This window comes from Dolichospermum sp. DET69 (genome assembly GCA_017355425.1).
Lineage (GTDB): Bacteria > Cyanobacteriota > Cyanobacteriia > Cyanobacteriales > Nostocaceae > Dolichospermum.
On the sequence record CP070233.1, the window covers coordinates 1,582,844 to 2,505,589 of the forward strand.

Here is a 922,746-nt window from a genome sequence, read left to right on the forward strand (position 1 = left end):
AAAATTCTCAACTGACAACTGACAACTGACAACTGACAACCGACAACTAAGATGATTTTGCCCTTGGAGGTGAGATAAGTATGGGAAGAACGTTAGAAAACAAAAAAGAAATAGTTGCTGACCTTAAGGTTTCTTTGAGTGAATCAACTTTAGCTCTGGTAATTGATTATCAGGGGCTAACAGTTGCTGAAATCACAGATTTGCGTCGGCAACTCCGTCCTAGTGGTGCTATCTGTAAGGTGACAAAAAACACCTTTATGGGCATTGCGATTAAGGATCAGGAACAATGGCAGCCAATGTCAGAATTACTTAACGGTTCTTCGGCATTTCTGCTAGTTAAAGAAGATTTATCTGCGATTAAAGCTTACCAAGCATTCCAAAAAGCCACCAAGAAATCAGAAATTCGCGGTGGTGTTATGGAAGGTCGTGTCCTGAGTGAAGCTGATGTCAAGGCTCTAGGAGACTTGCCATCTAAGGAACAACTCATGGCTCAAATTGCTGGTGCTATCAACGCTCTGGCTACCAAGCTGGCTGTTGGTATCAACGAAGTTCCCACTTCCTTGGCTCGCGCTTTGCAAGCTGTCGCTGAAAAAGAAAATAGCGATAGTTCTGAAAGTGCTGCTGAGTCAGCGGTAGTCAGTGAAGAGTAATCACTGACAAGTAACAACTAACCCTCACGGGTTTTTTTAACCCAAACAAATCAAAAATTCTTTAGGAGTTATATCCATGTCTGCTGCAACCGAAACAATTTTAGAACAATTAAAATCTCTGAGTTTATTAGAAGCTTCTGAATTAGTTAAGCAAATCGAAGAAGCTTTTGGTGTTAGTGCTGCTCCTGCTGCTGGTGGCATGATGATGATGGCTGCTCCTGGTGCTGTTGCTGAAGCTGTAGAAGAAAAGGTCGAATTTGATGCAATTTTGGACTCTGTACCCGCAGACAAGAAGATTGCTGTCCTCAAAATCGTCCGTGAAATCACAGGTTTAGGTCTGAAAGAAGCTAAAGATTTAGTAGAAGCTGCTCCTAAAGCTATTAAGGAAGCTGTAACTAAGGATGCTGCTGAAGATATCAAGAAGCGTGTTGAAGAAGCTGGTGGTAAGGTAACAGTTAAGTAATTGGTAATTGGTAACTGGTAATTGGTAATTGGTAATTGGTAATTGGTAATTATTACCCTTTACCTTTTACCTTTTGCCTTTTGCCTTTTGCCTTTTGCCTTTTGCCTTTTTTTATCGCTTCAAGACTGGTAATAAATATTGTGTCAGTGTAAAAGCATCAACTCCTAATTCTGTTCTCGCTTGTGCTGCTAAAATTCCTGCTTGGGAATGCCACCAAGCCGCAGTTGCGACTATATCTTCTATAAAAATTTCTTTATTCATAATTTGCGCTAATAGTCCACCCAATAACCCAGTTAATACATCACCGCTGCCTCCACGGGCTAGGGCTGGGGTACTTTCGGGATTTATCCAAACACTACTACCTTGAGGATTAGATATAGCTGTTCTTGCCCCTTTTAATAGGACTACAGCCCCACTTTCTTGGGCTGCTGTTTGTACGGCTTTGATTCTATCTGTGTAGGCAATATTCGGAAATAGCCGCTGAAATTCTCCTGTATGGGGTGTGAGGACGGTGGCTGATTTTCGTGGTTTTAATGTGGGGATAGTGCCTATTTGTGCCAAGATATTTAAAGCGTCAGCATCAAGAACTAGAGGACATTCACATTTAATTATTTGGGGAAGCAGAGAAATACTATCTTTAGTTAAACCCGGTCCGCAGGCAATTGTGGTAAATGAATTTATATCTATATTTTCTGGTAATTGTAAATTAGCAATTGCTCCTGTTTCGGTTTCGGGACAACCAATAATTAACGCTTCTGGTAAATGGGAAACTAACAACATTCTCAGAGATTCGGGGACAGCGATTGATAACATTCCTATACCAGAAGCTCGCGCACCTAAACCTGTTAAAATTGCTCCACCGGCATAACGTTGAGAACCACAAATTAATAATAAATGTCCTTGTTTGTATTTATGGGTAATGAGAGGACGAGGTAAAGGTAAGGTTGATAATGCTGTTGTTTTAGTAATGCGTTTGATTTGGGGAATATTACCGATAACAGCATGAATATCTGCTAAGGGAATATCAAAGTCAATTAATTCGGCTTTACCAATATAAGGTAATGCTTGTTCTTGTAATAAACCTTGTTTCCATAAACCCAAGCAAAATGTATAATTTGCCTGAATAGCTGTTCCTAAAACTTCTCCTGTATCTGTATGCAAACCTGAAGGTATATCAATACTAATAATGGGCTGATTTCTAGCATTAAAATGATTAATTGCCGCAGCTACAGAATCAGTAATTTCTCTTTCTAAACCAAATCCAAATAAACCATCAATTAGAAAATCACTATTTGGTAATTGGGAAATTTCTTGATAACAGGGAATCCCTAAACTTACTGCATATTGAAAATGTTGGGAAGTTAATTCTTTCAATTTAGAAAAAGGTTGATAAATCCAAACTTCATAACCATGAAAATGCAATTCACGGGCTATTACTAAGGCATCTCCTCCATTATGACCAGGACCGACTAATATTCCTACACATTGTTCTGGGGTAATAAGAGCTTGTAAGCGTTGGGAAATTAATCCTCCTACTTTTTCCATTAAAGCAGCTACAGGCATTCCTGCATTAAATATTCGGGTTTCTATTTCCCGCATTTGGGCTGCGGTAACAATAAATTGTTCTTTAGTCATTGCTTTAGTTGTCATAAAAAGTCTGAACTATGATTTGCGTGATTCATTTGATGAAGATGATTAATTAATCTGAACTATGATTTGCGTGATTCATTTGATGAAGATGATTAATTAATCTGAACTATGATTTGCGTGATTCATTTGATGAAGATGATTAATTAATCTGAACTATGATTTGCGTGATTCATTTGATGAAGATGATTAATTAATCTGAACTATGATTTGCGTGATTCATTTGATGAGGATGATTAATTAATCTGAACTATGATTTGTGTGATTCATTTGATGAAGATGATTAATTAATCTGAACTATGATTTGTGTGATTCATTTGATGAAGATGATTAATTAATCTGAACTATGATTTGTGTGATTCATTTGATGAAGATGATTAATTAATCTGAACTATGATTTGTGTGATTCATTTGATGAAGATGATTAATTAATCTGAACTATGATTTATCTGATTCATTTGATGAGGATGATTAATTAATCTGAACTATGATTTGCGTGATTCATTTGATGAAGATGATTAATTAATCTGAACTATGATTTATCTGATTAATTTGATGAAGATGATTAATTAATCTGAACTATGATTTATCTGATTAATTTGATGAAGATGATTAATTAATTTGTTAAAGCAATTAATCATCTTCATCACAAAAATCATAGTTTAGAATTATTTTCCATAATAAACTCTGGCATTACCGTAACCTAGATTTTTCAAATAGCTATTCGATTGTTCTGCTTCTAAGCGATCGCTAAATGGTCCTACAGCTATGTGCGCTCCTAGTGGTTGAGTTCTCCTAAATACATTAATATTGATGCTAATTTTCTGGCGAATTTCTGTACCGAAGGAACGTAAATTATTAGCATTACTAGGAATAACTACATAGTAGGAATTTCTTTTTTCCTCTTGATAGTTATTTGGATAGTTTTGCGTATTGTATCCAGAATAATTAGGTATTAATTCTATGTTTTCAGAATTAACAATGCGAGCGCCAATAATACTATTAAATTCCAATTCTTTTACCCGTTGTTGAGCATTAGATTGTCCATTGAAAACGCCAGATTGGATCACTTTACGTCCATTATAATTGCGGATATAGGCATTAGGTTCAACTTGCCGAACTCGCTGCAAAAGTTGTAAATTACTGCTATCAACATAAACAAAATATCGATCAAAATTTTGGTTGTATTGACTATTATTGGGTATTTGAGCCTGAACTGGACTATATTCACATACAAACATCCAACTTCCACTTATCAGCAAGGAAAGTATGGATAAAGAGGTAAAATGGCTGACTTTTAAAGTAGGCATATTTGTTACCAGTTTTTGTAAAATTTTTTGGTTTAATTCCAATGGGATAGAATAATTGAAAAGAGCATTGAATTCAGGAAATTACTCATAAATCTCCTGATTTTTAATAGCCACTTGTCCCGTCAGGCATTACTGTGTTATCTAAATTTGCACCCGTGAGATTTGTCGTACTAATTTCTGCTCTGAGCAGATTTGCATTGGTTAAATTAGCATTGGTAAGGTCTGTCATAGCAAGAATTGCATCTATTAATTGTGCTTCAGTGAGATCAACTTCACGCAGATTAGCTCGAGTCAAATTAGCTCTACTCAGTCTAGCAAAACTGAGGTTGGCTCGATTCATATTGGCTTTAATCAGTGTAGCCTGTGCCATAAGCGCACCATGCAAGTTAGCGCCTATCAATTCAGCTTCATTCAAATTTGAATTTGCCAGTCTAGCATTGATTAAGTTAGCACCATTCAAATTAGCACCCTCCAGATTAGTCTCAATTAAAGTAGCATTTTGTAAAATTGCCCCACTGAGATTAGCACCACTCAGATCCACACTATGTAGCATAGCTTCACTTAAATTAGCACCACTTAGATTTGCATTAGCTAAGTTTGCACCCGTTAAATTAGCACCTCGCAAATCAGCCTTATGCAGGTTAGCACTCTTGAGAGTGGAAGAATAGACTCTTTTTTCTTCTCGCAAGTTAGCACCACGGAGGCAAGCACCTGTTAGGTTAGCACTACTCAAATCACTACCACGGAGATCAGCACCCATTAAGTTCGCATCCTGCAAATGTGCCAAAGTTAAATTAGCATTACGCAAATCAGCACTTTGTAAAGTTGCACCATGCAAATCAGCATCATGCAAGTTGGCATTTTGCAACTTTGCTTGAGTTAGGTTTGCACCACGGAGATTTGCACGAGTTAGATTTGCATTATTAAGAATCGCCTGATTTAGATAGGTAAAAGTTAAGATAGCATTAGACAAATTTGCCTGATCCAAACCTATACCAATTAAATCTGCATCAAATAAATTTACCCCATTTAACCTTGCGTTGATAAATGTTGTTTCTCCATTTGCATATCGTTTCAGAAGTTCTTTAGCATCCATATTTTTCTCTCAATTATTGTTACAAATTTATCTGAAATTAAAACTAGTCAAAGACCGCCTTCATTATTTGTTATTACCTATATCTTAAGTAGGTGGTACTGTAATTTGACAGGTATTATTGTCATCATCATCATCTGCATCATCAGTTTCAGTTTGTGCAGATTGATAGTTAAACTTATTTGGTTGCCTAGTTTCTTTAGATAAAGAACTGTTAGGTGGTTTATATGAATTGACGTTAGTTGATATCTCACTATATAAAACTCGCATAACTCGGATGATGACACCTGCTGATTGAATATTTTTATCTGGGTTACCTAAAGAAATTACAGCATTATTGATTTTAGATTCAAGCTCTCTGATAGTTGAACAAGAATTAAATAATAGCTGTAATAAACTATCAAGTTCTTCTGTCTTAAGTTTCAACCAGTCTTCTTCACTGAACGTAAATTTCCTATAAAGTGCAGAAAATAAAATTATTTTAACTCTCACTGGATTAGCAAATCTCATCAGATTTTGCCGTAAATCAAATTGATTATATTGAGATTTTTTTAAACTGGTTGAAGTTTTTGTTGGGATATTTGATGATCTTTGTTCAGGACTATAAAATATAGGGATATTTTCATGAGGTGGATTTAATATTATTCCTGTTTGTTCTTCTTGATGAGGTGGATTTAATATTATTCCTGTTTGTTCTTCTTGATGAGATGTATTTAATATTATTCCTGTTTGTTCTTCTTGATGAGATGTATTTAATATTATTCCTGTTTGTTCTTCTTGGTGAGGTGGATTTAATATTATTCCTGTCTTTTCTTCAGAGGTTAGATATAATTTTTGTATTTCTTTGACAATGATCCTGGCAATTATGGAGTATTGTTTTGGTTTACTAAGATGTTTAACAGCCATAGATAAACTTGAGGTTAAGTCATCTATTGTGGGATTTAAACTAGATAATTCTTGAATTAATTCTTGTAATTTAAATCTATCTAGCGTATCTTGATCATTTTCCCACTCATTTTTACAAGCAAAGAATATTAATTTTTTAATCCGTTGTGCGTTTTCGTGCTGTTCTAAATATTTCGCTATTTCATCAAAACTAGATAGAGTCATTATCAGTATATCTCCGGTATAAGTATCTAATAGTAGAAGTAGTAATAAATTATAGCTAGACTAGCACACTGTTGGGTAGTAAAAGTTGTATATAAGTTTATAAAAAGATGTAAAGCAAGAGTAAATGGGTAAAACTGAACACGAAAATCCTCTAAAATTTCACTATTTATAATATAGCAATTCAATAGAATTAAATCTTGTACTCTCGCTTCCAGTTTCCATTTATAAAATAGTATTTATGCTTAGACGCATTATCAAGATTAAACATTACGTTCAAGGATGTAATTACTACACTATGACGATTAATTAAGCCCTACCACTACCAATAAAATACAAAAGTGCCATTCGTACTGCTACACCGCTAGTTACCTGAGATTGAATTAAGCTGAATTCAGGATCATCCATTAAATCAGAACTAATTTCTACACCCCGATTCACTGGACCTGGATGCAATACTTTAACATTAGGGTTACAGAATTTTAACTTGGCGCGAGTAATGCCAAATAGTTGATGATATTCTCTTAAACTAGGTAATAAATGGGCAGTCATGCGTTCTTTTTGCAAGCGCAATGTCATAACAAAATCAGCATTTTCTAAAGCTGGTTCTAGTTGCCAATGAGTAAATAATCGTTGAGATATCAAGTTTTTTGGATCTGTACATCCTAAATATTCAGCGAAGAACTTAGGTAATAAAGTCGGTGGTGCTGCTAGATGAACTTCTGCACCACTAGCGATTAAACTCCAAATATTAGAACGGGCAACACGAGAATGTAAAATATCGCCAACAATGGCAATTTTTTTACCTTGTAATAATTCAATTCTTGGTTGTGATGGGTCAATTAAACTACAAATTGTAAATAAATCTAGTAATCCTTGAGATGGATGTTCATGTTGTCCATCACCAGCATTGAGGACGCTAACTTTTACACCTAAACGATCCATTTCTTGCGCGATCGCTTGCGGAACTCCTGCATCCCTATGGCGGACTACCATAATATCAGTTCCCATTGCCAAATAAGTTTTTGCTGTGTCAAGAATTGTTTCTCCCTTTGTCATGGAAGATGTAGCCGCAGCAAAATTGAGAGTATCTGCACTTAACCTTTTTGCAGCTATTTCAAAACTACTGCGAGTCCGTGTTGAAGGTTCAAAAAATAAATTTGCTACTACCTGTCCCTGTAATGTGGGGACTTTCTTTGTCCGTCGTGATAGTACCTCTTGAAAGGAGGCAGCAGTTTGTAAAACGGCGTTATATTCATTGCTGGTAAAATCTGATAATGAAAGAATATGATGACGATTCCAAGTAGTTGTAGGCATAAGGAGCTATTTGATTTACAGTATTACCCGGTAAGCGTAAAGCTCAGTCACAAAGCGTGCTGAGATATAAGCGACACGGGCGAAAATATTTAGCCTAACTCATTAACTGGCAACAGTAGATGTGATAGGATGTAGATGATTATAGAATTTAAGTATAACTAAACGACGTAAAAACTTAACTTATTTGGTTGAGTGCGTAGTCATACCTAACGGTATTGCAGTTTAGGAAAGCTAAATTTGGTCAAAAATGAAATGCAAAAATCGAAAATCGAGTCCGGTAGGGATACGGTCATTAACGCTTTAGGAGAATCGACCTCTGTTTTTGTTGGAGTAATCCAGCAATTGTAAGTTGGCTCGTTGATTAAAGAATCTCAGTCACAAAGCGTGCTGAGAGTGTCAATAGCCAAAAAATTCACAAAGTTTAACTCTCAATATCTCAAGGTTGTAAATGAAACACCTTCAAAGCAAAAGAAATCATACTGAGGAATGTTAAAAAACCAATTGTATCTAGCATTGTTGTCACTAGTGGACCACTCATTAAAGCCGGATCTAGTTTGAGATGCTTTAAACCCATTGGTAACAAAGTTCCTAAAGTAACAGCCACCATTGTATTAGTAGCCATAACTGCCCCTGCTATTAAAGCCACCCATCTTTCTTGGGGTTTAGCCCAAATCAGGGAAAGGGCAACCATTGTCATCCCTAAAGCTACGGCTGTTCCTAAACCTGCTAAAAGTTCTTTGCGGAGAATTTTGCCAGTGTCTTCAGGTGTGACTTCCCCTACACCTAAACCGCGAATAGTTACGGTTAAAGCTTGGATACCTACAGTGCCACCTGTGTTAGAAAATATGGGCATAATCACGGCGAGAACTGGTACAGCAGCGATGACTTGTTGAAAGGGAGCGATCGCACAGGCAGCACCAATATACAATCCCATAATCCCCAGTAACCAAGGCAAGCGTTTGCGAATGGTCATTAGTGGGGAAGATAAAGCTTCTTCGTCACCACTGACCCCTGCCAATTTTTGGATATCTTCTGTAGCTTCTTCTTCTAAAATATCTACTACATCATCAATCGTAATAATACCAACTAATCTATCTTCTCTATCAACTACAGGCATAGCGATTAAATCGTAACGCTGCATAATCCGGGCGACTTCTTCCTGTGGGGTTTCTGTCTTGACTTTGACGACGTGGGGACTGGCAATATCCTTAATTAAAACATCGGGAAAGGTAAATAATAGCTGACGCAAAGAAACAACACTGACTAATTTACGATTATCGTCAGTAACATAGGCGTAGTAAATTGTTTCCTTATCTTCATCTTGCAAGCGGATTTTACTGAGGGCTTCACCAACAGTTAATCCGCGTCGTAAGCGGACATATTCAGTCGTCATTACCCGTCCCGCAGTCCCTTCGGGATAGCCGAGAATCGTTGCTGTGGCTTGTCTTTGTTCAGGACTGAGTTGTTGTAATAGGCGTTTGACTACTCCCGCTGGTAGTTCGTCAAATAATTCTGCCCGTTCGTCGGGACTCATTTCTTCTACGAGATCAACTACCTGGGCATCATGGAGGGAATTTATGAGGTCTTCCTGTACTTCTGTGGGTAAATATTCAAATACATCTATGGCCTGATCTTTATTGAGTAATCGGAAAGCGATCGCTCTTTGTTTTTCAGGCAATTGTGTAATATATTCCCCTACATCTACGGGCTGTAGACAGTTCAAATCACATTTAAGCTGATTCAAGTCAGCAATATCTAAGGAATTGCGAATTTCCTGTGTAAGCATAATAGAAATCTCCTAAAGTCTCCCCCGCGCTGAGAGACTGCCTCACCAGCTTAGAGGAGGGTAATACTGCCATCTGTTGGACTTTTGCCCATAACCTCTCGTAAAATTAAATGTCAACATCAACAGCACTGCTAACTGATTAGTTTAGCCCGGAATTGAGTTTTTCGATAGATGCTATTTCATATTTTTAGGCTAAGTAGGGGCAATCCCCCCGTGGTTGCCCCGTGAATATCCCCCCGTGGTTGCCCCGTGAATATCCCCCCGTGGTTGCCCCGTGAATATCCCCCCGTGGTTGCCCCGTGAATATCCCCCCGTGGTTGCCCCGTGAATATCCCCCCGTGGTTGCCCCGTGAATATCCCCCCGTGGTTGCCCCGTGAATATCCCCCCGTGGTTGCCCCGTGAATATCCCCCCGTGGTTGCCCCGTGAATATCCCCCCGTGGTTGCCCCGTGAATATCCCCCCGTGGTTGCCCCGTGAATATCCCCCCGTGGTTGCCCCGTGAATATCCCCCCGTGGTTGCCCCGTGAATATCCCCCCGTGGTTGCCCCGTGAATATCCCCCCGTGGTTGCCCCGTGAATATCCCCCCGTGGTTGCCCCGTGAATATCCCCCCGTGGTTGCCCCGTGAATATCCCCCCGTGGTTGCCCCGTGAATATCCCCCCGTGGTTGCCCCGTGAATATCCCCCCGTGGTTGCCCCGTTAATCATGAGGGCAACCACGTAGGGGCAATCCCCCCGTGGTTGCCCCGTTAATCATGAGGGCAACCACGTAGGGGCAATCCCCCTGTGGTTGCCCCGTTAATCATGAGGGCAACCACGTAGGGGCAATCCCCCTGTGGTTGCCCCGTTAATCATGAGGGCAACCACGTAGGGGCAATCCCCCTGTGGTTGCCTCGTTAATTATGAGGGCAACAACGTAGGGGCAATCCCCCTGTGGTTGCCCCGTTAATTATGAGGGCAACCACGGGGGGTTTGCCCCTACCTCTGTCTAATCTTCATTACAAAAGTATTTACTTCTGGAATATTCATCCTAGAAGTAATTATGGCAAATACCCCAATTCCCACTACAGCAGATATAGATAATTCTATTAATAAACTAATTAAACCCTGTTTACCTAACACTTGCTGGGCAGCCATTAAAGTTGCAAAACTAGCTCCTCCAGCGAGGATACTACCAACTGTTAAACCCAAAATTGGCACACACCATTCTTGCCAAGGTAAGCCATTTAATTTACGGTTGAGCAAGAATAACAACATTAACATTGAACTACAATTAACTCCAACTGTAGCTAAAACTAAACCCGGTGCTCCAAAAGGTTCAACAAATATTAAGTCTAATACAGCATTGAGAACAATATTAAATATACTAATTTTAAAAGGTGTTTGCCCATCACCTAAAGCATAAAATACTCTGACCAAAACATCACGCCCTAGATAGACAAACATTCCAATTCCGTAGGCAACTAATAGAGAAGATACTAACTGAGTAGCTTCTTGTTTAAATGCTCCCCGTTGATAAACTACCTGGACAATTGGCACAGCTAAGGACACCATTAATGCCCCTAAAGGTAACATGGTAACGGCAGTTAGTAAAAGTCCTTGCCGAATACGTAATTTTAATTCTCCCCAATCGTCTGGGTGGGAAAGTTTGGCAAATGTTGGTAATAAAGGCAATAAAATAATATTAGAAATAATTCCTAAAGGAGTTTGAACTAAAAGATTGGCATAGTTAAAACCTGCGGCTGCACCGACAATAGGACTGGCAAAATAAAGATCCGTAGCAACATTAATTGGCATCATTCCTGATGATATTGTTGCTGGAGTCATGATTTTAATTACTTCTTGCACACCAGGAGATTTAAAATCAAATCTGAGGCGTAATTTCCCTAATCCTAACCGCCATTGGACAATTAACTGGACTAACCATTGCAAAATTCCTCCTGCTAAAGTTCCCCAAGCCAATACCATACCACCGATTAAAGCATATTCTGAATTAATAATTTCTTTGCCATATTGCCCAGCTAAAATAGCAATACCAATAATAACAGTAATACTAGATAATAAAGGACTAATTGATAGTAACCAATATTGATTAGCTGCATTTAAAGTCCCAAACCCAATACCAATTAAGCCGGCAAATAAAGCCAACGGTGCCATGATTTGGATTTGACGGATAGCGATCGCTCTTGTAGTTGCTTCTAAGCCATGACCAACTAGATCAATAATGGACTCAGCGCAAAAAATCTGCACAAATGTCACTACTAGCAACAACCCACCCACAAGAGTTGTTACAGTTTCTACTATCGGTGCTGCTTCCTCTTTTTTGTGTTTGGCTAAAACACTGACAACAGCACTATGTAAAGGTCCATTGACACCACCAAGTAAAATTAACAGAAAACCGGGAATAATATAGGCATAACTATAAGCTGTAGCCGCTGCACCCACACCAAAAGCTGCCGCGATGATTTGCTGTCTAATTAAACCAAATACTTTACTAATTAATGTTGCTGCGGCAACTATACCAGCAATGCCGGCGAAAGAACGCGCAGGTTTTTGTCCTTGTTTTTGTTCAGTCACGAATATTATTGGTCAATTGTTAGTGGTCAGTTGTCAATTTCCTACCGACAACCCAAACTTTCTCTTGTAAAAATACCAGTTACTGGATTAATACCATTAGCTCTTTCACAGAGTAGGGATACTTGATAACGGTCAATTAGTGCGTCGGTAAAATCAGCACCAGTGATATCCGCATCATAAAAACGGCTGCGGGTTAAAGTTGCTTCTGTGAAAATAGCGTTCTTTAGATTAGCACTATCTAAGGTAACACGGTCAACTAAAGCGCCTGTTAAATTTGCGCTTTCTAAATTTGCTTTTAATAAAACGCCTTTGGTAAAAATTGCATTGGTTAAATTCGCACCTTGAAAATTTGTTCCCCGCATTTCGGCAGCGACAAAAGTTCCCCCGACTAAATTAGTATGGGAAAGGTCACGATTTTCTAGACTAGCATTATTATAATTAATCGTATTAATTTGAGCTAAGGCTGGTTGGGAATTCATAATTACGGACAATCCCACCAAAATAAAAATTAAACTTAAAAACCTTAACAAAATCCTGTTCATAAATTTGTTATTTGTTAGTAGTATTTCTAGGATGCGTTAGGTGAAACCGTAACGCACCATTGACTAAATTTCTGTCAACCGTCAACCGTCAACCGTCAACCGTCAACTGTTAACTGACTATTTCCAATCTTTACCAATGCGAATTGTCAGGTCAGATTCCAAATCGCCATTTCCAGAAACTTCGATTTGTCCTAAACCTAAAACTTGTCGCAAGTCAATTCCTGGTTCTCGACTGCCTTTTTGGACAATAATCTGAGTTTGACGTTGAGTATCTGGCCAATCTGGGATTGCATAAACATTAGTAAAACCTTTCTGTTTGAGATAGGAAATCACTTTTTCTGTTAGCTGAGGTTGATTAGTCGTATTTTGAATGGCAATTCTGCGGATAGAAACTGGTCTGTTATCTGATTTAATCCCAGTTACGTTTACACCAACATAATCATTTAATAAGCTTTGTTGACCAGTCATATTCAACCAATAGCTATTGCGATCTTGACTGAATTTACTAAAAGTACCAGGTAACATGGCCATTTGGAAATTATCCCGTTCTACATTGACGGAAAAATTCGCCAATGCCATCATTTCTTCCATTTTTAGGTTGGTATCAAAATACTTTCTCATGCTGCGAGTTAATTGGGGCAACCTGGGTAAAACGATGGGACTGTTGAGGCGTTGCATTAACGCAGTTATTAGTGCTTGTTGTCGCTGCACTCTGGGTAAATCCCCCATGCCTTCTTCCCGAAAACGGGCAAATTGTTCGGCTTGTTCACCATTGAGACTTTGCCAACCACTGGTTAAATTCATGGCAAAGCCACCAGCCTGATCTTGATAATTCATGGTTTGGGGAACAAACACATCCACACCACCCAACTGTTCCACTAATTCCCGAAAGCCGCTGGTAGAAATGCGGATATACCGATCTATGGGAGCATTGTTTAAACTACGACTAACTACTCTTGCGGCTAAAACTGGACCACCTTTGGCGTTAGCTTCAGATACCTTAGTTAATCCTTGTTCAGGAATGGCAATCATTGTCCCTCTGGGAATTGACAGGAGACGAATAGATTTATCACTAGGATTTAGTCTAACCAACATCATGGTATCACTGCTACCAGCAAAACTTTCTGGTGAACCGTTTACAGTCCCTGGAACCGGTTCAATACCCATAATTAAAATGTTCATGGGTTTTGATAGTTTGTACTGAGAAAGCTTAGTCCATAAATCCCCAGGTACTTTTATTTGGTCTTGTTTATTAGAACCGAATTCATCATCTTTCGCTTGGTCTAGATTACTCCATAGCGGAGTCCATAGTGCCAAACTTGATGCTAGTAATCCAGATAAAATTATCCCTAAAACAATGGTTAGTAACCACAATAACCAGCGTGGGACTGTTAAGCCTAAGCGGTCATAGATTTCATTGGGAATAGCACCCACGGATTCAATGACGTTATGAGAAGAGTTGACTGGTTGTTTTGGTTTCACCGGTGAAGTTGGATCTGGTACTTGTTGAGGTGCTACCTGATTTTCCAATTTTTGAACTGGTGGCTGTTTAACCTCCTGTTCTAAGGTTGGCACTTGTTGAGGTGCTACCTGATTTTCTGACCATTGAATTTGCTTAATCATAATTTTCTCCCCACTCAACCACTCCTTAAAGGTATGTTAATACAAGCTAAAAATATTGCGAGTTAAAACTCAAAATACTCTGTTCTCTCTTACCTCTTTAACGGTAGAGACAATTTAAAATTGAATGAATGTACACTTATTATTGTTCTGAATTACCTGTATATGCCAACAATATGAATAATTTATTTTTTCCTGTGATTCTGGCTGGGGGTAAAGGTGAGCGTTTTTGGCCTCTGAGCCGACTAGACAGACCTAAACAATTTTTAAGCCTTGATGGTAGCTCTAGAAGCTTACTACAAGCAACTGCTGATCGGTTATTAACTCTGGCTGGCGGTTGGGAAAATTTGTGGGTTATTACTTCTAGTCCCATTGCTCAAGGGGTGCGAGAACAACTTCCAGATTTGCCAGAGTCAAATTTACTGGTTGAGTCACAGGGTAGAGACACTGCTGCGGCTGTTGCTTGGACAAGTTTAGAAATTAAAAAGCGTTACGGGGAAGATGCTATTATCGGCTTTTTTCCTGCTGACCACTGGATTGCTGACAAGGAGCTATTTGCAGAAACTTTAGCTGCTGCTAGGGATTTGGCAACTAACAAACCAGCAATTGTGACTTTGGGTATTAAACCTAATTTCCCATCAACTGGTTATGGTTATATTGAACAAGGTGAAAAGATAGGTAGCTTTAATAATTGCTGCGCCTATCATGTTAACCGTTTTACTGAAAAGCCTGACCGGGAAACGGCGGAAACTTTTTTATCAACGGGACGGTTTAGCTGGAATAGTGGGATGTTCGTTTTTCGAGCTGGTGTTGTTCTGGAGGAATTACGTACCCATGCACCAGAAATTATTGAACCTTTGGAACAACAAGGACCTGATATTTATCCCCAGTTGCCTAAGAAAAGTATAGATTACGCGCTGATGGAAAAAACCAGTCTAGCTTATGTTTTGCCGGTAGCATTTGGTTGGGATGATCTGGGTGATTGGAATGCTATTGAACGGTTACTGAAGCAGTCCGATAAGCCTAACGTAGAACTTGCTACCCATGTGGGGTTAGATACCCAAGGCGCAATTGTTTATGCCTCCAATCCTGATGATGTAATTGTCACTATTGGTTTAGAAGATGTGGTAATTGTCCGCGATCGCAATGTTACCCTAGTAGTTAAAAAAGACCGGACTCAAGAAATCAAGCAGATCCTCAAAATTCTGCAAAATGATGATCGATTTACGGACTTATTGTAAAAGTTAAAACCCTTGGTAGATGGCTCAAAGTCTTGTTCTTGATTATAACTAGACTGTTGATGGTATTTTGTGACAGTATATGTCAATTAACAGATTTGAGCCTCTTTTTTTGGCGATCGCAATCAAACTTTATTATTGCTGATCAAAAACATCATATTTCAGGAATTAGGAGTCAGGAGTCACCGAGTCACCGAGTTAGGAGTCACCGAGTTAGGAGTCACCGAGTCAGGAGAAAGAAGTCAGGAGTCACCGAGTCACCGAGTCAGGAGTTAGGAGTCACCGAGTCAGGAGTCACCGAGTCACCGAGTCAGGAGAAAGAAGAAAAGAAGACAGAAGGAAGAAGAAAAGAAGACAGAAGGAAGAAGAAAGGAGGAAAATTACCAATTACCAATTACCAATTACCAATTACCAATTACCAATTACCAAAAATGTTCTTAACCCAAACCGTTCCTCGTCAACGAGAAATTATTGAAGTAGTTCTTCGCAATGGCTGGGACTACATGAGAACACTGTTAACTGGTGGTAAGGCTGATAAACCTCAGCTACCTCCCCCGGCTGTGTTGAAAAATATTTTGGTGGATTTAGGCCCTGTTTATGTCAAACTTGGTCAGCTACTTTCTACCCGTCCTGATTTACTTGGTGCTGCTTATATCGAGGAATTGTCAACTCTCCAAGATGAAGTTCCTCCAGTTTCTTGGTTAGAGGTAGAAATACTGATTCGTAAACAGCTAAAAACTTCACTGGAAGAAACTTTCACTACTATTAATCATATTCCTGTAGCAGCGGGATCAATTGCCCAAACCCATCGCGCTACTTTACCAGATGGTAGAGAAGTAGCTATCAAGGTGCAACGTCCGGGAATTGATGAGACTATTGCCCAAGATATCACTTTGATTCAAGGGATTGCAGATTTGGTGGCTTTGACAGATTTTGGACAAACTGCTGATATTAAATCTATTGCAGAGGAATTTACCAAAGCTTTAGAAGCTGAATTAGATTTTACCCGCGAAGCAGGTTTTACAGATCAATTACGCCGTAATTTATCCCAAAGTCGTTGGTATGATCCCCAGCAAATAGTAGTTGCGGAAATTTACTGGCATTTAACGACAAAAAAAGTGTTAGTCATGGAATGGTTAGACGGTGTACCTTTACTTGCAGCAGATTTAAGTCGTGATAGCAATCAGCGAAAAGAAATTACGACTTTACTATTTCGCGCCTTTTTTCAGCAAATATATATTGATGGTTTCTTTCATGCTGATCCCCATCCTGGTAACTTATTCTATTTGATAGATGGTCGCATTGCGATTTTAGACTGTGGAATGATGGGTAGACTTGATCCCCGTACCCAACAAATATTAACAGAAATGTTATTGGCAATTGTTGATTTAGATGCTCAAAGATGCGCTCAATTAACTATTCAACTTTCAGATTCGGTACAACCAATTATTTTAGCTAGGTTGGAAAGTGATTATGATCGGATGTTGAGAAAGTATCATAATGTTAATTTAACGGAAATGAATTTTAGTCAGGTAATTTATGAAATTTTGCAAATTGCCAGAAATAATCAAATCAGATTGCCTAGTAATATGGGTTTATATGCAAAAACCTTAGCAAATTTGGAGGGAGTAACCCGAAGTTTTAATCCACAGGTGAATTTATTTGATGAAATTAAACCATTAATTACAGATTTATTTCGTCGTCAGTTATTGGGAGATAGTCCGGTAACATCGCTCTTACGCACGGCCTTAGATCTTAAAAGTCTATCTTTGCAATCTCCCCGACAAATTGAACTATTATTAGACCGGGTAACTTCAGAAACGTTACAATGGAATCTATCATTAAATGGATTAGATGGTATGCGTCGCACCTTAGATGATGCTGCTAATCGTCTTTCATTTAGCATCTTAGTTGGTTCTTTGATTATGGGAGCTGCTATTATTTCTAGTCAGGCGCAAACATCTCAGCTATCATTTATCAGTAATATCCTATTTGCTGCTGCTAGTTTATTAGGATTGTGGTTAGTTATCAATATTCTGCGCTCAGGGCGTTTAAGGTAAGGACATTATTACATGAACCCAGGGAAGTGTTAATTTTTGTAACTTATTTTCCCAAAGGGCTGATAGAAGTTAAATAATAAGTAATTTTATTGGTAGTCTTTATTACCTTAAATATTCTTAATCAACAAAATAGAGTGTAAATGAAGGAAAATATTACTTTACCGGGTGATCAACTGCCAGCCAATTCTCCATTTTATATTGAACGCCCACCAATTGAAAGCGATGCTTACACGGAATTACTCAAACCAGGGAGTTTAATTCGTATTCAAGCACCTCGGCACATGGGCAAAAGTTCTTTGATGTTGCAGCTAATTCATCAAGCTCAGACACAGAAATATTCAGTGGTTACTATAGACTTCAAACTAGTAGATAGCCAAACTTTTTTTAGTCTGAATAATTTTCTGCGCTGGTTTTGTGTGAATGTGACTCGGAAGTTGTCACTTGCATCACGTCTAGATGATTATTGGGATGAGGAAATTGGGAGTAAAATTAGTGCTTCAATTTATTTTGAGGGTTATTTATTAGAGCAGATTAAGAATCCATTAGTTTTAATTTTGCATGATGTAGATTGTATTTTTCAATATCAACAAGTTGCCCAAGATTTTTTACTTATGCTCCGCAGTTGGCATGAACAAGCTAAACAAACTCCAATTTGGCAAAAAGTCCGTTTGGTATTATTGCACTCCACCGAAGTTTATATTCCTTTAAATATTAATCAATCTCCGTTTAATGTTGGTTTGTCATTGAAATTACCAGAATTTACAGTCGAGCAAGTGACAGAATTGGCTAGACGATACGAACTTGATTGGTGTGATCATCAATCTGTGAAAAACTTAATGTATCAGGTGGGAGGACAGCCCTATTTAATTCATCAGGCTTTCTATTATCTCCACCAACAGAGAATTTCTTTACCAGAACTGCTAGATAATTGTGAGCTTAATAATGGTATTTATAGCGGACATTTAAGAAATTTACTCAATATATTACAAAAAGATGCAGAATTATCTCAGGCATATAATCAAGTTATAAATTCCACAGATAGTAATATATGTTTGTCGCCGAATTTGGTTTATAAATTAAATAGTTTAGGGTTAATTAAATTAAATGGCCATAGTTATCAACCTTTTTGTGAAATGTATCGCGTATTTTTTCAACAAAATTTACCTATAGAAAATAATGATCTGAGTCCGAATAGATTAAAAAAAGAAAATAAACAATTGCAACTTGAGTCAGTTAATATTGATCAACTGACTCAAGTTGCTAATCGTAAATATTTTGATGATAGATTTGAATTAAAATGGCAAAGAATGACACGCATCCAAAAACCTCTATCTTTAATATTATTAGATATAGATAAACTTGAGCTTTACAATAATGTTTATGGGCATCAGGTCGGTGATGATTGCTTGTATCAAGTTGCTCAAGCAATTAATTCAGTAATCAAATGTCCAGATCATTTAGTTGCTCGTTATACTGGTAAAAAATTTGCTTTGATTCTGCCACAAATTGAGGCAGAAACAGCTATATTAATTGCTGAAGAAATTAGAGAACTAGTAAAATCATTGAAAATTAAAATTTCTGAGTTAAGCAAAAAAACTCAAACAACAAACATGACTAGCTTAACCATAAGCTTAGGAATTGCCTGTGCCATTCCTACAATAGATTTTTCTTTAACAGAATTTTTTGAAGCTGCTGAGAAAGCACTGTATCAAGCCAATCAATTAGGATGCGATTGCACTATTCTAAGTTCTAAATTTAACTTTGGCTATTGTGAATCATAAATGATAGTTGAAAAATTTTAAGTAGTCTAGGGTGGACTGAAATAAACATCAAAATAATATTTTTGACTCTGGGCAGGCTAGAAGCCCACCCCACAATAAGTATAATATTCTTGTGGGGTGGGCATCCTGCCTGCCCATGTTATACTTAATTGTGCTGTAGGGTGGGCATTGCCCACCCTAAGTATGTTTCAAAAATCAAACTAGATTATTATACTATGAATACCCATACATATCAAGTCGGTGGAAGCCTCATAAATAATGCCCCTAGTTACGTAGAAAGACAAGCAGACATAGAAATATACAACGCTTTAAAACAAGGTGAATTTTGTTATGTTCTCAACTGTCGGCAAATGGGTAAATCATCCTTGTTAGTGAGAACTAAACATCATTTAGAACAAGGAGGATGGAAATGCACATCTATTGATATGACGAATATTGGCAGTGAGAATATTACCCCAAGTCAATGGTATAAGGGAATCATTACCGATTTATGGAGAGGATTTGAACTTTTAGGCAAATTTAATTTAAAATCATGGTGGCAAACGGGAGATGATATTTCTTTACTACAAAACTTAAGTCGGTTTATTGCTGAATTATTAACTCAATTCCCAAAAGAAAAATTAATTATTTTTATAGATGAAATTGATAGCATACTTAGTTTAAGTTTTCCCGTGGATGATTTTTTTGCATTAATTAGATACTGCTATAATCAAAGAGCAATAGACCCAGAATATCAGCGGTTGACATTTGCAATTTTTGGAGTCACTACTCCATCAGATTTAATTCAAGACATGAAAAGAACACCTTTTAATATTGGTCAGGCAATTGAGTTAAAAGGATTTCAAATACAAGAAGTGGATTCTTTAATTAGAGGATTAGAGTTAGTGATACCTAATCCACACCCAGTCATGAAACAAATTTTAGATTGGACAGGAGGGCAGCCTTTTTTAACACAAAAGTTATGTAATCTCATCACTAATTTTAAAATAAGTGGTGATCACCTGGATTTTGCTCAAGGTTATGAAGAGTTTTGGCTAGATAATATTGTTAATGAATATATTATTGAAAATTGGGAATCTCAAGACGAACCAGAACATTTAAGAACTATCCGAGATCGGCTACTTTATAATAAACAGCTTGCAGGTAGATTATTGGGAATTTACCAGCAAATTTTGCAAGGTGTAAAAGTAACAAGTGATGATAGTAGAGAACAAATAGAATTATTGCTCTCAGGCTTAGTAGTTAAACAAGGGGGATTATTAATTGTTAAAAATCGCATTTATACCCAAGTATTTAACTTAGATTGGGTAGAAAAACAATTAGCTAATTTACGTCCCTACTCTCAAACTTTTGATGCGTGGTTAATGTCTCAACAAACTGATGAATCTCGCTTATTAAGAGGACAAGCATTAGCAGATGCTCAAGCTTGGGCTTGGGATAAAAGTTTAACAAATTTAGATAATCAATTTTTAGCTAAAAGTGCAAACTTAGAACGACAAGAACAACAGCTTATTTTAGGAGCAGAAAAAGCTAAAAATATTGAAATTCAATTTCTGGAACAACAAAAAAATGCTCGCTTACAAAAACTCGTTTTGGGAGTAATTAGTACAGCTTTTTTAACTGCTGTTAGCTTAGGAGGGATAACTTTCTGGTTATATCGTCAATCTCTCCAAAATGAAACCCTAGCAAAAATGAGTGAAATTGCCGCCCTAGTATCTTCATCAGAGGCTCAATTAAATTCCCATCAAGAATTAGAAGCTCTCCAGGGTGCGATTAAAGCTAAAATTAAATTAAACCGTCTGAAAATTAACAATCCTGAACTGGAACAATTAACAAATAATGTTCTGCGTCAAACGAGTTATGGAGCGCAAGAATGGAATCAGCTCTCAGATGACAATCTTAGTTGGATTTGGGATCTAGCCTGGAGCCCTAATGGACAGATGGTAGCACTTGCTAGTAATAATGAAATTTGGTTATGGCAAAAAAATGGCAAATTAATTCGCAAATTTAAAGCTCACAATTCCACTACTTGGGCAATTGCTTTTAGTCCTAATGGTAAAATAATTGCCTCCGGTAGTGCTGATAAAACTATCAAACTCTGGTCATTACATGGTCAGGAGTTAGCAACTATCACCGTTAGTGAAGAAGTTAAAAGTATAGCTTTTAGTCCTGATGGGCAACGACTGGCAATTGGTGTGAATGACGGTACTTTAGGAGTATGGCAGTTAGCAGACAAAAAACTCACGACTATTAAAGCGCATTCAGGGACTATTTCTAAAGTTTTGTTTACCCCCGATGGTCAAAAATTAGTGACGGGTAGTGTTGATGGCCAAACAACCCTTTGGAGTCTCAATGGTAAAAAATTAGTTAATTTCAATCGTGGTGAAGATGGTGTGCGGGGTTTGGCAATTTCTGCTGATGGAAAATTGCTGGCTACAAGTGGTAATAATAAAAAGATTGAATTTTGGAGCATCAATGGTGAAAAACTCAAAAGCATTCAAACGGGATATTCAATTATAGCTCTGGCATTTAGTCCTGATAATAAAATGCTGGCTGCTGCTAGTTGGGATAAAGAGGTGAAACTTTATAGTCTTGATGGTAAAGATTTGGCTACTTTGGCAGGACATAAAGAAGCTGTTTGGACGATCGCTTGGAGTCCTGATAGTAAAATTCTAGCTACGGCCAGTATGGATAATAGTGTGAAACTTTGGAAATTGGAAAATCCCTTAGTCACAATTTTAAGAGATCATCAATCCGACGTGGACAGAGTTGCTATTAGTCCCAATGGTAAAATTATTGCTACCACGGCTTGGGATTACGTCGTCAATCTTTGGAAATCTGATGGTACATTATTCAGAAGTCTTAAAGGACATAAAAATGGCGTAACCTCTGTTGTTTTTAGTCCTAATAGCCAGTATTTAGCAACTGGGAGTCAGGATAAAACTATCAAAATCTGGAAAATTGATGGCACTCTTATAGGCCAGCTATTAGGTCACACTGGAGCAATTCTAGATATAGTACTGAGTCCAGATGGTAAAACTCTCGCTTCAGTTGGTTATGATCGAACTCTGCGGTTATGGCAACGAGATGAAAAAAAACCGTTCAGTTTCCGATGGCAAAAAACGACTAAAGCACACAGTGAGCCAATTAATAGTATAGATTTTAGTTCTGATGGTCAACTATTGGTAACTAGTAGTTATGATAAAGCCATCCATCTGTGGAGTCGAGAGGGTAAACTTTTGAAGACTCTAAAAGGTCATAAGCTAGGGGTTTTGGATGCCGTCTTTAGTCCAGATGGACAGTTGATAGCATCCATTTCCGATGATCGCACCATCAAGTTATGGCAACGTGATGGCAAATTTTTAAAGACATTAGTAGATCCAAAAATTACCTTCCAAACCATAGCATTTAGTCCAGATGGGATACACAAATAACGTAGTTAACCAAGGTCAAACAACGTCAATTGCTTATAGTTCGCTCTCTGATTGACCTTGTTCGCAAGTTTGCTTTTAGGTTCTAGAGTCTGGGGCTTATCCTTGCCCGGTTTCGCTTCAGTCTCCACTATTAGGGATTCCCGAAACTTCTGAGTTCGTTCTAGTAATATTACTTTTACGTTTGAATGTTTCATGTAACGAGTGATTTCAACGTCACCCATTCTTACTAGAACGTTATCAGCAGCGTTAGTATCTGAGTGCATCACGACCCCATCATGTCCGGTAAACTTGTCACCATTTCTAGTCCCCGTTAAGGTACTAAATCTGGAGTCAAGTTGTGACGTATACGCACAATTAACACTAACAACCGTGCAACCTACACGGGTTGAAACTTGTTTGAGGGCATCCGCAACTATCCCCTTGCACCATGAAGAAACATTTCTCTTCATGCGCTTTCTCATGGGCTTTTTGCCTTTTATTTGCTCCGTCAAATCTTCAAAAGCTACCTTGATCGCATCTGTCATCAAGTCATGCGTAGCTGTAAAAACTATTGTTTGAATCCTACCTTTAAAGGATGTTTCCCGATTGTCCCACTTGATTCTACCAAGATTATTCCGTTTAATTCTATCAGCCTTAGCACCATTTCCTTTAGCTGTAGACTTGTTAAAAACTGACTTGATTTTATTACGTTTAACTTGTTTCGCTGTTCTGTAATCGGTTTCTTGAGTTTGGATTTTACCAAAGTCATTACCTAAAAATCTAGCGCCATCGTTAGAAGATGTGGCATAAACTTCGGTGTAACCTCTATCACATCCAATTATTTTACCCTCGGTCTTTTTTTCAGCTTTTTGGATGTCAGTTGTGTAATGTATTTGCCATCTACTATTACGCTTAATTAGCCTTATCTGACACTTGATTTCTGTTGGTAAAGTCGTTGGTAGTTTGAGAGTTTTACATGGAGTTAAACCTCCAAAACGCAACCACACCACACCTTTATCATCTGTTTTAGTATCATAAGCCTTTACAATAATTTGGTTACAAACTTTCGTGTGTCCTCGATACCAAAACTTTCTAACTAAGGTGCAAAGTTTGGGATGTTCCAACCATTCCCGACTTTCTAAGGTAAGTTGTAAAACTCCTTTTTTAGCCTGAAAAGACTGGAACGATTGCCCCAAAGATTTTATCACCTTCTCAACACAAGCAGCCTGAACTAAATGAATATCATCAATTACGTCATAGAGAGTCGCTTCCCATAACTTAGCAGGTAATTGATATTTGTCTTTTAAGGTGCGTAGCTGTTTGTCAATCTCAAATTTAGAAACACCCCAGGCTTTCAACGACCCGAACTCGTTCCACAGGTCAGAGCGTAGTTTACCCAAGCTCAAAGCGATCAAATCAAGCTCGTTAGATTTCCAGTTATTTAGTTTTTCAGTTCCTAAAATAGCGATTCTCGTAACGGTTAACTGATTCTTTACCTTGAGTTTCATGAGTTTGGCTTACTACGTCTTTTACTACTATACACCCATTGACTCGTATTGACTACTATTTGTTTCATGAATATTTTGCTCTTCGGCTATTTTTTTCTTGTAAGCCCGAAGGAAGTAAAGTTTGGAGGAAAAGCAGTGCATGATAGCCATAAAGTCCTGCATTAACTCTTCGTGTGGTGATAACTTGGCATTGTTTACCACAACAATTTTGCAGCTGTGAAGGTTGCAAAACCACTCAACGAACTCAAATCCAAATCTGCATAATCTGTCTTTATGCCCTACGACAATTTCAGAGATTTGATTCTGGGCAACTTGAGTCATTAATTTAAGAAAGTTTTTCCGCTTCCAATTCATGCCACTAGCCACATCCTTGACGACTCGACATCCTGGGTAGGTTTTACCTAAAAATTCTATTTGTGTGTCAAGGTCTAACAACTGGGTTTTTGTGCTGACACGGGCGTAAAGAACCCGCTCTTTATCCGTTGAGACTGTTTTTATAAACGCTGATTCTGGATATCTTCGATGTCCACCAGGGGAACGGATACATTCTATTTTCCCTAAGTCAGCCCATTCTGCCGTCGTCTTAGGGTGATAGCCGAACTGTTTATAAACTTGTTCTGGGGTTAGGTATTTCATCTTTCGGTTAAATACGATTAACCCCAGTATACTACGTTATTTTGAGATTAGAGAGTGTGGCAAAATAATTGCTGCTGGTAGTGGAGATGGAGAGAATGCAATTCACCTCTTGAATATTGAGGGAAAACCAATAATTACACTATTTCGACATTCTGCGCCTTTGTCTTCCTTAGTCTTTAGTGCTGATAGTAAAACTTTATTTTCCGGTAGCCGCGATCGCACTATCATTATCTGGAACTTACCAAAAAGCTTGAAGCTAAATGAATTAGATTATGCTTGTAAGTGGTTAAAAGATTACTTACAGAATAATCTGGAATTAAACAAAAAAGATTCTCCTCAAGACAAGCTTTCTACTCGTAATTTGTGCAATTATTAGTAGAGGAGGGAAATTTATCAAAAAGAGTTCAGAGGGAACAGGGAACGGGCAACTTTCTAACAGGAAAAACTCATGTTTAAAAACATGAGATTGAAATAATGACACTGTTTTTTTCGGGCTACGCATCTTGTAAAAACATATTTTTTTTGACTGAGCTTTAAACTGGTGCAACTAAAGTTTCTTATCTGTTCCCTGTTCCCTGTTCCCAGTTAAGAGTTCCCTGTTCCCTGTTCCCTGTTCCCTGTTCCCTTCTTTTGTAAAATAAATATTTATGTCAATTATCATAGCAGAAAACCTCAGTAAATCCTATCCAGTAGCGATTAAAGATCCAGGGCTACGGGGAACAATTAACCATTTTTTCCACCGGACTTATCGTAATATTAACGCTGTTCAAGATGTCACTTTTAGCATTGAACCTGGGGAAATCGTCGGTTTTTTAGGTCCCAATGGCGCAGGTAAAACTACCACCTTAAAAATGCTCACAGGGCTAATTCATCCTTCTAGTGGTACAGTCAAAGTCAGTGGATTTGTTCCCTTTAATCGTCAACAAGCATTTTTGCAAAAAATCACTTTAGTGATGGGACAAAAACAGCAATTAATTTGGGATTTACCAGCCTTAGATTCTTTGAGAATTAACGCTGCTGTTTATAATATTTCTGATAAAGAATTTCAACGTCGAGTTGGGGAATTAACAGAAATGCTGGCTTTAGAAGGTAAACTGACTCAACCAGTGCGAAAATTATCATTAGGTGAACGGATGAAAGCTGAACTGTTAGCAGCACTTTTACACCGTCCCCAAGTTTTATTTCTCGATGAACCAACTTTAGGATTAGATGTTAATGCTCAAGTGGGAGTGCGGGAATTTTTAAAGGAATATAATCAGCTATATCAAGCAACCATATTATTAACGAGTCATTACATGGCTGATATTACAGCTTTGTGTCAACGGGTGTTATTAATTCATCAAGGAAAACTCATGTATGATGGTAGATTAGCTGGATTATTGGAAAGTTTTGCTCCTTATCGAGAAATTTATGTGGAGTTAGTTCAAGCATTACCATTAGAACAACTTACGTCCTATGGTGATGTGCAAATGCTAGAAGGAAGAAGGGTCAGATTTATTGTGCAACAAGAAGCGATGACTCGCACTGTTTCCCAGATTTTAGCCGATTTGGAAGTGGTAGATTTAACAGTCACAGAACCACCTATAGAAGAGATAATTGGCAGAATTTTTCATACAGGATTTAACAATTAATGAACATGAAAAAACCTCTCAGAAAATTCTTGACTTTACTATCAGTAAACTATGCTTATATGTTGGAATATAGGTCAGAATTAATATTATGGATTTTAGCGGGTTCTCTACCAATTATTATGATGGGTATTTGGGTACAAGCTGCTGAAAGTGGTAAATTTGCTTTTAAATCTATAGATTTTGCTCGGTATTTTTTAGCGGTTTTTCTGGTTAGACAACTCACTGTTGTTTGGGTAATTTATGAATTTGAAAAACAAGTATTAGAAGGTAAACTTTCCCTAAAATTATTACAGCCTTTAGATCCAGTTTGGCATCATGTAGCTAATCATGTTGGTGAAAGGGTAGCTCGAATACCTTTCGTATTCCTTTTATTAATATTCTTTTTTGTTTTATATCCCCAGGCTTTTTGGCTGCCAAGTATAGCTAATTTATTCCTATTTATATTAGCAACAATTATGGCTTTTGCTTTAAGATTTATAATTCAATATACCTTTGCAATGTTTGCATTTTGGACAGAAAGAGCCGCTGCTTTAGAAAATTTATGGTTGTTGTTTTTTATATTTTTATCAGGTTTAATCGCACCTTTAGATATTTTTCCCGAAAATGTCAGAAACATCGTGATGTTAACACCTTTTCCTTATATCATTAACTTTCCAGCCAGTATTTTAGTTGGCTTACCTGTGGATTTAACCAGAGGATTTTTGTCAACTTTAGGTTGGTTTTTCATGTTTTTAGGTATTAATCGCTTTTTATGGCGTAAGGGTTTGAAACAATATTCAGGAATGGGAGCTTAAATAGCAATACCTTAGCCGTTTTTTTGTAGGTTGGGTTAAGCGACAGCGCAACCCAACGCATTTGTTAGGTTTCTTGCTATTGCTTCGCAACGCTAACGCTAACAACCCAACCTACGAATCAAGGAATTTTTTGATTTGACTAAGGTATTGTTAATCCGAGATTATTTCCCCCTTGATTAGGGGGATAATCCTAAAAAACAGAAGTTTAATTTCTCGGCATAAACTTCTGCAATTCATCAAAAGTATTAACAGTTAAAATGCTCCTTTGAAGATTTTTTAACTGTTCTAAATCAGCAACTTGTGATATTTTTGGCATGAGTTGTAAACCTTCTTGACCAAATTTCATCTCTAAAATTAGTTCAATAGATGACAGTATAGCTCGTTGTTCACCCCGTTGTTCACCCCGTTGTTCACCTTCTGCAAAAATTTGTTGATACCAAGGAGACTCTTGTAAAATTGCCATATCCCACCTCATAATTTGTTGAACTAAGGCGCTATCTAATACGAACGTAGCAAAAAAAGCCATAACTGTTTCTAACTGGCTTAATTTTTCATAAGACCTTCCGGTAAGTGGGAAACTCAGTCACAAAGCGTGCTGAGAGGGAAGCGACACGGGCGGTTTTAACCGCAGTGATAATTAGACCTGTCGATCTTTGTATCAACTTAACTTTTTTAACAGTGCATTGTCCTAGTCTTTTCCAATTAGCGTCACTGACAGAGACTTGTTTTTCAGTATCTCCACTAACCCAGCCAAAGAATGTTTTACTGCCCTGACTGGCTTTTACAAAGTCACCTTTTCTAAAACCATGACGGGTTGTAGATCCGCCATATTTCCGACGATTACCACCCTGGCTAAATGTCATCAAATGGAGTTGTCTACGGCTGATTGGTGGACGGCGCACAATAGTGAATTGTGATTCAGTGATATCTACAGATCCTACCCAAGATGCACCATGATTTTTAGCTCCTGCCCAAGTCTTGTATTTAACAAATTCAGAGCTTGCTAATGTCACCGCGTCAACAGCGTGGGTTTCTGGTATTTGTAAAGACTTATCGGATTTTTCTTTATGTAATCCCAGGTGTTTACGAAGGTTTGATGTTTCCCAGCCTTTCTTTAAAACTACATCAGCAAGTTCTGATAGTCGGCTAATCTGGTATCTTTGACCAACCATTACAGGACTAAAGCCTTTGTTACCTCGTGCTTCAACTTCCTCAATGACAAGTGTTTTTATTGGGTAAAGTTGGAGGAGTAAACTAATTACTCGATATTCCAAATCTTTGTTTGCCCTAATACTTGGAGGCAATTTTGAGCCGCGACGATTATCAAATCTGGCTTGGCGATGATTACGGACATTGAAGGGTATCTTCCTATTAATTCGCCTTCCTCTCCTATTGCGTCGCATCATTGACCGAGTTTCCATCCGGTCTTTGACTGTTTTAAATGGAAGGACTAAATGTAGCATTTGTAAGGTAAACTTTTTTGATTGAACCGCTATGCCTGAAAAGAGTTTGCCAGGGTCTAAACCAATAACTATTTCTTGTGTTTCGACATTGCTTGGTTCGGATAACAACTGGACATAGAAAATGCCAAGTTTGTCGAATTTGCCGATGCCTTGGTAGAGTCGAAGGCGGGTATTATCCCGCGCTCCTCTCTGTTAAATCTGGGCGTGCGACTTTCACCGCACCCAGCTTCCGACGTTCTTAGCTTACGCTTTTGCTCATGTGAATATAATCGTGGCAGCTTTCATGAATTGCTAGAAGGTTTTTTGGTTTCCAGTTTTGGTGGTTTCCATCTATATGATGTAAATGCACCTTCTCATCACTGAGCATTTTTAGACCACAATGACCACATTTATGGTTTTGCCGTTTGAGGGCTTTAGAGGTGTCGTTGTTATAGAGCTTGCTGTTACGCTCGCTCCAATAACTTAAATCTCCGTCATAAGGTGATTTCTCACCTTTGACATTGATGTGTTTGTTTTCGGAGCAGGGAACTGAGGGGAACGCCTTGTCTAGTAATTTCTTGCTAGTGTAGCGGTTTTGCTTAGTTTCCTTATTGAATACCCTGAAAGCTCTTGTTTCGATGTGGAATAACGAGTTTCTTGACCCGTCCATCTTGCAGAAGCGGTGGTAATTCCTCCAACCTCTAACTACAGGGGCTAATTTCTCAGCCTTTGTGGTAGCACCATAATTCGAGTTGTTGACGATGTGCTTTACTTTCTTGCGAAAAGCTTTAAAGTTGTCCACTGATGGAACGCATCTAAACTTCCCGTTTTTCTGGACTTTGAAGTGCCAGCCGAGGAAATCAAACCCATTTGTCGCGGCGGTTAGCTTTGTCTTTTTCTCACTGACTTTCATTCCCCGCTCTGCTAGAAACTGACTGATTTTGTCAAGTATTTCAGTCGCATCGTCTTGGGGTCGAAGTATTATTACCATGTCATCCGCGTAACGGATTGTTGGTTCAACAATACTTTCCTTTGGGGTTCTGTCTGTGATTCTGCGATTAGATTTCTCGTGATATCTATGAATACTTTCAATCCCGTTTAGGGCGATGTTAGCTAAAAGTGGGCTTACCACACCACCTTGAGGTGTTCCTTGTTCGGGAAATTCTGGATTAACTCCGGCTTTGAGACATCGGAAAATACCTTGTCTTATGCTATGAGGAGCGATGAGTTCATCCATGATGGCGGTGTGGTTTATCCTGTCAAAGCATTTTTCGATATCGAGTTCTATAACTCTTTTATCTGTTCCGTTGGCTTTGGAGTTTAAGTTGTTGAACAGTTGTCTTTGTGCGTCATGCGCTGAACGTCCCGTCCTAAACCCGTAGCTCCTAGCGTGGAAGGTTGCCTCGTGTGCTGGTTCTAATGCGTATTTGACAAGGCATTGGTAAGCTCTGTCTGCAATAGTGGGGATTTTCAGCATCCTCATCGTACCGTCCTTTTTGGGGATGGGTATCTCTCTTAGTTCCTGGTGTTTCCAGTTGCTAACGGATGCTTTTAGCAGTTCATTAAGCTCGAAGCGTTCCTTAAAGGTAAGGGACTTTTTGCCATCAATTCCTGCGGTCTTTTTCCCAGCATTTAGCTGTGATACTTGACGGATAGCCAGTAATCTCGCTGCGGTTGATTTCAGAATCAGCTTTTGTAGTGACGTAGCTTTGCGCTTGTCGCCAACTTGAACCGCTTTATACACTCGTTTTTGTAGGCGGAATAAGTTACGGCGGAATTTCTTCCAGGGCAACGTCTTCCAAGATTCACTAGAGTTATTTCTGTGTCCAATCATGCTCTGTTCCAATTTGTGTATTCTGAACACCTCAGACCAATTACGGTCTGTCCTACCCGAATTGAGGGGATTCCGCTGCTCGTCCAGCCTACTTATGGGGTTCGACCGCCCCTAGACCTTCAATCCGTTTTTATTCGTTCCCTCGGTTGATTGATAGTTCCGTTAGGTGTAGCCAATTCAACCACTGGAATCCCTAGACTCTTGCCGCTATTACGATAAGATGCGGCGGGAATTGACTCCAGTGGAGTCAGGTATTGATGTTGTGTCCTGCTCTTAAATAGGTTGCTTTTCTAGGCTCGATTTCACCGTAGGAACTCCCCGTTAGCACCAGTGTCAACCCACAACGGATGTCTGATTGCGCCCTGTTCCTAGCTTCGACCTCCCGAAACCGAGTCGGGTCATCGTAGGCAGATAAGGAGTCATACCTGAGTCTGGTAGATGGGACTTTCACCCATATCAGACCGAGAGTTCAACCTTCTTCTATTGCTAGATTGGGTTGGTTAGCTTATGTACGGGCTGGATACCGTGATTCAACTAACAACGAATCGCACTGCCGTCTTTAATCCACCGTCTTGCCCGACTTGGTTTAGTTGGCATTAATGGTGTGTTGTCTACTGAAATTACGGGTACTCGCATTAAGAGATAATCCTTGGAGCAAAGTTTAAAGTCCCCTCGCCTAACGTAACTAAGATGTCTTGGCTTTACCCAACGCTATTACAAGATAGCTTGAAGATAATCCAGACTGGGGAAGTATCTGGAAGTTCGTACCAAATTACGTCTCAATAGGCTAGTCAATCACGTAAGCCTTGATTTCTTACAAGCTCAGTGGCTTAAGCCCTGAGTTATTGACTGAGAACAAGAAATTCGCCGTACTGAGGACTGGTAGCTTTGATTAATACATCACTTTCTCTGCTTATCCACTGAAATTCGGAATTGAGAATTTCTCCGGCGGTAATGTCGGGGATTTGTGTTACCCATTTTACCCAATTTTCAGGAGCGAGACTAATTAGTTTTTTGGTGCTGATATCGGCTTTTTTGACCATAAATAACCACTATAAATTACTGGGGATTGTTTTAAATTTATCTGTTGAACCTAGAGAATAGTCTTCTAATTTAAAATCAGCAAAAGGTTTTTTCTCTAATCTATCTCTCAAAGCTTCATCTAATATTACACCTTCAGCTTGTTTTTTAACACCAATGATAATAATACTGCGTTGATAAGCTGTTGAATCTTGACTAGCTTGACAATCTTTTCTCTGAAATTGTCCTAGATTTAATAACCTATAACCTTTAACGCTGGTTGTACCACTAAATATCTTTTTTCCTAATAATTGAATTTGTTGAGAACGTTCTAAGGCGCGACTTTGTTCGGCAGTAACATTACCTTCACAAGATGCTGTTCCCACGGAAATAATTTCGCTGGGATTTTCCATAATTTTCTGAATACCTTCTTGTTCTAAATTAGATTTTAAGGAATCTAGGGTAATAGTTTGATCATTATATTTAATTTGGTAGGTGCTGCCTAATTGCCATTTGTATTCGACTGATAAAACCGCAATGTTAAATTCTGCAACTCTCCCTTGACTATCTTTCCCTTCTTCATAGGGAAAATAATCAACTTTGCCTTGTTTAACTGGTGCTTGTCCATAGTCAGGAGGTAAGGCGGCAAATTTGTTACTCCTAAAGGCTAATGCTATCCACCAAAGTAGTAATAGGGAAACTATTAAAGCGGACAACCAAGCTAATAACGGTAATTTTTCAGGTTGTTTTTGGGGGGGAATAAGCGGATGATTATTAGTTGTTTGATTAACTATTTCTGTTTTTATGTTCCCGCCAATATTCACAGTTACTGATGTATTTCCTGTAAGTTGAAATTCAATTTCTGCTAATCTTCTGGAAATTTCTTCAGCATTGCTAGGACGTTGATTTACTTCTGCTGACATTAACCAATCAATGAAATCCAATAATAATGAAGAAACATGATTCCCATGCTGTCGCCATTGTAAAATATCTAAATGAGGATTATATAATTGTCCGGGGGGAAATCCCGTTAATAAAAATACAAATGTCCGTCCTAAAGCAAAGAAATCTGATTGGGGTATGGCTTGTCCTCGCATTTGTTCTAAAGGACTATAACCTGATGATGAAATTGCTGTCATTCCTCCACCATTTGCTAGATAGGTTCGGGTAATTTCTCTGGCTGTACCAAAGTCAATTAATACTAATTGTCCATCAGGACGAATCATGATATTTGATGGTTTAATATCTCTATGTAAATATTGTTTGTGATGAACTAAATCTAAAATTTCTAATAATTGTTTTAACCAGTTTATGGCTTGAGCTTCAGAAATGGGACGGTTTTGTTGTTGCTTTAACCACTGTTCTAAATTGGGTCCTTCAATCTTTTCCATTACCATACAATGCAAGATGACATTATTTCTGGTTTGATAGGGAAAGTAACCCTCGTCCATGGGAATACCAGGATGATTTAATTGTTCTAAAACATTTACTTCTTGTTGAAATAGTGAGACGGCTTTAGGATCATTAGCTAATTCTTCTTTGAGAACTTTAAGAATTTTTGGACTGTCTTGTTCGTAGGCTTCATAAACTTTGCTAAAGCCAGTTTTATCACTCAATAAACGTAATACCCGATAACGTCCTATCAATTCCAATTGAGAACCACAACTTTGACAAAAGCGGTTTTCGTCATTATCTGGGTGGTTGGCTTGAGGACAAACTGGATTAATACAAAGGCTCATAAACAATTAAAAATTAAGAATTAAGAATTGAAAAAAAGAGAATGCCTGTGGTGAAATAATTATCTCATGTTTGTGTGGATAAAAAAGCGGCAACTGTTTGATTAAATTCTGTGGGGTTGGTTAAAAAGGGCCAATGATTTCCGGGAACTTGACACAAATTTAAGTTTTTTAAGTTGGTTTTGTAGGGTTGAATTTGCCAATTTTGGCGGTTCACACCTTTTTCTGGTTGTATAAAGAGGGCAGGTATATCAACTGAATGAATAAAACCTGGTACTTCCATTACTGCGTCAAAAATACCATCACGGGCAGCAATGGTAAATTTGCTACCCCAAGTACCGTCGGGTTTTTGTGCAATTGCGGCTTGAAAAACTTGCTGTTGCAAAGGACTCCAATTTTGATATTGGCTGAGTTGTTTAATTTTTTGTTCAGCTTCTTCGTAACTAGCAAAAGGTCCCATACTTTTGAGGAAAGGTAAGACGCGATACAACAAAGGGAATGCGATTTTCAGGAAACTGGGCATTTTCCAGATGAAAATGGGATCTACTAATGTGATACTTTTTAATCTGGCTGGGTTCTCTCTAGCCCAAATAGCCGCTAATTTCCCTGTCCAGGAGTGGCTGACGATATGAGCCGCAGACCATCCTAATTTATCCATTAATGCTTCCAAATCAGAAATTGCACTGGCAAAGGTATAATCTTTTTCTGGCTTACTACTTTCACCATGACCACGCATATCTGGTGCAACTATATGGTAATCTGCTGCTAAATAATCTCCCAAACTAGACCAAACCAAAGCATGATCAGCCATACCATGTAATAACAGTAATGGTTCTTGACCTTGATTCCATTCTAAGTAAGAGAGTTGAATATCTGATGTTAATAGAGTTTGACGTACAGGCATCATTTACTAAATTTTCTCCAGGATAGGTGATTGAGAATTCTATCAGAAACAATCAATTTTTAATTTTGAATTGTTTAAGAGACTTGCAAATAAAAAAATATCCCAGAATTTCTTGTGGTGCAGTCCGCACAGCCTGCTAATAATACCAGGACGGGCAGGATGCCCATCCCACAATATTGGATAATTTATTTTTTGGAGTTCTCTAAGATTGTACTAACTAACATGAATTAATGGAACTAATCAATGTCAAAATCAAGAGTAGGACTACAAGGATATTAAAATTACTATGTCAGAAACAAAGCAATCCATAGCTCAACATTATCACGACCGGACTAAGTATCACGCAGAAACCCTGGCTTCTAAAAGTCATAATTTAGACTGGAACAAACAACCAGTACCGTTCAAAGAGTATAAAATTGGCTCTGATATTGACCTCAAACCCTATCTCAAAGAAACAGCAGAAACTGTTGCCAATAACCAAGATGCCAAATGGTGGTGGAGACTTTCTCAGCTATTATTTCACAGTTATGGACTAACGGCAAAAATGCCTTCTATGGGTAGTGCTGTATACCTACGATCTGCTCCAAGTGCCGGGGGGTTATATCCGGCTGAAGTATATTTAGTTTCTCGTGGTACGCCATTATTACCACCGGGACTCTATAACTATCAATGTCGAACTCATTCTTTAATGCACTTTTGGGAAAGTGATGTTTGGCAAACTTTACAAGCTGCTTGTTTTTGGCATCCTTCCCTAGAAAGTACCCAATTAGCTATTATTACCACTGCGGTTTTTTATCGTTCTGTTTGGCGTTATGAAAATAGGGCTTATCGGCGAATTTTTCTCGATACTGGGCATCTTTTAAGTAATATTGAATTAGCTGCTAATATTGCTGATTATCGCGCTCATTTAATTGGCGGTTTTGTAGATGAAGCTGTTAATGATTTACTTTATATTGATCATGAACAAGAAGGAACAACGGCTGTTTTAGCTTTGGCAGATTTGTTGGATGTAAACCAAAATTTACCACTAGGAAGCACTGCTTTACCTTCTACGACTGAAACCAATTATCCATCTATTCCTGATGGTGAATTGCTGAAATATTTTCATCTAAATACCCAAATTCCAGCTAGTAGCAGTGGTAAGTTAAATTTACCATCTGTGCAACCAGAAAAGTCTTTAGAAGATAAATATAATTTTCCTTTTTGTGAGAAAGTTCCAACTCGGACTACACCAATTTTTTGGGGGGAAAATTTAGTAGATTTATCAAATACTATCTATAAACGCCGTTCTACTCGTGCTTATAGTGGTGATAATTTAAGTTTTAATGAACTTAAAGCTTTGCTTGATTTTACTTATCAACCGCAAAATTATCTTGACCAAAATTTAGATCCTCATCCTGATTATTTTGACTTGAATTTAATAGAAACATTTATTGCTGTTTCTGGAGTGCAAGGATTAGATGCAGGATGTTATTATTACGCCCCTAAAGCCCAAGAATTACGGCAAATTCGCTTTAAAAATTTCCGTCGAGAGTTACATTTTCTGTGTTTAGGACAGGAATTAGGGAGAGATGCAGGTGCAGTAGTATTTCATACCGCTGATTTAAAAAATGCGATCGCTCAATATGGAGATCGTGTTTACCGTTATTTACATCTAGATGCGGGAATTTTAGGACAAAGACTAAATTTAGCAGCCATTCGGCTGAATTTAGGTGTTAGTGGTATCGCTGGCTTTTTTGATGATCAAGTAAATGAAGTATTGGGTATTCCTAGTGATGAAGCAGTTATTTACATTACGACATTAGGAAAATCCAGGTAAAAGCGGAATAAATAAGATCCCCCACTTCTTAAAGAAGTCGGGGATCTGCGGAGGGGATCTGCGTGTTCAATTAGGCTTCTGGTTCAATACCCAGGGATCTTAATTGGGCAATTAAACGATCATTTTTCTGACGTTCTCGTTCAGCATTCTGACGTTCTAATTCTGCCCTTTGCATTTCTAATTCTGCCCTTTGATATTCTTGTTCTGCCCTTTCTTCACCACTTAATAACAAATTACCTGCCAAATCCCACAAACGCAGCCAAGGTAATTCCATATTTTGATACTCACCTTGCCAAATTCCTAACTCAATTCCTAAAGCTAGAATAGGGTAATGTCCGCGTTCATTTGCTGGTAATAATTGATATTTTCCTTCAATCAAATGATAAATTTCTATACTGGCTTTATTAACTTCATAAATACCATAAAAAGCCGGACGAATCACCTGTTCATATACCCAAAACTTACCCGTCCAAGGAGTTTTATCACGTTCTTCTGCACCACTACCAGAAACAAATTCTAAAACAATTAATGGAGCAATAAATTCTTGCCAAAGCACATAAGAACGGCGAATTTCTCCATTCAAGCTTGGTGGTACGTTGGGAACATAAAACCAATCAGGAGCTTCTGCGCCACGTTCTGGAGGGTCAGTCATCCGCCAGTATATACCACTATCTTGACCTATGCAATATTGCCCGTCTGGATGGCGTTTTTGCAATACTGGTTTAATAGATTCTGTTATTAAGATACTTTGAGGATGTTCTTGAAAATTTTTCACAAATGTACCATCAGACTCTGGAAGTTGAGTATGGTCTGGAAAGGGAGTTAGCGTGGTGGGGTCAGTGGTAAATATCATAAGACCTCGCGGTATGCGGGAAACTCAGTCCCTTTAGGGCTGACAGGGTTGCGACACGGGCGGTAATAAAGGCTTTGAATCTTAAATTTTAGTCAGGTTTTTTGATTGGAAACCTGAAAAACCAACTCCCATTTCTGGGGTGATGTTAGCTTCGACTGCGTTATAAGAGCTTGTTATACTTGCAACACTGTTTCAGTGACCTTAAAACTGTTTAATTGCAAATGACAGAGCAGGGAACTAGCTTCGCATTCCGGGGTGTCGTGACTCAAATAACGGCTACCTATTTCTAGGTGGTCTGGTCAGTACAGCTTGTTTGATTTCTCTTGCAAGCTCAGTCCCTTTAGGGCTGGGTTACTGACATACCCTCGCTCTTATGTTTGGGGTCAAGAAGATTATACACCAATTTTCAATTATTATTTAAACCTCTGATTCTAAATCTAAACTGTAGATTTTTTCCCTGATAAATTATGTTATACCTATTGTGCCTACTTATTTAAACTAAGAATGATGCTCTTACCTAATAATGAACGTCAACGTAGGAAATTACTTAACCAATATCAAATTTTAAACACGCCACAGGAAACTGTATTTGATGAAATTGCTCAATTAGCCGCAGATATTTTTAATACACCAATTGCTTTAATTACTTTAGTTGATGAAAAAAGAGAATGGTTTAAGTCAAAAATTGGGGTGAATATATCAGAAGTTCCTCGTAATTTAGCTTTTGGTAGTTCTATTATTTTAGAAAGAGAAATCCTGATCATTCCCGATATTTTACAAGATGAAAGATTTGTTAATCATCCTCTTCTTATTTTCCATCCCCATTGCCGATTTTATGCAGGAGTTCCTCTGATTAATGCTCATGGTTTTGCTCTAGGATGTTTGTGTATTATGGATACAATGCCGCGAACTTTGAATATCACGCAAGCAAAAGCTTTAAAAGGTTTGGGCAAACAAGTAATCAGACTCTTGGATTTACACCAGCATAAATTTCTAGAAAATAGCCAATGGAATTATCATCTTCTCTTTACTTAGTTGTGATCATATAGCCAAATTAGCTACTTTTAAGATTCAAGATCAAGGAATTGGGATTCCTGAAAATGATCAAAACAAGATTTTTAATTCCTTCTATCGGGCTTCTAATGTTGAATTAATTCAAGGTAATGGTCTGGATTTAGTAATTGTGAAAAGATGCGTTGATGCCCATGGAGTACAAATTAATATGGTAAGTAAAATCAATGTTGGTACTACATTTACAATTACTTTACCATTACACAGCAGGATGTAGGGGTAGCGCCCCCGTGCCTACCCCGTATTGAGGGCAACCACAGGGGGTTTGCCCCTACGGATTACACCATTAACCACGGGTTTAAGCCCCCGTGCCTACCCCGTATTGAGGGCAACCACAGGGGGTTTGCCCCTACGGATTACACCATTAACCACGGGTTTAAGCCCCCGTGCCTACCCCGTATTGAGGGCAACCACAGGGGGTTTGCCCCTACGGATTTTCAATTATCTTGACGGATTACACCATTAACCACGGGTTTAAGTTCTCCATTGGAAAATGGATCTGTACCACCTGTCCAGTTAAAATCACTAATACGAATACTAAAGCCGCCTAATTGTAGCACAGGATTATAACGCAAGGTAATACCATAGGTACGACGGCTGTATTCCATAATATAATCCGTACTTGTGCTTTTACCTGTATCTAAATTTACGGACGTTTGCAAACCTAACCGCAATGGGCCATAAAGTTGCTGAGAAAGACCTGCATTCAGAACTTTGTTATCAACTGAACGATCAAAGAGAAAGGGTGATAAACCGCTATTAGTTCCTTGAGAATAGGTGAGATTAAAGGCGGTATAATCTAAGTAAGGGCGAGAAAAATTGCCAATCTGTCCGATTAAGCCGATAGTACCAGCCAACGTGCTTTGGTTGTCGCTGCTACTATAATAGCTAGTAGTTCCCGTGATACCTGCGATCGCTTGCAAATATGGTACAACAGGATTAGAGGTATATTTTAATCCTTCAGTGGCTGTAGCTGGCAATGGTTTTCCTTGCCACAAATTAATACCACTACTCAAGGCCACACTCCCTTGTAAACGACTCAGAGAAATGCGATCATTTTTTCGTCCTGGTGAGAGTAAATCCTGACGGTCTGTGTTTGCATCTATATATTGAGCGCCGCCTTGATAACTAAGATTAATACCGCTCTTACCTAAAGGAATAATTGGAGAAGTGATGATGCCACCGATACTACTCTGTACTGTTTGATACCCAAGGCTACCATTATACAAGCGATCGCGGTAACTAGATTCTAAACTCAATGTATAAGGATTTACATTACCCAATATTTGGCGTAACCGCAAACTTCCGCGCAAACTATCTTCCACCTGATTAAAATCAAAGCTAGTTAACTCTCCCGCACCTTCCAAAACAGTTTTCGCACCCAAAACAGCATTTAGCTTAGTCTTCGCACCAAATAAACTAGCTACATTTCCGCCATTCTTCAACGCCCTTTGCACATAAAACTGGGGTGTAATCGTCCAGCGTTTCTGATTAGTATTAATCGGTTCAAAACTGCGTTCTACATAAACACCACCCAGTTTACCATTATCAAAACCAGGAGAGACAATAGTAGGATTTACTTGGCGTGGCCGACGATCTATTGTCCGACTATTAACAGGAATTCGGACAACAACTTTTTGATCGAAAACCAGTTTTTGCTGCTGGGTAGTAATCCGGTCTATCAACGGTGCTTCTCGTGTCACAGTCACTTTATCCGCCCTGACTTCTAATTCAGGAGGTGAAAAAGGATCATTCGTAATTCTCACATCTTGCGCTTGAAAACCGCGCGGATAAAATTCAATCCGTTGGGCTTCAAAACGTAACCGTTTAAGCATTCCTCCAGATTTAGGTGTAGCCACATTTCGCGCATCTGATTGACCACTAACACTAAATTGGATTCCCCCTGGACTGTTCACACCTGTCACAGGTTGATTAGCGCGAATTCGATTACTTAAAGGCTGGCTAGGTACACCCCCCGCTGTAATATCTGTAGGGAGCGGTGGCGAAAAAGCAAAATCTGTTCCGGCACTGGGGATATAAAGTTCACCTTTACCGTTTTCTAAATCCCCATTATCTTGAATAAAATTATAGGTAAAACGTTGTCCTTGGAGTACCTGATTACCTCTAGTTAAAGCCACATTACCTGCCCCCACCGCAATCAAATTATCCAAATTGATTTGCAGGGTATCGGCATCAATCACCGCTCCATCAAATCTAACTACGACATTACCATCAGCAGTGACAATTCGCCTTTGCTCATCATACTCCTGGCGATCGGCAATTACCTCCACAACTCTGCCTTTTCCCACGGGAATTTTCTCTGCTTCTGGAAGTTGGGGTGATGGCGGAAATTCTATAGTAGTAGGTGTTGAATCTTGATTTTCGGGATTCCGCAGTTTGAATTCAATAATATTTTGTACTGGTGCTACATCAGGTTTTTTTTCCCCAATAGACAGATGAAATTTCCCCCCTGATTCCTGTAAATGCACATTACTAGGCTGCGCTGGGGGAGTTGATGTTTCTGCTAAAAATGGCGATTGATCAGGAAATAATTGATTTTTATGACTAACTTCATCATTGATTGGGCTGATACTTGATTGATATTTATTATCTTGATTCTTACCGACAATTATCAATTTTCGTCCATCAGTTTTAACCTTGACAGCAGCAGCAGCAGCGAGATTGAGATGATCAACAGGTTTTAAATCTTTAAGACTTGGAGGTAGCTGAGGCGGTAATACTGGATGAAACATATTTTCAAGCTGACCAAAAAGCAAAAAATAGCCGGAAGGTTAAATCATATATTAGCCTGTTTCTACCTTCCAGCCACTAAGAGTGATTTGTAGAAATTTATTCTAAATCCCGACGACCAGGGTTACGGGCTGGGTCATTGGACAACAACCCGAAGATGAAAATGCTGACAAACAAGCCTACAACAATATAAACAGCGATTTTTAAACTCAACATAGAACTAACTCCCAAAAATTTGTCAAATAGTCAATACAGGATGTACTTTCTGCGATGCAGAACAGATATCTAGTTTATTTTACCTGGATCTTGTCCGTTTGGCGAGAGAACATGGTGTTGTCCATAATATCGTGGGCATTGCTTACAAGATTACTCGGTAAGCGTAAAGCTCAGTCACAAAGCGTGCTGAGATATAAGCGACACGGGAGAAAATATTTAGCCTAACTCGTTGAATAGTAACAGTAGGTGTGATATAGTTTTAAAAATTCCAGAATTTAAGTATAACTAAACAACGTAAAAACTTAACTAATTTGGTTGAGTGCGTAGTCATACCTAACAGTATTGCAGTTTAGGAAAGCTAAATTTGGTGAAAAATGAAATACAAAAATCGAGTACGGTAGGGCATACCGGAATTAACGCTTTAGGAGAATCGACCTCTGTTTTTGTTGGAGTAATCCAGCAATTGTAAGTTGGCTCATTGATTAAAGAATCTCAGTGTCTTTAGACCTGAGAGTGTCAACCTACGGATATTTCACATAGAGGACTCCACAAAAAAGATGAATTGCTTGCAGCAGCACTAGTTCCCTCCGGGACGCTCTCGCGTTCGCTATCCAATCTTGTGGGATGGGCATCCTGCCCGTCCTGATATTATTAGCAGGGCCAGATGCCTACACCACAAGAAATTTTGGGATATTTTTTTATTTGGAAGTCTCATAAGCTAATCAGCATTTAAGTTGCATAAGCTGGGCGATCATGTTGCCCACCCCACAAGAGTTATGTTTAATTCGATTATGCAAATTAGATGTTTTTTAGCTTATCAAATATTAGTGCTAGATCATTGGTAACAAGTTACGTTTGCAACTCGGCATTTGATCACTTTTGCCGGGACACCTACCGCAATAGAGTAGGGGGGAATATTTTTACTGACCACTGCACCTGCACCAATAATGCTACCTTCACCAATGGTAACTCCATCTAATACAGTAACTCCATGCCCTAACCAGCAATTATTTTCAATAATAATTCCCTCACGGGTAATACCTTGCTCTCTTATAGGTAATAACAAATCTGGAAACAGATGATTGTTAGCATAGATTCCAGAATGAGATGCTATCATGCAGTTTTCACCAATGCGAATATCTCCAGGACCAGCAATACACACACCAGGAGCTATGTAAGTATTTTCACCAATATATATAGAAGTATTTTCCATACATCCGATATCTACATTTCGCTCAATTGTGACTTGATTACTAATATACATTCTATTGTTTTGATGTCCTTTGGCATCTAAGCGGACACCTTTAAAGATATTAACTCCGTTGCCAATTTCGATAAATGAACTTCCAGTTATATCCACTCCATGTTGAATGAAAACTTCATTACCCATGCGGCTAAAAATATTTTTGTATCCCAATCTTCTTAGCTGTGGTCCCATAGAAATTGTTGGTAAATCTCCTAATAGAGTAGTTATTAATAGTTCTTGGAATCTTTGGATCTTTGCAGAATATTGTTGGTTAGTCATGGTACATCTCTCGTAAATAAATTATTTTTGGTCAAGCTGGAGATAAGGAAGATCAACAATGATTTTCCTCGATACTAGAAGTGAGTAAATTTATCCCTAAAAATCCAAAAATATCTACAAAATTCCCGATTATGGCAAATATCTAAATATGCCTACAGTTGTAAATTGTTTACTCAATTCCTGAAAAACATAGTTGTTAACAGTTTTAAAATGATGCCCAGCTAAATTATTTCACCTAATACCATTCCTGGATGAAGATACGCTTTATTCTTAAATACAGCACTTCCCGGTGTTATGAGGTATAAGAACCCCACCCCCAACCCCCTCGCCGCAAGCGATGAGAGGGCTAAGATGTACCTCATAAAAACAAAAACCGCTGTAAGAGGGGAACTAGAGTCAAAGTCCCCTTTTCTAAGGGGGATTTAGGGGGATCTCAAGATTTTGGATACATCACCAAGGGCTTTATGGCTAACGCCACGCAAGCTATCAAACATCCTCTAATATCAGTGCATAGCAGTAGTTAATCTTTAACGAGGAGATTGATTTGGTAAACATATCAACTTTTACTGGATCGGGAAAGTTGAGACAGTTGGTAATGTAACTAGGAATAAAGAAATGTTCATGCAGATAAATTACCAGCAGATTTTCGCCATATTTTGATCACAAATGGCGTTAAATAGTTGTGTTTCAACAACAATAAATCTCCGTAGGTATTTGTAGTGCTAGAATCACCTTTCTCGCGTTACAATTTAATCGTTATTCAATTGGGATAATTATTTTTAAACAAAAGCTACTAAGGTGGAGTATCTCCCACGTCTGCCATAATGTTAAAGTTCACCATTGGTGCAAACAAAAAAGCACTACCGCGACTACTATGGCGGCTTTCTTGTAAATAACTTGTAGAGTATATTGCTCTAATCATGTTGCACACAAATGATTTATAGGCTCACTAAATTACATTTTCAATTACAGAATTGTTGGTTAAGAACAATTGCTATTAAGCATAACATATTTTTGATGGAGTGAACAAGTTTTATCAAAAAAAATTGGCGTAAACAAATACATAATTGGGTGATTTTATGTAACCTCAATTACTTGTTATCGGTATAAATCTTTTATTGACTTTTGACTCTAAAATCATTAGACATCTCCAGAAATTAAATATGCATATCCTAGAACCCTTGTAGAGACATTCCATGGGTAGGGATTCTCGGCTCTATATTCTTTTGTGGAGATGTCCATTTATCAATCTCCCAATTTAATTTTTCCCTGCCGTTTTCCTGAAGTGTCGGGTATGGAAAACAGAGAATGATAGTTTTGGGCGACTAGAAGTCGCTACTACACAAGCAAAGTCCACCTGGGTGGACTAATGAAAAATCAAGGTTTTCTAACCCACGAAGGTGGGTTTTGTCTGTATAGCTGCGACTTCTAGTCGCCAGGCGAAGTAATAAATTAGATTTTTGGCTAAATTCAATCACTTGTGTATACACCGTAGGCTCATTATTGAATATAATTTTAAGCTAGTTCTTCCTTATCAATTTTATCATAACAAATCTAAAATCAATTGTCAACCCCCCGCATACCTATTTTCGCCGGGACAAATCAAAAAGTTATCAATTCTTCATAAAGTCATGAAAACTTCATAAATAGAGAATAAAGAGTTGGCAAGATTAGGTAAAACAGTCAACAATAACTGTAGTTAGGGCAGTTACCGGGTAGCAGAATAATTTATTCTTTATTAAATTTCCATCTTCCTTTTCCCCGTTCCCTGCTATGACTAAATTTAAAGTTTTGGTAAATTATTTTAGTATACTATGCAGCCAATTCGCACCTTTAACGTATCTCCTTCGCTACCGTCCAGACTAGAACCTTTACGGAAACTGGCGTATAATCTCCATTTTGATTGGAATGTGGAGAGTAAAGACCTATTTCGGCGTTTAGATCCCGATTTATGGGAATCAACCCATCATAATCCAGTGTTAATGCTGGGAACTATCAGCCAAAGCCGACTCTTAGAAGTTGTGGAAGATGAAGGTTTTTTAGCACAACTAGATCGAGCAGCGCGGCAATTAGAAGATTATTTGCAAGAGCGCACTTGGTATAAGAAACAAAGAAATCAGCAACCAAAAGAATGTTACGCTTATTTTTCCGCTGAATTTGGGTTAGTAGATTGCCTACCTGTCTATTCCGGTGGTTTGGGTGTCCTCGCAGGAGATCACCTCAAATCCGCTAGTGATCTGGGATTACCTCTGGTAGGGGTAGGATTGCTGTATCAACAAGGGTACTTCGCTCAGTATCTTAATGCTGATGGTTGGCAGCAGGAACGCTACCTGATTAATGATTTCTATAATATGCCCTTGCATTTGGAACGCAATCCTGATGGTACAGAACTACAGATTGCGGTAGATTATCCCGGACGCAAGGTATATGCAAGAGTTTGGCGTGTTCAGGTGGGAACAGTACCCCTGTATATGCTTGATACTAATATCGAGCCTAACAAGGCTTATGACCATGATATCACCGATCAATTGTATGGTGGTGATATAGATATGCGTATCCACCAGGAAATCATGCTGGGGATAGGTGGGGTGCAAATGCTCAAAGCCTTGGGTTATGAGGTGACAGCTTACCACATGAATGAAGGTCATGCGGCTTTCTCGGCTTTAGAACGCATTCGCACTCTCATTCAGGAAAAAGGACTAAGTTACAGACAAGCTAAACAGGTAGTAGGTTCTAGTAATATCTTCACTACTCATACTCCAGTTCCGGCGGGGATTGACTTATTTTCCCCTGACAAGATTTTGCATTATCTGGGTTACTATGCAGATATCTTTGGTTTGCCTAAAGAGCAGTTTTTAGGGTTGGGACGAGAAAATACTGGTGATTTGTCTGCGCCTTTTAGTATGGCAATATTAGCCCTAAAGATGGCGACATTCTCCAATGGTGTGGCACAGTTGCATGGTGTAGTTTCCCGGGAAATGTTCCAAGGTTTGTGGCAAAAAGTTCCTGTGGCAGAAGTGCCAATTGCGGCGATTACTAATGGTGTTCATGCTCGTAGTTGTGTGAGTAAATCTACGCAAGAGTTATACGATCGCTATCTTGGTCCAAACTGGTCATCAGCACCACCAGAAAACCAATTATGGGAACGCATGGATGCAATTCCTGATGAGGAGTTATGGCGCAATCATGAACGTTGTCGGTTGGATATGGTGTTATATGTGCGAGAACATTTAGTTAAACATTTGCGCGATCGCGGTGCTTCTGCTTCCGATATTGCCCAAGCGCAGGAAGTGCTTGATCCTAACGTTCTCACTATTGGTTTTGCTCGTCGGTTTGCTACCTACAAACGCGCTACTTTATGGATGCGTGATTTGGACAGAATCAAACGGATTTTACTCAGTAATAAGCACCGCAAAGTTCAGTTTGTGATTGCTGGTAAGGCACACCCCAAAGATATCCCTGGGAAAGAATTAATTCGGGATATTAACCACTTTATCCGCGAACAACATTTAGAAAAACAGGTGGTGTTTGTCCCTAACTACGATATTCACATTGCCCGTTTAATGGTAGCAGGTTGTGATATTTGGTTAAATACTCCCCGTCGTCCTCGTGAAGCTTCGGGGACAAGTGGGATGAAAGCGGCTATGAATGGTTTACCAAACCTCAGTGTCCTTGATGGTTGGTGGGATGAGGCTGATTATGTCCGCACTGGTTGGGCTATCGGACATGGTGAGAATTACGAAGATCCTAACTATCAAGATGAGATAGAAGCTAACGCCCTTTATGAATTGTTAGAGAAGGAAGTTGTCCCCCTGTTCTATGATCACCGTGATGAGGATGGTTTACCTCGTCCTTGGGTAGCAAAAATGAAAGATGCAATTCGGTTGAATTGTCCTTTCTTTAATACAGCCCGCATGGTGCGAGAATATGCAGTGAGAGCTTATTTCCCGGCAAGCGATCGCTATCATACCCTGACTGTTGATAATTATGCCCCAGCCAAGGAATTAGCCGCTTGGAGAGCAAAATTAGGTGAACACTGGTTTAACATCAGAATCAAAGATATTGACGTATCCGCAGCATCAGATATTGAAGTTAATCAAACTGTAGCGGTGAAAGCTAAGGTTGATTTAGCAACTTTAAGTAATGATGATGTACAGGTAGAACTATATCAAGGTTCTATTGATGCCAATGGTGATATTGTCAACGCTGTACCTGTGGTAATGGATTATCAAGGGCAAGAGGCAGAAGGTGCAAGTATTTATACTGCAAATATCACTTACACTACTTCTGGTTTGCAAGGTTTATCTTTGCGTGTCTTACCCCGAAATCAATACCTTTCTAGTCCTTATGAACCCAGATTAATCGCTTGGGCTGAGTAGACATCTCCGAATAATGAATAATAATGTAGAGAGGTTCCATGGAACCTCTCTACATCAGTTATATATTTTTGGCATTAATGAAACAGGAGTTAGTGGCAGAATATGATTGAGGGAAGATTTGGTCTTTTTGAGAACTTTGTATTCTAGTTTTAAACAGCTTTGAGTAACCGATTCAAAATCACCTTACCTTTAGGATTAGCTACTTGAACACGAATAAATTTAGGATCACTTGGTTTCCAAATAACCTGATATTTCATACCATTATTATTCCAAGTGTATACTTGACGCTGTTTATTACCGGAAGCAACCGCACCAGATAAATTAATATTAGAATTACTTTTACGGTTCTCTCCATAATAGGAATAAGAATTATTGCTAAAAGCTAAAGTCACTGTCCAATCTTTATCACTAAATTCACCCGCTGGATAATTAAACTTTTGTACAGCCATAGCTGAATGAGGAATAGCAATATCAATAATTGCAGGTGTAGAAATTCCTAAAATTGCCGATAAAATGATCTCTTTGTATTTCATAATTCTCTTCTTTGCGAACCTAATATTATTTGGTCGTGTGTTTAGTAATCAGCAAAATCATTTTGATTATGCAGTAGTTTTTTCTTTGGAAGAAATTCTGGAATTAAATAACTTGGGAAAGAACAAGCCAGAATTTTGTTTGTATTCCTCAAACTCAGGATATCGAGATAAAGATTTATCTTTTTTCAGCATATTGGGAACAAATATCATGGCTATAAATAACCCCTGAATCACGAAAGGTAGCCAATGTTGCGTTAACATAGAAAAACCCAGATAAATCAACACTTCTCCTAAGTAATTAGGATTACGACATTTAGCAAAGAAACCTTCTGTAATTAATCCAGTTTTATACTTGAGTGTATAATACTTTTGGGCATCACTAGTAAAATGTAAAAACACACCGACAATATTCACAACAATAGCAGCAGCTACTAAGGGTAAAGGGGGAACAGTCCCACTACTAATAAGAATAAATAGTGCTACCCAGTACAAGCCTAGGAGAACAAAAGTAATAATTCCTTGGGAAGTGGGAATTTCTTGCTCCCATTGCTTATCTGGAAATATGCTATCTTTTATTAGCCAAAGAAAACCATAAGTACCATGAAGACACAGGTAAACCCAAGCTCCAATGGTGAAATTATGGTATAAAAACATTAATCCCAACACGATAGCGAATGTTAGGGCTTTGTGAAAATTAATGGAATATTTTATTTTCATATACTGGTTCTTCTTGAAAGGGTTGAAAGTTAGGGAAAGAAATAGAGAGATAGTCCACTTTTATCTACCTCTCTGATATTATTATTTTTTCGCAATTATCCACACTGCGTGAACAATACCAGGGATATAACCAAAGAAGGTCAAAATTAGATTAATCCAAAAGTCTTTACCAATACCAACTTGCAGAAATACTCCTAAAGGTGGAAGAAAAATTGCGGCTATAATTCTGACTATATCCATGTCCATGTTGTTGTCCTCCTATTAATATTCAACCTTTCTAGAATTAACATCACATAATCGGGTGACGATTCCTGAAAATATTCGAGAAATTGCACAATTCAACCACCGCTGATTTTGGCTTTGTAACCCGATTTTACCAAAATCTCTAAAATCTTCTGTTTGTGGTCTCCCTGAACTTCAATTTCGTTCTCTTTGACAGTCCCTCCTGTACCGCATTGGGCTTTTAACTGTTTCAATAAAGTCTCTAGGGTTTCTAGTTTAGTTTGAAACCCAGTAATAACCGTGACAGTTTTCCCTTTGCGTCCAGCGCGAGTAGCTTGAATTCGCACATTTTGCTGATTGGGGGGTAAGTCTTGGATTCCGCGTTCTACAGCGCGTTCCATTGCGGGTGAACTACCGTTACCAAATTCTTGGTAGACAAAGCCTTTGTCAGATTTGGGATTAGCCATAATATTTAATGCAGGAAAAATAGACTTTCATAATTTTAGTTTAGCTATTGTCTATTTTAGCCTAAGCGGTGGCAATCGGATATATAATTGCTCCATGATAGAGTATAATCGTTTGTTTAAATAAATAAGCTGCTATACGGTCTATAATCACAAGGTTAAAAAAATATGAATAAAAACAATAGCATAAAAATAGAATCAATAAATGATGAATCTCCTTATTTACAGGCTGTAATAGATTTATGGAGTCCTAACCGTTCAAGGCTTGGATTATTTCCTAAAGATGCTTTTATAGAACGTGCTATCAAGCGTCAAATACTTGTAGCTATTGAAGCAGAATCCAAATGTATTGGTTATTTACTATATCGTAATTCCTATGATCGAATTACAATTGTTCATCTTTGTATAGATCCCTCATATAAAAAACAAGGTATTAGCGATTTATTGGTTGATGAACTCAAAAAAATTACTAAAGAAAGATATAGCGGTATTGGGTTAAGCTGTCGTCATGATTATGGACTGCAATCTATGTGGTCAAGGCTAAATTTTGTTGCTCAATATGAAAAACCAGGTAATAGTAAAGCTCGAAAAGAACTTGTATATTGGTGGTTCGATCATGGACATACTAATCTGTTATCCTCAATTTTTACCCAAAAACTAGAATCAAAACTTTGTGCCGTAATTGATAGACATATTTTTTTACTTTTGTGTCAAAATGAAAATAAAGAAAATGAAGCAGCAAAATTACTTTTAAGCGATTGGCTTAAGTCAGAATTAGAATTATGTATAACTGGTCAAATCAATAATTATATTATTTCAATTAGTGATAGCAAAGAAAGAAATAATCTATTAAAACTATCTCAAAACTTTACGTCTTTACCACCATGCAACAATCATAGCTTAGAAATGATAAAAGAAAAATTAAAGGAGTTTTTTATAAATAAAAAAGTATTTATAGATGATATTGATGTACCTCATTTAGCCAGAGCCATAGCATCAGATTCTCATGTTTTTATAACCAATGAACAGGATTTATTAGAAATTGCAGATGAAATATATCAAAATTTCAGACTTTCTATATTAACTCCTAATGAACTCATACGACAACTAGATGAACTGCGTAATAAACCTGATTATCAGCCTGTACGCTTGTCAGGAACTTCGTTAGAAAAAATACCAATTAAAAAAGGACAGGAAGAATTATTAACTAAACATTTTGTGTGTGATAGTCAGCAAGAAAATATATCTACATTTCGACAAAACTTAAGAAGATTTATTTCGCAAACAGATAAATTTGAGTGTTATATAGTTGCAGAGCAAGAAGAATTACCTATTGCTTTATTTGTTTATAGTAAAAATAACAATAATGAATTAGAAATCCCACTTTTAAGAGTAAGTAACAACCCTCTATCAGCTACATTAGCAAGACATATAATTTTTAAATCAATATTACTTTCTGCTAATGAAAATCGACAATTTACTAGAATTACTGATCCATATTTAGAAGAAGCAGTAATTAAAGCTATTCAGGAAGATAACTTTATTCGAGTTAATAATGGATGGTTAAAGATAAATTTAGCAGTTGCGGAAACTGCATCAGAGTTATCGGTACGCTTTAATGATATAGGTTCTTGTTTAAGTCAAGAATATAACTTTTGTATGAAAATTGCTGAAAGTCTTAATTCAGAATCCTTAATTAAGGATATTAAAGCATCAGCAGATTTTGAAAAATTCCTTTTTCCAGCAAAAATTCTTGATTCTGAAATAAATAATTTTATTATTCCTATTCAACCTAGATGGGCGCAGGATTTATTTGATGAATATTTAGCTCAACAAATATTACTATTAGGACAAAAAAAAGAACTTGCATTTAACCGTGAAGCTGTATACTATAAATCTGCCACAAATTCAGGAGGATTAAATGCTCCTGGTAGAATTCTCTGGTATGTAAGTGAAGATAAGTACAATTCATACTGTGGAATAAGTTCTATTAGAGCTTGCTCATTTATTGATGAAGTCATCATTGGTAAGCCTAAAGAGCTTTATCAACGTTTTCAAAGATTAGGAGTGTATAAGTTAGATGATATTATGAAGATACCTCAAGATAAAAATGGTGATATAATAGCAATTCGTTTTAGCAATACAGAGTTATTTAAATATCCTGTTCCATTAAAAAAAGTTCAAGCGGTATTAAATAAAAAATCAACTTTTCAGTCGGCTTGTAAAATCCAAAATTCTCATTTCCCAACGTTATATAATTTAGGTGTTTTAAATATAAAGTGAAAAATAAGATGATTATGTTTGAGAATATATTAATGTTATCAATTAAACCTAAATATGCAGCAATGATTTTGTCTGGAGAGAAAAAAGTAGAACTACGTCGTGTTCGTACTCGCTTAAAACATGGTGATTTGGTTTTAGTATATGTTTCATCTCCTATCAAGGCTTTAGTTGCTACATTTCAGGTAGATAACATTGTTCAAAGTGAAATTAAAGCAATACCAAAAGACCTAAATGATTTTTGGACTAGTATTGAAAATATAGCTGGAATTAGTTGTAATGAATATAAAACATATTACAATAATGCTTCAACAATTGTTGCTATTTTTATTAAAAATCTAAAAGAGCTACATAATCCGATAGAACTGGAAACTCTGAGAGCCAAAATTCCCAGATTTCAACCGCCACAAAGTTATCGTTATTTAAAACATAGTGAAATTCAATTATTTGAGTCTTTAATTCAAGATATCTCTGTAATCTCTTCTACCAAGAAATAATATTTGACAATTATTTATGCTAAATCATAAATCTGAATTTACACAATTATTTTATGAATTTATAAATTCCTATCCCTATACAGCAGATGGGATAAGCCATATCAATTCATATACTCAGCAACGTCAAGAAGCTTATCGTAATTTTGAGACAATTACAGCAGCAGCAGATAAAAGTGAAAATATAACAGAATTAGTATTATTACAACTTTTACCTCATAGTAATACAAGCAATAATCGTCAAAAAGGTGCTTGGATTCATATTGCTCCAGCTATTACCAAAGATATCAAAGAATGGTTTGAGGGAGCAAACTGGACTAAAAGTGAAGACTGGGATAAAATTGCTCTTGCTATTTTAAATTTTGTGCGTTGCTGTAATGCTATTCCAAATGAATTATTAAGTCACTGTATGCAGTTTTCACAATTGCTTTATTCTAAAGGTTTTCAAATGGGAATGCTAACTCCTATCCTGAACGCACTACAACCGAATAAATTTTTATTGATAAATAACAAATCACGAAGAGTTATTAATTATTTTGCTAATACAAACTATGGTAACAAACTTACAGATTATCCAGAAATTAATGATATAGGATGTAATCTGATTCAAGAATTAGCTCAAGATATGCACCAGGTTGGTATACCAGCTTTACGAGATGATGATTTATTCGATATGTTCTGTCATTGGCTAATAGCTATCAAAAAATATGACTTTCTAGATCAAAATCAACAAAGTATTACTAAAGTGGACACAAATATTAAATTTAATCCTAAATATAGTTTATCTGATATCAGTCAAGAAATCTGTTTTGCAGAGACAACAATAGAACGTTGGATACGCGCAATTAATCGCAAAAAACAAGCTATATTCTACGGTTCACCCGGAACAGGTAAAACCTTCATAGCTGAAAAACTCGCAAAACACCTAATCAGTGAAGGTGACGGTTTCTCAGAATTAGTCCAATTTCATCCAGCATACACTTATGAAGATTTTATTCAAGGTATTCGTCCTCAAAGTGAAGATGGTAAATTAACATATCCAGTTGTTCCAGGAAGGTTTTTAGAATTTTGCAAAAAAGCAGAAGTTCTTCAAGATACTTGTGTTCTCATTATTGATGAAATCAACCGCGCTAATTTAGCTCAGGTTTTTGGTGAATTAATGTATTTACTAGAATACCGTAATCAAGAAATTCCCCTCGCTGGTGGTAATAGATTTCGTATTCCCGAAAATGTCCGTATTATTGGAACAATGAACACAGCAGATAGGTCTATTGCACAAATAGATCATGCTTTACGTCGTCGTTTTGCATTTATTGAACTCCGTCCTAATTATGATGTGTTAATAAAATATCACCTAAATACAAATTTAGCAGTTATGGATTTAATTAATATTTTAAAACAATTAAATCAAGCCATTAATGATAAAAACTATGAAATTGGTATTTCTTTCTTTTTGACTCCTAATCTACGAGAAGATATTGAAGATATTTGGAAAATGGAAATTGAACCATATTTAGAAGAATACTTTTTTAACAACCTAGAAAAAGTAGATGAGTTTCGTTGGGACAAAATCGAGAAACAGATAATATGAACTCAGTAAATTTAAAAATCATTGAATTAACCGAATATCAACCTCAATTTTTTCCTCATGATGAAATTTCCAAAGAAGTTGAAATTATATTATGTGAAAAATACAAAACCCAGGTAGATTTAGATTCTCCTAGTTACAAAACTGGTAATCAATGGAAACTAACTGCTAAAGGATATATCGGGTATATTCCTTTAAATTCTGATTTAGCTTTGAAAATAAATCCGAAAGTCCCAATTAAAAATTTATTTGGAATGTTGGAATATGCGTATAATTTAAAAAGTTTTAGATTTCTTGAAGGCTTAATGAATTGTGAATCTATAGAAGATTTTTACAATCACCTCGCTTATGTTTTAGCAGATAAAATAATAGAACGCTGTCGTAAAGGATTATATCGGACTTATGTACCCAAAACTGAGCAGTTGGCTTATGTGCGCGGAAGGTTAAATATTCAACAGATAATTAAAAAACCTTGGAATGTAAAATTACAATGTGAATATGAAGAACACACGGCTGATATTATAGATAACCAAATTTTATTTTGGACGCTTTTTCATATTGGACATAGTGGTTTTTGTACAGAAAAAGTATCATTGATAGTGAGAAAAGCTTATCATGCAATTCAAGGAATGGTATCATTACAACCTTGTAGTTCAGAAGATTGTATTGATAGAATTTATCACCGTTTAAATGAAGATTATCATCTTCTACATCAATTTTGCCGATTCTTTTTAGATAACACTAGCCCAAATCATGAAAAGGGTAAAAATACAACTTTACCATTTTTAGTAAATATGGCACGTCTTTATGAAATATTTGTTGCAGAATGGCTAAAGGAAAATTTACCCCAAAATTTCACCTTAAAAACTCAAGAGAGAATCAATATAGGAGAAAAAATATATTTTAAAACTGACGTAATTTTATATGACAAAACAGATTCAAAACCTAAATATATTCTTGATACTAAATATAAAAACCCCAAACATTCTTCTTCTGAAGATATAGCCCAAGTAGTAACTTATGCAGTTTCTAAAAGTTGTCCAGAAACAGTATTAGTCTATCCAACAGAATTAAATCATTCCCTTGATAAATATATTGGAAAAATCAGAGTTCGCAACCTCACCTTTTCTCTTGATGATAAAATTGAAGATGCAGGAAATAAATTTTTAACAAAACTATTTTCTTAACTTCTCTCTGTGTCCTCTGTGGTTCGTTTTCTAAAAGTAGATTAAATTACTCAATTATCGTGAAAACAGATACAATTTTCTATAGCTTATTTCAGACATTTCCTAGCATTTTCTTTGAATTAATTAACCATTCTCCCACAGAAGCAGTTACCTATGAATTCACATCTCGTGAAGTCAAACAACTGGCTTTTCGCTTAGACGGTTTATTTTTACCAACCACCAAAGATCCCAAAAAACCATTTTACATAGTTGAGGTTCAGTTTCAACCCGATGATGATTTATATTATCGTCTATTTGCGGAAATTTGCCTTTACCTGCGACAATACAAACCGCCTCACCCTTGGCAAGCTGTAATCATCTATCCTAGTCGTAATAAGGATCTTAATTTTCTCTCGTTCCCATGCTCTGCGTGGGAATGCAGTTAAGAGGCTCTGCCTCTACTATACCTGGAGGTAGAACCTCTAAGATGACATTCCCAGTCTGGAGACTGGGAACGAGGGACAGGCTAGAACGAGGGACAGGCTAGAAGCCCGTCCCACAATATTGTTCTAGAATTAAAATTAACTTTGTTCTTTTATTTTACCCAATCCGTGACAACTACTCCCCTTTCCCTTAATTTCTCACAAACTGCGCCCGTACCCGATACTCTAGGACGTTTTGGCCGCTTTGGTGGTAAGTACGTTCCTGAAACGTTGATGCCTGCTTTAGCTGAATTAGAAACAGCATATCAGCAATACCGCAATGAACCTGGTTTTCAAGCCGAATTGCAAGGTTTATTAAAAGATTACGTAGGACGCGCTACGCCTTTATACTTTGCTGAAAGATTGACTGCCCATTATGCCCGTCCAGATGGTACAGGAGCGCAAATTTACTTAAAGCGCGAAGATTTAAATCATACTGGCGCACATAAAATAAATAATGCTCTCGGTCAAGTATTATTAGCCAAACGCATGGGTAAACGGCGGATTATTGCCGAAACTGGTGCGGGACAACATGGCGTGGCGACGGCAACAGTTTGCGCTCGGTTTGGTTTGGAATGTATTATTTACATGGGTGTTCACGACATGGAACGCCAATCTTTAAACGTCTTCAGAATGCGGCTAATGGGGGCAGAAGTTCGCCCAGTGTCTGCTGGTACGGGAACTCTCAAAGATGCCACTTCTGAAGCCATCCGGGACTGGGTAACGAACGTAGAAACTACCCATTACATCCTCGGTTCTGTGGCTGGTCCCCATCCTTACCCAATGATGGTTCGGGATTTTCACGCTATAATTGGAGAAGAGACCCGCGCTCAAGCTATGGAAAAATGGGGCGGTTTACCAGATATTCTCATAGCTTGTGTGGGTGGTGGTTCTAATGCTATGGGACTATTTCACGAATTTGTCAAAGAACCATCTGTGCGGTTAATTGGGGTGGAAGCTGCTGGAGAAGGTGTAAATACTGGCAAACACGCGGCCACTCTCACAAAAGGACAGGTTGGTGTATTACATGGTTCCATGAGTTATCTTTTGCAAGATGAGGACGGACAAGTTATTGAACCCCATTCCATTAGTGCTGGGTTGGATTATCCTGGTGTGGGTCCTGAACACAGCTACATGAAAGATATTGGCCGGGCTGAATATTACAGTGTTACAGATGCTGAAGCTTTGGAGGCCTTCCAAAGACTTTCCCAGTTAGAGGGAATTATACCAGCTTTGGAAACTTCTCATGCGATCGCCTATTTAGAAACTCTCTGTCCTCAACTTTCCGGTAGTCCCAAAATTATCCTTAATTGTTCTGGACGAGGTGATAAAGATGTCCAAACAGCCGCTAAATTCTTAATTCACTAAATAAAAGTGGGGTGTGTTGCAAAATACACCCTACGAAACTTGTGGGTAATTTCATCCACATTCCCAAGCAATCAGTTTTGAGAAAAAGGTAAATCATGCTTAAAAATTTGATTTCCGCCACTGGTGCAGGTTTGTTGGTTTTATTGGGCGGTACAATGGCTAATTCAGTCCCTAATTCGGGAACTGTATCAACTCCTAGCTACCAGGTAACACAAAATACTGTTGATACTGCTACGTTAGAAGCATCAGTTTTTCAGCAAATAAATCAATACAGGGCTTCTCAAAACTTACCTGGACTGAAGCGCAATAGTAGTATTGACAATCAAGCTAGAACTCACAGTCAAAACATGGCTAGTGGTCAAGTTGCTTTTGGCCATGACGGATTCTCAGCCCGAGTTAAGGCCACCGGTATTGCTTACAGTGGAGCGGCGGAAAATGTGGCTTACAATCAGGGTTCTAAAGACCCAGCTACTACTGCTGTTCAAGGCTGGTTGAAGAGTTCAGGACATTTAACCAATATCAAAGGTAATTATAACCTGACTGGAATTGGTGTGGCGAGTAATAGCAAAGGACAAATTTATTTTACACAAATTTTCCTGCGTTCAAGATAACTTTTTGTAAATAATAGTTGATGAATAATTTTAGTATCCATGACATCTATCATTGGATACTATTTATTACTATTCATTTTGATTAATAATGTAATGTAAATAACATTTAATAGTTTTTTAGTTATAAAACCCTAGATAACTGCTTTGAATTGTGAAAATTTGATGATCCTTTAGTTTATATTTGGCAAATAGTATCCTGGTAAGTATTCTGATAATCAGAAGATAGGGTATATATCCAATAAATCCATACATAACTTAACTTAAACCTCTATGTTACGACAAACTGCTTTTGGCATCGCTTTAAGTACGCTTGTCCTCGCTAGTGGCTATATGACTGCTGCGAACCCAGATAATAGTTCTGCTAAACAAACTGGCCGATATCAGCGTTCATCACTGGTGACAAGTCAAGCTAAAATATCTAATCTTGGTTTTCAAAATACTAATTTAGAAAAATCAGTTTTTAATCAAATTAATCAATATCGGGCAAAAAAAGGGCTAAAACAATTAAATTTAAGCGAAAAAATCAGTCACCAAGCCAGAACTCACAGCCAAGATATGGCTACTGGTAAAGTTCCTTTTAGTCATCAAGGATTTGAACAAAGAGTGATGGCAATTCCTCTTAAGTACAGTAGTGCGGCAGAAAACGTAGCTTTCAATACAGGATACAGTAATCCTGCTAATGAAGCGGTTTCTGGCTGGTTAAAAAGTCCTGGTCATCTCAAAAATCTTCAGGGTAAGTATAATTTAACTGGGGTTGGTGTGGCTACCAATGACAAGGGAGAAGTCTATTTAACGCAAATATTTTTGAACGCTAGTACCGCAGTCCGAAATTAACACCTCAAAATTATGCCCTTTTTGTGGTAAACGGGCATAAGTAAATTTTTTATTTTTTAATTATTTTTTAATTTTGCATTTTTAATTGGAGTGTTAGCAACGGTCGTCTTGTCTGGCAAAATAAAGAAAAGATCATTTATATTTAACAAGTTCATGACATTACAAGATTTTCAGGTTTGCGAACAGGATTTAAGTGATGTTATCCTTTCTGAGTATTTAAAATCTCCTGCTATTGCTGTTGATACGGAAACAATGGGACTTTTACCTCAGCGAGATCGTTTGTGTCTAATTCAACTCTGTAACCCGCAAGGACAAGTTACGGCTATTCGCATTTCTAGGGGACAAACGGTAGCGCCAAATTTGCAAGTTCTCATGGAAGCAGCCAATATTACCAAGGTTTTTCACTTTGCTAGATTTGATGTTGCTACTTTAAAACACAATTTAGATATTGTTGTCCAGCCAATTTTTTGTACTAAAATCGCTAGTAAGTTAGCCCGTACTTATACAAATCGTCACGGTCTAAAAGATGTGGTTTTAGAATTAGAAAAGGTGGAGTTAGATAAAAGTTCTCAATGTTCTGATTGGGGTAATGCGAGTAGTTTATCTGATGCACAATTAAATTATGCGGCTAATGATGTCCGTTATTTGTTAAGTGTACAAGAAAAACTCACAACTATGTTACAACGGGAAGAACGTTGGCAAGTTGCTCAAGAATGTTTTCAAGCTTTACCGACAATAGTTACTTTAGATTTATTACAATTTAAAGATTTATTTGAACATTAAAATACAGTAGGAGTCAGTAGGGGCGAATGGCCATTCGCCCGTACAGGAGTCACTTTAAATTAAGATTCTGTACCTGATTGATCTGTAATCTGCTGTATCCAAATTAATAATTGACAATTTTTTGTAAATCCATCTATGCTAAAATCGGTTGATAACTGATTAGTAATTAATAGCAAATGAATGATTTTTGGAATACTATTTTAGACTTTGCAGAAACTACTACTATCAGAGTAGGGAAACAATTAATGCAGGATTTTGGCAAAGTCCAAGCTTCACAAAAAGCTGATGGTAGCTTGGTAACAAAATCAGATAAATGGGCAGATCAAGAAATTCGAGATGCCATTGTTTCCACTTTCTCAGGTTACGGCATTTTGAGCGAAGAAAGTGAGCAAACTTTTCCGAATACAGAATGGTGTTGGGTGATTGATCCTTTGGATGGTACAACCAACTTTACCAGAGGAATTCCAATTTGGTCTATCTCTCTGGGCTTACTTTATCGAGGAACGCCTATTTTTGGCTATGTTTACGCTCCACCATTGAATCAGGCATTTCACGGATTTTGGGCGGGTTCATCAGGCTTAACAACGCCAACAGGAGCATTTTTAAATAATCACCCTATTCATACAAGTAAAGATACTCCGAGCAAAAACCACTTTTTTAATCTTTGTTCTCGCAGTACGGATATTATTCAACCGGGTTTTCCTTGTAAAATTCGGATGTTAGGAGTTGCTAGTTATAATTTTCTCGCAGTCGCAAATGGTGCGGTTTTGGGAGGAATTGAAGCTACTCCCAAGGTATGGGATATTGCAGGTGCTTGGGTAATTGTCCAAGCTGCTGGAGGAACATGGGTATCGCTGGATTCTGAATCTTTTCCATTATCGCCGGGAATGGATTATAGCGATCGCTCTTTTCCCACAATGGTTGTTAGTAATTCAGATTTAGTTCCGATCTTTACACCATTTCTAAAAACTGTAAAGTTTTAACAAGAATAATTGTAGCTTGCTTGCCCGAAGGGTACGCAGATAAAGGCAGATGAAGACAGATGGAATTCTGCACAAATTCACATAAAATTGGTCTGACAACTGAGAATTAACAAAATTATGCAAGGACTTTGGCTAGAAAATAACAAATTACAATTACGGACTGATATTCCTATTCCTGAAGCACCGCAGGGAGAGGCTTTAGTGCGGGTTTTACGAGCGGGAATTTGCAATACTGATTTGGAATTAATTAAAGGTTATTATCCCTATACTGGCATTATTGGCCATGAATTTGTTGGTGTTGTGGAACAAGGTCCAAAAGAGTTAATTAATCACCGAGTTGTTGGTGAAATTAATGCTGCTTGTGGTTATTGTCGTTTTTGTCGGCGAGGACAACCAACTCATTGCGAAAATCGCACTGTTTTAGGTATTGTTAACCGTAATGGTGCATTTGCAGAATATTTATCTTTACCTATTGAAAATTTGCATCTTGTCCCGGAAAATGTATCTACAGAAGCTGCAACTTTTACTGAACCTATCGCAGCAGCTTTAGAAATTCAAGAACAGGTAAAAATATGTGAAAATGACCGAGTGTTAGTAGTTGGAGATGGTAAATTAGGACAGTTAATAGCACAAACTTTAGCTTTAACTGGTTGTGAATTATTAATAGTTGGAAGACATAAAGATAAGTTAGTGAATTTAGCAGCGAGGGGAATTAAAACTGGTTTAGCTGATAGTGTCACTGATAGATATTTTGATATCTCTGTTGATTGTACAGGAAATCCTGAAGGTTTTACTACTGCACGTCGGGCTTTACGTCCTCGTGGGACATTAATTTTAAAAAGCACTTATGCGGGAAATCTCAGTTTAGATGCTTCTTCTTTAGTGGTAGATGAAATTACTTTAATTGGTTCTCGTTGTGGTCCCTTCGTTCCAGCGTTGGAGTTATTAGCAACGGGTAAGGTAGATGTCCAATCTTTAATTCATGGTAATTATTCTCTTTCTCAAGGTTTGGAGGCTTTTGAGAAAGCGCAAACTAAGGGAGTTTTGAAGGTGTTGTTGGAGATGAATTAGAAGATTAAATGTCAGAATCAGGATATCCAGGATTTAAGGATTTTCAGGATGTTGGTTTAAGTTTTTTTAGTTGAAATTAATAATCAATACCAGTCAGCGATATCTAGTCCCGAACCCGCACGAATTTCTTCTAAACTAGAAAAGTCTTCTTTCCAAGTTCCAGCAAGTGAATAAACGAGTTCTGTCCAAGACAATTGGTTTGTATAATCATTCACAACTTGGTTAGTATTTAAGTGTTTACTATGGATAAATTCAGCAAAGGTTAGAATTTCCTCAGCTTGATCTTGGGGAAGAGTTTTGACAAGTGCGTAAATCTGTTCAGCAATAGTCATAATAGAGTTAGTTAGGGGAAAGTTGATATGAAAATTAATATAATATAACAGCAAAGTCAGCTAAATTTTCACCAGCTAAGATTTTAGCTGCACGAAGACTATCTTGAGATTTTTTCACTAAAAACTCTTGTTCTTTGTTCATAAAAATAAATACCTTCTTTTTTGATATTTTGTATTAGCATTGTTTGTTCTTTCTCGAAACGACTAAGGGAGTAGAATAAGTTACAAATTACTACACTATATTTTAAACAAAGGGGACTAAGAAAAAAGCCAATTTTTTCAATTTCTTTAGTTGCTTGAACTAAATCTTTGAGAATAATTAATACATCAAAATCTGAATCAGGAGTAGCATCACCACGAGATTGAGAACCAAAAAGAATCACTGCAATTAGCTGATCTCCATAGGTTTCGATCAAGCGATCGCATAATTCCTGCAGAATTTCTTCTAGTTGTGGATGTTTCATAATTTGGTTTTTATTTATTTATTTTCTTCTTGTCTAATATACAAGGGGGCGTTAAAATGGAGTTTGTAACGCACCGAATTTTTAAGAATGGTGCGTTACGCTGTCGCTAACACACCCTACGTTTTATGCTCTAAGGTTTTAACGCCTTTTCTGCTTGGAAATGTAGCAATAAACCATATTCCAAACCTTCAACTACAGCTTGATAAGAAGCTTCCAAAATGTTGGAAGAAACTCCTATTGTTGTCCAGCGTTGTTGTCCATTACCAGATTCTACTAAAGCGCGGGTTTTCGCAGATGTTCCCGTATTTCCGTTGAGAATTCTGACTTTATAATCAGTCAATTCAAAATCAGCAATTTGCGGATAAAAGTTGACCAAAGCCTTACGCAAAGCTGCATCCAAAGCCGCTACTGGTCCATTACCTTCTGCTGCTTCGAGAATATTTTTCCCATTAACAGCTACCTTCACCGTTGCTAAAGAATTGGTAGTTTCTTTCATCTGGACCAAATCACAATGGACTTGAAAACCTTTAACTTCAAAAAATAATTCTCGAAGTGATAAAGCCTCATACATCAACAGGATGAAACTAGCTTCTGCGGCTTCAAATTGATAGCCTTGACTCTCCAATTCCTTCATGCGTTGAAGAATTTGTCTGGCTTGAGGATGATCTTTATCTAATTCAATTCCCCAAGTTCTAGCTTTAGCTAAAACATTACTTAAACCAGACTGTTCAGAAATGATAATGCGACGGTGATTTCCTACCAATTCCGGTTGAATATGTTCATAGGTTAAAGGATTACGTTCCACCGCAGAGACATGAATTCCCCCTTTATGAGCAAAAGCCGAAAGTCCGACAAAGGGTGCGTGTTCATCTGGTGCAAGATTGACAACTTCACTCACAAACCGACTAGCTTCTGTAAGTTGACTTAGCTGGTGTTCACCGATACAACTATAACCCAGCTTTAGCTGTAAATTGGGAATCACAGAACACAGATTGGCATTACCGCAACGTTCCCCATAACCATTAATTGTTCCTTGTACCATCTTAGCTCCAGCCATAACTGCTGCTAAGGCATTAGCAACCGCCATTTCCGAATCATTATGAGTATGTATACCTATTTGGGGAATTGTCCTTTCTTCTTGACTAATAACTAATGACAAATGACTAATAACTAATTCCACAATTTGCGAAACTTCATGAGGTAAAGTCCCACCATTGGTATCACATAAAACTAACCATTCTGCGCCGGCTGTGACTGCTGCGTTAAGCGTTTGTAAGGCATAATCGGGATTTTGCTTATAACCATCAAACCAATGTTCAGCATCGTAAATTACCCGTCGTCCCTGAGAACGTAGATACTCGATGGTGTCACCAATCATGGCTAAATTTTCCTCCAGACTGGTCTTGAGTCCGGCTGTAACGTGCAAATCCCAGGATTTACCGAAAATTGTCACCCAGCGTGTACCTGCCGCCAAAATCGCTGACAACATGGGTTCATCTGCGGCGTTGGTATGAGGACGACGGGTAGAACAAAAGGGGACAACTTCTGCTTGTTTGAGGGGATTTGCTTGAAGTTGCCAGAAAAATTGCACATCCTTGGGATTTGCTCCTGGCCAACCACCTTCAATAAAAGGAATACCTAATTCATCCAGTTTGTGAGCAATACGTAACTTATCTTCTATAGAAACCGACAGTCCTTCCCGTTGAGTCCCGTCCCGGAGCGTAGTGTCATAGAGCCAAATTTGATTGGAGGGAGTTATGGTCATAGAAATTTGGTGAACCTTTGCATGAACTGCTCTGACTTGCTTTGCTGAATTGCTGAGTTTCCCCAAACAACAACCAACAAATCGTTGCTTTTAACGCTTCTTTTGAACAACTTACCTTTCGCATCGGGGCAATTGATAGCGGTTCCTCATCGACGTTTAACGACGCTGGTTCCCAACGCCACAAGCAAATTAATTCTGCTCAGAATCTTGGGATGGGCTACAGCTAGGTATAGCGCAACATCCTGCTCACGAAGTCTGTTCCCCGAATACTGGGCGTTAGTATGTGTATTGTTTTGGGTTAGACAATTGCCGACTGGTTACCCAGTTACTTAAGAGTGTACGGGTTGTCGCCTCACGCCCTAAGTGGCTCTATTACTGTTTTTTAGCTCACTAAAACAATTGTACATCAAACATGAAGATTGGTTATTTCCACTTCGTTCCAGCAACCCGCTCCGATCCCTACCTTACGGATACATTGAAGTTAGGGACTGCCGCAATCCGCTCAATATGCCAATCCAAAAATGCTAATAATGGCTAATATTTTTCCTGTTTTCCTGTGAAAGTGTTAGCACTACCAATCCATAGACTAACACGGTCTACCTGACCGCCAGAAGTAGTGTAGAAGCTGCAAAAACTTCTATAGGGGGAGGGCTACTAACGACCGTTGTTAATAATTCAATTCTAGGCTGTTTTAATGCAAAAGACAACCAAAGGAAATGCTACCCAAAATGCTGTTAAATATGAGTAGAGCTATTGGCACTTATGGTACTTGTGCGGTTAAGGTAGAAGGTGAAATGACCGCAGCAAATAAAGCATCAGCAACAGCAGCGTTCCCTTTCTCCTGATTCTCCTATAAGTGGCCTATGTTTAGCTGATTAAACTCAGGTTTTAGGTGATGTTAAAGTAACCAAATTTAATGGGTTTTGGGGTTAAGGTTCTTAATTAGTTTGGACACTGTGAAGGTTTACAAGGAGAGAAACAAGATGGGTAGATGGACACCCTTAATTTTAATGGCTGGCGGCGTAGCAATTTTGCTAGGTACGTTACTAGGAATTAACTTTCCTATGGGCGGACAACAAACTGCTAATGTCCCCCAAGGACGCAGAGCATCTAGCGTTCTTCCAGCTAATATTAATGTTAATAGTGCTGCAAATGGTAATGATTCGGAAAATACCACTAGTAATGAATCAGAAACTGTAACCGGAAATAATTCTGCTAATAATCCTGCTACTGAAAACCGCCGTACTAGTGTAGCTCAAAGTAATGCTTCTACAGAGACTACAAACAATTCTTCTAATACTACACAAGAAACCAGTGGTGGTAGTAGTAGTGGTAGTAGTAGTGGTAGTGGTAGTAATGACAGTTCCAGTTCTACTAATGAAACGTCTAGTTCTAATAATGAAACTTCTACTACAGACAGTAACTCAAATTCTAGTAGTAATAACAGCCAAGAGAAAAGACCGATTCGGGCTTTGTGGTAATGGGTAATTAATTTTATCCCAATTCCTCATTCCCAATCACCAATTAACAGCCCTGATAGGTTATTAGTTATTTACTGATGACTAATGACTGGGCGCAGGCCCTGCGCCCCTACTGAACTAATGACTAATGATGTTTTAATTATTGGTGGTGGTATTATCGGGTTGGCTTGCGGTGTTGAATTGAGATTACGGGGTGCAACTGTAACTGTGCTTTGCCGTGATTTTACTGCCGCAGCCAGCCATGCCGCCGCGGGAATGTTAGCTCCTGATGCGGAAAATATTACTAATGAGGCGATGTTGTCTTTATGTCGGCGATCGCGTAATCTATATTTAGACTGGACACAAAAATTAGAGGAATTAACTGGTTTAAATACGGGTTATTGGCCTTGTGGTATCCTGTCTCCAGTTTATCAACAACCTGAAAACCAGGGACACAGAAACGCTAACTGGTTAGACAAAAAGACTATTAATCAATATCAACCAGGTTTAGGAATAGATGTCATCGGTGGTTGGTGGTATCCTGAAGATGGGCAAGTTGATAACCGGGCTGTAATTAAAGTTCTGCGGGCTGCGGCGGAGTCTTTGGGTATTGTTTTTAAAGATGGAATTACCGTAGAAGCGATTTCTCAACAACAGGGAAAAGTTATCGGTGTCCAAACTAATACTGGTTTATTTCGCGCTGACCATTATCTGGTAACTGCTGGTGCTTGGGTCAATCAATTATTGCCTTTACCAGTAAGTCCCCGCAAAGGGCAAATGTTGAGTTTGCGAGTCCCAGATTCTATTACTGAATTACCTTTAACCAGAGTCCTATTTGGTGAAAATATTTACATTGTTCCCCGTCGTAATCGTTCTATCGTCATTGGTGCAACTAGTGAAGATGTAGGATTTACTGGCGATAATACTCCAGGGGGAATTCAAAGTTTATTACAATCAGCCATTCGACTATATCCGCAATTAGAGAATTATCCTCTCCAACAACTTTGGTGGGGATTTCGTCCAGCTACTTCCGATGAATTACCTATTTTGGGTCATAGTCATTGTGATAATTTAACTTTCGCTACTGGTCATTATCGCAATGGGATTTTACTTGCACCAATTACAGCTACATTAATTGCTGATTTGATTTGCGAACAAAAGGCAGATCCTCTTTTAGTTAATTTTCATTATTCCCGCTTTTCTGCTGTGTCATCTACTACTACACCGATGTTAATTCACTCTACTCCTGCTGAACGCCGTAACCCAGAAATATCCGATTTAACTGTTCCAGATTCACCATTAATTATTGCGGGGAAAAGCTTTAAATCTCGGTTAATGACGGGAACTGGTAAATATCGCCATATCCAGGAAATGCAGCAAAGTGTCGCTGCTAGTGGTTGTCAAATTGTGACTGTGGCTGTACGACGAGTACAAACTAATGCCCCAGGACATGAAGGTTTAGCAGAAGCCTTAGATTGGACTAAAATCTGGATGTTGCCTAATACTGCTGGCTGTCAAACCGCAGAAGAAGCCATTCGAGTAGCGCGGTTAGGACGGGAAATGGCGAAGTTATTAGGACAGGAAGATAATAATTTTGTCAAGTTAGAAGTGATACCCGATGCTAAGTATTTATTACCTGATCCCATTGGCACTTTACAAGCAGCAGAACAGTTAGTTAAAGAAGGTTTTGCTGTATTACCTTATATTAATGCTGATCCGATGTTAGCAAAGCGGTTGGAAGAGGTGGGTTGTGCCACAGTTATGCCTTTAGCAGCGCCGATTGGTTCTGGACAAGGGCTGAAAACTACTGCCAATATTCAGATTATTATTGAAAATGCCAAGATTCCAGTAGTGGTAGATGCTGGTATTGGTGCGCCTTCACAAGCGGCTGAGGCAATGGAATTGGGGGCAGATGCGTTATTAATTAATAGTGCGATCGCATTGGCTCAGAATGCCCCAGCAATGGCTTATGCGATGAATTTGGCTACTATTGCCGGTCGGATGGCTTATTTGTCGGGAAGAATGCCAATGAAGGACTATGCTAGTGCTAGTTCACCTTTAACGGGAACGATTACTGGGTAGTTTTAACTAATATTGTGGTCTGGGCAATAGTGACGATATGGTTTCAGACTACAGTAACTTGAGGTAATACCGCCTCTTCTATAAATTTGCTATTATTAAAAATAACTATATTGTGATTAATTATGGCATTAGCAATTATCACTGAAACTGCACCACTGGAAACTACAAAGGATGGAGTAGTTGTTATTCATAAAACTCGTGTAACCCTAGATACTATAGTTGCTATTTTCAATCAAGGAGCAACAGCAGAAGAAATTATTTACCGTTATCCATCTCTTAAACTTGCTGATGTCTATGCTACTATTGCCTTTTATCTCAATCATCAACAAGAGGTTGAAGTTTACCTACAACAGAGACAGCAACAAGCGCAGGAAATTCGCAGCATAAATGAGGAAAGGTTTGATTCACAAGGATTGCGGAATAGATTACGCGCTCGCAAGGCAGAAAGGGCAGTATGTTAAAACTGCTTGCTGACGAGAATTTTGATAATACTATTGTTAGAGGTTTGTGGCGACGTGACCCTAATATTGATATTGTTAGAGTCCAAGATGTTGGTCTTTTAGGTGCAGATGACCCAATTATACTAGCATGGGCAGCCGAAGAAAACCGAGTTTTACTTACTCATGATGTCGCTACAATTACGAGCTATGCCTATGAACGGATCACAAAAGGTCAAGCAATGCCAGGAGTTATTGAAGTTGGTACTGATGCTCGAATTGGACAGGTAATAGAAGATATTCTGCTTTTGATAGAATGCTGTTTACAGGAAGAATTAGCAGGACAAATTCATTATCTTCCATTTTAAAGGTAAGAAATAATGGTGTATTCTATGTAATTTTTATAAAGCGATCGCTCATAATAGATACTTGAGGTAATACCTAAACTTGTATAAATTTGCTATTATTAAAAATAACTAATATTGTGATTAATTATGGATCAAGCTTCTATGAAAGATGTTCCCCAAAATATGAGACGAGAGGGGATGTTTCTTTTTCGTAGCGCACTTATGAAACCCACATTCCGCACCCTTGACTGTCACAAACGGTGATTACGGAGGTAAATTGATGAAGAAGGAGTAAAAGAATACATTGATATATAAAAAAACAAATTTTAGATAGGAAAATTGATTCAGATGTATTCTCAATAAGAAGCAATAAAGAATAAGGGTGGTTTCTGGCAAAAAATATAATATAATTTTATTGTTAGTCTATCAAGACTTAATCATAACTTATATCCTTCTAGAAATAAACTTAAAAATAGCATTAAAACTTAAACTCATTAATAAAATTAATGAGTCAAATTGTATAATTAAACTATTAATAATGTTGATAAATCAACTTATATATCTGTAGTAATTACGGCAAGCTTCTGGGAGAAATAGAAGAATGTACTTCATTTCAGATGTTAAGTTATAAAAGTCTGTTTTTTGTTGAAAAGTAACAAGATGAACTGATTGAAAACATTGAAATATCCACCGCATTGTTGGATTGTTGATGGCTTTGCCCAATTGATTTTTTACAGTATAGTTTAAGGATTTTAAAGCAGCCCTAATTTCTCTTTGTGCTAGAGTATAAACTAGCAGACATAACCCCATTATCATTGCTAATGCCTCTATTCTTTCTGGGCTTTTCAGGAAAATACTATCTGCTAAAAATAAAGGATTTTTGAGAAAACTAAATCCTCGTTCACAGGATTGCTGTGCTTTATATTCAGACAGCATTTTCTCTTTACTCAGTTCTTTTTCTGATAAAACATTTGTGGCAATTATAAACCTTCCTGCACTTAATACTTCTTGGTCAATAGCATCTTTATTTTCAGCAACTGTTGCTAAGATTTGATAGCATTTTGATTGATTTTCTTCTTTGATGTTAGGACTTTTTTCGATAACTTCGATATTTTCTACTTGATGATATTTAAATTCTTTACTTATTTTGATTAATTCTTTTCTAGCATCAGCAGCACAAGCAAATTTTTCTTGCAATAGGTTTTTTAACTTAGTTTGAGTATTAGTCAAAGCTTTTTCTATTTTCTTTGATAATTTCTTTAAGTCAGATTTTTTTCTATCTTGACTTTGCACAACTAACCATCTTTGTTCTATATCTCCATAAGTTATTTTCTTTTCGGCATAAGAATATCCTACTTTTTCACTTTTAACAAATTCCGATTCTGCTAAACTCATCACTAAGTTTTTTGCTGATTTTATCGTTAAGGGTACTCTGGTTAACCATTTGAGACTCGACATTAACTTGATATTTGATTCTGTATATAATGCGCTATCTGCTACTATCAAACTATCAACTTGTATTCTTTTCTGATATTCAACTGCGATTTCTCCAAATTTTTTAGAATCAACTTCATTCCCTGATACTGCTTTTATATATATTGGTATATCTCCATCTCCTGAACATACTAATTGTGTAATAAATTGTTTTAAATCTGGACGATGATCTCTTGAATAACCATAGGTCAGCTTTATCGCTTGAGGTGATTGACTCTCTTCATTTTCTTTTTCCAATGAACCTGATTCTTTTTGATTTTTAAATATTACTGATGGTAAACTATTTTCATATTCTCCATCTACATGAAATGATGTCGAATCCAAGTGTGATGATGAAAGTGATATCTGATATATTTTTACCGCATTTAAACTGACTGCTAAAAATGTTGTATCTAGTCCTTTTATAAATAATTTATCTAATACTCTTCCCAGCTTATCATCGTTGAAATATTCTGGTTTTGCTCCTGCACCAATTAAGTGTTCACAAGCGATTAATTCAAAGAATTTTGGGAACATATATAAAGGCTGTGACATCATGCTTAATCCATTTAAAATCATCGCCTTTACTACCTGACCCGCACTGACTTTTTCTTCTGGTTCTGACCCTAGTAAATTATTAATTATTTCTACTATCCCAATTGAATCTACTATTCCTGCTACTATTCCTAAATGGTCAATCTTCTTCAATTCAAGGTCTTTTATATTCAACATGACAACAGAAACTCCACAAAAGTATCTGTTTTGTATTTTCTCATTTTTCTGTTGAGTCAACACATTTTTTTAGTTTTTTCATTGTCATTGAGGATAAACCTTTCAATGATTTTAAACTAAGTTTTCTATCAAAATAACCTAAGAACCAATAATTTCGTACTTAGTCGTGAATATTTAACTGTATCTCTAACTTAATAGTAATAATTCCTATTTAGCTTTAACAAATCCTCTCAACATTTAGTTCTTATGTACTAAATACATCCGTTTGCTTGGGGTGTGACAGTTGTGGGTGCGGAATGTGGGATGAAAGCTTCTCGCGGTGAAACACCTGAGTTGTGTGTTGTACACACTGCTCATGCAGCCGAGATTCTTTTAAAAGCTCGAATAGCTCAAGAACACCCACTGTTAATCTTTTCTAAATTGCCTAAATCAGATTCAAGTAAAGATCCTCTTACGCTAATGAATCTACTAGAAAGTGGTCGTACTTTAACTTATGAAGAGTTACCTGATCAACTGTGGGCAACTACTGGAATTAAGATTGAACGGCTTAATCAGTATCGTGAATTCGGTAGACTAAGAAATCAAATTATTCATCTTTCAATGATAAATCAACCATCTCCAACCTCTATAGGTAATAGGAAGAATCAATTTCTGAGTCATCATCTGTAGTGCGTTCTACACGAATTGATTCTGTAATGGCTGTAAAATCTAGATCATCCTGAAAGATACCGGCAAATTTCATAAAAATACCCGGTAAGTGGGAAACTCAGACACTTCAGTGCTGAGAGGGAAACGACTCGTGCGGTTTTAACCGCCTTGAATATTTTTTCATTACCGCCTTGGAGTTGGTAAATTCAGTGTACTTTTGTAATGTACTTTCAACGGGACAATTACCGATTCAAAATTCCCAACTCTGTACGCATAATGTGTTGCACGCGATGTGCCTCCCTTTCGGGGTGATGTTAGCTTCGTCAATGTTTTAAGAGCTTTTTAAACTTGCAACACTGTTTCAGTGACTTTAAAACTGTTTAATTGCAAATGACAGAGCAGGGAACTAGCTACGCATTCCGGGGTGTCGTGACTCAAAAAACGTAGTCAGTGAAGACTTAGACTGGTCAGTACAGCTGGCAATTTCTTACAAGCTCAGTCCCTTTAGGGCTGAGTTACTGACCCAAGCTGGTTCTGATATTTGAAGTGGTACTTGCCATGAAATCGCTTCTATCTTTTTTAATCTTTCTAAAAATGTGGCTTGAATTTGAGCAATAGCAGATTCTCTTGTTTCTGCTTGTACTCGACAGTCGGGAAATTCTTTAATAGATGCCGCAATTTGTCCAGATGTGAGTGGTTCTATCAGAAGTGTGACTTTAAGGTTACTAAATACGTCAGATTGTGGTTGCTCTAGGTTGATCATGTTAATTTTTGAATGATTCAACTTATCAATTTTTTCCCTTATTATAGCATTGATGATGCGATTCCTACGGAGCGCTTCGCTATCGCTTAATTTGAAATTCAGAAAAATTAAGAGTGATCGCTTCCTTGCCAGGTAAAATAATTGTAATCAAAAAAAAGAGGTCATCATTGACCCCTTACAAATCTACTAAGAATAAACTCTGATTTATAGAAATTAAGCTAAACCAGTATTTGTACCTTGCTTACCGGTGGCTAGTTCTACCTTAAGAATCTTGCCACCCATTTTCATGATGCGTTGTTGTTCGCGGAACCAGTTTTCATAAGGAACTAACTTAGTAAAGTAAGTATTTTGTAATTCGCGTTGGGTGCGAGTCCGAGTTAGACTAGGAACACAAGCAGTTACTTTAAATAAACGAGCCATTTTGTTTCAAATCTCCTGATATTGTTTGGGAAACTTTTTTATCTCAAATATATTGAGTCAAAATCTTTAATTATTTTTTCCAAGACTGGAAACCAATCATCAACACCAGACTGATAACACTTACAATTAATTAGCAAGAGAACCTTCTAGTAATCATGATTGATCTCCAGACCAAAATACAAGCCGCACCTATATAACTAAGTGCAAAGCTAACTCCTAGCTCAAGCCAGAGGAGATATAGTCGAAGTAAACGCCCATTTCTTTACCAGCGTCAGGACCAACCAAACTAGCGGTTACTTCCTTCATAGCTTGGATAGCTTGAACGGTAGCGCCTACGGGTACTCCCAAGGAATTGTAGGTTTCTTTCAAACCATTCAATACACGCTCATCCAAAATGGAAGCGTCGCCAGCGAGCATAGCGTAGGTAGAATAACGCAAGTAGTAATCCAAGTCACGGATACAAGCTGCGTAACGACGGGTAGTGTACATATTACCACCGGGACGGGTGATATCAGAGTACAACAAAGATTTAGCTACAGCTTCTTTAACGATAGCAGCAGCATTAGCACTGATGGTTGTAGCTGCACGAACGCGCAGTTCACCAGTAGCGAAGTAGCTTTTTAGCTTGTCTAGAGCAGCGATATCAAGGTATTTACCTTGTACGTCTGAAGAATTGATAACTGAGGTAATTGCGTCTTGCATTGTTGTTTTTTCCTTATTTCCAACCTTATTGCCATAGTTTAAGTTTGAGCCGAGAAACAGCTAAAACCTAACCCATTGCTCCAACAACGTAGTCGAAGTAAGAACCAGCTTCACCAGCGTCTTCAGCAGACAACAAGGTAGCAGCAACGTTCTTCATAGCGGCAACGCCACCAGCAACTGCATCAATGGGAGTACCCAAAGATTTGTACATTTCTCTAACACCAACGATACCGATTTCTTCAATAGCGGTAACATCGCCAGAAACGATTCCGTAGGTAACTAGACGAAGGTAGTAGTCTAAGTCACGCAAGCAAGTAGCTGTCATTTCTTGTCCGTAAGCGTTACCACCGGGGGAAACAACATCAGGACGTTTTTGGAACAGTTGGTCGCCAGCTTGCTTAACAATGCGTTCGCGGTTTTCGGTCAATACTTGAGCGATGCGAAGACGTTGTGCGCCACCAGCAACAAAACCTTTGATTCTGTCTAATTCGCCGGGGCTGAGGTAGCGAGCTTCTGCATCAGCATTCACGATAGCTTTCGTGACGATACTCATTAATGGATTCCTCCAAAACTAATGTAACCAGAATTTGATTAAACTGGTACGATTTTATGTGGTTGATAGTGGGCTTACATCTTGGTTGACATTTCTAGCCAGATTGACTGGATTTGGTGTAAACCAGGTGGAAAACTCAATTACCTTCCGCAAAACATTGTCCAGTATTATGTTGAGCATTTATTACTGCTCTTAATATTTTGTAACACTTATTTTCAGATTCACTCATTCAACAGGTAACAGTGAACAGGGAACAGGAAACAGTGAAAAGCTTGCAAACACTCTTTTCTGTTAACTGTCAACTGTCAACTGTTACCTGTCAACTGTCAACTGTCAACTGTCACCTGTCAACTGTCAACTGTCAACTGTCACCTGTCAACTGTCAACTGTCACCTGTCAACTGTCACCTGTCACCTGTCAACTGTCAACTGTCAACTGTCAACTGTCAACTGTCAACTGTCACCTGTCAACTGTCAACTGTCACCTATCTATTGGGAAGACCACCTGTTAACACAGAGGGAGAGAGGCTAGACCAAGATTGTTTCACTAAGTCAGCTTCAGCCTGGACACTACCCAAGTAGTTACCTGCTGGTAAAGATGGATAGCGTTTGTAAGGAACAACATCTTCACCAAAGTAACGAGCATACTCAGGACTGTTGACAATTGTTTCTACAGCCGCTCTTAAACCGCTATCAGCCAATAACTTGTTATATTGACGGATTTCGCCTTGGGTAGCGGGTGCGCGTCCCAAAAGGTGACGGAAGAGGAATTCTATTACCTTGGTGTTGGGATAAGGAGTATAGAACCGTTTGCGGTAGATATCAGAACTGGCTAGTTCCATGACAAACTCACGCACGGTAATTTCACCATTACGCAATTTGCTATCTAAGTTAGAACGACGGAAATAATCAGGAACTTGACCGCTAAATACGTCCATAACTTGGATATAGATAGCATTAATTACCTGATTGGTTTCTGGGGAATTTGTCCCAGTGGTAGCGCGGAAAATCCGAGCTGGTTTGCGGCGACTTGTACCGACACCAACTTCTACGGACTGACCACGACCATCATTGAAAGAACGACCCAACTCAATAAACAAGGGTTTAGTCTTGTCCATTTTCTTGGCTTGGGCTGCCAAATCGGCGATCGCCTTAGCTAGAATTGGCGTATTCTCAGTTTTAATCCGCGGCTTAACAGTGGCAAAGCTAGGAACAACCAAATCATCATTTTGCTTGGTTAGCTGGTTGTAAAGCTTCTCGGTATTGGGGAAGTTAGCAGCAGGTAACGTGGGGAAACGACGATAAGGAACAGTATCTTCACCAAACACCTGACGATATTCTGCACTATCTACCATTTCGCTAATAAAGGCCCGAATCCCTTGAGTAGCGAGAATTTGGTTGTATTTACGAATTTCCGCTTGGTCAATAGGGGCGCGACCTAAGAAATGCTTAGTCCCCAACTCAATGACTTTGGTATTGGGGTAAGGTGTGTAAAATTCCTTCTGGTAAAGGCTAGAGTAACCCAAACCTTGAATAAATTCCTTAACAGTAATTTCACCGTTCACTAACTTACTTTCTAGAACTGTAAACTCGTTCTTAGAAATGTAAGGAGCAATATCCCGCTCGAAAATCTGCCGATAAGCACCGCTAATCACAGTGTTAGCAGCAACCTTGTCATTCTTAACTGCTGTCAGCTTGAAGACCTTGGTTTGCTCACGTTGCTTAGTAACACCTTGGTTAATGCGGAAATCAATATCTGGTTCAGTCCGCATTTGGGTGACTGCACCCAATTCCACAAAGCGAGGTGTTTCTTGTTTCTCAACATTCGCCAAATCTTCGCGGATAGTCCCCACGCGCAATTGACGCAAAGATACACCCGCAGGAGTTAGATAGCGTTCGTAAGGAACTGTATCTTCATTAAATGCTTGGCTGTATTCTTCACTGTCAATAATGGCATCAACTATCGCATAAAAGCCCTTCTTAGCAGCGATGTCAAAATACTTGTTGTTCTCTTGACGACCGTAGGTAGGACGACCTAACAAGCGACGGTGAATATATTCAATCGCTTTACAGACATACAAAGAAGTCCAATACATCTTGCGGAATAAATCCGACTTCGCCAAAATCCGCACAAACTCGCGGACAGTGATATCGCCGTTTTCCAGCTTGATTTCTGCAACTTTTAGACGTTGACCTTCGTAAACATCACGACCGAAAACTTGCAGGTAAATAGCCTTAATTACCGCTTGGGTGGAGCTTTCCGAGAACTTGACACTTACACCCTTGGCAGCTTTTTTGCCAATAGTTCCAGGTAACTGGTCTAACTTGAACACCTTAGCACCCAAAGTTCCAGGAGCTAAATCCCGCGCTCTAGGATTGCTGAGTTGGTTATTAATACCAGGGCCTTGGTGAATCAAGATCCGGCGGGTATCCTTACCAAATGGTGCAGGACTGGCGCTGGGGTTGCGGGTTTCTTTCGGGAAAATCGCTCCAAATTGGATTTCCAAGGGGTCATTACCAGAACCGTAGGGATGTTGGTCAGGTAATGGCTGTTCGTAAGCAGCAAAGGTGGTAATGAACTGAGGAACTTTCCGGAAAGGCGCACTGTATTTAAACAGGTCTTGTTGTTGTCCCCAGTTGCGACATTCTTGGGCTTCTTGTCCTAAACCCCGAATGTAAGGAACTGTTTCTTCGCCAAAGTAATCGCTGTATTCGGTAGAATCTACCAAAGCATCAACTAAACCAGCCAAACCTTTGAGAGAAACAATGGAGAAGTATTTTTGCACTTCTTCCCGGCTACTTGGCCCCCGTCCTAAAATGTGACGGAAAGCCAATTCAATTACCCGACTGTTAATAAAAGGTTGGTAAAACTGTTTTTGGTAAAGGGAAGATTTAGCAAGACGACGAATAAACTCCCTCATGGAGATTTCGCAATTTTTGACTTTAGATTCCAAGTCAGAAATAGACAGGCTATAAGCACGGGTAATGTCGCGCTCAAATACTTGTCTGTAAGCCGCTTTGATTGCTTCTGTTTTTTCGCTAGAAGACAAACCTGGCTTCATAGCGTACTTGGGACGACGTTCTGCGGCAATAGCATAAATTTGCGGCAGTTGTAACCCTTGTTGGTCACCAGAAGGACGTTGACGAACTTTAGTTGAAGGTGTGGGTGCTTTAAATTCTGTTAGCAACACATCCATATACTGAGTCACAATTTCTGTGGCTGCGGCATCTTTACGGAAATAAGACAGGGAGGCTGCTTTGATTTCCTGTAAAGCGACAATGGTTGCTTCACCAGAACAGGCATTTTCAATAATTTCCCGTAAACCTCTGGTATTCACAGAGATGATGTTGGGGTCGCCAGCGACAATGGCATAGGTAGCATAGCGCAAGAACCAGGATAAATCTCGTAAGCTCTTGGCCATGTTGCTAGGCCCATAACGAGCGACGTTAATGGGTCTAAAGCCGGGAGGTGTAGGGCCACCAGCAGAAGTATTGAAAATAGAACGCAGGTTTTCAAAGAAACCACCACGACTTTCAACGTAGGTAACTGTTCCTAATGCCATACCCTCTTTGACACTCACACCAGCGCCAGCCATTGCTAGTTCGCGCTCTTGGGGCTTTTCTAGGAAAGCCATTGGTGAACCACCAATGAAAATCCGATTAGCTGCACGAGAGACGATGATCTCCGAATTTTCTGTCAGAATCTTGGCAATTTCTAACCGTTTTGCCCCAGAGGCAAAATAACTGTCAAGTTCACTGAGTTCACCTCTTCCTAAAAAGCGGTCTTGTTGTTCCGCTTGGGAAATTGTAGCTACAGGTAAGGTTTGATATAGTTGCGGACGCGCAACTGAGCTTCCACCGCTTGCCTTAATACTCATGGGATTTTTAAGACTCCTAATTGTTTCTGTCTTAAGCCTGGGTTATTTTAAGGCTTGACATTTTTGCGTATTTATGTATGTTAAGCCTAGAAAACCCAGTAAATTAACTCTGTCAATTTTTAGATTAGAACGTTTTGCGTTTACGCTGTTGGTTTATTAAGAAGTATGACGAATCTGTAATCTAAATTTGATATTCGAGAAGATATACTTCCATTTTCTTGGCTGAATATAGATTTTATCCCACATTTTGCACCCATTTGATTCTTAAACTTATTTATAAAGAGGGAGTTAAAGATAGGAACAGACAGCAAGAAAAAGGATAAAGGCTATATTAGGTCGGTAAACCGCTACCTTCTTTTTCTGGGTTATTGATATCAGGATTGCAATTACGTAAACAAGAAATGAGAGTAATAAATACTACTCATTATCCTAAATACTTTGTCTATGTTAGCAATACCTGCACTATTTTTTGTAGATTGGACTGTTTTAAAAGTCCCTCATGGTGTATCAAATATTTTTTACCCCTCCCTAACCCTCCTACGGTGTACACACAAGTCTTCTAGAGTTGCCCCACAACGTTTAGATCCCCCCAACCCCCCTTAAAAAGGGGGGCTAAATTCTTCAAAGTCCCCCTTTTTAAGGGGGATTTAGGGGGATCGGATCACGTTTAGCATCCTGTCTAGAGATGTGTGTACACCGTAGCTTAAAAAGGGGGGCTAAATTCTTCAAAGTCCCCCTTTTTAAGGGGGATTTAGGGGGATCGGATCACGTTTAGCATCCTGTCTAGAGATGTGTGTACACCGTAGCCCTAACCCTCCCCTTAGAAAGATGAGGGGACTTGATTTTCTGTTATCCCCCCAATACATCGGCTACGGTGTACACACAAGTCCTACCTGTCTTCGTTTCGGCTGATTTCGCCCTCTAAATCCCTCAATTTTGGGGGTTAGGAGGTGATTCAATCACTTGTGTGTACACGGTAGCATTTCCAAGGGGGGTAAGCAATAATATCTAATATCACTTTATGGCTACGCCACGCTTCGCTATCAAAGAACCTCTAAGAGGTTGTTTTAAAAGTATTATTCTGTAATTTTTATCACAGTTATACCCCACCCTAACCCTCCCCGATGTGTTGGGGAGGGGACTAGATTTTCTTGTTTCCCCCCAATACATCGGGGGGATTAAGGGGGGTAATAAATATTTGATACATCATCAGGGACTTTTAAAACATCCTCTAACACATCCTACTGAAGTTTAAACTTGGCAAAATTAAACCTTTACAGATTCTTGGGACTCGTGATTGATTGTTTGTGAATAGTCTTCTTTTTGAAAGTAGTAATAGCTATGGGGTTCATTTTTAATGATCACACCATTAACTACCTGTCCTAAAACATTTTGACCGGATTTGGCTAATAGTTCTTTCGCAAAAGTAGCATTCACAGAATCAACTACACCAGGACGAACTACTAATAAAACACCGTCAGCCATTTGTCCCAAGGTAACGGCATCAGCAGCGACAGTTAAGGCTGGTGTATCAACAATTACAAAATCATATTTATCAGAGAAATTCGCCATTAAGGCGGCCATTCTTTGTGAGTCAAGAAGAGCCGCGGGACTAGGAGGAACTATGCCAGAAGTCAAAACATCTAAATTAGGCATGACTTTTTTGATAGTAGTAGTAATTTCTTCCTGTTTAAAAATTAAATTACTTAAACCTTGATTATTCATTAAGTCCCAAATTTTATGCTGAACGGGACGGTGTAAATCTCCATCTATTAATAAAACTTGTCGATCCATTTGTGCTATTGCTGTGGCTAAATTAGCCGCTACTGTTGATTTACCTTCTTGGGGTACAGAACTCGTGACAATAATAACTTTTAGTTCTTTATCAGCACTAATAAAATTAAGATTTGCCCTCAACATTCGGTAAGCTTCACTAATAAAAGAACGAGGAAAATCTCGAATTATAATTCTTTGATTATAGGATTCAATTTCTTCATTTTTACGACTAGATGGCTTGAAATTACTAATAGTAGGAATAACTCCTAATAATGCCAATCCAAGTAATTCTTTGGCTTCATCAACAGTCTTGATAGATTTATCTTTGATTTCTAAAATATATATAGTCATCAAGGCTGCTAATATACTCAGTAAGCCTGAACTTAGATAGGAAATCATTGCAGAAGAAGTAGGTTCATCAGGGATTTCTGCTTCAGATATTTTAGTAGCATTACCTAAATTTTGATTTTCCGCAATGCGACTTTCTTGTAACTTCTGAAGTAAGAGAGAATAGGTAGATTGTGCTGCTTGTAATTTACGGTCTAGCTGACGTTGTTGTTCTTCTAGTCTAGGTAAATTATTCAATCGTTGTTTATAAGCAAATTGTAACTTCAATAAAGAATTAGCTTGACTTGCTAAACCTAGACGGTTAGATTCTAATTCTACTAGTCTACTAGAGAGTTGTTGTTGCAAAGCACTCAATTGTAAGTTGCTTTTTGCCTGAAGTTTATTTTGGCCTAAAGCTTGAAATATTCTATTGTCAATAACTTTATTTAAAGAAGTAATTTTATCTTTCAAGTCTATGATTTGTGGGTGATTATTTTGTAAAACAGTTTGTCTGTTTGCCAATTGTGATTGTAGCTGTTGGATTTCTTTCAGAATATCTTGCACTCCTGAAATCTGGCTAATAGAAGTCATTGCTAATGCTTGTTTTGGATTCATTCCCAATTGCTGACTAATTACCTGATATTGTGATTCAAAATTAGCTAGTTGAGATTGAGTATCGTTAATTCTTAACTGTAAATCACCAATAACTTGTACTGCTTTATTGGCTTCTTCTTGTAAAGAAACAACTTTATTTTTCTCTTTAAACTCTGCTAATTCAGATTCAGTTTTACGAACTACTAATTCAGCTTTTGGTAGTTGTTTTTCTATAAATTGACGGGCTGCGGCTGCTTCGGCTCTGCGTGAAGATACATTTTGCTCTAAATAAATTTTGATTAGCTCATTTACTACTTGGGCAGCGGTTGAGGGGCTAGTATGAGTGTAGGCAATTTGCAGAACATCAGCACCTTTAATATCTTTGACAGTAAGGTTCTTGAGAAATATCTTTGTTTTTAACTTAACACCTTTACTATCTTTGAGATTTAGTCGGCTTATAGTTGTTGCTATAATCGGAAGAGAACGAATTACTTCTACTTCTGTGTTGATGGGATTACTCTGCTGCATGAGAGGATCTAGTTTGCCTATTTCTGTGCCTAATCCTGTAATTGAAGAAGTGGCATTATTTCTTTGAAAACGCAACTTACCTTCTGCTAAATAAATAGGTTTTTTTAAAGATATAGCTAACTGTGCTATGACAAAAACAGAAATAGTAATAAATAAAGTAGCACGCCAACGACGTTTAAGGATTGTCCAATATTTTTCTAGGGATATAGAAGATTCTTGAAGTTCCATAATAAATTAATTTTTGATGTTTTTAAATTGCAGAGTAAATTGCTTGAATTTTGTCAATAACTCTCCATAAATCTTCATCTGTTAAATTAGAGCCAGAAGGCAAACAAAGACCATGTATGAATAAATCTTCTGCTACTTTACTACCAATATATTCACACTCAGAAAATACAGGTTGAAGATGCAATGGTTTCCACACAGGACGAGCTTCAATTTGTTGTTGGGCAAGTTGAAGACGGATGTATTCTCGGTCTGCACCAAAAGCTTCTGGATTGATTGTTAAAGTCGTTAACCAGCGAGTAGAATCTCCAAAATTAGCTTCGGGCATAAATTCTATTCCTGGGACATTTCCTAAAGCCGCTTGGTAAATTTCAAAGTTGTGTCGTCTAGCTGCTACTCTTTCAGACAAAACTTTTAACTGACCACGACCAATACCTGCTAGAACGTTACTGAGACGATAGTTATAACCTATTTCTGAATGTTGATAATGGGGGGCAGGATCACGGGCTTGAGTTGCTAAAAATTTGGCTTTGGCAATTAATTGATCATCGTCAGAAACTAACATTCCTCCACCAGATGTGGTGATGATTTTATTGCCATTGAATGAGAAAATACCAATTTTTCCCAAAGTGCCAGGGGAAAGCCCTTTGTATGTAGAGCCTAATGCTTCGGCTGCATCTTCAATTAGAGGAATATTGTATTGATTGCAAGCTTTGAGAATTGGCTCTATATCTGCACTTTGACCATATAAATGTACAACTACAACTGCTTTGGGTAATTTACCAAAATAGGCGCGTTTTTGTAAAGCTTCCTGCAACAAGTCTGGGTTCATATTCCAGGAAATGCGATCGCTATCAATAAATACGGGTTTTGCCCCTAAATAAGTAATAGGATTAGCAGTAGCTGCAAAGGTTAAAGTAGAGCAAAAAACCTCATCTCCTTTGGTAACTCCAACTAATTGCAAAGCCAAGTGTAAAGCCGCAGTTCCCGAACTCACAGCAGCCGCATAACTAGCACCAGTAATTTGACAAAATTCTTGTTCAAAAGCATCAACATGGGGACCAATAGGAGCAATCCAATTAGTTGCAAATGCTTCTTTGACAAATTCTAATTCTTGATTTCCGATGTGGGGAGTGGAAAGGAGAATTGGTTTCATAATTAATAATTTTCACTTAATTAAAAGTAGCTTCTTTAATTAATCGAGCAGGCGTACCTGCTACTGTAGTTCTGGGCATAACATCCTTCATTGCTATCGCTCCTGCACTTACAGTAGCCCAAGCTCCAATTTGAACTCCTGGAAAGATCATGCTTCCCAGAGCTAAAAAAGCTCCCTCCTCCGCTGTCGCACCTCCTGCAAGGTGGGAGAGAGCTAGATGCACATAATCTCCTACACAACAATCATGATCAACACTGGATTTAGTATTAATAATTACGTGGGAGCCAATTGTTGAATAGGGCTGAACTATTGCACCCGCGCAAACTACCGTACCAGCGCCTAATGAAACTTCAGGATGAACCCAAGCATAGGGATGAACTACAGTTATCCAATTAAGATCAAATTCTTCTACTAAACGCTTCCGCACCTCATTTCTACCTATACCAATGATGGCATGAGAAAAGTTGTGATCTTTAAGCTCACTGACTGGACCAACCACCGAAATACCAAAAATATGCGTTCCCCTCTTTTCCAGATCATCATCGTAAAAACCGACTACTTGATGACCTGCTGCCATGAGCGTACTTGCTACTACTTTGGCATGACCTCCTGCACCAATTACGACTACTTTTTGTGTATTCATAACATCCTTAAATTATAGGGAAGTGACAATTAAATCTTCTACTTCAATAATGATGCTACTCAGAGACAAGCCTACTCCAAACCCTGTCAGACATAGCCGACCACTAATTTTATTAATTCCTTGGTTTAAGGCATAACGACTAATAGCAATTGGTATGGAGGCACCGCTTGTATTACCTATTCCTTCCACCAAGATTGGTACTTTTTCTGCACTCAGCTTTAATTTTTTCCGAATATAATCAACCATAAATTTATTCGCTTGGTGAAATACAAATAAATCAATATCTTCACTGCTGAAATTACAACTTTTTAGCGCAAAATTTACAAGTTCTGGAACTTCTTTAATTGAAAATGAAAAAACAGCCGCACCATCCATAGCTAAATCATTATCACTTCTGTAGATGCCATTTTCTTTTAACATTACAATACTTGTTTCCTGGTTACTTGGCTTTCTCATTCCACCAGCAGGAACAATTAATTTATCATAATCATTAGCAATGGTTCGCCAGCAAGCTGTTAATCCTTTTCCTTTTTGATCAAATTCTAAAATACAGGCAGCCGCTCCATCACCAAATAACAACCGCTCAGTTTTATCTTGATAATTTACTAGTTTTGTGAGTGTATCTCCAATAACCAACAATCCACATTTAATATCACCATTGTTAATTAATTTGCCTAGAACAATGAGACCATGTGTAAATCCTGCACAGCCAGCATTTATATCTAGTGTCAACACCCTAGTTTCTAATCCTAATTTATGGGATAATAGGAATGAATTTCCGGGAATTAAATGATCTGGAGTTTGGGTAATACATACCAAGCAGTCTATGTTTTCTTTGCTAATATTTGTGGTTTGAAAAAGGTTTTCTACAGCTTGGTACATCAGATCAAAAGCTGTTATTTCCTCTGGGGCAACTCTTCTACTATAAATGCCAATTGTTTGACTAATCCGTGCTATTTCTTCATAACCTAATACATCAGATAATTCATGATTAAATTCAGTTTTTTGAGGTAAAGCAATTGCTATGGCTCGCATACTGATGTTGGGAATGCTGGTTTTACTCATAGCTTTTATTTAAATTGAGAACGAATTTTTTTATATCGGTGATTGTGATGTTCACTAGAATTCAAGTAAACCTTGACTGGAATTTTGTAACTTTGTAATTTTTCTTGACAATAGGATTGAATGAGTTTTCTCATTTTCCGTTCATCAATTGATAAATCGGAAGGTTTAACTACAGCAACCACTATATTTCCTGTAATTGCATTTGCTTCTCCAAAGACAGTTACTTCATTAATTTCTGGTATTTGGATTAAAATATTTTCTATTTCTTGAGGAAAGACTTTCAATCCACCGACGATAATTATTTCTGATTGACGACCCAGTATTTTAAAGTAATCACCTTTTGTTTCTACGACATCACCTGTATTTAACCAACCTTGATCATCAAAGGGGTAGGGAGCATTCAAATAACTAACCATAGCTGAATTAGTTTTAATCCAGAGGATATTATCTATGATTTTAACTTGATAATTTTCCCCACCTAATTTAAACCATTTACTTACAGAACTTTCGCTTTGAGTAGGTAATATTCCTAGCTCTGATAGTCCATAAGTCTGCTTTAACTTCACACCAGGAAAAACATTAGCTAGGGACATTAATGTATTTTCTGGCATAACTTCAGTGCCATAGCTGATGATTTTCAAAGAATTTAAATTATAATCTTTATAAGCTTCTGACATTAAAAGTAAGTTCAAAAAAGTTGGTGATACTGGTAATAACTCTATCTGATAGTTTTCAATTAATTGGCAAATAATCTCTGTGCTTCTATTCTCTGTGAGAACAGTTGTTCCCCCATTAGATAATTGATATAATAAAGTGTTTATGCCTCCGATATGATCTAGGGATAAAAAGGCTAAGGTATTGAAAACTTTTCTGCCTTTAGTGTATTTAGATAGTAATTTATTACAATCATGTAGCATCCCCTTGGGTGTTCCTGTAGAACCAGAAGAAAACAAGATAATTCCCGCAGATTGCTGTTTGATAAATTCAACTAAAGTGCTGTTATTTACACTAGTTTTGAGGTCATCAATCAGTAATTTTTCTTGTTTATCAATGGCTAGGATGTAGCGAGCATTTGCTATTTCCAAATATTTGTTTTTCTCTTCTTTATTATTGACTCCTAAAGGAACTAGGATATTTTGTAGATTCATAACTGCAAAGAATAAAGCTATAATTTCCGGGGAATAATCTCCCTTAAAACTAACAATAGATTTTTCTATTCCTGCTTCTGACAAAATATAAGACCAATATTTTATTTTCTCTACAAGCCAGTTGTAACTATATTTTTGATTATTTGAGATTAAGGCAATTTTATCACCATAATCTGCAAAATCAGCTAAAAATCTGTCAAGATTATTCATGAAACACCTCCTAGATAAATAACCTGTCCTGTAATATATTGACTGGCTTCACTCGCAAAGAAATCAACAACATTTTCCACATCTCGAAATTCACCTAAACGATTTAAAGGCATTTTATTAACCAGAGATTGAATCTTTTCTTCAGGTACTTTAGCAATCAAATCAGTCATGATTGGTGAAGGTCCAATCACATTAACTGTAATGCCAAATCTAGCCACTTCTCTCGCAAAAATCTTAGAAAATTCTTCAATAGCTGCCTTACTAGATGCGTAGATTGCCTCCCCTTCAATGTGCATAGGAACAGCGACAGAACTAAAATTAATAATTCTGCCATAGTTGGCTTTCATCATGAGTTTGGTACTTTCCCGTGACATATTGAAAACGCCAAGTATATTGATATCAAGTATTTTTTTAGCAGTAGTATCTGGCATCAAAAGACAAGGATTCATCGCAGCTATCCCTGCATTATTAATCAGTATATCTAAATGCCTAAATTTTTTTCTGATTTCTTGTAAAACCTGAGTGACATCATTAATATTAGTGACATCACCTCGATAATGATAGTATTGATCGTGCTGCAAAGATGATTCAGAACGGGCAAAACCACAAACAATAGCTTTTTGGTCTAAAAAATGTTTTGCTAAATGAAATCCAATACCTTTAGTTGTTCCCGTAATTAAAACAATGCGGTCTTGATAAAGACTATTAGCAACATTTTTCATAGAAGATAACCTACTATATAATCTGCCAATGTACTAATAGTTTTAAAAGGACTACTACTCTGAGACATAGTATGTTCGTTGGCAAGAATTATATCAAGATTAAATCTGTCGGTAATTTCCTCTTCGACGATAACAATAAGATTGACAACTTGCATAGAATCAAAAGGTGAATTTCCTCCTAGAATTCTAGTTTCGTCATCTATATTTTCAGGTAAATTAAGATTCGATTTTTCAGCAACTTCTTTCAATGATTTTTTGATTATTTTAACAACTTCTTCCTTGTTTCTATGTAATACATCATTTCCCTTGATCATTGTCTGAGAACTAATTATTTGATTGTCACTTGTAGCTATCAAATTAATCAGGTCTTTAATTGTTTTACTTTCGACTATAGCATTGACAGGAATATCTCGATTTGCATAACTATCAATCATTGATATTACCGATAGCCTAGAAACTGAATCCCAGGCATCTCCTAATGCTTCTAGTGGCGTTTCTTCCGTAAGATTAGCACTATTAATTTCCATCGCTTCACCTAATACTTCTAATATTTCTTGGCGGCTTAACATATTTTATTCCTGAAATATTTCCATTTATTTACTACTGTTAAAAATATAATCAATACCTGAAAATAATTTGGTCAACTTGGCACTATCTTTATTAAGACTGGAGTTTAGACTAAGCCATGAAAAAAGACCCAGGAGGGCTGAATTAATCAGAGATATAGTGAAATTATGAATAATCTTGAGTATTAAACAGCAACTGATGGTTTCTTAAGTAGTTTAGTAGTCTGTCAAGAACTAATTGACGGATTCAGGACTTACCCAATTGGCTTGCTTTGTAGGGTGCGTCAGACTCGATAATTCATCAACAATCGACAGAAATTTGACATCTGACGCACCTGACGACTAAACCCATCAAAAAATATATTTTCGCAGTTTTTGACCCTTTTTTATTTCTTTGGGAAAAATCCAGGATAGCTATGCTGCACTTCCTGAACAACTTGACCATGAAATTGATTCGTAAAAGATTGTCCTGATAGGGATAGCGTGGCGTTAGCCATAATTTGCTTGGTAATATCGGTGATAGTTGGATATAGGAACAAACTAATTAAAGGTAAATCCACATTAAATACGGAGCGAATTTCCTCAATTAATCTCACGGCAACTAGAGAATTACCACCCAAATGAAAGAAATTATCTTCAATTCCTACCGTCGAAACCTGAAGCACCTTTTCCCAGAGTTCAATTAAAGTTTCCTCAACATTATTTTCAGGTATTCTTGAACTAACATTATCCCCAGATTGAGAAACTAATATAGTTCGACTTCGCTCACTATCAATAGGAGCAGGTAAAGCCTTGCGGTCAACTTTCTTATTGGGGGTCAGGGGAAATGCTGCCAACCAAACAAAATTAGAGGGAATCATGTACTCAGGTAATAGAGAGAGTAAGTATTCTCGCATAGTTGCATTGGTCGGCTGATGTCCTGGTTGTGGGAGTAGATATGCCACCAGCCGCTGATCTCCAGGGACATCCTCACGGACAATAATCACCGCTTCTTGAACTGCTGGATGTCTGCTTAAAATTGTCTCAATTTCTCCCAGTTCAATCCGGTATCCCCGCACTTTGACCTGGAAGTCTATCCGTCCCAAGAATTCCACATTACCATCTAGTCGGTAGCGAACCAAGTCACCAGTCCGGTATAACCGGGCTGTGGTATCGGTACTAAAGGGATTGGGGACAAACCTCTCTTGAGTTAACTCCGGCCGATTTAGATATCCCCTGGTCACGCCTTGACCACCGATGAATAGCTCACCTGGTACGCCAATTGGTACAGGGTGCTGATTCTTGTCCAAAATGTAAACTTGTGTGTTAGCAATGGGACGGCCAAGGGGAACTATGCCATCTACTTGATCCAGAGTATGAGTTGCCGACCAGATAGTTGTTTCTGTAGGCCCATACATATTATGAATTTTTCCAGAAATAATCTGTTTAAGTTGATTTGCTAGGGCTTCGGTAAAGGCTTCACCACCAACCATCATCGTCCGCAGTTGCCCCATAGCCTCGCGGGTAGCGGTTTCTGCAATCAGTAAATTTGCCATAGAGGGAGTACATTGCAGATGTGTCACCTGATGACGCTGTATGAGGGCAGCTACAGATTCAGTCGGTGGTTGATAATTAGCCCGTACTTTCAACTGATTCAGTAGAGGTAGTTGAGATAGTACAGTATCCGTATCTAAACCGTAGTCAATCAGACAGGCTATTTCATCTACACCAATAGCTTTAATTCGATCAACCATCTGCAAACAAGTGTCCACAGTTCCAAATAGACTACTGGTTTCAAAGTACCGTTCAAAGGAGAAATCTAGTACCTCAGCCATGTCTGGGTCAGAGAGATGGGATATTGCAAACTGTCCGTTGTTGTCGGTGGTTTTCTGCTTGAAAGTTGGGAAAGACCAGGCTGCCAGCTTGATTAAATCTAGGGAACTAGCTAAATATTGCCGCATGGGCTGACGGACAAGTTCTTTGACAGTATCATCACTTTCCCCGACAAAAGTGTGGATCATCAGGGTGACAATTCCCTGCCCAGGATGTCCATTATCTGCCCATGCTTGCCGATAAATGGCAATTTTAGCGGCTAATTCTGTCAAACTTTGCCCCAGTAAGTGCGTCAAAAGATGAGAACCACTCGCTCCTGCCATTTGGAAGGTTTCCGGGTTGCCGGCGGCTGTAATCCAGACTGGGAGTGTGGATTGTATGGGGCGAGGTAGGGTTTGTATTTCCACCATTTCGCCTTTACCGTTGGGATATGCTAGGGTTTCTCCTTTCCAGAGCGCCCGTACCTCCTCAATTTGCCCAAACATAATTTCCTTGCGGTTCTCAAAGGCTTGGGGACACAATACAAAGTCATTGGGTTGCCAACCAGCCGCAAAGGATATGCCCACCCGACCCTGAGAAAGGTTATCTACTAAAGCCCAATCTTCTGCCATTCGCACAGAGTTATGTAAGGGAGAAACACAGCTACCTGCGCGAATTTGGATATTTTTGGTAATGACTGCGATCGCCGCACTACTCACCACAGGATTAGGGAACAAGCCACCAAAGGCGTGAAAATGACGTTCGGGAGTCCAAACCGCCTTAAAGCCATTCTCATCAGCAAATTTAGCCCCTTCCAGCAACAATCGGTACTTGGCAGCAGCATCTTGTCCTTGCTCATGACTAGAGAAGTAGAAAAGACTAAAATCTGTATGTTTCGTGAGATTTTGCAGTTTTAGCTCCCCAGCAAGAGACTTTTGCCGTTCTGCTTTGGGGTTATAGATGACAACTTTAAAGCCCCGTGCCAATGTCCAGAACAGTTCTAAGACGGAAATATCAAAAGATAAACTGGTGACTGCTAACCATACTCCTGGTGGTTCATGGTCAATAACGGCATCCATACCAGTGAAGAAATTAACCACATTACCATGCTCCACCATTACCCCCTTGGGTTTCCCAGTCGAACCGGAGGTGTAGATGATGTAACTCAGATTTTCCGGTGTTACCCCAGTAGAGGGATTAGTAATTGGTTGTTGAGCAATTTCGCCCGACATGATATCAATGGGGATAATGCGGACATGATCATCAACAATGAGATTGGAAATTAGTTTCTCTTGAGTTAAGATCACCTTCGTTTGAGAATCTTCCACCATGAAAGCTAGACGCTCTTGGGGGAAGTCGGGGTCAAGGGGAAGATATGCCCCACCGGCTTTATGAATTGCCAGTAACCCCACCATCATTGCTAATGATCTTTCTAAATGAAGACCAACTAGAACATCAGGAGCAACTCCCTGTAGTTGTAGATAATGCGCTAGTTGATTCGCTTGGGCGTTTAATTCCCGGTAAGTTAATTGTCGTTCTTGAAAGGCCACAGCTATAGCATCAGGATTCTGTGTTACCTGCTGCTCAAATAATTCGTGGATACATTTATCTGTAGGAAAGGGTTGTGCTGTCTGATTCCAATCTCCTAAAATTTGCTGCTGTTCTGTAACGGAGAGTAGTGGTAGTTGATGTAGCGATTGTTGAGGATTTTCTATACACGCATTTATAAAACTCTGAAGTTGCTGGACAATCGCTTGAGAGTCAGTGTCATTGAGTAACCCAGTATGTACTAATTCTGGTAAGCTCCCGTCTTCATAAGCCACAAAGGCCATAGATGCTTGCAGATGAGTCCAATTTAGGTGTTCAGGACTACTTGCCAGCACGATAGCCACAGGCAGAAAATTACTCTGGTCTTGTAGTTCTGGATAACGTCTTAAGAGAGTATGTCTAAAGCTACCCAGACGAGAGGTCTGATCTAGGGTAGTTTCAAATCGGTTTTTAAACTCATTAAAAGACTCCTCTGGCTGGGTTTGAACACGGATAGGAACTCGTTGGGCAAATATTTCGGGAGCAATGCCGCGCTGTGAATCGGTTTGTAGTCCCAGGTCAAATTCTGTCTCTGTTGCCAGTCGCGCACAGTAAGCTGCAAACATGGCCAGCAGTGATTTGGCTTCTACCTGCTTGGTTAACAACACAATAGAATAGCAGTGCAATGATATATCTCGTGGTTGCTCAATAGTTGCGACTGGCAAATAGGGATGTCGAAAGAGTGCAAGCTGCATCAATCGTTCTGACCACTTTTGCTCATAACGACAAATAGCAACATTCCGTTGACTAATGGCATCTCTAATTTCAGGATCAATTACAGGTAAGACATCACCGACGCGCACACCATAATCTGCTCTCAACTGTTCTTCGGAAATATCCTTTCCGTTCAATGTCGTTAAACGACTCAACTGCACAGCCCCATCTATGGTGGCAATGCACATCCCTGGTGGTTCTAGTTTTAGCACTTGTCCGGGAACACCCTGGGAAGTAGTGATTGAATGGGCAGATCCAACAACAGCCACCCCCCCTGGCAACCAGATTTTGGGTAACCCTAGTTCGTTGCGAACTGGCCCAAAATCTAAGGCTTTGACGAGATTGCAGATATCTTTACTACTAACATCATAACAGATCAAAGAGGCGGCATCTGGGCGATCGCTAAGACCAAAATAACTGCGTTGTGATAGGTCTTGAGTCCAAGGCTGGACAAGATCTATTGCTAGTTCTTGTACCAATTCGGCAAAGGAATTAACTGCGGCATCGAAACAACTAACATTCAGGGTAAATACTGTATCATCTGGGAGAATTGACACAGTTTTTTGTTTGAAAATGCGCCCAGTATCAAGTTCACTAGATATTTCGTGCCAAGTCACAGCGTGTTGGGTTTCTCCATTCAGTATAGCCCAAGAGGTTGCATACAAACCAGCATATTTTGGTAATGGTGAGTCATGGTAATTAATGCTGGCTTTTCTCGCCCTTTGAATCACATTTTTAGGAATAATCCATTGGGTATTATTGATACTGAAAAGATAATCGTAATCAACGTCCAGGAGTGTTTTTTGAAAAATGGATCGAGAAGCGGCGTGAGTGATGTCATGTTCCTCACACCACTTTTCTAAGGAATTATCGGTTGAATATACTCCCAGGACTTGGCAGTTTTTCTGTAACAAGATTTCCAAGCAACTCAAAGCCAAAATACCATTGCCGACAACAAAACAGGAAAAACTGGACATATTTTGCTACTAACCTATTGTAAAAAAATAGTATTTAAAAGTCACAAAAACATTTTGAAAACAAGGTATCCACAACTTGCAAATTTGAGGATGGTTTAAACATGGATTAGATTACTTGGCACTTCAAACTTTGCAGTTTCTCCTGGGGAATAAACAGCCCTGTCTTCCGTATCACTAAGAATGATTGAACCTGCACCAATAATGTTTTCTTTGCCGATATTGATGTAATTTCGGATAGTAGCATTCAAACCAATAAAAGTGTATTCTCCTATAGATGCTCCACCACCAAGCACGACATCAGCACTCAGAAAACAGTGATCGTTAATAACAGAATGGTGTCCAATTTGGTTTCCATTGGCAATGATACAGTTGTTACCAATGACTGTAAAAGGTTGAATTACGTTATTTTCCAGAATTAGGCAATTTTCACCTACTGGTGTGCCGTAATAGATTGTCCGAGAACTAATGTAGGAAATAAAGCTATACCCCCGCTGTTTGGCGTTGTGGTATTTTTCCGTACGCAATCTGTTGACCTTCTTGTAACTAATGGGAATTAACAGCTTGTATTCCTGAGGTGAATAATATTTTTCAAGTGTTTGATAGGGGACAACTGGTAAATTACAAAAACTTTCTGCATTGATGTGGTCTTCATCAACAGTAAACCCAACTATCTCATGTTCAGAATCATGTTGCAGATAAAAATTAACAGCTTCTGCCCAACCAGTATTTCCGAAAATCACAACCTTAGCCATAAGTTATTCTACTACTTGATTAATTTGGTAAAGTTTCATCTTGCATTATCTAATTTTCTTTCACTTGACCTTTGAATTCTGCCGATGATGTATAACCTTCTTGGTTAATTCCTTCTTGTTTCCATACTTTAAAAACTGTGAGGAAAATAATTTTCAAGTCCAGCCATAAACTCCAATTATCAATATAGAAGACATCTAGATGAAATTTTTCCTCCCAATTAATAGCATTGCGACCGCAAACTTGAGCTAAACCTGTAATCCCTGGTTTTACTTGATGACGACGTGCTTGTTCTGGGGTATAACGGTCAAGATACCTAACTAATAATGGACGTGGACCGATAAAACTCATATCTCCTTTAAGAATATTCCAAAGTTGGGGAAGTTCGTCAAGACTGGTTTTACGCAAAAATTCACCTAAAGCTGTGAGCCGTTTTTCATCGCTGAGGAGATTACCTTTTTCATCGCGCTCATTGGTCATGGTACGGAATTTGTAGAAGTTGAAAATATCAGCATCTCTACCAGGACGGGGTTGGGTAAATAAAACTGGACTACCCATATTTATGTAAATGGCGATCGCTACTATAATCAATAGAGGAGAAAGAAGAATTAAGGTGATCGCTGCGATGATTCTATCTAATATTGATTTAATAAATCTGTGATACTTGTTCATTAATTTACCTTTATTTCAAAATAAAAAAAGCCAGAAATACGAAATATTAAGCACAGGGATATATTTAGTTTTTATTATGTATACCTACTGATTTTGACGGTGGCTAAATTCATGAAAATCTTTTTTTGATAGCCATGCCGTGAATAATTTACAGAATAAACTCAATTTATAAGAATCAATCGCCAGCATGGCACTACTTTTATTAATATTTGATTAACCATAAAAAAAATATTACCCCATTATTTTTATTGAATGAGGTAATAATATTAATGATGAAAATATCAAAAAATAGCTGTAAATTTTTGATGAAGAACAAGGATGTTTTTTATCTTTGTGTTAGAGGATGTTTGAAAAGTTTTTAATGTATAAATAAACCCCTCTCCAAACCTCTCCCCGATGCGGGGAGAGGCTTTGAAACCCCCATTCCCAGCCTTCGGCACGCTGCGCTAACGTAGGGAAGGGGGGAAGGGGGGTTAGGTTTCTGGAGATTATCGGTTTCATCTAATACTTTTCAAACACCCTCTTAGTTATGTTGATGACTTTTTGCTATGGTCATGAAAATCAGTTTAAAACTAGATTTTTTGTAGATATAACACCGGCATATAAAGCTTCATGTCGCTTAATAATATGGCGGAGGTCATAATCTACTATCCGGTTACGCCCTTGCTGAACCATGATGCGAGCTTCTTGAGGATGATCCAATATCCGTGCCATTGCCTTTGTTAGTTCTTCTATATCACCCACTTGAACAAGAAGACCACAACCGTCCGCTAGTAAATCTCTAGTTCCCCTAATTGCTGTACTAATCACAGGAGTCTCTATTGACAACGACTCCATTACACATCGGGGTAGTCCTTCCTGTTCGGAAGCCAATATAGTAGCTACCGATATAGACATTAAAGTTGTAATATCCTGGCGCACACCCAAAAAATTAACTTGATGTTGTACCCCCAATTGCATAGCTAACTGTTGCATTTGCTGCATTAGTGGACCATCTCCAGCAAAAGCTAGGCGGGTATTAGGTCGAGCTAGATCAGCAAATGCCTTTAAAACATCTTGAGGACGTTTGCGAGGAATAAACTCAGCCACTGACAAAAATAGTGGAGTCTCTGCACTTAGTTCCAACTCTTGACGAACCCGTTCAAGTTCAGAGATAGGAGTCGCATCAGAACTGTAGTAGTTGATATCTACACCAATTCCTGGCATATAATAAATTTTATCTGGAGGATTAATTTGATATCGCTTTGCTGCTTGCTCATCATCACGATTAATCACAACTAAATAATCATGCCAATGCCCTGCCAATTTCTCTAATCCTAAGAATACAGCATTCTTTAATGGTTTACCACCAGGATGGAAGTGAAAGCCGTGGGCGGTGTATATGACCTTTGTATGGAGTTGCTTTTTTAAGTCCTTCAGAGCATATCTGGTCACGAAACCAGCCACTGGCGTATGAACATGAACTATATCATATTTCTCTTGCCGCACTATCTCTTGGATAATTTGCGGTGTACCCAGAAAATTGCGTGGGTCTAGGGGGTTGCGTGACCATTGTATATCCCAAACATGATCAAATGTCTGCACGCAATCTGCACAAGCTGAAATTCCACAAGCCATACCATCTACACACCAACCTTGATCACGGAAGTGGCGGGCAAAAGGCAGGATAAACCCGCGTAGAGTAGCAGGGATTGTCGCTACCATTAAAATCTTTTTCATTCTATTTTTCAAAGAGTTAGTTGATCTTTACTAATAGACATCTCCAGAAAAGAATGTAGAGCCGAGAATCCCTACTCAGGTCACGTCTCTACGAGGGTTCTAGGAAATGCACATTTAATTTTTACCAGATGTCTAATGTTTCTGAGTCAAGAGCCATGCTTCTGTCTGCCCCCGCACATAACGGTAGAACGCAATTCTTTGATCACGCAGCATTTCATCTTTGTACTCTTTAGCTTTCTCTAGATTACGGGCTGACATTTGAGCCATGCGTTCTGGATTAGTCACAACCTCCCGAATTTTTGCTGCTAGAGCTGCTACATCACCAGGTGGCACCATATCCTCCGGTGGTATTAATTCTGGGATACCACCTACCGTAGAACCAATACAGGGTAATGCTCGTGCCATTGCTTCTACCATTGCTCTAGGTAGACCTTCTTGATAAGAAGGTAAAATAAATAAATCCGCTTGATCTAACTCAGTGATTACAGCTTTTCCTGCCCCCAACTGACCACGGAAACAGACTCGCTCTTTTAAACCCAAGACTGCTGCTTGTGTCTCCAGTTCAGTTCTGTGTTTACCATCGCCAATTATGGTCAATTTCAGGTTTATTCCTTCTTGTACACAGATAGCCATAGCACTGAGCAGTATGTTAGGAGCTTTATAGAGTTGAGCTAAAGTACCCACAAAGATCAGATTTAATGGACTCATCTTGTGAAATTGACGGGGAGTTAAGACCAAAAACTTTTCTGAAATGTCTACGTCTGATATTCCTACTGAATAGTTGGGACAAGGGTATCTAGTTTGTAACGCCTGTTTGGTGACATAAGCTGCTGCACAAGCTCTAGCACATTGTCGCCGCAATGTCTGAGGATACCACCACCGGAAAAACGGGCGCAAAGGATGTCGAATAGAACCTGGAGCAAAGACATCATAAGGATCAGCAACCACTTCTACAGCATAGGGATGATGGGCGGCACGTAGTTTTGGTTCGATACACGAGGCAATTGTCGAACTTACTCTTAAAATCACAGCATCTTCTGTCCTTACAGCCTGTTGAGCAGCACGTTTCACCTGGAGTGATTGCTGCAAATACTGCACTGGTCCAATGTAGTAAGGAATGGCAGCAAAGGAAACATGATCGCCATTAGCCTCTTTCCAATCAGACGGTACTGTTGGTAAATCCCGAACACGGGCAACTACCTGCACATGATCAAAAACCTCCAGATATCGCTGCCAAAATGAATATGGGAACTGTGTTTGTGTCCATACTATTCCATCCGGTGTGCGATCAAAACGGTATTCAAGTGCAACGACAATGTTCATAAGATTTTATAAAATGAGGAATTTTTTCCGTACTTGCATTAGAGGATCTTGATATTTAGTCCGGTAGAATCATATTTTTTTACTTTGCATAAATTCCCTACAAAATATGATCAGCTAAAATAATTGATTTATTTATCAATTTCTTTTGAGAACTGAACCAAACAACTAAAACAGGCAAGCCACTATTTTTGATTAAGAAAAATATGTCATTATCAAGGTCACTTGTAAGGATCACAAAACAAAAATTGACAAGCATAGGTAATAAAATCAAGCGACTATCTGAAAATTTCCAGTTAAGAAGGCAACGATGAACCCAGCCAACCAAAATCCCTAGTGGGATAAATGCCAGGGGGACAACAAAAAAACCAAAGTTGAGCATTGCTTCACCTGTAATTCCGTAGACTTTGGAAGTCTCCCATACACCCAATTTGTAAGATCCTTTACCAAATAATAGTTCTGTTCCTTGTATAACCTTATGTTTGAAAGGCTTATGAGGCATGATGAATTTAGGTATTAAAATAGTTGCTGCTGCTAGATAGGTTTCTCCCCAAACATATTCATAATCACTATTAGGAAGCATCAATCTGTAGAGCATATAAGCTTGAATATCACTGCGTCCGATATCTCCCAGAAGCAAGCCTTGTAAGGTTCGCCCCGATTTCTCTTCCAATTCGGTAGCATCCTCACGACTTTTTAGTGCCGTATTGATTCCATCCACACCTCCTGCTTTGAAAAAACCATACAAGTACATAAAAAAGATCAGAAAAACTAGTCCTATAGCTACTTCTTTTTTAGTAATTCGGCGGATCATGAAATGAATCATCCCTGCTGCCCAGAATAAAGCCCAGATTGTATTAGAACGACTACCTCGAAGACCACCAAAAAACATTTGCAATACTAGAAATAGCAGCAATACTAAAATTAATACTGGCCAAGATTGTAGGCGTTTATTTTTTTGGGCATAAACGCTAAATGCCATCATTGCTAGGATAGGGAAGCTTTCTGAAAATAAGAACACAATCCCCATCCCTTCTAAATTTGAACCACCCTCTTGACTTGCAGAAGCAATATAGCCCATGAGTCCACCAAACTGCTGATAGACTCCAATTTGAAGTACCGCAGAAAAGATCATGGTAAAGGTGACAAGATAATAAAAACGCTGGAGATTGATTTGCCAATAGGTGTAAGTTGATGGATTTTTTGGTTTTTTGGTAATTAGGTTTCTGGAAAAGCGATATACTACAAGACCTAATAAGTTGAGGATTGCCATGCCACCTAGCCAAGGTCTCCAGTCTGGTGGGTAGTCAAACCAAGGTTCTAACCAACTGTCCCAGCTAACATGAAGTATGGGGGCTAAAAAAAAGAAGTGGAAACCTAATACACCGATAATCCCAACTGGGTCAAAAATATTTAGGCGATTGCGAAACCAGTTAACAGTATCAATACCAATCAAAATTCCACTTAATGTGACAGGTATTAAAAACCAATGCTCGAACTGTTTTGAGGTGTTAAGACACCACAACAGTATTATGCAGCAAATAAAAACAGAAATAAAGATACTGTCTACATAAGTCTTGGGGAAAACTGTTTTGTGATTCATTATGGAATCGCTTTGGTAAACTGGGTTTGATAAATCTTTTCCAACTGTTGTACTGAAGTTTCAATGTTGAAAGGACTAGTTTTTACAAGTTCCAGAGCGTCTGGTTGAATATGATCAGAGAGTTTAGATCGCTGAGACAGGATCTCCTGACCCCACTCGGAAACAGGCTGCTGGAGAGATAGTCGCTTGACTAAGTGCTTTACTACGTCTGCTGCTTCTGGAATCACATCCGATAAAATACAGGGTAATCCTGCTGCTTGGGCTTCAATTAAAACTAAGCCTAATCCTTCACCGAGGGAGGGAAATAAAAATACATCCATAGCACCGCGCATAAGTCTGGCGACATCAGGACGGCTACCTGCCAAGATGACCCGATCCGCAATACCAATATCCCTAGCTTGCTGGGTGATTTCGGATCTTAAACTACCTTCACCAACCAGTAAAAGGTATGCTTGCGGTACTTTGCTGGTAACACTAGCGAAAATTTTCAGAAGAAATTGATGATTTTTTTCTTTTTCCAAGCGACCAACATGACCAATAACAAAAGCATCTGGTGGAATATTCAATTCATTGCGAATCTCAAAACTATCTATAGGTTGTTGAAAAGAAGTCAAATTTATACCGGAGTAAAGTATTCGCCACTGAGGATAATTTTTCCAATTTTGACCAAATAAATCTGCATTAGCAACTTCGCTGCATCCTAGACCAATAGTAGAATGACGCTTAATCAAATATTTCGTCAACCCTAGATACAATTGGCGATATATTCCTTGGTGAGTTTCTAGTGCCGAGCTACAATGGCTATGGATAATACGGGTGGGTACTCCAGCTTGTTGGGCTAAATGCAAGACATAACCACTGAAGTAATGAACGTGACTATGGACGATATCATAAATTCCATGTTTGTCTAGGATCTGCCGGAAGTTGGCAGCATATAGCCAAGGTTTTGAGGGATTTAAGCAAGGAATAATCTTGCTACCAAGGGCGCGAATTTCATCATCGTAAGCACAAGGTTTATCGGTATGAACCAAAAAATCCATTTGAAAGTGATCGCGGTCAATATAACGGAGAATATTCATCAGCCAGGTTTCGATGCCGCCCCGATTCATCCCGCCGACAACATGAAGGATACGCTTTTTCATGATTTGTATTTACTCTTTTAATCATTGATAACGCAATATACAGCGGTTCTTGATTGAATGAGGTACATGAACCCCACCCCCAACCCCCTCCCCGCTTTTCGAGAGGGGGCTATGATGTACCTCATCACAGCAGGAAGTGCTGTAATTAAAATTAATTGGCAAAAATATTCACCATTGCTAGGAAGTTTGACCCAATCAGGTAATCATTTTTATTAGGCATATTTTTTAAACTTAACATCACGGTTGAAATTCCTTTCTCTTTAGTTATTTTTACAGGTTTAATGTAAATGGACACCTCTTTTTTTCCAGATGGAATCGTCACCGCATCAGAAATATATTGATAATCAACTCCATTTTTAGCTGTGCCTCTGATTGTGTATTTAACCTGTAAGTTCTGACTGATATCACCTGTACGATTGATACGGAAATGCCCTAAAGGTTCAGATTTAGAGGTATAGGAATTGGCTGCTATTATTTCCACAATTGTAGGATTACTATGGGTAAATCGTAAATCAACATATTTGTTTTTGATCTCAAAGTTTGCATCTGTGGGATTAGTAATCAGTTTTTCATTAACATACATATTATCAAAGTTGACATTGCTAATATTTATTTCTCGATTATGTCCTTGAAAACTTGAAGGTTCGCTGCCAAGATCAGCAACTTTTAAATTATAAAAATAAATATTTTTAATATACCCTAAAGTATTTAGAGTGGATGTAGGCTCCCAATTAGCTTTGATGATATGCCACTGAAATAGGGAAGATGAAGCGTCTCCTTTTTTTTTGTTAACTATTTCTTCTACTCTAATATTCTTAAAATAAATATTTTCAAAGTTTGCGCCTGTAACTGGCCAGAAGCCTGATAATTCACTTGTAAAAACTACATCTATATTTTCATAGGTAATATTGCGAATAAAATCTTGTTGTACTGTCGTGCCGATTTTAAATATCCCACCAGAATAGTAATTGTAAAAAACTGAATTTTTGACGTTAATATTCTCGTTATTCTTGATGCTTTTCAACTTGTCACCACCATGGGAAGTAGCATCATCCGTGCCTCTATAGAATACGTTATCAATGGTGATATTTCTTGATGACCAAAAATCAAAGCCATCTGTGTTTGCAAAATTAGAGTCCGGCGCAGCTAAGACTTTAACATTGTAGAATGTAGAGGTATCTGTGTAACCAATCCAAATATTCGCTACAGCCGGATCTATGACTAGAATATCCTCAACACGAATATTCTTAGTATTAATCAACTTAATTAAACTGTACCATCCTCCTCTTGGTCGCCAATAAGATCCATTACCATAAAGTACGCCACGGCCCATAATTTTAACGTTGCTGACATTCTCTAACTGCAAGACTCCCTGACCATAGGAGGGGTTAATCTCTTGCGTTGCCAATAAAACTGAGCCACCCGCTAAGTACATAGTCATGTTGCTTTTGAGATTAAGTTGCTTAGTTTTATAAACTCCTGGAGGAATATAAAGCACTCCTTTGCGAACAGAAACCTCGTTAATTGCTTGTTGAATTTTATCAGTGACATCATTTATACCTGTGTTATCTACGCCATATTTCATGAGGTTAATGACGTGAGGATTACTCTGGTCAGGTTTCTGGTCTTCTAATGGGTCTGCGAAAATATACAATTCCTCACTCACTCCATTTACTTTATGAAGAATAAGCTTTCTCGGAGTTTTCACAGAGAAAGAAATTGTATTGCTGTTATGACGTGATGGAATATTGGCACTTTTAGGGCTAAGGGTATAGCTTTTGATTGGCTCTTTATAGCTGATATCAATTTCTGCTGTGCCAGCAAAGGCAAAGTGAACATAACTAATAGAGTTGTATTTATTCACGAATATGGGCTGACCGTTGACTGTAACTTTATAGGTGCTGCTTTTTTTAGCAATGTTAGGTGTAGAGTACGGTTGCAGAACACTCCTTTGACTAATCGCAGGAGTTGTATTACCTGCTACGAATGTTAATGTCACACCTAAAAAGGTTAACAAGCAAATAATGTGCTGAGGTTTAGCTAAACTATGCTGCTGATTTGGAATTTTCATATTTTTGGAGTTTATAAAGAATGTAAATGATTACTCCCACACTAATAATGAGTTGGGTAATAGACCCCAACAAAAGGGCTACTGCTCCTCCTAATAAGCCCAACTTTGGCAATAACCAGAAACAAGCTATTCCAGAGATACTTGCCACAGTCATAAACAAAGGTATTTGCATCCGAAAATATCGCGCTGCGGTCATTGCATAGCCCAGAAATGATGACATATAGTTAATTCCCGCAACAACCATCAAACAAATAAATAAGGTTGTTTGTTCTCCATATTCAGGGCGATATAACAGCGTCAAAATTGGCCGTCCACCTATAACAGCTACTAAGACACCTATTCCCCCTAAAACAGTCGCAATTCCTAGCAGCTTCAATAACAGGTTACGGAAAGCCTTGTGATTGCCTTCTGCATAATATTTGGCGAGTCGAGGAATGGCTGACTCCCCCAGGGCGTTGATTACCATACCACCTGCCACCATTAAGTAAGCTAAAGCGGCAAAGATACCCAACTCCCGCACACCTAAATATCGTTCAATAAAATAACGGGGAATATTGGCATTAAATGAAATTAGCATCATTACAAATCCCAAAGGTAAAGAAAGCCATGTTAGCTTGATGAGACTTTTCTTATGCCAACGAGGTTGTAATTTTGATCTCTGTTTTATAATTAATAACCCACTACGAATGTCATAACTAAATAACACTACAACCCAGGTAAAAATCAACCCTAATACACCCCAAGAAACCCTTCCAGATAGATATACTCCGATGCCTAGCAGCAGTAATGATAGTGGTCCTTTAATCATCAATGAGATCGCAATTCTATCCATCCGTTCATGCTGCTGAATTAACCCACAAAATATATCACTAATTGCCTCAAATGTCTTGGCTACTCCTATTAAGAAAATAACTAAAGATATTTCTCCTCCATATCCACTAAAAAAGCTAATGATTGTAATAGTTAAAAGGGCTAAACCTGTTGATATTAGCCTTAGTGCTAAATAATCACTAAACAAAAACTGTTGTTTAACATCTGTTGCTTGGACGATTCGTAATTGGAGATTTGTAAACATCATTATGGGTGCTGTCACCGCTAGACCCAAGGTAAATTGTCCTACCATTTCTGGACTACCAAGTTTGGCTAAAACTACTAACATTCCCCACTGGCAACCTGAATAAATCACATTACCAATGAATGTCCAAGAGAAGTTACGACGGAGGGTGATGGGCTTATTTTGTTGCATCTGCTTTAGCCATTACCCTAGTTTGTTTTTGGTGTCCTTTGCCAAACACAAAAATTATTTGATACCCATCTACACAGGCTATCCATTTACCATCATCAAGTTGATGAGGATCGATAGTGTGCATTCCGATTTTATTCCACCCATAACCACTGGCTTTAATAATGGGATTGTTGAGAATTGCTTTTTCTTCATAATTAGTAGTTGTTAAATTGATAATTTCATAAGCACGAACTTGATTGCCATAAAAACCCTCAACATCTTGGGTATATCGGAATATCTTGCCATCGCAGATTGTGACTCGACCTCCTGATCTAGATATATGTAAATTTCCTTCTATGAGAGGACTTTGAGGATGCTGAATCCAATCTCCCATTAATTCATCAGCATAGTAAAGATGCAGAGTATTCCCTTGAAATGATGTCGTAAATATCCACCATTTATCATCGAAATTGAAAATGGAAGAATCCACATAATCACTGCCATCTAATAAGGTTTTAACTAATGTCCATTGAGTTGGAAAATCAACAGCTTTATATAACCGTATCGAATCCGCTTCATAACTTTCTGGAATCATATAGTATTCATTTTCAAATTTGAATACATAAGGATAAGATAAGTGAAAATTCTCACTCATCACTATTTGTTGATAACTCCACTTAAATCCATCATTACTAGTTGCCAGTCCTATTTCTCCTCGATTATTTAAACTATTCAGAACCTCAAAAAACATATACCAAGTCCCATTTTCATAAACCATAAATGGATCAGCTACAAACTTGGCTGGGACATCTGTAACATCTTTAGCGGTCAAAATTGGATTTTTGATATTTTCTGGAGAACTTAGCTGAAAAGGTGATTCACCTGTATAAATTCCGATAGACCAATCACACTTCCTGCTCACAAAAGTTCTTGCTATTTCTTTGAGAGAAGATAAATAGTTAGATTTGGGAAAATCTTCTGTCTGATCTCTACTGTTTAATTTCATATTTTTTACTTAGAATCATCATAAACGCCGAGAATTTTAATTGATAAGTTTAAAGCATTGCATATTAAAATCACCCTATTCAATGATCAACTATCTAGTAATTGGCAATAATAAATCTTCACCAATTAAATGGGAATGCTATTGATATTTATCAACCAAACATAAACATTAATCTATGGGTTATTGTTTTTTATCTTGAACTTATAGAGTTTTTATCAAATTTCTACTGCTTAAGTCATGCCAGTTTGACAGAAATTTCCTATTTTTTAATTTTGAATTCCGTCTTGTATTACTAGACTTTTGTTTGTAATGTCTTCAGTAATTCAGTATTTACCTCCAATTCACAAGTAAGAGAAATCTTACCTGTACGAGCGGTTTCTCTAAGTTCAAATTTTTGTAGCACTTTAAAAATCGCTACACGATCACCCAAAACTTCTAAGAGTGTGTTTGATAGCTTGCGTGGCGTAGCCATAAAGTTATGATTGATGTATCAAATATCTTTTACCCCACCCTAACCCTCTGACAAGTGTAGGTTTTTTACATTGTCTTGAGGACAAGACAAGGCAGACAAGGTGACAAGGTGACAAGGGAGGAAAACCGGACAAATGAATGGATGATTAGTAACAAAACAACCCATGAATTGAGTATTTTGTGGATAAAATCCTCCTTGTCTACTATCCTTCCTTGTCTTCCCGGTCTGGCCTTTACAGAGAATATTAAAAACCTACACCTGTCAGGGGATTAAGGGGGGTAAAAATCACAACGTATTACTTTAGATTTTTAAACTTGGTAATATGACCGATACCATTTAACGAATCTCTCAATACCCACCTCAATTGAAGTATTCGGTTTAAAACCAACATCTGCTACTAAAGCATCAATATCGGCATAAGTTGCAGTTACATCACCGGCTTGCATTGGGAGCAAATTTTTCTCTGCTTTTATCCCCAAGTAATTTTCCAGAATTTCGATAAATTGCATTAATTCAACAGGTCGATTATTACCTATATTGTAATTTTTGTATGGTGCATAACTTGTAGCAGGATCAGGTATATTTCCTGACCAGTTAGGGTTAGCTTGGGCAACTTGATCAACAACGCGAATTACACCTTCAATAATGTCATCAATATAAGTAAAATCACGCCTCATTTTACCGTAATTGAAAACATCAATGGGTTGTCCTGCCAAAATTGCTTTGGTAAACAGAAATAAGGCCATATCTGGACGACCCCAAGGACCGTACACAGTAAAGAAGCGCAATCCTGAAGTTGGCAAGCCGTACAAACTACTGTAGGTATGTGCCATTAATTCGTTGGCTTTTTTGGTGGCAGCATACAAACTAATGGGATGATCAACATTATCGTGAACGGAGAAGGGAATTTTTGTATTTGCACCATAAACTGAACTCGAAGAAGCAAATACTAAATGTTGTACGTTTGTATAACGACAACCTTCTAAAATATTGACAAATCCCACTAAATTACTATCTACATAAGCATGAGGATTTTTTAACGAGTAGCGAACTCCTGCTTGTGCAGCTAAATTGACGACTTTATCAAAATTAGATTGAGCGAATAATTTGGAGATATCTTCTCGGTCCGCTAAATCCAATAAATGGAAGTTAAAACCTGGTTTTCTTAAAAGTTGCTCTAGTCTGTCCTTTTTTAAGGTAACATCGTAGTAATCGTTGAGGTTGTCTAAACCAATAACTTCATCACCCCTTTCTAGTAAGCGTTGACTGAGGTGAAAACCAATAAAACCAGCCGCACCAGTAACTAAAATTTTCGCCATATTTTCACCTCTTACTAACTCCAATAATTCATCCGAATTTCAACCATTCTTAATAACTTGACTCTGAATTTATCATCCTTATTTGATTATTATTCATGATAAGCTAATATTCCTGTAATCATACTCCTTGAGGCTTGAATTTTATTAAGGATTTATCTATTAAATCATCCGTGATATAATCGGTGATTAAATCCTCTTTTCTCAAGTTATCTTCTAAATACTTAGGTTTGTAACCTGCTACCATTTGTGCCAGCAATAACATAATAGAATCAACATCATTTTTGCTTGCCGCTCCTAATAAAGTTTCTACAGCAATATCCAAATAACTAGGGATAATCTGACTGGCATTTTTCACAACTAACAGTTTTTCATGCTCCGTCTTTTCATATTCTTCTCCTTCAATAAACAACTCCTCAAATAACTTTTCTCCCGGTCTTAATCCAGTAAATACTATGTCCATATCTTTGTTAAATTCATATCCTGAAAGATGAATTAGTTCTTTTGCTAAATCCACAATTTTCACAGGTTCACCCATATTTAGCATTAAGACTTCACCACTACGACCCAAAACAGATGCTTGTAAAACTAATTGAACTGCTTCCGGTATAGTCATGAAATAACGGCAAATATCGGGATGAGTTACTGTAATTGGTCCACCTGCTAGGATTTGTTTTTGGAAAGTAGGAACTACGCTACCTCGACTCCCTAAAACATTACCAAAACGTACAGCTACATAGGATTTACCGCTTTGTCTTGCAGCTTGTAAAACTAGCATTTCCGCTACTCTCTTACTAGCACCCATCACATTAGTAGGATTCACCGCTTTATCTGTAGAAATCATCACAAAATGTTCAACATTATATTGCAGTGCTACTTGTAACAAATTTCTCGTTCCCATGACATTATTCGTAATTGCTTCTGCGGGATTTAATTCCATCAGAGGAACGTGTTTATGAGCAGCAGCATGAAAAATTACATCTGGTTTAAATCTCTCAAAAGCGTGTTCCAATCTCGACCGCATCCGAATATCAGCAATGAATGTATAAATCTGCGGGATATTGATGGCTGATTTACCATTATCTTTCATGAATTGGATAAGTTGTTCTAATTCTTGTTGGATATTAAAAACAGAATTTTCTCCATGGCCAATCAGAATTATTTTAGCTGGATGACAACGGAAAATTTGCCGACATAGTTCACTACCAATTGATCCACCTGAACCTGTAATTAAGACAGTTTTATTTTTAATAAATCTAGATACTCTGGCAATGTCTATATGAATGGGTTCACGTCTGAGTAGGTCTTCGATTTTGATATCTCTAACACTATTTACCCGAACACGACCATTGATAATTTCAGATATTCCCGGTAAGGTGGTCGGTTGTATTCCATTTGCTTGACAAATATCTACAATTTCCCGAATGATTTTTCCAGCAACTGTAGGCATAGCAATGATAACTTTCTGGATTTCTAGTGTATTAATCACCTCAGCTATTTTATAGCGATCGCCTAATATAGGAATCCCCCTTAAATGTATGTGCTGTTTTTTGATATCGTCATCAATAAATCCTACAGGATAAACCCCAAATTGTGGATTTCTTTGCATATCCTCCACAAGAGAAACTCCCGCATTACCCGCACCAATAATCAGCACTCTTTCCCTATTTTTAGATATTTTCTGTCTATGATTTACCCTTTCTACAACCCGCACACTAAACCGGAGGACAATCACAAAAATACAAGACAGTAACCCCTCTAAAATTGGTAGTAATCGAGGAAGATTATCTAATGGCAAATGAAATATTCTATCCAATATATTAAATAGCGTTGTTTGGATGACTACCACACCCATCATTAACGTAACTATATAGATTACTTCCTCAATGCTTGCATATCTCCAATAGCGGCCATAAAAACCAAACCCCCAAAAGACAATTTGTTTGACTACTAAAAACAAACCTGTCGCCATTCCTAATTGTAAAATATATTCTTGCAAATTGAGATTACCATCTAAACGCAAGAACAATGCTAACAATGGCGTAATTGCAAAAATAGCGATATCAAAAATAAACCAATGTCTATTTCTGATTGTGTTTAATTGATTTGATAACTTTTTAAGTATTTTCTGAATAGTGAAATGAGAAACGAGAAATAGGATATTCACATCAATATCTCCAGAGAAGTATATAGAACATTTTCTCTAGTAAACACCTGGAATTTTCATTGATAAGTTCAAAAATGGTATATTCAAATCACCCTATGTAATAATTAATTATGTGGTGATTTGCCCGAATAAATGTTCACCAATCAAATCAAAATGTTATATTGTTGATCTTTATCAATCAAACATAAACATTAATGTATGAGTTATTATTTTTTATCTTGAACTTATAGAGTTTTTATCAGATTTTCACTGGTTAAGTCACGCCAGTTTGACAGAAATTCCCTATTAACTTAAAATAATAGCAGCAGACACAGTAGCTACACTATATCTGCTGCTTAATGAGATCGAAAAATCCGATTATCAACTACTTGTAATCAAGCTAATACATAACGGTGTCAGTCAATCAACAATTAAAAATCTATAAAAAGCCTGTTTAGGTTGCTTTTTTAATTTTTAATTTTTAATTCTGTCTTTGGGTACTAGACTTTTGTTTGTAATGTCTTGAGTAATTCAGTATTCACGCCCGATTCACGAGTGAGAGAAATTTTACCTGTACGAGCGATTTCTCTAAGTCCAAATTTTTGTAGCACTTGCACAATCGCCACCATTTTACCAGGATCACCCACAATTTCCAAAGTCAAAGAATCTTCAGCCACATCAACAATTCGCGCTCGAAAAATCTGAGACAATTCGATAATCTCTGAACGATTATTACTAGTAGCATTTACCTTCAGAAGCATCAATTCTCTTTCTACACAAGGAGTTTCTGTAATATCCTGCACTTTGAGAACATTAACTAACTTATATAGTTGTTTAGTCAGTTGCTCAATAATACGATCATCACCCGGTACAACCATTGTAATCCGAGATACTCCTTCTTGCTCCGCAGGACCTACAGCAAGACTTTCTATATTAAAACCTCGACGAGCAAATAAACTAGCAATGCGGGATAGAACCCCCGCTTCATCTTCAACGATAACTGACAACGTATGTTTCATCTGCGACTCAAGAAGCATGGTATAAATGCAGACCGGCACTCATGACTGCGAAGCGAATTTCTACCACGCTGAATTGTCGGTCTGAATTTCCATTTTATACTTAATAGTTAAAATCATTACGTTAATGTGAAAAAATTATAGGAAAAGTCAGGAAGAAGAAGCAGTAAAATCTCTTTGATACTTAATTTTTAATTTAAATTTTGTACTCCCATATTATTGGCAATATGCTCTATCTATTATTGGGTAGATGTGGGCTTTGAATTAAGGGCTTATATTTTGCTTATAGCGTTTCTTTTGTTGAGTGAGATACAAGAACCCCACCCCCAACCCCCTCCCCGCAAGGGATGCTACGGTGTACACACAAGTCTTCTAGAGTTGCCCCACAACGTTTAGATCCCCCCAACCCCCCTTAAAAAGGGGGGCTAAATTCTTCAAAGTCCCCCTTTTTAAGGGGGATTTAGGGGGATCAGATAACGTTTAGCATCCTGTCTAGAGATGTGTGTACACCGTAGGCAAGGGATGAGGGGACTATGATCTACCTCATTCAAGTGCATACCTGCATACCGCTATAGAAATAAATAACGATAGGAAAAAAGTATTTATGGGTTGGTTACAAAGACTTTTTGGCTTAGAAAAATCGGAAAGCGCCCAAGTTAATCCAAGCTCTAGCGATGATGCTAATACACAAACACTAGATCCAGAACGCATAGGATTAAATGGAGAATATGACCAAAGTGGTTTAGCAAAGCGCGTGGCATTAGCATTTGATCAAGATCCTGACCTTGATGATGTTGATACTCTCTGGGTTGCTCAAACAGGTGGCACTGTGGTGCTAAAAGGTCAAGTTCCCAGTCAAGATACTCTCGACCAAATGGTTGCTGTAGCTCACACGGTCAATGGCACCACAGATGTTGATACTACACAAGTTAGTATTGATTAAATTGGATATAGATTAACTAAATTCTCTTGTGGAATGGGCATCTTGCCTGCTAATAATACAAGGACGGGCAGGATGCCCATTCCACAAGATCGAATCATTTTTTTGTGAAGTTCTTTAAGAGGATGTTTGAAAAGTTTTGGGCGAATATAATTCGCTACTACACAAGCAAAGTCCAGATGGTGCGTGGACTAACGAAAAATTAAGGTTATTTAACCCACGAAGGTGGGTTTTGTCTGTGTAGCTGTGACTTCTAGTCGCTTCTAGTCGCCAGGTGGGTATAAATTAGACTTTTCAAACACCCTCTAAGCCGATTGAATGAACTACCCAATTATCAATTCCCATTTCCTATCCAATCTAAAATTGCTTGGTTAACTTGCTCTGGTGCTTCATCCTGGGGACAATGACCAACATCCTCCAAATATAGCAATTGTAATTTTTCGTTGTAGCCAACAAATTGATTTGCTAATTGTGGAGGCACAAATCGGTCTTTTTTTCCCCAAATTAACAACATGGGAATTGTTAAGTTTGGTAAAATTTTCTTGACACTAGGACTAAAATTAACCCCTGTTGTTGCTTTAAATAAGGCTCTAAAAGCACGCGCAGATCCCCTATCCTGGGGAGGTCCAGCTAAAATATCTATAAGTTCATCAGTAATGGCTTTGGGATTTGCATAAGCTAAACTAGCCCAAGGGCGCAGGACACTAGGACGACGGACAAAATAAAATAGTGGTTTTAATATTAATCTGGAAGTAAATATGCTTTTAATCCCGCTGACAAAAGGCTGTAAAGCAGTGGGAATCATTTCTTGCTCCAAATTAGGATCGGGTAAACTTATCATGACTATGCCCTTCACCATATCTGGATGGTTAGCGGCTGCGACTAGAGAAATCAGTGAACCGATGGAATTACCAACTAAAACAACTGGTTGACGGATAAAGGTTTTCCAAAAGTCGTAAACTTGCTCTACCCATAGTTCCACATTGTAATTAGTTGCAGCTTTTTCTGAAGCCCCAAACCCAATCATGTCTAAGGCGTAAACAGTGTGCGATTCACCCAAAACCTCCAAATTGTGTCGCCAATGACCAATGGAAGCACCAAACCCATGCAGTAAAATTAAGGGCGTTGTTTTTGCATAATTATGGGGAGGACGAATATAAGTATAACGGGTTTGCCAACCACGCCACACCCAGTCCCTTTGATTACCAACTCTTTGCTGCCAATGTCTTGCTGTGGTCACAGTTATCTCTTATTAATTAGTGGGAAACTATTAACCTTGTTCGTTCTTTCTTAATATGTTACATTATATTTGATTGACTTCCATGTATACCTAATTTTGTTATACTAGAGGAGTCTTCTAGATAGCATATATCTATGTATCCGATGAAGAAAGTTGTAACAATAGTTATTAGTGTAAAATATCATGTAATTTAAGTTAAATAATGCAGTGGAATCAACTCAGAGTCAAGCTATATAGTCATAAGACTTAATTACACTTCTCTTATGAACTTGCTACACTAGAGAGGGATAATTATTTTTCAATTCTGAGTTACCGTTGTATTTTGCCTTTGTTGGCATATCAAACTAAACTAACTAAATCAAGACCAGTCCAAATTCTTAACTAAAGAGCTGCCACTAATCATAATGCCTGTGATTGAGAAAAAAAGAACTCGCGATCTGCCCCAAATTAACGAACGGATTCGCTTCCCGAAAATTCGGGTGATTGACACTGATGGCGCACAACTGGGAATCATAACTCCGCAGGAAGCGATACAATTAGCAGAGGAAAAGGAATTAGACCTAGTGCTAATTAGTGACAAAGCTGATCCGCCAGTATGTCGAATAATGGACTATGGGAAATATAAGTTTGAGCAAGAGAAGAAGGCGCGGGAAGCGCGGAAGAAGCAGCACACGGCTGATGTGAAAGAAGTGAAAATGCGTTACAAAATAGAAGAACATGACTATAATGTACGCGTCAAACAAGCCGAACGCTTCCTCAAAGATGGCGATAAAGTTAAGGCTACTGTAATGTTCCGAGGTCGGGAAATTCAACACAGTGACCTGGCAGAAACGTTGCTTAAACGGATGGCTACGGATTTAGAGCCTTTTGGTGAACTCCAACAAGCACCAAAGAAAGAAGGGCGAAATATGATGATGCTAATTTCACCTAAAAAATAATCTTGTCAACAACATGGTAACGAATGCTGCATAAATTTAGTTAATAATAGAATCTAAAATTGACACTAGGGAAATTTTTCCCATTCCCTCAGCATTCGTCCCTATCTAGATTCTTGCCAATTTATTCTAAAATGATAGTCCTGACGGCTGAGTGAGAAAGATAATACTCAGTTGCTCAGGACTTTTGCTATGAAAAATGTTATGACATAGGAGTCACCGAGTCAGTAGGGGCGTATTGCTATACGCCCCTACTGAACCACGAAGGAGCGTTCGCGGAGCGTCTCGTAGAGATAGTACACGAAGGAAGAAGGAAGAAGGAATGAAAAATTAGTAGCTGGTCTCTAGGCTGATGTATTTTTTTTAAACTGTATTACTTACCTTTGTTACTGTGGTTAAGTAATAAAATCTATTACATACTAAGATAGGAATATTTAACGGAAAGTGTAAAATTCTCTTTTTTCTACATAATCCTGGCAAATGTATAGTTATTTTTACTTAGTTATCCCAGACAATAAAACTGTATGGAATCGAAAAATCATGGGTTTACTAGCAATCGAGGCTTTGTGGCACGACTGCTGAAGTGGGTAAATCTCCGTCCAGAAGAAGTTGAACGCACTTGGATGATGTTTGCTTTCTACACAACGGTAGCTGTGGGATTACGATGGGCAGAAGATAGCACTGTCGCCTTATTTTTAGATCAATATGGTGCAGGTCAACTACCTTGGGTTTATATTGCTAGTGCTGTGCTTGGTGCGGGACTGGTTGGTTTATTTTCTTGGTTGCAAAGGATTTTTCCTCTCCGTTGGGTGATTGTAGCGATTGTACCTTGTATGATCGTGCCTTTATTTTTACTAGTATTGTTGCATTGGGGAATTAGTGTTCCGTCTTTTGCAATGGTCATTATTTTTCTCCTCAGACTGTGGGTAGATGCTTGTTATGTAGTCAATGACCTAAATACTTCCATTGTTGCAAATCAACTCTTCAATATTCGGGAAATTAAACGGACTTACCCACTGGTTAGTAGTGGTTTATTAGTAGCAGATGTCATCAGTGGGTTTAGTTTGCCTTGGTTGGTAAAAGTCATGGCACTAAATCAGGTGATTATTCTCGCTTGTTTGGTGGTTCTCTGTGGTTCGGGAATTTTATTTCTTTTAACTTATAAATATCGTGGTGCTTTTCCCGCTACTCCCCAACGAGATATTCCTGAAGAACAAGGTACTCGCCATCGTCGCTTGCAAACTCCTCTAAAGCGTTATGTCTGGTATTTGTTTATCTTTGTCGCCCTGTTGCAAGTCATGGGCTTATTAATAGATTTTCAATATCTCAGAGAACTGAATGCTAATTTTGGTAATCAGGATTTGGCTAGTTTTTTGGGTCTGTTTGGAGGGATTGTGGGATTGTGTGAATTATTCACGCAATGGTTTGTTTCTAGTCGTCTGATTGAAAAGATTGGGGTATTTTCGACGGCGGCGCTGTTACCAATTACTGTAGGATTTTTATTACCATCAGCGATCGCTCTGTTGAGTTTCTTTCCTTCTATTCAAGCACAAACAGTTTTCTGGGGCTTAGTCAGTCTAAAATTCTGTGATGAACTTCTCCGCTATACCTTTGTTGTCAGTAGCGGACCAGTTTTATATCAACCTATTCCCGAAGAAATTCGCAGTTGGATTCAAACATTATCCGGTGGTACAGCCGAAGCTATTTCCAGTGGTTTAACGGGATTAGCAATTTTTACCACTTTGTTTTTTGTCGAACAATATGTGCCTGAATCCTTACAAAAATGGGTATTTGTGGGAGAAACGATGATTATCGCTGCCAGTTGTTTAAAAGTAGTCTGGGAATTGCGATCGCGCTACGTTGATTTATTGGTGTTAAGCGCTGAAAGAGGAGAAGTCAGTGCGGCCACTGTCGGGTTACGAGTATTCCAACAGGGAGTAGTCAAAGCCTTAGTAGAAACAGGTAATACAGCTGATAAAGCTGCTTGTGTCGAACTTTTAGCCCAAATTGATCTCCAGGGAGCAGCCGAGGTTTTAGCGCCATTACTTGCACAACTTCCACCAGCTTTACAATCTAAAAGCCTGGAAGTAATGTTATTAGCAGGTGCAAACCCAGCATACTTGAATGCAGTTAGTCCTCTCTTAGAACAGTCTCCAGCTACATTTGATCCAGAGGTGTTTGCTCTGGCTTTACGTTACGTTTACTTGGCTGATGTGAATCCTGATTTAAGCCTCTTAGAAAAGTACCTACATCCCCAATACCATTCACTAATTCGGGCTACCTCTGCCGCTTTACTCCTGCGTCAGGGAACACCTCACCAAAGAGTAGTAGCTACAAATACTATGCAGCAGATGCTAACTCATTCTCAGGAAAAAGAACGGATTAATGCTGTCAGAGCTTTCAGAGAATCTGTAGATATCCAAGAATTACAATTACATATTCCCAGCTTATTAACAGATAAATCTTTGCGGGTGCGTTGCGCTGTTTTGGAAATGATTGCTGCAACGAGGTTAGAACAATACTATTCAATACTATTGACCGCCCTATCTTATAAGTCTACCCGCACTACTGCTATTCATTCTTTAGTACAATTAGAGAACAACGGACTCCCTTTGTTATTACAACTAGCGACAAATATTTACAGACCGGAAGTAGTCCGAATGCACGCTTGGCGAACTATTGCTCTCATCGGTACTATAGAAGCACAGGAAAGTTTATGGATAAATTTAGAAACATCCTGGGGTAGTACCAGGGAATATATTCTGCGGAGCTTAATTAAAATTAACCAACAGTCAGAAAATCAAACTGTTGTGCTTATGTTAGATGAAAGCAGAATAGAAGCTTTAATTAAGGAAGAATTACGATTTTTAGGAGAAATTTATGCTGCTTATATAGACTTGCAATTAATTAATTCTCTAGACAATCATCACACTAATGAGAGATTAATTGCTATTGGTGAATTATTACAAACCGCACTATTAGAAGTAGAAATTGACGTTAAAGATCGATTGCTATTGCTACTAAAATTACTTTATTCTCCAGCTAAAATCCAAGCCGCAGCTTTGAATCTTCAATCTGAATCGGTGGTAAGTTTAGCCAGAGGTTTAGAAATATTAGACCATACTGTGAAATTATCATGTAAATTACTGTTACTGCATATTTTAGATCGCCGTCCACCACGGGAAAAACTCCAGCGTTTGATAGAATATGGAATTGTGGAACGGGAGAAAATGCCGGAGAATAAGGAAAAAGAATTAACTATCATTGCTAATCGTTTGCGTCATTTGATTAACATGAGTAATTTTCTCTCTGATTGGTGTTTGGCTTGCTGTTTTCATTTTGCCCAAGCAGCCCATATCCGCGTTAGTTCTGATCAAATTTTGGTAACTTTGCGTCATCCGACAGGCTTTGTCCGGGAAGCGGCTATATCCTATTTGAGTGTGGTTTCTGGGAGAATTGTGCAAGAAATTCTTCCTTACTTAAAAACAGATCCACATCCTCTGGTAGCGGCTCAAGTTCAGGAATTGATGAAACAAAACCGTAAGGTAAAAACAGAGAAATAAATTAAGAAGCATTTATCCACCAATTTCGCAAAGGATCATTTTTTGGTGGTACATAGTGTCCTTTAATCCGAATTGCATTGAGGACATTACTTAATACTAAAGAATCAATGCTTTGCTTCTCTGACCAATGTTTAATTATTTCTGGGGTTGATAAAATTTGAATATAGGGAGCTTCTTTGTGAATAAATGAAATTGCTTTTCTATCATCAGTTGCTATTGCCCATTTTCTCTGAACGGCTATTGCACAAGTAGCAGATTCACCATCATCAAGAATAGCAGCATAGTTGATAAAAGATTCCTCCTCTTCCTCTGATTCAAAATCTACAACTTTTAGTAAACCTTGTGCAATGGCTTCTTGAAACTCTAACACAGCATCATTTTCTTCTTCCTGAAGTAGTTGGAGTGTGTTTAATTCGCGTTCTTGTACAACTGTTGTAACAACAATTTCAGCAGGAAGAGATTTCAAAATTGTCAGAAATTGACCTGCCGCACAAAGGTTAAGTACACAACAAGCATCAAGTAAAATATGAGAGTGAGTAATTTGCATCTTTTCCTCACTTCCCAGCAGTTTGAATTTGACGCAAATCAAAATTCGTATCTTCTTCCATCATTCCGCTTGAATGTTCCCGTAATGCCTCTGCAATCCGACGAGCTTCTAAACGATTAACAGAGAGAAAATCAGCAAAACGCCCTTCCGTAATCAAACCTTGATCTAATGCTTCAATTGCAAGATGCTGATAGTGCAGTGGCATCATATCAATCCTTTGCGGGATTTGTTCTAAGCCAAGTTCTTCCTGTACCTTTCTAACTTTTAAACCTCTATCTCGTAATTTATCCCCAGTTCCAGTCGGTAGAAGTTCCATTTCTTCTAACCGATAAACTAAAGTTTCTACAGAAACACCATAATAATGGGCTAGTGTAAATAAGTTGGTCGGGGTGAATTTGCCATGGGTACGGTACATATCATTAAACCGTTTCAGCAATCCACTAGTAGGCATAAGGAAATATTTGGAGAAAGTTTCCGCTAGTTGCTCATTTTCGGGAAATCGTTGATATTGTCCATCAAAATGAAATTCAGGTTTTTGCCTATGTGCTAAAAAATGCAAGTATCCGTGCGCCATTGACCAGCGTCTTCGCTCCTCTGGATGATTGGCATTGATAGCCATACAACAACCAACTTGCTCGTTATAGCTATACACTTCTGAGTATTTTTGTGGCATCTGTAAATAGAAGATCCGTAAACCTACATCTTGTTCTAAGATGTCCCGCAGTTGGGAAATAGGAGCATCCCCTAAACCCAGTCTGTGACGTTCTGCTACTGCTATACTCTCCGCAGCCGATTTAATTGGCATATCTGTTACCTGATACTCAAGAGGATAGTTTCGCGGTAATGGTGCGTCCATAATCTTCTCAAGTTCTAGGTAATTTTGACATAATTCCTCTAAATGCAGAATAAATGGTTCAATTTGTGCCTGTTGCTCCTGACTGCGTTGATAAACTGCTCGAAACTGCACTTCAAAAGGTTGGACTACTGGACGAGATCGCACAAAATCACTCACAGAACGTCCGTAAGCACGAGCAAGTTTAATCAGTTCATTGGCTTTGAGACGGCGTTCTCCTTTCTCAATCGCAATCATAGTGGTGCGTGCAGCATCAATAATTTTAGCTGCATCAGCTTGAGTCATGCCGCACTTTTTACGGGATTGTTGTAGGAGTTCACCTAATGCCCGTAGATCAATGTTATCGAGGATGTTGGTAGTCATGATGTTTTTCCTCAACCTTGTTGAGAAGTGAGCTTAGAATATTTATTTAACAATGTCAAGTGATAAGATACTATTTTTGTATTTAATGTCAGTTTTGTATAATTGGTATAGCTAGGCAAAAGGCGATTCCTAGGTCGCGCTAGTTCCCTCCGGGACGCTTTGCGTAGCTTGCTTCCCGTAGGGTACGCTATCGCCAATAACCAATTATTTGCTAATATTTTCTTTGAAGATAATATTAAAATTACGATCATTCTGCGCCACTATGTTAACATCTGCAACTGATACTAAAGACGTAAATGCTCTTCAATCGGTACAGGAAGGGGTAGTTGTCAGCGATCGCTCACATTGGGGAGTCATCCGTATTTCTAATGATGACCGTCTTCGCTTTTTACATAATCAAAGCACCAATGATTTTGAATCGCTGAAACCCGGTCAGGGCTGTGATACTGTCATGGTGACATCTACAGCCCGCACCATAGATTTAGTAACTGGGTATATATTAGATGATGCTGTTTCATTGTTAGTTTCCCCTAACCGGCGTGAATTTCTCATGCAATGGTTAGATCGTTATATCTTTTTTGCAGACAAAGTTAAATTAACTGATGTCACCGAGGAAACGGCAACCTTGAGCCTGATTGGACCCCAAAGTCATGCTATTGTGGAAAAATTGGGGGCTGGCGCTTTAATTGGTCAACCCTACGGTAATCATGTTTTAGTTGATGGGGTGATAGTTGCAGTGGGTAGCGGTGTGGCTGCACCCGGATATACCCTGATTGTACCAATTGCAGCCAAACAACAATTGTGGGAGAAAATACTGGGATTTGGGGCTGTGGAATTGAGCGATCGCGCCTGGGAAATGTTACGAATATTACAAGGTCGTCCTGCCCCAGACTTGGAACTTACTGATGATTACAATCCCTTAGAAGTGGGTTTATGGCAAACAGTTTCCTTTAACAAAGGTTGTTATATCGGTCAAGAAACCATTGCCAGACTCAATACATATAAAGGTGTAAAACAATACCTGTGGGGGATTCGTCTCAATGATGCTACTGAACCGGGAACAGTAATTACCATTGGAGAAGAAAAAGTAGGTAAACTCACCAGCTATACAGAAACCCCTGATGGTCATTTTGGACTAGGTTACATCAGGAGTAAAGCCGGTGGAGTCGGTTTAAAAGTGCAAGTTGGGGAAACAGAAGGAGAAATAGTGGCTATTCCCTTTGTCTCTCACGAATATCCACTTTAACAAGTCAAAATTAAAGACATGAGGATAACTGCTGAGGAATTGTATAAAGATATGCTACTGGGGAAAGGGATTTCAGTGGGGTTGACTTGGAAGGAGTTAACTTGGTTAGAGCTAATTTGAATTGCTCTTACTCCCAGTTCACCGAACAGGAAATAGGAAAAACTGTTCCCTGTTCCCTTCTTCGATGACAAGTTGTTGGGTTTCACTGCGTTCTACCCAACCTACAGTTTGTATAGTGGGTTGGTAATTTGTAAGTTATTGGTGGGATGATGAAATTGTAATTGTCAGAATCAGGATGTCCAGGATTTAAGGATTTACAGGATTGTTGTTGATGAATTGTTTGTGAATAGTGAAAAATAACAAATGATAAATTACAATAAAAGTAAATTCCCAATCATCCAAGAATCACTATTATTCATAAACAATAAAAAATCACATCCTGTAAATCCTCTAAGAGGTTGTTTTAAAAGTGTTTCGCTGTGACTTTAGGCACTTTTAGATACCCCCTAACCCCCCTTAAAAAGGCTACGGTGTACACACAAGTCTTCTAGAGTTGCCCCACAACGTTTAGATCCCCCCAACCCCCCTTAAAAAGGGGGGCTAAATTCTTCAAAGTCCCCCTTTTTAAGGGGGATTTAGGGGGATCGGATCACGTTTAGCATCCTGTCTAGAGATGTGTGTACACCGTAGCTTAAAAAGAGGGGAACGGTTATCAAAGTCTCCCTTTTTAAGGGAAATTTAGAGGGATCTAAAACTTTTGATACCTATAAGAGGACTTTTAAAACATCCTCTAATCCTGGATATCCTGATTCTGACAGATTAAACATTCTCAAAAATCCCCATTACCAAAAAATCACCACATCCTGTAAATCCTCTAATCCTGGATATCCTGATTCTGACAGATTAAGGAATTTTTATTTATCGTATACTCTTTTTATAAAAATTTAGAAACCAGAATAAATAACCAAGGTATTATTAAATCAGGAATTAGCCAAGCAAAATTTCTCAAACCAGGTATTACCCTTAGTAAAATCAACCGCAAAGAACGCAAAGATACGGGACGATTGCCATTTTCATCGACAATTTTATATCTCTTGGCAACTTCAGCCACAATTTGAATTTTGCCTGTATATTTGATAATATTATCATCAGATGCTAAACTAGCGATCGCTCTCCCAGTAAACAATGGTGTTTCCCAATTATAACCATCACCAAATGATGAAGAATTACCATTTTCTGAAGTCTGTTCTTTCGCAAAGCTGGTAATCTGTTCTGTCCCCACAATCCCCGGATAAATAGCCAAAGAAGTTACATTATGTGATTTTAATTCTTTAGCCATATCTGCGGCTAATCGATCACAAGCACTTTTTCCCACACCATAAGGAACATTAAAAATATAAGACATTCCTCCCCAAGAAGAAATAGTGAAAATAATCCCCTCGTTCCGTTTTGTCATCAGCCTTGCAGCATAAATACTCGCTACATAATGACTTCGTAAACCTACATTATTAGCGGCATCCCACAAACTCGGTTCTAACTCCCAAAATGTTCTACCAAATGCTTCTCTGATGGCTTGTACACCTGCATAAACATTGTTAACTAAAATATCTAATTGACCATTTTGTTCTCTTTCAATTTGTGCAAAAAGTTGCTGAATTTGCTCATCATCACTATGATCAACTTGCACAGAAATACAAATACCACCAGCTTCTCCAACTGCGGTTTCAGTTTCTTGTAAACTACCACCAAGACTATCATGATTAGATTCAAGAGTGCGTCCTGTAATATACACCGTAGCACCTGCTTCACCTAATCCAATTGCAATTCCTTTACCAATACCTCTGGTAGCACCTGTGACTAATGCGATTTTACCTGCAAGATGGTTACTCATTTTTTATTGCCAAATTTGTATTCTTAGTATATATAATTGGATTGCGACTTTGCACCTTTGCGCCTTTGCGTGAAACAAATTCACACTTTTATTCAGCAACGCCAAAAAATTTCTAACTTTTAAAGATATCCCGAAAAGACAAGATATTGTTACAATATTTAACAACGTTGATCTAACTGGTGGCTTCTTCATAATGGTTAAGACACTTCCCCCTAGTTCTCGAACAAGTCAGGAGGACAGTCGCGGAGGCGAATTGTCCGTAATTGAAGTGGTAACGGAACAAAGTACACAGACGGTAGTAATCAAATCGGCAGAAGCTTCACGAAAGCCAAGACACAAGGCGCGGGTGAGGGCGGGATCTGAACCGGAATCGGTGCTGTATGATCCTGTGGAAATACAAGAGCAGTATAGTGGGCGATTTCTGCAAGTTTTACGGCGGATTCTCACAGTCCTCAAACCAATTCTGGCCTTTGTTTTTGGGTTGTGGTGGGATAAGCAATGGGGAATTTTAGTTAAAAATGAACTTCGTCGCGCTGTTCAACTTCGAGAATTATTAACAAAATTGGGGCCAGCCTACATTAAAATTGGCCAAGCTTTATCTACTAGACCAGATTTAGTCCCACCAATTTATTTAGAAGAATTAACTAGACTCCAAGATCAATTACCAGCTTTTCCTAATGAAATAGCTTACCAATTTATTGAGGAAGAATTGGGAGCGCCACCGTCAGAAATTTATGCGGAATTTTCTGGACAACCCATTGCTGCGGCTTCCTTGGGACAGGTATATAAAGGAAGATTGAAAACTGGGGAAGAAGTAGCGATTAAGGTACAACGTCCAGATTTACGAGAACGAATTACGATAGATTTGTATATTTTACGGAATCTGGCTGGTTGGATACAGCGGAAAATGCAGCGGGTACGCAGTGATTTAGTGGGGATTTTGGATGAGTTAGGCGATCGCATTTTTGAAGAAATGGATTATATTCATGAAGGTGAAAATGCCGAACGTTTCTTTGAATTATATGGTCACATGAAGGATATTTATGTACCAAAAATTTATTGGGAATACACCAACCGTCGTGTTTTAACGATGGAGTGGATTAACGGTATCAAATTAACTCAACCAGAAAAAATTGCGGCTTTAGGAATCAATGCGCGGTATTTAATTGAAGTTGGCGTTCAATGTTCTTTGCGTCAATTATTAGAACATGGATTTTTCCACGCTGACCCCCACCCAGGTAACTTATTAGCTACTATGGATGGTAAATTAGCTTATCTTGATTTTGGCATGATGAGCGAAGTTAAACCTGCTCAACGTTATGGTTTAATTGAGGCAATTGTTCACGTTATTAACCGAGAATTTGATAGTTTAGCAAAAGACTATGTAAAGTTAGAATTTCTGACTCCAGATATAGACCTTACCCCCATTGTTCCTGCTTTTGCAAAGGTATTTGCTAATGCTGAAGGTGCAAGTGTAGCGGATTTAAATATTAAAAGCATCACCGATGATTTATCAGCTTTAATGTATGAATATCCGTTCCGTGTCCCCCCTTATTACGCTTTAATTATTCGTTCTCTTGTGACTTTGGAAGGGATTGCAATTTATATAGATCCCGATTTCAAAGTTCTCAGTGAAGCTTATCCTTATGTGGCTAAAAGGCTATTAACAGACCCCTCAAATGAATTAAGAACATCATTACAGGAGTTACTGTTTAAAGATGGTAAATTCCGTTGGAATCGATTGGAGAACCTGTTAAAAAATGCCCGTAGTAATCAAGAATATGATCTGAATTTAGTCGTTAATCAAGGAGTAGAATTTCTCTCTTCTGAACGAGGTTCATTTATTCGTGAGAGATTAGTTGATGAATTTTTTAATAGTGTAGATGCTGTTAGTAAAAATGCTTTGCACAGTTTCACTTATGTACTTCGAGAAAGGGTGGGATTAACCGCAGTCAATCAAATTCCCTCAGCAACTGTTGAACAACAACAAACCTTAGAATATATTAAACGCATTGCGGGTATTCTCAGAGAAACTAAAGGCTTTGATGTGACAAAATTTGCTCCTCAATTAGCCCAACTCATTGTTAATCCAGAAGTCCAACTTTTAGGTCAACAAATTGCTACTCGCGTTACTCAAAAAGCTGTAACTCGGATAATTCGGGAGTTATTAGCATCTGAATAATGTCTGAACTGTGATTTTTTTGATTTAGATGATTTAGATGATTATTTAATCACAAAAATCAAATTAGTGTCTGAACTGTGATTTTTTTGATTTAGATGATTTAGATGATTATTTAATCACAAAAATCAAATTAGTGTCTGAACTGTGATTTTTTTGATTTAGATGATTTAGATGATTATTTAATCACAAAAATCAAATTAGTGTCTGAACTGTGATTTTTTTGATTTAGATGATTTAGATGATTATTTAATCACAAAAATCAAATTAGTGTCTGAACTGTGATTTTTTTGATTTAGATGATTTAGATGATTATTTAATCACAAAAATCAAATTAGTGTCTGAACTGTGATTTTTTTGATTTAGATGATTTAGATGATTATTTAATCACAAAAATCAAATTAGTGTCTGAACTGTGATTTTTTTGATTTAGATGATTTAGATGATTATTTAATCACAAAAATCAAATTAGTGTCTGAACTGTGATTTTTTTGATTTAGATGATTTAGATGATTTAGATAATTATTTAATCACAAAAATCAAATTAGTGTCTGAACTGTGATTTTTTTGATTTAGATGATTTAGATGATTATTTAATCACAAAAATTAAATTAGTGTCTGAACTGTGATTTTTTTGATTTAGATGATTTAGATGATTATTTAATCACAAAAATTAAATTAGTGTCTGAACTGTGATTTTTTTGATTTAGATGATTTAGATGATTATTTAATCACAAAAATTAAATTAGTGTCTGAACTGTGATTTTTTTGATTTAGATGATTTAGATGATTATTTAATCACAAAAATCAAATTAGTGTCTGAACTGTGATTTTTTTGATTTAGATGATTTAGATGATTATTTAATCACAAAAATTAAATTAGTGTCTGAACTGTGATTTTTTTGATTTAGATGATTTAGATGATTATTTAATCACAAAAATTAAATTAGTGTCTGAACTGTGATTTTTTTGATTTAGATGATTTAGATGATTATTTAATCACAAAAATTAAATTAGTGTCTGAACTGTGATTTTTTTGATTTAGATGATTTAGATGATTATTTAATCACAAAAATTAAATTAGTGTCTGAACTGTGATTTTTTTGATTTAGATGATTTAGATGATTATTTAATCACAAAAATCAAATTAGTGTCTGAACTGTGATTTTTTTGATTTAGATGATTTAGATGATTATTTAATCACAAAAATTAAATTAGTGTCTGAACTGTGATTTTTTTGATTTAGATGATTTAGATGATTATTTAATCACAAAAATTAAATTAGTGTCTGAACTGTGATTTTTTTGATTTAGATGATTTAGATGATTATTTAATCACAAAAATTAAATTAGTGTCTGAACTGTGATTTTTTTGATTTAGATGATTTAGATGATTATTTAATCACAAAAATTAAATTAGTGTCTGAACTGTGATTTTTTTGATTTAGATGATTTAGATGATTATTTAATCACAAAAATCAAATTAGTGTCTGAACTGTGATTTTTTTGATTTAGATGATTTAGATGATTATTTAATCACAAAAATTAAATTAGTGTCTGAACTGTGATTTTTTTGATTTAGATGATTTAGATGATTATTTAATCACAAAAATCAAATTAGTGTCTGAACTGTGATTTTTTTGATTTAGATGATTTAGATGATTATTTAATCACAAAAATCAAATTAGTGTCTGAACTGTGATTTTTTTGATTTAGATGATTTAGATGATTATTTAATCACAAAAATCAAATTAGTGTCTGAACTGTGATTTTTTTGATTTAGATGATTTAGATGATTATTTAATCACAAAAATTAAATTAATGTCTGAACTGTGATTTTTTTGATTTAGATGATTTAGATGATTATTTAATCACAAAAATTAAATTAATGTCTGAACTGTGATTTTTTTGATTTAGATGATTTAGATGATTATTTAATCACAAAAATTAAATTAATGTCTGAACTGTGATTTTTTTGATTTAGATGATTTAGATGATTATTTAATCACAAAAATTAAATTAATGTCTGAACTGTGATTTTTTTGATTTAGATGATTTAGATGATTATTTAATCACAAAAATTAAATTAATGTCTGAACTGTGATTTTTTTGATTTAGATGATTATTTAATCACAAAAATTAAATTAATGTCTGAACTGTGATTTTTTTGATTTAGATGATTTAGATGATTATTTAATCACAAAAATTAAATTAGTGTCTGAACTGTGATTTTTTTGATTTAGATGATTTAGATGATTTAGATGATTATTTAATCACAAAAATTAAATTAGTGTCTGAACTGTGATTTTTTTGATTTAGATGATTTAGATGATTATTTAATCACAAAAATTAAATTAGTGTCTGAACTGTGATTTTTTTGATTTAGATGATTTAGATGATTATTTAATCACAAAAATCAAATTAGTGTCTGAACTGTGATTTTTTTGATTTAGATGATTTAGATGATTATTTAATCACAAAAATCAAATTAGTGTCTGAACTGTGATTTTTTTGATTTAGATGATTTAGATGATTTAGATAATTATTTAATCACAAAAATCAAATTAGTGTCTGAACTGTGATTTTTTTGATTTAGATGATTTAGATAATTATTTAATCACAAAAATCAAATTAGTGTCTGAACTGTGATTTTTTTGATTTAGATGATTTAGATGATTATTTAATCACAAAAATTAAATTAGTGTCTGAACTGTGATTTTTTTGATTTAGATGATTTAGATGATTATTTAATCACAAAAATTAAATTAGTGTCTGAACTGTGATTTTTTTGATTTAGATGATTTAGATGATTATTTAATCACAAAAATTAAATTAGTGTCTGAACTGTGATTTTTTTGATTTAGATGATTTAGATGATTATTTAATCACAAAAATTAAATTAGTGTCTGAACTGTGATTTTTTGATTTAGATGATTTAGATGATTATTTAATCACAAAAATTAAATTAGTGTCTGAACTGTGATTTTTTTGATTTAGATGATTTAGATGATTATTTAATCACAAAAATTAAATTAGTGTCTGAACTGTGATTTTTTTGATTTAGATGATTTAGATGATTATTTAATCACAAAAATTAAATTAGTGTCTGAACTGTGATTTTTTTGATTTAGATGATTTAGATGATTATTTAATCACAAAAATTAAATTAGTGTCTGAACTGTGATTTTTTTGATTTAGATGATTTAGATGATTATTTAATCACAAAAATTAAATTAATGTCTGAACTGTGATTTTTTTGATTTAGATGATTTAGATGATTATTTAATCACAAAAATCAAATTAGTGTCTGAACTGTGATTTTTTTGATTTAGATGATTTAGATGATTATTTAATCACAAAAATTAAATTAGTGTCTGAACTGTGATTTTTTTGATTTAGATGATTTAGATGATTATTTAATCACAAAAATTAAATTAGTGTCTGAACTGTGATTTTTTTGATTTAGATGATTTAGATGATTATTTAATCACAAAAATCAAATTAGTGTCTGAACTGTGATTTTTTTGATTTAGATGATTTAGATGATTATTTAATCACAAAAATTAAATTAATGTCTGAACTGTGATTTTTTTGATTTAGATGATTTAGATGATTATTTAATCACAAAAATCAAATTAGTGTCTGAACTGTGATTTTTTTGATTTAGATGATTTAGATGATTATTTAATCACAAAAATCAAATTAATCAGGCAAATCATAGTTCAGACCTTGATTTAGATGATTATTTAATCACAAAAATCAAATTAATCAGGCAAATCATAGTTCAGACGTTATCTAGTTCACGGCTGGATATTGCTTCAACACCTCCTGTAAATATTGTCCAGTATAAGAACGGGGATTTTTTGCCACATCTTCCGGCGTTCCCGCAGCAATAAGTTCTCCACCTTTATCTCCTCCTTCTGGGCCTAAATCTATTACCCAATCAGAACAACGAATCACATCTAAATTATGTTCAATGACTAAAATTGAATTGCCTTTATCTACCAATCTTTGTAAAACATCTAACAATTTGTGGACATCATAAAAAGATAAACCTGTAGTCGGTTCATCTATTAAATACAAAGTCTTTCCTGTTGCGCGTCGAGATAATTCTGTGGCTAATTTCACCCGTTGGGCTTCTCCACCGGATAAAGTTGTGGCTGGTTGTCCTAACTGCACATAACCTAAACCAACATCTACTAAAGTTTGTAATCTAGTTACGGCTTTAGGAATGTTTTGACAGAAAGCTAATGCTTCCTCAACCGTCATATTCAAAACATCAGAAATTGATTTATCCTTATATTTAACTTGGAGAGTTTCGCGGTTATATCTCGCACCTTTGCAAATTTCACATTGGACATAAACGTCAGGAAGAAAATTCATTTCAATAACATTTACACCCTGTCCACTACAAGCTTCACAACGTCCACCTTTAACATTGAAAGAAAATTGTCCAGGTTTATAACCTCTGGTTTTTGCTTCTACAGTTTGGGAAAAGATATCACGAATTATATCGAAAACTCCGGTGTAAGTTGCGGGATTAGAACGGGGAGTTCTCCCAATAGGTGATTGGTCAATGACAATGGCTTTGTCAACGCAATTTAAACCTTTAATTTCATCTATATCTTTGGGTGCAGGAGCTTTTTTGAGTAAATGATGTTGTAAGGCTGGATAAAGTAATTCGTTAATTAAGGTAGATTTTCCTGAACCAGAAACACCTGTAACAGATACAAGTTTTCCCAAGGGAATTTCTACATCTATATTTTGTAAGTTGTTGCGACGGGCATTTCTAATAGTTAAAGCTCGGCCATTTCCTTCTCTTCTTTTAGCTGGGGTACTTATAACTCTTCTTCCTGATAAATAAGCACCAGTTAAAGACTCTTCGGCATTTAATAAATTCTCTAAACTTCCTTGAGAAATAATATGTCCCCCGTGAATTCCAGCCCCAGGACCAATATCAACTATATAGTTAGCTGCGCGAATAGTTTCTTCGTCATGTTCGACGACTATTAAGGTATTTCCTAAATCCCGTAATTTTGTTAATGTTTTCAGTAATTTTCCATTATCCCGTTGATGTAAACCGATACTTGGTTCGTCTAAAACGTAAAGAACTCCTGTTAGTCCGGAACCGATTTGTGTCGCTAACCGAATCCGTTGGGCTTCTCCACCTGATAATGTCATGGCAGGACGATCTAAGGTGAGATAATCTAAACCAACATCTAATAAAAATTGTAATCTAGATCTAACTTCTCGCAGCACTAAATCAGCAATTTGGGTTTGGCGATCGCTCAATTTTACTTTATCTACTCTTTCCCGACATTCCCGAATGGAAACGCTGGTAAAATCTAAAATTCCATATTGTCCTAACTTCACTGCTAAGGCTTCTGCTTTTAATCTTTTCCCTCCGCAAACTTCGCAAGATTGGTCAATCAAATATTCTTCTAATTTCTGTTTAACTAACTCTGTTCCCCCTTCATACTGTCTTTGTAAAATGGGAATTACACCTTTGAAACTCTGCCTTTTCTCTTCTGTAGTTTTCTTATTTTCTTCTCCATACAAGACAACTTTTTGTTGTTCTGGTGTCAACTTACCCCATTGAGTTTGTAACTCAAAGCCATAATTCAAGCCCACAGCATACAGCAACTCTAAATAATAGGAGTTTTCCTTTTCTGACCAAGGGGCAATTGCCGCATACATTGGCGAATCTGCGTTAGGTACGACCAACTCCGGGGAAAATCTTCTTAAAGTTCCAATCCCATGACAGTGGGGACAAGCGCCATAAGGGGAATTAAAAGAAAACAACCGTGGGGATAATTCCTCCATTACTGCCCCATGTTCGGGACAAGCAAAGTTTTCAGAAAATACCATTTCTGTGGGTAATTCTTGTTCTGAAATACCTTGATTTTCTGCCTCAGTTGTTATATACTTACTATCAGACCGCTCCTGCGCTATCTTGTCAAATGTATCTTTTAATACCTCAATCATGGCAATACCGTGAGATTGCTTAAGACAAGTTGCTAGAGAATCTACTAAACGCTCTTGCATCTCATCTTTCTTAACTAATCTGTCAATAACCAGTTCTATAGTATGTGTATTATTTTTATCTAACTCGATGGAATCTGATAGCTCTCGCACCTCTCCATTTACCCGCAAACGGACAAATCCTTGAGCAGCTAAACTAGAAATTAATTTACGGTGAGTTCCCTTCTTACCACGCACCACAGGGGCTAAAATTTGGAAGCGAGTCCGGTCGGGAAGTTCCATGATGCGATCGCACATCTGGTCAATAGTCTGGGGGGCAATAGAGCGATCGCAAAGGGGACAATGGGGTTCACCAGCGCGACCATATAACAACCGCAGATAATCATAAATTTCCGTCACCGTTCCCACTGTTGAACGGGGATTGTGGGAAGTTGATTTTTGGTCAATGGAAATTGCTGGACTCAAACCTTCGATTGCTTCCACATCAGGTTTATCCAACTGTCCCAAAAATTGCCGAGCATAAGCGCTGAGGGATTCCACATAACGGCGTTGACCTTCAGCGAAGATGGTATCAAAGGCCAAAGACGATTTACCCGAACCAGAAACGCCAGTAAAGACAATCAAGCGATCGCGGGGTAATTCCAAATCAATATTTTTCAGATTATGCTGCCTAGCGCCCCGAATGCGAATAGTATTCTGGCTGTTGTGGGAGTAGGGAAGAGGATCATTTAAAGATGTTGCTAGGTTTTCTGACATATTGACAGGCTAAGGGAAGATTACACAATGAAACAATCCTTAATAATACTATCTTTGCTCAGGTTATAGTAGAGTATCAATCATCTTAATTTCCTACCCAGGACATCGGCTTGTATTTCCTTGATGTGGTAGATCATTAGAGAAAATCTGGCTGAGGATAGAGTTATGGTTTCACAAATCGCCGTGCCAGCATTTTTCAATATTTCCATAGACATCTGGTAGAAATGAAATGTGCGGTTTCTATAACCCTTGTTGAGACGTTCCATGAGTAGGGATTCTCGGCTCTACATTCTTTACCACCAGATGTCTAATAATGAAATCTAGCTTGTAGGAAATCAATCCTCTCATCACTAACTAGATAAACAATTCTATGCTCCTGAGTAAGTCGTCGTGACCACGCATCTGAGTCTAAATATTTTAGAGGTTCTGGTTTACCAATACCAGTAAACGGATCTCGCATAATCGCTTCAACTAAATTAAAAGCACGCAGCGCGGATTTACGGTTTGTCTCTACCCAATAAGCGAGGTCTTCCCGAAATTCTGGGTGAAATACAGCATCCCGAATTTTAATTTCCTGGGGTTTAGATTCATCCTTCTTCTTTTTCATCAATTCCCAAGTCTTGACGTAGTTCGTTCATACTTTGCGGTTTTAAAGTTCTGGCTTTTGCTCTTTCTAAAGCAGTGAAAAGACGCGCTGCATTTTTAGGTGACCGTAGTAAATGAGTTGTTTCTAATAAACTTTCTAATTCGTCAGCAGCAATGAGAGCAACATTTTCACCGCCAGGTTGGGTAATAATCATTACTTCTCTGTCTGCAATTACTTGAGCGCAGATGTCAGCTAGGTTATTACCAGCATCAGTTAAGTTTGTTTGGTTCGACATGGTGGGATTTTTCCTCATGCTGTATGCTTTAGAAGCGATTTAGTCAAGTTGGACGATAACTACGATCATTTTCTATAACCAACTTTTCGGAGATGTCTTTTGATAATTACTTCTTTTCTACCACAACTTTCCCTACTGATTTCTTAATTGTTAATTCCCTTCTGCGCTACTAACCAATCAATAATTTCATTATTCACAATATCTGGAACTTCATCATGGGGACAATGGCCAGCACCAGGAATAGGCACAATTTTGATATTTTGACCATTTTCTCGCGCTGCTTCATAAATATTTGCTCCCGTAATTGGTGTCCAAGGATCTTCCGCACCCCAAATTACTAATAAAGGAAATTCCAACTTAGGTAATAATTCCTCTGGACTAGGACCTGGAGGTGCAGTGAGAATAGAAGCAAAAACTTCTTGCGCTCCGGGGTCACATGATGGGTTATAAAGTAAATCAACCAGTTCATCTGTCACGGCATTGCGATCGCTATATACTTGATATAGAGTCCGGCGAATTTGCGATTTTTGACGAATGCGATTAAATACAAATTTACCTGTAACTGGGTTAGCTACCAACTTGTTAAAAGTTCCCATGACAACTCGTAAAATTGGGTTTAATTCATGGGGACGGTGACTTAAACCACCCGCAGAGTTAATTAATACTCCTCCAGCCGCAATTTCTGGATATTCTGTTAACACAATTAAACTTAAAAGTGCGCCAATAGAATTACCAATAAATATTGCCGGTGTTTGAATATGGGCATTGTAAAAATCTTTTAATAATTCTGCCCACAGTTCCAAGCTATAATCTATAACTGCTTTATCAGAACCCCCAAACCCCAACAAATCTACAGCAAACACCTGATAACCAGCTTCAGCTAAAACCGGGATATTTTTCCGCCAATGACCAATGGCAGCACCAAAGCCGTGAATTAATACCAATGGTTGGCCTGTACCCATAACTGTATATTGAATTTTGTAATCTCGCCAAATCCAAATATGTTTTTCCAGCGTTTGTATATCTTGGGTTGTGGTTGTCATTGATGAAGATTCCTGAATTATTGTGAATTATATAATATTGTCCAGTGTAAAGAATTATGATCATCTTTGCAATAAACAATTGATTCCATCCGTCAAGCACTTGACAAGATACTATTAATGGCTATCTACCCCCATAATGGCACTTAGTAACTTTTGTACATTAACTAATTATAAACTCAGTAAGTTGTTCTTGGATATCATGGCTTGTCACCAGACACCGCTATTTTCCGATCAAATTCTACCAAAGAAAGTGAATCATCCTGTGATAACAACAACATAAACCGCTTCCCTTTACCCGAAATAAACAACTCCGGTTCTTGTTCCTTCAGTGTTTTGTGAGTTTCACAGGCAATATCAAAACTTATCCCCGTAGACAACACAGGAATCACAGCTTTACCTTCATCCGGGGAAGCGATAGCGAAGCACTCCGTAGGAATCGCTATTTTGGTAACTTGCTTGCTAACCCCTGATAAATAATATCTAACCACACAGGAATCACAGCCTTACCTTCATCTAGGGATGCGATCGCTCTTTTCCTGTCAAATTCTACCAAAGAAAGCGAATCATCCTGTGATAACAACAACATAAACCGCCTCCCCTGACCCGAAATAAACAACTCCGCTTCTTGTTCCTTCAGTTGTTTCAGCGTTTCACAGGCAATATCAAAACTTATCCCCGTAGACAGCCAATATACCAAAGCAGCCAGTTCCACCAGATTAGACCTGGAGTAATAAATACTGCGTCCCGTACCCGTATCACCAATCACAGGCACAACAATCCCTTTCTCTCGCCAATACTGGATCTGGCGGAGAGTACAACCTGTAATTTGAGCCGCTTCCTTACTTGTGAAAAATTTTTCTTGCATAAAAAACATTTTACAGAAAGCTGCTACAATACAAATATGTTAGTATTAGACAAATATGTTTATTAAGTATGAGCCAAATCACTATTCAGTGTCGTTTAGTAGCCAGTGAAACTACCCGTCAACAGCTATGGCAGTTGATGGCAGAGAAAAACACGCCACTGATTAACGAACTACTGAGTCAAATTGGTAAACACCCCACAGGTATAGTCAAAGAACTGTGTGAACCCTTGAAAACTGATCCGCGCTTCATGGGGCAACCTGCAAGGTTTTACACCAGTGCCACAGCATCAGTAAACTATATTTATAAATCCTGGTTTGCCCTAATGAAGCGGTTTCAGTCCCAAAAGGACAATCTCATATTCTTGTTGGTGTCAGTTTGGGTTTAGAACACCCTGCCACAATTGTAGTTGTAGATGGTACAACGGGCAGAGTTTTGACATATCGCAATATCAAACAACTACTTGGTGAAAATTACAAACTACTCAACAGACAGCGACAACAAAAACTGTACATTAACAATCGGGATGACTGGATTCGAACCAGCGGCCCCTGCGTCCCGAACGCAGTGCGCTACCAAGCTGCGCTACATCCCGCCACGAAAATGGCAATATGTACCTACAATACCATAATCACTAGAAAATAACAAATTTTTCATCTGCCAGAGAGGTCTTTGCTTGCTACCATTAAACTTGTATAACTAAAATGGTAAAAGTAGACTGTGACTGTAAAACCAGACTGGTTGCGGGTAAAAGCGCCTCAATGGGAGCGTGTTGGTAACGTTAAAGAAATTTTGCGGGATTTAGCCCTGAATACCGTTTGCGAAGAGGCTTCCTGTCCCAATATTGGGGAATGCTTCAACGCGGGTACTGCCACATTTTTGATTATGGGGCCAGCTTGCACCAGGGCTTGTCCTTACTGTGATATTGACTTTGAAAAGAAACCCCAAGCATTAGATCCCACCGAACCCACACGACTAGCAGAAGCAGTGCGACGAATGCAGCTTAATCACGTCGTGATCACTTCCGTTAACCGAGATGATTTACCTGATGGTGGTGCATCTCAGTTTGTCCATTGTATTAATGCTATTCATGAAGTTTCACCTCAGACTACCATTGAAGTATTAATCCCCGACTTATGCGGTAATTGGCAAGCTTTAGAAATAATTCTCCAAGCTAAACCAGAAGTAATTAACCACAACACAGAAACCATTGCCCGCTTGTATCGCCGTGTACGCCCCCAGGGGAATTATGAGCGAACAATGGAATTATTACAACGCTCGCGCCAAATTTCCCCCAGCACTTACACCAAATCCGGTATCATGGTAGGCTTAGGTGAAACAGATGCAGAAATTCGCCAAGTCATGGAAGACCTGCGAGGAGTAGATTGTGATATTTTGACAATTGGGCAATACCTCCAACCCAGTCAAAAACACTTACAAGTATCAGACTTTATCACACCAGCCCAATTTGCAGCTTGGCAAACTTTTGGGGAAGAACTAGGATTTTTACAAGTTGTTTCTTCACCCTTAACAAGAAGCTCATATCATGCAGAACAAGTCAGAGAATTAATGAAACGTTACCCCAGATAGTTAGTGGTCAGTGGTCAGTTGTCAGTTGTCAGTTGTCAGTGGTTAGTTGTTCCTCCGTTTCCTGTTACCAATGACTAATTCTCAAATTCAAAACTCAAAATCAGTTGTCATTCTTGGTGCAGGTGCTTGGGGTACAGCCCTGGCCAAATTAGCAGCAATTAATGGTCATCAGGTGCATTTATGGTCACGTCAGGGATCACAATCTTTAGAAAAAGGATTGGAAAATGCCCAAATAGTCTTGTCGGCTATTTCTATGAAAGGGGTAAGAGATGTAGCCTCTATGGTAAAATCTTTGCCCCTATCTCCACAAACAATCTTTGTTACCGCAACTAAGGGACTAGAACCACACACTACATACACACCTTCGCAAATTTGGCAAGCTGCTTTTCCTAATTCTCCCATTGTTGTGTTATCTGGTCCGAATTTATCCCAGGAAATTGCCCAGGAATTACCAGCAGCAACAGTAGTAGCGAGTAAAAACACCAATGCGGCCCAAACTGTCCAACTGGTATTTTCCTCTAGTCGCTTTCGTGTCTATACTAACCCTGACCCTGTGGGCGTAGAATTAGGGGGAACACTTAAAAATGTGATAGCGATCGCGGCGGGTGTATGTGATGGACTACACTTGGGAACAAATGCTAAAGCCGCCTTAGTCACCCGTGGGTTAACTGAAATGGTGCGAATAGGAAATACTTTAGGCGCGAAAACGGAAACATTTTATGGTTTATCCGGTCTAGGGGATTTATTGGCAACCTGTAACAGCCCCTTAAGTCGCAATTATCAAGTTGGTTATCAGTTAGCCAATGGAAAAACGCTGCCAGGAGTTCTAGCAAATCTTCCAGGCACAGCCGAAGGTGTGAACACTTGTCGGGTATTAATGGAAATTGCCCAACAACGGAGTATTGCTATTCCCATTACCGAGCAACTATATCAACTACTTGAGGGAGATATTACACCTAGACAAGCGTTAGATAAACTGATGTTACGAGATATTAAATCTGAATTTGATAATTTTCCGACAGAACAAATATGGTAAGTAGGGGAGAAATGCTGACAGGGTAAGGTGTCCAATTAAAAATAAATGACTACCGCAAAATCCCTAGAAAAAATTTGTCAAATTGTCAGGAAATCACTTTTTGAGTGATGTAAATATGACTATGTAGTTTATAAACATCATCATAACTAGAAGTTTGTTTATAACCAGTTAAAAAAATAACCGTCAATATCCCTAACAATGGTATTGTTGACCAGGTAAATCCTAATTGAAAATCTGACTAAAGATTTGCATAGCTATCTGTCTAATCACATAGCTACTAGCAACAAACAACTCATTTAAAATGTATTCTTTTAAAACTAGTACACTGTGGCGAAAATAACTATCCAGTTAAAAAAGTCCAAAAGCTGATAAATTAAGTTTTCTTATCTCAATACCTTCGCCAAATCAAAAAAATCCTTGATTCATAGGTTGGGTTTGCCTTCGCTCAACCCAACCGACAAATAATGGCTAAGGTATTGTTTATCTCTGATCTTGTTTAGACTAGGACAAAGTTTTGCAAAGAATTGTACACCAAAACCTAAACAGTGATATTTCATGACGAATTACGGGAACAATAGCAACAGTTAATTAGCTGACCGTAATTTTAGCTGACCGTAATCTATTGTTACCTGGAGCAATTTGAGACATCATGCCAGCAACATCTTTTTATAAAAATGCTGCCCACGACGGGCAAAATCCTCGGACACCTTTGGATATTGAAATCAATAATGATGAACATGATCTATCCGCAGATGATTTGCCGGATTTAGACATGGCTGCTGTTGAATCTGATTTAGCTTTAGCCGCGCAAACTACCCGACGGAGTACAGACTTAGTGCGTCTCTATCTGCAAGAAATTGGCAGAGTCCGTTTATTAGGACGAGATGAAGAAGTTGCCGAAGCACAGAAAGTACAGCGCTACTTAAAACTGCGATTATTACTTAGTGCTGCTGCCACTGAGGAAGATGATGTAATTGTCCCCTATTCACGGTTAATGGAGGTACAGGAGCGTTTAAAGGCTGAACTAGGACACCGCCCTTCTTTAGAACGGTGGGCGACCACTGCGGGGATAAATTTACCTGATCTTAAACCAACTTTAGCCAATGGGAAAAGACGCTGGGCAGAAATTGCTAATTTAACAGTAGAAGAGCTAGAGCAAGTTCAAACTCAAGGACTGCAAGCCAAATCGCACATGATTAAAGCGAATTTGCGTTTGGTGGTATCTGTCGCTAAGAAATACCAAAATCGTGGCTTGGAATTGCTAGATTTAGTCCAAGAAGGGACTTTAGGTTTAGAACGAGCAGTTGAGAAGTTTGACCCCACAAAAGGTTATCGTTTTAGTACCTATGCTTACTGGTGGATTCGTCAAGGTATTACGCGGGCGATCGCTACTTCTAGCCGGACTATTCGTCTTCCTGTCCATATTACCGAAAAGCTCAACAAAATTAAAAAGGCGCAACGGAAAATTGCCCAAGAAAAAGGTCGCACTCCGACTTTAGAAGACCTAGCCATTGAGTTAGATATGACAGCTATCCAAGTACGGGAAGTGTTGTTAAGAGTTCCTCGGTCTGTGTCCTTGGAAACCAAGGTTGGAAAAGATAAAGATACTGAATTAGGAGAATTGCTAGAGACTGATACTATTACGCCTGAGGAGATGTTAATGCGGGAATCTTTACATAAAGATTTGCATAGTCTCTTAGATGATTTAACCAGCCGGGAACGTGATGTTATTTTAATGCGCTTTGGCTTATCCGATGGTCATGCTTACTCCTTAGCAGAAATTGGCCGCGCCCTAGACCTATCACGGGAAAGAGTTAGACAAATTGAATCAAAGGCTTTGCAAAAACTCCGCCAACCCAAACGCCGTAACCTTATCCGCGACTATCTAGAGTCTTTAACTTAGAAGGTAATAGGTAATGGGTAATGGGTAATAGGTAATAGGTAATAGGTAATAGGTAATAGGTAATAGGTAATAGGTAATAGGTAATAGGTAATAGGTAATAGGTAATAGGTAATAGGTAATAGGTAATAAACCGACAACTGACAACTGACAACTGACAACTGACAACTGACAACCGACAACCGACAACTGACAACTGACAACTGACAACTGACAACTGACAATCAGCAAATATTCTCAATAAGCAGTGATTGTTGCAAATCAAGCCCAATGTTTGTTATATTCTCAATTAATCAGCTTTGTTGAGAAAATTTAGTATGACTGTCTACACAACTGGTTCACTTAAGGCGGAATTAAACGACCGTGGCTGGCGTTTAACTCCACAGCGCGAAACAATTCTTCATATTTTTCAAGAACTCCCCCAGGGTGAGCATTTAAGCGCAGAGGATTTGTATCATCGCTTAGAAACTGATAGTGAAGGGATTAGTTTGTCAACTATCTATCGCACTTTGAAGTTAATGGCGAGAATGGGTATTTTGCGGGAGTTAGAATTGGGTGAAGGGCATAAACATTATGAAATTAATCAGCCTTATCCCCATCACCACCATCACCTAATTTGTGTCCGCTGTAACTCGACTATTGAGTTTAAAAATGACTCAATTTTAAAGATTGGCGGAAAAACAGCGCAAAAAGAAGGGTTTCATTTATTAGATTGTCAAATGACAATTCATGCTGTGTGTCCCCAGTGTCAAAGGGCGTTGATGCCACTTTAGCAATTGATGATGGATAATTAGCAATTACCAGCCTCAATTTAGATAACTAAGAACTTTGGATTACAGGGATAGACATCTGCAATTTTGGAGGATGAACCAAGTGGTGGGGGAATCTGAGTACATTGAGAAAGCGGGAATTAAAAACTTCCGCTTTTAACATCCTTAAGACTGATACCATAAAATTCTTGAGCGCGACTAATTGCTTTTTTGGTATCAGATGCCATCATGCCGTTGATTTGACCTTTATAGAAACCTTTTTCTTGTAGTCGTCTTTGGATTTCTAAAGTAGTAAAATCACTTTTGGCAGAATTTTTAACTAAACTATATAACTTAGCGCGGGTAGTTTGTCCAGCCATGCCGTTAGTTTCTAGTTGATGCTGTTTTTGAAAGCGATTTACGGCATCAACTGTGTTAGAACCGTAGTAACCATTGGGTTGATTTTGCAAAAATCCGGCTTTAATTAAGTGTTCTTGCAGGACTCTAACTGCTTCACCGCGATCGCCTAAACTAAGTATATCTCGATTATCTGATTTTTGAGAAGTAGTAGTTATTTCATTTTCATCATTCACTGCTGGTAATTTAGCTAATGTGGATTTACCAACAACACCATCAACGGTGAGGTTATAAGCTTTTTGAAATCGTTTTACAGCTTCTTGAGTAATTGGCCCAAAAATCCCTGTGGAATTGCCATAATAAAAACCAGCGATTTTCAAACGTTCTTGTAAAACTTTGACATCTGCACCTTCATCACCTTTAACAAAGAGATTGGGGTTTTTACGCTTGTTGCTAACGGAAATAATATTATTTGGGGTCCTGGGGGTTATCGGGGCTGTACTAATAATTTGGTCATTGGTTATTTCCATCTGAGATGTCGAATTTTGTTCTACATTGTTGACAGAATCACCGTTATTTTTGGCTGTAATCTGAGATGTCAAATTTTGTTCTAGATTGTTGACAGAATCACCGTTATTTTCAGTTGTAATCTGAGATATCCAATTTTGTTCAAGATTTTTGACAGCAGCACTTTGATTAACTTTTTCTAGGGCAAAAACACTACTAACATTATTCAAAATAGATATAGTCAGAGCAAGGGGAATCATATATTTCCACGCATTGCTAGAAAAGAGTTGCCAATTTGGTGCGGCTGCTTTTTTCAATAAAGAACTGAGGGATATTAACTCAGTAGTTTCTTCGTCTTCGTTGGCGAAAGCTAAATGTAAATACGCAAGGTTTTCCATATCCGTTTCCTAAATTAAGTAGTTAGACAAAATTAAATTCACTCGTGGAGAGAGGTAACAGGGAAAACTTTCTTCTTTCTTGTTTATTCTCCTGACTCCACAAGAGGGGCAACCACGGGGGGATTGCCCCTACCTGACAGGTGTAGGTTTTTAATATTCTCTGTAAAGGCAAGACCAGGAAGACAAGGAGGGATAGTAGACAAGGAAGATTTTATCCATAAAATACCCAATTTATGGTTTGTTTTATGACCAATCATCCATTTCTTGTCCGGTTTTCCTCCCTTGTCACCTTGTCTGCCTTGTCTTCCAAGTCCTGTCCTCACCCAATTGTAAAAAACCTACACCTGTCAGGGGATTGCCCCTACTCCTATATAATTATGTTTCTTCGATAGTTGCTTCTGCTTGATGGACTAAATTGCGGAGATTTTCTAGGGTTTGTATATTTGCATCTTGCCATAATCCGCGCTGGTTTGCTTCTAGTAGTCTTTCGGCAATATCGCGCAATGCCCAGGGATTTTTGTTTTGGATAAATTCACAAACGGTGGTATTTTCTAAGTATGCCTCGACGACTCCTTGATACATATAATCTTCGACACATTGGGCGGTAGCATCGTAAGCGAAGAGAAAATCTACCGTTGCAGCCATTTCAAATGCACCTTTATAACCATGACGCATAACTCCAGCTATCCATTTAGGATTAACTACGCGGGAACGATAAACTCTGGCAATTTCTGAACTAAGTTGACGGACTTTAGGGGCTTGTGTATTGGAATTATCACCAAAGTAGATTTCAGGATTTTTACCTTGAAGAGAACGCACGGCTGCGGTTAAACCACCCTGAAATTGATAATAATCATCGGAGTCGAGTAAATCATGTTCTCGGTTATCTTGATTATGCAGCACGATTTGCATTTGCTTCAAGCGTTGCTCAAGAGCTTCAATATTACTGTTCCCAGTTAAGAGTTCCCTGTTCCCTGTTTCCCCAGAATAAGCGTAAGCACTCCAGTTGATGTAAGCTTGGGCTAAATCCTGGTCATCTTCCCAGTTTTGGGAAGCAATTAAGCCTTGGAGTCCTGCACCATAAGCCCCTGGTTTAGAGCCAAAAACGCGATATTGCGATCGCTCGGCTGCTGCTTCTAAGGATAAACCCTCTTGAGTCCATTGTGCAGTTTCTTGGCGAACTGTATCTGCAAGGGGATTTTGATCTGCTGGTTCATCTAAGGAGGAGACTGCTTTCACGGCTTGATCAAATAAACTGATTAAATTAGGGAAAGCATCTCGGAAAAAACCGGAAATTCTCAAAGTGACATCTACACGGGGACGACCGATAATGGATAAGGGTAAAATTTCAAAATCTACGACTCGTCGCGCTGCACCATCCCACACAGGTTGAACACCGAGTAAGGCTAATGCTTCAGCTATATCATCACCACCAGTCCGCATGGTAGCTGTCCCCCACACGGATAAACCGAGGGTCTTGGGATATTCTCCGTGTTCTTGGGTGTAGGTTTCAATTAGGGTTTCGGCGGCTTTTCTGCCGATATCCCAGGCGGTTTCTGTGGGAATGGCACGAATATCAACGGCGTAAAAGTTTTTACCTGTGGGTAGGACTTCGGGGCGTCCGCGGGTGGGTGCGCCAGAAGCACCACTGGGAACGTATTTGCCATCAAGTCCCCGTAATAGGTTGGTGGTTTCTTCACTGGTTTTTTGCAGGGCTGGGAGGAGTTTTTCTTGTATCCAGTTAAGGGTTTGGGTAATTGGTAATTGGTAATTTTCTCTTGACTCCTGACTCCTGACTCCTGACTCCTCAATAATTTTTTCTACTAAGTGGGCGGCTTCTGTTTCTAGGAGTTCGACAACATCACCGATAATGCGACAAGAGTTAAGTCTCACGCAAAGGCGCTCAGGCGCAGAGAGGGGGGTGGAAAGGTCATCTGTGAGGGGATCTATGTCTAAGTTCCATTGTTGGGCTATGGCGCGAGTGATGCCGGAGGAATAGCGGTTGGGGATGCGAGCGATCGCAATTATTAAGTCTCGTAGTTGCGTTCCTTGGGGACATTGACCAAATATGTGTAAGCCGTCGCGGATTTGGGCTTCTTTGAGTTCGCACAAGTAACCGTCTAGGGAATTTAAGATTAAGGTTTCAAAGTTTTCAATGTCTTTTTTATCTGTAATTCCTAAATCTTTATAGAGGTTTTCTTTGATGACGAGTTCTTGAATGCGATCGCGTATTGTTGGTAATCTGGAAGGGTCTAAACTTTCGGCTTCGTAATATTCATCAATGAGGTTTTCTACTTGTTGCAATCCTCCATATAATTGAGCGCGGGTCATTGGTGGTGTTAAATGATCAATAATTACAGCTTGGGCGCGTCTTTTTGCCTGTGAACCTTCACCGGGATCATTAACAATAAATGGATATAAATGGGGCATTGGTCCAAAGGCAATTTCTGGATAACAAGTATTAGATAAAGCGACACTTTTTCCCGGTAGCCATTCTAAATTACCATGTTTGCCCACATGAACTATGGCATCAGTAGCAAAAGATTCGCGCACCCAATGATAAAAGGCTAAATAATTATGTGTGGGTTCTAAATCTGGCGCATGATAATTTAAACTAGGGTCAAGATCGTAACCTCTTGATGGTTGAATTCCTACAAAAATGTTACCAAATTGAATTCCGGCAATTGGCAAATTTTGAATTGAATTTGGTTCACCCCAACGGGCAATAATTTCTTTTTGTATTATTTCGGGTAAGGTAGAAAAATATTTTTGATATGCTTCTATTGATAAACTTTGCTGGATTGGTTTCCAGTCTCTGCCTTCTGGATCATTGGTAATGCTAGATGTGAGAATTTGAATTAATTCGTCTCCAGTTTCGGGAATATTTTCTAGTTGATAACCTGCTAATTTTAAAGCTTTGAGAATTTCTACACAACTGGCTGGAGTGTCCAGTCCTACGCCGTTGGCAAGGCGGCCGTTGGTATTGGGGTAATTTGCTAAAATTAGAGCTATGCGGCGTTCTTGGGGCGGTTTTACCCGCAATCGTACCCAGTTTGCAGCCAGGTGGGTAACGAATTCAATGCGATCGCTCACTGGTTCATAAACTACCACATCGGTTTCTAGTTTATTATTACGAGTTTGCAAAGTTTTGAAGGACACAGCCCGGCTAATAATTCGCCCGTCTACTTCTGGTAATGCCACGTTTATCGCCATGTCACGGGGTGTTAAACCTTCTAATTGTGATTCCCATTGTTCAACAGAACTGGCACAAAGAATTACTTGCAAAACAGGAACATTTAACTTTTCCCAAATTTCAGTTTGTGGTGTTTCTGTTTCTAAACTTGCTAGGGAAAAACTGGTGGTATTCATCAATAAACTAAGATGATGATCATCTTTAGCTGCAAACAATTCATACAGTTTTTCAGTAACCCCAGGTTCCCGTAATGAAGAAACAAAAACAGGCACAGGTTGTAAATTTTTCTCTATTAAAGCTGTACATAAAGCATCAATAACTTTAGTATTTCCTGATAAATAATGAGCGCGATAAAATAAAATTCCAATTTTGGGCTGAGGAGAAACAGGTGAGAAATAACTCCTTCTTTCTGACTCCTGACTCCTGACTGGGCGCAGGACCTGCGCCCCTACCTCCTCCTTCCATTCATACAATCCTACACGGGGAACTGATTGTGGTGGTGGGGGATTGAACGCTGTTAATAGGGATGTATCAGTAATAAATTGCAACGCGTTGAGGAAATTTTCTACGCCACCTTGTTGAAAGTATTGCCAAATTTTTTTAACAATTTCTGGAGAAAGTGTAGATTTAGAGATTAAATCAAGATCAAGTCCATCATCTCCTGGCATAACAATCAAGGTTGTGCCATTACGTTGTCCAATTTCTTGGACAACTTCTAAGCCATAAGCCCAGTAGGAACTTCCTCCTATGAGACGAAGCACAATTACTTGAGCAGATTCTAAAACTTTTTCAGCATAATCATCTATACTTATTTGTTGCTGTAGTTGTAGCAGATTAGCTACTCTTAATTCAGGGAATTGGTTAGGTAATTTGGGAACTACAGCCGCTAGGGTTTGAATATCAGTATCTGCTGCTGTAATCAATATGAAAGGGGCAGGAGTTTGCTCAAGAAAAAATAAACCTTCTGACTGATTCAATCCGCCTGGTGTGGCACTGATTCGGTGCATAATTAGTAATTAATAATGGAAATTTTCAGTTTAAAACTTTGGCTTTTTTACGTTAGCATTAAATGAGGCAATAAATAAATTTATTGTCAGGTCACAGATGCTATAATTTCATTATTCTGTGAAGAATTAAGAATTAAACCGCCGTTTTAATGGAGGATTTTATGCAAGTTAAAATTGAGTTACCTGATGAGTTGGGAAAACAACTTTTGGAAATGCCTGATATGCAGCTATTAGTACAGAAAGCTGTGGAAAAAATATTATTAGAAGAACAAAGCAGACGAGCCACCCATGATTTATTAGTTGAACAGAGAGAATTGTTACACCAAACTAGCAATGATGAAATTTTGCCAATTACGCGATCTCTAGTTGGTATATTGAAAGGTTCTCATGTTGATGTAGCAGACTATAAAAAACATTTAGAGGAGAAGTATCTTTGAAAATTGTATTTGATACAAATATTGTTCTTGATATTTTGCTAGAGCGTGAGCCTTTCGTTAGTTTCTCTATTAATTTATTTAATGCTGTTGAGAAGCAAATTATTCAGGGTTATCTTTGTGCGACAACAATAACTACGATTGATTATTTATTAACTAAATCAATAGGAAAGCAGTCAGCCAAGGTTTCTATTAATAAATTGCTTAATTTATTTGCGATTGCAGAGGTTAATGATGTGATATTGAAAGCGGCGATAAATTCAGATTTTTCTGATTTTGAGGATGTTGTTTTATATCATTCAGGCATTTATGCGGGTGTTGATGGTTTTGTAACTCGAAATAGCAAGGATTTTAAAACTGCTAGTTTGCCTATTTATAGTCCAACTGAATTATTAAGAATTATTCAAGAAATAAAGGATAACTGACAGTATTTCATTACAACTTTTAGAGGATATCAAACATGACTAATTTACCAAAAGGATTAATTGTTTCCTGTCAAGCGCCTGTAAATTCTCCATTACATGATCCTTATATAATTGCTGCAATGGCACAAGCCGCAGTTAATAATGGGGCTGTAGCTGTGAGAATTGATACGCCCATTCATATCCAAGCTGTGCGGAAAAAAGTCCAAGTTCCGATTATTGGACTGTGGAAACAAATAATAACTGGTTCTGATGTTTACATTACACCACAGTTTCATCATGCTGTGGCTGTGGCTGAGGCAGGTGCAGATATTATTGCTATAGATGCTACTATTAGAAATCGTCCCTGTAATGAACAGTTAGCAGATATTATTACCCTAATTCATCAACAATTAAACAAGCCAGTTATGGCAGATGTAGATACTTATGAAGCTGCACAATTGGCGGTTAGTTTAGGTGTAGATATTGTAGGAACTACTTTATTTGGTTACACTGGGTCAACTCAAAAATTTTCTCCTCCGGGTTGGGAATTACTCACCCAAATCATCGAAAATCTTGATACTTTTGTGATTTGTGAAGGGGGTATTTCTTCCCCAGAAATGGCTAAAAAAGCCTTAGATTTAGGTGCTGATGCTGTTGTTGTTGGTGGAGCAATTACGGGAATTGATTTGTTAGTTAAAGCTTATGATTCGGCATTAAGTAAGCATAATTAATATAATATGGGCAGGCTAGAAGCCCACCCCACAATAAACAAAATTACTTTGGTGGATTACAAATTACCAATAATTGCTGTATTTATAGTCCAAGCATCTACCAGCAAGAGTAATAGAGTACAACAAAATAAAATCACATACATCCAAGGTTGTGCCAAAGGAAAGACATCTGTTGTATCAATTCCTGTTTTTGCTTGTACGTAATTTACAAACCTATTAAAACCAGCCATACGCATGGGGAGTAAATAGGCATTTCCGTCGTGACTGACGAAATAATACACTATCCCCCCTTGACCAGTCGTGCGGGGTTTTAAACTTTTGACATCTGACCAAGATAAAGACCAACCTTTGCGGAAAAAGCGGGGAACCCAAACTGAGTAAGTAATCTGAATTCCTTGGTTATCTACAATTACTCTTTCAGTCAACACCGCGTATAATCCCACAAAACCAATACTAATTCCTATCCATAATAATGCGGGTGGTGTGGGTGCTTTGGTAAATTCTGCCAAAAATGGTAAGGGGACTGTCAAAGCTACATATAGAGTTAACAGAGTAATTCTAATCAAGGGAGACAGTCGAAAGACAGAAGTTGAGATATCGGTGGAGTTTGCTGTCACGGCTCAATTTTTAGGTTTTTTCTTTCTTATTCTAAACGAAAATATTAAATGTAAATGAACCACGAAGGAACGAAGAACACGAAGGAAGATGGAAGAAGGAAGAAGATAGGTAATTTTATACTAGAAAGGGAGTATATCAGAAAGTTAGACTGATTTCATCTTTATTTCATCTAGGGTTGGCATCTTGAGAGATGAACAGTATTTAGCTAATAATAATAATGATGCTTACTTACTCTCCAGAACCAAAATTTAAAACTAGTTTACCATCATCACTTTTATTGGAAACGGTGACAGAAGCATTAGGGAATGTTCCCATTGTCCGATTAAATCGAATTCATCCAATTTGTCAACATCATCATTTATATTTAAAACTAGAATCTTGTAATCCTGGTGGTAGCATTAAAGAAAAAAATGCCGCTTATCTGGTAAATGAAGCCGAAAAACAAGGTTTATTGTTGCCCGGTGGTACGATTGTGGAATCTAGTTCTGGTAACTTTGGGATTGGGTTAGCAATTGTGGGTGCAACAAAGGGTTACAGAGTAATGATTGTCATTGATGCGAAAACTCCTGTAACCATGGGAAGAATGTTGACTGCTTATGGTGCAGAACTGGTAGAAGTTCCTTTGAGCGCGGCTGATGCTCAAGGTTCGATGCAGGTAGCAAGGATGGTAAAAGCTCAGGAATTAGCCGCAAATATCCCTGGTGGTTGGTATCCCTGTCAACATAAAAATCCTAGCAATACTGATGCTCACGCTTTGTGGACTGCGCGGGAGATTGAAACGGCTTTTGGTGGTGCGCCGGACGCTATTGCCATTGGAGTCAGTACGGCTGGACAATTAGGGGGTATTAGTCGCTACTTTAAAAAATATTATCCCCAAACTAGAATTATTGGTGTAGATGTGGCTGGATCGGCTATTTTTGGTACACCCAGACACCCCTATAAGATGACTGGACTGGGTTTATCCTTCGTTCCCCCCAATTTTGACCCACACATGGTAGATGCAGCTTACAGCATTAATGATAGTTTGGCGTTTTCCGTGTGTCACGCTTTGGCTAAACAGGAAGGAATGCTTTTAGGTGCTTCCACTGGTGCAATTGTCGCCGCCGCTTTAGCAGATGCCCAAAGATTTACTAAACCTCAAACTATGTTACTACTTAATCCTGACAGGGGAGATAGATATTTAGAAACAGTTTACAACACCGATTGGTTAACTGCACAAAATATTGACATCCTCCAAAATTCACATCTCACAGAAGCAATTGCTAACCTGCTACCTGTACCATTGAATATTGTCGGTAGGAGTCAAGAGTGAAATTACCAGAAAACCAATCTCAAGCAGTTAATTTAGGGACATTATGGCGGGAATTTCTGCCTTTATCCCTTAGTGATGTGACTATGGCTTGTGGTGATCCAATGCTGACCACTACATTAGCTTATCTTCCATCTGCTCAAATTAATATAGCAGCGGTAGGTATTGCTAAATCTTTAGCAATATTTTTTGAAAGTCCGATTATTATGATTTTGCACGCTGCTAATGCTTTAGCTGCTTCCGGCGATTCCCGGAAAGCATTATGGCGGTTTACATTATTAGTAGGTGGAGGACTGACTTTTTTACTCAGTTTATTGGGACTACCGATTATATTTAACTTTGTCGGTGTAAGTCTGTTGGGGATTCCACCCGCAATGTTAACTACAGTCAGTCAAGTATTATTACTTATGGGCGGTTGGCCATTTGCGATCGCTTGGCGGCGTTATTTTCAAGGATTATTAATTTATCATGGTCAGTCCCATGCTTTAGCTAAAGCTAGTATTTGCAGACTATTCACATTAGCAGTAGTTCTCACAGCCGGATTTTTATTACACATATCTGGTGGTATAGTTGCTGGATTTGGTCTGATGAGTGGTGTGATTGTTGAAGCAATAGTTGTCACAATTTTTGCCCGTCGTTCAGGTGCAACTTTACCACCGGAAATAGTCACACAACCTAATTTACCCAGCAATTTAGCACAGGTATGGAAATTCTATTTACCCTTAGCTAATTCTATGATGGTGGTATGGGGTGGTAGAACCATATTAATTAGTATTCTTGCCCGCGCTCAAGATGCTACAATTGCCATTGCTGCTTGGTCTGCGGCGTGGGGTTTGGTGCTAGTAATAGCCAATTCTACCCGCATGGTACAGCAAATGGTGATTAAATATCGTCATCAAGTCAGCGATAAGCAACTATTAATCTTTGCTGTAAGTGTAGGTGCAGCTTGTTCTACCTTACTATTATTGATGAGTGTAACACCCATAGGCGATCGCATCGTGCAAAGTTTTATCGGTAATGATCTTACCTTAGCCAACAGCATTAAACCAGTGCTTTTAATCTGTACAATTGTGCCGTTATTGGTATCTTTACAAAATGCAACTCAGGGTTTTTTAGTCAGCGAAAATCGTACAGGTCACGTCAATCTATCTACCTGGTTAGGAACTGGAACTTTATTAATAATTGCCAGTTTAGCTATTAATAAAGGCATGAATGGGGCAACTGCTGCCGCTATGGCTATGATTACATCTATGTTAGTGGAAATTATCTGTTTACTGGGGAAACGAGCGGCAAAATCAGCGTAAATATACTTCCATGATCAATCTGACTTTGTACTTCTAATTTGCCTTTGTGAGTTTGGGTAATAGCTAAAGCGATCGCTAAACCTAACCCCGAACCGCCACTATTTCGAGAACGATCTGTATTGACTCGATAAAAACGATCAAAAATGTGGGGAATATCATCAGCAGGAATACCAAAACCTGTATCTTTAATAGTTATTATACCCTGATGATCATTGGTTACGAGATTAATTTTAACTTCCCCATTAACGGGCGTATATTTAATACCATTGCTGACTAAATTTAATAATAACCGATAAATTTGATTTTCATTTCCTTGAATATAAAAACAAGCTTGATCAGGAATATGACTAGATAATAAAACTTGTGCAGTCATAGCCATTGGGATTAATTCTTCTTCTACATCTACAACTAAATCATTTAAACAAATTTCTTGCCATTTTTCTTGTTGTAATCCACTTTCTAACCTAGATAGTAATAATAAATCCTGGGTTAATGTGACTAATCTTCTGATTTGTCTTTCTAGTGCTTGTTTAGTTTCTTGTTGAATAGAATTTGTTTCAACAATTGTTTGTAAAGACGTAATAGGAGTTCTTAATTCATGTGCCGCATCAGCCGTAAATTTTTGTAATTGTGCATAAGATTTTTCAATTGGCCGCATAGCTAAACCTGCTAACCACCAACCCGCACTACCAATAATGATCATAGAACAGGGAACACCCAATCCTAATAACCAATGTAAACTATTCATATAATCATTTAATTGTTGTATAGATCGCCCTACTTGCAAATAGCCCCACAATTGACCATTTTTGATTTTCAAGGGCATTAAGTGTAAATGATATAGTTCACCATTGCGATTTTTGATATCATAAGAATAATGAAGGTTAATATTATCAGGAAATTCATCTGGATGATTACCAATTGCGGCAATTACTTCTCCTGATGGTGTTAAAAATCTCAGATAATATCCTTCTGCTAATAAACCCAGTAAATCTGACTCTGATTTGATTGGTAAACAACTTTGTTTTTTAAAACAAATTCCTGGTAAAGATTTTTGAGTGTTAATAGATAACTCTCCAGGAATTTTTAACTCTGATTTTAGTTGATCCTCAAATACCTTACCAAAAATTTCTAATTCTCGATCAATTGTGCGAGTAAAAGCTTTTACCATAACAAGATGAGCAATACAACCACATATTAATAAAGTTAAACCCATGACACCACCATAGGTAATTGCTAACCTTAAACGAGAATTATTGAAGAGTGAATTATTAGGTATCTTACCTATCTTCCTCTTTCTTTCCTTCGTGTCCTGTCCTGCGGAACGCTTCGCTAACGCGTCTTCGTGGTTCATTTAATTAGTAATTATGTAGAGTTAGAGTGCGTGAATAACAGCATTATTCACAAAAACGATAACCCAAACCGCGAATAGTTTCAATAGTTTTAGGATAACCACATTCTGATAATTTGCGTCTTAATAATCTCACTTGTGCAGCAACAACATTACTCACAGTATCACTTTCAAAATCCCACAGTCTGGCGCGAATTTGCTCATGGGTTAATATTTGTTGAGGATATTGCATAAAATATTCTAAAAGTTGAAATTCTTTAGCTGTGAGGATAATTGGTGGAGAATTTTCTAACTCTAAATTCACAACTGAAAAATTTCCATAATCTAACATTAAACCACCAACTTCTAATTGTGGTGGTTGAAAATTTGGTACTCTCCTTTGTAAGGCTCTTACCCTTGCTAATAATTCTTCCATACCAAAGGGTTTAACTAAATAATCATCTGCTCCCGCATCTAAACCAGTAACACGATCATTCATACTATCTCTAGCTGTTAATAGCATAACTGGTAATGAGTTTTTCCGCGCTCTTAATCTTTTACATAATTCCAATCCTGACAACGTTGGTAACATCCAATCTAAAATGGCAATTTCATATCTTGATGGTACTGTATTCAAATAATCCCAAGCCGTTTCTCCATCTTCAACTAAATCTACTATATAATCACGTTTAGTCAGAGCATTATGAATACTAATTCCTAAATCATGTTCATCTTCAACTAATAATAAACGCATTTTTTTTAATATGGAAATTAAATACAGCGGTTCTTTATTGAGTGAGGTACAAGAACCCCACCCCCAACCCCCTCCCCGCAAGCGAGGAGGGGGCTATGATATACCTCACAACAGCAGGAAGTGCTGTATTTGTAGTGGGCAATGCCCACCAAAAATCTAAAGTGGTTTCGAGTTATACCAAGTCTGATACCATTGTTCCATCTGCTTTATTTCCGCAGTTTGATTTTTAATAATAGACTTAGCTAAATTACGGATTTCTGGTTTGGTGGTTTTTTTAGCAATCATCTCTGACATCTTTACAGCACTTTGATGATGAGGAATCATCTGCCGGATAAATTCTTTGTCAAAATCTGGTGCATTTTTTAATGTTTCTAAATCCATATTCATGCACTTCATATTCCCATTCATGGGCATTTTCATCATGTCTGGATTCATTTTTTGACACATATTTTCCTGTCCTGACATCATGCCTTCATGAGTCATAGCTGTGGTAGGTACATCTTTTCTGTACCATTTTTTGTACCAAGTTTGCATTTGCTCTATTTCGCGTTTTTGGTCTTTTTTAATCGCAATTGCTAGATTCTTAATTTCTGGACGTTTAGCTTGATTTAATGCTAGATCAGCCATTTCTATAGCACTTTGATGATGGGGAACCATCATTTCTATAAAATGTTGATCTGTATGTCTCATCATCCCTTTTTGGGGAGGATTTGTTTTTGGAGATGGATGATGAGAATTGTGTTCAGAATTGGGAGTTTGTGCTTGTGTACTATTAATGATTAATAAGCCACTAACAGCACTACTACCAAGTAACCCAATTAACCCATAGATCAAATTTTTACTTTTCATGATTTCACCTTTTTGAGAGTATGAATATCTAATAAAAAACTTTATTAAACCTAACTATTGCAGTTACTTATTTAACTATAATTCTAGTTTTTCATGGAAATATGAAATCAAGATGAAATGGGCTGTGACCTTAATATTTCTTAATATTAGGTTTGAATTGTTAAAATATGGTTTTTTACTCCATTAATAGTAACCGCGAAGGTTCTAACTGCACATACCAAGGAAAAGGTTGATCTTGAATATTTACCCATTTTTCTTTATAAATTTCCCCTTGTAAGTGATAATCATGGGGATGATTGCCAGCAGAATGTAGTTTGAGAAATACCGTCATGCGGTGCGGTGTTTCACTGGTACGCACTAAATAACAGGGAAAGGTATTTACTTGATCAGGATCTTTGGTGAAAATTAAATGATGAGCGCGAATACCAACATGAGATAATTCTGAAGGAATTTTTTCTCTCACTTGCAGAGTACAACCCCAATCAATTGCTTCTATCTGCTGGGGAGATAAGGTATTAGCACGAGAAAAGTTTTTACAACCAGTAAGTTGAGCGACATTCATACTTGCAGGATGTTGAAAAATCTCATATTTAGAACCATGATGAGCTTCTTTTCCCTGTTCTAATACTAACAGATTGGGACATAGCCGATAGGCTTCTTCCATATTATGAGTCACAAACAAAGTTACACCGGAATAATCACAGAGAATTTCTGTAACTTGTTGTTCTAATTGACTGCGGAGATGTGTATCCAGTGCGGAAAATGGTTCATCTAAAAGTAATGCTTCTGGTTTGCTGGCCAAAGCCCTAGCTAATGCTACCCGTTGCTGTTGTCCCCCAGAAAGTTGATGCGGATAGCGATCGCCAAATCCTTGTAAGTGCATAGCTACTAATTGCTTTTCTACTTCCTCTTTAACATTTACAGATTTGGGTATACCAAAAGCGATATTTTCCGCTACAGTAATATGTGGAAATAAAGCATAGTTTTGGAATAAAAAACCAATTCGGCGTTGATGAATAGGCAGATTAATTTTCTTTTCTGAGTCAAACAACACCCGATTATTTAAAACTATTCGTCCTTTATTTGGTGTTTCTATTCCCGAAATACAACGCAAGATCATACTTTTTCCTGCCCCAGAACCTCCCAATAATCCCAATGGTTGATCATCAGTATTAAAGCCCACTTGTAAATGAAAATTAGCTAATCTTTTTTCAATATTTAAAAATAAGCCAGATGGACAGGAATCTATTAATAAACAAGAAGATTTATTTGCTAAATCTATTTGTCTGATTTTGGTCTTTGTTGATTTTGGTTTATATTTAACTTCTTGCCAAAAATTAGCTAGAATAATTCCTGAAAGGGAAATAATCATAATAGTAATTGACCAAAACCAAGCTTCATTAATTGCTCCAGCTTCCACAGCAAAATATATGGCCATGGGAATTGTTTGTGTTTGTCCAGGAATATTACCTGCTAACATTAAAGTTGCCCCAAATTCACCTAACGCCCGCGCAAATGCTAAGGTGGTGGCAGCTACAATTCCCGGAAATGCTAGGGGTAAACTAATCCGCCAAAAAATTGTCAATTCTTTAGCACCCAAAGTTCTCGCTACTCGCAGGAGATTGGCATCAATTTGACTAAAAGCTCCCAATGCAGTTTTGTACATTAATGGGAATGAAACTACTGTAGCAGCGATCGCCGCACCATACCAAGTAAAAACAATTGTCGTATCAAATCGTTCTAGCAGTTTACCAACTGGACCATTTTTGCCAAAAAATAGCAGTAATAAAAATCCCACCACAGTAGGTGGTAGAATCAACGGTGCAACGAATATTCCCTCAATTAAAGATTTACCTTTACCACGATATCCCAACATCCAATAAGCGGCAGATATACCCAAAAAGAAAGTGATAAACGTTGCCAATAAAGCTGTTTTCAACGATATCCAAAGAGGTGATAAATCAATTGCCATAGTTTTTTAGATAAATGGTATAAATCTGAATTTTCTATTTAACAATAACTAATTTATTCCTGCATTTGTAAATTATGCAGGAATATTAAAGCTGGAAAAAAGAATTTAATTCCACATATAGCTAAGGCAGAATAAACCCATATTTCTTGAATACAGCTTTAGCTTGATTACTAGATAAAAATTGAGAGAATTCTTTAGCAGCATTAATATTTTTGCTGCGTTTAACAACTGCTAAGGGATAAATAATAGGAGAGTGGTATTTTTCATCGGCTGTAACTACGACTTTTATCTGATTAGAGATTTTGGCATCAGTTATATAAACTAAACCTGCATCAGCATTCCCACTTTCTACAGATGCTAAAACTTGACGCACGTTATTAGCAAAAACCAGTTTTGATTTAACTTCTGTCCAAATTTTCAGCTTTTCTAATACTTGTTGCGCGTATTGTCCTGCGGGTACACTTCTCGGTTCACCAATAGCGATTTTTTTTACTTTTGCATCTTTGAGGCTATAGAAACTAGTGATACCCCCAACATTTTTAGGTACTACTAAAACTAGCCTGTTTTTAGCAATGATATTCCGAGTTCCTGCAACTAAAAGTCCTTTTTGTTCTAAAGCATCTACTTGTTTTTTAGCCGCAGAGATAAAAATATCCGCCGGCGCACCTTGTTCGATTTGTTGCTGTAATGCACCAGAAGATCCAAAGTTATAACTAATATTGACGTTGGATTTACTTTGTTGGTAGAGGGGTTTAATTTCTTCTAGTGCCTCTTTTAAACTAGCAGCGGCGGATACAAGTAAGCTGGTATTGGATTGTGCTACAACAGGGGAAGAAGTCAGGATTGGTAAGCCAATTGCTAGTAATAAAGTTGCTAATGCCGTAGTTATTAAAACTAGTAATTTTCTTCTTTTGATTGGCAAACTGGATTGAGAGAAATTTTTATTCATGGAATTGACACCAAGATTACTATAATCTTTACCAATAAAATTGGTAAATTATATTCAAAAATGAACCTATTTAAATGATTTACCTTAGATATGCTATTTAAATTGTATTTAAAGTTACTTTTAGCAAAAATATAGCTACCAACTTAATTGGTAGCTATTCTGCTCTAAAATTTTATAGGACTTCTACCTTTTTTCCTTACCCCCCAAAGAATAGGGAAAAGGAGAAATAATTTAAGTATGAAATATGACTGTAATCAAGGGTAGAAACGCCAATAGAAAAATATGCCAAGATTCCAATTGTGCTTCTGATATTGGTTCAGAGGGTGTTAATAAAGCTTCTATTCTTTGTTCCAAGCGATCGCCTGTACCCAAAGCAGCACAGCAAATATCTGATGTCATGGAGTTGTTACTAACTACCAAAAGCAAAGATTCTGCTAATACTAAAGGATCTACTTGAGATGCAGCGTAACTATCAGCCCGTAATTCTCGCAAAACTAACAATTCTTGCCATAAAGGTTCTGTATTTGGCAACCAAGCGGTGCAAGAACGCATCCAACCCAGCCAAAAAAACCAGAATGTATCCCTATAATGATAATGCCCTTGTTCGTGTGCTAAAACACTTTCTAGATGGACTGGAGAAAGGATTTGTAATAGTCCTTGACTAACGACTAACTCAGGTTGCCAAAAACCCATTTGTCCGGCAAATAAAGCCTCTGTTTGTAGAAGTCGGGCTTGTTTACCAGCTAGATTTATTTGGGGATATTCACGGGCAGATTTGATTGATTTCCAGCCCTGAAAAGCGAGTTTAATCCCTAAGATATTAAAAAATCCTAAGAAAATTAATGCTAGGAGATAGCTGGAAGAATCGGTATACATTCCGCCCATTTTTCCCTGTGTACCCATGCATACTACAGAGGTGACTGTCATGAATATGAGTAAGGGGGGAAAGAGGAATAAAAATAGTGTTTTTTGCCATCGTAAATGCCAATTTCCTTGGGGGATACTGCCAGAGAATCGTAACCAGCAAGCGATGGTTACAGCGGTAAAAATCATGAGTAGATGCATAATTCTATTTTTCTCCTCTAGCTTCCCGTGCGGCTTGAATGCGTTTAGCGATCGCACTTATTTGATCACTAGCCGCTTGATCTAAACTATCAGCAAATGCCGCAATTACATCAGGATTTCCTACTGCTAAAAAACGTTGTAGTTGATCATGTGCTTTAATCACATCTGCTTGTTGTTTAGTGAGCAAAGGCCGCCAATAAAAGGCTTTTCCCTGTTTATCACAAGCTAACCAACCTTTTTCCGTGAGCCGACGGAGAACGGTGGTAACGGAAGTATAAGCTAATTCGCGGTTAGGATCAGCAAGAATGCGATCATGGACATCTTTGACTGTTGCTGAACTCAGTTCCCAGACAATGCTGAGGATTTCGGCTTCTAGGGGACCGACGGACATTTGTTTGGGACGATAATCTGGTAAGGGAGCCATGTTGATGATTTAGGGGTGGTTATACTTTTATATTTTCGCATTTTTCTCACGCAAAGGCGCGAAGAGATTATAAAGTTGAAGAGGAGATGCTTTAAAAATAAGAATGTATTCTAGTGACAATCTTATTATCAGACATTAACGACCGAGAACAATGGCTAAAAGCCCATTCAAAATCATAGCTCATGCACACAGACACTATATTTTATCAAATCTTCCTCACCTTCCACACTCTGTTATTTGAACTTCTCGGACAACCAACAGAAAATGCTCAAGGTTATAATTTTACCTCCGTTGAAGTCAAAGAAAAAGCTTTTCGATTTGATGGTATTTTTATGCCTGATAGTTTGCAAAAGCCTATCTATTTTGTAGAAGTTCAATTTCAAAACAAACCAGAATTTTACTGGGAATTAATTACAGAAATAAACATTTATCTCAATCAATATAAACCCTCGCAAGATTGGCAAGCCATAGCTTTATTTGCTAAACGTAGTTTAGATGTAGAAGTATTAACTCCTTATCAACAAGAATTAGTTAATAGTGGTCGTATCAAACGCATTTATTTAGATGAAATCCCACCAGGTTCAATAGGTATGGGATTAATTGAATTAATTCTGAGTAAAGAAACTCAAGCTCCAGAATTAGTTCAAAACCTGATGCAAAGAACAAAAACAGAGATTACCAATTCTACAGAAAAACAAGGTATTATAGAGTTATTGGAAAGCGTTTTGGTATCGAAGTTTTCAAAATTAACCCGTCAGGAGATTGAAGCGATGTTTTTAGTAAGTGATATCAAACAAACTAGGGTATATCAAGAAGCAAAGCAGGAAGGTAAACAGGAAGGTAGACAAGAAGGTAGACAAGATGAAGCAATTAACTTACTGGTGCGAATATTATCCAAGCGATTTGGGAAATTGACCCATAGCTACATCGAAAATATCAACAAACTCACCATAGCGCAACTAGAAGACCTGGGAGAAGCATTATTAGATTTTGTGGATATTAACGACCTGGAACAATGGCTAAAAGCCCACACAGAATTATAGCTCATGCACACAGACACTATATTTTATCAAATCTTCCTCACCTTCCACACTCTGTTATTTGAACTTCTCGGACAACCAACAGAAAATGCTCAAGGTTATAATTTTACCTCCGTTGAAGTCAAAGAAAAAGCTTTTCGATTTGATGGTATTTTTATGCCTGATAGTTTGCAAAAGCCTATCTATTTTGTAGAAGTTCAATTTCAAAACAAACCAGAATTTTACTGGGAATTAATTACAGAAATAAACATTTATCTCAATCAATATAAACCTCAACAAGATTGGCAAGCCATAGCTTTATTTGCTAAAGGTAGTTTAGATGTAGAAGTATTAACTCCTTATCAACAGGAATTAGTTAATAGTGGTCGTATCAAACGCATTTATTTAGATGAAATCCCACCAGGTTCAATAGGTATGGGATTAATTGAATTAATTCTGAGTAAAGAAACTCAAGCTCCAGAATTAGTTCAAAACCTGATGCAAAGAACAAAAACAGAGATTACCAATTCTGCAGAAAAACAAGGTATTATAGAGTTATTGGAAAGCGTTTTGGTGTCGAAGTTTTCAAAATTAACTCGTCAGGAGATTGAAGCGATGTTTTTAGTAAGTGATATCAAACAAACTAGGGTATATCAAGAAGCAAAGCAGGAAGGTAAACAGGAAGGTAGACAAGAAGGTAGACAAGAAGGTAGACAAGAAGGTAGACAAGATGAAGCAATTAACTTACTGGTGCGAATATTATCCAAGCGATTTGGGAAATTGACCAATAGCTACATCGAAAATATCAACAAACTCACCATAGCGCAACTAGAAGACCTGGGAGAAGTATTATTAGATTTTGTGGATATTAACGACCTGGAACAATGGCTAAAAGCCCACACAGAATTATAGCTCATGCACACAGACACTATATTTTATCAAATCTTCCTCACCTTCCACACTCTGTTATTTGAACTTCTCGGACAACCAACAGAAAATGCTCAAGGTTATAATTTTACCTCCGTTGAAGTCAAAGAAAAAGCTTTTCGATTTGATGGTATTTTTATGCCTGATAGTTTGCAAAAGCCTATCTATTTTGTAGAAGTTCAATTTCAAAACAAACCAGAATTTTACTGGGAATTAATTACAGAAATAAACATTTATCTCAATCAATATAAACCTCAACAAGATTGGCAAGCCATAGCTTTATTTGCTAAAGGTAGTTTAGATGTAGAAGTATTAACTCCTTATCAACAAGAATTAGTTAATAGTGGTCGTATCAAACGCATTTATTTAGATGAAATCCCACCAGGTTCAATAGGTATGGGATTAATTGAATTAATTCTGAGTAAGGAAACAAAAGCTCCAGAATTAGTTCAAAACCTGATGCAAAGAACAAAAACAGAGATTGGTAACGACAGTGAAAGACAAGGTATTATAGATTTACTGGAAAGTGTTTTGGTGTCGAAGTTTTCAAAATTAACTCGTCAGGAGATTGAAGCGATGTTTTTAGTAAGTGATATCAAACAAACTAGGGTATATCAAGAAGCAAAGCAGGAAGGTAAACAGGAAGGTAGACAAGAAGGTAGACAAGAAGGTAGACAAGATGAAGCAATTAACTTACTGGTGCGAATATTATCCAAGCGATTTGGGAAATTGACCAATAGCTACATCGAAAATATCAACAAACTCACCATAGCGCAACTAGAAGACCTGGGAGAAGCATTATTAGATTTTGTGGATATTAACGACCTGGAACAATGGCTAAAAGCCCACACAGAATTATAGCTCATGCACACAGACACTATATTTTATCAAATCTTCCTCACCTTCCACACTCTGTTATTTGAACTTCTCGGACAACCAACAGAAAATGCTCAAGGTTATAATTTTACCTCCGTTGAAGTCAAAGAAAAAGCTTTTCGATTTGATGGTATTTTCATGCCTGATAGTTTGCAAAAGCCTATCTATTTTGTAGAAGTTCAATTTCAAAACAAACCAGAATTTTACTGGGAATTAATTACAGAAATAAACATTTATCTCAATCAATATAAACCTCAACAAGATTGGCAAGCCATAGCTTTATTTGCTAAAGGTAGTTTAGATGTAGAAGTATTAACTCCTTATCAACAGGAATTAGTTAATAGTGGTCGTATCAAACGCATTTATTTAGATGAAATCCCACCAGGTTCAATAGGTATGGGATTAATTGAATTAATTCTGAGTAAGGAAACAAAAGCTCCAGAATTAGTTCAAAACCTGATGCAAAGAACAAAAACAGAGATTACCAATTCTGCAGAAAAACAAGGTATTATAGAGTTATTGGAAAGCGTTTTGGTATCGAAGTTTTCAAAATTAACCCGTCAGGAGATTGAAGCGATGTTTTTAGTAAGTGATATCAAACAAACTAGGGTATATCAAGAAGCAAAGCAGGAAGGTAAACAGGAAGGTAGACAAGAAGGTAGACAAGAAGGTAGACAAGAAGGTAGACAAGAAGGTAGACAAGATGAAGCAATTAACTTACTGGTGCGAATATTATCCAAGCGATTTGGGAAATTGACCAATAGCTACATCGGAAATATCAACAAACTCACCATAGCGCAACTAGAAGACCTGGGAGAAGCATTATTAGATTTTGTGGATATTAACGACCTGGAACAATGGCTAAAAGCCCACACAGAATTATAGCTCATGCACACAGACACTATATTTTATCAAATCTTCCTCACCTTCCACACTCTGTTATTTGAACTTCTCGGACAACCAACAGAAAATGCTCAAGGTTATAATTTTACCTCCGTTGAAGTCAAAGAAAAAGCTTTTCGATTTGATGGTATTTTTATGCCTGATAGTTTGCAAAAGCCTATCTATTTTGTAGAAGTTCAATTTCAAAACAAACCAGAATTTTACTGGGAATTAATTACAGAAATAAACATTTATCTCAATCAATATAAACCTCAACAAGATTGGCAAGCCATAGCTTTATTTGCTAAAGGTAGTTTAGATGTAGAAGTATTAACTCCTTATCAACAAGAATTAGTTAATAGTGGTCGTATCAAACGCATTTATTTAGATGAAATCCCACCAGGTTCAATAGGTATGGGATTAATTGAATTAATTCTGAGTAAGGAAACTCAAGCCCCAGAATTAGTTCAAAACCTGATGCAAAGAACAAAAACAGAGATTGGTAACGACAGTGAAAGACAAGGTATTATAGATTTACTGGAAAGTGTTTTGGTGTCGAAGTTTTCAAAATTAACTCGTCAGGAGATTGAAGCGATGTTTTTAGTAAGTGATATCAAACAAACTAGGGTATATCAAGAAGCAAAGCAAGAAGAAGCAACAAACTTACTGGTACGGATGTTATCTAAGCGGTTTGGGAAATTGACCAATAGCTACATCGAAAATATTAACAGTCTGACCATAGCGCAACTAGAAGACCTAGGAGAAGCATTATTAGATTTTGTAGATATTACCGACCTAGACGAATGGCTAAAATCTCACAACTAAGCTACTGTTTTTAAATTTTAATTTCACCCTTGCGGTACTGGCTTATAATTGCCAAGGGGCTTATGCTCCTGTACTCGTAAGTCCAAGGGGGATAGATGACAATTAAACGGTTGCTGTTAATTGGGCTAACTTTGTTAGCAATAATGTTGTCAGGGTTATCTTTATTAAATAGCTGGCAAAAACCTCAATTCCAGAGTCGTCTAGAATTGTACCAGACTAATATTGTCTTACAAGCCCAAGCATGGCAACCAGAAGATAGCAGCGACAAGAGTATTCAAACAATTCAAGAATCTATTCTCGGTGCAAATCCCATAGAAAGCGCAATAAAGCAATATCAAACAGCGAGTAAATCTGTTCAAACAAGTTTAGAGACAACTAATACAAAATTAGTAAAACTGCAATCTTCAGCAGATCTTCCTATTTCCGCAGAGGAGAAAAGTTTACAAAAATCTCAACAGCAACAAGAAAAATTATTAGCGGAAGTAGATTTGCGGTTAGGAATTTTGCAAGCACAGCAACAGGAAACGGACAACGCAATTAAAACTTGGAGTCAGTTACAGCAATATTCAGATATCAACTCCAAATATCCAGAAACTGCTCAAGTTTTAAGTGGAATGTGGAGTAAACCTCCGCGTCTCTTCCCCAAAGCTGAACAACTTATTCAACAAAACTTAGATACTTGGTTTCGTTCTACAGCTTTAGAGCAATTATATCAAGTTCAACAACGTCAAGAAGCCCTATCAGCTTTGAAAATTGCCCAACAAGAAGCGGCAACCCAAGCATTGTTAAAATTAGCGATAATTGCCACTATACCTACCTTAACAGCTTTTATTGGGCTAATACTGTTGATTTTCTTATTCGGTCAACGCTTACTCAAAGGTCGAGAATCCTTTCTAGCGATAAATAGCGATTTAGTTTGGTCAACTCCTTGGAATTGGGAAATAATTATTCAAGTTTTCATCCTCGGCTTTTTCTTAATGGGGCAATTATTTATACCAGAATTATTATCTATTTTGCCTATTCCCCGTGGTACAGGTAATGCCAAAATTGAGGCTTTTACGGTTTTAGTCAGTTATCTATTAGTGTCTTTAGGTTGTTTCTCTGTTCTATATTTTTCCATTAGACGTTTTTTCCCCCTTCCCGAAAACTGGTTTCGCTTCAATTTCTTCAGTAATTGGTTTTTGTGGGGATTTGGTGGCTATTGTACAGCTTTACCAATTGTGGTGATAGTATCACTGATTAATCAAAAATTATGGCAAGGACAAGGTGGCAGTAATCCACTTTTGCAAATGGCACTGGAAAGCCGGGATAATACGGCATTGGGTATATTTTTCTTTACCGCAGCCATAGCCGCACCGTTGTTTGAAGAAGTCCTATTTCGGGGCTTTTTATTACCATCTTTGACTCGTTATACCTCTGTTTGGGGGGCAATTTTCGTCAGTAGCTTGTTATTTGCGGCTGCTCACCTGAGTTTATCAGAAATACTCCCGCTTACAGCATTGGGAATAGTCTTAGGAATAGTTTACACGCGATCGCGCAATTTACTTTCTTCTATGCTTCTCCACAGTCTTTGGAATAGTGGCACATTAATTAGTTTATTTCTTTTAGGTAGTCAGTAGGGGCGTATTTCTTTTAGGTAATCAGTAGGGGCGTATTTCTTTTAGGTAGTCAGTAGGGGCGTATTTCTTTTAGGTAATCAGTAGGGGCGTATTTCTTTTAGGTAATCAGTAGGGGCGTATTTCTTTTAGGTAATCAGTAGGGGCGTATTTCTTTTAGGTAATCAGTAGGGGCGTATTGCAATACGCCCCTACAGTTGTTAGGGAATAGGTGAAAATAATTAATTAGGTTATTATTAACTGTTTTTATCCTAACAGCTAACTCCTCAACTACTCCTAAAACAAAATTCTCCGGATTTCACAACAATATATATGTAGAAAAATCTATAATGTCGTATCTTTGCTGATTTTGAGGTTAATTGTCACCTAAAAATTAGACAGGATACTGCATCATATTTTTCTGCCAAATTTCTTATTTCTTATCAGTATTTAAACCATACAGGAATTGTAACTCGAAAGTCATTATCAACTCCCTAGATTTTATTCTTTATAGATAAAGGAGGATAACTAAATATGAGTAATCTTAACCCATCTCACACTACTAAACAACTGTTAGCTGGTTATGCTGGAATTATTTTTGGTGGATTTGGGCTGCATAAATTCATTCTTGGTTACACATCAGAAGGTTTTATTATGTTAGCAATTTCCGTAATTGGTGGCTCTTTTACTTACGGACTTACATTAATAGTTATGCAACTCGTTGGTTTAGTTGAAGCCATGATTTACTTTAATAAATCCCATGAAGAATTTGTTAATACCTATTTTGTGAATAAACAAGGCTGGTTTTAGAAAGTTTGTTATGTAAAATTGATATGCAAATTCTTAAATACAAACAGATCAATTTGCTCATTTTGCTAATTATGAGTATTGCGTATTTTAGTATAGTATCAGATTGGGAAATCAATTATTTTTGCAAAAGCTTGATTTTGATGTTGCCATTACAATTAACTACTATAATTTACACTATCAAAATCAGGGATAAGTCGTCTGAACTATGATTTTTTTTGATTTAGATGATTTTTATGATTTGAAGAAGAGAATCTCACTAGTTTCGGTAACTGCTATAATTTACACTATTAAAATCGTCTGAACTATGATTTTTTTGATTTAGATGATTTTTATGATTTGAAGAAGAGAATCTCACTAGTTTCGGTAACTGCTATAATTTACACTATCAGAATCATCTGAACTATGATTTTTTTGATTTAGATGATTTTTATGATTTGAAGAAGAGAATCTTACTTATTACTTGTCACTTCAATTTTTGCGCTTTAGGTGATTGAAATCAGAAAATTTCACCTGTTACCTCAAGAAACTTAATATTCTTTCACTTGGTCAAAGTGGTAGATTTCGCTTAACCTCAAAGTAGAGACGCTAGTTGTTAAGCGTCGAAACTAACAAGAGCGAACCTAAAAACTGGCCATGCAACTGATCCCAAAAAATGAAATAGTTATAGAATCTGCCCCTTCCACAAAAATACTAAACTCAGAGAAAATTATTTTAGATGTTGGGGGGATGAAGTGTGCTGGATGTGTAAGTGCAGTTGAAAAACAGCTTATTCAGCATCCAGGAGTTAAAAGCGTTTGTGTTAACCTGGCAACAGAAGTTGCAGTCATAGAGGCGGAAGTTGGTACTGTAGATGCAGAGGCACTAGCTCAGGGATTGACAGCTACAGGATTTCCTAGTCAATTGCGGACAGCTAAAAGGGCTGGTGATAAATCTGCAATCTCTAACTCAGAAGTTAGACAACGCCAAGAAATGCAGGGGACAATTAGACAGTTAGTAATTGCGAGTTTACTCCTGGTACTGTCGGGAATTGGTCATTTTGGGAATATTGGTAGTGCAATTTTTCCCTTCTTAAATGACATCTGGTTTCATTGTGGACTGGCTACTATTGCCATGATTATTCCTGGTAGACCAATTTTAGTCGAAGGCTGGCTAGGTTGGCGACGGGGTGCGCCCAATATGAATACCCTTATCGGTTTGGGAACGCTGACAGCTTATACGGCGAGTTTGGTGGCGTTATTGTTCCCCCAAATGGGTTGGGAATGCTTTTTTGATGAACCGGTGATGATGTTGGGTTTTATTCTGTTGGGGAGAACTTTAGAAAAACAGGCTAGAGGACGTGCAGCTAAGGCATTTCGGCAATTGTTAGCCCTATCACCCCAAACAGCCCGGTTAATTATTAACCCAGAACCAGAAAAATTAATTGCTGGGGCAAATATTATAGAAATTCCGGCGGAACAAGTGCGTGTGGGTGAATGGTTGCAAGTGCTACCAGGAGATAAAATTCCTGTTGATGGTGAGGTGCGGTTTGGACAAACTACGATAGATGAGGCGATGCTGACTGGGGAAGCACTACCTGTGATGAAGCAATTAGGAGATTCTGTGACTGGGGGAACCTTAAATCAGTCAGGAGCGATCGCTATTCAAGCTACCCGCACAGGTGATGATACAACTCTAGCCCAAATTGTGGCTTTGGTAGAAGCTGCCCAAACTCGCAAAGCCCCAGTGCAGAAATTAGCAGATACGGTAGCTGGATATTTTACCTACGGTGTCTTAACAGCGGCTGGTTTAACATTTGCATTTTGGTATTTATTGGGAACTCACCTCTGGCCAGATGTGATTATGTCTGGTAGTATGGAAATGTCTCACAGTATGGGACATAATCCCCAACATTTATTTCCTCACACCCATTATTCCTCATTGTTAATTAGTTTAAAATTAGCGATCGCTGTGATGGTAGTTGCTTGTCCTTGTGCTTTAGGACTAGCTACCCCGACAGCTATTTTAGTGGGAACGGGTATGGGTGCAGAACGGGGATTATTAATCAAAGGTGGCGACGTTTTAGAAAAAGTCCACAAACTAGATACAGTGGTTTTTGATAAAACCGGAACTCTCACCACAGGTAAGCCCACAGTCACTGATTGTCTAGTCCTTACCGAATCAATTTTACCATCATCATTAATCCAACTAGCAGCAGCCGTAGAAAGCGGTACTTATCATCCCCTCGCTATAGCTATTCAGGAAGAAGCTAAACGTCAAGAGTTAATCATCCCTAGTGCGGTAGACTTCCACACAGAACCAGGAATGGGCGTATCTGCTGTAGTTGGGGGGAAAAATGTCCTTTTAGGTAACTGGGAATGGTGCCATTACCACCAAGTCAATATTAATGAAACAGCAGAACAACAAGGACACCAACTAGCTACAGCAGGAAAAACCGTGATTGCTGTGGCTGTAGATGGAACTTTAGCAGGATTAATTGCTGTTAGTGATACCCTCAGACCAGATGCTAAAACCGCAGTAGACAAATTGCGACAAATGGGTTTGCGAGTTATGCTCCTCAGTGGTGATAGATTAGAAGCAGCTAATGCGATCGCTAAACAACTAGGAATCACCAATGCTGATATCATGGCAGGTATTCCCCCAGCCCAGAAAGCCGCTACCATTCAATCGCTTCAATCTGGGAAAATCAAATCTTATGTAGCTATGGTAGGAGATGGCATTAATGATGCCCCAGCTTTATCCCAGGCAGATGTAGGTATAGCTTTACATTCTGGTACAGATGTGGCAATGGAAACAGCCGAAATTATCTTAATGCGAAATTCCCTTACTGATGTTGTAAAATCCATTCAGCTAAGTAGATCCACTTTTAATACCATCCGTCAGAATTTATTTTGGGCTTTTGCTTATAATACTATAGGTATTCCCCTCGCAGCTGGTGTATTATTACCTAGTTGGGGTTTTGTTCTCGGTCCTGCCAGTGCAGCGGCATTAATGGCCTTTAGCTCTGTCAGTGTTGTAACTAACTCAATTTTATTAAGGAGGTTTGCTCCCTAGTTTAATAGTCAATGATTTTTCTTTCTGTAATCTCTAAAATAATGCAAAAAAAAGATCCTCCATTAATATTTATGCTTGATCAAAGTTTAGGTAACTATTGTACCTATCATGGAAATGGCAACAGTAACTAATGAAAAACATCTACTGATTATTGAAGATAATCAAGGACGGAAAGAATTTCTTTTAGAAAACCTTGTTTATTCTATCGGTAGAGATCATGATTGTCATATTCGTTTATTTTCCCAGTTTGTTTCCCGTCATCATGCCACATTAGTAAGATTACCCCGCTCAAATAATAGTCAACAATATTATTATCGAATTGTGGATGGTAATACTAAAGGAAAACCCAGTTCTAATGGTTTGATGATTAATGGACAAAAAATTCCAGCGCATAATCTCCGCAATGAAGATGAAGTTATTTTTGCACCCCAAGTCCGCGCAATTTATTATCTATTGCAAAATACTGAGATTTTTTCCTCAACTGATGCCATTGAATATGACATTACATTAATCAACCCAGGGATGAATGAAGATTTGGAAAAATAACAGAATATTTATTTAATAAAGTAAGCAACGTGGATTCATTAACTAACAATTCTTTGTAAGTTGGGTGAAGCAACAGCGTAACCCAACATTAGATTTATTCCTCAGTTAAGTAATAAACAACAAGCAATAGCAATGAAAATAGCAATTAGTGGTGCAACAGGATTTGTGGGCAGTCGGTTAGTAGAAAGACTACACACAGAAGGTCATAGAATATTAGTATTAACTCGGAATACTACCTTTGCTCAAAAGGTTTTTCCCTTTCAAGCATTTCCTAATTTAGAAATTATTTCCTATACCCCTGGTGTATCCGGCAGTTGGCAAGATAGCATAGCTGGTTGTGATGGAGTAGTTAATTTGGCAGGAGAACCCATTGCTGAGGGACGTTGGACACCAGAACGCAAGCAAGAAATCCTCAATACTCGCAAACTGGGTACACAAAAAATAGTTGCAGCTATAGCTAAAGCTAATCCCCAACCCAGCGTTTTAGTCAATACTTCGGCTATTGGTTACTACGGAACTAGTGAAACTGCGAGTTTTGATGAAGATAGTGCTTCTGGTAATGACTTTTTGGCTCAAGTCTGTCAAGAATGGGAAGCAGAAGCCAGCAAGGTCAAAGATGCCAATGTCCGGTTAGTAATTCTACGTTTTGGCATTGTTTTGGGTAATGGTGGTGCTTTGGGGAAAATGATTACCCCCTTTAAACTATTTGCCGGTGGACCTATTGGTAGTGGTCAACAATGGTTTTCGTGGATTCACTTAGATGATATCGTTAGTTTAATCATCCAAGCTTTAACCAAACCAACAATGGAGGGAGTATATAATGCTACTGCTCCTCAACCAGTCCGCATGAATGATTTAAGTACAACTATGGGTAACGTGATGAATCGTCCCTCTTGGTTGCCTGTTCCTGGATTTGCAATAGAGGCTATATTGGGAGACGGGGCAAAGGTAGTTTTGGAAGGACAACAGGTTTTACCCAAACGCACTTTAGAGTCAGGTTTTGAGTTTCAATATCCAAATTTGCCATCAGCATTAAAGCAGATTCTCCTTTGACACTCTCACTGGCTTTAGCCACTGAGATTCTTGGTTCAACGAGTCCACTTAACTTAGAACCCTTGCGGTATCTAAGCCAGAGGTGGTTCTCTCCCCAAGCGTTAACTTTCCCTCTGCCCGAAGGTAGTTGCATTACTGCAAATTTTGATTGAGTTTAAATTCTGTGTCGTCTAGCTCCCATGAAGATTTTACCTATTCGGAGGGCAGTCACTAGAACTATGGAATAGAACCCCATATCTTCAGTTGTCAAGGTACAGATTGCCGTTAGGCAGTTAGGTTTTTATACAGGTTGATTACCATTCCTGTTGTGAACAGTATAACACCATTGAGAGCGAAGATGACAAAACTTCGCGCACCTTAACCAATTTTCATAAAAAGAAAGACTCTATGCGCTTTATTACCGCACGAGTCGCTTATATCTCAGGTCTAAAGACACTGAGCTTTACGCTTACCGGATGCTCTTGTAATTTATAGTTAATAGATAGTTACAAAAATTCACAAATGCTATACAAACGTTTTGGCCGCACAGAATTACAAATGCCTGTTTTCTCCTGTGGAGGAATGCGATATCAATATAAATGGCAAGATGTTATCCCAGAGGAAATTCCTAGAGATAATCAAGAAAATTTAGAAGCTGTAATTCGCCGTTCTGTAGAATTGGGAATTAATCATATTGAAACTGCACGCGGTTATGGAACATCAGAAATGCAGTTAGGAAAAATTCTGCCTCAGTTTCCTCGTGAAAAATTAATAGTCCAAACTAAAGTTTCTCCTGTCGCAGACCCTCAAAAATTTCGCCAAACCTTTGAAAAATCTTTAGCTTATCTTCAGTTAGATTATGTTGATTTGTTTGGTTTGCATGGAATTAATAATGCAGAAACTTGGGATTATAGTATTCGTGAAGGGGGTTGTTTAGAAGTAGCAAAACAGTTGCAATCTGAGGGTAAAATCAGATTCATTGGCTTTTCTACTCACGCTCCCACAAATATAATTTTGCAAGCAATTAATAGTAATCAATTTGATTATGTTAATTTGCATTGGTACTATATTAATCAATGGAATTGGGCTGCTATTGAAGCTGCAAATAAATTAGATATGGGTGTATTTATTATTAGCCCATCTAATAAAGGCGGTTTATTATATGAACCTTCCCAAAAGTTAGTTGATTTGTGTACGCCTTTGAGTCCAATGGTGTTTAATGATTTATTTTGTTTGAGTTATCCTCAAGTGCATACATTGAGTATAGGAGCAGCTAAACCAACTGATTTTGATGAGCATATCAAAACTTTAGAATTGTTAAATAATGCAGCAGAAATCCTACCACCAATTATTTCCAGATTAGAGTCAGAAGCAGTCAATATTTTAGGAGAAGACTGGGTAAAAACCTGGGAGACTAATTTACCAACTTGGGAAAAAACGCCAGGGGAAATAAATATGCGGGTGATTTTGTGGTTATTAAATTTAGCTTTAGCTTATGACATGATAGACTATGGCAAAATGCGTTATAATCTCTTAGGACAGGCTAATCATTGGTTTCCTGGTAATAGGGCTGATAAGTTAAATGAATTAGATTTACGAGAATGTCTTGCTAATAGTCCCCAAGCTGAAAAAATTCCGCAGATGTTAGCGAAAGCCCAAGAAATATTAGGAAGTGCAGAGATAAAGCGTTTATCTCAGAGTTGAAACGCGAAACATAATTCATCCCGTAATTATCCAACATCGAAAAATTATCAAGTTTTAAAAGGGTGCAATTACTGATTTTGCCATTTTGGTTAAGGAATTGTAATTACCTGCTTTCAATCCAATCATATATTGCACACCATTTTGTCTCCAGGTTAATGTAGCATCTGAGCAATTAGCACCACAACGAAAATCTACAAAATAGCCAGTAATACCCTTAGTTAACAATACTGATTTACCAGTCAGACGGGGCATTTTGGGTGTGATGGCTTCTCCTGTAATTATACCCAGACGGCAAGCTGTTCCACCAGTACAATCGGGACTAAAACCCAGTAATATTTCGTATTTATTCTTTGTAGCAGTTTCCATAATGGCGTAAAGTGGATTTTCCCCATCTGATTCAGAAACATACTGAGGTAATAAAATCTTGATCTGGGTTTTTTGCTTTAATTCGGAGAGAATTGGGTTGAAAACTGGGTTTACTTGGGTATTTTTACTCTGTAATTCCTGTTTTACCATTATTTGCGGCTGATTTTTAGCAGATGCTATAATTTCATCTTGAAAACTCCCCATATAAGTTAAAAAAACTAAGCTACATAGAGGATAGATATTTTTTAAAGTCTTCATTATTAACAACCTATTTCACTAAATATACTATTTTAATATTGTAGGGTGCATTAGAACGAAGTTCGTAATGCACCAAATTCTTGATAATGATGCGTTACGCTGTCGCTAACACACCAAATTCTTGATAATGATGCGTTACGCTGTTGCTAACACACCAAATTCTTGATAATGGTGCGTTACGCTGTCGCTAACACACCCTACTTGTAATTAAAAATTTAAAATATCTAAAGATGCTTCTATTTCTAATTCTATAATTCTAGCTTGTGTATCTTTATATTCTGCTAATTTTCCTGCTTGCCAATATAAATCTGCTGCTTTCTGAAAATCCTCAACTGCTCCCTGTTTATCTGCAATCTCTAACCGAGCATTTCCTCGGTTATAATAAGCGTTAACGTAGTGAGAATTTATTTTAACTACCTGAGTATAATCGGTAATTGCTGCTGCATATTTTCCTGAATCAAAATGAGCATTACCCCGACAATAATAAGCATCAATATCATCAGGATTAATTTGAATTACTTGGGTATAATCGGTAATTGCTCCTTCATTATCTCCTGATTCAGCCCAATCATTTCCACGATTTTTATACCCAATAGCATCATCAGAATCAATATTAATTACTGGTTTTAATTGCTGTTGATCATTTAATAAATAACGAGATATTTGCCTATCTTTTTGCGTAGTAGCATAATCAGGATTCAGCTTAATTGCTTGATTATAATCTTCAATTGCTCCTTGGGTATCACCAATATGCGAACGAACATCAGCACGATTTTTATAATTAATCGCAAAATGTGGATTAATTCTAATAGCTTGGGTGTAAGCTTCTATAGCTATTTGATAATTACCTAGTTGATAATGTACCAAACCTATTTGATTGTAAGCTTGAGGATGATTAATATTAAGATTTATTGCCTGACTATAATTAATAATTGCGGTGTGATACTCACCTAATTGATAATTAACTAAACCTAGTTTATAATAAATATCAGCATCACTATTATTAAATTGTAAAGCTTGATTATAACTATTAATTGCTGCTGTATACTCCCTTTTTTGTAAATATTCATCACCGAGAGTTAAATAAAAAGTAGTTAAATCAACAGATGCAGATTGGGGTTTAATTAGTTGACTCTGAGCTAAATTAGATTTATGAGCATTTGAGGAAACTTGAAATTGTTCTAAATAGGAAAATAAACCACCAGCATACAATAATTGATTAATCCCAAAGGAAATTTTCCCCGTTTTCAATTTAATCATTTGTGTGGGAAGAAATCCAGCTAAAAAAAGGTGATATGCAGATTGGGCTTCATTGACTTCTTCCTGAATCAAAATACAGACAATTACCGCATTTTTTTCCACTTCTTCCGCACTAACTGACCATCTAACTCTATCAATACTACCGTGACGAGATTTGACTTCAACGCCAATTAAAGAATTAGCAGTGAGAGTGAAATCACTTTTACCATCACCACCAAAGCGTTTTTCATAATCTACTTCAGTAATAAAATCAGCTAACCGTTCTTTAACAACTTCCTCGCCTAATTTACCTTTGAGGTTATTAATAAAAACATCACGAACTGGGGAAGTGCGTTTATATTTTTCCGCCATTAACCAGCAAAATTCTCGTAATGACTTTAATCTATCACCAGAAATAATAGTTAATTCACTATGTTGACCTTCTATTTCACAATGAAGTAGACAACTTGATGTTAACCTTCTAAGAAAGTCAGACTGTAGCGATCGCAGGAGGGTAATCCAATCCATGTTTGACACTCTCAGGGCTAAAGCCGCTGAGATTCTTTGATCAAAGACATGACTTGCTCAGACAGGATTACTCCAACCTGAGTAGAGGACTCATCTCCTAAAGCGTTACTCATGTCTAGCATGAAGGTTTCGGTATGCCCTACCGTACCCAATCCCCGACGAAGGATATTTCTAGCTGCATTTTCATCTCTATCCATGACACAACCACACCGACAAACGTGGGTGCGAGTAGATAGAGTTTTCTTCACAATTTCACCGCAACTAGAGCATTCTTGGCTCGTGTATTGCGGATTAACCGCAACTGTGAGCTTCTTGAAAACCTGACCAAAGTATTCCAGCCAGACACGAAACTGATACCAAGATGCGTCGTTAATAGACTTAGCTAAACAATGATTTTTCACCAAATTTTTAATTCTCAAATCTTCATAAGCTATCAAGTCGTTAGACTGAACTACGCACCGTGCTAACTTCACAGCATGGTCTTTACGTTGCCTACTTATTTTGAGATGGCGTTTTCCTAAAGTCTGTCTAGCTTTGCCCCTATTTTTTGAACCTTTTACCTTTCTGGAAACACGACGTTGCGAACGTTTAAGAACCTTTTCTCCAATCCGGAGAAATTTGGGATTCTCAATCATTACGCCCTCAGAATCAGTGTAGTATTCTTTCAAACCTACATCCAACCCAATTGTATTTCCTGATAGTGCTATATCTTCTTGACGGTTGACATTAATACAAAATTGAACACAAATACCGTCCGCACGTTTTACCAATCTTACCCGTTTAATTTGGTTAATTTGGTAAAAATGCAGATCACGAGTTCCTTTAAGTTTTAATCGCCCAATCCCTTTTTTATCGGTGAAGGTGATAAACTTACGGTCATTGGTTAGTTTCCAGCCAGAAGTTTTGTATTCGACAGAACGACAATCTTTCTGGAATTGAGGAAAGCCCTTTTTACCGAAAACCCCTTTTTTGCAATTATCACAAAACCGAGAGATAGAAAACCATGCTCGTTCTGCACTGGCTTGTCTTGCCATTGAATTGAGTTCATTCGCAAAGGAGAATTTAGCAGCAAGTACGGCACAATATTTGTTTAAATCATTTTTGCCTGTGTTTTTCACATCTATCCATAGCCGAATACAGCTATTGCGAATAAACTGTGCAGTCCGAATTGCATCACCTACTGCTTTTATTTGCGCTGACTTCCCGTAAGCTTTAAACTCAAAAACAAGCATCTTTTTCCCTCCCATTTTGATGCTACTCTGTCTAAAATAAAATAGCAAGCCCAGTAGAAAGATGACTGCGACTAAAGTCGCAGGAGTCGCTTATATCTCAGCCCTAAAGGGACTGAGTTTTACGCTTACCCAGTTATTTTATAATATTTCTGCGGTCTTTTAATTAACTTACAGCAGGCAACAGGGAGCAGGCTTGAAAGTTTCTTGGTATATGACTTTTTCTCGCTTTTCCCCTGTTATATCTCCTGACAGTTAATTACTCAGGATTTTTTTCTTCTTCCTTGATTTGGCGTAACTTTTGGATGAGTTTTTGATTAGATTCAGTAGATACAGCGGGAGAATCACTACTTGGTGTCGCCGACTTAACAGGATCAGGAGTATTTACTGCTGGAGTTCCAGAGGAATTTTGAGTATTCTGGGGTTCAGGTAATTTTTTAAGATTCAGAGTTGCAGAAGGTTGTACTTTCAGTTCAGGTAATTTTTTAGAATCTGATGTTCCTGAAGGTTGTATTTTCAATTCAGGTAATTTTTTAAGATTCAGAGTTGCAGAAGGTTTGATTTGAGATTCAGGTAATTTTTCAGTATTTGGTGTGACTGAAGGTTTGATTTGAGATTCAGGTAATTTTTCAGTATTTGGTGTGACTGAAGGTTTGATTTGAGATTCAGGTAATTTTTCAGTATTTGGTGTTGCTGAAGGTTTTATTTGAGATTCAGGTAATTTTTGAGTATTTGGTGTTGCTGAAGGTTTTATTTGAGATTCAAATACTTTTTCAGTATTTGTTGTAACTGAAGGTTGAATCTTAGAACTTACTCCCGAAGCATTAGGATTATTTTGGAACTTTAGTTGAAAAGGATAAGAGCTAATTACTTGCTTATCAGCTTGAGGTGGATTAGCACTGAAAAATTCTCGAACTTTAGATTGTAACTTCGGCGATTCTGTTCCTTCTTGAAACTTAATATCTAAAACCTTACCATCTGAATCTACAACTAATCTACCTACAACTGTGCCTTCCATCTCTAGTGTATCTGTAGAGATGGTTTCACGAATTACCCCTTTCTCTTTGATATTGGGATATTCTTGACGAATGTTTTGTCTAAGAGTGTTGTATGAGTTCAATTTAGCGAATTGTTCAGTTCTCTGACCTTTTGAGTCAGACTCATTTCTGAGAATTTCTGGTGATTTCCCCTTAGAATTATCTACTAAAGCTATTTTTTCCCCATCTTGGACAATTTTAACGGCATTATTTTCTGATTCCACTGTTTGTGGTGGTGAAATTCCTACTGTTGTTGAACTTCCAATATCAATAGGTTCAGCGGATGGATTATTCAGTGGTTCTCCAGGTATGTCATTATTTTGTCGAAGTTCTGGTAACCTATTAATACCTAGAGATCCAGTTTCTCGCATTCCCTGATCTAGATTATTGACCAAAGGTGAAATAGAGGAAACAGAGGGAGTATATGTGCTTCTTGGCAATCTAGACATTGCTCTCTGTAAGTCATTGCGAGTCAATCTTTCAATAGATTGCCTAGTAGGCAGGTAAGAGAGGTTATAATTAGTTAGCGAGCTAGGAATAGCTGGTAATACAGGCTGATTAGATAATTCTGTTTGTAAAGGGGGATAGTTAGTTAATGGGCTACCCAAATTAGTGCCTGGTAGTTGTTGTTGTATCGGTAGTTTAGGCTGCTGTAAGGCTACTGGGGATGTACTAGGAGGTTGTGGTAATCGGCTTTGATCAGCGGTACTCAATTCCATCAGTCCTACTGCTTTAGGTGAGTCAGCTTTTGAAGATGCACTAGTGTTAACTGGCATTAATGGCACAATTAAAGCAATAGCACCGTGAATACCAAGAGAGGCTATGGCGGCTATTCCCGTTGGTTGGCTTAATATTTCTGGTATATTTTTGAAGATGGATACGTAAGACATACTGTTATGGTTGATTTTGATCGGTTAAAGTTGAATAGAAATTTTATCAACAAAGAATTCAGGGGTTATCTTAAGAATGAAGTTAATATCCCACTGTATTATATACTTAGAGAAGGGAGTATAATGATACTCAAGCTAAAATGGATTAACTTCTGAAATTTGTGTCTTGGTGAATTATTTTTATTTTTTAGACTATTTTGCCATTGCCGAGACGCATCTTGTTCCCATACATAATAACTTCTCAAGAGGATAAGTTCAACAGGGGAATTAATGATATCTTCAGTTTTTATTTGTCTGTTGTCTCAATATAAAGAGGGAACGGGCAACAGGGAACAACAAAAAAGGAAGATTTAGATCCCACATGAAACACTCCACTTATTGAAGTCGGGTCTCTTACTCCCCGTTCACCGAACAGGACATAGGAAAAACTATTCCCTGTTCCCTTCTTCTATGACGCATAACTTCAGCAACAGACCAATCCTGAGCAATACCAAATCACTGCTGCAAGCAGTTTGCACATTGACGACAATGAGGTGCATTGCCATAAAAAATTTCCGAAATTGAACCAAAAATACTTAATTACAGCAAGTTGCAGGTAAACAAAGGTGGTTTTACCAGTTTTGACAAAAAATTGATATGCTCTTATCTTGGAAAACAGATGATTGTGATCAATCATTGTTTTCAGCCTCCTCTTTTTTAAATCAAACAATTTGATACTTGGATATCTAAATACTTAGGAGTATGAAAATGGGACTGAGCGATGAACTGTTGAATTCTCACAATCAGGCATTGATTGTCCAAGACTGCTGCAACATGATAGACTCACAACTAGCATCTAAGTCGGGTATGAGCGGAATAGCACTAAAAGCTGCTTTTGGCGCTCTCAAGGGAATTAAACCAGGGTATGTCCCCGATGTTGTCGAGTCCCTCTTACCGACCTGTTTTAAGGCACTTGATCCCATCTGGAGTGAAGGAGTGCAACAAGGAGAGCCAGTGAAACATCTGACAGTAAATAGCTCTCGAACTGCGGACGCGCTGCTAGGCGTTACTGATGAAAGAGTCAAGCACACGAAGCGGCAAATTGTGCGAGGAACCTATGATAAGTTACGTAATTCCGCCAAAAGACACGTAGAAGAGGCAATACCAGACTTGGCGACAATAATTGGTAAGTATGCTAAAAACTAGCCTGTAACCTGGCAGAATCGCTCCCATGCTTTGTGTGGGAGTGACTAATCAGATAATAATAAAATACTCAAATACCAAGAAAACAAATATTTAGGTCAGTTTAAATGCTGAGAGCATAAATAAACGGAGTAATCTGTAGTTTATGTGAACCAAACCACTCAAAACATGAGTAAACGTTATCTAGGTCAGTCAATTTTGGATTTACGATTTTGGATTTTGGATTTACTCCACCCTAAAATGGTGAAATTTAAATGTCTAATTTTGTTCTAGTTCTTGATACCAACAAAAAACCACTTACTCGAAATTAAGAAATATAAATGAAGTTGAAGGAGAATTAGGTTAATGACGCTTACCTATGGAACAGAGGGATACCTCCGTATTGGTCAACAGGCTCCCGATTTTACAGCAACATCCGTAGTAGATCAGGAGTTTAAGTCAATTAAGTTATCTGATTATCGTGGTAGATATGTTGTTCTCTTGTTCTATCCCTTAGATTTTACCTTTGTTTGTCCAACTGAAGTGACAGCATTTAGCGATCGCTACGCGGAATTCAGCAAACTAAGTACAGAAATTTTGGGTATTTCTGTTGATAGTGAATTTTCTCACCTCGCTTGGATTCAAACAGATCGTAAATCTGGTGGAGTTGGTGATATAAATTATCCCTTAGTTTCCGACATCAGAAAAGAAATTAGTGCCGCTTACAGCGTTCTTGATCCTAACGCCGGCATTGCTTTACGGGGTTTATTTATTATTGACAAAGATGGCATCCTCCAACACGCTACCATTAATAATCTAGCCTTTGGTCGCAATGTAGATGAAGCCCTACGAACATTACAAGCAATTCAGTACGTTCAGTCCCACTCCGAGGAAGTTTGTCCTGTTAATTGGCAACCTGGTGACAAAACAATGAATCCTGATCCCGTGAAGTCTAAAATTTACTTTGCTGATATTTAGAGAATTGGGAATTTGGTAATTAAACTTTTAACTTTGAATTTTTTATGCTGACTTCAACTGATTTTACTGGCTTGTTTAACGAGCGATTTTTCCATAATTTTTTACCTATACCCCCGTTAGATAATTTCCGATTGGGTGTAGGCACACCAGATTTTAAATTATCAGATATTACTAACAATACTGTTGTTAAATTATCTGATTTCCGAGGTAAACAACCTGTACTAATTGCCTTTACGAGAATTTTCACCGAAAAGCAATATTGTCCATTTTGTTATCCCCATATTAAAGCTTTAAATGAGAACTATGAACAGTTTAAAAATAGAGGAATTGAAGTTTTATTAATTACTAGTACCGATAAAAAGCAAAGTCAAATAATTGTGCAAGACTTGGGTTTAAAAATGCCATTATTGAGTGATTCTAGTTGTCATACATTTCGGACTTATAAAACTGGACAAGCATTAGGAGCGCCTTTATCCGCACAATTTGTATTAGATAAAGATGGAAAACTGCTCTATAGACATTTATTTTCTTTCTTAGATCATAATGCCAGCATAGAGACACTTCTAGCCAAATATACAGAAATATGCTGACAAACATCATTGGTGCAGCCTAATCCATAACCACCTAGTATGGTTTTGGTAAGCTGCATTTTAACTAATACAAATTAAACCATCAACATGATGACTCTTTAAATATTGAAGTGTTTATTTAGGCAAGAAATTGAAACCATAACCTATGCTCAAAGCAAATATTGTCCCACACATTTTCTATTATTGTATGGGAAATGTAACTTTAAAGCCAACCTTTACATAAGTAAATATTTTTTATAAATAATTAAGGGTGTTTTAATAAATACAACGCTCTTTGATACTATGGTAAAATTCTAGATTATGTACGGTGAGGTATTTTGCAGAGTTTTCCCCACATTATGGCTAACGATCCTCAAAAGAATACACAATCACAATTCTGGATAGTTCTCTAGGGAAATACTCTTAACAATCTTCACAACTTAACTTGTGCTAAATGACTGCGGGGGTTGTAAGTACGAATGGCTCTAATTTTTTCATAGCATTCCCGTTCTTGAGGAGTGAGGTCTTTTGGAGGGGCGATCGCCACTTTCACCAATTGATCACCCCGTCCACCTTTAGCTAAAGGCCAACCTTTACCACGTAACCGCAGGGATTGACCAGAACGCACTCCCGCAGGTAGCTTAACATTAACATTACCATCAGGTGTAGGTACATCTATCGTCGCGCCTAATGTAGCTTCGTCAGGGGTAATTAATACTTCGCAAACAAGATTATCCCCTTCTATTTGGAAAAAAGTATGGGGTTGTAATTCTACCTTTAAGTATAAATCTCCCCGTTGTTGATTCATGGGGTTAATTTGGCCTTTACCCTTCACCCGTAAACGAGTACCAGTTTTCGCACTACCAGGAATACGCACATCAATAGTTTCGTTTCCTAAACTAAACCGTTTTTGAACACCAGAAAATGCTTCTGCAAAAGTTAAAGTAATCACAGCTTCTGTATCTTGTGTGCTACCAGCAGAGCCATCTTGAAAACCAAAATCGCCACCTGGTCTACCAGTGGAAGTCCGATAAGAGTAACTTTGTCGGCCGCTGCGAGGTCCTGCACCACCAAATAATTCAGTTAAAAAGTCATTAAAACTGCCGTATTGACCAAAATCAACCCCGCCCATATCCACACCAGAACCACCACCGGGGATACCAATACCCGCTTGTTTCCAATATTGACCAAATTGGTCGTATTTTTTGCGTTTATCTGGGTCAGATAAGACCTCGTAGGCTTCATTAACTTCTTTAAACTTAGCTTCAGCCTGTTTGTTATTGGGGTTAACATCAGGATGATATTTACGGGCTAGTTTCCGAAAAGCTTGTTTAATTTCTTCTGAAGTGGCAGTTTTACTAATTCTTAACATTGCATAATAGTCTTTAAAATCGGTTGCAGCCATCTACTAGCCTCCTGTAGAAATTTAGGTGATGTTTTTTCTAAGATTTATTGGTAATTAACCCTGGTGGGTGACTTCGTTTTATTTGATGCCTGTGCCCTTTTTTTTGGTCTCATGGCAGGCAAAAAGATTCTGATATTAAAGTAACAAACAGTCCCCAAAATCAAGTGTGGTTCTTGCTGAAGGTACCAGCGTAATTCCCGTACTCTTGCCATTATTAAAAGGAAATAAGCTCGTCTATTCCTTCTTCTAAGCTGGGGGGAGCATCCCGGATTTGGCGGTGCATTCGGAGAATTATATCTTCGGGAACTTGACGAATCCGTTTTTGATTTCGTGTCAAACATAGCCAAACTGGAGTTTTCACCCAAACGCCCATAATATAACTAAAGCCACAATTACGGGCGAGGGTAATCACTTCTCGGCGATTTTTCCTTTGGGCGTGGGTAGCATCGAGAATTACCCCTTGATCTGCGGTTATGGCTTGCTGTAATTGTTGTTCCAGTTCGCGCCAAATTAGCAGCCAAGGCCCTTGAATTGCTTCTGAACCAAAAAGTTGCCCCCGGATAACATCTGTGGAAATTAGCCGCATCTGGGGGCATTCTGTCAGTAGTTGTTTTGCTAAAGTTGATTTACCACTACCAGGAAGACCAATTAGCAAAATTAATTTAGTCATTGGTTAGTAGTCATTGGTTAGTAGTTACAGCACTTCCCGATGTTATGAGGTACATGAACCCCACCCCCAACCCCCTCCCCGCTTGCGGGGAGGGGGCTAAGATGTACCTCATAAGAGCGCAAACCGCTGTATTAGTCATTAGCTATTAGTCGTTAGTCGCTAATTAACAAAGGAACAGTGACCAATGACCAATGACTAAATAATTGTTCCATCAGGAATTGCAGCATTTTTGAGGACGACAACAATGCCACTACGGATGTAGAAGCCTTGCTTTTCCCGTTCTGCTTCTTGGATGTTGTCCTTATTGATGATTTTTACATTGTTACCAATGCGGGCATTTTTATCAATGATGGCACGGCGGATAATGGTGTCTGTGCCAATACCGACGGGGATATCATTTGGTTCTAAGCTGCATTGTCTTTCAGCGGATGGTTGGTAATAGTCAGCACCCATGATCAGGGTTTCTTCAATTATAGATCTTGATTCTATCCGCGATCGCACTCCCAAAACTGAATGTTGAATCCGGCAATCTTTCAAGATACAACCGTCGCCAATCATAGATTCTGTGATTTGGCAATTCAACAGTTTAGAGGGGGGTAAGTAACGAGCGCGAGTATAAATTGGCGCTGCTTCATCATAGAAGCTAAAGGGAGGGAGCGGTTGCTTTGTTAGGGCTAAATTGGCTTCATAAAAAGATTCAATTGTCCCAATATCTTCCCAGTAGTCATCAAACAAGAAGGCTTGAACGTTGTGGTCTTTAGCAGCTTCGGGAATAATCTCTTTGCCAAAATCAGTTTGTGCTAAAGATTGTTTCAGTAACTTGATTAAAACATCTTTTTTAAAGACATAAATCCCCATTGAGGCGATAAATGGCTGTAGTTCGGCTTGTTCTTTTGTCAATCCCAATATGGTGGTATCAACTCGCATTTGCGCTAAAGCTTCACCTTTGGGTTTTTCGCTAAAGTCAATGACTCTACCGGATTCATTGATTTTCATCAAGCCATAATCTGAGGCGCGACGATCATCTATGGGAATTACGGAAAGTGTAATATCCGCATTTGTGTCTCTGTGACGCTGGATAAACTGACGGTAATCCATGCGGTAGAGGTGATCACCAGAAAGAATCAGAAATTCCTCTACATCCCAATCTTGTAACATCCAGATGTACTGACGCACAGCATCAGCCGTACCTTGGAACCAGTTGGGGTTTTCTGGGGTTTGTTGTGCTGCTAACACTTCTACAAACCCATCGCTAAACCCACTAAAGTTGTAAGCACGAGCAATGTGACGATTCAGAGAGGCTGAGTTAAATTGAGTAAGGACGTAGATTTTGAATATTTCGGAATTGATGCAGTTGCTAACAGGAATATCTATTAAGCGATACTTCCCAGCCACTGGTACTGCTGGTTTAGCGCGGAGTTTAGTTAACGGATAAAGCCGAGTACCCGCACCCCCACCCAGAATAATTGCTAAAACTTTTTTCACAAATTTTCTCCCAACTACCTTTCAACTCTCATCTACAGTTTAGGACTGTATGTAGCAACTGATAAAGACCAGAGCAAAGAATCTTAGGGATGAATTTTTTCTCAATGGGGTTTGTGATCAATAGTGCTGTTGACACTCCTCGTTCTAAAGGCACGAGGATTCTTGGTTCAACGAGACCACTTAAACTAGATACCTTGCAGTGTCTAGCTCAGAGGTGGGACTCTCCCCAAGCGACTTTGGGTATGCCCTACCCTAGTTAGATTTCTCCAAGTTCTTTTTTTGATTTGAAACATAATGTTTCAAAAAACTGTATGTCTAGCTCCTCTAAATCTTTTACCTACTGCGAGGTGGAGTCTAGAAAAATGCAGCAGAACCCCATAGATTCAATTTTCAAGGTTCAGCGTTGTACCTTTCGGCAACTGGGTTTTTTAAGTGGTTGATTACCCTTTCCACTCACTAAATTCTACCATAAAAGCCGTGCTAGAAGCACGGGGCTTTAAACCCAGTTTTTTGGTAAATAAGGGGAAATATTAAAACATTTGTATTTATTAAGGGAACACCAAAAAATAAATTACCCAATTTTGTGGGATGGGCATCCTGCCCGTCCTTGATGATTAGGGGACTTTTCGGCCCGCACTACAAGAAATTTTTGGGTATTTTTTTAATTGGAAGTCCCTAAGTGAAAAGTTACATACCTGCAATAACGTATCTTTTATTTTAGTGTACATACTTCTCCCGCAGCATCTCTCATGCCAACTAAGTAAGTAGGCATAATTAAATATAGTATGGGCAGGCTAGAAGCCCACCCCACAATAAGTATAATACTCTTATGGAGTGGGCTTGGTGGACCGCCAAGAGTCAACAATATTATTTTGATATTATTTCAACCCATCTACTTGTATTTTTATGTCCATGCTCGGAGATTTTTATGGACTACGGCTAAATACCACATATAATCATCAATTTTGTCCTCGTTAGCAGCTTTAACTATATATTCCTGCGCTAACTCCAAATTATTCTCAGCTTCATAATATAAGCCTAAATAAAGGTGACTGTAAAATTTACCTTTTAATCCTGTCAATTTTCCTATATTTAAAACATCCTCTTGACTACAATTACCTGCAAATAAATCATATATAGTTGCCATGATTTTTCGAGGATCATTTTTCACAGTTAATAAAGAATTACGTGCTTCTGTAACACCTGATAATCTGGCTATACAAAGATATCGCCACACTGTTTCTTCTACATCTTGAGCATTAACAATTAAATCGGTTTCAAACTGTTTTGCACCTTCAGCAAACCGTTCTGCATAATAATAGGATAATCCTCTTTGCCAAAGATAAGGAGTAATTTGCATATCTAACTTTTCAGCATGATCGAAATCTTGAATTGATTCTTCAATTTTTCCTAATTTAAAATAAACCATCCCTCGCTGAACATAAGCATTAACATGATTTGGCTGAATATTAATGGTATTGTTCCACTGTTGGAGTTGATTTTCCAGAGAATTGGTAAAAAACATTTTGGTAACAGCTTAGAAAGTTGACGGAATCTATTTTTGTCTCACGCAAAGGCGGAAAAAGCAAGCTTTTTTTAAGGTTTAATTTAAGATTTTATTTTCTATTGTTCATTCTAAATTACCCTAATCTAGCTCTCTCCGTCCTTCTAATGCTCTGGCTAAGGTGAGTTCATCAGCGTATTCTAAATCACCACCTACGGGTAAACCAAAGGCAATGCGGGTTACTTTTGTAAATGGTTTGAGTAATTGACCTATATATAATGTTGTGGTTTCTCCTTCGATACTGGGACTAATGGCTAAAATAACTTCTTGGGGCTTTTGTTCGCTTACCCGTTTCACTAAAGCTTGAATAGTTAGCTGTTCAGGTCCGATACCATCCATTGGGGAAATTACGCCGCATAAAACATGATATTTACCTTTATATTCACGGGTTTTTTCTAAAGCAATCACATCACGGGAATCTGCAACTACACAAATGGTTGTATTATCTCGCTGAGGGTGACGACAAATTTCACATACTGGATCTGAGGAAAGGTGAAAGCAAACTTTACACAAACCTACCTGTTTTTTTGCGTCAACAAGTGCTTGGGCTAAGGCTTCTACTTCTGCTTCTGGTCTTTTTAAGATGTGCAAAGCTAATCGTTGGGCGCTTTTGGGACCAACTCCAGGGAGCCTTTGCAACTGCTCAATTAATCGAGCTAAGGGGCGTGCGTAAACCGTAATTCTACCTCCGGGCTTTTTTCTATTTTACAATTATCTCATGAGAGAATGAAATCTTTAAACGTGCTGAAATTTCTGTTATGTTTACAAGCATAACCAATTTGCCATAGCACTAATATTTAATATATACGTAGGGTGGGCAATGCCCACCGTAGAGAGTTTTGGTTAGGGGATTTTGGTTAGGGGGTTTTGGTGGATAATGCCCACCCCACATATCATTTATGACTGTTATATATATTATATTTAAGTAGATGGTCGTAATTTATGCGTAGAGATTCAATTTTTTATAGCCTATTTCAACAATATCCATCTTTACTATTTGAACTCTTGACAGATCCGCCTATCAATGCTCAATCTTACCGCTTTGATTCTATAGCTGTCAAAGAACCCACATTTGCAATTGATGGTGTATTTTTACCACCAGAAAGTGATGGACGAGGAATAGTATATTTCTGTGAGGTACAATTTCAAATAGATGAAGAACTTTATGAAAGAACAAATGCTGAAACTTCACTATATTTTTATCGTAACTGCAAAAGATTTAGTGATTGGCAAGTAGTAATCATTTATCCATCTCGAAATACTGAACAAAGCAATATTTATCCCCATCGTGGATTTCTTAACAGTCCCCAAGTCCATCGAGTATACTTAGATGAATTGGGCAATATTGAGGAGTTACCATTAGGGCTAGGAGTAATGTTACTAACTACTCTGGAGGAAAACAAAGCCCCAGCAGCAGCTAGATATTTATTAAACAGAAACAATGAAGAAATTGTACCACCATCAAGTCAAGCTATCATAGAGATGATCACGACAATCATGGTGTACAAGTTTGAAAAACTAAGTCGTCGGGAGGTAGAATCAATGTTAGGAATTACACTGAAGGAAACTAGAGTTTATCAAGAAATTAAAGAAGAAGGAAGGGAGGAAGGACTAGAACAAGGAAGAGAGGAAGGAATAGAAGAAGGTATAGAACAAGGGATAGAACAAGCTACCATTAGTTTAATTATTCGACTATTAACAAAGCGGTTTGGGAGAATTTCTCAAAAAATGAGAAAATCTATTTCTGCTTTACCATTATCTGTTTTAGAAGAATTGAGTGAAGCACTTTTAGATTTTAATAGTTTGGCTGATTTTCAAACTTGGTTGTTAATAAATACGCCGTTAAAAACTGACTAACTATGAATTCTTGGTTCTGGGTGTAAGGTTGATAATAATTGACTTTCCACCTCAGCTAATTCATCTAATCTATTCATGACTATTTTTCTGTCAAAATAGGTATCTGCTAATACCCAGTAAATGCCAAAATGTCGGGCTTCCGATGCCATTAAACTGCGATAAAATCCGGCTAATTCTGGTTCTGGACAGTTAGCAGCTAATAACCCTAAACGTTCATGGCTGCGGGCTTCTATTAAGCCTGTAACTAGCAGAGAATCTAAAAAACGGTGGGGTTCTTGGTTACAGACTTGGGCTTTTAAACCAGCGCCGTAGGGTGGTGGAGCTAATGGTTTGAGGGGAATATTCCGTTTTTCTAACCACTGGTTAACTTGTTCTAAGTGTTCTAATTCTTCTCTAGCGATCGCTGTTAACTCCCTAACCATTTTAGTATTAGAAGGATAGCGAAACATCATATTTAACGCTACTCCAGCGGCTTTTTTTTCACAGTGAGAGTGATCTAATAATATAATATCCAGGTTAGCGATCGCTTGCTCTACCCAAGCATCACTGGTGGGTTGTTTGATGGCGTTGATAGTGGGTAAAGGTGAACTCAGCACAGGAAAAATAACTCCAAATGGATAATTAATTAATTTTAATCTAGGAAAAAAGAGACGTTTGCCGAAATATTTCTATAATACAGTAAATTATCCTATTTATGAACAGACACAAAGGGTAATTTTAATAAACTGATAACATTAAAATCTCTGGTTTCTTCTGGTACACCAAATTGGATTGTTTCTGGTTGTGGTGGATAATAACGAGATTGAAATATTATATCCCATATAGTTAACAAACTGCTATAATTACTATTGAGATATTTGATTAATTGGCAATGATGAGCGCGATGATAATTAGGTGTGACAATGAAGTAACTCAAGAATTTATCTATTTTGAAAGGTAGAGCAAAATTACTGTGATGAAAAACTAATGATACAGCAAATAAAGATTCATATAATATCCAAGCATTTGGTGTAATTCCCAATAGATAAATTAAGCCAATTTTAGGAATATTGGAAGCAATTACTTCTACTGTATGAAAGCGGTAAGCTGTGGATATATTCATCCATCTGTCTGTATGATGAACTTTATGAAATCGCCAAGCAAAACCCCAATTGTGGATTAATCTATGCCACGTATACATATACAAATCAAGCAATAAAAAAGAGAGGATAAAGTGCAGCCAAGGTAAGTTCAGATTATAAAAAAATCCCTGGGATAAAGTTGGTTTCCACAATAAATTTAATATTAAAATAACAGTGACATTAATGACTAGAGAATTAATTAAACCCAAAATTAAATTGTGAATAAATCTTTTAATGGGATTTTGACGATATTGAAAAAAGGGAACTAAGGTTTCCAGTATTCCAAATGTAACGATACTGCTGACAATAGCTAGAGATTTATATTCCATTTTGGTCTATATCCTTATAATTCTGGCATAGAGGGGTCAATCTTGTTTCTCCATTCATGAATTCCACCTTTAACATTTTCTCCTGTAATTCCTGCACTCTTTAATAATTCTAACGCTTTATTCGACCTAACACCAACAGAACAATAGGTAATTAATTTATGTCCTGGTGTCAATGATTTAATATTTATAATCCCAATTCCCGCTTCAACATCTGTTAATGGTACAAGTATTGCTCCGGGAATGTGGGTATATTCATATTCTGCTGGAGTCCGAACATCAATTAATAGTAATTGGGGATTTTTACTAAGAATTAATTTTTGCAATTCTTGAACAGTAATTTGCGGGATACTAGCAGCGCGAATTTTATCACCTAAAATGGGTAAACCAGAAAGGTGATTTAATGGGATACCAGATTCCATTAATGGTTTGAGTATATCTGAATTATATATCATGGCGGATAACAAACTACCAAATATAATAATCAACCATATTAATACTTGTAATGCAATTTTTAATTTCAGATTGCTGATGTTAATCTTTAGCATAATTTCTTTAGTTAATTATTTAATGAATTCTTTGTTTAGTAGTTCCTTAGTCCCTTGACCACATACAGGAACACCATTTTTTAAGATCGGATTTGCTGGACTGGTAGTAGTAAGTTCTTGACTTTGACAAATAATTGATAAAGTTTCGGGTTGATCTTTTTTTGTTATAGGTACAGCAAAAACAGCCCCTACAAAAGTTTTAATAGGTCTGGGATTAAACCAACTACTATCTACATATTTTTGTCTAGCCACACCATAATTAAATGCAGCTTTTTGAGTTATAATAATAGAATAATTGAAGTATTTAGTTTGTTCTTTAATACCTAAATCTAATCTTGATAAAGAGTTAGAAAAATTGCGATTTTCTAAAAAGTAGGCTTGTTGACTTTCGTTCATAGCACCAACATAATATTTCGATTCTGATGATACAGCCATACTACCACAACTCAGAAACGAGGGTAACGCTATTGCAGATAAAATACCAATAATTATGACAATTGATAGTATTTCAATAATGGTAAATCCGCGCTCATTTTTTCTACTCAATAAATATTGAAAAAATTTGATATTCATGATTAAATACAATTACTTAAATGGTGATTTCGGATTTTTTGTAAAAAATAAGATTCCCGAATTCTTCAAGAAGTTAAGGATCTGAAATAACTTAGGAAAACTTTGTTAAAAAACTTAATAATTGTTTAGTTCTTGGTGTGAGTAAAGTTTTGCGGTAAGCGTCTGCGGCTTTTTTAATTGCTTCTGCTTGGGTTGGGTAAGGATGAATTACACTACTAAGTTTACTTAAACCAATATTATTGACAATAGCTGTGGTAATTTCGGAAATCATCTCCCCTGCATGATTAGCAACAATTGTTGCACCTAGGATTTGATCTGATCCTTTTTTGTGATGAATCTTCAAAAAACCAGATTCTTCATGATCGGCGATCGCTCGATCTACACTAATAAAAGGAATCTTAATAGTTTCTATGTCTATACCCAATTTTTTCGCCTCATTTGCATACATTCCCACATGAGCAATTTCCGGGCTGGTATATGTCACCCAAGGCATTACCAAACTACTGAGTTTAGATCGTCCCCAACCAAAAGGCGAAAATAGAGTATTTTTAATCACAATCCGCGCCGCAGCATCTGCCGCATGAGTGAATTTCCAATTCATGCAGATATCACCAGCGGCGTATATTTTGGGATTTGTGGTTTGCAAATAATCATTCACTTTTACACCCAAGCTCTGATCGTATTCTACACCCACTGCGGCTAAATTCAAATTTTCCACATTGGGCGCACGTCCCACACCAACTAATATTTCATCAACTGTCACCGAATCTCGTTCACTATGCACAGAAAAATATAATCGTTTTCCTTCCGTCACAGTCACCACTTCTTCTAACTGACAATTTAATACTAAACGAATACCTTCATCAATTAAAATTTTTTGCAAAATTTCTGCTGCTTCTGGATCTTCCTGATTTAAAATATGTGAATCTCTATGAAATAATGTCACTTCACAACCCAAACGTTGGAATGTTTGTGCTAATTCACAACCGACAGGACCACCACCAATTATTGCTAATTTTTCTGGTTTTTGAGTTAGGGAAAAAACAGTTTCATTAGTTAAATATCCGGTTTCTTCAATTCCGCGAATTTTCGGTTTAACAGCCCGCGCACCAGTCGCAATTACAGCTTTTTTAAACTTTAGGTTTGTATTAGCAACTTCTATAGTATTATTACTTGTAAATTTTCCATCACCTAAAAAAACATCAATTCCTAAATTTTTAAATCTTTCCACAGAATCATGATGACTAATACTCGCCCGAATCCGCCGCATTCTTTGCATAACTGTGGCAAAATCCACATCAAATTGCTGGGAAATATTAATACCTAAATCCTTGGCTTTTTTGATTTCTTCTACTACACGAGAAGAACGAATTAAACATTTAGAAGGGATACAACCAAAGTTTAAACAATCTCCTCCCATGAGATTTTTTTCAATTAATGCTACTTTCAAACCTAAGTCTAAACCCGCAGCCCCCGCAGCTACAACTAATCCCGCAGTTCCCCCACCAATTACTACTAAATCATAACAATCAGCAGGTTGGGGATTTACCCAATTATCTGGATGCACATTTTTGAGTAGTTTTTGATTATACTCATCCATTGGCCGGATTGTAACTCTGTTAAATTCTGATGTTGACATTAGTATTACCTCTGGATTATCAAAGTATATTTGTGATTATGTAATCTTTACTTGTAAATATATTATTACTCCCTTCCTACTAGAAGAATATGGATTAAATGAACCACGAAGGGACGAAGGACACGAAGGAAGAAGGAAGAAGGAAGAAGGAAGTAGATAGGTAATCTTATACTGGGAAGAGAGGATCAAAAATTTGTCAGTTTTACATTTAACAAATTTACTCTTATTATATTACCTACCTGGCAACTACACAGATAAAACCCCCTTAAAATCCAGATTTTTTAAACTTCTTCTTCTAAAGCTTTCTTGGCTATTTTAGTGACATAAACTGTGACAGCAATTGTCGCTATCAATCCAATAATTTGAATTACCCAGTGTAGGATCATATTACTAGGTTGATTTTTACTACCAATTAAGGCTATGTCTCCTGCTAAAGATCCAAGATAAACATACATAATTGTTCCAGGAATCATCCCCACTGAACCCAGAAAATAGTCTGAAAAAGAAACACTAGTAATCCCTAAAGCATAGTTTAATAAGTTAAAGGGAAAGAGGGGAGAAAGTCGCATTAATAAGACAATTTTTAACCCCTTTTTACTTACGGCTTGATCAATAGTTGCAAATTTTTTGTAACTCGATATTTTTTCTTTTACCCAACCTTTAGCTAAATAACGTCCTACTAAAAATGCTGCTGTAGCGCCTAATGTAGCCCCAACAAAGACATATAAAGAACCCCAGGTTATACTAAAGATTACCCCAGCCCCCAAGGTGAGGATTGATGCTGGTAAAAAAGCTAAAGTAGCTATAATATAGATACCAATAAATACTATTCCTCCTACAGCACCTAGGCTATTAATCCACTGTAAAGTATTTTGTAAAAATTCTTGAAGATTGAGAGAAGATATGTGAATAAATTCTTGTGCTACAGCAACATCTATTTCTGATAAAAATACAACCATCATAAAAATTATCTACAATTTTGGGGAGGAATACCAATTACGAATTTGCTGGGGGGAAACACCGAGTAAATAAGCAATGACAATAATTTGATTCAAAATGGTGGTTTGGATAATTCCTTTTTTTAACCATCTGCGAGGTGAAGTAATTACAGGTGTTGATAATAGATAAATTTTTCCCATAGTTTTTAATTTTCTGATCAGTTCAAAGTCTTCCATAATTGGTATTTGGGGAAAATTACCAACTTGCTGAAATACATCTTTAGTTAGGAAAATACCTTGATCACCATAGGGCATTTGCCATAGATGCGATCGCCATTTTACACCAAATTCGACTAAACGCAACCCCAAATTCGGGGCATTTATCCGCAAAGCAAATGCACCAGCCACAATTCCTGGTTTTGCTAAGGTTGTCCGCATCATTTGCTCAAAATTTATCGGTAAACGAGTATCTGCATGGAGAAACAGCAGAATTTCCCCACTAGCAGCCATAGCACCCGCATTCATTTGATTAGCACGTCCAGGAGGAGAAATAAGCACTTTAACATTTAAGGATTTAGCTATGAATAATGTTTCATCTTTTGAACCACCATCAACTACAATTATTTCTACATTATTACTAAATTGACTGCTAATAATTGTTTCTTTAATATTACCCGCTTCATTGAGTGTGGGGATAATAATAGAAATTAAACCGTTGTTAATATTGTGATTTGTAATTTCTGCCATCATAGTGATTAAGGATGTTTTTCGATATTATCTAAAACACCACTACGAATCATCATTTGTGGCCAAATGAATATAAAAAATCCCATCCAAATTGATAAGGGAATAGCAACTAAAATTGTCAACCAAATAATTTTAAATACTAACCAACTCCCAGTAATTAATGTGACAGCGGTGAGGATAATTGACCAAGGCTGACACCACCAAGGTTTGAATTTCCAAGGACTAATTATTTGTTGTTCAGACATCTTTGTGTTTAAAAAATTATGTTTATGAATGCAGGAGTAGAAAGAAAGTAAAAAATGGAAAGCAAGAAGTTGAAAAAATAATTTATGGCTGGTTTACCTACCGTCAGGATTCCACTTATTTAGAGGTATGTATTGATTTTGAATTAAATCCAAAGCTTCAATTACACCACTAGGACTCAATACACGAAACCAGTAAATTGGACTGGTACTTTTATCGGAGTGAGTCTCAAACACTCTAATCACATAATAAGCTGTATCCGCAGTAGGAGAACTCTCAACCATTGAGGAAACCCGGATACTTCCTCTGGATAGTCTTTTAATCTCCCGCGCTTTTCGTTGCACTTGTGGTAGATTTTGGACTAAATCTAGAGCTTTTTTTGCATCTAATTCAGAACCTTGTAGAAAGTTGGTGTTATTTGCCTGAGCTAGAAATTGAGTAGAAGCAAATGTCTTGTGACTCGGATTTGTAAAACCTTGATCAATAGTAGAATGTGCTAATAACACTACAACTAATGAAGCTAGTAAAGGGTAATAGGTGATTTTTTTTGTGGAGTTACTCCTAAGTATTTCCATTTATTTTTTTCAGCTTTTATCGTGTACATAAGTATTATATCAGTAGTGATCCCCATCTATATCAATTTTTTTTAAAATACAACTAGTAGAGCGCAGCGGAACAATTAAATATAATATAGGCAGGCAGGATGCCCACATGAGGACAAGACTTGGGAAGGCAGACAAGGAAGGGAGGAAAACTGGTCAAGAAAGGGATGATTGGTCATAAAACAACCCATAAATTGAGTATTTTGTAGATAAAATCCTCCTTGTCTACTATCTCTCCTTGTCTTCCTAATCTTGCTTTTATGGGGTGGGCTTGGTGGATACCCAGGAGTCAACAATATTATTTTAATATTTATTTCAGACCATCTACTTACTTAATCAAATTTCTAAATTTTGCATTTCTGACGGGAGCAGTAAGCTCTATTTTGAATTTGTTAGTTTTGAATCAAATTTTACATAATAATTATTCTGAGACGATTAACTTTAAATTAACTGAGATATTGCATCATTAAGAACTTTTTTTACCTCTTTTTCCTATTCATTTTTAATAATAAGTTATTAGTAACTTTGACTACTTTTCGTATTTTTTAAAGAGTTCCAAATAAACGGCAAAACCTATCATAATTTTGTTACATATTTGTTAAGAAAGGTTACACGACTCTTAACAAAAGGAAATATTTTTTATGGTTGTTCCCAGTGAGAAAAATGCACCACATGAGGTTGTCATCATTGGTGGTGGCTTTGGTGGACTGTATGCAGCTAAGGCTCTTGGTAAAACAAATGTAAATGTTACTCTCATTGATAAACGTAATTTTCACCTATTTCAGCCACTTTTATATCAAGTTGCCACAGGTACGTTATCACCTTCTGATATTTCCGCACCATTGCGATCTGTATTCAGCAAAAGCAAAAATACAAAAGTGTTGTTGGGAGAAGTAAAGAATATTGATCCCAAGGCACAACAAGTTATTTTGGGTGATGAAATAATACCTTATGATACCTTAATTGTGGCCACAGGTGCGAAGCATTCCTATTTTGGTAAGGATAACTGGAAAGAATTTGCTCCTGGTTTAAAAACTGTGGAAGATGCTCTAGAAATGCGTCGGCGGATATTTTCGGCATTTGAATCCGCAGAAAAGGAAACTGATCCTGAAAAACGCCGGGCTTTCTTAACTTTTGTGATTGTGGGGGGAGGTCCGACTGGTGTAGAATTATCAGGAGCGATCGCTGAATTAGCATACCAAACTCTCAAAGAAGATTTCCGCAACATCGACACTTCAGAAGCGAAAATTATCCTATTGCAAGGGGGCGATCACATTCTCCCACACATTGCCCCAGAATTATCGAAAGTAGCAATAGAATCTTTACAAAAATTGGGTGTGGTTATTCACACTCAAACCAGAGTCACAAATATTGAAAATGACATCGTTACTTTCAAGCAAAACAATGAATTGACAGAAATTCCCTCAAAAACTATCTTGTGGGCAGCAGGTGTGCAAGGTTCGGCTTTGGGGAAAATTCTCGCAGAACGGACAGACGTAGAATGTGATTTCTCTGCCAGAGTAATTGTAGAACCTGACTTGAGTATCAAGGGTTATAAAAACATTTTCGTAATTGGAGATCTAGCCAATTTCTCCCATCAAAATGACAAACCCTTACCTGGTGTTGCACCTGTCGCCAAACAACAAGGAGAGTATGTAGGTAAACTCATTAAACGACGGCTTAAAGGTCATACTTTGCCAGACTTTCGTTATACCGACGTGGGTAGTTTGGCGATGATTGGGCAAAATTTAGCTGTTGTAGATTTAGGTTTTATTAAACTTACAGGTTTCCTAGCTTGGATATTTTGGTTAATAATTCATATCTACTTCTTAATTGAGTTTGACACTAAATTATTAGTAGTAATTCAATGGGCGTGGAATTATACTACTCGTAATCGTCGTTCTCGATTGATTACAGGTAAAGCTGTTAGACCAAAAAGTGTTAACAATAGCAGTCATTCCCCAACTACAGAAAAGAAGCAGCCAGCCAAACTCTAAGATTTGTGGTTTGTAGTAGCACGGCATCAAATTCCATCTGCAAATCCGCCATTCCTTCAACACTGAATTCAATTAGTGTGAGGTGGCGGTTTTAATTGTGAAAATTGCCATATTTGTGATATAATAAATCCAGTTTTATCAATTTACCAAAACTTTTGATAATGACACAAATTACATATAAAGTTGAAGCCTTTTGGGATGCAGAAGCAGAAGTTTGGGTGGCAACAAGCGAAGATATCCCAGGTTTGGTAACAGAAACTTCTACAATTGATATTTTAACAGAAAAGTTACGAGTAATGATTCCAGAATTGTTAGTCTTGAATCAAATTGTCCCTCATAATTATGCGGGTACAATTAATTTTGAGTTAATTAGTCATCGTCAAGAATTGATTCAGGTAGCGTAATAGATGAGTACATCATTTACACCTGAATTGAAAAAGCTGCTTTTAGAAGCAAATTGCTATTTTGAAAAGCAAGGTAAAGGAGATCATGAAATTTGGTATAGTCCAATTACAGAACGTCGGTTTGTCGTTGATAGTTGTATCAAGTCCCGGCATACTGCTAATATAGTTTTGAAACAAGCTGGATTACCTAAATATTTTTAACTTAGATAAATCAAGTTTTTTGTAGGTTGGGTAGAACGAAGTGAAACCCAACACCACCCACCAGGATATTATAACTAATAATGTTGGGTTGCGCTTCGCTTTATAATTAATGTTGGGTTTCCTTGCGTCAACCCAACCTACGGGGTAAGTCCACTTAATGCTTCTTTTATTCCCTGATGAATACCTTCAATTACAATTTCTGTGGGTGTTTCTTCAAAAGCTGAATTTTTCTCTAATGGGAAAATAGATTTTTTAAGAAGTTGGAGTGCATAAGTTTCTACAGAAAGACCTTGTTGTTGTGCTTGCTGTGTTAAATACTGTTCTAATTCTGGTGGTAAGCTGAGGGTTAGTTTCATAAGTCTATTGTGAGTAAATCTATCTATTTTTAGCTTGGTAAAAATAAACTAACTCGTAAGTTTCAAAGCAGCAGCTAAAATATCATCATCAGATTCCATCTCATCTAAATTATCCACCTTCATCTTTTCCATAATTTGACGATGAGTGATTTCATATTGAGCATTTACTAAAGTACGTGCTATTTGATAGGTGATTTTTTGCCAATCTTCAGGTGAAGCTATTACCTCTATATGTTGCAATGCTGCATAAGCCTCTGCTGGTAGCTTTGGGAAAAATTTCAAAGCTAAATTAATATTTTGTGCTTGTGTTTGTTCGGCTATTTTAGACAAATCTATCATCACCCCATCGGTATAAGTCAATCTAGTTTCTTCAGACATATAAATTCCTTGTGAACTTTGTGGTACAATAAAAACTGTGGTTTCTCTCAAATTAGAAATGGCTAAGATTAAATACACCTAACTATATATTCATTAATAAATTATTTTATCAAGTTAAATCTTATTTTAAAATGCTTCAACCACAAAATTTAATACGGTTATGTCTTGATCTTAACATCTGGTGTGCATCTTTGCTGTCGGATAGGAAAGGAAAGCAAAATTCATCCAGTCAAAGTTTAGTTACAATCATCAGGCAAGGCTATTGTGAAATAGGGTTAGTACAGTTAATTATATCTTGGGGTATGATTAACCGTTTACGCTCAGTTCTTGAGGAACAGTTAAGTATTCCTACACCATTAGTTGATTCTTATCTATCTGCAATTATTAATTATACCCAACTCGACCTTATTTAAAATATATTTCCAGTCAATAAAAAATAAAGTTTTCTTATGAAAGGTAAAATGTTTGTGATAAAATAAATCTAGTTTTATCAATTTATCAAAATTTTTGATAATATCGACAAAAATCTATGACTAATCTCTTACAACAAGCTTATGCTGTCGTCTCACGGCTACCTGAAGATGAACAGAATGAAATTGCTCAACTGATTTTCCAGCAATTAGCACAGCGTCAACAACTACTGCATCCAAAAAATGTAGATTTTATGCAATTTGCTGGTATTGCGAATGCTGAAGAAACTATACTTTTACAAAACCTCGAACATGAGATTGAAGAACAAAGATTACTAGACTTGCAAAGGCAAATTGAACTGTGAAAAAAGCTTTACTAGATACTAATATCCTCTCATATTTTCTTCGAGGTGAAACACAAGTTGTCAAAAGATTCCGTGAATATCAACAATTTCACACCTATTTAACTTTTTCTGTTCTTACTTACTACGAAATCAAAAGTGGATTGCTGTACAAAGATGCTAAAAATCTTTTGCAGCAATTTGAAATTCTTGCCAATAGCAGCGAGATTGTACCGCTTGATATAGATACAGCTAATGTTGCCAGTATTATTTATCAAGATTTACGTCAAAGAGGTTTATTAATTACTCCTATTGACTTACTGATTGGAGCATCAGCAATTAATAATAAAAGCGTTTTAATCACTGCTAATATTAAACACTTTCAAAATATCCCTAATTTGGAATATGACAATTGGATAGCACCACCCACCAGGATATTATAATTAATGTTGGGTTTCCTTACGTCAACCCAACCTACATTTGCTACATTTACCAGAATATGATAGGATAATTTGCGTTCTTTGAATATGCAGTTTATGTTAGATAATATAGTTGAAATTAGATTAGGAATTAAACCCAACTTAAATGAAAGTAGAAATACTATCAATGGAAGTAGGAGGAATATTATTTGTACATTTAAAGGAGCAGGGGGCAGTATTTCCACACTGGAGAATCGAGTAGGAGATACTACTTATAGTGGGATTATTCCTTTTCAGAAAATTATTGATCATGAATATCTCGATAAATCAATAACTCATAATTTATTAGCTTTACAAAATGGTAATATCTTAGATTTAAGTCAGCCGCAAGTTTATAATCATCAAACATATTTACCTAATAAAATTAGATATAAAATTGATGATGATTATTCGCAATGGGATGATTTAGTATCAAAACTAGAAAGCATAGATGAACAATTAACGCTGAGTTTATATTTTGATATATCCAGAATTAATACCAGTAATTACCAAGTTATTCAAATCAAAGAAGAATCTTATTTAAACATAGTTATTAATCCCCTTTTATTTGCAATTAAAAAAGAAGTTTATTGGCTTCCAGAAGCAGGACAACCTTTACCATTTTCCAGATATGAAGATATAGAAGGTAATTTTGGTTTTTATGGAAATGATCAACTTTATCCTATACCCATAAGAATATTAGATGTTGTTTGTAAAGACTATAGTGCTAATACTTTATATTCTACAGATACACCTGAATATGAAATTGGTGATGCTTCAGTTAAAAGAGTTATGTTAGCTTTAGAAAAGTTAGAAAATATCACAGCTTATCCCACAGGTGAAAATAGTATTGCTGATATTAAATTAAAATGGGATTTAATTGTGAAAGTCCATGACAAAAATTATCCATTACAAATTAAATCTAGTAAATCTCAAGCTCAAGAAGATTGGCAAATATACAAGGAATTATGGTCAGATAGACAAATTCCATTTCTTCCCGCTATTGTCTGGACAAATTTCGCTTCATCAATAGATGCAATAGCAAAACAATTTGCTCAATTATTTGATGTGGAGTTTAAAAAAGAATTACCGATAGTTAATAATAACATCAATAGTCAAATAGTTAAAAATAAAGATCAGATACCTGAACATATTGATCAAGTTGGGACTGGAAAAAAAGCACATAAATATTTATTGAAAGCATTGTTTGAAACTGCTGAAAAAGGAACTTGGAATAAAGCAGTTGAAGATTTATTACAGGAAATTGTTGATAGAGGAAAAAACCCAGCTTATCAGTTAATTAATCATTGTCGCACGATTGCGAAAGCTCGAACTATGCAAGCTGAAACATTGAAAAATCAGGAACAGAATCAATAAGATTAAAAATTGTGGTTAACTTCTATGTTAGATGGTAAATATATTTATCTATTTAACTGTTTATCATATTTATGATACCAATACTCAATAATTAATAAAGATGCTCTGATAAGTTTATTCCAATGTTCATTATCAATGACATTTATTATTTCTAACTGAGTGGCAGGTCTAAAATGAACTATAGAATTACGAATCTTATAAATTACCTGACCAAGTTCATTTGGTAGCGCATCAGATCGCTTAGAATCTATAAAATTTTTAACTTCTTTTAAGCTATTAATAGCATCTTCAGGTGGACCATATATCAATTTATTAATAGCTATATCTTCTTTTGGTTTCCAGTCAATAGAATCTTCAAGTTTGGCTGAAAAGTTGAGTAATGATAATGAATTTTCTATTCCTAAATCTTCATAAAATTTTTGTAAAAAATATACTGAAAATAATCTTTCTATACATCTATAAATATCAAGAAAAGAATACCTCCAATGAACAGATACTAAACTAAAAGATAAATTATCAAAAGGTATATGTTTTGAACCTTCAAGAAACAATCTTTGAAAAATCAGAAGAGTTTCTTCGTCAAATTCTAGAGGCATTATTTGAGGATTATGAGTAATATAAAAACCAGATAATTTGAGAATATTAACAGTGGTTTTATTCTTTGTTTCACCCTCAATAAACAGACAGTCATGTTGAACTTTATAAACAAAAATAGGTTCAAAAAACTCTTTTACTTGACTAAATTCATATTCAATTTTTTCTTCTTCAGTTTCATAAAAAATTTCATTTTCAATGAAACTCACATCAGTAGTTTGTTTAACGGGAATTTTGAGTTCAAATATTAAGGCTGTAAATATTCCTCCATTTAATTCTTCTTCCTGTATTATTTCTCGTTCTGTTAATAACTGAGTTGTCGAACCAATGGTAACAAAGTATTTTTGTTTTTCAAATTCAAAATATGCCGTTCTGAATGTCGGCAAAATTCTTTGTGTATCTTGAATTTTTAATTTCTGCAACCATTCTTTTTCACGTTCATTTGTTTTAATATATCGTATAGCATCAGCAAATATAGGACGCTCAATATTTTTATCTTCAACAAATTTAGCTAATACTTCAAATATATATTTATTAGCCTCTTTCATACTTCTGGACATAATAATATTAGTAACTCCAGCATGGATTCATATTTTCAACTTCAAAATTTTCATCAATTAGCACTTTAAAAGCTCCTCGAAAGAATTCTCTTTCATTAGATTTTGCTATTTTCTTGCTAACAACTTCATTCAAAGTATCAAAACACAAAAATTCTTCCATTTCGTTATGATTGAAACTTCCTAATTTTTCTAATAGCTTATCAGCATTTGTTTTTATATCCTGCCATTTTTGATTTTGCTTTTCTGGTGTATATTCATTTCCTGGTCTGCCTAATGTTGCCGAAGCTATAGCAGTTACAAAACCAACGCAGGCTGGTTGATTACTAAATAAATCTTTACCTTGTTTAAAATTAAAATATTCTTCTGTATTTTCACTTTGATAGGATGCAATAGCATGGTCGAAAGCATTATCAAATTTAGATAAATAAGACATGACTTCATAAAAAATATTTGTAAAGTCCGCATTTGAGGTTGATTCTATAAAATCTAGTCTTGTAAATTCGTCCGCTAGTCTTTCTGGAAGATTAATTTTTTCGGTTCTAGCCCCGAATACCAGAAATAATTCAATTACATTATTGGCGTGAAATTGTCCAGGTTTAGTACGTCTTCCTTCATCATTAATTGTGATTATTTCTATATCTGGATATTTTTGCTGTATTTCTTTAATTATGACTTGAAATACGGTTTCGATTTGTCTTCTTAAATTCCAAGGAACTTGACCTGTATTTAGTACCAACATTCGATAAGTTAAACTATTAATTTGTGAAGCAATCCAAAATTCTATCCGAATTTTACGAGTTGCAATTTCATAATTATCTTTTAATGCTTTATTAAATGCGTCATTTAAAGCTGTGGTTCTTTGCATACCATCTATAATAGATATATTATCTGATGGTATTTGGTAAACAAACTGCAAAAACTCGTCTTTATATTCTATTGTTTCTATTGTTGTTAATTCTTTTGTAGAAACAATAGCCCCAATTACAATTGGAGGTAATACTGCTCCCAATGCTATATCTTTCTCCATCCTCTTACGAATACGAATTGCGGTTCTTGTTTTTAATGTATCTCTTTGTCCTTCTAAGCCTCCTTTTCTATTATGAAAGGCTTTTTGTACCATATTCAGGTAATCTTCTACAGTGAATTGAACAATTACAGAGTAACAATTCACTCTTGTATCTTTAATAATATCTAGATTTTTTGTCATAAGAATACCCGGTAAGTGGAAAACTCAGCGGCTTGGCTCCCTGAGAGGGAAACGACACGAGCGGTTTTAACCGCTTTGAATCTTTTTTCATTACCGCCTTGGAGTTAAGAAATTCGGGGTACTTTTGTGCTGTACTTTCAACGGGACAATTACCGATTCAAAATTCCCAACTCTGTACGCATAATGTGTTGCTCACAAAGAGCCTCCCTTTCGGGGTGATGTTAGCTGAATGCCTCCGGCACGCTGGCGCGAACGTCAATGTTTTAAGAGCTTTTTAGACTTGCAACACTGTTTCAGTGACTTTAAAACTGTTTAATTGCAAATGACAGAGCAGGGAACTAGCTACGCATCCCATGGTGTCGTGACTCAAAAAACGTAGTCAGTGAAGACTTAGACTGGTCAGTACAGCTTGTAATTTCTTACAAGCTCAGTCCCTTTAGGGCTGAGTTACTGACACCATCTTCTATAATTGAGGGCTATATGGCAATATCGTTTTTGGGAACATTTAATTAGAGATGAAATTGATTTTCAAAATCACGTTGAATATATTCATTATAATCCAGTAAAACATGGTTTGGTAACAGCACCAAAGGATTGGGAATATTCCAGTTTTCATCGCGCTGTGCGTCAAGGTATCTATGACATGATGTGGGGTGCGGTTGAGGAAATTATTTTTGATGATGATATTGGCAACGAGTAGGTTGGGTTGAATGAAATGAAACCCAACATTATAATACCGATTGGTGGTGTTGGGTTTCGTTCTTCAACCAAATCTACAACTAGAAATTATGTACAATCATCATCTAAAGTCACCAAAGCAGATATTGGTATATCGAACCATAAATCCAACGATGTTAATAGTTCCGTATTTTCATCTTGGATTAATGTGTTTGCAAAAGTAACAAGTAATTTTGCTCTTTCATTTATGAAAGCATTGAAATTATCCTCAAAGGTATTTGAAGGGCATAAAGCACTGTCTAAAATATATTCTAATGACTTTTCTTTTGGCATCAACTTGACATATTGTGACGGTTTTTTAGCTGATATTTTTTTATTTTCAGAACTATTCAAAAAACAAAAATTAGCTAGGCAATTAATAAGACTATCCTCGAATTTTAGTTTTAGATATGCCTTTGGATAAATATGATGAAATTCTGTTCTGTTATATTTTTGTAAGACTTTATCTAGGTCAATATTTTGTCCTGATAAAAAAGATTTCGGATTATTATTAGCAAGTAATAAAACAAAGGTTTTAGTGTTAATGTTATCAGAACGAAATCGGTTATTTATAAAGAAATCTTTATCTATCTGACACTCAATTTCTCCAAAACTGTTATCTTCGCCATTTTTTAGTTTGATGATTTCTTCAATATCATGTATAATAACCTTTTTAGCTTGAATACTATATCTATTAGTAAAACAAGACCTCCAAAACCATTTCTTTATTTGATTATATACTTTACCATCATACGAAATTTCTTTTCCATCATGTTCAGCAAAATAAGCCGACAAAGGAATTATAAGTCCAGGATATGGAAGGTTTTTTAAAGACGCAATTTTTAACTGTCTTTTCATAAAATCAATTGCACCAAAAATTCCATTTCTAACTGTTGGAAAAGCTGCTCTTATTTCTTGTCCACTTAACTCTAATAAACTTTCTGGAGTAGTTTCTTTTTTAAGAATAGCTGCTGTACATTTTAATATTAAATCACAATCTTCCCCTACTTCAGAAAAACCAAACTCTTCTAATTCTTCTTTCAAAGTTCTGAAATTTTCTAATAAGTCAAAATCTTCATTCCATGTCCAGGCAGAAAGTAGTTGAAGTGTATCAAGTTTTGTCCCAAAACGATTAACACGCTCAAAAACAATAGCAACAATAGGTCTATCTTCTGTTTTTAATATCTGTGCGAGAATGGAGACTTGTTTAAATATGTCACAAAGTTTATCTAATCTTATAATTTGTTCTTGAGTAAATTGTTCTGTAGCACTTCTGTATTTTACAGTGTCAAACAATACATTTAGAGGAAAGTGTTTTCCTGCTATCACTTCCTTATCACGTAATGCGTAAAATTGACTTTCTTGAACATCTTCTCTTGCATCTAAATCAAAATATATTCCAGTCCAGTCATTTTCTTGTGTTGAATTTAACTTTGTCTGAAATACTGAAAAAATAGATGTAAGTCTTTGCTGACCATCTAAAACATAATCTATAGGGTAATCTTCCTTCGGGTTTGGAAGATCAAAAGCTCCAAGTTTTCTTTCAGTTGCAAGTTTAGAGTTTGTTCTCCAGAATAATAAAGAACCAAATGGGTATTTTTTATAAATACTGTCCATTAAATATGCTACCTGATCCATATCCCATACAAAACCACGCTGGAAAGCTGGGATTCTAATGCTACCATTACTTACTAATTCCAAAAGTTCACTGATAAAATAAGGTTCATATTTCATCATAAGGTTATGTTAGGGGTTAAGACTTATTGTTTACAGATAAAAATGTATCATATATTGATTAAAAAATTCCCGTATCTTATATACATAGATCGTTAAACCCAAGATTAACCCCAAAATACCAATAAGCGTTGTTGGGTTTCGTTCTTCAACCCAACCTACGATTTATAATTGATCGGATAACCTGCAAACCTACATTTAGGCATGAGATTGTGACCGAAACTGGAAAATACAAAGATACCGTCAACTTACCCAAGACTAACTTCGATATGCGGGCAAACGCAATCAAGCGCGAACCCGAAATCCAAAAATTCTGGGAAGAAAACAACATTTATTCTCAACTGGCTGAAAACAACCCCGGCGAATTATTTATACTGCACGATGGACCCCCCTATGCTAACGGTCAATTGCATATTGGTCATGCCTTAAATAAGATTCTCAAAGATATTATTAACCGCTACCAATTGCTAAAAGGTCGTAAAGTTCATTACGTTCCAGGGTGGGATTGTCACGGATTACCCATTGAGTTGAAAGTTCTGCAAAACATGAAACAAGCAGAACGGCAAAATCTCACACCTTTGCAATTGCGTCAAAAAGCGAAAGAGTTCGCGTTGAAAACCGTAGACGAACAACGAGAAAGCTTTAAACGCTATGGGATTTGGGGTGATTGGGAAAATCCTTATTTAACCTTAAAACCAGAATACGAAGCCGCGCAAATTGGCGTATTTGGGGAAATGTTCCTCAAAGGTTATATTTATCGCGGTTTGAAGCCTGTGCATTGGAGTCCTAGTTCTAAAACCGCTTTAGCAGAAGCTGAGTTAGAATATCCTGAAGGTCACGTTTCTCGTAGTATTTACGCCACTTTTCCGGTTATTAAGCTTGCCGAAGGGTTGAAATCTGTTTTAGAGCCATTTATGCCTGATTTGGGCGTAGCTGTGTGGACTACTACTCCCTGGACTATTCCCGGTAATTTGGCTGTGGCTGTGAATGGTGCGTTGGAGTATGCGGTTGTGGAAGTAAGACCCCACCCCCTAACCCCCTCCCCGCAAGCGAGGAGGGGGGATAAGAAAGAGGAAGTTGCTTCAACCTCAGAAGCAGGAAATGAAGAATTTACCTCCCCCTCTCTGCTCGCGGAGAGGGGGACTGAGGGGGTGAGGTTTCGATATCTCATCGTTGCGGCTGAGTTGGTGGAAGGTTTAGCTGCTAAGTTGAATATGCAGTTAACGGTAAAGGCTAAATTTTCTGGTCAGGATTTGGAACATACTACTTACCGTCATCCTCTTTTTGACCGTGAAAGTCCGGTGGTGATTGGTGGTGATTATATCACTACTGAGTCGGGGACTGGTTTGGTGCATACTGCTCCTGGTCATGGTCAAGAAGACTATATTGTTGGTCAGCGTTACGGTTTACCGATTCTTGCCCCTGTTGATGATAGTGGGAATTTTACGGATGAGGCTGGTAAATTTTCTGGCTTGAATGTTTTGGGTGATGGGAATCAAGCGATTATTGATGCTTTGCATGAAGCTGGTTCTCTGTTGAAGGAGGAGGCTTATCCTCACAAGTATCCTTATGATTGGAGAACGAAGAAACCGACGATTTTCCGCGCTACTGAACAATGGTTTGCTTCTGTGGCTGGTTTTCGGGAGGAGGCTTTAAAGGCTATTTCATCTGTGCGTTGGATTCCGGCACAAGGTGAAAACCGCATCACGCCTATGGTAACAGAAAGATCCGATTGGTGTATCTCTCGTCAGCGTTCTTGGGGTGTGCCTATTCCTGTGTTTTATGATGAAGCCACTGGGGAAGTTTTGCTGAATGCGGACATTATTAACCACGTTCAAGCTATCATTGCCGAAAAGGGTTCTGATGCTTGGTGGGAGTTGTCGGTTGCGGAGTTGTTACCGGAAGCTTACCGCAATAATGGCAAAACTTACCGCCGCAGTACAGATACAATGGATGTGTGGTTTGATTCTGGTTCTTCTTGGGCAGCGGTAGCCAAGCAAAGACCGGAGTTATGCTATCCTGCTGATATGTATTTGGAAGGTTCTGATCAACATCGCGGCTGGTTTCAATCTTCTTTGTTGACAAGTGTGGCGGTTAATGGTATTGCCCCTTATAAAACTGTACTAACTCATGGTTTCGTCTTGGATGAAAATGGCCGCAAAATGAGTAAGTCGGTGGGAAATGTGGTAGATCCTCAATTGATGATTCAAGGTGGGACTAACCAAAAACAACAACCTGCTTATGGTGCTGATGTTTTGCGGTTGTGGGTTTCTTCGGTTGATTATTCTGGTGATGTCCGGTTGGGTGGTAACATCATCAAGCAATTAGCTGATGTAAGAAATAAGATTCGCAACACAGCACGGTTTTTATTGGGTAGTTTGCATGATTTTGATCCTCAGAAGGATGCTGTAGCTTTTGATGATTTGCCAGATTTGGATAAGTATATGCTGCACCGCATTCGTGAGGTGTTTAATGAGGTGACGGAAGCTTTTGATAGTTTCCAGTTTTTCCGCTTTTTCCAAACTGTGCAGAATTTCTGTGTGGTGGATTTGTCGAATTTCTATTTAGACGTAGCCAAAGATAGATTGTATATCAGTTCTGCTGATAGTTTCCGTCGTCGGAGTTGTCAAACTGTTTTGCAAATTGCTTTGGAGAATTTAGCCAGAGCGATCGCCCCAGTTTTGTGTCATACTGCGGAAGATATCTGGCAATTTATCCCCTACGAAACTGCTCATAAATCAGTTTTTCAAGCTGGTTGGGTGCAACTTGAGGATAAATGGGAAAATCCCGAATTAGCGGAATTTTGGAAAACACTGCGACGGATTCGCGGTGATGTTAATAAGGTTTTAGAACAAGCGCGGACAGAAAAACTGATTGGTTCTTCCTTAGAAGCTATCGCTTTAATTTATCTCAGTGATGAAAAATTACGCGCTGCTATCGAATCGTTAAATGTTAACGGGAATGGGATTAATGAATTACGCTATTTATTCCTAACTTCTGAAGTGGAATTATTAGATAATCCGGACGCATTAAAAGGATTAAAAACTTTGCGGGTTCAAGGTGAAGATAATTGGGATATTGGGGTAATAAATGCAGCCGAGCAAACCCATAACGGTATATCTTACACCAAATGCGATCGCTGTTGGAATTATTCTACCCATGTTGGTGAATCAGCAGAACATCCATTGTTGTGTGAACGTTGTATTCCTGCTTTAGCTGGGGAATTCTAATGGCAAATCACAGCGGTTTCCTCTGTTATGAGGCATAATCCAATTTTCTGGCTATCTGACTGATCAGCTTTGCCTTTAAAAAAGTGGGCCTCATAACACCGGGAAGTGCTGTATAATTCGTGGAGACGTTATATAAAACGTCTCTATTCCACTTTATCTCTAGTTGAACTTGTAGAGGATTAGGCCTTGGTAAGTTAGAAAGACGGAGATGATGTTTTGGTGAGGCGATTTTTTTAGCCTGGGTTGCTAAAATAGGTTCTGGTACAGCAAGACGATGTTGCGTTAATACTGGCATTTCTTGCCAACAACTCCGGCAAAACCAGTAATTCTCAGCACCACGGATATGGTGTAAAAGGGAGTCGGAACAGCAAGGACAAAGAGGCATAATAGTTTCAATCCTGTTACTAAAAGTGGTTGGCTCATTACCATAGTTATGTAATGAATTGAGGGTAATTGAAATCTGTTATGTATATTTTTTAAGTTTAACTCCCAAATATAAAGAAGTTGTGAAGACACTTACAGGAAAATATATTACGTAATATTTCGCTATCTTACCTCTACATTTTTTTTGCACAATTTTCAACAATTCAAAATTCAAAAATTCAAGACGGTATCAGAGTTAAAAAAATATTGTTCCTGATTTCTCGATATATATCTTCACAAAGTCTGCTTTTTTCCAAAAAATAGGTTAAAAAAGAGAAATCCAGAAAAAGGTTCTGAATTAAATAACAGTAGATATTTAAGGAATTTCAGAATATGCTAGAAATTAAACACAACCAAGAAAATAGCCAAACTACCGAAGAAGCTTTAGTATTACCCTTTAACTCCGTTGGAATTGCAGATATTCCCTTAGTAGGTGGTAAAAACGCCTCTTTAGGGGAAATGATTCAAGAACTTAGTTCCCAAGGGGTGAAAGTTCCCACGGGATTTGCGACTACTGCTTATGCTTATAGATACTTTATTACTGCGGCTGGTTTAGAAGCAAAACTGAGAAAGATTTTTGCAGAGTTAGATGTTGAAGATTTGGATAATCTGCGGGAATGTGGCAAAAAAGCCAGATCATTGATGTTAGAAACTCCATTTCCGCTAGAATTACAACAAGCGATCGCTAAATCATATCAAAGTTTATGTCAAGAATACGGTATTAATACTGATGTAGCTGTTCGTTCCAGTGCCACAGCCGAAGATTTACCAGATGCTAGTTTTGCGGGACAACAAGAAACCTACCTGAATGTCCATGGCCTCAAAAGTGTATTAGAATCTTGCCATAAATGCTTTGCTTCTATCTTCACAGACAGGGCTATTTCCTACCGACAAATGAGAGGTTTTGATCATTTTGAAGTCGCATTATCAGTCGGTGTCCAAAAAATGGTACGGTCTGATTTAGCATCTTCTGGAGTCATGTTTTCCATTGACACAGAAACAGGCTTTAAAAATGCAGCTTTAATTACCGCTGCTTATGGTTTAGGAGAAAACATTGTTCAAGGTGCAGTTAACCCAGATGAATATTTAGTATTTAAACCCACCTTAAAACAAGGATATAAACCCATTCTCCAAAAACGTTTGGGAACAAAAGAAATTAAAATGGTTTATGATTTAGGTGGATCAAAATTAACCAAAAATATCTCTGTTCCTCAACTTGAACGCCATCAATTTGCCCTGAATGATCAAGAAATATTACAACTAGCCCAATGGACTTGTATCATTGAAGATCATTATTCCCAAGTCCGGGGAATGGATACACCAATGGATATTGAATGGGCAAAAGATGGGATAACTGGTGAATTATTTATTGTCCAAGCTAGACCAGAAACTGTTCAATCTCAAAAATCAAAAACTGTTCTTAGAACTTATCAACTCAAAGAAAAAAGTAAAGTTTTATTAACAGGTCGTAGCGTTGGCGAAATGATAGGTCAAGGTAAAGCTAGAGTTATTCTAGATGTACCAGAAATTAATCTTTTTCAAGCCGGGGAAGTGCTAGTTACTAACCGCACAGACCCCGACTGGGAACCGATTATGAAAAAAGCTAGTGCGATTGTCACTAACTCTGGGGGACGGACTTGTTTTGATGGAGAGACAAAAATTCTCACCAATCAAGGTTTTATGACCATTCAGCAGATTTATGAACAAGGATATCAAGGATTATCAACTTTAGCCCTGAACACCAAAACCCATCAAATGGAATGGAAACCCATTACAGATGCCATGAAACGGACATCTAAAACAATTGGTGTGAGTGTATCTCAAACTGGGAAAGTCACAGATAATATTCTGCGATTAACTCCTGATCATAAAATGGTTAACCTTCGGAATGGTGAATATACCAAAACTGAGATTCAAGAAATGTTAGATACTCAGGAAATGGTGCTTGTATCTCAGAATATTCCCACATTAGGTGACAACAAAAATCAAGAAGCTGATTTAGCTTATCTAATTGGGGGAATCATCACAGACGGTTCAATTTACACTAGTCGAACTCGTGGGGAAGTCCAGTTTATCCAAAAATGTTTACCAGAAAAACAAGCATTCATAACTACTATGAATGACAAAATGAATGCTGTTTATGGTAAATCTTTTACTGCTTGTGAGAAACCAGTATCTTCAGGTTATATCCGAGGAAAACAGGTAAAAGGACAAGCTACAGCTTATCGTGTTTATTCTAAAGCCATAGCTTACGACTTAAAAGAAAAAGAACAACAGATTACCCAAATTCTCCTGGAAAACACTTCAGAAGTTTCCTATCACTTTTTAGGGGGTGTAATTGATGGTGATGGTTGCTATGCTAGTAATCGCATTAATATCTATATCTCTGAAGAGAACTTACTACAAGCTGTGATTATTGCTTGTTTAAAAATCAATACAGTTCCTCAAGTTACCAGAAATCGTCATATCTACAATGTTCAAATTGTCGAAAAATTAGAGCAAATTTTACAATATACCCAACGAGTTAAGGGAGAAGTTACTCCAAGAACTATTCAAACTCGGTTTTTCGCTGCTAATCAACTATTTAGTGACAATGTAATCGGTCAAATTAAACTTAGAAAAGATAAAAACTTACTTATTTCCGATAAACAACTGCTGGAAACAGATCAATTTGAGGAACTTCTAAAAGGTGATCTGCGGATGCAACGAGTTTTTAAAGTTGCAGATGCAGTAGAATCTGAAGTTTATAACATTACTGTTGCAGATCATCATAATTATCTAGTGTTTACGAGTAAATATACTCCTGTAGTTGTTTGTAACTGTCACGCGGCAATTATCGCTAGAGAAATGGGGATTCCGGCAATAGTTGGTTGTGGAAATGCAACTACAGTTTTAGAAACTGGACAAGAAATTACAGTTAGTTGTGCGGAAGGAGAAACAGGTCAAGTTTACTCAGGTTTACTAAACTTTGAAATTCAAGAATTACCATTAGATAACTTGCCTCGTACCCGCACTAAAATCATGATGAATGTGGGTAATCCTGAAGAAGCTTTAGGTTTAACAGCTATTCCTAATGATGGTGTTGGTTTAGCAAGAATGGAATTTATCATTGCTAATCATATTAAGGCACATCCTTTAGCATTATTACATTTTGACATCTTAGAAGACGAACTCGCTAAATATAAAATTAGCGAATTAACTGCCCAATATGAAGATAAAGCCGAATTCTTCATCTCTAAATTAGCCCAAGGTATTGGCACAATTGCCGCAGCTTTTTATCCTAAACCTGTAATTGTCCGCTTGTCGGATTTCAAAAGTAATGAATATGCAAACCTCTTAGGAGGTAGACAATTTGAACCCAAAGAAGAGAATCCCATGATAGGTTGGCGTGGTGCTTCTCGTTATTATGATCCTCGTTATCGGGAAGGTTTTGCGTTAGAATGTCAGGCAATGAAACGGGTACGGGAGGAAATGGGTTTAACTAATATGATTCTCATGGTTCCCTTCTGTCGTACTCCCGAAGAAGGCAAACGGGTATTAGCAGAAATGGCAAAAAATGGCTTAGTTAAGGGTGAAAATGGCTTAGAAGTTTATGTAATGTGTGAGTTACCCAGTAACGTCTTACTAGCTGATGAATTTAGCCAAATCTTTGATGGTTTTTCCATTGGTTCTAATGATTTAACCCAATTAACGTTAGGATTAGATCGAGATTCTGAATTAGTTGCCCATTTATTTGATGAACGCAATGAAGCTGTAAAACGAACAATTGCCAAAGCCATAACTACTGTCAAACAACATGGTCGTAAAATTGGTATTTGTGGACAAGCACCCAGCGATTATCCAGAATTTGCCCGTTTCCTCGTTGAACAAGGCATAGATTCTATTAGTCTCAACCCTGACTCTGTCATCAAGACAATGTTAGAAATTGCCAAAGCAGAAACAGGGGAATAAGTAATAGGTAAATCGAAAATCTGCGCCTTCTGTGTTTGAAGTGGGTTGAAAATAATTTAACGAACCACAGAGGCACAGAGGACACAGAGGAAAGAGGTTAGGAGAGAATTTTTCAATCTTTTTACTTTCTTTGAAAGGGTTAGTTAACAGTAGGTAAAAAGTGAATTTAAATGTCCGTTATAGTCCAATACAATTCAGTCAAGAATTTTTCTTCTCTCTGTGACCTCTGTGCCTCTGTGGTTCGTTAAAAAAAGATTTTTAAATTAGTGGAGTTGAATTTATAAATATGCAGTCTACTAATCTAGAGTTAGACCTATCTGATCCTTGTATTTTACTTACCACATTACAAGAACTTCGTCAATCTGTTGATAAGGAAGGAAGGGAAATATTTGAACGATGGAAAAAACAAATTCACCGACAATCTTTTATTAATAGCAGTCTCAATCTTGCCTATTATCTCGCACTGAGAAGACATGATTTAAGAGAACTCCAAGCTGCTTTAATGCCTTGGGGTTTATCGTCGTTAGGGAGAATAGAGGCTAAAGTTTTACCTACTTTAGATGCAGTGATTGCGACTTTAACAGCAGTTTGTCGCCCAGAACAATATTCTACCATTGTCCATCCACCAATAGAAGCATTTTTTGCAGGCGATCGCATCCTGAAACAAAATACCGAAGATTTATTTGGCAACACTCTTGACCAACGGCGAGTGAGAATTATGGTAACATTACCAAATGAAGCCGCTACTAATTACGAATTTCTACGAGACATAATTCAGCAAGGGACAAATTGTGTCAGAATTAATTGCGCCCATGATACCTCTGTTGAATGGTTAGCAATGATTAATCATGTTAAACAAGCAGAATTAGAATTAGGAGTTTCCTGCAAAATTCTCATGGATTTAAGTGGTCCGAAAACCCGCATTAAATTTGTCCTTACTCCCAGTTCCAAACAACGAATATTTAAAGGTGAATCTCTCCTACTCACCCATGATTTACCCACGAATATTGATTCTGAATATTTCCAAGCCAGTTGCACAATTCCAGAAGTATTAACAGAACTCAAAATTGGCACAATAGTTTGGATTGATGATGGTAAAATTGGCGCTTGTGTTGAGTCAATTACATCGGAGGGAGTGTGGTTAAAAATCACCCATGCCCGGATTAAAGGTGAAAAACTCTTACCAGAAAAAGGCATCAATTTTCCTGACACTGCTTTACATCTGAGTTCCCTAACTACAAAAGATCAACAAGATTTAGACTTTATTATCAATCATGCAGAAAAAGTTGATATTATTGGTTATTCTTATGTACAAACTGCCCAAGATATTCAGCTTTTACAGCAAGAATTAACCACAAAATTACCAGAAAATTCTCCCCCACTTGCCATAGTTGCGAAAATAGAAACACCCCTAGCTGTTAGCAATCTGCCAGAATTAATTATTCAAGCCGCAGGTAAACAACCCTTTGGGATTATGATTGCCAGAGGAGACTTGGCACTGGAAATTGGTTATCAACGTCTGGCAGAAATTCAAGAGGAAATATTATGGTTATGTGAAGCTGCCCATATACCTGTAATTTGGGCAACTCAAGTATTAGAAAATCTAGTTAAACATGGAATGCCGTCACGGGCAGAAATCACCGATGCGGCTATGTCAGAACGAGCAGAATGTGTCATGCTCAACAAGGGTGATTATGTTATCGAAGCTATCGGTATTTTAGATGATGTCCTCACCAGAATGCAAGCCCATCAAGTCAAAAAAACTCCTCAGCTACGGGCTTTACATTCTTGGTAACTGTTTTTTACGAATTTCTCGATAATTGCGAGGAAGGGTGTACAATAAAAAATGCTGTCTTTCATTAGATTAGGGAATTCATGGGATCATCCTAAAACGTAGTAATACGGATTAGATGTGAACCAGACCACCCTGAGCGACTTGCCCACAAGCTATGTCGAAGGGTAGTCAAAGGGTAAACGTTATTTAAGTCATGACACCTTGGGATTCGCTAGTTCCATGCTCTGTCGGTACTGATTAAACATTCCGAAAGGAACGTGTCTTTACCTTAACAAACTTAGATAACTAGGTTGAAGCAAACTTTACTTAGAAATAAGGATTGGTCAAACCGACCACAAACGTCAATAGTAGGAAATATTTTCCTGCTATTGACTACGAAACACTACATTATTCTGGGATTAGGACGTATGGCGAAGAAGAGTATGATTGAGCGCGAGAAGAAACGCGCCAGAATGGTAGCTAAGTATGCTGACAAGCGCGAAGCACTACTAGAAGAGTTCAAAGCAGCAGAAACTCCGTTGCTGAAGCTAGAAGTTCACCGTAAAATTCAACAATTACCCCGCAACAGTGCGCCTACTCGTAAGCACAACCGTTGCTGGTTAACTGGTCGTCCTAGAGGCTTTTACCGTGATTTCGGACTATCTCGCAACGTACTCCGGGAATGGGCCCATGAGGGTCTTTTACCTGGTGTTGTTAAGTCTAGCTGGTAGTTAGTTGTCAATGGTCAGTTGTCAGTTGTCAGTTGTTTTTATTTGCTACTGACTAATAACTAATGACTAATGACCACTGGGCGCAGGCCCTGCGCCCCTACTGACCACAACAATGATCAATTCCCAGGCTATCTAAGAGTAGATCGCTAACGGCGTTGGCGATCGCAAACTCTCCAAAAAAGCTTTTAGAAAAATCAAATGATTGCATCTCTGTGATAATGGCAATTACCAAAGAACCTAAATCATTTTCTCCCTCCATGCGTTGTCTGACAAAAATCTGTGATGCCCGCTTGGCAATATTTTGATTAACTGCTTCGGGAATAAACTCTCCATCAAGCCACTTTAACAAGTTTTGTTGTAACCATTCTCCTTCTTGCAGGGGATTTTCGGAAGGAGGTAGGGTAATGGGTGGAATTGTTTGAGTCATGTTTGTATATTTTAAATAGGGTTTGCTGTTCGCGTAGCGTGCCGTTAGGCATATAAGTCTTTCCGTGAGGGATAGGAGTCACCGAGTCAGGAGAAAGAAAGAAGAAGGAAGAAGAAGGAAGAAGAAGGAAGAGAAGGGTTCACTTATGAGTTCTTAAATTTACCCGGTTATTTTTAGTAAAAATGCAAGGGTTTTCAACATCTATTATCAATAATCTATGGAATATGATGTCGCGGCTATTATTCGGGGTTATACCCAAGGTTATTTTCTCATGGCTGATGACAGTAATAACCTGGGATGGTATGGAAGTAACGAACGGACTCTAATCCCCTTGGATGAACGTTTTCGCTATCCTCAGTCATTACAGCGCGTTCTCAACCAGGAACGGTTCACAGTAGCCGTTAATCGGGACTTTTTGGGTGTGGTTGCTGGCTGTGCTAACCGCGAAACAACTTGGATTTCTCCAGAATTAGAAAAGATTTATTGGTTACTTTACCAAAATGGTTACGCTTATAGTTTTGAAACTTGGCAAGATGACAAACTCGCAGGGGGAATTTTAGGAATTGTCATTGGTGGTGCTTTTATTGGTGAGTCTATGTTTTTTAATATTTCTGAAGGTTCTAAAGTAGCAATGGTGAAATTAGTGGAAAGATTGCGGCAACGGAAATTTCTACTATTTGACGCGCAAATGATGAATCCTCATTTAGCCAGATTTGGGGCGTATCACGTTGATGGGGAAGAATATGAAGTTTTATTAAAAAAAGCATTATTAACTCCTTGTCCGTTGATTTAAGTAGGTAGGCACAATTAAATATAGTATGGGCGCTCATGTTGCCCACCCCACAATAAATATAAGGGACTTCCAAGAAATAAATTATCCCAATAAACGAACCACAGAGGCACAGAGAACACAGAGAGAGAATTTTTGCGTCAGTTTTGGGACATTTTTTTATTTGGAAGTCCCTAATATTCTTGTGGGGTGGGCTTCTAGCCCGCCCTAATCAACAATATTATTTTGATATTTATTTCAGCCCATCTACTTAATTGATAATTGTCAATTGATCATTTAACAACTCTACGCACAGCGAATAAACTACCCATTAATCCCACTGTTGAACCGAAACCTAAGAGAATTAGGGGTAGAAATAAGGTTTGGGAAGTGGTGAGTTGTAAACCATGACGGAGAAATTGAATAAAATCGGGTTGATTAACCAGTAAGCGGTTGAGAAATTGTTGAGTCAGAGAAATGAAACTCCAAGCGATCGCACCTCCGACTAAACCAAAGGAAATTCCTTGTAATATAAATGGTAGATAAATCCAGGTGGCAGTTGCTCCTACTAATTGCATAATTTCAATTTCTTGCCGACGGGACATCACAATTAAGCGGATAGTAGTAGTAGTGACAGCGATCGCCGTTAAAGTTAAAATAATTGTAATTGTTAAAGTAATCCAGTTTAAACCTCGATGCAACTGTGCCACCCGTTTTACAGCCTCATCAACATATTGCACCACCTCCACTCCCGGTAATTTTGCCAACTGTGTCGCTAGATTTTGGACAACTTGGGGACTGAGGGCTTTTACCTTCACTTCATCAACCAGAGGATTACCTCCTAACTGTTGGGTAGCACCATCAATATCAGTTAAACCAAATTCTTTAACTAACTTTGTCCAAGCTTTTTCCTTAGTAATTACCTCCACCGTAGCAACGTTGGGCATTTTTGTCATGACTGGTTCGAGATCAAAAGCTTGAATACCTGGTTCTAAATAAACTGACAATTCCAACTGACTACCAAATTGATTCAACAGAGTTTCTACTTGCCAAGATACTTGCAGACTTAACCCAAATAGAAACAGTAGCACTGTCACCGTACTAATAGCAGCCCAATTCATCCATCCTCCTCGTTTTAACCCCAAGAAGGTTTCTTTTAAGAGGTAATCTAGTTTCGTGAAATATTTAAACATTGAAAATAATAGGTAATAGGTAATAGGTAATAGGTAATAGGTAAAAATTCTTGTCCCACAACTGACCACTGACCACTGACCACTGACCACTAACAACTGACCACTAACAACTGACCACTGACCACTGACCACTGACCACTGACCACTGACAACGAACAATTAACGATAGAATTAAATTAGATTATTCATCATTAAGCCATCAAAAACCATGCCCTCTGATATTGCTGTCGAGAAGAAAAAGTTAAAAAATCCACCTTTGCAAATGCACTACTTGGGCGATCGCGTTTTGCGTCAAGCTGCAAAGCGTGTGACTAAAATAGATGACGAACTCCGCCAAATAGTGCGCGAAATGCTACAAACTATGTATAGCTCAGATGGCATTGGTTTGGCTGCACCTCAAGTTGGTATTAATAAACAACTTATTGTTATTGATTGCAAACCAGATGAGCCAGATCATCCGCCATTAGTTTTGATTAACCCCACCATTAAACAAGTTAGCACTAAGCTCTGTGTGGCTCAGGAAGGCTGTTTGAGTATTCCCAACGTATTTCTAGATGTCAAACGACCAGAAGTGGTAACAATCGCCTACAAAGATGAGTATGGTCGTCCCCAAACATTAAAAGCCGATGATATCCTAGCTCGCTGTATTCTCCACGAACTAGATCACCTTAATGGTGTGGTATTTGTAGATCGTGTGGAAAATTCCTTGAATTTAGCTCAGGAGCTATCTAAAAATGGCTTTTCATATCAAGCAGTAAAACCAGTAGCGTAGGGTGGTCTAGTAGTGTATTTAACTCCAAAAACCGGTTTGTTTTTAGGTGGTGCTTGTGTAGCAGCGATTGCGGCTGTTGGTTCGATTTTTGAACTCAGTTATGGACAACCAGATTTTGGTGTCCCTACCACTGCCATTATCCTAGTTTTAAGCATTCCTCTCACCGGATTCTTTTTTATTGCCGCAGTTAAGGATGCACGGGCTAATATGAAATAAGCATCAGGTATATGAATAAAGGTAAGAGGATGAACGAGGAATAAACACTCACCCTTTTACCTTTTATTTTTTACTAAGTAATTGATAATGAGTGATGGTACTAGTAATGAGTAATAGCTATCAAGAATGGGAACGAGAAACACGCAAAAAAGTAGCTGTAGGACTTGCCCAAATTGAAAAAAGTGAGGTGGTTGATAGTGCTGTTGTTATGGCTAGATTACAGGAAAAAATTAGAGTAGCGCGTGAAAATCAAAGATAATTGAATATTCATGAAATTATGCCAGCAACTTCTACCCAAATACTCCGACTTTCCCAAGGACATCTAAACTTACTCACAACTTGTCCTCGTAAATTCCAGCATAGCTATTTAGAACAACTAAATACTCCCCTAGATCCCAAACACGAAGAATATCAGATTTTAGGTAGTCGGTTTCACTTGCTCATGCAGCAGAGAGAAATGGGTTTACCTATTGATAATTTACTCCAAGCAGATCCTAAATTGCAAAATTGGATGACTGATTTTAGTAAAATTGCCCCCGAAATATTTACACCTAATATTGATAATCAAACTTTTCGAGAAAGTGAACATTATCGAACCTTGCAAATTGGAGATTATTTACTCACAGTCATCTATGATTTATTAATAGCTGATCAAAATCAAGCTCAAATTCTCGACTGGAAAACCTATCCCCAACCGCCAAAACGAGAAACATTAGCTCAAAATTGGCAAACAAGACTTTATCTGTATGTCATGGCAGAAACTAGCAAATATTTATTAGAAAATATTTCCATGACTTACTGGTTTGTACAATCAAAAGAGCAAACTAAAAATATTAAATTTATCTATAATGAACAACAACATCAAAAAACAGCAGAGGAATTAAATCAACTATTAAATAATCTGACAAAATGGGTAAAAGATTATCAATATAATATATCATTACCGCAAATTACCAAATCCCAGAAAATCTGTGAATCTTGTCAATATGCTGTTCGCTGTCAACGGCAAAAAATCAAGGAAGTAACAGCAGATATTAACCAGAGTTTTCCTAGGTTAGAAAATATTGCAGAAGTATCACTTTGAACTTTAAAAATATGAAAAACTTTGATGACAATGATATTATTTATCAGTGATTTATATCCTTATCTATATCGCACTTGGGACGAATGGGAAGTAATTGGACTTTATGTTAGTAGATACAGACCCTACAAACACACGAGCAGTGAAATTTTTTAATCGCAAAGGTTTTGGAAATATGCGTCAACATATCTTCTTATCAATGAATTTAAGTAAACATCCACATTATGGTAGACTCATAGATTATGAGCATCAAAAAGCTGAAAGGGCAGGTTATAAACGCACGCGTCCTACCATGCGTACCCGAAAAACAGAAGCAATTCCTAATGATGTAGTTATCAATCCTCTAATCAATGAATCAGGAACAGATTTAATCATTAATGATGATGAATAAATTATTTGTCTCACCCCAAGGCGCAAAAGCGCAAAGAAAGAAGAAAAGAAAGGGGAATGTGGTTTAAAATGGAATGGATTTTAACAACAACAGAAAAACCTCCAGATTGGTTTATTGAATTAGTCAAAAAGTACGCACCAACAACAGGTGGTAATTTTGCGGCTCAATTATTTTGGCAACGGGGAATACAAAATGAGGAAAAATTAGCAGCTTTTATTAATTATCAAGTTTATCAACCTGCTGATGCTTTTGAATTTGGACAGGAAATGAATTTGGCTGTACAACGATTAATAACTGCGGGTAAAACGGGAGAAAAAATCACTATTTGGGGAGATTTTGATGCAGATGGCATTACTTCAACTGCGGTATTATGGGATGGTTTGGGAGAATTTTTTCAGCAACATCGCCAATTAAGTTATTATATTCCGAATCGCTTAACAGAATCTCATGGTTTAAATAAATCAGGAATTGATAATTTAGCGGCACAAGGTTGTAAATTAATTGTTACTTGTGACACTGGGAGTACAAATATTACAGAAATCATTTATGCCCAAAATTTAGGCATAGATGTGATTGTTACTGACCATCATACATTACCATCAGAACGCCCTCCAGTAGTCGCAATTATTAATCCCCGTTATTTAGCAAAAGAACATCCTTTATATCATCTTTCTGGTGTTGCAGTTGCTTATAAATTTGTGGAAGCATTATATCTAAGTTTGCCAGATATTCCCGAACATCCTTTAACTGATTTATTAGATTTAGTGGCTGTGGGATTAATTGCTGATTTAGTGCAATTAAGTGGTGATTGTCGCTATTTGGCACAATTGGGAATTCAACAATTACACACAGATTTTAAAAAACTACCAACAGCCAGAAGAAGGCCAGGAATAGGTAAGTTATTAGAATTATGCCAGAGAAGTGGCGATCGCCCCACAGATATTTCCTTTGGTTTGGGACCGCGTATCAACGCCGTTAGTCGGATTCATGGTGACGCTAGTTTTTGCGTAGAATTATTAACGAGTAGAGATATACAACGTTGTCAACAACTTGCAGAAGAAACAGAATTAGCTAATTCCCGTCGCAAGTCTTTACAAAAAGATGTCCAAGCCCAAGTTACCAAAAAACTCAATCAATTAGATTTATCAACTACTAGCGTTATCGTCTTAGCAGACCCTCAATGGGCAGTTGGTGTTTTGGGTCTGGTTGCTGGACAAATTGCCCAAGAAACAGGACGACCGACAATTTTATTAAGTACAGAAGGAATGGAAAATGGGACAGCTTCTAGCCCATCTCTAGCGCGAGGTTCAGCCCGTTCTATAAATTCTGTTGATTTATATCAATTAGTCACAGAACAAGCCCATTTATTACATCGTTTTGGTGGACATCCTTTTGCAGCGGGTTTGAGTTTGTTAGTAGAAAATATCCCCCTATTTACAGCCGCAATTAATCAAAAATTACGTCAATCTTTAGGAGGAATAAATCTGACTCCCACGGTACAAGCTGATTTGGTGGTAACGGTTGTAGATTTGGGTAAAGACTTATTTTTAGAATTAAAACTTTTAGAACCCTGTGGTATGGGAAATCCTATTCCCAAATTATTAATTAAAAATTGTTGGTTTGAAAATGCTTGGCATCGTAATGAACAGGATTTAAAGGGCCAGAAAATCCAATATATTAAAACTGATTTTAATATTCTAGATGATTCTACTAATAATCCTTTTCCAGGGATTTGGTGGGGACATTACAAAGAAGAATTACCTATTGGTAGATGTGATTGTATTGCCGAAATTGATTTCAACAGCTTTAAAAAACGCTATGAAATTAGATTGGTTGCCGTGCGTTCTAATACTGAAGCGGAACTAGAAACGCACAGTTCTGCGATGATTTTAGATTGGAGAAATCAGCAAGACTTAGAAGAAATAACATCTGAAAAATCATTATTAATCATGAAAAATTGTCCGACTAGTTGGGATAATTTACGTTTATGGTGGAAACAATCGCTAAATCAACAAAAACAATTAGTAGTTGCTTGGAGAAAACCCCAAAATCTTACTACTAGCGATATTTGGCTAACTTTAGTAGGACTTGCTAAATACCTCAGTCGGACAAATCAACCTGTTACCCGTGTGCAACTTTTAGAGAAATTGGGTATTAGTGAAAAATGCCTATATTTAGGATTTCAAGCATTAAAATATTTAGGGTTTATTGTCCAACGTCAAGATAATTATTTCCAAATTATCTGGGATTCTACATATCATCAAAAACCTGTTGATTACGTTATTAGCCAATTTTTAGCCGCAGTTAGAGAAGAACAATTTCAACGAGATTATTTTTTCCATGTTCCTTTATCTATTATTGTTGCTAGTATTTGTAGGTTGGGTTGACAGCAGGAAACCCAACATTGAAAACCGCTGGTTATATTGGGTTTTCTAAAGCCGGAGAGGATGTTTCAAAAGTCTCTCATAGTGGATTAAAAATTCTTAGATGTACCTCAACCAATCTTCATGAAAAGAAAGATTCTATGCGCTTTATTACCGCACGAGTCGCTTATATCTCAGGTCTAAAGACACTGAGCTTCACGCTTGCCGGATGCTCTTATAAGTGCTGCTATAAGCAGTTCAATATCGCTCAAGCGTCCCAGCAGAAAAATAGATAAAATAGATGTACGCCAAGTTCCCATACCCTAGGCAATTGTTAGATGAGGAGATTTGGCGACAGTTGTTCCCATGTTGGCTTTTCGGTTGGTGACACATAATTTAGTTAGTATGGCTCGTTATGCAGATGAGGTAACAAAAAATGATTGCTGTAAAAGATAAGTTTCCTAAGTTAACACCCGAAGAATATTTTATCTGGGAAGAAAAACAACTGCTTCGCCATGAGTATCTTAATGGTGAAGTTTACGCCATGAGTGGGGGGACTCAAAATCATGGACGAATTGCTAGTAATATTATTTTCATTTTTAAAGGTCATTTACGGGGCGGTGGTTGTCAGGTTGGTAATTCCGATTGTCGTGTAAATATTTTTGAAACGAAAAATTATATTTATCCTGATGTGAGCGTTACTTGCGATGATTGCGATCTAACTGCCATCCAAGCCATTCAATATCCCTGTCTAATTGTTGAGGTCTTATCTCCAAGTACAGCCAGTTATGACCGAGGGGATAAATTTAGATTGTATCGTCGCAATCCTAATTTGCAAGATTATGTTTTGGTTGATGCTGAGAAAATAGCGATTGATTTATACCGCAAGAATGATCGTGGTAATTGGGAGATTTTTAATTATCAGTCGGGGGATAATATCGAGCTACAAAGTATTGATTTAAGTTTTCCCATTGAGTCTGTGTATGAGGATATTGTTTTTGAGGAATCAGTATAAATCACTAGTACCGCAAGGCGAAAGTCAAAAGTCAAAAGTCAAAAGTCAAAAATAATATGGCGTAAGCTTTTTGGCGATTGAGAATGGTTGTTTTATTTACGCCGTGCTGTACTAGTATTTTTAATCAGTATAATAGTAATTATTGTCCTGGTTAGCGATAGCGAAACGCTCCCTAGGAGTTGCCATAGGAATCCCATCTTTCCCCTATCATACCCAAAATCAGCAACGCCGAATTTTTAAAGTTCCCCAGAATTGGGGGATTTAGGGGGCGAAATAGTCCGAAATGAAGACAGGTAGGACTTGTGTGTAAACCGTAGCCTTCATAAGGGGGGAATAAATTCATCAAAGTCCCCCTTTTAAGGGAGATTTAGGGGGACCTACAGGTATATCACACAAAAAAAGTTTATGGCTACGCCACCCAAGCTATCAAACAACCTTTGAACCCAACCTACGTTTTAACTCTCCTGTTGTTCTTGGAAAAACTTCTTATCAATAGTTTTAGTCTGTTCTTTATTGGCAGAATTAGCTGTTATTTGATAATCAACTAAGTTATTTACAAAGGGAACAGTTAACTTAAATGTACCATCAGGATTGACCTTGACTTTTTGACCATCAATGGTGACATTTGCACCTTCTTCAGTTGCACCATGAAGAACTAATTCTGCATCAACGACAAACCAGAAATCTGTACTGGGACGACTGAAAATGCGAACTGTCCCAGAACGCGCTAAACACAACCACTGATTATCATTATTCACATAACCAATTTCTGTCATGTAATCACGTTCCCCTCTGGGAATAGGTACATAACGATCATAGATTGCGGTTTCACATTCGTATTGTTGTACAAACTGAGGACGCTGATAGCTCAGATCAAGGTTGGTAACATCATAAACCCGGATGGCTAAAATGGTGAATCCTTGATTCTGTAATGTTTGTTGATGATTGTCGGCAATATACCAAGATAGGTAAGCCCATTTGGGAGTGCGGGGTGTGAAGGTAATTTTGGTATTTCCAGTCACATTAACGGGATTAATATTAATATTAGTCCAAGCTTCTATCTCTGCATCTAACTCGATTGCTATGGCTTCATTTGTAACTGGGGAATACAATGGAGTAGGATATATCCCTTCTTCTATTTCCAGTGTTTTGAGAGCAATTTGACTAGTAATGGCGTTTAAAGCCTCTCCTAACTCGGATGGCAAGTCAGATGCTAAATTTTGATTTTGTAGTGGTTGGTTGACTGGTTCAGGAGTTGTATTTAAGAGTTGTGATAGGCTACCATCTGGCTGAACTGGTGTGGAGGTGACACCAAGTAATTCTGATGGGGATGTAATTTTTTTATTAGATTGAGTTACAGGTGTTTCTGGTTCTTCTAATGGGGAATTACTAAATTCATCTATGGGGATATCTGCATCAATTTGGTTGTGGTTAATATTCGGGATTTGTGGAAAGTAACTATTAACGACAATTACGGGGTCTTCTGTATCCCAGGCTACTTCATTATAGTTTATATTAAGATCAATTTCAGGAATTTCCTTTGTTTGATCATTAGGGTAAGTTGTCTGCGGTATATCTATGACGGCTATATTGCTGATTGCTGTTATTTCCAGAGAGTCATCTTCTTTATAGTAATTTGTCTCATTGAGTGCATTCCCATTCCCATTACTGTTGCCGTTGTTATTGATAATTGATGCAAATGCTTCTGAATCTGACAAAGTAAACATTGTCTCTGGAACAGAATCACTTTCTTGATTTGAGGATGGCTGCGCTGATTCAAGCGATCTCTTTTTTCTTCTCAACCACAACGGTAAAAAACTACTTAATCCTGCAATTAGTAGTAATAAAGGTAGTAGTAAGAAAAACCTCATGTTTTTGGTAATCATTGAGGGATTATCAAAGGGATTTATTAACTGTTTTTCCTCTCCAGTTTCTATAGGTTGGGGTGTAACTAATGTTTCAGGAATGGTTAATAAAGATGGACTTTGAGAAACTGTAGGAGTGACTGTAGGAGTCGTAGTCATGGGCAAGGAAATAGTTTGCAATGATCTGGCTGCAATAGCAAGTGCTTCTGCTTCTTTGGCATCTTTTATAGACTCTTTTCCTGGTTTGGCTAAAATAAAGCCGAGAAAATCTCTAACTTTAGGACTGGGATTTTCTTTGTAAACGTAAACAAAAGACTGGGAAAAGGGATATTGAGAATTATTTGGTAAGTAATCTTGTACTTTCAATACCCGCACATCTGGTAATTTAGAAATTTGATTTGCTAACACATAGCTGATGCCATCATTACTTAATTCTTTGATAATGTTAAATGTGTTATCTTCCACCATTTGCACAGCATTAGCACCTGTTAGTAATGGACCAGACTTAAATACTGGATATTCACTAAAGGAAGTGCGAGTATCACTATTGAAGGGACGATCTATAAATCTAATTTTACCTTTAGCTTTTCCCAATTCTGACCAATCTGTAATTTCTCCTCGGAAAACCTTGGCAAATTGCTCCGCAGTCAAGCCGTCATTGAAGGGATTATTCATACTAACAATGATGGCAATTTTCTCTCGACGCACTAGCACTTGTTTCAAACCTTGTGCTTTTTCCGCTGAAGTTAGTTTGCGGCCAAGAGATGCTACATCAACTTTACCATCTAAAACCGCTTTTACGGCATCTTCATTGCCATTGATAGCAATTTCTACCTTAGTTCCCGCAAACTGGGTTTCAAAGTTTTCTTTGAGGCTTTGGTTGACAATTACGGAGTTAGGAGAACCATCAACTTTAACTACAGTCCCATTTTCTACTTTTTCCGGTAGGGGAAAATCTGGAGTCTTACTCTTGGATTCTGCCTGGATGGGTAAAGAAACCAATAAATTTGCTACCATTGGACTGGTAGTTATGGCCATTAATAGGGCTAGTTTGATAATTACACTATCTTTTTGTTGTTGTTGCCACATATATCCCTGATTTAGCTAATATAAATGAACCACTTGCCAATAATCAAAATATTGTTTTGATTGAGAAGATGGGTTAATTATACAGCGTGAGTTATTTTTATCTGTAATAACACAAGTGATTAAATTAAAAAAGCAGTCGGGAGGAGGAGGGAGGATTTACCAATGCTCATTAGGATCAAATTTAGGTGAAAGCTTTATAAAATATGGGTTTCACTCTTTCCCGTTTTTCTCGTTTCTCGTTCCTATTCTCGTTTTTCTCGTTCCTATCCTCGTTTTTCTCGTTCCTATCCTCGTTCCCATACTCTGTATGGGAATGAATTCTGGAAGGCTCTGCCTTTTTTTTGACAGCAGAGGCAGAGCCTCTGTGATAGCTTCCCAGTCAGAGACTGGGAACGAGAAACGTAGTGTCAATTGAGTTGGGGTTTAAATCCCGGATTCCAAATGTCTTGAATTTTGAATCGTTATTGATGTCTTTACAAAACTACATCTAAACAATATGAATACTCAATGTTCAAAATATTGACAAAATTAAAATTTTATAGTTAGAGTTTTCTGTATACAATCTAATCAAACGATGGAAAGTTAAAAGATATCTATCTTATAGATTATGGATGTATAATAATAATTTACTTAGTGTTTTTATAAAAATAAATTTCCTGATTCGCTCAAATCCTTGCTATCCATATCTATCAATTTCATTAACTACTAATCAATAGAGCTTTATGGGTACGAAATTAGTTACAGCAGTATCTACTTATCAGAGGAAGCAATTGAACCCATTAACTAACGAATTTAACCAAAAATTAATTAATTTACCTAAATTACATCAAATTATTAATTATTCTCCCTTAACTATTAGTCCTAATAGTTATGTGGCTGATGCTATTAACTTGATGAATCAACAATTAAATCATCCTGTTGCAGTTAATAATTTCGTTCGACAAGCCAACGACTATGTTTTAGTAGTAGAGGGAAAGCAATTACAAGGAATTTTTACAATTCAGGATGTATTGAGAGTAATTGCCCTAAATACTAATCTATCAGCCGTGAAAATGGCTGAAGTGATGAATCAGCCTCTAATTACGCTCAAGAAATCAGATTCTGCACATATTTTGACAGTATTGTCCCTTTTTCAACAGCATTGTATTCAGCATTTACCAATAGTAGATGATAAAAATAACTTCATCGGTATTGTCAATAAAACAACCTTATGGCAAAGCTTAAATATCGAAAAAATGGTGGGTATAGTTGGAGCATTGCAGGAAAATCTTGAAGATTTGCACACAGAACACATACCAATTAATGAACAACTAGAAGTAACCCGTTGGCAAACTCATAATTATTTACAACTATGGGCAGAAAAACAAGTTGCTGATAATGTAGAAATAAACCAGCAACTTCATGAAAGTTTAGAAGAACTGCACATTGCGGAAGAAGAACTGCGTCAACAAAATGAACAACTGATCTATTCCCGTCAAATTACTGAAGCAGAGAGACAGCGGTATCAAACGTTATTTGAATTTGCCCCTAATGGTTATTTAGTCACTGATAGTTTAGGGATAATTCAACAGGCTAATTATAGAGCAGCATCCTTGCTGTCTGTCCGTCAAGATTATCTTATTGGCAAACCATTAGTGGTTTTTATAGCGGAAAAATACCGTTCTAGTTTTATACCTGGGTTAAAAAAATTGCAGGATTCACAGGAGTGGGAAGTGGATTTTCAGCCTCGTAAAGGTGCAGTCTTTCCTGCAAGTGTGAGAGTAAATTCTCTGTCCGATAGTGAAGGCAAAAAGACTGGTTTTCTGTGGTCAATATCTGATATTAGCGATAGCAAAAAATTACAAGCAACATTACAGAAAGATAGCAATATTTTGGAATTTCTTGTAAAAGAACGCACAAGAGAATTAGTAACTACTAATCAGCAATTGCAACAGGAAATCATTGAACGGGAACTTATTCAAGAGTCCTTGAAAGAAAGTGAAACCCGACTCACTTTAGCACTAGAAGCAGGTAAGATTGGGATCTGGGATTGGCATATCCAAACTAATCAAACTCTCTGGTCTTCTGCTATGGATTTAATGTATGGTTTACCCCTGAATACCTTGTGTCCTGATACTGAAGACTTTCTTAATTTAATTTATCCTGAAGACCGTCAGTATTATCAAAACTGTTTAATTCAATCTCTTAAGGAAAGAGTTAATTTTATCTGTGAGTATCGGATAATAAGCCATAATAGTAGCATACATTGGTTGAGTTCCAAAGGGAAAGTTTATTGTAATGAACATGATCAGCCAATCCGGTTAATTGGCACAACTATAGACATCTCTCTAAACAAGCAAACTGAACAGCAAATATCTGAACAAGCTGCACTTTTAGAAATTGCCACTGATGGGATTTTTGTCCGCGATTTTCAGGCACAAATCCTTTTTTGGAATCAGGGTGCAGAAAAGATATATGGTTGGCAACGTCAGGAAGTAGAAGGGAAGAATCCCAAGGATATTTTTTATGATTCAACTTCCCATGAACAAGAGATAATTCCTCTGAGAACTGTAGTGAAATCGGGAAGTTGGCAGGGTGAGTTACACAAACGCACACAATCAAACCAACTCATTACTGTTCAAAGTCGCTGGACATTGATGTTAGATACTGATGGACAACCTAAATCTATTCTCACAGTAGACACTGATATTACAGAAAAGAAACAACTAGAAGAGCAATTTTTCCGCGCTCAAAAAATGGAAAGTATTGGTACGTTAGCTGGTGGTATTGCTCACAATATCAATAATAACTTAACACCGATTTTAGGATATGCTCAATTACTTAAAAATAAATTTCCGTTAGATAAAGATAGTTGTCTGCAAATGCTGACCATCATTGAAGACAATGCAAAGAAAGGGGCATCTTTAGTTAAACAACTGTTATCCTTTGCTAATAAGGGAGTGGAAATCAAATATACGATTATACAAATTAATGATTTGATTAGGAATACCATACAGATTACTAAAGAAACATTTTCATTGCCCGAACCTATCGAATTTTTTACTGATCTTCCACCAAACTTATGGGCAATAAGTGGAGATAGAAATCAACTGGAACAAGTATTAATAAACTTAGTAGTTAATGCTAGTCATTCTATGCCTGATGGTGGATATCTCTCTATTTCTGCGGAAAATTTGTATATTAATCAAGAGATGATCCAGATCAATCATGATGCTACCGTTGGCAATTATATTGTGATTACAGTTGAAGACACAGGGACGGGAATGTCACCGGAAATAGTAGAGAGAATATTTGATCCATTTTTTACTACTAAGGATATTGGTAAAGGTACAGGATTAGGACTATCCACAGTATTAGGAACTATTAAAAGTCACAAGGGGTTTATTGACGTTAATAGTGAAGTTGGGAAGGGCAGTAAATTTAAAATATTTTTACCATCCGTAAACCAAGAAATTATCCCTGTAGAACCCGATTGTGGGAAATTGTGTCCAGGACAGGGAGAGCTAATTTTAGTAGTAGATGATGAACCCCAAGTTTTAGAAGTTACGAAAACCATTTTAGAAAACTACAATTATCAAACTATTACCGCTAAAAATGGCATGGAAGCGATCGCTATTTATGCAAGGCATCAAAACCAGATTAGAGCAGTATTGATGGATATGATGATGCCAGAAATGGATGGAAATTCCGCCATCTGCAACTTAAAGAAAATCAACCCTGAAGTGCCAATAATTGCTTGTAGTGGACGTAGTATGCAAAATATGCTGAAACTAAATCATGAAAATAAAGTTCTAGCGATTTTATCAAAACCTTACACTAATCAAGAATTACTGTTAACATTAAATTTGGTACTAAAGTGATCAGGTAGTCAGTAACCCAGCCCTAAAGGGACTGAGCTTGCAAGAGAAATGACAACTGACAACTGACAACTGACTAATAACTAATATTTTGAACAGATTTTTTAGGCTTACAGCACTTATGCTCATAGAATTGACCGATTCATGAGACTTTTACACTTTGCTGGCAAATCTATGACACCTCAAGAATTTTTAGAAAAGTTGGCAACAGCTACAACAGATCCCGAAAAACTGGTAGTTTTTGCAGAATACTTGGATACAACTGCCTTGGATCATGCCACAACCCCAAGATGGAGAAGTCTTTCTTATAGTAACGAAATTGAGATGGCGCTTAAAAATGTGGCTTTTCATTTAGAAGCACTTGCCGAAGCCGAATAATAATATGTAAGAGAACTCCAAAAAATAAATTATCCAAGATTGTGGGATGGGCATCTGGTCCCTCCTAGTATTATTAGCAGGCAAGATGCCTGCACCACAAGAAATTCTGGGATATTTTTTTATTTGCAAGTCTCTAAGATGTAGGGTATGTTAGCGTTAGCGTAACGCACCAAATTATTGACAATGGTGCGTTACGAACTTCGTTCTAACACACCCTACAATACTTATCTTCTTCACCAATATATATTCCTAATGACCGAGCCGTTTGGACTAAATCACCGCTAGGATCAACAAGTGAAGGATTCTTATCCATAACATCTTGAATGGGGAAAGTGGCAACTCGTCCATTTTGCCAAGCTAACATTTGATCATATTTATTTTGGGCAATTAAATCAACTGCTACTTTACCAAACATGGTAGCCGTGAGACGGTCTAAAGCTGAGGGGATACCACCGCGCTGAATATGTCCTAATACAGAAACTCTGGTATCAATTAGCTGATGACTACAATTAGCAATTTGTTCGGCAATATATTGACCTTGACCACATTTAGCGGTTGTGCAATTAGAATCATCGGCATTTTCTGAACAAGCAGATATCCCTTCAGCAACAACTATAATGGCGAATTTTTTTTGCCAGCGATCGCGTAGTTCGGTAAGATGTTCACATATTCCTTTAATAGTATAAGGAATTTCAGGAATTAGAATCACATCAGCACCCCCAGCAATCCCAGAGTGTAAAGCCAAATGTCCCGCTGTGCGTCCCATGACTTCGATAATCATTACTCGGTCATGACTAGCAGCAGTAAATATGAGCCGATTAATAGCATCAACAATTGTATTAATTGCGGTATCAAAGCCGATTGAGCGTTCTGTAAAAGCGACATCATGATCAATAGTTTTGGGAATAGCAACTAAATTCCAATTACCTAAAACTGCTAATTGATGAATAATATTTAAACTACCATCTCCACCGATAGCAATTAAAGCATCTAAACCGATAGCTTCATAACCAGCTAATATTTCATCAGTATGGTCTAAGGTATTCCCTTTATTAATAGTACCTAAAATCGTTCCCCCCATATTTAGCAGAGGGTCAATCCCGCGCAAATCCCAACCGTGTACACTTAAAGGTACAGTTTTCCGCTCTAGTAAACCTTGGGTAGAGTAAGGAATACCCACTACCTCCCAATCATAAGTCCGTGTTGCATGACTCACAGCAGCGCGAATCACACAATTTAGACCAGGACAGTCTCCACCACTTGTCAGAATACCGATACGTTTTTTCATAAGTTATTAGTAGGGGCGTATTGCAATACGCCCGTACAGGAATTATTGAACCACGAAGGAGCGAAGGACACGAAGGAAGAAGGAAGAAGGAAGAAGGAAGATTTTTTTCAGTCCCTATTTATTTTTGAATTATTAATTAAGATGCTGTATAAACTTTACCCAAATCTGGATTATAGGTTTGTAATGCCTTCATATATTGAGCGCGTTCAAAAGCACTAGGGTTTGGACATTTTAACTGGCTCATGCTACCTTGCATTTGCTTGACAGATTCATATTCATGGGTTTTCATCCATTCCTGCAAGTCTTTTTCTAAGGACTTAATATGACCAATTCCCTCTCGTAATAATACAGAACAAAGCATAGTGACATTTGCTCCCACCATCAGCATTTTAATTACATCATGGGCATTGTAAATACCGCTAGTTGCGGCTAAACTACCTTGAATATGACCATAGAGAATGGCTATCCAACGCAAGGGTAAACGCATAGCTTGAGCGGTACTTAAAAGTACATGAGGTTCTACTTCTAAATTTTCTAAATTAATATCTGGTTGATAAAACCGATTAAATAATACTAAACCATCAGCCCCAGCATGATCTAAACGTTTAGCCATATTTGCCGTATTAGTCAAATAGGGACTGAGTTTTACGGCTACAGGAATAGTGACGGCGGCTTTAACAGATGTAAGAATATCAATATAATTCTGCTCGATATCCTGACTACTTAAATCTGGATCTGTGGAAACATAGTAAATATTTAATTCCAGCGCTGATGCTCCAGCTTCTTGAATTAGTTTACCATATTTAGTCCAACCACCGACTGAAGAACCATTCAGACTGGCAATAATGGGAATATCAACTTTTTCCTGGGCTTTGCGAATATGGTCTAAATATTCTTCTGGTCCTACCCGGAAATTAGTAATATCTGGAAAATAGGTTAACGCTTCCGCAAAACTTTCTGTACCATAGCTTAAATGATGATGAAGTTCGTATTTTTCTAAAGTTAATTGTTCTTCAAATAGCGAGTGCATAACAACAGCACTAGCACCCGCGTCTTCCATTAATTTAATATTATCAATGTCTTCCGAAAGTGGAGAAGCTGAAGGAACTAAAGGAGATTTTAATTCTAAGCCTAGATACGTTGTAGTTAAATTCATAAATTTAGTTATTAGTCATTAGTCATTAGTTATTAGTTATTAGGTGTAAATTTGGCACAGGCCATTTATGTTTCTTGTAATTTTCTGTCCGCTAAATATTGATACATTTGCCAACGCGTATTAACATCTGCTTGGGCTTCTTTTAGGAGTTCTTTTGCTGTTTCTGGGTTAATTTTGGTTAACATTTTGAAACGGTTTTCCATGTACATGGAATTTTCTATGGGTATGCGAGGGGTACGAGAATCTAGTTGTAGGGGGTTTTTTCCCTGTTTGATACGGTCGGGGTGATAACGATATAATAGCCAGCGTCCAGAGTCTACAGCGGCTTTTTGGTTTTGCATGGCTGTACTCATATTGATACCGTGAGCAATACAATGACTGTAGGCAATAATTAATGATGGACCATCGTAAGCTTCGGCTTCTAAAAAAGTTTTTAGGGTTTGTTCATCTCTTGCACCCATTGCTACACTAGCAACATAAACGTTACCGTAAGTCATAGCGATTAAACCTAAATCTTTCTTAGTTGTAGGTTTACCACCTGCGGCAAATTTTGCCACTGCACCTTTAGGGGTAGATTTGGACATTTGACCACCAGTATTAGAATAAACCTCTGTATCTAGTACCAGAATATTAACGTTGCGACCACTAGCGATTACATGATCTAATCCACCATAACCAATATCATAAGCCCAACCGTCACCACCAATTATCCACACACTTTTTTTCACTAAATAATCAGCCAGAGATTGAAGATTTTTGAACGCAGATAGACGCTGATTAACGCTGATATTATCCTCTTCTATCTGCGTTAATCTGTGTTCATCTGCGGTAATAATTTCCTCTAATTTTTGTTTGAGAATTACAACTCGTTCTCTTTGTTCATAAATATCAGATTCGTCTTTTTGTTCAGCGTTAAAAATTGCCGTAACTAAATTATCTCCTATTTGGGGTGCAAGTTGTTGGAGGAAATAAGCGGCAAATTCTGCTTGTTTATCTATGGAAACGCGGAAACCTAACCCAAATTCGGCGTTATCTTCAAATAAACTATTAGACCATGCTGGACCTCTACCTGCGGCGTTTTTTGTCCAAGGTGTGGTGGGTAAGTTACCACCGTAGATAGATGAACAGCCGGTGGCGTTGGCGACTATCATGCGATCGCCAAATAATTGTGTTACTAACTTAATATAGGGTGTTTCTCCACATCCCGCACAAGCACCAGAAAACTCAAATAATGGTTCTTGCATTTGTTGTTGATTAATATGATTCAATTGCAAATTCCGTCTATCTGGATTTGGTAAATTTAAGAAAAAATCCCAATTTTCTCGTTCTTGTTCCCGCAATGGTTTTTGTAGTTCCATATTAATGGCTTTTTTGCGCGGTTCGGCTTTATTTTTTGCGGGACAAACATCAACGCAAATACCACAACCTGTACAATCTTCTGCTGCTACTTGAATGGTAAATTTCAAATCATGCCAATCATGTTCTCTAGGATTTGCACTTTTGAAAGTTGCTGGGGCATTTTCTAATTGTTCTGGTGCATATACTTTACTACGAATCACACTATGAGGACACACCATGACGCATTTACCACATTGAATACAAACGTCGGGGTCCCAAACAGGTATTTCTTCAGCAATATTGCGTTTTTCCCATTTAGATGTACCTGTAGGATATGTACCATCTACAGGTAATGCACTCACAGGTAAATCATCCCCTTCCCGCGCGATCATTTTCCCTAAAACATCGCGCACAAATGCGGGTGCATAATCAGGAATAGGTGATAGTTGAGTATTATTCTGTTCTCTTTTCTCTGTTACCCGTTCTCTAATTTCATACAAATTATCCAAAGTTTTATCAACTGCTTGAATATTCATTTGTACGATTTCTTCGCCTTTTTTGCCGTAGGTTTTGCGAATAGATTTTTTAATTTCGTCTATGGCTTCTTCTCTTGGTAAAACACCGGAAACAGCAAAGAAACAAACCTGCATGACTGTGTTAATTTGTCCACCCATACCCGCTTCACGGGCGACTTTGTAGGCATTGATAACATAGAATTTGAGATTTTTGTTAATTATCTCTGTTTGCATTGCTAGAGGTAATTTATCCCAAATTTCATCTTTATGATAATGTGAATTTAGTAAAAAAGTGCCACCAGAAATAATATCTTTTAATATCGGGAATTTTTCTACAAAGTCCCATTGATGACAAGCGATAAAGTTAGCTTTAGTGATTAAATAGGTCGAACGGATTGGTTGAGAACCAAAGCGCAAATGAGAAATTGTTACAGAACCAGATTTTTTAGAATCATACACAAAATAACCTTGGGCATAATTATCTGTTTCTTCCCCAATAATTTTAATAGAATTTTTATTTGCTCCCACTGTACCATCTGCACCTAAACCATAGAAAATTGCCCGCACTGTATGATCTGCTTCAATATTAAATTCGGGATTATATTCTAAACTGCTGTGAGTGACATCATCGTTAATGCCGATGGTAAAATGATTTTTTGGTATTGACAAATCTAAATTATTAAATACTGCTTTTACCATTGCTGGGGTAAATTCTTTAGATGATAAACCGTATCTTCCCCCTACAACTTTAATATTGTAAAGTTGGTTTTCTGCCAAAGCTGTAACCACATCCATATATAATGGTTCACCAATTGCTCCTGGTTCTTTTGTTCTATCTAAAACGGCAATTTTGCGGGTAGTTTGGGGCAGAGAATCAATAAATCTTTGAGTAGCAAAGGGACGATATAATCTAACTTTAACAACTCCGACTTTTTCCCCTTGTTGATTGAGATAATTTACGGTTTCATGGACTGTTTCACAACCAGAACCCATGAGAATAATAATTTTTTCTGCTTCTGGATCTCCATAATAATCAAATATGTGATATTCTCTTCCTGTCATTCTGGCAAATTCATCCATTACCTGTTGAGTAATATCTGGACAGTCTAAATAAAAAGAATTGACTGTTTCCCTAGCTTGAAAATAAACATCAGGGTTTTGTGCCGTACCTCGTAATACCGGATGATCAGGTGTTAAAGCCCGTGAACGATGGGCAATTACTAACTCTATGGGAATAAATTTTTGTAAGTCTTCAGTTGTTAATATTGCGATTTTATCTATCTGATGGGAGGTGCGAAAACCATCAAAAAAGTGTAGATAAGGTATGCGAGATGCTAAAGTTGCTTTTGTGGAAATCAGCGCAAAATCATGGGCTTCTTGCACAGAAGCAGCGCACAACATCGCAAAGCCTGTACTTCTTGCGGCCATGACATCACTATGATCTCCGAAAATAGAGAGGGCTTGGGCAGCAAGCGATCGCGCCGCAATATGAAATACTGTAGGTGTAAGTTCACCCGCAATTTTGTACATATTTGGCAACATCAACATCAATCCCTGAGATGCTGTAAATGTGGTTGTCAATGAACCCGTTTGCAAAGCCCCATGTACAGCACCCGCAACCCCCCCTTCACTCTGCAACTGCACCACTGAAGGCACAGTTCCCCAGATGTTCGGTTTTCCCTCACTCATCCAAGTATCAGACCATTCCGCCATCGGTGAAGATGGTGTAATCGGGTAAATAGCAATCACCTCGTTTAGTTGGTAGACAACTTTCGCAACCGCTTCATTACCATCTATTGTTGCAAAGGTTATTGTGTTCATCTTATTTTACCTTTGAGAACTACTCAATTTTGGATAATTGGTATTTTTCTAGTCCAGTCCGGCGTAAGTTAATGAACCATTCCGAATCTGTGAAAAGCTGATGCTGTATTGATTCTAAATTCTAAATTCCGAGAAAGCGGTACTAGTAGTCTGTCAAGAACTAATTGACGGGTTCATTCGTTGCCATTTTGATTCTTCCTTCTTCCTTCTTCCTTCGTGTCCTTCGTTCCTTCGTGGTTCGTTTCTTATCCGTCAAAATTTATTTGACAGACTACTAGATTCTATCTTGAACTGAAAACGAAAGTTTGAGGATGTTGTAAGGAAAAACCAACAGAAATTTTTAAACCATAATTCAATAATTATAGAATAATTCAGATCAAATCCCCCATACTAAATTTAGTATGAGGGCTAGATCAGAAAAAATCCTCAATTATTCTGGTTTTAGGGAATAATTTTTTCCTGAATTACCCTACCTTTTGGTTTAGTAATTGAGATGAATCTCTGTAATTAGGACGATTGACAGAGGTAGGAATATCTGATTTTAGTTTTTGTTGATTAGATGTTATAGGTGTGGCAACTTGGCGGTTTTCTTTAATTAATCGGCTGTAAGTCCGTTGGGGAATATAGTGAATTGGATTGTAATCAATACAACGCAAAATCAGTACACAAGCCCAAGAATACCGTCCATCAGCAATAGCTTCAATGATAGGATTGAACTGTTCGGGAGTGATAGCACTATGAAAATCGTTCTGAGAAGAAGAAGCTTGATAGTTCATGACTAACCCTGATCTAATCTTAGAGAATTGAAAGTTAATAAGTTGTAATAATCCAGAATGGAGAATCTTATTAGTCCAGATTAATTAGACTTTAATAGTCAAATTCAGGAATTTTAATCCTGATTTGACAAGCCTTTTAACTCCTAATTTCTCATCTCCTAAATCCTGAATTATAGAAAGAAATCAATGGGACATCCAAATTAACAGCGTTATCTGCATAAGATATGCAAAGGATTTAATTCTCTTGGTAAATAACTTCGACATCTATCGAGTATAGCGATAACTTTTCGATTAAATATCAATATTATTTGTGGTTATGAGAGAATTTTATTAATTTTCTGTGAGGCTTATTGAGCAGTTGTATCCATGCAATTAGAAGTATATCTGTTAAGCAATCAGTAGCCTTGTGATTTTTTTTATAGCATTGGCAATTGGTCATCTAAATAGATTAGGTTCGGGGATTTTTGATTGTATAAATTGGAAAATTACTAAACACATTACCCTGGTGTCAGTAAAAAAATACAAGCAAATTCCTAGCATTTTATGCCTAAGTTGATTGTTTGGTAAAAAATAGGAAATATAGATATTCGTATTATGACACTATGCAAATGGTCATATAACCTTGAAATATTTCCTGTTTACAGTTTTGTAAATACTCCTTGTGACACTATTATATGCAGAATACTATGTTTCTCCTAACTAGTAAGCCAAATTGGCAAATTGTTTCTCTAAATACTATAAAAAATGTTAGTTCTAAATTGCGTATTAAATGCCTATTTAAATACTGTCACAAGGGGTATTTACAAATCTGTCAATGACATAAAAACATAAATAATTGGCAAATTGTTTCTCTAAATACTATAAAAAATGTTAGTTCTAAATTGCGTATTAAATGCCTATTTAAATACTGTCACAAGGGGTATTTACAAATCTGTCAATGACATAAAAACATAAATTTATTTTCATTTATTTTTAATTTTCTAGGTAAATTAGTTACAACTCATCACGAAAAACTCAACTAACTAAAGTGGTTAAGGGTATGAGTATTAAGGTTTTGACGAACTGAGCAATATTTATATATGTAATATTTGATTCTTACTCTCAGAGGATGTTTTAAAAGTCTCTCATGGTGTATCAAATATTTTCAGATCCCCCTAAATCCCCCTTAAAAAGGGGGACTTTGACTCTAGTTCCCCCCTTTTTAAGGGGGGTTAGGGGGGTTAGGGGGGATCAGTAAGTACCTAAAATCACCACTCAAAACTTTTCAAACAACCTCTCATGGACTATTGAAAAAGTGGCACAACTAGTATTTACAAAAGAGTAATCAATAGCAATGCCCACCGGATAAAGTTTTTAGTGAACAATTCCCATACTTCTCTATCTATAAGAGGATACAAGGGTTCATCCTTTAGCTAGAAGTAAATGATAGAGTTACTTATTTACTATTAAGTTTGGAACGAGATATCAATAATTCTGACTTTAGCTAGAGTTTGGTAGTATATAATGTATAAATTAGTGCAAACTATTTTTAACAGTGATGAAAAAAATGCTTTAGGTGAGTTTATTTTAGGATTAGGTAATGATCATAAACGTTACTTTTTAAGAAACGAGATTTTACAAGCCTTTGCAGATTATTGTCACCAATTCCAAAAACCTGCTTATTTTTATCACTCTTCCTCTTTAGGGACATTCATTCAGTACACCCATGAAATAATTCTGTATGATGAAAATGCTTGCTTTGTGGTGAGACCAAAAATTGCCAGTCAAGAAGCATGGTTATTAACTGCCGACTTGACTAAGTTTGAGTTAATGACACCGAAAGCATTATTAGAGGTGAGAGATAGCTTGGTAAACCGTTATCAACCGCACATTTTAGAAATTGATCTCCATCCCTTTTACCCAGCAGCACCGAGAATTAGTGATTCTAGAAATATTGGCCAAGGTTTAACAGTTCTCAATCATTATTTTTGTAATCAATCATTAACAGATCCTAAATATTGGATTGACGCATTATTTCAATCATTACAAAGATTAGAACATAATGGCATTAAGCTACTAATTAGTAATCATATTCATTCAGGATTACAACTAACTAAACAAATCAAAATTGCTTTAGAATTTGTTAATCATTTATCCCCTGATACACCTTATGAAAAATTTGGTTTTCATCTTCAAGAACTCGGTTTAGAACCAGGTTGGGGTAATAATGCAGTCAGAGTTAGAGAAACTTTAGAACTTCTGGAAAGACTCATGGATAATCCAGAACCTGCAATTTTGGAAACCTTTGTTTCTCGCATTTGTGCAATTTTTCGGGTCGTGCTGATTTCCATACATGGTTGGGTGGCACAAGAAGATGTTTTAGGAAGAGATGAAACACTCGGACAAGTTATTTATGTTTTAGAACAAGCACGTAGTTTAGAAAATAAAATGCGTGCAGAAATCAAACTTGCAGGTTTAGATATATTGGGAATCAAACCCCATATCATTATTTTAACTCGACTGATTCCCAATTGTGAAGGTACATTTTGTAACTTACCATTAGAAAAAGTTGATGGTACAGAAAATGCTTGGATTTTGCGCGTTCCTTTTGCAGAATCTCAACCGGAAATTACTGATAATTGGATTTCTAAATTTGATATTTGGCCTTACTTAGAAAAATTTGCTCTTGATGCTGAAAAAGAACTTTTAAACCAATTTCAAGGAAAACCAAATCTACTTATTGGTAACTACAGTGACGGGAATTTAGTCGCTTTTATCCTCTCCCGGAGAATGAAAGTTACCCAATGTAATATTGCTCATTCCCTAGAAAAACCTAAATTTCTATTTAGTAACTTATATTGGCAAGATCTAGAAGCACAATATCATTTTTCTGCCCAATTTACGGCTGATTTAATCAGTATGAATGCGGCAGACTTTATCATCACATCATCCTATCAAGAAATCGTGGGAACACCAGACAATATAGGACAATATGAATCTTATAAATGTTTTACCATGCCCCAGTTATATCATGTAATTGATGGCATTGATTTATTTAGTCCTAAATTCAATATGGTTCCCCCAGGAGTTAGTGAAAATATATTTTTTCCCTACAACCAAACCACAAATAGAGAATCCCAGCATCGTCAACATATCCAAAACTTAATTTTCCACGAAGAACATCCACAAATACTGGGAAAATTAGATTATCCGCATAAAAAACCGATTTTCTCTGTGAGTCCAATTACCTCAATTAAAAATCTCACAGGTTTAGTTGAGTGTTTTGGAAAAAGCCAAGAATTACAAGATCATTGTAACCTAGTTTTATTAACTAGTAGACTTCAACCAGAGGCAGGGACAAACTTAGAAGAAACCAGAGAAATAGAAAAAATTCATGCTATTATTCATGAATATAATCTCCAAAACAAAATGCGCTGGTTGGGGATACGTCTGCCTATCCGCGATATCGCTGAAACCTATCGTGTAATTGCCGATTTCCAAGGAATTTATATTCATTTTGCCCTTTATGAATCCTTTAGTAGAAGTGTTTTAGAAGCAATGATTTCGGGATTACCAACTTTCACAACTCAATTTGGTGGTTCATTAGAAATTATTGAAAATCACGATAAGGGATTTGATCTTAACCCTACAGACTTAGCAGGAACAGCCAAGACAATTCTTAACTTCTTAGGAAAATGTGATAATTCTCCGGAATATTGGCTAGAAAATTCTCAATGGATGATTGAACGTATTCGCCATAAGTATAACTGGAATTCCCACACAAATCAACTCCTGTTATTAGCCAAAATGTTTAGTTTTTGGAACTTCGTCTATCCTGAAGATAACGAAGCCAGAGATCGTTACATGGAAGTTTTATTTCATCAACTTTATAAACCTATTGCTGACAAGATTTTGTCAGAACATATTCATCGGTAAATTAAATGTTTAAGATAAAAACAAAAATAACCAATCCACAATCATGGATAAAAAAGACTGTTTTCGCAACTTTAGCTATACAGACTGGATATTAACTGAAACCCAATTTAATCCAGAATATTTGCATAGCCGAGAAACTATTTTTACCATTGGTAATGGCTATTTAGGGACAAGAGGAACTTTTGAAGAAGGTTATCCTCGGGCATTATCAGCTACATTTATTCACGGTGTTTATGATGATGTTCCTGTCGTTTATACCGAACTTGTTAACTGTCCAGATTGGCTACCATTAGTAGTGATAATTGAGGGAGAACGCTTTCGCCTTGATCAAGGTAAAATATTAAAATATAACCGTCAACTAGACTTATATCATGGCATTCTCAGCCGTTATTTACGTTGGTGTAGTCCCAATGGTAAAGTTATAGATATCCATTTTGAACGCTTTGCTAGTTTAGCCGATCAACATCTAGTAGGGCAACGTTGCCAATTAACACCAGTAAATTTTGATGGTTTAATTGAAATTCAAGCCAGTATTAACAGCTACTCAGAAAATCAAGGTTTTAACCATTGGGAAGGATTAGATCAAGGTAAAATTACACAAGGATTCTGGTTACATAGTCGCACTCGCAACAGCCGCATAGAGGTGGGTATGGCGGCTAAAATAACCATCTTGGGAACTGACGCGGACTTACAAATCAATACTACACCTGGTTATCCTAGTTTGAATGCCACCGTTATCGGTCAAATTCAACAGACGATCACCATTGTAAAAATTGTGAGTATTTTTACATCTAATGAAATTGAAAACCCAGTTGTAGCCGCTCAAGAAAAACTCGTAAATATCCCCGATTATCTCACATTAATTAATGCTAATAATCAGGCTTGGGAAGAAGTTTGGCAACAAAGCGATATTATCATTGAAGGAGATATCACAGCGGCTTTTGCAGTCCGTTACAATCTGTTTCAGTTACTAATTGCTGCACCTAGAAATAATGATCAAGTCAGTATCCCTGCGAAAACCCTATCTGGCTTTGGTTATCACGGACATATTTTTTGGGATACGGAAATTTTTATTCTGCCATTTTTTACATTTACTCAACCAAATTTAGCCCGTAACTTGCTCAGTTACCGTTATCACACTTTACCAGGAGCGCGACGCAAAGCCGCACATTATGGGTATCAGGGGGCAATGTTTGCTTGGGAGAGTGCGGTAACTGGAGATGAAGTGACACCGCGCTGGTCACTACGCGGTGATTTTTATGCCGAAGATATCCGCATTTGGTGTCGTGATCGAGAAATTCATATTAGTGCAGATATTGCCTACGCTATATGGTATTATTGGCAAGTTACAGGGGATAATGAATGGATGGGAGATTATGGTGCGGAAATTATTTTAGATACCGCAATTTTCTGGAGTAGTCGAGTTGAATTTAATCCCCAATTAGAATGTTATGAAATTCGGGGAATCATTGGAGCGGATGAATATCACGAATTAGTCCATAACAATTGCTTTACTAACCGGATGGTACAATGGCATTTAGAAAAAGCTTTAATAGTCTATGATTGGCTACATTCCACTTTCCCAGAAGTAGCCATAAAACTGGAACAGAAAATCCAAATTACCTCCGAAGTCCTCTCTCATTGGCGAGAAATTATCGCTAAAATGCTGATTCTTCACAACCCAGAAACTCGACTAATTGAGCAATGTGAGGGATTTTTCCAACTAGATGATCTTGATTTATCTAAATACGAACCGCGAGAAAAATCAATTCAAATTATTTTGGGGATGGAAAAAACCAACACAGCACAAGTAATTAAACAACCAGATGTATTAATGCTTCTGTATTTGATGCGGGAATCTGCCGATTTTCCCTATAATCAGCAAACATTACAGGTAAATTGGGACTATTATGCACCCCGGACAGATATTAGTTATGGTTCTTCCTTGGGTCCAGCTATTCACGCCATTTTAGCCGCAGATTTGGGCAAATCAGAGGAGGCTTACGAATGCTTTATGCAAGCAGCAATGGTAGATTTGGAAGATAAACGCGGAAATACCCAAGATGGTATACATGGTGCTAGTGCTGGGGGCATTTGGCAAGCTGTAATATTCGGTTTCGGTGGCATCCAATTTCGGGAAAACGCCCTTGTCGCTAATCCCCACTTACCCCCAACTTGGTCAAGGCTGAAATTTAAATTACAATGGCACGGTAAATGGCATGAATTCGATTTGCGTCAGGAGTTGAAAAAGGCTAGAAAAACCAATATCCGAGGCGTGATTTTTGATTTAGATGGCGTGTTGACTGATACCGCAGAATATCATTATCAAGCTTGGCAAAAGTTAGCAAATGAGGAAGGTTTACCCTTTAACCGAGAAACTAATGAAGCCTTGCGGGGTGTATCTCGTCACGCTTCCCTGATGTTGATTCTGGGGAATAGAGAATATTCAGAAACGCAAATTCAGGAAATGATGTCCCGGAAAAATGATTATTATGTAGAACTGATTCACAATATTACACCCACAGATTTATTACCAGGGGCAGAGGCTTTGTTGGATGAATTGCGTCAATCTGGGATTAAAATAGCCATTGGTTCTGCTAGTAAAAATGCCCGCATGGTGATTGAAAAATTGGGGATTGGGAGTAAGATAGATGCGATCGCTGATGGTGATACTGTACAACAAGCGAAACCAGCACCGGATTTATTTCTTAATGCTGCAAATCAGCTAGAAATTCCCGCAGATGAATGTGTCGTATTTGAAGATGCAGCCGTAGGGATTACAGCCGCTAAAGCAGCAAATATGTGGGCGATAGGCTTGGGACCAGAAGACAGAGTGGGGGCTGCTGATGTGGTTTTGCCGAATTTAGCAGGTGTAAAATGGGAGGAATTGTCAGTAATAATTCTGAATAATAAGTAATAAATACCGCCAAAATAGTCGGTTTTAACCGACTTGAGCTATTAGACGGGGAATTTATTCCTTGGCTCAAGTCTACCACTATAGATGGATGGTTAACTTTCATACCCGCCCGGAACTGAAGTTCCGGTCTCATAGCTAAAGTGCGTTAAAACGCACTGTAATGAAATCGAAATCAAAAATTATCCTATTTCTCGAATAAATACCGCCAAAATAGTCGGTTTCAACCGACTTGAGCTATTAGACAGGGAATTTATTCCCTGGCTTGAAGGTACTTGACACTGTTGAGCAGTGCTAAACCTCTACAAATTCTTATTCAAACAGGGTTAATACGTGTATAATGATAAAAGATTTTTTTTCTAAACAAAACCGTAATTTTTACCCAATAAATATTTTTGTGACATATATTTAGAATCACATAAGTGACATAAGCTAAAATGAAACTTAAATAATTCATAAGTATAAGCTGTTACACAGCTAAATCTAATATTTTCTAGCTTTTTAAATTAATTTACCAAAAGTGCGCGAACCTCATTATCTGTAGTCTGACTAAAATCCTCATACCAAAAACCAATTGCAGACATGACTTCTGGACACCGCAAACAAACTACATCATCAACTTCCAAGCGCAATTCTTCACAAGTAGTTAGTGGTGCAACTGGAACAGCAACTACAATTTTCTCCGGCTGCTGTTGGTGGATAACAGTCAAAGCAGCCCGCATACTTGCACCAGTAGCAATACCGTCATCTATTAAAATAACTATTTTATTTTTAACATTAATTGCTGGTTTATCACCTCGATAAATCTGATGCCGTCGTCTTAATTCTCGCAATTCTTGGTTAACAACTGCGGTAATTTTTTCTTGATCTATTCCCAAAGAATCAATGACATCTTGGTTAAAAATGGTAATATTTTCCCCAGCGAACTGACCAGTCAGCCCTTGCGCTATCGCTCCCATAGCCAGTTCTTTGTGTCCAGGTACACCCAGCTTTCTGACTATACACACATCTAGTGCAACATTCAAAAATTTAGCCACTTCAAAGGCTACAGGTACACCACCACGAGGCAAAGCCAGTACCAAGACATTTCCCAGGTTACTATATGCTTGTAAATGTTGAGCTAACATTTGCCCAGCTTGAATGCGGTTAGAGAATTTTTTGCTCATGACACTGCTACTATTTTCTTTAAAGCAATTTCAACTTGTTTATACTCATTAACCAATTGTGACACCAATTCTAAAACCCCTTCTAAATTGCCACTCTTCCCCTTTAATTCTAACTCTAAGCAAAGCTGATGGAGATTCATTGCTCCCAAAGAAGCACTGCTAGACTTTAAGTTATGGGCTGCCTTGTTGAGGGTATTAGCGTCTTCATTAGTGATAGATGTTTGAATAGCAGCGACAATTTTAGGAGATTCAAGCAGATAACAGTTAATTATTTCCGCTAAAACTTCCTGACCACCCTCCAGCATATCCAATAAGGATTCTAAAACCTGAGTATCTATTGATGACATTTGTAAAATTTTAAAACTAGTAACTTCAGTATTTTGCCATATTTTGATTTGAGAGCGCTGTAATTTTCGGTAAATTACTGATGAGTAACATAACGATCTCGTCCTGTTAGTTTAGCTCGATAAAGGGCTTCATCAGCTTTAGCAATTAGCCATGTTAAAGAACTGCTGCTTTGAGGAATAATAGTCGCAATACCCAAACTCAGGGTCAGGTATGAACTAATTTTAGAACTTTCGTGAATCAGATTCTTAGTGCGGATAGATGAGAGAATTGTTTCTGCAACATAAACTGCACCAGCAGTATCTGTATTTGGTAAAACTAAAGCAAATTCTTCACCACCATAACGGGCTGCTAAATCTCCAGGACGTTGGGCCGCTTGTTGGAGAATTTTAGCAACCTCCTTCAAACAGTCATCTCCCGATTGATGTCCATAAGTATCATTATAATTTTTGAAAAAATCCATATCACAAAGAATTAAAGATAAGGGTGCTTGTTCTCTTTGTAAACGCTGCCATTCTCGCTCTAAAACTTCGTCAAAGGAGCGACGGTTAGGAATTTGAGTTAGACTATCTATACTTGCCAGTTGTTGTAATTTCTGGTTAGCTGCTTCTAATTGTTGATATAGTTCTGCTTGCTTAATAGCCATGACTAATGGATTTGTTAGTTGTGTCAATAAATTAATATCCGACTTAGCCCATTTGCGTGGGTTAGAACATTCATAAACTACTAATAATCCCCAAATACTGTTTTCCTGTTCAATAGGTACAACTAAATTTGCTTTAGCTTGTAATTCAGTCAGTAAATCCATGTAACATGAAGAAATCCCAGCAGAATCAATATCTTCGATTATATAAACATTCTTTTGCCGATATTTGTCACCACATTGTTCAAATTTATCAAAAAAGTAAGTATCTTTAAATATTCTCCCTAACATAGAATCCCATTCAGGGGATACAGACTCAACTATTATATATCCACTGCCATCTGGTTGAAACCGATAGACAATAACACGATCAGTTTTTAATAATTTACGGACTTCTATAACGGTTGTACTCAGAATCATTTCTAAGTTTAAAGATGTGCGAATTTTATGGGTAATTTTAGCGATTAACTGCTCTTGTTTAATTTTATCCTGTAATTCTTTCATAGTCCAGTGCATTTGTAGCAAGCGCCGCACTCGTTGTTTTAAAACTCCCCAATGAATAGGTTTAGTAATATAGTCAACAGCACCAACAGCAAATGCTTCATCTACGGAATCTTGATCATCTAGTCCTGTAATCATCAAGATAGAGATGTTAGGATCAAGTGCGTGTAACTGAGCGCAGCAAGTAAAACCATCCATTACTGGCATCATGGCATCCAGCAGCACAATATCTGGGCGTGGATTCAGGCAAATATCGACAGCAATTTTACCATTACTTGCTACGATCACTTCATATCCCTCTTTTTCCATAGCATAGCGTAGTTGCATCTGTATAACTAAGTCATCATCTACAACTAATACTAATGTATGATTTGTGTGAATAGAGGGAGTCACTACTTATTATTTACTTACTGAACTTGAACTGAGATTACACACGATCTAGACACTCATTATACTTGTGACGGTTGATTTTGAACTAACTTAATTATTTTTTACATTCAATGCATATTCTTTAAACCGTTCCAAATCCGCTTGAATTGTAGACTCTACTACCTTTCCTAAAAATAAATTATCCATGAGTTTACCAATCAAGCCAGGAATAGCATAGGAAACTGTCATTTTCACAATACTATTATTCGGGCGATCATAAAAACGAATGGCACCTTGATTTGGTAACCCATCAACCGATTCCCATTGAATAATTTGATTGGGAATTATTTTAGTAATTCGGGATTTCCACGTAAAGTCCAAGCCTCCTGTACTCAGTTTCCACAGGGAAATTTCCGGGTTATCTTCAGAAATTTTGACTGAATCAATCCATTTCATCCATTTAGGCATTTGCTCTAAATCAGACCACAATCCCCATACTAATTCTATAGGAACTTCCACTTCTACCTGTACGCTATGTTCTAACCAGTCAGTCATAGGATTTTAGTTATTAGTTATTAGTTATTAGTCATTAGTCATTAGTCATTAGTCATTAGTCATTAGTCGTTAGTCATTAGTCGTTAGTCGTTTTTTACCCATTACCTATTACCTATTCCCTGTCAACTGTCAACTGTCAACTGTCAACTGTCAACTGTCAACTGTCAACTGTCAACTGTCAACTGTCATCTGTCATCTGTCATCTGTCAACTGTCATCTGTCATCTGTCAACTGTCAACTGTCAACTGTCAACTGTCAACTGTCAACTGTCAACTGTCATCTGTCAACTGTCACCTAATTTCTCTAGAATTACTTTAGCTGCACGTTTTCCAGATTCCGTTGCTCCTTCCATGCTGTCAATATAATCTTGTTGAGTGTAACTTCCAGCTAGGAAAAAGTTAGGGATAGGTGTTTTTTGATTGGGACGGTACGCATCCATTCCTGGTGCTTCTCTGTATAAAGACTGAGCCAATTTGACGACACTGTACCAAGTCATGTTTAAATCTCTTGAGGAAGGAAATAGTTCATATACTTGCTTAAGCACGTGATGGGCGATCGCTTCATTATTTTGTTTAATAAAAGGATCTCCCGGTGTCAATACCAGTTGCAATAATGAACCCTCCCCAGGGCGATAATAATCTGCGGGGCTAGTTAAAGCCAAATCAGCAAAACAGGAAAAATCAGCATCAGCGGTATATAACAAATTATCTATCCCGGCCGCCTGTAGGGGTGGGGTTTCCCCGCCCTTACCTCGTTTGGCCTCATCTTGTAATTCTGTCACCCAACCATCAAAACGTAGCTGCACTGTAGCGACTGGGACAGCATCCAATTTATAAATGTTATCAAATTCTGGCCATTTCCGCCAAGCTTGGGGTAACACTCGTTGAATTCCGGGAACATCACAAGCACAAAGATAAGCGTCAGCAGTGATAATTTCTTCTGTATCACCTTGGGCAACTAATATACCAGTAACGTGAGTTTCTGCTTCAGATTCAGTAAACTGAATTTCTCGGACTTGACGACGGGTATATATTTTTACACCTCTTTCTTCTAGATATTTAACAATAGGTTTGTGTAAATATTCATGGGGTGAACCTTCCAACATTCGCAGAATTGAAGCTTCTGTTCTGACTGCAAAAAACTGGAAAATTGTCAACATACACCGGGCAGAAATATTGTCGCAATCTATAAATCCCAATGCGTAAGCAATCGGATTCCATAGCCGCTTAATGCTACCTTTACTGCCTCCGTGACTGTAGAACCAGTCAGAAAAACTGATTTTATCTAATTTGCGAATAGTTTTCATTGCTCCGTCAAAGTCTACTAAACCCTGAACTATCGGGCTAGTACCCAGAGCGATCGCATTTTGGAATTTATCCCGTAATGAAAGTTGGGAAGTAGTGAAAAACGCCTTTAATCCATTAAAAGGCGCACCAGTAAAAAAGCGAAAATCTAACGCCCCAGTTTGTCCACCTTTATTAATAAAAGTATGGCTATGTTCCTTCAGGCGTAAATTATCCCCAGCCCCCACCTTCTGCATTAATGCAAATAGATTATAATAGCAGCCGAAAAAGACGTGCAGCCCCATTTCAATATGGTTGCCGTCACTATCTACCCAACTGCTGACTTTACCACCCACAAACGGACGAGACTCGAAAATTTCTACCTCACAGCCCGCATCTACTAAATCTACAGCAGTTGCTAACCCAGCTAACCCCGCACCCACAATTGCAACGCGCATTCCCTCGTTCCTTGTTCAGTTTCTTTACAAATTGTAACTGAATTGGTGCAGAAAGTTGACGGTTGACGGTTGACGGTTGTTAGTTGTCAGTTGTCAGTTGTCAGTTGTTAGTTGTCAGTTGTCAGTTGTCAGTTGCAAAAGAATATTTCTCTCCCCTGCTCCCTGCCCCCTGCCCCCTGCCCCCTGCCCCCTGCCCCCTTGCCCCCTGCCCCCTGCTCCCTGCCCCCTGCTTCCCTGCTTCCCTGCCCTCTATCACCCTCCGGCCACTTCTTCCCCCTGGGGTAAACTTCTGATTAGCTCTCGAATTACATCTGTTGCTGGTCTACCTGTCTGTTGACAATATTTTTCTAGTTTCTCTGCTTCTTGTGTGGCTAGATTAACTGTGATACGTTTAACGGCCCATTTTTTATTTGTCATTATCATGCACTTTGCTGTATATTAACCTGAGTTAGGGAGTTTGGTGACTCAAAACAAAAATGAGACTTTGAAAGTTAGTTGGAATTAACAAGGTAACAAAAACACTAATCTTATTTAAAATCTTCAGTTTGTCAACTACTTACCCAAATAAATTTTGCGATAACCTGGCTTGAATACTAGGAATTCCTTGTGATTGGAACCTGAGTGTGATTGATTTGACCATCAATGTGTCAATAGGGGACGGGGAATAGGGAAGAAAATAAGATCAGAACACTTTTACAAAAATCAAATTGGATTTTTATAGATATCCTCTAATTTAATTTATAAATCTTAGGTATATCTATTTCTTTAGTCAACTGTTTCCAAGTTTAATTCTTCCGAGGAAAGTACATGAGCTTCTAATAGAGCCATCATATCTCGTAATTGGGGATTACCACGAGAAGCCCCGGTCAATCCTTTGGCAATAATTAAACCGCAATAGCCTTTAGTATTTTGACAACGCTGATGCCATTTTTTTTTGGCTTCTATATGAACTGGGTCATTATCTAAAAATTGCCCAAACAAAAATAATTCATGATTATGTGTTTGTAATAAACCTAAGTCATAGAGATCATCATCTACCGGATCAGTTACGGTGTGAAAACAGATGGCGTTTAATCCTCCAGCTTCTTCAATATTCTCAATAATCCCCTTAGCTTTAGGACGAGAGGTTTGAATGACAATCACAGGTAAACCATCCCCCGCTGGTTTAAATTCCCCCGCTGCTTGGTAGTTAGGCCCTTGACGCAGGTAATTCAATGTTTCCCACGGCAACACACCTAAACTCATGAAAGCATCTTCTGGAATTAAATCGTCTCTTAAGGCTTCAAATATAGAATCATCTTCATCATCTTCATCATCATCTTCCAAATCAAAACCAGCCATTTCTTCTAATTCTGCTGTCAACTCTGGCATGGTAGAAACAGTGACAGTTAAGGATTTGCGATTTTTGTCGGCTTCTGGTAAGGAAATTCGATAACGTTGACTGAGGGTGAGAAAATCTTCTTCGGATAATTGACGATGGTGGTCACGAAGAAACCGCAATAAACTTTCTACAGCGACAAAAGTTAGTAGTGCTTCTTCTTCATACAAAACCGAACGCAACCCTTCTAGGGGGTGAATATTACCGAAGGTAGGTTGAATTTCTGAAAGTGGCATTTCTGCCAAATTACCCAGATCGTCATCATCTTCGTCATCGTTAACCGCATCAAAGGTGAGAAATAAACAATCCTGTTTGAGAAAGGCTTCTTCTAAATCCTGATTTATTTCATCTTCATCAGCGAGAACAGCAGCCCGAAAACGTTTCAGGGAATCTTCAGAACGATAAAACAAAATTCCATACTCAATTCCTAGCATTCCCATGACTGAGGCATAGAGTTTCTCTACATCCCATTGATTGATCTCTATTGATAAAATTTGCTGTTCTTCCAAATATTTCCAAGGAGTAGATTGCCAGACTTCAAAGGCTTTATCATAGAGAAGTTTGGCGTATTTGGGTGGCAAATCGGGAATTTGGCTATCAATGACTTCTGTAAAAGAGCGAAAAAGTTCATCAATTATGGGTAATTCCGGTACGTAGTCAATAGCAATATCTAAATCTTGCAATACTCCGCGCAAGTAAAATTGTATTTCCCGATCACGGACGACAATTCTTTGTGGTCTACCGGGTTTAGCCGGACTTTGGGGATGTTCTATTGCCTGCATCAGGGTACGGACAATGGCTTCAGGCCCTAGGCTGGAATCTACCATATCCATGCCTCTAACAATCCCTTCCGAGGCATCTACCCAAAGAATACAATCTCCTTTGGCCTCTGGGTCTGCAAATGGGTTGCGTGGTGCTGACAATGGACGGCGATCGCCCTCCCATACAGAAGGAATCTGGGTTAATTTCTGCAATCGGCGACTGGTAGAGCGATTAAAACTTGTCATAGAGTAAATGAATCAAAACAAAGCGATTGAGAATGAGACTTTTGGGAATGGTTAATCTTTAAACATACCTAATCCCTTGATTCTAGAATAAAAATCTTGGCTTGCTGATCAAGTGGCAAGTGATGGACTCAACAGGGATAATTAAACATTATTTTCCTATGTTCCCACATTCCCACCTTCTTATTCTTTTTTCCTGTCCTAATGTCGCTAAAATAAATATAAAAACATTCATACTCCCTTCCCACTAGAAGAATATAGACTAAGTCAGTAACCCAGCCCTAAAGGGACTGAGCTTGCAAGAGAAATCAAACAAGCCATACTGACCAGACCACTCGGTAAAACGAGTAGCCGTTATTTGAGTCACGACACCTTGGAATGCGTAGCTAGTTCCCCGCTCTGTCGCTTGTGATTAAACAGTTCCAAGGTCACTGGAACAGTGTCGCAAGCTCAAACAAGCTCTTATAACAGGTCTAAGCTAACATCACCCCGCAAGGGAGGCACATCTCGTGCAAAACATTATGCGTACAGGGTTGTGAAATTTGAAATAGTAACTGTCCTATTGAAAGTGCATTACAAAAGCACACCGAATTAAACAACTCCAAGGCGGTAATCGGATCAGAATATTGACAGCGATTAAAATCGCTCGTGCCGCTTCCCTCTGGCCCCTAAAGGGACTGAGTTTCCCGCATCCCGTATATTCCTATGAACCACGAAGGTGCGAAGGACGCGAAGGAAGAAGGAAGAGAAGGAAGGAAGAAGATATGTAATCTTATACTGGGAAGGGAGTACCAGTCCAGAGGTACGAGAATGACCTACGGGGTATTGATAAAACTAGTTTAGGAGTTAAGAATTTATGACACAAGCAACTCAAACTCAACAACGCGGAATTCTATTATCCGTATCTGCATTGCGGCAGGTTAAGTCTCTTCAAGATAAGCAAGGGCAAGATTTATGCTTACGGGTGGGAGTCAGACAAGGTGGTTGTTCGGGAATGTCTTACATGATGGATTTTGAGGATGTCAGCAAGATTACCCCTGATGATGAGGTTTTTGATTATGATGGCTTCAAAATTATCAGCGATCGCAAAAGTCTACTTTACCTTTACGGCTTAATGCTTGATTATAGTGATGCCATGATTGGTGGTGGTTTCCAATTTACTAACCCCAACGCTGCCCAAACCTGCGGTTGCGGTAAATCTTTCGGGGTTTGACACTCCTTGTCCTAAAGGCGCGTTAGCGTTAGCGTCTCGAAGAGAGGATTCTTGGTTCAACGAGACCACTTAAACTAGATACCTTGCAGTTTCTAGCTCAGAGGTGGGACTCTCCCCAAGCGACTTTGGGTATGCCCTACTAAGAGTTGGATTTCTCCAAGTTCTTTTTTGGATTTGAAACATATCGTTTCAAAAAACTGTTTATCTAACTCCTCTAAATCTTTTACCTACTGCGAGGTGGAGTCTAGAAAAATACAGTAGAACCGCATAGATTTAATTTTCAAGGTATGGCTAACGCCACGCTACCGCTATCAGCGTTGTCCCTTTCGGCAACTGGGTTTTTTAAGTGGTTGATTACCCTTCCCACTTACTAAATTCTACCATAAAAGCAAAAGCCGTGCTTCTAGCACGGCGCTTTAGACCCAGGTTTTTGGTAATATGATCCAATTGTCAGTTATTGGTTGCTAATTACAACTGAATAATTGACAATTGATAATTGACCACTGACCACTGACTCATAACAAATGACTAATACTGTTGATTCCCTGTTTGATACAGGTCTAGAACGCTATAAAGCTGGAGAATCTGTACAATCTCTGATTCCTGTATTTAAAGAGGTATGCGATCGCTCTCCTAAAGCCAGTTCGGCCTGGGTTTGTCTAGCTTGGCTATATCTTCTTGATAACCAAGGGAAATTAGCTTTTAGTGCCGCTAATAAAGCCGTGAAACTCAATCCCCAAGACCCACAAGGCAGAATTAATCTAGCTTTAGCTATGTTAGAAACCGGTCAAAAAGGTTTGCGAGAACACATTGACATTGCAAAACAATTGATATTTGTCAATGAAGAATGGCAAGAAGAAGTTAAAAATAGCATTGAAGATGGTTTTACCAGAAAACCCGATTGGAAAAACTTAGCCAAAGTCAAAAAATGGTTATTTGAAGAATAAGGTAATAGGTAATAGGCAAGATTTATTACTAATGACCAATGACTAATGACTAATAACTAATAACTAATGAAAGACAAATTATTAAACTGGCTCAACTTCGTATTAGTCGCTGATGTTTTTCTAGTAATTTTAGGTTTTGGGTGGCTTGTTGTAGCTGTGATTGGTGATGCTTCGGGAATCAATTTAGGTTTAGATTTGTGGCACAAACTCTGGATACCAGTATTTAATCCTGCTATTGGTATATTGATGGGTGGTGCGTTATTCAGCGGTATTATTAGCTGGGTATCTAAGAAGCTGACCAAAAATGAGTTGTCGTAAATTTTACTCATTTTTAAATCACTGAATTAATCGGCTGAAAGTAGGGGCAAAGCAAGAGCTTCATAAGTGTCAACTTAACGTAAAACCTACATCCCGTCGGGGAATGATAGGGTAGTGTGGCGTAAGCCATATTCCCAGTCTAATAGGCAAAGTCATCTAAAGATGACTAAATACTCGAAAATCTTTAGTCTACTTCAGTAGACTTGAGCTATTAGACAGGGAATTGATTCCCTGTCGGGTGTAGAAGCTAACAGATAAGCCATTTTTAACTTAAGTTGACACCAATGAAGCTCTTGCTAAACCCCTACAAGTAATCCACAAAAAATGGAAAGCCCTGAGATAACAATTAATTTGATTGATAATCTTGACAACCAATTGCTGCTTCTGTATTCGCAACATAAGGATTTACCGTACATTTAAGACGGTGATTATTAGTAAAAAATTGGCAATTATGACAGGGAATTTTGTGCATTTTTTGAGCAGTTTTAACAGTGTCCTTGGTCGCTGTCCATAAATTCAAAAACACAATCATAATTGTAGTCCAAGCAATAACAAAGCAAATTGGAATTAATAATGGTTGTATACTCTGAATTAGAAAAGATATAAAATTTAACATGGTATTACTCATAAGACCTCGCGGTATGCGGGAAACTCAGTCCCTTTAGGGCTGAGAGGGAAGCGACACGGGCGGTTTTAACCGCATTGAATCTTTTTTCATTACCGCCTTGGAGTTGGGAAATTCGGGGTACTGTTGTGATGTACTTTCAACGGGACAATTACCGATTCAAATTTCTCAACTCTGTACGCATAATGTGTTGCACGCGATGTGCCTCCCTTTCGGGGTGATGTTAGCTTCGACCTGTTATAAGAGCTTGTTAGGCTTGCAACACTGTTCCAGTGACCTTACAACTGTTTAATCACAAGCGACAGAGCAGGGAACTAGCTACGCATTCCGGGGTGTCGTGACTCAAATAACGGCTACCCTGAGACTATGCTCAGGGTGGTCTGGTCAGTACAGCTTGTTTGATTTCTCTTGCAAGCTCAGTCCCTTTAGGGCTGGGTTACTGACACAAGTAAGGAGTTAGAAATTAATATAACTTCTAACTCCTTATTGATCGCTTCTGGCTAAAGATATATTAAATTAAACTCCAGCATGACCTAAAGCAATACCTGTTACCAACATTCCCAAAACCAAAAACGGTTGGGCGCTGGCTTGATATTTGACATCATTAGCTATGGGGTCACGGAGAAAATACATATCTTGGAAAGTGATTTGGGGAATGATTAATAATACGAGAATTGCTGCATATAAATTCTCATTAATACTCACCAAATAAGCTGCGACCAAACCTTGAAATAAGTCAATCATGACCACACAAATCAAAGCCGCATTTTGCACACCAAACATAACTGGTAATGATTGTAATCCTAATTGGCGATCGCCTTCCACACTCTTAAAATCATTGACAATGGCAATCCCTAAACCTGCCAAACTGTAAAATAAGGTCAGAACTACAATTTTCCAACTTAGTTCCCCAAATAAAGCATGGCCAGCCCACCAAGGTAAAGCAATGTAACTTGCACCCAAAGCATAATTTCCTAACCAACCATTTTGTTTTAATTTCAATGGTGGTGCAGAATAAATATAAGCAATGAAAGTCCCAAAAACCGACAACATAAAAACAGTAGGAAATGGATGACCTGCCCATACATCTAAAGTGTATGACACACCATATCCTAATAATAGCAAAACAATGATTTGACTAATTACTTGCTTTTGGGAAATTCTCCCAGAAGGAATAGGACGATAAGGTTCATTAATAGCGTCAATGTCCCGGTCATAATAATCATTGATGGTTTGGGTATAACCTGTCAACAAAGGACCAGAAAGAAACATACAAAGGGCGGACTTCAAGACATTTTCTAGAGTCCATGTGTAGTTACCAGCAGAAGCCGCACCGCAGACTACACCCCAAATTAGGGGAATCCAGGTAATCGGTTTCATCAATTGCAAGCGAATTTTCCAAATGGAAGTTTCCCCAGCACTTGCACCTTTCATTCCCAGCAATTGCCGAGTTTTTGCGTTGCGGTCTTCTGTGATTGTAACTTCTTGACTTGTAGATTCTATAGCCTCATTTGGCTGAGAATCTGGATTAATGGGAGTTGATTCAGACATAAGGTGTAATGGTAATTGGTAATAGGTAATGGGTAATTGGTGATTGGTAATAATTTATGTCCCAGTCCCCAATTCCCAGTTTCCATAACCTAAAAAGAAATTATCAAATAACTATTTTGAAACTTTGCGCCAGTTACAGGTTTACCACTTAAAGCAGGCGGCAGGAAGATATTCCGCCTGTGATCTCCGGCTTCTATTGTGACTTCTGGCCCGTACTGGGTGAGTTTGACTTGCTTTTTGTCAAAACCAGGCAAAAATAGGCGTACTTGGCGATTATGTACGTCAATTTCAATGGGTTGATTAGCTTGTAATGCTTGTTCAAGAAAGTTGGGTAAAGCATCTATCAGAGGTTGCCATTCACCATGGGAGACATCAGGAACTATGCTCACAGGTAGAGGTGCAAATTCCTCAGATAAATTAGTATTTTCTCCACCAGTAACTAAGATTGCCCCACCCACAGTTAAACCAATTTGTTGGGCGCTTCCCCAAAGATAGCGGGAATTTGCCACATCAATGGGTTCTGATGTTGTCACTAAAAAAGCGGCAACACGTTGGGGATTAGCTAAAGCAGCTTTACCTTCTTCGAGAAAATTATTAACTTGGTTAGTGGGTTGGGAGAAATTATCAGAACTCCAATTAACATTAAAAAGACTGCTAATTAAAGGTTGAATAAGGGGAGATTCTGTAATTGTTTTCCCTAAATCAGAGTTAACAAATAATTGCCGGAATCGTCGCATATACCAACTGAGAGATTCTGGCATTCCCAACATCCGCAAGGTGGAAGCGTCCCCCATACCATCGTAGATAATCGCGTCATATTTGCCGCTGGCATCATATTCACGAATAGCATTGAGAGCAAGGGCGTTGTCCATGCCTGGTAATGCTACCAGTTCTTGCCCGTAAACCTCTTTAAAAATTGGTGTGCGGAGGTATTGAGACTCCAATTTTTTCACTTCGTCCCAGTTACGTTCTAGCAGTACAGATGCTTGAAACTGTACTGCTTGCAGATTGGGAGAGATTTCCTGGGGGTCAGCAGTCAGAGCCGTATTGAGTAGAATTGACAATGTTGGATCTGCTAGTCCGGCTAGAAGCACCCGTTTGCCTTGTGTTGCCAAGCTAATGGCTGCCGCGATCGCTATCTTACTGCGAGCGATGCCGTTTTTGCCTAAAAATGTCAGTATCAAGGCCATTACTCAATTTCCAATTATCGCCGATCTTTTCAATAACAACTTAACACTGAACCAATCCTCTTCGCCTCTGCTCTAAGTTGTCTTGACTATGCTGGTTTGATTTCATCTTCAAAAAACCAGGTGGAGGAGTTGTCATCAAATTTGACCACCACACCAATTCCCGCCCCGTCAGTGACTTTGTAGCCAGAGATAGTGCCAATTTTTCCGAGTTTTTGAGCGATAGTAGAGGATACGCGATCGCGCAAACGAATCACCTTAACTTTCTGTCCGATTTCCATGATCTAGTTACAATCCAATAATCCAAATCTCAGTGTAGCGGAATCTGGTACTCTGTTTTCATCAGTCATGGCTTAAAATTAAATCAGTAAGCAATTAGGTATAGTCTTATGTTTGTGACAGCCCAACAGCTAGAACAACAAATGCCCGATGCGACTCGTTTGTTAAGTGATGAGCCGGAAATGGAAAGTTCTTTACATTATATGCAGTTACTAATACTAGTAACTAGCTTAGAATGGTTATGGCGTGATCAAAATGATTTTTTTATTGGTGCAAATCTGACTATTTATTTTAGTCGTCAGCAGTTAAAAAATCGAGAATTTCGTGGGCCAGATTTATTCTTAGTTAAGGATACAGAAAAACGTCCCCGCACGTCTTGGGTTGTCTGGGAAGAAGATGGACGTTATCCAGATTTAATTATTGAATTACTGTCCAATAGTACAGCAAAAGTTGACCAAAACCTGAAAAAAAGTTTGTATGAAAATCGCTTTCATACTCCTGAATATTTTTGGTTTAGTCCCGAAAGTTTAGAATTTGCTGGTTTTAAATTGGTAGGAAATCAATATCAGGAAATTGTAGCCAATCAAGAGGGATATCTTTGGAGTGAAGTCCTAGATTTATATTTAGGTGTGGTAAATAGTAAACTTCGCTATTTTACATCTGAAGGTGAATTAGTACCAACACCAGAAGAAGCGGCTATAAAGATCCAAAAAGAAGCTATGGAAGCACAACTACAGTTAATAGCAGCCCAAAATCAAGCTATTGAAGTAGAACAACAGTTAACAGTAGAAAGAGAAAAATCGCAACTTTTGGCAGCACATTTACGATTCCTCCGGAGCGCTGCGCTATCGCTCGGCGTAGATCCTGATATACTCAACACGGTTTAATTATTTGATTCTATAGGTAGGGGTAAAGCATGAGATCATAGGTGTCAACTTAAGAGGATGTTTGAAAAGTTTTAGGCGAATATAAAGATGCCTCCGGCTCCCGTTAGGGATACGCTACTACACAAGCGAAGTCCACCTATTCCTTCGGAACGCTAACGCGAACGTGGACTAATGAAAAATCAAGGTTTCTGAACCCACGAAGGTGGGTTTTGTCTGTGTAGCCGCGACTTCCAGTCGCCAGGCGGGTAACAAATTAGACTTTTCAAACACCCTCTAACGTAAAACCTATGGACCCCATGGGAATGATAGCGTAGCGTGGCGTAAGCCATATTCCCAGTCTAATAACAAAAGTTGTCTTTTGATGACTAAATATCCCAAAAATCTTTAGTCTACTTCAGTAGACTTTGGTTATTAGCCCGGAAATTCATTTCTGGGCGGGTGTAGAAGCTAACAAATAAGGGATTTATGGCTTAAGTTGACACCAATGAGCATGAGCTAAACCCCTACACATCTAGGTTTTTCGTGATTCTCTAAAAGTCCATGTTTTAACCGTGTTTAGTATAGTTTAAGGTAAGCAAATATGTATCAACATAATCCACCTTTGTCGCCAAAAGAAACCATGCCGACGATGTATGATTTACCCAGTGAGTTAATAGGAGAATCAGGTTTGCCGGATGAATTTCATTGTATACAAGCGGATTTGCTCAGTGAAACTTGTCAACCTGTCAATTATTCATCTGAGGAAATGTTACTGGACAGCGACTTAAATCTTTATTATGACCCCCGACATCCTGGTTGGTACAAGCGTCCTGATTGGTATATGGTGTTAGGAGTTCCTAATGCTAACCACCAAGAAGATTTACGTTTAAGTTATGTTGTGTGGCAAGAAGGAATTAATCCTTTTTTAGTAGTTGAATTACTGTCACCAGGAACAGAACAAGAAGACTTAGGACAAACTCTGCGGGAAGTCAATAAACTACCAACCAAGTGGGAAGTATATGAACACATTTTGCGTGTTCCTTACTATATTATCTATGACCGTTATCAAAATAATTTCCGTGTCTTTAAAATTAATGGCACTCGTTATGAAGCTATCTCTTTGCCAGATAACCGTTTCTGGTTAGAAGAAATAGAAATGGGTTTAGGTTTGTGGCAGGGAAGTTATCAAAATACAGAGGGTTTATGGTTACGTTGGTATAATGCTGATGGTTGGTTGCCAACATTAGCAGAAAAGGCAGAAAGTGAACGTCAACGGGCAGATAATGAACATCAACGGGCAGATAAATTAGCGGAATATTTGCGTTCTCTTGGTGTAGATCCTGATACTGTAATCAATTAGGAAAAAGCTATGACTACAACCATAAACTTAACCGATACCAGTATCAAATATCCTAGTGCAGATGGAGAGACTATGGCAGAAACCTACATACATCTTTATGCCATTTTAACTACTTTAGAAGTTCTTAAACAATACCTTACAGGTACACAAGCAACGGTATTAGCAAACCAATTTCTTTATTATGCCCAAGGTTTTCCGAAATTAAGAGTCGCACCAGATGTAATGGTGATTTTTGATGTGTCTCCTGGTGGTAGAGATAATTATAAAGTGTGGGAAGAAGGACAAGTTCCCCAAGTTATTTTTGAAGTGACAAGTCCAGCTACTAAAAATCAAGATCAGAAAGAGAAAAAGCTTTTATATGAACAATTAGGAATTTTAGAATATTGGTTATTTGATCCCAAAGGAGAATGGATCAAGAATAAGTTATTGGGGTATAGATTAGAAGCGGAAATTTATCAACCAATTACCGATAGTTTCTCTCAACCTTTAGGATTGCGTTTAGAAGTGGAAGGGGAACTTTTGAGATTTTACCGATTAGATACAGGTAATAAATTACTCATACCTACAGAACTAGCCGAAAAGGCTGAAAATGAAGGACAAAGGGCTGAACAAGAGTATCAACGGGCTGAAGCTGAACGAGTAAGGGCTGATGAAGCAGAAATGAAAGCAGCTATACTAACTCAAAGGTTAAGGGCGTTAGGTATTGAGCCTGATAATTTGTAAATAAATCTTTTAGTAGAAATTTCCCTAATCTGAAAATTAATCGCAGACAATAGGACTCAAATAGTATAGAATGCCGAAATGACTTTTTTCTGGTGTGTAATGGTGCTTAAGAATGACGCTTTCCCTCAAAGATAATTTAAATTGGTTACAAGTGCAGCGTTATTGCGAACTCTTGCACGTCTTGGTAGGAAGGACTCTAAAAGTCCGCTACCGGGGTTCTTTTTTGGGGGTTTATTGGTCACTATTGAACCCTGTAATTATGACAGGGCTGTATACTGCTATTTTTGGTGCTACCTTTGCATCTTACTATGGCAATTCCATCATTAACTATATGCTGGCAGCACTGACGGGATTACTAGTAATCAATTTTTTCTCAGCTTGCACATCCCAAGCTTTAACCAGCGTAGTTGGTAATGGGGCATTATTAAATAAAATTCAGTTGCCGGTCAGTGTTTTCCCGGTATCAATGATTGCGGCGAATGTCTTTCAGTTTTCAGTAGGATCATTGCCGTTATTAGCGATTATGACTTTGATTAATTCCAAAAGTCTAGTCAATGTCCTAGCTTTGGTATTTCCATTTCTCGCACTGATTTTAGTTTCTACAGGAGTTGGATTTCTAGTCAGTGCTTTGTACGTATTTTTTCGGGATTTTCCTTACTTCTATGAGTTAGTGGTATTTGTAATTTGGTTAAGTAGTCCTATATTTTATCCAGCAGCTATTGTTCCCAAGCAGGTAAAACAGTTTTTAGGTTTAAATCCCTTATCCCCAATTATTGAAAGTCTGCGTCAGATTACATTATCAGGTTCTCCACCGGATTTAGGTTTAATTTGGGGGGCTTTACTGAGTGGTATCATTATTTTAGCCTTGGGATGGACTTGTTTTCATCTGTGGCGGCATCAATTTATGGATTTGCTCTAAAGCTATCATTTGATAATTGCACAGAGTAGATTCTGATAGTTTATAATTAACAAAAGATAGTAAATTATCCCAATAAAATCTATGGCTTTAACCGCACAAGAAATAGAAGCATTAATGCCAGATTGCACGGAATTACTCAGCGACGAACCAGAGATGGAAAGTTCCTTACATTATACACAACTATTAATTTTAGTAACTTGTTTGGAATGGTTATGGCGTGATCGAGAAGATTTCTTTATTGGTGCAAATCTTAGCGTTTACTATAGCCGACAACAGTTAAAAAATCGAGACTTTAGAGGACCAGACTTTTTTCTAGTCAAAGACACGGAAAAACATCCCCGTCTGTCTTGGGTAATATGGGAAGAGGATGGTAAATATCCCAATGTGATCATTGAATTACTTTCTGATTCTACAGCGAAAGTAGATAAGGGATTGAAAAAACAGTTGTATCAAAATCAATTCCGCACTCCTGAGTATTTTTGGTTTTCCCCAAATACCCTAGAATTGGTGGGATGGCGATTAACAGACAGTGAATATAAAACTATTCCAGCATCGGAAAATGGCTGGTATTGGAGTCAGGAGTTAGGGTTATATCTAGGAGTGTTTGAAAATAGGTTAAGATATTTTAGCGTTGAGGGTAGATTAATACCTACACCAGAAGAAGCTAATTTGGAAGAGATTAGAAAAGCTGAATCAGAAAGCCAAAGGGCTGAATACGAACGTCAGCGTGCTGATGAAGCAGAAACTAAAGCAGCTATTTTAGCTCAGAAATTGAGAGAATTAGGTGTTGAACCTGATACTTTGTAAATTGAAGTGCTTTACTTAGTGGCATCATTATTTTAGCCTGGGGATGAACTTGTTTTCATATATGGCGGCATCATTTTATGGATTTGCTTTAAATGGAAGTAATACGTTTGGATAGTGTTTCGCTGTGGAGAAGGACTCAAGAGGAATTTTCCTATGATTTAAAAAAAACGCTTCTATCTGTGGTAGAGGGTAAATATCGTCAACCTGCCAAAAAATTAGTTTTAGATAATATTGACTTGGTGGTTGAAAAAGGCGAAAAAATAGGTATAATTGGGGCGAACGGTTCTGGTAAATCCACTCTGTTAAAGATAATTTCTGGGATTCTTCAGCCGACAACAGGTACTGTCAGGGTTCGGGGTCAAGTTGCCCCTTTAATTGAACTAGGAGCAGGTTTTGATCCAGAAATTTCTGTGATGGACAATATTCTCCTTTATGGTGTATTGTTAGGTTTTTCTAGGGCTGAAATGAAAGCGAAAGCGCATTCCATTTTGGAGTTTGCAGAGTTGGAAGATTATGCTTTAGTTCCAGTTAAAGGTTTATCTTCGGGTATGGTGGCTCGTTTGGGGTTCGCTATTGCGACTGATGTACAGCCGGATATTTTGATTTTAGATGAGGTCTTGTCTGTGGGAGATGAGAGTTTTAAGAATAAGTGTAAGCAAAGAATGGATCAGTTTTGGGATGATAATTCTACTGTTCTGGTTGTGTCCCATGATTTAGAGTTTGTGAAGCAGTCTTGTCAACGGGGAATATTTTTAAAGAAAGGTAGAATTATATTTATTGAAGATGCAGATGAAACTGTAAAATACTATGTTAAACAGATTTAGTTAGGTATTTTAATTTATTTTGAATATTTTGAACAATGATTGAAAAAAATAATTCTGAAATTAATGTCGATGAGTTAATGGAGAAGATCCGTCAAGAGATACTTAATCGTCAAGGTCACTCTCAGCCAGTGGGGACAAATAATGCAGATACAGCAAATTTCACGTCAAACATTAGCTTAAGCATTGGACATATTGAATCTTTACTTAAAAATGCAGAGTCTAGAGCTTATATTCGGACTAAATGGCCTGAAAAACTTAATCGCTTTCCGTTTAATTTCATATCAAAATTACAAAAATTTATCCTCAAAGCCATCAACTTTCTCTTTAAAGACCAACGAGAAGTTAATTTTAATTTAATTCTTTCTTTAAAAGAATCCCTAACGATTAATCACCAACTGATAGCAGAAATCAAAACTTTAAAGACACAAATAGATGATTGCTTAATTACTGTGGATGCTCGCTTTCAAGCAGCAAATGAGCATTTGAATATTGTAGATAATAGCATTCAAGAACTTGATAAGCAAATAGTTGCTGTAGATACTCAATTTCAAGGGATGAATGAGCGTCATTTTAGAAATGATAGTTACCTCAAAAATGATTTAATGCAGCAGAAGCGATTGATATCCTTATTTCTAGAAGAAGCGCGGCAGCGATTACCAGAACCTTTTAATCAAGAACAACTACAAACCTTTGCCAGTGAAGAAGAACACCTACTAAATTCATTCTACGTTGCTTTTGAAGATCATTTCCGAGGTACTCGTGAGGATATTTCAGATAGATTAAAAGTATATTTGCCCTTGATTGAAAAAGCAAATGTTGGTACACCAGACGCGCCTATTTTAGATGTAGGCTGTGGACGGGGTGAGTGGTTAGAATTGCTAAAGGAATCTGGATATATATCTAGGGGTTTAGACATCAACAGAGTTATGGTAGAGCAATGCCAGGCTAGAGGTTTGGAGGCAATAGAAGCAGATGTCATTAACTATTTGCAATCTTTACCAGAAAATAGTTTGGGCGCTATAACCGGATTTCATATTATTGAGCATCTGCCATTTAAAACATTAATGAGGTTATTTTCGGAAACAGTCAGGGTACTGAAACCCCAGGGATTAGTTATTTTTGAAACTCCAAATCCAGATAATGTGTTAGTCGGAAGCAATACCTTTTATTTAGATCCAACTCATATTCATCCATTACCTAGCCCCACAGTCAAGTTTATGGCTGAAATGTTTGGTTTATACAATACTCAAATAATCACACTGCATCCCTATCCAGAAAATGCAAAAATTGATGGTCAAGGTGTAGCTGAACGCTTTAATGACTATTTCTATGGTCCACAAGATTATGCTGTGGTGGGGTATAAACATGAGTAGCTACAAGATTGCAGTTGTAGTACCACGTATGATTACTGGGGAGATTGGAGGAGCGGAAAGATTTTTTACAGGTCTGATAAATTCTCTCAATACTGCAACCACATCCGCAACTCTTGTTGAAGTCTTGATTGATGAATCAAGTTTTGAGACTACACAAGAGTCATATTTACGTTGCTATGATTTAAATCTTTCTGATTATGATGCAGTAATTTCTACGAAAGCTCCTACTTTTTTAGTTCGTCATCCCAATCATATATGTTATCTGGTTCATACTATCCGAGTATTTTATGATATGTTTGAACAGGAATTTGGTCGTGGTAATCAAGTTCTCAAAACTCAAAGAGATACTATTCAAAAACTAGATACAGGAGCATTAAGTTCACCAAGAACTAAAAAAGTTTTTACAATTGGCAACGAAGTAAGTCAAAGACTACTGAAATATAACGGCATCAAAAGTGAAGTGTTGCATCCAGCGCTAGTATTGGATAATTTCCATGAAGGCAACTATGAATATATATTTATGCCGGGGAGGTTACATCGTTGGAAGCGAGTGGATTTAGTAATTAAAGCAATGCATCATCTTCAGCATCCTATTCGTCTGAAGATTGTCGGTACAGGTGAACAGGAGCAAGAATTACGCGAACTTAGTGGTAAAGACGAGCGGATAGAATTTTTGGGTCGAGTTTCAGATGAGGAACTTTTGGATTTATATGCAAATGCTTTAGTTATTCCATTTGTACCAATACGAGAAGATTATGGCTACGTTACCTTAGAGGCTTTTGCTCATACAAAACCAGTAATTAGTTGTCAAGATTCTGGAGAATGCTTGCAGTTTGTTAAAAATGGGATTAATGGTTTTGTTGTTGCTCCTCAACCAAAAGAAATTGCTAAAGCCATAGAATATTTTATTAATCACCCCGAACAAGCAAAAGTCATGGGGAAAAGGGGAAAGCTTGACATAAGCCACATTAATTGGTCAAATATCTCTCAGAGATTATTAGGTGTTTTGCGAGAGTGAAGTTAATAAACATGACTGACAAACAAATCTTTCAAGTTACTGTCTTAGATATGCAGCCCATTGATCCTCCCATTGGGGGGGGGAGACTGAGGTTGCTAGGCTTATATCATGGCATGGGTGAGAATCTGCCCACTACATATATAGGATCATATGATTGGCCGGGAGAAAATTATCGGCATCATCGGTTGAGTAAAACTTTAGAAGAAATTGATATTCCTCTGAGTGAACAACACTTTTCTGAGTGTGCTGAATGGCAGTCACGGGTAGGTGGTAAAACTATTATAGATTCTTGCTTTAATTTGCTAGGGCATCATTCAAGTAAATTTTTGGAGACAGCTAGAAAACAAATAGCTTTATCAGATATTGTCATTTTTTCTCATCCTTGGGTATACCCACTAGTCAAAGATATACTGCGTTCTCGTCCCCAACTTGTTGTTTATGATTCTCAGAACGTCGAAGGTTTATTAAGAACTAGTTTATTAGATGATGGTGATTTTGGCACGGAAATTGCTAAAAACGTAGTGAGTATAGAATACGAACTTTGCAACAATTGTGATTTAATTCTTGCTTGTTCCCATGAAGATAGAGAACTATTTCATAAACTATATAATATTCCTTTCAGGAAAATATCCATTGTTCCCAATGGTGTATTTACCGATAAAATTCAAAATTCAAGTGACAGCAAGCGGAGAATAGCCAGAAAAAAATTAAATATAAATATAGGGAATACTCCACTTGTGATTTTTATGGGTAGTTCTTATGTACCCAACACTGAAGCAGCAAGATTTATTATTGATAAATTAGCGCGAGAAATGCCTGATGTTAAGTTTGCAATTTGTGGTGGTGTAGGCGATAAATTTAGTCAAGATGAACTGAGTGAAAAAAATATTGATAATGTTATTTTGACCGGTTTTTTGAAAGAAAGTGAAAAACTTAACTATTTAGCTGCATCTGATCTAGCTATCAACCCAATGTTTTCCGGGTCAGGGACAAATATCAAGATGTTTGATTTTATGGCCGCTGGTTTACCGGTAATCTCAACACCAATTGGAGCCAGAGGTATCTTTCAAGGATCAGCAACAGCCATCCATATCTGCACAGCAGAAGATTTTACCAGTAGTATCCAACGAGTTATTAATGATCAAGACTATAGCAAGGTTCTTGGTGAATCAGCTAGAAGTTTAGTAGAAACAAAGTATGCTTGGCAAAAAATATCCAGCAATTTAGGGCTTTTGCTGCATAGAAATAGACTCAAACTAGGCGATAATATCCCATTTTTTAGTGTGATTATTCCTACCTATGAAAGACATGACAAATTAGAAACATTGCTGGATTGTTTACAAAATCAAATTTCCCAAGACTTTGAAATTATTATAGTTGATCAAAGTAAAACATTATGGAAACAAAGAGAAAAGTATTCTAATTTAGACATTATCTATATTCATAGTGATATTAAAGGAGCAGTCATAGCTAGAAATACAGCATCTTATTACGCTAGAGGAAAAGTTTTAGCCTTTACAGATGATGATTGTCAACCAAAGCCTGATTGGTTAAATAATAGCAGACAATACTTTGAAAATAAGGATATAGTTGGCGTAGAAGGACTAGTTATTTCCGACAACCTGAAAGATGATAATTACCGTTCTGTAACCAACTTAGGGTTTGAAGGAATCGGTTTTATGACAGCGAATTTGCTGGTTAGACGAGAAGTCTTTATGGCTGTTGATGGATTTGATGAATCTTTTGACAATCCACATTTTCGTGAAGATACTGATTTAGGTTGGAGAATTTGTCAATATGGACAAGTCCCTTTTGCTGAAGATGTTTGTGTTTTTCACCCTCCCCATCTTCGCACTGATAAAGGTGAAAGTTTGGCAGAAAGAAACCAGTTTTTTGAAAAAGATGTTTTGTTGATGCAAAAACATCCAGAACGTTACCGAGAACTATTTTTTATGGAGTCTCACTACAAAAATACTCCGGGATTTCGGGAAAACTTTCTCAGAGGAATCAAGAAGTATAATGTAGAAGTTGACAAGTTTTATTTAGATATTTTAGAAGTTGATGATTTAATGATGAAATTTGAAAACCAGTTTAGCGAGACTATACGTGACTTATTTCCTGGTAATAGAAAAAATTTGAATTCATTAAAAATGAAAAAAATTGAGGAAGAGAAGGAAGAAATTTTTCAAGATCAGGATATTGCTTTGGTAGAACAAATTCTTTTACATTCTCAAATTAGTTCCTTATTATCAACAAATATCCCACAAACCATTCAGGCACATTTTAAATCTGCCGAAAATTTATTGAATCAAGTCAAAGATATAGTTGGTAGCCAGAGTCATGGGGACTATTTTAAAGCGTCAGTTCCTAGATACTTGCATTACTTGGCGGCTGCAATGACACTAAAAGACAAGTCAAGAATTTTAGATGTTGGTTCTGCTCCTGGACATATTGGTATTGGCTTGCACTTACTCGGTATGAAGGTTGTTGGTGTCAATTTAAATGAAGCCTGGCGTGACACATATCCTTCCCTTGATTGGGTAGAAAAGTTAGGTGTCATAGAACATAATTTTGAGCAAGAAATTCTTCCTTATGATGATAATGTTTTCGATGCAGTATACTTCACCGAAGTTTTAGAACATATAGCAATAAAAAATCCGTTAGAAATATTATCGGATTTAAGAAGAGTATTAAAGACAGATGGTCTATTGATTTTATCAACACCAAATATATGCAATATTTCTAATATATATGCACTGCTGAATGAATGTAATATTTTTTGGCAGCCTGAAATATTTTATGGTAGTTTAGATAGGCATAATCGTGAATATACCCCGAAAGAAGTTTACAATCTTGTAGAGAAATCTGGTTTTAAAGATATCCAAATCTACGGGATTAACAGTTATTGTAACTGGCGTTCTGGTACAGATGATTATCCTTATAAAATAATTAATGCACTTGGGGATAATCATCCGTTATTAAGAAATACAATTATTGTTTTAGCCAAAAAATGAAAAAAATGGATATATAGCATATTGCGGCTAAATTAAGTACACCCCAAGCGACCCACCACCCTCTCATCTCCTTGCTAAGGGCTGGGGTATTTAGATGGGGTATTTAGAGTCCATCACGACCTGAAATTTGCTATAATAAGCCACTTAACGGGTGACAAGGCGGTTACATTTACCTATTAACTCCCATGCTCAAAATTATTATTGATGCCACACCTATTTAAAAAAATGACAAAAATTAATCGGAAAGGTTACCAAAAAATTATTCATGTATTCTCTGTATTTTTTCTGTTTTCTATTATTTATGCGATTTTCTTTTCTCCAGTCATATTTTCAGAAAGATTATTAGCACCGGGAGATGGGATTATTCAGAGCATACCAGCTTTCTATTCTCCTCGGACACTCTGGACAGATTTAATACTGTCAGGATTCCCTACGGCAGCAGACCCCAATGTTCAAACTTGGTATCCTCTATGTATATTGTTTTCCTTGATTCCTCACTCTTGGAACGCCTATGTTATATCAGCCTATGTACTAGCAAGCTGTTTTACCTACGGTTATGTCTATACAATAACTAATTCGAGGTTAGCCAGTATTGTTAGTGGAATCATCTACGGTATGAGTGGCTTCATGATGGCTCATTTAGGTCACACTGCGATGATTCATACTGCTCTATGGATACCATTGCTGATTTGGTCGTTGGAAAAGCTACGTTATAAATTCACAAATAAGTGGTTTGTAGTTGCCTGCTCTGCAAGCACTTGTTGCATTTTGGCAGGACATCCACAAATTACTGTCTATGGTATGGGAATTGCTTTGGTTTATGCCTTACTAGTGGGAGCAAATGCGCCAATTGGGAGGTGGATATATTACAAAGTATACATAGCTACTGTAGTTTTAGGAATAGCCATATCTTCTATTCAAATTATTCCTACTATCGAATTAATGAATCTTGGTCAGCGTTCACAGTTAAGTTTTCAAGATTTTAATTACTGTTCTCTACCTTTAGCTGAAAGTATTAGACTATTATTTCCTTGGTTTTTGGGAGGCGGACCATTTCAGAATATTCCATATTCAGGAGTTTGTGAATGGGGTCTAACAGAAGTAACCGGCTATGTTGGTATATTGCCACTCATACTAGCAACTATTGGTTTTTTAGCATACAGGTATAATTTTACGGCTAAATTTTGGTTAATTGCGGTATTTATCACATTTTTATTAACCCTTGGAGATGCTACTTTCCTAGCTAGGTTAATGTACAATGTGCCTGCTTACAATAAGTTTCGTGTTCCAGCACGCCATTTCATTGAGATGACGCTGGGTGTAAGTGTACTGGCTGGTTATGGTATTGCGGCTATAGAAAAGAAAGTTTTCCCCCGTCATTTTATATTTAAAATTCTCACAATTAGTGCCAGCATTATAATAGCTTGCTTATTAGGGATTTATTTTTTCTACGTGAACATTCAAGATAAGGTAGCTACCCCACAAACCACTATAAACTTATTTCCCTGGTCTAACCCACAGGTTGGTATGCCAATACTCATTTTTTTATCAGTAGGATGTATTTTAGTTTATTGGAGTAAGGTAGCACAGTCTAAAGTAAGACAAATTTTACTAATCCTAATACTGCTGATTGATTTGGCACATTTTGGCTGGTTTTATGATTGGCAGACCGGTTCTCCTCGCCAGGATTTATTGACACCAACGGCTTCCTCTCAAAAGTACCAGAAAATTCTCAGTAATAGTAAACAAAGAATATTACCTGTTCGTGGTGGATTGGGTACTCGGGATGAGATTCCAGTGAATATATCTAGGCTATGGGGAGTCCCTAGTGCGAGTGGTTATGGACCACTGATCTTATCCAGAGTAAGTAAAATATTATCAATGGGTACACCAGGAGATGTTTCACCAACCTGGCCTGTTCCAGATGACCGTAGTCTGGATATTATGTCCGTGCGTTATATTTTTACCCCTCAAAGTTTCACCTTGATAAATCAACCGACTAAAAGTTCATACCCAAGTACAGAAAATTATCATTATTTAAGTAATAATCAGCGATGGAATCATATTGAGAATATCAATCAAGCTACAGTGTATGAAAATCTTCGTGCAATGCCACGAGCATGGCTAGTTCCAGAAGTTATAACTTTGAAACCCGAAGAAGTTCTTCACGCTATCAAATCATCAAATTTACCTAATGGTAAAAATTACGACCCTTCAAAGCAAGCCCTAATTGAAGAAAGTGTAGATTTTAAAGTCGAAAATTTTGACTCAGGATCTACTATTAAGATTGTCAAGTTGGATAATACTAATATTCAAATTAAAACAACTTCTCTCTCTAGCACATTTTTAATATTAAGTGATGTCAATTATCCAGGATGGCAAGCCAAAATTGATGGTAAACTAACACATATTTTTCAAACTAATTATGTCTTACGAGGTCTTTTGCTATCTGAAGGTAATCACACGATTGATTTTGAATTTAGATCTCAGAGTTTTTATATTGGTGCAGGAATTAGTACAGCTTCCTTAGTTTTACTTGTATACTTGTGTCTAAACATATATACAAAAAAAAGATTGTAAGTTAAAATTAAGTAGGTGGACATGAAATAACCAAAATGTGTAATGATATCTAAATTCACCTCGATGCGTTATTGTGGTTGAGTCTTAGCCATTCAACAAAACAAAATATATTTTGATTTTCCTCCGCCCACTTACTTGGTTCTATTAATACATAAATCTTAATTATCAACATTTTTCCCTTTATCGTAGTGAAAGTTACCGTAATGATTAAAGCAAAGTCTAAAACTTCTAATTTATTATGCTCTATTGTTATTCCCATATATGCAGAATCATCTCACTTTGCTCAATCATTCAAAACGATTAATCAAGTAGTAGAGTCTATACAAATTCCCTATGAGTTCGTGATCGTAGATGACGGTTCGCCAGATCATACTTGGGATGTTGTTCAAACATTAGCTAAACATTACCCTTCTGTAATTAAAGCAGTACGTTTAAGCCGGAACTTTGGTAAAGAATACGCTCTCTGTGCTGGCTTAGAAATAGCTAGAGGTGATATCTTGGTTGTCATGGATGGAGACTTACAACATCCTCCTGAATTGATTTCAACCATGGTTAATATTTGGTGGGACTCAGATGTAGATATAGTAGAAGCCATCAAAATGTCTCGTGGTCAAGAATCCTTTATTGGAAAAATAGGTGCTAAGTTATTTTATGAAATTTCCAACTATTTATCAGGCTACAACCTAAAAGGGCAATCAGACTATAAGCTCCTTGACCGTAAAGTAGTTAATGCTTGGCTTCAGATGGGAGAACGAAATCTTTTCTTTCGTGGTATGACTGCTTGGTTAGGGTTCAAGCGTGTGACAATTCCCTTTGAAGTTCCACCTCGCATTGGTGGCAAATCTGGTTGGTCTACTTTTAAATTAGTGAAGCTCGCTATTACCGGAATAACAGCATTCTCATCTTGGCCGCTGCATTTGATCAGTATTTCTGGATGTATGTTTCTAATTTTTGCCCTCATATTAGGGATACAAGCTTTGTTATTAAAATTTACAGGTGGAGCAGTTGATGGATTCACTACTGTGATAATTCTAATTTTAATTACTGGCAGTTTATTGATGATTAGCTTGGGTATAATTGGCTTGTATATAGCTAAAATATATGAAGAAGTTAAAGGTAGACCCCGATATATTATCTCAGACAGAATAGATGTGGAACACATATATGATAAATAAAAAATTTGTTCGTTATGGGATTGTCGGTGCTATTGGCACTATTACCCACTTATTAATTTTATTGTTATTGGTAGAAATTTTATCTTTTAATCCTATCATAAGTTCATCACTTGCATTTATAGTTGTAGTTTTTATTTCTTACTATCTTAACTATAATTGGACTTTTAAATCTACGACTAAACATTTTACTGTTCTAATTCGTTACATTATAGTTTGTCTATCTGGCTTTACTTTAAATATTATCATTATGTTCATAGTAGTTGATGTATTGAATTTATATTATATGCTCGGTCAAATAATATCAATTATCGTTATACCAATAAGTAATTTTATCCTTAATAATCGGTGGGCATTCAAAGTATGATAAATCTGACATTCCGAAAAATATTTAGTCAGTTTGAGGATATTTTATATATTAATTTCCATGCTCAAAATTATTATTGATGCCACACCTATTGACCCTAAACCTAGTGGGATTGGGTTTTATGTTGCTAATTTAATATCTGCCCTAAACCAACTACAAAGAGATGAAAATTTTCAGTTAGGAATAGTTTATCAACCGGGTTTAACAAAATGGTTACGGGGTGATTTAAGTTTTCCAGATTCCCTGAAAAATTACACTCACCGTCAGGTATTACCCTTACCTGTCAGAATAACAGATTTATTATTAGCTTCAAGCTTTAAACCTGGGTTATCTTACTTTGAAAAATACTTTGATGCCCCAGATATATTGCATGGAACTAACTACTCAGTTTATCCCTGTAAAAACAGTTTAAAAGTAATCAATATCTATGATTTAACATTTATTAAATATCCTCAATATATAGACTCAGTTGTCAAAACATATACGGAAAAAGTTAGACGCTGCTTGCAGTGGACAGATTTAGTATTAACAATTTCAGAAAGCTCGAAACAAGATATTATTGAATATTTACAAGTAGCTCCAGAAAAAATCTACGTTACACCCCTAGCTAGTCGTTACCACCCAGATTACTTATCTGAAGAACAAACTGATAAGTTAGCAAAGCAGGTTAAATATGATTTTTCTATCCCCTATATACTTTTTGTTAGCACTATAGAACCAAGAAAAAATATTAATACAATAATTACCGCATTTAATTTATTGAAACAAAAATATAAAATCAAACAGCAATTAATATTAATTGGTAGAAAAGGATGGAATTATGAATCAATATTCACTGCTATTGAAGCATCTCCTTGGAAACAGGAAATTCATCATCTAGACTACTTATCTGATGAATTAGTAGCCTTATTTTACTCAAAAGCTGATGTTTTTGTTTATCCTTCTCACTACGAAGGATTTGGTTTACCTGTCCTAGAAGCAATGACCCTAGGCGCACCCGTTATTACTGCTAAAACTTCATCACTTCCAGAAGTTACAGGAAATGCAGCAATACTCATCGAACCCCAAGACTCCGTACAACTAGCTGAAAGTATTCTCGAAATAATTAGTAATTCTCAGTTACGCCAAGAGTTAATTAACAAAGGAAAAGAACGAGCAAAATTATTTTCTTGGGAAAGAACAGCAAAAGCGACATTGACGGCTTATCGAAGCAGTGGAGCGTTCTCATAATAGGACTTACAATCTAGCATCTCGATTATCAATTAACTTATGAGATGGGAATGCTATGTCTGCCGCATTTTAGGCGGTTGTTTTCTTCCTTTTTGCGTCTATGAAGGCTCCTGGATAGCTTGGACAGATGACTCTAACAGATTAATTAGGGCTTGCTGAACAATACCTTCGCCAAAGTCCTAAAACGCTATTGATACCGTAACGATTTTATGGGTTTTGGGACTTATATTTGGCAAATCAGCGAAGATGTTGATATTGTTAAACATTTATAATTAAAGCATAGTGTCGTATTTGACAAAATTGCGACATTCCGTTAGACTCACAGAAAATAGCTTTTTATTGGTCTAATCAATCAGAAGCAGCACATGACAAAAAGATTTTTTAGGTACTTGAAATCTACCAGGAGTGAAGTTAAACAATGTCAGTAGCGAGTATTAATTCCATCCAGAGCCTTTTTGCTACCCTCTTTAATCAGCCAGCAGATACTAAAAGTTTAGCTGATTTAAACGCCCAATTGGACAACGGTGTAGCTGTCACAAAAGTCGCCACAGACCTTGTTAATTCAGCAGCAGCGCAAACACTGATTGGCGGTCTAAGCAATGGTGATTTAATTGACTATATCTACAGTAATGCCTTTGGTCGAGTACCAGACAGTGCCGGTAAGACCTACTGGACTGGGAAGTTAGGTACAACTCCAAACTCAGCCGCCAAAGCCCAAGTGATTGTCGATATAATCGCATCTGCTGGTTCTGCTGATAAGCAGGTTTTAAATAGTAAGGTTGATATCGCTAAAAATACCACCCATCAGTTAGCTGTTCAAGAGCTTTATGTTAGCTTACTGGGACGAGCCGCAGAAGTAAGTGGTCGGAACTATTGGGTTTCCCAATTAAATAACGGTGTCTCCGTTGCCGATATTGCCAAAGCTGTTGTTAGTTCACAAGAAGCGCAGCAGAAATATGCGGGTTTAGTCAATAGTCAATTTATTGATTTACTCTACAGTAATGCCTTCGGTCGGCAAACAGACCAAGAAGGTAAGGATTACTGGGTTGGGAGACTGAATAGTTCACCAAGAGCCGCAGTAGCTGTGGAAATACTGTCTGCTGCTGGTAGTGCTGATAGACAGCTTTTGAACAACAAGGTAAACGTTGCTCAGGGTATTACTAACAATTTCCAAACACAGTTTGCTCTGACCAAGGAAACTGACAATCTTATCGGTACAAGTGGCCAAGACTTGTTCATAGGCGATAATGGCAGTGACTTCTTCGAAACTGTCCAAGCTGGTGACACCATAAATGCTGGTGCTGGTGTTGATACCTTTAAATTCTATTACGCCAAGGGTATACTACCCACTCTCCTCAACGTTGAAAACGTAGAGTTAATCAATGCTAAAAGCGATATTGACTTCAGCCCTGTTGCTGGCTCAGGTCTGAAGCAAGTAACCCTCAAATTTAACCCAACATTTGATACAACTGTTGCCGGACTACGGGATATCAATTTTGGTATTGACAACGTTACCAATCGTAGTATCACTGGGGACTTTGGTAATGGAACAGATGCGAGTGTTGCCCTGAATGATTCTCAACTGAATAACTTCACAATTTTGGGTCCTAAAGTAACCACGCTCAATCTTGACCTGGAAAGTGAGTTTGCAGATGGGGTTAACAGGATTACGTTGCTAAATATTCCAACTTTGTCCGCTAATGTCAATGCAAGAACGCTGAATATTACTGGAAAGGCTGGATTATCTGGAAACGATGATAATTCTACAAGCATAGATTTAAAATTAAATCCTTTAAACCCTGATGCAGTAACAACTGTTAATGCCTCAACAAACACTGGTGGTGTGAAATTGTCCTTTATCAGTGATGGTAAGGTTAATTTCACTGGCGGTACTGGTGATGATACGGTTGGATTTTCGTTCAATAGCTTTGATGATAAAAACATAGTTGACGGTGGTGCTGGCAAGGATACATTACGACTGACAGATTTTGATATTGATGCCAGTGCAGATGATAAGGTTAAGGCTATCAACGCTGCTAAGAACTTTGAACTATTAGGCTTAGGCTTTAACGCAAACAACGTCACACTAGATGCTGGGAAAATTACTGCTTTTAAAGAGTATGATTTCAATGCTTCTACTGTCAATCTCAGCGGTGCAGCTACAGGTAATAAATTTACCTTAAACAATACTGGAGTCAACACCTTAAAGCTGACAGGAAAAGGTCAAACTGCTGACCTGACTTTAAAAGGAAAAGTTCAAACCCTAGAACTAAATTCTAGTAAAGGTGCTGACACTGGAACTGAGAAAAATGAGATCACCAAGCTAACCACTGATTTTTCTGGAGTAGCTGGTCAAAAGAGTCCTGCATTAATAGTTAATGTCACAGGTGACAAAGACCTAAAGATTGCCGCTCCTACACTTCCTGGCAACGCTGTCACAGGTCTGACTCTAGACGCGTCCGCATTTACAGCCAAATTAGAAGCTACTGGTACTGCACTCAATGACAAATTAACAGGCGGTATTAGTGATAACACCCTTAACGGTGGCGCAGGTGACGATACTATTATCCTGGCATTTGCTAAATTCAATGATAAGGACATAATTGATGGTGGTACAGGCACAGATACATTGCGTCTGACCAGTGCTGCTGAAATTAATGCAACTACAGTTGATGCGCTTAAAGCTATCAACGGCATTAAAGGCATTGACCTATTAGGCTTTGATACTCCAATGGAAGTTACTGTGGATGCTAGTAAAATTACTACTGTCAAAGAGTATGCTTTCAATGCAGATAAGGTCATTCTTAGCGGTGCAGCTACAGGTAATAAATTTACCTTGAATAACAACGCTAATTTGAACCTGACCGGAAAAGGTCAAACTGTTGATCTGGCATTAAAAGGAAAAGCCCTAGTTCAAACTCTGAAATTAGACTCTAGCAAGGGTAGTGACACTGGAACCGAGAAAAATGAGATCACCAACTTAACCACTGATTATATTGGATTAATTGGTACTGCTGCATTAACAATCAATGTCACTGGCGACAAAGACCTGAAAATTGCTACTCCTACACTTCCTGTAAACGCTGTCACAGGTCTGACTCTAGACGCGTCCGCATTTACAGCCAATTTAGAGGCTACTGGTACTGCACTCAATGACACATTAATAGGTGGTATTGGTGATAACACCCTTAACGGTGGTGATGGTGATGATACTATTGTCCTTGCATTTGCTACCTTCAATAACAATGACAAGAACAAGGACATAGTTGATGGTGGTACAGGCACAGATACATTGCGTCTGACCAGTGCTGCTGACATTGATGCAACTAAAGATGATAAGCTTAAAGCTATCAACGCCATTAAAGGCATTGACCTATTAGACTTTACAGCTCCAAACTGGAATGTTATCGTGGATGCTAGTAAAATTACTACTGTCAAAGAGTATGCTTTCAATGCACAACAAGTCACTGTCAGCGGTGCAGCTACAGGTAATAAATTTACCTTGAGCCAAAACAATAGCACTTTCACTCTTAAGGGAGCGAAGCAAAGTGCTGACTTGACCTTGAAAGGCGTTACAAATTTGACTTTAAACTCTGACAAAGGGACTAGTGATCCTGTTGGGGTAAATAAGGTAACTCAACTAGCGGCTGGTAGTAATTTAAACTTAACAATCACAGGTAACAGAGATATCGAAATCGCCGCTCCAACGCTCCCAAATAACTCTGTCTTTAACATTGATGCAAATGGCTTAACAGGTGCTTTAACTGCTACTGGTACTGCGCTGGATAACACCTTAACAGGTGGCACTGGTAATGACAGCCTAGATGGTGGTGCTGGTAATGACATCCTAGATGGTGGTGCTGGTGGTGACACCTTAACAGGTGGTGCTGGTAATGACATCTTTGTTTATACAGATCCCAATCAATCTAATAGATTGACATTGACAGGAAACGTAACTTTTGATACGATTACTGACTTCACGCAAGGACAAGATAAAATCCAACTCACAGGTCTGTACACTGCTGCACAATACACTGCTCAGAAAGATGTACAAGCAGCTGTAAATAATTCAGGACAACTCACCTTAAATGCGGTTCTCTTGGATGCTGCTACAGTCGTAATAGGACAAGACAAGTTTGGTGCATTTGTTCTAGGCGGTAATACTTATATCTTTGGTACTGGTGCAACCGCTAACACTAATGACGATTTATTAGTTAAGCTCACTGGTAGCTTTAATTTGGTTGCTACTAATGCTACTACTCCTACTAATGTAGACTTCATCTTCTAGTTGCAAGCTGTGGGGTGGTCGGATACAATGACCACTATCATGGAAAACATATCTTTTTCATAATTTTCTGTAGGGGCATAATAATTTTATGCCCTTTTTTATTTTGCTGTAGAGACGCAGAGGCTCAGAAAAATGAACATCGTTAATAATTCATTGTCTAATCAATTAATCATCAATTTATCTGTTATATTCTCTAAACCAACTGGTATAAGCAACTATGCCAAAAATCTTTTCCCTTATTTAAAATCTCTTAATCCTACACTATTAACAGCAAAAGAATATCCTGATTTTAACTGCTACCCAGTTCCAAATAATCTGACTCCTGCGGACGGGACAAAAGGACATTTACGCCGCTTAGTTTGGACACAATTCCAAATACCAAAAATCTATCAAAACCTCAAATCTCAACTTTTATTTTCCCCTATTCCCGAAGCACCTTTATATACCAACTGTCGTTTTATTGTCACAGCCTTTGATATGATACCCTTGCGGTTTCCTAACCGCTTCTCACCATTAACCACATACCATAAATACTATACTCCTGAAGTTTTTAAACAAGCAGAACATATTATTTGTATATCAGAATCAACAGCCAATGATATTATCCAATTTTACCAGATTCCTAGTCATAAAATAACGCCAATTCTCTTAGCAGGAGATAGCTCACATTTCCAATTCCTCAACCTCCCCACCCGCAATTACTTCCTATATGTTGGTCGTCAAGACCCTTACAAAAACCTGCAAAGACTAATTACCGCTTTTTCCGCACTACCTCACAGAAATGATTATGAACTATGGTTAGCGGGACCCTACGATAAACGTTACTCCCCATTATTAGAAATCCAAACTCAAGAATTAGGAATAAGTCATCTAGTTAAATTCCTTAACTATGTCTCTTATGACGAATTACCAATGATTATTAATCAAGCGATCGCGCTAGTTTTTCCTAGTTTGTGGGAAGGATTTGGTTTACCAGTTTTAGAAGCAATGGCTTGTGGTACTCCCGTTATTACTTCCAATATTTCCTCCCTTCCAGAAGTTGCAGGAGATGCTGCTATTTTAATTAATCCCTATAATCCAGGGGAAATCACCGCAGCGATGACAACAATTATTAATGATTCAGAAACCAGAAAACAACTTTCAGAAAAAGGTCTAAAAAGAGCAAATCAATTTAGTTGGGAAAAAACCGGACTGGCTACAGTTGAAGTTTTAAAACAATATCTTTGAGTATATCTGAATTTAGGTAACAACATTTTGTGCTATTGTCTAAGTAGTTTTTATAGGAAATTTCATATATAATGACAGATAGTGATGATACTTTAGAAGTGTCCTTAGAGGTTGTTTGAAAAGTATTAGATGAAACCGATAATCTCCAAAAACCTAACCCCCCTGCCCCCTTCCCTACGTTAGCGCAGCGTGCCGAAGGCTGGGAAGGGGGGTTTCAAAGCCTCTCCCCGCTTCGGGGAGAGGTTTGGAGAGGGGTTAATTTATACCTGGAAAACTTTTCAAACATCCTCTTACGTCCTCTTGTTTGGATGGGAGACTCGTGCAAAAACATCCGTGAATTTCCTGAAGAAGTCAAAAAAGCAGTAGGTTACGCATTACAATTGGTGCAAGCTGGAGAAACACCTTTGACAGCAAAGCCGTTTAAACAACGCTATAAAGATGCACAAGCGAGAGAACAATAACCATGACACAAGAACCCATTTTTGAAGAAAGCAGTGGTAACGTATTTGCTGATCTTGGTTTAGAAGATGCAGAAGAACTATTTACACGGGGTAAAATCGGGATTCAGGTACTCCGACTTCTGAAAAAACGTAACCTGAAACAACGTGAAATTGGTCAAATTCTTGGCATTCCCCAACCAGAAGTATGCCATCTTATGAAAGGAGAGTTTCAACGGTTCAGCGAGGGAAAACTCCTCATTTTTCTCAAGCGACTTGATATAGAACTCATCCTACATCTTCGTCATAAACATGGAGAAAATCAATCTCATGAGACAGTAATATCGCTATAGAATCAAAAGTTAAAAGTTATTATTTTTAGATAACTCATCAAAAAAACATAGCAATGACTCAAAAAACCCTGGTAAAGTAACAGGCTGTTTTGATTTGAATTTTTAAAATATCGTATGATAAAATTAAAGAACTATTTAATGATTAGTAAAACAAAGGAGAATACCATGAACACCTCCATAGAACTTCCTAGCGGTAAAATCCTCAACATCACCCGATTTATTGCCCTAATTCCCAACAACAATAACATTGATAGTGATTATCAACTAATTTTAGAAGGATATCCTCATCCTATCAACTTAGAATCATCAGATGCTCAAAATCTGAAAATATTTTTGCAATCAAAACTAGATCAAAATACCCCAGTTAACACCCATAAATCAACATGGAATCAACAAGAACAACTTCAAAAAAATCAAAAGGCAATGGCAATTTTAGCAGAACGTATTGCAGAACATAAAAATATGTCCGATGAAGAATCATTACAGCAACAAGAGTTTTTTGAAGAATTTAAAAAAACAGTTGATTCACAAAGACCACTAGGACAAAAATTATATTCAGAATTATGATAGTATTTATTGATTCAGGTGTGCTAGGACTGCTCACAAATCCCTATAAAATTAATGCAGCTAAAGATTGTGAAGAATGGCTTTATGCTTTACTTGCTCGTGGAGTGTATATTTGTTCTTCTCAATTATGTGATTACGAAATTAGAAGAAGTTTAATCTTAATCTCTCAAAATAAACCTAAATCATGTAGTATTCAGAATTTAGATGAACTTCAAGAAATTATTTCTTTTCTACCAATAACTTCGGAATTATTAAAAGAAGCATCTACACTTTGGGCTTCTGCTCGTAGTCAAGGAATACCAACAGCAGATAATAAAAGTTTGGATATTGATATTATTATCTGTAGTCATTGGCAAAAACTTAAAGAAGAGTTTCCTGGTCGCTATATTGTGATAGCAACTACAAATGTCAAACATTTAAGTCGCTTTGCTGAGGCAAAAAACTGGATGGATATTCAATTTTAAAACCATTAGTAATCTTGTAAAGACGTTCCGGGGAACGCCTCTACTTTGTCCTCAGATGTCTATTGATAAAATCCTAAACATCCTGCTCACTCAATTCACGAGTGATATAGTCAAAAGGCTCATCCACAAAAGCAGTATTAGCCACACCAGCGGCCGCTACCTGTTCCTTAACAATACCCTTCATAATTTGGATACCTTGCACAGTCGAACCAATGGGTACACCCAAAGAATTGTAAGTTTCCCGTAGTCCTTGTAATACACGCTCATCAAGAACATTCATATTACCAGCCACTAGCGCGTAGGTAGCATAGCGAAGATAATAATCCATATCGCGCAAACAAGCGGCAAACCGACGGGTTGTATAAGCATTACCACCCGGACGAATCAATTCTGGTAGTTCTTCAAATAACTTTGCCCCAGCTTGTCTCACAATTGCGGCTGCATTGGAATTAATTGCGGCTGCGGCTTGGACTCTAGCTGTTCCACTATCAAAGTATGATTTGAGACTATCAATGGCATTCCGATCAAAATAACGTCCGGTTACGTCATAATTCTTAATTAAAGTTGTAACAGCATCACGCATTCTTTTTTCTCCCAATCATTGGCTATCTATGATTTGATATTAATTTGGCTGCAATTATGCACCAATACAATTCCGTGCCAATTCACATAAAAGAGAACCGGCACAAAAACTATCCATCTGCTATCTAAGGATTTTATGCCAAAGTTGACCCATGATTATGAATTTTCTGGTTTTGTACAGATTAAGAAAGAAAGGTTAACATAAACCATAATCCAGACAATCTGTAACAAACATGACAAAATCATGTCAAGTTAACTATTTACAATATTCCAGTTAGTGTATGACAACTTGGGTTAGCGTAACAAGGTGAGGATGCTTGGGCAGACTCTGGGTTTATATTAGGTAATTAGCTACATCAGGAGTAAAGTAAAAATGACAACCCCAAAAGAAATCTTGAAGAAGATTCAAGACGAAAAAATTCAGATGATTGATCTGAAATTCATTGATACACTGGGAACTTGGCAACATTTGACCATGTACCAAGACCAGATTGATGAAACTTCATTCTCTGACGGTGTACCTTTCGACGGTTCTAGTATTCGGGGTTGGAAAGGTATCGAAGAATCTGACATGACAATGGTACTTGATCCTAACACCGCTTGGATCGACCCATTCATGAAAGAGCCAACTCTAAGTATCATTTGTAGTATTAAAGAACCTCGCACAGGCCAATGGTACAACCGTTGCCCCCGCGTTATTGCCCAAAAAGCAGTAGATTATCTAGCTTCCACCGGACTTGGTGACACAGCTTTCTTTGGTCCTGAAGCTGAATTCTTCATCTTTGATGATGTCCGCTACGACCAAACTGCCAACTCAGGTTACTACTACGTAGATTCCGTAGAAGGTCGTTGGAATACTGGTAGAGAAGAAAAACCTAACTTGGGTTACAAAACCCGCGTTAAAGAAGGTTACTTCCCAGTTCCCCCAACAGACAGCTTTCAAGATATGCGGACAGAAATGCTGCTAACCATGAAAGATTGTGGTGTACCTATCGAAAAACAACACCATGAAGTTGCCACAGGTGGTCAGTGCGAACTTGGTTTCAAATTTGGTAAGTTAATTGAAGCTGCTGACTGGTTGATGACTTACAAATATGTGATCAAAAACGTTGCTAGAAAATACGGCAAAACCGTCACCTTCATGCCAAAACCAATTTTTGGTGATAACGGTTCTGGTATGCACTGTCACCAATCTATTTGGAAAAATGGTCAGCCTTTGTTTGCAGGTGACAAGTACGCTGGCATGAGTGAAATGGGTCTTTACTACATTGGTGGTATTCTCAAACACGCTCCAGCATTGTTGGCAATTACCAACCCCACTACAAACTCTTACAAACGCCTCGTACCTGGTTATGAAGCACCTGTAAACTTGGCTTATTCCCAAGGTAATCGTTCTGCTTCTGTGCGGATTCCTCTTTCTGGAGATAACCCCAAAGCCAAGCGTTTAGAATTCCGTTGTCCAGATGCTACTTCTAATCCTTACTTAGCCTTTGCAGCAATGCTTTGTGCTGGTATTGATGGTATCAAAAACAAAATCCATCCAGGTGAACCCTTGGATAAGAATATCTATGAACTTTCCCCAGAGGAATTGTCAAAGATTCCTTCTACTCCAGGTTCTTTAGAACTAGCTTTGGAAGCTTTGGACAATGATCACGCTTTCTTGACTGAAAGTGGCGTTTTCTCTGAAGACTTTATCCAAAACTGGATTGATTACAAGGTTGCTAACGAAGTTAAGCAAATGCAATTGCGTCCACATCCTTATGAATTCTTCTTATATTACGATTGCTAATTGCAACTAGTAGTAAAAGTAGTGAATTTTTTAGCCACCTGTTTAGGTGGCTTTTTTTATCAATTCAACTCATAGACGCTTGGCTACGTCCATAAAGAGTTTGAGTCGCGGGGTCCATTTTTCCTTGAATGGGATTCCAGTAGTGAGATATTTCTTCATGCAAACCCAGTTCTTGTGCAGACCGCATCGACATGGATTGTTGACGGTTTTTAGCTTGCTGATGTTGACGCACCATGAGTTGACGAGCTTTTTCTTGAATAGTCATAATATTCGCCTCTTTTTTAGTTTATTTATTTACTGATAGATAGTTGATTCTCTTCTCAACTCCTAGACTAACAGAAAATTCTGTAGCGTAAACTACAAAATGAAAAAATTGACATAAAACTTTATAAAGAGGAGTCACCGAGTCAGGAGTCACCGAGTCAGGAGTTAGGAGTTAGGAGGAAAGAATAATTGTCTGAATCAGGATTAACAGGATTTAAGGATTAACAGGATTAATCCCTAAATACCAAGTTGATTTACGGGTAGATTAAAATTTTGTAGGTTTGGGCTGTGGGGGCGATAGCGAAGCGCTCCGTAGGAATCGCTTGGTCTACAGCTTGTGGTAAATCTTGTAGTTGTCTGAATCAGGATTTACAGGATTAATCCCTAAATGCCAAGTTGTTTTATGGATAAATTAAAATTTTGTAGGTTTGGGCTGTGGGGGCGATCGCTTGGTCTACGGCTTGTGGTAAATTTTCTAGAGGATAGCGATCGCTAATCAAGGCTTTAACATCAATGCGGCGATTAAATACTATGTCCGCAGATAGACTTTGCAGACGGTAGGATGAGCTATAACTACCCATTAAGTCTATTTCCCGACGGTAGAGAGTATTGGGGTTAATGGGAATAGTCAACTCGTCTGGGAACTCTGCAAAGAAGAGAATTTTTCCACCTTTGCGAGTGCAGTCTAAAGCTTGAAAAAATGCCTTATCACTGGGAACAGCTAACAAAGTCACATCTACACCCATTCCCCCAGTTAAAGCTTGAATTTTGGCAACTAAATCAGGATCACGAGCGTCAAAAGCTGCTTCTGCTCCTACTTCCAGGGCTTTTTCAATTCTAGATGGTAAAAGGTCAGTAGCGATCGCTTTTGCACCGAAATACTTCACCAACATCATAAACATTAACCCAATGGGACCTGCACCTGTAACTAATGCAGTTTGTCCTGGTGCGATTTGAGCTTTTTTCACTGCTTTTAAACAGCAATTAGTAGGTTCAACAAAACTCGCTTCTTCAAAACTGATATCATCAGGGATGGGAATTAAGCCACCATTCTCTACAATGTGGCCTGGAACTTTCACATATTCCGCAAAACCGCCACCACTGGCGTTAAAACCTGCGGTAGTGGAGATATTTTTATAAACATCGCACATGGAAAAATTATCATTCAAGCAGTAAGCGCAACGCATACATGGTATATGGTGCATCACCGCTACCCGTTGTCCTACTGTCCAGCCTTGCACCTGTGAACCAACAGCGGCAATAGTTCCAGCGGTTTCATGTCCAAATATGCGTGGCGGTTCATACAAAGGATAACGAATCTTTTTAATATCTGACTGACATAACCCCACAACCCGCACCTGTACCAGCACTTCATCTGCCTCTAGGGTGGGAATTGGGATTTCCTCGTAGGATAATTGATTTACGCCTCTAAATACTTGTGCTTTCACGTTGGTTTTCCACTATTCAACGTTACTAGATTTAACATTTTGTGGTCAACTTTAGGTTATGGAAGTATGGATTTTTTCAACAAATCCTGGTATTTGGTTATTTAATTTATCTAGTAATTGAATCAAAGTTAAAGGAGTTCTTTTATATTTTTAAGATTGTGTGAGTAAAATTTGAACCATTGTTTGAGGGTATTCTTCAAATAGTTCACCGAGAAAATCATCTGGTGACTGTGCTTTTATATTCCAAGGCTTTAAATCTTGTTTCTGAAAATCTTTAATATTTTGGGTAACGATAATTTCTGCTTTAGCAACCACAGCAGCAGCGAGAACATGACGATCTTTAGGGTGATTTTGCATAAAAGACTCCAGTTCTTTCGGTGCTTCAACCATAGCCTCTGGAAAAGCCATTTTGATAACTTCCTCTAACTTTCTAGCTCCCTCAGTAGAAATATATCCTTTATTGATCAGGTTTCCCATTGCTTCATCTAGGATTTTTTGTGACCAATAGGGTATATACAAATCAGCCTCAGCGGTAGAAAGTAAGGTATCTCGTAAATACATTGGAAACAAAACACAGGCATCTAAGATAACATTAGGCATCGCAATTTAAGTGTTTTACTCATTCCTCATAATCATACAGTCCCGCTTCTTCAGTTACTTCAATAAGTTCCTGTAGGCATTTTTTCCGGTTTATATCACGTTGTTCTTTATATTTCATCAAATCATCAAAGCGCACACGCCGATGTGTTCCCACTTTAATACAAGGAATTTCACCTTGATCTAATAACTTAATCAGGTAAGGACGTGAAACTTTGAGAATGTCTGCGGCTTTTTGTGTTGTTAGTTCTTTATCCTGAATAACTACAGATATTACCTTACCTAATGCTAGTGCATGAACAGTCTGATATAATACCTGATAAACCGATTCGGGAATGGGAATTTCTTGACCGTCTACTCCTACTAATTTTGGTTGAGAGCCTTCAAGCTGGAGTATGCTTTCAAGATGCTTGATAGATGATTTTTCCGGTTCTTGAGCCATAACTGACTCTAAAGGAGGGTTTTGCTCAATGATAGTCTTCATAAAACTTCGCGGGATGTGGGAAACTCAGTCACAAAGCGTGCTGAGAGGGAAACGGCACGAGCGGTAATAAAGGCAGTCAGTCTTTGCTTAACCATTACCGCCTTGGAGTTGTTCGATTCGGTGTGCTTTTGTATTGCACTTTCAATGGGACAATTACCATTTCAAATTTCACAACCCTGTACGCATAATGTTTTGCTCAATAGAGCCTCCCATTTCTGGGGTGATGTTAGCAACGACTGCGTTATAAGAGCTTGTTAGGCTGAAAGCACTGTTCCAGTGACTTTAGAACTGTTTAACTTACAGCGACAGAGCGGGGAACTAGCTTCGCATTCCGAGGTGTCGTGACTCAAATAACGGCTACCCTTCGACTACGCTTGTGGGTGGTCTGGTCAGTACAGCTTGTTTGATTTCTCTTACAAGCTCAATCCCTTTAGGGTTGAGTTACTGACAATGAATGTGTTTTTGATATCCATATCATATATTTTATATCCTCTAAACGCAATATCCGCAACAGAAATCAAATAAAATATACTTTATGAAACGTTGTGACAAAGCAATAGATATTGGGCAAGTTTATTTTTTGGACATTTTTATTGAGAAGCTAGATAAAATCTTGTAAATTCTCACCACAACTTGACATATCTGTAAACAAAAATACAGTTTAACAAATGATTTGTATGGGAGAATATAGGCAAATAAATAATTATTTTCACCTAAAATATAACTGCCATTTTCCACTAAAATATACATCACCATAATAATGGCAAAATGCCGTTATTTTCTATTTAAAATGAGATATCATCAAAATAATTGGCAATAATACATCTTCCATATTTGTGAATTTCCAGGTTAAATATAATTACTAATTGCCGTAGTCAAATCTAGGTTTATCTATATATTTTATCATGCAGATGCACCATATAAATTATGATCTGCTGTCTAAATCCCGATTGTTCAAATCCACAAAATCCCAATAATCATAAAGTTTGTCAAACTTGTCAAACTCCTTTAGTGACACTTTTAAGAAATCGGTTTCGTGTGATCCGTGTTCTTTCTGATGAAGGAGGATTTGGCAGAACTTATATATCAGAAGATATTGATAAATTAAATGAATTATGTGTAATTAAACAACTAGCACCAAAATTCCAAGGTACTTGGTCACAAAAAAAAGCAATTCAGCTATTCTCAGAAGAAGCAAAGCGACTCCAGGAATTAGGAGAACATCCTCAAATTCCCACATTAATAGCTTATTTTCAACAAGAAAATTGTTTATATTTAGTACAACAATTTATTGATGGTCAAAATTTATTCAATGAATTACAGTCTCGGAAAATTTATAAAGATTGGGATATTCAAGCTATTTTATTAGATTTATTACCAATTATAAAATTTGTGCATCAACATGGGGTAATTCATCGTGATATTAAGCCAGAAAATATTATTCGTCGTAAATCTGATGGGAGATTAATAATTATTGATTTTGGTTCTTCCAAACAGTTGACTGCACAAGTACAGCGAAAAAATGGTACTTCTATCGGTTCACATGGTTATTCTCCCATTGAACAAATTAGAGATGGAAAAGCATATCCCTCCAGTGATTTATTTAGTTTAGGTGCTACTTGTTTTCATTTATTAACAGGAATTTCTCCTTTTCAATTATGGATGGAATATGGCTATAGTTGGATAGAAAATTGGCAGCATTATTTACGCTTTCCGCTGAGTTTAGAATTAACAGAAATCATAGATAAGCTACTACAAAAAGAACTACAGAAACGCTATCAATCTGCTGATGAAGTAATTAGAGATTTGATGAAAAAACATACTCATATTCTGCCAGCAGCAGGTCATAAAATTATAAAATCACCTGTCAATAATTCTCAAATACATTCATCAAAATATATTTGGGTAAGAAATTTAACTTTTCTATTGGGAATAATTGTCTTTGTCGCATTAGCGGAATCTGGTTATCGAGAATTTCGCAAGTTAAAACCTGATTTCTCTTTTAGTTGGAGTCAACCTCGCAATAGTACACCAATATCTGCAATATCAGAAAAAAATTTGTCTTTAGTCAATACTTTTTCTGGACATAAAAGTAAAATTTTATCTGTGGTCATGAGTCCAAATAGTAAATTAATTATCAGTGGTGGTGATTGTCCAGAAAGTAAGAATATTCAATGTCATAATATTAAATTATGGGATGTAATTACAGGTAAAGAAATTACCAGTCTTCAGGGACATTCCCAAAATGTAAATACAGTAGCTATCACTGCTGATGGGAAAATTTTAGTTAGTGGTAGTGATGATAAAACTATTAAAGTTTGGAATTTACAAACAAATCAATTAATTCACACTTTAAATAGTCATACTGATGCGGTTCATAGTTTAGCTATTAGTGCTGATGGTAAAACCTTAGTTAGTGGTAGTGATGATCAAACTATCAAAGTTTGGAATTTAATCACAGGTAAGCTAATTCGCACTTTAATAGGTCATAAATATTGGGTGCGTTCTGTAGATATTAGTTCTGATGGTGTTACTTTAGCAAGTGGTAGTTTTGATAAAACGATTAAATTATGGAATATTAATCAAGCAGAACCAATTCAAAATTTAGCTACCAGTTCACAAACAGTTATAGCTGTGGCTTTTAGTCCTGATGGTAAAATTTTAGCAAGTTCCAGCCGCGACCGCACTATTAAATTATGGAATCTACAAACTCGAAGAGAAATTCGGACTCTCATGGTAGAAGATAATAGCGTTAATACCATTGCGTTTAGTACAGATGGTAAAATTTTAGCTAGTGCTGGACGAAATATTTCTGGAGAACAAAACTATCACACCATTAAACTCTGGAATGTGGCTACAGGAGAGGAAATGCTGACATTGACGGGACATACTAATGCTGTTACCTCCCTTGCTTTTAGTGCTGACGGGAAGTTTCTAGTTAGTGGTGGTGAAGATAATTTAATTAAAATTTGGCAGGTTTCAGTCAAGAATGATAAAAATTCTCCCCGTCGAGGTTTGGTACTTGATAAAACTAAATTTCGGTAGTTTATGAGATTACGGATTATATACTGCAAACGGTTCATAGTTTAACCAAATATGAAACCCCTCTTGTAAACCTCTCCCCGCAACGGGGCTACGGTGTACACACATCTCTAGACAGGATGCTAAACGTTATCCGATCCCCCTAAATCCCCCTTAAAAAGGGGGACTTTGAAGAATTTAGCCCCCCTTTTTAAGGGGGGTTGGGGGGATCTAAACGTTGTGGGGCAACTCTAGAAGACTTGTGTGTACACTGTAGCCGCAACGGGGAGAGGCTTTGAACTTGGTTCTTTGTATGATAAAAAAGTCCAGCTTCTAGCCGTTTTGAGTATAACTTTATAATGTCCCCGATTCTAGTTGATCTAAATATATGAAATCAGGAGACTTTACGCCAGCTTCTTGTCTAATTCTCACAAGTTTGGGAGATTCAAAAAAACGTTTTGCATCTTCTATGGATGTCCAGGATGAAAAATGCACTATTTGATTGGGATTATTTTCGTATTTTAAAACCTGATATGCTATTTCTCCAGCTTGCTTGCGGATATCGGTAGCATTATCAAAAACCTTCTTCCATGCTTCATAATCTTCAACTTCATGGATAATCAATACATATTTCATGATTTTGTTTAGTTGGTATGGAAATTAATTTTTAGTCTAATAGCAAAAGTTGGACGAAGCCGACTGGGGGATTTTTATTTTTATTCAAGAAACTTTTGAAGATCATCTCTATTAGACCACTTCAGTACATTAGATACACGATTTAACAAAGTGATATTATTTTCATTCCACAAATCTGTACTATCATCAATTAATGAAATAAAGTTATAGTTACTTTCCTTTAAATCACTAATCTCAGACCAAGTGGTAAAAACTTTATCTACTCTCATTCTCGCCGTTCGACGAAGAGGTGTACTAAGTGTATTAATTAAAATATTTCCACTAGGACGATAGACACAAAAATCTACAGTCCTAGCAGTTCCAGACATTCCTGTAAATTTTTTGTTTCTTTCAACATTTAATTTCTTCTTATTTAAAAACTCTATTACTTCTTCAGTGATAGGCTCAAAAGTTGGTACTTTGAGTTTCGTATTAGTATCAGCAACTCTAATTATTGCTTGAGATAAACGAAAAACTGCATCAGCTAAATTATCATCTTTTTTTAAACGAGTAATTAGCATCCCATTAAATTGTTCAATTCCATGAGTAATAACTATATCTTTAATAATTATTTCTTGGTTTTTTGATAAGCTATAAGCAGCAGTTTGTAAATAAAGCCAACCAAAGGTTTCACCTAAGTCAGTTAATACATAGGATTCTTCTTTCTCTTTTAAAAATAAATCTATTACACTACCATCAGGAAGAATAAAAGGAGTAGATATTTGCACAAATTCATTTACAGGTGAGCAAGCAAATAGCCCTCCAATAGTTTGATTAATTTTTTCACAAATATTGAGTGTCATAAATCTAATGCTAATACTTGTGGTCTGTGCATGATCCCATTATGTGTTATTTTGGATTCCAAACAAAACTGCTCCCAGACTCCTATTGGATCATTGGCTAAAGCAGTAATATCATCTGATACGATTTTAACGCGAAATTCAAAAGCAGGAGGGTTTCTTTTATTTTTATCCCATATAATGTCACCCTCAACAAATTTATTAGGATCTAATATAAGGTTTTCAAATTTTTCTTGACTTAACATTAATTAACAAATTCGGTTTTTGCATAATAAATAAAAATCTCATACATAGAAGCAATAATCATCAATTTTTTATATTTTTCACTAAAGACAGGATGAATCTATCCACCCATTAACATTTATTCAAATATGAAATCCTCTGATAACTCTTCATCAAGATCAACTTCCATTCCTTCAGTAAGCACAGAAACACGACGATACATATATTCTGTAATTGGTTCAGTAGTGCTAGGATTTTTCTTGATATCTCTAGCAAGAAAATCTAAGAACGCCTTTACAAAAGAATGCTTTTCCATAGTTAGGGGAAATATTTTTTTCATTTCTAATTGTCCATTTTATGGAAATAATCCCAAACGAATCCATAATTGTCTCGCTATCACTTGAGATTGACTATTTAGCTCTAAACACTTTACAGTTACTCTTCCAATAGGCGTTATACCTATAATTAAACCAGGTTCAGAATTAACTTGAAAATGCTTTTCCCATTGGTCTTCTCTAGGATTAAAAAGACGAACTTCTGTATTAGATTCGAGATCTATTTCACTAATACGAGATCCTTTTCGCAGATTACAAGAACGACAAGCAAGGGCTAAATTACTTTCAACATTAGCACCTCCACGAGAAGTAGGAATAATATGTTCAACTTCAAAGGGAAAATTAAATACTAATTCCGGTGCATGACAATATTCACAGCGATGAAAAGCGCGATCTGCTACCAGATGATAAAATGGATTCATTGACTCAATTGTTGTGCTAAAGATGCAGTTCTGGCTGTAGCAGCATTGAGTTCAGCATTAACAAGATTATCTAATTCAATTTGTATTTCTGGGGGAAGTGTTTGTCCTTGATCTCGTGCTATTCTCCACATACTCATTAAGTCAGATAAACGTTGTTTTTGCTCGTTAGTAAAAAATTGATCGGCATGAAAGTTATCAATAATTAATAATGCCCGAAATTCAAATTCACCCAACTGTGTTGTCAAAGCATCTAAAGCTTGACCGGCAGTTTTGCCAATAGACTGTTTATCTCCAGCAATGGCGCGATAAGACTTTTCTCCATTGGCATTTGATGTAGGTACAATAGCAACTGTAGTCATAAGAATACCCGGTAAGTGGGAAACTCAGCGGCTTTAGCCGGTGAGAGGGAAACGACACGGGCGGTAATAAAGGCTTTGAATCTTTTTTCATTACCGCCTTGGAGTTAAGAAATTTGGGGTACTTTTGTGATGTACTTTCAACGGGACAATTACCGATTCAAATTTCTCAACTCTGTACGCATAATGTGTTGCACGCGATGTGCCTCCCTTTCGGGGTGATGTTAGCAACGACTGCGTTATTCTTACTCACGATTTCATTCTAGCATACCACAGGGATTAAAATCCCTCGTGTCGCTTCCCTCTCAGGGAGCCAAGCCACTGAGTTTCCCACTTACCGTGAGATCTTATGATAATACATAAGTTGGGTTGCATTTCATTTAACCCAACCTACAAACTTACAGTATTACCCGGTAAGCGTAAAGCTCAGTCACAAAGCGTGCTGAGATATAAGCGACACGGGCGAAAATATTTAGCCTAACTCATTGACTTGATAACAGTAGATGTGATACAATGTAAACAATTCTAGAATTTAAGTATAACTAAACGACGTAAAAACTTAACTTATTTGGTTGAGTGCGTAGTCATACCTAACGGTATTGCTGTTTAGGAAAGCTAAATTTGGTGAAAAATGAAATGCAAAAAACGAGTACGGTAGGGATACGGTCATTAACGCTTTAGGAGAATCGACCTCTGTTTTTGTTGGAGTAATCCAGCAATTGTAAGTTGGCTCATTGATTAAAGAATCGAGCGCGTCTTTAGACGGTGAGAGTGTCAAAATAATATATAAGGCTTTGTGTTTGAATTCTGCCCTACGGTATAGTTGTTTTGGCAACTTTTTCGGTAGACTTAGACCATGAAAAAGCTGATTAATCGTCCAGAAAACTTTGTCCGTGAAAGTCTCGAAGGCATGATGTTAGCTCATAGGGATTTAATTAGAATTAACTATGAGCCTAGTTTTGTCTATAGAGCCGATGTACCCCCACAGGGAAAGGTAGCCATGATCTCCGGTGGTGGTAGTGGTCATGAACCCATGCACAGCGGCTTTGTCGGTCAAGGAATGCTAGATGCTGCTTGTCCTGGAGGAATTTTCACCTCACCCACTCCTGACCAAATGTTAGCAGCCGCAAAACAGGTAAATCGTGGTGCTGGTATTCTTTATCTGGTGAAAAATTACAGCGGCGATGTGATGAACTTTGAAATAGCTATAGAATTAGCTCATAGTCAAGGTATCCGCGCTGTCAATATTTTAATTGATGATGATATCGCTATCAAAGATCGTCTTTATACCCAAGGACGACGGGGTGTAGGTACAACAGTGTTAGCAGAAAAAATCTCTGGCGCAGCCGCAGAACAAGGATATAATTTACACCAATTAGCAGATTTGTGTAGAAAGGTGAATCTCAGTGGTAGAAGTATGGGTGTAGCTTTGAGTTCTTGTACAGTCCCGGAAAGAGGAATACCTACTTTTACATTGGGTGACGATGAAATAGAATTAGGAATTGGTATTCATGGAGAGCAGGGAAAAGAAAAAGTACCCATGAAATCGGGTGATGAAATTACAGATATTTTAGCAAATTCTATTATTAATGATCCAAATTATTGTCGGATAGTCAGGGAGTGGGATGACAAGATGGGCAAATGGGTAGATTTAGAACTGTTCAATAAACCATTTGAAAAAGGCGATCGCCTTTTAGCTTATGTTAACAGTATGGGTGGGACTTCCATTGCGGAACTCTATCTCGTCTATCGCAAACTCGCAGAAATTTGTGAATTGGAAGGACTGGAAATCGTGCGGAATCTAATTGGACCCTACATGACATCATTAGATATGCAAGGTTGCTCTATCACACTGCTGAAATTAGATGATGAGATGATCCGTCTTTGGGATGCACCAGTCAAAACGCCAAGTTTACGCTGGGGAATTTAAAATGGTTAATCAGGTGCAAATTATTGAATGGTTACAAGTGTTTGCTGATGTGATTGAGCGTGATAAAGATACCTTGACAGAGTTAGATGCAGCCATAGGTGATGCTGATCACGGTATTAATATGGATCGTGGCTTTAAAAAAATTACCAATATTTTACCGAGTTTTGCGGATCAAGATATTAGCAGCATTTTCAAGACTGTGAGCATCACTTTGATTTCCAGTATTGGTGGTGCAAGTGGTGCTTTGTATGGAACTTGGTTTTTAAGAGCTAGTGTTGCAACCGATGGTAAAGAAGAATTAACAGAAGAGGATATGTTGAAATTACTAAAATCTGGTTTAGAAGGTGTAACTGAGCGTGGTAAAGCACAGTTAGGAGACAAAACAATGGTAGATGTACTATCTCCTGCCGTTATCGCTTTTGAACAAGCAATCAGGAATAGCTCAAGCACTGCATCGGCTTTGCGAATAGCTATCATAGCGGCAGAACAGGGATTAAAAGAGACTATACCCATGTTAGCAAAAAAGGGGAGAGCGAGTTATTTAGGCGATCGCAGTATTGGACATCAAGATCCGGGAGGTACTTGTGCTTACTGGATGTTGCGGAGTTTATTACAGGTGGTAGAAGGTTCTGGAGGTTAACCGTCTGGGAATTAATGCCCATGTTTTTATTACTCCAGTATTAATATTTGTTATTCTAATGTATAACTTAACCATATAATTGTCAAATTTTTTACTTCCTGTGCAATGGTCGGTAGGTTGGGTTGACGCTCATGTTACCCAACATCAACCAACAATACAGCGGTTTCCACTCTTATGAGGTACATCTTAGAGACTTCCAATTTAAAAAATATCCCAAAATTTATTGTAGTGCGGGCCGAAAAGTCCCCTAATAATACAAGGAGGGACCAGATACCATTGGATAGCGAAGCGCTGCTGCAAGCAGTTCATTTTTTTTGTGGAGTTCTCTTATTATATAATAATATAAACTGAAATTAGAGAGAGTCAAATTATGAATCAATCTGATTCTAATAATAGCAAGCAAAATAAAAATGCCAAAGGGATTACAAAAATTTCTGTCAGTGGTTATAAGTCACTTTATGATGAATGCAGTATTGAAGTACGCCCCTTAACAATTCTTGCAGGTGCTAATAGTTCAGGAAAGTCAAGCATTATGCAACCTTTATTGTTGATGAAACAAACTCTAGAAGCAACTTATGATCCTGGTGCATTATTACTTAATGGACCCAATGTTAAGTTTACTTCAGCAACACAATTATTTTCTAAAATATCTGGAATCAAACCGAATAATAAGTTTACCGTTGGTATTGGTATAGAGAATGATCAAATTATTAGTAATGTATTTACAACACATAAAAAAGAAGCCATAGAAATTGTTGAAATGATATATAAAGGAAATGAACAAGAGTTTTCCCTTTTACCAGATATGTTGCCAGGAGATGTAATGAATATTTTACCAAAGCCATATATAGAAATATATAATGCAATTCAAGATACAGAAACTTTAAAAAATAAAATGACATGGATTGTTAACAGAAATAGGTGTTTTTTAGAGTTTTCATTATCTACAAAAGAAAAATATAATATTATTTCTCAAAATCCATTATTTAACTTCTTGTATTCCAGTCCTTCGGAAGTTTTTAGTAATTATATCCGTCAAATAATCCATGTCCCTGGATTAAGGGGAAATCCCGAACGAAATTATAAAATTACAGCTATAGGTGATGAATTTCCAGGTACATTTGAAAATTACGTTGCTAGTGTAATCAATTATTGGCAAAAGGGTAAAAATAATAAAACTATCAAAGAATTATGTGCTGCATTAGAAATACTAGGGTTAACTTGTAAAGTACAAGCAAGACAAGTTAATGATACACAAGTTGAGCTTAGAGTTGGTCGTTTACCACGCAACTCTGATGCTAAAGATGATCTGGTGAATATTGCCGATGTTGGATTTGGTGTTTCCCAAACATTACCTGTTTTAGTTGCTTTATTAGTAGCAGAACCAGGACAATTAGTATATATTGAACAACCAGAAATTCACCTGCACCCCCGCGCTCAAATTGCTATGGCAGAAATATTATCTAATGCAGCAAAAAGGGGTGTTAAAGTAGTTGTAGAAACTCATAGCGATAAATTAATTCTAGCAATTCAATCTTTAGTTGCCGAAGGTAATTTATCACCAGATATAGTAAAACTGCACTGGTTTACACGCCAAGAAAATGGTATAACAAATGTCAATAGTGCTGATTTAGATGAAACTGGCGCTTTTGGAGATTGGCCAGAAGATTTTGGTGATTTATCTCTACAATTAGAAAACCGTTATTTAAGTGCTGCGGAAGCTCGTTTAATGCAGGGTGTACATGGTGGCTAAAAATTCTCATGTTATATCATTGGATGATAATACTGCTAGAAAATTTTTTAGTGAAGCATCTGTAAAAATTGATGAACTCAAAGATATTGTATGGGTAAATCCAGACAAAGTAGATGAAGAACAACCTATTGAATGGTTAAGAAATGGAGCAAAAGTAGAAAGCGATCGCCTACTAATGAATTATTCTGACAAAAAAATATAAAATATGTAGGTTGGGTTGACGCTCATGTTACCCAACATCAACCAAAAATAATACATAAGTTGGGTTGTATTTCATTTAACCCAACCTACAAAATTGTTTATTCTTCAATTAATTTGTATAGCGTCTTAAAGAAAAAAGGAATATGATTTTCAACAATACAATCTTGTTTTGAATAAAATTTACCAATTTCTAAAGATAACTGTTCTCTAAATTTGGATTCTGAATGAGTCCAATTATCATCAGGCAAAATTTGCTTCCAATATTCTTTAGATTTGACAAGCATTAATACCGCATTTATTAACTTATTTTTATAATGTAAATTTTGATTATTTTGATACTCTTCTTGCCAAGAATATTGAAATTTATCTATTTCCATACCATCAAAACTAGAAAGGTGACTGATTCTCTTAATTACCCTTGACCAATGAATTTGTAAATCTGCATCATTAGTCATATCATTAACCATATCTAAATAAATATTTTCTAAATTAACAGTATTTTCTTTATATAAAGGAGAAATAATATATTGATTATCAAAAACTTCTTGAATATCAGGTTTTAAAAAATAAGCTTCTTTATGAATTAAACCAGTAATCCATATACGATGATGGTTTAGATCAGTTTCATTAATCTTTGTTTCATCATAAATATTATAGAAAATATCATCAGTATTTTGAAATTTGTAATCTTCTTTTATTTCAGCAAGTTGAATATCTAAATCTACAATAGCAAAAAGTTTATCAGGAGTTAAAAATGATTGACTATAATCAGCATTATGTAAATCTAAAAGCCCAAAAAATGTATTTAAAACATCATTTCTATCTCCACAATTAAAAAAAACTGGTCTATATTGCTTCCACCATGTTGGGACACAAGCATTATAAAAATTAGCATCTGGCATTTGTTCCATTTGCTTATATAATTGCGGTGAGCGTCTACCTTCTACTTTTGGGGGAATAAGACCTTCACAGAGAATGACAATTTTATTTTTAATTCTGCTATCTTGAATAATCTTTAAACAATGTTCTTTTAGTTCCTGCTCATTAAAACTCATATTCTTGATTAGGTTGATTATTGAATTGTTCTTCCTTGTAATTTTGGATCTAATTCCTTAACATGAGCAGGTGTAACTGCATTACATAATTCATAAGAATGTGTTGCAAGAATATATTGATTAGTCGCACCCCATTCTTCTAAATCTCTAACTATTTGATATTGCCAATCTGGGTGAAATGATATTTCTAATTCATCCATTAATACAATAGCATCTTCTATCTTATTATGTTTTAACCACATATATATACATAATCTTTTTAATTCTCCATGACTTAAATCTTCTGGATAAAGTTCTGTTTCATCACCATCAATTTTAAAATTAATTCCAGATAAATCAGGTTGTACATTAATTTTCTTGTTACTTAAAAGATTATTGAGTTCATCTAATAATTTTACATAATTATTACCATAATTTCCCCCTTTTTCGACAGCTTGTTTAAAATCATCATCTCGTGCTTTTTTGAATGCTTCAATCAGAATGTCTATTGATAAGAAATCATAGGTAAAAAATCCAGGTAATTTAGAATTAGCTGTTTTAATTTGTTGATAATAGTTAGTTTGATTGTTTTCCTGTTTTTTAAATAAGGATTTTCTGTTGTCTGGTTGTAAAAATAGGAATATTTGTGAAACGTGAGCAGTTAAAAATATTTTGTTTGATAATTCAATGAGCAATTTAAATATTTCATCTCCATCGAATTGACAAATAAATCTCCCTATAAAGTTTTGAGCAGTCTGAAAACTATAAATAAAGTATAAATTAATATATTTTTCTGATTTTTCCTCATAAAAACTAACTGATTTAATTTCATCATCGTCATAATCTTGTTCCAGTAATTTTAAAATATAAGATTCACTACAAATAAAAAAATCAAGTTTTACAGTTTTACTACCATCCCAAATATCAATAATAGCTAATGTCCTTTTCCCCGACTCATCATTAACCTCAAACCCATGTAGTAGATTTTGAATAAACTCGAATCTATCAGGATTACCAGAACAGTGTAATAAAACAAAAATCAACTGTAACAATGTACTTTTACCCCCTCCATTTTGACTACCAAGGGGAAAAATACGCGGAGTAAATTCTTTCTCAAAAGTAATATCTACATTTTTTAAAGCTCGAAAATCAGGTACTTGGATTCTTTGTATGTGCATAAATCAATATAGTGTTTTAACTTTACAAGTAGACCATGTCCATTATACTCCCTTTCCAGTGCAATATTACTTATTTTCTTCCTCTAACATACCTATAAGATACAAGGTTGGGTTGACGGAAGGAAACCAAACATCAACTAACAATAATAAATGTGTTGGTTTGCATTTCATTTAACCTAACCTACAAATTACTAATTGCTACATACAAGATAGTTGAAAATATTGTATCATACATGTATCGTTTATATAGTTTATTTAGTCATGAACGTCTTCGATATCTACTCAAAACGGCAAAAAAAACTTATGGGAGATGTCCCTGATGTGTATCAGTATGATAATATTCCTCGGACTCTCCGTGTACAGATTGTTCATATTATAAAGGATCTTATTGGTCTTTATGAGACAAATAAAAGTGAACAAGTTTTTCTGGATATTCACAATATAATATGTCGTGAACATGGCATATTAAGTTTGGGTTCAGATATCTCATTCATGTTCAATGTGCGAAATAATATGCTATATACTAAAAGAGTATTGAATTTTATAATAGAAGCGGAAGAAATAGAACAGGTTCTTGATAGCGTTGAATTAACCTTTAAATTTTTTGAAAAATTATATAACAAAGGTGATACAATAAAAAATATATCAAATACAATTGATCAATTAATCAAGGAATTGAACTTTAGATTTAGGGAACATGGAATAGGCTATCAGTATGAGTCAGGTGAAATTATAAGAGTTGATTCTCAGATTATCCATACTGAAGCAGTCAAGCCAGTTTTACAATTATTAAGTGATACTCGATTTCAGGGAGCAAATGAGGAATTTTTGAAAGCTCATGAACATTATAGACATGGGAATTACAAAGAATGTCTCAACGAATGTCTCAAAGCTTTTGAAAGCACTATGAAAATCATTTGTAATAAGCAAGGCTGGAATTTTGAACCTAAAGATACAGCCCAAAAACTTATTAATATTTGCTTCAATAATCATCTAATTCCTAATTATTTAGAAACCCAATTTTCAACACTCAGGCAAAATCTTGAAAGTGGAATTCCTACAATGAGAAATAAGCTTGGAGGACATGGACAGGGTTCTCAACCTGTTAATGTTCCACAATATTTTGCAGCTTACCAACTTCATATAACAGCAAGTACAATTTTGTTTTTGATACAAGCTGAAAAATCCCTTCCTTAAATACTAAAAACACATATTTTGTAGGTTGGGTTGACGCAAGGAAACCCAACATCAACCAACAATAATACATAAGTTGGGTTGCATTTCATTTAACCCAACCTACAACTCAATTTCAGATAACATTAAGATGATATACCCAATGTATTAGTAAGTTAAATTTAACTCTAGTTGCTTCTCTGGAATATCTTGTAATATTTGAGAATTTAACTTGTTAACATCTTCAGTTTTTTTTGTAGCATCACGAATAATTTTTTTTATAGTCTCAACTGGTAATTTACTTGCATTTTTACTATTATAAAATACATGAGACTCTAAATTTGAATTATTCTTCATTAATTGAATTTCTTGCCATATTGATGATGAAATAGCCTTACCAAATACAGCTATTTGTCCAGTAAGTTCGTCAGTTATGAAATCACACCATTTAAGTTTGTGTAATTCATTAAAATCTAAACCTACTGAATTTTTAAGTTCGCATATTAGATAATTACGCCGTTTTGTATCTAATTTATAACCACCGTTAGATTTAATAATGATAGGTTTATTAGTGGCATTTTTATCTTCTGTTTGGGTGAGTGCAATATCACCTATTTTTGTTACTTCTACTGAAGTATTAACAGGAAATATTAGATGACTCACATTTGATATTTCATGGTCTTGATTGGAGATAGAATCTTCTTGAACTGCAACTGAATATAAAAACTTAAATATGTCTCTGTAGGTTTGCTTACCAACTCCTTCAATTTTACCTAAATCTCTAAATCTTTTGATTGGTAAAGATTCTAATATTTTTCTTGATATATCATTTTTTATACCTAATTTATCAGCCCAGAAAGTATTTTGTTTATTGTTCAATAATTCAGTCATCACACCTTCAATTCCAGTTGCTTCTGATTCACGGTCAAGACATATATATATATCTATATTAAGGTTTTGAAGATAATTCTCCATTATGGTTTGAACATCTCTCCAATTCAATCCTCCTTTATCGCAGCCCAGTTTTGGAAAAGCAATTGATTGAATACATCCTCGTTCATAATTTTTGGCAAAATAATCTAAACCTTGTTCTATCCATTCAATTTTTGAAGGATATTTCCAATGATTTTTTGTGGGAAAATTCATTATCCAAGGATTACCATAGGACCGATATAAATATGGTTTACCAATTTTGACAGACTTGCTTTTGCATCTTTCTGCATAATCTTGAAACATTTCTGGAAAACGCAATTGACATTCTAGTGCTAATCCTGCTCCCATAACACCTACGCAATTGACTGTATTTACTATAGTTTGTGCGCTAACATTAAACACGGTGGTATCAGTGTATTTTAACATACATATCCTCAGAAAAAATATAGATTTCGATTTATCTCCACTACAATATTAACATCTATTGAAAGTGAGTCAATAATAGCTCTAACTTGTTCGACTTGATTTGGTAAACAACAAAATATCTTCAAAATCTTGTTAATATAAACTTTAGGATATACCAGAATTTCAGCACATTTTATTCTTTTACCATCAGGAATATCATTCCAATATCCTGCATTAATTATATCCCAAGGTAGATTATCTAGTAAAGATACACCTCGATAGAATTTAGTGTCAAGAGAAGCAGCATTACCATTGGAAAATATTGTTGTTGACTGAAAAAGTAAACAAGGATCTACACCAAGAAAAACTATTTGGTTTTGTATTTCTCTTTTCACATAAAGCATGGGATTTCTTGGAGAAAAATAAAAAGGTACATAATTATGTAATTCTATATCATTAATTATACGATTACTTCTGAGATACTGTACAGTTGGATCAGATATATCTGTTACCAGACCTAACTTATGAGCCTCATTATGTGATAATAGTCCATGTTGTAATATGGAAGGTAGATTGCTAATAGCGGTCATGTGATAAAGGTACTTGATATTATATTTTTCAAGATATTGATATGGGAAATTGCTATTCATGTTTTTCTATCTATAGTTTAAGTTGTAGGTTGGGTGGAGGTGCGAAACTCAACACCACCCATCAGTATGTTACCATAAATGTTGGGTTGCATTTTATTTAACCCAACCTACAAAAACTATCCTAAAACGAAATTCACCAACTTACCAGGAACAACAATTACCTTCTTGATTTCCTTCCCTTCAATATAACGCTGTGCAACCTCAGACTCCCGCGCATATTTTTCCAACTCCCCTTTATCAGCTTGAGAAGGAACTTGAATAGAACCGCGAGTTTTACCCATAATTTGAATTACCAAAGTAATTTCATCAGCTATCAAAGCCGCAGGATCAAAACTTGGCCAAGTTTGGGTATGCACAGAGTTTTTATTCCCCAATAACTGCCATAATTCATCACCAATATGCGGGGCAAAAGGCGCTAACATAATCACCAAAGTTTGAATACCTTCCGCGTAAATTGGTGAATTATGACAATCAGCATCAGTCAACGCATTACTTAACTTCATCAATTCCGAAATTGCAGTATTAAATTGATATTCATCTTCTACATCTTCCGTAATTGCTTGAATAGCAATATGAATGAAGCGACGTAAATCTTTTTCGGCTTTTGTCAGTTGTCCGTTGTCAGTTGTCAGTTGTTTTGGACTTGCAGCATAATCTGTTACCAACCGCCAAACCCGATTTAAAAAGCGGAATTGTCCCTCAACATCAGCCTCATCCCATTCTAAATCTTTTTCAGGAGGCGCTTTAAATAAAATGAACATTCGCGCCGTATCAATGCCATATTTATTAATCACATCTTCCGGTGCAACACCATTGCCTTTTGATTTAGACATGGTAGCATACAGACGTTGTAAAGGTTCTCCAGTTTGTGGATCTACAGGATTATTAGCATCAACCAAATTAGAAGGAATCCATTTATCCTTACCACCTTTATTCGGGTTCATGTAAGTTAAACCCTGTACCATTCCCTGAGTTAATAGGCGTTGAAATGGTTCATCAAAGTTGAATAAACCTCTATCTCTTAATACCTTAGTGAAGAACCGCGAATACAATAAATGTAAAATTGCGTGTTCAATTCCGCCCACATATTGATCAACCGGCATCCAATCATTTACTTTACCAGAATCAAAAATCTTTTCCTCATTCTTTGCGTCAGGATAACGCAAGAAATACCAAGAAGAATCAATAAAAGTATCCATTGTATCGGTTTCCCTTTTTGCAGGAGTACCGCAAGTTGGACAAGGGACATTTACCCAACTTTCTAACTGTGCTAAAGGTGAACCACCCCGACCACTTAATTCAATATCTTCGGGTAATTGGACAGGTAAATCTTTATCTGGTACTGGCACAATTCCACATTCAGGACAGTGAATAACAGGGATAGGTGCGCCCCAATAACGTTGTCGAGAAATTAACCAATCTCGGAGGCGATATTGTATTCTTAATTTACCAAAGTTTTGTTTTTCGGCAAATTCGATAATGGCTTTTTTGGCATCTATTGAATTTATGCCATTAAAGTCACCGGAATTAACTAAAATTCCCGCTTCTGTATAGGCTGATTTTAAAGTTTCTTCTGCACCAACTTCGGGAACAATTACCACTTTGATAGCTAAATTTTGTTCTTTGGCAAATTTGAAATCTCGGACATCATGGGCTGGTACACCCATTACCGCACCTGTACCATATTCATAGAGAACATAATCTGCAATCCATACGGGTACTTCTTCCCCAGTAAAGGGGTTAATAACCTTCCCACCTGTAGGAATACCCCGTTTTGGTTTATCTTCTGCTGTTCTTTCTAACTCGCTTTGGTTGCTGACTTCCTTGATAAAGGCTTCTACCGCCGCTTTTTGTTCTGATGTGGTAATAACCTGAGTTAAGGGGTGTTCTGGAGCTAATACAACGTAACTCACGCCATAAATAGTGTCGGGACGAGTGGTATAAACGCCGATTTTTTCATCTAATCCGACAATAGGAAATTCTAAATATGCACCAGTGGATTTTCCTATCCAGTTGGCTTGCATTAATTTGACTCGCTCAGGCCAACCTGTGAGTTTATCCAAATCATTTAATAATTCTTCGGCGTAGTCGGTAATCTTAAAAAACCATTGACGTAGTAATTTACGTTCAACTATTGCACCACTGCGCCAGGAACGTCCTTCATTATCAACTTGTTCGTTTGCTAATACAGTTTGGTCTATGGGGTCCCAATTAACTGCGGCTTCTCTTTGATATGCTAAACCAGCTTCGAGAAATTGCAGAAAAATCCACTGTGTCCATTTATAATAATCGGGGGAACAGGTAGCAAGTTCAGTTTCCCAATCTAAGGATAAACCCAGACGCTGTAATTGTTGCCGCATTTGGGCAATATTTTGATAAGTCCATTTGGCAGGGGGTACACCTCTATCAATGGCGGCGTTTTCTGCGGGTAGTCCGAAAGCATCCCAACCCATTGGATGTAATACCCGATACCCTTGCATTCGTTTGAGGCGGGCAATCACATCTGTAATTGTGTAGTTACGGACGTGACCCATGTGCAAGCTACCGGATGGGTAAGGAAACATGGAAAGCGCGTAGAATTTTGGCTTGTTTTGATCTTGAGGCGTTTTATCTAAGCCAAGCTCTGCCCATATTTGTTGCCATTTTTCCTCAATTGCGGCTGGTTGGTATAACGTTTTTTGGGGGGACTCCACAACTAAAACTCCTAATGCTGTTACCTAATTTCGCTATTGTGGCATAATCTTGACTGCTCCTGAAGCTATTGAGTTTTTTAGGGAGCGAAGCATATATCCTTATGGCATTTTGTAATTTTATTTGCCGATTTTCTGGTATATATCGTTATTATCATTAACCAGAACAAATTATGACTCATTTTGGTATTCTTTGCCCAGCCGCAATCGGTCATCTCAACCCAATGTTTGTTTTGGGAAGAGAATTAAAACGGCGCGGTCATCGTGTTACATTATTTCACATACCCGATGTTCAATCTAAGGTTAATAATGCTGGATTAGATTTTTGGAAAATAGGAGAAGTTGAATTTCCTGCTGGAACATTAGAACCAATGTATAAACAGTTAGGAGAGTTAAGCGGAATCCCAGCATTAAATTTCACAATAAGCTGGCTAGAAAAGGAAACAAAGATGCTTTTTAGTGAAGCACCTACAGCAATATCAAAAGCTGGAATAGAGATGTTATTAGTAGATCAAGTAACAACTGGAGGGGGAACTATTGCCGACTTCCTCAAAATACCTTTTGTGACCGTATGTAATGCTCTTCTAATTAATAGAGAACCCGGAGTTCCACCTTACTTTACAAATTGGGATTATAACACGGAATGGTGGTCTCCTTGGCGAAACCGTGCAGGTAATTTTTTACTCAATCGCTTATCACAAAAAATCTGGAACTTAGTAATATCTCAACGTCGTAAATGGAATTTGCCAGCTTATACACATCGTGATGAGGCTGCTGGAAAACTAGCTCAGATATGCCAGCTACCTGCTGAATTTGACTTTCCGCGAGTAGGTTTACCTAAGACATTTCATTATACTGGTCCATTGCAAGACCCATCAGGATTAGAACCTCTTTCATTATCACCAATACCTTTCCCTTTTGAAAAATTGAATGGTAAACCATTGATTTACGCTGCATTGGGTACTTTACAAAACCGCAAACAGGAAATTTTTCAAATTATTGCCGAAGCATCTATAGGATTGGATGTACAACTTGTGATTTCTTTAGGTCAACCAGAAATAAAAGAATCAAATTTTAACCTACCAGGTTCACCTTTAGTCGTACCTTATGCTCCTCAACAGAAGTTGATTTCGGAATCTGTACTCACTATTACTCATGGTGGTATGAATGCAGTTTTAGGAGCTTTGAGTAGTGGAGTTCCCCTGGTAGCGATTCCGATTACTAATGAACAGCCAGGAATTGCTTCTCGGATAGCTTATACAGGTGCTGGCGAATTTTTACCCTTGTCTGGCTTAAATGTTACGAGTTTACAACAAACAATTAAACAGGTGTTAACAGAATCCTCTTACAAACAAAATGCACTGAGGCTAAAAGAGGCAATTTCTAAGGCTGGGGGTGTGAATTACGCCGCTGATATTATTGAAAAAGTAATATATGCTGGTGAGCCGATTCTATCTAATCTAATCTAATCAAAGATTTAAGATGTAATATGCGATCGCTCTTACATTACCATACTCTGATTGATATCTACGGTAAGCTACGCTAACGCATATTCAACAAACTTATCTAACGCTAGTTTCAAAAACCCGCTGATTTTGCTCTCTTCTCCCCTTTACAACCATCTTCACACCGCCACCAGTACCCAATAAAGCCCCCTTCCGTGCTGGTTTTACAGGTTCAGTATCAGCCAATTCCATCTCCCATTGAGACAAGACAGTTGCTAAAACCAACTTCATCTCAAACAGCGCCAAAGCCATACCAATACAGCGACGATTTCCACCACCAAAAGGTAAAAACTCAGAAGTGCTAAATTGACGTTCTAAAAAACGCTCAGGTTTAAACTGTTTAGAATCAGGATATAAATCTTCTCGATGATGGGTTAAATAAATACAAGGAACTACCAAATTTCCAGGTTCTAAATTATAACCCATGACTTCCAATGGTGATTTTACCAATCTATTTAAAGCTAACATAGCCACTGGATACATCCGCAATGTTTCTGAACAAACAACATTTAAATAAGGTAATTTGAAAATTTCATTAGCATCAGGTTGTTGACCCAAATTATCCAATTCTTGCAATAGTTTTTCTCGTACCTGTGGTAAATGGTGAATCCAGTAAAGCGCCCAAGTTAAAGAAGTTGCAGTAGTTTCATGACCAGCTACCAATAGAGTCATTAACTCATCTCGTAATTCAACATCAGTCATGGGTTGACCTTCTTCATCCTTAGTAGCCATCATCAAAGACAAAATATCAGTCCGAGATGGATCTGGATTTTCCTGACGTTCCTTAATTTCTGTATAGATTAGTTTATTAATTTGATCTGTTAAGCGGAGGAATTTTCCCCAAGGACTCCACGCACCTAAATCTTTTTGTAATAATGGAAAAACTAATAACAGTCCTCTCACAAAAGGTTGTTTAGGATTAAGTATTTTTAGTAGCAGTTTCTTCAGTTCTTGATAACGTGAACCTTCTCGTAAACCAAATACAGCTTTTAAAATCACCTCAAAAGAAATTTCTTGCATGGAAGATAGGATATTAAATGGTTCTCCAATCTGCCATTTGTTAGTAACTTCTTGTGTAATTTCCCGGATTAAATCACCATAAGACAGCATTCTCTCCCCATGCAAGGGTGGCATTAACAACTTGCGTTGGCGTTGGTGTGGCTTCCCTTCTAGTGCTAATAGAGATTTTTTTCCTAACAACCCTGCTTGAATACCTGCTGGCGCACCAGAATCTAATTGTTTGGTGTCAGTGGTGAAAATTTGTTGAATTGCTTGGGGATTGCTAATGAATACTTGTGGTTTAAATACGGGACCAATTCTTAAAGTGAAAATATCACCGTATTTTTCAGTACATTCTTCCATATATCCTAAAGGATCTTTTAACCATTGGTATGTCTGTATCCAAGGATGAGTTTTTGGTCCATCAGGTAGTTTTAAATTAGACATTTTGATAAGTTTGCTATTAGTTTAGGTAATTGAGAAAAATCTGCTTAGATGAGATTACGCTTCTAATTTGGCAATCGTCTTAATTGTTAATTCCTGCACATTATTAAACACTATATTTGCCCCAGCTTGGATCAGCTTTTGGGTATAAGCTTCCCGGACTTCTGCTATTTCCTGAACGTGGGGAGGCAATACCCCAACACCTAACCAAGTCCGAGAATTATCTACAGCTTTGGCTTTTTCCACAGTGTGCATATCTGCTACAGTATCACCCACATAGACAACTGTTTGTTTTTGATTACTACCATTTTCTAAAATGTTAATAGTAGCAAAAAGTCCTGTAGGATCAGGTTTACCAGGTGCGTCTTCCATAGCAATTAAGATAGGAGAATCTAAACCTAAACGTTTTTCTAAAACGTAGTTAGCACTCAAGCGAGTAGCACCACTGAAAAAACCCCAAGCAATACCAGATTTTGTTAATTCTTGAAAATAACTAGGCTGTGCTAATAAAGGTTCATCACAAATATAGCCATTCCAATTTTCGGTATCTGTACCCCGATAACGGCTTTGAAAATAAGTAACAATATTTTCATAATCTAATTGTAGTTGTTCCCGCTGCTGTCCTTGACTAACAAAATGGCGGTAAATTAATTCTTGGGAAGCTTCCCAATCGTTATTCCAAATTCCTTCAGATTTGAGATTATCAATGTCTGTTGGTGTGGGACGATAGGCTTGAGTGGTAAAATATTCCACAGTATCGGATAAAGCGCGACGATATGAGCCACTAACGTCACGGATAACCCCGTCTATATCAAATACAACTATCGGTTTTGTGCTTTCGGTCATGGAAGGAATTGGAAAAGGAGAATGGACAAAATTTTATAGTAATCCTAAACAGAATTATAGCGGTATGCACTGGAATGAGATCCAAACTTATTCATTTTCATCTGCGTTTATCTGCGTTTATCTGCGTTCAATGATTCTTGAGAATAATGGTAACTATCGTTGTCCTGATTAACATCCTTATTTCCATCACCCTCCTTTACTTAGCTAAACAATTACGAAAAGCAAAAAATGCTCTAGCATTGATAACAGATATATTTAATCAATATGAACGTGCTAGTTATGCAGCCCTACATATTGCACCAGCTAATATTTATCTAGCTCAAAAAGAGATTCAGAATCTCCGTCTAGAGAAGCAAATACTTAAACAGCAAACTCAACAATTACGGCAAATTCTCAGTCTCATTGTCCTAGTTAAGCAAATTTATCAAGGATCATTGTCGTTTCCATATCTAAAATTGAAAAATCCGAGTAAACTGGGGTAGAATCTTTAGAGTCATCAATTATGCTTAAGCGTTCTAAATTCGAGACTACGCAGTCTCAAATCATGCACCGTTCAGAAGAACTAATTAGTGCTGCGTCAAATCGCTATCGCATTACGGTGCAGGTTGCAAATCGTGCCAAACGGCGACGTTATGAAGATTTTGAAAATAACGAAGATTCCATCATGAAGCCTGTACTCAGAGCAATTATTGAAATGTCTGACGAATTAAATCAGCCAGAAATTATCGGCGAATTATAATTTAAAGGTATTTGGCGACTAGAAGTCACAGCTACACAGACAAAACCCACCTACGTGGGTTAAATGAGAGAGTCCACGAAGGTGGACTTTGCTTGTGTAGTAGCGACTTCTAGTCGCCCTTTTTCCGTATTTTGGATCGGGTAAATTTGGAAAGGGAATATGGCGGATAAAAACTTAGAAAATTTAATCGTCAAAATTGTGAAAAAGGTGATCAAAAAAGAGATCAGAAATCTCAATCAGGATAATTTGCCAATTGTCTTTACAGAATCTAATCCTGCATTAGACCATTGGCAAAATCCAGACACCCCAGAAGAAGTTATTGATGATTTACAGATTATCCCTTACAGTAAATTACCTGATAAAGAAGATATAGAACTTGAGCGAAAATTACGAGAACTCAAGTTTAAACAAGAATTGAGAAAAGACTGGATTTCTTTTTTAGTTAAAGATGTAATTGTCTATTCTGCGACTATGATTTTTATTTTAACTCTTGTTGGATTTTATCTTTTTCGGATCTAATGATCATTAATCGTAAACAACTGAATTATTATTGATTACTGGTACTACCACACTAGCGAGATGTTGATCCATCCAATTACTTAAATCAGTGATTACCTGAAGATAATTAATATCATAGTGTAAATCATGATAGCCGCCAGGGTATTCAATTCTTAACTTATCTGGATAGATAACATTTTGATAAAAAATTTCACTTCCTGCTGGTAAAGCGATTCTATCAGCACTACCATGTAAAATTAATAAAGGTACTTGCCATTTTTCAGCATGAGTATGAATCCAATCCACTGTAGCAAAGAACTCTGTAGATAATCTAGCAGTAGCGAGAGTATGGCGTAATTTATCTTGAGTATAGGAATCTAAAATTTTCTGATCTCGTGAACCCGCGCTGAAATCCAAGCCAATATTCAAGGAAAAACGCGGCCACACTTGGGAGAGTAACTTACCTAAAACTACGCGACTCAGGGGTACTCCCACCTTACCAATGCTAGGTGCAAAAGCAATCACACCTGACAACGCAGATTTATCTTGCACATAACGGAGAGTATAATCTAATGCAATTACTCCCCCCAAACTATGCCCAAATAGAAAAATTGGACATCCTGGTTGTTGTTGTCGAATCAAATTGAGGAAAGTTTGTAAGTCATCACGAAATTCAGCCCAGGTATTAATGTAACCTCTTTGACCTTCTGAACGTCCGTGACCGCGTAAATCAAAGCCATAGATAGCATATTCTTTCGGTAACAAATTCTCAACTATAGTCTTGTAAAGTCCGCTGTGTCCTCCAAGTCCATGGACAATGGCTAAGATGCCTTTGACTTCACCTCCAGGATGCCAGCTTTGGTAATACAAATCAAGCCCACCAACACCTAGAAATTTTCCCTCTTTACGAGATGCAATCGCGTCGCTGTGATAAATCATAAAGTTATTTTTTATTTCTTTGATCAGTAATTTACCAGCTTATTAACGTATATTATAAAGAAAATTGCTTCTAACTGTAGGAAGAAATACAGATAATTTCTCTAAAAATTATTACACATAGATATTCTATAGATCCCCGACTTCTCAAAGAAGTCGGGGATCTGGGGATCTGGATAAAGTAGTGACTTACATAACAATATTTTATATTGGCATAGATTACTATTAAACATTTAGTAATTAGTCATTGTTCATACTAATTATTAATGCAGCTTTACAAAATTACCAGGTTAAGCCTTTTCCCTTGAGAAGTTAGTTTTATCAGGCCTAGATGAAATTGGGATCACTCAATAAAAAAATAACTAACAAAACTAAAAAATTATGAAATTTTCCCTAGCCGCAAATGCTGTACAAGCGCGTCAGACAAAAGAGAGATTTGCTAAACCAGAAGAACAATTATCCTATGAATTAGGCAAAGCAGTACAGGAATTACCACCGCTTTATACAAGATTGTTAGCGGGAACAATTAGTATTGTGATATTTGGAACAATTTCCTGGGCGCAGTTTTCAGAAATTGATGAAGTCGCTACAGCCACAGGAGAATTAATTGCTTCTTCCCAAGTCAGACCAGTGACAGCTTTGGGTAATGGTTCTATTTTAGCAGTGAAAGTAAAAGAAGGCGATCGCGTCACCAAAGATCAAATTATCATTCAACGTGATCCCAATTTCCAACAAACTGATGTTAACCGTTTAGCTAAATCTAGTAAATTAATTGAAGATGACTTACAACGATTACAAGCTGAACGTTCTGGGGGAAAAACTGCGGGAACAGTTTTGCAAGATGAGCTTTTAAACTCTCGGTTATTAGACTATAAAGCCAAACAAGCAGCAGCAGCAGCAGAAGTTAAACGTCAACAGTCAATTCTTACTCAAGCCAAAGTCCGTTTGAGTCGCTTACAAGAAAATTTAGCCAATGCTAAAATTGGTTTTACTAATGTCGAAAAAAACTTAGAGAATGCAAAAAGTCTGCGTTCTATGTTAGATAATAATTTATCTATTGCCAAACAAAGAGAAGAAAATCTTCGTACCTTGCTTGAACCAGGAGCTTTAACTAGAGTTGATTATCTAGATGCTAAAGAAAGATTAAATCGAGTGAATACAGATATTATCAGAAGTTCAGATGAAGTCACCAAAAACCAAAATAATTTAACAGAAGCAAAAGATAAAGTAGCTTCTTTAGCAAAAGATGTTGCTGCTCAATTTCAAGAAATCAATCAAGCAGAACAAGCCTATCAAACCGTTCGGAATCAAAATATCCGTTTAACCTCAGAACGTCAAAGTGAAATTCTCACGCAAATCAACAAACGTAAAGAAGAATTAACTACAGTTGCTGGTCAATTAGAACAAGCTAGAAAACAGAAAGATGGGGAAACTATCAAAGCCCCTGTAGCTGGAACAATTTACAAAATTAAAGCTACCAAAGGGCCAGTGCAATCGGGAGAAGAACTACTATCAATTTTACCAGAAGGGGAAGAAATGCTACTAGAAGTAAAAGTTCTTAACCGTGATATTGGCTTTATTAATCAGGGAATGAAAGCAAAAGTTAAAATCGCCACCTTTCCGTTTCAAGAATTTGGTGTAGTTGAAGGTGAAGTATTACAAATCAGTCCCAATGCCACAATTGATAAAGAATTAGGCTTGGTTTTTCCCACCAGAATTAAGTTAAGTAAACATTCTTTGAATGTGCGCGGACAAGATGTAGAATTCAATCCAGGTATGGCTGCTAATGCCGAAATTGTCACTCGCAAAAAATCGGTTCTGACATTCATTATTGAACCTATTACTCGACGTTTCAGCGAGGCATTTTCTGTGAGATAATTGTTAGTGGTCAGTTGTCAGTGGTCAGTAGATGTTTAAAACCCTTGCAGTTTAACTAAAAATAACCGCGCAAATTCGAGGACTAATTGCCCAACCCTTCTCTTCTTCTTCCTTCTTCCTTCGTGTCCTATTCCTTCGGAACGCTCCGCGAACGCTCCTATATCCCTCCGGGACGCTCCGCGAACGTGGTTTATTAACTGTACGGGCGTATTGCAATACGCCCCTACTGACTCCTAACCCTAACGAAAAGACTTTTTCCGCAAACCCTATTTAGCTGATTATTCCATCGTTTCATTGACAGGGAATCTATCAATTAATTGCATAGCCCGTTGGGCATTGCGCCGCAACATATCTGGTAAATTAGGAACATGAGGAATCTGGGATAATAAATCCAGAGTTCGCCGTAAAATCCGCACCACGTCCCCTTCGTCTAAAGTGGTTTTTTCACATAATACTTTCCACTCTACTCCTAACGCCCACTGTTCCACCAAGGAAATCAAACTGATAAAACGAGTTTCTAAACCTACGGGTAAGGCTACACCATGACGATACTGCACCTTTAACACAGAACGGCGAATCGGTTGCAATGTTAACCAAGCTGCGTCCGCTTCTGGAGACAGATTAAAGTCAATTTTCGTATCTGGACGGGGTGCTTCAGTCACCAAAGCAGCTACTATTGCTGCTAAGTTATGGGGATCAATATTATCTAACTCACCACTGGACAGGACTAAACCTAACCACAATTCATTTTCACCCCGAATGGCTGCGGCTATTTCTCCTAATTTCGTGGGGACTAAATTATCCAAACATTCAAAGGACTGTAAAATCTCAATTAAGCAGAGAAACTCTTCCCAATATCTTTGAGATTGTAGTGATACTTGTGCTTGCAAGTGTTCAATTTCGGCTTCTAATTCGACACAACGCGCCCGATTTTTAAATATTTTGGCAATATTCCCCGATTTATAGATGGGATGGTTTTCTAACTGTTCTTGAACAGCAGTTAAGCGACTAAGTTGTTCTCGTACCTCCGTAGGTAGATGATTAAATTCTTCAGGATTGGGTATACTTTGAGCGATCGCTATTGTAGTTTCTTCACCACGAATAGTTTGTCCTCGTTTTAAACCTAATTCTGAAGGTGGTATCAGATCCTCTGGTACTTCTACCCGTGGCATTTCTGCATACATATCTAAGATATCTGCTGAAGTTGCCACATACCAACGGTTATTTTGCCCTAAGCAAACAAAGTAAGATGTTTCACCCACACTCACGGCTTTGTCAACCAACACTACTGTTATCGGCAGGGGTGACATGGCGTTTCTGTCGTTGAGACTCAACATAGTTCCCGATATGGCAAAATCTAGCATCATTGCCAATTGTGCCTGTCTATCTTCCTGTGCTTGCTCTTGCAGGGTTTTGAAAATTTGGCGTTCTACTTTGAGTCGTTGACGCAATTTTTCATATTGCATCACTTCATTTTCATCAATAGCTGCCAATTGTGACTGAATTTGCGATAATTCGCCTTGAACTTGCGCCAGTTCTTCAAAATCTGGTTGCAGATGCAAGTTGGACATATATTGTCCAAAACTTCGTTCTATCAGTTCTCTGGCTTTTTCTATGGTGTGGGTTTGCAGCAGGTTCAATACCATGCCGTAACTGGGTGTAAACTGACTAACTAGGGGATCAGCTTTGGATGTAGCTAAATAGGATGCTTCTTTTGCTCCTTCAAAGGGGGTTTGCAATGTCACTACATAACCTTGTAGATCCATGCCTCGACGGCCAGCACGACCTGCCATTTGCAGAAATTCAGAAGCGTTCAGCAACCTATGTCCGTTATCAGTTCGTTTAGACAAAGTAGAGATTACTGTTGTCCGGGCAGGCATATTAATTCCCGCTGCTAAGGTTTCGGTAGCGAATACAACTTTAATTAATCCCTGTTGAAAAAGTTCTTCAACTAATCCTTTCCACGCTGGTAAAATTCCGGCATGGTGAGCAGCTATGCCTCGATACAATGGGGCAACTTGTCCAGCCCTACCAGCATCGGGATTCCGGCGTAAAAAGTCATCAATTTGTTGGCGCAGGATTTGAGATTCATCATTATTAACTAACCATAAATCACCAACTTCTTCTACAGCTTTATCACAGCCCCGACGACTGAAGATAAAGTAAATTGCCGGGAGCATATCCCGTTCTTGAAGTTGGCTAAGGGTATAAATAATACCAGGCGGTTCTGGTCTACCAGCTTTGCCTTTTTCCCAATATCCTTTTTTAGCTTTTTTGACTAAGCGGGGGTTAATTTTGGTATTAGTTTCATTTAATAACGGAAATAACCCTTTGGGATTACAAAAGTTAAATTCTAAGGGAACGGGGCGGAAATCGGAGTAAATTAGGTCTGTTGGTCCATGAACGTGATTTAACCAACTGGTGAGTTGATCACTGTTGGCAACGGTAGCGGAAAGGGCTACAAGTTGGACGGAACGGGGACAATAGATAATTGACTCTTCCCAAACTGTCCCCCGTTGGCGATCGTTCATGTAGTGGCACTCATCTAGCACCACAGCCTCAACGTCGGTTAAGGAAATTCCCACTTGGCCTATGGGTGTGCCATAGAGCATATTGCGGAAAATTTCTGTGGTCATGACCAAAATTGGGGCATCCCTGTGTATGGAAGCGTCTCCAGTGAGGAGTCCAACTTGATCAAAGCCAAATTTTTCGCGGAAGTCTCGGAGTTTTTGATTAGATAACGCCTTTAAGGGAGTGGTGTAAAATACCCGTTTCCCGCGAGATAAGGCGCGATAGATAGCATATTCCCCAATTAGGGTTTTTCCTGAACCTGTGGGCGCACAGACGACCACTGAGCGGTCAGCATTGAGGGAGGCGATCGCTTCTTTCTGGAATTGATCTAATTCAAAGGGGAATATTGACTCTGGGTCAATATCATTAACAGAGGCTGGATAATTCACTCAATCATAATTTACTAAGCAGACCATCTACTATCATAACGTGATTAGTGGTTTGCTAGGTTGACATCAAAAGCTAAGTTGTAGGGGTATTATTTAACCTGTGTTAATCATTTGATTATTTCGGCAATTTTGCGAAGGACTTGACACGCACTCTCTAATTCGCTTTGGGTAGAGAGAGGAGCAAATACTCGTGACAGGGCATAGTGTTTATTTTCTATCTTAACGAACACAATATCATCACCGTTGGTTAACATTCCCAAAGTAGGTAAATCATTATTTGGTTTGATATTATTTGGTATCCATCTACTTAATTATTACTTTGCGCCTTTGCGTATTGGCGAAGCGGGGCGTAGCCCGATAAAAAATATTAATAGGGAGTAATACCCCCTATTTACCAGCAATATCCTTCAAAAAATTGATTCTAACCTATCAATTTCTGCCAACTCATTGCCCCAATAATAGCATCAGCAGTTAAACCATTTTGCTGTTGAAATTTCTTGATTGCTGCTTCCGTTTGAGAACCATAAATCCCATCAGGAGTAGCATCTACACGATATTGTAAATATCTGATAATCACACCACTAGCATGAGTTCCTTGAACAACTCGTTTAGCTAATATTTGATTGAGGGCATCCCAGGTAGTATTACCTGCTATTCCTGTTGGTAAAACTCCCACAATTCTCTGAAAATTTTCCGTTGCAGAAGATGTAGCTGGTCCCATGCCATTATCTTCTACTAGGGGTTGATTATTTTTATCAGTAATTTTCAACCGATTTAAAGCCTGTTGTAGTCTCAAAATACTCTTATCTTTATTCTGTTCTTCATCTATAACAGTATTGACAAGACCATTAGGAACAGGAATAGGAATAGGTACATTAGGAGCCGGATTTGTAGGAGTGCTTGCTACTTTACCTGTTAAGCCGGCAACTATAGCATTAGCCATTGCTTCACCATCATATATTTGCATATCTTTAGCAGAATCAATGAAGCAACCTTCTATGAGAATTCCCGGCATATTTGTTCTTTTGAGAACATACAGATGTGAGCCACTTTTGACACCACGATTAAAAAAGCCTAATTTGACAATTTCATCTAATACAGATTTAGCAGTTTTTTTACCAGCGTCGCTAATGGCAAATACTTCTGTTCCATTAGCTTGTCCATTAAAAGCATTAAAATGAATAGATACAAAAAAATCTACTCGGTTACTATTGGCTTTCTCACAACGACTACCTAAAGATTGATTTACTGTATTTGCGCTATTTGGTTTACAGGTAATTACTGTATGTCCTAAACTTTCTAATTTAGCTATAACCTTATTACCGACTTCCATTGTTAACTTATTTTCGGATTTGATTCCTTCTGCACCACCATCAGGAGGACAGTTATGACCAATATCAATGCCGTATTTCATTTGTATCTCCTTAATTGACTTTCCTAGTATGCCAATAATCTGCTACTTGTTAATATAGTTCCGAAAACTATAGACATTATTTTAATCTCTAGGTAGATATTCGCCCATTAATCCCCAAAAATGTTTAAGATCAAGGTAAAGAAATATTTCGTTATATAAGCGCATGAAACGCATTGTCTTGATTGCTGGGTTTGAATCGTTTAACGCGGACTTATACCGAAAAGCGGCTGATTTGGCTAATTCCCGCTGTCCAGAGTTGGATATTCGAGTATTTAGCGATCGCAATATTACCACCAATAGCACCGAAATAGAAGCTGCACTCAAAGACGCAGACGTATTTTTTGGTAGCTTACTATTTGATTATGACCAAGTTGTGTGGTTGCGGGAGCGTGTCGCTAACATCCCCATTCGTCTTGTCTTCGAGTCAGCACTGGAATTGATGAGTTTAACCAAAATAGGAGCATTCGCTATCGGTGACAAACCCGCAGGAATGCCCAAACCCATTAAATTCATCCTTGACAAATTCAGCAACGGTAAAGAAGAAGACAAACTCGCCGGTTATATCAGCTTCCTGAAAATCGGTCCCAAATTATTAAAATTCATCCCAGTCCAAAAAGTCCAAGACTTACGCAACTGGTTAATTATCTATGGTTACTGGAACGCCGGCGGTTCAGAAAACGTCGCTTCCCTATTTTGGACAATTGCGGAAAAATACTTAGATTTAAAAGTTGGAGATATACCACCACCCATCGAAACCCCGGACATGGGGCTATTACATCCCGACTATCAAGGATTTTTTACATCACCCAAAGCATACTTAGAATGGTATCAAAGAAGGGAACAGGGAACAGGGAACAGGGAACAGAACGTAGGGGCGCAGGGCCTGCGCCCGGAAGGCCTACGCCCGAAAACCCTGCACCCGGAAACCCTGCACCCGGAAACCCTGCACCCGGAAACCCTGCACCCGGAAACCCTGCGCCCGAAAACCCTGCCCCCGGAAACCCTACGCCCAGTTATAGGTATTCTAATTTACCGCAAGCACGTTATTACCAAATTGCCCTATATTCCCCAACTGATCCGCCATTTTGAAAAAGCGGGGTTAATTCCCTTACCCATCTTTATTAACGGAGTAGAAGGTCATGTAGCCGTGCGTGATTGGATGACAAGCGACCACGAAACCCAACAACGTCAACAGGGAAATATTGAAACCCCTTCCCTTTCCTCAGAAGCAGTAAAAATTGATGCCATAGTTTCTACTATCGGTTTTCCCCTTGTAGGTGGTCCGGCTGGTTCAATGGCAGCAGGAAGACAAGTAGAAGTAGCTAAACGCATTCTCACCGCCAAAAATGTCCCTTATATTGTCGCTGCACCCTTATTGATTCAAGATATTCACTCTTGGACACGCCAAGGCGTAGGCGGTTTACAAAGTGTTGTTTTATATGCTTTACCAGAATTAGATGGGGCAATTGATACAATTCCTCTCGGTGGATTAGTGGGGGAACAAATTTATTTAGTTCCTGAACGAATGCAGCGATTAACTAATAGAGTCAAAAGTTGGGTTTCCCTCCGTAAAAAACCCATTTCTCAACGGAAAATTGCCATTATTTTATATGGTTTCCCCCCCGGTTATGGTGCAGTTGGAACTGCTGCATTATTAAACGTTCCTCGCAGTTTAATAAAATTACTAAATGCCCTCAAAGCACAAGGTTATACAGTTGGTGATATTCCTGAAGATGGAGAAGATTTAATTCGGCAAATTAAAGCAGCAGATGAAAACCCCAATCTACCCACAAACAGGGAGGGAGTCATATCCCCCCTCGTTGACGGGGGGGTTAGGGGGGGTTCTACCGTTAATGCCAGAACATTAGAAAAATGGTTAGGATACCTCAATACATCTCGCATTGAAAAACAATGGAAATATCTCACAGGTAGCGGTATTAAAACCTATGGAGACGAGTTTAATATTGGTGGTGTGCAATTAGGAAATGTCTGGATAGGTGTCCAACCACCCTTGGGAATTCAAGGAGATCCTATGCGGTTAATGTTTGAAAGAGATTTAACCCCACATCCCCAATATGCAGCCTACTATAAATGGTTACAAAATGATTTTCAAGCTGATGCAATTGTTCATTTTGGAATGCACGGAACAGTTGAATGGTTGCCAGGTTCACCATTAGGAAATACTGGTTATTCTTGGTCGGATATTCTCTTAGGAAATATGCCCAATCTCTACATCTATGCCGCAAATAATCCTTCAGAATCCATTTTAGCCAAACGTCGCGGTTATGGGGTATTAATTTCTCATAATGTCCCTCCCTATGGACGCGCTGGTTTATATAAGGAGTTGGTGAATTTACGCGATTTAATTGCAGAATATCGGGAAGATCCAGAAAAGAATTATCTGTTAAAGGAAGGGATTTGCAAGAAAATTGTTGATACTGGTTTGGAGGTTGATTGTCCTTTTGATGATGCGAAAAGGTTGGGTATTCCCTTTACACCAGAAAATGTGAAGATGTTCAGCAATCATGCTTTTGATCATTATTTGGTGAAGTTGTATGAGTATTTGCAAGTTCTCGAAAATCGTCTTTTTTCTTCTGGGTTGCACGTTTTAGGTGAAGCACCAAATCAGGAGGAGTTATCGGGTTATTTGGATGCTTATTTTGGGGGAGAGAATGAACCACAAAGGAGCGAAGGACACGAAGGAAGAAAGGAAGAAGAAAGAGTAATTACGGATTTATTGAATCAATCTACTGATGAGTTAACTAATCTTTTGCGGGGTTTAAATGGTGAGTTTATTCCTCCTGCACCTGGTGGGGATTTGTTAAGGGATGGTGCTGGTGTTTTACCTACGGGTAGGAATATTCATGCTTTAGATCCTTATAGAATGCCTTCTCCTGCTGCTTTTGAAAGGGGTAAGGAAATTGCTAAGAAAATTATTGATCAGTCTTTAAATGAGAATAAGAAATATCCGGAAACTGTGGCGGTTTTATTATGGGGTTTGGATGCTATTAAAACTAAGGGTGAATCTCTTGGGATTCTCTTAGAATTGATTGGTGCTGAACCTGTGAAGGAAGGAACGGGACGCATTGTTAGATATGAGTTAAAACCTTTATCTGAAGTTGGACATCCACGCATTGATGTGTTAGCAAATCTATCGGGTATTTTCCGAGATAGTTTTGTGAATATCATTGAATTGTTGGATGATTTATTTCAACGCGCTGCGGAAATTGATGAACCAGAAGAAATGAATTTTATTAGAAAACACGCGTTAGCTTTAAAAGCCCAAGGTGTGGAAAATTCTTCAGCGAGATTGTTTTCTAATCCTGCTGGTGATTTTGGTTCTTTGGTTAATGATAGAGTTGTAGATGGTAATTGGGAATCTGGGGAAGAGTTGGGGAATACTTGGGAAAGTCGCAATGTCTTTAGTTATGGTAGAAATGATAAAGGACAAGCTAGACCGGAAGTATTGCAGACTTTATTAAAAACTAGCGATCGCATTGTTCAAGAAATAGATTCGGTAGAATATGGTTTAACTGATATTCAGGAATATTATGCCAATACTGGCGGTTTGAAAAAGGCCGCAGAAAAGCAAAGCGGTAAAAAGGTGACAGCGAGTTTTGTGGAAAGTTTTTCTAAGGACACCACACCCCGCAATTTAGATGATTTATTGCGAATGGAATACAGAACCAAGTTGTTAAATCCTAAATGGGCTGACGCAATGGCTAATCAAGGTTCTGGTGGTGCTTTTGAAATTTCTCAACGCATGACGGCGTTAATAGGTTGGGGTGGTACTGCTGATTTTAAAGATGATTGGGTATATGATCAAGCAGCGGAAACCTATGCTTTAGATGCAGAAATGGCAGAAAAATTACGCAAAGCCAATCCTGAAGCTTTTAAAAATATTGTCGGCAGAATGTTGGAAGCATCGGGACGCGGTTTATGGCAAGCTGATGGAGATAAATTAGAAAAATTGCGTCAGTTATATGAATTGAGTGATGAACAATTGGAAGGAGTAACCAATTAAAAATTAAAAAATGTAGGTTGGGTTAAACAACGTGCAACCCAACATATTTGTATTCACATTGAATTGACTTTGAGTACAATGTTTAGTTTTGTAAAAGCGAAAACCACTTATAATCTAGCAGATAAGCTAAAATATAAGAAGATGTATAAACACTTCACTAATTTACTGCCCGTAAATGTATAATAACCTGTCAGTAACCCAGCCCTAAAGGGACTGAGCTTGCAAGAGTAATCAAACAAGCTGTACTGACCAGACCACCCTAAACGTAAGTCGAAGGGTAGCCGTTATTTGAGTCACGACACCCCGGAATGCGAAGCTAGTTCCCTGCTCTGTCATTTGCAATTAAACAGTTTTAAGGTCACTGAAACAGTGTTGCAAGTATAAAAAGCTCTTATAACTGGTCGAAGCTAACATCACCCCGAAAGGGAGGCACATCGCGTGCAACACATTATGCGTACAGAGTTGAGAAATTTGAATCGGTAATTGTCCCGTTGAAAGTACATCACAAAAGTACCCCAAATTTCTTAACTCCAAGGCGGTAATGAAAAAAGATTCAAAGCCTTTATTACCGCCCGTGCCGTTTCCCTCTCAGGGCTAAAGCCGCTGAGTTTCCCACTTACCGGGTATTCCTATGAACTACGACATACAAGAAACCGAAGGTCCAAGGCTAGAAGTAGAATATTACGGTGCTGACTTTCCTGTTGATACGTTAGTGAGAAGGATGGAAGAAGAAGAATTTATTATTCCAGGCTTTCAGCGACAATATGTTTGGAAAGAAGAAGAAGCATCACGCTTTATTGAAACCTTATTACTTGGTCTTCCTAGTCCTTCACTCTTTCTTGCTAAAGATAAGTTTTCCAAAAAATATCTTGTTATAGATGGACAACAACGCCTGAAAACTTTACAGTATTTCTTTCAAGGATCTTTTCCAAATGGAAAAAAATTTAATCTAAAAGGAGTAGTTCAACATTTAAATAATTTAACTTATTCCACGTTACCTGCCTCCGAACGCCGTGAACTTGATAATGCAATTATCCACTGTATAATCATATCTGAAAATTATGATCCGCGGGGAATGTTTTATCTATTTGAACGACTTAACACTACTGGAACTCCCTTAAAACCACAGGAAATTCGCAATGCTATATATCATGGTTCTTTTAGCGAATTGCTGCAAGATTTATCAAAAAATGAAATCTGGAGAGAACTTTATGGTAAGAATGATATTCGGGCTGACGAACAAGAGCATATTTTAAGATTTTTGGCTCTACATTTCGATTTGGAAAATTATTCAGGCAATATGACTAATTTTCTTAATCAATTTATGTTAAAAAATAAAGATTTAGAGATGATTTCTGAAAATGAGATAAAAAATTTATTTTCCAACACCATACATTTTCTTAAAACTTGTATAGGCTCTAAAGTTTTTCATGAAAACAAATCATTTAACATTCTTTTTGATAGCGTCATGCTTATAACTTCTCAAGAGCTAGAAGAAGGTTTGGAATGTTCAAAATTTAAAATATTTTACGAATTGCTAATTAATGATAAGCATTTCTGGTCATTTGCTAAACCCTCTAGCACAAGTAGAAAAAATCTAATAACCAGGCTAGAGTATGTTAGAGAGCTTTATAGAAATACGCACTTATGAATCCATCTATATTAGCTCATCGTCAGAGAATAGATAATCTATTTAAAAAAGGTACTTCTTTCACAGAACCTGAAATTCAAAGTGAATGGTCAAAATATCTATGTATCTTAGTATCAGGATTCATTGAGGAATCTTTGAGGATTTTATTAGAAAAATATTGTGAAAACAAAGCTTCACCAAACATTCAACAATTTGTCACAAAACAGATAGGAAGTATAACAAACTGTAAAACAGAGAAAATTAGACAAATATTGAGCGAATTTAGCTCCAATTGGGAAAGCGAGTTTACTAACAAAATTAAAGAGGAGAGCAAAATAGATGGTGAAATAAAAAACGGTATAGATAATGTGATTATTAATCGTCACAAAATAGCTCATGGTAAAAGTATAGGGATGAGCTACCACAATATATCGAACTACTATAAGAATGTCAAAAAGGCTGTAGAAATTTTGGAAGAAATAATCCAATAACTATCGTATTAAAGCTAATGCTGATCATACTTTCAATCGTTCTCAATCACTTACTCAAAACTTTCATATTTAGGTAAGGTTATAAAAAACCTATCTACAACCTTGAAATTTTCCTACAAATCATGGATAATACAATATAACAACCAAATAAACCTTAGCGCTCACAAGGGTTGAGTGCTAATTTCTAACTTAATCTTGAAACTGATGTAGTAGGCAAAAATTCTCCTTTTTCTAAATGTAGTTAGCGGACTTTTCCGTAATAGGTTCTTGCCAAAAATTCCAGTTTCTCGGCAATTGATGAATTCATTAGGAGGACTAGAATGATTAAATACAGCTTCAATCTGGTAGGTGTATCTCCTGTTTTGCATTTTTTCAATCACCAACAACAGAGTTTAGTCCAACCACAGTACCAAGGCATAGAATATCTAGGAACTCATACTTGTACCTTAGATGCGTTTTTAGCATCTATAGAACCAGTTCCTGCAAAATGGGGTTGGAACTTAGATCATGTAGTAGATACAGTGATTGAATTCTGGATGAATAACGCTGAGAGTGTTAACTATTGGAAATCTCGGTTAAACGATGCCGGACATGATAGTTTACTCGTAGCTAGAGTTGCAGACATGAACTCTTTGTCAGGGGAACTTGAATTACTACTCACCAAAAACTTGTAGTCCTTAAATATAGCATTTTCTAAAAACATTACCTATATTATAGCCCCCTCCTCGCTTGCGGGGAGGGGGTTGGGGGTGGGGTGATTATATCTCACTAAGTAATACCTCAACTATCATTCTCTATAACTTGAAGAATTTTCAAATACAACTCTTCCACTCGCTTTGCTGCTAATTTACCACTAGCAGCATAGTGATTCAACCCAGGAGAACCATTAACTTCAATCAGCGTATAATCTACCATCGGCATAGTGATATCATCAGTGAGTATATCCACCCCAGCTAATCTGAGTCCAATATCTTTAGTAATATTAATTGCTAATTTCTGAAAATCAGGATGAATACTTTCAGAAAAATCTACTGCTTCCCCTCCACTGGACAAATTAGCACTATCCAAAAGATAGATAATATTATTATTAGGAATCACACTATCCCAATCAAGATTTTGTGTTTGTAATTTTTGATAAATGCGGAAATCATCAAATTTAATTACATTTTTTCTACCCATACCCACAAAGAATTCCTCTTTTTTTTGTAGCAATTCTAAAACATTAGATATACCATCACCAACAACAAATAGAGGAATTCTTTGATAAGCAGTAATCACCTCATCACCCAATACAACAATTCTATAATCATGACCACTATAAAACTTTTCGACAATCAATCCTGATTTAATTTGGAAGATTTTATGAGCCACATCATAATATTCTGCCTGATTATATACCTTAGTCACCAATGTGCCTTGACTAAGATTTAAGGGTTTAACAATCACAGGAAATCCCATTGATTGTGCATACTTAAATCCATCATCAATATTTCGAGGATGAGCTATTTTCGCACATAACTGATCAGTGAAAAATGTCTTTCCCTCTGTCACTCGATATCCAAACTGCTTCAAGAAAAAATTACTATAGGCTTTATCTTTAGCTAATTCGGCTGAAGCAAATCCGTTAATATTCAATTTGGCATGACTAAAAACTGACTTTTTCCCATTTTTAAAAGTAATATGCCCCACAAATTCATATTCTGGTTCAACTAAAACTACAGCCCCAATTTGCAATGCTACTTTTTTGATGATTGATGTGATTGACATTTTTTATTTTCTAAGATTCTCTCAAAATTACACGAAAAAGTATGGCAATATTCGGAAATATTTCCCAATCCTAAACCTCAAACCATTAAAATTAGATATAGATTGTACAATCAATTTTTTCTTTTTATAGCAATCCCCAATAATTCTTGAAATAGTAAGTATTGTAGGGTGGGCATTGCCCACCAGATGTTAGTTGTGGTAGGCAATGGCTTATAGTCTCCACAAAAAAAAAGATCCAATCTTGTGGGATGGGCATCCTGCCCGTCCTGATATTATTAGCAGGCAAGATGCCTGCTCCACAAGAAAAGACAAGACTTTTACTTGTATTTTTAAGCATTGCTTTACTCAGTAAATACTCGTTTAAATCACATAAAACTAAACATTCTTAAAAGATAAGTTGTTGCACCAAGTATTGACAATTTTAAAAATATGTAATAACAAGGTGGCATCATCAATAAAAGACGCTAGTACATCTTCGGTTAAGAGACATACTAACGACCTTCACTCAAGTTCATACGCATAAAATAATCATGCCACAAAATACGGATTACAAAAATATCACTTCAGAAAATCAAGCGATACCTACGGTAACAGAAGATAACCCCTACAAAAAAAGGCTGAATGGTTGGGCTGTAGCCCGTGTAGTTACTGAACAGGAAAAAGTAATTGTTTCCCGGTTTCGCAGTCGTGCTGATGCCGAAGGCTATATTCAGCACATCCGTCAGATGATTCCCCATACTGTTTTTGAGCTTTTCTTTGATTGCCAACGGGAAGAAATTATCATGTAAATTTACAAAAGGCAAAAGGCAAAAGGCAAAATTCAAGATAAATATTCTCCTCACTCTTGCAATCCCTTGTCCCAATTGCTAATTTACAAGGCAGCCAGTAGCCCATTATGCTTAAGTAAAGCCTTGGTACTGGGTTCTCGTCCCCGGAAGGTTTTAAAGACATCCATTGGATGCTGACTGCCACCTAGTGCTAATACCGTATCTCGGTAACGTCTGCCAATAGCGTGAATTGCCACTTCATCTTCTAAGCCCGCTTCTTCAAAAGCAGCAAAAACATCAGCACTGAGAACTTCAGCCCACTTATAGCCATAGTATCCAGCGGCATAACCCCCTTCAAAAATATGACCAAAAGCACACAAAAACGCATCCTCAGCTAATGGTGATAACACAGTGGTTAATTTAGAAATCCGGTGTCGCACATCTGTCACAGTTTCCTGACTATTAGGGCAATAGCGATAGTGTAATTCCAAATCAACACTACTAAAATCTAGTTGCCGTAACATAGTTGAACCGCTCATATAATTACGTGCTGCCAACAATTTTTGGTAATAATGCTCCGGTAATGCTTCCCCTGTTTCATAATGTTTGGCCATACCAAACAAGGTCTGGCGGTCGTAGCACCAATTTTCCATAAACTGACTAGGTAATTCCACTGCATCCCATTCAACATTATTAGTACCTGCTGCCCCTAAATAATCCACCTTAGTCAGCATATGATGTAAGCCATGTCCAAATTCATGGAACAATGTCTCAACCTCATCAAAAGCCATCAAACTAGGATGTCCGTCTACAGGGGGAGTTTGGTTACAAATCAAATAAGCTATAGGTAGGCGGACAGTTGTTAAACCATTTTCTGTGACTCTGCGACGGTGAATGCAAGCATCCATCCAAGCACCACCGCGTTTTTCTGCGGGACGACTGTAAGCATCTAAGTAAAAGTAGGCAATGGGTTCACCATATTTATCAGCAATTTGGAAATAACGCACATCCTCATGCCAAATTGGGGCTTGGCCATCAGCAGATGTTACTTTCACACCAAAAAGCCTTTTCACTAGCCCAAATAGCCCATCTAGGACTTGAGGGAGGGGGAAATAGGGAAGTAGTTCCTCAGCGGTAAAGGCAAATTTTTCTTCCCGTTGACGTTCAGCCCAAAAGTTAATATCCCAATGTTGCAAATTTTCGGCTTCTGCGGCTCCCTTGGCTTTAGCAAAAGCTTTGAGTTGTTCTAAATCTTTGACAGCAGCATCATAACTAGCTTGACGGAGTTCTTCTAACAACTTTTCTACAGAGGGAACATCCTTGGCCATCTTACTAGCTAAACTCAGTTCAGCAAAAGTTTCAAAACCAATTAATTGAGCTAGTTCTTTTCTTAACTCTAAAATTCGTGTAATCAAAGGATTATTGTCTAATTCCCCAGAAGATGCCCTGGTAATGTAAGCTTTATAGAGTTTTTCACGCAAATCCCTTCGGGTACTGTGCTGCATGAACGGAAAATAGCTAGGAAAATCTAAAGTAATATGCCAAGGTCCATGTTCTGGTGTGGCATTTTCTTCTCCAGCAGCACGAGCAACTTGGGCAGCAAGGCTCAATAAGCTACTTGGTAAGCCATCAACTTCATCCTGGATGGTGAGGATTAAAATAAAGCCTTTAGTCGCATCTAGAACGTGATTAGCAAACCTAGTTGCTAGTTCGGCTAATTCCATCTGGATAGCATTAAAACGCTCTCTATCGTTTCCTTCTAACCCCACACCAGACAATTCTGCATCCCGAATTGCAGCTTTGATGATTCGCTGTTGGGCTGAATCTAAAGTTTCCCAGTTAGGACTATTACGAATTGTTTTAAAAGCATTATAAATGGGTTTGCTTTGACCCAGGATATTCATAAACTGAACTACTTGCGGCTGTACCTTTTCATAAGTAACCCGTAGTTCTGGACTATTTTTAACACCCATTAAATGATTCAATATCCCCCAACTCCAACTGAGTCTCTCTGTCAATTTTTCCAGAGGTTCTACTAAGCCACTCCAAGTAGGCTGTATATTTGCTTCTAAAGCAGCTAATTGCTTCTCCAGTTCGGCTAACAGATAATTAAAAGCTGGTTCGACCTGCTCCGGTTTAATATCCGCAAATTCGGGTAAACCAGAGCTTTGAAGTAGAGGATTCTGATAAATAGTAGCAGTTGCACGCATGATAGTGAGTTAATAGCCGATAAATTAATTGGGAACAACGATTGATTTTTCTTTATATAAACCCGTCTAAGATGAAAACCATAGTTATTTAAAGTAGTGGGAGCATCTTGCTCCCTGTTGTTAGGTAGCGAGCAAGATGCTCGCATTACTTCAGGTTTCAAAATGGATGAGGTTTAGCTAATAACTTAGCGTTGCGGCAAAATTTCCCATTGCTAGAATGGCAATCTTGCTAAACAGAATACAGAAGTTAGGAGATTAGAATCAATTAAGTACATTTTTATACAATAAATGATTAAATCTATCTCTATTCCTATACCAGTCATACAAAAAGTTGATTCTGATAGCGTAGCGTAGTGTGGCGTAAACCATACTCCTGCAACTTTTAACTACTGAATTCTTTTTTGATAGCCCAGGCATATCATCCAGAAGCTAAAAGCAGGATTGTAGCAATTATTTTCCAAATAATTACTTTTATTTTGTCGAATTTTATGGTGATAATTTACCATAATCAATTTTCAATACTTAATTAAAGTTATGAAATTCTTATTTTCTGTGTTGCTGACACCTGTGGTAATTTTGTTGAGTTCTACTCATGTATTAGCAGAAATTAGAACTAAAACGATTGAGTACAAGCAAGGAAATACCATATTAGAAGGATACCTTGCTTATGATGATGCTATTAAGGTCAAGCGTCCTGGTGTATTAGTAGTTCATGAATGGAATGGTTTACAATCCTATGCTAAAAAACGGACCGAACAGTTAGCCAAATTGGGATATGTGGCTTTTGCAGCGGATATTTATGGTCAAGGAATTAGACCAAAAAACATCGAAGAAGCAGGCACACAAGCAACTATTTATCGTCAAGATCGAAAATTACTCCGTGAGCGAGCAAAAGCTGGGTTACAAGTTTTACAAAATTATCCTTTGACTGACTCTAAACGCATTGCTGCTATTGGTTACTGCTTCGGCGGTGGTACAGTCTTAGAATTAGCTCGTAGTGGTGTCAACCTTGCGGGTGTAGTCAGTTTTCATGGCAATCTTGACACACCAGATTCTAACGATGCTAAAAATATTAAAGCTAAAGTATTAGTATTGCATGGCGCAGATGATCCCTTTGTCCCAGAAGGGCAAGTACAAGCTTTTGAAAGAGAAATGCGTCTAGGTAATGTCAACTGGCAATTAATATCTTACGGTGGTGCGCTTCATGCTTTCACTAACCCAGAAGCCAAAAATAACCCCAAAGGAGCATTATATAACGCTAGTGCTGATCAACGTTCTTGGCAAGCTATGCGACAGTTTTTTGGAGAAATATTTGGTAAATAGTCATTAGTCATTGGTCATTGGTCATTAGTCATTGGTAACAATTCTTGCCTATTCTCTTTTATCCTTTGCCTGTTCCCTATTCTCTCAAAATTATGTCCAATCTTCCACCACTGAATACAGAAACAATTTGGGCAATCATTAACGATACAATTGATGATACTACTGTCAAGAAATTATTATGGTATCACTTAGGTTATCGTTATGATCCTATTACAGACACATGGACTAATAGTGAAGTAGCACCGACATGGAGAGATGAATATCCCCAACCACCGGATTTTATTGATTCTCGTCCAGCAATTATGAAATTAACTCGTTCTATTCCCCAAGAAAATAAACAACTACTCAAACAAAAGCTCGGTTTTAAAGGTTATAAAATTGGTGAATTTGGTCCTCGACAAACTCGCAGAGCCACATCAGCAAATTGGTTATTAAGTTATATGTTAATAACCACTGGCAAAATTGAGTAAAGTTGCTAAATATAGCAATTATCCACAAATATCCCTGACTTCTCTAAGAGGATGTTTTAAAAGTTTTCAAGGTATAAATTAACCCCTCTTGTAAACCTCTCCCCCAAGCAGGGAGAGGCTTTGAAACCCCCCTTCCCTAGGAGGGCTACGGTGTACACACATCTCTAGACAGGATGCTAAACGTGATCCGATCCCCCTAAATCCCCCTTAAAAAGGGGGACTTTGAAGAATTTAGCCCCCCTTTTTAAGGGGGGTTGGGGGGATCTAAACGTTGTGGGGCAACTCTAGAAGACTTGTGTGTACACCGTAGAATACATCGGGGGGATTAAGGGGGGTAATTTAACTTGTGTGTACACCGTAGGATGTGTTGGGGAGGGTTAGGGTGGAGTATAACTGTGATAAAAATTACAGAATAATCCTTTATGGCTAACGCCACGCTATGCCTGATGCCTCCGGCTCCCGCAGGGATACGGCACACTTCGTGAACGCTATCAAACACCCTCTAAGTAGTTAGGAATATGAGCTTTTTATCTAAATTTCAGGATTAAATTCTGGTTTTATGTCTAAATGTTATGGAAATAGCCCGGACTTACCTTGTGTTTTTCGGCAAAACTGTGTATATTAATATATTCCACCCTTGCATATAGTAATCTGATCTAATTTGTGCAACTTGTTTTTCAACTAAATACTTTAGGCTTAAAGAGAATAATAAACGTTGTCACAAATATTTTAGGATTACTACCGGATAACACAAGTCAAGAGATTTCTGCTATGATCAACAAATTAATTAATACTAACATTAAGAGTTCCCACGTTTTGCTAACTCCTAATGAGGTAAAGGAAAAATTACCTTTAAATAAAACTGCTGAACATACAATTTTAAAATTCAGACAAGAAATAGAACATATTCTCGATTTTCAAGATCGGCGTAAATTCATTGTAGTTGGACCCTGTTCAATTCATGATCCTCAAGCAGCTATAGAATATGGACAAAAATTGCACGCTTTGGCAGAAAAAGTTCAGGATAAACTGCTGTTAATTATGCGGGTTTATTTTGAGAAACCGAGAACTACTGTTGGCTGGAAAGGATTAATTAATGATCCGGAAATGGATGATTCTTTTAACGTGGAAAAAGGAATATTAATTGCCAGAAACTTATTATTAAAGTTGACGGAATTAGGATTACCAACTGCTACAGAAGCACTTGATCCCATCATCCCTCAATATATCAGCGAATTGATATCTTGGTCAGCAATTGGCGCAAGAACAACTGAATCGCAAACACACCGAGAAATGGCTAGTGGCTTATCTATGCCGGTGGGATTTAAAAATGGCACTGACGGTAATATTCAAGTTGCTGTCAATGCCCTCAAATCAGCAAAAACACCTCATAATTTTCTAGGGATTAATCAGAAGGGACAAGTGAGCGTATTTCAAACTAGGGGAAATGCTCATGGCCATGTAATTTTGCGTGGTGGAAATCAGCCTAATTTTGAGGCAGAGAACATTAAATTAGTGGAAGAACAATTAAAAACGGCTAACTTATCACCGAGAATAGTTGTTGATTGTAGTCATGGGAATACTAATAAAGATTACAGATTACAATCTATGGTGTTTGAAAATATTATTCAGCAAATAGTAGATGGTAATAGTTCCATTGTGGGAATGATGCTAGAATCCAATTTGTATGCAGGTAGTCAAGCGATTACAGGAAATCGTGAAGATTTAAAATATGGTGTTTCTGTAACTGATAAATGTATCAATTGGGAAGAAACAGAAAGAATTATTTTGGCTGCTCACGCTAAATTACAGTAAATTTAATTTTACAGTAACCAAGATTTATACCCTGTTTCTGTCCAGTAGTTGTACTTCACATCAAAGCGCAACTACACATATATAACTAATATCTGATTTTTGAAATATTACGTAGGGTGGGCATTGCCCACCATAATCATGATATTGTAGGAAATGCCTTAATATTTTTCAAATATCATTTCGTATTCTCTAAATATAAATGGGATTGGTGCGGATCGAACGCACGGCCTAGCGCTTAGGAGGCGCTCGCTCTATCCAACTGAGCTACAACCCCAAAGATGACACAAATATCATAATAGCAGTATTTCTAGTGAGATTGCCAGTAATTATCCCAATCGTCACCACCAATTTCTAAACCGCAAAGATTACTACTTGCATTCAGGATAACTTGAGATTTTCCGCCATTAAGTTCTCGCAATTCTAAATTCAGTTCTCCTTGCATGGTATCTCGACAACAAAATGCTAATCCATTGGTTGTCGGTGCGCGGAGGGCTGTACCTGGGAGGTGGGTAGTTCCTGTCAGTTCAATTTCATAATTTAGGTTTTTAGCTTGCATTTGCCATCTACCCCAAGGTTGAATTTGCCATTTTACTTCTGAGTTCCAGGGAACGAATTCATAAAATTTACCTTGGTAGTGGATACCAATCATGGCGACTGATTCCATCCACCATAATACACCACGTCTGCCGCCACCAGCTGTTAAAGCTAAGTCAGGTTGATTGATAAAAGAATTACAATTTAGCCAAAACCATTTTTGGGGAAAAGCGCCACCCCAATTTTTTTCTGAGTATGCGGGGGCGTTGGTGAATTCATAAATTTTACCATGCCAATCTATCCAACCGCTGGCTAAACCATGAGCCATTAAAATTTGCCATCCTGGTTCAAATATCTGCGAAAATGAGAGCCAACCGGCTGTTGATTGCTGAAGACTATTTTGATTTCCCCATGCGTATATGGGTTGAATTGTATACTCCCATCGGCAATAATTACCAGTAGCAGGATCAGTAATTATGCCTTGGTTTAAGGTGGCTGTAGCTTGATAGCCTTCTTGGATATGGTGAGTAAATTCACTGGGGATGAGATACAAGGGAGAAACTTGGAAGTTAGTTTTGCCCCAATGTCCTAATCCTAAAACATCTCGACTCGCCCAAAATTTATTGACATCAGGAAAAGTGCGACAGAGGTATTCATCATTTATGCCCAGAATTTGGGCTGCACCACCGCTGTAGGGCTGATTTCCGCTGGGATCTTCGATGGAGTACATGAAAGCGATAGTTTGCCGAATTTCGGGCAGTGTAACCCGGTAATACCAGCCTTCAAAAAAGCGGCGGTTGCTACCATCCCAATGGTAGCCGCTGTGGGGGGTTTGCATGAAATCAAGGAGATTTTTAGGCATAATCAACAGTTGAACTCTCGTAATTTGACTACAGTATACCCTCCTTAATCCCCCCGATGTCTTGGCTACGGTGTACACACAAGTCCTATTTAAGATTAAATCGGCGGTTAGAAACCGCAACTACACAGGCAAAACCCACCTCCGTGGGTTGAAAATAAGTATTTTTTCTTAGTCCACGGAGGTGGACTTTGTTTGTGTGGTTCCGTGATTTATAATCGCCAGGGCTTGTCTTGGGTAATCAGATCACTATTTAAGATTAAATCGGTGGTTAAAAACTACACAGGCAAAACCCACCTCCGTGGGTTGAAAATAAGAATTTTCATAATTAATAGTTCTTATGTACTAAATAAATACATTAGTTTTCTTGAGGTGTGACACTTGGGGGTGCGGAATATACGGTATTGATATTTCAATACTTATATGTTAGATGTTTAATATACGAGTAAGTAAATATGTTGAAAACTTACGGAGAAGCTATGAAAAAAAAACGTATTGTAGTAAAGTAGAGTCATTCAATAATATTTGTGAAAGACACGGCTTGCTGTTTTGTAGTCGGATCTTAGATTGGTCAAATATTCTTCTCTGTTGTTCGGAGCTTACCCTAAGTACACAGTAAAGATGTCACTGACTCAACCCTAAAGGGATTGAGCTTGTAAAGAACAAACTTTACAACACAAGCAGCGACTAGCCCATTGAGACTAATCCTGATACGCACTTCCGAATACTTCCCCAGTATGGCTTACGCCACGCTACGCTATCGGATTATCTGCAAGACTGTTTGTTAAGTCGTTGGTTAAAGACAAGACATTTTGGATTAGTTGGGCGAGGGGACTTGAACGGGTTTGCTGGTTCCCGGGATTATATCCATTCAAAAATCAGCATTTAAATACCACAGTGAATAAATTCACTCGTGTCGCTTCCCTCTCACCGGCTAAAGCCACTGAGTTTCCCGCATACCGCGAGGTTTTATGAATTTATAAATTCGTGTTTTTACAACCAACCCTACTAAAAAATATTTATGCTAGAGATAGGATTTGAGACTAACAGGGGTAGTATTCGGTTAGTAAAGCTCCCACGCTTCATCTCTCTATTTTTGATGATGGGAGATGTTTTTGGTCTGTTTGTTTGCTTGGGAATTAGTTCTTATTGGACTTTCACTGATCCATTTACGGGATTTGATCTATTTGTATATGGATTTATACTACTGGTTCTAGTGGGAATGTATTTGTTAGATACATACCATCCAGAGAAAGAAATTGCAAGTATACAAGCTCCGACTCGCATTCTGATCAGCAGTTTAGTAGTTGCTATCATCACTTATGTGCTAATTTATCTATTGGGTAATTGGCAAGATGACTCAGTAAGAATGCGGAGTATACTGCTACCTAACTTAGGAATATTTACAATTTGGGCAATTATATTAAGAATTTTGGCATTTAACTGGTGGCGATCGCAGTGCCAGCAGAGTCGTTGGTTAATGTTAGGTGCCAGCAATCATGCCATAAAATTTGCCCAAATGTTCTTAGGACACAACCCATTGGGGCGATTGATTATCCTGACTGAAACTGGTAACCATATCCCCGAATTGGCAGAAATCGAAGACCAAATAAGTCATGAAGGATCCCTCAGTGACTTATCGTATTGGAGTAATCAACCTTTTTCGGGAGTGGTAGTAGGGACTCAAATAAGTCTCTCTGATAAACAAGTGCAGAGTCTAATGCAACTAAGACTAAAAGGGATTCCCGTTTACCGTCTACCCGATATTTGGGAAACCTTGTGCTATAAAGTTCCCTCCTCTCTACTTGAGGATGAGTGGTTTGCTTTTAGTAGTGGCTTTAACTTGGTATTTTGTGGTAATAGTCTCAAAATAAAACGGGTTACAGATATAATCATCACTAGTTTATTGTTTGCGGTGGCATTGCCAATTATGATCCTTGTAGGATTGGTCATCAAGTTGGATAGTCCAGGACCAATTTTCTATAGTCAATTACGAACAGGATTGTATGGTAAACCATTTCGAGTTTACAAGTTTCGTTCCATGTATCAGGACGCTGAGAAGAGAGGCGCACAATGGGCAAGTCAACGTGATCCACGCATTACCAGGGTAGGATACTGGTTACGAGTTCTGCGAATTGATGAACTCCCCCAGATTTGGAATGTGCTATGTGGAGAAATGAGTCTGATTGGTCCTCGTCCAGAGAGGCCAGAGTTTGATATTAAGCTCAAAGAAGCAATTGCCTATTACGAAATGCGTTATTTAGTCAAACCAGGAATTACTGGTTGGGCGCAGGTGCTTTATGCCTATGGTGCTTCCGTTGAAGATGCCTACGAAAAGCTGGCTTACGACCTTTACTATATAAAGAACTATTCTTTATGGTTGGACATAGTGATAGTATTGAAAACCATCAGAGTTGTTTTATTAGGTAAAGGCAGATGAATCAAAAAGTCTTGGTAACCGGAGGTGCAGGCTATATTGGTTCCCACGTCGTCCGTCAATTAGGAGAGGCTGGTTATGATGTGGTTGTATATGACAATTGTTCTACAGGTGTAGCTCAATCTGTACTGTATGGTGAGCTAATAATTGGCGATTTGGGAGATATAGACCGCCTTTACCAAGTCTTTGGTAAACATCAATTTAGTGCAGTTCTGCACTTTGCAGCCAGCCTAGTTGTACCAGAATCCGTTGCCTATCCCCTCGATTACTACGCCAATAACACCCGCAATACCCTGAATTTACTTAGGTGCTGTAGTGTTATGGGCGTTAACCAATTAATATTTTCTAGTACAGCCGCGGTTTACGGCGAACCTCAAGAAAATCCCGTCACAGAGTTGACTCCCACTCTACCCATTAACCCCTACGGACGCTCCAAACTGATGAGCGAATGGATGATCCAAGACTATGGACTAGCATCTAGTTTCCGGTATGTAATTCTCCGCTATTTCAATGTAGCGGGAGCAGACCCCGGTGGTAGAATCGGACAAAACTCCAAGAATGCAACTCATTTAATTGCCAATGCTTGTAATGCCGCACTGAAACGCCAATCAGAATTCAAGATTTTTGGCACTGATTTTGCCACTTCAGATGGTACAGGCATTCGAGACTATATTCATGTGGAAGACTTAGCCGCAGCCCATGTTGATGCGTTACGCTATCTGGAACTAGATGGAGACAGTCAAATTCTTAACTGTGGTTATGGAAAAGGTTATAGTGTTAGGCAAGTTGTGGAACGAGTCAAAGCAATTTCTGGGGTCAATTTTCCCGTAATAGAAGTAGAGCGTCGTCCTGGAGATCCAGCCTGTGTGACAGCTTATGCAGAAAAAATTAAACAGGTATTGAATTGGCAACCCAAGTATAATAACCTGGATAATATTATCTCCAGTTTTCTAGATTGGGAGAAAGGTAAGTTGTTAAAAAACTAAGAGGATGTTTTAAAAGTTTTCAAGGTATAAATTAACCCCTCTTGTAAACCTCTCTCCGCTTCGGGGAGAGGCTTTGAAACCCCCATTCCCTCGTAGGGAAGGGGGGCAGGGGGGTTAGGTTTTTGGAGATTATTGGTTTTATTTAATACTTTTCAAACACCCTCTAAGGATTTGTGAAAATTTTTAGTCATCAAAAGACAACTTTTGCTATGATGGTGGAAATTTATTCCCGTACGGGTTATGGATTTTACGTTACAGCGGTTTCCGTTTTTATGATGTACATCTTAGCCCCCTCATCGCTTGCGGGGAGGGGGTTGGGGGTGGGGTTCTTGTACCTCATAACACAAAGGAAGTGCTGTAAGTTGAAACTTAAGTTAAAAATACCTTATCTGTTGGCTTCTACACCCGCCCAGAAATGAATTTCCGGGCTAATAGCCAAAGTTTACTAAAGTAAACTAAGGATTTGTGAGAATTTTTAGTAATCAAAAGACAACTTTTGCTATGAAACTGGGAATTCATTCCCGGACGGGCTATGGATTTGACGTTAGGGACTTCCAATTAAAAAAATACCCAAAAAGTTCTTGTAGTGCGGGCATCTTGCCCGCTAATCATCAAGGACGGGCATCTGCTCCCCTAATCATCAAGGACGGGCAGGATGCCCGCTAATCATCAAGGACGGGCAGGATGCCCATCCCACAAAATTGGGTAATTTATTTTTTGGTGTTCCATTAAGTTGAAACTAATGAATAAATCCGTATTTCTACGCTCTTCGCATTCAAGGAATAGAGATAAAATTAACCCCAAAACTTTCTTAGGTCAACTGATTTTTCGCTTAATTAATGTCTGATTTTACACTGCGAAGAGAATAACAGCTTATCGCTATTTAAGAAAAGTTAATTGCTAACAGCGTGAAATGATTGATTTTTGTTCAAACACCTGATCTACAATTTGTATAGCGCGTCAGTTCTATACTTAGGATATTTTATTAAATTAATTTATGTCTATTAACCAAGAAGACCAAGATTCCTCTATTGATATCCAACAATACTGGCTGATATTCAAAAGACGTTGGCTGGTGTCATCAATTGTCTTTGCCTCCGTGTTCGGAATCACAGTCTTTGTTACTTATACAACAAAACCAGTCTACGAATCCGAAGGTAAGCTGGTTTTTACCAAAAAAGGTGTAGCTTCATCACTGACAACAAATATCTCCCAACAGATAGGATCACTAGGTGGACTGACAAACCTCAGCAACCCAGTAGATACCGAATCTGAGATCATCCGCTCCTACCCGATTATTATAAAAACTATTACCGCACTGAAGTTGACCAATGATGAAGGCGTACAGCTTCCCCCGGAGAATTTTCTTAAGAAACTGAAGCTAAAAAGCATCCGAGGAACAGATGTGTTACAGGTTAGTTACAGCAGTATCAATCCCCAGGAAGCAGCAAATGTGGTAAATTCTCTCATGAAATATTACCTGGAGAGTAATATTCTCAATAATCGCACCGAGGCTAGATCAGCGCGAGAATTTTTAGCCAAGCAATTGCCAGAGGTTGAGAGACAAGTTACGAAAGCAGAAATGAGCCTGCGGCGATTTAAAGAAAACAATCGGGTGGCAGTTTTGGATGTAGAAGCTACAACTGGTTTAGAATCTCTAGCAAAATTAGATCAAGCAATTATCGAGAGCCAAGGGGAATTAGCGGCGGCTTCTACTCGATCTGTAGCTTTGCAGTATGAAATGAAACTGGGTACGCAACAGGCAGTGGATCTCAGTACATTAAGTCAATCCCCTGGTGTACAGCAGGTACTCACAGAATACCAAAAAACACAATACGATCTAGCTATAGCGCGAACACTTTATACAAATGATAATCCAAAAGTCGTTGATTTAATCATGAAAGAGGCATCTCTGAAAACCGTACTAAAAGAGCGAGTTGCCCAGACCGTTGGTAGTTCCGATGCCCTGTCTAAACAGAATTTGCAGATAGGAGAACTCAAACAGTCGTTAACTGAAGCACTAGTTAAGTCAGAGGTAGAAAGGTTAGCACTAACAAATAAAATAGGGGAATTGCAGCGGGTATTTATAGTTAATAGGAGACGTTTAGATAGCTTACCTCGACTGGAACAACAACAGCTACAGCTACAGCGACAGTTATCTGTAGCACAACTTACCTATCAAGAATTCTTGAAGCAATTCCAGTTAGTTGCCGTATTGGAGAATCAGAATGTTGGTAATGCGCGGATTATCTCCCAGGCTTTAGTTCCTGAGCGTCCCGTTTCTCCCAAAAAACCCCTCAACTTAGCACTAGGCGGATTTTTAGGCATCCTTTTGGGTGCAGGAACGGCGTTGCTGTTGGAATCCATGAATCAGGCTCTCAAAAATGTTGAAGAAGCCAATCGGCTGTTGGGCTTTCCTTTGCTGGGGATGATTCCCCTATATGGTGGGAAAAATCCGAAAAATCAGGAGGAAAGTCGGCGAGAGTTGCCCTTACTTGATAACATCTATTCACCAGTCAGTACATCCTTTGAAATGCTCCAGACTAACCTGGGATTCACCCTCTCTGACAAGGAATTGCGAGTAATTTTGGTAACTAGTTCAACAGCTGGAGAGGGTAAATCTTTTGTGGCAGCAAATTTGTCTCTAGCAGCGGCTCATGTAGGACGACGCGTGTTGTTAGTAGATGCTGATATGCGTCGTCCCCGTCAGCACCGCATTTGGGAAACACCCAATTTGTTGGGATTGAGCAATATTTTAGCTGGTCAGGCGCAGTTAAAAAATACTGTCCAGGAAGTATCCCCCCTGGTAGATCTGTTACCAGTCGGAAAAATTCCGCCTAACCCGGTGACACTTTTAGATTCCCAGCGCATGGCTGATTTGGTTGAAGAGGCAAGCAATAATTATGATTTTGTAATAATTGACACGCCCCCCTTGACTGCTGTTACTGACCCTCTAATTGTTGCCAAGTATGTGGATGGGTTATTGCTGGTTGTCCGTCCTGGCAAGGTGGAGTATTCAGCGATGAGGTCGGCTAAATCATTACTCAATCAGGCGAAAGTGCCTATTTTGGGAATGGCAGTAAATGGTATTAGCGAGGAAAGTGGTTATGGTGGGTATTATTATTACAAAGGTTATTATGGAGACCAAGTAGAGAGTAAGGATCATCCTTCTGAAACTAATGTGCGTTGACACTCTCAGGGCTAAAGCCGCTGAGATTCTTTGATCAAAGACATGACTTGCTCGTCCAGGATTTCTCCAGCACAAGTAGAGGTCTTATCTCCCAAAGCATTGCTCATGTCTAGCATGAAAGTGACCGTATCCCTACCGTACTCAATCCTCGACTTGTGGATATTTCTAGCTGCATTTTCATCTCTATCCATCACACAACCGCATTTACAAATATGCGTTCTGGTGGATAGAGATTTTTTGACAATTTCACCACAGCCAGAGCATTCTTGGCTTGTATATTGCGGATTGACCGCTACTGTGACTCTCTTGAATACTTTCCCGAAATATTCAAGCCAGACACGAAACTGATACCAAGATGCGTCGTTGATAGACTTGGCTAGACAATGATTTTTCACCATATTTTTAATTCTCAAATCTTCGTAGGATATCAAGTCGTTTGACTGAACTACGCACCGTGCTAATTTCACAGCATGGTCTTTACGTTTCCTACTTATTTTGAGGTGGCGTTTACCTAAAATCTGTCTAGCTTTGCCTCTATTTTTTGAACCTTTGACTTTTCTGGAAACACGACGTTGTGAACGTTTAAGAATCCTTTCTCCAATACGCAGAAATTTAGGATTCTCAATCATCACACCATTGGAGTCAGTGTAGTATTCTTTCAAGCCTACATCTAATCCAACTGTATTTCCTGATGGAGTTATATCTTCTTGGCGATTAACATCAATGCAAAACTGACAATAATAGCCATCAGCCCGTTTAACTAGCCTAACTCGTTTAATTTGATTTATTTGATAAAAATGCAAATCACGAGTCCCTTTGATCTTTAATCTACCAATACCTTTTTTATCAGTGAATGTGATAGATTTACGATCTTCTGAAAGCTTCCATCCTGATGTTTTGTATTCGACAGAACGGCAGTCTTTTTGAAACTGAGGATATCCCTTTAATCCAGGAATATTCTTTTTACAGTTATCGTAAAACCGAGAAATAGAAGACCATGCTCGTTCGGCGCTGGCTTGTCGTGCCATTGAGTTAAGTTCATTAGCGAATGGAAAATTAGCCGCCAAAACAGCGCAATATTTCTGCAAGTCGTTTTTGCCCGTATCTTTTACGTCCATCCATAGCCGAATACAGCTATTCCGAACGAATTGAGCGGTGCGAATTGCATCATCTACTGCGCTAAATTGAACTGATTTCCCGTAAGTTTTGAACTCAAAAACTAGCATCGCTTTTACCTCCAACCTTATACTACTCTTCATGGTGTAAGATTGTCAAGATATTTAGCGGTACAAGATTTAAATAGGTTAAAACCTATCGTGTCGCTTATATCTCAGGGCTGAAGCCACTGAGCTTTACGCTTACCGGATACTTCTGTAAGAGTTGACTTTGTTCCCTGCTCATGCAACACTTAGTTAGATGAAAAGAAAGTTTGCACCATGCAACATTAATAAAATTAGCTGTGTTTTAGAAGTTGAGCTTTGATGGTCTTTTGATCTCAGTTCCTTCCTCGCAACCTGCTCGTAACTGGGAAGGCCAAAGTACGGGAAAGCTGTGTCTAATTATGGTGTAATCTTCGAAACAATCTCTGCGATCGCCAACCAATAAGTACCTGGACAAATCATAAAGATATGACCATCAGTGCCGTAAAAGATATTACATTGGAAAAGTTCTTAATGATGCCGGAGACTAAGCCTGCGTCAGAGTTCTTGAATGGGGATATTATTCAAAAACCTATGCCGAAAGGAAGACACAGCCGACTGCAAGGGAAACTTAGCAGCGAAATTAATTTGGTGAGTGAATCTGAAAAAATTGCCTATGCTTTTCCTGAACTCAGGTGTAGCTTTGGTAATCGCTCAATTGTTCCTGATATAGCAGTTTTCACATGGGAACATATTCCCTTCCTGGCAAATGGAGAAGTTCCAGACCGATTTGAACAGTCTCCAGATTGGGTAATTGAGATTCTTTCTCCTGAACAGAAATCAAATAAAGTGATTGGCAATATCTTGCATTGTATGGAGCATGGGTGTAAATTAGGATGGTTTCTTGATCCTGATGATTTAAGTATTCTGGTATTTTTATGCGATCGCCAACCAATGCTGATGGAAAAAACTGATATTCTGCCTGTATTGGTAGGAGTAGATTTAAAATTAACTGTTGATGATGTATTTGGCTGGTTGAAAATGGCTTAACTAAGCAATACCTTGGACAAAATAAGAGTCTTACTAAACTGGTGACAGTTTTCAGATATGCCAGGAAATATGCCCAAAATGAAAATTGGCTCATGCTAGATAAATTCAATCTTAATAAGAGGTTATCACTGCTCAAATCAAGTGATAAACTGAGGGGGATTATTGCGAATACAGGTTGGTTATTTGCTGACCGCATCCTTCGCATGGGTGTGGGGTTATTTGTGGGGGTTTGGGTCGCTCGCTACTTAGGAGTACAACAGTTTGGGGTTTTTAACTATGCTACTGCTTTTGTTGCCCTATTTAGTACCCTTTCTACCCTTGGTTTAAATGCCATAGTAGTCCGCTCTATTGTCCGTGAACCTGAAAAGAGATCCCAAATTTTAGGAACAGCTTTCTGGCTAAAATTGTTTGGTGGTATTGCTGCTTTAGTATTAGCTGTTAGCTCTATTATTGTGTTGCGTCATGATGACCAATTGACTATTTCCCTAGTAGCTATATTGTCATCTGTAGGGATTTTTCAGGCTTTTGACACTATTGACCTTTGGTTTCAGTCTCAGCTACAGTCAAAGTATACTGTCATTGCTAAAAATACCGCTTTTGTCATTACTGCTTTAGTTAAAGTAGCCTTGATCAGTTTTCATGCTCCATTAGTTGCTTTTGCTTGGTCGGGCTTAGGAGAGGTAATTTTAGGGGCGATCGGTTTGATCATATCCTACAGAGTTAGGGGTTATTCACCTTGGTTGTGGACTTGGAGTTCACCACTTGCTAAGACACTCCTAAAAGAAGGTTGGCCTTTGATTTTGTCTGGTTTAGCTATTATGGTTTATGTGAAAATTGACCAGATTATGCTTGGGCAGATGCTTGGAGATAAAGCAGTTGGTCTTTATTCAGCAGCCACTCGGATTTCTGAGGTTTGGTATTTTATCCCTACAACTATAGTTTCTTCAGTTGCGCCCGCGATTTATGCAGCAAAAAAAGAAGCAAGTGAAGCTATATACTATCGGCAGATAAAACAATTGTTGCGGATATTGTCTCTACTTTCTGTGACTATTGCTGTACCCATGTCCTTTTTGTCTACTCCAATAATTACGATGCTATTTGGTAGCAGCTATGCCCTGGCAGGTACAATATTGGCTATTCATATTTGGGCTGCTTTGTTTGTATTCATGGGGGTTGGAGCATCCCCTTGGTTTATTGCTGAGGGGTTGACTAAACTTCCTTTCCAAAGAACTTTACTGGGTGCAATTGCTAATGTTTTATTAAACCTGATTCTTATACCAATGTATGCTGGAGTTGGGGCTTCTATAGCTACTGTTATATCTTATGGAATTGGTTCAGTATTTGCTAATGCTATAGATTCAAGAACTAGGATAATATTTAATTTACAGATGAAATCACTTGTATTTTTTTGGCAAAAATAGGTTATAAATTTACTAGCAGATAGTAATTTTATATTGGTAATACATTTAATACGGATAAACACAGTATGTACAACTATCAAGTAAGTTTAAAAGGCCTTTTCAGATTTGAATTGATAAGCTTATATGGAAGATTGTTTTTGAACTCAAAACCAAAATTGAACCTTTATGACAAAAATTTACTCAATTTGGGATCTGGAGGCAGCAAATTTGAGAGTTGGATAAACGCTGATTTTTTTTCTCTTGGGGTTAGAAATTTTTTCAAAAAAAATACTAGTAAACCTGATTGGATGATGGATTTAAGATTTCCTCTTAATTGTGATGATGATGTCTGGGATGGAGTTTTTACAGAACATACTCTTGAGCATCTATATCCAGATCAGGCAATTATCTTACTACAAGAATTATATAGGACAATGAAGCCTGGTGCTTGGCTCCGAGTAACAGTTCCTGATTTAAAAAAATATGTAGCTTATTATTCTGGTCAAAAAATACACGAAAAATTTGATCGTTGGGAGACAGGATGTGATGCCATTAGAAGTTTAACTCAAGACTATTTTCATGTATCTCTTTGGGATAGTGAATTTCTAGGAAAATGTTTAAATGACTTGGGGTTTATCAATGTTAAACAAGTTTCTTTTAGGCAAGGAACTGATTTATCATTGTTGAATGATAAAGAGGAGAGAGCCTGGGAAACTTTGTATATGGAGGCTCAAAAGCCTATTGAATCTTGAATGAACTAGTGTAAGAAATAATTATGAAAACTCCAGTTGCATTTATCATATTTAACCGTCCAGATACAACCAAAAGAGTATTTGAAGCCATTCGTGAGGCTAAACCTCCCAAACTTTTAGTTATTGCCGATGGACCGCGTGTAGACCGTCCAGGAGAAGCAGAAAATTGTGCTGCGGCTAGGGCGATTATTGAAGGCGTTGATTGGGAATGTGAGGTATTGACTAACTATTCAGACGTTAATTTAGGATGTGGTAAGCGCGTATCCACAGGTATAGACTGGGTGTTTGATCAGGTAGAAGAGGCTATTATTTTAGAGGATGATTGTCTACCAGATCCCAGTTTTTTTAAGTTTTGCGAATTAATGTTGGAGGAATATCGTCATGATCAAAGGATAATGAGCATTAGTGGAACTAATTTTTTAGGAACATGGAAATCCTCCATTCAAAGTTATTATTTTTCTTACTACGGTGGTATCTGGGGTTGGGCATCTTGGGCAAGAGCATGGCAATATTTTGACTATGAAATGAAATTATGGGAAGAAAGTGAAGTACACTGTCTTATGCGTGATATTTTGGGTAGTGAAAAAGAATATAAAAATAGAGAAAAAGTATTTTCGGAAACTTTTGAAGGTAAGAAAAATATTTGGGGTTATCAATGGCATTTTGCTCGCTTGGTGCAGTCTGGTCTATCTATTGTTCCTACAGTAAATTTAATATCCAATCTAGGTTTTGGTGAAGATTCTACTAATACGAGAAACAAAGACAGTGAAGTTTCTAATCTGAAAACACAGAATATGAAATTTCCACTAATTCATCCACAATATATGATGAGAGATGTTGCAGCAGACAAGCTTTATTTTGAAAAAATGTATAATCCTAAAATACTCAAAAGAATTTTTAACAAAATCAGACAATTAATTGAAATTTAGGCATTAAATAATTGAAGTAGGCATTCACTAGAGATATAATGAAATTAATTGATTCTATTTACAGCTTTTATCTGACAACAAGACCCAAACCGTGGAAATTACAAAAACCTGTAGTTATCCAATTTCCAGTTAATGATATTTGTAATTGTAGATGTCAAATGTGTAATATTTGGCAGCAAAAATTTGATTACCAAATTACTCCATCTGAACTAGAAAAAGCTTTATCGAATCCGCTTTTTTCTGAAGTCAAAACCATAGGAGTTAATGGTGGAGAACCTACCCTCCGTAAGGATCTTGCCGAACTTGTAGATATCCTATTCCGAAAGCTGCCAAAATTATCAAATATTAGTTTAATTACGAACTCACTTAACAGCAGCCAAGTAATAGAACGTATTACTGAAATTGGTCAAGTCATCAAATCTCATAACGGATTTCTAGATGTTATGGTATCTTTAGATGGAGTTGGTGAAGTACACGATAGAGTAAGAGGTCGCAAAGGTAATTTTGAAAATGCGGTCAAAGTAATTGACTTTATTCAACATAATGAATTAGTTTCCAGTTGCAGGTTAGGTTGTACTGTAATTAAAGAAAATATTTATGGTGTTGATGACTTGTTAGAATTTGCACTCAGCAAAGATATATATATAAAATATAGGCTAGGTATACCACATCAGCGCCTTTATTCAAAAAATGTTGTTGAGCCTTTTGATCTGACTTTTGAGGAAAAGTACCATTTCGCTATTTTTCTGGAGAATTTGATTAGGTTTTATGAAAAGTCTGAGAGTCAGGTCTTTTTCTACCAATCTTTAATCGGCCAACTGATATATCAAAAAGCTCGTTCTGCTGGATGTACTTGGCAGCATAAAGGTGCTACTCTCTCTGCGAGAGGTGAACTGTTGTACTGTGCCGTTGAAAGTAAAACATTAGGATCAGCTGTTTCTGAAGATGCGGAAAGACTCTATTTTGATAATAGTCAACATTTAGCAGAGATAGTAAAAACTAAATGTGATACTTGCGCTCATGATTATGTTGGCTTGCCTCCTACCAAAGTTTTACTGAAAAAGTATTCAAAAAAGATTTTAAAAAAGGTCGGTATTTCCAACCAAAAAATTAAGCTTATAAAGGTTTTAAAACCATTACTTTCATTAATACAGAAATCAAGATTTTCTAAAAGAATGGTTACGTTTGGAATAAATCCATCGAACCTTCGTCAACCTATACCTGCACTTCAATTTCCAGCTAATTCTAATAAGAAGCGTAAAGTCTTAATTTGTGGTTGGTATGGGACCGAAACCTTAGGTGATAAGGCAATTCTTGGAGGTGTTATCAACGCTTTATATGTTTCTTTGGAAACAATGGAACTGCATTTAGCGTCATTAGAGCCTTATATTTGCCAGATGACAATCCAGCAAATGCCTGAACTGGAAGGATGTGGATTGCACTCTATCCCAGAAGCCATACAAATTGCCAGTTCAATGGATTTAGTGGTGTTTGGTGGTGGTCCTTTAATGGCTCTACAACAACTTGCTGATATGCTTGCAATCTTTCAGCAAGCAGTAGAAGCAAAAGTTCCTACATTGATTGCAGGATGTGGTGTGGGTCCTTTGGGCGATTCCTATTACAATGACGCGATAAAGTATCTGCTTTTACAAGCTTCTCACCGAATTTATCGTGATCAGAAGTCTAAAGAGATTGCTCAGACGTTAGGTGTGGATACAACTTCAGACCAGGTTGCAGAAGATCCTGCGTTTACATGGCTACGAAGTTGTATATCTGATGAAGATAGATATCACACAGATGTTTTAAAACATAAAACCTTATTATTGGGTTTGAGAGATTGGCCATACAGTGAATACGCTCATAATTTAAGTCAATCTGAATCTGAACTTTTAAAGAGCAGGTTTGAAGGAGAGGTAATCAAAGCATTAGAGCAATTAGTTGAGAAGTATCCCAACCTAAAGATAATTCCCTTTCCAATGTGTACCAATCATATCGGTAATGATGATAGATGGTTCTACCGTAGGTTGTTTAGAAATGCAAATAAAATACATGATTCTTTAGATCTAACTTATTTAGGAGCAGAAATAAGTCCTGTAGAAGCAGTAAATGTCTTTAAGTCGGCTTCTATTGCTCTGACGATGAGATTTCACTCCCTTGTTTTCGCCTTATCCTCCTCTATACCTACAGTAGCAATAGACTATACTCTAGGACGGGGGAAAGTTAAATCTCTGGCAGAAAAATATCAAATTCCATATATGAGCTTAGACTCAATAAATGCTGAATTTATAATTGACTCCCTTTCTGATCTTTTAGATAAAGAACCTTGTCAACCTCACAATTCGCGGACAACCCAACCTCTTAAATTTACAAATGCAGTTACTAAATTTATCAAATCTTTAGAGCCATGATTAAACCCCTGCTAATTAGCACTAGTGACATTAATGGAGGTGCTGCTCGTGCCACTTATCGTTTACATCGAGGCTTACAAGATATTGGTATATCCTCTCAAATGCTTGTACAAAACAAGCAAAGTGATGATTATACAGTAATTAGCTCAGAAGGAAAACTAGGTAAAGGTATTAGCAAATTAAAACCTACTCTCGATAGTCTACCACTACAACTGTATACCCAGCGCGATAATAAATCAGTATTTTCACTTCAATGGCTACCTGATGAATTAGCCACAAAAGTGGCTCAAATCAATCCTGACATCATTAATTTACATTGGATTAATCGTGGATATCTAAATATAGAGACTATCACTAGTTTCAAAAAAACCATTGTCTTGACTCTACATGATATGTGGGTATTTACTGGAGGGTGTCACTACAGTGGAGATTGCATAAATTATATAAACTCCTGTGGTACTTGTCCTCAACTGCACAGCAATAGGGAAAAAGACTTATCACGCTGGGTATGGCAACGTAAAGCAAAGGCATGGAAAAACTTAAATTTAACTATAGTTACTCCAAGCCATTGGCTGGCTAAATGTGCCGCCTCTAGCTCTCTACTAAAAGATGTAAAAATTGAAGTTATTCCTAATGGAATTAATCCAGAACAGTATAAACCCATTAAAAAATCTGTAGCACGCTCCATTTTAGGTTTACCTGAAGATAAGCAACTGATTCTATTTGGAGCTATGAGTGCAACAAGTGATCCCAGAAAAGGTTTTAATTTACTACAATCAACTTTACAAAAGCTTAGTCAATCTGGGTGGGGAGAGCAAGTAGAATTGGTTGTATTTGGATCTTCTCAACCTAAAAACCCTACTGAACTTGGCTTCAAATCACATTATTTAGGTAGATTAAATGATGATATTTCCCTCTCCTTAGTTTATGCAGCAGCGGATGTATTTATTGCTCCTTCTTTGCAAGATAATTTACCAAACACAGTTATGGAGTCTTTAGCTTGTGGTACTCCTTGCGTAGCTTTTGATATTGGCGGTATGTCTGATATGATAGAACATCAACAAAATGGCTATTTGGCTAGACCTTTTGATATAGATGACTTAGCTAAAGGAATTGCTTGGGTATTGGACGATGAGGAAAGATTAAGGAAGTTAGGCGTTAATAGTCGTGAAAAAGTTGAGAATAACTTTACTTTAGAAATACAAGCTAAGAATTATTTATCAATATATAAAGACGTTTATAAAACATAACAGTATCATGGCAATTGCAATGCGCGATCTAAAGTTATGTTTTCCCAATATTTTGCTAAGATACTTCTTTAAGTGTTCATCAACGGACTATAGTTATTTGAACAGAAAATTTAATTTACTCAGAGAAAGAAAAAATGCAAATCACGAGTATAAAAGCCAAAGATAAATTAAAGTTTGTGGTTTTATGCCTTAATTTATTTATCATCGGTTTAGCGATACCTACAATATCTACTTTATTCTTCCTGCTTCTTCCTCTAATTCTGAAGTTTTTTGGCTATTTAAGAATTCCGAAATATCTACTTAAATCCACAAGTATTTCAATATCAATAGTATCATTGATCCTATTTGTTGTAGTCAACTATTATCAAGTTTACTCTTATGGACTCGACTCTGAAAAAGGTGCTGGGAGGTTTATTATAGAAATAGTTACAATTATTTTACTTTTTTTGATGGGTGTTTGTTTAGACTTCAAAAAAATGCCGTTTTTTCCCTCTAATATTGTTTCATTAAACTTATCCTTATTTAGTGGCGGCATTATTTGGGTTTTCTTAAGCGTAGCTCAATACAATAGATGGAATTTTTCACTTATAGGCATTGAGATCGCAAATAGGTCAGTAGCAACTTTTTGGAAAGGTGACGATTTAGTCAACGGACCATCTTTAGATATTTTCTCTTATTTGGGTTTATCATTAGCAGGATTACTTATTTCTAGAGCATCATTTAGTCCTTTTATTGGAAAATTTAGAAAATCAATCTTTTTTATTGTTATATTGATACTGGTATTGATGAGTGGTTACTCATCTATTTCCTTAGGAGCAAGGACACCGATTGTAGTTTTCTTAATTTCGGTTTTTGCTACTTTCATATTTACCATTTCTTTAAAAAAGGGTTTTCAAATATCAAGGTGGATAATGATATTTTTTCTCTCCTCTATAGGTGTTATATTGTTCTTACTACGTGATGTATTAATTGAAACTATATTGCCATTAATCAACAGTTTATTGGAATTAGGTATCGGTAGTAGATTAGCATCTGAAGGACTAGAAACATCTAGATATGAAACTTGGCTACTAGTTATAAATCAAATGTTTGATTTTCCTTGGGGAGGTAGGGCTATGATTATAAGGTCAAGTTATGCTCACAATATATGGTTAGATCAGATGTATGATGCAGGTATATTAGCTATGCTTTTGCTCTTGACATTTCATCTTGTTCAGATTCCAATTCTTCTCCGATTCTTTCGATTAAAGCTGCCGAAAATAATCCATGTATTTGTTTTATGCACTTTGATTGCATTTTTGGCTGCATTTTTACAGGCTCCAGTTATACAGGCTAATAGTGTTTATTTTGCTATGTCTTGTTTTTTCTTTGGCTCAGTGGCAAGATTTACAGATGAATATAAATTTAATTACAACCATATAAAATAAAGGTAAGTATTCGGGTCTAAAATAGAGACTTGAAACGTGATACCATCAGGTATGATGAATATTTTTGTTATTATTAGCTGCCATTCGTTAAATAATAAAGGAATTTAAATAAGATGATAAAATCACACTCAGAACCTTCTTTTTCTGTCATAATAGCAGTCTATAATAATGTACAATACTTACAACGTTGTATTGATAGTTTTATAGCTCAAAGTTATGGAAACAAAGAATTAATAATTATTGACGGTCAATCTACAGATGGAACAGTTGATATTATACGTAACAACTCCACTAAGATTGCATATTGGGAATCTGAACCAGATAGGGGAATCTATCACGCTTTTAATAAAGGAGTATCTCATGCTACTGCTGAATGGATTATTTTTTTGGGAGCGGATGATTATTTTTATAATTCTGATGTTCTAAATAACGTTGCTAAAAAATTAGTTTTAAATAGTTCTAGCGTGCGCTTAGTATATGGTAGAGTAGCTATGGTTTCTGATAAAAATGAAGTTTTACAAATCATGAATAAATCATGGGAAAAGTCAAAGCATAATTTTCTTCAGGTTTTCAATATAAATCATCAAGGTGTATTCCATCACCATTGTCTGTTTAAGGACAAAGGATTGTTTGATGAATCATTTAGATTGGCTGGTGATTACGAATTGTTACTACGAGAGCTAAAAGATAACGATGCCTATTTTTTAGATGGCGATATTATCGCATATGTCCAGATTGGAGGAGTCAGCACTTCACCAGAAAATTACCTGAAAGTATACAAGGAGTTTTACAGAGCAAGGAGTAAAAATGCCGTCAAGGGTATTCCATATAGACTGATGTTTTCGTTTTTAACTGCCTACATAAGGCTGATGATGATCAAAATTCTTGGTAACAATATTACTAATAATATAACCGATTTCTATCGTAAACTAGGTGGTCAACTCCCGCTATGGACTAAGCTCTAAAAATTATATATTTACACATTTCAGTAAGTTATTTAAAATCATTGAAGATTTAAACATAAAACATGAATATTTAAGCCAAAAATGGCAAGGCTTTAATGCTCATACTTCCAATTGACTAATTTTAAATCATCCATTATCAGTTAAAAAAAATTTACCACATGAAAATCTTACATCTTCATACACATACCACCGACGGAGGAGCAGCACGATCTGGTAGGAGTATTCATCTAAGACTTCCTCAATATGGTTTTTCTTCAAAATTTTATGCAGGTAGTGGAATTTCAGATAGCTCCAATAATATTGAAACACTAGGAGTCTCGCGCTGGCAATTTATGGCCAATGTACTGATTTATCGTCTTAGTAGTCTTGAAGCTCCTCTAAATATTAATCAATGGTTAAAAGTTTTACCAACATTATTAAATTGGTCTGATGTTATTCATTTACATAATGTTCATGGTTATTATATGCCAAAGGAAATTTTAGAAAAAGTTTTAGAAAAACCTGTTGTTTGGACAATACATGATGAATGGATTATGAGTGGAAGATGTACTTTTTCTGGAAGTTGCCAAGGTTATCAGCAAGGCTGTCATTCTTGTCCCCATCTAGATAAATATCCTAGCACTTTAGTAGATAGAGCTAAACAAAATTTTATTTATCGTCATGATCTCATAACAAAATCGAAAGCAATTTTAGTATCTCCCTCTAATATCCTCCGCGAAAAACTAATTCACGCAGGTTTTTCATCTGAAAGAATTCAAGTTATTCCTGATCCAACAGAATTTCAACAGTTTTATCCCCCCGAAGAACGTCAGGATATTAAACAAGAATTGAAGTTGCCTGATAATAAAATTATTGTGCTTTTTGTGGCTAATGTAATTGGATCTTATCGGAAGGGATTTGATGTTCTGGAGTCAGCTTTACATCAACTTCCTAACCCTGATGACTTTATGTTGATCATGATTGGAAAATACAATCAAAAAATTCAACAAAAAGTAAATAATTTGCCCATGGAAGTAAGATTACTTGGAACAATTGATAGTCGTACAGAGATTAATCGCTATTATGCGGCTAGTGATGTTTTAGTTGTGCCTTCCCGTGAAGAATCTTTTGGATTAGTTACTACAGAAGCCTTGTCTCAAGGTTGTCAAGTTATCTGTTCTGATATTCCTGTATTTAGAGAAGTAACTGATGGAAAAGCTGTCTTCTTTCCTGTAGGGGATGCAGAACAACTTGCTTCGCAATTGAATAAATTCTTGAATCAAAAGGAAAAATATAAAATTTCAGATTTAGCTATTAATCAAATTCGAGAAAAATTTTCTTTTGAAAAGATAATGAACTCTTATATAGACGCATATTATCTGGCATTTAAGAAATGAGAATAAGTTCTTAAATCAAAAAATATACTTATTAAGATTTGTTGTACACTATTTAAATGTGTTGAGGTTACATAATGTCTATAAAAACTTTCGTAGTTGTTGCTGGCTACTGGTCAACTAATATTGGAAATAGTTTTTTCCAATTAGGCGCAGAGTTTATGCTCCGTCAAGCCTTTCCAAATGATCGGGTTGTATTGTTGAGTGATCAACCAGGATACTGGGATGTTAATATTGGGAATCCTCCTAATTCACTAGATTACTTAGCTCATATTGACATGGATTATCTTGTGATTCAAGGTCCATATTTACGTCCTGAATATCCAAAAATCTGGGAACAAACCTTGCGGAAACTAAAGGAACGAGGAATCAAAATAATTGTTCTCAGTGCAGGTATGATGGATTATTCTCAGAAAATGCAAGAACAAGCAAGAGAATGGCTAACTGAAATACCGCCTTATGTATTTATTACTAGAGATACTGAAACTTATAAATTTTTTGGTGATTTGGCCACTCATGCAATGGATGGTGTTGATGTTGCAACTTTTGTTTCAGACCTCCATCATCCATTATCAACAACTTTACCACCGTACATAATTTTTAATTTTGACCAAATTCCAGAACCTACAGTTGCCATAGATAATGGTACAACTGTTAAAAAGAATGAAGAAGTAATTCAGTTGAACAACCTGGCATTGAAGTTTCGCTTTGCAAGTCGTGAGTTAAATCTGGCTCGTCGATATAAATTTTACCTTTTCCTTCGTTCTTTACTTCCTATGAGACCTTCTCTACAAGAGTCCATAGCAGATCACATTATTGTTCGTACTGACCATCGCTTCAATCCCATGTTGCTACAAAAATCTTATGCCGCTCCCAACTCCTTTACTTCAGATATCCCGCATACATACCTTAACTTGTATGCTAATACAGAAGCAACATTTTCAAATAGAGTTCATGCTTGCGTAGCAACTTTGGCTTATGGCAAACCAGCAAAACTTTTTTCAAACTCACCTAGAGCATATCTACTTGATCGATTAGGCGCGGTCAATATCCGCAAAGAATTGATAAAAATTGATACTGCATGGTTAAAGCAGGAGAAATCAGCAATGATTGACTTTTTGCGCCAGGTTGTCAACTGAATAGAGTAAAAATGGGGTTACTTTTTTAATGCTCTGCGACCCTTTGTGTATTCTGAACACCTCAAACCAATTACGGTTTGTCCTACCCGAGTTGGAGGATTTTCGCTACTCGTCCAGCCTACTTAGGGAACGAATCCGCCCTTAGACCTTCAACCCGTTTTTATTCATTCCCTTGGTTGATTGTTAGTTACCTTATGTGTAGCCAATCAAACTAACGGACTGATTACCGTCATTCAGCTAACAACGAACCGTACATCAGTCTTCAATCGTATCTCTGCTTTAATTATTTGAAAAATTAAATCAATGAAGCAAATTTCTATCCTTACGCAATACTTTTATCCTAGCAATGCTGCCACAGCCCAGTTAATGACTGACCTTGCAAAGGGACTGTCTGAGCATAATTATAACTTAAACATATTTACTGGTACTAAATCTAATTTAGATGTACCTGATTTCTTAACTCAAGTCGAAATAATTCGTGCTTTTTCTCCCATCAAATCCAGCACCAGTATTTTCAGCAAAATCAGTAGTTCGATATTTTTTCTGCTTGGTGCTGTTGGCTATGTAATGTTTAATTTATCAAGCAATACCCCACTTCTAATTGCTTCTAATCCACCCTATGTAGGTATTCTAGGAATATTATTCAATATTGTCCGTCGTGGTAAATATTATTTTCTCCTCCAAGATATTTTTCCAGAGTCAGCAGTAATGTCTGAAATTATAAAGCAAAATAGTATTTTATATCAGTTCTTCAGTAAGCTAATTTATTTAACTTATAAATATTCTGAATATATAATTGTCCTTAGCACCTCAATGCAGGAATTTTTAGAGAGAAAATATCCTGATTTAAAACCCAAGATTAAAGTAATTGAAAATTGGGCAATTGAAGATATTCCGGTTGTCAGCAAACCAGAAAATAATTTTGCTCAACAGCATGAACTTGATGAAATCTTTACAGTTTTATATTCAGGTAATCTGGGGAGACTACATGATATTGAAACCATTACTGAAGCAGCTAAAATACTTAAAGATGAGCCTATTAAATTCGTCTTTATTGGTGACGGAGCAAAAACTAAAATTGTCAAACAAGTAATTGAAAATTATCAGCTAAAAAACATTCTCCTATTACCCTACCAACCTAGAGAATTACTTCCTCTATCATTAACAGCCTGCGATATTTCGTTAGTTAGTCTTATCCCTGGTGCTGAGTCAATTGTTGCACCATCTAAACTCTATGGAATGCTGGCCGCAGGACGGGGGATTATATCTATATCTGTACGCAATTCATATATAGATAAGCTATTAACTAATTCTGGTTGTGGGGTTAATGTTCCTCCTGATAATCCTCAACAGCTTGCTGATATAATTCGTCAATTAGCACGTGACAACCAAAGAGTTAACTCAATGGGGGAAATAGCACGTCAATTGTATGAAACTAGATATACATTCAAGAGGGCGCTTGAAGAGTATGAAAAGCTACTTTTTTAACCTTAAAATCCCAAAATTTGTTCGTTCATTCGTAGTCCCTAGTTTCGTCGTATTATGTATTCTTGTTTAATCCTAGAAATAAAACGTCAAAAACCGAAAGCAGACACGACAGAATTAGAAAGAGAGATAGATGAGATAGTGTATAAATTGTATGGGTTAACAGAAGAGGAGATTAAGATAATTCAGGATAGTGTAAAACAGAAATAGCTGGCGATCGCTATAATAAAACTAGACTAATTAACTTGTAACTTATCATGGAAAACATTACCATTCAAGTTGACCCAGAAATTGCCAAAGCGTACCGAGAAGCAGAACCAGAAAAACAGCAAAAAATCCAAATATTTCTCAACATAATGCTGCAAAAAGCAGTCAGTCAAAAACCACTCTTAGATATCATGGAGGAAGCGAGTCAACAAGCCGTTGCTAACGGAATGACCCCAGAAATTTTAGAATCTATTCTCAAGGATGAAAACTAACCGTATCGTAATTGATACAAATGTAATTGTCAGTGCATTAATCTTCTCTAAATCTACCAAGGACAATAGTAGCGAACTGCTTGCAGCAGAGCTTCGCTATCGCTTTTGACCTCCTAATCTGAAATTCTCATTCCCTGTGCTTGCATCTCATCTAAAACATCCTTAACACTAGCCAACACACCCCGCCGCTTTGCCAATAATAAAACCCCCACAGTCCCAATTAAAGGCAATTTTCGAGCCATAGCCACTTTCCGGGCTGCCTTTTCATCAATTAACAACTCAGATGCACCAATCTCCTCCGCTAAAGCAATAGCTTCTGACTCTCCTAAATCTAACTTAAATGACTGTTGTAACTCCTTAACCACCTGCTGATTATCTACTGTTGCAACCTCTAACCAAGACAAATTCTGTACAAGTTTCGCGGCTGGATGCTCACCTACTTGCAATTCATCAAATACCCCCTGGGTAATCGTGACTTTACCAAAAAGTTTCGGCAATAAATAAAGATGATTCACCTTTGCTAACTCACTAATTGGCGTTGTATCAGAAACGATAATCATTTAAGAAATCTGCTGATTTAAAATTAACTCTGCTTGTTCCACTTCTTGACGTAATTCCTCTAAAGTCTGGGAATCGTCAAAAAGAGAAATCCCCCATTTTTTCATCATTTCTATTACCTCCAAACGAGAAATGGCAAGAATTTTACCCGCCCGTCCACTGCTAATTTATCCTACCTCTAATAGTGTCATTACATAACCTTCCTTCGCTTTTTGTAAAGCCTTTTTTCTCACTTCATCCGAAAGCTGAATACTTTCTAACTGCTCATCTAAAATTACTAACGACATTACCAAAATATCCTAACGCTACATTTTTATTTTAACTGATTATATCCCCATAAACCGTTGGGGTGCGGCTTGTAGTTAGTCCTGTAAGGTATAAGTTCCTTACCAAGCTAGAAATATTTGACTATATTTTTAGCAGGAAGTGGTAAGTAAGTGAGCGGAAAAAAACCGAAATATGTAACGAAAAGTAAAGTTGCCCAAAACCTGTTCCCTGTTCCCTGTTCCCTTGTCATAACGACAATTTTTAACGCCAACCTACTTAGGATGAAAATGTTATAATCAAAATGGCTTGATTGTTTGATTCTAAACCTAGGGGTTTAGCACTGCTCATTGGTGTCAACTTAACGTAAAACCCATAACCCGACTGGGAATGAATTCCCAGTCTTATAGCAGAAGTCATCTGAAGATGACTAAAAGAACTAGAAAATTTTTGAATTGGTAAAAGTTTAGATCTCAGCCGTGTTTAGTATAACACGAAAATTGCTTGAGTACGGCAGTTTGGTGAAAAGCGATCGCGTAAGCACCGCTGCAAGCACTTTGCTACACTCGTTTGTGCGATTTTTGCAAGAGCGATAGCGAAGCGCACCGAAGATATGGCTATGAGATAAAATAGAATCAATCAAGTATTTTGTCTTTCTATAAAAACGAGGTAAACATGACTTATTTAGAACTACATCAAAAAGTTGAACAACAGATATCCCAACTAGCACCAGAACAGCTTTCCTTAGTTAGTGATTTTATCGACTCTATTCAGGAAAAAAGCACCGTAAATCAACGCCCATTACGTCGTATTTCTCCCATTAAGCGAGGTAAAAAAGCAGGTGATTTACTACATTATACTGGAACTTGGCATGGTGATGATTTGGAAGATTGTCTGCGTTTAGTTGAAGAAACTCGTTCTCAAACGCAGTTTTAATTTTTGTCACTATGTCTTATTTGCTCGATACTAATCACTGTAGCTACATTATTAATGGTAATCCTCAAGTTACCGATACCTTAAAATTTTGCTCGTCTGTTACCATTGGCGTTAGCATTATCACTTATGCAGAACTACTATATATGACAGAAAAATCAGCACTAAAATCTTAAAATTTAGGTGCAGTTCAGGTTTTTTTGTCCGACGTTGATTTATATTTTATTGATGAAGAAACTGCCATTATTTACAGTCGTCTAAAATCATCGGTTTTTAATTATTTTGCTCCCCAAGAGAAAAGCAAACGTCGTAATTTTAGCATTGAAAATTTGGGATTTAGCGATCATGATCTTTGGATAGCAGCAACAGCAATTCAACACAATCTCACTCTCGTTTCTGCTGATAGCGATTTTAGGCGTATTCATCAAGTACAGCCTTTTCCCTTGGAATCATGGGTGTAAATTCACTCCATTTTAAAAACAGCTTGAAGAAAATGAGCGATCGCGTCAGTGCTGCTGCAAGAGGTCTATTGAAATCTCGCTAACAACTGCTCACGAGATAAACTAGACAACTGCAACAGCAAAGTAGTATATTCGTGAGATGTTAAATTTAATACAGGCTGAACAACTGCCGCTAATTGCTCGTCTATAAAACCAAATCGCGCTAAAAGCAGGTTTTCTACTATTTGCCGTCTTTCCTGTTCCTTACCTATTTCCTTACCTATTTCCTTGCCGATCTCCTTACCGCGCTCTAAACCACGAAGTTCCGTTATCCGTTCCCACTCTAAATAAGCTGGTGTTAAATTCATTATTAGTTCCCTATCTTCAACATCAATCTCATTGCTTATTTCCATAGTAATCTTCCAAGTCCCTAACAACTTTAACAATTTTGCGTAATTCCCCACCCTCAATGTACTCATAGGGTGGGGATGTAAGCAAGTCAAAAACGAAACGTTCTTAAAATGTTTTTTACTGCAAGTAAAAGAGTTTTGAGGACAGTTGAGTTTTTGACAAAATATTAGCATTAGTTCGCAAGTAAATTATCTATTATCTGACGCAACCATTCACCATAACTTTGGCTTGGGTCTTTTATTGCCGATATCCTTTCGGCGACTTCTTTATCTATCGTTAGCCCAATCCGAATTTTACTCTCTCTATATCTAGCATTATACTTGTTCACTTTGTCTTTGTTTCTCTGTTGCCATTCAGTTTGTGTTCTTGGTTTTTTCATGAGTTGACATATCTATGTGACTAGATATATAATAGTATTTAGAATAAACAAAAACAAGGGGTAAAAACATCAATGGCGTTACGTAGAGCAACTTTCAGGCTATATCCCAATAGACAAGTCAATGAAATGTTGCACTATCACCGCAAACTTCATAAGGACTTATATAATGCCGCTGTATCTAATCGCATTACTTCATATAAAAAGTTTGGTAAATCTGTTTCTTACTTCGAGCAGCAGAATTGTTTACCGGACTTCAAAGAAGTTTGGATAGAATATAAAACAATTAATTCTCAAGCATTACAAGCCACATTGAAACGGGTTGATTTTGCTTTTCAAAGGTTTTTTAAGGGACAAGCATTGTACCCTAGATTCAAGTCAATTCGTCATTATTCCGGTTGGACTTATCCATCTTTTACGGGCTGGAAAGCTCATAGTACAGGGGATAATGGCTATTTAGAATTATCAAAGATTGGTCAAATCCAGATGCGAGGTAAAGCTAGACTTTGGGGGCATCCTAAAGCTTTAGATATCGTTTACCGCAATGGTAAATGGTATGCTTCCATCGTCTTGGAGATTGATGATACTTTGTTAAAGAATAGTCGCAAAACTGATAATGGGATTATTGCAATTGACTTAGGTTGCAACGATGCAATCGCATGGACAAATGGTGAAGAAAATGGGTTAGTCCGGGCGCCTCGGTTTTTCCGAAAAGCAGAACAAAAAAATAAACAATTGGGTAAAGCTAAACGTCGTAAACGTTCTCCCAATTTCCAGAAAAAAGTCAAGGCTTCTAGAAGGTGGAATAAAACGCAGAAATTAGTTAGTAGACTTTCGAGAAAAGTTGCTAACCAAAGACAAAACTTTGTTCACCAGGAAACTACACGAATAATCAGCGGTAATAGCACGGTAGTTACTGAAGTGCGAATCGTTGGCTAGAAACTAAAAACCCGTAAGGGTTTTGGAGGATTAGCCGCAAGGTACAAAACCTTGACAACTGAATGACCATGTAGGTGAGAGCCATTATCCTAGAACCCCTCAAACCCTACCCCGTAGGTGCAACGGTGAAAGCATCACCCCCAGGTTCGAGACTAGCCATCAAAGCCTGAAGCGGGGTGAAAAGGTGTTATTACTGACAGCCTAAGTTGGTAAGCATCGAGCAAAGTACCCATGAGTAAAGCCTAGGCTTGAAGATGCGATTGAATCGTCGTGACTACCAACCAGCGAAATAAGGCTAAAGGCGCTGGAGTCAAAAGACACAGGATAAGGAGTTGGCAATGTTCGGTTTGACCAATTTGCACTTCCAATAAACCCGGCGAATAGCATCACTCTAAAGGTACACAGCATGGTCATTCGGAACGAGATAACCTCTCGCTTGCTCTCAGGTGATCGAATACCTGAGTAGGTGCTAACCGTATGCAACGAGAAGGTGAGATTAAATCAAAAGCGAATGTCTGGGGTAATGCCCAGAATATGCTGACAGATTTACGGTGATTTGGATGATAAAGTCCCAAGTAGTGAGTATATATGTCTAATACACAGTCTCAACAACTGATGGTGGAATGGCACTCTATTAACTGGCGCAAGCTAGAACGTAGCGTGTATAAGCTCCAAAAGAGAATTTATCAAGCCTCCGCCCGTGGTGATGTAAAAGCATATCGCAGACTCCAAAAGACGCTGATGAAGTCATGGTCAGCAAGAGCTTTAGCGGTTCGTAGAGTCACCCAGGATAACCAAGGGAAAAAGACGGCTGGTGTAGATGGCGTTAAATCGCTGACTCCAAAACAGCGTCTAGAACTCACTGGAAATCTAAACCTGGGGTCAAAGGTCAGTCCAACTAGACGGGTATGGATTCCTAAGCCTGGAACGGAAGAGAAACGACCTTTGGGAATACCTACAATGAAAGACCGAGCCTTGCAAGCACTTGTCAAACTGGTATTAGAGCCAGAATGGGAAGCGCGATTTGAGCCTAACTCTTATGGGTTCAGAGCCGGACGCTCATGCCATGATGCAATAGGGGCAATATTTAACGCTATCAACGGGAAACCAAAATATGTTCTCGATGCCGATATTGCCAAATGTTTTGACCGCATCAACCAGGAAAAACTGCTAATAAAATTGAATACATCCCCCACCATCCGCAGACAAATTCGCGCATGGTTAAAAGCGGGAGTGATGGACGGTAAGCAGTTGTTTCCAACATCTGAGGGTACGCCACAGGGCGGGGTAATTTCCCCATTACTGGCAAATATTGCCCTCCACGGGATGGAAGAACGGATTAAGCAATATACAGAAACGCTGGAAGGAAGGAAGCAGCATAATTATCAAAGCCTCAGCTTAATCAGATATGCCGATGACTTTGTTATTCTCCACAAAGACATAACCGTTGTCCAAAGATGCAAAGAGATAATCTCTGAATGGTTACAAGGCATGGGTTTGGAATTAAAGCCTAGTAAAACGAGACTTACTCACACCCTCCATCAGTATGAGCAAGAAAAACCAGGGTTCGACTTCCTTGGTTTTACGATACAACAATTTCCAGTAGGAAAGTATCACTCGAAGCAGGGCTTTAAAACAATCATCACCCCAAGCAAGCAGAAGCAAAAGGTACACTACGACCAAATCGCCAGTGTTATTGAAGCTCATAAGGCAGCACCGCAAGCGGCGCTAATCAGCCGTTTAAACCCAATAATTAGGGGATGGGCAAATTACTACGCGACTGTGGTAAGTAAGGTGACTTACTCAGATATTGACCACCTTATTTACCAAAAGTTAAACGCTTGGGCAAAACACCGTCACCCCAAAAAGAACGGGAAATGGGTGTCAAAAAGGTATTGGCAATCCATAGACGGTGATAACTGGGTATTCGCAACCAGGAAGGAAGGTTCAACCTCACTTCGGTTACTAAATCATGCCGACACGCCAATAGTGCGTCATGTGAAAGTCAAAGGCGAATCGTCACCATACGACGGAAATCTGGTTTACTGGAGTACAAGAATGGGTAATAACCCAGAAATGCCAACCAGAGTATCAAAACTCCTGAAAAAGCAAAAAGGGAAATGTACCCACTGTGAAATGTTTTTCCGTGAAGACGATGTAATGGAAGTTGACCATATCATCCCAAAATCAAAAGGTGGAAAGGATGAGTATAAAAATCTTCAACTTTTACACAGACATTGCCACGATACAAAGACAGCCAATAATGGCAGTCCTGGCACAAAAATCCGGCTGCAATAGTGCCGAGCCTAAGCCCACCAGAAAACTTGAAAAAGTCGAAGGAAAATGGGTAATGAGGTGTGCATGACAAGCACCAAATCATTGAGGAGCCGTGTGAAGGGAAACTTTCATGCACGGTTTTGAAGACCAACGGGGTTGGTGACAACCTCGTTGAGTTTAATAAATTAGAAGTCAAAAACATGAGTGCCAAAGCCAAAAAAGGTAAACGTAAAAAGCAAAAAGCTGGGTTGAATAAATCAATTCTTGATGTAGGAATGGGGATGATAAAGTCCGCTCTAAAAGCGAAATTATCAGACATTGGTGGCTTGTTTGTAGAAGTACCTACTAGCAAGGTGAAACCATCTCAAACCTGTCCAAAATGTGGACATCAAGAGAAAAAAACTTTAGACCAACGAACTCACGTTTGCAATAACTGCGGGTATACCCAACAGCGCGATATCGCCGCCGCAGAAGTCATGCTACTTTGGCACTCAAATAATCTACAGGGGTTAGGAACTAGCCTCTCAGACGTAGATGATTCTAGCTCTACTTCAAACACTAGCAAACGCAAGAATGCTGGAAGTATGAAGCAACTAGGTCGTGTGAAACGTCAAAAATCTCAACTTACTGATGGGGATGTAGAAACCCCATCTTCAACGAAGTAAGATGGGGTAGTTCATAATAGTATAGCGTTTGCTATCATCTTCGGGTAAAGCAATTACTTCATTAATTGCAGCTTGTTGAATTATTCCTTTACCTAAAATCCTCAACCAGAGAGTTTCTGGAGTATTCGCTAACTTATCAATGGCAATTACTCCAGTCAGCAGTAATTGTGACGGAAAGTAAATACCTGGCAACCAGTTTTCATCCTCAGTGGCCATAAATTTATCCGAAATCAGTTAATTTGTAGAATTCAAACTTTGGTAAAGGGTGAACCCCTTGCAGCAGCGCTTACGCTATCCTCACAGGAATTATAAGGGATTTTTAAAATATTCAATGCAGTAGCGATCGCTTTTGACCTTTGGATTTAATGTAGGGGTAGCGCCCCCGTGCCTACCCTGATTTATGGGCAACCACAGGGGGTTTGCCCCTACAAAATTAATTGGTTTAGGGATTTTTAAAATATTCAATGCAGTAGCGATCGCTTTTGACCTTTGGATTTAATGTAGGGGTAGCGCCCCCGTGGCTACCCTGATTTATGGGCAACCACAGGGGGTTTGCCCCTACAAAATTAATTGGTTTAGGGATTTTTAAAATATTCAATGCAGTAGCGATCGCTCACCATAGATGTAAAATTAGTAACTGTATTCGTAGATATGCCATCAAACCGCAATTGGTGATTGGGAACACCAAACGTGCATTAATCTTCTCTAAAACCAGCCTAATCTATAATAATATTAATATTAATCATGGCGATCGCTTTGGTTGTTCAAAATTTTGCAAAAGTTCATTGCCCCATCGTGTTTAGTGTATTTTAGAGAAAGTATTAGAATAAGTTAAATTTTATGGCTGCCAAGCATTTAAGCACTCAGTTTCTAAATGAAATTACTAACCGACTGGTGAGCGCGCTCGAACCAGAACAGATTTTTTTGTTCGGCTCTTATGCTTACGGTGAACCGACTGAGGATAGCGATATTGATTTATTGGTGATTATCTCAAAATCAGATGAACCACGCTATCGTCGAGCGCGTCAGGCATATAAAGCTTTGCGTGGTATTGGTATTCCAAAAGATATTCTGGTGATGACCCGCTCAGAAGTTGAACTCAAGGCTAGTGTAGCCAACTCACTAGTCAATCAAGTAATACATCAGGGTAAACTCCTGTATGGATAACGCAAAATTTGCAGAAACTAGACAGTGGTTAATCAAGAGCCAGCGAGATTTAAAGGCTGGGTATGTGTTACTTAATAATGAAGAATCTCTGTTGGATGCTGTTGTTTACCATTGTCAACAGGCTGCCGAAAAAGCATTAAAGGCTTATTTGACATATCAAGAGCAGGTAGTCAAAAAAACCCATGATTTGGATGTTTTGTTAGATATCTGTTCATTGTTTGAACCTGGGTTTCATGATTTAAAAGATATAGCGGACACTTTGACCCCTTATGCAACAGAATTTCGATATCCAGGGGATGTAATTGAGCCGGAAAGATCCGAAGCTGAGGAGGCATTGGAGATGGCTACTTTAGTTATAGACTTCGTTATTCAAAAATTGCCAAGTGAATTTGACCGTGAGTAAGATACTTCTGGTATTATTATATCGTGGCAAGTAGCAGATTAAGTATGGATCATAGTTATCTGAAAACCTAATCCAACAAATTTATCAAGCTTTAGCAGATAATCCTATCAGCTAACTACTGTTGTTGCAACAAGGGTTAAATGAATTTGAGGTTTATATTTAGCTAATGTCGGGTCAAAGCGTTCAAATGCAATATCTGATTCTATCTGTTTCGCTTTAGCCTCAGCAAGCTTGCGATTTTCTGATGTATCTGACATTCCCAAAGTGAGATACTTTTGTTTCCCCCCAAATAAGTGACATGGTAAACGCAGTTTGAGTCTGTCTTGGAACGTTTCGACACCGACTGAACCTTGAGATGCTTTCTGTTCCACCTTCATTACCATATTCCTTCCGTCCTTTTGACTATCATTTCTCCTCTGCTCTGTATCATCATAGTCAATTCATAGTCAACCCCAAAAATACAAAAACTCCCGCTATAAATTTACTTAATTCCAGCAGGAGTTATCAAAATACCTTGATTAACAAGGATTTTAGCTATTCTAATTAATGCCAGGAACGAGACTTGAACTCGTGACACGTGGATTTTCAGTCCACTGCTCTACCAACTGAGCTATCCCGGCAGGGGGGGTTTTCTTCACCACCGATATTGAATTTAGCATAGGAAAAAAGATAAGTCAAGGGGTTATCTAAAATAATTTTAGCTAACCTTTATTGTCAACTTCACCCAGCTAAACACAGCCACAAATACCAGAAACTGCACAAAAACAATACTCGGTCCAGAAGCCAGGTTAAACAACCCAGAAACCATCATTCCCGCGATACTACTAATAGAACCAACAACCACTGATAGAATCAGAAAGCTGCTGAAATGGTGACTCATGAGTTTGGCTGTAGCAGCCGGAATTACCAAAAACGCATTTACCAATAAAACACCCACAGCTTTAATCGCTACAGCAACCGCGAGGGATAGCAAAACTACAAACCCATAGCGATATAATTGCACAGGTATGCCTTGCACTTGAGCAACATCAGGATTAAGAGTTAATAAAATCTGTTGTGGCAGAGTTGATAATAAAAAAACGCTACTACCCACAAGTACCAACAGCGTCAAAATTAAATCTGTGTTATCTATAGCCAAAATATCGCCAAATAGCACCCCCATTAAGTTACCGCGATATCCTTTAATAAAACTGGTGAGAATGACACCGATTGCTAACGCCCCTGATAGGACTATACTGAGAACGCTGTCACTAGCTAAATCAGTTTTATCAATTAGGTAAAGAACAACAACCCCAAAGATTAAAGTAAAAGGGAGTAACATCCAAGTAGGATTAGTGTTGAGTAGCACGCCTAACGCCACACCTACCAAGGCTGCATGACCAACCGCATGACTAAAAAAAGATAACTGACGTAAAGTGACAAAACTGCCTAGTAAACCGCCCAATATCCCCATTAATACAGCACCCATAATGGCACGCTGCATAAAAGGAAATTGCAATAAATTCACTAAGTCATGATAGTTAATGGTCATATAAGAGGAGTCACCGAGTCAGGAGAAGAAGAAGAAGAAGAAAGAAAAAGTAAAAATTCCCTGATACTTAATTTATTTCATCCATTTTTGATTCTAAATTCTAAATTCTAAATTTTTAATGATGATGTTCGTAGCGAGTAAAACCTGGTCCATAGGTAGCGAGAAGATTTTGTGGGGAAAGGGCTATTTCCGGTTTACCAGAACAAACAAGAGTTTGATTCAGACAGATGACGCGATCGCAATGACGGCTTACCATATCAATATCATGGGAAACTTGCAACACTGTCCAATTCTCTTCTCGTTTTAATTCATTTAATAAAGCATAAAAATCTGTTGTCCCTTGGACATCTACCCCAGCAAAAGCTTCATCCAATACTAACAATTTTCGTGGTGTTACTAAACAGTAAGCTAACAATACCCGCTTCAATTGACCACCACTAAGAGTCCCAATAGCCTGATTTCGCAAGCGATAAGCATCAGTCCGGTGTAAAGCTGCGGTGACTGCTGCTGATGTTTCCCGTTTTTGTTGCCAAAATTTCGGAAAAGATGAGAAAAATGAATGTTTCTTATTACCTATTCCTAAAGCAACTAACTCACTTACCGAAATCGGAAAACTGCGATCAAAAATAAAGTTTTGTGGCATATATCCCAACTGGTTACGCAAACTTCCTAATCGGTCAATTGGCCGACCAAAAACTGCAATTGTTCCCGCACTTCGGGGAATTAAATCTAAAATAGCTTTGATTAAGGTACTTTTCCCAGCCCCATTAGGACCGACTATGGCTGTATCTGTCCCCGGTAATAATTCAAAAGAAACATCTCGCACAGCTAAATAGGTATTTTGGTAGACTGTTAACCCGGAAACTTTTAATACTGGTAATGTAATTTCTGCTTGTTCGTCATTCATGGAAGTTAGGATTTGAATTATATTTCTTAATTTTGAATTACTTACACCCGGTGGCTAACGTCTCTAAATTAGTTTTCATTGCTTTAAAATAATACTGTGGATTGGTATCACCAGTTTCTAAAGAATCCAAAGTCTGCACAGTTAACCCCAAATCCTGAGAAATACTTGTTAGTAATTTGTTGTCTAACCCCGGTTCGCTAAATAAGGCTTTAACTTTGTATTTTTTAACTGTATTTATCACTTTTTGCACATCCGTGGGTGAAAGTTGCTTTTCAGGAATTTCTACCACAGCTACTTGTTTGAGTTGATAACGTTTGGCAAGATAGGGAAAAGCATCATGAAAAGTGATAAAGGTGCAGTTGGGTGTTTGTTTAAGAGTTTGTTCAAATTCCTTATTTAAATTATCTAATTCCTGAATATATACCGCTGCATTAGCTTGATAATTGACTTTATTTTTGGGATCTGCGGTAATTAAACCATTGCGAATATTAATGATTTGCTGTTTTGCTAAAACTGGATCTAACCAAACATGGGGATTACCAGATGAGTGATTATGATCATGTTCTCCTGTTGCTGTTGTATCTCTCGGGGAACTTTTATTAATCGCTTGAATACCTTGACTAGCATCAATTTCTATTAATTGAGAATTCTCGGCATTTTTAATGGTATCTGTGAGAAATTCCTCCAACCCTAAACCATTTTTTATTAATATACTGGCTGTAGCGATCGCTTTGACATTAGTTGGTGTCCCTTGATATTCGTGTATTTCCGTACCAGGCTTAACTAAAATCTCCACATCTGCTACATCTCCAGCTACCGCTTTAGTAAACAAATAAACTGGTAAAAATGTTGTAACTACTTTGGTTTTTGGTAACTTTTGTGCTGGTGTTTGTTCTATTTTGACAACTTCACTACTATTACTATTATTACATCCATAAACTGCTGACAACATGATTAAGGTCATCAGCGGTAAGAAATTTCTTTTTTTTCTATCTGTTTGGATTTTCTTAGGGCTTTTCACTGTTTCTGGTTGACTATAAAACTTAATTGTGACTATATTATCATAATGAGATTCATTCTCATACAAGTTACAAAAAAATGCTACTGTATCTAAAATTACAGAATGTTTTGGGATTTCAGATAATACTGTCGTATACTTAGATATTACCAAGTCATAAAGATCTCTTAACTTTTCATTGCAAGAAACGTACTTAGAACTGCTAGTATGTTGATAATAATTATTAATAGCTGTACTAAATAAAGTATGGCATGAGCAACTTTAAACACGGGTGTGAGGAAAAATGCAAAAATTGCGGACATCTCTAATTACCAGTTCAACCATTATCAGTGCCATACTGTCTATAACTTCTGGTGCATGGGCAGAAACAGTACCAGCAAATAATTCAGAACAACAAGTTAATAATAATAGTCAAGAAGAGATAGTATCTCAAGTTACCTCCGTATCTCAGTTATCCGATGTCCAACCTAATGATTGGGCGTTTCAGGCTTTGCAATCATTGGTAGAACGCTATGGATGTATTGCAGGTTATCCTAATGGGACTTATCGGGGTAATCGGGCGTTATCACGATATGAGTTTGCAGCCGGTTTAAATGCCTGTTTAGATCGAGTCAATGAATTAATTGCTACTGCTACTGCTGATTTGACGACAAAACAAGATTTAGCCACAATCCAAAAATTGCAAGCGGAATTTTCCGCAGAATTAGCCACCTTACGGGGGCGTGTAGATGCAGTAGAAGCCAAAACTGCTGAGTTAGAAGCCAATCAATTTTCTACTACCACTAAGTTGCAAGGGCAAGTTGTTGCAGTTGTTAGTGATGTTTTATCAAACAAACAAGTTAATGGTACGGACATTACTGGTAAAAATACCACTTTAGGCTCAAGGGCGCGAATTGAACTGGTCAGCAGTTTTACTGGAAAAGATACACTTTTTACCAGAATCCAGGCTAATAATATTCTTAGCCCTGGCATTAATACCTCAGAGGGAAACTTGTTTTTTGCTGGTACTACTGGTAATACCACCGCTGCTATTGATGCTTTATTCTATGCTTTCCCTGTTGGTAAAAATACTCAGGTAAAACTAATTGCTAATGCTGGTGCAGCAGACGATGTTACCAGTACAGTCAACCTGTTTGATGGTGATGGTGCATTTGGGGCTGTGTCTACTTTCGGCACAAGAAACCCGATTTATGGACAATTAGGTGATAAGGGTATAGCCATTAACCATCAGTTTGGTGATAAATTAGCCCTCAGTTTAGGTTATTTGAGTGGTACTGCTAATAACCCCACTCCTGGCAATGGTTTGTTTGATGGGAGTTACGGGGCTTTAGCGCAATTAACTGTTAAACCAAGCGATCGCATTTCTCTGGGTTTAACCTACATCAATTCTTATAAACAACCACTACTCACAGGTAGTAATAACGCCACATCTACCTTTGATGGTGAAGCTTTTTCTAGTAATTCTTACGGTGTCCAAGCATCATTGGGTATTAGTCAGAAATTTGTGCTAGGTGGTTGGGCTGGCTATACCAATAGTAAAGTTTTGACAGGGACAAAGGGAGACGTAGATACTTTTAACTATGCTGTTACTCTTGGTTTCCCAGACTTGGGTAAAAAAGGGAATTTAGCTGGTGTGATAGTTGGTATGGAACCAAAAGTCACAAGTTCTAGTTTTGCTGGAGTTACGAAAGATCCAAATACCTCTTATCACATTGAGGGATTTTATCAATATAAACTCAGCGACAATATCACCCTAACTCCTGCTGTGATTTGGCTAACAGCCCCAGATCACAATGATACCAATGATAATGTAGTGATTGGCGCTTTAAGAACTACTTTCAGTTTCTAATCAAAGCAATCAAATAAATCTCACAAATCATAGTTCAGATGTTTCTGTTCCCCTTGGGAAAAGATGTCTGAACTGTGATTTTTATGATGAGTGTGATTAACGTGATTTTGTCATAGCAATCAAATAAATCTCACAAATCATAGTTCAGATGTTTCTGTTCTTTTTGAGGAAAAATGTCTGAACTGTGATTTTTATGATGAGTGTGATTAACGTGATTTTGTCATAGCAATCAAATAAATCTCACAAATCATAGTTCAGATGTTTCTGTTCTTTTTGAGGAAAAATGTCTGAACTGTGATTTTTATGATGAGTGTGATTAACGTGATTTTGTCATAGCAATCAAATAAATCTCACAAATCATAGTTCAGATGTTTCTGTTCTTTTTGGGGAAAAATGTCTGAACTGTGATTTTTATGATGAGTGTGATTAACGTGATTTTGTCATAGCAATCAAATAAATCACACAAATCATAGTTCAGATGTTTCTGTTCTTTTTGAGGAAAAATGTCTGAACTGTGATTTTTATGATGAGTGTGATTAACGTGATTTTGTCATAGCAATCAAATAAATCTCACAAATCATAGTTCAGATGTTTCTGTTCTTTTTGAGGAAAAATGTCTGAACTGTGATTTTTATGATGAATGTGATTAACGTGATTTTGTCATAGCAATCAAATAAATCTCACAAATCATAGTTCAGATGTTTCTGTTCTTTTTGAGGAAAAATGTCTGAACTGTGATTTTTATGATGAATGTGATTAACGTGATTTTGTCATAGCAATCAAATAAATCTCACAAATCATAGTTCAGATGTTTCTGTTCTTTTTGGGGAAAAATGTCTGAACTGTGATTTTTATGATGAGTGTGATTAACGTGATTTTGTCATAGCAATCAAATAAATCTCACAAATCATAGTTCAGATGTTTCTGTTCTTTTTGAGGAAAAATGTCTGAACTGTGATTTTTATGATGAGTGTGATTAACGTGATTTTGTCATAGCAATCAAATAAATCTCACAAATCATAGTTCAGATGTTTCTGTTCTTTTTGGGGAAAAATGTCTGAACTGTGATTTTTATGATGAGTGTGATTAACGTGATTTTGAAAATGACAACAAAAAGACCAGCCCCTCCCACAGGGCTGGCCTATAAAAAAACGTTGTTCGAGTTATCTTCTCAGTAGAGTCAAAACCAAATTGCGCGTTCCCAAAATTCAACGGGCAACTTTTATTAACAAGATTGTAACAGCCAGTACAGTTTTTTCATAAAAATATCTCAAAAAATATCTGCCCTTGGGTGAATAGGTTTTCTATTCTAGGGAAGATGATAGACTGACAACTAACTAATAATTGGGCGCAGGCCCTGCGCCCCTACGTGTGGTTTTCCCCAAATAATAGTTTCATGTTTATAAATTACAAGTCCTGGTTTTGCTCCTTTGGGTTTATAAACGTGCTTGAGTTGGGTGTAAACTACTGGTACTTGATCACTTTGACGGGCGCGACTGAAATAAGCAGCTAGATTAGCAGTAAATTGTAAATCGGCTTCTTCGGCAACTGTACCGGGTTCTAGACGCAGTAGAACATGACTCCCCGGAATTTCTTGGGCGTGAAACCACAAATCATAGTCTCCAGCGACGCGGAATGTTAATTGATCATTTTGGATATTGTTGCGACCAATGAGGACTTCAAAGCCGCTAGGACTACGGTAACGATGAAAATTAGTGCCGGGGGTGTCATTGCTACTACGACTGCGATATCCTGGATCTTCTAGATATTTTTGCCCAATAAGTTCATCTCGGATTTCTTCTAGGGCCTGTAAATCTTCTGGATTTTGGTATTTGTCTATCTGAGAGATTGTCGCTTCTACTTGTTCGAGATAGTCAATTTCGGCTTGGACTGCAAATAGTAGGGGTTCGACAGCTCCACGGGCGCGTTTTAGCTTTTGGTTCTGTTTGTAAAGCTTTTGGGCATTTTGGACGGCGTTTTTATCTGGTAAAAGAGCGATCGCAATTGGCTGTTCAGTTTCAAAATCTGGTAAACTAATTTCCTGCATTCCTGGTTTCCAGTGTTGCAGGTTAGCCATTAATAAATCAGCTTTTTGACGATATTCCTCAGCTTGATCTGATTGTTGCAAGCGATCGCTAAAAGTTTTCCTTTTGACGCGTAACTTAGTTAAAATATTTAACAATTTCTGACTTAACTGATGACGCAGTTGCACAAATACCTGTTCATTCAGTTGGTCAGTATAGTAACGGTAAAGTAACTCTTGAATATTCTTGGTTGGTGCGATTCCACCCCAACCCATAACTGTATATCCATTTTCTGTCCAAGCAGGTTGAAATTTACCAACATCTAAAGCTTGTAACCATTCTTGCCAGCGTTGAAATAAACTTTGCCAATTCTGGGGAGTAAGTGCATCTGTGTTGGTATCTGATGCAATATTGGCCGCGAAAAGCATGGTATCTAGCAAAGCCGAACTTAAACCACTATAACTTTTAAGTAACTGGCGTTTAATTCCCCCAGGGACTAAACTTACTCTTTCTTGCCAGCGTTCAAGAGATTCGCTTAAATTGGGGATTTTCCCTGGGAGTTTCGGTGGTGTTTCATAATTTTGTCCGGTTTGAATGGGACGAACGCTAGATTGTTGCTGACTAACTTGATGGGCAGCGGTGATAATTTCATTACTAGCATCAGTTAAAATTACATTACTATATTTGCCCATCACTTCCGCATAAACGTGATAAAGAGCATCCTCTCCAGGACGACGGGCAAATTGTAAATCAATAACCCGTTCCCAAGGGGAAATAGCCTCAATTCCCACTAAAGCCAACCCACCTAATTGATGTCTCAACTGTTGACTAAAAGTAAAAGTATCGGGGGCGCGTGGTGGTGGTTCACTAATACAAATATGTGCGGCTTGGGGATGCCAGGAAATATCCAGCCAAACCCGTTGATTTAAGGTTCGTAAGGCAATAGCAATGGTAAAGCGATCGCGTTGATATACTTGTTCTATGCGTGCAGGTAACCAATTTGCGCGGATTTCGCCACAAGCGGCGGTTAAAGCGGTAAAGTCCAGGGGTTGCAAAACAATTACCCCTTTTTGGCTATAAAATTACTTTCTTTAGTATTTTCCTGGTTCATTAAATAAATATTTTTGGGGTTCTTCTTTATATGTTCCCTGATTTCAGATAAAAATTTTGGATTTTGCATCTTTAATCCAAAATCCAAAATTTAAAATCTAAAATTCGGTTATCCTTGCCATGGTGAAGGGATAGGTGTAGTAGAAATCACCTTTTCGGCCATTAATCTTACAGCACTTCTTCCACAACTGGGACATTCCACCTCTAAATACTGTGAAGATGATACATCTACCTCACATAATATCCCTTGTTTGCAGTGCCAACACTCACAAATCACCCTGCATACTGGTTCGTTGCAGTCAAGGATCTTGACGTGCTGAAAATTTTGGGATTCGCTTTCTTGTTTCCTGGGTTTCGGGAATTTTTTGATTTCTTGAACTTCCATCATTTTACCGTCTAACTGCAAGTATGTTTAGAGCTTACTTGATGCTTTCCTATCTTACAACTATGCACTATTGACACTCTCAGGGAAGACAGCCATTGAGATTCTACTGACAGAATTAGATTAAGAGTTTAGTTTAATCTAATCTCGCTGCGACCGCCAAACGCCGCCTAGACGCTCAAAACAACTGCCAATCAAGGTGTTGAGATTGCGCTTACTTTTATTGTTTTTGTGAATCCATCACTAAGCCAAGACTTGGTACGCTCCACACTCTGCCATTACTCGCTCTTTCAAGTCATACTGCCGTTAGGGCTTGAACCTAACCGTTGTTTCTTATGAGCCGGGATTTCTCCGTACTAGGATGCTTCAACACATAGATGTTTTTTGTTCTTACTCACAATTTAATTTTCAGAGGGAACAGGGAATAGGCACACCGGAACAGGAAAAACTCATGTTTAAAAACATGAGATTGAAATAATGACACTGTTTTTTTTCGGGCTACGCATCTTAAAAAACATCTTTTTTTTGACTGAAGCTCTAAACTGGTGCAAATGAGTGTTTCTTATTTCCAGTTAAGAGTTCCCTGTTCCCTTCTATTGTAACATACAACAGGGATTAAAATCCCTCGTGTCGCTTATTCTTACTTTTTGCCTCTTGTCTATTTCCTGTTGCTTGTTTCCTATTTACTAACCAATGCAGGTTGTCTGACAGACTGCTGCAACAGTTGGGTATATAGCTCATCTAGCTGACTAGCTACACCATTCCAGCTAAATTTATTGATAACACGACTTTTAGCAGCTTTCCCCAATTTTTGCTGCCATGCAGGATGACTGAGAATTTTATCAATAGCATGATTAAAAGCCGGGACATCTTGCGGCGGTACTAATAAACCAGTTTCTTCATTGACAACGGTAAATTGCAGCCCACCGACATCACTAGCCACAACAGGTGTACCACAGACCATAGCCTCAATTGCTACTAATCCAAAGGGTTCGTAGTGACTGGGAACAACACAAACATCAGCAGCGGCATAATAAGCTGGTAATATCTCTCGACTCAGACAACCAGGAAAGGACGTGCATTCACTCATCCCTAATTCGTTGACAATTGCCTCAATGCGATCGCGCTCTTGACCATCACTATTTCCAGGTGTACAACCACCACCAATAATCAACTGCAATTGTTTTGATTCATAAAACTTAGATTCACCCATTGCCCTTACTAAGGTTTCTATGCCTTTACGAGGGTCAAATCTCCCCACATATAACACCACTTTAGCTTCTGGATCAATTCCTAAAGTAGCTCTTGCGGCTTGTTTTTCCACTGAACCAAATTGTTGAATATCTGTCCCACAGGGAATAATATCAATTTTACCTTTCTGGGAAACAAGCGATCGCATATGTTCCTGTTCTTGGGGACTGGTAGCAACAATTCTTTCTGCTGTTTCTAATACTTCTTTTTCTACTATTAAACGTTGACTTGCTACCAGAGGAATATTTTCTATGGTGTTGTATTTGATCACTCCTAAAGAATGGTAGGTATGAACCTGTTTAGTTCCTTGTCTAATATTTAATTCCATTCCTACCCAACCAGATAACCAATAGTTAGTATGAACTAAATCATATTTAATCCCGGCTTCTTTTTGGAATTTAATTAACTGATCTACAAATTCTGGCAAATGCTTAAAGCCCTGATCTCTTGGCACAAATTCCACAGGACCTGCTGTTAAACGAATAGTCCGACAATTAGAGTTATGTTGAACTATCGTTTCTTGATCAGCACTAACTTTCCGACTAAACATATCCACTTGCCATCCTAGCTGTGCTAGGGATTCACCCACTTGGCGGACATAAACATTTTGTCCTCCTGCTTCTTCTCTGCCTATTTCAATTGCTGGATCACCGTGAACTGAAATTAAAGCAATCTGTTTTTTAGTGGTAGCTTTCATAGATTTGTTATGTTCCTGATTTTAACAAGATAGAAGGGAGGTTTCAACTTGCACTTATTAAACTGAAATCTGTGTTTTTTGAGGGAACTTTGAATAATTAATATTTATTCTATTTTAATTATTGCCAAAATATTGGTTATTTTCCCCCACGTTCTATATTTATACTTAATACCTTTGATAGATATTTTTATCTATCTTTTTATATGGACAAGCGAATATTATCTATCATGATATATTAGTTAATCAATGATAAAACCTATCTGAAGTAGCAACGCCACATCTTAAGTTAGATATTTACAGTTCATTATTTACAAAGTTCAAGCAATCAAAATAATTTTCATTAAAGTAAACACACCAAAATTAAATTGCCGAAAATATCACCTTAATTGCCGTCATTTTCAAAAGCACTGATCTAATAAAGATAAGTGTATTGGCTTATACTATTCCTACATTGTCAGAATTTTTGTTAATTTAGATACAGTTTTAGCAAAAAATCACAAATTTCGTGTAATTACACTGTCAAACCTCAAAAATTGCCAAAATAAATAGTGCAGATAACCTTATATGGCTACCTGCACTGTCTGTTGATCCTATTGAGAAAGAAATTTCTACACGCTGATGCCGATACACAATAAGCTTTAAGAATTACTCTCAAAACAAATTGATTAAGAGACTTCCAATTAAAAAAATATCCCAAATTTTCTTGTGGTGCGGGCATCTTGCCCGCTAATAATACAAGGACGGGCAAGATGCCCATCCCACAAAATTGGATAATCTTTTTTGTGGAGTTCTCTAAGAGACTTCCAATTAAAAAAATATCCCAAATTTCTTGTGGTGCGGGCCGAAAAGTCCCCTAATAATACAAGGAAGGACCAGATGCCCATCCCACAATATTGGATAGCGTAGAACTAGCGCTACTGCAAGCAGGTCATCTTTTTTGTGTAGTTCTCTAAACAGATAATTTAGTTGGTAGTTTGTGCAGCCAACATCTGTTTTAGCTTTTCTAAATCCGCTGCCCAACGTGGATCTGGACGAAAAGCTTCGTTATCAACGCTAGTAGCAGTCTCACGCGCACCACCACCGCTACCACGGCGAGATTTTTTGTTTCTATCCCGATCTCGATCCCGATCTCGACGGCCGCCTTCTTTGCTACCAGCAGGAACAGGAGAACTACTACCGCTACTACCTTGGATTACTGGTTTGGGGACTGGTGGTTGTTGTTGTTGTTGTTGTTCGTCACCTTCCTCACCTTTAGTCCGTGGTAAAGCCTTTTCTAGCTTGATGGGTGTATCTTTGAACATTTGACCATTATATTTTTCAATAATTTGATCTGCTTGTTCGTCATTATTCACCGTTAAAAAACCAAAACCACGGCATTTGCCTGTTTTACGGTCTTTAATTAGTTTAGTGGTGACAGCATCGCCTTCTTCTGCAAACACAGCTTGCAAATCTTGACGATCTATTTCTTCCTTGGGCAAATTTCCTATATATAGGCGAATGGACATGGACTATACCTCTAGATTGGGATTAAACAGGGCAAGACAAAAACAATCAATTGGCTTTGGTTTTTGAATAAATACTATGGACTAAAACTGCCACAAACCAATTTCTGCAATCCGATATTGTAGCGTGGCTTAAGCCATGCTATCAACTTATAGAATACAGTTTTTTGTTGGGATCAAGCTTATTTGGCACGAAAGCGCGTATGCACCCGTGGCCTAATATGACTTTAATTTTAGAAATTGTTAATTTAATAGCCAACTATCCACCACAGTAAATTCATTCTTGTCAATTCTTGCCCGCAGAACAAAATACCATTGCTTAACATTATCATGGTACTTTCCACGTAGCTAGTTCAGCAGAAACTTTTCCGCTCATAGCCAATAGTATTATCTAATCGTAACATAAAACACATTTTTAAAGCAAGAGGCAAAAAGCATAGAGAAGATGATTTTTCCTACTGACCAGTGAGCATAATATAAGCACCCCATGCTTGGGCAACAACTGCGATGACAGTAGACCAAATAGGATGAGGGCTATTAATTTTTTTGCCACTTTGAGTTTCTAGGGTTTGGATATCAATCCAAGGACTTGCCCCCCGTCGTAACCAACCTGTAACTGTGATTTGTCTGCCAATCAAGTCTTGAGGATTGAATGACTTTCCTAACCAGGGAATATGATGTAATTTCATTAAACCTTGGCTAGTTTGTAGAATTAGGTCTTGCGCTAAACAATTACCAATTCCAGGACGGCCTAACAGTTTACCAGTAAAACAGACTCTAATGCTATCAATTGGTAAAATAGCGGGATCTGCCAATAGGTTGGTGAAGTTTTCGTTTTTTTGAACATTAACAGGCGTAATATCGGGAAATAAAGCATTTATCCGCATGACTGTACCAATGCTAAAGCCGATCAACATACAACCTGTAACAAAAGACCAATTGTCATAAATCCACTTCAAGTTTAACAAATGTAAGCTGTATGCTGTTTGCCAAATTAACCAAATCAGACTAGCAAACACAACACCAAGGGGGATTCCCAACCAAGGAGCAATTTGTAAACAAAAGGCTTGGGGCTTAATCAGAATGGGTTGTGGTGGATTTGTTTGATATAATTCACTGTCTAAATGCCAATGGCGAGCTATTTGACAAAGATGTTCGATGCGATCGCCCATTGCCGGATGACAACTGTTGATGGTAAACCATTGGCGGTAGGGATGAAAATTTTCCCACTTGAAAAATGATTCAAAAGGTAGATGTCCGGCGGCACTGCCTAGAACTATGCTGTGTTGATATGCAACAGGGGCGAGAAGATTCAGGCTTTCTAACTGCCAACAGGTTTGTTCTTTGAGTCCGACATCATGAGCTACACCAATGGATATTTTTAGTAAGGCGCGAATTAATCCATTGGGATTACCAGTGATTTCGGCAGACAGGCGATCGCTATGGTAAAGCCGCAATCGGGAGTTAAGCAAGGCTGTACCCGTGAACAGACACCAACTCATATAGCTAATGGCTGCTAAAACTGTAGCAGGCCAAAGCCAAATTTTACTTTGATGTTGATTTCCCCAAACTGATATTTGCTGGTATATTCCATAGAATGGCATTGTCACCAGTAAAACTAGGGACATCACCCCAAAATCCCAACGACCCAATTGCCCTAAAGATAAAGCATAGATGGCAGCTATTTCATCATCTGCCAGTTGTTGTAATAAACCTTGACTAACAGTGATTCTGGCTGTGCGGGGTAGGTTGCCATAACTGATGATCATGGGGGCAGAAATTGGTAAGATTCTTAGTTGGGGGGTTGGCCAGTGCTGCTGTTGACAGGCGCGTTGTAATACCCTTAATGTTTCTCGGCTGTAGGAATTTAATTTCTCTTTGGTTAACTCTTCTTGACCAGAAAATCTTGTTAGTACCCAGTCGAGTAACCAAGGGGAGAATACCATCAAGATGATAAATAGTCCTAAAAGTAAGTTACTAGGATCACGATATAATATCTGGATGGGTTCTAAGTATGGCAGTTGATATAAAATTTGATTAATTGAAACCAGTACCAATTTTAGCAGCTCTCGTCCCATCCAAAACAGTGCTATGAATGTGAAGATGGCAAGTAGTCGGGAAGGGATAATATTCGGCTTGCGGAGGGGTTGCCAGACTTTAGCACGCCTAGCATTTCGCCAATATATACTAACGGGTTTGATATTGGTGTCACCATCAGCACCAACATAAGCGGTTTGTGGCTGTTGTTGGGCAGGATTTGAACTGGTAACAAGTTGAGTATTAGTTTTGCGGGATTTTTTCTGCTGGTTTTTGCGTTTATGCAGGTGTTCAAGAGCAAGTATTGCCCACTCTTGAACTCGAGGATTACTATTAGCAATTAGATTTTGGCACAGAGCGATCGCCTTAGAGACTTCACCAGTGCGGGCATAGGACATAACTAACCCCACTTGTGCCTGTAAACAAATCTTTTTTTCGCTTTGTTCTTTGGCCAGTGGTTCCAGGTTAGCGATCGCTGTATAGTAATTCCCCTGCTTGAGGGCAGCTAAACCAGCCTCTAAACATGATTCAGCGTGGGAAGGCATACAATTTTTGGTACTCCAATCTGTTTTGGGTGACAAGTAGCACTAAATTGAGATGCCCTGATAATGGGAAGGAGTCAGGAAGAAGGAGTTAATGAACCACGTTCGCGCAAGCGTCCCGTCAGGGATAGGAACGAAGAACACGAAGGAAGAAGAAGAAAGAAGAAGAAAGAAGAAGAAAGAAGAAGAAAGAAGAAGAAAGAAGAAGAAAGAAGAAGAAAGAAGAAGAAAGAAATTTTCTTTCTGTTCCGGTGTTCCCTGTTTGTTCTAATTTTCAACTGGTTGTTGGTTGGAAAAGACGGGAGCGGTAGCACTTAATTTTAATTCTGGATGATCACCTTCTAACTGTTGACAATTCCATTCATTGCGGAATAATAATACTGGTCGTCCCATGCTATCTTTAACAGTAGTAGTATTAAATAAACGTCCTACCTGTTTTAGTGCTTCCCAACCACCTTCAACCCAACGGGCAACACTGTAGGGTAATGAATCGAGAATAGTTTCTACACCATACTCATTTTGTAAGCGGAACTGTACGACCTCAAATTGCAACTGACCAACCGCTGCTAAAATTGGATCACGCTTGGCTTCATCAACTGAGTACATAATTTGTACAGCACCTTCTTCTCGTAATTCAGAAACACCTTTTTGAAACTGTTTAAATTTTGAAGGGTTGGGATTTCTCAACGTAGCAAATAGTTCAGGGGAAAAATAGGGAATTCCCTCATACTCTAATTTTTGCCCTGTATAAATTGTATCGCCAATTGCGAAAACACCTGGATTATTTAAACCAATTACGTCTCCTGGATACGCGACATCAATAGATTCCCTTTCTTGGGCAAATAGTTTTTGTGGACGAGATAGACGGACAACTTTGCCAGTTCGAGCATGATTTACTGTCATATCTTTTTCAAACTTGCCTGTGCAGACCCGGACAAAAGCTATTCTGTCTCGGTGTTTCGGATCCATGTTCGCTTGCAGTTTGAAAATAAATCCTGTAAATTCTGGATAGGTAGGAGGAACGTCACCGACGCTGCTACTATGTATACCTGGTTTGAGGGCAAAGTTTAGGAAGTTGTTGAGGAATAATTCCACCCCGAAGTTTGTCATGGCACTGCCAAAGAAAACTGGGGTCATTTTACCTGCGTGTACTAAGTCTAAATCTAGTTCTGGACAAACTCCTTCTAAGAGTTCTAACTCATCTTTAAGTTGATGGTAGAGTCCTTTTTCTATTAAGGTCTCAATTTGACTATCGCCTATATTAAGGATAGTTTCCTTTGCTTCTTTACTACCATGAGAACTCCGCTCAAATAAATGAACTTGCTGCTGTTGTCGGTCAAATACGCCTTTAAAGCGATCGCCCATGCCAATAGGCCAATTCACAGCATAAGTCTGTAATCCTAATTCTTTCTCAATCTCATCCAACAATTCTATCGGTTCTCTGCCGGGACGGTCGAGTTTATTCACAAAGGTAAAAATCGGGATACCCCGCATTTTACATACTTCAAATAGTTTCCGGGTTTGGGGTTCTAAACCTTTAGCCGCATCTATCAGCATAACTGCATTATCGGCTGCGGCCAAAGTTCGATAGGTGTCTTCACTAAAATCTTGGTGTCCAGGAGTGTCGAGTAAATTAATTTGACAATTGCGGTAGGCAAATTGTAACACCGTTGAAGTTACGGAAATTCCCCGTTGTTGTTCCATTGCCATCCAGTCAGAAGTTACTTTTCGCTGGTCTCTACGGGCTTTTACTGCTCCCGCTTCGTGAATAGCACCCCCGTATAATAATAGTTTTTCTGTTAGTGTAGTTTTACCAGCATCAGGGTGAGAAATAATCGCAAAGTTGCGACGTTGTTCTACCGCTTGACCTAGTTCTGCTTGCAGTTCAATGGACATATTTGTAATTTGTTTTTTTCTAACTTAATTAAATGTAATCTTTTTCAGGACTGGCAAACAAAGTCGTAAATTCTATTAATTCTTACTCTGATTTAATCTTAATATGGCTTACGCCTCACCACGCTATCAGGAAATTATGGATGAGGTAGTTGACAAATCCCAAACTTTTTACTATTATAACAGTATAGTGAAAATCTGTGCGCCCATATATATAGGGACTGAAGTTTTCCAAAAGCATTCGTCTCTATTTAATAAATATAACGCTGGGTAAAATAAAATATTTAGAATAATAGAACGCAGATGAACACAGATAAAGATGTTTCAAAGTCTTTTAATATCTGCGTGTTAGTTGCTGTATGACAAAAAATATCAAAGATAGCCGTTTCCTGCAACAGTGATATAAAATGGAGTTTTGCATACAATGTTTTTAGAGTTGTTGAAAGTTCACAACTGCAAATACTGTGTAAACAAAAACTTAATTTATTCTATACATTTCAATTCCATGAAAGCAGAAGTGATTGAATTAATAACAACGGTTTTACAAGTTTTACAAGTGAATATGCGGTGGATGACTTGGAATCTATTTCTGGCTTTTATCCCTTTGGCTTTGAGTGTTTGGCTGTTTCGCAGTAAACGCGGAGGTTCATGGGTTTGGTGGCTAGGATTTCTGAGTTTCTATGCTTTTTTACCAAATGCACCTTATTTATTAACTGATGTTATTCATTTGATAGATGATATTCGCCGAGTTCAGTCAGTATGGATGATTACATTAGTCTTATTTCCTGTTTATATTGTCGTCATTTTTGGCGGATTTGAAGCTTATGTCATATCTTTAATAAATTTGGGTTACTATTTACATCGAAATGGTAAAAGTAAATGGATTTTTCCTGTTGAGTTGATAACTCATGCTCTTTCTGCTGTTGGTATTTATTGGGGCAGATTTTTGCGGTTTAATAGTTGGGATTTTATTACTCAACCAGATGCCATAATCACTAAAGGTGTAGAGGAAATACTTGGTAAACAGCCGTTGGTAATTATTGCTATTACTTTTGTAATTCTTTGGGGCTTATATTGGTTTATGAAACGAATTACTTTAGCTTTTGTTCATAAGGGTGTTACTTCACAAAATGATCACCATATTCACAATATTAACTAATGACATAATAAAATTAATATCCCTCGCTTCTTAAAGAAGTCGGGGATATCAACAAAAAATTTCATATTCACGATTTAGAATAAGAAAGTACAAATAAACAACTATAAAAAGTGAAATTAGTTAAACAGCGACTAGACACATTATTAGTAGATTTAGGTTTATCTCCCTCCCGTCAGCAAGCACAACGACTAATTCAAGCTGGAGAAGTAACTGTCAATCAACATAAGGTTGATAAAGTCGGAACTGAAGTGGATATTACCGCCAAAATCCAAGTTAAAGAACGTCCTCCTTTTGTTTCTCGTGGTGGTGAAAAACTGGCTAAGGCTTTAGAATTTTTTGCGATTTCTGTAGCTGGACGCATTTGTTTAGACGGGGGAATTTCGACAGGTGGTTTTACTGATTGTTTATTACAAGCTGGCGCAAAACAAGTTTATGGTGTAGATGTTGGCTATGGACAAGTTGACTGGAAAATCAGAAATGATGAACGGGTAATTTTAAAAGAACGCACGAATTTACGTCAATTACAACCAGAAGAATTATATGCTGAAAATGCCATACTTCCTGATTTAATAGTTGTGGATGTTTCGTTTATTTCCCTAACTAAAATTTTGCCCGCTGTATGGCAATTAACACAAGCTCCCAGAGAGGCTGTATTGCTAGTAAAACCACAATTTGAGGTTGGCAGGTCTCGGATAGGGAAAAAAGGTGTTGTCCGCGATCCTCGTGACCAAGCTGATGCAATTTTTAATGTTATGAAAGGGGCGTTAGAGTTGGGATGGAAATATCAGGGTTTAACTTGGTCGCCCATAACTGGACCGGCGGGAAATATTGAATATCTTTTATGGTTGGGAATGGAAAGTGAAATCATACCGCCAACTTTAGCAGCAATTCAAGAAATTACTAAACAAGTAATTCAGGAGTTTGGGAAAAAATGATGAGTAATCAACTCAATTAGCTGAAAAGTTGCAAATTAAACAACCTGCTATTTCTAGATTAGAGAATAGAATTGAAAATAACGGCAAAATTCCCTGATGTAGAATTCAGAGGGAACAGGGAACGGGCAACTTTCTAACAGGAAAAACTCATGTTTAAAAACATGAGATTGAAATAATGACACTGTTTTTTTCGGGCTACGCATCTTGTAAAAACATCTTTTTTTTGACTGAGCTTTAAACTGGTGCAAATGAGTGTTTCTTATCTGTTCCCTGTTCCCTGTTCCCTTCTTTTGTAACAATTACTAATTTTGAAAATTTGGCAATGGAGATTGATAAATAGGGGTCAAAAATAAAGCGAAAGCTAAGATGTTTTAGCTATGAGAGTTTTGCTAAAATGTAAATGGCTATAAAACAAGGAAATATTCAACTATGACACTTGCTAATTTATCAATTCCTCAACAATATACACTTGATATTGAACCAGAAGGACGTTTGACTTTACCTAAAGAAATCCAAACCATGCTGAATTTAGAATCAGGAGATAGATTAATTTTAACTCTTGAAGATAATGGCAAACTTCAATTAATCAGCCTCAAACAACAAGTTAAAAAATTAAGAGGTTTATTAAAATATAAATCACCTGATAGAAACTTGGTAGATGAACTTATCCAGGAACGGAGACAGGAGTATTTAAGTGAATAAATCTGTGTTAGATGCTTCTGCCTTTTTAGCTTATCTTAGAGATGAAACCGGGGCGGAAATTGTAGAAAATGCGTTGATTGATGGGTGCTATATCAGTATTATTAATTGGGTAGAGGTATTGTCAAAAGTTGTTGATTTAGGAGAATCACCAGAGGAAATTATTAAACGATTGAGAGATGAAGGATTATTAGAAAATAGTCTAGAAATTATTGCTTGTAATGAGGAAGATGCTATAACTATAGCTAAATTTCGACCTTTAACCAAAAGTGCAGGATTATCATTAGGAGATCGTGCTTGTCTTGCTTTAGGTAAACGCCTGAATTTACCTGTATTAACAGCAGATAAAGTTTGGAGTAGTTTATCTCTGGGAATTACAATTAATTTAATTCGTTAACGCTCAAACTCATTTATACTTTCGGTAAATTTCGCTAACGCTTCTGCTGCTAATGCTTCCAACTTACCATCTGCAATATCACGTTCTATCTGCTCATCCCAAAGTTCATAATCTAGGTTTAAAAACCATTGTCTCAGTTTCTCAAAATCATGAGATGGAAGTGAGAGAATTGCAGTTTCAATTTGTTCAAGCTGTGACATAAATAGTTTTTACCTCTTTATTCTTGAGAAAATTATAGCTTTATTTTGTCCTAGAGTTCTGAATTGATTCAGTGATAGCATACAGCGCGACCTAGGAATCGCTTTATCTAGGGTGTTTTCTATATGGCGGAGTTTACGGCGGTCTGTCAGGTTTTCCCAGGAGCGAGTTTGAGAGCTTTGTTTGCGCTTCGGTTTGGTCAGTGTTTTGGTAGCCATTATGTACTCAACTCTGATTGCCTTAGAATTAAGCTAACAAGGCTTTGTATGAATTGACATAGACCTATTTGCTATTTATTTATTGTCCAGTTGGCTATTAATGTTTGATCAGTCTTTTGGTAGCTAAAAATTTGTATAAAATACTGCATTGAGTTTTTACTTGTACTTACACTCAGCCTTGCAGTATGCATGAGATATATCAGCGTGGTTCATTTACCTGAAAATAACTGTAATATGAGTTTTAAAGCACATTTAATTGCAAAAAGGCTGGAAACTTTTTTGATCAGCTGGTAGTTTATCATGAAGTATTGACTGCGAATATCGCCAGTTTGGTCTTTCTTTGGGCTTAATTTTTGTTTAAGTCCGATTAAGATGATAGACTTACAATACCTTCGCCAAAATCCTAAAACCCTATTGATATCGTAACGATTTTATTGGCTTTCAGACCTATATTTTATTTGGCAAATTGGCGAAGATATTGATTTATACAGTAAGTCCTATGCTCTTTTTTCCCAGTTATGCACAAAAAACCATATAAAAATCTTCGAGGTTGCTCTTTCAAAGATAAAGACTTGGCTGGAGCAGATTTTAGCGATGCAGATATTAGAGGAGCAGATTTTAGTGGTGCTAACCTTCAAGGTGCTAACTTCACAAATGCTCAAGCTGGACTGCAAAAACGTTGGGCTATTTTTCTGGTCATTGTTTCGTTGCTACTATCTGGATTATCAGGATCAATAGCGGGTCAAGCCGGTTACATAGCTGCACAAGGATTTAATGCCTTTCAATCCAGTAATCAAATTGCTGGATGGGCTGTCATAGCGGCACTTTTCACTTTCTCTTTACTCACTATTGGCTATGGAATACAAGCGGGTTTAGGAGTTATAGCTGTAGCTTTTGTTGTAACTGGAATCCTTGCTGTAATTAATATCGCACCTATAATCGTATTTGGAACAGCAGCTTCCATTGGAATCGGATCTGTGGCTGCATCTGGTGCCGGAGCCTTTGCTATAGCGAGTGCAGGAATCTTCAGCTTGACTGGAGCTATTGTCGGATCTGTTGCGGGAGTTATAGCAGGAATTTTAATTGTAGATGGAGCTAAAGTCTTCACAGCAGCTTTTACTTTTGCCGGAGTAGTAGTGTTACTTAGTTTTTATATTAGTTACCAGGCGATGAAAGGAAACGAAAAGCACATTATTATTCGGAACATCGCTATTGCTTTTAGTGCTTTTGGTGGTACAAGTTTTCGCAAAGCTAATTTAACTGACGCTAACTTTACAGGAGCATCACTCAAAGGTACAGACTTTAGAAACGCTAATGTGGTTCGTACGTGCTTCTATAACGCTCAAATGCTAGACCGTATTCGTCCTGGTTCAACTTACCTTCAAAAGGCACAATTGCGTCATTTGTTGGTTACTAGACTTGGACAGAACAAAAATTTTGATCATCAAGACTTACGAGGAGTGAACTTACAGGAAGCTAATTTAGAAAATGCTAGTTTTATTGATGTAGATTTCTATCAAGCTAATTTATCAAATGCTAATTTATCAAGAAGTATACTTGTACGCACAAATTTTGAAAGAGCTAATTTAAGAGGTGCTTGCTTAACTGGAAGTTGTATCCAAGATTGGATACTTACTAAAGGCACTAATCTTGAAGGAATTGTTTGTGACTATGTTTATTTGAAATGGGTTGATGGCGATAAACGTGACCCAATGCCCCATAGAGGTAACTTTAAAAAAGGTGGTTTTATTCTTTTTGCTAAGTATATTCTAGATACAATTGATATTTACCATAATAAAGATATTAATCCTCGATTAGCTCTAACAGTTTTGAAAAAGATGTCTAAAGATTATGATGAAACTTTAGATATTGTAGCTGTAGGAAAAAGAGGAGATAAAGTTTTTATTAAAGTTAAACTTTCTGAAACTGTTGATTCCCAGAAATTTAAAGAAGATTACTTGTCCAGATATGATGATGGTTTAATATTGATTTCATCTTCCTCCACATCGTTACCATCAGTAGATGAGCTTCTCGAAAACAGACTGGCAGAAATTGCTTCTAATAACACAGATAAAATTCCATATGTTAATGTAACATATATAGAATATATCAACACTCCCCAGGACTTAATTATTCAAGGAGAAGTAACGGTGGAAAATATTGAAACGAGAGGAGACACTATTCGCCAAAGTGGAAGCTTTGGTATTGGTGTTAATAAAGGTACAGTTAATACAGAAAAATTAGCTGGAACTATTAATGAAGCTAACCAACAGAATTTAGCAGAAGCTGCAAAAGAAATCCAGAATTTGCTCAAGCAATTGAAAGAAACTAATCCCACTGAAACTAGTACAGTAATTGCAGCTAAAGCTGCTGATGAGATCAGGAATAATTCAACTTTGAAAGCACGGGTAATTAGTGCGCTCAAGTCTGGAGGTAAGGAAGCATTTAAAGAAGCGGTTGATAATCCACTAGTTAACGTTTTGGTAGCAATTATTGAGGGTTGGCAAGAAGCTGAGTAAACTGCGATGATGTAAATGGACTCAAGCCTGGATAAGTATAATTTTCTGCAAAAATTTGGCAAAATCTCATCCTGCCTCAGTTTCAAAACTTGCACATAAAAAATATCCAAAAAATTCTTGTAGTGCGGGCATCTTGCCCACTAATCATCAAGGATGGGCAGGATATCCATCTTCAATGTACGGTTATAGCAACCGCCAATTTTTTTTTAACTCTTATTCTATGCAACTTCATATTAATTTTTTATCATAATAATTTTGTTTAATTGAGATATGTAAAACCAAAATTGATTAGCTTATACCGACATCTTCTCAACCAAAACCTGATTCATAATTTGCTGTTTCAAGGAAGCCGCCGCAACTGAAGCAATCATTTCCCAATCTTTTTCTGTCAATATTACCCCAAGCAGTTCGCGCAATACCTGATGATTAGAAATAAACTCCTCACCAAAAAGTTCATCCCTCTGCAACACAGCTTGAATATGTTCTTTAACAGTAGGTGTAGGTATCCTGAATCTTTCCAGCAACTTCTCTCTGGCGGTAGCAGATGCTATAGAAGTGGCAGTTCCTAAATTCCAATCTTTGAGTAACAAACGCACTTCTCGATTCAACGAAATCCGCAAAGTTTTTAAACGATAAAACAATTCGGGATTAAGTAACAGTTGATCAAAACCAGAACCCCAATCTAAACCAGCACCAATATTACCCCCTACTTCTTCCTCAGCTTGGATACTTTTTCTCAACCATTCTTCATTAAGTAATAAATCCATCGGGGTTGCTAAATACGCATTTACAAGAGTGCTATCCTCAACACGAATTAGCTGAACTTGCAGTTGCACTCGTTACTCCTTATTGGTGAAAATGACTGTGGTAACAAACTAAAATAGTATCATTAATATAGGACTCCAGTTTGATTGCTGATAGCGTTCACGTAGTGTGCCGAAGGCATAGCGTGGCGTTAGCCATATTTTCCTGCGTAGGAAGGCAAGAGGATTTGACCCGGATTTCTCACAAGTCCTGGCTAAAACTGCTCAACCCCAACCCCCACTGGACTTTCGGCTGATTGTGTAAAATGACAGACTATTTTTTCTGCCCTTCTCTGGAACGCTTATCTGGCAGGCTTATAAGCCATTTTTGAAAATCGTGGTGAGAAATCCGGGTTGAGAATATGAAGGTGTACCGAGTTTTGTATGGCTACGCCACGCAAGCTATCAAAAATCAAATAGGAGTCCTATATTTAAATAAGAGAAGTTTATCTTATTTCTTTAAAATGAGAATTGCTGCCGATCTAAATTAAAGATCGTAAATCAAACACTCCAAAGCGTCTGGATACATTTCACAGTAGTCTTCTAAGGCTGTTTTGCGGTGTTTTGCTTGTTTTTGATGGGCTTTTTCTGCTTGCAATTCTTCGACAATATCCCATGCTACTGCACAATTGGCGGAATTATTGCCATTTTCTGTACAGGTTGTCCGCGCTTCTGTAATAGCTTCAAGAATTGCTTCTTCAATGGGTTTTTTACCATTGATAACTTCGTTTAGGGATACCATGATCATGTTACCTCTGTTGAGGAAAATAAAGGTTAATTAGGAATTTTAAGGATTGCTAATGAAGAGAATTACTCATAGTTGGTAAACTCTTTTTCAGAGTAACAATTCAAATAATTATTTTTAGTTAATTTATATACTTTTTGATTCTATGATGATATAATCATGACTTAAACATTCCGTAATAGGGATTTATTAATGCTAAAGTAGTAGATAATCTAAATATTTTAGTTATAATTTAAACAGAGTATCTGTAACTTATAATTATGCGTGAATTAGCACTTCAATCTCAATCTTTACGTGAAGCCTGGAAGGGTTACAAGAAGGTTTAACTCAAGTTGCACTCAATATGATACAAGAAGGTATTGATTTATCTCTAGTAGCTAAACTAACTAATCTACCACTTAAAAAGATTCAAAATTTGCAAGTTAGTAATGTAGATGATTTGGAAATTTTAGTAAAAGATTTTCTTGAGTTAAGTGAATCATCACTCAATAAAGTTTGGCTTGAACCAGAAGAAGACGAAGCTTGGAAGGATTTATAAATTCCCAAAATTACCGCCTAATTCTTGCTGTAAGCGATACAAAATAGTATTTTTATCAACTTGTGACAAAATTTCTTGAATGACAGTATTAGCGCCCAATTGTCCCCAAGTACAGCCTTTTTCTAGATATAACTGGGCGGCTTTACCGACTGTATAAGCACCATAACCGGCAATTCCACCTTGGGCGATCGCACTTCCGAAAAAAGTAGTAATATTAAAGGGATTATCACCACTAGCTATAGCTGCGGCACTTTTACCTAAACCTAATATAAAACTACTGCCAATTTCACTTAATAATAAACCACCAGAACTAAATAAAATTGTTTTTAATAATTCACTGGCTTCATAGCTAGTCATGGGTAAACCATACAATTTAGCTAAAGCCCGAATTAAAGCTAAATCGGTAATTAAACCACCTATTATATCTAAGAAAGCAATAGGATTTAAACCAATGGCTAGGGCTTTATATTGGCTAAACTTCCAAATTATATCTTCTGCTTCTTTTTCGCGGATATGAACGGTTTTTTGGGCGATATTTTCTTCAGATTCTCTGGCTTGAATTAGTGCATTTAAAGCTAAAAGAGATCGTCCTTCTCGATTTAATATATTTAAGATTGTTTGTTTTAATTCTTCTACTTGCGGTGGTGGTGTTTCCCATTCAGAAGTGATGCTTCCGTCTGGATATTCCACCCTAACTTCCATTGGTGCAGGTTCAGCCGCTATCATGACAATTTCATCAGGTAATAATGGCTGATTTTGGATATTTCCTGCCCCTAATTGTTGCAGATTTTTATAAATTGCATTTTTATCTGTTTCTGGATATAAATCAATTTTGTTAAATACTAAAATTAACGGTTTTTGTGCCTGACGTAATTCTAATAATCCCTGATATTCAGTTCTCGTAATATCCCCAGAAACCACAAACAAGATTAAATCAGCTTGACGCGCTACGTCTCGCGCCATTTGCGCCCGTGAATCTCCGGCAATTTCATCTAAACCGGGAGTATCAATTAATTCGACTAATACTTTATCTCCTGGTTTCCAAGGTACAGAACGTGGCCATTGAGTGACACCATTTAGGGGTCCTGTTTGCAGAATTTTTTCCCCTAATAAAGAATTTAATACTGCTGATTTTCCCCGACTGACTAAACCAAAAGCTGCAATTCTAATGACATTCGCATCTAATTTATTCAGTGTGGCGTTTATTGCTTCTATTTCCGGTTTTAGCAAACTTGCCAATTCTGGATTTGCTGCCATTTGTCCCGATTTACGGAGATATCCATACCAAGATAATGCTTGTCTAAGACTAGCACGGGCGCGGTTTAAATGAGTTTCTTGTAGGTTACGATTACTCACAGGGAATAGGGAATAGGGAACAGGGAATAGGGAACAGGGAATAGGGAACAGGGAATAGGGAACAGAAAAATGTTCTTTATTCTTAAATATTGTACGGGTTTAGCAATGCTAAACCCCTACTGATTGATTTTCTAATTCTATCTTTTAAAGTCCTAAATATGCTGATAATTTTGAAATGTTGGGTTTCCTCGATTCAACCCAACCTACATGAGGATTAAAATTAAGCCGCTGTTAATGATTTGCCGATAATTTGCGGTTCGGGTATTGGTTGTCCGGCTTCTAAATAAGATGAAATCAGCATTTCTAAGACTTCTTGGGCATTTTTTAAAGCCTCTTCATAAGTGTCTCCATGAGTATGACAAAACTCTCCCCATTCAGGAAGACTTACCACAAAGCATTTATCTTCTTCTGACCATTGAATAATGATTGTGTAATGATTATTCATTAATAAATTTTTCAGTTCTCTAATTTTTTTGGGCATATCTAATATAATATCATTGTCCTAAATATGCTTCTAAAACTTTGGTATTATTTTGGATTTCTGTAGGACTACCAACAGCTAAATTTTGTCCTTCGGCTAATACCCAAACTCGATCACATAAGGACATAATTACGTCCATGTTATGTTCAATAATCAAAAATGTCATGCCGTCGTGACGATTCCAATCTAGAATGCGATCGCTAATCTCATCAATTAATCTAGGATTTACCCCTGCGGCTGGTTCATCTAGTAATATTAACTTAGGATTGGTCATTAATGCTCGACCAATTTCTAAAAGTTTCCGCTGTCCCCCAGATAAACCTCCAGCATAATCAGCGGCTTTTTTTTCCAAGCCTACAGATTCTAACAAAAACATTGCCCGTTCTTTTAATTGCTTTTCTTCCTTAGCTACAATGTGGGGTTGAAATTGCACTTGCCAAAAATTCTCACCGGTTTGTTTTTGCGCCCCTAGCAGCATATTTTCTAATACTGATAACTTCGATAAAGCCCGGGCTACTTGAAAAGTTCTCACTAATCCTTGTTGGGCAATCTGGTATGGTTGTAACTGATGAATAGGTTCACCATCAAAAATGACTCTACCCTTATCTGGATGGATAAAATTGGAGAGTAAATTAAATAAAGTGGTTTTACCAGCACCGTTGGGACCAATCAAGCCAGTAATACTCCCTTTGACAACTTCAATATTAGCTTCTTGAACTGCTTTAATCCCACCAAAACTTTTACAAAGTCCAGTAGCAGCTAATAGGGGTAATTGAGGTGACTCGATATTATTTACCATAATGATTTTATGCTCAACTTATTTTTAATGAACTGATTTAGATAAGATACCCAATATTTTTTTGATATCTTTAATATAATATTCACTGAAGTCAATGTAAACTACTTGATCTTCTAGTTTTAAAAATTTCCACATATTGCCTGTGGTGACAATACCATAAATTGTATCTATATAATTACCCTCTTTTTGATTAAATAATTGGGCAGCTATCATTTCTGCTACACATTGACCTAATCCAACTTTAATATTTTCATTCTTGGCTTCAACGATGGTGATAATAGGAGAAGTAATAAATAGTTGTTCTGGTGATTTACTAATGATAAAGTCGCAAACTCCATTTAAACCTTGTGCTGGTTCAACATTAAAATCTACACCTGAAAATAAACTAATTTCCTCACTAAAAAGATTCTTGATTTCAATTAGAACTGGGGCAATTATCATTTCTGAACGAGCTTTTTCAGTGTTAATTGCTAATGCTAAAGCTACATTAGTTTTTAGCACAGCATCTAAAATTGTACTTGATTCTCTTTCAGGTGTATCAGCAAATAAATCTACTTTTTCATTAATAGTTAAACTAAATTTCTTAACTACTTCCTGTAATTTAAAATCACTATAAGCCATTAAATTTACCTCTTGAAAATTGCTATTCTTCCTAATTACCAACTATTTACCAAGAGTCAGTTCTTCCTTTTTGCCTAAAATACCTTGAGGCCGCCAAATCATCAATAGCATTAAAAGTAAACCAATAAACATGATCCTAAAAGCACCAATCCGTTCTACATCTAGGGGAACAATTTTGGGTAAAAATTCTCTGGTTAGGGCATCATAAGTAAAGAAAATGACTGCACCTAAAATAGTTCCTAGATTATTGCCAGAACCGCCTAGAATTACCATGATCCAAGCATCAAATGTGAGTTGAGGTTGAAAATTATCAGGGTAAATTGCTCCTAGTTGCCAAGCAAAAAATGCCCCAGCAATTCCAGCAATTGCACCACCTAACATTAATGATTGTAGTTTATAAGAAAATACGTTTTTGCCTAATGCTTTGGGAACTTCTTCATCTTCCCGGATAGATTTTAGCACTCTTCCCCAAGGAGAATGGACTAAAATTTCTAACCGCCAAAAAACAAAAGCCAAAATTAACAATACCAACAACATTAAACCTGCTTTGGGATTATAATTATATAGTCCGATTACACCGGAAACATAAATTGCCACAGTCAATAATCCTAAACAAAATCCTACTATCAACCGAGAAATAAATTCTTGTTGAATACTATTATTTCTCACTATATTATTACTTGCAGAAATTTGAGCAGTCCGCAGCCAACGCCAAAGAGAAAATAATGTTATTCCTGTTAATAGAGTCAGGACAGCAATCATTACTATCCGCAAGAATAAATTCGGGGTTGTTGATAAAGGGACAACATAACTTTGCACGCCAAAAGAGCCAGATATCCAAGCATTACCCACAGGTAAATCCTGGTTATTCACTATTAATCGAATCAATTCACCCGTGCCAATAGTGACAATTGAAAGATAATCTTCGCGTAAACGCAGAGTGGCAAAACCAATAACTAAACCCAGCAAAGCGGCGACAATTGCCCCAATTCCGGCCGATAGCAGCAAGGGTACGCCCTTTAAACTTAACAAAACCGTTGTATACGCACCCAAGGTCATAAAAGCAATATGACCAAAGTTAATTAAACCTGTAAAACCCCATTGTAAATTAAGTCCTAACCCAAACAGGGCAAATGTTGCGGTAGAAATAGCCAGAAAAATCAGATATTCAATCATAAGTTTGTCAGTGGTCAGTGGTCAGTGGTCAGTTGTTAGTGGTAATTATTTCTTTAATTTGCTTTGCTGGCTCTTGGTGAAATAATAAATTGTAGTCTACCTTGAGGATAATTCACTAAAAGTTTAGAACCTGCTGCTTATGAGCGGGTAGTCAAATTCCTGCGTGTTGTACCGATGCCCGATGTTTAATTCAAAGATTAATTCAGAGGGAACAGGGAACGGGCAACAGGGAACAGGAAAAACTCATGTTTAAAAACATGAGATTGAAATAATGACACTGTTTTTTTTCGGGCTACGCATCTTAAAAAACATCTTTTTTTTAACTGAGCTTTAAACTGGTGCAACTTTTGTTTCTTACCTGTTCCCTGTTCCCTGTTCCCTGTTCCCTGTTCCCTTCTTTTGTAAATTTTTATCAAGCGGTTTCCTGTCAGATGATTAAAAACTGTATAAGACAAAGCAGGGATCGCCAAAACCATACATTAAACTGGAGTTTGAATATATTTGAGATTTCCCTCTTATGGATGCTCAGGCACTTTGGCAACGATACCAAGATTGGTTATATTTACACGAGGGATTAGGACTGTATTTAGATATCAGTCGAATGCGGTTTGATGATGCTTTTGTGGCATCGCTGCAACCGAAGTTTGACAAAGCGTTTGCGGATATGGCAAAATTAGAACAGGGTGCGATCGCCAATCCCGACGAAAACCGCATGGTAGGTCATTACTGGTTACGAAATCCAGATTTGGCACCCACTCCCGAACTAACCCAAGAAATAGTTCAAACTTTAGAACAAATCGAAGCTTTTGCTGACCAGATCCACACTGGTGCAGTGCATCCCCCCAAAGAGCGCAGCTTCACAGATATCATCTCTATCGGTATTGGTGGTTCAGCCCTAGGTCCCCAATTCGTCGCTGAAGCCCTTTCCCCCGATTTACCACCCCTAAATATTCACTTTATTGACAATTCCGATCCCACAGGAATTGATCGAGTTCTCTCCCAAATTGGCAATAAACTAGCTACTACTTTGGTATTAGTGATTTCCAAATCTGGAGGCACTCCCGAACCTCGCAACGGCATGATTGAGGTCAAACAGGCTTATGCAGCCCAAAATTTAGACTTTTCTAAATATGCAGTTGCGATTACTGGACAAGATAGCAACTTGGATAAAGTCGCAAAATCTGAAAATTGGTTAGCCCGGTTTTTCATGTATGACTGGGTAGGTGGACGTACCTCCGAAATGTCCGCTGTAGGGCTAGTTCCTGCGGCTTTACAAGGCATTGATATCCGTGCCATGCTGGATGGTGCAAAAGAAATGGATGATGCCACCCGCGTTCCTAATCTCAAACATAACCCAGCCGCTTTATTAGCCCTTGCTTGGTATTTCTCTGGCAATGGCAAAGGTGAGAAAGATATGGTTGTCTTACCTTATAAAGATAGTTTGTTGTTATTTAGCCGTTATTTACAACAACTGGTCATGGAATCCTTGGGTAAAGAACAGGATTTAGACGGGAAAACTGTATATCAAGGGATTGCAGTCTATGGTAACAAAGGTTCAACCGACCAACACGCCTATGTACAACAGTTGCGGGAAGGTGTTCCCAATTTCTTTGCAACCTTGATTGAAGTTTTAGAAGATCGTCAAGGAAAATCTACAGAAGTTGATCCTGGAGTGACTGCTGGTGATTATCTCTCTGGTTTCTTGTTAGGAACTCGTCAAGCATTGTATGAGAATAACCGCGATTCCATTACAGTTAGCATTCCTCAAGTTAATGCTCGCACAGTGGGCGCGTTAATTGCATTGTATGAACGGGCTGTAGGTTTATATGCCAGTTTGGTAAATGTCAATGCTTATCATCAACCTGGCGTAGAAGCTGGTAAAAAAGCCGCTGCTGTGATTCTGGATTTACAAAAACGAGTTTTAGAAGTGTTACAAACTCAGAAAAAACCACTTTCTATAACTGAACTTGCAGATATTGCCGGCGTTGCTGAAGAGGTTGAAGCAATTTACAAAATTCTCCGTCATTTACATAGTAATAATCGGGGTGTGGTGTTAACTGGTGATTTAGCTAAACCAGGAAGTTTAACTGTTTCTCTCGGTTAAATACAATTAGATCCCCGACTTCTTCAAGAAGTCGGGGATCTTGTTCTCTACATAATTGCTACAAACTGAGATTTATCAGGTACTATGCAATTTGCTGTTCATCCATTGGGGTCAGATGAATTACTACCCGCTGATTAAGAGCATGAGCGATTTTTTGCAGCATGGAAAGAGAATGTCCTTCATAGTCAGCATCTTCTAGCCGTGCAATTACTGGTTGTTTTGTGCCAATCAGTTCAGCCAACTGTTTCTGCGTTAACCCAGCTTTGGTTCTGGCTTCATATATTAATTGTGCCACTTCTGCATTAATAGCAGATACCGCTATCATTGCCTCAAGTTGAGGATCAGTACGAGTCATCTTGTCAATAATTTTAATCGCATCCTTAGTCTTGGCCATCGTCTTCCTCCTCGTAGTAAGTGTGTGCTTCTGGGTTTTCCTCAAATAAACGCTCTCGCGCTATCGCTCGTTCGATATCAATTGCTGGTACTGCTGCTTGTTCTTTTGTAATGGCTTGTGCCAGAATCGCCACGTTTTGCCCATAAAAGAAGTACAAAATCCGGTACTGGACACGAATATGCTTTGCCCGCAATTCATAAATTCCATCTCGCAGGTAATCCGCCCCAGGGCGACGCAGTTCGTATCCTAAAGCCGCAAGTTGCTTGATGCGAGCTACACAGTTTGCATATCCTTTGCGGTCTTCTTTTAAAAGTCGCGTCAACCATTCCAGAACAGGTACTTCCCCATCCTCCTGGTAGAAAACAACCTGGGTTTCAGGCACTGCACACTCTCTCACTATATCAATATTGTTATTATACGCTAACTCAGATACTTTGGCACAATGACCTCCATGTTTGGTGTTTTGCGTACGCAAATATTCAAATATCTAAATATTCAACTACACAATGAAGTGCGGAATGTGGGGTATAACATTCTTCCACAATTATACTCAGCAAGGGCATCAATCCGACAAGCGATCGCTCCAGAATACTCAGAACGGGTTGTCCAGTCCCGACCCAGGAACACTTCCCCTTGTTGGCTTTCCAAAGATAAAAGCGATCGCGCATAGAAGTTTGCTTTGGTTACTTATCCAGCAAACCCTAGTTATTGAGTCGTCTTGAGACGACTTTTGCTATGAGACTGGGAATTCATTCCCAGTTGGGTTATGTAAGTTGACACCATTAAGCAATGCAAAAACGCCAACCGAAAAAAAGAGATTTTAGGTATTGACAAACAATTTTAAAAATGTTATCGTGAAGTTGATAAGGAAGAACTATCTTGCAATTATTCAATTAATAAAAAGACAAAATCCCCGACTTCTTCAAGAAATCGGGGATCTGATTCCAAATTAAATCTTACAGCATGGGGGCAAACTGAGATTTATCAGGTACTTCCGCGTACTCAGCGACAATTTGCCGCAATTCCTCACCGTTAATGGTTTCTTTTTCAATCAACAAATCAACCAAACGGTCGGCAAGACTACGATGATCACGCATGATCTTCTTAGCATTGGTATAACATTCTTCCACAATTATTCTCACTTGGGCATCAATCCGACAAGCGATCGCTTCAGAATACTCAGAACGAGTTGTCCAGTCCCGACCTAGAAAAACTTCCCCTTGTTGGCTTTCCAAAGATAAAGGCCCTAAATCAGACATTCCAAATCGAGTTACCATTTGTCGTGCCATTCCTGACAACTGCTGCAAATCTCCACCCGCACCAGTTGTAACTTCTGCTGCTCCAAAAATTACCTCTTCAGCAGCGCGGCCACCTAAAGCACCTGTAATTCTAGCCTTTAGCTGAGAACGGCTAATTAAACCTTGCTCTTCATTAGGCATAAACCAAGTTAAACCCTGGGCTTGTCCTCTAGGAATCAGAGTCACTTTTTGGACAGGATCATGGTCTTTGAGTAAAGTCCCCACCAAAGCATGGCCAATTTCATGGTAAGCAATCAACCGCTTACTCTTGCTGTCTACCAGGGGAGTACCTTCCATACCAGCAACTACCCGATCAACAGCATCATCAATTTCTAGTAAAGTGATACCTTCTTTCCGTCTTCTAGCGGTGAGAATAGCGGCTTCATTGAGCAGGTTAGCTAAATCTGCACCAGTAAATCCCGGAGTCCGGCGAGCGATCGCTTCTAAGGATACACTCTTATCTAATTTCTTATTTCTAGCATGAACTTGTAATACTTCTAAACGACCTTTAATGTCTGGTGCATCTACCTGTACTTGTCTATCAAAACGACCGGGACGCAACAAAGCTGCATCTAGGACATCAGGACGGTTAGTAGCAGCAATAATAATAATCCCAGTATTGCCTTCAAAACCATCCATTTCTGTTAATAGCTGGTTGAGGGTTTGTTCCCGTTCATCATTCCCACCACCAATACCCGCACCCCGTTGACGACCCACCGCGTCAATTTCATCAATAAAAATGATACAGGGAGCATTATCTTTAGCCTTTTTGAACAAATCACGGACACGGGAAGCACCCACACCCACAAACATTTCTACAAACTCCGAACCAGAAATACTGAAGAAAGGCACACCCGCTTCACCTGCGATCGCTTTTGCGAGTAAAGTTTTACCAGTTCCAGGAGGTCCAACTAATAATACTCCTTTAGGAATCCGCGCCCCTACAGCAGTAAACTTTTCAGGTTGTTTGAGGAAAGTAACAACTTCTTGTAATTCTTCTTTGGCTTCTTCAATTCCGGCTACGTCGTCAAATTTCACGCCAGTTTTCGCTTCCATTTGGAAACGAGCGCGGGATTTGCCGAAATTCATCGCTTGTCCAGGACCACCGGGAAGACTATTAGAACGACGGAACAAAAAGAATAATCCAGTAATCAATAATACTGGGAAAATTAAATTACCCAAAAGTCCCCAGATTGCTCCATCATTCCGCATTGGGTGGGCATCAAAACTGACTTGCTTTTGTTTGAGCTTTTGAATTAATTCAGGAGCATTAATCGGCAAATCTACCCGCCAATGTTGAGTGCGGTTTTCGATGTCTTGGTCATTAGCTTCAATAATTGCTGTTCTACCACCATCGTAAAGATCGACATTGGTAACACGATCTGCGTCCAAATATTCTAGAAAGCGCCCGTAGGTCATGCGGGTATTGGCAGTATTTTTACTTGTATCCGCAGGAACACCTGCAAAAGCACCTTGCCAAAAGAAAAAGCCAATTACCAAAGCTAGGACTGACCAGAGTGCTACGACTCTCCAAGAGAATTTCATCTTTAATTTTCCTTCTAAATGTTAATTGTCTGAACTTAATTGTCTGAACTTAATTGTCTGAACTATGATTTACATGATTAATGTGATTTCGATGATTAATTAGTCTGAACTATGATTTGCATGATTGATGGGATTTCGATGATTAATTAGTCTGAACTACAGCGGTTTCCGCTTTTATGAGTTACATCTTAGCCCCCTCATCGCTTGCGGGGAGGGGGTTGGGGGGTGGGGTTCTTGTACCTCATAACACCAGGAAGTGCTGTATGATTTACATGATTAATGTGATCTCGATGATTAATTGATCGGTTAAAGCAAGCAATTAATCACAGAAATCACCTAAATCACCAAAATCACAGTTCAGACGATGTTCTATGGCAGATCCAGGATTTTTATCAGGAATCTTAATTAAACTTAACTTAATTCTAATACAAACTTGCCCTACAAGCACAAACTTAGGGTAAAAGCTGAACTAAAAAAGGTCAAAAACCTCTTCTTACTTAACTTCCGTAATTTTTAAGGTATAAGGTAGATACTCATTTTGACCGTAAGAACCAATCCAAATTTGATAAGTACCTGGTAGCCATTCCCCAACAATACCGGGATTTTTACCGTCAAAGTCATCATTACACCAAGTTCCACCGGGGCCTTTAATAATCATGGTGGTATCCGCAGGACTTTGGACGACAAACTTTAGGTAGTCAAATTTACTAGTAAGTTTCACAGTATGGTCTGGGGCTTCATCCATAAATCCTTTACAGGGTCCAGTTGGTTGTGTTTCTGCTTTTCCCGCTATTTTGCTTCCCGGTATGGCACCACCACTCATACCCCTGACTGTCAATGGATTTGGAGAAAGTGGATGTTGAATAGTCACATCTTCAAAAATTGGCGAGGCTGGTTGAGCATGAGCCACGGGATTAAATCCGGCTGTAACGCAGAGTATCACTATGATTCCTGTCGTCAACGCTGTTTTTGACATTGCAATTAGAGAAGATTGCTAAATACCTTTAAAGACATGAATTGACGGTCTCAAGTTCCTTTGGAGAAAAGACTTGAGTACCGCTGGGGGAATTTAAATTTTAGATTTTAGATTTTAGATTTTAGATTAAAAAATTTGGTACAAGACCCGTCATTCTCACAACGGAAAAATTGTCAATCCAAAATCTAAAATTTTCGAGTTTCTACACTTTAGGGTAAAGTCAATCCAAAATCCAAAATCTTAAATCCAAAATTGAGTGACCCCATACCCAGTAATTAATTATGGCTAATTGCCTGATTTAAACGGGATTTATCTAAACCAATCTGATTAAGTAGCAGCCAAGATTGGATTAGGTCTGGTCCGTGTACATCCCCGGTTAAGGCAGCTCTGAGCGATCGCATGACTAAGCCTTTTTTCACATTTTCTGTTTTCACAACTTGCTTAATAATACTTTGAGCAGTATCTGCTGATAACTCTGTTTGAGCTTCTAAAGCTGCGATAATTGCTTGCAGTACAGTCTTCACCCCTTCTTGCTGTAGTTGTTGACTGCCTTCTTCCGTCAATTCTACCCCAGCAGTAAAAAATACTTTGGTCATCTCCACAGCATCTACCAACCGAGTCAAACTAGCCGCAATTAACCCCACTAGCTGCTCTAACCAAGGCCGTTCTCTCCCATCTGTAAATTGATAACCAGCTTTTTCCCAGTGGGGAACAAGTAAATCTGTCAGTTTATCAATTGGCATATTATGGAGATATTGACTATTCAACCAATCTAATTTATCCCAGTCGAATTTAGCACCAGCTTTATTCACCCGCTCAAAGCCGAAATCCTTAGCTGCTGATTCTAAATTGAATATTTCCTGAGTAGAATCCGCTGGTGACCATCCTAGCAAAGTCATATAATTGACTAAACCTTCCGCAGTAAAGCCCATATTCTGAAAGTCACAAATGGAAGTGACTCCATCTCGCTTCGATAGTTTTCGCCCTTCTTGATTCAAAATTAAAGGTGTATGGGCAAATTCGGGAATCTTCGCCCCCAAAGCTTCATACAGCAAAATTTGTTTAGCCGTATTGGCGATATGGTCTTCTCCACGAATGACATGACTGATTTGCATATCAATATCATCCACTACCACCACAAAATTATATAGTGGTTGACCAGTACCATCAGTAGTAGCGCGAGCAATGACCATATCACCGCCTAAATCACTACCACGCCAACTCATTTTCCCCCGTACCAGGTCATTCCAAATAATTTCCCGATGATCGGCGATTTGGAAACGAATCACGGAAGAACGCCCTTGAGCTTCAAATTCAGCTCGTTGTTCTGGAGTTAAATGACGGTGACGGTTATCATAGCGAGGGGCTTCGTTTCTGGCTTTTTGCCCTTCTCGTAATGCGTCCAATTCCTCAGAGGTGGTATAACAACGATAGGCTAAACCTTGATCTAGTAATTTTTGAACGGCTTCTTTATAAAGGTCTAGGCGTTGAGATTGGAAAAATGGCCCTTCATCCCAGTTCATTCCTAACCAGCGCAGTCCAGCCAGAATATTATCTGTATATTCAGGACGCGATCTCTCTAAATCTGTATCTTCGATTCTTAAAATAAACTTGCCATCATGGTGACGGGCAAACAAATAATTAAATACAGCGGTTCTCGCCGTACCAATATGTAGATTTCCGGTAGGACTCGGAGCTATGCGGACTCTAACGGTCACAGTTGATTCTCTCTTTTATAAATCATGATTACACCTTCTGATATGAAAGCCTGTGAGCTTTTTTTATAAACTCCCTATTTCATATTCAGTATTTTAGAACGGGACTGACGGGGCTCGAACCCGCAACTTCCGCCGTGACAGGGCGGTGCTCTAACCAATTGAACTACAGTCCCTTGAGTTCGATTTAACTTGCACTCTCACTATCATGCCTCTTCTTTTTCTATTTGTCAAGTAGTTTGAGAAAAATTTTTTTTATATCAGAATTTGGTAGTTAGCTGAATCAGCAGAAGCCCCACTTCTCACTATACCGGAGCATGGGGATGCCAGTCGCCTGCGACGGGAAACCCGACTCGGTGACTCCTTCATCATGCTTCTAGATGCTTTATTATTTCTAGTTGTATTTGTTTGTATTGCTGCTTTAACAAGTTTTTGCTAGTTGTAGTTTCGGTAGAAGCCGTAATATTTTTACTTTGTTGCACCCAATTTTTTAGGTTTTGCGTTTGTGGTGGAGAAATGCTGATACTAAACATATTAGTGCAGCTATATGGGGGTTCTAAGGTAAAGAAAAGTAAAGAATAAGACTCATTTTCTGCCAATGACCACACCAATTTGAGATTTTGGGAATTTTGCATATCTAAATAACATGGTAGCCACTTAGGGGTAAGGTCTCGGTCGTAAAGTAGCGTTATCCATAACAACATCGGATGGGGATATGTAATAAAAATAAATCGAGTGTAGCGTGTAGTATACGCATAATTGGGAATTTCTGATTGTGGCAACATTAACCACAAAGAAGTTGTGAATACTTTTTCTTCACTAATTAGCTGGGGAAAGACAATTTCTTGAATTGGTTTACTTTCAGGCCAAATGAATTGCTCTTCAACCATTATTTTTGTTTTAGATAACTCAGCATTTCTAAAACTCGAAGCTAAAGATACTTTGTCAAGAAATTGTGCTATATTCTCCAAAATTTTGAGAATTTCTGTCATATTTTGGGGACGTTGCTCCGGCTTTTTAGCTAAACAATTTATAATTAAATCATTTAGTTGCTGCGGGATTTGGAGACGGGGTTTAACATCAGATATATGTCTTGGTGGTTCAAATAAATGCACTTGATACCAAGCTCCAAATCCTTCTGCGTCTGGTTGCCAAGGTTTTTGCCCTGTCAACATTTCAAACATCATGACACCTAAGCTATAAATATCTGAACGACTATCTATATGCCCACCGTCTAATTGTTCAGGAGAACAGTATGGTAAAGTTCCATAGAATTCTTCACTGATAGCAATTGATTCTGTACTACTCAGGAATTTAGTAATCCCAAAATCTAATATTTTAACTAAGTTACCCAATATAGGATCTGGGGTGACAATAATGTTAGCAGGTTTAATATCTCTATGGACTAATAGATGAATTTTTCCGTCAATATTGACACCTTGATGAGCGCATTTCAAACCTAAACAAATTTGACGTGATAGATTGAGAAATATTGGTACTGGCAGAGGAATTAATTCCTTTAAACTCTGTCCAGATAAATATTCCATTACATAATATGGGTTGCCATTACTAGTTACACCATAATCATAAGCGTGGACAATATGAATACTTTTTTGGCTTAAAGCTGCACTGAGAAGAGCTTCACGGTTAAAGCTTTCTTGTCTTTGAGGATCAATAACAGTTTGAGATAAAAACTTAATAGCAACTTGTGTTCCTCCTAGCAACATATCTTCTGCTAAAAATACCTCACCCATGCCACCTCTTTCAATTAATGTTTTAATTTGATAACGGTTGGCCACCAATTCCTGATTTTGTGGAGGTAGGTATGGACTTTTGTTCACTTTAGATAACCTCTATAGGTCGGATGAAATACAATCGAGGACGGGGAAACCCAGCCCCTACAGGGTTTGTAATTTAAGATTTCTAAATAACTTTAAAAAGTGGGTTAATTTTTAATGCTATTAAGGCTTATTTTTCGCCAAGCTACGCTATCGGCAACCCCTGATTTTTGTTAAAAGTTAGGTATTCTTAAGCGGCGTAATAATCTAGTCAGTGGAGATTCAGTTTTCAGTTTAAAGGCTAAAATTTGGGTTTGTTGTAACCCATTAAAATTATTATCACTGATTAAAATTAGTGATGGTTGTCCATCAGGTAATTTTGCACCCAGGGTCAGTCCCTCTATATTATCTAATGATACATCTAAAGTTCGTAAATCTAACAGGAGTTTTTTCTCTGCTGGCTTGATTTTATCAGGGTCAATTTTGGCAATGCTGTCTAGGTTATGAATGTCAGTGGCTTTATCTAGGGAAACCTGAAATAGAAAAACCGTAAATCCCAAACCGGTGAAACTTCTTTCTATACTGAGAAAGTGTCCTTCGTTATCGAGAGCTAGTAAATCGGGTAAGCCACTGGCAAATTTACCAGTAGGATTAAACAAGGTTGTAACTGGTTGTGTTTGGTAAAGAAATTCCTGTGCTGGCTGCTTGGTTAAGAGGTTATATGCCAAAATGCGGCTAGAAGTACCAACACCAGATTTAGCTGCTACACTATCTTGAATTAAGGCATTTTCTGTGGCTGTAAATAGGAATTTTTGATTAGGTGTAATGGTGAGACTTTCAAAGGCTAAGTTGTTGCGGATGCCTTTTTGCTTTTGGGAATCTGGTAAAAATTTATCTGGTATGGGTAGGGTACTAATTGTTTTTCCAGAAGCCAGCGCAAATTCTTTAATAAAGGGATTTACCAATCTGTCTACGTGACCTTCAGAAGACACAAATATGGTATCTTGATTGGTGAGGGCAATTCCTTCTGTATCAGTGGTATTGGGAAGAAATGGTTGATTATTGTTACTTAATAAGTTTGTTACACTTACGGACATAACATCGTTATTAGTCAATTTACCTTTACTAAGGTCAATTGTTAAAGTATAAAAACGAGGTGGTGCTTTTTGCCCTGGATCATCGGATATTGCGTAGTATAGATTATTTTTAGGATCATAAGTAATTCCCGACAAACCACCAACTTCGGTTTTTTGGAAAATTAAACCTGTGGGTAAGGTAGCTTGTCCAATAAATTCTATACTATTGACAATTGAAGAGGCGGAAACGAAATTACTAGACAAAAAACTAATGAGAATTAGTGGAATAATCAAGACGAGAATTAAGGGCAGTTTCCGAGGTTTTAAGAGACGTGGCATATAGGAGAATCTAGGAGTTTAGAGAATTCCACAAAAAAGATGAACTGCTTGCAAGCAGTGCTAGTTACGCTATCCAATCTTGTATGATGGGCATCCTGCCTATCATACAGCAGGTTTCGCTTTTATGAGGTACATCTTAGCCCCCTCATCGCTTGCGGGGAGGGGGTTGGGTGTGGGGTTCTTCTACCTCATAACACAAAGGAAGTGCTGTAATATTATTAGCAGGCTGTTTGGCCTGCACCACCAGAAATTTTAGGATATTTTTTTATTTGGGAATCTCTGATGCACTTGCAAAAAAACTGACTAGCCAATCTTTCACTGTCCGGGTGGCGCGACAATCATCTTCGTTGTAGTCTTGGATGATGGCTAATAGGGTGCGATCGCCTGTTTCTAACCACTTATCATACCAGTAAATACATTTAGCACCATTGGCTGCTTGTTCACGCCATTCAAACCCTAACCAACGGGCAATGCTTTTTAACGCATAACTATCTATTGGTAAAGCCACACTTTGAATTAATTGTTCATAGATATCAATAAATCGATTCAGTATGGGATGAATTTGGGAGTATGGTGTGCGATACAGTTTACCAAGGCGTTTGACTGTATCTACTTCATAAGCACAAAAATGATAAATTGGTGCTTGGGGATATTGATTAACTAAATTCAGAAATTGCTGCCAAATTAATGGTTCTTGCTCTGGTGTTTCAGCTAAAAAAGCATAAAATTGTTCGGTGTTAGCTAGTCTATCTACAACTAAAACACCTAAAAGATAATTTAAATTTAAATCTGGCTGGGCTTCAATATCAAAATAGAGTTCAATGGGGGCTTTAAAAGTCAAATATTCTAAGGAAAAGCAATCAGCAAGAATTAAAGGTTGTTTAGTGTATGCTGATTGGGCTTGGATAACTAATTTAGTGGCCACATTACTATCAAATCCTATGAGGTTTTCTAAGGTGCTAGGATGGGTGTGAGCCAGTGATTCTAAAGTGGTGATAGCCAGATTTTGTAGTTGCGTGTAGCGAATGGGTGTTACACCTGGTATCAGGGAAAGGTGTTCCTGAGATTTGGCGATCGCATGACAATAATTATACCAATGACAAAGTGTACACTTTTGCCGAGAAATAAAAATTTCTGGTGCTGCTGCTGAGTCAATGACTTGAGTATATTCATTTAAAATATCTAACATTTGTGGTGTCCATTTATCTAAATCCACCAGGTATGTTTTATCCTTATCTCGCAATATCAGCCCCGCTTTACTGAGAATTACATCCTGAATTGTGGCTAAAACTTGGGCATGAAAAGCAATAACTACTTGATATTCCTGTTTAGGACGTTTACCCAATTCAATATTAACTGGGACATAGTTCCAATTGCCAAAACGGGATTCCCCCGGCTGTTTGACAAGTAAATCCGGACGACTCAGCAAAGTATATTTTTCACGATATGTAGTTAATAGCACACCACGACGAATGTAACTAACTCCTTGCTGCATCAGTTCTAGAGTTGATGCTGCTCCAGCTTGCCAATCTCTTGAAGTATAATTGGGTTCGTAGTAACTTAACTTTTTGACTATTCGCTGATGATGAGCAATTTTGTCTTGTTGTACCTTCAGTACCAATTCATTGGCAATCTCTCGCTCAAGGTAATCACCGTGAACATCTAAAAAAGGTCGCCGCTGACAGCGTTGAAATTGCAGTAAATGTTGAGCATTAATTAACATCCTTACAGCAGATCGCAGATCAATGAGGTACACAATCCAAATTCAAAACTAGACACTAAGCCAGTTTTACTCCTGACTCCTGACTCCTGACTCCTGAATTCTGCCTGATTAAGAATTGAATTGGTTGGCAAAATATTGTAATTCGGATTGTGATTTTTCATGTTCAATAACAAACACATTAGAGTAAAGATTAGCAATAACTTGTTTTCCTTGTTGAGTCAAGGATAGATAACGCAGACCATCTGTAATATAAGGATAAACACTATTCCAATAAAATTTGGCGTAGTTTTTGCGTAAATCCCCAGGATTTTGATATCCCAAAAGTTTAGTTACACCAGTTTCTTCAAATTCATAGTATAAACTGGTGATTTTTTTTAAGTAACGCGGGTCGCTTAATTGACCAATTAAATCAGCAGCGCGGACTAAACTAGCAAAACTATGGGAATCGTGGTGATCATCTACCGCAGGTACGGGAAATCTCGTTAATTCAATATTACTTTTAATGACTTCGGCATCAATGAGCGGATGTCCACCAAAGCGTTCATCAATAAATTGTTTAGCTCTATCTACATGATAGGGGGTAAGACTAGCATCAGAAGCGCCAAAGGGAACAGAAACCATGCCACCATCTTGACCGGTAGCATATAAACCTTCAGATTCTTGATCTTGACGACAAACTCCTTTGACATAGCCAATATCATGACAGAGGAGGGAAATAATGCAATGAAGCCAATCTTCGCAGGAAACTCCACCTTCACGGATATGTTTACCCCGCAAAATTTCTTGTCCTACCAAGGTGACAAGTACGGAATGTTCAACATTATGGTATAAAGCATCACTATTGGCGATGGTTTCTAAAGCCATATTGCCAGCCCAAGCAATAATGTCTTGATAATTAGTGTTTAAACCACCATAGGTGCGTTGATATCCTTCCCGAACTTGACTGACGAAAGCATTAATTATAATTTCAGTGGTATTGAACATACGGGGTTCTCAAACTATATATTTAATATATTCGGGTTTTTTGGCTGAAGCTGTAGGAAAAGGAAATATTTATAACTGATCAACAGTTATTTTTCTAGCTTAAATGATTTTCTGGATTTTTGGCTAGTTTAACCCACTGCTCCGCAAAGGCGGCATCCATAAGATAGAGTATAAATCGTTTTTTATTGATTTTGGCAACTCTTTATCATTTATCTGCCCATTTTTAGGCTAAATATTGCTACACTAAATTTCATACAAAATTATAACTTTTGTCATCTGCACCTTGTGAGAGCATAAGGATCAGCTCTCTGTGTGTATTCAAGATAAGAAAGATAAAAGAGCAAATCAAAACATGGTAGAATCCCTCAGAAAACCAGGCTTTGACGAAATCCGTTCTGGAGTTAAGTCCCCTGCTAAGGAAACCCTTTTAACACCAAGGTTTTACACAACCGATTTCGATGAAATGGCGCAGATGGATCTTTCCGTCAATGAAGACGAATTAGAAGCCATTATCGCAGAATTCCGCGTTGACTACAATCGCCATCACTTTGTTCGAGATGCTCAGTTTGAACAATCCTGGGACAGTATTGATGGGGAAACTCGCAAATTGTTCGTTGAATTTCTCGAACGTTCTTGTACAGCAGAGTTTTCCGGTTTCTTGTTATACAAAGAACTCGGCCGTCGCTTAAAGGATAAAAGCCCTCTTTTAGCTGAAGGCTTTAACCTAATGTCACGGGATGAAGCCCGTCACGCTGGGTTCTTGAACAAAGCCATGTCAGACTTTAATCTTTCCTTAGATTTAGGGTTTTTGACGAAAAGCCGTAGTTACACCTTCTTTAAGCCCAAATTCATCTTTTACGCTACCTATCTTTCTGAAAAGATTGGTTATTGGCGCTATATCACCATTTATCGTCATTTAGCAGCCCATCCTGAAGATCGGATTTATCCAATTTTCAACTTTTTTGAAAACTGGTGTCAGGATGAAAACCGTCACGGTGATTTCTTTGATGCGGTTATGAGAGCGCAGCCACAAATGTTGAATGACTGGAGAGCAAAACTATGGAGTCGCTTCTTCCTGTTGTCAGTGTTTGCAACGATGTATCTCAATGATATTCAACGGAAGGATTTCTATGCTTCCTTGGGTTTAGATGCACGAGAGTATGATATTCATGTCATTAAGAAGACCAATGAAACTGCTGGTAGAGTCTTCCCTGTGATGTTGGATGTTGAGAACCCAGCGTTTTATCAGCGTTTAGATGTTTGCGTCAAAAATAACGAAAAATTGGCAGCAATTTCTAGCTCTAATACTCCCAAATTCCTGCAATTCTTGCAAAAATTCCCAATCTATTTATCTCATGGTTGGCAGTTATTACAATTGTATCTGATGAAGCCTATTGATGCGGTTTCTGCTCACGGTCAAGCTCGTTAATTTGAGTTTAATTTTTTCTTGAAGAGGTGGTTTTGTTTTTGACAGAACCACCTTTTTTATTGTTTATCAAACAGAATTCAGGAGTCAGGAGTCAGAATTCAGAATTCAGTTGGGTATTCTGTGCGAGTGGCGGATGAATAACTGGGTTTAAGACCCCCACCAAATCGCAGATTTGGTGGTCTTTAATCAGTCGCAGGTCTGAATCCTCGACTGATTGATTCTGACTCGGTGGCTACTGACTCGGTGACTCCTTCTTCAACGAAGAAGGGAACATTAAACAGCGGGAAATCTGTCAATAAAGTTCAGTTAAATATTCTGAATCATTGAACGCGGATAAACGCAGATGAACGCAGATAAAGATGTGTTAAATATATTAAGTGAAACCCAAATTTGTAGACTGTCATCCATCATTTACTATGCACAAATGTTTTAGATATCAATTACCATTTCTGCTAACATTTTGTTTATTTACTAATTTATTACCTGCTTCTGGTGTAGTTGTTTGTTCAATCAACGCTAAAGAATCAAAAATAGCTGGATATTATGATAGAGATGGCAGTAGAGGCAGCAATGGCCGGAGTGGTCGAGATGGTCGCAGTGGGACAAATCAGACAGTAAATGCTGATGGTTCGGCGGCTAATATTGACTTATCTGGGAAAGATGGTGAAGATGGGGAGGATGGTGAACCGGGTTCTCGGCCTAGTTGTAGGAATCATCGGGAAGAAGGACGGGATAATATTAATGCCCCAAATGGTGGTAATGGTGGTAGCGGTGGTCAGGGTGGCAATGGTGGTCAGGGTGGCGATCTGACTGCCTATTATACGAATTTGGCAGATTTAAAGAAAATTGCTGTTCGCGCTGTTGGTGGCGAAGGTGGCAGGGGTGGAAGAGGCGCTAGAGGTGCGGTGGGTTGTTCCTGTCGTCAGCGACGTTGGGAGCGGGAAAGCTGTACGGGAAACTCTAATACTCCTAATCGTCAATGTATTCAAAAGGTTTATCGCTGTGATGATGGACGTGATGGCAGTGATGGTAGTAATGGCCGTGATGGTACACCAGGCCGATTAGGAATTTTAAGTATAGTTAATAGTAAAGAAGTTTTAGCAGATGATAAACCAACTGCGGAACTAGGAATTTCTCAATTAGTAAATCAACAATTCAATCTTTCTAAAAATAAATGGCAAATTCGTCAAGGGGCAAAATCTTTACTTGCTATTGGTTCTATAATTGCTGATGAATATCGAGAGTTTGAACGGCGGTTAGAGGCAAGTTTTAAATTAATTTGGTCAGAAAAACAGGCTATTAATAATTTCACTAATCAATCTGTAAAACTTACTTTAAATGATGCTCAACAAATAGATATTGCTTTTACTGAAAATCTCTGGGTTGATGGTACTGCTAAAACTACGGGAGGTTTGACGGAGTACACTGTGAATCATGCTATTTTGCAGGAAGATGTAACGAGGTTAGCTGTGGCTGAATTTGCTAATTCGGGACAAGATCTTAGTTTGAGAATAGTTGATTTAGGCGGCAAATCTGATGTAATTAATACTCAGTTTAAAATCAAATATCGAGCGCAGGATAATTTTGTTGATTCTTTTAATGCTCAAACTGTATATGAAGGAGAAATTCCCCCAGCATTAGTAACTCGTAATTATAATAATTTTACTCTAGCTTTGGGTAAGTTGAAAATTCCTATTCAATCTTTAAATCCTGGTGTAAAGGTTGATATTGAAGTAGTAGCAATTCGTTCTTTAAATGGACGTTCTGCACAGCAAAAAATTGGTTGGCAGGGGGTAATTCGTAAGGGAAGAATTTAGAATTTAGAATTTAGAATTTCACCCATTACCCATTACCCATTACCCATTACCCATTACCCATTACCTACTATTTACCCATGTTACGTTTAAGTTTTTCTAATTCGTCTTGGGTTTCCCAACGGCGAAATGTGTTTTCTAAGTCATCAAAATTACTATTACTATTACTATTAGTGGTAGTATTCCAACCTTGAGTTTCTAAACGTTTTTGGGTTTGGGCTTGAGTTCTGGCTGTTTGGGCTTCGGCTGCTTTTGTTTGTACTTCTTGACGACGCTGTTGAATTTTGCGGAGTAGTTCTTGAGATTGGCTAATGCGTTCTTTTAACCCTTGCATATGTCCCCACATCTGATTTCCTTCCCGTAGTAGTGCTGCTTCTCGTGCTTGGGCTGGTGTGGCTAAATCTTGTCTACCTGCGGCTTGGGCTTTTTGAATACGGATATGCCATTTTTGGATTTCTTGGGCTGTGGAGAGAATTTCATCTTGCGATCGCTTCTCTTGCAATTGTAACTCGGCAATCAACTTTAATGTATCTTCTTCTTGTTCCCGCAGTTGTTCTAAAAGTGCTTCTAATTCTAGATGAGGGTTATTCCGCAAAAATTCTTCTAACCGACTTTCTAAAAACCGACTTAAATCATCAAATAAGCTCACTGTTAAAACTCCAATTTTCGGATATTGTGACTATTTTATATCAGGGAACAGGGAACAGGGAACAGGGAACAGGGAACAGAAAAATTTTCTTCCTTCTTCTTTCTTCCTTCTTCTTTCTTCCTTTTTCTTTCTTCGTGTACTTCGCTCCTTCGTGGTTCATTAACTCCTGACTCCTTCTTCCTTCTTCCTTCTTCCTTCTTCCTTCTTCCTGACTCGGTGACTCCTTCTTCCTGACTCCTAACAAATTAAATCGGTGTTACCCAATATTTAATTCCTTGGATAATTTTTTGTTGTAATCCAAATTTGGGTAAATCATTTTCACTCCAGCCTAAATAAGTCCAATGGGGAAGATCACTAACTACAGTTTGAAACCAGCCATTTTCATTTAAAGCTTGTCCTTGGGCTGATGTTGATACTTGTAAATCAATTGCTAATCCCCAAAGATGCTGTGAAGTCCCTGGGGGGGCAACTAAACCGAGAATTTTTGTTTCTTTTCCGGTTTTTACTCGTGTCAATGTTTCACTATTGGCGTATTTATTCCAAAATCTTAAATTAGTGGCAAAGTTGCGAAGACAATCACCAGCGTAACCTGATTTAAGAGGAATATTTTCTAAACTTTTGGCTTTATTTAACGCTGTTGCGGCTGTTTTTTGTAAATAACATTCTTGAGTACCATCTACTAAAGCTATACTGATTGTTTTTTGAAAAGATTGTGTTTCTGATTCGTTATCTAAAATAACTTTTTGTGGTAAGTTAATTCCTAATGCCTGATTAATAAATACCGTTCCATAGGACCGCAGTAAAGTATATTCAAAAGTATCATTTTGGGGAATTGTGGGTATTTTGTTGGCAATTGCTGCTAAAAACCGCTGTTGATCATCTAATTGCTGATCGGGAATAAATGGTGTATCTACAGATGTCGTTGAATTATGACAAGGCACGTTGGAGTTAGTTGTACATTCTTGAGTAATTTGAGGTGGTTGTATTGACTGACTTTGAGAAATTTTGTGGACGGATACTAAGGTAATACTAACAAAAATAATTATAGTAACAAATGCTGCTATATTCAGAATTAGTTTCATGAAAATATTACTTATTTTGAAAATTTCGCTTTGATCATATCTTAATATCTAATCAGACTTTTGTATTATTAGAGGTTGTTTGATAGCGAAGCTATGAAGTTATGATTGATGTATAAAATATCTTTTTACCCCACCCTAACCCTCACCGATGTATTGGGGAAGGGACAAGATTCTCCTTAATCCCCCCTTTATAAGCTACGGTGTACACACATCTCTAGACAGGATGCTAAACGTGATCCGATCCCCCTAAATCCCCCTTAAAAAGGGGGACTTTGAAGAATTTAGCCCCCCTTTTTAAGGGGGGTTGGGGGGATCTAAACGTTGTGGGGCAACTCTAGAAGACTTGTGTGTACACCGTAGCCTTTATAAGAGGGGATTAAGGGGGGTAAAAATTCACAACGTATTACTCATACTCTTAAACTGATTATATTCATGCTTAATTATTTTTATGAAAACGATGAATTTTAAGAACTCCCGCATCCAAACTTTAGTTATTTATGGAATACTAGGAGCGATCGCTCTCGTGATGCTATTTCCATTACTATGGCTAATCAGTACAGCATTAAAATCACCAACGGAAAATATCTGGCAGTCACCACCACAATTATTACCCAATCAACCGACATTAGAAAACTTCTCCAGAGTTTGGCAATCTCTGCCCTTTGGAACTTATTTATATAATAGTCTACTAGTATCAGCGTTAACCGTTGGTTTGAATTTGCTGTTTTGTTCCTTAGCGGCTTATCCCTTGGCCAGACTGTCATTTGTGGGTAGAAACGGAATTTTCATCGCGATTGTGTCAACAATTATGATTCCGTTTCAAATTGTCATGATTCCTTTATATATTTTGACAGTGCAACTAGGGTTGAGAAATACTTACTTAGGAGTAATTTTTCCTAGTTTAGCTTCTGCTTTCGGGATATTTTTGTTACGACAAGCCCTGATAGGTGTGCCAAAAGAAATTGAGGAAGCTGCTCGCTTAGATGGTAGTTCTGAGTTAGGATTATGGTGGCATATAATGCTACCTGCCATTCGTCCAGCCTTGATTACTTTGGCTATCTTTGTGTTTATTGGTGCTTGGAGTGACTTTTTGTGGCCCTTGATTGTCATCCAGGATGAAAGTTTATATACTTTACCCTTGGGAGTAGCTAAGTTAGCGGGAACATTTTCCTTGGATTGGCGGTTGGTGGCTGCTGGTTCAGTAATTTCTATTACTCCAGTGTTAGTATTATTTTTGTTTTTACAAAAGTACATTGTCCCTACGGATACTGGGAGTGGAGTCAAAGGTTGAATTATTAGCAAAAACATCCAGGGTAATATCTTTGGTAGCCCCATTCTGGCATCAGAATTTATAGCTTTTACTAATAAGTTGGTAATTCCTAGTATTTAGAAAAATAAATGGCCAATTCTCGTTTACAGTTATTAGTCTTAAGCAATGGTCATGGAGAAGATATTATTGCTGTACGGATTATCCAGGCTCTACAAAAATTATCTTCTCCACCAGATATTTTTGCTTTACCAATAGTAGGTGAAGGGCGTGCTTATCAAAAAATCAATATTTCGATGATTGGTAAGGTGCGGAATATGCCTTCCGGTGGGTTTATCTATATGGATGGACGCGAGTTAATGCGCGATGTGGGTGATGGGTTGGTGCAGTTAACCCTTAATCAAATTCAATCTATCCGCCGTTGGGTAAGTTCACAAACAAAGTTAGGTAATCAAAAGGCTGTCTTAGCTGTGGGGGATATTGTTCCCTTGCTATTTGCAGCGGTGAGTGGTGCTAATTATGCCTTTGTGGGTACGGCTAAATCGGAATACTATGTGCGTGATGAAGCGGGACTATTACCGAGAAAATCCAAATCCGCTCGGTGGGAAAATTTTTCTGGTTCAATTTACCATCCTTGGGAAAGATGGTTAATGAGTCGTAGTCGTTGTCAGGCTGTGTTTCCTAGAGATGCTCTGACTACGGAAATTCTCAAAAAATGGCCAATTCCCGCTGTGGATGTGGGAAATCCGATGATGGATGGTTTACAGACAACTTTTACCGCACAACAATTCTATCGTCGTGACGCTGAACATCAAGAAGTAATTCGTCCTTTAATTGTGACTCTGTTGCCTGGTTCTCGTGCGCCGGAAGCTTACAATAATTGGGAAATTATGATGATTGCTGTATCAGCGCTGATGGCTAGTTTACGACAGCCAAATTCTGTATTTGCGACTGCGGGGACGATGATTTTTTTAGGGGCGATCGCTCCTGGTTTAGATTGTAGTATTCTCTCACAAACTTTACACATTCAAGGTTGGCGACTGTGTGATGAATCCCCTTTACCAATTTCTGACCCCGATAGCTTGACTTTTAAACAAAAAAATGCTTATTTTATTTTAACTCAACAAGCCTATAATGAATGCTTACATTTAGGTGATCTCGCGATCGCTATGGCGGGAACAGCAACAGAACAATTCATCGGTTTAGGAAAACCAGCGATCGCCATTCCTGGTAATGGTCCTCAATATAACCCCGGTTTTGCAGAAGCCCAAAGTCGGCTTTTAGGACTATCCCTGACCTTAGTCAAGCAACCATCACAAGTTCTCTCTGCCATCCAATCTCTCTTCAAAAATCCTGACTTTTTACATGAGATTGCTGAAAACGGACTACAGCGCATGGGGCGTGCCGGTGCAGCACAACGGATTGCAGAATGTCTACAGGAAAGATGGGGAATTGATTGAATCATGTCTGAACTATGATTTTTGTGATTATTTTGATGAAGATGATGAAGATGATGAATTTGCCCTCAGAATCACAAAAATCACAAAAATCAGACAAATCACAGTTCAGACGATAATTTCTACTGTCTGAACTATGATTTTTGTGATTATTTTGATGAAGATGATGGAGATGATGAATTTCCCCTCAGAATCACAAAAATCACAAAAATCAGACAAATCACAGTTCAGATGGCAATTTCTACTGTCTGAACTATGATTTTTGTGATTATTTTGATGAAGATGATGGAGATGATGAATTTCCCCTCAGAATCACAAAAATCACAAAAATCAGACAAATCACAGTTCAGACGATAATTTCTACTGTCTGAACATTTTTGTGATTATTTTGATGAAGATGATGAAGATGATGAATTTGCCCTCAGAATCACAAAAATCACAAAAATCAGACAAATCACAGTTCAGACGATAATTTCTACTGTCTGAACTATGATTTTTGTGATTATTTTGATGAAGATGATGGAGATGATGAATTTCCCCTCAGAATCACAAAAATCACAAAAATCAGACAAATCACAGTTCAGATGGCAATTTCTACTGTCTGAACTATGATTTTTGTGATTATTTTGATGAAGATGATGGAGATGATGAATTTCCCCTCAGAATCACAAAAATCACAAAAATCAGACAAATCACAGTTCAGACGATAATTTCTACTGTCTGAACTATGATTTTTGTGATTATTTTGATGAAGATGATGGAGATGATGAATTTCCCCTCAGAATCACAAAAATCACAAAAATCAGACAAATCACAGTTCAGATGGCAATTTCTACTGTCTGAACTATGATTTTTGTGATTATTTTGATGAAGATGATGGAGATGATGAATTTCCCCTCAGAATCACAAAAATCACAAAAATCAGACAAATCACAGTTCAGATGGCAATTTCTACTGTCTGAACTATGATTTTTGTGATTATTTTGATGAAGATGATGAAGATGATGAATTTGCCCTCAGAATCACAAAAATCACAAAAATCAGACAAATCACAGTTCAGACGATAATTTCTACTGTCTGAACTATGATTTTTGTGATTATTTTGATGAAGATGATGGAGATGATGAATTTCCCCTCAGAATCACAAAAATCACAAAAATCAGACAAATCACAGTTCAGATGGCAATTTCTACTGTCTGAACTATGATTTTTGTGATTATTTTGATGAAGATGATGGAGATGATGAATTTCCCCTCAGAATCACAAAAATCACAAAAATCAGACAAATCACAGTTCAGATGGCAATTTCTACTGTCTGAACTATGATTTTTGTGATTATTTTGATGAAGATGATGAAGATGATGAATTTGCCCTCAGAATCACAAAAATCACAAAAATCAGACAAATCACAGTTCAGACGATAATTTCTACTGTCTGAACTATGATTTTTGTGATTATTTTGATGAAGATGATGAAGATGATGAATTTGCCCTCAGAATCACAAAAATCACAAAAATCAGACAAATCACAGTTCAGACGATAATTTCTACTGTCTGAACTATGATTTTTGTGATTATTTTGATGAAGATGATGAAGATGATGAATTTGCCCTCAGAATCACAAAAATCACAAAAATCAGACAAATCACAGTTCAGACGATAATTTCTACTGTCTGAACTATGATTTTTGTGATTATTTTGATGAAGATGATGGAGATGATGAATTTCCCCTCAGAATCACAAAAATCACAAAAATCAGACAAATCACAGTTCAGATGGCAATTTCTACTGTCTGAACTATGATTTTTGTGATTATTTTGATGAAGATGATGGAGATGATGAATTTCCCCTCAGAATCACAAAAATCACAAAAATCAGACAAATCACAGTTCAGACGATAATTTCTACTGTCTGAACTATGATTTTTGTGATTATTTTGATGAAGATGATGGAGATGATGAATTTCCCCTCAGAATCACAAAAATCACAAAAATCAGACAAATCACAGTTCAGATGGCAATTTCTACTGTCTGAACTATGATTTTTGTGATTATTTTGATGAAGATGATGAAGATGATGAATTTGCCCTCAGAATCACAAAAATCACAAAAATCAGACAAATCACAGTTCAGACGATAATTTCTACTGTCTGAACTATGATTTTTGTGATTATTTTGATGAAGATGATGAAGATGATGAATTTCCCCTCAGAATCACAAAAATCACAAAAATCAGACAAATCACAGTTCAGATGGCAATTTCTACTGTCTGAACTATGATTTTTGTGATTATTTTGATGAAGATGATGGAGATGATGAATTTCCCCTCAGAATCACAAAAATCACAAAAATCAGACAAATCACAGTTCAGATGGCAATTTCTACTGTCTGAACTATGATTTTTGTGATTATTTTGATGAAGATGATGGAGATGATGAATTTCCCCTCAGAATCACAAAAATCACAAAAATCAGACAAATCACAGTTCAGACGATAATTTCTACTGTCTGAACTATGATTTTTGTGATTATTTTGATGAAGATGATGAAGATGATGAATTTGCCCTCAAAATCACAAAAATCACAAAAATCAGACAAATCACAGTTCAGACGGTGATTTTCTTCTTCTTCCTCCTCCTGACTCGGTGACTTGGTGACTCCTTTCTTAAACTACTAACCCAGAACGTAAAGCCCGAACTGCTGCTTGGGTACGATCATCAGCACAGAGTTTATTTAAGATATTGCGAACATGAGTTTTTACCGTGCCTACAGTAATATATAACTTCTCCGCGATTTGTGAATTACTGCAACCAGCCACAATCAAGCCTAAAATTTCCAGTTCCCGGATGGTGAGGGGGTAAGTTTCTAAAACTTGTTCATATTCTATTTCCAGAGCTTCAATTTTGACAGTTTTTGGCTTATCCGATGATTGATGATCACCGGGGACACCTTGACGCATTTTTCGTAATACTATACTAGCGATCGCTGGATCAATCCAAGAGTTACCATTAAAAGTTGCTTGTACAGCTTCAATAAATTTATTAACACTTGTATCCTTCATATAATAAGAATCTGCCCCGGCCGCAAAAGCTGCCAAAACGACATTTTCTGCATTATTCATGGTCAAAATCAATATTTTTGTCTGTGATTGTCCTGTTTCCGTCTGATAACGTCTAAATTTGCGCGTCAGTTCAATCCCATCCATATCAGGTAAACCAATATCAATCACAGCCACATCTGGTTTAGTTGTTTCTAAAAGTTTGAGTCCGAGATTCGCACTAGCAGCCTCACCAACCACTTTAAAACCGCCGCGCAACTGCAATTCAGTTTTCAGTCCCATGCGCGTCAAATCATGATCTTCAATTAATAGAATACTAATTTCACTCATTATTACACCCATAATAATTCAGATTACTTCTTGTAATAGTGCCAGTAGAAAGAAAGCAGGAGAAAAAGCCTGTGAATTTAAAAAAAAATTGTATCTAATTTATCCAATCCTCAGCGTATATGATCTCTGAACCAATAAACATCTACCAATAGGAATAATAAATAATAAATAATTAATTTTTAAATTTAAGTAGCTAGTACCGCAAGACGGAATTAAGAATTTAGAATTTAGAATTTAGAATTTAGAATGAATACAGCATAAGCTTTTCACTGATTCGGAATGGTTCATTAACTTACGCCGTACTGTACTAGTACCGCTTTCTCGGAATTTAGAATTTAGAATGAATACAGCATAAGTTTTTCACAGATTCGGAATGCTTCATTAACTTACGCCGTACTATACTAGTAAAAATCTAGCTAAAGATATATACAGATGAGTCCCACAAATGAAATTATTGAGACAACTCAGAAAAATTACAGTTACAGTATGATCATGAAATTTACAATGGACTAAATACAGTAATTAGCAGGTATCATTCCCGAATAAATGAAATTACTAATGTTACGCCGTACTATCAGAGAATAAAAGACTTGTAACGCTGATATTTACCCTCAAAACGTATTTATACCCGTGAAGCGAGTCATTTTTGATCGGATAATCCAAGTGTCTTTAATTTTGAATTTTGAATTATTACCATTGTTTAAGTAAAATTATTTAAGCCAATGGTACATAATGTTTCCATGCAACTCTCACTAATGGGTGAGGACAGTTAATGAATTACTAATTTACAATGTTTTTAACTGGATCAAGTATTTTCTTTTACTGCGGAGTAAATTTGCTAATTTAACAAGAAAGTATGTTTATTTGTATAACCTAGAAACTGTAAAAACAGAAATGCCGAACATAAATCTGTATTTAACAGCAAAAAAAACGATGGAAAAGACGCTAAAAATTTTAGTTGTAGAAAATAATCAGACAAATGGCTCAATAGTAAGTCTAGCTCTGACCCAAACAGATATTAGTATGGAGATTGATGAAGTTAAAGATGGGAATCATGCCTTTTTTGCCCTCATCAATAATCACTATGATTGCGTATTTCTTGATTATAACTTACCAAATCAAGACGGCTTAACATTAATTCATAAATTACAATCTTCAGGAATTAAAGTTCCGTTAGTAATTCTCATAGATTCAGAAAATGAAAAAATAGCCAGAGAGTGGATAAAATTAGGTGCGAGTGAGTATTTTATTAAGTCTAGACTATTTCCAGAAACCATAGCTCAAGTTTTACGCAGTACAATTCGTATACATTATGCTGAAATGCAGCTAAAATTAGCAAATCAACAGCTTCAAGAAAGTCGTGAACAGCTAATTTCGCAGCAAAAAGAATTAATAGCACATCAGCAACATATTAAACAACAAAACTTCAAACTTTTGGCAGCATCCAGTCTAAAATCACTATTTTTAGCCACTATATCCCATGAACTAAGAACTCCCATGAATGCGATTATTGGATTTTCACAAATTCTATTACGTCCCAAATTTGGTCAATTGACAAATCAACAAGTGGATATGGTAGAAAAAATTCTCAATAATGGTAAAGATCTCCTGATAGAGATCAATAAAATTCTTGATTTTTCTCAGCTAGAAGCTGGGAAATTAGCACTAAAGCCAGAAATATTGGATTTATCAACAGTTGTTAGTAATGCGGTAACAAAAATCCGTCCCTTAGCTGAAGCCAAAAATTTATCTTTGCTAGTCAAAACAGAGTTAAAAAATACATCAGTATTTAATGATTCAGTCCGATTACAGCAAATTTTAAGTAATTTACTTGCCAATGCTGTTAAGTTTACAGAATCTGGAACTATTTGGGTCGAAATCCGAGAAACACCTAAAAATCAAGTTACAATAACTGTAAAAGATACAGGAATTGGGATTGCTGCTCAAGATTTTCACAATATTTTTGCAGCATTTCATCAAATTGATCAAGGTATCAGCCGTAAATATTCAGGTACAGGTTTAGGTTTAGCTATTATTGATGCATTAGTGGGCATCATGGGAGGAAAGATATATATCGAAAGTCAATTAGGAGTAGGTTCAATGTTTAAAATAGAATTACCACGAAACATCAATTTAGCAACAGATTTAGGTCATGTCGTTTTTAGTCCTCATCAAAATTATTTTCATTCTGTATATTCTCCTTATAAGGCTTCAATAAATTATCCTCATTTAAAGCTGTAGATTCCCAAAGAAAATAACTATGTCTAATCTAAAAAAAGACCGCATTTTGTCCGTTGATGATGTTCAAGATAATCTGAATTTAGTACGAACACTTCTAGAAGGTGAGGGATATAGTGTTGATTCAGCTCTAGATGGGACAATAGCTTTAGAAAAAATCAGAAAATTACCACCGGATCTGATTATTTTAGATGTGATGATGCCGGGAATAGATGGTTATGAAGTTACAAGACGAGTTCGGAATAATCCCGAAATAAACTATATTCCGATTTTACTACTGACAGCACATCCTGAATCTAGTGCTAGTGTTGTCGAAGGTTTAGATACTGGTGCTGATGATTTTATTCGCAAACCCTTTGAGATAGAAGAACTATTAGCAAGAGTGCGATCGCTTTTAAAATTAAAGCACAGTATGGACGAACAACGAAAAATGACACTACAGCGAGAGGACTTTGTTTCTCGTCTTACCCATGATTTACGCACTCCCCTAGTCGCAGCCAATCGAATGCTGTCCTTATTTCTGCAAGAAGTTTTTTGTCCGATTTCTCCAGATATGAAAACAGCCATTAATATCATGATTCGCAGTAATCAAAATCTCCTGGAAATGGTGAATACATTACTAGAAGTTTACCGTTTTGAAGCTGGGAAAAAAACTCTCAACTTTGAATCATGTAACTTAATAACAATTGCTGCTGAAGTAGTCAGTGAGATCACTCCTTTAGCACTTGAGAAAAACTTAACTTTAACCTTGGATACCCATGAGTTAAGCCCAACAGAAAATAATGGGGGAATAGTGAATGGCGATCGCTTAGAATTAAGACGAGTATTCAATAATTTAATTGGTAATGCCATCAAATTTACGGATACAGGTAACATAGAAATTCGCATTTTTGAAACCTTATCCCCAAGCAATCATAGCAGTCAAGTAATCATCGAAGTTCAAGATACAGGTTATGGTATTGCCGCAGAAGATCAAGGAACAATTTTTGAGCGCTTTCATCAAAGCAAGAATAAAAGATCAGGTAGTGGATTAGGACTACATCTTTCCAGCCGGATTGTGGAAGCACACGGAGGTCAAATGGAGCTTTCCTCAGAAATCGGCAAAGGTAGCATATTCACAGTCAAACTACCTAAAATTACTGGATGATTATTAATGAATCCGTTGCACTGCTAAAGCCGAGCATAGTTCAAATTTTCTCCCTAGTAACCGGTCGATAATTGCTCCTAATTCCTCAATCATATAAGGTTTAATGATGTAATCATCAAAACCAGCTTCGAGAAGACTTTTTTTATCTTCACTCCCAGTTAAAACCGTCACAGCAACCACAGGAATATGACAAGTTAATGATTCGTGTTTTAGATACTGAATAACATCTAGTCCACTCATACTTGGTAAAAAAATATTCAATAAAATTAAATCAGGTTGGTGTTCTTTAGCCATAAATATTGTTGTTGAACTTTCCTTTTGACAAATAGACTGACAACCAAGTAACTCAAGGGTATAACTCATTAACAGTAAACTATCATCATGATTTTCTACCACTAAAATTAAAGGCTGTTGATGTTTTTGCCGTTTCTCATTACTCATGAATGAATGCGCTAGATACATCTGGTCTCCAGAGTAGTTAATGGGGGATTAGTCGTCTTTTTGGGCATAATAAACGCATTTTTAAGTTCTCACTGGTTATTTATGTCAACAAATTTGAACAGGAAATAAAAATCCAGCTTTAATACTTTTAGCAGATATATTTTGATTATATGCAAAAATGTCAATAAATTTATTTAGAAAAATCAATAAATTCCTAGCAACGGAGATTATTGTTATTCTTGTTACAAGTATTTCAACTAATAACTACTAACTAAATTTTAGAATTGGAGGAGAAAAAATTCATAAAACCTCGCGGTATGCGGGAAACTCAGTGGCTAAAGCCGGTGAGAGGGAAGCGACACGAGTGAATTTATTCACTGTGGTATTTAAATGCTGATTTTTGAATGGATATAATCCCGGGAACCAGCAAACCCGTTCAAGTCCCCTCGCCCAACTAATCCAAAATGTCTTGTCTTTAACCAACGACTTAACAAACAGTCTTGCAGATAATCCGATAGCGTAGCGTGGCGTAAGCCATACTGGGGAAGTATTCGGAAGTGCGGATCAGGATTAGTCTCAATGGGCTAGTCGCTGCTTGTGTTGTAAAGTTTGTTCTTTACAAGCTCAATCCCTTTAGGGTTGAGTCAGTGACAATTCATACATTGAAAATATCAAACTTAATTCTTTCTCCTGACTCCTATTCCTAACTAGCAACTGATATATAGGACTCCTATTTGATTTTTGAACATATACTATTGGTGGGCATTGCCCACAATATCCGGGTTTTGGTGGGCAATGCCCACCCTACAATACTTAGATATTGTTCAGAAATAATTTAGGATTCTTATAGAAATCATAAATGATATTTGAAAAATGTTAAGTAGGGTGGGCAATGCCCACCATAATCATGATATTGTGGGTATTGCCCATCCTACGTAATATTATGGCTACGCCACGCAAGCTATCAAAAATCAAATATTAGTCCTATATTATCTATAATTATTGCTCAAGTAGACAAAGATTGAGTAAAATGTTTGGCACAACTTTTTTTATGTAATACAACAGCTTAGAGGATGAATGAACAAGTTTTTAATGTATAAACAAACCCCTCTTGTAAACCTCTCCCCGAAGCGGGGAGAGGCTTTGAAACCCCCCTTCCCAGCCTTCGGCACGCTGCGCTAACGTAGGGAAGGGGGGCAGGGGGGTCTGACTGACAAGTGTAGGTTTTTTACATTGAGATTGATAATAGGGGCCAGACTTGGCAGACAAGGAGGGAAAGTGGACAAGGAGGAAGGAGAAAGAAGAATTAAAACCTATGAAGATAGGGAACATATCGGGCAGAATTTTCCGGTTCTTTTTCTTCATACTCCCTTGTCTACTTTCCTTCCTTGTCTTCTTTCGTCCAGCATAAAACCCAATTGTAAAAAACCTACACCTGTCAGGGCAGGGGGGTTAGGTTTTTGGAGATTATCGGTTTCATCTAATACTTTATGGCTAACGCCACGCTATGCCTGATGCCTCCGGCTCCCGCAGGGATACGGCACACTTCGTGAACGCTATCAAACAACCTCTAATTACCTAACGGCAGTTTATGCCAATAGCGGTAGGCAGTAAAACCATTTTAGTGTAATGCTATATTATGTTACGCAAGTAAGTGTGATCAAAAAGTTGTGCATCATTGCCTGTTTCAACAGAGAATAATTTGACTATGGAATTTGACTATTTCCGAACTAACGAAAGTAATAACACTAATAAGAACTTTCAAAATTTGTTATCTAGTGGTTGGCGGCCATTTCACAGAGATTTTGACTGGGACTATTTTGGTAAAATTTTATTCCATGATACCCAGGAATTAACGCAGAAAAGCATTAATTTAGCCAGTTATTATGCTGATGCCTTAGCCAGAAAAGAGTATGCTTGGTGGGCAAATATTTTAAATTTAGCCTCAGATTATACCCGTGGCGAATTTCAAAAATACTGGAGTTATATCACACCCGATATGCTTACCCCAGAACATCGTCATAAAGACTTTTTAAGTACAGAAACACCTCTTGTCCAATTTGTCAGCCGTAACAGTATTCCTATTGATTATGTACTAAATCTTCTCCAAGAAATTACTGTTTTACGAGTTTTGAATTTGTTAGAACGTCCTGATATTATCACTCAATATTACTCAGAAAGAGATTTTTATTTCCCAGTTGAAAAATTTGTGAATTGGGAAAGATTAGATGTGATTAATACAGTTTACGCTTATTGGTCAGAATATGATATTTGGTTACAAATTGAAGCCTATGAAAGAGGCAGAAGAAATTATACTTTAATGGCCAAAAACATCAAGCCATTAATTAATAAAGCAACCTATGATTTAGCAGTCATGCTGAGTGGATATCAAAGCCGTGTTGGCAAAGTTCATAGTCAGTATCCATTGTCAACATTTCCCCCAGACATTCAAGATTTTACTGACATAGTTCAACAAACAATTTTAGATCAAAATCAATTAGCAGTAGTAGTACATGGCGCACCAGGTACAGGGAAAACAGCATGGACACAAAGTGTAGCTAAAGAAATTCTTGTCCCTTTAGGATATGTAATTTTTATTTTAGATCATGATGCAATTACTAACTTTGTTCCCCCAACATATTTAGAAAAGATTTGTATTATCATTAATGAAGCGGATAATCTAGCCCAAGACCGGGCTTCAGAAGTAGCACAATATAACAACAAAACTGAGCATATTTTAGCCTTATTAGATGGGACATTATACCAAAGCATAATTGATGAATCTGGTATTCAAATGCAACAGAAATTAGTAATACTAATGACCTGTAATACCACGGAAAGATTAGATCCAGCTATGTTACGTAAAGGTAGGGTAGACTTAATATGTGAGTTCACCAAAAAATTTGTTTAATACCAATTAAATATCAACCTACATAGAACTCCTATTTGATTTTTGATAGCTTGTATTCGTAGGCATTGCCCACCGTAGGCTATATACCCAGACAGAGAATATTAACAGTCAGTTTTGACCTTATGAATCAACAAGAACCACCAGTAACACGATTATTTTCTCACTTGGAATTTGACGGGCATAAATTTCAACATCAACCAGGTAGTGTTGTAGGAAATACAGCTTTAATTATGGGAACTACCATTGGTGCGGGAATTCTGGGATTACCAGCACTAACTTTAACATCAGGTATCTTACCCTCTACAACTTTACTCATTGTCGTATGGCTTTACAGTTTAATTTCCGGTTTATTAATTGCGGAAGTAACTTTAAATATAATGCGAATTGAAGGTATTTCCCATTTAGGATTATTAGCACTCATAGAAAAAATCCTCGGTAAAGTGGGAGTAGGAATCGCCGGAATTGCCTATATGTTTAATCATTATGCCCTATTAGTAGCATATATGACTGAAGGTGGAGAGGTTTTAACAACAACATTTAATCAAGTTGGGAAATTACAAAATATTTCACATCAATGGGTAGGAACAATAAGTTTTTTTCTAATATTTGGTAGCTTGATGTATTGGGGGAAAGACAGATTAGTTGAAAAATTAAATGGTATATTTATTATTGTGTTACTAATTGCTTTTTTTGGTTTATTACTATTAGGAGGAAGGCAATTCCAAAGTTCTCAATTTTTAGTGCAAAATTGGCAAGCTGTAGGTAGTTCTATTGCTGTAATGTATGTAGCAATGTTTTTTCATAGTATTGTTCCATTTGTTGTAACTCAATTGGAAGGAGATGTTCCCAAAATTCGACAATCTATTATTATCGGTTCTGTGATTCCCTTATTCATGTTTGTAGCTTGGAATGCCGTTATTTTAGGCTGCATGACTCCAGATATTTTACAGCAGAATATTGGCAATGAGAGGGGATTTAATCCACTGCACATTCTGCGAACTGGTCAAGCTGGAGAATGGTTTGCTGTGTTATTATCAATTTTTTCTGAATTTGCAATTATTACATCATTCATTGGTATTACCTATGGTTTAGCAGATTTTTTTAGAGATATTTCCGTTATTACCAAAAGTGAAATTTCTCGTTTACCTCTCTATTCCTTAGTGTTGCTTCCACCTCTGGGTTTAGGAACATTTAATCCTACTATCTTTTTTCATGCTCTAGAATACACTGGAGCATTTAGTGTTTCTATTTTAGGGGGAATTATGCCAGCATTAATGAGTTGGAAACAAAGTCAAACACCAGAATTTAGTAATGGTAACTATCAAACCTTAGTTCCCGGAGGTAAAATAACATTAATATTTATTATTGTCGGGGCATTATTTTTAATATGTAGACAAATTTTGGCAATATATGAATTCTCATAATGAGTATTGATAAAAAGTGAATAAAACCTCTCTTATCGGGTAATGACAAGAGAGGATTTGGAGCTAAAGTCCGGTAGGGTAATCGGGCTACTTAATATTTAATATTTATCGCGGTTTAATCCAGTCCCCCCTAAGATATAGAAATTGATAATTATCATCTACAATTTGTATCATTTACGAATTTGCATAAAAAAATCCCTTGCTTGTATAGTGCAAACAAAGGGATTTGCTGTTAAAGTTCGTCAGGTGATCGGAATATTTAATTATTTAATATTTATTGGGTACGTCTTGATTCCTCCATTGGGTAGATAAAAATTGGGGACGGGAAGATATTATTGTATATTTTCAGACTATTGAGATAAATACATTTATTCATCCATTATATTCATGAAGAAATCATGAATTTATCAATATATCCCATAAATTCTCCCAAACTAGGAACACTATTAGCAAGGTGCATATATAGAAACTCGTAATCTAAATTAGATGCAAGTCTATTGAGTTGTTTCTCACTCTTATTATAACCTTTATGGACATAGTTATAAATCTTTTCCATATCATCAGTAGGATGAGGTCTTTGTTCCATATCATCAGTTTGAGGATTAAATCCAAACATTGCTTGAATTTTCTGTGGAGTTAGACACGGATCTATTTTTAGAAAATGATTATATTCGGCTAAAAACCATGATTCCACTTCCATAACAGCAAGAACTATATTTATAGGAATCTTTCCTTTTGGTAGGAAAGAAGTTAAATCACTTTGCAACTTAGATTTTTCAGATATGCGTGTTGGATAAACATCTCTTAATCCTATAATTCTCTCATAACCAGATAGTATTAGCTTTGTATACTGTTTTTTTATATCAGAAACCACTCTTTTATCCCCAGAAGAGTTATATATTAAAACATAAAATTTTGTTTCAGAAGTAATAACTGGTTTTTTAATTAAAGAAGTATCCTTGCCAGATTGATTAGCATTTATAGAAATTATTTCTATAGCGAGTCTGTTTTTATCAGCAATTTCTTGAAGTAATGTTTCTATAAAAATTTGTTCTGTTTTACCTTCCACAAAAATAGCTAATTTTTTCACTGTTATATATGCTCCTCATTACCAAATCCTTTGATGTAAAATTGAGTTTCAAAAAAATCAAAATTATTTAACCCAATAAATTTAAAATCCTCAAATATTTGCTTTGAATTATGTATATTATGCAATTTTGCTAATCCTGGTTTTCTCTCAATTACCAACCAATAATCTAAAGGAACACCATTCATAACATAGCTATCATTAGTTGTCATAATTAACTGAACCAATCCACTTCCAGCTTTACTAATAAGCAACTTAATCATTGCTGATGCTCTTTCAAAATCGAGTCCTTCCCCAATATCATCTATTAAAATACAACTAGGCTTTTTAGCTAACAGCGAGTAGTTTATTTGAATAATTAAAGATAATACTCTAAACATCCCTTGAGATATTATTGATTGTTCAGTTTTATCTCTTAAATCACTTTCTTGAACATAAATATATTGCTGTTTTACTTCTGGAAAGTAGGAGTTATCTTCTTGAAAAATCGAAGTTGATGGCGTTTTAGTACCAATTTCATCTATTCTGTAACCAACAAATAACATATCTGACTTGATAGATTCAATAAAACTTTCTCCTAACTCTTTTTCTCCTAATTTGAATATGCGAATTACATGATTTTTATTGTTGAAGTCTATATTTTTTTTGATTATCGCCACGCTTTCGGTGTTAATTGCATCAAGACTACTTCTGCCTAAATCCGTTCCAAATTCGTAATACCTCAATAAATTTGCCCAAATGTAAACGTCTTCAAAAAAAGGATGCTGGATAGAATCTCTTCGATGAAAAGCTGCGACTTCATTAGGAGGTGTTTGAAAATCAATTTCTTTGTCTAATTGTTCAGCCCAAATTTTACCTTGACCTGATTTATCTCTCATCAGGTAACATTTAGATCCAACAGTGTAACTTTCTTCAATTACTAGACTATTCTCAACTTTCAATATGTAGACTTTTTTATTATCTCCGTTATAAGAATCAAAAGTTAGTTTCCACTCTCTTAACCTACCATCAAGTTTACTGAGCTTTTCTTCACCAGATAGAAAATCTGATAAAAATTTAATACTTCTAAGCATTCTCGATTTTCCAGAGGCATTTTTACCAACAATTAAGTTTACATTACCTAATTGACAACCATCTAAACGCCACTCACTTGGCTTATCTTTATCTTGACAATATTCTACAAAGTCTAATTTCATATAGTTTTAGTGTTTATACTTAATTAAGGTAACAATAACTTATTATAGCCTATGATAAATTACTACTTACCCAAAAACAACACCGCGATAAATTTCCCCTATTGGTAATTCAACACCAACTGACTCCAAAAAAATAGATTTTTCTAAATTATTAAAATCACTGAATAACCAACCTTGAGATTGTTTACTATATTTTTCTATAAAAGGTTCATCTTGTTCAACTAATAAATATTCACAAAAACTGCTAATTGAACGATACATCCGAAACTTGCTCTTGCGGTCATAATCTGCTGTTGAAGGAGATAATACTTCCACAATTAAGATAGGATTTAAAACTTCATCACTGCGATTTTCATTTAGTTGCGGTTCACCTGCAAAAACCATCACATCTGGATATAATCCGCGTTTATATTCAGGAATCCATAAGCGTAAATCGCTATTAATTGGCTCAAATTTACTATCACGCAGAAGATATGTTAGATAAGTCAACATATTTCGACCGATACGGCTATGGTTGAGTGATCCTCCAGGCATTGGTATAATTTCTCCATCACGATATTCACTGCGCCCTTCAGCTTTTTCTTCAATGGCGCGATATTCATCTAAACTATAACGACGCTCAACAGTGGTAATCATCATGTTGTAACCGATTACATTGAAGTGATCATCATTATAGCAAAATTGAAACTATTGCTAATGTGAATGTCTAAAATTTTCTGGTAAGGAATGTGAATTAAATAAAGTGCAAAAGCAGGGTGTGTTAGCGACAGCGTAATGCACCATTCCACGTTAAATCAGAATTGCAGGTTATTAAATTTGCGTTCATATGTGAATTACATTTAATTTCGTGCAGAGACGTAAAGAGAAATCAAGGATGTTAGAATCTAACCAAGTACCGCGATAGACGGAGTAAATCTGATGCTACAAGTTAAACATCAATTTCAAAGCTTTGAAGAATATTTATCTTATGATGATGGTACAGACAAACTTTATGAATTATTCAATGGAGAGTTAATTGAAATGCCACCAGAATCAGGAATTAATGTCCAAATTGCCACATTTTTATTAATTCAATTTGTTGCGCTTTTAGGTTATAAAAGAGTCCGAGGACATGGTTTAGAACTGGAAGTAAAAGGAGAACCAAGAAACCGTTATCCTGATCTGACTATTATTCGTGAAGAACATATTCAACAATTAGCTAATCGTAACACTATTCGTTTATCAATGTTACCACCTCTTTTAGTAGTTGAAGTAGTTAGTCCTGGGGAATTACAAAGAGATAGAGATTTCATTGCTAAACGTTTACAGTATCAAGATTGTGGTATTCCTGAATATTGGATTATTGACCCACAAACCAAAAGTATATTAGTTTTAGAATTAATTAATAAAATTTATCAAGAAATTGGTATTTTTTCGGGTGATGATTTAGTAATATCTCCACAATTTAATGGTCTACATTTGCCAGGATCACAAATTTTTGATTAAGTAAAAAATGTAGTTTATTCACCCGAAAATCGCTGTAACTAACTCAACAACTCATCATGGTTATACTCATAGTCATAAGGTCCATGAGTAACAACAGGTAATACTTCCCAGTTTTCAATAATGGGAGGGGAACTGGTTGTCCATTCCAAAGTTAAGCTTTCCCAGGGATTATCACCGGCGAGTTCGCCTTTTTGCCAACTGAAAATGGCGTTTAAAGCGAAGGGAATGACGGAAAGACCTAACAGGAATGCGCCAATGGTGCAAAGCTGGTTTAAGGTGATAAATTGGGGGTCATACATGATCATTCTGCGAGACATTCCTTGTAAACCCAGTTTGTGCATGGGTAGGAATGTTAAGTTTGTACCGATGAAAGTAAGGACAAAATGAACTCGTCCCCATGCTTCATTCATCATTCTTCCGGTCATTTTTGGGAACCAGTGATAGATACCTGCGTAAATCCCCAAGACTGAACCACCAAATAAAACGTAGTGAAAATGGCCGACTACATAATAAGTATCGTGAACTTCAAAGGGGACTGTTCCCATAATTATGCCGCTTAAACTGCCCATGGCGAACATGAAGAGGAAGCCGATAGCGAATAACATGGCGCTGGTAAAACGGATTTTTCTCCCCCATAAAGTTGCTACCCAAACGCAGATTTTCACACATAAGGCAACTGCAACTATCAGTGGAGAAAGGGTGAATAATATTTGCATCCAATTGGGTGTATCATTGGTGAATAAATGCTGTACCCAGACGAATAAACCGACGACGCAGATAGCAAGTGTGGAAAAAGCGATCGCTTTGTAACTAAATATCGGTTTCTGGACATGAGTGGGAATAATTTCCGACAGAATTCCGAAAATGGGCAGAATCATTAAATAAACCGCCGGATGGGCATAAAACCAGGATAAATGTTGGTAAATAACGACGTTACCATCTGCATCTGGTTTGAAGAAGGATGTCCCGAAGTTAATATCAAATAACAGTAAAAATAAACCTACTGCTAATATGGGGGTAGATAAAATTGCCAGGATAGAAGTTCCTAATATTGCCCAACAAAATAGGGGGATTTGATCCCATTTCATGCTAGGAACTTTCATCATTAAAATGGTAATGACAAAGTTGATAGAATCTAAAATTGAGGAAATTACTCCTAAAATGATGGACAAAATCCATAAACTTTGAGCATTGTTGGCGGTAATTAGGCTTAATGGTGGGTAAGTTGTCCAATTAGAGTGATAATTACTAAAGATAAAACTTAGTAATAGTAATAATCCAGCAACTAGATTTAACCAAAAGGCGATCGCATTTAATTTAGGAAATGCCATATTTCTAGCACCAATCATCAAGGGAACTAGATAGTTACCAAATCCCCCAATTGCACTCTTGACAATCCACAAGAAGATTATAATTGTGCCATGATTTGTCATCAAGGCATTGTCCGGAGTTGGATCAAGAAAATCGGCATCTGCTGTGGCTAATTTAGTGCGAAGAGCGATCGCCATCAATCCACTAATCAGATAAAATATAAACCCTGTCACCAAGTATTGAATACCAATAACTTTATGGTCAGTATTAAATGTGAAATAATCTCGAACTTTCCATGCTTCGGGATGAGAAATATGAGAAATTAGCCGCGTGGGTGCTTGACTTTCATCTAGTGGAGGATTAACCGAAAAATCTATTTTTTTCATATTGTTGTTAGTTGTCTTTTGGCAGTTTTCAGTTAATTACTAATGACTCATAACTATAGCGAAATCCCCGACTTATTAAAGAAATTGAGGATCTGAAGGTTGAATTTTTCATAAATCAAATAGCAAGAGAAAAATAGTAGCAAGTATGATTTGTTTAGATGATAACAATTGAAGATTTACGTTTGGTGTTTACCGCTAACTTTTTGATTAGTTTCTGTAAATATTGAGATTCCCCTCTCATTACCTTGCTTAACAAATTGACGAAAATGACCAGTATTTTACAGTACATCACACTGTCGAAAATCAACAAGAATGTTATTTATCTACTGTGGTATGACTGTAACAATTCTTGGAACAAATCCGAGAGCAAGCTTCACATCCAATACAATTTTCTGGGTTAGTAATAACCATTACTTTCCGTTCAACTTCTTCTTCATCTTCATCTACTACAAATTCACCTTCTTCGTTTAAAGCCATTAAGCCTAAAACTTTATGTCCACAAACTTTCATACATCTGCCACAACCGATACATTTATCTTTATCTATTTCTTGGGCAAATTTAGGAGTCCAAGCACTACCTCCAAAGGTCAATCCTGTTAATGCAGCCATGAATAAAACCTCAGCAATTTTAGCTAGATGTTAGTTAATCCTTTCATCTTCATACTAGCCTGATATTTCATCTTTCCAAGCACAAAAAATCACTTTTTTATCAAATTTTGATGACTTGCTAAATAATATTATTTATTTTTGATTGTCTCCTCATCTTAAATGATATTATTCATTAATAGATTCAGGTAGTATTTTTAGCTTAAAACCTGAATAAATAAGGGTTATCAAGTTTTGATTAAAATATATTTTCTCAATAACTGTTGATAAATTAAGTGAGAAATGATTGATTAAATAAAAATAATAATCAATTAAAAGATGTTATTGTTGGCTTTATTAACTTCCTATTTGCAAATATTTTCTAATTAGATAAAAATATTTCATTCACCGTATTTATAAATACAAATTTTAAAAAATCATTTCATCTATTTTTGAACTATTTTATTTTCATCCTAAATTACGTAGATTGGGTAGAGCGATCGCCAAACCTAATAAACAACAAAGTAGTAAAAAAATTGTTTTTTTTGCTAACCTAACTTACTAATATAAGATGTTATTTAAAAACATTTAGCATAATTTATATAGCCCAAAATAAACATTATGACAGTAAATATTCAGGTAAATATTAAGAAATCCTGCCAAGCTCATACCGAACAATCTTATTGAAATCTTTATGAAATGTATAGTTAATGAAGAAGCAATGAAGCCTAACTTTGCAAAATATCAATAGCTACAAAATCTGGCTTCATTAACCCTATGAGTAATTAATCAAGCGAGAAACACATCTTCTCGTTATAGAGGTAATTTGGTAGCGAGTTATGAATCAATTGGACACATTAAGGGGAGACTTGAGCCAAACATCTCAACGATTAAAGTAGGAAGACGGACTATGCCGCATATAATTCCTAACAACAGTTGCGTGGGATGTGACAACTGCCGACCTCTATGTCCTACGGGTGCAATTAAAATCGAAGATGATGAATATTGGGTTGATCCTGCCCTTTGTAATAATTGTGAGGGTTATTATTCACAACCACAATGTGTGATTGCTTGTCCAACAAATGCACCAATACCTGTACACGCAAAAAAAGGCAGATGCAAAGTTGAACCACGAGATGCTACCAGTCCCGATTTATTTCCTAATGGCAAGAATAACCCCTTTGCTTCAGCAATAGTTATCTGGGAAGCTTGCAATCTACTAGCACAAAGAACATCTTTACCATGGGAAAAAGATGAGACAGGTAATTTACATTACAATCGCTTAGTTAATCAAGGACGAGGGACAATTTCCTTTCATCTCCAAGACCTATTTCCAATTAATAACCGCGCTGATAATTTACAAACAATTGATTATTTAGACATCCGTGCTGCTTGTATCCATCTTATTTTTGCTGCTCAAATTACAGCCCTAGATCAACCTTGGGAAGAAGAATTTACCATTGATGAACGACAAATTGAACAGTATTTGGGCTTAGAAAAACGGAAAGACCTCAGCAAAAGCACCAAACTCGGTTTAATTAAAAACATCGTTTATCAAACTTGTTCTCTGATGGTTTCTATTGACTGGCCGCAACAAGGTAGAGTTCCCAGTTTTTCTATTAAAAATAGTTATCTATGGAATTTGACAGATACTCAGCACCATTTTCAAGAAGATGATCAAGGTTGTAAATATTTAGTTGGACTGACATTTACAGTCAAAGCGGGGATTTGGACACAACATTTCTTTAACAGACAAGGATGCAAAGACCGGACTACATTTTATCAATATGGCAGTCTTCCCAAAACCCTATTAACCACAGTTATGAGCCTGTGGCAACAACATGAAGGTGCTGTGAGACTGATGCTTTGGTTATTATTTAAAACCAAAATGGGTAGAGAACAACGCATTACTGTTCCTACATTACTGCGTATTGCTTATGGTGAAGAAAAAGTGACTCAAGCTTCTAAACATAGGGAAGAACGCAAACGCCTACTTAAAGCTTATGAAAATGATTTAGAAGTTCTCAATCATTATGGAATGAAGCCATTATTTGATCCTGTTACCTATCCCCCAGAAATTCAACCTTTGTGGGCAAAATTAGTTGATATTCCTGAAGATCCAGAGGAAGCTTTGGAATTTTGGATTAATGATGGTAGTGGTGAAAATCGTCTTACAGACAGTGGACCCCGTGGTAAATGGAATTTGCTTCTGAATGCCCGAATTTTATCTTTTGAACTTCCCCCAGACTGGGATAAGCGTTCAGAATCAGATAAAAAACAACGTCGCACCACTAAAGCCAAAAGCAATCATCAACAGACAGGTAATTTGCTAGGGGAACAGATTACAGAAGGACGTAAAAAAATGAATCTCTCCCAAAGGGAATTAGCAAAGTTGATGGAAAAAAGCCAAAGCTGGATTCGTGACGTAGAAAAAGGTCGTTTAAAAGCTAAACTAGATGACCAAATGCTCTTGAGACAATTGCTAGATATTTCATAGAAACGCACGGTATGCGGGAAACTCAGTGGCTTAAGCCCTGAGAGGGAAACGAAATTTGTCAACTTTAGATAATATCTAGATATAGGACTACTATTTGATTTTTGACAGCTTGCGTGTCGTAGCCATACTATCTGTAGGGTGGGGAATGCCCACCTACTATTTTCAGGAATCATTTAGTATTGCTATAGGTGTGAATCTGAATTTTTTGAGGAGTGAACATGAGTAATATTATTTTTGGTAAAAGTTTTTTAGCCTTACCAAGTCTTGCCGCTTTATTAGTTTTGGGTAACGGACTTTCTGTAAATGCTCAGACAGTCGCACCAGAAACAATTGTCATCCCCACTAACCAAGCATCAATATCCACTGTGGCGACAGAAGAAATAGCCAATCGGACAATCACACCCATACCAGGAACAGTAGAAACTTCATCAGCTATACTAAATTATGGTTCTACAGAAGTCAGCGAAAAAACAGAACCATCCAATCACATAGCACAATCCAATATGGAAGTAGGTAGACCAACTCGTGGTGGTAGTAGCTACATTGGTGTTGCTGGAAACGTAGGTCTATCCGGTGGCACTTCAGGCTTGAGTGATGGTAATTTCACCGTTATCAGTAAAATTGGTATTACCAAAACCCTATCAATCAGACCAGCAGCAATATTAGGTACTGATACCACAATTCTTGCTCCTGTCACTTACGACTATTCTTTTAAATCAGCAGATCCATTTAGTGAACCTTTAACCATAGCTCCCTATGTGGGAATAGGTGCAGCCATTAAAACTGGTGATAAATCAGAAACAGCTTTGTTAGTAACTGGTGGTGTAGACTTACCTCTAAATAATCGCCTCACCGGTACAGCCGCCGTAAACGCTGGATTTTTCAATGAAACTGATATCGGAGTTCTAGTCGGAGTTGGTTATAACTTCCGTGGGTTTTAGAAACTAGGAGTCAGTAGGGGTTTAGGATTGCTAAACCCCAGCTGATTACTGAATTTGAATTCTGCTGTTTCATTGCAAAGGAATAAAGCCTGATTGTTGGACAATTTGTTGACCCTGGGGAGATAATGCCAGATCAATAAATTGTTTCACTGCGGGACTATTCTGTTTGCGAATTGCTAAATAAACACTACGACTGATGGGATATTTACCAGATTGAATGGCAGTTTTATCTACGGGAGATACTCCATTAATTGGTATAATTCTGACTAATTGCTGATTTTCTAACTGAGAAACTGTAGCGTAACTAATACCATTATTTCCCAGTGTGCGGATTATTCCTGTAGTTTCGTCTTGGGGAAAGGTGATAAAATTAGCACTATCCGATGCAAAGGGTTTTTCTAACAAAACTGTATTTTGAAAGAAGTCCCTAGTCCCACTACTAGCAGCGCGATTAATAACTTTAATGGGAGCATTTGGTCCACCCACTTGTGACCAATTAGTGATTTGACCTTGATAAATTTGTCGTAATTGGTCTAAAGTTAAACTACCTTGAAAGGGATTATTAACACCAACAACAACGCCTACTGCATCACGAGCGATCGCTATTACCTGAATCCCCGCTTGTGCTTCTTGAGGTTTCAAAGGTCGAGATGTTGCGGCCATTACCACTACATTCTTGATTAAGGCTTCCAGTCCCTTACCTGAACCTTTGGGAAATCCATTGGGTTGACCATAGGTAGTAGGAACATTAGCATTTATTTGACCATACGAATTCCGCAAACGCTGGATTAAGCCTACCATAGTTGTACTACCATCCATACTCAAGACAGTAGGATTAGGCAATGATGTATCAATATTAGTAGAATTAGTGCTAATTGGGTTAATAGCCGCAGTAGTGGTTGCTGTGTTCGGTGCTGGAGGCTCTTGGGTTGCAGTTGGCTCTGGTATAGGTACTGCTGGAACTGTAGTCTTAGGAGCAGTAGCAGTTAATTCTGGGGTAGTTTTTGCCGTGAGTTTATCCTTGAAAGCAAAATAACCACCCCCTACAGCTACCAATGCAGCCAAACCTACGAAAACAATAGGAGGAATTGCAGACTTTTTCAATTGATGTCCGCAAATTTCGCATTTCTTTGCATTAACCGCATTTTGATCATGTCCACATTTAGGACACTTGACATTATTAAAGTTATAATCTGCTGTCATAAATACCTCATTTACTAATTATTATTTAGCTGGCAATTCTGCTTGAATTTTTGATTCAATCTGAGCAACTTGTTCATTTGTTAAACCTAACTCTTCTTGCAGTTCTAACAACTGCACTTGTTCTTCTAAATCTATTTCTCCATCATTTCCCCAAAAAGCTTGATACATTAAGGTATATTCCTCAACTGCATTATTAGCAGCAACTGATGGCGTAAATTCAGCAATCATCAAATCAGCAATATCTTGAGAAATATTATATTTCTGGCGAAATTTCTCTACCAATTGTAATTCTGTCGCTGACGGATTACCGCTTTTATAACAAGTAGCCACTAGCTTACGAAATTTTTCTAAATTCTCATCATTTGCCGGAATGGATTTATTAGATATAGTTGTGGTAGGTGCAGTAATTGGGGTATTAGTAGATGCAGTAGCAACCATCAAATTATATTGCTTAATGTAATTTTCAATTGCTGATTCTGCTTTTTGATAATCGGGGTTATCCTTACCACCAACAAGGGTATTTTCTACTTCCTGTAAACAACTCATGAGCTTTTGATATAATTGCTGTTTTTGAGGTTTAGTTGTGGCACTTTCTCCAATTGCTTTTAACCCATCTGCCAAAATATCTCGAATTTTCCGATTTTGGTCACTGAGAAGATTTTCTTCTACTTTTTGCCAATTGTCTCCCAAAACTTGCACTTTTTGTAACCCTGTTTGTTTATCTAGGTAGAAAAAGCGAATTTCCTCAAATCCCGTAACTTTATTTTCTTGGACTACAATTAATGCAAATGCCTTTGCTAAAAGCAGATTTTGTTTAACTTGTCCCTCTTCTTGACTGGAGGGCATAATATCCTGAAATTGACGATGATCTTGATGAGTATGTAAAGGGTTTTTATCAGATTGATTCACAGTCCGATAAATCACTCGCATCTTTTCCATCCCTTCAATTAACCGCAGTGGAAAAGCCCCTACTTCTTGGACAAAGAAAATATAATGGGGATCATTTAATGGCCGAATATCTTTATCAGTGAGGGTACTAGATTTGCGAATTATTGGTAAAACGGCATTTACAGCCGTATCAGATGGTTTAGTACCACCTTGAATCCCAATTAATGTTTGTCGTTTTTCTGCCTTATTTTCCCAACCAAGATTTACCTGTTCTTGACTAAATCGCAAGAAAGATTCACTCTTTTCAAAAGTAGTTTTAATTTGAGCTTCTTGTTGTTCTACAGTTGGATATTGTTCCAAAAACTTTCTAGCTGTTGATATCTGCAATTGGGATTTATCCACAAACTCATCTACGCTGCGATTCAATAGTTTAATAAATAAGTCTTTAATTCGCAGGGGGTCAAATTTGTAAAGGTCAAACAGTGTAATTCCCATATCATCTAATATATCCTGAGATACTTTTTGATATACTGTCTCTGTTTTGCCTTCTAAAATTTGATTAAATACCAAATCTATATCTTTGGGATTATATAGCAAAATCCCATTCACAGTTAAGGTACTTGTTTCTCCTACATAAGTCTTTTCTCGCTCATTCAATTGAGTTTGTAAAGTTTCTAAATTTTGATCAAAAGTCGTTAAATCAACAATCAAACTATTAATTTCTTCCTTGAGAGCATCTAGTAACAGAACTCCTAAAGAGCGAGATTTAACTTCAACTTTAGAAGTATAAATTGATTTTAATGCTTCCATAATGCCATTAAACTCTTGTTCAATCACTGCCTTTTTATTGACTGGATTGAATCGTTTTGCATTATTATCTATTTGTTTGAGGAGAACTTGTAAAGCATTAGCCGCAGACTGTTCTTTTGGTAGCCAATTTTTTTGCCGTTCTTGGTCAAATTGACTGCGGTAATTATTAAAGACTTCTAACAGCCCTTCTAAAAATTGCCGGACAAATTTGGGACCTCGAAATCGGTCTGCAATCATGTTATAAACAATTTGCCGGAGTTCTTGCCTTTTTTGCGTTTTCAGGCGATTTAAGTTGTCCGACATTTTTTGGAAATAGTCACTCCAGCGACGTGGATCACTATCACTATCATTAAAGTGAGGACTGTATTTTTCCTGTTCAACGGAAATAAACCGCTGCAAATTTTCAAAGGGAATATTCAAATCATTGCGACGTTTGCGTAAACCAGCAATCCAATCAGCCACTTCCTTATTATAGGGTTTCATGCTATCCCCCAAGCTGATACTATCCAGAAGTTGATGCTGATTATCTGATTCAGCTAAATTCAAACTTGGCAAGATTTCTGTTTGAATCAAATCCCGCATTGCTCCTGGTGCGGGAGTGGGATTTTGCCACCATGTGACTACTTGTCCTGCTAAACGAGAAGCACAAGCTTGAAGCACTCGTTGAATAGGAAATTGAATACTAGATAGGCCAAAAGCAATAAAATTCTGAGGATATCCAAAAGAGTCAGGACTAGCCCACTGTTTGCGAATGTTATCCCGTACCAGTTTTTTGTATTGACTAAATCCAGAACTGAAATCTAAAAATATATTTTGTCCTACCATTTCCAGCACTGAATTAAGACTGGGAAGGGTGACTTTATCATTACTATTACCAACAAGATAGCAGAAGTTAAAAGGTACGTCTTGACTACTTTGAGTCGTAATCCGATCCGATGAATTACTACTATATTGGCATTCAAATCGAGTATCATTGCGAGAATAATGGTTTAGTTCCATTAATGCAGAATAGGCATTGGCAATAACGCGATCGCCCAACCCGGAAAAAGCTCCTGGAAGCACCAGATAAGCTGATGACTGGGGCATTTCTGAAGGCGGAACCCAATCTCGCAAATTGTAAGCTAAATCCAGCACCATTCCCGATCCCGTACCACCTGACAAGGAACAGACAATAAAAATATTTATACCTTTATCAAGTTGTAAACCCCAACGATCTAACATGAATTTTTCATGTCCGAGAATCCGCGTTTTGGCATTAGTAAAGCTGTTTTTAATAGCTTGATAGTTCACTGCAAAGGCAAATTTACCTAAAGCTCGTATTTGCCCCGCACCTGCCAAAATAGAATCAGTACCTTTTAACTGACTGGGAAACCATTCTTCCAGATAATTATAAGCAGATAACTGATTAAGCATAGCTTTGGCATTCTCCACCTTCGCCCATACTTGCTCGGATGGGCTAAGACCAATGTTTTGCTTAAGAACAGTTTGTGCCTCAGAGACCTTAGCATTTTGTTCTGTATCTATATGCAAAAACGATACAATTGGTAAAGCATCCAAAGAGCCATAGGCTTCGACAATCATCCGCCGGACTTTAATTAATATTTCCTTACCTGTACCACCTAGTCCTATGACTACGGTTGGTGTCATGCCTATATAGTCTGCCATAATCGAAGAATAATAAGAGACTAATGTAATTTACTTATAGCAAGTATACTATACTGCATTTTAATCATGTCGTATCAATAATACTTATTGGCAAAAAAAAAAGCTGATATTGCAGCTTGATCAAAAATCCCCGTCAGATTCACATCAAAAGTCGGGGATTTTTATTAATTAATTACTTGGGACTAACTTTGTCAATCACCTTGATTTTGCCATCATCTCCCACAGTCCAGACATCATAAGTACCAATGACATCACCGTTAGCGTCAACATCTACATCACCGCTTGCGCCTTGGTAATTAATCTGTTTGCCTTCTTTAAGTAGCTTCAATCCTTCACAAACATCACTGACAGGTGTACCTTTGCCAGCGGAGACTTCCCGAATTTTACCAGCTATTGCTGTTCCTGTATTTTCCTTGGCAGCTTGGGCAGCTAATACCAATAATGCCCCAGCATCCCAAGCTTGAGGGGCGTATTCTCCTGGTGAACCACCTTTTTTATCTTTCCACAGTTTATTGAAGTTTTCTAAACCTGGACCACTAGAACCGGGAACTGTACCAATAGCCCCAGATAAAATATACTTGCCATCACTAGCTTTACCTACTTGATCAGGGAAAGTAGGAGATTTTACACCATCTGTGAGTAAAATTTGTACTCCCTTGGTCACACCTTGCTGATAAGCAGCTTTGAGAAATAAACTCCCAGTTTCCGCATATAACACCCCTAAAACTGCATCTGGTTTCCCAGCAAATGCCGCAGTTGCCTCTGTATCAAAGGTTTGTGCTTTAGGATCGTAGCGAATAGGCTTATCCTTATTAATTACTGTGCCACCTAATTTTTCAAAAGTTTCCACAAATGCTTTTTCAAAACCTACACCATAGTCATTGTTAATCACCACAGTGGAAACTCGTTTAAAACCTTTTTTCCGAGCCAGTTGGGCTAAAGCTAAGGCTTGATAGGTGTCAGGGGGAGCAGTCCGCGCCCAAAAACTTTTAAAGTCGCCTTTTTTAGCTTTATCGGTAAATACAGGGCTGGTGCTACCAGGAGAAATCAACATGACTTTATTCGGTACAGCTACGGAAACCGCCGCAGTAGAAACACTACTAGCAAAAGAACCTACTACACCAGCTACCTTATCTAAAGTTGCTAATTTGGTCATCCCCGCAGCGCCGGCTTTGGGGTCTGTTTGGTCGTCTACTTGTACCAAACTAACTTTTTCACCATTCACACCCCCACAGGCGTTAACAGTATCTACAAGCAAGGGAACTGAACCTACCATTTGTTGGCCAATGGAAGCTAAGTCACCAGTTGTTGGTAATAAACTCCCAATTTTTAATCCTTTAGCATCACTGGTTGTAGTGGTAGCTGTTGGGGAAGTGGTACTACTTCCAGTAGATGATGGGGGGGTAGGATTTTCGCAAGCTGCTAAAAGAAAGCCACTGGCTATGGTAGCGATACTCAAGGCTAGGGAAACACGAAGTCTGGACATTGATAAATTTCTCTAAGAATTAACTCTAAGGCATAAATAATAGCACCTTAGTGAAGGAGTTAAAATTATGAAAATTCATCTAACCAGAGGCAGAATTTCTAAGTCAATCAGCTGTTTGGGTAAAAACAGGAATTAATATTTGTGACATTTTTTCTAAAAAATTAACTAGAAAAATTTGGAACTGTAAACTTTTCACCCGGGTTAGGAGTGATGACTTTGGTGTTTAAATTGTTTTTCTCCAGTAATGTCTGAAATTCTGACGCAGTTCCCTGAGTTTGCAGAAATTTGGTTAATATTCCTGTAAATAAAATGTCTCCTCCCGCAGCGGTAGGAAGCATAAATTGAGGTTTGACAGATTTTGCTACTTCCAGGGCGCTACTCATTCCTTTGATAATCGAACCAAGGACAGGTAAGCCTAAATCAATGATTGGTGTAATTACTACGTCAATGGATTCTATTGCTTTGATTTGGGGGGAATGATAACCATGTGGTTCATAATATAATGTGGAATTATTTACTAAATCTTGGAGCAGATAGCCGTTTTCTAATAAAGTTGGGCCAATGGGAGAACCGGGAAAGGCTTTGATTTCTACTTGCTGATTTAAGGTGAAGGTTTCACCATGATTGAGAGTGATGATTTGTTGATAACCCAGTTGTTCTACTACTTTAGCCGCATTGGGGGAAGCGACAACGGGAATATTTTTGTCAAGTTGCTTTAATGTGGGTGGGTGTGCATGATCTTCTAAACCTTGAGAAAGCAGAATTAAATTGATATTATCTGGTATTGACCGATCCTGATGACGAGAACCTTTAAATAACCACTCTAAATTATTAAAGGTTAAATCACCAATTAACCAAGGGTCAATTAGTATCCGTTGTTCGTTGATTTCTATCAACCAGCTATTACTGTCTAACCAAGTAAAGTTCATAATTAGGATTTGCTAAAGAAGTTTTTTCGTAAGGGATAGAAGTAGGGGCGTATTGCAATACGCCCCTACAGGATTCAGGAGTTAATGAACCACGAAGGACACGAAGGACACGAAGGAAGAAGGAAGAAGGAAGAAGGAAGAAGGAAGAAGGCATGACAATTATTTGGCTAGATCAGAAATTATTCAGTAACTACAAAGTAGCTGATTCAACAAATAAGCACAGATTGCACTACCGATAGGAACTGTTAAATTATCAATTCCTAAAAAAGAAAATGCTTCTAAAATTGTAGCAATTAAAGCAACTATTAAAGAAACTATCCAAGTTTGCCATATATTACCTTGAGTAACCAGTAAAAGAGTTACACAAATAAAATAACTAATTAAAGTAACTGTTAAAGAACCTTCCCAGCTTTTTTGAGAACCGAAAACTATATATTTATGTTTACCAAAGCGTTTACCAATTAAGGCCGCTAATCCATCTCCCCAAGCCATAGTCATAATTCCTAAAACAGCATATTGGGGTTGGTGTAAATACCAAAAAATACCTACTAAAACACCAATACTCACAGCATAGAAAAATGTTCCCAAACTGTGACGACCGACGCTATTAATACCGGGAAGAATGGGGAATTTATAAGATAATAAGGTAATAATACTCGCAAAGATTGAAGCTGTAATACCCACATAAGGGGGAATATCTAACCACCAAGCGATGACAATAACGTTACCTGTGCCAATATGCACGATTTTACGGATGATTTCTGGTTCGCTATCAGTAAAACGACTAACTACCCAAGCAATGCAGATAATTAATCCTACCCAAGCCGCAGCAGGGGCAATTTGCAGCGACAATGGGGAAAGGGTTTCCAAAGTGAGCAATGTGTTAAACAATGATGGAATAGAGATATTTTTAACTTTAATTCTACTTTATGGGATTTGGACATGAAAATATTATTGATTTGGCTGATTAAGGGTTATCGCTTCTTTATTTCTCCCCTGCTTCCTCCCGCTTGTCGCTTTCAACCGACTTGTTCTATGTATGCGATTCAAGCTATTGAGCGGTTTGGGGTTGTCCGTGGTAGTTGGATGGCTATTATACGAATTTTACGCTGTCATCCTTTTCATCCAGGCGGTTATGATCCTGTTCCAGATGTGGAAAAAAAGTCTTGTTGTCAAGATGAAGACTGAACACGGATTTAAGGGATTACGGGATTACACTGATTTTTATTGCTAGTGAGTAATTTCTGTTACGGAAATATTTCCATAAGTGTTTGGTCTACTGGGACAAGCATTTTTTGATAACTACGATATCAAAATATTAGATAAATACATCGAATTTCATCAGCGTTAAAAAAAAGTTAAAAATTATCAATTAAAATGCGACCATATCACCAAATTCCCATTATTGAATGTAGTGAACCTTTAGTTAAAATTCCTCTGGAATTGTTTGCGGTGGAATCTCCTCACCCTTATCAAAAGTTAGGTGCTAATTATGGGGGACATTCACCTTATTATTTGCGCCAAAGTGTGATTGAAAATTTGATTCAGGCACAAAATTATTTACAATTACTACATCCTAATTGGTATATTCAAATATTTGATGCTTATCGTCCTGTAGCTGTACAGCAATTTATGGTAGATTACAGTTTTGGAGAAGCTTTGCGAGAAAGGGGTTTGACGGATAAGGAATTGTCACCCCAGCAACGGGAAGAGGCATGGACAGCGGTTTATGAAATTTGGGCTGTACCCAGTTTGGATATGAAAACCCCTCCTCCTCATAGTACCGGGGCTGCGGTAGATATTACTCTAGTTAATGATATTGGGGAAGTTGTGGATATGGGTTCACCTATTGATGAAATGTCCGATCGCTCACTTCCAGAATATTATATTCATAGTCATCCAGAATATCATGCTCACCGTCAATTATTGCGGGATATGATGTTAAAAGCCGGATTTCAACGCAACCCTAAAGAATGGTGGCATTTTTCCTTTGGTGATCAAATGTGGGCTTGGTTATATAATCAATCTCATCCTGAAAATGTGATGACAGCACGTTATGGGATACACAAATAACGTAGTTAAACCTTGGTCAAACAGCGTCAATTGCTTATAATTCGCTCTCTGATTGACCTTACTCGTAAGTTTGCACTTTAGGTTCTAGAGTCTGGGGCTTATCCATGCCCGTTGTCGCCTCGGTTTCTACTGTCAGAGATTCCCGAAACTTCTGAGTCCGTTCTAGCAAGATTACTTTTACATTGGAATGTTTCATGTAACGAGTGATTTCAACGTCACTCATTCTTGCTAGAACGTTGTCAGCAGCGTTAGTATCTGAGTGCATCACGACCCCATCATGTCCGGTAAACTTGTCACCATTTCTACTACCTGTTAAGGTATTAAATCTGGAGTCAAGTTGTGACGTATACGCACAATTAACACTAACAACCGTACAACCTGTACGGGTTGAAACTTGTTTGAGGGCATCCGCAACCATCCCCTTGCACCATGAAGAAACATTTCTCTTCATGCGCTTTCTCATGGGCTTTTTGCCTTTTAGTGCTTCCGTCAAATCTTCAAAAGCTACCTTGATCGCATCTGTCATCAAGTCATGCGTAGCTGTAAAAACTATTGTTTGAACCCTACCTTTAAAGGATGTTTCCCGATTGTCCCACTTGATTTTACCAAGGTTATTCCGTTTGATTCTATCAGCTTTAGCACTGTTCCCTTTAGCGGTAGACTTGTTAAAAACTGACCTGATTTTATTGCGTTTAACTTGTTTCGCTGTTCTGTAATCGGTTTCTTGGGTTTGGATTTTACCAAAATTATTACCTAAAAATCTAGCACCATCGTTAGAAGATGTGGCATAAACTTCGGTGTAACCTCTATCACATCCAATTATTTTACCCTCGGTCTTTTTTTCAGCTTTTTGGATGTCAGTTGTGTAATGTATTTCCCATCTGCCATTACGCTTAATTAATCTTATCTGACACTTTATTTCTGTTGGTAAAGTCGTTGGTAACTTGAGAGTTTTACATGGAGTTAACCCTCCAAACCGCAACCATACCACGCCTTTATCGTCCATTTTAGTATCATAAGCCTTCACAATAATTTGGTTACAAACTTTTGTGTGTCCTCGATACCAAAACTTTCTAACTAAGGTGCAAAGTTTTGGATGTTCCAACCATTCACGACTTTCTAAGGTAAGTTGTAAAACTGCTTTTTTAGCCTGGAACGGCTGGAACGATTGACCCAAATATTTCATTACCTTTTCGACACAAGCAGCCTGAACTAAATGAATATCATCAATTACGTCATAGAGAGTCGCTTCCCATAACTTGGCAGGTAATTGATACTTGTCTTTTAAGGTGCGTAACTGTTTGTCAATCTCAAATTTAGAAACGCCCCAGGCTTTCAACGACCCGAACTCATTCCACAAATCAGAGCGTAGTTTACCTAAACTCAAAGCAATCAAATCAAGTTCGTTAGATTTCCAGTTATTTAGTTTTTCAGTCCCTAAAATAGCGATTCTCGTAACGGTTAACTGATTCTTTGCTTTGAGTTTCATGGACTTGGTTTGCTACGTCTTTTAGTATTATACCCCCATTGACTCGTATTGACTACTATTTGTTTCATGAATATTTTGCTCTTCGGCTATTTTTTTCTTGTAAGCTCGAAGAAAGTAAAGTTTGGAGGAAAAGCAGTGCATGATAGCCATAAAATCCTGCATCAACTCTTCGTGCGGTGATAGCTTGGCATTGTTCACCACGACAATTTTGCAGCCGTGAAGACTGCAAAACCACTCAACGAACTCAAAGCCAAATCTGCATAACCTATCTTTATGCCCCACGACAATTTCAGAGATTTGATTCTGGGCAACTTGAGCCATTAATTTAAGAAAGTTTTTCCGCTTCCAATTCATGCCACTAGCAACATCCTTGACGACCCGACATCCTGGGTAAGTTTTACCTAAAAATTCTATTTGTGTGTCAAGGTCTAACAACTGGGTTTTTGTGCTGACACGGGCATAAAGAACCCGCTCTTTATCCATTGAGACTGTTTTTATAAATGCTGACTCTGGATATCTCCGATGCCCACCAGGAGAACGGATACATTCTATTTTCCCTAAGTCAGCCCATTCTGCCGTCGTCTTAGGGTGATAGCCAAATTGTTTGTAAACTTGTTCTGGGGTTAGGTATTTCATCTTTCGGTTAAATACGATTAACTCCAGTATACTACGTTATTTTGAGATTAGAGGATGAGGCTGTAGCCCTCTTTGTTTTCGCTGCGCTCAAATACAATTTGTGGCTACGCAACTTAACTCACGCGCATTCATCCCACGCTCCGGTATAGTGAGACGTGGGGCTTCTGCTGATTAAGCTAAAAACTGCCAATGCTCAACTTCCTAATCAAAAAGGTAAACTTACTGCAAAGCCTACTTTAAGATGGATTTTTCAATGTTTTAAGTCAGTTCATCTAGTCTTTATCAATGGGATTAAATCTTCCATTCAACTCACAGATAGACAAAAACTGATTTTGCAGTTCTTTGGTGCATCTTCCCACCAATATTATTTTTTGTCTTAAATTACCTGCTGAATGTGGGATACAAGGACGGGCAAGATGCCCATCCCACAAAGATTGGATAGTGAACGCGAGAGCGTCCTGGAGGGAACTAGCGCTGCTGCAAGCAGTTCATTTTTTTTGTGAAATTCTCATAAGACCTCGCGGTAAGTGGGAAACTCAGTGGCTTTAGCCGGTGAGAGGGAAGCGACACGAGGGATTTTAATCCCTGTGGTATGCTAGAATGAAATCGTGAGTAAGAACAATAAACATCTACGTGTTGAAACATCCTAGTACGGAGAAATCCCGGCTCATAAGAAACAACAGTTAGGTTCAAGTCCTAGCAGCAGTATTGACTTGAAAGAGCAAGTAATGGCAGGTTGTGGAGCGTACCGCATCTTGGCTTAGTGATGGACTCACAAAAACACTGAAAACAATAAAAGTAAGCGCAATTTCGACACCTTGATTGGTGGTTGTATTGAGCGTCTAGGCGGCGTTTGACGGTCGCAGCGAGATTAGATTAGGCTAAACCCTTAATCTAATTCTGTCAGTAGAATCTCAGTGGCTGTCTTCCCTGAGAGTGTCAAACTCATTTAAAACCGGGGTTCTTTAAGAAGTCCGGTTTTTAGTTCTGATAAAAATGGAGAGGGGGGGATTCGAACCCCCGAAGGGATATAATCCCTTAACAGATTAGCAATCTGCCGCTTTCGACCACTCAGCCACCTCTCCAGGTCATGAGTAATAATCGTAGCAGAAGTTTTTGAGCTTGTCAATATTTATTTTGAAAATAAATTTAGTGACCAATGACCAATGACCAATGACCAATGACCAATGACCAATGACCACTGACCACTGACCAATGACCAATGACCAATGACCAATGACCACTGACCAAGCTATAAAACTTGCGATCGCATCCAAGCTGCTGGCAAGGTGCGTAACTTTTTCCATTGGGGAACATAAGCTCGCTGACTGAACACATCATAATCATTGCGCTCAATCACCTCTAAAATCTGCTCATATAGCATAGATGCAGACCAAACAGGCCACCGAGCATCAGCAGCCAGGTAACTAATACCTTTATCTGCTTGAGTATAGAATTTACGGGCGCGATCAATTTGAAATCGCATGAGTGAACGCCAGCGGTCATCCACTACGCCTTGAATACATTCTTCCTCGGTGTAATTAAATTTGGCCAAATCTGCTAGGGGAATATAGATTCTGCCTCGACGGGCATCTTCACCAACATCACGGAGAATATTGGTGAGTTGGTTAGCAATTCCCAAAGCGATCGCTTCTTCTATAGGAAGATAGGGTTCTTGACTTTGATACCAAGGGGCTGTATAGATGCTATTGTCCACGCCCATAATCGTAGTTGACATCAAGCCTACAGTTCCCGCTACGCGATAGCAGTAGAGGTATAAATCCTCAAAGGTTTCATAGCGACTGCGATACAAATCCATGCGCTGACCGGCGATCATATCCCGAAAGGGTTGAATGTCTAACGGAAAGCGTTGGAGAGTATCTGCTAACGCTACATCATAATTATCCAATGGGCATCCCGCAAAAATCGTCTCCAGTTGCTTTTCCCATAGTTCTAGGGTTTCTGGCGTGGTGATAGCAGATGCAGGACCATCCACTAATTCATCTGTACGGCGACACCAGGCATAAATTGCCCAAACAGATTGACGCTTGGCCGGACTCATCAGCATTGTCCCTAAATAAAAAGTCTTAGCGTACTTAGCTGTGAGTTCTCGACAAAGGTTGTATGACTCATCAATAGAGACCAGCGTTTTCATGCGCGGGGGGGAATCAGGCAGTTGCAGCATTCGTGGCGGGCGGTCGGGTTGGCGTTTGCAGGTTAGAGGGATTTGCTACCGTCAGCGCTTGAGATATCGCCTGCGCTGTTAGTTTACCAGAAAGTACCGCCCCTTCCATACTGGCTAGATAGCGCTGCATGGTGTAATCCCCAGTCAGATAGAAATTAGAAATGGGGGTTTGCTGTGAGGGACGGTAATTTTGACGACCTGGAGTAGCTTTGTAAACTGAACGCGGTGTTTTCACCACATGATATTTCAGCATTTTGGTAGGATTATCCCCCCAAAGTGTTGGGGAAAGAGTTTTTCTAACTCAGTAATAGTTGCAGCAACGATTTCCTCATCGGATTTAGATATCCAATCTTTCGCTGGTGCTAGAACTAATTCCAGCATAGAACGGTGAGGATTGGCGTATTCACGGCAAGTATTACTCATATCAGCATAAACGCTGAGGAGGGGAGAACGGGAAAATAGCAGATGATCAATATCTGTTAGTTTACGGTCGAACCAGATATGGACATTAATCACAGGTACGCCTTCTAAACCTTCTAATTTTTGGAAAAAGGGCATTTCTTTCCAAGAACTGGGCAAAATTGGCTTTAAAGGGTCTACTGGTAAGGCTGATACATAGGTATCCGCTGTAAATATCTCATCTTCTGCCCCATTTAAGCCGCGCAGCAGGAATCCTTTTACACTTCCATCCTCCTTGAGGAGAATCTCTTTTAAGGGCGCATTCAGGCGAACTTCTCCACCCCGCTCAGTGATGTGGTCAATGATTGGCTGGCACAATCTTTCTGTGGGTGAACCGTCCAGGAAAGCCATTTTTGAGCCGTTTTTCTCTTGAAGAAAGCGATTCAAGGCTGTTAATAGCACGGTGGCAGAAATTTCATCTGGGTCAATGAAGTTCAAGGCTTTGGACATAGCAATGAATACTTCTTTTTCTACTCTGGGAGGAACATTTTGTTTTTGCAACCACTCCCGGAAAGAATACTTATCCATCTCTTCCACGTACTTTTGCCCTTGGAGGATGGCAGGTAATAAGCCAATCCCAAACCTGATTTTCTCCGCCCAGGTCAGCATATCGTTGTTTCTCAGAATTGCTACCATACCATTGATAGGCGCAGGTAAATCTGGGAAATCAAATCGGCTGTAAGTCCCTGGTGCTTCAGGCTGATTGAAGATCATTGTGTGTTCTTTCCACTGCAATCGGTCTTCAATGTTCAATTCTTTGAATAACTGCAACATATTGGGGTAAGCCCCAAAAAAAATGTGCAGTCCTGTTTCGTACCAATCACCATCAGCATCTTTCCACGCAGCCACTTTACCACCCACTACATCTCGGCGTTCCAAGACAATGGGGGTGTGACCTAGATCGGTTAGATATTTTGCACAGGAAAGTCCTGCTAGACCCGCTCCCGCGATAGCTACTCGCATTTAAACCTACTATTCTTCAATATTTCTTAACTGTTTTGTCGTTCTCATTATACGTTGCAATCCGTTACATTTGCCGATTCTCGTCTGATTGCTTCTGAAAAAAAATTCCCAAAATCTTTCCCTAACTATGTAATTTATCCTAATCTTCAGTCCAGGGATGGATACAGATTTTTTGACGTAAAAAATATTTAGTGTGATTTATAGATCAACCTCAATCAGTGTATATTTTTGGGTAATTGCTGATTACAAATACAAAAAATTGTTTATTTTCTCAGTATTTACACATGAAATGAATAAGTGAGGTAGTAAAGTAAATAGCAAAAAAAATTGTAGTCATAAGCAAAATAATAGAAATATTAGCAATCCCTCAAAATTAGATTTAAAACTTTTATTTATTTAAATCTCCATTACGGTATATGATGATCCCAGACAGTTTAATCATAATTAAGTCTGAAACCGGATAGAAATTATGTAATTCAAAAAACCTTTATTTGTTGTTCAATAAAACTCTTTTTTTATTCAACCTAGGGATTATTCCTCTAGGCATTGTGCATCTATCTGGAGAATAACTAAACTATGATATTAACAGGAATACTATGGGTGACATCCTTCACAGGTGGTGCTTTGGTGTTGACGGCAAATTTATCACTGGGTTTAATAGCTAAGGTATATGCAATACAAGTTCCAGCCAATTTAGTTAAGCCACAAGCTCAATTTCTAACCATTGCTCAACAACATAAGAGGGCTTGGCAAAAAACCTTAATATCAAAAACTTCCTTCACAGTTGACTGGATAAATAGGCGATTATTATCCTATAGAGATAGGTCTATCACAGGTTTAAAGGTAAAAGAAACAAAATTTTGTGCTTCTGTACCAGAAAATATAGCTGCACAACCTCATTTAAAAAATGTTACTAACTTTTTGCCAGTGAAATTCACTCAAGTTAGTATTCCCAAGTTGGATTTATCACCTTCTACTGTTGTGCGATCGCTCCAAAGTTTCTTTAATGTCATCAACAATCCAGTTGAGCCAAATGGGAGTTATGATTACTCGCCAGTATTGATTGTTCAGCGTAATTCATCCAGTTATGAAGTATGGGTTAATAACAGCTTTGTTGCCAGACTACCTGATCAAATTACAGCTAACGTTTTACAAAAACGCTTACAGCAATTAGTAACATTACCAACTGGACAATTTACGCAATTACAACCAGGTTTAGTTGATCGGACTCCCTCCCTAATGGTAGGTAATCGGTTACTATTTGCAATTGATCGGCAAATTTCTGATAAACTTGGTCGCAGCGGTGATATTTTAGCTCTGGAATGGACTAATAATTTGCGAATAGCCCTTAATACTAAGCCGCTGACATTGCTACAAGGACAAATGGAAATGTATGGATTACAGTCCTCAACCACAAAACTTTCTGGGATAGCTTCTTGGTATGGTGGCTATTTTCATGGTCGCTTAACAGCAAATGGTGAGATATATAATCAAGATGATTTCACTGTTGCCCATCGAACTCTACCTTTTAATACCTTCTTAAAAGTTACAAATCAAGAAAATGGTAAATCCGTGATTGTGCGTGTTAATGATCGCGGTCCTTATATTGCACCAAGAAGCCTGGATTTGTCTCGAACAGCGGCTCGTTGTCTCGGTAGTGAACATACTGGAGTCGTAGCTTACAAAGCTGTAATTTTACAACAAAATGCGCCACAAATGACTTTGAAACCATCTCAACCAAGAACTGAAGACATGGCTAATGCCAAAAGTGAGTTATTAGTTTCTAACTTTTATTAGTTGTGAAATATAAAGCAATATGTTCATTTAAGCCTAAAACTCAATCTCTAGGTAGGTTGAGTTGAGCCGAAGAAATCCAACATGATTAGAGGACTCCACAAACAAGATGAACTGCTTACAGCAGAGCTAGTTCCCTCCGGGACGCTCTCGCGTTCGCTATCCAATCTTGTGGGATGGGCATCCTGCCCGTCCTGATATTATTACTCCTTTCCCACTAGAAGAATATAGATTAAATGAACCACGAAGGAGCGAAGAACGCGAAGGAAGAAGGAGAAGGAAGAAGGAGGAAGGAAGAAGATGGTTAATCTTATCCTGGGAAGGGAGTAGCAGGCTGTTTATGCCTGCACTACAACAAATTTTGGGATATTTTTTATTTGGAAATCTCTTAAGACTTTGTTGGGTTGCGCGATCGCTTAACCCAGCCTACAATTTTCCTTAACTAAACTGTATGCCTTATATTTAGCTCACCAAATTATGTCAATATCTCTATCATCACAAAGTTTTGGTAATCATCTGATTCTCGGTATTTCTGGGACAAGTTTAAATGATGATGATAAACGGGCGTTAAATGCATTAAAACCCATTGGTGTCATCTTTTTTGCGAAAAACTTCCTCGACAGTGTACCATATCCGGTCTGGTTAGAAAGGTTTAAAAACCTCATTGATGAAATTCGTCAATATTCTGAACGTGATTGCATATTTACTACTTTAGACCATGAAGGTGGGCGAGTTGTGCGAACACCTTTACCAATTACTCGCTTTCCTCATGCTTATTTATTGCAATCTCACGCTTATGAAGTCGCAAAAGCCACAGCTTTAGAATTAAAATCTCTGGGAATTAATCTTTCTTGGGCCCCTGTTGCGGATATTTTCTCTAATCCCCAAAACCCAATTATTGGACCCCGTGCCTTTGGAATTACACCGGAAGCCGCTAGTCAAGGTGTGCGGGAATATTACCGAGGATTGCGGGAAGAGGGGATTTTAGGTTCTGCTAAACACTTTCCTGGACATGGAGATACTAGCACAGATTCCCATTTGGAGTTACCAATATTAAATTTGAGTTTAGAAGATTTGCGAAACCGGGAATTGATTCCTTTTCAAACTTTGATTCAGGCAGAAATCCCCTTAATTATGACAGCGCATATTTTGTTTGGGCAAATTGATCCGGAAGTACCAGCAACTTTATCTAGAATCATTTTAAATGATATTTTAAGGAAAGAGTTAGGTTTTCAAGGTGTGATAGTTTCCGATGATTTAGATATGAAAGCTGTCTCAGAAATGTTTATGCAATCGGGAACTGTTGCGCGGGCTTTTCATGCTGGTTGTGATTTATTTATAGTTTCTCGAAATATCAATTCTTCTTCTTTGGAAAGAACATATAAAATTGCTGAAGATTTTTCTGCTAGTTTGAATAATGGTAGTTTAGATGTAGCGGTGGTAGGGGCTGCGCGGGAGAGGGTGGAAAAGTTGTTGCAGGTAACTCCTCAATATTCAGTTTCTCTTCTTGATCAGGATACGTTGGTGAGAAATGCAGAATTAGCAATTAGTTGTTGTTTGTAAGGGGATTGAATAGAATTTGGGTGTGAATTATTAACTATTCTTCAATTAACCAACCGCGCTGTATTCCATATTCAATTCCCCCAGTCCAGTCCATTGTTAAATGCTTTCGCACTTTATAGAATAAATGTTGAACTACAGTTGGATTAATTGGATTTTTAATATATTTTTCTTCATACCTAAATTCTCTGTCAGTGTTTTTCTGCTGACGTAGTACATAAATCTGGTCAACTTTGTACTTGCGAAGATTGACATCACTTGTTAACTTGATCCACTCCATTAGTACAATATATAAACTATTGGGATTTCTGGCTTTTAAGTCCTCTGCGGCTCGTGATGAACCTTCAAGCATAGTTTTATCAAGATAAGTTTTACATTCAATGACAATAACGGGAATATCAAAAATATGAGTTTCTATATTACCTGTAATTGTAACTTCTGAGTAATCCTCTGGTTCTTCTTTAAGAAGTGTCAGTAGTTCACCAGAATTTTCTTCTTCCTCTGGTGGTGTAACTGCTTCAAATGATGCTTCAATAGTTGCACCAATGACAAAATCATGGTCTTTTTTTTCAATACGCGCATAGGGACGTTTCAACATCTCAGAATATTTTGGAGGAACAAAGAAAATATCTTTGAACGTATGGGATTTTCCAATGAGAGCATTTTCTCCAAATTCTTTTGCTAAATCTCTAAACAAATAATAAAGAAACTCTTCCAATACACTAGAATGAAGATTAGAACGAGAGTCGAACTTCTCTGCATAATGTTGTTGATCTAAAAAATCCTTATATGCGGTAAAAAGCTCTACTCGTTTAGAAATAATTTCATTATCATTATCAGCAGGTGTTGATGTCGGACCAATTAATTGAATATCAGCTAAGTGCCACTTATCATACTCAATTCTAATCTCTTCGAGATATTTTCTACTTTGTGCATCTCTATATTTTTTGCGGTGTTTTTCCTTTTGTTCCAGATTTGAACCGTGAACTAATGGGTTTCTATCAGTTGTGGACATAGTTCTAATTTTTCTTGAAGATGAACTGCGATTGCTTTAGCAAGTAGAGGTGGTACGGCATTACCTACCTGATTATACTGGCAAAGAAACTTTTCATTAAATCTATTTTCTCGTTGCAATAACTTATGAGATACAACAGTTTTCTTGCCTAAAAAACGATAATTGTCTGGGAAAGATTGAACACGCGCACCTTCACGGGCTGTCAAATTACGATGCTGGAAAGGATGAATAAAATTTGCATAAAAAGAAGCTGCTATGGTGTGGGCTGGTTTACAGGGATTTAAACGTCGGTTATTTTGATCATAGGTTTTACCAGATAATTCACCATTTCCATTACGACGTTTAGCACCATATTCTTTCGCTACATCTGAACTAGATTCACCCCATTTAATTTGTTTAAACCGTTCTACAAGTCTGTCAGAATGTTCCATTGCTACATGATTGTAGAGAGTTTTACTACTATTTCTTATCCATTGCTGATAGGAATTTTGAGCTTCCAATATGTAAGATTGTTCTTCTTTACCTTCACGCGCATTAAGTTGTGGTAAATCTGAGATAGCATCCCATAAACTAATAGCAGGATTTAGATGTATTCCCTCAAGTGATAATTGCCAACTATTAATATTTAATAAATCTAGGAAATGTGTTTTGGGAGGAATACCTATTTGCTTACCTAGTTTATTTCCCACAATAAAGACACGCTCTCTAATTTGTGGTATACCATATTCAGCAGAATTAAGTAACCATATTTCTACAAAATAGCCAATATCTTCAAAAGTTTTCTTAATAATATCTATTACTTTTACACCATCAACATTTTTACGTGATAGTAACCCTTTGACATTCTCCATTATAAATGCTTTAGGTTCAAGAAAACTTATCCATTGAGCAAAGTTAATGAATAAAGTATTTCTAGGATCATGAGGATCTTTTTGGGCTGGTCCTGCAATACTAAAACCTTGACAGGGCGGACCACCAATAATAATATCCGGCTTGAGAAGACAGATTTCTTTAACGCTATTTATATTATTAAAGTCCCGAATATCATTTTGAATTACTGTCATTTCTGGGTGATTGTAGCGCAGGGTATCGCACGCCCAAGCATCAATTTCAATAGATAGAGGAACAGAAAAACCGGCTATCTCAAAACCTAAACCAAAGCCTCCAGCCCCAGCAAACAAGTCAACAGCGACAGGTTGCAGTGTTTTCATAAATTTTTAGTGTATTTACTTGTAGTTTTGAACTTTTAAAGACTCTAATAAGATATCTGTACCTTTAGCAATACCCCGCAGTCGGGACAAATTACCTTTCTTTGATGCTGGTTGAGTTTCCTGTTGTAATGATTCTAACAGGGTTTGTACCAATTGCCAGCGTTGACTCGTTGGTAATTTCAGCACTTGCTTTTCTAGTTCGTGTAATGTCATAAGAAGACATATAAGTTTATTTCATTTTAATTATACATAAATTCGGGTATTTAGATTAACCCCACTAACTTTGCTAAATATAGGACTTACGCACGAAGTAATCAAAAACCCAATTCTTTCGTAGGGGTAATTCATGAATTACCCCTACTTTTGTGATGTTTTACGTAAGTCCTGTAAATATTCAAATCACTTTCTTTATACTTCAAATTCCATGACTTTTCCCAATTACCCAACTACGGCGGAAAAACCGCGCTAATGCCGATTCTTCCAAAGATAAATAAATTGGTCTACCATGAGGACAGGTGCGCGGGTTGCGGGTACGTTGCCAATTATCTAATAATGTCTGCATTTCTGGTAAAGTCATTTTTGTACCATTGCGAATTGCACTCCGACAAGCAACAGCAACTTGAGCAGTTTGTAAATCTCCTCCCCAACTTAATTCTAAAATTGCTTCTGCACAATCTTCTCGTTGTTTTAAGATAGCTGGGATATTCCGCACTGCCCAAAGTTTATCACCAAAAGGTTCAATATCTAAATTGATGCGCTCTAATTGGGAAACCTGCGCTGGTGATAATTGATAAATAATAATTGGCGTTTCCACTGGTACTAATTGCCAATTATCACATAATTGTTCATATAAAACTCGTTCATGGGCAATATGTTGTTCTACTAACCACATTCCTCCAGAATGTTCAGCGACAATATAAGTATTACTGACTTGAGCAACAGCTTTTAAATAGTTTTGATTTTCTTGATTTTGTGAACTTTGAGAATTGAAATTATATTCACCTTTAGATTCGGCAACTTTGAGTAAATTACTAACTCTGGTTGTCTGCACAGATTCTTTAATATTAGTTTCCGAAATCCGCAGAGATTTATTAATAGCTTCGGTAATTTGTTCTTGCCAAAAACTTAGTTCATTTAGATAAATTTCCGTTTTCGCTGGGTTACGATTCCAGTTAATTTGTTCGGGAGAAATAGTTAAGTGTAAAAAACAAACTGGATAGCGATCGCGTGGTAATGTTTTATGAAAAGCTGAAAATATAGTTTGTTCTAATTCTGGTGATTTAATCATTCTGCCATTAATTGCCACCTTCACCCAATCAGGACGATGACGATGACATCTATCGGGTAATCCTATCACTAAATACAAAGATGAATTTTCCAGATTTGGTATTTCTAAATTCACCTCATGTAAATCATCCTGTCGTACCTGGGGGAGAATTTGCGGAATTAGTTTTCCTCCACTTGGTGCCGGACAAATCGTAAACCATTCTTTGTCATTTTGCCAAACTTGATAATTAACATGAGGATGACATAAAGCTATTTGGTGAATTATCCCTTGTACAGCTTTTAATTGCTGATTTGTAGAGGGTAAACCTTGCCGACGGGCTGCACAATTAGCAAATAAATTATTAACTGTCACCACAGTACCAGGGGCAATAGCAGCAAAATCTACTTGTTCTACTTCCCCTTCATTATTATAATTAACTCGCCAGCCTTCACTACCCCCCAAAGGACGACTTAATACTTCTAAATCTGCCAAGGTTGTTAAACTATGTAGAGCTTCACCACGAAACCCTAAACTATTAATTTTCCATAAGTCTGCACTAGAATGAATTTTGCTGGTACTGTGTGCTGTTGCGGCTTGTTGCAAATCATCCAAATTCATGCCGTAACCATTATCAGCCACCCGAACTCGCCACACTTGCGGCCATAAAGAAACGACAATGCGCGTTGCTCCAGCATCTAAGGCATTTTCTACCAACTCCCTGACAACAGATACTAAAGAGTCAATTACTTCTCCTGCCGTAATTAAATATACAACTTCTGTTGGTAAAGCTTGAATAGTAGATGCCATAGAAAGAATTAATAATTAAGAATTAAGAATTAAGAATTGTGGGACTGTGCAGATAATTAGCTTACAATAGTATGGTTACAAAATTATTATTTTTAAATTCTGCTGTCATTCTAAAGAAATACGAATTAAGAAGGGATATTTGGTAGATTTCTGATTAGATTAGCCGCGGAAAAAGCTTATGAGTATTAATTTTGTTGCTGATGTTAATGACTTAAGGACAAGTCTTCTATGGGGTCAACCTGCTTTTACAATTATTGATGTGCGCGATCGCTCAAAATACAATCAAAGTCGGATCACAGGCGCAATTTCTATGCCCCTCAATGACTTGGAATCTCGCGTCCAATATACTCTCCACAGAGAACGCCAAATCTACATTTATGGCGAAAATGACAGCCAATCAGCCCAAGGTGTAAGAACCCTACAATTCCTGGGTTTTTCAGCAGTGGCTGAACTTAGCGGTGGTTTACCAGCCTGGAAATCCATCGGTGGCGCTACAGAAGGTACAGAAGCTTAAATCTTGAGGAGTAGGGGCAATCCCCCTGTGGTTGCCCCTCTTGAGGAGTGGTTGCCCCTCTTGAGGAGTGGTTGCCCCTCTTGAGGAGTCACCGAGTCAGGAGAAAGAAAAAAATTCCTTCCCTGTTCCCTGTTCCCTGTTCCCTATTCCCTATTCCCTATTCCCTATTCCCTATTCCCTATTCCCTACTTCAACAACCCAGTTAATAAAGATGCCGGACGTTGACGACTGTGAGGCCAAGCAAAAGCATGGCGGAAAGCTGCATCTTGACAAGCTTGTAATTGTTGAAAATTGATAATGTCGTAAGTCAAAAGATTTTCATATTCAAAGGGTAGACGCATATTATGTAATCCCGCATTGTCCGTACAAATGGCGATATCAACTCCAGCTTCAAAACATCGGTCAAAAACTAATTTTAGTTCACGGATATCCTGCAAAGTCCCTGTTTTTAAATAAGTTGTCGGACAAACTTCTAAACACTGTCCTCTCCTGGCAATTTCTGGCAGTAATTCAGGATATAAAAAAGGAATTTGGATACCGTGACCAATTCGCATTAAATAGGGTAATAATTCTGGATAACAACCATCTTTTGTTTCATAAAGATGCCCAGTGGTATTAATACCCTGTGAATGAGCATAGTTATATAAACTTATCCATTCTGCCATGCGTTCGGCATAATAGCGATCGCCACCAGCCACATCTACCGCACAGACATATTCCCTATTTTGTGCCGCTAAATCAATAATTGCCTTATTTACCTCAAAAGGTAAACGAGAGTGCATACAGAGAATTTGAGTAGTAACAATGGGATATTCGGGTACATGACTAGATTTACCCACAATATCGACAATTTCTGCCATCTTCTCAATTCTTTCGTTTTGACTTAGATGTTCAGGAGTTCGTAAATAGGGAGTATAACGTAATTCCAAATAAGCCAAATTCTCAAAAATATAAGCGCCACGTAATAAGCGGTAAATAAAGTATGGTAAAGTTTCCACAGTTTGCACACTTTCAACCAGAGTATGCAGTTCTAGATATTCATCTAAAGTATTACGGGGACGAGTATAAAAGTCTTCAAATTCTGAATATTCACTAAAGCGAGAAATCAACTCAGTATTATGACGCTGGAAATATCGCCACAATACACGAGGAACAACCGAACCACCTAGATGCCGATGCAATTCTGCGTATAAAGCCATAGGGGTATTTTGCCAGGAAAATTTCCCTGATTTTAACAAAAACCTCAATAAAAAAAATGGTCCTGCTGAAATTGAGCGAGAATAATAATTTTAATACAACTAACTTGACCCAGATGCCTATATTATTGGGCTTCATTTCTCCTTTGCCAAAATTGCTGGAGAATCTCCCCTGGTTTTCTATCCCAGGTGTCAATATGCTCATATATCAAACCATCTGGATTTAATTTGTAAGTTGAATAACCATTAAAAAGTAACCTTGCTTGCCAAGGAACACGTAAAACACCGCGAACTGTCCATGTGGCTAGAATTGTGTCATTATCAGACTCAGATACATGATGTAAATCAAAAGCAATTTCGGTAAAAAACAACCGAGCATGAAATCGTAAAGTCCAAAAAATTAACCGATAGTTAAATTTACCTTTAAATTTATTAACTGGGTCACGAAAATAGATATCATTTGTATATATTTCATAAGAAATATCCCGCTCAAATAGTGGAGGCAAATCCTGTTGCAGGGTTGTAATTAACTGTTTCATCTGTAATTGAGATTTCATGTAATGTATATTTAGTAATCTGGATTACAAAACTTACGAAAAAAGCCATACAGCACTCTTAACATAAATTATTATCTATTGCGTATTGCCTATTCCTTATTACTGATCTATGAAAAGAAATATCAAACTTGTGATTTAAATCAACATTTTTTAGCCAATTGGTGGGATAATGAATTTGTGAGGCAAAGAACAGATATAACTCCATTGTGAGAGGGGGAAATTTTATGAAACTTCAACTATTAGCCATTATGGCCTTGATAACTCCCCTGTTTCTAGCTAATTCAGTTCAAGCTGGAAGCCAAAAAGATTTACAGAAACTTTTGTCAACTAGAGAATGTATTCAGTGTAATCTATCAGGACTTAATCTCAGTGGTACTCATCTAATTGGTGCAGACTTGCGAGGCGCAAATCTTCAGGGTGCTAACCTTACAAATGCTAACTTAGAAGGTGCTGACTTGACTGGAGCAAACTTAGCAGGTGCTAATTTAACATCAGCTTTTGTTACTAACGTCAATTTGAAAAAAGCCAATTTAAACGGCGCAAACCTTACCCGGGCCACAATTAATGATTCCAACGTCTATCAAGCATCAATGGAGAATATGAACATTTCCGATGCTGGTATATTTAACACAGGAATTGGTATTGGTGGGGAAGATGGAGCTATGTTTCCTGATTGGGAGTAGGCTCGTCTTAAGATGGTGCTGAATTAGTGTATGAATTACAGCAGCTTTCAGCACTTCTGCACGACTTTTACACATTGAAGAACCTCAGCAAAACTGTGAATTAATGTCAATAAACTAAGCTGTTACGCATTTAAATTGTATAACCTGTTAGGAGTCTAAATATTGTGGGGTGGGCATCCCTGCCCGCCCGAATATTTAAATTAGCTGCGTTTTAGCTTAACTGATTAAGCAATTGTCGCTGAACTAGCTTCAGTTGCAGCTTGCTTTAACACATCCACTTTGTCAATGTGTTCCCAAGGTAAATCCAAATCCGTTCTCCCAAAATGACCATAAGCTGCAACGTCCTGATAAAAACGTCCGCCTCTTTCACTTGGTAAGTTACGTAAATTGAACACATGGATAATTCCTGCTGGCCGGAGTTCAAAGTTATCCTTGACTAAGTTCAACAGAATCTCATCATCTATTTTACCCGTGCCGAAAGTATCAACAAAGATACTCACAGGACGAGCTACACCAATGGCGTAACTTAGCTGTACTTCACATTTATCTGCCAACCCAGCCGCAACAATATTTTTTGCTGCATAACGAGCCGCATAAGCTGCTGAACGGTCTACTTTCGTGGGATCTTTACCAGAAAAAGCCCCGCCACCATGTCGAGAATAACCACCGTAGGTATCAACAATGATTTTCCGTCCTGTTAACCCGGAATCTCCTTGGGGTCCACCAATGACAAACTTACCGGTGGGGTTAACCAAAAACTTAGTCTCTTGACTTGGCTTGATAGTAATATCCCCAAATATAGGTTCTACTACTTCTTTCCACAGGTCAGCTTTAATCTTGGCCTGTACCCCAGCATCATCAATAATCTCCCCAATGGTAGCTGTATGTTGGGTGGAAATTAAGATGGTGTCAATACCTACAGGTTTTCCATCTTCATAAACTACGGTAACTTGGGTTTTACCGTCAGGACGCAGATAAGGGAGAATACCAGCTTTGCGAACTCCTGCCAATCTCCGAGCAATGCGGTGCGCTAAACTGATGGGTAAAGGCATAAGTTCTGGGGTTTCGTTGCAAGCAAAACCAAACATGATACCTTGATCACCAGCACCGATTTTATCGAATAGTTCTTCACTATCCTCAGTTCGGGCTTCTTTGGCAGAATTTACACCTTGAGCAATATCGGCTGATTGTTCATCCAAAGCGATTAAGACACTGGCACTATCCGCAGAAAAGCCATTACCAGCGTCAGTATAGCCAATTTCCGCAATTTTTTTACGGGCAAGATTGACATAATTAACATGACCTTTGGTGGTAATTTCTCCAGTAATTAGCACCAAACCAGTATTAACTACAACTTCTGCTGCTACACGGCTATTTGGGTCTTCTGCTAATAGCGCGTCAATGATGGTATCCGAGATTTGATCACAGATTTTATCTGGATGACCTTCTGTAACTGACTCGGAAGTAAATAAATAGCGTCGAGACAAAGGAATTTCCTCCTGATAGAATGTGTTCACTGATGAAATACATCAGTTACTAATTTCTGAAATCATAACAATATTTACAGTTTTTGTAATAAGTATCTTTTATCTCAGTGTCTAAATGCTTGTATGTATAACAAGAGGCACTCAGATCCCCGACTTCTTTGAGAAGTCGGGGATCTTGTTGTTGAGAGTATCTACCAGAAAAGTCCTCAGTAACCTGAGATTTGATCACCGTGACGGTTTTGGTAACTATAAAGGATACAATACTTCAAATACACGGTAGTGGTAACTATATCTTTATAAAACGACGGTGATGAAAAAAATTCTTATTTTAACCGCTAACCCCACCAACACAAAACCGTTGCGTTTAAGTGAAGAAGTCAGGGAAATCAAAAGTGCTTGGGAGCGTTCCCAAAACCGTGAACAATTTATAATTATTGTGGAAGAAGCAGTCCGTCTTCAAGAATTTCGTCGTACCCTATTAGATCATAAGCCAGATATTGTGCATTTCTCAGGACATGGTGGAGGAGAACAGGGTTTAGCTTTAATGGCAGATAATGGAGAAGCCTTTTTAGTCAAAGTTGCTCCTTTAGCTAAATTGTTTAAAGCATTACAAGAAATCTTTTTTATTGATTGTGTTTTTCTCAATGCTTGTTATTCAGATGTACAAGCAGAAGATATTTATCCTTATGTTAATTATGTCGTCGGGATGAATCAAAAAATTGGTGATGAAGCCGCTAAACAATTTGCTATTGGTTTCTACGATACTTTATTTGCAGGACAATCAATTAAAAGTGCTTTTGATTTAGGATGTAATGCGATTGAAATGGAAAATATTCCAGAGCATTTAACTCCGGTTTTGAGGACAAAAGATTCAACAACTAAAAAAGCTATTATTCAGGGTGTACCTGAGTCGAAATCTGAACCTATTCAACTAAGAGATATTAATATTCCTTTTGAAAATTTAGATGGTCAAGTCCCCCTAAATTCTCCCTTTTATGTTGAACGTCCTCCCATTGAAGCTACCTGTTATACTGCTATTGTAAAACCTGGGGCATTAATTAGGATTAAAGCACCTCGACAAATGGGGAAAACTTCATTAATGAGTAGGATTTTAGATCAAGGAGAAAAGCAAGGTTATCGAACAGGATTTATTAATTTATGGAGTCGAGAATTATTTAAAAATCTGGATAGTTTTTTAGAGTCTTTTTGTGCCAATGTCAGTTTAGAATTAGGGATTGAAGAAAAGATAGATCAATATTGGAAACCTCAGCGTTATAGCAGTCAAACTAATTGTACAAATTACTTCCAATCCTATCTTTTAAAAGAATTGCAACAGCCTGTAATTCTAGGATTAGATGAGGTAGATAGAATCTTTCAATATAGTGAAATCGCTGATGAATTTTTCACTATGTTACGTTCATGGCATGAAAAAGGCAAAAATAATGAAACTTGGCAAAAACTGAGATTAGTTATTTCCCATTCTCAAGAAGTTTATATTTCTTTGGATGTGAATAAATCTCCTTTTAATGTGGGTTTACCAATTGATTTAAATAAGTTTAGTTTAGCACAGGTTCAGGATTTAGTTAAACGACATGGGTTGCAATGGTCAGATACAGAAATTAATCAATTAATGGGGATGATTGACGGTCATACTTATTTGGTGAGAACAGCATTATATCATATTGCCACTAACGACTTAACTTTAAAGCAATTTTTAGCAATTGCTCCCACTGAAGAAGGATTATATGAAGACCATTTGTATCGTCATCTTTTAATTTTGGAAGAAAATAAACAACTAAAATCAGCCATGTTAAAATTAGTGAATAGTGATGATGCAGTTACATTAGAACCAATTTATGCTTTTAAATTAAAAAGTATGGGATTAGCAGAATCAAAAGGTAATAAGGTAATTCCCCTGTGTAATTTGTATCGTATTTATTTTAGCGATCGCTTGCAAGATTAATTGATGTCATTTAAAATAATGACAATTAACTAAATTTAACCACTGATAATTGGTAATTGGTAATTGGTAATTGGTGATAAAATCCCCATTCTCATCCTGTTTATCCTTTAATCCTGGAAATCCTGATTCAGACAGTTTAGACATAAAAATGGAAAATTTAAACTCAGTTAATTATGAATATCAAGTAGGTGGTTCGCTCCCAGCTTCTGCTCCTACTTATGTTACCAGAAAAGCCGATAATGAACTATATCAAGCCATAAAAAAGGGAGAATTTTGTTATGTTTTAAAAAACTCCCGACAAATGGGTAAATCTTCTTTAAGAGTTCAAACAATGAAACGGCTTAAAGAAGTAGATGGATTTGCTTGTGCTGCTATTGATTTAACTGATATTGGTTCAGCCAATATTACTCCTTTACAATGGTATGCAGGAATTATTAATGAATTAATTAATACCTTTGAATTAAATGAAAAATGTGATATAGATAGTTGGTGGGATAAATATGACCAAGAATCTTTGTCTGCGGTTAATTTCTTTGGTAATTTTCTCCGAGATATTCTTTTAAAATATGTTGAATCAAATATCGTTATTTTTATAGATGAAATTGATAGTATCATCAGTTTACAGTTTAATGTTGATGATTTTTTTGCTCTAATTCGCTCTTTTTATAATCGTCGAGTTGATAATATTGAATATAATCGTCTGAGTTTTGTATTATTAGGTGTAGCTACTCCCAGCGATTTAATTCAAGATAAAACTCGAACTCCTTTTAATATTGGTTATGGCGTAGAATTAACAGGTTTTACCTTTGCAGAATCTCAAGCATTAGCAAAGGGATTAAGTGTTAAAACAAATCAACCAGAAAAGTTATTAGAATTAATTTTAAACTGGACTGGGGGACAACCTTTTTTAACGCAGAAAGTCTGTAATTTAGTTTTAAATTCTTCTGATTTATCTGAAGGAAATGAAGAAGCATGGTTAGAAAATTTAATCAGAACTAACATTATTGAAAATTGGCAAGCAAAAGATGAACCGGAACATTTACGCACCATTGAAAGACGGATTTTATTTGATGAACAAATGGCAGGTGAATTATTAGATATTTATCAAAAGATTTATCAACAAGGGGAAGTAGTTACTCAGAATACTGGAGAGGAAGCAAAGTTACCGTTATCGGGTTTGGTGGTGAAAATAAATAATTATTTACAGATTTATAATCCCATTTATCGAGAAGTTTTTAATCAACAATGGATTGATAATCAATTAGCTGATTTACGTCCCTATTTTGAGTCTTTCAATGATTGGGTAAAATCAGATTATTCGCATAAGCACCTGTTAAAAGGTAAGATGTTAAAAGAAGCTACAGTTTGGGCAAAAGATAAAAGATTAAGCTCTTTAGATAAACAGTATTTAGATGATTCTCAAAAATTAGAATATAAAAGAAATATTAAGAATATATTTGTGGTTTTCGCAATCGCAAGTGTTGCCACAGGGGTGGTAGTTGGACTTATCGGTGCATTTAGTTGGTATCAGTATAAATATGCTTTTTGTCCTATTGGAGAAAGAATAGAAGGGAGTGATAGATGTGTTAGAAACATCAAAACTAGTGGTGAACAATCTAAAATATTTATCGATGATATAAATTTCCATCTGGATAAGGGAAGCGAATATTTTAAAAAAGGAGATTATCAAAATGCAGAGAAATTTTTTTATTTAGCTAAAGAGGCTAATCGTACTGACCCAATTCCCCAAATATATTTGAATAATACTAAAGCTAGGTTAGCAAGTCAAGCAGGGAAAGGAAAACCTTTAAAGCTGGCAGTTGTAGCTGGAATTGATTTTTACAAATCTACGTCTGAAGAAATTTTTATGGGTGTAGCTGATGCTCAAGATGAATTTAATAAGATTGGAGGAAAAAATGGCAGATTGCTAGAGATAGTTATTGCGAATGATGCTAATCAACCAGAAACATCAAAAAAAGTAGCAGAAAAGTTAGTTAATGAGTCAGATATTTTAGGAATTATTGGACATCATGCAAGTGAGAGTAGTGAGGTAGCAATACCTATTTACAGACGAAAAGGATTAGCAATAGTATCTCCTTCAAGTTCTAGCAGCAAATTGAAGGACGATGTATTTTTTCGAGTTATCCAAACTACAACAGAAGCAGCCAAACTTTATGCAAAGTATATCAAAAATACTTTACATTCAGATAGTATAGCAATTTTTTACGATCAGAAAGGTGTTTATAGTCAAAGTTTGCAAGAAGATTTTATAAAAGCTTTTGATGATTTAGGAGGAAAAGTTGATATTAATGATACTTCTGTTTTTGATCGGGAACAAACAAGTCCACCAGATGTTGATGCAGAAATTGATATAATGATCTCAAACCAAATAAAAACAGTTTTTTTAATACCTGGTGTAAAAACAAATTCAATATTAAGAGCTTTTGCAAGAGCGAGTCAGGAAAAAACAAAAAAACTGAACATAGAAAACCTAAACATAATATTCCCTACGTCTGTTTTTGAACAGCCAACTTTAGATATAGGGGGTGATGCTGTTGAGGGTGCAAGTTTGGCCATACCTTGTGTAAACAAAACATCTTTATATATGAAAGGTGCAATAAAAAGATGGCAACAAAAAAATATTTATTGGCGTACCATGACTGGATATGATGCAACCCAAGCATTTATAGGAGCTATTAATAAATCATCGAATGAACCGACAAGATCAGAAATTCTCAAGAATTTGAAAACTCTGACACTCCCTGTTGAAAAAACCTCTGGCTATGGATTAAATTGGTCAAAGGAAAATGGCTATTTGTATCAATCTAATATTAATAGTTCATATTGTATGTATAAGATTGAAAATGGTCAATTTAAAGAAGTTTTGGTTAAGTAGTCTACCAGAAACTTATCCAATTTATTCCACATTAGCGACAATCATTGATTTTGTTGGGTTTCACTGCGTTCAACCCAACCTACTGATCTGAAAATTGATTTTCTATATCTCTAGATTGATGAAAAATCCTCACAATTTCTAAACTTGCAGAATTTTGAGTATAGAATATAATATATGGCTTAACAGGAAAACTACGAAGTCCTGTTTGTAGTTCGTCTCTTTTTGTTCCCATATTAGGAAATTGAGCTAACATCGGAAATTTATCAAGAATTTGTGCAATTTTTTGGTCTGCTAATATTTCATTTTGTTGAGCGAGATAAATCCAAATATCTTCTAAATCTTTCTCTGCTAGTTTGGAAATCCGAAAGTGATTCATTCAGATATTTCTCCTTGTAGACGTTCCCGACCTCGTGCTTTAATTGAAGTTATGAGAGTAGATAAATTATTTTCATCGTATTCTGTGTATTCACCGTTTTGGAGTTGTTGAATACCTGCGGCTATATCCTGTTTTAAGGATTCAATATTTTGTGTTTTCTGGTGTTCAATTAGTCGAGAGTGTTGAATTTTTTCTACTAAGATTTGATATTCTTCTTGAGAAAGTGAAAGGATAATTTGAGTGAGAGAGTCAAGAAGTCGAGTATTAATTGTAGAAATGAGTTGGTTCATAAGGCAATAATGTTAACAATTAGGTAATTGGTAGAATTATAACACAATCTCGTGGTAATATAATAACTATATCCTGGTATTGAGTCGCGCTTTGGTCGTGGTATTAGATGACTGCTACATTTTAAAAGATAATTTACCTTTATGTCACAACTAACACCAATTCAATTAGAAGACGGAACAATTATTTATATTGAAGCATCAGAAAACGTTGCTGTATCTATTCCCCAACCTCCAAAAAATGAGAACCTAGATTTTCTAATTCCCACCCCTGAACAAGCAGACCGCAGTTTTGGCTTAGAAAAACTAAACGAAAAACTGAATATTAAAGAACAGGGAGACAAACTCCAAAAAACTATTCAATCCTATTCAAAACATATTATTCAATCCTTCAAAGATTTAGCTTTAGCAGAAGTTTCTGAAGTTACCTTAGAATTTGGGGTGAATGTCGGAGGAATGACAGGAATCCCTTATATTGTTACAGGAGAAACAAGCAGTAATATTAAAATTACCGTTAAATGTAAATTTAATCAGAAATAAATTTTGTCAGAATCAGGATATCCACCGATTAAAGGATGTACAGGATGTTATTGTTGAATTAGTCTAGGAATTTTCGGTATTATAGTGTTTAGAGAATGTTGTTTATTTTAGGCATTTACAAAATATTCTTTTTCACTTATCATCATAATCCTTATAATCCTTAATTCTGCCACAATCAAATAATATGCCAATAACAATCCTGCAAATCCTCAAATCTTGGACATCCTGATTCAGACAAAATATTCACTTAATTATGCCACAATCAAATAATATGCCAATAACAATCCTGCAAATCCTCAAATCCTGGACATCCTGATTCAGACAAAATATTCACTTAATTCTGCCACAATCAAATAATATGCCAATAACAATCCTGCAAATCCTCAAATCCTGGAAATCCTGATTCAGACAAAATATTCACTTAATTCTGCCACAATCAAATAATATGCCAATAACAATCCTGCAAATCCTCAAATCCTGGAAATCCTGATTCAGACAAAATATTCACTTAATTCTGCCACAATCAAATAATATGCCAATAACAATCCTGCAAATCCTCAAATCCTGGAAATCCTGATTCAGACAAAATATTCACTTAATTCTGCCACAATCAAATAATATGCCAATAACAATCCTGCAAATCCTCAAATCCTGGAAATCCTGATTCAGACAAAATATTCACTTAATTCTGCCACAATCAAATAATATGCCAATAACAATCCTGCAAATCCTCAAATCCTGGAAATCCTGATTCAGACAAAATATTCACTTAATTCTGTCACAATCAAACAATACAGCAATTCTCGCTCTAATGAAATACAATGGAGGGCGCAGTCCCTGCGCCCCTACGTGCCACAATCAAACAATATCCAAATAACAATCCTGCAAATCCTCAAATCCTGGACATCCTGATTCAGACAAAATATTCACTTAATTCTGCCACAATCAAACAATATCCCAATAACAATCCTGCAAATCCTCAAATCCTGGACATCCTGATTCAGACAAAATATCCACTTAATTCTGTCACAATCAAACAATATCCCAATAAAAATCCTGCAAATCCTCAAATCCCGGACATCCTGATTCAGACAAAAAAAAAGGGAACATCTGCTCTGTTCCCTCTGATCTTTGACACAACTACTGCTGTTTTAGACTTGAACTGCTAGTTTTGCTTCTGTAGCTGTCAACCGCTCATAAGCGGCACGCATTTTCAAACCTGTCAATACTTGGAATAAACCAGTACCATTGTTAGAACCTGGATATTCACGGTGTTGTAGTAACAAGTGAGTCATCTCACCTTGATATTTGGTGGATGTTTTGCTTAAATGAGTTTCGATGTAAATTACTTCATCGAGATTATCAAATTGACCGTCTACTTCTAAAACTGTGACGTAACGACCATAGTAAACATCAGAACCGTAGTAAAGCTGCATACCGGGGTAAGAACAGGTTAATTTGCGACCGCAAGGAGTCCACTGAATTGTTGAACCTTCATCAAACAGGTAACTTGGCTCAAAGCCTTCTTTATCTTCCCGTTGTAACATCCGTACCCGCAAAACTTTACGTTCTGTATCGTTTTTAATTAAGTTTGTAGGTAATACTTGCAGAACTACGTCAGCAAATTCTCTTTGGGGTTCGATGAATTTTTCAAAATCAGGTTTACGAGAATTGATTTGTGCGAGAACATCTTCATAGCGATGGCCTCTTTCAGCCATATCTCGTTGAATTTTCCAAGCAATTTTGACTTCATCACTGATATCAAAATAAACGCTGAAATCTAGCAATTCTCTTACTCGCTCATCATATAAAGGATGCAGTCCTTCTACTACGACAATATGATTTGGTTCAATCCACTCTGGTGGATCAATCATGCCAGTTTCGTGGTTATAAATCGGCTTACTTACTCCATGACCTTCTTTAAGAGCTTTAATTTGCTCATACATTAGGTCAAAATTATTGGCTCTAGGATCAAGTGCAGTTATCCCTGTTTCTTTACGTTGTATACGATCTAAACAATGATAGTCATCTAAACAGATAACTGTCATAAATTCTTCACCAAATAAATCAATCAACCGACGTAAAAACGTAGACTTACCGCACCCAGAGTCTCCAGCTACTCCAATTAGTACCACGCGTTCCGGCTTACTCATAAATTTCCTCTAAATACTAAATGTGTCAATCAATAATTTTTCTCACAGCAGATTTTGAATCTAGGAGCTTACCTCAACGGTATCGTCCTACGTTCTGGCTATCCAGCATAACGATGACAGATTGAAACGGATAACTTATACGCCTATAGCAGTTAATCGTCCTAATTAGCCTAATTTTATCGCTGGTAAGTATTTAATCTTAGTGTTGCACTAGATTTTAACAGAAGGGGGTGTACTCTCACAAGATTTACCTTGAGCAAAAAATCTAGTTCTTTATCAATTATCTGCTTAACATTCTGCCACAGATGATACAGTTTTTATAGTCATTAGTCATTAGTCATTAGTCATTGGTCATTGGTCATTAGTCATTAGTCATTAGTCATTAGTCATTAGTCATTAGTCATTCAATAGCGCAGCGTGGCGTAAGCCATACTGCTGACTGCTGCTGTTTGCACACTGTCATGGTATGCTAGAATGGCAAGCTAGGGTTACGTATCCAGACTAGGTTATAATACACGGTTTCGGGATATTTTCTGAATGAACAGCCTTGTTCTTATAGACGCAAAATTTTTACGGTATTATTCTACTGTAGAATATTTTTTATATGTCTCAGACGATGTAGTTCAAGAAAAAAAGATTAAAGTGATTCACTATTAACATTCTCCCTCAGACTTATCCTCTAATTTAGAAGGTGAGCAGGTGTGTTTTTTGCCATACCTACTGGTCTTGGGCGAGTGGACTGAGCAAGACATCATCATGAATGATGTCGTTTTCCCAAATGGCCAGTTTTGTGATCCGAAAATCCGGTAAACTGAACCTCGAATGAGGATGGGAATGATTTTTTTGATAAACGGTTAAGTAAATATCGGAGTGGTATAAGGAATGTACAATCAAGGTGCTGTTGAGGGTGCTGCCAGTATAGAATCAGGTAGCCGCGTCTTCGTTTACGAAGTTATGGGTTTGCGTCAGAGTGAAGAAACTGATCAAACCAACTACCCAATTCGTAAAAGTGGCAGTGTATTCATCAGAGTACCTTACAACCGCATGAATCAAGAAATGCGACGGATCACTCGCCTGGGCGGTAAAATTGTTGGTATCGAACCTCTTAAAGTTTTAGCTCTAGTCAACAGCAAAGTTGAATTGGCAACTGCTGACGTTACAGTTAGCACAGAAGTCAAAGCTGTTGAATTGGCAATTGCTGACGTTACAGTTAGCACAGAAGTTAAAGCTGTTGAATTGGCAACTGCTGACGTTACAGTTAGCACAGAAGTCAAAGCTGTTGAATTGGCAATTGCTGACGTTACAGTTAGCACAGAAGTTAAAGCTGAGGTAAATGTTAAGAATGAGGCACATGGTAAAGCCACACCTGTAAGTAATACTAGTGAAGCGAAAGGCTTTGCTAAAACACCTGGTAAGGAAAAAAAAGGTAACACCATGACTCAAGCAAAAGCTAAAAAAGATGCTCATATTGATGTTCCTGTGAACATTTATCGTCCTAATGCTCCGTTTATTGGTAAGTGTATCTCTAATGAAACTTTAGTTAAAGAAGGCGGAATTGGTATTGTTCAACACCTCAAGTTTGACCTGTCTGCTGGAAACTTGCGGTATTTAGAAGGTCAAAGTATCGGGATTATTCCCCCTGGTGTAGATAAGAACGGTAAGCCTGAAAAACTCAGACTTTATTCGATTGCTTCTACTCGTCACGGCGACAATCTAGATGATAAAACAATATCTTTGTGTGTTCGGCAGTTAGAGTACAAGCATCCAGAAACTGGTGAAACAGTTTACGGTGTTTGTTCTAGCTATTTGACTAAAATCAAACCCGGTGATGATGTCAAAATCACAGGTCCTGTTGGTAAAGAAATGTTGTTGCCTGAAGATCCTGAAGCTAATGTGATTATGTTGGCAACAGGTACAGGTATTGCGCCAATGCGGACTTACCTGTGGCGGATGTTTAAGGATGCAGAAAGAGCAGCTAATCCAGAATATCATTTTAAAGGATTTTCTTGGTTGCTGTTTGGTGTGCCAACATCTCCCAATATTCTCTATCAAGAGGAATTGGAAGCAATGCAAGCGAAATATCCTCAAAACTTCCGTCTCACCTATGCTATCAGCCGGGAACAAAATAATCCCACAGGTGGCAGAATGTACATCCAAGACCGTGTGGCCGAACACGCTGATGAATTGTGGCAGTTAATTAAAAACGAAAAAACTCACACTTACATCTGCGGTTTGCGCGGTATGGAAGAAGGCATTGACGCAGCTTTGAGTGCTGCTGCGGCCAAAGAAGGTGTAGTTTGGAGTGATTATCAAAAAGAAATGAAGAAAGCTCACCGCTGGCACGTAGAAACATACTAATTGGTCATTAGTCATTAGTCATTGGTCATTGGTCATTGGTTATTGGTCATTGGTCATTGGTTATTGGACAAATAACATAGGATAATCAGTAGGTAGGGCTTTGGCTCTGCCTACAATTGTTTTATTGAACTTAATGTGGGTGCAAAATCTGTGGCTGTCAAATTAGGAATACTTGGATTAGGTACAGTAGGAACGGGGACAGTACAACTGTTGCAAGACAAGGTAGGCCGTCATCCACTGTTACAGGAAATTGAAATCTATCGGGTGGGTGTGCGATCGCTCACTAAACCCCGGTCTGTAGAATTATCCTCAGAGGTGATAACTACAGATTTAGAAGCTATTGTTAATGATCCAGCCGTAGATATAGTTGTCGAGTTGTTGGGGGGATTAGAACCTGCAAAAACACTAATCCTAACAGCCCTAAAAAATGGTAAGCACGTTGTCACGGCTAATAAAGCCGTAATTTCTCGGTTTGGTGCAGAAATATTTACCGCTGCTAATGAAGCAGGTGTTTATGTGTTGCTAGAAGCAGCCGTTGGTGGTGGTATCCCTGTGATTCAACCCCTAAAGCAATCTTTAAGCGTTAATCGCATTAATGCTATAATAGGTATTGTCAATGGCACAACTAACTACATCCTTACTAGGATGCAAACAGAAGGTAGTGAATTTGATGATGTCCTAGCAGATGCTCAGAAATTAGGTTATGCTGAAGCTGACCCGACAGCAGATGTTGATGGTTTAGATGCAGGTGATAAAATTGCTATTTTGGCATCTTTAGGATTTGATGGGCGAATTAATCGTGAAGATGTTTATTGTGAAGGAATTAGCCAAGTTACAAAAACAGATATTACCTATGCTGCTAAATTAGGATTTGTCATTAAATTACTAGGCATAGCTCAACATTTAGATATAGATAACTCCCAGCTTTCCGTCAGAGTTCATCCTACCCTAGTCCCCCAAAATCATCCTTTAGCTAGTATCAATGGTGTTTATAATGCCATTCTGGTAGAGGGAGAACCCATTGGCCAGGTGATGTTATTCGGTCCTGGGGCTGGTGCGGGTGCTACCGCTAGTGCTGTATCATCAGATATATTAAATCTTGTCGCCACCCTAAAAACCAATACAACTAAACCAAATCCTCTCTTAGCTTGTAGACATCAACATTATTCGCAAATTACCCCCATTTCCGAGTTAGTAACCCGGTTTTATACCCGTTTCCTCAGCAAAGATCAAGCGGGAGTCATTGGCAGATTGGGAACTTGTTTTGGTAATTATGGCGTGAGTTTAGAGTCAGTAGTACAAACTGGCTTTCAGGGAGAACTCGCAGAAATTGTAGTTGTCACTCACAATGTCCGAGAAGGGGACTTTAGACAAGCTTTGGCAGAAATTCAAGCTATGGCATCAATAGACAGTATCCCCAGCGTTTTACGAGTGTTATAAACAAGCAAAATATCCCCGATTTCTTGAAGAAGTCGGGGATTTGTCATTCTATTATTAATTGACAACAAGATAGTTCTTCCTTATCAATTTTATGATAACATTTTTAAAATTGTTTGTCAATACCATAAATCTCTTTTTTCGGTTGGCGTTTTTGCGTTTTTTAGCGATACATCATGGGGTGATGATGTATACTTAACACGGCTTAATAATTTGATTCTGTGGGTAGGGGTTTAGCAGTGCTCATTGGTGTCAACTTAAGTTAAAAATGGCTTATCTGTTGGCTTCTACACCCGACAGGGAATCAATTCCCTGTCTAATAGCTCAAGTCTACTGAAGTAGACTAAAGATTTTCGAGTATTTAGTCATCTTTAGATGACTTTACCTATTAGACTGGGAATATGGCTTACGTCACGCTACCCTATCATTCCCAGACGGGATATAGGTTTTACGTTAAGTTGATACTTATGAGCAGTGCTAAACCCCTACAAATCTAGGTTTTTCGTAATTTTGTAAAAGTCCATGTCTCAACCGTGTTTAAATAAATCAGGAATACAGAGAATTTATTCCCTGTCTTCTAGCTAAAGTTCGTTTTAATTGAACAGGAAAGCACCACCAAAGAGGTTGCTACTTAGTCGGTTTTAACCGATTTGAGCTATTAGACAGGGAATTTATTCCCTGGCTCAAGTCTCTGATGACATCGAAATCAGAAATTATCCTATTTATAGAATAAATACCGCCAAAATAGTCGTTTTTAACCGACTTGAGCTATTAGACAGGGAATTAATTCCCTGGCTTGAAGGTATTTGACACTGTTGAGCAATGCTAAACCTTTACAAGTTCTTATCCAAACAGGTCAAGTATGTATATGATGGTAAGATGTGTTATTTATAAACACAACCGTGATCTTTAAGTTATAAATAATCTTTTTGTAACACATACTTTAACTCACGTATGTGACATATTCTAAATTCACAAAAAAACAACTAACTCTTGGCTTTATAAGAGACTAGGCTGAAAACGACCCAGGTTGGGACAGTCTACCACTTCTTCTAACATACCTCTAAGATACAAGGTTGGATTGTTCGCGTTAGCGTTGCGGAGCAATTAGCATGAAACCCAACATAAGCGTTGGGTTGCGCTGTCGCTTAACCCAACAAAGCAGGAAATGGACAAGGTATTGAAAAAAGATACCCGACTCTTGAAAGAAATCGGGTATCTAAAATGATCTAAATTTGTGAGTTAAGATTTAGAAGTGTCCTTACCCACAACTTGAGATTTGAGGGTGGTAATTTCCCCAGATAACTCTTGTCTGCTGGAGGCTTTGAGTAAATAGCGATAGACAAACCACACAGAATAACCAATCCCAATTAATTCAAAGGTAGGTGCTACCAAAGGAACATCATTCAGAGCATCTAATACAGCCAATAGTACCTTAACTGTGACTACTGCTGTCACAACTAAGCCAATACTAACGATAGGCTGCTGATATTGACCAAATACTTTACCTACATAGTCTGGTAATGTACCCAAAAAACCAGAAATTTGTTGTCCATATTTCAGCCATTGTTCTTGAGACTGCACAGGGGGCTGAAGTTTGGTCATATTCCCGGGTTGGGTGTTAATTTCGGGGATGATTGTTTCTTTTGCGGGGGTTTCTTGAAATTCTGGTTCTTGCATTTTCGCTTCCATAATTTTGAAAGTTGAGTTTCTTACTTAGATATTTACAACCAAAAGGCTGTTAAATGACACATCTATCACTAACAAGAGTGAGAGATTAGAGATTATTGGTTTATCTTACATCTAGACTTCTTCTCAAGTATGACAAAACTTGACGCGAAACCTAGTAACATAAGTTGCTATAGCACTCTTATTTGATTTTGGAAATATCTGTAGGGTGGACAATGCCCACAAAATGAGGGTTTTGGTGGGCATTGCCCACCCTACGTACAGTCCAGAAATCAATGAGAATTTTTATAGTTAGGGAACCAGTCAGGATAAAACTAAATAGCCTGACACCTGATCAAATTTCCGCAAAATTTAGGAATTTAAGTAAATTTTTATTGTTTGCCCCGTTACAGCACTTCCTGATGTTATGAGGTACAGTTTTTATTGCCAAACCCGTAGGGGCGCAGGGCCTGCGCCCTCCATTGTATTTCATTAGAGCGAGAATTGCTGTATGCTGCTTTCGTTTTATTCTTTGTACTGAGTTTGATACTGACCACAAGTATCAACTTAACATAAAACCTACATCCCGCAAGGAACTCAAGTTCCTTGCTAATAGCCAAAGTCATCTGAAGATGACTAAACACTGGAAAAATTCCTTAGTCCACAAAGCGTGGACTTGAGCTATTAGACAGGGAATTTATTCCCTGACGGGTGTGGAAGCCAACAGATAAGCCATTTTTGACACTCTCACTGTCTTTAGACACTGAGATTCTTTAATCAATGAGCCGACTTGTTTAAGCAGGATTACTCCAACAAAAATAGAGGTCAATTCTCCTAAAGCGTTAATTCCGGTATGCCCTACCGTACTCGATATTGACATTTTATCTTTTACCAAATCTAGCTTTCCTAAACTGCAATACCGTTAGGTATGACTACGCACTTAACAAATCTAGTTAAGTTTTTACGCTGTTTAGTTATACTTAAATTATGGATTTGCATTCTATTATATCACATCTACTGCGACCAGTTAATTTCTTACGTGACTAAAGTCACTCGAGTCGCTTATATCTCAGCCCTAAAGGGACTGAGCTTTACGCTTACCGGATATTCTTGTAACCCTATAACAAATTGTCCTTTTTATCATTTTTATAGTTTATGACCACAAATATTGATTTCCTGAGTCATCTTAACCCTAGTCAACGTCAGGCAGTAGAACATTACTGTGGACCATTATTGGTTGTCGCAGGTGCTGGTTCTGGAAAAACCCGGGCCCTGACTTACCGCATTGCCAACTTGATTCTTAAACATCGTGTTAATCCTGAAAATATCCTCGCGGTGACATTTACTAACAAAGCCGCTAGAGAAATGAAGGAAAGAATTCAAAAGATATTTGCCGAACAATTAGCGATATCGCAATATGGTAAAAAGTTTGATTTATTAACAGAATATGAAAAAAGCTTACTAAAATCACAGGTTTACCGCAATACTATCAAAGATATGTGGTGTGGAACTTTTCACAGTTTATTCTCTCGGATTCTGCGCTATGATATCGAAAAATATCAAGATGAGAAAGGCAGAAAATGGAATAAAAACTTTTCTATTTTTGATGAATCTGATGTGCAAACTGTGATTAAAGAAATAGTTACTAAAGATTTGAATTTAGATAGTAAAAAGTTTGAACCTAAATCTGTGCGTTACGCTATTAGTAATGCCAAAAATCAAGGCTTATCACCCCAACAATTTGAAAGCGAACAACCCAATTATCGCGGTAGAGTCATAGCTGATGTCTATAATCGCTACCAGGATAAACTTTCCCAAAATAACGCTTTAGATTTTGATGATTTAATTTTAATTCCTACGAGATTATTTCAACAAAATGAGCAGGTTTTAAATTATTGGCATCGGAAATTCTGTCATATTCTGGTTGATGAATATCAAGATACCAACCGGACTCAATATGATTTAATTCAGCTTTTGGTGACGAATGACGAAAAACGTAAAAGTGAATGGCAATGGCAAAATCGGTCTGTGTTTGTTGTTGGTGATGCTGACCAGTCAATTTATAGTTTTAGAATGGCAGATTTTACCATCTTACTCGAATTTCAGGAGAATTTTGGTGATGGTTTAGCAGATGATGATACTCGTTCTATGGTGAAATTAGAGGAAAATTATCGCTCTTGTGAAAACATTCTCCAAGCTGCTAATGAACTAATTGAAAATAACACCCAACGCATTGATAAAGTTCTCAAAGCTACTAGAGAACCAGGAGAAGAAATTTATTGTCATCAAGCTGATGAAGAAATGGCAGAAGCGGCTTTTGTTATTAATCAAATTCGTACTTTAGAACATCAAAATCCAGAGTTAAATTGGGGTAACTTTGCGATTTTATATCGAACTAATGCCCAATCTCGACCTTTTGAAGAATTGTTAGTTAAATATCAAATTCCTTATACGGTTGTGGGAGGAATGAAGTTTTATGATCGTAAAGAAATTAAAGATGCTGTTGCTTATTTAAGAGCGATTAATAATTCAGCGGATACTGTGAGTTTATTACGAGTTATCAACACACCTCGGAGAGGAATTGGTAAGGCTACTATTGATGCTTTGGTGAATGCTTCCCAGCAATTAGGCACAACTTTATGGGAAATATTAAGTGATGAAACATCTGTAAATACTTTAGCAGGACGTTCGGCAAAAGCTGTAAATAATTTTGCAGCGATGATTCACAATCGTCAAGAACAAATCAAAGTAATTCCCGGTTCGGAAATCTTACAAGGGATTTTAGAAGATTCTGGTTATATTAAGGAATTGCAAGATCAAGCTACAGAGGAATCTGATAATAGAATCAGTAATGTGAATGAATTGCATAATGCTATGTTGCAATTTCAAGAAGAAAATGCAGGGGAAGATATTTCCTTACAGGCATTTTTGCAAAGTGCGGCTTTGAGTTCTGATTTAGATAATTTAAAAGAGGGACAAACCGCAGTTTCGTTAATGACTTTACACGCTTCTAAGGGTTTGGAATTTCCTGTTGTCTTTTTGGTGGGATTAGAACAGGGATTATTTCCGGGATATCGTTCTTTACAAGATCCTTCATTATTGGAAGAAGAACGGCGTTTATGTTATGTTGGCATTACTCGCGCTCAAGAAAGATTGTTTTTATCTCATGCCAGGGAACGGCGTTTATATGGGTCTAGAGAACGGGCAATGCGATCGCAATTTTTGGATGAATTACCAGCAGAATTATTAAGTACCCAAAATAAAGTTACCCGTAGTTTTACTAAAGCCACATCTGCAAATACTAGTAAAGAAAGCACTCCTGGAACTTGGCTAGTAGGTGATAGAGTATTACATAAATCCTTTGGACTTGGGGAAATTACCCACGTTTTCGGAGAAGGAAATAAGGTTTCTGTAGCGATTAAATTCCTGAGTTTAGGACAAAAAATCGTAGATCCTAGAGTAGCACAATTACAGAAAGTTGGTTAAAACCGACAAGATTCCCGACTTCTTTGAGAAGTCGGGAATCTGAATTCATATTGTCTCAGAGGTTGTTTGAAAACTTTTTTCTGTGAGATCTGACACCCATAGATCCCCCTAAATCCCCCTTAAAAAGGGGGACTTTGAGGAATTTAGCCCCCCTTTTTAAGGGGGGTTGGGGGGATCTCGATTAATTCTGATACTTTTCAAACATCCTCTCAAGACTCTGGTTTATTTTCTAACCATTGTTCTAAATCTGTGACAGAGGAGAAATCTAAAAGCGCTTCACCAAGTAATTCTAATTGCTCAATTGTTAATGTCCGAATTGTGTCAATTAATGACGATTCAATTTCACCAATTCGCCGATTTAGTTGTCGGATAATTAGCTGTTTTTCTCGTTGTATTCCTTTTTGCTCACCCCGTTCCATAGCTAATTCTTCTGTTGGGCTAATAAAAGGCATTTGCTGTTCCTCCTCAAAATGTTTGATTTTAGCGACTAATCCTGCTTGTAACTGTTTAGGTAAGGTCATCATTTTATCAATGATTTTAAAGAGTTTAACAATTTGCTCCTTTGTTAAACCGCGTTCATAGAGTCCACGAATTAATTGCCATTTCCATTCTTCGCGCTCTGAAAAATTACCAGTAGTGGCTTTAGTTTTCAAATGCGCCATAACTATGATAGCAAAAGGATTAGGATTAGATTCTAATTCATGCCAACGCGATTCATAGTCCAGGAGTTTAGCAATGGGAAATTTTAGCCTCAATTCGCAATCTAACATAGCTTGATTATAACTGTTAGGTCGCCATGTAGGGCTAGTATCACCTAAAATTGCCAGACTAACCACAAATTTATGATAAAGGTCAAAGGCTCGATAATTGTAAATGTAAATCCGTTCTTCAAAGTCAACATCATATTGACTCTGAATTTCAATATGAATTAAAATCCATATTTGTTGTTTATCCAACAACCACACCTTATAAAGCTTATCGGCAATTCGTCTTTCGGTTTTTGCTGAAGCCGTAATTTCTTGCAGTTCTTTATCGAGAGATTCAGGCTTTTGTGTCCAATCAATTGCTTCATGAGCCAAAGGAAAGAAAAAGCATAAGAAGCTTTCAAAATATTCGTTTAATGCTTCTTTCCATGATTCGTCATAATTTGCTGTAACTTCACTCATTTTAATTAAGCTGTTGAGTATTTAAATTGTATAACCTCTTAGCAGTTTACATATTGTGGGGTGTATCCCTGCTCATTAAATTCGCTAGTTTAGGACTGGTTAAAACCGACAAGATTCCCGACTTCTTTGAAAAGTCGGGAATCTGTATTTTTTTGGATGCTTGATGTTAAGTGTATTAACGTAAGTTGCTAGTTAGAGAAACTGTCTGAATCAGGATGTCCAGGATTTAAGGATTAACAGGATTAAAACTGGGATTTTATTACCAATTACCAATTACCAATTACCAATTACCAGCCTCAACTAGATAACTAGCAACTTGGGTTATTACCCCCTACTATTTATGTTACTATAAAGTAGGAAAAATATAATTACCTTTTGGTAATACTATGCAAGCTGAAAAACTTTCCATTTCCTTACCATCTTCTTTGGTGCAGTTTATTGAAAATTATAAATTGATTAAAGGCTGTAAATCTCGTTCTCAAGTAATTGAGTTAGCCATAGAATTACTGCGTTATCAGGAGCTAGAACAAGCTTACCGGGAAGCTGCGCTGGAATTCAATCCAGAATGGGATTTAACTGTAGGGGATGGGTTAACAGATGAAACGTGGTGAAATATACTTTGCAAATCTCAGTCCCGCAGTGGGGTCAGAAATGGATAAACGCCGTCCTGTACTCATTGTCAGCAATGATGCTAATAATAATGCCTCTACTACGGTGACCATTTTGCCGATTACATCTAATATGACTCGTGTGTATCCTTTTGAAGTGTTATTAAATTCAGAAGATTCGGGTTTATCTAAAACTTCTAAGGTACAAGCGCAACAAATACGGACAATTTCTAAACAGCGCATTTTAGGGGACGCGCTAGGGTATTTAAGTCAAAATGTGATTGATTTGGTAAATGATGCTATTAAGCTACATTTAGGTTTGGAGTAGTTGGTTAGGAGTTACGCATTGACAAAAAACACCCAGTATGAATAAACGAGAAAATAACATTTATCGTAGGGATTTAGCATTGCTCATTGGTGTCAACTTAAGTTAAAAATACCTTATTTGTTGACTTCCACACCGCCCGGAAATCAATTTCCGGTCTAATAGCTAAAGTGCGTTAAAACGCACTCGAATTAAATAAAAATTAACCTTTATTTTCTAAATACAACAAATAAACTCAAACTAGTCGGTTTTAACCGACTTTAGCTATAAGACAGGGAATTTATTCCCTGGATTCTGGAACTGGAAGAAATCGTTCAATTATTTAGCTCTAGTAACAGCAGTAGCACTTACTGAGTCTGTCGCTGTGCTTGGTTTTCCAGGTAAAGTTGCAGGTAAAGTTCCAACTAAAGTCAAAACAACCTGACGACTAGAAGTAACAGGAGCAGTGAAACTGTCAACCCCATCTACCAATATAGCATCGGTTGGACTACCACTAGCTGGAATTAGCCGTCTATAAATTACATTATTACACGCCCAAAGAGTAGTACTGATATTATTAGTAGAGCAATTAGTAGAAGTAGAAATTATATAGTATTCGTGATTAGGAAATGCAGTATCACTAGGAATAGCTAAACGTAGCTTGCCTATAGCACCTGTAGGTAACGTGGAAGTTGTAGTCGCTGAAATACTATTAGCCGTTCTCACTTCATTGGCAATATAATCTAAAGCCCGATTCAAATTAGCACGTCTGTCACTTTCCGATGCTGCGGTTTTGCTTTGTGAGAGCATTGTTACAACACCAAAACCAGCTAAAGTAACAACAATGCTCATAATTGCTGTTGCTACTAATAACTCTATCAAAGTAAATCCCTCATTCGCATGATGAGAAGATGGACGAGTTTTAGTAGCTTGAAGATAAAATTGGATATTTTTTTTGATATTAAAAGCATTGTTTAACATATTTTTTAAGGGGTACAATTAGATGAATAAGTGTCACTAGCACCAGTATATTTACCAGTTGCAATCAATCCTAGTGGTTGAGATATAACTATACATTTTCTATCCCCAGAATTGCTGTTATGTCGCAATACAATTGTTATAGGTGCTGTTTCATTAAGATTACCAAGAAAATCAAATGTCAAACTAGAGACAGATATGGAAGCTGAACCTGTGACATCTTTATATGCGTTCATGGAAACGTTAGATAAAGTTCGCGTTCCCGTAGATAGACAGTTATTAGCAGTAGTAGGAGTAGGATTACTAATTTCTGGTGGTGTACCAGTAGACAAAGAAATTGTACAGGTTTTACCAATACGCATAGCATCTCTTTGTGATTCCAGTAAAGCACTTTTAGCACTCGCCAAATCATTATTAAGTTGATTATTTCGATTTGAAGCTAAGAAACTAGGAACAGAAACAGCAGCTAAGATTCCAGAAACAATTATGACTATGATTAATTCTAGTAAGGTAAATCCATCTTCATTGTGATGGGCATTGTAATGACGCATAGGGTATTACCTCAGTATAAGATGTGGATAATGGAGTTCTTACAAGCAGATCAATAGCAGTACTCGCATCAGTATACGGACTAGTAGCAGTACCTGCTTGAACTACATAGTTGAGCTTCAAAACATTATAAGGGGCATCAGTAGAGACAGTTTGATTTCTCAATAACCAATAATATTGACTTTTTAGCAGTGTGGGAGTACCTATAACAGCATTATATATAATAGCATTTCCATTTACTGTTACTGTGTAAGCTGTATTACTTATACCTGTTGCGGTAGTTGGTAAAGAATTCATGAAATAAGTTGCCATACCGCTGGAACTAGTGGTAGGGTTACATGAAGTATTTGTTAAAGCAGTAGTTAATGAATAGGTATCAGCAGCACTCTTGATTTTTTCCATATCTTGCTGAATCAAGTTAATGGCAGTTGTGTACTGAGTAGCTTGCTTTTTGAAAAAGCTGGAAACTACAAGCATTTGCAAAGCAGTAGTTGTAAAGAAAAATATCATCAAAATGGCAACTACAACTTCTAGTAAGCTGAAACCTTCATCGGGATTATCTTTGAGGTTTTTCATATATACATAAATTCGGTTTTGTTTTGATAAAGTTTGTATAAAAAATGTGTAATTACGTTCTCATCACCTTGCTTCCTCATGGGAGCATCACAGATATCCAATAAGTAATTATGTTTATTTCACAAACCACTCTTAGTCGTGTCTTGGGACGAAATAGAGGCTTTTAAAGAGTGCGTACATAGAGAATCAAAACAAAAATACCCCTCAAAAAGACTATTTTCTCACTAAGTATTTATGTTCAGTGTAAAAGTGGGATGCCCTCCTTCCTAATTGGGTAAATTGCCAGGAAGAGGCTAAAAGTGGGTTTAAATTATCACTGTACTGGATAGAGAATTACTATAACCATAGTATATGATAATTGTTGGTAGTGATACTGATGAAACTACTGAATTTGGTAAAAATTCACGAAAAATTATATTTGTTGAAGTCTGATTCAGGACTTACGGTTACTGAGCGACTTGTACTGAGCGAGGCACAGGATTCAAGTAGGGGTTTAGCACTGCTAAACCCCTACTGTACTTTAATTAATGATTATATTAATCGTACACAAACCAGTATTTTAGACAGCCCCTAACCCTTTTGAAAACTCATTTATAGCTGATTTTCTGACATCGAACTCACGTGGTATCCTAAAATTCTTGAATTTCAGTATAAATACTATCGTTAAAAAAAGATATAAAGAATATGTTGAATAAAAGCAATCTAGTTAAGTAGCTATACTAAATTCTTTTTATATCTCATTTGCTTCTATTACTCCTGATCCAATAAAGAACACAGGATTTAACAGCATATAATTTTTTAAAATACTCTTAATAAACCATTTAATTAGTTAATACCTTTAACACTAATTATTTCCATCTTTACATCACAACAAAATGTTTTTTTACTATTTTTAACCCAATTAATCACTATGAAAAGAAAAATGTTGATGAATAAAAAACTCAAGCTCGCTCGCATGTATCTCTCTAGCGAAGAAGGTTTTGCCATGCCAATTGCTGTGGGATTGGGATTAGTTATGATCATAACTGGTCTGACAATGATTGTGAGATCTCAGAGCGATACACAAAATGCATCATCTCAAAAATCCACAAAAAAGGCGTTGTCAGTAGCAGAGGTAGGTATTACTCGTTATCAACAGTTCATCAACAATAATAGAGTTCTTTCGGTTTACAATGATTGTGTAGGGACTCGTTCAAATGGGACTTGTCCAGATACTACTCAAAAGAGTTGGTCAAACGCCTCGGTGATCACCCAATTGGATAGTGGTTGTGGTGTCAGTGCAACCACCACCAGTACAATATCAGATAATTCGAATACAGCCTGGAAAGATATCTCATCAACAGATTCAAGTCTAGGACAATACAAACTTGTTAAGTATGAGTACATACCCAATACAGGTGTATCAGACAATACCGCTCCAGGAGTTGGCAAGCTGACAGTTCAAGGTCGAGTTAAGCAACAAGGTAGTGGTAGTACAGCTACATCTGGATTTATGACAGCTACTAGCCAACTCGCAGTAACTTTTCCCGTATCAACTTCACCTAGTACAGCAGGAGTAGCAGGTTTATGGTCTAGTAGTTTTTCTATGGTTGGTAATGCAACGTCAAATGCAGATGTTTTCGATTCTAGTTGTAACTCTTCCACAGCTTTTAACTCAGCTAATCTGGGACCGTGGCTACCTAGTCCTCCCTATACATCTCAGACTGCACCTAAAGTTACTAAAAGTGTTAAACAATTTCCCTCGCTACCTAATAATAATGTTTATACAGTTCCAAGTAGCAATATTAACACCATTTCCAGTATTAGCTTAGGTGCCAATAACACGATGACACTGCCACGTGCGAATGATGTTAATGCAAGTGGAGGTTCATTTAGCACTGGTGCATCAACGGACAATGGTACTTATGTATATAATTTAACTGGTAGCTCTTCTCTTTCATTAACTGGTAATGGTACATTGAATCTTGGCACTACAAATGGTAGTTGCAACCAAACAATAATAATCTATGCAGATGGTAATCTTGATTTAACTGGTAACGGTACAGTTAACCCAACTCAATGTGGCACTGTAGTTAACGGTAGGGCACCGAACTCAACAAAGGTTATTTTTTATCTAGGATCTAATGCTAGTCTAACAATGACAGGTAATGGGACAACTAACCCAAGCAGTTTTCAATTTTATGTCTATAGCCAGGCCGCAAACGCAGTAACTTTTACTGGTAATGGTACATCGAACGCTTTCATATTTGCACCTTTCACTGAGACAAGAATGGTAGGAAATGGTACTATTAATGGTGCTTTATGGTCAAAAAGTTTGACAGCTACTGGTAATGGCACTATAAATCAATATCCAATTGCAGCCAACACTCTACAAGTTCCAATATCCTCCAATGACCAGAATCAGCTTAACTCTTTGAGTTCATGGACAGTTAATCCTGTAAGTCCTTAAATCCTGATAGCCAAACGTGCCGTAAGCCATACAGAAGATTTGCTTTACCCCTAGTAAAGATTTGATTTTTGCTCATTATCTCGTTCCCATACTCTGTATGGGAATGAATTTTAGAAGGCTCGGCCTTCCATGACATTAGAGGCAGAGCCTATATGATAGTATTCCCAGTCAAAGACATACCATGTACACACAAGTCTTATTCACATTAAATCGGCGGTTAGAAACCGCATCTACACAGGCAAAACCCACCTCCGTGGGTTAAAACTCTACATTTTTCTTAGTCCACGAAGGTGGACTTTGTTTGTGTAGCTGCGGTTTCCAACCGCCAGGTCTTGTTACAATATTTACTATATATATCCATTCCCTAATCCATTAGATAGATATTTAAACAAGCGATTATAAAACTGCCGCTATAGGAATATGATATTCATCGTGGTGATAATTCCCATCTCCCACGTTATATCATCTTCTCAATGCCTCGAAAGCGTCGGCCAAACACAAAAAAACAAAGATTGAACTGGTTATTACGGACTGTTTTTGGCACTCCAAAAAAACAAAAAGTAGCAACCGCTGGTTTCGTGTTACCCACAGTCGCAATGGTATCAGTAGTAGTGGTTTTACTGACTACTACCATTATGTTACGTTCCTTTCACAGAGCGCAAAATGCCAGCAACGTCCGCATTAGCGAAGCTGTTCTGAGTGCTGCTACCCCAGCAATAGATCGCAGTAGAGCGAAAATCAATAAACTATTTCAGGATATATCATTACCAAAAGTCACACCGACAAACGAAGAATTATCTAAAGTTGTTGTGAACAACATAGAAAAATATACCTTTGGTGACGAAACCAAACTGCAAATAAGTTTTGATATTAGTGGTAATGGTGCAATTGATCAACCAACTGCAAATACATCATTATTTGATCAGGAAACGGTGAATACAGCCTGGAAATTTCCTGTTGATACTGACAACAATGGCAAATTTGATAGTTATACTCTCTATGAGATTTTATTAAGAACTCCCAGGAATAGTAGTGGTAAATATGCACGAGCTAGAACCCCTTTAGAAACCAGAACATCCCCAATGGCAAAAGGAATTTTAGATGCTGGTTGTACCACAAATACCAACCCGACATTAGTAGGGAATACAGGTTGGATTAAACAAAATAATGAGCTAAAGAAATCTTTTTTTGTGCATACAGCTACAGTACCAATCACAACCGTACCTAGTGACAGTACCAATTATGAAAAATATCAAGGTAGTAAAGGTTTTGCTGCCTTAGAGTATCAACAAGACCGCATCCAAGTACCACCTAGCAATGTTGTTGTTTATAACGATGATCTAGAAATTAATCCCGATACAGCCCTAAATCTTAACGGGGGAATTTTTACTAATAGTAATTTTTTAACTGGGGGTTCTGGTCAAGTTCAATTATATCAAATTAGTAGCAAAAAATCCTGTTACTACAAATCTCAAAATTCTAAAATTATAGTGGGAGGAAATTTAGGATCTGGTGGTTTCAAAATTGCAGGGACAACAACCACTAAAGTTGATTTATTCAAAGGTAAAAATACTAATCCTACTGCTTTGACATGGGAGGCATCAGTTACTGACAGTTCCAGTAACCTCATGTACAATAACCTCGCTTATGTGAATCGGATCAATAAACTGATTGCAACTCAATTTGCTAATGCTATCAGTAGTGATCCAACAGAAGTTAAAACAGGTATTGAACAGAGAAAACAAGATTTAGGTTTATCCAGTTTCACAACAGCAGAACTTGATGCAATTCGTCACCAACAATTACAGCTTTATTTCCAGAAACTGACTCGTCACGTCCCTAATCAAGAAGTTAATTTTGGTGTGACAGAAACATTTCCTAGCCCAGTAATTCAAGGTAGTGATGAGACATTGCGTCCCATTGATAAATGGATATATGCTACAGATCCTAGTGATGGCAAAACAGGAATAGGTTACAGTACATTAGCTCTGAATATTAGTGGTACATCCCTACAACCACAAGCCACAGAACCACAAGCACTCAAAAATACTAGTGGTGTAGAATCTATGTTAGGTGACAGAGTTTTAGTTAGTCACAACTTATCGGAAATATGGTGGGATACAACGCCAGCAGCATCTCCAGGAAATAATGTTCCCGAACTATGGTGGAATAGCAGTAACCAGCCAAAGGGATTTTTAGGTAATGAGATTACTGATACACAAGAGATTAGCGGCATTAAGTGGAATGCAGGAGACACAAGCAAAACTCGGACAAGGCGATCGCTAGTGCAAACAGCAGCATTAGCGAATTTAGGAGATATAAGCAGAGACGGAGCATGGGAAATAGACGCAGCTAAAATCCCCCCAGATATTACAGCAGGGGTTGGTGGTTTACGAGTTGTTACAGGTGCAGGAGTTTATCTGAGTGCAAGTGATACGACAACCACAGTCAACAGCACAGTTAAAGAAATATGGCCAGATACTCTGCCATTTCCTGGTACTGCACCCATGAAAAAAACCATTACACCATATTCTCTGTATGATCCCTCAATCACATACCAATGGCGGGAGATTGCCAATGCTAACACACCATATTTGAAAATGCGGGCTACAGCAGTTTATCACTACAAATCTACTAACTACAACGCCCAAACCCCCATTCCCATAGCCTGTGTGAGTAGTTTTTATATTCCTACCAACAGCGCTACTGCCAAAAATATCACCGGACTGCCTTGGAATAGTGCCACCGATGGTTTATCTAATAGTGGCATAGTCTACCCTGCACCCACATCTGCTAAAGGTGAGAGTTATTATGCCACAGTCTTAAACTATCTATCTCAATTAACCTATCCCAACGGACGATTAATAGATGATGGATTATTAGCCAAAGCATTAGCAAAAACAGCCAACCGAACCATTTCTGAACAGTCGGCAATTGATGCTCAAATCTGCGCTCTACAGATTCTGGATAGTAGTATTAGTCCCAGTAATTCCGTGATTTCTCATGGTGCGATTTACGAAACATCATTATTGGACTCCAGAGAAATTGTTCGTAACAGTTTATCAAACAACACCACCTATGATTATCCAATCATAGACAGACAACCCCTAGAAATTCGGGTTACTGTTTTAGACCTGAACCAACTGCGGACAAAAACCATCGGGACTGCCTCTCCATCTCAAGAATATTTGTTACCCAATAGCGGGATTATTTACGCAACCCGTGATGATGCTTTACCAGATGCCAGTGCGGGTACTTTAGGGGTACAAACAGAGGCACAAAAATCAGTTAGTCCTGTGGACTACATCCTAGATTCTACCCGTCGTCCCAATGCGATTATGCTCATCCATGGCAGTAAGTTAGGAAGGGGAACAACAAACACTTACCGCGAACAAGAAAAAGGTTTAATTTTAGCCAGTGATTTACCCGTGTATGTTAAAGGTGACTTTAATCTCCACACTCAAGGGGAATTTACTGACGTTGCCAGCACTGTCTTCTATAATCGAACTACTGTCAATGCTAACTTTGGCTGTCAGAATGGTGATCCTAGTGTATCTTGTCCCACAGGGGATGAATGGCGACCTGCGACAGTGTTGGGTGATGCTGTCACCTTGCTTTCTGGTAACTTTCGAGAGGGTTTCCGTGAGGAAGGGGACTATGACTGGAATAATAGCTTAGTTGGTACGCCCCCATCAGGATTTTCAGCAGTTAATTTCTTGGGTGCAAATGGTACATGGGTGGATAAGAGTATAAGTAATGCAGGGTTTCCGAAAGATTTTGATCCAGTAAAAACAGGATATCAGGGTAGTTCTTATGTGAATAACTTTGTGACCCCGCTGGTGAGAATGATACCAGCCAGAGAATATGCCTATGAAATTTGTACTTTTACAGTTAAAGATGAATGCTTTTGTAGCGCCACAGATACTGCTGCTCAATGCGCTGTCAAGACTAAGCGCTGGTCAATGACTAATGTGGCTCTCAATGAATACAAATTTAATGAACAGAACAGTTGGAGAGAAGATGGTATCGGTTCAGAAACTAATTCTATTAAAACAGGATTTATTGGTACAAACCCTGACAATGCTTGGAACGCATTACCATTTAAGAGACTGGCTTTTAAAAGGGATATAAATACGACTTTGCTGATTACTCCCCTGACTCTTTACGGCAAAGGTAGTAGTAACAAACTAGAGGAATTTCCCATAGGTGGAGCAACTTTAGCCAACCAAGTCACCCCTACATTGCTCATACCTTGGTTACTACCTAATAGTAGTGGAGTATTTGAACCTGTTTTACAAATCCAAAAACCCTTTGCTACTGAGACTGACCCCAGTAACACCACAGTCATTAGCAATACAAATGATACTAAAAATTGGTTGCAACCAGTATTAGCAGACACAACTTTTAACTTAATTATCGCTGCTGGGGATAGTCCAGCCCGACCAACAGAAGATAATGGTGGTTTACAAAACTTTACCCGATTTATGGAAAATTGGGCATCCTCTATTGGTCAAAAGACAGCAAAGATATTTGGCTCTTTTATCCAGTTGAAAAAGAGTGCTTATGCGACAGGAACATATAACGTTAATGTCGGAGCTAGTAGCATTACCTATCCTATTGACAATGATAGTGGTGCAGCTACTGGTTATCTTCCTCCTACTAGAAACTGGGGTTATGATGTCGCACTGTTATCAAAATCTCCTGATAGATTCGCTAGTAAATTGGTACTCACATCACCCGATTTACCAGATGAGTATTTCCGGGAAGTTGGCAAAGATGACAAATGGTTACAGACTTTGTTATGTGCTAAAACTACCCCTACTGATTATGCCATAGACGATAAAACTCAACGTCCTTCTACCTGTCAATCATGAAACCCAAACCACAAGTAAAAACATCATCTTTCAGTGATTCTGGTTTTACGATTATTGAGTCACTCATGGCCATAGTTGTCGTTGGCATTCTTTTAATATCTATAACACCCATTCTAGTCATGGCAACATCAATTCGTGTCCAATCCCGGCGGATAGAAAAAGCAACTCAGGCTGCTAATACTTTTATTGATGGTGTCAAAACTGGTTCAATTCTAACTGGTTCTAGTGCCGCACCAAGTAAAAAAATTTCTTTAGACCCAGCAACGCTGAGAACGTCAGCAGACTATTTAATTAGTATTACACAAATGCCAGTTCCTACCAGTAAAACCGATGCAGATGTGAATTTGTATCTCTTAAAAAAAGATGGAAATATTTGTATAGCTAGTGATTCAGCTTGTCAAACAGACTCCACAAATCCATTTGACGAGTTTTATATTCAAGCTATGCCCATCATAGTTGCCGGTATTCACACAAAAGCTAGTGGTTATCGTCTAGCAGTGCGGGTATATCGGTCAGATGTTAATTTTAGTAAACCCCTTTTAGCTAGTACAAGTGATGTTAAAAAAGTAGTTTCTCCTCTTGTTGCTGGCATAGGTAATCGGCAAGCACCATTAATAGAAAGAACCGTTGATATCGGCCACAATAGCACTAGATTTCAGGCTCTATGTTACCGTCTGGGCATGACAAAAGATCAGGATGGTAATCACCAAATTTGTTAATAAATTGCTTTGTCGGTTAAGAGGATGTTTGAAAAGAAGTTTTGGGCGACTAGAAGTCGCTACTACACAAACAAAGTCCACCTTCGTGGACTAAGAAAAATTAAGGTTTTTTAACCCACGTATCCCTTACGGGACCGAAAAAATAGGTGGGTTTTGTCTGTGTAGCTGCGACTAAGAAAAATTAAGGTTTTTTAACCCACGAAGGTGGGTTTTGTCTGTGTAGCCGCGACTTCTAGTCGCCAGGTGAGTTATAAATTAGACTAAAATTTGTAAAATTAAAAAGCAAATTATCTGATGATGAAGATACTTGAATTTATCCTCAAAAGTCAAATCAAACTCTCTAAAGTTATTCATGAATGTGACGGTTTTACTCTTATTGAATTGCTGGTAGCTTTAGTGATTTCATTTTTAATTATCACACCACTATTCAGCTTGATGATTAGTGTAATGACTACAGATAGAGATGAACAAGCTAAAGCAAATTCTGAAGCAGAAATTCAACTTGCGCTTAATTATATTTCCCGTGATTTACAACAAGCTGTATATATCTATGATGCGACTGGCATTAATACTATAAAACCTCAACTAGCTTACCAAAGTGATAATACTAAAATTCCTTTACTAGTTTTGTGGAAACGAGAATTAGTTAGTGCTATAGTTCCCACAGCATCAGGAAATGATGATACTTTTGTCTATTCCTTAGTTGTCTACTATTTAATCAAAGATAGTGATACAACTTGGTCAAAAGCTGCTCGTATTGCTAGATGGCAAATTAAAGATGGTGTAGAATTTAGCAGTGGTGTAACTTGTGGAGGAACTAAAAAGTATGTAAATATTAATAATTGTCCTAGTCCAGGTTTTGCTCCATTTAATAATTATTTTGAAGACTCTGATAGTTTAGATATTGGGATGAAAAAATGGCGGAAATCTGGAATTTATACTGCTGATGCTATAGTGCTGATTGATTATGTAGATCAAACCACAGATTCGCCACCAGCAGCCACTTGTTCTGCTGACATCGCAGCTACAACTACAACAGATGGAATTATTTGGTCAGTAATTAAACCACCGAGTATGACGGGTTTTTATGTCTGTGTAGATAGAGCTAATACAACAGCACAGGTATTTATTCGGGGTAATGCCCTAGCTCGGATTGATGATAATGCAAATGCAATCAAATATACAGCTAGTAAAAAAACTTTTTTTCCTACAACCAGTGTGAGAGTCCAAGGACGGGGCTTCTTGTCTAAATAATTTCATCAGTATCCATAAAAAATAAAATACTCGTAAAAAACGGTATATTTCAAGGTGCTGTCCATAGTAATATATATATATACATATATTTGGTTTATAAATAATGAATTACTTACTGAATAATCGCTCTAGTAGCGGTTTTACTTTGATAGAAATGATTGCAGTGGTGTTAATAATTGGGATATTATCAGCAATAGTTGCACCAAGCTGGTTAGCTTTTATCAAAAATCGCCATTTAAATATTTCTCAAGATCAAGTTTATCGAGCCATGCGTGAAGCCCAAAGCCAAGCCAAAAAAGAAAAGTTGACTTATCATGCTAGTTTCCGGGAACAAAATAATATTGTGCAATGGGCAATTCATCCGTCTACAATTGATGCCTCTAATGCTAAATGGAATGACTTAGATGGCAGTGTGCAGTTAGATGCAGAAACTACATTAGAATTGTCTAATGGTGTAAGACGAGTCCCATTTGATTACATAGGTAGTGTGAAAGTCCCACTAGGACGAATCACCTTATCTAGTAAATTTGGCGGGAACACAAAGCGTTGTATCATTGTTTCCACTATATTGGGCGCGATGAGAACCGCTAAGGAAAACCCTACGCCTAATAATGGTAAATATTGCGATTGAATCGTCTGGAACTAAAGTTCTGAGTTGATAGGTGACGTACTCCACACACTCCCTTTCAGGTGAGTGTGGGCAACGAGCGTGACCCCTAATCCGGACATTAACTGACTTGGGGCGTATTGCAATACGCCCCTACACCGTGCGTCCCACGGTTCTTTGGTTTTAAGATTTGTTTTTTGTTTTGTAGGCTGCATTTGGAGCATTTAATTGGACTACACCTACTCTGGTCATAATCACATAAAATTAGAATAAATTTTTTGATTGTATTTTACTTAATTAATTATAAACTCTTATATGCTTGATCAAGTTATTACGGCTTTTGAACATAAAGATTATCAAACAGCAGCCAAATTACTCCAACAACTGTTGGTAGAATCACCGGAAAATCCTTGGGTTCAACTGTATTTTGGTCGGTTGCAGGAAGTTTCCAATCAACTCCAAGACGCTGAAAAAGTATATCGGCAATTACTCCGCAGGACGAGTCATAGCAAGATAATATCCCAAGCCCGTCAAGGTTTACAGCGATTAGAGGAATTTAAGCAAGAAGAAAAACAAAGAGCTATAGCTAAAGCCACAGTCGCACCTGATAGCAACGAACTGGGCATATTAGTGTTAGAACCCATTAGTAACGAACTTAAAACCAGCGCAGTTAGCAATTTTGCCCAAATCATGCAGGTAGATGCTTATACAGCCAGAATCACAATACCGAGTCAGAATTGGCGAGTTTACCGCATGGGGAAAGTGGGAGAATTAGCATTTTATGGAACACAATTACAACAGGCTGGTATTCCCTGTTTCTGGGTCAAAATTCCCCAAATTCAACAAATTAAAGTATTTCAAGTTAAACATTTATCAATAGATAATTCTCAAATCAAAGCAGTTTGTCAAAACGAAGCAAATCAAACTGGTTCTATGAGATTCGATAAATCAGAAATTACCGATAGAGTTGTGGGAGCTTTACCAATTTTTGAACAAGTTGTAGATGTTAACAATAGAGGTAAACTAGAGTGGAAAACTCAAACTCAAGATTATGCTCAATTTTGTGATTTACATTTACCAAAAAGACGGAGTATTTTGCGAATTTATGATCAAGGCTATGAATTTCAGCAAGGTATAGAAACTAAACAAACTACAATTAGGATTAACTGGAATAATTTAATAAATTGGATTGATCAACAGTTGCCTCAAATTAAGGTATGGTCAGATTTTAACCTCTTTGCACAAACAGTTATAGACCAAACAGAAACCCTCAATCAAATTCCATCTCATATTAATTTATTTCGTAAAGAAAACAGTTATTGGGATGCAGCTTTTCATTTATATAGTGGGATTATCTTTACTAAAAATACTGCTGTGCAAATAGCTCAAAAAGATCATAAATAAATATATTATAAATAATATAACGGTTCTTTTGTTGAGTGAGATACAAGAACCCCACCCCCAACCCCCTCCCCGCTCTTCGAGCTACGGTGTACACACATCTCTAGACAGGATGCTAAACGTGATCCGATCCCCCTAAATCCCCCTTAAAAAGGGGGACTTTGAAGAATTTAGCCCCCCTTTTTAAGGGGGGGTGGGGGGATCTAAACGTTGTGGGGCAACTCTAGAAGACTTGTGTGTACACCGTAGCCTTCACAAGGGGGGAAATAAGAAAATCTAGTCCCCTCCCCAACACATCCTACGGTGTACACACATCTCTAGACAGGATGCTAAACGTGATCCGATCCCCCTAAATCCCCCTTAAAAAGGGGGACTTTGAAGAATTTAGCCCCCCTTTTTAAGGGGGGTTGGGGGGATCTAAATGTTGTGGGGCAACTCTAGAAGACTTGTGTATACACCGTAGCCCCAACACATCGGGGAGGATTAGGGTGGGGTATAACTGTGATAAAAATTACAGAATAATACTTTTAAAACAACCTCTGAGGATGTATCTCATTCAAGTGCATACCGCTATAATGTAAATACGTTCCATTGAAAAAGATCATAAATAATAATATAGAGACGTTCCAGGGAACGTCTCTACAATACTTATCCAGGAGTTTTGACTTGACGTGCCATATCTAAAAAGGTACTCATATTTACCCCAGGACGACGACGAGGATTATTAGTAGGAATGAGATATTTAGTAGCAAAATTGGTTTCAGTTGGAACTGCTATTTTAACGGGTTCAGTCTTAGTAACTTTTGCCGCTACTGGTGCAGCTTTTGGTTCAGCTTTTGGTTCAGCTTTTGGTGCTACTGTTGCTGGTACTGGAGTAACATTAGCTTCTTCCTTTAATTCTAAATAGTAGCTATTGCCTTTTTTACTAAACAATCCAGTAATAAAACCCACAATGCCCGCAATGATATTTTTGATAAATCCCATAAAAAATGCTCCTGGTTTGAATAGTTGGAAACGTGACCGAAATTGTTAAAAATTACGGTGTAATATTACATTTGATTGCGCTACTTACTGTCAATTATTAGACTTACTTTTTGCTGATTAAAAGCCTATGATTACTTCTGGTAAGTATTTTTAAGTCTTTTTGCTCTACAACAGTATTCGGTAAATAAGGCAAATTATTAAATTTTATTATAACTATAAGATTATGAGAACTTATTTAATAAATCTTAATAATTTATGTTCACGCCCCTATCTGTTTTATTGTAATACTGAGTTAAATTCTTAACAAGAATAAAAAATTAAGATCATGGCAACAAAACAGCAAAATCCCGTTTTATTAGTGCATGGTATTAACGATACTGGGGCGGTTTTCAATACAATGGCTCTTTATCTCAGACAAAAAGGTTTGTCCGTGCATACAGTAGATTTACTCCCTAATAATGGTACTGAGGTTCTAGATAAATTAGCCCAGCAGGTAGCTAATTATGCAAGTGCTACCTTTGAACCAGAACAACCATTGGATTTAGTTGGTTTTAGTATGGGGGGAATTGTCAGTCGTTATTATCTTCAGCGTTTGGGGGGAATAGAGAGAGTACAGCGATTCATTACTATTTCTTCTCCCCATAAAGGAACTGTAATTGCTTATGGTTCGTGGCAGCCTGGATGTGTACAAATGCGTCCTAATAGTTCTTTTTTGGAAGATTTAAATTCTGATGTGCAGATGTTAAAACAACTAGATTTTACATCTATTTGGACACCTTATGATTTAATGATTGTTCCCGCAGCAAGTTCACAACTAGGGATAGGAAAAGAAATAACTTTACCAGTGTTATTACATCCTTTAATGGTAACAGATATTAGAACTTTAGAAATAGTAGCAGAAACTTTGATAAGATCAGTTAATTGATAAATTTTCAATCACCAAAAAATACACTTCTTTTGTGTTTCTGAAAGATGTTGGCTCAATACAAGTAAATCTTTTTTTGATAGCGTAGATGTACCATACAATACTTGTTTATATCGTCTAGTTGTGTAATCAAAAAATATGGTAAATCTATTTGAGGTTATAGGTGGCTTACCTCGATGAAAAATACTAGCAGTATCAGCAATAATGACTGTGCTGCTAATTCCTGTACATGATTTATAAAATTCTGAAGATACAAACTTTTGCATAATTTTATCTGGGATATAGCCAGATGTGTATTTTAAAGATTGAGCTATTTTTGAGGTTAAAGATTTGGAAATATATTCAAAAGGACCGTCATCTTCGCTAACATCATTTAAGTAAATGATGACTTTTAAAATTTTTCTGTCTTCTTTATCTATATGCCATAATCTTGAACCTGCTTCCAATTGATTGGCAATATCTCGACGAAGATATACACCTTGATAAGCGACTGGTAAGCCAAGAAAATTTTCAACGATATTCAGTAACCGTTGTTCAAGTCCCCACAAAAATATTTTTGGATACTCCATTATTTGTTGAGGACTAGCATAAATAGTAATTTCATTTGAGTGAGACAATATATTTTGTGATATTTTTGGCATGATAATTTGTGCAGATTGCACCAAATCAGGAGTAGATGTAATTCCCAATTTGTCTAAGGTAGTAATGACAACTCCTTCTTTTTTGACAAGATTAACTAAATCTATATCTTCTGGTGAAAGAGGAGGTAGATTTTGAAGATTTTTTTCTATGGCTTTTTGATAAAAGCAGTCAGATTGATATTTTGTTAATGGGTGTTGATCAATTTTTCTTAATATTTTTTGGCGAATTTTTAGCAAAATTTTATCCATAAATTTTTGTCCTTGTGTTATTGGAAATTAGTTTGCATTCCATAGATTTATATTAATTTGAGAATCATGAATGCTTATCAATGGAATTGAGATTAAGGTATCTATTTTAATGATCACAAACATCATTCTAATGATACTTGTTATAAAAAAATGTACTTTAATGGCTAATAATTTACATAAAAAAAGTGAGTAAGAATATCTAACTCACAATATTGGTAAGTAATTAGACAGAATTAATTACAAAAATAAATAATATAAAATGTTAGAATATAATGGTTGTACTTTAATACAAATCACAATAATATTTATTCGAGAAATAAATTCTCTTTCAGCTAAATTACTAGAGCGAATTTATCACTAAAGCCGACATTACAGCGGTTCTTGTATGTCTCTACAAATAAAAATAAAGCACATCTTCATCCAGAAATGGTATAAGAGGGTGTTTGAAAAGTATTAAATAAAACCAATAATCTCCAAAAACCTAACCCCCCTACCCCCCTTCCCTACGTTAGCGCAGCGTGCCGAAGGCTGGGAAGGGGGGTTTCAAAGCCTCACCCCGCTTCGGGGAGAGGTTTACAAGAGGGGTTAATTTATACCTTGAAAACTTTTAAAACATCCTCTAAGTTCCAAGACAATTTATAACTGGTTTGATAGATAGGAATTAAATAAGTTGGATTATTTGGATTGTTTTCTTTTAAATCTTATAGCAGTATGTACTGGAATGAGATATATTATAAGCCCCCTCTCAAAGAGCGGGGAGGGGGCTAAGATGTACCTCATAAGAGCGAAAACCGCTGTATTATTTTTTAAACTTCATCTTCTTCAATAACTGCATTTCTATCTAATATTAATAAATTGCGAAGTTGGTCTGTATCCATTTCCGTTAACCAATCTTCTCCTGCACCTACAACTTGTTCAGCTAGTTGTTTTTTACTTTCAATCATATCATTAATTTTTTCTTCTAAAGTTCCAGTACACACGAATTTATGGACTTGGACATTGCGAGTTTGACCAATTCTAAATACTCGGTCTGTGGCTTGGTTTTCGACTGCGGGATTCCACCATCTATCAAAGTGAAAAACATGATTTGCCCTGGTTAAATTCAAACCTACACCACCAGCTTTTAATGATAAAATCATAATTGGTGGTCCTTGAGGGTCATGTTGGAATCTATCAATCATTTCCTCTCTTTGTTTTTTACTGGTACTACCATATAAAAAGAATATTTCCCGTCCTAGTTGTTTTTCTAAATGAGGCTTGAGTAACTTACCCCATTCGGCAAATTGTGTGAAAATTAAAGCCCGGTCTCCTTCTGCAATTACCTCATCTAACATTTCTTCTAATCGTTGTAATTTAGCTGAATGATGTTTTTCTAAAGTTGCTAATTTCAAATATTGAGAAGGATGATTACAGATTTGTTTTAACTTAACTAATAATCCTAAAATCATGCCCCGACGTTGCAAACCTTCCGCAGATTCAATTGCTACTAAAGATTCATCTACTAATTGTTGATACATTGTCGCTTGTTCGGCAGTTAATCCACAAAATACTGTCATTTCTTGCTTTTCTGGCAAGTCTTGAATAATGTCTTTATCACTTTTCAAGCGTCGCAAAATAAAAGGTTGAACTAAAGAACGTAATTGATTTAAAGAAGCACTATCACCATATTTTTCAATCGGCATAGCAAACCGTCTTTGAAAAAATTGTTTACTCCCTAAATAACCCGGATTGAGAAAATCTAAAATAGACCATAATTCCTGTAATCTATTTTCTACAGGTGTACCAGTTAAAGCAATCCGAAAAGTGGTTTCTAATTGTCGGACTGCTTGTGATTGTTTCGATTCTGAATTTTTAACATTTTGGGCTTCGTCTAAAACAATTATCTGCCATTCAACTGCTTTTAATAACTTAATATCGCGGTGAATCAGTGCATAGCTAGTAATTACTATATCGTGTTTATTAACTGCTTCTGTAAATGCTTTACCTTTAGGGCGTTTATCACCGTGATATTCTAAAACTTTGATTGTGGGGGCAAATTTATTTACTTCTTTTTGCCAATTACCCATAACCGAAGTTGGACAAACTAATAAAGTTGGTTTTTCTAGGACATTTTCTTCTTTGAGGTGGAGTAGAAAAGCGATGAATTGGATGGTTTTACCTAATCCCATATCGTCTGCAAGACAAGCACCTAAACCCCATCTTTCTAAAAACGCTAACCAAGCTACACCACGTTCTTGATAAGGTCTTAATTGTCCGGTAAAATTGCCAGGAGTTGGTAAAGTTTGAATTTCTTGATTATTAGTTAATGTCCCAATTAATTCTTCCAATGCACCAGAAGCTTCAAAACTGACAACAGGTAATTTCTCAATTACTTGGGTATCTCCTTTACTAATGCGTAAAGCATCCTCTAAAGAAAGAGACATTTGCTCTTTCCGGGAAGCAAAAAAGGTTTGAGCAGTTTTAATATCTTGGGGACGTAATTCCACCCATTCACCATTAATTTCTACCAACGGACTATTTAATTTTACCAGTTTATCAAACGCAGCTTTAGAGATTGTTTGTCCACCAATTGCTAAATGCCATTGGAAATTTAATAAACTTTGTAAACCCAAGCGTCCCGATTTTTGTTGAGGAGTTTCGGCACTAATTTTCAACCCTAAACGATTTGCCCAACCTTCCCGATTAGCTAAACTAGGAGGTAAAATTACTCCTAAACCACTATCTTCAAATTTCCAAGTTACAGCTTTGATAAATTCATAAGCTTGCATGGGGGTGAGGTGACAAAATTCGGGAGATGCGGTTTCTAAACTGGGGGTAATTATCGGATACAATCGAGAAGCTAAACCCAATCCTCGCAAAAATGTTTCTTGAGGTTGTTCAATTATCCGATTTTGATAAACTAATTTTTCTACAGATTGATGCCAAATTGTCGCTGCGTCTATTAACAATTCTGGGTTATCTGCTGCTTGGAGAAAATATTTTAAAGTCCAATTTGGTTCTTCATTTTCTGGAGGCAGCAATTGAAAACAAGTTCTAAATAAAGCTTTACCTGTAAGTTGATATTGTAAAGGTAAAGTCCAAGCTTTTAATATAGTTTCTAAACGTTCTCCTCCTGCTGCATCAATTATATTATTTTCATTAATTAATCCTTGTAACCATTGCTGTAATGCCGCAGGTAAAGACATCATGATTCTAGGTTCAAGAGGAGATTGAGAACCAACCATTAACCGCAATTGATTATCTGTAATATTATTGAGAAATGATAATATAATTTCTTGAGGTAATAATGGTAAATCAATTGCTATATTTTCGGTAGTTTGTTGATATGTTCGACAAGCTAAGGGCATTTGTGAGGCGAATTTTTCTAACCTAGTGACATCTACAGCACTATCTAAAAGTACCTGCCATTTGGCAATTAAATTACTATCTTGTTTCTCTACAGTTGGTAAAAATTTACAACGAGAAATTAAGTCTAAATGCCATCTATAAATATGTACCCAAAAATGAATATCTGCACCTAATAAAGCTGCTTTACTATCATTTGCACTCAAAGGTAAAGATGTGAGAAATTGAATTGCTAATGCCGGAGTGAGACAAAAACCATCAATTTGCCAAGGATGTAAATATTGCGAAGATGGAGAATCTATATCTACGCTGACAGAATGAACTGGAGAAATTGTGGTTAACCCTGATTTCTTATTTTCTAAAAAATAAGTTGGTAAAGAAACAATTTGAGAATGAAGAGGTAATTTTATTTCTGTTGGTGGTTTACTTTTAAGTTTTTGTTTAGTAGTAGGAGATGGCTGAATTACATTAGCAATTGATAAATTAGATGCTTCTAACCATTCATTTAATTCCACTGATGTCATAGCCAATGGATGTAAAGGAATTTCCGCAGATACCTCAGTATGTACCTGCGAAGAACGCCAAGTTTCCCCCCAAATAAAGAAATAACTACTTTGATTATTTATTATCCAAGTTCCGTGTAAAATTGCCATGTTTAAATAGACTAATTATTTTTTTAATTGTTCTGTCGCATCTTTAGCTAGAGCGGAAGATACTGAATCTGTTCCTCCAACTTCAATAATAACAAACGTTGGACTGAAACAAAACTTTTACGGTCTGATTTTCAACAATCCCTACTTATAGTAAAATCAAAATATACTGTTATACTTATTCCCTCTTAAAAATATGAGCAGCTACCCGGATTTCCAAGAACAAGGCTATCAGGTTACTAGAGAATTAGGCCGCAACCGGGAAGGTGGTAGAATTACTTGGTTAGCAACAAATATTAACACAGGGCAACCGGAGGTAATCAAACAGTTTTGTTTTGCTCAAGCGGGTTCAAGTTGGTCTGGTTCAGAAGCCCACGAACGAGAAATACAGGTACTCAAAGGATTAGATCATCCTGGTATTCCCAGTTACTTGCATTCCTTTGAAACCTCTGATGGTTTTTGTTTAGTTCAAGAGTATATTCATGCTTCCACTTTAGCAGAGCCTCGCAGTTTTTCACCAGAAGAAATTAAACAAATTGCTGTTAAGGTTTTAGAAATTCTTGTATATTTACAAAATCGAATTCCGTCGGTAATTCATCGAGATATCAAACCCGAAAACATTTTAGTAGATGAACAAATCAATGTCTATTTAATTGACTTTGGTTTTGCTCGTATTGGTAGTCAAGAAGTTGCTGCTAGTAGTGTTTTTAAAGGTACTCCTGGTTTTATTCCCCCAGAGCAAATGTTTAAACCCACAAATGCTACAGATTTGTATGCTTTGGGTGCAACTTTGATATGTTTATTAACAGGAATTAAATCAACAAAAATAGATCAATTACAAGATGAAAATGATCCTTATTTGATTAAATTTCGTCATCTTTTATCCCAGTTAAGTTTGCGGTTTATCGGTTGGTTGGAAAAAATGGTACAACCGAAACAAAAAGAACGCTTTACTAATGCAGAATTAGCTTTAGAATCACTCAAAACACTTGATGTTATTCGTGTAGCGGGAGTTGATTTTAGTGAAACTGTTTTGGAGTTTAAAGCGAAGTGGTTGGGGGAAAAACTAACGCAAAGTATTACTATTGAAAACCCCATACCAGATACTTTATTAGAAGGTAGATGGGAAGTTGCAACGCATCCTCAAGATCCTCCCCATACTCCAGATAATCATGCTTGGATTTCGGTTATACCTGCTCAGTTTAGCAGGAATAATATTCGTTGTCAGGTTGAGGTGGATACAAGTAAATTGATGGCAGATAAGCAGTATAAACGTCAACTTATTTTCCATAGTAATGCTTATCCAACGAGTCATATTTTGATGGTGAAGGTGCTGACTGCGGGTTTACCAATTGAGAAGAGAGAATTTAATTGGGAATTTTTAATTGTGATGTTTTTACTGGTTGTGGTGGTAGCCATGTCCATAACTTGGAGTATACCTTATGTGACAATATCTCATTATCTATTCGGCGTGGTGTGTGGCTGTATAACGTTTATTTACTGTCGAAATGAGGCTATGGCTGCGGCTTTGGGTCGGGCTGTGGGTGTGGCTGTGGGTGTGGCTGTGGGTGTGGCTGTGGGTGGGGATGTGGCTGTTGTGGCTATGGCTGTGGGTTGGGCTGTATATATGGCTGTGGGTCGGGCTGAGGACATGGCTAAAGAGGCTAAAAACTTGTTTACTAGTATACTAATACTACTCATATTAGGATTGGGAATTAGTGTAGGAACGGGAATAATAATAGGCTTTAACACATTTATTTTATTAGCACTAAATGGAACAGGTTTACCGGCACTTTTCATGCTGCTTTATCCACCCCTAAAAAGACGTAAATTAATTGCTAAATATCGTCAATCAGAGGAATCTTTAATTAAGCCGTGAAATTGTCAGTCATGTAGGTTGGGTTAAGCGACAGCCCAACCCAACAAAAGATATAATGAAAATATCAGAATCAGGATATCCAGGATTTAAGGATTTACAGGATGAATGATTTTTTCTGAATAGGATAGATATTATTGGTATCAACTTAACGTAAAACCTTTAACCCGCCTGCGAATGAATTCCCAGTCTCACAGCAAAAGTCATCTAAAGATGACTGAAATAATCCGAAAATTTTTTAGTAAACTTTAGTTTACTTTGGTTATTAGCCCTGATAGCGAAGCGTGGCGTAAGGCATAATTCATTTCTGGGCGGATTAGGTCAGCCAATAAATAAGCCTTCTGTAGCTGAAGTTATGAACGAAAAAAATTTTAACAATATCTCACGGACTAATTGGCAAGCATTAAGTTCAATGTCAGATGAGGACATTGACTATTCTGATATTCCGCCATTAACTGATGAGTTTTTTGAAAAAGCAACTTTGCAAATTCCCGCAGCACAGGAAAAAAAGCCGAAGATTTCTTTAATGAACGAATGATGAAAATGTCTGAATCAGGATATCCAGGATTTAAGGATTTAGAGGATGAAGAGATTAAATATTTTTAATTATCACCAAATTCTGTGAATATGAAAATTCTGTGAATGATGATAAAAATATCTGAATCAGCATGAATAGAATTATATTACTTTCACTATCAAATATTTTATTCAGCAATTCCATACTCTGCAAATCTGTCCATATAAATCCAAATCCAAACAAAAATCCTGTCAGAATCAGGATATCCACCGATTTAAGGATTTACAGGATGAAGGGACTAAATATTCATTGTCAGAATCAGGATATCCACCGATTTAAGGATTTACAGGATGAAGGGACTAAATATTCATTGTCTGAATCAGGATATCCACCGATTTAAGGATTTACAGGATGAAGAGATTAAATATTCATTGTCTGAATCAGGATATCCACCGATTTAAGGATTTACAGGATGAAGAGATTAAATATTCATTGTCTGAATCAGGATATCCACCGATTTAAGGATTTACAGGATGAAGAGATTAAATATTTTTAATAATCACCAAATTATGTTGTTATACCAATTTTGTCAATGATGATAACGAAGCCTGATAGCGTGGCATATTCATATCAGAATGTATAGTATTCAATTATTTTTTGGATTAACTATTTTTGAGAAACACACAATTATTGAAATCTTCAATTCCGAAAATCCAAATTCAAACAAAAATCCTGTAAATCCTTAAATCTTGGACATCCTGATTCAGACAAAAATATTTAATTATTCAATTCCGAAAATCCAAATTCAAACAAAAATTCTGTAAATCCTTAAATCGGTGGACATCCTGATTCAGACAAAAATATTTAATTATTCAATTCCGAAAATCCCAATCCAAACAAAAATCCTGTAAATCCTTAAATCGGTGGATATCCTGATTCAGACAAAAATATTTAATTATTCAATTCCGAAAATCCCAATCCAAACAAAAATCCTGTAAATCCTTAAATCGGTGGATATCCTGATTCAGACAAAAATATTTAATTATTCAATTCCGAAAATCCCAATCCAAACAAAAATCCTGTAAATCCTTAAATCGGTGGATATCCTGATTCAGACAAAAATATTTAATTATTCAATTCCGAAAATCCCAATCCAAACAAAAATCCTGTAAATCCTTAAATCGGTGGATATCCTGATTCAGACAAAAATATTTAATTATTCAATTCCGAAAATCCAAATCCAAACAAAAATCCTGTAAATCCTTAAATCGGTGGACATCCTGATTCAGACAAAAATATTTAATTATTCAATTCCGAAAATCCAAATCCCAACAAAAATCCTGTACATCCTTAAATCTTGGATATCCTGATTCAGACAAAAATATTTAATTATTCAATTCCGAAAATCCAAATCCCAACAAAAATCCTGTACATCCTTAAATCCTGAAAATCCTGTTCAGACAATAAATGACCTTCTTTAAGCCACTCCATAATCTGTATATGGACGTTTATAAGGAGGATGTAAACCCAACACGATATCTTCTCTGGGAACACCCATTTTTACTAAATCTTCAGCGGGATTTTCTTCTGTTAAATTCTGTTGTAACCAAATTTTGCCGTTTTTAATATCGAAGTGAATCACCGTCATATAAACGCGATTTAAATGTTCCCAACCAACATTCATCCACTGATAATGGTCGCGTTCTGTATCAAAGATGAGTTCCACATCTACTTCGTCTGTGCAAATATCATCTTTGGCATAATCTGTTAGTAAGGTTTGAATATATTTTCGATATTTGGCTATGTTATCCATTCTATAATCACCTCATTATCTGGTTCATATACTACTAATAGCACTTGATATCTTTTTAGTGCCACTTGTGTAAACTCAAGCTGAAAAAAGGTTCGATAAACTTCCAATGGAATTGCCATATATAGTATACGATCTGGTTCAAGAGCTTCTAAAGCCAGACGATAGCTGAGAAACTGACCTAAAGCAGCATAAAAGTCTGTAATAGCGGAAGGATTAATAAAACTTTTGATTTCTACTGCTATTTTCTCACTTTCTCTTTCAGCCGCAATTAATTTCTCAGCACCTAAATCTATATTGAATTTGACGTTGCCAAATTTAAATTTTAGTGGATCATCTGTAATCACCCACTGCTCTTTTTGTAAAGCTTTCTTTACTGCGTCGTGAAATATATCTTTTGCAGACACTAATTGCTATTACCTCACGAATCAACTTTAAGTTTTGCTAATATCTCTAAGCGTTTAAGATAATTTTGCATATCTTCCGAACTTTTTGTTGGAAAACAGCCATCGTTGTACAGATAAATTATGTCTGTATTTGAATCACAATTCCAAGATAGTTTTGCTGCCGTTGCTGAACCTATACCTTTCAATTTAACACAAATAGGATAGTCTTCATACTCTATATGTTCTCTGGTATTAAAACCCAGTGGCTTATATCGCCTATTAAGAACTGCATATCTCTCATCAGGTTGTTTCTGAAGGCAATAGGGAAGAAATACTGCTCTGAAATCGTTAAGTGACATATTGTTTTTACTGTCATTAATTTATACTATTTAAATTTATTATATCAAGTAATTAACAAAATGTTATTGACAAACACAACCAAGTTAAATTAACATCGAATTAGATGCTAATTAAATTATTTACCATGATTAACCTTGCTAAAGATATACATTCTCTTACTGACTTTAAGCGTAACACTACTGAATTTGTACAACGGATTAAACAAACAAAACACCCTTTAGTTCTCACTGTCAACGGAAAAGCCGAGTTGGTGGTTCAAGATGCAGAATCTTATCAAGAACTTTTAGATGCTGCTGAGTTAGTAGAAACTTTAAAAGGTATTAAACTAGGCTTAGAACAAATGCAGCAAAGTAAAGGTAAAAAAGCCGAAGAATTCTTTAATGAATTGTTTAATAAATTAGATAATTCCCAATGAATGAGAAATATCAAATTATCATCCAACCAGAAGCACAAAAAACCATAGAAGACGCTTATTTCTGGTTTAGTAATATTTCTCACCAAAAGGGTAGAACATGGTTAGAGGGATTATATAAATCTATATTATCCCTAGAAAAAATGCCTTCTCGTTGTTCTCTAGCATTTGAAAATGATTTTTTTGACCAGGAAATTCGACAACTTATATATGGAAAGGGACGAAACACCTATCGGATTATTTTTACAATTGTTGATGATGATGTTCAAATTCTTTTTGTGCGACATTCTGCTCAAAAACCAATGAGCGACGAATCTGAATAAATCCAAAGAAAAATCCTGTAAATCCTGATTCAGACAAAAATATTCAAATCATAAAATTCCTTTTTAATGACAGGGGTAATTGCAATACAGTTACTTACCTCTTAATTGATTGATGAAATATTATGAAATCGTTCAGCAAAAATATAACTTAGACGACAAACCCAGATATCAAGCCTGTTGTACAGATAACTTAACAAATTTTGTTTTATGTTTGCTCATTACAGAAGCCGTCTAGAGTGCATAAATGTTAAGATTGCCACAGAGTGAGAATCGCGTAAGAGAAGGAAAAAAAACTGAATGGCAGAATTTGAAAAGTCAATATCCTTTGATGGACGGGATATTCGACTAACGGTTGGCCTACTAGCCCCCCAAGCAGGTGGGTCGGTTTTGATACAGTCGGGGGATACAACTGTTTTAGTAACGGCTACAAGGTCAGCAGCGAGGGAAGGCATTGATTTTTTGCCACTGACCGTAGACTACGAAGAAAGATTGTATGCGGCAGGGAGAATTCCAGGAGGAATTATGCGCCGGGAAGGTCGTCCACCGGAAAAGGCCATTCTTACCAGTCGTCTGATTGACCGTCCACTCCGTCCTTTATTCCCTTCATGGTTACGGGATGACTTGCAAGTCATGGCAATAACTATGTCAATGGATGAGGAAGTTCCCCCTGATGTGTTAGCGGTGACAGGTGCTTCAATTGCTACCCTCATTGCTGGAATTCCTTTTAACGGACCAATGGCAGCAGTGCGAGTAGGTTTAGTGGGTGATGATTTTATTATTAACCCTACCTACGCAGAAATTGAAGGCAGTGATTTGGATTTAATCGTAGCTGGTTCACCTGATGGTGTGATCATGGTGGAAGCGGGTGCAAATCAGTTGCCAGAGCAAGATATTATTGAGGCGATTGATTTTGGTTACGAAGCTGTCCGGGATTTAATTCAGGCACAGCTAGATTTACTGGATGAACTAGGTCTTAAACTGGTGCAAGAAGCACCACCGGAAGTAGATCAGACCTTAGAAAACTATATCCGCGATCGCGCTAATGGAGAGATTAAAAAAATCTTGGCGCAATTTGAGTTAACTAAAACTGATCGTGATATAGCTTTAGATGCAGTTAAAGATAGTATCGCTGCTGAAATCAAAGCTTTACCAGAAGAAGACCCCATTCGCATTGCTGCTACATCAAACTCCAAAGCCCTTGGTAATACATTCAAAAGCATTACCAAATACTTCATGCGTCTGCAAATTGTCGAAGACAATGTGCGCGTTGATGGACGCAAACTTGATGAAGTCCGCCCTATATCTTGTCGAGTTGGGATAATACCCAAACGAGTCCATGGCAGCGGGTTATTTAACCGAGGACTCACCCAGGTACTATCAATGTGTACCCTTGGTACTCCCGGAGATGCTCAAAATCTCAACGATGACTTGCAACTAGAAAAAACCAAACGTTACCTGCATCACTATAACTTCCCACCCTTCTCCGTCGGCGAAACCAAACCATTACGCGCCCCTGGTAGACGGGAAATCGGACATGGTGCATTAGCAGAACGGGCATTGTTACCTGTATTACCATCAAAAGAAAAATTTCCCTACGTAATTCGCGTAGTTTCGGAAGTGCTTTCTTCCAACGGTTCTACTTCCATGGGTTCAGTTTGCGGTTCTAGCCTATCCTTGATGGATGCCGGTGTCCCCATTCTCAAACCTGTGAGTGGTGCAGCAATGGGCTTGATTAAGGAAGGGGACGAAGTGCGAATCCTCACCGATATTCAAGGCATTGAAGACTTTTTAGGTGACATGGACTTTAAAGTTGCCGGTACAGATACTGGGATTACTGCTTTGCAAATGGATATGAAAATATCTGGTTTGCCTTTAGAGGTAATTGCCCAAGCTGTCAACCAAGCCAAACCTGCCCGGTTGCATATTCTGGAAAAAATGCTCCAGACTATTGACACACCTAGGGAAGAAACTTCACCCTATGCCCCACGTCTGTTGACGATCAAAATTGATCCTGACATGATTGGTCTGGTTATTGGACCAGGTGGTAAAACCATTAAGGGCATTACTGAAGAAACTGGTGCAAAAATTGACATCCAAGATGATGGAACTGTCACCATTTCCGCAGTTGATGAAAACAGGGCTAAGAGAGCGCGGAACATCGTTCAAGGCATGACTCGTAAACTTCATGAAGGTGATGTTTACATAGGTCGTGTAACACGGGTTATACCCATTGGTGCTTTTGTCGAATTCTTGCCCGGCAAAGAAGGCATGATTCACATTTCTCAACTCGCTGACTACCGCGTTGGTAAAGTTGAAGATGAAGTAGCTGTTGGTGATGAGGTGATTGTCAAAGTGCGAGAAATTGACAATAAGGGTCGAATTAACCTGACACGCTTAGGTATTCATCCAGATCAAGCAGCAGCAGCACGGGAAGCAGCAGCCGTAAACAATTAAATCGCTGACTGGATTTTAGATTACGAACGAATCGCAAATCTAAAATCCGCGATGCCTTGCTAGTAGGCATCGCTGCCGAATTTTTTATAATTATTTGCAGTTTACCAATTACTAATTACCAGCCTAAATTAAGTTGACATTAGACTTTTTATTACGATATAATGGTATGCTATTTAAAGTGTATTGATTGCTGCACTAGGCTAGAAAAGTATATCATATCGGTAGCTGATATGGCCTAAGTAACGCCTAGATGCCAGTTTTTTGTTGTTTATTAACGAGGTGAATATGGCAAAGCGCCGTAACCCCAAAAAAGAAAAGGCGCTACGAAACCAGGCCTACGCCAGAAAGTTTCGTAAACGGACCACCACAGGTAGAATGGGCAGAAGATTCCAACAAAGACCGCCCAAGAGTGAAGAGGAAGAAGGAACAGGAGCAGCAGCAATGGACGCTGCTGATTAATTTAGCTTAAACAGTAGAAGCCTCTCACCTACCCGATAGGGAGGTGATGAGATGAATACGCATAAGTGACGAATTGACCAACGAGCAAAATTGAGTGTGAGCGAAATTAGCAATGTTGGTCGGTGAGGAATGAACACTTTCTTGACTTTTTCCAAATATTTGATATAATTTTCGACAGTAGGTGTAACTCAATTAAATGCTGAAAAGCAGCCTATCAAAAAAGTTAAAAATTATCTCAAAAAGTCCCTAGGGCATAGGGCTTTAAAGCTCGGTCAATGTCTTCATAGAAGAGTCGCAAAAGAAGCCCACACTCACCTGAAAGGGAGTGTGTGGAGTATGTCACCTGTTTAAATTTTACTTTTTCATATTTTGAATTATAAGGGTGTACTCATGTACACCCTTATTTGTGTCAGTTGTCAGTTGTCAAAAAAAAGAAAGTTTCTTGCCTATTTCCCATTGAGTTGAGTCCGGGCATTGAGAATGGCTTGTCTGACTTGTTCAAAGCCTGTACCACCATAACTGTTGCGGGCTGCAACTACTTGACGTGGAGTTATGGCTTCATAAATATCAGCGGCAAATGCGGGATGGATTTGTTGCCACTCTTCTAAGTGCAAATCTTTCAGAAGTTTACCAGCGGCAATACTGGTTTTTACCACTTTACCAACGATGTTATAAGCTTCTCGGAAGGGTACACCACGGGCTGCAAGATAATCTGCGACATCAGTAGCGTTAGCAAAGTCTTCTGTAACTGCTGTGGCCAATCGCTGATAACGAAATTCTAACCCTTCTTGCAGCAAAATTGTCATTGCTTCTAAACAGGCTTTGACTGTATTCACACTGTCAAATATGCATTCTTTGTCTTCCTGGAGGTCTTTGTTATAAGCCAGAGGTAAACCCTTCATAATTACTAACATAGCTTGAAGATGACCAAAGACTCGCCCTGTTTTACCTCTAACTAATTCTGGTACGTCGGGATTTTTCTTTTGGGGCATGATGCTAGAACCTGTAGCACAACTATCTTTGAGTGTGACGAAGCGAAATTCTTCTGATGCCCACAGAATTACTTCTTCAGAAAGACGGCTGAGGTGAACCATGATAATACTAGCAGCACAGAGGAATTCTATGGCAAAGTCGCGATCGCTAACTCCGTCCAAACTGTTAGCATAAACATGATCGAAATGCAATAATTTGGCTGTATAGTGGCGGTCAATGGGAAAAGTTGTTCCCGCTAAAGCACCACAACCCAAGGGAGAGATATTCACTCGGCTACAAACATCCTCCAGGCGTTCCCAGTCCCGTTGTGCCATCTGAAAGTATGCCAGCAAATGATGAGCTAAACTCACAGGCTGGGCGCGTTGCAGGTGGGTATAGCCAGGAATTAGGGTTTCGACATTTTTTTCAGCTATATCAACTAAGACTGTCTGAAAGTCCCGTAATTGCTGGCGGATTTGGTGAATTTGATCGCGGAGGTACAATCTCGTATCAGTACCTACTTGGTCATTGCGAGAACGGGCTGTGTGTAGTTTTTTGCCTACATCTCCGACAATTTCCGTAAGTCGCTTTTCTACCGCAAAATGGACATCTTCGGCATCAATACCGGGCTGGAATTGCCCTTGACGATATTCTTGACGAACTTGTTCTAAACCTGTAAATAGTGCTTCCCCTTCTTCATGGGAAATTATACCAGTGTGAGCCAGCATTTTTGCATGGGCTTGAGAACCAGTAATATCATATTCGATGAGTTCAATGTCAAAACTTATACTGGCATTAAAACGAGCGATCGCCGGATGCAGCGCGGATTCAAACCGCTGACTCCAAGTTTGTTTTTCGGTCATAAATCTGAAGAGGCAGAAATTAGATATAGATGTTAGATTTTGAATCATTATCAGTCCAAAATCTAATATCTAAAATAAATTTAACTAATTTGCCGTAAGTCCCCCACTGAATTTGGTAATCCGAATCAGTGGCGGCATATAAGGCAGAAAAAACCGAAATCGTTCTCAAATGATCCGAGGCGTAAGCCTTGTAAGAGCAAAGAACATTTGAGGTTTTTCCAAATATTATTTTATTTTTACTCTCTACCACAAAATATATATTGTGTTAACATAGTAGACACAAAGGAGGTGCTGTTGAGTGTTACACAAAGCTGTGCAAATCCGTTTATATCCAACAAAAGAGCAACAAGCAATACTGGCGCAGACATTTGGGTGTGCTAGATGGTGGTGGAATTATGCTCTAAATAAGTCCATCGAAACTTAGATGTGAGGAAGTGGACTTGTCCTCACTGTGGTACTCATCATAATCGTGATGGCAACGCCGCCACAAATATTAGAGCAGAGGGAATCAGAATGATCAAGACGGAAGGTTCGTCCGTCTCTGCTGTAGGAGGGGAGATCAGACCAAAACTTGGGCGAAAGTCTAAGTTACGGCACTCCCCCGTGAGTACAGAAGCCAACACTGTACTTGGTACTCCAAGTCAGTGTGGGTAGTTCACCCGTAACTAGTTAACCCTTTGAACATATAGCCAAGGATTATACCAATCAACATTGCCCAAATTTGCCCAGTTTTGACAAAGTTATTCCAATAATTTTGTATTTGACCCAAAACATCCGTCTCTTTTACGAGACCATATAAAAAGTAGTCTGTGTGATCACTAACAAAAAAATTGATATGAAAGTCTAAATTTCCTAAAATGAGGAATAGTGGATCGCTAAGGTGTTCCATCAGATAAATATCCTAATTATACACAGTTTTTACTGTCATACTTTAATGTTTTTCTACAGACCATATAAAAAGTAGTCTGTGTGGTCACTAACAGCAAAATTGATATGAAAGTCTAAATTTCCTAAAATTAGGAATAGTGGATCGCTAAGATGTTCCATGAGATAAATATCTTAATTATACACAGTTTTTACTGTCATACTTTAATATTTTCCTGCTGCCAAGCGTAATTTTTCTGAAGTTCGTAAAATTTGCCCAGCTAAAACCGCTGCCCCAAAGCCATTATCTATATTTACTACACCTATACCAGCAGCACAAGAGTTGAGCATTGTCAATAAAGGTGCTAAACCGGAAAAACTCGCACCATAACCAATACTTGTAGGAACAGCAATCACTGGACAATCGGCTAAACCTGCTACCACACTAGGTAAAGCCCCTTCCATTCCCGCAACAACAATTAATACTGATGCTGATTCCAATAGGTGGCGATTACTTAATAAACGGTGAATTCCTGCCACACCGACATCCCAGAGACGCTGAACAGAGAAACCAGACAGTTCAGCAGTGACAGCAGCCTCTTCAGCAACGGCTAAATCAGCAGTACCAGCGGAAAGAATACCAATATTTCCAGGAAATCTAACTTCAATTACAGAGGGGACAATGGCACAAATTCGGGCTTGTTCGTAATATTGGATACCTCTAACTTTCTTTTGTAATGCGGAATATACTTTTGGTTCAATGCGAGTAGCCATCACCACAGAAGTACGGTGCCGCATAACTTCCATAATTTGAGCAATTTGTTCCGGTGTTTTACCAGGTCCCCAAATTACTTCCGGGAAACCAGTTCTTAATTGACGATGGTGATCTATTTTGGCAAACTCACCGACAGATTCATAATTTAAATCTTTGAGTGAGTCGAATGCTATCTCTGGGCTAATTTTACCATTGGCGACGGCTTCTAAGAGCGATCGCAAATTTTCGGGTTGTGTCACGGGATTGGTAATTGGTAATTGGTAATTGGTAATTGGTAATTGGTAATTGGTAAGAATTTCTTCACTATTACCTATTACCCATTACCTATTTTGTAACTTTAATTTCATGAATATTCCAAAAAGCACCACCAAGGGCAGAAAATTGGATACCCTCAAAACGATTTCTAATTGCTGACATAGCCGAGGAATTCACCAAATAAATAAAAGGTAAATACTCCTGTGTTAATTGTTGACTTTCCCCATAAATTTCCTTGACTTTCACCTCATCAAATTCCTGTGCGCCCTGAATATAAAGTTCATTAATTTTCACTTCCCAAGGTGCAACTTCTCTCCCTTCTATGGGCTTTTGTCCAGCTTGGGGTTTCTGATTAAACATATGTAATCCCCCGTCAGGTGACCAAACATTTGCACCATCATTAGGTTCTAATCCACCAGTTAAACCTATTAAACAAGCATCCCAATCTAAGGTATTGGAAAGTTTATCTATAAAAGTATTCCATGCCAAGGGTGTAAAATCAACTTGAATGCCAATTTTACTTAAATCTTGTTTAATTTGCGAACCCATTGACTCCCGAATTTTATTACCGGCATTGGTGAGTAAACTAAATCTGACTTCATTACCTTGATTATCCACTAAAAGATTTTTGTCATTATATTTGAATCCTGCTTTTATTAGTAATTCCTTCGCTTTATCAGGATTATACTTGTAAACTTTTAAGCCTTTTTCTGGTGATAAAAAATAAGGACTTTGGACAGAAATAGGAGAATCTTGGGGTGTACCCAAACCACGAAAAGTATTATTTAACATGGTTTGTCTATCAATAGCATAAGCTACTGCTTGACGAAATTGGATATTATTAAACCATTGAGATTTAATTGGATCAACTAATGGTTGATTATTTCTTTTCCCCTTATTTAAGTTGAAAGAAATAAAGGAAGTGCTAGAACTTGGACCACCATTATATATTGTAAAATTCCCTTGTTTTTCCTGGACTTTTAACAAAGAAAAATAATCAGGAGAAACACCAATAGAATCTAAATCACCGGAACGAAATTGGAGTAAAGAAGTATCTGTGGATTCCACAATTTGCCAAATTATCCGTTCAATATAAGGTTGTGGTTTACCTTGAGCATCTTTACGCCAATAATAGGGGTTACGACGAAAAATTATCCGTTGACTTGTATCATATCTTTCAACTTTATAAGGTCCATTAACAATTAATTCTTCTGGGGGAGTATCAACACCCCATTTACTCAAAAATTCCAGTTTGCCATCTTTATTTTTTGTTTTAACTGATTTTTCTAAAATGTGAGCAGGTAAAATAGATGCTCCTGTATTCAGTAAAAAAGGTCTAAATGGTTCAGGTACACTAAATTCTACTCTGCGAGGATCTATTTTTTTCACAGTTGGTAATTTGCGATTTTTACCAATTCTCAAAACATCTCTAGTATCTGTGGGAATTTTTTCATTTAAATAAATATCATTGTAGGTAAAGACAACATCATCAACTGTTAATGGTTGTCCGTCTGACCATTTTAAACCTTCGCGCATGGTAAAGGTAATTTTGGTTTTATCTGGTGATATTTCCCATGATTGAGCTAATGCTCCTTCTATTTTGCCGTTAATAGGATTTTGTGTTAGTAATCCTTCATAAGTAAGACCAAAAATATTTGGTGATTCGGAACTCAACGCAGCATTAAATGTTTTTGGGTCACTGAGAATACTTGTGACTAATTGGGGTACTTGAGCCGCTTCACTTTTTAGTTTAATTGGGTTACAAGCAGTAATTCCTATTACTGTAAAAGCAATAACAGTTATGAGTAATAAAAAGCGTTTTGTGTAATTGAATAGTTTTTCTGTTAATGTCATAGGTTATTACCAGAGATTAATATGAGAATAGACAGGATGCTAAACGTGATCCGATCCCCCTAAATCCCCCTTAAAAAGGGGGACTTTGAAGAATTTAGCCCCCCTTTTTAAGGGGGGTTGGGGGGATCTAAACGTTGTGGGACAACTCTAGAAGACTTGTGTGTACACCGTAGCTTTCCAAGGGGGGACTAAGGAAAATCAAGTCCCCTCACCTTTCTAAGGGGAGGGTTAGGGAGGGGGAAAACAATATTTGATACACCATGAGAGACTTTTAAAACATCCTCTAAGAATTTCTTCACTATTACCTATTACCTATTTCGTAACTTTAATTTCATGAATATTCCAAAAAGCGCCACCAAGGGCAGAAAATTGGATACCCTCAAAACGATTTCTAATTGCTGACATAGCCGAGGAATTCACCAAATAAATAAAAGGTAAATACTCCTGTGTTAATTGTTGACTTTCTCCATAAATTTCCTTTACTTTCGCTTCATCAAATTCTTGCGCCCCTTGAATATAAAGTTCATTAATTTTCACTTCCCAAGGTGCAACTTCTCTCCCTTCTATGGGCTTTTGTCCGGCTTGGGGTTTCTGATTAAACATATGTAATCCCCCGTCAGGTGACCAAACATTAGCACCATCATTAGGTTCTAATCCATCAATTAAACCTAATAAACCAGCATCCCAATCTAAAGTATTAGATATCTTACCTATAAAAGTATTCCATGCCAAGGGAGTAAAATCAACTTGAATGCCAATTTTACTTAAATCTTGTTTAATTTGCGAACCCATTGACTCCCGAATCTTATTACCAGCATTGGTGAGTAAACTAAATCTGACTTCATTACCTTGATGATCCACTAAAAGATTTTTGTCATTATATTTAAATCCTGCTTTCATTAGTAATTCCTTCGCTTTATCAGGATTATATTTATAAACTTTCAGGCCTTTTTGTGGTGATAAAAAATAAGGACTTAGAACAGAAATAGGAGAATCTTGGGGTGTACCCAAACCACGAAAAGTATTATTTAACATGGTTTGTCTATCAATAGCATAAGCTACTGCCTGGCGAAATTGGACATTATTAAACCATTGAGATTTAATCGGATCAACTAATGGTTTATTATTTCTTTTCCCCTTATTTAAGTTGAAAGAAAGAAATAAAGTGCTAGAACTTTGACCACCATTATATATTGTAAAATTCCCTTGTTTTTCCTGAACTTTTAACAGAGAAAAATAATCAGGGGAAACACTAATAAAATCTAAATCACCGGAACGAAATTGGAGTAAAGAAGTATCTGTTGATTCCACAATTTGCCAAATTATCCGTTCAATATAAGGTTGTGGTTCACCTTGAGCATCTTTACGCCAATAATAGGGATTACGGCGAAAAATTATCCGTTGACTTGTATCATACTTTTCAATTTTATAAGGTCCATTAACAATAATTTCTTCTGGGGGAGTATCAACACCCCACTTACTCAAAAATTCCAGTTTGCCATCTTTATTTTTAGTTTTGACTGATTTTTCTAAAATATGAGCAGGTAAAATAGATACCCCTGTATTTAGTAAAAAAGGTCTAAATGGTTCAGGTACACTAAATTCTACTCTGCGATTATCTATTTTTTTCACAGTTGGTAATTTGCGATCTTTACCAATTCTCAAAACATCTCTAGTATCTGTGGGAATTTTTTCATTTAAATAAATATCATTGTAGGTAAAGACGACATCATCAACTGTTAATGGTTCTCCGTCTGACCATTTCAAACCTTCGCGCATGGTAAAGGTAATTTTGGTTTTATCTGGTGATATTTCCCATGATTGAGCTAATGCTCCTTCTATTTTGCCGTTAATAGGATTTTGCGTTAATAATCCTTCATAAGTAAGACCAAAAATATTTGGTGATTCAGAACCAAGTGCCGCATTAAATGTTTTTGGATCACTCAGAATACTTCTGACTAATTGGGGTACTTGAGCCGCCTCACTTTTTAGTTTAATTGGTTTACAAGCGGTAATTGTGATTGTTGTGAATGCAATTATTGTAATTAATAAGAAAAAGCGTTTTGTCAGACTGAGTATTTTTTGTATTGTCATGGTTTATTACCAGATATTAATTTTAGGAGCATTGAGAGTCTAACCAACCTAGAAAGTTTCTAGTGTTACTAAAATATTTAATTTTTGCACTATTTAAAACTTCTCTTACTTCCTTTTTACCGAAATCTTTAGTGTTACCACTTATAAATACTTTTTGATTATGAGGATGCTGATTTGCATGAGATACGATACACTGTAATATTAAGTTATCCATAAGATCATTTTTAATTAGTAATGTTTCTGTTGCTATAAAAATATTATCAGAAATATCCTTGATTATGTTATTATCAAAGTTAATGATTTCTGAATTTTCTGTTAACAAGTTAATAATTTCATCTATCTTGTACATCATTTAATAATAGTAGATTTTCAATAGATGCTCTTTCTAAACTCACCTTAAACAAATCTGCATGAACAGAAATTTTATCACGCATTGCTTCATTAATTTATTTCTCCATTTCTGCTTGAAACTTTAACTGATTTTGCTTATCTATTCTATATGTGTTAATGACTTCTACATAACAAATAGCTGGTATAGCAAGACGAATTAAGGGAGAGAGATTCCGCAGAAACTGTGCTGCATCTATGTCTATTCCTTTTGCAACTGCCATTAAAAAATTAGTTTCAATGTAAAGTATCATCACCTAAATTTTCCTGAATATAAGTATGTCCACCTTCTAACAATGGTAATAAACCAATTTTCGCTAATTCATTATACGCTGGTGGTGTATCTGAATTCCAATGATATGATAAATCTCTGAGCCAAGATTTAATAAGTGTTTCTAAATAAAAATCAAAGATTCTTTTATGCGGGGATTCTGGATCATAGTTACTTAGTATATCATTAGTTCTCAAGGAAATTAGATTTTCTATTTCCTGATCATTATTCAATGCAAAAATATTAATTTCCTCTAAATCCACTAACATACCAAAAGGAATATCTGGCTTGATATTCTGCAAGTATGTTTTTAATTGATAAATAGCACTTTGCCTGTTTAATTCTGTCTCTGGTTTTTGAGCTTTTACCTCTACGATTAAGATAATTTCTTCATCTTTATTTGTAAACATAATATCAGGACGATATTTTTGAGGGGGTTGGAAGTTGATAACTTGCATCTTCTTTTCTCCTTGATGTAAATATATGGAAATTGATTAATCACCCGCTACTAACAAAACCACAGCATAAGCACAAATACCTTCTTCTCTACCAGTGGGACCCAATTTTTCATTAGTAGTAGCTTTGACACCAATTTGATTTGGTTCTACTTTTAAAACTGCTGCTAATTTATCCCGCATTTTAGAAATGTGAGGTTTTAATTTCGGACGTTCAGCCACAACTACAGAATCAATATTGCCTATTTTCCAACCTTGCTCCCGAATTAGCTGATGAACTTGATCTAATAATACAAGACTATCAGCCCCAGCCCATTGTGGATCTGTAGGAGGAAAATAATGGCCAATATCCCCTAAAGATAAAGCCCCTAGCATAGCGTCCATGATGGCATGAGTAAGGACATCAGCGTCACTATGCCCTAACAAGCCGAGTTCATGGGGAATGTGAATACCGCCTAAAATCAAATTGCGATCGCTCACCAATCTATGTATATCGTAGCCATTACCAATTCTGATGTTCATAGTTATTAGTTATTAGTTATTAGTCATTAGTCATTAGTAAGAATTTATTCTTCTATTCCCTGTCAACAGTCAACAGTCAGCAGTCAACAGTCAGCAGTCAACAGTCAGCAGTCAACAGTCAACAGTCAACAGTCAACAGTCAGCAGTCAACAGTCAGCAGTCAACAGTCAACAGTCAACAGTCAACAGTCAACAGTCAACAGTCAACAGTCAACAGTCAACAGTCAGCAGTCAACAGTCAGCAGTCAACAGTCAACAGTCAACAGTCAACAGTCAACAGTCAACAGTCAACTGTCATCTTTTCCCCTCTCTTCTTGCCATTGTTTGAGCAAATCGGGACGACGGGACGACGTGCGCTCAATTTGTTGTTGAAAACGCCAACGGGCTATTGCTGCATGATTACCACTTAGTAACACATCTGGGACTTTCCAACCGCGAAAATCAGCAGGACGAGTGTACTGAGGAAAATCTAATAAATATTCTTCAAAACTTTCCGTTTTCAGAGATTCCTCCTTGCCCACAGTTCCCGGAAGCAGACGCATAACACCATTAATTAAAACCATAGAGGGAATTTCTCCCCCAGTGAGGATAAAATCGCCCAAAGACACCTCACGAGTGACTAAATTTAGCACCCTATCATCTACCCCTTCATAATGACCACAGACGACGACTAATTGGTCATAATTCGTGGCTAATTCGCGCAGCAAGGGCTGGTTCATCGGTTGCCCTTGGGGACTCATTAAAATCACATCTCTACGGGGTAGAATTGGCAAAGACTCCACAGCCGCAAAAATAGGTTCTGGTTTCATTAGCATTCCCACACCACCACCATAGGGTTGATCATCTACCTTGTGATGTTTGTCGGTGGTAAAGTCCCTAGGATTAGTTAAATGCACTTGAGCAATCTGTTTAGCTAAAGCTTTACTCAATAAACCAGAATTGAGAATTGATGTAAAACAGTCAGGAAAAAGCGTAACTATATCAAAACGCACAGTAATTTGTATTCGATAGAACTAATGTTAAGAGTAGATACTTAGTTAATAGAATAGCTGATAACGGAGTATGGCGTAAATCATAAAAGACTAAAAATCTACTCATAGTATCTAAAAATATCAGTATTCTAAATACTTTAGTTAGATCAAAAGTTTTTCTAATTACTTAATTTATGTTTAAATATTGTCACTACTAAATTTAAATTAATAATCCCACCAAAGTTAACAACTTCCGGGATGCACCTAGCCAGGCTCAGAAGTAAGAGTGTCAAGGCCGACTAAACCCTAAGTCCAGAAGAGAATTATAGTTAATTTAGCACTATAAAAGCTTTCTGGGAAAGTAGATAGGTAAAAAATCAAAATGCTGGCCATGAGAACGACGGACATAAGAAAATGTAGGGGTAGCGCCCCCGTGCCTACCCGCGTGTCCTCTCACAAAAGCATAGGGCAAAAATTCACAAGTCACAAACCTTGTGCAATTAACCTGAAGTTGTTGACTCCCTCAAGCAGAAACACAATGCCGCAGTTAGAAGTTAAATCGCTGGAAATGAGGACACCCCAAGTTACTAAAACCGCCGTTCTGGTTATCGGAGGTGCAGAAGATAAAGTTCATGGACGAGAAATTCTGAGAACTTTTTTTGTTCGTGCCGGTGGTAACAAGGCGTATATTACAATAATTCCATCAGCCTCTCGTGAGCCTGCCATTATTGCTGGTAGGTATGTTCGCATTTTTGAAGAAATGGGAGCAGAGAAGGTTGAGATTTTAGACATTCGGGAACGGGAACAATGCGAAAATCCTGAGATTAAAGCATCCCTCGAAGCCTGTAGTGGTGTCTTCTTAACAGGAGGAGACCAACTGCGTCTTTGTGGAGTCCTCTCCGACACACCAGCAATGGAAATTATCCGTCAGCGGGTGAGAGCCGGACAACTGACTCTAGCAGGAACAAGTGCTGGAGCAGCCGTCATGGGACATCACATGATCGCAGGTGGCGGCAGTGGTGAAACACCCAATCGTTCCCTAGTTGACATGGCAACGGGCTTAGGGTTCATTCCTGAAGTTGTCGTTGACCAACATTTCCATAACCGGAACCGCATGGGGCGCTTAGTTAGTGCGATCGCCGCTCACCCTGATAGATTAGGTATAGGTATTGATGAAGATACTTGTGCTGTGTTTGAACGAGATGGTTGGTTACAAGTTATGGGTAAAGGCAGTGTCACTATTGTTGATCCCACAGAACTTACTCATACGAATGAACCAAATGTTAGTGCTAACGAACCCTTGACCGTACATAATTTACGACTACATATCCTCAGTTACGGAGATCGATTTCATCTTTACCAACGTACTGTTTTACCTGCTGTGCATCGCATCTCTAGCTGACGATATAAAGTATCTCAGGTTACACTGATTTGACCGCATTGTAATTTTTTCTTCTAGATTTATATCAATACCATCTCAGAAGGAAAAACTGCTTCAAATGCCAAGTTTAGTGGTCAATTCCAGCAAAAAAATAGAATTTTGGTTACGAATCTCCATCTACCTATTCCCATGAGAATCCTCAAGATCCAAACCTTACGCGGCCCAAATTACTGGAGCATTCGGCGGCACAAGCTGATCGTCATGCGCCTAGACTTAGAAAACCTTGCCGAAACACCCTCTAATGAAATACCTAACTTTTATGAAGGATTAGTAGAGGCGTTGCCAAGTCTAGAGGGTCACTACTGCTCCCCTGGCTGTCGTGGTGGTTTTCTAATGCGGGTGCGAGAAGGCACCATGATGGGTCATATAGTGGAACACGTAGCCTTGGAACTCCAGGAATTAGCGGGAATGCACGTAGGTTTCGGTCGCACCCGTGAAACTGCCACACCTGGAATTTACCAGGTAGTGCTTGAGTACCTAAATGAAGAAGCGGGTCGCTATGCAGGACGGGCAGCAGTTAGGCTATGTCAAAGTATTATTGACCGGGGACGTTATCCCAAAGCCGAACTAGAGCAAGACGTTCAAGACCTGAAAGACTTTTGGCGTGATGCATCCCTGGGACCTTCAACAGAAGCTATTATCAAAGAAGCGGAAAAACAAGGTATTCCCTGGATGCCTTTACCAGCTAGATTCTTAATTCAATTGGGCTATGGTATCCATCAAAAACGGATTCAGGCCACAATGACCAATAACACAGGCATTCTTGGTGTCGAACTAGCTGGTGATAAAGAAGCTACTAAACGGATTCTTGATGCCAACGGTGTACCAGTTCCTAGAGGTACAGTCATCAATTTCTTTGATGATTTAGAAGAAGCCGTTGAATATGTTGGTGGTTATCCTATCGTTATTAAGCCTTTAGACGGTAATCATGGGCGGGGTATCACCATTGATATTCGCACATGGGAAGACGCTGAAGCCGCTTATGAAATGGCTCGACAGGTTTCTCGGTCAATCATTGTTGAGCGATATTATGTCGGACGAGATCATCGGGTATTGGTAGTTAATGGCAAAGTAGTTGCTGTAGCAGAGAGAATCCCCGCTCATGTTGTGGGTAATGGCAAATCTACGGTTACAGAACTAATTGAAGAAACAAACCTTGACCCCAAGCGTGGTACCGGACATGATAACGTCTTAACTAAGATTGAATTAGACCGTACCAGCTACCAATTACTAGATAGGCAAGGGTACACCATCAATAGTGTGCCACCCCAGGGAGCAATGTGTTATCTGCGAGCTACAGCCAACTTGAGTACAGGTGGTAGTGCTGTAGATCGTACAGACGAAATTCACCCAGAAAATCTTTGGTTAGCAGAACGGGTAGTCAGAATCATCGGTTTAGATGTGGCTGGGATAGATATTGTGACTTCTGATATTAGCCGTCCTTTGCGAGAATTAGATGGTGTAATTGTCGAAGTCAATGCTGCTCCTGGTTTCCGAATGCACGTGGCTCCCAGTATTGGTATCCCCCGCAATGTCGCCGGCGCAGTCATGGATATGTTGTTCCCCAATGAACAATCTGGACGGATTCCTCTTCTCTCCGTCACTGGCACAAATGGTAAAACCACTACGACTCGCCTGTTAGCACACATCTATAAGCAAACAGGTAAAGTAGTAGGATATACAACTACAGATGGTACTTATATCGGTGATTTCTTAGTAGAATCAGGAGATAATACAGGTCCCCAAAGCGCTCATGTTATTCTTCAAGATCCGACCGTAGAAGTGGCAATATTAGAATCAGCTCGTGGTGGTATTCTGCGCTCTGGGCTAGGTTTTGAAAATGCTAATGTAGGTGTAGTATTGAATGTATCTGCTGACCATTTGGGCATTGGTGATATAGATACTATTGAGCAATTGGCACATCTAAAAAGCGTAGTTGCTGAAGCTGTCTTCTCTGATGGTTATGCGGTACTCAATGCCGATGATCACCGGGTAGCAGCTATGGCAGAAAAAACTAAGGCGAATATTGCCTACTTCACCATGAATCCAGACTCGGATCTGGTACGGAAGCATATCCAAAAAGGTGGAGTGGCCGCAATCTATGAACATGGTTATCTGTCTATTGTCAAAGGTGATTGGACTCACCGCATCGAAAGAGCAGAAAATATTCCCTTGACAATGGGTGCAAGAGCGCCATTTATGATTGCTAATGCTTTAGCAGCTAGTTTGGCAGCATTTGTGCAGGATGTCACCATTGAGCAAATTCGCACTGGTTTACGCAGCTTTCGCGCTTCTGTGAGTCAAACCCCAGGACGGATGAATTTGTTTAATTTGGGTGAATACCATGCTTTGGTAGATTATGCCCACAATGCGGCTAGTTATCAGGCTTTGGGGTCATTTGTCCGTAATTGGACAACGGGACAGCGCATTGGTGTGATTGGTGGTCCTGGCGATCGCCGTGACGAAGATTTTGTTACTCTAGGTAAGTTATCAGCAGATATCTTTGACTACATTATTGTTAAAGAAGATGATGATACTAGAGGCAGACCTCGTGGTTCAGCTTCAGATTTGATTATTCAAGGGATTACCGAAGTTAAGCCTAATTACCGCTTTGAATCAATTTTGGATGAAACCACAGCTATTAACAAAGCCTTAGACATGGCTCCTGATGGTAGTCTGGTGGTAATTTTGCCAGAAAGTGTAAACCGGGCTATTCAGTTAATTAAGGTGCGGGGTGTACAGGAAGACATACAGCCACAGCACTCAACTAACAATGATTTCCAAAATGGTTTAGCACCTTCTTCTGTTGTTAATACGTTAATTTAGGAGATCGTCTCTTGTTTGTAAATTGCCCTCAGACTCATGAATAATTTAAGTCTGGGGGTTAATTGACGGTATGTAAGAAATAGTAAAATATTTAATGCCCGCACGATACTAAATTAATTTGACACTCTCAGGGAAGACAGCCACTGAGATTCTACTGACAGAATTAGATTAAGAGTTTAGCTCAATCTAATCTCGCTGCGACCGTCAAACGCCGCCTGAACGAGCTATAGTGTACACACAAGTGATATTATTAACCAAAACAAGTGCTGGCGACTAGAAGTCGCGGCTACACAGACAAAGTCCACCTTCGTGGACTAATGGAAAATCTAGCGTTTCAAACCCACGAAGGTGGGTTTTGCCTGTGTAGATGCGGTTCCTAACCACCGATTTAATGTTAATAGGACTTATGTGTACACGGCAGGACGCGGAAGAGAGGGGAGGAATTTCTCCCCTCAAATTGACCTATTCCCAAACCTAACTTTTAACTGCTAGGGTTAGCAGAAGGTTCACGGTAAGCTGTTTTCAACTTAGGTTTAATACTACCACCACCGCTACTGCGTCTTTCATCGTTACCTTTACCTTCTTTTGACCAAGAAGAACGGACACCACGGACACCACCACCGGAACCACGTCTTTCTGGTTCACGGTCTCCACCACCATCACCACGTTTGTTAATTCTGGGTTTGGGTGTTGGGCTTTCGTCCACAGGTAAATCCACACCTGATATTAACCAAGCGGGACGGGTTTGATCGTAGGCGATTTGTAAAGCAGCAGCAGCGATCGCATGAGCATCATATTGCTCAATCATTTCGCTGATAATGGGCAAGAAGGAAGCTAACCGTTCACCAGTTAAAGCTTCGGCAACTTGTGCTTTCAATTTCTGAATGTGCTGCGCTTCAATCTGTGCCTTGGTAGGAATAGAGAGAATTTGCCAAGTTTGACGATTATGGCGTTCAAATGCCTGTTGTTTGCGGCGTTCAAAAGATTGGACTAAAGAAATTGCAGTTCCTTCTTTTCCAGCCCGACCAGTCCGACCAATGCGGTGAACATAGGTTTCCACACTATCGGGTAAATCAAAGTTGATCACATGAGAAAGTTGATCAACGTCCAAACCCCGTGCGGCAATATCAGTAGCTACAACCCAACGAACTTGACGGTTACGAAAACGAATTAATAAACGTTCCCGCGCTTGTTGGGACAAATCACCATGATATTCATCCACACTATGACCAGCAGATTGTAATTGACTGGTTAATTCGGCGGCTGTGCGACGGGTACGAACAAAGATTAAAGCTGTTTCTGGATCTTCCATTTCCAGAATTGGTTGCAAAGCTTTAGCTTTTGTCCAATGACGAGGAATCATGTAAGCCACTTGATTGATTTTATTCGGTGCGGCTTTGGGTTGTTCAACGGTGACAGTAACCGGTGAGTTCAAAAATCTATTTACCAACATCCGAATTGATGGTGGCATTGTCGCTGAAAATAATGCTGTTTGGCGTTCTTGGGGCGCTTGGGAAAGAATTCTTTCCACATCGTCAATGAAGCCCATGCTTAACATTTCATCAGCTTCATCCAAGACAAACCACTTGACTTGATCAAGCTTCAAGTTACCACGGTCTAGTAAATCTATCACCCGTCCTGGTGTCCCCACGACGATTTGCGCCCCACGTCTGAGTTGCATGATTTGACGGTCAATTGATTGACCACCGTAAATAGCCGCCGCTTTCAAGTAACTGTTACCAATAAACTGGGAAACAGCCGCATGAACCTGAATTGCTAACTCACGGGTTGGGGTTAATACTATTGCTTGTACAGCTTTGAGGTTTTCATCTAATCGTTCTAAAATTGGTAGAGAAAAAGCTGCGGTTTTGCCTGTTCCTGTTTGCGATTGACCAACTACATCCCGACCATTTAATAGTTGAGGAATAGCTTGGGCTTGGATATTTGTAGGTTCAGTAAAACCCATGTTTTCTAACAGTTGAGCACGTTCTTGGGAAATGCCTAATTCTTGAAATGATAAATTCATTAACGCTCCTAGATTTGATTGTAAATTTTGTACTTGTAAACCGATACTTATTTGTAAATTAAGTCTTATACAACAGTAGATAGCAGACGGGAAGATAATCTATCACTATTGATAACTTGACCATAAAGGTCGTATGCATCGGCACTTTGAATCGCTACTTTGACGATGGTTCCTAGCCTGGCCTCGCCTGTAACATAGACTTGACCATCAACTTCAGGAGAAAATCTCCCAGAACGACCGATTAATTCTCCACTTCCTGGATTTTCTTGTTCAATCAGGACATCAACTATTTTGCCGACTTCCTGTTGATTTTTCTGGAAGGAAATTGGCTGTTGCAATTCCATTAGTTGATCATGGCGTGCTGCCATTACTTCTGCGGGAATTTGATTGGGTAGATTATAGGCGGGAGTTTCTTCTTCTGGTGAGAAGGTAAAGACACCAACATGATCAAATTTATGTCGTTGGGTAAACTCTAATAAATGTTGAAAATGCTCCTGTGTCTCTCCAGGAAAACCAACTATAAATGTGGTTCTTAGCACTGCTGATGGTAGGGCAATTTTCAGCCGTTCCATAATCCCATCATTTATCTGGCCTTGCCAAGGACGATTCATGGCGCGGAGAATTTCTGGATGGGAATGTTGGAGAGGCAAATCCAAATATGGCAAACAATTGGGGGTTTCTTGGATAGCAGCAATCACATCCGGTGTAAGTCCGGTGGGATAAGCGTAGTGCATCCTAATCCAAGGTATATCTACTTTTCCTAAAGCCCGCAACAATTCGGCTAATTTTGGTTTCCCGTAAATATCTAAGCCGTAATTGGTGGTGATTTGGGAAATGAGAATTATTTCTTTGACACCTTGACTTGCCAGTTGTTGGGCTTCGGCAACTATTGATTCAATGGTACGCGATCGCTGATTTCCTCGCAAATGAGGAATAATACAAAATGCACACCGATAATCACAGCCTTCTGCCACTCGCAGGTACGCTACTCCTTCAGTTGTTGTCCGATAACGGGGTGTATTTTCATCGGCAATATACGTGGGTTCAGCAGTAATTTCTTTAACTCTTTCTCCCCGTTCGGCTCGCTCGATGACATCAACTATCTTGTGATAATCCCCTGTCCCTACTACCGCTACTGCTTCTGGCAATTCTTCCAATAATTTTTCTTGGAAGTGTTGCGCCATACAGCCAGTAATCACAATTTTCTTATTGGCTTCCGCTAGTTCTACTAGGGTTCTTACTGATTCCTGTCGAGCCGCTTCGATAAAACTACAGGTATTAACAATGACGTAATCTGCTACTTCTTCGTTACTATCAACACCATAGCCTGCTTCTACTAGCAGCCCTAACATATGTTCCGTATCAATTCGATTTTTCTCGCAGCCCAGGTGAGAAATGGCAATCGTTGGCTTTTCACCCATATTTTGAATAAATCTTCCGTTTTTGCTTGTTAATTAACATTCCAGCATTGGATCGGAAATACATAAATATTAGGATATTACAGATAAATAAAGTACACAGTTTTAATCTATGTAACTAAAAATCAAGGAGATTTTACTCCTGACTCCTGACTTCTCCTAATAATTCCCACCCAATTACCCGCTACCAATTACCAGATTTAACCTATATAACTAGCAACTTTAACTAGTAAAAGCCAAACTACAACCTTTGACTATCATTTTGATAGAGGCCATGATACTTCTACTAATTTGTTTCCCAGGGTAATCTTAAGTGTCTTTGGGTAAGTCTGACACTCATAATATTTTTAACAATTCGCTTAATGGTATTTTGGATTACCGCAGCGTGGGCGTTGTTAATTTACCCGTTGGGAAGCCGACCAAGAGGTCTGTTTTGAGAAGCCGCTACCCAACTGGGGAAATCGCAATGGCGACTACGCCTATCAAGCAGTAATGCTACTCGGACATTTATAATTAAATGCCGGGAAGCTGCCTTGCATCTTGTGAGTGGCAAACTCCTCTTGTCATCAGATTCTATCTTAACATATCTTATGGAAGGTTGAAAGTTAATTTCTATCTTGAGGAGGAGGCAAAAACCTGACCATAAAAAAACTGGTGAGGACTGACGCTCCAAAGAAAGGAAAATTTTTACTTACCACCTGCTATATCTAGTTTAAGCAAGGAAATAGCTAATTGGTGAAATTACTATCTCTGATCTGTTTCGGTGTTCCCGAAAGCAATTTATATTAGTACAAGAAGACAAACGGCTGCAATGCCCAGAAAATCTACATTTTTTTGTTTGATTCTCGCTGTCTAGTTATTGATACTATTTTGTTGCCCCCTCGTCTGGAGAGTGGGGATAGACAAGCACTCCAGGCTGTGACAAATAAATTAAAGACGTGGACTTAAATCAGTTATTTACAACCCGAACACCGATTATTGGCGTAGTACATCTACTACCCCTTCCTACTTCAGCCCGTTGGGGAGGTAGTCTCAAAGCAGTGATTGACCGCGCCGAACAAGAAGCCACAGCCCTTGCTAGTGGAGGAGTAGATGGGATTATCGTTGAGAATTTTTTCGATGCCCCATTTACCAAAAATCAAGTTGATCCTGCTGTTGTGAGTGCCATGACTGTGGTTGTCCAACGAATCCAAAATTTAGTAACTGTGCCTCTGGGGTTAAATGTGTTACGTAATGATGGCAGAAGTGCGATCGCTATTGCTAGTTGCGTTAATGCCCAATTTATTCGAGTTAATGTGCTTACAGGTGTGATGGCAACTGACCAAGGATTAATTGAGGGGGAAGCCCATCAATTACTGCGATATCGTCGAGAATTAGGATCTGATGTGAAAATTTTTGCTGATGTTTTGGTAAAACACGCCCGGCCGTTGAGTTCTCCTAATCTCACTGTTGCTGTGAAAGATACGATTGAAAGAGGTTTGGCTGATGCGGTAATTTTATCGGGTTGGGCTACAGGTAGTCCTCCTGACCAAGAAGATTTGGAATTAGCGACTGCTGCTGCTGCTGGTACTCCTGTGTTTATTGGTAGTGGTGCAAGTTGGGAAAATGTGGGGACTCTGCTACAAGCCGCAAATGGGGTGATTGTTTCTAGTTCTCTGAAACGTCACGGTCAAATTCAGCAACCAATAGACCCCATTCGCGTCAGTCAATTTGTAGAAGCTGCCCGCAGAGGAGATATCGTCAGTGTCTGAACTATGATTTTTGTGATTTTTGTGATTTTTGTGATTTAGAGGATATTTTCAACCATCCTCTAAATGACCAATGACTAATGACTAATGACTAATGACTAATGACTAATGACTAATGACTAATGACCAATGACCAATGACTAATGACCAATGACTAATAACTAATATTATGATTCGTCGTCGTTCTACTCCTTGGATTCATAAATGGTCGCGGCCGATGATAGGAGCGATCGCTGGATTTGGTATCCTGAATACAGGTTATCTCACCTATGAAAAACTTACCGGTAGCACTCCGGTTTGTACTACACCGGAAAATGTTAAGAGTTGTGTGGATGTCCTTTCTAGTCCTTGGGCTACGGTTTTAGGTCAACCATTACCTGTATTTGGTTTATTGGCATACATGGGGATGTTCATATTGGCTTTAGCTCCCTTAGCACTAAACCCAGGAGAAAATCACAAAAGTCAAAAACAATTAGAAAATTGGACTTGGTGGTTGCTGTTTGTGGGAGCGATCGCTATGTCAGTTTTCAGTGGATACTTAATGTATGTTCTGGCATTTCAACTCAAAGCTATTTGTCCTTACTGTATTGCCTCCGCCTTGTTTGCATTAACCATGTTAGTGTTAACCGTGATGGGTAAGGATTGGGAAGATATTGGACAACTTTTATTTACTGCTTTGATTGTGGCAATGGTGACGTTAATTGGGACTTTAGGGGTGTATTCTCAAGTCAGTCCATCAGGTAATATTACTGAATCAACTGATGGCAAACCCACAGCAATTACCTTTACTCCTAAAGAACAACCAAATCCTCAATTTGGCTGGGAAATTACCACTAAATCTGGTGCAGCAGAAATAGCCCTAGCCCAACATCTTGTAAAATCTGGTGCTAAGGAATATGTAGCCTATTGGTGTCCACACTGTCACGAACAAAAGCTACTTTTTGGTAAAGAGGCTTATCAAATCATTAATGATAATTCTAAGGTAGAGTGCGCTGGCGATAGTCCCAATGGTAAACCAGAATTATGTAAAGCTGCAAAAATCGAAGGTTTCCCGACTTGGATTATTAATGGTAAAACCTATAGCGGAGTCCAGACTTTAGAGGAACTAGGAAAAATCACAGGTTATACAGGTCCAAAAAACTTTAAATATTTCCGGTAATACCCAATGCTATGGGTCATTATAGCAGTATAAATCCGAACGAGATAAAGTCAGTAAATCAAAAACCCGTAGGGGCGCAGGGCCTGCGCCCTCTGTTATATTGAACTCAACTTTTACGTGCGATTCCAGCCTAAATCTATTTAAGAATAAAGTTTGTGATCTGGATCTAGCCAAACAATATAAAACACATTCTCAATAAAAAAACCATGAACTCTACCATATTCGTTGGATGAAAGTTGAAACTGATATGGTGTATCTACTAACTGTTCTTCATTGAGAAGACCAAAACCATTTTCAGTGGTATCTTTCCAGTTTATAGGATGACAACGCAAATTTTTGGCATTCTTTACCGTCATTTCGTTGACTGTTATACTTGATAAATCCCGCAATCTCTGAAGCAAAGTTTGTAAATATTTAGCATCTTTATCTTTAATTGAAAACTTATTATTATCATATTGAAAATAAGTATAGGAGAAACTAATTCCTTTCGTACTTTCAATTTTTGTAGGGTTTATCCCTAGTGATGAACTTTGATTAATATTCAGTTTTTTAATTTTATTCTTTTTCTGCGGCACGTTGCTTGTAATACTCCCTCATTGACTCTTTACTAATAATTGCATTACAGGGGGCATCCATAGGCAGATTACCTCTAGCATTAATCCAAGGATCTTCTCGATGAATCATTTGCTCTAACTCAAAAGTATCACAACCGAAATAAATTTCTGTTACTTGTTCCAAAAGCTCCTTAATTTCATCAGAGAAACTTGGTTTTTCGACTTCTTTTAAAATTGGCATCCATGCAAATTGTTTATATTGTTCATATAATTTGGGAATTACTGAACCATGAATCCATGCTTCAAAATCATCATCAAATAAAGGTTGATCATAAATAGCTAAATACCAAGCCTGAGCATAATAAACAAGTTTTTGCAGTTTCAAATTGCTGATATATGAGCCTGTTTCCCTAGCTTGCCAAATAAAGTAATTGGCAATTGTTTCTGCTGTTAATTGTGAAGTTTTGACTGTTGAAATCATGATACTAATTTAAACATATAGAGCGGTATGCACTTGAATGAGATAAAGTCAGTAAATCAAAAACCCGTAGGGGCGCAGGGCCTGCGCCCTCGACTGTGTTGCATCCAACCAATAACTGCTACATTCCATTTTATCGAATCGCTGTAAGACCCCCGCCTCAAGGTCTCCTAGGCGGGGGATGTAAAGCGGTTCAAAACGCAGCACTAGGCAGATAAATATTGAGCGTTAGCGAAATAGAATCTGCATAGTAGCTAAGTTTTTAACAAATCATGATATACTATTTATATACCAAAGTTAGACATAAATGATCGTATTTGAGGCAAAACTTGAAGGACTTGACGAGCAGTATCGAGCGCTTGATGAAGCGATTAGAACTGCTCATTCGTCGTCTTGCCTTAGTTGCTGGTGTTGCTACTCTCAGCGCTGTTGCTTTTAGCCCTAAAGCCCAAGCTCAAACTACTAACGTTGATTTTACTGGTTCAATTCCTGCAACTTGCACCATTAACAGCACCACCAATGGAACTTTGGCTTTGAAATCCCCTAGCGCCCTTGTAGCTTGGGGGGGGGGGAAACCAAGCCGCAGGCACACCAGGAAGTATCAATGTTAGTTGTAATGCAGGTACAACCTTCACAATCAACTCTATTACTAATAATGGTACTGCTGCTGCGATATTCTCTAATCTATCCAATAATGCAGCAATATACGACCCATCTGGTAATATCATTGCTAATTATGCTGGTGGAACTCCCACTAGCGCTCTTCAGGCAGGACCTATTGCTAATAACAATTATAGGATTGATGGGACTGTTGACAATTCAGGTGGGGCGCAAATGCTAATACCTTGCAAGAATTAAATTTAAAATTACCTTAGAAGGTATTTTAAAAGTATTAAACCCACTTTCCGTACTTCATTTTGTAATACGCGAATATTTCCATAATTTTATTTTTTATCGTTCAATAAAACACATATTTTATCCATAATTTTAGGTATTAATATTGAACAATCTAAGCCTTATTAGGAATAATTCTTGAAAATATGGATACTACATTGTGAAGTGCGGAATATGGGTTACCAATATTATGATTCGTCGTCGTTCTACTCCTTGGATTCATAAGAGACTTCCAATTTAAAAAATATCCCAAAATTTCTTGTAGTGCGGGCATACTATGGCTAACGCCACGCTGCGCTATCGACAAGCTCAGTACAAGTCTTGCCCGCTAATCATCAAAGACGGGCAAGATACCATTGGATAGCGAACGCGAGAGCGTCCCGGAGGGAACTAGTGCTGCTCCTTTTTGTCAAGCTGCATCCCAATTATTGGGTTTAAAGCCCCGGTAGTATGTAAATTAGTTGTCCACTTAACTCGAATAACCTACAGTCCCCCTGATTTGAGGGTTTTTTTCTCTCTTTCAACTTTCTCAACTTGCTGGGGAGCTGCCGCTACTGTAAATAATATTATGGCTTCATCAAAATTGATCTGACTATTTTTAAAGTCACCCATTTTCTGATATGTTAAACCTAGTTGAAAGTAAGCTTCTGCTAAATCACATCTGTTACCACTGATTTTATGGAATATTTCTATTGATTGTGAATGTTTGAAAAGTGCTTCTTCAAAATTATCTTGGATTCGATACAGTTCTGCTAAACCAGTTAAAGCTTTAGCTACAAGCGGATTATAGTGAGAATTATAGTTAAGTTCTTGAGCAGATTCTATCCATCCATAGGAACTTTCTGCTTGAGAAAATTCTATCGCTGCATTATATATTTTAAAAGATTTTTTAATGTTTCCTAAATTTTTGTAAATTAGACCTAACTTTAATAAAGCATATATTTTACGCCATTTGCAAAAATTCACTTCAGTTTCCAAGCCTGCATTAATTAGTAAAGTTTCTAAATTAAGTATAATATAATATACTATTTCCGCAAAAATTCCTGTAAAAAGCGAATAATATACTTTTTTAACCAAAGATTGAGGAAGAATGTATTTTTCTTCTGTATTAAAGTACGAGTATAACAAAGCTAAATGTAGCCACACGGTTACTTGATATTTTTCTATTTTTAACTTTAAATTTTTATCTCCTTTTTGGATTATATTTTCTATCCATGATTTGGTCGGTTCTAAAATATTTATGGCTGCTTCCAGTTCCCAGATATCTATGTAGTAAAAGGATAAATGGATTTGATTTTTAACTATCAATAATACAATCTCATCATAACTTATGTCTATTTGATTATTTTCAAAATCATTTAAAATACAATTTGCCATTGCTAGTGATTGATTCAAATAATTAAGCGCTATATTCATATTTCCTAGCACTAAATTTATTATGCCTTCAATACTATAAATACTTGCTAGTAGATATTCAGATTTTATCTTCTCTTTTAGTAAATTCAGTATAGATATTACTTGTGTTAATGCTCCCATTCGATAGTAAGAAAAAGCCAGCATTTCATCAAATGACCAGCAACCATTTCTTCGTTGAATAATTATATATCCAGCTTGTTCAAAGTCATGAATACATTCATAATGATAATAAGCTTCAAAAGCTTTCTTCGCATCCTCCATGGTGCGAATGTTTTTCACACTACCTCTCCAAAATTCGGCTGCTTTTCGGTTAACTTCCTCCCATTCTTGACTTGATTTTAACCTTTTTATGCTCTCTTCTTTAATCACTGTATGCAGCCAATACTTGCCCTTGGCAAATTCAAACAAACGCAAATTTTTTAAAGATCTAATTATATAGATACACTTTTGCTGGTCAGGAATATGCCACAGCAAAGCTAGTAAGGCATCTTCAGTCACTTGTGGTATATCCTGATAGCGATAACATCCTAACCGACACAGTAACTTATAAGCATTTGGATTTAAACTTTGCAATCGGTTAAATTGATTAACAACTAAATTTTTTAATCCTGGTTCCACCAAAGTACAATTTTCTTGCCAATAAGCAGTTGCATCCCCTTCATAATCTGTTTCTATTGACCCAAGCAAGATATTCATAGCTTTGGCATTACCCCCATATTTTATGTGCATTTCTTCTAGTAAAGAAATATCAATCTTAACTTCGTGAAATGCCAAAAATTCTTGCCACGCTGATACACCTAATTCACTTAAATAATAATGATAAATTATATCAATACGGTCATCAAATAAACGTTCTCTACTAGTAATTATCGTAAATGACTGCACAGTTGCATCAGCTAAAACCCTGAATAATTCTAGATAACGACTATGATTTTGAATGAACCTACCATGTTTATCTAGTGCAGGTTCTAAGCTATCAATTAATATCCCGACTTGGCGATTTTGCAAGTGTTTTTTTAATCTTGCGAGTGTAATACCAAATTCCCTGCCTGGTTCTTCTTCAAAGTATTGTTTCAGCCATTCTTCAACTACGCTTTCAACGCTAGTGATGTTCTCTGCCTCCCTAGCCATTTCTAGGGATAAAACTAAATCAAACCCTTGATTATCTAAGTATTGTCTAGCTAAAGTTGTTTTACCTAGTCCTCCTGGTGCCTGAATAACAATCATTTTTTGATGTTGATTGATTAGAGTATTAAGTCTTGCTAAGTCATCGTCTCTCCCAAAAAAATTAGAATGTTTGTTCTCAACAGGAAAGAAGTCTTGATGGCAACTCTTCGCATTACTTATATCTTTTACAGCTAGAATAACATCTACGTTGTGCTTGTATGGGATGTTTAATGTCTTAAATAGTAATTTAATTGCATACTCTTCAACATTCTGCTTTGTTAAAATTCTACGAACCGTATTACTACTTATACTTTCACCAGTATTTTCCATCTGTTTCTGTATCCACGTAATTCTATTACGTGGGTTCACGTGGTTTTCACTAAGAGTATTAATTATTTTTTCCTCACCTAACTCGGTTAATAAGTATGTCTGGCGATTTCTGGGGATTTTCATCATTCCTGGAGTTTAGAGGATGTTTGAAAAGTTTTTAATGTATAAACTGACCCCTCTCCAAACCTCTCCCCTGCAAGGGGAGAGGCTTTAAAACCCCCATTCCCTTGTAGGGAAGGGGGGTAGGGGGGTTAGGTTTTTGGAGATTATGGGTTTCATATAATACTTTTCAAACAACCTCTTAGAGGATGTTTGAAAAGTTTTGAATGTATAGACTGACCCCTCTCCAAACCTCTCCCCTGCAAGGGGAGAGGCTTTAAAACCCCCATTCCCTTGTAGGGAAGGGGGGTAGGGGGGTTAGGTTTTTGGAGATTATGGGTTTCATATAATACTTTTCAAACAACCTCTTAGACTAAATCGGTAATTCAACTGAAAAAAATCATGAATTTAAGGAAGTTAAAGACTATTATACCAAGTTTATTTTTTCTTTATAAATAGCTACAACCAAATTATAAAGCGATTTCCAGAATTATTATTAATGAACTTTACTTAACTTGCTTAAATATACACATACCATGCAGAAATAGTGAGTTAATAGCAATTAGATTACTGGTTATCAACAACTATGTGTAATACATGAATTAATACACATAAATGTGTGGGTGAATAAGTACATAAGTAAAAATGTTGCAGTCATGATTGAATTACTGGCTTTTGCAATTCCTGTTTATTTGATGGTTTATATTCGTTATGGTTGGAAATTTTGGCATGGGTTTAGCTGGACTACTTATCATAAAACTCCTTTCAATCGGATCAAACTTACATTGATATGGCCTGTTTTATTTTGCGTTAATAGAAGATTTCGCCGCAATTTTGAAAGGGCTATGAGACAATATTAGCGGTATGCACTTGAATAAAATACAGTGATTAAATTTTAGGCATTGCTGATTTTGGGTATGATAGGGGAAAGGTGCGATTCCTATAGCGATAGCGAAGCGCTGCTGCAAGCAGATCGCTAATTAGGACAATAATTACTATTATTTGGATAAAGAGTTGGCACATCTGCAAATTTGAGATAGTGAATTAATAATTGAATAGAATATCGGAGCATTTCCTTAGACTTAGAATAACAAAGAGTTTTTCGATGTAGCCTAGCCAAATAATGTTTTAATCTTGTATTCTCATCTTCTACTCTAGTCATGTATATTTTGCGCTCATTTTATAGGTATCAGATGGTGTTTATATGTCCTCTCACAATTTCTATTTATTCTCCAATGAAACCTTTTGGATACTTTGGCAGGAGCATCAAAACTACTTATATCGTTGCTGTGTCAAATGGATGGGTAGCTTTGCTGATGCAGAAGATGCTCTCAGTCAAGCGATGTTCAAAGCCCATGAGAAAATCCGTAATTTTAGCTTAATCAGCAGAAGCCCCACGTCTCACGCTTAGGAGCGTGGGATGAATGCGCGTGAGTTGAGTTGCGTAGCCTGACTTATATTTGAGCGTAGCGAAAACAAAGAAGGCTACAGCGACGAGATGAACAAATTTTATTCTTCGGGTTGATTTTGATTTTCAATATATTTGCGTAATGTTGATATAGTAACGCCTCCACAACTAGCTACAAAATACGACCCGTTCCAAAAAACATCTTTCCAGTAAATCTTTGCTAGATGTTCTGAAAATTCTTGACGTAACTTTCTAGAAGAAACTGACTTCAAATTATTAACTAATTTACTCAATTCTATATCAGGATGATATTGGAATAAGCAATGGATATGATCCTCTTCACCGTTAAATTCTACAAGTTTGCAATCCCATTTAATTAAAAGTTCTTCTAAAATAACGTGAAGCCGTACCAGCATCTCACCTGTAAAGGCTTTCCGTCTATATTTGGTTGTTAAAACTAAATGCACTTTTAAATCACTTACCGATCTACCTTTGGACGTAAAATCATTTTTCATGAGCATCTTGACGTATTTTTCTAATCAGCGTATACTAAAAAAGTAACACCAATTATTGAAAAAGGCAATATACAAGTGAGGATTTCGTACCAATATAAAATTAAACCAACAAAAGAACAAGCCGAAAAAATTGATACCACACTAGAAAAGTTGCGGTTTCAATACAATTATTTGCTTGCTCGAAGGTTTGATTGGTACGAACAAAACCGTTCTCCAATTGATAGATGTTCTTTGATTTGTTGCCACTTGCCAGAATTGAAGGATAAGCCGAGTTACTATAGCCAAAAAGCATCATTAACCCAACTTAAAAAAGACCGTCCTTGGTATAAAGACATCTATTCCCAAGTATTACAGGAAGTGCCTAAGAAAGTTGAGTTAGCTTTTGACCGTTGGTTAAAAGGTGATGTTAATGGTAAAAAATCTGGTAAACCTAGATTTAAAGGCAAAGGTCAATACAAAACTTTTACTTATCCTCAATTTAAACGGCATCACTTTGTTAACAATATAATCACGCTATCAAAAATAGGTGATATAAAAGTTATTGTTCATCGTCAAATACCAGATGGTTTTGATATTAAAACTGTTTCTGTCACAAAAAAAGCCGATGGTTATTATATCACTTTAAGCCTTGACGACAAAACAGTTCCAACTATTAAACCTGATTTTGACGCTAATAATATTGTTGGAATTGATGTAGGGTTAATAGATTTTTATGTTGCTTCTGATAATACCAGAGTTGCAGCACCTAAATTTCTAAGGAAAGCGGAACGTAAATTAAAAGCTGCACAACGTCGTGTTTCTCGCAGGAAAAAAGGATCTAATCGTCGTAAAAAAGCTATTAAAAAACTGGGTATTCAACATAAAAAAGTTTCTGATACCCGCAAAGATTTTCACTTTAAAACTGCAAATACTCTACTCAAAAAATATGATGTTATTGCTGTTGAAAAGCTGAATATAACAGGACTCGCTAGAACAAGATTGGCAAAAAGTATCAATGACGCTGGATGGGGACAGTTTATCGCTATACTTTCAAATAAAGCCGAAAATGCTGGTTTGAAAGTGATAGCTGTAAATCCAAATGGCACGAGCCAAGAATGTTCTAGTTGTGGCCACAAGGTCAAAAAGCCGCTATCCCAAAGAATGCACAATTGTCCTGTATGTCATACAAGTTTGTGCAGGGATCTAAATGCCGCTATAATTATCAAGAACCGTGGGACACACGGTCTTAAAGCTCAGTCAATGTCTTCATAGAAGAGTCGCTGAGAAGCCCACACTCACCTGAAAGGGAGTGTGTGGAGTATGTCACCGGTAATATTAAAAGCTTTAAGGCATGGTTAACCCAACTAACCCATAATGTCTGTATGGATATACACAGAAAAGATGATCAGCGAGCAAAACAAGTTGAGAGTTGGGAATTTCAGGAGGAATTAGTTAGTCACGAAGAAACACCGATTCTTTTGACTACCCAAGAAGAACTAGAAAATTTTTTTGAGGTTGTGATAGATGAGTTACCTTCTCGACTGCGAGAAACGTTTATTCTGCACTTTAAAGAACAACTTTCGTACCAAGAAATTGGGGAAAAACTAAATATTTCCTATGATAATGTCCGCAAGCGCATTTCCCAAGCACGGGCAATTTTAAAACAGCGATATCATCAAGATTTTCTGGGAGAAGAGAATAGATACTCCACAGATTTACAATCGTTTAGATATCAGGTTGCTTCCCAGTCTAGAACTAGGAAGAAATCTGAGAATATGATCAAAAGAAAAGTTGATATTGATGATACTTCTGTTTTATCTGATCAGTTAGAAATAGTGCCAATAGTGGAGCAGGAAAAATCAGAACCAGCGGTTACTGTTTCTCCAACTGTTGTCGCGGATGTTCAATCTAATTTGAATAGAGAGGTTGAAGAGATTGAGAAAACATCTGATGTCAATGAAGAATATCTACTTAGAAAAGTTGGAGATTTTTGGCAGTGTGGTAATCTTCAGAAAATTGTGCAGTTAAATCATAAACTTAACTGGGGGAAAAGTCTTGTGAACTCTACCCGTTGGGCATTGTTTAGCCGACTTCAAGAAACTGGTTTACCCGTTTTCACTGGTTCTGGTGGTCCAACTAAGTTCAACCGAACTAGATTAAAGTTTCCTAAAACTCATTGGCTAGATGCTGCTTGTGTTGGACAAATTGGAGAATTGGAAATTTTAACGAACAAGCCTTTGCTAATCAAAGCAACAGGGCATGGAACTCGTCAAATGTGTCGGACTGACAAGTTTGGTTTTCCATCTCGATATGTGCCGAGAATTAAATTTGTTAAAGGTTTTCAGACCGGTGATATTGTGAAAGCAATTGTTACTACTGGGAAGAAAATCGGTAAATATATTGGTCGTGTTGCAGTTAGAGCAACAGGTTCTTTCAATATTTCTGCATCAAAATTAGTTCAGGGTATTAGTTAGTGCGATTCGTTGTTAGCTGAATCACGGTATCCAGCCCGTACATAAGCTAACCAACCCAACTCTAGTAATAGAGGAAAGGTTGAACTCTCGGTCTGATATGGGTGTAAGTCCCATCTACCAGACTCAGGTATGACTCCCTATCTGCCTACGATGACCCGACTCGGTTTCGGGAGGTCGAAGCTAGGAACAGGGCGCAATCAGACATCCGTTGTGGGGTGACACTGGTGCTAATGGGGAGTTCCTACGGTGAAACAGAGCCTCAAAAAGCAACTTATGCCTAAGCAGGACACAACAATAAAACCTGACTTCATTAGAGCTAAAAACCCCGCCGAACCTTTAACTAAGTATCGGCAAGAGTCCAGGGGTTCTAATAGTTGAAATGGCTACACCTAACGGAACTAACAATCAACCGAGGGAACGAATAAAAACGGGTTGATGGTCTAAGGGCGGTCGAACCCTAAGTAGGCTGGACGAGCAGCGGAAATCCCTCAATTCGGGTAGGACAGACCGTAATTGGTCTGAGGTGTTCAGAATACACAAATTGGAGCAGAGCATGATTGGACACAGAGACAACTCTAGTGAATCTTGGAAGACGTTACCGTGGAAGAAATTCCGCCGTAACTTATTCCGCCTACAAAAACGAGTGTATAAAGCGGTTCAAGTTGGAGACAAGCGTAAAGCAAAGTCCCTACAAAAGCTGATTCTGAAATCAACCGCAGCAAGATTACTGGCTATCCGTCAAGTATCACAGCTAAACGCTGGGAAAAAGACCGCAGGAATTGATGGCAAAAAGTCCCTTACCTTTAAGGAACGCTTCGAGCTTAATGAACTGCTAAAAGCATCCGTTAGCAACTGGAAACACCAGCGGCTAAGAGAAATACCTATCCCCAAAAAGGACGGTACTACCAGGATACTGAAAATCCCTACTATTGCGGACAGGGCATATCAGTGCCTTATCAAGTACGCATTAGAACCAGCACACGAGGCAACGTTCCACGCATACAGCTACGGGTTTAGGACAGGACGCTCGGCACATGATGCACAGAAAATCCTGTTTAACAATCTACGTTCAGCTTGCAATGGAAAAGATAAACGAGTTATAGAACTCGATATCGAGAAATGCTTCGATAGGATAAACCACACTGCCATAATGGATAGACTCATCGCTCCTAAGAGCATAAGACAAGGAATTTTCCGATGTCTCAAAGCCGGAGTCAACCCAGAATTTCCTGAACAAGGAACACCCCAAGGGGGCGTGGTAAGTCCACTTTTAGCCAACATCGCCTTAAATGGGATTGAAAGTATTCATAGATATCATGTGATATCTAAGAACAGAATTACAGACAAAACCTCAAGGGAACAGATTATAGAGCCAACAATCCGTTATGCGGATGACATGGTAATAATACTCAGACCCCAAGACGATGCCACAGAAATACTTGACAAAATCAGTCAGTTCCTAGCAGAGCGGGGAATGAAAGTCAGCGAGAAAAAGACAAAGCTAACCGCCGCGACAGATGGGTTTGATTTCCTCGGCTGGAACTTTAAAGTCCAGAAAAACGGAAAGTTTAGATGTGTCCCTTCAGTGGATAACTTTAAGGCTTTTCGCAAGAAAGTAAAACACATCGTCAACAACTCGAATTATGGTGCTACCACAAAGGCGGAGAAATTAGCCCCTGTAGTTAGAGGTTGGAGGAACTACCACCGCTTCTGCAAGATGGACGGGTCAAGGTTCTCCCTATGGCACATCAATCACAGAGCATTTAAGGTATTCAACAAGGAAACTAAACAGAACCGCCTTACTAGCCAGGTGCTAATAAAGAAGGCATTCCCAGCAGTCCCTTACTCCGAAAACAAACATATCAATGTCAAAGGTGAGAAATCACCCTACGACGGAGATTTGAGTTATTGGAGCGAGCGTAACAGCAAGCTCTATAACAACGATACCTCTAAAGCCCTTAAACGGCAAAGCCATAAATGTGGTCATTGTGGACTGAAATTGCTCAATGATGAGAAGGTACATTTACATCATATAGATGGAAACCATAAGAATGGTAAACCTAAAAACCTTCTAGCAATTCACGAAAGCTGCCACGATTATACTCACATGAGCAAACGCAAAAGCTAAGAACGTCGGAAGCTGGGTGCAGCGAAAGCTGCACGCCCAGATTTAACAGAGAGGGGCGGGAAATAATATTCCCCCTCGACTCTACCTAAATACTGCAAAATCATTCACCGCAAAGATGGCTATGATTACGCATTTTAAGATTGACGGGGATTAAAATCCCTTGAGTCGCTTCCCTCTCAGCCCTAAAGGGATGGTTCCTGAGCAGTTCGACAAGCTCACTGTAAGACTTGTCGAAGGACTGAGTTTCCCACTTTCCACGAGGTTTTATGATGAATCTTCGTTGTCTTGCCTTAGTTAGTGCTATTTGGCTGCGGAAAACGTCTAACTACTGAGTAGATAAAATATGATTGCATATTTTGCTGATCTCACTTTCACCTACAAGGGATAAAAAAACCTAATGAAAAATCTTCGTCGTCTTGCTCTAGTTAGTAGTATTGCCGCGCTCAGTGTTGTGGCTTTCAACCCCAAAGCCCAAGCAGAAACTGCGGACGTTACGTACTCAGGTACTATCCCATTCACTTGCTCCTTTAGCTCAACTACAGCTGGCACCTTAGAAGGAAGAGGAGGCTGGATTGAAGCCGCTACTAACATTCCTGGTTTTGATAAAGGTACTTCAGGTACAACAACTCTTAGTTGTAATGGTCCCGCTACGGTAAGCCCATCAGCTCCCAGTAAGTTATCAGCACCTGCGGGATTTGATGATAGCAACGCCCAATCTCTTATTTACATCGAGGACAACGCTAATGGCAGTAAGTTTGTAAGCAATTCCAATGGCAATGGCCCATGGCTGGCTTACGCATCCTATACTGCTGGTATACCTATTCCTACTAATACACCTCGTGTTCTTCAGGTCGGTATGGCTACTGGATCAGGTAATGGTAGTGTTGTGGCTGGGAACTATAGCTATAAAGTTACTGTTACCGCTGTTAGTAACTAGAACAGAGTCCATAAAAAGCCTAATTCCTGAATAAAAGTAGGCTTTTCAAGGACTCGCTTTAGTTATCTTGTTTTTGGCAAGGATTGGATGCCTGGGTTTAAGCTCCAATCCTTGTCCTATTGTATTGCAGATAATTCTAGTTGATAAAAATTAAGTATGGAAATTTCTTGTAAGAAACTAATTTTATACCCTTTGAGTAGTATTGTGTTTTCTACCTTTTTATTATGGGGAAATGCTGCTAAAGCTGATGTTGCTGTTGCTCCACTGGTAATTGAAACCGCAGCTAAACAGGGACAAGCGCAGGGAACAATTACGGTGACAAATGGAGATGCTAAAAGCTTCCGCGCCCGTGTTTATACTCAACCTTTTACCTATGATTTACAAACTGGATTTAAACTTTTAGATGCCAGTCCTTTCGATTTAACTCCCTATTTGCAATTTTCCCCACGAGAACTGCAAGTTCCTGGTACAGATAATCGTCGTATCCGGTTTGTTGTGCGCTTTCCTCCCAGTTTACCCGATGGTGAATATCGAGCGATGTTATTCACAGAAAATTTAGAAGCGACTTTTCAGGAAGAATCAGGTACAAATAATGGGGTGATTTTTAAAACAGCAATTGTCCCCAGAATAGGAGTAGCTGTTTATGTTCACAAGGGCAATATTTCTCACAATTTGACTGCGGTTAATGCTAGATTTGATTCTAAATCGCAGCAACTCCAATTATTGGTTAAAAATAGCGGAAAAGCTAGTGTAATTACTCAGGGAGAATGGACGATTAAAAAGGGAGATAAACAAATTTATAGTGGTAGAGGAATGGATACAACTGTCATTACTGAAGGGGAACGTTATCTCACTGTTGATTATTCTAATCCTGCTAAGAAAATTCAATTAGAACCAGGAGAATATCAACTTTCTGGTAATTTAGGATGGGGTGTAAACCAGACCAATAAAATTCCATTTAGTGTCAAATTTATTGTTCCCTAAAAATTCATTGATTAAGACGATTTTCATTGGCAAATATCCGATAAAAACCGTCTTTTTTTGATTTGACCTAGTTTAACAGTGTTTTTAAAGATTAATAATTATCTAAAAATACTTTGCTTTTTTAATTTAGTTAGTTGTAGTTTTATTGGTAAAAATAATTTAATTTTAGCAGCAGAATTACCTAATCAAATTTCTTTGAATGAAGAAAATAGTCAAAAGCAAATACTCATAAAAACTCTCCTGGAAAATATTTCCCAACCAAAATATTTTGGAGATGAAAAATTACCAATATTTTTAACTCAAACAACTTCAACACCGCCAAAAGATGATCATGCAACAACATTTATTATTGGCTTAAATGCCGGCAAACGCAATATTAGAGATGGGGTTTCGGTGCGGGGTGAAGTTAAGGACAAAGACGCGATTAATTTTGACAATTGGTTAATTCCTTATGATGATGTTCTGCAAACATTAAAGTTTACTTCTAAAAGTATATCAGATCATGAGGTTGAGTTGCGATCGCCTTTTAAAGTTATTCATTTTGATACTAATAAACTGCATAATGATCCAGAATTAGGATTAGTCCTTTCTACCAAAGAAATTAAAGATATTTTCGGCATTGAATCTAAATTTGATTGGCGGGAATATGCTATTGTTTTTGATGTTCCTGAAATCAAGTCTGACAACAGTAATAATATTGAAAAAAAGCCTGTTATCATCACAGGATTACCGAAAATTTCTCCTCCCAATATCACATTGAGTATGGTGGAACAAAGGGCTAATTTAACTGGTACAACCACTTCAGATTTAAAGAACCAGGGTACATTATCAGCGGTGGGAACAATCCTTGATAGTAGTTGGTTTCTGCGGCTAAATCAAAGTGATATTACAGATAGTAAAACTTGGCAATTATCAGATCTACAAATTCTTAAACAAAGAGATTCTAGTGATTATTATTTAGGTTCACAACCAACTTTTTGGACAAGTTCAAGTGGGGGAGATTTTTGGGGATTTACTACTATTAAACGTTACGGTTTTTCTCCCTTTCCTACCTATGGTAGTGGTAGTGCCAATATTGGTCAAAGATTACAACCAGAGCAGATTTCTGGAACTGTAACAGGTCGCGCTCCTCCAGGAACTTTAGCACGTCTTGTTAAAGGTTTATATAATCCTAATCTGATAGCTGAACAGTTAGTTGATAGTTCAGGAACTTACCGTTTTGATAATGTTCCTGTGGGTAGACAAATAGGCACAAATTATCAAGTTTTATTATATGCCGATGGAGTTTTAACTGCTAAACCACGAGTTGAAGATGCCCGGTTTAATTTATTACCTGAACAACTGTCTATAGGAACATCAGCTTTAATAGTTTCTGGGGGGTGGAAACGACATTTAAATAATAATGATTTTCTGGGAGACTTTACCCAATTTAGTGGAGGAATCAAGCAAAGATGGGGATTAACAAAGGATTTAACTGTAGGTTTAGGGGGTATATATGACTCATCTTTTCAAGGTTTAACAGAGCTTTTTTATCAGCCGCAAAAGTCTCCTTTTAGAGCAAATATTTCTGGTTTAATGGGAGATAAGATCAAGATTAATACTAATCTTAGTTGGGAACAATCTCCTTTAAAAGTTACTGTTTCTAGTGTAATAGCAGATGATATCAAGCTAAATACCAATGTAATTTGGGATGGTAATCCTAATTTTTATGCAACATTAAGTAATGATTTAAAATCTACTCGCTATACTTTCGATTTCCAAATCTCAAAGCACCTCAAATTTAATAGTAATGGGGATTTAAGCAAAGATAAAAATTTTGGTGTAGGCTATTCTTCTAGTAGTCGTAATTCTTCTACTTCTGCCCTGGTGAATATTAATACAAATGCTCAATTAAATTGGAGTTTAAATCAAACTTTAGGCAAGTTATCCTTTAATCATAGTGGTAATCAGTCCAGCACTTCTTCCCAACTATCTTATGTATTTAATCCTTCCCAGTCCTTAATTTTTCAATATGAAACTCTCAATTCTTCTCAAAATGCTAATTTACTAAGTACATATTGGCGTTATACTTCTCCCATGCAAACTAAATACGGTGAAAATCTTTGGCAAGGTGAATTAGGTTATAGAATGGGTTCTTTGGGAACAGGACTTTATGGAACGCTGGGAACAACTATTTTACCAGGTATTTTGTTACAGGCACGTTATGAAGGAGTTTCTCTAAATTCTGATCAAAGTAGTTTGAGTATTCAACTGGTTTCTAGTTTGGGTTTTCAAGGGGGGATAACTCCGGGTGATAGACAAATCGAACGTTTTCGCACTCAAGGAGGTTTATTAATTAAACCTTTCTTAGATCGTAATAGCAATGGAAAACGAGATCATAATGAAGAAATATATCATGATAATTCTGATTTTCTCATGATCAATAATGAGCCTGTAACATCTTTGCAACTTGATATTCACAAAGATAATTTAATTGTCCGTCTTCCCCCCGGAACTTATCGTGTAGACTTAGATCCTGCTGGTTTTCCTCCTGACTTTCAACCTGCAATTAGTACCTTTGCTGTGCAAGTGGTTGAGGGAAGTTATACACCTATTCTTATTCCCTTGCAACCTGCCTACACTCTAGCTGGAACTTTGACAGACTCCAAAGGAACCCCTATTGCTGGTGCTAAAGTTGAAGCTATTGATAATAGTTCCAAATCATCAGTTATATCTATTACGAATAATGCAGGTGTTTTCTATTTAGAACAGTTGCGACAAGGAACTTATCAGTTAAAAGTCAATGGTAAATCTGCCGAACCTAATACAATTACAATTAAAGCAGATGCTAATACTTTACAAGAGTTAAATTTAAAATTACCTTAGAGGATGTTTGAAAAGTATCAGAATTAATCGAGATCCCCCCAACCCCCCTGACAAAGCTACAGTGTACACACAAGTCTTCTAGAGTTGCCCCACAACGTTTAGATCCCCCCAACCCCCCTTAAAAAGGGGGGCTAAATTCTTCAAAGTCCCCCTTTTTAAGGGGGATTTAGGGGGATCGGATCACGTTTAGCATCCTGTCTAGAGATGTGTGTACACCGTAGCCTTAAAAAGGGGGGCTAAATTCTTCAAAGTCCCCCTTTTTAAGGGGGATTTAGGGGGATCGGATCACGTTTAGCATCCTGTCTAGAGATGTGTGTACACCGTAGCTTAAAAAGGGGGGCTAAATTCTTCAAAGTCCCCCTTTTTAAGGGGGATTTAGGGGGATCGGATCACGTTTAGCATCCTGTCTAGAGATGTGTGTACACCGTAGCCTTAAAAAGGGGGGCTAAATTCTTCAAAGTCCCCCTTTTTAAGGGGAATTTAGGGGGATCGGATCACGTTTAGCATCCTGTCTAGAGATGTGTGTACACCGTAGCCTTAAAAAGGGGGGCTAAATTCTTCAAAGTCCCCCTTTTTAAGGGGGATTTAGGGGGATCGGATCACGTTTAGCATCCTGTCTAGAGATGTGTGTACACCGTAGCTTACAAAGGGGGGCTAAATTCTTCAAAGTCCCCCTTTTTAAGGGGGATTTAGGGGGATCGGATCACGTTTAGCATCCTGTCTAGAGATGTGTATACACGGTAGCTTAAAAAGGGGGGCTAAATTCTTCAAAGTCCCCCCTTTTTAAGGGGGATTTAGGGGGATCGGATCACGTTTAGCATCCTGTCTAGAGATGTGTGTACACGGTAGCTTAAAAAGGGGGGCTAAATTCTTCAAAGTCCCCCTTTTTAAGGGGGATTTAGGGGGATCGGATCACGTTTAGCATCCTGTCTAGAGATGTGTATACACGGTAGCTTAAAAAGGGGGGCTAAATTCTTCAAAGTCCCCCTTTTTAAGGGGGATTTAGGGGCGGATCACGTTTAGCATCCTGTCTAGAGATGTGTGTACACCGTAGCCTTAAAAAGGGGGGCTAAATTCTTCAAAGTCCCCCTTTTTAAGGGGGATTTAGGGGGATCGGATCACGTTTAGCATCCTGTCTAGAGATGTGTGTACACCGTAGCTTAAAAAGGGGGGCTAAATTCTTCAAAGTCCCCCTTTTTAAGGGGGATTTAGGGGGATCGGATCACGTTTAGCATCCTGTCTAGAGATGTGTGTACACCGTAGCCTTAAAAAGGGGGGCTAAATTCTTCAAAGTCCCCCTTTTTAAGGGGGATTTAGGGGGATCGGATCACGTTTAGCATCCTGTCTAGAGATGTGTGTACACCGTAGCTTACAAAGGGGGGTTAAATTCCTCAAAGTCCCCCTTTTCAAGGGGGATTTAGGGGGATCTGCGGGTGTCAGATCCCACACGAAAAAGTTTTCAAACAACCTCTTAGATTAGTAGGTTGGGTTGAATGAAGTGAAACCCAACATTAGCAGCAGGATAGTAAAAGGTGTTGGGTTATGGCTTGGCCACACTTCGTGAACGTTTCTCAACCCAACCTACAATAAATTTTGTTTTACATAAAGGGAAGAGTAGAACCACCGGAGATAATATTACCCATTACCCATTCCTGATTTTGGACAAGAGTATGAAATTGCCAATTTGGATCAGTTTGAGGGTAATCTAAACGGTAATGTCCACCTCGGCTTTCGGTTCTAAAAACAGCACTTTTAAGAATTAATTCCGCCACATCTAATAAATTACGAGTTTCTGCCCAAAGCCGTAATTCCTTTTCAATATGTGGTTGATGAAAATTAACTGATTGCGTAGGCTGTAAACTCAATAATAATTGACTTAAAGGTAAAGCTGCAAAATCTTCTTGCCAAGATTTAATTTGAGAAATGGCATTTTCTAAACTTGATTTTTCTCGACAAATACCCGCACTTTGCCAAACTACACGGGGTAAATTTTGGCGAATTTCTTCAAGTTGTTTTTGTTGATTTTCCCACTCAGTTAGAGACGGGTTAACTGCCAAACTTTCAGTTTCAATATTGTTAGCAGATTTCTGTTTGGCAACTGGCAATTTTTCATAATCAATATTAGCCATTTGCGCCCCAAACACAATACATTCCAACAAAGAATTACTCGCTAAACGATTAGCACCATGTACCCCCGTACTAGCAGTTTCCCCAATGGCATATAAACCAGGAATATTTGTACAGTTCATCACATCTGCAAGGATACCACCCATCCAATAATGGGCAGCAGGAGAAACAGGAATGGGTTGAGTAAAAACATCAATCCCCCAACGTTGACAAACAGCGATGATATTCGGGAAGCGGTAACGAATTTTATCAGCCGGGATAGGGCGCATATCTAACCAGACGTTTGCTGTAGCCGGGTCAGCAGCCGTTTTTTGTAAATGACTGAAAATAGCTCGACTAACCACATCTCGCGGTGCTAGTTCCCCTGCTGGGTGGTAATCAAAGGCAAAACGTCGCCCAGTATCATCCACAAGATGCGCCCCTTCACCACGCACAGCTTCACTAATCAGAAAACGTCCGGGTTTACTTAGGGCTGTGGGGTGAAACTGGACAAATTCTAAATCCCGGAGAATTGCCCCTGCCCGCCAAGCAATGGCTACACCATCACCTGTACTTACCTCTGGGTTAGTGGTTTGGGCAAAGACTTGACCACCGCCCCCAGTAGCTAAAATCACCGCCCCTGCTCTAATCCAGGTAATTTTCCCTTGATAAAATAGGCTAGTTCCCAAACATTGACCTGTTCCCGGTTCTATCCATAAACTCAGAGCTAAAGCTTGCTGAATTACTTTGATATTTTGACGACGCAGGACTTGATCTGTGAGTGTGGTGGTGACTTCTCTACCTGTGGTATCGGCTGCATGGAGAACGCGAGGACGAGAATGGGCTGCTTCTAGGGTTAAAGCCAAATTACTGTCATGACGATCAAAAGCTACGCCTAAGTTAACCAGGGATTGAATACAACTGGGGGCTTGTTCTGCGAGGAATTGCACAGCAGCGAAATCACATAAACCCGCCCCGGCTTTTAATGTGTCTTCAATATGCAGTTTGGGTGAATCTTCTGGGGCGACGGCTGCGGCTATACCACCTTGGGCCCAATCACTAGCGGAGAGAGAAACTGTTTCTTTAGTAATTAAGCCGACTTGTAACGATTCTGGTAAACATAGGGCTGTGTATAGTCCTGCTGCACCAGCGCCGACTACTAAAACATCAAATTGGTGAGGAATATCTAATAAATTCAAAATTCAAAATTACGGGTAATGGGTAATAGGTAATGGGTAATAGGTAATGGGTAATGGATTCTTCACCAATTACCAATTACCAATCACCAATTACCAATTAGGGTTATCTGTAAATACCGTTGTTAATGCGGTCGTCGCCTTCGTTGAAGTTAGGCTCGTATTCTGTCACTGTGAAGTTGACGAAGTTAGCTTGCAAACGTTCTTTTTGGGTATCGCTCAATCCTGGTAGATTTAATACGTCTTCTACTTTTTCGTAGGGAGCATTAGCGATAATTTTCTTAGCCAAGGTGGGATACAGTCCAGGAAACTGTTGGAAAGCGGCGATATTGGTATTATTCAAATCAATTTTTTTACCAAAATCCGTTCCTAGCTTCATATCTGCTTTGTTTTGACGGGCAACTGCTAATACAGGAACTTGATTGTCAGCAAAGCTATTGAAACTAAGAGCTTGGGCTGTCTGGGTAGTTCCCAACATTCCCCAGCAACCTAGTAACAATGTGAACGCAGTTAATAAACGCACCAATCCTTTCACGATTTTTTACCTCTTTTTTGCAAACAATAATAAAATTTTGCAGCCAAAAGCTAGGAACTATAGGGCATAAGCCAGAAGTTTGGGGAGGTTAGAGCAGTTTCTTTTCTAACTTAATCCTGATTTCTTCATGGTTTAGCTTTATGGTTTAAGCTTGAGAGCTTGCACAACAGTCATCAAAAACTAATATACAGCGTATTAATATCCATAATATTTACTACTATGTGGTTTGATTTGACTTTTGCCAAAAATCTGACCTAACAGCACTTTTGCGCCCATTTTCGGTATTTACCTGCATTGATGGGAATTTTATGCTAGAACCGCTGCTAGTAAGAAGAGACTGTCTACTAGAATTGTACTCAAAACTGCACCTCCAAAGGCATACCAATGGGATTGTTTGTTGAGCAAAGAAGCTGTTCCCACTGTCATCAATATTAGGGCAAGAATGATTGCCAAGCCTACTCCCCAAGGTGTTTGGACTTGTGTTAGGGCATTTCTTAAGATTTGTGAAGCTCCTTCTGGCGCTGTTCTCATAATTTGTCGCCAATAGGGCATCAAATCCACTAAATAAAAATAAATATCGGTTAAAACTGTTCCTAATAAAGAACCTAGATAAAACCAATTGCCAACTTTACCCCAATTCTTGGTTAAACACCATACAGCAAAGGGTAGTCCTAGTGCTTCTACGGGTATATGCCAGATTGGTTCATATCTTAACCAGCCCCAATAAATTGCTCCTGTTAACCAAGTCCAACTAAATCCAAACAATATATCTCCCCAAAGATATGTTTGGGGACTTGACATTAATCTAATACTGAACCACACCCAAAAGCCTGTTATCATTACGCTTAAAATAGGAAATGATCGCACCAAAGGGGCTTCTATAAACACTGGCACTGATACTAAAAATACTGATGCTAAAAATATTAACCAACCCTGTCGGGAAGATATCAAGTTTGGTAAAGAAGGATTTTTTAAGCTGTCATTGATCTCTAACGTGGGGTTAGTGACTGTATAGGAAGAAAATGTCTGATTAATCAAAGTTTTTAATATTTGTTACTAAACTTTACTTATCTTACAATATCATAATTGAAAATCCCCCCCTGGGGCATCTTGATTATACATGAATTTTTTATAGCCTTGGCGATTAGAAATTATGAAACTACGCAAACAAAGTCCGCGCAAGCGGACTAATAAAAGATTAAGGATTTTGCCCTTGTAGATGCAGTTTCTAACCGCCGATTTAATATTAATTTGATACTAATTAGGGATTGCATAAAAGAAAGCAAAAGCTTTGACAGATAAAGGTTTACAGTTTACTGTTTTATATGCACTAGGATCAAGTTCATCAAGCTATCTAAAATCCGCTCTTGTGATAACGGCATCATTTCTTTGCCATACAGCATTTCCTGTACCATCATATAACCCACCAGCGAACCAAAAAATATTTGCGCTGTTGCTTCTGGGTCAGTAATTCCCAATTCTGGGTGAGAAACAAAGTATTGACTCAGTAAATGTCGTCCTCGCTGAATGACAGTTTGAGTATAAAGTTTTGCTAATTCTGGAAACCGTTCTGATTCAGTGATAATAATGCGGAATAGTGCTAAATAATCAGGATTTCCCGCCACTTTCATCAAATAAGTTTCTGCTACTTCTCTTAGTAAAATTGCGGGTTCACCATGCAATTCTCTCGTACAAAATATACTACTAAAATTAGCTATTGTCACCCGTTCTATTAATGCTTTAAACAGTCCTTCCTTATCTTGAAAGTGACTGTATATAGTTTGCTTGGAAACTCCTGCTTCTGTGCTTACTCCGTCCATACTTGTTCCAGCATAACCATCTTTTAAGAAGATCCGCATAGCCCCTTGTAGGATTTGCTCTTGTTTTTGAGTTATCGCAGGTAGGGAAAATAATGTTTCCAATTCAAAAGTGGAATTTTTCGACATAGATTTTAGATTTTTATAGTAGAGACGTTCCATGAAACGTCTTGTGCATTTATTAATGAAAGTAAAATTTTTGCATACTTCTTGCGATATCATACCATACCGTCTAGTATGATATTTAAACTAGATATTTCTAGGGTGCTATCATGTCTCAGACTCTACCAACATCTTCCGATAGTTTTACTAATGTTCCCATACCACCATCTAAGCAGCAGAAGGGTAAAAAACTAATTCCTTTGTTGTTGGGGTTGTTGGTTGTCGGAGGAGGAATTAGTTATGTAGTGTGGCGTAATCAACCTCAAACTTCAATAAATATACTTAAATTAAGTGGCAGAATTGAGGGTTACGAAACGGAAATTGGGGTTAAGCGTTCAGGCAGAATTGAGTCAGTTGCTTTGAGAGAAGGGGCTTATGTCAAAAAAGGACAGGAATTAGTTAAGCTGGATGACAGTAATGATCAACTGTTACAAGAACAATTAAGAGGCAGTGAAGCACGGGTAACATCTGCACAATCTGATGAACAACAAGCGATCGCAGATGTGGATAGAGTGCAAAGTGAACTTGAACAAATTAATAGTCAAATTACTGAAGCAAAACTCAATTTACAGCAGTCTCAAGGGGATACCCAAGGACGAATTCAACAGGCTAAATCTAACGTTGCAGCAGCCAAAGCGCAACTATTGCAAGCACAAGCCCAAATTAAGCAAACAGAGGCAGAAGTAAAATTAGCGAGAATAAACCGCGATCGCTATACCCAGCTTATCAAAGAAGGTGCTATTAATCAACAACAATTTGACCAATCACAAACCACATTAGATACAGTCATAGCCACCCTAGAAGCCCGACAAGCAGCAGTAAATGCAGCAAGAGAACAATTAAGTGCTATCCAAGGGGCATTAACTCAAACTCAAACCACAGGCTTCAATCCTGGTATTCGCAATGCCCAATTAGAAGCATTAAGCCGCAAAAAAGATCAGAGTTTTGCTCAAATGAAATCTGCTCAGGCTAAAGTCAGATCGGCTCATGGTAAAGTTAGGGATGCTTTAGCATCAAAACAACAAATTTTCACCCAGATAGAAGATTCTAAAAAAGATTTAAATGTTGTTAGTCCTTTAGATGGGGTAATAACTGCCCGCAGTGTTGAACCTGGTACAGTAGTGAATAATCAAACTAAGATTTTAACAATAGTTGATCCCAAAAATATATATCTGCGGGGTTTTATTCCTGAAGGTGATATTGGTAAAGTTAGATTAGGACAAACTACTAAAATTTTTCTTGATTCTGCACCTGAAAAACCGCTAATTGGTAAGGTTATTTCTATTGATCCTCAAGCTTCTTTTACACCAGAAAATATTTATTTCCAAAAAGATCGGGTGAGACAAGTCATAGGAGTTCGCATTCAAGTGGAAAATCCTCAAGGTTGTTTTAATCCTGAAAATCCTTATAAAGAGTCAGATTTACCTTGTGCCAAGGTTGGGATGCCGGCAGATGCAGAAATTAAGTTACAGTGAAAAATATGGATTAAATGAACCACGAAGGAGCGAAGGACACGAAGGAAGAAAAGAAGAAGAAGAAGAAGAAGAGAATTAATTTTTTATTGGTAATGGCATGGGAGTTAAAAATTTAGAGATTCAATGTTATGAATAATTACCAAACGGAAGCTATTAAGGTTAGTAATTTACATAAACATTATGGTAAGTTGGCGGCTGTTAAAGGTATTAATTTTACTGTTTATAAGGGCGAAATGTTTGGATTAATTGGTCCTGATGGTGCAGGTAAAACTACTAGCTTTCATATTTTAGGTGGTGTAATGGAAGCAACTGCTGGGGAAGTTTTGGTATATGGTCAACCTGCTAGAGATGCACGTTTAATTACTGGCTATTTAACACAACAATTTTCTCTATATTTGGATTTGAGTATTGATGAAAATTTGCGTTATGCTGGGGGTTTGCGACAAGTTCCTGATGATTTATTATGGGAACGTCGTCATAAATATCTGACTTTAATGAGTTTAGAACAATTTGGCGATAGCTTGGCGGGTGAATTATCAGGAGGTATGAAACAAAAGCTGGCTTTATGTTGTGCTTTGGTTTCTCAACCGCAAGTTCTCTTATTAGATGAACCTACTACGGGTGTTGACCCAGTTTCTCGGCGAGAATTTTGGGATGTGTTAGCAGAATTATCAGCCCAAGGGATGACAATTGTGGTAGCTACACCCTATCTAGATGAGGCTGAACGCTGTCATCGGGTGGCATTAATGTATAGTGGTCAAATTCATGAAATTGGTACTCCAGCCGCATTACGAGCCAATTTAGGCTTGCATCGTTTAGAGGTAAAAACTGCAAATTTGGAAATGAGTGAGCAAATTCTCTTGCAGAATTTACATACAAATATAGTTGATGTGCAGACTTTTGGCGATCGCTTGGATGTCTTAGTAGAAGATATAACTATTGGTGAAAACCAAGTAAATGAATTATTAAAACCACATCATCCTACTATTGAACACGGTGAACCTACTTTAGAAAATGTCTTTGTTACCCGTCTTAGACAACAAGGTTCTGCACCACCATTTTTACAATTTCCCCGTTCTCGTGGTGGAAATAAAAATAAAGAATTAGAGAATGAGATTAATAGAGAAACAAATTCTTCCCAATTACCAATTACCAATTACCAATTACCATCTTCACAAATTGCTATTTATGCGAAAAATCTCCATCGTGCATTTGGTAAATTTCAAGCAGTTAAAAGTGTCAATATCGAAGTCCGTTATGGTGAAATATTTGGTCTTTTAGGTGCAAATGGTGCAGGGAAAACCACCACAATTAAAATGTTATGTGGATTGTTAGCAGCTAGTGGAGGAGAAATTTCTTTAGGTGGAGAAACCGGAAATTTGCGAAGTGCAGAATTAAGAAAACGCATTGGTTATATGAGTCAAAAATTTACCCTATATGACGACTTAACAATTCTGCAAAACCTAGAATTTTATAGTGGTGTTTATAGTGTTCCCCGTAAACTTAGACAAGAAAAAATTGATTGGGTAATATCTACTTGTGGGTTAGAAGGACAAGAAAATATGCTGACGGGACAATTACCAGGAGGTTGGAAACAACGAGTTGCTTTTGGGGCTTCAGTTATGCACGAACCCGATATTTTATTTTTAGACGAACCAACATCTGGAGTAGACCCTTTAGCACGTCGTCAATTTTGGAAACTAATTAATGATTTTGCGCGAAATGGTACAGCCATTTTAGTCACAACTCATTATTTAGAAGAAGCCGAACAGTGTAACCGCATGAGTTTTATGGTAGCTGGAGAAATTGCTGCGGAAGGTTCATCCAGTTATATTAAATCTTCCCAACCAGGAAAACTTATAGAAATAATTGTTAATCAAAATCAAGCGGCTTCAAAACTATTGAAACAACAATTTGATGCTTGGAGAGTTTCCATTTTTGCTAATAGTTTACATATTGTTCTCGACAATCCAGAAACAGAAATTCCCCAAGTAATACAGCTTTTAGAATCAGCCAATTTTATAGTTCAATCCATTCGTCCTATTCCTTTTTCCTTAGAAGATGCTTTTATTGGTATTGTTCAGAGAGTTGGTAATAATTAAAAATTCAGTTTATGTAGGTTGGGTAGAGGAACGAAACCCAACACAATTTAAAAAAATGTTGGGTTTCACTTCGTTCTACCCAACCTACAATTTTTAATAACCAAAATTATGAAAAGAATTATTTCTCAGTGTATTAAAGAACTATCTCAATTTAGACGAGATAAATTAACATTAGCATTAGCATTTTTATTGCCATTTATGACACTGTTAATTTTTGGTTTTGCTACCAGATTAGAAAGTAAAGATATTCCTTTAGTTGTCCAGGATTTTGACCGAACAAACTTGAGTAGTAGCTATATTGAAAAATTATATGCCACCAATCAATTTATTCCTAAAGAATGGTCAGGAGGAAACCCAGCCCGAGACGCTATTGATAGAGGTATTGCCAAAGTAGCGGTAATTATTCCTCCCGAATTTAGTCGAGATATTAAAGCTCATAAACCAACTACAGTACAAGTTTTAATTGATGCCACAGATGTTAATAATGCCCGTGTAATTAGAGGAAGTATTCAACGAGTTACTAATTTCTTTATGCAAACAGAAGGACTTTTACCAGCTACCAAAAGAATTACAGCTAGAATCCGTTTATGGTTTAATCCTGGTAGATTAGAATCTTTATATATTGTTCCCGGAGTATATGGCGTAATTTTGTGGATTTTTCCATCTTTACTCACAGCAATTGCTATGGTGCGAGAAAAAGAAAAAGGGACAATTTTACAAGTTTATGCTTCTAGTATTAGTGCTACAGAGCTGTTATTAGGTAAAGGTATGGCTTATCTATTAATTGCCATAACTGAGGCATTAATTGTGATCGGATTAGGATCAATTATTTTTAAAGTATACTTGGTTAATAACCCGATTACTTTATTATTAGGAACTCTAATATTTCTCATAGATAGCGTTATGTTTGGTTTGCTAGTTGGAGTCCGTAGCAATAACCAAAATTCTGCCGTCCAAATTATTTCTCTGGTGGGTTTTATTACTTCTTTGTTATTGTCTGGTTTTATTTATCCCCTCAACAATATTCCTTTTCCTCTTTCACTTGTAACTAATGTAGTTCCTGCCCGTTATTATATTAATATTACTCGTGATGCTTTTTTGCGGGGTACGGGTTGGACAGGAGTTTGGTTTGATTTCCTCATGCTAACAGTTTTAGGCTGGATATTTTTTAACGTCTCCCGGCGAATTTTAAGTAAAATGCAAATTAGTCAGTAGTCAGTAGTCAGTAGTCAGTTGTCAGTTGTCAGTTGTCAGTTGTCAGTTGTCAGTTGTCAGTTGTCAGTTGTCAGTTGTCAGAAAGAGTAGTCAGTTGTCAGTTGTCAGTTGTCAGTTGTCAGTTGTCAGTTGTCAGTTGTCAGTTGTCAGAAAGAATGGAATTTCTCCTCTGCTCCAACAACTATTTTGAACACCAACATACTTAGTGTGCAAGCTATTTTTATAAATTAGACTTTAGTTCTAGTTAGTTCAATACTGATTTTGCCGCTAAAATCAGGAATAGGTGCAGCGGGTTTAGTGAGAATAACTTGTACTTGATTAATGCTGTCGCTATCCTCTAAAATACTATCAGCTATAGCCCCAGCTAGTCTTTCCACCAATGCAAACTTCGAGGTTTTTAGCAAATTTTGAACTAAACTAATGATGCGCCGATAATCTATAGTATCTTCAATATTATCCGTTTTAGCTGGACCAGAAAGATCCAACCATAATTTCACGTCTACCTCAAACCATTGCCCTAACACCTGTTCTTCCGGTAAAAACCCAGTATAACCGTAGCCACGAATTCCTGTTAAATGAATACAGTCCATAATTTCTAATCAATGCAACTTACTTTTAATAATCTTAATCAAGTTTGGTCTTATGTATTAACAGAAACCCTGAAACGCTTAGGTTTAAATTGCGCTGTAATATGTCCTGGTTCTCGTTCTACACCATTAACATTGGCTTTTGTCGAACAAATACCAGATATTGAAGCTATTCCGATTTTAGATGAACGTTCAGCGGCTTTTTTTGCCTTGGGACAAGCAAAAGCAACGGGAAAACCTGTCGTTCTAGTTTGTACTTCGGGAACTGCGGGAGCAAATTTTTATCCAGCGGTAATTGAAGCTAGGGAAAGTCGCATACCTTTATTAATATTAACCACTGATAGACCAGCAGAATTACGAGATTGTCATTCTGGCCAAACTATTGATCAAGTAAAATTATACGGTAATTATCCCAATTGGCAAGGGGAGTTAGCGACACCTTCTCTCGATATGGGAATGTTAGGTTATCTCAGACAAACGGTAATTCACGCTTGGGAACGTTGTCAATTTCCCAATTTCGGCGCAGTACATTTAAATATACCTTTTCGTGACCCTCTCGCGCCCATTCCTGATGGTACAAATTTCACCTTAGATGTGGAAGACTTCTTTTCAGGAATAGTTTCCACCCCATTACCCATTACCAATTACCAATTACCAATTACCTCTTGCCAAAAAGGGATTATTATTGCTGGGGTAGCTCAACCACAAGATCCTCAAGAATATTGTAGAGCGATCGCACAACTAAGCCAATCTCTCCAATGGCCTGTTTTAGCTGAAGGACTTTCCCCTGTGAGAAATTACTCACACTTAAATCCCTGTATAATTTCCACCTACGATATTATTCTCAGAAATCAGCAATTTGCCCAAGAATTAACCCCAGAAATAGTAATTCAAATTGGCGAAATGCCCACAAGTAAAGTATTACGCAATTGGTTAATTTCTACTAAACCTCAACGTCTAATCATTGACAAGTGTGATCAAAATTTAGATCCTTTACATGGAAAGACCACGCATTTAAGGATGTCAGTCACAGAAATTGGAAAATTGGAACTGGGGGAATTACCAAAAAATGAGTATTTACAAAAATGGTGTACAGCAGAAAAGAAAGTGAGAAAAAATATTGATGATAATTTTGATAAGATGGATGAATTAATTGAAAGTAAAGCTGCTTGGTTAATTTCCCAAACTTTGCCACCAGCCACACCGCTATTTATTGCCAATAGTATGCCAGTGCGAGATATGGAATTTTTCTGGAAACCCAATCATTTAAAAATTAAACCTTATTTTAATCGCGGTGCAAATGGCATTGATGGTACACTTTCCACCGCTTTAGGCATAGCACATAATCAACAAAGTAGTGTGATGTTAACAGGAGATTTATCCCTGTTACATGATACGAACGGTTTTTTAATTAGCAATAAATTTATCGGGCATTTAACAATTATCTTAATTAATAACAATGGTGGAGGTATTTTTGAAATGTTACCCATTGCCAAATTCAATCCTCCCTTTGAAGAGTTTTTTGCCACTCCCCAAAATATTGATTTCTCTCAATTATGCGCTACTTACAATGTACAACATAAATTAATTAGTTCTTGGAAAGAATTGCAAAATCAATTAAGGCAATTGCCAAAAACGGCAATTAGGGTTTTAGAGATAAGAACAAACAGGAAAAAAGATGTGATGTGGAGAAAAGAGCATTTAGAGAAATTTAGTAATTGGTAATTGGTAATTTTCTTCTTCTTGACTCCTAACTCCTAACTCGGTGACTCCTAACTCGGTGACTCCTAACTCCTAACTCCTGACTCGGTGACTCGGTGACTCCTAACTGTTTCCATAATTTTTCCACAAGTGCCACAGATAAAGATTAAACTAAAAACTCTTATACAGCAAAACCTGTCAACCAAAATCAAGTAATTATGTCCAAGGTTCTTGTCTCCGACCCAATTGACCAAGTAGGTATTGATATTCTTTCCCAAGTGGCTACAGTTGATGTCAAAACCAGCCTCAAGCCAGATGAACTCAAAGCCATTATTGGTGAGTATGATGCGCTGATGATCCGTTCTGGAACTCGCGTTACTCAAGAAATTATAGAAGCTGGCACAAAATTAAAAATTATTGGCCGGGCCGGTGTGGGTGTGGATAACGTTGATGTTCCCGCAGCTACACGCAAAGGGATTGTCGTCGTCAATTCCCCAGAAGGTAATACCATTGCCGCAGCCGAACACGCTTTAGCCATGATGTTATCCTTATCTCGTCATGTTCCTGATGCTAACGCTTCAGTTAAACGTGGTGAGTGGGATCGGAAATCATTTGTTGGTTCGGAAGTATACAAAAAAACCCTCGGCGTTGTCGGGTTAGGAAAAATTGGTTCTCATGTTGCCAGTGTAGCTAAGGCTATGGGGATGAAACTCCTCGCTTATGATCCATTTATCTCCGTAGAAAGAGCGGAACAACTGGGTTGTCAATTGGTGGATTTAAATTTGCTATTCCAGCAAGCCGACTATATCACCTTGCACATTCCCAAAACTACGGAAACTGCTAACTTAATCAACGCTAAAACTTTGGCGTTAATGAAACCTACCACCAGAATTATTAACTGCGCTCGTGGTGGCATTATTGATGAAGTAGCTTTAGCAGAAGCAATTAAAAATGGTGTAATTGCGGGTGCGGCGTTGGATGTGTTCGATTCCGAACCATTAGGAGAATCGGAATTGCGATCGCTCGGCAAAGAAGTAATCCTTACACCTCACCTCGGTGCTTCTACTGCTGAAGCCCAAGTTAACGTCGCCATAGATGTAGCTGAACAAATTCGGGATGTATTATTAGGACTACCTGCTCGTTCCGCTGTGAATATTCCCGGACTTGGACCTGATATACTAGAAGAACTCAAGCCCTATATGGAATTAGCGGAAACCTTAGGGAACTTAGTTGGTCAACTTACTGGCGGTAGAGTCGAGACACTTAATGTTACACTGCAAGGAGAACTGGCAACTAATAAAAGTCAGCCTTTAGTGATAGCCGCTCTCAAAGGACTACTTTACCAGGCATTGCGAGAACGGGTAAATTATGTCAACGCTACCATAGAAGCCAAAGAGCGGGGCATTCGAGTTATTGAGACACGGGACGCTTCGGCGCGGGATTATGCTGGTTCATTGCATCTACAAGCTACAGGGACTTTAGGTACACATTCTGTTACAGGTGCGTTATTGGGTGATAAGGAAATTCACTTAACGGACGTTGACGGTTTCCCCATCAATGTCCCCCCCAGTAAATATATGGTGTTTACCCGACACCGTGATATGCCTGGTATTATTGGTAAACTCGGTTCTCTCCTCGGCAGCTTTAATGTCAATATTGCCAGTATGCAGGTAGGCCGGAAAATCGTTCGTGGTGACGCTGTTATGGCTCTCAGCATTGATGATCCTTTACCAGATGGTATTTTAGCGGAAATTAAAAAAGTAGACGGCATTCGAGACGCGTATACGGTGACACTTTGATTCTGAACTATGATTCTCGTGATTTATTTGATGAAGATGTCTGAACTGTGATTCTCGTGATTTATTTGATGGAGATGATTAGATAATTATGCAAATCATCTTCATCATAAAAATCAAATAAATCATAGTTCAGACAGCGATTTATTTGATGAAGATGTCTGAACTGTGATTCTCGTGATTTATTTGATGGAGATGATTAGATAATTATGCAAATCATCTTCATCATAAAAATCAAATAAATCATAGTTCAGACAGCGATTTATTTGATGAAGATGTCTGAACTGTGATTCTCGTGATTTATTTGATGAAGATGATTAGATAATTATGCAAATCATCTTCATCATAAAAATCAAATAAATCATAGTTCAGACGAAGATTTATTTGATGAAGATGTCTGAACTGTGATTCTCGTGATTTATTTGATGAAGATGATTAAATAATTACGCAAATCATCTTCATCATAAAAATCAAATAAATCATAGTTCAGACGACGATTTATTTGATGAAGATGTCTGAACTGTGATTCTCGTGATTTATTTGATGAAGATGATTAGATAATTACGCAAATCATCTTCATCATAAAAATCAAATAAATCATAGTTCAGACGAAGATTTATTTGATGAAGATGTCTGAACTGTGATTCTCGTGATTTATTTGATGAAGATGATTAGATAATTACGCAAATCATCTTCATCATAAAAATCAAATAAATCATAGTTCAGACGAAGATTTATTTGATGAAGATGTCTGAACTGTGATTCTCGTGATTTATTTGATGAAGATGATTAAATAATTACGCAAATCATCTTCATCATAAAAATCAAATAAATCATAGTTCAGACGACGATTTATTTAATGAAGATGTCTGAACTGTGATTCTCGTGATTTATTTGATGAAGATGATTAGATAATTACGCAAATCATCTTCATCATAAAAATCAAATAAATCATAGTTCAGACGAAGATTTATTTGATGAAGATGTCTGAACTGTGATTCTCGTGATTTATTTGATGAAGATGATTAAATAATTACGCAAATCATCTTCATCATAAAAATCAAATAAATCATAGTTCAGACGACGATTTATTTAATGAAGATGTCTGAACTGTGATTCTCGTGATTTATTTGATGAAGATGATTAAATAATTACGCAAATCATCTTCATCATAAAAATCAAATAAATCATAGTTCAGACGAAGATTTATTTGATGAAGATGTCTGAACTGTGATTCTCGTGATTTATTTGATGAAGATGATTAAATAATTACGCAAATCATCTTCATCATAAAAATCAAATAAATCATAGTTCAGACGACGATTTATTTAATGAAGATGTCTGAACTGTGATTCTCGTGATTTATTTGATGAAGATGATTAAATAATTACGCAAATCATCTTCATCATAAAAATCAAATAAATCATAGTTCAGACGATAATTTACTTAATTAAGATGATTAATTTATATGGCAAATACTTGGTGGGAACTGAATATCTTATCTGAACCAGATTTAGAAGATACTATATTTTGGCGCTTGGAAAAATTTGGCTGTCGTGGTACAGCAGTAGAAATTAAGGGCAATGTCTCCTTTGTCAAGGCTTATTTACCCAGCTTTAAAACACAATTACTAGATTTGGCTGCTTTAACACTGTGGCTGCGTCAAGATGCAATGTGTGTAGGACTCCCTTTGCCTATCCTCAGTTGGGGTTTAATTGACGAAGAAGACTGGTCTAGTAGCTGGAAACAACATTGGCAACCAGAAGAAATAGGCGATCGCTTTCTGATTAACCCTGCTTGGCTACCTTTACCTGAATCCTTAGACCGATTAGTAATCCGTCTTGATCCAGGAGTAGCCTTTGGTACAGGTAATCATGCCACCACTCAATTATGTTTAGAAGCCCTAGAAATGCGATTCGCTGAAGTTCCCCAATCCTTCCTTGATAGTCCAAAAAAGGGAGAACCCTTAATCATTGCCGATATTGGTTGTGGTTCAGGTATTCTAGGCGTTGGGGCAATATTATTAGGAGCAGGTAAAGTCTATGCCGTTGATAACGATCCTGTAGCAGTAAGATCTACCTTTAGTAATCGCGCTCTTAATGATATCCGTCCAGAATCTTTAATCCCTATTGAAGGTAGTGTGGACATGATCCGGAAAACAATTAATCAGCCAGTAGACGGTATTGTTTGTAACATTTTAGCAGATGTAATTATTGAACTACTCCCAGAAATGACCGCAATTACCAAACCTACTACTTGGGGGATATTTAGTGGTATTTTACTAGAACAATCCAAAGCCGTAGCTGATGCTTTAGAACAAAATGGTTGGATAGTAGCTACTCTCTGGAAAAAGAAAGAATGGTGTTGTTTAAATGCCCGTCGTTCTTAATCATTTTCAAAACATTTATCTCCATTTGAATAATAAGTATATAAGAAGCAGAAAATACCCATTTAATCCATGAATAAACAACTACAAGAATACAATCCCAGTGGTGTAGCCCAAATCAATGGTAATTTCCTCGGATTACCTGATGATTACGATTCTGCTAATTTAATTATTATCCCTATCCCTTGGGAAGTAACCGTTTCCTATCGTGCAGGAACAGCCAAAGGACCACAGCGAATTTTAGATGGTTCACTGCAAATAGATTTATTTGATTTTGATCATCCTGATGGTTGGAAACAGGGAATATTTATGCTAGAAATTCCCCAGGAAATGATCGAAAAAAATAACCATTATCGTCAACAAGCAGCTAAAATAATTGCCCGTCAAGCTGAGGGTAAATCATTAACAGATGAACCAGATTTAACTCATATTCTCGCAGCCATTAACCAGGCTGGAGAGCAGGTAAATCAATGGTTATTTACCCAGTCACAAGTAGCAATGAATCAAGGTAAGAAAGTTGCTGTCATTGGTGGTGATCACAGTTCACCATTAGGGTACTTTCAAGCTTTAGCTCATCAATATGATGACTGGGGAATTTTACATATTGATGCCCATGCAGATTTAAGAAATGCCTATGAGGAATTTGAGTTTTCCCATGCTTCTATTATGTTCAATGCCATAAAAATACCGCAAATTTCTAAATTAGTCCAAGTAGGTGTGCGGGATATTTGTCATGATGAAGTGCAAATAATTAATCAATCGAATGAACGCATCATTGGTTATTATGATTCAGCAATTAAACAACAATTATACTCTGGTAAAACTTGGTTGAATTTATGTCAAGAAATAATCAGCCATTTACCAGAAAAAGTTTATATCAGCTTCGATATTGACGGTTTAGATCCTAAACTTTGCCCCAATACAGGTACTCCTGTTCCCGGAGGACTGGAATTAGAACAAGTTTATGGTCTATTCCGAGAATTGGTAAATAGTGGCAGAGAAATTATTGGTTTTGATGTTTGCGAAGTTGGTGACGGAGAATGGGATGGTAACGTTGGTGCGCGAATAGTCTACAAATTAGCAAATTTACTAAATTTATCCCAGAAATAGGCAAAACGCAAAAGAAGTAATAATACAGCGGTATGCACTTAGATGAGATACAGTTATTAAATTACAAACCCTGTAGGGGCGGGGTTTTCCCACCCTCGATTGTATTTCATCCCACCGAGAACCGCTATAATTTCTCTTCATTAATTACCAATTTTCAAGCTATAATCGCGGACGGGATCAAACCCGTCCTTTATTTTTGGCTATAAAAATGATTTCCTATCAGATTTTAGGCAATTTGCATACATACTATAGGAAGATGCGAAAAATAGATCATAAAAGTTAGATTAATTGGGGATGTTGTTATGCACTGGATTTAAGTCAAGGTTTGGTTGTTAGCCAAACCTTTTTTATTACTTATTTTTTCCAGGTTGGGGATTGGAGAGAAAAATTAGCTGAAACTGTTCTCTGTTAATTGTTCTCTAAGCCTAAAAAATTTTATCAAGTCTTTGATGTATTAATAGTAACTGTAATATCTCCTTGCTGTGTGAATTTAATGACATTACCCATGAGATTCAGCAATATTTGCCGTAAGTGGTCAGAATCCCCTAAATATCTAACGGGTAAATCTGCCATTTCCAGACAAATTTTTAATCTTTTTTCTAGTAATTTTGCAGATAATAAATCTATAATTTCTTGAATTATATCTTTTAAAATAAATTCTCTTATTTCCAAAGATAGTTTTCCTGCTTCTAGTTTCGATAAGTCTAAAATGTCATTAATTATATTGAGTAAATTTTTACCGCTAGATAAAATTATATTTATCGAATCTTGCTGTTCTGGATTTAAATTACTTAGAGGGTGTTTGAAAAGTATTAAATAAAACCAATAATCTCCAAAAACCTAACCCCCCTGCCCTCACAAGGGTAGGTTTTTTACATTGTCGTGAGGGCAAGACTTGGAAGACAAGGCAGACAAGGTGGCAAGGGAGGAAAAGCGGACAAAATAAACCATAAACTGAGTATTTTGTGGATAAAATCCACCTTGTCTACTATCCTTCCTTGTCCTCCTGGTCTTGCCTTTACAGAAAATATTAAAAACCTACACCTGTCAGACCCCCCTGCCCCCCTTCCCTACGTTAGCGCAGCGTGCCGAAGGCTGGGAAGGGGGGTTTCAAAGCCTCTCTCCGCTTCGGGGAGAGGTTTACAAGAGGGGTTAATTTATACCTTGAAAACTTTTAAAACATCCTCTTAGAGACAGGATTTCTGCCATACCTAAAATTCCATTCATAGGAGTACGAATTTCATGGCTCATATTCGCTAGAAATGTACTTTTAGCTTGGGTAGCTGCATTAGCTTTATCTCTTTCTTGCCTCAGTTCTTTAACTAATAAACCTTGCTGAATCGCTATATAAATTTGCAAAATCATCTCATCTAAAAAGTTAATTTCTCTTTGTTGCCACACATGAATTCAATGACAATAATGAATTATTACTAGTCCCCACAGAGGAGAAGATAGAGTATTAATAATAATTGGGAATGCCGCTACAGATTTAATTTGTAACCCCTTTAATAATTCGTAATAACAAGGATCTATTTCGTCCGTTTCGATATCACTAATGACTTGTTTATAGTTATTGTATATATTGATTACGATTTTCTATATTTTGAAAAAATGTATCTTTCCAAGTAAAATCCATTAAGTTTTACCCGATTACACTGGCGCAATGGCACTAAATTTGTCACAATCTATCATTGATGATTTTAAGTAACGTAAAATTACCAGCGCTAGTGATAGTCAGATGATCAACAAACCCCGCAAACGCAGACCAAAAGCCGCGAAAATTAATCAGCCTCTTCAAGGTACAATCAAAAAGAGAGTCAGAAAAATGCCAAAACCTTCTCAACAGTTTAGTTGGTTATGGTCTACATTGGCGCTGACTCTGTTGTTAAGCAGTGCTGGTATCATTATTGCTTTTGGCTGGATTAGTGTCCTTTATATCTTAAATCCCGCACAGGTTAGCTGGGTGAATGATTTTTTACCAAAATGGGCAAAAATATCTATAGGTAAACGAGAAATACCCCAGACCTTGACAGCTATTGAACTCAGTTTAACTCAAAAACAACGTCTAGCTGGCGAAACTCTGCCAATAGATAGTAAATCACAAGACTCTTTTGTATTACCAATTTTCCAAAAACGGACTAAATGTGAATCTAATTGTCAAGAATTAGTAGAACTAAGAATTTATCAACGGGCTGATGATTTAGAGTATAAATATCAATCAGAAAAATATTACTATTTAATTAACAAATTGCCTATTATTGGTCTATCCAAAAATTTCATAGAATCTCCTACACTTATAAGTATTTCCAACTTAGATAATCAAGAAGCCAAAATATATTTACCTTTAACAAAGGTGAAAGTTTTTACAGATACTAACCTATCTCCAGGATTTTGGTTTTATCTGCGAGGTGAACATAAAAAGAACGATGATAATATTATCTATGGTCAAATTATTTATTACAACTCTACTCTGAAAAGCTTACAACAAATGTTATCTTGGAAAACCCAAAACGGGCAATTACCTAAATGGCAACAGATAACAGGTAATGATGCCAAAGAATTAATTATTGATCAAACGGCAAGTATAGAACCAAATTTGCAAGTTTATCAAGTTAAAGCTAGTCAGTTAGTTGTTAATTCTATTTATTTAGAAGCGATTAATTTCCAAAAACCCGCAGTTGATGAATTTGCCTTTCAACAATCTCTATTATTAGCCAGAAATGGACTCTGGACTCCTGCTTTTACATGGTTAAAAGCTTTGAAAAAACAGCGTAAACAGCCTTTTTCAGCAGCAGCACAGGCACAAATAGATGTAATTCGGTTACATTCTGAATTGACAAAAATGCAAGCTGAGAAAAGTTGGGCAAGTCCTAATCAACAAGTTACAGCCGATATTATTGATGGTCGTTGGGAAAAAGCTTTGCAGGTATTGGAAACTTCACCTGATTATGGTCAAGAACTTGCTAATTTACTGCAAACAGATAAAGGCAGAATTTGGAATCGTGCTGCTGTCGCGTTACGACTAGATCCCAATCGTCGGGCAGTTTTAGCTTGGGTAGCACTAATTTATAAAGTGCAACGGGGAGAAGAAAGAGCTAATGATTGGTTGGAATCACAACCGAATATTAACCCAGAAACAGTTAACTATATTCAAGATATTTTAACTAAACTTGATGATGATAAAATAAATGCCCATCCCAGTCGAATTGTTGGGACTGTCAACCAAATTAGTCGGATTAATCAGCAGGATTGGTTGCCAATATCTCTGCAAACTAATTTAAAAATTACTGATAATCAAGTTTGGTATCAGGTAGAAGTTAGTGCATTTCATAATGGTACAAGCTGGTTACGTTATCCGTTTGCTAATTTTGATCAACTGCAAAATCAACCTCGGAAATTTTGGCGAAAAATTCTCGGTATTAGTTCTGACCCCAGTATGCAAATTATTGTCTGGAAACCTAATGGAGAACAGGAAGTTACTACAACTACTATTAAAGCTGTTCAAGTCCAAAATCAGGGTTTGCGTCTGTTAATGTCGGGTTCTGAGTTACCTGAAAGCAAGGTTAAATATCTCCAACCTCGACCTTTAGCACTGACTGTGGATGCTTTGAAATGGGTAGAACCGTCTCCAGTATCTATTAAGGAGTTATATCAACAAAAACCCCAATTAGTAAAATTAATGTTGCCCACTATATGGCGAAAATTACAACAATCGGGTGATATTACGGCTGGTACTATTCCTGATTTACAGGAAATGCGCGAAAAAGTGGCTGACTGGCCAGTACAGCTAGTTGATTTAACTAATGATCAACAGCAAGAGATTGTCTTGACTATTTCTGCTCCGGCCATAGCATCCTTAAATCAGTCAGATAGTCATAAGTTAGAACAGCCAGAGTATCAAAAACGTCCCCGGACTTTGATTTTGTCAGCGGATAGCAACGTAATTTATAGTGATTTTGCCCGTGCAAACCAGCAAACGCTAATAGCGATCGCTCAACTTACCGATGATCAATCTCTAGCGTTACTGGTAGAAAGAAAACAGGGCTATAGTCTGGAACGGTGGTCACAAACTAATCAGCGATTTGAATAGTTACCAGACTGGTACTTTATTCTGCTTCGCTGGGAGTTGCCACTTGTCCGCTTTTGAGACTTTGTAATTTTTCTAAAAGAGAATCTACCTCTGCTTGCAAGTCCATGAACTTCACTTGCTGATCGTCTCGATAGTAAGCCTTCGTTAACTTCTTGACTAAGTTAGCGTGGGATTCGCATTCGGAAACACTGGATGACATAGTAGACATAGTGGTTGGCATTACAAACTTAACTCACACCATTAGAAATGATAGTATTATATACTAATCTTTAACTTTGTTAAAAAATTGTATAGTTTTCATTCTATACTCTAACTAGGTTACAAATGTAGTAATAAGAGACTCCGATCATGATGACGGTGTTCCATAACTAACATATAGACTTGAAAAGTGGGATACTTGAACCAAAAGCATTCCCAATTCCAAATCCTTAATTAAACAATTTTGAATCCCGTGACTTTGAGCCTGTCTGCTGCTAAATCTTATTCTCAACCATGGCCAGGGCTGATCGAAGCCTATCGTCAATACCTGCCTGTCAGCGAAAAAACCCCTGTGGTAACTCTGTTGGAAGGTAACACACCTTTGATTCCCGCGCCAGCGATCGCCGACCGTATTGGCAGACAGGTGAAGGTGTATGTCAAATATGATGGACTTAACCCCACTGGTAGCTTTAAAGACCGGGGGATGACAATGGCAATTTCTAAAGCAGCAGAAGCAGGTGCTAAAGCTGTAATTTGTGCCAGCACTGGTAATACCTCTGCCGCCGCTGCTGCCTATGCTAGACGCGGAGGAATGAAGCCATTTGTCCTGATTCCTGATGGCTATGTAGCTTTAGGTAAGCTCGCACAAGCGTTACTTTATGGGGCGGAAGTCCTAGCCATTCAAGGCAATTTTGACCGCGCCCTGGAAATTGTCCGGGAAATGGCAGATCAGTATCCCATCACTTTAGTTAATTCTGTCAACCCCTATCGTTTAGAAGGGCAAAAAACTGGAGCTTTTGAAGTTGTTGATGCTTTAGGTGATGCTCCCGATTGGTTATGTATTCCGGTAGGGAATGCGGGCAATATCACAGCATATTGGATGGGTTTTTGTCAATACCATCAAGACGGAAAATGCGATCGCTTACCGAAAATGATGGGTTTTCAAGCTGCTGGTGCTGCACCTTTGGTATCTGGTAAACCGGTGGCATATCCAGAAACCCTGGCTACAGCCATTAGAATTGGGAATCCAGCCAGTTGGGATAAAGCCATTGCAGCGCAAACAGCTAGTCAGGGAAGTTTCCGGTCTGTGACTGACGAGGAAATTCTCGACGCTTATCGCTTATTAGCATCATCAGAGGGAATTTTCTGTGAACCTGCCAGCGCTGCTTCTGTAGCGGGTTTATTACAAGTAAAAGACGAAGTTCCCACAGGAGCAACGGTAGTCTGTGTTCTCACTGGTAATGGTTTAAAAGACCCAGATACGGCAATTAAACACAGTCATGCCCAATTTAAACAGGGAATTGCCGCAGATGTCAAAGCTGTAGCCGAAGCGATGGGGTTTGAGTAAATTTTCGGGGTTAAAAACAAGGGTTGGGTAATGACTGATTATCAAGTGCGATCAATTTGGTGGATGCCAACCCGCTTTAACCCAACTTTACGCACAGTAACAGCTAAACTATATTTTAGCCAAGCTATCGCTCCTGAGTTGTAAAGTAACAACCAAACTTAGTTTGTAACCGTTCACGGGGGGTACAAAAAACGCTCTATACGAGATTCAACGAAAACAGTATGAAAAATGGTATAGATTTGATTTTTTTAGGTTATTTGAAATTCGCAAAATCTCTATATCGGGTTGCAAATCGTTTTCTAGCCAATTTAGAAACCATTCGTTAATATGTCAAGTTAGCTGAAAAGCTCAACAGACAAAGCTTTCAGGCTTTCTAATAAATTCTCCCCCCTGTGAACGGTTACCTTAGTTTTTTACTTGACAGTCGGACATTTTTGTCCGATAATTTGTAGATGAAAGGAAATGAGTTTATCAAAAAGGTGAAAAAGTTAGCAAAAAAGCGTGGTATTGAAGCCTATGTTGACACAAAACGTGGCAAAGGAAGTCACGTCACACTGTATTTTGGAGATCATGTCACCATAGTTCGTAACCCAAAAGATGAACTCAAAACCGGCACTTTTCAAGCTATGTTAAATCAGTTGGGAATTGCAGAACATGAAATTTAACACTGGGATTATGATGATTAGATTTGTATATCCAGCCCTACTCACTGCCGATCAAAAAGATGGTGGCTTTGTAGTGACATTTCGTGACTTACCAGAAGCGATTACTCAAGGTGATTCCTTAGAACAAGCATTAAATGAAGCTGCTGACTGCTTAGAAGAATCCATTGCCATGCGTATTGATGATAAGCTAGAAATCCCCCAACCTTCACAACTCAAACATGGGGAGTATTTAGTAGCCGTACCAGCACAAACAGCCTTAAAAGCGGCACTAAATCTAGCAATGCGTGAAAAAGGTATGAGTAAAGTTGAACTTGCTAATACTCTTAATATCCATGAAAAGGAAGTCAGACGTATCCTAGATCCTCACCACGTCACAAAATTATCTACAATGGAACGGACTCTGGTGGTACTCGGACAACGAATAGAATTAATTACAAGTCAGTGCAAATTCACGCCGGCTTGAAAACTTTAGCTTAGTCAGCAGAAGCTTTTTAAGCTATTTTTTGTAGTGTTTGGGGCTGGGGTAGGGGCTTGCCTATTGTTTCATAGCCATACAGCAAATCTTCTAAAACTTCCTTGGCATTTTCCAGTGCTTCTTCATAGCTTCCACCGTGTGTCCGCGCATATTTTCCCCATTCAGGTAAAAAAGCAATATATGCTTGATCCTCTTCAGACCACTGAATCAAAATACTATATTTCATAGTTCATCCTTTTCTTATAATTGCTCGAGTTCTTTTATACTTTCTATTATATCCTTCTCCTGATAAGGTTTTGCATCCTTGCTGTCTTTGCCAGAGAGAACTACAGGTTGTAGTAGAAGTGGATGAATCCAGTAAGAATGACTACCTTTTCCCCGTTTGGGTAAGAGCGTAAATCCTGCTTTCTGCAACATCTGTTTCAATTCTCTAACTTTTTTGGGCATTTAATATTACCAGTAGTGATAAATTAGGAATATAAACCACAAAAAATCCCCTGAAAAGATGTAAAAACAATCCTTTTAGGGGAAAATTATTAAGAAACTACGCTGGGTAAATTCTTAACCGCCGATTGGGTTCATCGCCAAAACTATCAGATTTGAGGCGATAATGTTCTACCAACTCATGCTGCATTTTTCGCACTTGGGAAGAACGGGGTAATAATTCCACAGGCTGACCTTTAGGGATGACAATTTGCTCTACAGCAAGTCGAGCTTCCTCCAAAGCGTCCATTTCATCATCACCACCGTTGTGTAGTAACAGTTGTAATTCGCGGTCGTCGCCAATATCTGGATCATCAATATTCAGTAATCGGCGTAAACTACGAGTAATTTGAGGAATTGTACTAGACTTAATTACATGGATAGGTAAATGACGGGACTTAGCCATTTGTCTTAACTTAGCGTGATTCTTGACGTGCGATCGCAAAGCCAGAATAGCATCAGCACCATCTAAGTCTTTTGTCAATATCACAGGCAAAGTTAGCACATTAATCACCTGTTCCAGTTGGTGACGACTCACCCCATAGGGGTAAATGTACAGTGGTAAATCTTCCCCATTAGGACCTGCTTGTTTGCGGCTGGTAAAATCAAAACTTTCTGAGTAATTGAAAGATTCATCCAACAACCGGTCAAATTCACTACGTCCCGTTGGTCTTTCCCTATCCAGAGATAAAGGTGGTAAAGCCACCATTTGTCCAGAAGAACGCCAACCATTCGGTTTAGCAGCTAAGAAAGAATCTTCCACATTAGCAACGTGACCATTGCCATTGCTATTACCACCATTGACTACAGCCAACTGTCTAGCAACAGCAACCTTGCCATGATCATCAACAGTTCTAGTTTGTGGGGTAGGTTGACGACCACGTAAAAGACTATCAACCGTATCAGCCACACATTCATGAACTACCCAGCGTTGCCGTTCCATCATTTCCACAGCAATCTCAAAAGTCGGTGGAGCTTTGCGTTCCAAAACCGTCTTTTGCGAACCACGCCGTCTAGCCTCATCATCTCCCAGCGTCACAGCCTGAATACCACCAACCAAATCACATAGAGTGGGATTTTTAATCAGGTTTTCAATCTGATTACCGTGAGCAGTTCCTATCAATTGCACCCCCCGTTCGGCAATTGTCCGCGCTGCTAAAGCTTCTAATTCCGTACCAATTTCATCAATGATAATGACTTCAGGCATATGGTTTTCCACAGCCTCAATCATCACTTGATGTTGTAATTCTGGTTTAGAAACTTGCATCCGTCTGGCACGACCAATAGCCGGGTGAGCAACATCACCATCCCCAGCAATTTCGTTAGATGTGTCAATAATAACCACTCGCTTATTTAACTCATCTGCCAACACACGGGCAATTTCTCTTAAAGCCGTGGTTTTACCAACACCTGGACGACCTAGCATGAGAAGTGATTGACCAGTTTCCACCAAATCGCGGATCATGGCAATTGTTCCGAATACCGCCCGGCCGACACGACAAGTTAAGCCAATAATCTTACCACTACGGTTGCGGATAGCACTGATGCGATGCAAAGTTTGCTCAATTCCTGCCCGATTATCCCCCCCAAAATTTCCCACTCGTTGAATGCAATCATCTATCTGGGCTTGAGTAACTGGTGTTTCGCTCAGATACTCCGCTACATGGGGAAACCGAGCTTCTGGACGACGGCCTAAATCCAAAACCACTTCCACTAAATTATCTCCGTTAGGATGATTCTCTAGTTTTTCTTGGAGGTCTTGGGGCAAAATGTCTAACAACTTTTGGAGATCTTCTGTCATCGTCATGGCAATAATTGGTGACTGACGTTTTTAGAGATATGGTTGGAGCGATTAGCGTGACCGCCCAGACTTAATCTGGGAAACGAGATCATGGGCAAGCCTTACAGCCTCCCACAGCAATTCCGGTTCTGCTTCTAAGCGGATGTTACTTTGACTATCAGTGTTAATTACCTCCTTACTTTCTAACTGGTCAAGAATGGGTGACAGCAATACACGGGCGTAGCTACCATAGGCAACCCCAGCGATTTTGGATTTTGGATTTTGGATTTTGGATTTTAGATTGTGTTCTTCTAATCCAAAATCTAAAATCGGCAATCCAAAATCATTGAGCAGTCCCATAGCCTTTAATTTAGGGACGGTGTAGCTATTAGTGCCACCGGCTAACTGCACATATCCCGGTAGGTTTGCTGTCAAAACTTTTTGTCCTAATTTGACTGTGGCTATGGTAGTACCATCACCAATATCACCACTCATAGAACGGCCATCTGTTTGCCAAATTAAAAACTGGGGACGGGGAACAATTAAATCATAAATTGCTTTTAAGTAATCAATTAGTCCTTCACCATCGTTACAACTGATGGCTACTAACTTTAATTTATCTGCCCAAGGTGTCATCGCTGCCCATAACCGTTGGAATTCTGCCAACCGCCCCACTTGAGTATGAATTTCTACGGCTTCTATTCCCGTTGACATAATCAATGGTACGATCTCCCTTGGGGTTGACACATAAGATTTTGTATAAATTATACGATAAGGACAGATAGGAATGCAACGGCCACAGCCATAACATTTTTGAGCAATTACTCCGGAAACATCATCTTTGGTATTGTTAAATGAAATTGCTTGGGCTGGACAAATTTTCTCACATGGTCTGGAACAATCACTAGGACAGTCCTGAGAATTAAACTCAGCTTTCCTGAAATGGGGATCTTCGCCATCATTGAGACTGACCATTAACAAAGGCAAATCACCTGTAAAGGCAAAACCTCGCTTCTGGGCATCATCTGCCAAACTTTTAGCTACTAGTAAGGCTTCTTGAGTAGCAGCAATGACCGCCGGATCTGCTGCAACATCTATACAGTCAGCACCAGCCAAAGTATAGGCCAATGTTAAGTTTCTGACCGCAGGAAGGTGTTGGAAACTGGCTCCGCAAATCAATTTGAACCAGTTGCCATGTTTTAGGGATTGTAAAGGGGTTAATAAATCAGTCACGTTTCCATTATGCAATTATTCCACTGGAAATTGCAGCCTGTGATCAGGAAAATTTAGATTTTTTTTGTTACTAGCTTTATATCAGTACAACGCGATTTTGTGAGGTCGCATCAAAATTTGGATATTTTAGGGGCAAAATTGTGGTTTAGCTACACGAATTGTCGAAAATTTTCCCGTAGCGACAGAAGAATTACCCCCTTGTTCTATTCGTCGAGATTGTCGCTGGTGGCAACAAGAAGGCAAAATTGCTTGTATGCGTTATCCGCAAGTTATTACAGATCCGCATTTAGTATAGATAAAGGCAAGGCAGAGTCTTGAGTAATTCATTCCAATACAGAGTATGGGAAAGAGAATAATGCTGATTCTGAGAATATTTACAAATATTTGTTGATATAATATAATTTTTATATCACAAATAATGCTATTTCCGTTTCATATCAGGATTCAGAGGGTGTTTGAAAAGTATTAAATAAAACCAATAATCTCCAAAAACCTAACCCCCCTTCCCCCCTTCCCTACGAGGGAAGGGGGGTTTCAAAGCCTCTCCCCGCTTCGGGGAGAGGTTTACAAGAGGGATTAATTTATACCTTGAAAACTTTTAAAACATCCTCTCAGAATTGCGATAGCGCAAGCGCTGACTTGTCAGTTCGCTATTTACCATTTTTGGTGACGTACTCCACACACTCCCTTTCAGGTGAGTGTGGGCAACGAGCGTGACTCCTAATCCGGACATTAACTGAGTAGGGGCGTATTGCAATACGCCCCTACGCCGTGCGCCCCACGGTTCTTTAGTTTTGAGATTTGTTTTTTGTTTTGTAGGCTGCATTTGGAGCATTTAATTGGACTACACCTACTCTGGTCATAATAACATAAAATCAATATTTTGTTCGTTTCGTCGCTGTAGCCTTCTTTGTTTTCGCTACGCTCAAATACAATTTGGGCTACGCAACTCAACTCACGCGCATTCATCCCACGCTCCGGTATAGTGAGACGTGGGGCTTCTGCTGATTAAGCTAAAGTTAAGAATAAAGGAATTACCAATATGAATACACTTAGAAGCAAGATAGTACAACGTTTGGAAGTTATTCCTGATGATAAGTTACAAGAAGTTATGAGCTTTTTAAATTATCTGGTGTGGCAAAACGAAAATCCTCAAACTCAAGAAGATACAGACTGGCTAGAAAGCGACTTGTCAGGCTTAGAAAACTATGAACCCTATGAATGGCAAGAAGGGGAACTACAAGAGGGTCTACCTGTTAAATTTATTGTTGAAACAGGAAAAATTAAGATAAGTATATGACAGAGCATATTTTACAAATTGGCGATGTCGTAACCGCAAAATTTCCTAGTCAACTTCCCAGTGGGAGAGAGCAAGAAGGTTTCAGACCTGCAATTATTGTAGGGCTTCCCAGTCGTTTAGGAAAACTACGGTTTCCTGTTGTTTTCGTTGTACCAATGACAACAGATCGAGGGCAAGAATGGGCTATGAACTCTCCTGAGTTATATATGCAATTTTCCGCTGGTGTAGCTGGATTAAAATCACCGTCAATAGGTCAGCAATTGATATTTTGGGTTCTGTAGCTGATTTTGGGCTATTTTGTCCATCATGACTGGGTTTCGGTCGAGTGGATAAGCCCATTTGTTTGAGAAGTCGCTTAAAGTGGCGATCGCTCACTTCAAAGCCAAATTCTTCGCATAGATGTTTCTGCAACCAGTTCACTGTCCAGCGTCGAAAAGCATAACCATAATCACGAGGATTACTGCTCACTAATTCTTTTAACCGTTCTAAATACTCGTCATTTACAGATTTAGGGCGACCAATCGGACAATCTTGCCATTGATGTGCCATCCCTGTCCGCGCTATGTGTATCCAATGTCTGGCTGTTGCCGCACAACATCCCAAAATTTGACAAATTTCTGTTTGTGTTCTTCTCTCATCTGCCAACAACATGATTTGAATCCGTTGACGGTAGGACTCAAGGCAATATTCTTGTAATTTTTTTTGTAGCAGTTGGCGCTGAAAAGGTGTTAAAAACTTACATGAAAAATTGCTTTGCTCTGTGTTACTAATTGTGTCTTGATATTTATACATAAATGGTTCAAAATCTCAACAACTAAACCAGGTAGTCATCATTTCTGCCTATCAATGAGCGCTATACAGCACTTCCCGATGTTATGAGGTACAAGAACCCCACCCCCAACCCCCTCCCCGCAAGCGATGAGGGGGCTAAGATGTACCTCATAAGAGCGGAAACCGCTGTATTTCCATGTCTTGTTTTAAGAAGTGTATTGAATTACTATTACAGGCTTAATATACTACTATGTATCAGCTATATCAATATTATTGCCAAGTTTAATCATTTTCCCCGCTTCTGTAACGGGAACTCTTGTATTCACACTCAACCTATAAAAATGATTAAATTGCGCTGTATTTACATAATTTGGCAGAGTTGCTTGGCGTTTTTGTCCAAATATTTTCTGAAAGTTCGGGTAAACTTCCCCTGAGTAGGAATCCCGCGTGGGGACTACACAACGTTGACAAGGGTTAATTGCTAAAAACTGGACATCTCCCACTTTAAAAGCGACTGTTTCCCCACTAGCAGCAAATAACCCATCTTCCCAAAATGCGGGGACACCATCAATTTCAATATTCGCACGCATTCGCCGCCGCATTTCATCAACACTGATACCAGAGAACCAGGAAGCTACTTCTGTTAAAGTTGCGGTACTAATTATGGTTGCCCCTGGTGAATCTGTATCATCAGGAAAACCCATTACGGTATTTTGCTGTAATTGCACAGGAAAACCCAAAAAATCGCTGAAAGCTGCGGCTATTTCCGGACGTTCTCTGTCTAAATGAAAAACTTGTTCTGAATTTTTACCGGGAAACTTAATCCTTATCAGCCTTTGTTCTAGAGAAAAATTTGCACGCAACAAATGGATTTTGGCATGACGCTTACCATTGACAAACCTATTTTGTGTGTCAACAAATGCAAACTCTCGGTCATACTGAAGTGCGCCACGGTCGAGAATAGTTGCCTCGTCTACTTCTATACCATCTAGTGATTTAATTGGATATAGCAGAATTTTTCCTACATACGGCATATTGGGAACTGGTAATTGGGTAATTTTCTTTCTTATTTCTCAATTTACCTGTTACCTGTTACCTCTTACCTGTTACCTGTTCCCTGTTCCCTATTTCTAACTATGGCTTTGGAGACGAATAAGCAGGAGCTTTATCAATAGCACCCATTCTATCGAGAGGCCAAAAACGAACCACAGCCCGACCAATAATATTATTACGCGGAACAACTCCCCAACAACGGCCATCAGAACTGTTAGGACGATTATCACCTAGCATTAAGTAAGAATTGGGCGGAATGATTACCGGTTGAGCTAAAAAAGGAGGCTGGAGTCCACTACTATTGCAAGCTTCCACCAATGTCCGCACTGAAGAGGATAGGTAAACATTTTCCTGTAGAGGCTTGCTGTTGATATATACTTTGCCCTCTCTCAGTTCTACTTTTTCACCAGGTAAGCCAATTAATCTTTTAATAAATGCTTCCCGTTCAGGATTATTCTGTATTTCTTGTGGTGGTAAAAATACTACTATATCTCCCCGTTCTGGGTTAGCAAATTTATACTTTACTTTATCAACAATAATTTTGTCTGCCAGCCACTGGTCTTTGACACCATGTAAGGTTGGTTCCATAGAACCAGTGGGAATCCAACGGGCTTCGGCGACAAAAGTACGAATTCCTAGAGCCAGAAAGATACTCAAGATCATCGTTTTACCTAGCTCTACTATCCAGGAATTATCGGGTTCTTGGCTAGAGTTTTTATCAGACGCTTGATTTTGCATGAAATTGTTGAAGTATGTTAACAGACTAGTACCGCAAGGCGAAAGTCAAAAGTCAAAAGTCAAAAGTCAAAAATAATATGGCGTAAGCTTTTTGGCGATTGAGAATGGTTGTTTTATTTACGCCGTGCTGTACTAGTATTGAACTCGGACAAAGAGACTTGATATTGTTAATCTTAACGAGATAGAGGAGATGACAGGTAAATAAAGTAAAAATCTAGTGTTTTTCTTTTATCAGCTACAAACATTCAGCTTTCTAGCTTACTTGAGAATAAACATTTTTAACACAAAACCAAAATTAGCGGTTCTTTGTGCAGATTAAATTTATCTTCAAGAAAAAGTTGTTAGTCATTCAATATAGCCGTATTCAATTGGCATGAGATTCAGAATTTACCCCAAAAGCCTGATGATAAGCAGGGACTTTGACTCGGTGACTCCTTCTTTCTGGCTCGGTGACTCGGTGACTCCTTCTTTCTTCCTCCTGACTCGGTGACTCCTGACTCGGTGACTCCTGACTCGGTGACTCCTGACTCGGTGACTCCTGCTATATTAGTTCCTTTATAGTTGTAAAAAATATAGACAAATATCTTTTACTTTGAAAGTGTTACCAATACTTTAGGAAACTACAATCCCCTTTATCCCATCAGATTTCATCATTAGGGATTGCTTTTATGGTTTTTTGCATTTTATTCTCTGATTGATTATCTCGATCTGATGTGATTTACTTTTTAGTTCCTATAGATTCGGATTGTTTACCGACTTCGCACGCCAAAAGGACTCTCACCCAACATTCAGATGTCTTCGACTCTTGAGAATATAGTCTTATTTTATAGGCAATTTATCATGAATGATAATTTCTATAAAATTACTAGAGTTTTACTAATAATTTTAAGACATTTGTCTATATTTAGCAATCTTTGTCTATAAAATCAGAGAAGTTTACCAATACTTAAAACTCTTAAATCCATGTCAACTCCACAAAGTTTACTAATTCGCCACGCTGAAATTATATTACCCAATGGTGAGTCAATGATTGGGGATGTGTTGACCCAGGGAAGGCAAATAGTCCAAGTAGGGCAAGAAATTACCAACGCCACAGCCACCCATGAGATTGACGCACAAGGGTTAACTTTGTTGCCGGGCGTAATTGACCCCCAAGTGCATTTCCGCGAACCAGGATTAGAATACAAGGAAGATTTGTTTACTGCCAGTTGTGCTTGCGCTAAGGGGGGAGTGACATCCTTTCTGGAAATGCCCAATACAAGACCTTTAACCATTAACCAGGCAGCCTTAGATGATAAGTTACAACGGGCTGCCAATAAGTGTTTAGTTAATTATGGCTTTTTTATTGGGGCTACGGCCGATAATTTACCAGATTTACTTTCTGCCCAACCGACTCCAGGAATTAAGATTTTTATGGGGTCAATGCACGGACAGTTGTTGGTAAACCAGGATGAGGCACTAGAGGCGATTTTTGCCCAGGGAACTCGTTTAATTGCCGTTCACGCGGAAGACCAAGCTAGAATTAATCAACGAAAACAGGAGTTTGCGGGTATTGAAGATCCTGCGGTTCATTCCCAAATTCAAGATAATCAAGCGGCTTTATTAGCGACTCAATTAGCATTAAAGCTTTCTAAAAAATATCAACGCCGATTACATATTCTGCATATGTCAACGGCAGAGGAAGCGGACTTACTACGTCAGGATAAACCTAGTTGGGTGACAGCGGAGGTAACACCACAACATTTACTCTTGAATACTAATGCTTATAAAACTATTGGTACTTTAGCGCAAATGAATCCACCATTGCGATCGCCCCATGATAATGAAGTTCTCTGGCAAGCTTTACGGGATGGTATCATTGATTTCATTGCTACTGACCACGCCCCCCACACTTTGGCAGAAAAAGCGCAAACTTACCCGAATACTCCTTCAGGAATGCCCGGTGTCGAAACTTCTCTACCTTTAATGTTAACGGCTGCTATGGAAGGAAAATGTACAGTTGCCCAAGTGGTGCAATGGATGTCTAAAGCTGTAGCTGTAGCTTATGGTATTGCCAACAAAGGAGAAATTACCCCTGGTTACGATGCCGATTTAGTTTTGGTAGATTTAAAAAATTACCGTGAAGTTAAACGGGAAGAAGTTTTAAGCAAGTGTGGTTGGAATTCTTTTGAAGGTTGGAATTTAACGGGTTGGCCTGTCACAACAATTGTCGGCGGTGAAATTGTCTATGAAAAAGGTCAAGTAAATACCCAAGTTCGCGGACAAGCTTTAACTTTTAGGGAATAGGGAATTGGGAATAGGGAATTGGGAAATATTACCTAATTATCAATGACTGGGCGCAATTATCAATGACTGGGCGCAATTATCAATGGCTGGGCGCAATTATCAATGACTGGGCGCAATTATCAATGACTGGGCGCAATTATCAATGACTGGGCGCAGGCCCTGCGCCCCTACTGATGACTTCCGTAATTTCGGCTTGACGAGCGCCATTTTCACCATAGTTTAAACATATCTTTAAATAACTATTTGGTAGATAGGGCATTCGTTCAGCCCACTCAATTGCTACAATTCCCGGTATTACTTCTATTCCTTCCCAGTAGCTTTCTAGGTTCAAACCTATAACTTCTTGAGATTCTAGACGGTATAAATCTAGATGGTAAAGGGGAATGCGTCCTTCTGTGTACTCATTAATCAGAGTAAAAGTAGGACTGACTATAGAGTCAATAATCCCCAAACCTTTACCAATACCTTGCACTAAAGTAGTTTTACCAGCACCTAAATCACCTTCTAGTAAAATCACAGTACCAGCATTCAAAGTTTGCCCAAGGGTAATACCTAATTGCTGTGTCGCTTCCATGTCAGGAAGAAAAATTTTAGTCAGTAGGGGCGCAGGGCCTGCGCCCATCTCCATCTGCGCCCACCTGCGCCCAGTTATTAGATAATATTTTTCCATTACCAATTACCAATCCCCATTACTTTCCGTGATGCGCCCTACTGTACCATTTCAATAGAACCAGTAGGGGCGCAGGGCCTGCGCCCAGTTATTAGATAATATTTTCCCATTAGAGAACTCCACAAAAAAAATGAACTGCTTGCAGCAGCGCTTCGCTATCCAATGGTATCTGGTCCCTCCTTGTATTATTAGGGGACTTTTCGGCCCGCACTACAAGAAATTTTGGGATATTTTTTAAATTGGAAGTCTCTTACCAATTACCAATCCCCATTACTTTCCGTGATGCGCCCCACTGTACCATTTCAATAAAACCTTAGCTAGTTTCTGTGGGTCATGGCGAACAGCACCATTTTCATCTTCAAATAAAATATTAGCAGGAACTATTCGCCGTCCTAACTTGGTGACAGATTCTCTGTCTAAAAAAACTGGATGGGCATTTTGTTGGGCATAACGGATAAGTGCTTGGGCTGAAGGTGTTTTTTTATGAACTAAGACAGCATTAAATAACCTTCTATTGCCACAAGCATCATCTATGGCTTGAATATGTTCAGCAACACTATATCCATCTGTTTCTCCTGGCTGAGTCATGATATTGCAGATATAGACACTAGGTACATCAGTAGCGGCGATCGCATCGGCAATTTCTTGAACTAACAAATTAGGAATTAAACTAGTGTAAAGACTACCCGGACCAATAATAATGTAATCAGCTTCTTTAATGGCTTTAATTGCGGCAGGTAATGCTGGGGGATTTTCAGGAATACAGCCAATTTTCACAATTTTTCCCGCAGCTTTGGGAATATTAGACTCACCCTCAATGCGGCGGCCATCTGTCAATTCTGCCCAGAGACGCACATCGCTAAGAGTAGCAGGGAGAACTTGTCCCCTCACCGCTAATACCTTAGAACTAGCAGCGATCGCTTGTTCCAAATCTCCAGTAATATCAGTCATGGCAGTTAAAAACAAATTACCAAAACTGTGACCGGTTAAACCATCTCCTGCCCGAAAGCGATATTGAAATAATTCTGTCAGTAATTTTTCTTCATCTGCTAGTGCTGCTAAACAATTGCGGATATCTCCAGGTGGTAAAACCCCAAATTCTTCCCGTAACCTGCCAGAAGAACCGCCATCATCTGCTACGGTAACAATAGCGGTAATATTAGCACTGTAGGTTTTTAAACCTCTCAGTAGAGTTGAAAGTCCAGTTCCACCACCCAGAACCACAATTTTGGGACCACGGTATAAGCGACGATGTGCTAAGAGGACATCTATCAATTCCTCATCATCACCTATAGGTCTTAGCACCTCCGTAATTGAACCTAGAGTTCGGGATTGTCCCCACAGCACCAACAGGACACCGGAGACAAGGAGTATGGGACCACTGATATAGTTGGGTAGAATGTCCGCAAGGAATCCAAAAAGACCTTTCAGTAATTCTAGTATCCAAAAAATGGGGGTTAATTTTACCCAAATAGCCAACCCTAAGCTGGCCAATACAATACCCCCAAAACTGATTAGTAACCACCGTTTTACAGCCAATCCAGGGGATAACCATTTGAACCATTGGTGAACCCGATGGGAAGTGCGACTGTGCGACTGTAGTTGTAGCGAATTAATAGCTTGTTTTATAAAACCGATGAACATACCTAAAAGGGGAAATTGGTACAAACAATATTTAACAGAAACTTTACACTACCTGCATTGAAGACTAAGGAAAACCCGTAAGATTTATTTATTCCTTTATATTTTGATGCCTGATACCCATTACAGAAGATTTCATGAAAAAGCGAATTTTAGGAATAGATCCAGGACTAGCAATTGTCGGATTTGGGGCAATTAATTGGCAAAAAAGTGAAGATAAAGGACAAGAAACAACGGTGCAGATGGTAGATTTTGGTGTAATTCGCACCTCTTCTGATACAGAAATGACACAGCGACTATGTATTTTATTTGACGATTTACACACGCTGATGGAGGAACTAAAGCCAGATTTAGTAGCAATTGAAAAATTATTTTTCTATCGCATGGCAAATACTATTATTGTGGCACAGGCCAGAGGTGTACTGATGTTAGTTTTAGGACAGCGTAAATTGCCTTATGTAGAATTTGCACCTCCTCAAATTAAGCAAGCTTTAACGAATTATGGTAAAGCAGATAAGGCAGAAGTGCAAGAGGCAGTGATGCGGGAGTTAGATTTAGATGAAATTCCTAAGCCAGATGATGCAGCCGATGCTTTAGCGGTAGCACTAACAGCTTCGTTTCAGTTATGAGAATAATATAAAATTGTGACTATAGCCTGATAAGAAATTAAAGGATTTACATACATGAGTGCCTTGGGTTATATTATACTCACCCAAAACTTTTAAAATATCCTCTTAAACCCATTTAAAAAATTTAGCATTATCTTCACAAGGGCAACAAATTGTAGAGCAAGCTGGTTTTACTCCTGTACAATGAGGGCGGGGAAACCCCTACAGAGTTTTTAATTTAATAACTGTATCTCATCTAAGTGTATACCGCTATAGCCTATTCGTAAGCATAGACCGGAATAGAAGTATTCCCAACTTCTCACATTAACTTATCGTTTATTTATAAGATAAAAAAAGAGGTTAGGACTCATATTTCTAGATCAAACACTGAAATCATTACCATCTTGCTGATTTACAGCTAATCGCAAAATAGATAAACCTAAGATAATTAAAAATAGCACCAAACCAATAGTACAAGCATAGCTAATTTCTAAATTACCAAATGCTTGTTCATACAAATAATAAACAATTGTCTTAGAACTATTGAGTGGTCCCCCTTGAGTCATAATATAAACTTCTTCAAAAACCTTAGTTGCCGAAATTGCCGAAATTACAGATACTAAAGCTAAATAAGGTTTCATTAACGGTAAGGTAATATCCCAATGTTTACGAATACTGTCTGAACCATCAATAGCAGCAGCTTCATAAATATCAGCGGGAATGGCTTGTAATCCAGCTAAATAAATAACCATGTAGTAGCCTAAGCCTTTCCAAATCGTTACAGCCATAATACTAGCTAAGGAAATGGGAACAATTCCCAATATTTTATCAGGACTTGTTAACCAGGGAATTCCGTCGGGAAAAATTCCCAAAGTTTTGAGAATTTGGTTAAGTAATCCGTTTTCTGCATATAACCATTTCCAAGCTATCCCAGCGACTACCATAGAAATAACAACAGGAGTATAGTATGCTGTTCTAAACCAATTCATTCCCCGGACTTTTTGATTGACTAAAATTGCTAAAAGTAAGGGTAAAAATACTAAAATTGGCACAACACCAATCAGATAAAGAAATGTATTTTGTAAAGTTTGCCAAAAAACAGCATCTTTCGATAGACGCAGAAAATTTTTCAAGCCAATCCATTGCGGAGGATCTCCTATATTTTCATAGTTAGTAAAACTGAGATAAAAGGCTTGTATTGCTGGCCAAAAAACAGTGAGTGTTAAAATAATTAAGGCAGGTAATAAAAACACATAAGGAGTTATTCTCTGTTGAATTAAAATCCATCGTTTTGATGTTAATTGAGACATATATTTGAAGATAAAGCTCTGGCGACTATATATAGTATCCTATTTCCGAGTCTATATAAGCTAATCAGCATTTAAGTTGCATAAAATGGGCGGGCAAGATGCCCACCCCACAAGAGTTATGTTTAATTCGATTATGCAAATTAGAGTTCTTTAGATTAGGACTCATATTTAATTTTTGATGGCTTGCGTAATGTGGCATATACGTAGGGTGGGCAATGCCCACCTTATCTTACAGCGGTTTGCGCTCTTATGAGTTACATCTTAGCCCCCTCCCCGCAAGCGGGGAGGGGGTTGGGGGTGGGGTTCATGTACCTCCTAACATCGGGAAGTGCTGTATGAGGGAGAAAAAATTTAAGTCTTATTCAAAAAATACAGATTTATTTTACCTTGATAATCTAATTTTTTCTGAGTAAATTGGGAATTGGTTAAATAGTCCTCTTCCCTATTCCTGAACAAAATTATGATTCTGGTTCTACTGTTTCATGGGTACTAATTTTCACCTGTTCTAATAAGCGAGGCATCCAAGGTAAAGCCAGAAAAATTCCTGATAAAACTAATAGAAATACAGAAAGTCCAAAAAGTTGATCGCGGGAAATTTCTAATACACCACGTAAAATTACCTCTCGTAAAGCCGAAACAATGGTAATTTCTACTGCTGCACCTACGGATATACTGCGTTCTTGGAGGTAATCAACTAACAAACGAAACAGTTCTACTAGTATCAAAATAAACAAAATATCAGATGTTACTTGCCGTAAATCTAATGGATGTAAAAATGACAAAAACATATCCCCTAATCGAATGAGCATGACACAAAATAAACTCACGCACAGGGAAATAACAATAATATCCTGAAAAAGTTCTAAGTTACGGACAATTCTATCTCGTTTAAACCAATTATTGACTTCTATAATTATCCGCTGTGGCATGGTATTTCCCAAAAAGATAAATACATCTATCTTTAACAATTAACCATTAAACCAATTTAAATAAAGTGAACAGGGAACAAGAACTGAGCAAGCCCCATTTAATTGGGTCTAACTAATGACAAAAAATAAAGCATGAAACTCATTAATTTTCGTTTCATGCTTTATTTATTTAAACTCCCCAGGCCGGATTCGAACCAGCGACCAATCGATTAACAGTCGATCGCTCTACCACTGAGCTACTGAGGAACGCTTTTCACTTTAGTCATAATAAACCAAAATCCAAATTAATGCAAGGGGTTTTGGGAAAATTTTTTAACTTTTTTTGGCTACTGCTGAAAATCTCTAACTTTAAATACCCCAAACCCTTTCCAGCAGCTATATTCAGAGATTTATGGATTGGAGAATTTATAACCCCATGCGTAATTCCGTTAGCCGTTGTCTGGCTTTAGCATCAATCCCATTCATCAGAAATCTACTTTTAGGTTGTTTTTGCGACTGATACCTATGGCGCATTCGACAAACCGTAGTTTCTACTTCTCCGCATAGTTGATGCGCTGATAACCATTCAGCACCATAACCCATAACTGTTAACTGCTGCGCCCGATCTGATGTAGCGACAATCATGCGAGAAATTAAAGATTGGGCTATTTGCTGACGGAGAGACGCACAGGTTTTTTCTATATATGTGTCTGCGGTCTGGCCAAAATCTGTAAAATGTACCGTTAAGAATTCTGTAATAGTTTCTCTATTACTAGGAGTGTTTTGATATTGAGCATCAAACACCACTTGAGTTTCATAACCTTGGAAAGCACTATAATTAGTCATTGCTTCCACCAACTCACCCCGTGCAGCCTCCAGTCCGGCATAATCACGGGTTTTTATCAAGCAAGGCCAAGCGCCTATAATATTGTAGCCGTCTACTAAGAGAACGGCCGGGACTGTAGAACGAGACATGGTTTTTAATCACAATTATCTAGAGTTAACAAAAATCATTCATAAGACTTATATTAAATGAAGCATTGCTTGTAACCCCATGTTACAAAAAAGAAAAAATGCTGATTACAGTCAAAAATAAACCCTAAGATAGAAGCCATAATTCTGAAAACGCCTCTAAAAATAAGGCTTGCTGAAGTTGTTTTCTCTAAAAAAATATTTTTTTCCAGTCTTCAAAATTTCATGTTTCGTTATATTAAAAAACCAGCTACCTATACAGCATCCTGTATTCTGGCATCTGGTTATTAATTATCAAAATTAGGTATTTTTACTCCTTCTTTCTTTCTCCTTCTTTCTTTCTCCTTCTTTCTTTCTCCTGACTCGGTGACTCGGTGACTCGGTGACTCGGTGACTCGGTGACTCCTGATTCGATGACTAATGATTTACTTGAATTAATCGCTGTTTGAGACGTTCTGCTTCACCAGAATCAACTAAACAGCCTTTTTCTAATAGAAAAGCACCATCACAGTAATTTAACTCTTCTAACCGATGAGTTACCCACAAAGCAGTAATACCGCGACTTTTGACTAGGTTACGCACACTAGCCACTAAATCGAGTTGACTATCTGGATCTAGTAAAGCAGTGGGTTCATCTAATAATAGAACATCACAATGACGAGCGATGGCTCCAGCAATTGCCACCCGCTGTTTTTGTCCACCAGAAAGGGCGTAAATCGGCCGTCGCTGTAGAGACAATAAATTTACTGCCCCCAAAGCTTCCTCAACCCTAGCTCTGACCATAGCAGGTTGTAACTTTTCTGCCACCAATCCAAAAGCTACATCAGCACCAACTGTTGGCATTACCAATTGATGATCAGGATTTTGGAACACAAAACCAACGGGGGGTAAAACCATAACTTCCCCAGATTGAGGAGCTAATAAACCTGCTATTAATCTCAGAAGCGTAGATTTACCACTGCCGTTTGTCCCCAAAAGCATCCAAAACTCACCTTTAGGTACTTTAAGAGAGCAAGATTTAATTACTTGCTCCCCATTAGGCCAAAAGAAGTTTAAATTATTAACTTCGATGCCCACTGCTGTCATGTTTATACCTTGAGTTATTCAGCAGTAAAAGCAGCAAAGCCAGGCGGTTTACCACTGCTACTAGCTGCACTATCTTTTTGGATAATCTGAACTCCCGAAATTTCACTAGCACGGACAGCAATTTTTTTCTCTGTTTTGCCTTCGCACTTGAGTTCCACAATATCAGGGTTGCCAGAGCGCATGGCCGCCAAAATTAGCTGATAGACAGCTTCGGCATCTTCAGTAGACTTACGTTGTACTGATATGGGGAAAGCAGTATTTCTGATGCTTAAATCAATGGTAAACATTTAGAATTAATCAATTTTCACTGTATGACTCATTCTAGCGTCATTAGTCATTAGTCATTAGTCAGGGGTTAAGAATTTTTTTTCTTCCCTAATCCGCAAATAAAATTTTTTTCCCAGTCCACTGGCGAAATTAGAGATTTTCACCTATTATGATAGAAAGCGTAAAAAATTGTAAACTAGGTTGACAATCTAGTTGAATTCCTGTAAAGGACATTATTTGCCATTTGCAGACGCATAAAATCCGTAATTATAAAACATTTTGGAGATTTGCTCTTATGACCATCGCAGTTGGACGCGCCCCTAGTAGAGGGTGGTTTGACGTATTAGACGACTGGCTAAAGCGCGATCGCTTCGTATTCGTAGGCTGGTCAGGAATATTATTATTCCCCTGTGCCTTCCTTGCGTTAGGCGGTTGGCTAACCGGTACAACCTTCGTCACATCTTGGTATACCCACGGACTAGCATCCTCCTATTTAGAAGGAGCTAACTTTCTCACAGTAGCAGTATCCACACCAGCTAATAGCATGGGACATTCCCTGTTGTTCCTGTGGGGTCCTGAAGCTCAAGGTGACTTCACCCGTTGGATTCAACTGGGTGGTTTGTGGCCTTTCGTAGCCTTACATGGTGCTTTCGGTCTGATTGGCTTTATGTTACGCCAATTTGAAGTAGCCCGTCTTGTAGGTCTTCGTCCCTATAATGCCCTTGCTTTCTCCGGTCCTATTGCCGTATTCGTCAGCGTTTTTCTGATGTATCCTTTAGGACAATCTAGCTGGTTTTTTGCCCCCAGCTTTGGAGTAGCCGCAATTTTCCGTTTCCTCCTATTCCTCCAAGGTTTCCATAACTGGACACTTAACCCCTTCCACATGATGGGTGTAGCGGGTATCTTAGGTGGGGCTTTACTTTGTGCCATTCACGGTGCAACAGTAGAAAACACCCTATTTGATGATGGTGAAGGTTCAAACACTTTCCGTGCCTTCAATCCTACCCAAGCTGAAGAAACCTACTCCATGGTGACAGCGAACCGTTTCTGGTCACAGATTTTCGGTGTTGCTTTCTCCAACAAACGTTGGTTACACTTCTTCATGTTGTTTGTCCCAGTTACAGGACTGTGGATGAGTTCCATTGGTATCGTTGGTTTAGCATTAAACCTGCGGGCTTATGACTTCGTTTCCCAAGAATTACGGGCAGCAGAAGACCCAGAGTTTGAAACTTTCTACACCAAAAATATCTTGCTAAACGAGGGTATCCGCGCTTGGATGGCTCCTCAAGATCAACCCCACGAACAATTTGTATTCCCTGAAGAAGTGCTACCTCGCGGTAACGCTCTCTAAAATTCATCTCCGATTCATCCCCATTGAGGATGAATCATTTTGTAGTTGGCCTCCACCTGTTGGTGGGGGTTTTTTATGGCAGAAATTAAAATTAAGATATTGCAAATTTTTGCAGTTGTGTTATAGTAATCTCAGGTTACAAACCCAAAGCATTTTGCTTTGCCCCTTTTGAAAATAAAGCCATTTAGGCAATTAGGAGGTGATGCCCATGATAGAAAGTAGTATAACCATGGGTCATCAAGTTGCAGTTAGCCGGCTGCGCGCCGGGGCTGTTCTCTAAAAGTTAGCTTTAGTTCTCTTGAGATACTAAGTTAGCTCAACTAACTAGGCTTAACATCGGAGTTCCTTCCGGCAGTCTGGTTGCAACTTGAAGACCCGCTAGACCGCCCTGACTTAGATTATCTGATCTAAATCAGGGCGGATAGTTTTTATAGGTGGTTTTTGGTTTGAACCAGTACAGAACCGATTGACACTCTCACCGTCTTTAGACACTGAGATTCTTTAATCAATGAGCCAACTTACAATTGCTGGATTACTCCAACAAAAACAGAGGTCGATTCTCCTAAAGCGTTAATTCCGGTATGCCCTACCGTACTCGATTTTTGTATTTCATTTTTCACCAAATTTAGCTTTCCTAAACTGCAATACTGTTAGGTATGACTACGCACTCAACCAAATTAGTTAAGTTTTTACGTTGTTTAGTTATACTTAAATTATGGAACTTTCAAAAGTATATCACACCTACTGTTACTAGTCAACGAGTTAGGCTAAATATTTTCGCCCGTGTCGCTTATATCTCAGCACTAAAGTGACTGAGCTTTACGCTTACCGAGTAATCTTGTAAGTAAATTAACTATTTAAAAATCCTAAAAAGCTTGTTTGATCTAATTTTTTAATTTTATCCAGCGGTACTAACTAGTTATTATTAATAATCCACATTCGCCAATATTTAGGTATTTATTGACAACGATTAGCTAGGTAAATCATTGTCGTGGAACATTTATTAGGGAAAGAGCATCATCAATATTTGTCAGGTTTTTGGAGTAAAAACGAAATAACCATCATTAACAAATGATAATTAATCTAGAAGGGTTTTGATTGAAAGTATATTTCAAAACTTGTTTAAATGCTTCAATGTTTAAACTTATTCGCTAATCTTCCGCATAAGAACAGTTTGATACTAGTGTAAAAACATCAATCTTACTTTGTGTAACTGCAAACATAATACCAGAAGAATTGATATTTACTTAATCGAAAAATCTGATGTTGATAATTAGAAAAAACTATAATATAATCGCAGGATATGATTAAAAGTTTTTGCATAAGTTAATTGCATCGAAGTTTAACGATTAATTAATCAATTGTTAGCCTTGTGAGAGATATGATTGTGCTATTGATGGCAGTCATGCCTATTCCACAGGTTTCAACAAGACTTCGCATTTGTAAACAGTTAGCTACAGCGAACTCAGTTATCCATATAATGGTGTGAGGAGAAAAGGAAAAATGTCTAATATCTTGTGGAAATCCCTGGTGGTTAGCCCCGCAGTTTTGGCAGCAGCATTGCTAGTATCTTCAACAGCAATTGCCGCGACCAGTACCACTAAGGAAGCATCATCAATTGAAACTTCCTCTGCAACAGAAGTTTCCCAAAAGCCAGAATTATTGGCTACAGAAACCAAAGAAGCCCAAATTTTAGCTCAAGTTAACCGCTACAGCAACGAAAACAATACTTCTGGGTCTCAGGTAACATCAGTTTCGCAATTCTCTGATGTTCAACCTACAGATTGGGCATTCCAAGCCTTGCAGTCTTTGGTGGAGCGATACGGTTGTATTGCGGGTTATCCCAATGGCACATTTCGCGGTAATCGGGCTTTAAGCCGTTACGAGTTTGCGGCTGGTTTAAATTCTTGTTTAGATCGTGTGAACGAACTGATTGCCACAGCAACGGCTGATATGGTGACAAAACAGGATTTAGCAACTTTACAGCGGTTGCAAGAAGAGTTTTCTGCTGAATTGGCAACCTTACGTGGCCGTGTAGATGCCTTGGAAGGACGGACTGCTGAATTAGAAGCAAATCAATTCTCCACAACTACTAAGTTAAAAGGTGAAGCTATTTTTGCTGTCAGCGATACCTTTGGTAATCAAACAGGTAAAGCTAACCGGGCAGTTTTCCAAGATAGAGTCCGTTTAGGCTTGGAAACCAGCTTTACGGGTAGAGATATGTTAACAACCCGTTTGGCTGCTGGCAATGCCACACCCTTTGATTTACGCGACAATGCTAATGGTGCTATTAATCCTGCTAATGCTAGTGGAATACGTAGTAACGCAGTCGGCAAACAGACCTTTGAGGTCGGTGCAACTAGCCCGGCTAACAGTGTAAAAATTGATAAATTGACTTATGAAGCTCCTATTGGACCAGCAAGAGTTTATCTTTTAGCTAGTGGTGGGCAACATAGCGATTATGCTGCTGTTAATAATCCTTACTTCTTTGATAAAACAGATGGTGGTAAAGGGGCTTTAAGTACATTTGCATCTGAAAACCCTATCTACCGAATTGGTGGTGGTTCTGGGATTGCATTGAATGTACCGTTTGGGAAACCTGGTGATAGTTTCTTGAAACCAAGTTCTCTAACATTGGGTTACTTAGCTTCAAATGCTAATGATCCTACGCCAAGTAATGGCTTGTTCGACGGTAACTATGCAGCATTAGGTCAGTTGAACTTTAATGTTGGTAATCGCCTTGCTTTAGCTGCAACCTATGTGCATGGTTATCAAAAAGCAGGTAGTACCTTATTTGATTCAGGATTGGGTGGTGGTGCTTTGGTAGGTACTGCACAAGCAAATAGCTTGGGCGTTAATAGTGTAACTAATGCTGCCAGTGCCTCTTCCAGTAACTCCTACGGTATTTCCGCAGCCATCAAACCCAGTGATAAACTGTCTTTGAGTGGTTTCGTTTCCTATCATGATGTTACAGGCTTCGGCGCTAATGATGATAAAGAAGCTTGGAGCTATGGTGTTGGTTTAGCTTTACCTGATTTTGGTAAGAAAGGTAACGTTTTGGGTATCTTTGGTGGCGCTCAACCTTACTCACTAGCAGGAACTACTAGAGAGACTCCATACCAAGTTGAAGGCTTCTATAAGTATCGCGTTTCGGAAAATATCTCTGTAACTCCTGGAGTTATTTGGGTTACATCTCCTGGACAAGCTACTAACAGTAACGATGCCTTTATCGGTACACTCAGAACAACTTTCAGCTTCTAAATAGTTAAAAGTTTGTTGATAAGTTTCAACGTTATTTGACCCTGCCCTAAGGCGGGGTTTTTTTGTGGAGAGAAAAAACCCCAGTTCAGAACCGGAGTATACTGGAAAAGTGAATTTAAAATTAAATCAGTGGTTAGAAACCGCATCTACACAGACAAAACCCACCTGCGTGGGTTTCAAATTGTTGATTTCTCATCAGCTGTTCCGCATTTAAATTGTATAACCTGTTAGGAGTCTAAATATTGTGGGGTGGGCATCCTGCCCACTTTGAATGTTTAAATTAGGTGCGTTTTAGCTTAGTCCTAGTCCGCCCAGGCGAACTTTGTTTGTATAGCTGCGATTTATAATCGCTCAGGCTTCTTTAACCTTTATTATGGATTAATACTTGTGGAACTATCTTGTAAATCTGAATACGCAATTTTGGCGTTATTAGAGATGGCTACTCATTATGAAAATGGTGAACCGATGCAAATTCGGCAAATCGCTACGCAACAAAAGATACCTGATCGCTATCTAGAACAACTGTTAGCAACTTTGCGGCGTGGGGGTATAGTTAAAAGTCAACGGGGTTCAAAAGGGGGCTATTTATTAGCGCGAGAACCTCGGAAAATTAGTATCTTTGAGATTTTAGAATGTTTAGAGGGTTTAGATATGCAAACTGGTGAGCAAAATACTAACCCCACAAGTTTAGATAATTCTGTGGTGTCGGAAATTTGGCAAGAAGCACGTCAGGCAGCAAATTCGGTGTTACAAAATTATTCGCTTCAGGATCTCTGTGAAAAACGCGATTCCCGGCGGCAGTTGGATATAATGTACTACATTTAAGAAAAAAAAATTATGATGCGGATTGTTGAAAATATTACGGAGTTGGTGGGACGGACACCCCTGGTCAGGTTAAACCGGATTCCTCAAGAATTAGGTTGTGTGGCGCAAATTTTGGTGAAGTTGGAAAGTATGAACCCCTCGTCATCGGTAAAAGACCGGATTGGGGTAAGTATGATTACTGCGGCGGAGAAAGAAGGATTAATTGCGCCGGGGAAGACGATTCTGGTAGAACCAACTTCGGGTAATACGGGGATTGCTTTGGCTATGGCGGCGGCAGCTAAGGGGTATCAATTAATTTTAACAATGCCGGAAACGATGAGTGCCGAACGCCGGGCGATGTTAAGGGCTTATGGGGCAGAATTGGAACTCACGCCGGGAATTGAGGGGATGAGTGGCGCGATTCGGCGGGCGCAAGCTATAGTGGATAGAACACCTTATGCCTATATGTTGCAGCAGTTTCGGAATCCGGCTAATGCCCAAATTCATCGGGAAACTACGGCTGAGGAAATTTGGGCAGATACTGATGGCCAGGTAGATATGATTGTGGCGGGAGTGGGGACAGGGGGGACGATTACTGGGGTGGCGGAGGTGCTGAAAGCACGGAAACCGAGTTTTCAAGCGATCGCTGTTGAACCAGCTAATAGTCCGATATTATCGGGGGGTAAACCAGGTCCGCACAAAATTCAAGGCATTGGCGCAGGTTTTATTCCCCAAGTCTTAAAGGTAGAATTGATTGATGAAGTAATTACGGTTACTGATGAGGAGGCGATCGCCTTTAGTCGCCGATTAGCGAGGGAGGAAGGGCTACTATCGGGAATTTCCACCGGTGCTGCCCTTTTTGCTGCGGTGCGTGTCGCCCAACGGACTGAAAACCGCGATCGCTTAATTGTGATGATTCAGCCTAGTTTTGGTGAGAGATATTTAAGTACACCTTTATTCCAAGACCTAGAAGCGAAAACAGTAACTAGCACCAGTTAACAATCTATTCGATTCATGTCCCATTCTAACCATTACGACACCCTAAAAATTACTACCCATGCTACCCAAGCGGAGATTAAACAAGCTTATCGTCGCTTGGTAAAAATTTTTCATCCTGATAGTAATCAAAAAATCACAGACAATGAACAAATTATTCGTGTTAATGCTGCTTATGAGGTTTTAAGTGACAGTAAAAGTCGCCTTAATTATGATGAAAAACTCCGTCACAGTCAGCAAGAATTTCATCATGTTCGCCAAAAACGCGCAGAATCTGCTCAACAACATTACAAAACGGCTAGGAAAACGAGAAAAGATGTTGATGAGAATGTTGAGGAATGGTTACGTTTAGTTTATAAACCAGTAAATCGGATACTTTGTACCATTCTCAATTCCTTAGAATCACAAATTGAGGAATTAGCCGCAGATCCTTTTGATGATGATCTTTTAAACGAATTTCAAGATTATTTAGAGTCCTGTCGAGAAGACTTGAAAGAAGCACAAATTAGGTTTCGTTCTTTACCTAATCCTACTAGTTTTGCTCCCGCAGCAGCGCATATATACTATTGTATGAGTCAAGTGGGAGACGGAATAGAAGAGTTGGCGTACTTCCCATTAAGCTATGATGATCGTTATTTGCACACAGGCCAAGAATTATTTCGGATAGCTAAAAGATTGTATCGTGAAGCGCAAGAGTCGGTTCGTTGATGAGATTATTTTCGGTTTCGCTAGAGAGTTCTTATATTAACCAATAGGATGACATCCTGGTTTAACTGCATGAATAAATTCACTACCGGCTAATGGTCTTCCCCTTTTATAAGCGGCTTCTTGTGGTTGTCCCCAGCCTAATTGCAAAATAATTTCTAAAAAGTTTGGGTTTTCCCATTTTAATAAAGTTGCCCATTCTGTTCTTTGGGTAATTCTCTCAACATCTATTTTAATAACTTTTTGATGTTGTTTACCATTACTAAAACTTAAATACAAATCCATTTCTGCTGTCACCAAATACCAAAATTCTAAAATTGCATCTTTGGTAGATTTCAAGATTTTCAAATCACTTTCTAAAGCGATTAATTCAGCATCAATTTCTGGATAATGCAGATTTTTACCTTTAACAGTCATATCTTTCCAGATGATTCCAGAAACTTGATTTTCTCGTTGATATTCATGAATGGAGGCTTTAAAATCTTGGTAAGCAGTGAATCTTTGAAATCCGTCGGTTTTGACAAACGGATCTATAACGGGATTAATAGAAACAGTTATATCTAACTTTAACCGTTCCCCTTTTAAGCAAGCTTGGCGTTCGGTTGCCAAAATCTGAATTAGCTCTTGGGTATTGTAAATATTAATCATTAGTCAATGGTCATTAGTTATTAGTTATTAGTTATGAAACATCAAAATTATTGATGGAATATTTTAATTATTATCTATTGATAGAAATAGAAATGCGGTATCAGAACCAACTATCTGGACTATTTTTTATCTCATAAAACCAAAATTGATGCAGATTAATGAATGTTGACCTTAGAGGATGAATGAACAAGTCCTTCGTGGTGTATCAAATATTTTCAGATCCCCCTAAATCCCCCCTTAAAAAGGGGGACTTTGACTCTAGTTCCCCCCTTTTTTAGAGGGGTTAGGGGGGATCAGCAAGCGCCTAAGATCACCACCCAAAACTTTTCAAACAACCTCTTAGAGGATGAATAAACAAGTCCCTCATGGTGTATCAAATATTGTTTTACCCCACCCTAACCCTCCCCTTTCTAAGGGGAGGGGACTTGATTTTCTCTTATCCCCCCTTGGAAAGGGGGGACTAAGGGAGGTAAGCAATCATACCTGATATTACTTTATGGCTAACGCCACGCTACGCTATCAAACAACCTCTTCCTCTATTTTACCTTTAGACGTAGAATTAGGATGATGATCAGCCCTTTCAGTGAAGTCAAAAGTAAGAACCCCATAAATAAATTTAGGGGCTTGTACCTTTTTCTTTCTGATCAAAACAAAGCCCAGTTAGGGCTGAATATTTACGAATAATGGGTATAAATTCAGACAAGCTAAAGGTAATGATATTTTATGAAATTTATTCTGCAATTATTTGATAATCCCTTTTGGGCATTAGTACGCAAAGAAATTAATCAGATTTTGCGAAATAAACAATTAATTGTTTTGTTGATAGTTCCCCCAACAGTCCAATTATTACTTTATGGATTTGCACTTAATCCTGATGTCCACAATTTAAAATTGGGTGTGATTGATTATGCTAATGTTGCTGATAGTCGAGAACTAATTTCAGCAATGACTTCTAATCGAATTTTTACTCTAGAATCTATCCCAACTAGCGAAAAAGATTTAAGTCAACAAGTAGAAGATGGAAAACTAGATGTAGGAGTCATAATTCCGCCGGATTTCTCGCGTAAATTAGCACAAAAAACCGCAGACATTCAAGTTTTTATTGATGCGGTGAATGCCAATACAGCGGGGATTGCTGCTAACTATATGAATCAAATTGTTCAACAATATAATCTGAGTTTGGAAGAAGGGAAACGCAGTCCTCCTGTATCACCGCAAGTAGTATTTCTTTATAATCCTGGACTTACGAGCAGTTGGTTTTTTGTACCGGGAGTCATGGGTTTAGTTTTAACATTAATTGGGACATTAGTTTCTGCTGTGACTGTTGTGCGTGAGAAAGATACAGGAACTTTGGAACAATTGTTAATGACTCCAGCCGCGAATTGGCAAATATTGTTATCAAAAATTGTCCCTTTGGTATTTTTGTTAATGGGGGATGTAATGTTAGCTTTAACCTTGGGAACTGTGGTGTTTAATTTGCCATTTCGTGGTAGTTTCTTGCTGTTTATTTCTTTATCAAGTATGTATGTATTTGTGGGAATTAGTTTAGGAATTATGTTAGCGACTGTTTGTCGTTCTCAACAACAAGTTTTACTCACATCTTTCTTTATTAATTTACCAATTGTGCAGACATCTGGGGCAATTTCTCCCATTGAAGCTATGCCTCCTTTCTTTCAAATGCTATCTTTACTAAATCCTCTTCGTCATTACATCACAATTGTCAGAGGTATTTTACTCAAAGGAGTTGGTTTAGATGTGCTGTGGATTCATGTTTTAGCATTACTCGGTTTTGCTGTAGTGTTGTTGAGTATTAGCGTGAGTAAGTTTCGTAATCAGTTGAGTTAAGATAACTTGAAGATTGGCAAAATTCAAAAAAAGATAATCACAAAATCCCTTTCCCTAGCACCCTACGCTTCAATGCTACTATTCTAGGTCGCGCACCTTGACCTGAAAAGCCTAACCCTTCGCGGAAAATTTCAGGAATATAAAATCGCTTTATTTCCTCTTTTTGTTTATCTTCATAAATCACTCCCATTTCTTCTAATAATGTTACTGTTTTTTGATCCATGTCAAAATCTTCTACAGCAAAAGGAATTATCCGTTGAGTTGCAGGATATTTACGAAGTGTATCTTCTACCCATGTTTTGAAAGCTAGATATTCTTCTTTAGCTTCTCTCACTTTTTCTTCACTACACGGTTTCAGAGCGCGACGAATTGCTGGAGGAGGTAAAAGTCGGCTTGTAGACCATTTTGCAAATTGTAATTCTTTACTATTTACTGTAATATCTGCTGCATTATACAAAAAACGGACAATATCTCTGGCTTGGAGTCTACCTTTAAAATCTGTTAAAGCTGCAAATACCCAAGAAGCTGTGTAGGCTTCTTTTGTCCCTAGTCTTTTACCCCATAGTTGCTCTAATTCATCTATGATATTCTCTTGAGTTAGACTGTAAATACTATCTTTTTTTGCACCTATCACATTAGATTCACTACAAATCCAATAAACTAATCTCAAGAAAGAATCTAGATTCCAAGATAAATCATAAGCACGGTAAAGATTCTCAAATTGACTCAAATTTTGAGTAATTGTATACCTCAAAAAATCACGACGCAAGAAAATTATGACACCAAGATTAGATTGCCTAATTTCTGACAATTTCTTTGGTAAATCATCAATTAAAGCTTTTAAGGCAGTCTGCTGTTGATTACTAGAGGCAATTTTGGAAAAAATATCTTCTAAACCGTCAAACAAAAAGATAATTTTTAATCCTTTATTTTTTAAATCTTGATTTATAGTGCCAAGAGTATTAGGAATATCTACATTTGGATTAATACCTATAGCTCTGGCAATTTCACCAACCCAGAATTCTGTCCATTTTGGTTCATTCCAATTTTGCTCTCCAAGTTCCTTTTTAATTCTATCTGCATATTCTGAATGTACAAATTCAGGAATATTATCACCTAAAGCTTCTCTAACTTCAATTCTAGATTCGGTGATAACAGTTTTTGCATTATCCTTAACGTTACTGGACTCAAGTAAAGGAAATATATATGTTTTTGTCTCAGTTTCCTTATGTCTATGATCAATATAATTCAGAAAATTTTCCCAATATTTAAATCGTGATAACTGTATATAATTAAAAGTTTTTCCCGCACCTTTAGCTCCAATTGATACTATATGAGGTAATTTATCTCTAAAATTAGTAGCTAAGTTCAGCAAAGGTTCTGTTATCAGTAAATCTTCTCCTTGTCCTTGTTCAGCGTACTCATATCGCTGACATAAATCCCTAAGTCTTTTCACCTCTTCTTGTTTGTGTGTTTCTGAGGTTAATTCCTGATTTTCGATATTTGGTAACAGTTCTTTAGCCCAATTTCTAGCAATTTTCATCACTGAAGTTGCATTTAATTTTGAGCGTGCATCTTCCCAGTTATTTACATAAAGTAATTCTTCTGCAAAATAAGCTTCTTTTATTTCCAATCTTGGCTCATCTAACTTATTTTCTTGTGATTGTACATAAGCAGATCCTAATTCAAATAAGGCATCCTCATATACTGGTAATTTCTTGAATTCTTCTTTTAACATACTAATTACTATTGATGGATCATAGTATGTTTTATCTTTAACTTCTGCTTCTGGTGGCGCAATTTTGCCAATTTGTTTTAAAACTAGACTTGTACCTTTAATAGATTGATCATTAATAGTTGTAACTAGAAACCGCTGAATTCTAGGATCAAAAATTATTGGACTAGATATTTCACTCAATCCGGCTCTCAAATCAATAAAAACATAATCTGCATTAACAACTTGACCTAAACTATAGATAGCATTGCCATATTCCCAAGTTCCATCTGGACTTCTAACCAAATTTTCAGGTAAAATAGGAGTATCTAGTAGTTGTTCATCATTAAGACAAGCAGGTAAGAAATAAATTGTTAATTCTCCCTCATGTTTAGCTGATTTTTTAACTTCACGGGCAAATAATGAAAGTGCTTCTTCTCTTGCAATGGGAGAATAGTGGTAAACTTCTAAAAAATCAATAAAAGAAACTTCTGGCTGTTGTTTTTCAAAAGCATTCCAATAAGTAAGACCTGGTGCTTCCAAATCAGCATCAATCACTAAGATAGTTATAGATTCATTTAACTCTTTAGCTCTATCTAGCAAAGCAAAAAGATGGGCTGATAAATTTAATGTTCTACCTACACCACCTTTAAAAGAATAAAAAGCTATTAAATTAGGTTTTTCAGAATATGGTTCTGGAAGATCCACTATTTTTTTGACCGCAGTTTCTGTTTCTGAGCCGCTTTCTAGATAAGCAATTTCTTCCCAAAAGGGACGAACATCAATATCAGTTATGTAAGTTTCCTCTTCAGAGATAAATTCTACTGGAAATGTAGCATTACCAAGGTCAAATTGAATAACAGACTCGTCTTCCTGATACCAATCCTTAAACCATTCTTTCAGTGCAATGACAGCATTTTCTCTATTCCGAAAATATATTTCTAAAGCATCTGAGTAACAGTAAATTTTCACTACGCCATCTGGTAGATTAGTTCCATAATTAGTTTTTGTGCGAATAGTTCTTCTAATATCAAGCCATGTCAGTAATTTGGGTTTATTCATAAACTTTTAAGTTCTCCTGCAATCCATTTTGATATTTCTAGTAGTTTATTTTCTATATCTTCATCATTAGCTTTAATTTTTCCATCTTTATTAACTATAGCAATAACTTTTCCTCCATAACGCCACAGTTCGTTAATTTGACCAGGGTTTAATTTTCTATCCTCTTTATTATTTCGTGTATCAAATATTTCCTGAATGACTATTTCACGGGGTAAGCTCAGATGTCCTCCTGCACCTAATTTACTTAATAATTTATTAATATTATGCTTGCATTCATTGATATCTGTACATAAATCAGTACGTCTTGTTTCCTGTCTTGCCATCAAAACTGCTTTCAAACCACATTCAACAGCATAAAATAAAAGTAACCGATGGGCATTAGTACGAGGACTTATCTGAGAAGCAGATAGATTTCCACCCCAAGCTTTCTTCATTTCTTTGTCTGTAAAAGGTATTGCCATTCCCGTTAACTAAGATTTTATTCAGTTATTTTACGTCAAAATCGCGCCACCCATTAACGGGTCATACCGATACTTCAACTCATCCTCTATTAAAGTCCAACACTCCATGATTGATACAGTTGTAATCAACCAAATCTTTATGCGTGTTAAATTAGCTTTACTGGGAATACTAAGTATAGGAATGATTGGATATAAATGACTATGTTGGGTAAAATCAAATTTGCGGCCATTTTCGTAGCAAGTACAGCGGGGATATTGTGGGTGGTAAATTTACCTTATCCTATGATTCGTCAACCTGTAGCTCAAGCAGCACCATTGCTATTGCTACCTAGTTTCATGAGTATGGATCGTCATTATCGGGGTGCTATTGATTCTCTGGAACAGGCAGATCAATTAATTAGTAAAGCTACTAGTTCTGCCGATATTGAACGGGGTGGAGAAAAAGTTAAAGAAGCAAAAAAACATTTAGAGAATTTACCTGTTTGGTTTTTGGGTTATTATCCCCAACGTTATTGCAGTTTAGTTGGTTGTTCCTGGCAGTTTACTTTTGATGAATTTGAAAAGGCACGTCAGCGAGTAGCACGATTAGAAGCAGTGGCTTTCCAGGATAAAAATGCCTTAGTACCATTGGATGAAGCACAAAAGGCACTATTGACAGCAAAGCAGGAATATCAACAAGCTAAAAATACAAAAGATAGAGATAAAGCCATTGCTTCTTGGCAAATAGCTATAGATAAATTAGATCAAATTTCTCAACAAACTTATGCTGGTAAAAATGCCCAAACTCAACTCGCAGCATACAAACGGGATTTTGAAAATGCACAAGTTGGTAATTTTATTGCCGCGGCACAGGAATTTGATTTAGAAGCCGAGAAAGTTAAACTCACAAAATCTGAAGCTGCATCAGAATTGTGGCAACAGGCCATTACTAGACTCGAACGAGTACCAAATGAAAATCCTCGTTATTTAGACGCACAAAAATTAATGGCTGCATATCAAGTTAAACAGAAAACAGTTATTGATCCCCGCAGTTCGACTTTAATTGAAGCTGGCAAACAGTATGCTTTAGCTGCTGCCAAAGCTTCTCAAAATCCCCCCCATACAAGTCAGAAATGGGAACAAATTGGTGAATTATGGGAAAAAGCAATTCAACAATTAGAAAAAATTCAAGTTAGTGAACCTAGTTATGTAGAAGCACAAAAACTAATAGCACAATATCAAACCAATGTAGGAACTATTAAAAATCGTCGGCAAATGGAAAGTGATGCTGTGGATATTCTGAAAGAAGCTAACAAGGAAATTCAAAGATTGATTGCTTCTCCACCAACAGATAAAAATCAAATTAGAGCCGAAATTCATGGAGTTATAACTCAACTTAATAACGTCAAATCGGGAACTACTGCGTACACCGAATCGCAACGATTATTAACATTAGCAAACAAAAGAATTCAGCAACTAAAATAATTAATCTAATGGTTCAACAAGTAATCTAACACTAATTTTGAAATATTCGTAGGGTGGGCAATGCCCACCGGATAATGGTTGAGATTCAATCTAAAATATCCGTTTTCTTGTCCGATTTTCCGGCTGTGTTTTTCTTAAAGGGACTACCTCAGCTTCACTACCCTCTCTAGCTACTCTAATTAATAAAGCAGAAGATACCAAACTGGCAATCATCGAATTACCACCATAACTAAACATGGGTAAGGGTAAACCTGTCGTTGGTAACGCACCTGTAGTTACACCAATATGTAATAGTGATTGGCCAACCATGACAACTACTACACCAATTGCTACTAATTTAGATGTGAGATTTTTGGCCTTGAGGGCAATAATTAATCCTAAAGTGGCAAATATCGCCAACATGATTAATAACAAAATCCCCCCAATAAAGCCAAATTCTTCCGAAAAAATTGCGAATATAAAATCAGTATCTTGAATTGGTAAATAGAATAACTTTTGTTGAGAAAGTCCAAATCCAGACCCCCAAGTTTGACCTGAACCTACAGCCAATAAACTTTGTACTAACTGATAACCATCTCCTTGAGCATCTGCCCAAGGATTCATAAAGGACATAATCCGTTTCCGTTGATATTCTTTAATACTAATACTCAATAATGCTAACATCACCCCACCAATAGCTGTTCCTCCCAAATATTTAGATGGTAGTCCTGCTGCTAAGGCAATAAACCAAATTGTCATTCCGCAAAGTGCTGTTGTACTTAAGTTAGGTTGTGCCAAAATTCCTAAGAGAACAAGACCAAAAACACCCAACCAAGATAACCGAATTCCCCAACGAAGTTTATCCCACTGGCCGAAAAGTGTCGCACTTTGTAAAACTAAAAAAGGTTTAATTAATTCTGATGGTTGGATAGGAATCGGTCCAATGGCTATCCATCTAGCTGCGTCAAAGGCTTTTTTTCCCAATCCTGGGATTAAGGTCATAAAAATCAACATCAGGAAAAATATCAAAAACCAATGAGATACCCCCAAAATTTTCCGCAATGGCAGATTAACAATGATGTTGAAAATAATCAAGGAAGCTATAGCCCAAAGGATTTGCCGTTTGAAATAATATAAACCATCACCCTGACGGACATCAGCAACGGGATAGGATGCGGAAAAGAGGATGATTAAACCAATAAACATCCACATTAATGTTAGCCAGCGCAATAATCGGGCTTCTAAACCCCAGTTAGAAACGGAATTATCAAAAATTGGGATTAATCGGAGTAGATTCACAATTGTTATTAGTTATTAGTTATTAAGTAGGCACAATTAAATATAATATGGGCAGGCAGGATGCCCACCCCACAAGAATATTATACTTATTGTGGGGTGGGCTTCTAGCCCGCCCAGAGTCAACAATATTATTTTGATATTATTTGAGCCAATCTACTTAGTTATTAGTAATTAGTCAATTTAAATCAAAACTAAATTATCGCGGTGAATTATGGTGTCTGCACCTTCATAACCTAAAATTGCCGGAATTTCCCGTGAATGTTTGCCGCAAATTTTCTGCAATTCTTTACTATTATAATTCACCAATCCTCTAGCAATTTCATGACCATTACTATCACATAATTGCACTGCTTCTTGACTGTCAAATTCCCCTTCTACGGCTTTAATTCCCGCTGCTAATAGGGATTTTCCGGCTTTAACAACGGCAGCGATCGCTCCCTCATCTAAGTATAATTTTCCTCCAGGTATCAAACCATAGGCTATCCAGCGTTTGCGGGCTGAAGTTGGTTCTGGTTGCGGTGCAAAGTGTGTACCGATGAGTTCCCCTTGAATGATTTTTTCAATGTTCCGGGGAAATTGCCCTTGAGTAATGACTGTGCGGATACCAGCAGCGATCGCAATTCTGGCCGCAGATATCTTAGTCATCATTCCCCCAGTCCCCCATTGAGAACCCTGTCCCCCTGTTTGAATCTGCAATTCTGTCAGTTCTTGCATACTGCTAACTAAACTAATGGGTTTAGCATCAGGTACGGAACGAGGATCGGCAGAATATAATCTATCAACATCCGTTAATAAAAATAGCCAATCTGCTTCTACTAAACTAGCTACCAATGCAGAAAGGGTATCATTATCTCCGAATTTTAATTCTTCTACAGCTACGGTATCATTTTCATTGACGATGGGAATTACTCCCAAATTTAGTAATTCTTGAAAAGTATTATTGGCGTTAAGATAACGGCTACGTTCTACCAAATCTGCCCTAGTTAATAATACTTGAGCAATGGGCTGTTGCAAGATACTAAATAAGTCATCATATATACGCATTAATCTACCTTGCCCAACTGCTGCTACAGCCTGTTTTAAAGCTATAGTTTTGGGACGTTCTGTTAAACCTAACCGCGCACAACCTACTCCCACAGCGCCAGAAGAAACTAAAATTACCCGATGTCCCTGTCGTCTCAAATCACAAAGAGTTTCGGCTAAGGTTGCAATGCTAGAAAGGGCTAATTGTCCCGTTTCCGGTTGAGTTAGGCTAGAAGTACCGATTTTAACAACAATTGTTTTGGTCATTGATCATTGGTGATTTATCCCCAAAAAATTATACAGCGCCAATCCCTCTATAGTGAAGGTTGACGCTGTACGGGTTTATATTTATCTCTTATCTGCTAGGGTCTTTTTTTGGCTGACCTTGATGTTATTAAAATTTATTTTCAGCAGCTTTAAGTAAATCTCCATTTGATAAATTAGACCATCCCTCTTCATAAGCTGTTGTTACAGAATGCTCTATTAAATATTTCCTTAGTGGTACAGGAGTTCCCTGATCAAAAAGAATTTTCATATCTAAGCAGTTAACATATTAAGCTCATATTTACCATTTACTTGATACATTAGGAACATTAATTGAAGTTTATGAAACAGAACATTATCCTCTTCCTAATTGTCATGAAAACGATGTATGAGATTAATTACCAAATCTCACGCAAATCTAAAACAAATCCCGGTAAAATATCCTCACCATTTAATGTTTGTGGATGATCTAATTCTTCCACAACTTGACCAGGACGATAAATAAAAACTTTACCTTGTTTTCTATCAATTAACCAAGCTAATTTAACACCATTTTCTATATATTCTTGCATCTTTTCTTGTAATGGTTTTAAGTTATCGCTAGGAGAACGTAATTCAATCACAAAATCAGGTGCAATAGGAGCAAATTTATATTGTTGTTCTGAGGTTAAACTATCCCAACGTTCTTTTTTAATCCAAGCAACATCAGGAGAAACATCTTTACCATTGGGTAATTTAAAACCTGTGGAAGAGTCAAAACCTTTACCTAATTTTGTTTGTTTATTCCAAATTCCTAATTCTACAGCAATATCAAAATTACGATTGCCAGTATCGCTGCCAGTTGGTGGCATAATTATTAATTCCCCTGATGCTGTGCGTTCAAATTTTAAATCACGGTTGTTTTGACAGAGTTGAAAAAATTGCTCATCCGTTAGGTTGATGTTTAATGTGAGGTGAGGAGGTAAAGTCGTTATAGCAGTGTTCATGATGTTTACCTCAAGGTGTTAGTTTCAAGTTTAGTGAATTTAGCTAAAATAGTAAAGATAAACTCACCAATTTAGAACTACAGATTTTTACTTTTTGATTACCTTACCTGTAATAGATGCACCCAGAATTTCCGATATCCAAACTTCAATGTTGCGGATAGGATGGGAACGGAGGGCTGTAAAATCAGGATGAATAATAGGCTCAACTAAAATTGTAAACATACCCAAGCGATTACCAGCTAACACATCTGTAAACAAGCGATCGCCTACCATACCTACTTGATGTGCAGGTAAATCCATCTCTTGCAATGCTGCTCTAATTTTCCGCCGCGAGGGTTTAGCCGCACCCAAATAGTAAGGTAAATTGAGAGAACGAGCAATCCCACCAATTCGCGCTTCACTTAAATTATTACTGACTAACCACAATGATGTACAAGTCCGAATTTCTGCTATCCATGCTTGCAATTCTGGGAAAGTAGAACTTGTTGTCATCGGGACTAAAGTTTCATCCACATCTAATACTAGCCCTTTCAGCCCATATTGTTGGATTACATCCGGTGTCAACGTCAAAACCGAACCTGCTAAAATCAAGTTAGGCTCTAATAGATGGTTGCGAGTCATAATATTTTATAATTAAACTAAGCCTGTTGATATTCTTAACATATCTCGTTGGTCTCGTTCCCAGTCTGTAACCTACCTTGTACACACGAGTCCTGTTAATATTAGATTGGCGGTTAGAAACCGCAACTACACAGGTAAAACCCACCTTCGTGGGTTGAAAACAAATAGTTTTTATTAGTCCACGCAGGTGGACTTTGTTTGTGTAGCTGTGATTTATAATCGCCAGAACCTATTAATTTACCTTATACACACAGGTCCTGTTAATATTAGATTGGCGGTTAGAAACCGCAACTACACAGGCAAAACCCACCTTCGTGGGTTGAAAACAAATAGTTTTTATTAGTCCACGCAGGTGGACTTTGTTTGTGTAGCTGTGATTTATAATCGCCAGAACTTATTGATTACTCAACTTCATTAAACAGATGTTCTTCTAACAGGGGTTGAAATTTACGGAACTCTTCAGGAGAAAGTAATTCTGGTTCCCCCGTTTTAGTAATTCTGGCAAAAAAGAGCAGAGGATCAAGGGGAGTATAAATTGCATACTCCTGATCATCATGATAAAAAGTGGCAATTTCCATTAATTGTTCTGGTTCTAAACCGTTTTCTTCATCTTCAATTTCTAAAGTAAAGAATTTCGATTCATCTTCAGGAGGCAACTCACCTGCTACAGTCAAAGCATGAGCAGTATTCTTGAGAATCAGGTTTTGCTCAGAAAGAACAGCTTGAGCAGTGCCGAAAATTTCCTCAATCATATCATCATCTTCGACTAAGACGGCTTCTTCGTCATCGCCATCAACTTGCCAAGCAAAAATTTCTATTGGTGCATCCACAGGGAGAAGGAGAACATATGTCTCACCCTCCACTGAGAGTGTATGCTCAATGTAACATTCTAGGGTTCGTTTTAGCTCATCTGTTAAAATCAGAGAACTCTCGGAATCGTGATCATTGTCTTCAGGAAATGGAGATGAATTCATAGGTAAATTATGTAACTTTAACAATACTCTTACAATATGGAAATCATTGAACCGCTAAATGACAGCCGATGTCAACCATAAATTCAGAGATACAAGTAATAGTTTTTAGAATACCATGTTAAAAGGGATCACTCGTCAGTAAATGTTACTGATCTCTGTAACGAACTGCGCCTAGCATCCAACCACTGTTGTAAAATCAATGCAGCAGCCTTACGATCAATTAAACCCTTGTTCCTGGACGGGGAGCGATTTTCAGCTATTATCAGTTGTTCTGCTTGATAAGAAGTTAATCTTTCATCCATATATTCCAAAGGAAGTTTGAGCGCCTCAGCTAGTCTAGCCGCAAATTTTTGGACATGACGGGCTTGAAACCCTATAGTACCGTCCATAGAATAAGGTAAACCAACAACGAGAAGTTGCACTTGTCGCTCATTGACTATTTGCTGGATTTTCTCCACATCTTCCACAAAAGATTTGCGCTCAATCGTAGTGATACCCGTAGCAATCAAACCAGTACCATCACACCCTGCCAGTCCAATGCGTTTACTACCAACATCAACACCTAAAGCGGAGATAAATGATTTTGATTGCTGTTGAGAGATCACTATTGTTGCTCCTGGGTTGGATCTGCGGCTGAATCTAATGGACAAGATGTATCTATTATATTCGAGTTTTGATGAGAAAAAGCTACAATTTCCGACTGCACTGGTATAGCTCTTTCTGGCTGTACCTGCTGTGGTTGCGGCATCCATGACATCCCCCCAGGTATGGGCTTCCGGGTTGGTTGCAGCCCTTGTAACATTTCTTGCCACTGAATCCCCTCTAAGGAGACAAATTTCGATTCTCGCAGTTTATGCCAGACTGAACGAGACATGATTAGGGTATGTTCTCGGCGTTTAGCCCCAATGCGTTCTAAATATTCTTCTCTTTCTGGTTGATAGTCTGAAGAGGCTAATTGTAAACCTTGTTGGGGAAAATCTTGGGCAATCCGAGCTAATTGAGACAATAGTTCTGGATATAACCAAGTATAAGCCGGATGAACCGTCAGTGTAGCTATATGGGGATTTGTGCCTGTGCGATCAAGTTGCACCTGGAAATAACCAATAGCTGCTTTCCGCTGGGGTTCAAAGACATAACCACTCACAACTTCTGTTTTTGTCATCCACTGCTTGAGCGCGTCACCAATAGCCCCAAACAAAGTAGTTTTAAAGTCGTGGGTATGACGATCAAATACTTGCCTTACCAAAGGTGGCATTGCTGCTGTATCTAGTTGATATAGCAAGGGAGCATCAGCATTACTGACTGGTAATAAATTGGGTAAATCTGGCTCAGTTTGGATTAATTCCGCTAATAGCTGGGGACTAATTTCCCAGTATGTCATTTCTGCCAGCCGTTGAAATCCATTGTGGCGATAAAGTGCTAAGGCATCAACGTCATTGATATTAACTTCTAATATCCACGTCCGCGCTTCTAAAATTGATTCAAAGCAATGGCGCAGGAGTTGTGAACCTACCCCCATCTTGTCGCCAGTCCCTGCTAACATTACCCGGTCAATTCGCCAAGTGCTGCGAGTCCGGTTAAAGGGCGATACTTGAATCATTCCCAGTAGTATCCGTCCCTGTTCGGCAACATAGCCCCAGAAGCGGTACTGTAGTGGGTTGGGAAACCAGCTTAAGAATTTGAGTAACCCATACCAGTGTCGTAGCCATTGCATTTGCCGCATGGCTGCACCAGCTTCTTGGGGAGAAAGATGGGACAATGATTCTTGAGTTAAGCGGTCAATTCCGTCCAAATCCCTATGTTGGACTGGCCGGATAACAACGCTGAGGTTTCGAGGGAGTAGTGAGGTCATGTTGATTCAAGCCGCCATTTAACCTTTACAAAATTATGAGTATTGATGTAATGCTGCAATTATTCTAACGGTCTTCTGCTCTTAGGTCTTGTTCCCAAAGAGTGATTTTCTTAACTAGATATGTAAAAAAATATCAAAAGCAGAAACCGCGAGTACACCCTTGGGGTGAAAACCACAATATCTGCTTCTATTTTATGTTAATTTTGGTAAAAATGCTTTTAAATCTATAACCCTTGGCGAGAAGCGAATTTTTCAAAATCGGCTTGGGTTTGATGTAGTAATTGTTGACGACTATCTTGTATTGTTTGTTTGAAGTTGGGAACCAAGTTACGAGCTTGTAATGTCATATGCAGTTGTAGATGAGCAACGTATTCACTTGTATCTTGGTTATCTACAGTTGCGCCTGTTAGTACATTTGATTTCATTGCCACTGGGTTCTCCTTGGTGAATTCGGTGTAATTGCTTTCCTAGCCTAGATTAGAAGTTATCATTTTTTTTACCTAACTGCCTATTTCGCAATGAAGTGTAATGATTGGAAAGGAGGGAACAGCCAATACAGCGGTTCTTGATTGAGTGAGGTACATGAACCCCACCCCCAACCCCCTCCCCGCAAGCAAGGAGGGGGCTATGATGTAACTCATAACAGCAGGAAGTGCTGTAATCAAGATCAATAACCTGATTTTTTACCAAATAAAAATTTTCTAATCCTCCCAAAGTGTATAAGTTTCGTTAAAAACTTCATCCCAACTTAAAGCAATAATATCTGGTTTTTTGCCCATTTCATCTCTAGCATCCTGTTTTGCAGCCAGAAAACAATTATTCCAAATAGATTCCAAAAAATCTCGATTGAGACTTGGCATTTCTTCTTGACTGGCAGTAATTTCTGCCCTAGCTGAACGAATAGAAATTACCCAACTAGCACTACGTTTTTCTGGTTGACATTTCCACTTAATTATATGCAGTATCAATCGAGTTAGGCGATTAATTACTGCTCTTTTTTCTGATCGCCCCATAGACTCGGATAAACTCTCTAAAATATAATCAACTTCTTTCATTTTCCCCTCCTCTAGCAGTTGTTTTGCTTTCACTACAGCTAAATATGGTGATTGAAAAACCAGTTCATCATAAGGTACTGTCATAATTGATAACTCCTTGGCTTGTTTTTTCCTAAATCTTGCATAAAAGATGGTACTGTTTTAACAACTTATAGAAAAATATCCCTTTGTGATTAGATACAATTAACGATAACCTCCACTTTAAGAGTATTGTAGGTTTACAAATCAGTCAATAATCTTACTTTCCATAAAATCATCATAAACACATCATATTATTAATTTTATATGCCTATACTTGACGATTAACGATAGACTGTTAATTATAGATAAGTAACTCAAAACTCAATACACAAAATGATTTCAGAACTCTCTCCCAAAATTCCTTATTTAGTGGGAATGTCTCAACCAGAAACCCATCTGTTTGAGGTGACTTTACACATTGTCAACTATCCATCAACAGTTCTCGATTTGAAAATGCCAGTGTGGACTCCTGGTTCATATTTAGTGCGGGAATATGAGAGACATTTACAAGATTTTGTGGCTGTTGCTGACAGTGAACCTTTATCTTGGCATAAAGTTAGTAAAAATCATTGGCAGGTAGAAAAGGGTGCTGTTTCAGAAATAACTATTAATTACCGTGTATTTGCCAATGAACTAACAGTTCGGACTAATCATTTAGATGCTACTCACGGTTATTTTAACGGTGCAGCGTTGTTTTTGAGAATTCCTGGGTGGGAAAATTTACCCATGCAAATAACAGTAATTCCAGCCAACCCTAAATGGCAAGTAACTTCTAGTTTACCACTGGTTGCAGAAACAGTAAATACTTTTTTAGCAGCAGATTTTGATACTTTAGTTGATAGTCCTTTTGAAATTGGTTGTCATCAATTATATAATTTTGAAGTTTTGGGTAAACCCCATGAATTAGCAGTTTGGGGAAAAGGAAATTTTCAACCACAACAAATGATTGCTGATTGCCAAAAAATTATTGAGGTAGAATCACAAATGTTTGGTGGTTTACCTTATGATAGATATGTGTTTTTTCTGCATTTACTTCAGCAAGGTTTTGGTGGTTTAGAACATAAAAATTCTTGTTCTTTAATTTATCAAAGATTTGGATTTCGGACTCAGGATAAATATGAACCGTTTTTACAATTAGTTGCCCATGAATTCTTTCATTTATGGAATGTTAAAAGAATTCGTCCCCAAGGGTTAGAGGTTTTTGATTATGATCAGGAAAACTATACGCCATCTTTATGGTTTTGTGAAGGAACAACCAGTTATTATGATTTAATAATTCCTTTACGAGCAGGTATTTATAATGCTAAGGCATATTTAAACTATTTGAGTAAGGAGATTACTAGATATTTGCTAACTCCCGGACGAAAGGTACAACCTTTATCAGAGTCCAGTTTTGATGCTTGGATTAAACTTTATCGGCCAGATGCTAATAGTGGTAATTCACAAATTTCCTATTATTTAAAAGGGGAAATGGTGTCACTTTTATTAGATTTATTAATCCGCGTTAATCATCAAAATCAGCGTTCTTTAGATGATGTAATGCGGCAAATGTGGAAGCAGTTTGGAAAAGCAGAAATTGGTTATACTCCAGAACAGTTGGAGGGTGTAATTGAGTCTGTAGCGGGTATGGATTTAGGAGATTTCTTTAAACGCTATCTTCATGGTTTGGAAGATTTACCATTTAATCAGTATTTACAACCTTTTGGTTTGCAATTAGTTGAAGGAAACAATGAAGAACCTTATTTAGGTGTGCGGATAAATACTGAAAATGGGCGAGAGATAATTAAATTTGTCGAAGCGGGTTCACCTGCACAAAAGGCGGGTATTGATGCAGGAAATGAGTTATTAGCTATTGATGGCATTAAGGTAGGAAATCAGTTAAATGAGCGCTTAAAGGATTATCAAGTAAATGATTCTATCCAAGTTACTGTTTTTCATCAAGATGAATTGCGGACTTATTCTGTGAATCTAGCTGCACCAATTGCTGGTAAGTATCAACTCAAAGCTATGGAAAATCCTTCTTCTACAGAAATGGAGAACTTTGCAGGTTGGTTAGGTGTACCTTTGACAGCTATTGAGTAATATTAGAGATGAAATTGTCTGAATCAGGATGCTCTGGATTCAAGGATTAACAGGATAAGAAAATATAGATAATTTAATTAAATCTTGTAGATCTTTAAATCTTTTAAATCCTGATGCAGATGATTAATGACTTTTTAATACTCCTAGTTCTTTCTGAATTGGTAAAATGTCTAAAGTATCAGTTTGGGAACAATATTTCAGATCTTCTAAACATTTTAAACGTAATAATCGTTGACCATGACTAGCTTGATGAAGTAGTCCTAATAAGTCATTTTGCCATTGGGAATAAAGAGCGATCGCACCAATCGCCTCATCATTACCACTAATTTCTTCTAGGGAACAATTAGTTTGTTGCCAAATACTATGAGCGATCGCTCCAGCACACACTGTATCCTCTAAAGAATAACTACCTTCCCAGCCAGAACCAACAATCCAGACGGTTTCCGGTTGTTTTTCTAATAGAAATTTAACTACTGCTGCCCGATTAATCAAAGCTGCTGCGAGGACAATGGGGGCATTTTGTATCCGTTGTAAAGCCCGTGTACCATTGGTGGTACTAATAAATAACCGTTTTCCTGCAACTAATTCTGCTGTGCAATCTAAGGGTGAGTTACCTAAGTCGAAACCAGCTACTTTAGCGCCACCCCGTTCTCCAGCCCTGAGTCGTTTTTCTGGAGGCCATTGTTCACTGACTGTCATCAGTTGATCTAAATCGCTGAAAACTTGCACAGCTTCACCTCCAGCAGCTAAAACTGTGGACATTGTACTAGTTGCTCGTAGAACATCAACGGCGATCGCACATTCTGGAACTGTATCAGTTGGGGTTAATTCGGGAGTGTGATATACAAATATCTTCACGTGCTGGCTACACCTATTTCATAAGACTGCGCTAATATTTTACCTACTTGATGTCACTAACTGATGATAATATTTACTAATAAGTAGGTTGGCGTTAAAAATTGTCGTTATGACAAGGGAACAGGGAACAGGGAACAGGAAGAGAGTTTTGGGCGATTTTACTTTTCTTCACATACCTTTAAATTTTTATGTTCACCTACTTACATAAGAGAGATAAAGACAATAGGCAAGAGTTAACAGGGTATTTTGAGTATTAATTTAGACCTGACTCAAAACTTGCTACTTATTAAAACTTGGTAGTTGCCGCAGCCACAGCCAAAGCACCCCAACCCAGCATTAATGCCAATCCTCCCAATGGTGCAACTGCTCCCAAGGATTTGATCCCTGTTAGGCTCAGAGCATACAAGCTACCGGAAAAAATCATCACACCAATAATAAATAACCAACCACTAACTACCAGCGTAGTCGATGGAGTTTCTAAACGACTCATGAGCATGGCAACTACTAAAAGTGCTAGAGCATGATACATTTGATAACGAGCGCCAGTATCAAATATTTCTAGAGAGCGCTCGCTAATTTTTTCCCGCAAAGCATGAGCGCCAAAAGCACCACCAGCGACAGATAAACCGCCAAAAATGGCGGCTATAGTTAAGAAAAACTGTGTCATCTGACCTATTAAACATCAAAATGATATGATAAAGCCCCTTCTTCGTTTACTTGAAAATTTGCATTAAATTCTTTAGCTTTCTTATCTAAATATTGTTTAGCTTCCGCTGCTGGTAATTGGGACTGCATGGCAAAACTTAATAAAGTTACGCGACCTTGATTTTGTAGTAACATTTGATAAAACTGGGCTTGCAATTGTTCGCTGTTTTGTTGCTTTAATGCTTTTTTCTCTTGTTGACTTTGTTTATACAAGCCTAATGCTAACCAACTCCCCACGATGGCACTAGGAACACCAAAAATTATCCCTCCCACAATAGTATCTTTACTCTCCTGAGCCGCATTGGGAGGTGAAAATACCTGTTCCCCCTCCACAGGATATATCGTTACTCCTGACTGAGCCGATTTATCTATGGCTTCTGATACTGATATCGCCAAAAACATGAATCCGAGTGTGAGTAACCAACCAGCAGCCAGTTTTTCAGCCGTCTTCATAGTTCTACTTCAGATTTAGACATTGCTTGTAATTTTAACCTTACTTATCTGAAGCTTCCAGTAATATTGCGAATTGTTGACGATTGATTTATGATGACTATCAGGACTTACAAGATTACTCGGTAAGCGTAAAGCTCAGTCACTTTAGTGCTGAGATATAAGCGACACGGGCGAAAATATTTAGCCTAACTCGTTGACTAGTAACAGTAGGTGTGATATACTTTCAAAAGTTCCATAATTTAAGTATAACTAAACAACGTAAAAACTTAACTAATTTGGTTGAGTGCGTAGTCATACCTAACAGTATTGCAGTTTAGGAAAGCTAAATTTGGTGAAAAATGAAATACAAAAATCGAGTACGGTAGGGATACGGTCATTAACGCTTTAGGAGAATCGACCTCTGTTTTTGTTGGAGTAATCCAGCAATTGTAAGTTGGCTCATTGATTAAAGAATCTCAGTGTCTAAAGACGGTGAGAGTGTCAAGTGATTAATTAATTGCTTTCACAAATTAATTAATCAGATAAATCACATTACAGCGGTTCTTAATTGAGTGAGGTACATGAACCCCACCCCCAACCCCCTCCCCGCAAGCAAGGAGGGGGCTATGATGTAACTCATAACAGCAGGAAGTGGTGTAATCACGCAAATCATAGTTCAGACCATAATTAATTGCGTTCACAAATTAATTAATCAGATAAATCACATTAATCACGCAAATCATAGTTCAGACCATAATTAATTGCGTTCACAAATTAATTAATCAGATAAATCACATTAATCACGCAAATCATAGTTCAGACCATGATTAATTGCGTTCACAAATTAATTAATCAGATAAATCACATTAATCACGCAAATCATAGTTCAGACCATGATTAATTGCGTTCACAAATTAATTAATCAGATAAATCACATTAATCACGCAAATCATAGTTCAGACCATAATTAATTGCGTTCACAAATTAATTAATCAGATAAATCACATTAATCACGCAAATCATAGTTCAGACCATAATTAATTGCGTTCACAAATTAATTAATCAGATAAATCACATTAATCACGCAAATCATAGTTCAGACCATAATTAATTGCGTTCACAAATTAATTAATCAGATAAATCACATTAATCACGCAAATCATAGTTCAGACCATGATTAATTGCGTTCACAAATTAATTAATCAGATAAATCACATTAATCACGCAAATCATAGTTCAGACCATGATTAATTGCGTTCACAAATTAATTAATCAGATAAATCACATTAATCACGCAAATCATAGTTCAGACCATGATTAATTGCGTTCACAAATTAATTAATCAGATAAATCACATTAATCACGCAAATCATAGTTCAGACCATAATTAATTGCGTTCACAAATTAATTAATCAGATAAATCACATTAATCACGCAAATCATAGTTCAGACCATGATTAATTGCGTTCACAAATTAATTAATCAGATAAATCACATTAATCACGCAAATCATAGTTCAGACCATGATTAATTGCGTTCACAAATTAATTAATCAGATAAATCACATTAATCACGCAAATCATAGTTCAGACCATAATTAATTGCGTTCACAAATTAATTAATCAGATAAATCACATTAATCACGCAAATCATAGTTCAGACCATAATTAATTGCGTTCACAAATTAATTAATCAGATAAATCACATTAATCACGCAAATCATAGTTCAGACCATAATTAATTGCGTTCACAAATTAATTAATCAGATAAATCACATTAATCACGCAAATCATAGTTCAGACCATAATTAATTGCGTTCACAAATTAATTAATCAGATAAATCACAAAAAAGACCAAAGGGATCTGGACGTACTACTGTCATCCCAATTAATCGCATAATCCCTCTATTAGTTGGGATAACTTCACAAATTACTTCTGTTTTACTATTGGGTAAAAGTGGTGGTAAATCTATAGCATTAATTGTTCCACATTGTTTGCGAGAAACTAGCCATAACCACCGATAAGAGCCTAATTTTATATCAAGAGAACTCCGGTTACTTTCTTCAAAAATATTATATTGATAGTAGAACCAAATACCAAACATTCCCCAACTGTTAACCACAAATGGAGAAAAAAGACTTGTCTAAATTGTTGTTATGCGTAAAAATCGGGGCTAAGAAATTAATAGGATATTCTCATTCCAATTACTTACTATCTGGAAAAGATTCTGATCCACCATTAATTGTCGTCACTGGGATAACTAATCCTTCCTTAGCCATAATTGCCCCGGGAAAACTCGCATAGGCATTGTCACCCACACGATCTAAATAATCATCATTGTGGGCTGGATCATGATGGTAAATTGCTAAGGTTTTCACATTGGCAGCTTTAGCAATTTTTATAGCTTCTTGCCATGTGGAATGTCCCCAACCAATTTTCGATGATTTGGGGTTGCTGTATTCTTCATCAGAATATGTAGAATCATAAATTAGTACGTCAGCATTGCGAGCTAACCACAATACATTTTCATCTAAATGATCAGCATAATGTTCTGTATCAGTGATATAGACAGCAGCACCACCTTGCCAATTAACTCGATATCCTACTGCTTCACCGGGATGATTTAAAGGAGCCGTTTCGACGATGATGTCATCAATATAGATCGGCTGTCCTGGTTGTACATTGTGAAAAGTCAAGTTGGACTGCATAATCTGTAAAGGTACAGGGAAGTTAGGATGCAGCATTTGGTCATTTAACCGCTGTTCTATGGTTGAACCGTCTGGGGCGATCGCTCCATAAATGTCAAATTTATTACCATTGATAAAGGCTGGGGTAAAAAAGGGAAATCCTTGAATATGATCCCAGTGGGAATGGGTAAAGAATAAATGACCCTCTACTGGCATTTGTGACAATAGGGATTTTCCTAAAACGTGTAATCCTGTACCAGCATCAAAAATTAGTCTTTTACCGCCTACTTGCATGGAGACACAAGGAGTATTACCTCCGTAGCGGACAGTATCTAACCCCGGACTGGGGATACTGCCCCTAACGCCCCAAAATTGCACATTAAATTGGTTCTCTATCCTAGACATGGGTATTGTTGGCTGGCTGGACTGAGCAAAAGAGGAATGAGTGCGATTCGTTGTGAGTGAATCACTCTCAGCAGAGTTTAGTTAGAATCAGTAATCAGGAATTATTATATAGTTGTTTTTTCATCAATCCTCTTGTACATAGGTTACTACACTTACTTAAGTAATAGCTAGTAAAAATCCAGTAAAGTTACTGAAAATAATTCTTTCTAGCTTAAAAAAATCTCCCTAAACCTACGGGAATTTCAATTCCCATGTAGATAGCTGATTAAGTCCATGACCATAAGTCAGATTATATTGCAACGGAGTAATACTGATATATTTCTTCTGAATAGCATGAACATCAAGGGGAATATGATTTGGTAAATTTAACTCCATTGGTGGTTCTACATCCTCGATGACCTCTCCAGTTAACCAGTAATAAGTTTTACCTCTGGGATCAGTTCGCTTATTAAAAACATCCACGTAGCGTCTCACTCCTTGTCTGGTGAAACTGACACCAGCAATTTCTTCCTCAGATAGGGGAGGAATATTGACGTTAAGTAACATTGACTCTGGCAGCGGTTGGGCGGCAATTTTAGCAACTAGGACTTGGGCAAATTTAGCTGCTGGTTGAAAGTCCTTGTGAGTATGACTGGTTAAACTAAAAGCAATACTGGGAATACCTTCGATCAAACCCTCCATTGCGGCCGAAACAGTTCCAGAATAAAGGATTTCTGTTCCCAAATTTGCGCCTTGGTTAATGCCAGATAGCACTAAATCCGGTGGAGAATCTAATAAAGCCCATAATGCTAATTTTACACAATCTGAAGGCGTACCATCACAAGCCCAAGCTTTAATATCAGGATGAAAAATAGATTCGACTATTTCAGCGCGAATAGGTTGCAGTAAGGTTAATCCATGTCCAGTTGCCGATCTCTCTCGATCTGGACAAACTACTGTTACTTCATGACCCGCTGCGGCTAGGGTGTTAGCTAAGGCACGAATACCCGGAGCAGAAATTCCATCATCGTTACTAATTAGTAATTTCATATTTTATTATTCATTAGTCATTGGTTATTAGTCATTAGTTTAGAGTCAGTTGTCAGTGTCTGTTGTCACACTAACAAAAAATAAATGTAACTTCCTGTCACTAATTCCTCTATTCCCTGTTCCCTGTTCCCTGTTCCCTGCTATAGACTAATGACTAATGACTAATCACCAATGACTAATGACTAACAATTTAGAGGATCAACTTTTAGCATTACGCCAAGAAGGAGAAACAGCGATCGCATCTGCTGATACCTTGGAACGCCTAGAAGAACTACGAGTTAACTATTTAGGTAAAAAAGGGCAATTGGGGGCGCTATTGCGAAGTATGGGGCAAATGAGTGCAGAGGAACGGCCTAAGATTGGGGCGATCGCTAACACTGTCAAAGAAGCCATCCAAAACAGCCTTGACCAGCAACGGACAACCTTGGAGTCTGCTCAAATTCAGGCACAGCTAGAGGCGGAAACAATAGATGTCACTATGCCCGGTATTTACCGTCCCCAAGGTCGGATTCATCCTCTCAATGGCATTATTGACCAAACCTTAGATATCTTTGTCGGTATGGGTTACACCGTTGCCCAAGGTACAGAAATGGAAACAGATTACTACAATTTCGAGGCTCTTAACACTCCTCCAGATCATCCAGCCCGTGATATGCAGGATACCTTCTATTTACCAGATGGTAACTTACTGCGGACTCATACTTCCTCGGTGCAAATTCGCTATATGGAAAAGGAAGAACCACCTATTCGAGTTGTTGCCCCAGGTCGAGTATATCGCAGAGATGATGTAGACGCGACGCACTCCGCAGTTTTCCATCAAATTGAACTTTTAGCAATAGATGAAGGACTAACTTTTACAGACTTAAAAGGAACTGTGAAAGTATTTTTACAATCAATATTTGGCGATTTACCAATTCGCTTTCGTGCCAGTTATTTTCCCTTTACCGAACCTTCAGCCGAAGTAGATTTACAGTGGAAAGGGCGGTGGTTAGAAGTCATGGGTTGCGGTATGGTTGACCCGAATGTTTTGAAATCTGTGGGTTATGATCCAGAAGTTTATAGCGGTTTTGCTGCTGGTTTTGGTGTAGAACGGTTTGCAATGGTATTACATCAAATTGATGATATTCGTCGTTTGTATAATAGTGATTTACGCTTTTTACAACAGTTTTAACGGAGGGGCGGAGTTTCCCCGCCCTTGATAAAGCTTCCTGTTCCCTGCCATAATCATGAACCAAAACTCAACCAACCAAAAATTTCCTTAACTGTCAATTCTAAATTAATACCTTCCAAAATTGGTAATTTATCATCACCTTCATATATTTCTATTTTTTGTCCAGGAAATACAGTTAATACACTTTCTTCCTCTGGATTTAGTAACCAACCTAATTCAGTTCCATTTCGGGAACAATGCAATAATTTAGTTAATACTTTTTTCTGTTGTTGTTCAGGAGAAAGAATTTCTATTACCCAGTCGGGATGAATTTCAAACCGGTTAGCAATTCTCCCAGACTCAGTTTTAGGAATTCTCTCCCACCGGAACACCGCAATATCAGGAACAATGGTGCTACCACCAAAAGTACAACGTAGTTCTGAGAAAGCTATGGCAATTTTTTGACTTCTGGTTAGTCCATTGACAACTTCAATAAAAGTAGTCTGAATTAAGCTGTGTTCACCTTGTGGCATAGGTTTTTGCAGGATTTCCCCGTTAATAAATTCTGATGCTGGCTTTGTTTCTGGTAACTTGACAAAATCTTCTAGTGTAATCTGGCGTTTAATGGCTATAGTCATAAGACCTCGCGGTATGCGGGAAACTCAGTCCCTTTAGGGCTGAGAGGGAAGCGACACGGGCGGTTTTAACCGCATTGAATCTTTTTTCATTACCGCCTTGGAGTTGGGAAATTCGGGGTACTGTTGTGATGTACTTTCAACGGGACAATTACCGATTCAAATTTCTCAACTCTGTACGCATAATGTGTTGCACGCGATGTGCCTCCCTTTCGGGGTGATGTTAGCTTCGACCTGTTATAAGAGCTTGTTAGGCTTGCAACACTGTTCCAGTGACCTTACAACTGTTTAATCACAAGCGACAGAGCAGGGAACTAGCTACGCATTCCGGGGTGTCGTGACTCAAATAACGGCTACCCTGAGACTATGCTCAGGGTGGTCTGGTCAGTACAGCTTGTTTGATTTCTCTTGCAAGCTCAGTCCCTTTAGGGCTGGGTTACTGACAATTGGTAACTAGAAAGCATAGTTATATTATTAACGATAATGTTTAAAATTAGTTTTCAGGAAATATCTGTAAAATCAAGTACATTGGGTATGTAATTACTACCTAAAAAAACGTGAATAAATTATTTATCAGTATTGGAATGTTTTTCGGTTCTACTATTGGTAGCTACATTCCGCTTTTATGGGGTGGGAGTTTGTTCTCATTTACCTCAATTCTATTTAGTGTGATTGGGGGATTTTTGGGAATATGGCTAGGTTATCGCACTTCCAAATATTTGGGGTTTATGTAATTTGCTAGAATTATTCACCGTTAATTAAGTAGAGGTTTAGCAATGCTAAACCCTTTATTTTCCCCATTTTTAAACTGCTTATTTTAAACTCAGATCATGTTGAGAAAGTAACTTCTCAACCTTTGCTTCTTCAATGCGGGAAGTTAACTTTTTGCTTTCATAAGCATCTCTAGTAGTTTTTGCCAAAGTAAAAGTAGAACCAACAGAAAAAGCTAAACCCATGCCCATAAATCCTTTGATCCAGTTATCTGCGGGTAAATTAACAATACCAAAAGTAGTTAGAGAAATAGATAAAACAAAAGATGCCCATGTTTGTAAAACCCAAGCTGGATTCTCTTTTTGTTGATTAACTGTTGACATATTATCTACTGTTTAATTAATTACTTACTTGCTAACATAACGATTGTATCATAACGATTGTATGTATTGGTGAAAAAAGTAGTGAGAGTAACTTACCAGTTAAATAACTGTACTCAATTAAAATCACTCAAAAGGCATAAAATAAAGCAGTTATGGATACAAGATTTGTACCAGTTTTGCAAGTGGCACAAACTTGTAGAGACAACCGCAGTTTTTATTTAACTTCGCTGCCAAATTTTAATTGTTTTATCCAAACTTCCACTAACTAACATTTCCCCAGAAGCAGTAAAGGATAAAGCTGTAACTGTATTTGCATGACCTGTAAATGTCCCTAATAATTCCCCAGATCCTAAATGCCACAATTTGATAGTTTTATCAGCACTACCACTAGCAATAATTTGTTCATCAGGACTTAAAGCAACTGCATTGACACTATCTCGATGTCCTTTGAGAGTGTGAACTAATTCCCCAGTGGCTAAATTCCAAACTCGAATAGTTTGATCTTGACTACCACTGACTAAAAATTTAGCATCAGCACTCATAGCTAAGGAATTGACAATATGGGAATGACCCATTAGGGTGTATATGGGTTGTATATCTGGCAGATTTTTCTGATTTCCTGTAGCGGATGTTTCCCAAACTTTGATTTTCCGATAGCTACCTGTAATCAAAATTTTCCCATCTTGACTTAACACCATTGAATGGGCTGCGGTATCATCTAAAGATAGGGTATTTTCCACTTGGCGATCGCGCAAATTCCAAAATAAAATCTTGCGATCATGACCACCAGTTGCTAACATATTACCATCGGGTGTAAACGCCACACAACGTACATCTCCATGATGTTTGTGGAGAATATCAATTAAATCTAACGCCCCCGTATGCCAAATTTTAACTGTGGAATCTGCACCTACACTCACTAATGTTTGTCCGTCGGTACTAAAAGCTAAGGAATTAACTTCATTAACTAAGCCAGAATGAATCCAAGGATATTCCGATAATGTCTCGATTAATTCACCTTTGGCTAAATCCCATAATTTTGTTTCTCCCCTACTACCACTCGCTAAAATGGGAATAGTTTTAACATTTTTACAGTCGGCATCTTTAACTTCTAAAGTTTTGATAGCATAGGCTAAACAATTAATACCTCTGGTATGTCCTTTTAATGTTTGCCAGCATTCCCAATCACCAACAATTTTCTTTTGGGGATGATCTGATGGTAAGGTTTGAATTGTTTCTACCATCATTTTCTCATCAGTTATTGGCACATCATCTTGTTTACCACTCAGAGATTGTAAATACCAATTTAATCCCCCTGCATACAATAAACTACTGGGAGTTAGATATATCTTTGATTCTGGAAAATCCAGTTGATTTGTGGGTAAAAAACCAGTAATCACGGTTTGTTTGTGGTATCCTAGTTCGTTATTTCCGGGATAAAACAAACAAAGAAAAATTAATACTTGATGTCTATTGATATCTTGTTGACTAACAGACCAACGGATTTTATCTTTTTTGATGCCGTTAAAACTTTCTCCATCTGCTACGTGAACTTGAATACTGATCTTTGGGTTATTAGTCAATAAATAAGTAAATTTACTTTCACCACGTAAATTTCCCTCATCATCCAAAACCATATTTTCTAAAGTGTCTTGTGGCACTTTTCTGACTAATTTTCCCAACCGTTCCATAATCATCCAATCTACAATTTGTTCACGGACAAAATAATCTTCGGCTTGACGTTGAAAATAAGTAGGAAAGGGAATGATCCAATCAGGATATTCAGGGTATTCAGGTGGTATCGGTGGCGGATTTTTAGCGAGAATTTCGGCTTGTTGACGAGAACATTCGAGAATTTTCGTGAATGAATCCCCCGCAAATGCCATCACTTCACTGTGATAACCTTTAACTCGACTTTCTAAAAGAGAAAGATCCGCAGTTTTGGGTTTTTTCACCCGGTTTAAGAAGTCAGTTTGTTGCGCTTTTAGTAAACTAATCCAATTCATCTGCATGATAGTGGCACACCATTGCATACCCAAGATAACTTATCCTAATGCAATAATTACTCAATTTATAACTTCAGCAAAAATTCAGTAATCATTACAGTCTCATAGAATACAAAAACTAGCGAAATTTAATGGTAAACATCAACCCCTACAGTGATTAAGCACAGCTTAATTTTATATAGTAGGTAATAGAGATTTCGATGATTTCCCTAAATTCTAACTAACCTAACCCATGATTTACTGTTTCTCTAGAAACACTTCTGGGTAGAAAAATGAAAGATGTATCCTACTTTGCACACTTCCCAGATATCAAATTCATAGAGGGGGTTATTGAACGGAGTTGAAAGATGACCACTGAGTTTATATTCACTCATTGGTGTCAACTTAAGCTCAAATCCTTGTCCCCTCATACTACTATGTATACACAAGTGATTGAATCGCCCCCTAACCCCCAAAATTGGGAGATTTAGGGGGCGAAATAGGCCGAAACGAAGACAGGTAGGATTTGTGTGTACACCGTAAGCCCCCTCATGAGGGCTGACAGGTGTAGGTTTTTAATATTCTCTGTAAAGGCAAGACCAACTGATGACAAGGAAGGAAAGTAGACAAGGAGGATTTTATCCACAAAATACTCAATTCATGGGTTGTTTTGTTACTAATTATACATTCATTTGTCCGGTTTTCCTCCCTTGTCACCTTGTCCACCTTGTCCACCAAGTCTTGTCCTCAAGACAATGTAAAAAACCTACACTTGTCAGCCTTATGAGGGGAGGGAAAGCACGTAGGGTGCGTTAGTGCCAGCGTAACGCACCGTTAATCTTGGATTTTTCAAAATTCAAATACTATTGGTACATAACTTCTTATTGATATTTTCAGCATAACTTTATTAAAACAATAAATACTATTATCTAGGGCTTGACTATTATAAAAATAGTTGTTTTCGTTTATGGGAGGCATCAATATTTGTCATCCACAAAACTTGAATTTCATCTTGAATCAATTTTAAAGTTATGAATCATAAAAAAGCACTAATATCCTTAGAAAAAATAATTCCTAATAAATTGCTAAATCAGATACAATATATTCATTGTAGTTTAGTTTCATGGTGGATTTTGCATTGGGGAAGTCAACCTTTAGAATTTTCAGAAAAATCAGCAATGGTTTTTTCTCCTCATCAAGATGATGAAACCTTTGGTTGTGGAGGGATGATTGCAAGTAAAAGAGAACAAGGAATAGAAGTAGGTATAACTTTTTTAACTGATGGTAGAGGTTCTCATGGGTCAGATCCACATATTCAAAATCAAGTTATCCATATTCGTCAACAAGAATCTTTGATAGCTTTAGATATTTTGGGTGTAAACACTTCAGATATTCATTTTTTAAATCATCAAGATGGCAGTTTAACTTCCTTGAATATAGAAAAAAAGCAACAGATAATTACGCAAATTTCCGAATTGCTTCAGTTTTATCAACCGGGAGAAGTTTATGTTCCTCACCGCAAAGATTGTCATCAAGATCATGAAGCTACCTATAACTTAGTCAGAGAGGCAATTAGCCAATCTAAAATTACTACAGAACTACTTCAATATCCTATTTGGGTATTTTGGCGATCGCCATTATTTATTCTTTTGAAGTTACAAGATATTGCAGCGGCTTATCGCTTATCAGTGACATCAGTAAAGGATAAAAAAGCAAGAGCTATTGCTGCATATCCTTCCCAACTGCAAATGTTACCTCATGGATTTATTAACCGATTTTTAAATTCAGAAGAAATATTTTTTAAATCCGAGTAAAGTTTTTGGGGATAGGCATCTGAAAATTAGCTATAAATAATTACGGTAGGGGAAATTTAAATGCGGATTCTACATATTACTAATCATGTTCAAAAAATCGGCAATGGCATTGTCAACGTAGCAGTAGATTTAGCTTGTTTACAAGCAAAAAGTGGTCTTGATGTTGCTGTAGCTTCTGCTGGTGGAGAATATGAAAAATTATTAACAGATCATGGTATTGAGCATTTTTATCTCAATCAATGCCGCACGCCATTAAATCTTATTAAAGCTGTTGGGCATTATCGCCGGATAATTAAAGAATTTCAGCCAGATATTGTTCATGTCCACATGATGACAGGAGCAATTTTAGCCGGTATTTGGCGAAAAAATCGAGAATATCATTTAGTTTCTACTGTCCATAATGAATTTCAGCATAGTGCTATATTAATGGGATTAGCTGATCAGGTAATTGCAGTCAGTAAAGCAGTAGCTAATTCCATGATTCAACGGGGTATTCCATCTCAAAAGTTGCGAGTAGTGAGCAACGGGACTTTAGGAAGTCCTCGACATAAAAAACTGCAAGATTATCAACCAGTAGCAATGCAACATCCATCTATAACTACTGTGGCTGGGATGTATACTCGTAAAGGTATTTATGAATTAATTGAGGCCTTTAAAATAGTTTCTATAGACTTTCCGCAAGCACATTTATATTTAGTAGGAGATGGACCAGATCGGCCGATGTTCGAGGCTATGGTGCAAAATACAGGTTTGAGCAATCGCATTCATTTTGAAGGATTTCAGGCAGAACCGCAATGCTATATGTTAGCAACGGATATCTTTGTTCTAGCTTCCCATTGCGAATCTTTTGGCTTAGTGCTGACAGAAGCGCGGGAAGCTGGTTGTGCGATCATAGCTAGTGATGTTGATGGTATTCCGGAAACTTTAGATTATAGTCAAGCGGGAATTTTAGTACCACCCAAAGATATTTCCACTTTAGCTAAGACTTTGACACAGTTACTGAGCGATCGCCAACTTTTAGATCAATGGAAAGTCCGCGCTCAACAAAATCTAGAAAGATTTAGTGCCGCACGAGTGCATGAAGAAACACTAACTATATACCGTGAATTAATCAGAAAAGACAATATCATCAGAGTTATAGAAACCAGAGAATTAGCTAATCTTAATTAATTCTTTTTCGCTAATGTGCATGGCAATTCCTTTCTCATAATAGGCAGCTTCATTAATGAAAATGGGATAAACAGTGGAATTGCCTTGATACAAAATTTCCTCTCCATTAAAAGTGAGAAATATAGGATCACCAGGATGCAAGGGTTCATAATCTCTGAACTGAAGTTGGGGGTGAATCATAGCCTGAATTTCTCCGACTTCATTTCTAGGATAATCAATAACACCAATTGATTTATAAACTGTCAGCAAATCATTTTTCGGCAAGTTTTTTCCTTGATTATAGTCTTCAAAATAATCTAAAACACTATAAATAAGTTGCTCAGTTTGTTGAAACAATTCAGCATTTAAAATTCCCTGGGGTACAGCACCAACTTCAATAGCAAAACCCAAATCACATAAAGAACGCAGAAAACCACTGCCTTTGGGTTGTTCATGAATATAAACTTTTACCAAAGGATTCATTGCACTCAAATCAGCCGCTAAGTTAAGTAATAAAGGATGCCAATTTCCCAGAATAATACATAATCCCATATTGGCAGTAGTAGTATGTAAATCAATAATTGTATCTACATTTTGTTGGTTTTGTGGTTGTAATATTTGTTGAATTTCTCGCGCTCTTAATTCCTCATAACTTGAGGTTTTTGCATCTGATAATTTATTATTATTAAAACACCGATTTAGGTCTACATCAATATATCTTGTCCGTGCAGTAATAGCTTTAGGATTGCCAAGTAATGATAAAGTTTCAAAACTGGTTCTATGAATTAAATGGGGATATTGCTGAAACTTTTTAACTAAATAAACTCCCGTTAACTCATTACCGTGATTTCCGCCGACAATTGCCACCCGATGAATTTGATTCATAAGCACCTCATTTATAATAGTAGGGAATAGGGAAAAGGGAAAAGGGAACAGAGAACAGAGTTGAAAGTGTTTTGGTGTATGGGTTTTTAGATAACTTTTGTATCTGATTCCAGTAGATATCGTTAAAGTAAATTAGTTATGAAAGTGAACACATTCTATCAGTCCATAGCACTTTCATTGAATTTATGGAAATTCCCAAACGCAGATCCCCGACATCTTGTTGAAGCCAGGGATCTTACAGTTTAATCCATCAGTCAAATACTATACCTGTGGTCTGCTATAGTATTTATGTCCTGCCATAGCCATAGCCAAGAATCCCCACATAATCATCCCTGCAATACTTAGCATCCCGCTATAGATAATTAATTGAGCGCAAGAACTGATACCAATAGCACGGGCAGCACTGAGAAAGCTATCAAAACGACCTTCTGTATAATTACTAACACTAAAAAGTATTAATAACAACCCACTAATATAAGGTATAGCACCAATCCAACCCAAGGTAAAAAACATATCTAAAATGCCGCTATCAATGACAATTACCTCTATTTGTCCAGTTTTTTCATTCACCTTCCAGACATTTCCAAAGCCGTTACCAACAACATTAGAAAGAGCTAAACTCAAGTTTCTGTCATAAGTTGCTGATCTATCCCTAAAACTACCATCTTGTTCTAGATTAGAAAAACTTTCAAATCGAGAGGTAATAACTTTAGAAAGAGGTTCTATAGTTACCAAGGGGACAATACACATTGTCATCACCAAAATTATGGTAACTAAGCGCATTTGAATTTGGGGTTTTACTGAACCAAAAATCAGAATTATGCCTAACAACCAGCCGCCCCAACTTGTCCGCACTTGGGAAAGTAAAAATGATAAATAACCCACAGCAGAAGCCGGAAAAATTAACGGGCCAGCACTGGTAAATAATAATAGTAATCCAGTCATCATCACCGTACCAAATGGACCGGGTGAGTGTAATGTACTCCAAACGCGCATTCCAAAAGGGATAGGGTGTCCAGCACTGGTAAACATTTTAGATTCTACAAGCCAATATCTATCCCATTCAGGAGCGACAACAAATTGATAGACCCCGTAAGCTCCCAGGATGAGTACACACCAAATAAATGTGCGTTGCAGATGCTGGCGATAACTGGGATAATCTCGCCAATTAGAAAATAGGTGAAAAGCAAAAATTATCGGACTTAGCCAATCTAAAAAACTCCGCACTACAGGAAGTGGTTGATTGTAAATTAAACCCACTAAACATCCATAGCAAACTCCTATAAAACCTAAAAGAAATGGTAATCCCCCTTGACGAACAGTGCTAGGTAGATGTTTTAGGAAGGTAAATACAGTTACAAATACTACCAAGTAAGGTGCAATTAACATTTGTCGGGTAGGGTCCCAGCCAACCTTATAGTCAACTAAACGAGTAATTAAGGGGGTGAGAAACCATATCCACCAGGTGAAGCCGATATAATGAATGGGATGCCGTAAGTATAAAAACAGGGCTACTAGAAGGGCTGTAGCGGGAAAAACGAGGCGTAAACTGGATGTAGTGGTAAAGTAGCAAGCTGTTGTGAGAAAGATAAAACCAAGAATGATGATCCAACTTTGGGCAGATCGATCTTGAGGAGAAAATTGTTCTTTTAAAACAGTATTAAAAAGTATTGGTTTAGAAATCATTTTGATCTCAATGTTGTTTAAAAATTTTGGTATTTGTAAATCTTAATTAATAACTAAGATGGGATTTTTCCATCTTTCTATATTGTTGATATCCCAACCATCTTCCCTGTAAGGATGCGTGCAATTTTTTACTAGCAAGTTGTCTTTGTTGGGGAAATAGTCGCAGCCATTGACATATTCCTAAACTTTCCTTAGTGCCGATTAAGACTGACCAAGATAAAAACACAGCCTGACGCAGGGGAGAAAGATGTTCTAATAAAACTAAGGTTTCGTTATGGACTAGGTTAATTAATGCCGTGTCGTTGAAGTTATGGCGTTGATCTTCATCAAATCGTTGGGCTGGATAGTGATCTACAGCAATACTAGGATCATAAATCATTGTCCAGCCAGCGCGTTTGAGGGTAAGGGTGAAGGACATTTCAAAATGTACTTGTGCGCCTGTTCCTTGCATTCTGTCATCAAAGCATAGTTTACCAATAGCTTGGGTGCGAAAGCTCATGTTCACACCTTTAAGGACATCAACTTCACGGGGTACACCTACCCCTAGATGATGGTTGCCAATAACACGTCCGCACCATTGCAATTTACCAACTATGGGACGAGAACCATTTTCTAATTTGTCTCCTTGATAAACCCAATCACGGCCACCAACGCCACCAATAGCCCGATTAACGCTGAAGTGAGTATTAATTTTAGCTAACCAATCAGGGTGGGGGGCAGCATCATCATCGGTGATGGAAACAATGTCTCCCTGTACTTGTGCCAGTCCGGCGTTGAGGGCGGCGACTACTCCCGGCTGGGTGACGGTAACAATTTGTAAGGGGAGAATGTGGGGCGGGAATTGATTTAGGAATTGCTGAGTTTCTGTGTCTGTATCTCTGACAACAATGATCGCCTGATCAACTGATTTAGTTTGCTGTTGCAGTGCTTTCAGACAGCGGGCTAGGTCTTGAGGACGGCGATAGGTGGGGATGAGAACGGTGTTTCTCATTGGTCATTAACTCCTCAAATATATCTAAATAGGTTTGTGCCATTGTTGACCAGCTATATTTTTCGGCAATGCTACGGGCAACTTTACCCATTTCTTGCCTCAGCGAGCGATCGCTATTTAATAAACCAAGGGCATGAGCTAAAGCGTTAACATCGTTGCAGTCGTCTAAAACAATGCCACAATCAGAATTAAGTAAGTCAGCCGCACCAGTAGTAGTAGCTGTAATTACTGGCAAACCTGAAGCCATAGCCTCAATCACTACAAGTCCAAAAGGTTCATAACGGGAAGGAAACACAAATAAATCTGATGCCCGTTGAATTTGCGGCATATCATGGCGATAACCTAAAAAATGCACTCTTTCACTAATATTTAATGCCTTGGCCATTGCCGGATAGGGGCTATCTTGAGTACCACCGACAACTGCTAAATGTAATTCAGGAACTTTCACCAACCCATGAAGTACAGTATCTAAGTTCTTCCGAGAAATCCGAATATCACCCGCAAATAATGCCAAAGTCACACTTTCCGGCAATCCTAATGCAGTCCGAGAACTGACACCAGGAGCAAATTCTTGTAAGTCTACACCATTGGCAATTACCTGAATTTGCAAAGGAGGTACACCAATATCTATTAATTCTTGAGCAACTTTTTTTGAGACAGCAATAATAATTTTAGATTGGCGGAAAGCTTGTTTTTCCCAATAAGCATTAGCCGCTGTAAATAACCATTGATAAAAACCATATAAATCTTTGCGCGTCCGGGAAATATGTACAGAGGATTTCAACCAAGAATTATGGACAAAATGGACAGCATTTACATCAGCCGCACCCATAGTAATCGCACCATTAACTTTAATTAAATCCAAATTAGCCCGATTTTTTTGCAACCAATCTCCGCTTTTTTTCGCAAACATAAAATTGCGAATAAATTCTGTAGGATATTTTTCTACTGGAAGATAAATACAATTAACAGCACTATTTTCTGCTAACTCTGGAGCAATTTCACTAGCTAATAATGTCAGGTTATGACCACGACGAATTGCTTCTTGAGCTACTTCATAATTAACTCTGCCTTGACCATCACCTTTTCTAATTTTGTGGGTAACAATACAAATTTTCACTCATAACCTCTCTTGATTGATTAAATTAGGAAATTTTCCAGATTTTACTTGTTAAATTTGCGGGAATAAAACTGATAATTAAAGCTACTAAGGTTCGCAAATTAAATTTTTGTTCACTTAACGTCTGCCAAAAATAACGACGAGCATCTGTAATTTTTTGATCTCGTAATAAGCCAATTCCTAAAGTTGTATTAGCTTCTAACCATTTGCTTTTAAAGTAAGATTTAAATTCCTGTAAACGTTGATCTTCCATAAAGGTTTGATAACAGAATAATTCACTTTTACCTTTACGAATTTTTGCTTGAATATTGCGACTACCACTGAGCATAGTATCAGTTTGTTCATGCTCTCGATATTTAGTTAATTTTTCAGGAACATAATAAACTCCATAGCCAGAAATACAACAAAGATAAGTTAAATATAAATCCCACATTCCGTCAACTTCTGAAGGAATACTATCCCAATTTAAGACACCATTTCTAATTACACAAGCAGCCGCAGTGGGAATACTTTTATCAATTAAGCCAATTTGAGTAAAATTTTCATGAATTCCGAGAGCGATTTGATCCCGTTTATAACTGCGGGTATTGTTTTCAGTGGCAGCAATATTAATTTTACTATCACCATCTATAATATATTGGTCACAAAATGCCAGAATTAAATGAGGATTTGCTTCTAAATTAGGTACAAGTTTAGATAAAAAATCCTCATTCCACATATCATCATCATGGAGACTAGCTACATATTTACCTGTAGCAATTTTAAAACCATGAAACTGATTACCCAACATTCCAATATTTTCTTCATGTCGGAAAAATTTGATGCGTGAGTCTTGAAATGATTCCATCAGAGCTTGAGGATTTTCTAAACTGCAATTATCAGAAACAATAATTTCTAAATTTTGATAAGTTTGGTGAATTGCGCTAGTAATTGCTTGTTTGAGGTATTCTGGGCGATTATAGGTAGGGATAATCACACTTACCAAAGGTGCAGAGGAGTTAATATTTAGCATTGACTGTAGGATGATAAAATGAACTAGTGGGAATATTTGTTTGTTTTTGGGAAACTATTTCTAAGAACCGTAAAGCTGTTGGTACAGGACTATAATTTTTAATTGCCCAACTTCTACCTTCTTGAGCAATATATTCGAGAATTTCAGGATTTGCTGTAATTCTATCTATTGTTGTCTGAACGTTATCCAAATCTATACCAATATAATGTCGCCAATTTTCAGGCATTACGGGTAAATCAATCCCATATTTTTCAAAATCTAGATGAAATGTCACACATCCTGCGGCTAAAGATTCCCAAAATCGCCAACTATCCCATTGGACAATCGTGTTAGATTTCAACATCAATTTTTTCATTACTCGCTGAATATTACGACTAATTAAACCACCTGAATTTTTCGGCCAAGCAGGAACAAAAAAACCACCAAAACAAGCACAGGCAGTGGAATTTTTTAGGCGGTTGTAGTAATTTGGATAGTGCCGTTTACCAGTTTGTAACCATTGGAGATAATGATATGGTTCAGTTGGATATTCGGCTTGGTTATCAACACTATTATTCGTCTCCAAAATATTACTAATGTGTGGCATTAATAGCCTAGAACTAATATTCCTCACTGGATGACCAGTGCGCCAATGTCGAAAATTAATGAGTATTTGTCTTTTTTTATCCTGGAAATTTGGTACTTCCTTTAATTCATTTAATATCCGGTTACTTAATCCAAAAGACCAGGGATAAAAATTATCTAGATAATTGAGTTGTTGATTTGAATGTGTCTTGAGGATGAAATCAAATTGTTTATATTCTGGTAATTTATGATAATTGTTATCATTATCATTACCATCTAAATAAACAGTTAAATATTTTCTTCCTTCATGAAATAAATTATCCGGCAGAGGATAATTAGCATTAAACCAGTTATTGATAAATACTACAATAGAGCAGTCATCGGTTGTGATAGCTGGATCATGACGAAAGAGATATTCTTGTTTTTCCGGTGACTCTTGCCAGTAATTGATATTAGAAAAAAAGGATATCCCCAGTTCTCGAAAACCTTCTGCTAAACAAATAAATAAATGCTGAAACCTATCTCCTCCATTACCTTCCTCTCTAGGTAAACAAAAAAAATATATTTTACCCTTAAAGTTAGCTAACTGTTGATCTTTCATATTTTTGGCAATCTTTATTGGTTAAAACAAACAAAAATGTCTCTGCATCTTGTTCTATCAACATTTAACATTCAGTTAATTAAATGTTGAATTATTGTTTATCTGTTCTTGGAGGTTGCATTTATTCTGACTCGGTGACTCCTGACTCCTTATATTTATCTCACTTCATTTTGAATTTGATAATATTGCCAGAACTTGCCACGTTGTTGAAGTAGCTCTTGATATGCCCCCTGTTCTACAATCCTTCCTTGTTCAATAACTACAACTTTATCCGCTTTAGCAATAGTAGAAAGACGGTGAGCGATCGCAATTACTGTGCGGCCAACAGAGAGCTTTTCTAATGAGTCTTGAATTAACCGTTCAGACATAGAATCTAAAGCACTTGTAGCTTCATCTAAAATCAGAATCTCTGGATTTTTCAGCAATGCCCGAGCAATAGCAATTCTTTGTCTTTGTCCTCCTGATAGTCTGACTCCTCTATCTCCTAATTGTGTATCAAAACCTTCAGGCATTTCTAGAATAAATTCTAAAGCATTTGCTTGTCGTGCAGCTTCTTGAATTTCTGCTTCTGTTGCCGTTGGTGTACCGTAGGCAATATTATTCCAAACAGAAGTATTGAAAATAAATGTATTCTGACTAACAACAGCTATCTTAGAGCGGAGAGAGTTGATTTCAAATTTGCGAATATCAATCTCATCTATATAAATATAGCCATCAGTAGCATCATGAAAGCGCGGAATTAAATCTGCAAGTGTAGTTTTACCAGCCCCAGATGAACCCACCAAAGCTGTCATTTCACCTTGTTTAATTGAGAGAGTAATATTATGTAAAATGCGTTTTTCAAGACTATAATCAAAATCTACAGATACTAAATCAATTGATCTTGTGAAGCCAGGAAATCTGAGTGCGCCATTTTGAAAGTAGATTTTATCATCAGTTTTCAATAAATTCTTGATATTTTCTACTGCTCCTGCTTGGGTACTTAAAGAAGCTACGACTCCATTCAAATCTTGAGTCATGGGGATGATCCTAAACAGCACAAAAAAGAAAGTTAATAAAGCCGAAACTTTCATTAAACCTGTGACTAGAGCCACAATAATCATACTGATAAGAATTACAGTAGATATACTCTCAGCTAGAGGCTTAACTAGCAAAGAAATCCAATAAACACTTTTCCAAGTATTAACTATTTTTTCACTAGCTTGATAATAGCGTTTTTGCTCAAATTCTTGAGTAGAAAAAGCATGGATTGTGCGAATACCTTCGATCAACTCTAGCACCCTAGCAGTAAAATTATCATTGGCAGAAGTAATAGCAAAACTTCGTTCTCTAATTTGTTTATTTAGTGTAGATAGTGCTACAGCTAAAAGACTAAATAGCAAAATAGAAACTATAGAAAGTTTCCATGAAAGAATAAACAAGGAAACAGAATAGACAATCAGTGTAAAGCTTCTAGTAACTAAAAAAGCTAGTCCACCAAAAATTTGTCTAATTCTCTCCATTTCACTGGTGAGTGTATTAACTAATTCTCCAGATTTTTTATGACTAAAATAACTGAGAGCTTGAGCCTCCAACTGTTGAAAAATTCGTTTACGGAGATTATCTACTAAACTTACTTCACTAAACTGGATGCAAATCTGTCCTATATAATTGAACGAAGCCCGCATACAGGTTGTGATTACAATTAAAGCTGATATGCGATATAATCGCTCCATTGCTGAACCATTAATGCCTAAAATTAAAATATCAAACCACTCAATTCCTGTTTTCACTGGTTCAGCACCAGGAGTAGTTAAGCTTTGGAGGAACACCAGCAAAAATCCTAAACCAAACCCTTCAAAACTTGCAGCTAAAACTGAAAACACTACAGCTAAAATTGCCACAAGTCGAAAGTGTTTAAATTCTCGTAAAATTAACCGATTATTTTGCCATAAATTTGTAGCTTGCAATATTTTCACAGTTGATGGTAGCAATGTAAAATCCATAAAAATTTTGGCCGATAATTTTGATAATTAAGTACAGAAGCATCAATCAAAAGCAAATAAATATATTTACATAGAAGCACGACGGATAAAACGACCAAGAGCAGAACCACAGAGAATTTCAAATTTTTGCCATAGTATTTTGGCTATTGAATATAGTTGAATAGGTGTTTGGCTATGTCGCCAATACAATTTATCGGTGATGGTTGGAGCGCTACCTTCTAAAGCACTAATAATTATTTTCTTGCGCCAAGGTTTAACATTTGGGACTGTGGCATGAGACATGATAGTCCCACCAGGAATAAAATCCATGCCGTCAGGGCCAACGGTACTTAAAGGATAATTAGTCAGCATCAATGCTAAGTTTAAATAAGTCTGATCTCCATAAAGATATGGGTAGTGATGAAAGGTATTATTGTTATAAAGATCCTTTAAATTGGCATATCCTGCCATTTCAGCTATTTCTTCTAATTTCTGCCAAACTTTTAAGATAGATTTGTGATTTTTATGAACGCCAATAAAGCCACTATTGTAGTGATAATCTAATTCCCGTTCACAAGCAAAACCATTATTTTCAGCAAATTCTTTCCATGCTAACCGTCGAGGATGATTGGCCGGAACAAGATACCAAGAATCACCGCAAAGAGCAATTCCCCGACTTACCCAATTTTCATAAAAATTCCACTCACATTTATTGACAATATCAGGATCAAAGTAAAATAAGGCATCAATATCTGGACAATAATTTTCCCATAGCTGGGACATAAAATCAGGTTTGTAAAAACCTAAATGTTTTGGAGTTGTTAGCTTCACAAACCGGATTGCACAACCTTCACCTACAGAAAACTCTTGATAACCATTTTCTGTTTTCAAAGATTTAGCCCAAGGTGGCACATCTCCCCGATAACCAGCCCAAAATATGCCTCGAAACCCGTGGTGATATAAGGAATTTACTAAAGCCCCAACACCATAATGATAGTCTTTTTCAAATACTGTACAAATCGCTGTCTGCATGGTGTTTTTTACTTTTTTAATTAGGTACATAATTCATAGTTACCAATATGAGAACAGGAAATAATCATCACTTGGGTAAAAATGCTTGAAGAGACAGGGTTAATATATTTATCCTAACCCATAGATATTTTGTCTTTGGTATCTATTTGCCATAAACTACTGAATTTATGTTGTTTAGCTAACTTTTTATCCTGTTCTTCTAAGCTTAATTTAACTGCATCCTCTAAAGACAAACAACGATTGTTAAGTAAGCAAAATTTTCCTTGAAATAGATTCAATCCATTAGACAAATTATTCAGAAAGAATGTGCCTAAAATAATACTAAATTTTGTCATTTCCTGTTTAGCTATTGAGCTAAACTTAATAGCCCGAAAAAGTTGCCCATGTTCTCCCACGTACCACTCATAATCAAACAGTAATTTTGGGGAATATATCTGTATAGTTATCAATCCTCCAAGAATAACTGGACTCATAAATAGTAGTAAAAGTAAAGCCCAAGTCCAATCAATTATTATTTGTAAAGTTCTGAAAATTTGATTCCCTTTTTTTGGCAATTCTTGATGACCAGAAATGTTCATAAATATGGGCTTGTTAGCTTTTTGACAAGCATTTGCCCAAACTTTTAATAAAGAATTACCGATTTTGGGATCTATGCTGACTAAACTAGCTGGAGAATGTTTTAAGCACTCTATTAACGATTCTTCATTTTCTAGTGCCGCTAAATGAATCTGTGGTAATTTTCCCAAACTTTTCACCAATAACTTTCCCCTGCGCCATTGTAAGCTGCATGATAGGAAGCTAATATTTTCAGATGGTTGAGGGACAATAGAGTTATTATTTAGACTGGAAATGACTGAGATGGGCATATATTGAAAGTAATAAAGTAGTAAAAGATTGACTTGATATCTACGACTAGGAAATTAAAATTTTCTCAATCGTAAAAAAAAATATAGTAAAGACAAGTAGATTAACTTTTATTGCTAACCAGCTTTCTTCGTGATCAGATTTGTGTATATCACAATAAATAGCAATAATTAACTATAACAGTCGGGAATTAGGGATACTTAGTATTTATTTGCAGGAGCAGTAATCCCGGTGAAGATACTGAATTTTTACAGCCCTTGTCAAATCATCTCGCTCTCGTTCTTGAAAGTTTGAGTATGTGTTTCAATCTCTAGAATATAAGACTCTTGATAAATAAATCATCAAGAAACAACTTCTTTATTCACTCTTTAAATAAAGATTACTTTTTCCACATAATATTAAGATATGATAAATTGAATCAGTAGTAACTAAATAAAATTAACCAAGATTTTGTGCTTACAAAACATATTATAGATTATTGATCAAGTCAATAAAAAATAACTTTAGAGTAAATTAATCACTCGGAAAAATATTTTGTACAACGAATATTCTTCAGCCGTAATACACCATAATTAGTTTTTGTAGGTTGGGTTAAGCGACAGCGCAACCCAACAAAAGTTTCTAAGACAACTCCAAAAAATAAATTATCCAATATTGTGGGATAGGCATCTTGCCTGTCCTGGTATGATTAGCAGGTATTAAATATTGTTTTACCCCACCCTAACCCTCCCCTTAGAAAGGGGAGGGAACTTGAGAACTCCAAAAAATAAATTATCCAATATTGTGGGATGGGCATCTTGCCTGTCCTGGTATGATTAGCAGGTATTAAATATTGTTTTACCCCACCCTAACCCTCCCCTTAGAACTACGGTGTACACACAAGTCTTCTAGAGTTGCCCCACAACGTTTAGATCCCCCCAACCCCCCTTAAAAAGGGGGGCTAAATTCTTCAAAGTCCCCCTTTTTAAGGGGGATTTAGGGGGATCGGATAACGTTTAGCATCCTGTCTAGAGATGTGTGTACACCGTAGACCCTTAGAAAGGGGAGGGAAGTTGAGAACTCCAAAAAATAAATTATCCAATATTGTGGGATGGGCATCTTGCCTGTCCTGGTATTATTAGCAGGCAAGATGCTTATTTACTGATAAATGATTAATGTTAGATTAGTCAATGCAAAACCCCTGTGGAGTGCAGGGGTAAATCTATTGTATTTGGTCGAATAGTAATCAAATATTCTAGTTTATTCTTCCATTGCTGGTCGTAAAACTAATTGTTTTGGCTTTACATAAGGTACATAGGTGCTATCAGATGAAGATACGCCATTAGCGACAACCCCAATTAAATTTAACCTACTTAACATCCCTGTAGCTTGATTAAGTTGAGTGCGCGTCACCTTACCCATGCTTGCCATCATCACCACACTTCGACAAGATGATGCTGTGAGCATAGCATCCACCAAACCAAGAACTGAGGGGGCATCTATGATGACCAAATCATAATTTTCTTCAAATGCAGCCATCAATTGGATCATGCGGGGAGAACTCAAAAGATGGGCAGGATCGCTTGGTATTGGTCCGGCTGTTAAAATATCAATGTAAGATGATCCAGAGTAAGGAACACTAATGTGATTAGGTAGATTAATTTCACTTTCTAACAAACTTGAAAGTCCCTGATCATTAGGAAGATTTAACTGTTTGTGCAGACTAGGATCTCGTAAATTGGCATCAATTAGTAAAACTTTTTTATGTAAGCGAGCCGCACTCATTGCCAGACCTAATGCTAAAGCTGATTTACCATCATCTGGTAATGCTGATGTCACCATTAATGATCTTAAATCAGAGACATTATTCAGCAGTTCAATATTTTTGTAAATGAGATCAAGCGATTCCCAGCGAGGAGAAGATTGTAATACTTGAATTGTCCAAGGTGCAAGAACTTCTGGTTTGCCAAATGGCAATTTGATCATTGATTCTCTGGGTCTAGCAGGAGGCAATTTAGGAGTTGTTCCTAATAATGGGAGGGCAGCCTGTTTTTCTAATTCTGCCGTAGTATGTACAGCGTCATCAGATGCTTCACGAATAAAGGCAGCAACTCCTCCTAACATTAAACCAATTACTCCTCCTAATAATAGGTTTTGTCTCAGGTTTGGTCCAGTTTGAGAGCCTTCTTGAGGTTCTTCTACTACTTCCCAATTAAAGCCACCTTTAGAAAGTTCCTGGCGTAATTTTTGTTCGGCTCTTAATAATTGTTCTAATCTTTCTCTACTAAATTGTAGTTGAGGAAGGATGCGATTGTAATAAGCCAATAGAGAAGGAAAGCGCTTGAGGTCTGCTTGTAATTCTTTCTCTTTTGTTGCTAAAGTTTGATCGCGGGCGCTTAATGCAACTATGGTAGTTTGTGTTTCTACTAATTGACCTGTGAGATTAAGATCAATTTGCCCAAGTTGTCCTTGTTCTAAAAGATTGTCTCCAGAACTAAAGACAGGATTAGTCCTTTCTCCTAATGTTCTGCTAACTTCTTTTTGTAAAAGTTGTTTTTGACTTTGGAGTTGTTCGGTCAATTTTTGAACGTTGGGAGTATCATCAGTAAAACGTAAGCGTTCTTGTGCTAAAGCCAGTTCTGTTTTTTGGATTTCGTTGAGTAAGCCTTGGTAGCGGGTAGACTGACTCAGACGGGAAGAAACTAAGGCGTTTTGTGGAGAACGGTTAAGTTGTGTTTGCAAAGATTTTTGCTTTGCTAAAGCTTCCTCATATTGGGAACGAGTTGTTTGTCGTTCCTGTTGGACAGTATTTAAAGTTATCTCTACAGTTTTAGCTTGAGCATCTGGATCAATTAAATTTTGACTTCTGCGAAACCGTTGGAGATTTGCTTCTGAAGCAGTTACTTCATCAGTAGCTTTTCTTAATTGGTCTCTGATTACTTGTAACCCTTTTTGCAGGCGCGAATCTTGCTGTTGTTTGTTGTATTCTAAATAAACTTGCTGAATGGTTTTGAGAACTTTTTGGGTTTTCTCTGGATCATTATCCGTATAATCAACCTGAAATATTTTAGTGACAACATTATCCTGTGGAGTCTTAATTTGAGTTAAGACTAAGGATTTTTTTAAATCCATGACAGTTAAGTCTGGATATTCAGCTTTGAGTTTATCAACTGCTTTTTTAATAAGTCCAGAACTTTGCATCAAGTTCAATTGAGTAGCAGTATCTACCTCTATGTTAGCATCAGTAAATTGACTTTCAGTGTTATCAGTTTCTTTCTTTCCTTGATAGTTAGCTTCTACTAATAATTGCATACTACTCTTAAAACTGGATGGTGTTTTTAAGGTAATGATGCCAGCAATAGCCGTAGAACTCAGCAATACTAATAATAACCAGGGAAATCTTCGCAGAATTACTGCAAATATTTGTCCATAACCTGGTTCTGTTTCTGACACTGGATTTATATTTGGATTTAGACTAGTTTGAACCACTTTTATTATCCTTATCTGCGATACACTACGCAAACACCTAAAAATTAAATGAATTAGCGATGCACACCTTAATTACCGCAGGGCAGAATTAAAAATCAAAAAAGCCAATTACACAAGCTTTCTGGAAATTTTTAATGATTAGTTATTTTAACTATGCTGCGCTGGTTTTACCAATAACTTGCTCAACTTTACTAAAGAATGTCTGTTCTGAGAAATTGCTAACAGCGTGATTACGGATGGTTTCGTAATCCCACGATATTCCTCCAGCCTCTAGTAAAGCTGCTTGTAAAGAGCATGGTGTTTGTCTTTTGAAGAACACACCAGTTTTACCTGGTATTTGAGTATCTAATACTCCACCTGCTCCATAAGCAATGACTGGTGTACCACTAGCATTTGCCTCGACTGGAACTAATCCATAATCTTCTAAAGCCGCAACAATAATTGATTTGGCTTTAGAAAATAAGTCTTTACGTTCTCTATCACTAACATGACCTAGAAATTGGATGTTGGGTAATGCGTGGGCTTTTAGTCTTGCTTGTTCTGGTCCATCACCTGATATTAATAAGTTCCAGCCTAACCAATTAAAAGCTTCGACTATTATATCAAGACGTTTATAACTTATCATCCGCGCCGATGCCAAGTAATATTCTTCTTTGGTATCGGAAAAAACAAAGTTACTAGTATCAATTGGATAGTTAATAGCAATGGCTTGTTTCTTGTAAATTTTTTGAATTCTTTGGGCAACAATGCTAGAGTTAGCAATGTAGAGATCGGGTTCTTGAGCATATTTCAGGTCTACATTTCTCATCATCTGAAAGACTTTTTCGATGAGAGGAGCAAAGTATCTATAGTCTCCGTATTCCCGTAAATATGTTTCTGTGTCCCATAAAAAGCGGGTAACATTATGACAGAAACAAATATGTCTGGCTGTGGGTTTTTTCCGTACTGCTTTAGCAAAACTCGTGCTACTGCTGATAATTAAATCATAATCTTGGAGATCCAATGAACGAAAGGCAGGAAAATATAGGGGAGCTAACATCCGAAAATATTTGGTTGCACCAGGAATTTTTTGTAAAAATGTGGTATTGATAATTCTTTCACCTAAATCAATGCTTTTCTGTGCATCATATAATGAGGTAAAAATGTCAGCTTCTGGATAGCGTTTACACAGTAATTCAAATACGCGCTCTGCTCCACCGCGTTGGGTTAAATAATCATGGACAAGAGCAATTTTCATACCGGATTCCCTATAATTTTGTAATTGACGATGGGTTTTAATATTTATTCTCTAGTCATTTAATTTTTAATGTTGCATTTCTAGGTTGTATCGCTTGTTTTGTATCAATTAATTTATCTTGTTTAATAGAAGTTGGCATCATGAAAAACCTCACAATATTATCAAAATAATCTCTGCTATTTACTGTATATATGTAGATTCAGAGGTTAAATGAATAGATCAGGAAACCTCTGATAGTGATATTATTTTGATGCTAAGGAACGCAAATTTAATAACCTGCAATTCTGACTTAACCTGAAATGGTGCGTTAGAGGATGTTTTAAAAGTTTTCAAGGTATAAATTAACCCCTCTTGTAAACCTCTCCCCGAAGCGGAGAGAGGCTTTGAAACCCCCCTTCCCTCGTAGGGAAGGGGGGCAGGGGGGTTAGGTTTTTGGAGATTATTGGTTTTATTTAATACTTTATGGCTAACGCCACGCTATGCCTTCGGCACACTTCGTGAACGCTATCAAACACCCTCTTACGCTGTCGCTAACACACCCTACTTTTGCACTTTATTTAATTAATATTCCTAAGAGAATGTTTGAAAAGTTTATGGCTAACGCCACGTTACGCTATCGGCGAATATAATATGGCTTTGCCTCCCGCCAGGGATACGCGACTACACAAACGAAGTCCACCTATTCAGGGATACGTGGACTAACAAAAAACCAAGCTTTTTAACCCACGAAGTGTGGGTTTTATCTGTGTAGCCTTCCAGTCGCCAGGCTATTTGGCGATCGCTAAAGTTTTCGCAGGAGCAAAATAAACGGCTTGTTCAGCCCGTAATTGATCGCAAAGTCTGCCTTCAGGTAGTTCTACATCATCGTAAGTGAGGACATGATCTTTAGGAATATCGCGTTTCAAGCGGCATCCTTCAGCTATACCCATTGGGAGTAAGTTTTCTTGTTGCACAATGGGAGAATTTTCACATTGTCCATAGGTCATGTAATAACCAATACCGTCCAGGGTTTCTCCGGCTTGCAGGTCAATCTTGGCGGTGGTGACGACATCAACAACGGGACCAGCGATTGGTGCAAGCACAGCATCATGGAAGAGGACAGCACGGGCTACTGACAGGGGAACTTCAAAATGGCAGAGGTGATAGGGGGTGTAAAAACTGTAAAGGGGTCCTTCACCTAATTTATAAAGGTTGAGATAATGGCGTTGTTTGGGGTCTTCGTGGGTAGCAAATACGAATACTCCGGGACCTGGTTTCGTCCCAACTACGTAATCAACGATACCGCCTAATTCTTGCAGTTGGTCAATATCATACATTTTGGTCATTTCATCCACATGACCTGTATAGTCATATCCCAACATCCCCCGCTTGGCTACTTTCATGCCTGTGCCATTGGCTACTATGGCTTGCTCAAAGGAAATTTTCGTACCATCGGCAAAGCTTGTTACCATTGCTGGATTTTGACCCCAACGTTGAGCAAATCCGGCTTGGGTGGTGGGGTTACGGTAGGGGTCTTGTAAACCTTTAATGTTGCCGCACAAGAGGGGTTTTAAACCGATGCTTTTAACAAAGCGGTAGAGGTTCATTTCTACTCCTGGTTGGTCGCCATCACAGGCACTGAGAATCACGCCAGCGCGGTCTGCGTGGACTTTGAGGATGGGGCCAATTGTGCCATCGAGTTCGGCATTCATTAAAATGATATGCTTGTAGTGAGCGATCGCACACATAACTAAATGAGCAGCGTATTCAATAGTTCCTGTGACTTCAATGATTGCATCTATACCATCTGCTTCACATAAGAGCATTGCATCTTCAGTGATGGCATATTTATTTTCAGCGATCGCATCTTCTAAAGCAGCTAAATTATCAACAATCTTGATATCTTCAACGCCTGCTTCTAAATAAGCTCGTTTAGCTGAATCAATGTGACGATTAGAAATAGCCACCAACTCCATTCCTGGCACAGAATTGATAATTTGATTGGCAATGCCTCGACCCATAAAACCAGCCCCAATCATGGCTACTTTCACTGGTTTACCCAATGCAGCACGGGCTTGTAAAGCTTTATCAACAATAATCATGATTAAACTCCTATTAAAATAGATTCTAGTAAAGGCCAATTGCGATCTTTATCAGACATTTCTGTTGCACTTAATGGCCAAGAAATTCCTAAAAGTGGATCATCATAACGCAAACCACGCTCATAACCAGGAGTGTAAAATTCACCCACTTGATAGACAACTTCTGCGCCATCTGTTAATGCTTGATAACCATGAGCAAACATTTCTGGTACATAAAGAGCGCGGCGATTTTCTGCACTCAGTTCTATACCAATATGCGCTAGATAAGTGGGAGATTCAGGACGCATATCAATAATTACGTCATAAATAGCTCCTTGAGTGCAGCGAATTAATTTTGTTTCGGCTGCGGGGAGAGTTTGATAGTGCATTCCTCGCAATGTGCCTTTTTTATGATTGAAAGAAAGGTTACATTGGGCAACTGTTGGTTTTAAACCATGAGCGACAAATTCATCAGCACAGAAAGTCCGAGCAAAAAAACCACGAGAATCAGGCTTTTCTTCTAAGTCAATAATGAAAGAACCAGCGAGTTTAGTAGAGGTGAAAATCATAAATTTACCAAAAGTTTTTATGCAAAATTAGAGAGGTTTTTAATTTGAGGTTTATACCTTTAATCCTATAGCGCAGCGTGGTGTAAGCTATGTTGAGGACTTATTTTGGGAAAGGTATCATCATGATATTGTGTACAAAGTTCAGGGCGTTTAGGAGCATTAGCTGTGTATGTAAAAAATAGTGTTGAACGCTCTTCGGTTCTGATAGTACCGTGATGTAAAATATTTCTTACATCTGCAAAAATCACAGTTCCAGCTTGACCAGGACATGATTTCCAAGCGGATTTAGGAATTATTTTCCTCATTTTTTCGTCATTAATTCCTAGAAAATTAGTCCGCCATAGTTGATAATCAACTTGATAATTTTTAACTTTTTCTAGAGCATTAGCTGGTAGTGATATATATTCAAATGGTCCATGTTTGTCCGTGACATCATTTAAATACATAATCACTTTAATCATCCGTCTATCTTCAGAATCTTTATGCCATAGTAAAGTTTCTAATTGTTTTTCATTCGGAAAGTCTTTCCGCACATGAACACCATGAAAGGCGATAGGTAAACCTATATAATTTTCAATGATGTTTTGTAGTCGGGTTTCGATTCCCCAATTGAAAAATTCTGGTAAATCTGTAACTGTATAGATTTGTGGTAACTTATATCCTGCATGAATATCTCTGGGATTTACCATAGTATCTACACAACTATTAGCAGTAGCTAACATTTTCGCAGTAGATGATAAACCTAACTCTTGTAAAGATGTAACGTAAACACCTGTTTTTTTGAGAGTATCAACAATTAATTTATCTTCTGAAGTAAGAACAGGTAATTTTTTTTTGTGTTTTCCAAGTGATCCTCGATAACTTAACTCAGAATTTAAAGTTGATATTTTGTCTTTAATTTTGTTAAGCATGACAGGAATTTCCTTCCTAGTTGAACTTAATTAACTTGTTTGGATAACTCCGGTTTGGGAAAAGTATCATCCCAATATTGAGTACAAAGTCCTGGTCGTTTTGGAGGGTTAGCCGTGTAGACAAAAAATAGTGTAGATCGTTCTTCTGTGCGGGCAGTTCCATGATGTAAAAGTCGGTTTGTATCGGCTAAAATTACTGTACCTGCTGCACCTGTACAAGATTTCCAAGCTGATTTGGGGACAATTTTATTTAATGTCTCATCATTAATTCCTTTATTGTGAATTTTGTAGTAAAGACGATAAAAATTCAGTCCCGAAGTAAAAGATGATGGTACATATTCAAAAGGTCCTTGTTGTTCGTCCACATCATTTAAGTAAATGATGATTTTTACAATGCGGCGATCTTCTGAATCCCTATGCCATAGCATTGTACTAAATTGACTTTGATTAATAAAGTCTTTGCGAATTTGGACACCGTGATAAGCAACAGGAAGACCAATATAATTTTCTAGAATATTTAGGAGTCTTTTTTCATTTCCCCATTTGAAAAAGTTAGGTAAATCTGTAACTGTGAAAATTTCTGGAGGATTTTGATCAGAAGATTTATAGTTAGACTTACCCATACTTGGTAAGAAAGTGTTTGCAGCATCCAGCAATTCTGAAGTTGAAGGTAATCCTAAATCTGCGAGTGTCGTTATACAAATACCTTCTTTCTTAAGAGATTCAGCAATTAAGCGATCGCCTCCTGTTAGTATAGGTAAATGATGATAATGTTGCCGAAGTTTAGCTCTATAAACCAACTCATCTTTTAAGACAGAAATTTTTTCCCTAACCCGATTAAGCACAGCACAATTTCCTTAATAATTAGATATTGTGATGCAACCCTAACGACCAATCTATGACTCATGTTGTCTCATCTCTTGAGGAGGAAATTCTTGTAATTCTGCTACTTTAAATTCTCTCATTGGGATGAATTCTAATGCTGCTACAGTAACTAAACCTAAAAAAGGAACTACTGTTTTTATAGCTGATATAGGCCATCTTCTCATCGCCCCTAAAAAGACTTTTAAGTTTACTTCGTGGTAGTTTTGTAAAAGCATCCGAGAACAATATGCTTTAGAATATCCCACTTCCCCAAGTTTTAAAATCACTTCAGGTATGTGTTGGTACTGCATTAACAGTGCAGATTTTGGCTCTTTTTGCCAATAACTAACACCCACAATACATTCTAAATAGACATCTTTAGTCACAATTACTTTGCCATTAGCCGCACAATACCCGGCTAAATATGCTAAAGATATCCAATTATTACTAGCAGTTGGCCAAATTTGCAGAGCGCGTTTAACTAAATCAGTCCGGTATACTGTAGCAGTCAGAAAAATTACTGCTCCTACACTTTTACTAAAACAATGTTCAAATATTGCTTTACCGTCACTTTCACCATCTTCACTATCCGCATCAAACCAGCGATTACCAACTATTTTTGGTGGATGTACTGCTTCACCCGTAATTTGATTTCGTCCAGAAAAATTCAGAAACAATAATGATAAATCATCAATATTTTTAATTTTCTCCATCACATAGGCAACTGCTTTTTCCTGAATTGGATCATCATCACCAATTGTCCAAACATATTTTGTGGTGACAGCACTTAGGCAATAAATAATGTTTCGCATTACGCCTATGTTTTCAGGATTTTTATTTGATTTAAATGTGATATTGTGGAGAATATTTTGCCATTTACTAATGATAGATTGAGTATGATCAGTAGAACAGTTATCAGAAACTAAAATCTCACACTCCGATTCAAATCCTCTAATGGCTTGAGACAACCAAGTTAATTGTTTATCTAGTAAATTGGCTCGATTGTAAGTAGGAATAGCAATAGTTAATAGTTTGTTCATGGTTTTTTACGCAAACAATATTGGTAGTTATTCTTGAGATGGTTAATACAAGTGGATTTTATATGTTATTTAATTACATGACTTACACCCCGCTGTACTATCAGATATCTATTTCTGATTTTTTAGCATTAAAATTCAGTTGATAGATGAATTTTCCTAATAATTTCAAGTAGGAAATGATAATATTTGTGGCTAAGATAGGCCATCTTCTAAAAGCGCCCAATAATATTTTCCAATCACTAAGTTTGAAAATATTTTCTAGAATCATCCGTTGACAAAATTTAGCAGAATATCCTAAATTTAATAATTTCAGATAAATCTCTGGTATATAAACATATCGCATCATTAATGACCACCGGGGATTTTCTTCTAAGGAACTAGCGTGCATTGTGCATTCCAAATAATTATCTTGGGTGACAATAACATTGCCATAAGCCGCACAAAATCCAGTCCAATATGCTTGGGATGCCAAATTTTTAGAAGAAGTAGTCCACTGTTGTAAAGCTTGCTGGACGAGTTCGGTTTTATAAATGGTAGCCGTCATGAATAGTACCCCACCAAAACTGTTCTGTAAATACTGTTCAAATACAGGTTTACTATTAGTAATGATTTCATCACTATCACTAGCAAACCAGTGTTTTACCAAAATTTTATTTGTGTGATGATCACGTCCACAACAGTTGAGAAACATTAAGTTTAAACTGGGATTTTTTTTAATTGTATTGACGACATGAGCCAGGGTTCTTTCCTGAATTGGATCGTCATCACCTACAGTCCAAACATATTTACTACTAGCAGTTTGAAGACAAAAACCAATATTTGGCATTAACCCTATATTTTCACGATTCCTATTTGCTATAAATACAGTATTACTAAAAACAGATTGCCACTTTTTTACTACTCCTGGTGTATTATCTGTGGAGCAATTATCAGAAATAACAATTTCACATTCCGATTCAAAACCTTTGATTGCTATTGCTAACCAAGCCAGTTGTTTATCTAACAATGCAGCCCGATTGTATGTAGGAATAGCAATAGTAAGTAATTTCTTCATCATGGTATGGTACTCAATTCTAAATAATTAGAATTTCACTTAGTAAAAATATGAACTTTGTTTGATATTTTCAAGACTTCCAGATCAAAGATATAGTGTGATTACTTGATCTTTGATATAGATGGTGGGCAATGCCCACCCTACATCTATTTCAAAAATCCCAGACAATACCTATATTTGATTTTTGCAAATTGCCTGAGTTTCTTGTCAATTTATTGTTGCTTCCAGAAAAAATCTTTATCAATTTGTTCTGTACGAATTAGATATTCTAATTGTTTCAAGCGAGTGAATCCTCTAAACAAGAAAGTATCTTCATTCATGTCAATTTGCTTGAACACATTTAATAGTTGTTCTGCCCCCAGTTGAGCATTCCAATCACACTTAAATCCAGGAAGAATCGTGTTAATCTTTTCAAAAGATACTCGATAGCTACGATTATCTGCACCATTATTACCAAAGGATAATTGACAACCTGGAAAAACATTGGCAACGATTTCTGCTATTTCTTTAACTCGATAGTTATTCGCCGTATCACCAACATTAAAGATTTGATTGTGAATAATATCTCTTGGTGCTTCTAAAGCACAAACAATGGCTTTGCAAATATCTAAGGCATGAACTAATGGCCGCCAAGGAGTACCATCACTGGTCATTTTAATTTCCTTGGTAGTCCAAGCTAACCCCGCCAAGTTATTTAAAACAATATCAAATCGCATTCTAGGGGAAGCACCAAAAGCAGTCGCATTCCGCATGAAAGTAGGTGAGAAATCATCATCAGCTAATGGTTGAACATCTCTTTCTACTAATGTTTTACATTCAGCGTAAGCTGTTTGGGGATTAACTGGTGATTCTTCTGTAATATCACCTTCACTAGCCACACCATAAACACTACAGGATGACATATAAACAAAGCGCCGGACACCCACAGTTTTTGCCAGATTAGCTAGACGAACTGAACCTAAATGATTAATATCATAGGTAATAGTAGGAGATAATTGTCCAGTCGGATCGTTGGATAATTCCGCCATGTGAACAATAGCTTCCACACCCTCTAAATCTTCAGGATTGATATCACGAATATCTTTATTGAGGGTTTTAGCTGTTACGTTAGTTCCATTATATAGCCAACCAACCTTATAATAACCAGTGTCAACACCAATAACTTCATGTCCTTTTTGCATTAATAAAGAAGGCAATAAAGAACCAAGATAACCTTCTGTTCCAGTTACTAAAATTTTCATGATGGTTAAAGTTTTTGATGTGTGAAATTAAGTTGCTTTTTGAAGAATCCGCAAATAAAATTCTCTTGTAGGGCGCGTCAGACTTAGAGAACTACACAAAAAAGATGAACTGCTTGTATGCAGCAGTGCTAGTCCCCTCCGGGATGCTCTCGCGTTCGCTATCCAATCTTGTGGGATGGGCATCTTGCCCGTCCTGGTATTATTAGGGGACTTTTCGTCCCGCACCACAAGAAATTTTGGGATATTTTTTTAATTGGAAGTCTCTTAGTTTTGTAGTAATTATTAACAGATTCTTAGAATCTGACGCACCTTACTAATATACTAAACTGTGCAAATGAGTTGGTTCTGGTATTTGCTGAACTATAGCTTTACCAATTTCCAAAGAAGAAGTTGCCGCAGGTGAAGGTGCATTACAAACATGAATAGAATTTTCACCTTCAACGATTAAAAAATCATCTACCAGAGAACCATTATTCATCAATGCTTGGGCGCGAACTCCTGCATGGGTAGGAATTACATCTTCCGCTTGGACTTCGGGAATTAGTTTTTGCAAACTTTTGACAAAGGCTGCTTTACTAAAGGAACGAATAATTTCTTGAATCCCTTCGTCAGCGTGTTTTGCTGCTAGTTTCCAGAAACCGGGATAGGTAATCACTTCGGCAAAATCTCTGAAGTCAAAATCAGTTTTTTTGTACCCTTCACGTTTGAGACTGAGAACTGCATTTGGTCCTGCATGGACACTGTTATCAATCATGCGGGTGAAATGTACACCCAAGAAGGGGAAATCTGGGTTAGGAACTGGATAAATGAGAGTTTTGACCAAATAGCGTTTTTCGGGGGTTAGTTCGTAATATTCGCCCCGGAAGGGAACTATTTTGGCTTGAGGGTTAACCTTACCTAATTTTGCAATGCGATCGCTATGCAATCCGGCACAATTGATCACAAATCGAGTTTCAAAACTGCCTTTGTTAGTTTCTAATACCTGATTTTTTCCACTGCGGGAGATTTTGAAAACTTGGGTATTGAGACGTAAATCTCCCCCTTGCTTGCCAATTAATTCCGCGTATTTTAAACAAACTTTTTTGTAATTAACAATCCCTGTACTAAATACCTGAACTCCACCGACACAACTAACATGAGGTTCAATTTCTTTAACTTCTTCGGGGCTAATTCTTTTAACAGGAATATCGTTTTCTAGCCCGCGGATGTAAAGATTTTGTAAGCGTGGTAATTCTTGTTCATTAGTAGCAACAATGACCTTCCCACAAACTTCATGATCAATAGCATGGTTTTGGCAAAATTCTACCATTGACCGACTACCATCACGGCAAAATTTAGCCTTAAAACTTCCTGGTTTGTAGTAAAGACCAGAATGGATTACACCGCTATTATTACCAGTTTGATGAAATGCCCATTCACTCTCTTTTTCTAACACTAATATTTTGGCATTTGGATAGCGTTCGCCTAAAGCCATGGCGGTGGAAAGTCCCACTATTCCTCCACCAATAATCGCAAAATCATACAGTGAATTCATTTTTTAAATTTTAAATTTTGAATTTTGAATTTTTACCACACTTGCCAAGGAGCTTGACCACTTTTCCATAGATCCTCTAGATAGTTTTTATCTCTTAATGTGTCCATTGGTTGCCAGAAACCATCATGTTTGTAAGCAGATAATTGTTCTAAATCAGCTAACTTCTCTAATGGTTCTTTCTCCCACACTGTTGAGGTATCAGCAATAAAATCAATTACTTGTGGTTCTAGGACAAAATAGCCGCCATTAATCCAAGCGCCATCACCTTCAGGTTTTTCTTTAAAACTGGTAATTTTAGTTTGTTCTTGTCCTAGAGAAATTGCCCCAAATCTTCCTGCTGGTTGTACCGCGCTGAGTGTTGCTAATGTCTTTTGTTCTTGATGGAATTTAATTAATTCTGTAATATTAATATTACTTACACCATCACCATAGGTAAAACAAAAGGTTTCATTGCCAATATGTTCACGAACTTGCTTTAACCGTCCACCTGTCATTGTATTATCACCTGTATTTACTAAGGTGACGCGCCAAGGTTCAGCATATCCAGAATGGACATTCATTTGATTGAAACGCATATCAAATGTCACATCTGACATATGTAAAAAATAGTTGGCAAAGTATTCTTTAATGACATACCCTTTGTAACCGCAACAGATAATGAAATCATTAATACCGTGAGCAGAGTAAGTCTTCATTATGTGCCAGAGAATTGGCTTACCACCAACTTCAACCATTGGTTTGGGTCTGATACTGGTTTCTTCACTTAACCTTGTACCCAGACCTCCTGCTAAAATTACTGCTTTCATGTAGTTACCTCAAAGATTTGCAGGTGGTTTATAATTTAAATTGATTGAAATGAAGAGAATGCACAATAATTTTTTCTTTCTCTTGATTCGGTAGATAAATATAATTTAACTGTAAATTTCTAGAAAATGATAAAGAACAAATAAACTAAGATATTTTATATGTAAAATATTTCTAGCAGGAGTCAAAATAATCTAACCCGTTAAAAAGAGCTAAATAATAATAGTTAATATGATATCCCTGACTTCACTAAGAAATCAGAGATATTTGTTTTTGTAATTAAAATTACTACAATATAATGTGGGTTAAATAAAGTACAAAATTTCCGAAAAAAGACAGCTAGTTCCTCCTTCTGACTTGTGTACGGGCGTATTGCTATACGCCCCTACTTCTAACTCATCTACGGGCGTATTGCTATACGCCCCTACTTCTGATTTGTGTACGGGCGTATTGCTATACGCCCCTACTTCTAACTCGTCTACGGGCGTATTGCCATACGCCCCTACTTCTGATTTGTGTACGGGCGTATTGCCATACGCCCCTACTTCTGATTTGTGTACGGTCGTATTGCCATACGCCCCTACTTCTGGCTTGTGTACGGGCGTATTGCTATACGCCCCTACTTCTGACTTGTGTACGGGCGTATTGCTATACGCCCCTACTGACTCTTTACCCCCAATGTATCAATTACTTTTTTCCAGTTATAATTGGGTTAGACAATAAACTGTCACATTTATTAGCGACTACAATACAAATGCTACTGAGAGACTGTTGATAATTATCCATATCATTTTCCTCTTGAGAAACTTTAGCGGCTGCTTCTAAATCTGAAACTGCTCGCACATGGTTTTTATCAGATATGCCTGCTCCATATTGTGCTAGTTCATAGTAAGCCATACCACGTTTCAGATAAATTTTAGCCAATCGGGGATTGATTTTTAATGCTTCTGTAAAATCAGCGATCGCTTGTTTATATTCTGCCGCATAATTATTGCTATATTGAGCCATTTGATAACGAACTAAACCCCGTTGAAAGTAAGCATCTACTTTAGAAGCATTGAGTTTAATTGCTTTAGTAAAATCGGCAATTGATTTTTGGTATTCCTGAAAAGAATTATTGATGTATTTGTTAATTTCAAATCGGACAATACCCCTTCGGATATAAGCTTCCGCATCATTTTCATCTATATTAATAGCAGTATTAAAATCAGCGATCGCTTGTTTATATTCTTTATTAGGATCATTACTATAGTCAGCCATCATATAATAAGCATTACCGCGATTTATATAAGCTTTAACTTCTTGGGAGTTTAGTTTTAAAGCTTTATTATAATTAGCTAATGCGCCTTCATAATCATTCAAATTGTATTGGGAATTACCCAAATTTATATAACCTTTAGCAGATTGGGGATTCTTTTTAAGAGCCTCAGTAAAATTGACAACTGCTTGTTGATAGTCTTGCTGTTGATAAGCAGTATCACCGCGCTGATAGTAATCCGAAAAAGAAAGATTTGTCAGATTAGGAGCTTGATTAGCGGAACGAGGCATCAAACTTTGTTGAGTGTAAGGATTTTGGGAAACAAAAGGACGGGTGAATTTAATCATTACATCTAAATAGCCCAAAATACCCAATCCCACCACACCAAAAATCACACCATATACCTTCGGGTTTAATTTTTGACGAGAGGGAACAGGATAAACCCGCTGGTTAGAAGTTGGTTGCCAATGATATACCGGAGACTTTGCTCTGAATGGCTGGGTAATCCGTGGAGTAGGAATATAGCGACGTTTAGATTTAGGTTTTTCCCGTGGTTGCAGATGTTGTTTAGAAGCGATCGCCGATACTGAGGGAAACGGATCTCTCCCACCTAATCGTCTAGTCCGTTCACACCAAGGACATTTATCCAAATGATTATGATAAAGATGCTGGGGATTAGCCGGACAAGTCTCCAAACTCTGCTCCACCGCAGTTAATGCCGACAACCAATTTTGAGCATTAGGGCGTAATCTGGGATTGTCATGACCTTCTTCAAAACAACGCACAAATAAATCCTGCAAACTGGGATGAAGCAGATCCCAACGCGGAGAAATAGGAGTTGGCAAATAGGGAACCTGTTTCTTTTGACTATAGGTAAAATGACCAGAAAGTATCCGCCCCTGATAAGTCGGAGGTTCCATCCCACCTTGAAATATCCCAGAAAACGGGTGCGTTCCTTCCATTAATAATTGGAAAATCAGTACCGCCAACCCAAACAAATCATGAGAAATTTCCCGGTCATAGTCAGCAAAAGTTTTATTCTGTAATTCTGGAGGCGTATATTCAGGCTTACCCACAGAACAACGATAAACAACATTCTCTAATGGTTCGGTCACTTGGAAGGAGTCTGTATCTACCAACGTCACCAAAGCCGTATCACTAACCAAGATATTTGACTCATTCACATCACCAATACAGTAATGGCTGGCGTGCAAAGCCGCAAAAGCCGCCGCCAGGTTACGGGCAGTCCGCAATAAATACTGATAATTAAACAATGGGCAATTTTGTCGGCGAATCCCTGGATTATAAAAATCCATAATTGGTCGCATTCCCCGAATTCTGGGCATCACAAACCCAACAATCGTATCGCTACCATCTGCCGCCTGCAACAACTCCTGCGGCCAAGCAATGGCAATATGCCCTAAATTGTCCGTCGGATTAACTGGGGGATTAGCAAGCATCGCCCGCAGTTTTTGGGCATAAGAGATAGTTGGTTTGTGATAGATTTTCGCTACTAAATTATGATCCGATGGCACTGCATATATACAAGCTTCACCACCATGTCCTACACTGACAGAGAGGTTAAGAATTTCCGGGTTGGGAAGACGACGTAGTACCTGCATGGCAGAATTAAGGTGATGTGAAGTGATTGGAATCAGTCAAAAGCTTAGAAAATTCAGAAGATAGCTAACACCACGCTGTTTTTAATCCCTAATTAATAAAACTTATGAGTTGATAAACGCAGCTAAAATTAGGGTCAAATCATCATCAGTCCGCTGGGTAATCTTCTCAGAGCTTAAAAACCTGATTAAATGTTCTTTTGCTAATATTCTATCTTCAGCATTGGCAACAAACTCAAATAATGGGAAAAAGAAAGGTTTGTGAGGTTCACCAACAATCATATTCAAAGCTAACATCTGCAAACCATCAGTCAAAACACCAACATTCACAATCTCTTCCCGCAATATTTTAATTTGTGCTGTCTCCACAGCATTAACAGATGTTAAAAAGGTCGTTTCATTGATATATTCACCATTACTAGGGATGGTTAACGCTATCAGGTTGCCCATACTATTCCTAGCTACGGCCAAACCATCACCAATTTGCGCTACCGCGACAATTTCTGGTGTAGCAATCATGAGAATTAAGGTAGTTGCTAAATCTTGAGGTTGATGATGACAAACATCCGCCTCAGTTTCTATGGCATTGCGGGCTACTAACATGGTATCAGTTAGCAAATAACGCAAAACATCATCATTAGCAAGGGTATCACTGGTAATCTCTTGGCGAGAAAGATGTTCTATTGCCGTTTCTACCGCAATCATTGATCCCACCTTTCCTAGTTTAGCAGAACCAGCACCATCTGCTGCTGCTATCACCAACACATTATTTGCCAATAGCTGCCAATGGTGAGCATCCTGACAAAGTTGCTGGTTTTTGGAGTGACTAGTTCCGCATACAGATGCAGCTACTATCCGCCATTGAGAAATCTGTTTTGATGTATTCATATAATTTTTTTTCCACAGCTAGTTCAGTTTAAACAACAAGCTGTAATTTTCATTAAACAGATCCCCAACCAATTGGTGGTAGTGCTACCTGTTCATCTAGCTGAGAATGAGATACGGCTGACATACTGGCAGACAGCCAAACAAACATCTCAATAAAGTTCAATCCTTTTAATTTCAGGGGACTACGCACAGCGATTTGACTTAATTGGCTCATATTCGCATTTTCTACGCCCACAGTAAAGAAAGCTACGCGCTTATTAGACTCATCTGCTTGCAGTCTTTGGGAAGCTTGTACCAATGTTGAATCAGTTTCACCTTGGGGTTCACCATCAGTAATCATGAACACCCAAGGACGGTAGTAAGCAATCCCATTAGTGCGATATTGGGATTTGCGCTCTTGAATAATATCTAATGCTTTATGAATTGCCGAACCCATAATTGTTAAACCCTGGGCTGTGAGAATGGGAGGGTTAAATTGATCGGCAGTGATAAAGTCCTGCACGACATTGACATTACTATCAAATGTAATAATTGCCACCTCTACCCTTCTGGATGCTAGGGAATTTTTGACTAGTTCATCCTTTAAACTTAGCAAACCTTGATTTAAAGCTTCGATTCGTTCCCCTTGCATTGAGCCAGAGGTATCTAGCAATAGCACGCATGGACAACGTGGTTCGGGATTTTCAGCAAATTCTACAACTTCGTCAAGATTAAATGTATCAATCATAACTTCTTGTGTTATGTTATAATTCAAAGTTTTATTTTCCTTTTACTCTAAAGTATATAGTTTCTGGCGTTAGTATGACTAAAATTATGGTATTTTGCGGGAGATACTTGAGTTTTTCCGTAAAGATATGGATTTGGGGTAAATTCACCAAATGTCTCTCCTACTCCTCATCACTACTTAGTCACTGGTAATTTATGAGGATATTTAATCTTACTTATAGCGGTTCTCCGTCGGATGAAATACAATCGAGGGCGGGGAAACCTCACCCCTACAGGGTTTGTAATTCGATGACTGTATCTCATCTAAGTGCATACCGCTATATTGTCAAGTGTCTGCCATAATTGAACTTTGCCAAAGTTAAAATGAGAGAAGTCAGGAGTTACTAAATTAGGAGTCATCGAGTCAAACAGCGTGAAGGCCTAGTTTTTTACCTAGATTCTCCAGTCTGTTGAGTTGCAATCTGATGCAATAATCAATATATACATTTACCTCCATAAATTTTTAAAGCTTTTATGTGGGATTTCCTCTGTCTTTAGGTAAATAAATTCATTATTGTTAAATCCAGAAAAAGGAGGAAGATTAGTCTGAAAATTGATGAATTTAAATCACCAAAAAAATCTCAGCATACTCAATAGTATCACTATATAGTTTATCAAGATGAAATAGCTATAAAATATGACAGGACGGAGATTTGTATCCAAACAACGGGTAAAAAATCAAGATAAAAAACTACAAAAACTGTTACATTCAAAGTCCAGGAGAATTTTCAGAAGCTGTTTTTCATTGATATTCATAATTTAATAACTTGTGATCATGACCATATTTCTCGATGATATCAAATTGCAGCCTGATATTTAATCTTTTCCAATACTATGTTGATGTATCCGCCAAAAAAAATTGTAAAAATATGAAAAATACTGGCACTTTTACCAAATTATCTCCCCCAGGTTTATTAAGACAATTAGGCAATTGTTATGAAACTACCTGTTTACAAGCATATAGCAACTCTGTATCTTGGTTGATATATATAAAACAAGGAAAAATTATCTATGCAACTCATTCAGTAGAACCCTTTGATAGATTAGAACGACAGATGCGTCGTCTCCATCAACAAATTCCTCTTGTAGATAATGAAGTGCGTGTACAAATGCGCTTAGTGTTTGAGCATGAAGATAACCATCATTTACCAAACCAATTTCCAGAATATGAAGCGATTAATTGGCTTGTCACAGAACAACATCTTCTTCCTGAGCAAGCAACATTACTTATTCAAGAATTAGTTAAAGAGGTAATTGAATCATTTATCCTCATCAAGACAGGCACTTATGAACTAACAGACCCACTGGAAAATTTCCCCATAATTTGTAAATTAGATGTTACTGATATTATGGAAAAATGTCAAAATCAGTTACAAAATTGGCGGTATCTTGGTAGATATATATCTTCTCCCTATCAGCGTCCCTATTTATTAGTTAGTAGCAAATTTCAGGATAAAAGATTACCACCCCTAAAAGATAATATCACCAATTGGATGAAGGGTTTTAGCTTGCGTCATCTAGCGATTATTATGAATCAGGATGAATTGCAATTAGCACTAAGTTTATACCCCTATATTGTCAAGGGTTCGATAGTATTACATGAGCCAGATCCTCCATTTGATAAATTGCCAAAAACCTGTGGCAGTTCATTGCTATTTTCTGAAGATAGCACAGAATTAATTAGAGGTAAATTATTGGTTCTGGATGTAGAACGAAGTAAAGATACTTCTACAGAAACTCCAATTATTTCTCAGCATAATGTAGCAGTTCAGCAATTAGTACCAGATATTGCTGAGTTACCTCCAGAGGATTTTTCACTCTTAGCTGTTGATAATAACATAGATGCCGATTCTCAAAAAGTCAAAGTAAATACCAAAACTACACAAAAGACTTACAAAATTATTTCTGTAGATGATAGTCCCACAATTCTCAAGGAAATCAGCCGTTATTTAGAAGATGAGAATTTTACTTTGGTGACTATTAATGAACCTGTGAAAGCAGTAATGTCAATTATTCGACATAAACCTGATCTGATTTTACTGGATTTAAATATGGCAGGAATTGATGGTTATGAACTATGTCGCATTATCCGCAATAATTCCCTGTTTAAAACTATTCCCATTATTTTTGTAACTAGCAATAAGGGGATTATAGATAAGGTGAAAGCTAGATTTGTCGGTGCTTCTGGATATCTAACTAAACCTTTTACTCGTGCTGAGTTGCTCAAAATGATTTTTATGCACTTAGCATAATTAACCTCGTTCCCAGTCAGAGACTGGGAACGAGAGAAAACGAGAGGAAGGAACTTATCGTTACCGAGTGATCCTATAAGTTTTTTAAATGGAAATTTCTACAAAATTGAGGAAGTTGATGTTTATTGAGAATAAGTAGCCTATATTCTCATATTTATTGAGAATACTATCAATAAGTTAACGGAAATACGTTTTTACAGGATTGATAAATCCCCTTGACTTTTTGTGCTATTATTAGAGGTAAAATCTGCCTGGGCTTTTTTGTTAATTATCGAAATTGATGGAGTTGGGTAACATAAGCGTCAACCCAATCTACTATTATGCTGCTTCGCGCAGTTGGGTGGGTACAGATGCTTCTGGAAACGGTAGAGAAAGTTGTTCTGGTGATGGTGTGGATGCTTCTTGTAATACTGTGACTTCAATATTTACACTGACTAAATAACTACCTGTTTCTGCTCCTACGGCTTCGGAAATTAATTTAGCTATATCTGGACGTTTTGCGGTAAGAGGATCACGGATAATACAACGATCCCATTCATGCTTGGCGGTGGGGTTAAGATTGAGAATATAATGCTTCATCATAGAAATAGCCCTTAAAATCCGTGTTCCAGAAGTCTTTTCAGTTTTGAAGACTATTTTGATAGTATAGTACAAATTTACTAATATGACAAGGGGATTATCAAAAATTGCCTCTGGGAAGAGAAGCTACTTTATAGATAAAAATACAAAAGCGCAAAGACGCTATATCAAACGCCTCTACGATTTTCTTTCCTAACGGGGAAAAAGGGTAATGTAATTAAAGAAACTTGAGAATTTAAGTGTCTGATGTTGCACTTGTGGAAAACTCGGACTGAGAATTTAATAACTGCACTTCATTAATCCAATTCGCTTGTTGGGGTACAGGAATATAAATTCCGGCTGCGTCTAAGGTGATTTTCAGCCGCCGACGATATTCTCGCGCTACAGCCCATTGCTTGAGAGGCTGGGTTTTAATCCAAACGCGAATCATCAAACCGCGATCGCTAAAATGTTCTACTCCCAAAACATTAGGTTTTTCGAGAATTTGATGTTGCCATTCGGGATCTTGACTCATCTCCAAACCCACATCTTTAATTATCTCCAAAGCCTCATCTATGTTCGCTTGATAAGAAACGGGAATACTTAAATCAGCGCGTGACCAACGACTGGAAAGATTAGCAACAATCTTGACTTCACTATTGGGAATGGTAATTAAGCGTCCTTCCGAATCTCGAACTTGAGTCATTCGCAGATTCAACTTTTCCACCAAACCGCCTACAGTGCCGACGGTAATCATATCACCGAGGGCATATTGGTCTTCAAAAATAATCAGAAAGCCGTTAATTGCGTCTTTGATTAAGTTTTGGGAAGCGAGGGATATAGCTACACCGACTAAACCAGCACCAGCTAACAGGGGAACGATATCTATACCCAAAGATATCAAAGCCAGTAAACTACCTGCACCTACAAAAATAATGGTAGTGATACTTTTGGTTACGCCGGAAAATGTGGATATTCTCAACTGCAAGCGTTCGGATGTTTCTGGGGTGAATAAAGCACCACCACTAACTATTGTTGAGGTGAAATGATCTATTAAGGCATAGGTAAACCGCACAGCGACATAAGTTCCCACAGCTACAATCGTTAACTTGATGGGAATTTGGGCAATGGTAATAATCCCAATTTGCCAGGCTCGTGTGTAGGGAAATAGTCCTAAAATAATTAAACTACCGCTGCCCCAAATCCCTGCTTGGGCTATTTGAAATAGTCTGGTTTTGACTTCTTGAAGATGCTGCTGTTGTTGTTGATTTAATAATTTGGTAATTGGTTGAGCATCTGTGACAGTGGACGGAATAGCATCAGCTATATTTTTGCTTAAACGCTTTTGCCAACGTCTGACACCCCAACTGATGATGATCATTGCCAGTGTGCCGACGGCAGCTATTTCACCTTGCTGAACTAAAAACCGAGTTTGTCGTTCTTGCTTGGCTTGTTGTAGCTGTTTTTGCAACCCATCACTAATTTGATTTGCTAATGTTAACGGGTTTTCCTGTCCAGTATCTTCATAGGTGATGGTCATCAGGTACTGGTCATTAACATAAATGGTCGGTAATCTTTTGACTATACGGGTCTGGATTTTAACTTCTATTGCAGATGTCTGTAAATAGTTGTGGGTAATTTCCTGTAAGTTCTGTTGAATATTTTGAAACCGTTCGGGAAAATTGGTTTTTGTAGCGGTGATGGGAAATAAAGGACGACCATCTAAAGAAATCCAGCCAGTCACCATTTTATCATCTACCTTATTGGTCAAACTACTAGGAGTTGGCAGGAAAGGTAAAGGAGAAAACTGGGCTGTGGCTTTGCTGGCAGAACCAATGGTAATTACCATTGTCCCTGCTACTGCTAAAAATCGAAGTATCACTAAAACACCTCCTTGTGTCAATGAGGGAATAGGGGGGAAGAAGCAAGGGGGCAGGGGGAGAATAAATTTTTATTTTCTATTCCCTTTCCTCAATTACCCATCACCAATTACCTATTCCCTGTGGTGTTGCTATATTCTTACCAGAGAATGATGAAAAAGCCAAAAGCCATATAGGGTATTGTTCTTGCTTATATCAAAGGTGAAGCTAGTTGAAATAACTATGAACTATGCAAACAGGTATTTACGAGAAAATATGGCTAGTTGTCAAAAAATATTGTTAAAGTACGTAAAGGTTTATAAACCTGTTTCATTTTTTAGAGGATAATTTTCATGACTGCAACTACTCCCAGATTAAAGCACGAGGTTAAAGACCTCGGACTCGCTCCCTTGGGAAGACAACGTATTGAATGGGCTGGACGGGAAATGCCCGTATTGAAGCAAATCTGCGATCGCTTTGAGAAAGAAAAGCCCTTTGCTGGATTACGCATTTCAGCTTGCGCCCACGTGACCACAGAAACTGCACATTTAGCGATCGCCCTCAAAGCCGGTGGTGCTGATGCGGTTTTAATTGCTAGTAACCCTTTATCAACTCAAGATGACGTAGCTGCGAGTCTTGTAGCTGATCATGAAATTTCTGTATTTGCTCAAAAAGGCGAAGATGCGGCCACTTATAACCGCCACGTGCAAATCGCTTTAGATCATCGCCCCAACATCATTGTTGATGACGGTAGCGACGTGGTAGCAGAATTAGTTCAACACCGTAAACATCAAATTGCTGATTTGATTGGTAGCACCGAAGAAACTACAACTGGCATTGTGCGTTTACGCGCCATGTTTAATGAAGGCGTTCTTACCTTCCCCGCAGTTAACGTTAATGACGCAGACACCAAGCATTTCTTTGATAACCGCTATGGTACTGGTCAATCTACCTTAGATGGCATTATCCGCGCTACAAATATTTTGTTAGCTGGTAAGAGTATTGTAGTAGTCGGTTACGGCTGGTGTGGTAAGGGTACAGCCCTCCGCGCTCGTGGTATGGGTGCAAATGTCATCGTTACCGAAATTGACCCCATCAAGGCTATTGAAGCCGTCATGGATGGTTTCCGTGTCCTGCCAATGGCGGAAGCTGCATCCCAAGGTGATATCTTTATCACTGTGACTGGTAACAAGCACGTCGTTCGGGGTGAACACTTCGATGTAATGAGAGACGGGGCAATTGTTTGTAACTCTGGTCACTTTGATTTGGAACTTGATTTGAAATACTTGGCTGCTAATGCTAAGGAAATCAAGGATGTCCGTCCTTTCACCCAAGAGTATAAGTTGAGAAATGGTAAGTCCGTTGTTGTTCTCGGACAAGGACGTTTGATTAATTTGGCTGCTGCTGAAGGACACCCCAGCGCAGTTATGGATATGAGTTTTGCTAACCAAGCTTTGGCTGTTGAATACCTGGTGAAGAATAAGGGTAATTTAGCTGCTGGTTTGCACTCTATTCCTGTTGAGGTTGATCAAGAAATTGCTCGCTTGAAGTTACAAGCTATGGGCATTTTCATTGATACTTTGACCGCAGATCAAGTTGAGTATATCAATTCTTGGATGTCTGAATAGTTGATCTTTTAGTTGATTTTTTGAGGGATAGGCGTTTTGCTTATCCCTTTTTTTTCTCTCGCAGAGGCGCAGAGGCGCAGAGGCGCAGAGAGCGCAGAGAGAGGATAGAATGAGAATTGGTTTGTTTAGATTACAAATCTTTTTTGTCTGAATCAGGATGCTCAGGATTAGAAGATTTACAGGATTTTGTATGAATATTTATCTGGGGATATTTCCGATTTTAAAGATGAGTTTTCTCTTCATCCTGTACATCCTTAATTGTCTGAATCAGGATACCCAGGATTAGAGGATTTACAGGATTTTGTATGAATATTTATCTGTTAATATTTTGGGTTTTAAAGATGAGTTTTCTCTTCATCCTGTACATCCTTAAATCCTGGAAATCCTGATTCAGACAGGAGATTGTTTTATCCTATCTTCCGCACCCTCAACTGTCACAATCGGTTTTTACTGTTTTTTATGATGAAATGAGGATGTATTATATACCGAATCTCAATGAATTAACGGATACATGATGCCGACAAGGCATAATTTATATCCAAAAATCAAGAGAAAATCAAGTGATAATACTATGTGACACCCCAGGGTGCGGAATGTGGGTTTTATGGAAGGAATGAATTATCCTGAATTGGTAAAAACTGTATTAGCAAGACATACAGAAAATCATGCTTCCAACGGAACAGAAAAGGAGTTAATTTTTGATTGTGAAAGAAATAGTTATTTAGTAGTTCATGTAGGATGGGAAAATAATGAAAGGGCTTATGGGACAATTATTCATGTAGATATTAGAGATGGAAAAATTTGGATTCAGAGAGATTTTACAAAGGAAGGGGTAGCTAGTGAGTTGGTAGATTTGGGAGTACCAAAAACGGATATTGTTTTAGGTTTTAAGCCACTTTATATGAGACAGTTTACTGATTTTGCGGTGGGTTAGGATTTAAGGATATAACCTATCTATACCTCATCAAACTATTTAGTGTTCCTATCATACCGCGAAGATGTTTGATTTTGCATTGTTCTTCATACAGAAGGTATTTTAAAAAATCAATAATATCAATATCAATACCTATAGAAATTCTTGATCTAAACGAGCTTGTGTATATATAAATATATTCGTCATAAAAATAATCATGTATCTTATTAATATACTCAGTAAACCAAAAAGTTTTTTCCTGAAGGGAGATCGCCAAATACTGTGTAGTATAAAATACTTTTTTATTCCCGATACTCTAATCAGCAGACATAGTATAGATAATAATTACTTATGATTAGCTGGTTAATAATTTCTTGACGCTAACCGGATGGAATATAAATGCTTTCAACGACTTGATATTTCTTCTGTAGGGCTTGAGATAAAAAGGCTAACATCTGTTTGAGTGTAAAAAGTGTGCGATAAATTAATCTACTACCTTTCCTTTTACGACTGATTTTGAGCCATAGTAGATTCACCCAGATGTTAATTAGAAGAAAGGATATTCCAATGAATAGTAATCTCAAGACTGGATTTTTGTTATTCGTCTTAATTCGACAAATATTTTTCAGACGATAACTGGTTTCAATGCCAAATCTTTTTCGATAATCTTGATAGATATAATTTAAATTTGTTTTGACCTTATAAGCAACATAAACAAAGTATTGAACCCCATGCTTTTTATGCTTTCCCTTTCTATATTTACAGACGATCCATAAATCAAATGTGACAAAATCATCTTTGTCTCTTGTAATAGTATAGGTAGTTTTATAACTTTTTTTACCCTTGAGGAATTGTTTGATTCCTCCTTTTTTTCCAGTCTTGATAGCAGGCATAAGAAAGGGAATATCTAATGCCTGTAACCATCTAATTACAGGAGTATTAAAAAATCCCCTATCCAAATAGAGTTTTTTTACATTTATTTTTAGGGATTCAAGTTCTGCTAATAAATAAGTAATTAAAGCCACACTAGTATCTAATTGGCGAACACCTCTTATTGCTAGAGTTACACGCTTATTATTACTAATAACATATAAAGTGGCATAGGCATAAAATGAATTAGTACCAGATTTAGCTTCACTTCGATATATGTAGGGTAATTCTGACGATGTTGGTTGACCATAATAACAAATTAAATTTAAATCAATCGCTATTTTCAAACACCCTTTTTTTAATCCTAAAGGAATTCGACTTTTTAATGCTTGATTTATTTGCGCTTCTAATTCCTCAAAATTGTTAATTTTATTGAGATGATATCTAATATCATTAGCTGTCGGAATATTTTTTAACAATTTAGCTGTGTTTTCAATACTGTCTCCAGTGCTGGCTGCTTTAACCAGAATCTCGAATAAAGTTTGTTGGTCACAGGCTCCTTGCGTTTCAATCGAAAAATTTTCTACTAAACACTGAATAACCTCATCAAGAGTTTCTGAGTCGGTTAAAACGAGTTCTTCTGTAGACTCGCCCCGCGTGGCTTTTGTTAGAGATGAAACAGTCAATTTTTTCAGCCAATATGCTACACACTACTTTCATCATTTCATATTTTGATCCAGTGCAAATTATGATAACTATTTCTTATATATTTGGTATTCTATAGTACATGAGTATCTGTCGTATTTTGTTAGTGATGCCTGCTGCGTCTGTAGCAATAGCGTCAGCACTCCGTAAAAATCACTCTTTGGGAAAAACTTTTTGGTTTACTGATACTGTTCTAGCTCCTTTAAAGACTGATTTTCCAAAAGAAGACTTATATAAGATTTCAAATTCCTAATACAATTATCTTTCTCATTAATTTGTTTTTGTAACTTCTCTAATTCGTTGATATCAGGAGTATCTGAATAGGGTTCTAACTTCTCTAAATAATAATTTTCTAAATCTTCTGCATATTGTTCTAAATCTTCCACATACTTTTCTAAATTTTCTAGATCCTGTTCTAATTCTTCTAGATACTGCTCTAATTCTTCTATAATGTTTGGTTTTGGCATTATCTCTATTATCTCTTCTAATTCACTAATTTCTGATTCTCTATCTATTAACCTATCATTTAAAAATAAAATATCCTGCTGTAATTTACTAACTTCTGATTCTTTATCTCTTAACTTCTGAATTAAAAAAGACTTTTCTCCTTCCAACTCTTTAACACGGTTATCCAGATAATTTTTCTCTCTTGTAACTACTTCTTTCTCTCTTGTAACTACTTCTAGTTGGTATTCTTTCTCATTAAAATTACTTGTTAATTTATTGAAATCCTCTGTTAATTGACTGAAATCCTCTGCCAATTCATCAAAACTTTCTGCTAATGAATTGAGACGTTCAAGAATTTCAGATTTTTCAGATTCCAATTTTTTAATCACAGTATCTTTTTGAGCAATTAAAACGCTACTACCACTAGTCTTCAATACACTTAATTCCCATTCAACGTCTCTTAAATTTCTAGTTAAAGAGTCTCTTTCCTTTTCTAATTCTTGAATACGATTATCACTATCTTCTATAGTTGTTTTTAACTGTGATTCTTTTTCAGTAAGTTGTATTTCTAACTGATTAATTTTTTGAAGATTTTGATTTTTTTCAAATTCTAATTTCTTAATCTCATTATCTTTTTGAGCAATCTGAGATTCTAACCTTTCTATATCACTATCTATAGGTTTATCATTTAAAACTTTAATTTCCTCTTCTAATTGTTGAACAAGACTATTCAAAATCATTTTCTCTTGTGTCAGTGATTCACAATTAGATTTTTCAGTAATAACAATCGCTTCTAATGACGATATCTTTTGTAAATTCTCACCTTTTTCGATTTCTAAATGTTGAATGAAACCATCCTTTTGAATTATTAAAGATTGAACCTTATTTAATTCACTTTGAATATTCTGTAACTCAATATTATGATCATGTTTAGATTGTAACTCATTAATTTGTGATTCTAAAACTCTCAACTTCTGCGTTAAGGAATTAATATCACCATCTTTTGTAGTGATTATAGACTTGAGAATTTCTTGAGATTGATTAAAGTTATTTTTCTCTTGAGTAAGAAATTTATTTTCTTGTTTAAGAACTTCATTTTCTCGGTTAAAAGCTTGAATTTTTATCAATGCTTCATTTCGCTCATTCATTAACAACTGAGTTTTTTCCAAAACTAAATCCCATGTTTTGTCTTCTAAATTTTCCTTATAAACAATACCACCTAATTTTTGAATAAATGATTTTTGGTTTGTTTCTAAGTCTTGATTTCTTTGATTAAAGATAGTATTTTGTATCTGTAATTTATTAGTCAGTTCTAATATTGTTTGATATTCCTGATGTAAAATAGTAATTTGTTGTTCAAATTTCTCAATCTTCTGTTTTAAAGATTCATTGTCACCAGTCAATTTTTCAAATTTTGTATTCAACTGCTGAGATTGAGAAAATATATCTAAAAAAACTTTAATAATTAAATTATATTTAACTGCATTCCGAAAACCTTGCGTGTCAATGTTCTGTTGCTGGTTGTTATCCTTTGTAAATAAAAGATAGCTCATAATTAAGATTATGGCTATCAAAATGGTAATGATATATATCATAGAAATACCTCTTTAATCACTAATTGAGTAAAGTTAGCTTATTCAACCTTGTTTACTTGTATATCATATATTATGATACTTGTATTACTTTGCGTCTTTGCTCCTTTGCGACTTTGCGCGAAACAAAAAATATTTAAACACCCAGCGAATATAATTCGCGTCTACACAGACTAAACCCGCCTTCGCGGGTTCAAAAATCTTGTTTTTAGGGACTTCCAAATAAAAAAATGTCCCAAAACTGACGCAAAAATTCTCTCTCTGTGTTCTCTGTGCCTCTGTGGTTCATTTATTGGGATAATTTATTTCTTGGAAGTCCCTTAGTCCACGAAGGTGGACTTCGTTTGTATAGCCGCGATTTCTAATCGCCAGGGCTGTTTGTAAATTCCCAAATTAATACACCATCATGTATTGTAGCATTGTAGATTACGTTAGTATAAAATAAGTAACGCACCATTATCAAGATTTTGGTGCGTTACGCGATCGCTAACATACCCTACGTATCTTTCCAAGAATCAAACCGGATTCCTATATAATGGGATGGAGGGTGTTATTGTAAGTTTTTATGTCAGCGAAAGATTTTTTTCATAATGCAGTCAGGTTAGCTTTAGAAAAAGATGGTTGGTTAATTACTAATGATCCTTTATCATTTACAGTAGATGGTCTTGACTTTAGAATTGATTTAGGAGCAGAAAGACTTTTAGGAGCAGAAAAAGAAGGTCAAAAAATAGCAGTTGAGGTAAAATCTTTTTTAGGACAATCTGAAGTTACTGAATTTCATACAGCTTTAGGACAAACACTTAATTATCGTACTGTTTTAAGAAAAAAAGAACCCAACCGTATCTTATATTTAGCAATTGGTAATGACATATACAAAGAGTTTTTTCTAATTCCGTTTATTCAAGAAATAATTGCTGAACATAAATTAAAATTATTGATTTTTGAAATTATTAAACAGGAGATTGTTTTATGGAAAGAATGAATTATCCTGAATTAGTAAAAACCGTGTTAGCAAGACATACCGAAAATCATAGATCAGAAGGAACAGAAAAGGAGTTAATTTTTGATTGTGAAAGAAATAGTTATTTAGTAGTTCATGTAGGATGGCACAATAACGAAAGGGCTTATGGTACAGTTATTCATGTAGATATTATCAATGAAAAAATCTGGATTCAGAGAGATTTAACTGAAGAAGGTGTAGCTAGTGAGTTGGTAGAATTAAGAGTACCAAAAACCGATATAGTTTTAGGTTTTAAATCTCCTTTTGTGAGGGAATTTACTGGTTTTGCAGTGGGTTAGTTGTAGGTTGGGTTGAGAAACGAAACCCAATATTTTTATAATTTGATTGCGTTGGGTTGCGATGCAGCTTAACCCAACTTACAAATATAATACAGAGCCATTACTTAAAAAATAAGGTATTATCTAAGATAAAATATCACTTTAAATTTTTATGTCAGCAAAAGATATATTTCACAATACAGTTAAAATAGCTTTAGTCAAGTTATGTAGGTTGGGTTGAGGAACGAAACCCAACATCTTGATAATGTTATTGCGTTGGGTTGCGATGCAGCTTAACCCAACCTACGAATTATTACTAGGTAAAGAATAATGATAGTAGGATAAAACTTGATGTGAAACAATGATAAAATAAGGTAATGTCAAAAAAGCGTAAGTTACTAGAGAAAGTCCTTTCTGGCTCTAGAAATATTCAATTTGATGATTTAGTGACTTTAGTTGAAGCCTTTTGTTTTTCGTTATCACGTATCAACGGTAATCATCACATTTTTACTCATCCAACTATCCCTGAACTTATTAACTTACAAAATCGCAATGGTAAAGCTATTCCTTATCAGGTTCGTCAATTTTTGATTTTGATTGAAGCATAAGCACTCACTTTGGAGGATGAGCAATGAAGCAGTATCACATTAATATTTTCTACAGTAAAGAAGATGAAGGTTATATTGCTGATATTCCTGATTTAAAATATTGTTCAGGATTTGGTTTAACTGAAGAAGAAGCACTACAAGAAGTTTTGAAAGCTAAAGCTGCTTGGTTAGAAGCTGCGGAAATAGAAGGTAAACCGATTCCACCAAGCAAGATATAAACCTGTAATTTATCAGATAGCTTCATAACTTTATAGTCTTATGGAAACCTTAGATTATCGAGAAATAGTAAAAGATATTATCTCTAAATATGAAAAAGACCAAGCAGAGGAAGATTTACTAAGTGTTTTCGATAGAATTGGTGAAAATGCTCAAGCTAAAGGACTTACAGAAGAAATATTGGAACAATTATTATCTGATGAATCATAAATTAATTATCATTGACATTGCTACAAAATCATCTCATGCTAACCGTAACCATTGATGAAATCCAGAAAAACTTCACCAGCTATCTTCACCAAGTAGCAGCAGGAGAAACTATTATTATCATCGAATCAGGTAAAGCAATTGCAGAAATTAAACCAGTTCCCAATGTTATGGAAAAATTAGATTACCCTGAATTAGTACAACAAGTGTTAGGAACACATACAGACGGTCATTGCTCTGAAGGAACAGAAATCGAGTTAATATTTGATATTCAAAGAAATCGCTATCTAGTAGTTCATATAGGTTGGGAAGGTGAAAATAGAACTTCAATATTCTTAATTCTAAACATCTATCCCTTTCAAGGTGAATAAAAACTTGAGTGAAAAAAAGATTTTCGAGTCACCTTGAAAAGTTATTATCACCCTTTCCCCAATTCCTGAGCGCGTTCTTTCGAGGCTTTGACAGCTTCGATGATAGCGGAACGAAAACCGGCTTTTTCTAAGGCGCTGACACCGGCAATGGTTGTCCCTCCAGGACTGGTAACTCTGTCTTTAAGTTCGGCTGGGTGGATTTTTGTTTCTTGTAATAGTGTAGCTGTGCCTAATACTGTTTGGATAGCTAGTTGTTGAGCGATTTCTAGGTCGCGCTTCGCTATCGCTTTTCTAGGCTAAGTGAATGAAATTGAGGACAGCGATTCCTAGGTCGCGCTTCGCTATCGCACTATATTTTAGGGTACGTTAATGAAATGATTAAATAAAGCTATGATATAGAGACAAATCTTTGATTTCTTTCCTTCCTGCTTGTGTATGGAGATATTAAGATGACCATACAGTTCAGAGAAAAAGCTTTGATGGCTTATGAAACCATGCCATCAAGTCAGAAAAATAGGGTTTCTAAAGTAATAAAGCAGCTAGATGTCGATAAATCACAGAGACCCTATTTAATGAACCACGAAGACGCGTTCGCGGAGCGTCTCGATAGCTTGCGTGGCGACCCAGGAGCCATAGAGATAGAGCGCGAAGGAAGAAGGCAATGCTGACCAAACTGATAGCATAGTTTTTTTGGATTCTAAAACAATTATCCATAGGCAATCGCGCAATACCAGTACATCTATTCGACTCTGTAGAGTTTCTTCGCTATCAGCTACTGTTATTTGCACAGATTCTTCAGCTTTGATGAGAAAAGGTGGATCATCTAAACCTGCAACGGTCAGCAATGGAGAAACAAGTAATAGCATCACTGTACTTTCTAACAAATGTCCGTTAGAACGGTGATAAATATAACGCTGCCATAAAATTTCTAGGTTGGTGCGGTCATTGGGATTAATCTCAGGTAATTGATTATGCCATTCTGTAAAAAAAATCCTCAGATTTACTTCGGGTTAGTCCAAATCGTGTTTCTGCTTCAGAGATAGTGGTGATAGTTTCAGTAACGGCTAATCCTTGCATAGTATATTTATTTATGTTTGACTCGTTGTGTTTATATCGTAATTGCAACTTTTTCAACTACGATAGAATAATTTCAGCTATCCCAGTATGAAAAATTATGATTAACCCTCAAATTTTGGAAGCAATCAAGGAAATGCCTAATGTCGAAAGACTAGAGATGATTGAATTTGCATTACAACTCATCCGTGAAGAAATACAGAAACCCAAAAAACTGAGCTTAACTGCTGCTGCTGAAATTATGCGTTCCTACTATGAAGAAGGAAGCAGATTGACAGAGTTTGTTGATAGTTGTGATGAAAATTTTTATGAATATCATGATTATGCGTAGAGGTCAAATTTGGCTGTATAATGCCGATCCCACAGTAGGTGATGAAATTAGTAAAATTCGACCTTGTGTAATAGTTAGTAATGATGATTTAGGTATTTTACGCTTGAAGGTTGTTGTACCAATTACAGGATGGAATGAAGTCTTTGTACAAATACCCTGGATGATACAGATTGAACCAACACAAGAGAATAATTTAAGCAAGTCATCCGCAGTAGATACTTTTCAAGTGCGTTCAGTTTCTCAACAACGACTAATCAAGCAAGTTGGAACAGTTTCCGATGAAATAATCAAAGAAATTACTAATGCTTTAGCTATGGTTTTGAATATTAACGGTTAGTATAATACTATACTCTTAGTCACTGCAACTTTATTTACCAACTTGGGTAAAAGGTTCGGGTATGGGTTGTCCATCTTCTTTCAATACTTCTAGATACAGTGCGATGCCTTCGGCGAGCGTAGCTATCGCTTCTTTAATATTTTCCTGTACTTCTGCCAAAGTGTCACCAATACTGACACAACCAGGTAAGTCAGGAACATAAGCGCCCCAGTTTGTCTGTCCACGTTCATAGATGACTGTGTACTCAATCATTTTTTCGTTCATAATTTTGCTTGATTCCAAATTGATGAGAGTGTACCGACTGGAATGTCATCACTTGGTTTTCCAGGTACAACTACGATACCTGATTTACTTTGATGTTTGAGGATACGATGACTACCTCTGGTGCGATCTATATACCAACCATCTGCTTCCAGGATTTTGAGAACTTCTCTAACCTTCATAATTTACAAGCAGACTATTTGCCATCATAACTTGATTAGTGATTTACTATGTTGAGAGGAAAAGCACAAATCGTAGCCTGATTTACTATTTTAAAGACAATCAATCATTTTGTGTTTAATTATACAGTTATATCTTAAACATTAATTTTTGCTTATTCTTTGGTCAAGAGCTAAAATGCTTGTCATGCAAGCTCAATCAAATATTATTTCGGACTATGGTGGTGAACCCATTCAAAGACTGGGAAAAAGTTTCACAGATATTTTTACTAAAAGAGATAAGACGGGTAAACCAGTCATGGATTATGTCTGGAGAGGAACAAATTACCAGTATGTCTTTGAGTCAATGCCCGTTAAAGGCTTAGGTAATGAAAAACTTGATATTGATGGAAATGGGTTGCAATCAGATAAACCTTTTGATAGTCTTAAACGTGACATGACGATGATTTTGCTTTATGCCAGCACTTCTGATGTATCCGAACAAGCTGGCTTAGAAGTCTGTCTTCTTGGCTCTTTGCTTGGTGATGAAGCTAGTTTAGAACGTCATATAAAGCAAAGATATATTGTTATTAGTAGAATAACAGGTGGTGCAAATGCAAATTCTTTAGGGCAATTAGCACAACGTTATATTGTCAAGTACCTGAAAGAAAAATTGGGAAATGAATTCAATATTACCAGTAATGGATCAATTATATTGCATGGTTATGGTAAAACCACTGGAATGCCTTTTGATGTAGTTGTCACAAAAGGAGGCAAAAGTGTTGGAATTGAAGTTAGTTTTCAAGTAACAACCAACAGCACAATAGAAAGAAAAGCAGGACAAGCAGCCGAAAGACAAGCTCTGATCAACGCTGCTGGTCACAAAATAGCCTATGTTATTGATGGGGCTGGAAATTTCCAACGCTCTGCTGCTATCTCTACAATTTGCAAGCATAGCCATTGTACAGTTGCCTATTCTGATAGTGAGTTTGATATTTTAGCTGATTTTTTGCGTGAGAGTTTGCCATGATTCGTTTTATTGATCTTTTTGCAGGTATTGGTGGAATGCGCCTCGGTTTTCAGCAAGCGTGTGATGTTTTGGGCATAGAATCTCAATGTGTACTTAGCTCTGAAATTGATAAAAAAGCTATTGAAACATATATACTAAACTTTGATGATCAACCTACTGGAGACATCCGAGAAATTGATCTAATACCTGAATTTGATTTTATGCTTGCTGGTTTTCCCTGCCAATCTTTTTCCTACGCGGGTAAACAACAAGGCTTTGGAGATACCAGAGGGACGCTGTTTTTTGAAATTGAAAGACTACTAAAAATTCATAAGCCACAAAGTTTTATGCTTGAAAATGTCCGTGGTTTAACAACACATGATCAGGGTAGAACCTTTAAAACAATTATTCATGCTTTGGAACAACTTGGTTACGGTGTTCATTATCTTTTACTCAACAGTAGTAACTTTGGTGTACCACAAAATCGTGTTCGTATATACATATTAGGGCTACTTGGTAAAAAGCCAGTAATTACACTTATGTCAGATAAAGGTGCTACTGACTCTCATACTTTTAAACAACAGCAATATCAGCTAAGTCTTTTTGATCAAACTGATTCAGTTATCAAGGTTAAACATATTCTGGAAAAAAAATGTTCTGAAAATTATTATCTCTCAAAACAATTTGAACAGCAACTTTTTGATGCTGTAGATGGTCAATTTGAAAAGCTTCATGGTGTTCGGCTTATTGACTTTCGTGGAGGCAATTCTATCCATTCTTGGCATTTAGGGATTAAAGGCAAGTGTACAAAGGATGAGCGTGATTTTATGGATGCCTTAATATCCCATAGAAGGCATAAAGAATTTGGTGATCACCAAGATGGTAAAAGCTTAACTCTAGAACAAATTAAGACATTTTTTGATCATGAAAATATCGAAAATATTATTAATTCACTCATTGAAAAAAAATATCTTAAGGAAATGAATGGAAGATATAATCCTGTGAGTGGAAATATGTCTTTTGAAGTTTTTAAGTTTCTCGATCCTGAGAGTATTTCCATAACCCTGACATCATCAGATGCGAATAAGTTGGGTGTAGTCCAAAATGGGCGACCCAGAAGAATAACGCCTCGTGAATGTGCAAGATTACAAGGCTTTCCAGAGTCTTATATTCTTCATTCAGATGATAGTGCAACGTATAAACAGTTTGGTAATGCTGTAAGTGTGCCTGTAATTCAAGCAATTTTAGAGGACTTCATAGCAAATAATAGTCTCACAAAAGTAACTTTCTATTCTCCTGTGATAGCTCCGCTCGCGGAAGGCAACACATCCAGGTAAATCTGGAATGTATGCAGAATAGTTACTACCTGCCCACTCGTAAACTACTGCATAATTGCTGAACAGATTTATGCACTTGTCAAAACTCTTCCCCAAGATCAAGCTGATGAGATTTTGACTTTTGCTGAATTTATCCGTGCCAAACATCTAAATACTAAGCAAACTGTCAACAATATTGACCAGTTACCTTGGTCAGAATTTGTTTATTCACTTGCTGGAACTTGGAAAGATGACTTTCCTACTTTAGAAGAAATTCGCACCGAATCAGGACAAGACATTCTGCGGGAGAGCCTTTAGATGTACGTTTTGGATACCAACACCCTGATTTATTATTTTAAATGATGTTTCGGGATAGGAGCGATTACTTATAATCTAAGATTTAGAAGGGAGTTTGTGAGGAGGTTAAGATGAGCGGAAGTGGTGGTAATGGTGGATACGAATATCAAGCAAGGGTAACAGCTTATGTTGCAGCCCATATATTAACTCAGCAAAAATTAGGCTGGATTGAACACTCAAATCCTGATATTCCGATTGCTGTAGCAGCAGAAACTAATGGACCTGGGGACGATATCAAGATTACGCTTGAAGACGGTACAACAGTAGAAGTTCAAGTCAAACATCGTTTACAGAAGAATGAAAAGTTTTGGAAGGCAATTCTAAAGTTAGCCCACGGACTCGCAGAAAATCCCTATCTGTATTGCATTCTGTTAACTGACTCTACTGCAAGCGGAACTTTTAAAGATGAACTCCGCCAAGATTTAAAGAGACTTGGACAAGGGCGAACAGATGACCTCACAGGAATAACGGATGAGGTTATCAACGAATTTGCCAAAAAGGGTATTCCAGATAATCAATCACTTTTCAGGCGGCTTTTGATTATAGTTGTTGATCTTGAAGATGATACCCAAGGAGCAAAATTTGCACAGGAAATGCTCTTACACGTTTTAGCAGACAAGAATCAACTAAGTCAAGCCTGGAATATCCTTGTGGCAGATGCAAGTAAACTTATTACCAATAGAGGCCGTCGTGATGCAGAAGGGATAGCACGACTATTGGGTAGTAAATCTATTCAGCTATCTGCAAACAGTTCAAATCCGGCTATTACAGCCAAACTTTATAGGAAATGGCTTGAAAAAACTACCTCTGACTTTATTGTTTTGGGAATTGAAAAAAAGCTGTCTATAGAAACTGATTGGATATCACTCAAAGTAAAGCAAAACAACGGTGATGATGATCAGGCAATTTTTAAAGCGGAATTTATTCCTGAACTTTACGATCTAACTGTTGTAGTAGGTAATCCAGGAAGCGGAAAAAGTACCTTGTTAAAGTGTTTAGCTCATCAGCTATGTGTTTTAGAGAAAAAAGTTTTGCGTGTCAGTCTAAAGCACATTAGTAACCTATGCCGACAGCAAGGTAAAACATTTGAAGATGCAATTTTTAAAGCTGCTGCTGACAGTTCTGGTGTTAATGAGGATCAATTAAAATTTTCATTGCGTTGTCCTGATTATCTTTTATTAGATGGGTTTGATGAGTGTGATGACGGAGCTAATATCGCCAGCAAACTAACAGATTGGGCAATAGGCAGCACTATGACTAAAATTATCATAACTACGCGACCTGGTTACGGGCTAGAACATTTTTCTGATTGGGAACAGGTAGAAATCCTACCTCTAGAAATATCAGACATCTTAAAATTTGCCAAAAGAATTTTTGAAATACATTCGATTAATAAAGAAACTCTCAAAGAGCAAGAAATTTTATTTGAGAATTGGCTAATAAATACTCAAACAGCTTCATTAGCAGCTAGAAACCCGCTATTATTGGGGTTTCTTACTCAACTATTTTTATTTGACGCAAATAGTATTTTAAATCGCGCAAGTATTTATGGAAATATTGTGCATTTGCTTTGCCAGCAAGACACACAAGATAGAGAATCTATCAAAATCAACAAACAAGATGAGCCAATTGCACAACGTACAATCGAAATAGCAGGTTGGCAATTAATGTATCAACCTGAAGTTTTAGAAAGTGAATTTAATAAGATATTAACTAATGCTTTATTAAGTGAATTAAACAGCTTTACAAAATTAGAAATGCAAACTCAGGTTAAAAAATATATCTCTTTTTGGGAACAACGTCGCATCTTTGAGAGAAACAAAGTTGGATTAAACGATACAATTAACTTTATTCATCTTACTCTCTGTGAATATGCAGCAGGGAAGTATGTTTCTAATTTAGATGATCAAAAAATATGCACATGGTTAGAGGGCGTTAGACAGGATATTAAGTGGCAAGAAGTCATACTATTTGCGGCTGGATTAGGTAAGGTAGACATAATTGTTAACCATTTACTTGAACTTGATAATCTAGAAAATATAAATTCAACAGATATTTTGCTGGCTGCTAAAGCCTTAACGGAAGTAAATGATGCGCCATTTGAGCTTGTAAAAGCAGTAGTTAATCGCTTACAGATACAACTAGAATCACCAAATCCTTCTGTGGTTATTAACGCAGCTAAAGCACTGCTTAGTTTAATACCTCAAGCTACAGACTTAATTGGAAATATTGCACAAAATTTATCTAATCATACTCAATCATGGACACGGTTAGCAGTGGTTAGACTGGTTTTAGAATGTGGCGATAAATATGTAGATTTAAGTATCTTAAAAGAAGTTATTGATGAATGTATTGCTGAACCAGCAAGAATATATAGTCCATTCACACCGCGAAAATTGAAAGATTATGGAAAATATGGAAGAGAGTTCCAGAACCAAGTTTTGCTTCAAGGGTTTCAATTACTCCTCAAGAAACAGCCAAATTTAGAAACAGCTAAACATATTAAAGAAGAAATTAGGAGTAAAAAATTGAGTTCTGGAATAATAATAGATTTATCCAAAATTCTCCACAATCATATTTCTGAACAGCTTAAGAATAATGATCAGAAAGAGGATAGAAAAGACTGGAGTATCTTTTCGAGAGAACTAATACAAGATAACGCATTCATGAATCCACAAAATTTATTAACCAGTGTGAAGCGCAGAGAACAAATAAAGTATGCAGATAAATCATTTTTAGAAGCTGTACTTCGTGTAACTGATAATAAATCAAATTTATCTATATCTCTCCAGCAACAACAGGAACTAATTGCATTAGGTATTCTTGTCAAAGGTATGGGTTGGTTGAAGATGCCGATTTGGGATTGGGATGTTCTGAGTGAAAATAACGATTTAGAGGCAGTTGACTCTGTAATCAAGGGTGTAATTACCGCGCTAAATATTGAACTTCAGAAAATAGCTATAGAGGCACTAATAGCTCTAAAACAGATAGAGTTTCACGACTTGGATATTATTGAATCTGCATTAAATGGAGAAAAAATGAAATTGAAAAATAGTTCACAAACATTTGATTGGGCTTGGGATAAAATTCTAGAAATTAGTGATCAAAATTATATTTCACTGCACTCTAAAATACCCGAAGTACCTGCTGATCCAAAATGGGAACGTGCTAAAGAGATTTATATTTCTCCAGAAAATTTGGTGCGAGCTTTAAAACATCCCTCTCAGGGGATTTATCAAAATGCTACACTCTTGTTGATGAATGGAGTAGGAGGATCTGAAGCTATCAACCTAATTGAAGAACTTTTCAAAGAAAATAAGGATAACGAGCAAGTGGTTTGGGCTGTTTCAAATATAGCACCTCATCTATTGGAAGATGAATGATTGATATTCACCAACAAATTTACCAAATACATTTAACTTATGGCTTCCAGTGATCACAACCTACCCATCTCCCGTAGATTCTTAATATCTTGTTCAAAATCTTCTACACCATAATGCACCGGGATTTGACGACTTGCTAATAGATGTTGAAAAGCAATCCGGTTCATCCCTGCAAATCGGCTTGCTTGAGCCAGAGTAAGTTTGTCCTTCTGAAACAGCAAAACGGCAATTTCTTGCTTCATTTCCCCTTCATTCATTCGAGTCGCGGTTAGAAGTTCATCAGAGATGATAATACTCATAACTAAAGTCCTCTTCAATATTCTTAATTCTAAACATCTATCCCTTTCAAGGTGAATAAAAACTTTAGTGAAAAAAAGATTTTCGAGTCACCTTGAAAAGTTATTATCACCTTCTAGGCTAAGTGAATGAAATTTAGGACAGCGATTCCTAGGTCGCGCTTCGCTATCGCATTACTTGTAGGGTGCGATAATAGAAAAGATTAACGCAGCCTTTTTAGGTTGACCAATCCAATCAGCCATAGTGAGGCAACAGCCATGCAAAATCTTACTAGAATTACCCGCAACCCTGAAGTAATGGGCGGCAAACCCTGCATCCGGGGAATGCGTGTCACAGTTGGTACTATCGTTGGACTAATGGCATCTGGACACAGTGCGAATGATATTCTCAAGGCTTACCCATACCTTGAAGAAGCAGATATCTATGAAGCTCTTGCCTATGCTGCATGGCGGGCTGAAGAAATTGAAGTCCCGTTGATAAGTGCATGAAAATTTTGATTGATATGAATCTTTCCCCCGATTGGGTAGCGGTTTTTGGGAGGTATAACATTACCGCTGTCCACTGGTCTACCGTTGGCGATACCCGTGAGAAAGATTCGGTAATTATGGAGTGGGCAAGAACTAATGGATATATTGTCTTTACCCACGATTTAGACTTCGGTTCTCTGTTAGCTGCCACGGGTGCAAATACTCCCAGTGTTATTCAGGTTCGGACTCAGGATATTTTGCCTAGCAGCATTGAAAATATAGTAATTTCAGCCCTGAACCAGTTTGAATCTTCTCTTTTTTCCGGTGCGTTGCTAACAGTTGACAAAGCTCAATCTAGGGTGCGTATTTTACCCATTAAACGTGGTTAATCGGGAGCGTATATTTCTGGGTTAGCAACCAGAAACCGCCGTGTTTTGCAATTTTCCGTGTTGCACTATCAGAAAAACAACCTCACCTATCACCCTTTCCCCAATTCTTGAGCGCGTTCTTTCGAGGCTTTCACGGCTTCAATGATAGCGGAACGAAAACCGGCTTTTTCCAAGGCACTGACACCGGCAATAGTTGTCCCCCCAGGACTGGTAACTCTGTCCTTGAGTTCAGCGGGGTGGATTTTTGTTTCTTGTAAGAGACTTCCAATTTAAAAAATATCCCAAAATTTCTTGTTGTGCGGGCATCTTGCCCGCTAATAATACAAGGACGGGCAATATACCATTGGATAATTTTTTTGTGGAGTTCTCTAACAGTGTAGCTGTTCCTAATACCGTTTGTACAGCTAGTTGTTGAGCGATTCCTAGGTCGCGCTTCGCTATCGCTTTTCTAGGCTAAGTTAATGAAATTGGGGACAGCGATTCCTAGGTCGCGCTTCGCCATCGCTCATCGTAGTGAAGTATATTAACAGTAAGTATGAGTTGTGATTTTACTGGTAGATTGGATCAACAACCTCACCTCTTACGCTGACTTTGAATTATGCCAAATCTTCACGAACTAATTGACAGTAATTTCCGTCATCCACACTACGGACGCTTACTACAGCATCGTGATCATCGCAATCATAGTATTTTGCATTACTCGATCCAACTTAATGATTGGGATTCTCTAGCGTGGGAACCGATTCATGCTGGTAGAGAAAAAGATACTGGAAGGCTGGCAATTTGGCCTATTGATTGGAATCATTTTCAACCTGACCAAGCACGAAGTTGGGACAGAGAACAGATACATCAGGCTTTGCATATTTCTGTAAAAGAATTTCACGAAAATTGGCATTATGAACTTTATCGCTTCAATTGTGAACATTGGGCGCGAGTTGTATCAACAGGGGATTGTAGATGCTACCAGATTGCTGAGTTCAAAAAGTTGCAAGATATTCCTGTTCTCGGTTTTCTGATTGTCAGTATTGCTGGAGCAGTAACAGGCGCATGGGAACATAATGGATATGCTCAACAAGTAGTTGAAAAAGTTTGTAGTGCAGCATAATCTATCCCTTTCAAGGTGAATAAAAACTTGAGTGAAAAAAAGATTTTTGACTCACCTTAAAAGGATTATTATCACCCTTTCCCCAATTCTTGAGCGCGTTCTTTTGAGGCTTTTACGGCTTCAATAACAGCAGAACGAAAACCGGCTTTTTCTAAGGCGCTGACACCGGCAATGGTTGTCCCCCCAGGACTGGTAACTCTGTCCTTGAGTTCAGCGGGGTGGATTTTTGTTTCTTGTAACAGTGTGGCTGTGCCTAATACCGTTTGTACAGCTAGTTGTTGAGCGATCGCTCTGGGTAAACCCACAGCCACACCCCCATCAGCTAAAGATTCGATCATCAATGCCACATAAGCCGGTCCACTACCAGATAATCCTGTGACTGCATCCATGAGGCTTTCCGGTACTTCCACAACTTCCCCCACAGCGGCAAAAATCTGCTGTGCTGTTTGTTGGTGAGTGGGGCGAGTGTAAGCACCTAGAGAAATTGCCGTTACACCTGCACCTACTGTAGCGGGAGTATTAGGCATAGCCCGAATTATGGGAACTTGAGGAAAGGCGGCTTCTAATTGTTTTAAAGTTACACCCGCCAGGATAGAAATGATTAGGGGTAAATGTTCTCTGGGGAGAATATCTGCTAATTCTTGAGCTACAGCGCTAAATATCTGAGGTTTGATTGCTAACATCACCGCTGTTTTTGCTTCCCCTAACACCAGGCTATTATCTGTGGTGACAGCTACTCCATATTTCTGCTCTAAATAGCTGCGGCGTTCAGCCTGGGGTTCACTGACTATAATTTCTGATCCTTGGTAAATGCCACTTGTAATCAGGCGAGATAATAGAGCTTCTCCCATTATCCCACCGCCAATTAGTCCAAATTTTATATTCATTATTTATTAGTCACTAGTTAGTGGTCAATTATAAGAGCATCCGGTAAGCGTAAAACTCAGTGGCTTGGCTCCCTGAGATATAAGCGACATGAGGGATTTTAATCCCTGTGGTATGTTACAATTAAATTGTGAGTAAGAACAAAAAACATCTATGTGTTGAAGCATCCTAGTACGGAGAAATCCCGGCTCATAAGAAACAACGGTTAGGTTCAAGCCCTAACGGCAGTATGACTTGAAAGAGCGAGTAATGGCAGAGTGTGGAGCGTACCAAGTCTTGGCTTAGTGATGGATTCACAAAAACAATAAAAGTAAGCGCAATTTCAACACCTTGATTGGCAGTTGTTTTGAGCGTCTAGGCGGCGTTTGGCGGTCGCAGCGAGATTAGATTAAACTGAACTCTTAATCTAATTCTGTCAGTATAATCTCAGTGGCTGTCTTCCCTGAGAGTGTCAATAATAGTTAATCATCCTTATCAATAAATTGGGGATTTAAAACTATCAACGAATAGATAAGTAGGTGGTAAAGAGATGTAGAGACGTTCCATGGAATATCTCTACAAGGGTTATATAAACCGCATATTTCATTTCTACCAGATGTCTAATGACTAATTGAGCCTTACTGTGCCATCCGAGCTGGTTCATTTCCCCAAGTGGTCGTTGCTGCGGTAGCTGCGGGACGAGCAGGACGGGCTTGGCTAATAGGTACTTCATGTATCAAACCGCCTTGAGTGCTAACTTGCACACAACTGGGAGTAAACAAGAAGATGCTTTCACCAATTCGTTCTTGATGTCCGTCTAGGGCATAAGTACCACCAGCAACAAAGTCAACTGCACGTTGAGCTTGATCGGGGTCCATAATTGTCAAGTTTAATACTACTGATTTGCGTTCGCGCAATGCTTGAATTGCTTGGGGCATTTCTTCAAATGTGCGAGGTTCGAGAACTAGAACTTCAGAGATTCCATTAATTGCGCCTGGCATACCAATAACATTACTCATAGGTTTGGATACTGTTTGTGCTACTTCTTCTGTAGTGGTAGGTGAATTTTCCCGCCAACGCCGATTGGTAGGAGTGGTTTCCTGTGGGGCTGGTTGAGGATTTTCTTGTTGGTAGATATTCTGATAATTATCGGCTGTATCAGCTTCTTCTTCGTAGTATTCGTATTCTACTTGCTCATTCAACCCAACAAAATCCCTGAGTTTAGAAAATATATTGCTCATGTTGTACGCTCCCAGATTTAAGTTCCCCTAATTGTCCTGACTAGCTAGTAAGTTATATGAAAGTTACTTGTAGGCAGTAGTCGTAACTATAGTAGATGTTTGACGTAGCAATTGTACTACTGATTTTAGTCTTTAGCACAAATCACTAATTCTTAACAGATATTCATGTTAATGCCTGTACATTAACGAATTTGTAACATTGAGTTAAAATTGTACCCTAATGATCATTAAAAATAAAGGTGGTCAGACCCCTCTTGGCAATTAAGCACTACTTATGAGAGTATTATATTTTTTGACAATTATCAATAGTTGACAGCATAAATTCTCAAATGATTGTCCATCATGCTGTGCAGAACCACGGCTACAGCCATATCTAAGCTCGTTGACCAAACAAAATTGTACCTAATCTTACCATCGTTGCCCCGGCTTGCACTGCCAATTGGTAGTCTCCAGACATACCCATTGATAACTGCTGCATTGTAATATTTGGCCAATTTTGTGATTGGATGGTTTGTGATAATTCATACGTACTATTAAATAAATTCAATATTTCTGCATCCGTCAATCCTTGCGGCGGGATTGTCATTAAACCTTGAATTTGTAAATTTTGACATTGGTTGAGTGCTGCCAAGTCAGCAAATAATTCTGGAACCATCCAACCAGATTTATTTGCGTCGGGGAGAATTTTGACCTGTAAGCATACATTCGGAGTCACTCCTAGTTCTTGCGCTAGAGTATTTAAGCGTTGTGCCAGCGGCAAGTTATCAACGGAGTGAATCCATGAAAATAGCTCTAAGGCTTTTCTGGCCTTATTAGTTTGGAGATTTCCAATTAAGTGCCAGGTAATATCCGATAGATCTTGCAATTCGGCTTGTTTACTGGCAGCTTCTTGGATGCGACTTTCGGCAAAATCACGAATTCCTGCGGTGTATGCTTCCCGCATTAATTCGGTGGATACTCTTTTTGTCACAGCAATCAACCTCACTGTAGGTGGGAGTGAGGCGTGAATGTGAGCGAAGCGATCGCTAATTGAACTACTCATTGGAATGTACGCTGGAAAACACCTTGAAGTTGCTCGTACTCCTGAGAGTTACCACTACGGCGTAAAGTCCGTAAGCGATTTTCTAGCATCATTCTGGCTTCAGTCCGGCCAATTGGCTGAAATTTCAGGACTTTTAGTTCACTTGTTACTAGAAAAAACAAGCGTTGGGCATAGAGTGTGGTAAACAGATCCTGGTTCTCATCCACCATACAGATCCTATAGAGTAAACCCCAAGTTGGATGATTTATGTAAGTTTCTGAGTTTTCTGGATTCATTTCCTAGTCAAGGTGGGGAGTATATGTAGCCGGGAATGGAGAACAGGCTTAAAAGTCATGAAGCTGAATAAGTTTTATGATAACTATATGTTTTCATGCAACTGACAACCCCTATAACTTGTTCTGCTATTAACTTAACATTCAGCGGATGGTATATCCCTTCCGCTAAAATTTTCGTTGACAGTGCAAAACTAACGATCTCCTTGACAGTTTCTCATGCGAACACCCTGTTGAGTCTGTGATGTTGCACAAGCTTCTTTCCATCCTGCCACAATTCTCTCCCAACGGTGCAAAGATGGACATTTATCCAGCCGGCATATAAGTAGGGTTTACTGATAGTGTAGCGTCGCGTAAGCCATAAAAATCTTTTTTTGACACTCCCCGGTCTAAAGACACGGAGATTCTTAATCCAATACTGCTCGGTTAAGCCTCGAAAAGTTATTAAGTAGGTTGGGTTGGGTCACGTGAACGTTCGCGGAGCAATCGGAACGTTCACGAAGTGTGGCGAAGCCATAACCCCACGAAATCCTTGGTAATGTTGGGTTTCGCCGTCGCTCAACCCAACCTACATTTCCTTAACCGACAAGTATTGCCATAGAAAGTCTCTACATCTAAATTCATACTTCGATTATGCAACACTCCTATTCTTCAAAGAAGGAAAATTTTTCCCACCTAATTCAATTTGTCCAGTTACGCACCCAGCTTTTAGCCTAGTTACTAAATACTCTAAATCGCTGGCAATAAAGTTTGTACCATGATCGGGTTCTACTAAGCTAATTAAATTGACATCATTGATTATCTGCTCACCTAAATCAGCAATTCCTAGAAAATTGAAAACTCCTGATTCATACGTACCGCAGGGAACAGAAGGATTATTTACACCAACACAATATTCATTTTCTTGAAACCAATCAAAATCAGGATAACCATGAAAGTGAACTATGGGCGCACCATTGGCAATTAATTCTGGTGTGTATAAAGCCGCTGCTAGACTAATAGCCAACATCACATAGATATCATAGGAAGGTTTGATATCTGCCTTTTTTGAGCTACTTCCTAATGGTAATTGCAGATGTAATTTATCTTGCAAACCAATCCGCAGAATATCAGAATCAATGTTTAAGTCTGTTTTATTCGCCCCAGAACGAGAACTAACTAACCAAATATCAGGTATTTGCTTAAATCTATTTTCGGCGTTGATATTTAGTTTAATATAACGTCTACCTTGTTCATTTTGACGAAGTTCATAATTACTAAATCCGACTACAGGTAATAAATTTTCCCATTCATCAATAGTGATTTCTGGCTTACCTACATAATGAGGAGGTTCAGCATAAGCCACAAAACCATAAGATACTCCTGTTCTGCCATTAACGATGACATTAACAATGTCTCTATGGGATTTTCTTTTAATAACTTCATCTAATTTAAATCCAGCCGGAAATAAACCTGTAGATGCTAATTCTTGCCCTAATTTTACCAGCTTTTCGGCATAGTTTGATAAATGAGGATTATATTCTCCTAGTTCAAAGCGACTAATTAATAATGGAGTAATGGGGACAAATACTTTAGGAATAAGTGATTTTAAAGCAAAGTTTTCCATGTCACTAGGAGCAAATTTAGAATCAGAAAGATTCATATTTAGAATCGAAAATTTTTCATCAGATACACCAATAACAATTTCTGAAAAAGTTTTAACTAATGTATTGATACCAATGCGAATTTTTTCTGCATAAGGTGTGAGTGGATTAACAAATTCATCATCTATATCAGTGAGAATTACTACTTGTGTATTTGTCGGATCTTCCACATATTTGGCAGCATGATCTTCAGCCCAACTACTTAATTTCGCAATTTGTATAACGGACATTTGCTGTTTTTCTTTTAGCCATGTATAAGATAACTTATACCAAGTTTCAGCCACAAATATTCCTAATTTTCTTAACCATGAATTTGGTCTTTCTACATCTATCACAGCATCAATATCTGCTCTAACTCCTGGCATTTTTAAAGATTTGTGCAAATTGATAATGGGAATTTTAATAGTATGTTTTAATTCAGTTGTGGCTTCTTTCCAGGGAATCACCTTGACTCCATGCTTTTGGAGATAGAACATTAGTTGTTGCCGAAATCTCACAATAACGTGATTATAGTAATTATCAGGTAAGGGTCTAAAGGTAATTTTTAAGTTTTCAGCCATGAACTGAGGATTAATAATGGGCGGTTGATATCCTGTGGGTGATTCTCCAGAAAAGCCACCAACTAATTTACCAATAGTTTGTAAACTAATACCTTGAATTAAAGGTTCATGAGCATAGTTACTAGTAACATTCATTTCTTGGATTAATGCTAAAATATCTTCTTTGTATGTGGCTATTTCTATTTGTATTTCTGGAGTAATTACTCCTTTGGGAGAACGAATATTAAGTTTGCTATTTTCTGCCCAAAATAGTACACCTTGTTGAGTGAGTTTTGCTAAAATTTCCGCTGCGTTCATAATAAAATTTTCCCTATTTAAAAATAAGAAGTTAGGAAAGAGGACACCTAGCTGAATTAGGGTTGTCCTAATCTAGCGAAGTGTCCCAATAATCAAGGAGGAAAAACTGGTTTGTCAGTAATTAAACAGATTTTGTAGAGGTTATATCTGGATAATTTCTGACTGGGAATTTTCTAATTCTTCAGATAGTCTGAGAGAAAGTTCTTCAATGGTGGGATAATACCAAAGATGGATAAGTGATAATTTAAATCCCAAAAATTTTTCGGCTTTACTGGCGATAACTATGGTTTGTGCTGAGTCTAAACCGTAACTATCCAAAGGTTCACGAATATTTATTTCTTCTGGGTTAACTCCCAGTAAAGAGGAAATTTCAGAAACTAACCAAGCTTGAATTTTAGTAGCGTTATCTTGGTTATCAGGTTGAAAATTAGAGAGCTGATTATTCATTTATGTACCTCCCGGTATTAAGTAATGAGATGAAATTTCCATAATATAAGCGATACAATTATCAACAAGTTTTTCCATGGTGGAGCGATTAAGTGAAGGTTGTGAAAAGACAAAGTTTAGAGTCATTTTTTCTTGAAAGGTAGCAGCATGAACAATAAACATCCCTGCATATAACCCATGAGAACCAACAAAACTGATTTCTTCTAGTTCTAATTCACCATAAGTATGGGGAATATTGACTTTACCAACATTGGAAACTGAAACTGTAGCAGATACTTGATTGGGGAATAGCAAAGAAAAATTTATCAACTGTTTAGCGAGAAATATCATTTGAAAAATTTCTCCTTTTTTAATTTTCGTATTCAGATTATGTTTGACTTTTCGCGCTAATTCCCAAAAAGCTATATTATTGGTAATGCTATAAAATCCCAGTAAAGACGCTGCTAAAACCGTCATATTTTCTTCACTAATTTCCGGTTGTAACCGTCTTCTTAAATCAAGATATGATAAACAACTAACTCGAATATTATCTTCATAGCTTTTAGTAAGTTGTTTGGATACTGTCAACATTAGTACCGCACATAAAGCACTTTGTACTGTAGTATTTTCTTGTCTGCATTGTTGAATAAACTGTTGTGTTGATTCTTCGCTAAGTTGTCTATGAATGATTTCGCAACGACGCTGAGAAATGGGAACATATTTTTCTACTCTTAATGTTTTTGGTTGATTCCAGTATTTTTGAAATGCGAGATTTAATAATAAAAGAATTCTACCTAGCTTTCCTTGAAAAGTATTTGTCCATGCAGGTAATAGTTTTTCAATGGGTGGGAGTGCTTCTAAAGTAGTAACGGCTGGAATAGATTTACCTTCAGTAATTTTTTGATAATAGGTGAGAATTTCTGAGTGAAGTTGGATGCTTGATAAACCGTCTGTAATAGCATGATGTGTAGTTGTAATTAGATAATTGATATTCTGCTGGTTTAATATTTTTATAAGTACAACTCGCACCAAGTATTTATTACTATCAATTACCTGATTCATTTCGGCGTTAACAACTGCTTCCCATTCCTGAATTTCTTTAATATTAACAACTTCTAGAGGAAGTTTTCCTATATCTTTAGACTGATAATAGTAAGATTTTTTAGAGTTAATAATGTGAGAATTAAGCGCAGGATGACGATACTGAATAATATCTAAAGACCGTCTGAGAATTGTTTCTTGAATATTTCCTTGAATTCGGCTAATAGTAACTAAGTTCCATGTTTTAGCTCGTTGATTCAGGGTTTCCATTGTTTCTTCTAGCTGTCCTAATTTTCTATTTATAGTCATATTTATGAAGATAGATAATTAATTTTTATGTTGCGTTGTTGCTTAAATCAATCTACTTATTAATTAATTTGTGGTGGGCAATGCCCACCCTACTAAATATTTCACCAATCAAATATAGCGGTATGCACTTGAATGAGGTAAATCATAGCCCCCTCATCGCTTGCGGGGAGGGGGTTGGGGGTGGGGTTCTTGTATCTCACTCAACTGAGAAACCCTATAGAATTGTTGGATACTGGATGATATTGACTGAATTCTTCTGGCATTTGTAACCCTTGAATTTTTAAGTTTTGAATGCGATATAAATATGCTGCTCCTGTCATAATTTGATCAGCTATATCAACTACTCGACGATTTTTGATATCAGCTAAATAAGAATCACGTACCCAATTATTAAAACTTCCCATTGCTGGTCCACACCAAATTTGATAATCAATTTCTCGACCTTTTTCCCCAGTATTTGACCACCGGGAAGATAATCCTAAATACCAGCGAAATATTAATGCCATTTTTAATTTAGGATTGTTGGCTGCTTTGCTTAATTTTTCAGGGTTACGTTGAGATAAATAATTTGATGTTTCTTGCCAAATTTCGGCAATTGTTTTTCTCAGAATTTGTTTTTCTAATTTTTCTATTTCATCTGGGGGAATTTCAGCAAATGAATTATAATTTTTATATAATTCTCCTAATTTTTGAGCGCGGAGGGGGAAGAGTTCCCCGTTTAAGAACTTGCAATTTTACGCCCATTTCAAACATATCAGCCGCTGGAGCCATCATTACATCTGTCATTTCTGCTTCAGCTAGGAGCTTTTTAGTATGTTCAGAAGTTCCGGCTTCAATGCAAGATTGATTAATAGAACCAGTGACAATATAAGCTGCACCCATCATTAAAGCTGCTAGTGCTGATTGGGGTGTAGAAATTCCCCCAGCTACACCGATTCTGACAGGGTTTTCATAACCATATTTGCGTTGAATTTCGTCTCTTAATTCTAAGATAGAAGGCAATAAACAAACTAAGGGACGATTATCTGTATGTCCTCCTGAATCGGCTTCTACGGTAATATCATCAGCCATAGGAATTTTAGCGGCAAGATTAGCTTGCAATTCAGTAATTAATCCTTGTTGAACTAATTGGTTAAGAATTTTTGTGGGTGCGGGTTCGAGAAATTTAATGGCAACTTCTCGACGGGAAACTTTGGCGATGATTTTATTTTTGATTTCGATTTCATTCGCTGAATTTAAACTCAGTCCAGCGGCTCGATAGTAGACTATATTATCACTTAAATCTAAGAATGCTGAGGCTTCAATTATTCTAATTTGATGTTGTAAATACAAATCAATTGAACGACGTTCAATAGCGGGTTCACTAGGACTATGAAGTAAGTTAAAAGCAAAGGATTTGTGCTGTAAAGCTTGTTTGATTTTGTGAATTGCTGTTTCTATCCGGGCAGGTGATAAACCTCCTGCACCAAAGGAGCTTAAAATATTGGCTTTCCCTAGGGAAATTACCATTTCTTCAGATGCAATCCCTTGAGCCATTGCTCCAGTCATATAGGCATATTTTACGCCATAAAACTCTAGAAAACTCGGATTACCTAATTGATGAAATCCGATAGCAGGAACAGTTAAAACCATTTCTAGCTTCTGAGTTTTACCATTAGCACTATATGATAAACTGCCTTGATTGCTAATACCAATTTGTCCTTCTTTATTCAGAATATAACAAGGTGAATTTAAATTCATCAGTTTATTTTTAATATTTCCTGCATCAAAAGACACAGTATCTAAGTCACCTTGCCATCCTTGATAATTGTTATTCATTGAAGAGGAAAATCTGAGTAGTTGTTGATGTTTATTCAAGGTATTTTCTGAATTAAACACGTTATTTAACCTCTGGTTTTTATGAATTGAGTGGGAATACTTTAGACGGGTTTGGTGGGCATTGCCCACCCTACTAATTATTTGATCTTTTTCGCTTCTATTACCATTCTTTTGTACAAATCTAATTGCTGCTGAAGAAAGAGACTAAGTTGTTGCAGTGATGTTTGCCGGGACTGTAATAAAAAGCCGTGTGCTTTAGCTAGGCGGGTATTATTATCATTTAAACTTTGATAATGAGGAATAGATTTCATTTTGCGTTCATAATTTAACAAAGAATTATTTTGCGAAAATGACTGATTTTTGTATGCAATGTCTTGATCAAATTTGATGTCCGGCAGAGCATATAAAGGTGATAAATCCAACTCTACTCTGTGACTAAATAGCTTGGCTAAGGCTTTGATAATAGAGGTATGATCATCTACACCTCTTCTATTTACAGATACAGTCAAATGTTGTTTATGTTTGAGAATTTCGCTAATCCAACGGCTACAGTTACCACCAACACCGACTTCAATAAAGATGCGGATATTATCATTATAGACATGATTAACTAGGCGAGGAAAATCAAGTTGGTGACAAAGGGCTGTAGCAATATTTTTGCCAATTAAATGACTATCAATGTTAATTGGTGAATATTTGGCAGCAGAATAAAAAATTGTGTCTGAATCTGATTGAGTTGGCAAGGTATTAACTTTCACTAATTCATCATATTCAGATTGCATTGGTTCACAATGAATTACATGATTGATTGATGTGGGAAAAGCATCACATTTTAAGGTTTCAATAACTCTTTGGCAAGCTTTAGTTTCACCAGCAATAACTACTTCTTCGGGTGTGTTAATTAAAGGCATATAAACCCGGTCTTCATGTTTCAGCACTTCTCGTACTTCTGAAGGTGAACATATTAAAATGTAGTTACTCCAAAACTCTTCGCTTTTACCTTCATAAATTAAAGGTAATCCCCAATGCTGACGAACTGCATTTTTCGGACCAGATAGCTGGGTTTTAAATAATTGAGATGAGTTCAAATAATCACTGGTACTTTTAAAGCTAGTCCAGATACCTTGGGATAACATCATACTAGTTTCACCAAGGCTATAACCAAAAGCATAAGGTGATTGAATCTGGAAGTAGTTTTTAAGAATTGCTGTCATTAATCCGGCAATACCAACTTCTGATTCCAGCATAGAAACTGGATCATCTATTAATGTTTGTTCTATATTTTCTAGTTGTCTTCTGGATAATTTGTTGATACTCCGAGGATAGAGAATTTTTTCAATGTTGGCAACTCGATTATAAACACTTCTAATCACAACATCATCATACAGTTGAGGGAAAAGCCGGAAAATATTTCTGCCTAGTCCTATATAAGAAGTAAAAGAACCAGGATAAACAAAAGCAACATGACCTTTTTTTCCTTGGGGATTAACTGTAAAATAACTACCAAGGGGGGTTTGCCAATCTTTGCCAGTAGCGAAAGCAATTTTTACTCCCTGAATTGCCCTTTCAATTTCTTTTTTTAATTCTTCTGGATGTCGGGCAAGAATGGCTAAAGCGTAGGTTGATTGTTGATATTGCTGATATTTTTGGAAATAATCACTAGCAAGTTGAGAAAGTGAAAAAATATCTGTTATATTTTGTTGAAGTGTGGTAATTTGTGTTAATAAAGAAGCACGATCATCAGCCGCAATGGGAAATAAATAATAAGGCATTTCTGCTAAATACTGACTACTGCGTACTACTTGGCTGATTTCTTCTGACAAAATTAAATGTCCATAAATATTATCTTCTGCCATCATATTTACCGCAGCGACTCTTTTAGTCGCGCCTGGTTCTAAAAACCAAGGTTTTGATTCTACTGCTACATAAAAGGGACTTCCGCGCCAAATTTCTGGCTGTTTAGGATTAGACCATTGGGGAACACCAGGAATATAACGATGATATAGACAAAGTGCGGTTTTGATGAGGCTAAATAGTCCGGCTGTGGCTTGTGTGTTGCCAATATTGGCTTTGACGCTACCAATGCCACAACTAAGATTTTCTGCCCCTGTCTGATAGGCTGATATTAAACCTTGAATTTCGGCTGTATCTGCGTCGGGAATCCCACTAGCAACAACTTCCAAATAACCAATATCTGCGGCTTTGACATTGGCTATTTGAAACGCTTTCTGACAAGATTGGGTAACAGTTGCTGAGTGATTTGGAGAATGTTTCACCAAACTCAAACTATCAATAACTGCATAGATGCAATGATTCTGTTGCTTGGCTGTTTCATGTAGTTGTAATACTACTGCGGCTGCACCTGCTGTTTTAATTGTATCTTTGGCGTTTTCGTCATAACTGAAAGTATATACACCTGTATTAATTTCTATAGGGTAATTTTCATCTATCCCTACAATTAAAACAGCTTCAACTTGCTGGGTAGTTAATAATTTGTGACTGACATCCAAAGCTGATAAAATAGACTTCTCTTCCGCAAAAAATGCTAATTCCGCATAAATATAATTAGCTAACTTGGCGGAATCTTCTGTAGGAGAAATGATGATTAAAGCTATTTTTGTTTGTGGTTGAATTTTAGCATCTTTCAGCGCAGAATTGATCATCTCTCGACTTAATGAAATTTGTTGATAATCTGGAGAGGTAATTGAATTTTGTTTGCTTTCATAAATCAGGCGTTCAAATTTATTTAATGTTGGTGAATTACTAACAAAACAATCCATACCGATAATTGCTAACTTTTGATTTTGTGAGATTACCGTCATGATCATTATCCCTTTTTAAGAAACGAACCACAGAGTTCACAGAGGACACTGAGAAATAAGAGTAGGGGTAATTCATGAATTACCCCTACAGGTAAAAACATCTAGTATTTGGCTATTTGATTCGGTAGAATTGTTCCTTTTGCGCCAATCATGCGATTATAAATTTGTCCTTGACGATTATAGGTAATCACATCTGTAGTTACTGATGATTCTGTTTTTGATTGGACTTCACAAGTTACATAAAATGTTTCCCCAAAGGGAACTTTTGCAAATTGTTCAAAGTTCTTAATTTCTGATGGTAAACATCCAACTTGATGAAAGTGTTGTGTCCAAATCCAGAGAGAATGAATCTGGACATCTGCTATGTAGGGATTAAATGTTTGCACTGGAAACTGTCCCTGTTGCTGTGCTGTTGGTTCTGGTAAATAACATTCAATGGTCATCTGACTAGGGCTGGTATTTAGAACTGATTTTACCCCTTGAAAGGTGACTCCATGAAATAAGCTAGAAGCAGTTACTTGATACAATTCTTGATTAGTTTTTAAGAAGTTTTCATCTTGATTAAAGTTCAGACTTCCGTAATTTGGAGGTGTGGGAATTTCTCGTTTGAGAATCAGATTTGTGCTGAAATGATATCGAGTTTTTCCGTCTGGTGTCCTACTACTAATCTTAGCAGCAAATTCTATTTCCTGATTTTCATGTTTCGCAAGTTCTTGAATTTCTAAAATATATTCACTTGCTGAGTTTTCCTCAAAAACTATGCCTTTTAAAACTTTGAAATCTGGAGAACCAAAGGCTGTAAATCCAGGATAGAGTTGTTCACAAGCATTAGTCATCCATAATAACCCACAGGTAGCGGGAAGTACGGGACGACCAGCAATAATATGATCCTGTAAAAATGGATTTTCTGCTAATGTTAATTGGCGTTTAATCCGATAGGTTTTCAACTCATTGGATAAAGTCGAAGGAACATAAATTAAGGGACTACCAATCACTAACTGAACTGTATCTTGATTAGCGGTGGTTAGTTCATCAACTAATATTTGTGTCCCTGTTTCTACGGGAATAACCTCAATTCCTCTTTCTGCAAAAGCTTTCTTTAATTCTGTTGATACCATACCACTTTCCCAAGGTCCCCAATTGATAGCCATGACATGACAATTAGGGTAATTGTGTTTAATTAAATGGGCGGATTTATTGAGGATTTCATTAGCTATTGCATAATCTGATTGTCCCACATTGCCATAAAATCCCACTACGGAAGAAAACAAAACTAAATATTGCAATTGACTTGCTGGTACACAGTGCAGGAGATTTTCTAACCCTTTAACTTTAGCTGTATAAACAGTTTCAAAATCCTGAATTGATTTTTTTTCAATGCGTTTATCAGCTAAGTTTCCTGCACCATGAATTATGCCAGTTATCGCTCCAAAATTGGCAATTACATCTGCCAGTTTTGATTCTAGTAATACTGCATCTGTAATATCTGCACTCAGATATTCTGCTTCTCCTCCGGCTTCTTGAATAGCGTTGAGAGTGTTTTGAATTTCTCGCTGTGAGGAAATGACTTGATACTTTTTCTGCACCATTATTGGTGTTGCTTTTTCCCCTTGGGCTTGGAAGTTTTCTAAAATTCGCTGTTTTAATTCGGCTTCATTTTGGCAATTTTCTGCCCAAACTGGTTCAGGTTCTGGACTAGAACGCCCTAAAAGGATAAATTTACATTGATATTGTTGGGCAATTTTAATTACACATTGGGCTGTGATTCCTTTTGCACCACCACTAACTAGAAATACTTGATCTTTGCTAATTTCTCTGGGAGAACTGGCAGTTGGTAATGGGGTGAAATCTGCAATTAAATTGACTCTACCTTTGCTGCTATATCCTACTTCTTGAATTAACAAATTTGAATCATGAATTTCAGCGAGGATATGTTTTACAGATGTTTCTGAATCTAAGTCAGGATTTAAGTCCAGGGAACGACAAAATACATTTTCCCATTCTTGATTAATACTCTTACTAAGTCCGAATAATCCTCCTGCAATTGCACTAAAGTTATGTGTTTCTCCTAATCCAAATTCTCCATCTAAACGCGCAACGTTAATGAAACAACTACGTCCGAATTTTGCGGCTTGGTTGAGTGGTTCTTTCAGGTATTTAGCGATTAAGAAAACATGAAGAAGAATAGATTTATCTACTTCTAATGGTGTGACTGGGTGAAGATGAATAAATGCAGCTACAGCACCATAATTATCAGCAATCTGTTTTAACTGTTGTTGTAAACTGTCTTCATTCCAATCAGTTAAAACTACTCTATTAATTTCTTTGCTGACAGTTGAATCAATCCCAGGAAAAGTTAAAACTACAGTTTTCCAACCTTTAGCGTTTAAAGACTCTGCTAATTTTTCAGTAGTAGAAGAACCATCATCAGTTATTAATGCAATGTGGTTTTCAGTAAGAGAAAATTCTAAACTATCTGGTGTGGGAAGTTGCTGTAATTTTGCGATACTGCGGCGGATATTTTGATGAGATTTAGTTGTTGTGATCTCTACTATGTCTTCAGTCAATAACTTATTAATTCCCTGGGACTGCTGCTGCATATAATTGGCAATTTCGCCCAAAGTTCTCAATTCTCCAATTTCTTCAGGGTTGGGTTTAGGTAAGTCAGGATATATTTCTAATAAACCTCCTAAAATTTCTACTCGTTTGATAGAATCAATTCCCAAATCTGCTTCCATATCCATTGACAGTTCTAACATTTCTACTGGATAACCCGTTTTTTCACTCACAACTGTGAGGAGAATATCGCTTAAATCTCCAGGAATTTCTACTGCTAATTTCTGTTCTTCAACTTCAGAAATTGATGTTATTAATTCCGGGTGGGGAACTTCTACTAATACCTCTGTCGTAATAATTGCTGCTGATACTTCTACCTGTTGATTCAAGATATCTGGAACTAAAGTTTGCATATATTCGGCAATTTGTTCCAAGGTTCTTAATTCTCCTAATTCTTCGGGATTAGGTTTAGGTAAATCAGGATATATTTCTAATAATCCTCCCAAAATTTCTACCCGTTTGATAGAATCAATTCCCAAATCTGCTTCCATATCCATTGACAGTTCTAACATTTCTACTGGGTAGCCTGTTTTCTCGCTGACAACCTTTAGCAGAGTTTGACTCAAGGTAGCTTTATCTATATTAGTTGGGATTTTGGGAACTACAGTAATGGTTTTTTGATCATTTTCTAATTCCTCGGAAACTTGAGCAGAAAAAACAGGTTCTTTAACTGCAAAATTAGCAGTTTGAGGATTATTTACATAATTGATGACTCTATTTTCTGAAGTCAGTAAATGATAATGTTGTTGCAAAAGTTGAAAATAATCCTGGGTATATTCTTGTTGATATTTGAGATATTTTTCATGAATGCGGAGAGTATCACCTTGATGATCATGAAACCGCATCATATTCCGTTCAGAACTGGAAATCGCTAATTGCTGAGTTTGAGATTGATGTTCTGTAGGTTCACTATTTCCCAACAATGAATACTGTTGTTGCATTAATTGAGAAAATGCTTTTGTGTATTCTGTTTGACTGTGTAAAGACTTTTCATGAACGTGGATAATATCTCGTTGTTGCTGGCTAAATTCTGTGATGAATTTTTCTAAGCTGTGAATAACTTTTTCATAATTCTGGGGCTGAATTTCGACTTGTTCTAATTTACCATTGAGTGAAGTTGGAGGCTGTTCGTTACCTTGTATTTGATGATTCCTACTGAATGAAGTTGGCGGCTGTTCGTTACCCTGTGTTTGATGATTACCATTGAATGAAGTTGGAGGTTTGTCATTACCCTGTAATTGATTATTCCCATTAAATGAAGTTAGGTTATTTTCGTTAACTATTGGTTGGGAAGATACTACCTCTACATGATGACCATTTTCTAAAGCTTTCGCAAAGGCTTTTTGAGTTCTTTCAGTAACGTTGGTACTATTTAACCGCACATTCAAAACTTTTTGGTGAGGAACTTCGGGAATTTTAGTTGCAACTTGGTAAGGGTCTAAATTGTGCAAAAATAACCCAGCTACCTGCAATTGAACTATGGCTTCTCGGAGTGTGCGATCGCTATTTTTGGTATGATTAGCATTTACAGCTATAGCTATGTGGGGTTGACCACGTAAAATCTCTTTTACCAAATTGGTAAGTACATTTTTAGGACCAAATTCCACAAAGCAACAACCACCAGCAGCGTAAATATTTTCAATCTCCTGTTGAAATAATACCTGATTTAACAATTGTTCTTTGAGGATTTTTTGGATAACGTGAGGTTCTTGAGGATAACAACCACCTGTAACATTAGTATAAACAGGAATTTGTGCTTCATTGAAATTTACCTTTTCCACAGCTTGGGCAAAAGGTTTTTGAGCATGAGATACTAATGGTGTATGAAAGGCTGCGGAAACTCCTAATAAAAAAGTAGCAAAGCCTTGCTTTTTGAGAACATCTTGAACTTGATTAATTTCCTCTTTCTTCCCAGCCAATACTACTTGTTGCTGAGAATTTCTATTAGCAACTGCTACCTGAGGAAAGTTTTTAATTACCTCCGTTATTTGCCGAATATCTCCTTTAACAGCTAACATTCCCCCGGCATCAAAATTAGGATTTGCAGGTGCAGCCATAGCTTGTCCTCTAGCTTTTGCTAAGAACAAATAATCCTCTTCACTTAACACACCTGCAACCCACAAAGCTGTTAATTCCCCGAAACTATGACCAGCGACAAAATCGGGTTTAAATCCAGCTTGTTGCAATATTTTATACAATCCCGCACTAAATACCCCAATTGCAGGTTGTGCATATTCAGTTTGTTGCAACGTTGCTAACTGAATTTGCTTTTGTGCTTGATCAAAAACAGGCTGAGGAAATACTACAGTTGATAAAGGCTTTAACCCGTCTTCACACAGCAAACTATCCATGTGAGTATAAGTTTGGCGCAAGCAAGGAAAATTCATTACCAACTCTCGCCCCATTTCTAAGTATTGTGAACCTTGTCCAGAAAACAAAGCCACCACTTTACCTGTTGTATCTATCCCTGTTTGGCGGTAGTAAATCCCGTGAGGATGTTCCCATAATTCGGCTTCAGGCTGCTGTTTTAGCCTCTCAATCGCAATTTGCAGAAATTCCCTAGCTTGCGTTAAATCATTAGCCACAAAGCCAACTCTGGCATCATTAACGGGAATTTTCTCAGTTTGAGCATCAGCAACTAATTTTTGATAGTGTTTTTCTTTACCCTCAGTCTGTAATTGTTGCTGGATTTCTTGACAACGAGATAACAACTCTGAAGGTGTAGAAGCAAATAACAGCAAAGATTCTGGAGTATGGTGTAAACGATAAGGGTGATGATGTTCATGCTCGTATTCTTCCAATACAACATGATAATTTGTACCACCAAAACCAAAAGCACTGACTCCAGCCCTTCTCGGTTGGGTAGGATGACTTACCCAAGGTCTAGTTTCCGTATTTAAGTAAAATGGTGAGTTCTCAATGTTCAGTTTAGGATGGGGCTTACTGACATTAATTGTCGGTGGTAAAACTTTATGATGCAGCGCTAAAGCCACTTTAATGAGACTTGCTGCACCTGCGGCTGCTTTAGTATGTCCAATTTGGGATTTAACAGTTCCCAAGGCAATATGCTGTTTTTTCGGGTTATTTTCGCTAAAAACGGTGGTAATAGACGTGAATTCTGTGGGATCTCCTATCATCGTTCCCGTACCATGTGCTTCCATTAATCCCACACTGGCAGGAGAAATACCTGCATCTTTATATGCACGAACCAAGGAGTTAATTTGCCCTTCCACACGAGGTGCATAGATACTTTTATACTTACCATCGCTAGAACTGCCGACACCTTTAATGACTGCATAGATGCGATCGCCATCTCGTTGGGCATCTTCTAGGCGCTTGAGTACCAGCATTCCCACACCTTCACCCAACATCATCCCATCAGCATCAGCATCAAAGGGTTTCACCTTATCCCCTGGAGAAACAGCAGGGGTTTTACTGAAGCACATATAGGCGAAAATGGAGTTATCGGTATCCACACCGCCAGTGATCATCATGTCGGCGCGGTTTTCTACTAACTCGCTAATAGCCATTCTTAATGCACCCAAGGAACTCGCGCAAGCTGCATCAACTACGCAGTTCATCCCCCCCAAATCCAGACGGTTTGCAATCCGTCCAGAAATCACATTCGCTAACATTCCAGGAAAGGCATTTTCTTCCCATTGCACATATCCACTTTTGAGTTTTTCAATAATTTTCTGGCTATCTTCGTCTGATAAACCACTATTTTTGAGAACTTTTTTCCAAAGTGGATCTTGCAATCTTGCACCCAAAGGCACGGCTAATTGTCTACCAATTGCTACTCCTAATACTACCCCTGTTCGTTCGTGATTAAATTGGCGAGATGTTCCATAACCAGAATCTTCTAACGCCTCTTTCGCAACTACCAAACCGAGTAATTGAGAAATATCTGTCACCTCCAAAATATTAGGAGGTAAGCCAAATTCCATGGGATTAAAATCAATATCTGGTAAAAAACCACCCCGTTTACAATAGGTTTTATCTGGGGCTTTGGGGTCAGGATCATAATAATCATCTATATTCCACCGGGAAGCAGGAACATCAGTAATACAATCCACTTTCTGAATAATATTTTCCCAGTATTCCTGTAAATTCTTCGCCTGGGGAAAAATAGAAGCCATACCAACAATTGCTACATTAGTAGTTTGCAATTTGGCATTAATTTCATTTTTAAGCTTTGTGGTATCAGGCATATTTTTTTTCACCGTTATCATTTTGAGTACAGACTTTTCACAGTTACTAATTTCAGCTTGTAACTGTGTAAAAGCAGCTTCAAATTTGGAAGCAGCCATGATCATATTTCCCTCTTTTGATCGAACAACATAGAGGTGAATAGAAGCTTTTTTTACTAAATCAGAATTGTTAAGCTAATTAATTTCTGAGAATATAACTTTTGTGATTGATAAATACTCCGGCGGTTTAATATGAATAGGCTAATTAATTATGTAGCCTACAAATTAAATGTAAATGAAATTTCCGCCTACATTAATCTGAGCTTGGTGACAACTCTATTGCAACTCATAAGCAACTTACGTGCAACTTTATAAAAGTCTTGCAAATGTAAAATTGATAGAGCTATCTGAAAAATATGTTTGCTTATCCAATACAGTAATTATTATCTAAGTTTTAGCCATTTTGACCAAAGTTGCATATAGATTGCATATTATTAGTTGCAACTTATTGAAAACTTTATTTGGCAATAACTAAGAGTAACAAATCCTCTTGATATAAATAGAATTTTTAATATGTAATTATTGTCTATTAGGTTCTAATGCTAAATAGTCAATTCTTGCATCTATCCCCAGAAAGATTTTTTTGCCTTTGTAAAATTAATCACAATCAAATATATCTAAAGAGTTAAAAAAATATTTTTTGTCAACTTAAGTCCGAAATTTGAGATAATGAAAAATTAGTAATTCTTCATCTATTTAAGGAATTGAGAATTTGAGACTTGCAATTTTTACAAATCTAAGATAGTGCCATAAACAAGGTTTCATAAAACAATTAGTTGCATATAGGTTGAAATTCCCCAAAAATAAGTTTACTCTAAATTATTAAATCAGGGAAATTTAGACTGTGAATTTTAAACAGTCTTTCAGCATAAAATTAGTCAATTAAACTTTATTGCATTATTTGGCTTCTGCAATATTGGAATTACAAAAACTACAAGGAATTGCTGGCATGAGACTATCTGAATTAGATCCACTCATCCCGCTGAATGAGTTACGAGAAGACCTCCTCAAATTACCAAAAGGTTACTCATTTCATGAAGATGAATTGGTAGATTTTTTATCACGGAGAAGATGGCCCGAAAGCAATCGCCGAATTGATAGAACAACATTCTGGCGGTGGCGTAATGACAATGCTATTGAACATCAAAAAATCTTCAGTCGCTTGGATCTTCTCAAACTATGTCAAATCTGTGATCATTACCGAGTAGACGGCACACGCAGCGAATACTTGGCAATTGTGCGGAAGAAAAAAGAGAAAGAGGTCATGCTAAATAAATAAAACTTTGATACTGGTAATGGGTAATAGTCAGCAACTAATTACCCATTACCTATCAAAATTTTATTAGTTAAATACTTTATATAACTGCCGGACTAACCAACATGAGTAAATAATTTTTGTCATTAGTAGTGGAAACATAGTTTTAGATAATCAATTTTTGATTAATCGTATTTTACTGGATATTGTATTAGGCATAAGGTTATCAAGAGATACTATCAGGTGTACTGGCTTTTTGCCTCTTATTTAGAGTCAGAATTACTGTCATATCCCTAATTTAAAAGACAGAATTATGGTACACAAAGAAAAGCACTTATTTAGCAAATCTATAAGTGTGTGGCCAATAATGTTGGCAAGCACTGGGATTGTAGCTACTGGTGTAATATCTATTTATAGTCTTTCATATTTTCAGAAAACTTCTAAATCAGCCCCTGCCATATCCTCTATTACTGCCACACCTACTATCACTGCTGTTGCTGCTTTAGGACGTTTAGAACCCCAAGGAGAAGTAATTCGTCTCTCCGCACCCAATTCTCAAACAGGGATAAGAGTTAATCAACTCCTAGTTAAAAAAGGAGACAAAATCCGTCAAGGACAAGTAGTAGCAATTCTTGATAGTTATATACCTAATCTTGCAGCCTTAGAAAAAGCAAAAAGACAAGTAGAAGTTAGTCAAGCGAATCTTCAACAAGTAGAAGCAGGGGCAAAAAGAGGTGATATTTCAGCGCAACAAGCCACGATTTCCCGTTTAGAAGCTGATTTACGAGGCTCGGTTTTTACTCAACAAGCCACAATTGCTCGTTTAGAAGCTGAACTAAAAAATTCAGAAACCGAAAATAACCGATATCAGAAATTATATCAAGAGGGTGCTATTTCTGCTTCTGATGCAGATACTAAAAGATTACGAATGGATACTGTAAAAGAACAGCTTAATGAAGCTAATGCGAGTTTGAAACGTACCATAGAAACTTTGCAAAAACAGTTAAATGAATCTCAAGCTAGACTTAATAGTATTGTAGAAATTCGCCCTACAGATGTCCAACTAGCTCAAGCAAATGTAAAAAGTGCTATAGCATCTGTTCAACAAGCTCAAGCCGAGCTAAATTTAAGTTCTATCCGTTCACCTATTGATGCTCAAGTCTTAAAAATTAATACTTGGACAGGAGAAATAATTGGCAACAAAGGCATATTAGAATTAGGACAAACTCAACAAATGTATGTAGTTGCAGAAGTCTATGAAACTGACATTAAGAAAGTTCGTTTAGGTCAATTGGTAACTATTACAGGTGAAGCTTTTACAGGAAAATTAAAAGGCACAGTTACAGATATTGGTTTACAAGTTGGTAGACAAAATATCTTTAATACTAATCCCGGTTCAGATACAGATAATAAAATAGTTGATGTGAAAATCCGAATTGATAAATCAGCAGATAATCAACGAGTTTCTAGCTTAACTAATTTACAGGTACAAGCACTTATTCAACTATAAGACTCCCGTTTAATTTCTTAATCCACTTAGGGTGGGCATTGTCCACCTGATACTATTTAATATTTATCAGAAAAACTTGAGAATTTCTATATTCTAAGAAATAAGGAATAGGAGTAAAAATATGATTTTAAATATACCCTTGCCTTGGCTACAATTGGTGAAACAAAAAGTGCGCTTTTTTGTAGCTTTAGCTGGTATTGCTTTTATTTCTGTGTTAATGTTTATGCAAATTGGGTTTCAAGATGCTCTTTATGCCAGTGCTACTCAAGTACATAAACATCTTCAAGGTGATTTGTTTTTAATTAGCTCCCAATATAAATCTTTGACTTCTACTCAAAGCTTTCCTCGCAGTCGTTTATATCAAATATTAGGTTTTAATGGCATAGAATCAGTTGAACCGTTATATGTGCAATTTGCCAAACTAAAAAATCCCATAAATGGCCGCAAATATCCTATTTATGTATTAGGGTTTGAACCTGTAAAATCTATCTTTAAATTACCGGAAGTTGAACGAGATTTTCAATTGCTAAAAATTCCGGACCAAGTATTTTTCGACCGGGCTGCACGTCCAGAATTTGGTCCCATTGCTGAATATTTTCAAAATAATAAACCTATAACTATGGAAATATTTAGTTATTTGGGAACTATTGGTTACAAGGTTAAAGTTAGCGGATTATTTACTCTTGGACCTTCCTTTGGTGTAGATGGTAATTTAATTGTTAGTTCTTCTACTTTCTTGAAAATCTTTCCAGAACACGGAGTAAATAAAATAGATATAGGCTCAATTCATCTGCAACCTAATGCTAATATTAAAACAATTTTGGCAACTTTATCTAATAGTTTACCCAAGGATGTCACAGTGATGACACGCCAAGACTTTATTGACTTTGAAAAAAGCTATTGGACATTAAGAACACCCATTGGATTTGTATTTAATTTGATGGTAATGATGGGTTTTGTAGTTGGGGTAATCGTTGTTTATCAAATCCTTTATAGTAATATATCCACTCATTTCGTCCAATTTGCTACACTCAAAGCCATGGGATTTAGAAATAAATATCTTTTGAATGTCGTATTTCAGCAAGCTATAATTTTAGCTGTCTTAGGTTATATTCCCGGTTTTGCTATTTCTTTAGGACTATATGATATTGCGAAAGATGCAACTAAATTACCAATTGTTATGGATTTAAGTAAGGGATTATTAGTATTTACGTCTGTGATTGTTATGTGTTTAACTTCTGGTTTCTTTTCTACAAATAAATTACGTAAAGTAGATCCAGCAGAAATCTTTAATTAACTATCTCAAATTGTAGGTTGGGTTAAGCGACAGCGCAACCCAACAAAGTTTTAATCATGTTGGGTAACTTATATTCAGCGCAACCCAACAAAATTTGAATCAGATAATCATGTTGGTTTTCCTATCATCAACCCAACCTACAAATTTAATTAGCCAATGATGCAATATTTAACTAATAACAATATTTTGGAAATCACAAATCTTAATCATTACTTTGGTCATGGTAAATTAGTTACTCAAACTTTGTTTGATATTAATTTGACTATCAAAGCTGGAGAGATTGTGATTATGACTGGACCTTCTGGTTCAGGAAAAACTACTTTATTAACATTAATTGGTGGTTTGCGTTCTGTACAAGAGGGAAGTTTAAAATTTAATGAACAGGAATTATTAGGTGCCAGTAATGAAGAATTAGTTCAAGTCCGTCGAAAAATTGGCTATATTTTTCAGGCTCATAATTTACTAGATTTCCTGACGGCTATGCAAAATGTCCAAATGTCTTTGGAATTACAAGACAATATTTCTCAATGGGAATCTTATATCCAATCAGAAACAATGCTTAATGCTGTGAAATTGGGAGATAGAATGAATTATTATCCCGCTGATCTTTCCGGGGGACAAAAGCAACGGGTAGCCATTGCTCGCGCTTTGGTAAGTCATCCTAAGTTAGTATTAGCCGATGAACCTACGGCTGCATTAGATAGTAAATCAGGACGAGATGTAGTTAACTTAATGCAGCAATTAGCAAAAGAACAGAATTGCACTATTTTAATAGTTACCCACGATAACCGCATTTTAGATATTGCAGACAGAATCATTGATATGGAAGATGGTCATTTAATTCGTTAACCACTAGATCCCCCCTAACCCCCCTTAAAAAAGCTACGGTGTACACACATCTCTAGACAGGATGCTAAACGTGATCCGATCCCCCTAAATCCCCCTTAAAAAGGGGGACTTTGAAGAATTTAGCCCCCCTTTTTAAGGGGGGTTGGGGGGATCTAAACGTTGTGGGGCAACTCTAGAAGACTTGTGTGTACACCGTAGCTTAAAAAAGGGGGAACGGTCATCAAAGTCTCCCTTTTTAAGGGAGATTTAGAGGGATCTAAAACTTTTGATACCGACAAGAGAACTTTTCAAACATCCTCTAAGAATGAATTATAATAAACGAGCAGAATTGATATCTAAAAATAAAGTAGCTTGAGGTTGTTGACGCAAAATAGAAGCGGGACAATTAGTATTAATATCTTCTGTTAACATGATTTTAATTACTTGAGCTTTTCTCGTTGCTGGTGCTAAACAAATTATTTTTTTAGCGGTACAAATCATGGGAATAGTTAGAGTAAATGCGTATTGGGGAACATCGGCTAAATTGGCAAAATATCCTGTATTAACTTGTTGCTGACGGTTAACATCATCCAGTTTGACAAGTTTAACTCGAGCAGGATCTTGAAAATCTGCGACTGCTGGATCATTAAATGCTAAATGTCCATTTTCACCAATACCTAAACAGCATAGGTCTATCGGTTGATTTTCTAAGAGTTGAGTATAGCGATCGCACTCGGCAATTGGTTGTAATGTATCCCCTTCTATATAATAGAATCTATGAGGAGATATCTTTTGTTCCACCCGTTCCCGCAAATAACGCCGAAAACTGGCAGGATGATCGGATGTAATGCCCAAATATTCATCTAAATGAAATAAAATTATCCGTGACCAATCTATTCCCCCTAAAACAATCAAAGCATCCAAAAACCTAATTTGAGAATTTCCTGTAGCTAATAAAATCGCCACTTTATCCTGTTTATCAAGCAGGTTTTGTAAATACTGATATGTAATTTTAGCCACATTTTCCGACATTTGAGCTTCTGAAGCGGAAATCTCCACTAACAAATGATCAACATGGAAAGATTTTGTAAGTTCGGTCATTTGTTTATTTTCAATTAACTATAGGAACACTATTTGATTTTTGAACTGTAAGGTAAACCTTGCCCATATTAGAAAGGTTTTGGTAAACATTACCCACATTAACACAGTTATTGGTGGGCAATGCCCACCCTACTTATAATCATCTAAATCAAATCAATCAAAAAAATCAAAGTTCAGACTCAATTTATAATCATCTAAATCAAATCAATCAAAAAAATCATAGTTCAGACTCAAGATTATCAAAAAAAAAGACAGGCAAAAAGCCTGTCAAGTACCTAATGATTTTGGCGATTAATTAATCATCCAAATCAAATCAATCACACAAATCATAGTTAGGACTTAGAAATTCATTTCAGCAGCTTGGACTTTTTCTACTTGTTTCTTCTTGAGAACTAGCATTACTTGTGCCAACATCACTAAACAGATGAAAGCAATTAACCATGCCACTCTGGAAGAATCTTGTAAAACGATTTCTACATCTCTTTGACCAAATCCACCAACATTGGGGTTATTAGTCAAAACATCACCAGTTGCAACTGCTTGTCCTTCAGCTACAATTAGTTCAGGCCCAGCGGGAACTGTATCAGTAACAACATCACCACTTGCAGTTGTAATGCTAATCAAATTCTTAACGTTACCGTCTTCATCTTCTGTTTGAGCAATTTTGCTAATTGTTCCCGTAGCAGAAGCGTTGAACACGTTATTATTGCTCTTCTCACCTGTGGGGTAAACTTGTCCACGGCCGCGATTACCGCCTACATGAACAGAGTATGTGCCAAAGTGGATATTTTTGTCTGTAGCGGGGTTAGGAGAAAGAATAGGGAAGATGATTTCTTGATATTCTTCACCTGGTAATGGTCCAACAATCACGACATTTTCGCTATCGTCGTTGTAAGGAGTGAATGTCATATCACCCACTTCTTTCTTCATTTCTTCAGGAATGCGATCTTCTGGCGCAATCTTGAAACCTTGAGGCAACATTAATACAGCACCAACATTTAAACCAACCTTAGAACCATCAGCACCTACTTGTTGCACGCTGGTATTGTAAGGAATCTTGACAATGGCTTTAAATACAGTGTCAGGAAGTACAGATTGAGGAACTTCTACTTCCGTGGGTTTAGCCGCTAGGTGACAGTTAGCGCAAACAATTCGTCCTGTTGCTTCCCGGGGGGTAGCTGGAGCAGTTTGCTGCGCCCAGAAGGGATAAGCAGCAGCAGTTTGGGGGACGGCTATATCGCTAGTGAAGAAAAAAGTAACAGTAGCGATCGCTATTAGCAAGGTATTAACCATTGCTTTAGCAGTGCGAGTTAACCTCGCAAATGTAAGGGCATTTCTCATTTCTATAAAGTCATTTGTCGGTTGTTAGTTGTCAGTTGTCATGAGTGAATTTGAGACTTAGGACTAATGACTCAGCACTCAGTAACATAGGAATTAAGCCCACCAAGCGGCATCCCCAGTGCGGAAATCGGTTTCTGTCCAAGGTGTGAGGACAATTTTGTCTTCTTCCACTTTGGCATGAGCCAGAGCCAAAGATTTGGGCGCAGGACCGCGAACCACCTTACCAGTAGCGTCATATTGTGAACCATGGCAAGGGCATTTAAACTTATTCTCAGCCACATTCCAAGGAACAACGCAACCTAAATGGGTACAAATAGCATTAATTCCGTAGTCAGTAATCGCTTCTTTACTTTGCACTACAATATAAGTAGGATCTCCCTTGAGTCCTTGCACCAAAGTGCGATCGCCTACATTATGGCTGTCCAGAAATTGACTAACAATAACATCATTACCCAATTCATTCTTGGCTACTGTACCGCCACCAGCGCCACCACTAGCAGGAGGAATGAAGTAGTTAACAACCGGGTACAATACACCTGCGGCCACTCCGGTAACAGTGCCAAAAGTGAGCAGGTTCATAAACTGACGACGACCCATATCGGGAACATCTGTGATTTGTGAAAATTGAGCCATAATCTCCGCGCTGTTTGTGTAATTTATTAATCATTTTGACAAGAGTACCAGCACAAAAGCCACTCTTATCTGAGTCGAAATCATAACGCTCACAGCGATGCCATAATCCTTAGTTGCAAGACATAGTGAGCATCTTTTCTGTTAGCATTACATTTCTTTATATCCTTATCATACTAGAGTCACGGAACTTAATATCTTGACTAATTGTAAAATCTAAATAAGGGCAGGGGTAATGGGAAATAGAGGAATATAATTTTCCCAACCAACAACTGACCACTGACAACTGACCACTGACAACTGACCACTGACAACTAACAACTAACCAATGACTGGAAAAGAATTACGCCAACTGTTAATTGATAAATGGGGACAACCTTATGATGTCCAGTTTCGCCGCACTCATGGCAAAATATTTCTGCAAGTCATGTGGAAATACTTTGGCCAAGCTTCTTTCCCCTTAAGCGAAACAGATTACCAAACCCATCTAGACAGCATTGTTAATTATCTCAACGCTTTAGGAGGAACACAACAAGTTGAGAATTTTATTACCGAAACTAAAGAACGTCCCCGACTTGGTAAAGCAGTTAGCATTCCACTAGATTTGGGTGAACGAGCTTCAGAATGGATCGTTTAAAAATTTGGTCATTAGTCAGTGGTCAGTTGTCAGTGGTCAGTGGTAATTTTAATTTTTCCTGATAGCGCAGCGTGGCCTAAGCCCTACTTCCTACTAATTCCCAAAATTAAGACTTTAAACTGAAGATATAAAAAAATTAACGGCAAAAAACAAGATATCTGTTACTATCTACACTTATTGTACTAGGTCAACACGGTATTAATCGAGCTATGATTATGGGACGGTTTTAGAAGCCTGGAACGCTCCGGGTGAATTATGTCAATTTCTACGAGATGCTACGAGAACACAGTGCAGGGGACGTAAGCTGTGCGAATTCCGCTTGATTATTACCGAATTCTAGGATTACCGTTGGCGGCAAGTGAGGAACAATTGCGACAGGCATACAGCGATCGCATTGTCCAATTGCCACGACGGGAATATTCGACTACATCCATATCTTCTCGCAAGAGGCTGATTGAAGAAGCTTATATGGTTTTATTAGATACCGAAAAGCGCAAAGTATACGATCAGCTTTACCTAGCTAATGTTTATACTCCTAACAAAACTGCTGATCCAGTTCCACCAGAAACCCTAGCAGATAATAACTCTAAAGATCAAGATGCTCAAAATCTGAGCATTGAAATCACCCCAGAGGGATTTGTCGGCTCTTTATTAATACTCCAAGAACTAGGAGAATATGAATTAGTATTAAAGCTTGGTCGTCCGTACTTAGTTAATAAACCTAATTTAGTTAGTCTCAAAACAGGTCATCGTGTTAACCAAACAGAAATTCCCGAAAACCCAGACTTACCAGATATTATCCTTACCGTCTCCCTAGCTTGCCTAGAACTAGGACGGGAAGAATGGCAACAAGGTCACTATGAAAATGCCGCCGTATCCTTAGAAACTGGTGAAGAACTATTAGCGCGGGAAGGCTTATTTCCCAGCGTCCGCGCCGAAATGGCTGCTGATCTTTATAAACTGCGTCCCTATCGCATCTTAGAACTATTAGCACTACCACAAACACAGATCCCCAAACGGCGGCAGGGGTTAGAATTATTACAAAGTATTTTAGAAGATCGTTGCGGCATTGATGGAACTGGCAATGATCAATCAGGGTTAAACATAGATGACTTTTTACGATTTATCCAGCAAATTCGTCATTATTTAACAGTATCAGAACAGCATAAACTCTTTGAATTAGAAAGTAAACGCCCCTCAGCCGTGGCTACATATTTAGCAGTATACTCCTTAATTGCTAGAGGTTTTGCTCAACGCCAACCAGCTTTAATTCGTCAAGCCAAGCAAATGTTAATGCAATTAGCCAAACGGCAAGATGTGCATTTAGAACAATCACTTTGTGCTTTACTCATGGGACAAACCGAAGAAGCCACCCGGGTTTTAGAACTAAGTCAAGAATATGAAGCTTTAGCTTTTATTCGGGAAAAATCCCAAGATTCACCAGACTTATTACCAGGACTGTGCTTATACAGCGAACAATGGTTACAGCAAGAAGTATTTCCCCACTTTCGGGATTTATCGAAACAGCAAGCCTCTTTAAAGGATTATTTTGCCGATAGACAAGTACAAGCTTATCTAGAATCTTTGCCCACAGATGCCCAAATCACTAATGAATGGGCAGTAACTAATCATCAATCCTTTCCCCAACCAGATATTAATCATTTCAGACACCATACTAATAACAGCACAGAAATACAGCAATATCATCACCAAACATCCAATCCTGAGTTACCAGAAACACACATTCGACCTCACCCTGAATCTACTCAGGTTTCCATACCAAGATGGAATCATCCATCAACAGATGGAAGTGCGGGAAATCAAACATCACAAATACCCTCAACAGCAGTAACCCCAAACAGAAGACCACATCCAGCCAATGGGACTCCGACCGCAGCGACAAACCACCAGTCTCCAAAACGCAGACGACGCAAACCCAGCAGTAATAGTATTCCCCAGCGGTTTATACAGTCTCAAACTAATTTTCTCAGTAGCCTAGACCCAAAAATCCGCTTAGTTTGGCTGGTTCTCTTCTCACTGGGAGGATTATTGGTTTTTTCACTGTTAGTATCAACAGCTTTTGGCTTGGTAAAAAATATCTTGTTTCCCAGTTCATCATTACATGGGGAACAGTTAGCAATAGAACTGAATCAACCACCAATCACTATTCCTGACCCCAACAGCCAAACCGAACCAAGCAACGAAGAACTAACAAAGGAGACAGCAAAGGAAGTAATTGAAACTTGGTTATCTGCCAAAGCCGCAGCTTTAGGACAAAATCATGAGATTGATGGTTTAAATGAAATTTTAACAGGCGTAGTTTTATCACAATGGCAGTCAGTAGCCCAGCAAGAACAAGAAGAGAAACGCTATCGCCAATATGAACATAATGTAGAAATAATAGCTGTCTCTAAAAAAGGTACAGATAAAGATTATGTAGCTGTAGACGCTAAGGTCCAGGAAGTTACTCAGTTCTATCAAAATAGTCTGCAAAAAAAATCCTCCAATGAAAAATTGCGGGTTCGCTATGATTTAGTTCGCAAAAAAGATAAATGGCTGATTCAGCGAATGTCAGTTGTCAGTGGTCAGTAGTCAGTTGTCAGTAGTCAGTTGTCAGTTGTCAGGTGTCAGTTGTCAGTTGTCAGTTGTCAGTTGTCAGTTGTCAGTTGTCAGTTGTCAGTTGTCAGTTGTCAGTTGTCAAAAGCAAGAGATTAATTCTCTTTTTGTCTAAATGTCATGAATTCTTGATATTAAGTCTCTAATTCAAATCAACTTGTCATGAAATCTTGATATTTTGATCCCCGCAGGGCTGATAACTACGTGAAATATAGTAAAACCTATCTTTAGACCCCTTGATCCCTAGATAGTTTTACTGGTTAATATTTACTTAACAACTTTTTGCAATCTCCAAGCAATGCAAAAATTATGCAGAACTAGGAATTAGAAAAGTTGGTATATAAAAAACAGACAGTAAACAAATTTAAAACTGGGACAAAACCAGGAGTCAGGAATAAAAAAATCTGGGTAGATGAAATATCATCAAACTTTTTTAACCCGAAAAAATGATTTACCTTGCAAATTACTGGAGTCCAAATCAATGGCAAAAGAACGCCCACCGCTAGAGGAGATGACATTACGGCAATTACGCAAAGTTGCCAGTGAATACTGTATATCTCGCTATAGCAGAATGCGGAAATCGCAGTTATTAGCATCAATTGAAGACGTTCAACATAGTAAATTTTCGCTCAGTTCATCCCCTAATCTGGAGGCACAAGAAACCGTGGAAGCAGCAAAATTTGAATTAGGTCAAGAAGATCGGACTGGTGGTTCTCTCGCTGATGTTGATGAAGCATTAGCGGATTTACCGGCTGGTTATGGTGATAGTCGGATAGTTTTATTACCCCGCGATCCTCAATGGGCTTATACATACTGGGATATTCCTAACGACCATAAAGAAGCACTGCGTCGTCAAGGTGGACAAACCCTAGCTCTGCGGATTTATGATGTCACCGATCTTGATCTAGATTATCAAAGTCCCCACAGTATTCAAGAATACCCTGCTGATGAACTAGCTAGAGAATGGTACTTGCCAATTCCCGTGAGCGATCGCGATTATGTAATAGATGTAGGTTATCGCACCGCTGATGGTGGTTGGTTAGTATTAGCGCGTTCTGCAAGAGTGCATATTCCCCCCGTCTATCCTTCCGATTGGATTGAAGATGTCTTCATCACTGTAGACTTTGAAGAAGACCTGCGCGGTAAAACCTTCTACGAACTTGTTCCCCCATCTAAGAAATTACCAACCGCTGCTACTGCTGGCGCTAATGGCAACCCCATTTACGAACAAATCTTTGATCTAGCAGAATCTGCTGAAGCTCAACGGGTAGCAGGTTCCATATTCGGTTCTATGCAGCACGTACCCGGTTCTGCTGCTCCTGAGCAAGCTCTCAGTTCCTACGTTTTCCCATCTGGTGTGGGTATGTGGGCTATTCCTAACGTATCTGGTTTAACCATGTCCGGTGTGGGAATGTCCGGTGTCGGTTTCTCCGCTTCCGCTGTTCCTGTGCGTCCTCGCAAATTCTGGTTAGTTGCTGACGCTGAATTGATTGTTTATGGTGCAACGGAACCTGATGCTACTGTCACCATTGGTGGTCGTCCCATTAAACTTAATTCAGATGGTACATTCCGCTTCCAAATGTCCTTCCAAGATGGTGTAATTGATTACCCAATTCTAGCTGTTGCGGCTGATGGTGAGCAAACCCGTTCTATTCACATGAAGTTTGAGCGCGAAACACCTTCTCGTCATACTAATACTAAAGATGAAGCTGTTCTAGAATGGCTTGCATAATTTTTGTATTTGAAGATTAACCATAACTGCAATTGTTAATTTTACCCGCTATAGTGTTCCTGTAGCGGGTTTTTATAGTTTATGTTTACCAAAAAACTAATTTTTCTCTCTTTGTTAACAATAACTACAGCTTTAATATCTGGTTCTCAGGATGTGAGAGCTAATTCAACAGCAAAACAATCTGCTAATTGTCCTGGTAAAAATTATAAATTTAGTATTGAGTTTTTCCAAACTAATAATAATGGTGAAAGATATCCTAAAGGAATAAATCATGTCATTATTTTTAATCCTCAATCTCCAGAGTTAGATTTTCAAGTAAATATCCAGTAAAGTCTATGTGGAGAATTTATGACCCATTGGTTCCGTATTTTTAATTTATAAGAAGTGAATCACAAATAACAAGATACCTGACTTATTTTCAACAATCATCAAATAGCGAATTTATTCATTATGTTATCAGTCAAAGATGCAGAAAATATTATTCTCAATGCTGTAGAATCTTTAAATCAAGAATGTAATCTGGAAATTGTTGATTTATTAACAGCGTATCATCGCATTTTAGCAACTCCTGTAATTAGTTATTTAGATTTTCCCCATTGGGATAATTCCGCAATGGATGGTTTTGCTGTCCGTTATCAAGATGTGCAAAATTCCAGTTCTGAAAATCCCACATTTTTAGAAGTTGTGGCAGAGATTCCCGCAGGATATCAACCCCAAATTACTATCCAACCAGGACAAGCAGCAAGGATTTTCACCGGTGCAATTATGCCAAAAGGTGCAGATACTGTAGTTATGCAGGAAAAAACTAATTTCCAGGGAAACCAAGTTTTTATTCTTGCTACTCCTGGACCCCAAGAATTTGTTAGACACCAAGGGGATTTTTACCAAGCAGGAAAGGAACTTTTACCAGCGGGAATTCCCCTCAATGCCACAGAAATTGCTATTTTAGCCGCAGCACAATTATCTAAAATCAGTGTTTTCCGTCGTCCACGGGTGGCAATTTTTTCGAGCGGTGATGAATTAGTAACACCAGAACAAACGCTACAACCTGGACAAATTGTGGATTCTAATCAATATGCTTTAGCAGCTTTGGTAAAAGAATTAGGTGCAGAGGTGTTAATGTTAGGAATTGTTAAGGATAACCCAACTGCTTTAACAGAGATTATAAACTATGCCATTAATAATGCTGATATAGTTCTTTCTTCTGGCGGAGTTTCTGTTGGTGATTATGATTATATTGATCATATTTTAGGATCTTTGGGGGCAGAAATTCATTTTCGCGCCGTGCAAATGCGTCCAGGAAAACCTTTGACTTTTGCAACTTTTCCCAATTCCCTATATTTTGGTTTACCAGGAAATCCGGTTTCGGCTTTAGTGACATTTTGGCGATTTGTCCAACCGATAATTAAAAAACTTTCGGGAATTAATAAAGGTTGGGAAGCAAAGTTTATTAAAGTTAAATCCCATTCTGAATTAAAATCTAACGGGAAAATGGAAACTTATATTTGGGGTAATTTAAATTTAAGTAATGGTATTTATGAATTTTATCAAGCTGCTGGTAATTTAAGTTCTGGAAATTTAATTAATTTAGCTCAAACTAATGCTTTAGCTGTTTTACCAGTAGGGAAAACCTTAGTTTCAATAGGAGAAGAAGTTTTAGTTTTAAGTTTATGATTTTTGTGGTTTTTAAAACCCTTACATTTTCACTAAAAATAATCGGATAAATTTGAGGACTCATCAGCAAACCCCTTTCTTCTTTCTTCTTTCTTCTTCCTTCTTCCTTCTTCCTTCTTCTTCTTTCTTTCTCCTGACTCCTGACTCCTGACTCCTGACTCCTGACTCCTGACTCCTGACTCCTGACTCCTAAGTAGGTAAACGGATTTGAATTTCCTGGTAAAATTCTTGTTGAAATAGCTCCACCTTAGATTGACTACAGAGCAATAGTAACGCCCAAAAAACGCTAACTATGTCACCGTGTTCTGATTGATGATGAGAAGAATTTTTCTCTGGTTTCTTTGTCTTTATCCACAAATCTATCAGTTGTTCTAGATTCCAACATTGTTCCTCTAAATTTTGCTCTTTAACAGCACTGTGTAACACCTGCTCTATTTCTAACGCGACTTCCGTTAAATTTTCTTGGTGTGCTAACTCTAGAGCTTCCCGCATGGTTTGCACAGTAGACTGACGTTTAAGCCGCTTAGGTTTATCTACGGTTTCTACCAGCTTTAACTGGTTTGCCATAATTTGCAATTGGTCTATTAACTCTTGCAACGTTACTCGACGTTTTGGAGGTGGCATAGCTGCCGGACGACGGCGCAACTGTTGCTCCAAATGCAAGCGATGTGGATGTAACAACCCATCTTCAATTTCTAATAGTGTATCATCTACAACTTCGTCTGGAGTATTATATACTGTTGATAGCTGCATTAATGTATTTGCTTTAAATAAAACGAGCATTGATGCTGATAAAAAAGCTTGTCCAGATTGAGATAAATCACTTTCATAGCCTCTGCTATTTGCCTCTGGAGCCATTAATTCTAAGTAATGGTCAATGACATCAATAACTCGCACGTCCCAAGGATCAATTTCCCCTTTTTCAGCTTGCTCAATGAGGTGTGTAATTGTTTCTAATAATTCAACTGCATTCATTAATTTAAAATTTAATATATGAGAAGAAGGAGTCACCGAGTCACCGAGTCAGGAGTTAGAAAGAAGGAAGAAGAAAATTATTTAATGACTAATGACTGGGCGCAGGCCCTGCGCCCCTACTGACAAACTTATTCATTTTCTGCAACTTCTGAGCCATAACTAGCCCGAAAATTTGAGACAAAATCACTATGGTTACTGCTTTTGATGGCATCAAATGTGCCTTTGATAGTCCCAGCAATTGGCACAGCAACGAGTGTTCCTAATAATCCGGCAATTTCAAATCCCATTAAAATAGCGATAAAAATCCACAGGGGGTTGAGTCCAATGAAATTACCCATTAGTTTTGGAGCTAACAGATTATCTTTAATTTGTTGCATAATAACTGCTATTGTAGCGACTGGAAAGGCTAACCACCAATTTTGGATTAATACCAACATTGTGACTAAACCAATACCTAAAGTTGCACCAACAACCGGAATAAGTCCAGAAATACCGATGATAATAGCAAATAAGAGGGCAAATGGGACTCTCAGAAATAAAAATATGGGTGTGAGGGCTATGACCATAAATAGTCCTAGCAATAATTGACTCAGAAAAAAGTTTTGGAAATTTAACTGCAACGACCGACTAAAGGGAAGACCAATATTAGATGGTGAAAGATTAATTAAACCTGACCAAACGCGATCGCCATATATTAGCATATAAAAAGCTAGAACGATTACTAATACTACATTCAGTAATCCTGATAACAGCGTTCCGGCGAATCCTACCGCCCCTGAAGCTATTTGTTGTACCAGGGTCTGAATATTAGCATTTATTTGGTTTGTTACCAGCTTTAAATCTATAGATAACCGTCGTTGCTTTGCCCAACTTTCTAAATGATCTAAATTGGCTTGACTAGTCGCTAACCAATCTGGAATCTTATTTAAAAGTTGAATGGTTTGGTCAATTAGCAGGGGTACGAGAGTGACACCCAAAACAATAAACAAAGTTAAAGTCAATACTAAAACGATGATGACAGCTTGAATGCGAGTAATTCGGACTCTTTCAAAGAGTTTAACTGGGTAATTCAGCAAAAAAGCCAGAATTGCGGCGATACTGAGGATAGTAATCGGATTCTGGAAAAAACGAAATAATACAGACAGTAGCCAGATATTGAGGGCGATAATTGGTCCACTAAGTCCATAAATTAAGAGAGTTTGCAGAGAAGCGAAACGGCGCATCTGATTTAATATATAAACGTAAGGATTCAGGGGTAGAAGAGGAGTTAAAGATAAGTAACTTCCATTCCCTATTGTCTAAACAATTTACTGATTGTGATCATAAATATTTTTTCTATTACAGCGCCCCCTCAAGAAGCAACCATTTAAAATAGGTAAAAAGCCTATTTCATCAGACTTTTGACTTCCGAGAAAGCGGTACTAGCTGATCTAAATTTAAGGAAATAACAAAAATGGAAACAAGCATAGCGGATATTCGCAAAGACTACACATTACAAGATTTAAGTGAAAAAGAAAGTGATCCTAATCCATTTATACAGTTTAAATCTTGGTTCACTCAGTCCATAACAGCCCAGCTACCTGAACCTAATGCTATGACTTTGGCTACCTGTACATCCAATGGTCAGCCTTCTGCAAGAATGGTACTACTCAAGGATTTTGATGACCGGGGTTTTGTTTTATTTACTAATTATAATAGCCAAAAAGGACAAGAAATTACAGAAAATCCCCATGCAGCTTTGGTATTTTGGTGGGCTGAACTAGAACGCCAAGTCAGAATTGTGGGAACAGTAGAAAAAATTTCCTCAGCAGAATCTGATGGCTATTTTGAAATTCGTCCTGCATATAGTCGGTTAGGTGCTTGGGCTTCTAATCAAAGTGAAGTAATTGCCAATAGGGAAATTTTAGAAGCACAATTGCAAGAATTTCAGCGCAAATATGAAAATCAGGAAGTTCCTCGTCCTCCTCATTGGGGTGGTTTTCGCGTCATTCCCCAGACAATTGAGTTTTGGCAAGGAAGAACCAGTCGTTTACATGATCGCCTATTATATAGTCGTGTAGATGGTGGAGGGTGGAAAATCGAACGTTTATCACCTTGATTTTTTGTCGCGGATTACAAAATTTACAAACCCCATAAATACATTTAGGGGCTTGTATACTTGCCCTCTTAGTTAAGCAAGAGCAAGAATGGAAAAAAGAGGAAGTGTTTACTTTCTTGACACTCTGCGGTCTAAAGACACGCAGATTCTTTAAGACCTGCTTAAAAAGGATAGTCAATTATCCTCCTAGACGCTCAAGACAACTACCAGTACGACAGGTATTGCAATTGCGCTTACTTTTGATTTTTTTTGCTGCTTTTGTGAGTCCATCAATTTTTAATGTTAAACGCTCCATGATTTACCATTGCTTGTTTACCCAGGCTACGGCTATGCCGAGACGAGATAAATCAGGGGTTTCTCCTTAATAAAACACTTATGAGCGTTGATGGTTATTCTTACTTGCTAATTAAGGGACTTCCAAATAAAAAAATGTCCCAAAACTGACGCAAAAATTCTCTCTCTGTGTTCTCTGTGCCTCTGTGGTTCGTTTATTGGGATAATTTATTTCTTGGAAGTCCCTAATTTTATCATGTCACGGCGAATAAATTCTAAGTTGGCACTTCCTTCACGCATCTATTGCCAAGTGGCTTCCGTGCCTTTCATTCTATTTGGTGAGGTTATACAAGTTTTATTGCTGTACTTCCATCTTTAAAGCTGATAACTGAAGGCTAAGATGATAATTAAGAGGAAGATCCTGACCAGAGCCAAAAACAGTGATTAATTAATAGTATGATATAAGTTAACTAACCAAAATTATGTTTGATATATGTTTCTTAACACACAGTTAGATAATTATGAACTTCTATATAATCAACAAAAGTTAGCAAGAAAAAACGAGTTAGATATATTACAAATTCATGAAAAATACTTAATAGTAGAAGTCGGAAGTAAAAGTATCTTTCTCCATAGCTTTTATAAGTAAATTCTGCATCTCATTCAAGTGCATCCGCTACAAGTTCTTAGTTACTTGTAAAATAAAAGGTTTAAAATTGATCTACTGGTTACTTTATTCTTGATCTTTTTTTGCTGAAATGTATTTAAGTTTTGATACACATTTTTAACTTTATGCGAATCATACATATATTAAATCATGTCCAGGAAATCGGTAACGGTATTGTTAATGTAGCTGTGGATCTGGCTTGTTTGCAATCCCAAGCTGGTGATGATGTGGCGGTAATTTCAGCGGGGGGAGAATACGAAAAATTATTAAATCAATTTGGTGTTAAACATTACAAAATTAATCAAAATCGCCAGCTAATAAATATAATTAAGGCGGCAGTATCTTATCGAGCAATTCTCCAAGAATTTCAGCCAGATATAGTTCATGCTCACATGATGACTGGTGTGGTTTTAGGGCGGGCTTTGAGATGGGAAAATAAATATATTTTAGTGGCTACTGTCCATAATGAATTTCAACGGAGTAGTGTGTTGATGGGTTTAGCTGACCGAGTAATTGCTGTGAGCAAAGCTGTCAAAAATTCGATGGTACAACGGGGAATTCCTGAACAAAAATTACGGGTAATTTGTAATGGGACTTTGGGTAGCCCCCGGACTCGGAAAATATCAGATTATCAACCTTTAAATTTACAAAGTCCAGCGATCACTACTGTGGCTGGAATGTATAAACGAAAAGGGATTACTGAGTTAATCGCTGCTTTTGAGGAAGTTGCTCAGGATTTTCCCCAAGTCCATTTATATTTGGTAGGAAACGGCCCTGATAAACAACTATTTGAGTCTCAAGCCCAAGCAACGGCTGTTAGTAATCGGATTCACTTTGAAGGATTTCAGCCTGAACCCCAACGTTACTTACTAGCCTGTGATATTTTTGTCTTAGCTTCCCATCGTGATCCCTGTCCCTTGGTGCTTTCGGAAGCGAGGGAAGCAGGATTGGCGATTGTGGCTACTGAAGTAGACGGTATCCCAGAGGCGTTAGATAATGGGAAAGCGGGGCTGTTAGTTCCGGCTCAGGATAGCAATAAACTGGCTCAGGCATTAATACAACTATTGAGTAATAAAGATTTACTTCAGGAATGGAAACAGCGATCGCAGAAAAATTTAGAATGGTTAAATGTTGCTCGTGTACATCAAGAAACGTTGGCTGTGTACGAAGAGCTAGATTTTCAGGCAAATTTTTCAACCTATACGCAACCGGATTAATACAGGTCTTTCTTCTGTCACTCTAGGGCTTGCTGAAGGTGAACCCTTCTCTTCCTTCTTCCTTCTTCTTTCTTCTTTCTTCTTTCTCCTGACTCGGTGACTCGGTGACTCCTTCTTCTTTCTTCTTTCTCCTGACTCCTTCTTCTTTCTCCTGACTCCTGACTTCTTCTTCTGACTCGGTGACTCGGTGACTCCTGACTCCGTAGTTATTTTTTTCCCATTTACCATCAAGAGTGCAATTAAAACTTTTAAACTAGTGGATATAAACTGCGGTTAGATTTTTCTATCAGCAGTTACTTCCAATTGAGCGTAAAAGATTTAAGATATATGGCATTTTCTTCTATTGTGCGTGCTTTGGCGCGATCGCCTCTTACCGCAGAACTAATTATTAAACTCAATAAACAACAGGAATTGCGGTTAAATGGGATTTCTCGTCTTCCCAAGGGACTGGTAGCTTCAGCATTAGCAAATTGTGAAGATCAGGATTTGTGTGTCATCTGTGCCACTTTAGAGGAAGCTGGGCGGGTTTTTGCCCAAATGGAAGCAATGGGATGGAAAACTGTGCATTTTTACCCCACATCCGAAGCTTCTCCTTATGAACCCTTTGACCCGGAAAATGAGTTGAGTTGGGGTCAAATGCAGGTTTTAGCTGATTTAGTTAACTGTCAGTCGTCAGTGGTCAGTGGTCAGTTGCAAAAACAAAAAACTGCCATAATTGCAACTGTGGGGGCGTTGCAACCACATTTACCACCACAGTCAGCGTTTAAATCATTCTGTGTCACTTTACAAAAAGGGATGGAATTTGATTTAGATGGATTTGGTGAAAAAATCACGATTTTGGGATATGAACGCGTTCCCCTGGTGGAAACGGAAGGACAATGGAGTAGACGCGGGGATATTGTGGATGTGTTTCCGGTGTCTTCGGAGTTGCCTGTGCGCTTGGAATGGTTTGGGGACGAAATTGAACAAATTCGGGAATTTGATCCCACTACACAACGTTCTGCCCTGGATAAGGTGGAAAAAATTACTCTCACCCCAACAAGTTTTGCACCGATTGTTTTAGATGCACTGAAGGATTCTGCTGATTTCTCTAACAATGTAGAGATGTTCCATGGAACGTCTCTACAAGAATCGGATTTAGCATCATTAGAAGGGAGTCGGCGGTTTTTGGGGTTGGCTTTTGCAAAACCTGCTTCATTACTGGACTATTTATCAGAACATACGCTCGTAGCCATTGATGAACCAGAACAATGTTATGCTCATAGCGATCGCTGGGTGGAAAATGCTGGTAGTCAGTGGTCAGTTGTCAATAGTCAGTTGTCAATTGAATTACCTAAGATTCATCGGACTTTTGATGAGTGTATAGCGGAAATTACCAATTTTAGAAAGTTATATTTATCGGAATTGTCGGAAGAAAATAGTGGTTTAAATTTAGCTAGTAGACCTTTACCAGTTACACCTCACCAATTTGCTAAGTTAGCGGAGACAATTAGACAAGAACGCAATCGCAATTTTGCAGTTTGGATACTTTCGGCTCAACCTTCCCGTTCGGTTTCTCTCCTCCAAGAACACGATTGTCCCGCACAATTTATTCCTAATCCTCGTGATTTTCAAGCCATTGATAAACTACAAATTAATCATATACCTATTGCTCTTAAATATTCCGGTTTAGCAGAATTACAAGGATTTATTTTACCTTCTTACCGTTTAGTTATTGTCACCGATAGAGAATTTTATGGACAACATTCTTTAGCTAATTTTGGCTATGTCCGCAAACGTCGTCAAGCGACATCGAAACAAGTTGATCCTAACAAATTACGGGAGGGTGATTATGTTGTGCATCGTAGTCATGGTATTGGTAAATTTGTCAAGTTAGAAAGTTTGACAATTAATGATGAAATCCGTGATTATTTAGTTGTCCAATATGCGGATGGTTTGTTAAGAGTTGCTGCTGACCAAGTTGGTTCTTTGTCTCGATTTAGAACCAGTGGAGATCAAGCCCCATCATTACATAAAATGACCGGAAAAGCTTGGGATAATACTAAAAATAAAGTCCGCAAAACCATTAAGAAATTAGCGGTAGATTTGTTAAAGTTGTACGCAGCGCGATCAAAACAAGAAGGTTTTTCCTATCCCGCAGATATGCCTTGGCAAGAAGAAATGGAAGATTCTTTCCCTTATCAACCTACCACAGATCAACTAAAAGCGGTACAAGATGTCAAACGGGATATGGAAAGCGAAAGACCCATGGATCGGTTAGTATGTGGAGATGTGGGTTTTGGCAAAACTGAAGTGGCAATTAGGGCTATTTTTAAAGCTGTCATTGCCGGAAAGCAAGTCGCACTTTTAGCACCAACAACGATTTTAACACAACAACATTATCATACAATTAAAGAACGTTTTGCCCCTTATCCGATCAATGTGGGTTTACTGAATCGGTTTCGTAGTGCAGAAGAAAAGCGCAATATTCAAAAACGCCTCGCTACTGGAGAATTAGATATAGTTGTAGGTACACATCAGTTATTAGGTAAAACTGTCGAGTTTAAAGATTTAGGACTTTTGGTAATTGACGAAGAACAAAGATTTGGAGTTAATCAAAAGGAAAAAATCAAAAGTCTGAAAACTCAAGTTGATGTTTTAACTCTTTCTGCAACTCCTATTCCCAGAACCTTATATATGTCATTATCGGGAATTAGGGAAATGAGTTTAATTACGACTCCACCCCCAAGCAGAAGACCAATTCAAACCCATCTCGCACCTTTAAATCCCGAAATTGTTAGAAGTGCAATTAGGCAAGAATTAGATCGAGGTGGACAGGTATTTTATGTAGTTCCGCGAGTAGATGGAATTGAAGAAACCACTACAAAATTGCGAGAAATGGTTCCAGGAGGAAGATTTGCGATCGCTCATGGTCAAATGGACGAAAGCGAGTTAGAATCAACCATGCTAACTTTTGGGAACAATGACGCTGACATTCTTGTTTGTACAACAATTATTGAATCTGGTTTAGATATTCCGCGAGTGAATACAATTTTAATTGAAGATGCTCACCGTTTTGGATTATCTCAATTATATCAATTACGGGGACGAGTAGGACGGGCAGGAATCCAAGCTCACGCATGGTTATTTTATCCTAAACAAAGAGAATTATCTGATGCAGCCAGGCAAAGATTAAGAGCAATTCAAGAATTTACTCAACTTGGTTCTGGATATCAATTAGCAATGCGAGATATGGAAATTCGCGGTGTAGGAAACTTGCTAGGTGCAGAACAATCTGGTCAACTGGATGTAATTGGTTTTGATTTGTATATGGAAATGTTAGAAGAAGCAATTCGAGAAATTAGAGGTCAAGAAATCCCCAAAGTTGCAGATACGCAAATTGACCTGAATCTCACCGCATTTATTCCTTCAACTTACATTACAGATCCTGATCAAAAAATGAGTGCTTATCGCGCTGTAGCTACAGTCAAATCAAAATATGAATTAAAACAAATTGCTGCTGAATGGACTGATAGATATGGAACTATCCCAGTTTCTGCAAATCAATTATTGCGAGTTATGGAATTAAAACAATTAGCCAAAAATCTGGGATTTAGCCGCATTAAACCAGAGAATAAACAGCATATTGTTTTAGAAACTCCCATGGAAGAACCTGCTTGGAATTTGTTAGCAGAAAAATTAACTTCAAACATGAAAACTCGGTTTGTTTATTCTCCCGGAAAAGTAACAGCAAGAGGTTTAGGAGTATTTAAAGCAGATCAACAATTGCAGACTTTAATAGACACTTTCACAAAAATGCAAGGAGCAATTCCTGAAACTACTTGAGTGTAGGGTGGGCAATGCCCACCATTTTTTATATATTTCCGAAAATATAGTGTAAAGTATTAACATAACGGGTAAGGTAAAAATAATTCTATTTTTGGGAGGTTACGATGTTTAAACAAGTTACTTTAGAGAATTTTAGAACTCACAAATCAACGACTATAGAATTATATCCAGTAACTTTGTTAATTGGTAATAACAATTCTGGTAAAACAAATCTTTTAGCAGGAATACAACATTTTTGTAATCTTGTCAGACGAGGAAGTTCTAACAATGAAATAGATCAAACTATAAATGCTAATAAAGATTTATCTCCACATAAATACAGGCTTGCTAAAGATGATGAACCGATGTCATTTTCCATTTTATGGAATAATCAATATGGAGAAATTAATTATAAAATAGAAATATGTAAAAACTATAATTTGATGAGCAATGCTAGTTGTAAAGAAAAAATAATTGTCCAATTAACTAATAATCAAATATCGAAAGAAGTTGAAAGTGGTTATGATCAGCCTACAAATATACTAGAATTAAGAAAGAAAATACAATTAGATCAAGATTTAGAAAGAATAGAAAAAAGACTATGTGAATTATTTTTCCTGGATTTTGATAATATATTTAGTTATCATTTTCAACCTACATTTCTTAAACAGAAAGATCATCAGGATATAGATCACAAACAAGACTTTGAAACAAGTGCAATCCCCGTATATTTGAGAGATAGGTTAATCCCAATATATTTGAAAGAAACAGGAAGTAACTTTCAGTCACTTCTCCGTCATGTAAAAGAAAAAGAAGAACGTATATTTTCATCATTTATTGCCAAAATGAGAACCGTTGATACAAGTTTTATTGGAGTTCGTTATGATCCCAATCGTTCCAGTCTCATCTGGGAATTTGACTTAGGACGTAAGGGTACTATTGAAGAATTCATGCCAGAAGTTGTATCAGACGGCTTTATGAAAATTGCTGCAATAAGTTTGCTGGCATCATTACGAAGACCACCAGCTCTAATTATGTTAGAAGAAATAGAAAATGGTATTAATCCAGGTAATATACAACAATTGATGAATTGGATTTGGCAAGCAACATCACCTAGTCAAGATGGCTTTACAACATCACAATTTATTTTAACTTCTCACAGCCCCTCTGTTTTAAGAGAATTTAATCAACATCCTGATCATGTTTATACAGTTCGTTTAGATAAACGTAGTCGTCAAAGCGATGTGAGAAACTTAAATACTGCACTTGATACCCTTGTAGGAATTGGAGCAATTAAAGATGATGAAGTAGAATATGAAATTGAAGAAAACACAAATAAAAAGTTAATAAAAATACCAAAATATCAGTTAGCAGAACTTTGGTACACAGGGACAATTGGGTAAAATATCATGAATACTATTAATGTGGGAATTGTTGGAGACGGGCTAACTGACTATAAAGTGTTTGGAAAAATTGTTGAATGTATTTTATTAGAAGAAATATCAGAAAATATCAAATTTGATATCATCCCACTGATTAGAAAAAATATTTTTGATCATGTTCAAAAATACAAAAATGCCTGTCGCAAAAATCCTGAAGGGTATTACTTACCCAATAAAATAGCAGTAGAACTAAGAGATAGTATATGTGCTACAATTATCCAAGCTTTTGAGGAGTTTAAAGATAATGTAGACATTTCTTATAGTGATATTCTTTTAATAACTACAGATACAGAACATATTCTTAAAGATAAAAATCAATATTTTGATACTTGGGCAATTAGTTTATCTCATATTTTGAGAGAAGCAATTGAAAAATTTTATGCTTTTCAAGCTAGAAATGGATATCCTAGAAAATATTTACCCATAATCATGCCTTTAACAACATTTCCCTCCATAGAAGTTCTTGTTGCTGCTGCGAGAGGAGAATTAAATAAAAATTATGGTAAAAATCCACGCGAGTGGAAAGTTTTATTGTACAAAACCGAATATCCTCAAGATGAAGAAATAAAAATACAAGCTTTAGATTATATCACACCTGAGAGTATAGACTATATTTTTAATGATTTACCTGAAGCAAGATTCTTTATTCAAACATTATCCTTGGGATTGAAACGTTGTTTTTTAAATAGTAAATCTAATTGTGAAAAATACATCTGATTGAGAGTTCTATTTTAGTAATTTAGTAATTTATTAAATTCTTCAGTCATCTTAAAAGGGCTATTTCTAATATACACTTACAGGGTTGCAATTTATGACATCACCTTTTGAACCATCCCAGAAAATTCCCATTAAACTACCATCTAATCATCCTGACTTATTATTAGGATTAGATGACTTACTAGAACTCGGTTTAATATCTGATGATCAAGTTAAACAAATAGCCCGTCAATATCTCACTTGCACTGTAGTATTTACACCTCAGACTGCATCAGAACCAGAGGAAATTTTCACCCCTAGCACACCCCCACGAAAACCATTAATTGCCACTTTACCTCCCATACCAACAGTACCTAAAAAACCCAGCTTTGTTAATTCGATGTTGCAATCTTGGGGTGAAGAATTAAGTGTGCGGTGGTTGCTGTTTTTAGGCGTATTTTTAGTAGTGCTTTCCTCTGGTGTTTTAGCTGCAAGTCAGTGGGAAAGATTCCCCGCAGTTGGACAGTATGGGGTTTTATTTGCATATACCTTGAGTTTTTGCGGTTTTACATTTTGGGCAGGTAAACAAAGCAATTTAAGGTTAACTGCACAGACATTATTAATCGTCACCTTGTTATTAGTTCCTATCAATTTTTGGGCAATGGATAGCTTTAGTTTGTGGCAAAATCCATTAACCTTAATTGTCATGGGAATTGCCTCTGTGACTCTCACATTTATTACTAATCAACTTTGCCAAAACCGTAATATTATTACTAATTTTCCCAGTGGTAAATTACCTTTAGTCAATATTATTGGTTTGAGTTATTTACATTGGGGTTGGAAATTATCAGGTTTTCCGCTAATTGCTGTTTATTTAGCAATGATAGGAACAACAGCTATTACTGTTTATAATCAATTAACTCAACCTCAAGAAAGTACAAATGCAGAATCTCCACAATGGGGAATCAGTTTATATTTTACTTTCCTAATTTATGCCTTATTAACTTTACTGACTAGGGCTATCTTTATCGCTGGAGTTAGTGTTACTCAATTAGGTTTAGCAATTGGTATTTGCGGTGGGTTGATAATTTGGTTATCAGAAAAAAATCTCTCTCCAAATCCTTCTCTACTCTGGGAAAAACTGGGAGGAAGTTTATTATTATTAGGTTGGTTAGTTTCAGTAACAACGCAACCAGCCCAAGCAATGATAGTCAGTGGTTTGAGTTTGTGGTTTTTTAGCCGTCGGTTACAAAGATATAGTTTAAAAACCGATTTTTTAGCTATTTTCTTAATTGGTTTACAGACAATTTTCCTAAGTTGGCGGTTAGTACCTTATGAATTACAAAAATTAGTAATTAGTACAGCTACTAATTTAACTAATTGCCAAAATGAACCTTTAGCATTATTGAGTATTGCTTTATTTCCCTACATCATTTTGATGTTATGGCTAACAGATAAATTAAATCATCAAGAAAATCAAGAATTAGCAAGTTTTGGAGAACAGCTAACTTTATTTTTAGGAATTTCTTCAACAATAATTAGTTTAGTAAATCCGACATTAAGAACAATCAATCTTCTTTTATCTACTCTTACTCTAGCCACCTTTATTCAACGTCGGGCAGCTTTTTATCTTCCCTTGATATATCTAACTCATAGCATGGGAGTATTGACGCTGATTTCTAGCATTAATTGGTTTTTACCAAGTTTAAATCCAGAAATTTGGGCAGGTATTTTATTAGCTGTAATGATAGCTGAATGGGGATTTAGTCTGGGTGATGGTATCTGGCAACGTAGTGCATGGTATATTGGTTTAGTATTAGCTGCACTTAGTTTTTCTTTATTGTGGATAAATGCTCAAAATTACTGGCATGGTAATGGGCAAAATCCCAACTCTTTAGGAATAATTTGGTTAATTACTCCTTTAGCATTGACAGGTTTAGCAATTCGCACCACTGAACCAAATCGCACTACAAACAGTTTTTTAAGTGTTTTATCTATAGGGATTTTGCAATTATTAACTTTACCATTACCAGGAATTAGATTAATTGGTTTGGGTGCAGGTGTCGCAGTGATGTTAGTAAATACTCGCTATTTAAGAAACCAAATATATGCAGGAACAATTATTGGTTTTGGGCTAAGTTTTCTGACCGCATTGTTAGCAGAAGGTGTATTTGGTTTAATAAAACTAACAATATCAGGTTGGTTTGTCGTTACTGCATTGACAGTTCTGAGTTTATGGCTATGGCGTGGTGTACTTTTACGCAAAGGTACAGAATTAGCGATAATTTATGCCGCAGCCAGTGATAAATGGGCGATCGCATTATGTACAATAGAATTATCAGCTCTGACTTTGCATTCCAGTTTAATTTATCAAAGCATTATCAAAACAGAATATATCTATGTTATTACCACAGCGATAATTTTAGCATCAATCATCTATCGCAGTTGGGGACAATCGAAAGAATCGGCATTTTATGGTATTGGTTGGTGTTTAGAATTATTAACAGCCGAAATCTTAGGATTTGGCGAACATTCAATTATGAGAATCGCCATAGCTAATATCATTTTGGGTTTAACAACTCAGTTATTTGGCGAATGGTGGCGACGCAAACATCAATTACAAACATTACCCAATAGTTTCCATATTCTCCCCCTTATTTATGGTGTATTTAGCGTTATTTTACGGTTAAACACTTTTGCTAACTTTACAGGTTTTTGTTCCTTGGGTGTAGCCTTAATTCTGATTGGGGTAGGAAGACGAAGGGAAGCTTTTAAACCCCTCCTTTATTTTGGTATTATTGGGGTATCAATTTCCGCCTACGAACTCCTATTTTATCAAATGTCTCTATCGAGAGGAGGAGCTTTAGGTGATGGATTAATTGCCATGTCAGCCCTGGGGACTAGTATTATGTATGCTTACCGTATCCTCACACCTTGGTTGATTGGCTACCTGGGATTAACTCGTGGAGAACTCAAAAATATTGCCCATCTCCATTGGGCTTGGAGTAGTATTTTATTCCTATCTGCTATTAATTTACCTAGCGAAATTAATTCCTCTATAGTATTAGGAACAGGATTATTTTTAGTTCGTTATGCTATTTGGCAAGGAAAACAAAATTCTCAGGAAACAAATCAGGAAATCTGGGTTTATTTGGGTTTAATAGAACTAGGGGCATTAGGTATTTATTCACGAAATTTACCAATAGGGCAATTACTATCTGAGCAATTACTACCTTGGAATGGAGCAATATCTTGCCTATTTGCCTACTTCCTCTATATCCTCCCTTGGCAAAGATTAGGTTGGTCAAAAACACCTTGGCAACGCACAGCATACATCCTCCCACTAATCATTCTAGGAACAACGGGACTGCAAACTTATCCTATTACCTTAGTTATCGTTGCTGCTTACTACGTCTTTTTGGCTAAAGTGGCCACACAAATCCGGTTTACATATATCAGTTTAGGATTAATTGACTGGGCATTATTTACTTGGTTTCATGATTTAAACTTGAGAGATTCCCTTTGGTACATTACACCCATTAGTTTATCTTTACTATATATTGCCCAAGTAGATAAACAACTAACATTATCAACAACCAAATCTCTTCGTCACAGTTTGCGAATGTTAGGAAGTGGTTTAATTTGCGGTTGGACAATTTTGTTTTATCAAAATCTGCCTTTTATTCCCGGTATTTTCAGTCTCATTACCATCTTCGCCGGCTTAGGTTTAAAAATCCGCGCTTTTCTCTACGTTGGTACAGGTACTTTCTTGATTACCAGCATTTATCAATTAGTAATTTTTAGCCTCAGTTACTCCTTCCTAAAATGGATTGTTGGCTTATTACTTGGTATTTTGTTAATTTACATCGCTGCTAACTTTGAAACCCGACGCACCCAAATAACCGCCCTTCTTCGGAATATGAGCGATGAATTTGCCAATTGGGATTAAAAAGATTTAATATATATCAATATATTAGAGGTTGTTTGATAGCGTAGCGTGGCGTTAGCCATAAAGTGATATCAGGTATGATTACTGACCCCCCTTAGTTCCCCCTTTCCAAGAGGGGATAACAAAAAATCAAGTCCCCTCCCTTTTCTAAGGGGAGGGTTAGGGCTGACAAGTGTAGGTTTTTTACATTGTCTTGAGGACAAGACAAGGCAGACAAGGTGACAAGGGAGGAAAACCGGACAAATGAATGTATGATTAGTAACAAAACAACCCATGAATTGAGTATTTTGTGGATAAAATCCTCCTTGTCTACTATCCTTCCTTGTCTTCCCGGTCTGGCCTTTACAGAGAATATTAAAAACCTACACCTGTCAGGAGGGTTAGGGAGGGGTAAAACAATATTTGATACACCATGAGGGACTTTTAAAACATCCTCTCAGAGAATCACTGAAAATACTGAAAATACTGGATACTAAAAAGATATCTGATTTGGTGATCACCGAGCGACTTCTCATCACTGTATACTTGTACTCTTTATACCAGCAATTTTAAAATGTCTTCCTTCACGTTTGAAATTTTAACGATTTTGGTGCTAATTTTCGCCAATGGCGTGTTTTCCATGTCGGAAATGGCCGTAGTTTCAGCCCGGAAAGTTAGACTACAGCAATTAGCTAATCAAGGAGATGTCAACGCCAAGGCTGCATTAAAACTTGCAGAATCTCCCAACCATTTTTTGTCTATTGTCCAGGTAGGAATTACACTCATCAATATCCTCAATGGTGTCTTCGGCGGTGCTACTATTGCCAAAAGACTAGAAGAGTATGTGAAGCTAGTTCCCATTTTAGCTAATTATAGTAATGCGATCGCCTTTAGCATAGTAGTCTTACTCATTACCTATTTTTCCCTAATTATCGGTGAACTTGTCCCCAAACGCTTGGCTTTAAATAACCCCGAAAAAATCGCTGCTTTAGTAGCTATACCCATGCGGGCTTTAGCAAGAATGGCCTCACCCATAGTTTATCTTTTGAGTGCGTCTACGGATTTGGTACTGCGAATTTTGGGAATTACACCCTCTACTGAACCCCAAGTTACAGAAGAAGAAATTAAAATTTTAATCGAACAAGGGACAGAAGCGGGAACATTTGAAGAAGCCGAACAGGACATGGTAGAGAGAGTATTTCGGTTAGGCGATCGCCCCGTCACCTCTTTTATGACCCCCCGCCCTGATATAGTTTGGTTAGACTTGAAAAATCCCCCAGAAGAAAACCGCCTGAAAATGGCAGAAAGCGGTTATTCTCGCTATCCAATTTGTCAAGAAGGATTAGATAACGTCCTGGGGATTATTCCTGTCACCGACTTATTAGCCAGAAGTTTACGCAACGAACCCTTAGACTTAACTCTAGGATTACGTCAACCCGTATTTGTCCCCGAAAGCACACGCGGTTTAAAAGTCTTGGAATTATTCAAGCAAACCGTGACTCACATGGCCTTAGTCGTAGATGAATATGGTGTAATTCAAGGATTAGTCACCCTTAATGACATCATGAGTGAAATCGTCGGTGATGTTCCCACAGAACCAGGACAAGAAGACCCCCAAGCCGTACAACGGGAAGATGGTTCTTGGTTAGTAGACGGAATGTTAGGAATAGAAGAGTTTTTAGAACTATTTGATCTTGAAGAATTGGAAAGTGAAGAAAGAGGAAATTATCAAACATTAGGTGGTTTTGTCATCACCCATTTAGGCCGGATTCCCGCAGCCGCAGATCATTTTGAATGGGATGGTATGCGCTTTGAAGTTATGGACATGGACGGAAATCGGGTTGATAAGGTATTAGTTGTACCCCAAGGTAATGGGTAATGGGTAATGGGTAATGGGTAATGGGTAATGGGTAATGGGTAATGGGTAATGGGTAATGGGTAATGGGTAATGGGTAATGGGTAATGGGTAATGGGTAATGGGTAATGGGTAATGGGTAATAGGTAATGGGTAATGGGTAATGGGTAATGGGTAATGGGTAATGGGTAATGGGTAATGGGTAATGGGTAATGGGTAATGGGTAATGGGTAATAGGTAATAGGTAATGGGTAATTTGTGATTTCCTTCTTCCTTCTTCCTTGTTCCTTGTTCCTTGTTCCTTGTTCCTTCTTCCTTCTTCCTGACTCCTGACTCCTGATTCCTGACTCCTGACTCGGTGACTCCTTCTTCCTGAACAAAAAATAACCCCCTCATACCTGTAATAGAGGGGGTTTACAAAACTTAATATCCGCCTTCTTCCTCGTATTCCACTTGTCTTTCCTTGACCTTTTTGGGAATATTTATAGGCTTCGGTGCATCATCCCAAGCATCAGTTTCTAAATCATCATCAAAGTCATCATACTGGTCAGCGTAGGTCTTTTTGACTGGCTTGGCTGCGGATCTTGGTGCTTCCTGATAACTATCTCTTACCGTTGCATCACTCCAGTTATCTTCTTCATCTTCTTCGTACTGAATTGACTCATAAGAACGGGCTTTCATGACTTGACGCTGGGGGGGTCTTTCTTCTTCTATATAGTCCTCAGTCCATTCCTCCTCCTGCGCTATGGGGTCAGGAATGCGGACTTTTGGCCTAGGTGCTTGGAGGGGGACACCACTAGGTAATTGATTGCTGGGTGCAACTGTGCGAGGGGCGCTATAGCCAAATTCTTCTTCTGCGTCTCTTTCCCAAGGAGCTTTACCAATACCCAGCCGTTCTAAAACGCCTACCGTTAACTGGTTTACTCTTTCTTCAGCACCTTCAAACACAATTAACCGACTTGGACCAGTGCTGACTACTTCATCTATGGATAATTCGTATGTACTCAAAAACTGGTCAGGAATTTGGGGTAATCCCAAAGAAGCAATGACGATAGAGTATATTTTACCCGTTTCGCCATTAAATTTAAAGCCTCTTACCTTGCCTAATACTTCACCTGTTTCCGTGATTACTTCCCAGTTCATCAGATTACTGAGAATGTCTACTTCCACATCTTCGATGACATCTTCGTTATCAACTAAGACGACATCACCGATTTGGTTGATCGTATTGAGATACATACTGCGAGGTAGACTAGACATAGAGATCAGGCTGTCTCGCAAACTAAGCGCCACAACCTCTCTTTGATCCACATCAACCCAGACTTGACTCACGATACCCAACCGCTTACCGTTGTCGCGGGTGATTACCTGAGTGTTTAATATATCGGAACGTCTAATTACTTGTTCTGAAGTCATTCTATAGGTCTTCCTGTTCGCTTAGCGTGCCGAAGGCAATCTCGAATCCGTTTTATGTATAAACTATTTTTAACAGAAACTTGACAATTTGTTGGTTGTCAGTGGTCAGTGGTCAGTGGTCAGTGGAAAGATAAGTTTTTATTAAACCTTTTGCCATATCAATTAGATGATTATAGCTTAATACCCAAAACTTGAGTATCCGCGCTTCTGGCTTGAATTACACCAATTGTACTTTGTGCTAATTATATCATCGGACGGCGAAAACTCACAAAAATGAACTGTGCCTGTTTTTGCCTATTGTTTGATCATTCTAGCTAATCGTTCTCCATTTGACCCATCTAAAAATATATCCACTTCGTCAAAGGCGGAAAATGCAGATAGGTAATAATGTTGCTAGGGAATGGAAAAGTCATTCTTTAGAAGGAAGAAGTAAGAAATTTTATTTTTAAAATTATAACTATATATCTTTGGGGCTAAAAGAATATGGCTTTACATAAAGTTGAAGACTTTGCTGTTGACCCTAACTATGGTAGTCCAGAGTTAGATCACAATGAAGTTGAAAAGATTAAGCATTTTGATGTATATTCAGACATAGATGATGATAAAGTCGGCGCTGTCAAATACATCTTGGTAGATGATTCTGGGCGTTTGCGTTATTTAGTTGTGGATACAGGTTTTTGGTTCTTTGGTAGGCAAGTATTGTTACCAATTGGACGTTCCCGAATTGATTACAATCAGCGAAGAGTGTATGCAATTGGACTGACGAAAGAGCAGGTAGAAAATTTACCAGATTTTAAAGATTTGCAAGAAATTGATTACGACTATGAGGAACGGGTGCGGGGAGTTTATCGTCCACCCATAGCACAAGCTCCTTTAGAGTCATCAACACCCCTAGAGTCACTTGTACCTGTAGATGCTCCACCAGTTTTTAGTGATGCCTCCGTCGCGCGTAGCTCTGGCACAATAATACCTATTGCACCTGTTATACCTGTTACTCCTATTACACCCGTTACGTCTGAACACCATACATATAAATATGACGAAGAACCAAATCTTTACAATGTAAATGAGCAAGATCACCAAAACCTCAAACTATACGAAGAACGTTTAGTGGCTACTAAATCTCGTGTGAAGACAGGAGAAGTAACTATTAGTAAGGAATTATATACTGAGATGGTAACAGTTTCTGTACCTGTTCAAAAAGAACGCATAGTCATTGAACACACCAACATTAATGGAAAAGGGGGTACTAAAACCGTATTACCTGCTCAGGATGATTTCCATAAACCATAAGTGACTTGGATTAAATTGTCTGAACTGTGATTTTTTTGATTTTGATGATAAAGATGATGAAAACTTGTGCTTAAGTAAATCATCAAAATCATCTTCATCACAAGAATCATAGTTCAGAATGATTAAATTGTCTGAACTGTGATTTTTTTGATTTTGATGATAAAGATGATGAAAACTTGTGCTTAAATAAATCATCAAAATCATCTTCATCACAAGAATCATAGTTCAGAATGATTAAATTGTCTGAACTGTGATTTTTTTGATTTTGATGATAAAGATGATGAAAACTTGTGCTTAAATAAATCATCAAAATCATCTTCCTCACAAGAATCATAGTTCAGACTGATTAAATTGTCTGAACTGTGATTTTTTTGATTTTGGTGATAAAGATGATGAAAACTTGTGCTTAAATAAATCATCAAAATCATCTTCATCACAAGAATCATAGTTCAGAATGATTAAATTGTCTGAACTGTGATTTTTTTGATTTTGATGATAAAGATGATGAAAACTTGTGCTTAAATAAATCATCAAAATCATCTTCCTCACAAGAATCATAGTTCAGAATGATTAAATTGTCTGAACTGTGATTTTTTTGATTTTGATGATAAAGATGATGAAAACTTGTGCTTAAATAAATCATCAAAATCATCTTCATCACAAGAATCACAGTTCAGACTGATTAAATTGTCTGAACTGTGATTTTTTTGATTTTGATGATAAAGATGATGAAAACTTGTGCTTAAATAAATCATCAAAATCATCTTCCTCACAAGAATCATAGTTCAGAATGATTAAATTGTCTGAACTGTGATTTTTTTGATTTTAGTGATAAAGATGATGAAAACTTGTGCTTAAATAAATCATCAAAATCATCTTCATCACAAGAATCACAGTTCAGAATGATTAAATTGTCTGAACTGTGATTTTTTTGATTTTGGTGATAAAGATGATGAAAACTTGTGCTTAAATAAATCATCAAAATCATCTTCATCACAAGAATCATAGTTCAGAATGATTAAATTGTCTGAACTGTGATTTTTTTGATTTTAGTGATGAAGATGATGAAAACTTGTGCTTAAATAAATCATCAAAATCATCTTCATCACAAGAATCACAGTTCAGAATGATTAAATTGTCTGAACTGTGATTTTTTTGATTTTGGTGATAAAGATGATGAAAACTTGTGCTTAAATAAATCATCAAAATCATCTTCCTCACAAGAATCATAGTTCAGAATGATTAAATTGTCTGAACTGTGATTTTTTTGATTTTGATGATAAAGATGATGAAAACTTGTGCTTAAACAAATCATCAAAATCATCTTCCTCACAAGAATCACAGTTCAGAATGATTAAATTGTCTGAACTGTGATTTTTTTGATTTTGGTGATAAAGATGATGAAAACTTGTTCAGAAACAAATCATCAAAATCATCTTCCTCACAAGAATCACAGTTCAGAATGATTAAATTGTCTGAACTGTGATTTTTTTGATTTTGGTGATAAAGATGATGAAAACTTGTGCTTAAATAAATCATCAAAATCATCTTCCTCACAAGAATCATAGTTCAGAATGATTAAATTGTCTGAACTGTGATTTTTTTGATTTTGGTGACAAAGATGATGAAAACTTGTGCTTAAGTAAATCATCAAAATCATCTTCCTCACAAGAATCACAGTTCAGAATGATTAAATTGTCTGAACTGTGATTTTTTTGATTTTGGTGATAAAGATGATAAAAACTTGTTATTAAATAAATCATCAAAATCATCTTCATCACAAGAATCATAGTTCAGAATGATTAAATTGTCTGAACTGTGATTTTTTTGATTTTGATGATAAAGATGATGAAAACATTCTATGATAACTTAATCCCCAAAACTTGAGTATAAGCACCTCTAGCTTGAGTCACACCAATTGTCCGCTGTGCTGCTTCTATCATCGGACTGCGTAAACTTACAACTATAAACTGTGCCTGTTCTGCTTGTTGTTTAATCATTCTTGCTAATCGTTCCACATTTGACCCATCTAAAAACATATCAACCTCATCAAAGGCGTAAAATGGGGACGGACGATAACGTTGTAGGGCAAATATAAAACTTAATGCAGTTAAGGATTTTTCTCCCCCAGACATAGAAGCAAGACGTTGTACAGGTTTACCTTTGGGGTGTGCGACTAGGTTCAAACCACTGTTAAAGGGATCTTCATTATTATCTAGTTGTAAATAACCGTCACCATCAGAAAGAATAGCAAAAATAGATTGGAAATTCTCATTTACTGCATCAAAAGCTTCTTTAAATGCTTTTTGACGCAACGTGGTAAAATTTTCAATTCTTAACAATAATTCTGTCCGTTCACCTTCTAATGTCTCTAATTTTTCTGTCAGTTCTTGAAGACGACCTTGGACTTTATCGTATTCTTCCAAAGCTAACATATTTACAGGTTCCATTGCCTGTAAACGTTTGCCTAAACTCCGCAATTCTTTTTGCAAGTCCTCTAAATCAACTTTATTCGGAACTTCTGGGAGAGGACTGGGTAATTCTGCACCTAAATCTCGCAACTGGTTTTGGAGTGCGGTTAAATCTTCTCGGCGTTTTTCTTGAGTTTCTTGGAGTTTCTCAATCTCCCATTGTAACTGTTGTTGACGCAATAAGAGCGATCGCAATTCCGTTTCTGCTGTATCCCGGTTTTTCTTTTCTTCTCCTAAATTTTCTTCCAGTTTCCGCAAATTAGCTTGAATTGCAGTAATCAAATTATTCAATTCTAAAACTTGATTTTTGACAGTTACTTCTTGTTGTTTATTATTTGTCTCTTCTTGTTGATATTGAATAACTCGCGCTTGAGCCTCTTCTATTTTTTCTTGTAACCGCTGTTGTTGATTTTCTAAGTTCTTTAATTGTTGTTGTCCGTCTCTTAATGCGGTTTCTCGTTGTTGTAATTGCTGCTCTTGGATTTTAATGGTAGCTTGGATTTGTTGCCATTCGCTGGGGGTTTGGGAAGATTCCAACTCAGCCAAAGTATGTCTCAATTGTTGAAGTTGAGTTTCTTCTGTCGGTAATTCCCGATTTAAAATTTCTAACCGTGATTGTGCAGATGTGAATTTTTCCGTATTTTGGGAAAGTTGAGCGCGAGTATTTGTTAGTTGCGCGGTTAAACTTTTAATCTCTTTTTGCAACTGTTCTAAATATAATTGTTGTTCCCTGCGTCCTTGCCGGGCTTCCGTCAATTCTTGGGTTAATGTTTTAGTGCGAGTTGCTAAAGTAGAAATTGCTTCGCCGCAGCGTTCTAAAACACGATCAATATCTATTAAGCGAGATTTTAAATTAGCGACTTCTTCAGATTCCCCTGCGTCTCCCTTTTCAAATCGCAAAGATGAACGTTGATTACTGCTACCACCTGTCATCGCTCCGCTAGTTTCTAATAATTCCCCTTGCAAAGTGACAATTCGATATAGTCCCATGTTTCTTCGAGCCTGTGCCAGACTAGCAAATACTACTGTTGCACCAAAAACATAGGCAAAGACATCATGATAACGGCGATCGCATTCTACCAAATCTACCGCATAACTCACAAACCCATCAGCTAAACGCAGAGTTGCATCTTGAGTAAATTTAGGAACTTTGATTTTATTTAAAGGTAAAAAAGTTGCCCTTCCTGCCCGTTTTTGTTTCAACAGTTCAATCCCCGCAGATGCTACACTATCATCATCAACAACAATATGCCCTAAACGTCCACCAGCAGCCATTTCCAATGCTAATTGATGTTTAGGTTCAACCTTACCCAACTGCACTACCAAACCGCACAAACCTGGCATTTCCGACTGTAGAATTACTTTACTGGCTTGTGTTCCTTGAATTTCCTGTTGTGCTTGGGTTTGTGCTTCTAATTTATCTAACTGACGTTGTTTGTCTCGTTGTTCTTGTAAAAGCCGCTTTTGAGTATCTTGTTGAATTTGTAACTCTTGTTCTGTCGCAGCTAGATTTTCAGCTAAATTCTGAATAGGTTGAGTAGAAGCATGAAATTCCATTTCTAACTGCACACATTCAGCTTGTTTTTGAGCTAATTCCGGTTCTAAAGTGGCAATTAAATCAGATTGTTCAGAAATAAGTTGTTGTAATTGAGTATTACGTTCTTGTAGTTGTGCTTGTTCAGTGCGTTGAGGTTCGAGAATATGCAGCAAAGATTCAATTTGCCGATTTAAAGCTGTTTGTTGTTGTACCCAAGCTTCGGAAGCTGAGGCAATTTCCGCAGCAGCTTGACGAGAAGATTCTAAATTCTGTTGTGCGGTATTTCTTTCTTGTTGTAGAGACGTTCCATGAAACGTCTCTACATTTTGTTGTTTTATCGCTTTCTCTAAATCAAGTTGATATTGTTGAATTTCTTGATGAGTTTGATTTAAACGTCTGGTAGATTCTTGAATAGATGCTTCTAACTCTCGTTGTTGACGTTGGAGTTGTTTGCGTTCCGCTTCCTGGGTAGCGAGATTAGACTGAACAGAGAGAACTTCATCCTCTCCCAAAGCCTTAACACGGAGATTAAGCTGCTCAAGTTCAGTAGTTTTCTGATTAATTTGGGAATTAGTTGTAGTTAATTGACTAGTAAAATCACTGAAATTGCGATCGCCATCTTCAACTTGTTTAACCAGCTTTTCCTGCTGTGATTGGAGAGAACGCCAAGATAACACCGCTTCCCAAGACTGCTTTTGAATAAATTCAATTCGCAATAATTGATACTTTTCCGCTTTGGCTTTGTCTTGAGATAGGCGATCGCATTGTAAACTTAACTCAGTTTGAATAATTCGACAACTATCTTCCTTATCCTTCACCTCATCCAAAGTAGACTTAGCTTGGACAATCTTCCGATCATAGGTCGCTACCCCGGCCAATTCATCAATAATTTCCCGCCGTTCCTTGGCATTCATCGAGATAATGCTAGTTACATCCCCCTGCAACACCACATTATACCCTTCAGGATAAATCCGTAACTCCTCCAACTGCTCATGCAACTCAGTTAGAGTAGAAGCCTCACCATTAATATAATAATTCGACGTATAACCCCCTTGCTGAGACACCCGCAAACGGCGAGTTACACTCCAATCAGACGATTTTGGATTTTGGATTTTGGATTTTGGATTTTCTTCCCCTACTTCCCCAACCGATTTTGGATTTTGGATTTTGGATTTTGGATTTTCTCCCCCAACTTCCCCAACTTCCCCAACCTCCCCAACCTCCCCAACCTCCCCAACTCCCCCCACTCCCCTACTCCCCCCCTCTGCGCCTTTGCGTGAGACATCGGAAATATCAAAAGTTACTGTTACACTAGCTTCCAGTGCCGAACGCCCCTTATGTTTTTGAGCATTATTCACCAAATCCGGTAACCGTTCTGCCCGCATACCCTTAGAACTAGCCAGTCCCAAACAAAACAACAAAGCATCCAGAATATTTGACTTCCCAGAACCATTAGGCCCAGATATGACCGTACACCCCGGTAACAAAGGGACAGAAGTAGTCCCACCGAAGGATTTAAAATTGGTAAGTTCAACGCGCTTGACGTATACCATGAGGCACTGGTTAACTGTAAACTGGGGTAAGTAAACAATTGTACCAATTATTTATCGTTTCGTGACGAAGAAGGAGGGGAGAATTTGATAAATGATATTTTTTGACACTCTCAGGGCTAAAGCCGCTGAGATTCTTGGTTCAACGAGTCCACTTAGTTTAGATCCCTTGCAGTATCTAAACCAGAGGTGGTTCTCTCCCCAAGCGTTAACTTTCCCTCTGCCCGAAGGTAGTCGCATTGCTGCAAATTTTGCTTGCTAGGGGCGTATTGCAATACGCCCGTACAATTCTGTGTTGTCTAGCTCCCATTAAGATTTTACCTATTCGGAGGGTAGTCACTAGAACTATGGAATAGAACCCCATATCAACAAGAGTCAAGGACCAGAAAAGCCGTTAGGCAGTTAGGTTTTTATACAGGTTGATTACCATTCCTGTTGTGGGCAGTATAACACCATTAGGAGCAAAGATGACAAAACTTCATGTACCTCAACCAATCTTCATGAGAAGAAAGACTCTATGCGCTTTATTACCGCACGAGTCGCTTATATCTCAGGTCTAAAGACACTGAGCTTTACGCTTGCCGGATACTCTTGTAACTCGATGAGCAGGAATAAATAATAAATAGTATTGTTGACTAGGGCAGGCTAGAAGCCCACCCCACAAAATTAATATATTAATTGTGGGGTGGGCATCCTGCCCGTCTATCTTATTTCTAATAAATACATAAATTTATGCAGATTAACACACCAGATTGGGTGAAACACGCAGTTTTCTATCAAATCTTCCCCGACAGATTTGCCAGAAGTCAACGTTCTCACCAAAGCTTCTTAAATAATGCCAATTTAGAAGATTGGGACGCACCACCCACATATCAAGGTTATAAAGGTGGTGATTTGTGGGGCGTTTTAGAACAATTAGACTATATCGAAAGTTTAGGAATTACGGCGATTTACTTTACACCCATTTTTCAATCTGCTAGTAATCATCGTTATCATACCCATGATTATTACCAAGTTGATCCCATGTTGGGGGGAAATCAGGCTTTACGAGAATTACTAGATGCAGCCCATTCACGAAATATCAGAATAGTTCTGGATGGCGTATTTAATCATTCTAGTCGAGGATTTTTCTTTTTCCATGATGTCCTAGAAAATGGTTCTAATTCTCCTTGGGTAGATTGGTTCAAAATCCAAGACTGGCCGCTTGCACCCTATGATGGAAAATTACCTGCTAACTATGATTCTTGGATAGGAATTCGCTCTTTACCAACCTTTAACCATGATCATCCAGATGTTAAAGAGTATATCATGAAAATTGCCGAATATTGGTTAGAATTTGGCATTGATGGTTGGCGATTAGATGTACCCAATGAGATTAAAACTCCTGGTTTTTGGCAAGAATTTCGCCAACGAGTCAAAGCCATTAATCCAGAGGCTTATATTGTCGGTGAAATCTGGTCAGATGCCCGTGAATGGCTCGATGGTACACAGTTTGACGGGGTGATGAATTATTTATTTAATGAAGCTGCCATTGCCTTTGCAGTAGGCGATAAAGTAGTATTAGACTTAGTTAAATCTCAAGGTTATTCTCCCTATCCTGCCCTAGATGCGACTGAATATGCGGATAAAATTCACAGCCTTTTAGAATTGTATCCTTGGGAAATTCAACTAACTCAATTAAATGTCTTGAGTAGCCATGATACAGCTAGATTAATGAGTATTGCTGATGGTGATCAGGCAAGTGTAGAATTATGTAATTTGTTATTATTTACCTTTCCTGGTGCGCCCAGTATTTATTATGGCGATGAAGTGGGTTTAGTGGGAGGAAAAGATCCTGATTGTCGGCGTGTTTTTCCTTTAGAATCTGACTGGAATCAAGAAATTTTCAATACTCACAAAAAATTAATTTCTCTGCGTCAAAATTATCCAGCTTTGCGAATTGGTAATTATCAAGTTCTCTATGCAAAAGCAACAGTTTATGTGTTTGCGCGAACTTTAGAAAATGAAGTATTAATTATTGCTGTGAATGTTGGTAATGAATCTATAACGGTGAATATAGATTGTAGTAATTTGCAACGTCAACCGAATCAAGTTTTATTTGGAAGTGGAGAAATTACCTGGAATGGTGAGAATGTTTGTTTAACTATTCTTCCTCGTAGCGGCTTGATTTTGGGATAAATGTTAAAATTGTAGAGATGCTCTTATAAAACGTTTCTACAAGGGTTTCAGAAAACGATATTTAATTTTCAAGGTCTATTGGTGATATTTTTTCTAGCGTTGTGGGTATTCTAATGACTAGGAGCAATGCTGCAATTTAGAGAACAGCAATTTTTGATATATGGCTAATTCCGGGAGTGATTATTTAACTCAACGCGCTAATCAGATTAAGCGGAAGCAAAAAATTGTTACATATATTTCTTTATTAGGCTTTGGTGGTTCAATGTTGTTTGGTGCGGTAAATACGCTTAAACAAGCTTGGGAAAAACCTCAGCAACCAGTAGCAGTTAAATCGGCTGAAACTGAGTTACAAAAACAGGTTAAGGGTTATGAGTTGGTTTTACAGCGTGAACCAAATAATCAAATGGCACTTGAGAAGTTGTCTATTTTTCGGTTACAGTCTGGAGATAATCGGGGAGCAATTACCCTAATGGAGAGGTTGGTAAAATTGCATCCTGATAGACAGGATTATAAAACTGTTTTAGCAGATATTCAGAAGAAAATGGCAAAGTAAGCGCGATCGCTCTTAGAATATAGTTCAGAAAACCTGTTGATGGAAAATTTAGTTAAATTGGGATTAACATCATTCATAAAATAATTCCCTCTTTTCTCACATTAAGAAAAAACGGAGTATTTTTGGATTGAAAATCATTAGTCTCAGTAAAAACACGTGAAATAACCAAATCAAATTCTAAAGATAATTCTGCAATAAAAACGCTAGTTTTTTCGATTTCCTGAGAATAGTTAAAAGGTTGTTTTAACACAATTAAAATATCTAAGTCAGAATCAGCATGATGATCACCTCTAGCGCGAGAACCAAACAAAATAACTTGATCTAAATTATCTTGATAGGTTTTCTGTAGAAATATTTTAGTTTTTTCTAAAATTTTAGTTATAGTTGGTGACTCCATATTTAATAACCTCGTTGAATTAACATTATCAGTGATTACGTCAAGAAATGGTTCAATTATCTTCTAGATATTGTATCACAAAACATAAATATATGTAGCAAGAGTAAAAAGACACTAGTATTTTCACTCGCTACAATTGTAAAGATTTATTAAAACTAATATTTGTATTTTTAGAACATGATATGATTTTAAAAAATATGGGTATTTTAAAATTCAGGGGATACTTGAGGAGCGATCGCTTTGATAGAAAGATTGCTGAAGCTGCATCCTGATAGACAAGATTATAAAACTGTTTTAGCAAATGTTCAGAAGAAAATGGCAGAGTAAGCGCGATCGCTCTTAGAATATAGTTCAGATGGATGTAATACCATACCCCATCCTAGCGAACTTAAACATATTCTTCCACAGTGGGAAATTATGAATAATCTCAAACTTGATATTGCCAGTAAGTTACCAGATCATACCCAGTTACCCTGTGAAAATGGAACAATAGTAAAAAATTTTCAAGAACATCCTCAAAGTATTTTATTAACAGAATCTATCTGGTCAAAATTACAAGATATTCACCCAGACAAGCAATTTTGTATAGGTCAGGATAGTGGTATTTATTGGCGGATTACTGACCCTCCAGAGAAGGGAGCAGAAGCACCAGATTGGTTTTATGTTCCTGATGTGCCACCTGTATTAAATGGTCAAATGCGCCGTTCTTACGTGATGTGGCAGGAATTTGTAGCACCTTTAATAGTAATTGAATTTGTGTCAGGGAATGGTAAAGAAGAAAGAGATGAAACTCCCTATCAGGGTAAGTTTTGGGTATATGAAAGAGCAATTAGAGTCCCTTTTTATGGTATTTATACAGAAAAGAAATCCTCTTTGGAATTATATCATTTAGTAGAGGGACAATATCACCTCATGCCTCCTAATCAAAGGGGTCGTTATCTAATTGAAAAAATGGGTGTTGAATTGGGTATTTGGCAAGGAATATATAAAAATGTAGAATTACCTTGGTTGCGCTGGTGGGATTTAGAGGGTAATCTACTATTAAGTGGACAAGAACTAGCTGAACAAGAAAAACAACGGGCTGAACAAGAAAAACAACGGGCTGATAAATTGGCGGCAAAATTGCGAGAATTAGGGGTGACAATTGACGATTGAACAAAGATGTTGTTAGAAAAATAACCCCACCATCATAAGTGTCAACTTAACGTAAAACCTGCATCCCACAAGGAACTCAAGTTCCTTGCTAATAGCCAAAGTTGTCTTTTGATGACTAAATACTTAGAAAATTCCTTAGTCCACTTTAGTGGACTTGAGCTATGAGACAGGGAATTTATTCCCTGACGGGTGTGGAAGCCTACAGATAAGTCAAATAATTCAGATATATAGTACAAAATATAGAGGGATTTTGCACAATGAAAACTTTGGTAAAATGGACAATTAGCGACTACCATAAAATGATTCAATCGGACATTTTAACAGGTCGTAATTGCGAATTAATAAATGGAGAAATTATAGAAATGAGTCCAGAATTACCTCAACATTATAATACTGCTAAAAGGAGTGTGAGTTATTTAGAAAATCTTTTAAAAGAAAAAGCAGATGTACGCTTTAATGGTCCAATCACTTTAGCTAATTCTGAACCAGAACCTGATATTGCAATTGTTAAATTACCTGAATCTAAATATAATCAACATCATCCATATCCCGATGATATTTTTTGGTTGATTGAAGTTGCTAATACCAGTTTAAGTAAAGATTTATCAATTAAAAGAAAAGTTTACGCCCAAGCTCAAATAGCTGAGTATTGGATTATAAATTTACAAACTCAAGAGTTAATGGTATTTCGTCAACCTGATAACGGTGATTACTTGGTGTCAATAAAATGGCAAGCATCTATAATTAATCCTTTAGCTTTTCCAGAAATTGAGATTATTGTTAGTCAGTTGTTGACCTAAATAAGTGATAATTTAAGAGGAAAATAATGAGGTAATTATGTCTTTTAATCAATATAAAAGTATTATGGATGTTTTACAAGAATTTCCACTCATTTACACAGAAAAAAATTTTGTTGAACAAATACATATTGAAATTGATCCATTCTTTAAAAATAGATTAGATTTTATATTGCAAGAAGGAGTTGTTTTCAATTCAGAGTATGCTATTTGTGAAAGTATTATTCACCCAGTGCTTGTGGAATTATGGCGACTATATGCTGATAAGTTATTACTGTGGAGTCATCAAGCTTTAAATTATAATGATAATTTATCGGGGATTCCTGACTATATGGTAGCTCAACGTTCTGCAAGGGGAAAAGTTATTTTAGAGAAACCTTATTTGATTATAGTGGAAGCAAAGAAAGATAATTTTGAGGAAGGTTGGGGACAATGTTTAGCGGAACTAGTTGCTGCACAAAAAATGAATAGCGATGAAAATAGTCGCTTATTTGGGATAGTATCTAATGGGAAGCTATGGGAATTTGGTTTGTTAGCAGGAATAGAGTTTACCAAAAATATTAAATATTATGTATTGGAAGATTTACAATCACTCATGGAGGGTTTGAATTTTATATTTACTAAAAGTTTTGAACAGACGAATTTTTAAATTAATAAAAAGTATAACCTACGGTTGATAGTTTAATTATAACTATAGGAATAATATTTGATTTTTGAAAAATTTTAGGTCTTGTAGGGTGAGTATTGCCCACCAAAACCGTATATCTTCAAAAATCAAATAGGAATCCTATATAATCACTTTTCAGTAATTTATGAATTTTTTAAACAATTAATAAATTCTGTTACTGCATCATATTGATCATGATAATTAATATATTGATTTAACACTTTTAAATCTAATTCTGGTAATAATTGACTTTGATTAACTTTATTATATTGCTCATCTTTTAAACCATAAATTGTTAATAGTCCATTTTCCCAAAGCCACACTTCAGGAATACCAATTCTTTTGTATAGTTCTAATATTTCTATACCTTCACTGCTAAAAATAACCTCAATAATTAAATCAGGAATATCTTTTTTGCTGTGAATAGTATAGGATTCATCAGGTTCTTTACGTCCAGTTATATTTTTATTTCCTAAAGTAGCACTACCTCCGGTATAAAATCTGATTCCTTTTTCTCTAAGGTATGCTTCTAACAACAAACTAATTGTTCTTTTATAATATTCATGTTCTTTTCCTAAATTTATAATAATTTCTAAATCTCCATCTAAATAAATCTGACTCCTGTAATATCTTGAAAAGTTGTTTCTATTTGCTCAAATTTTTCCCAAGTGATCCCTGTGAGAACTAAATGATTATTTGGTACAATAGCCTTCTCTAATGTAGTTGTCATAGTTTTTATTTTTCCAATACATTATAGTAAGAGTTATACCTGCGACTAGAGAAGCTATTTCATTGACGACTTTGTTATCTCATGGTAACTGTATCGCAAAACATCGTAAGATGTCATAAGGATAAATTTTATCTTCCTTTCGATGAAATTTTATTCTTATTTTCTAGGTATTTATTTACTGCTCATAGTTCAAAAATAGGTAATTTTTCTGCTTGAAATTTATTAATCACCTCTTGATTTTCTACTTCTAATAAAATTCTTTTCTGTAAATATGGTAACAGTTTTTGCCACTGCTTTTCACTGAGTTTTTCAATTAAAGAAATTTGCATTCTTTCGGTAATATCTATTTCATCTTCTATCATTAAGTTCATAGCAATGCTAGATAATATTAAATCAGCCGTTTCAGGATCGGTATTACTTACATAAATAAGTAAGGTGGTTTTATCCGCATTAGCATCAGTAGCTAGTGTTTTGATTACTTCTCCTAACTGCATATATATATCATCTTCTGATTGAGTCCAATCAGGAAACATGATTAAATTAATCTCTCGGAGGTTGAAAGGTAAAGATTCAAGAGTTTGATTAATTAAAACGTTGCTGATAATATCGGCCATTTTAGACCAAGAAAACTTCTGAGCTTGTGCTAATCCTGCTGAAATTAAACTACGTCTTAAGCTGGGTTTTTGGACATCACATAAAGCATTAGCCATACCCTCAATGTCATTATCTTTAACGTAAATTACAGCATCTCCTCCAACTTCGGGTAAAGAGGCATTAGGAGTGGTAATTACAGGACAGCCACAAGCCATAGCTTCAGCTACTGGCATTCCGAAACCTTCATATTGAGAGGGATAAACTAATGCTACTGCTCCAGCATAAGCTAGTCTTAATTCTGCATCACTTAATTGTAATCCGTGAAATGTGCATCCGGCAGTATATTGTCGCCATTCAGGTGATAATTGACTACCTGCACCAGTAGCTACTATATCAAAACTGTGCTTATTACTTAATTGGGCAAATGCTTGAAGAAAGAGAATTTCGTTTTTATATCCTCCTAAGCCACCTAATAGGAAATAGGGTTTATTAATGCCATATTTATATTTAAAGGCATTAATTTCATTTTCAGAGGCAGGACAAAAAAGAGGATCAACTCCACAATGGGCAACAGTAATTGATTCTAATGATATATCTGGGAAAAATTCACTTAAATCTTTGGCTGTATTTTCTGATATGGAAAGAAATGTGGATGCGTGTTTGATTGCATTATGCTTTTCTCTCCACATAGGTTGATTTAACTTACCTCCTAATACTTCCGGTATCATGTCATAAGCCATAAATACTGAAGGTGTATGAACGGGGGTAGTGTAATAGGTAGAAATAAATAATTCTGCTCCTTCTTCATCACAAATTTGCTGGAGCATTTGGCGATCGCTTTCTGTATCGTTATAATTATATAGAGATACCACACGATAGCGAATACCGTTAATTTTGGGTGCAGTATTTGCCCGATCTAAGACCAATATGTGATCAGCAAATTCTGTATTTGCCCATTCCTCTAAAAGGGATTTCCAGACTCTAGCAATTCCAGTTTTATAGAGTTGGAAAAATACCCCATCAATAATTATTTGTGTTTGTTTAAAAGATGATGATTGTAGTGAACTTTTTAAATTGGCTTCATTAATGATAGGTGACAGTTTATCTTTAATTACTTCAGGTGAAAAATTCTCTGCAATAGTTTTCCTTGCAGCTATTCCCAATCTTTCACATAATCCTCTATCTTGCCATAATTGTATTGTATATTGGGCAAATTCATCAGCATTATTAGCAATGAATCCATTTACACCATGTTCAATGGGAGAAGAATGAGCCACATTACTTAAGGCTATAACAGGCAAACCATGAGCCATTGCTTCTACTATTTTAACTTGTTGTCCTGTTCCACCAATTAAGGGACATATAGCAAAACAACTATTGCTATAAATGGATGTTAAATCAGGAATGAACCCAGATAATTCTACTCCGTTAACAGGAGCTAATTGTTCACAAATCATTCCCACTACTTGTAGTTCAAAATCAGGAATAAGTGCTAATAGTTTTGGTAAAACTTGCTTAGTAAAGTATAAGTATCCTTGAATATTGAACCGATTAGGTCCTACAGCAAAAATAGGTTTTTCTTGATAAGAATTGCTCACTACTACGGGAGCATAAGTCATGGGTATATAGATTAACTTAGTATTTTGGGTATGATTAGCAATTTGTGAAGTTTCTTGATTGGAAATCACCAATGTATAATCATATGTGTCAAATATTTGATATTCTTTCAATGCTGGTTGTAAATCTTGTTTTAAATAAAAATTTTCTTGGATTGCTTCTAAGTTAATTTTGTCAGGATGATAGGGAGGAGATGATAAATAATTTTGCAAATAATTTTGCATTTGAGTATTGAGAGTGAATAAATCAATAGCATCTAATACTGTTAGTGATTTTGAAAATTTATTGTTATTTATCAATTCTCCCCATAGAGAATAGTTAACAACTACTAACTGTGGTGAGATTTGATCAAATATCTGTTCAAAAAATTGTTTTAATCCTGGTGGTGTATAAATTCCAAAAGGATCACTATTATTTTGTAATTGTATGGTTTGTATAAATTGATAATCTTCAGCAGTTCCTTTGTAAACCAAAACTTTTACATTTAATGCAGATTCTATGGTTTTTAAGGCTGCTGTATCTTGAGGATAATGATGATCCGTAATTATATTCCAACCACACAAAGTAATATTATAACCCCAGGCTTGTAAAGCTTTAATTAAAGATAGGCAACGATGATGCGCTCCTGTTTTTGCAGGATAAGGATTATGAGGGAAGAAAATTAAAGCTTTTTTGTTGTGATCATTTGATAAACCACTAACTTGATAACTATGCAAATATGAGGGTAATTGCCAATTAATATTGGGATCAGGTATGTGAGTGATTGGTTGAACATTACCCCTCCAAGCTACTCCCATAATTTGCATAGTTTGATAAATTAGAGTATTCCATCCTTTTGATCTGAAATAATTTAAACCTTCTGCTACATCAGGAGAACTTAAATCATGAAATAAAATCATTGCATCTTCTTCAGCATAAGGTTCACAGGTGATTGCATCATTTAAAGGATAGGGTGCATCATGATTACCATCAATAAAAATCAATGACCATTTACGTTGATTTTCTTGTACGATTTCGTGGACTTTTTCGGGACTATATCCAGGTATTAAATTTACATGATCAATAACTCCTGCATCTTGCAGAGAATTACTCACACTTGTATAGAAATCAGGATTTTCTAGAACTGGATCGATAACATCTAATTCTACTCCTGCTAAAGCTAAATGGCAGGCTGACCATCCTAACCAACAACCTATTTCTAAGGCTCTTTTACCTGCAAATTGTAAGGCATTATTATACAAAATACTGGCTTCATCTCTTGATAGAAATCCTATATAGGGATGCCTTTGATCTACATACCAATTATGGGGAATTTCTCTCCGTAGATATTGCCATCCACAAGTATTAGTATTCCCCACAATCATATTAGGAAATGCTGCATCTGGTTTGATAAATTGTAGCTTTTGCGACACATAATCACCGACTGGTAGTAATGCTCTTTCAATCACATCTTTAGTTTGATTGATCATTCTTTCTTCGGTGAATAATGCAGATGCTCTTTGTTGGCAATTTTGTCCTATAGTTTGGCGTAAATCTTCATTGCTTGTCCACAATTTAATTGTTTCCGCTAATTGATTAATTGCAATTTCTGGTTCTACTTTAGGATCTGCTATCAATTGACCTGTATTACCTAATTCTTCAGGAATACCACTGACAGCAGAAGCGATTACTGGTAATCCTTTTGCCATAGCTTCCATTATTGCTAATGGCATTCCCTCTAATAAAGATGGCAATATAAAAATATCACTAATATCTAATAAATCTGGAATATCAAAACGTTGACCTAATAATTTAATTTTATCTGTTAGTTTTTGCTGATGAATTTTCTCTTTTAATTCAGTTTCTAATGAACCTGAACCTACCCAAATAAAATAAAGTTTTTTCCAAATTTTAGTTAGTTTTAACTGTTCAATAGCTGCTAATTGAAAATCATATCCTTTAATTTTATCATAGCGTGCTGATGTTAAACAGACGATAGCATCTTTGGGAATATCTAACTGTTGACGTAAGTTATTTCGTGTAGTTTTATTTTGAAGTGTAAAATATTCTTTAGGTCTGCCATAATAAATAACTTCCCCTTTATTTTTAGGTAAGCCATAACCTTGATATAGTAAGTTTAAGTTATTTTCAGAAACTGCTATTACAGCTTTTGCATAATGATAAACTTCAGACATTAATTTTAAAGAAGCATTAGGAAGACCACCAGGATAAACTCCCACTAAACCAACTATGGCAATAAATGGAATATTATATTGTATTGCTACTTGTTTTGCTCCCAAGTTGGCTAAAGCCCAGCTATCACTAAATATGATTAAATCAGGTTTAATTTCTGATAAAATTCTTTGAGATGAAGCTGTATCTGTTATTTTTCGTTCTTCATCATTGAGGGTATCAAAATCTAACCAAATATGTTTAATACCTAGGTTTTCTCTTACTTCAATCAAGGGTGTATTATATTCACTTTGAATACAAGTGATCTGATAACCTAATTGCACTAATCCACGGAGTAAACTATGATTATATTGAGCTACTCCTCCTAATCCGGGATCATCTGTATATAACAAGATATGTTTTTTCATTGTTGTTTCCTTTAGTAATAAATAATTAAACTTGGTATTGGTCTATTTTTTCTATGGTCTCAAATGCGGTTGCTAAACATTTATGAGATTCTAACAATTTATTAGTGCTTAAATTAGCAACTCCATCCCCATAAATTACCATAAATGTTTCATTCTTTAGTAATCTTTTGACTCTACCAGCCGTCATAGTGTCTAAACCTGTGTCCATGAGGTGAATAATCCAATTTTCGACTACGTTATTATGAACATCTATATGGCCATCTTTCAAATCAATAGTCATACTAGTACCGCAGGGCGGAAGTCAAAAGTCAAAACTAATATACAGTAGGCTTTTTGGCGATTGAATATGGTTGCTTTATTTACGCCGTGATGTACTAGAATTTAGATGATAATACTCTAAAAAATAGCGTTTGATATAATCGCCTTTATAACCCAAAGCAATATAAAAATCTTTAAACCCATAATGAGCATAGATTTTCATAATATGCCAAAGTATAGGACGACCACCAATTTCTACCATTGGTTTGGGGACAACTTCTGTTTCTTCTGCCAGACGAGTTCCTAATCCTCCAGCTAAAATTACAACTTTCATTTTGTTTTTTCTTTACCTACCAAACTTTCTAACTGTAATAGACTATTATATAGGTTGGTTTTAAATGTTGCAAAAATTACTTTTTGTAAGAATTTGTTACAAAACATCAAAAATTTAACTTACTTGGATTGTTTTAGATAGAAAAGATACAATGTCTTAAGTTTAGCCTTCGTAGTCAGCACTTCAGTGCAAAGCAAATGGAAGCATCCCAGATATGCAATAAATAATTATACTTAGTCAAGAAAACACTCTTAGTTGTGTCTTGGGACGAAATAGAGGCTTTTAAAGAGTGCGTACATAGAGCATCAAAACAAGAATACCCCTCAAAAAGCCTATTTTCCTACTAAGTATTTATGCTCATTGCAAAAGTGGGATGCTCCCAAAGCAAAATTTTTACCAATTGTCTTATTTAGTAATTTGAAATTTAAGGTCAATTATCATGGATCATCAACAATTTTACTTGCAATTACCTCAACTATTTAATAACTGGGGAGAAGCATCTTGTCATCCCAAATCAGACATTTTTCAATCTATTAGTACCACAGTTAATAGCATGATATCACCCAACGTCATGCAGCTATTAAACTTTGCTGTATCTTGTTTGGATGAAAATGAGATTTACTGTGAAATTGGCACATTTACAGGAGCAAGTTTAATCTCAGCTTTAGTCAATAATCCCGATAAAATTGCTTATGCAGTAGATAATTTTTCAGAATTAGATTCAGAAGGGGAAAATTTTGATAAATTAACAAATAACTTAGAAGAATTTAACATTAGTGATCAGGTATTTTTCTGTTATCAAGATGCTGAAGAATTTTTGAGAGATTTGAAAAATCAAGAATTGACGGAGAAAATCGGTATATATTTTTATGATGGCAGTCAAAATTATCGTTCCTATTTGTTAGGATTAATTGCTTTAAAACCAATTATTAGTAATCAAGCTCTAATTATTATCACCAATTGTCAATGGACATCTTGCCAACAAGCAGTGAAAGATTTTCTTGCTACTCATTCTCAAGCCAAATTAATGATAGATTTTGCTCAAGCAGATTATTTATTATGGAATGGTATACAAATATTAAGTTGGGATAGTCAGAGAGAATATCATAACAATTCAGAATCAGAAGATGATGTGAACGTTGATTTACCAGTGCAGGAAGCTATTGCTAATATCACTAAAGTAGAAATAGCAAATTTTGTGATCTCTATGGAATCTCAAGCATCATTATTGTTTCAAAATAAAAAATATTCAGAAGTAGAAAGAATATATTTAACATTATTACAATTTAATAAAAACAATGCTCCCCTTTGGCAAAATTTAGGTTCATTATATTATGAAGAAGGAGAATATTTAAAAGCACTGGATTGTTTAAATAAGACATTAGAGATAGATGATAGTCAAGGAATATATCATTATACTATCGGTTTGATATTAGAGAAACTTGATATTAACAAAGCTATTCAGTTTTATCAAACAGCTATTGAAATTTATCCTGACTTAGTTGATGCTTATAATAATTTGGGCAACATTTTATTATCACAAGAGCAAGTAGACCAAGCAGAAATTGTTTTCAGAAAAGCTATAGCTGCAAACCCGTTTCATTTTAGTGGTTATGCTAATTTAGGTAATTTATTATTAGATAAGCGTCAGCAGATTGATGAAGCAATTTCATCCTATAAAAAAGCCTTGAATTTAAATCAAACGAATCATGATATTGCAAATAATCTGAGTCTTGCTTACAAACTAAAAAATAATGAATTTGAGTTTCTATACTACCAAGCATATTCTTTTTATCATCAAGGTGAATATGAACAAGCAATTAAAGTATATAAACAACTAATCAATATTGTTCCTGAAGCTAAAAACTTATATTTATATTTATTATTGAGTTTCCATTCGCTAGGAAAAACAACAGAAGCCATTGAGGAAATAAAATTAGGATTACAATTAGCACCAAATAATTTACTAATTCAAATGGCAAGTTTGCAAATAATACCTGCTATATATCAAGATACTGAAGAACTAGAATTTTGTAGAAATTATTTTTGTGAAAGTTTAGATTCATTAACTCAAACTCTTTCTTTGGATACAGAAACAGAATGTAAAAATGCCTTCCATGCAATCAGTAATAGTAAGCAAACAAATTTTTATTTAGCTTATCAATGTAAAAATGATTTAGATTTACAAAAACAATATGGGCAAATTCTCCATAAAATTGTGGCTGCTAATTATCCTCAATGGTGTCAAGATTTGCCATGTTCTCAACTACGTCCAGGAGAGAAAATTAGAGTAGGTTATATTTCGAGTCATTTACACAATCACAATGGCGCTAAATGGTCTTTAGGATGGATTAAAAATCATGATCGCCAGAATTTTCAAATTTATTGTTATCATTCTGGAGTAAACATAGATCAAGTCACAGAATACTTTCAATTGTATAGTGATAGTTTCGTCCATATTCCTAACGATTTAGCAGCAATTTGTAACCAGATTATCTCTGATAAATTACATATTTTAGTATTTCCTGCCATTGGAATGGAAGCTATGGATGGACTAATTGCTAGTTTACGATTAGCACCTATTCAATGTACTGCTTGGGGACATCCTGTAACTTCTGGCTTACCTACAGTTGACTATTATTTATCTAGTGAATTAATGGAATCTGAAAATGCTCAAGAACATTATTCAGAAGCACTAATTCGTTTACCAAATATAGGCTTATGTTATACTAAACCCATTCTACCGGAAATTAAGAAAACTCGGTCAGAATTGGGAATACCTGAAGATTGCATTTTATATTTGTGCTGTCAATCTACTTTTAAATATTTACCGCAATATGATTATATTTTTCCAGAAATTGCCAAACAAGTAGGTAATGCCAAATTTGTATTTATATCAGCACCACAAGGTAAACATATAACCAATATATTTCAGCAACGTTTGGAAAAAGCCTTTGCTAAATTAGGTTTAAATAGTGAAGAGTATTGTATTATCTTGCCAAGACAAAGTAACTATGAATTTTTACAACTAAATCAAATTTCTGATATTTTCTTAGATACCTTTGGCTGGAATGGAGGAAATACAACCTTAAATGCGATTGTTTGTAATATTCCTGTAGTTACTTATCCAGGTGAATTTATGCGAGGTCGTCATTCCTATGCTTTTTTAAAAATATTAGATATCACCGATACTATAGCTAATTCAGAAATAGAATATATAGGAATAGCAGTTAAATTAGGATTAGATTCTGAGTGGAGAAATAGCATTGTAGAAAGAATGAGTCAAAATCATCACCTTCTTTTTGATGATAAAACCTGTGTTGAGGGTTTAGAAGCATTCTATAAACAGGTTGTACAAAATAAATCAGCTTCTATCTAGTATTCAGCAGTTGATTCGGTGTTTGATTTCTTAATTTTCATCTAATTAAACCTCACGATTTAAAACTTCTGTAATTCCATAAGGACAATCCAGGGGAAAGTCTAAATCAGTTTCCTTAGTAGCATCTAAACTCGCATTCAGATAAATCTTTTTTAGCCAATCATCAGAAAGATATTTTTGTAAACTAGGACTATCTTCTAAATAGAAAGCAATATTATTTCTCTCTCTTTTAATGGTTATTTGCCAACTTTTTGAACGTTTTTGTGGTTGATAATCCCATTTGAGTAGATGATGAATGATTAAACGAAGACTACTAAGGAGTTTATCTCTTTCTCGTTTTGACAAATCTTTAATTTCCTCGACTAAGTTTTCAATATCTAATTCTTGAAATTGTTTCTGTTGTAATTTTGCAGCCATTTCTTCAGCCCAACAGGCATAATCTTTGTCGTAAAGATTAGTCATTTACTTCTCCTTCATAAAATAACGGTAGTAAAATACGCCCTTCGATTAAAGATTAATTATAACATAATTTTAGAGGTTCTGCTTCCTAATGCTAAATACCAAGAATTTTATCAATGCCTATAATTAAAGCTCTCTCAGCAACCGCTTGAGGTGAATAATTTTTTAAAGCCCATTCTCTGCCATGTAAAGATATTTCATCTAATTCTAATTCAGATAAAGATAACAATCTGTGTTTTAATATTTATTAATGAAGGTTAACTATTTTTGACGATAAACGTCTTTACGATGTTTTACTTTAACTATGGTTACTAATACAATATCATCTTGTATTTGATAGATAACTCGATAATCACCTACTCTAATCCGGTAAATTGACAATTCACTTTCTAATTTTTTCACACCATCAGGACGTGGTTCAACTGATAATTCTTGAATTTTTAAATCAATTCGTTCTCTAATATCAATTGGTAGTTTTTTAAGTTGTTTTACAGCACCCCTAGTTAATTCGATTTGATAGCTCATAATTTTAATTCTTGTTTATACTGCTCCCAAGATATTGTACCGTTGACTTTTGCATCTTCTAATTCAGCAACTGCATCTGCGATGTCCTTTTCATCTTCATGCTCACAATTATTTAATAGTTCTAATATGTCTTCTAAAGTACCTTCATAAACTTGTTCTAGCCGTTCATAGATTGCTTTCAATAAAGCTTGTTTTTTACTTGTGGTTTCCATTTTTACACCTACTGCAAAATCATTTGAAAAATATTGCTAAGAGGATGTTTGAAAAGTTTTGGGCGAATATAATTCGCTACTACACAAGCAAAGTCCACCTGCGTGGACTAACGAAAAATTAAGGTTCTTTAACCCACGAAGGTGGGTTTTGTCTGTGTAGCTGCGACTTCTAGTCGCCAGGTGGGTATAAATTAGACTTTTCAAACACCCTCTAATAGTCTGAAGCTGTTGCACATTTAATCTGCATATTACTTAGAAAAAATCTTTGTAGGGTGGGCATCCATGACAGGTGCAGGTTTTTTACGAATGTATCTGAAGTAGGGTTTTTCGGTTGATTGAACACTCAACGTTTCCCCTTGTGGGTTTCCATTCAAGAACGAAATTTGGCACTTTAAACCTCATCTATTTTGAAACCTGAAGTAATGCGAGCATACTATGGTTTTCATCTTAGATGGGGTTTAACACAGAGTTTAAATTTTGTTTGAGAGTGTCAACTCATACCCAAATTAAAAACCTACACCTGTTAGGGTATCCTGCCCGCCCTAATTATGCAAATTAAAAGCTTATCAGGTTACTCAATTCTAGCATAATCTATTTTTCACTATCAATATACTTTTGCCACATTTGTTGATAAGCATTTTCCATCTTCCGTGCAAATTTCTTACCATTCCACAGGGGTGATGTTTGTCTTGACTTTTTCAGTTTCCAAACAATTTCTTGTCTTAATTTCTCATCTTTACCCAACTTCACACCCCAATCTACATACTCTTGGTCACTCCAAGCTAAACCTTCAGTTACACCTACATTCATCATCATTGTATAACTATTACGCGCTGCAAATTGTTCTCCCACCCTGGTAACTAGGGGAATACCCATCCATAATGTTTCTAGAGTTGTGGTTGCACCGTTATAGGGATAGGTATCTAAAACAATATCAGCGATCGCTAAATTAGCACGATGTTCCATATCTGTATCCGCAGAAGGTAGAAACCTTAACTGTTTGAAATCAACACCTTCCGCTTCTGCAATTGGTGCAATAAAATCTTGTAAATCTTGATGATTACTGCGATGACTTTTGAGGAGAAAATAACTATGAGGAACTTGTTTAATAATTTGCATTTGCAAACGAATATTATGGGGATTACGTTTTACTCCTGTTTGGGAACTAAAATAAATAATCCCATCATCAGGAATATCTAAAGATTCTCTGTTGATAGTTGGTGTTCCGACAATAAAGCCATCAATACCAATATAATTTTCAGGGAGGCGCCAAATTTTTTCCGTATAATAATCCTGTGCTGATTCTGGTAATACATAGTTATCAGCAATAAAATAATCAACTCCGGGGAAACCAGTTGCATCATACCCCAACCAAGTAACTTGAATTGGTGCAGGTTTCAAGGCCAAAATAGCACAATTCCCATAGGATGTTAAACTATCTAAATCAACTAATATATCTATTTCATCTTCGTTAATTTTATCTGCAACTGTGGCTATAGGCAAACCTCCTTGATAAAAAGAATCACCAAATTCCTTTTTATAAGCTTGTTGTTGTGGATCTTCTGAAAGATCACCTAAAGAATATAAACGAACATCAAATTGTTGGCGATCATGATATTTTAATAACCACCAAGCCAAAAAACCCACAGAATGAGTCCGAAAACATCCTGATAAATAGCCTATTCTTAAAGGACGTTCACTCAAAGAAGGACGAGGTGAAAGAAAACGTTTTTGATAAGTGCTAATATATTCAGGAAACTTTTGCGATATAAATTCTTGACATAACCCTGCTATTCTATTGCGAATTAATCTATTTTCACCAGGATTATCTTCCATGTATAGTAAAAAAGCACCCACAGCCAACATTTGTACTAAACCTTCACCTTGTATCTGACTGCTGACAAGATTCGCTAACAAGAATTTATATTGTTGGTAAGATTGAACTGTTTTTTGCCAATTATTACAGGAAGTTAAAAATGCTTCCATTAAAAATTGATTACCCATAATTTGATCAATGGGTTGTTGAGCAAGTTCTAAATATTTATGAGACCAATCTATAGAATCTTTACTATAATTTCTTCCTAGTCTTTGCAGAGGAGAAATAATTTTGTTCATACAATTGATAGCAGTTAAATTATCAGTTGCTAAACAGAGGGCAATTTTAGCAAAATAAACTGACATCTGCTGGTAGAAAAAATAATGATAGGCATCAGCTTTTTCGAGTAATAATTTAACAATATTCTCAGAACTTAATAAATTAGGAATCAATACTTCCAAAAGTTTATTTATAAACTCAGGGATATTAACTGGATCAGCAAGAGTAAGAGCTACTTTTTCAATAGCTTGAACTAATAATTTTTCATCAAAAACGAGAGGTTTTGTTAATTGAGATAAGGTTGCAGTTAATTCATTAACATTTATTTCTAAATCCTGAATTTTTAACTCATAATTTAGATCGATTATTTTTAAAAGATTATTAATATCATCAGCAATAAATTCTTTAATGTGTTGACGAATTACCCAAGCCAATTTAAAATTGGAATTTTCTTCTTGTTGTTGAGCAGTATTTAACAAAATTGCTGTTAATTCTTGCAGCCATTGTTCTGACTCTTCTTCACCAAATTCAAGAAAAGGAGTCATCCAAGTAATTTGCGCTTCTTCTTCTTTTCCTGTTAATAATAAAACTAATCCTAAATACCAATAATTAGCAACTTCCCTAGGATTTTCAATGATATTTTGTTCATATTGTTCAATGGTTAATAAGATTGGCATTGCAGAAATTTTATTATCTAACTGGTTAGTCATGATTGAAAACCTTGAACTTGGTTTTAAATAAGCTTTAAAATCAAAATAAATTTAGGTATTAAGAATTTACAAAATCCGTTAACACCTAAACTATGGCAATAAATTATATCAAAAAAAACGCTAGATGAATTTGCATCTAGCATTTTCAAACATAAACAATAAAGAGATTTACTTCATGTTTTCCCCACTAGCACAGGCTGCATTCGCACCTGTTCCGAGTGTAAGTGTAGGAGGAGTAGTAGTAACAACAGTTGTCTGGCAAGCAATAGCAGAAGTTTGTCCACTAGTAAGAACGACTACACCACCAGAAAAACTTTTGAGAGAGCCAGCATCTTGAGATGTTGCTGTCACACTTGTACTGACAGCATCAGCAGTAGGGATTGCATAAACATAGTTAGTAGTTTGGGTAGGAATACCAATTTGCAGATTAGGAAAGGTAGCAGCAAAGGATGTATTTTCAATCCGGTAGGACTGTTGCGCCCTGTTAATTGAACCAATATAGGTTTTAGCTTCTGACTGTTTAGCTTTTGCCGCTTGGTTGAGGAAAGAAGGTAGAGCGATCGCAGAAAGAATACCGATAATAATGATTACAACTAACAATTCAATCAGGGTGAAACCTTCGTTATCTTTCTTTTTACCGAGGAGGTGTTGGATGAATTTAGCTTTTAGTTCAGTTTTCATAAGAGTTTTCCTTGGGGTTCTGTGTTGCTTGTTTCCTTATGTAAATAACTTACCCACTTCTGATCAATTTCATATCACCTCCGAAAAAAATTTTTTTACTAGTTCTAAATGTGGGTGGAAAATAGGCTAGAATGCCCATATAGAGCTACTTTCACTATGTAGAGAATAAAGACTGATCAAAGTCAATGAATTTTATTATGCTTCTGTTCAGGCTGAAAATAGACATTGCTACTATATTTGTCACTCTTAAGCTCTTACTCTCTGTGCCTGGAGCGTCTCTGCGTGTTAGCGAAGCGGGGCGAAGCCTGATAAATTCATCCTTGATTTGAGCGATCAATCGCTGACTACGAACTAGAATCAAGCATGATGTAATCAAAATCCTGTAGAATCAAGAGTAGCTTTTGCAATAGACGGAAAACTGTCACTTTCTCTATAGGTGCTGCTGTGACAGGATTAATCGGTCTAACCTGTTGCCAATATTCCACCAATGACATCATTGATAGAGGTTTTTCAAACAAGGGTAATAAGCAAAGAGTCATTGAGCTATCTACATGAATCACTTCTTCATCTAAAGCTAGATATTTACGGATAGGAAAAGTTTTACCTTCGCTGAGATAACCAATAATTTCTGTTTTCAACTCAGAAGTATTTAACTGTGGATGCAGATATACAGTTGCATTTTCCCAGTGAGAATCAGACCATTCGGAAACTGGTACAAAAGAATGTGCTGCTTGGGGATGTCCACACCAAAAATCTAATAATCTATGAACTGGGTGAAGTAGTTCAAATAAATGTAAACTATCTTCGGTAGATATTTCTAGTAACCCCATTGCTAGAAAAGCAGGTAAATTATCTGGTTCTTTAAATAATTTTATTAAGTCCCATTGTCGCCAGTTTCTCATTTTGATAAACTCTAAATCAGCCGCTCTTAAAGACGAAAACATATCATTAATTGTGTAACCTGTATCTCCTTGAAATAAGAAATTCATGAGAATATTCTCTTGTCTGTCTTCTCCTTCATAGATAGAATTCCAAGTTGCAGCTTTAAGATTGACATCATCCTTCAACGCTTGCATTGTTTCCACAACCATTTCCATCTCTAGTTCTCCTGGATTATCATCCATCAAACCCATCAAACTGAATAGTTTTTGAGCGCGAAAATGGGAGACTCTTTGCAGTGAACTATGTAGATTAGCTCTAATAATGCCCTCTGGCTTTAATACAGATTTCATAGCTTGTAATGCCACATCTATATCTGGGAAAAGATAGAGAACTTCATCACAATTAATATAATCAAATTTATAATTTAACTTAGCTATATCATAGATTGATAAAACATGAAATTCGGTATTGTCAAAACCATGATATTCTAATCGCTGACGGGCTAGTTTAACAGATGCTTCTGATATATCAACACCCACAATTTTTGCACCAGGATTAGCTTCTGCTAAAATTAAAGATTTATAACCAGTACCACAGCCAGCATCTAAAATTACTTTCTCTTTGCTGTCTATAACTTTTTGATTTCTGAGATAATAAGACGTGACTATGTTATGAATATACAGAGCATTTGCATCATCTTTAGGAGATTCATCAAGAGGACGATTTGGATATGGTGCGCTATCAAATTGCTTACGGATTTTATCCCATAAATCAGAGTTGGAATTATTCATAAAAATTATTATTACACCTAAAATTTTCGATAGTAACTATGAATTAGTTGAAACCATACATGATTTTACTTAGCCAACACAATGAAGTAACAAAACTTAATTAAAATAATTGAGGATCTGTTATAATGCAATTTGCATTATATGTCAAAAATAGGGTGAGTCAATTATGGTTCAAGCCTTACCTCAAATCAAATTAGTCACCTTTGAAGAGTTTATAGAGTGGTATCCAAATACAGGTATCCGCTATGAACTACATGATGGAGTAATTGTAGAAATGACACCACCCGGAGGAGATCATGAAGAAATTGTCGGGTTTTTGGTTGGAGAAATAGTTACACAATACAAACAGCTAAAATTTCCCTATTTTATTCCCAAAACTGCTTTAATTAAACCACCAAACAGCAAATCAGCGTACTCACCAGATATACTGCTGTTAAATCGGTCTAATCTGGTGAATGAACCTTTATGGAAAAAACAGTCTACCATTAGTGAATCTGCTTCTGTCCCTATTGTGGTGGAGATTGTCAGCACAAATTGGCGTGATGATTACTACAAGAAATTAGCTGACTACGAACAAATGGGTATTGTTGAATATTGGATTGTTGATTATGCTGCTTTAGGTGGTAGAACATTTATTGGTAATCCTAAACAGCCTACTATTTCTATTTATCATCTGATAGATGAGGAATATCAGGTTAGTCAGTTTAGAGATGATGATTTGATAATATCACCAACTTTCCCACATTTACATTTAACTGCTAATCAAATTTTTAAAGCCGGTGTTTAAATTATACTAAACGCCTGCGTGGGTTAAAATTTGAGTCCGCGAAGGCGGACTTTGCTTGTGTAGTAGTGATTTCTAATCGCCATATACTTTTTACCTCAATGACAATTACAAAAAAGCAATTACCAAGTTTCCTTAAATTTACGAAAAATCCCACACTATCCCAGCGATTGATGGCAATTGGGATCGGTATGACCCTATTTTTCATCTTCTTAGCCTTTTTTGCACCTGTATTCCAAAGTTGGGGGTGGTTGCAAAACCCGAAAGAATTTCTTTCTAACCCTATTCATGAACCACCTTCGGCTAAACATTGGTTTGGAACAAGTCGTTTAGGTTATGATGTCTTTTCTCGGAGTGTGTTTGGGGTACAAGCCGCGCTGCAAGTGGTGACTTTAGCAACATCCTTGAGTATGATCATTGGTGTGCCTTTGGGAATGGTCAGCGGTTATTTGGGGGGGAAATTAGATAAAGCCCTGTTATTTCTCATGGATAGTATTTATACTTTACCAGGATTGCTACTGTCAGTGACCTTGGCTTTCGTGGTGGGCAGAGGAATCTTAAATGCAGCGATCGCCATTAGTATAGCCTATATTCCCCAATATTATCGCGTAGTCCGTAACCACACCGTCAGCGTCAAAACCGAAGTATACATCGAAGCTGCCCAAGCAATGGGGGCTTCTACCTGGGTTGTTTTATCCAGATATCTATTTTTCAACGTCATTCAAAGCGTCCCCGTTCTCTTTACCCTCAACGCCGCAGATGCCATATTAGTTTTAGGCGGTTTAGGATTTTTAGGGTTAGGATTACCCGAAGAAGTACCAGAATGGGGATATGATTTAAAACAAGCTCTAGAAGCACTACCTACAGGCATTTGGTGGACTACCTTATTTCCTGGTTTAGCAATGACAACCTTGGTAGTAGGGTTATCACTACTTGGTGAGGGGTTAAATGAATTTGTCAATCCTCGGCTGAGAAGAGAAAATAGGCAATAGTTTGATGATAACTGTAAAACAAAAGAGATAATTGTGAACGATAATATTACATTAATAGCGGCTGCTACAGGTGGATTTATGATTTCTGTAGCTTTATCGGGTATTCTCAAAGGCGCACCTGTAACAAATTGGCAGCAGGCACATCATAATTCACACTCGATTGTTAATGTGCAGATAATCAGTAAAATAATTGACTATCTATTTGAGCATGAACGATTAATCAATAGTTGATTCCTAGTATAGTACGGCGTAAGTTAATGAATAATTCCGAATCTGTGAAAAGCTTATGCTGTATTTATTCTAAATTCTAAATTCATAAAAAAGCGGTACTAGTCCATATTTCTCATCGTTCCTGTACAAGCTGCACTAGTGGAAGTTAGACTAGGGGGAGTAACAGGATTATTAGCTTCTGTCCCGGCTGTTTGACAAGCAACTGCCAAGGTTTGTCCTGCTAAAAGAACAGTAACACCTCCATTAAAGCCTTTAAGAGCATTAGTATCATTAGGTGTTGCTGTAATAATGGCTGTATTAGCATCTATTGTCAGAATATAAATATAGTTATTAGTTGATGCTGGAATACCTATTTGTAGAGTATCAAGACTATTAGTAAATAATGTATTTTCCATTCTGTAGGCTTGCTGCGCTCTATTAACTGCACCAATGTACATCTTTGCTTCTGATTGTCTCGCTTTTGCGGATTGGTTAAGAAAAGATGGTAAAGCAATAGCAGATAGAATACCGATGAGAATAAATACAATTAACAGTTCAATAAGGGTAAACCCTTTATTATCTTTATTTTTACTCAGAATGTGTTGAACTAATGTGGTGTACAGTTCACTTTTCATCGTAGTTTTCCTTGGGGTGGAGTCTTATTTGTTTCCCTATCCAAATAAGTTACCCACATTTAATCAATTTCATAAATATGTAGACACAATTAAATATAAAATGGGCAGGCAGGATGCCCACCCCACAATAATAAATATATAACTCTTGTGGAGTGGGCTTCTAGCTTGCTAAGAGTCCAGAATATTATTTGATATTTATTTCAGCCTAAGCTGTTCCGCATTTAAATTGTCTAACCTGTTAGGAGTCTAAGAGGATGTTTGAAAAGTCTAATTTATTACTTGCCTTGGCGACTAGAAGTCGCGGCTACACAGACAAAACCCACCTCCGTGGGTTTGAAACCCTTGATTTTTTTGTTAGTCCACGCAGGTGGACTTTGCTTGTGTAGTAGCGACTGACCGTCGCCGAAAACTTTTCAAACATCCTCTAAATATTGTGGGGTGGGCATCCTGCCCGCCCGAATATTTAAATTAGGTGCGTTTTAGCCTATCTACTTATAACAATTTGATCTGATTTGTGAAAATAGCAAGATTCACATTTCCGAATTATTAAAGAAATTAGGTATCTTATTATTCACATATTTGTAATAATTTTAATAAATCCCTCACATTTATCACTATATCTTCTGAAAAATCTTGAGGATAAATGAGATGATGAAAATGCCAACCCGGAAGAGTTTCCCCCAGTAAGTAATAATAATCTAAACTGACTAAATTACTAATCCACCAATAACAATGATAAACATAATTGGGCGCAAATAACTCAATCACTTTAGTTCCAGGTTGGCAAAATACTAAATTTGTTAAACCACTACCATGCGGAGATATAATAATTTCCGCTTGCGAGAATAAAGCAGCTTGTTCTAATACAGACAATGATTCTAATATTATTTCTTCAAAACCATAAGTAGCAAGTAATTTTAAAATTTCATCTTCATTCAAAACTCTGCGACTTTTAGCTAATTTACGAGTAATATAAATCCTTTTTTTAGAAGATGGAAGTTTGGTATTTTCTAAATTTAGAAACCGCTGCTTTAAAAAATCACAAGTCCATTTTGGCATCCATGCAACCGTACCAGGAAAAGAGGGAACAATTAATTGTGTTGCTTGAAGATGATGAATTTTGTTAATATTTATTTGTTTGTGTTCAGGAATTGCTAGTAATTTTAAAGTTTCCCGTTGAAATGATAAACTATTATCAACAACAAAATAATCAATTTCATCAAAATTACAATTATTTATTCTTAATAATTCCCATCTGGGTAAAATATCTAACATCCAATGAAAATAAATATTATTTGTTAACCCAGCTAAAACAACTACCTTACCTGTAATACAATGAATAGGAGGTAACTTATCAACTTTAAATATAGAATGTTGACTGGGATGTTTATCAGGATGATGAGGTTGTAAAATGGGAAAATCTGGAGAAATATCCGCTAAAAAATGTGATTCATCTGTGATAATTACAGATTGAGTTTGATCATCACTTAACCAAAATCTACCTTGGGGAATTGTGACTATAAATGAAGCAGGTAATTTAACTACTTTACCAAATCTAAAACTAAAATGTACTTGATTCTCTAGGGATTTAGGATAATTTAGTTTTACATCTATTTCTGGATATATTTCTATATAATTATCAATAACAGTTGATTCATAAAAACCAGTAGGAGGTAAAATAGATTGAATTTGGGAAAGTTCAAAAATATCAACATCCTGAGTTAATATCTTAATTAGATTATCAACTAACCCAGCTATTGATGAATTAATTTCTAAGGCTTTTTGGAAACAATTAATTGCATCTGCTATTTGATGTTTTTGTCCAAAAAGAAAACCTAAATAAACTAATGCTAAAGAAGAATTAGGTTGTATTTGCAAATGTTTCTGTAAATTTACTACTGCTTGTTCTATATTGCGAATATTAAATAATATCATTCCTAATAAATAATAGGCTTCAGCAAAATTGTGATTAATAGCAATTGCTTTATTTACATAAAAAATTGTTTCTTCATAATTGCCAAATCTTAACCAACATTGACTAATTATATAATTCAGATTTTCATCTTCATGAATATTGATTATTTTCGTTAAAATAGTGATTAATTCTCTAATTTGTTCAGAGTTATTTTGTTCTAAAATAATTTTACTGTATGCTAAACAAACATCTAAATTATGATAAAAATAATCAATATCTATTTCTCTTACTTGTTGTAATAACTTAACAGCAAGTGCTGGATAATCTTTGAAAAGAGTTTGACTTAAATGAAAATACAAGTCTAGTTTATTATGAATATCTGAAAAATTCAGCAAGTTAATTAATTTAATTCCCGCATTATTAGCATTACCTAATAGTAATTTTCCACTGTTACTAATATCTAGGAGAGGTTGTAAGAATTCTGGTTGGGATTGAACTACTTTTTGTAAATACTCAATTCCTTGATCAAAATGCTCTAAATGAATCAATGATATTGCTAAATCACTATAAGCTGCTAAATATTCTGGTTGAATTTCTAGGGATTGCTGAAAATATTGAATAGCTATATTCCACTGTTGTAAATGTGTATAACATAGTCCAATTTGATAGAAAACTAAATAATCTTGTTTTTTGATTAATAGTGCTTTTTGATAACATTCAATTGCTAATTCAAAATTTTCTAATTTCTGCCAGATATTAGCCTGATTTAAATAAGCATCAATATAATTAGGTTCAATTTCAATTAATGTTTGCCAATAATCAATTGCTGCTTCCAGATTTCCTTGCATAGCCACTGCATGAGCTAAATTATCATATACTTGAATATTACTATCATCCCAATTTAAAATAGCTTCATAAATAGTTTGCGCTAGTTGATAATGATCATGATCTAAATATTCATCTGCTTTATTTTTGAGTAAATCAATAAACTCTATTAAATCATTGTCTTGTAAGTCTAAGTCGCTATTAGTAAAAGTTGATAACCAAATTGATTGAGATTCAATTTCATTTCCTTGCAATAACCAAGCTAATCCTAAATACCAGTAATTAGAAATTAAGTTAGGAGCTAATTCGATACATTTTTCATAAATATTGATAGCTGCTATAAAATCTCTTTGTTGTAAATAAATATCAGCTTGCTGTTTAAGTTGTGTAATATCCATTTAATTAATTATTATAGCGGTTCTTGGTCGGATGAAATACAATCGAGGGCGGGGAAACCCCGCCCCTACAGGGTTTGTAATTTAATAACTGTATCTTATCTAAGTGCATACAGCTATATCTAAAAATAACTAAACATTTAGAAAATTCCTTAGTCCACTTCAGTGGACTTGAGCTATTAGACAGGGAATTAATTCCCTGTCGGGTGTGGGAGCCAACAGATAAGCTATAACTACAATATTATTTTGATATTATTTCAGTCCGTCTACCTACAAAAATACCAAAACCTTAATAACGCTGCGTTACCAACTTCGTTCTAACATACTCTACAATACCAATGACTAATGACCAATGACTAACAACTAATGACTAAACAAGTAATTGGAATTGATTTAGGGGGAACTGCGATTAAGTTAGGACGATTCACAGCAGATGGTAATTGTTTACAATCTATATCTGTGGATACTCCCCAACCAGCAACACCAGAGGCTGTATTATCTACAATGGTAGATGCGATCGCCCAAATTGACCCTCACAATGAAAGTATCGCTATTGGTTTAGGTACTCCTGGTCCTGCTGATGCTACAGGAAGAATTGCCAAAGTTGCTATTAATCTAGTAGGATGGCATGATATCCCCTTAGCAGATTGGTTAGAGGCTAAAACTGGTAAACCGACAATTTTAGCTAATGATGCTAATTGTGCTGGTTTAGGAGAAGCTTGGCTAGGTGCAGGCCGAAATTTCCCCAATTTGATTTTACTGACTTTGGGAACTGGTGTTGGTGGGGCAATTATTATTAATGGTAAATTATTTGTAGGACACCAAGGTGCAGCAGCAGAATTAGGTTTAATTACCTTATATCCTGATGGACCAATGTGTAATAGTGGTAATCAAGGTTCATTAGAACAGCATACTTCAATTTCTGCTATCCGTCGGCGTACAGGCAAAGAACCCGCAGAATTAGGCGCACTTGCCCAAGCTGGAGATGTAGAAGCCTTAACCTTTTGGCAAGAATATGGTAAAGACTTAGGAATTGGTTTAACCAGTTTACTCTATGTCCTCACACCCCAAGCAATTATTATTGGTGGTGGTGTGAGCGCGAGTTTTGAGTTTTTCTTACCGTCACTGAAAGCAGAAATCGAAAACCGAGTTTTACCAACTTCCCGCGCAGGGTTACAAATTCTCCCAGCAGAATTAGGAAATGCAGCGGGAATGGTAGGCGCTGCTAAATTAGCATTAACAACAGTTAACAGTTAACTGTTAACTGTTAACTGTTAACTGTTAACTGTTAACTGTTAACCGTCAACCGTCAACCGTCAACCGTCAACCGTCAACTGATTAAGAAACCTCTACTGGCTTGGGTATAGTAGTTGTAGAATGAGATTGAGAGAGAGCAGCCGTCATAAACCCTTTGAATAAAGGATGAGGTGCGTTGGGGCGAGATTGGAATTCAGGGTGAAATTGACAAGCGATAAAGAAAGGATGTTTGGGATATTCGATGATTTCTACTAATCTACCGTCAGGAGATGTCCCACTCACCAAATAACCCGAATTTAACAACTGACTTCGATAAACGTTGTTAAATTCATAACGGTGACGGTGGCGCTCATAAATGACTTCTTCTTGATAAAGTTGGAAAGCTAGAGTATTGGGAAGTACCCGACAAGGATAAAGTCCCAAGCGCATTGTTCCGCCTAAATCTACTACATCCTGCTGTTCTGGTAACAGGTTAATAACAGGATTTTTGGTATATTGGTCAAATTCTGCACTATTGGCATTAGATAGTCCCTCGACGTTTCTCGCCCATTCAATCACAGAACACTGCATACCTAAGCATAAACCTAAAAAGGGAATTTGGCGATCGCGTGCATATTTAATAGCCGCAATTTTCCCATCTATGCCCCGATTCCCAAAACCACCGGGAACAATGATACCATCAACACCTGAGAGATAGTTTTCCGGGGGTTCATTTTCTAAAACTTCCGAGTTTACCCACCGTAGCCGCAAATCACCATGAGTTGCAATAGCCGCATGACGTAAAGATTCTACCACAGAAAGGTAGGCATCACTTAACCGCACATATTTACCAACAATGGCAATTTCCACGGTATATTTAGGATTATACATCCGGTCTACCATCATTTCCCATTGCGTCATATTGGGTTGACGTTGTTCCATTTGCAGTAAGTTGAGAACTTGTTCTGCTAGTCCTTCCCGTTCTAAAAGGACTGGAACTTCATAGATACTGCGGGCATCTGGGCTAGTAATAACACATTCTACAGGGACATCACAAAACTCTGATAACTTTTGTTTTAAGCCGGTAGGAATGGGGCGATCGCTGCGACATACTAAGATATCTGGTTGAATGCCAATTGATCTTAATTCCTTCACAGAATGTTGAGTCGGCTTAGTTTTCATCTCTCCCGCCGCAGCAATCCAAGGCAACAAAGTAACGTGCAAATATAGAACATTGCGCCGTCCTACCTCTTTCCGCAATTGCCGAATTGCTTCTAAAAACGGTAGTGATTCAATATCACCCACAGTCCCGCCAATTTCCGTAATCACAGCGGAAGGATTAGTTTCTTTAGCAACTCTGAGAATCCTCTCTTTAATCTCATTGGTAATGTGAGGAATTACCTGAACAGTGCCGCCATTATAGTCTCCTCGGCGTTCCTTATTAATAACTGACTGATAAATCAAGCCAGTAGTAACACTATTGAGCCGAGACATGGAAGTATCAGTAAAGCGCTCGTAATGTCCCAAATCCAAATCCGTTTCTGCACCATCTTGAGTTACAAAAACTTCCCCATGCTGAAAAGGACTCATTGTGCCGGGGTCAACGTTAATATAAGGATCAAGCTTGAGAATGGAAACCGAATAATCCCGCGATTTCAGCAAACGTCCCAGACTTGCTGCTACAATGCCCTTACCAATACTGGAAACAACGCCCCCAGTAACAAAGATAAACTTAGTCATAGTATTTTCAATTTCTAGCAACTTCTAAATATAGATTGCGTCTCCAAAGAGGAGAATTTGTGTAGACAATTTTGTAGGCTTGTATGAAGGATGAATTTTCCCCCATGACTAAATTCCCTTATTTGCGGCCAATGTATTGCGACTTTTACGTTCATGTATAATTCCATCTTGACCATTGTGCCACAGTCCCTATACTGAAATATAACTGTGTTTGTCCATGAAAAAACTCTTAGGATTAGTATTATTTAATTTTGTATTTACCTCCTCAGTTGCGTTAGCACAAGAACCTCTTTTAGTAGTTTTTCCCCCGACAAACTACCAAACCAGCACAGAAAAAATATTTTTTATCGGTACAGCACCACCGGACGGGCAAGTTTTAATTAATGGTAAACTCGTTAACCGTAGCAAGGCCGGGCATTTTTCCCCTAGTTTTCCCTTGCAGATAGGAGAAAATATATTTAAAGTCCGTTATCAAAATCAAGAACGAGAGATTAAGATCATTAGGCTGTCTACTCAACCTCAGTTACCCCAGGGCTTGGGCTTTGCGAAAGATTCCTTGACTCCTAATGCCGATATTGCCAGATTACCAGGAGAACTAATTTGTTTTAGTGCAGTTGCACCACCTCAAGCAACTGTCTCGGTTAACCTAGTGAATCAAAATATTGCCCTTTTACCCCAACCTCCACAAGCACAATTACCTCCCAATTCGAGTATTTTGACGGGGTTAAATCAACCTAATCTATCTAGTCTTACCAAATACCAAGGTTGCACAACAGTCACAAATGCTGCTGATTTAGGAAAACCTCAATTTAATTTACAACTGAATAATCAAAGAATAACTCAAACTGGTTTGGGCAAAATCGAAATTCTGTCTCCCACACAGTTAGCAGTTGCAGAAATTACATCGGAATCAGGCGTTGCTCGCACGGGACCCAGCACCGATTATTCACGACTAACACCATTGCCAAAAGGGACTAGGGCAAGTGTGACGGGGAAAGAAGGTGAATGGTTGCGCTTAGACTATGGAGCTTGGATTAATAGCAAAGAAACCAAAATTATATCAGGTGCGATCGCTTCACAGATAGCCATTCATAGTGTAGGTTATCGGCAATTGTCTGAAGCGACAGAGATTCGTTTTCCTTTAGAAGCTGCTGTGCCGGTGAGTGTAGAACAGGGAAATAACTCTTTTATTCTCACTCTCTACAATACCACTGCTAAAACAGACACAATTCGTCTAGATGATGACCCTCTGATTTCTCGCCTAGATTGGCAACAGGTAAGTCCTACACAGGTAAAATATACTTTTAACCTCAAAAAGCTCCAACAGTGGGGCTATAAGCTGAGGTATGATCATACAACTTTGGTTTTAACTTTACGTCATCCACCCAATCTTGAAAATAACAAACGCCTACCTTTATCTGGCATCAAGATTTTACTTGATCCAGGGCATGGTGGGAAAGAATCTGGTGCTAGTGGTCCAACTGGGTATTTGGAAAAAGATGTGAATTTGATAATTTCTAAATTACTGCGAGATGAGTTGGCCAAGCGCGGCGCTAAGGTAGTAATGACCAGAGAAGATGATCGAGATGTGTCTTTGGTCGAACGTCAGGTAATCATTGGTAAAGAAGAACCTGCAATTTCTCTTTCCATCCATCATAACTCTTTACCAGATAATGGTGATGCCGAAAGAACCAAAGGATTTTCCAGTTTTTGGTATCATCCTCAAGCACATGGTATCGCCATATTCTTACATAATTACGTAGTCAAAAACCTCCGTAAACCTTCTGCTGGCGTATTTTGGAATAATTTAGCCCTGACTCGTCCTAGTGCTGCACCTTCGGTATTATTGGAGTTGGGGTTTATGAGTAATCCTGATGAATTTGAGGAGATAGTTAATCCTCAAGCACAGAAGAAAATGGCTAATACGTTGGCTGACGGGATAACTGAATGGTTTAAAATGGTGAAAGAATAACACCCCACCCCTAACCCCTCCCCGCAAGCGAGGAGGGGGACTGGATTATTTTTGGTTAGGTGTCAAAATGTCTGTGAAAACGATTGTCAATTTTATTGGTTTTCTGTTGGTTGCAAGTTAAACAGAGTGTTTGTAAGTTACTAATATCGTTTTTTCCCCCACGAGATAAGGGGATAATATGATCAATGGTGAGTTGAGTTTCTTGGGAGATTTTACCACAGCTTTGACATTGATATTTATCTCTTTGGAAAACATAGTTTCTGACTTCTGGGGGTATGGGGATTCGTGGGGTTTTGTTCATGTTTTTTGTCTGAATCAGGATAACCACCGATTACAGGATTTACAGGATTGTAATTTGATGATTGATAGATGAGATTCATATATTTATTCTTCCATCTCACTTTATAAATATTCACTTTTCTCTATACCAATTATCAACAACTAACGAATAATCAAACAATCACATCCTGTACATCCTTAAATCCTGGACATCCTGATTCAGACAATAATATGCTATTTTCAATACAGCATACATGAAACGAGAAAATTTTTTGTCTGAATCATCCCTTGATTTTACCTGCCATAGTTGTTGCTCCTCAGATTTTTTCTGGCCAGTTGGAAATTGGTAAATTTGCCGAAGCACAAGGAGCATTTAACCCACATTCCGCACTTCAAAAGTAGTATAAACAAACTACATTAAGAGCCAATTAAAACTTATGATTTTAACAATCAAGTATCAATGAAAAATAAAATTATCAACGCAAAGAATTAAGCTTTTATTGGGTTTTAAAAGCTATTTCAACAACAATATTTAATTGGATGTGTGAATCAAATCTCAAAAAATTAACCGATAAGACCGTAAAACCAGAGAGAAAAACTAAGACAATAAATAATATTTTTGACAAGCCCTAGGTAGGAATTGCAAGATATGAAAATGCGAATCCGTTAAATTAAGAATTCGTTGAAATCCTTGTGTCATCAAAAGATGAATACCTTGGAAACATTGAAATATCCATCTTAATGTAGGAGATTCTGTGGGTCTATTCAGTTGATTTTTAACTGTGGCTTTTTGTGCCTTCAATGACATTCTTAATTGTCTTTGTCCTAAATTATAAACCAAAAGGCATAATGCCATTAACATCATCATTGTCTCTACTCTTTCAGGATTTTTCACAAACAGACTATCCGCGAAAAATAACGGGTCTTTGATAAATCTAAATCCTCTTTCTGTAGATTGTTGTTCTTTATATATTTTGAGGATTTCTTCTGACTCTAACTCAATCGTATCCAAAATATTGGTGGCTAAAATAAATCTGCCACAAGAGTTTTGCTGTTGTGTAATTAACTCCTGATTTTCTCTTAATTTACATTTCACTCTATAAACTGTTGTTTTCCCTTGATTGGTTTGAGTAATTTCCCAGTCTGATATTTGATGATATTTTAATTTGGCTGTTATTTCTTCGATTTTTAATTCTGTCAAAGATTTATCTGGAAATTCTTCCTGTTCTAATTTCGCTACTTGTTTGTTAACTTTCAAAAACTCTTCTTGGATTTTTTTGTCTAGTTTATTTAAGTCTGCTTTTTTCCTCTCTGCACTTTCTACTAATAACCATCTTTGCTCTATTCCTCCATAAGATACTTTCTCTTCGAGATAGCTATAACCCTTTATTTTAGAGGCTTTCAGGTCATTATTTATGAAGGCTTTCACTAAATTTTTCGCTTTTTTAATGGATAATGGTACTCGAGTTATCCATTTCATGTTCGACATTAATTTTAAGTTACTTTCGCTATACAATGCACTGTCAGCCACCATGATACTTTCAAAATCTACTTGTTTAGAATATTCTACTAAGATGTGAGCGAATACTGCTTTATCTGATTCGTTTCCTGATGCTCCTCTGAAAAATAATGGTATATCTCCATCACTACTTACTATTAAATCTAATATACATTGTTTTAAGTCGGGGCGATGGTCACGGGAATACCCCTGTGTGATATTAATCGGATTTTCTTTGTTTATTCCTAATTCTTTCTCTGGATTATTGAGGCAATTATCATATTTTCCATGTAAATGTAATGAGCTTGAGTCTAAATGGGAATATTTTGTGTCTATTCCATATTTCTTTACTACTTCTAAGGCAATGATTAAGAATAATTTAGTTAAGCCATATTTGTAAAGTTTATCCATGACTCTACCTATTTTATCGTCATTTAAATCTTCCGCTTTTATCCCTCCTCCTATTAAATTTTCTACGGCTTTGTCTTGAAAGAATTCTGGAAATAAATATAGTGGTCTTGATACAAAACCTAGTCCATTGAGAATAATTGCTTTGACTACTTCTCAATAGTTTACTTTCTCTCTACTATCCACCGAAAATATTTCATTGATTTTTTCTACTATTCCTATCTCATCTATTATTCCTGTTATTATTCCTAAGTGATCTATATTTTTACTCTCAATATCTTCTTGTTGGTAATTCATAATATGAAGGCATTTTTATGTAATTCAGTCTCATTCTCTCATTTTTTCCTGAATTTATGATCAATGCCTTATGAATTTCTATTTAGTAGTCAAATGGAAATTAATGTCTATATTTTTACTGGCTTAATTGCGTATTTGTGTTTAGCCCTCTATGCTGCTTATGATACTTGTATATGTACTACAAATTGAAGTGCGGAATGTGGGTTATTAATTTGAATTCGTTGGCAATCTTTATATTACTGTCTATATTTATTACTAACTAAACTATGTGTTTATGTTTAACCTATTTCTGCTACTTATTACACTCATGACTGTACTACACAATGAAGTGCGGAATGTGGGTTTAAACTCATCATCCTGAAAATCCTGAAAATCCTGATTCAGACATATTATTTAAACTCTAAGTAGGGTGCGTTACGGCTATGCCAACGCACCTTAGGCTAGATAAGTGGTGCGTTACGCTGTCGCTAACGCACCCTACGTGCTATATCAAAAATCAAATATTAGTCTTATAGTTTGGATTGATATTATTATAAGTAAATACCCTTGGTTTAACATGAACCGTTTTGATGTACAGCTTTTAATTAAGATGCAATACAGTTAGTAATTTTATGACCCGTCTCAACAGTGGCTGTATTCCACTCAGAAAACTTTCAGATAGAAGCATTACAGGCTATATGCAGGTTATAATTCTTTTTGCGGAGCAACTTTACAAAAATTTATGAGTAATCCCCTTGTGCAAGCCTTTTTCGTAGGCAGAGCAGTAGCTGAAGTGATTAATGAGCGTGTAGAAGTCGCCTTGACTGATGCTTTGAGTGAACTGGGTAAATTTGATGCTGAAACTAAAGAGCAACTACGCCAGTTTACAGAAGAAGTGATGGCACGAGCTAATCGAGCAGCGGAATCGTCTGCAACTGGAACAACCACAGATAACACATCTGGTGGAGATTCAGGAGACTTACAGACCGAAATTGACGAATTAAGGGCAGAAATCGCTTTATTAAGAAGTGAATTACAGAAGCATCGTAATGCTGCAAAATAGGTAATAGGTAATGGGTAAGATCAAGATTTTACCCTTCCCTGACTTCAACTCAGATGACTCCGTGACAACCCGACGGTATAAAAAAAATATGGAACAAGGTTACTCAGACAAAGCATACCGTTGGAATCGGGAAGAATACTCTAGCAAGCGCCGCTTTGTGGATATTTGGTCTTTTGTCTTGACCTTGATGTTCAAAATTTGGCGCTACAACAAGGCTTGGAGTTACTCCGGTGGTGTAACAGAATCCAAGCAAGCCGCTAGACGCAAAGCCCAAGCAATCTGGATTAGAACTACGTTTTTAGATTTGGGTCCGACTTTTATTAAGATTGGACAATTGTTTTCCACTCGTGCTGATATTTTCTCTGCTGAATATGTAGAGGAATTATCTAAGTTACAAGATAGAGTCCCAGCATTCAGTTATGAACAGGTAGAAGCAATTATTGAGCAGGAATTAGGGAAGAAAGTTTCCGTACTGTTTCAAGATTTTGAACCTGTCCCCCTGGCTGCTGCTAGTTTGGGTCAAGTCCACAAGGCTATTTTATATACTGGTGAGTCAGTAGTGGTCAAGGTGCAACGGCCTGGACTGAAAAAGCTGTTTGAAATTGATTTAGGCATTCTCAAAGGTATTGCCCGCTACTTTCAAAACCATCCTAAATGGGGCAAAGGTAGAGATTGGATGGGTATATATGAGGAATGTTGTCGCATTCTCTGGGAAGAAATTGATTATTTGAATGAAGGTCGCAATGCCGATACTTTTCGCCGGAATTTTCGCCCTTACGATTGGGTAAAAGTACCGAGAGTTTATTGGCGTTATGCTACTTCCAGAATAATTACTTTAGAGTATATGCCGGGGATTAAAGTTAGTCAGTATGATGCTTTAGATGCTGCTGGTGTAGACAGAAAAGCGATCGCTCGTTATGGCGCACAAGCCTACCTACATCAACTTCTGAATAATGGCTTCTTCCACGCTGACCCTCACCCTGGTAATCTGGCAGTTAGTCCCGACGGTGCTTTGATTTTCTACGACTTCGGGATGATGGGAACAATTAAATCCAATGTCCGCGAAGGGTTAATGGAAACTTTATTTGGCATCGCCCAAAAAGATGGCGATCGCGTGGTAAAATCTTTAGTTGATTTAGGAGCGATCGCCCCAACTGAGGACATGGGACCTGTCCGTCGTTCAGTCCAGTATATGCTGGATAACTTCATGGATAAGCCCTTTGAAAACCAATCTGTGGCAGCTATTAGTGAGGATTTATATGAACTCGCTTATGATCAACCATTTAGATTTCCCGCAACATTTACCTTTGTCATGCGTGCCTTTTCCACTCTCGAAGGAGTTGGTAAAGGTCTAGATCCGGAATTTAACTTTATGGAAGTTGCCCAGCCTTATGCAATGCAGCTTATGACAGATAACAGTAGTTCAGAGGGGAATAGCTTCTTGAATGAATTAAGTCGTCAAGCAGTTCAAGTCAGTAGCACTGCTTTAGGATTGCCTCGGAGATTAGAAGATACCCTGGATAAAATAGAACGTGGGGATATTCGTCTGCGAGTTCGCTCTGTAGAAACAGAACGCCTGATACGGCGACAGAGTAATATTCAACTGGCAATAAGCTATGCTCTTATTATCAGTGGTTTTACGATTGCTGCCACAATTCTCCTAGTTAGCCATTATGTATGGTTAGCGAGTTTTATGGGTTTAATTATCGCATCAGTTTCATTCCTGCTGATTCGGTTGCTTTTACGCCTCGACCGTTATGATCGGATGTATTAATTAATTGTTCACGAAAAATCTATGAAACTTGACTCTACCGGTTGTACAGATCCGGGGCTTATTCGTGCTTATAATCAAGATTCCTACTATATTGATCCCACCGGGCGATTCTTTATAGTTGCTGACGGTATGGGGGGTCATGCAGGAGGAGAAGAAGCTAGTCGGATTGCTACCGCAGAAATTCGGTTATATCTAGAGAAAAATTGGCAATCCTCCGAATCTTCTTCAAAACTCCTAGAACAAGCTTTATCCACAGCCAATCGAGCCATCGTTCAAGATCAGCAAAATCATCCTGAACGCTCTGATATGGGAACCACAGCCGTAGTAGTAGTTATTCGTCCATCCGAATCCCCTGTCTGTGGTCATGTTGGCGATTCACGTCTTTATCGGCTGCGAGAATCACAATTACAACAAATTACGGAAGATCATACCTGGATTGCCAAGGCTATGAAAATGGGTGATATTAATGCTGATGAAGCCAGGGTTCATCCCTATCGCCATGTTTTATCCAGTTGTTTGGGTAGGGAAGACCTGAATCAGATTGATATTCAATTACTGAATTTAGAAAATGGCGATCGCCTACTTCTCTGTAGTGATGGACTGACAGAAGAACTCATAGACAAACAAATTCTTGGACACATCAACGGCGTACCTTCTCTAGAACAAGCTGCTCAATCCCTAATCGAAGCCGCTAACCAACAAGGTGGACACGATAATATTACAGTCGTCTTAGTCTCGGTAGAAACCTGATTTTCCAGTTGTTCCCTAGGTAATGGGTAATGGGTAATGGGTAATGGGTAATGGGTAATGGGTAATGGGTAATGGGTAATGGGTAATGGGTAATGGGTAATGGGTAATGGGTAATGGGTAATGGGTCTGCGCCCATTCAGGAGTCAGAAGTAGCTTGTTTTGGTCGTACCTCATTCAAGTGCATACCTATTACTTCTTCCCTGTTCCCTAACTAAAAAAGTAAATATACTTAACAATTTGTTCAAATTGAGCATTTTTTATCTCAACAATTTGATAAAAATATTTTTAATCTCCAAAAATTATCACAGCAGGAGCTTAAATTTCTATAATTTCCACAATTGACATATTGCACTTTGTAGTGTGTCTTAAATAAACAGCAAATAAAGGGTTGATAAATCAGAAAACTAGATAAAAATCAAGCATCAAACTTGTCTTCCTCTTAATTTTTTGATTTTTCATTCCATGACTTCTGAATATCAGCGAGTCTATAACTACTGCTACTAAAAGGATCTTCACCAAAATTAAACTATCCCAATTTGCATAAACTCGCTTTTAGCGGGGTTAATTATTGTATCAATAGATTCATTGCAAATACATACCTCAGAAAAATAAATCAAAAAAGATGGGTAAATTGTCAAACATTTGTTATCTTTCTTAATATAGAGACACAAATGTCAGGGAAAATCTAGCCCAATAATTACCTTTTAGGACTTTTACGTAATTAAGCAGATTGCAAGCAAAGGAAGTAAAGAATTTAATCCTGAATCCTGACTTCTAACTCTTCAATTCTGTGATCAATTTCGATTTTATACCTTGTTTGTTTTGGAGTTCATTATGAATCAACGAACTGAACTGTCTTTGGAACAGCAATTTAGCATTCGCTCCTTTGCCACACAAGTCCAACACATGAGCCACGAACAAGCTCAAGATTTTTTAGTCAAGCTTTATGAGCAAATGGTTGTCCGTGAAGCGACTTATCAAGAAATGCTTAAACAACAGTGGGGTCTAGACTCAGATTCCACTATGGCATAGAGTCTTCTTCTATCGCATTGACACTCTGCGCTCTAAAGAGACGCAGATCCTATAGAGAGTTTCAGTCTATATCCCTCAGTTATCCCAGTTTCAGGCATTGCCTTAATATTGGGTTCTTGCCCTGATTTCGTTTGCCCAAAAGGGCGAAATCATATCTGACAAGCGTATACTTTCCGAGAGTCCCCCGGTAGGTTTTTATGTCTTGTACTGACAACTCAATCATACCACAATATTGAAGGCGAATAAATTCGGCATTTGTCGGTTTTCCCCTTCGGTCTGAAGACACGAAGCTCCCAACCTTCCCGTGTTCCTCTTGTGGGCGACCTCCTTCTCTTGCTAGTTTCCCGCTAGGAAAAAAGCTGGGGATGTTGGGGCGTTAACTTCGATTCTCATGGCAAGCTTCGCTATCAAAATCTTAAACAATGATTCCATTTTATATTTTAAGCTGAGACTCACAGTTGTAAAATGTAAACTTATCAACCAGAAATATTGAATGGAGAATCAGTATCCATTGTTTCTAACTTAGCTAATATTTTGGGTTTAATTTTTTCATATTCTTGTTTCAATAAATTTTTACTAATCTGAGCATCCGTTAATAAAGTAGGAAAATTACTAGACTTTAGCCATTCTTTTAGTCGTTCTTGTTGAGCAGTAGCAATACTTGACTGTAATATATGTGTGCAAGGATTAGGAGTTTCTTTAGTAAAGAATAATAAAAGATACTCCCCAGTATTTTGTAGTAACTGAGTGATTTCTTGACCAAAATTAGTTTTGAGATCCAAATAGTAAGGCAACCATTTAGCCCCATGTTGACGGGTATAAATAACTGTAATCCATAATATGACTGGATGGGGAGAAGAAATAAACAGAAATTGATTGTAGCGAGTACAAACTAAGCGTTTTTGAATTTCTTCTTGGGGTAGCATCACCCATAGTGCCGGTAACAGGTTTTTATCTTGGTAAATGGGTTGAATAAAAACGATATTCGCAATTGGTTTATTCTCTGGCCAGGAAAAAAGTTGGGTTACATCATCATTGACTGAATATCTTGGTGGTTCGACTTGTGTATCCTGGTTAGGAATGGGAGATGCCGGTAGATTGGTTTTAATTTTCTCTACTGGTACGGGAAGTAGAGAAAAATTAGTTTTAATAGTTTCTTGGGAATCTTTATATACAAGGTTATTATTAATAACAGGAGTATCTTTGATGATGTTTTGAGTATCGTTCTGCTGCTCTACGGTAGTGAGAATATTAATAATTTCATTAATGCTTTGGGGACGTTCACTAGGTTTTTTGCCTAGACAACTCATAATTACATCTTCCAATTGCTTTGGTATGAGCAAATTAGGAGAAATTTCTGCAAAGGAACAGGGTTTTTCAAAGGTATGGGCTTTATACCATGCGCCAAAGGTGTTGGTTGATGCCACTAAAGGAATTTGTCCAGCCAGCATTTCAAACATCAAGATCCCAAAACTGTAGATATCAGAACGACTATCTAGTTCTTTACCTTCAATTTGTTCAGGAGAAGAATAAGCCAAAGTCCCTAAATAAAACTTTGTATGGTCACCATCAGATATCAGTAACTTAGCAATACCAAAGTCTAAAATTTTGACTAATTCCCCAAAACTGGGATCTTCAACTACCATGATATTGCCCGGTTTAATATCACGATGGATGATTGGGCAAATTTCGCCATCTACAATAATACCATCATGGGCGTACTGTAATCCTAAACCAATTTGCTTAGACATACTGAGAAATCTTGGTAAACTCAGATGTTTTCTGCGAATGATCTGACCTAAGGTTTGTCCTGGTAGATATTCCATCACATAGTATGTTTCATCTACTCCATAGTCCATTACTCGGACAATATGGATGCTTTTTTGACCTAGCAAGGCGCAAGTTTTTGCTTCTCGCTCAAATCGTTCTTGCAAACGCATCCTTTCGTTTTGGATTGATAAAGTGAGAAATTTGACTGCAACAGGAACACCTCCCAGCAAGGTATCCTTAGCACGATAAACTCGTCCCATTGCTCCAGAGCCAATAAGCTCTTGAAGTTGGTAACGGTTTCCGAGTAAGCGACCAATGTTGGGGTCTGACATAGAAAATTCGACTCCAATGTTTAAAAATTCAGGGGATAGTTTTGTAAGTTTTGCTTATTTTAGTGGGGATGTATTTAGTTATCAATTTTAGATTAGATAAATTGTGATTTAGTGCAACTAATATGGTTGGCGTTCTAAATTAGCTTCCATCGTGCTGTCTAAAAAATGACCAATAAGAATGCCACTAGTTAAAAAATACTGATGATCATTAATTCGATGTAGAGTTTCAAAGCCACTACGTCTTTGCAGATTCTTAAGGTCAGTGGAATTATCTCCAATTACCCAATAACGCTGCACAATTGTATCTGGACAAATCCAACCTTCACCTTCTATCTTGCCTAGATAACTATGCTGAAGCAAAAAATTGTACTGACGTTCTTCCTGATGGAGTCGTCCTTTATACTGAAAAGAAATCTCTGGGCGATCGCCGTTAGGAAAAATTAATTTTGTGGCCATAGAGAACCAATTATCTCGATTCCAAACTACTAATGTTAAACCTTTTAAGGGAATTGGTAGACTATTGCGCTCCAACCAATTCCCTTGCATTACCCAACGTCCTGGTTCTAATAAAAAAGTATGGTTCACTTGCTAAATCCTAGGTTTTAATCCAGCAGAATCGAATTTTTCAATAGTCTTTCCAGAAAAAGAACCGGGAGAATATAGTTTTAATCAGCTATAGTTACCGTGAATTTCTCCTAAAAGCATTTCTTTAGATGCGCCTGTAACTGCGGGTAAGTTACCAGGAATACCTATATTGCGCCAGTATGCTAAAACTGCAAAGGCGATCGCTTCTTTAAATGCGGCACTTACGCCAAACTCATCGGTAGTAAGAACTGGAACGGTTGCCAACAATAACTCAAGCCGATTTTTTAAGTAAAGATTGCGACTACCACCACCACATAATATTACTTCATCTGGTCTTTTGACTAGAAAACTGTCATAACTATGGACAATAGAAGCCGCTGTTAATTCTGTAAGAGTTGCTAAAAAATCTGCGGAGTTGAGTTGGTAGGGCTGGGCATCCTGCAAACAATCATGCAAGTAAGCAAGACCAAATAACTCACGTCCAGTAGATTTAGGCGGTGGTAAGTGGAAATATTCGTGATTTAGCCATTGTTCTACCAATGGGTAACATGGTGTACCACTGGCGGCCCAATCACCGTTTTCATCATAGCTTTTAGTCCCATTGGTAAAATACTGTACGGCTAAATCTAATAGGCTATTCCCCGGACCTGTATCCCAACCGCGAATTTGCGACAACCAATGATCACTCTGGACGGGGAGATAAGTGACATTCCCAATACCTCCAATATTTTGAATACAACGTTCTTGGTGGGGATGACTCAGTAAATAGGCATCTACTTTCGGAACAAGGGGCGCACCATGACCGTGAGCAGCTATATCTGCTGTTCGGAAATTACTCACAGTAGTAATACCAGTTAGATGGGCAATCAACGCCCCCCGTCCTAGCTGGAAACTATAACCTAGTTCTTCTCCGTGCTGGGGTGGGCGATGGTAAACAGTTTGACCATGAGAACCAATGAGAGTAGCTCCCTGATGACTAACTTGAATATGTTGAGCAGCTTGGGCAAAATTCCGAGCGATCGCATCATCTATTGCGGCTAAATCTGCCATTGATACAGCAGTACCAGCCCCAATCTCCAAAATTTGTTCTCGGAGTTGAGAGGGGTAGGGATATGTTTCCCCTGCTAGTAATTCCACCTTCAGATCCCACTCTCGACCAGAAATTTCGACTAAAGCGGTATCTATCCCATCTACAGACGTACCGCTCATTAAACCAATAACGCGAGTCGGTTGCATGGACTCAAATACTTTTATGAATTTGCGATCGTAGTGTAATTCATCCCATTCCCTATGTCAAAACTACTATGCCAATTAACTATGCTTCTACAGCCGTTTAATCCTCATAAATTAGCTAAGATATTGATTGTATAAAGATAATATAAGGATTATATAAAAATTGTCTACTGAATAATGCAATACTTAAATGTATGAGTTGAATTTATACTAAGAACTATATTGAATATACTAACTAATTTATTAGCATAAATATTACATATTTATGATATTTTTATGAAGTAACAAATTTATGTATTGATATATAAATTTATACGTAAATACATTAAGCTGATTTTGTGGCTATCGAGGAAAAGTATAGTGAATTCAAGTTTTCTGATTGTAAATGTATTTTTATTCAAATCTTGACAGCATTCTTCTGTGAGATTTTTTACTAATTACTGTCATGTACTGACAGCAATTTAACTCATAACAATTATTTTTGCTAACTAAAGATTACCACATTATTTTTACAAATTATTAACTAACTTAGTAAATGAAATACTTAACAGAGGGCATAAAGAAAATACTTGACAGAACGCGTAAGTCCTATAATAGTAATAAGAAGTATAAAGTTAAGTGTAATAGCAAAGAAAAAGTATGAAGTAAATTCTTTTGTCGGAGAAAGTACATTGTCCTCAATCTAGTCATCATATTTAGGGTTTGCAAAAAAGAAAGTGAAAGAGTTAATAGATAAAGGTTTGCATGGTTTTATAACCAAACAAGTGCAAGATTATTGACAATAGATGTTTAAAACCTTGGCATTTTCATCAAAAATAATCGCGTAAATTTGAGGACTAATTGTCCAACCTTCTCTTCCTTCTTCCTCCTCCTCTTTATTCCTCCTGACTCGGTGACTCCTATTATCGGTCAATTTTTTCTGGAATGGTTGAACATAAGGATCATTTTTATCGAACAGAATTCAGGAGTCAGAATTCAGAATGAATTCTGTGCGAGTGGCGGATGAATAAACGGGTTTAAGACCCCCACAAAATCTACAATTTGGTGGTGCAACAATTCAGTTGTGAGTCTGAATCCCCGACTGATTGATTCTGACTCCTGACTCGGTGACTCCTGACTCCTTCTTTATCTGTTTTTCAACCCATTAGTGACTGAATTTATCACGCTCTAAGCTGGTCATAATGTCTTTATAATCACAGTATCCAACTTGATCTTCACCTGTTCCGGAAAATTACATTCTTTTTTAAACGAGGAAAATAATGAAAAAAGATTCAAAGCCTTTACAGCATTTCCTGCTGTTATGAGGTACATCATAGCCCCCTCTCGAAGAGCGGGTTGGGGGTGGGGTTGATGTACCTCACTCAATCAAGAACCGCTGTATTACCGCCCGTGTCGTTTCCCTCTCACCGGCTTTAGCCGCTGAGTTTCCCACTTACCAGGTATTCTTATGAAAGACTTTGCCATAAATAATCGGAACTTACTCAGCAATAGCTTCAATGAAGCTAAGTTAGATCTACGCGCACCTAGCTACGCTATAATCAGTAAAGGAAAATGGTGGCTGCGATTACTAATACTTTTTTCAGTAGATATTGCTCTTTTATTAATCAGTTGGATATTAGTTGAATATCGTTTACCTTGGCTGGGACAGTACGAATATTCATCTATGTTGATAGCTATTTTTATTCAAATAGCATCACTCTATGTTCAAGGTAATTATGAATTACGTGAACGGCAGCATAACTATGGAAACATTATAAAAACACTATTTTTTGCTCATTGTGTGATATTAATGTACTGCTTTTTATATGAACCAATTGAAGATATTACACAATCAACATTAATATTTTTCTGGCTGTTAAGTACAGTTTTAATTTGTGCCGGTAGATTGGTAATAAACATCAGTAAGTATCTGGTACAGAAACAAAATATTGCTTGTAATCCAGTTTTTATAATTTGTAACTCCCAAGATAAAGAACAAGTTTTTAGCTTTATCAAACAAGAAAATCGTTACACTATAGCGGGAAGTGATAATGCTAAATCCCTTGATAGAAATAATCGCCAAAAAACTTTAGAGAAACTCAATCAACTTGGAGTCACAGAAGTTTTTGTTTCTTGGGATGCTATCCGAAATAGAATGTTTCTATGTTGGTTATTTCAATCATCAGGGATTACAGTACATCTTTTGCCTGTAGAACTTAAAGCAATTTATCGAGATGTGGAAATAAACAACGTCGGAGGCATGAATTGTTTAAGTTTTACCTGTCCATTAATTATTGGTAAAGATTTCTGGACTAAGCGTATTTTTGATATTTGCTTTGCAACTTTATTTCTAATCTTCACTTTTCCTATATATCTAGCCATTGCTATTGCTATCAGATTAGACTCTCCAGGTTCAGTATTTTATCAACAGACTCGCATAGGATTACATGGTGCGAAATTTCAAGTTTGGAAATTCCGTACTATGAGAACTGATGCTGACAAAATGCAAAAAGAATTAGAAGCATTAAATGAAACAAAAGATGGCGTTTTATTTAAAATCAAAGATGATCCTCGCGTGACTCGTATAGGCAAATTTCTCCGTCGTTATAGCCTAGACGAGTTACCTCAACTATTTAATGTTGTTTTGGGAGAAATGAGTCTAGTTGGTCCTCGTCCTTTACCGATTAGAGATGTAGAGAAATTTTCCCAAAGTCATTTTATCCGTCAAGAAGTATTACCAGGAGTCACTGGGATGTGGCAAGTTTCAGGACGTTCTGATATTTTAGACTTTGATGAAGTCATAAATCTTGACCTCAGATATATTGAGAATTGGTCACTGTGGTTGGATTTTCAGATTTTGTTGAAGACTGTACAGGTAGTTTTGAATAAGGAAGGAGCGTATTAAAAAACAACAATTATTAGCTGATTACGAAAAACTATATGTGTAGAGGTTTGGAATCACTCATTGGTGTCAACTTAAGCTAAAAATGGCTGATTTGTTGGCTTCCACACCCGCCCTGAACTTCAGTTCAGGGCTAATAACCAAAGTCTACTAAAGTAGACTAAAAATTTTCAGGATATTCAGTCATCTTCATAGGTTGGAGCGAATTAGTAACTGGAGATGTAGAAATTCATTCTATTTCTGGCGATCACTCTAGTATCTTGAGAGAACCTCATGTTCGAGTATTGGCTAAAAAATTGAAATCTTGCCTAGAACGGTTATAATCGGACTCAAAACAATAAATGTTACACTATGATATAAAAAAAAACTAATTTTTTGGTTTTAGCGATTGCAAATTATTCACCCATTAAAAAAGGATAAAAGGAGTCAGATATGGAACCCAGAGGACAGGAACTGATAACTCTTTACAAGCATAACTATCGTATCCCTGCTGCTGCGGAAATAACCGAAGAAATGATACGTAATCACTGGGAGTTAGAAAAAAATTTGGTAAAAAACCTTTGGGAATCAACTCCAGAAAATCGCTGGGAAGTATTTGAAAAATCCTATACGACTCTTTATAGTGACTTAGAATGGCTAAACAACTTTTCTGTAGAAAATACACAACATCTCAATCAATATGAAACCTGGTTAGGAATCCTAGTCTCTCCACCCAAGAAAATTTATGAGGTCGGTTCTGGCAAGGGAGAGATGATAGAATATTTCGCTAAATGTGGGTTTGAATGTAAGGCTACAGAAATCACCAAGGAACGTGGTTCAAAACATATAACTGATTCATCAAATAACTTGTCTTGGGGTAACTCCGACGGCGTACATTTAGATCAATTTGAACCAACGGATTTTTATGATTTCGTCGTTTCTAATCAAGTAATTGAACACTTTCACCCCAATGATCTAAATACCCATTTTCAGAGCGTCTATCAAATTCTTAATCAACAGGGTAGTTATATTTTTACTACACCTCATTGTCATACAGGTCCCCATGATTTATCCGTGGTTTTTGGATACGATTATCCTCAGTGTATGCATCTTAAGGAATATACATATCATGAATTGCACCAATCTTTAAAACTTGCTGGATTTAAAAGTATTTATAGTGCCGTGCCTGGTAAACTTAGGAAATTTTTATCAAAACTAGGGTTGGGAAATGAAAAAAAAATCCGAAAGGTTGGTATTTTTTACTTCCATTTGATGTTAATTATGGAAAATTTGCTTTTGGTAATTAAGAGCAAAAAACAGCGCCGTTCTTTGAGTAAATTTCTGAGGAAAATTTATTTGTTCGCAGACAATATCTTCTTAGTTGCTCAGAAATAAAGTAAATAATTCTGTACAATTACTTAGTAAGTAAGTGTACAGAATCAAAGCGAAATTTATCTTTTTTCATGATTTCTAGCTATTTATTCAAATCATCTTAATTACCAATGTCAGAACAACGCAAACTAGCAATCAACTCTATATCAATGTTAGTCAATAGGGTAGCCCAAGGGATTGTTAGCTTTGCTATCACTGCTGCTATAGCTCGTTCTCTAGGAGCTTATGCATTGGGTCAATACCTACTGGCATTCAGCTATTACTACATTTTTGTTAATATTTTTTCTCAGGGTTTTAAGACTTTATTTACCAGAGAAATAGCTTGCAATCCGGAGACAACACCGGTTTATTTGGTAAATGGTACTTTATTGCAGTTGGTTTTTAGCATTATTGGTTATATAGCACTAGTTATTTTAGTTTTTATACTGCCATATAATACTGATACTTCATCTATTTGTTATATCATGGGTTTAACTGTGATACCATTTTCTCTTTCTAATATTACGGAGGCAATTTTTCAAGCTCAAGAAAAAATGCACTTAATTGCCATTTCTACAGTGCCAATTTATATCTTACGTTTATTGGCAATGATTTGGATAATACAGTTACACTATGGAATTCAACATATTTCTATCATTTTTGTAATTTCAGAAACATTAATTTTCATTATTCAATGGTTTTTACTTACAAAAATAATTCAGCTAAAATGGAAAATTAATCAAGCTTTTATCTGGGAAACTATCAAATCAGCTCGGACATTTTTTGCTATTGAGACAATTGGAATTATCGCTATTAAAATGGATATACTAATTCTCTCTCTTTTAGGTAATGAAGTGCTAATTGGTCTTCTGGGTGCTGTTGTACAATTACTACAACCTTTTTATCTTGTTTCTACTAGTGTAAATTTGGCAGCATTTCCTGGTATTTCTAGAGCAGTATCTTTAGGAAAAGAAAAGCAGCGTGAAGCAGCACAGAATGTGATTGAAATACTACTTTGTATGAGTTTACCTTTCTTGCTAGGAATTTTGTTTTTTGGAGATGAATTAGTATTATTTGTCTATGGTGATAAAAGCTTTGCACAAGCATTAATAGTTCTACATATCAGTTCTCTATCATTGATTACATCTAGTTTTTCTCGGACTTTTAGCTATTTACTACTAGCAAATGGTTTTGAGAGATTTAATCTCATAGAAGTGTTCATTACTACTACTGTCGGGGGTTTAGCTGGTGTAGTTTTGATTTCTAAATATAATTTATTAGGTGCGGCTTCTATGAATTTAGTTCTTAGTATTACTAATTTTAGTATATTTACTTATGTAGTGTATAGATACATTTTTAGTTTACAATTATGGCGAATTATTCGTCGTCCCCTACTAATTAGCGGTTTAATGTTAATTGTATTTTTAATTCTGAAAAAGATTTACCTAAACTTTTTATTAACCATGATTTTAGCAACTTGCTTTTATATATTTTTTGCAGGATTACTTACTATTCGCCAATCTGGTGGATTTAATTCTGTATGGAAAAGATTGCAGAAAAAAGGGTGAAGCTATTGAAATATAATTCAGATGAAATAAACATTAACATCAATATCAGGTTTATAAGTTGGCATCAAATAAAATACGGAAAAAATCTTTATGAAAATCGCCTTGCTACATTTTTGTTTTGAAGACTACACCATTGAATTAGCGAATGCTCTCATTAAATATGTTGATTTAACCCTGATTCACCCGGAAAAAGTCTCTGATGTATGCCGCGATGCTCTTAATCCCAATATCCGGGTGATTAGCTTTCCTAAACCAAGAATTCGTGAGCTAGGTAATATCTCATCTATGGCGACCATGATGCGGATCATCAAACAAGTGCAGCCAGATGTACTGCACGTTCAAGAAACCAATGATCCTTGGTATGATTTGACCTTATTGTTCAACAAAATGCCACCATTGGTGACAACCATTCATGATGTATTTCGGCATCCAGGCGATCGCCAGAGTGTATTTGGTTCAGAATATACTAAGCGCATTGCTTTTTATCGTTCCCAACAATTAATTGTGCATACTCAGCAATTAAAAGATATTCTGCATCAACAATTTCAGATTTCTCAAGATCAAGTCAGTGTTTTACCTCATGGGGAACTTGGTAGTTTATATCAGCGGCGCAGTCATCAAAAAACTCAAGAACGCGAGCCATATACATTACTATTTTTTGGCCGAATTTGGCCTTACAAAGGGTTGAAATATCTAATAGAAGCAATGCCATTAATTGCTGCCAAAATTCCTGAAGTTAAGTTAATTATTGCTGGACGAGGGGAAAACATTCAAGAATATTTCCCTAATGGTTATGACAGTAACCAAATTGAATTATTAAATGACTTTATTCCTCCAGAAGAGGTAGTAGAACTATTTCAACGCAGCACAATTTCGGTTTTACCCTATATTGAAGCATCCCAAAGTGGTGTTGTTACCCTATCTTACGGAATGGGAACACCAGTTATTGCCGCTGATGTGGGGGGATTAAGTGAGATAGTGAAACATCAAAAAGATGGATTGTTAGTACCACCACGGAATGCCCAGGCTTTAGCTGATGCCATTATTTTTTTGTTAAGCGATCGCAATTTACAACAGCAGATGCAAATAGCAGTTCTAGATCGATGCCAACAGGATTTAAACTGGTCGAATATTGCCAAGCAGACTCTACAGGTATATTATAAAGCTATAAACAAGTAATATTTAATTGGATAAAATTTAGTTATGAACAAGGTACTAATTTTTAGTGAACAAGTATTTACCGTAGCAGCAGTAATGATTTATTCAGGGGCAATTTTAACGCTGATTCTATCGGGAGGAATGCAGGAAAATGAGTTTGTCGACTTTGATAGCTCTTTAATCCAAATTATTAATTTATTACTTTATATAGTTACTATTTTCCTCTTGGTATTACGTTGGCGAAAGACTTTTTATTTTCTGACTCTAGATCGTTGGATTACTCCTTTAGTTCTGTTGTCTGCTGTTTCTATTCTTTGGTCATTTGAGCCAGGAACAACATTAAAAGATAGTATTACTATGATCGGTTCTAGCTTATTTGGGCTTTATTTAGCATCCCGTTACACCTTAAAGAGGCAATTAGAATTATTGACTTGGGCATTTGTGATTATGGTAGTATTGAGTTTTATTTTTGCCGTAGCATTACCAAAATATGGTATCATGGGCAGTATTCATCAAGGAAAGTGGCGAGGAGTATTTCTACACAAAAATGGTCTAGGAGCGAGGATGGTTTACAGTAGCTTACTTTTTTTAATCCTGGGTTATGAAAGTAAAAAGCACAGTTTATTGATGTGGGCAGGGTTGGCTTTATCAGTCCTGCTGATGTTGCTGTCCGCGTCAAGTTCATCTCTGCTTAATCTAGCCATCATCATCTTCATGTTTTTTGTTTCTCAAACTGTGCGTCTGCCATATTTAGTGATGCTACCAGTGCTAACTATGATCATAACTATAGGTGAATTATTCTATTTTTGGTTGATCAACAATGCCAATCTTCTTTTCGCATCAATTGGTAAAGATGCCACCCTGACTGGTCGCACAGACTTGTGGCCATTGGTGATAGAGATGATTTGGAAACACCCTTGGCTTGGTTATGGTTATGGTGGATTTTGGAGAGGATGGAATAGTGAAGCTGCCTACATTTGGCGTGCTTCTGGATGGACACCAACTCACCCTCATAATGGCTTTCTGGCTCTTTGGTTGGATTTAGGTCTCTTAGGATTAGGGCTATTTGTCTTAGGACTTTGGCGCGCTATTGTCCAAGGATTACATTGGTTGCGTGTCAGTAAAACATCTATTAACACATATCCGATTTTATATATAACTTTTTTAGTGATCAGTAACTTGACTGAAAGTAATTTATATGCTTCCAACAGTCTGACCTGGATACTTTATGTTAGTACATCCTTCGCCGTATCACAAAAATTGAATGAGCTAGTTAAAAATCCGAGCTTAAATTATCAATCAATTGATGAATAATTGTCTATAAAATCAATATCAATAACCATGGATAAAATGCGAATTATCATGTTAGGGGAAAGTTTAGATAGGCAAGGTGGCATAGTTTCAGTGGAAAAACTGATCATCAAACAAGCTCTTGCAGAAATGACAATTAGCCATATACCTACGTTGCCAAAAGGATCGGCAATACGTAAAGTATTAGTCTTTATCAAAGCTTTAATATTATTATCTTGGCAACTCTTAAATCAAAAAATTGATCTTGTTCATATCCATGTTTCTGAGCGAGGTAGTGCTTTTCGTCAAGCATTGACTACTATGATTGCTTGGCTACTACGTAAACCTGTAATTCTTCATACTCATAGCGCTGATTTTCATGTTTTTTACGCCAACTTACCACAAATTATTCAATTTGGATTAAGTTGGATATTTTGCAAATCCACTCGGTTTATAGTTTTATCAGATAGTTGGAAAAAATTCTATATAGAAAATCTCAGTTTGCAACCAGAGCAAGTTATTGTTTTACCTAATCCAGTTAAATTCCCTGTAGAAGTTCCCCAACGGATAAACTCTCAAAAAGTTAATTTTTTATTTCTGGGTAGGATTGGAGAACGCAAAGGAGCATTTGATTTAATTACAGCTTTTGCTAATCTTCCTTTAGAACAAAAACAAAATGCAGCATTGATTATAGCAGGAGATGGAGAAGGAGAAAAAGCTAAGGATATAATTGCAAATCTAAATTTAAGTGAATACATTACTATTTTGGATTGGGTAAATGAAAAACAACGGGATGAACTTTTGGACAAAGCAGATGTTTTTGTATTACCTTCCTATAATGAAGGTTTACCTATGGCACTTCTGGAAGCTATGAGTTGGCAATTGCCGGTGATTACTACACCAGTTGGAGGTATACCAGAATTAGTAATTAATAATCAAAATGGCTTGCTCGTACCACCAGGGGATGTTCAAAAATTATCAACAGCAATGCAGTCTTTGATTTCTGATCAAGAGTTAAAACAGAGATTAGGAAAAAATGCTAGGGATAGCGTTAAGTCTTTTGATGTCAAAAATTATCTTGTTTCTTTATCAGAAATTTATCAATTAATATTGAGTTAATAAACTCAATTAAGCGTAAAGTATTTCTATTTTATTTCTGCAAATTCTATGACAATCCAAAATTTTCCCGAAATCAATGTCTTAAATACAAGGTTTCATAAATTAACAGTACAAGATTTAATTAACTACATCGTACAAGTTGGCAAGATTGATAAAAAAAAAACAATTATAGGACACGTAAATGTCCGAGGGATGAACTTTGCTTGTCAATTACCTTGGTATCGAAATTTCATGAATAATGCTGATTTAGTCTTTTGCGATGGCATTGGTGTGATTCTGGGGGCAAGAATTTTGGGTTACGAGATAGAATCTATCCATCGCATGACTTGTCCCGATTATATAGAAAGTTTAGCCCTTGCTTGTGAGCAAAAAAATGTTTCTCTATTTCTACTGGCTGGTGAACCTGGAGTAACGGATAAAGCAATTAAAAAGATGCAAGTGATCGCACCTAATTTATCTATAGAAGGACATCACGGTTATTTTGATAAAACTGGCAGCGAAAATGAGGCAGTAATTCAGAAAATTAATCAATTTAAACCTGATGTTTTATATATTGGTTTCGGGATGCCATTACAAGAACAATGGATTTTGGACAACTTCAATAAAATTGAAACTCGCGTGTTTTTACCATTAGGTGCTTGTTTAGATTTTTATACTGATTCCGTGTATCGTGGTCCACGCTGGTTGACGGATAATGGTTTGGAATGGTTAACCCGCTTAATTACTGAACCTACTCGTCTTTGGGAACGTTATGTTGTCGGTAATCCTTTATTTCTTTATCGAGTATTCAAACAACGAATTAATGAGGGGATAATTGTCAATCAATCAAAAAAACTATAAATCATCAAATGAGGAAAATTTTAAAATTAACTAATAGACGGAATTTTCTATTCGGCTTAAGTAGTTTAGCTGCTATCAGTGCAGGAGTAATAAGTCGAGATTTTGATCGTCATCAGAAGATAAAAGCACTAGATCATCCTCAAAGAGATTTTACAGTTTCTCAGGGATTATCTTTAAAAGAACGTGCTGCTAAAAAAGGACTGATTTATGGGACAACTAGTACCAAGAACTATCTAACATCCAATCCGGCTTATATAGCTGCTATAGTCGAAAATTGTCGAATGTTCGTCCCAGAATGGGAATTTAAGTGGACTGCGGGAAATGCACTGCTGCGTCCAGGATTTGATCGGTTTGATTTTAGTGCTGCTGACTGGATAGCTAATTTTGCTGCCACGCACCAACTTCTCTTGCGTGGTCACACTTTAGTTTGGCATGATTCTTTACCTAAATGGTTTAAGGAGACAGTTAATAGTGAAAATGCAGAACAGTTATTACAAAACCACATTCAAACCTTTGTCAAACGTTATGCTGGCAAAATTCATTCCTGGGATGTCGTCAATGAAGCTATAGAAATCAAAGATGGTAGGGATGATGGTTTGCGAATCAGTCCTTGGTTGAAGTCTTTAGGTACGAATTATATTGACTTAGCTTTTCGTCTCACATTGGTAGCTGACCCTCAAGCATTGTTAGTTTATAATGATTTTGGTTTAGACTACGACACGCCCAAGGATGAAGCTAAGAGGAATGCTGTATTGAAGTTGTTAACAGGTTTGAAATCTCAAGGGACTCCTATTCATGCTCTCGGTATTCAAGCTCACTTATCACCAGGGGGTAAAAATAAATTTAACCCAGAAAAACTCAGGCAATTTCTGCGGGATGTGGCCAGTTTGGGCTTAAAAATTATGATTACGGAAATGGATGTAACAGATAAAAATCTGCCTGTAGATATAGAGATCCGTGATCACATTGTCGCTGGAGTATACGAAGATTATCTTGCAACCGTTTTGGATGAAAAAGCTGTGATTGCTGTGATTACTTGGGGATTGAGCGATCGCTATTCTTGGCTAAGTGAATTTGAACCCAGAGGTGATGGCACTCCCGTTCGTCCTCTCCCATTAGATGCTCAAATGCGGCGTAAACTGGCTTGGAATGCGATCGCTCGTGCTTTTGATCATGCCCCTCAACGATAAGAGGTTATTTGATAGTTTAAGTGGTATTGTCATAAAGTGTTTCGCTGTGACTTTAGGCACTTTTAGATCCCCCCTAACCCCCTTTAAAAAAGGGGGAACGGTCATCAAAGTCTCCTCTTTTTAGGGGGATTTAGTTTTAGATCCCCCCTAACCCCCTTAAAAAAGGGGGAACGGTCATCAAAGTCTCCCTTTTTAAGGGAGATTTAGAGGGATCTAAAACTTTTAATACCTATAAGAGGACTTTATGGCTAACGCCACGCGAGCTATCAAACATCCTCTAATACTGATTTATTTCTCGCTGCTCAAATAGCCAAAATTTAGTTAGTTAGGGCTTGCATAAAAGAAAGCAAAAGGGTTGATAGATAAAGGTTTGCAGGGTTTTATAACCAAACAAGTGCAAGATTATTGACAATAGATGTTTAAAACCCTTGCATTTTCACTCTTCTATAACCGCGTAAATTTGAGGACTAATTGTCCAACCTTCTCTTCCTTCTTGCTTATTCTTCCTTATTCCTCCTGACTCCTGACTCGGTGACTCCTAGTCCTTACGAAAAGACTTATTCCGCAAACCCTAGTTAATTAACACATTAAAAAAAATTATGTCCAAAATATCTATGGAATCTAGAGCAGATATTGATTTAGATTTGGATCGTTACCTGTTGATGATCAAACGGCAATGGATACCGGCTGCTAGTATTTTTGTAGCTACAGTTGTTCTTGGTGCATTAGCTACAACCCGTCTTAAGCCATCCTATGAAGCAGAAGGTAAATTATTATTTAAACTTCCCACTTTTCAAGTCTTAGGTAATAATCTTTTATCTAGTAGCTCTGAGGGAGGATCAGGAGATTTAAAATCTCTGGTATCCACTCAAAATCCTATTAGTACAGAGATAGAAGTAATTTCTTCCCATCCTGTGTTACAGCAAACAATAAACAAACTGGAACTCAAAAACAACAAAGGTGAAGTTCTACAAGTCGAAGATCTAAAAAAGTTGCTGACCTTGAAAATTATTGGTGGTACAGACGTATTAAAAGTAAGTTATCAAAGCGTTGATGCCAAAGAAGCAGCCGCAGTAGTGAATACGGTAATGAATCTTTATCTAGAAAATGATATTCAGACAAATCGTACTGAAGTAGAAACAACTTATAAATTTATGGCTAGGCAGTTACCTCAAGTGCAAGCAGCCGTTAATCTGACTGAAGTAAGATTACGCAAATTTAAACAGAAAAATAAGATTATAGATTTAGCAGAAGAAACTAAATCAGTCGTTACGATTATTGGCAATTTAGAAACTGAGATTAATACTGTTAAATCACAGTTAGAGGATGTTAATGCTCAAACTAATACACTACGCCAAAAAATAGCGTTAAATTCTCAGCAAGCGATCGCTATCAGTTCCCTAAATAATTCACCCGCAGTCCAAGGAATTCTGACACAACTTCAACAAATAGACCAACAATTAGCAATTGAACGTAGTCGCTATTCCGATGATAACCCAGTAATTATCAGTCTTGAATCCAAGAAAGCTAACTTAAATAATCTCTTGCAAACTCAAATTCAAAAAACTCTTGGTACTGCAACACAAGTTCCCGAAGACCAATTACAAATTGGACAACTTAAACAACAATTAATTCAAAGTTTCCTGCAAGCAGAAATACAACGCACTGGTTTGACTCAAAAAATTGCTTCTTTATATAATTCCCTTTCTGTACATCAACGCAGAGGTAAAATCATACCCCTGTTAGTAGAAAATCAACGTGATTTAGAACGAAAATTTGACGTTGCTCAATCTACTTATGAAACTATTTTAAAAAAGGCTCAAGAATTACAGGTAGCACAAAATAAAAACACAGCCAACGCTAGGATTATTAGTCAGGCTGAAGTTCCCCAAAAACAAACGTCAGGCAAAAAGCTAATTATTTTAGTAGCAGCTATAACATTAGGGGCATTTTTTGCCACGACTACTATTTTACTAATTGAACTTAGTGATAAATCTTTAAAAACACTTCAGGAAGTTAAAGATATATTTGAATATCCTTTTTTAGGGATAGTTCCATTATCAAATAAAAAAGGGAAAAAGCGGCATCAAGGAAAAGAAGGACAACGAGAAGAGATTATCGTCAGAGATGCACCTTACTCTTTATCAAGTGAGATGTACAGAATGATTCAAGCTAATCTTAGAATGTTAAGTTCAGATAAGCTATTCAATACTATTGTTATTACTAGCGCAGTCGCAAAAGAAGGAAAATCTACCGTTGCAGCTAATTTATCAGCAGTTCTAGCTCAACTCGGATATCGAGTATTATTAGTTGATGCAGATATGCGGATTCCTTCACAACATCGTCTCTGGCAAGTGAATAGTTTAGTTGGCTTGAGTGAAGTCCTGGTTTCTCAAGCTGAATTTAATCTTGCCGTATGTAAGCCTATGGATAATCTTGACCTGTTAACTGCTGGTGTTAGACCTCCTAATCCTTTAGCTTTGCTTGGTTCTAAACGGATGGCATCACTAATTAAAGAATTTTCTACTCAATATGATTTTATAATTATTGATGCTCCACCATTACTTGTTGGGGCTGATGCTTTAACTTTGGGCAAAATGACAGATGGTATTTTGCTAGTTGCTAATCCTGGTATCCTTGATTTTAAAAGTGCTATGAGTACCAAAGAAATATTAAATAATTCTAAATGTAATGTCTTAGGTTTATTGGTTAATGGCGTAAGTGATCAAGATGATACTAACTATAATCATTTATATAATTTTGAAGAATCTTTTAAAACCCAGGCTCTTAATAATCCTTTTTTGTCAATATGGGAAAAGATTAAATAGGGCTTACTTTCTTTCAGCAAGCCCTATCTATCACTGATAAGGTTGTAAAAGATGTTCACCATTGAAGTGAATTAAATGAGTTGCATCTTCCGCTACCCATACATCAGTCTCCCAAGAAATGTCTGGTAAATACTCCTTCATTGCTTTACGGTTAAGAAAAGCTGTCACCATTACAAGCGGTATTTGAGAGTTTTTAAATAAAGTTTTCAGTTCAGTCTTACGTTTAGCATCAATTGGACCATGTGATGTTACAGCTTCAATGAGGACTAACCAGTTTTGAAGTTGGAAATGAATAATTATATCTGGCATTTTTCCATGAGTATCAATTTTAATTCCTAATTTCCATAAAGCTGATTTATCAAAATATGCAAATTTTTCATCTGTATCACCAACATAAATAATATGACTATTAAATGTAAATCGCGGACAAAAATCATTAATTATTTTCTCGATTAAAATATTTTTACACCTGGTGAAAGTGAGATTAATTTCAGGTTATTCATAATCATTTTATATGGAGATATTTATATGTAATCGCTAAAATATGTTAAAAATATAATCTACTTGAGATTTAATTAAAAAATAATTAACAAATTTCTTGAGCGCAATTTCATAAAAAAATAGTATAATTAATACAGGCTATTAACAAAGACCTCTATTATTATGTCAGTAACCCAGCCCTAAAGGGACTGAGCTTGCAAGAGAAATCAAACAAGCTGTACTGACCAGACCACCCTGAGCATAGTCTCAGGGTAGCCGTTATTTGAGTCACGACACCCCGGAATGCGTAGCTAGTTCCCTGCTCTGTCGCTTGTGATTAAACAGTTGTAAGGTCACTGGAACAGTGTTGCAAGCCTAACAAGCTCTTATAACGCAGTCGAAGCTAACATCACCCCGAAAGGGAGGCACATCGCGTGCAACACATTATGCGTACAGAGTTGAGAAATTTGAATCGGTAATTGTCCCGTTGAAAGTACATCACAACAGTACCCCGAATTTCCCAACTCCAAGGCGGTAATGAAAAAAGATTCAATGCCTTTATTACCGCCCGTGTCGCTTCCCTCTCAGCCCTAAAGGGACTGAGTTTCCCGCATACCGCGAGGTCTTATGACAATGGTTCAAAAAATTGCCTTATTTAATCACAAAGGTGGTGTTAGCAAAACGACCACTACTTTTAATTTAGGTTGGATGCTTGCTGCAAAGGGGAAGAGAGTTATCCTTGTAGATACAGACCCCCAATGTAATCTTACAGGAATAGCACTGAAAGAAGAAACTGAAGATGATGAAGCAAGAATAGAAAATATTTACAACACACATTCTAATATCAAGACTGGTTTAGCTCCTGCTTTTGAGTCACAACCACGGGCTATAGAAGCTGTAGATTGTATTCAGATAGAAGGTCAAGAAGGTCTATTTTTGTTACCTGGTCATGTGGGCTTTGCTGAATACGAAGTAACATTAGGTATAGCTCAAGAACTTACTGGATCAATTCATGCACTTAAAAACTTACCAGGTGCGATTTCTGATCTTTTAGAAAAAACTGCTAATAAATTTAATGCTGACTACATTTTAATTGATATGAGTCCCAGTTTAGGAGCAATAAATCAAAATTTATTAATGATTAGTGATTTTTTCTTAGTACCCACAACTGCTGATTTCTTTTCAGTAATGGCAATAGATTCTCTGGCTAGAATTTTACCAAAATGGTGTGCTTGGGCAAGAAAAGCAAGCGCAAACCCTATATTAAAAGAAGCAAACTATCCATTTCCTGAATTTAGTTTGAAATTTTTAGGAACTATAGTTCAAAACTATAGAATTATCAGAGGTAAAGAAACAACAGCATTTCAAACATGGATAGAAAAAATAGAAAATACAGTTAGTAAAACACTAAAACCAATGCTAGAAAAAAATAACTTGTTGTTACCTAATCAAGTTTATAATCAACAGGGTATAAATGGTAGTTTTACTATGACAAAAATTTCTAACTTTAACAGTTTAATTGCTTTATCACAAGAACACTGTACACCAATTTATGCCCTAACACCTGAACAGTTAGACCAGCACGGTATAGTTTTAGAAGCCAATCAAAAAAAGCAAGAAGAATTTAGAGAAACTTTTTCAGATTTAGCAGACAAAATTATTGCCCTATCATCTACCTATGCAGTCAGCGTGTGAGCAATTTCGTATTAGTATTCAGCGTGTTCGTGATTTAATTTCTATTCATAATTCAGTTAAAGCTCAAGCTACTGCTGCTTTGGATATTTCAGATATTTTACGATCTGCTCTAGTGCTAAGTGTGAGCGCCTTGGATTATTATGTCCATGAAGTTGTTACATTGGGAATGTTGGAAATACATCGAGGAACACGCTCAGAACCAGCAGCTACGGCTAATACAAATCAATCAGCGTTTTCAAAATTTAAAGTTTCGCTGGGTAGTGCTAATCAAGATAGAAAAGTTACTATAGATATTGGTTCATGGATAGAGAGTGAAATACAGCAGAATTATGGAGATGATTTTTTACAGCAGTCTCATAATATTTCCAGTTTAATTCCTATTATTTCCAACACTATTTTAAATAGATTAAATAATAATTCATGGTTAGAAGCTGAAATTAGAGAAAGTCTGAGTTATAAAAGTTTTCAAGAACCAGAGAAAATTGCTGAAGCCATTAGGTTGATATCAAATAAGAAATTGTGGGATGAAGTCGCTAATAAGATGGGTAGAACAGCTAAAGATGTTAAGCAGCAAATAAGTTTAATTGTAGATCGTAGAAATAAAATTGCTCATGAAGCAGATATAGATCCTTCTTTGGGTTTAGGTAGTCGCTGGAATATAGATGAATCAATGGTTAATGATGCAGTAGATTTTATTGAGCAAGTGGTTGAGAGTATTCATCAAATTTTATAGCTGCGTTATTTCCCCACCAACAGTAAACCAATTTAGATACAATTTATAGACTGAACATAACCATGACTTAACCAAAATGACAAGCATCTCCACTCCTACCCTCAAACTCCCCGAACTCCTAGCACCTGCGGGTAACTGGGAATGCGCTCAAGCCGCAGTAGAAAACGGTGCAGATGCGATTTATTTTGGTTTAGAAAAGTTTAACGCGAGAATGCGGGCTGAGAATTTCACAGCAGCAGATTTACCGGAATTAATGGAATTCTTGCACCTGCGCGGAGTCAAAGGTTATATCACGCTAAATACCCTGATTTTCCCCCAGGAACTCACAGAAGCACAGCAATACCTCAAAACCATCATTTCTGCGGGTGTTGATGCTGTCATCGTTCAAGATGTGGGTATTTGTCGGCTGATTCGGCATCTTTCCCCTGACTTTCCTATTCACGCTTCTACTCAAATGACTATTACCAGTGCTGCGGGGGTAGAATTTGCCAAATCGTTGGGATGTCAATTGGTCGTTTTAGCGCGGGAATGTTCAATTTCTGAAATTAATAAAATTCAGCAACAAATATCTCAAAAAAATACTTCCTTACCTTTGGAAGTTTTTGTTCACGGTGCTTTGTGCGTCGCATATTCTGGACAATGTTTAACCAGCGAAGCATTAGGAGGACGTTCTGCAAATCGGGGAGAATGCGCTCAAGCTTGCAGAATGCCTTATGATTTAATTGCAGATGGAGAAATTGTCAATTTAGGCGATCGCAAATATTTATTAAGTCCTCAAGATTTAGCTGGTTTGGAAGTTTTACCAGAGTTAGTTAAATCTGGAGTTACTTCTTTAAAAATAGAAGGACGTTTGAAAGCACCGGAATATGTTGCTAACGTAACTCAAGTTTATCGTCAAGCATTAAATAGAATTATGGAAACAAATGTAGAGACGTTCCATGGAACGTCTCTACAAACATTTTCTATTCATAAAAAAGACCAATACAATTTAGAAATGGCATTTTCTCGCGGACTATATACTGGTTGGTTTGAGGGAATTAATAATCAAGAGTTAGTTCATGCACGATTTGGCAAAAAACGTGGTGTTTATTTAGGAGAAGTTACCAGGATTAACAATGGAGAAATAAGCGTAAAATTAGAAGCACCTGTTAAACCGGGAGACGGGATTGTTTTTGATTGTGGACATCCTGAAAGCAAAGAAGAAGGAGGAAGAATATATGGTGTTATTCCCAATGGTAAAGAGACAATATTAACTTTTGGCAGAAATGATTTAAATTTCCATAGTATCCATATAGGTGATAAAGTTTGGAAAACTAATGATCCAGAACTCGATAAACAAATTCGTCAAAGTTATACGGGAGAACATCCCCAATTTACTAGACCTATTAATATAGAAGTGCATGGAGAAATTGGCGGAAAATTAATAGCTATATCGCGTGATGAATCTTGGAATATAGTTCAAGTAGAATCAGAACTATTCATAGCTGAAGCACATACAAAACCCCTCTCTACAGAAAGATTAAAAGAACAATTTGGACGGTTAGGAAATACACCTTTCTATTTAGACACTTTTATAAATAATCTCAACGGTAATATTATGTTACCCGTGAGTGAATTAAACCGAATGCGTCGGGAAATAGTCACTCAATTAGAAGAATTAAGAAGCAGACCCAAACTTTGGGAATTAAATCATCAGGGAAAATGGCAAGATTTAATTACTTCTACATTAGCATCTATTCCAACTTCTCCTTCCCTAATTGTTTTAGTTAGAAACATTGCACAATTAGAAGCATTATTGACAGCAGATATCAAAACAATCTACTGCGAATTTGAAGATCCTCGCAACTATAAAGAAGCAGTAAAAATGGTACGAAAATCTGAACAGGAAATCAGTATTTTTGTCGCACCACCACGAATAACAAAACCCGGAGAAACCTGGATTTTAAAACAAGTTAAAGATTCTCAAGCTGATGGTTATTTAATTAGAAATTATGACCAATTAGAATATTTTGCCACAGAAAGATGTATTGGTGATTTTTCTTTAAATGTAGCTAATCCTTTAACAGCAGATTACTTTAAAACCCGCTTTAATTTAGAACGATTAACAGCATCTTACGACTTAAATATTAACCAACTTGAAGCTTTAATTACAAATTATCCACCGCAAAACTTTGAAGTGACAATACATCAACATATACCAATGTTCCACATGGAACACTGCGTATTTTGCGCTTTTCTATCTGAAGGAACAGATTACACTAATTGCGGTAGACCTTGCGACACGCAAGCAGTCACAATCAGAGACAGGGTAGGTAGTGAACACATTCTCAAAGCTGACGCAGGATGTAGAAATACAGTATATAACAGTACGGCACAAACTGGGGCTGAATATGTGCAAAGATTAATTAGTTTAGGTTTACAGCACTTGCGAATTGAATTTGTGAATGAAACACCGGAACAAGTGCAAAAAACAATACATAGTTACCAGAAACTACTTCAAGGAGAAATTATCGGTTCTCAACTTTGGAGAGAATTGAAGCTACAAAATCAATTAGGTGTAACTCGTGGTGCGTTGGGGATGATGTAGCTAAATATAGGGGGTTTCAATTGAAATACAAGAACCCCACCCCCAACCCCCTCCCCGCACGCGAGGAGGGGGCTATGATGTATCCTATGCAAGTGAATATTGCTATGGCAACAAGTAGTATTACAATACTTATGCACCTTGTTTACTACTTTATATGTCAAGTTCAATGCCCCAGTGTCAGCAATTGCAAGTACAAGTTGAGACAATTCTCCAACTTTTACACCAAGAAGCAGCTTTGCGTTCTCAAGATATCACATCTGTGCAAATTTCTTTGGATAAAGCCATTTCTCCCAAGTTTGAAATTGTCTTTGCTGGTGCTTTTAGTGCGGGTAAATCAATGTTGATTAATGCACTTTTAGAGAGAGAATTGTTATATAGTGCTGAAGGACACGCGACTGGGACAGAATGTAAAATTGAATATGCACCGGTAGATTCTGAAAGAGTTGTTTTAACCTTTTTGAGTGAAGTAGAAATTCGAGAACAAGCGGTTTTTTTGTGTCAACAATTGGGATTTAATACTGTAGACAAGATCAATGAACCTGATGTAATTGATTTATTGTATAAATGTTGTCAAGAAATTATTAAAAAAGAAGGAGGAGAAAGTAAATCAGAACGTGCAAAACAAGCAAAAGCGTTGATTTTATTGTTAGATGGATATGTAGGAAATAGAGATCGCATTAATACTATTAATAATGCGACATATTCAATGGAACAATTTAATTTTACAAACCTCAAAGAAGCCGCAGGATATGCGCGAAGAGGTAGTAATAGCGCAGTTTTGAAACGAATTGAATATTATTGTTATCATCCACTTTTAGAAGATGGTAACGTGATTATAGACACACCAGGAATTGATGCACCAATAGAAAAAGATGCACAATTAACTTATGCAAAAATTCAACATTCAGATACGTCAGCAGTAGTGTGTGTTCTCAAACCTGCGTCAGCAGGAGATATGACAAAAGAAGAAACAGAACTATTAGAAACTATGCGGGAAAATGCAGGGATTAGAGATAGGGTTTTTTATATCTTTAATCGCATAGATGAAACTTGGTACAATAACCAACTCAGACAACGTTTAGAAAACTTAATTAATAGTCAATTTCGAGATACTAGCAGAGTTTATAAAACTAGTGGTTTGCTAGGTTTTTACGGAAGTCAATTAAAACAAACAACGAGATTAGATAGATTTGGTTTGGATTCGATTTTCACCGAAAGTGTTAAAAGTTTAGATGGTACAGAAGAAACACCGCAATTTATTAATGAGTTTAACCGTTATTGTGCTAACTCTGGGAAATTATCACCTAGTCAATTCCGCATTTCTGTTAATAGCTTTGAAACTCCTAATGAAAACTATGTGAGAATTTTAAGCGAACAAGGAACAGCATTAATTAACCAACTGATTCAAGATAGTGGAATTGAAGACTTTCGTACTTCAATTACTCGCTATCTCACTGAAGAAAAACGTCCCCAGTTATTTAAAAATCTCGCTGATGATTTAGAAGATATTTGCATCAAAATCAAAAAACACTATCAAAGTGTGCAAATTGACTTAGATAGTCAACCGCGAGAAATTGAGAGTATGAAAGAATATGAGTTGCAAAAATTAAATCAGCAACTTCAACAAGTTGGGAGAGATTTTAGTCAACATATTCATGAGGAAGTCAATAGGTTAATCAATAATAACTGTGAAGAATTTGAAAATGATTTTCGACTATTACAATCAAAAATGATTCGTCGTCTTGATGAATTACTCGATACATTTTCTGTGGCTGATGCTTATAAACGTGCAACTTCAAGTCATCCTCGTAACTCAACAGCACCTTTATTAGCTATTTTAGTAGAGGCTTTTTATTACCTATCAAATCAGTTGGAAGACATTTTAATAGAGTCTTGTAAACAAGTGACTGATAATCTATTCCAACAGATAATGGAAAAGATCAGAAAGTCAGAATATTACCGTCAATTATATCGTTTGTTAGGGAATGATGGTGGAATTGAAGCAGAGATAAAAATGATAGAAAAACAAGTTTCTCAAGCTTTGGTAAGTGCTGCTAGTGTAGAATGCGATCGCTTTGTTAGAGAAAGTCCCAGATTTTACAATGAAGGGACATTTTCTATCTATCAATTTCGACAAGTATTAGAACAAACATCGGAAGCTTATGGTGCAGATAGTATAGTCGAAGCTGAACCTGCAATTAGACAATTATTGAAGTTAGACTTTGAACCCAAAGTTTCCAATACAATTCGTAAATCCTTCCGTCAAACTATCAACCAAACGATCAAAATTCAGTTGTTACCAATGGGGGAAAAACAAGCTGATGAGATTTTACAACAATATCCTCATGCGCGGGCTTATTTAGAGAAGACTTTGCAACAAGAAGCTGAGGAAAAGATTGCTAATAATCAACGTTTGTTGAGTCAGGTTCAGGAGAAAATTCAGGAATATAATTCAGCAGTTGCGGGAATTAATAGTTGTTTACAAGCGATGCAGTTATATGAACATTTACTGCCGATAATTGGGGAGGAAGAGGTATAATATAATCTTTGGGGTGAATACAGAGTTTTTCTGTGTTCACCTAATTTTATGGTTTTTTAAACTGGATTTTATTAAAAGTTAATTTATGTTAAAACTAATATTTTGTCTGAATCAGGATTTCCAGGATAATTAATTGTGAGAGTCTGGATTTTATCAAAAGTTAATTTATGTTAAAACTAATATTTTGTCTGAATCAGGATTTCCAGGATTTAAGGATTTTCAGGATGATTAATTGTGAGAGTCAGGATTTTGTTAAGAGTTAATTTATGTTAAAACTAATATTTTGTCTGAATCAGGATTTCCAGGATTTAAGGATTTTCAGGATGATTAATTGTGAGAGTCAGGATTTTGTTAAGAGTTAATTTATGTTAAAACTAATATTTTGTCTGAATCAGGATTTCCAGGATTTAAGGATTTTCAGGATGATGAGTTTAAATAATATGTCTGAATCAGGATTCCCAGGATTTCAGGATTTTCAGGATGATGAGTTTAAATAATATGTCTGAATCAGGATTTTCAGGATTTTAGGATTTTCAGGATGATAAGTTTAAATAATATGTCTGAATCAGGATTTCCAGGATTTCAGGATTTTTAGGATGATGAGTTTAAACATTTTTGATGACCACCAAATTCTGGTAATCTGAAAATTTTGTCAATAATGATAACAATGTTTGACTCAAGATGTCGAGGATTAAATTATTTTTAGTCAGAAATTTTTTTGATTCAGACAAAATTATGTAAATCTTCAAATCTGCTAAATCTAGATACTAAAAAAATCCTGAAAATCCTTAAATCCTGGACATCTTGATTCAGACAAAATTATGTAAATCTTCCAATCTGCTAAATCCAGATACTAAAAAAATCCTGAAAATCTTCCAATCTGCTAAATCCAGATCCAAAAAAATCCTGAAAATCCTTAAATCCTGGACATCCTGATTCAGACAAAATCCTGAAAATCTTCCAATCTGCTAAATCCAGATCCAAAAAAATCCTGAAAATCCTTAAATCCTGGACATCCTGATTCAGACAAAATCCTGAAAATCTTCCAATCTGCTAAATCCAGATCCAAAAAAATCCTGAAAATCCTTAAATCCTGGACATCCTGATTCAGACAAAATTATGTAAATCTTCCAATCTGCTAAATCCAGATCCAAAAAAATCCTGAAAATCCTTAAATCCTGGACATCCTGATTCAGACAAAATTATGTAAATCTTCCAATCTGCTAAATCCAGATCCAAAAAAATCCTGAAAATCCTTAAATCCTGGACATCCTGATTCAGACAAAATTATGTAAATCTTCCAATCTGCTAAATCCAGATCCAAAAAAATCCTGAAAATCCTTAAATCCTGGACATCCTGATTCAGACAAAATTATGTAAATCTTCCAATCTGCTAAATCCAGATCCAAAAAAATCCTGAAAATCCTTAAATCCTGGATATCCTGATTCAGACAAAATTATGTAAATCTTCCAATCTGCTAAATCCAGATCCAAAAAAATCCTGAAAATCCTTAAATCCTGGACATCCTGATTCAGACAAAATTATGTAAATCTTCCAATCTGCTAAATCTAGATACTAAAAAAATCCTGGACATCCTGATTCAGACAAAATTATGTAAATCTTCCAATCTGCTAAATCTAGATACTAAAAAAATCCTGAAAATCCTGAAATCCTGGACATCCTGATTCAGACAGATTATAATGTTGGGTAACATGAGCATCAACCCAACCTACTGAAAATTCACACCTTCATAAATATCGCTAAAAGGAATTTGAAAATCTATTGATTTTAATGACAATATATCATTCACTGATTCATATTCAGTCAATACCCATTGTCCTTGGGCATTTTTAGCAAATTGTTCAATAAAATATTCATATTGATTAATCATAATATATTCCTTTAATTCAGGAAGAGAACGATAAAATCTAAATTTGTCAGTTTTATCATAATTTATCGTTGATTTAGATAACACTTCTACAATCATTAACGGATTTGTAACTTGAGTAATTCCAGTTCCTTGATATGTTGGTTCTCCTTGAATTACCATAATATCTGGATAAGTATAGATTTGATAACGTGACATCCATAACTTAACATCACCCATGTAAATCTTGTAATTTTGATTCCGCATTTTTAATTTAAAATGTAGATAAAAATTACCTGCTATTTCATTATGATTTGTAGTTCCACCACTCATTGGTATAATTTCTCCGTCTATATATTCATTTTTAACTTCTGATTTTTCCTCTAGTTCTAAATATTCTTCTGGAGTGTAGTATTTGCTGGATGTTTGAATTTGCATATCAACCTCATATTTTCAATTTTAATTACCGAGGATAATACTGAGCTAAAAATTCTTGTGCTTCAGCTTTATCTTTAATTATACCATCTACAGTAGCAGTTAATAAATCATCAAGCATTTGCTTATATTGGGGACTAGGTTTATAACCCAACTGTTTTAAATCATTCCCATTTAATAGCGGTTGCATATTTCGCCAGTTTGTTAAATATTGCCAAATGCGTCTTCTAATTTTCCTGTGACTTTGTAAAGCAATTAAAATTAAAGTTTGCAAATCATATTTTCTGAGTAAATAAACAGTTTGACTAGGTTTTTCAAAAGTAGGTAATAATCTCATTACCTCAGATTTAATTTGAGATAAATTCTGTAATCGGATAATACTATCATCAACTAATTGCAGATTTTTAGCTACTTTTCCCCGATATTCTGGTTGTAAATAAGCAATTAATACTTCTAGACGCATTTGCCAATTTATTAAAGTTTGTTTTTTATCGAATTTCCTTAAACAGTGTTTTAATAAATTTAATTGCCGAGAAAGTTCTGTATCTAATTTTAAGGAAGGATGAATACATTGTAAAGCCCCTAAATCATCAAGTAATTCCAAGGCAGATTGCCAATAAGGTGCTGCTAATATATATTTTAATTCAGTTTTGAGCCGAGTTTGTAAAGCCGGAGTTTTACTATTTTCCTGACTGGTACGGTCATAAACTCCGCTATTTATCGCATAACGAATATAAGTTTCTGTTTGTGGTTCTAGAGAAAATCCAAACCGCACCGCAAAACGCACACCACGATAAATCCGCGTCGGATCTTCAATAAAACTATTAGCGTGTAAAATCTTAACTTGCTGATTTTGTAAGTCTATCAAACCACCAAAGAAATCTAATAATTCACCAACACGAGGAGAAGTTAATCTCAAAGCCATTGCATTAATCGTAAAATCTCTTCTATATAAATCCTGACGAATAGAACTAGCTTCAACCTCTGGATTTGCTGCGGGGTAAGGATAAAATTCAGTTCTTGCTGTGGCAATATCTACCCATAATGAATCTAATACTGGATCTTTATGCCATAATAAAGCCGCAGTTTGAAAAGCACCATGAATTTCTAACCTAGCATTTTGATAAATTTTCTGTAAGGCTTTAGCTAATTCTACACCTGCACCCACATTTGCTGTTTGATGAAAACCATCAACTACTAAATCAATGTCATTAATCATCAAAGCATGAGTTTCTGTTTCTGCTAATAGCAAATCTCGAACTGCACCACCCACCAAATAAAGATGCCAACCTCGTTTTTCAGCTTCTTGAGATGCTATAGTTAGTAATTGCCAAAGTTGAGGAGTGAGACAATTTTCTAATTTACTGTTCAGTCCTAAATTTTGAGTATAACTTTCAGTTGTTAATTCTAAATTTTTAATTGTTAATTGATGGAATTCTCTTAAAACATCGGTGCGAGTAACAATACCAACTAATTGCCCATCATCTAATACTGGTAATCTGCCGATATCATAAGTTACCATTAAAGATTCAATTTCTGGTAAAGAAGTACCAGGGGTAATTGTCTTTAAATTACTTGTCATATAACCTTTAACTGGTGCATGACTAAAACCATGGTGTAAAGCAATATCTAAATCACGACGGGAAATGATTCCGATTAATAAATCCTGACTATTAACTACAGATAAACCTGAATGTCCATAACGTAATAAAATCCGCTGTGCCTCAGCTATAGTAGTATCAGGACGAATTGTTCGCACTGGAGAAGACATCAAATCTCTGGCTGTGGGAGGATGAGGAATTTGTGCTTTTAAACTATCTAATAGTTGTTGTAAAATTGGTTGTGAATCTGTGGTGCGGAGGTTGAAAGATGCCGCTTGAGAATGTCCTCCACCACCATAAGGTTGAAATAAGTAATTAAGATTTGTTTGAGGAATTTGTGTTCTCCCAATTACTGTTAACCGTAAATCATTTTCATCTAAAGAATATTCATTTGCTAACAGGACAGCATCAGATTCTGTTAAATCAATAATTTCTGAAGCTAAACCTGATAAACCTGGGACAAAACCATCGGTTTTTAGTATTATCCAAGCAATGGTATATCCTCGTAAACATAGATATTGTAAATTTTCTAAAGCTGTAGTTAATAATTGTTGTAATTGTGGTGATAAACCAGGATCACGATAAGTAGAAATTACTGATAAATTTGCTCCTTGCTGCATTAGCCAAGCTAAAGCTAAAGCATCTCTGGCTGTAGATTGTTTATATGTTAATGAACCTGTATCAACATGAATACCCAAAGCCATAACGGTTGCTTGGGCAGAATTTAAAGAAATATTATTTTTTTGTAATTCTTCTACCATCAAAGTAGTTGTAGCACCCACTTCATCAATGTATAATTGAGTAGCGGGAATATCCCGATCTTGTCCAAGATGATGATCATAAACTATGATTTGCTGGACATTGGCTAAATCGAACCATTCAGCGGCTTTACCCAGGCGATCGCGCTTTTGAGTGTCTACAACTATCAAAGAGCGAATTTTTTCAGGACTTACCGAACGTCTTTCAATCAGCGGATACTCGTCTCGATGTAGCGCTAAAAAGTCCCGTACAGGAGGATGCGCTCCCCCAGTCAAAACGATTTTACTTCCTGGTTTGAGACAAGTTAACCCCACTGCTGCCCCCAAAGCGTCAAAGTCAGCAGTTGTGTGACAAAGAATTAAATCCATATATTATGTAGGAGTCACCGAGTCAGGAGGAAGAAGGAGAAGAAAAGAAGGAAAAGAAAGAAGGTAACAGAGAATATAATTTCTATCTTAATCATTTTCTCAATTCTCAAAAGAAAAAAACAGATTGCAAGATTAGAAGTGAGCAACTGTGACAAAGCAGACGTAAAATATTAATTGATCAGGCGATGCCTTGTGAGTTCATAAGGTTCACTGAAAAACCCAGACTCTTTATACAGTAGCAGTTCTGGGTAACTAAGATTTAATTATGTTGGGAAAAACAAAATGAGCATAGTATTTCAAATCGCTTTAATATCATTAGTCTTGTTCTCCTTCGTGCTTGTGGTTGGTGTACCCGTTGTTTACGCCACACCTCAAAATTGGGTAGAATCTAAAAAACTACTCTGGGTTGGTTCGGGAATTTGGACGGTTTTAGTCGTGTTAGTTGGTATATTAAACTTTTTTGTGGTTTAGTCGAACGCTTTAACTATTCACTAACGCATACCATAAACATTCTTGTGAGCAGAAAAGCTCAGTAAAGAGTCAAAAAAGAAAAATCTTTCTTTTTCTAAACGACTTTTTCCTGATTGTGCTTTCCTGCTCTTCTATTTTGATTATGGAAAAGTATATTAGTAAAGCAGTTACAGCGGTTTTCGCTCTTATGAGGTACATCTTAGCCCCCTATCGAAGAGCGGGGAGGGGGTTGGGGGCTGACAGGTGTAGGTTTTTAATATTCTCTGTAAAGGCCAGACCGGGAAGACAAGGAAGGAAAGTAGACAAGGAGGATTTTATCCACAAAATACTCAATTCATGGGTTATTTTGTTACTAACTATACATTCATTTGTCCGGTTTTCCTCCCTTGTCACCTTGTCTACCTTGTCCACCAAGTCTTGTCCTCAAGACAATGTAAAAAACCTACACTTGTCAGGGGGTTGGGGGTGGGGTTCTTGTACCTCATAACACAAAGGAAGTGCTGTATTGTAAATTTATTTAGAGGCAGTTATGGCAGTTTTTGAAGGAAATTTTCTGCAAACCGAGTCTTTTCGGTTTGCATTGGTAATCGCTCGCTTTAATGATCTTGTCACCCTGAAACTAGTAGAAGGATGTAAAGATTGCTTAAAACGCCACGGTATCAATCCTGACCCTGAAGGCGAGCAAGTAGATTATGTATGGGTTCCCGGTAGTTTTGAAGTTGCTAATGTAGCCCGTCAGTTAGCCATGTCTGGGCGTTATGATGCCATAATTTGCCTTGGTGCAGTGATCAAAGGACAAACACCACATTTTGATTATGTATCGGCAGAAGTTTCTAAAGGCGTTGCTGCGGCTAGTTTCCAAACAGGTGTACCTGTAATTTTTGGTATTTTGACCACAGATACCATGCAACAGGCATTAGAACGAGCCGGCATTAAGAGTAATTATGGTTGGGAATATGCCATGAATGCCATAGAAATGGCTAGTCTCATGCGTCAATTACGCCCGAATTTAGCGAGTTAGTCAGTTGTCAGTTGTCAGTTGTCAGTGGCAAAATTATTTCCCCCTGCACCCTGCTCTCTACCCCCCTGAAAAAAGAATTTAATTTAGGGGTTGACAACTGAGAGTAAATCTGGAATAATAAATTTATTGGTGAAAACGCGGGTGTAGCTCAGTGGTAGAGCGCAACCTTGCCAAGGTTGATGTCGTGGGTTCGAATCCCATCACCCGCTTTTTAGTTAAAGAAAGTATATGAAAATAAGACTAACTGCTTTTCCATATCTACTAACTTAGTAGATGGAAAATATTCCAGATTCTCTTGTAGTGCAGGCATAAACAGTCTGCTAATAATACAAGGACGGGCAGGATGCCCATCCCACAAAATTGGATAATTTTTTTGTAAAGTTCTCTTAGTAGACTTTCCGAACTATATCATTAGAAGTAATTTTAGGTTTACCCGTGCTGATTTTCAGGAAAATTGAGGAATAATGTAAAAACCGCCCAAGTTATTTAGCTCGCTTGTGCAACCTCAAAAACCAGATAAAATTGATTTAAATACGGAATATGCTTGTCCTTGTCGTCGCAAAGGACAGTTAATTCCTATTGTACTAACAGAAGCCTTCGGATGCGATCGCTGTCAGCAGATTTTTGTAGTCGAAGGAAATGGATATGTATTAGAACAACTTACTACCACCCATCCCTATAAGCGGGCTTGGCGCTGGAAAGGTAATACTTGGCAAGTTGTTCAACCTCGCTTAGGACAAAGTTATTTACCAATAGCACTAAGCGTTATTTTTGTGTTAGTCATTATATGGCTACCATTAGCCCTGCGGTTGGCTACGAGTTCCAGTATTCTCGCTTGGGCAATGGTAGCGATACTATTGGCAATTCTACCCGCACTAATGGTCTGGCTTACTTACAGACGATAACCCATGATAGGTGAAGTGATTGATGATTACCCCGAACCTATGACAAGTGCCAAACGCGCTTTTCAGGCTTCCCTGAAATTGGGAACGACTAAGGGAATAGAGAGGAGTCGCGCTGTGTTAGCAATGGCACAAGCGATAGAAAATGATTTTGATGAAATTCTCGAAGCTAATACCCTGGATTTGGAAGCCAGTCGAGAAATGGCAGTTCCCGAATTAATTTTGGACTGGTTGAAGTTAACTCCTTCTCGGTTGGAGAATACAATCAAGATTCTTCAACGATTGGGAGAATTATCTGATCCTTTGCGACGGGTAAGAACTGCTGATTATCAACAGGAGGATTCTCAAAGTTATACTCAGTTAATGCCTTTAGGGGTAATTGCTTTTATTTATGAGGCTTTCCCGGATCTAGGGGCGATCGCTGCTGGTTTTTGTATAAAAACTGGCAATAGTATTATTCTCAAAGGGAGTACAGAATCTAGTAATTCTAATACAGCGATCGCTAACGCACTGCAAACAGCTATTACTAAAGTCGGTTTACCAGAAGGTTCTGTAGAATTAATCACCGATGAACATGGTGCTTCAATCCGAGATTTAGTCACCCAGGATCAGTATTTAAATTTAGTTATTCCCTACGGACGTTCCAGTTTGATTCAACAGGTAGTTAGACAAGCAACTTGCCCAGTTTTAAAATCAGCAATGGGCAATTGTTACCTGTACTGGTCAGTGAATAGCAGCTTAGAAATGATCCGCTGGATGATTATGGATAGCCATGAAAGTGAACCAGATCAAGTAAATGCCATTGAAAAAGTATTAATTCATCGTCAGGCATTACCTTCTTCTTTATCAGTGCTGTGGGGTAGTTTAAAAGAAAAAGGTTTTGAACTTAAAGGTGATGCGGAATTAGTGGCGGCATTTCCTCAATTACAATTAGCAAAGGATGAAGAATGGGGAATACCTTATTTAACCAAAACAGTAGCTTTTAAATTAGTAGATAGTTTAGAAAGTGCGATCGCTTGGATTAATCACTATAGTAGCAGTCATGCTGACAGTATCGTTACCGAATCCTACCAAGAAAGTCGCCAATTTGCATTAGGAGTAAATAGTGCCTCTACTTACATTAATGCTTCCCCTCGCTTTTCCCGTCATTCCTCACGGGGAGAAGCTGTATTTTTAGGAATGTCCAATCAAAAAGGACATCGCAGGGGATTTATTAGTTTGGAGACTTTAACCACTGTGAAGCACATCATTCAGGGGAATGGACGGTTTTAGTAGTGAGGAGTGAGAAGTAAAACTGTTATATATTTAAAATAGTCATTAAATATATTCAGCTATTTCTCACAGTCCGCACAATTTTATAAATAGGGAGTTTCAGTTATATGTCAAACCGACTAAAGCTTTTTCGAGAAAGAATGGCAGCTTTTGAAGGTGCAGCAAATCCATCTGAAGCAATTGAAAGCGGTTATTATGTTCACGCACCAGGAAAATTACTGGTAGATACTATTTCCGGTCGCATAGCACTACGTCCATCTTCTTCACATCTTCTTTTAGGGGGAATTGGATCTGGTAAAACAACTCAATTATTAGTTGCTTGTCAACAAATTAATGAAATAGAAGATACCCATGCAATCTATGTAGACGTTAGTTTATATACAGATATTTCTAAAATAACAAGTGGTGTTCTCACTGCGATCGCTGGATTAGAACTTGCTAAACTAATCGAAGATAGTGAAGATGAACATATTATACAATCTATAGATTCAATTCGTAATCTGGCAAATGGTTATACATACTACTATGATCACAATGATGACTATGATAACTACGACTCAGACTTGATCAGCAGAAAAGGTATTATTCCGAAAAAATCAGAAGGATATGGTATCAGTTTAGAGTTACTAGAACTGGTTAGCAAATTAAGTAAAGCTGCTTCTGAAAAATATGGAAATATCGTTTTTTTATTTGATGGACTTGATAGATTAGACGATACTAAAGTCTTTATGCAGCTTGTGTATTCTGATGCAAAAGCAATATCATCTGTGGGTATTGGTTTAGTATTAGTAGGTTCATTAACTGCAATCTATGGTAATTATCGTGATACAGTTGATAACAGTTTAGATTACTTTTGCTATCAGCCATTCTTTGATGTAGAAAATGATTTAGAAGCTTATAATTTCTTTGAAGAAATTATTCAAACTCGCTCATCTGAAGATTTTATAGAAAAATCTGCAATTAGAGTATTGATTCTCTCTTCTGGTGGAGTTTTACGAGACTTCATTACTTTGACACAAGCATCTATTGAGGAAACATATCTGTCAGGAGAAAATCAGGTAGGACAAAAACAAGTGTTAAAGGCTGTTGATGATTTTAGTAGAAGTCAACTACTCGGAGTTTCAGATAAAGAGTTAAATATTCTTGAGCAAGTTATCAAAACTAAAACATTTATTCCTAGAACTGATGAAGATTTGAGATTACTGGTAAGAAGACTGATTTTGGAGTATCGAGAGCCAAAAATAAGTTATGCAGTTCATCCAGCAATTAAACAAATATTAGAACAAATACCAGTTTAAAGCTATTGTTAAAATGATTAATTTACTTACATCACTTTCTATTGATGAATTTTTACAGCGAATTGGCTCACAACCAAAGGGAAATACTTGGTCAGCACTCATTACTTCAAATTTAGATAGTCAGCAATTAGTAGATGATTTACAAGAAACACTTACCATTTTTGCAGAATGTAAAGTGGGATGTTTCTCTGCAAATAATGAAGCTAATACTCTAGTAAAACAAATTATTAATGCAACTGAAGATTATTTAATTCTTGGGAACTTTAGAAATATTTCTAGTTTATTATTCTTTCATCCTAAAAATCCTCAAATCCTGAAAATCCTGATTCAGACAAATTAATATTCTTCACATCCTAAAAATCCTCAAATCCTGAAAATCCTGATTCAGACAAATTAATATTCTTCACATCCTAAAAATCCTCAAATCCTGAAAATCCTGATTCAGACAAATTAATATTCTTCACATCCTAAAAATCCTCAAATCGGTGGAAATCCTGATTCAGACAAATTAATATTCTTGACATCCTAAAAATCCTCAAATCCTGAAAATCCTGATTCAGACAAATTAATGTTCTTGACATCCTAAAAATCCTCAAATCCTGAAAATCCTGATTCAGACAAATTAATATTCTTCACATCCTAAAAATCCTCAAATCCTGAAAATCCTGATTCAGACAAATTAATATTCTTCACATCCTAAAAATCCTCAAATCCTGAAAATCCTGATTCAGACAAATTAATATTCTTCACATCCTAAAAATCCTCAAATCCTGAAAATCCTGATTCAGACAAATTAATATTCTTCACATCCTAAAAATCCTCAAATCCTGAAAATCCTGATTCAGACAAATTAATGTTCTTGACATCCTGAAAATCCTCAAATCCTGAGCATCCTGATTCAGACAAATTAATATTCTTCACATCCTGAAAATCCTCAAATCCTGAAAATCCTGATTCAGACAAATTAATACTCTTCACATCCTGAAAATCCTCAAATCCTGGAAATCCTGATTCAGACAAATTAATATTCTTCACATCCTGAAAATCCTCAAATCCTGGAAATCCTGATTCAGACAAATTAATATTCTTCACATCCTGAAAATCCTCAAATCCTGAGCATCCTGATTCAGACAAATTCACATCCTGAAAATCCTAAAATCCTGGAAATCCTGATTCAGACAAAATTAATTCTCTCCTCCCAAAATCAAATCCATAGCTTCCTGAATAACCTCATCTTGATTAACAAAATCCCCCAATTCATCTGCTGTATATCTCCCTTCAAAAGCCTCCAAAGCAGCCTTTCTTAAAGCCGATTGGTAAGCATCTTGTAAAGTTTCTAATAACTCATCCTCTTGCAAATAAAAACCCTTATCCTTGGGACGTTGATTAGTGCGTTGAATTTGCTTAACAGAATTAAAAATAGAAGTTTCCCAAGACCTAGTACAACGTTTTTCAGCCCCTTGTTTAATCAAATGCAATAACAAAATAATCCCATAACTAAAAATCTTATTTAACTTATCAGACTTACTCATTTCCTCTAACTCTTCCACCAAATCCAAAGCTTCTAAAACTTTTCCCTCATGCAATAATTCTTTTAACATTAATAACTCTTCCATACTCCCTTTCCTCCTCTGAGTCTCTGTTGTTAAATTGGAATAAGACATACATATATTTTCTAGCATAAGCGATCGCTATCAACACAGCTTGACAAATTCCTATCCTGAAAATCCTAAAATCGGTGGAAATCCTGATTCAGACAAATTCCTATCCTGAAAATCCTAAAATCGGTGGAAATCCTGATTCAGACAAATTCCTATCCTGAAAATCCTAAAATCGGTGGAAATCCTGATTCAGACAAATTCCTATCCTGAAAATCCTAAAATCCTGGACATCCTGATTCAGACAAATTCCTATCCTGAAAATCCTAAAATCCTGGACATCCTGATTCAGACAAATTCCTATCCTGAAAATCCTAAAATCCTGGACATCCTGATTCAGACAACTTCACATCCTGAAAATCCTGATTCAGACAATTAAATCTTATATAGTAGTTTACAGGTAAAAACCATGAATACACTGTACAATTCTGATTTTTATGGATGGACAAAAACACAAGCACAACTACTAAGAGAAGAAAAATGGGAAACACTAGATAAACTCAACTTAATTGAAGAGATAGAAACATTGGGAAGACAAGAAAGAAGAGAATTAACTAATCAGTTAGCCTTGTTATTAGGACATTTATTAAAATGGCAATATCAACCAGAAAAACGTAGTAATAGTTGGTTAGCAACAATTCGAGAACAACAGACTCAAATCAACCGAATATTAGCAGATAGTCCCAGCTTAAAATCCTATTTAGAAGAAGCCTTTTTATTAAGTTATCAAGACGGAATTAACTTAGCAGTCAAAGAAACCAACCTACCGTATGAAACCTTTCCAGAAAATTGTAATTATGCAATCACAGAAATATTAGAAACGGAATTTTTACTAGAATCATAACCTTCTTCCTTCGCGCCTTTGCGTGAGAAACAAAATCAACCCAACCGTTCTCTTAACCACAAAGCTAACAAAGGCATAGCTAACCGATAACCATGTTCAGCATCATAAATTAAACCCTTGTGCTGTAAACCAATTAACGCACCTTGCAGACTTCCACCCCGTGAAAGTCCATGCTTTTGAATATACTCCTTACTCTGCGGTTTATCAGTCGGATCAATAGCCAAAGATTCTAATAAATGTACCTGATTTGCTGGTAACAACATCAACAAAGATTCATAAATCATTGATAAATCTTTCAACAGTCCTGATATAGCCTTTTGGACATCTTCTTCCCTAATTAAACCATCTGCACAACGCGACGCAGATAACCGCCGAATAATCGCCATACCATCGCCAGTATGTCCCTCTACAGCCTCTAGAAATAGCTGTAAGGCTTGACTATGACAGTCAAACGTGAAGCCTTCCGTATGTAAAATTTCTCTAGCCCACAAAGCCACAACATCTTTAGATAAAGGTGCTAACTGGATAGTTTCTAGCGGATCATTAGTATCATCTGGATGTTGGCTAGACTCAGCAATAGTGGCTATTAAAACATAGCTAACATGAGGATAAGCCTTAACTTCCCGTCTAAATGTAGTTTCCCACAAACCTTGACGATCCCAAGAACGAATATGGGGAAAACTTTCTAAAATTAGCAATATGCGTTGATTTAAATCAACCGCCATTATTTCTAACAATTTTAACAAATTGGCGAAGGCTTGCCAAAGTTGTTTTTGTTCTAAAGAACGAATCAATTTGAGTTGGTTTTCAGAATTAAATTCAAAAAATTCTAATGAATTTTGATGCACCCACTTTTGAATTTTTCCTATTTCCCAGTTTTCACTAATTGCTTCTACCAATAATTGCACAAATCTTTCCGCTTCTGTAGCCCGAATACAGTCTATTTCCAACATAACTGTATTAACTTCCTGTGCTGCACCCCTAACTAAAGTCCGTCTCCCACTCCCAGGAACTCCAGTAATCAATAAATCACCATCTTTAGCAAGTATTTCAATAATGCGCTGAAATTCTCCAGAACGCCCAATTAATTGTAATGGAGTAGACAAATTCAAATTCACTCATTTCTCACTTTTGTATTCAACAGCTACTTATCGCGGTATGCACTTGAACGATATACATCATAAGCCCCCTCCTCGCTTGCGGGGAGGGGGTTGGGGGTGGGGTTCTTGTATCTTATTCAACCGAGAACCGCTACAATAAAGTATAAAATAAAATCAACAGTATAATACTAATATAAGCTAAATTTGAAGGCATATATGGTTAGTACAACAACTAAACCAAACAAAATTATCGAGGAAACTACCCCAGCAGAACAAAGAGTAGTTTTTCACAACATTACTTGGCAAAATTATCAGCAAATTTTAGCAGCACTAGGGCAAAGTCGTTCTTCTCGACTTATCTATGATCAAGGAACACTAGAAATTACCATGCCTTTAGAAGAACATGAAAGTGCTACCAGATTAATTGAATTATTCATCCGCATTTTGGTAGAAGAAAGTGGATTAAAAATAAAAACAATGGGTTCAACTACCTTAAATCGTGATGATTTACAAAGAAGTGCTGAACCTGATAACTGTTATTACATTCAAAATCAACCTCAAGTAGCAGGTAAAAAAGTTGATTTAAACGAAGATCCTCCACCCGACCTAATTGTAGAAGTAGATATTACTCATACTGACATCAATAAACTGAACTTTTATGCCAGCATGGGTGTACCCGAATTTTGGCGTTATAACGGTGAAATATTGCAAATTTATCAACTTCAAAATCATCAATATGTTGAAGGAGAAAAAAGTCCCACATTTTCTATAATCACCAAACCAAAACTTTATCAATTTTTGCAAGATTGCCAAATAGATGAAGTTCAAGCTAGTAAATCCTTTCGTGCTTGGGTACAACAGGAAATACAGAATTAAGATATCCCCAAACAAACTGTAGGGGTGGGGTTTCCCCACCCTTGTAATCTCTTTGTAATTCGCTTAACTAGCTAACAGTGTCTTTTCCAAAGGAGTCCAGCGGAAAGTGCGATCGCCACCTCGCTCAATTACCACTTTAACCCGTGGTTCTAACTTAGGCAAATTCATTAAATACTCAACTTCCTGATCAGAAAGAATATATCCCTCAATAATCCACAACACCAAACCCTTAGACTTAGGTGGTAGTTGTTCCAAATGAGAACTGATCATTGGTGGTAAGTAATATACATCACCCACAGCCGCACCACTACTGTTGCTTCTTTTACCTAAATGAGGTGGTCTGACACCATGAACTTGAGTCAGATAAGCAGCCACATCACCCAGTCCCCTAGCAGTAATATGCAGGCCAACATAGCCAGCAGCCCGTAATCGGCGGAGATACCGACCTTCATAGCCCCCCTCCAGAGGGACATAAACACCCAACGCCCCAAATTTCTCCAAATTGCGGATGAAACTGTTGCCAGTAGTAATTAGTGCCATAGATTTTCTTCCTATCCCACCGAGATATCTCTATTATTCACTCTCTAGTCGTAGATTGAGTTAAATGAAGCTGCATATTTTCCATAATTTAGCAAATTCAAAGTCAGAATCTGGGCAAAATCGTCCACCCCCACCTCAGCACCCCATAAACATAGCAAAAAAAATACTAGACAAAAATTAATAAATGATTTATACTATTAGATTGTAGCCGGATAGTATAATTAGATAGCCATCTTTCTTATTTAGAGTTTCTAGTTAGTCCTAGCATCTGAGTTTCTAGTTAATTTCCCCAAAAGAATAAAACTGGCTCATCTAGTAAGAGACTGCTAAACTAAAAAAGCTTTCAGGTCAAATCAAGAGCGAAAGTCAAATTTAAGCTCCCACGCCAAATCACTCCCGTAAATCCTAAAAAAAATTAGGCAAGACCTCAAACAATAGTTTAAGGTATTAGAAGAAGTAGTTCTTGAGCGATAATGTTGGTTTAATGGCATTATGTTAAGTCTCAAGAAGTGGATACTGAGTGGAAATAACCATTTAAGTCCGACTACAACGGTAGAGTGCCAAAGCAATTGCTTGGACAAAAGCATTGCTGCACACAGCGCAAAGCAATAAAGCCTCGCATTGGATTGCAGAAGTAATACCTTCTCTGTAGAGCAGGCAGTTATTACTGTTATTTTGATTGAGTGAAAATAAACAAATTCACTAAAGCAAAAGGGACAAGAATTGTTGCGTCGCCAAGAATTTGCACTGTCTAACGCCAGTCCAAAATTCACAAAGGTAAAGTTTACACTCAAGCGACAGCGACAAAACCTATCCCCATTCGACTTCCAGGGCAAACCCAAAAAATAAAACGAAAGGAGAACCAGTAACTGTGTCTGTAGGTATTCTCGGCACCAAGCTGGGCATGACCCAAATCTTTGATGAAGCAGGAGTCGCTATTCCTGTCACTGTCATCAAAGCCGGTCCATGCACCGTTACGCAAGTTAAAACGAAACAGACCGACGGTTATGCTGCCATTCAAGTTGGTTATGGCGAAGTTAAACCCAAGGCACTGAACAGACCATTGTTGGGACATTTGGCTAAATCATCCGCCCCAGCACTCCGTCACTTAAATGAATATCGTACCGATAACTCTGGGGATTATACTTTAGGTCAAGAACTTAAAGCAGATCTTTTTAGTGCTGGTGAAATTGTAGATGTAGCTGGGACAAGTATTGGTCGCGGTTTTGCCGGCAACCAAAAGCGTAACAACTTTGCTCGTGGTCCCATGTCACACGGTTCCAAAAACCATAGAGCGCCAGGTTCTATCGGTGCTGGTACAACCCCAGGTCGTGTTTATCCCGGTAAAAGGATGGCAGGACGTTTAGGCGGTACCCGTGTCACAATTCGCAAACTGACAGTAATCCGAGTAGATGTAGAACGCAACTTAATTCTGATTAAGGGAGCTATTCCTGGTAAACCAGGAGCCTTAGTGAGCATTATTCCGGCAAATTTAGTTGGTAGAAAATAGTCATTGGTCATTAGTCATTAGTCATTGGTCATTAGTCAGGAGAAAAGACAACGAACAACTGACAACTGACAACTGACAACTGACAACTGACAACTGACAACTGACAAAGGACACAAAGATGGTAGAGAGTGTAATTAAAAATTGGCAAGGGGAGCAAGTCGGCCAGACAAGCTTTGAATTGCGAGTTGCCAAAGAAACGACAGCGGCGCATATCGTACACCGCGCTCTAGTCAGACAAATGACCAATTCTCGCCAAGGAACTGCCAGCACTAAAACTCGTGCAGAAGTTCGTGGTGGTGGTCGTAAACCTTGGCGGCAAAAAGGCACAGGTCGCGCCCGGGCTGGTTCTATTCGTTCACCATTGTGGCGGGGTGGTGGTGTAATCTTTGGACCAAAACCCAGAGATTTCAACATCAACATGAACCGCAAAGAACGCCGTTTGGCATTGCGGACAGCCTTTATTGGCCGTGCTGAAGATTTAATAGTTGTTGAAGAATTTAGCAACGAGTTACAGCGTCCTAAAACTAAGGATCTCGTAGCAGCATTAGGTAGATGGGGTGCTACACCAGAACAAAAGACACTTTTGATTTTGTCTGAAATAGCAGAAAACGTGCTTTTATCAGCTCGTAACATCGAAAACTTAAAACTGATTCCTGCTGACCAGTTAAACGTTTACGATTTACTCCATGCTGACAAAATTATCGTCACATCATCAACTCTAGACAAGATTCAGGAGGTCTATAGTGCCTAAAATAGTTGCTACCCGTGATTTACCGGATTTAGTGCGTCGCCCCATTCTCACCGAAAAAGCGACCATGCTCATGGAACAAAACAAATACACATTTGAAGTAATTCCTAAAGCCACTAAGCCACAAATTAGAGCCGCAATTGAAGACCTGTTTGCAGTTAAGGTCGTCAAAGTCAATACCGCTAATCCCCCACGCAAACAAAAACGTGTAGGTAGATTTATTGGTTACAAACCCCATTATAAGCGAGCTATTGTCACTGTTGCTCCTGGAGATGAAGAAAAAATTAGAAAAGTCCTCTTCCCAGAAGTTTAAAAATTTGAGATTTAAGATTTGAGATTGTAAACATTAATTAGTCCAAAATCCAAAATCTAAAATCCAAAATTAATTAATCCAAAATCCAAAATTGAACTATGGGTACTCGTTCTTATCGCCCTTATACCCCCAGTACTCGCCAAGTTATCATTTCTGACTTTGCCGAAATTACGAAAACTGAACCAGAAAAATCATTAACTGAATCAGTTCATCGTCCTAAAGGTCGGAACAATCAAGGGCGGATAACCAGCCGTCGTCGGGGTGGCGGACACAAACAACTTTACCGCATTATTGACTTCAAACGAGATAAGCGGAATATATCTGCTACAGTTACAGCCATTGAATACGATCCTAACCGGAATGCCCGGATCGCTTTGTTGTTGTATGAAGATGGCGAAAAACGCTACATCTTGCAACCAAATGGCATGACTGTCGGCACAAAGATCATTGCTGGACCTGAGTCTCCTATCGAAGATGGTAATGCCTTACCTCTATCGAATATTCCTTTAGGTACTGGTGTTCACAACGTCGAAATGATCCCAGGTAAAGGTGGTCAAATCGTCCGTGCTGCTGGTGCAGTAGCGCAAGTTGTTGCTAAAGACGGCAACTATGTCACTTTGAAGTTACCTTCTGGTGAAGTCCGGTTGATTCGCCGTGATTGCTACGCCACCATTGGCCAAGTTGGTAACACAGACGCAAGAAACCTGAGTGCTGGTAAAGCTGGACGGAATCGCTGGAAAGGCCGTCGTCCCAAAGTTCGTGGTAGTGCCATGAACCCAGTAGATCACCCACATGGTGGTGGTGAGGGTAGAGCGCCTATCGGTAGAGCTGGTCCTGTGACACCTTGGGGTAAACCAACCTTAGGTGCTAAGACTCGGAAGAAGAAGAAAGCCAGCAGCAAGTTAATTATCCGTCGTCGCCGCAAATCTTCTAAACGTGGTCGTGGTGGTCGTCAGTCTTAAGAATTTTAGATTTTAAATTTTGGATTTTAGATTGAGTCTATGTTTAAGTGTTCAAAGTTTTTGAAGCCTAAGATGAAGACAGCTTAATTATCCAAAATCCAAAATTAAGAAATTCAAAATCCGAAATCCAAAATCAAAAATTGAACTATGGGTCGTTCTTTAAAAAAAGGTCCTTTTGTTGCTGACCATCTGCTCAAGAAAATTGAGAAGTTGAACGCAAAAGATGAAAAACAAGTGGTCAAAACTTGGTCGAGAGCTTCGACAATTTTGCCCTTGATGGTAGGTCATACTATCGCTGTTCATAATGGACGGCAGCACATTCCTGTATTTGTCAATGAACAAATGGTCGGTCATAAGTTAGGAGAATTTGCTCCTACCCGTACCTATAGAGGTCATGGCAAAAGTGATAAAAAATCAGGGAGATAATCATTAGTCAGTAGTCAGTGGTCATTTAGTCCTCTTGCAACTGACAACGGACAACTGACAACAGACAACTGACAAAAACAGAGCAAGTTATGAAAATGGCAACTGACACTATTGAAGTTAAGGCGATCGCCCGTTTTATCCGCATTTCTCCCTATAAAGTGCGCCGTGTACTTGATCAAATTCGCGGGCGTTCATACCGAGAAGCACTAATCCTGCTCGAATTTATGCCCTATGGTGCTTGTGACCCAATATTAAAGGTTCTCAGAAGTGCCGCAGCTAATGCAGAGCATAATGCTGGCTTAGATAGATCCAGTTTGGTGATCAGTCAGGCATACGCCGACCAAGGTCCAGTGCTAAAACGGTTTCAACCCAGAGCGCAAGGTCGAGCTTACCAAATTCGCAAACCAACGTGTCATATCACTGTTGCTGTTTCCGCTGGCACTGCTGCCGAGTAAACAGCCAGATAAACACAAAAAAATTGCGTACAGTAAGAAATTTTAGAGGAAGCATTTGTGGGACAAAAAATTCATCCAGTCGGTTTTCGACTGGGTATAACTCAAGAACATCAATCCCGTTGGTTTGCAGAACCTGACCGTTATCCAGAACTTCTCCAAGAAGACTACAAACTCCGTCAGTACATTGAACAAAAACTAGGTAGATACGCTCAAAATAACGCCGGTATTTCCGAAGTAAGAATTGAGCGCAAAGCTGATCAAATCGACCTAGAAGTTCGGACAGCTAGACCAGGTGTGGTTGTAGGTCGTGGTGGTCAAGGTATTGAATCATTGCGGCTAGGATTGCAAGGAGCTTTGGGTGGTAATCGCCAAATTCGCATTAACGTTGTGGAAATCCAACGAGTTGATGCTGATGCTTACCTGATTGCTGAATACATTGCTCAACAATTAGAACGTCGCGTTTCCTTCCGTCGAGTTGTGCGTCAATCAATTCAACGCGCTCAAAGAGCAGGTGTACAAGGAATTAAAGTTCAAGTCGGTGGTCGGCTCAACGGTGCAGAAATTGCCCGCTCAGAGTGGACACGTGAAGGTAGAGTTCCTCTCCATACTTTACGCGCTGATATTGACTATTCTTCCTGTTCAGCTAAGACAACTTACGGAATTCTCGGCATTAAAGTTTGGGTATTTAAAGGAGAAATTATTCCTGGACAGGAACAAGCTCCCGAACAACCAGCTAGAGACCGTGACCGTGACCGTGACCGTGACCGTGGTGACCGTGACCGCGAACCCCGTCGGAAACAACAACGTCGCCGCCAACAGTTTGAAGATCGCTCCAATGAATCCTAGTCAATGCTCAATAGTCAGTAGCAAAACAAACTGACAACTGACAACTGACAACTGACAACTGACAACTGACAACTGACTAATCATGTTAAGTCCTAGAAGAACTAAATTCCGCAAACAACAACGCGGACGCATGGAAGGTCTTGCCAGCCGGGGAAGTACCCTCAATTTTGGTGATTTTGGACTCCAGGCACAAGAACCATCTTGGATTACCTCACGGCAAATCGAGGCTTCCCGTCGGGCAATGACTCGTTATATTCGCCGGGGTGGCAAAATCTGGATTCGGATTTTTCCTGACAAACCAATCACCATGCGTCCTGCTGAAACCCGGATGGGTTCTGGTAAAGGTAATCCAGAATTCTGGGTAGCCGTAGTCAAACCAGGCCGGATCATGTTTGAAATTGGTGGCGTTACTGAAGAAATTGCCCGCGAAGCTTTCCGTTTGGCTGACGCTAAGTTGCCAATTAAAACCAAGTTTATGGCCCGCTCTCAGCCACAGGAGCAGGAGTAATTTATGCCTCTTTCCAAAATTTCCGCAGCTAGAGAATTAGATGACGAACGGTTAGGTGAAGAAATTGTCGCTGTTAAACGACAACTATTCCAGTTGCGCTTGCAAAAAGCCACTAGACAACTAGAAAAGCCTCACCAGTTCAAACACGCACGCCACCGGCTCTCCCAATTACTGACAGTAGAAGGAGAACGGAACCGGGCAGCAAGTCTTTCAGACCAAGAACAAAAGTAGGAGATTATGGCAGTCAAAGAACGAGTTGGCTTGGTAGTGAGCGATAAAATGCAAAAAACTGTGGTAGTAGCCATAGAAAACCGCGCTCCTCACCCCAAGTACGGCAAAATCGTAGTTCAAACCCGCCGCTATAAAGTTCACGACGAAGAGAATACGTGCAAAACAGGCGACCGGGTAAGGATTCGGGAAACTAGACCCCTTAGCAAAACCAAGCGTTGGCAAGTTACAGAAATTCTGAACACCAAAGCTACATCGTAAACAGTTGTACTATCAGGTACAACGACCCTAAAAGAGAGACCAGTTGTGATTCAACCCCAATCTTATCTGAATGTCGCAGATAATAGCGGTGCTAAAAAACTAATGTGCATCCGCGTATTAGGTGCAGGCAACCGCCGTTATGGTGGCGTAGGCGATAAAATTATCGCTGTTGTCAAAGAGTCTACACCCAACATGGCTGTAAAAAAGTCTGATGTTGTAGAAGCAGTAATTGTACGTACACGTAAAGCTATTAGTCGTGATAATGGGATGTGTATCCGTTTCGACGATAACGCCGCAGTGATCATCAACAAAGATGGTAATCCTAGAGGTACACGGGTATTTGGACCTGTAGCTCGAGAACTGCGCGATAAGAACTTTACTAAAATTGTTTCTCTGGCTCCGGAGGTGCTCTAATGGCAAAGCGCCCACAACCCAAAGTTTTTTATAAAATGCACGTCAAAACTGGTGATACTGTGCAAATCATCGCTGGCAAAGATAAAGGTAAAGTTGGTGAAGTGATTAAAGCACTACCACAACTAAGCAAAGTCCTTGTCAAAGGTGTCAACTTTAAAACCAAGCACGTGAAACCCCAGCAAGAAGGCGAATCAGGGCAAATAGTCACTACTGAGTACCCCATTCATAGCTCCAATGTGATGCTCTATTCCACCAAGCAAAACGTTGCTAGTCGCGTTTGCTACACTTTCACCGCCGAAGGCAAGAAAGTGAGAATGCTCAAAAAAACAGGTGAGATTCTGGATAAATAGTTATTAGTCATTCATCATTGGTCATTAGTAAATAACAACTGACAACTGACAACTGACAACTGACAAAGAACTTTCCCTGACCAAGACCAGGGGATATAAGGACAAACACTATGGCGAAAACACGACTCAAAACTGTATATCAAGAAACGATTACCCCCAAATTGATTACTCAGTTTGAATACACCAACGTGCATCAAGTGCCGAAGGTGACTAAGATAACTATCAATAGAGGTTTGGGAGAAGCTGCTCAAAACGCTAAATCACTAGAAGCATCTATTAGCGAAATTGCCCTGATTACTGGACAAAAACCTGTGGTAACACGGGCCAAGAAAGCGATCGCCGGCTTTAAAATTCGTCAAGGGATGCCAGTAGGGATTATGGTGACACTAAGAGGCGAACGGATGTACGCTTTCTTAGATCGTCTAATTAACCTCACACTGCCTAGAATCAGAGACTTTCGCGGTATCAGCCCCAAAAGCTTTGACGGCCGTGGTAACTACACTCTGGGTGTGCGCGAGCAGCTAATTTTTCCAGAAGTCGAATATGACAGAATCGATCAAGTCCGCGGTTTAGATATTTCTATCATCACCACGGCAAAAACCGACGAAGAGGGCCGCGCCTTACTTAAGGAAATGGGAATGCCCTTTCGCGATCAATAAGTTCATCTAAAGAGGGAACGATGGCGGCTAACGACACAATTGCAGATATGCTGACGCGCATCCGCAATGCCAATATGGCGAGACATCAAACTACGCAAGTACCAGCTACAAAGATGACTCGTAGTATTGCTAAGGTACTTCGGGAAGAAGGCTTTATTGCGGAGATTGAAGAAGCAGGAGAAGGAATCAAGCGGAACCTAGTTATTTCCCTGAAATACAAAGGTAAAAATCGCCAACCCTTAATTACTGCCCTAAAACGAGTGAGTAAACCAGGTTTACGAGTTTACTCCAACAGAAAAGAATTACCAAGAGTGCTAGGCGGTATCGGTATTGCCATTATCTCTACATCTAGTGGGATTATGACTGACCGCGAAGCACGCCGCCAAAATTTAGGTGGTGAAGTGCTTTGCCACGTTTGGTAATCGTCATTGGTCATTGGTCATTGGTCATTAGTCATTAGTCATTAGTCAGTGGTCAGTAGCAAAGATAAAGACAACTGACAACGGACAACGGACAAATGACAACGAACAACTGACAACGAACAACTGACAACTGACAATAGACAAAAAACAAAAAATCATGTCTCGTATTGGTAAACGTCCAATTACCATTCCCGCCAAAGTGCAAGTGGCGATTGATGGTCTCAAAGTAGTGGTGAAAGGTCCAAAAGGTGAACTTTCCCGTCAACTACCTAGAAATGTCATCCTCTCCCAAGAAGGAGAAACATTGCTAGTTACTCGTCGTGATGAAACCCGTACCTCCAGACAAATGCACGGTTTGAGCCGCACCTTAGTGGCCAATATGGTGGAGGGAGTATCTCTTGGTTTTCAACGACGCTTGGAAATTCAAGGTGTGGGTTATCGCGCCCAACTTGAAGGCCGTAACCTAGTTTTAAACATGGGTTTTAGCCATAAGGTACAAATTGAACCACCCGAAGGAATTCAATTTGCAGTAGAAGGGACTACTAATGTCATAGTCAGCGGTTATGACAAAGAAATTGTCGGGAACACAGCAGCTAAAATTCGTGCCGTTCGCCCACCTGAACCCTACAAAGGTAAAGGTATTCGCTATGCGGGTGAAGTGGTCAGACGCAAAGCTGGTAAGACTGGTAAGGGTGGTAAGAAGTAGATATGAAACTTACACGCAAAGAATCAAAGCAGCGTCGTCATCGGCGCGTTCGTGGCAAAGTCAGCGGTTCGACCGAACGTCCACGTTTGGCTATATTTCGATCCAATGAGCATATTTATGCTCAAGTAATTGATGATGCTAAACAGGAAACTATTGTAGCCGCATCAACTGTAGAACCAGAATTGAAATCTAACATAGGTTCTGGTGCTAACTGTGACGCATCAGTACAAGTTGGTAAATTGGTAGCTGTCCGCGCCCTAGAAAAAGGCATCACCAAAGTCGTTTTTGACCGTGGTGGTAACCTCTATCATGGTCGCGTTAAAGCCCTAGCTGAAGCAGCACGCGAGGCTGGTCTAGATTTCTAAAGTGATTGGACATTAGGCATTGGGCAAAAGTAATGACTAATGACTAATGACTAATGACTAATGACTAATGACAACTAAAAGAGAGCATTAATTATGGTAACTGGTCGTCGCAAGCAGGCCCGTGCGAAAAAAGAAGAAACCACCTGGCAAGAGCGAGTTATCCAAATCCGCCGGGTGAGTAAAGTCGTAAAAGGTGGTAAAAAGCTCAGTTTCCGTGCCATTGTCGTCGTCGGTAATGAACGTGGACAAGTTGGCGTAGGCGTTGGTAAGGCATCAGATGTAATTGGTGCCGTGAAAAAAGGTGTTGCTGATGGTAAAAAACATCTAATTGACATCCCTATCACTAAAGCCAATTCTATTCCTCACCCCATTGATGGTATTGGTGGTGGAGCTAAAGTAATGATGCGTCCAGCCGCACCAGGTACAGGGGTAATTGCCGGGGGTGCTGTACGAACTGTACTAGAGTTAGCAGGAATAAAAAATATTCTGGCCAAACAACTAGGTTCAAATAATCCTTTGAACAATGCCAGAGCCGCAGTCAACGCTCTATCTACCCTGCGGACATTAAGTGAAGTTGCTGAAGATCGCGGCATCGCCATTGAAAAACTCTATACCGTTTAAATAGAGTAATTTTTGGCAAGTATTAGTTTAAAAACTTACTAATTACATCATGAGACTGAACGATGTTAAGCCCCAAAAAGGCTCTAAAAAACGCCGTAAGCGCGTAGGTAGAGGTATTTCTGCCGGACAAGGTGCCAGTGCTGGTTTAGGGATGCGTGGTCAAAAATCCCGTTCTGGTAGTGGGACAAGACCAGGTTTTGAAGGTGGTCAACAGCCATTGTACCGCCGGATACCTAAACTGAAAGGCTTCCCCCTCATTAACCGGAGAGTTTACACTACGATTAATGTAGAGAAGTTAGCTAACCTACCCCCTAACACAGAAGTAACTGCGGCATCTTTAAAAGCAGCAGGTATCTTAACCACTTTTAAAGGTGAATTGAAAATCTTGGGGAATGGGGAATTAAATGTTCCTCTTCATGTTAAAGCTGCTGCTTTCACAGGCCAAGCTCGGATCAAAATTGAGGCTGCTGGTGGGAGTTGTGAAACTGTGTGAAATTCTGAACTATGATTTTTATGATTAGGATGATTTATATGATTAGGATGATGAATGTGATTTTGATAATCATCTTCATCAAATAAATCACAAAAATCACAGTTCAGACGAATGAATCACGTAAATCATAGTTAAGATTTCAAAGGTAAACTCTATGATCAGTCGAGACAAAGCCCCAACGGCTCAAGAAACTTTTATGCAGATGGCGCAAGCAGCCGGACTCAGAGGTAGGCTGCTTGTCACTGTCGGTATTTTAATTTTGGTTCGCTTGGGTATCTTTTTACCTGTTCCAGGCATTGATAGACCTAAGTTTGCTGAAGCTATATCGGGCAACAATTCCATCTTTGGTTTGTTGGATATATTTTCTGGGCGGGGACTCTCTACTTTGGGTATCTTCGCTTTAGGGATTTTACCCTTTATTAATGCCTCCATTATTATCCAATTGCTCACTGCTGCTCTGCCATCTTTAGAAAATCTTCAGAAAAATGAAGGTGAAGCAGGTCGGCGGAAAATATCACAAATTACCCGCTATGTGACTGTAATTTGGGCAATTATTCAAAGTGTGGCTTTTTCGGCATTATTCCTCCAACAATTTGCCAAAACACCAGGTCCGATATTCGTAGCAGAAACGGCGATCGCTCTGACTGCTGGTTCAATGTTCGTCATGTGGGCATCTGAACTGATTACAGAACGGGGTATCGGTAATGGCGCATCTTTGTTGATTTTTGTCAACATTGTGGCATCTTTACCTAAATCACTAGGCGATACCATTGACTTGGTACAAGTTGGTGGACGAGAAATTGTTGGTCGGGTCATCGTCCTTGTAGTAGTGTTTATGTTCACTATCGTGGGCATTGTATTCGTACAGGAAGGAATGCGCCGCATCCCCATTATTTCTGCCCGTCGTCAAGTAGGTAGAAGGGTGTTAGCAGAACAGCGGAGTTATTTACCCCTCCGGCTCAATTCTGGGGGCGTAATGCCGATTATTTTTGCAGCAGCAATCCTAAGTTTGCCACTTTTAGTCGCCAATTTCACTAAAAATCCCGAATTAGCAAACATTGTTAATACCTATTTAAGTCCTGGTGGTTCTGCACCTTGGGTATATGCCCTCGTTTACTTAACTTCCATTGTTTTCTTTAGTTACTTCTATTCTTCGTTGATTCTCAACCCAGTAGATGTAGCTCAAAATTTGAAAAAAATGGGTTCTAGTATTCCCGGTATCCGTCCCGGAAAAGCTACTAGTGAGTATATCGAAAAGGTAACAAACCGACTCACTTTTTTAGGAGCTATCTTTTTAGGCTTGGTGGCGATTATTCCTACAGCCGTAGAAAGTGCTTTGAAAGTTCCCACCTTTAAAGGTCTGGGAGCAACATCTTTGTTAATTTTGGTTGGTGTAGCAATTGATACGGCTAAACAAATCCAAACTTATGTTATCTCTCAGCGTTATGAAGGAATGGTGAAACAATAGTGACGCGATTAATCTTCTTGGGACCACCGGGTGCTGGTAAAGGAACTCAAGCTCAAACCTTAGCTGCATTTTTGCAGATTCCCCATATTTCTACAGGTGACATTCTCCGCCAAGCGATTCAAGAAAAAACAGATTTGGGCAAAAAAGCCCAAAGTTTTATGGATCAAGGCGAATTAGTCCCCGATAAATTAGTAGAAGATATGGTTGAAGAACGCCTGAAAAAATCAGATGCCCAAACAGGTTGGATTTTAGACGGCTTTCCTCGGAAAGTTACACAAGCAGAGTTTTTGGCAAAATTGCTCAATAGTCTAGGACAGGGTGGTGAAAAGGTAGTTAATCTGGATGCACCAGATGAAACTGTCATTACTCGGTTACTAGGACGCGGACGAAAAGATGATACTGAAGAAGTTATTCGTCGGCGCTTAGAAGTCTACCGTGATGACACTGCACCCTTGATCAACTATTACAGCGATCGCCAAAAACTCCTAACTGTCAACGGTAATCAGTCCCAAGAAGAAGTTTTTACTGATTTGAAAAATATCATAGCTGCTTAAAGAAACAAGAGGGGCAGCGGTCTATGTCGGCAGATAGAAAAAACAAAATTTTCCATTGCCTATTACCACTCCCCTATCTTCCAAGCCAGGCGTGAGTCGGTTTTAGCTAGGATATATTAATAAACTGTTGATATATTTCTCCAATCGTGTTCTTTATGCCCATGAAAGTGTACAAGGAAAACAGGAGATTGTTGAGTTGAGGAAAAAACTTGTCTAAGCAAGATTTAATTGAAATGGAAGGGACAGTCACCGAATCGTTGCCTAATGCAATGTTTCGTGTTGACTTAGATAACGGCTTTAATGTCCTAGCACACATTTCTGGGAAAATTCGCCGTAATTACATCAAGATTTTACCTGGCGATCGCGTCAAAGTGGAATTAACACCCTACGACTTAACTAAAGGTAGAATCACCTATCGCCTGCGGAAGAAATAAATCTACTAGAGAATCTTACCATACATAACTTAACTGGTCTTTTTCTAGTTACATAACTGAAATATTTCTTCTAAAAATGCTATAATTTACTATTTGGAGTCAATTTTAAAGGCATGAAAGTCAGAGCCTCAGTTAAGAAAATTTGTGAAAAGTGCAGCGTGATCAAGCGTCGTGGTCGCGTTATGGTGATTTGTGAAAATCCCAAACACAAACAACGCCAAGGATAGAAATTATCTATTCCCCGCAAAGTTAAACCCGCGACAATCAAACAGCTAAGTTCACGATATCGCACTTTGCTAACTGCAACTACGAAAACAATAGGGAGAGATTCATTGTGGCACGGATTTCCGGCGTAGACCTTCCCCGCGATAAGCGTGTAGAAATTGGTCTAACATACATTTACGGAATTGGCTTAACTAGATCACATCAAATTCTTGCAGCTACTGGTGTAAACCCAGATATCCGCGTAAAAGACCTATCTGATGCTGATGTGGCTGCCCTCAGAGGAGAAATCGAAAGCAACTATCAAGTTGAAGGAGATTTGCGCCGCTTAGAAGGACTAAATATTAAGCGTTTGATTGATATTGGCTGTTACAGAGGGCGTAGACACCGCATGGGCTTACCAGTGCGTGGGCAAAGAACTCGTACCAACGCTAGAACCAGACGTGGCAGAAGACAGACAGTGGCTGGTAAGAAGAAAGCCCCAGGCAAATAACTTTTCTAAACTTGCTTATTACAGCAAGTTGTACCTTAAATTCACTAAAGAAATATGGCCAGACAACCAACGAAAAAATCCGGGAGCAAAAAGCAGAAGCGGAACGTACCCAGTGGGGTTGCCTACATTCAGTCTACCTTCAACAATAGCATTGTCACGATTACCGATCAAAATGGAGATGTGATCTCCTGGGCAAGTGCTGGTTCTAGTGGATTTAAAGGGGCAAAAAAGGGAACTCCCTTTGCGGCACAAACCGCTGCTGAAAGCGCAGCTAGACGAGCCACAGACCAAGGAATGCGGCAAATCGAAGTGATGGTGAGTGGTCCCGGTGCAGGTAGAGAAACCGCTATTCGGGCGCTTCAAGGTGCAGGATTGGAAATTACACTCATTCGAGATATTACCCCAATTCCCCACAACGGTTGCCGTCCACCCAAGCGCCGTCGAGTTTAAACAGAACTTATTTGGCTCTGAAGCCAGAAGATTAAAAGCTCTGGAAAATGACAAATAATGCCCTCTGTGGCTTGTCAATTTGAACTATTTCCCCAAGCGAATACTTGTCACTCGATTTTGGATTTACGATTTTGGATTTACGATTTTGGATTTTGGATTGACTCCACCTTAAAGTGTAGAAGCTCGAAAATTTTAGGTTTTGGATTGACAATTTTTCCGTTGTGAAAATGACGGGGTTTGTACCAAATTTTTTTAATCTAAAATCTAAAATCTAAAATCTAAAATTCCCGGTTAAATTTAAACGCATGGGGTAAATAAGTTCACGTAGGAAAACAATAGCGTGTCAGCTTTTCTCCTGGAGAGGGTTGCCATACCTTGTAGAAATCAAACAATAATGCCTGTGGTCTAAATTGAGGAATCAACGTTGATTAACCAGTTGTTAATCTTTTTGAACAACCTTAACAAAAACTTCAGAGCATTCCAGAAAATTCGAGAAGCAATTAACTTTGTCTTCTAGCAGCACCTTAAAAAAGGGAGGCTACTCCGTGGCGCAGTTTCAAATTGAATGTGTAGAGTCTAATGCTGAAGAAAGTCGGAGCTATTACAGTAAATTCGTTCTAGAACCCCTAGAGCGTAGTCAAGGGACAACTGTTGGCAACGCGTTGCGGCGGGTTTTACTTTCTAATTTAGAAGGGACATCAGTAACAGCAGTGAGGATTGCTGGTGTTAGCCACGAGTTTGCGACAGTTCCAGGGGTAAGAGAAGATGTACTGGAAATCCTCATGCGAATGAAGGATGTGATTCTCAAGAGTTATTCTTCTCAACCCCAAATTGGTCGCTTACTCGTTAATGGCCCGGCAACAGTTACTGTGGCACATTTCGATTTACCTAGTGAAGTAGAAGTGATTGACCCGACCCAGTATATCGCCACCATCGCTGAAGGTGGAAAACTGGAAATGGAATTTCGGATTGAGAAGGGCAAAGGTTATCGGACTGTAGAACGAGGCAGAGAAGAAGCCACATCTTTGGATTTTCTCCAAATTGACTCAGTGTTTATGCCTGTACGGAAAGTCAACTATAGTGTTGAAGAAACCCGTGACGATGGTTCTTTGAAAGACCGACTACTGTTGGAAGTATGGACTAATGGTAGTATTTCTCCTCAAGAAGCACTATCATCTGCCGCTGGAATTTTGGTAGATTTATTCAATCCATTGAAAGATATCTCCTTAGAACCATCGGATACAGGTTCAGATATTCCAGATGATCCTACCGCTCAAATTCCGATTGAAGAGTTGCAGTTATCTGTAAGAGCTTATAACTGTCTAAAACGCGCTCAAGTAAATTCCGTAGCTGATTTATTGGATTACACCCAAGAAGACCTTTTAGAAATCAAAAACTTTGGTCAAAAGTCAGCAGAAGAAGTAGTTGAAGCTTTACAGCGTCGTTTAGGTATTACTTTACCTCAAGAAAGAAGCTCTAAGCCCAGCTAAAGCAAAACCATTAATAATTCACTTTTGCATTGTTATGCGTCATCGTTGCCGAGTCAAAAAACTTAGTAAACCAGCGGATCAACGTAAAGCTCTTCTCAGAGCTTTGACCACAGAATTAGTCCGTTATGGTCGAATTACTACAACTTTAATCAGAGCTAAAGTTGTCCGCAGTGAAGTAGATAAAATGATTACCCTAGCTAAAGATGGATCTTTAGCATCGCGTCGGAAAGCACTAGGTTATATCTACGACAAAACTCTAGTTCATGCACTATTCGAGCAAGCTCCTACTCGGTATGGTAACCGTCAAGGTGGTTATACTCGCATTCTGCATACCGTACCCCGTCGCGGTGATAATGCTCAAATGGCGATTATTGAACTAGTTTAAAGTTATTAGTTATTAGTCATTGGTCATTGGTCATTGGTCAGTAGCAAACAACTGACAACTGACGACTGACAACTGACAACTGACAACTGACAAAAAACTATGTTAGAAATCAGCCAGCATAATTCTACTCAGCGAGTAGCCCTGGTTATTCAGTACATAGGTACTAATTTTCACGGCTGGCAAAGACAAAAAGGACAGCGCACTGTCCAAGAAGAGATAGAAAAAGCGATCGCCACTGTTCTAGGGTATCATGTGACACTCCACGGAGCAGGTAGAACTGATTCTGGAGTCCATGCTGCCGCTCAAGTAGCCCATTTTCAGGCTACAACTTTAATTCCTGCTCATAGGTGGGCAAAAGTTCTTAATGGCTATTTGCCCCCAGGGATATTGATCAGGGCATCAGCAGGTGTAAGTGATAGTTGGCACGCTCGTTTTAGCGCAGTTTACCGACGATATCGCTACACCATCTATACTGAAGATTTACCGAACTTGTTCGCAAAACCTTTCAGTTGGCATTATTATTATGCCCCCTTGGATGAATCCCTCATTACATCTGCCCTGAAACCACTGCTGGGAAAACACCATTTATCTGCTTTTGAACGGGCTGGGTCAGCGCGATCGCATTCCTGGGTGGAAGTGCAAGCAGTACAATGTCGTCGTAGTGGACAATTTATCCATATTGAAATTCAGGCTAATGGATTTTTATATGGCATGGTGCGGCTGTTAATAGGAATGCTAGTAGAAGTTGGTTCTGGTCAGCGGACTATAGATGACTTCACCGAAATCTGGCAACAAGAACGCCGGGAAGAAGTGAAATATTCTGCACCTGCTCACGGGCTATGCTTGTTGAGAGTCGGTTATCCCGATTTTCCCTTTTCGCTAAAAATTTGGTATGACACCCAACCATACCTAGTCATGGGTCATGAATAATCATCTGAACTATGATTTTTATGATTTGTGTGATTAAGATGATTAAGCGTTATCCCGATTTTCCCCTTTTCGCTAAAAATTTGGTATGACACCCAACCATACCTAGTCATCTGAACTATGATTTTCATGATTTGTGTGATGAAGATGATTAAGCGTTATCCCGATTTTCCCCTTTTCGCTAAAAATTTGGTATGACACCCAACCATACCTAGTCATCTGAACTATGATTTTCATGATTTGTGTGATGAAGATGATTAAGCGTTATCCCGATTTTCCCCTTTTCGCTAAAAATTTGGTATGACACCCAACCATACCTAGTCATCTGAACTATGATTTTCATGATTTGTGTGATTAAGATGATTAAGCGTTATCCCGATTTTCCCCTTTTCGCTAAAAATTTGGTATGACACCCAACCATACCTAGTCATGGGTCATGAATAATCATCTGAACTATGATTTTTATGATTTGTGTGATTGAGATGATTAAGCGTTATCCCGATTTTCCCCTTTCCGCCAAAAATTTGGTATGACACCCAACCATACCTAGTCATGGGTCATGAATAATCATCTGAACTATGATTTTTATGATTTGTGTGATTAAGATGATTAAGCGTTATCCCGATTTTCCCCTTTCCGCCAAAAATTTGGTATGACACCCAACCATACCTAGTCATGGGTCATGAATAATCATCTGAACTATGATTTTTATGATTTGTGTGATTAAGATGATTAAGCGTTATCCCGATTTTCCCCTTTCCGCCAAAAATTTGGTATGACACCCAACCATACCTAGTCATGGGTCATGAATAATCATCTGAACTATGATTTTTATGATTTGTGTGATTGAGATGATTAAGCGTTATCCCGATTTTCCCCTTTCCGCTAAAAATTTGGTATGACACCCAACCATACCTAGTCATGGGTCATGAATAATCATCTGAACTATGATTTTTATGATTTGTGTGATTGAGATGATTAAGCGTTATCCCGATTTTCCCCTTTCCGCCAAAAATTTGGTATGACACCCAACCATACCTAGTCATGGGTCATGAATAATCATCTGAACTATGATTTTTATGATTTGTGTGATTAAGATGATTGTGATTAAGATGATTAAGCTATCGCCTTGAATTTTGACAAGGCACTGACAAAGGACAAAAAAAATGACTAAAACTTACCTTCCCCCTCAAGCATCTATTGAGCGCGATTGGTACTTAGTAGACGCTACAGATAAACGTCTGGGTCGTCTTGCTACCGAAGTTGCCATGATCCTCAGAGGCAAAAAGAAACCTGAATTTACACCCCACATGGATACGGGGGATTTTGTCATTATTATCAATGCTGAGAAAGTGGCAGTTACAGGTAAAAAACGGACTCAAAAACTTTACCGTCGTCATTCCGGCCGTCCTGGTGGAATGAAAACAGAAACCTTCGCTAAGTTACAACAGCGCTTACCAGAAAGAATTATTGAACACGCTGTCAAAGGTATGTTACCTAAATGTAGTTTAGGTAAGCAATTATTTACCAAACTTAAAGTGTATGCAGGACCAACTCATCCTCATGCAGCACAACTACCTAAAGAAATCACAATTAATACAATTCCTGGAGAAAATTAATGCAAGTAGCAGAAACTACTAGCGGTCGTGCCGTTTACTGGGGTACTGGTCGCCGTAAATGCTCAGTTGCCAGCGTCCGTCTAGTTCCCGGTGAAGGGAAAATGACTGTTAATGGTAAAGATGGAGATTTGTATTTCCAATTCAATCCCAACTACTTAGGAGCTATCAAAGCACCTTTGGAAACCTTGGGATTAGAAAGCGAATACGACATCTTGGTGAAAGCCGAAGGTGGTGGTTTAACTGGACAAGCCGATTCTATTCGTCTCGGAGTGGCTCGGGCATTGTGTCAACTTGACCCAGATAACCGTTCACCTTTGAAAACTGAAGGCTATTTAACTCGTGACCCACGAGCTAAAGAACGGAAGAAATACGGTTTGCACAAAGCCCGCAAAGCACCTCAATACTCCAAACGTTAATCGCCTTTGGATTTTGGATTTGGGGTTTTTCTCCATCAGCCATAGCGGTAAGATGTATCGTCTTTGCAGGATAATAGAGATATATAATAGCAAAGCGTGGCCTAAGCCATAGAGATTTATCTCACAGTCTAAAATCTAAAGTGTCAAAATTTATAAAAATAGATTCACAACACAAAAACAATGGCTAAACCTGATATTCATCCCAAATGGTATCCAGACGCTAAAGTCTACTGTAATGGTCAAGTTATTATGACCATTGGTGCTACCAAGCCCGAATTACACGTAGATGTTTGGTCTGGAAATCACCCCTTCTACACTGGTACTCAGAAAATGATTGATACTGAAGGACGTGTAGAACGCTTCCTCCGTAAATATGGTATGTCCAGCACTCAAACTGAAACTCAAACTGAAGACGATAATCAAAAGTAGCTGGTTGGCTGTAGCTGTTGATAGCGTGGCGTTGCCACAGACGACCCTGCATAGTGCTGGGTCGCTTGTCATTTAATGCTTGAGCCAATTTGTTATTTTTAAGGAGTTTATTTAGTCATCATGGCAGAATCATATTTACTGGAGAAACTGAAATCTGTTGAACAAACTTTTCATGAATTAACACGTCGTTTAGCCGATCCTGATACTGCTAGTAATCCTGATGAGTATCAAAAAATTGCTAAGTCTCGTTCTTCTTTGGAAGAGGTGGTTGATACCTATGAAAATTGGAAAACAGCCCAGGATGAATGGGTAGGGGCGCGTCAGATACTCAAGGAGTCTAATAGCGATCCAGAGTTGCATCAAATGGCAGCCTTGGAAGTTGGCGAACTAGAGGACAAGCTGAAATATTTAGAAAGTCGTTTAAAGGTGTTACTGCTACCCCGTGACCCCAACGATGATAAAAATATTATGTTGGAAATTCGCGCTGGTACTGGCGGAGATGAAGCTAGTATCTGGGCAGGGGATTTACTGCGGATGTATTCCCGTTATTCTGATGTCCAAGGTTGGAAAGTGAAGCTAGTTAGCGAATCTTTGGGGGAAATGGGCGGGTTTAAAGAAGTAATTCTAGAAATTCAAGGGGATAGTGTTTATAGTAAACTGAAGTTTGAAGCTGGTGTACATCGTGTACAGCGCGTACCAGCCACGGAATCTGGGGGAAGGGTTCACACTTCGACTGCTACTATAGCGATTATGCCAGAAGTGGATGATGTGGAAATCCATATTGACCCCAAAGATATTGAAATGAGTACGGCGCGTTCTGGTGGTGCTGGTGGACAAAACGTGAACAAGGTGGAAACAGCGGCTGATTTGTTCCACAAACCTACTGGGATTCGGATTTTCTGTACGGAAGAACGGAGTCAGTTGCAGAATAAGGAACGGGCAATGCAAATTCTCCGGGCTAAGTTGTATGAAATAAAGTTGCGAGAACAACAGGATGCTGTCAGTTCTTTGCGGCGATTGCAAGTTGGTACAGGTTCTCGTTCTGAAAAAATTCGCACTTACAATTATAAAGATAGCCGGGTGACTGACCACCGTTTAGGTCAAAACTATACTCTGAACCCTGTTTTGGAAGGTGATTTAGAAACGGTGATTCAATCTTGTATATCTCAAGATCAACAGGAACGTTTAGCGGAATTAGCTAATTCTGGTTCTAGCAGTTAATTGACTTCATAAATATCTTAGAAAACCGCTTGTTGTGAGATTGATTTTTGTACGTACAGGCGGTTTTCTCATGAGGATTTTTAGTGACTATCTTACTTTTAAGTATCTACTAAGTAGGTGTACATAATAAAAGCGAAATTTGTTGCGTTTTGTAAAATGGCTGAAACTCAATCAGAATATCGCGTTGAGACAACTTTACATACCGTTACATACCTTTAAAATTTTCCATTTACCTACTTATTAAAAATAATTAAACATATGTTAAAGTGATTACAGAAAATAAATTTTTTCTTTTGTGTTTAATTAACCAAGAAATTGACTAATATTTTGAGAGGAGAAAAATATGAGTAAACCTGTAATTGCTGATAAAAAACCTGCGGTTTTAGATTTAGAAGCTGGTACTTATTTCTGGTGTAGTTGTGGACAATCTCAGAATCAGCCTTTTTGTGATGGAGGTCATAAAGATACTGATTTTACACCGATGAAATTTGAATTAGCTGAAAATAAAAAAGTTGCACTGTGTCAATGTAAATACACCGCAAATAGCCCTTTTTGCGATGGTCAACACGCTAAACTTTAAGCTCTAGGTTATCTGAGGTTTAAGGACTAAACACCTTAAACCACTTATTTAAAACTGTATTAATTGTTTTTTTTATTTGATGGTTGCGATTCCAATTTTGAAAGGCAATTTCATAATCTTCACCTTTAGTTTGAAAAGTATTCCAAATATCTAGGGATATGGCTAATCCGCAGCCTAGTAATATATAAAGTGACCAAGAAAGACCACCACTAATGGAATTCATCGCTAGGAAGAAAATATTAAGAATTGCATAATTTCCCAGTCGTTTTTTTAATTTGCTTTGACGATAAAGGTTAAAACTTTTGCGTTGTTCAACTTCGCTTTGTTTGGTTAACCAATCTCGTTCTGCTTGTTGTAGGGTATCAGGTGATATTTGTAACTCTGTAGCGATTTCTAGTATCTGCTGATAGGAAAATTCTTGATCATTATTGTCTACTTGACGAGTAATTGCTAATTGGAGAATTTGCTGGACATCTTCTTGAGTGTAGGCACGCAGGGTGTTAGGGTTGAACGTTGTCATAATTGTTGCTCAAATAAAAGTTTTAATAGAGAACTACACTAACATTAGCAATATTCACACTATTCTTACAGTAACAAATTTAGATAAAATTGGGGTTGATCAGAAAATTATTCTGGAATTAAGCGATCGCTAATCTACTGAATATAAGATAACTTACTTCTAGAGAACGCCACAAAAAAAATGAACTGCTTGCAGCAGCGCTAGTTCCCTCCGGGACGCTCTCGCGTTCGCTATCCAATGGTATCTTGCCCGTCCTTGTATTATTAGCGGGCAAGACTTGTACTGAGCTTGTCGATAGCGCAGCGTGGCGTTAGCCATAGTATGCCCGCACTACAAGAAATTTTGGGATATTTTTTAAATTGGAAGTCTCCTATTAGTCTCAGTAATGGAAAAACTAAACACCGGATAAGGGTTTTGGTGAGCATTGCTACGTATATTATGGCTACGCCACGCAAGCTATCAAAAATCAAATATTAGTCCTATAGATACTATAGCAATTCCTTAAATTTCTAAATTTATAGAAAGGTTCATCAATTTATCCAATAACTTATAAACTTCTGTACCAATTTTATTTTCTGGATAATCTGGATCATTTATGTTTAATTCATCAAGCATTTTTGCTCTGGAAATTGCCTCTGGTATATATTCAATAATTTTTGTAAAAGATGGTTGTTTCTTACTTTGGTGAATTATATTCCATAATTTTTTACAAATTCCTGGTCTTTTTTTGATATATTGATTTTGAATATAGTTTTTTAAGCTAATAACTTCAGTAATTTCTAAAATTCCTGCATCTTGTAAATTTGTTTCTAAATCAAAAAAGTGAAGAATTAACCAGATTTCAAAGCAGGGATTACTAATACATAATTTATATATAGGATTTTTAAAACACTTTTGTGCTATGTCAGAAATAGTTTGTTTACGGTTATCATAGTCGTCAGTATCTATGATGATCCATAATTCATCATATTTTTGAAGATCGTATTTTTTCTCTAATTCTTGAGAAAATTGAAGTAAAGTTTGATATACATATTTAGGATCTGAGTTACTAGCTTTTTCTTCTTCTCTATCTATATACTCTACATGAATTTTACTAATCTGAAAATCCTCCTTATACTTGATTGTGAAAGCATTAAAATATTGAGGTTCAGTTTTATCACCTTCCGCAGCTATGATGTATAGTTTCCATTTTCTATCTTCACCGCATTTACTCGTAATATAACTTGATCTACCTTGATAATCTGTATTTCTTTCTCTTCCCATATTATTTTTCCTCTCTCAACTCTAGTGATTTTAAATCCTTGATAAAAGGTATTGCTCCAAATCTTCCATTCAGATATCCAGCAGCTAAATCCAGATTTTCAACATCTGTATTAGCTAAAGAATAAAGTGCAGATTGTCCATATTTATCTTTTTCTACAAACCAAATTTCATCTTTTCTAAAAATATCTTTGATATCTAATAAATAAACTTCATGGGTAGTAGCAATTAACTGACTGTTTAAGTTTCTATTTTCAGAATTATTTAGAAAATAATCAAATATTTTCTTCATCAGTAAAGAATGTAAACTTCTTTCAACTTCATCTATTATATAAACAGCATTTCCTCGCGCTAAATGTATTAACATAGGGAATAAATCTATTAGTCTTTGTGTTCCATCTGATTCTTCTGATATTTCAAATTTTACTTCACTATTTTCTTTGTCAAATCTTACTGGTGATAAATTGAGAACTGTTAATTTATCAGTTTCGTCTTTTGCTTGAGAGATAATACATTGTAAGCTAGGCATAAATATTGCATTTACTTCTCCTTCTTGATAAGGAAAATCTTTTTTAATATCTTCTTTTATTTCTGTGGGTATTTCTTTATATTCATCTAAATCAGTTGTGGTAATAGTAAGTTTTTTAATTCCTAAATCTAATGATTCTAAAAACTTGCTCAAAGAATTTTGAACTGATTGAGTGAAAAAAGGTAGAAGAGGTTTGGAGTTAGGAAAAATAATTGTTAAAACATCATGAAACCATTCATATATAGGTTCTATTTGTTTGATTTCCCGTTCTTGTGAATTAGTCAAAAACAATAAATTTTCTCTTGTACCTATTGCTTCATAACGAATTCTATTTTTTTCATCTTCACAAATATTAAAAAAAACCTCGTGATTAAAATCATGAAAATCAAAATCTTTTCCCTTTCTTTCATAAATTGGAATTTCTGTATTTACACCAATTTCAAATAACCATTCTTCATGAATTTTATGTTTATCAACTAAAAAACCATAAGCATACTGTTTATTATGAGTTTTAAACTCAAACTCAAACCTAGATGGTTTTGTATAACAGGTTTTATCGAGTTTAAAATTATTAATATTTATGTTTCTATTTTTTTCAACACCATCTACAATAAAATCTCTGGCAAATTTCATGGCTTTAATTAAGTTAGACTTGCCAGAAGCATTAGCACCATAGATTATAGATGTTCTCAGTAATCTTATTGACTCTTCAGAATCATCTTTAACTACATGATGACTATGATGTCTATCATCTGAAGCAATCATATTAAAATCTACCCTTTGGTTAAAGGATAAGAAATTTTCTACTGTAAATCTGATTAACATAATTATTGAAGTATCTAGTTAATTTCTTCTATCATACTTATAAAAAAGTTCTAAAGTCTCATGATTTTATCAATTTTACTGCTTTTATTCAGATTCAATATAGGAATTAATAGTGTAATGCAGTAATAATATATTTAAATCCAGTATTAGTAGAATAATCCATACTATGTCTTTTTAGCAATTAGATATCTGGTGAAAATTAAATGTGTGTTTCCTAGAAACCTTGTAGAGACGTTCCATGGAACGTCTCTACATTTCTTCCTGGAGATGTCTATTGAATAGACAAGATCATAAAAACTATTGAAACATCTCCTGTTAACAGCAATTTATCAACGCATAAGTAACCCAGGAAGTTGTAGTAACAGGAGTAAATCTGATGATGGAAGATAACGGATCTATTCGCACCTTATCTGTAGATATCGGTGGGAGTGGTGTAAAAGCGATGGTATTAGATATGACAGGCAAGCCTTTAACCGAAAGAGGTAGATTAGAAACACCCCAACCCGCGACACCGGAAGTAGTCATTAATACGGTTGTGATTTTAGCAGCCTCTCAAGGTGAATATCATCGGGTATCAGTAGGTTTTCCTGGTGTCGTGCGCTGTGGAGTCACAGAAACCGCTGCAAACCTCCATTGTGATTGGATTGGGTTTGATTTAGCCACAACACTCTCGGAACAGTTAAACAGACCTGTAAAAGTTATTAATGATGCCGATATGCAGGGATTAGGGGCTATTTCTGGTAAAGGTGTGGAATTGGTAATTACCTTGGGTACAGGTTTTGGTTCAGCATTATTTGTAGATGGAAAATTAGTCCCAAATATGGAAATGGGACATCATCCATTTCGGAAAGGAGAAACCTATGAAAAACAGTTAGGAAGGGCTGCGTTAGACAAGATTGGTGAGAAAAAATGGAATAAACGATTACAAAAAGCGATCGCATCTTTGCAACATTTATTTAACTATGATTATCTTTACATTGGTGGAGGTGAAGCAGTGAGAATCAACATGAATCTGCCCTTAAATGTGAAATTAATTCCCAATATCACCGGCTTGTTGGGTGGTATTGCTTTGTGGAAAGATTAGACAAAATTCAAAATAATGATGATTGCCTGATAATAAAATATTTAGGGCAATCATTTACCAAGAGGTTAAAAAATTCCATCCTTCTTTTTCTTCCCCTTCCTGTTCCAGTGTGTTGACATTTTCTCCTTGAAGTACATGATTATATTCTCCTGAATCAAACCATTTTAATAGTTCACTAGTTCGCATAATTGACCAGGAAAGATGAGATTCAGAATAACTTAATATTTTTGTAAATTGATCTAAATTATCAAAACTATTCAATGTAAACTCACGGGACTGAATTAGGAAATCTTCAATAACATCATTAGTCAAATATTCTTCTGGTAAACCAGCAAGTTTCATGAGTGCAGTAGTTGCCACATCAATATTCTGACAAGTCAATAAACCAGCCCTATCAGCAGTGAATTTTGCCATCATTACCCAGTTATATAATGCTAATTCTAGTCCCCCAGCGATTAATCCTCCTAATCCTAGCGTGGTACTACTTAACCACATTTTTAAGGTCGGCATCACAAGGGAAATCTGATAGTAAATTATATGCTGGCTTTTAATGCGACCAATTTCACATCCAAAAATAAACAGAAATTCATCATAATTTAACCATTCCATGGCCTCAATATTAATGCCAATCATAGATTTTTCTACTCCAGTAACATAGGTTTTAATATGTCCTGTACCTCGAAATAAATATAATTCGGGAATAGTGGTCAAATCAAGAATCTGACAAGCTTCTAACAATGGTTGATACAATTGGGGAAAATTTCGCGGTGTGACTCTGATTTCACTAGCAATACTTTGTAATCTGAGCAAACGATCAATACCATATTCATTGACTTTTTTGAGCAAAGGAGAAATACCCGGCATACTTTGTAAGGAAGCTAAGGATTTACGATCAAAAGGGTGTTCGTAAGTTTGTGAACTAAGTCCAGTTAATATTTTTTTTGTCATGGGTAGTAATTTTAATTAAATCGGTTGATTCGATAGATTCTATAAAAAAGATAAAATCCAGGGAATTGATTCCCAGGCTTTCTTTTGTTAGCCAGTTCCAATACAGGTTGTGGTTGAAAATGTTCCATCACATACTCCTTAATAACAATGTAAGGGTTTAGCTGTGCTAAACCTCTACCATATATCGAAGTTAAGGTAATTCATGTTGATTTAATATCAGGACTTACGCAAAATATTCCTCAAACCCTCATTTCTCTGTGTTCTCTGTGCCTGGAGTGGTTCGTTATTCCGTGACTCGTGCGTAAGTCCTAAGTACCACTAAAATTAATAACATTGACAAGTTATATATCACTTATTTGTCAATTTGTCAATAAGAAATTTTTGCGATCGCTCAAATTAGATCATTTCTGAGCAAATTCATGGCTAAAATTTTTGTAAAGTTTTGTATCGGACTGGGAAATTAATTTCTAAAACCACTGTCAATAAAGGGTTTGAGACTAACATCTTTTGAAATATTTAAAATTGACAATAATAGGCCAATTATGAAATTCTCTGAAATTATAGCAAATCGCTGAAAGTATAGCAACCTCGTTGATAAATAGAAAAGATTATCAATTAATTATTAAGGAAATCTAAAGGCAAATTGCTAAAAGTTATAAATATTAAAAGTATTATTGATTTTATATAATTCAAGCTTATCATACAGCCATAAGAAATGATCAATAGCATTGATGATGAGAATAAATAGAATCTGGAATTATACTCAAAACAGCTAGAAGCTGGACTTTTTTATCATACAAAGAATCAAGTTCAAAGCCTCTCTCCGCTTCGGGGAGAGGTTTACAAGAGGGGTTAATTTATACCTTGAAAACTTTTAAAACATCCTCTAATGTTAAAACAATTAAATAGATTCTATTGCATCCGACCGATAACCGCTATATGGTATTTATTGCCTTGAATATTGTATAATCAAGAAAAATATAACTAAAGGCATATATAATTATGAATACATTAGAAAAATTAGAATTGTTGAGTGAAAACTGTAGCGACAACACAGAATTAGATAGAATTATTGGACAACTTTTAAATTTAATTTTAACTCGTTATCGTCAAAAAATCGCTATCTATAACTTAGATATAGATAAATTTGAGAAAAAATATCAACTCGCTTCTGAACAATTTTTAGAACAATTTAACTCAGGAAATTTAGGAGATGAAATGGATTTTTTTGAATGGTTCGGCTTATGTGAACTACGCAAAGATATTTTCCAAAAAATCCATAAATTAGAACAAGCTTCATGAAAAATGTTAGAAATGCCGATGACTATTTGGCATGGATAAAATCTGTAATTGCACTTTGTCCACAAGTCGTAAATGTAACGATTATTCGAGAAGAATCACAAACTGATAAAGGACTATGGCGTTATCGTCTGACATTAAAAGATGGTAGCTTTTTAGAAATGTTTGAATTCTTGCAAATAGCATTAGGAGAAGTAGAAATAATTAAATATAGTTTCCATTGGCAAACTGAAAATAGAGAACTAATAAAATGTTGGGATAACGCACCCCATCATCCTGAAATTTCAACCTATCCCCATCATGTACATGATAGTTCTGAAGATTCCGTTTTTCCTTATTTACCTGTGGATATTGAAGAAATTTTAAGACAAATTTCTGAACATATCAAATCTCAATTAAGTTAGTGCGATAGCGAACCGCGACCTACTAATCGGATCAAAATCATCAAAAATATTAACCTTTCCTTGCTAAAAACCCCCAATTCTCGCTCTAATGAAATGCAATGGAGGGCGCAGACCCTGCGCCCCTACGGGTTTGGCGATAAAAAACCGTACCTCATAACATCAGGAAGTGCTTTCTTAGCACCAGACAGGGTAGTTAGGACGTTCCGGCGGAATATCTCTACTTAATGGCTATAGCTATAATTATTACCAGAAATAGCGATTTTTTCACCAAATATTGTAATGTCATTGTCATTACAATATGCTAAAATGATTTAATCAATAATTACGCCCAAAAAAAATCCACCATGACCAATAAAACAAAAAATATAACTGTGCGTAACACCCTAAATTTACGCATTAAGCCGGAGGAACGTGATTTGATAGATATGGCCGCCAAAGTGTTGGGTAAAAATAGAACTGATTTTATTTTGGCAGCAGCGCGGAATGCTGCGGAGGAAACTTTGCTGGAACGGACTATTTTTTGGGCTAGTCCAGAGGCTTATGCAGAATTTATCGCCTTACTAGATGCACCACCCCAACCTAATGAGCGTTTACGCAAAACCATGCAGACAACTCCATCTTGGGATAAAGAATGAGTTTAAAACCACCTGAAACTCTCTCTAGTCATCACTCCTGCTCTGATTTTTCCTGTGGAATCGCTTCTCTTGAGGATTGGTTAAAACGTCGAGCTTATACTAATCAAATCAGTGGTGCAACTAGAACTTTTGTTATCTGCGTTGACAATAGAGTAGTTGGGTACTATGCCCTTGCTTCTGGAGCGATTAGTATACAATCAGCGTTAGGTAAATTTCGGCGAAATATGCCTGACCCTATTCCGGTAGTAATTTTAGCAAGATTAGCAATAGATAGTTCTTATCAAAGTCAAGGTTTAGGACGGGCTTTATTTCGTGATGCGGCACTAAGGGTTGTTCAAGCTGCTGATACAATTGGTATTAGAGGAATTATTGTTCATGCTATTTCTGAAGAAGCTAAGGATTTTTATTTGGCTTTAGGTTTTATTTTGTCTCCTCTGGAACCAATGACGTTGATGATTACTCTTAATGATTTACGTGATTCTATTACTTAGAAATAAATATTGAAACTTTATGAAAAATGCTGCCACAACTCCCAAACGCATTTTAGCGTTAAACCATTCTGTAATTGATGCGATATATGGTAGGGGTTTAGCAGTGCTCATTGGTGTCAACTTAACGTGAAATCCTTGTAATGACGTTATATCAAACTTTATCATTTACCAATCAATCCCGAAGAACCCCACCCCCGTTTTTGCTAACGTAAAACCTCCCCTCCCCTCTTGAGGGGAGGGGATTGAGGGGTGGGGTAGAACGGTTGTGGGACAATGATTTGAGCCTAAGTTGACACCTATGAGCAGTGCTAAACCCTTACCATATATCGAAGTTAAGGTAATTCATGTTGATTTAATATCACTAAAATTAATAACATTGACAGGTTGAATATCACGTTTTTGTCAATTTGTCAATAGTAAATTTCTGCTCTCATTCAAATTAGATCATTTTTGAGCAAATTTATGGCTAAAATTGTTCAAGGAATAGCTATTAATTTTGTAAAGTTTTGTATCAGCCTGGGAGATTGATTTCTAAAACTACTGTCCATAAAGGGTTTCAGATTAACATCTTCTAAAAGATCCAAAATTAACAATAGTAACCCAATTATGAAATTCTCTGAAATTATAGCAAATCGCGGAAAGTATTGCAACCTCGTTAATAAATAGAAAAGATTCTCAATTAATTATTAAGAAAATCTAAAGGCAAATTGCTATAAGTTATAAATATCAAAAGTATTCTTATTTTAGGATAATTTAAACTTATGATAAGGCGATGAGAACTGATCTATCTGAGAAAGAACGCTGGGGATTAAACTATGAGCATATTATTGGATTATAGCGGTTGCAGTAGCATCTCGTATCCCTTGCGAGAATTTCAGATCCCCGACTTCTCTAAGAAGTCGGGGATCTTATGGATCTTATTGTTGAGCATAATACCGGGCATATCTCCCTTCTAATTTTAATAATTCCTCATGATTTCCCGATTCGACAATTTGCCCTTTTTCTAACACCAAAATGCGATCGCACTTCCGCACCGTTGACAATCTATGGGCAATAATTAACACCGTACGATTTGACATCAATCTTTCCAATGCCTCTTGTACCAAAGCTTCTGATTCCGAATCTAACGCTGATGTGGCTTCATCAAGGATCAAGATTTGCGGGTTGAGCAGGACAGCGCGAGCGATCGCAATTCGTTGTCTTTGTCCCCCAGATAAATTCACACCCCGCTCTCCTACCCAAGTATGATAACCTTCTGGTAATTGCTGAATAAATTGATCAGCATTGGCGATTTTTGCAGATTCTTCTACTGCGTTCATATCAAAATTATTTTGTCCAAAAGCGATATTTTGGGCAATAGTTCCCGAAAACATGATCGTTTCTTGGGGAACAATCCCAATCTGTTTTCTTAAACTATTTAAAGTCACATCTCGAATATTGACACCATCTATGAAAATTTCCCCAAATTCAGGATCATAAAATCGAGGTAACAGATTTACAAAAGTAGTTTTCCCAGCACCAGAAGCACCAACAAGAGCAATGGCTTGACCGGGCATTACTAATAAACTAATATTATTTAATACAGGTTCTCCTGACTTATAGGCAAAAGTAATATTAGAATATTCAACTTTACCATTAACAGCAGGTAGCGTTATAGCATTGGGTTTTTCTAATACCGTTGGTTGAATTGCTAATAACTCAAAAACCCGATCAACTGATGCCTCACCCTGTTTAAATTCATTATAATTGTTAGTAGTATGACCAATAGGATCAATTAACAAAGCCGCTGCTGTTAAATAACTAAAAAATTCACCTACTGTTAAATTGCGTTGAGATATTTGCCAAGTTCCTACCATTAGTAAAGATAAAGCACTGACAGCTTCTAAAAATCCGACAATGGGAATTTGAATCGCTTTTAATCTTTCTAATGAATATTTAGCTTTAAAACTGCGTTCTGCTTCATGACTAAACCTATCAATTTCGTATTTTTCCGCAGCAAAAGCTTGAATTAATCGAATCCCGCTAAAAACTTCCGTTAAAATAGCTGATAAATCAGAAATACGACTTTGACTTTTGAGAGAATATTTCCGTAAACGTTCCCCAAACCAACCAATTAAAATTCCCATAATTGGAGCAACAATTACCGTCGCTAAGGTAAGTTGCCAATTCAAATAAATCATGTAAATGGGAATAGCAATTAATTGCAAAGCACAGGGAGTAAAATCATGAAAAAGTTTATTAATAACTTCTCCCACCCTGTCAACATCTTCCGTAAGACGATAAGATAAATCTCCAGCTTTAGCAGTTTCAAAATAGCTGAGATTGAGTTTTTGTAAATGAGTATAAACCTGTTGCCGGAGATAAAAAGCGATTCTTAACGCTGCCTTAGCCATGTATAAATCTTGTACAGACTGAAAAAAGCCTCGCACAAGAAATATAGCAGCACTTATACAAGCTAATTGAGCGATCGCTAATACATTACCATTACCAAAAGGAACTGCCAACTTACCTGCGACATTAATCAGGGTTAAAGTTGCCAGTACATAACCCAAAATCCCGACAAAACCCTTAGCAATAGGTTGCCATTGGGTGCGGATATAGGGTAAAAGTTGCCAATAATTAGAACGAGTTTTCAAGTTGTAACATCCACAAAAAATATTTTCCTTTGTTTGACGCTACCAGTTTTTGGTTACATTTGGGAAAAAGTCTTGTTCAGAGGGAACAGGGAACAGGAAAAACTCATGTTTAAAAACATGAGATTGAAATAATGACACTGTTTTTTTCGGGCTACGCATCTTGTAAAAACATCTTTTTTTTGACTGAAGCTCTAAACTGGTGCAAATGATTGTTTCTTATTTCCAGTTAAGAGTTCCCTTCTTTTGTAAACTTTAATTTTCATAAAATTTTTTATTGTTTATTAGCTCTATTTTCTTGAATTACATGAATAATTGATGGTAATAAAGAAACAACAATAATTAAGCCAATTATTGGTAATAGATACTTATCTAATTGTTCCGCTGGTAAAGATTTTCCTAAGAAAAACCCTAACAAAGTAATGCCAAATGTCCAAACAAAGCCACCAATTAAATTATAAGACATGAAAGACTTATATTGCATAGCTCCAATCCCTGCAACAATTGGCGCAAAAGTCCTCACAATTGGCACAAATCTTGCTAAAATAATGGTTTTTTTCCCATGCTTTTCATAAAAATCTTGAGTTTTGACAATATGTTTTTTATCGAATAACCAGGAATCTTCCTTATCAAATAATTTTCGGCCAAATTTATGTCCAGTAAAATATCCGACGTTATCACCTAAAACAGCACAAACAAATGCACCAAAAATCAGAACCCAAATATTCAACGAATTTTGAGAAGCAACAAATCCCGCTGTAAATAATAGACTATCACCAGGCAGAAAAAAGCCAATCAATAAACCAGATTCAGCGAATATAATTCCCCATACTCCAAAGTAACCAAGTGATTTAGTTAATTCTAGTAAATTAAAGTGCATAAGATTCAATTTGTTTAAGAACTTGCATTCAATATTTTAACGTTTATAAAGTTATAAAAATAAAAAATGATGTTAAATTTAAATAAAGTTATTTTATATTTAATAGATATTGGAGTAAGGACGAAAAATGCAAAGATATTTAAAAGTGTTGAGATTATTTTGGAGTACGGCTCTGGCAGCGGAAATAGAATATCGTATCAATTTTATCATTTCTGCTTTCAGTAGCTTAGGTAATTTGGTGGGTAGTATCTTTGGTTTGTTTTTATTTTACCGCACAGGCTACACTTTTACGGGTTGGTCATGGGAAGCAGCTTTAGTAGTCTTAGGATTTTTCACCTTATTGCAAGGCTTTGCTTCCACCTTTCTAGCTCCCAACTTAAATCAGATTGTGCGCCATGTCCGGGAAGGGACTTTAGACTTTGTATTATTAAAACCTATTCGCAGTCAGTTTTGGTTATCTCTTCATACCCTTTCTCCGTGGGGAATACCAGATTTAATCGTCGGTTTGCTGATCATTGTCTATGCTGGGACAAAACTTAATTTAGGCATTGATAAATACTTGCTGACTATCTTCCCTTTGGCTTGCAGTGTAGTCATTCTTTATAGTCTGTGGTTTATACTAGGAGCAACTACCATTTGGTTCGTTAAAATATACAATGTTACTGAAGTATTAAGAGGGTTTTTAGAGGCTGGAAGATACCCAATTACAAGTTATCCGGCTGCTTACCGCTTTTTCTTTACCTTCGTAGTTCCAGTAACTTTTTTAACTACAGTTCCTGCCCAATCCATGTTAGGTCAAATACAATTTACATGGTTATTAGGTGCAGGATTTTTAGCTGTTATCTTATTCTTTATTTCTACTCAGTTTTGGCGATTTGCCCTCCGATTTTATACTAGTGCTTCCAGTTGATTGGACAGCAGGAGTGATTAGGCAAGAATTAAGATCCCCGACTTCTGCTGTCATCATCTCCAGAAATTGTGATTTGTCTTGAGAAGTCGGGGATTTGGGAAACCTAACGATTACAACATATCTGGATTTTCACCCAATTCTCGTAATCTGGCAGCTAACCTAGCTGCTTTTGCTTGAGCTTCCTCCTCTCGTGATTTAGCTGCCTCCTCTGGTAATAAAACTAGATTGCCAGCAACATCATAAAACCGCACCCAAATCGCAGTTTCCCTATCTATAGTTCCTTCCCAAGTTCCCAACCATAAACCCAAACGTCTACACCATAGCCAACCGTTTTCATTTGGTCTTAATGGCTGATACTGTTGTTCATGATCTAAATGCCATCCTTGTAAAGAATTAGCATCAAATGGGTCATAGACAAAATAATCGGAGGTATGGAAAGTCTGTTCATAAAGGTCTTTTTTAATTCCCTTATCTATTCCTGCTGTAGACCGTGACATTAATTCCACAATCACATCAGGATAGCGACCATTTTCTTCCCAAACTACCCAACCTTGTCGAGGGTTACTACCATCAACATTGAGAACAGCAAAGAAATCGGGACCGCGAAAATCACGATTACGAATTTGGCTACTGCTGTAGTAAATAAACATATTGCCCCCAGTAAAATAATCATTGCGGTCAGACCAAAGCTGCTGCAATGACCGAATGAGGACATTCATGGCAATCCGGTGTCTATTTGATTCCAAGACTTCACCATCATCAAATATTAAGTCAGCAGGTGGATGATGGGGTTCCCAGTCCACAATGGCTAGATTGTTTTCGGTACTCATGAGTGATTATCACCTTTTTCATCAGGCCCCCTAAACTTCTATAATAATCTGCCTAGAGCTTTCTCAAAGTCTTTAACTATAGCGGTAATTGCGTAAAAGTTATAAAAATTTCCGATTTTATCCAGTAAAATTACAGACAAGCATATATTATATAGTTAACTACTTAACAAAGTTTAAAGGTGCAAAATGAGTTCAGAATCTAATGTTAAATTCACAATTACTCTTGCCAATCCAGATTTAGATGCACAGGAGCAGGAGCGGGAAACACGGAATCTGCTGCGAGACATTAATGACTTAGATGTGGAAAGTGCTGGATTTGTAGAAGTGACAGAAATACCAGAAGGAGCTAAATCTGTTGGTGGTTTTTTGGTCGGAGCTTTGCAAGCTGAGGTCACTATTAGTAATTGTTTTGACACTCTCAGGGCTAAAGCCGCTGAGATTCTTTGATCAAAGACATGACTTGCTCAGACAGGATTACTCCAACCTGAGTAGAGGACTCATCTCCTAAAGCGTTACTCATGTCTAGCATGAAGGTTTCGGTATGCCCTACCGTACCCAATCCCCGACGAAGGATATTTCTAGCTGCATTTTCATCTCTATCCATGACACAACCACACCGACAAACGTGGGTGCGAGTAGATAGAGTTTTCTTCACAATTTCACCGCAACTAGAGCATTCTTGGCTCGTGTATTGCGGATTAACCGCAACTGTGAGCTTCTTGAAAACCTGACCAAAGTATTCCAGCCAGACACGAAACTGATACCAAGATGCGTCGTTAATAGACTTAGCTAAACAATGATTTTTCACCAAATTTTTAATTCTCAAATCTTCATAAGCTATCAAGTCGTTAGACTGAACTACGCACCGTGCTAACTTCACAGCATGGTCTTTACGTTGCCTACTTATTTTGAGATGGCGTTTTCCTAAAATCTGTCTAGCTTTGCCCCTATTTTTTGAACCTTTTACCTTTCTGGAAACACGACGTTGCGAACGTTTAAGAACCTTTTCTCCAATCCGGAGAAATTTGGGATTCTCAATCATTACGCCCTCAGAATCGGTGTAGTATTCTTTCAAACCTACATCCAACCCAATTGTATTTCCTGATAGTGCTATATCTTCTTGACGGTTGACATTAATACAAAATTGAACATAAATACCGTCCGCACGTTTTACCAATCTTACCCGTTTAATTTGGTTAATTTGGTAAAAATGCAGATCACGAGTTCCTTTAAGTTTTAATCGCCCAATCCCTTTTTTATCGGTGAAGGTGATAAACTTACGGTCATCGGTTAGTTTCCAGCCAGAAGTTTTGTATTCGACAGAACGACAATCTTTCTGGAATTGAGGAAAGCCCTTTTTACCGGAAACCCCTTTTTTGCAATTATCATAAAACCGAGAGATAGAAAACCATGCTCGTTCTGCACTGGCTTGTCTTGCCATTGAATTGAGTTCATTCGCAAAGGGGAATTTAGCAGCAAGTACGGCACAATATTTGTTTAAATCATTTTTGCCTGTGTTTTTCACATCTATCCATAGCCGAATACAGCTATTGCGAATAAACTGTGCAGTCCGAATTGCATCACCTACTGCTTTTATTTGCGCTGACTTCCCGTAAGCTTTAAACTCAAAAACAAGCATCTTTTTCCCTCCCATTTTGATGCTACTCTGTCTAAAATAAAATAGCAAGCCCAGTAGAAAGATGACTGCGACTAAAGTCGCAGGAGTCGCTTATATCTCAGCCCTAAAGGGACTGAGTTTTACGCTTACCCAGTTATTTTATAAAACTCGTGCTGAATTGAAACGTCTTCAGCAAGTGTTAGGACTTAGAGATGAAGATACAGTCAAAATAGAAGCTTCTCACAAAAGAAAACTTAATCTAGGTAATCAATTTATAGGAATATTGAGTCTAGGAATTATTAGTTTTGCGGTAGCATGGTATATTAAGCCAGATAAAGAATGTCCTCCATGTAAGTTACCTCCAATAAAAATTACCAACAAATTTGCAGAAGTCTGCAATATACCTAAAGGAAAATTTAACTACGGTGGCAGCACTTCCTGGAGTTTTATATACCCAACGTCAGAATCAAAAATTAAAAAGACTCATCCTCAATTTGAGATCAACATAAGAAAGGACTTAGTACAAGGTTCTGGAATAGGTATTGAGAAGTTAATAGATGGTGAACTGGATTTTGCTCTATCATCTCGTGATGTTTCCTCTGAAGAGAAGGACGAAGCTGGAAAAAAGCATTTTAGTCTTAAAGCAATTCCGGTTGTTAAAAGTGGTGTAGCAGTAGCCGTTAACCCCAAATTAGAGATCAATTCTCTGACCAAAGACCAAGTAAGTGAAATCTATAGTGGAAAGATTGACAATTGGAGACAGGCTGGTGCTCCAGCAGATATCCCAATTAAGCTTTATATACGTAGTAGGAATTCAGCAAGCACTGATGAGTTCAGAAAAACTTTAAACATCGTAAGTTTTGGTAAAAATATTAACTATGTTGATACAACTAATGAAGCACTCCAAGAAATCACTAAAGAACCTGGGGGAATCTTTGTAGGACCCATCTCAAATATAGTGCCACAGTGTCGAGTTAAGACTTTACCTATTATTAATAAGGGTAAAACTTTCTATCCATACCGAGACAAAGAATTCGTGCCACCTGCTCAATGTAGACCTGGCAAGCGTAATAAAGTCAACATAGAAGCGATTAACAGTGATGAATATCCATTCCCTGTTCGTTTTTACGTGGTGGTTAAGGAAAATGGTCAAAAAGAACAGCAAGCTGGTGAAGCGTATGCAAATCTACTTCAGACAGAACAAGCTAAAAACATGATAAGACAGCTTCAAGAAACTGGAGGTCTTGACAAAAATAAATAGTTGCTAATGCTTCACTTTACTGAATCTTCGTGCAAAGTATCTATTAAGCAATTACAATTTTTCAATTGATGGTGCGATAGGAAAAATTCAGTTTTCAGAATCAGGCGATCGCATAAACAATAGCATCTTCTTAATCAAAGTTCAACAAAAACCTGGAACTGATAAATACGAGTTTGTGCCAATTCCTTAATTTAACAACTTTACTAAATAGCGATTACAAATTATCCCTAACCCAGCTCCTAAAATTCCGCATAGCCTGACTTCTGCCAATACTTAAACATTGCCGTACATACTCATTAACTAATTCAATAATGGGAATATCAGGAAAATTAGGACTAGATTGAGATTTTATATATTTCCCTTCCTGCAACAAGAAAATCTCCAAACCTTGTTGTTGATATCGCCACAGTTCAGGAACTCCCAAAATCTCATAATTCTCAAATCTAGTCCGAGAAGTAATATCAATTTCAATGGCTAAATCTGGTGGTGGATCTATATTTAAATCAATTCGATTTTTCCCAATTACCGCCCCTTGATTTTGAATATAAAAACTGGTATCTGGTTCTACAGCTTGCCGCATTCGCTCATTTTTCAGTGTTGTCGAACCAAAAGGCTCAAAATCAATTTCGAGTTTGTCTAATAAAATTCTGACTAATTCACCAAATATCTCTTTATCTTTTTCATGTTCAGGTAAAGGAACCATAATTTCTAACCAACCATCACTATAAGAAATACGCGCTGCACGCCTTTCTCCCATTTCCTCTAAAATCTTTTCCAACTTCTGCCAACTAATATCCTTGAGTAACATTTGTTGACCTGGATTGACGATAATTTGTTGCAGTTCTAAAAGCATATCACCTCAGAGATTGTCAAATTTTTGAGAGTTGCCTTTCTTTATAATACGATCGCTCACCCCTAAAATTGGTATTTTCGCTAGAATCAACATCTAAGGATTGTTGAACAGGAGAAACTAGGCGTGCCTACACTCGGTGTTAATATTGACCACATTGCTACCATTCGCCAAGCACGACGGACAGTAGAACCAGATCCCATAGCAGCAGCCATATTAGCAGAATTAGCTGGTGCTGATGGCATTACCGCCCATTTACGCGAAGATAGAAGACATATCCAAGATAGAGATGTGCGGCTATTACGGGAAACCGTGAGAACTCATTTCAATTTAGAAATGGCAGCAACGGACGAAATGTTAGCCATAGCACTAGATATCAAGCCCGATTATGTTACTTTAGTACCGGAAAAGCGGGAAGAAGTAACTACAGAAGGTGGTTTAAATATTGTTGGACAAATTGCTAGAATAGGGGGGATAGTTGATAAGTTGCAAAATGCCGGCATTCCCGTAAGTTTGTTTATTGATGCCGAACCACCACAAATCGAGGCATCTGTCAAGGTAAAAGCCAAATTTATTGAACTGCATACAGGGCAATATGCAGAAGCCAAAGATGAAACAACTCGTCAAAAAGAACTAGCTTTATTAGCCCAAGGCTGTGAACAAGCCATTAAAGCTGGCTTACGGGTGAATGCCGGTCATGGACTCACATACTGGAACGTTTACCCCATAGCCGCACTTCCAGGCATGGAAGAACTAAACATTGGTCATACTATCATTAGTCGAGCTGCTTTAGTAGGTATAGAAAGAGCAGTTCGAGAAATGAAAGAAGCCATACGGGGTAATTGGTAATTGGTAAAATTCATTCCTAATCTTTTGCCTTTTACTTTTTGCGTCTTTGGACTAGTACACTACGGCGTAAATAAACCAACCATGATAAATCTCCCAAAAGCCTATACTGTATTCGTTTTGACTTTTGACTTTTGACTTTTGACTTCCGCCCTGCGGTGCTAGAGGGGTTGTAGCTGCGTAATTCCAAAAAATTAAACCTAAATTTGGAAACTTCAAACTTCTATGACTTCCACACAGCCTAACAACCTACCTCTATGGGTACAAGATAGAGATAAAGTAATTGCAGCCAGTAGTGATGCTCAATGGCGTTATCAAAAAACCCCCGACTATAGCCGTTCTAAGCAAAACTTAGCAAAAGAGAGTATCCATAATCATCTAGAAGGTACACTAGAAGCTATTGTCGAAAATCTGGTGAGAACCTTTGAAATGGAAGTGTCATGGAAAACTAACCCCCAACAGTGGTTATCTATCGTCAATGACAAATTCCGGGTTAGTAGCAATGGTGGTCAAGAATACACTGCTGCTGACATAGGCGCTCAAGGTACTTATAATTTATTCATGGCTGATTCTGAACATTACAAAGCTTCGGAAGAAAGTTTTGAATCCTCCCATGAAATATTTCATAGTACCTTTCCTCAAGGATTTCCCTGGGAAGTATTAGCGGTTTATTCTGGGCCACCTAATGTTACATTTAAATGGCGACACTGGGGACATTTTCAGGGTAAGTATAAAGATTATGCACCCACAGGAAAAACAGTAGAAATTATCGGTATGAGTGTTGCTCAAGTTACCGACGATTTAAAAATTGTTTCCTTGGAACACTATTTTGATAATGCCCTATTCTTGGAAAACCTCACAGCAGGTGGCAAACTAGAAGATAGTGAAAATAAGGGCAGTGGTTGTCCTTTTGGTTCTTGGTTTAAGGGATTGAAGAAAAGTTAATTGCTCAGGGTACAGATTCAACACTGTACCCTAAAATTATAAATTAGTCAGCAAACAAAGAAAATGCAAACATACTATTACATTTTGGCCAGTCAACACTTCCTCATGGAAGAAGAGCCGATAGACGAAGTTCTCAAAGAACGGACTCGTAATTATCACGAGCAAGAAAAAGAAATTGATTTTTGGTTAATCAAGCAACCCGCTTTTTTAGAAATATCGAAAATGGCTGATATTAAAAAGAAATGTCCTCAACCCGCAGCAGCCATTATTTCCACTAATCCCCAATTTATTACCTGGCTAAAACTGCGGTTAGAGTATGTAATTACTGGAGAATTTTCAGCCCCTTCTGACACCATACCTAATCCATTGGCATCTCTGAGTACAGTTTCTTAATAGGAAGTAGGGAACAGGGAACAGGGAACAGGGAATAAGAATTAGAGGAAGATAATTTTTACCAATTACCAATTACCAATTACCAATTACCAATTACCAATTACCAATTACCAATTACCAATTACCAATTACCAATTACCAATTACCAATTACCAATTACCAATTACCAATTACCAATTACCAATTACCAATTACCAATTACCAATTACCAATTACCAATTACCAATTACCAATTACCAATTACCAATTACCAATTTATGCAAATATTAAAAATATTACCAAGTGCTTTACTAATAGCAGTAGTTCCTTTAATTAGTAGTATCAATCCTATTATTGCTCAACAAAATCTTGCTAATTGTCAACCACCAAATACAGGGGAATACCTATTATTAGTAGTAAGTCCTACATCGGAAAATCAAAAGCAGTTGCGTAGTGCATTACCGACCGAACTAAAAACACTTATTTGCAAATATAATAATCAAACAGTAACGCGAATTGGTGGCTTTAAAAAGATTGATGATGCCAATCGCTGGGCCAGGTATATTCAGAATATAGTTGGTTTGTCTGCCATTATCACCACTCGGTCAACACAAAAAACACCACAGACAACAGCAGTACAACAATCACCACAAACAACACCAAAAATACCAACTCAAAAAATCAGCTATAACCCCAGAATATTAGGTCAAGGTTATGCAATTCTGGTAGATTATTTTAACCGTCCAGAAATGGTTAGTAGCCTCCAAAAATCTGTAGGAGGTGATGTAGGTTTTGTATCCTATGGAGAACGCCCTTACTTATTGGCAGTTTATACTACCAATCAAAAAGAAGCATATAACACATTACAAAAACTCAGCGAAAGCGGATTTGTTGCTATCTTAGCAGATGGTTCTAAAGTGGTCTTACTACGCTCAATTGTCCGCTCAAATTGATTCAACAACTGACTAATGACTAATGACTAATGACTAATGACTAATGACTAATGACTAATGACTAATGACTAATGACTAATGACTAATGACTAATGACTAATGACTAATGACTAATGACTAATGACTAATGACTAATGACTAATGACTAATGACTAATGACTAATGACCAATGACTAATGACTAATGACTAATATACAGCCCGCGCTAACCAAGAAATAGCTACACCTAAAACCGCACCAGCAATAACTTGAACTGGTGTATGTCCTAATAATTCCTTGAGACGGTCTTGAAAAAAGTCCGGTTTTTCATGGAATAATTCATCAATCATTTGATTGAGTATTTTTGCTTGCTTACCAGCGGCTTGACGCACTCCAGCAGCATCGTACATAACGATGATAGCAAAAATCGTAGCTAGAGCAAATTCTGGAGATGCCCAACCTAAAGTTTGGCCAACGCCGTCTGCTAGGGCTGTTACTAGGGCTGAATGGGCGCTGGGCATACCTCCAGTAGTCACTAAAACACGCACGTTTAATTTGCGATGTTTAACTAACTCAACGATAAGCTTTAATCCTTGAGCCACAAAACAAGCTACAAGCGCAACCAGCAGCACGCGGTTGTTAACAATTTCGCCTATGTCCTGCATGGTATTTTGGTGAGGGTAGTAAGTGTGAGTAGTGGTTGTATGGAGTCAGCAATTCAAAATCCAAAATCTAAAATCTAAAATCTAAAATTGGATTTAGTGATTCCGACTGGTGATAAAGTGAGCGAGCGCTTGCAGAGGAATGGCTTTTTCCCCATAGGATTCTAATTCAGCACAAGCTTCAGCAACTAGTTGTTGAGCTTTGGCGCGAGATTCGTCAATTCCCCACAGACTAGGATAGGTGACTTTCTTGGCTGTGAGGTCTTTACCAGCGGTTTTACCTAACTGCTCTTGAGTAGCAGTGATATCTAGAATATCATCAATTATTTGGAAAGCTAGACCGATGTTTTGAGAATAACGGGTTAATTTTTGCACATCTTCGGCAGATGCACCAGCAATAATTCCCCCACAAACGACACAAGCTTCTAACAGGGCTGCGGTTTTATGATTATGAATAAAATTCAGGGTTTCTAAGGAAATATCTGACTTACCCTCTGACTCTAAATCTACCACTTGACCACCGACTAAGCCAGCCGCGCCTAATGCTTTACCAAGGCGAATAATGACTTGTAAAACTCTATCCCTAGGTACGTTTGTAGGTGTTTCGTCGGCTACGTGTTCAAAGGCTAAAGCCAATAAACCATCTCCTGCCAAAATAGCAACATCTTCACCATAGACTTTATGATTTGTCAGTTTACCGCGACGATAATCATCATTATCCATTGCGGGTAAATCATCATGAATCAATGACATGGTATGGATCATTTCTACTGCACAAGCCGTAGGCATAGCCATTTCAATTGTGCCACCAATCATGTCAGCAGTCGCAAGACAGAGAATAGGACGAACTCGTTTACCTCCAGCTAGTAAAGAGTAGCGCATGGCTTCATAAATCTTTTCTGGATAAACGACGGTAATGGAATTATCCAAAGCTTGTTCACAAAGCTGTTGTCGTTCTTGTAGATAAGTAGCGAGGTTAAACCTAGCCGACTGTGATTTTGTTTGGGGTTCAAATTTTTTATCCGTTGCTACCATGCTTTGTATTCCTCTTGACTGTTCAAAATATGGGGCTGTTATTTGTGTGTGTCCCAATTTTACGGGGATTTGGGGCGGAAATGCTCACACTTTGGGTGAGAAATCATGAATATTCATAAAAATTATTTCTCAATTGCCTGTTGTTTGTAAATAGCTAGAAACAGTATTTTGCAATAACATAGCAACTGTCATTGGACCGATACCACCAGGAACAGGGGTAATATATTCTGCCACATTAGCGATCGCTTCAAACTGAATATCACCAACTAAACGACTTTTGCCATTGCTATCTGTAACCCGATTTATCCCCACATCTACCACAACTGCCCCATGTTTCACCATATCAGCGGTAATCATACCAGGAATACCTGTTGCGGCAATAAGAATATCAGCATCTTGGGTAATGGTGGATAAATCTTGAGATTTAGAATGAGCAATTGTGACTGTAGCATTAGCCTCTAATAGCATTAAAGCCATAGGTTTCCCTACTAAAATACTCCGGCCGATCACAACTGCTTTTTTGCCTTGTAAAGGAATTTTATATTCTGCTAATAATCGCATGACACCAGCAGGAGTACAACTGCGTAAACCTGTCTCACCCCGCACCAGTCGTCCTAAATTCACAGGGTGGAGTCCATCAGCGTCTTTATCAGGGGCAATTTGATGTAATAGACTGACAGCATCTAAATGATTGGGGAGGGGTAACTGGACTAAAATCCCATCTACCCTTTCATCTTCATTCAGTGCAGCAATTACTGCTTCTAGTTCGGTTTGGCTAGTTTGGCTGGGAAAATGTTGACCAAAAGAGGTAATTCCGACTTTGGCACAGGATTTTTCCTTGTTGCGGACATAAGCGGCTGACGCGGGATTATCACCAACCATCAATACTGCTAACCCAGGCGATCGCCCAATTTTACCTTGTATTTTCCTAATTGTCTCACTCAGTTCTTGTTGAATTTTATCGGCTAATGCCTTACCGTCAAGGATTTTCGCAATTTGTTTCATAGGGGAATAGTTGACAGTTGACGGTTGACAGTTGACAGTTGACAGGTGACAGGTGACAGGTGACAGGTGACGGTTGACAGTTGACAGTTGACAGGTGACAGGTGACAGTTGACAGTTGACAGGGAATAGTATTTACCACTGACAACTGACCACTGACCACTGACAACTGACATTTCCATTTTCTCATTTTCCCAGTCGCCTAAAATTTAATTTTTAAAGTACAATACTTAACTGCTGATTATCACCAATTTTATAGACGTAAGTTGTGTGAATATAAGCAAAAATCGCATACCTCAACCAGCTACCCATCGTGCAAGATACCGACTCCATGAATGATATTGCTGCTGCACTCCAACAGCCAGCAGATTTAGACTTTGCATTACCTGATCCAGAAGATGAACAAATTCCTGAGTCTGATTTTATCCAGCAGCTAGATGTAGCATGGCAGGTATGCGATCGCTTTGACTTGCAAACAGAAATATGGCGAGGCCGGATTCTCCGCGCTATCCGTGACAGAGAGAAAAAAGGCGGAGATGGGCGCGGTACTGGTTTTCTTAAATGGCTCAAAGAACGAGAAATTAGTAAAACTCAAGCTTACAGTTGGATTCAATTAGCCAATAGTGCTGATACCTTGATTTCCGATGGCAAACTGAACCCAGGTACTGTTAATAACTTTAGTAAACGGGCATTTGTAGAAACCGCCAAAGCTTCTCCAGAAGTACAACAGATGGTTAGTGAAGCCGCAGAAAAAGGCGATCGCATTACCCGGAGAGAAGTCCGTCAACTTAGTGACGAATGGACGGCTATGTCCTCCGATTTATTACCAGAAGAAGTTAGGGAAAAAGCCGCAGATAACAGTCTGCCACCGCGCTATATTGCCCCTCTGGTCAAGGAAATGGAAAAACTGCCCGAATTACACCAAAAGGCATTACAAAGGGATATAGCGGCCAATCCTGACGTTGATACTGTCAAACAAGCCACTTCAGAAGCCAGGCAATTAGGCAAATATCTCAAATCTGCCGCTCAAGTTCAAGCGTTAATAGCGGAAGACGTAGATATTGAAACCGCATTAGAGGAAGCCCAAAGAGTCGGTTGTTTAAGTATTGCCGCTGACTTAGTAAATCAAGCCTCTCAAATTGAACAAACTATTGCCAAGTTGTATATGACTTGGAAAAAAATTAGTAATTTAGCGGATAGGTTATACGTAGATACTGGTGCGAGTACACCCAATTTGCGATCACTTCTCACCTGCATAGAACCCCTTGGTGGTGAAATTATGGAACTGCAACTAAGTGGCGTAACCGAACACACTATTAGATTGCAGATTCAGGAAACCAGTTAGAGATTTCCAAATCAAAAAATATCCCAAAATTTCTTGTGGTGCAGGCATCTGTCCCTGCTAATAATATTAGGACAGGCAAGATGCCCATCCCACAATATTAGGACAGGCAAGATGCCCATCCCACAATATTAGGACAGGCAAGATGCCCATCCCACAATATTAAATCATCTTTTTTGTGGAGTTCTCTTAGGTAATTGGTAAAGCCTAATTTATTGGAGAATCTTAAGTGCAATGATCCAGCAATTTAAGAATCGTGTGGTTGTAGTCGCCACAATGCACCAGAAAGAAAAAGTAATTGCCCCAATTTTAGAGCAAAATTTAGAAGTTAAGGTAATAATTCCTAAATCGCTGAGAAGATCATTCTATAATCATTTTGACTTTCGAGCTTATTTAGATAACAGAGGTGCTGCTAATTCATCCATTTTTTTAGCAAGTTCCACATCCAAATTACTGATAACATGGCCTAAATCGTAAGTCAGGAGACTCACTTCAACCAGGTTATAAATATTCAGCCATATTGGATGATGTTTAACCACCTCTGTATGAATCGCCACACTAACCATCCAACCCATTGCTTCATTAAAAGAACGAAATTCAAACTTTTTCCATAACTTACCTTCCTTAACTATCCAACCCGGTAGAGTTAGTAAAGCTTCTTGTATTTCTGTTTCCGTGAGTTTATGTCCTGTCATTTGTTACTATGCTCCTGATATTTCAACTTATTCTCAATTAGAATTAATTCATGGTTAAGCGAAAAATATATGTTTCAATCCCATTTGCTTCCTGCTTTTGTTCGGCGATTTTTTCGACAACAAAGTTTGATGGAATTTCATTAAGTAGTTTTACATCTCCCAAATTGGAATAACTAAAAAATACCTCTCCTTGAGGTGCAAGATATTCAGGAATTTGTTTAATAAAATTGAGAAATATTTGACCGCTGGGATCATTAGTTGTCAACTCTCCAACACTGGCAATGGGTTTATCTAACAAAGGAATGTTAAAAACAATAACATCAAATCCAACTTTAGGTAAAGATTGGAACAAATCCGAACGGTAAATTTTAGCTTTACGGAAATTTATCAACGTATTCAATCTAGCGCAAAATACAGCATGAGGAGCTACGTCTGAAAGATATATTTCTTCTGCGTATTCACTTAAACTCAGTCCCACAGCCCCAGTCCCACAACCTAACTCTAAAAGTCGTTTTTTCTTGGTTTTGACATTTTGATACATTTCCCGAATAGAGTTCAACAGAAAGAAAGAGGTCGCACGAGGTGAAGGATGATAGACATTAGGTAAAGTAATAATATTCATATTATTAACTTTATAAATAGCAAATTGAGACTGTTTAGCGAGAAACCCCTGATGAAGTTCTGAGAAGTTTGATATTTGTTGCATTTTTAGATTAAGTTAAATTTCGATGTAAATAATTGTACAATTATTCCTGACCCTTCTTGTTTATTTTGCGCCAGAATCTTTTTAACCGTATCCTCAAATAACGGAAACTCAAATAACGGCGATACTTTTGCACTACTTCTTTTCCCAACAGCAGCGCACCCAACCAAAATAAAACTTCAGCTAAAACTAATAATGCTGGTACTAAGAAGGCTTTTTGAGCTACGGAAATTGGCAGAAATGGGACAATTATAGCGATCGCCAGCCAGGGAGAAAATGAGACAATAATTAAAATCAAACCCAGCTTTTGCATATTTTCTGTTGGTGACAGAATCTGAGTAGTTAGTGATTTTGTCAAGGGTGACATTCTATTCATCATCACCAAAATCGGGTTCAACACCAAGAGCGCGTAATTGTTCTGCTAATCTTTCTGCTCGTCGTCTTTCTCGCTCCCCTTGTTTTCTTTCCCGTTCTTCCGGTGTGAGAATCCAGTTACCCGAACCATCATACCAGCGTAACCACTGCCGTTCAATGCCTTGATAGTCACCTATCCATAGTCCCATACCTAATTCAATGTCATTTAGCCACACACGCAGTTGATTGATTTCTAATTCAGAATAACTACTTCCTTGCAATTGAAATGCTCTTAACTGGTCGGTGTAGCGGTCAAAAACTATATAATAAGGTACTCTTAAAACTCGTTCGTAGACTTCCCACTTAGTTGGAGGTTGGTTAGCATCTCTTAACGTTTTTCCTAAATCTTCCTTTTCTGTTCCCGGTGAAATAAATTCTACTACCACAAAGGGATTAACGCCTTCTTGCCAAACTACATAACTAAGACGCAGTTCTTGTTGTTCATATAACCTTGATACACCAACAACAGCAAACCAGTCAGGGCGTTTATACCACAATGGATGATGCACATCGTAATAAAGATTTAAGTCAGTAGCAATAAATATCTGATCTTTCGGGAAGTTAGGAGGAAAAAAGGTTTCTCGTAATAACTGAGGTTGTAAAAAGTGAAATTCGTCTGGCAAACCGGTTTCCTCTGGGTTTTCACTAGGGAGATCATACATTGTCGGTAGGAAATCTTTAGCAGAAAGTGGTGGATCAGTTTGATACATAATTTTGGCACAGATAGCAGGGAATAACTGGGAATATTTGATCAAAACAGCCAGTTACTAATTTTGTCAGCATTGATTCTTTGAGCCTTGGCGATTTGTGCGTCTTTGCGCCTAAAAGCAACGCTTATCTGCCCCTAAATTTTAGTCGTGCGAAGGCGTAACCGACTAAAGCTGAAGTGAAAATTTGAAAAGCCGTAACTGCGATCGCTACTAAGGTAGAATTAGCAAAGGCCAGTGAAAACTTCCCTCGTAAAACGATAAATCCCCCAGTAGTAGCACTAACAGGTTCAACAAATTGGCATTTTTTTAGATTCCAGTTTAGCTTAGACATTGGCTATGACTTCATACATTTGTTTTTCTGGTAGCATAACCATCAGTAAAAACTAATCTAATTACTATAGTTTCTTGTTAAGTTAAATTAAATCACAATGATAATTATCCCAAATTTACCGGGTAAGTTCAATTTTCGGATCAAATGACCAGGGTTAACGGAGTAATACAGACTATGCAGCAGCTTGTAGACCAAATTGAAGAACTTGATTTTGCCAGTGAAATATATAAGGACGCTTATAGCCGCATCAATGCCATCGTCATTGAAGGGGAACAAGAAGCCCACGAAAATTACATTACCTTAGCTCAACTGCTACCGGCACAGGAAAAGGAACTAATTAGCCTCTCGAAAATGGAAAGTCGTCACAAAAAAGGTTTTGAAGCCTGTGCACGTAATTTAAAAGTGACTCCAGATTTAGAATTTGCTAAAAAGTTTTTCTTGGGACTCCACGACAATTTTCAAACTGCCGCTAAAGAAGGTAAAGTCGTGACTTGCCTCCTGATTCAATCTTTAATTATTGAATGTTTTGCGATCGCTGCCTATAACATCTATATTCCCGTAGCTGATGATTTTGCTCGTAAAATCACAGAAGGAGTAGTAAAAGAAGAATACAGCCATCTCAACTTTGGTGAAGTGTGGTTGCAAGAAAACTTTACAGAATCCAAAACCGAATTAGAGGAAGCTAATCGCCAAAATCTGCCCCTTGTCTGGAAAATGCTGAACCAAGTAGCAGACGATGCCAAAGTTTTAGCAATGGAAAAAGATGCTCTAGTAGAAGATTTTATGATTCAATACGGTGAAGCTCTAAGTAATATTGGCTTTACTACCCGTGACATCATGCGTCTTTCTGCTTACGGACTGGCAACCGTTTAACAACTGCCCACAGGGGTGACGACTTTGTTACCCCAGGGAAATAGAAAATCGGAGTCACCGAGTCACCGAGTCACCGAGTCAGGAGGTAGAAAGAAGAAAGAAGGAAGGAAGAAGGAAGAAAAAAGGAGTCAGAGTATAATTACGAATTATATTGACACCTTATGTAGTATTTTTAATAGTTAGGTATTATCTTTAATCCCGCGTTGGCATATTATAGTTTGCGATTTCTTCAAAATCTAAAACCTAAAATCCAAAGTTGGTATTGCTTAATAATTTCACAGTTTTGCACCACCGCACACGCCTAATATATCACTCCATGTTTGGTTTAATTGGACATCTGACTAGTTTAGAACACGCTCAATCAGTAGCTCAAGAATTGGGATATCCAGAATATGCCGATCAGGGGCTAGACTTTTGGTGTAGCGCACCGCCGCAAATAGTTGATCATATAACTGTTACTAGTATCACTGGGCAAAAAATAGAAGGAAAGTATGTAGAATCATGCTTTTTACCAGAAATGCTGGCTAATCGCCGCATTAAAGCCGCAACCCGCAAAATTCTGAACGCAATGGCTCATGCTCAAAAGCATGGCATTGATATTACAGCTTTGGGCGGATTTTCTTCAATTATTTTTGAGAACTTTAATTTAGAACAATTCAAACAAGTCCGTAACATTAACCTAGATTTTGAACGCTTCACCACAGGCAATACTCATACAGCCTATATTATTTGTCGGCAAGTAGAAGAAGCCTCTAAACAACTAGGGATTGAATTGTCCAAGGCAACTGTAGCTGTGTGCGGTGCAACGGGGGATATTGGTAGCGCAGTTACCCGCTGGCTAGATAAAAAAACAGATGTCCAAGAATTACTATTAATTGCTAGAAATCAAGAACGTCTCCAAGAACTGCAAGCAGAACTAGGACGGGGTAAAATCATGGGATTACAGGAAGCATTACCCCAAGCAGATATTGTTGTCTGGGTGGCGAGTATGCCCAAAGGCGTAGAAATTGACCCGACAACATTAAAACAACCCTGTCTATTGATTGATGGTGGCTATCCTAAAAACTTAGGAACAAAAATTCAGCATCCAGGGGTGTATGTATTAAATGGTGGCATTGTGGAGCATTCCCTAGAGATTGACTGGAAAATCATGAAAATTGTCAACATGGATGTACCAGGCCGTCAATTATTTGCTTGTTTTGCCGAATCAATGCTGCTGGAGTTTGAGAAGTTATACACAAACTTTTCTTGGGGGCGGAATCAGATTACCGTAGACAAAATGGAGCAAATTGGTCAAGTGTCCATTAAGCACGGTTTTAGACCATTGCTAGTTTAGTCATTAGTCAGTGGTCAGTGGTCAGTGGCAAAGAAAAGACAACTAACAACTGACGACTGACAACTGACAACCAACAACTGACAACTGACAACTGACAACTAACATAACTATGGCAACAACTGAGCGCAAACCGCTACTGTTAGATTTTGAAAAGCCTTTAGCAGAACTGGCTACGCGAATTGATCAAATTCGCCAATTGGCTGATGAAAATGGTGTTGATGTTTCTGGGCAAATTCGCCAACTAGAAACACGGGCAATGCAATTGCGGGAAGAGATTTTTAGTAGTCTGACACCATCTCAACGACTGCAAGTAGCTCGTCATCCTCGCCGTCCTAGCACTTTGGATTATATTCAGTCTATTAGTGATGAATGGATGGAGTTGCATGGCGATCGCTGTGGCGGAGATGATCCCGCTTTAGTGGGTGGTGTGGGTCGGATAGCCGGACAACCTGTAATGATGTTAGGACATCAAAAAGGCCGGGATACCAAAGATAATGTCGCCCGCAACTTTGGTATGGCTGCTCCTGGTGGCTACCGTAAGGCTCTACGCCTCATGGAACACGCCAATAAGTTTAGTATGCCGATTTTGACATTTATTGATACTCCTGGGGCTTGGGCGGGCATAGAAGCTGAACATCAAGGACAAGGAGAAGCGATCGCCTATAATCTGCGGGAAATGTTCAGTTTTGATGTCCCCATTATTTGTACAGTTATTGGTGAAGGTGGATCTGGTGGGGCTTTGGGTATTGGTGTAGGCGATCGCCTATTGATGTTTGAACACTCAGTTTATACCGTAGCTACCCCGGAAGCCTGTGCCGCAATTTTGTGGAAAGATGCTAGTAAATCACACCTGGCAGCCGTGGCATTGAAAATTATCTCCCACGACCTCAAAAACTTGGGCATTATTGACCAAATTATCCCTGAACCCTTGGGTGGCGCACATTCTGACCCCTTGACAGCGGCTACTAATTTAAAACAAGCTTTGTTAGAAAACTTAGACGTACTGAATCGTTTCACCCCAGCCGAACGCCGTCAACTCCGTTATGATAAATTTCGCAATATTGGCGTTTTTACAGAACTCGCGCCTTAAAAATATTCAATAAAATGGCATAGCAACAGAGCAATGCTATAATTGCCTATGGCTGCTTAAAGATTTTTAACAATTTTTTTCAGCTATAGGCATTTGTTATAAATATCTGTGGGCTGACAGCATTGCCAAAAAGCTGGAAAATATTATGAATGTTGAGCAAAAAAGACGCGCCTTGATTACAGGTGCTAGTAGTGGAATTGGGAAAGCAACAGCTTTGGCATTTGCAAAGGCTGGCATAGATGTGGCTTTAGTCAGCCGTTCTCAAGATAAGTTAGAGTTAGTAGCCAAAGCTGCACAAGAGTTAGGCGTTCAAGCTCAATCCTTTTGTGTGGATTTATCTGAAGTTGCCCAAGTCAAAGCTAAAATTCAAGGGATCGCTGATGAATTTGGCAACATAAATATTCTCATTAATAATGCTGGTATTGGATATACAGGTAATTTAAGTGAAACACCCTTAGAAGACTGGCAACAAGTAATTAATTTAAACCTTACCAGTGTCTTTCAGTGCATGATGGGAATTTTGCCAGGAATGCGGCAACAAGGCCAAGGGACAATTATTAACATTGCTTCTATAGCAGCCAAACAAGCTTTTCCGGGTTGGGGAGCTTACTGCGTCAGCAAAGCCGGACTTCTTTCCCTATCCCAAACTCTTGCCAAGGAAGAACGGGCCAATGGTATTCGCGTCATCGCAATTTGTCCTGGTGGTGTGAATACTGAAATTTGGGATACTCCCACAGTCCAGGCTAACTTTGACCGTTCTCAAATGTTAACTCCAGAAGTTGTGGCCGAAACAATTTTGCACACTGTCTTATTACCACAACAAGCAGTAATTGAAGAATTGACTATCATGTCTAATGCTGGTGTTCTCTAATCGGTGATTTTGTCATTTATCTTTTTGAATGACAACTGACAACTGACAACTGACAACTGACAACTGACAACTGACAACTGACAACTGACAACGTACCAAAATTCAATCATGACTATCGCTAGTTCAAACGGTTCTAATCGCGCTCAATCTCCTCTGATTCCCGACTTAGCAGAAGCTATCAATGTCCGACCTGATCGCAATACCCATGATGGTAGAGAACCAGAGTTACATCAACCATCTGAGGAAATCATGGATGACATGATGGCAGCGGTGCGAACAATGATCGTCGGAGTAGGAGAAGATCCTGAACGGGAAGGACTCCTAAAAACGCCCAAGCGTGTAGCTAAGGCGATGAAATTTCTCACCAGTGGCTACAATCAATCTTTAGAAGACCTCATCAATGGAGCTATCTTTGATGAAGGACATGATGAAATGGTGTTAGTTAGAGATATTAACTTCTTTAGCTTATGTGAACATCATATGCTGCCATTCATGGGCAGAGCGCACGTTGCTTATATTCCCAATCAAAAAGTGGTGGGATTAAGTAAACTAGCGCGAATTGTCGAAATGTATTCTCGCAGATTGCAAGTCCAAGAAAGACTAACTCGACAAATTGCCGAAGCACTGCAAACGGTTCTTGAACCTAAAGGTGTTGCTGTTGTCATGGAAGCCAGCCATATGTGTATGGTAATGCGCGGAGTGCAAAAACCAGGTGCTTGGACTGTTACCAGTTCAATGGTAGGTGTATTCCAAGAAGAACACAAAACCCGTGAAGAATTTTTTAACTTGATTCGTCACCAAGCGTCATTTTATTAATGAGGGAATAGGGAATAGGGAATAGGGAATAGGGAATAGGGAATAGGGAATAGGGAATAGGGGTAAGAATTTTCCTGATTACCAATTACCAATTACCAATTACCAATTACCAATTACCAATTACCAATTACCAATTACCAATTCTCTAGCTTTTGAAATAATAGAGCTACTTTGTCTAAATCTTTGTTACCTGGTGAGTGTTCGACACCACTAGATAAATCAATCCCATTGGGGTTAATTTGATTTAAAGCAGTCAGAATATTATCTGGTGTAAGTCCACCAGCTAAGAACCAAGGACAAGTGGGGTTAAATTCCTGCAACATTTGCCAATCTAAGGTTTGTCCTGTTCCTCCTAGCTGTTGGGGATGGTAAGCATCAAGTAGTAGGGTATCTACATAATCAATGTAATTCTTAGTGGTTTGTAGATGCTCGAAACTGCGGACTCGCATCGCTTTGATGATTTCTACTTGTGGTAGATGTTGACGTAATTGATGGCAAAATTCCGGTGTTTCATCTCCATGTAACTGGACACCTGTTAAACCGGACTCTTTCACTATTTGACTAATTTCCGAAATAGTAGTGTTAGCAAAAACGCCGATTTTATCAATGTTTTGGGGAATTGGGGCAATAGCTGCCTGAATTTGAGCTATGGTAACATAGCGAGGCGAAGTGGAGACACATATAAATCCTAGTGCAGTTGCCCCCAGGGAGACTATAGCTAGAGATTGCTGTGGTTGAGTAATACCGCAAATTTTAACCCGCATTTTTATCAGAAAAGTTACAAATAATCACAAAAGTATCTTATTTTCAATTAAAAACGTTTGCTTTGTCCTGAGTAATTTTATAATTCTCTAAGATTATATTCATTTTTTGGTTTAGGAGAACACACTTTGATGTCATCAATCTTATTAGCCGCAGCATCTGTTCCTGTTACACCAGTGTGGAGTCCTACAGTCGGTATCATTATCAGTGCCAGCAGTGCTGTTGTACTTTTATTCACTTTTGCCCTGAAATCGGCTAAAGTTGGACCTGCTATGCCTTTATTACCTGTAAGTATACCAGGATTCATCGGAGCTATGGCTTTTGGTCATGTGATCGGTATTGGTATTGTTTTAGGATTAACTAACATTGGTCGCTTGTAAGTTGGATTTCATCCTCTCTTAACCATAGAGGGTAAAAATTCAGCGGTAGGTAAAAATAAAATTACTTACCGCTGTTGTCCTCACCTCCTTGGCGGTTAATATAATTAATACTCAATATTCATACTTATGTTTTATTGTAGGGTGGGCAATGCCCACCAAAACCTTTCACGGTGGGCATTGCCCTACGGATATTTCAAATATAGCGGTTATCGTTCGGATGCAATACAATAGAGGGCGGGGAAACCCCGCCCCTACAGGTTTTGAAATTTAATCACTGTATCTCATTCAAGTGCATACCACTATATCAAATATCAAATATTAGTTATAATTAATATTCATACTTATGTTTAATTCAAAATTGAATAATAAATATTTTCAAATTAAACTTTTATGCATTCTAGTGGTAGCAATTAGCATTTTTTTGAGATTTACTGATCTTAGCCATAAAGTTTACTGGGTTGACGAAGTATTTACATCATTAAGAATTTCTGGATATTCAGAAAAGGATGTTAGTCAAAAATTATTTAGTGGTTCTTTACTGAGTCCTTCAGAATTACAAAAATATCAATATCCTGCTCTAGAAAAAAGTGTATTTGATACTATTCAAGGACTAGCTGAAAAAGAACCGCAACAAACACCTTTGTATTTCATTATATTAAGATTTTGGACGCAACTATTTGGTAATTCTATTCAAGTAATTAGAAGTTGTTCCGCTTTTTTTAGTGTTTTGACTATTCCTGCTATTTATTGGTTATGTCGAGAATTATTTGAGTCAGTATCAGTAAGTTACTTTGCTATTGCCTTAATTTCTGTTTCTCCTTTTTATCTTTTATACGCACAAGAAGCCCGTGCTTATAGTTTATGGGGATTGACAATTGTATTATCTAATGCTGCTTTATTGATGGCATTAAGAGTTAATAAAAAAATTAGTTGGGCTTTATATAGTTTGACATTAATTATCGGATTTTATACATTTTTATATTCCGTTTTTATAGCTTTTGGGCAAGGAATTTATGTAATTTTTCAGGAAAAATTTAATTTCAATAAAACTGTTAAGTTGTATTTGTTGTCCTTAGGATTTGCCATAATTGCCTTTATTCCTTGGCTGAATATTATTATTACTCATAAGCAAGCTGTATCAACTTATACTGAGTGGCAAGATGGTAGAATAGGCTTATTAGATTTGGTTTCTACATTAATTGGTCATCTTGGTCATTTATTCATTGATTTTGATATCAATGCAGATATTAATATTCTTAGTTACTGGCTTTATCAAGGTATTAATTATTCAATTGTTGTTTTAATTATTTATGCAGTATATTTCTTGATTTGCCGAACTGAAACTAAAATTTATCTATTTATTCTGAGTTTGATTTTACCAACAGGATTAGGAATTATTTTATTAGATTTAATCCAAGGAAAGCATACTGTTGTTGCTGCAAGGTATTTTATGCCCTGTTATTTAGGGATAAATCTGGCAGTAGCTTATTTAATTGATAAACAATTATTTTCAGGAATTTCACAACAGGTGAGAAAAGGTTGGAAACTTGTGGTTATATTTTTAATATCTCTGAGTTTTCTATCTTGTATTAATATTTTGCAAGCTGAAACTTGGTGGAATAAAACTAATGGTTATATTCCCCAAATGGGACGTTTAATTAATAAATCTGAAAATCCCTTAGTGATTAATGAAGGTGATTTTTGGTTAATATCTTTAAGCTATTATCTTCAAAATAAATCTAAAATTATGGTAGTTGATGCTAAAAATGGAATAGATCAGTTACCAGCAGGTTTTAGTGATTATTTTGTCTTTAATTCATCTCCTGAGTTAATAAAAATATTGCGAAATAGTCAAAATCACAGGTTAATACCTTTAGAAAATATCGACTCATCTGTTTTATTTAAGATTCAATAATTATCTAAACCTTTGAGGACTTTCAGATGAAACTATATGAAATCAGATTTTTATCATAGCTGACCGCAGATAAACGCAAATAAACGCAGATGAAGACGGATGAATGAATAGATTTTATTATTCTGTGCAAATATAGCTCTCAAAGCCAATAAAATCGTTAGGATATTAATGGGGTTTCAGGATTTTGGGCAGGTATTGAAAAATTAGATAAATTGATGTTATGCAAACTAATTGGAAAATCGGTTCTTTATTTGGCATTCCTTTATTTTTAGACCCCTTATGGTTTGTGATTTTGGGGTTAACTACTCTGAATTTTGGCTTTGCTTACCAGCAATGGGGGACTGTCGCGGGTTGGAGTGCGGGTTTGATTATGGCACTGCTGTTATTTGCTTCAGTGCTGCTGCATGAGTTGGGACATAGTTTGGTGGCACAGTCCCAAGGAATTAAGGTAAATTCGATTACTTTGTTTTTATTTGGGGGAGTTGCTGCTATTGAGGAAGAATCAAAAACTCCTGGTCAAGCTTTTCAGGTAGCGATCGCTGGCCCTGCGGTAAGTGTTATGCTATTTTTCTTACTGCGTTTAGCTGCAAGTGTAATTCCCGATAGTAACCCTCTCAGTGAGATGACGGCAGATTTATCGAGAATTAACTTGGTTGTGGCTTTGTTTAATTTGATTCCTGGTCTACCTTTGGACGGGGGACAGGTGTTAAAAGCGGCTTTGTGGAAAGTGACAGGCGATCGCTTTCAAGCGGTACACTGGGCAGCAAAGGCTGGACAAATTTTAGGTTATATTGCGATCGCTTTAGGATTTGCCATTGATTTCTTTACGAGAGAATTTATCACGGGTTTATGGATTGTTTTGATTGGCTGGTTTGCAGTGCGTAATGCTAACAGTTATGACCGTGTAACCACATTACAAGAAACTTTACTCAAGCTAGTTGCAGCCGATAGTATGACTCGTAATTTTCGGGTAGTTGATGCTAATCAAACATTGCGAGAATTTGCTGATTCCTATCTTTTGGAGACCACTACACCACAAGTTTATTTTGCTGCATCTGATGGTCGTTATCGCGGTTTGGTTGCGATTAATGATTTACGGACAACCGAAAGAAGTGCATGGGAAACTCAAACTTTACAAAGCATTGTTCATCCTCTGAATGCAATTCCTACTGTTATTGAATCTGCTTCTTTAGCAGAGGTAATTAACAAATTGGAAACTGAACAATTACCTCAAATTACTGTTCTTTCTCCTGCTGATGCTGTCGCTGGTGTTATTGATAGAGGGGATATTGTGCAAGCATTAGCAGAAAAGTTAAATTTGCCAATTGATGCTGCTGAAATAAGACGCATTAAGGAAGAAGGTAGTTTTCCACCAGGTTTGCAATTAGGGGTGATAGCAAAGTCATTGGATAAATGAATTTGTCTGAATCAGGATATCCAGGATTTGAGGATTTTCAGGATTAATGAATATAATATTGTCTGAATCAGGATTTCTAGGATTTGAGGATTTTCAGGATTAATGAATATAATATTGTCTGAATCAGGATGTCCAGGATTTGAGGATTTTCAGGATTAATGAATATAACCCACATTCCGCACCCACAACTGTCACACCCCAAGCAAACGGATGTATTTAGTACATAAGAACTAAATGTTGAGAGGATTTGTTAAAGCTAAATAGGAATTATTACTATTAAGTTAGAGATACAGTTAAATATTCACGACTAAGTACGAAATTATTGGTTCTTAGGTTATTTTGATAGAAAACTTAGTTTAAAATCATTGAAAGGTTTATCCTCAATGACAATGAAAAAACTAAAAAAATGTGTTGACTCAACAGAAAAATGAGAAAATACAAAACAGATACTTTTGTGGAGTTTCTGTTGTCATGTTGAATATAAAAGACCTTGAATTGAAGAAGATTGACCATTTAGGAATAGTAGCAGGAATAGTAGATTCAATTGGGATAGTAGAAATAATTAATAATTTACTAGGGTCAGAACCAGAAGAAAAAGTCAGTGCGGGTCAGGTAGTAAAGGCGATGATTTTAAATGGATTAAGCATGATGTCACAGCCTTTATATATGTTCCCAAAATTCTTTGAATTAATCGCTTGTGAACACTTAATTGGTGCAGGAGCAAAACCAGAATATTTCAACGATGATAAGCTGGGAAGAGTATTAGATAAATTATTTATAAAAGGACTAGATACAACATTTTTAGCAGTCAGTTTAAATGCGGTAAAAATATATCAGATATCACTTTCATCATCACACTTGGATTCGACATCATTTCATGTAGATGGAGAATATGAAAATAGTTTACCATCAGTAATATTTAAAAATCAAAAAGAATCAGGTTCATTGGAAAAAGAAAATGAAGAGAGTCAATCACCTCAAGCGATAAAGCTGACCTATGGTTATTCAAGAGATCATCGTCCAGATTTAAAACAATTTATTACACAATTAGTATGTTCAGGAGATGGAGATATACCAATATATATAAAAGCAGTATCAGGGAATGAAGTTGATTCTAAAAAATTTGGAGAAATCGCAGTTGAATATCAGAAAAGAATACAAGTTGATAGTTTGATAGTAGCAGATAGCGCATTATATACAGAATCAAATATCAAGTTAATGTCGAGTCTCAAATGGTTAACCAGAGTACCCTTAACGATAAAATCAGCAAAAAACTTAGTGATGAGTTTAGCAGAATCGGAATTTGTTAAAAGTGAAAAAGTAGGATATTCTTATGCCGAAAAGAAAATAACTTATGGAGATATAGAACAAAGATGGTTAGTTGTGCAAAGTCAAGATAGAAAAAAATCTGACTTAAAGAAATTATCAAAGAAAATAGAAAAAGCTTTGACTAATACTCAAACTAAGTTAAAAAACCTATCGCAAGAAAAATTTGCTTGTGCTGCTGATGCTAGAAAAGAATTAATCAAAATAAGTAAAGAATTTAAATATCATCAAGTAGAAAATATCGAAGTTATCGAAAAAAGTCCTAACATCAAAGAAGAAAATCAATCAAAATACTATCAAATCTTAGCAACAGTTGCTGAAAATAAAGATGCTATTGACCAAGAAGTATTAAGTGCAGGAAGGTTTATAATTGCCACAAATGTTTTATCAGAAAAAGAACTGAGTAAAGAGAAAATGCTGTCTGAATATAAAGCACAGCAATCCTGTGAACGAGGATTTAGTTTTCTCAAAAATCCTTTATTTTTAGCAGATAGTATTTTCCTGAAAAGCCCAGAAAGAATAGAGGCATTAGCAATGATAATGGGGTTATGTCTGCTAGTTTATACTCTAGCACAAAGAGAAATTAGGGCTGCTTTAAAATCCTTAAACTATACTGTAAAAAATCAATTGGGCAAAGCCATCAACAATCCAACAATGCGGTGGATATTTCAATGTTTTCAATCAGTTCATCTTGTTACTTTTCAACAAAAAACAGACTTTTATAACTTAACATCTGAAATGAAGTACATTCTTCTATTTCTCCCAGAAGCTTGCCGTAATTACTACAGATATATAAGTTGATTTATCAACATTATTAATAGTTTAATTATACAATTTGACTCATTAATTTTATTAATGAGTTTAAGTTTTAATGCTATTTTTAAGTTTATTTCTAGAAGGATATAAGTTATGATTAAGTCTTGATAGACTAACAATAAAATTATATTATATTTTTTGCCAGAAACCACCCTTATTCTTTATTGCTTCTTATTGAGAATACATCTGAATCAATTTTCCTATCTAAAATTTGTTTTTTTATATATCAATGTATTCTTTTACTCCTTCTTCATCAATTTACCTCCGTAATCACCGTTTGTGACAGTCAAGGGTGCGGAATGTGGGATATAATATTGTCTGAATCAGGATGTCCAGGATTTGAGGATTTTCAGGATTAATGAATATAATATTGTCTGAATCAGGATGTCCAGGATTTGAGGATTTTCAGGATTAATGAATATAATATTGTCTGAATCAGGATGTCCAGGATTTTAGGATTTTCAGGATTAATGAATAGAACATCCTGTTAATCTTTAAATCCTCTAAATCCTGATTCAGACAATTAATTTGAAAATGTTTGAATCAGGATATCCAGGATTTTAGGATTTATGGCTAACGCCACGCTACGCGAACAGGATTAATAAATACAACATCCTGTTAATCCTTAAATCCTCTAAATCCTGATTCAGACAATTAATTTGAAATTATCAGAATCAGAATAGCCAAGATTAATGAATAGAATATCCTGTTAATCCTTAAATCCTGTAAATCCTGATTCAGACAATGAATTTGAAATTATCAGAATCAGAATAGCCAAGATTAATAAATATCACATCCTGTTAATCTTTAAATCCTGTAAATCCTGATTCAGACAATGAATTTTAAATTATCAGAATCAGAATAACCAAGATTAATAAATAGAACATCCTGTTAATCCTTAAATCCTGTAAATCCTGATTCAGACAATGAATTTTGAAACTGTCTGAATCAGGATACCCAGGATTTGAGGATGTTCAGGATTAATGAATATCACATCCTGTTAATCTTTTAATCCTGTAAATCCTGATATGGCTTGCGCCACGCTACGCTATCAGACAATTAATGTTATAATTAATAAATAACTACTTGGTGTCATATTATGATGATTACTCAAGAATTAGAACTTAAAGAAAACATCTCTCAAGATGTGATTTTTCCTCCCAATGATTTATATAGTGATGAACCTCCCGTGGAAACAGAACTACATCTAAGACAAATAATTCTCCTTTTCAAATGTCTAGAATGGTTGTGGAAAGATAGAAGAGATTTCTATGCTGCGGGAAATCTCACCATTTACTATAGTCCTAATCAGAAAAAATCAGAATTTTTCCGAGGTCCTGATTTTTTTGTGGTGTTGGGAACAGAACGCAAAACTCGGAAAAGTTGGGTAGTTTGGAATGAAGACGGTAAATATCCCAATGTAATTTTAGAAATTCTCTCACCAACTACAGCTAATACAGATAGAGAATATAAAAAAGAACTTTATCAAAATACTTTTCGCACACCGGATTATTTTTGGTTTGATCCTTATACCTTAGAATTTGCAGGGTTTCATTTATTAGATGGAGAATATCAACCTTTAGAAGCAAATGAAAAAGGACATTTATGGAGTCAACAATTAGGTTTATATTTGGGAATTTATGAGGGTTTATTACGGTATTTCACACCAGAAGGAAAGTTAGTATCTACAGCAGAAGAAACCGCAGAACGTTTAGCAGCAAAATTGCGAGAATTAAATATTGACCCAGAAACAATCTAATCTATAATCACAATAATGTTGGGTTTCCTTACGTCAACCCAACCTACGGAAGTTCTTATGAAAATGAGTTTAATTAATGCTATATCAATAGCTAACTATTAGTAACTTATACTCTGCTGCTTCTTTGCCATAATCCCCATAAATAAATGGCAATAATTGCCCCAATTACTGCCACTATTACCCCAGGAATACTTAAAGATGCAGATGTGAGTTGTAAAGTCCCCGTCCGAAGGAGGGTAAATAAAGTACCACCGATAAAAGCACCAACAATACCTAATATCATGGTGGATATCATTCCCCCACCTTGATAACCAGGATAGATTGATTTGGCGATTACACCAGCTAACAGTCCCAAAATTATCCAAGTAATAATATTCATGGATTTCCTCAAAAATTTGACTCAGTTATGTCAAATCTATCAAGGCTTAATGTTATTTATTTCTATCTAATGACATAAACCGGATGAATCAAAAGGTATGTAGTTTTGCTCTCCCCATTAATCATCACTACATACCAATTGTCATTAAATAGAACGGGAGAATTTTGTCTCTCTTGTTCTTGTATGAGTATCGAAAAGAACCGCAATATTTCTGACTAGCAATCTACCAATATCAGTAATATGGATTTCATTTATTAAGACATTGACTAATCCGTCGGCTTGTAGTGGTGCTAATTCTTTGAGTTCATAGCCAAAATATTTATCAAAATTGATATGATATTTTTGCTCAATCTCTGATTTATTGAGATGAAAGTGTGACATTATGGACATAATTACATCCCGTCTAATAATGTCATCTTGAGTTAGTTTAATGCCTTTACTGGTAGGAATCACACCACTCGCAACGGCTTTGTAATAATCCTTTAATTCCTTGTGATTTTGAGCATAGGCATCTTCTAACATACTAATAGATGTAGCCCCAAAACCAAATAATTCCGTTTCTGCGTGGGTAGTATAACCTTGGAAATTACGTTTGAGTGTGCCTTGACGTTGTGCTATTGCTAATTCATTGTTATTTTTAGCAAAATGATCCATTCCAATAAACAAATACTCGTTATTAGTTAATTCCTCAATTGTCATTTTGAGAATATCTAACTTTTCTTCTGCTCCCGGTAATGCTGCTTGGGGAATCATTTTTTGGACAGGTTTAATCCAGGGAACATAAGCAAAATTAAAGACGACAATTCTATCAGCATCTAACGCCATTGTCTTGTGTAATGTTTCCCGGAAAGTTGCCAAAGTTTGATAAGGTAAGCCATAAATTAAGTCTACATTGACACTATCAAATTTAGCTTCTTTAATCCAATCCATGACATCATAAAGTAGTGCTTCTGGTTGAATCCGATTCACTGCTTTTTGGACTTCTGGGTTAAAATCTTGAATCCCAAAACTAATCCGGTTAAAGCCAATATCTCTCAGAAATAAGATATAGTCTCTATCTACATAACGGGGATTAATTTCAATAGAAACTTCGGCATTTTCAGCAATATGGAAATTACGGGTAATATTTTTCCAGAGAAATTCTACTTGATCAAGTTCTAAATAATTTGGTGTACCTCCACCCCAATGAATTTGCAGAACCTCGCGGTTATTGTCAATTAAAGCTGCGGTATTTTTGATTTCCTGTTCCAAATGTTCCAGATATGGTATAGCCATATTCTTGTTATTGGTAATCACGGTGTTACAACCGCAGAAATAACAAGCACTTTGGCAAAAAGGAATATGGAAGTACAAAGATAGGGGAGTTTTTCGTTGATTAGAAGCAGTAATTGCCGCTTGGAAATCTGTTGCGGTGAAAGCTTCGCTTAATTCTGTTGCTGGAGGATAACTCGTATATCTAGGAGCGCGAGTATCATACTTTTGAATTAGATCAAAATCAAACTTAACACCAGGTAGTAGAAAAACCATTACAGCCTCCAATAAATGTGAGTATATTTCTGTGTAGTTGGGAAACAATTAATTTTCCCAATTTAATGTTGTAATTTAGGATTTAGCAAATAGAATATATTTATTCTATTTGTTTGTAGTTAGCATTATTTTTAACGAACCACAGAGGCACAGAGAACACAGAGGAAGAGAATGAATAGATGTTTACTTCTTGTTTGGGATTTTTATATAATTCATCATTGCCAAGGTTAATTGGGTGATGAATTATATTTTTGTAAGTTATGCGGAGACTTAAACTAAATCATTGTAAGTGGCGCGGCCAAGAGCTTCGATTAGAATACCTTCTAGCTCTTTAAGTATCTGCATATTGAGTTTGAAAGCATGGTTAGCTTCTGCCACAATTTTGTCAGTGGTTGTATCATCAACTGAGACTTTATCTAATGCTTGACGATATTTTTCCTTAAAAGCTTGCTTGTCTGGAATTTGCTGAAAATTGTAAAAGGAAGTTCCTTCATGTCCAGAAAGTTTTAAGGCTGATTGAGCAATTTTTTGTAGCATTTGTCCACCAGAAAGATCACCCAAATAACGAGTATAGGAATGAGCTAACAATAGTGCAGGTTCATGTTCGGAAATTTGGTTGATACGCGCAATATAAGCTTGAGCAGCGGGTGAAGGATTGATGCGTTTGTGCCACTGACTCCCATAATAGAATAACATATCTTGTTCTAGGGAAGATTGGCGATTTAGTTCAGGAAAATAAATCAAACTAATAACAGGATGCTGTTTATGTTTCTCAATTGCTACTTCTAGTTCACTGTAAACAAAATAGAAATTTCTCAACAACTGAATAAAACAATCCCTATCCACAACTCCTTGCACAAAACATTTCATGAAGCCAAGATTTTCTGAATCTGTATGTGCCTGTTGTGTTCCTACACGCAGTTTCATCGCTAAATCGTTACTCATTATTACTTCCTTCTTGTTTACGTGTCAGGGTTTGCAAATTTCATCGGCTTGTTTATCAGTTCATAGCCGACATCATCAGAAAAAATTGCTATTCTAGGAGGATATGGATTCTGCATAATTTTCCAGCACAAATTACTACCGATGCAGATTCCGGCTGTTTTTACGACTCCTAAAATTATTTAACTCTTATTCTTTGTATAACTATAAATCCATTCATATTTATTTATGGTTTCATAAATACATTTGGTTAGTGAATAGGTATTTTAACTATACGAAAATGATAGATAATTCAGTAATTTTGTAATAATTAGTTTCAATAGTTTAACTGATGACTAATAACAAATAATTATGCTTATATAATTTTAAGGCATATAATGGTAAAGGGACTACTTATGGTCAATTCGTTGGATAACCCCTCTGTGGAGTTATCGAAATCAGGCGTAAAAGCACCAGTTCAAGAAACATTATTAACACCCCGTTTTTATACCACTGACTTTGATACAGTGGCAAAAATGGATATTTCTGAAAATGAACCTGAATTAAGGGCTATAATTGAGGAACTCAAGGCAGATTATAACCGTCATCACTTTGTGCGAGATGATGAATTTAAGCAAGGTTGGGATCACATTGTTGGTGAAAAACGACTTGCTTTTATTGATTTTTTAGAACGTTCTTGTACTTCGGAATTCTCCGGGTTTTTACTGTTTAAAGAATTATCTCGTCGGCTCAAGGATAGTCAGCCTTTGCTATCAGAAGCATTTGCTTATTTAGCACGAGACGAAGCCCGTCATGCGGGATTTTTGAATAAGTCAATGGCAGATTTTAACCTTTCCCTTGACTTGAGTTATCTCACTAAAAATCGTACCTATACATTTTTCCCCATAGAGTGGGTTATTTACACAGTTTATCTATCGGAAAAAATAGGTTATTGGCGTTATATTTTGGTATATCGTCACATGGAAAAAAATCCAGAATACCAGTTTTATCCTTTATTTCGGAAGTTTGAAAGCTGGTGTCAAGATGAGAATAGACACGGTGATTTTTTCAAAGCTTTGTTACGTTCTCAACCTAAATTATGGAATAATTGGAAATCTCGGTTATGGGTGCGGTTTTTCTTGATAACTGTATTTGCTACCCACAGTATGACAGTATTTGAAAGAGGAAATTTCTATGAAATATTAGGTATGCACCCTCGCAAATACAATAATCAGGTAATTGAGGAAACCAACAGAACCGCAGCCAAAGCATTTCCGATTATTTTAGATACCAATCATCCTTACTTCTTCTGGTATTTAGAACAATGCGCTGTCTACAATCAGAAAATAATTGATCTCAAAGATGTCAATGATTGGAGAATTGTGAAATTTTTCCAAAAAATTTCCTTCACTTTGATGATTTTTTGGTATATGTTCAAGGTCTTTCTAATTAAACCCATTGACACAGAAGCAACTCGTAAACAGGTTTGTTAATTAGGTAATGGGTAAACAGGGACGGGCAAGATGCCCATCCCACAAAATTGGATAGCGTTCGCGAAAGCGTCCCGGAGGGAACTAGCGCTGCTGCAAGCAGTTCATCTTTTTTGTGGAGTTCTCTTATTTAATTGAAAAGGCGTATATTTCCCCCCCAAGGCTTCAACAATAGCGCGGGTATTTGCCTCCATCATTTTTATATAAGTATCACCATTACTCCCTTTTGCCCCAATAGAATCAGAATAAAGTGGAGTTGGCGCTAATTTTACCCCTGCTTCTTCGGCTACTGTTTTAATTAAAGCTGGGTTAATTGTCGTTTCCGCAAATATTGCGGGAACGCCAATTTGTTTGACTGATTCTACTAACTTTTTCACGGTTTGGGCGCTGGGTTGTTCTTCCGTACTAATGCCAATTAAAGTTCCGGCAATTGCTATTTTATAAGCATTGCCATAATATTGAAAAGCATCATGGGTAGTAATTAATTTACGTTTATCTGGGGGAATAGTTTGGATTTGTTGAATAATCCAAATATGTAATTGCTGTAATTCATCAATTAGCTTTTGGGCATTTTGGGTAAATTTATTTTTATCCTCTGGTGACAATTCAATTAAACTATCTCGGATTGCTTTCACCATAGATATAACATTTTCTGCACTTCCCCAAACGTGAGGGTCTGGAACAATTTGCCCTTTACCTTTATCTAACTTTAAAGATTTAACAACTTCCCCCACAGGGATTTTTTTTGCTTTCCCTCCAGTCGCATTCATTAACTTAATCAGTCCCGGTTCTAAATTGTAACCGTTATATAAAATCAAATTAGCTTTTTCCAAAACCCGACTATCTGCGGGGACAGGTTCGTAAACGTGAGGGTCTGCACCTGGTTTGAGAATACCCGTAATTTGTACTTTTTCTCCTCCCACCTCTTCAGCCAAATCAGCAATAATGGTACTCGTTGCTACAACCTGCGGCTGAGTATTTCCCTGGGGTTGACTGTTGGGAGTACAACCAATTAAGGACAAAGATAACAACATTCCTAGACAAAGGCGATTAAGTAAAGAAAACCTAACCCCCAACCCCTTCCCTGCGAGGGAAGGGGAGTAAGAATAAAAGCCTCTCTCCTCACAGGGGAGAGGTTTGGAGAGGGGTTTCAGTAATAAGTCATACATTGTATTAAGCATTAGTTTCATTTATCTTACTGATTACTTCTAATTATAGATATTCTCATATTTCTCTCATTTTTATGATAAGCTCAAAAATAAGTATTTTAACTAGGGTTATGCAAAACGTTTCTTTTTACCAAAAATTTAGCCTATCTCCTAAAAATCAAGTAGATATACCGACGCAAGTTGTCAAACCAATTGATATGAAATCCTCAACAGCAATTAATATTACTCATGTAGGCGTACATTACCGCGCTCAAGAAGCACTTAGAGATGTTAATTGCATAATTAAACCAGGAAAAATCACAGGGATTTTTGGGCCTAATGGTGCGGGTAAAAGTACATTAATGAAAGCTATTTTGGGATTAGTTCCCATGAGTAGCGGTCAAGTTTTATACGAAAATCAGCCTTTAATGCAGCAACTAGAGAAAGTTGCTTATGTGCCACAACGTAGCCAAATTGACTGGAATTACCCCGCTACAGTATGGGATGTAGTGATGATGGGACGTGTTAAAAAGACAGGATGGTTACGTAGTTTCTCCACAGTTAGCCGTCAAGTAGCAAAAGCAGCATTAGCAAGAGTGGGAATAGAAGAATTAAAAAATCGTCCCATTGGTGAACTTTCAGGAGGACAACAACAACGGGTATTTTTAGCCAGAGCTTTAACTCAAGAAGCGGATATTTTCTGTTTTGATGAACCCTTTGTAGGGATAGATCAAAAAACCCAAGCCATCATATTTAAAGTCTTTCAAGAACTAGCAAAAGCGAATAAAATCGTCTTAGTAGTTAATCATGATTTAGGCGAATCCATCACCCATTTTGATGATTTAATCTTACTAAACTGTGAATTAATCGCCACAGGTTCACGCCAAAAAGTCTTAACAGAAGAAAACTTACATCGCGCCTATAGCGGTAAAGTCATGTACTTTTCCGACGCAGCATAATAAGAACCCCACCCCCAACCCCCTCCCCGCAAGCGAGGAGGGGACTATGATTTATTTATTTCATACAAATAAATACCGCTATATCTTCTCTTCCTTCGTGTCCTTCGCTCCTTCGTGGTTCATTTTCATTTATGCTTCAAGCACTAATAGAACCGTTGCAATATGGCTTCATGCAGCGTTCCTTAATTATCGCCATATTAGTAGGCTTATTGTGTGCCATAGTCGGTAGCTATTTAATGGTACAACGCCTGGCATTGCTGGGTGATGCTATTAGCCATTCAGTATTACCAGGACTAGCGATCGCCTTCATGATCGGTGCTAATATCTTTGTAGGAGCGTTTATTGCTGGTGTTTTGAGTACAATGGCGATCGCCTTAATTAAAACACGTTCCCCCATTAAAGAAGATGCCGCTATGGGCATAGTTTTTTCTGCCTTTTTTGCCCTTGGTGTCACCTTAATCACAGTCATTCAAAAAGATAATAAAATAGATTTGAATCATTTTCTTTTTGGTAACATTTTAGGGGTGACAGCGGACGAAGTAAGAGATACAGCTATTATTGCAGCTATTGTTTTAATAGTAGTTTTCCTATTATATAAAGAACTGTTATTTTACACTTTTGATCCTTTGGGCGCACAAGCTGCTGGTTTACCAGTTAATCGCTTAAACTTTGGTTTAATGTTGTTAATTGCTTTAACTATTGTTGCCAGTATGAAAGCTGTGGGAGTAATTTTAGTATTATCACTTTTAATCACTCCTGGTGCAACTGCTTATTTATTAGTAAAGCGGTTGCATGAAGTGATGATTTTAGGGGCGGTAATTGGGGTGATTTCTAGTATTAGTGGAATGTATCTCAGTTACTTTTATAATTTACCTTCTGGTCCGGCGATTGTGTTAGTAGTTTCTGCTTTGTTTACGTTGGCTTTGTTGTTTAGTCCTCGACATGGGATTTTGATTCCTAGTACGAATAGGAGATAAAATTATTAAATCGGTAATTTGATTACATTTAATGCTTCTTTATATTTACGTTATTCCACGTAAATGGACTTTGTTTGTCTAGTAGCGATCGCTAATTGCCGTTATTTTACTAAGAGACTTCCAATTAAAAAAATATCCCAAAATTTCTTGTGGTGCGGGCATCTTGCCCGCTAATAATATAAGGACGGGCAAGATGCCCATCCCACAAAATTGGATCATCTTTTTTGTGTAGTTCTCTAAACTGGAAAAGTGTTCACAAGTACCGCTATTATAATTCTTGAGGTGTCAGATTAAGGTGCAGCAACCCAGGTGAAAGAAAATGAATGAGATTCAAGGACAACTCCCGATTTTAGCTGGAAACAAAGGAAGATACCAACTTCTCAGGCCTTTAGGAGGAGGAAGTTTTGGGGACACTTTTTTAGCTATTGATTTAGATACGCTTACTCAGCGCCACTGTGTGATCAAGCGATTACGAATTGATAATCATTATTCTTCTGAAATAGTTGCAGCGATTAAAAAAGCCTTTGAAAGAGAGGCTCAGGTTTTGGAAGATTTAGGGGATAGAAGCGGTAACATTCCTTGCTTGTATGATTATTTTTCCTTAACTGTAACTGACCCTCAATTAAATACTCCACAAGAGTTTAATTATTTAGTTCAACAATATATCGAAGGTGAAGATCTAAGTAAAGAACTGGAACAACAAGGACGTTTTTCAGAAGCAAAAGTTTTGACTCTATTAAATAATATTTTACCTGGTTTGGACTTTATCCATAATCACAATGTTATTCACCGGGATATTAAACCTAGCAATATTGTGCGCTCCAATGCAGAAGATAACAAATTCTATTTAATTGACTTTGGAGCAGTTAAACAAGTAATTAAAGGTGATATTTCCACCACAGAAAAATCTATAGTGTTTGGAACTATTTCCTATGCTCCCCCAGAACAAATCAAAAAGGAAAAAGTTGATTATTCCAGTGATTTATATGCTTTAGCTGCTTCTTGTGTGCAATTATTAACAGGTGAATTTCCAGACGATTCTCGTGACATTAATAATCTTTGGAATTGGCAAAAATATCCCTATATTAGCGAACATTTAGGTAAGATATTAAGGCGTATGCTCCAAGAAGATCCTTATTATAGATTCCAGTCAGCACGGGAAGTAATGGAAGCTCTGAATAAACCTGATGATAAACCACCGGGATTCAGTCCGCGTACAAATAATGGTGATAAGACAAAAGTTATCCCTGCTTCCCAACCTCAATTTATTAAAGTTTTATTGATAACAGCAATTATTTTGACCGTTACTGGGGTTTTCATAACTTTGTATCGCTATCAAATTCAAAACTCCCAAGGAAGTATTAAAACCATTCCTGGTAAACTATTTGCAGATCAACAATTTGGAATTGAGATCAAATATCCTCAAGACTGGAAGGCTGAAAAACAAGAATATAGTCCGTTAACCGGGGGAACTATTGCCAAAATATTCCCTAATACTTCTAGTCTGAATCTCGAAGTAGGGCTATTTATCCGTATTGAAGATATACAAAAATCTCAGACTTTATCAGAGTATAATCAGGCTGCTATCGAACAAATTAAAAAATCCGTTAGAAACGTCCAAATTCTCGAACAACAACCAATAAAAATAGACAATCGAGAGGGATATCAAATAGTTTATACAGGTCAAGAGCAAATCGGTAACTTCAGGTTTAAAGTCATGGAAGTTTGGACTATTCGTGATTCAAAAGTTTATATCCTCACCTATCGAGCCGAGGAAAAACTCTATGATCCCTTTCTTAAAGATGTAGAACAAACAATAATTAGGTCTTTTCGTTTGCAGTCTACTTTAGTTATATGATGTACGGCCTGGTAATATACCTTATCAGTTGACATTTAGACACTAGTTATATTAACATAGGATTGACTCAAATCACCAGCTTTTTGTAACCTTCTTAATAACCTGATTTCTTATGGCTTTAGTTGTCACTGACTCAACCCTAAAGGGATTGAGCTTGTAAAGAACAAACTTTACAACGCAAGCAGCGACTAGCCCATTGAGACTAATCCTGATACGCACTTCCGAATACTTCCCCAGTTCGGATTATCTGCAAGACTGTTTGTTAAGTCGTTGGTTAAAGACAAGACATTTTGGATTAGTTGGGCGAGGGGACTTGAACGGGTTTGCTGGTTCCCGGGATTATATCCATTCAAAAATCAGCATTTAAATACCACAGTGAATAAATTCACTCGTGTCGCTTCCCTCTTTTGGGAGCCAAGCCACTGAGTTTCCCGCATACCGCGAGGTTTTATGAAACAAGATTCAATGCGGTTAAAACCGCACGAGTCGTTTCCCTCTCAGCACTGAAGTGTCTGAGTTTCCCACTTACCGGGTATTCTTATGAAAAATAACCTATCAGCACCCTTAACTGGTCTGGCTTTAGCCTTGAGTGTTACTTTAGCCAGTAATCAACCCAGCCAAGCTCAAAGCCCTCAATTTAGTTGTGGTTTGAGTAATAACTATCCAGTAACCGTGGTTCGTCACCCAACCAGAGGTAGTGTCCCCTTAATTGTGTGGACAAACACAAGTCAGATTAGTGGTACATGGACACCTCAAAAACGTTGTCAAGAGGTATCAGATCGTTTCCAGAAACTGCAAAATAAAGGTGAACTGAAAATCCTGAAAACGGGAACAGTTAACGGTCAATATGTTATCTGTGGTTTAGGAACTAATCAGGGAGCTTGTGATAAGAAAAATGTTTTACTGACCATGACAAAGGATCGTGACCCTAAGCAAGTTCTCGAACAACTATTGAATACCCGTGTTGCCGCAAGTGGGGAGGCTGTTTACCTCAGTGGCGACCAAGAAGGACACATTAAACCAACAATCAACCGTGATGGCACTGCCAGCGTTGACATTGATCAGGTGATCAACGGTAAAAGTGAGCCGATCTGGTAAATTTGAGATGATGGGGGGAAATCATGAGTTGGCGGATAGGAATGGTCACTGTTTTTGCACTAGCTGGTTCTGTTTTGCCTTTGGCAACTCCAGTGTCGTCAGTTCAAAAACCCCCTTTTTCAATGGTTAATTTGTGGTCTGGACAGGAACAAATTCAACTTGAACAAGAAGCCCGTTTAATTACAGTTAAGATTCTGAGTAGCCCTAGAGAAAAGCGCGATCGCTCATTAGGTTCTGGTGTACTATTTTATCAAGATAAATTAACCTCAACCTATGGAGTAATTACCAATAATCACGTTTTACAACCCGGTGAAGCTCCCTATTCTATTCAAACTCCCGACGGAAAAATTCACCGTGCTAACTCTGTGGTGCGGAAAAAACAACTGAGGGGAAATGGTTTAGATTTAGCCTTATTAGAATTTGTAGCTGACTCAGAATACAGGATTGCTACCAAATCAAATCAACAAGCTGCCATTGGAGCTTGGGTAATGTCCGCAGGTTTTCCCCTCAAAAATAGCAAAAGCAAATCTGGGGGGTTTGTGATTAAACCCGGTAAAATTCAACTGGTGCTAGATAAAGCCCTAGAGGGAGGATACCAAATTGGCTTTACCAATGATGTAGAAAAAGGGATGAGTGGCGGACCCCTATTAAATGGCGCGGGGGAATTAGTGGGAATTAATGGACTTCATGCTAACCCAATTTGGGGTGATCCTTATGTTTTTGAAGATGGTTCTTACCCAACGGACGCACAGCGAGAACAAATAAGTCAATATAGTTGGGGTATTCCCTTAGAAACAGTCAAGCAATTATTGATTGCTAAAGGCAATTACTGATGCTTGTAATTTTGCGTGAGACAAAAAATAGAATATATAAACAAGTTTAAATCTGCTGTAAGTCTTTTTCTCAAAAAAGCCCAAGCAGATTTTACCTAAAAAAATTGTACAAAAAATAGTTGAGAATTTCAAGCCCTGAAATTAACTTTTTTCATCAGCTTATTAAGAAAATTCTCAAGATTATTGAGAATATAGGGTACTTGTGCTTTTTTGCCGAAAAATGATTTGAATAAATTATTAGATATATTCAGATGTATAAGAATCATTGATAATGGTGCGTTACGCTGTCGCTAACACACCCTACCTAAATGAATCTCATTTTACCCATAATCCTTGATCATGGTGTATTACTATTGAGCGAACCCAATAGACCTCTGGTGAAAATGAATGTAGAGACGTTATATAGAACGTCTCTACAAGGGTTTCAAACCACGCACATTTAATTACCGGAGATGTCTAATCAAATCCCCAGTCGGTTTTAACCGACTTGAGCTTTCAGACAGGGAATTTATTCCCTGGCTGTCTGGCTGTCTAAATCTAAATCAAGCTTTTAAAACCTTACATCTTGGCGTGAAGTACAAAGAAAGGGTATTATAAAAAATAGTATATAAAAAATAGTATTATAACAGACAAAGAACTATGAAATTTTCCCAGGGATTAGGAGTAATTCTAGGGACAACAACCCTAGCTTTAGTACAATACCAACCCGTATCAGCCTTAACTTCTGTACAAGTTAATGATATTGCTAAACCAATCACCGTCATGATTGGAGGATTAGATGGTAAAGGTTCAGGAGTAATTATTGCCAAAAATGGTAATACCTATACTGTGCTGACAGCCAATCATGTGGTTAAAAAAGCGGGATATGGTATTTATGAGCTTATCACCCATGATGGGCAAAAATACTCCATGGAAAGCGCTCAAACTCTGGGAAAATTGGATTTAGCTTTAGTCAAATTTACCAGTTCCAAAAATTATCCCCTTGCTAAAATTGCTGATTCTCGGACAGTTAAAGAAGGATCTACGGTATATTATGCAGGGTTTCCGGCTGAAACCGCAAATCAACCGCGTAATTATCGTTTTATACGAGCCGATATAACAGGCAGGAGTCAAAATCAAGAAGGGTATGAATTATCCTATAATGGATCAGCTTTACCGGGGATGAGTGGAGGTCCAGTATTAAATGAAGAAGGTCTTCTAATTGCTATTCACGGTAAGGCAGAAACCCAATCTATTATAATTCAAGGTGTTCAAAGAACTGAAATTGTAGGAGTTCAGGGAATCCCGACGGAAAAATTCCCCAATTTAATTAGTAATATTCAAAATAATAACCAAGCTAATACCCCTCGTAATAATATTAGTCCTACAAATGAACCTACACCTGTCATATTTCAGAAATTAGAATCATTGTTAAAAGCAGGAAAATGGCGAGATGCAGATTTAGAAACTTGGGAATTGATGAAAAAGTTAACTAAACGAGAACAGGAAGGATGGTTAAGACTTGAAGATGTGAAAAATTTTCCCAGACAGGAATTGCGAAAAATGGATCAATTATGGGTAAAATATAGCAATGGTAAATTTGGCTTTTCTGTACAAAAGCAAATTTGGCTGGACTTGGGAGGCAAGTTAGATGGAGAAACCGACTTCGATACTTTTAGGAAGTTAGGCGATCGCGTTGGTTGGAGAAAAAATAATGATTGGCTTTGGAGTTACGATAGTTACACCTTTAGTACAAATGCACTACCGGGACACCTGCCCCTGCCGGGGGCTTTGCGGGTGGGAGGTTATGGTTTTGGGATTGGGGGAGTGGTTTTGGAGGTTGAGGTTAGGTGGGAGGTTACTCTTTTCTCTTCTCTAGACTATAACCCATAAGCGTTACACAAGATTATAAGTATTTCTTATCAAAAAATAAACAACCGATTTATTAGGCTTTGGGGATTTCATTACCAGGCAGTTTGTAGTATACCTGTAGTAAATTTGTAGGTTGGGTTGAGGTACAAAATCCAACATGAGCGTCGCCTCTTAAGCGGGCTTGTAGGTTGGGTTGAGGTACAAAACCCAACATAAACGTCGGGTTGCGCTGTTGCTTAACCCGACCTACAAAAAATAGATAAAGTATTACCTAATACAGAAATGATTGATTAAATAGGCATAAGACAACACCTAAAAAACCTAGTTTATAGGTTGTCAATAATAAGAATAATTTTGCAAAAACTCCCCAACATGATGAGGATTGTAACAATTAGCAAAGATAAACTTTTCCGCAATCTTGACTATTTCAGGATTATTTTCTTGCCAAACTTCATATAATCTTTTAGCATCTTCATCTGTTTGCTTTTGTTGACTTTTTTTCTGATTTTTATGGCCATTCTTTTTTTTATTTGTTAATTTAGGTAATAATTTATTCCCCCAATAAAACTTCTTAACTTTTTTCTCTTGGGATTTATATTGATGACAAAATTTTTTATATTTGCGACTACATTCCTCTAAATCTTCTCCTAAAGCTAAAAAAGCAGGGTGCCAAGTGGTAATTCCATCATCACCTAACCTTTCATAAACTCCATAATTACTAAAATCATAGAAAAAACCATTTTGCATACCGGCGGCTTGGGGATTAGCATGAATATATCTGATAAGTAGGTGAACAGAATAAAACCAATCTGTGTAAAGAAAAGTAAAATCGCCCAAACCCTCTTCAATCTTGCCTTTTGCCTCTTGCCTCTTGCCTTGCCATAACGACAATTTTTAATGCTAACCTACTTAGTATTTAAGGCTCTGGTTATATCATTGTTAGAAAAACTTGTACTATGGTATCTTTTCTCCCAAAAATGTCCAGTTCTGTTTAACATTCGATTAAAACACATAGCAGAATACCAGTTAATATAGTGCATTATTTTGGGTATTTCTTCTGCCTTTTGTGGTTCAATTAAATAATGAATATGATTACTCATAATACAGACACTATAGAGTTTAAAATCATATTTCTCTATGGCTTTTTTAATCACATATAGAAATATTTGACGACATTCTAAACGGGTTAAGCGAAATTCTCTATTGTTACAGCGAACTGTAATATGATAGGAATAGTTACAATGAGTTTGAGTTTGTGATGACATCAGTAAGTGAATTTTAATTTCTGCGTTTTGCTGGAGATAGAAACAGTGAATGTAAAAATAGTATTATAAAAAACAGTGCTGTGTAACAACTTAGTTGCTATAACCCATATCTACTAATCAAAGTCAAAATAAATGACTCGCTTTATACATGATCAATTTGCCAAACAATATCTAACAGAACTATTAACACCTTATGGACAAGTAGAAACCAGTAAAGACATCACCGCAGAAGTCAGACAGATTGACGTATTATTTATCCCCTCATCCCCACCCACCAACCTAGCAACACTAGGCGTATTAGGGAAAATGGCGGCTAATTATGCGGTATTTGAACCATTTCGCAATGCTGTGAGTAGAAGTGAAATCCGCAGTTGCATGGGTAAATTATTTGACATTCATGCCCAGGTTGAACGTCAAGCTAAACGCAATGATACGCGAATAAATGAATCCGAATTAGCTAATTTGTGGATTTTGACTCCTACGGTATCAGTAGAAATCCTCGATAGCTTTAATGCTAGTTTGGATGAAGAAAACTGGAGTAAGGGGATTTACTTTTTTGGTAAAGGATTTAAAACCGTCATTGTGAGTATTCATCAATTACCCAGTACACCCGAAACCCTGTTTTTGCGGATATTAGGTAGGGGAAAAGTACAAAGACAAGCGGTGGAAGAATTAGAAACACTGACAAATAACAATCCATTTCTGGCAGATGTCATAGAATTAGTACATAACCTAATTGCTGTGTTATCGGCACGTCAGCGTCAAGAACAAGATATTGATCAAGATGATCAGGAGTTAATTATGAAATTATCCCAAATGTATCAACAACAATTAGAAGAACTGAGAAAACAAGGACTCCAGGAAGGACTCCAGGAAGGAAGACAGGAAGGAAGACAAGAAGGACGACAAGAAGGACGACAAGAAGGACAACAGGAAGGACTTAGGACTGGTGTAGAAAGAGAAAGACGCGCTATGATTGAGAGTATTCTGCAAGTGCGTTTTGGTGAAGTTGATGCCGAATTGACAAGAATTATTAACCCCCTGATTGCCATGAGTAGAGAAGAATTTACTCCTTTACTTCTACAATCATCTCGTGAAGAGTTATTAGCGAGATTTTCGGCACAATAGTAATTCATCGGTTATGGGTAATTCATAAATTACCCACTACATCCACAACCTTGATCAGATTTGAAGATACTAGCACCGCAGGGCGGAAGTCAAAAGTCAAAAGTCAAAAGTCAAAACGAATACAGTATAGGCTTTTGGGAGATTTATCATGGTTGGTTTATTTACGCCGTAGTGTACTAGTATAATATTTCTTGAAAACCCATTGACGATAATTAAGGTTTTTTCTTTTCCTAAAAAAAAGCCCAAGCAGATTTTATCTAAAAAAATTGTACAAAAAATAGTTGAGAATTTCAAGCCCTGAAATTAACTTTTTTCATCAGCTTATTGAGAAAATTCTCAAGATTATTGAGAATATAGGGTACTTGTGCTTTTTTGCTGAAAAATGATTTGAATAAATTATTAGATATATTCAAATGTATAAGAATCATTGATAATGGTGCGTTACGCTGTCGCTAACACACCCTACCTAAATGAATCTCATTTTACCCATAATCCTTGATCATGGTGCATTACTATTGAGCGAACCCAATCAAATCCCCAGTCGGTTTTAACGTGCATTACTATTGAGCGAACCCCAATCAAATCCCCAGTCGGTTTTAACCGACTTGAGCTTTCAGACAGGGAATTTATTCCCTGGCTGGCTGTCTAAATCTAAATCAAGCTTTTAAAACTTTGCATCTTTGCGTGAAGTACAAAGAAAGGGTATTATAAAAAATAGTATATAAAAAATAGTATTATAACAGACAAAGAACTATGAAATTTTCCCAGGGATTAGGAGTAATTCTAGGGACAACAACCCTAGCTTTAGTACAATACCAACCCGTATCTGCCTTAACTTCTGTACAAGTTAATGATATCGCTAAACAAATCACCGTGATGATTGGTGGATTAGATGGTAAAGGTTCAGGAGTAATTATTGCCAAAGATGGTAATACCTACACTGTGCTAACAGCCAATCATGTGGTTAAAAAAGCGGGATATGGTATTTATGAGCTTATCACCCATGATGGGCAAAAATACCCCATGGAAAAAAGCGCCCAAACTCTGGGAAAATTGGATTTAGCCTTAGTTAGATTTACCAGTTCTAAAAATTATCCCATTGCTAAAATTGCTGATTCTCAGACAGTTAAAGAAGGTGCAACGGTATATAATTCTGGATTTCCTATTCCTTCTAGTTCTAATAGTCAACAGCGAATTTACTTCTTCATTACAGCCCAAATCACAGCTAGAGGAAGGGGAGAAAATCTGGGATATGATTTATTTTTGAGTGGAAGTCCAAGACCGGGGATGAGTGGGGGACCAATATTAAACGACCAGGGGGAAGTAATTGGTATTTATGGTAAGGCTGAATTTGGCAGAAGTGAATCAGCGTTAGCAAGAGATGGAGTTCAGGGAATACCGACGGAGAAATTCCCCAATTTAATTAGTAATATTCAAGATAATACCCAAACTAATACCCCTCCTAATAATCCTAGTCCTACAAATGAACCTACACCTGTCATATTTCAGAGATTAGAAGCATTGTTAAAAGCAGAAAAATGGCGAGATGCAGATTTAGAAACTTGGGAATTGATGAAAAAGTTAACTAAACGAGAACAGGAAGGATGGTTAAGACTTGAAGATGTGAAAAATTTTCCCAGACAGGAATTGCGAAAAATGGATCAATTATGGGTAAAATATAGCAATGGTAAATTTGGCTTTTCTGTACAAAAGCAAATTTGGCTGGACTTGGGAGGCAAGTTAGATGGAGAACCTGACTGGGATACTTTTACAAAGCTAGGCGATCGCGTTGGTTGGAGAAAAAATAATGATTGGCTTAGTAGTTACGATAGTTACACCTTTAGTACAAATGCACTAACTGGTCACCTGCCGATTTTTGCCGGGTTTGCCGATTCAGTCCTTGGCAGACACATCATGTACCTCACATTTACCTTATTATTTTCTCTTCTCTAGACTATAACCCATAAGCATTACACAAGATTATAAGTATTTATTATCAAAAAATAAACAACCGATTTATTAGGCTTTGGGGATTTCATTACCTGTAAGCGGGGGTTAGTGGAGTGTAAGCAATATAGTATTATTATCATTCTCAATTTTTGTCAGATTGATTTGTGGTTTTATAGAAAAAATAGTATTACCTGATACAGAAATAATTGATTAAATAGGCATATAGATACACTACACCTAAAAACCTAGTATTGTAGGGTGCGTTACGCTGTCGCTAACACACCCTACTTAAATGAAGGTCTTTCTTGCTAATTATTAACGGCGAATTTTCCCAGCTATACCAGGCCAATTTTGATCAGCTTTTTGAATATTTCCAGGAATGTCCTTTTCCCAGCGTTTTTGAGTGTCCAAATTAGCATTTAAGTACAGCTTACCCGCCACAATTTTCCACGCATTAGGGTCAATAGGTGCAGTATATCCTCTACTGACAGCCCAAGCACAAAATCCTCCATATTGAGGAGCGTATTTTTCAGGATTTTTAATAAATAAGTTGCGGTTTTCGGCTGTGGAAAATCGCCAATTTACATCCTGCCATTTATAGGTGAAATTATCATTACCTGGAATGGCTTTTCCTTGTTGAAAATAGGCTACAGCATCAAAACCTTTTAAAACAAAAGAGTCTTGGACATTAAACACCTTAGCAGCCAGCTTTAAAGGGGTATTCTGCCCTTGAATAGCATTTGGAGCAAAATTACCATTGGCAGCGGGTTGAAGGACGGGAATAACGGTTGTAGTGGTTGCATGAGAACGACAACCTAAACTTAATCCCACCATGAATATTGAGGATGTGATGAAAGCGAGAAAGTTCTGGTGATTCATAACATAAAAATGTTTATTTGTTTTAGGACAATATCAGGTTCTTACCCCACCCTAACCCTCCCCTTTGTAAGGGGAGGGAACTAATTTTTCCGGTTTCCCCCCTTTACAAGGGGGGACTAAGGGGGGTAAATTCCGGTTTCTTTACAAGCTACGGTGTACACACATCTCTAGACAGGATGCTAAACGTTATCCGATCCCCCTAAATCCCCCTGAAAAAGGGGGACTTTGAAGAATTTAGCCCCCCTTTTTCAGGGGGGTTGGGGGGATCTAAACGTTGTGGGGCAACTCTAGAAGACTTGTGTGTACACCGTAGCCTTTACAAAGGGGGACTAAGGGGGGTAAATTCCGGTTTCCTCAAGAGGGAATTTTTTGAACAGATGTTAAATGGAATTATGGAAAAGTGGCAAGAATAAATCCCTAAGAAATTCTCGGCCATTTACCAATCCATTCTCCACCGCGAAAACGCCACCGGGGAAATAATAACCGCATGACTACCCAAGCAGATAAATAAACTGCTAACCAAACTAAACCATAATGTTGAATAAATCTGGTTAAGTCAAATTCGGTTTTAGGAATATGCGGTAAACCGATATTGGCAATTATTAAAGCCAGAAATACCCCTTCTATAACTCCTGCATAAAGTTGAAATACTCCAGGCCAGTCATGGTCCCAGAGATATTTTTGCAGAAAATCATACAAAACATCCCAAGCAATGCCAAATAAACCTACATAAAAGACGACCCAAAAGTAAACTAAGTTGGAGGCAATGCCTAAATATCCCCCATAGAAAAGCAGAGAAACTAACATTCCCACCGTTGCTAACAAAAAAATTCGTGTTTGCCAGCGTCCGAATAAAGTTGGAGTCATGATGATTTTATTATCCTATAATATGTGTAAGAGGGTGTTTGAAAAGTTTTTAATGTATAAACAAACCCCTCTTGTAAACCTCTCCCCGAAGCGGGGAGAGGCTTTGAAAACCCCCTTCCCAGCCTTCGGCACGCTGCGCTAACGTAGGGAAGGGGGGCAGGGGGGTTAGGTTTTTGGAGATTATCGGTTTCATCTAATACTTTTAAAACATCCTCTAAATTAAGGCTTTTGATTCAATGCCCATTTTAGCCATTGCCAAAGAGAATAAATTCCCTGAATATAGCGGACTCCTGGAGCTTTTGCAGCCGCCAATGCTTCCATAGAACGATGGGCAGCATATTGTAGTCCTAAAAATGTGTCTACGGGGGCGTAGGGACCGCCTAATGTGATAATTCCTGCCCCATATATGCGAGAACGATTATTTCGCAGTTTTTTGACTTCAAAGTTGTTTTCTACATGAAAACGTCCTTGTGGGTTTAGTTCTAAATCGTAATGCAGTATTAGGTCTTTTAAAAATGGACTTTCTAAAGGATTGGAAATCAATCCTGTACAGTCAATAACAAAATCAGCAGTTAGGGTTTTTTGACCTTTATTAGTGACTACATGAGTAATAACTTGACCTTGGGAATTACGTTCTAGTTTTGTGACGAAACCATAACGAATTTCATACCATTTCTGGGCTATTCCTTGACGAATAATGTCGCGCCATTGTTTACGACTGGCTGTGGTTGTTCCCCCCCAACCCTGTAATAATTCCCTTCGTCTTAACGGGTCAGCAGCTTCTAACATTGTCCGCATATCACCCCCCCAAGTTCCTTTTGGCCAGTTAAAAGGTTGAAATTCCCAATCATTTTCTACATAGCGTTTAGCTTGCTCAAATTGATTACCTTTGCGCGGTTCTCGGTTTAAATGAATTACCTGAATATTCCCTTGCATTTTTCGGGCTTCATACAACCTTTCTAATATTTGTGAAGCTACAATTCCCGACCCTCGAAGGACAATAGTACCGCCCTTTTTTTCTAATTGTTGGTAAATATGATCATGGGGTTCATAACCTTGAACTACTGTTTTGTAATTTCCTCTTTCTTCGGGATATTCTTGACGATATTGTTCTAGGTCTTCTAGTAATTTGATTGCTGGATAACCTGTGCAGAGATGGACATATTTAGCTAATAAAAATTGGTGATTTCCGTCTTCTTGATTGGAAGTGGAATAGGCAATACAATAACGCCCATCTTCCGTTTGTCGTAGACTGCGGATACTGCCATACTCTAACATTTTACCCCAACCAATGCGATCGCTCTCCCGGTCCATGGACTCAAATACATCTTTTCCACGAGGGGTGTAAGTATCTGCATAAACAGGTTCGGCAAAAACTTGCCACAAAAATCCTAAAGCTGCACCAACTTGTCCAGAAAAAAAGGCTCTCCAAACATCTCTTAAAGCATATCCTGGCCATCCCCAAATATTATCAGGACAGGAATCTGAACCAGAACGAATCCGTTTATGTCGGGGAATTTGACAATTTTTTAGTAGGCTTTCATAGCGCTTATAAGGTTTGTCTTGAACACTCAAAACTTTAATATTTTCTGGTTTAACTCCCGCAATTCTCAACATATCCACCCAAACAAAACTGCCCATTCCTCCCCCGCAGGCCACATATTCTGTTTCTCTGACTAAAATACCACTGCGATGAATAGCTTCTGGGGAAACCTTTTGTCCATTCCAAAAGTTGAGATTATAGGGAAAACCCGCAGGTTGACTAGGTACAGCATCGGGAGTTTGCTGTTCTAAAGCATCCGTATAAGGGTTAAAAATGATGGATGATTGAGAATCTGGTAATTTCCCCACCCTAGATACGGGAATAATCTCAGATTGGGGGTTAAAAATTGTGGAATTATTTTCCAGTACAACGGTAGCATTCTCATCCCCAGATGGAATGAGAATAACGGTAATGGTATGATTACCTATTCCCAGTCTATCCCCACTGTTTAAAGTCTGACGTTGATTAAGTAGCTTTTGACCGTTAACTTGAGTCCCATTGGCGCTCTTGTCTTCTACATAAAGCTCATTGTTGTCTAAGGTAATTTGAGCATGAAACCGAGAAATTTGCTTATTAGAGTCCAATAAAACTACAGGAGACACCGTTTCACCATTGAGGACGGCAGGAAGTTGAGTTATATCTCGTCCGATAGCTACCGGCAGGGTAAAAACCTGTTCTTCCTGCTCTTCTGTCAGTTTATTTTCGGAAATCAGCTTGATTTGCATGGTTTTGATGCTCCTATTTACACCTTAATATCTGATGGTCTGACTCGGTTTGAGTCAGTTGATAATATTAATACATCAATATTTTCCCCTATTTCCATAAAAATACCGAAAAAACCTTAAAAAAACTTTATTTTTTATTCCCTATTTCATAGATTAATCGCTACATATCCAGAGATGAAGATGCGGTAAGCTAACAAAAGCAGTTTTTAACCTCAGAACAATGACAGCAAATAGTCCCACGATTTTGGCTTTAGACTTTGATGGAGTGGTTTGCGACGGACTAATTGAATATTTTGAGGTAGCGTGGCGTACCTACTGTCAAATTTGGTCGCCGATTAACGATACACCACCAGATGATTTAGCTTTGAGATTCTATCGCTTACGTCCTGTAATTGAAACTGGTTGGGAAATGCCTGTTTTAATTAAAGCCTTAATTGAGGGTTTTAATGATGATCAAATTCTGCAATCATGGACAAACATCACTCCCCAAATCTTAGCAGCAGATAAGTTAGAGGCAAAAGCAGTTTCTACCAAATTAGATCATCTACGAGATGAATGGATTCAAACAGATTTAAATGGTTGGTTAAGTCTCCATAGATTCTATCCAGGTGTGATAGAAAGACTCAAAATAACTCTTGAAAGTGAAGTTCAGTTATATATTGTCACTACCAAAGAAGGGCGATTTGTCAAGCAATTGTTACAACAAGAAGGAGTTAATTTACCACCAGAAAATATTTTTGGGAAGGAAGTAAAACGCCCAAAATATGAAACTTTGCGTGAATTAATTGAGAAGGCAAATACCCAAAATGTAAGTTTATGGTTTGTGGAAGATAGACTAAAAACATTACAATTAGTCCAACAGCAATCAGACTTAAATCATGTGCAACTTTTTCTAGCAGATTGGGGTTATAACACTCAACCAGAACGGGAAGCAGGAAAAAATGATCAACGCATTCATTTAATATCACTTTCTCATTTTGCTCACGATTTTTCCACTTGGTTGTAAACCTAATAAACCTAGATCCCCGACTTCTTTAAGAGGATGTTTGAAAAGTTTTTAATGTATAAATAAACCCCTCTTGTAAACCTCTCCCCGAAGCGGAGAGAGGCTTTGAAACCCCCCTTCCCTCCTAGGGAAGGGGGGCAGGGGGGTTAGGTTTTTGGAGATTATCGGTTTCATCTAATACTTTATGGCTAACGCCACGCTTCGCTATCAAACAACCTCTAAGAAGTCGGGGATCTAAATCTTTTGAATTAAATCAATTACCTCTTGATAATTAATAATTCTTTTTTGTTGTTGAAATAAGTTAGCTGCTGTTTTTAAATCAGTAATTGCTCCCTGTTTATCACCCAAAAGATTGCGAATAATGCCCCGATTTTGGTAAGCTTCAGGAAAGTTAGGATTAAGACTTAATGCTTGGTTGAAATCTGCCATAGCACCTTTTAAATCTCCCAAATCACGGCGTGTAAATCCGCGATGATTGTAGATACCAGGATAATTAGAATTAAGACTGATTGCTTGATTATAATCTGTAATTGCCCCTTTTAAGTCTCCTAATTTATGGCGAGATATGCCTCGTTTATAGTAAACTTCAGGAAAATTAGGATGCAGCCGCAAAGCTTCATCATATTCTTCAATTGCCCCTTTAATATCTCCAGATGTATGTTTATTAATTCCTCGATGAAAATAAATTATTGCCTCTTTAAGATCAGATTGTGCTAACAACGAGAATTTTATTTTGGATTCAGAAATATTTGCTAAATTTTTAGCCCTCACCTTTGGACTATATAATATAGTTCCTAATATGAGAGTTACAATTGTTAATTTCCATTTTTTCATAACACTATTTTTCCAATTATTAGCATATAGTTATTAATTATAATAACATTCACACAAATACAATCAACTACCATGCTCAATTTAACAAAAATATCTAAACAAATGCAAGGTTTTAGTCAACATTTAACCTCAGAAGTGGCAGCAAGTCATCAGCGGTTGGAATTGGCACAACAATATTTAAAAACGGCTATTGAATGTCAAGAGGAGTTAGTTAAACGGCAAGAAGAATGGCGACATCGGATTATTTTTGCTAATGCTACACCCATTGAACCTCTCGACACCTGTATTACTATTCCTGTTCCCCCCAAAGTTCATACTGTCATTTCAACAGATGGTTCGCAAATCTCCCCCAATCATCACGAAATCGCCTATTGTTATTTACTAAATATCGGTAGAGTTGTTTTACACTATGGTCAAAATCTTCACCCTGTTCTCGATAGTATACCGGAGGTATTTTATCGCCCTGAAGATTTATATATATCCCGTCAGTGGGGAATTAGAACAGACGAATGGATGGGTTTTCGGCGTACCGCTTCTGAGGCTACAGTATTAGCAGAATTGGCTTGTAGTACGAAGACAGAAGCCCCGACTTTAGCGATGATAGATGGTTCGTTAATATACTGGTTTTTAGATCAGTTACCGATGGAGGCCAGGGATCTCATTTTACCCCCCGTTTTAGAATCTTGGCAACAACTCCGGCAGGCACAAATTCCCATAATGGGTTATCTTAGTGCCTCTCGTAGCATAGATGCTACCAATTTTTTACGCTTTTTAGCTTGTCCTCATCCCGTTCCCGACTGTATCACTCATTGTCCCAATCAACTAGAATACGTGCCTTGTAAAAAATTTGATACATTGCGAGATACGGCATTATGGACAACCCAACTCCAACCCGGACAGCGTGGACCACTATGGCGAAGTAATGCGCGGATTTTAGAATTGTACGACGATCAAATTATTTATTTTTGTTACGTTCATGTCGGTACAGAAATAGCCCGCATTGAAGTTCCCGCTTGGGTTGTGGAGAATTCAACCATGTTTGATCAAGCACTAGGGTTAATGCTGGCACAGGTACATAAAGGATATGGTTATCCTGTGGCCATTGCGGAAGCCCACAATCAGGCTGTAGTCAGAGGTGCTGATAGAACTCGTTTCTTTGCCCTTTTAGAACGACAAATGATTAAAGCCGGGATAAAAAATGTTGGTATTTCCAACAAAGAAGCCAGAAAACGGGGTAGCATCGCTTAATTTTTCGATAATTTTTTAACTTTAACCAACAAGTTAAATTACCCCCCTTAATCCCCCCGATGTATTTGGGGGAAACCGGAAAAATTAGTTCCCTCCCCTTCATAAGGGGAGGGTTAGGGTGGGGTAATTTGAGAAATAATAGTGATTCGATAACTTGTGTGTACACCGTAGGATATATTGGGGGGAAACCGGAAAATCAAGTTCCCTCCTTTTTTCAATGCTACCAGCTAAAGGTGGGTACAACCATTCGTTTCTGTCAAGAAACCGGAAAATCAAGTTCCCTCCCCTTTCCAAGGGGAGGGTTAGGGTGGGGTAAAAAGATATTTGATACATCAATCATGACTTTTAAAACATCCTCTTAGAGAAGTCGGGGATCTTTTTCTTCCTTTTCCTTCTTTAACACCGCTTTAAATTAGCTAATAAAACCACAATTTCATCTATTGCTGTTCTCATAACTTTACCAGGTTGTTCAGATTGATTCACCATAATACTAAAAACTAATGGCTCATAGTTATGTACATTTATATACCCAGAAAGGGCGGAGATTCCTGTCATTGAACCTGTTTTTCCTTGTACAATTCCCGCAGCGGCAGTATTCAGAAACCGATTTTTTAGCGTCCCTTTGACACCTGAGATAGCTAAGGAAGCACGAAAAGTTTCTGCTTGAGGTGATTTGGATATTCCTTGTAAAAGTTGTACTAAAGCTACTGGAGTCGTTAAATTTTTCCGAGATAAACCAGAACCATCTACAATTACATAACCTTCTGGTTCAACTCCTATTTGAGTTAAACTTTCTCTCAGCATTTGTAATCCAACATCAGCAGTATTTTGATTTCTTTCTTTTGGTTTTTTAATAGCTAAACTTCTTAATAAAGCTTCAGCATATAAATTATTACTATTCACATTTGTCTCTATTAATAATTCAGATAAAGGTGGTGATTCTACTGCGGCTATTTCTTTATCATTTCTACTAAGATGACTGTTCACAGTTTCTTTAACAGTAATTCCCTCTTTAGTCAAATTCTGACGAAATTGTCTGATAAAATTAGCAATTGGATCAAATACAGCTAAACCTGTAATATCTGGTTGAGAATCTACAGGTAAATTTCCCTTAATTCTCAGAATCTGTCCTTTTAAGTCACGATTTACTTCAACAAAACCAGGTTCATTTGCTGGAGTAGTTAGGGAATTATTTTCAATTTTCCATCTATATGCTTCTGTTGGTTCAGTCCATTTTATTTTTAATGGTTGTCCGACAGTTTGGGGTGAAAAAGTTAATATAGCAGCATTTTCATTGAGAATTAAACTATTAATTGGTGCGCCATAATCAGCTTGTATATCTTCCCATTGCCAACTAGAATTAACTACTTCACCTTGAAAGTAACTATCATCAGCAATTAATTGATTAATTTGCCGAATTCCTTGTTGATATAATTGTTTTGATAATATTGTTAATTGAGTGTTTTTGAAACTAGGATCTCCCCTTCCCACCACACGCAAAACACCATTACCATCATCATAAATGGAAGTACGAATCCGAAAATCTGCTCCTAATTGTTGTAATGCTGCTGCGGTAGTAAACAGCTTTATATTAGAAGCAGGAATAAAGTATTTATTAGCATCTTGGCTATAAAGAGTTTCTGCTGATGATAATTTTTTAACTAAAATACCCCAACGAACTCGACTAAATTGAGGACTATTAATAATAGTATTGATTGCTGACGGTAATTGAGCAGGACAAATTTGTTTAGTAGTATTAACTTGGGCAACTGGTGTTTGTGCTTGGGCTATTTTCTGAATACTACTAATATTAATAGAAATAAATAGTAATATCAAGCTGAAATAATTTTTTTTTGACATATTACCAATTATTATTTGGTTTAGCTAGATTCTTAAATTTTGTAAATTGTGGATCAAATAATAGTTTAATTGTTCCTGTTGGTCCATTTCGATGTTTGGCTATGATTACTTCAGCAATTCCCCTATCTGGAGTATCTGGTGAATAATATTCATCACGGTATAACATCATTACTATATCCGCATCTTGTTCAATTGAGTTATGAACAATAATATTATTAGCAATAAAATTATGTAATTTATCAACTGTTAAATCAAATACTTCTTCTTCTCCATCTAATTCAATTGAGATAACCTCATCCCAGTAAACATCACTATTAGCAAGAGCAATTAATTGTTTAGATTGAACAATATTGCCAACTTTCAAAGCTCTATCTCTACTTAAGTTTGCTTTGTAAAGCGTAGAACCACAATAGGATGTTTCCAAAGAAAATTGTAGTTCTCTCGTTGTCATATTAATAGCTTGTATTGAAGGGACAACAAGTGTTTTCCATACCTCTCTAGGAATTACATCTCTGTTAGTGTTATGAATAGAGTTTTCAAGATGCTCATAAATTTGTTGTAATGAACTTAGTTTGTATTCTCCTACTGCCTTAACCTTTTTAATAAATAAATCAAGGTCTGGCTTACCAGTAATTGTTACATGATATTGATTTCTACCCTTACCAGGCTGAGGAATCATTTTGAGTTTTGCATTAATTCCCAATCTTAACAAAAGTGTCTGAACATCAAAAGCTAGTCTTTCACTACTGCTTGCATAATATGCAATCGGTCTTGGACTTTTCCCTTCTACTAATTTTACAGATCCATCTGTACTCCATAGGTGTTTTAGAAAGCAGGCTATTAAATCTTCAGGCTGCTGAAATAACACTTGAGGAACAAATTTCTCGTAAGACCTTAATCCAAAAATATCCAGAGAGTCCAGCCATTTAGCTATTGGGTTTCTAACTCCATGAGTTAGTCGCTCTGTTGCAGGCAAATAAACCTGATACCAGTTATGTTCAGGTGAAATTCTGGGAGAAATCGCATCACCAAATAATTCTTTCGCCAAAGATACAACGGTTTCAGCCAAATCCATTTCTCTTGTAGTGTACTGTATGACATGACGTGGTAATGTGCAACCATCACCAATTAAATGCCCTAATAACGCAACTTCAGCATAAGTCATGGTTTGTTCGCCAGAACCAGGTAAATACCTTGGTAAACAAAGATGTTGATTAGTGCTTAATTCATCAAGCCTTTTCCAGCCATGAATCGTGAGGAATTTGTGGTTGGCTGTAGCTCTGATTTTTCTTCCTAATCGAGTTTTTAAAGTAAATACCGATTTTATGCCTGTAGAAAAAGCATTGCTGACAATCGCCCTTTCTAGCTTCATTGTATTTTCGTTCAATCCCCAAACAGCAAAATTGGATTTATCTACCAATTCTCTAATTGGTGATTGTAGTCCGCTATCTGCTAATGTGACTAAGCTGTCGCCAGTCAAACAGCCCGATTCTCTCAAATCAGATAACATTGGGCGTTTATTAGTTCTTGCTTCCACTCCGCGACTTAACTGTGATAACGCAATTATTGGTACAGATAATTCTCTCGCTAAACCTTTTAAAGAACGGGTAATTCTCGATAATTCTTGGACACGATTATCACTACTACCTTCCATTAATTGCAAGTAATCAATTACTATTAATCCCAACTCTTTAGTTTGTTCGGCTTGCAATCTTCGTGCTTGACTCCGCATTTGTGTGACTGTAATATTTGCCGTATCATCAATAAAAAGTGGAGTGTCTGAGAGTTTATCAATGGCACGACTTAAAGGTTCCCATTGGGTTTGACTGATACGGCCACTTCTTAAATAACTGCTTTCAATTCCTGCTTCACTAGCTAATAGTCTTTGTACTAGCTGTTCTTTAGACATTTCTAAACTAAAAACTGCAACGGCTAATTGATAGCCCGCTGCAATGTTATGTGCTAGGTTTAAGCAGAAGGCCGTTTTCCCCATTGACGGTCTCCCAGCGACGATAATTAAATCAGAACGCTGGAAACCGCTAGTCATAGCATCTAAATCATAAAAACCACAAGGTATTCCTGGTAAAGCAATACCTTGATGACGAGTTTCAATATCTTGAAAAGTATTAATTAAGGTATCACCAATATGAACTAATCCTGATTGGGTTTTTTGTTGGGTAACATTAAAAACTTTTTGTTCAGCATTATCCAGAACAATTGGTAATTCTGTTTCTGTTTCAAAACCAAGATGAACAATTTCATTCCCGGCTTTGATTAATTGCCGTCGCAGGTATTTTTCCATGACTAACCCTGCTAAGGCATCAATATTTACGGCTGAAACTGTACGATCTACTAATGTTGCTAATTTATTTCTGCCACCAATTTGAGTTAATTGATCATTGTCTGTCAACCAACTGGTTATGGAAAGCAAGTCTGTGGGTTTTTGTTGGGTATGGAGACGGAGGGCGGCTTGATAGATGGTTGTATGGGCGCTAAGATAAAATGCTTCGGGAACTAGGCGATCGCTCACTCGCGCAATTGCCTCTGGATCTAGTAAAATACCCCCTAAAATAGCTTCCTCTGCTTCAATATTTTGAGGAGGTAGGCGATTACTACCATCACCTTGAAAACTTAGTTCTTCAGCCATAAAATTTAAATAAGAGATTAGTGATTTTGGACTCTTAACCTAATTATCCAAAACCAATAAAAAAATATTGATAACCACAGATATATCATCTGTGGTGATTAATTAAGTCACCGTTAGTTAGAGACGACTTCAATGTTAATTACTGCTGTTACTTCAGAATGCAGCTTGATTTCAGCTTGGTAAGTACCCAATTGGCTAATATCGGGAATGGTAATACCACGACGATCTATTTCTAGACTAGCTGCTGCTTGAATCGCATCTGCTATGTCTTGGGTAGTAACAGTACCGAAAATAGCTTCATTTTCACCAACTTGCTTGGCAATTTTTAAACCAGCAATATTTTCTAAAGCTGTTTTTTGCTCTGTTGCTTGTTGTTTGAGTTCTAATTGTCTTTGATATTCTTTTTCACGTCTACGTTCTACTTGTTTGAGCAGACCTGGTGTAGCACGAGCGGCTAAACTCTGAGGGATGAGGTAATTACGAGCATAACCGGGAGCTACTTCTACCAAATCGCCGAGTTTTCCCAGCTTGGTAACATCTTTTGTTAAAACTAATTGCACACGTTTCGCCATTGTTTTTCGCTTTTCTTTGTAAAATCTTAGTTATTTGGGTATCGCAGGGTGGCTCATAAAAAGTGTAGCTTGATCCTCAGCGATTTTGAACGTACCCACAGCCTTGACATTGTAGCGAAGTTTGGGAAGCGATCGCAACCTGAAATGCTAGAAATTTGCAAACAGCAATAATAACTCCCGGTTTGCTGATTTGAGAAGTCCTAGAATAAATGTACTATTATGTTATGCTGATTGTCTTTTATGTATCTTTACATCTTCGTTTTATACGTTAGTATAGGCTGTTTTTAACCACGATTTAAGAATGTATCAATTAAATTATACTTGTTCATGTTTGACTCCTGAATCTGTACGGAGGTAGGTTTCTAAAGCAGATTTGCTTTGCTCAATCATATCTTTTTCACTAAGAGTCTGAAAATTTAACTCTGTATTTATCTCACCATACTCAAGTGATTCTGTTGCTAAATTTTGTTGTTCTTGAGCTAATTCTGTAGCTAAAAATTGAATAGCTTTGATTTTTTCTTGGTGAGATAATTTTTGCAGTGAGGGTAAAATTTCTGTTAATTTCATAGAAATTCAGGGGTAAAGCTATTTATATTATACTGTAATTGCCCTTTATTTTCCATAGATACAGGAAAGCGTTAGCGTTAGCTTACCGAAGGTATCGCTCTTTTGATGTTAAAGTAGCTAGATGTTAGATGACTTTTACAGTTTACTAATAACCTAATCGTTAGCTTATGCTGATAACGGGATTTTTTGCCTGAGATTAAAGAAGATTTCCGAGTTTGAGTCAACTCACAAGAAAGTTGATGAGTTTCTGATAGCGTAGCGTGGCATTATCCATAACCTGCGGAATGGTAGTAAATGTATAAATTGCTTTACCTGACTACTTGATTAATTTTTTTAAGTATTTAACCGTATAGTTGCTCCAAACGATAGATAGTTGTATATTATATAAATGTAAAAGACTGATATAAATACTTTCAGTAACAATGCTTGGACGTTAACAACACCCATAGTTAAGTTAATGGCAAAGGAAATCTTAGTTACTGATAAGCATAAAAACGCAATTACCATAGAATAGCCTATGACTGAAAATGATGAACAGGAACTTAATAAACTACTAGCAAAACCCGATAGTGAGTTGATTAAGGACATTCTTGAATACAATCAAATTTCATCTTTTGTATTATCTGGAGTGCTAACTGTAAGCCTACGTAATGAATCATTAGGATATTTTAAATCTGTTCTTGATCATAACGGACGAGAAATAAAATATCCTAACGGTGATGATCTTGATGATATATTTATTTACGATCCTTATGAATTAGAAAAAGGTGAACGGTATTATTTTGAGTGTGAATTAGCCAGCCTAAATGAAAAGAAAAAAAGGAACAATCCTTATTTATTAAAAACTACTGTTGATAGAGTTCAACAGGGAGAAAAATTAAATAGTCTTGTCAAAGCTATAAAGGAAAAGAATGATCAAATTAACGAATTAAATGAGATAATTAAAGATTACGAGGAAACAATTACTCAAAAAATTACCGAAATTTCAAAAAATGATGGTTTCATATCGGAACTGAGTGAAAAAATAGAGTCCAATAAAATACAACTTGACCAAATAATAAATCAAAAAACGGAAATGGAAAACACCATAAAAATTCTTCAGCAAAAGATTAATATTTGCCGAAATTTAGAATTTTTGAGCGAGGATGAGGAAAGACAGTATATTTCACTATCCAGAGAAAAATACGTCATTCCTAATAATTATTTAAGTTTTGACAACGAATTAGAAAATAATTTTTCACAATTAGCAGATCATGTACATCAATATTTATTTCATCAGAAAAATCTGATTTATACAAGATTTCAGATCAGAAATTTTTTGACCCTATTAAGAACAAATGATTTAATTGTTTTGAGTGGTTTGTCAGGTTCGGGTAAAACCCAAATTGTCAAAGCATTTGCGGAAGCATTGGGTGGTGTTGCCAAGATTATACCTGTTAAACCTAATTGGACAAGTTCAGATGATTTGCTTGGATATTATAACCCTATTCAGATGTCTTTTCTGCCCACCCCTTTCACAGAAGCAATAGTAGAGGCTATTCACAATCCAGATCAATTATATCTCATTTGCCTGGATGAGATGAATTTAGCAAGAGTTGAATATTACTTTGCAGACTTTCTTTCAAAATTAGAAGAACGCAGTAATCAACCAGAAATTGAATTATATGCCAAACATGAAGAAGAATTATTCATATCAGAATTTAAGACTTTATTAAACCTGCTTGAAAACAGTGCTAAGGATATTGAAATAAAATCTTGGCAGGACTTTTTAAACAATGATAAGGCAAGAACGCGCTTTTTAGAAATTTTTGGTAACAATGAGAAAGAATCTCTTTTGCAATTACACACCAAAACAAAAAGACGTTTAATGGATATTTTGAAATTTCCATCTACTATCAAGATACCAAATAATGTCAGATTTATTGGTGCTATTAATGTTGATGAAACCACAAATTACTTTTCACCTAAGATATTAGATCGTGTACATATTGTAAAGTTTGAAAATCCACTACTTTATGAAGAAAAGGTAAGAAGATTTCTTGAAAATTCAGAATATGATCTGAAGTTAGCACCGGTTTATGTGAACCCAGTTGTTTTTTCCCAAAGGGAAGAATATCCTAAAATGGATGATTCCTACATTAGTAGGAATTTAAAAGAAATAAATGAAAAATTTCTGTTACCTTTAAATATTGACTTTGGTGTTAGGTCTATTCGTCAATCACTGAACTATGCTAAATTTAATCACCAGGTTTATGAAAATTACGCTAACAATGATAAAATTTCCCTAAATATTATCATTATTCAAAAAGTCCTACCTCGCTTTTCCTTTGATAGTAGCAAAATTTCCCAAAATGGTAGTAGTAAATTAGAGATATTAGAACTTCTCATTTCTCATCTCAAAACTCTGTTTAAAGATTATTACCATAAAACAGACGGTAGTGAAGAAATAGGTAAAGTCTCACATGATTTTCTATCAGAAATGATAAAAAACGCCAAAAATAACCCTCAAATTGACTCTGAAATTAACTTTTTTGCATAATATAAAGGAAAGACATGATGAAAGATTTTGAAGTTTTAATGATTTCTGTTGAATGGGAGTCACGCGACAAATATTTAAGTATCACCAAAAGCGCAAGGCCATTGAAACCAACAATAAAACCTGGCAATATAAATACTTATGAATATGATATTGTTCTCTATACCAAAGAGGATGGTAAGTATTTTCAGTTTTGTGTAAAAACACCGCACACACCATTTTTAAAAGGTAGTGATGGAAAATATCATGATTCTCTTTTTAAGTTGAAAGATGATTTGTGGATAATTAAAAAAGAAGAATGGGAAATAGGACAAAGGGGAATTGGATATCATCATTGTCCTTCTATAAATACAATTGGTAAAATTGAAATTAGCATTTTAAACAATTTTATTTCAATTGATATAAATAGCAATATTCTGGATTTTGACTTTGAACAACTTAAAAATGATTTTGAGGGTGAATTATGGAATTTAATTACCTCTAAAAAATCAAAAATAACTTCTAGTAGATCGGAGTTGAGATACCATGATAAAATATTCCGTTATTCAGAAAGTAAGTCAATTATTGATTTTTTAAAAGCTTATGATGCAATTGAAAAAAAACCTAAATCTGAATTATTAACCTCAAAAGGTATTGCCAAAATAGAGAAAGTAAAACCTATTGCTGAAACTTACAGAAAATTAGTAAGTGTTAGTGGTAGTTCTAGGATATTACCTTCAAAAACATTTATTGAAAATTACAATATTTATGAAAATCGCTATTTATGTTTGATGTTAAATAGTATATATGAAATTGTTTCAAAAAATGTTAATTTTAGTGATAGACAAAAACAAAAATTAATGTTTGATATAGAAAGAAGAGAAGAAACTATTTTAAAGTTAAAAGAACCTTTTATCAAAGTTGATGCTGATTTGCTACTATCTGAAATGAGTGAGAAAGAAAGTGATTTCCAAATTTGGATGCAAAATTGGGAAATAAATAGAAATATATTTTTAAGCAAATATAAAGGGGTAGGGGATAATTTTTATTATGCTAAAATACAAGTAGTAAGTAAAAGCGTATTCAGAGGAAATATAAGTTGGTGGGTTAATTGTTGTTGGCAAAAAGATGACTTAATTCATATACAGGAAGAATTTTGTGTTTTTGAGTTTCATGAAGATACAAATAGTATTCTTGAAGAAGGCAAATTGATGGAAATAGAAATTTATTTTGCTTATGAAAAAATTATTCTTCCACCAAATATTCGGGGAATAGTAAGAAATAAGTACATCATTACCAATGTAAAAGCAAGTAGTTTAAAATATTTAACTTCCAGTCAAGAAAAAATAATTCATAAACAACGTTTAAATTATAATAATTTTCAAAAAACACATTGGCAAAGAGAATTAGAACCACAAGAAAAAATAGAAAGAGAAAACCAAATCAAAACTCTAGAAAATGATATAAAAAAACTTAAAAAGCAAATTAAAGACTTAGATGAATTGGTAAAAGAACAACAAAAATTATTACCCTTAATAGAACAAAGAAGAAAAAAGACATTTTTTAAAACTATTAAATGGCAAAATATTCAAGGTTTTACACCTTCAATGACTTTTATTCAAAATATAAGTTATCGAAATGCCTTAAACTCATATAAAGAAATATTAAAATCTGAAGGAATAGACTTAGAAGTTTTTGATCTTTATGAAAAAGCTACAACTTATGGTATGAGAGAAATACCTCAAGTTTATGAATTGTGGTGTTTAGTTTCTATAATTAAGACATTAAAAGAACCATACGGATTTAAATACAAGTTACAGGATATTCGTACACTTCTAAAAGTTATTAATCCTGAAAATAATAACTTGAATAATCAGGTAACTATTAATTTTGAAGGAAATTTGAATGGGAGAACAATTACTTTATATTATCAAAAAACACTCCCAAATAATAAAAGACCTGATTTTATTCTGGAAATATCTATTAATGATAGCAAAATTTATCTTGTGCTTGATGCTAAATTTAAAAATTATAATTATAAAAAATCTTTGAACTATGAGATTAAGAATTTAAATGATAAATATAGTGACAGTGATCATTATGTTTTTATCCTACACCCCTGTAATGATTTAACTGGTGAAAAGAAACCAGTAAAAATGACAAATCATGGAGGTGATAAAATTTATTTTGGTGAAGAAGAACAAAAACCCACATTTCCATTTCACAAATATGGATATATTACGCATAAACCAAATTTTACAGATAACCTTAAAAAATTAATTGGAATGGCTTTTGAGTATCTTTTAGAAAGTAATAAAAATGCAAACAATGGAACTACAAAAGATCCAAAACCTACTAATAATTTATTTTGTTTGAATTGTGGTAGTACCAGCATAAATCTTAACCCAAAACAAGGTGCAAAAAAATACACATCAGACTGTAGAACTTGTGGGCATCAAACACACATAAACTATTGCTGGAATTGTTCAACAAAATTATTTAAACATGGCTATTATTGGGACTATCATAAAACATCTGTTTGGAGTAGCTTTGATATTCATTGTCCCAATTGTGGTATGGCATTTGTAGATAAACCGTGAAATTTGCAGATAAACATGACTAGGATTATATTGAGCGTGTTTTTTCACAATACTAACTATAATTTGTCTGTATTTCTCTAACTTATCCATTGTACAATTACCTCCTGAAAAGCCGATATTCCGAACGAATAAATCCTATTCATGAAATAAATCTGCTTCTACATGAAAAAATTCTCCCAGTTTTTGGGCTAACTCTAGAGTTATTTCCTCTCTGCCATTTAAAATGTTATCAACAAAGCTTTCTGAACCCAAAACAGCTTGTAAATCAACCTTGCTTTTGTCAGATTGTTCCAAAAGAAACAACAACATAGACTGAGGATTGTTTTGTTGATTAATCTCATAATATTCTTGTTCAAATTTTTCAATTAAAGTAATTAATAATTGATAAAGTTCATCTTCTTCAGGACTGCGTTTTCGGTGCATTAAATCTTCCACAATAGCTAAAGCTTGCTCATTTTCAGCTTGAGTTTTGATAATTTTGGGGAGATATGCTGTTAATAATTCCTTGTACTTCTCTGGATTAAAAGTAAGGGTCATTTTTCCTTATTTTAACCATTACTATTCTTCCCAAAATCTCTTATTTAACAAAGCATCTATATTACTAGAAAATGGACAAACATCAGAAAAATAAACATCAGGATAACCATCTCTGACATTTTCTAAAGCCATTTCATAACTTTTTTCCAAAATTTCTAAAACAAACCCTTTTAAACTCGGTGAATCTTCTAATTCAATTTGTAACCGTTGCCGAAAGTTCCTAATTTCAATTTCCCAACCCCGATAACAGTCAGACATTGGTACATAACACCGCTTTAATAAATGTTCCAATAAACGCACCAAAAAACTCCGCACTGTTTTCCGCTGACTTTTACCCAAAGATTCTACCTCTTCAATTAAATTATCCCAATCTAAATGCTCATTGTCTCGTGCTTTCAACTTATTAACAGTATCCTCAACCCAAAGATAAAAATCTTGATCGTAGAGATTTTTTACTGATGTTGTGTTCATAAAGTTTATCTACTACTAACGTGACCTTTTTAATATATTGATAAGAATGATCTTTATTCTATCGCTAATTTTTAGTGATAGCGAAAAGAGGAAATAGCTGTTTTCTAGTCTTATTATAATACAAAGGGTTTAGCAGTGCTAAACCCTTACAAATCAAATAAATCATCAAAATAACTAAAAATTATCCTTCATGCCGCGAATTCGGGCAAAGGTTTGGATACTATCATCACTCTTCGCTGTTGCTTGCAATGATGGTTCTTCCCAACGTAAAAAAGGATTAGTGAGTTTTTCCAGTCCTAAAATTGATGGTACTGTTGGTTCTAATTTATCCCGTTGAGCTTTAACATCTTGGTAACGTTTTTGTAAATCTGCATTTTCAGCATCTACAGTCACAGCAAAACGCAAATTACTTAATGTGTATTCATGGGCGCACCAAATACGAGTATGATCAGGTAAAGCCCGGAGTTTACTTAAAGAATCTACCATTTGCCCCGGTGTACCTTCAAACAAGCGACCACAACCGCCAGCAAACAATGTATCACCACAAAACAATTCTCCAGGCTCTCCTGAACTTACTGGGGGGAAATAGTAAGCAATATGAGCGCGAGTATGTCCAGGTACAAAGAATATATTAGCAGTGCGATCGCTAAATTGGATGCGATCGCCTTCTTGCAAAAATACCTCCTGTCCCGGAATTCTCCCTCTATCTTCCGCACCTCCATAAACTTTTACATCAGGAAATGCCTTCATTAATTGTGTATTTCCCCCCACATGATCACCATGATGATGAGTATTAAAAATCGCCACTAATTCAGCCTGAAGTTTAGTTAACTCCTCTAAAACCGGTTGAGCTTCGGCAGGATCAACAACAGCCGCAATATTCCGCAGTGGATCATGGAGTAAAAATATATAATTATCCGAAAGTACCGGTAAACGAATGATTTGCATAAGCTTTTCCTCACAAAAATTATGATTATTAATTAAAACAGTCATTTATCTAGTTGAGACTGGTAATAGGTAATAGGTAATAGGTAATAGGTAATAGGTAATAAGATACCTGTTTTCATCCTGTAAATCCTTAAATCCTGGAAATCCTGGAAATCTTGATTCAGACAATGTATTTTTCCATCCTGTGAATCCTTAAATCGGTGAAAATCCTGATTCAGAAAATGTGTTTATTAATCTTGTTAATCCTTAAATCCAGGAAATCCTGATTCAGACAATGTGTTTATTAATCCTGTTAATCCTTAAATCGGTGGAAATCCTGATTCAGACAATGTGTTTATTCATCCTGTTAATCCTTAAATCGGTGGAAATCCTGATTCAGACAATGTATTTATTCATCCTGTTAATCCTTAAATCGGTGGAAATCCTGATATGGCTCACGCCACGCTATCAGACAATGATATTGATATTACTAAGACCAAGAATCTAAATCTAAAGACTGCATTCCCTCACTTTTAACATAATCCAGCAACCCTCCCAACTGCCACCAAAGAAATAAACAAGTTAGTAAACTCATTGGTAAACCCACACCTAAAGCCAATTGAGAGGGAAAACCAAATATCTCTAAACCGGAAGACAGAAACAAACAAACACCACCTGTTATCCCAAAAAATGGCACTAATAATTGTTTATAAAACGAACGGGTATTACTCTTTTCTTTAGAGGACTTATCCTGTGGCCATTGCTGGACAATTACCTTTAGTGTTCCAGATAAAGCTAGTCCAGAAGTTAAAGCAGTGAGAAAACCAACTAATAGTAAAAAGTAAGGCGGTTGTAGAGGGTAGTAGTACATCAAAACTCCTGATTGTTATTAAAATTCGTTTTTATTTGGTAACAGATTATTTGGCTAAAATAGCCGCTACCCCTTCCCTAGAAAACTCTGTTAACAGGCTAATTGCCACATTTAGTAAGCGATTTGGGGGTAAATCATTTTTGACTAAATCCCATAGCCGTTGGACTTCTTCTGTGTGCAAACGGTCATCTTCAGTAATGGCTAATACCAACTGACGACGCAGAAATTTACCCTCTTCGGAAAGGATGAATTCTAAACCCATTTTTGCTGTTGGTAAAACATCAAATTGACTATCAGTGCGAGCAATGGCAATGAGGTTTTCTAACCGTTGCCACTGGAATTTACCATCTTTAAACAACACATTCAATAGTCGTCGCCGTAATGCGGGAGATTCCCCAGTTAGTAACCGCCGTGCTATATAGGGATAGCCCACTTCCACAATTTTGAAATCTGGGTTGAGACTCAGCGCAATCCCTTCTTGTGTCACCAAAGACCGAATAATCAAAGCGAACTTTGCCGGCACACGGAAAGGATATTCATACATCAATTCCGAAAACTCATCGGTAATGGTTTTGAAATTAAAATCCTGGACATTTTTACCAATAGCGTTTCCTAGTACCGCTTCTAATGCTGGCACAATCGGAGCAATATTAGTGTTTGCTGCCAAAAAGCCCAAATTGACAAAATCTTCGGCTAAGTCAGCGTAATCCTTATTTACCAAATGCACTAAGGCATCAACTAAACTTTCTTTGGTTGTTTCCTCCAATTGATCCATCATCCCAAAATCAATGTAAGCCATGCGACCATCGGCCATAGCGAACAAATTACCAGGATGAGGATCGGCGTGGAAAAAACCATGCTCTAATAATTGTTGTAAACCAGTAGTTACACCTATTTGAATGATTGCTTCTGGGTCTAAACCTACAGATTGGATATTTTGGGTATCTGTGAGTTTAAAGCCATTAATCCATTCCAGAGTTAAAACATGATTACTAGTATAATTCCAGTAAATACCTGGAACTTTTACTTGAGGGTCATTACGGAAATTATGAGCAAACTTTTCCGCATTCCGTCCTTCATTGATGTAATCAATTTCCTCAAATAACTTTGTGCCAAACTCGTCCACAATTAAAGTTAAATCGTGACCGAGATTCAGAGGTAGCCAGGGAGCAAGCCAACTGGCCGCCCAACGCATGAGATACAAGTCTTTTGTCAGTAACGGGCGTAAATTAGGGCGTTGTACCTTCACAGCCACTTCTTCACCACTAAGTAAGCGACCCCGGTAAACTTGACCTAAACTAGCTGCTGCTACGGGTTGAGGGGAAAGTTCCCGAAAAATTTCGCCAATTGAGCGGTCTAGTTCGGTTTCAATAATCTGATATGCCAGATCATTGTCAAAAGGTGGTAACTGGTCTTGTAGCTTGATTAGTTCTACTAGAAAATCTTTGCGGATTAAGTCGGGACGAGTGGAGAGAGCTTGACCAACTTTGATAAATGTCGGACCCAGATCCGTAAGAAGGGTTCGCAACTGGGTAGCGCGTTTCCCTTGATTTTCCTCCACCTGGTCTTGCCAGTCGTCCCACTTAAGACTGAATATAAATCCGGCAAAAGACCAGATGATTACCAGTAGTCGTCCCCAAGCTAACCAGGGACGGTAACGAAAGTAACGAGCGATCGCCTCTGGATTATACTGCTTTAATTCAGCAAGTTGATACTGACCCACGCCTTTATTTACCTCTCAAACTGGGAAATTTACATACTGAACAATCTCCTGAATGCTAACTTGGTTGTCGGCACAGGAAAATAGTTGTTTTTGGTTTAGAAACAAACTTTAACTATATCTAGGAGCAATAGGCGACTAACTAGGCCTATTTCCCTAGATTTATTTATCTATTTCTTAATTATACTTTATAAAAGTACAAACTTTTTGTGTGTATTTGGGGTATTTTATCTTTTCTTAATGAATAAACCCTTTCGATAAGGTAGTTAATTTGGAAACAAACAAAGTCCACCTGCGTGGACTAAGAAAAACTATTTATTATTTATCTTTAACCCACGGAGGTGGGTTTTGCCTGTGTAGATGCGGTTTCTAACTGCCGATGTAATGTTAACCCTACTTTGATTTTGCTTCCAGATTTTCCAAACGGCTTTTCAACTCCTGATTTTGTTGTTTGATTTGATCAAGTTCCTCACGTAACTGACGCAGAGTTTTGTCTGTACCAATATTCTTTTGCACTTTACCAAGTTCTTCTTCCGCATGGCGACGGACACGACCATCTGTGGTTTGATTAGCTAAAGATTGCAAAATACCAATGGCTTTTGGCGTTTCCATTTGTCCCAAGGCTGTCAAAACTGCCATCTGTGTTAAAAAGAAAGTCTCTCTGGCGATTTCCGCTAACCGATCTAAAATCCGTTCTATATTCGCGGGAGTTTGACCAGTGGAAACTTTTCCGACAGCGCGAATTGCACCGAGACGTAATGGTTGAGGGATGCCAATTTTTGTGTATTCCAGCAGTAAATTTAAAGCTGCTTCCGAAGATTTGAATTCAGCTAAACCGGCTATAGCCCCACTACGGACAACTTCATTCCAGCCAGCCCTTTCTTCCAAGACAGATTTCAGTAGCTTGATTACCTTATCTTCATTGGGTTTATCTTCTAAATGAGCGGCTGCTATCACCGCAATAGTCCGACAAGCCGCAGCTTCTACATAGTAACTTTCATCCCCATCTTGCACAAAACTCTTCACAGCTTTATAGCTACTATGGGTTTTGATTTGCGAGAGAGAACTGATTACCGCTCGTCGCACAAAGGGACTTGAATCATTTAAACCGACAACTAAACCATCAAAAGCTTGATCTAATTGAATTTCTGCCAGTTCTTTGGCAACTTCGACCCGCACACCCCAAAAAGGATCATTTTTCAAAGCTGAGGAGAGGGCTAGAGTTGCTTCTAAACCGCCTTTTTTCGCCAAAGCTTCCGCAGCATAAATGCGAGAAATAGGATGAGGATCAAATTCTAACTGAGCTTTTAATTCAGCAATAGGGAATTCTAATTGGACAGTTTTTAGGTAATTATTGCCAACATCAAAGCTAATAAAATCAGGCTTTTGTGTTAATGGGAAATAAAAACTTTGTTCATGTTCATAGACCCGAACTGTAAAAGTTGTTAGTTGTGAATTTTCTTTATATCCAAAACCAATGGGAATTTTCAGATTAAATAAATCCTTACTTTCGGCTTTAGCTTGGGTTTGGGTAACTGTCACCTTAGCCAAGTTTGCATCACCATCCCAGGCGTAAGCGACTTTAAAATCAGGATGACCACCACGATAGACATATTGATCAAAAAGGAAAGCTAGATTGCGTCCAGTGGCTTTTTCAATTGCCCTCAATAGGTCTATGGTTTCGACAGTTTGATGGGCATTGTCTTGGACAAATGTTTGCACAGCTTGCCAAAATAACTCATCGCCCAGTTCTGCCCGAATCATGTGATAAACACAAGATCCTTTTTCATAAATATGGCGGTCATAAAGTTCAATCGCTTGTCGGTAAACATGAGTTACCATTGGTCTACGGTAACGACTGCTATCTTCACTTAAATAACTCCGCGCTTCCGACAACCGATAATATGCGGCTTCTTGGTCGCCATATTCACGTTCTGTCCACATTACCTCAGAATAGGAAGCCATCCCTTCCTTAATCCAAGCATGGGACCAATGTTTAATAACCACCAAATCCCCAAACCATTGGTGTGCGAGTTCATGGACTACTAAACTTTCGGTATTGCGATTATCTAATATTGCCCGTGCATCTAGTAAACAGCGGTCAGTTAGTAGAGTGGTGGAAGTGTTTTCCATGCCTCCAAAAATAAAATCATCTACACAAACTTGGGCATATTTGGCGAAAGCATAAGGATAACCATACTTTTCGCTGAGAAATTCAATCATTTGCGGAGTTTTGCCCATACTCCTTTTAGCATCGGCTTCCCGTCCCTTTTCGACGTAGTAGGTAACAGCTTTATCATGCCACTCGTCCCGAATTTCCGCAAAATCACCAACCGCCAAAGTCATCAAGTATGTAGGATGGACTTGTTGTTGTGACCAATGGTAGGTTTTGTATTTGGCCTCTTCTACGGTGTCAATTAGTTCACCGTTGGAGATGGCTACCAAGGGGTTAGGAACGCGGACGCGAATTTCTGAAGTTGATAATTGTCCAGGGTAGTCGAAACAAGGAAACCAATAGCGAGAATCTTCGTCTTCTCCTTGTGTCCAGACTTGGGTAGGCTTGTGGGGGTAGTGTTTGTCTGGTTGAATAAAGTAAATCCCGCGTTGGGGTTTTTCGGCTGCGTAGGCGATCGCAATTAACAAGCGATGACCGACTTCTGTGGGCTGTGACAGGTAAATACAAATTTTTTCACCGTCATATTCAAACTTTTGCTCAACTTCGTTGACCTGGACAGCAGTGATTTTCAGATTTACCGCATCCAAAGTTAACCTATCAATCCCATTCCGCACTGGCAATAGACGAATACTACAACTGCCGTAGCAACTTTGATTAGGGATATCTAAACTGATATCCAGAAAAATATGTTCTACCTGTCCAGGTCGGTCAGGGTTATAGTGTGGTTTTGCCCCTGGCAACTCAAAACGTTTGTGTCCGGTTTTTTCGGTATCAAAATAAGACTGCAACATTTATTATTTCTAGCCTTTTAATCCTGAAACATTTAATGGGATGTAAGTCATATAAATAACGAACTGTAGCGTAGTATGACATTTTTTGACTGTTTGATCTTAGAGCGTGTTTGAAAAGTCGTGATTGATGTATCAAATATCTTTTTACCCCACCCTAACCCGCACAGATGTATTGGGGAGGGAACTTGATTTTCCAGTTTTCCCCCAATACATTAGGGTAAATACACTAGCAATACCAACTTTTTTGAGCAACAGGGAACTTGATTTTCCAGTCTCCCCCTTTACAAGCTACGGTGTACACACATCTCTAGACAGGATGCTAAACGTTATCCGATCCCCCTAAATCCCCCTTAAAAAGGGGGACTTTGAAGAATTTAGCCCCCCTTTTTAAGGGGGGTTGGGGGGATCTAAACGTTGTGGGGCAACTCTAGAAGACTTGTGTGTACACCGTAGCCTTTACAAGGGGGGATTAAGGGGGGTAAAAAATCACAATGTATTACTTTTCAAACAACCTCTTAGTAGTGTCAGCACTATCCGATCTACAGATTGATACAGCTAATTTAGCTACTGCTGTCACACTTAAAACCCCAGGTATCGCCCTCTTTGCTGCCTCAGTTCAAGAGGATCTTGAACCATGAGCAATGTTTATCGAGTACAAATACTACTAATTTTCCATATAGTTTTAGAATAACTTGGAGGTGACAAATTGACTATTGTTCTTAAACAAATAAGATATCATTTGCGGATTCAGTCCTGACCATAGTGGAGTATTATTTAAAGCCGATTACAACTTTTTAATGACCACAAGCCTGGGATTATATCAGTAAATACCGTGAAATTAGCGGCAATTAATGATAAAAAAGGATTCATAAATCAGAATTTCATAGAAATTGTGACCAAATTTACAGTTATAAGGAGCATTTATCAATGTCTGAAAAGAAATCATCGTTCTTAATTCCCGTGATTGGTACTGCTGTAATCATAGCAGGTGGTATAGCAGCTTATATGTATCTCAAGGGTGGTGCAAATAGTTCTAGTCCTTTAGGTAGTGCTAAATTAGTACCTGCAACGGCATTAATGGCAACTTATATTGACACTAATCCTGAATCTTGGAATAAGTTACAGCAGTTTGGGACACCAGAAGCACAGAAATTACTGGACAAAGAGTTTCAGGATTTCAACCAACAAATGTTGAATGATAGTCAGATTTCTTACGAAGCAGATATCAAACCTTGGGTTGGTGGTGTGATGATTGCTGTACTACCACCAGAGGCAAAAAAAGTATCCCAGGAAAACTTCCGTTCACCCGAAGCCCCAAATTTTTTGTTAGTAGTAGATATTAAGGACAAAATAGCCGCTCTGAAATTTGCCAATAAGTTGAAAGACAAAAAGAATGTCAAAATTCAGGAATCGGACTACAAAGGTCAAAAAATTATTGAATCTCCAGGTAAAGGTCAACCGACTTATGTAACGGTTTTGAATAATGACCATTTACTTTTAACATCAAGTAAACAATCTGTAGAAAAAGCTATTGATACCTATAAAGGCGAACCTTCCTTTGCAACTAAAGAAGGTGCAAATGAAATTCTGGGCAAAGGTGTGGATGTTAAAAATAGTTTAGCGCAAATTTATGTACCTGATTATGCCAATATGGTACAACAATTAACGGCTTTCAATCCCCAATCTCAAAAATTACCCCCACAAACTCTGGCGCAAATTAAGCAAGTTAAATCAATGACAGCAGGTGTGGGCATAGATGATGCTGGATTAAGATTTAAAGCGATTGTGAATTTAGATCCTCAACTGAATAAATTTCAATATGAAACTACTTCGGCCAAGATTGTGGAACAATTTCCTAGTGAAACTTTGGCTTTAGTAAGTGGACAGGGTATTAGTAAAAGTTGGCAAACTTTTGTTGAGCAGTCTAAAGATTATCCTGAATTAAATCAAGGATTGCAACAAGCGAGAACACAACTAAAAATCCTCCAACTTGATGTAGATAAAGATATTTTCGGGTGGATGAATGGAGAGTTTGGCTTAGGTGCAATTCAATCTAATCAAGGTTTATTAGCTAATGTGGGTTTTGGAGGTGCGTTAGTATTAAATACGAGCGATCGCAAAACTGCTGAAGCTACTTTTACTAAACTCGATAATTTTGCCAAACAGCAATCTCTTAATGTTGCTCAAAAAAGCATTGGTGGTAAAAATGTCACAGAATGGCAAATTCCTCAACAAGGCGCTCTTATAGCTCATGGTTGGCTCAATGATAATACGGCATTTCTAGCTATTGGCGGCCCTGTTGCAGAA

General features: G+C 37.4%; 737 protein-coding genes, 7 tRNA genes and 37 pseudogenes (1 of these 781 running past the window's edge). 379 read left to right on the forward strand and 402 right to left on the reverse strand.

From position 1 onward, the window contains the following. Positions 1–80: 80 nt before the first annotated feature. Together EZY12_07625 and rplL are read left to right on the forward strand one after the other, a co-directional pair. Positions 81–650, forward strand: a complete 570-nt coding sequence (locus tag EZY12_07625) for a 50S ribosomal protein L10 (GenBank protein QSX69474.1) — start codon at positions 81–83, stop codon at positions 648–650. A 76-nt stretch (positions 651–726) separates the two neighbouring features. Continuing rightward, entirely contained in the window at positions 727–1,113 is a 387-nt protein-coding gene (gene rplL / locus EZY12_07630; protein ID QSX69475.1) for a 50S ribosomal protein L7/L12, read from the forward strand. Positions 1,114–1,224: 111 nt separating this feature from the next. On the opposite strand, the gene EZY12_07635 is transcribed toward rplL, so the two are convergent. The 9 genes from EZY12_07635 to EZY12_07675 form a co-directional block, all read right to left on the reverse strand. Beyond that, a complete protein-coding gene (locus tag EZY12_07635) occupies positions 1,225–2,748 on the reverse strand; it encodes an NAD(P)H-hydrate dehydratase (GenBank protein ID QSX70566.1) in 1,524 nt (507 codons plus the stop codon). A 680-nt stretch (positions 2,749–3,428) separates the two neighbouring features. Further along, the gene (locus EZY12_07640) at positions 3,429–4,070 is read right to left on the reverse strand and encodes a hypothetical protein (protein QSX69476.1); all 642 of its coding nucleotides are present in this window, start codon (positions 4,068–4,070) and stop codon (positions 3,429–3,431) included. A 103-nt stretch (positions 4,071–4,173) separates the two neighbouring features. Then, entirely contained in the window at positions 4,174–5,166 is a 993-nt protein-coding gene (locus EZY12_07645; protein ID QSX69477.1) for a pentapeptide repeat-containing protein, read from the reverse strand. A gap of 84 nt (positions 5,167–5,250) precedes the next feature. After that, entirely contained in the window at positions 5,251–6,273 is a 1,023-nt protein-coding gene (locus EZY12_07650) for a hypothetical protein (protein QSX69478.1), read from the reverse strand. 306 nt (positions 6,274–6,579) lie between these two features. Then, the gene (locus EZY12_07655) at positions 6,580–7,587 is read right to left on the reverse strand and encodes an aspartate carbamoyltransferase catalytic subunit (GenBank protein QSX69479.1); all 1,008 of its coding nucleotides are present in this window, start codon (positions 7,585–7,587) and stop codon (positions 6,580–6,582) included. 436 nt (positions 7,588–8,023) lie between these two features. Then, positions 8,024–9,373 carry a magnesium transporter gene (gene mgtE, locus EZY12_07660; GenBank protein ID QSX69480.1) on the reverse strand — a complete coding sequence of 450 codons (1,350 nt, stop codon included), beginning with the start codon at positions 9,371–9,373 and terminating at the stop codon, positions 8,024–8,026. Positions 9,374–10,351: 978 nt separating this feature from the next. Continuing rightward, entirely contained in the window at positions 10,352–11,950 is a 1,599-nt protein-coding gene (gene murJ, locus EZY12_07665) for a murein biosynthesis integral membrane protein MurJ (GenBank protein QSX69481.1), read from the reverse strand. 41 nt (positions 11,951–11,991) lie between these two features. Then, on the reverse strand, positions 11,992–12,492 hold the full coding sequence (locus EZY12_07670; protein ID QSX69482.1) for a pentapeptide repeat-containing protein: 501 nt from the start codon (positions 12,490–12,492) through the stop codon (positions 11,992–11,994). 117 nt (positions 12,493–12,609) lie between these two features. After that, complete coding sequence (locus EZY12_07675; GenBank protein ID QSX69483.1) at positions 12,610–14,115, reverse strand: LCP family protein; 1,506 nt, start codon at positions 14,113–14,115, stop codon at positions 12,610–12,612. A gap of 173 nt (positions 14,116–14,288) precedes the next feature. On the opposite strand from EZY12_07675, the gene EZY12_07680 reads away from it, so the two are divergent. The 4 genes from EZY12_07680 (at position 14,289) to EZY12_07695 (ending at position 22,625) form a co-directional block, all read left to right on the forward strand. Next, entirely contained in the window at positions 14,289–15,353 is a 1,065-nt protein-coding gene (locus tag EZY12_07680) for a mannose-1-phosphate guanylyltransferase (GenBank protein QSX69484.1), read from the forward strand. Positions 15,354–15,781: 428 nt separating this feature from the next. Continuing rightward, complete coding sequence (locus tag EZY12_07685; GenBank protein QSX70567.1) at positions 15,782–17,410, forward strand: AarF/ABC1/UbiB kinase family protein; 1,629 nt, start codon at positions 15,782–15,784, stop codon at positions 17,408–17,410. 140 nt (positions 17,411–17,550) lie between these two features. Next, a complete protein-coding gene (locus EZY12_07690; GenBank protein ID QSX69485.1) occupies positions 17,551–19,191 on the forward strand; it encodes an AAA-like domain-containing protein in 1,641 nt (546 codons plus the stop codon). A 215-nt stretch (positions 19,192–19,406) separates the two neighbouring features. Beyond that, positions 19,407–22,625: an AAA-like domain-containing protein gene (locus EZY12_07695; GenBank protein ID QSX69486.1), complete on the forward strand. Its 3,219-nt coding sequence runs from the start codon at positions 19,407–19,409 to the stop codon at positions 22,623–22,625. 5 nt (positions 22,626–22,630) lie between these two features. On the opposite strand, the gene EZY12_07700 is transcribed toward EZY12_07695, so the two are convergent. Then, positions 22,631–24,112: an addiction module component gene (locus EZY12_07700; protein ID QSX69487.1), complete on the reverse strand. Its 1,482-nt coding sequence runs from the start codon at positions 24,110–24,112 to the stop codon at positions 22,631–22,633. Between the two features lie 27 nt (positions 24,113–24,139). Next, positions 24,140–24,748 (reverse strand): IS607 family transposase, encoded by a 609-nt coding sequence (locus EZY12_07705; protein ID QSX69488.1) that lies wholly within the window; start codon positions 24,746–24,748, stop codon positions 24,140–24,142. 109 nt (positions 24,749–24,857) lie between these two features. Here EZY12_07705 and EZY12_07710 point away from each other — a divergent pair, with 109 nt between their 5' ends. The 3 genes from EZY12_07710 (at position 24,858) to EZY12_07720 (ending at position 27,173) form a co-directional block, all read left to right on the forward strand. Next, on the forward strand, positions 24,858–25,124 hold the full coding sequence (locus tag EZY12_07710; GenBank protein QSX69489.1) for a hypothetical protein: 267 nt from the start codon (positions 24,858–24,860) through the stop codon (positions 25,122–25,124). A 271-nt stretch (positions 25,125–25,395) separates the two neighbouring features. Further along, the gene (locus EZY12_07715) at positions 25,396–26,379 is read left to right on the forward strand and encodes an ATP-binding cassette domain-containing protein (GenBank protein QSX69490.1); all 984 of its coding nucleotides are present in this window, start codon (positions 25,396–25,398) and stop codon (positions 26,377–26,379) included. Positions 26,380–26,384: 5 nt separating this feature from the next. After that, complete coding sequence (locus tag EZY12_07720) at positions 26,385–27,173, forward strand: ABC-2 family transporter protein (GenBank protein ID QSX69491.1); 789 nt, start codon at positions 26,385–26,387, stop codon at positions 27,171–27,173. A gap of 205 nt (positions 27,174–27,378) precedes the next feature. Here the strand turns inward: EZY12_07720 and EZY12_07725 are convergent, their stop codons facing one another. The 7 genes and pseudogenes from EZY12_07725 to EZY12_07755 form a co-directional block, all read right to left on the reverse strand. Beyond that, positions 27,379–27,699 carry an Rpn family recombination-promoting nuclease/putative transposase gene (locus tag EZY12_07725; GenBank protein ID QSX69492.1) on the reverse strand — a complete coding sequence of 107 codons (321 nt, stop codon included), beginning with the start codon at positions 27,697–27,699 and terminating at the stop codon, positions 27,379–27,381. 25 nt (positions 27,700–27,724) lie between these two features. Beyond that, positions 27,725–28,783: pseudogene (locus tag EZY12_07730) on the reverse strand (RRXRR domain-containing protein). Between the two features lie 91 nt (positions 28,784–28,874). After that, on the reverse strand, positions 28,875–30,449 hold the full coding sequence (locus tag EZY12_07735) for a reverse transcriptase N-terminal domain-containing protein (protein ID QSX69493.1): 1,575 nt from the start codon (positions 30,447–30,449) through the stop codon (positions 28,875–28,877). Between the two features lie 543 nt (positions 30,450–30,992). Continuing rightward, positions 30,993–31,085, reverse strand: a pseudogene (locus tag EZY12_07740) (RRXRR domain-containing protein). 209 nt (positions 31,086–31,294) lie between these two features. Beyond that, a pseudogene (locus EZY12_07745) lies at positions 31,295–31,492 on the reverse strand (Rpn family recombination-promoting nuclease/putative transposase). A 9-nt stretch (positions 31,493–31,501) separates the two neighbouring features. Next, positions 31,502–33,208, reverse strand: coding sequence for a protein kinase (locus EZY12_07750; GenBank protein QSX69494.1), 1,707 nt, complete (start codon positions 33,206–33,208; stop codon positions 31,502–31,504). Positions 33,209–33,272: 64 nt separating this feature from the next. Next, positions 33,273–34,109, reverse strand: a complete 837-nt coding sequence (locus EZY12_07755; protein QSX70568.1) for an alpha/beta hydrolase — start codon at positions 34,107–34,109, stop codon at positions 33,273–33,275. 286 nt (positions 34,110–34,395) lie between these two features. Here EZY12_07755 and EZY12_07760 point away from each other — a divergent pair, with 286 nt between their 5' ends. Beyond that, positions 34,396–35,928, forward strand: coding sequence for a SagB/ThcOx family dehydrogenase (locus EZY12_07760; GenBank protein QSX69495.1), 1,533 nt, complete (start codon positions 34,396–34,398; stop codon positions 35,926–35,928). Between the two features lie 70 nt (positions 35,929–35,998). Here the strand turns inward: EZY12_07760 and EZY12_07765 are convergent, their stop codons facing one another. Further along, entirely contained in the window at positions 35,999–36,781 is a 783-nt protein-coding gene (locus EZY12_07765; GenBank protein ID QSX69496.1) for a Uma2 family endonuclease, read from the reverse strand. 504 nt (positions 36,782–37,285) lie between these two features. Between EZY12_07765 and EZY12_07770 the strand changes: the two genes are divergently transcribed. Beyond that, a complete protein-coding gene (locus tag EZY12_07770) occupies positions 37,286–37,816 on the forward strand; it encodes a GAF domain-containing protein (protein ID QSX69497.1) in 531 nt (176 codons plus the stop codon). Beyond that, entirely contained in the window at positions 37,782–38,069 is a 288-nt protein-coding gene (locus EZY12_07775; protein QSX70569.1) for an ATP-binding protein, read from the forward strand. The genes EZY12_07770 and EZY12_07775 overlap by 35 nt, the downstream gene beginning before the upstream one ends. Before the next feature lie 220 nt (positions 38,070–38,289). On the opposite strand, the gene EZY12_07780 is transcribed toward EZY12_07775, so the two are convergent. From EZY12_07780 to EZY12_07790, 3 genes are all read right to left on the reverse strand, one after another. Beyond that, on the reverse strand, positions 38,290–40,605 hold the full coding sequence (locus EZY12_07780) for a DUF3769 domain-containing protein (GenBank protein QSX69498.1): 2,316 nt from the start codon (positions 40,603–40,605) through the stop codon (positions 38,290–38,292). 97 nt (positions 40,606–40,702) lie between these two features. After that, positions 40,703–40,819, reverse strand: coding sequence for a photosystem II reaction center protein I (locus EZY12_07785; protein QSX69499.1), 117 nt, complete (start codon positions 40,817–40,819; stop codon positions 40,703–40,705). An 835-nt stretch (positions 40,820–41,654) separates the two neighbouring features. Continuing rightward, positions 41,655–42,344 carry an acyltransferase gene (locus EZY12_07790; GenBank protein ID QSX69500.1) on the reverse strand — a complete coding sequence of 230 codons (690 nt, stop codon included), beginning with the start codon at positions 42,342–42,344 and terminating at the stop codon, positions 41,655–41,657. Positions 42,345–44,158: 1,814 nt separating this feature from the next. Here EZY12_07790 and glgP point away from each other — a divergent pair. Continuing rightward, complete coding sequence (gene glgP, locus EZY12_07795) at positions 44,159–46,723, forward strand: alpha-glucan family phosphorylase (GenBank protein QSX69501.1); 2,565 nt, start codon at positions 44,159–44,161, stop codon at positions 46,721–46,723. Positions 46,724–46,872: 149 nt separating this feature from the next. On the opposite strand, the gene EZY12_07800 is transcribed toward glgP, so the two are convergent. The 4 genes from EZY12_07800 to EZY12_07815 form a co-directional block, all read right to left on the reverse strand. Further along, entirely contained in the window at positions 46,873–47,256 is a 384-nt protein-coding gene (locus EZY12_07800; GenBank protein QSX69502.1) for a hypothetical protein, read from the reverse strand. 66 nt (positions 47,257–47,322) lie between these two features. Continuing rightward, positions 47,323–47,973: a DUF1295 domain-containing protein gene (locus tag EZY12_07805; GenBank protein QSX69503.1), complete on the reverse strand. Its 651-nt coding sequence runs from the start codon at positions 47,971–47,973 to the stop codon at positions 47,323–47,325. Positions 47,974–48,054: 81 nt separating this feature from the next. Further along, complete coding sequence (locus tag EZY12_07810; protein QSX70570.1) at positions 48,055–48,213, reverse strand: YqaE/Pmp3 family membrane protein; 159 nt, start codon at positions 48,211–48,213, stop codon at positions 48,055–48,057. Positions 48,214–48,311: 98 nt separating this feature from the next. Beyond that, the gene (locus EZY12_07815; GenBank protein ID QSX69504.1) at positions 48,312–48,662 is read right to left on the reverse strand and encodes a translation initiation factor; all 351 of its coding nucleotides are present in this window, start codon (positions 48,660–48,662) and stop codon (positions 48,312–48,314) included. Between the two features lie 165 nt (positions 48,663–48,827). On the opposite strand from EZY12_07815, the gene EZY12_07820 reads away from it, so the two are divergent. The 11 genes and pseudogenes from EZY12_07820 to EZY12_07870 all read left to right on the forward strand — a co-directional run bounded on the left by EZY12_07820 (position 48,828) and on the right by EZY12_07870 (position 60,319). Next, on the forward strand, positions 48,828–50,942 hold the full coding sequence (locus EZY12_07820) for a GNAT family N-acetyltransferase (protein ID QSX69505.1): 2,115 nt from the start codon (positions 48,828–48,830) through the stop codon (positions 50,940–50,942). 8 nt (positions 50,943–50,950) lie between these two features. After that, on the forward strand, positions 50,951–51,436 hold the full coding sequence (locus EZY12_07825; protein QSX69506.1) for an ASCH domain-containing protein: 486 nt from the start codon (positions 50,951–50,953) through the stop codon (positions 51,434–51,436). A 16-nt stretch (positions 51,437–51,452) separates the two neighbouring features. After that, entirely contained in the window at positions 51,453–53,024 is a 1,572-nt protein-coding gene (locus EZY12_07830) for an AAA family ATPase (GenBank protein ID QSX69507.1), read from the forward strand. Next, on the forward strand, positions 53,021–54,208 hold the full coding sequence (locus EZY12_07835; GenBank protein ID QSX69508.1) for a restriction endonuclease: 1,188 nt from the start codon (positions 53,021–53,023) through the stop codon (positions 54,206–54,208). The genes EZY12_07830 and EZY12_07835 overlap by 4 nt, the downstream gene beginning before the upstream one ends. Positions 54,209–54,267: 59 nt before the next feature. Next, positions 54,268–54,582: pseudogene (locus tag EZY12_07840) on the forward strand (Rpn family recombination-promoting nuclease/putative transposase). A gap of 216 nt (positions 54,583–54,798) precedes the next feature. Further along, positions 54,799–56,037: a tryptophan synthase subunit beta gene (trpB, locus tag EZY12_07845; GenBank protein QSX69509.1), complete on the forward strand. Its 1,239-nt coding sequence runs from the start codon at positions 54,799–54,801 to the stop codon at positions 56,035–56,037. Between the two features lie 95 nt (positions 56,038–56,132). Continuing rightward, positions 56,133–56,648, forward strand: coding sequence for a CAP domain-containing protein (locus EZY12_07850; protein QSX69510.1), 516 nt, complete (start codon positions 56,133–56,135; stop codon positions 56,646–56,648). 270 nt (positions 56,649–56,918) lie between these two features. Beyond that, positions 56,919–57,482, forward strand: coding sequence for a CAP domain-containing protein (locus tag EZY12_07855; GenBank protein ID QSX69511.1), 564 nt, complete (start codon positions 56,919–56,921; stop codon positions 57,480–57,482). Positions 57,483–57,635: 153 nt separating this feature from the next. Then, a complete protein-coding gene (locus EZY12_07860; GenBank protein QSX69512.1) occupies positions 57,636–58,265 on the forward strand; it encodes a ribonuclease D in 630 nt (209 codons plus the stop codon). A gap of 176 nt (positions 58,266–58,441) precedes the next feature. Continuing rightward, positions 58,442–59,248 carry an inositol monophosphatase family protein gene (locus EZY12_07865; GenBank protein ID QSX69513.1) on the forward strand — a complete coding sequence of 269 codons (807 nt, stop codon included), beginning with the start codon at positions 58,442–58,444 and terminating at the stop codon, positions 59,246–59,248. Between the two features lie 117 nt (positions 59,249–59,365). Continuing rightward, positions 59,366–60,319 (forward strand): alcohol dehydrogenase catalytic domain-containing protein, encoded by a 954-nt coding sequence (locus EZY12_07870; GenBank protein ID QSX69514.1) that lies wholly within the window; start codon positions 59,366–59,368, stop codon positions 60,317–60,319. An 83-nt stretch (positions 60,320–60,402) separates the two neighbouring features. On the opposite strand, the gene EZY12_07875 is transcribed toward EZY12_07870, so the two are convergent. From EZY12_07875 to cimA, 3 genes are all read right to left on the reverse strand, one after another. Continuing rightward, complete coding sequence (locus EZY12_07875; protein ID QSX69515.1) at positions 60,403–60,651, reverse strand: DUF2281 domain-containing protein; 249 nt, start codon at positions 60,649–60,651, stop codon at positions 60,403–60,405. Between the two features lie 98 nt (positions 60,652–60,749). Then, positions 60,750–61,115: a nucleotidyltransferase domain-containing protein gene (locus EZY12_07880; protein QSX69516.1), complete on the reverse strand. Its 366-nt coding sequence runs from the start codon at positions 61,113–61,115 to the stop codon at positions 60,750–60,752. Positions 61,116–61,245: 130 nt separating this feature from the next. Next, the gene (gene cimA, locus EZY12_07885; GenBank protein ID QSX69517.1) at positions 61,246–62,880 is read right to left on the reverse strand and encodes a citramalate synthase; all 1,635 of its coding nucleotides are present in this window, start codon (positions 62,878–62,880) and stop codon (positions 61,246–61,248) included. A 983-nt stretch (positions 62,881–63,863) separates the two neighbouring features. Between cimA and EZY12_07890 the strand changes: the two genes are divergently transcribed. From EZY12_07890 to EZY12_07905, 4 genes are all read left to right on the forward strand, one after another. After that, positions 63,864–64,361 carry a hypothetical protein gene (locus EZY12_07890; GenBank protein ID QSX69518.1) on the forward strand — a complete coding sequence of 166 codons (498 nt, stop codon included), beginning with the start codon at positions 63,864–63,866 and terminating at the stop codon, positions 64,359–64,361. 120 nt (positions 64,362–64,481) lie between these two features. Beyond that, positions 64,482–66,422 carry a glycine oxidase ThiO gene (thiO, locus tag EZY12_07895; protein ID QSX69519.1) on the forward strand — a complete coding sequence of 647 codons (1,941 nt, stop codon included), beginning with the start codon at positions 64,482–64,484 and terminating at the stop codon, positions 66,420–66,422. A 122-nt stretch (positions 66,423–66,544) separates the two neighbouring features. Continuing rightward, positions 66,545–66,883 (forward strand): DUF433 domain-containing protein, encoded by a 339-nt coding sequence (locus tag EZY12_07900; protein QSX69520.1) that lies wholly within the window; start codon positions 66,545–66,547, stop codon positions 66,881–66,883. Further along, on the forward strand, positions 66,877–67,227 hold the full coding sequence (locus EZY12_07905; protein QSX69521.1) for a DUF5615 family PIN-like protein: 351 nt from the start codon (positions 66,877–66,879) through the stop codon (positions 67,225–67,227). Before EZY12_07900 ends, EZY12_07905 begins: the two co-directional genes overlap by 7 nt. Before the next feature lie 528 nt (positions 67,228–67,755). On the opposite strand, the gene EZY12_07910 is transcribed toward EZY12_07905, so the two are convergent. From EZY12_07910 to ilvN, 27 genes and pseudogenes are all read right to left on the reverse strand, one after another. After that, the gene (locus tag EZY12_07910) at positions 67,756–69,411 is read right to left on the reverse strand and encodes an IS1634 family transposase (GenBank protein QSX70571.1); all 1,656 of its coding nucleotides are present in this window, start codon (positions 69,409–69,411) and stop codon (positions 67,756–67,758) included. Between the two features lie 1,135 nt (positions 69,412–70,546). Continuing rightward, positions 70,547–70,822 carry a hypothetical protein gene (locus tag EZY12_07915; GenBank protein QSX69522.1) on the reverse strand — a complete coding sequence of 92 codons (276 nt, stop codon included), beginning with the start codon at positions 70,820–70,822 and terminating at the stop codon, positions 70,547–70,549. Positions 70,823–71,035: 213 nt separating this feature from the next. Then, complete coding sequence (locus tag EZY12_07920) at positions 71,036–71,242, reverse strand: phycobilisome linker polypeptide (protein QSX69523.1); 207 nt, start codon at positions 71,240–71,242, stop codon at positions 71,036–71,038. Positions 71,243–71,458: 216 nt separating this feature from the next. Next, on the reverse strand, positions 71,459–71,944 hold the full coding sequence (gene apcB / locus EZY12_07925) for an allophycocyanin subunit beta (protein ID QSX69524.1): 486 nt from the start codon (positions 71,942–71,944) through the stop codon (positions 71,459–71,461). Positions 71,945–72,011: 67 nt separating this feature from the next. After that, positions 72,012–72,497 (reverse strand): allophycocyanin subunit alpha, encoded by a 486-nt coding sequence (apcA, locus tag EZY12_07930; GenBank protein QSX69525.1) that lies wholly within the window; start codon positions 72,495–72,497, stop codon positions 72,012–72,014. 484 nt (positions 72,498–72,981) lie between these two features. Further along, entirely contained in the window at positions 72,982–76,374 is a 3,393-nt protein-coding gene (locus tag EZY12_07935; protein QSX69526.1) for a phycobilisome rod-core linker polypeptide, read from the reverse strand. Between the two features lie 1,266 nt (positions 76,375–77,640). Continuing rightward, positions 77,641–79,827 (reverse strand): polysaccharide biosynthesis tyrosine autokinase, encoded by a 2,187-nt coding sequence (locus tag EZY12_07940; GenBank protein QSX69527.1) that lies wholly within the window; start codon positions 79,825–79,827, stop codon positions 77,641–77,643. A 22-nt stretch (positions 79,828–79,849) separates the two neighbouring features. Beyond that, positions 79,850–80,983: an aminotransferase class I/II-fold pyridoxal phosphate-dependent enzyme gene (locus EZY12_07945; GenBank protein QSX70572.1), complete on the reverse strand. Its 1,134-nt coding sequence runs from the start codon at positions 80,981–80,983 to the stop codon at positions 79,850–79,852. A gap of 13 nt (positions 80,984–80,996) precedes the next feature. Continuing rightward, positions 80,997–81,623, reverse strand: a complete 627-nt coding sequence (locus tag EZY12_07950) for an acetyltransferase (GenBank protein QSX69528.1) — start codon at positions 81,621–81,623, stop codon at positions 80,997–80,999. A gap of 12 nt (positions 81,624–81,635) precedes the next feature. Next, positions 81,636–82,688, reverse strand: coding sequence for a ketoacyl-ACP synthase III (locus EZY12_07955; protein QSX69529.1), 1,053 nt, complete (start codon positions 82,686–82,688; stop codon positions 81,636–81,638). Positions 82,689–82,693: 5 nt separating this feature from the next. Further along, entirely contained in the window at positions 82,694–84,046 is a 1,353-nt protein-coding gene (locus EZY12_07960) for a long-chain fatty acid--CoA ligase (protein ID QSX69530.1), read from the reverse strand. Continuing rightward, positions 84,043–84,768, reverse strand: a complete 726-nt coding sequence (locus tag EZY12_07965) for an SDR family oxidoreductase (protein ID QSX69531.1) — start codon at positions 84,766–84,768, stop codon at positions 84,043–84,045. Before EZY12_07965 ends, EZY12_07960 begins: the two co-directional genes overlap by 4 nt. Beyond that, the gene (locus EZY12_07970) at positions 84,765–85,337 is read right to left on the reverse strand and encodes an acyl carrier protein (protein QSX69532.1); all 573 of its coding nucleotides are present in this window, start codon (positions 85,335–85,337) and stop codon (positions 84,765–84,767) included. The genes EZY12_07965 and EZY12_07970 overlap by 4 nt, the downstream gene beginning before the upstream one ends. A 383-nt stretch (positions 85,338–85,720) precedes the next feature. Beyond that, complete coding sequence (locus EZY12_07975) at positions 85,721–90,403, reverse strand: LLM class flavin-dependent oxidoreductase (GenBank protein QSX69533.1); 4,683 nt, start codon at positions 90,401–90,403, stop codon at positions 85,721–85,723. Positions 90,404–90,498: 95 nt separating this feature from the next. Further along, positions 90,499–91,155 (reverse strand): acetyltransferase, encoded by a 657-nt coding sequence (locus tag EZY12_07980; GenBank protein QSX69534.1) that lies wholly within the window; start codon positions 91,153–91,155, stop codon positions 90,499–90,501. 49 nt (positions 91,156–91,204) lie between these two features. Next, a complete protein-coding gene (locus EZY12_07985) occupies positions 91,205–91,825 on the reverse strand; it encodes a sugar transferase (protein QSX69535.1) in 621 nt (206 codons plus the stop codon). A 561-nt stretch (positions 91,826–92,386) separates the two neighbouring features. Then, entirely contained in the window at positions 92,387–93,544 is a 1,158-nt protein-coding gene (locus EZY12_07990) for a glycosyltransferase (protein ID QSX69536.1), read from the reverse strand. A 132-nt stretch (positions 93,545–93,676) separates the two neighbouring features. Next, on the reverse strand, positions 93,677–94,867 hold the full coding sequence (locus EZY12_07995) for a glycosyltransferase family 4 protein (protein ID QSX69537.1): 1,191 nt from the start codon (positions 94,865–94,867) through the stop codon (positions 93,677–93,679). 97 nt (positions 94,868–94,964) lie between these two features. Further along, positions 94,965–96,467 carry a hypothetical protein gene (locus EZY12_08000; protein ID QSX69538.1) on the reverse strand — a complete coding sequence of 501 codons (1,503 nt, stop codon included), beginning with the start codon at positions 96,465–96,467 and terminating at the stop codon, positions 94,965–94,967. Beyond that, complete coding sequence (locus tag EZY12_08005) at positions 96,467–97,609, reverse strand: glycosyltransferase family 1 protein (protein ID QSX69539.1); 1,143 nt, start codon at positions 97,607–97,609, stop codon at positions 96,467–96,469. The genes EZY12_08000 and EZY12_08005 overlap by 1 nt, the downstream gene beginning before the upstream one ends. Before the next feature lie 151 nt (positions 97,610–97,760). After that, positions 97,761–99,680, reverse strand: a complete 1,920-nt coding sequence (locus EZY12_08010; protein QSX69540.1) for a hypothetical protein — start codon at positions 99,678–99,680, stop codon at positions 97,761–97,763. Next, on the reverse strand, positions 99,655–100,926 hold the full coding sequence (locus tag EZY12_08015) for an oligosaccharide flippase family protein (protein QSX69541.1): 1,272 nt from the start codon (positions 100,924–100,926) through the stop codon (positions 99,655–99,657). Before EZY12_08015 ends, EZY12_08010 begins: the two co-directional genes overlap by 26 nt. Beyond that, positions 100,913–101,911, reverse strand: a complete 999-nt coding sequence (locus tag EZY12_08020) for a hypothetical protein (protein QSX69542.1) — start codon at positions 101,909–101,911, stop codon at positions 100,913–100,915. The genes EZY12_08015 and EZY12_08020 overlap by 14 nt, the downstream gene beginning before the upstream one ends. Positions 101,912–102,203: 292 nt before the next feature. Next, a pseudogene (locus EZY12_08025) lies at positions 102,204–102,350 on the reverse strand (acetolactate synthase small subunit). Between the two features lie 341 nt (positions 102,351–102,691). Continuing rightward, positions 102,692–103,702 (reverse strand): NAD-dependent epimerase, encoded by a 1,011-nt coding sequence (locus EZY12_08030; GenBank protein ID QSX69543.1) that lies wholly within the window; start codon positions 103,700–103,702, stop codon positions 102,692–102,694. 118 nt (positions 103,703–103,820) lie between these two features. Then, entirely contained in the window at positions 103,821–105,866 is a 2,046-nt protein-coding gene (locus EZY12_08035) for a polysaccharide biosynthesis protein (GenBank protein ID QSX69544.1), read from the reverse strand. A gap of 479 nt (positions 105,867–106,345) precedes the next feature. Next, positions 106,346–106,864: an acetolactate synthase small subunit gene (gene ilvN / locus EZY12_08040; protein ID QSX69545.1), complete on the reverse strand. Its 519-nt coding sequence runs from the start codon at positions 106,862–106,864 to the stop codon at positions 106,346–106,348. A gap of 601 nt (positions 106,865–107,465) precedes the next feature. Here ilvN and EZY12_08045 point away from each other — a divergent pair. Next, positions 107,466–107,804, forward strand: coding sequence for a BON domain-containing protein (locus tag EZY12_08045; protein QSX69546.1), 339 nt, complete (start codon positions 107,466–107,468; stop codon positions 107,802–107,804). Positions 107,805–108,135: 331 nt separating this feature from the next. Here the strand turns inward: EZY12_08045 and EZY12_08050 are convergent, their stop codons facing one another. Further along, a complete protein-coding gene (locus EZY12_08050) occupies positions 108,136–109,041 on the reverse strand; it encodes an alpha/beta fold hydrolase (protein ID QSX69547.1) in 906 nt (301 codons plus the stop codon). A 404-nt stretch (positions 109,042–109,445) separates the two neighbouring features. On the opposite strand from EZY12_08050, the gene infC reads away from it, so the two are divergent. Next, complete coding sequence (gene infC / locus EZY12_08055) at positions 109,446–109,979, forward strand: translation initiation factor IF-3 (protein ID QSX69548.1); 534 nt, start codon at positions 109,446–109,448, stop codon at positions 109,977–109,979. A 521-nt stretch (positions 109,980–110,500) separates the two neighbouring features. Continuing rightward, positions 110,501–113,539 (forward strand): MFS transporter, encoded by a 3,039-nt coding sequence (locus tag EZY12_08060; GenBank protein QSX69549.1) that lies wholly within the window; start codon positions 110,501–110,503, stop codon positions 113,537–113,539. Between the two features lies 1 nt (position 113,540). Here the strand turns inward: EZY12_08060 and EZY12_08065 are convergent, their stop codons facing one another. Next, entirely contained in the window at positions 113,541–114,086 is a 546-nt protein-coding gene (locus tag EZY12_08065; GenBank protein QSX69550.1) for a hypothetical protein, read from the reverse strand. Between the two features lie 7 nt (positions 114,087–114,093). Further along, the gene (locus EZY12_08070; GenBank protein ID QSX69551.1) at positions 114,094–115,302 is read right to left on the reverse strand and encodes an XRE family transcriptional regulator; all 1,209 of its coding nucleotides are present in this window, start codon (positions 115,300–115,302) and stop codon (positions 114,094–114,096) included. A 262-nt stretch (positions 115,303–115,564) separates the two neighbouring features. Between EZY12_08070 and EZY12_08075 the strand changes: the two genes are divergently transcribed. Beyond that, positions 115,565–116,548, forward strand: coding sequence for a folate-binding protein YgfZ (locus tag EZY12_08075; GenBank protein QSX69552.1), 984 nt, complete (start codon positions 115,565–115,567; stop codon positions 116,546–116,548). Positions 116,549–117,482: 934 nt separating this feature from the next. On the opposite strand, the gene EZY12_08080 is transcribed toward EZY12_08075, so the two are convergent. Further along, positions 117,483–118,439, reverse strand: coding sequence for an SDR family NAD(P)-dependent oxidoreductase (locus EZY12_08080; GenBank protein ID QSX69553.1), 957 nt, complete (start codon positions 118,437–118,439; stop codon positions 117,483–117,485). Between the two features lie 190 nt (positions 118,440–118,629). Here EZY12_08080 and EZY12_08085 point away from each other — a divergent pair, with 190 nt between their 5' ends. Beyond that, the gene (locus EZY12_08085; protein QSX70573.1) at positions 118,630–120,621 is read left to right on the forward strand and encodes an AarF/ABC1/UbiB kinase family protein; all 1,992 of its coding nucleotides are present in this window, start codon (positions 118,630–118,632) and stop codon (positions 120,619–120,621) included. A 3,791-nt stretch (positions 120,622–124,412) separates the two neighbouring features. Here the strand turns inward: EZY12_08085 and uvrA are convergent. The 6 genes and pseudogenes from uvrA to EZY12_08115 all read right to left on the reverse strand — a co-directional run bounded on the left by uvrA (position 124,413) and on the right by EZY12_08115 (position 130,144). Next, on the reverse strand, positions 124,413–127,355 hold the full coding sequence (gene uvrA / locus EZY12_08090) for an excinuclease ABC subunit UvrA (GenBank protein QSX69554.1): 2,943 nt from the start codon (positions 127,353–127,355) through the stop codon (positions 124,413–124,415). Positions 127,356–127,662: 307 nt separating this feature from the next. Continuing rightward, positions 127,663–127,962: a Txe/YoeB family addiction module toxin gene (locus EZY12_08095; protein ID QSX69555.1), complete on the reverse strand. Its 300-nt coding sequence runs from the start codon at positions 127,960–127,962 to the stop codon at positions 127,663–127,665. After that, positions 127,943–128,236, reverse strand: a complete 294-nt coding sequence (locus EZY12_08100; protein ID QSX69556.1) for a type II toxin-antitoxin system prevent-host-death family antitoxin — start codon at positions 128,234–128,236, stop codon at positions 127,943–127,945. Before EZY12_08100 ends, EZY12_08095 begins: the two co-directional genes overlap by 20 nt. 143 nt (positions 128,237–128,379) lie before the next feature. After that, the gene (locus tag EZY12_08105; protein ID QSX69557.1) at positions 128,380–129,279 is read right to left on the reverse strand and encodes an alpha/beta fold hydrolase; all 900 of its coding nucleotides are present in this window, start codon (positions 129,277–129,279) and stop codon (positions 128,380–128,382) included. Between the two features lie 224 nt (positions 129,280–129,503). Then, positions 129,504–129,671, reverse strand: a pseudogene (locus tag EZY12_08110) (MerR family transcriptional regulator). Between the two features lie 47 nt (positions 129,672–129,718). After that, complete coding sequence (locus EZY12_08115; protein QSX69558.1) at positions 129,719–130,144, reverse strand: MerR family transcriptional regulator; 426 nt, start codon at positions 130,142–130,144, stop codon at positions 129,719–129,721. 68 nt (positions 130,145–130,212) lie between these two features. Between EZY12_08115 and EZY12_08120 the strand changes: the two genes are divergently transcribed. Continuing rightward, positions 130,213–130,530, forward strand: a complete 318-nt coding sequence (locus EZY12_08120) for a hypothetical protein (protein ID QSX69559.1) — start codon at positions 130,213–130,215, stop codon at positions 130,528–130,530. Between the two features lie 133 nt (positions 130,531–130,663). Here EZY12_08120 and EZY12_08125 read toward each other — a convergent pair. Then, positions 130,664–130,737, reverse strand: a tRNA-Pro gene (locus tag EZY12_08125). 125 nt (positions 130,738–130,862) lie between these two features. Between EZY12_08125 and lipA the strand changes: the two genes are divergently transcribed. The 3 genes from lipA (at position 130,863) to sigC (ending at position 134,671) form a co-directional block, all read left to right on the forward strand. Next, a complete protein-coding gene (gene lipA / locus EZY12_08130; GenBank protein QSX69560.1) occupies positions 130,863–131,732 on the forward strand; it encodes a lipoyl synthase in 870 nt (289 codons plus the stop codon). A 70-nt stretch (positions 131,733–131,802) separates the two neighbouring features. Next, the gene (locus EZY12_08135) at positions 131,803–132,768 is read left to right on the forward strand and encodes an NAD(P)H-dependent glycerol-3-phosphate dehydrogenase (GenBank protein QSX69561.1); all 966 of its coding nucleotides are present in this window, start codon (positions 131,803–131,805) and stop codon (positions 132,766–132,768) included. A 649-nt stretch (positions 132,769–133,417) separates the two neighbouring features. Further along, positions 133,418–134,671: an RNA polymerase sigma factor SigC gene (sigC, locus tag EZY12_08140; protein QSX69562.1), complete on the forward strand. Its 1,254-nt coding sequence runs from the start codon at positions 133,418–133,420 to the stop codon at positions 134,669–134,671. Here sigC and EZY12_08145 read toward each other — a convergent pair. Further along, a complete protein-coding gene (locus EZY12_08145; protein QSX69563.1) occupies positions 134,663–134,899 on the reverse strand; it encodes a hypothetical protein in 237 nt (78 codons plus the stop codon). The two genes, sigC and EZY12_08145, sit on opposite strands and share 9 nt — an antisense overlap. Before the next feature lie 86 nt (positions 134,900–134,985). Here EZY12_08145 and EZY12_08150 point away from each other — a divergent pair, with 86 nt between their 5' ends. Then, on the forward strand, positions 134,986–135,441 hold the full coding sequence (locus tag EZY12_08150; protein ID QSX69564.1) for a transcriptional repressor: 456 nt from the start codon (positions 134,986–134,988) through the stop codon (positions 135,439–135,441). Between the two features lie 137 nt (positions 135,442–135,578). On the opposite strand, the gene EZY12_08155 is transcribed toward EZY12_08150, so the two are convergent. Both EZY12_08155 and cobN read right to left on the reverse strand, forming a co-directional pair. After that, positions 135,579–136,679 carry a peptidoglycan-binding protein gene (locus tag EZY12_08155; protein ID QSX69565.1) on the reverse strand — a complete coding sequence of 367 codons (1,101 nt, stop codon included), beginning with the start codon at positions 136,677–136,679 and terminating at the stop codon, positions 135,579–135,581. 375 nt (positions 136,680–137,054) lie between these two features. Then, positions 137,055–140,879, reverse strand: a complete 3,825-nt coding sequence (cobN, locus tag EZY12_08160) for a cobaltochelatase subunit CobN (GenBank protein QSX69566.1) — start codon at positions 140,877–140,879, stop codon at positions 137,055–137,057. Between the two features lie 161 nt (positions 140,880–141,040). Between cobN and EZY12_08165 the strand changes: the two genes are divergently transcribed. Genes EZY12_08165 through EZY12_08175 form a run of 3 tightly spaced genes read left to right on the forward strand, consistent with a single transcriptional unit; the run spans position 141,041 to position 142,448 of the window. After that, complete coding sequence (locus EZY12_08165; protein ID QSX69567.1) at positions 141,041–141,316, forward strand: hypothetical protein; 276 nt, start codon at positions 141,041–141,043, stop codon at positions 141,314–141,316. Continuing rightward, on the forward strand, positions 141,313–141,738 hold the full coding sequence (locus EZY12_08170) for a PIN domain-containing protein (GenBank protein ID QSX69568.1): 426 nt from the start codon (positions 141,313–141,315) through the stop codon (positions 141,736–141,738). Before EZY12_08165 ends, EZY12_08170 begins: the two co-directional genes overlap by 4 nt. 35 nt (positions 141,739–141,773) lie before the next feature. Then, a complete protein-coding gene (locus EZY12_08175; protein ID QSX69569.1) occupies positions 141,774–142,448 on the forward strand; it encodes an N-acetylmannosamine-6-phosphate 2-epimerase in 675 nt (224 codons plus the stop codon). A 56-nt stretch (positions 142,449–142,504) separates the two neighbouring features. On the opposite strand, the gene EZY12_08180 is transcribed toward EZY12_08175, so the two are convergent. Continuing rightward, positions 142,505–143,065: a hypothetical protein gene (locus EZY12_08180; GenBank protein QSX69570.1), complete on the reverse strand. Its 561-nt coding sequence runs from the start codon at positions 143,063–143,065 to the stop codon at positions 142,505–142,507. A 221-nt stretch (positions 143,066–143,286) separates the two neighbouring features. Here EZY12_08180 and EZY12_08185 point away from each other — a divergent pair, with 221 nt between their 5' ends. After that, positions 143,287–144,378, forward strand: a complete 1,092-nt coding sequence (locus EZY12_08185) for a cysteine synthase family protein (GenBank protein QSX70574.1) — start codon at positions 143,287–143,289, stop codon at positions 144,376–144,378. Continuing rightward, positions 144,375–145,679 carry a hypothetical protein gene (locus EZY12_08190; protein ID QSX69571.1) on the forward strand — a complete coding sequence of 435 codons (1,305 nt, stop codon included), beginning with the start codon at positions 144,375–144,377 and terminating at the stop codon, positions 145,677–145,679. The genes EZY12_08185 and EZY12_08190 overlap by 4 nt, the downstream gene beginning before the upstream one ends. Here the strand turns inward: EZY12_08190 and EZY12_08195 are convergent. From EZY12_08195 to EZY12_08225, 7 genes are all read right to left on the reverse strand, one after another. Continuing rightward, positions 145,639–146,958 (reverse strand): two-component sensor histidine kinase, encoded by a 1,320-nt coding sequence (locus EZY12_08195; protein QSX70575.1) that lies wholly within the window; start codon positions 146,956–146,958, stop codon positions 145,639–145,641. The two genes, EZY12_08190 and EZY12_08195, sit on opposite strands and share 41 nt — an antisense overlap. A 118-nt stretch (positions 146,959–147,076) precedes the next feature. After that, positions 147,077–147,763, reverse strand: a complete 687-nt coding sequence (locus EZY12_08200) for a response regulator transcription factor (GenBank protein ID QSX69572.1) — start codon at positions 147,761–147,763, stop codon at positions 147,077–147,079. A 156-nt stretch (positions 147,764–147,919) separates the two neighbouring features. Next, on the reverse strand, positions 147,920–148,612 hold the full coding sequence (locus tag EZY12_08205) for a DUF305 domain-containing protein (protein QSX69573.1): 693 nt from the start codon (positions 148,610–148,612) through the stop codon (positions 147,920–147,922). A 175-nt stretch (positions 148,613–148,787) separates the two neighbouring features. Beyond that, entirely contained in the window at positions 148,788–150,584 is a 1,797-nt protein-coding gene (gene modB, locus EZY12_08210; GenBank protein ID QSX69574.1) for a molybdate ABC transporter permease subunit, read from the reverse strand. Between the two features lie 121 nt (positions 150,585–150,705). Beyond that, positions 150,706–151,500: a molybdate ABC transporter substrate-binding protein gene (modA, locus tag EZY12_08215; GenBank protein ID QSX70576.1), complete on the reverse strand. Its 795-nt coding sequence runs from the start codon at positions 151,498–151,500 to the stop codon at positions 150,706–150,708. Between the two features lie 264 nt (positions 151,501–151,764). Next, on the reverse strand, positions 151,765–152,598 hold the full coding sequence (locus tag EZY12_08220) for a M56 family metallopeptidase (GenBank protein ID QSX69575.1): 834 nt from the start codon (positions 152,596–152,598) through the stop codon (positions 151,765–151,767). A 4-nt stretch (positions 152,599–152,602) separates the two neighbouring features. Then, complete coding sequence (locus EZY12_08225; GenBank protein QSX69576.1) at positions 152,603–153,022, reverse strand: BlaI/MecI/CopY family transcriptional regulator; 420 nt, start codon at positions 153,020–153,022, stop codon at positions 152,603–152,605. A 182-nt stretch (positions 153,023–153,204) separates the two neighbouring features. Between EZY12_08225 and EZY12_08230 the strand changes: the two genes are divergently transcribed. The 11 genes from EZY12_08230 to EZY12_08280 all read left to right on the forward strand — a co-directional run bounded on the left by EZY12_08230 (position 153,205) and on the right by EZY12_08280 (position 166,289). After that, positions 153,205–154,065 carry an Rpn family recombination-promoting nuclease/putative transposase gene (locus EZY12_08230; protein QSX69577.1) on the forward strand — a complete coding sequence of 287 codons (861 nt, stop codon included), beginning with the start codon at positions 153,205–153,207 and terminating at the stop codon, positions 154,063–154,065. A 3-nt stretch (positions 154,066–154,068) separates the two neighbouring features. Beyond that, positions 154,069–154,953 carry an Rpn family recombination-promoting nuclease/putative transposase gene (locus tag EZY12_08235; protein ID QSX69578.1) on the forward strand — a complete coding sequence of 295 codons (885 nt, stop codon included), beginning with the start codon at positions 154,069–154,071 and terminating at the stop codon, positions 154,951–154,953. 3 nt (positions 154,954–154,956) lie between these two features. Continuing rightward, on the forward strand, positions 154,957–155,829 hold the full coding sequence (locus EZY12_08240; protein QSX69579.1) for an Rpn family recombination-promoting nuclease/putative transposase: 873 nt from the start codon (positions 154,957–154,959) through the stop codon (positions 155,827–155,829). 3 nt (positions 155,830–155,832) lie between these two features. Continuing rightward, complete coding sequence (locus EZY12_08245; protein ID QSX69580.1) at positions 155,833–156,729, forward strand: Rpn family recombination-promoting nuclease/putative transposase; 897 nt, start codon at positions 155,833–155,835, stop codon at positions 156,727–156,729. A gap of 3 nt (positions 156,730–156,732) precedes the next feature. Beyond that, the gene (locus EZY12_08250) at positions 156,733–157,551 is read left to right on the forward strand and encodes a DUF2887 domain-containing protein (GenBank protein QSX69581.1); all 819 of its coding nucleotides are present in this window, start codon (positions 156,733–156,735) and stop codon (positions 157,549–157,551) included. A gap of 95 nt (positions 157,552–157,646) precedes the next feature. Then, positions 157,647–159,170, forward strand: a complete 1,524-nt coding sequence (locus EZY12_08255; GenBank protein ID QSX69582.1) for a CPBP family intramembrane metalloprotease — start codon at positions 157,647–157,649, stop codon at positions 159,168–159,170. A 510-nt stretch (positions 159,171–159,680) separates the two neighbouring features. Continuing rightward, complete coding sequence (locus EZY12_08260) at positions 159,681–159,956, forward strand: NINE protein (GenBank protein ID QSX69583.1); 276 nt, start codon at positions 159,681–159,683, stop codon at positions 159,954–159,956. Positions 159,957–160,589: 633 nt separating this feature from the next. Further along, positions 160,590–163,007 carry a copper-translocating P-type ATPase gene (locus EZY12_08265; protein ID QSX69584.1) on the forward strand — a complete coding sequence of 806 codons (2,418 nt, stop codon included), beginning with the start codon at positions 160,590–160,592 and terminating at the stop codon, positions 163,005–163,007. 114 nt (positions 163,008–163,121) lie between these two features. Continuing rightward, entirely contained in the window at positions 163,122–163,553 is a 432-nt protein-coding gene (locus EZY12_08270; GenBank protein QSX69585.1) for an FHA domain-containing protein, read from the forward strand. A gap of 132 nt (positions 163,554–163,685) precedes the next feature. After that, positions 163,686–164,606, forward strand: a complete 921-nt coding sequence (locus tag EZY12_08275; GenBank protein QSX69586.1) for a TIGR01777 family oxidoreductase — start codon at positions 163,686–163,688, stop codon at positions 164,604–164,606. A 501-nt stretch (positions 164,607–165,107) separates the two neighbouring features. Next, positions 165,108–166,289: an aldo/keto reductase gene (locus EZY12_08280; protein ID QSX69587.1), complete on the forward strand. Its 1,182-nt coding sequence runs from the start codon at positions 165,108–165,110 to the stop codon at positions 166,287–166,289. A gap of 54 nt (positions 166,290–166,343) precedes the next feature. On the opposite strand, the gene EZY12_08285 is transcribed toward EZY12_08280, so the two are convergent. The 4 genes and pseudogenes from EZY12_08285 to EZY12_08300 all read right to left on the reverse strand — a co-directional run bounded on the left by EZY12_08285 (position 166,344) and on the right by EZY12_08300 (position 171,836). Further along, positions 166,344–166,916 (reverse strand): hypothetical protein, encoded by a 573-nt coding sequence (locus tag EZY12_08285; GenBank protein QSX70577.1) that lies wholly within the window; start codon positions 166,914–166,916, stop codon positions 166,344–166,346. A 204-nt stretch (positions 166,917–167,120) separates the two neighbouring features. Then, complete coding sequence (locus EZY12_08290) at positions 167,121–168,680, reverse strand: tetratricopeptide repeat protein (GenBank protein QSX69588.1); 1,560 nt, start codon at positions 168,678–168,680, stop codon at positions 167,121–167,123. Between the two features lie 17 nt (positions 168,681–168,697). Beyond that, the gene (locus tag EZY12_08295; GenBank protein ID QSX69589.1) at positions 168,698–169,912 is read right to left on the reverse strand and encodes a transposase; all 1,215 of its coding nucleotides are present in this window, start codon (positions 169,910–169,912) and stop codon (positions 168,698–168,700) included. Between the two features lie 661 nt (positions 169,913–170,573). After that, positions 170,574–171,836, reverse strand: a pseudogene (locus EZY12_08300) (hypothetical protein). A gap of 747 nt (positions 171,837–172,583) precedes the next feature. On the opposite strand from EZY12_08300, the gene EZY12_08305 reads away from it, so the two are divergent. The 3 genes from EZY12_08305 to EZY12_08315 all read left to right on the forward strand — a co-directional run bounded on the left by EZY12_08305 (position 172,584) and on the right by EZY12_08315 (position 174,565). After that, positions 172,584–173,021 carry a hypothetical protein gene (locus EZY12_08305; protein QSX69590.1) on the forward strand — a complete coding sequence of 146 codons (438 nt, stop codon included), beginning with the start codon at positions 172,584–172,586 and terminating at the stop codon, positions 173,019–173,021. A gap of 342 nt (positions 173,022–173,363) precedes the next feature. Next, the gene (locus EZY12_08310; protein ID QSX69591.1) at positions 173,364–173,975 is read left to right on the forward strand and encodes a peroxiredoxin; all 612 of its coding nucleotides are present in this window, start codon (positions 173,364–173,366) and stop codon (positions 173,973–173,975) included. A gap of 44 nt (positions 173,976–174,019) precedes the next feature. Next, on the forward strand, positions 174,020–174,565 hold the full coding sequence (locus tag EZY12_08315; GenBank protein QSX69592.1) for a redoxin domain-containing protein: 546 nt from the start codon (positions 174,020–174,022) through the stop codon (positions 174,563–174,565). A gap of 412 nt (positions 174,566–174,977) precedes the next feature. On the opposite strand, the gene EZY12_08320 is transcribed toward EZY12_08315, so the two are convergent. From EZY12_08320 to recR, 5 genes are all read right to left on the reverse strand, one after another. Further along, positions 174,978–175,949 carry a J domain-containing protein gene (locus EZY12_08320; GenBank protein ID QSX69593.1) on the reverse strand — a complete coding sequence of 324 codons (972 nt, stop codon included), beginning with the start codon at positions 175,947–175,949 and terminating at the stop codon, positions 174,978–174,980. A gap of 214 nt (positions 175,950–176,163) precedes the next feature. Then, positions 176,164–176,619 carry an AAA family ATPase gene (locus EZY12_08325; GenBank protein QSX69594.1) on the reverse strand — a complete coding sequence of 152 codons (456 nt, stop codon included), beginning with the start codon at positions 176,617–176,619 and terminating at the stop codon, positions 176,164–176,166. Positions 176,620–176,814: 195 nt separating this feature from the next. Beyond that, entirely contained in the window at positions 176,815–178,104 is a 1,290-nt protein-coding gene (locus tag EZY12_08330) for a glucose-1-phosphate adenylyltransferase (protein QSX69595.1), read from the reverse strand. 904 nt (positions 178,105–179,008) lie between these two features. Continuing rightward, positions 179,009–179,629 (reverse strand): tetratricopeptide repeat protein, encoded by a 621-nt coding sequence (locus EZY12_08335; protein ID QSX69596.1) that lies wholly within the window; start codon positions 179,627–179,629, stop codon positions 179,009–179,011. A 120-nt stretch (positions 179,630–179,749) separates the two neighbouring features. After that, complete coding sequence (gene recR / locus EZY12_08340; GenBank protein QSX70578.1) at positions 179,750–180,349, reverse strand: recombination protein RecR; 600 nt, start codon at positions 180,347–180,349, stop codon at positions 179,750–179,752. Between the two features lie 261 nt (positions 180,350–180,610). Between recR and EZY12_08345 the strand changes: the two genes are divergently transcribed. Continuing rightward, entirely contained in the window at positions 180,611–181,525 is a 915-nt protein-coding gene (locus tag EZY12_08345) for an Rpn family recombination-promoting nuclease/putative transposase (GenBank protein ID QSX69597.1), read from the forward strand. Here the strand turns inward: EZY12_08345 and EZY12_08350 are convergent. The 9 genes from EZY12_08350 to EZY12_08390 all read right to left on the reverse strand — a co-directional run bounded on the left by EZY12_08350 (position 181,522) and on the right by EZY12_08390 (position 188,235). Further along, entirely contained in the window at positions 181,522–182,121 is a 600-nt protein-coding gene (locus EZY12_08350) for a tRNA-(ms[2]io[6]A)-hydroxylase (GenBank protein QSX69598.1), read from the reverse strand. The two genes, EZY12_08345 and EZY12_08350, sit on opposite strands and share 4 nt — an antisense overlap. Positions 182,122–182,213: 92 nt before the next feature. Then, complete coding sequence (locus EZY12_08355; GenBank protein ID QSX69599.1) at positions 182,214–182,975, reverse strand: sterol desaturase family protein; 762 nt, start codon at positions 182,973–182,975, stop codon at positions 182,214–182,216. Positions 182,976–182,989: 14 nt separating this feature from the next. Continuing rightward, a complete protein-coding gene (locus EZY12_08360) occupies positions 182,990–183,520 on the reverse strand; it encodes a hypothetical protein (GenBank protein ID QSX69600.1) in 531 nt (176 codons plus the stop codon). Positions 183,521–183,535: 15 nt separating this feature from the next. Further along, complete coding sequence (locus EZY12_08365; GenBank protein QSX70579.1) at positions 183,536–184,093, reverse strand: type IV pilin-like G/H family protein; 558 nt, start codon at positions 184,091–184,093, stop codon at positions 183,536–183,538. A 91-nt stretch (positions 184,094–184,184) separates the two neighbouring features. After that, the gene (locus EZY12_08370; GenBank protein ID QSX69601.1) at positions 184,185–185,732 is read right to left on the reverse strand and encodes a mercuric reductase; all 1,548 of its coding nucleotides are present in this window, start codon (positions 185,730–185,732) and stop codon (positions 184,185–184,187) included. Positions 185,733–186,013: 281 nt separating this feature from the next. Further along, the gene (locus EZY12_08375; GenBank protein QSX69602.1) at positions 186,014–186,694 is read right to left on the reverse strand and encodes a TVP38/TMEM64 family protein; all 681 of its coding nucleotides are present in this window, start codon (positions 186,692–186,694) and stop codon (positions 186,014–186,016) included. 9 nt (positions 186,695–186,703) lie between these two features. Beyond that, complete coding sequence (locus EZY12_08380) at positions 186,704–187,417, reverse strand: TIGR04283 family arsenosugar biosynthesis glycosyltransferase (GenBank protein QSX70580.1); 714 nt, start codon at positions 187,415–187,417, stop codon at positions 186,704–186,706. Between the two features lie 8 nt (positions 187,418–187,425). Further along, complete coding sequence (locus EZY12_08385; protein QSX69603.1) at positions 187,426–187,662, reverse strand: hypothetical protein; 237 nt, start codon at positions 187,660–187,662, stop codon at positions 187,426–187,428. A gap of 93 nt (positions 187,663–187,755) precedes the next feature. After that, complete coding sequence (locus EZY12_08390; protein ID QSX69604.1) at positions 187,756–188,235, reverse strand: hypothetical protein; 480 nt, start codon at positions 188,233–188,235, stop codon at positions 187,756–187,758. A gap of 668 nt (positions 188,236–188,903) precedes the next feature. On the opposite strand from EZY12_08390, the gene EZY12_08395 reads away from it, so the two are divergent. From EZY12_08395 to EZY12_08405, 3 genes are all read left to right on the forward strand, one after another. Beyond that, the gene (locus EZY12_08395; protein QSX69605.1) at positions 188,904–190,259 is read left to right on the forward strand and encodes an NAD(P)/FAD-dependent oxidoreductase; all 1,356 of its coding nucleotides are present in this window, start codon (positions 188,904–188,906) and stop codon (positions 190,257–190,259) included. 161 nt (positions 190,260–190,420) lie between these two features. Further along, positions 190,421–190,663: a DUF1902 domain-containing protein gene (locus EZY12_08400; GenBank protein QSX69606.1), complete on the forward strand. Its 243-nt coding sequence runs from the start codon at positions 190,421–190,423 to the stop codon at positions 190,661–190,663. 3 nt (positions 190,664–190,666) lie between these two features. Beyond that, positions 190,667–190,864: a type II toxin-antitoxin system HicA family toxin gene (locus tag EZY12_08405; GenBank protein ID QSX69607.1), complete on the forward strand. Its 198-nt coding sequence runs from the start codon at positions 190,667–190,669 to the stop codon at positions 190,862–190,864. Between the two features lie 137 nt (positions 190,865–191,001). Here the strand turns inward: EZY12_08405 and EZY12_08410 are convergent, their stop codons facing one another. Beyond that, positions 191,002–191,220 carry a hypothetical protein gene (locus EZY12_08410; protein ID QSX69608.1) on the reverse strand — a complete coding sequence of 73 codons (219 nt, stop codon included), beginning with the start codon at positions 191,218–191,220 and terminating at the stop codon, positions 191,002–191,004. Between the two features lie 48 nt (positions 191,221–191,268). Then, entirely contained in the window at positions 191,269–191,676 is a 408-nt protein-coding gene (locus EZY12_08415) for a hypothetical protein (GenBank protein ID QSX69609.1), read from the reverse strand. A gap of 451 nt (positions 191,677–192,127) precedes the next feature. Between EZY12_08415 and EZY12_08420 the strand changes: the two genes are divergently transcribed. The 3 genes from EZY12_08420 (at position 192,128) to EZY12_08430 (ending at position 194,184) form a co-directional block, all read left to right on the forward strand. Further along, positions 192,128–192,373, forward strand: coding sequence for a hypothetical protein (locus EZY12_08420; protein ID QSX69610.1), 246 nt, complete (start codon positions 192,128–192,130; stop codon positions 192,371–192,373). Continuing rightward, positions 192,370–192,792, forward strand: a complete 423-nt coding sequence (locus EZY12_08425; GenBank protein ID QSX69611.1) for a type II toxin-antitoxin system VapC family toxin — start codon at positions 192,370–192,372, stop codon at positions 192,790–192,792. The genes EZY12_08420 and EZY12_08425 overlap by 4 nt, the downstream gene beginning before the upstream one ends. A gap of 93 nt (positions 192,793–192,885) precedes the next feature. Continuing rightward, on the forward strand, positions 192,886–194,184 hold the full coding sequence (locus tag EZY12_08430) for a hypothetical protein (GenBank protein QSX69612.1): 1,299 nt from the start codon (positions 192,886–192,888) through the stop codon (positions 194,182–194,184). 44 nt (positions 194,185–194,228) lie between these two features. On the opposite strand, the gene EZY12_08435 is transcribed toward EZY12_08430, so the two are convergent. Continuing rightward, positions 194,229–195,338: a hypothetical protein gene (locus EZY12_08435; protein ID QSX69613.1), complete on the reverse strand. Its 1,110-nt coding sequence runs from the start codon at positions 195,336–195,338 to the stop codon at positions 194,229–194,231. Positions 195,339–195,345: 7 nt separating this feature from the next. After that, positions 195,346–196,551 carry a hypothetical protein gene (locus EZY12_08440; GenBank protein ID QSX70581.1) on the reverse strand — a complete coding sequence of 402 codons (1,206 nt, stop codon included), beginning with the start codon at positions 196,549–196,551 and terminating at the stop codon, positions 195,346–195,348. A gap of 466 nt (positions 196,552–197,017) precedes the next feature. Here EZY12_08440 and EZY12_08445 point away from each other — a divergent pair. Next, positions 197,018–197,245: pseudogene (locus EZY12_08445) on the forward strand (transposase). A gap of 86 nt (positions 197,246–197,331) precedes the next feature. Here the strand turns inward: EZY12_08445 and EZY12_08450 are convergent. Beyond that, the gene (locus EZY12_08450; GenBank protein ID QSX70582.1) at positions 197,332–198,996 is read right to left on the reverse strand and encodes a DUF262 domain-containing protein; all 1,665 of its coding nucleotides are present in this window, start codon (positions 198,994–198,996) and stop codon (positions 197,332–197,334) included. 212 nt (positions 198,997–199,208) lie between these two features. Between EZY12_08450 and ileS the strand changes: the two genes are divergently transcribed. From ileS to rpsN, 4 genes are all read left to right on the forward strand, one after another. Then, positions 199,209–202,226, forward strand: a complete 3,018-nt coding sequence (gene ileS, locus EZY12_08455) for an isoleucine--tRNA ligase (protein QSX69614.1) — start codon at positions 199,209–199,211, stop codon at positions 202,224–202,226. Between the two features lie 756 nt (positions 202,227–202,982). Then, the gene (gene ppsA, locus EZY12_08460; protein ID QSX69615.1) at positions 202,983–206,600 is read left to right on the forward strand and encodes a phosphoenolpyruvate synthase; all 3,618 of its coding nucleotides are present in this window, start codon (positions 202,983–202,985) and stop codon (positions 206,598–206,600) included. Positions 206,601–206,886: 286 nt separating this feature from the next. Continuing rightward, the gene (locus tag EZY12_08465; GenBank protein QSX69616.1) at positions 206,887–208,395 is read left to right on the forward strand and encodes a hypothetical protein; all 1,509 of its coding nucleotides are present in this window, start codon (positions 206,887–206,889) and stop codon (positions 208,393–208,395) included. Positions 208,396–208,802: 407 nt separating this feature from the next. Beyond that, positions 208,803–209,105, forward strand: a complete 303-nt coding sequence (gene rpsN, locus EZY12_08470; protein ID QSX70583.1) for a 30S ribosomal protein S14 — start codon at positions 208,803–208,805, stop codon at positions 209,103–209,105. 97 nt (positions 209,106–209,202) lie between these two features. On the opposite strand, the gene EZY12_08475 is transcribed toward rpsN, so the two are convergent. Then, entirely contained in the window at positions 209,203–209,532 is a 330-nt protein-coding gene (locus EZY12_08475; protein ID QSX69617.1) for a hypothetical protein, read from the reverse strand. 217 nt (positions 209,533–209,749) lie between these two features. Between EZY12_08475 and EZY12_08480 the strand changes: the two genes are divergently transcribed. Next, positions 209,750–210,325, forward strand: a complete 576-nt coding sequence (locus EZY12_08480; protein QSX69618.1) for a leucyl/phenylalanyl-tRNA--protein transferase — start codon at positions 209,750–209,752, stop codon at positions 210,323–210,325. A 269-nt stretch (positions 210,326–210,594) separates the two neighbouring features. Here the strand turns inward: EZY12_08480 and EZY12_08485 are convergent, their stop codons facing one another. After that, positions 210,595–211,494 (reverse strand): ABC transporter permease, encoded by a 900-nt coding sequence (locus EZY12_08485; protein QSX70584.1) that lies wholly within the window; start codon positions 211,492–211,494, stop codon positions 210,595–210,597. 208 nt (positions 211,495–211,702) lie between these two features. On the opposite strand from EZY12_08485, the gene def reads away from it, so the two are divergent. The 8 genes and pseudogenes from def to EZY12_08525 all read left to right on the forward strand — a co-directional run bounded on the left by def (position 211,703) and on the right by EZY12_08525 (position 217,332). Continuing rightward, the gene (gene def, locus EZY12_08490) at positions 211,703–212,266 is read left to right on the forward strand and encodes a peptide deformylase (protein QSX69619.1); all 564 of its coding nucleotides are present in this window, start codon (positions 211,703–211,705) and stop codon (positions 212,264–212,266) included. Between the two features lie 12 nt (positions 212,267–212,278). After that, positions 212,279–212,482, forward strand: coding sequence for a hypothetical protein (locus tag EZY12_08495; GenBank protein QSX69620.1), 204 nt, complete (start codon positions 212,279–212,281; stop codon positions 212,480–212,482). A gap of 118 nt (positions 212,483–212,600) precedes the next feature. Continuing rightward, a pseudogene (locus EZY12_08500) lies at positions 212,601–212,741 on the forward strand (type II toxin-antitoxin system ParD family antitoxin). 18 nt (positions 212,742–212,759) lie between these two features. After that, positions 212,760–213,566: a PD-(D/E)XK nuclease family protein gene (locus tag EZY12_08505; protein ID QSX69621.1), complete on the forward strand. Its 807-nt coding sequence runs from the start codon at positions 212,760–212,762 to the stop codon at positions 213,564–213,566. 36 nt (positions 213,567–213,602) lie between these two features. After that, positions 213,603–213,954 (forward strand): annotated as a pseudogene (locus EZY12_08510) (hypothetical protein). 68 nt (positions 213,955–214,022) lie between these two features. After that, on the forward strand, positions 214,023–216,341 hold the full coding sequence (recJ, locus tag EZY12_08515) for a single-stranded-DNA-specific exonuclease RecJ (protein ID QSX69622.1): 2,319 nt from the start codon (positions 214,023–214,025) through the stop codon (positions 216,339–216,341). Between the two features lie 17 nt (positions 216,342–216,358). After that, a complete protein-coding gene (locus EZY12_08520; GenBank protein QSX69623.1) occupies positions 216,359–216,613 on the forward strand; it encodes a hypothetical protein in 255 nt (84 codons plus the stop codon). A gap of 140 nt (positions 216,614–216,753) precedes the next feature. Next, entirely contained in the window at positions 216,754–217,332 is a 579-nt protein-coding gene (locus EZY12_08525) for a Uma2 family endonuclease (protein QSX69624.1), read from the forward strand. A gap of 455 nt (positions 217,333–217,787) precedes the next feature. On the opposite strand, the gene EZY12_08530 is transcribed toward EZY12_08525, so the two are convergent. Next, on the reverse strand, positions 217,788–220,286 hold the full coding sequence (locus EZY12_08530; protein ID QSX69625.1) for a DUF4912 domain-containing protein: 2,499 nt from the start codon (positions 220,284–220,286) through the stop codon (positions 217,788–217,790). 722 nt (positions 220,287–221,008) lie between these two features. On the opposite strand from EZY12_08530, the gene EZY12_08535 reads away from it, so the two are divergent. Both EZY12_08535 and EZY12_08540 read left to right on the forward strand, forming a co-directional pair. After that, a complete protein-coding gene (locus EZY12_08535) occupies positions 221,009–224,146 on the forward strand; it encodes a PAS domain S-box protein (protein QSX69626.1) in 3,138 nt (1,045 codons plus the stop codon). 171 nt (positions 224,147–224,317) lie between these two features. Further along, entirely contained in the window at positions 224,318–224,521 is a 204-nt protein-coding gene (locus EZY12_08540) for a hypothetical protein (GenBank protein ID QSX70585.1), read from the forward strand. A gap of 205 nt (positions 224,522–224,726) precedes the next feature. Here EZY12_08540 and EZY12_08545 read toward each other — a convergent pair whose 3' ends face one another. From EZY12_08545 to EZY12_08560, 4 genes are all read right to left on the reverse strand, one after another. Continuing rightward, positions 224,727–225,809, reverse strand: coding sequence for an ATP-dependent 6-phosphofructokinase (locus tag EZY12_08545; protein QSX69627.1), 1,083 nt, complete (start codon positions 225,807–225,809; stop codon positions 224,727–224,729). A gap of 136 nt (positions 225,810–225,945) precedes the next feature. Further along, the gene (locus EZY12_08550) at positions 225,946–226,965 is read right to left on the reverse strand and encodes a dihydroorotate dehydrogenase-like protein (GenBank protein QSX69628.1); all 1,020 of its coding nucleotides are present in this window, start codon (positions 226,963–226,965) and stop codon (positions 225,946–225,948) included. A 65-nt stretch (positions 226,966–227,030) separates the two neighbouring features. Further along, positions 227,031–230,639, reverse strand: a complete 3,609-nt coding sequence (nifJ, locus tag EZY12_08555) for a pyruvate:ferredoxin (flavodoxin) oxidoreductase (protein ID QSX69629.1) — start codon at positions 230,637–230,639, stop codon at positions 227,031–227,033. 464 nt (positions 230,640–231,103) lie between these two features. Next, positions 231,104–231,415 carry a HetP family heterocyst commitment protein gene (locus EZY12_08560; protein QSX69630.1) on the reverse strand — a complete coding sequence of 104 codons (312 nt, stop codon included), beginning with the start codon at positions 231,413–231,415 and terminating at the stop codon, positions 231,104–231,106. 1,503 nt (positions 231,416–232,918) lie between these two features. Here EZY12_08560 and EZY12_08565 point away from each other — a divergent pair. Next, positions 232,919–235,330 (forward strand): sucrose synthase, encoded by a 2,412-nt coding sequence (locus EZY12_08565; GenBank protein QSX69631.1) that lies wholly within the window; start codon positions 232,919–232,921, stop codon positions 235,328–235,330. A 43-nt stretch (positions 235,331–235,373) separates the two neighbouring features. Further along, the gene (pgmB, locus tag EZY12_08570; protein ID QSX69632.1) at positions 235,374–238,247 is read left to right on the forward strand and encodes a beta-phosphoglucomutase; all 2,874 of its coding nucleotides are present in this window, start codon (positions 235,374–235,376) and stop codon (positions 238,245–238,247) included. Positions 238,248–238,750: 503 nt separating this feature from the next. Here pgmB and EZY12_08575 read toward each other — a convergent pair. From EZY12_08575 to EZY12_08610, 8 genes and pseudogenes are all read right to left on the reverse strand, one after another. Further along, positions 238,751–239,410 (reverse strand): phosphoribosyltransferase, encoded by a 660-nt coding sequence (locus EZY12_08575; GenBank protein ID QSX69633.1) that lies wholly within the window; start codon positions 239,408–239,410, stop codon positions 238,751–238,753. Further along, complete coding sequence (locus tag EZY12_08580) at positions 239,407–239,757, reverse strand: Hpt domain-containing protein (GenBank protein QSX69634.1); 351 nt, start codon at positions 239,755–239,757, stop codon at positions 239,407–239,409. The genes EZY12_08575 and EZY12_08580 overlap by 4 nt, the downstream gene beginning before the upstream one ends. Positions 239,758–239,831: 74 nt before the next feature. Continuing rightward, positions 239,832–240,689: a diguanylate cyclase gene (locus EZY12_08585; GenBank protein ID QSX70586.1), complete on the reverse strand. Its 858-nt coding sequence runs from the start codon at positions 240,687–240,689 to the stop codon at positions 239,832–239,834. Positions 240,690–240,917: 228 nt separating this feature from the next. Continuing rightward, a pseudogene (locus EZY12_08590) lies at positions 240,918–241,226 on the reverse strand (response regulator). A 153-nt stretch (positions 241,227–241,379) separates the two neighbouring features. Beyond that, the gene (locus EZY12_08595; protein ID QSX69635.1) at positions 241,380–241,823 is read right to left on the reverse strand and encodes an SRPBCC family protein; all 444 of its coding nucleotides are present in this window, start codon (positions 241,821–241,823) and stop codon (positions 241,380–241,382) included. Between the two features lie 283 nt (positions 241,824–242,106). After that, positions 242,107–243,564, reverse strand: a complete 1,458-nt coding sequence (gene zds / locus EZY12_08600) for a 9,9'-di-cis-zeta-carotene desaturase (GenBank protein ID QSX69636.1) — start codon at positions 243,562–243,564, stop codon at positions 242,107–242,109. A 252-nt stretch (positions 243,565–243,816) separates the two neighbouring features. Further along, positions 243,817–243,987: a CopG family transcriptional regulator gene (locus EZY12_08605; protein QSX69637.1), complete on the reverse strand. Its 171-nt coding sequence runs from the start codon at positions 243,985–243,987 to the stop codon at positions 243,817–243,819. 342 nt (positions 243,988–244,329) lie between these two features. After that, positions 244,330–245,949, reverse strand: a complete 1,620-nt coding sequence (locus EZY12_08610) for a hypothetical protein (GenBank protein QSX69638.1) — start codon at positions 245,947–245,949, stop codon at positions 244,330–244,332. Between the two features lie 853 nt (positions 245,950–246,802). Between EZY12_08610 and EZY12_08615 the strand changes: the two genes are divergently transcribed. From EZY12_08615 to EZY12_08625, 3 genes are all read left to right on the forward strand, one after another. Then, positions 246,803–247,159 (forward strand): iron-sulfur cluster assembly accessory protein, encoded by a 357-nt coding sequence (locus tag EZY12_08615; protein QSX69639.1) that lies wholly within the window; start codon positions 246,803–246,805, stop codon positions 247,157–247,159. A 524-nt stretch (positions 247,160–247,683) separates the two neighbouring features. Next, positions 247,684–248,106 (forward strand): hypothetical protein, encoded by a 423-nt coding sequence (locus EZY12_08620; GenBank protein QSX69640.1) that lies wholly within the window; start codon positions 247,684–247,686, stop codon positions 248,104–248,106. A 66-nt stretch (positions 248,107–248,172) separates the two neighbouring features. Further along, positions 248,173–248,424 carry a hypothetical protein gene (locus tag EZY12_08625; protein QSX69641.1) on the forward strand — a complete coding sequence of 84 codons (252 nt, stop codon included), beginning with the start codon at positions 248,173–248,175 and terminating at the stop codon, positions 248,422–248,424. A 346-nt stretch (positions 248,425–248,770) separates the two neighbouring features. On the opposite strand, the gene EZY12_08630 is transcribed toward EZY12_08625, so the two are convergent. The 4 genes from EZY12_08630 to EZY12_08645 all read right to left on the reverse strand — a co-directional run bounded on the left by EZY12_08630 (position 248,771) and on the right by EZY12_08645 (position 252,068). Continuing rightward, positions 248,771–249,040, reverse strand: coding sequence for a hypothetical protein (locus EZY12_08630; protein ID QSX70587.1), 270 nt, complete (start codon positions 249,038–249,040; stop codon positions 248,771–248,773). A gap of 525 nt (positions 249,041–249,565) precedes the next feature. After that, complete coding sequence (gene chlG / locus EZY12_08635; protein ID QSX69642.1) at positions 249,566–250,600, reverse strand: chlorophyll synthase ChlG; 1,035 nt, start codon at positions 250,598–250,600, stop codon at positions 249,566–249,568. Positions 250,601–250,689: 89 nt separating this feature from the next. Next, positions 250,690–251,790 carry an ArsA family ATPase gene (locus tag EZY12_08640; GenBank protein ID QSX69643.1) on the reverse strand — a complete coding sequence of 367 codons (1,101 nt, stop codon included), beginning with the start codon at positions 251,788–251,790 and terminating at the stop codon, positions 250,690–250,692. A gap of 86 nt (positions 251,791–251,876) precedes the next feature. Further along, complete coding sequence (locus EZY12_08645; GenBank protein QSX69644.1) at positions 251,877–252,068, reverse strand: DUF2862 domain-containing protein; 192 nt, start codon at positions 252,066–252,068, stop codon at positions 251,877–251,879. 108 nt (positions 252,069–252,176) lie between these two features. Here EZY12_08645 and EZY12_08650 point away from each other — a divergent pair, with 108 nt between their 5' ends. From EZY12_08650 to EZY12_08740, 19 genes and pseudogenes are all read left to right on the forward strand, one after another. Continuing rightward, positions 252,177–252,953, forward strand: a complete 777-nt coding sequence (locus EZY12_08650; GenBank protein ID QSX69645.1) for a Uma2 family endonuclease — start codon at positions 252,177–252,179, stop codon at positions 252,951–252,953. 580 nt (positions 252,954–253,533) lie between these two features. Next, positions 253,534–254,292 (forward strand): Uma2 family endonuclease, encoded by a 759-nt coding sequence (locus EZY12_08655; GenBank protein ID QSX69646.1) that lies wholly within the window; start codon positions 253,534–253,536, stop codon positions 254,290–254,292. A gap of 9 nt (positions 254,293–254,301) precedes the next feature. Continuing rightward, positions 254,302–255,015 (forward strand): Uma2 family endonuclease, encoded by a 714-nt coding sequence (locus tag EZY12_08660; protein ID QSX69647.1) that lies wholly within the window; start codon positions 254,302–254,304, stop codon positions 255,013–255,015. A 112-nt stretch (positions 255,016–255,127) separates the two neighbouring features. Then, complete coding sequence (locus tag EZY12_08665; protein QSX69648.1) at positions 255,128–255,934, forward strand: ABC transporter permease; 807 nt, start codon at positions 255,128–255,130, stop codon at positions 255,932–255,934. Positions 255,935–256,015: 81 nt separating this feature from the next. Then, complete coding sequence (locus tag EZY12_08670) at positions 256,016–256,741, forward strand: Uma2 family endonuclease (GenBank protein ID QSX69649.1); 726 nt, start codon at positions 256,016–256,018, stop codon at positions 256,739–256,741. A 92-nt stretch (positions 256,742–256,833) separates the two neighbouring features. Beyond that, the gene (locus tag EZY12_08675) at positions 256,834–257,565 is read left to right on the forward strand and encodes an ABC transporter ATP-binding protein (protein ID QSX69650.1); all 732 of its coding nucleotides are present in this window, start codon (positions 256,834–256,836) and stop codon (positions 257,563–257,565) included. Between the two features lie 35 nt (positions 257,566–257,600). Then, positions 257,601–258,938, forward strand: a complete 1,338-nt coding sequence (locus EZY12_08680) for a class I SAM-dependent methyltransferase (protein ID QSX69651.1) — start codon at positions 257,601–257,603, stop codon at positions 258,936–258,938. Beyond that, positions 258,931–259,956 carry a glycosyltransferase family 4 protein gene (locus tag EZY12_08685; GenBank protein ID QSX69652.1) on the forward strand — a complete coding sequence of 342 codons (1,026 nt, stop codon included), beginning with the start codon at positions 258,931–258,933 and terminating at the stop codon, positions 259,954–259,956. The genes EZY12_08680 and EZY12_08685 overlap by 8 nt, the downstream gene beginning before the upstream one ends. 11 nt (positions 259,957–259,967) lie before the next feature. Further along, positions 259,968–262,970: a glycosyltransferase gene (locus EZY12_08690; GenBank protein QSX69653.1), complete on the forward strand. Its 3,003-nt coding sequence runs from the start codon at positions 259,968–259,970 to the stop codon at positions 262,968–262,970. 225 nt (positions 262,971–263,195) lie between these two features. Further along, entirely contained in the window at positions 263,196–265,550 is a 2,355-nt protein-coding gene (locus tag EZY12_08695) for a YfhO family protein (GenBank protein QSX69654.1), read from the forward strand. A 203-nt stretch (positions 265,551–265,753) separates the two neighbouring features. Further along, on the forward strand, positions 265,754–266,725 hold the full coding sequence (locus EZY12_08700; protein QSX70588.1) for a glycosyltransferase family 2 protein: 972 nt from the start codon (positions 265,754–265,756) through the stop codon (positions 266,723–266,725). Continuing rightward, entirely contained in the window at positions 266,715–267,089 is a 375-nt protein-coding gene (locus EZY12_08705) for a GtrA family protein (GenBank protein ID QSX69655.1), read from the forward strand. The genes EZY12_08700 and EZY12_08705 overlap by 11 nt, the downstream gene beginning before the upstream one ends. Before the next feature lie 60 nt (positions 267,090–267,149). Next, complete coding sequence (locus EZY12_08710; protein ID QSX69656.1) at positions 267,150–268,319, forward strand: glycosyltransferase family 4 protein; 1,170 nt, start codon at positions 267,150–267,152, stop codon at positions 268,317–268,319. Between the two features lie 418 nt (positions 268,320–268,737). After that, complete coding sequence (locus EZY12_08715; GenBank protein ID QSX69657.1) at positions 268,738–272,607, forward strand: DUF4214 domain-containing protein; 3,870 nt, start codon at positions 268,738–268,740, stop codon at positions 272,605–272,607. Positions 272,608–272,739: 132 nt separating this feature from the next. Continuing rightward, positions 272,740–273,834, forward strand: coding sequence for a glycosyltransferase family 4 protein (locus tag EZY12_08720; protein QSX69658.1), 1,095 nt, complete (start codon positions 272,740–272,742; stop codon positions 273,832–273,834). Positions 273,835–274,142: 308 nt separating this feature from the next. Beyond that, positions 274,143–274,256 (forward strand): annotated as a pseudogene (locus tag EZY12_08725) (type II toxin-antitoxin system RelE/ParE family toxin). 41 nt (positions 274,257–274,297) lie between these two features. Beyond that, positions 274,298–274,624 (forward strand): XRE family transcriptional regulator, encoded by a 327-nt coding sequence (locus tag EZY12_08730; protein ID QSX69659.1) that lies wholly within the window; start codon positions 274,298–274,300, stop codon positions 274,622–274,624. Between the two features lie 165 nt (positions 274,625–274,789). Further along, complete coding sequence (locus EZY12_08735; protein QSX69660.1) at positions 274,790–275,191, forward strand: hypothetical protein; 402 nt, start codon at positions 274,790–274,792, stop codon at positions 275,189–275,191. Beyond that, positions 275,188–275,655 carry a type II toxin-antitoxin system VapC family toxin gene (locus EZY12_08740; GenBank protein ID QSX69661.1) on the forward strand — a complete coding sequence of 156 codons (468 nt, stop codon included), beginning with the start codon at positions 275,188–275,190 and terminating at the stop codon, positions 275,653–275,655. The genes EZY12_08735 and EZY12_08740 overlap by 4 nt, the downstream gene beginning before the upstream one ends. Positions 275,656–275,728: 73 nt before the next feature. On the opposite strand, the gene apcB (EZY12_08745) is transcribed toward EZY12_08740, so the two are convergent. Further along, positions 275,729–276,238, reverse strand: coding sequence for an allophycocyanin subunit beta (gene apcB, locus EZY12_08745; protein QSX69662.1), 510 nt, complete (start codon positions 276,236–276,238; stop codon positions 275,729–275,731). Between the two features lie 372 nt (positions 276,239–276,610). Here apcB (EZY12_08745) and glnA point away from each other — a divergent pair, with 372 nt between their 5' ends. After that, positions 276,611–278,026 (forward strand): type I glutamate--ammonia ligase, encoded by a 1,416-nt coding sequence (glnA, locus tag EZY12_08750; protein ID QSX69663.1) that lies wholly within the window; start codon positions 276,611–276,613, stop codon positions 278,024–278,026. Positions 278,027–278,090: 64 nt separating this feature from the next. On the opposite strand, the gene EZY12_08755 is transcribed toward glnA, so the two are convergent. The 4 genes and pseudogenes from EZY12_08755 to EZY12_08770 all read right to left on the reverse strand — a co-directional run bounded on the left by EZY12_08755 (position 278,091) and on the right by EZY12_08770 (position 280,819). After that, on the reverse strand, positions 278,091–278,291 hold the full coding sequence (locus tag EZY12_08755) for a hypothetical protein (GenBank protein QSX69664.1): 201 nt from the start codon (positions 278,289–278,291) through the stop codon (positions 278,091–278,093). Between the two features lie 400 nt (positions 278,292–278,691). Beyond that, entirely contained in the window at positions 278,692–279,738 is a 1,047-nt protein-coding gene (locus tag EZY12_08760) for a zinc-dependent dehydrogenase (protein ID QSX69665.1), read from the reverse strand. A gap of 51 nt (positions 279,739–279,789) precedes the next feature. Beyond that, positions 279,790–280,338 (reverse strand): annotated as a pseudogene (locus EZY12_08765) (PIN domain-containing protein). 19 nt (positions 280,339–280,357) lie between these two features. Then, positions 280,358–280,819 (reverse strand): helix-turn-helix domain-containing protein, encoded by a 462-nt coding sequence (locus tag EZY12_08770; protein QSX69666.1) that lies wholly within the window; start codon positions 280,817–280,819, stop codon positions 280,358–280,360. 927 nt (positions 280,820–281,746) lie between these two features. On the opposite strand from EZY12_08770, the gene EZY12_08775 reads away from it, so the two are divergent. Further along, positions 281,747–283,864, forward strand: a complete 2,118-nt coding sequence (locus EZY12_08775) for a serine/threonine protein kinase (GenBank protein QSX69667.1) — start codon at positions 281,747–281,749, stop codon at positions 283,862–283,864. Positions 283,865–284,194: 330 nt separating this feature from the next. Here the strand turns inward: EZY12_08775 and EZY12_08780 are convergent, their stop codons facing one another. The 6 genes from EZY12_08780 to EZY12_08805 all read right to left on the reverse strand — a co-directional run bounded on the left by EZY12_08780 (position 284,195) and on the right by EZY12_08805 (position 286,653). After that, the gene (locus EZY12_08780; protein QSX69668.1) at positions 284,195–284,476 is read right to left on the reverse strand and encodes an antibiotic biosynthesis monooxygenase; all 282 of its coding nucleotides are present in this window, start codon (positions 284,474–284,476) and stop codon (positions 284,195–284,197) included. A gap of 80 nt (positions 284,477–284,556) precedes the next feature. Next, complete coding sequence (locus tag EZY12_08785) at positions 284,557–285,318, reverse strand: DUF1828 domain-containing protein (GenBank protein ID QSX69669.1); 762 nt, start codon at positions 285,316–285,318, stop codon at positions 284,557–284,559. Continuing rightward, positions 285,315–285,560 (reverse strand): hypothetical protein, encoded by a 246-nt coding sequence (locus EZY12_08790; GenBank protein ID QSX69670.1) that lies wholly within the window; start codon positions 285,558–285,560, stop codon positions 285,315–285,317. Before EZY12_08790 ends, EZY12_08785 begins: the two co-directional genes overlap by 4 nt. A 116-nt stretch (positions 285,561–285,676) precedes the next feature. Then, positions 285,677–285,877, reverse strand: a complete 201-nt coding sequence (locus EZY12_08795; protein ID QSX69671.1) for a type II toxin-antitoxin system PrlF family antitoxin — start codon at positions 285,875–285,877, stop codon at positions 285,677–285,679. A gap of 15 nt (positions 285,878–285,892) precedes the next feature. Next, positions 285,893–286,294, reverse strand: coding sequence for an HNH endonuclease (locus tag EZY12_08800; GenBank protein QSX69672.1), 402 nt, complete (start codon positions 286,292–286,294; stop codon positions 285,893–285,895). Further along, positions 286,291–286,653 carry a hypothetical protein gene (locus EZY12_08805; GenBank protein ID QSX69673.1) on the reverse strand — a complete coding sequence of 121 codons (363 nt, stop codon included), beginning with the start codon at positions 286,651–286,653 and terminating at the stop codon, positions 286,291–286,293. Before EZY12_08805 ends, EZY12_08800 begins: the two co-directional genes overlap by 4 nt. A gap of 853 nt (positions 286,654–287,506) precedes the next feature. Here EZY12_08805 and dhaK point away from each other — a divergent pair. The 4 genes and pseudogenes from dhaK (at position 287,507) to EZY12_08825 (ending at position 291,175) form a co-directional block, all read left to right on the forward strand. Next, on the forward strand, positions 287,507–288,580 hold the full coding sequence (gene dhaK, locus EZY12_08810) for a dihydroxyacetone kinase subunit DhaK (protein QSX69674.1): 1,074 nt from the start codon (positions 287,507–287,509) through the stop codon (positions 288,578–288,580). A 1-nt stretch (position 288,581) separates the two neighbouring features. After that, positions 288,582–289,220 carry a dihydroxyacetone kinase subunit L gene (gene dhaL, locus EZY12_08815; protein ID QSX69675.1) on the forward strand — a complete coding sequence of 213 codons (639 nt, stop codon included), beginning with the start codon at positions 288,582–288,584 and terminating at the stop codon, positions 289,218–289,220. Positions 289,221–289,590: 370 nt separating this feature from the next. After that, entirely contained in the window at positions 289,591–290,973 is a 1,383-nt protein-coding gene (locus EZY12_08820; protein QSX69676.1) for an AAA family ATPase, read from the forward strand. Between the two features lie 10 nt (positions 290,974–290,983). Next, positions 290,984–291,175, forward strand: a pseudogene (locus EZY12_08825) (hypothetical protein). Positions 291,176–291,272: 97 nt separating this feature from the next. On the opposite strand, the gene EZY12_08830 reads toward EZY12_08825, so the two are convergent. Beyond that, positions 291,273–292,229 (reverse strand): hypothetical protein, encoded by a 957-nt coding sequence (locus EZY12_08830; protein QSX69677.1) that lies wholly within the window; start codon positions 292,227–292,229, stop codon positions 291,273–291,275. 17 nt (positions 292,230–292,246) lie between these two features. Next, positions 292,247–293,386, reverse strand: a complete 1,140-nt coding sequence (locus tag EZY12_08835; protein ID QSX69678.1) for an AAA family ATPase — start codon at positions 293,384–293,386, stop codon at positions 292,247–292,249. Between the two features lie 261 nt (positions 293,387–293,647). Here EZY12_08835 and EZY12_08840 point away from each other — a divergent pair, with 261 nt between their 5' ends. Further along, positions 293,648–294,583 (forward strand): hypothetical protein, encoded by a 936-nt coding sequence (locus EZY12_08840; GenBank protein QSX69679.1) that lies wholly within the window; start codon positions 293,648–293,650, stop codon positions 294,581–294,583. Between the two features lie 144 nt (positions 294,584–294,727). On the opposite strand, the gene EZY12_08845 is transcribed toward EZY12_08840, so the two are convergent. The 3 genes from EZY12_08845 to leuS all read right to left on the reverse strand — a co-directional run bounded on the left by EZY12_08845 (position 294,728) and on the right by leuS (position 299,240). Then, positions 294,728–295,918: a macro domain-containing protein gene (locus EZY12_08845; protein ID QSX69680.1), complete on the reverse strand. Its 1,191-nt coding sequence runs from the start codon at positions 295,916–295,918 to the stop codon at positions 294,728–294,730. Positions 295,919–295,926: 8 nt separating this feature from the next. Continuing rightward, the gene (locus EZY12_08850; GenBank protein ID QSX69681.1) at positions 295,927–296,547 is read right to left on the reverse strand and encodes a DUF4433 domain-containing protein; all 621 of its coding nucleotides are present in this window, start codon (positions 296,545–296,547) and stop codon (positions 295,927–295,929) included. Positions 296,548–296,663: 116 nt separating this feature from the next. Next, a complete protein-coding gene (leuS, locus tag EZY12_08855; GenBank protein ID QSX69682.1) occupies positions 296,664–299,240 on the reverse strand; it encodes a leucine--tRNA ligase in 2,577 nt (858 codons plus the stop codon). A gap of 170 nt (positions 299,241–299,410) precedes the next feature. On the opposite strand from leuS, the gene EZY12_08860 reads away from it, so the two are divergent. Continuing rightward, complete coding sequence (locus tag EZY12_08860) at positions 299,411–300,706, forward strand: glycosyltransferase (protein ID QSX69683.1); 1,296 nt, start codon at positions 299,411–299,413, stop codon at positions 300,704–300,706. Between the two features lie 93 nt (positions 300,707–300,799). Here EZY12_08860 and EZY12_08865 read toward each other — a convergent pair whose 3' ends face one another. Continuing rightward, positions 300,800–302,188, reverse strand: coding sequence for a cytochrome P450 (locus EZY12_08865; protein ID QSX69684.1), 1,389 nt, complete (start codon positions 302,186–302,188; stop codon positions 300,800–300,802). Between the two features lie 54 nt (positions 302,189–302,242). Beyond that, complete coding sequence (locus tag EZY12_08870; protein QSX69685.1) at positions 302,243–303,031, reverse strand: TIGR01548 family HAD-type hydrolase; 789 nt, start codon at positions 303,029–303,031, stop codon at positions 302,243–302,245. A 146-nt stretch (positions 303,032–303,177) separates the two neighbouring features. On the opposite strand from EZY12_08870, the gene EZY12_08875 reads away from it, so the two are divergent. From EZY12_08875 to EZY12_08885, 3 genes are all read left to right on the forward strand, one after another. After that, positions 303,178–303,513: a hypothetical protein gene (locus EZY12_08875; protein QSX69686.1), complete on the forward strand. Its 336-nt coding sequence runs from the start codon at positions 303,178–303,180 to the stop codon at positions 303,511–303,513. A 20-nt stretch (positions 303,514–303,533) separates the two neighbouring features. Beyond that, complete coding sequence (locus EZY12_08880) at positions 303,534–303,770, forward strand: DNA-directed RNA polymerase subunit omega (protein QSX69687.1); 237 nt, start codon at positions 303,534–303,536, stop codon at positions 303,768–303,770. A 159-nt stretch (positions 303,771–303,929) separates the two neighbouring features. Then, positions 303,930–304,289, forward strand: coding sequence for a hypothetical protein (locus EZY12_08885; GenBank protein QSX69688.1), 360 nt, complete (start codon positions 303,930–303,932; stop codon positions 304,287–304,289). Positions 304,290–304,295: 6 nt separating this feature from the next. Here EZY12_08885 and EZY12_08890 read toward each other — a convergent pair whose 3' ends face one another. Continuing rightward, a complete protein-coding gene (locus EZY12_08890; protein ID QSX69689.1) occupies positions 304,296–305,207 on the reverse strand; it encodes a lysophospholipase in 912 nt (303 codons plus the stop codon). 378 nt (positions 305,208–305,585) lie between these two features. On the opposite strand from EZY12_08890, the gene EZY12_08895 reads away from it, so the two are divergent. Continuing rightward, positions 305,586–307,082, forward strand: coding sequence for an HlyD family efflux transporter periplasmic adaptor subunit (locus tag EZY12_08895; GenBank protein ID QSX69690.1), 1,497 nt, complete (start codon positions 305,586–305,588; stop codon positions 307,080–307,082). 278 nt (positions 307,083–307,360) lie between these two features. Here EZY12_08895 and EZY12_08900 read toward each other — a convergent pair whose 3' ends face one another. After that, positions 307,361–310,042 (reverse strand): RNA helicase, encoded by a 2,682-nt coding sequence (locus EZY12_08900; protein QSX69691.1) that lies wholly within the window; start codon positions 310,040–310,042, stop codon positions 307,361–307,363. Between the two features lie 421 nt (positions 310,043–310,463). After that, positions 310,464–311,456: an N-acetylmuramoyl-L-alanine amidase gene (locus tag EZY12_08905; GenBank protein QSX69692.1), complete on the reverse strand. Its 993-nt coding sequence runs from the start codon at positions 311,454–311,456 to the stop codon at positions 310,464–310,466. Between the two features lie 163 nt (positions 311,457–311,619). On the opposite strand from EZY12_08905, the gene bchH reads away from it, so the two are divergent. The 4 genes from bchH (at position 311,620) to EZY12_08925 (ending at position 318,275) form a co-directional block, all read left to right on the forward strand. Beyond that, on the forward strand, positions 311,620–315,480 hold the full coding sequence (gene bchH / locus EZY12_08910) for a magnesium chelatase subunit H (protein QSX69693.1): 3,861 nt from the start codon (positions 311,620–311,622) through the stop codon (positions 315,478–315,480). A gap of 631 nt (positions 315,481–316,111) precedes the next feature. Then, positions 316,112–317,131: a DUF262 domain-containing protein gene (locus tag EZY12_08915; protein ID QSX69694.1), complete on the forward strand. Its 1,020-nt coding sequence runs from the start codon at positions 316,112–316,114 to the stop codon at positions 317,129–317,131. Next, positions 317,128–317,601: a hypothetical protein gene (locus EZY12_08920; protein QSX69695.1), complete on the forward strand. Its 474-nt coding sequence runs from the start codon at positions 317,128–317,130 to the stop codon at positions 317,599–317,601. Before EZY12_08915 ends, EZY12_08920 begins: the two co-directional genes overlap by 4 nt. A gap of 323 nt (positions 317,602–317,924) precedes the next feature. Further along, entirely contained in the window at positions 317,925–318,275 is a 351-nt protein-coding gene (locus tag EZY12_08925; GenBank protein ID QSX70589.1) for a hypothetical protein, read from the forward strand. A gap of 106 nt (positions 318,276–318,381) precedes the next feature. Here the strand turns inward: EZY12_08925 and EZY12_08930 are convergent, their stop codons facing one another. Next, positions 318,382–319,368: a cyanophycin synthetase gene (locus tag EZY12_08930; GenBank protein QSX69696.1), complete on the reverse strand. Its 987-nt coding sequence runs from the start codon at positions 319,366–319,368 to the stop codon at positions 318,382–318,384. A 530-nt stretch (positions 319,369–319,898) separates the two neighbouring features. On the opposite strand from EZY12_08930, the gene EZY12_08935 reads away from it, so the two are divergent. Next, positions 319,899–320,156 (forward strand): hypothetical protein, encoded by a 258-nt coding sequence (locus tag EZY12_08935; GenBank protein ID QSX69697.1) that lies wholly within the window; start codon positions 319,899–319,901, stop codon positions 320,154–320,156. Positions 320,157–320,239: 83 nt separating this feature from the next. On the opposite strand, the gene EZY12_08940 is transcribed toward EZY12_08935, so the two are convergent. Further along, on the reverse strand, positions 320,240–322,345 hold the full coding sequence (locus tag EZY12_08940; GenBank protein QSX69698.1) for a M3 family metallopeptidase: 2,106 nt from the start codon (positions 322,343–322,345) through the stop codon (positions 320,240–320,242). A gap of 534 nt (positions 322,346–322,879) precedes the next feature. Here EZY12_08940 and EZY12_08945 point away from each other — a divergent pair. The 3 genes from EZY12_08945 (at position 322,880) to EZY12_08955 (ending at position 325,953) form a co-directional block, all read left to right on the forward strand. Next, entirely contained in the window at positions 322,880–323,668 is a 789-nt protein-coding gene (locus tag EZY12_08945) for a dienelactone hydrolase family protein (protein QSX69699.1), read from the forward strand. A 92-nt stretch (positions 323,669–323,760) separates the two neighbouring features. Next, a complete protein-coding gene (locus EZY12_08950) occupies positions 323,761–324,138 on the forward strand; it encodes a DUF1823 family protein (protein QSX69700.1) in 378 nt (125 codons plus the stop codon). 771 nt (positions 324,139–324,909) lie between these two features. Beyond that, entirely contained in the window at positions 324,910–325,953 is a 1,044-nt protein-coding gene (locus EZY12_08955) for a 3-deoxy-7-phosphoheptulonate synthase (protein ID QSX70590.1), read from the forward strand. Positions 325,954–326,153: 200 nt separating this feature from the next. On the opposite strand, the gene EZY12_08960 is transcribed toward EZY12_08955, so the two are convergent. Then, positions 326,154–326,227 (reverse strand) — tRNA-Arg (locus tag EZY12_08960). Between the two features lie 33 nt (positions 326,228–326,260). Next, positions 326,261–327,358, reverse strand: coding sequence for a tocopherol cyclase family protein (locus EZY12_08965; GenBank protein ID QSX70591.1), 1,098 nt, complete (start codon positions 327,356–327,358; stop codon positions 326,261–326,263). Positions 327,359–328,367: 1,009 nt separating this feature from the next. Between EZY12_08965 and EZY12_08970 the strand changes: the two genes are divergently transcribed. The 3 genes from EZY12_08970 (at position 328,368) to EZY12_08980 (ending at position 333,959) form a co-directional block, all read left to right on the forward strand. Next, entirely contained in the window at positions 328,368–329,786 is a 1,419-nt protein-coding gene (locus EZY12_08970) for a sugar transferase (GenBank protein ID QSX69701.1), read from the forward strand. Next, positions 329,783–330,769, forward strand: coding sequence for a UDP-glucose 4-epimerase GalE (gene galE, locus EZY12_08975; protein ID QSX69702.1), 987 nt, complete (start codon positions 329,783–329,785; stop codon positions 330,767–330,769). Before EZY12_08970 ends, galE begins: the two co-directional genes overlap by 4 nt. Positions 330,770–331,766: 997 nt before the next feature. Next, positions 331,767–333,959 carry a polysaccharide biosynthesis tyrosine autokinase gene (locus tag EZY12_08980; protein QSX69703.1) on the forward strand — a complete coding sequence of 731 codons (2,193 nt, stop codon included), beginning with the start codon at positions 331,767–331,769 and terminating at the stop codon, positions 333,957–333,959. 11 nt (positions 333,960–333,970) lie between these two features. On the opposite strand, the gene EZY12_08985 is transcribed toward EZY12_08980, so the two are convergent. Next, the gene (locus EZY12_08985; protein QSX69704.1) at positions 333,971–335,185 is read right to left on the reverse strand and encodes a transposase; all 1,215 of its coding nucleotides are present in this window, start codon (positions 335,183–335,185) and stop codon (positions 333,971–333,973) included. A gap of 402 nt (positions 335,186–335,587) precedes the next feature. On the opposite strand from EZY12_08985, the gene EZY12_08990 reads away from it, so the two are divergent. From EZY12_08990 to EZY12_09045, 12 genes are all read left to right on the forward strand, one after another. Continuing rightward, positions 335,588–336,148 carry a Uma2 family endonuclease gene (locus EZY12_08990; protein QSX69705.1) on the forward strand — a complete coding sequence of 187 codons (561 nt, stop codon included), beginning with the start codon at positions 335,588–335,590 and terminating at the stop codon, positions 336,146–336,148. Positions 336,149–336,240: 92 nt separating this feature from the next. Continuing rightward, positions 336,241–337,569, forward strand: coding sequence for a flippase (locus EZY12_08995; protein QSX70592.1), 1,329 nt, complete (start codon positions 336,241–336,243; stop codon positions 337,567–337,569). Between the two features lie 65 nt (positions 337,570–337,634). Further along, entirely contained in the window at positions 337,635–338,300 is a 666-nt protein-coding gene (locus tag EZY12_09000; GenBank protein ID QSX69706.1) for a hypothetical protein, read from the forward strand. A gap of 23 nt (positions 338,301–338,323) precedes the next feature. After that, positions 338,324–339,229: a glycosyltransferase family 2 protein gene (locus tag EZY12_09005; protein QSX69707.1), complete on the forward strand. Its 906-nt coding sequence runs from the start codon at positions 338,324–338,326 to the stop codon at positions 339,227–339,229. A 38-nt stretch (positions 339,230–339,267) separates the two neighbouring features. Further along, a complete protein-coding gene (locus tag EZY12_09010; GenBank protein QSX69708.1) occupies positions 339,268–341,637 on the forward strand; it encodes a polysaccharide pyruvyl transferase family protein in 2,370 nt (789 codons plus the stop codon). Next, on the forward strand, positions 341,637–342,887 hold the full coding sequence (locus EZY12_09015) for a glycosyltransferase family 4 protein (GenBank protein ID QSX70593.1): 1,251 nt from the start codon (positions 341,637–341,639) through the stop codon (positions 342,885–342,887). Before EZY12_09010 ends, EZY12_09015 begins: the two co-directional genes overlap by 1 nt. Positions 342,888–343,021: 134 nt before the next feature. Continuing rightward, the gene (locus EZY12_09020; protein QSX69709.1) at positions 343,022–344,314 is read left to right on the forward strand and encodes a hypothetical protein; all 1,293 of its coding nucleotides are present in this window, start codon (positions 343,022–343,024) and stop codon (positions 344,312–344,314) included. A gap of 113 nt (positions 344,315–344,427) precedes the next feature. After that, entirely contained in the window at positions 344,428–345,279 is an 852-nt protein-coding gene (locus EZY12_09025) for a glycosyltransferase (GenBank protein ID QSX69710.1), read from the forward strand. 158 nt (positions 345,280–345,437) lie between these two features. Continuing rightward, positions 345,438–346,655 carry a glycosyltransferase gene (locus tag EZY12_09030; GenBank protein QSX69711.1) on the forward strand — a complete coding sequence of 406 codons (1,218 nt, stop codon included), beginning with the start codon at positions 345,438–345,440 and terminating at the stop codon, positions 346,653–346,655. A gap of 74 nt (positions 346,656–346,729) precedes the next feature. After that, positions 346,730–347,791 (forward strand): polysaccharide pyruvyl transferase family protein, encoded by a 1,062-nt coding sequence (locus EZY12_09035; GenBank protein ID QSX69712.1) that lies wholly within the window; start codon positions 346,730–346,732, stop codon positions 347,789–347,791. A 303-nt stretch (positions 347,792–348,094) separates the two neighbouring features. Further along, entirely contained in the window at positions 348,095–349,279 is a 1,185-nt protein-coding gene (locus EZY12_09040) for a glycosyltransferase family 4 protein (GenBank protein QSX69713.1), read from the forward strand. 254 nt (positions 349,280–349,533) lie between these two features. Beyond that, on the forward strand, positions 349,534–349,755 hold the full coding sequence (locus EZY12_09045; protein ID QSX69714.1) for a hypothetical protein: 222 nt from the start codon (positions 349,534–349,536) through the stop codon (positions 349,753–349,755). A 113-nt stretch (positions 349,756–349,868) separates the two neighbouring features. Here the strand turns inward: EZY12_09045 and EZY12_09050 are convergent, their stop codons facing one another. Both EZY12_09050 and EZY12_09055 read right to left on the reverse strand, forming a co-directional pair. Further along, positions 349,869–350,315 carry a DUF3368 domain-containing protein gene (locus EZY12_09050; GenBank protein ID QSX69715.1) on the reverse strand — a complete coding sequence of 149 codons (447 nt, stop codon included), beginning with the start codon at positions 350,313–350,315 and terminating at the stop codon, positions 349,869–349,871. After that, positions 350,316–350,600: pseudogene (locus EZY12_09055) on the reverse strand (UPF0175 family protein). Positions 350,601–351,252: 652 nt separating this feature from the next. Between EZY12_09055 and EZY12_09060 the strand changes: the two are divergent. Further along, entirely contained in the window at positions 351,253–351,513 is a 261-nt protein-coding gene (locus tag EZY12_09060) for a hypothetical protein (protein QSX69716.1), read from the forward strand. Between the two features lie 11 nt (positions 351,514–351,524). After that, positions 351,525–351,971 (forward strand): annotated as a pseudogene (locus tag EZY12_09065) (type II toxin-antitoxin system VapC family toxin). A gap of 65 nt (positions 351,972–352,036) precedes the next feature. On the opposite strand, the gene EZY12_09070 reads toward EZY12_09065, so the two are convergent. Further along, entirely contained in the window at positions 352,037–352,318 is a 282-nt protein-coding gene (locus EZY12_09070) for a hypothetical protein (protein ID QSX70594.1), read from the reverse strand. A gap of 215 nt (positions 352,319–352,533) precedes the next feature. After that, entirely contained in the window at positions 352,534–352,740 is a 207-nt protein-coding gene (locus EZY12_09075) for a hypothetical protein (protein ID QSX69717.1), read from the reverse strand. Positions 352,741–352,812: 72 nt separating this feature from the next. Here EZY12_09075 and EZY12_09080 point away from each other — a divergent pair, with 72 nt between their 5' ends. The 3 genes and pseudogenes from EZY12_09080 to EZY12_09090 all read left to right on the forward strand — a co-directional run bounded on the left by EZY12_09080 (position 352,813) and on the right by EZY12_09090 (position 356,618). Further along, positions 352,813–353,676: a transposase gene (locus EZY12_09080; GenBank protein QSX69718.1), complete on the forward strand. Its 864-nt coding sequence runs from the start codon at positions 352,813–352,815 to the stop codon at positions 353,674–353,676. Positions 353,677–354,264: 588 nt separating this feature from the next. Then, on the forward strand, positions 354,265–355,974 hold the full coding sequence (gene ltrA / locus EZY12_09085) for a group II intron reverse transcriptase/maturase (protein ID QSX69719.1): 1,710 nt from the start codon (positions 354,265–354,267) through the stop codon (positions 355,972–355,974). Between the two features lie 161 nt (positions 355,975–356,135). After that, positions 356,136–356,618, forward strand: a pseudogene (locus EZY12_09090) (transposase). 12 nt (positions 356,619–356,630) lie between these two features. On the opposite strand, the pseudogene EZY12_09095 reads toward EZY12_09090, so the two are convergent. Next, positions 356,631–356,843, reverse strand: a pseudogene (locus EZY12_09095) (hypothetical protein). A gap of 308 nt (positions 356,844–357,151) precedes the next feature. Between EZY12_09095 and EZY12_09100 the strand changes: the two are divergent. From EZY12_09100 to EZY12_09110, 3 genes are read left to right on the forward strand one after another with little or no spacing between them, the layout of a single operon-like run. Beyond that, positions 357,152–357,421 (forward strand): hypothetical protein, encoded by a 270-nt coding sequence (locus EZY12_09100; GenBank protein QSX69720.1) that lies wholly within the window; start codon positions 357,152–357,154, stop codon positions 357,419–357,421. Positions 357,422–357,458: 37 nt separating this feature from the next. Beyond that, entirely contained in the window at positions 357,459–357,785 is a 327-nt protein-coding gene (locus tag EZY12_09105; protein ID QSX69721.1) for a nucleotidyltransferase domain-containing protein, read from the forward strand. After that, a complete protein-coding gene (locus EZY12_09110) occupies positions 357,778–358,188 on the forward strand; it encodes a HEPN domain-containing protein (protein QSX69722.1) in 411 nt (136 codons plus the stop codon). Before EZY12_09105 ends, EZY12_09110 begins: the two co-directional genes overlap by 8 nt. A gap of 107 nt (positions 358,189–358,295) precedes the next feature. Here EZY12_09110 and EZY12_09115 read toward each other — a convergent pair whose 3' ends face one another. The 5 genes from EZY12_09115 to EZY12_09135 form a co-directional block, all read right to left on the reverse strand. After that, positions 358,296–358,559 carry a DUF3596 domain-containing protein gene (locus tag EZY12_09115; protein QSX70595.1) on the reverse strand — a complete coding sequence of 88 codons (264 nt, stop codon included), beginning with the start codon at positions 358,557–358,559 and terminating at the stop codon, positions 358,296–358,298. A 176-nt stretch (positions 358,560–358,735) separates the two neighbouring features. Beyond that, positions 358,736–358,808 (reverse strand) — tRNA-Phe (locus tag EZY12_09120). Positions 358,809–358,885: 77 nt separating this feature from the next. Then, positions 358,886–359,719 (reverse strand): metal ABC transporter permease, encoded by an 834-nt coding sequence (locus tag EZY12_09125; GenBank protein QSX69723.1) that lies wholly within the window; start codon positions 359,717–359,719, stop codon positions 358,886–358,888. A 115-nt stretch (positions 359,720–359,834) separates the two neighbouring features. Beyond that, positions 359,835–360,626 carry a metal ABC transporter ATP-binding protein gene (locus EZY12_09130; GenBank protein QSX69724.1) on the reverse strand — a complete coding sequence of 264 codons (792 nt, stop codon included), beginning with the start codon at positions 360,624–360,626 and terminating at the stop codon, positions 359,835–359,837. A gap of 37 nt (positions 360,627–360,663) precedes the next feature. Further along, positions 360,664–361,590 (reverse strand): zinc ABC transporter substrate-binding protein, encoded by a 927-nt coding sequence (locus EZY12_09135; GenBank protein QSX70596.1) that lies wholly within the window; start codon positions 361,588–361,590, stop codon positions 360,664–360,666. Between the two features lie 337 nt (positions 361,591–361,927). On the opposite strand from EZY12_09135, the gene EZY12_09140 reads away from it, so the two are divergent. After that, positions 361,928–363,493, forward strand: a complete 1,566-nt coding sequence (locus EZY12_09140) for an iron uptake porin (GenBank protein QSX69725.1) — start codon at positions 361,928–361,930, stop codon at positions 363,491–363,493. Between the two features lie 1,333 nt (positions 363,494–364,826). Here EZY12_09140 and EZY12_09145 read toward each other — a convergent pair. From EZY12_09145 to EZY12_09160, 4 genes are all read right to left on the reverse strand, one after another. Next, complete coding sequence (locus EZY12_09145) at positions 364,827–366,572, reverse strand: NFACT family protein (GenBank protein QSX69726.1); 1,746 nt, start codon at positions 366,570–366,572, stop codon at positions 364,827–364,829. Positions 366,573–367,688: 1,116 nt separating this feature from the next. Continuing rightward, a complete protein-coding gene (locus EZY12_09150; protein QSX69727.1) occupies positions 367,689–368,957 on the reverse strand; it encodes a glycosyltransferase family 1 protein in 1,269 nt (422 codons plus the stop codon). Positions 368,958–369,919: 962 nt separating this feature from the next. Continuing rightward, the gene (locus EZY12_09155) at positions 369,920–370,462 is read right to left on the reverse strand and encodes an RNA-binding protein (GenBank protein QSX69728.1); all 543 of its coding nucleotides are present in this window, start codon (positions 370,460–370,462) and stop codon (positions 369,920–369,922) included. Between the two features lie 452 nt (positions 370,463–370,914). Continuing rightward, positions 370,915–373,041, reverse strand: coding sequence for a M48 family metalloprotease (locus EZY12_09160; protein QSX69729.1), 2,127 nt, complete (start codon positions 373,039–373,041; stop codon positions 370,915–370,917). A 91-nt stretch (positions 373,042–373,132) separates the two neighbouring features. Here EZY12_09160 and EZY12_09165 point away from each other — a divergent pair, with 91 nt between their 5' ends. Then, positions 373,133–373,309 carry a hypothetical protein gene (locus tag EZY12_09165; protein ID QSX69730.1) on the forward strand — a complete coding sequence of 59 codons (177 nt, stop codon included), beginning with the start codon at positions 373,133–373,135 and terminating at the stop codon, positions 373,307–373,309. On the opposite strand, the gene EZY12_09170 is transcribed toward EZY12_09165, so the two are convergent. Further along, positions 373,306–374,934: a peptide chain release factor 3 gene (locus EZY12_09170; GenBank protein ID QSX69731.1), complete on the reverse strand. Its 1,629-nt coding sequence runs from the start codon at positions 374,932–374,934 to the stop codon at positions 373,306–373,308. The two genes, EZY12_09165 and EZY12_09170, sit on opposite strands and share 4 nt — an antisense overlap. 502 nt (positions 374,935–375,436) lie before the next feature. Here EZY12_09170 and EZY12_09175 point away from each other — a divergent pair. From EZY12_09175 to EZY12_09190, 4 genes are all read left to right on the forward strand, one after another. Continuing rightward, positions 375,437–376,090 (forward strand): DUF1361 domain-containing protein, encoded by a 654-nt coding sequence (locus EZY12_09175; protein QSX69732.1) that lies wholly within the window; start codon positions 375,437–375,439, stop codon positions 376,088–376,090. Positions 376,091–376,200: 110 nt separating this feature from the next. Continuing rightward, entirely contained in the window at positions 376,201–377,025 is an 825-nt protein-coding gene (locus EZY12_09180) for a TlyA family RNA methyltransferase (GenBank protein QSX69733.1), read from the forward strand. A gap of 429 nt (positions 377,026–377,454) precedes the next feature. Beyond that, positions 377,455–377,727 (forward strand): AbrB/MazE/SpoVT family DNA-binding domain-containing protein, encoded by a 273-nt coding sequence (locus EZY12_09185; protein ID QSX69734.1) that lies wholly within the window; start codon positions 377,455–377,457, stop codon positions 377,725–377,727. Beyond that, positions 377,720–378,121 (forward strand): type II toxin-antitoxin system VapC family toxin, encoded by a 402-nt coding sequence (locus EZY12_09190; GenBank protein ID QSX69735.1) that lies wholly within the window; start codon positions 377,720–377,722, stop codon positions 378,119–378,121. The genes EZY12_09185 and EZY12_09190 overlap by 8 nt, the downstream gene beginning before the upstream one ends. Here EZY12_09190 and EZY12_09195 read toward each other — a convergent pair. Further along, entirely contained in the window at positions 378,118–378,321 is a 204-nt protein-coding gene (locus EZY12_09195; protein QSX69736.1) for a hypothetical protein, read from the reverse strand. The genes EZY12_09190 and EZY12_09195 overlap by 4 nt on opposite strands. Before the next feature lie 734 nt (positions 378,322–379,055). Between EZY12_09195 and EZY12_09200 the strand changes: the two genes are divergently transcribed. Beyond that, complete coding sequence (locus EZY12_09200) at positions 379,056–381,056, forward strand: pentapeptide repeat-containing protein (protein ID QSX69737.1); 2,001 nt, start codon at positions 379,056–379,058, stop codon at positions 381,054–381,056. A gap of 293 nt (positions 381,057–381,349) precedes the next feature. On the opposite strand, the gene EZY12_09205 is transcribed toward EZY12_09200, so the two are convergent. Further along, on the reverse strand, positions 381,350–381,823 hold the full coding sequence (locus EZY12_09205) for a hypothetical protein (GenBank protein QSX70597.1): 474 nt from the start codon (positions 381,821–381,823) through the stop codon (positions 381,350–381,352). Between the two features lie 523 nt (positions 381,824–382,346). Next, positions 382,347–382,607 carry a Calvin cycle protein CP12 gene (locus EZY12_09210; protein ID QSX69738.1) on the reverse strand — a complete coding sequence of 87 codons (261 nt, stop codon included), beginning with the start codon at positions 382,605–382,607 and terminating at the stop codon, positions 382,347–382,349. A 257-nt stretch (positions 382,608–382,864) separates the two neighbouring features. Here EZY12_09210 and EZY12_09215 point away from each other — a divergent pair. After that, positions 382,865–383,142 (forward strand): annotated as a pseudogene (locus EZY12_09215) (hypothetical protein). Here EZY12_09215 and EZY12_09220 read toward each other — a convergent pair. The 5 genes from EZY12_09220 to EZY12_09240 all read right to left on the reverse strand — a co-directional run bounded on the left by EZY12_09220 (position 383,137) and on the right by EZY12_09240 (position 387,575). Beyond that, a complete protein-coding gene (locus EZY12_09220) occupies positions 383,137–384,498 on the reverse strand; it encodes a GTP-binding protein (GenBank protein ID QSX69739.1) in 1,362 nt (453 codons plus the stop codon). The pseudogene EZY12_09215 and the gene EZY12_09220 overlap by 6 nt on opposite strands. 220 nt (positions 384,499–384,718) lie before the next feature. Continuing rightward, the gene (locus EZY12_09225) at positions 384,719–384,943 is read right to left on the reverse strand and encodes a type II toxin-antitoxin system HicB family antitoxin (protein ID QSX70598.1); all 225 of its coding nucleotides are present in this window, start codon (positions 384,941–384,943) and stop codon (positions 384,719–384,721) included. Positions 384,944–384,992: 49 nt separating this feature from the next. Further along, positions 384,993–385,778 (reverse strand): ABC transporter ATP-binding protein, encoded by a 786-nt coding sequence (locus EZY12_09230; protein ID QSX69740.1) that lies wholly within the window; start codon positions 385,776–385,778, stop codon positions 384,993–384,995. Between the two features lie 24 nt (positions 385,779–385,802). Next, the gene (locus EZY12_09235) at positions 385,803–386,399 is read right to left on the reverse strand and encodes a hypothetical protein (GenBank protein ID QSX69741.1); all 597 of its coding nucleotides are present in this window, start codon (positions 386,397–386,399) and stop codon (positions 385,803–385,805) included. A 42-nt stretch (positions 386,400–386,441) separates the two neighbouring features. Continuing rightward, positions 386,442–387,575, reverse strand: coding sequence for a branched-chain amino acid ABC transporter permease (locus EZY12_09240; GenBank protein ID QSX69742.1), 1,134 nt, complete (start codon positions 387,573–387,575; stop codon positions 386,442–386,444). A gap of 517 nt (positions 387,576–388,092) precedes the next feature. Between EZY12_09240 and EZY12_09245 the strand changes: the two genes are divergently transcribed. Next, positions 388,093–389,679: a glucose-6-phosphate isomerase gene (locus tag EZY12_09245; GenBank protein ID QSX69743.1), complete on the forward strand. Its 1,587-nt coding sequence runs from the start codon at positions 388,093–388,095 to the stop codon at positions 389,677–389,679. Positions 389,680–389,761: 82 nt separating this feature from the next. Here the strand turns inward: EZY12_09245 and EZY12_09250 are convergent, their stop codons facing one another. The 11 genes from EZY12_09250 to EZY12_09300 form a co-directional block, all read right to left on the reverse strand. After that, positions 389,762–390,073 (reverse strand): helix-turn-helix transcriptional regulator, encoded by a 312-nt coding sequence (locus EZY12_09250; protein QSX69744.1) that lies wholly within the window; start codon positions 390,071–390,073, stop codon positions 389,762–389,764. Next, positions 390,060–390,455 carry a type II toxin-antitoxin system RelE/ParE family toxin gene (locus EZY12_09255; GenBank protein QSX69745.1) on the reverse strand — a complete coding sequence of 132 codons (396 nt, stop codon included), beginning with the start codon at positions 390,453–390,455 and terminating at the stop codon, positions 390,060–390,062. The genes EZY12_09250 and EZY12_09255 overlap by 14 nt, the downstream gene beginning before the upstream one ends. Positions 390,456–390,552: 97 nt before the next feature. Continuing rightward, positions 390,553–390,741, reverse strand: coding sequence for a hypothetical protein (locus tag EZY12_09260; protein QSX69746.1), 189 nt, complete (start codon positions 390,739–390,741; stop codon positions 390,553–390,555). A 288-nt stretch (positions 390,742–391,029) separates the two neighbouring features. Further along, positions 391,030–392,916, reverse strand: a complete 1,887-nt coding sequence (gene ftsH2 / locus EZY12_09265; GenBank protein QSX69747.1) for an ATP-dependent zinc metalloprotease FtsH2 — start codon at positions 392,914–392,916, stop codon at positions 391,030–391,032. Between the two features lie 493 nt (positions 392,917–393,409). Next, positions 393,410–393,892: a hypothetical protein gene (locus EZY12_09270; GenBank protein QSX69748.1), complete on the reverse strand. Its 483-nt coding sequence runs from the start codon at positions 393,890–393,892 to the stop codon at positions 393,410–393,412. 275 nt (positions 393,893–394,167) lie between these two features. Next, positions 394,168–395,610 carry a glutamate--tRNA ligase gene (locus tag EZY12_09275; GenBank protein QSX69749.1) on the reverse strand — a complete coding sequence of 481 codons (1,443 nt, stop codon included), beginning with the start codon at positions 395,608–395,610 and terminating at the stop codon, positions 394,168–394,170. A gap of 99 nt (positions 395,611–395,709) precedes the next feature. After that, positions 395,710–395,783, reverse strand: a tRNA-Asp gene (locus tag EZY12_09280). A 192-nt stretch (positions 395,784–395,975) separates the two neighbouring features. Further along, positions 395,976–397,448 (reverse strand): serine/threonine protein kinase, encoded by a 1,473-nt coding sequence (locus tag EZY12_09285; protein ID QSX69750.1) that lies wholly within the window; start codon positions 397,446–397,448, stop codon positions 395,976–395,978. Between the two features lie 170 nt (positions 397,449–397,618). Continuing rightward, complete coding sequence (locus tag EZY12_09290; GenBank protein QSX69751.1) at positions 397,619–398,800, reverse strand: esterase-like activity of phytase family protein; 1,182 nt, start codon at positions 398,798–398,800, stop codon at positions 397,619–397,621. Between the two features lie 265 nt (positions 398,801–399,065). After that, the gene (locus tag EZY12_09295) at positions 399,066–400,523 is read right to left on the reverse strand and encodes a TM0106 family RecB-like putative nuclease (GenBank protein QSX70599.1); all 1,458 of its coding nucleotides are present in this window, start codon (positions 400,521–400,523) and stop codon (positions 399,066–399,068) included. A 108-nt stretch (positions 400,524–400,631) separates the two neighbouring features. Further along, entirely contained in the window at positions 400,632–401,507 is an 876-nt protein-coding gene (locus EZY12_09300; protein QSX69752.1) for a metal-dependent phosphohydrolase, read from the reverse strand. A gap of 352 nt (positions 401,508–401,859) precedes the next feature. Here EZY12_09300 and acsF (EZY12_09305) point away from each other — a divergent pair, with 352 nt between their 5' ends. Together acsF (EZY12_09305) and EZY12_09310 are read left to right on the forward strand one after the other, a co-directional pair. Continuing rightward, the gene (gene acsF, locus EZY12_09305) at positions 401,860–402,936 is read left to right on the forward strand and encodes a magnesium-protoporphyrin IX monomethyl ester (oxidative) cyclase (protein QSX69753.1); all 1,077 of its coding nucleotides are present in this window, start codon (positions 401,860–401,862) and stop codon (positions 402,934–402,936) included. A 416-nt stretch (positions 402,937–403,352) separates the two neighbouring features. Beyond that, on the forward strand, positions 403,353–404,753 hold the full coding sequence (locus tag EZY12_09310; protein QSX69754.1) for a collagen-like protein: 1,401 nt from the start codon (positions 403,353–403,355) through the stop codon (positions 404,751–404,753). Positions 404,754–404,820: 67 nt separating this feature from the next. On the opposite strand, the gene EZY12_09315 is transcribed toward EZY12_09310, so the two are convergent. Together EZY12_09315 and EZY12_09320 are read right to left on the reverse strand one after the other, a co-directional pair. Continuing rightward, complete coding sequence (locus EZY12_09315; protein ID QSX69755.1) at positions 404,821–405,399, reverse strand: TIGR04376 family protein; 579 nt, start codon at positions 405,397–405,399, stop codon at positions 404,821–404,823. Positions 405,400–405,644: 245 nt separating this feature from the next. Beyond that, positions 405,645–406,481 (reverse strand): D-alanyl-D-alanine carboxypeptidase family protein, encoded by an 837-nt coding sequence (locus tag EZY12_09320; protein QSX69756.1) that lies wholly within the window; start codon positions 406,479–406,481, stop codon positions 405,645–405,647. 457 nt (positions 406,482–406,938) lie between these two features. Between EZY12_09320 and EZY12_09325 the strand changes: the two genes are divergently transcribed. Then, positions 406,939–407,772 carry a carbohydrate ABC transporter permease gene (locus EZY12_09325; GenBank protein ID QSX69757.1) on the forward strand — a complete coding sequence of 278 codons (834 nt, stop codon included), beginning with the start codon at positions 406,939–406,941 and terminating at the stop codon, positions 407,770–407,772. A 107-nt stretch (positions 407,773–407,879) separates the two neighbouring features. Further along, positions 407,880–409,208 (forward strand): hypothetical protein, encoded by a 1,329-nt coding sequence (locus tag EZY12_09330; GenBank protein ID QSX69758.1) that lies wholly within the window; start codon positions 407,880–407,882, stop codon positions 409,206–409,208. Between the two features lie 2,659 nt (positions 409,209–411,867). Here EZY12_09330 and EZY12_09335 read toward each other — a convergent pair. Further along, positions 411,868–412,590 carry a response regulator transcription factor gene (locus EZY12_09335; GenBank protein QSX69759.1) on the reverse strand — a complete coding sequence of 241 codons (723 nt, stop codon included), beginning with the start codon at positions 412,588–412,590 and terminating at the stop codon, positions 411,868–411,870. A 933-nt stretch (positions 412,591–413,523) separates the two neighbouring features. Between EZY12_09335 and EZY12_09340 the strand changes: the two genes are divergently transcribed. Both EZY12_09340 and EZY12_09345 read left to right on the forward strand, forming a co-directional pair. After that, positions 413,524–414,831 carry a response regulator gene (locus tag EZY12_09340; protein QSX70600.1) on the forward strand — a complete coding sequence of 436 codons (1,308 nt, stop codon included), beginning with the start codon at positions 413,524–413,526 and terminating at the stop codon, positions 414,829–414,831. 19 nt (positions 414,832–414,850) lie between these two features. Beyond that, positions 414,851–415,975 carry a hybrid sensor histidine kinase/response regulator gene (locus EZY12_09345; protein QSX69760.1) on the forward strand — a complete coding sequence of 375 codons (1,125 nt, stop codon included), beginning with the start codon at positions 414,851–414,853 and terminating at the stop codon, positions 415,973–415,975. 3 nt (positions 415,976–415,978) lie between these two features. Here the strand turns inward: EZY12_09345 and EZY12_09350 are convergent, their stop codons facing one another. After that, positions 415,979–416,437, reverse strand: a complete 459-nt coding sequence (locus tag EZY12_09350) for a response regulator (protein QSX69761.1) — start codon at positions 416,435–416,437, stop codon at positions 415,979–415,981. Between the two features lie 1,687 nt (positions 416,438–418,124). Between EZY12_09350 and EZY12_09355 the strand changes: the two genes are divergently transcribed. After that, on the forward strand, positions 418,125–419,327 hold the full coding sequence (locus EZY12_09355; GenBank protein ID QSX69762.1) for an AAA family ATPase: 1,203 nt from the start codon (positions 418,125–418,127) through the stop codon (positions 419,325–419,327). 122 nt (positions 419,328–419,449) lie between these two features. Then, entirely contained in the window at positions 419,450–420,751 is a 1,302-nt protein-coding gene (locus EZY12_09360) for a tyrosine transporter (protein ID QSX69763.1), read from the forward strand. Between the two features lie 385 nt (positions 420,752–421,136). On the opposite strand, the gene EZY12_09365 is transcribed toward EZY12_09360, so the two are convergent. From EZY12_09365 to EZY12_09375, 3 genes are all read right to left on the reverse strand, one after another. Continuing rightward, the gene (locus EZY12_09365; protein QSX69764.1) at positions 421,137–421,841 is read right to left on the reverse strand and encodes a DUF4276 family protein; all 705 of its coding nucleotides are present in this window, start codon (positions 421,839–421,841) and stop codon (positions 421,137–421,139) included. A gap of 2 nt (positions 421,842–421,843) precedes the next feature. After that, a complete protein-coding gene (locus EZY12_09370) occupies positions 421,844–423,034 on the reverse strand; it encodes an ATP-binding protein (protein ID QSX69765.1) in 1,191 nt (396 codons plus the stop codon). A gap of 66 nt (positions 423,035–423,100) precedes the next feature. After that, entirely contained in the window at positions 423,101–423,670 is a 570-nt protein-coding gene (locus EZY12_09375; protein QSX70601.1) for a Uma2 family endonuclease, read from the reverse strand. Positions 423,671–423,952: 282 nt separating this feature from the next. Here EZY12_09375 and EZY12_09380 point away from each other — a divergent pair, with 282 nt between their 5' ends. Further along, positions 423,953–424,519, forward strand: a complete 567-nt coding sequence (locus EZY12_09380; protein ID QSX69766.1) for a Uma2 family endonuclease — start codon at positions 423,953–423,955, stop codon at positions 424,517–424,519. A gap of 38 nt (positions 424,520–424,557) precedes the next feature. Here the strand turns inward: EZY12_09380 and EZY12_09385 are convergent, their stop codons facing one another. Both EZY12_09385 and fdxB read right to left on the reverse strand, forming a co-directional pair. Continuing rightward, the gene (locus EZY12_09385; GenBank protein QSX69767.1) at positions 424,558–426,216 is read right to left on the reverse strand and encodes a cbb3-type cytochrome c oxidase subunit I; all 1,659 of its coding nucleotides are present in this window, start codon (positions 426,214–426,216) and stop codon (positions 424,558–424,560) included. Positions 426,217–426,531: 315 nt separating this feature from the next. Then, positions 426,532–426,825 (reverse strand): ferredoxin III, nif-specific, encoded by a 294-nt coding sequence (gene fdxB / locus EZY12_09390; GenBank protein ID QSX69768.1) that lies wholly within the window; start codon positions 426,823–426,825, stop codon positions 426,532–426,534. An 886-nt stretch (positions 426,826–427,711) separates the two neighbouring features. Here fdxB and EZY12_09395 point away from each other — a divergent pair. Beyond that, on the forward strand, positions 427,712–429,298 hold the full coding sequence (locus EZY12_09395; GenBank protein ID QSX69769.1) for a helix-turn-helix domain-containing protein: 1,587 nt from the start codon (positions 427,712–427,714) through the stop codon (positions 429,296–429,298). Between the two features lie 218 nt (positions 429,299–429,516). Continuing rightward, positions 429,517–430,239 (forward strand): hypothetical protein, encoded by a 723-nt coding sequence (locus tag EZY12_09400; GenBank protein ID QSX69770.1) that lies wholly within the window; start codon positions 429,517–429,519, stop codon positions 430,237–430,239. Between the two features lie 69 nt (positions 430,240–430,308). Here the strand turns inward: EZY12_09400 and EZY12_09405 are convergent, their stop codons facing one another. From EZY12_09405 to EZY12_09425, 5 genes are all read right to left on the reverse strand, one after another. After that, the gene (locus tag EZY12_09405; protein QSX69771.1) at positions 430,309–431,442 is read right to left on the reverse strand and encodes a substrate-binding domain-containing protein; all 1,134 of its coding nucleotides are present in this window, start codon (positions 431,440–431,442) and stop codon (positions 430,309–430,311) included. A gap of 21 nt (positions 431,443–431,463) precedes the next feature. Then, positions 431,464–434,805, reverse strand: a complete 3,342-nt coding sequence (locus tag EZY12_09410) for a tubulin-like doman-containing protein (protein ID QSX69772.1) — start codon at positions 434,803–434,805, stop codon at positions 431,464–431,466. A 172-nt stretch (positions 434,806–434,977) separates the two neighbouring features. After that, positions 434,978–436,291, reverse strand: coding sequence for an ABC transporter substrate-binding protein (locus EZY12_09415; GenBank protein ID QSX69773.1), 1,314 nt, complete (start codon positions 436,289–436,291; stop codon positions 434,978–434,980). A 161-nt stretch (positions 436,292–436,452) separates the two neighbouring features. Beyond that, positions 436,453–437,220: an MBL fold metallo-hydrolase gene (locus tag EZY12_09420; protein QSX69774.1), complete on the reverse strand. Its 768-nt coding sequence runs from the start codon at positions 437,218–437,220 to the stop codon at positions 436,453–436,455. Positions 437,221–437,403: 183 nt separating this feature from the next. Further along, the gene (locus EZY12_09425) at positions 437,404–438,111 is read right to left on the reverse strand and encodes a phosphatidate cytidylyltransferase (protein ID QSX69775.1); all 708 of its coding nucleotides are present in this window, start codon (positions 438,109–438,111) and stop codon (positions 437,404–437,406) included. A gap of 51 nt (positions 438,112–438,162) precedes the next feature. On the opposite strand from EZY12_09425, the gene yidD reads away from it, so the two are divergent. Both yidD and EZY12_09435 read left to right on the forward strand, forming a co-directional pair. Further along, positions 438,163–438,408: a membrane protein insertion efficiency factor YidD gene (gene yidD / locus EZY12_09430; GenBank protein QSX69776.1), complete on the forward strand. Its 246-nt coding sequence runs from the start codon at positions 438,163–438,165 to the stop codon at positions 438,406–438,408. Between the two features lie 189 nt (positions 438,409–438,597). Beyond that, positions 438,598–439,293 (forward strand): D-alanyl-D-alanine dipeptidase, encoded by a 696-nt coding sequence (locus EZY12_09435; GenBank protein QSX69777.1) that lies wholly within the window; start codon positions 438,598–438,600, stop codon positions 439,291–439,293. A gap of 58 nt (positions 439,294–439,351) precedes the next feature. Here EZY12_09435 and EZY12_09440 read toward each other — a convergent pair whose 3' ends face one another. The 6 genes and pseudogenes from EZY12_09440 to pds form a co-directional block, all read right to left on the reverse strand. Then, entirely contained in the window at positions 439,352–440,782 is a 1,431-nt protein-coding gene (locus tag EZY12_09440) for an addiction module component (GenBank protein ID QSX69778.1), read from the reverse strand. Positions 440,783–440,809: 27 nt separating this feature from the next. Then, the gene (locus tag EZY12_09445; protein QSX69779.1) at positions 440,810–441,418 is read right to left on the reverse strand and encodes an IS607 family transposase; all 609 of its coding nucleotides are present in this window, start codon (positions 441,416–441,418) and stop codon (positions 440,810–440,812) included. Between the two features lie 997 nt (positions 441,419–442,415). Beyond that, positions 442,416–442,503 (reverse strand) — tRNA-Ser (locus tag EZY12_09450). 3 nt (positions 442,504–442,506) lie between these two features. Continuing rightward, positions 442,507–442,725 (reverse strand): hypothetical protein, encoded by a 219-nt coding sequence (locus EZY12_09455; GenBank protein ID QSX69780.1) that lies wholly within the window; start codon positions 442,723–442,725, stop codon positions 442,507–442,509. After that, a complete protein-coding gene (locus EZY12_09460; protein QSX69781.1) occupies positions 442,671–443,603 on the reverse strand; it encodes a phytoene synthase in 933 nt (310 codons plus the stop codon). Before EZY12_09460 ends, EZY12_09455 begins: the two co-directional genes overlap by 55 nt. After that, positions 443,587–445,025, reverse strand: a pseudogene (gene pds / locus EZY12_09465) (15-cis-phytoene desaturase). The gene EZY12_09460 and the pseudogene pds overlap by 17 nt, the downstream one beginning before the upstream one ends. Before the next feature lie 576 nt (positions 445,026–445,601). Here pds and EZY12_09470 point away from each other — a divergent pair. Next, a complete protein-coding gene (locus EZY12_09470; GenBank protein QSX69782.1) occupies positions 445,602–446,822 on the forward strand; it encodes a septal ring lytic transglycosylase RlpA family protein in 1,221 nt (406 codons plus the stop codon). 474 nt (positions 446,823–447,296) lie between these two features. Next, positions 447,297–448,382, forward strand: coding sequence for a beta-N-acetylhexosaminidase (nagZ, locus tag EZY12_09475; protein QSX69783.1), 1,086 nt, complete (start codon positions 447,297–447,299; stop codon positions 448,380–448,382). Between the two features lie 34 nt (positions 448,383–448,416). Here nagZ and EZY12_09480 read toward each other — a convergent pair whose 3' ends face one another. The 4 genes from EZY12_09480 to mutL all read right to left on the reverse strand — a co-directional run bounded on the left by EZY12_09480 (position 448,417) and on the right by mutL (position 452,679). Further along, positions 448,417–449,394 (reverse strand): Bpu10I family restriction endonuclease, encoded by a 978-nt coding sequence (locus EZY12_09480; GenBank protein ID QSX69784.1) that lies wholly within the window; start codon positions 449,392–449,394, stop codon positions 448,417–448,419. After that, entirely contained in the window at positions 449,367–450,605 is a 1,239-nt protein-coding gene (locus tag EZY12_09485; GenBank protein QSX69785.1) for a DNA cytosine methyltransferase, read from the reverse strand. The genes EZY12_09480 and EZY12_09485 overlap by 28 nt, the downstream gene beginning before the upstream one ends. 15 nt (positions 450,606–450,620) lie before the next feature. After that, on the reverse strand, positions 450,621–450,818 hold the full coding sequence (locus EZY12_09490; GenBank protein ID QSX69786.1) for a hypothetical protein: 198 nt from the start codon (positions 450,816–450,818) through the stop codon (positions 450,621–450,623). 202 nt (positions 450,819–451,020) lie between these two features. Beyond that, positions 451,021–452,679, reverse strand: coding sequence for a DNA mismatch repair endonuclease MutL (mutL, locus tag EZY12_09495; protein ID QSX69787.1), 1,659 nt, complete (start codon positions 452,677–452,679; stop codon positions 451,021–451,023). A gap of 178 nt (positions 452,680–452,857) precedes the next feature. Between mutL and EZY12_09500 the strand changes: the two genes are divergently transcribed. Continuing rightward, entirely contained in the window at positions 452,858–453,193 is a 336-nt protein-coding gene (locus tag EZY12_09500; GenBank protein QSX69788.1) for a rhodanese-like domain-containing protein, read from the forward strand. Positions 453,194–453,378: 185 nt separating this feature from the next. Here the strand turns inward: EZY12_09500 and EZY12_09505 are convergent, their stop codons facing one another. Together EZY12_09505 and EZY12_09510 are read right to left on the reverse strand one after the other, a co-directional pair. Then, complete coding sequence (locus tag EZY12_09505) at positions 453,379–454,392, reverse strand: adenosine deaminase (GenBank protein QSX69789.1); 1,014 nt, start codon at positions 454,390–454,392, stop codon at positions 453,379–453,381. A 122-nt stretch (positions 454,393–454,514) separates the two neighbouring features. Next, positions 454,515–454,946, reverse strand: coding sequence for a DUF2358 domain-containing protein (locus tag EZY12_09510; protein ID QSX69790.1), 432 nt, complete (start codon positions 454,944–454,946; stop codon positions 454,515–454,517). 224 nt (positions 454,947–455,170) lie between these two features. On the opposite strand from EZY12_09510, the gene EZY12_09515 reads away from it, so the two are divergent. Further along, positions 455,171–455,629 carry a pentapeptide repeat-containing protein gene (locus tag EZY12_09515; protein QSX69791.1) on the forward strand — a complete coding sequence of 153 codons (459 nt, stop codon included), beginning with the start codon at positions 455,171–455,173 and terminating at the stop codon, positions 455,627–455,629. 224 nt (positions 455,630–455,853) lie between these two features. Here EZY12_09515 and EZY12_09520 read toward each other — a convergent pair whose 3' ends face one another. Further along, positions 455,854–457,116: a methionine adenosyltransferase gene (locus EZY12_09520; GenBank protein ID QSX69792.1), complete on the reverse strand. Its 1,263-nt coding sequence runs from the start codon at positions 457,114–457,116 to the stop codon at positions 455,854–455,856. 310 nt (positions 457,117–457,426) lie between these two features. On the opposite strand from EZY12_09520, the gene EZY12_09525 reads away from it, so the two are divergent. Continuing rightward, a complete protein-coding gene (locus tag EZY12_09525; GenBank protein QSX69793.1) occupies positions 457,427–459,079 on the forward strand; it encodes an AAA-like domain-containing protein in 1,653 nt (550 codons plus the stop codon). 6 nt (positions 459,080–459,085) lie between these two features. On the opposite strand, the gene EZY12_09530 is transcribed toward EZY12_09525, so the two are convergent. After that, positions 459,086–459,223, reverse strand: a complete 138-nt coding sequence (locus EZY12_09530; GenBank protein QSX69794.1) for a hypothetical protein — start codon at positions 459,221–459,223, stop codon at positions 459,086–459,088. A 4-nt stretch (positions 459,224–459,227) separates the two neighbouring features. Here EZY12_09530 and EZY12_09535 point away from each other — a divergent pair, with 4 nt between their 5' ends. Next, positions 459,228–461,975: an AAA-like domain-containing protein gene (locus EZY12_09535; protein ID QSX69795.1), complete on the forward strand. Its 2,748-nt coding sequence runs from the start codon at positions 459,228–459,230 to the stop codon at positions 461,973–461,975. A gap of 79 nt (positions 461,976–462,054) precedes the next feature. Here EZY12_09535 and EZY12_09540 read toward each other — a convergent pair whose 3' ends face one another. Both EZY12_09540 and EZY12_09545 read right to left on the reverse strand, forming a co-directional pair. Then, a complete protein-coding gene (locus EZY12_09540) occupies positions 462,055–462,351 on the reverse strand; it encodes a type II toxin-antitoxin system RelE/ParE family toxin (GenBank protein QSX69796.1) in 297 nt (98 codons plus the stop codon). Continuing rightward, complete coding sequence (locus EZY12_09545) at positions 462,348–462,641, reverse strand: hypothetical protein (protein ID QSX69797.1); 294 nt, start codon at positions 462,639–462,641, stop codon at positions 462,348–462,350. Before EZY12_09545 ends, EZY12_09540 begins: the two co-directional genes overlap by 4 nt. A gap of 141 nt (positions 462,642–462,782) precedes the next feature. On the opposite strand from EZY12_09545, the gene EZY12_09550 reads away from it, so the two are divergent. Then, on the forward strand, positions 462,783–463,178 hold the full coding sequence (locus EZY12_09550; protein QSX69798.1) for a hypothetical protein: 396 nt from the start codon (positions 462,783–462,785) through the stop codon (positions 463,176–463,178). A gap of 1,151 nt (positions 463,179–464,329) precedes the next feature. Here the strand turns inward: EZY12_09550 and EZY12_09555 are convergent. Then, positions 464,330–465,331, reverse strand: coding sequence for a phosphoribulokinase (locus tag EZY12_09555; protein QSX69799.1), 1,002 nt, complete (start codon positions 465,329–465,331; stop codon positions 464,330–464,332). 882 nt (positions 465,332–466,213) lie between these two features. Here EZY12_09555 and EZY12_09560 point away from each other — a divergent pair. Together EZY12_09560 and EZY12_09565 are read left to right on the forward strand one after the other, a co-directional pair. Beyond that, positions 466,214–467,689 (forward strand): ferredoxin-NADP reductase, encoded by a 1,476-nt coding sequence (locus EZY12_09560; GenBank protein QSX69800.1) that lies wholly within the window; start codon positions 466,214–466,216, stop codon positions 467,687–467,689. A gap of 150 nt (positions 467,690–467,839) precedes the next feature. Next, on the forward strand, positions 467,840–469,129 hold the full coding sequence (locus tag EZY12_09565; protein QSX70602.1) for a homoserine dehydrogenase: 1,290 nt from the start codon (positions 467,840–467,842) through the stop codon (positions 469,127–469,129). A gap of 1,239 nt (positions 469,130–470,368) precedes the next feature. Here the strand turns inward: EZY12_09565 and EZY12_09570 are convergent. Then, complete coding sequence (locus tag EZY12_09570) at positions 470,369–470,806, reverse strand: CAAD domain-containing protein (protein QSX70603.1); 438 nt, start codon at positions 470,804–470,806, stop codon at positions 470,369–470,371. Between the two features lie 1,143 nt (positions 470,807–471,949). On the opposite strand from EZY12_09570, the gene pcrA reads away from it, so the two are divergent. Beyond that, positions 471,950–474,280, forward strand: coding sequence for a DNA helicase PcrA (gene pcrA, locus EZY12_09575; protein QSX69801.1), 2,331 nt, complete (start codon positions 471,950–471,952; stop codon positions 474,278–474,280). A 209-nt stretch (positions 474,281–474,489) separates the two neighbouring features. On the opposite strand, the gene EZY12_09580 is transcribed toward pcrA, so the two are convergent. Continuing rightward, entirely contained in the window at positions 474,490–475,446 is a 957-nt protein-coding gene (locus tag EZY12_09580; protein QSX69802.1) for a DUF4351 domain-containing protein, read from the reverse strand. 386 nt (positions 475,447–475,832) lie between these two features. On the opposite strand from EZY12_09580, the gene EZY12_09585 reads away from it, so the two are divergent. Together EZY12_09585 and EZY12_09590 are read left to right on the forward strand one after the other, a co-directional pair. Next, positions 475,833–476,057, forward strand: coding sequence for a CopG family transcriptional regulator (locus tag EZY12_09585; GenBank protein ID QSX69803.1), 225 nt, complete (start codon positions 475,833–475,835; stop codon positions 476,055–476,057). Then, entirely contained in the window at positions 476,044–476,382 is a 339-nt protein-coding gene (locus EZY12_09590; GenBank protein ID QSX69804.1) for a type II toxin-antitoxin system PemK/MazF family toxin, read from the forward strand. Before EZY12_09585 ends, EZY12_09590 begins: the two co-directional genes overlap by 14 nt. Before the next feature lie 315 nt (positions 476,383–476,697). Here the strand turns inward: EZY12_09590 and EZY12_09595 are convergent, their stop codons facing one another. From EZY12_09595 to EZY12_09605, 3 genes are read right to left on the reverse strand one after another with little or no spacing between them, the layout of a single operon-like run. Then, a complete protein-coding gene (locus EZY12_09595) occupies positions 476,698–477,339 on the reverse strand; it encodes a type II secretion system protein (GenBank protein ID QSX69805.1) in 642 nt (213 codons plus the stop codon). 5 nt (positions 477,340–477,344) lie between these two features. Further along, positions 477,345–477,887, reverse strand: a complete 543-nt coding sequence (locus EZY12_09600; protein ID QSX69806.1) for a type II secretion system protein — start codon at positions 477,885–477,887, stop codon at positions 477,345–477,347. Next, positions 477,859–478,461: a hypothetical protein gene (locus tag EZY12_09605; protein QSX69807.1), complete on the reverse strand. Its 603-nt coding sequence runs from the start codon at positions 478,459–478,461 to the stop codon at positions 477,859–477,861. Before EZY12_09605 ends, EZY12_09600 begins: the two co-directional genes overlap by 29 nt. 910 nt (positions 478,462–479,371) lie before the next feature. Here EZY12_09605 and EZY12_09610 point away from each other — a divergent pair. From EZY12_09610 to EZY12_09635, 6 genes are all read left to right on the forward strand, one after another. Further along, positions 479,372–480,910 carry a hypothetical protein gene (locus EZY12_09610; protein ID QSX69808.1) on the forward strand — a complete coding sequence of 513 codons (1,539 nt, stop codon included), beginning with the start codon at positions 479,372–479,374 and terminating at the stop codon, positions 480,908–480,910. Positions 480,911–481,383: 473 nt separating this feature from the next. Further along, complete coding sequence (hpsA, locus tag EZY12_09615) at positions 481,384–485,784, forward strand: hormogonium polysaccharide biosynthesis protein HpsA (GenBank protein ID QSX69809.1); 4,401 nt, start codon at positions 481,384–481,386, stop codon at positions 485,782–485,784. Further along, on the forward strand, positions 485,778–486,503 hold the full coding sequence (gene hpsB, locus EZY12_09620) for a hormogonium polysaccharide secretion pseudopilin HpsB (protein QSX70604.1): 726 nt from the start codon (positions 485,778–485,780) through the stop codon (positions 486,501–486,503). The genes hpsA and hpsB overlap by 7 nt, the downstream gene beginning before the upstream one ends. A 297-nt stretch (positions 486,504–486,800) precedes the next feature. Then, on the forward strand, positions 486,801–487,757 hold the full coding sequence (gene hpsC, locus EZY12_09625) for a hormogonium polysaccharide secretion pseudopilin HpsC (protein QSX70605.1): 957 nt from the start codon (positions 486,801–486,803) through the stop codon (positions 487,755–487,757). A gap of 103 nt (positions 487,758–487,860) precedes the next feature. Then, the gene (locus EZY12_09630; protein ID QSX69810.1) at positions 487,861–488,388 is read left to right on the forward strand and encodes a type II secretion system protein; all 528 of its coding nucleotides are present in this window, start codon (positions 487,861–487,863) and stop codon (positions 488,386–488,388) included. Positions 488,389–488,679: 291 nt separating this feature from the next. Beyond that, entirely contained in the window at positions 488,680–489,768 is a 1,089-nt protein-coding gene (locus EZY12_09635; GenBank protein QSX69811.1) for a tetratricopeptide repeat protein, read from the forward strand. 645 nt (positions 489,769–490,413) lie between these two features. Here the strand turns inward: EZY12_09635 and EZY12_09640 are convergent. Beyond that, positions 490,414–490,749 carry a hypothetical protein gene (locus EZY12_09640; protein ID QSX69812.1) on the reverse strand — a complete coding sequence of 112 codons (336 nt, stop codon included), beginning with the start codon at positions 490,747–490,749 and terminating at the stop codon, positions 490,414–490,416. A 325-nt stretch (positions 490,750–491,074) separates the two neighbouring features. Here EZY12_09640 and EZY12_09645 point away from each other — a divergent pair, with 325 nt between their 5' ends. Beyond that, on the forward strand, positions 491,075–491,674 hold the full coding sequence (locus EZY12_09645; GenBank protein QSX69813.1) for a triacylglycerol lipase: 600 nt from the start codon (positions 491,075–491,077) through the stop codon (positions 491,672–491,674). A gap of 11 nt (positions 491,675–491,685) precedes the next feature. On the opposite strand, the gene EZY12_09650 is transcribed toward EZY12_09645, so the two are convergent. Both EZY12_09650 and EZY12_09655 read right to left on the reverse strand, forming a co-directional pair. Beyond that, the gene (locus tag EZY12_09650; GenBank protein ID QSX69814.1) at positions 491,686–492,564 is read right to left on the reverse strand and encodes a 2OG-Fe(II) oxygenase; all 879 of its coding nucleotides are present in this window, start codon (positions 492,562–492,564) and stop codon (positions 491,686–491,688) included. 806 nt (positions 492,565–493,370) lie between these two features. Continuing rightward, positions 493,371–496,562, reverse strand: coding sequence for a DEAD/DEAH box helicase (locus EZY12_09655; protein QSX69815.1), 3,192 nt, complete (start codon positions 496,560–496,562; stop codon positions 493,371–493,373). A gap of 193 nt (positions 496,563–496,755) precedes the next feature. Here EZY12_09655 and EZY12_09660 point away from each other — a divergent pair, with 193 nt between their 5' ends. Together EZY12_09660 and EZY12_09665 are read left to right on the forward strand one after the other, a co-directional pair. Continuing rightward, positions 496,756–498,438: a serine/threonine protein kinase gene (locus EZY12_09660; protein ID QSX69816.1), complete on the forward strand. Its 1,683-nt coding sequence runs from the start codon at positions 496,756–496,758 to the stop codon at positions 498,436–498,438. 352 nt (positions 498,439–498,790) lie between these two features. Further along, positions 498,791–498,973 carry a hypothetical protein gene (locus EZY12_09665; GenBank protein QSX70871.1) on the forward strand — a complete coding sequence of 61 codons (183 nt, stop codon included), beginning with the start codon at positions 498,791–498,793 and terminating at the stop codon, positions 498,971–498,973. Between the two features lie 1,456 nt (positions 498,974–500,429). On the opposite strand, the gene EZY12_09670 is transcribed toward EZY12_09665, so the two are convergent. Genes EZY12_09670 through EZY12_09680 form a run of 3 tightly spaced genes read right to left on the reverse strand, consistent with a single transcriptional unit; the run spans position 500,430 to position 501,507 of the window. After that, positions 500,430–500,765 (reverse strand): XisI protein, encoded by a 336-nt coding sequence (locus tag EZY12_09670; protein QSX69817.1) that lies wholly within the window; start codon positions 500,763–500,765, stop codon positions 500,430–500,432. After that, on the reverse strand, positions 500,753–501,169 hold the full coding sequence (locus tag EZY12_09675; protein ID QSX69818.1) for a XisH family protein: 417 nt from the start codon (positions 501,167–501,169) through the stop codon (positions 500,753–500,755). The genes EZY12_09670 and EZY12_09675 overlap by 13 nt, the downstream gene beginning before the upstream one ends. Before the next feature lie 14 nt (positions 501,170–501,183). Continuing rightward, positions 501,184–501,507: a hypothetical protein gene (locus tag EZY12_09680; protein QSX69819.1), complete on the reverse strand. Its 324-nt coding sequence runs from the start codon at positions 501,505–501,507 to the stop codon at positions 501,184–501,186. Positions 501,508–501,611: 104 nt separating this feature from the next. Between EZY12_09680 and EZY12_09685 the strand changes: the two genes are divergently transcribed. The 4 genes from EZY12_09685 to EZY12_09700 all read left to right on the forward strand — a co-directional run bounded on the left by EZY12_09685 (position 501,612) and on the right by EZY12_09700 (position 505,156). Next, a complete protein-coding gene (locus EZY12_09685; GenBank protein QSX69820.1) occupies positions 501,612–501,923 on the forward strand; it encodes a type II toxin-antitoxin system Phd/YefM family antitoxin in 312 nt (103 codons plus the stop codon). Beyond that, complete coding sequence (locus tag EZY12_09690) at positions 501,920–502,243, forward strand: type II toxin-antitoxin system RelE/ParE family toxin (GenBank protein ID QSX69821.1); 324 nt, start codon at positions 501,920–501,922, stop codon at positions 502,241–502,243. Before EZY12_09685 ends, EZY12_09690 begins: the two co-directional genes overlap by 4 nt. A gap of 297 nt (positions 502,244–502,540) precedes the next feature. Next, complete coding sequence (locus EZY12_09695; GenBank protein QSX69822.1) at positions 502,541–504,697, forward strand: polyribonucleotide nucleotidyltransferase; 2,157 nt, start codon at positions 502,541–502,543, stop codon at positions 504,695–504,697. A 285-nt stretch (positions 504,698–504,982) separates the two neighbouring features. Beyond that, complete coding sequence (locus tag EZY12_09700; GenBank protein ID QSX69823.1) at positions 504,983–505,156, forward strand: hypothetical protein; 174 nt, start codon at positions 504,983–504,985, stop codon at positions 505,154–505,156. 446 nt (positions 505,157–505,602) lie between these two features. On the opposite strand, the gene argH is transcribed toward EZY12_09700, so the two are convergent. After that, on the reverse strand, positions 505,603–506,991 hold the full coding sequence (argH, locus tag EZY12_09705) for an argininosuccinate lyase (protein ID QSX69824.1): 1,389 nt from the start codon (positions 506,989–506,991) through the stop codon (positions 505,603–505,605). A 298-nt stretch (positions 506,992–507,289) separates the two neighbouring features. Between argH and EZY12_09710 the strand changes: the two are divergent. Both EZY12_09710 and EZY12_09715 read left to right on the forward strand, forming a co-directional pair. After that, positions 507,290–507,412: pseudogene (locus EZY12_09710) on the forward strand (helix-turn-helix domain-containing protein). After that, positions 507,412–507,645: pseudogene (locus EZY12_09715) on the forward strand (transposase). The pseudogenes EZY12_09710 and EZY12_09715 overlap by 1 nt, the downstream one beginning before the upstream one ends. Positions 507,646–508,080: 435 nt before the next feature. On the opposite strand, the gene larB reads toward EZY12_09715, so the two are convergent. The 7 genes and pseudogenes from larB to trmD all read right to left on the reverse strand — a co-directional run bounded on the left by larB (position 508,081) and on the right by trmD (position 515,459). Next, positions 508,081–508,869, reverse strand: coding sequence for a nickel pincer cofactor biosynthesis protein LarB (gene larB / locus EZY12_09720; protein QSX69825.1), 789 nt, complete (start codon positions 508,867–508,869; stop codon positions 508,081–508,083). A gap of 85 nt (positions 508,870–508,954) precedes the next feature. Continuing rightward, positions 508,955–510,739 carry an ABC transporter substrate-binding protein gene (locus EZY12_09725; protein QSX69826.1) on the reverse strand — a complete coding sequence of 595 codons (1,785 nt, stop codon included), beginning with the start codon at positions 510,737–510,739 and terminating at the stop codon, positions 508,955–508,957. Between the two features lie 312 nt (positions 510,740–511,051). Beyond that, positions 511,052–512,833: an ABC transporter substrate-binding protein gene (locus EZY12_09730; protein ID QSX69827.1), complete on the reverse strand. Its 1,782-nt coding sequence runs from the start codon at positions 512,831–512,833 to the stop codon at positions 511,052–511,054. 22 nt (positions 512,834–512,855) lie between these two features. Beyond that, positions 512,856–513,477: pseudogene (locus EZY12_09735) on the reverse strand (DUF4935 domain-containing protein). Then, complete coding sequence (locus EZY12_09740) at positions 513,458–513,949, reverse strand: type I restriction enzyme HsdR N-terminal domain-containing protein (protein QSX69828.1); 492 nt, start codon at positions 513,947–513,949, stop codon at positions 513,458–513,460. The pseudogene EZY12_09735 and the gene EZY12_09740 overlap by 20 nt, the downstream one beginning before the upstream one ends. 36 nt (positions 513,950–513,985) lie before the next feature. Next, positions 513,986–514,468, reverse strand: a complete 483-nt coding sequence (locus tag EZY12_09745) for a 2-C-methyl-D-erythritol 2,4-cyclodiphosphate synthase (protein QSX69829.1) — start codon at positions 514,466–514,468, stop codon at positions 513,986–513,988. Positions 514,469–514,754: 286 nt separating this feature from the next. Next, positions 514,755–515,459, reverse strand: coding sequence for a tRNA (guanosine(37)-N1)-methyltransferase TrmD (gene trmD / locus EZY12_09750; GenBank protein QSX69830.1), 705 nt, complete (start codon positions 515,457–515,459; stop codon positions 514,755–514,757). 517 nt (positions 515,460–515,976) lie between these two features. On the opposite strand from trmD, the gene EZY12_09755 reads away from it, so the two are divergent. After that, positions 515,977–516,840, forward strand: coding sequence for a cyanophycinase (locus EZY12_09755; GenBank protein ID QSX69831.1), 864 nt, complete (start codon positions 515,977–515,979; stop codon positions 516,838–516,840). A gap of 168 nt (positions 516,841–517,008) precedes the next feature. Then, the gene (gene cphA, locus EZY12_09760; protein QSX70606.1) at positions 517,009–519,705 is read left to right on the forward strand and encodes a cyanophycin synthetase; all 2,697 of its coding nucleotides are present in this window, start codon (positions 517,009–517,011) and stop codon (positions 519,703–519,705) included. Positions 519,706–520,186: 481 nt separating this feature from the next. Here the strand turns inward: cphA and EZY12_09765 are convergent, their stop codons facing one another. Then, positions 520,187–521,731: a DEAD/DEAH box helicase gene (locus EZY12_09765; protein QSX69832.1), complete on the reverse strand. Its 1,545-nt coding sequence runs from the start codon at positions 521,729–521,731 to the stop codon at positions 520,187–520,189. A gap of 65 nt (positions 521,732–521,796) precedes the next feature. After that, positions 521,797–523,152, reverse strand: a complete 1,356-nt coding sequence (rimO, locus tag EZY12_09770; GenBank protein QSX69833.1) for a 30S ribosomal protein S12 methylthiotransferase RimO — start codon at positions 523,150–523,152, stop codon at positions 521,797–521,799. A gap of 935 nt (positions 523,153–524,087) precedes the next feature. On the opposite strand from rimO, the gene EZY12_09775 reads away from it, so the two are divergent. Both EZY12_09775 and EZY12_09780 read left to right on the forward strand, forming a co-directional pair. Continuing rightward, positions 524,088–524,900 carry a BtpA/SgcQ family protein gene (locus EZY12_09775; GenBank protein QSX69834.1) on the forward strand — a complete coding sequence of 271 codons (813 nt, stop codon included), beginning with the start codon at positions 524,088–524,090 and terminating at the stop codon, positions 524,898–524,900. 166 nt (positions 524,901–525,066) lie between these two features. After that, a complete protein-coding gene (locus tag EZY12_09780) occupies positions 525,067–526,056 on the forward strand; it encodes a vitamin K epoxide reductase family protein (GenBank protein ID QSX69835.1) in 990 nt (329 codons plus the stop codon). Between the two features lie 140 nt (positions 526,057–526,196). Here EZY12_09780 and EZY12_09785 read toward each other — a convergent pair whose 3' ends face one another. Both EZY12_09785 and EZY12_09790 read right to left on the reverse strand, forming a co-directional pair. Continuing rightward, positions 526,197–526,445, reverse strand: a complete 249-nt coding sequence (locus EZY12_09785; GenBank protein QSX70607.1) for a hypothetical protein — start codon at positions 526,443–526,445, stop codon at positions 526,197–526,199. Positions 526,446–526,611: 166 nt separating this feature from the next. Beyond that, positions 526,612–527,091, reverse strand: a complete 480-nt coding sequence (locus tag EZY12_09790; protein QSX69836.1) for a DUF4065 domain-containing protein — start codon at positions 527,089–527,091, stop codon at positions 526,612–526,614. Positions 527,092–527,417: 326 nt separating this feature from the next. Between EZY12_09790 and EZY12_09795 the strand changes: the two genes are divergently transcribed. Then, on the forward strand, positions 527,418–527,699 hold the full coding sequence (locus EZY12_09795) for a hypothetical protein (GenBank protein ID QSX69837.1): 282 nt from the start codon (positions 527,418–527,420) through the stop codon (positions 527,697–527,699). Positions 527,700–528,465: 766 nt separating this feature from the next. Here the strand turns inward: EZY12_09795 and EZY12_09800 are convergent. Next, positions 528,466–530,895, reverse strand: coding sequence for a tetratricopeptide repeat protein (locus EZY12_09800; protein ID QSX69838.1), 2,430 nt, complete (start codon positions 530,893–530,895; stop codon positions 528,466–528,468). Positions 530,896–531,650: 755 nt separating this feature from the next. On the opposite strand from EZY12_09800, the gene EZY12_09805 reads away from it, so the two are divergent. Next, complete coding sequence (locus tag EZY12_09805) at positions 531,651–531,854, forward strand: hypothetical protein (GenBank protein QSX70608.1); 204 nt, start codon at positions 531,651–531,653, stop codon at positions 531,852–531,854. 116 nt (positions 531,855–531,970) lie between these two features. On the opposite strand, the pseudogene EZY12_09810 reads toward EZY12_09805, so the two are convergent. After that, positions 531,971–532,159: pseudogene (locus EZY12_09810) on the reverse strand (IS1 family transposase). A gap of 39 nt (positions 532,160–532,198) precedes the next feature. Here EZY12_09810 and EZY12_09815 point away from each other — a divergent pair. Continuing rightward, positions 532,199–532,405, forward strand: a complete 207-nt coding sequence (locus tag EZY12_09815; GenBank protein ID QSX69839.1) for a sigma-70 family RNA polymerase sigma factor — start codon at positions 532,199–532,201, stop codon at positions 532,403–532,405. 98 nt (positions 532,406–532,503) lie between these two features. Here EZY12_09815 and tnpA read toward each other — a convergent pair whose 3' ends face one another. Next, on the reverse strand, positions 532,504–532,917 hold the full coding sequence (gene tnpA, locus EZY12_09820) for an IS200/IS605 family transposase (protein QSX69840.1): 414 nt from the start codon (positions 532,915–532,917) through the stop codon (positions 532,504–532,506). A 75-nt stretch (positions 532,918–532,992) separates the two neighbouring features. On the opposite strand from tnpA, the gene EZY12_09825 reads away from it, so the two are divergent. The 6 genes from EZY12_09825 (at position 532,993) to EZY12_09850 (ending at position 542,284) form a co-directional block, all read left to right on the forward strand. Beyond that, on the forward strand, positions 532,993–534,168 hold the full coding sequence (locus EZY12_09825; GenBank protein ID QSX69841.1) for a transposase: 1,176 nt from the start codon (positions 532,993–532,995) through the stop codon (positions 534,166–534,168). Between the two features lie 41 nt (positions 534,169–534,209). Beyond that, positions 534,210–535,370: an RNA polymerase sigma factor gene (locus tag EZY12_09830; GenBank protein ID QSX69842.1), complete on the forward strand. Its 1,161-nt coding sequence runs from the start codon at positions 534,210–534,212 to the stop codon at positions 535,368–535,370. Positions 535,371–535,923: 553 nt separating this feature from the next. Beyond that, a complete protein-coding gene (locus EZY12_09835) occupies positions 535,924–537,498 on the forward strand; it encodes a reverse transcriptase N-terminal domain-containing protein (GenBank protein ID QSX69843.1) in 1,575 nt (524 codons plus the stop codon). Positions 537,499–537,895: 397 nt separating this feature from the next. Then, positions 537,896–538,435 (forward strand): hypothetical protein, encoded by a 540-nt coding sequence (locus tag EZY12_09840; GenBank protein ID QSX69844.1) that lies wholly within the window; start codon positions 537,896–537,898, stop codon positions 538,433–538,435. Between the two features lie 156 nt (positions 538,436–538,591). Then, positions 538,592–539,419 carry a hypothetical protein gene (locus EZY12_09845; GenBank protein QSX69845.1) on the forward strand — a complete coding sequence of 276 codons (828 nt, stop codon included), beginning with the start codon at positions 538,592–538,594 and terminating at the stop codon, positions 539,417–539,419. 78 nt (positions 539,420–539,497) lie between these two features. Further along, on the forward strand, positions 539,498–542,284 hold the full coding sequence (locus EZY12_09850; GenBank protein ID QSX69846.1) for a carboxypeptidase regulatory-like domain-containing protein: 2,787 nt from the start codon (positions 539,498–539,500) through the stop codon (positions 542,282–542,284). A gap of 1,598 nt (positions 542,285–543,882) precedes the next feature. Here EZY12_09850 and nadB read toward each other — a convergent pair. The 4 genes from nadB to EZY12_09870 all read right to left on the reverse strand — a co-directional run bounded on the left by nadB (position 543,883) and on the right by EZY12_09870 (position 548,067). Next, entirely contained in the window at positions 543,883–545,589 is a 1,707-nt protein-coding gene (gene nadB / locus EZY12_09855) for an L-aspartate oxidase (protein ID QSX69847.1), read from the reverse strand. A gap of 103 nt (positions 545,590–545,692) precedes the next feature. Further along, on the reverse strand, positions 545,693–546,121 hold the full coding sequence (gene psbU, locus EZY12_09860; protein QSX69848.1) for a photosystem II complex extrinsic protein PsbU: 429 nt from the start codon (positions 546,119–546,121) through the stop codon (positions 545,693–545,695). Positions 546,122–546,427: 306 nt separating this feature from the next. Beyond that, positions 546,428–547,159, reverse strand: a complete 732-nt coding sequence (locus tag EZY12_09865; GenBank protein ID QSX69849.1) for a DUF3120 domain-containing protein — start codon at positions 547,157–547,159, stop codon at positions 546,428–546,430. A 275-nt stretch (positions 547,160–547,434) separates the two neighbouring features. Next, positions 547,435–548,067: a TetR/AcrR family transcriptional regulator gene (locus EZY12_09870; GenBank protein QSX69850.1), complete on the reverse strand. Its 633-nt coding sequence runs from the start codon at positions 548,065–548,067 to the stop codon at positions 547,435–547,437. 143 nt (positions 548,068–548,210) lie between these two features. On the opposite strand from EZY12_09870, the gene EZY12_09875 reads away from it, so the two are divergent. The 4 genes from EZY12_09875 to EZY12_09890 all read left to right on the forward strand — a co-directional run bounded on the left by EZY12_09875 (position 548,211) and on the right by EZY12_09890 (position 553,098). Further along, positions 548,211–549,575, forward strand: a complete 1,365-nt coding sequence (locus EZY12_09875; protein QSX69851.1) for an HlyD family efflux transporter periplasmic adaptor subunit — start codon at positions 548,211–548,213, stop codon at positions 549,573–549,575. 128 nt (positions 549,576–549,703) lie between these two features. Further along, a complete protein-coding gene (locus tag EZY12_09880) occupies positions 549,704–551,677 on the forward strand; it encodes an ABC transporter ATP-binding protein (GenBank protein ID QSX69852.1) in 1,974 nt (657 codons plus the stop codon). A 108-nt stretch (positions 551,678–551,785) separates the two neighbouring features. Then, the gene (locus EZY12_09885) at positions 551,786–552,892 is read left to right on the forward strand and encodes an ABC transporter permease (protein ID QSX69853.1); all 1,107 of its coding nucleotides are present in this window, start codon (positions 551,786–551,788) and stop codon (positions 552,890–552,892) included. A gap of 32 nt (positions 552,893–552,924) precedes the next feature. Continuing rightward, positions 552,925–553,098 carry a hypothetical protein gene (locus EZY12_09890; protein ID QSX69854.1) on the forward strand — a complete coding sequence of 58 codons (174 nt, stop codon included), beginning with the start codon at positions 552,925–552,927 and terminating at the stop codon, positions 553,096–553,098. Positions 553,099–553,119: 21 nt separating this feature from the next. On the opposite strand, the gene folB is transcribed toward EZY12_09890, so the two are convergent. Then, the gene (gene folB / locus EZY12_09895) at positions 553,120–553,482 is read right to left on the reverse strand and encodes a dihydroneopterin aldolase (protein QSX69855.1); all 363 of its coding nucleotides are present in this window, start codon (positions 553,480–553,482) and stop codon (positions 553,120–553,122) included. 12 nt (positions 553,483–553,494) lie between these two features. Between folB and menD the strand changes: the two genes are divergently transcribed. The 4 genes from menD (at position 553,495) to EZY12_09915 (ending at position 560,472) form a co-directional block, all read left to right on the forward strand. After that, positions 553,495–555,204 carry a 2-succinyl-5-enolpyruvyl-6-hydroxy-3-cyclohexene-1-carboxylic-acid synthase gene (menD, locus tag EZY12_09900; GenBank protein QSX69856.1) on the forward strand — a complete coding sequence of 570 codons (1,710 nt, stop codon included), beginning with the start codon at positions 553,495–553,497 and terminating at the stop codon, positions 555,202–555,204. A 194-nt stretch (positions 555,205–555,398) separates the two neighbouring features. Further along, positions 555,399–556,979: a phosphoglycerate dehydrogenase gene (locus EZY12_09905; GenBank protein QSX69857.1), complete on the forward strand. Its 1,581-nt coding sequence runs from the start codon at positions 555,399–555,401 to the stop codon at positions 556,977–556,979. A gap of 1,465 nt (positions 556,980–558,444) precedes the next feature. Further along, positions 558,445–559,365 (forward strand): 50S ribosomal protein L11 methyltransferase, encoded by a 921-nt coding sequence (locus EZY12_09910; GenBank protein ID QSX69858.1) that lies wholly within the window; start codon positions 558,445–558,447, stop codon positions 559,363–559,365. A gap of 69 nt (positions 559,366–559,434) precedes the next feature. Further along, positions 559,435–560,472, forward strand: coding sequence for an agmatinase family protein (locus EZY12_09915; GenBank protein ID QSX69859.1), 1,038 nt, complete (start codon positions 559,435–559,437; stop codon positions 560,470–560,472). A gap of 438 nt (positions 560,473–560,910) precedes the next feature. Here EZY12_09915 and EZY12_09920 read toward each other — a convergent pair whose 3' ends face one another. The 3 genes and pseudogenes from EZY12_09920 to EZY12_09930 form a co-directional block, all read right to left on the reverse strand. After that, positions 560,911–561,144 (reverse strand): hypothetical protein, encoded by a 234-nt coding sequence (locus EZY12_09920; GenBank protein QSX69860.1) that lies wholly within the window; start codon positions 561,142–561,144, stop codon positions 560,911–560,913. A gap of 9 nt (positions 561,145–561,153) precedes the next feature. Continuing rightward, positions 561,154–561,285, reverse strand: a pseudogene (locus EZY12_09925) (hypothetical protein). A gap of 339 nt (positions 561,286–561,624) precedes the next feature. After that, positions 561,625–561,837, reverse strand: coding sequence for a hypothetical protein (locus EZY12_09930; protein QSX70609.1), 213 nt, complete (start codon positions 561,835–561,837; stop codon positions 561,625–561,627). Positions 561,838–562,210: 373 nt separating this feature from the next. Between EZY12_09930 and EZY12_09935 the strand changes: the two genes are divergently transcribed. Beyond that, positions 562,211–564,562 (forward strand): hypothetical protein, encoded by a 2,352-nt coding sequence (locus EZY12_09935; protein QSX69861.1) that lies wholly within the window; start codon positions 562,211–562,213, stop codon positions 564,560–564,562. Positions 564,563–564,578: 16 nt separating this feature from the next. Here the strand turns inward: EZY12_09935 and EZY12_09940 are convergent, their stop codons facing one another. Next, a complete protein-coding gene (locus EZY12_09940) occupies positions 564,579–564,770 on the reverse strand; it encodes a hypothetical protein (GenBank protein ID QSX70610.1) in 192 nt (63 codons plus the stop codon). A 243-nt stretch (positions 564,771–565,013) separates the two neighbouring features. On the opposite strand from EZY12_09940, the gene EZY12_09945 reads away from it, so the two are divergent. The 3 genes from EZY12_09945 (at position 565,014) to EZY12_09955 (ending at position 567,236) form a co-directional block, all read left to right on the forward strand. Further along, positions 565,014–566,108: a threonine synthase gene (locus tag EZY12_09945; protein QSX69862.1), complete on the forward strand. Its 1,095-nt coding sequence runs from the start codon at positions 565,014–565,016 to the stop codon at positions 566,106–566,108. 479 nt (positions 566,109–566,587) lie between these two features. Continuing rightward, entirely contained in the window at positions 566,588–566,773 is a 186-nt protein-coding gene (locus tag EZY12_09950; protein QSX69863.1) for a type II toxin-antitoxin system HicA family toxin, read from the forward strand. After that, positions 566,763–567,236, forward strand: a complete 474-nt coding sequence (locus EZY12_09955) for a type II toxin-antitoxin system HicB family antitoxin (GenBank protein QSX69864.1) — start codon at positions 566,763–566,765, stop codon at positions 567,234–567,236. The genes EZY12_09950 and EZY12_09955 overlap by 11 nt, the downstream gene beginning before the upstream one ends. Before the next feature lie 28 nt (positions 567,237–567,264). Here EZY12_09955 and EZY12_09960 read toward each other — a convergent pair whose 3' ends face one another. The 4 genes from EZY12_09960 to EZY12_09975 form a co-directional block, all read right to left on the reverse strand. Then, on the reverse strand, positions 567,265–567,474 hold the full coding sequence (locus tag EZY12_09960; GenBank protein QSX69865.1) for a type II toxin-antitoxin system HicB family antitoxin: 210 nt from the start codon (positions 567,472–567,474) through the stop codon (positions 567,265–567,267). Positions 567,475–567,488: 14 nt separating this feature from the next. Then, positions 567,489–567,695 (reverse strand): type II toxin-antitoxin system HicA family toxin, encoded by a 207-nt coding sequence (locus EZY12_09965; GenBank protein ID QSX69866.1) that lies wholly within the window; start codon positions 567,693–567,695, stop codon positions 567,489–567,491. Positions 567,696–567,792: 97 nt separating this feature from the next. After that, entirely contained in the window at positions 567,793–569,538 is a 1,746-nt protein-coding gene (locus EZY12_09970; protein QSX69867.1) for an AAA family ATPase, read from the reverse strand. A 45-nt stretch (positions 569,539–569,583) separates the two neighbouring features. Next, on the reverse strand, positions 569,584–570,744 hold the full coding sequence (locus tag EZY12_09975) for a 4Fe-4S ferredoxin (GenBank protein QSX69868.1): 1,161 nt from the start codon (positions 570,742–570,744) through the stop codon (positions 569,584–569,586). Between the two features lie 1,042 nt (positions 570,745–571,786). On the opposite strand from EZY12_09975, the gene EZY12_09980 reads away from it, so the two are divergent. Next, on the forward strand, positions 571,787–572,044 hold the full coding sequence (locus EZY12_09980; protein ID QSX69869.1) for a hypothetical protein: 258 nt from the start codon (positions 571,787–571,789) through the stop codon (positions 572,042–572,044). After that, the gene (locus EZY12_09985) at positions 572,041–572,325 is read left to right on the forward strand and encodes a type II toxin-antitoxin system PemK/MazF family toxin (GenBank protein QSX69870.1); all 285 of its coding nucleotides are present in this window, start codon (positions 572,041–572,043) and stop codon (positions 572,323–572,325) included. The genes EZY12_09980 and EZY12_09985 overlap by 4 nt, the downstream gene beginning before the upstream one ends. On the opposite strand, the gene EZY12_09990 is transcribed toward EZY12_09985, so the two are convergent. From EZY12_09990 to lepB, 3 genes are all read right to left on the reverse strand, one after another. Then, positions 572,228–572,836 carry a helix-turn-helix domain-containing protein gene (locus EZY12_09990; GenBank protein ID QSX69871.1) on the reverse strand — a complete coding sequence of 203 codons (609 nt, stop codon included), beginning with the start codon at positions 572,834–572,836 and terminating at the stop codon, positions 572,228–572,230. The two genes, EZY12_09985 and EZY12_09990, sit on opposite strands and share 98 nt — an antisense overlap. Positions 572,837–573,063: 227 nt before the next feature. Then, positions 573,064–573,849, reverse strand: a complete 786-nt coding sequence (locus EZY12_09995; GenBank protein QSX69872.1) for an MOSC N-terminal beta barrel domain-containing protein — start codon at positions 573,847–573,849, stop codon at positions 573,064–573,066. 100 nt (positions 573,850–573,949) lie between these two features. Further along, a complete protein-coding gene (gene lepB, locus EZY12_10000; GenBank protein ID QSX69873.1) occupies positions 573,950–574,606 on the reverse strand; it encodes a signal peptidase I in 657 nt (218 codons plus the stop codon). Between the two features lie 963 nt (positions 574,607–575,569). Here lepB and EZY12_10005 point away from each other — a divergent pair. Continuing rightward, complete coding sequence (locus EZY12_10005; protein QSX69874.1) at positions 575,570–576,892, forward strand: dihydroorotase; 1,323 nt, start codon at positions 575,570–575,572, stop codon at positions 576,890–576,892. 139 nt (positions 576,893–577,031) lie between these two features. Here EZY12_10005 and tsaE read toward each other — a convergent pair whose 3' ends face one another. Further along, the gene (gene tsaE, locus EZY12_10010; protein QSX70611.1) at positions 577,032–577,514 is read right to left on the reverse strand and encodes a tRNA (adenosine(37)-N6)-threonylcarbamoyltransferase complex ATPase subunit type 1 TsaE; all 483 of its coding nucleotides are present in this window, start codon (positions 577,512–577,514) and stop codon (positions 577,032–577,034) included. A gap of 318 nt (positions 577,515–577,832) precedes the next feature. Continuing rightward, positions 577,833–579,206 carry a YvcK family protein gene (locus tag EZY12_10015; GenBank protein QSX69875.1) on the reverse strand — a complete coding sequence of 458 codons (1,374 nt, stop codon included), beginning with the start codon at positions 579,204–579,206 and terminating at the stop codon, positions 577,833–577,835. A gap of 134 nt (positions 579,207–579,340) precedes the next feature. Between EZY12_10015 and ruvC the strand changes: the two genes are divergently transcribed. Continuing rightward, positions 579,341–579,832: a crossover junction endodeoxyribonuclease RuvC gene (gene ruvC, locus EZY12_10020; GenBank protein QSX69876.1), complete on the forward strand. Its 492-nt coding sequence runs from the start codon at positions 579,341–579,343 to the stop codon at positions 579,830–579,832. A 359-nt stretch (positions 579,833–580,191) separates the two neighbouring features. Here ruvC and EZY12_10025 read toward each other — a convergent pair whose 3' ends face one another. From EZY12_10025 to EZY12_10050, 6 genes are all read right to left on the reverse strand, one after another. Beyond that, positions 580,192–581,121 carry a sugar ABC transporter permease gene (locus tag EZY12_10025; GenBank protein QSX69877.1) on the reverse strand — a complete coding sequence of 310 codons (930 nt, stop codon included), beginning with the start codon at positions 581,119–581,121 and terminating at the stop codon, positions 580,192–580,194. Between the two features lie 458 nt (positions 581,122–581,579). After that, positions 581,580–582,050, reverse strand: a complete 471-nt coding sequence (locus EZY12_10030; GenBank protein QSX69878.1) for a phosphate-starvation-inducible PsiE family protein — start codon at positions 582,048–582,050, stop codon at positions 581,580–581,582. Between the two features lie 174 nt (positions 582,051–582,224). Next, positions 582,225–582,296 (reverse strand) — tRNA-Asn (locus EZY12_10035). A gap of 159 nt (positions 582,297–582,455) precedes the next feature. After that, entirely contained in the window at positions 582,456–583,004 is a 549-nt protein-coding gene (locus EZY12_10040) for an NYN domain-containing protein (GenBank protein QSX69879.1), read from the reverse strand. Between the two features lie 414 nt (positions 583,005–583,418). Beyond that, the gene (locus EZY12_10045) at positions 583,419–584,087 is read right to left on the reverse strand and encodes an ABC transporter ATP-binding protein (GenBank protein ID QSX69880.1); all 669 of its coding nucleotides are present in this window, start codon (positions 584,085–584,087) and stop codon (positions 583,419–583,421) included. Positions 584,088–584,101: 14 nt separating this feature from the next. Continuing rightward, on the reverse strand, positions 584,102–584,374 hold the full coding sequence (locus tag EZY12_10050) for a hypothetical protein (GenBank protein QSX69881.1): 273 nt from the start codon (positions 584,372–584,374) through the stop codon (positions 584,102–584,104). Between the two features lie 275 nt (positions 584,375–584,649). Between EZY12_10050 and psbD the strand changes: the two genes are divergently transcribed. From psbD to EZY12_10075, 5 genes are all read left to right on the forward strand, one after another. Beyond that, entirely contained in the window at positions 584,650–585,705 is a 1,056-nt protein-coding gene (gene psbD, locus EZY12_10055; protein ID QSX69882.1) for a photosystem II D2 protein (photosystem q(a) protein), read from the forward strand. A gap of 1,503 nt (positions 585,706–587,208) precedes the next feature. Beyond that, positions 587,209–588,966 (forward strand): iron uptake porin, encoded by a 1,758-nt coding sequence (locus tag EZY12_10060; GenBank protein ID QSX69883.1) that lies wholly within the window; start codon positions 587,209–587,211, stop codon positions 588,964–588,966. A gap of 387 nt (positions 588,967–589,353) precedes the next feature. Then, positions 589,354–589,791: an Rrf2 family transcriptional regulator gene (locus EZY12_10065; protein ID QSX69884.1), complete on the forward strand. Its 438-nt coding sequence runs from the start codon at positions 589,354–589,356 to the stop codon at positions 589,789–589,791. A 15-nt stretch (positions 589,792–589,806) separates the two neighbouring features. Beyond that, complete coding sequence (gene cysK, locus EZY12_10070; GenBank protein QSX70612.1) at positions 589,807–590,769, forward strand: cysteine synthase A; 963 nt, start codon at positions 589,807–589,809, stop codon at positions 590,767–590,769. Between the two features lie 15 nt (positions 590,770–590,784). Beyond that, on the forward strand, positions 590,785–591,474 hold the full coding sequence (locus EZY12_10075) for a J domain-containing protein (GenBank protein ID QSX69885.1): 690 nt from the start codon (positions 590,785–590,787) through the stop codon (positions 591,472–591,474). Positions 591,475–591,510: 36 nt separating this feature from the next. On the opposite strand, the gene EZY12_10080 is transcribed toward EZY12_10075, so the two are convergent. Then, positions 591,511–592,119, reverse strand: coding sequence for a hypothetical protein (locus EZY12_10080; GenBank protein QSX69886.1), 609 nt, complete (start codon positions 592,117–592,119; stop codon positions 591,511–591,513). Positions 592,120–592,842: 723 nt separating this feature from the next. On the opposite strand from EZY12_10080, the gene EZY12_10085 reads away from it, so the two are divergent. After that, positions 592,843–593,964, forward strand: coding sequence for an ABC transporter permease (locus EZY12_10085; GenBank protein QSX69887.1), 1,122 nt, complete (start codon positions 592,843–592,845; stop codon positions 593,962–593,964). A 37-nt stretch (positions 593,965–594,001) separates the two neighbouring features. Here EZY12_10085 and EZY12_10090 read toward each other — a convergent pair whose 3' ends face one another. Further along, positions 594,002–596,740 (reverse strand): ParA family protein, encoded by a 2,739-nt coding sequence (locus EZY12_10090; GenBank protein ID QSX69888.1) that lies wholly within the window; start codon positions 596,738–596,740, stop codon positions 594,002–594,004. Next, the gene (locus EZY12_10095; protein ID QSX69889.1) at positions 596,737–597,201 is read right to left on the reverse strand and encodes a hypothetical protein; all 465 of its coding nucleotides are present in this window, start codon (positions 597,199–597,201) and stop codon (positions 596,737–596,739) included. Before EZY12_10095 ends, EZY12_10090 begins: the two co-directional genes overlap by 4 nt. Before the next feature lie 201 nt (positions 597,202–597,402). Between EZY12_10095 and EZY12_10100 the strand changes: the two genes are divergently transcribed. Beyond that, positions 597,403–598,665 (forward strand): hypothetical protein, encoded by a 1,263-nt coding sequence (locus EZY12_10100; protein ID QSX70613.1) that lies wholly within the window; start codon positions 597,403–597,405, stop codon positions 598,663–598,665. 90 nt (positions 598,666–598,755) lie between these two features. On the opposite strand, the gene EZY12_10105 is transcribed toward EZY12_10100, so the two are convergent. The 10 genes from EZY12_10105 to EZY12_10150 all read right to left on the reverse strand — a co-directional run bounded on the left by EZY12_10105 (position 598,756) and on the right by EZY12_10150 (position 606,802). Next, positions 598,756–599,943: an FtsW/RodA/SpoVE family cell cycle protein gene (locus EZY12_10105; protein ID QSX69890.1), complete on the reverse strand. Its 1,188-nt coding sequence runs from the start codon at positions 599,941–599,943 to the stop codon at positions 598,756–598,758. A 180-nt stretch (positions 599,944–600,123) separates the two neighbouring features. Next, complete coding sequence (proB, locus tag EZY12_10110; protein ID QSX69891.1) at positions 600,124–601,233, reverse strand: glutamate 5-kinase; 1,110 nt, start codon at positions 601,231–601,233, stop codon at positions 600,124–600,126. 127 nt (positions 601,234–601,360) lie between these two features. Further along, on the reverse strand, positions 601,361–601,501 hold the full coding sequence (locus EZY12_10115) for a hypothetical protein (protein ID QSX70872.1): 141 nt from the start codon (positions 601,499–601,501) through the stop codon (positions 601,361–601,363). Positions 601,502–601,628: 127 nt separating this feature from the next. After that, a complete protein-coding gene (locus EZY12_10120; protein ID QSX69892.1) occupies positions 601,629–602,216 on the reverse strand; it encodes a Uma2 family endonuclease in 588 nt (195 codons plus the stop codon). 87 nt (positions 602,217–602,303) lie between these two features. After that, the gene (locus EZY12_10125) at positions 602,304–602,837 is read right to left on the reverse strand and encodes a YqeG family HAD IIIA-type phosphatase (protein ID QSX69893.1); all 534 of its coding nucleotides are present in this window, start codon (positions 602,835–602,837) and stop codon (positions 602,304–602,306) included. 401 nt (positions 602,838–603,238) lie between these two features. Further along, positions 603,239–603,811: a DUF3727 domain-containing protein gene (locus tag EZY12_10130; GenBank protein QSX69894.1), complete on the reverse strand. Its 573-nt coding sequence runs from the start codon at positions 603,809–603,811 to the stop codon at positions 603,239–603,241. A 128-nt stretch (positions 603,812–603,939) separates the two neighbouring features. Continuing rightward, on the reverse strand, positions 603,940–604,416 hold the full coding sequence (gene ruvX, locus EZY12_10135; protein QSX69895.1) for a Holliday junction resolvase RuvX: 477 nt from the start codon (positions 604,414–604,416) through the stop codon (positions 603,940–603,942). Further along, positions 604,416–605,663, reverse strand: a complete 1,248-nt coding sequence (locus tag EZY12_10140; GenBank protein ID QSX69896.1) for a GNAT family N-acetyltransferase — start codon at positions 605,661–605,663, stop codon at positions 604,416–604,418. Before EZY12_10140 ends, ruvX begins: the two co-directional genes overlap by 1 nt. A 224-nt stretch (positions 605,664–605,887) precedes the next feature. Beyond that, positions 605,888–606,088, reverse strand: a complete 201-nt coding sequence (locus EZY12_10145; GenBank protein QSX69897.1) for a hypothetical protein — start codon at positions 606,086–606,088, stop codon at positions 605,888–605,890. Positions 606,089–606,364: 276 nt separating this feature from the next. Then, entirely contained in the window at positions 606,365–606,802 is a 438-nt protein-coding gene (locus EZY12_10150; protein ID QSX69898.1) for a DUF29 domain-containing protein, read from the reverse strand. Positions 606,803–607,072: 270 nt separating this feature from the next. On the opposite strand from EZY12_10150, the gene EZY12_10155 reads away from it, so the two are divergent. Beyond that, on the forward strand, positions 607,073–608,821 hold the full coding sequence (locus EZY12_10155) for a M61 family metallopeptidase (protein QSX69899.1): 1,749 nt from the start codon (positions 607,073–607,075) through the stop codon (positions 608,819–608,821). A 123-nt stretch (positions 608,822–608,944) separates the two neighbouring features. Here the strand turns inward: EZY12_10155 and EZY12_10160 are convergent, their stop codons facing one another. The 6 genes from EZY12_10160 to surE all read right to left on the reverse strand — a co-directional run bounded on the left by EZY12_10160 (position 608,945) and on the right by surE (position 614,937). After that, a complete protein-coding gene (locus tag EZY12_10160; protein QSX69900.1) occupies positions 608,945–609,679 on the reverse strand; it encodes a 2-phosphosulfolactate phosphatase family protein in 735 nt (244 codons plus the stop codon). Between the two features lie 286 nt (positions 609,680–609,965). Then, positions 609,966–610,346, reverse strand: coding sequence for a DUF423 domain-containing protein (locus tag EZY12_10165; protein ID QSX69901.1), 381 nt, complete (start codon positions 610,344–610,346; stop codon positions 609,966–609,968). 8 nt (positions 610,347–610,354) lie between these two features. After that, a complete protein-coding gene (locus EZY12_10170; GenBank protein QSX69902.1) occupies positions 610,355–610,837 on the reverse strand; it encodes a hypothetical protein in 483 nt (160 codons plus the stop codon). Positions 610,838–612,644: 1,807 nt separating this feature from the next. Continuing rightward, positions 612,645–612,938, reverse strand: coding sequence for a hypothetical protein (locus EZY12_10175; protein QSX69903.1), 294 nt, complete (start codon positions 612,936–612,938; stop codon positions 612,645–612,647). Positions 612,939–613,020: 82 nt separating this feature from the next. After that, positions 613,021–613,908, reverse strand: a complete 888-nt coding sequence (locus EZY12_10180; protein QSX69904.1) for an MBL fold metallo-hydrolase — start codon at positions 613,906–613,908, stop codon at positions 613,021–613,023. Between the two features lie 231 nt (positions 613,909–614,139). Next, positions 614,140–614,937 carry a 5'/3'-nucleotidase SurE gene (gene surE / locus EZY12_10185; protein QSX69905.1) on the reverse strand — a complete coding sequence of 266 codons (798 nt, stop codon included), beginning with the start codon at positions 614,935–614,937 and terminating at the stop codon, positions 614,140–614,142. A gap of 178 nt (positions 614,938–615,115) precedes the next feature. On the opposite strand from surE, the gene pheS reads away from it, so the two are divergent. After that, entirely contained in the window at positions 615,116–616,108 is a 993-nt protein-coding gene (gene pheS / locus EZY12_10190; GenBank protein QSX69906.1) for a phenylalanine--tRNA ligase subunit alpha, read from the forward strand. 53 nt (positions 616,109–616,161) lie between these two features. On the opposite strand, the gene EZY12_10195 is transcribed toward pheS, so the two are convergent. The 3 genes from EZY12_10195 to EZY12_10205 all read right to left on the reverse strand — a co-directional run bounded on the left by EZY12_10195 (position 616,162) and on the right by EZY12_10205 (position 619,828). Next, positions 616,162–616,725, reverse strand: a complete 564-nt coding sequence (locus tag EZY12_10195; protein QSX69907.1) for a Uma2 family endonuclease — start codon at positions 616,723–616,725, stop codon at positions 616,162–616,164. Positions 616,726–617,534: 809 nt separating this feature from the next. After that, the gene (locus EZY12_10200; GenBank protein QSX69908.1) at positions 617,535–617,816 is read right to left on the reverse strand and encodes a hypothetical protein; all 282 of its coding nucleotides are present in this window, start codon (positions 617,814–617,816) and stop codon (positions 617,535–617,537) included. Between the two features lie 218 nt (positions 617,817–618,034). Next, positions 618,035–619,828, reverse strand: a complete 1,794-nt coding sequence (locus tag EZY12_10205; GenBank protein QSX70614.1) for a WD40 repeat domain-containing protein — start codon at positions 619,826–619,828, stop codon at positions 618,035–618,037. 1,004 nt (positions 619,829–620,832) lie between these two features. Here EZY12_10205 and EZY12_10210 point away from each other — a divergent pair. Both EZY12_10210 and EZY12_10215 read left to right on the forward strand, forming a co-directional pair. Then, positions 620,833–621,615, forward strand: a complete 783-nt coding sequence (locus EZY12_10210; GenBank protein ID QSX69909.1) for a PIG-L family deacetylase — start codon at positions 620,833–620,835, stop codon at positions 621,613–621,615. Positions 621,616–621,675: 60 nt separating this feature from the next. Next, entirely contained in the window at positions 621,676–622,785 is a 1,110-nt protein-coding gene (locus EZY12_10215; protein QSX69910.1) for a glycosyltransferase family 4 protein, read from the forward strand. On the opposite strand, the gene EZY12_10220 is transcribed toward EZY12_10215, so the two are convergent. The 23 genes from EZY12_10220 to EZY12_10330 form a co-directional block, all read right to left on the reverse strand. Beyond that, positions 622,768–623,649, reverse strand: coding sequence for an aspartoacylase (locus EZY12_10220; GenBank protein QSX69911.1), 882 nt, complete (start codon positions 623,647–623,649; stop codon positions 622,768–622,770). The two genes, EZY12_10215 and EZY12_10220, sit on opposite strands and share 18 nt — an antisense overlap. 261 nt (positions 623,650–623,910) lie before the next feature. Then, complete coding sequence (locus EZY12_10225; protein ID QSX69912.1) at positions 623,911–625,335, reverse strand: O-antigen ligase domain-containing protein; 1,425 nt, start codon at positions 625,333–625,335, stop codon at positions 623,911–623,913. A gap of 46 nt (positions 625,336–625,381) precedes the next feature. Further along, positions 625,382–626,326 (reverse strand): glycosyltransferase family 2 protein, encoded by a 945-nt coding sequence (locus EZY12_10230; protein QSX69913.1) that lies wholly within the window; start codon positions 626,324–626,326, stop codon positions 625,382–625,384. Then, entirely contained in the window at positions 626,244–627,446 is a 1,203-nt protein-coding gene (locus EZY12_10235; protein ID QSX69914.1) for a glycosyltransferase family 4 protein, read from the reverse strand. Before EZY12_10235 ends, EZY12_10230 begins: the two co-directional genes overlap by 83 nt. 25 nt (positions 627,447–627,471) lie before the next feature. Beyond that, positions 627,472–628,458 (reverse strand): glycosyltransferase family 2 protein, encoded by a 987-nt coding sequence (locus EZY12_10240; GenBank protein QSX69915.1) that lies wholly within the window; start codon positions 628,456–628,458, stop codon positions 627,472–627,474. Then, on the reverse strand, positions 628,445–629,623 hold the full coding sequence (locus EZY12_10245) for a glycosyltransferase family 1 protein (GenBank protein QSX69916.1): 1,179 nt from the start codon (positions 629,621–629,623) through the stop codon (positions 628,445–628,447). Before EZY12_10245 ends, EZY12_10240 begins: the two co-directional genes overlap by 14 nt. A gap of 155 nt (positions 629,624–629,778) precedes the next feature. Beyond that, positions 629,779–631,608 carry an ABC transporter ATP-binding protein gene (locus tag EZY12_10250; protein QSX69917.1) on the reverse strand — a complete coding sequence of 610 codons (1,830 nt, stop codon included), beginning with the start codon at positions 631,606–631,608 and terminating at the stop codon, positions 629,779–629,781. 66 nt (positions 631,609–631,674) lie between these two features. Next, entirely contained in the window at positions 631,675–632,619 is a 945-nt protein-coding gene (locus EZY12_10255) for a hypothetical protein (GenBank protein QSX70615.1), read from the reverse strand. Between the two features lie 113 nt (positions 632,620–632,732). Continuing rightward, the gene (locus EZY12_10260; GenBank protein ID QSX69918.1) at positions 632,733–633,485 is read right to left on the reverse strand and encodes a sugar transferase; all 753 of its coding nucleotides are present in this window, start codon (positions 633,483–633,485) and stop codon (positions 632,733–632,735) included. Positions 633,486–634,722: 1,237 nt separating this feature from the next. Next, positions 634,723–636,951, reverse strand: a complete 2,229-nt coding sequence (locus EZY12_10265) for a polysaccharide biosynthesis tyrosine autokinase (GenBank protein QSX69919.1) — start codon at positions 636,949–636,951, stop codon at positions 634,723–634,725. Positions 636,952–637,102: 151 nt separating this feature from the next. Beyond that, positions 637,103–638,188 (reverse strand): glycosyltransferase, encoded by a 1,086-nt coding sequence (locus tag EZY12_10270; protein QSX69920.1) that lies wholly within the window; start codon positions 638,186–638,188, stop codon positions 637,103–637,105. A 767-nt stretch (positions 638,189–638,955) separates the two neighbouring features. Then, a complete protein-coding gene (locus tag EZY12_10275; GenBank protein ID QSX69921.1) occupies positions 638,956–640,269 on the reverse strand; it encodes an NAD(P)-dependent oxidoreductase in 1,314 nt (437 codons plus the stop codon). Between the two features lie 2 nt (positions 640,270–640,271). Further along, positions 640,272–640,817, reverse strand: coding sequence for a dTDP-4-dehydrorhamnose 3,5-epimerase (rfbC, locus tag EZY12_10280; protein QSX69922.1), 546 nt, complete (start codon positions 640,815–640,817; stop codon positions 640,272–640,274). Between the two features lie 65 nt (positions 640,818–640,882). Continuing rightward, positions 640,883–641,728, reverse strand: coding sequence for a phytanoyl-CoA dioxygenase (locus EZY12_10285; GenBank protein QSX69923.1), 846 nt, complete (start codon positions 641,726–641,728; stop codon positions 640,883–640,885). 26 nt (positions 641,729–641,754) lie between these two features. Further along, on the reverse strand, positions 641,755–642,573 hold the full coding sequence (locus EZY12_10290; GenBank protein ID QSX69924.1) for a phytanoyl-CoA dioxygenase: 819 nt from the start codon (positions 642,571–642,573) through the stop codon (positions 641,755–641,757). Between the two features lie 51 nt (positions 642,574–642,624). After that, entirely contained in the window at positions 642,625–643,632 is a 1,008-nt protein-coding gene (locus EZY12_10295; GenBank protein ID QSX69925.1) for a glycosyltransferase family 2 protein, read from the reverse strand. A gap of 100 nt (positions 643,633–643,732) precedes the next feature. Further along, positions 643,733–644,686 (reverse strand): glycosyltransferase family 2 protein, encoded by a 954-nt coding sequence (locus EZY12_10300; protein ID QSX70616.1) that lies wholly within the window; start codon positions 644,684–644,686, stop codon positions 643,733–643,735. A 212-nt stretch (positions 644,687–644,898) separates the two neighbouring features. Next, on the reverse strand, positions 644,899–645,927 hold the full coding sequence (locus EZY12_10305; GenBank protein ID QSX69926.1) for an SDR family oxidoreductase: 1,029 nt from the start codon (positions 645,925–645,927) through the stop codon (positions 644,899–644,901). A gap of 313 nt (positions 645,928–646,240) precedes the next feature. Then, positions 646,241–647,452: an L-2-hydroxyglutarate oxidase gene (gene lhgO, locus EZY12_10310; protein ID QSX70617.1), complete on the reverse strand. Its 1,212-nt coding sequence runs from the start codon at positions 647,450–647,452 to the stop codon at positions 646,241–646,243. A gap of 41 nt (positions 647,453–647,493) precedes the next feature. Further along, a complete protein-coding gene (gene rfbF / locus EZY12_10315) occupies positions 647,494–648,267 on the reverse strand; it encodes a glucose-1-phosphate cytidylyltransferase (protein QSX69927.1) in 774 nt (257 codons plus the stop codon). A 685-nt stretch (positions 648,268–648,952) separates the two neighbouring features. Continuing rightward, entirely contained in the window at positions 648,953–651,145 is a 2,193-nt protein-coding gene (locus tag EZY12_10320; GenBank protein ID QSX69928.1) for a tetratricopeptide repeat protein, read from the reverse strand. A gap of 102 nt (positions 651,146–651,247) precedes the next feature. Next, on the reverse strand, positions 651,248–652,030 hold the full coding sequence (locus EZY12_10325) for a protein phosphatase 2C domain-containing protein (protein ID QSX69929.1): 783 nt from the start codon (positions 652,028–652,030) through the stop codon (positions 651,248–651,250). A 52-nt stretch (positions 652,031–652,082) separates the two neighbouring features. Continuing rightward, positions 652,083–652,757: a VWA domain-containing protein gene (locus tag EZY12_10330; GenBank protein ID QSX70618.1), complete on the reverse strand. Its 675-nt coding sequence runs from the start codon at positions 652,755–652,757 to the stop codon at positions 652,083–652,085. Between the two features lie 907 nt (positions 652,758–653,664). On the opposite strand from EZY12_10330, the gene EZY12_10335 reads away from it, so the two are divergent. Then, on the forward strand, positions 653,665–655,047 hold the full coding sequence (locus EZY12_10335; protein QSX69930.1) for a response regulator: 1,383 nt from the start codon (positions 653,665–653,667) through the stop codon (positions 655,045–655,047). 318 nt (positions 655,048–655,365) lie between these two features. Here EZY12_10335 and EZY12_10340 read toward each other — a convergent pair whose 3' ends face one another. Further along, positions 655,366–655,629: a hypothetical protein gene (locus EZY12_10340; GenBank protein QSX69931.1), complete on the reverse strand. Its 264-nt coding sequence runs from the start codon at positions 655,627–655,629 to the stop codon at positions 655,366–655,368. A 232-nt stretch (positions 655,630–655,861) separates the two neighbouring features. Continuing rightward, positions 655,862–657,487 carry a mechanosensitive ion channel family protein gene (locus EZY12_10345; protein QSX69932.1) on the reverse strand — a complete coding sequence of 542 codons (1,626 nt, stop codon included), beginning with the start codon at positions 657,485–657,487 and terminating at the stop codon, positions 655,862–655,864. A 330-nt stretch (positions 657,488–657,817) separates the two neighbouring features. Here EZY12_10345 and EZY12_10350 point away from each other — a divergent pair, with 330 nt between their 5' ends. Together EZY12_10350 and EZY12_10355 are read left to right on the forward strand one after the other, a co-directional pair. Then, entirely contained in the window at positions 657,818–659,092 is a 1,275-nt protein-coding gene (locus tag EZY12_10350; protein QSX69933.1) for an adenosylhomocysteinase, read from the forward strand. A 604-nt stretch (positions 659,093–659,696) separates the two neighbouring features. Continuing rightward, positions 659,697–660,026 (forward strand): XisI protein, encoded by a 330-nt coding sequence (locus EZY12_10355; protein QSX69934.1) that lies wholly within the window; start codon positions 659,697–659,699, stop codon positions 660,024–660,026. Positions 660,027–660,385: 359 nt separating this feature from the next. Here the strand turns inward: EZY12_10355 and EZY12_10360 are convergent, their stop codons facing one another. Then, positions 660,386–661,561 (reverse strand): ISH3 family transposase, encoded by a 1,176-nt coding sequence (locus EZY12_10360; GenBank protein ID QSX69935.1) that lies wholly within the window; start codon positions 661,559–661,561, stop codon positions 660,386–660,388. Positions 661,562–661,759: 198 nt separating this feature from the next. Continuing rightward, positions 661,760–663,580 (reverse strand): hypothetical protein, encoded by a 1,821-nt coding sequence (locus EZY12_10365; protein QSX69936.1) that lies wholly within the window; start codon positions 663,578–663,580, stop codon positions 661,760–661,762. Positions 663,581–664,184: 604 nt separating this feature from the next. Here EZY12_10365 and EZY12_10370 point away from each other — a divergent pair. From EZY12_10370 to EZY12_10400, 7 genes and pseudogenes are all read left to right on the forward strand, one after another. Beyond that, a complete protein-coding gene (locus EZY12_10370; GenBank protein QSX69937.1) occupies positions 664,185–664,601 on the forward strand; it encodes a XisH family protein in 417 nt (138 codons plus the stop codon). After that, on the forward strand, positions 664,589–664,918 hold the full coding sequence (locus EZY12_10375; protein ID QSX69938.1) for a XisI protein: 330 nt from the start codon (positions 664,589–664,591) through the stop codon (positions 664,916–664,918). The genes EZY12_10370 and EZY12_10375 overlap by 13 nt, the downstream gene beginning before the upstream one ends. A 356-nt stretch (positions 664,919–665,274) precedes the next feature. Next, the gene (locus tag EZY12_10380; GenBank protein QSX69939.1) at positions 665,275–665,505 is read left to right on the forward strand and encodes a type II toxin-antitoxin system HicA family toxin; all 231 of its coding nucleotides are present in this window, start codon (positions 665,275–665,277) and stop codon (positions 665,503–665,505) included. Positions 665,506–665,528: 23 nt separating this feature from the next. Further along, a pseudogene (locus tag EZY12_10385) lies at positions 665,529–665,751 on the forward strand (type II toxin-antitoxin system HicB family antitoxin). A 12-nt stretch (positions 665,752–665,763) separates the two neighbouring features. After that, positions 665,764–665,841, forward strand: a pseudogene (locus EZY12_10390) (XisI protein). A 125-nt stretch (positions 665,842–665,966) separates the two neighbouring features. Next, positions 665,967–666,089 (forward strand): annotated as a pseudogene (locus tag EZY12_10395) (type II toxin-antitoxin system Phd/YefM family antitoxin). A 9-nt stretch (positions 666,090–666,098) separates the two neighbouring features. Beyond that, entirely contained in the window at positions 666,099–666,299 is a 201-nt protein-coding gene (locus tag EZY12_10400; GenBank protein ID QSX70619.1) for a XisI protein, read from the forward strand. Between the two features lie 47 nt (positions 666,300–666,346). Here the strand turns inward: EZY12_10400 and EZY12_10405 are convergent. After that, positions 666,347–666,562, reverse strand: a pseudogene (locus EZY12_10405) (pyrroline-5-carboxylate reductase). Between the two features lie 306 nt (positions 666,563–666,868). Next, on the reverse strand, positions 666,869–667,165 hold the full coding sequence (locus EZY12_10410; protein QSX69940.1) for a hypothetical protein: 297 nt from the start codon (positions 667,163–667,165) through the stop codon (positions 666,869–666,871). Positions 667,166–667,473: 308 nt separating this feature from the next. Between EZY12_10410 and EZY12_10415 the strand changes: the two genes are divergently transcribed. Then, positions 667,474–667,704: a hypothetical protein gene (locus tag EZY12_10415; GenBank protein QSX69941.1), complete on the forward strand. Its 231-nt coding sequence runs from the start codon at positions 667,474–667,476 to the stop codon at positions 667,702–667,704. Then, positions 667,697–668,041 (forward strand): type II toxin-antitoxin system PemK/MazF family toxin, encoded by a 345-nt coding sequence (locus tag EZY12_10420; protein QSX70620.1) that lies wholly within the window; start codon positions 667,697–667,699, stop codon positions 668,039–668,041. Before EZY12_10415 ends, EZY12_10420 begins: the two co-directional genes overlap by 8 nt. 30 nt (positions 668,042–668,071) lie before the next feature. On the opposite strand, the gene EZY12_10425 is transcribed toward EZY12_10420, so the two are convergent. After that, positions 668,072–668,305, reverse strand: a complete 234-nt coding sequence (locus EZY12_10425) for a type II toxin-antitoxin system HicB family antitoxin (protein QSX69942.1) — start codon at positions 668,303–668,305, stop codon at positions 668,072–668,074. Further along, a complete protein-coding gene (locus EZY12_10430; GenBank protein ID QSX69943.1) occupies positions 668,302–668,484 on the reverse strand; it encodes a type II toxin-antitoxin system HicA family toxin in 183 nt (60 codons plus the stop codon). Before EZY12_10430 ends, EZY12_10425 begins: the two co-directional genes overlap by 4 nt. A 184-nt stretch (positions 668,485–668,668) precedes the next feature. Between EZY12_10430 and EZY12_10435 the strand changes: the two genes are divergently transcribed. From EZY12_10435 to EZY12_10450, 4 genes are all read left to right on the forward strand, one after another. Then, entirely contained in the window at positions 668,669–669,490 is an 822-nt protein-coding gene (locus EZY12_10435) for a restriction endonuclease (protein ID QSX69944.1), read from the forward strand. After that, on the forward strand, positions 669,487–670,806 hold the full coding sequence (locus tag EZY12_10440) for a DNA cytosine methyltransferase (protein QSX69945.1): 1,320 nt from the start codon (positions 669,487–669,489) through the stop codon (positions 670,804–670,806). Before EZY12_10435 ends, EZY12_10440 begins: the two co-directional genes overlap by 4 nt. Positions 670,807–670,857: 51 nt before the next feature. Then, positions 670,858–671,103, forward strand: coding sequence for a DUF2281 domain-containing protein (locus EZY12_10445; GenBank protein QSX70621.1), 246 nt, complete (start codon positions 670,858–670,860; stop codon positions 671,101–671,103). Positions 671,104–671,213: 110 nt separating this feature from the next. Next, positions 671,214–674,525 (forward strand): NACHT domain-containing protein, encoded by a 3,312-nt coding sequence (locus tag EZY12_10450; GenBank protein QSX69946.1) that lies wholly within the window; start codon positions 671,214–671,216, stop codon positions 674,523–674,525. Positions 674,526–674,578: 53 nt separating this feature from the next. Here EZY12_10450 and EZY12_10455 read toward each other — a convergent pair whose 3' ends face one another. Then, complete coding sequence (locus EZY12_10455; GenBank protein ID QSX69947.1) at positions 674,579–674,824, reverse strand: UPF0175 family protein; 246 nt, start codon at positions 674,822–674,824, stop codon at positions 674,579–674,581. A gap of 255 nt (positions 674,825–675,079) precedes the next feature. Between EZY12_10455 and EZY12_10460 the strand changes: the two genes are divergently transcribed. Then, the gene (locus EZY12_10460) at positions 675,080–675,310 is read left to right on the forward strand and encodes a DUF433 domain-containing protein (GenBank protein ID QSX69948.1); all 231 of its coding nucleotides are present in this window, start codon (positions 675,080–675,082) and stop codon (positions 675,308–675,310) included. Beyond that, positions 675,307–675,678, forward strand: coding sequence for a DUF5615 family PIN-like protein (locus EZY12_10465; protein ID QSX69949.1), 372 nt, complete (start codon positions 675,307–675,309; stop codon positions 675,676–675,678). Before EZY12_10460 ends, EZY12_10465 begins: the two co-directional genes overlap by 4 nt. Positions 675,679–675,767: 89 nt before the next feature. On the opposite strand, the pseudogene EZY12_10470 reads toward EZY12_10465, so the two are convergent. After that, a pseudogene (locus EZY12_10470) lies at positions 675,768–675,938 on the reverse strand (pyrroline-5-carboxylate reductase). Between the two features lie 338 nt (positions 675,939–676,276). On the opposite strand from EZY12_10470, the gene EZY12_10475 reads away from it, so the two are divergent. Further along, positions 676,277–676,783 carry a hypothetical protein gene (locus EZY12_10475; GenBank protein QSX69950.1) on the forward strand — a complete coding sequence of 169 codons (507 nt, stop codon included), beginning with the start codon at positions 676,277–676,279 and terminating at the stop codon, positions 676,781–676,783. A 71-nt stretch (positions 676,784–676,854) separates the two neighbouring features. Here the strand turns inward: EZY12_10475 and proC are convergent, their stop codons facing one another. From proC to EZY12_10525, 10 genes and pseudogenes are all read right to left on the reverse strand, one after another. Further along, complete coding sequence (proC, locus tag EZY12_10480; protein ID QSX69951.1) at positions 676,855–677,670, reverse strand: pyrroline-5-carboxylate reductase; 816 nt, start codon at positions 677,668–677,670, stop codon at positions 676,855–676,857. A gap of 615 nt (positions 677,671–678,285) precedes the next feature. After that, positions 678,286–678,888 (reverse strand): cell division protein SepF, encoded by a 603-nt coding sequence (locus EZY12_10485; GenBank protein QSX69952.1) that lies wholly within the window; start codon positions 678,886–678,888, stop codon positions 678,286–678,288. A gap of 373 nt (positions 678,889–679,261) precedes the next feature. Then, positions 679,262–679,930 (reverse strand): YggS family pyridoxal phosphate-dependent enzyme, encoded by a 669-nt coding sequence (locus EZY12_10490; protein QSX69953.1) that lies wholly within the window; start codon positions 679,928–679,930, stop codon positions 679,262–679,264. Beyond that, complete coding sequence (locus EZY12_10495; GenBank protein ID QSX69954.1) at positions 679,927–680,205, reverse strand: PipX family protein; 279 nt, start codon at positions 680,203–680,205, stop codon at positions 679,927–679,929. The genes EZY12_10490 and EZY12_10495 overlap by 4 nt, the downstream gene beginning before the upstream one ends. A 628-nt stretch (positions 680,206–680,833) precedes the next feature. Next, positions 680,834–682,702: a non-ribosomal peptide synthase gene (locus EZY12_10500; protein ID QSX69955.1), complete on the reverse strand. Its 1,869-nt coding sequence runs from the start codon at positions 682,700–682,702 to the stop codon at positions 680,834–680,836. A gap of 141 nt (positions 682,703–682,843) precedes the next feature. Continuing rightward, on the reverse strand, positions 682,844–683,149 hold the full coding sequence (locus EZY12_10505; GenBank protein ID QSX69956.1) for an acyl carrier protein: 306 nt from the start codon (positions 683,147–683,149) through the stop codon (positions 682,844–682,846). Beyond that, positions 683,150–684,478 carry an alcohol acetyltransferase gene (locus EZY12_10510; protein ID QSX69957.1) on the reverse strand — a complete coding sequence of 443 codons (1,329 nt, stop codon included), beginning with the start codon at positions 684,476–684,478 and terminating at the stop codon, positions 683,150–683,152. A gap of 200 nt (positions 684,479–684,678) precedes the next feature. Then, a pseudogene (locus EZY12_10515) lies at positions 684,679–686,356 on the reverse strand (PfaD family polyunsaturated fatty acid/polyketide biosynthesis protein). 77 nt (positions 686,357–686,433) lie between these two features. Beyond that, complete coding sequence (locus EZY12_10520; protein ID QSX69958.1) at positions 686,434–689,118, reverse strand: type I polyketide synthase; 2,685 nt, start codon at positions 689,116–689,118, stop codon at positions 686,434–686,436. 101 nt (positions 689,119–689,219) lie between these two features. Further along, positions 689,220–696,044, reverse strand: a complete 6,825-nt coding sequence (locus tag EZY12_10525) for an SDR family NAD(P)-dependent oxidoreductase (GenBank protein ID QSX69959.1) — start codon at positions 696,042–696,044, stop codon at positions 689,220–689,222. A gap of 889 nt (positions 696,045–696,933) precedes the next feature. Here EZY12_10525 and EZY12_10530 point away from each other — a divergent pair. From EZY12_10530 to EZY12_10545, 4 genes are all read left to right on the forward strand, one after another. Next, complete coding sequence (locus EZY12_10530; GenBank protein QSX70622.1) at positions 696,934–697,263, forward strand: hypothetical protein; 330 nt, start codon at positions 696,934–696,936, stop codon at positions 697,261–697,263. Between the two features lie 289 nt (positions 697,264–697,552). Next, a complete protein-coding gene (locus tag EZY12_10535; GenBank protein ID QSX69960.1) occupies positions 697,553–698,749 on the forward strand; it encodes an ABC exporter membrane fusion protein in 1,197 nt (398 codons plus the stop codon). Between the two features lie 121 nt (positions 698,750–698,870). Further along, entirely contained in the window at positions 698,871–700,046 is a 1,176-nt protein-coding gene (locus EZY12_10540) for an FtsX-like permease family protein (protein QSX69961.1), read from the forward strand. A gap of 159 nt (positions 700,047–700,205) precedes the next feature. Then, complete coding sequence (locus EZY12_10545; GenBank protein QSX70623.1) at positions 700,206–700,895, forward strand: DevA family ABC transporter ATP-binding protein; 690 nt, start codon at positions 700,206–700,208, stop codon at positions 700,893–700,895. Between the two features lie 309 nt (positions 700,896–701,204). Here the strand turns inward: EZY12_10545 and EZY12_10550 are convergent, their stop codons facing one another. The 3 genes from EZY12_10550 to EZY12_10560 form a co-directional block, all read right to left on the reverse strand. Beyond that, positions 701,205–701,975 carry a glucosamine-6-phosphate deaminase gene (locus EZY12_10550; GenBank protein QSX69962.1) on the reverse strand — a complete coding sequence of 257 codons (771 nt, stop codon included), beginning with the start codon at positions 701,973–701,975 and terminating at the stop codon, positions 701,205–701,207. Positions 701,976–702,314: 339 nt separating this feature from the next. After that, a complete protein-coding gene (locus EZY12_10555; protein QSX69963.1) occupies positions 702,315–703,316 on the reverse strand; it encodes an apocytochrome f in 1,002 nt (333 codons plus the stop codon). A 93-nt stretch (positions 703,317–703,409) separates the two neighbouring features. Next, entirely contained in the window at positions 703,410–703,949 is a 540-nt protein-coding gene (locus EZY12_10560; GenBank protein QSX69964.1) for a cytochrome b6-f complex iron-sulfur subunit, read from the reverse strand. Positions 703,950–704,274: 325 nt separating this feature from the next. Between EZY12_10560 and EZY12_10565 the strand changes: the two genes are divergently transcribed. The 6 genes from EZY12_10565 to EZY12_10590 all read left to right on the forward strand — a co-directional run bounded on the left by EZY12_10565 (position 704,275) and on the right by EZY12_10590 (position 710,605). Further along, complete coding sequence (locus EZY12_10565; protein ID QSX69965.1) at positions 704,275–704,583, forward strand: DUF3067 family protein; 309 nt, start codon at positions 704,275–704,277, stop codon at positions 704,581–704,583. A gap of 306 nt (positions 704,584–704,889) precedes the next feature. Further along, positions 704,890–707,175, forward strand: a complete 2,286-nt coding sequence (locus EZY12_10570; protein QSX69966.1) for a DUF4101 domain-containing protein — start codon at positions 704,890–704,892, stop codon at positions 707,173–707,175. Beyond that, positions 707,159–707,314, forward strand: a complete 156-nt coding sequence (locus EZY12_10575; GenBank protein ID QSX69967.1) for a hypothetical protein — start codon at positions 707,159–707,161, stop codon at positions 707,312–707,314. Before EZY12_10570 ends, EZY12_10575 begins: the two co-directional genes overlap by 17 nt. Before the next feature lie 366 nt (positions 707,315–707,680). Beyond that, positions 707,681–708,931: a DUF4912 domain-containing protein gene (locus EZY12_10580; GenBank protein ID QSX69968.1), complete on the forward strand. Its 1,251-nt coding sequence runs from the start codon at positions 707,681–707,683 to the stop codon at positions 708,929–708,931. Positions 708,932–709,012: 81 nt separating this feature from the next. Then, positions 709,013–709,261: a hypothetical protein gene (locus EZY12_10585; protein QSX69969.1), complete on the forward strand. Its 249-nt coding sequence runs from the start codon at positions 709,013–709,015 to the stop codon at positions 709,259–709,261. Positions 709,262–709,381: 120 nt separating this feature from the next. Continuing rightward, positions 709,382–710,605: a molybdopterin molybdotransferase MoeA gene (locus EZY12_10590; protein QSX69970.1), complete on the forward strand. Its 1,224-nt coding sequence runs from the start codon at positions 709,382–709,384 to the stop codon at positions 710,603–710,605. A 189-nt stretch (positions 710,606–710,794) separates the two neighbouring features. Here EZY12_10590 and EZY12_10595 read toward each other — a convergent pair whose 3' ends face one another. Then, a complete protein-coding gene (locus EZY12_10595) occupies positions 710,795–711,580 on the reverse strand; it encodes a segregation/condensation protein A (GenBank protein ID QSX69971.1) in 786 nt (261 codons plus the stop codon). 128 nt (positions 711,581–711,708) lie between these two features. Beyond that, positions 711,709–712,803, reverse strand: a complete 1,095-nt coding sequence (locus tag EZY12_10600; protein ID QSX69972.1) for an AI-2E family transporter — start codon at positions 712,801–712,803, stop codon at positions 711,709–711,711. Positions 712,804–713,033: 230 nt separating this feature from the next. Here EZY12_10600 and pdxH point away from each other — a divergent pair, with 230 nt between their 5' ends. The 7 genes from pdxH (at position 713,034) to EZY12_10635 (ending at position 727,587) form a co-directional block, all read left to right on the forward strand. Beyond that, on the forward strand, positions 713,034–713,678 hold the full coding sequence (gene pdxH, locus EZY12_10605) for a pyridoxamine 5'-phosphate oxidase (GenBank protein ID QSX69973.1): 645 nt from the start codon (positions 713,034–713,036) through the stop codon (positions 713,676–713,678). Between the two features lie 1,065 nt (positions 713,679–714,743). After that, the gene (locus EZY12_10610; protein QSX69974.1) at positions 714,744–715,835 is read left to right on the forward strand and encodes a glycosyltransferase family 4 protein; all 1,092 of its coding nucleotides are present in this window, start codon (positions 714,744–714,746) and stop codon (positions 715,833–715,835) included. Positions 715,836–716,162: 327 nt separating this feature from the next. After that, positions 716,163–719,660 (forward strand): transcription-repair coupling factor, encoded by a 3,498-nt coding sequence (mfd, locus tag EZY12_10615; protein ID QSX69975.1) that lies wholly within the window; start codon positions 716,163–716,165, stop codon positions 719,658–719,660. Between the two features lie 107 nt (positions 719,661–719,767). Continuing rightward, positions 719,768–721,045 (forward strand): AAA family ATPase, encoded by a 1,278-nt coding sequence (locus EZY12_10620; GenBank protein QSX69976.1) that lies wholly within the window; start codon positions 719,768–719,770, stop codon positions 721,043–721,045. Between the two features lie 6 nt (positions 721,046–721,051). Next, positions 721,052–721,801, forward strand: coding sequence for a hypothetical protein (locus EZY12_10625; GenBank protein ID QSX69977.1), 750 nt, complete (start codon positions 721,052–721,054; stop codon positions 721,799–721,801). Positions 721,802–721,895: 94 nt separating this feature from the next. Then, positions 721,896–725,729 carry a DUF2157 domain-containing protein gene (locus EZY12_10630; GenBank protein QSX69978.1) on the forward strand — a complete coding sequence of 1,278 codons (3,834 nt, stop codon included), beginning with the start codon at positions 721,896–721,898 and terminating at the stop codon, positions 725,727–725,729. 553 nt (positions 725,730–726,282) lie between these two features. Next, the gene (locus EZY12_10635; protein QSX69979.1) at positions 726,283–727,587 is read left to right on the forward strand and encodes an HlyC/CorC family transporter; all 1,305 of its coding nucleotides are present in this window, start codon (positions 726,283–726,285) and stop codon (positions 727,585–727,587) included. Here the strand turns inward: EZY12_10635 and EZY12_10640 are convergent. Together EZY12_10640 and EZY12_10645 are read right to left on the reverse strand one after the other, a co-directional pair. Then, the gene (locus tag EZY12_10640) at positions 727,561–727,707 is read right to left on the reverse strand and encodes an alpha/beta hydrolase (GenBank protein QSX70624.1); all 147 of its coding nucleotides are present in this window, start codon (positions 727,705–727,707) and stop codon (positions 727,561–727,563) included. The genes EZY12_10635 and EZY12_10640 overlap by 27 nt on opposite strands. Before the next feature lie 279 nt (positions 727,708–727,986). Continuing rightward, complete coding sequence (locus EZY12_10645) at positions 727,987–728,979, reverse strand: PRC-barrel domain-containing protein (GenBank protein QSX69980.1); 993 nt, start codon at positions 728,977–728,979, stop codon at positions 727,987–727,989. A gap of 483 nt (positions 728,980–729,462) precedes the next feature. Here EZY12_10645 and EZY12_10650 point away from each other — a divergent pair, with 483 nt between their 5' ends. Continuing rightward, positions 729,463–730,272, forward strand: coding sequence for a DUF2382 domain-containing protein (locus EZY12_10650; GenBank protein ID QSX69981.1), 810 nt, complete (start codon positions 729,463–729,465; stop codon positions 730,270–730,272). Between the two features lie 1,859 nt (positions 730,273–732,131). Here the strand turns inward: EZY12_10650 and smc are convergent. Then, positions 732,132–735,833, reverse strand: coding sequence for a chromosome segregation protein SMC (smc, locus tag EZY12_10655; protein QSX69982.1), 3,702 nt, complete (start codon positions 735,831–735,833; stop codon positions 732,132–732,134). 729 nt (positions 735,834–736,562) lie between these two features. Between smc and EZY12_10660 the strand changes: the two genes are divergently transcribed. Both EZY12_10660 and EZY12_10665 read left to right on the forward strand, forming a co-directional pair. Then, complete coding sequence (locus EZY12_10660; protein ID QSX69983.1) at positions 736,563–738,008, forward strand: glycoside hydrolase family 13 protein; 1,446 nt, start codon at positions 736,563–736,565, stop codon at positions 738,006–738,008. A 160-nt stretch (positions 738,009–738,168) separates the two neighbouring features. Beyond that, positions 738,169–738,561: a tetratricopeptide repeat protein gene (locus EZY12_10665; GenBank protein QSX69984.1), complete on the forward strand. Its 393-nt coding sequence runs from the start codon at positions 738,169–738,171 to the stop codon at positions 738,559–738,561. Between the two features lie 73 nt (positions 738,562–738,634). Here the strand turns inward: EZY12_10665 and EZY12_10670 are convergent, their stop codons facing one another. Next, entirely contained in the window at positions 738,635–738,958 is a 324-nt protein-coding gene (locus tag EZY12_10670) for a nucleotidyltransferase domain-containing protein (GenBank protein QSX69985.1), read from the reverse strand. Positions 738,959–739,375: 417 nt separating this feature from the next. On the opposite strand from EZY12_10670, the gene EZY12_10675 reads away from it, so the two are divergent. The 3 genes from EZY12_10675 to EZY12_10685 all read left to right on the forward strand — a co-directional run bounded on the left by EZY12_10675 (position 739,376) and on the right by EZY12_10685 (position 741,559). Next, a complete protein-coding gene (locus EZY12_10675) occupies positions 739,376–740,113 on the forward strand; it encodes a Uma2 family endonuclease (protein QSX69986.1) in 738 nt (245 codons plus the stop codon). Positions 740,114–740,370: 257 nt separating this feature from the next. Continuing rightward, on the forward strand, positions 740,371–740,913 hold the full coding sequence (locus tag EZY12_10680; GenBank protein ID QSX69987.1) for a Uma2 family endonuclease: 543 nt from the start codon (positions 740,371–740,373) through the stop codon (positions 740,911–740,913). Positions 740,914–740,950: 37 nt separating this feature from the next. After that, a complete protein-coding gene (locus EZY12_10685; GenBank protein QSX69988.1) occupies positions 740,951–741,559 on the forward strand; it encodes a hypothetical protein in 609 nt (202 codons plus the stop codon). Positions 741,560–741,720: 161 nt separating this feature from the next. Here EZY12_10685 and EZY12_10690 read toward each other — a convergent pair whose 3' ends face one another. The 6 genes and pseudogenes from EZY12_10690 to EZY12_10715 form a co-directional block, all read right to left on the reverse strand. After that, on the reverse strand, positions 741,721–742,191 hold the full coding sequence (locus tag EZY12_10690; GenBank protein ID QSX70625.1) for a Uma2 family endonuclease: 471 nt from the start codon (positions 742,189–742,191) through the stop codon (positions 741,721–741,723). Positions 742,192–742,489: 298 nt separating this feature from the next. Further along, the gene (locus tag EZY12_10695) at positions 742,490–744,160 is read right to left on the reverse strand and encodes a glycosyltransferase (protein ID QSX70626.1); all 1,671 of its coding nucleotides are present in this window, start codon (positions 744,158–744,160) and stop codon (positions 742,490–742,492) included. Positions 744,161–745,204: 1,044 nt separating this feature from the next. Beyond that, positions 745,205–745,987: pseudogene (locus tag EZY12_10700) on the reverse strand (class I SAM-dependent methyltransferase). 30 nt (positions 745,988–746,017) lie between these two features. Beyond that, positions 746,018–746,692 (reverse strand): annotated as a pseudogene (locus EZY12_10705) (glycosyltransferase family 4 protein). Between the two features lie 430 nt (positions 746,693–747,122). Continuing rightward, positions 747,123–747,377: a hypothetical protein gene (locus EZY12_10710; GenBank protein QSX69989.1), complete on the reverse strand. Its 255-nt coding sequence runs from the start codon at positions 747,375–747,377 to the stop codon at positions 747,123–747,125. A 75-nt stretch (positions 747,378–747,452) separates the two neighbouring features. After that, complete coding sequence (locus tag EZY12_10715) at positions 747,453–747,689, reverse strand: NTP transferase domain-containing protein (protein ID QSX69990.1); 237 nt, start codon at positions 747,687–747,689, stop codon at positions 747,453–747,455. Positions 747,690–748,128: 439 nt separating this feature from the next. On the opposite strand from EZY12_10715, the gene EZY12_10720 reads away from it, so the two are divergent. Beyond that, positions 748,129–751,068 carry a tetratricopeptide repeat protein gene (locus EZY12_10720; GenBank protein ID QSX69991.1) on the forward strand — a complete coding sequence of 980 codons (2,940 nt, stop codon included), beginning with the start codon at positions 748,129–748,131 and terminating at the stop codon, positions 751,066–751,068. A 45-nt stretch (positions 751,069–751,113) separates the two neighbouring features. On the opposite strand, the gene EZY12_10725 is transcribed toward EZY12_10720, so the two are convergent. The 6 genes from EZY12_10725 to EZY12_10750 form a co-directional block, all read right to left on the reverse strand. Further along, positions 751,114–751,530, reverse strand: a complete 417-nt coding sequence (locus tag EZY12_10725) for a DUF29 domain-containing protein (GenBank protein ID QSX69992.1) — start codon at positions 751,528–751,530, stop codon at positions 751,114–751,116. Between the two features lie 258 nt (positions 751,531–751,788). Continuing rightward, entirely contained in the window at positions 751,789–752,052 is a 264-nt protein-coding gene (locus tag EZY12_10730; GenBank protein ID QSX69993.1) for a type II toxin-antitoxin system RelE/ParE family toxin, read from the reverse strand. Further along, the gene (locus EZY12_10735; GenBank protein QSX69994.1) at positions 752,049–752,264 is read right to left on the reverse strand and encodes a hypothetical protein; all 216 of its coding nucleotides are present in this window, start codon (positions 752,262–752,264) and stop codon (positions 752,049–752,051) included. Before EZY12_10735 ends, EZY12_10730 begins: the two co-directional genes overlap by 4 nt. Positions 752,265–752,855: 591 nt before the next feature. Then, on the reverse strand, positions 752,856–755,069 hold the full coding sequence (locus tag EZY12_10740) for a hypothetical protein (protein QSX69995.1): 2,214 nt from the start codon (positions 755,067–755,069) through the stop codon (positions 752,856–752,858). A gap of 168 nt (positions 755,070–755,237) precedes the next feature. Continuing rightward, positions 755,238–755,750, reverse strand: a complete 513-nt coding sequence (locus tag EZY12_10745; GenBank protein QSX69996.1) for a type IV pilin-like G/H family protein — start codon at positions 755,748–755,750, stop codon at positions 755,238–755,240. 344 nt (positions 755,751–756,094) lie between these two features. Continuing rightward, on the reverse strand, positions 756,095–757,423 hold the full coding sequence (locus tag EZY12_10750; protein QSX69997.1) for a class I SAM-dependent methyltransferase: 1,329 nt from the start codon (positions 757,421–757,423) through the stop codon (positions 756,095–756,097). Positions 757,424–757,589: 166 nt separating this feature from the next. Here EZY12_10750 and EZY12_10755 point away from each other — a divergent pair, with 166 nt between their 5' ends. From EZY12_10755 to EZY12_10765, 3 genes are all read left to right on the forward strand, one after another. Further along, positions 757,590–758,210, forward strand: a complete 621-nt coding sequence (locus tag EZY12_10755; protein ID QSX69998.1) for a Uma2 family endonuclease — start codon at positions 757,590–757,592, stop codon at positions 758,208–758,210. 98 nt (positions 758,211–758,308) lie between these two features. Beyond that, complete coding sequence (locus EZY12_10760) at positions 758,309–759,199, forward strand: ABC transporter permease (protein ID QSX69999.1); 891 nt, start codon at positions 758,309–758,311, stop codon at positions 759,197–759,199. A gap of 33 nt (positions 759,200–759,232) precedes the next feature. Further along, positions 759,233–759,430: a hypothetical protein gene (locus EZY12_10765; protein ID QSX70000.1), complete on the forward strand. Its 198-nt coding sequence runs from the start codon at positions 759,233–759,235 to the stop codon at positions 759,428–759,430. Positions 759,431–759,528: 98 nt separating this feature from the next. Here the strand turns inward: EZY12_10765 and EZY12_10770 are convergent, their stop codons facing one another. Beyond that, positions 759,529–760,044 (reverse strand): prepilin-type N-terminal cleavage/methylation domain-containing protein, encoded by a 516-nt coding sequence (locus tag EZY12_10770; GenBank protein ID QSX70001.1) that lies wholly within the window; start codon positions 760,042–760,044, stop codon positions 759,529–759,531. Between the two features lie 567 nt (positions 760,045–760,611). After that, a complete protein-coding gene (locus EZY12_10775) occupies positions 760,612–763,182 on the reverse strand; it encodes a DUF563 domain-containing protein (protein QSX70002.1) in 2,571 nt (856 codons plus the stop codon). Between the two features lie 363 nt (positions 763,183–763,545). Between EZY12_10775 and EZY12_10780 the strand changes: the two genes are divergently transcribed. Then, on the forward strand, positions 763,546–764,436 hold the full coding sequence (locus EZY12_10780; GenBank protein QSX70003.1) for an ROK family protein: 891 nt from the start codon (positions 763,546–763,548) through the stop codon (positions 764,434–764,436). Positions 764,437–764,517: 81 nt separating this feature from the next. On the opposite strand, the gene EZY12_10785 is transcribed toward EZY12_10780, so the two are convergent. Next, a complete protein-coding gene (locus EZY12_10785) occupies positions 764,518–766,155 on the reverse strand; it encodes a CTP synthase (GenBank protein ID QSX70004.1) in 1,638 nt (545 codons plus the stop codon). A 217-nt stretch (positions 766,156–766,372) separates the two neighbouring features. Between EZY12_10785 and EZY12_10790 the strand changes: the two genes are divergently transcribed. Next, the gene (locus EZY12_10790; protein ID QSX70005.1) at positions 766,373–768,127 is read left to right on the forward strand and encodes an N-acetylmuramoyl-L-alanine amidase; all 1,755 of its coding nucleotides are present in this window, start codon (positions 766,373–766,375) and stop codon (positions 768,125–768,127) included. Between the two features lie 55 nt (positions 768,128–768,182). On the opposite strand, the gene EZY12_10795 is transcribed toward EZY12_10790, so the two are convergent. Both EZY12_10795 and EZY12_10800 read right to left on the reverse strand, forming a co-directional pair. Then, positions 768,183–768,428 carry an HNH endonuclease gene (locus EZY12_10795; GenBank protein QSX70006.1) on the reverse strand — a complete coding sequence of 82 codons (246 nt, stop codon included), beginning with the start codon at positions 768,426–768,428 and terminating at the stop codon, positions 768,183–768,185. Between the two features lie 576 nt (positions 768,429–769,004). After that, positions 769,005–770,609: pseudogene (locus EZY12_10800) on the reverse strand (IS1634 family transposase). A gap of 721 nt (positions 770,610–771,330) precedes the next feature. Here EZY12_10800 and EZY12_10805 point away from each other — a divergent pair. From EZY12_10805 to EZY12_10815, 3 genes are all read left to right on the forward strand, one after another. Beyond that, complete coding sequence (locus EZY12_10805; GenBank protein QSX70007.1) at positions 771,331–771,651, forward strand: hypothetical protein; 321 nt, start codon at positions 771,331–771,333, stop codon at positions 771,649–771,651. Between the two features lie 88 nt (positions 771,652–771,739). Continuing rightward, the gene (locus EZY12_10810; GenBank protein ID QSX70627.1) at positions 771,740–773,425 is read left to right on the forward strand and encodes an AarF/ABC1/UbiB kinase family protein; all 1,686 of its coding nucleotides are present in this window, start codon (positions 771,740–771,742) and stop codon (positions 773,423–773,425) included. A 21-nt stretch (positions 773,426–773,446) separates the two neighbouring features. Continuing rightward, positions 773,447–774,175 carry a Stp1/IreP family PP2C-type Ser/Thr phosphatase gene (locus EZY12_10815; protein QSX70008.1) on the forward strand — a complete coding sequence of 243 codons (729 nt, stop codon included), beginning with the start codon at positions 773,447–773,449 and terminating at the stop codon, positions 774,173–774,175. Positions 774,176–774,190: 15 nt separating this feature from the next. Here the strand turns inward: EZY12_10815 and EZY12_10820 are convergent, their stop codons facing one another. Then, a complete protein-coding gene (locus EZY12_10820) occupies positions 774,191–774,349 on the reverse strand; it encodes an alpha/beta hydrolase (GenBank protein ID QSX70009.1) in 159 nt (52 codons plus the stop codon). A 660-nt stretch (positions 774,350–775,009) separates the two neighbouring features. Between EZY12_10820 and EZY12_10825 the strand changes: the two genes are divergently transcribed. Further along, a complete protein-coding gene (locus tag EZY12_10825; GenBank protein ID QSX70010.1) occupies positions 775,010–775,207 on the forward strand; it encodes an NblA/ycf18 family protein in 198 nt (65 codons plus the stop codon). Positions 775,208–775,683: 476 nt separating this feature from the next. Here the strand turns inward: EZY12_10825 and EZY12_10830 are convergent, their stop codons facing one another. The 4 genes from EZY12_10830 to EZY12_10845 form a co-directional block, all read right to left on the reverse strand. Then, positions 775,684–777,309: a serine/threonine protein kinase gene (locus EZY12_10830; GenBank protein ID QSX70011.1), complete on the reverse strand. Its 1,626-nt coding sequence runs from the start codon at positions 777,307–777,309 to the stop codon at positions 775,684–775,686. Positions 777,310–777,426: 117 nt separating this feature from the next. Then, positions 777,427–777,894, reverse strand: a complete 468-nt coding sequence (locus EZY12_10835; GenBank protein QSX70012.1) for a hypothetical protein — start codon at positions 777,892–777,894, stop codon at positions 777,427–777,429. An 84-nt stretch (positions 777,895–777,978) separates the two neighbouring features. Next, the gene (locus tag EZY12_10840) at positions 777,979–779,130 is read right to left on the reverse strand and encodes an anhydro-N-acetylmuramic acid kinase (protein QSX70013.1); all 1,152 of its coding nucleotides are present in this window, start codon (positions 779,128–779,130) and stop codon (positions 777,979–777,981) included. Between the two features lie 769 nt (positions 779,131–779,899). Further along, positions 779,900–780,040: a hypothetical protein gene (locus tag EZY12_10845; GenBank protein QSX70014.1), complete on the reverse strand. Its 141-nt coding sequence runs from the start codon at positions 780,038–780,040 to the stop codon at positions 779,900–779,902. 534 nt (positions 780,041–780,574) lie between these two features. On the opposite strand from EZY12_10845, the gene EZY12_10850 reads away from it, so the two are divergent. From EZY12_10850 to EZY12_10890, 9 genes are all read left to right on the forward strand, one after another. After that, positions 780,575–782,011, forward strand: coding sequence for a sugar transferase (locus EZY12_10850; protein QSX70015.1), 1,437 nt, complete (start codon positions 780,575–780,577; stop codon positions 782,009–782,011). Between the two features lie 429 nt (positions 782,012–782,440). Continuing rightward, positions 782,441–783,382 carry a methyltransferase domain-containing protein gene (locus EZY12_10855; GenBank protein ID QSX70016.1) on the forward strand — a complete coding sequence of 314 codons (942 nt, stop codon included), beginning with the start codon at positions 782,441–782,443 and terminating at the stop codon, positions 783,380–783,382. A 146-nt stretch (positions 783,383–783,528) separates the two neighbouring features. Further along, positions 783,529–784,926 carry a polysaccharide biosynthesis C-terminal domain-containing protein gene (locus EZY12_10860; GenBank protein ID QSX70628.1) on the forward strand — a complete coding sequence of 466 codons (1,398 nt, stop codon included), beginning with the start codon at positions 783,529–783,531 and terminating at the stop codon, positions 784,924–784,926. A gap of 90 nt (positions 784,927–785,016) precedes the next feature. Next, positions 785,017–786,105 carry a glycosyltransferase family 4 protein gene (locus EZY12_10865; GenBank protein QSX70017.1) on the forward strand — a complete coding sequence of 363 codons (1,089 nt, stop codon included), beginning with the start codon at positions 785,017–785,019 and terminating at the stop codon, positions 786,103–786,105. A gap of 24 nt (positions 786,106–786,129) precedes the next feature. Further along, a complete protein-coding gene (locus tag EZY12_10870) occupies positions 786,130–787,398 on the forward strand; it encodes an O-antigen ligase family protein (protein QSX70018.1) in 1,269 nt (422 codons plus the stop codon). Between the two features lie 27 nt (positions 787,399–787,425). Continuing rightward, entirely contained in the window at positions 787,426–788,493 is a 1,068-nt protein-coding gene (locus EZY12_10875) for a glycosyltransferase family 4 protein (GenBank protein QSX70019.1), read from the forward strand. Between the two features lie 48 nt (positions 788,494–788,541). Then, positions 788,542–789,333 (forward strand): WecB/TagA/CpsF family glycosyltransferase, encoded by a 792-nt coding sequence (locus EZY12_10880; GenBank protein ID QSX70020.1) that lies wholly within the window; start codon positions 788,542–788,544, stop codon positions 789,331–789,333. An 8-nt stretch (positions 789,334–789,341) separates the two neighbouring features. Then, a complete protein-coding gene (locus EZY12_10885; protein ID QSX70021.1) occupies positions 789,342–790,523 on the forward strand; it encodes an endo-1,4-beta-xylanase in 1,182 nt (393 codons plus the stop codon). 599 nt (positions 790,524–791,122) lie between these two features. Further along, the gene (locus EZY12_10890) at positions 791,123–793,351 is read left to right on the forward strand and encodes a polysaccharide biosynthesis tyrosine autokinase (GenBank protein QSX70022.1); all 2,229 of its coding nucleotides are present in this window, start codon (positions 791,123–791,125) and stop codon (positions 793,349–793,351) included. A gap of 30 nt (positions 793,352–793,381) precedes the next feature. Here the strand turns inward: EZY12_10890 and EZY12_10895 are convergent, their stop codons facing one another. Then, the gene (locus EZY12_10895; protein ID QSX70629.1) at positions 793,382–793,840 is read right to left on the reverse strand and encodes a hypothetical protein; all 459 of its coding nucleotides are present in this window, start codon (positions 793,838–793,840) and stop codon (positions 793,382–793,384) included. A 618-nt stretch (positions 793,841–794,458) separates the two neighbouring features. Here EZY12_10895 and EZY12_10900 point away from each other — a divergent pair. The 4 genes from EZY12_10900 to EZY12_10915 all read left to right on the forward strand — a co-directional run bounded on the left by EZY12_10900 (position 794,459) and on the right by EZY12_10915 (position 801,385). Then, positions 794,459–795,526 (forward strand): AAA family ATPase, encoded by a 1,068-nt coding sequence (locus tag EZY12_10900; protein QSX70023.1) that lies wholly within the window; start codon positions 794,459–794,461, stop codon positions 795,524–795,526. Continuing rightward, positions 795,510–796,259 carry a hypothetical protein gene (locus tag EZY12_10905; GenBank protein QSX70024.1) on the forward strand — a complete coding sequence of 250 codons (750 nt, stop codon included), beginning with the start codon at positions 795,510–795,512 and terminating at the stop codon, positions 796,257–796,259. Before EZY12_10900 ends, EZY12_10905 begins: the two co-directional genes overlap by 17 nt. Positions 796,260–796,335: 76 nt before the next feature. After that, positions 796,336–798,846: a U32 family peptidase gene (locus tag EZY12_10910; protein QSX70025.1), complete on the forward strand. Its 2,511-nt coding sequence runs from the start codon at positions 796,336–796,338 to the stop codon at positions 798,844–798,846. A gap of 154 nt (positions 798,847–799,000) precedes the next feature. Next, the gene (locus EZY12_10915; GenBank protein QSX70026.1) at positions 799,001–801,385 is read left to right on the forward strand and encodes a dynamin family protein; all 2,385 of its coding nucleotides are present in this window, start codon (positions 799,001–799,003) and stop codon (positions 801,383–801,385) included. 1,730 nt (positions 801,386–803,115) lie between these two features. Here EZY12_10915 and EZY12_10920 read toward each other — a convergent pair. Continuing rightward, positions 803,116–803,691 (reverse strand): Uma2 family endonuclease, encoded by a 576-nt coding sequence (locus EZY12_10920; protein ID QSX70027.1) that lies wholly within the window; start codon positions 803,689–803,691, stop codon positions 803,116–803,118. A gap of 25 nt (positions 803,692–803,716) precedes the next feature. Further along, positions 803,717–806,416 (reverse strand): CBS domain-containing protein, encoded by a 2,700-nt coding sequence (locus EZY12_10925; GenBank protein ID QSX70028.1) that lies wholly within the window; start codon positions 806,414–806,416, stop codon positions 803,717–803,719. A 282-nt stretch (positions 806,417–806,698) separates the two neighbouring features. Between EZY12_10925 and psbZ the strand changes: the two genes are divergently transcribed. The 7 genes from psbZ (at position 806,699) to EZY12_10960 (ending at position 811,720) form a co-directional block, all read left to right on the forward strand. Next, positions 806,699–806,887: a photosystem II reaction center protein PsbZ gene (gene psbZ / locus EZY12_10930; protein ID QSX70029.1), complete on the forward strand. Its 189-nt coding sequence runs from the start codon at positions 806,699–806,701 to the stop codon at positions 806,885–806,887. 529 nt (positions 806,888–807,416) lie between these two features. Continuing rightward, on the forward strand, positions 807,417–807,908 hold the full coding sequence (locus EZY12_10935) for a 6,7-dimethyl-8-ribityllumazine synthase (protein ID QSX70030.1): 492 nt from the start codon (positions 807,417–807,419) through the stop codon (positions 807,906–807,908). 137 nt (positions 807,909–808,045) lie between these two features. Next, positions 808,046–808,117 (forward strand) — tRNA-Gly (locus EZY12_10940). A gap of 288 nt (positions 808,118–808,405) precedes the next feature. Further along, positions 808,406–808,813 carry a hypothetical protein gene (locus EZY12_10945; protein QSX70031.1) on the forward strand — a complete coding sequence of 136 codons (408 nt, stop codon included), beginning with the start codon at positions 808,406–808,408 and terminating at the stop codon, positions 808,811–808,813. Between the two features lie 3 nt (positions 808,814–808,816). Then, entirely contained in the window at positions 808,817–810,082 is a 1,266-nt protein-coding gene (locus tag EZY12_10950) for a glutamate-5-semialdehyde dehydrogenase (GenBank protein QSX70032.1), read from the forward strand. Between the two features lie 107 nt (positions 810,083–810,189). Then, positions 810,190–811,380, forward strand: coding sequence for a hypothetical protein (locus EZY12_10955; protein QSX70033.1), 1,191 nt, complete (start codon positions 810,190–810,192; stop codon positions 811,378–811,380). A gap of 13 nt (positions 811,381–811,393) precedes the next feature. After that, a complete protein-coding gene (locus EZY12_10960; GenBank protein QSX70034.1) occupies positions 811,394–811,720 on the forward strand; it encodes a hypothetical protein in 327 nt (108 codons plus the stop codon). 470 nt (positions 811,721–812,190) lie between these two features. Here EZY12_10960 and EZY12_10965 read toward each other — a convergent pair whose 3' ends face one another. After that, a complete protein-coding gene (locus EZY12_10965; protein ID QSX70873.1) occupies positions 812,191–812,520 on the reverse strand; it encodes a hypothetical protein in 330 nt (109 codons plus the stop codon). Positions 812,521–812,564: 44 nt separating this feature from the next. Then, the gene (locus EZY12_10970) at positions 812,565–812,996 is read right to left on the reverse strand and encodes a DUF29 family protein (protein QSX70035.1); all 432 of its coding nucleotides are present in this window, start codon (positions 812,994–812,996) and stop codon (positions 812,565–812,567) included. 451 nt (positions 812,997–813,447) lie between these two features. On the opposite strand from EZY12_10970, the gene EZY12_10975 reads away from it, so the two are divergent. Next, entirely contained in the window at positions 813,448–813,882 is a 435-nt protein-coding gene (locus tag EZY12_10975; protein ID QSX70036.1) for a DUF29 domain-containing protein, read from the forward strand. A gap of 35 nt (positions 813,883–813,917) precedes the next feature. Here the strand turns inward: EZY12_10975 and EZY12_10980 are convergent, their stop codons facing one another. After that, entirely contained in the window at positions 813,918–815,000 is a 1,083-nt protein-coding gene (locus EZY12_10980) for an ATP-binding protein (protein QSX70037.1), read from the reverse strand. 198 nt (positions 815,001–815,198) lie between these two features. On the opposite strand from EZY12_10980, the gene EZY12_10985 reads away from it, so the two are divergent. Further along, on the forward strand, positions 815,199–815,858 hold the full coding sequence (locus tag EZY12_10985) for a Uma2 family endonuclease (protein ID QSX70038.1): 660 nt from the start codon (positions 815,199–815,201) through the stop codon (positions 815,856–815,858). A 63-nt stretch (positions 815,859–815,921) separates the two neighbouring features. Here EZY12_10985 and EZY12_10990 read toward each other — a convergent pair whose 3' ends face one another. After that, on the reverse strand, positions 815,922–816,398 hold the full coding sequence (locus EZY12_10990) for an NAD(P)H-quinone oxidoreductase subunit N (GenBank protein ID QSX70039.1): 477 nt from the start codon (positions 816,396–816,398) through the stop codon (positions 815,922–815,924). Positions 816,399–817,269: 871 nt separating this feature from the next. Between EZY12_10990 and EZY12_10995 the strand changes: the two genes are divergently transcribed. From EZY12_10995 to EZY12_11150, 32 genes are all read left to right on the forward strand, one after another. After that, positions 817,270–817,908, forward strand: coding sequence for a 50S ribosomal protein L3 (locus EZY12_10995; GenBank protein QSX70040.1), 639 nt, complete (start codon positions 817,270–817,272; stop codon positions 817,906–817,908). A gap of 118 nt (positions 817,909–818,026) precedes the next feature. After that, the gene (gene rplD / locus EZY12_11000) at positions 818,027–818,659 is read left to right on the forward strand and encodes a 50S ribosomal protein L4 (protein QSX70041.1); all 633 of its coding nucleotides are present in this window, start codon (positions 818,027–818,029) and stop codon (positions 818,657–818,659) included. Beyond that, positions 818,652–818,969, forward strand: coding sequence for a 50S ribosomal protein L23 (locus EZY12_11005; protein QSX70042.1), 318 nt, complete (start codon positions 818,652–818,654; stop codon positions 818,967–818,969). The genes rplD and EZY12_11005 overlap by 8 nt, the downstream gene beginning before the upstream one ends. A 98-nt stretch (positions 818,970–819,067) precedes the next feature. Further along, entirely contained in the window at positions 819,068–819,931 is an 864-nt protein-coding gene (rplB, locus tag EZY12_11010; GenBank protein QSX70043.1) for a 50S ribosomal protein L2, read from the forward strand. Between the two features lie 147 nt (positions 819,932–820,078). Continuing rightward, positions 820,079–820,357: a 30S ribosomal protein S19 gene (rpsS, locus tag EZY12_11015; protein QSX70044.1), complete on the forward strand. Its 279-nt coding sequence runs from the start codon at positions 820,079–820,081 to the stop codon at positions 820,355–820,357. A gap of 95 nt (positions 820,358–820,452) precedes the next feature. After that, entirely contained in the window at positions 820,453–820,812 is a 360-nt protein-coding gene (rplV, locus tag EZY12_11020; GenBank protein QSX70630.1) for a 50S ribosomal protein L22, read from the forward strand. 57 nt (positions 820,813–820,869) lie between these two features. Next, the gene (gene rpsC / locus EZY12_11025; GenBank protein ID QSX70045.1) at positions 820,870–821,658 is read left to right on the forward strand and encodes a 30S ribosomal protein S3; all 789 of its coding nucleotides are present in this window, start codon (positions 820,870–820,872) and stop codon (positions 821,656–821,658) included. Between the two features lie 82 nt (positions 821,659–821,740). Beyond that, the gene (gene rplP / locus EZY12_11030; GenBank protein ID QSX70046.1) at positions 821,741–822,166 is read left to right on the forward strand and encodes a 50S ribosomal protein L16; all 426 of its coding nucleotides are present in this window, start codon (positions 821,741–821,743) and stop codon (positions 822,164–822,166) included. Between the two features lie 3 nt (positions 822,167–822,169). Next, positions 822,170–822,397 carry a 50S ribosomal protein L29 gene (locus EZY12_11035; GenBank protein ID QSX70047.1) on the forward strand — a complete coding sequence of 76 codons (228 nt, stop codon included), beginning with the start codon at positions 822,170–822,172 and terminating at the stop codon, positions 822,395–822,397. Positions 822,398–822,403: 6 nt separating this feature from the next. Beyond that, a complete protein-coding gene (gene rpsQ, locus EZY12_11040) occupies positions 822,404–822,655 on the forward strand; it encodes a 30S ribosomal protein S17 (protein ID QSX70048.1) in 252 nt (83 codons plus the stop codon). 45 nt (positions 822,656–822,700) lie between these two features. After that, complete coding sequence (gene rplN, locus EZY12_11045) at positions 822,701–823,069, forward strand: 50S ribosomal protein L14 (protein ID QSX70049.1); 369 nt, start codon at positions 822,701–822,703, stop codon at positions 823,067–823,069. A gap of 35 nt (positions 823,070–823,104) precedes the next feature. Next, positions 823,105–823,419 (forward strand): 50S ribosomal protein L24, encoded by a 315-nt coding sequence (locus EZY12_11050; protein ID QSX70631.1) that lies wholly within the window; start codon positions 823,105–823,107, stop codon positions 823,417–823,419. Positions 823,420–823,529: 110 nt separating this feature from the next. After that, complete coding sequence (gene rplE, locus EZY12_11055; protein QSX70050.1) at positions 823,530–824,078, forward strand: 50S ribosomal protein L5; 549 nt, start codon at positions 823,530–823,532, stop codon at positions 824,076–824,078. Between the two features lie 20 nt (positions 824,079–824,098). Then, positions 824,099–824,500: a 30S ribosomal protein S8 gene (gene rpsH, locus EZY12_11060; protein QSX70051.1), complete on the forward strand. Its 402-nt coding sequence runs from the start codon at positions 824,099–824,101 to the stop codon at positions 824,498–824,500. Positions 824,501–824,657: 157 nt separating this feature from the next. Next, on the forward strand, positions 824,658–825,206 hold the full coding sequence (rplF, locus tag EZY12_11065; protein QSX70052.1) for a 50S ribosomal protein L6: 549 nt from the start codon (positions 824,658–824,660) through the stop codon (positions 825,204–825,206). Positions 825,207–825,208: 2 nt separating this feature from the next. Then, a complete protein-coding gene (locus EZY12_11070) occupies positions 825,209–825,571 on the forward strand; it encodes a 50S ribosomal protein L18 (protein ID QSX70053.1) in 363 nt (120 codons plus the stop codon). Between the two features lie 93 nt (positions 825,572–825,664). Beyond that, the gene (gene rpsE, locus EZY12_11075) at positions 825,665–826,192 is read left to right on the forward strand and encodes a 30S ribosomal protein S5 (protein ID QSX70054.1); all 528 of its coding nucleotides are present in this window, start codon (positions 825,665–825,667) and stop codon (positions 826,190–826,192) included. Positions 826,193–826,241: 49 nt separating this feature from the next. Further along, complete coding sequence (locus tag EZY12_11080; protein QSX70055.1) at positions 826,242–826,685, forward strand: 50S ribosomal protein L15; 444 nt, start codon at positions 826,242–826,244, stop codon at positions 826,683–826,685. A gap of 154 nt (positions 826,686–826,839) precedes the next feature. Continuing rightward, positions 826,840–828,153: a preprotein translocase subunit SecY gene (secY, locus tag EZY12_11085; GenBank protein QSX70056.1), complete on the forward strand. Its 1,314-nt coding sequence runs from the start codon at positions 826,840–826,842 to the stop codon at positions 828,151–828,153. After that, positions 828,153–828,707: an adenylate kinase gene (locus EZY12_11090; GenBank protein QSX70057.1), complete on the forward strand. Its 555-nt coding sequence runs from the start codon at positions 828,153–828,155 to the stop codon at positions 828,705–828,707. Before secY ends, EZY12_11090 begins: the two co-directional genes overlap by 1 nt. A 209-nt stretch (positions 828,708–828,916) precedes the next feature. Further along, the gene (gene infA / locus EZY12_11095; protein ID QSX70058.1) at positions 828,917–829,141 is read left to right on the forward strand and encodes a translation initiation factor IF-1; all 225 of its coding nucleotides are present in this window, start codon (positions 828,917–828,919) and stop codon (positions 829,139–829,141) included. 113 nt (positions 829,142–829,254) lie between these two features. Continuing rightward, positions 829,255–829,368: a 50S ribosomal protein L36 gene (gene rpmJ / locus EZY12_11100; protein ID QSX70059.1), complete on the forward strand. Its 114-nt coding sequence runs from the start codon at positions 829,255–829,257 to the stop codon at positions 829,366–829,368. Between the two features lie 107 nt (positions 829,369–829,475). Then, positions 829,476–829,856, forward strand: a complete 381-nt coding sequence (gene rpsM / locus EZY12_11105; protein QSX70060.1) for a 30S ribosomal protein S13 — start codon at positions 829,476–829,478, stop codon at positions 829,854–829,856. 54 nt (positions 829,857–829,910) lie between these two features. After that, the gene (gene rpsK, locus EZY12_11110) at positions 829,911–830,306 is read left to right on the forward strand and encodes a 30S ribosomal protein S11 (GenBank protein QSX70061.1); all 396 of its coding nucleotides are present in this window, start codon (positions 829,911–829,913) and stop codon (positions 830,304–830,306) included. A gap of 545 nt (positions 830,307–830,851) precedes the next feature. After that, entirely contained in the window at positions 830,852–831,796 is a 945-nt protein-coding gene (locus tag EZY12_11115; protein QSX70062.1) for a DNA-directed RNA polymerase subunit alpha, read from the forward strand. 34 nt (positions 831,797–831,830) lie between these two features. Next, positions 831,831–832,181 carry a 50S ribosomal protein L17 gene (rplQ, locus tag EZY12_11120; protein QSX70063.1) on the forward strand — a complete coding sequence of 117 codons (351 nt, stop codon included), beginning with the start codon at positions 831,831–831,833 and terminating at the stop codon, positions 832,179–832,181. 99 nt (positions 832,182–832,280) lie between these two features. Further along, positions 832,281–833,111 carry a tRNA pseudouridine(38-40) synthase TruA gene (truA, locus tag EZY12_11125; protein QSX70064.1) on the forward strand — a complete coding sequence of 277 codons (831 nt, stop codon included), beginning with the start codon at positions 832,281–832,283 and terminating at the stop codon, positions 833,109–833,111. Positions 833,112–834,274: 1,163 nt separating this feature from the next. Further along, complete coding sequence (gene rplM / locus EZY12_11130) at positions 834,275–834,727, forward strand: 50S ribosomal protein L13 (protein QSX70065.1); 453 nt, start codon at positions 834,275–834,277, stop codon at positions 834,725–834,727. Continuing rightward, positions 834,727–835,143 carry a 30S ribosomal protein S9 gene (gene rpsI, locus EZY12_11135; protein QSX70066.1) on the forward strand — a complete coding sequence of 139 codons (417 nt, stop codon included), beginning with the start codon at positions 834,727–834,729 and terminating at the stop codon, positions 835,141–835,143. Before rplM ends, rpsI begins: the two co-directional genes overlap by 1 nt. Before the next feature lie 180 nt (positions 835,144–835,323). Next, entirely contained in the window at positions 835,324–835,572 is a 249-nt protein-coding gene (gene rpmE, locus EZY12_11140) for a 50S ribosomal protein L31 (GenBank protein QSX70067.1), read from the forward strand. Positions 835,573–835,692: 120 nt separating this feature from the next. Next, positions 835,693–836,793, forward strand: coding sequence for a peptide chain release factor 1 (gene prfA / locus EZY12_11145; GenBank protein ID QSX70068.1), 1,101 nt, complete (start codon positions 835,693–835,695; stop codon positions 836,791–836,793). 343 nt (positions 836,794–837,136) lie between these two features. Next, positions 837,137–837,373, forward strand: a complete 237-nt coding sequence (locus EZY12_11150) for a CDGSH iron-sulfur domain-containing protein (protein ID QSX70069.1) — start codon at positions 837,137–837,139, stop codon at positions 837,371–837,373. Between the two features lie 19 nt (positions 837,374–837,392). Here EZY12_11150 and EZY12_11155 read toward each other — a convergent pair whose 3' ends face one another. The 3 genes from EZY12_11155 to EZY12_11165 form a co-directional block, all read right to left on the reverse strand. Further along, positions 837,393–837,893, reverse strand: coding sequence for a 2TM domain-containing protein (locus EZY12_11155; protein ID QSX70070.1), 501 nt, complete (start codon positions 837,891–837,893; stop codon positions 837,393–837,395). Between the two features lie 501 nt (positions 837,894–838,394). Beyond that, a complete protein-coding gene (locus EZY12_11160; GenBank protein QSX70071.1) occupies positions 838,395–839,156 on the reverse strand; it encodes an RloB domain-containing protein in 762 nt (253 codons plus the stop codon). Between the two features lies 1 nt (position 839,157). Next, the gene (locus EZY12_11165) at positions 839,158–840,447 is read right to left on the reverse strand and encodes an ATP-binding protein (GenBank protein QSX70072.1); all 1,290 of its coding nucleotides are present in this window, start codon (positions 840,445–840,447) and stop codon (positions 839,158–839,160) included. 436 nt (positions 840,448–840,883) lie between these two features. On the opposite strand from EZY12_11165, the gene EZY12_11170 reads away from it, so the two are divergent. Continuing rightward, complete coding sequence (locus tag EZY12_11170; GenBank protein QSX70073.1) at positions 840,884–841,591, forward strand: ROK family protein; 708 nt, start codon at positions 840,884–840,886, stop codon at positions 841,589–841,591. A 54-nt stretch (positions 841,592–841,645) separates the two neighbouring features. On the opposite strand, the gene EZY12_11175 is transcribed toward EZY12_11170, so the two are convergent. Next, positions 841,646–842,539 (reverse strand): M48 family metallopeptidase, encoded by an 894-nt coding sequence (locus EZY12_11175; protein QSX70074.1) that lies wholly within the window; start codon positions 842,537–842,539, stop codon positions 841,646–841,648. A 1,002-nt stretch (positions 842,540–843,541) separates the two neighbouring features. Here EZY12_11175 and EZY12_11180 point away from each other — a divergent pair. The 4 genes from EZY12_11180 (at position 843,542) to EZY12_11195 (ending at position 845,368) form a co-directional block, all read left to right on the forward strand. After that, positions 843,542–843,841 (forward strand): hypothetical protein, encoded by a 300-nt coding sequence (locus tag EZY12_11180; protein ID QSX70075.1) that lies wholly within the window; start codon positions 843,542–843,544, stop codon positions 843,839–843,841. Then, positions 843,838–844,242 carry a hypothetical protein gene (locus EZY12_11185; protein QSX70076.1) on the forward strand — a complete coding sequence of 135 codons (405 nt, stop codon included), beginning with the start codon at positions 843,838–843,840 and terminating at the stop codon, positions 844,240–844,242. Before EZY12_11180 ends, EZY12_11185 begins: the two co-directional genes overlap by 4 nt. Positions 844,243–844,586: 344 nt before the next feature. Beyond that, positions 844,587–844,877 carry a DUF1778 domain-containing protein gene (locus tag EZY12_11190; protein ID QSX70077.1) on the forward strand — a complete coding sequence of 97 codons (291 nt, stop codon included), beginning with the start codon at positions 844,587–844,589 and terminating at the stop codon, positions 844,875–844,877. Next, on the forward strand, positions 844,874–845,368 hold the full coding sequence (locus tag EZY12_11195) for a GNAT family N-acetyltransferase (protein QSX70078.1): 495 nt from the start codon (positions 844,874–844,876) through the stop codon (positions 845,366–845,368). The genes EZY12_11190 and EZY12_11195 overlap by 4 nt, the downstream gene beginning before the upstream one ends. 917 nt (positions 845,369–846,285) lie before the next feature. Here EZY12_11195 and EZY12_11200 read toward each other — a convergent pair. Both EZY12_11200 and EZY12_11205 read right to left on the reverse strand, forming a co-directional pair. Further along, a complete protein-coding gene (locus EZY12_11200; protein QSX70079.1) occupies positions 846,286–848,004 on the reverse strand; it encodes an ABC transporter ATP-binding protein in 1,719 nt (572 codons plus the stop codon). Between the two features lie 271 nt (positions 848,005–848,275). Then, positions 848,276–848,881, reverse strand: coding sequence for a VTT domain-containing protein (locus EZY12_11205; protein ID QSX70080.1), 606 nt, complete (start codon positions 848,879–848,881; stop codon positions 848,276–848,278). Between the two features lie 127 nt (positions 848,882–849,008). Here EZY12_11205 and EZY12_11210 point away from each other — a divergent pair, with 127 nt between their 5' ends. Continuing rightward, complete coding sequence (locus EZY12_11210) at positions 849,009–849,791, forward strand: ABC transporter permease (protein ID QSX70081.1); 783 nt, start codon at positions 849,009–849,011, stop codon at positions 849,789–849,791. 110 nt (positions 849,792–849,901) lie between these two features. Here EZY12_11210 and EZY12_11215 read toward each other — a convergent pair whose 3' ends face one another. Beyond that, positions 849,902–850,621, reverse strand: coding sequence for a Uma2 family endonuclease (locus EZY12_11215; protein ID QSX70082.1), 720 nt, complete (start codon positions 850,619–850,621; stop codon positions 849,902–849,904). 186 nt (positions 850,622–850,807) lie between these two features. Here EZY12_11215 and EZY12_11220 point away from each other — a divergent pair. Further along, positions 850,808–851,032 (forward strand): annotated as a pseudogene (locus tag EZY12_11220) (hypothetical protein). Positions 851,033–851,045: 13 nt separating this feature from the next. Here the strand turns inward: EZY12_11220 and EZY12_11225 are convergent. Continuing rightward, entirely contained in the window at positions 851,046–852,260 is a 1,215-nt protein-coding gene (locus EZY12_11225; GenBank protein ID QSX70083.1) for a transposase, read from the reverse strand. Between the two features lie 61 nt (positions 852,261–852,321). On the opposite strand from EZY12_11225, the gene EZY12_11230 reads away from it, so the two are divergent. After that, a complete protein-coding gene (locus EZY12_11230; GenBank protein QSX70084.1) occupies positions 852,322–853,500 on the forward strand; it encodes a substrate-binding domain-containing protein in 1,179 nt (392 codons plus the stop codon). A 214-nt stretch (positions 853,501–853,714) separates the two neighbouring features. Here the strand turns inward: EZY12_11230 and EZY12_11235 are convergent, their stop codons facing one another. Beyond that, the gene (locus EZY12_11235; protein QSX70085.1) at positions 853,715–854,353 is read right to left on the reverse strand and encodes a Uma2 family endonuclease; all 639 of its coding nucleotides are present in this window, start codon (positions 854,351–854,353) and stop codon (positions 853,715–853,717) included. Positions 854,354–854,476: 123 nt separating this feature from the next. Here EZY12_11235 and EZY12_11240 point away from each other — a divergent pair, with 123 nt between their 5' ends. The 4 genes from EZY12_11240 (at position 854,477) to EZY12_11255 (ending at position 857,466) form a co-directional block, all read left to right on the forward strand. Beyond that, positions 854,477–855,199 carry a pyridoxine 5'-phosphate synthase gene (locus EZY12_11240; protein ID QSX70086.1) on the forward strand — a complete coding sequence of 241 codons (723 nt, stop codon included), beginning with the start codon at positions 854,477–854,479 and terminating at the stop codon, positions 855,197–855,199. A 222-nt stretch (positions 855,200–855,421) separates the two neighbouring features. Further along, entirely contained in the window at positions 855,422–856,141 is a 720-nt protein-coding gene (locus EZY12_11245) for a SnoaL-like polyketide cyclase (protein QSX70087.1), read from the forward strand. A gap of 63 nt (positions 856,142–856,204) precedes the next feature. Beyond that, the gene (locus EZY12_11250; protein ID QSX70088.1) at positions 856,205–856,534 is read left to right on the forward strand and encodes a DUF2488 family protein; all 330 of its coding nucleotides are present in this window, start codon (positions 856,205–856,207) and stop codon (positions 856,532–856,534) included. 257 nt (positions 856,535–856,791) lie between these two features. After that, positions 856,792–857,466, forward strand: coding sequence for a hypothetical protein (locus tag EZY12_11255; GenBank protein ID QSX70089.1), 675 nt, complete (start codon positions 856,792–856,794; stop codon positions 857,464–857,466). Between the two features lie 187 nt (positions 857,467–857,653). Here the strand turns inward: EZY12_11255 and EZY12_11260 are convergent, their stop codons facing one another. The 3 genes from EZY12_11260 to folD form a co-directional block, all read right to left on the reverse strand. Then, positions 857,654–858,109 (reverse strand): divergent PAP2 family protein, encoded by a 456-nt coding sequence (locus EZY12_11260; protein ID QSX70090.1) that lies wholly within the window; start codon positions 858,107–858,109, stop codon positions 857,654–857,656. A gap of 93 nt (positions 858,110–858,202) precedes the next feature. Beyond that, the gene (locus EZY12_11265) at positions 858,203–859,141 is read right to left on the reverse strand and encodes a polyprenyl synthetase family protein (protein QSX70091.1); all 939 of its coding nucleotides are present in this window, start codon (positions 859,139–859,141) and stop codon (positions 858,203–858,205) included. A gap of 129 nt (positions 859,142–859,270) precedes the next feature. After that, entirely contained in the window at positions 859,271–860,146 is an 876-nt protein-coding gene (gene folD, locus EZY12_11270; protein ID QSX70092.1) for a bifunctional methylenetetrahydrofolate dehydrogenase/methenyltetrahydrofolate cyclohydrolase FolD, read from the reverse strand. 310 nt (positions 860,147–860,456) lie between these two features. Here folD and EZY12_11275 point away from each other — a divergent pair, with 310 nt between their 5' ends. Then, on the forward strand, positions 860,457–861,488 hold the full coding sequence (locus tag EZY12_11275) for a hypothetical protein (protein ID QSX70093.1): 1,032 nt from the start codon (positions 860,457–860,459) through the stop codon (positions 861,486–861,488). A gap of 386 nt (positions 861,489–861,874) precedes the next feature. On the opposite strand, the gene EZY12_11280 is transcribed toward EZY12_11275, so the two are convergent. The 5 genes and pseudogenes from EZY12_11280 to EZY12_11300 all read right to left on the reverse strand — a co-directional run bounded on the left by EZY12_11280 (position 861,875) and on the right by EZY12_11300 (position 864,257). Beyond that, positions 861,875–862,180, reverse strand: a complete 306-nt coding sequence (locus EZY12_11280; GenBank protein QSX70094.1) for a 4a-hydroxytetrahydrobiopterin dehydratase — start codon at positions 862,178–862,180, stop codon at positions 861,875–861,877. 43 nt (positions 862,181–862,223) lie between these two features. After that, complete coding sequence (locus EZY12_11285) at positions 862,224–862,886, reverse strand: methyltransferase (protein ID QSX70095.1); 663 nt, start codon at positions 862,884–862,886, stop codon at positions 862,224–862,226. A 40-nt stretch (positions 862,887–862,926) separates the two neighbouring features. Beyond that, positions 862,927–863,196 (reverse strand): transporter suffix domain-containing protein, encoded by a 270-nt coding sequence (locus tag EZY12_11290; GenBank protein ID QSX70632.1) that lies wholly within the window; start codon positions 863,194–863,196, stop codon positions 862,927–862,929. Positions 863,197–863,251: 55 nt separating this feature from the next. Further along, a complete protein-coding gene (locus tag EZY12_11295) occupies positions 863,252–864,007 on the reverse strand; it encodes a Uma2 family endonuclease (protein QSX70096.1) in 756 nt (251 codons plus the stop codon). A 127-nt stretch (positions 864,008–864,134) separates the two neighbouring features. Next, positions 864,135–864,257: pseudogene (locus EZY12_11300) on the reverse strand (carbohydrate ABC transporter permease). A 255-nt stretch (positions 864,258–864,512) separates the two neighbouring features. Between EZY12_11300 and EZY12_11305 the strand changes: the two are divergent. From EZY12_11305 to folE, 5 genes are all read left to right on the forward strand, one after another. Next, a complete protein-coding gene (locus tag EZY12_11305) occupies positions 864,513–865,211 on the forward strand; it encodes an aldehyde oxygenase (deformylating) (protein QSX70097.1) in 699 nt (232 codons plus the stop codon). Positions 865,212–865,527: 316 nt separating this feature from the next. Next, entirely contained in the window at positions 865,528–866,547 is a 1,020-nt protein-coding gene (locus EZY12_11310; protein QSX70098.1) for a long-chain acyl-[acyl-carrier-protein] reductase, read from the forward strand. A gap of 109 nt (positions 866,548–866,656) precedes the next feature. Then, positions 866,657–867,637: an acetyl-CoA carboxylase carboxyltransferase subunit alpha gene (locus tag EZY12_11315; protein ID QSX70099.1), complete on the forward strand. Its 981-nt coding sequence runs from the start codon at positions 866,657–866,659 to the stop codon at positions 867,635–867,637. Positions 867,638–867,782: 145 nt separating this feature from the next. Beyond that, positions 867,783–868,508, forward strand: a complete 726-nt coding sequence (locus EZY12_11320) for an SDR family oxidoreductase (GenBank protein QSX70100.1) — start codon at positions 867,783–867,785, stop codon at positions 868,506–868,508. Between the two features lie 108 nt (positions 868,509–868,616). Next, on the forward strand, positions 868,617–869,324 hold the full coding sequence (gene folE, locus EZY12_11325) for a GTP cyclohydrolase I FolE (GenBank protein ID QSX70101.1): 708 nt from the start codon (positions 868,617–868,619) through the stop codon (positions 869,322–869,324). Positions 869,325–869,458: 134 nt separating this feature from the next. Here the strand turns inward: folE and EZY12_11330 are convergent, their stop codons facing one another. Beyond that, a complete protein-coding gene (locus tag EZY12_11330) occupies positions 869,459–870,088 on the reverse strand; it encodes a phosphoribosylanthranilate isomerase (GenBank protein ID QSX70102.1) in 630 nt (209 codons plus the stop codon). A gap of 126 nt (positions 870,089–870,214) precedes the next feature. Between EZY12_11330 and EZY12_11335 the strand changes: the two genes are divergently transcribed. From EZY12_11335 to EZY12_11355, 5 genes are all read left to right on the forward strand, one after another. Continuing rightward, the gene (locus tag EZY12_11335; protein ID QSX70103.1) at positions 870,215–870,466 is read left to right on the forward strand and encodes a photosystem I reaction center subunit PsaK; all 252 of its coding nucleotides are present in this window, start codon (positions 870,215–870,217) and stop codon (positions 870,464–870,466) included. Positions 870,467–870,809: 343 nt separating this feature from the next. Next, positions 870,810–872,381 (forward strand): glycosyltransferase family 39 protein, encoded by a 1,572-nt coding sequence (locus EZY12_11340; protein ID QSX70104.1) that lies wholly within the window; start codon positions 870,810–870,812, stop codon positions 872,379–872,381. A 220-nt stretch (positions 872,382–872,601) separates the two neighbouring features. Continuing rightward, positions 872,602–873,798, forward strand: a complete 1,197-nt coding sequence (locus EZY12_11345) for a site-2 protease family protein (GenBank protein ID QSX70105.1) — start codon at positions 872,602–872,604, stop codon at positions 873,796–873,798. Between the two features lie 471 nt (positions 873,799–874,269). Then, positions 874,270–875,925: an IS1634 family transposase gene (locus EZY12_11350; protein QSX70633.1), complete on the forward strand. Its 1,656-nt coding sequence runs from the start codon at positions 874,270–874,272 to the stop codon at positions 875,923–875,925. A 1,114-nt stretch (positions 875,926–877,039) separates the two neighbouring features. Continuing rightward, on the forward strand, positions 877,040–877,699 hold the full coding sequence (locus EZY12_11355; GenBank protein QSX70106.1) for a Uma2 family endonuclease: 660 nt from the start codon (positions 877,040–877,042) through the stop codon (positions 877,697–877,699). Between the two features lie 106 nt (positions 877,700–877,805). On the opposite strand, the gene EZY12_11360 is transcribed toward EZY12_11355, so the two are convergent. The 3 genes from EZY12_11360 to EZY12_11370 form a co-directional block, all read right to left on the reverse strand. Next, positions 877,806–878,078, reverse strand: a complete 273-nt coding sequence (locus tag EZY12_11360) for a GlsB/YeaQ/YmgE family stress response membrane protein (GenBank protein ID QSX70107.1) — start codon at positions 878,076–878,078, stop codon at positions 877,806–877,808. 144 nt (positions 878,079–878,222) lie between these two features. Further along, complete coding sequence (gene hemN, locus EZY12_11365; GenBank protein QSX70108.1) at positions 878,223–879,605, reverse strand: oxygen-independent coproporphyrinogen III oxidase; 1,383 nt, start codon at positions 879,603–879,605, stop codon at positions 878,223–878,225. A gap of 270 nt (positions 879,606–879,875) precedes the next feature. Continuing rightward, on the reverse strand, positions 879,876–880,550 hold the full coding sequence (locus EZY12_11370; protein QSX70109.1) for a heme oxygenase (biliverdin-producing): 675 nt from the start codon (positions 880,548–880,550) through the stop codon (positions 879,876–879,878). Between the two features lie 392 nt (positions 880,551–880,942). Between EZY12_11370 and acsF (EZY12_11375) the strand changes: the two genes are divergently transcribed. Further along, the gene (gene acsF / locus EZY12_11375) at positions 880,943–882,019 is read left to right on the forward strand and encodes a magnesium-protoporphyrin IX monomethyl ester (oxidative) cyclase (protein QSX70110.1); all 1,077 of its coding nucleotides are present in this window, start codon (positions 880,943–880,945) and stop codon (positions 882,017–882,019) included. Between the two features lie 101 nt (positions 882,020–882,120). Here acsF (EZY12_11375) and EZY12_11380 read toward each other — a convergent pair whose 3' ends face one another. Then, positions 882,121–883,092, reverse strand: a complete 972-nt coding sequence (locus EZY12_11380) for a zinc ABC transporter substrate-binding protein (GenBank protein ID QSX70634.1) — start codon at positions 883,090–883,092, stop codon at positions 882,121–882,123. Positions 883,093–883,295: 203 nt separating this feature from the next. Here EZY12_11380 and EZY12_11385 point away from each other — a divergent pair, with 203 nt between their 5' ends. From EZY12_11385 to EZY12_11410, 6 genes are all read left to right on the forward strand, one after another. Beyond that, a complete protein-coding gene (locus tag EZY12_11385; protein ID QSX70111.1) occupies positions 883,296–884,123 on the forward strand; it encodes a metal ABC transporter ATP-binding protein in 828 nt (275 codons plus the stop codon). Between the two features lie 131 nt (positions 884,124–884,254). Beyond that, entirely contained in the window at positions 884,255–885,100 is an 846-nt protein-coding gene (locus EZY12_11390) for a metal ABC transporter permease (GenBank protein ID QSX70112.1), read from the forward strand. A gap of 319 nt (positions 885,101–885,419) precedes the next feature. After that, entirely contained in the window at positions 885,420–886,958 is a 1,539-nt protein-coding gene (locus tag EZY12_11395; GenBank protein QSX70113.1) for a protein kinase, read from the forward strand. 540 nt (positions 886,959–887,498) lie between these two features. After that, the gene (locus EZY12_11400) at positions 887,499–888,056 is read left to right on the forward strand and encodes a COP23 domain-containing protein (GenBank protein ID QSX70114.1); all 558 of its coding nucleotides are present in this window, start codon (positions 887,499–887,501) and stop codon (positions 888,054–888,056) included. Positions 888,057–888,079: 23 nt separating this feature from the next. Continuing rightward, the gene (locus EZY12_11405; protein ID QSX70115.1) at positions 888,080–888,889 is read left to right on the forward strand and encodes a trypsin-like peptidase domain-containing protein; all 810 of its coding nucleotides are present in this window, start codon (positions 888,080–888,082) and stop codon (positions 888,887–888,889) included. Positions 888,890–889,528: 639 nt separating this feature from the next. Continuing rightward, positions 889,529–890,761, forward strand: coding sequence for a GUN4 domain-containing protein (locus tag EZY12_11410; GenBank protein ID QSX70116.1), 1,233 nt, complete (start codon positions 889,529–889,531; stop codon positions 890,759–890,761). 315 nt (positions 890,762–891,076) lie between these two features. On the opposite strand, the gene EZY12_11415 is transcribed toward EZY12_11410, so the two are convergent. Together EZY12_11415 and EZY12_11420 are read right to left on the reverse strand one after the other, a co-directional pair. Beyond that, positions 891,077–891,631, reverse strand: a complete 555-nt coding sequence (locus EZY12_11415) for a hypothetical protein (GenBank protein ID QSX70117.1) — start codon at positions 891,629–891,631, stop codon at positions 891,077–891,079. A gap of 20 nt (positions 891,632–891,651) precedes the next feature. Further along, positions 891,652–892,005: pseudogene (locus tag EZY12_11420) on the reverse strand (transposase). 132 nt (positions 892,006–892,137) lie between these two features. Between EZY12_11420 and EZY12_11425 the strand changes: the two are divergent. Together EZY12_11425 and EZY12_11430 are read left to right on the forward strand one after the other, a co-directional pair. After that, complete coding sequence (locus tag EZY12_11425) at positions 892,138–893,133, forward strand: hypothetical protein (protein QSX70118.1); 996 nt, start codon at positions 892,138–892,140, stop codon at positions 893,131–893,133. 753 nt (positions 893,134–893,886) lie between these two features. Further along, positions 893,887–895,086, forward strand: coding sequence for a GUN4 domain-containing protein (locus EZY12_11430; GenBank protein QSX70119.1), 1,200 nt, complete (start codon positions 893,887–893,889; stop codon positions 895,084–895,086). 312 nt (positions 895,087–895,398) lie between these two features. On the opposite strand, the gene EZY12_11435 is transcribed toward EZY12_11430, so the two are convergent. The 3 genes from EZY12_11435 to EZY12_11445 form a co-directional block, all read right to left on the reverse strand. After that, positions 895,399–895,962 (reverse strand): hypothetical protein, encoded by a 564-nt coding sequence (locus EZY12_11435; protein ID QSX70120.1) that lies wholly within the window; start codon positions 895,960–895,962, stop codon positions 895,399–895,401. Between the two features lie 417 nt (positions 895,963–896,379). Continuing rightward, entirely contained in the window at positions 896,380–896,829 is a 450-nt protein-coding gene (locus EZY12_11440; protein QSX70121.1) for a hypothetical protein, read from the reverse strand. Between the two features lie 219 nt (positions 896,830–897,048). Continuing rightward, positions 897,049–899,097: an FHA domain-containing protein gene (locus EZY12_11445; GenBank protein ID QSX70122.1), complete on the reverse strand. Its 2,049-nt coding sequence runs from the start codon at positions 899,095–899,097 to the stop codon at positions 897,049–897,051. A gap of 220 nt (positions 899,098–899,317) precedes the next feature. Between EZY12_11445 and EZY12_11450 the strand changes: the two genes are divergently transcribed. Next, positions 899,318–900,103, forward strand: coding sequence for an HAD family hydrolase (locus tag EZY12_11450; GenBank protein ID QSX70123.1), 786 nt, complete (start codon positions 899,318–899,320; stop codon positions 900,101–900,103). 234 nt (positions 900,104–900,337) lie between these two features. Here the strand turns inward: EZY12_11450 and EZY12_11455 are convergent, their stop codons facing one another. Next, a complete protein-coding gene (locus EZY12_11455; GenBank protein ID QSX70124.1) occupies positions 900,338–900,937 on the reverse strand; it encodes a tetratricopeptide repeat protein in 600 nt (199 codons plus the stop codon). Between the two features lie 72 nt (positions 900,938–901,009). Between EZY12_11455 and EZY12_11460 the strand changes: the two genes are divergently transcribed. Then, positions 901,010–902,185, forward strand: coding sequence for a DNA double-strand break repair nuclease NurA (locus EZY12_11460; GenBank protein QSX70125.1), 1,176 nt, complete (start codon positions 901,010–901,012; stop codon positions 902,183–902,185). Positions 902,186–902,581: 396 nt separating this feature from the next. Here the strand turns inward: EZY12_11460 and dacB are convergent, their stop codons facing one another. The 4 genes from dacB to EZY12_11480 all read right to left on the reverse strand — a co-directional run bounded on the left by dacB (position 902,582) and on the right by EZY12_11480 (position 907,831). Next, positions 902,582–904,045: a D-alanyl-D-alanine carboxypeptidase/D-alanyl-D-alanine-endopeptidase gene (dacB, locus tag EZY12_11465; GenBank protein QSX70126.1), complete on the reverse strand. Its 1,464-nt coding sequence runs from the start codon at positions 904,043–904,045 to the stop codon at positions 902,582–902,584. A 1-nt stretch (position 904,046) separates the two neighbouring features. Continuing rightward, the gene (locus tag EZY12_11470) at positions 904,047–906,692 is read right to left on the reverse strand and encodes a replicative DNA helicase (protein ID QSX70127.1); all 2,646 of its coding nucleotides are present in this window, start codon (positions 906,690–906,692) and stop codon (positions 904,047–904,049) included. A 113-nt stretch (positions 906,693–906,805) separates the two neighbouring features. Further along, entirely contained in the window at positions 906,806–907,264 is a 459-nt protein-coding gene (gene rplI / locus EZY12_11475; protein ID QSX70128.1) for a 50S ribosomal protein L9, read from the reverse strand. 315 nt (positions 907,265–907,579) lie between these two features. Continuing rightward, positions 907,580–907,831, reverse strand: a complete 252-nt coding sequence (locus EZY12_11480) for a hypothetical protein (GenBank protein ID QSX70129.1) — start codon at positions 907,829–907,831, stop codon at positions 907,580–907,582. Between the two features lie 517 nt (positions 907,832–908,348). Between EZY12_11480 and EZY12_11485 the strand changes: the two genes are divergently transcribed. Continuing rightward, on the forward strand, positions 908,349–910,370 hold the full coding sequence (locus tag EZY12_11485) for an AAA family ATPase (protein ID QSX70130.1): 2,022 nt from the start codon (positions 908,349–908,351) through the stop codon (positions 910,368–910,370). Between the two features lie 14 nt (positions 910,371–910,384). Next, complete coding sequence (locus tag EZY12_11490) at positions 910,385–912,946, forward strand: hypothetical protein (GenBank protein QSX70131.1); 2,562 nt, start codon at positions 910,385–910,387, stop codon at positions 912,944–912,946. Between the two features lie 135 nt (positions 912,947–913,081). Here EZY12_11490 and EZY12_11495 read toward each other — a convergent pair whose 3' ends face one another. The 6 genes from EZY12_11495 to EZY12_11520 all read right to left on the reverse strand — a co-directional run bounded on the left by EZY12_11495 (position 913,082) and on the right by EZY12_11520 (position 920,439). Beyond that, on the reverse strand, positions 913,082–913,483 hold the full coding sequence (locus EZY12_11495) for a hypothetical protein (GenBank protein ID QSX70132.1): 402 nt from the start codon (positions 913,481–913,483) through the stop codon (positions 913,082–913,084). A 21-nt stretch (positions 913,484–913,504) separates the two neighbouring features. Next, positions 913,505–913,954: a DUF29 domain-containing protein gene (locus tag EZY12_11500; protein ID QSX70133.1), complete on the reverse strand. Its 450-nt coding sequence runs from the start codon at positions 913,952–913,954 to the stop codon at positions 913,505–913,507. Between the two features lie 174 nt (positions 913,955–914,128). Then, positions 914,129–914,902: a hydroxyacylglutathione hydrolase gene (gloB, locus tag EZY12_11505; protein ID QSX70134.1), complete on the reverse strand. Its 774-nt coding sequence runs from the start codon at positions 914,900–914,902 to the stop codon at positions 914,129–914,131. Between the two features lie 469 nt (positions 914,903–915,371). Further along, on the reverse strand, positions 915,372–915,752 hold the full coding sequence (locus EZY12_11510; protein ID QSX70135.1) for a hypothetical protein: 381 nt from the start codon (positions 915,750–915,752) through the stop codon (positions 915,372–915,374). 46 nt (positions 915,753–915,798) lie between these two features. Beyond that, positions 915,799–917,475 carry an AarF/ABC1/UbiB kinase family protein gene (locus tag EZY12_11515; GenBank protein QSX70136.1) on the reverse strand — a complete coding sequence of 559 codons (1,677 nt, stop codon included), beginning with the start codon at positions 917,473–917,475 and terminating at the stop codon, positions 915,799–915,801. A 390-nt stretch (positions 917,476–917,865) separates the two neighbouring features. Further along, positions 917,866–920,439, reverse strand: coding sequence for a M1 family metallopeptidase (locus tag EZY12_11520; GenBank protein ID QSX70137.1), 2,574 nt, complete (start codon positions 920,437–920,439; stop codon positions 917,866–917,868). Positions 920,440–921,366: 927 nt separating this feature from the next. Here EZY12_11520 and EZY12_11525 point away from each other — a divergent pair. Further along, positions 921,367–922,746: the 5' portion of a DUF3352 domain-containing protein gene (locus EZY12_11525; GenBank protein ID QSX70138.1), read on the forward strand. 279 nt of this gene lie beyond the right edge of the window; only the first 1,380 of its 1,659 coding nucleotides appear in the window; the start codon lies at positions 921,367–921,369; its stop codon lies beyond the right edge, outside the window.

Coding starts and splice junctions, on each gene's coding strand:
- EZY12_11350 (QSX70633.1), top strand. CDS start 874,270: ATGTTGAATATAAAAGACCTTGAATTGAAGAAGATTGACCATTTAGGA.
- hpsC (QSX70605.1), top strand. CDS start 486,801: ATGAAGATACTTGAATTTATCCTCAAAAGTCAAATCAAACTCTCTAAA.
- EZY12_09045 (QSX69714.1), top strand. CDS start 349,534: ATGGAAAACATTACCATTCAAGTTGACCCAGAAATTGCCAAAGCGTAC.
- EZY12_11425 (QSX70118.1), top strand. CDS start 892,138: ATGACTCGCTTTATACATGATCAATTTGCCAAACAATATCTAACAGAA.
- rplI (QSX70128.1), bottom strand. CDS start 907,264: ATGGCGAAACGTGTGCAATTAGTTTTAACAAAAGATGTTACCAAGCTG.
- EZY12_08255 (QSX69582.1), top strand. CDS start 157,647: ATGACAATTAAACGGTTGCTGTTAATTGGGCTAACTTTGTTAGCAATA.
- EZY12_07825 (QSX69506.1), top strand. CDS start 50,951: ATGATTATGTTTGAGAATATATTAATGTTATCAATTAAACCTAAATAT.
- EZY12_08465 (QSX69616.1), top strand. CDS start 206,887: ATGCAGTCTACTAATCTAGAGTTAGACCTATCTGATCCTTGTATTTTA.
- EZY12_09205 (QSX70597.1), bottom strand. CDS start 381,823: ATGGATTTATTACTTAATGAAGAATGGTTGAGAAAAAGTATCCAAGCT.
- EZY12_10745 (QSX69996.1), bottom strand. CDS start 755,750: ATGAAAACTGAACTAAAAGCTAAATTCATCCAACACCTCCTCGGTAAA.
- EZY12_11440 (QSX70121.1), bottom strand. CDS start 896,829: ATGACTCCAACTTTATTCGGACGCTGGCAAACACGAATTTTTTTGTTA.
- EZY12_10595 (QSX69971.1), bottom strand. CDS start 711,580: ATGAATGCAGTTGAATTATTAGAAACAATTACACACCTCATTGAGCAA.
- fdxB (QSX69768.1), bottom strand. CDS start 426,825: ATGGCTGCATTAACAGGATTGACCTTTGGAGGTAGTGCTTGGACTCCT.
- EZY12_07655 (QSX69479.1), bottom strand. CDS start 7,587: ATGCCTACAACTACTTGGAATCGTCATCATATTCTTTCATTATCAGAT.
- EZY12_10420 (QSX70620.1), top strand. CDS start 667,697: ATGCGTAGAGGTCAAATTTGGCTGTATAATGCCGATCCCACAGTAGGT.
- EZY12_11160 (QSX70071.1), bottom strand. CDS start 839,156: ATGGGAAGAGAAAGAAATACAGATTATCAAGGTAGATCAAGTTATATT.
- EZY12_10645 (QSX69980.1), bottom strand. CDS start 728,979: ATGACTTCAGAACAAGTAATTAGACGTTCCGATATATTAAACACTCAG.
- EZY12_08870 (QSX69685.1), bottom strand. CDS start 303,031: ATGACCGAAAGCACAAAACCGATAGTTGTATTTGATATAGACGGGGTT.
- EZY12_09965 (QSX69866.1), bottom strand. CDS start 567,695: ATGCCCAAAAAAGTTAGAGAATTGAAACAGATGTTGCAGAAAGCAGGA.
- EZY12_10725 (QSX69992.1), bottom strand. CDS start 751,530: ATGACTAATCTTTACGACAAAGATTATGCCTGTTGGGCTGAAGAAATG.
- rpsN (QSX70583.1), top strand. CDS start 208,803: ATGGCGAAGAAGAGTATGATTGAGCGCGAGAAGAAACGCGCCAGAATG.
- EZY12_08940 (QSX69698.1), bottom strand. CDS start 322,345: ATGCGTGCAACTGCTACTATTTATCAGAATCCTCTACTTCAAAGCTCT.
- EZY12_10735 (QSX69994.1), bottom strand. CDS start 752,264: ATGGAAACCACAAGTAAAAAACAAGCTTTATTGAAAGCAATCTATGAA.
- thiO (QSX69519.1), top strand. CDS start 64,482: ATGACTAATGATGTTTTAATTATTGGTGGTGGTATTATCGGGTTGGCT.
- EZY12_10075 (QSX69885.1), top strand. CDS start 590,785: ATGTCCCATTCTAACCATTACGACACCCTAAAAATTACTACCCATGCT.
- EZY12_10960 (QSX70034.1), top strand. CDS start 811,394: ATGATTAATTTACTTACATCACTTTCTATTGATGAATTTTTACAGCGA.
- EZY12_07860 (QSX69512.1), top strand. CDS start 57,636: ATGACATTACAAGATTTTCAGGTTTGCGAACAGGATTTAAGTGATGTT.
- galE (QSX69702.1), top strand. CDS start 329,783: ATGAATCAAAAAGTCTTGGTAACCGGAGGTGCAGGCTATATTGGTTCC.
- EZY12_09605 (QSX69807.1), bottom strand. CDS start 478,461: ATGAAAAACCTCAAAGATAATCCCGATGAAGGTTTCAGCTTACTAGAA.
- EZY12_07635 (QSX70566.1), bottom strand. CDS start 2,748: ATGACTAAAGAACAATTTATTGTTACCGCAGCCCAAATGCGGGAAATA.
- EZY12_09940 (QSX70610.1), bottom strand. CDS start 564,770: ATGTCTACTATGTCATCCAGTGTTTCCGAATGCGAATCCCACGCTAAC.
- EZY12_08450 (QSX70582.1), bottom strand. CDS start 198,996: ATGAAATATGAACCTTATTTTATCAGTGAACTTTTGGAATTAGTAAGT.
- EZY12_07915 (QSX69522.1), bottom strand. CDS start 70,822: ATGATCAACCTAGAGCAACCACAATCTGACGTATTTAGTAACCTTAAA.
- EZY12_08800 (QSX69672.1), bottom strand. CDS start 286,294: ATGAATCCATTTTATCATCTGGTAGCAGATCGCGCTTTTCATCGCTGT.
- EZY12_09765 (QSX69832.1), bottom strand. CDS start 521,731: ATGAATTTATCATTTCAAGAATTAGGCATTTCCCAAGAACGTGCTCAA.
- tnpA (QSX69840.1), bottom strand. CDS start 532,917: ATGAAAAATGATTTTACGTCCAAAGGTAGATCGGTAAGTGATTTAAAA.
- EZY12_07650 (QSX69478.1), bottom strand. CDS start 6,273: ATGACTCTATCTAGTTTTGATGAAATAGCGAAATATTTAGAACAGCAC.
- EZY12_11070 (QSX70053.1), top strand. CDS start 825,209: ATGAAACTTACACGCAAAGAATCAAAGCAGCGTCGTCATCGGCGCGTT.
- EZY12_11485 (QSX70130.1), top strand. CDS start 908,349: ATGACTGAAAATGATGAACAGGAACTTAATAAACTACTAGCAAAACCC.
- EZY12_09140 (QSX69725.1), top strand. CDS start 361,928: ATGCAAAAATTGCGGACATCTCTAATTACCAGTTCAACCATTATCAGT.
- EZY12_07805 (QSX69503.1), bottom strand. CDS start 47,973: ATGAAAATAAAATATTCCATTAATTTTCACAAAGCCCTAACATTCGCT.
- EZY12_11510 (QSX70135.1), bottom strand. CDS start 915,752: ATGTACTACTACCCTCTACAACCGCCTTACTTTTTACTATTAGTTGGT.
- EZY12_08685 (QSX69652.1), top strand. CDS start 258,931: ATGAGTAGCTACAAGATTGCAGTTGTAGTACCACGTATGATTACTGGG.
- EZY12_09165 (QSX69730.1), top strand. CDS start 373,133: ATGAACCACGTTCGCGCAAGCGTCCCGTCAGGGATAGGAACGAAGAAC.
- EZY12_09270 (QSX69748.1), bottom strand. CDS start 393,892: ATGTCAAAAACAGCGTTGACGACAGGAATCATAGTGATACTCTGCGTT.
- def (QSX69619.1), top strand. CDS start 211,703: ATGCCCTCTGATATTGCTGTCGAGAAGAAAAAGTTAAAAAATCCACCT.
- EZY12_09200 (QSX69737.1), top strand. CDS start 379,056: ATGCACAAAAAACCATATAAAAATCTTCGAGGTTGCTCTTTCAAAGAT.
- EZY12_08995 (QSX70592.1), top strand. CDS start 336,241: ATGCTAGATAAATTCAATCTTAATAAGAGGTTATCACTGCTCAAATCA.
- EZY12_07830 (QSX69507.1), top strand. CDS start 51,453: ATGCTAAATCATAAATCTGAATTTACACAATTATTTTATGAATTTATA.
- EZY12_07820 (QSX69505.1), top strand. CDS start 48,828: ATGAATAAAAACAATAGCATAAAAATAGAATCAATAAATGATGAATCT.
- EZY12_11410 (QSX70116.1), top strand. CDS start 889,529: ATGAAATTTTCCCAGGGATTAGGAGTAATTCTAGGGACAACAACCCTA.
- EZY12_09290 (QSX69751.1), bottom strand. CDS start 398,800: ATGCCACGTCTCTTAAAACCTCGGAAACTGCCCTTAATTCTCGTCTTG.
- EZY12_10170 (QSX69902.1), bottom strand. CDS start 610,837: ATGAAGACGGCTGAAAAACTGGCTGCTGGTTGGTTACTCACACTCGGA.
- EZY12_07955 (QSX69529.1), bottom strand. CDS start 82,688: ATGAGTAAAACCAGCATTCCCAACATCAGTATGCGAGCCATAGCAATT.
- EZY12_09955 (QSX69864.1), top strand. CDS start 566,763: ATGAAATTTAACACTGGGATTATGATGATTAGATTTGTATATCCAGCC.
- EZY12_07700 (QSX69487.1), bottom strand. CDS start 24,112: ATGAAACTCAAGGTAAAGAATCAGTTAACCGTTACGAGAATCGCTATT.
- uvrA (QSX69554.1), bottom strand. CDS start 127,355: ATGTCAGAAAACCTAGCAACATCTTTAAATGATCCTCTTCCCTACTCC.
- EZY12_11210 (QSX70081.1), top strand. CDS start 849,009: ATGCAAAGATATTTAAAAGTGTTGAGATTATTTTGGAGTACGGCTCTG.
- EZY12_11280 (QSX70094.1), bottom strand. CDS start 862,180: ATGACAGGACATAAACTCACGGAAACAGAAATACAAGAAGCTTTACTA.
- EZY12_11215 (QSX70082.1), bottom strand. CDS start 850,621: ATGAGTACCGAAAACAATCTAGCCATTGTGGACTGGGAACCCCATCAT.
- EZY12_09100 (QSX69720.1), top strand. CDS start 357,152: ATGGGCAACCACAGGGGGTTTGCCCCTACAAAATTAATTGGTTTAGGG.
- EZY12_09500 (QSX69788.1), top strand. CDS start 452,858: ATGAGTATTAATTTTGTTGCTGATGTTAATGACTTAAGGACAAGTCTT.
- EZY12_08780 (QSX69668.1), bottom strand. CDS start 284,476: ATGAAATATGTATTGATTATCCATGAAGTTGAAGATTATGAAGCATGG.
- EZY12_10285 (QSX69923.1), bottom strand. CDS start 641,728: ATGCTTAACAAAATTAAAGACAAAATATCAACTTTAAATTCTGAGTTA.
- EZY12_08075 (QSX69552.1), top strand. CDS start 115,565: ATGTTAACATCTGCAACTGATACTAAAGACGTAAATGCTCTTCAATCG.
- EZY12_10465 (QSX69949.1), top strand. CDS start 675,307: ATGAAAATTTTGATTGATATGAATCTTTCCCCCGATTGGGTAGCGGTT.
- EZY12_11395 (QSX70113.1), top strand. CDS start 885,420: ATGAATGAGATTCAAGGACAACTCCCGATTTTAGCTGGAAACAAAGGA.
- EZY12_10905 (QSX70024.1), top strand. CDS start 795,510: ATGCAGTCAGCGTGTGAGCAATTTCGTATTAGTATTCAGCGTGTTCGT.
- EZY12_07770 (QSX69497.1), top strand. CDS start 37,286: ATGATGCTCTTACCTAATAATGAACGTCAACGTAGGAAATTACTTAAC.
- EZY12_11340 (QSX70104.1), top strand. CDS start 870,810: ATGTTTAATTCAAAATTGAATAATAAATATTTTCAAATTAAACTTTTA.
- EZY12_07835 (QSX69508.1), top strand. CDS start 53,021: ATGAACTCAGTAAATTTAAAAATCATTGAATTAACCGAATATCAACCT.
- EZY12_10325 (QSX69929.1), bottom strand. CDS start 652,030: ATGAATACATCAAAACAGATTTCTCAATGGCGGATAGTAGCTGCATCT.
- EZY12_10925 (QSX70028.1), bottom strand. CDS start 806,416: ATGGATTTAATTCTTTGTCACACAACTGCTGACTTTGACGCTTTGGGG.
- EZY12_08430 (QSX69612.1), top strand. CDS start 192,886: ATGTTAGATAATATAGTTGAAATTAGATTAGGAATTAAACCCAACTTA.
- cysK (QSX70612.1), top strand. CDS start 589,807: ATGCGGATTGTTGAAAATATTACGGAGTTGGTGGGACGGACACCCCTG.
- EZY12_09385 (QSX69767.1), bottom strand. CDS start 426,216: ATGAAAAAAATAGATTTTTCGGTTAATCCTCCACTAGATGAAAGTCAA.
- EZY12_09005 (QSX69707.1), top strand. CDS start 338,324: ATGAAAACTCCAGTTGCATTTATCATATTTAACCGTCCAGATACAACC.
- mutL (QSX69787.1), bottom strand. CDS start 452,679: ATGGCATCTACTATTCAAGCTTTACCAACAGAAGTTGTATATTTAATT.
- rplQ (QSX70063.1), top strand. CDS start 831,831: ATGCGTCATCGTTGCCGAGTCAAAAAACTTAGTAAACCAGCGGATCAA.
- EZY12_08335 (QSX69596.1), bottom strand. CDS start 179,629: ATGTTTTTTACCAATTCTCTGGAAAATCAACTCCAACAGTGGAACAAT.
- EZY12_09645 (QSX69813.1), top strand. CDS start 491,075: ATGGCAACAAAACAGCAAAATCCCGTTTTATTAGTGCATGGTATTAAC.
- EZY12_09250 (QSX69744.1), bottom strand. CDS start 390,073: ATGGCCAAGACTAAGGATGCGATTAAAATTATTGACAAGATGACTCGT.
- cphA (QSX70606.1), top strand. CDS start 517,009: ATGAGAATCCTCAAGATCCAAACCTTACGCGGCCCAAATTACTGGAGC.
- EZY12_08805 (QSX69673.1), bottom strand. CDS start 286,653: ATGACTACAGTTGCTATTGTACCTACATCAAATGCCAATGGAGAAAAG.
- EZY12_11190 (QSX70077.1), top strand. CDS start 844,587: ATGACCAATAAAACAAAAAATATAACTGTGCGTAACACCCTAAATTTA.
- EZY12_08695 (QSX69654.1), top strand. CDS start 263,196: ATGACAAAAATTAATCGGAAAGGTTACCAAAAAATTATTCATGTATTC.
- rplE (QSX70050.1), top strand. CDS start 823,530: ATGGCGAAAACACGACTCAAAACTGTATATCAAGAAACGATTACCCCC.
- EZY12_08690 (QSX69653.1), top strand. CDS start 259,968: ATGACTGACAAACAAATCTTTCAAGTTACTGTCTTAGATATGCAGCCC.
- EZY12_10225 (QSX69912.1), bottom strand. CDS start 625,335: ATGATTTCTAAACCAATACTTTTTAATACTGTTTTAAAAGAACAATTT.
- EZY12_10275 (QSX69921.1), bottom strand. CDS start 640,269: ATGATTATTGTTGATAAAGCTTTACAAGCCCGTGCTGCATTGGGTAAA.
- EZY12_09525 (QSX69793.1), top strand. CDS start 457,427: ATGAAAAAAATTCTTATTTTAACCGCTAACCCCACCAACACAAAACCG.
- tsaE (QSX70611.1), bottom strand. CDS start 577,514: ATGGGCGCAGGCCCTGCGCCCCTACTGACTAAAATTTTTCTTCCTGAC.
- EZY12_09445 (QSX69779.1), bottom strand. CDS start 441,418: ATGAAATACCTAACCCCAGAACAAGTTTACAAACAATTTGGCTATCAC.
- pheS (QSX69906.1), top strand. CDS start 615,116: ATGACTAACAATTTAGAGGATCAACTTTTAGCATTACGCCAAGAAGGA.
- EZY12_07790 (QSX69500.1), bottom strand. CDS start 42,344: ATGACTAACCAACAATATTCTGCAAAGATCCAAAGATTCCAAGAACTA.
- proB (QSX69891.1), bottom strand. CDS start 601,233: ATGACCAAAACAATTGTTGTTAAAATCGGTACTTCTAGCCTAACTCAA.
- EZY12_08705 (QSX69655.1), top strand. CDS start 266,715: ATGATAAATAAAAAATTTGTTCGTTATGGGATTGTCGGTGCTATTGGC.
- glnA (QSX69663.1), top strand. CDS start 276,611: ATGACAACCCCAAAAGAAATCTTGAAGAAGATTCAAGACGAAAAAATT.
- EZY12_08540 (QSX70585.1), top strand. CDS start 224,318: ATGACACCTCAAGAATTTTTAGAAAAGTTGGCAACAGCTACAACAGAT.
- EZY12_11480 (QSX70129.1), bottom strand. CDS start 907,831: ATGAAATTAACAGAAATTTTACCCTCACTGCAAAAATTATCTCACCAA.
- EZY12_08550 (QSX69628.1), bottom strand. CDS start 226,965: ATGAATTTAACTACAACGTATCTAGGCTTAGAATTAAAATCTCCTTTA.
- EZY12_08355 (QSX69599.1), bottom strand. CDS start 182,975: ATGGAATATAAATCTCTAGCTATTGTCAGCAGTATCGTTACATTTGGA.
- EZY12_09400 (QSX69770.1), top strand. CDS start 429,517: ATGAGTAATATTATTTTTGGTAAAAGTTTTTTAGCCTTACCAAGTCTT.
- EZY12_10915 (QSX70026.1), top strand. CDS start 799,001: ATGTCAAGTTCAATGCCCCAGTGTCAGCAATTGCAAGTACAAGTTGAG.
- EZY12_10350 (QSX69933.1), top strand. CDS start 657,818: ATGACTGCAACTACTCCCAGATTAAAGCACGAGGTTAAAGACCTCGGA.
- EZY12_08625 (QSX69641.1), top strand. CDS start 248,173: ATGAAAGACAAATTATTAAACTGGCTCAACTTCGTATTAGTCGCTGAT.
- EZY12_08530 (QSX69625.1), bottom strand. CDS start 220,286: ATGTGGCAACAACAACAAAAAGATAGTGTAATTATCAAACTAGCCCTA.
- rpsS (QSX70044.1), top strand. CDS start 820,079: ATGGGTCGTTCTTTAAAAAAAGGTCCTTTTGTTGCTGACCATCTGCTC.
- EZY12_09730 (QSX69827.1), bottom strand. CDS start 512,833: ATGACAATACAAAAAATACTCAGTCTGACAAAACGCTTTTTCTTATTA.
- EZY12_08360 (QSX69600.1), bottom strand. CDS start 183,520: ATGCTAAAGATTAACATCAGCAATCTGAAATTAAAAATTGCATTACAA.
- EZY12_10890 (QSX70022.1), top strand. CDS start 791,123: ATGTCCAAAATATCTATGGAATCTAGAGCAGATATTGATTTAGATTTG.
- EZY12_09555 (QSX69799.1), bottom strand. CDS start 465,331: ATGAGTAAGCCGGAACGCGTGGTACTAATTGGAGTAGCTGGAGACTCT.
- EZY12_09040 (QSX69713.1), top strand. CDS start 348,095: ATGAAGCAAATTTCTATCCTTACGCAATACTTTTATCCTAGCAATGCT.
- EZY12_11355 (QSX70106.1), top strand. CDS start 877,040: ATGATGATTACTCAAGAATTAGAACTTAAAGAAAACATCTCTCAAGAT.
- EZY12_11455 (QSX70124.1), bottom strand. CDS start 900,937: ATGAAAAAATGGAAATTAACAATTGTAACTCTCATATTAGGAACTATA.
- EZY12_09340 (QSX70600.1), top strand. CDS start 413,524: ATGGAAAAGACGCTAAAAATTTTAGTTGTAGAAAATAATCAGACAAAT.
- EZY12_09580 (QSX69802.1), bottom strand. CDS start 475,446: ATGAGTGAAGTTACAGCAAATTATGACGAATCATGGAAAGAAGCATTA.
- EZY12_07910 (QSX70571.1), bottom strand. CDS start 69,411: ATGTTGAATATAAAAGACCTTGAATTGAAGAAGATTGACCATTTAGGA.
- EZY12_10270 (QSX69920.1), bottom strand. CDS start 638,188: ATGAAAATTGCTCTTGTCCATGATTATTTAACCCAACGCGGTGGAGCA.
- EZY12_10370 (QSX69937.1), top strand. CDS start 664,185: ATGTCAGCGAAAGATTTTTTTCATAATGCAGTCAGGTTAGCTTTAGAA.
- EZY12_09725 (QSX69826.1), bottom strand. CDS start 510,739: ATGACATTAACAGAAAAACTATTCAATTACACAAAACGCTTTTTATTA.
- EZY12_07735 (QSX69493.1), bottom strand. CDS start 30,449: ATGATTGGACACAGAAATAACTCTAGTGAATCTTGGAAGACGTTGCCC.
- EZY12_07935 (QSX69526.1), bottom strand. CDS start 76,374: ATGAGTATTAAGGCAAGCGGTGGAAGCTCAGTTGCGCGTCCGCAACTA.
- EZY12_08065 (QSX69550.1), bottom strand. CDS start 114,086: ATGCAAATTACTCACTCTCATATTTTACTTGATGCTTGTTGTGTACTT.
- EZY12_10440 (QSX69945.1), top strand. CDS start 669,487: ATGATTCGTTTTATTGATCTTTTTGCAGGTATTGGTGGAATGCGCCTC.
- EZY12_08165 (QSX69567.1), top strand. CDS start 141,041: ATGCAAGTTAAAATTGAGTTACCTGATGAGTTGGGAAAACAACTTTTG.
- EZY12_10760 (QSX69999.1), top strand. CDS start 758,309: ATGACAATTACAAAAAAGCAATTACCAAGTTTCCTTAAATTTACGAAA.
- EZY12_08675 (QSX69650.1), top strand. CDS start 256,834: ATGGAAGTAATACGTTTGGATAGTGTTTCGCTGTGGAGAAGGACTCAA.
- EZY12_10985 (QSX70038.1), top strand. CDS start 815,199: ATGGTTAGTACAACAACTAAACCAAACAAAATTATCGAGGAAACTACC.
- EZY12_11285 (QSX70095.1), bottom strand. CDS start 862,886: ATGCAACAAATATCAAACTTCTCAGAACTTCATCAGGGGTTTCTCGCT.
- rpsH (QSX70051.1), top strand. CDS start 824,099: ATGGCGGCTAACGACACAATTGCAGATATGCTGACGCGCATCCGCAAT.
- EZY12_08280 (QSX69587.1), top strand. CDS start 165,108: ATGCTATACAAACGTTTTGGCCGCACAGAATTACAAATGCCTGTTTTC.
- EZY12_09230 (QSX69740.1), bottom strand. CDS start 385,778: ATGGTAAATAATATCGAGTCACCTCAATTACCCCTATTAGCTGCTACT.
- EZY12_08845 (QSX69680.1), bottom strand. CDS start 295,918: ATGTTAAAATACACTGATACCACCGTGTTTAATGTTAGCGCACAAACT.
- EZY12_09655 (QSX69815.1), bottom strand. CDS start 496,562: ATGGCAATTTTACACGGAACTTGGATAATAAATAATCAAAGTAGTTAT.
- EZY12_08850 (QSX69681.1), bottom strand. CDS start 296,547: ATGAATAGCAATTTCCCATATCAATATCTTGAAAAATATAATATCAAG.
- EZY12_08185 (QSX70574.1), top strand. CDS start 143,287: ATGCTTACTTACTCTCCAGAACCAAAATTTAAAACTAGTTTACCATCA.
- EZY12_09375 (QSX70601.1), bottom strand. CDS start 423,670: ATGATTACCACTGTTGAGCGTCGTTATAGTTTAGATGAATATCGCGCC.
- EZY12_10425 (QSX69942.1), bottom strand. CDS start 668,305: ATGAACGAAAAAATGATTGAGTACACAGTCATCTATGAACGTGGACAG.
- EZY12_09815 (QSX69839.1), top strand. CDS start 532,199: ATGTCCTCTCACAATTTCTATTTATTCTCCAATGAAACCTTTTGGATA.
- EZY12_09670 (QSX69817.1), bottom strand. CDS start 500,765: ATGGATAACATAGCCAAATATCGAAAATATATTCAAACCTTACTAACA.
- EZY12_10535 (QSX69960.1), top strand. CDS start 697,553: ATGGTACACAAAGAAAAGCACTTATTTAGCAAATCTATAAGTGTGTGG.
- EZY12_08120 (QSX69559.1), top strand. CDS start 130,213: ATGAGCCAAATCACTATTCAGTGTCGTTTAGTAGCCAGTGAAACTACC.
- EZY12_08150 (QSX69564.1), top strand. CDS start 134,986: ATGACTGTCTACACAACTGGTTCACTTAAGGCGGAATTAAACGACCGT.
- EZY12_08095 (QSX69555.1), bottom strand. CDS start 127,962: ATGAAAAAGAAGAAGGATGAATCTAAACCCCAGGAAATTAAAATTCGG.
- EZY12_08270 (QSX69585.1), top strand. CDS start 163,122: ATGGCAACAGTAACTAATGAAAAACATCTACTGATTATTGAAGATAAT.
- EZY12_09870 (QSX69850.1), bottom strand. CDS start 548,067: ATGTCGAAAAATTCCACTTTTGAATTGGAAACATTATTTTCCCTACCT.
- EZY12_09600 (QSX69806.1), bottom strand. CDS start 477,887: ATGCGTCATTACAATGCCCATCACAATGAAGATGGATTTACCTTACTA.
- EZY12_08005 (QSX69539.1), bottom strand. CDS start 97,609: ATGAAAAAGCGTATCCTTCATGTTGTCGGCGGGATGAATCGGGGCGGC.
- nagZ (QSX69783.1), top strand. CDS start 447,297: ATGTCAATATCTCTATCATCACAAAGTTTTGGTAATCATCTGATTCTC.
- EZY12_08670 (QSX69649.1), top strand. CDS start 256,016: ATGGCTTTAACCGCACAAGAAATAGAAGCATTAATGCCAGATTGCACG.
- EZY12_10805 (QSX70007.1), top strand. CDS start 771,331: ATGAGTAATCCCCTTGTGCAAGCCTTTTTCGTAGGCAGAGCAGTAGCT.
- EZY12_07670 (QSX69482.1), bottom strand. CDS start 12,492: ATGAACAGGATTTTGTTAAGGTTTTTAAGTTTAATTTTTATTTTGGTG.
- pdxH (QSX69973.1), top strand. CDS start 713,034: ATGGAAACAAGCATAGCGGATATTCGCAAAGACTACACATTACAAGAT.
- EZY12_09885 (QSX69853.1), top strand. CDS start 551,786: ATGAAAAGAATTATTTCTCAGTGTATTAAAGAACTATCTCAATTTAGA.
- EZY12_10015 (QSX69875.1), bottom strand. CDS start 579,206: ATGTTCATCGGTTTTATAAAACAAGCTATTAATTCGCTACAACTACAG.
- EZY12_10365 (QSX69936.1), bottom strand. CDS start 663,580: ATGAGCTATCTTTTATTTACAAAGGATAACAACCAGCAACAGAACATT.
- EZY12_10460 (QSX69948.1), top strand. CDS start 675,080: ATGCAAAATCTTACTAGAATTACCCGCAACCCTGAAGTAATGGGCGGC.
- EZY12_09510 (QSX69790.1), bottom strand. CDS start 454,946: ATGAAATCTCAATTACAGATGAAACAGTTAATTACAACCCTGCAACAG.
- EZY12_08375 (QSX69602.1), bottom strand. CDS start 186,694: ATGATGGTTGTATTTTTATCAGAAATAGATGTTGCTGTAGCACAAGAA.
- EZY12_09690 (QSX69821.1), top strand. CDS start 501,920: ATGAATGAGAAATATCAAATTATCATCCAACCAGAAGCACAAAAAACC.
- EZY12_11180 (QSX70075.1), top strand. CDS start 843,542: ATGAATACATTAGAAAAATTAGAATTGTTGAGTGAAAACTGTAGCGAC.
- psbZ (QSX70029.1), top strand. CDS start 806,699: ATGAGCATAGTATTTCAAATCGCTTTAATATCATTAGTCTTGTTCTCC.
- lepB (QSX69873.1), bottom strand. CDS start 574,606: ATGCAAAATCAAGCGTCTGATAAAAACTCTAGCCAAGAACCCGATAAT.
- EZY12_10795 (QSX70006.1), bottom strand. CDS start 768,428: ATGAACAAAACCCCACGAATCCCCATACCCCCAGAAGTCAGAAACTAT.
- EZY12_09350 (QSX69761.1), bottom strand. CDS start 416,437: ATGTATCTAGCGCATTCATTCATGAGTAATGAGAAACGGCAAAAACAT.
- smc (QSX69982.1), bottom strand. CDS start 735,833: ATGGTATACGTCAAGCGCGTTGAACTTACCAATTTTAAATCCTTCGGT.
- EZY12_09155 (QSX69728.1), bottom strand. CDS start 370,462: ATGTCCATTCGCCTATATATAGGAAATTTGCCCAAGGAAGAAATAGAT.
- EZY12_09135 (QSX70596.1), bottom strand. CDS start 361,590: ATGACCTTAATCATGTTGTCAGCAGTTTATGGATGTAATAATAGTAAT.
- EZY12_11080 (QSX70055.1), top strand. CDS start 826,242: ATGAGACTGAACGATGTTAAGCCCCAAAAAGGCTCTAAAAAACGCCGT.
- EZY12_11400 (QSX70114.1), top strand. CDS start 887,499: ATGAAAAATAACCTATCAGCACCCTTAACTGGTCTGGCTTTAGCCTTG.
- EZY12_09780 (QSX69835.1), top strand. CDS start 525,067: ATGATTCGTCGTCGTTCTACTCCTTGGATTCATAAATGGTCGCGGCCG.
- EZY12_09545 (QSX69797.1), bottom strand. CDS start 462,641: ATGAACCAACTCATTTCTACAATTAATACTCGACTTCTTGACTCTCTC.
- EZY12_10565 (QSX69965.1), top strand. CDS start 704,275: ATGACTGGAAAAGAATTACGCCAACTGTTAATTGATAAATGGGGACAA.
- EZY12_07695 (QSX69486.1), top strand. CDS start 19,407: ATGAATACCCATACATATCAAGTCGGTGGAAGCCTCATAAATAATGCC.
- infC (QSX69548.1), top strand. CDS start 109,446: ATGCCTGTGATTGAGAAAAAAAGAACTCGCGATCTGCCCCAAATTAAC.
- EZY12_08070 (QSX69551.1), bottom strand. CDS start 115,302: ATGACTACCAACATCCTCGATAACATTGATCTACGGGCATTAGGTGAA.
- acsF (QSX70110.1), top strand. CDS start 880,943: ATGGTCAATTCGTTGGATAACCCCTCTGTGGAGTTATCGAAATCAGGC.
- rfbF (QSX69927.1), bottom strand. CDS start 648,267: ATGAAAGCAGTAATTTTAGCAGGAGGTCTGGGTACAAGGTTAAGTGAA.
- EZY12_09985 (QSX69870.1), top strand. CDS start 572,041: ATGACAGAGCATATTTTACAAATTGGCGATGTCGTAACCGCAAAATTT.
- EZY12_08000 (QSX69538.1), bottom strand. CDS start 96,467: ATGAATCACAAAACAGTTTTCCCCAAGACTTATGTAGACAGTATCTTT.
- EZY12_10025 (QSX69877.1), bottom strand. CDS start 581,121: ATGTCTCAATTAACATCAAAACGATGGATTTTAATTCAACAGAGAATA.
- EZY12_07645 (QSX69477.1), bottom strand. CDS start 5,166: ATGGATGCTAAAGAACTTCTGAAACGATATGCAAATGGAGAAACAACA.
- EZY12_08560 (QSX69630.1), bottom strand. CDS start 231,415: ATGAACTATCAAGCTTCTTCTTCTCAGAACGATTTTCATAGTGCTATC.
- prfA (QSX70068.1), top strand. CDS start 835,693: ATGGCAGAATCATATTTACTGGAGAAACTGAAATCTGTTGAACAAACT.
- EZY12_07765 (QSX69496.1), bottom strand. CDS start 36,781: ATGATATTTACCACTGACCCCACCACGCTAACTCCCTTTCCAGACCAT.
- EZY12_09635 (QSX69811.1), top strand. CDS start 488,680: ATGCTTGATCAAGTTATTACGGCTTTTGAACATAAAGATTATCAAACA.
- EZY12_09345 (QSX69760.1), top strand. CDS start 414,851: ATGTCTAATCTAAAAAAAGACCGCATTTTGTCCGTTGATGATGTTCAA.
- EZY12_09875 (QSX69851.1), top strand. CDS start 548,211: ATGTCTCAGACTCTACCAACATCTTCCGATAGTTTTACTAATGTTCCC.
- EZY12_08080 (QSX69553.1), bottom strand. CDS start 118,439: ATGAGTAACCATCTTGCAGGTAAAATCGCATTAGTCACAGGTGCTACC.
- EZY12_11500 (QSX70133.1), bottom strand. CDS start 913,954: ATGAACACAACATCAGTAAAAAATCTCTACGATCAAGATTTTTATCTT.
- EZY12_10050 (QSX69881.1), bottom strand. CDS start 584,374: ATGTTTACCATTGATTTAAGCATCAGAAATACTGCTTTCCCCATATCA.
- EZY12_08770 (QSX69666.1), bottom strand. CDS start 280,819: ATGAAGACTATCATTGAGCAAAACCCTCCTTTAGAGTCAGTTATGGCT.
- EZY12_10090 (QSX69888.1), bottom strand. CDS start 596,740: ATGAATAAACCCAAATTACTGACATGGCTTGATATTAGAAGAACTATT.
- rpsI (QSX70066.1), top strand. CDS start 834,727: ATGCAAGTAGCAGAAACTACTAGCGGTCGTGCCGTTTACTGGGGTACT.
- EZY12_10830 (QSX70011.1), bottom strand. CDS start 777,309: ATGTCAGACCCCAACATTGGTCGCTTACTCGGAAACCGTTACCAACTT.
- EZY12_08060 (QSX69549.1), top strand. CDS start 110,501: ATGGAATCGAAAAATCATGGGTTTACTAGCAATCGAGGCTTTGTGGCA.
- EZY12_09650 (QSX69814.1), bottom strand. CDS start 492,564: ATGGATAAAATTTTGCTAAAAATTCGCCAAAAAATATTAAGAAAAATT.
- EZY12_11230 (QSX70084.1), top strand. CDS start 852,322: ATGACTGCGACTAAAGTCGCAGGAGTCGCTTATATCTCAGCCCTAAAG.
- EZY12_08200 (QSX69572.1), bottom strand. CDS start 147,763: ATGCGTTTATTATTAGTTGAAGATGAACATGATTTAGGAATTAGTATT.
- EZY12_09530 (QSX69794.1), bottom strand. CDS start 459,223: ATGTCTAAACTGTCTGAATCAGGATTTCCAGGATTAAAGGATAAACAG.
- EZY12_09440 (QSX69778.1), bottom strand. CDS start 440,782: ATGAAACTCAAAGCAAAGAATCAGTTAACCGTTACGAGAATCGCTATT.
- apcB (QSX69662.1), bottom strand. CDS start 276,238: ATGCGTGATGCTGTTACAACTTTAATTAAGAATTATGACGTAACCGGA.
- EZY12_08785 (QSX69669.1), bottom strand. CDS start 285,318: ATGACACTCAATATTTGTGAAAAAATTAATCAAACTATTGGAGGGCTA.
- EZY12_08980 (QSX69703.1), top strand. CDS start 331,767: ATGTCTATTAACCAAGAAGACCAAGATTCCTCTATTGATATCCAACAA.
- EZY12_10340 (QSX69931.1), bottom strand. CDS start 655,629: ATGATGAAGCATTATATTCTCAATCTTAACCCCACCGCCAAGCATGAA.
- EZY12_09640 (QSX69812.1), bottom strand. CDS start 490,749: ATGGGATTTATCAAAAATATCATTGCGGGCATTGTGGGTTTTATTACT.
- EZY12_11460 (QSX70125.1), top strand. CDS start 901,010: ATGCTCAATTTAACAAAAATATCTAAACAAATGCAAGGTTTTAGTCAA.
- EZY12_09320 (QSX69756.1), bottom strand. CDS start 406,481: ATGAAACTAATTCTGAATATAGCAGCATTTGTTACTATAATTATTTTT.
- EZY12_10030 (QSX69878.1), bottom strand. CDS start 582,050: ATGCCACAGCGGATAATTATAGAAGTCAATAATTGGTTTAAACGAGAT.
- EZY12_10080 (QSX69886.1), bottom strand. CDS start 592,119: ATGATTAATATTTACAATACCCAAGAGCTAATTCAGATTTTGGCAACC.
- EZY12_11330 (QSX70102.1), bottom strand. CDS start 870,088: ATGCGGGTTAAAATTTGCGGTATTACTCAACCACAGCAATCTCTAGCT.
- EZY12_07940 (QSX69527.1), bottom strand. CDS start 79,827: ATGGAACTTCAAGAATCTTCTATATCCCTAGAAAAATATTGGACAATC.
- EZY12_11520 (QSX70137.1), bottom strand. CDS start 920,439: ATGTTGCAGTCTTATTTTGATACCGAAAAAACCGGACACAAACGTTTT.
- EZY12_11315 (QSX70099.1), top strand. CDS start 866,657: ATGGCAACAACTGAGCGCAAACCGCTACTGTTAGATTTTGAAAAGCCT.
- EZY12_09805 (QSX70608.1), top strand. CDS start 531,651: ATGATTGAATTACTGGCTTTTGCAATTCCTGTTTATTTGATGGTTTAT.
- EZY12_09260 (QSX69746.1), bottom strand. CDS start 390,741: ATGCGCGATCGCTTTTATCTTTGGAAAGCCAACAAGGGGAAGTGTTCC.
- nifJ (QSX69629.1), bottom strand. CDS start 230,639: ATGAACACAATAACCTTTGCAACAATAGATGGTAATGAAGCGGTTGCG.
- EZY12_09380 (QSX69766.1), top strand. CDS start 423,953: ATGCTACAAGTTAAACATCAATTTCAAAGCTTTGAAGAATATTTATCT.
- EZY12_08875 (QSX69686.1), top strand. CDS start 303,178: ATGGTAACTATCGTTGTCCTGATTAACATCCTTATTTCCATCACCCTC.
- EZY12_08015 (QSX69541.1), bottom strand. CDS start 100,926: ATGCAACAAAATAAGCCCATCACCCTCCGTCGTAACTTCTCTTGGACA.
- EZY12_10875 (QSX70019.1), top strand. CDS start 787,426: ATGGATAAAATGCGAATTATCATGTTAGGGGAAAGTTTAGATAGGCAA.
- EZY12_09355 (QSX69762.1), top strand. CDS start 418,125: ATGGAATTTGACTATTTCCGAACTAACGAAAGTAATAACACTAATAAG.
- rpsQ (QSX70048.1), top strand. CDS start 822,404: ATGGCAGTCAAAGAACGAGTTGGCTTGGTAGTGAGCGATAAAATGCAA.
- EZY12_09470 (QSX69782.1), top strand. CDS start 445,602: ATGATATTAACAGGAATACTATGGGTGACATCCTTCACAGGTGGTGCT.
- EZY12_10840 (QSX70013.1), bottom strand. CDS start 779,130: ATGCAACCGACTCGCGTTATTGGTTTAATGAGCGGTACGTCTGTAGAT.
- EZY12_10670 (QSX69985.1), bottom strand. CDS start 738,958: ATGGAGTCACCAACTATAACTAAAATTTTAGAAAAAACTAAAATATTT.
- EZY12_07890 (QSX69518.1), top strand. CDS start 63,864: ATGGGTAGATGGACACCCTTAATTTTAATGGCTGGCGGCGTAGCAATT.
- EZY12_09980 (QSX69869.1), top strand. CDS start 571,787: ATGAATACACTTAGAAGCAAGATAGTACAACGTTTGGAAGTTATTCCT.
- EZY12_10955 (QSX70033.1), top strand. CDS start 810,190: ATGTCAAACCGACTAAAGCTTTTTCGAGAAAGAATGGCAGCTTTTGAA.
- EZY12_07980 (QSX69534.1), bottom strand. CDS start 91,155: ATGGCTAAGGTTGTGATTTTCGGAAATACTGGTTGGGCAGAAGCTGTT.
- EZY12_08435 (QSX69613.1), bottom strand. CDS start 195,338: ATGTCCAGAAGTATGAAAGAGGCTAATAAATATATATTTGAAGTATTA.
- EZY12_08720 (QSX69658.1), top strand. CDS start 272,740: ATGAACATCGTTAATAATTCATTGTCTAATCAATTAATCATCAATTTA.
- EZY12_10555 (QSX69963.1), bottom strand. CDS start 703,316: ATGAGAAATGCCCTTACATTTGCGAGGTTAACTCGCACTGCTAAAGCA.
- EZY12_08525 (QSX69624.1), top strand. CDS start 216,754: ATGATTGCTGTAAAAGATAAGTTTCCTAAGTTAACACCCGAAGAATAT.
- EZY12_10740 (QSX69995.1), bottom strand. CDS start 755,069: ATGACTAACCAGTTAGATAATAAAATTTCTGCAATGCCAATCTTATTA.
- EZY12_07965 (QSX69531.1), bottom strand. CDS start 84,768: ATGAAAAATGTTGCTAATAGTCTTTATCAAGACCGCATTGTTTTAATT.
- EZY12_09695 (QSX69822.1), top strand. CDS start 502,541: ATGGCAGAATTTGAAAAGTCAATATCCTTTGATGGACGGGATATTCGA.
- EZY12_10885 (QSX70021.1), top strand. CDS start 789,342: ATGAGGAAAATTTTAAAATTAACTAATAGACGGAATTTTCTATTCGGC.
- EZY12_10625 (QSX69977.1), top strand. CDS start 721,052: ATGAATACTATTAATGTGGGAATTGTTGGAGACGGGCTAACTGACTAT.
- EZY12_08535 (QSX69626.1), top strand. CDS start 221,009: ATGGGTACGAAATTAGTTACAGCAGTATCTACTTATCAGAGGAAGCAA.
- EZY12_09415 (QSX69773.1), bottom strand. CDS start 436,291: ATGTCCAGACTTCGTGTTTCCCTAGCCTTGAGTATCGCTACCATAGCC.
- EZY12_07960 (QSX69530.1), bottom strand. CDS start 84,046: ATGAATAATCTTGACAGATTTTTAGCTGATTTTGCAGATTATGGTGAT.
- EZY12_09960 (QSX69865.1), bottom strand. CDS start 567,474: ATGAAATATAGTATTTTGATTCAGTGGTCTGAAGAGGATCAAGCATAT.
- EZY12_10825 (QSX70010.1), top strand. CDS start 775,010: ATGAATCAACGAACTGAACTGTCTTTGGAACAGCAATTTAGCATTCGC.
- EZY12_08755 (QSX69664.1), bottom strand. CDS start 278,291: ATGACTATTCAAGAAAAAGCTCGTCAACTCATGGTGCGTCAACATCAG.
- EZY12_10330 (QSX70618.1), bottom strand. CDS start 652,757: ATGATTGATACATTTAATCTTGACGAAGTTGTAGAATTTGCTGAAAAT.
- surE (QSX69905.1), bottom strand. CDS start 614,937: ATGAAATTACTAATTAGTAACGATGATGGAATTTCTGCTCCGGGTATT.
- EZY12_07905 (QSX69521.1), top strand. CDS start 66,877: ATGTTAAAACTGCTTGCTGACGAGAATTTTGATAATACTATTGTTAGA.
- EZY12_10490 (QSX69953.1), bottom strand. CDS start 679,930: ATGAGTAGTTCAATTAGCGATCGCTTCGCTCACATTCACGCCTCACTC.
- EZY12_09360 (QSX69763.1), top strand. CDS start 419,450: ATGAATCAACAAGAACCACCAGTAACACGATTATTTTCTCACTTGGAA.
- EZY12_10530 (QSX70622.1), top strand. CDS start 696,934: ATGAGACTATCTGAATTAGATCCACTCATCCCGCTGAATGAGTTACGA.
- EZY12_11150 (QSX70069.1), top strand. CDS start 837,137: ATGAGTAAACCTGTAATTGCTGATAAAAAACCTGCGGTTTTAGATTTA.
- EZY12_09110 (QSX69722.1), top strand. CDS start 357,778: ATGGATAACGCAAAATTTGCAGAAACTAGACAGTGGTTAATCAAGAGC.
- EZY12_09225 (QSX70598.1), bottom strand. CDS start 384,943: ATGAATAATCATTACACAATCATTATTCAATGGTCAGAAGAAGATAAA.
- EZY12_10100 (QSX70613.1), top strand. CDS start 597,403: ATGTTGGGTAAAATCAAATTTGCGGCCATTTTCGTAGCAAGTACAGCG.
- EZY12_07815 (QSX69504.1), bottom strand. CDS start 48,662: ATGGCTAATCCCAAATCTGACAAAGGCTTTGTCTACCAAGAATTTGGT.
- EZY12_10520 (QSX69958.1), bottom strand. CDS start 689,118: ATGACGGTAATCTCACAAAATCAAAAGTTAGCAATTATCGGTATGGAT.
- secY (QSX70056.1), top strand. CDS start 826,840: ATGATCAGTCGAGACAAAGCCCCAACGGCTCAAGAAACTTTTATGCAG.
- EZY12_10900 (QSX70023.1), top strand. CDS start 794,459: ATGACAATGGTTCAAAAAATTGCCTTATTTAATCACAAAGGTGGTGTT.
- EZY12_10660 (QSX69983.1), top strand. CDS start 736,563: ATGCAGATTAACACACCAGATTGGGTGAAACACGCAGTTTTCTATCAA.
- EZY12_10990 (QSX70039.1), bottom strand. CDS start 816,398: ATGGCACTAATTACTACTGGCAACAGTTTCATCCGCAATTTGGAGAAA.
- EZY12_09300 (QSX69752.1), bottom strand. CDS start 401,507: ATGTTCAATACCACTGAAATTATAATTAATGCTTTCGTCAGTCAAGTT.
- EZY12_10635 (QSX69979.1), top strand. CDS start 726,283: ATGTCTTCCTTCACGTTTGAAATTTTAACGATTTTGGTGCTAATTTTC.
- EZY12_08945 (QSX69699.1), top strand. CDS start 322,880: ATGAAATTCTTATTTTCTGTGTTGCTGACACCTGTGGTAATTTTGTTG.
- EZY12_08655 (QSX69646.1), top strand. CDS start 253,534: ATGTATCAACATAATCCACCTTTGTCGCCAAAAGAAACCATGCCGACG.
- EZY12_10150 (QSX69898.1), bottom strand. CDS start 606,802: ATGACAGTACCTTATGATGAACTGGTTTTTCAATCACCATATTTAGCT.
- EZY12_09745 (QSX69829.1), bottom strand. CDS start 514,468: ATGAACATCAGAATTGGTAATGGCTACGATATACATAGATTGGTGAGC.
- cimA (QSX69517.1), bottom strand. CDS start 62,880: ATGACCATAACTCCCTCCAATCAAATTTGGCTCTATGACACTACGCTC.
- EZY12_10715 (QSX69990.1), bottom strand. CDS start 747,689: ATGAAAGTTGTAATTTTAGCTGGAGGATTAGGAACTCGTCTGGCAGAA.
- EZY12_07850 (QSX69510.1), top strand. CDS start 56,133: ATGCTTAAAAATTTGATTTCCGCCACTGGTGCAGGTTTGTTGGTTTTA.
- EZY12_10710 (QSX69989.1), bottom strand. CDS start 747,377: ATGACTATTGATTTGAAAGATGGCCATATAGATGTTCATAATAACGTA.
- EZY12_07970 (QSX69532.1), bottom strand. CDS start 85,337: ATGTTAAGCCGCCAAGAAATATTAGAAGTATTAGGTGAAGCGATGGAA.
- EZY12_10500 (QSX69955.1), bottom strand. CDS start 682,702: ATGAACGCAGCGGAAATTTTAGCAAAACTCACTCAACAAGGTGTACTA.
- rpsK (QSX70061.1), top strand. CDS start 829,911: ATGGCCAGACAACCAACGAAAAAATCCGGGAGCAAAAAGCAGAAGCGG.
- EZY12_08985 (QSX69704.1), bottom strand. CDS start 335,185: ATGCTAGTTTTTGAGTTCAAAACTTACGGGAAATCAGTTCAATTTAGC.
- EZY12_09325 (QSX69757.1), top strand. CDS start 406,939: ATGAATTTTAAGAACTCCCGCATCCAAACTTTAGTTATTTATGGAATA.
- EZY12_10810 (QSX70627.1), top strand. CDS start 771,740: ATGGAACAAGGTTACTCAGACAAAGCATACCGTTGGAATCGGGAAGAA.
- EZY12_11250 (QSX70088.1), top strand. CDS start 856,205: ATGCAAACATACTATTACATTTTGGCCAGTCAACACTTCCTCATGGAA.
- EZY12_08260 (QSX69583.1), top strand. CDS start 159,681: ATGAGTAATCTTAACCCATCTCACACTACTAAACAACTGTTAGCTGGT.
- EZY12_09935 (QSX69861.1), top strand. CDS start 562,211: ATGATCAACAAACCCCGCAAACGCAGACCAAAAGCCGCGAAAATTAAT.
- EZY12_10750 (QSX69997.1), bottom strand. CDS start 757,423: ATGAATAATTCCAACTCTGATTTATGGGATAAAATCCGTAAGCAATTT.
- bchH (QSX69693.1), top strand. CDS start 311,620: ATGAAACGCATTGTCTTGATTGCTGGGTTTGAATCGTTTAACGCGGAC.
- EZY12_09995 (QSX69872.1), bottom strand. CDS start 573,849: ATGCCGTATGTAGGAAAAATTCTGCTATATCCAATTAAATCACTAGAT.
- EZY12_08205 (QSX69573.1), bottom strand. CDS start 148,612: ATGAAAAGTAAAAATTTGATCTATGGGTTAATTGGGTTACTTGGTAGT.
- EZY12_09590 (QSX69804.1), top strand. CDS start 476,044: ATGAAACGTGGTGAAATATACTTTGCAAATCTCAGTCCCGCAGTGGGG.
- EZY12_09455 (QSX69780.1), bottom strand. CDS start 442,725: ATGGAAAAAGTTACGCACCTTGCCAGCAGCTTGGATGCGATCGCAAGT.
- EZY12_07865 (QSX69513.1), top strand. CDS start 58,442: ATGAATGATTTTTGGAATACTATTTTAGACTTTGCAGAAACTACTACT.
- EZY12_10255 (QSX70615.1), bottom strand. CDS start 632,619: ATGCAGACAGCGATTTGTACAGTATTTGAAAAAGACTATCATTATGGT.
- EZY12_10455 (QSX69947.1), bottom strand. CDS start 674,824: ATGAGTATTATCATCTCTGATGAACTTCTAACCGCGACTCGAATGAAT.
- EZY12_08775 (QSX69667.1), top strand. CDS start 281,747: ATGATCTGCTGTCTAAATCCCGATTGTTCAAATCCACAAAATCCCAAT.
- folB (QSX69855.1), bottom strand. CDS start 553,482: ATGGACTGTATTCATTTAACAGGAATTCGTGGCTACGGTTATACTGGG.
- EZY12_09970 (QSX69867.1), bottom strand. CDS start 569,538: ATGACGATGACAGAAGATCTCCAAAAGTTGTTAGACATTTTGCCCCAA.
- EZY12_11175 (QSX70074.1), bottom strand. CDS start 842,539: ATGACAAAAAAAATATTAACTGGACTTAGTTCACAAACTTACGAACAC.
- EZY12_11035 (QSX70047.1), top strand. CDS start 822,170: ATGCCTCTTTCCAAAATTTCCGCAGCTAGAGAATTAGATGACGAACGG.
- EZY12_09370 (QSX69765.1), bottom strand. CDS start 423,034: ATGAAATTAGACTTTGTAGAATATTGTCAAGATAAAGATAAGCCAAGT.
- EZY12_09800 (QSX69838.1), bottom strand. CDS start 530,895: ATGGAAAATACTGGTGAAAGTATAAGTAGTAATACGGTTCGTAGAATT.
- EZY12_08840 (QSX69679.1), top strand. CDS start 293,648: ATGAACGTCTTCGATATCTACTCAAAACGGCAAAAAAAACTTATGGGA.
- EZY12_10880 (QSX70020.1), top strand. CDS start 788,542: ATGACAATCCAAAATTTTCCCGAAATCAATGTCTTAAATACAAGGTTT.
- EZY12_10200 (QSX69908.1), bottom strand. CDS start 617,816: ATGTCAACAGTTAATCAACAAAAAGAGAATCCAGCTTGGGTTTTACAA.
- EZY12_08230 (QSX69577.1), top strand. CDS start 153,205: ATGCACACAGACACTATATTTTATCAAATCTTCCTCACCTTCCACACT.
- EZY12_09930 (QSX70609.1), bottom strand. CDS start 561,837: ATGATTTTGCAAATTTATATAGCGATTCAGCAAGGTTTATTAGTTAAA.
- EZY12_10450 (QSX69946.1), top strand. CDS start 671,214: ATGAGCGGAAGTGGTGGTAATGGTGGATACGAATATCAAGCAAGGGTA.
- EZY12_07900 (QSX69520.1), top strand. CDS start 66,545: ATGGCATTAGCAATTATCACTGAAACTGCACCACTGGAAACTACAAAG.
- rpmE (QSX70067.1), top strand. CDS start 835,324: ATGGCTAAACCTGATATTCATCCCAAATGGTATCCAGACGCTAAAGTC.
- EZY12_10475 (QSX69950.1), top strand. CDS start 676,277: ATGCCAAATCTTCACGAACTAATTGACAGTAATTTCCGTCATCCACAC.
- EZY12_08225 (QSX69576.1), bottom strand. CDS start 153,022: ATGGCTCCCTTACCAGATTATCGTCCCAAACAAATGTCCGTCGGTCCC.
- EZY12_08915 (QSX69694.1), top strand. CDS start 316,112: ATGAACTACGACATACAAGAAACCGAAGGTCCAAGGCTAGAAGTAGAA.
- dhaK (QSX69674.1), top strand. CDS start 287,507: ATGAAAAAGCTGATTAATCGTCCAGAAAACTTTGTCCGTGAAAGTCTC.
- EZY12_07875 (QSX69515.1), bottom strand. CDS start 60,651: ATGACTATTGCTGAACAGATTTACGCACTTGTCAAAACTCTTCCCCAA.
- rplB (QSX70043.1), top strand. CDS start 819,068: ATGGGTACTCGTTCTTATCGCCCTTATACCCCCAGTACTCGCCAAGTT.
- EZY12_08305 (QSX69590.1), top strand. CDS start 172,584: ATGGGACTGAGCGATGAACTGTTGAATTCTCACAATCAGGCATTGATT.
- EZY12_08970 (QSX69701.1), top strand. CDS start 328,368: ATGCTAGAGATAGGATTTGAGACTAACAGGGGTAGTATTCGGTTAGTA.
- EZY12_11385 (QSX70111.1), top strand. CDS start 883,296: ATGCAAAACGTTTCTTTTTACCAAAAATTTAGCCTATCTCCTAAAAAT.
- EZY12_07990 (QSX69536.1), bottom strand. CDS start 93,544: ATGAAAAAGATTTTAATGGTAGCGACAATCCCTGCTACTCTACGCGGG.
- EZY12_10045 (QSX69880.1), bottom strand. CDS start 584,087: ATGACAGCAGTGGGCATCGAAGTTAATAATTTAAACTTCTTTTGGCCT.
- EZY12_10300 (QSX70616.1), bottom strand. CDS start 644,686: ATGAAGAAATTACTTACTATTGCTATTCCTACATACAATCGGGCTGCA.
- EZY12_08115 (QSX69558.1), bottom strand. CDS start 130,144: ATGCAAGAAAAATTTTTCACAAGTAAGGAAGCGGCTCAAATTACAGGT.
- EZY12_08865 (QSX69684.1), bottom strand. CDS start 302,188: ATGTCTAATTTAAAACTACCTGATGGACCAAAAACTCATCCTTGGATA.
- EZY12_08860 (QSX69683.1), top strand. CDS start 299,411: ATGACTCATTTTGGTATTCTTTGCCCAGCCGCAATCGGTCATCTCAAC.
- EZY12_10125 (QSX69893.1), bottom strand. CDS start 602,837: ATGACTCGCAACCATCTATTAGAGCCTAACTTGATTTTAGCAGGTTCG.
- EZY12_09560 (QSX69800.1), top strand. CDS start 466,214: ATGTACAATCAAGGTGCTGTTGAGGGTGCTGCCAGTATAGAATCAGGT.
- EZY12_10935 (QSX70030.1), top strand. CDS start 807,417: ATGGCAGTTTTTGAAGGAAATTTTCTGCAAACCGAGTCTTTTCGGTTT.
- EZY12_11310 (QSX70098.1), top strand. CDS start 865,528: ATGTTTGGTTTAATTGGACATCTGACTAGTTTAGAACACGCTCAATCA.
- EZY12_11405 (QSX70115.1), top strand. CDS start 888,080: ATGAGTTGGCGGATAGGAATGGTCACTGTTTTTGCACTAGCTGGTTCT.
- EZY12_09480 (QSX69784.1), bottom strand. CDS start 449,394: ATGTCCACAACTGATAGAAACCCATTAGTTCACGGTTCAAATCTGGAA.
- EZY12_07800 (QSX69502.1), bottom strand. CDS start 47,256: ATGAAATACAAAGAGATCATTTTATCGGCAATTTTAGGAATTTCTACA.
- EZY12_10060 (QSX69883.1), top strand. CDS start 587,209: ATGTCTAATATCTTGTGGAAATCCCTGGTGGTTAGCCCCGCAGTTTTG.
- EZY12_07705 (QSX69488.1), bottom strand. CDS start 24,748: ATGAAATACCTAACCCCAGAACAAGTTTATAAACAGTTCGGCTATCAC.
- EZY12_10865 (QSX70017.1), top strand. CDS start 785,017: ATGAAAATCGCCTTGCTACATTTTTGTTTTGAAGACTACACCATTGAA.
- EZY12_09435 (QSX69777.1), top strand. CDS start 438,598: ATGCGACCATATCACCAAATTCCCATTATTGAATGTAGTGAACCTTTA.
- apcB (QSX69524.1), bottom strand. CDS start 71,944: ATGCAAGACGCAATTACCTCAGTTATCAATTCTTCAGACGTACAAGGT.
- EZY12_09030 (QSX69711.1), top strand. CDS start 345,438: ATGAAAATCTTACATCTTCATACACATACCACCGACGGAGGAGCAGCA.
- EZY12_10485 (QSX69952.1), bottom strand. CDS start 678,888: ATGAGCAATATATTTTCTAAACTCAGGGATTTTGTTGGGTTGAATGAG.
- EZY12_07725 (QSX69492.1), bottom strand. CDS start 27,699: ATGGCTTTTTTTGCTACGTTCGTATTAGATAGCGCCTTAGTTCAACAA.
- EZY12_08735 (QSX69660.1), top strand. CDS start 274,790: ATGAACACCTCCATAGAACTTCCTAGCGGTAAAATCCTCAACATCACC.
- EZY12_10260 (QSX69918.1), bottom strand. CDS start 633,485: ATGCCCATCTCAGTCATTTCCAGTCTAAATAATAACTCTATTGTCCCT.
- EZY12_09595 (QSX69805.1), bottom strand. CDS start 477,339: ATGTTAAACAATGCTTTTAATATCAAAAAAAATATCCAATTTTATCTT.
- EZY12_10540 (QSX69961.1), top strand. CDS start 698,871: ATGATTTTAAATATACCCTTGCCTTGGCTACAATTGGTGAAACAAAAA.
- EZY12_11225 (QSX70083.1), bottom strand. CDS start 852,260: ATGCTTGTTTTTGAGTTTAAAGCTTACGGGAAGTCAGCGCAAATAAAA.
- EZY12_10120 (QSX69892.1), bottom strand. CDS start 602,216: ATGAACACTGCTATAACGACTTTACCTCCTCACCTCACATTAAACATC.
- EZY12_11050 (QSX70631.1), top strand. CDS start 823,105: ATGCACGTCAAAACTGGTGATACTGTGCAAATCATCGCTGGCAAAGAT.
- EZY12_11390 (QSX70112.1), top strand. CDS start 884,255: ATGCTTCAAGCACTAATAGAACCGTTGCAATATGGCTTCATGCAGCGT.
- EZY12_09050 (QSX69715.1), bottom strand. CDS start 350,315: ATGATTATCGTTTCTGATACAACGCCAATTAGTGAGTTAGCAAAGGTG.
- EZY12_08565 (QSX69631.1), top strand. CDS start 232,919: ATGTATAAATTAGTGCAAACTATTTTTAACAGTGATGAAAAAAATGCT.
- EZY12_08410 (QSX69608.1), bottom strand. CDS start 191,220: ATGAAACTAACCCTCAGCTTACCACCAGAATTAGAACAGTATTTAACA.
- EZY12_11435 (QSX70120.1), bottom strand. CDS start 895,962: ATGAATCACCAGAACTTTCTCGCTTTCATCACATCCTCAATATTCATG.
- EZY12_08955 (QSX70590.1), top strand. CDS start 324,910: ATGATCAACAAATTAATTAATACTAACATTAAGAGTTCCCACGTTTTG.
- EZY12_07780 (QSX69498.1), bottom strand. CDS start 40,605: ATGTTTCATCCAGTATTACCGCCTCAGCTACCTCCAAGTCTTAAAGAT.
- EZY12_09505 (QSX69789.1), bottom strand. CDS start 454,392: ATGGCTTTATACGCAGAATTGCATCGGCATCTAGGTGGTTCGGTTGTT.
- EZY12_07975 (QSX69533.1), bottom strand. CDS start 90,403: ATGTCCAGTTTTTCCTGTTTTGTTGTCGGCAATGGTATTTTGGCTTTG.
- EZY12_11450 (QSX70123.1), top strand. CDS start 899,318: ATGACAGCAAATAGTCCCACGATTTTGGCTTTAGACTTTGATGGAGTG.
- EZY12_10860 (QSX70628.1), top strand. CDS start 783,529: ATGTTAGTCAATAGGGTAGCCCAAGGGATTGTTAGCTTTGCTATCACT.
- EZY12_10205 (QSX70614.1), bottom strand. CDS start 619,828: ATGCAGATGAATTGGATTAGTTTACTAAAAGCGCAACAAACTGACTTC.
- EZY12_09195 (QSX69736.1), bottom strand. CDS start 378,321: ATGTCACAGCTTGAACAAATTGAAACTGCAATTCTCTCACTTCCATCT.
- EZY12_08295 (QSX69589.1), bottom strand. CDS start 169,912: ATGCTTGTTTTTGAGTTTAAAGCTTACGGGAAGTCAGCGCAAATAAAA.
- EZY12_08045 (QSX69546.1), top strand. CDS start 107,466: ATGGGTTGGTTACAAAGACTTTTTGGCTTAGAAAAATCGGAAAGCGCC.
- EZY12_10115 (QSX70872.1), bottom strand. CDS start 601,501: ATGAAAATTCTTTTTGATCAGGGAACTCCTGTACCACTAAGGAAATAT.
- EZY12_10590 (QSX69970.1), top strand. CDS start 709,382: ATGTTATCAGTCAAAGATGCAGAAAATATTATTCTCAATGCTGTAGAA.
- EZY12_10550 (QSX69962.1), bottom strand. CDS start 701,975: ATGACCGAACTTACAAAATCTTTCCATGTTGATCATTTGTTAGTGGAG.
- EZY12_08585 (QSX70586.1), bottom strand. CDS start 240,689: ATGTTAGGGAGAATATTTAAAGATACTTACTTTTTTGATAAATTTGAA.
- EZY12_09295 (QSX70599.1), bottom strand. CDS start 400,523: ATGTTAATTAATGCTCAACATTTACTGCAATTTCAACGCTGTCAGCGG.
- EZY12_08885 (QSX69688.1), top strand. CDS start 303,930: ATGGCGGATAAAAACTTAGAAAATTTAATCGTCAAAATTGTGAAAAAG.
- EZY12_07680 (QSX69484.1), top strand. CDS start 14,289: ATGAATAATTTATTTTTTCCTGTGATTCTGGCTGGGGGTAAAGGTGAG.
- EZY12_09010 (QSX69708.1), top strand. CDS start 339,268: ATGAAATTAATTGATTCTATTTACAGCTTTTATCTGACAACAAGACCC.
- EZY12_09410 (QSX69772.1), bottom strand. CDS start 434,805: ATGGCAGACTATATAGGCATGACACCAACCGTAGTCATAGGACTAGGT.
- EZY12_09910 (QSX69858.1), top strand. CDS start 558,445: ATGGCAAATACTTGGTGGGAACTGAATATCTTATCTGAACCAGATTTA.
- EZY12_09080 (QSX69718.1), top strand. CDS start 352,813: ATGGCGTTACGTAGAGCAACTTTCAGGCTATATCCCAATAGACAAGTC.
- EZY12_10435 (QSX69944.1), top strand. CDS start 668,669: ATGCAAGCTCAATCAAATATTATTTCGGACTATGGTGGTGAACCCATT.
- EZY12_07985 (QSX69535.1), bottom strand. CDS start 91,825: ATGAACAAGTATCACAGATTTATTAAATCAATATTAGATAGAATCATC.
- EZY12_07625 (QSX69474.1), top strand. CDS start 81: ATGGGAAGAACGTTAGAAAACAAAAAAGAAATAGTTGCTGACCTTAAG.
- EZY12_10855 (QSX70016.1), top strand. CDS start 782,441: ATGGAACCCAGAGGACAGGAACTGATAACTCTTTACAAGCATAACTAT.
- mgtE (QSX69480.1), bottom strand. CDS start 9,373: ATGCTTACACAGGAAATTCGCAATTCCTTAGATATTGCTGACTTGAAT.
- EZY12_10970 (QSX70035.1), bottom strand. CDS start 812,996: ATGGAAGAGTTATTAATGTTAAAAGAATTATTGCATGAGGGAAAAGTT.
- EZY12_11255 (QSX70089.1), top strand. CDS start 856,792: ATGCAAATATTAAAAATATTACCAAGTGCTTTACTAATAGCAGTAGTT.
- EZY12_11345 (QSX70105.1), top strand. CDS start 872,602: ATGCAAACTAATTGGAAAATCGGTTCTTTATTTGGCATTCCTTTATTT.
- EZY12_09310 (QSX69754.1), top strand. CDS start 403,353: ATGCACAAATGTTTTAGATATCAATTACCATTTCTGCTAACATTTTGT.
- EZY12_08790 (QSX69670.1), bottom strand. CDS start 285,560: ATGTTAAGTCAAGAAAAATTTGAAAACCTTATATTAGATCCTAATAAA.
- EZY12_08395 (QSX69605.1), top strand. CDS start 188,904: ATGGTTGTTCCCAGTGAGAAAAATGCACCACATGAGGTTGTCATCATT.
- rplF (QSX70052.1), top strand. CDS start 824,658: ATGTCTCGTATTGGTAAACGTCCAATTACCATTCCCGCCAAAGTGCAA.
- EZY12_10505 (QSX69956.1), bottom strand. CDS start 683,149: ATGAATAATCAGCTCTCTAATTTTCAACCTGATAACCAAGATAACGCT.
- EZY12_08245 (QSX69580.1), top strand. CDS start 155,833: ATGCACACAGACACTATATTTTATCAAATCTTCCTCACCTTCCACACT.
- EZY12_10130 (QSX69894.1), bottom strand. CDS start 603,811: ATGAATTCATCTCCATTTCCTGAAGACAATGATCACGATTCCGAGAGT.
- EZY12_09125 (QSX69723.1), bottom strand. CDS start 359,719: ATGACCATTAACTATCATGACTTAGTGAATTTATTGCAATTTCCTTTT.
- EZY12_11265 (QSX70091.1), bottom strand. CDS start 859,141: ATGGTAGCAACGGATAAAAAATTTGAACCCCAAACAAAATCACAGTCG.
- EZY12_07640 (QSX69476.1), bottom strand. CDS start 4,070: ATGCCTACTTTAAAAGTCAGCCATTTTACCTCTTTATCCATACTTTCC.
- rplP (QSX70046.1), top strand. CDS start 821,741: ATGTTAAGTCCTAGAAGAACTAAATTCCGCAAACAACAACGCGGACGC.
- EZY12_08665 (QSX69648.1), top strand. CDS start 255,128: ATGACGCTTTCCCTCAAAGATAATTTAAATTGGTTACAAGTGCAGCGT.
- EZY12_09335 (QSX69759.1), bottom strand. CDS start 412,590: ATGAGTGAAATTAGTATTCTATTAATTGAAGATCATGATTTGACGCGC.
- EZY12_10545 (QSX70623.1), top strand. CDS start 700,206: ATGCAATATTTAACTAATAACAATATTTTGGAAATCACAAATCTTAAT.
- EZY12_10820 (QSX70009.1), bottom strand. CDS start 774,349: ATGAGGTACGACCAAAACAAGCTACTTCTGACTCCTGAATGGGCGCAG.
- EZY12_08345 (QSX69597.1), top strand. CDS start 180,611: ATGCGTAGAGATTCAATTTTTTATAGCCTATTTCAACAATATCCATCT.
- EZY12_08990 (QSX69705.1), top strand. CDS start 335,588: ATGACCATCAGTGCCGTAAAAGATATTACATTGGAAAAGTTCTTAATG.
- EZY12_08030 (QSX69543.1), bottom strand. CDS start 103,702: ATGGCGAAAATTTTAGTTACTGGTGCGGCTGGTTTTATTGGTTTTCAC.
- EZY12_10780 (QSX70003.1), top strand. CDS start 763,546: ATGACTAAACAAGTAATTGGAATTGATTTAGGGGGAACTGCGATTAAG.
- cobN (QSX69566.1), bottom strand. CDS start 140,879: ATGCACCGAATCAGTGCCACACCAGGCGGATTGAATCAGTCAGAAGGT.
- EZY12_08390 (QSX69604.1), bottom strand. CDS start 188,235: ATGGAAATACTTAGGAGTAACTCCACAAAAAAAATCACCTATTACCCT.
- ilvN (QSX69545.1), bottom strand. CDS start 106,864: ATGAAACATACGTTGTCAGTTATCGTTGAAGATGAAGCGGGGGTTCTA.
- EZY12_10240 (QSX69915.1), bottom strand. CDS start 628,458: ATGCTAAATATTAACTCCTCTGCACCTTTGGTAAGTGTGATTATCCCT.
- EZY12_10525 (QSX69959.1), bottom strand. CDS start 696,044: ATGGCTGCTTCCAAATTTGAAGCTGCTTTTACACAGTTACAAGCTGAA.
- dacB (QSX70126.1), bottom strand. CDS start 904,045: ATGTCAAAAAAAAATTATTTCAGCTTGATATTACTATTTATTTCTATT.
- EZY12_07995 (QSX69537.1), bottom strand. CDS start 94,867: ATGAACATTGTCGTTGCACTTGAATACCGTTTTGATCGCACACCGGAT.
- EZY12_08895 (QSX69690.1), top strand. CDS start 305,586: ATGAAATTTTCCCTAGCCGCAAATGCTGTACAAGCGCGTCAGACAAAA.
- EZY12_08135 (QSX69561.1), top strand. CDS start 131,803: ATGACTAATTCTCAAATTCAAAACTCAAAATCAGTTGTCATTCTTGGT.
- EZY12_10250 (QSX69917.1), bottom strand. CDS start 631,608: ATGGATTTTACATTGCTACCATCAACTGTGAAAATATTGCAAGCTACA.
- EZY12_09630 (QSX69810.1), top strand. CDS start 487,861: ATGAATTACTTACTGAATAATCGCTCTAGTAGCGGTTTTACTTTGATA.
- EZY12_08890 (QSX69689.1), bottom strand. CDS start 305,207: ATGATTTATCACAGCGACGCGATTGCATCTCGTAAAGAGGGAAAATTT.
- gloB (QSX70134.1), bottom strand. CDS start 914,902: ATGCAAATCATTCGTTTACCGGTACTTTCGGATAATTATATATTTTTA.
- recJ (QSX69622.1), top strand. CDS start 214,023: ATGGAATGGATTTTAACAACAACAGAAAAACCTCCAGATTGGTTTATT.
- EZY12_08315 (QSX69592.1), top strand. CDS start 174,020: ATGCTGACTTCAACTGATTTTACTGGCTTGTTTAACGAGCGATTTTTC.
- EZY12_08575 (QSX69633.1), bottom strand. CDS start 239,410: ATGAGCAAAAAATTCTCTAACCGCATTCAAGCTGGGCAAATGTTAGCT.
- EZY12_10630 (QSX69978.1), top strand. CDS start 721,896: ATGACATCACCTTTTGAACCATCCCAGAAAATTCCCATTAAACTACCA.
- EZY12_07685 (QSX70567.1), top strand. CDS start 15,782: ATGTTCTTAACCCAAACCGTTCCTCGTCAACGAGAAATTATTGAAGTA.
- dhaL (QSX69675.1), top strand. CDS start 288,582: ATGGTTAATCAGGTGCAAATTATTGAATGGTTACAAGTGTTTGCTGAT.
- EZY12_08325 (QSX69594.1), bottom strand. CDS start 176,619: ATGACTAAATTAATTTTGCTAATTGGTCTTCCTGGTAGTGGTAAATCA.
- psbD (QSX69882.1), top strand. CDS start 584,650: ATGACCATCGCAGTTGGACGCGCCCCTAGTAGAGGGTGGTTTGACGTA.
- EZY12_11495 (QSX70132.1), bottom strand. CDS start 913,483: ATGACCCTTACTTTTAATCCAGAGAAGTACAAGGAATTATTAACAGCA.
- EZY12_10650 (QSX69981.1), top strand. CDS start 729,463: ATGGCTTTACATAAAGTTGAAGACTTTGCTGTTGACCCTAACTATGGT.
- EZY12_09035 (QSX69712.1), top strand. CDS start 346,730: ATGTCTATAAAAACTTTCGTAGTTGTTGCTGGCTACTGGTCAACTAAT.
- EZY12_10815 (QSX70008.1), top strand. CDS start 773,447: ATGAAACTTGACTCTACCGGTTGTACAGATCCGGGGCTTATTCGTGCT.
- EZY12_10295 (QSX69925.1), bottom strand. CDS start 643,632: ATGAACAAACTATTAACTATTGCTATTCCTACTTACAATCGAGCCAAT.
- rfbC (QSX69922.1), bottom strand. CDS start 640,817: ATGATTTTCACCTCTACTAAACTCGCTGGTTCTTTCATTATTGACTTA.
- ruvC (QSX69876.1), top strand. CDS start 579,341: ATGAAAAAGCGAATTTTAGGAATAGATCCAGGACTAGCAATTGTCGGA.
- menD (QSX69856.1), top strand. CDS start 553,495: ATGCAACTTACTTTTAATAATCTTAATCAAGTTTGGTCTTATGTATTA.
- EZY12_09490 (QSX69786.1), bottom strand. CDS start 450,818: ATGACATTACACGAACTAGAAAAGCAAGTGCTGAAATTACCAACGAGT.
- EZY12_09395 (QSX69769.1), top strand. CDS start 427,712: ATGCCGCATATAATTCCTAACAACAGTTGCGTGGGATGTGACAACTGC.
- rplL (QSX69475.1), top strand. CDS start 727: ATGTCTGCTGCAACCGAAACAATTTTAGAACAATTAAAATCTCTGAGT.
- EZY12_08485 (QSX70584.1), bottom strand. CDS start 211,494: ATGTTTAAATATTTCACGAAACTAGATTACCTCTTAAAAGAAACCTTC.
- EZY12_10215 (QSX69910.1), top strand. CDS start 621,676: ATGCGGATTCTACATATTACTAATCATGTTCAAAAAATCGGCAATGGC.
- EZY12_10415 (QSX69941.1), top strand. CDS start 667,474: ATGATTAACCCTCAAATTTTGGAAGCAATCAAGGAAATGCCTAATGTC.
- EZY12_10685 (QSX69988.1), top strand. CDS start 740,951: ATGTCTTTTAATCAATATAAAAGTATTATGGATGTTTTACAAGAATTT.
- EZY12_10040 (QSX69879.1), bottom strand. CDS start 583,004: ATGTCTCGTTCTACAGTCCCGGCCGTTCTCTTAGTAGACGGCTACAAT.
- EZY12_09060 (QSX69716.1), top strand. CDS start 351,253: ATGACTTATTTAGAACTACATCAAAAAGTTGAACAACAGATATCCCAA.
- EZY12_08640 (QSX69643.1), bottom strand. CDS start 251,790: ATGGCCTTGATACTGACATTTTTAGGCAAAAACGGCATCGCTCGCAGT.
- EZY12_10305 (QSX69926.1), bottom strand. CDS start 645,927: ATGAAAATTTTAGTAACTGGAACAGAAGGTTATCTTGGTTCTTTATTG.
- EZY12_08105 (QSX69557.1), bottom strand. CDS start 129,279: ATGACAACCACAACCCAAGATATACAAACGCTGGAAAAACATATTTGG.
- EZY12_08220 (QSX69575.1), bottom strand. CDS start 152,598: ATGCATCTACTCATGATTTTTACCGCTGTAACCATCGCTTGCTGGTTA.
- EZY12_10870 (QSX70018.1), top strand. CDS start 786,130: ATGAACAAGGTACTAATTTTTAGTGAACAAGTATTTACCGTAGCAGCA.
- EZY12_07880 (QSX69516.1), bottom strand. CDS start 61,115: ATGAAACATCCACAACTAGAAGAAATTCTGCAGGAATTATGCGATCGC.
- EZY12_09685 (QSX69820.1), top strand. CDS start 501,612: ATGCTAATTAAATTATTTACCATGATTAACCTTGCTAAAGATATACAT.
- EZY12_09755 (QSX69831.1), top strand. CDS start 515,977: ATGCCGCAGTTAGAAGTTAAATCGCTGGAAATGAGGACACCCCAAGTT.
- EZY12_08400 (QSX69606.1), top strand. CDS start 190,421: ATGACACAAATTACATATAAAGTTGAAGCCTTTTGGGATGCAGAAGCA.
- EZY12_08880 (QSX69687.1), top strand. CDS start 303,534: ATGCTTAAGCGTTCTAAATTCGAGACTACGCAGTCTCAAATCATGCAC.
- proC (QSX69951.1), bottom strand. CDS start 677,670: ATGAATATAAAATTTGGACTAATTGGCGGTGGGATAATGGGAGAAGCT.
- EZY12_08010 (QSX69540.1), bottom strand. CDS start 99,680: ATGAAAATTCCAAATCAGCAGCATAGTTTAGCTAAACCTCAGCACATT.
- EZY12_08320 (QSX69593.1), bottom strand. CDS start 175,949: ATGGCTGCAACCGATTTTAAAGACTATTATGCAATGTTAAGAATTAGT.
- rplD (QSX70041.1), top strand. CDS start 818,027: ATGGTAGAGAGTGTAATTAAAAATTGGCAAGGGGAGCAAGTCGGCCAG.
- EZY12_11260 (QSX70090.1), bottom strand. CDS start 858,109: ATGCAGGACATAGGCGAAATTGTTAACAACCGCGTGCTGCTGGTTGCG.
- truA (QSX70064.1), top strand. CDS start 832,281: ATGTTAGAAATCAGCCAGCATAATTCTACTCAGCGAGTAGCCCTGGTT.
- EZY12_08250 (QSX69581.1), top strand. CDS start 156,733: ATGCACACAGACACTATATTTTATCAAATCTTCCTCACCTTCCACACT.
- EZY12_10665 (QSX69984.1), top strand. CDS start 738,169: ATGGCTAATTCCGGGAGTGATTATTTAACTCAACGCGCTAATCAGATT.
- EZY12_11320 (QSX70100.1), top strand. CDS start 867,783: ATGAATGTTGAGCAAAAAAGACGCGCCTTGATTACAGGTGCTAGTAGT.
- apcA (QSX69525.1), bottom strand. CDS start 72,497: ATGAGTATCGTCACGAAAGCTATCGTGAATGCTGATGCAGAAGCTCGC.
- argH (QSX69824.1), bottom strand. CDS start 506,991: ATGACCGAAAAACAAACTTGGAGTCAGCGGTTTGAATCCGCGCTGCAT.
- EZY12_10730 (QSX69993.1), bottom strand. CDS start 752,052: ATGAGCTATCAAATCGAATTAACTAGGGGTGCTGTAAAACAACTTAAA.
- ltrA (QSX69719.1), top strand. CDS start 354,265: ATGTCTAATACACAGTCTCAACAACTGATGGTGGAATGGCACTCTATT.
- EZY12_10220 (QSX69911.1), bottom strand. CDS start 623,649: ATGAATCAAATTCATCGGGTGGCAATTGTCGGCGGAAATCACGGTAAT.
- EZY12_09240 (QSX69742.1), bottom strand. CDS start 387,575: ATGATTGAATATCTGATTTTTCTGGCTATTTCTACCGCAACATTTGCC.
- EZY12_10920 (QSX70027.1), bottom strand. CDS start 803,691: ATGCAAATTCAAACATCCAGCAAATACTACACTCCAGAAGAATATTTA.
- EZY12_10785 (QSX70004.1), bottom strand. CDS start 766,155: ATGACTAAGTTTATCTTTGTTACTGGGGGCGTTGTTTCCAGTATTGGT.
- EZY12_10375 (QSX69938.1), top strand. CDS start 664,589: ATGGAAAGAATGAATTATCCTGAATTAGTAAAAACCGTGTTAGCAAGA.
- EZY12_10610 (QSX69974.1), top strand. CDS start 714,744: ATGCGAATCATACATATATTAAATCATGTCCAGGAAATCGGTAACGGT.
- EZY12_08235 (QSX69578.1), top strand. CDS start 154,069: ATGCACACAGACACTATATTTTATCAAATCTTCCTCACCTTCCACACT.
- EZY12_08480 (QSX69618.1), top strand. CDS start 209,750: ATGGAATATGATGTCGCGGCTATTATTCGGGGTTATACCCAAGGTTAT.
- EZY12_08920 (QSX69695.1), top strand. CDS start 317,128: ATGAATCCATCTATATTAGCTCATCGTCAGAGAATAGATAATCTATTT.
- mfd (QSX69975.1), top strand. CDS start 716,163: ATGGCATTTTCTTCTATTGTGCGTGCTTTGGCGCGATCGCCTCTTACC.
- EZY12_09000 (QSX69706.1), top strand. CDS start 337,635: ATGTACAACTATCAAGTAAGTTTAAAAGGCCTTTTCAGATTTGAATTG.
- EZY12_09235 (QSX69741.1), bottom strand. CDS start 386,399: ATGGCTTATAGTGATTTTAAATTACAGGAAGTAGTTAAGAAATTTAGT.
- EZY12_09570 (QSX70603.1), bottom strand. CDS start 470,806: ATGCAAGAACCAGAATTTCAAGAAACCCCCGCAAAAGAAACAATCATC.
- rimO (QSX69833.1), bottom strand. CDS start 523,152: ATGGGTGAAAAGCCAACGATTGCCATTTCTCACCTGGGCTGCGAGAAA.
- modB (QSX69574.1), bottom strand. CDS start 150,584: ATGGCAATTGATTTATCACCTCTTTGGATATCGTTGAAAACAGCTTTA.
- EZY12_11245 (QSX70087.1), top strand. CDS start 855,422: ATGACTTCCACACAGCCTAACAACCTACCTCTATGGGTACAAGATAGA.
- EZY12_08580 (QSX69634.1), bottom strand. CDS start 239,757: ATGTCATCAATAGATACTCAGGTTTTAGAATCCTTATTGGATATGCTG.
- EZY12_07755 (QSX70568.1), bottom strand. CDS start 34,109: ATGCCTGTACGTCAAACTCTATTAACATCAGATATTCAACTCTCTTAC.
- EZY12_10910 (QSX70025.1), top strand. CDS start 796,336: ATGACAAGCATCTCCACTCCTACCCTCAAACTCCCCGAACTCCTAGCA.
- EZY12_07810 (QSX70570.1), bottom strand. CDS start 48,213: ATGGATATAGTCAGAATTATAGCCGCAATTTTTCTTCCACCTTTAGGA.
- EZY12_09420 (QSX69774.1), bottom strand. CDS start 437,220: ATGAACTTTACTTGGTTAGACAGTAATAGCTGGTTGATAGAAATCAAC.
- EZY12_08700 (QSX70588.1), top strand. CDS start 265,754: ATGATTAAAGCAAAGTCTAAAACTTCTAATTTATTATGCTCTATTGTT.
- EZY12_08370 (QSX69601.1), bottom strand. CDS start 185,732: ATGTCAACATCAGAATTTAACAGAGTTACAATCCGGCCAATGGATGAG.
- EZY12_11430 (QSX70119.1), top strand. CDS start 893,887: ATGAAATTTTCCCAGGGATTAGGAGTAATTCTAGGGACAACAACCCTA.
- EZY12_10145 (QSX69897.1), bottom strand. CDS start 606,088: ATGAAATCAAATGTACTAACAGGCGCAACTGTAGATAACCAAGATACA.
- EZY12_10560 (QSX69964.1), bottom strand. CDS start 703,949: ATGGCTCAATTTTCACAAATCACAGATGTTCCCGATATGGGTCGTCGT.
- EZY12_07690 (QSX69485.1), top strand. CDS start 17,551: ATGAAGGAAAATATTACTTTACCGGGTGATCAACTGCCAGCCAATTCT.
- EZY12_10180 (QSX69904.1), bottom strand. CDS start 613,908: ATGTCTAGGATAGAGAACCAATTTAATGTGCAATTTTGGGGCGTTAGG.
- ppsA (QSX69615.1), top strand. CDS start 202,983: ATGCTAGAAATTAAACACAACCAAGAAAATAGCCAAACTACCGAAGAA.
- EZY12_09185 (QSX69734.1), top strand. CDS start 377,455: ATGACACTTGCTAATTTATCAATTCCTCAACAATATACACTTGATATT.
- chlG (QSX69642.1), bottom strand. CDS start 250,600: ATGTCTGAATCAACTCCCATTAATCCAGATTCTCAGCCAAATGAGGCT.
- EZY12_09175 (QSX69732.1), top strand. CDS start 375,437: ATGAAAGCAGAAGTGATTGAATTAATAACAACGGTTTTACAAGTTTTA.
- EZY12_09540 (QSX69796.1), bottom strand. CDS start 462,351: ATGAATCACTTTCGGATTTCCAAACTAGCAGAGAAAGATTTAGAAGAT.
- pcrA (QSX69801.1), top strand. CDS start 471,950: ATGACCACAAATATTGATTTCCTGAGTCATCTTAACCCTAGTCAACGT.
- EZY12_08680 (QSX69651.1), top strand. CDS start 257,601: ATGATTGAAAAAAATAATTCTGAAATTAATGTCGATGAGTTAATGGAG.
- EZY12_09905 (QSX69857.1), top strand. CDS start 555,399: ATGTCCAAGGTTCTTGTCTCCGACCCAATTGACCAAGTAGGTATTGAT.
- EZY12_09105 (QSX69721.1), top strand. CDS start 357,459: ATGGCTGCCAAGCATTTAAGCACTCAGTTTCTAAATGAAATTACTAAC.
- EZY12_08265 (QSX69584.1), top strand. CDS start 160,590: ATGCAACTGATCCCAAAAAATGAAATAGTTATAGAATCTGCCCCTTCC.
- EZY12_10600 (QSX69972.1), bottom strand. CDS start 712,803: ATGCGCCGTTTCGCTTCTCTGCAAACTCTCTTAATTTATGGACTTAGT.
- EZY12_08240 (QSX69579.1), top strand. CDS start 154,957: ATGCACACAGACACTATATTTTATCAAATCTTCCTCACCTTCCACACT.
- EZY12_10495 (QSX69954.1), bottom strand. CDS start 680,205: ATGAATCCAGAAAACTCAGAAACTTACATAAATCATCCAACTTGGGGT.
- EZY12_07750 (QSX69494.1), bottom strand. CDS start 33,208: ATGAGCCTTTGTATTAATCCAGTTTGTCCTCAAGCCAACCACCCAGAT.
- EZY12_08820 (QSX69676.1), top strand. CDS start 289,591: ATGAATCAATCTGATTCTAATAATAGCAAGCAAAATAAAAATGCCAAA.
- EZY12_09130 (QSX69724.1), bottom strand. CDS start 360,626: ATGAATGACGAACAAGCAGAAATTACATTACCAGTATTAAAAGTTTCC.
- EZY12_09535 (QSX69795.1), top strand. CDS start 459,228: ATGGAAAATTTAAACTCAGTTAATTATGAATATCAAGTAGGTGGTTCG.
- EZY12_08310 (QSX69591.1), top strand. CDS start 173,364: ATGACGCTTACCTATGGAACAGAGGGATACCTCCGTATTGGTCAACAG.
- sigC (QSX69562.1), top strand. CDS start 133,418: ATGCCAGCAACATCTTTTTATAAAAATGCTGCCCACGACGGGCAAAAT.
- EZY12_08155 (QSX69565.1), bottom strand. CDS start 136,679: ATGGAAAACCTTGCGTATTTACATTTAGCTTTCGCCAACGAAGACGAA.
- EZY12_09460 (QSX69781.1), bottom strand. CDS start 443,603: ATGCTGCAACTGCCTGATTCCCCCCCGCGCATGAAAACGCTGGTCTCT.
- EZY12_11445 (QSX70122.1), bottom strand. CDS start 899,097: ATGCAAATCAAGCTGATTTCCGAAAATAAACTGACAGAAGAGCAGGAA.
- EZY12_09700 (QSX69823.1), top strand. CDS start 504,983: ATGGCAAAGCGCCGTAACCCCAAAAAAGAAAAGGCGCTACGAAACCAG.
- EZY12_11360 (QSX70107.1), bottom strand. CDS start 878,078: ATGAATATTATTACTTGGATAATTTTGGGACTGTTAGCTGGTGTAATC.
- EZY12_08740 (QSX69661.1), top strand. CDS start 275,188: ATGATAGTATTTATTGATTCAGGTGTGCTAGGACTGCTCACAAATCCC.
- yidD (QSX69776.1), top strand. CDS start 438,163: ATGAAAATATTATTGATTTGGCTGATTAAGGGTTATCGCTTCTTTATT.
- EZY12_10085 (QSX69887.1), top strand. CDS start 592,843: ATGAAATTTATTCTGCAATTATTTGATAATCCCTTTTGGGCATTAGTA.
- EZY12_09840 (QSX69844.1), top strand. CDS start 537,896: ATGAAAAATCTTCGTCGTCTTGCTCTAGTTAGTAGTATTGCCGCGCTC.
- EZY12_11205 (QSX70080.1), bottom strand. CDS start 848,881: ATGCACTTTAATTTACTAGAATTAACTAAATCACTTGGTTACTTTGGA.
- EZY12_07715 (QSX69490.1), top strand. CDS start 25,396: ATGTCAATTATCATAGCAGAAAACCTCAGTAAATCCTATCCAGTAGCG.
- EZY12_10335 (QSX69930.1), top strand. CDS start 653,665: ATGAAAAATACTGGCACTTTTACCAAATTATCTCCCCCAGGTTTATTA.
- EZY12_09660 (QSX69816.1), top strand. CDS start 496,756: ATGAGCAGCTACCCGGATTTCCAAGAACAAGGCTATCAGGTTACTAGA.
- EZY12_10155 (QSX69899.1), top strand. CDS start 607,073: ATGATTTCAGAACTCTCTCCCAAAATTCCTTATTTAGTGGGAATGTCT.
- EZY12_08175 (QSX69569.1), top strand. CDS start 141,774: ATGACTAATTTACCAAAAGGATTAATTGTTTCCTGTCAAGCGCCTGTA.
- EZY12_10410 (QSX69940.1), bottom strand. CDS start 667,165: ATGCTATTACTTGTTTCTCCATTGCTGACCGTTGCAGGTTTAGATGAT.
- EZY12_08605 (QSX69637.1), bottom strand. CDS start 243,987: ATGATAATGACAAATAAAAAATGGGCCGTTAAACGTATCACAGTTAAT.
- EZY12_08835 (QSX69678.1), bottom strand. CDS start 293,386: ATGCACATACAAAGAATCCAAGTACCTGATTTTCGAGCTTTAAAAAAT.
- EZY12_08615 (QSX69639.1), top strand. CDS start 246,803: ATGACACAAGCAACTCAAACTCAACAACGCGGAATTCTATTATCCGTA.
- folE (QSX70101.1), top strand. CDS start 868,617: ATGACTATCGCTAGTTCAAACGGTTCTAATCGCGCTCAATCTCCTCTG.
- EZY12_08505 (QSX69621.1), top strand. CDS start 212,760: ATGCCAGCAACTTCTACCCAAATACTCCGACTTTCCCAAGGACATCTA.
- EZY12_10400 (QSX70619.1), top strand. CDS start 666,099: ATGGAAAAATTAGATTACCCTGAATTAGTACAACAAGTGTTAGGAACA.
- EZY12_10720 (QSX69991.1), top strand. CDS start 748,129: ATGGATCATCAACAATTTTACTTGCAATTACCTCAACTATTTAATAAC.
- EZY12_09485 (QSX69785.1), bottom strand. CDS start 450,605: ATGAAAACACTGCAACCTGTCGCTGTTGACTTGTTTGCTGGGGCTGGA.
- ftsH2 (QSX69747.1), bottom strand. CDS start 392,916: ATGAAATTCTCTTGGAGAGTCGTAGCACTCTGGTCAGTCCTAGCTTTG.
- EZY12_09880 (QSX69852.1), top strand. CDS start 549,704: ATGAATAATTACCAAACGGAAGCTATTAAGGTTAGTAATTTACATAAA.
- EZY12_11165 (QSX70072.1), bottom strand. CDS start 840,447: ATGATTGCTTCAGATGATAGACATCATAGTCATCATGTAGTTAAAGAT.
- EZY12_08610 (QSX69638.1), bottom strand. CDS start 245,949: ATGACAAGTTTTAATCGCTCTACCAGTCGCCGATTGCAGAAATTAACC.
- EZY12_11305 (QSX70097.1), top strand. CDS start 864,513: ATGCAGCAGCTTGTAGACCAAATTGAAGAACTTGATTTTGCCAGTGAA.
- EZY12_08710 (QSX69656.1), top strand. CDS start 267,150: ATGCTCAAAATTATTATTGATGCCACACCTATTGACCCTAAACCTAGT.
- EZY12_10675 (QSX69986.1), top strand. CDS start 739,376: ATGAATAATCTCAAACTTGATATTGCCAGTAAGTTACCAGATCATACC.
- EZY12_09680 (QSX69819.1), bottom strand. CDS start 501,507: ATGTCACTTAACGATTTCAGAGCAGTATTTCTTCCCTATTGCCTTCAG.
- EZY12_08795 (QSX69671.1), bottom strand. CDS start 285,877: ATGAAAAAAATATTTCCCCTAACTATGGAAAAGCATTCTTTTGTAAAG.
- EZY12_09405 (QSX69771.1), bottom strand. CDS start 431,442: ATGACAGCAGATTATAACTTTAATAATGTCAAGTGTCCTAAATGTGGA.
- EZY12_10355 (QSX69934.1), top strand. CDS start 659,697: ATGGAAGGAATGAATTATCCTGAATTGGTAAAAACTGTATTAGCAAGA.
- EZY12_09740 (QSX69828.1), bottom strand. CDS start 513,949: ATGCAAGTTATCAACTTCCAACCCCCTCAAAAATATCGTCCTGATATT.
- EZY12_07720 (QSX69491.1), top strand. CDS start 26,385: ATGAAAAAACCTCTCAGAAAATTCTTGACTTTACTATCAGTAAACTAT.
- EZY12_07785 (QSX69499.1), bottom strand. CDS start 40,819: ATGTTGAGTTTAAAAATCGCTGTTTATATTGTTGTAGGCTTGTTTGTC.
- EZY12_09150 (QSX69727.1), bottom strand. CDS start 368,957: ATGAAAGCTACCACTAAAAAACAGATTGCTTTAATTTCAGTTCACGGT.
- EZY12_10950 (QSX70032.1), top strand. CDS start 808,817: ATGATAGGTGAAGTGATTGATGATTACCCCGAACCTATGACAAGTGCC.
- EZY12_09170 (QSX69731.1), bottom strand. CDS start 374,934: ATGTCCATTGAACTGCAAGCAGAACTAGGTCAAGCGGTAGAACAACGT.
- EZY12_09610 (QSX69808.1), top strand. CDS start 479,372: ATGAAAAGAAAAATGTTGATGAATAAAAAACTCAAGCTCGCTCGCATG.
- EZY12_08660 (QSX69647.1), top strand. CDS start 254,302: ATGACTACAACCATAAACTTAACCGATACCAGTATCAAATATCCTAGT.
- EZY12_07675 (QSX69483.1), bottom strand. CDS start 14,115: ATGATTAAGCAAATTCAATGGTCAGAAAATCAGGTAGCACCTCAACAA.
- EZY12_10320 (QSX69928.1), bottom strand. CDS start 651,145: ATGCAGGTACTACGTCGTCTTCCCAACCCGGAAATTCTTAACCTCTCT.
- EZY12_10245 (QSX69916.1), bottom strand. CDS start 629,623: ATGAAAGATCAACAGTTAGCTAACTTTAAGGGTAAAATATATTTTTTT.
- rplM (QSX70065.1), top strand. CDS start 834,275: ATGACTAAAACTTACCTTCCCCCTCAAGCATCTATTGAGCGCGATTGG.
- EZY12_09835 (QSX69843.1), top strand. CDS start 535,924: ATGATTGGACACAGAGACAACTCTAGTGAATCTTGGAAGACGTTACCG.
- EZY12_08290 (QSX69588.1), bottom strand. CDS start 168,680: ATGGATTGGATTACCCTCCTGCGATCGCTACAGTCTGACTTTCTTAGA.
- EZY12_10195 (QSX69907.1), bottom strand. CDS start 616,725: ATGACTATAGCCATTAAACGCCAGATTACACTAGAAGATTTTGTCAAG.
- EZY12_10620 (QSX69976.1), top strand. CDS start 719,768: ATGTTTAAACAAGTTACTTTAGAGAATTTTAGAACTCACAAATCAACG.
- EZY12_09915 (QSX69859.1), top strand. CDS start 559,435: ATGAATAAACAACTACAAGAATACAATCCCAGTGGTGTAGCCCAAATC.
- EZY12_11235 (QSX70085.1), bottom strand. CDS start 854,353: ATGCTTTTAGAACTGCAACAAATTATCGTCAATCCAGGTCAACAAATG.
- EZY12_08830 (QSX69677.1), bottom strand. CDS start 292,229: ATGAGTTTTAATGAGCAGGAACTAAAAGAACATTGTTTAAAGATTATT.
- EZY12_08930 (QSX69696.1), bottom strand. CDS start 319,368: ATGTCAATCACATCAATCATCAAAAAAGTAGCATTGCAAATTGGGGCT.
- EZY12_09160 (QSX69729.1), bottom strand. CDS start 373,041: ATGCCTTCCCACGCTGAATCATGTTTAGAGGCTGGTTTAGCTGCCCTC.
- EZY12_10005 (QSX69874.1), top strand. CDS start 575,570: ATGTCAACTCCACAAAGTTTACTAATTCGCCACGCTGAAATTATATTA.
- rpsE (QSX70054.1), top strand. CDS start 825,665: ATGGTAACTGGTCGTCGCAAGCAGGCCCGTGCGAAAAAAGAAGAAACC.
- EZY12_09210 (QSX69738.1), bottom strand. CDS start 382,607: ATGATCATGGTATCCCTAAACGAAGTTATCAATGGTAAAAAACCCATT.
- zds (QSX69636.1), bottom strand. CDS start 243,564: ATGCGCGTTGCAATTGTGGGTGCGGGGTTAGCTGGGTTAGCAACTGCT.
- EZY12_08545 (QSX69627.1), bottom strand. CDS start 225,809: ATGAAAAAACGTATCGGTATTCTGACAAGTGGTGGAGACTGTCCTGGT.
- EZY12_10230 (QSX69913.1), bottom strand. CDS start 626,326: ATGAGAAACACCGTTCTCATCCCCACCTATCGCCGTCCTCAAGACCTA.
- EZY12_10850 (QSX70015.1), top strand. CDS start 780,575: ATGAAAGACTTTGCCATAAATAATCGGAACTTACTCAGCAATAGCTTC.
- EZY12_09515 (QSX69791.1), top strand. CDS start 455,171: ATGAAACTTCAACTATTAGCCATTATGGCCTTGATAACTCCCCTGTTT.
- EZY12_10775 (QSX70002.1), bottom strand. CDS start 763,182: ATGGATATTACACAACTTAAACAGCAAGCTGATATTTATTTACAACAA.
- EZY12_10585 (QSX69969.1), top strand. CDS start 709,013: ATGTTTACCAAAAAACTAATTTTTCTCTCTTTGTTAACAATAACTACA.
- EZY12_08100 (QSX69556.1), bottom strand. CDS start 128,236: ATGTCGAACCAAACAAACTTAACTGATGCTGGTAATAACCTAGCTGAC.
- acsF (QSX69753.1), top strand. CDS start 401,860: ATGGTAGAATCCCTCAGAAAACCAGGCTTTGACGAAATCCGTTCTGGA.
- EZY12_08365 (QSX70579.1), bottom strand. CDS start 184,093: ATGAATATCAAATTTTTTCAATATTTATTGAGTAGAAAAAATGAGCGC.
- EZY12_08950 (QSX69700.1), top strand. CDS start 323,761: ATGTCCAATCTTCCACCACTGAATACAGAAACAATTTGGGCAATCATT.
- EZY12_08730 (QSX69659.1), top strand. CDS start 274,298: ATGACACAAGAACCCATTTTTGAAGAAAGCAGTGGTAACGTATTTGCT.
- EZY12_09025 (QSX69710.1), top strand. CDS start 344,428: ATGATAAAATCACACTCAGAACCTTCTTTTTCTGTCATAATAGCAGTC.
- EZY12_08275 (QSX69586.1), top strand. CDS start 163,686: ATGAAAATAGCAATTAGTGGTGCAACAGGATTTGTGGGCAGTCGGTTA.
- EZY12_08905 (QSX69692.1), bottom strand. CDS start 311,456: ATGAAATACGGCATTGATATTGGTCATAACTGTCCTCCTGATGGTGGT.
- EZY12_11170 (QSX70073.1), top strand. CDS start 840,884: ATGATGGAAGATAACGGATCTATTCGCACCTTATCTGTAGATATCGGT.
- EZY12_08645 (QSX69644.1), bottom strand. CDS start 252,068: ATGGAAATCGGACAGAAAGTTAAGGTGATTCGTTTGCGCGATCGCGTA.
- EZY12_10095 (QSX69889.1), bottom strand. CDS start 597,201: ATGGCAATACCTTTTACAGACAAAGAAATGAAGAAAGCTTGGGGTGGA.
- EZY12_08650 (QSX69645.1), top strand. CDS start 252,177: ATGTTTGTGACAGCCCAACAGCTAGAACAACAAATGCCCGATGCGACT.
- EZY12_08380 (QSX70580.1), bottom strand. CDS start 187,417: ATGGCAGAAATTACAAATCACAATATTAACAACGGTTTAATTTCTATT.
- EZY12_11290 (QSX70632.1), bottom strand. CDS start 863,196: ATGCAAAAGCTGGGTTTGATTTTAATTATTGTCTCATTTTCTCCCTGG.
- EZY12_10165 (QSX69901.1), bottom strand. CDS start 610,346: ATGACACAGTTTTTCTTAACTATAGCCGCCATTTTTGGCGGTTTATCT.
- pgmB (QSX69632.1), top strand. CDS start 235,374: ATGGATAAAAAAGACTGTTTTCGCAACTTTAGCTATACAGACTGGATA.
- EZY12_11195 (QSX70078.1), top strand. CDS start 844,874: ATGAGTTTAAAACCACCTGAAACTCTCTCTAGTCATCACTCCTGCTCT.
- EZY12_10975 (QSX70036.1), top strand. CDS start 813,448: ATGAATACACTGTACAATTCTGATTTTTATGGATGGACAAAAACACAA.
- EZY12_09550 (QSX69798.1), top strand. CDS start 462,783: ATGTCACAACTAACACCAATTCAATTAGAAGACGGAACAATTATTTAT.
- EZY12_09330 (QSX69758.1), top strand. CDS start 407,880: ATGGCCAATTCTCGTTTACAGTTATTAGTCTTAAGCAATGGTCATGGA.
- EZY12_09020 (QSX69709.1), top strand. CDS start 343,022: ATGCAAATCACGAGTATAAAAGCCAAAGATAAATTAAAGTTTGTGGTT.
- EZY12_07760 (QSX69495.1), top strand. CDS start 34,396: ATGTCAGAAACAAAGCAATCCATAGCTCAACATTATCACGACCGGACT.
- hemN (QSX70108.1), bottom strand. CDS start 879,605: ATGGTTTTTCTACTACCTGGTGTTAAGTTTGATTTTGATCTAATTCAA.
- EZY12_09585 (QSX69803.1), top strand. CDS start 475,833: ATGCAAGCTGAAAAACTTTCCATTTCCTTACCATCTTCTTTGGTGCAG.
- glgP (QSX69501.1), top strand. CDS start 44,159: ATGCAGCCAATTCGCACCTTTAACGTATCTCCTTCGCTACCGTCCAGA.
- EZY12_08420 (QSX69610.1), top strand. CDS start 192,128: ATGACTAATCTCTTACAACAAGCTTATGCTGTCGTCTCACGGCTACCT.
- EZY12_10380 (QSX69939.1), top strand. CDS start 665,275: ATGTCAAAAAAGCGTAAGTTACTAGAGAAAGTCCTTTCTGGCTCTAGA.
- EZY12_10430 (QSX69943.1), bottom strand. CDS start 668,484: ATGAAGGTTAGAGAAGTTCTCAAAATCCTGGAAGCAGATGGTTGGTAT.
- EZY12_09990 (QSX69871.1), bottom strand. CDS start 572,836: ATGTATAAATATCAAGACACAATTAGTAACACAGAGCAAAGCAATTTT.
- EZY12_10755 (QSX69998.1), top strand. CDS start 757,590: ATGGTTCAAGCCTTACCTCAAATCAAATTAGTCACCTTTGAAGAGTTT.
- EZY12_10680 (QSX69987.1), top strand. CDS start 740,371: ATGAAAACTTTGGTAAAATGGACAATTAGCGACTACCATAAAATGATT.
- EZY12_08620 (QSX69640.1), top strand. CDS start 247,684: ATGACTAATACTGTTGATTCCCTGTTTGATACAGGTCTAGAACGCTAT.
- EZY12_10770 (QSX70001.1), bottom strand. CDS start 760,044: ATGAAAAGTGAACTGTACACCACATTAGTTCAACACATTCTGAGTAAA.
- EZY12_10140 (QSX69896.1), bottom strand. CDS start 605,663: ATGACCTCACTACTCCCTCGAAACCTCAGCGTTGTTATCCGGCCAGTC.
- EZY12_08475 (QSX69617.1), bottom strand. CDS start 209,532: ATGACTCAAACAATTCCACCCATTACCCTACCTCCTTCCGAAAATCCC.
- EZY12_09845 (QSX69845.1), top strand. CDS start 538,592: ATGGAAATTTCTTGTAAGAAACTAATTTTATACCCTTTGAGTAGTATT.
- EZY12_09070 (QSX70594.1), bottom strand. CDS start 352,318: ATGAATTTAACACCAGCTTATTTAGAGTGGGAACGGATAACGGAACTT.
- EZY12_08385 (QSX69603.1), bottom strand. CDS start 187,662: ATGTCTGAACAACAAATAATTAGTCCTTGGAAATTCAAACCTTGGTGG.
- EZY12_08595 (QSX69635.1), bottom strand. CDS start 241,823: ATGACTGACTGGTTAGAACATAGCGTACAGGTAGAAGTGGAAGTTCCT.
- EZY12_07950 (QSX69528.1), bottom strand. CDS start 81,623: ATGAATACACAAAAAGTAGTCGTAATTGGTGCAGGAGGTCATGCCAAA.
- EZY12_11370 (QSX70109.1), bottom strand. CDS start 880,550: ATGAGTAACGATTTAGCGATGAAACTGCGTGTAGGAACACAACAGGCA.
- EZY12_09665 (QSX70871.1), top strand. CDS start 498,791: ATGAACGAAAAAAATTTTAACAATATCTCACGGACTAATTGGCAAGCA.
- EZY12_07855 (QSX69511.1), top strand. CDS start 56,919: ATGTTACGACAAACTGCTTTTGGCATCGCTTTAAGTACGCTTGTCCTC.
- EZY12_08935 (QSX69697.1), top strand. CDS start 319,899: ATGCCACAAAATACGGATTACAAAAATATCACTTCAGAAAATCAAGCG.
- EZY12_10510 (QSX69957.1), bottom strand. CDS start 684,478: ATGACTATAAATAGAAAATTAGGACAGCTAGAAGAAACAATGGAAACC.
- EZY12_10790 (QSX70005.1), top strand. CDS start 766,373: ATGAAAAAACTCTTAGGATTAGTATTATTTAATTTTGTATTTACCTCC.
- EZY12_11155 (QSX70070.1), bottom strand. CDS start 837,893: ATGACAACGTTCAACCCTAACACCCTGCGTGCCTACACTCAAGAAGAT.
- rpmJ (QSX70059.1), top strand. CDS start 829,255: ATGAAAGTCAGAGCCTCAGTTAAGAAAATTTGTGAAAAGTGCAGCGTG.
- EZY12_08715 (QSX69657.1), top strand. CDS start 268,738: ATGTCAGTAGCGAGTATTAATTCCATCCAGAGCCTTTTTGCTACCCTC.
- EZY12_08020 (QSX69542.1), bottom strand. CDS start 101,911: ATGAAATTAAACAGTAGAGATCAGACAGAAGATTTTCCCAAATCTAAC.
- EZY12_11490 (QSX70131.1), top strand. CDS start 910,385: ATGATGAAAGATTTTGAAGTTTTAATGATTTCTGTTGAATGGGAGTCA.
- EZY12_11470 (QSX70127.1), bottom strand. CDS start 906,692: ATGGCTGAAGAACTAAGTTTTCAAGGTGATGGTAGTAATCGCCTACCT.
- EZY12_07870 (QSX69514.1), top strand. CDS start 59,366: ATGCAAGGACTTTGGCTAGAAAATAACAAATTACAATTACGGACTGAT.
- hpsA (QSX69809.1), top strand. CDS start 481,384: ATGCCTCGAAAGCGTCGGCCAAACACAAAAAAACAAAGATTGAACTGG.
- EZY12_07920 (QSX69523.1), bottom strand. CDS start 71,242: ATGGCTCGTTTATTTAAAGTAACTGCTTGTGTTCCTAGTCTAACTCGG.
- EZY12_08405 (QSX69607.1), top strand. CDS start 190,667: ATGAGTACATCATTTACACCTGAATTGAAAAAGCTGCTTTTAGAAGCA.
- EZY12_10210 (QSX69909.1), top strand. CDS start 620,833: ATGAATCATAAAAAAGCACTAATATCCTTAGAAAAAATAATTCCTAAT.
- EZY12_10580 (QSX69968.1), top strand. CDS start 707,681: ATGGCAAAAGAACGCCCACCGCTAGAGGAGATGACATTACGGCAATTA.
- EZY12_11295 (QSX70096.1), bottom strand. CDS start 864,007: ATGTATCAAACTGATCCACCACTTTCTGCTAAAGATTTCCTACCGACA.
- rplV (QSX70630.1), top strand. CDS start 820,453: ATGGCAACTGACACTATTGAAGTTAAGGCGATCGCCCGTTTTATCCGC.
- EZY12_08630 (QSX70587.1), bottom strand. CDS start 249,040: ATGTTAAATTTTATATCTTTTCTAATTCAGAGTATACAACCATTATTA.
- EZY12_11185 (QSX70076.1), top strand. CDS start 843,838: ATGAAAAATGTTAGAAATGCCGATGACTATTTGGCATGGATAAAATCT.
- folD (QSX70092.1), bottom strand. CDS start 860,146: ATGAAACAAATTGCGAAAATCCTTGACGGTAAGGCATTAGCCGATAAA.
- EZY12_09245 (QSX69743.1), top strand. CDS start 388,093: ATGGATGCTCAGGCACTTTGGCAACGATACCAAGATTGGTTATATTTA.
- EZY12_09790 (QSX69836.1), bottom strand. CDS start 527,091: ATGATTTCAACAGTCAAAACTTCACAATTAACAGCAGAAACAATTGCC.
- EZY12_09075 (QSX69717.1), bottom strand. CDS start 352,740: ATGAAAAAACCAAGAACACAAACTGAATGGCAACAGAGAAACAAAGAC.